The organism is Stenotrophomonas sp. JC08 (genome assembly GCF_052180205.1).
GTDB lineage: Bacteria > Pseudomonadota > Gammaproteobacteria > Xanthomonadales > Xanthomonadaceae > Stenotrophomonas.
The window spans coordinates 1412732-2319883 of record NZ_CP197473.1; the positions used below are offsets into that span (position 1 = coordinate 1412732).

At 65.3% G+C, this 907152-nt stretch carries 818 protein-coding genes, 16 tRNA genes, 1 other RNA gene and 10 pseudogenes (2 of these 845 only partly in view); 365 read left to right on the forward strand and 480 right to left on the reverse strand.

What is annotated here, in order from left to right:
• The 11 genes from ACSBPQ_RS06450 to ccmA all read right to left on the reverse strand — a co-directional run.
• Window positions 1-1002, reverse strand: partial view of a heme lyase CcmF/NrfE family subunit gene (locus ACSBPQ_RS06450; RefSeq protein WP_442684204.1) — the 5' portion only. The gene continues 930 nt to the left of window position 1, outside the view; 1002 of the gene's 1932 nt are visible here — the first part of the coding sequence; it begins with the start codon at window positions 1000-1002; the stop codon falls past the left edge of the window.
• Window positions 1003-1470, reverse strand: a complete 468-nt coding sequence (gene ccmE, locus ACSBPQ_RS06455) for a cytochrome c maturation protein CcmE (protein WP_442684205.1) — start codon at window positions 1468-1470, stop codon at window positions 1003-1005.
• Window positions 1470-1646: a heme exporter protein CcmD gene (gene ccmD / locus ACSBPQ_RS06460; protein WP_442684206.1), complete on the reverse strand. Its 177-nt coding sequence runs from the start codon at window positions 1644-1646 to the stop codon at window positions 1470-1472. The genes ccmE and ccmD overlap by 1 nt, the downstream gene beginning before the upstream one ends.
• Window positions 1643-2395: a heme ABC transporter permease CcmC gene (gene ccmC / locus ACSBPQ_RS06465; RefSeq protein ID WP_442684207.1), complete on the reverse strand. Its 753-nt coding sequence runs from the start codon at window positions 2393-2395 to the stop codon at window positions 1643-1645. Before ccmC ends, ccmD begins: the two co-directional genes overlap by 4 nt.
• A 133-nt stretch (window positions 2396-2528) precedes the next feature.
• Window positions 2529-2984 carry an azurin gene (azu, locus tag ACSBPQ_RS06470; protein WP_442684208.1) on the reverse strand — a complete coding sequence of 152 codons (456 nt, stop codon included), beginning with the start codon at window positions 2982-2984 and terminating at the stop codon, window positions 2529-2531.
• A gap of 111 nt (window positions 2985-3095) precedes the next feature.
• Window positions 3096-3863 (reverse strand): c-type cytochrome, encoded by a 768-nt coding sequence (locus ACSBPQ_RS06475; RefSeq protein WP_442684209.1) that lies wholly within the window; start codon window positions 3861-3863, stop codon window positions 3096-3098.
• Entirely contained in the window at window positions 3860-6391 is a 2532-nt protein-coding gene (locus ACSBPQ_RS06480) for an MtrB/PioB family outer membrane beta-barrel protein (protein WP_442684210.1), read from the reverse strand. The genes ACSBPQ_RS06475 and ACSBPQ_RS06480 overlap by 4 nt, the downstream gene beginning before the upstream one ends.
• A gap of 12 nt (window positions 6392-6403) precedes the next feature.
• Window positions 6404-7447 (reverse strand): DmsE family decaheme c-type cytochrome, encoded by a 1044-nt coding sequence (locus ACSBPQ_RS06485; RefSeq protein WP_442684211.1) that lies wholly within the window; start codon window positions 7445-7447, stop codon window positions 6404-6406.
• Between the two features lie 117 nt (window positions 7448-7564).
• Window positions 7565-8245 (reverse strand): TetR/AcrR family transcriptional regulator, encoded by a 681-nt coding sequence (locus tag ACSBPQ_RS06490; RefSeq protein WP_442684212.1) that lies wholly within the window; start codon window positions 8243-8245, stop codon window positions 7565-7567.
• Window positions 8246-8298: 53 nt separating this feature from the next.
• Window positions 8299-8994 (reverse strand): heme exporter protein CcmB, encoded by a 696-nt coding sequence (ccmB, locus tag ACSBPQ_RS06495; RefSeq protein WP_442684213.1) that lies wholly within the window; start codon window positions 8992-8994, stop codon window positions 8299-8301.
• A complete protein-coding gene (ccmA, locus tag ACSBPQ_RS06500; RefSeq protein WP_442684214.1) occupies window positions 8991-9650 on the reverse strand; it encodes a heme ABC exporter ATP-binding protein CcmA in 660 nt (219 codons plus the stop codon). The genes ccmB and ccmA overlap by 4 nt, the downstream gene beginning before the upstream one ends.
• A 169-nt stretch (window positions 9651-9819) precedes the next feature.
• Here ccmA and ACSBPQ_RS06505 point away from each other — a divergent pair, with 169 nt between their 5' ends.
• From ACSBPQ_RS06505 to ACSBPQ_RS06525, 5 genes are all read left to right on the forward strand, one after another.
• The gene (locus ACSBPQ_RS06505) at window positions 9820-10968 is read left to right on the forward strand and encodes a pyridoxal phosphate-dependent aminotransferase (protein ID WP_442684215.1); all 1149 of its coding nucleotides are present in this window, start codon (window positions 9820-9822) and stop codon (window positions 10966-10968) included.
• A gap of 14 nt (window positions 10969-10982) precedes the next feature.
• The gene (locus ACSBPQ_RS06510; protein ID WP_442684216.1) at window positions 10983-11798 is read left to right on the forward strand and encodes an amidohydrolase; all 816 of its coding nucleotides are present in this window, start codon (window positions 10983-10985) and stop codon (window positions 11796-11798) included.
• A gap of 89 nt (window positions 11799-11887) precedes the next feature.
• Window positions 11888-12322 carry a hypothetical protein gene (locus ACSBPQ_RS06515; RefSeq protein ID WP_442684217.1) on the forward strand — a complete coding sequence of 145 codons (435 nt, stop codon included), beginning with the start codon at window positions 11888-11890 and terminating at the stop codon, window positions 12320-12322.
• Window positions 12323-12430: 108 nt separating this feature from the next.
• Window positions 12431-13003, forward strand: coding sequence for an oligoribonuclease (gene orn, locus ACSBPQ_RS06520; RefSeq protein ID WP_442684218.1), 573 nt, complete (start codon window positions 12431-12433; stop codon window positions 13001-13003).
• 129 nt (window positions 13004-13132) lie between these two features.
• Window positions 13133-13996, forward strand: coding sequence for an EcsC family protein (locus ACSBPQ_RS06525; RefSeq protein WP_442684219.1), 864 nt, complete (start codon window positions 13133-13135; stop codon window positions 13994-13996).
• 160 nt (window positions 13997-14156) lie between these two features.
• Here ACSBPQ_RS06525 and ppsA read toward each other — a convergent pair whose 3' ends face one another.
• Entirely contained in the window at window positions 14157-16535 is a 2379-nt protein-coding gene (ppsA, locus tag ACSBPQ_RS06530; RefSeq protein ID WP_442684220.1) for a phosphoenolpyruvate synthase, read from the reverse strand.
• Between the two features lie 197 nt (window positions 16536-16732).
• Between ppsA and ppsR the strand changes: the two genes are divergently transcribed.
• From ppsR to ACSBPQ_RS06585, 11 genes are all read left to right on the forward strand, one after another.
• Window positions 16733-17554 (forward strand): posphoenolpyruvate synthetase regulatory kinase/phosphorylase PpsR, encoded by an 822-nt coding sequence (ppsR, locus tag ACSBPQ_RS06535; protein ID WP_442684221.1) that lies wholly within the window; start codon window positions 16733-16735, stop codon window positions 17552-17554.
• Window positions 17555-17612: 58 nt separating this feature from the next.
• Window positions 17613-18119, forward strand: a complete 507-nt coding sequence (locus ACSBPQ_RS06540; RefSeq protein ID WP_442684222.1) for a DUF1249 domain-containing protein — start codon at window positions 17613-17615, stop codon at window positions 18117-18119.
• 54 nt (window positions 18120-18173) lie between these two features.
• Window positions 18174-18662, forward strand: a complete 489-nt coding sequence (locus ACSBPQ_RS06545) for an NUDIX hydrolase (RefSeq protein WP_442684223.1) — start codon at window positions 18174-18176, stop codon at window positions 18660-18662.
• An 86-nt stretch (window positions 18663-18748) separates the two neighbouring features.
• Window positions 18749-19363, forward strand: coding sequence for a CDP-alcohol phosphatidyltransferase family protein (locus ACSBPQ_RS06550; RefSeq protein WP_442684224.1), 615 nt, complete (start codon window positions 18749-18751; stop codon window positions 19361-19363).
• 51 nt (window positions 19364-19414) lie between these two features.
• Entirely contained in the window at window positions 19415-20509 is a 1095-nt protein-coding gene (phaE, locus tag ACSBPQ_RS06555) for a class III poly(R)-hydroxyalkanoic acid synthase subunit PhaE (RefSeq protein WP_442684225.1), read from the forward strand.
• Window positions 20506-21573, forward strand: coding sequence for a class III poly(R)-hydroxyalkanoic acid synthase subunit PhaC (gene phaC / locus ACSBPQ_RS06560; RefSeq protein WP_442684226.1), 1068 nt, complete (start codon window positions 20506-20508; stop codon window positions 21571-21573). Before phaE ends, phaC begins: the two co-directional genes overlap by 4 nt.
• Window positions 21574-21623: 50 nt before the next feature.
• A complete protein-coding gene (locus tag ACSBPQ_RS06565; protein ID WP_442684227.1) occupies window positions 21624-21944 on the forward strand; it encodes a DUF5329 family protein in 321 nt (106 codons plus the stop codon).
• 73 nt (window positions 21945-22017) lie between these two features.
• Window positions 22018-22446: a hypothetical protein gene (locus tag ACSBPQ_RS06570; protein ID WP_442684228.1), complete on the forward strand. Its 429-nt coding sequence runs from the start codon at window positions 22018-22020 to the stop codon at window positions 22444-22446.
• A 130-nt stretch (window positions 22447-22576) separates the two neighbouring features.
• The gene (locus ACSBPQ_RS06575; protein ID WP_442684229.1) at window positions 22577-22792 is read left to right on the forward strand and encodes a hypothetical protein; all 216 of its coding nucleotides are present in this window, start codon (window positions 22577-22579) and stop codon (window positions 22790-22792) included.
• A 156-nt stretch (window positions 22793-22948) separates the two neighbouring features.
• Entirely contained in the window at window positions 22949-25315 is a 2367-nt protein-coding gene (locus ACSBPQ_RS06580; protein WP_442684230.1) for a Tex family protein, read from the forward strand.
• Between the two features lie 169 nt (window positions 25316-25484).
• Window positions 25485-25571: transfer RNA gene (locus tag ACSBPQ_RS06585), tRNA-Leu, on the forward strand.
• A gap of 256 nt (window positions 25572-25827) precedes the next feature.
• Here the strand turns inward: ACSBPQ_RS06585 and ACSBPQ_RS06590 are convergent.
• Entirely contained in the window at window positions 25828-26199 is a 372-nt protein-coding gene (locus ACSBPQ_RS06590) for a PH domain-containing protein (protein WP_442684231.1), read from the reverse strand.
• 250 nt (window positions 26200-26449) lie between these two features.
• On the reverse strand, window positions 26450-28249 hold the full coding sequence (locus ACSBPQ_RS06595) for a DUF885 domain-containing protein (protein ID WP_442684232.1): 1800 nt from the start codon (window positions 28247-28249) through the stop codon (window positions 26450-26452).
• Window positions 28250-28352: 103 nt separating this feature from the next.
• Here ACSBPQ_RS06595 and ACSBPQ_RS06600 point away from each other — a divergent pair, with 103 nt between their 5' ends.
• Window positions 28353-28709, forward strand: a complete 357-nt coding sequence (locus ACSBPQ_RS06600) for a GFA family protein (RefSeq protein WP_442684531.1) — start codon at window positions 28353-28355, stop codon at window positions 28707-28709.
• A gap of 32 nt (window positions 28710-28741) precedes the next feature.
• On the opposite strand, the gene ACSBPQ_RS06605 is transcribed toward ACSBPQ_RS06600, so the two are convergent.
• The 3 genes from ACSBPQ_RS06605 to ACSBPQ_RS06615 form a co-directional block, all read right to left on the reverse strand.
• Window positions 28742-29035, reverse strand: coding sequence for a hypothetical protein (locus ACSBPQ_RS06605; RefSeq protein WP_442684233.1), 294 nt, complete (start codon window positions 29033-29035; stop codon window positions 28742-28744).
• A 96-nt stretch (window positions 29036-29131) separates the two neighbouring features.
• Entirely contained in the window at window positions 29132-29362 is a 231-nt protein-coding gene (locus ACSBPQ_RS06610; RefSeq protein ID WP_442684234.1) for a hexameric tyrosine-coordinated heme protein, read from the reverse strand.
• A gap of 81 nt (window positions 29363-29443) precedes the next feature.
• The gene (locus ACSBPQ_RS06615; RefSeq protein ID WP_442684235.1) at window positions 29444-30364 is read right to left on the reverse strand and encodes a peptidylprolyl isomerase; all 921 of its coding nucleotides are present in this window, start codon (window positions 30362-30364) and stop codon (window positions 29444-29446) included.
• A 152-nt stretch (window positions 30365-30516) separates the two neighbouring features.
• On the opposite strand from ACSBPQ_RS06615, the gene ACSBPQ_RS06620 reads away from it, so the two are divergent.
• The 5 genes from ACSBPQ_RS06620 to ACSBPQ_RS06640 all read left to right on the forward strand — a co-directional run bounded on the left by ACSBPQ_RS06620 (window position 30517) and on the right by ACSBPQ_RS06640 (window position 33475).
• On the forward strand, window positions 30517-30879 hold the full coding sequence (locus ACSBPQ_RS06620; RefSeq protein ID WP_442684236.1) for a PadR family transcriptional regulator: 363 nt from the start codon (window positions 30517-30519) through the stop codon (window positions 30877-30879).
• Entirely contained in the window at window positions 30879-31886 is a 1008-nt protein-coding gene (locus tag ACSBPQ_RS06625; RefSeq protein ID WP_442684237.1) for a sensor domain-containing protein, read from the forward strand. The genes ACSBPQ_RS06620 and ACSBPQ_RS06625 overlap by 1 nt, the downstream gene beginning before the upstream one ends.
• Window positions 31887-32161: 275 nt before the next feature.
• Window positions 32162-32749 (forward strand): TetR family transcriptional regulator, encoded by a 588-nt coding sequence (locus tag ACSBPQ_RS06630; RefSeq protein WP_442684238.1) that lies wholly within the window; start codon window positions 32162-32164, stop codon window positions 32747-32749.
• A gap of 53 nt (window positions 32750-32802) precedes the next feature.
• Complete coding sequence (locus ACSBPQ_RS06635) at window positions 32803-33159, forward strand: DMT family transporter (protein ID WP_442684239.1); 357 nt, start codon at window positions 32803-32805, stop codon at window positions 33157-33159.
• Between the two features lies 1 nt (window position 33160).
• Window positions 33161-33475, forward strand: coding sequence for a DMT family transporter (locus ACSBPQ_RS06640; protein ID WP_442684240.1), 315 nt, complete (start codon window positions 33161-33163; stop codon window positions 33473-33475).
• A gap of 81 nt (window positions 33476-33556) precedes the next feature.
• Here ACSBPQ_RS06640 and ACSBPQ_RS06645 read toward each other — a convergent pair whose 3' ends face one another.
• Window positions 33557-34879, reverse strand: coding sequence for a polyhydroxyalkanoate depolymerase (locus ACSBPQ_RS06645; protein WP_442684241.1), 1323 nt, complete (start codon window positions 34877-34879; stop codon window positions 33557-33559).
• 83 nt (window positions 34880-34962) lie between these two features.
• Window positions 34963-35559 (reverse strand): class I SAM-dependent DNA methyltransferase, encoded by a 597-nt coding sequence (locus tag ACSBPQ_RS06650; RefSeq protein ID WP_442684242.1) that lies wholly within the window; start codon window positions 35557-35559, stop codon window positions 34963-34965.
• A 63-nt stretch (window positions 35560-35622) separates the two neighbouring features.
• On the opposite strand from ACSBPQ_RS06650, the gene ACSBPQ_RS06655 reads away from it, so the two are divergent.
• Entirely contained in the window at window positions 35623-36075 is a 453-nt protein-coding gene (locus tag ACSBPQ_RS06655; RefSeq protein ID WP_442684243.1) for a CopD family protein, read from the forward strand.
• A gap of 76 nt (window positions 36076-36151) precedes the next feature.
• On the opposite strand, the gene ACSBPQ_RS06660 is transcribed toward ACSBPQ_RS06655, so the two are convergent.
• The 3 genes from ACSBPQ_RS06660 to ACSBPQ_RS06670 all read right to left on the reverse strand — a co-directional run bounded on the left by ACSBPQ_RS06660 (window position 36152) and on the right by ACSBPQ_RS06670 (window position 41585).
• Complete coding sequence (locus ACSBPQ_RS06660; protein WP_442684244.1) at window positions 36152-37111, reverse strand: acetyl-CoA carboxylase carboxyltransferase subunit alpha; 960 nt, start codon at window positions 37109-37111, stop codon at window positions 36152-36154.
• Window positions 37112-37187: 76 nt separating this feature from the next.
• The gene (gene dnaE / locus ACSBPQ_RS06665) at window positions 37188-40778 is read right to left on the reverse strand and encodes a DNA polymerase III subunit alpha (protein WP_442684245.1); all 3591 of its coding nucleotides are present in this window, start codon (window positions 40776-40778) and stop codon (window positions 37188-37190) included.
• Between the two features lie 159 nt (window positions 40779-40937).
• Complete coding sequence (locus ACSBPQ_RS06670; RefSeq protein ID WP_442684246.1) at window positions 40938-41585, reverse strand: hypothetical protein; 648 nt, start codon at window positions 41583-41585, stop codon at window positions 40938-40940.
• Window positions 41586-41728: 143 nt separating this feature from the next.
• Here ACSBPQ_RS06670 and ACSBPQ_RS06675 point away from each other — a divergent pair, with 143 nt between their 5' ends.
• Together ACSBPQ_RS06675 and ACSBPQ_RS06680 are read left to right on the forward strand one after the other, a co-directional pair.
• Window positions 41729-44014 carry a winged helix-turn-helix domain-containing protein gene (locus ACSBPQ_RS06675; protein ID WP_442684247.1) on the forward strand — a complete coding sequence of 762 codons (2286 nt, stop codon included), beginning with the start codon at window positions 41729-41731 and terminating at the stop codon, window positions 44012-44014.
• Window positions 44011-44472, forward strand: coding sequence for a hypothetical protein (locus ACSBPQ_RS06680; protein WP_442684248.1), 462 nt, complete (start codon window positions 44011-44013; stop codon window positions 44470-44472). The genes ACSBPQ_RS06675 and ACSBPQ_RS06680 overlap by 4 nt, the downstream gene beginning before the upstream one ends.
• Before the next feature lie 14 nt (window positions 44473-44486).
• Here ACSBPQ_RS06680 and ACSBPQ_RS06685 read toward each other — a convergent pair whose 3' ends face one another.
• The 15 genes from ACSBPQ_RS06685 to rpsB form a co-directional block, all read right to left on the reverse strand.
• On the reverse strand, window positions 44487-45146 hold the full coding sequence (locus ACSBPQ_RS06685) for a ribonuclease HII (protein WP_442684249.1): 660 nt from the start codon (window positions 45144-45146) through the stop codon (window positions 44487-44489).
• Window positions 45143-46375, reverse strand: coding sequence for a lipid-A-disaccharide synthase (lpxB, locus tag ACSBPQ_RS06690; RefSeq protein WP_442684250.1), 1233 nt, complete (start codon window positions 46373-46375; stop codon window positions 45143-45145). The genes ACSBPQ_RS06685 and lpxB overlap by 4 nt, the downstream gene beginning before the upstream one ends.
• Complete coding sequence (gene lpxA, locus ACSBPQ_RS06695) at window positions 46372-47163, reverse strand: acyl-ACP--UDP-N-acetylglucosamine O-acyltransferase (protein WP_442684251.1); 792 nt, start codon at window positions 47161-47163, stop codon at window positions 46372-46374. The genes lpxB and lpxA overlap by 4 nt, the downstream gene beginning before the upstream one ends.
• Before the next feature lie 18 nt (window positions 47164-47181).
• Window positions 47182-47640 carry a 3-hydroxyacyl-ACP dehydratase FabZ gene (fabZ, locus tag ACSBPQ_RS06700; RefSeq protein WP_442684252.1) on the reverse strand — a complete coding sequence of 153 codons (459 nt, stop codon included), beginning with the start codon at window positions 47638-47640 and terminating at the stop codon, window positions 47182-47184.
• A complete protein-coding gene (gene lpxD / locus ACSBPQ_RS06705) occupies window positions 47637-48659 on the reverse strand; it encodes a UDP-3-O-(3-hydroxymyristoyl)glucosamine N-acyltransferase (RefSeq protein ID WP_442684253.1) in 1023 nt (340 codons plus the stop codon). The genes fabZ and lpxD overlap by 4 nt, the downstream gene beginning before the upstream one ends.
• A 341-nt stretch (window positions 48660-49000) precedes the next feature.
• Window positions 49001-51463, reverse strand: a complete 2463-nt coding sequence (bamA, locus tag ACSBPQ_RS06710; RefSeq protein ID WP_442684254.1) for an outer membrane protein assembly factor BamA — start codon at window positions 51461-51463, stop codon at window positions 49001-49003.
• Window positions 51464-51534: 71 nt separating this feature from the next.
• Complete coding sequence (gene rseP / locus ACSBPQ_RS06715; RefSeq protein ID WP_442684255.1) at window positions 51535-52887, reverse strand: RIP metalloprotease RseP; 1353 nt, start codon at window positions 52885-52887, stop codon at window positions 51535-51537.
• Between the two features lie 26 nt (window positions 52888-52913).
• The gene (locus ACSBPQ_RS06720; protein WP_442684256.1) at window positions 52914-54113 is read right to left on the reverse strand and encodes a 1-deoxy-D-xylulose-5-phosphate reductoisomerase; all 1200 of its coding nucleotides are present in this window, start codon (window positions 54111-54113) and stop codon (window positions 52914-52916) included.
• A 1-nt stretch (window position 54114) separates the two neighbouring features.
• Entirely contained in the window at window positions 54115-54936 is an 822-nt protein-coding gene (locus tag ACSBPQ_RS06725) for a phosphatidate cytidylyltransferase (protein WP_442684257.1), read from the reverse strand.
• Window positions 54933-55640 carry a polyprenyl diphosphate synthase gene (gene uppS, locus ACSBPQ_RS06730; RefSeq protein ID WP_442684532.1) on the reverse strand — a complete coding sequence of 236 codons (708 nt, stop codon included), beginning with the start codon at window positions 55638-55640 and terminating at the stop codon, window positions 54933-54935. Before uppS ends, ACSBPQ_RS06725 begins: the two co-directional genes overlap by 4 nt.
• 66 nt (window positions 55641-55706) lie before the next feature.
• The gene (gene frr, locus ACSBPQ_RS06735) at window positions 55707-56261 is read right to left on the reverse strand and encodes a ribosome recycling factor (protein WP_442684258.1); all 555 of its coding nucleotides are present in this window, start codon (window positions 56259-56261) and stop codon (window positions 55707-55709) included.
• Between the two features lie 81 nt (window positions 56262-56342).
• Window positions 56343-57071, reverse strand: coding sequence for a UMP kinase (pyrH, locus tag ACSBPQ_RS06740; protein ID WP_442684259.1), 729 nt, complete (start codon window positions 57069-57071; stop codon window positions 56343-56345).
• Between the two features lie 109 nt (window positions 57072-57180).
• Window positions 57181-58680 (reverse strand): HDOD domain-containing protein, encoded by a 1500-nt coding sequence (locus tag ACSBPQ_RS06745; RefSeq protein WP_442684533.1) that lies wholly within the window; start codon window positions 58678-58680, stop codon window positions 57181-57183.
• Between the two features lie 146 nt (window positions 58681-58826).
• Window positions 58827-59702 carry a translation elongation factor Ts gene (tsf, locus tag ACSBPQ_RS06750; protein WP_442684260.1) on the reverse strand — a complete coding sequence of 292 codons (876 nt, stop codon included), beginning with the start codon at window positions 59700-59702 and terminating at the stop codon, window positions 58827-58829.
• Between the two features lie 135 nt (window positions 59703-59837).
• Complete coding sequence (gene rpsB, locus ACSBPQ_RS06755; protein WP_442684261.1) at window positions 59838-60644, reverse strand: 30S ribosomal protein S2; 807 nt, start codon at window positions 60642-60644, stop codon at window positions 59838-59840.
• A 327-nt stretch (window positions 60645-60971) separates the two neighbouring features.
• Here rpsB and map point away from each other — a divergent pair, with 327 nt between their 5' ends.
• The 8 genes from map (at window position 60972) to ACSBPQ_RS06795 (ending at window position 72400) form a co-directional block, all read left to right on the forward strand.
• A complete protein-coding gene (gene map, locus ACSBPQ_RS06760; RefSeq protein ID WP_442684262.1) occupies window positions 60972-61763 on the forward strand; it encodes a type I methionyl aminopeptidase in 792 nt (263 codons plus the stop codon).
• Entirely contained in the window at window positions 61760-64399 is a 2640-nt protein-coding gene (locus ACSBPQ_RS06765; protein WP_442684263.1) for a [protein-PII] uridylyltransferase, read from the forward strand. Before map ends, ACSBPQ_RS06765 begins: the two co-directional genes overlap by 4 nt.
• Window positions 64399-65511: a 2,3,4,5-tetrahydropyridine-2,6-dicarboxylate N-succinyltransferase gene (gene dapD / locus ACSBPQ_RS06770; RefSeq protein ID WP_442684264.1), complete on the forward strand. Its 1113-nt coding sequence runs from the start codon at window positions 64399-64401 to the stop codon at window positions 65509-65511. Before ACSBPQ_RS06765 ends, dapD begins: the two co-directional genes overlap by 1 nt.
• A gap of 161 nt (window positions 65512-65672) precedes the next feature.
• A complete protein-coding gene (locus tag ACSBPQ_RS06775; RefSeq protein ID WP_442684265.1) occupies window positions 65673-66029 on the forward strand; it encodes a Spx/MgsR family RNA polymerase-binding regulatory protein in 357 nt (118 codons plus the stop codon).
• Between the two features lie 85 nt (window positions 66030-66114).
• On the forward strand, window positions 66115-67242 hold the full coding sequence (gene dapE / locus ACSBPQ_RS06780; protein ID WP_442684266.1) for a succinyl-diaminopimelate desuccinylase: 1128 nt from the start codon (window positions 66115-66117) through the stop codon (window positions 67240-67242).
• A gap of 41 nt (window positions 67243-67283) precedes the next feature.
• On the forward strand, window positions 67284-70193 hold the full coding sequence (locus ACSBPQ_RS06785) for a diguanylate cyclase (RefSeq protein WP_442684267.1): 2910 nt from the start codon (window positions 67284-67286) through the stop codon (window positions 70191-70193).
• A 307-nt stretch (window positions 70194-70500) separates the two neighbouring features.
• A complete protein-coding gene (asnB, locus tag ACSBPQ_RS06790) occupies window positions 70501-72201 on the forward strand; it encodes an asparagine synthase B (protein WP_442684268.1) in 1701 nt (566 codons plus the stop codon).
• A gap of 10 nt (window positions 72202-72211) precedes the next feature.
• Entirely contained in the window at window positions 72212-72400 is a 189-nt protein-coding gene (locus ACSBPQ_RS06795) for a hypothetical protein (RefSeq protein WP_442684269.1), read from the forward strand.
• A 41-nt stretch (window positions 72401-72441) separates the two neighbouring features.
• Here ACSBPQ_RS06795 and ACSBPQ_RS06800 read toward each other — a convergent pair whose 3' ends face one another.
• Complete coding sequence (locus tag ACSBPQ_RS06800) at window positions 72442-74817, reverse strand: penicillin acylase family protein (protein WP_442684270.1); 2376 nt, start codon at window positions 74815-74817, stop codon at window positions 72442-72444.
• A gap of 149 nt (window positions 74818-74966) precedes the next feature.
• Between ACSBPQ_RS06800 and bfr the strand changes: the two genes are divergently transcribed.
• On the forward strand, window positions 74967-75455 hold the full coding sequence (gene bfr / locus ACSBPQ_RS06805; RefSeq protein ID WP_442684271.1) for a bacterioferritin: 489 nt from the start codon (window positions 74967-74969) through the stop codon (window positions 75453-75455).
• A gap of 64 nt (window positions 75456-75519) precedes the next feature.
• Here bfr and ACSBPQ_RS06810 read toward each other — a convergent pair whose 3' ends face one another.
• A complete protein-coding gene (locus ACSBPQ_RS06810) occupies window positions 75520-76179 on the reverse strand; it encodes a thiopurine S-methyltransferase (protein WP_442684272.1) in 660 nt (219 codons plus the stop codon).
• Between the two features lie 450 nt (window positions 76180-76629).
• Between ACSBPQ_RS06810 and ACSBPQ_RS06815 the strand changes: the two genes are divergently transcribed.
• From ACSBPQ_RS06815 to ACSBPQ_RS06850, 8 genes are all read left to right on the forward strand, one after another.
• Window positions 76630-78900 carry a thiamine pyrophosphate-dependent enzyme gene (locus ACSBPQ_RS06815; RefSeq protein ID WP_442684273.1) on the forward strand — a complete coding sequence of 757 codons (2271 nt, stop codon included), beginning with the start codon at window positions 76630-76632 and terminating at the stop codon, window positions 78898-78900.
• Between the two features lie 111 nt (window positions 78901-79011).
• Complete coding sequence (locus tag ACSBPQ_RS06820; protein ID WP_442684274.1) at window positions 79012-79569, forward strand: NADPH-dependent FMN reductase; 558 nt, start codon at window positions 79012-79014, stop codon at window positions 79567-79569.
• Between the two features lie 248 nt (window positions 79570-79817).
• Window positions 79818-81233 carry a replicative DNA helicase gene (locus ACSBPQ_RS06825; protein ID WP_442684275.1) on the forward strand — a complete coding sequence of 472 codons (1416 nt, stop codon included), beginning with the start codon at window positions 79818-79820 and terminating at the stop codon, window positions 81231-81233.
• Window positions 81234-81400: 167 nt separating this feature from the next.
• Window positions 81401-82096, forward strand: coding sequence for an OmpA family protein (locus ACSBPQ_RS06830; protein WP_442684276.1), 696 nt, complete (start codon window positions 81401-81403; stop codon window positions 82094-82096).
• A 226-nt stretch (window positions 82097-82322) separates the two neighbouring features.
• Window positions 82323-82676: a transfer-messenger RNA gene (gene ssrA, locus ACSBPQ_RS06835) on the forward strand.
• 308 nt (window positions 82677-82984) lie between these two features.
• Window positions 82985-83278 (forward strand): type II toxin-antitoxin system TacA family antitoxin, encoded by a 294-nt coding sequence (locus tag ACSBPQ_RS06840; protein WP_150094976.1) that lies wholly within the window; start codon window positions 82985-82987, stop codon window positions 83276-83278.
• Complete coding sequence (locus ACSBPQ_RS06845) at window positions 83275-83775, forward strand: GNAT family N-acetyltransferase (protein ID WP_442684277.1); 501 nt, start codon at window positions 83275-83277, stop codon at window positions 83773-83775. The genes ACSBPQ_RS06840 and ACSBPQ_RS06845 overlap by 4 nt, the downstream gene beginning before the upstream one ends.
• 3 nt (window positions 83776-83778) lie before the next feature.
• On the forward strand, window positions 83779-84006 hold the full coding sequence (locus tag ACSBPQ_RS06850) for a hypothetical protein (RefSeq protein ID WP_442684278.1): 228 nt from the start codon (window positions 83779-83781) through the stop codon (window positions 84004-84006).
• A gap of 5 nt (window positions 84007-84011) precedes the next feature.
• Here ACSBPQ_RS06850 and ACSBPQ_RS06855 read toward each other — a convergent pair whose 3' ends face one another.
• The 4 genes from ACSBPQ_RS06855 to ACSBPQ_RS06870 form a co-directional block, all read right to left on the reverse strand.
• Window positions 84012-84464, reverse strand: a complete 453-nt coding sequence (locus ACSBPQ_RS06855) for a site-specific recombinase resolvase (protein ID WP_442684279.1) — start codon at window positions 84462-84464, stop codon at window positions 84012-84014.
• Window positions 84461-85801, reverse strand: a complete 1341-nt coding sequence (locus ACSBPQ_RS06860) for a recombinase family protein (RefSeq protein ID WP_442684280.1) — start codon at window positions 85799-85801, stop codon at window positions 84461-84463. The genes ACSBPQ_RS06855 and ACSBPQ_RS06860 overlap by 4 nt, the downstream gene beginning before the upstream one ends.
• Window positions 85798-86319, reverse strand: a complete 522-nt coding sequence (locus tag ACSBPQ_RS06865) for a DUF2924 domain-containing protein (protein WP_442684281.1) — start codon at window positions 86317-86319, stop codon at window positions 85798-85800. Before ACSBPQ_RS06865 ends, ACSBPQ_RS06860 begins: the two co-directional genes overlap by 4 nt.
• Window positions 86320-86448: 129 nt before the next feature.
• A complete protein-coding gene (locus ACSBPQ_RS06870; protein ID WP_442684282.1) occupies window positions 86449-86823 on the reverse strand; it encodes a hypothetical protein in 375 nt (124 codons plus the stop codon).
• Window positions 86824-86944: 121 nt separating this feature from the next.
• Here ACSBPQ_RS06870 and ACSBPQ_RS06875 point away from each other — a divergent pair, with 121 nt between their 5' ends.
• On the forward strand, window positions 86945-88471 hold the full coding sequence (locus ACSBPQ_RS06875) for an AAA family ATPase (protein WP_442684283.1): 1527 nt from the start codon (window positions 86945-86947) through the stop codon (window positions 88469-88471).
• 819 nt (window positions 88472-89290) lie between these two features.
• Here ACSBPQ_RS06875 and ACSBPQ_RS06880 read toward each other — a convergent pair.
• Complete coding sequence (locus ACSBPQ_RS06880) at window positions 89291-89419, reverse strand: DUF3489 domain-containing protein (protein WP_442684284.1); 129 nt, start codon at window positions 89417-89419, stop codon at window positions 89291-89293.
• A 162-nt stretch (window positions 89420-89581) separates the two neighbouring features.
• Between ACSBPQ_RS06880 and ACSBPQ_RS06885 the strand changes: the two genes are divergently transcribed.
• The 5 genes from ACSBPQ_RS06885 (at window position 89582) to ACSBPQ_RS06905 (ending at window position 94266) form a co-directional block, all read left to right on the forward strand.
• Window positions 89582-90652 carry a virulence RhuM family protein gene (locus ACSBPQ_RS06885; RefSeq protein ID WP_442684285.1) on the forward strand — a complete coding sequence of 357 codons (1071 nt, stop codon included), beginning with the start codon at window positions 89582-89584 and terminating at the stop codon, window positions 90650-90652.
• Between the two features lie 4 nt (window positions 90653-90656).
• Window positions 90657-91202, forward strand: a complete 546-nt coding sequence (locus ACSBPQ_RS06890) for a hypothetical protein (protein ID WP_442684286.1) — start codon at window positions 90657-90659, stop codon at window positions 91200-91202.
• The gene (locus ACSBPQ_RS06895; RefSeq protein ID WP_442684287.1) at window positions 91195-93555 is read left to right on the forward strand and encodes a TOTE conflict system archaeo-eukaryotic primase domain-containing protein; all 2361 of its coding nucleotides are present in this window, start codon (window positions 91195-91197) and stop codon (window positions 93553-93555) included. Before ACSBPQ_RS06890 ends, ACSBPQ_RS06895 begins: the two co-directional genes overlap by 8 nt.
• A gap of 94 nt (window positions 93556-93649) precedes the next feature.
• Complete coding sequence (locus ACSBPQ_RS06900) at window positions 93650-93925, forward strand: type II toxin-antitoxin system Phd/YefM family antitoxin (protein WP_054257227.1); 276 nt, start codon at window positions 93650-93652, stop codon at window positions 93923-93925.
• The gene (locus ACSBPQ_RS06905) at window positions 93925-94266 is read left to right on the forward strand and encodes a type II toxin-antitoxin system RelE/ParE family toxin (protein WP_442684288.1); all 342 of its coding nucleotides are present in this window, start codon (window positions 93925-93927) and stop codon (window positions 94264-94266) included. The genes ACSBPQ_RS06900 and ACSBPQ_RS06905 overlap by 1 nt, the downstream gene beginning before the upstream one ends.
• Window positions 94267-94724: 458 nt before the next feature.
• Here the strand turns inward: ACSBPQ_RS06905 and ACSBPQ_RS06910 are convergent, their stop codons facing one another.
• Complete coding sequence (locus tag ACSBPQ_RS06910) at window positions 94725-95027, reverse strand: putative quinol monooxygenase (RefSeq protein ID WP_007182542.1); 303 nt, start codon at window positions 95025-95027, stop codon at window positions 94725-94727.
• Between the two features lie 771 nt (window positions 95028-95798).
• Here ACSBPQ_RS06910 and ACSBPQ_RS06915 point away from each other — a divergent pair.
• Both ACSBPQ_RS06915 and ACSBPQ_RS06920 read left to right on the forward strand, forming a co-directional pair.
• Complete coding sequence (locus tag ACSBPQ_RS06915) at window positions 95799-96107, forward strand: helix-turn-helix domain-containing protein (protein WP_202935623.1); 309 nt, start codon at window positions 95799-95801, stop codon at window positions 96105-96107.
• Window positions 96108-96173: 66 nt separating this feature from the next.
• Window positions 96174-96356 (forward strand): hypothetical protein, encoded by a 183-nt coding sequence (locus ACSBPQ_RS06920; protein ID WP_442684289.1) that lies wholly within the window; start codon window positions 96174-96176, stop codon window positions 96354-96356.
• Between the two features lie 454 nt (window positions 96357-96810).
• Here ACSBPQ_RS06920 and ACSBPQ_RS06925 read toward each other — a convergent pair whose 3' ends face one another.
• The gene (locus ACSBPQ_RS06925) at window positions 96811-97023 is read right to left on the reverse strand and encodes a helix-turn-helix transcriptional regulator (RefSeq protein ID WP_442684290.1); all 213 of its coding nucleotides are present in this window, start codon (window positions 97021-97023) and stop codon (window positions 96811-96813) included.
• An 83-nt stretch (window positions 97024-97106) separates the two neighbouring features.
• The gene (locus ACSBPQ_RS06930) at window positions 97107-98231 is read right to left on the reverse strand and encodes a Fic family protein (RefSeq protein ID WP_442684291.1); all 1125 of its coding nucleotides are present in this window, start codon (window positions 98229-98231) and stop codon (window positions 97107-97109) included.
• 906 nt (window positions 98232-99137) lie between these two features.
• On the opposite strand from ACSBPQ_RS06930, the gene thrS reads away from it, so the two are divergent.
• The 9 genes from thrS (at window position 99138) to ACSBPQ_RS06975 (ending at window position 106974) form a co-directional block, all read left to right on the forward strand.
• Window positions 99138-101039 carry a threonine--tRNA ligase gene (thrS, locus tag ACSBPQ_RS06935; RefSeq protein WP_442684292.1) on the forward strand — a complete coding sequence of 634 codons (1902 nt, stop codon included), beginning with the start codon at window positions 99138-99140 and terminating at the stop codon, window positions 101037-101039.
• 64 nt (window positions 101040-101103) lie between these two features.
• Complete coding sequence (gene infC / locus ACSBPQ_RS06940; RefSeq protein WP_442684534.1) at window positions 101104-101628, forward strand: translation initiation factor IF-3; 525 nt, start codon at window positions 101104-101106, stop codon at window positions 101626-101628.
• A gap of 283 nt (window positions 101629-101911) precedes the next feature.
• Entirely contained in the window at window positions 101912-102109 is a 198-nt protein-coding gene (gene rpmI, locus ACSBPQ_RS06945) for a 50S ribosomal protein L35 (protein ID WP_002811096.1), read from the forward strand.
• Between the two features lie 10 nt (window positions 102110-102119).
• Window positions 102120-102479 (forward strand): 50S ribosomal protein L20, encoded by a 360-nt coding sequence (gene rplT, locus ACSBPQ_RS06950; protein ID WP_054657697.1) that lies wholly within the window; start codon window positions 102120-102122, stop codon window positions 102477-102479.
• Between the two features lie 200 nt (window positions 102480-102679).
• Window positions 102680-103675, forward strand: a complete 996-nt coding sequence (gene pheS, locus ACSBPQ_RS06955; protein ID WP_442684293.1) for a phenylalanine--tRNA ligase subunit alpha — start codon at window positions 102680-102682, stop codon at window positions 103673-103675.
• A 122-nt stretch (window positions 103676-103797) separates the two neighbouring features.
• Complete coding sequence (pheT, locus tag ACSBPQ_RS06960) at window positions 103798-106179, forward strand: phenylalanine--tRNA ligase subunit beta (protein WP_442684294.1); 2382 nt, start codon at window positions 103798-103800, stop codon at window positions 106177-106179.
• A 20-nt stretch (window positions 106180-106199) separates the two neighbouring features.
• The gene (locus tag ACSBPQ_RS06965) at window positions 106200-106499 is read left to right on the forward strand and encodes an integration host factor subunit alpha (RefSeq protein WP_442684295.1); all 300 of its coding nucleotides are present in this window, start codon (window positions 106200-106202) and stop codon (window positions 106497-106499) included.
• On the forward strand, window positions 106480-106836 hold the full coding sequence (locus tag ACSBPQ_RS06970) for a MerR family transcriptional regulator (protein WP_442684296.1): 357 nt from the start codon (window positions 106480-106482) through the stop codon (window positions 106834-106836). Before ACSBPQ_RS06965 ends, ACSBPQ_RS06970 begins: the two co-directional genes overlap by 20 nt.
• Window positions 106837-106897: 61 nt before the next feature.
• Window positions 106898-106974 (forward strand) — tRNA-Pro (locus tag ACSBPQ_RS06975).
• Window positions 106975-107427: 453 nt separating this feature from the next.
• Here the strand turns inward: ACSBPQ_RS06975 and ACSBPQ_RS06980 are convergent.
• Together ACSBPQ_RS06980 and ACSBPQ_RS06985 are read right to left on the reverse strand one after the other, a co-directional pair.
• The gene (locus ACSBPQ_RS06980) at window positions 107428-108768 is read right to left on the reverse strand and encodes an ABC transporter substrate-binding protein (RefSeq protein WP_442684297.1); all 1341 of its coding nucleotides are present in this window, start codon (window positions 108766-108768) and stop codon (window positions 107428-107430) included.
• Between the two features lie 118 nt (window positions 108769-108886).
• Window positions 108887-110059 carry a pre-peptidase C-terminal domain-containing protein gene (locus ACSBPQ_RS06985; RefSeq protein ID WP_442684298.1) on the reverse strand — a complete coding sequence of 391 codons (1173 nt, stop codon included), beginning with the start codon at window positions 110057-110059 and terminating at the stop codon, window positions 108887-108889.
• A gap of 181 nt (window positions 110060-110240) precedes the next feature.
• Here ACSBPQ_RS06985 and prfB point away from each other — a divergent pair.
• The 4 genes from prfB to ACSBPQ_RS07005 all read left to right on the forward strand — a co-directional run bounded on the left by prfB (window position 110241) and on the right by ACSBPQ_RS07005 (window position 116439).
• Window positions 110241-111366, forward strand: a protein-coding gene (gene prfB / locus ACSBPQ_RS06990; protein ID WP_442684299.1) for a peptide chain release factor 2 whose coding sequence is annotated in 2 segments (ribosomal slippage) — window positions 110241-110315 and window positions 110317-111366 — 1125 coding nt in all. Because the reading frame shifts where the segments join, the coding sequence is not laid out codon by codon here.
• 96 nt (window positions 111367-111462) lie between these two features.
• Complete coding sequence (gene lysS, locus ACSBPQ_RS06995; protein ID WP_442684300.1) at window positions 111463-112983, forward strand: lysine--tRNA ligase; 1521 nt, start codon at window positions 111463-111465, stop codon at window positions 112981-112983.
• Between the two features lie 212 nt (window positions 112984-113195).
• On the forward strand, window positions 113196-114257 hold the full coding sequence (locus tag ACSBPQ_RS07000) for an HD-GYP domain-containing protein (protein ID WP_442684535.1): 1062 nt from the start codon (window positions 113196-113198) through the stop codon (window positions 114255-114257).
• A gap of 1 nt (window position 114258) precedes the next feature.
• Window positions 114259-116439, forward strand: a complete 2181-nt coding sequence (locus tag ACSBPQ_RS07005; RefSeq protein ID WP_442684301.1) for an ATP-binding protein — start codon at window positions 114259-114261, stop codon at window positions 116437-116439.
• A gap of 45 nt (window positions 116440-116484) precedes the next feature.
• Here the strand turns inward: ACSBPQ_RS07005 and ACSBPQ_RS07010 are convergent, their stop codons facing one another.
• Complete coding sequence (locus tag ACSBPQ_RS07010) at window positions 116485-117366, reverse strand: crotonase/enoyl-CoA hydratase family protein (RefSeq protein ID WP_442684302.1); 882 nt, start codon at window positions 117364-117366, stop codon at window positions 116485-116487.
• A gap of 156 nt (window positions 117367-117522) precedes the next feature.
• A complete protein-coding gene (locus tag ACSBPQ_RS07015; RefSeq protein WP_442684303.1) occupies window positions 117523-119205 on the reverse strand; it encodes a long-chain fatty acid--CoA ligase in 1683 nt (560 codons plus the stop codon).
• A gap of 83 nt (window positions 119206-119288) precedes the next feature.
• Here ACSBPQ_RS07015 and ACSBPQ_RS07020 point away from each other — a divergent pair, with 83 nt between their 5' ends.
• Window positions 119289-119759 carry a nuclear transport factor 2 family protein gene (locus ACSBPQ_RS07020; protein ID WP_442684304.1) on the forward strand — a complete coding sequence of 157 codons (471 nt, stop codon included), beginning with the start codon at window positions 119289-119291 and terminating at the stop codon, window positions 119757-119759.
• A gap of 21 nt (window positions 119760-119780) precedes the next feature.
• Here ACSBPQ_RS07020 and ACSBPQ_RS07025 read toward each other — a convergent pair whose 3' ends face one another.
• Together ACSBPQ_RS07025 and acnA are read right to left on the reverse strand one after the other, a co-directional pair.
• A complete protein-coding gene (locus tag ACSBPQ_RS07025) occupies window positions 119781-120155 on the reverse strand; it encodes a hypothetical protein (protein ID WP_442684305.1) in 375 nt (124 codons plus the stop codon).
• Window positions 120156-120340: 185 nt separating this feature from the next.
• The gene (acnA, locus tag ACSBPQ_RS07030; protein ID WP_442684306.1) at window positions 120341-123094 is read right to left on the reverse strand and encodes an aconitate hydratase AcnA; all 2754 of its coding nucleotides are present in this window, start codon (window positions 123092-123094) and stop codon (window positions 120341-120343) included.
• Window positions 123095-123349: 255 nt separating this feature from the next.
• On the opposite strand from acnA, the gene ACSBPQ_RS07035 reads away from it, so the two are divergent.
• Genes ACSBPQ_RS07035 through acnB form a run of 3 tightly spaced genes read left to right on the forward strand, consistent with a single transcriptional unit; the run spans window position 123350 to window position 126607 of the window.
• Complete coding sequence (locus tag ACSBPQ_RS07035; protein ID WP_442684307.1) at window positions 123350-123583, forward strand: AbrB/MazE/SpoVT family DNA-binding domain-containing protein; 234 nt, start codon at window positions 123350-123352, stop codon at window positions 123581-123583.
• Window positions 123580-123978 (forward strand): type II toxin-antitoxin system VapC family toxin, encoded by a 399-nt coding sequence (locus tag ACSBPQ_RS07040; RefSeq protein WP_442684308.1) that lies wholly within the window; start codon window positions 123580-123582, stop codon window positions 123976-123978. Before ACSBPQ_RS07035 ends, ACSBPQ_RS07040 begins: the two co-directional genes overlap by 4 nt.
• A 37-nt stretch (window positions 123979-124015) precedes the next feature.
• A complete protein-coding gene (gene acnB, locus ACSBPQ_RS07045) occupies window positions 124016-126607 on the forward strand; it encodes a bifunctional aconitate hydratase 2/2-methylisocitrate dehydratase (RefSeq protein WP_442684309.1) in 2592 nt (863 codons plus the stop codon).
• Window positions 126608-126700: 93 nt separating this feature from the next.
• On the opposite strand, the gene ACSBPQ_RS07050 is transcribed toward acnB, so the two are convergent.
• From ACSBPQ_RS07050 to ACSBPQ_RS07300, 51 genes and pseudogenes are all read right to left on the reverse strand, one after another.
• Window positions 126701-128977 (reverse strand): sensor domain-containing protein, encoded by a 2277-nt coding sequence (locus ACSBPQ_RS07050; protein WP_442684310.1) that lies wholly within the window; start codon window positions 128975-128977, stop codon window positions 126701-126703.
• Window positions 128978-128980: 3 nt separating this feature from the next.
• Window positions 128981-130048 carry a protein-glutamate methylesterase/protein-glutamine glutaminase gene (locus tag ACSBPQ_RS07055; RefSeq protein ID WP_442684311.1) on the reverse strand — a complete coding sequence of 356 codons (1068 nt, stop codon included), beginning with the start codon at window positions 130046-130048 and terminating at the stop codon, window positions 128981-128983.
• A complete protein-coding gene (cheD, locus tag ACSBPQ_RS07060) occupies window positions 130045-130650 on the reverse strand; it encodes a chemoreceptor glutamine deamidase CheD (protein WP_442684312.1) in 606 nt (201 codons plus the stop codon). Before cheD ends, ACSBPQ_RS07055 begins: the two co-directional genes overlap by 4 nt.
• Window positions 130647-131510, reverse strand: coding sequence for a CheR family methyltransferase (locus ACSBPQ_RS07065; protein WP_442684313.1), 864 nt, complete (start codon window positions 131508-131510; stop codon window positions 130647-130649). The genes cheD and ACSBPQ_RS07065 overlap by 4 nt, the downstream gene beginning before the upstream one ends.
• Before the next feature lie 47 nt (window positions 131511-131557).
• On the reverse strand, window positions 131558-134092 hold the full coding sequence (locus tag ACSBPQ_RS07070) for a methyl-accepting chemotaxis protein (RefSeq protein WP_442684314.1): 2535 nt from the start codon (window positions 134090-134092) through the stop codon (window positions 131558-131560).
• A gap of 151 nt (window positions 134093-134243) precedes the next feature.
• Window positions 134244-136619, reverse strand: coding sequence for a methyl-accepting chemotaxis protein (locus tag ACSBPQ_RS07075; RefSeq protein WP_442684315.1), 2376 nt, complete (start codon window positions 136617-136619; stop codon window positions 134244-134246).
• Window positions 136620-136706: 87 nt separating this feature from the next.
• A complete protein-coding gene (locus tag ACSBPQ_RS07080) occupies window positions 136707-137081 on the reverse strand; it encodes a hypothetical protein (RefSeq protein ID WP_442684536.1) in 375 nt (124 codons plus the stop codon).
• 134 nt (window positions 137082-137215) lie between these two features.
• On the reverse strand, window positions 137216-137707 hold the full coding sequence (locus ACSBPQ_RS07085) for a chemotaxis protein CheW (RefSeq protein ID WP_442684316.1): 492 nt from the start codon (window positions 137705-137707) through the stop codon (window positions 137216-137218).
• A gap of 86 nt (window positions 137708-137793) precedes the next feature.
• Window positions 137794-138567: a flagellar brake protein gene (locus ACSBPQ_RS07090; RefSeq protein WP_442684317.1), complete on the reverse strand. Its 774-nt coding sequence runs from the start codon at window positions 138565-138567 to the stop codon at window positions 137794-137796.
• A 144-nt stretch (window positions 138568-138711) separates the two neighbouring features.
• A complete protein-coding gene (locus ACSBPQ_RS07095) occupies window positions 138712-141081 on the reverse strand; it encodes a methyl-accepting chemotaxis protein (RefSeq protein WP_442684318.1) in 2370 nt (789 codons plus the stop codon).
• Window positions 141082-141225: 144 nt separating this feature from the next.
• On the reverse strand, window positions 141226-143868 hold the full coding sequence (locus ACSBPQ_RS07100; RefSeq protein WP_442684319.1) for a methyl-accepting chemotaxis protein: 2643 nt from the start codon (window positions 143866-143868) through the stop codon (window positions 141226-141228).
• 473 nt (window positions 143869-144341) lie between these two features.
• Window positions 144342-146306 (reverse strand): chemotaxis protein CheA, encoded by a 1965-nt coding sequence (locus ACSBPQ_RS07105; protein WP_442684320.1) that lies wholly within the window; start codon window positions 146304-146306, stop codon window positions 144342-144344.
• A 35-nt stretch (window positions 146307-146341) separates the two neighbouring features.
• Window positions 146342-146707, reverse strand: a complete 366-nt coding sequence (locus ACSBPQ_RS07110) for a response regulator (RefSeq protein WP_442684321.1) — start codon at window positions 146705-146707, stop codon at window positions 146342-146344.
• Entirely contained in the window at window positions 146704-147012 is a 309-nt protein-coding gene (locus tag ACSBPQ_RS07115; RefSeq protein ID WP_442684322.1) for an STAS domain-containing protein, read from the reverse strand. The genes ACSBPQ_RS07110 and ACSBPQ_RS07115 overlap by 4 nt, the downstream gene beginning before the upstream one ends.
• 178 nt (window positions 147013-147190) lie before the next feature.
• A pseudogene (locus ACSBPQ_RS07120) lies at window positions 147191-147997 on the reverse strand (chemotaxis protein CheW); the annotation flags it as partial.
• A 17-nt stretch (window positions 147998-148014) separates the two neighbouring features.
• Window positions 148015-148797, reverse strand: a complete 783-nt coding sequence (locus tag ACSBPQ_RS07125; protein WP_442684323.1) for a ParA family protein — start codon at window positions 148795-148797, stop codon at window positions 148015-148017.
• On the reverse strand, window positions 148797-149756 hold the full coding sequence (gene motD / locus ACSBPQ_RS07130) for a flagellar motor protein MotD (RefSeq protein ID WP_442684324.1): 960 nt from the start codon (window positions 149754-149756) through the stop codon (window positions 148797-148799). The genes ACSBPQ_RS07125 and motD overlap by 1 nt, the downstream gene beginning before the upstream one ends.
• Window positions 149757-149759: 3 nt before the next feature.
• Window positions 149760-150500: a flagellar motor protein gene (locus ACSBPQ_RS07135; RefSeq protein ID WP_442684325.1), complete on the reverse strand. Its 741-nt coding sequence runs from the start codon at window positions 150498-150500 to the stop codon at window positions 149760-149762.
• A gap of 45 nt (window positions 150501-150545) precedes the next feature.
• Window positions 150546-152405: a chemotaxis protein CheA gene (locus tag ACSBPQ_RS07140; protein ID WP_442684326.1), complete on the reverse strand. Its 1860-nt coding sequence runs from the start codon at window positions 152403-152405 to the stop codon at window positions 150546-150548.
• A gap of 4 nt (window positions 152406-152409) precedes the next feature.
• Window positions 152410-153033 carry a protein phosphatase CheZ gene (locus ACSBPQ_RS07145; protein WP_442684327.1) on the reverse strand — a complete coding sequence of 208 codons (624 nt, stop codon included), beginning with the start codon at window positions 153031-153033 and terminating at the stop codon, window positions 152410-152412.
• The gene (cheY, locus tag ACSBPQ_RS07150; protein WP_442684328.1) at window positions 153033-153425 is read right to left on the reverse strand and encodes a chemotaxis response regulator CheY; all 393 of its coding nucleotides are present in this window, start codon (window positions 153423-153425) and stop codon (window positions 153033-153035) included. The genes ACSBPQ_RS07145 and cheY overlap by 1 nt, the downstream gene beginning before the upstream one ends.
• Window positions 153426-153438: 13 nt before the next feature.
• Complete coding sequence (locus ACSBPQ_RS07155) at window positions 153439-154185, reverse strand: RNA polymerase sigma factor FliA (protein ID WP_442684329.1); 747 nt, start codon at window positions 154183-154185, stop codon at window positions 153439-153441.
• Window positions 154182-155066, reverse strand: a complete 885-nt coding sequence (locus ACSBPQ_RS07160) for a MinD/ParA family ATP-binding protein (protein WP_442684330.1) — start codon at window positions 155064-155066, stop codon at window positions 154182-154184. Before ACSBPQ_RS07160 ends, ACSBPQ_RS07155 begins: the two co-directional genes overlap by 4 nt.
• Window positions 155053-156741, reverse strand: a complete 1689-nt coding sequence (locus ACSBPQ_RS07165) for an AAA family ATPase (RefSeq protein WP_442684331.1) — start codon at window positions 156739-156741, stop codon at window positions 155053-155055. The genes ACSBPQ_RS07160 and ACSBPQ_RS07165 overlap by 14 nt, the downstream gene beginning before the upstream one ends.
• Window positions 156742-156889: 148 nt before the next feature.
• Window positions 156890-158992: a flagellar biosynthesis protein FlhA gene (gene flhA, locus ACSBPQ_RS07170; protein WP_442684332.1), complete on the reverse strand. Its 2103-nt coding sequence runs from the start codon at window positions 158990-158992 to the stop codon at window positions 156890-156892.
• Entirely contained in the window at window positions 158989-160119 is a 1131-nt protein-coding gene (gene flhB, locus ACSBPQ_RS07175) for a flagellar biosynthesis protein FlhB (protein ID WP_442684333.1), read from the reverse strand. Before flhB ends, flhA begins: the two co-directional genes overlap by 4 nt.
• Window positions 160120-160293: 174 nt before the next feature.
• Complete coding sequence (locus tag ACSBPQ_RS07180) at window positions 160294-162402, reverse strand: putative bifunctional diguanylate cyclase/phosphodiesterase (RefSeq protein WP_442684334.1); 2109 nt, start codon at window positions 162400-162402, stop codon at window positions 160294-160296.
• Window positions 162403-162522: 120 nt separating this feature from the next.
• Window positions 162523-163314, reverse strand: coding sequence for a flagellar biosynthetic protein FliR (gene fliR / locus ACSBPQ_RS07185; RefSeq protein ID WP_442684335.1), 792 nt, complete (start codon window positions 163312-163314; stop codon window positions 162523-162525).
• A gap of 7 nt (window positions 163315-163321) precedes the next feature.
• Window positions 163322-163591 (reverse strand): flagellar biosynthetic protein FliQ, encoded by a 270-nt coding sequence (locus ACSBPQ_RS07190; RefSeq protein WP_442684336.1) that lies wholly within the window; start codon window positions 163589-163591, stop codon window positions 163322-163324.
• A gap of 13 nt (window positions 163592-163604) precedes the next feature.
• The gene (gene fliP, locus ACSBPQ_RS07195; protein WP_442684337.1) at window positions 163605-164396 is read right to left on the reverse strand and encodes a flagellar type III secretion system pore protein FliP; all 792 of its coding nucleotides are present in this window, start codon (window positions 164394-164396) and stop codon (window positions 163605-163607) included.
• Window positions 164397-164399: 3 nt separating this feature from the next.
• The gene (fliO, locus tag ACSBPQ_RS07200; protein WP_442684338.1) at window positions 164400-164807 is read right to left on the reverse strand and encodes a flagellar biosynthetic protein FliO; all 408 of its coding nucleotides are present in this window, start codon (window positions 164805-164807) and stop codon (window positions 164400-164402) included.
• Entirely contained in the window at window positions 164804-165148 is a 345-nt protein-coding gene (gene fliN / locus ACSBPQ_RS07205) for a flagellar motor switch protein FliN (RefSeq protein ID WP_442684339.1), read from the reverse strand. Before fliN ends, fliO begins: the two co-directional genes overlap by 4 nt.
• A complete protein-coding gene (fliM, locus tag ACSBPQ_RS07210; protein ID WP_442684340.1) occupies window positions 165141-166157 on the reverse strand; it encodes a flagellar motor switch protein FliM in 1017 nt (338 codons plus the stop codon). Before fliM ends, fliN begins: the two co-directional genes overlap by 8 nt.
• 9 nt (window positions 166158-166166) lie before the next feature.
• The gene (locus tag ACSBPQ_RS07215; RefSeq protein ID WP_442684341.1) at window positions 166167-166685 is read right to left on the reverse strand and encodes a flagellar basal body-associated FliL family protein; all 519 of its coding nucleotides are present in this window, start codon (window positions 166683-166685) and stop codon (window positions 166167-166169) included.
• A gap of 83 nt (window positions 166686-166768) precedes the next feature.
• Entirely contained in the window at window positions 166769-167881 is a 1113-nt protein-coding gene (locus tag ACSBPQ_RS07220; protein ID WP_442684342.1) for a flagellar hook-length control protein FliK, read from the reverse strand.
• Entirely contained in the window at window positions 167878-168330 is a 453-nt protein-coding gene (gene fliJ / locus ACSBPQ_RS07225) for a flagellar export protein FliJ (protein WP_442684343.1), read from the reverse strand. Before fliJ ends, ACSBPQ_RS07220 begins: the two co-directional genes overlap by 4 nt.
• A complete protein-coding gene (gene fliI / locus ACSBPQ_RS07230; protein WP_442684344.1) occupies window positions 168327-169706 on the reverse strand; it encodes a flagellar protein export ATPase FliI in 1380 nt (459 codons plus the stop codon). Before fliI ends, fliJ begins: the two co-directional genes overlap by 4 nt.
• A complete protein-coding gene (locus tag ACSBPQ_RS07235) occupies window positions 169703-170311 on the reverse strand; it encodes a FliH/SctL family protein (protein ID WP_442684537.1) in 609 nt (202 codons plus the stop codon). The genes fliI and ACSBPQ_RS07235 overlap by 4 nt, the downstream gene beginning before the upstream one ends.
• Before the next feature lie 32 nt (window positions 170312-170343).
• The gene (gene fliG, locus ACSBPQ_RS07240; RefSeq protein WP_442684538.1) at window positions 170344-171330 is read right to left on the reverse strand and encodes a flagellar motor switch protein FliG; all 987 of its coding nucleotides are present in this window, start codon (window positions 171328-171330) and stop codon (window positions 170344-170346) included.
• 10 nt (window positions 171331-171340) lie between these two features.
• Window positions 171341-172984, reverse strand: coding sequence for a flagellar basal-body MS-ring/collar protein FliF (gene fliF / locus ACSBPQ_RS07245; RefSeq protein ID WP_442684345.1), 1644 nt, complete (start codon window positions 172982-172984; stop codon window positions 171341-171343).
• Window positions 172985-172996: 12 nt separating this feature from the next.
• Complete coding sequence (fliE, locus tag ACSBPQ_RS07250; RefSeq protein ID WP_442684346.1) at window positions 172997-173353, reverse strand: flagellar hook-basal body complex protein FliE; 357 nt, start codon at window positions 173351-173353, stop codon at window positions 172997-172999.
• Between the two features lie 217 nt (window positions 173354-173570).
• Entirely contained in the window at window positions 173571-175049 is a 1479-nt protein-coding gene (locus ACSBPQ_RS07255) for a sigma-54 dependent transcriptional regulator (protein WP_442684347.1), read from the reverse strand.
• On the reverse strand, window positions 175042-175425 hold the full coding sequence (locus tag ACSBPQ_RS07260; RefSeq protein ID WP_442684348.1) for a response regulator: 384 nt from the start codon (window positions 175423-175425) through the stop codon (window positions 175042-175044). The genes ACSBPQ_RS07255 and ACSBPQ_RS07260 overlap by 8 nt, the downstream gene beginning before the upstream one ends.
• Before the next feature lie 14 nt (window positions 175426-175439).
• Complete coding sequence (gene rpoN / locus ACSBPQ_RS07265; protein ID WP_442684349.1) at window positions 175440-176849, reverse strand: RNA polymerase factor sigma-54; 1410 nt, start codon at window positions 176847-176849, stop codon at window positions 175440-175442.
• A gap of 258 nt (window positions 176850-177107) precedes the next feature.
• Entirely contained in the window at window positions 177108-177740 is a 633-nt protein-coding gene (locus ACSBPQ_RS07270; protein ID WP_442684350.1) for a response regulator, read from the reverse strand.
• Window positions 177741-177811: 71 nt separating this feature from the next.
• Window positions 177812-178390, reverse strand: a complete 579-nt coding sequence (locus ACSBPQ_RS07275; protein ID WP_442684351.1) for a PilZ domain-containing protein — start codon at window positions 178388-178390, stop codon at window positions 177812-177814.
• Window positions 178387-178695: a hypothetical protein gene (locus ACSBPQ_RS07280; RefSeq protein WP_442684352.1), complete on the reverse strand. Its 309-nt coding sequence runs from the start codon at window positions 178693-178695 to the stop codon at window positions 178387-178389. Before ACSBPQ_RS07280 ends, ACSBPQ_RS07275 begins: the two co-directional genes overlap by 4 nt.
• On the reverse strand, window positions 178692-179120 hold the full coding sequence (fliS, locus tag ACSBPQ_RS07285) for a flagellar export chaperone FliS (protein WP_442684353.1): 429 nt from the start codon (window positions 179118-179120) through the stop codon (window positions 178692-178694). The genes ACSBPQ_RS07280 and fliS overlap by 4 nt, the downstream gene beginning before the upstream one ends.
• A gap of 102 nt (window positions 179121-179222) precedes the next feature.
• The gene (gene fliD, locus ACSBPQ_RS07290; protein ID WP_442684354.1) at window positions 179223-180575 is read right to left on the reverse strand and encodes a flagellar filament capping protein FliD; all 1353 of its coding nucleotides are present in this window, start codon (window positions 180573-180575) and stop codon (window positions 179223-179225) included.
• A 433-nt stretch (window positions 180576-181008) separates the two neighbouring features.
• Window positions 181009-182535: a flagellin gene (locus ACSBPQ_RS07295; protein WP_442684355.1), complete on the reverse strand. Its 1527-nt coding sequence runs from the start codon at window positions 182533-182535 to the stop codon at window positions 181009-181011.
• Window positions 182536-182966: 431 nt separating this feature from the next.
• A complete protein-coding gene (locus ACSBPQ_RS07300; RefSeq protein WP_442684356.1) occupies window positions 182967-183458 on the reverse strand; it encodes an REP-associated tyrosine transposase in 492 nt (163 codons plus the stop codon).
• 262 nt (window positions 183459-183720) lie between these two features.
• Between ACSBPQ_RS07300 and ACSBPQ_RS07305 the strand changes: the two genes are divergently transcribed.
• Window positions 183721-184731 (forward strand): IS110 family transposase, encoded by a 1011-nt coding sequence (locus ACSBPQ_RS07305; protein ID WP_442682525.1) that lies wholly within the window; start codon window positions 183721-183723, stop codon window positions 184729-184731.
• 349 nt (window positions 184732-185080) lie between these two features.
• On the opposite strand, the gene ACSBPQ_RS07310 is transcribed toward ACSBPQ_RS07305, so the two are convergent.
• The 13 genes from ACSBPQ_RS07310 to ACSBPQ_RS07370 all read right to left on the reverse strand — a co-directional run bounded on the left by ACSBPQ_RS07310 (window position 185081) and on the right by ACSBPQ_RS07370 (window position 198549).
• A complete protein-coding gene (locus tag ACSBPQ_RS07310; RefSeq protein ID WP_442684357.1) occupies window positions 185081-186664 on the reverse strand; it encodes a flagellin N-terminal helical domain-containing protein in 1584 nt (527 codons plus the stop codon).
• Window positions 186665-186732: 68 nt separating this feature from the next.
• Complete coding sequence (gene flgL, locus ACSBPQ_RS07315; protein WP_442684358.1) at window positions 186733-187935, reverse strand: flagellar hook-associated protein FlgL; 1203 nt, start codon at window positions 187933-187935, stop codon at window positions 186733-186735.
• Window positions 187932-189812 (reverse strand): flagellar hook-associated protein FlgK, encoded by a 1881-nt coding sequence (gene flgK, locus ACSBPQ_RS07320; protein ID WP_442684359.1) that lies wholly within the window; start codon window positions 189810-189812, stop codon window positions 187932-187934. The genes flgL and flgK overlap by 4 nt, the downstream gene beginning before the upstream one ends.
• 11 nt (window positions 189813-189823) lie before the next feature.
• Entirely contained in the window at window positions 189824-191014 is a 1191-nt protein-coding gene (gene flgJ, locus ACSBPQ_RS07325) for a flagellar assembly peptidoglycan hydrolase FlgJ (protein ID WP_442684360.1), read from the reverse strand.
• 1 nt (window position 191015) lies between these two features.
• Window positions 191016-192137, reverse strand: a complete 1122-nt coding sequence (locus tag ACSBPQ_RS07330; RefSeq protein WP_442684361.1) for a flagellar basal body P-ring protein FlgI — start codon at window positions 192135-192137, stop codon at window positions 191016-191018.
• A gap of 2 nt (window positions 192138-192139) precedes the next feature.
• Window positions 192140-192829, reverse strand: a complete 690-nt coding sequence (gene flgH, locus ACSBPQ_RS07335) for a flagellar basal body L-ring protein FlgH (RefSeq protein ID WP_442684362.1) — start codon at window positions 192827-192829, stop codon at window positions 192140-192142.
• Window positions 192830-192852: 23 nt separating this feature from the next.
• Entirely contained in the window at window positions 192853-193638 is a 786-nt protein-coding gene (gene flgG, locus ACSBPQ_RS07340) for a flagellar basal-body rod protein FlgG (RefSeq protein ID WP_442684363.1), read from the reverse strand.
• A gap of 188 nt (window positions 193639-193826) precedes the next feature.
• Complete coding sequence (locus tag ACSBPQ_RS07345) at window positions 193827-194576, reverse strand: flagellar basal body rod protein FlgF (protein WP_442684364.1); 750 nt, start codon at window positions 194574-194576, stop codon at window positions 193827-193829.
• Window positions 194577-194610: 34 nt separating this feature from the next.
• Entirely contained in the window at window positions 194611-195891 is a 1281-nt protein-coding gene (gene flgE, locus ACSBPQ_RS07350; protein WP_442684365.1) for a flagellar hook protein FlgE, read from the reverse strand.
• A gap of 32 nt (window positions 195892-195923) precedes the next feature.
• Window positions 195924-196592 (reverse strand): flagellar hook assembly protein FlgD, encoded by a 669-nt coding sequence (locus tag ACSBPQ_RS07355; RefSeq protein ID WP_442684366.1) that lies wholly within the window; start codon window positions 196590-196592, stop codon window positions 195924-195926.
• A gap of 26 nt (window positions 196593-196618) precedes the next feature.
• Window positions 196619-197026, reverse strand: coding sequence for a flagellar basal body rod protein FlgC (flgC, locus tag ACSBPQ_RS07360; RefSeq protein ID WP_442684367.1), 408 nt, complete (start codon window positions 197024-197026; stop codon window positions 196619-196621).
• Between the two features lie 9 nt (window positions 197027-197035).
• On the reverse strand, window positions 197036-197434 hold the full coding sequence (flgB, locus tag ACSBPQ_RS07365) for a flagellar basal body rod protein FlgB (RefSeq protein WP_442684368.1): 399 nt from the start codon (window positions 197432-197434) through the stop codon (window positions 197036-197038).
• Window positions 197435-197604: 170 nt separating this feature from the next.
• The gene (locus tag ACSBPQ_RS07370) at window positions 197605-198549 is read right to left on the reverse strand and encodes a chemotaxis protein (protein ID WP_442684369.1); all 945 of its coding nucleotides are present in this window, start codon (window positions 198547-198549) and stop codon (window positions 197605-197607) included.
• Between the two features lie 93 nt (window positions 198550-198642).
• Here ACSBPQ_RS07370 and flgA point away from each other — a divergent pair, with 93 nt between their 5' ends.
• The 4 genes from flgA (at window position 198643) to ACSBPQ_RS07390 (ending at window position 201308) form a co-directional block, all read left to right on the forward strand.
• Window positions 198643-199287, forward strand: coding sequence for a flagellar basal body P-ring formation chaperone FlgA (gene flgA / locus ACSBPQ_RS07375; protein ID WP_442684370.1), 645 nt, complete (start codon window positions 198643-198645; stop codon window positions 199285-199287).
• Window positions 199288-199352: 65 nt separating this feature from the next.
• Window positions 199353-199652, forward strand: a complete 300-nt coding sequence (gene flgM / locus ACSBPQ_RS07380; RefSeq protein ID WP_442684371.1) for a flagellar biosynthesis anti-sigma factor FlgM — start codon at window positions 199353-199355, stop codon at window positions 199650-199652.
• 2 nt (window positions 199653-199654) lie between these two features.
• The gene (locus ACSBPQ_RS07385) at window positions 199655-199987 is read left to right on the forward strand and encodes a flagellar protein FlgN (protein ID WP_442684539.1); all 333 of its coding nucleotides are present in this window, start codon (window positions 199655-199657) and stop codon (window positions 199985-199987) included.
• Between the two features lie 91 nt (window positions 199988-200078).
• On the forward strand, window positions 200079-201308 hold the full coding sequence (locus ACSBPQ_RS07390; protein ID WP_442684540.1) for an ATP-binding protein: 1230 nt from the start codon (window positions 200079-200081) through the stop codon (window positions 201306-201308).
• An 82-nt stretch (window positions 201309-201390) separates the two neighbouring features.
• On the opposite strand, the gene ACSBPQ_RS07395 is transcribed toward ACSBPQ_RS07390, so the two are convergent.
• Both ACSBPQ_RS07395 and ACSBPQ_RS07400 read right to left on the reverse strand, forming a co-directional pair.
• Window positions 201391-203115: an EAL domain-containing protein gene (locus tag ACSBPQ_RS07395; RefSeq protein WP_442684372.1), complete on the reverse strand. Its 1725-nt coding sequence runs from the start codon at window positions 203113-203115 to the stop codon at window positions 201391-201393.
• 8 nt (window positions 203116-203123) lie between these two features.
• Window positions 203124-205211: a PAS domain S-box protein gene (locus ACSBPQ_RS07400; RefSeq protein WP_442684373.1), complete on the reverse strand. Its 2088-nt coding sequence runs from the start codon at window positions 205209-205211 to the stop codon at window positions 203124-203126.
• 252 nt (window positions 205212-205463) lie between these two features.
• On the opposite strand from ACSBPQ_RS07400, the pseudogene ACSBPQ_RS07405 reads away from it, so the two are divergent.
• The 9 genes and pseudogenes from ACSBPQ_RS07405 to ACSBPQ_RS07445 all read left to right on the forward strand — a co-directional run.
• Window positions 205464-207530: pseudogene (locus ACSBPQ_RS07405) on the forward strand (putative bifunctional diguanylate cyclase/phosphodiesterase); the annotation flags it as partial.
• A 269-nt stretch (window positions 207531-207799) separates the two neighbouring features.
• Window positions 207800-210787, forward strand: coding sequence for a diguanylate cyclase (locus ACSBPQ_RS07410; RefSeq protein ID WP_442684374.1), 2988 nt, complete (start codon window positions 207800-207802; stop codon window positions 210785-210787).
• A 128-nt stretch (window positions 210788-210915) separates the two neighbouring features.
• Window positions 210916-211803 carry a restriction endonuclease gene (locus ACSBPQ_RS07415; RefSeq protein ID WP_442684375.1) on the forward strand — a complete coding sequence of 296 codons (888 nt, stop codon included), beginning with the start codon at window positions 210916-210918 and terminating at the stop codon, window positions 211801-211803.
• Window positions 211742-213442 carry a type I restriction-modification system subunit M gene (locus tag ACSBPQ_RS07420; RefSeq protein ID WP_442684376.1) on the forward strand — a complete coding sequence of 567 codons (1701 nt, stop codon included), beginning with the start codon at window positions 211742-211744 and terminating at the stop codon, window positions 213440-213442. Before ACSBPQ_RS07415 ends, ACSBPQ_RS07420 begins: the two co-directional genes overlap by 62 nt.
• Complete coding sequence (locus ACSBPQ_RS07425; RefSeq protein WP_442684377.1) at window positions 213439-214626, forward strand: restriction endonuclease subunit S; 1188 nt, start codon at window positions 213439-213441, stop codon at window positions 214624-214626. Before ACSBPQ_RS07420 ends, ACSBPQ_RS07425 begins: the two co-directional genes overlap by 4 nt.
• Before the next feature lies 1 nt (window position 214627).
• Window positions 214628-215677 carry a PDDEXK nuclease domain-containing protein gene (locus tag ACSBPQ_RS07430; protein ID WP_442684378.1) on the forward strand — a complete coding sequence of 350 codons (1050 nt, stop codon included), beginning with the start codon at window positions 214628-214630 and terminating at the stop codon, window positions 215675-215677.
• Window positions 215670-218768, forward strand: a complete 3099-nt coding sequence (locus ACSBPQ_RS07435) for a type I restriction endonuclease subunit R (protein WP_442684379.1) — start codon at window positions 215670-215672, stop codon at window positions 218766-218768. Before ACSBPQ_RS07430 ends, ACSBPQ_RS07435 begins: the two co-directional genes overlap by 8 nt.
• A 304-nt stretch (window positions 218769-219072) precedes the next feature.
• The gene (locus ACSBPQ_RS07440; RefSeq protein WP_442684380.1) at window positions 219073-220884 is read left to right on the forward strand and encodes a DEAD/DEAH box helicase; all 1812 of its coding nucleotides are present in this window, start codon (window positions 219073-219075) and stop codon (window positions 220882-220884) included.
• A 47-nt stretch (window positions 220885-220931) separates the two neighbouring features.
• Complete coding sequence (locus ACSBPQ_RS07445; RefSeq protein WP_442684381.1) at window positions 220932-222389, forward strand: HNH endonuclease; 1458 nt, start codon at window positions 220932-220934, stop codon at window positions 222387-222389.
• A gap of 140 nt (window positions 222390-222529) precedes the next feature.
• Here the strand turns inward: ACSBPQ_RS07445 and ACSBPQ_RS07450 are convergent, their stop codons facing one another.
• A complete protein-coding gene (locus ACSBPQ_RS07450) occupies window positions 222530-223063 on the reverse strand; it encodes a hypothetical protein (RefSeq protein ID WP_442684382.1) in 534 nt (177 codons plus the stop codon).
• 249 nt (window positions 223064-223312) lie between these two features.
• Between ACSBPQ_RS07450 and ACSBPQ_RS07455 the strand changes: the two genes are divergently transcribed.
• A complete protein-coding gene (locus ACSBPQ_RS07455) occupies window positions 223313-225436 on the forward strand; it encodes a M13 family metallopeptidase (protein WP_442684383.1) in 2124 nt (707 codons plus the stop codon).
• A gap of 109 nt (window positions 225437-225545) precedes the next feature.
• Here the strand turns inward: ACSBPQ_RS07455 and ACSBPQ_RS07460 are convergent, their stop codons facing one another.
• The gene (locus ACSBPQ_RS07460; RefSeq protein ID WP_442684384.1) at window positions 225546-226817 is read right to left on the reverse strand and encodes an amino acid permease; all 1272 of its coding nucleotides are present in this window, start codon (window positions 226815-226817) and stop codon (window positions 225546-225548) included.
• Window positions 226818-227040: 223 nt separating this feature from the next.
• Between ACSBPQ_RS07460 and ACSBPQ_RS07465 the strand changes: the two genes are divergently transcribed.
• The gene (locus ACSBPQ_RS07465; protein ID WP_442684385.1) at window positions 227041-228858 is read left to right on the forward strand and encodes a DUF885 domain-containing protein; all 1818 of its coding nucleotides are present in this window, start codon (window positions 227041-227043) and stop codon (window positions 228856-228858) included.
• Window positions 228859-229079: 221 nt separating this feature from the next.
• Window positions 229080-230258: a metallophosphoesterase gene (locus ACSBPQ_RS07470; RefSeq protein WP_442684386.1), complete on the forward strand. Its 1179-nt coding sequence runs from the start codon at window positions 229080-229082 to the stop codon at window positions 230256-230258.
• 21 nt (window positions 230259-230279) lie between these two features.
• Here the strand turns inward: ACSBPQ_RS07470 and ACSBPQ_RS07475 are convergent, their stop codons facing one another.
• From ACSBPQ_RS07475 to zwf, 9 genes are all read right to left on the reverse strand, one after another.
• Window positions 230280-230792, reverse strand: a complete 513-nt coding sequence (locus ACSBPQ_RS07475) for an MgtC/SapB family protein (RefSeq protein WP_442684387.1) — start codon at window positions 230790-230792, stop codon at window positions 230280-230282.
• Between the two features lie 116 nt (window positions 230793-230908).
• The gene (gene mtnC / locus ACSBPQ_RS07480) at window positions 230909-231607 is read right to left on the reverse strand and encodes an acireductone synthase (RefSeq protein WP_442684388.1); all 699 of its coding nucleotides are present in this window, start codon (window positions 231605-231607) and stop codon (window positions 230909-230911) included.
• Between the two features lie 102 nt (window positions 231608-231709).
• The gene (locus tag ACSBPQ_RS07485; protein WP_442684389.1) at window positions 231710-232264 is read right to left on the reverse strand and encodes a 1,2-dihydroxy-3-keto-5-methylthiopentene dioxygenase; all 555 of its coding nucleotides are present in this window, start codon (window positions 232262-232264) and stop codon (window positions 231710-231712) included.
• Window positions 232265-232340: 76 nt separating this feature from the next.
• A complete protein-coding gene (locus tag ACSBPQ_RS07490) occupies window positions 232341-232988 on the reverse strand; it encodes a methylthioribulose 1-phosphate dehydratase (RefSeq protein ID WP_442684390.1) in 648 nt (215 codons plus the stop codon).
• A 264-nt stretch (window positions 232989-233252) separates the two neighbouring features.
• Window positions 233253-233912 (reverse strand): bifunctional 4-hydroxy-2-oxoglutarate aldolase/2-dehydro-3-deoxy-phosphogluconate aldolase, encoded by a 660-nt coding sequence (gene eda, locus ACSBPQ_RS07495; protein ID WP_442684391.1) that lies wholly within the window; start codon window positions 233910-233912, stop codon window positions 233253-233255.
• A 52-nt stretch (window positions 233913-233964) separates the two neighbouring features.
• On the reverse strand, window positions 233965-235881 hold the full coding sequence (gene edd / locus ACSBPQ_RS07500) for a phosphogluconate dehydratase (protein WP_442684392.1): 1917 nt from the start codon (window positions 235879-235881) through the stop codon (window positions 233965-233967).
• A 106-nt stretch (window positions 235882-235987) separates the two neighbouring features.
• Entirely contained in the window at window positions 235988-236707 is a 720-nt protein-coding gene (gene pgl, locus ACSBPQ_RS07505) for a 6-phosphogluconolactonase (protein WP_442684393.1), read from the reverse strand.
• Window positions 236704-237717 (reverse strand): glucokinase, encoded by a 1014-nt coding sequence (gene glk / locus ACSBPQ_RS07510; RefSeq protein WP_442684394.1) that lies wholly within the window; start codon window positions 237715-237717, stop codon window positions 236704-236706. The genes pgl and glk overlap by 4 nt, the downstream gene beginning before the upstream one ends.
• Window positions 237714-239147, reverse strand: coding sequence for a glucose-6-phosphate dehydrogenase (gene zwf, locus ACSBPQ_RS07515; RefSeq protein WP_442684395.1), 1434 nt, complete (start codon window positions 239145-239147; stop codon window positions 237714-237716). The genes glk and zwf overlap by 4 nt, the downstream gene beginning before the upstream one ends.
• A 311-nt stretch (window positions 239148-239458) precedes the next feature.
• On the opposite strand from zwf, the gene ACSBPQ_RS07520 reads away from it, so the two are divergent.
• The 9 genes from ACSBPQ_RS07520 (at window position 239459) to recJ (ending at window position 250501) form a co-directional block, all read left to right on the forward strand.
• On the forward strand, window positions 239459-240559 hold the full coding sequence (locus ACSBPQ_RS07520; protein WP_442684541.1) for an ABC transporter ATP-binding protein: 1101 nt from the start codon (window positions 239459-239461) through the stop codon (window positions 240557-240559).
• Window positions 240560-240899: 340 nt separating this feature from the next.
• Window positions 240900-241400 (forward strand): nuclear transport factor 2 family protein, encoded by a 501-nt coding sequence (locus ACSBPQ_RS07525; RefSeq protein ID WP_442684396.1) that lies wholly within the window; start codon window positions 240900-240902, stop codon window positions 241398-241400.
• Window positions 241401-241456: 56 nt separating this feature from the next.
• Window positions 241457-242185 carry a 4-hydroxy-tetrahydrodipicolinate reductase gene (dapB, locus tag ACSBPQ_RS07530; protein WP_442684397.1) on the forward strand — a complete coding sequence of 243 codons (729 nt, stop codon included), beginning with the start codon at window positions 241457-241459 and terminating at the stop codon, window positions 242183-242185.
• 215 nt (window positions 242186-242400) lie between these two features.
• A complete protein-coding gene (gene carA / locus ACSBPQ_RS07535; protein WP_442684398.1) occupies window positions 242401-243528 on the forward strand; it encodes a glutamine-hydrolyzing carbamoyl-phosphate synthase small subunit in 1128 nt (375 codons plus the stop codon).
• Window positions 243525-244085 carry a hypothetical protein gene (locus ACSBPQ_RS07540; RefSeq protein ID WP_442684399.1) on the forward strand — a complete coding sequence of 187 codons (561 nt, stop codon included), beginning with the start codon at window positions 243525-243527 and terminating at the stop codon, window positions 244083-244085. The genes carA and ACSBPQ_RS07540 overlap by 4 nt, the downstream gene beginning before the upstream one ends.
• Before the next feature lie 54 nt (window positions 244086-244139).
• Window positions 244140-247382 (forward strand): carbamoyl-phosphate synthase large subunit, encoded by a 3243-nt coding sequence (gene carB, locus ACSBPQ_RS07545; RefSeq protein ID WP_442684400.1) that lies wholly within the window; start codon window positions 244140-244142, stop codon window positions 247380-247382.
• Between the two features lie 8 nt (window positions 247383-247390).
• Window positions 247391-247855, forward strand: coding sequence for a transcription elongation factor GreA (gene greA, locus ACSBPQ_RS07550; protein WP_442684542.1), 465 nt, complete (start codon window positions 247391-247393; stop codon window positions 247853-247855).
• A gap of 2 nt (window positions 247856-247857) precedes the next feature.
• Complete coding sequence (locus ACSBPQ_RS07555) at window positions 247858-248781, forward strand: phosphoglycerate mutase (protein ID WP_442684401.1); 924 nt, start codon at window positions 247858-247860, stop codon at window positions 248779-248781.
• Window positions 248774-250501, forward strand: a complete 1728-nt coding sequence (recJ, locus tag ACSBPQ_RS07560; RefSeq protein WP_442684402.1) for a single-stranded-DNA-specific exonuclease RecJ — start codon at window positions 248774-248776, stop codon at window positions 250499-250501. Before ACSBPQ_RS07555 ends, recJ begins: the two co-directional genes overlap by 8 nt.
• A gap of 296 nt (window positions 250502-250797) precedes the next feature.
• Here the strand turns inward: recJ and ACSBPQ_RS07565 are convergent, their stop codons facing one another.
• From ACSBPQ_RS07565 to ACSBPQ_RS07585, 5 genes are all read right to left on the reverse strand, one after another.
• Entirely contained in the window at window positions 250798-251988 is a 1191-nt protein-coding gene (locus tag ACSBPQ_RS07565) for a methyl-accepting chemotaxis protein (protein WP_442684403.1), read from the reverse strand.
• A 128-nt stretch (window positions 251989-252116) separates the two neighbouring features.
• The gene (hflD, locus tag ACSBPQ_RS07570; RefSeq protein WP_442684404.1) at window positions 252117-252731 is read right to left on the reverse strand and encodes a high frequency lysogenization protein HflD; all 615 of its coding nucleotides are present in this window, start codon (window positions 252729-252731) and stop codon (window positions 252117-252119) included.
• Window positions 252732-252740: 9 nt separating this feature from the next.
• Window positions 252741-253862, reverse strand: coding sequence for a tRNA 2-thiouridine(34) synthase MnmA (gene mnmA, locus ACSBPQ_RS07575; protein ID WP_442684405.1), 1122 nt, complete (start codon window positions 253860-253862; stop codon window positions 252741-252743).
• Window positions 253859-254344, reverse strand: coding sequence for an NUDIX hydrolase (locus ACSBPQ_RS07580; protein ID WP_442684406.1), 486 nt, complete (start codon window positions 254342-254344; stop codon window positions 253859-253861). Before ACSBPQ_RS07580 ends, mnmA begins: the two co-directional genes overlap by 4 nt.
• Window positions 254345-254346: 2 nt before the next feature.
• On the reverse strand, window positions 254347-254823 hold the full coding sequence (locus tag ACSBPQ_RS07585) for a hypothetical protein (RefSeq protein WP_442684407.1): 477 nt from the start codon (window positions 254821-254823) through the stop codon (window positions 254347-254349).
• A gap of 91 nt (window positions 254824-254914) precedes the next feature.
• On the opposite strand from ACSBPQ_RS07585, the gene clpS reads away from it, so the two are divergent.
• Window positions 254915-255235: an ATP-dependent Clp protease adapter ClpS gene (gene clpS / locus ACSBPQ_RS07590; protein WP_442684408.1), complete on the forward strand. Its 321-nt coding sequence runs from the start codon at window positions 254915-254917 to the stop codon at window positions 255233-255235.
• A gap of 6 nt (window positions 255236-255241) precedes the next feature.
• On the opposite strand, the gene ACSBPQ_RS07595 is transcribed toward clpS, so the two are convergent.
• Window positions 255242-256057: an aminoglycoside phosphotransferase family protein gene (locus ACSBPQ_RS07595; protein ID WP_442684409.1), complete on the reverse strand. Its 816-nt coding sequence runs from the start codon at window positions 256055-256057 to the stop codon at window positions 255242-255244.
• A 117-nt stretch (window positions 256058-256174) separates the two neighbouring features.
• On the opposite strand from ACSBPQ_RS07595, the gene clpA reads away from it, so the two are divergent.
• Window positions 256175-258454 (forward strand): ATP-dependent Clp protease ATP-binding subunit ClpA, encoded by a 2280-nt coding sequence (gene clpA, locus ACSBPQ_RS07600; RefSeq protein WP_442684410.1) that lies wholly within the window; start codon window positions 256175-256177, stop codon window positions 258452-258454.
• Between the two features lie 146 nt (window positions 258455-258600).
• On the opposite strand, the gene infA is transcribed toward clpA, so the two are convergent.
• From infA to trxB, 5 genes are all read right to left on the reverse strand, one after another.
• On the reverse strand, window positions 258601-258819 hold the full coding sequence (infA, locus tag ACSBPQ_RS07605; protein WP_005409596.1) for a translation initiation factor IF-1: 219 nt from the start codon (window positions 258817-258819) through the stop codon (window positions 258601-258603).
• Window positions 258820-258888: 69 nt separating this feature from the next.
• Window positions 258889-259653, reverse strand: a complete 765-nt coding sequence (gene aat / locus ACSBPQ_RS07610; RefSeq protein ID WP_442684411.1) for a leucyl/phenylalanyl-tRNA--protein transferase — start codon at window positions 259651-259653, stop codon at window positions 258889-258891.
• The gene (locus tag ACSBPQ_RS07615) at window positions 259650-260792 is read right to left on the reverse strand and encodes a GNAT family N-acetyltransferase (RefSeq protein WP_442684412.1); all 1143 of its coding nucleotides are present in this window, start codon (window positions 260790-260792) and stop codon (window positions 259650-259652) included. Before ACSBPQ_RS07615 ends, aat begins: the two co-directional genes overlap by 4 nt.
• Window positions 260789-261682, reverse strand: coding sequence for a metallophosphoesterase (locus tag ACSBPQ_RS07620; RefSeq protein WP_442684413.1), 894 nt, complete (start codon window positions 261680-261682; stop codon window positions 260789-260791). The genes ACSBPQ_RS07615 and ACSBPQ_RS07620 overlap by 4 nt, the downstream gene beginning before the upstream one ends.
• A gap of 27 nt (window positions 261683-261709) precedes the next feature.
• A complete protein-coding gene (gene trxB / locus ACSBPQ_RS07625) occupies window positions 261710-262687 on the reverse strand; it encodes a thioredoxin-disulfide reductase (RefSeq protein ID WP_442684414.1) in 978 nt (325 codons plus the stop codon).
• Between the two features lie 276 nt (window positions 262688-262963).
• Here trxB and ACSBPQ_RS07630 point away from each other — a divergent pair, with 276 nt between their 5' ends.
• The 7 genes from ACSBPQ_RS07630 to ACSBPQ_RS07660 all read left to right on the forward strand — a co-directional run bounded on the left by ACSBPQ_RS07630 (window position 262964) and on the right by ACSBPQ_RS07660 (window position 270765).
• Entirely contained in the window at window positions 262964-265324 is a 2361-nt protein-coding gene (locus ACSBPQ_RS07630; RefSeq protein WP_442684415.1) for a DNA translocase FtsK, read from the forward strand.
• A gap of 95 nt (window positions 265325-265419) precedes the next feature.
• The gene (gene lolA, locus ACSBPQ_RS07635) at window positions 265420-266058 is read left to right on the forward strand and encodes an outer membrane lipoprotein chaperone LolA (RefSeq protein ID WP_442684416.1); all 639 of its coding nucleotides are present in this window, start codon (window positions 265420-265422) and stop codon (window positions 266056-266058) included.
• A 100-nt stretch (window positions 266059-266158) separates the two neighbouring features.
• Complete coding sequence (locus ACSBPQ_RS07640; protein WP_442684543.1) at window positions 266159-267463, forward strand: replication-associated recombination protein A; 1305 nt, start codon at window positions 266159-266161, stop codon at window positions 267461-267463.
• Between the two features lie 36 nt (window positions 267464-267499).
• Entirely contained in the window at window positions 267500-267883 is a 384-nt protein-coding gene (gene crcB, locus ACSBPQ_RS07645) for a fluoride efflux transporter CrcB (RefSeq protein ID WP_442684417.1), read from the forward strand.
• A 79-nt stretch (window positions 267884-267962) separates the two neighbouring features.
• A complete protein-coding gene (locus ACSBPQ_RS07650; protein WP_442684418.1) occupies window positions 267963-269030 on the forward strand; it encodes a glucokinase in 1068 nt (355 codons plus the stop codon).
• A complete protein-coding gene (locus ACSBPQ_RS07655; RefSeq protein ID WP_442684419.1) occupies window positions 269027-270034 on the forward strand; it encodes a N(4)-(beta-N-acetylglucosaminyl)-L-asparaginase in 1008 nt (335 codons plus the stop codon). The genes ACSBPQ_RS07650 and ACSBPQ_RS07655 overlap by 4 nt, the downstream gene beginning before the upstream one ends.
• A complete protein-coding gene (locus tag ACSBPQ_RS07660) occupies window positions 270031-270765 on the forward strand; it encodes a copper homeostasis protein CutC (RefSeq protein ID WP_442684544.1) in 735 nt (244 codons plus the stop codon). The genes ACSBPQ_RS07655 and ACSBPQ_RS07660 overlap by 4 nt, the downstream gene beginning before the upstream one ends.
• Window positions 270766-270855: 90 nt before the next feature.
• Here ACSBPQ_RS07660 and ACSBPQ_RS07665 read toward each other — a convergent pair.
• From ACSBPQ_RS07665 to ACSBPQ_RS07680, 4 genes are all read right to left on the reverse strand, one after another.
• Window positions 270856-270931 (reverse strand) — tRNA-Glu (locus ACSBPQ_RS07665).
• Window positions 270932-270982: 51 nt separating this feature from the next.
• A tRNA-Ala gene (locus tag ACSBPQ_RS07670) sits at window positions 270983-271058 on the reverse strand.
• Between the two features lie 138 nt (window positions 271059-271196).
• Window positions 271197-271272 (reverse strand) — tRNA-Glu (locus ACSBPQ_RS07675).
• Window positions 271273-271325: 53 nt separating this feature from the next.
• A tRNA-Ala gene (locus ACSBPQ_RS07680) sits at window positions 271326-271401 on the reverse strand.
• A 693-nt stretch (window positions 271402-272094) separates the two neighbouring features.
• On the opposite strand from ACSBPQ_RS07680, the gene ACSBPQ_RS07685 reads away from it, so the two are divergent.
• The gene (locus ACSBPQ_RS07685) at window positions 272095-273372 is read left to right on the forward strand and encodes a coproporphyrinogen III oxidase (RefSeq protein WP_442684420.1); all 1278 of its coding nucleotides are present in this window, start codon (window positions 272095-272097) and stop codon (window positions 273370-273372) included.
• 7 nt (window positions 273373-273379) lie between these two features.
• On the forward strand, window positions 273380-274153 hold the full coding sequence (locus ACSBPQ_RS07690; protein ID WP_442684421.1) for a helix-turn-helix domain-containing protein: 774 nt from the start codon (window positions 273380-273382) through the stop codon (window positions 274151-274153).
• A gap of 112 nt (window positions 274154-274265) precedes the next feature.
• Here ACSBPQ_RS07690 and ACSBPQ_RS07695 read toward each other — a convergent pair whose 3' ends face one another.
• The 5 genes from ACSBPQ_RS07695 to ACSBPQ_RS07715 all read right to left on the reverse strand — a co-directional run bounded on the left by ACSBPQ_RS07695 (window position 274266) and on the right by ACSBPQ_RS07715 (window position 279331).
• Window positions 274266-275354, reverse strand: a complete 1089-nt coding sequence (locus ACSBPQ_RS07695; RefSeq protein ID WP_442684545.1) for a site-specific integrase — start codon at window positions 275352-275354, stop codon at window positions 274266-274268.
• A gap of 564 nt (window positions 275355-275918) precedes the next feature.
• A complete protein-coding gene (locus ACSBPQ_RS07700; protein ID WP_442684422.1) occupies window positions 275919-276602 on the reverse strand; it encodes a TraX family protein in 684 nt (227 codons plus the stop codon).
• Complete coding sequence (locus tag ACSBPQ_RS07705; RefSeq protein ID WP_442684423.1) at window positions 276599-277798, reverse strand: zonular occludens toxin domain-containing protein; 1200 nt, start codon at window positions 277796-277798, stop codon at window positions 276599-276601. The genes ACSBPQ_RS07700 and ACSBPQ_RS07705 overlap by 4 nt, the downstream gene beginning before the upstream one ends.
• A 1-nt stretch (window position 277799) precedes the next feature.
• Window positions 277800-278117, reverse strand: a complete 318-nt coding sequence (locus tag ACSBPQ_RS07710) for a DUF2523 family protein (protein WP_442684424.1) — start codon at window positions 278115-278117, stop codon at window positions 277800-277802.
• Window positions 278117-279331 carry a virulence factor TspB C-terminal domain-related protein gene (locus ACSBPQ_RS07715; protein ID WP_442684425.1) on the reverse strand — a complete coding sequence of 405 codons (1215 nt, stop codon included), beginning with the start codon at window positions 279329-279331 and terminating at the stop codon, window positions 278117-278119. Before ACSBPQ_RS07715 ends, ACSBPQ_RS07710 begins: the two co-directional genes overlap by 1 nt.
• 85 nt (window positions 279332-279416) lie before the next feature.
• On the opposite strand from ACSBPQ_RS07715, the gene ACSBPQ_RS07720 reads away from it, so the two are divergent.
• A complete protein-coding gene (locus tag ACSBPQ_RS07720) occupies window positions 279417-280652 on the forward strand; it encodes an IS256-like element ISEc58 family transposase (protein ID WP_001137513.1) in 1236 nt (411 codons plus the stop codon).
• A gap of 361 nt (window positions 280653-281013) precedes the next feature.
• On the opposite strand, the gene ACSBPQ_RS07725 is transcribed toward ACSBPQ_RS07720, so the two are convergent.
• The 8 genes from ACSBPQ_RS07725 to ACSBPQ_RS07760 all read right to left on the reverse strand — a co-directional run bounded on the left by ACSBPQ_RS07725 (window position 281014) and on the right by ACSBPQ_RS07760 (window position 283590).
• Window positions 281014-281250 (reverse strand): major capsid protein, encoded by a 237-nt coding sequence (locus ACSBPQ_RS07725; protein ID WP_442684426.1) that lies wholly within the window; start codon window positions 281248-281250, stop codon window positions 281014-281016.
• A 10-nt stretch (window positions 281251-281260) separates the two neighbouring features.
• Window positions 281261-281464, reverse strand: coding sequence for a hypothetical protein (locus tag ACSBPQ_RS07730; RefSeq protein ID WP_442684427.1), 204 nt, complete (start codon window positions 281462-281464; stop codon window positions 281261-281263).
• Between the two features lie 3 nt (window positions 281465-281467).
• Window positions 281468-281770, reverse strand: coding sequence for a hypothetical protein (locus tag ACSBPQ_RS07735; RefSeq protein ID WP_442684428.1), 303 nt, complete (start codon window positions 281768-281770; stop codon window positions 281468-281470).
• Window positions 281771-282206: 436 nt separating this feature from the next.
• A complete protein-coding gene (locus ACSBPQ_RS07740; RefSeq protein ID WP_442684429.1) occupies window positions 282207-282611 on the reverse strand; it encodes a rolling circle replication-associated protein in 405 nt (134 codons plus the stop codon).
• 202 nt (window positions 282612-282813) lie between these two features.
• Window positions 282814-283014: a hypothetical protein gene (locus ACSBPQ_RS07745; protein WP_442684430.1), complete on the reverse strand. Its 201-nt coding sequence runs from the start codon at window positions 283012-283014 to the stop codon at window positions 282814-282816.
• On the reverse strand, window positions 283011-283232 hold the full coding sequence (locus tag ACSBPQ_RS07750) for a hypothetical protein (RefSeq protein ID WP_442684431.1): 222 nt from the start codon (window positions 283230-283232) through the stop codon (window positions 283011-283013). Before ACSBPQ_RS07750 ends, ACSBPQ_RS07745 begins: the two co-directional genes overlap by 4 nt.
• Entirely contained in the window at window positions 283229-283408 is a 180-nt protein-coding gene (locus ACSBPQ_RS07755; protein WP_442684432.1) for a hypothetical protein, read from the reverse strand. Before ACSBPQ_RS07755 ends, ACSBPQ_RS07750 begins: the two co-directional genes overlap by 4 nt.
• Window positions 283405-283590, reverse strand: coding sequence for a hypothetical protein (locus tag ACSBPQ_RS07760; protein ID WP_442684433.1), 186 nt, complete (start codon window positions 283588-283590; stop codon window positions 283405-283407). Before ACSBPQ_RS07760 ends, ACSBPQ_RS07755 begins: the two co-directional genes overlap by 4 nt.
• A gap of 133 nt (window positions 283591-283723) precedes the next feature.
• On the opposite strand from ACSBPQ_RS07760, the gene ACSBPQ_RS07765 reads away from it, so the two are divergent.
• On the forward strand, window positions 283724-284116 hold the full coding sequence (locus tag ACSBPQ_RS07765) for a DUF3693 domain-containing protein (protein ID WP_442684434.1): 393 nt from the start codon (window positions 283724-283726) through the stop codon (window positions 284114-284116).
• 193 nt (window positions 284117-284309) lie between these two features.
• Here the strand turns inward: ACSBPQ_RS07765 and ACSBPQ_RS07770 are convergent, their stop codons facing one another.
• Together ACSBPQ_RS07770 and ACSBPQ_RS07775 are read right to left on the reverse strand one after the other, a co-directional pair.
• Entirely contained in the window at window positions 284310-285437 is a 1128-nt protein-coding gene (locus tag ACSBPQ_RS07770) for a fatty acid desaturase family protein (protein WP_442684435.1), read from the reverse strand.
• Between the two features lie 3 nt (window positions 285438-285440).
• On the reverse strand, window positions 285441-286502 hold the full coding sequence (locus ACSBPQ_RS07775) for a ferredoxin reductase (RefSeq protein WP_442684436.1): 1062 nt from the start codon (window positions 286500-286502) through the stop codon (window positions 285441-285443).
• Between the two features lie 92 nt (window positions 286503-286594).
• Between ACSBPQ_RS07775 and fabR the strand changes: the two genes are divergently transcribed.
• On the forward strand, window positions 286595-287257 hold the full coding sequence (gene fabR, locus ACSBPQ_RS07780) for an HTH-type transcriptional repressor FabR (RefSeq protein WP_442684437.1): 663 nt from the start codon (window positions 286595-286597) through the stop codon (window positions 287255-287257).
• A 66-nt stretch (window positions 287258-287323) separates the two neighbouring features.
• On the opposite strand, the gene ACSBPQ_RS07785 is transcribed toward fabR, so the two are convergent.
• The 13 genes from ACSBPQ_RS07785 to ACSBPQ_RS07845 form a co-directional block, all read right to left on the reverse strand.
• Window positions 287324-288436, reverse strand: coding sequence for a DUF1615 domain-containing protein (locus tag ACSBPQ_RS07785; protein ID WP_442684438.1), 1113 nt, complete (start codon window positions 288434-288436; stop codon window positions 287324-287326).
• Between the two features lie 252 nt (window positions 288437-288688).
• The gene (gyrA, locus tag ACSBPQ_RS07790; protein WP_442684439.1) at window positions 288689-291445 is read right to left on the reverse strand and encodes a DNA gyrase subunit A; all 2757 of its coding nucleotides are present in this window, start codon (window positions 291443-291445) and stop codon (window positions 288689-288691) included.
• Between the two features lie 278 nt (window positions 291446-291723).
• Window positions 291724-292788 carry an S-methyl-5-thioribose-1-phosphate isomerase gene (gene mtnA / locus ACSBPQ_RS07795; RefSeq protein ID WP_442684440.1) on the reverse strand — a complete coding sequence of 355 codons (1065 nt, stop codon included), beginning with the start codon at window positions 292786-292788 and terminating at the stop codon, window positions 291724-291726.
• A 34-nt stretch (window positions 292789-292822) separates the two neighbouring features.
• Entirely contained in the window at window positions 292823-293512 is a 690-nt protein-coding gene (locus tag ACSBPQ_RS07800) for a DUF3011 domain-containing protein (protein WP_442684546.1), read from the reverse strand.
• Window positions 293513-293634: 122 nt separating this feature from the next.
• The gene (epmA, locus tag ACSBPQ_RS07805) at window positions 293635-294579 is read right to left on the reverse strand and encodes an EF-P lysine aminoacylase EpmA (RefSeq protein ID WP_442684441.1); all 945 of its coding nucleotides are present in this window, start codon (window positions 294577-294579) and stop codon (window positions 293635-293637) included.
• Entirely contained in the window at window positions 294576-295058 is a 483-nt protein-coding gene (locus ACSBPQ_RS07810) for a GNAT family N-acetyltransferase (RefSeq protein ID WP_442684442.1), read from the reverse strand. Before ACSBPQ_RS07810 ends, epmA begins: the two co-directional genes overlap by 4 nt.
• A complete protein-coding gene (gene ligA, locus ACSBPQ_RS07815; RefSeq protein WP_442684443.1) occupies window positions 295055-297562 on the reverse strand; it encodes an NAD-dependent DNA ligase LigA in 2508 nt (835 codons plus the stop codon). Before ligA ends, ACSBPQ_RS07810 begins: the two co-directional genes overlap by 4 nt.
• A gap of 133 nt (window positions 297563-297695) precedes the next feature.
• Window positions 297696-298430 (reverse strand): cell division protein ZipA, encoded by a 735-nt coding sequence (zipA, locus tag ACSBPQ_RS07820; protein WP_442684444.1) that lies wholly within the window; start codon window positions 298428-298430, stop codon window positions 297696-297698.
• Between the two features lie 47 nt (window positions 298431-298477).
• Complete coding sequence (gene smc, locus ACSBPQ_RS07825) at window positions 298478-301981, reverse strand: chromosome segregation protein SMC (protein ID WP_442684445.1); 3504 nt, start codon at window positions 301979-301981, stop codon at window positions 298478-298480.
• A gap of 228 nt (window positions 301982-302209) precedes the next feature.
• A complete protein-coding gene (gene rplI / locus ACSBPQ_RS07830) occupies window positions 302210-302659 on the reverse strand; it encodes a 50S ribosomal protein L9 (protein ID WP_442684446.1) in 450 nt (149 codons plus the stop codon).
• Window positions 302660-302822: 163 nt separating this feature from the next.
• Window positions 302823-303053: a 30S ribosomal protein S18 gene (gene rpsR, locus ACSBPQ_RS07835; RefSeq protein ID WP_002804494.1), complete on the reverse strand. Its 231-nt coding sequence runs from the start codon at window positions 303051-303053 to the stop codon at window positions 302823-302825.
• A gap of 11 nt (window positions 303054-303064) precedes the next feature.
• Window positions 303065-303499, reverse strand: coding sequence for a 30S ribosomal protein S6 (gene rpsF / locus ACSBPQ_RS07840; protein ID WP_442684447.1), 435 nt, complete (start codon window positions 303497-303499; stop codon window positions 303065-303067).
• Between the two features lie 182 nt (window positions 303500-303681).
• Entirely contained in the window at window positions 303682-304020 is a 339-nt protein-coding gene (locus tag ACSBPQ_RS07845; protein WP_442684448.1) for a HesB/IscA family protein, read from the reverse strand.
• A gap of 150 nt (window positions 304021-304170) precedes the next feature.
• Here ACSBPQ_RS07845 and asnS point away from each other — a divergent pair, with 150 nt between their 5' ends.
• The 13 genes from asnS (at window position 304171) to ACSBPQ_RS07910 (ending at window position 315076) form a co-directional block, all read left to right on the forward strand.
• Window positions 304171-305565 carry an asparagine--tRNA ligase gene (gene asnS, locus ACSBPQ_RS07850; protein WP_442684449.1) on the forward strand — a complete coding sequence of 465 codons (1395 nt, stop codon included), beginning with the start codon at window positions 304171-304173 and terminating at the stop codon, window positions 305563-305565.
• 108 nt (window positions 305566-305673) lie between these two features.
• On the forward strand, window positions 305674-305979 hold the full coding sequence (locus tag ACSBPQ_RS07855) for a hypothetical protein (RefSeq protein WP_442684450.1): 306 nt from the start codon (window positions 305674-305676) through the stop codon (window positions 305977-305979).
• Window positions 305976-306287, forward strand: coding sequence for a hypothetical protein (locus ACSBPQ_RS07860; protein WP_442684451.1), 312 nt, complete (start codon window positions 305976-305978; stop codon window positions 306285-306287). Before ACSBPQ_RS07855 ends, ACSBPQ_RS07860 begins: the two co-directional genes overlap by 4 nt.
• A gap of 7 nt (window positions 306288-306294) precedes the next feature.
• Window positions 306295-306933 (forward strand): FMN-binding negative transcriptional regulator, encoded by a 639-nt coding sequence (locus ACSBPQ_RS07865; RefSeq protein ID WP_442684452.1) that lies wholly within the window; start codon window positions 306295-306297, stop codon window positions 306931-306933.
• Window positions 306934-307012: 79 nt separating this feature from the next.
• Window positions 307013-307675 (forward strand): carbonate dehydratase, encoded by a 663-nt coding sequence (gene can / locus ACSBPQ_RS07870; RefSeq protein ID WP_442684453.1) that lies wholly within the window; start codon window positions 307013-307015, stop codon window positions 307673-307675.
• A 63-nt stretch (window positions 307676-307738) separates the two neighbouring features.
• Window positions 307739-308266: a 3-hydroxyanthranilate 3,4-dioxygenase gene (locus ACSBPQ_RS07875; protein WP_442684454.1), complete on the forward strand. Its 528-nt coding sequence runs from the start codon at window positions 307739-307741 to the stop codon at window positions 308264-308266.
• A 97-nt stretch (window positions 308267-308363) separates the two neighbouring features.
• The gene (gene kynU / locus ACSBPQ_RS07880; RefSeq protein WP_442684455.1) at window positions 308364-309638 is read left to right on the forward strand and encodes a kynureninase; all 1275 of its coding nucleotides are present in this window, start codon (window positions 308364-308366) and stop codon (window positions 309636-309638) included.
• A gap of 47 nt (window positions 309639-309685) precedes the next feature.
• Window positions 309686-311056: an FAD-dependent oxidoreductase gene (locus ACSBPQ_RS07885; RefSeq protein ID WP_442684456.1), complete on the forward strand. Its 1371-nt coding sequence runs from the start codon at window positions 309686-309688 to the stop codon at window positions 311054-311056.
• Window positions 311056-312498: an exodeoxyribonuclease I gene (gene sbcB / locus ACSBPQ_RS07890; protein WP_442684457.1), complete on the forward strand. Its 1443-nt coding sequence runs from the start codon at window positions 311056-311058 to the stop codon at window positions 312496-312498. The genes ACSBPQ_RS07885 and sbcB overlap by 1 nt, the downstream gene beginning before the upstream one ends.
• Complete coding sequence (locus tag ACSBPQ_RS07895; protein ID WP_442684458.1) at window positions 312495-313181, forward strand: DUF2461 domain-containing protein; 687 nt, start codon at window positions 312495-312497, stop codon at window positions 313179-313181. Before sbcB ends, ACSBPQ_RS07895 begins: the two co-directional genes overlap by 4 nt.
• A 73-nt stretch (window positions 313182-313254) precedes the next feature.
• Complete coding sequence (locus ACSBPQ_RS07900; protein WP_442684459.1) at window positions 313255-313728, forward strand: SRPBCC family protein; 474 nt, start codon at window positions 313255-313257, stop codon at window positions 313726-313728.
• A 261-nt stretch (window positions 313729-313989) separates the two neighbouring features.
• The gene (locus tag ACSBPQ_RS07905) at window positions 313990-314259 is read left to right on the forward strand and encodes a hypothetical protein (protein ID WP_442684460.1); all 270 of its coding nucleotides are present in this window, start codon (window positions 313990-313992) and stop codon (window positions 314257-314259) included.
• A gap of 139 nt (window positions 314260-314398) precedes the next feature.
• The gene (locus ACSBPQ_RS07910; RefSeq protein WP_442684461.1) at window positions 314399-315076 is read left to right on the forward strand and encodes a hypothetical protein; all 678 of its coding nucleotides are present in this window, start codon (window positions 314399-314401) and stop codon (window positions 315074-315076) included.
• A gap of 434 nt (window positions 315077-315510) precedes the next feature.
• Here the strand turns inward: ACSBPQ_RS07910 and ACSBPQ_RS07915 are convergent, their stop codons facing one another.
• Together ACSBPQ_RS07915 and sbcD are read right to left on the reverse strand one after the other, a co-directional pair.
• Window positions 315511-318927: an AAA family ATPase gene (locus ACSBPQ_RS07915; protein WP_442684462.1), complete on the reverse strand. Its 3417-nt coding sequence runs from the start codon at window positions 318925-318927 to the stop codon at window positions 315511-315513.
• On the reverse strand, window positions 318924-320150 hold the full coding sequence (gene sbcD / locus ACSBPQ_RS07920) for an exonuclease subunit SbcD (protein ID WP_442684463.1): 1227 nt from the start codon (window positions 320148-320150) through the stop codon (window positions 318924-318926). The genes ACSBPQ_RS07915 and sbcD overlap by 4 nt, the downstream gene beginning before the upstream one ends.
• A 211-nt stretch (window positions 320151-320361) precedes the next feature.
• On the opposite strand from sbcD, the gene ACSBPQ_RS07925 reads away from it, so the two are divergent.
• Window positions 320362-320916 (forward strand): DUF2939 domain-containing protein, encoded by a 555-nt coding sequence (locus ACSBPQ_RS07925; protein ID WP_442684464.1) that lies wholly within the window; start codon window positions 320362-320364, stop codon window positions 320914-320916.
• Here the strand turns inward: ACSBPQ_RS07925 and ACSBPQ_RS07930 are convergent.
• On the reverse strand, window positions 320885-321127 hold the full coding sequence (locus ACSBPQ_RS07930) for a hypothetical protein (protein WP_442684465.1): 243 nt from the start codon (window positions 321125-321127) through the stop codon (window positions 320885-320887). The genes ACSBPQ_RS07925 and ACSBPQ_RS07930 overlap by 32 nt on opposite strands.
• A 132-nt stretch (window positions 321128-321259) precedes the next feature.
• On the opposite strand from ACSBPQ_RS07930, the gene ACSBPQ_RS07935 reads away from it, so the two are divergent.
• Together ACSBPQ_RS07935 and parC are read left to right on the forward strand one after the other, a co-directional pair.
• Window positions 321260-321346 (forward strand) — tRNA-Leu (locus ACSBPQ_RS07935).
• Window positions 321347-321628: 282 nt separating this feature from the next.
• Entirely contained in the window at window positions 321629-323875 is a 2247-nt protein-coding gene (gene parC, locus ACSBPQ_RS07940; protein ID WP_442684466.1) for a DNA topoisomerase IV subunit A, read from the forward strand.
• Between the two features lie 271 nt (window positions 323876-324146).
• On the opposite strand, the gene ACSBPQ_RS07945 is transcribed toward parC, so the two are convergent.
• Window positions 324147-324974, reverse strand: coding sequence for a glycine zipper 2TM domain-containing protein (locus ACSBPQ_RS07945; protein WP_442684467.1), 828 nt, complete (start codon window positions 324972-324974; stop codon window positions 324147-324149).
• 158 nt (window positions 324975-325132) lie between these two features.
• On the opposite strand from ACSBPQ_RS07945, the gene ACSBPQ_RS07950 reads away from it, so the two are divergent.
• Both ACSBPQ_RS07950 and ACSBPQ_RS07955 read left to right on the forward strand, forming a co-directional pair.
• Window positions 325133-325357 (forward strand): DUF6116 family protein, encoded by a 225-nt coding sequence (locus ACSBPQ_RS07950; RefSeq protein WP_442684468.1) that lies wholly within the window; start codon window positions 325133-325135, stop codon window positions 325355-325357.
• Between the two features lie 4 nt (window positions 325358-325361).
• The gene (locus tag ACSBPQ_RS07955) at window positions 325362-326141 is read left to right on the forward strand and encodes a TatD family hydrolase (RefSeq protein WP_442684469.1); all 780 of its coding nucleotides are present in this window, start codon (window positions 325362-325364) and stop codon (window positions 326139-326141) included.
• Between the two features lie 3 nt (window positions 326142-326144).
• Here ACSBPQ_RS07955 and ACSBPQ_RS07960 read toward each other — a convergent pair whose 3' ends face one another.
• The gene (locus tag ACSBPQ_RS07960; RefSeq protein WP_442684470.1) at window positions 326145-326972 is read right to left on the reverse strand and encodes a tRNA threonylcarbamoyladenosine dehydratase; all 828 of its coding nucleotides are present in this window, start codon (window positions 326970-326972) and stop codon (window positions 326145-326147) included.
• Between the two features lie 75 nt (window positions 326973-327047).
• Between ACSBPQ_RS07960 and ACSBPQ_RS07965 the strand changes: the two genes are divergently transcribed.
• The gene (locus ACSBPQ_RS07965) at window positions 327048-327488 is read left to right on the forward strand and encodes a cytochrome c (protein WP_442684471.1); all 441 of its coding nucleotides are present in this window, start codon (window positions 327048-327050) and stop codon (window positions 327486-327488) included.
• 108 nt (window positions 327489-327596) lie between these two features.
• Window positions 327597-328073 carry a glycine zipper 2TM domain-containing protein gene (locus tag ACSBPQ_RS07970; protein WP_442684472.1) on the forward strand — a complete coding sequence of 159 codons (477 nt, stop codon included), beginning with the start codon at window positions 327597-327599 and terminating at the stop codon, window positions 328071-328073.
• A gap of 74 nt (window positions 328074-328147) precedes the next feature.
• On the opposite strand, the gene ACSBPQ_RS07975 is transcribed toward ACSBPQ_RS07970, so the two are convergent.
• Entirely contained in the window at window positions 328148-328357 is a 210-nt protein-coding gene (locus tag ACSBPQ_RS07975) for a cold-shock protein (RefSeq protein WP_054658958.1), read from the reverse strand.
• 221 nt (window positions 328358-328578) lie between these two features.
• Between ACSBPQ_RS07975 and ACSBPQ_RS07980 the strand changes: the two genes are divergently transcribed.
• From ACSBPQ_RS07980 to arsC, 3 genes are all read left to right on the forward strand, one after another.
• Window positions 328579-329064, forward strand: a complete 486-nt coding sequence (locus ACSBPQ_RS07980; protein WP_442684547.1) for a DUF456 domain-containing protein — start codon at window positions 328579-328581, stop codon at window positions 329062-329064.
• A 144-nt stretch (window positions 329065-329208) separates the two neighbouring features.
• Window positions 329209-330336 (forward strand): phospholipase A, encoded by a 1128-nt coding sequence (locus tag ACSBPQ_RS07985; RefSeq protein ID WP_442684473.1) that lies wholly within the window; start codon window positions 329209-329211, stop codon window positions 330334-330336.
• Complete coding sequence (gene arsC, locus ACSBPQ_RS07990) at window positions 330336-330683, forward strand: arsenate reductase (glutaredoxin) (RefSeq protein WP_442684474.1); 348 nt, start codon at window positions 330336-330338, stop codon at window positions 330681-330683. The genes ACSBPQ_RS07985 and arsC overlap by 1 nt, the downstream gene beginning before the upstream one ends.
• 76 nt (window positions 330684-330759) lie before the next feature.
• On the opposite strand, the gene thrC is transcribed toward arsC, so the two are convergent.
• The 6 genes from thrC to ACSBPQ_RS08020 form a co-directional block, all read right to left on the reverse strand.
• Complete coding sequence (gene thrC, locus ACSBPQ_RS07995; RefSeq protein WP_442684475.1) at window positions 330760-332058, reverse strand: threonine synthase; 1299 nt, start codon at window positions 332056-332058, stop codon at window positions 330760-330762.
• 65 nt (window positions 332059-332123) lie between these two features.
• Window positions 332124-333044: a homoserine kinase gene (locus ACSBPQ_RS08000; protein ID WP_442681673.1), complete on the reverse strand. Its 921-nt coding sequence runs from the start codon at window positions 333042-333044 to the stop codon at window positions 332124-332126.
• Window positions 333041-335557 (reverse strand): bifunctional aspartate kinase/homoserine dehydrogenase I, encoded by a 2517-nt coding sequence (gene thrA, locus ACSBPQ_RS08005; RefSeq protein ID WP_442681674.1) that lies wholly within the window; start codon window positions 335555-335557, stop codon window positions 333041-333043. Before thrA ends, ACSBPQ_RS08000 begins: the two co-directional genes overlap by 4 nt.
• 89 nt (window positions 335558-335646) lie before the next feature.
• Window positions 335647-335781: a hypothetical protein gene (locus tag ACSBPQ_RS08010; RefSeq protein ID WP_442681675.1), complete on the reverse strand. Its 135-nt coding sequence runs from the start codon at window positions 335779-335781 to the stop codon at window positions 335647-335649.
• A gap of 259 nt (window positions 335782-336040) precedes the next feature.
• Window positions 336041-336985 (reverse strand): DMT family transporter, encoded by a 945-nt coding sequence (locus ACSBPQ_RS08015; RefSeq protein ID WP_442681676.1) that lies wholly within the window; start codon window positions 336983-336985, stop codon window positions 336041-336043.
• A 142-nt stretch (window positions 336986-337127) separates the two neighbouring features.
• Window positions 337128-337204: transfer RNA gene (locus ACSBPQ_RS08020), tRNA-Arg, on the reverse strand.
• Window positions 337205-337356: 152 nt separating this feature from the next.
• Here ACSBPQ_RS08020 and amaB point away from each other — a divergent pair.
• The 5 genes from amaB (at window position 337357) to ACSBPQ_RS08045 (ending at window position 342391) form a co-directional block, all read left to right on the forward strand.
• Window positions 337357-338889, forward strand: a complete 1533-nt coding sequence (gene amaB, locus ACSBPQ_RS08025; RefSeq protein WP_442681677.1) for an L-piperidine-6-carboxylate dehydrogenase — start codon at window positions 337357-337359, stop codon at window positions 338887-338889.
• Window positions 338890-339015: 126 nt separating this feature from the next.
• On the forward strand, window positions 339016-339303 hold the full coding sequence (locus tag ACSBPQ_RS08030; RefSeq protein ID WP_442681678.1) for a DUF4190 domain-containing protein: 288 nt from the start codon (window positions 339016-339018) through the stop codon (window positions 339301-339303).
• A 99-nt stretch (window positions 339304-339402) separates the two neighbouring features.
• Window positions 339403-340458 (forward strand): quinone-dependent dihydroorotate dehydrogenase, encoded by a 1056-nt coding sequence (locus ACSBPQ_RS08035; RefSeq protein WP_442681679.1) that lies wholly within the window; start codon window positions 339403-339405, stop codon window positions 340456-340458.
• Window positions 340455-341498, forward strand: coding sequence for a UDP-N-acetylmuramate dehydrogenase (murB, locus tag ACSBPQ_RS08040; RefSeq protein ID WP_442681680.1), 1044 nt, complete (start codon window positions 340455-340457; stop codon window positions 341496-341498). Before ACSBPQ_RS08035 ends, murB begins: the two co-directional genes overlap by 4 nt.
• A 50-nt stretch (window positions 341499-341548) precedes the next feature.
• A complete protein-coding gene (locus ACSBPQ_RS08045) occupies window positions 341549-342391 on the forward strand; it encodes a DMT family transporter (protein WP_442684548.1) in 843 nt (280 codons plus the stop codon).
• A gap of 186 nt (window positions 342392-342577) precedes the next feature.
• On the opposite strand, the gene tadA is transcribed toward ACSBPQ_RS08045, so the two are convergent.
• From tadA to serS, 5 genes are all read right to left on the reverse strand, one after another.
• On the reverse strand, window positions 342578-343081 hold the full coding sequence (tadA, locus tag ACSBPQ_RS08050; protein WP_442681681.1) for a tRNA adenosine(34) deaminase TadA: 504 nt from the start codon (window positions 343079-343081) through the stop codon (window positions 342578-342580).
• A gap of 84 nt (window positions 343082-343165) precedes the next feature.
• A complete protein-coding gene (locus ACSBPQ_RS08055) occupies window positions 343166-344824 on the reverse strand; it encodes a diguanylate cyclase (RefSeq protein WP_442681682.1) in 1659 nt (552 codons plus the stop codon).
• Window positions 344825-344932: 108 nt separating this feature from the next.
• A tRNA-Ser gene (locus ACSBPQ_RS08060) sits at window positions 344933-345022 on the reverse strand.
• Between the two features lie 70 nt (window positions 345023-345092).
• Entirely contained in the window at window positions 345093-346085 is a 993-nt protein-coding gene (locus ACSBPQ_RS08065; RefSeq protein WP_442681683.1) for a LysR substrate-binding domain-containing protein, read from the reverse strand.
• A gap of 352 nt (window positions 346086-346437) precedes the next feature.
• A complete protein-coding gene (gene serS, locus ACSBPQ_RS08070) occupies window positions 346438-347715 on the reverse strand; it encodes a serine--tRNA ligase (protein WP_442681684.1) in 1278 nt (425 codons plus the stop codon).
• 113 nt (window positions 347716-347828) lie between these two features.
• Between serS and ACSBPQ_RS08075 the strand changes: the two genes are divergently transcribed.
• On the forward strand, window positions 347829-348479 hold the full coding sequence (locus tag ACSBPQ_RS08075; RefSeq protein ID WP_442681685.1) for an energy transducer TonB: 651 nt from the start codon (window positions 347829-347831) through the stop codon (window positions 348477-348479).
• 78 nt (window positions 348480-348557) lie between these two features.
• Here ACSBPQ_RS08075 and aroA read toward each other — a convergent pair whose 3' ends face one another.
• The 4 genes from aroA to ACSBPQ_RS08095 form a co-directional block, all read right to left on the reverse strand.
• Window positions 348558-349871 carry a 3-phosphoshikimate 1-carboxyvinyltransferase gene (aroA, locus tag ACSBPQ_RS08080; RefSeq protein ID WP_442681686.1) on the reverse strand — a complete coding sequence of 438 codons (1314 nt, stop codon included), beginning with the start codon at window positions 349869-349871 and terminating at the stop codon, window positions 348558-348560.
• Between the two features lie 158 nt (window positions 349872-350029).
• Entirely contained in the window at window positions 350030-351226 is a 1197-nt protein-coding gene (pheA, locus tag ACSBPQ_RS08085) for a prephenate dehydratase (protein ID WP_442681687.1), read from the reverse strand.
• A gap of 50 nt (window positions 351227-351276) precedes the next feature.
• Window positions 351277-352362 carry a phosphoserine transaminase gene (serC, locus tag ACSBPQ_RS08090; protein ID WP_442681688.1) on the reverse strand — a complete coding sequence of 362 codons (1086 nt, stop codon included), beginning with the start codon at window positions 352360-352362 and terminating at the stop codon, window positions 351277-351279.
• 139 nt (window positions 352363-352501) lie between these two features.
• Window positions 352502-353311: an FHA domain-containing protein gene (locus tag ACSBPQ_RS08095; protein ID WP_442681689.1), complete on the reverse strand. Its 810-nt coding sequence runs from the start codon at window positions 353309-353311 to the stop codon at window positions 352502-352504.
• Between the two features lie 118 nt (window positions 353312-353429).
• Between ACSBPQ_RS08095 and ACSBPQ_RS08100 the strand changes: the two genes are divergently transcribed.
• The 4 genes from ACSBPQ_RS08100 to ACSBPQ_RS08115 all read left to right on the forward strand — a co-directional run bounded on the left by ACSBPQ_RS08100 (window position 353430) and on the right by ACSBPQ_RS08115 (window position 356348).
• Window positions 353430-353705 (forward strand): polyhydroxyalkanoic acid system family protein, encoded by a 276-nt coding sequence (locus ACSBPQ_RS08100; protein ID WP_442681690.1) that lies wholly within the window; start codon window positions 353430-353432, stop codon window positions 353703-353705.
• Between the two features lie 78 nt (window positions 353706-353783).
• Window positions 353784-354242, forward strand: coding sequence for a phasin family protein (locus ACSBPQ_RS08105; RefSeq protein WP_442681691.1), 459 nt, complete (start codon window positions 353784-353786; stop codon window positions 354240-354242).
• A 317-nt stretch (window positions 354243-354559) separates the two neighbouring features.
• Window positions 354560-355270 (forward strand): YggS family pyridoxal phosphate-dependent enzyme, encoded by a 711-nt coding sequence (locus ACSBPQ_RS08110; RefSeq protein ID WP_442684549.1) that lies wholly within the window; start codon window positions 354560-354562, stop codon window positions 355268-355270.
• Window positions 355271-355349: 79 nt separating this feature from the next.
• Entirely contained in the window at window positions 355350-356348 is a 999-nt protein-coding gene (locus ACSBPQ_RS08115; RefSeq protein WP_442681692.1) for a restriction endonuclease, read from the forward strand.
• A 133-nt stretch (window positions 356349-356481) separates the two neighbouring features.
• On the opposite strand, the gene hutC is transcribed toward ACSBPQ_RS08115, so the two are convergent.
• Both hutC and ACSBPQ_RS08125 read right to left on the reverse strand, forming a co-directional pair.
• Entirely contained in the window at window positions 356482-357213 is a 732-nt protein-coding gene (hutC, locus tag ACSBPQ_RS08120; protein ID WP_442681693.1) for a histidine utilization repressor, read from the reverse strand.
• A 43-nt stretch (window positions 357214-357256) separates the two neighbouring features.
• On the reverse strand, window positions 357257-358627 hold the full coding sequence (locus tag ACSBPQ_RS08125; protein ID WP_442684550.1) for a formimidoylglutamate deiminase: 1371 nt from the start codon (window positions 358625-358627) through the stop codon (window positions 357257-357259).
• Window positions 358628-358687: 60 nt separating this feature from the next.
• Between ACSBPQ_RS08125 and hutI the strand changes: the two genes are divergently transcribed.
• The 4 genes from hutI to hutU all read left to right on the forward strand — a co-directional run bounded on the left by hutI (window position 358688) and on the right by hutU (window position 364127).
• Window positions 358688-359899 carry an imidazolonepropionase gene (hutI, locus tag ACSBPQ_RS08130; RefSeq protein ID WP_442681694.1) on the forward strand — a complete coding sequence of 404 codons (1212 nt, stop codon included), beginning with the start codon at window positions 358688-358690 and terminating at the stop codon, window positions 359897-359899.
• A 123-nt stretch (window positions 359900-360022) separates the two neighbouring features.
• The gene (gene hutH / locus ACSBPQ_RS08135) at window positions 360023-361564 is read left to right on the forward strand and encodes a histidine ammonia-lyase (protein ID WP_442681695.1); all 1542 of its coding nucleotides are present in this window, start codon (window positions 360023-360025) and stop codon (window positions 361562-361564) included.
• Complete coding sequence (gene hutG / locus ACSBPQ_RS08140; protein WP_442681696.1) at window positions 361561-362460, forward strand: N-formylglutamate deformylase; 900 nt, start codon at window positions 361561-361563, stop codon at window positions 362458-362460. Before hutH ends, hutG begins: the two co-directional genes overlap by 4 nt.
• A complete protein-coding gene (gene hutU / locus ACSBPQ_RS08145) occupies window positions 362460-364127 on the forward strand; it encodes a urocanate hydratase (protein ID WP_442681697.1) in 1668 nt (555 codons plus the stop codon). The genes hutG and hutU overlap by 1 nt, the downstream gene beginning before the upstream one ends.
• Before the next feature lie 136 nt (window positions 364128-364263).
• Here hutU and ACSBPQ_RS08150 read toward each other — a convergent pair whose 3' ends face one another.
• The 4 genes from ACSBPQ_RS08150 to ACSBPQ_RS08165 all read right to left on the reverse strand — a co-directional run bounded on the left by ACSBPQ_RS08150 (window position 364264) and on the right by ACSBPQ_RS08165 (window position 372931).
• Window positions 364264-365640 carry an NAD(P)-binding domain-containing protein gene (locus ACSBPQ_RS08150; protein WP_442681698.1) on the reverse strand — a complete coding sequence of 459 codons (1377 nt, stop codon included), beginning with the start codon at window positions 365638-365640 and terminating at the stop codon, window positions 364264-364266.
• A gap of 378 nt (window positions 365641-366018) precedes the next feature.
• A complete protein-coding gene (locus ACSBPQ_RS08155) occupies window positions 366019-366963 on the reverse strand; it encodes a 5'-nucleotidase (protein ID WP_442681699.1) in 945 nt (314 codons plus the stop codon).
• Window positions 366964-367026: 63 nt separating this feature from the next.
• The gene (locus ACSBPQ_RS08160; RefSeq protein WP_442681700.1) at window positions 367027-367797 is read right to left on the reverse strand and encodes an NAD kinase; all 771 of its coding nucleotides are present in this window, start codon (window positions 367795-367797) and stop codon (window positions 367027-367029) included.
• Between the two features lie 142 nt (window positions 367798-367939).
• The gene (locus ACSBPQ_RS08165; protein WP_442681701.1) at window positions 367940-372931 is read right to left on the reverse strand and encodes an NAD-glutamate dehydrogenase; all 4992 of its coding nucleotides are present in this window, start codon (window positions 372929-372931) and stop codon (window positions 367940-367942) included.
• Window positions 372932-373187: 256 nt separating this feature from the next.
• Here ACSBPQ_RS08165 and ACSBPQ_RS08170 point away from each other — a divergent pair, with 256 nt between their 5' ends.
• The 3 genes and pseudogenes from ACSBPQ_RS08170 (at window position 373188) to ACSBPQ_RS08180 (ending at window position 378208) form a co-directional block, all read left to right on the forward strand.
• Entirely contained in the window at window positions 373188-373853 is a 666-nt protein-coding gene (locus ACSBPQ_RS08170) for a TetR/AcrR family transcriptional regulator (RefSeq protein WP_442681702.1), read from the forward strand.
• Window positions 373850-375013 (forward strand): annotated as a pseudogene (locus ACSBPQ_RS08175) (efflux RND transporter periplasmic adaptor subunit); the annotation flags it as partial. The gene ACSBPQ_RS08170 and the pseudogene ACSBPQ_RS08175, both read left to right, overlap by 4 nt.
• Before the next feature lie 30 nt (window positions 375014-375043).
• Complete coding sequence (locus ACSBPQ_RS08180) at window positions 375044-378208, forward strand: multidrug efflux RND transporter permease subunit (protein ID WP_442681703.1); 3165 nt, start codon at window positions 375044-375046, stop codon at window positions 378206-378208.
• A 129-nt stretch (window positions 378209-378337) separates the two neighbouring features.
• On the opposite strand, the gene ACSBPQ_RS08185 is transcribed toward ACSBPQ_RS08180, so the two are convergent.
• Entirely contained in the window at window positions 378338-379486 is a 1149-nt protein-coding gene (locus ACSBPQ_RS08185) for an acyl-CoA dehydrogenase family protein (protein ID WP_442681704.1), read from the reverse strand.
• A gap of 219 nt (window positions 379487-379705) precedes the next feature.
• Here ACSBPQ_RS08185 and ACSBPQ_RS08190 point away from each other — a divergent pair, with 219 nt between their 5' ends.
• The 4 genes from ACSBPQ_RS08190 to ACSBPQ_RS08205 all read left to right on the forward strand — a co-directional run bounded on the left by ACSBPQ_RS08190 (window position 379706) and on the right by ACSBPQ_RS08205 (window position 385714).
• Window positions 379706-380635, forward strand: a complete 930-nt coding sequence (locus tag ACSBPQ_RS08190; protein ID WP_442681705.1) for an ArsR/SmtB family transcription factor — start codon at window positions 379706-379708, stop codon at window positions 380633-380635.
• 21 nt (window positions 380636-380656) lie between these two features.
• Window positions 380657-381736: a homocysteine S-methyltransferase family protein gene (locus ACSBPQ_RS08195; protein ID WP_442681706.1), complete on the forward strand. Its 1080-nt coding sequence runs from the start codon at window positions 380657-380659 to the stop codon at window positions 381734-381736.
• Complete coding sequence (gene metH, locus ACSBPQ_RS08200) at window positions 381733-384417, forward strand: methionine synthase (RefSeq protein WP_442681707.1); 2685 nt, start codon at window positions 381733-381735, stop codon at window positions 384415-384417. Before ACSBPQ_RS08195 ends, metH begins: the two co-directional genes overlap by 4 nt.
• Before the next feature lie 112 nt (window positions 384418-384529).
• Entirely contained in the window at window positions 384530-385714 is a 1185-nt protein-coding gene (locus ACSBPQ_RS08205; RefSeq protein WP_442681708.1) for an MFS transporter, read from the forward strand.
• 56 nt (window positions 385715-385770) lie between these two features.
• Here ACSBPQ_RS08205 and ACSBPQ_RS08210 read toward each other — a convergent pair whose 3' ends face one another.
• From ACSBPQ_RS08210 to ACSBPQ_RS08230, 5 genes are all read right to left on the reverse strand, one after another.
• Window positions 385771-386415, reverse strand: coding sequence for a DUF2058 domain-containing protein (locus ACSBPQ_RS08210; protein WP_442681709.1), 645 nt, complete (start codon window positions 386413-386415; stop codon window positions 385771-385773).
• 9 nt (window positions 386416-386424) lie between these two features.
• Window positions 386425-386664 carry a SlyX family protein gene (locus ACSBPQ_RS08215; protein ID WP_442681710.1) on the reverse strand — a complete coding sequence of 80 codons (240 nt, stop codon included), beginning with the start codon at window positions 386662-386664 and terminating at the stop codon, window positions 386425-386427.
• Window positions 386657-388006, reverse strand: coding sequence for a UDP-glucose dehydrogenase family protein (locus ACSBPQ_RS08220; protein WP_442681711.1), 1350 nt, complete (start codon window positions 388004-388006; stop codon window positions 386657-386659). The genes ACSBPQ_RS08215 and ACSBPQ_RS08220 overlap by 8 nt, the downstream gene beginning before the upstream one ends.
• Window positions 388007-388027: 21 nt before the next feature.
• Window positions 388028-388984 (reverse strand): FKBP-type peptidyl-prolyl cis-trans isomerase N-terminal domain-containing protein, encoded by a 957-nt coding sequence (locus ACSBPQ_RS08225; protein WP_442681712.1) that lies wholly within the window; start codon window positions 388982-388984, stop codon window positions 388028-388030.
• Between the two features lie 85 nt (window positions 388985-389069).
• Complete coding sequence (locus ACSBPQ_RS08230; protein WP_442681713.1) at window positions 389070-389585, reverse strand: glutathione peroxidase; 516 nt, start codon at window positions 389583-389585, stop codon at window positions 389070-389072.
• Window positions 389586-389793: 208 nt separating this feature from the next.
• Between ACSBPQ_RS08230 and ACSBPQ_RS08235 the strand changes: the two genes are divergently transcribed.
• Genes ACSBPQ_RS08235 through ACSBPQ_RS08265 form a run of 7 tightly spaced genes read left to right on the forward strand, consistent with a single transcriptional unit; the run spans window position 389794 to window position 394221 of the window.
• A complete protein-coding gene (locus tag ACSBPQ_RS08235) occupies window positions 389794-390012 on the forward strand; it encodes a hypothetical protein (RefSeq protein ID WP_442681714.1) in 219 nt (72 codons plus the stop codon).
• Window positions 390013-390014: 2 nt separating this feature from the next.
• Window positions 390015-390377: a GntR family transcriptional regulator gene (locus tag ACSBPQ_RS08240; RefSeq protein ID WP_442681715.1), complete on the forward strand. Its 363-nt coding sequence runs from the start codon at window positions 390015-390017 to the stop codon at window positions 390375-390377.
• A complete protein-coding gene (locus tag ACSBPQ_RS08245; protein WP_442681716.1) occupies window positions 390374-391246 on the forward strand; it encodes an ABC transporter ATP-binding protein in 873 nt (290 codons plus the stop codon). Before ACSBPQ_RS08240 ends, ACSBPQ_RS08245 begins: the two co-directional genes overlap by 4 nt.
• Window positions 391243-392259, forward strand: a complete 1017-nt coding sequence (locus ACSBPQ_RS08250; protein WP_442681717.1) for a hypothetical protein — start codon at window positions 391243-391245, stop codon at window positions 392257-392259. The genes ACSBPQ_RS08245 and ACSBPQ_RS08250 overlap by 4 nt, the downstream gene beginning before the upstream one ends.
• Window positions 392260-392284: 25 nt before the next feature.
• A complete protein-coding gene (locus ACSBPQ_RS08255) occupies window positions 392285-393112 on the forward strand; it encodes a DUF4097 family beta strand repeat-containing protein (protein ID WP_442681718.1) in 828 nt (275 codons plus the stop codon).
• Between the two features lie 29 nt (window positions 393113-393141).
• Window positions 393142-393729: a DUF2884 family protein gene (locus ACSBPQ_RS08260; RefSeq protein WP_442681719.1), complete on the forward strand. Its 588-nt coding sequence runs from the start codon at window positions 393142-393144 to the stop codon at window positions 393727-393729.
• A gap of 57 nt (window positions 393730-393786) precedes the next feature.
• A complete protein-coding gene (locus ACSBPQ_RS08265) occupies window positions 393787-394221 on the forward strand; it encodes a hypothetical protein (RefSeq protein ID WP_442681720.1) in 435 nt (144 codons plus the stop codon).
• Window positions 394222-394269: 48 nt separating this feature from the next.
• Here ACSBPQ_RS08265 and ACSBPQ_RS08270 read toward each other — a convergent pair whose 3' ends face one another.
• Window positions 394270-395661 carry a class II fumarate hydratase gene (locus ACSBPQ_RS08270; RefSeq protein ID WP_442681721.1) on the reverse strand — a complete coding sequence of 464 codons (1392 nt, stop codon included), beginning with the start codon at window positions 395659-395661 and terminating at the stop codon, window positions 394270-394272.
• A gap of 169 nt (window positions 395662-395830) precedes the next feature.
• On the opposite strand from ACSBPQ_RS08270, the gene purB reads away from it, so the two are divergent.
• Complete coding sequence (gene purB, locus ACSBPQ_RS08275; RefSeq protein ID WP_442681722.1) at window positions 395831-397213, forward strand: adenylosuccinate lyase; 1383 nt, start codon at window positions 395831-395833, stop codon at window positions 397211-397213.
• A 128-nt stretch (window positions 397214-397341) separates the two neighbouring features.
• Here the strand turns inward: purB and hisIE are convergent, their stop codons facing one another.
• From hisIE to hisS, 10 genes are all read right to left on the reverse strand, one after another.
• Entirely contained in the window at window positions 397342-397980 is a 639-nt protein-coding gene (gene hisIE / locus ACSBPQ_RS08280) for a bifunctional phosphoribosyl-AMP cyclohydrolase/phosphoribosyl-ATP diphosphatase HisIE (protein ID WP_442681723.1), read from the reverse strand.
• Window positions 397970-398746: an imidazole glycerol phosphate synthase subunit HisF gene (hisF, locus tag ACSBPQ_RS08285; protein ID WP_442681724.1), complete on the reverse strand. Its 777-nt coding sequence runs from the start codon at window positions 398744-398746 to the stop codon at window positions 397970-397972. The genes hisIE and hisF overlap by 11 nt, the downstream gene beginning before the upstream one ends.
• A complete protein-coding gene (gene hisA / locus ACSBPQ_RS08290) occupies window positions 398740-399474 on the reverse strand; it encodes a 1-(5-phosphoribosyl)-5-[(5-phosphoribosylamino)methylideneamino]imidazole-4-carboxamide isomerase (RefSeq protein ID WP_442681725.1) in 735 nt (244 codons plus the stop codon). The genes hisF and hisA overlap by 7 nt, the downstream gene beginning before the upstream one ends.
• On the reverse strand, window positions 399471-400073 hold the full coding sequence (hisH, locus tag ACSBPQ_RS08295) for an imidazole glycerol phosphate synthase subunit HisH (protein ID WP_442681726.1): 603 nt from the start codon (window positions 400071-400073) through the stop codon (window positions 399471-399473). The genes hisA and hisH overlap by 4 nt, the downstream gene beginning before the upstream one ends.
• The gene (hisB, locus tag ACSBPQ_RS08300; RefSeq protein WP_442681727.1) at window positions 400070-401143 is read right to left on the reverse strand and encodes a bifunctional histidinol-phosphatase/imidazoleglycerol-phosphate dehydratase HisB; all 1074 of its coding nucleotides are present in this window, start codon (window positions 401141-401143) and stop codon (window positions 400070-400072) included. Before hisB ends, hisH begins: the two co-directional genes overlap by 4 nt.
• Window positions 401140-402225, reverse strand: coding sequence for a histidinol-phosphate transaminase (gene hisC / locus ACSBPQ_RS08305; RefSeq protein ID WP_442684551.1), 1086 nt, complete (start codon window positions 402223-402225; stop codon window positions 401140-401142). Before hisC ends, hisB begins: the two co-directional genes overlap by 4 nt.
• Window positions 402219-403514, reverse strand: coding sequence for a histidinol dehydrogenase (gene hisD, locus ACSBPQ_RS08310; RefSeq protein ID WP_442681728.1), 1296 nt, complete (start codon window positions 403512-403514; stop codon window positions 402219-402221). The genes hisC and hisD overlap by 7 nt, the downstream gene beginning before the upstream one ends.
• The gene (hisG, locus tag ACSBPQ_RS08315; RefSeq protein ID WP_442681729.1) at window positions 403511-404428 is read right to left on the reverse strand and encodes an ATP phosphoribosyltransferase; all 918 of its coding nucleotides are present in this window, start codon (window positions 404426-404428) and stop codon (window positions 403511-403513) included. The genes hisD and hisG overlap by 4 nt, the downstream gene beginning before the upstream one ends.
• Window positions 404429-404437: 9 nt before the next feature.
• Window positions 404438-404764 (reverse strand): YerC/YecD family TrpR-related protein, encoded by a 327-nt coding sequence (locus ACSBPQ_RS08320; RefSeq protein WP_442681730.1) that lies wholly within the window; start codon window positions 404762-404764, stop codon window positions 404438-404440.
• A 178-nt stretch (window positions 404765-404942) separates the two neighbouring features.
• A complete protein-coding gene (gene hisS / locus ACSBPQ_RS08325) occupies window positions 404943-406352 on the reverse strand; it encodes a histidine--tRNA ligase (RefSeq protein ID WP_442681731.1) in 1410 nt (469 codons plus the stop codon).
• Between the two features lie 162 nt (window positions 406353-406514).
• Here hisS and ACSBPQ_RS08330 point away from each other — a divergent pair, with 162 nt between their 5' ends.
• On the forward strand, window positions 406515-407219 hold the full coding sequence (locus ACSBPQ_RS08330) for a Crp/Fnr family transcriptional regulator (RefSeq protein ID WP_442681732.1): 705 nt from the start codon (window positions 406515-406517) through the stop codon (window positions 407217-407219).
• Window positions 407220-407228: 9 nt separating this feature from the next.
• Here the strand turns inward: ACSBPQ_RS08330 and ACSBPQ_RS08335 are convergent, their stop codons facing one another.
• Window positions 407229-407531: a hypothetical protein gene (locus ACSBPQ_RS08335; RefSeq protein ID WP_442681733.1), complete on the reverse strand. Its 303-nt coding sequence runs from the start codon at window positions 407529-407531 to the stop codon at window positions 407229-407231.
• Window positions 407532-407616: 85 nt separating this feature from the next.
• Window positions 407617-409134, reverse strand: coding sequence for a fumarate hydratase (locus ACSBPQ_RS08340; RefSeq protein ID WP_442681734.1), 1518 nt, complete (start codon window positions 409132-409134; stop codon window positions 407617-407619).
• A 165-nt stretch (window positions 409135-409299) separates the two neighbouring features.
• Here ACSBPQ_RS08340 and ACSBPQ_RS08345 point away from each other — a divergent pair, with 165 nt between their 5' ends.
• From ACSBPQ_RS08345 to ACSBPQ_RS08365, 5 genes are all read left to right on the forward strand, one after another.
• Window positions 409300-409944, forward strand: a complete 645-nt coding sequence (locus tag ACSBPQ_RS08345) for a trimeric intracellular cation channel family protein (protein ID WP_442681735.1) — start codon at window positions 409300-409302, stop codon at window positions 409942-409944.
• Window positions 409945-410023: 79 nt separating this feature from the next.
• Window positions 410024-411883 carry an ABC transporter ATP-binding protein gene (locus tag ACSBPQ_RS08350; protein ID WP_442681736.1) on the forward strand — a complete coding sequence of 620 codons (1860 nt, stop codon included), beginning with the start codon at window positions 410024-410026 and terminating at the stop codon, window positions 411881-411883.
• Between the two features lie 164 nt (window positions 411884-412047).
• The gene (locus ACSBPQ_RS08355) at window positions 412048-412830 is read left to right on the forward strand and encodes a ferredoxin--NADP reductase (RefSeq protein ID WP_442681737.1); all 783 of its coding nucleotides are present in this window, start codon (window positions 412048-412050) and stop codon (window positions 412828-412830) included.
• A gap of 305 nt (window positions 412831-413135) precedes the next feature.
• Window positions 413136-415016 carry an FTR1 family protein gene (locus ACSBPQ_RS08360; protein ID WP_442681738.1) on the forward strand — a complete coding sequence of 627 codons (1881 nt, stop codon included), beginning with the start codon at window positions 413136-413138 and terminating at the stop codon, window positions 415014-415016.
• A 313-nt stretch (window positions 415017-415329) separates the two neighbouring features.
• The gene (locus tag ACSBPQ_RS08365) at window positions 415330-417738 is read left to right on the forward strand and encodes an AAA family ATPase (protein WP_442681739.1); all 2409 of its coding nucleotides are present in this window, start codon (window positions 415330-415332) and stop codon (window positions 417736-417738) included.
• Window positions 417739-417768: 30 nt separating this feature from the next.
• Here the strand turns inward: ACSBPQ_RS08365 and ACSBPQ_RS08370 are convergent, their stop codons facing one another.
• Complete coding sequence (locus ACSBPQ_RS08370) at window positions 417769-418254, reverse strand: glutathione peroxidase (RefSeq protein WP_442681740.1); 486 nt, start codon at window positions 418252-418254, stop codon at window positions 417769-417771.
• A gap of 150 nt (window positions 418255-418404) precedes the next feature.
• On the opposite strand from ACSBPQ_RS08370, the gene ACSBPQ_RS08375 reads away from it, so the two are divergent.
• The gene (locus ACSBPQ_RS08375) at window positions 418405-420576 is read left to right on the forward strand and encodes a M3 family metallopeptidase (RefSeq protein WP_442681741.1); all 2172 of its coding nucleotides are present in this window, start codon (window positions 418405-418407) and stop codon (window positions 420574-420576) included.
• A gap of 74 nt (window positions 420577-420650) precedes the next feature.
• Here ACSBPQ_RS08375 and cfa read toward each other — a convergent pair whose 3' ends face one another.
• The 3 genes from cfa to ACSBPQ_RS08390 are packed head-to-tail and all read right to left on the reverse strand — an operon-like array spanning window position 420651 to window position 422971.
• Window positions 420651-421766: a cyclopropane fatty acyl phospholipid synthase gene (cfa, locus tag ACSBPQ_RS08380; protein ID WP_442681742.1), complete on the reverse strand. Its 1116-nt coding sequence runs from the start codon at window positions 421764-421766 to the stop codon at window positions 420651-420653.
• Between the two features lie 17 nt (window positions 421767-421783).
• Window positions 421784-422623 (reverse strand): PdaC/SigV domain-containing protein, encoded by an 840-nt coding sequence (locus ACSBPQ_RS08385; RefSeq protein ID WP_442681743.1) that lies wholly within the window; start codon window positions 422621-422623, stop codon window positions 421784-421786.
• Window positions 422624-422677: 54 nt separating this feature from the next.
• Complete coding sequence (locus tag ACSBPQ_RS08390) at window positions 422678-422971, reverse strand: GNAT family N-acetyltransferase (protein WP_442681744.1); 294 nt, start codon at window positions 422969-422971, stop codon at window positions 422678-422680.
• A gap of 208 nt (window positions 422972-423179) precedes the next feature.
• Here ACSBPQ_RS08390 and ACSBPQ_RS08395 point away from each other — a divergent pair, with 208 nt between their 5' ends.
• Entirely contained in the window at window positions 423180-423338 is a 159-nt protein-coding gene (locus ACSBPQ_RS08395; RefSeq protein WP_442681745.1) for a hypothetical protein, read from the forward strand.
• A 212-nt stretch (window positions 423339-423550) separates the two neighbouring features.
• Here the strand turns inward: ACSBPQ_RS08395 and ACSBPQ_RS08400 are convergent, their stop codons facing one another.
• Together ACSBPQ_RS08400 and ACSBPQ_RS08405 are read right to left on the reverse strand one after the other, a co-directional pair.
• Window positions 423551-424168, reverse strand: coding sequence for a rhomboid family intramembrane serine protease (locus tag ACSBPQ_RS08400; protein ID WP_442681746.1), 618 nt, complete (start codon window positions 424166-424168; stop codon window positions 423551-423553).
• 2 nt (window positions 424169-424170) lie between these two features.
• Window positions 424171-425739 (reverse strand): POT-type proton-dependent oligopeptide transporter, encoded by a 1569-nt coding sequence (locus ACSBPQ_RS08405; protein ID WP_442681747.1) that lies wholly within the window; start codon window positions 425737-425739, stop codon window positions 424171-424173.
• A 265-nt stretch (window positions 425740-426004) separates the two neighbouring features.
• Here ACSBPQ_RS08405 and ACSBPQ_RS08410 point away from each other — a divergent pair, with 265 nt between their 5' ends.
• Window positions 426005-426757 carry an endonuclease/exonuclease/phosphatase family protein gene (locus ACSBPQ_RS08410; RefSeq protein WP_442681748.1) on the forward strand — a complete coding sequence of 251 codons (753 nt, stop codon included), beginning with the start codon at window positions 426005-426007 and terminating at the stop codon, window positions 426755-426757.
• A gap of 80 nt (window positions 426758-426837) precedes the next feature.
• Here the strand turns inward: ACSBPQ_RS08410 and ACSBPQ_RS08415 are convergent, their stop codons facing one another.
• Window positions 426838-427449, reverse strand: coding sequence for a superoxide dismutase (locus tag ACSBPQ_RS08415; RefSeq protein ID WP_442681749.1), 612 nt, complete (start codon window positions 427447-427449; stop codon window positions 426838-426840).
• Window positions 427450-427719: 270 nt separating this feature from the next.
• Between ACSBPQ_RS08415 and ACSBPQ_RS08420 the strand changes: the two genes are divergently transcribed.
• Window positions 427720-428181 carry a ribonuclease domain-containing protein gene (locus tag ACSBPQ_RS08420; protein ID WP_442681750.1) on the forward strand — a complete coding sequence of 154 codons (462 nt, stop codon included), beginning with the start codon at window positions 427720-427722 and terminating at the stop codon, window positions 428179-428181.
• Window positions 428178-428624, forward strand: a complete 447-nt coding sequence (locus ACSBPQ_RS08425; protein ID WP_442681751.1) for a barstar family protein — start codon at window positions 428178-428180, stop codon at window positions 428622-428624. The genes ACSBPQ_RS08420 and ACSBPQ_RS08425 overlap by 4 nt, the downstream gene beginning before the upstream one ends.
• Before the next feature lie 6 nt (window positions 428625-428630).
• On the opposite strand, the gene ACSBPQ_RS08430 is transcribed toward ACSBPQ_RS08425, so the two are convergent.
• From ACSBPQ_RS08430 to ACSBPQ_RS08440, 3 genes are all read right to left on the reverse strand, one after another.
• Window positions 428631-429158, reverse strand: coding sequence for an SRPBCC family protein (locus tag ACSBPQ_RS08430; protein ID WP_442681752.1), 528 nt, complete (start codon window positions 429156-429158; stop codon window positions 428631-428633).
• 64 nt (window positions 429159-429222) lie between these two features.
• Complete coding sequence (locus ACSBPQ_RS08435; protein ID WP_442681753.1) at window positions 429223-431112, reverse strand: ATP-binding cassette domain-containing protein; 1890 nt, start codon at window positions 431110-431112, stop codon at window positions 429223-429225.
• 37 nt (window positions 431113-431149) lie between these two features.
• Entirely contained in the window at window positions 431150-432055 is a 906-nt protein-coding gene (locus tag ACSBPQ_RS08440; protein WP_442681754.1) for a LysR family transcriptional regulator, read from the reverse strand.
• Between the two features lie 96 nt (window positions 432056-432151).
• Between ACSBPQ_RS08440 and ACSBPQ_RS08445 the strand changes: the two genes are divergently transcribed.
• Together ACSBPQ_RS08445 and dbpA are read left to right on the forward strand one after the other, a co-directional pair.
• Window positions 432152-433207, forward strand: coding sequence for a YeiH family protein (locus ACSBPQ_RS08445; RefSeq protein WP_442681755.1), 1056 nt, complete (start codon window positions 432152-432154; stop codon window positions 433205-433207).
• A 46-nt stretch (window positions 433208-433253) separates the two neighbouring features.
• A complete protein-coding gene (gene dbpA / locus ACSBPQ_RS08450; protein ID WP_442681756.1) occupies window positions 433254-434630 on the forward strand; it encodes an ATP-dependent RNA helicase DbpA in 1377 nt (458 codons plus the stop codon).
• 139 nt (window positions 434631-434769) lie between these two features.
• Here dbpA and ACSBPQ_RS08455 read toward each other — a convergent pair whose 3' ends face one another.
• From ACSBPQ_RS08455 to ACSBPQ_RS08480, 6 genes are all read right to left on the reverse strand, one after another.
• Window positions 434770-435123, reverse strand: a complete 354-nt coding sequence (locus ACSBPQ_RS08455; RefSeq protein WP_442681757.1) for a hypothetical protein — start codon at window positions 435121-435123, stop codon at window positions 434770-434772.
• A gap of 83 nt (window positions 435124-435206) precedes the next feature.
• A complete protein-coding gene (locus ACSBPQ_RS08460) occupies window positions 435207-435737 on the reverse strand; it encodes an adenine phosphoribosyltransferase (protein ID WP_442681758.1) in 531 nt (176 codons plus the stop codon).
• Between the two features lie 20 nt (window positions 435738-435757).
• Complete coding sequence (locus ACSBPQ_RS08465) at window positions 435758-437320, reverse strand: protein adenylyltransferase SelO (protein ID WP_442681759.1); 1563 nt, start codon at window positions 437318-437320, stop codon at window positions 435758-435760.
• 37 nt (window positions 437321-437357) lie between these two features.
• Entirely contained in the window at window positions 437358-438050 is a 693-nt protein-coding gene (locus tag ACSBPQ_RS08470) for a glutathione S-transferase (protein WP_442681760.1), read from the reverse strand.
• 140 nt (window positions 438051-438190) lie between these two features.
• Window positions 438191-438400, reverse strand: coding sequence for a cold-shock protein (locus ACSBPQ_RS08475; protein ID WP_054659637.1), 210 nt, complete (start codon window positions 438398-438400; stop codon window positions 438191-438193).
• Between the two features lie 336 nt (window positions 438401-438736).
• Window positions 438737-439621, reverse strand: coding sequence for a pseudouridine synthase (locus ACSBPQ_RS08480; protein WP_442681761.1), 885 nt, complete (start codon window positions 439619-439621; stop codon window positions 438737-438739).
• A 61-nt stretch (window positions 439622-439682) separates the two neighbouring features.
• Between ACSBPQ_RS08480 and ACSBPQ_RS08485 the strand changes: the two genes are divergently transcribed.
• From ACSBPQ_RS08485 to ACSBPQ_RS08495, 3 genes are all read left to right on the forward strand, one after another.
• Entirely contained in the window at window positions 439683-440231 is a 549-nt protein-coding gene (locus ACSBPQ_RS08485) for a YaeQ family protein (RefSeq protein ID WP_442681762.1), read from the forward strand.
• 66 nt (window positions 440232-440297) lie between these two features.
• Window positions 440298-441428 carry an NAD(P)/FAD-dependent oxidoreductase gene (locus tag ACSBPQ_RS08490; protein ID WP_442684552.1) on the forward strand — a complete coding sequence of 377 codons (1131 nt, stop codon included), beginning with the start codon at window positions 440298-440300 and terminating at the stop codon, window positions 441426-441428.
• Between the two features lie 96 nt (window positions 441429-441524).
• On the forward strand, window positions 441525-443597 hold the full coding sequence (locus ACSBPQ_RS08495) for an EAL domain-containing protein (protein WP_442681763.1): 2073 nt from the start codon (window positions 441525-441527) through the stop codon (window positions 443595-443597).
• A gap of 103 nt (window positions 443598-443700) precedes the next feature.
• Here ACSBPQ_RS08495 and fabV read toward each other — a convergent pair whose 3' ends face one another.
• The 10 genes from fabV to ACSBPQ_RS08545 all read right to left on the reverse strand — a co-directional run bounded on the left by fabV (window position 443701) and on the right by ACSBPQ_RS08545 (window position 455213).
• Window positions 443701-444963: an enoyl-ACP reductase FabV gene (gene fabV, locus ACSBPQ_RS08500; RefSeq protein WP_442681764.1), complete on the reverse strand. Its 1263-nt coding sequence runs from the start codon at window positions 444961-444963 to the stop codon at window positions 443701-443703.
• Window positions 444964-445185: 222 nt separating this feature from the next.
• Entirely contained in the window at window positions 445186-446160 is a 975-nt protein-coding gene (gene secF, locus ACSBPQ_RS08505) for a protein translocase subunit SecF (RefSeq protein ID WP_442681765.1), read from the reverse strand.
• A gap of 18 nt (window positions 446161-446178) precedes the next feature.
• Window positions 446179-448032 carry a protein translocase subunit SecD gene (secD, locus tag ACSBPQ_RS08510; RefSeq protein ID WP_442681766.1) on the reverse strand — a complete coding sequence of 618 codons (1854 nt, stop codon included), beginning with the start codon at window positions 448030-448032 and terminating at the stop codon, window positions 446179-446181.
• Between the two features lie 57 nt (window positions 448033-448089).
• The gene (gene yajC, locus ACSBPQ_RS08515; protein WP_442681767.1) at window positions 448090-448419 is read right to left on the reverse strand and encodes a preprotein translocase subunit YajC; all 330 of its coding nucleotides are present in this window, start codon (window positions 448417-448419) and stop codon (window positions 448090-448092) included.
• A 123-nt stretch (window positions 448420-448542) separates the two neighbouring features.
• Window positions 448543-449682, reverse strand: a complete 1140-nt coding sequence (gene tgt, locus ACSBPQ_RS08520) for a tRNA guanosine(34) transglycosylase Tgt (protein WP_442681768.1) — start codon at window positions 449680-449682, stop codon at window positions 448543-448545.
• A gap of 74 nt (window positions 449683-449756) precedes the next feature.
• A complete protein-coding gene (locus ACSBPQ_RS08525) occupies window positions 449757-450755 on the reverse strand; it encodes an ABC transporter ATP-binding protein (protein WP_442681769.1) in 999 nt (332 codons plus the stop codon).
• Window positions 450745-452397: an ABC transporter permease gene (locus tag ACSBPQ_RS08530; protein ID WP_442681770.1), complete on the reverse strand. Its 1653-nt coding sequence runs from the start codon at window positions 452395-452397 to the stop codon at window positions 450745-450747. The genes ACSBPQ_RS08525 and ACSBPQ_RS08530 overlap by 11 nt, the downstream gene beginning before the upstream one ends.
• Before the next feature lie 69 nt (window positions 452398-452466).
• Window positions 452467-453531: a Fe(3+) ABC transporter substrate-binding protein gene (locus tag ACSBPQ_RS08535; RefSeq protein ID WP_442681771.1), complete on the reverse strand. Its 1065-nt coding sequence runs from the start codon at window positions 453529-453531 to the stop codon at window positions 452467-452469.
• A 102-nt stretch (window positions 453532-453633) separates the two neighbouring features.
• Window positions 453634-454686, reverse strand: coding sequence for a tRNA preQ1(34) S-adenosylmethionine ribosyltransferase-isomerase QueA (queA, locus tag ACSBPQ_RS08540; RefSeq protein WP_442681772.1), 1053 nt, complete (start codon window positions 454684-454686; stop codon window positions 453634-453636).
• A 95-nt stretch (window positions 454687-454781) separates the two neighbouring features.
• Window positions 454782-455213: an Lrp/AsnC family transcriptional regulator gene (locus tag ACSBPQ_RS08545; protein ID WP_442681773.1), complete on the reverse strand. Its 432-nt coding sequence runs from the start codon at window positions 455211-455213 to the stop codon at window positions 454782-454784.
• Between the two features lie 118 nt (window positions 455214-455331).
• On the opposite strand from ACSBPQ_RS08545, the gene ACSBPQ_RS08550 reads away from it, so the two are divergent.
• On the forward strand, window positions 455332-456828 hold the full coding sequence (locus ACSBPQ_RS08550) for an aminotransferase class III-fold pyridoxal phosphate-dependent enzyme (protein WP_442681774.1): 1497 nt from the start codon (window positions 455332-455334) through the stop codon (window positions 456826-456828).
• Between the two features lie 97 nt (window positions 456829-456925).
• Here ACSBPQ_RS08550 and ACSBPQ_RS08555 read toward each other — a convergent pair whose 3' ends face one another.
• From ACSBPQ_RS08555 to ACSBPQ_RS08580, 6 genes are all read right to left on the reverse strand, one after another.
• Window positions 456926-457219 (reverse strand): hypothetical protein, encoded by a 294-nt coding sequence (locus ACSBPQ_RS08555; RefSeq protein WP_442681775.1) that lies wholly within the window; start codon window positions 457217-457219, stop codon window positions 456926-456928.
• A gap of 47 nt (window positions 457220-457266) precedes the next feature.
• On the reverse strand, window positions 457267-457758 hold the full coding sequence (locus ACSBPQ_RS08560) for a hypothetical protein (protein ID WP_442681776.1): 492 nt from the start codon (window positions 457756-457758) through the stop codon (window positions 457267-457269).
• Between the two features lie 199 nt (window positions 457759-457957).
• A complete protein-coding gene (locus ACSBPQ_RS08565; protein ID WP_442681777.1) occupies window positions 457958-458602 on the reverse strand; it encodes an inorganic diphosphatase in 645 nt (214 codons plus the stop codon).
• 6 nt (window positions 458603-458608) lie between these two features.
• Window positions 458609-459979 carry a metallophosphoesterase gene (locus tag ACSBPQ_RS08570; RefSeq protein WP_442681778.1) on the reverse strand — a complete coding sequence of 457 codons (1371 nt, stop codon included), beginning with the start codon at window positions 459977-459979 and terminating at the stop codon, window positions 458609-458611.
• Window positions 459979-461082 carry a phytase gene (locus ACSBPQ_RS08575; protein ID WP_442681779.1) on the reverse strand — a complete coding sequence of 368 codons (1104 nt, stop codon included), beginning with the start codon at window positions 461080-461082 and terminating at the stop codon, window positions 459979-459981. Before ACSBPQ_RS08575 ends, ACSBPQ_RS08570 begins: the two co-directional genes overlap by 1 nt.
• Complete coding sequence (locus ACSBPQ_RS08580) at window positions 461079-463604, reverse strand: TonB-dependent receptor (protein WP_442684553.1); 2526 nt, start codon at window positions 463602-463604, stop codon at window positions 461079-461081. Before ACSBPQ_RS08580 ends, ACSBPQ_RS08575 begins: the two co-directional genes overlap by 4 nt.
• Before the next feature lie 199 nt (window positions 463605-463803).
• Here ACSBPQ_RS08580 and upp point away from each other — a divergent pair, with 199 nt between their 5' ends.
• On the forward strand, window positions 463804-464436 hold the full coding sequence (gene upp, locus ACSBPQ_RS08585) for a uracil phosphoribosyltransferase (RefSeq protein ID WP_442681780.1): 633 nt from the start codon (window positions 463804-463806) through the stop codon (window positions 464434-464436).
• 57 nt (window positions 464437-464493) lie between these two features.
• On the opposite strand, the gene ACSBPQ_RS08590 is transcribed toward upp, so the two are convergent.
• The 6 genes from ACSBPQ_RS08590 to rsmD form a co-directional block, all read right to left on the reverse strand.
• The gene (locus ACSBPQ_RS08590) at window positions 464494-465387 is read right to left on the reverse strand and encodes an MBL fold metallo-hydrolase (protein ID WP_442681781.1); all 894 of its coding nucleotides are present in this window, start codon (window positions 465385-465387) and stop codon (window positions 464494-464496) included.
• Between the two features lie 128 nt (window positions 465388-465515).
• Complete coding sequence (ggt, locus tag ACSBPQ_RS08595; protein ID WP_442681782.1) at window positions 465516-467252, reverse strand: gamma-glutamyltransferase; 1737 nt, start codon at window positions 467250-467252, stop codon at window positions 465516-465518.
• Window positions 467249-467533: a YfhL family 4Fe-4S dicluster ferredoxin gene (locus ACSBPQ_RS08600; protein ID WP_442681783.1), complete on the reverse strand. Its 285-nt coding sequence runs from the start codon at window positions 467531-467533 to the stop codon at window positions 467249-467251. Before ACSBPQ_RS08600 ends, ggt begins: the two co-directional genes overlap by 4 nt.
• A 128-nt stretch (window positions 467534-467661) precedes the next feature.
• Window positions 467662-468153 carry a hypothetical protein gene (locus ACSBPQ_RS08605; protein WP_442681784.1) on the reverse strand — a complete coding sequence of 164 codons (492 nt, stop codon included), beginning with the start codon at window positions 468151-468153 and terminating at the stop codon, window positions 467662-467664.
• Window positions 468154-468179: 26 nt separating this feature from the next.
• Window positions 468180-468704, reverse strand: coding sequence for a pantetheine-phosphate adenylyltransferase (coaD, locus tag ACSBPQ_RS08610; protein ID WP_442681785.1), 525 nt, complete (start codon window positions 468702-468704; stop codon window positions 468180-468182).
• Window positions 468701-469324: a 16S rRNA (guanine(966)-N(2))-methyltransferase RsmD gene (rsmD, locus tag ACSBPQ_RS08615; RefSeq protein ID WP_442681786.1), complete on the reverse strand. Its 624-nt coding sequence runs from the start codon at window positions 469322-469324 to the stop codon at window positions 468701-468703. Before rsmD ends, coaD begins: the two co-directional genes overlap by 4 nt.
• Window positions 469325-469517: 193 nt before the next feature.
• On the opposite strand from rsmD, the gene htpG reads away from it, so the two are divergent.
• The 4 genes from htpG (at window position 469518) to ACSBPQ_RS08635 (ending at window position 474416) form a co-directional block, all read left to right on the forward strand.
• A complete protein-coding gene (gene htpG, locus ACSBPQ_RS08620; protein WP_442681787.1) occupies window positions 469518-471422 on the forward strand; it encodes a molecular chaperone HtpG in 1905 nt (634 codons plus the stop codon).
• A gap of 120 nt (window positions 471423-471542) precedes the next feature.
• A complete protein-coding gene (ftsY, locus tag ACSBPQ_RS08625; RefSeq protein ID WP_442681788.1) occupies window positions 471543-472901 on the forward strand; it encodes a signal recognition particle-docking protein FtsY in 1359 nt (452 codons plus the stop codon).
• Between the two features lie 163 nt (window positions 472902-473064).
• Window positions 473065-474120: an A/G-specific adenine glycosylase gene (gene mutY, locus ACSBPQ_RS08630; RefSeq protein ID WP_442681789.1), complete on the forward strand. Its 1056-nt coding sequence runs from the start codon at window positions 473065-473067 to the stop codon at window positions 474118-474120.
• Window positions 474121-474137: 17 nt separating this feature from the next.
• Complete coding sequence (locus ACSBPQ_RS08635; protein WP_442681790.1) at window positions 474138-474416, forward strand: oxidative damage protection protein; 279 nt, start codon at window positions 474138-474140, stop codon at window positions 474414-474416.
• A gap of 117 nt (window positions 474417-474533) precedes the next feature.
• Here the strand turns inward: ACSBPQ_RS08635 and ACSBPQ_RS08640 are convergent, their stop codons facing one another.
• The 10 genes from ACSBPQ_RS08640 to ACSBPQ_RS08685 form a co-directional block, all read right to left on the reverse strand.
• Window positions 474534-474995, reverse strand: a complete 462-nt coding sequence (locus tag ACSBPQ_RS08640; RefSeq protein ID WP_442681791.1) for a DUF6491 family protein — start codon at window positions 474993-474995, stop codon at window positions 474534-474536.
• A gap of 118 nt (window positions 474996-475113) precedes the next feature.
• Entirely contained in the window at window positions 475114-475824 is a 711-nt protein-coding gene (gene lolD / locus ACSBPQ_RS08645; RefSeq protein WP_442681792.1) for a lipoprotein-releasing ABC transporter ATP-binding protein LolD, read from the reverse strand.
• The gene (locus ACSBPQ_RS08650; protein ID WP_442681793.1) at window positions 475817-477058 is read right to left on the reverse strand and encodes a lipoprotein-releasing ABC transporter permease subunit; all 1242 of its coding nucleotides are present in this window, start codon (window positions 477056-477058) and stop codon (window positions 475817-475819) included. Before ACSBPQ_RS08650 ends, lolD begins: the two co-directional genes overlap by 8 nt.
• Before the next feature lie 23 nt (window positions 477059-477081).
• On the reverse strand, window positions 477082-477456 hold the full coding sequence (locus ACSBPQ_RS08655; RefSeq protein WP_442681794.1) for a hypothetical protein: 375 nt from the start codon (window positions 477454-477456) through the stop codon (window positions 477082-477084).
• 31 nt (window positions 477457-477487) lie between these two features.
• Window positions 477488-477742 carry an FAD assembly factor SdhE gene (locus tag ACSBPQ_RS08660; RefSeq protein ID WP_442684554.1) on the reverse strand — a complete coding sequence of 85 codons (255 nt, stop codon included), beginning with the start codon at window positions 477740-477742 and terminating at the stop codon, window positions 477488-477490.
• A gap of 115 nt (window positions 477743-477857) precedes the next feature.
• Window positions 477858-478643, reverse strand: coding sequence for a succinate dehydrogenase iron-sulfur subunit (locus ACSBPQ_RS08665; RefSeq protein ID WP_442681795.1), 786 nt, complete (start codon window positions 478641-478643; stop codon window positions 477858-477860).
• Window positions 478644-478661: 18 nt separating this feature from the next.
• Window positions 478662-480452: a succinate dehydrogenase flavoprotein subunit gene (sdhA, locus tag ACSBPQ_RS08670; protein ID WP_442681796.1), complete on the reverse strand. Its 1791-nt coding sequence runs from the start codon at window positions 480450-480452 to the stop codon at window positions 478662-478664.
• A gap of 3 nt (window positions 480453-480455) precedes the next feature.
• On the reverse strand, window positions 480456-480839 hold the full coding sequence (gene sdhD / locus ACSBPQ_RS08675) for a succinate dehydrogenase, hydrophobic membrane anchor protein (RefSeq protein ID WP_442681797.1): 384 nt from the start codon (window positions 480837-480839) through the stop codon (window positions 480456-480458).
• A complete protein-coding gene (sdhC, locus tag ACSBPQ_RS08680; protein ID WP_442681798.1) occupies window positions 480836-481228 on the reverse strand; it encodes a succinate dehydrogenase, cytochrome b556 subunit in 393 nt (130 codons plus the stop codon). The genes sdhD and sdhC overlap by 4 nt, the downstream gene beginning before the upstream one ends.
• Window positions 481229-481283: 55 nt before the next feature.
• Window positions 481284-481457 (reverse strand): DUF1674 domain-containing protein, encoded by a 174-nt coding sequence (locus ACSBPQ_RS08685; protein ID WP_442681799.1) that lies wholly within the window; start codon window positions 481455-481457, stop codon window positions 481284-481286.
• A gap of 36 nt (window positions 481458-481493) precedes the next feature.
• On the opposite strand from ACSBPQ_RS08685, the gene ygfZ reads away from it, so the two are divergent.
• The 6 genes from ygfZ to yeiP all read left to right on the forward strand — a co-directional run bounded on the left by ygfZ (window position 481494) and on the right by yeiP (window position 488341).
• On the forward strand, window positions 481494-482351 hold the full coding sequence (gene ygfZ, locus ACSBPQ_RS08690; RefSeq protein ID WP_442681800.1) for a CAF17-like 4Fe-4S cluster assembly/insertion protein YgfZ: 858 nt from the start codon (window positions 481494-481496) through the stop codon (window positions 482349-482351).
• 239 nt (window positions 482352-482590) lie between these two features.
• Window positions 482591-483382, forward strand: a complete 792-nt coding sequence (locus tag ACSBPQ_RS08695; protein ID WP_442681801.1) for an enoyl-CoA hydratase-related protein — start codon at window positions 482591-482593, stop codon at window positions 483380-483382.
• A 47-nt stretch (window positions 483383-483429) separates the two neighbouring features.
• On the forward strand, window positions 483430-484323 hold the full coding sequence (locus ACSBPQ_RS08700; protein ID WP_442681802.1) for a hydroxymethylglutaryl-CoA lyase: 894 nt from the start codon (window positions 483430-483432) through the stop codon (window positions 484321-484323).
• Entirely contained in the window at window positions 484320-486872 is a 2553-nt protein-coding gene (locus ACSBPQ_RS08705) for a sensor domain-containing protein (RefSeq protein ID WP_442681803.1), read from the forward strand. The genes ACSBPQ_RS08700 and ACSBPQ_RS08705 overlap by 4 nt, the downstream gene beginning before the upstream one ends.
• A 71-nt stretch (window positions 486873-486943) precedes the next feature.
• Window positions 486944-487714, forward strand: coding sequence for an SDR family NAD(P)-dependent oxidoreductase (locus ACSBPQ_RS08710; protein ID WP_442681804.1), 771 nt, complete (start codon window positions 486944-486946; stop codon window positions 487712-487714).
• 60 nt (window positions 487715-487774) lie between these two features.
• On the forward strand, window positions 487775-488341 hold the full coding sequence (gene yeiP / locus ACSBPQ_RS08715) for an elongation factor P-like protein YeiP (protein ID WP_442681805.1): 567 nt from the start codon (window positions 487775-487777) through the stop codon (window positions 488339-488341).
• 106 nt (window positions 488342-488447) lie between these two features.
• On the opposite strand, the gene ACSBPQ_RS08720 is transcribed toward yeiP, so the two are convergent.
• From ACSBPQ_RS08720 to ACSBPQ_RS08740, 5 genes are all read right to left on the reverse strand, one after another.
• On the reverse strand, window positions 488448-489059 hold the full coding sequence (locus ACSBPQ_RS08720) for a hypothetical protein (protein ID WP_442681806.1): 612 nt from the start codon (window positions 489057-489059) through the stop codon (window positions 488448-488450).
• A 3-nt stretch (window positions 489060-489062) separates the two neighbouring features.
• On the reverse strand, window positions 489063-489329 hold the full coding sequence (locus tag ACSBPQ_RS08725; RefSeq protein WP_442681807.1) for a DUF2249 domain-containing protein: 267 nt from the start codon (window positions 489327-489329) through the stop codon (window positions 489063-489065).
• A 104-nt stretch (window positions 489330-489433) separates the two neighbouring features.
• A complete protein-coding gene (locus tag ACSBPQ_RS08730; RefSeq protein ID WP_442681808.1) occupies window positions 489434-491167 on the reverse strand; it encodes a DUF7844 domain-containing protein in 1734 nt (577 codons plus the stop codon).
• Window positions 491167-491466, reverse strand: a complete 300-nt coding sequence (locus tag ACSBPQ_RS08735) for a DUF2388 domain-containing protein (protein ID WP_442681809.1) — start codon at window positions 491464-491466, stop codon at window positions 491167-491169. Before ACSBPQ_RS08735 ends, ACSBPQ_RS08730 begins: the two co-directional genes overlap by 1 nt.
• Before the next feature lie 49 nt (window positions 491467-491515).
• The gene (locus ACSBPQ_RS08740; RefSeq protein ID WP_442681810.1) at window positions 491516-492904 is read right to left on the reverse strand and encodes an FAD-binding oxidoreductase; all 1389 of its coding nucleotides are present in this window, start codon (window positions 492902-492904) and stop codon (window positions 491516-491518) included.
• Between the two features lie 207 nt (window positions 492905-493111).
• Here ACSBPQ_RS08740 and serA point away from each other — a divergent pair, with 207 nt between their 5' ends.
• The gene (gene serA, locus ACSBPQ_RS08745; RefSeq protein ID WP_442681811.1) at window positions 493112-494353 is read left to right on the forward strand and encodes a phosphoglycerate dehydrogenase; all 1242 of its coding nucleotides are present in this window, start codon (window positions 493112-493114) and stop codon (window positions 494351-494353) included.
• A 93-nt stretch (window positions 494354-494446) separates the two neighbouring features.
• On the opposite strand, the gene ACSBPQ_RS08750 is transcribed toward serA, so the two are convergent.
• Window positions 494447-494998, reverse strand: a complete 552-nt coding sequence (locus tag ACSBPQ_RS08750) for an NUDIX hydrolase (protein WP_442681812.1) — start codon at window positions 494996-494998, stop codon at window positions 494447-494449.
• Window positions 494999-495188: 190 nt separating this feature from the next.
• On the opposite strand from ACSBPQ_RS08750, the gene ACSBPQ_RS08755 reads away from it, so the two are divergent.
• Window positions 495189-496664, forward strand: a complete 1476-nt coding sequence (locus ACSBPQ_RS08755; RefSeq protein ID WP_442681813.1) for an amino acid permease — start codon at window positions 495189-495191, stop codon at window positions 496662-496664.
• 74 nt (window positions 496665-496738) lie between these two features.
• Window positions 496739-498184, forward strand: a complete 1446-nt coding sequence (locus tag ACSBPQ_RS08760) for an amino acid permease (protein ID WP_442681814.1) — start codon at window positions 496739-496741, stop codon at window positions 498182-498184.
• Between the two features lie 194 nt (window positions 498185-498378).
• Here the strand turns inward: ACSBPQ_RS08760 and ACSBPQ_RS08765 are convergent, their stop codons facing one another.
• The 8 genes from ACSBPQ_RS08765 to ACSBPQ_RS08800 all read right to left on the reverse strand — a co-directional run bounded on the left by ACSBPQ_RS08765 (window position 498379) and on the right by ACSBPQ_RS08800 (window position 510646).
• Entirely contained in the window at window positions 498379-501546 is a 3168-nt protein-coding gene (locus ACSBPQ_RS08765) for a discoidin domain-containing protein (RefSeq protein ID WP_442681815.1), read from the reverse strand.
• 175 nt (window positions 501547-501721) lie between these two features.
• Window positions 501722-502561, reverse strand: coding sequence for a carbohydrate ABC transporter permease (locus ACSBPQ_RS08770; protein WP_442681816.1), 840 nt, complete (start codon window positions 502559-502561; stop codon window positions 501722-501724).
• Window positions 502558-503439, reverse strand: coding sequence for a carbohydrate ABC transporter permease (locus tag ACSBPQ_RS08775; protein ID WP_442681817.1), 882 nt, complete (start codon window positions 503437-503439; stop codon window positions 502558-502560). Before ACSBPQ_RS08775 ends, ACSBPQ_RS08770 begins: the two co-directional genes overlap by 4 nt.
• Entirely contained in the window at window positions 503436-504722 is a 1287-nt protein-coding gene (locus tag ACSBPQ_RS08780) for a sugar ABC transporter substrate-binding protein (RefSeq protein ID WP_442681818.1), read from the reverse strand. The genes ACSBPQ_RS08775 and ACSBPQ_RS08780 overlap by 4 nt, the downstream gene beginning before the upstream one ends.
• A gap of 2 nt (window positions 504723-504724) precedes the next feature.
• Window positions 504725-506260 carry a glucoamylase family protein gene (locus ACSBPQ_RS08785; protein ID WP_442684555.1) on the reverse strand — a complete coding sequence of 512 codons (1536 nt, stop codon included), beginning with the start codon at window positions 506258-506260 and terminating at the stop codon, window positions 504725-504727.
• A gap of 202 nt (window positions 506261-506462) precedes the next feature.
• Window positions 506463-509501, reverse strand: coding sequence for a TonB-dependent receptor (locus ACSBPQ_RS08790; RefSeq protein ID WP_442681819.1), 3039 nt, complete (start codon window positions 509499-509501; stop codon window positions 506463-506465).
• A gap of 576 nt (window positions 509502-510077) precedes the next feature.
• Entirely contained in the window at window positions 510078-510350 is a 273-nt protein-coding gene (locus ACSBPQ_RS08795; RefSeq protein WP_442681820.1) for a BolA family protein, read from the reverse strand.
• Window positions 510347-510646 (reverse strand): YciI family protein, encoded by a 300-nt coding sequence (locus ACSBPQ_RS08800; protein ID WP_442681821.1) that lies wholly within the window; start codon window positions 510644-510646, stop codon window positions 510347-510349. Before ACSBPQ_RS08800 ends, ACSBPQ_RS08795 begins: the two co-directional genes overlap by 4 nt.
• Before the next feature lie 359 nt (window positions 510647-511005).
• On the opposite strand from ACSBPQ_RS08800, the gene ACSBPQ_RS08805 reads away from it, so the two are divergent.
• The 3 genes from ACSBPQ_RS08805 to ACSBPQ_RS08815 are packed head-to-tail and all read left to right on the forward strand — an operon-like array spanning window position 511006 to window position 514425.
• Window positions 511006-511908: a segregation and condensation protein A gene (locus tag ACSBPQ_RS08805; RefSeq protein WP_442681822.1), complete on the forward strand. Its 903-nt coding sequence runs from the start codon at window positions 511006-511008 to the stop codon at window positions 511906-511908.
• Between the two features lie 16 nt (window positions 511909-511924).
• Window positions 511925-512791 (forward strand): SMC-Scp complex subunit ScpB, encoded by an 867-nt coding sequence (scpB, locus tag ACSBPQ_RS08810; RefSeq protein ID WP_442681823.1) that lies wholly within the window; start codon window positions 511925-511927, stop codon window positions 512789-512791.
• Window positions 512788-514425 carry a pseudouridine synthase gene (locus tag ACSBPQ_RS08815; RefSeq protein ID WP_442681824.1) on the forward strand — a complete coding sequence of 546 codons (1638 nt, stop codon included), beginning with the start codon at window positions 512788-512790 and terminating at the stop codon, window positions 514423-514425. Before scpB ends, ACSBPQ_RS08815 begins: the two co-directional genes overlap by 4 nt.
• Before the next feature lie 262 nt (window positions 514426-514687).
• Here the strand turns inward: ACSBPQ_RS08815 and htpX are convergent, their stop codons facing one another.
• Window positions 514688-515554 (reverse strand): protease HtpX, encoded by an 867-nt coding sequence (gene htpX, locus ACSBPQ_RS08820; protein WP_442681825.1) that lies wholly within the window; start codon window positions 515552-515554, stop codon window positions 514688-514690.
• Between the two features lie 95 nt (window positions 515555-515649).
• Here htpX and gluQRS point away from each other — a divergent pair, with 95 nt between their 5' ends.
• From gluQRS to phaR, 3 genes are all read left to right on the forward strand, one after another.
• A complete protein-coding gene (gluQRS, locus tag ACSBPQ_RS08825; RefSeq protein ID WP_442681826.1) occupies window positions 515650-516537 on the forward strand; it encodes a tRNA glutamyl-Q(34) synthetase GluQRS in 888 nt (295 codons plus the stop codon).
• Between the two features lie 57 nt (window positions 516538-516594).
• Window positions 516595-517335 (forward strand): beta-ketoacyl-ACP reductase, encoded by a 741-nt coding sequence (locus tag ACSBPQ_RS08830; protein ID WP_442681827.1) that lies wholly within the window; start codon window positions 516595-516597, stop codon window positions 517333-517335.
• A 141-nt stretch (window positions 517336-517476) separates the two neighbouring features.
• Entirely contained in the window at window positions 517477-517989 is a 513-nt protein-coding gene (gene phaR, locus ACSBPQ_RS08835) for a polyhydroxyalkanoate synthesis repressor PhaR (protein WP_442684556.1), read from the forward strand.
• A 61-nt stretch (window positions 517990-518050) separates the two neighbouring features.
• Here phaR and ACSBPQ_RS08840 read toward each other — a convergent pair whose 3' ends face one another.
• From ACSBPQ_RS08840 to ACSBPQ_RS08865, 6 genes are all read right to left on the reverse strand, one after another.
• Window positions 518051-518986, reverse strand: a complete 936-nt coding sequence (locus ACSBPQ_RS08840; protein ID WP_442684557.1) for a TraB/GumN family protein — start codon at window positions 518984-518986, stop codon at window positions 518051-518053.
• Between the two features lie 5 nt (window positions 518987-518991).
• A complete protein-coding gene (locus tag ACSBPQ_RS08845) occupies window positions 518992-519933 on the reverse strand; it encodes a DUF1684 domain-containing protein (protein WP_442681828.1) in 942 nt (313 codons plus the stop codon).
• A gap of 1 nt (window position 519934) precedes the next feature.
• On the reverse strand, window positions 519935-521791 hold the full coding sequence (gene mutL, locus ACSBPQ_RS08850) for a DNA mismatch repair endonuclease MutL (protein ID WP_442681829.1): 1857 nt from the start codon (window positions 521789-521791) through the stop codon (window positions 519935-519937).
• 196 nt (window positions 521792-521987) lie between these two features.
• Window positions 521988-523550 (reverse strand): N-acetylmuramoyl-L-alanine amidase, encoded by a 1563-nt coding sequence (locus ACSBPQ_RS08855; protein WP_442681830.1) that lies wholly within the window; start codon window positions 523548-523550, stop codon window positions 521988-521990.
• A gap of 80 nt (window positions 523551-523630) precedes the next feature.
• A complete protein-coding gene (tsaE, locus tag ACSBPQ_RS08860; RefSeq protein ID WP_442681831.1) occupies window positions 523631-524110 on the reverse strand; it encodes a tRNA (adenosine(37)-N6)-threonylcarbamoyltransferase complex ATPase subunit type 1 TsaE in 480 nt (159 codons plus the stop codon).
• A gap of 8 nt (window positions 524111-524118) precedes the next feature.
• On the reverse strand, window positions 524119-525591 hold the full coding sequence (locus ACSBPQ_RS08865; RefSeq protein ID WP_442681832.1) for an NAD(P)H-hydrate dehydratase: 1473 nt from the start codon (window positions 525589-525591) through the stop codon (window positions 524119-524121).
• Window positions 525592-525614: 23 nt separating this feature from the next.
• Here ACSBPQ_RS08865 and queG point away from each other — a divergent pair, with 23 nt between their 5' ends.
• Window positions 525615-526703 (forward strand): tRNA epoxyqueuosine(34) reductase QueG, encoded by a 1089-nt coding sequence (gene queG / locus ACSBPQ_RS08870; RefSeq protein WP_442681833.1) that lies wholly within the window; start codon window positions 525615-525617, stop codon window positions 526701-526703.
• Between the two features lie 60 nt (window positions 526704-526763).
• Entirely contained in the window at window positions 526764-528131 is a 1368-nt protein-coding gene (gene xseA, locus ACSBPQ_RS08875) for an exodeoxyribonuclease VII large subunit (RefSeq protein WP_442681834.1), read from the forward strand.
• A 174-nt stretch (window positions 528132-528305) separates the two neighbouring features.
• Here the strand turns inward: xseA and ACSBPQ_RS08880 are convergent, their stop codons facing one another.
• Window positions 528306-529208 carry a M48 family metallopeptidase gene (locus ACSBPQ_RS08880; RefSeq protein WP_442681835.1) on the reverse strand — a complete coding sequence of 301 codons (903 nt, stop codon included), beginning with the start codon at window positions 529206-529208 and terminating at the stop codon, window positions 528306-528308.
• Window positions 529209-529274: 66 nt separating this feature from the next.
• Window positions 529275-531140 carry an SUMF1/EgtB/PvdO family nonheme iron enzyme gene (locus ACSBPQ_RS08885; RefSeq protein WP_442684558.1) on the reverse strand — a complete coding sequence of 622 codons (1866 nt, stop codon included), beginning with the start codon at window positions 531138-531140 and terminating at the stop codon, window positions 529275-529277.
• A 118-nt stretch (window positions 531141-531258) separates the two neighbouring features.
• Here ACSBPQ_RS08885 and rnd point away from each other — a divergent pair, with 118 nt between their 5' ends.
• The 4 genes from rnd to ACSBPQ_RS08905 all read left to right on the forward strand — a co-directional run bounded on the left by rnd (window position 531259) and on the right by ACSBPQ_RS08905 (window position 536701).
• Entirely contained in the window at window positions 531259-532341 is a 1083-nt protein-coding gene (gene rnd, locus ACSBPQ_RS08890; RefSeq protein WP_442681836.1) for a ribonuclease D, read from the forward strand.
• A gap of 28 nt (window positions 532342-532369) precedes the next feature.
• Window positions 532370-534136 (forward strand): SLC13 family permease, encoded by a 1767-nt coding sequence (locus tag ACSBPQ_RS08895; protein ID WP_442681837.1) that lies wholly within the window; start codon window positions 532370-532372, stop codon window positions 534134-534136.
• Window positions 534137-534410: 274 nt separating this feature from the next.
• Window positions 534411-536477 carry a carbon starvation CstA family protein gene (locus ACSBPQ_RS08900; RefSeq protein WP_442681838.1) on the forward strand — a complete coding sequence of 689 codons (2067 nt, stop codon included), beginning with the start codon at window positions 534411-534413 and terminating at the stop codon, window positions 536475-536477.
• Window positions 536477-536701: a YbdD/YjiX family protein gene (locus ACSBPQ_RS08905; RefSeq protein ID WP_442681839.1), complete on the forward strand. Its 225-nt coding sequence runs from the start codon at window positions 536477-536479 to the stop codon at window positions 536699-536701. Before ACSBPQ_RS08900 ends, ACSBPQ_RS08905 begins: the two co-directional genes overlap by 1 nt.
• A 450-nt stretch (window positions 536702-537151) precedes the next feature.
• On the opposite strand, the gene ACSBPQ_RS08910 is transcribed toward ACSBPQ_RS08905, so the two are convergent.
• From ACSBPQ_RS08910 to ACSBPQ_RS08930, 5 genes are all read right to left on the reverse strand, one after another.
• Entirely contained in the window at window positions 537152-538405 is a 1254-nt protein-coding gene (locus ACSBPQ_RS08910; RefSeq protein WP_442681840.1) for a DUF819 family protein, read from the reverse strand.
• A 125-nt stretch (window positions 538406-538530) separates the two neighbouring features.
• Window positions 538531-540597: a prolyl oligopeptidase family serine peptidase gene (locus ACSBPQ_RS08915; RefSeq protein WP_442681841.1), complete on the reverse strand. Its 2067-nt coding sequence runs from the start codon at window positions 540595-540597 to the stop codon at window positions 538531-538533.
• Window positions 540598-540844: 247 nt separating this feature from the next.
• On the reverse strand, window positions 540845-542812 hold the full coding sequence (locus tag ACSBPQ_RS08920; protein WP_442681842.1) for an OPT family oligopeptide transporter: 1968 nt from the start codon (window positions 542810-542812) through the stop codon (window positions 540845-540847).
• A gap of 271 nt (window positions 542813-543083) precedes the next feature.
• On the reverse strand, window positions 543084-544250 hold the full coding sequence (locus ACSBPQ_RS08925; RefSeq protein WP_442681843.1) for a DmpA family aminopeptidase: 1167 nt from the start codon (window positions 544248-544250) through the stop codon (window positions 543084-543086).
• 133 nt (window positions 544251-544383) lie between these two features.
• Window positions 544384-546354 (reverse strand): alpha/beta hydrolase family protein, encoded by a 1971-nt coding sequence (locus ACSBPQ_RS08930; RefSeq protein ID WP_442681844.1) that lies wholly within the window; start codon window positions 546352-546354, stop codon window positions 544384-544386.
• A gap of 411 nt (window positions 546355-546765) precedes the next feature.
• Between ACSBPQ_RS08930 and ACSBPQ_RS08935 the strand changes: the two genes are divergently transcribed.
• From ACSBPQ_RS08935 to ACSBPQ_RS08945, 3 genes are all read left to right on the forward strand, one after another.
• A complete protein-coding gene (locus ACSBPQ_RS08935; protein WP_442681845.1) occupies window positions 546766-547434 on the forward strand; it encodes an HNH endonuclease in 669 nt (222 codons plus the stop codon).
• Between the two features lie 196 nt (window positions 547435-547630).
• A complete protein-coding gene (dxs, locus tag ACSBPQ_RS08940) occupies window positions 547631-549538 on the forward strand; it encodes a 1-deoxy-D-xylulose-5-phosphate synthase (RefSeq protein ID WP_442681846.1) in 1908 nt (635 codons plus the stop codon).
• 102 nt (window positions 549539-549640) lie between these two features.
• The gene (locus ACSBPQ_RS08945; protein WP_182622943.1) at window positions 549641-549973 is read left to right on the forward strand and encodes a hypothetical protein; all 333 of its coding nucleotides are present in this window, start codon (window positions 549641-549643) and stop codon (window positions 549971-549973) included.
• Window positions 549974-549989: 16 nt separating this feature from the next.
• Here ACSBPQ_RS08945 and crcB (ACSBPQ_RS08950) read toward each other — a convergent pair whose 3' ends face one another.
• Window positions 549990-550397, reverse strand: coding sequence for a fluoride efflux transporter CrcB (crcB, locus tag ACSBPQ_RS08950; protein WP_425505578.1), 408 nt, complete (start codon window positions 550395-550397; stop codon window positions 549990-549992).
• Window positions 550394-551407 (reverse strand): annotated as a pseudogene (locus ACSBPQ_RS08955) (replication-associated recombination protein A); the annotation flags it as partial. The gene crcB (ACSBPQ_RS08950) and the pseudogene ACSBPQ_RS08955, both read right to left, overlap by 4 nt.
• A gap of 92 nt (window positions 551408-551499) precedes the next feature.
• On the opposite strand from ACSBPQ_RS08955, the pseudogene rho reads away from it, so the two are divergent.
• The 5 genes and pseudogenes from rho to ACSBPQ_RS08980 form a co-directional block, all read left to right on the forward strand.
• Window positions 551500-552297 (forward strand): annotated as a pseudogene (gene rho / locus ACSBPQ_RS08960) (transcription termination factor Rho); the annotation flags it as partial.
• A gap of 278 nt (window positions 552298-552575) precedes the next feature.
• Window positions 552576-554735 (forward strand): hypothetical protein, encoded by a 2160-nt coding sequence (locus tag ACSBPQ_RS08965; RefSeq protein WP_442681847.1) that lies wholly within the window; start codon window positions 552576-552578, stop codon window positions 554733-554735.
• Window positions 554736-554777: 42 nt separating this feature from the next.
• Window positions 554778-556142 (forward strand): DUF7933 domain-containing protein, encoded by a 1365-nt coding sequence (locus ACSBPQ_RS08970; RefSeq protein ID WP_442681848.1) that lies wholly within the window; start codon window positions 554778-554780, stop codon window positions 556140-556142.
• A gap of 7 nt (window positions 556143-556149) precedes the next feature.
• The gene (locus ACSBPQ_RS08975; protein ID WP_442681849.1) at window positions 556150-558690 is read left to right on the forward strand and encodes an Ig-like domain-containing protein; all 2541 of its coding nucleotides are present in this window, start codon (window positions 556150-556152) and stop codon (window positions 558688-558690) included.
• A complete protein-coding gene (locus ACSBPQ_RS08980; RefSeq protein ID WP_442681850.1) occupies window positions 558687-562367 on the forward strand; it encodes a hypothetical protein in 3681 nt (1226 codons plus the stop codon). The genes ACSBPQ_RS08975 and ACSBPQ_RS08980 overlap by 4 nt, the downstream gene beginning before the upstream one ends.
• 306 nt (window positions 562368-562673) lie before the next feature.
• Here the strand turns inward: ACSBPQ_RS08980 and ACSBPQ_RS08985 are convergent, their stop codons facing one another.
• Window positions 562674-562823: a hypothetical protein gene (locus ACSBPQ_RS08985; protein WP_442681851.1), complete on the reverse strand. Its 150-nt coding sequence runs from the start codon at window positions 562821-562823 to the stop codon at window positions 562674-562676.
• Window positions 562824-562910: 87 nt separating this feature from the next.
• Between ACSBPQ_RS08985 and ACSBPQ_RS08990 the strand changes: the two genes are divergently transcribed.
• The 4 genes and pseudogenes from ACSBPQ_RS08990 (at window position 562911) to ACSBPQ_RS09005 (ending at window position 566501) form a co-directional block, all read left to right on the forward strand.
• Window positions 562911-564974: a DEAD/DEAH box helicase family protein gene (locus ACSBPQ_RS08990; protein WP_442681852.1), complete on the forward strand. Its 2064-nt coding sequence runs from the start codon at window positions 562911-562913 to the stop codon at window positions 564972-564974.
• Between the two features lie 50 nt (window positions 564975-565024).
• A pseudogene (locus ACSBPQ_RS08995) lies at window positions 565025-565844 on the forward strand (transposase); the annotation flags it as partial.
• 168 nt (window positions 565845-566012) lie between these two features.
• Entirely contained in the window at window positions 566013-566189 is a 177-nt protein-coding gene (locus ACSBPQ_RS09000) for a hypothetical protein (protein ID WP_442684615.1), read from the forward strand.
• A 132-nt stretch (window positions 566190-566321) separates the two neighbouring features.
• The gene (locus ACSBPQ_RS09005) at window positions 566322-566501 is read left to right on the forward strand and encodes a hypothetical protein (protein ID WP_442681853.1); all 180 of its coding nucleotides are present in this window, start codon (window positions 566322-566324) and stop codon (window positions 566499-566501) included.
• Between the two features lie 151 nt (window positions 566502-566652).
• On the opposite strand, the gene ACSBPQ_RS09010 is transcribed toward ACSBPQ_RS09005, so the two are convergent.
• The gene (locus tag ACSBPQ_RS09010; protein WP_442681854.1) at window positions 566653-566901 is read right to left on the reverse strand and encodes a hypothetical protein; all 249 of its coding nucleotides are present in this window, start codon (window positions 566899-566901) and stop codon (window positions 566653-566655) included.
• A gap of 276 nt (window positions 566902-567177) precedes the next feature.
• Window positions 567178-567702 carry a single-stranded DNA-binding protein gene (locus tag ACSBPQ_RS09015; RefSeq protein ID WP_442681855.1) on the reverse strand — a complete coding sequence of 175 codons (525 nt, stop codon included), beginning with the start codon at window positions 567700-567702 and terminating at the stop codon, window positions 567178-567180.
• Between the two features lie 189 nt (window positions 567703-567891).
• Here ACSBPQ_RS09015 and ACSBPQ_RS09020 point away from each other — a divergent pair, with 189 nt between their 5' ends.
• On the forward strand, window positions 567892-568929 hold the full coding sequence (locus ACSBPQ_RS09020; RefSeq protein ID WP_442681856.1) for a LacI family DNA-binding transcriptional regulator: 1038 nt from the start codon (window positions 567892-567894) through the stop codon (window positions 568927-568929).
• Here ACSBPQ_RS09020 and ACSBPQ_RS09025 read toward each other — a convergent pair.
• From ACSBPQ_RS09025 to ACSBPQ_RS09035, 3 genes are all read right to left on the reverse strand, one after another.
• Window positions 568922-569302 (reverse strand): SseB family protein, encoded by a 381-nt coding sequence (locus tag ACSBPQ_RS09025; protein WP_442681857.1) that lies wholly within the window; start codon window positions 569300-569302, stop codon window positions 568922-568924. The two genes, ACSBPQ_RS09020 and ACSBPQ_RS09025, sit on opposite strands and share 8 nt — an antisense overlap.
• 123 nt (window positions 569303-569425) lie before the next feature.
• The gene (locus ACSBPQ_RS09030; protein WP_442681858.1) at window positions 569426-571138 is read right to left on the reverse strand and encodes an alpha-amylase family glycosyl hydrolase; all 1713 of its coding nucleotides are present in this window, start codon (window positions 571136-571138) and stop codon (window positions 569426-569428) included.
• A complete protein-coding gene (locus tag ACSBPQ_RS09035) occupies window positions 571138-572619 on the reverse strand; it encodes an MFS transporter (RefSeq protein WP_442681859.1) in 1482 nt (493 codons plus the stop codon). Before ACSBPQ_RS09035 ends, ACSBPQ_RS09030 begins: the two co-directional genes overlap by 1 nt.
• Window positions 572620-572877: 258 nt before the next feature.
• Between ACSBPQ_RS09035 and ACSBPQ_RS09040 the strand changes: the two genes are divergently transcribed.
• Both ACSBPQ_RS09040 and ACSBPQ_RS09045 read left to right on the forward strand, forming a co-directional pair.
• Window positions 572878-574893 (forward strand): glycoside hydrolase family 97 protein, encoded by a 2016-nt coding sequence (locus ACSBPQ_RS09040; RefSeq protein ID WP_442684559.1) that lies wholly within the window; start codon window positions 572878-572880, stop codon window positions 574891-574893.
• A 294-nt stretch (window positions 574894-575187) separates the two neighbouring features.
• Window positions 575188-577959, forward strand: coding sequence for a TonB-dependent receptor (locus tag ACSBPQ_RS09045; protein WP_442681860.1), 2772 nt, complete (start codon window positions 575188-575190; stop codon window positions 577957-577959).
• A 471-nt stretch (window positions 577960-578430) separates the two neighbouring features.
• Here the strand turns inward: ACSBPQ_RS09045 and ACSBPQ_RS09050 are convergent, their stop codons facing one another.
• Entirely contained in the window at window positions 578431-580044 is a 1614-nt protein-coding gene (locus tag ACSBPQ_RS09050; RefSeq protein ID WP_442681861.1) for an alpha-glucosidase, read from the reverse strand.
• A 190-nt stretch (window positions 580045-580234) separates the two neighbouring features.
• Between ACSBPQ_RS09050 and ACSBPQ_RS09055 the strand changes: the two genes are divergently transcribed.
• Both ACSBPQ_RS09055 and ACSBPQ_RS09060 read left to right on the forward strand, forming a co-directional pair.
• The gene (locus tag ACSBPQ_RS09055) at window positions 580235-581233 is read left to right on the forward strand and encodes a polyprenyl synthetase family protein (protein ID WP_442681862.1); all 999 of its coding nucleotides are present in this window, start codon (window positions 580235-580237) and stop codon (window positions 581231-581233) included.
• A 3-nt stretch (window positions 581234-581236) separates the two neighbouring features.
• Window positions 581237-581485: a helix-hairpin-helix domain-containing protein gene (locus ACSBPQ_RS09060; RefSeq protein ID WP_442681863.1), complete on the forward strand. Its 249-nt coding sequence runs from the start codon at window positions 581237-581239 to the stop codon at window positions 581483-581485.
• Between the two features lie 190 nt (window positions 581486-581675).
• Here the strand turns inward: ACSBPQ_RS09060 and ACSBPQ_RS09065 are convergent, their stop codons facing one another.
• The 5 genes from ACSBPQ_RS09065 to ACSBPQ_RS09085 all read right to left on the reverse strand — a co-directional run bounded on the left by ACSBPQ_RS09065 (window position 581676) and on the right by ACSBPQ_RS09085 (window position 589115).
• Window positions 581676-582473, reverse strand: a complete 798-nt coding sequence (locus ACSBPQ_RS09065; protein ID WP_442681864.1) for a dienelactone hydrolase family protein — start codon at window positions 582471-582473, stop codon at window positions 581676-581678.
• A gap of 69 nt (window positions 582474-582542) precedes the next feature.
• Window positions 582543-583952: a UDP-N-acetylmuramoyl-L-alanine--D-glutamate ligase gene (gene murD / locus ACSBPQ_RS09070; protein WP_442681865.1), complete on the reverse strand. Its 1410-nt coding sequence runs from the start codon at window positions 583950-583952 to the stop codon at window positions 582543-582545.
• Window positions 583933-585291 carry a UDP-N-acetyl-alpha-D-muramoyl-L-alanyl-L-glutamate epimerase gene (gene murL / locus ACSBPQ_RS09075; protein WP_442681866.1) on the reverse strand — a complete coding sequence of 453 codons (1359 nt, stop codon included), beginning with the start codon at window positions 585289-585291 and terminating at the stop codon, window positions 583933-583935. Before murL ends, murD begins: the two co-directional genes overlap by 20 nt.
• Before the next feature lie 81 nt (window positions 585292-585372).
• A complete protein-coding gene (locus ACSBPQ_RS09080) occupies window positions 585373-587976 on the reverse strand; it encodes a bifunctional aspartate kinase/diaminopimelate decarboxylase (RefSeq protein ID WP_442681867.1) in 2604 nt (867 codons plus the stop codon).
• Window positions 587977-588785: 809 nt separating this feature from the next.
• Window positions 588786-589115 carry a ComEA family DNA-binding protein gene (locus ACSBPQ_RS09085; protein ID WP_442681868.1) on the reverse strand — a complete coding sequence of 110 codons (330 nt, stop codon included), beginning with the start codon at window positions 589113-589115 and terminating at the stop codon, window positions 588786-588788.
• 195 nt (window positions 589116-589310) lie between these two features.
• Between ACSBPQ_RS09085 and ACSBPQ_RS09090 the strand changes: the two genes are divergently transcribed.
• The 4 genes from ACSBPQ_RS09090 to murU all read left to right on the forward strand — a co-directional run bounded on the left by ACSBPQ_RS09090 (window position 589311) and on the right by murU (window position 592922).
• On the forward strand, window positions 589311-590804 hold the full coding sequence (locus tag ACSBPQ_RS09090; RefSeq protein WP_442681869.1) for a M20 family metallopeptidase: 1494 nt from the start codon (window positions 589311-589313) through the stop codon (window positions 590802-590804).
• 73 nt (window positions 590805-590877) lie between these two features.
• Entirely contained in the window at window positions 590878-591147 is a 270-nt protein-coding gene (locus tag ACSBPQ_RS09095; RefSeq protein WP_442681870.1) for a GlsB/YeaQ/YmgE family stress response membrane protein, read from the forward strand.
• A gap of 51 nt (window positions 591148-591198) precedes the next feature.
• A complete protein-coding gene (locus ACSBPQ_RS09100) occupies window positions 591199-592212 on the forward strand; it encodes an aminoglycoside phosphotransferase family protein (protein WP_442681871.1) in 1014 nt (337 codons plus the stop codon).
• A complete protein-coding gene (gene murU / locus ACSBPQ_RS09105; RefSeq protein ID WP_442681872.1) occupies window positions 592209-592922 on the forward strand; it encodes an N-acetylmuramate alpha-1-phosphate uridylyltransferase MurU in 714 nt (237 codons plus the stop codon). The genes ACSBPQ_RS09100 and murU overlap by 4 nt, the downstream gene beginning before the upstream one ends.
• Here the strand turns inward: murU and hda are convergent, their stop codons facing one another.
• Genes hda through ACSBPQ_RS09120 form a run of 3 tightly spaced genes read right to left on the reverse strand, consistent with a single transcriptional unit; the run spans window position 592923 to window position 595932 of the window.
• Complete coding sequence (hda, locus tag ACSBPQ_RS09110; protein WP_442681873.1) at window positions 592923-593630, reverse strand: DnaA regulatory inactivator Hda; 708 nt, start codon at window positions 593628-593630, stop codon at window positions 592923-592925. It lies immediately after the preceding gene.
• Window positions 593627-594802, reverse strand: coding sequence for an AI-2E family transporter (locus tag ACSBPQ_RS09115; protein WP_442681874.1), 1176 nt, complete (start codon window positions 594800-594802; stop codon window positions 593627-593629). The genes hda and ACSBPQ_RS09115 overlap by 4 nt, the downstream gene beginning before the upstream one ends.
• A complete protein-coding gene (locus ACSBPQ_RS09120; RefSeq protein ID WP_442681875.1) occupies window positions 594799-595932 on the reverse strand; it encodes a DUF2066 domain-containing protein in 1134 nt (377 codons plus the stop codon). Before ACSBPQ_RS09120 ends, ACSBPQ_RS09115 begins: the two co-directional genes overlap by 4 nt.
• 97 nt (window positions 595933-596029) lie before the next feature.
• On the opposite strand from ACSBPQ_RS09120, the gene purM reads away from it, so the two are divergent.
• From purM to ACSBPQ_RS09150, 6 genes and pseudogenes are all read left to right on the forward strand, one after another.
• On the forward strand, window positions 596030-597088 hold the full coding sequence (gene purM, locus ACSBPQ_RS09125) for a phosphoribosylformylglycinamidine cyclo-ligase (RefSeq protein WP_442681876.1): 1059 nt from the start codon (window positions 596030-596032) through the stop codon (window positions 597086-597088).
• Between the two features lie 28 nt (window positions 597089-597116).
• A complete protein-coding gene (locus tag ACSBPQ_RS09130; protein WP_442681877.1) occupies window positions 597117-597560 on the forward strand; it encodes a hypothetical protein in 444 nt (147 codons plus the stop codon).
• 43 nt (window positions 597561-597603) lie between these two features.
• On the forward strand, window positions 597604-598212 hold the full coding sequence (locus ACSBPQ_RS09135; RefSeq protein WP_442681878.1) for a DUF2238 domain-containing protein: 609 nt from the start codon (window positions 597604-597606) through the stop codon (window positions 598210-598212).
• Window positions 598209-598868 (forward strand): phosphoribosylglycinamide formyltransferase, encoded by a 660-nt coding sequence (gene purN / locus ACSBPQ_RS09140; protein ID WP_442681879.1) that lies wholly within the window; start codon window positions 598209-598211, stop codon window positions 598866-598868. The genes ACSBPQ_RS09135 and purN overlap by 4 nt, the downstream gene beginning before the upstream one ends.
• A 157-nt stretch (window positions 598869-599025) precedes the next feature.
• A pseudogene (locus ACSBPQ_RS09145) lies at window positions 599026-599703 on the forward strand (DUF3108 domain-containing protein); the annotation flags it as partial.
• A gap of 2 nt (window positions 599704-599705) precedes the next feature.
• Window positions 599706-600389: a DUF3108 domain-containing protein gene (locus ACSBPQ_RS09150; protein WP_442681880.1), complete on the forward strand. Its 684-nt coding sequence runs from the start codon at window positions 599706-599708 to the stop codon at window positions 600387-600389.
• A 143-nt stretch (window positions 600390-600532) separates the two neighbouring features.
• Here the strand turns inward: ACSBPQ_RS09150 and ACSBPQ_RS09155 are convergent, their stop codons facing one another.
• Genes ACSBPQ_RS09155 through ACSBPQ_RS09165 form a run of 3 tightly spaced genes read right to left on the reverse strand, consistent with a single transcriptional unit; the run spans window position 600533 to window position 602394 of the window.
• Window positions 600533-600844 carry an EF-hand domain-containing protein gene (locus ACSBPQ_RS09155; protein WP_442681881.1) on the reverse strand — a complete coding sequence of 104 codons (312 nt, stop codon included), beginning with the start codon at window positions 600842-600844 and terminating at the stop codon, window positions 600533-600535.
• Window positions 600841-602115 (reverse strand): UDP-N-acetylglucosamine 1-carboxyvinyltransferase, encoded by a 1275-nt coding sequence (gene murA, locus ACSBPQ_RS09160; protein WP_442681882.1) that lies wholly within the window; start codon window positions 602113-602115, stop codon window positions 600841-600843. The genes ACSBPQ_RS09155 and murA overlap by 4 nt, the downstream gene beginning before the upstream one ends.
• A 45-nt stretch (window positions 602116-602160) precedes the next feature.
• Complete coding sequence (locus ACSBPQ_RS09165; protein WP_442681883.1) at window positions 602161-602394, reverse strand: BolA family protein; 234 nt, start codon at window positions 602392-602394, stop codon at window positions 602161-602163.
• A 53-nt stretch (window positions 602395-602447) separates the two neighbouring features.
• Between ACSBPQ_RS09165 and ACSBPQ_RS09170 the strand changes: the two genes are divergently transcribed.
• The 15 genes from ACSBPQ_RS09170 (at window position 602448) to ACSBPQ_RS09240 (ending at window position 614411) form a co-directional block, all read left to right on the forward strand.
• Entirely contained in the window at window positions 602448-603449 is a 1002-nt protein-coding gene (locus tag ACSBPQ_RS09170) for a KpsF/GutQ family sugar-phosphate isomerase (RefSeq protein WP_442681884.1), read from the forward strand.
• 61 nt (window positions 603450-603510) lie between these two features.
• Window positions 603511-604059: a KdsC family phosphatase gene (locus ACSBPQ_RS09175; protein ID WP_442681885.1), complete on the forward strand. Its 549-nt coding sequence runs from the start codon at window positions 603511-603513 to the stop codon at window positions 604057-604059.
• Window positions 604056-604622 carry an LPS export ABC transporter periplasmic protein LptC gene (gene lptC, locus ACSBPQ_RS09180; protein WP_442681886.1) on the forward strand — a complete coding sequence of 189 codons (567 nt, stop codon included), beginning with the start codon at window positions 604056-604058 and terminating at the stop codon, window positions 604620-604622. Before ACSBPQ_RS09175 ends, lptC begins: the two co-directional genes overlap by 4 nt.
• Window positions 604600-605124: a lipopolysaccharide transport periplasmic protein LptA gene (gene lptA, locus ACSBPQ_RS09185; protein ID WP_442681887.1), complete on the forward strand. Its 525-nt coding sequence runs from the start codon at window positions 604600-604602 to the stop codon at window positions 605122-605124. Before lptC ends, lptA begins: the two co-directional genes overlap by 23 nt.
• Window positions 605124-605843: an LPS export ABC transporter ATP-binding protein gene (lptB, locus tag ACSBPQ_RS09190; RefSeq protein ID WP_442681888.1), complete on the forward strand. Its 720-nt coding sequence runs from the start codon at window positions 605124-605126 to the stop codon at window positions 605841-605843. Before lptA ends, lptB begins: the two co-directional genes overlap by 1 nt.
• A gap of 43 nt (window positions 605844-605886) precedes the next feature.
• Entirely contained in the window at window positions 605887-607317 is a 1431-nt protein-coding gene (locus ACSBPQ_RS09195) for an RNA polymerase factor sigma-54 (protein ID WP_442681889.1), read from the forward strand.
• A 60-nt stretch (window positions 607318-607377) separates the two neighbouring features.
• Window positions 607378-607692 carry a ribosome hibernation-promoting factor, HPF/YfiA family gene (gene hpf / locus ACSBPQ_RS09200; RefSeq protein WP_442681890.1) on the forward strand — a complete coding sequence of 105 codons (315 nt, stop codon included), beginning with the start codon at window positions 607378-607380 and terminating at the stop codon, window positions 607690-607692.
• A 24-nt stretch (window positions 607693-607716) separates the two neighbouring features.
• Entirely contained in the window at window positions 607717-608169 is a 453-nt protein-coding gene (locus tag ACSBPQ_RS09205; RefSeq protein ID WP_442681891.1) for a PTS sugar transporter subunit IIA, read from the forward strand.
• The gene (gene hprK / locus ACSBPQ_RS09210) at window positions 608166-609116 is read left to right on the forward strand and encodes an HPr(Ser) kinase/phosphatase (RefSeq protein WP_442681892.1); all 951 of its coding nucleotides are present in this window, start codon (window positions 608166-608168) and stop codon (window positions 609114-609116) included. Before ACSBPQ_RS09205 ends, hprK begins: the two co-directional genes overlap by 4 nt.
• Window positions 609113-609991 carry an RNase adapter RapZ gene (gene rapZ, locus ACSBPQ_RS09215; RefSeq protein WP_442681893.1) on the forward strand — a complete coding sequence of 293 codons (879 nt, stop codon included), beginning with the start codon at window positions 609113-609115 and terminating at the stop codon, window positions 609989-609991. Before hprK ends, rapZ begins: the two co-directional genes overlap by 4 nt.
• Window positions 609992-610056: 65 nt before the next feature.
• Window positions 610057-610449 carry a PTS sugar transporter subunit IIA gene (locus ACSBPQ_RS09220; protein ID WP_442681894.1) on the forward strand — a complete coding sequence of 131 codons (393 nt, stop codon included), beginning with the start codon at window positions 610057-610059 and terminating at the stop codon, window positions 610447-610449.
• Window positions 610442-610711 carry an HPr family phosphocarrier protein gene (locus ACSBPQ_RS09225; RefSeq protein ID WP_442681895.1) on the forward strand — a complete coding sequence of 90 codons (270 nt, stop codon included), beginning with the start codon at window positions 610442-610444 and terminating at the stop codon, window positions 610709-610711. Before ACSBPQ_RS09220 ends, ACSBPQ_RS09225 begins: the two co-directional genes overlap by 8 nt.
• A 55-nt stretch (window positions 610712-610766) precedes the next feature.
• Window positions 610767-612506, forward strand: a complete 1740-nt coding sequence (ptsP, locus tag ACSBPQ_RS09230) for a phosphoenolpyruvate--protein phosphotransferase (RefSeq protein WP_442681896.1) — start codon at window positions 610767-610769, stop codon at window positions 612504-612506.
• 215 nt (window positions 612507-612721) lie between these two features.
• On the forward strand, window positions 612722-614083 hold the full coding sequence (mgtE, locus tag ACSBPQ_RS09235; RefSeq protein WP_442681897.1) for a magnesium transporter: 1362 nt from the start codon (window positions 612722-612724) through the stop codon (window positions 614081-614083).
• 64 nt (window positions 614084-614147) lie between these two features.
• Entirely contained in the window at window positions 614148-614411 is a 264-nt protein-coding gene (locus ACSBPQ_RS09240; RefSeq protein WP_442681898.1) for a hypothetical protein, read from the forward strand.
• 121 nt (window positions 614412-614532) lie between these two features.
• Here ACSBPQ_RS09240 and ACSBPQ_RS09245 read toward each other — a convergent pair whose 3' ends face one another.
• The 4 genes from ACSBPQ_RS09245 to ACSBPQ_RS09260 all read right to left on the reverse strand — a co-directional run bounded on the left by ACSBPQ_RS09245 (window position 614533) and on the right by ACSBPQ_RS09260 (window position 618059).
• A complete protein-coding gene (locus tag ACSBPQ_RS09245; protein ID WP_442681899.1) occupies window positions 614533-615960 on the reverse strand; it encodes a hypothetical protein in 1428 nt (475 codons plus the stop codon).
• 101 nt (window positions 615961-616061) lie between these two features.
• On the reverse strand, window positions 616062-617012 hold the full coding sequence (locus tag ACSBPQ_RS09250; protein WP_442681900.1) for an aspartate carbamoyltransferase catalytic subunit: 951 nt from the start codon (window positions 617010-617012) through the stop codon (window positions 616062-616064).
• Window positions 617013-617032: 20 nt separating this feature from the next.
• On the reverse strand, window positions 617033-617500 hold the full coding sequence (gene ruvX / locus ACSBPQ_RS09255; RefSeq protein WP_442681901.1) for a Holliday junction resolvase RuvX: 468 nt from the start codon (window positions 617498-617500) through the stop codon (window positions 617033-617035).
• Complete coding sequence (locus ACSBPQ_RS09260) at window positions 617493-618059, reverse strand: YqgE/AlgH family protein (protein ID WP_442681902.1); 567 nt, start codon at window positions 618057-618059, stop codon at window positions 617493-617495. Before ACSBPQ_RS09260 ends, ruvX begins: the two co-directional genes overlap by 8 nt.
• 72 nt (window positions 618060-618131) lie before the next feature.
• On the opposite strand from ACSBPQ_RS09260, the gene ACSBPQ_RS09265 reads away from it, so the two are divergent.
• Entirely contained in the window at window positions 618132-618668 is a 537-nt protein-coding gene (locus tag ACSBPQ_RS09265) for a DNA-3-methyladenine glycosylase I (RefSeq protein ID WP_442681903.1), read from the forward strand.
• Window positions 618669-618803: 135 nt separating this feature from the next.
• Here the strand turns inward: ACSBPQ_RS09265 and ACSBPQ_RS09270 are convergent, their stop codons facing one another.
• A complete protein-coding gene (locus ACSBPQ_RS09270) occupies window positions 618804-619934 on the reverse strand; it encodes a PilT/PilU family type 4a pilus ATPase (protein ID WP_442681904.1) in 1131 nt (376 codons plus the stop codon).
• 49 nt (window positions 619935-619983) lie between these two features.
• The gene (locus ACSBPQ_RS09275) at window positions 619984-621021 is read right to left on the reverse strand and encodes a type IV pilus twitching motility protein PilT (RefSeq protein WP_442684560.1); all 1038 of its coding nucleotides are present in this window, start codon (window positions 621019-621021) and stop codon (window positions 619984-619986) included.
• Window positions 621022-621117: 96 nt separating this feature from the next.
• Here ACSBPQ_RS09275 and ACSBPQ_RS09280 point away from each other — a divergent pair, with 96 nt between their 5' ends.
• The 5 genes from ACSBPQ_RS09280 to ACSBPQ_RS09300 all read left to right on the forward strand — a co-directional run bounded on the left by ACSBPQ_RS09280 (window position 621118) and on the right by ACSBPQ_RS09300 (window position 625245).
• Window positions 621118-621780: a YggS family pyridoxal phosphate-dependent enzyme gene (locus ACSBPQ_RS09280; RefSeq protein WP_442684561.1), complete on the forward strand. Its 663-nt coding sequence runs from the start codon at window positions 621118-621120 to the stop codon at window positions 621778-621780.
• Between the two features lie 17 nt (window positions 621781-621797).
• Window positions 621798-622646, forward strand: a complete 849-nt coding sequence (gene proC / locus ACSBPQ_RS09285) for a pyrroline-5-carboxylate reductase (RefSeq protein WP_442681905.1) — start codon at window positions 621798-621800, stop codon at window positions 622644-622646.
• Between the two features lie 36 nt (window positions 622647-622682).
• Window positions 622683-623141: a DUF4426 domain-containing protein gene (locus ACSBPQ_RS09290; protein WP_442681906.1), complete on the forward strand. Its 459-nt coding sequence runs from the start codon at window positions 622683-622685 to the stop codon at window positions 623139-623141.
• A gap of 329 nt (window positions 623142-623470) precedes the next feature.
• On the forward strand, window positions 623471-624769 hold the full coding sequence (locus tag ACSBPQ_RS09295; RefSeq protein WP_442681907.1) for a phosphatase domain-containing putative toxin: 1299 nt from the start codon (window positions 623471-623473) through the stop codon (window positions 624767-624769).
• Between the two features lie 68 nt (window positions 624770-624837).
• Window positions 624838-625245 carry a hypothetical protein gene (locus tag ACSBPQ_RS09300; protein ID WP_442681908.1) on the forward strand — a complete coding sequence of 136 codons (408 nt, stop codon included), beginning with the start codon at window positions 624838-624840 and terminating at the stop codon, window positions 625243-625245.
• A 75-nt stretch (window positions 625246-625320) separates the two neighbouring features.
• Here ACSBPQ_RS09300 and ACSBPQ_RS09305 read toward each other — a convergent pair whose 3' ends face one another.
• From ACSBPQ_RS09305 to ACSBPQ_RS09375, 15 genes are all read right to left on the reverse strand, one after another.
• Entirely contained in the window at window positions 625321-627279 is a 1959-nt protein-coding gene (locus ACSBPQ_RS09305) for an esterase/lipase family protein (protein WP_442681909.1), read from the reverse strand.
• Window positions 627279-628325, reverse strand: a complete 1047-nt coding sequence (locus tag ACSBPQ_RS09310) for an Lnb N-terminal periplasmic domain-containing protein (RefSeq protein ID WP_442681910.1) — start codon at window positions 628323-628325, stop codon at window positions 627279-627281. Before ACSBPQ_RS09310 ends, ACSBPQ_RS09305 begins: the two co-directional genes overlap by 1 nt.
• 200 nt (window positions 628326-628525) lie before the next feature.
• Window positions 628526-628600: transfer RNA gene (locus ACSBPQ_RS09315), tRNA-Val, on the reverse strand.
• A 61-nt stretch (window positions 628601-628661) separates the two neighbouring features.
• A complete protein-coding gene (locus ACSBPQ_RS09320) occupies window positions 628662-629015 on the reverse strand; it encodes a PilZ domain-containing protein (protein WP_442681911.1) in 354 nt (117 codons plus the stop codon).
• Window positions 629012-629971 carry a DNA polymerase III subunit delta' gene (locus ACSBPQ_RS09325; RefSeq protein WP_442681912.1) on the reverse strand — a complete coding sequence of 320 codons (960 nt, stop codon included), beginning with the start codon at window positions 629969-629971 and terminating at the stop codon, window positions 629012-629014. The genes ACSBPQ_RS09320 and ACSBPQ_RS09325 overlap by 4 nt, the downstream gene beginning before the upstream one ends.
• A 15-nt stretch (window positions 629972-629986) precedes the next feature.
• A complete protein-coding gene (gene mltG, locus ACSBPQ_RS09330) occupies window positions 629987-631057 on the reverse strand; it encodes an endolytic transglycosylase MltG (RefSeq protein WP_442684562.1) in 1071 nt (356 codons plus the stop codon).
• 58 nt (window positions 631058-631115) lie between these two features.
• Window positions 631116-632474, reverse strand: coding sequence for an aminodeoxychorismate synthase component I (locus ACSBPQ_RS09335; RefSeq protein ID WP_442681913.1), 1359 nt, complete (start codon window positions 632472-632474; stop codon window positions 631116-631118).
• A gap of 308 nt (window positions 632475-632782) precedes the next feature.
• On the reverse strand, window positions 632783-634045 hold the full coding sequence (fabF, locus tag ACSBPQ_RS09340) for a beta-ketoacyl-ACP synthase II (RefSeq protein ID WP_442681914.1): 1263 nt from the start codon (window positions 634043-634045) through the stop codon (window positions 632783-632785).
• A gap of 124 nt (window positions 634046-634169) precedes the next feature.
• Window positions 634170-634409: an acyl carrier protein gene (gene acpP / locus ACSBPQ_RS09345; protein WP_054659808.1), complete on the reverse strand. Its 240-nt coding sequence runs from the start codon at window positions 634407-634409 to the stop codon at window positions 634170-634172.
• Between the two features lie 151 nt (window positions 634410-634560).
• Window positions 634561-635304 carry a 3-oxoacyl-ACP reductase FabG gene (fabG, locus tag ACSBPQ_RS09350; RefSeq protein WP_442681915.1) on the reverse strand — a complete coding sequence of 248 codons (744 nt, stop codon included), beginning with the start codon at window positions 635302-635304 and terminating at the stop codon, window positions 634561-634563.
• A gap of 87 nt (window positions 635305-635391) precedes the next feature.
• A complete protein-coding gene (fabD, locus tag ACSBPQ_RS09355; RefSeq protein WP_442681916.1) occupies window positions 635392-636336 on the reverse strand; it encodes an ACP S-malonyltransferase in 945 nt (314 codons plus the stop codon).
• Window positions 636337-636594: 258 nt separating this feature from the next.
• On the reverse strand, window positions 636595-636966 hold the full coding sequence (locus tag ACSBPQ_RS09360) for a DUF423 domain-containing protein (RefSeq protein ID WP_442681917.1): 372 nt from the start codon (window positions 636964-636966) through the stop codon (window positions 636595-636597).
• Between the two features lie 98 nt (window positions 636967-637064).
• Complete coding sequence (locus ACSBPQ_RS09365; protein ID WP_442681918.1) at window positions 637065-638201, reverse strand: polyketide cyclase; 1137 nt, start codon at window positions 638199-638201, stop codon at window positions 637065-637067.
• 265 nt (window positions 638202-638466) lie between these two features.
• On the reverse strand, window positions 638467-639108 hold the full coding sequence (locus ACSBPQ_RS09370) for a response regulator (protein WP_442681919.1): 642 nt from the start codon (window positions 639106-639108) through the stop codon (window positions 638467-638469).
• A complete protein-coding gene (locus ACSBPQ_RS09375) occupies window positions 639108-640307 on the reverse strand; it encodes a sensor histidine kinase (protein WP_442681920.1) in 1200 nt (399 codons plus the stop codon). The genes ACSBPQ_RS09370 and ACSBPQ_RS09375 overlap by 1 nt, the downstream gene beginning before the upstream one ends.
• Before the next feature lie 138 nt (window positions 640308-640445).
• Between ACSBPQ_RS09375 and ACSBPQ_RS09380 the strand changes: the two genes are divergently transcribed.
• Genes ACSBPQ_RS09380 through ACSBPQ_RS09400 form a run of 5 tightly spaced genes read left to right on the forward strand, consistent with a single transcriptional unit; the run spans window position 640446 to window position 643415 of the window.
• A complete protein-coding gene (locus ACSBPQ_RS09380) occupies window positions 640446-641039 on the forward strand; it encodes a GNAT family N-acetyltransferase (protein ID WP_442681921.1) in 594 nt (197 codons plus the stop codon).
• A gap of 1 nt (window position 641040) precedes the next feature.
• Complete coding sequence (minC, locus tag ACSBPQ_RS09385; protein WP_442681922.1) at window positions 641041-641787, forward strand: septum site-determining protein MinC; 747 nt, start codon at window positions 641041-641043, stop codon at window positions 641785-641787.
• A 35-nt stretch (window positions 641788-641822) separates the two neighbouring features.
• Window positions 641823-642632: a septum site-determining protein MinD gene (minD, locus tag ACSBPQ_RS09390; RefSeq protein WP_442681923.1), complete on the forward strand. Its 810-nt coding sequence runs from the start codon at window positions 641823-641825 to the stop codon at window positions 642630-642632.
• Between the two features lie 3 nt (window positions 642633-642635).
• On the forward strand, window positions 642636-642887 hold the full coding sequence (minE, locus tag ACSBPQ_RS09395) for a cell division topological specificity factor MinE (RefSeq protein WP_442681924.1): 252 nt from the start codon (window positions 642636-642638) through the stop codon (window positions 642885-642887).
• A 39-nt stretch (window positions 642888-642926) separates the two neighbouring features.
• Window positions 642927-643415, forward strand: coding sequence for a hypothetical protein (locus tag ACSBPQ_RS09400; RefSeq protein ID WP_442681925.1), 489 nt, complete (start codon window positions 642927-642929; stop codon window positions 643413-643415).
• A 166-nt stretch (window positions 643416-643581) separates the two neighbouring features.
• Here ACSBPQ_RS09400 and ACSBPQ_RS09405 read toward each other — a convergent pair whose 3' ends face one another.
• Window positions 643582-644871, reverse strand: coding sequence for a sensor histidine kinase (locus ACSBPQ_RS09405; RefSeq protein ID WP_442681926.1), 1290 nt, complete (start codon window positions 644869-644871; stop codon window positions 643582-643584).
• Window positions 644868-645563 (reverse strand): response regulator transcription factor, encoded by a 696-nt coding sequence (locus ACSBPQ_RS09410; RefSeq protein WP_442681927.1) that lies wholly within the window; start codon window positions 645561-645563, stop codon window positions 644868-644870. Before ACSBPQ_RS09410 ends, ACSBPQ_RS09405 begins: the two co-directional genes overlap by 4 nt.
• 152 nt (window positions 645564-645715) lie before the next feature.
• Between ACSBPQ_RS09410 and ACSBPQ_RS09415 the strand changes: the two genes are divergently transcribed.
• From ACSBPQ_RS09415 to ACSBPQ_RS09480, 14 genes are all read left to right on the forward strand, one after another.
• Window positions 645716-647446, forward strand: coding sequence for an ArnT family glycosyltransferase (locus ACSBPQ_RS09415; RefSeq protein WP_442681928.1), 1731 nt, complete (start codon window positions 645716-645718; stop codon window positions 647444-647446).
• 136 nt (window positions 647447-647582) lie between these two features.
• Window positions 647583-648356, forward strand: a complete 774-nt coding sequence (locus tag ACSBPQ_RS09420; protein WP_442681929.1) for a phosphatase PAP2 family protein — start codon at window positions 647583-647585, stop codon at window positions 648354-648356.
• Window positions 648353-650023, forward strand: a complete 1671-nt coding sequence (locus ACSBPQ_RS09425; protein WP_442681930.1) for a phosphoethanolamine transferase — start codon at window positions 648353-648355, stop codon at window positions 650021-650023. The genes ACSBPQ_RS09420 and ACSBPQ_RS09425 overlap by 4 nt, the downstream gene beginning before the upstream one ends.
• 168 nt (window positions 650024-650191) lie before the next feature.
• Window positions 650192-650626 carry an EamA family transporter gene (locus tag ACSBPQ_RS09430; protein WP_442681931.1) on the forward strand — a complete coding sequence of 145 codons (435 nt, stop codon included), beginning with the start codon at window positions 650192-650194 and terminating at the stop codon, window positions 650624-650626.
• 71 nt (window positions 650627-650697) lie between these two features.
• Window positions 650698-652722 (forward strand): M2 family metallopeptidase, encoded by a 2025-nt coding sequence (locus tag ACSBPQ_RS09435; RefSeq protein ID WP_442681932.1) that lies wholly within the window; start codon window positions 650698-650700, stop codon window positions 652720-652722.
• A 106-nt stretch (window positions 652723-652828) separates the two neighbouring features.
• Window positions 652829-653985, forward strand: a protein-coding gene (locus ACSBPQ_RS09440; RefSeq protein ID WP_442681933.1) for an IS3 family transposase whose coding sequence is annotated in 2 segments (ribosomal slippage) — window positions 652829-653069 and window positions 653069-653985 — 1158 coding nt in all. Because the reading frame shifts where the segments join, the coding sequence is not laid out codon by codon here.
• Window positions 653986-654098: 113 nt separating this feature from the next.
• The gene (locus tag ACSBPQ_RS09445; protein ID WP_442681934.1) at window positions 654099-654815 is read left to right on the forward strand and encodes a phage major capsid protein; all 717 of its coding nucleotides are present in this window, start codon (window positions 654099-654101) and stop codon (window positions 654813-654815) included.
• On the forward strand, window positions 654815-655345 hold the full coding sequence (locus tag ACSBPQ_RS09450; RefSeq protein ID WP_442681935.1) for an HK97 family phage prohead protease: 531 nt from the start codon (window positions 654815-654817) through the stop codon (window positions 655343-655345). The genes ACSBPQ_RS09445 and ACSBPQ_RS09450 overlap by 1 nt, the downstream gene beginning before the upstream one ends.
• Entirely contained in the window at window positions 655342-656520 is a 1179-nt protein-coding gene (locus ACSBPQ_RS09455) for a phage portal protein (protein WP_442681936.1), read from the forward strand. Before ACSBPQ_RS09450 ends, ACSBPQ_RS09455 begins: the two co-directional genes overlap by 4 nt.
• Before the next feature lie 10 nt (window positions 656521-656530).
• Window positions 656531-656884 carry an HNH endonuclease signature motif containing protein gene (locus ACSBPQ_RS09460; protein ID WP_442681937.1) on the forward strand — a complete coding sequence of 118 codons (354 nt, stop codon included), beginning with the start codon at window positions 656531-656533 and terminating at the stop codon, window positions 656882-656884.
• Window positions 656885-656951: 67 nt separating this feature from the next.
• The gene (locus ACSBPQ_RS09465) at window positions 656952-657371 is read left to right on the forward strand and encodes a hypothetical protein (RefSeq protein WP_442681938.1); all 420 of its coding nucleotides are present in this window, start codon (window positions 656952-656954) and stop codon (window positions 657369-657371) included.
• 146 nt (window positions 657372-657517) lie between these two features.
• Complete coding sequence (locus tag ACSBPQ_RS09470) at window positions 657518-659023, forward strand: terminase large subunit (RefSeq protein WP_442681939.1); 1506 nt, start codon at window positions 657518-657520, stop codon at window positions 659021-659023.
• A 115-nt stretch (window positions 659024-659138) separates the two neighbouring features.
• Entirely contained in the window at window positions 659139-659462 is a 324-nt protein-coding gene (locus ACSBPQ_RS09475) for a phage head closure protein (RefSeq protein ID WP_442681940.1), read from the forward strand.
• 651 nt (window positions 659463-660113) lie between these two features.
• Window positions 660114-661097, forward strand: coding sequence for a tyrosine-type recombinase/integrase (locus ACSBPQ_RS09480; RefSeq protein ID WP_198421451.1), 984 nt, complete (start codon window positions 660114-660116; stop codon window positions 661095-661097).
• 40 nt (window positions 661098-661137) lie between these two features.
• On the opposite strand, the gene ACSBPQ_RS09485 is transcribed toward ACSBPQ_RS09480, so the two are convergent.
• On the reverse strand, window positions 661138-661533 hold the full coding sequence (locus ACSBPQ_RS09485; RefSeq protein ID WP_206753728.1) for a helix-turn-helix transcriptional regulator: 396 nt from the start codon (window positions 661531-661533) through the stop codon (window positions 661138-661140).
• Between the two features lie 155 nt (window positions 661534-661688).
• Between ACSBPQ_RS09485 and ACSBPQ_RS09490 the strand changes: the two genes are divergently transcribed.
• Window positions 661689-662699 carry a site-specific integrase gene (locus ACSBPQ_RS09490; protein ID WP_057640808.1) on the forward strand — a complete coding sequence of 337 codons (1011 nt, stop codon included), beginning with the start codon at window positions 661689-661691 and terminating at the stop codon, window positions 662697-662699.
• Between the two features lie 624 nt (window positions 662700-663323).
• Here the strand turns inward: ACSBPQ_RS09490 and ACSBPQ_RS09495 are convergent.
• Entirely contained in the window at window positions 663324-663770 is a 447-nt protein-coding gene (locus tag ACSBPQ_RS09495; RefSeq protein WP_442681941.1) for a hypothetical protein, read from the reverse strand.
• An 83-nt stretch (window positions 663771-663853) separates the two neighbouring features.
• Between ACSBPQ_RS09495 and ACSBPQ_RS09500 the strand changes: the two genes are divergently transcribed.
• Window positions 663854-664558, forward strand: a complete 705-nt coding sequence (locus ACSBPQ_RS09500) for an IS6-like element IS26 family transposase (RefSeq protein WP_001067856.1) — start codon at window positions 663854-663856, stop codon at window positions 664556-664558.
• A 139-nt stretch (window positions 664559-664697) separates the two neighbouring features.
• On the opposite strand, the gene ACSBPQ_RS09505 is transcribed toward ACSBPQ_RS09500, so the two are convergent.
• Complete coding sequence (locus ACSBPQ_RS09505) at window positions 664698-665312, reverse strand: recombinase family protein (protein ID WP_099593669.1); 615 nt, start codon at window positions 665310-665312, stop codon at window positions 664698-664700.
• A gap of 351 nt (window positions 665313-665663) precedes the next feature.
• Window positions 665664-665843 (reverse strand): annotated as a pseudogene (locus ACSBPQ_RS09510) (tyrosine-type recombinase/integrase); the annotation flags it as partial.
• Here ACSBPQ_RS09510 and ACSBPQ_RS09515 point away from each other — a divergent pair.
• The 5 genes and pseudogenes from ACSBPQ_RS09515 to ACSBPQ_RS09535 all read left to right on the forward strand — a co-directional run.
• Window positions 665760-666209: pseudogene (locus tag ACSBPQ_RS09515) on the forward strand (DUF3363 domain-containing protein); the annotation flags it as partial. The pseudogenes ACSBPQ_RS09510 and ACSBPQ_RS09515 overlap by 84 nt on opposite strands.
• 230 nt (window positions 666210-666439) lie before the next feature.
• Window positions 666440-667654 (forward strand): chloramphenicol/florfenicol efflux MFS transporter FloR, encoded by a 1215-nt coding sequence (floR, locus tag ACSBPQ_RS09520; RefSeq protein ID WP_169408290.1) that lies wholly within the window; start codon window positions 666440-666442, stop codon window positions 667652-667654.
• Between the two features lie 28 nt (window positions 667655-667682).
• Window positions 667683-668624, forward strand: coding sequence for a LysR family transcriptional regulator (locus ACSBPQ_RS09525; RefSeq protein ID WP_106761484.1), 942 nt, complete (start codon window positions 667683-667685; stop codon window positions 668622-668624).
• A 149-nt stretch (window positions 668625-668773) separates the two neighbouring features.
• On the forward strand, window positions 668774-670723 hold the full coding sequence (locus ACSBPQ_RS09530; RefSeq protein ID WP_106761483.1) for a conjugal transfer protein TraG: 1950 nt from the start codon (window positions 668774-668776) through the stop codon (window positions 670721-670723).
• Between the two features lie 39 nt (window positions 670724-670762).
• A complete protein-coding gene (locus ACSBPQ_RS09535; RefSeq protein ID WP_001389365.1) occupies window positions 670763-671527 on the forward strand; it encodes an IS6-like element IS6100 family transposase in 765 nt (254 codons plus the stop codon).
• Between the two features lie 143 nt (window positions 671528-671670).
• On the opposite strand, the gene ACSBPQ_RS09540 is transcribed toward ACSBPQ_RS09535, so the two are convergent.
• From ACSBPQ_RS09540 to tetR(C), 3 genes are all read right to left on the reverse strand, one after another.
• Window positions 671671-672375, reverse strand: a complete 705-nt coding sequence (locus tag ACSBPQ_RS09540; protein WP_001067855.1) for an IS6-like element IS26 family transposase — start codon at window positions 672373-672375, stop codon at window positions 671671-671673.
• A 531-nt stretch (window positions 672376-672906) separates the two neighbouring features.
• Complete coding sequence (locus ACSBPQ_RS09545) at window positions 672907-673221, reverse strand: helix-turn-helix domain-containing protein (protein WP_061342203.1); 315 nt, start codon at window positions 673219-673221, stop codon at window positions 672907-672909.
• Window positions 673208-673867, reverse strand: a complete 660-nt coding sequence (tetR(C), locus tag ACSBPQ_RS09550; RefSeq protein ID WP_001038045.1) for a tetracycline resistance transcriptional repressor TetR(C) — start codon at window positions 673865-673867, stop codon at window positions 673208-673210. Before tetR(C) ends, ACSBPQ_RS09545 begins: the two co-directional genes overlap by 14 nt.
• A 92-nt stretch (window positions 673868-673959) precedes the next feature.
• Between tetR(C) and tet(C) the strand changes: the two genes are divergently transcribed.
• A complete protein-coding gene (gene tet(C) / locus ACSBPQ_RS09555) occupies window positions 673960-675150 on the forward strand; it encodes a tetracycline efflux MFS transporter Tet(C) (protein WP_001297013.1) in 1191 nt (396 codons plus the stop codon).
• A gap of 55 nt (window positions 675151-675205) precedes the next feature.
• On the opposite strand, the gene ACSBPQ_RS09560 is transcribed toward tet(C), so the two are convergent.
• Complete coding sequence (locus ACSBPQ_RS09560; protein WP_001260374.1) at window positions 675206-675334, reverse strand: type VI secretion protein; 129 nt, start codon at window positions 675332-675334, stop codon at window positions 675206-675208.
• A 265-nt stretch (window positions 675335-675599) separates the two neighbouring features.
• Between ACSBPQ_RS09560 and ACSBPQ_RS09565 the strand changes: the two genes are divergently transcribed.
• Window positions 675600-675878 carry a tyrosine-type recombinase/integrase gene (locus ACSBPQ_RS09565; protein WP_000015696.1) on the forward strand — a complete coding sequence of 93 codons (279 nt, stop codon included), beginning with the start codon at window positions 675600-675602 and terminating at the stop codon, window positions 675876-675878.
• A 357-nt stretch (window positions 675879-676235) separates the two neighbouring features.
• Here the strand turns inward: ACSBPQ_RS09565 and ACSBPQ_RS09570 are convergent, their stop codons facing one another.
• Window positions 676236-676940 carry an IS6-like element IS26 family transposase gene (locus ACSBPQ_RS09570; protein WP_001067855.1) on the reverse strand — a complete coding sequence of 235 codons (705 nt, stop codon included), beginning with the start codon at window positions 676938-676940 and terminating at the stop codon, window positions 676236-676238.
• 129 nt (window positions 676941-677069) lie between these two features.
• Between ACSBPQ_RS09570 and aph(3')-Ia the strand changes: the two genes are divergently transcribed.
• The gene (aph(3')-Ia, locus tag ACSBPQ_RS09575; RefSeq protein ID WP_000018326.1) at window positions 677070-677885 is read left to right on the forward strand and encodes an aminoglycoside O-phosphotransferase APH(3')-Ia; all 816 of its coding nucleotides are present in this window, start codon (window positions 677070-677072) and stop codon (window positions 677883-677885) included.
• Window positions 677886-678038: 153 nt separating this feature from the next.
• On the opposite strand, the gene ACSBPQ_RS09580 is transcribed toward aph(3')-Ia, so the two are convergent.
• The gene (locus ACSBPQ_RS09580; protein ID WP_000902128.1) at window positions 678039-678218 is read right to left on the reverse strand and encodes a hypothetical protein; all 180 of its coding nucleotides are present in this window, start codon (window positions 678216-678218) and stop codon (window positions 678039-678041) included.
• A gap of 91 nt (window positions 678219-678309) precedes the next feature.
• Entirely contained in the window at window positions 678310-679014 is a 705-nt protein-coding gene (locus tag ACSBPQ_RS09585) for an IS6-like element IS26 family transposase (RefSeq protein WP_001067856.1), read from the reverse strand.
• A 58-nt stretch (window positions 679015-679072) separates the two neighbouring features.
• On the opposite strand from ACSBPQ_RS09585, the gene aph(3'')-Ib reads away from it, so the two are divergent.
• From aph(3'')-Ib to ACSBPQ_RS09600, 3 genes are all read left to right on the forward strand, one after another.
• Window positions 679073-679867 carry an aminoglycoside O-phosphotransferase APH(3'')-Ib gene (gene aph(3'')-Ib, locus ACSBPQ_RS09590; protein ID WP_442681942.1) on the forward strand — a complete coding sequence of 265 codons (795 nt, stop codon included), beginning with the start codon at window positions 679073-679075 and terminating at the stop codon, window positions 679865-679867.
• Complete coding sequence (locus ACSBPQ_RS09595) at window positions 679867-680703, forward strand: aminoglycoside O-phosphotransferase APH(6)-Id (RefSeq protein WP_000480968.1); 837 nt, start codon at window positions 679867-679869, stop codon at window positions 680701-680703. Before aph(3'')-Ib ends, ACSBPQ_RS09595 begins: the two co-directional genes overlap by 1 nt.
• 442 nt (window positions 680704-681145) lie before the next feature.
• A complete protein-coding gene (locus ACSBPQ_RS09600; RefSeq protein ID WP_001183923.1) occupies window positions 681146-681445 on the forward strand; it encodes a DUF2293 domain-containing protein in 300 nt (99 codons plus the stop codon).
• A 452-nt stretch (window positions 681446-681897) separates the two neighbouring features.
• On the opposite strand, the gene sul1 is transcribed toward ACSBPQ_RS09600, so the two are convergent.
• The 8 genes from sul1 to imuA form a co-directional block, all read right to left on the reverse strand.
• A complete protein-coding gene (gene sul1 / locus ACSBPQ_RS09605) occupies window positions 681898-682737 on the reverse strand; it encodes a sulfonamide-resistant dihydropteroate synthase Sul1 (protein WP_000259031.1) in 840 nt (279 codons plus the stop codon).
• Complete coding sequence (locus ACSBPQ_RS09610) at window positions 682731-683078, reverse strand: quaternary ammonium compound efflux SMR transporter QacE delta 1 (protein WP_000679427.1); 348 nt, start codon at window positions 683076-683078, stop codon at window positions 682731-682733. Before ACSBPQ_RS09610 ends, sul1 begins: the two co-directional genes overlap by 7 nt.
• A gap of 163 nt (window positions 683079-683241) precedes the next feature.
• Window positions 683242-684033 (reverse strand): ANT(3'')-Ia family aminoglycoside nucleotidyltransferase AadA2, encoded by a 792-nt coding sequence (locus tag ACSBPQ_RS09615; RefSeq protein ID WP_001206356.1) that lies wholly within the window; start codon window positions 684031-684033, stop codon window positions 683242-683244.
• Window positions 684034-684154: 121 nt separating this feature from the next.
• On the reverse strand, window positions 684155-684499 hold the full coding sequence (locus tag ACSBPQ_RS09620) for a low molecular weight protein tyrosine phosphatase family protein (RefSeq protein WP_057640797.1): 345 nt from the start codon (window positions 684497-684499) through the stop codon (window positions 684155-684157).
• A 592-nt stretch (window positions 684500-685091) separates the two neighbouring features.
• The gene (gene lnu(F) / locus ACSBPQ_RS09625; RefSeq protein WP_442681943.1) at window positions 685092-685916 is read right to left on the reverse strand and encodes a lincosamide nucleotidyltransferase Lnu(F); all 825 of its coding nucleotides are present in this window, start codon (window positions 685914-685916) and stop codon (window positions 685092-685094) included.
• 436 nt (window positions 685917-686352) lie between these two features.
• Window positions 686353-689439: an error-prone DNA polymerase gene (locus tag ACSBPQ_RS09630; protein ID WP_442681944.1), complete on the reverse strand. Its 3087-nt coding sequence runs from the start codon at window positions 689437-689439 to the stop codon at window positions 686353-686355.
• Entirely contained in the window at window positions 689436-690842 is a 1407-nt protein-coding gene (locus ACSBPQ_RS09635) for a Y-family DNA polymerase (RefSeq protein ID WP_232522519.1), read from the reverse strand. The genes ACSBPQ_RS09630 and ACSBPQ_RS09635 overlap by 4 nt, the downstream gene beginning before the upstream one ends.
• 6 nt (window positions 690843-690848) lie before the next feature.
• Window positions 690849-691463 carry a translesion DNA synthesis-associated protein ImuA gene (imuA, locus tag ACSBPQ_RS09640; RefSeq protein ID WP_057640795.1) on the reverse strand — a complete coding sequence of 205 codons (615 nt, stop codon included), beginning with the start codon at window positions 691461-691463 and terminating at the stop codon, window positions 690849-690851.
• Between the two features lie 545 nt (window positions 691464-692008).
• Here imuA and ACSBPQ_RS09645 point away from each other — a divergent pair.
• Window positions 692009-693244 carry an IS256-like element ISEc58 family transposase gene (locus tag ACSBPQ_RS09645; RefSeq protein ID WP_001137513.1) on the forward strand — a complete coding sequence of 412 codons (1236 nt, stop codon included), beginning with the start codon at window positions 692009-692011 and terminating at the stop codon, window positions 693242-693244.
• Window positions 693245-693324: 80 nt separating this feature from the next.
• Here ACSBPQ_RS09645 and mobI read toward each other — a convergent pair whose 3' ends face one another.
• Entirely contained in the window at window positions 693325-693981 is a 657-nt protein-coding gene (gene mobI, locus ACSBPQ_RS09650; RefSeq protein WP_057640794.1) for a conjugative transfer protein MobI(A/C), read from the reverse strand.
• Window positions 693982-694484: 503 nt separating this feature from the next.
• On the opposite strand from mobI, the gene ACSBPQ_RS09655 reads away from it, so the two are divergent.
• On the forward strand, window positions 694485-694979 hold the full coding sequence (locus ACSBPQ_RS09655; RefSeq protein WP_152979548.1) for a hypothetical protein: 495 nt from the start codon (window positions 694485-694487) through the stop codon (window positions 694977-694979).
• Between the two features lie 1228 nt (window positions 694980-696207).
• Window positions 696208-696765 (forward strand): Fic family protein, encoded by a 558-nt coding sequence (locus ACSBPQ_RS09660; protein ID WP_232522520.1) that lies wholly within the window; start codon window positions 696208-696210, stop codon window positions 696763-696765.
• 221 nt (window positions 696766-696986) lie between these two features.
• Here the strand turns inward: ACSBPQ_RS09660 and ACSBPQ_RS09665 are convergent, their stop codons facing one another.
• The 3 genes from ACSBPQ_RS09665 to uvrB form a co-directional block, all read right to left on the reverse strand.
• Window positions 696987-697574, reverse strand: coding sequence for a helix-turn-helix domain-containing protein (locus tag ACSBPQ_RS09665; protein WP_083490107.1), 588 nt, complete (start codon window positions 697572-697574; stop codon window positions 696987-696989).
• Between the two features lie 434 nt (window positions 697575-698008).
• Window positions 698009-698083: transfer RNA gene (locus ACSBPQ_RS09670), tRNA-Val, on the reverse strand.
• Window positions 698084-698179: 96 nt separating this feature from the next.
• The gene (uvrB, locus tag ACSBPQ_RS09675) at window positions 698180-700195 is read right to left on the reverse strand and encodes an excinuclease ABC subunit UvrB (RefSeq protein ID WP_442681945.1); all 2016 of its coding nucleotides are present in this window, start codon (window positions 700193-700195) and stop codon (window positions 698180-698182) included.
• Window positions 700196-700335: 140 nt separating this feature from the next.
• Between uvrB and ACSBPQ_RS09680 the strand changes: the two genes are divergently transcribed.
• Both ACSBPQ_RS09680 and ACSBPQ_RS09685 read left to right on the forward strand, forming a co-directional pair.
• Window positions 700336-700920, forward strand: coding sequence for a GspH/FimT family pseudopilin (locus tag ACSBPQ_RS09680; protein ID WP_442681946.1), 585 nt, complete (start codon window positions 700336-700338; stop codon window positions 700918-700920).
• Between the two features lie 85 nt (window positions 700921-701005).
• Window positions 701006-701082 (forward strand) — tRNA-Asn (locus tag ACSBPQ_RS09685).
• Between the two features lie 317 nt (window positions 701083-701399).
• Here the strand turns inward: ACSBPQ_RS09685 and ACSBPQ_RS09690 are convergent.
• From ACSBPQ_RS09690 to ACSBPQ_RS09715, 6 genes are all read right to left on the reverse strand, one after another.
• Window positions 701400-701828, reverse strand: coding sequence for a type IV pilin protein (locus ACSBPQ_RS09690; protein ID WP_442681947.1), 429 nt, complete (start codon window positions 701826-701828; stop codon window positions 701400-701402).
• Window positions 701829-701831: 3 nt separating this feature from the next.
• Window positions 701832-705335 (reverse strand): pilus assembly protein, encoded by a 3504-nt coding sequence (locus ACSBPQ_RS09695; RefSeq protein WP_442681948.1) that lies wholly within the window; start codon window positions 705333-705335, stop codon window positions 701832-701834.
• An 11-nt stretch (window positions 705336-705346) separates the two neighbouring features.
• Entirely contained in the window at window positions 705347-705874 is a 528-nt protein-coding gene (locus tag ACSBPQ_RS09700; protein ID WP_442681949.1) for a pilus assembly PilX family protein, read from the reverse strand.
• A complete protein-coding gene (locus tag ACSBPQ_RS09705) occupies window positions 705871-706890 on the reverse strand; it encodes a PilW family protein (RefSeq protein ID WP_442681950.1) in 1020 nt (339 codons plus the stop codon). Before ACSBPQ_RS09705 ends, ACSBPQ_RS09700 begins: the two co-directional genes overlap by 4 nt.
• Complete coding sequence (gene pilV, locus ACSBPQ_RS09710; protein WP_442681951.1) at window positions 706887-707339, reverse strand: type IV pilus modification protein PilV; 453 nt, start codon at window positions 707337-707339, stop codon at window positions 706887-706889. The genes ACSBPQ_RS09705 and pilV overlap by 4 nt, the downstream gene beginning before the upstream one ends.
• A 78-nt stretch (window positions 707340-707417) precedes the next feature.
• Window positions 707418-707951, reverse strand: a complete 534-nt coding sequence (locus ACSBPQ_RS09715; RefSeq protein ID WP_442681952.1) for a GspH/FimT family pseudopilin — start codon at window positions 707949-707951, stop codon at window positions 707418-707420.
• 98 nt (window positions 707952-708049) lie between these two features.
• Here ACSBPQ_RS09715 and ACSBPQ_RS09720 point away from each other — a divergent pair, with 98 nt between their 5' ends.
• A complete protein-coding gene (locus ACSBPQ_RS09720) occupies window positions 708050-709093 on the forward strand; it encodes a sensor histidine kinase (RefSeq protein WP_442681953.1) in 1044 nt (347 codons plus the stop codon).
• An 82-nt stretch (window positions 709094-709175) separates the two neighbouring features.
• On the opposite strand, the gene ppnN is transcribed toward ACSBPQ_RS09720, so the two are convergent.
• The 5 genes from ppnN to grxD all read right to left on the reverse strand — a co-directional run bounded on the left by ppnN (window position 709176) and on the right by grxD (window position 715838).
• Window positions 709176-710570: a nucleotide 5'-monophosphate nucleosidase PpnN gene (gene ppnN, locus ACSBPQ_RS09725; protein ID WP_442681954.1), complete on the reverse strand. Its 1395-nt coding sequence runs from the start codon at window positions 710568-710570 to the stop codon at window positions 709176-709178.
• 106 nt (window positions 710571-710676) lie between these two features.
• Window positions 710677-713952, reverse strand: coding sequence for a TonB-dependent receptor (locus ACSBPQ_RS09730; RefSeq protein WP_442681955.1), 3276 nt, complete (start codon window positions 713950-713952; stop codon window positions 710677-710679).
• Window positions 713953-714187: 235 nt separating this feature from the next.
• Window positions 714188-714781, reverse strand: coding sequence for a YhgN family NAAT transporter (locus ACSBPQ_RS09735; RefSeq protein WP_442681956.1), 594 nt, complete (start codon window positions 714779-714781; stop codon window positions 714188-714190).
• Complete coding sequence (locus ACSBPQ_RS09740; RefSeq protein ID WP_442681957.1) at window positions 714778-715521, reverse strand: SDR family NAD(P)-dependent oxidoreductase; 744 nt, start codon at window positions 715519-715521, stop codon at window positions 714778-714780. Before ACSBPQ_RS09740 ends, ACSBPQ_RS09735 begins: the two co-directional genes overlap by 4 nt.
• Window positions 715518-715838 (reverse strand): Grx4 family monothiol glutaredoxin, encoded by a 321-nt coding sequence (gene grxD, locus ACSBPQ_RS09745; protein ID WP_442681958.1) that lies wholly within the window; start codon window positions 715836-715838, stop codon window positions 715518-715520. Before grxD ends, ACSBPQ_RS09740 begins: the two co-directional genes overlap by 4 nt.
• 121 nt (window positions 715839-715959) lie before the next feature.
• Between grxD and ACSBPQ_RS09750 the strand changes: the two genes are divergently transcribed.
• Complete coding sequence (locus ACSBPQ_RS09750; RefSeq protein WP_442681959.1) at window positions 715960-716538, forward strand: superoxide dismutase; 579 nt, start codon at window positions 715960-715962, stop codon at window positions 716536-716538.
• A 128-nt stretch (window positions 716539-716666) separates the two neighbouring features.
• Here ACSBPQ_RS09750 and ACSBPQ_RS09755 read toward each other — a convergent pair whose 3' ends face one another.
• Both ACSBPQ_RS09755 and purE read right to left on the reverse strand, forming a co-directional pair.
• Entirely contained in the window at window positions 716667-717809 is a 1143-nt protein-coding gene (locus ACSBPQ_RS09755) for a 5-(carboxyamino)imidazole ribonucleotide synthase (protein ID WP_442681960.1), read from the reverse strand.
• Window positions 717806-718309 (reverse strand): 5-(carboxyamino)imidazole ribonucleotide mutase, encoded by a 504-nt coding sequence (gene purE / locus ACSBPQ_RS09760; protein ID WP_442681961.1) that lies wholly within the window; start codon window positions 718307-718309, stop codon window positions 717806-717808. The genes ACSBPQ_RS09755 and purE overlap by 4 nt, the downstream gene beginning before the upstream one ends.
• 59 nt (window positions 718310-718368) lie before the next feature.
• Here purE and ACSBPQ_RS09765 point away from each other — a divergent pair, with 59 nt between their 5' ends.
• The 4 genes from ACSBPQ_RS09765 to ACSBPQ_RS09780 all read left to right on the forward strand — a co-directional run bounded on the left by ACSBPQ_RS09765 (window position 718369) and on the right by ACSBPQ_RS09780 (window position 720888).
• Window positions 718369-718638 carry a Trm112 family protein gene (locus ACSBPQ_RS09765; protein WP_442681962.1) on the forward strand — a complete coding sequence of 90 codons (270 nt, stop codon included), beginning with the start codon at window positions 718369-718371 and terminating at the stop codon, window positions 718636-718638.
• Window positions 718638-719495: a carboxylating nicotinate-nucleotide diphosphorylase gene (nadC, locus tag ACSBPQ_RS09770; protein ID WP_442681963.1), complete on the forward strand. Its 858-nt coding sequence runs from the start codon at window positions 718638-718640 to the stop codon at window positions 719493-719495. The genes ACSBPQ_RS09765 and nadC overlap by 1 nt, the downstream gene beginning before the upstream one ends.
• A gap of 74 nt (window positions 719496-719569) precedes the next feature.
• Window positions 719570-720487, forward strand: a complete 918-nt coding sequence (locus ACSBPQ_RS09775; protein WP_442684563.1) for a DUF2272 domain-containing protein — start codon at window positions 719570-719572, stop codon at window positions 720485-720487.
• A gap of 50 nt (window positions 720488-720537) precedes the next feature.
• Window positions 720538-720888: a DUF3301 domain-containing protein gene (locus ACSBPQ_RS09780; RefSeq protein WP_442681964.1), complete on the forward strand. Its 351-nt coding sequence runs from the start codon at window positions 720538-720540 to the stop codon at window positions 720886-720888.
• A 118-nt stretch (window positions 720889-721006) separates the two neighbouring features.
• Here ACSBPQ_RS09780 and ACSBPQ_RS09785 read toward each other — a convergent pair whose 3' ends face one another.
• The 6 genes from ACSBPQ_RS09785 to ACSBPQ_RS09810 all read right to left on the reverse strand — a co-directional run bounded on the left by ACSBPQ_RS09785 (window position 721007) and on the right by ACSBPQ_RS09810 (window position 726079).
• Window positions 721007-721438 (reverse strand): ClpXP protease specificity-enhancing factor, encoded by a 432-nt coding sequence (locus ACSBPQ_RS09785; RefSeq protein ID WP_442684564.1) that lies wholly within the window; start codon window positions 721436-721438, stop codon window positions 721007-721009.
• Window positions 721439-721601: 163 nt separating this feature from the next.
• A complete protein-coding gene (locus tag ACSBPQ_RS09790) occupies window positions 721602-722237 on the reverse strand; it encodes a glutathione S-transferase N-terminal domain-containing protein (RefSeq protein ID WP_442681965.1) in 636 nt (211 codons plus the stop codon).
• A 146-nt stretch (window positions 722238-722383) separates the two neighbouring features.
• Window positions 722384-723127 (reverse strand): cytochrome c1, encoded by a 744-nt coding sequence (locus ACSBPQ_RS09795; RefSeq protein ID WP_442681966.1) that lies wholly within the window; start codon window positions 723125-723127, stop codon window positions 722384-722386.
• On the reverse strand, window positions 723120-724382 hold the full coding sequence (locus tag ACSBPQ_RS09800) for a cytochrome b (protein WP_442681967.1): 1263 nt from the start codon (window positions 724380-724382) through the stop codon (window positions 723120-723122). Before ACSBPQ_RS09800 ends, ACSBPQ_RS09795 begins: the two co-directional genes overlap by 8 nt.
• Before the next feature lie 2 nt (window positions 724383-724384).
• Entirely contained in the window at window positions 724385-725005 is a 621-nt protein-coding gene (gene petA / locus ACSBPQ_RS09805; protein ID WP_442681968.1) for a ubiquinol-cytochrome c reductase iron-sulfur subunit, read from the reverse strand.
• 168 nt (window positions 725006-725173) lie between these two features.
• Window positions 725174-726079 (reverse strand): lytic transglycosylase domain-containing protein, encoded by a 906-nt coding sequence (locus tag ACSBPQ_RS09810; RefSeq protein ID WP_442681969.1) that lies wholly within the window; start codon window positions 726077-726079, stop codon window positions 725174-725176.
• 138 nt (window positions 726080-726217) lie between these two features.
• Between ACSBPQ_RS09810 and miaB the strand changes: the two genes are divergently transcribed.
• A complete protein-coding gene (gene miaB / locus ACSBPQ_RS09815) occupies window positions 726218-727669 on the forward strand; it encodes a tRNA (N6-isopentenyl adenosine(37)-C2)-methylthiotransferase MiaB (RefSeq protein WP_442681970.1) in 1452 nt (483 codons plus the stop codon).
• A 354-nt stretch (window positions 727670-728023) separates the two neighbouring features.
• On the opposite strand, the gene ACSBPQ_RS09820 is transcribed toward miaB, so the two are convergent.
• From ACSBPQ_RS09820 to ACSBPQ_RS09835, 4 genes are read right to left on the reverse strand one after another with little or no spacing between them, the layout of a single operon-like run.
• The gene (locus tag ACSBPQ_RS09820; RefSeq protein ID WP_442681971.1) at window positions 728024-729112 is read right to left on the reverse strand and encodes an ABC transporter permease; all 1089 of its coding nucleotides are present in this window, start codon (window positions 729110-729112) and stop codon (window positions 728024-728026) included.
• Window positions 729109-730035, reverse strand: coding sequence for an ABC transporter ATP-binding protein (locus ACSBPQ_RS09825; protein WP_442684565.1), 927 nt, complete (start codon window positions 730033-730035; stop codon window positions 729109-729111). Before ACSBPQ_RS09825 ends, ACSBPQ_RS09820 begins: the two co-directional genes overlap by 4 nt.
• 37 nt (window positions 730036-730072) lie before the next feature.
• On the reverse strand, window positions 730073-731029 hold the full coding sequence (locus ACSBPQ_RS09830) for an HlyD family secretion protein (protein ID WP_442681972.1): 957 nt from the start codon (window positions 731027-731029) through the stop codon (window positions 730073-730075).
• Complete coding sequence (locus ACSBPQ_RS09835; protein WP_442681973.1) at window positions 731022-731747, reverse strand: TetR/AcrR family transcriptional regulator; 726 nt, start codon at window positions 731745-731747, stop codon at window positions 731022-731024. The genes ACSBPQ_RS09830 and ACSBPQ_RS09835 overlap by 8 nt, the downstream gene beginning before the upstream one ends.
• A gap of 177 nt (window positions 731748-731924) precedes the next feature.
• Here ACSBPQ_RS09835 and ACSBPQ_RS09840 point away from each other — a divergent pair, with 177 nt between their 5' ends.
• The 7 genes from ACSBPQ_RS09840 (at window position 731925) to ACSBPQ_RS09870 (ending at window position 738120) form a co-directional block, all read left to right on the forward strand.
• Window positions 731925-732908 carry a PhoH family protein gene (locus ACSBPQ_RS09840; RefSeq protein WP_442681974.1) on the forward strand — a complete coding sequence of 328 codons (984 nt, stop codon included), beginning with the start codon at window positions 731925-731927 and terminating at the stop codon, window positions 732906-732908.
• 39 nt (window positions 732909-732947) lie between these two features.
• On the forward strand, window positions 732948-733823 hold the full coding sequence (locus ACSBPQ_RS09845) for a hypothetical protein (RefSeq protein WP_442681975.1): 876 nt from the start codon (window positions 732948-732950) through the stop codon (window positions 733821-733823).
• A gap of 57 nt (window positions 733824-733880) precedes the next feature.
• The gene (ybeY, locus tag ACSBPQ_RS09850) at window positions 733881-734366 is read left to right on the forward strand and encodes an rRNA maturation RNase YbeY (protein ID WP_442681976.1); all 486 of its coding nucleotides are present in this window, start codon (window positions 733881-733883) and stop codon (window positions 734364-734366) included.
• Window positions 734367-734375: 9 nt separating this feature from the next.
• Window positions 734376-734939 (forward strand): hypothetical protein, encoded by a 564-nt coding sequence (locus tag ACSBPQ_RS09855; protein ID WP_442681977.1) that lies wholly within the window; start codon window positions 734376-734378, stop codon window positions 734937-734939.
• A 69-nt stretch (window positions 734940-735008) separates the two neighbouring features.
• Window positions 735009-735887: an HlyC/CorC family transporter gene (locus ACSBPQ_RS09860; protein WP_442681978.1), complete on the forward strand. Its 879-nt coding sequence runs from the start codon at window positions 735009-735011 to the stop codon at window positions 735885-735887.
• Window positions 735888-735892: 5 nt separating this feature from the next.
• Window positions 735893-737116 (forward strand): lipoprotein N-acyltransferase Lnb domain-containing protein, encoded by a 1224-nt coding sequence (locus ACSBPQ_RS09865; RefSeq protein WP_442681979.1) that lies wholly within the window; start codon window positions 735893-735895, stop codon window positions 737114-737116.
• Window positions 737113-738120, forward strand: a complete 1008-nt coding sequence (locus tag ACSBPQ_RS09870) for a magnesium and cobalt transport protein CorA (RefSeq protein ID WP_442681980.1) — start codon at window positions 737113-737115, stop codon at window positions 738118-738120. The genes ACSBPQ_RS09865 and ACSBPQ_RS09870 overlap by 4 nt, the downstream gene beginning before the upstream one ends.
• Before the next feature lie 27 nt (window positions 738121-738147).
• On the opposite strand, the gene ACSBPQ_RS09875 is transcribed toward ACSBPQ_RS09870, so the two are convergent.
• From ACSBPQ_RS09875 to ACSBPQ_RS09900, 6 genes are all read right to left on the reverse strand, one after another.
• On the reverse strand, window positions 738148-739515 hold the full coding sequence (locus ACSBPQ_RS09875) for an NAD-dependent succinate-semialdehyde dehydrogenase (protein WP_442681981.1): 1368 nt from the start codon (window positions 739513-739515) through the stop codon (window positions 738148-738150).
• A 190-nt stretch (window positions 739516-739705) separates the two neighbouring features.
• A complete protein-coding gene (locus ACSBPQ_RS09880; RefSeq protein WP_442681982.1) occupies window positions 739706-740551 on the reverse strand; it encodes an ABC transporter permease subunit in 846 nt (281 codons plus the stop codon).
• On the reverse strand, window positions 740548-741474 hold the full coding sequence (locus tag ACSBPQ_RS09885; protein WP_442681983.1) for an ABC transporter permease subunit: 927 nt from the start codon (window positions 741472-741474) through the stop codon (window positions 740548-740550). Before ACSBPQ_RS09885 ends, ACSBPQ_RS09880 begins: the two co-directional genes overlap by 4 nt.
• Window positions 741471-742601, reverse strand: a complete 1131-nt coding sequence (locus ACSBPQ_RS09890; RefSeq protein WP_442681984.1) for an ABC transporter ATP-binding protein — start codon at window positions 742599-742601, stop codon at window positions 741471-741473. The genes ACSBPQ_RS09885 and ACSBPQ_RS09890 overlap by 4 nt, the downstream gene beginning before the upstream one ends.
• Window positions 742602-742891: 290 nt before the next feature.
• On the reverse strand, window positions 742892-744016 hold the full coding sequence (locus ACSBPQ_RS09895) for a polyamine ABC transporter substrate-binding protein (RefSeq protein WP_442681985.1): 1125 nt from the start codon (window positions 744014-744016) through the stop codon (window positions 742892-742894).
• Between the two features lie 123 nt (window positions 744017-744139).
• A complete protein-coding gene (locus ACSBPQ_RS09900) occupies window positions 744140-745528 on the reverse strand; it encodes a glutamine synthetase family protein (RefSeq protein WP_442681986.1) in 1389 nt (462 codons plus the stop codon).
• A gap of 163 nt (window positions 745529-745691) precedes the next feature.
• Here ACSBPQ_RS09900 and ACSBPQ_RS09905 point away from each other — a divergent pair, with 163 nt between their 5' ends.
• Window positions 745692-746984 carry an NAD(P)/FAD-dependent oxidoreductase gene (locus ACSBPQ_RS09905; RefSeq protein ID WP_442681987.1) on the forward strand — a complete coding sequence of 431 codons (1293 nt, stop codon included), beginning with the start codon at window positions 745692-745694 and terminating at the stop codon, window positions 746982-746984.
• 42 nt (window positions 746985-747026) lie between these two features.
• On the opposite strand, the gene ACSBPQ_RS09910 is transcribed toward ACSBPQ_RS09905, so the two are convergent.
• From ACSBPQ_RS09910 to ACSBPQ_RS09935, 6 genes are all read right to left on the reverse strand, one after another.
• Window positions 747027-748286: a TolC family protein gene (locus ACSBPQ_RS09910; protein WP_442681988.1), complete on the reverse strand. Its 1260-nt coding sequence runs from the start codon at window positions 748284-748286 to the stop codon at window positions 747027-747029.
• Entirely contained in the window at window positions 748283-748585 is a 303-nt protein-coding gene (locus tag ACSBPQ_RS09915; protein WP_442681989.1) for a DUF3240 family protein, read from the reverse strand. The genes ACSBPQ_RS09910 and ACSBPQ_RS09915 overlap by 4 nt, the downstream gene beginning before the upstream one ends.
• Complete coding sequence (locus tag ACSBPQ_RS09920) at window positions 748585-751644, reverse strand: efflux RND transporter permease subunit (protein ID WP_442681990.1); 3060 nt, start codon at window positions 751642-751644, stop codon at window positions 748585-748587. The genes ACSBPQ_RS09915 and ACSBPQ_RS09920 overlap by 1 nt, the downstream gene beginning before the upstream one ends.
• Before the next feature lie 4 nt (window positions 751645-751648).
• On the reverse strand, window positions 751649-752731 hold the full coding sequence (locus ACSBPQ_RS09925) for an efflux RND transporter periplasmic adaptor subunit (protein ID WP_442681991.1): 1083 nt from the start codon (window positions 752729-752731) through the stop codon (window positions 751649-751651).
• 185 nt (window positions 752732-752916) lie between these two features.
• Window positions 752917-754326 (reverse strand): histidine kinase dimerization/phospho-acceptor domain-containing protein, encoded by a 1410-nt coding sequence (locus tag ACSBPQ_RS09930; protein WP_442681992.1) that lies wholly within the window; start codon window positions 754324-754326, stop codon window positions 752917-752919.
• Window positions 754313-754978 (reverse strand): response regulator transcription factor, encoded by a 666-nt coding sequence (locus ACSBPQ_RS09935; RefSeq protein ID WP_442681993.1) that lies wholly within the window; start codon window positions 754976-754978, stop codon window positions 754313-754315. The genes ACSBPQ_RS09930 and ACSBPQ_RS09935 overlap by 14 nt, the downstream gene beginning before the upstream one ends.
• Window positions 754979-755135: 157 nt before the next feature.
• Here ACSBPQ_RS09935 and ACSBPQ_RS09940 point away from each other — a divergent pair, with 157 nt between their 5' ends.
• On the forward strand, window positions 755136-756470 hold the full coding sequence (locus tag ACSBPQ_RS09940; RefSeq protein ID WP_442681994.1) for a diguanylate cyclase: 1335 nt from the start codon (window positions 755136-755138) through the stop codon (window positions 756468-756470).
• A gap of 92 nt (window positions 756471-756562) precedes the next feature.
• Window positions 756563-757024: a bacteriohemerythrin gene (locus ACSBPQ_RS09945; RefSeq protein ID WP_442681995.1), complete on the forward strand. Its 462-nt coding sequence runs from the start codon at window positions 756563-756565 to the stop codon at window positions 757022-757024.
• Window positions 757025-757108: 84 nt separating this feature from the next.
• Here the strand turns inward: ACSBPQ_RS09945 and ACSBPQ_RS09950 are convergent, their stop codons facing one another.
• Both ACSBPQ_RS09950 and ACSBPQ_RS09955 read right to left on the reverse strand, forming a co-directional pair.
• Window positions 757109-758395, reverse strand: coding sequence for an MFS transporter (locus ACSBPQ_RS09950; protein WP_442681996.1), 1287 nt, complete (start codon window positions 758393-758395; stop codon window positions 757109-757111).
• Between the two features lie 83 nt (window positions 758396-758478).
• Complete coding sequence (locus ACSBPQ_RS09955) at window positions 758479-758856, reverse strand: YajD family HNH nuclease (protein WP_442681997.1); 378 nt, start codon at window positions 758854-758856, stop codon at window positions 758479-758481.
• Between the two features lie 265 nt (window positions 758857-759121).
• On the opposite strand from ACSBPQ_RS09955, the gene ACSBPQ_RS09960 reads away from it, so the two are divergent.
• Complete coding sequence (locus ACSBPQ_RS09960) at window positions 759122-759556, forward strand: PepSY domain-containing protein (protein ID WP_442681998.1); 435 nt, start codon at window positions 759122-759124, stop codon at window positions 759554-759556.
• Window positions 759557-759649: 93 nt separating this feature from the next.
• Here ACSBPQ_RS09960 and dapA read toward each other — a convergent pair whose 3' ends face one another.
• Window positions 759650-760549, reverse strand: a complete 900-nt coding sequence (gene dapA, locus ACSBPQ_RS09965) for a 4-hydroxy-tetrahydrodipicolinate synthase (protein WP_442681999.1) — start codon at window positions 760547-760549, stop codon at window positions 759650-759652.
• A 186-nt stretch (window positions 760550-760735) separates the two neighbouring features.
• Here dapA and ACSBPQ_RS09970 point away from each other — a divergent pair, with 186 nt between their 5' ends.
• The 4 genes from ACSBPQ_RS09970 to ACSBPQ_RS09985 are packed head-to-tail and all read left to right on the forward strand — an operon-like array spanning window position 760736 to window position 764044.
• A complete protein-coding gene (locus ACSBPQ_RS09970; protein ID WP_442682000.1) occupies window positions 760736-761632 on the forward strand; it encodes a plasmid replication/partition related protein in 897 nt (298 codons plus the stop codon).
• A gap of 52 nt (window positions 761633-761684) precedes the next feature.
• Window positions 761685-762329, forward strand: a complete 645-nt coding sequence (locus tag ACSBPQ_RS09975) for a DUF5671 domain-containing protein (RefSeq protein ID WP_442682001.1) — start codon at window positions 761685-761687, stop codon at window positions 762327-762329.
• On the forward strand, window positions 762326-762748 hold the full coding sequence (locus tag ACSBPQ_RS09980; RefSeq protein WP_442682002.1) for a hypothetical protein: 423 nt from the start codon (window positions 762326-762328) through the stop codon (window positions 762746-762748). Before ACSBPQ_RS09975 ends, ACSBPQ_RS09980 begins: the two co-directional genes overlap by 4 nt.
• Before the next feature lie 15 nt (window positions 762749-762763).
• Entirely contained in the window at window positions 762764-764044 is a 1281-nt protein-coding gene (locus tag ACSBPQ_RS09985) for a DUF445 domain-containing protein (protein ID WP_442682003.1), read from the forward strand.
• A gap of 75 nt (window positions 764045-764119) precedes the next feature.
• Here the strand turns inward: ACSBPQ_RS09985 and rlmKL are convergent, their stop codons facing one another.
• Window positions 764120-766261, reverse strand: coding sequence for a bifunctional 23S rRNA (guanine(2069)-N(7))-methyltransferase RlmK/23S rRNA (guanine(2445)-N(2))-methyltransferase RlmL (gene rlmKL, locus ACSBPQ_RS09990; RefSeq protein WP_442682004.1), 2142 nt, complete (start codon window positions 766259-766261; stop codon window positions 764120-764122).
• 132 nt (window positions 766262-766393) lie between these two features.
• A complete protein-coding gene (locus ACSBPQ_RS09995) occupies window positions 766394-766921 on the reverse strand; it encodes a hypothetical protein (RefSeq protein WP_442682005.1) in 528 nt (175 codons plus the stop codon).
• A 52-nt stretch (window positions 766922-766973) separates the two neighbouring features.
• On the opposite strand from ACSBPQ_RS09995, the gene ACSBPQ_RS10000 reads away from it, so the two are divergent.
• Complete coding sequence (locus ACSBPQ_RS10000) at window positions 766974-767546, forward strand: N-acetylmuramoyl-L-alanine amidase (protein WP_442682006.1); 573 nt, start codon at window positions 766974-766976, stop codon at window positions 767544-767546.
• Here ACSBPQ_RS10000 and ACSBPQ_RS10005 read toward each other — a convergent pair.
• From ACSBPQ_RS10005 to ACSBPQ_RS10020, 4 genes are all read right to left on the reverse strand, one after another.
• On the reverse strand, window positions 767540-768469 hold the full coding sequence (locus tag ACSBPQ_RS10005; RefSeq protein ID WP_442682007.1) for a DUF1684 domain-containing protein: 930 nt from the start codon (window positions 768467-768469) through the stop codon (window positions 767540-767542). The two genes, ACSBPQ_RS10000 and ACSBPQ_RS10005, sit on opposite strands and share 7 nt — an antisense overlap.
• Window positions 768470-768540: 71 nt before the next feature.
• The gene (locus ACSBPQ_RS10010) at window positions 768541-769443 is read right to left on the reverse strand and encodes a sulfurtransferase (protein ID WP_442682008.1); all 903 of its coding nucleotides are present in this window, start codon (window positions 769441-769443) and stop codon (window positions 768541-768543) included.
• On the reverse strand, window positions 769440-770243 hold the full coding sequence (locus tag ACSBPQ_RS10015; RefSeq protein ID WP_442682009.1) for a CoA pyrophosphatase: 804 nt from the start codon (window positions 770241-770243) through the stop codon (window positions 769440-769442). The genes ACSBPQ_RS10010 and ACSBPQ_RS10015 overlap by 4 nt, the downstream gene beginning before the upstream one ends.
• A 121-nt stretch (window positions 770244-770364) precedes the next feature.
• Window positions 770365-771066, reverse strand: a complete 702-nt coding sequence (locus tag ACSBPQ_RS10020) for an FKBP-type peptidyl-prolyl cis-trans isomerase N-terminal domain-containing protein (RefSeq protein ID WP_442682010.1) — start codon at window positions 771064-771066, stop codon at window positions 770365-770367.
• 172 nt (window positions 771067-771238) lie between these two features.
• On the opposite strand from ACSBPQ_RS10020, the gene ACSBPQ_RS10025 reads away from it, so the two are divergent.
• The 3 genes from ACSBPQ_RS10025 (at window position 771239) to nth (ending at window position 773146) form a co-directional block, all read left to right on the forward strand.
• A complete protein-coding gene (locus ACSBPQ_RS10025) occupies window positions 771239-772021 on the forward strand; it encodes an enoyl-CoA hydratase/isomerase family protein (RefSeq protein WP_442682011.1) in 783 nt (260 codons plus the stop codon).
• A gap of 10 nt (window positions 772022-772031) precedes the next feature.
• On the forward strand, window positions 772032-772382 hold the full coding sequence (locus ACSBPQ_RS10030; RefSeq protein WP_442682012.1) for a hypothetical protein: 351 nt from the start codon (window positions 772032-772034) through the stop codon (window positions 772380-772382).
• Window positions 772383-772510: 128 nt separating this feature from the next.
• A complete protein-coding gene (nth, locus tag ACSBPQ_RS10035; RefSeq protein ID WP_442682013.1) occupies window positions 772511-773146 on the forward strand; it encodes an endonuclease III in 636 nt (211 codons plus the stop codon).
• 222 nt (window positions 773147-773368) lie between these two features.
• On the opposite strand, the gene ACSBPQ_RS10040 is transcribed toward nth, so the two are convergent.
• The 12 genes from ACSBPQ_RS10040 to ndk all read right to left on the reverse strand — a co-directional run bounded on the left by ACSBPQ_RS10040 (window position 773369) and on the right by ndk (window position 788871).
• Complete coding sequence (locus ACSBPQ_RS10040; protein ID WP_442682014.1) at window positions 773369-776227, reverse strand: ligand-binding sensor domain-containing diguanylate cyclase; 2859 nt, start codon at window positions 776225-776227, stop codon at window positions 773369-773371.
• Window positions 776228-776577: 350 nt separating this feature from the next.
• A complete protein-coding gene (gene guaA / locus ACSBPQ_RS10045) occupies window positions 776578-778143 on the reverse strand; it encodes a glutamine-hydrolyzing GMP synthase (RefSeq protein ID WP_442682015.1) in 1566 nt (521 codons plus the stop codon).
• An 86-nt stretch (window positions 778144-778229) separates the two neighbouring features.
• Window positions 778230-779690 carry an IMP dehydrogenase gene (guaB, locus tag ACSBPQ_RS10050; protein WP_442682016.1) on the reverse strand — a complete coding sequence of 487 codons (1461 nt, stop codon included), beginning with the start codon at window positions 779688-779690 and terminating at the stop codon, window positions 778230-778232.
• 183 nt (window positions 779691-779873) lie between these two features.
• Window positions 779874-780773: a bifunctional methylenetetrahydrofolate dehydrogenase/methenyltetrahydrofolate cyclohydrolase FolD gene (folD, locus tag ACSBPQ_RS10055; protein WP_442682017.1), complete on the reverse strand. Its 900-nt coding sequence runs from the start codon at window positions 780771-780773 to the stop codon at window positions 779874-779876.
• A gap of 170 nt (window positions 780774-780943) precedes the next feature.
• On the reverse strand, window positions 780944-782086 hold the full coding sequence (moeB, locus tag ACSBPQ_RS10060; protein WP_442682018.1) for a molybdopterin-synthase adenylyltransferase MoeB: 1143 nt from the start codon (window positions 782084-782086) through the stop codon (window positions 780944-780946).
• A 179-nt stretch (window positions 782087-782265) separates the two neighbouring features.
• On the reverse strand, window positions 782266-783666 hold the full coding sequence (der, locus tag ACSBPQ_RS10065; RefSeq protein WP_442682019.1) for a ribosome biogenesis GTPase Der: 1401 nt from the start codon (window positions 783664-783666) through the stop codon (window positions 782266-782268).
• Between the two features lie 13 nt (window positions 783667-783679).
• Window positions 783680-784876: an outer membrane protein assembly factor BamB gene (gene bamB, locus ACSBPQ_RS10070; RefSeq protein WP_442682020.1), complete on the reverse strand. Its 1197-nt coding sequence runs from the start codon at window positions 784874-784876 to the stop codon at window positions 783680-783682.
• Window positions 784876-785517, reverse strand: coding sequence for a YfgM family protein (locus tag ACSBPQ_RS10075; protein WP_442682021.1), 642 nt, complete (start codon window positions 785515-785517; stop codon window positions 784876-784878). The genes bamB and ACSBPQ_RS10075 overlap by 1 nt, the downstream gene beginning before the upstream one ends.
• A gap of 57 nt (window positions 785518-785574) precedes the next feature.
• On the reverse strand, window positions 785575-786420 hold the full coding sequence (locus ACSBPQ_RS10080) for a helix-turn-helix domain-containing protein (protein WP_442682022.1): 846 nt from the start codon (window positions 786418-786420) through the stop codon (window positions 785575-785577).
• Window positions 786417-787205: a type IV pilus biogenesis/stability protein PilW gene (gene pilW, locus ACSBPQ_RS10085; protein ID WP_442684566.1), complete on the reverse strand. Its 789-nt coding sequence runs from the start codon at window positions 787203-787205 to the stop codon at window positions 786417-786419. The genes ACSBPQ_RS10080 and pilW overlap by 4 nt, the downstream gene beginning before the upstream one ends.
• Window positions 787206-787215: 10 nt before the next feature.
• On the reverse strand, window positions 787216-788412 hold the full coding sequence (gene rlmN / locus ACSBPQ_RS10090) for a 23S rRNA (adenine(2503)-C(2))-methyltransferase RlmN (RefSeq protein ID WP_442684567.1): 1197 nt from the start codon (window positions 788410-788412) through the stop codon (window positions 787216-787218).
• A gap of 33 nt (window positions 788413-788445) precedes the next feature.
• Complete coding sequence (ndk, locus tag ACSBPQ_RS10095; protein ID WP_442682023.1) at window positions 788446-788871, reverse strand: nucleoside-diphosphate kinase; 426 nt, start codon at window positions 788869-788871, stop codon at window positions 788446-788448.
• Between the two features lie 210 nt (window positions 788872-789081).
• Here ndk and ACSBPQ_RS10100 point away from each other — a divergent pair, with 210 nt between their 5' ends.
• The 3 genes from ACSBPQ_RS10100 to ACSBPQ_RS10110 all read left to right on the forward strand — a co-directional run bounded on the left by ACSBPQ_RS10100 (window position 789082) and on the right by ACSBPQ_RS10110 (window position 793427).
• On the forward strand, window positions 789082-789732 hold the full coding sequence (locus ACSBPQ_RS10100) for a TetR/AcrR family transcriptional regulator (protein WP_442682024.1): 651 nt from the start codon (window positions 789082-789084) through the stop codon (window positions 789730-789732).
• A 34-nt stretch (window positions 789733-789766) separates the two neighbouring features.
• Window positions 789767-792139 carry a 3-hydroxyacyl-CoA dehydrogenase/enoyl-CoA hydratase family protein gene (locus ACSBPQ_RS10105; protein ID WP_442682025.1) on the forward strand — a complete coding sequence of 791 codons (2373 nt, stop codon included), beginning with the start codon at window positions 789767-789769 and terminating at the stop codon, window positions 792137-792139.
• 79 nt (window positions 792140-792218) lie between these two features.
• The gene (locus ACSBPQ_RS10110; protein ID WP_442682026.1) at window positions 792219-793427 is read left to right on the forward strand and encodes an acetyl-CoA C-acyltransferase; all 1209 of its coding nucleotides are present in this window, start codon (window positions 792219-792221) and stop codon (window positions 793425-793427) included.
• 180 nt (window positions 793428-793607) lie between these two features.
• Here the strand turns inward: ACSBPQ_RS10110 and galU are convergent, their stop codons facing one another.
• The 8 genes from galU to cmk all read right to left on the reverse strand — a co-directional run bounded on the left by galU (window position 793608) and on the right by cmk (window position 801910).
• Window positions 793608-794495 carry a UTP--glucose-1-phosphate uridylyltransferase GalU gene (galU, locus tag ACSBPQ_RS10115; protein WP_442682027.1) on the reverse strand — a complete coding sequence of 296 codons (888 nt, stop codon included), beginning with the start codon at window positions 794493-794495 and terminating at the stop codon, window positions 793608-793610.
• Entirely contained in the window at window positions 794495-796408 is a 1914-nt protein-coding gene (locus ACSBPQ_RS10120; protein WP_442682028.1) for a polysaccharide biosynthesis protein, read from the reverse strand. Before ACSBPQ_RS10120 ends, galU begins: the two co-directional genes overlap by 1 nt.
• A gap of 14 nt (window positions 796409-796422) precedes the next feature.
• On the reverse strand, window positions 796423-797397 hold the full coding sequence (locus ACSBPQ_RS10125; protein WP_442682029.1) for a lipopolysaccharide biosynthesis protein: 975 nt from the start codon (window positions 797395-797397) through the stop codon (window positions 796423-796425).
• A 3-nt stretch (window positions 797398-797400) separates the two neighbouring features.
• Window positions 797401-798579 (reverse strand): lipopolysaccharide assembly protein LapB, encoded by a 1179-nt coding sequence (gene lapB, locus ACSBPQ_RS10130; RefSeq protein WP_442682030.1) that lies wholly within the window; start codon window positions 798577-798579, stop codon window positions 797401-797403.
• 6 nt (window positions 798580-798585) lie between these two features.
• Complete coding sequence (locus ACSBPQ_RS10135) at window positions 798586-798882, reverse strand: hypothetical protein (RefSeq protein ID WP_442682031.1); 297 nt, start codon at window positions 798880-798882, stop codon at window positions 798586-798588.
• 67 nt (window positions 798883-798949) lie between these two features.
• On the reverse strand, window positions 798950-799255 hold the full coding sequence (locus ACSBPQ_RS10140) for an integration host factor subunit beta (protein ID WP_442682032.1): 306 nt from the start codon (window positions 799253-799255) through the stop codon (window positions 798950-798952).
• Window positions 799256-799342: 87 nt separating this feature from the next.
• On the reverse strand, window positions 799343-801031 hold the full coding sequence (gene rpsA / locus ACSBPQ_RS10145) for a 30S ribosomal protein S1 (protein WP_442682033.1): 1689 nt from the start codon (window positions 801029-801031) through the stop codon (window positions 799343-799345).
• A 201-nt stretch (window positions 801032-801232) separates the two neighbouring features.
• Window positions 801233-801910 (reverse strand): (d)CMP kinase, encoded by a 678-nt coding sequence (gene cmk / locus ACSBPQ_RS10150; RefSeq protein ID WP_442682034.1) that lies wholly within the window; start codon window positions 801908-801910, stop codon window positions 801233-801235.
• Between the two features lie 192 nt (window positions 801911-802102).
• Between cmk and ykgO the strand changes: the two genes are divergently transcribed.
• From ykgO to ACSBPQ_RS10180, 6 genes are all read left to right on the forward strand, one after another.
• A complete protein-coding gene (ykgO, locus tag ACSBPQ_RS10155; protein ID WP_054656844.1) occupies window positions 802103-802228 on the forward strand; it encodes a type B 50S ribosomal protein L36 in 126 nt (41 codons plus the stop codon).
• Window positions 802229-802416: 188 nt separating this feature from the next.
• Complete coding sequence (locus ACSBPQ_RS10160) at window positions 802417-802746, forward strand: hypothetical protein (RefSeq protein WP_442682035.1); 330 nt, start codon at window positions 802417-802419, stop codon at window positions 802744-802746.
• Between the two features lie 83 nt (window positions 802747-802829).
• The gene (locus tag ACSBPQ_RS10165; RefSeq protein WP_442682036.1) at window positions 802830-803867 is read left to right on the forward strand and encodes an agmatine deiminase family protein; all 1038 of its coding nucleotides are present in this window, start codon (window positions 802830-802832) and stop codon (window positions 803865-803867) included.
• A 122-nt stretch (window positions 803868-803989) separates the two neighbouring features.
• Complete coding sequence (locus ACSBPQ_RS10170; RefSeq protein ID WP_442682037.1) at window positions 803990-804877, forward strand: carbon-nitrogen hydrolase; 888 nt, start codon at window positions 803990-803992, stop codon at window positions 804875-804877.
• A gap of 15 nt (window positions 804878-804892) precedes the next feature.
• Entirely contained in the window at window positions 804893-805423 is a 531-nt protein-coding gene (locus ACSBPQ_RS10175) for a GNAT family N-acetyltransferase (protein ID WP_442682038.1), read from the forward strand.
• Window positions 805416-806648 carry a TraB/GumN family protein gene (locus tag ACSBPQ_RS10180; protein WP_442682039.1) on the forward strand — a complete coding sequence of 411 codons (1233 nt, stop codon included), beginning with the start codon at window positions 805416-805418 and terminating at the stop codon, window positions 806646-806648. The genes ACSBPQ_RS10175 and ACSBPQ_RS10180 overlap by 8 nt, the downstream gene beginning before the upstream one ends.
• A gap of 74 nt (window positions 806649-806722) precedes the next feature.
• Here the strand turns inward: ACSBPQ_RS10180 and ACSBPQ_RS10185 are convergent, their stop codons facing one another.
• Genes ACSBPQ_RS10185 through ACSBPQ_RS10195 form a run of 3 tightly spaced genes read right to left on the reverse strand, consistent with a single transcriptional unit; the run spans window position 806723 to window position 814397 of the window.
• Complete coding sequence (locus ACSBPQ_RS10185) at window positions 806723-809788, reverse strand: efflux RND transporter permease subunit (RefSeq protein WP_442682040.1); 3066 nt, start codon at window positions 809786-809788, stop codon at window positions 806723-806725.
• 5 nt (window positions 809789-809793) lie between these two features.
• Window positions 809794-813267, reverse strand: a complete 3474-nt coding sequence (locus ACSBPQ_RS10190) for an efflux RND transporter permease subunit (protein WP_442682041.1) — start codon at window positions 813265-813267, stop codon at window positions 809794-809796.
• The gene (locus ACSBPQ_RS10195; protein ID WP_442682042.1) at window positions 813264-814397 is read right to left on the reverse strand and encodes an efflux RND transporter periplasmic adaptor subunit; all 1134 of its coding nucleotides are present in this window, start codon (window positions 814395-814397) and stop codon (window positions 813264-813266) included. Before ACSBPQ_RS10195 ends, ACSBPQ_RS10190 begins: the two co-directional genes overlap by 4 nt.
• A gap of 225 nt (window positions 814398-814622) precedes the next feature.
• On the opposite strand from ACSBPQ_RS10195, the gene ACSBPQ_RS10200 reads away from it, so the two are divergent.
• Window positions 814623-814985, forward strand: coding sequence for a c-type cytochrome (locus ACSBPQ_RS10200; RefSeq protein ID WP_442682043.1), 363 nt, complete (start codon window positions 814623-814625; stop codon window positions 814983-814985).
• A 9-nt stretch (window positions 814986-814994) separates the two neighbouring features.
• On the forward strand, window positions 814995-815456 hold the full coding sequence (locus tag ACSBPQ_RS10205; protein ID WP_442682044.1) for a c-type cytochrome: 462 nt from the start codon (window positions 814995-814997) through the stop codon (window positions 815454-815456).
• A gap of 115 nt (window positions 815457-815571) precedes the next feature.
• Here the strand turns inward: ACSBPQ_RS10205 and ACSBPQ_RS10210 are convergent, their stop codons facing one another.
• Window positions 815572-817335 carry a hypothetical protein gene (locus tag ACSBPQ_RS10210; RefSeq protein WP_442682045.1) on the reverse strand — a complete coding sequence of 588 codons (1764 nt, stop codon included), beginning with the start codon at window positions 817333-817335 and terminating at the stop codon, window positions 815572-815574.
• Between the two features lie 21 nt (window positions 817336-817356).
• Window positions 817357-817956 carry an NfuA family Fe-S biogenesis protein gene (locus ACSBPQ_RS10215; protein WP_442682046.1) on the reverse strand — a complete coding sequence of 200 codons (600 nt, stop codon included), beginning with the start codon at window positions 817954-817956 and terminating at the stop codon, window positions 817357-817359.
• 89 nt (window positions 817957-818045) lie between these two features.
• On the opposite strand from ACSBPQ_RS10215, the gene ACSBPQ_RS10220 reads away from it, so the two are divergent.
• Genes ACSBPQ_RS10220 through zupT form a run of 3 tightly spaced genes read left to right on the forward strand, consistent with a single transcriptional unit; the run spans window position 818046 to window position 819636 of the window.
• On the forward strand, window positions 818046-818393 hold the full coding sequence (locus ACSBPQ_RS10220; RefSeq protein ID WP_442682047.1) for a 4a-hydroxytetrahydrobiopterin dehydratase: 348 nt from the start codon (window positions 818046-818048) through the stop codon (window positions 818391-818393).
• Window position 818394: 1 nt separating this feature from the next.
• Window positions 818395-818811, forward strand: a complete 417-nt coding sequence (locus tag ACSBPQ_RS10225; protein ID WP_442682048.1) for an energy transducer TonB — start codon at window positions 818395-818397, stop codon at window positions 818809-818811.
• A gap of 15 nt (window positions 818812-818826) precedes the next feature.
• Complete coding sequence (gene zupT, locus ACSBPQ_RS10230; RefSeq protein WP_442682049.1) at window positions 818827-819636, forward strand: zinc transporter ZupT; 810 nt, start codon at window positions 818827-818829, stop codon at window positions 819634-819636.
• 68 nt (window positions 819637-819704) lie between these two features.
• Here zupT and ACSBPQ_RS10235 read toward each other — a convergent pair whose 3' ends face one another.
• Window positions 819705-820679, reverse strand: a complete 975-nt coding sequence (locus tag ACSBPQ_RS10235; protein WP_442682050.1) for an RluA family pseudouridine synthase — start codon at window positions 820677-820679, stop codon at window positions 819705-819707.
• Between the two features lie 410 nt (window positions 820680-821089).
• Here ACSBPQ_RS10235 and ACSBPQ_RS10240 point away from each other — a divergent pair, with 410 nt between their 5' ends.
• Window positions 821090-824155, forward strand: coding sequence for an Rne/Rng family ribonuclease (locus ACSBPQ_RS10240; RefSeq protein WP_442682051.1), 3066 nt, complete (start codon window positions 821090-821092; stop codon window positions 824153-824155).
• 103 nt (window positions 824156-824258) lie between these two features.
• Here ACSBPQ_RS10240 and ACSBPQ_RS10245 read toward each other — a convergent pair whose 3' ends face one another.
• From ACSBPQ_RS10245 to ispG, 3 genes are all read right to left on the reverse strand, one after another.
• Entirely contained in the window at window positions 824259-824903 is a 645-nt protein-coding gene (locus ACSBPQ_RS10245; protein WP_442682052.1) for a response regulator, read from the reverse strand.
• 258 nt (window positions 824904-825161) lie between these two features.
• Window positions 825162-825776: a phosphatase PAP2 family protein gene (locus tag ACSBPQ_RS10250; protein WP_442682053.1), complete on the reverse strand. Its 615-nt coding sequence runs from the start codon at window positions 825774-825776 to the stop codon at window positions 825162-825164.
• Between the two features lie 197 nt (window positions 825777-825973).
• Window positions 825974-827239 carry a flavodoxin-dependent (E)-4-hydroxy-3-methylbut-2-enyl-diphosphate synthase gene (gene ispG, locus ACSBPQ_RS10255; protein ID WP_442682054.1) on the reverse strand — a complete coding sequence of 422 codons (1266 nt, stop codon included), beginning with the start codon at window positions 827237-827239 and terminating at the stop codon, window positions 825974-825976.
• A gap of 80 nt (window positions 827240-827319) precedes the next feature.
• Here ispG and ACSBPQ_RS10260 point away from each other — a divergent pair, with 80 nt between their 5' ends.
• Entirely contained in the window at window positions 827320-828549 is a 1230-nt protein-coding gene (locus ACSBPQ_RS10260) for an ATP-binding protein (RefSeq protein WP_442682055.1), read from the forward strand.
• A complete protein-coding gene (locus ACSBPQ_RS10265) occupies window positions 828546-829112 on the forward strand; it encodes a response regulator transcription factor (RefSeq protein WP_442682056.1) in 567 nt (188 codons plus the stop codon). The genes ACSBPQ_RS10260 and ACSBPQ_RS10265 overlap by 4 nt, the downstream gene beginning before the upstream one ends.
• Before the next feature lie 157 nt (window positions 829113-829269).
• Here ACSBPQ_RS10265 and pgi read toward each other — a convergent pair whose 3' ends face one another.
• The 6 genes from pgi to pcnB form a co-directional block, all read right to left on the reverse strand.
• Window positions 829270-830781 (reverse strand): glucose-6-phosphate isomerase, encoded by a 1512-nt coding sequence (gene pgi / locus ACSBPQ_RS10270; protein WP_442682057.1) that lies wholly within the window; start codon window positions 830779-830781, stop codon window positions 829270-829272.
• Window positions 830778-831158 (reverse strand): aspartate 1-decarboxylase, encoded by a 381-nt coding sequence (gene panD / locus ACSBPQ_RS10275; RefSeq protein ID WP_442684568.1) that lies wholly within the window; start codon window positions 831156-831158, stop codon window positions 830778-830780. Before panD ends, pgi begins: the two co-directional genes overlap by 4 nt.
• A gap of 178 nt (window positions 831159-831336) precedes the next feature.
• Window positions 831337-832179 (reverse strand): pantoate--beta-alanine ligase, encoded by an 843-nt coding sequence (gene panC, locus ACSBPQ_RS10280; RefSeq protein ID WP_442682058.1) that lies wholly within the window; start codon window positions 832177-832179, stop codon window positions 831337-831339.
• The gene (gene panB / locus ACSBPQ_RS10285) at window positions 832176-832991 is read right to left on the reverse strand and encodes a 3-methyl-2-oxobutanoate hydroxymethyltransferase (protein ID WP_442682059.1); all 816 of its coding nucleotides are present in this window, start codon (window positions 832989-832991) and stop codon (window positions 832176-832178) included. Before panB ends, panC begins: the two co-directional genes overlap by 4 nt.
• 31 nt (window positions 832992-833022) lie before the next feature.
• Window positions 833023-833517: a 2-amino-4-hydroxy-6-hydroxymethyldihydropteridine diphosphokinase gene (gene folK, locus ACSBPQ_RS10290; RefSeq protein ID WP_442682060.1), complete on the reverse strand. Its 495-nt coding sequence runs from the start codon at window positions 833515-833517 to the stop codon at window positions 833023-833025.
• Between the two features lie 6 nt (window positions 833518-833523).
• The gene (pcnB, locus tag ACSBPQ_RS10295; RefSeq protein WP_442682061.1) at window positions 833524-834900 is read right to left on the reverse strand and encodes a polynucleotide adenylyltransferase PcnB; all 1377 of its coding nucleotides are present in this window, start codon (window positions 834898-834900) and stop codon (window positions 833524-833526) included.
• Between the two features lie 42 nt (window positions 834901-834942).
• On the opposite strand from pcnB, the gene ACSBPQ_RS10300 reads away from it, so the two are divergent.
• Together ACSBPQ_RS10300 and fdxA are read left to right on the forward strand one after the other, a co-directional pair.
• A tRNA-Glu gene (locus tag ACSBPQ_RS10300) sits at window positions 834943-835017 on the forward strand.
• Window positions 835018-835318: 301 nt separating this feature from the next.
• Window positions 835319-835642, forward strand: coding sequence for a ferredoxin FdxA (fdxA, locus tag ACSBPQ_RS10305; RefSeq protein WP_442682062.1), 324 nt, complete (start codon window positions 835319-835321; stop codon window positions 835640-835642).
• Window positions 835643-835712: 70 nt separating this feature from the next.
• Here fdxA and ACSBPQ_RS10310 read toward each other — a convergent pair whose 3' ends face one another.
• Window positions 835713-836219, reverse strand: a complete 507-nt coding sequence (locus ACSBPQ_RS10310) for a hypothetical protein (RefSeq protein WP_442682063.1) — start codon at window positions 836217-836219, stop codon at window positions 835713-835715.
• 475 nt (window positions 836220-836694) lie between these two features.
• Here ACSBPQ_RS10310 and ACSBPQ_RS10315 point away from each other — a divergent pair, with 475 nt between their 5' ends.
• The 9 genes from ACSBPQ_RS10315 to ACSBPQ_RS10355 all read left to right on the forward strand — a co-directional run bounded on the left by ACSBPQ_RS10315 (window position 836695) and on the right by ACSBPQ_RS10355 (window position 842426).
• The gene (locus ACSBPQ_RS10315) at window positions 836695-837255 is read left to right on the forward strand and encodes a glycine cleavage system protein R (protein ID WP_442682064.1); all 561 of its coding nucleotides are present in this window, start codon (window positions 836695-836697) and stop codon (window positions 837253-837255) included.
• A gap of 79 nt (window positions 837256-837334) precedes the next feature.
• Window positions 837335-837814, forward strand: coding sequence for a peroxiredoxin (locus ACSBPQ_RS10320; RefSeq protein ID WP_442682065.1), 480 nt, complete (start codon window positions 837335-837337; stop codon window positions 837812-837814).
• An 82-nt stretch (window positions 837815-837896) separates the two neighbouring features.
• Complete coding sequence (locus ACSBPQ_RS10325) at window positions 837897-839297, forward strand: PhoH family protein (RefSeq protein ID WP_442682066.1); 1401 nt, start codon at window positions 837897-837899, stop codon at window positions 839295-839297.
• A 5-nt stretch (window positions 839298-839302) separates the two neighbouring features.
• The gene (locus tag ACSBPQ_RS10330; protein WP_442684569.1) at window positions 839303-839794 is read left to right on the forward strand and encodes a hypothetical protein; all 492 of its coding nucleotides are present in this window, start codon (window positions 839303-839305) and stop codon (window positions 839792-839794) included.
• Between the two features lie 9 nt (window positions 839795-839803).
• Window positions 839804-840475, forward strand: a complete 672-nt coding sequence (locus tag ACSBPQ_RS10335; protein WP_442682067.1) for a YoaK family protein — start codon at window positions 839804-839806, stop codon at window positions 840473-840475.
• A gap of 34 nt (window positions 840476-840509) precedes the next feature.
• A complete protein-coding gene (thiD, locus tag ACSBPQ_RS10340; protein WP_442682068.1) occupies window positions 840510-841319 on the forward strand; it encodes a bifunctional hydroxymethylpyrimidine kinase/phosphomethylpyrimidine kinase in 810 nt (269 codons plus the stop codon).
• Window positions 841316-842155 carry an alpha/beta hydrolase family protein gene (locus tag ACSBPQ_RS10345; protein ID WP_442682069.1) on the forward strand — a complete coding sequence of 280 codons (840 nt, stop codon included), beginning with the start codon at window positions 841316-841318 and terminating at the stop codon, window positions 842153-842155. Before thiD ends, ACSBPQ_RS10345 begins: the two co-directional genes overlap by 4 nt.
• A gap of 66 nt (window positions 842156-842221) precedes the next feature.
• Window positions 842222-842298, forward strand: a tRNA-Arg gene (locus ACSBPQ_RS10350).
• 51 nt (window positions 842299-842349) lie between these two features.
• Window positions 842350-842426 (forward strand) — tRNA-Arg (locus ACSBPQ_RS10355).
• Between the two features lie 844 nt (window positions 842427-843270).
• On the opposite strand, the gene ACSBPQ_RS10360 is transcribed toward ACSBPQ_RS10355, so the two are convergent.
• The 14 genes from ACSBPQ_RS10360 to rlmE all read right to left on the reverse strand — a co-directional run bounded on the left by ACSBPQ_RS10360 (window position 843271) and on the right by rlmE (window position 856108).
• Window positions 843271-843363 (reverse strand) — tRNA-Ser (locus tag ACSBPQ_RS10360).
• 73 nt (window positions 843364-843436) lie between these two features.
• Entirely contained in the window at window positions 843437-843640 is a 204-nt protein-coding gene (csrA, locus tag ACSBPQ_RS10365) for a carbon storage regulator CsrA (RefSeq protein WP_442682070.1), read from the reverse strand.
• A 137-nt stretch (window positions 843641-843777) separates the two neighbouring features.
• Window positions 843778-846429 carry an alanine--tRNA ligase gene (gene alaS, locus ACSBPQ_RS10370; protein WP_442682071.1) on the reverse strand — a complete coding sequence of 884 codons (2652 nt, stop codon included), beginning with the start codon at window positions 846427-846429 and terminating at the stop codon, window positions 843778-843780.
• A 99-nt stretch (window positions 846430-846528) separates the two neighbouring features.
• The gene (gene recX / locus ACSBPQ_RS10375) at window positions 846529-847020 is read right to left on the reverse strand and encodes a recombination regulator RecX (protein ID WP_442682072.1); all 492 of its coding nucleotides are present in this window, start codon (window positions 847018-847020) and stop codon (window positions 846529-846531) included.
• 114 nt (window positions 847021-847134) lie between these two features.
• Complete coding sequence (gene recA, locus ACSBPQ_RS10380; protein ID WP_442682073.1) at window positions 847135-848172, reverse strand: recombinase RecA; 1038 nt, start codon at window positions 848170-848172, stop codon at window positions 847135-847137.
• Between the two features lie 187 nt (window positions 848173-848359).
• Window positions 848360-848989, reverse strand: a complete 630-nt coding sequence (gene lexA / locus ACSBPQ_RS10385; RefSeq protein ID WP_442682074.1) for a transcriptional repressor LexA — start codon at window positions 848987-848989, stop codon at window positions 848360-848362.
• A gap of 64 nt (window positions 848990-849053) precedes the next feature.
• A complete protein-coding gene (locus ACSBPQ_RS10390; RefSeq protein ID WP_442682075.1) occupies window positions 849054-849545 on the reverse strand; it encodes a CinA family protein in 492 nt (163 codons plus the stop codon).
• Between the two features lie 105 nt (window positions 849546-849650).
• Window positions 849651-850961, reverse strand: a complete 1311-nt coding sequence (hflX, locus tag ACSBPQ_RS10395; protein ID WP_442682076.1) for a ribosome rescue GTPase HflX — start codon at window positions 850959-850961, stop codon at window positions 849651-849653.
• Window positions 850962-850975: 14 nt separating this feature from the next.
• On the reverse strand, window positions 850976-851254 hold the full coding sequence (gene hfq, locus ACSBPQ_RS10400) for an RNA chaperone Hfq (protein ID WP_442682077.1): 279 nt from the start codon (window positions 851252-851254) through the stop codon (window positions 850976-850978).
• 90 nt (window positions 851255-851344) lie between these two features.
• Window positions 851345-852298: a tRNA (adenosine(37)-N6)-dimethylallyltransferase MiaA gene (miaA, locus tag ACSBPQ_RS10405; RefSeq protein WP_442682078.1), complete on the reverse strand. Its 954-nt coding sequence runs from the start codon at window positions 852296-852298 to the stop codon at window positions 851345-851347.
• Window positions 852298-853194, reverse strand: coding sequence for a dihydropteroate synthase (gene folP, locus ACSBPQ_RS10410; RefSeq protein ID WP_442682079.1), 897 nt, complete (start codon window positions 853192-853194; stop codon window positions 852298-852300). Before folP ends, miaA begins: the two co-directional genes overlap by 1 nt.
• The gene (locus tag ACSBPQ_RS10415; protein ID WP_442682080.1) at window positions 853194-853379 is read right to left on the reverse strand and encodes a hypothetical protein; all 186 of its coding nucleotides are present in this window, start codon (window positions 853377-853379) and stop codon (window positions 853194-853196) included. Before ACSBPQ_RS10415 ends, folP begins: the two co-directional genes overlap by 1 nt.
• Window positions 853380-853490: 111 nt before the next feature.
• Window positions 853491-855422 (reverse strand): ATP-dependent zinc metalloprotease FtsH, encoded by a 1932-nt coding sequence (gene ftsH, locus ACSBPQ_RS10420; RefSeq protein ID WP_442682081.1) that lies wholly within the window; start codon window positions 855420-855422, stop codon window positions 853491-853493.
• A 53-nt stretch (window positions 855423-855475) separates the two neighbouring features.
• Window positions 855476-856108, reverse strand: coding sequence for a 23S rRNA (uridine(2552)-2'-O)-methyltransferase RlmE (rlmE, locus tag ACSBPQ_RS10425; protein ID WP_442682082.1), 633 nt, complete (start codon window positions 856106-856108; stop codon window positions 855476-855478).
• Between the two features lie 64 nt (window positions 856109-856172).
• On the opposite strand from rlmE, the gene yhbY reads away from it, so the two are divergent.
• From yhbY to ACSBPQ_RS10450, 5 genes are all read left to right on the forward strand, one after another.
• The gene (yhbY, locus tag ACSBPQ_RS10430) at window positions 856173-856478 is read left to right on the forward strand and encodes a ribosome assembly RNA-binding protein YhbY (RefSeq protein WP_442682083.1); all 306 of its coding nucleotides are present in this window, start codon (window positions 856173-856175) and stop codon (window positions 856476-856478) included.
• Window positions 856479-856496: 18 nt separating this feature from the next.
• A complete protein-coding gene (locus ACSBPQ_RS10435; RefSeq protein WP_442682084.1) occupies window positions 856497-856868 on the forward strand; it encodes an Mth938-like domain-containing protein in 372 nt (123 codons plus the stop codon).
• Window positions 856869-857210: 342 nt separating this feature from the next.
• Window positions 857211-858071, forward strand: a complete 861-nt coding sequence (locus tag ACSBPQ_RS10440) for a PhzF family phenazine biosynthesis protein (RefSeq protein WP_442682085.1) — start codon at window positions 857211-857213, stop codon at window positions 858069-858071.
• A 78-nt stretch (window positions 858072-858149) separates the two neighbouring features.
• On the forward strand, window positions 858150-859025 hold the full coding sequence (locus tag ACSBPQ_RS10445; RefSeq protein ID WP_442682086.1) for a PhzF family phenazine biosynthesis protein: 876 nt from the start codon (window positions 858150-858152) through the stop codon (window positions 859023-859025).
• Window positions 859026-859070: 45 nt separating this feature from the next.
• A complete protein-coding gene (locus ACSBPQ_RS10450) occupies window positions 859071-859619 on the forward strand; it encodes a GNAT family N-acetyltransferase (RefSeq protein WP_442682087.1) in 549 nt (182 codons plus the stop codon).
• Between the two features lie 82 nt (window positions 859620-859701).
• On the opposite strand, the gene ACSBPQ_RS10455 is transcribed toward ACSBPQ_RS10450, so the two are convergent.
• Window positions 859702-860997: an OprO/OprP family phosphate-selective porin gene (locus ACSBPQ_RS10455; RefSeq protein ID WP_442682088.1), complete on the reverse strand. Its 1296-nt coding sequence runs from the start codon at window positions 860995-860997 to the stop codon at window positions 859702-859704.
• 374 nt (window positions 860998-861371) lie between these two features.
• Here ACSBPQ_RS10455 and pstS (ACSBPQ_RS10460) point away from each other — a divergent pair, with 374 nt between their 5' ends.
• A complete protein-coding gene (gene pstS, locus ACSBPQ_RS10460; RefSeq protein WP_442682089.1) occupies window positions 861372-862391 on the forward strand; it encodes a phosphate ABC transporter substrate-binding protein PstS in 1020 nt (339 codons plus the stop codon).
• Between the two features lie 47 nt (window positions 862392-862438).
• Here the strand turns inward: pstS (ACSBPQ_RS10460) and ACSBPQ_RS10465 are convergent, their stop codons facing one another.
• Window positions 862439-862846, reverse strand: coding sequence for a hypothetical protein (locus ACSBPQ_RS10465; RefSeq protein ID WP_442682090.1), 408 nt, complete (start codon window positions 862844-862846; stop codon window positions 862439-862441).
• Between the two features lie 54 nt (window positions 862847-862900).
• On the opposite strand from ACSBPQ_RS10465, the gene pstS (ACSBPQ_RS10470) reads away from it, so the two are divergent.
• The 8 genes from pstS (ACSBPQ_RS10470) to ACSBPQ_RS10505 all read left to right on the forward strand — a co-directional run bounded on the left by pstS (ACSBPQ_RS10470) (window position 862901) and on the right by ACSBPQ_RS10505 (window position 869909).
• Entirely contained in the window at window positions 862901-863989 is a 1089-nt protein-coding gene (pstS, locus tag ACSBPQ_RS10470) for a phosphate ABC transporter substrate-binding protein PstS (protein WP_442682091.1), read from the forward strand.
• Window positions 863990-864135: 146 nt separating this feature from the next.
• Window positions 864136-865104, forward strand: a complete 969-nt coding sequence (gene pstC / locus ACSBPQ_RS10475; protein ID WP_442682092.1) for a phosphate ABC transporter permease subunit PstC — start codon at window positions 864136-864138, stop codon at window positions 865102-865104.
• Window positions 865104-865970: a phosphate ABC transporter permease PstA gene (gene pstA, locus ACSBPQ_RS10480; protein ID WP_442682093.1), complete on the forward strand. Its 867-nt coding sequence runs from the start codon at window positions 865104-865106 to the stop codon at window positions 865968-865970. Before pstC ends, pstA begins: the two co-directional genes overlap by 1 nt.
• A 30-nt stretch (window positions 865971-866000) precedes the next feature.
• Complete coding sequence (gene pstB, locus ACSBPQ_RS10485; protein ID WP_442682094.1) at window positions 866001-866831, forward strand: phosphate ABC transporter ATP-binding protein PstB; 831 nt, start codon at window positions 866001-866003, stop codon at window positions 866829-866831.
• A 147-nt stretch (window positions 866832-866978) separates the two neighbouring features.
• The gene (gene phoU, locus ACSBPQ_RS10490; RefSeq protein ID WP_442682095.1) at window positions 866979-867686 is read left to right on the forward strand and encodes a phosphate signaling complex protein PhoU; all 708 of its coding nucleotides are present in this window, start codon (window positions 866979-866981) and stop codon (window positions 867684-867686) included.
• Between the two features lie 184 nt (window positions 867687-867870).
• Window positions 867871-868281, forward strand: a complete 411-nt coding sequence (locus ACSBPQ_RS10495; protein WP_442682096.1) for an HvfA family oxazolone/thioamide-modified RiPP metallophore — start codon at window positions 867871-867873, stop codon at window positions 868279-868281.
• A 46-nt stretch (window positions 868282-868327) separates the two neighbouring features.
• Window positions 868328-869143, forward strand: coding sequence for an HvfB family MNIO-type RiPP peptide maturase (locus ACSBPQ_RS10500; RefSeq protein ID WP_442682097.1), 816 nt, complete (start codon window positions 868328-868330; stop codon window positions 869141-869143).
• The gene (locus ACSBPQ_RS10505) at window positions 869136-869909 is read left to right on the forward strand and encodes an HvfC family RiPP maturation protein (protein WP_442682098.1); all 774 of its coding nucleotides are present in this window, start codon (window positions 869136-869138) and stop codon (window positions 869907-869909) included. Before ACSBPQ_RS10500 ends, ACSBPQ_RS10505 begins: the two co-directional genes overlap by 8 nt.
• Window positions 869910-870021: 112 nt before the next feature.
• Here ACSBPQ_RS10505 and ACSBPQ_RS10510 read toward each other — a convergent pair whose 3' ends face one another.
• On the reverse strand, window positions 870022-870906 hold the full coding sequence (locus ACSBPQ_RS10510) for an acyltransferase (protein WP_442682099.1): 885 nt from the start codon (window positions 870904-870906) through the stop codon (window positions 870022-870024).
• 211 nt (window positions 870907-871117) lie between these two features.
• On the opposite strand from ACSBPQ_RS10510, the gene ACSBPQ_RS10515 reads away from it, so the two are divergent.
• Window positions 871118-871993, forward strand: a complete 876-nt coding sequence (locus ACSBPQ_RS10515; protein WP_442682100.1) for a diguanylate cyclase domain-containing protein — start codon at window positions 871118-871120, stop codon at window positions 871991-871993.
• Between the two features lie 292 nt (window positions 871994-872285).
• Window positions 872286-872537, forward strand: a complete 252-nt coding sequence (locus ACSBPQ_RS10520) for a hypothetical protein (RefSeq protein WP_442682101.1) — start codon at window positions 872286-872288, stop codon at window positions 872535-872537.
• 114 nt (window positions 872538-872651) lie between these two features.
• Here ACSBPQ_RS10520 and ACSBPQ_RS10525 read toward each other — a convergent pair whose 3' ends face one another.
• The 3 genes from ACSBPQ_RS10525 to trmY all read right to left on the reverse strand — a co-directional run bounded on the left by ACSBPQ_RS10525 (window position 872652) and on the right by trmY (window position 875654).
• Window positions 872652-873698 carry a S66 peptidase family protein gene (locus ACSBPQ_RS10525; protein WP_442682102.1) on the reverse strand — a complete coding sequence of 349 codons (1047 nt, stop codon included), beginning with the start codon at window positions 873696-873698 and terminating at the stop codon, window positions 872652-872654.
• Between the two features lie 82 nt (window positions 873699-873780).
• Entirely contained in the window at window positions 873781-874923 is a 1143-nt protein-coding gene (locus tag ACSBPQ_RS10530; RefSeq protein WP_442682103.1) for an NAD-dependent epimerase/dehydratase family protein, read from the reverse strand.
• 137 nt (window positions 874924-875060) lie between these two features.
• A complete protein-coding gene (trmY, locus tag ACSBPQ_RS10535; RefSeq protein WP_442682104.1) occupies window positions 875061-875654 on the reverse strand; it encodes a tRNA (pseudouridine(54)-N(1))-methyltransferase TrmY in 594 nt (197 codons plus the stop codon).
• Between the two features lie 223 nt (window positions 875655-875877).
• Between trmY and ACSBPQ_RS10540 the strand changes: the two genes are divergently transcribed.
• The gene (locus ACSBPQ_RS10540) at window positions 875878-876897 is read left to right on the forward strand and encodes an IS30 family transposase (protein WP_407585290.1); all 1020 of its coding nucleotides are present in this window, start codon (window positions 875878-875880) and stop codon (window positions 876895-876897) included.
• Between the two features lie 680 nt (window positions 876898-877577).
• Window positions 877578-877793 carry a hypothetical protein gene (locus tag ACSBPQ_RS10545; protein ID WP_442682105.1) on the forward strand — a complete coding sequence of 72 codons (216 nt, stop codon included), beginning with the start codon at window positions 877578-877580 and terminating at the stop codon, window positions 877791-877793.
• 85 nt (window positions 877794-877878) lie between these two features.
• Here the strand turns inward: ACSBPQ_RS10545 and ACSBPQ_RS10550 are convergent, their stop codons facing one another.
• On the reverse strand, window positions 877879-881442 hold the full coding sequence (locus ACSBPQ_RS10550; protein WP_442682106.1) for a methylmalonyl-CoA mutase family protein: 3564 nt from the start codon (window positions 881440-881442) through the stop codon (window positions 877879-877881).
• Between the two features lie 280 nt (window positions 881443-881722).
• Between ACSBPQ_RS10550 and ACSBPQ_RS10555 the strand changes: the two genes are divergently transcribed.
• The gene (locus tag ACSBPQ_RS10555) at window positions 881723-882820 is read left to right on the forward strand and encodes a Glu/Leu/Phe/Val dehydrogenase dimerization domain-containing protein (RefSeq protein WP_442682107.1); all 1098 of its coding nucleotides are present in this window, start codon (window positions 881723-881725) and stop codon (window positions 882818-882820) included.
• A gap of 67 nt (window positions 882821-882887) precedes the next feature.
• Here ACSBPQ_RS10555 and ACSBPQ_RS10560 read toward each other — a convergent pair whose 3' ends face one another.
• Entirely contained in the window at window positions 882888-885710 is a 2823-nt protein-coding gene (locus ACSBPQ_RS10560) for a S8 family serine peptidase (RefSeq protein ID WP_442682108.1), read from the reverse strand.
• A 184-nt stretch (window positions 885711-885894) separates the two neighbouring features.
• Here ACSBPQ_RS10560 and ACSBPQ_RS10565 point away from each other — a divergent pair, with 184 nt between their 5' ends.
• The 4 genes and pseudogenes from ACSBPQ_RS10565 to ACSBPQ_RS10580 all read left to right on the forward strand — a co-directional run bounded on the left by ACSBPQ_RS10565 (window position 885895) and on the right by ACSBPQ_RS10580 (window position 889806).
• Window positions 885895-887070: a thiolase family protein gene (locus tag ACSBPQ_RS10565; RefSeq protein WP_442682109.1), complete on the forward strand. Its 1176-nt coding sequence runs from the start codon at window positions 885895-885897 to the stop codon at window positions 887068-887070.
• A 122-nt stretch (window positions 887071-887192) separates the two neighbouring features.
• A complete protein-coding gene (locus ACSBPQ_RS10570; RefSeq protein WP_442682110.1) occupies window positions 887193-887534 on the forward strand; it encodes a hypothetical protein in 342 nt (113 codons plus the stop codon).
• Between the two features lie 149 nt (window positions 887535-887683).
• On the forward strand, window positions 887684-887980 hold the full coding sequence (locus ACSBPQ_RS10575) for a hypothetical protein (RefSeq protein ID WP_442682111.1): 297 nt from the start codon (window positions 887684-887686) through the stop codon (window positions 887978-887980).
• A 129-nt stretch (window positions 887981-888109) separates the two neighbouring features.
• A pseudogene (locus ACSBPQ_RS10580) lies at window positions 888110-889806 on the forward strand (diguanylate cyclase).
• On the opposite strand, the gene ACSBPQ_RS10585 reads toward ACSBPQ_RS10580, so the two are convergent.
• From ACSBPQ_RS10585 to rlmD, 9 genes are all read right to left on the reverse strand, one after another.
• On the reverse strand, window positions 889807-891423 hold the full coding sequence (locus tag ACSBPQ_RS10585; RefSeq protein WP_442682112.1) for an acyl-CoA dehydrogenase family protein: 1617 nt from the start codon (window positions 891421-891423) through the stop codon (window positions 889807-889809).
• A gap of 58 nt (window positions 891424-891481) precedes the next feature.
• Window positions 891482-892726 carry an FAD-dependent oxidoreductase gene (locus ACSBPQ_RS10590; protein ID WP_442682113.1) on the reverse strand — a complete coding sequence of 415 codons (1245 nt, stop codon included), beginning with the start codon at window positions 892724-892726 and terminating at the stop codon, window positions 891482-891484.
• Window positions 892727-892803: 77 nt separating this feature from the next.
• Window positions 892804-893010: a transcription antiterminator/RNA stability regulator CspE gene (cspE, locus tag ACSBPQ_RS10595; protein ID WP_003488188.1), complete on the reverse strand. Its 207-nt coding sequence runs from the start codon at window positions 893008-893010 to the stop codon at window positions 892804-892806.
• Between the two features lie 91 nt (window positions 893011-893101).
• Window positions 893102-893848 carry an S-methyl-5'-thioinosine phosphorylase gene (locus ACSBPQ_RS10600; protein WP_442682114.1) on the reverse strand — a complete coding sequence of 249 codons (747 nt, stop codon included), beginning with the start codon at window positions 893846-893848 and terminating at the stop codon, window positions 893102-893104.
• A 108-nt stretch (window positions 893849-893956) separates the two neighbouring features.
• Window positions 893957-894508: a hypoxanthine-guanine phosphoribosyltransferase gene (locus tag ACSBPQ_RS10605; RefSeq protein WP_442682115.1), complete on the reverse strand. Its 552-nt coding sequence runs from the start codon at window positions 894506-894508 to the stop codon at window positions 893957-893959.
• Entirely contained in the window at window positions 894508-895515 is a 1008-nt protein-coding gene (gene nagZ, locus ACSBPQ_RS10610) for a beta-N-acetylhexosaminidase (protein WP_442682116.1), read from the reverse strand. Before nagZ ends, ACSBPQ_RS10605 begins: the two co-directional genes overlap by 1 nt.
• Window positions 895516-895581: 66 nt before the next feature.
• Window positions 895582-896277 (reverse strand): DsbA family oxidoreductase, encoded by a 696-nt coding sequence (locus tag ACSBPQ_RS10615; RefSeq protein ID WP_442682117.1) that lies wholly within the window; start codon window positions 896275-896277, stop codon window positions 895582-895584.
• A gap of 17 nt (window positions 896278-896294) precedes the next feature.
• Window positions 896295-896807 carry a CYTH domain-containing protein gene (locus ACSBPQ_RS10620; RefSeq protein WP_442682118.1) on the reverse strand — a complete coding sequence of 171 codons (513 nt, stop codon included), beginning with the start codon at window positions 896805-896807 and terminating at the stop codon, window positions 896295-896297.
• 106 nt (window positions 896808-896913) lie between these two features.
• Window positions 896914-898251, reverse strand: a complete 1338-nt coding sequence (gene rlmD / locus ACSBPQ_RS10625; protein WP_442682119.1) for a 23S rRNA (uracil(1939)-C(5))-methyltransferase RlmD — start codon at window positions 898249-898251, stop codon at window positions 896914-896916.
• Between the two features lie 125 nt (window positions 898252-898376).
• Here rlmD and ACSBPQ_RS10630 point away from each other — a divergent pair, with 125 nt between their 5' ends.
• Window positions 898377-899090, forward strand: coding sequence for a response regulator (locus ACSBPQ_RS10630; RefSeq protein ID WP_442682120.1), 714 nt, complete (start codon window positions 898377-898379; stop codon window positions 899088-899090).
• 7 nt (window positions 899091-899097) lie between these two features.
• On the opposite strand, the gene recO is transcribed toward ACSBPQ_RS10630, so the two are convergent.
• From recO to ACSBPQ_RS10670, 8 genes are all read right to left on the reverse strand, one after another.
• Window positions 899098-899826 (reverse strand): DNA repair protein RecO, encoded by a 729-nt coding sequence (gene recO / locus ACSBPQ_RS10635; RefSeq protein WP_442682121.1) that lies wholly within the window; start codon window positions 899824-899826, stop codon window positions 899098-899100.
• 164 nt (window positions 899827-899990) lie between these two features.
• On the reverse strand, window positions 899991-900890 hold the full coding sequence (gene era / locus ACSBPQ_RS10640) for a GTPase Era (RefSeq protein WP_442682122.1): 900 nt from the start codon (window positions 900888-900890) through the stop codon (window positions 899991-899993).
• Complete coding sequence (rnc, locus tag ACSBPQ_RS10645; RefSeq protein WP_442682123.1) at window positions 900887-901564, reverse strand: ribonuclease III; 678 nt, start codon at window positions 901562-901564, stop codon at window positions 900887-900889. The genes era and rnc overlap by 4 nt, the downstream gene beginning before the upstream one ends.
• Window positions 901554-901931, reverse strand: a complete 378-nt coding sequence (locus tag ACSBPQ_RS10650) for a DUF4845 domain-containing protein (protein WP_442682124.1) — start codon at window positions 901929-901931, stop codon at window positions 901554-901556. The genes rnc and ACSBPQ_RS10650 overlap by 11 nt, the downstream gene beginning before the upstream one ends.
• A 29-nt stretch (window positions 901932-901960) precedes the next feature.
• Window positions 901961-902764, reverse strand: a complete 804-nt coding sequence (gene lepB / locus ACSBPQ_RS10655; RefSeq protein ID WP_442682125.1) for a signal peptidase I — start codon at window positions 902762-902764, stop codon at window positions 901961-901963.
• Window positions 902765-902860: 96 nt separating this feature from the next.
• Window positions 902861-904651 (reverse strand): translation elongation factor 4, encoded by a 1791-nt coding sequence (gene lepA / locus ACSBPQ_RS10660; protein WP_442684570.1) that lies wholly within the window; start codon window positions 904649-904651, stop codon window positions 902861-902863.
• Window positions 904652-904809: 158 nt separating this feature from the next.
• Window positions 904810-906333, reverse strand: a complete 1524-nt coding sequence (locus ACSBPQ_RS10665) for a DegQ family serine endoprotease (protein ID WP_442682126.1) — start codon at window positions 906331-906333, stop codon at window positions 904810-904812.
• A gap of 108 nt (window positions 906334-906441) precedes the next feature.
• Window positions 906442-907152: the 3' portion of a sigma-E factor negative regulatory protein gene (locus ACSBPQ_RS10670; protein WP_442682127.1), read on the reverse strand. 174 nt of this gene lie beyond the right edge of the window; 711 of the gene's 885 nt are visible here — the last part of the coding sequence; its start codon lies off the right edge, out of view; its stop codon occupies window positions 906442-906444.

A 907152-nucleotide genomic window follows, 5' to 3' on the forward strand; every position in this document is an offset into this window, starting at 1 on the left:
CGGCGCACGCAGCACATACAGCAGCAGCGAGCCGCCGATGACGATGGCGAGGAAGGCGAGGATGAACATGCCGCGCGCCGGGTCGGCGGCGAAGGAATGCACGCTGGTCAGCACGCCGGAGCGGACCAGGAAGGCACCCAGCAGCGACAGCGCGAATGCGGCGATCGCCAGCAGCAGTGTCCAGCCGATGAAGACGCCGCGCTTTTCCGTCGCCGCCTGCGAGTGGATCAGCGCGGCACCGACCAGCCACGGCATGAAGCTGGCGTTTTCCACCGGGTCCCAGAACCACCAGCCGCCCCAGCCCAGCTCGTAGTAGGCCCACCAGCTGCCCAGCGCGATGCCGAGGGTGAGGAAGCCCCAGGCCACGTTGGTCCAGGGCCGGGTCCAGCGCAGCCAGCGCACGTCGATGCGGCCATCCAGCAAGGCGGCGATGGCGAAGGCGAACGGTACCGCGAAACCCACGTAACCCACATACAGGATCGGCGGGTGCAGGATCAGCCCGGGATCCTGCAGCAGCGGATTCAGGTCGTGGCCTTCCGGCGGCGCCGGCAGCAGACGGTCGAACGGGTTGGAGGTGAACAGCAGAAAGGCGAGGAAGCCGGCGCTGATCATGCCCATCACCGCCAGCACGCGGGCGACGACATCGGCCGGCAGCTTGCGCGAGCACTCGGCCACGGCCGCCGTCCACAGCGCCAGCACCAGCGCCCACAGCAGCAGCGAGCCTTCATGGGCGCCCCATACCGCCGAATAGCGGTAGATCATCGGCAGCAGCGAATTGGAGTTCTCGGCGACATAGCGCAGCGAGAAGTCCTGGCGCACGAACGCCAGGGTCAACACCACGAAGGCACCCAGCACCATGGTCAGCTGCAGCAGCGCCGCTGGCCGTGCGGTGGCGATCAGCGCGGCATTTTTCCGATGGGCGCCAAGCAGTGGCAGCACGCTCTGCAGCAGGGAAGCCAGCAGCGCGAGGATCAGCAGGATCTGTCCGGTTTCTGGCAGCACTCAGGGAGCTTCCGTCGTCTGGGGGGCGGAGGGAACCTGGTGCTTTTCATGCGCCATGCCCATCTTGTCGGCCAGTTCCTTGGGCATATAGGTTTCATCGTGCTTGGCCAGCACATCCTCGGCCACGAACACGCCGTCCACCATGCGCCCGGTGGCCACCACCGCCTGCCCCTCGCGGAACAGGTCGGGCAGGATCTTGTCGTAGGTGACGGGCAGCTGTGCATCGCCGTCGGTCACCTCGAAGCGGGCCAGCAGCGCGCCACTGTCGCGCTTGAAGGAATCCTTGGAAACCATGCCGCCCAGACGGAAGCGTGCATCCGCGGCGACCTTGCCGGCCTGCACCTCCGACGGGGTGTAGAGATAGGCGATATTGCGTTGCAGGGCCGCGCTGACCAGGACCAGTGCGATGGCGGCGGCAGCCACCACCAGCACCACCAGCAGCATGCGGCGACGTTGGGTCGGGGTCATCATCGGTCCAGTTCTCCATTGCCTGCCGGTGCGGCATCGGCGCGTTGTGCACGCGCCAGCCGGTGGCGGGCCGCGCGCAGCTGCTGGCGCAATTGCAGGCGCGGGATGATGAAATCCCAGGCCATCACCACAAAAAAGACGCCGTAGGCCAGCGCCACATACTTGAAGTAGCTCATCGCGCGCCCTCCAGGCGCTCGCGCACCCAGGTCTTGCCGGCCTCACGGCGCAGGTTGTCGGCGCGGGCGCGGGCCAGCAGCGAGCCGGCAAACCAGAATTTGGTGGCGAACACCATCAGCCACAGCGGCAGGACCATGCTGCTGTCCATGCTGGATTCGCCGAACAGACTGATGGTCTGGCCCTGGTGCAGCGAGTTCCACCACACCACCGAATAGCGGATCACCGGCAGCAGCACCACGCCGACGATGGCCAGCAGGCCGGCGGCACGGGCGGCGGCACGGCGGTCATCGATGGCGCCATACAGGCCCATCACGCCCAGATACAGGAACAGCAGGATCAGCTCGGTGGTCAGGCGCGGGTCCCAGTCCCACCAGGTGCCCCACATCGGCTTGCCCCAGATGCTGCCGGTGAGCAGGGTGACCAGGGTGAAGGCGGCGCCGATCGGCGCGCAGGCCATGGCCAGGATCTCGCACAGCTTGATGCGCCAGACCAGCGCGATGGCGCTGTAGAAGGCCATCAGGCCGAACACGAACAGGCTCATCCATGCCGTTGGCACGTGGATGTACAGGATGCGGAAGCTGTCACCCTGCTGGTAGTCGGCAGGTACCACCGCCAGCGCCTGCCACAGGCCGAGGGCGAACAGCGGAAGGGAGGCGATATAGCACCAGGGGGACCAGCGGGCGGCGAAGGTGTCGAAGTAGGGCGGAGAGCCCAGTTTGTGGAACCAGCCGGTTAAAGCTTTGAACATCCGATTGCTCGTTGATGGGTACGGCGGCTGACGCGTCGCATCAACCTCAGGCGCCGCGCTGCGCAGGCGCCTTTGACTGTGCAAGATTAGCCCAAGACCGCGGTATTGGCGCGGCCGATGATCAATGACAGGCTCACTTGAGCGTGATAGAGCCCTTCATCAGCGCCGAATGACCGGGGAAGCTGCAGAAGAAGGACAGGGGCGCGCCGGCGGCGGTGAGCGAGGCCACCGGGATGCTGACGCTGGTGGTTTCGCCGCTGCCCACCACCTTGCTGTGGGCGATGACGCGGGTGTCACCGGCCTTGATGTACTCGGCAGCCAGCCCGGCCTTCATGCCGTCGGTGTCGATGGCCTTCATGTCGGCGGTCTTGGCGACCACCACGTTGTGGCCCATCACGTTTCTGGCCATCTTGCCGGTGTGCTTCAGGTGGATGGTGAAGTTGGCACAGCTCTTGGGCACATCGATGTTGGCCATGTTGTAGCGCATGGCATCGTTGCCCTCCAGGTTCACCGAACACGTATCAGCGGCCTGGGCCGCCCCGGCGGCACCCAGAGCCAGGGTCGAGGCGATCAGCAGTTTACGGAACATGTGAATACTCCTGTGTGGGGAATGGTGGGTCCCTGACGGACGGGGACGGGATGATCCTGTAACTGAAATTACCGAATGGCAAGCGCCGCCATCGCCGGCGTTTATTCATGTTCAGTCGTGCGGCAAGGTGGAAAGCCAGGCCGAGACCGCCTGGATACTCTCGGCATCCAGCCGCTTGCCGACAGCGCCCATGATGAAGTCACTGGTGGAGTCGCGCAGATCGCTGTTGTGGTATTCAGCGAGCTTGCTCTGCAGATAAACCGCGTGCTGGCCGCGCAACGACGGGAAGGAGGCGTAGGGCGTGTGCCCGTTCCGGTTGGGGCTGTCGGCGCCGGGCATGCCGCGGGCATCACTGCCGTGGCAGCCCTGGCAGGGCGGAATGCCTTTCTCCGTGTCACCCTGCAGATACAGCACATGGCCGCGTTCCACCAGTGCCGTGTCCAGGGGTTCATCGGCAGTTTCCGCCGGCGCTGCTGCGGCAGCCGGCGCTGGCAGGCTGGCGTAATACACCGCCATGTCGCGCATGTCCTGGTCGCTGAGGGTGCTGACCAGCGGCGTCATCGGCGACGGATGCCGTCCCCGCTTGAGTTCGACCAGTTGCCAGTAGGCAAAGTCGGCATGCTGGCCGCCAATGTTGGGAAAGGACGGTGCGGTGGCGGTGTAGCCATCATCCCCATGGCAGACGCTGCACACCTGTGCCTTGGCCTTGCCGGCGGCGATATCGCCGGTGATGCGCGGTGCCACGCGCAGATCCAGATAGCGGGGCTTCAGTTCGGAGGCAGGGATTTGCCCAGCTTCATCCTCGGTCTGCGCCTGGGCAGTACCCAAGGTCAGAGCGATACCGAAGAGGATGCCCGGCAGCAGAAGCAACGGTTTCATAGCTGCACCTCGACCATCATCCCGAACAGATTGACGCGGTAGTTGGACGGGCCGCCGTCGGTGTAGACGCGGTGGTCGTAGACCAGCGTGTCCTCGAATCCGAAGTAGTGCCAGTCGGACAGGTTGCCGCGTTCGTAGGTATTGAAGAGCCGCAGGCGCGTGCGTTGCCCCAGTGGCAGGGCGATGCCGGCGGTCAATGCATTCACCCGGTAGACCATGACCGGATAGCGGCCGCTGGTCAGCGCGGCATTGGCGGGCATGGTCAAGGCATCGGCCGAATTCATCCGGTAGCGGGTGGTGCCGCGCGAGGAGGTCCAGTTCCAGGCCAGGTCCAGGGTGGTGCGACCCAGGCGGCGGGTGAAGTTCAGGCCGGCGTAGTGGTTGCGCTGGGCGTCATCCATCCACCAGCGCGATGCGTCGGGATAGGTGCTGCCGCCCAGCGTCGGATCGGTGCTGGGGATGGCGTCATTGACGTTGGCGACCGCCAGGGTGGAGCGGTCATGCCCGTACCAGGCACTGGCGGTGGTGTCGGGATTGGGCTGCCACTCCCATTGCACGCTGCTGGCCCAGGTGTCGAAGCGCTGGCGGCCAAGTTGTGCGTCGTACCGGTTGCGGTCGCCACGGAAGGAGGCGTAGACCGTCATTTCATGCGGCAGGATGAAGGTGGCCATCAGGTCCAGTTTCTGCTGGGTGCGCGAGGCGATGTCGTATTTGCGCAGGGCCGAGACGGTATGCGGGCTCAGCGCGTCGGCACCGACAAAGCCGGGCAGCGAACTGGAGAAGGTGAATTCGTACGGGTTGTAGTAATAGTCGCTGCCGCTGCGGTCCAGCCAAGAATAGTTGGCGCGGAAGGTCAGCCAGTCGAGCGTGCGGTTGTTCCAGCCGAGCTTGAGCTGGTTGTCGTGGGTGGTGCCGACCTCGCGATGGGCGCGCTCGATGCGGGTGAAGCTGTAGCCGGCCGACAGGGTGTTCCTGCTGTCCAGGCGGTAATCGAGGCCGGTCGAGACCTCGCTGGTTTCCTTGTCCAGTGGCAGGTTGCGGATGCGGGTCAGTACCGAGGCGTTCGGGCCGCGGTCCCACAGGCCCATTTCGCCGGGCACCACGCTGCCCTGCGAGCCGTTTTCGGCGATGTAGCCGTACTGGTCGGTCAGCGGGTTGTAGGCCCAGTAGGTGCCGCTGTAATCCTCGCGCAGGTAGCGTCCGCTGCTGCGCCAGGTGAGCGTGTCGCTGGGCAGGAACACCAGTCGCGCATCCACTTTCTGGTTGTCGATCGCCAGCCCGGCGCGCTTTTTGGATAGTGCGTCGGTGGTGTTCCAGTTGGCGCAATCGGCGATGAAGGGAGGCGCCAGCGTCTGCCCGAACTGGCCCTGGCAATCCATCGGCGGTAGCAGCCGGTCGTTCTGGCGCATGGTCGTGAGCGCGAGATTCACCGAGAAATCGCCATTCCATGTGGACAGCTTGCGGCCGAAGGTGGTGCCGAGGCGGTGGTAGTCGTTCTCCGGCTCATAGGCGAACGAGCCCTGGTACAACGGCGGGGTATAGGCACCGGCCACCGAGTACAGGCCATACGGCACCTGGTAGTCATAGGCGCTGTAGGCGTTGCGGAAGAACGAGCCGGTGTAGCTGAAATCGGTGCGCCACACGTTGCCGACGAAGCGGAACCCGCCGGTGAAGTTGAGCGTGCTGTCGTTGATCGGACGCGGGATCTCGTAGATGCCACCGTTGGCCGGGAACGGATAGTTGAAGAAGAACGGGCCGCCGAAGGGGCGGGCGCCAGTGCGCTCCTCATGGGTAAGGCTGGCGTAGCCGCTCCAGCGCGGGTTGAGCAGGTAGTTGATGCTCACGCCCTGTTTGTCACGGACCACGCTCAAGGTGCTGAAGGGTTGTGCCGCGGACACCGCGGCCACCTGCGCGGAACTGCTGCCGGCAGCGGTGAGTCCCGGTTTCAGGGTCAGGTGGGCGCTGCCCACGCCGTCCCAGATCGAGCGCGCGTTGGTGCTGAGCACATTCGGCGTGCTGCGCACGAAAGCCTGCACCTTGTAGCGTCCGGCCTGGCCGATTACCGCACGGTAATACTGGTTGTCACGGCTGAGCCGGCTCAGCCGTACGTCGGCGTAGCTGCCATCGCTGGCGCGGGTGAGGCTGAAGTTGGCCTGCAGGATCACACCATCATCCGCATCGCGGAAACGACGCCAGTTGCTGTTGTCCTCGTCGCCACCCAGATGCAGGTAGCCCAGCGCGACAGCGCCGGTATAGCGCCAGCCGTTGTCACCCAGTGGTTTGGCCTCGGCCAGACGGGGCGCGCAGCCATACAGGAAGCCGGTCGGTGTGCGCTTGTTCTCCGCGTTCAGCCAGCTGCCGCCGTCAGGATCGCAGCCCTCCCAGCCGATGCGACCGGCCGGGTCGAGCCAGTTGCCGAACTGCAGGTCAGTCCCGGTGCCGCTGTCCTGGGCCTGGGCAAAACCGGCGATCAGGGCCAGCGACAGCAGCGAGCCGCGACAGTTCCGTGAACGAATCCGTGCGCACATGGCGTTCTCCCGTCACTTGTGCAGACGTGGGCCGGAGGGGTGGTTGGAGCCGTGCACCTGCGCGTGGCAGGTGATGCAGCCGCGTCCCATCAGACGTTCATCCGGCGTCATCGCGCCGCCGAGTGAAATTTCCGTTTGCAGGTCGTTGGGGTGGCGGGTGTGTGAATGGCACTGCTGGCACAGCATCGGGATCGGTGCGACCAGCAAGGCATGCTGGTTGGATCCGTGCACCTGATGGCAGTTCAGGCAGCTTTCGCGGACCGGCGCGTGTTCGAACAGGAACGGGCCGCGCTTCTCCGCGTGGCACTGGTAGCAGGTCTCGTTGACGGTATCGGTCTTGAGCAGGGTGGCGTTGAGCGTGCCGTGCGGATTGTGGCAATCCACACAGCTGATCGCGCCCTCCGGCAGCGGCATGTGCGAGCGGCGGTTGAACTGCTGGCGGATGTCCTTGTGGCAGGTGGCGCAGGTTTCGCTGACCGACTGCTTGGCGGTCAGGCCTTCGGCCGAGAACTTGACCATCGGGTTGTGGCAGTCGCTGCACGACAGGTCGTTGCGCTGGTGGATCGAGCCCAGCCAGGCATCGCGTGGTCCGCCGGAATGGCAGCCCAGACAGCTTTCGGTCTGGTTGGCGGCAGGGGTTCCGCCGTCATGGCTGAAAGCGATGATCGCGCCTTTCTGCGTGGGATTGGCCGCATGCACCGAACCGGGGCCATGGCAGGCCTCGCAGGTGGCGGTTGCCGGATTGGCGGCCAGTGCGACCTGCATGCCCATGGCATGCGCGGTATGGGCGAAATTGTCGTTTTCCTTGCTGTGGCAGGCGGTGCAGACCTGCTGGCCAACCATTTTCGCGTCCGGGTGCTCACGGTTGCGGGCCGGTACCGCATCGGCAAAGCCGGGTGGTGCGGAAAAAGCGTGCCCGGCTTGTGCGGAGGCAAAGTGGGTCTCGGGGAGTTTGACCGCCTGTGCCGAGGCATCGGCCTTGACCGGCGTGAGCCAGGCGGCGGAGACCAGCAGGGCGGTGGCAAGCAGCATCACGAACGCGAGATAGAACCGCACGACGCTCTCCTCAGGTGGGTTCCTGCAGGGCACTGGGCGATACAGCGTAACGATGATTACGGCTCAATCTTGCGACAGCTTGCGTTCAGGTCAAGTTGCGATGCAGCAAGGTGCCGCTCAGCTCCGGGGCAGGGCGCCGTTGAGGAACAGCTGCACCGCCGCACAGGCGTCACGCTGCGCCTGCGGGATGTTGCTGGCGTCGATGCGGCCGTTGATCGAGCGCAGGATCAGCCCGCCGATGATCAGCATGTAGAAATCGTTGGCCGCGCGGTCGCAGTCGTCGATGTACAGCGTTCCAGCCCGCGTCTGCCTGGTGAAATACCGGCTGAGCAGGGCTTCCATCGGTTCCACGCCATGGGCATGGAACCAGTCCCGCAAGGCGGGCTGGTTGAGGCCTTCGGAGATCACGATGCGGTGGCACGCGATGCGCGCCGGGGTGAGGATTTCCTCGACCATCCGGCAGGCGGCCTGTTCCAGTGCCTGCTGTGGCGGCAGCGGCGAGCGCAGCAGCTCCTCCAGACTCTGGCCGAAGTCGTGGATGCTCTTTTCCATCAGCGCGTGCACCAGGCCTTCCTTGTCACCGAAGGCGCGGTAGAGCGTGGCCAGGGAGCCGCCGGCGCGCTTGACGATGTCCGACAGTCGTGCGCTCTGGTAGCCCTTTTCGTTGAAGACCTCGGTGGCCGCGTCCAGAAATTTTTCTACCCGCAGTTCACCACGGCGCTGCATCTCCACGGCGGGGCGGGGCGGCAGCGAGGGTTTCAGCAGTGGCGGAGCAGGCAGCGGATTCCGGTCGGGCATGGAACGTGGCGTCTACGGACTGGAGCAGACGCCGAGAATAGCGCAGGCAGTGCTCAGTGGCTGGCGATGCGGATCGCCGCTGCCGCGGTCAGCGGGGCGAGCACGCAGCTGACCACAAGGCCGGCACCGAGCATCAGCAAGGCGCCGCTGGCATCAAAGCCCTGCGCTGCTGCCGCCACCGCGCCGGTGCCGAACACCAGTACCGGCACGTACAGCGGCAGCACCAGCAGCGCCAGCAGGATGCCGGCACGACGCATGCCCACAGTGAGCGCGGCAACCACCGCACCGAGCAGGCTGAGCAATGGTGTTCCCAGTGCCAGCGAGGTGACCAGCACAGGCAACTGCTCGCGCGGCAGCTGCATCAGTTCGGCCAGCAGCGGGCTGACCAGTACCAGCGGGAATGCGGTGGTCAGCCAGTGCGAGAACACCCGCACTGCGACCAGCCACGCCAACGGCACCGGCGACAGCAGCCATTGCTCCAGCGAGCCGTCTTCGGCATCGCCGCGGAACAGGGTGTCCAGTGACAGCAGGCCGGCCAGCAGTACCGACAGCCACAGCACCGCCGCAGCCACGCTCTGCAGCTGGCGCGGCTCGCCGCCCAGGGCCAGCGCGAACAGGGCCACGACCAGTACCGCGAACAGGATCGGCTGCGCGGCATCGCCACGGCGACGCCACAGCAGTTTCAGGTCGCGCACGAGCAGCGCCCGGGCGGCATCGAGCAGGCTGGGCTGGGGGCCGGGCAGACTCATACCAGCGCCTCCGCGGTCGTGCTGTTGCCAAGGGTGAGCGTACGGTTGCGCACCGGTGGCGCGGCGTAGGCGCCGTGGGTGGTGACCAGCGTGGCGCCACCACTGCGCAGGTGCGCGGAGATCATGCGGTTGACCAGGTTGATGCCATCCAGGTCGAGGTTGGCGTAGGGCTCGTCCAGCAGCCACAGCGGTGCCGGCGACAACCACAGCCGGGCCAGTGAAAGGCGCTTTTTCTGTCCGGCGGAGAGCTGTCGCGCCAGCGTGTCCTCATAGCCGGCCAGGCCGACGATGGCCAGCGCGTTGCCCGGCATCTGCCGTGTCCGCCGGCCTTGCAGCCCGCACAGGAAATGCAGGTTCTCCAGCGCACCCAGATCCTGCTTGAGCGCGGTGAGATGGCTGAGGTAGGCGATATAGCGGGAGCGGTCACTGCTGTTGGCCGGACGTCCATCGATTTCGATCTGCCCGGCATCCGGACGCAGCAATCCAGCCAGCACCCGCAGCAGGGTGGTTTTGCCGGCACCGTTGCCGCCTTGCACCAGCAGCGCCTCGCCGGCATCCACATGCAGGTCCAGCGGCCCGAACACCGGCTCATCGTTACGGCTGAAGCGCAGGCCGCGTGCAGCAAGCAGCGGCGGGGTGTTGGAGGGCTGGGACATCGGCTCGGGCGTTTCCGTCCATGGGTGGGTGCGCGGCCCGACAGCACGGCGGGGCGTTGCCATTATAGACCTGCACCCGCAGGCCAGCGCGGCGGCGGATGCGCGTGGAAGGCCCTTGCCGGCGGTTTTGCTTACACTCGCGGTTCTCTTCCACGGCGTTCCTGTACCGATGCAACCGCAGACCAAGCTGCCCAAGGTGGGCACCACCATCTTCACCGTGATGTCGCAGATGGCCGCCGAACATGGTGCCGTCAACCTGGGCCAGGGCTTCCCTGATTTCCCGGCACCGCAACGGCTCATCGATGAAACCGCCAAGGCCATGCGCGAGGGTTTCAACCAGTACGCACCCATGACCGGCGTGGCGCCGCTGCGGCACGCCATCGCGCAGAAGGTGCTGGATTGCTACGGCGCGCAGGTTGACGCGGAAACGGAGATCACCGTCACCTCCGGTGGCACCGAGGCGATCTTCAACGCGATCCACGCGGTGGTGCGTGCCGGCGACGAGGTCATCGTGCTCGACCCGGCCTACGACTGCTACGAGCCGGCGATCGACCTGGCCGGCGCGCGCGCCGTGCATGTGGCGTTGGATCCGCAGACCTTCGCGGTGGACTGGGACAAGGTGCGCGCGGCGATCACGCCGAAAACGCGGATGCTGATGGTCAACACCCCGCACAATCCGTCCGGTGCGATGCTCTCGGCTGCCGACATGCAGGCGCTGATCGAAGTGCTGCGTGGCACCGACATCTACCTGATCTCCGACGAGGTCTACGAACACATCATCTATGACGGTGCCCGGCACGAATCGGCGCTGCGCTATCCGGAACTGCGCGAGCGCGCCTTCGTGATTTCGAGCTTCGGCAAGACCTACCACTGCACCGGCTGGAAGATCGGCTACGCGATCGCGCCGTCGGCGCTGAGTGCCGAGTTCCGCAAGGTGCACCAGTACAACACCTTCACCACCTACAGCCCGGCACAGTACGGCTTTGCCGCGATGATCCGCGATGAACCCGAGCACCATCTGGAGCTGGGTGCGTTCTACCAGGACAAGCGCGACCGCTTCCGCGAGCAATTGCTGACCACCCGGCTGAAGCCGCTGCCGGTGCCGGGTGGCTACTTCCAACTGGTCGATTACTCGGCCATCAGCGATCTGCCCGACCACGAGTTCGTGAAGTGGCTGACCATCGAGAAGGGCGTCACCGCCATTCCGTTGTCGCCGTTCTACGAAACCCCGCCGGCGGGGCAGCGACTGGTGCGCCTGTGTTTCGCCAAGAACGACGCCACCCTGGATGCGGCGATCGAGCGCCTGCAGAAGCTGTGAGTACGGAGAGCCCCATGCAGGATCTGCGCATTTCGCTGGTACAGGGCGACACCCGCTGGCATGACCCGGCTGCCAATCGCGTGCATTACGCCGCGCTGCTGGCGCCGCTGGCCGGCAGTACCGATCTGGTGATCCTGCCGGAGACCTTCACCAGCGGCTTTTCCAACGACGCCATCGACCAGGCCGAGGACATGGACGGGCCGACCGTGGCCTGGATCCGCGCGCAGGCGCGTGAACTGGATGCGGTGGTCACTGGCAGCGTGCAGTTGCGTGTGGACGGCAAGGTCTTCAACCGCCTGCTGTGGGCCACGCCCGGCGGTGAGCTGCACTGGTATGACAAGCGCCACCTGTTCCGCTATGGCGGCGAACACAAGCGCTATGCCGCCGGCAACGAACGGCTGTGCGTGGAATGGAAGGGTTGGCGGATCAATCCGCAGGTCTGCTACGACCTGCGTTTCCCGGTGTTCTGTCGCAACCGTTTCGATGTGGAGCGGGCCGGGCAGATGGATTTCGACCTGCAGATCTTCGTCGCCAACTGGCCGTCCTCGCGCGCCTATGCGTGGCAGACGCTGGCCCGGGCGCGGGCGATCGAGAACCTGTGCTACGTGGCCATCGTCAACCGCGTCGGCGTGGACGGCAACAACCTGCACTATTCCGGCGACAGCGCGGTGATCGACTTCCTCGGCCAGCCGCAGGTCGAAATCCGTGAGCGCGAGCAGGTGGTGACCACCACGATCTCGGCCGCCGCACTGGCCGCGCACCGCGAGCGTTTCCCGGCGATGCTCGATGCCGACGATTTCACCCTGGCCGGCCCGGTGGTGGCTCGCTGAACGCTGGCCGGACACGCTTGCGCGTCCGGCTTCCTGTCTGCCGATCGGCTGCTACGCTCGCGGGCAGTCAAGCACGAGGGCGCAACACCATGAAATGGATCCGTAGCACGCTTGCTTTAGTGGTATTGGCGGCAATGGCACCGGCCGCGCAGGCGGCGGGCAATATCGACTGCCAGTTGCGCTACAACCTCGCCGGCTGGTCGGTGTTCTACAAGACCGCCGAGGGCACCGGGACGGTGACTTGCGACAACGGCGCCAGCTTCCCGGTGAAAATCACTGCCAAGGGCGGTGGCCTCACCGTCGGCAAGACCCGGATCACCGATGGGCGCGGCCGGTTCACCGGCGCCCAGTCGTTGAATGATCTGGTCGGCACCTATGCCGCGGCCGAGGTGCATGCCAGCGCCTCCAAGGCGACCGATGCCCATGTGATGACCAAGGGGAATGTGTCGCTGGCGCTGGCCGGTACCGGGCAGGGCTGGAGTCTGGGAATCGGCTTCGGCAAGTTCGTGATCGAACGCCGCTGAGTTGACCGGATCGGCCCGGCGGCGGGTGCGCGTGTCGCGTTGTCCTATCATAGGCGGTCGATATTTCGGCATCGGTGGCAACGCCGATGCCCTTCCCAGAGGCAGCAAATGACGGACAACAGCAACGGCGCAGATCGCCTGATCTGGATTGACCTGGAAATGACCGGGCTCGATACCGACAACGATTCGATCATCGAGATCGCCACCGTCGTGACCGACGCACAGCTCAACATTCTGGCCGAAGGGCCGGAGTTCGCCATCTCGCATCCGCTGGCGACGCTGGAGGCGATGGACGAATGGAACCGCAACCAGCACCAGCGCTCGGGGCTGTGGCAGCGGGTGCTCGACAGCACCACCACGCTGGGCCAGGCCGAAGCGCAGACCATCGTGTTCCTGCAGGAGTGGATCAAGGCCGGCGCCTCGCCGATGTGTGGCAATTCGATCTGCCAGGACCGCCGCTTCCTGCACCGGCAGATGCCACGGCTGGAAAAGTATTTCCACTACCGCAATCTGGATGTCTCCACGATCAAGGAACTGGCCAAACGCTGGGCGCCGACGGTCGCGGCGGGCGTCAGCAAGACCTCCAGCCATACCGCGCTGAGTGATGCCAAGGACTCCATCGACGAGCTGCGCCACTACCGCCAGTTCATGGGGGCGCTGGCGGGCCTGCCTGAAGCCTGAGGCGCAACGCCTGTCTGTAGCCACGCTGCGGGCAGGTGCCGTTGCCACCGGGTTTGCGGCATGTTCGGACCGGTGGCACGGAAGTACGGAGTGCTTTGTATTCAAGGCGTGGCGGCTATGATTGGGGCCATGCACGAGGTGATCCCGATGCCAGCCGATATCCGCGCCGATACCCGTGACTGGGCGGATCTGCAGCGGGCGGTGGCATTGCTGGAGGCGCCGACGCTGACGGCGAAAATGGCCAACCTGGTCGGCTCGCCGCTGGAGTTCGCGGTACGCAAGCTGCCGGCCGCGGTGTCTGCACGGATCCACAGCGTCACCGAGGCGGCGCTGTACAAGGCCACGCAGACCGCGCTGTGGAGCATGGATCGCCAGCAGCCGGGCAAGTCGGCATCGCCGCACCTGCACAAGCTGGCCGCGGCCGCATCCGGTGCGCTGGGCGGGCTGGGTGGACTGCCGGCGCTGGCGGTGGAGCTGCCGCTGTCGACGACGATCATCATGCGTGCGGTGGCCGATATCGCCCGCAGCGAAGGCTTCGATTTGAACGACTACGCTACCCGCCAGGCCTGCCTGGAGGTGTTCGCGCTGGGTGGCAACAGCGGCCAGGATGACGCCAGTGAAACCGGTTATTACCTGGCACGTGGCTTCACCAGCGAGGTGATGCGGCACCTGTCGGCCGAGCTGGTCGGCACGGCGGCCAGTGGCAGCCACGGCCTGGTCCTTGGCCTTGCGCCGAAGGAGGCGGGGAAGTGGCTGGCGAAGGTCGTGGAAAAGGTCGCCGCCCGTTTCGGCGTGGTGGTGACGGAGAAATTTGCCGCCCAGGCGGTGCCGATCATCGGCGCGGTGGCGGGTGCGACGTTGAACACGATGTTCACCGACTACTACCAGGACATGGCGCGCGGGCATTTCATCGTCAAGCGGCTGGAGCAGAAGTACGGCTTCGAGCCGGTGCGGCTGGCCTACGGCGCGCTGGCAAAGCGGTTTCCCGCCTGAGCCGATCGGCCGGCAGCGCATGTTGCCGGGTGTTGTGTGGTGCTGCCAACCGCTTCGCTAGAGCAGGGCATCAGCGGTGGGTCCGGGGCTCCATCCAGATCGAGACTACCTAAAACAAAACCCCGCAGTGCGGGGTTTTGTCTGTGCAACTTGCGGCGGATCAGCCGTTGGCCTTGAGCTTGGCCAGGCGCAGCCAGGTGTCGACCACGGTGTCCGGATTCAGCGACACCGACTCGATGCCTTCCTGCATCAGCCATTCGGCCAGATCCGGATGGTCGGACGGGCCCTGACCGCAGATGCCGACGTATTTGCCCTTGGCGCGGGCGGCCTTGATCGCCAGCGACAGCAGCTTCTTCACCGCCGGGTTCCGCTCGTCGAACAGGTGCGCGACGATCGAGGAATCGCGGTCCAGGCCCAGGGTCAGCTGGGTCAGGTCGTTGGAGCCGATCGAGAAGCCGTCGAAGATCTCCAGGAACTCGTCGGCCAGCAGTGCGTTGGACGGCACTTCGCACATCATGATGATCTTCAGGCCGTTCTCGCCCTGCTTCAGGCCATTGGCGGCGAGCACTTCGACCACCTTGCGGCCTTCTTCCAGGGTGCGCACGAACGGGATCATCACCCACAGGTTCTCCAGGCCCATCTCGTTGCGCACGCGCAACACGGCCTGGCATTCCAGAGCGAACGCCTTGGAGAAGGACGGATCGACGTAACGGCTGGCACCGCGGAAGCCGATCATCGGGTTCTCTTCGTGCGGCTCGTAGTTGTTGCCGCCGATCAGGTTGGCGTATTCGTTGGACTTGAAGTCCGACAGGCGCACGATCACCGGGTTCGGCGCCACCGAGGCGGTCAGGGTGGCGATGCCTTCGGCCAGGCGGTCAACGTAGAAGCTCACCGGATCCTTGTAGCCGGCGATCTTCTCGTCGATCTTCTTCTTGGTGGCCGCATCCTGCTTGTCGTATTCCAGCAGTGCATTCGGGTGGATGCCGATGTGGCTGGCGATGATCATTTCCAGACGGGCCAAGCCGATGCCGGCGTTCGGCAGCTGGCCGAAGTCGAAGGCACGTTCCGGATTGGCCACGTTCATCATGATCTTCAGCGGTGCCGGCGGCATGTTGCCCAGATCGGTGGTGGTGCGTTCAAAGGCCAGCTTGCCGGCATAGATGAAGCCGGTGTCGCCTTCGGCGCAGCTGACGGTCACTTCCTGGCCGTCCTCGATCATCTGCGTCGCATTGCCCGAGCCGACCACGGCCGGCACGCCCAGCTCGCGCGCGATGATCGCGGCGTGGCAGGTGCGGCCACCACGGTTGGTGACGATGGCCGAGGCGCGCTTCATCACCGGCTCCCAGTCGGGATCGGTCATGTCGGCGATCAGCACGTCACCGGGCTGCACGCGGTTCATGTCGTCCAGCGTCTTGACCACGCGGGCCACGCCCGAGCCGATCTTGGCGCCGACCGCACGGCCTTCCACCAGCACGTTGCCGCCCTTTTCGGTCAGCGCGAAGCGCTCGATCTGGGTGGCGTGGCTGCGCGACTTCACTGTTTCCGGGCGCGCCTGCACGATGAACAGCTTGCCGCTGACACCGTCCTTGGCCCACTCGATATCCATCGGGCGGCCGTAATGCTTTTCGATGACCAGCGCCTGCCTGGACAGCTCATGCACATCTTCATCGCTGACGGAGAAGGTGTTGCGCAGCTCGGCCGGGGTGTCCTCGATCTTGACGCGCTCGCCCGGCACATCCGAATAGACCATGCGGATGGCCTTGGAGCCCAGTGCGCGGCGCAGGATCGCCGGCTTGCCAGCCTGCAGGGTGGGCTTGTAGACGTAGAATTCGTCCGGGTTGACCGCGCCCTGCACGACCATCTCGCCCAGCCCGTGCGAAGCGGTGACGAACACCACGTCGCGGAAGCCGGATTCGGTGTCCAGGGTGAACAGCACGCCCGACGAGCCCACGCCCGAGCGCACCATCAGCTGCACGCCGGCCGACAGGAACACGTCCTCGTGCTTGAAGCCGTGGTGCACGCGGTAGGCGATGGCGCGGTCGTTGTACAGCGAGGCGAACACTTCCTTGACCTTGTGCACGACATCGTCGGCACCAGTCACGTTGAGGAAGGTTTCCTGCTGGCCGGCGAAGGAGGCGTCCGGCAGGTCTTCGGCGGTGGCCGAAGAGCGCACGGCCACGGCGATATCACCGCCGCCGTTCTCGGCGCTCAGCTTGGCGTAGGCATCGCGGATGTCCTTGTCCAGCTGCGGCTGCAGCGGGGCATCGATGACCCAGTCACGGATTTCCTTGCCGGCGGCGGTCAGCGCGTTGACGTCCTCGACGTCCAGCGTGGCCAGCTTGTCGAAAATGCGCTTGGACAGGTCGTTATGGGCAATGAAGTCCTTGAACGCCTCGGAGGTGGTGGCATAACCGCCGGGCACCGAAACGCCCAGGCCGGCCAGATTGCCGATCATCTCGCCGAGCGAGGAGTTCTTGCCACCCACGCGGGCCAGATCGGCCAGGCGCAGCTCATGCAACCACAGGATATTCTCGTTCAAGCGCGATGCTCCGTTGAGGCCATCGCCCGAGGCGGGCTTGGGATGGCCACGTCCGTAGGAAGAAGCCAATATGATGCAGTGCACACCAGGCCGAAACAAGCTTGTGACAGTACTTTGTCTTGTGCTTGTCTTTTTCGGGACATCCGATGGCTTTACGCTTGGCCGAGGGCCAGCATCACATTTGCAGGGGAGCACGCATGGCGGAGATTCGACCGGTTTTCTACGTTTCCGATGGCACGGGCATCACCGCCGAGACGGTTGGCCACAGTCTGCTGACCCAGTTCACTGGCTTCAGTTTCGTTACCGATCGCATGTCGTTCGTGGACGATGCCGACAAGGCCCATGATGCGGCGGCGCGCATCAAGGCTGCTGGCGAGCATTACAAGGTGCGGCCGATCGTGGTCAGTTCCTGTGTCGATTCCAGCCTGGGGTTGATCCTGGAGGAGAGCGGGGCGCTGGTGCTGGATGTGTTCACGCCGTTCATGGGGCCGCTGGAAAAGGAGCTGGAGGCAACGCGCCATTCCAAGATCGGGCAGGCGCACGGCATGGTCGACTTCGACACCTACCACCGCCGCATCAATGCGATGAATTTCGCGCTCAGCCATGACGACGGCATCGCGGTGAACTACGACGAGGCCGATGTGATCCTGGTGGCGGTGTCGCGGGCCGGCAAGACGCCGACCTGCATCTATCTGGCGCTGCATTACGGCATCCGCGCGGCCAACTATCCGTTGACCGAGGAGGATCTGGAGCACGACCGCCTGCCGCCGCGGCTGCGCCCGTACCGCAACAAGCTGTTCGGGCTGACCATCGATCCGGAACGGCTGCAGCAGGTGCGGCAGGAGCGGCGGCCCAACTCCCGCTATGCCAGCGCCGAGGTCTGCAGGCGTGAGGTGGCGGCGGCGGAAACCATGTTCCGCATGGAGCGCATTCCGACACTGAGCACCACCCACACATCGATCGAGGAAATCTCCAGCAAGGTGCTGGCCACCTTCGACCTGCAGCGCGAGATGTTCTGAGCCCCGGCGCGCGGCTGGCGATGCTGCCCGCGTGCGATCCAGCGTGTAGGATCGATGCATGTCGCATGCCTCGCCCCGTATCGGTCGTATTCCCCGCCTCAGCCGCCTCGGCTGGCTGATGGGGCTGTATGCGGAAAACTACGCGCACCTGATGCGTCTGTTCGCCCCGGATCGGCTGCAGCCGGGGTCGCATGTCTCCTCCATCGGTGACGGGCTGGACGTGCGCCTGGATGTCATCGAATGCCACCGCTATACCGTCGAGCTGCGGATGACCTATGACATCTGCGACCCGCTGACCGGCGAGCCCGATCCGTCGGCGTACCTGCGCCTGTACCGCGATGCACGGCAGACCGAGACCACCCACTGCTACGTCGGCCGCCGCTGGCAGGACGTGATGGGGATGTACCCGCCGGCCGATGAGCTGATCAGCCATCGCCTGCAGATGAACACCTTCCTGGGCAAGTGGCTGGAGTACCTGGCCGAGCGCGGCCATGGCGTGGCGACGCTGCGGCCTTCGCTGGAAATGCCACGGGCGCCGCGTCCGGCGGTGATGCTCGAGCGCTGAGGCGGCGGTACGGATCGGTCATACTGCCCGGTCCACCGGCCATGACCGACAGCGATGCCTTACACCCCGATTCTCGCCACCCTGGGCTATGTGCTCTCCGCAGATGGCAGTCAGGCGCTGATGATCCACCGCAACACCCGCCCCGGTGACATCCATCTGGGCAAGTACAACGGGCTGGGCGGCAAGATGGAGACCGACGAGGACATCCTGGCCTGCATGCATCGCGAGATCCGCGAGGAGGCCGGCATCGAATGCGGCACCACGCGCCTGCGCGGGACCATCAGCTGGCCCGGCTTCGGCAAGAATGGCGAGGACTGGTTCGCCTTCATCTTCATCATCGACGACTGGACCGGCACGCCGCTGCACTCCAATCCGGAGGGCACGCTGGAATGGGTGCCGCTGGAGCGGCTGGAATCACTGCCGTTGTGGGAGGGCGACCGCCATTTTCTGCCGCTGGTGTTCGATGCCGACCCGCGTCCGTTCCATGGTGTGATGCCCTACCGTGACGGGCGCATGCAGTCGTGGAACTACACCCGCCTGTGAACGCACCGGAAGCGCCGCTGCCAATCGCTACCGGCATCGGCGTGGTTTCGCGCTAGGCTGGCGCGGTTGCAGCCTCAAGGATCCCTATGAAACGCCACTTTTCCATGCTCCGCGAATTCCAGCTGGCCGACTGGTTCACGCTGGCCAACGCCTTCTGCGGTACCGGCGCGGTGTTCGCGGCGATGCGCTTCCTGCAGGATGGCCGGCGCGGTTTCCTGCTGTTCGGAATGGCCTTGATCCCGCTTGCCTTCATCTTCGATGCGCTGGATGGCCGGGTCGCGCGCTGGCGGCAGTCGTCCTCCACGCTGGGACGCGAGCTGGACTCGCTGGCCGATGTGATCTCCTTCGGTGTCGCCCCGGCCGCGCTGGCCTACGCCTGCGGCATGCAGGGTGGCTGGGACTGGCTGGTGCTGAGCTATTTCGTCTGCTGCGGGGTCAGCCGGCTGGCGCGCTACAACGTCACCGCCGAGGCGATTGCCGGTGATGCGGACAAGGTGCCGTATTTCGAGGGAACGCCGATTCCCACCAGCCTGGTGCTGGTGATCCTGCTGGCGGTGATGGCGTACTTCAATGCCATTGGCCCGGCGATATGGGGCGGCAGCTGGCAGCTGGGGCCATGGCAGTTGCATCCGCTGGTGCTGCTGTTCGCGCTGTCGGGCTCGTTGATGATCAGCAAGACGCTGCGTATTCCCAAGCCCTGATGCGGCAATGGCCAGCGTTGCTATGATCGCGGGGCAAATGGGAGTGGAACAATGAGCGGGTCCGGCAACAGCGACAACACGGGTTTCGAAGCCGCGATGCAGCGCTACTGGCAGGCGTGGACCCAGTCCATGCCTGCGCCCGGCGCAGCCTCCGCCGGGGCGGAATTTCCCTGGCGGGAGAGCATCGAGCAGTGGACCCGGCTGATGGCCACCGACACCCCGGCCGAGGTGCAGGAACTGGGCGCACGCTTCCAGCATCAGGCCGGTGACTGGCTGGGCACGATGCAGCAGGTGGCGGCGCGCTTCGCCGGCCGCGACAGCAGCGCCGCGGAAGTGGCAGCCGCCTGGCAGCAGGCCGTGCAGGGGCAGGGCGATGACCTGTTGCACTGGATGCTGGGCGCGGCCCGTGGCGGCAACGCACTGGACGACCAGCCGTGGATACGCGACTGGGTACGTGCGGCGCAGACCGGCTTCAGCAATGAATGGAGCAAGGCGCCGGCATTCGGCCCGGCCCGCGAGCACCAGGCGCGCTGGCAGGCCCTGCTGAAGATGCAGCAGGAATACCAGGCGCGTGCACAGACCTATGTCGATGCGATCCGCACGGTGCTGGAGGATGCGTTCAAGCGTTTCGAGGGCAAGTTGTCCGAGCATGAAGCGCCCGGCAGCCAGCTGACCAGCGCCCGGGCGATGTTCGATCTGTGGATCGACGCCGCTGAAGAGGCCTACGCGAAAATGGCGCTGTCGGATGAATTCCAGCGCATCTATGCGGAGCTGGCCAATGCCCAGATGCGTCTGCGCGCGGCGTCGCAGAGCGAGCTGGAGCGTGCCTGCGAGATGATGGGCATGCCCACCCGCAGCGAGATGGACAGCGCCCATCGCCGCATCGCCGAATTGGAGCGGCAGCTGCGGCGCCTGCTGGAAACAACTGCGGCAAACACTCAAGCCAGCACGGCTGCCGACAGCGGCACGCGTCCGGCCGCCGCGACTGCCGGCAAGGCCGCAAGAAAACCCGCGGCGAAGGCGGCAGACAAGCCGGCAACCCGGCCGGCAGCCAAGACGACCAAAGCCACCAAAGCCACCAAAGCCACCAGCAAAACCGGCGGTGCAGGCAAGACGTCCACGCCCCGGCGCGGAGGCAAGGCATGAAGGGCCCGCTCGGCTTCGGTGTCGATGATCTGCTGCAGGAAACCCTGCAGTGGCAGCGCAAACTGGTCGATGGCCTGAAGCTGCTGCCCGGTGTGGAGGATGTCGATTACGGCGCCACCGAGCGCGAGGAAGTGTGGAGTGATGGCAAGGTCAAGCTGTACCGCTTCGTCGGTACACAGCCGGCCTCCACGCAGCCGCCGCTGCTGATCGTCTATGCGCTGGTCAACCGCCCCTACATGGTGGACCTGCAGGACGGGCGCTCGCTGGTGCAGAAGCTGCTGGCGCTGGGCCAGGATGTGTACGTGCTGGACTGGGGCTACCCGGACCGCTCCGAACGCTTCCTGACACTGGAGGACTACCTGCTGCGTTACATCGACGGCGCGGTGGACCACCTGCGCGGACAGCGCGATGGCGGGCCGGTGAACCTGCTGGGCATCTGCCAGGGCGGCGTGTTCTCGCTGTGCTACAGCGCGTTGCGCCCGCACAAGGTGCGCAACCTGATCACGATGGTCACGCCGGTGGATTTCCACACGCCCGACAACATGCTCTCGCACTGGGCACGGCATGTGGATGTGGACCTGTTCGTCGATACGCTGGGCAATATCCCGGCCGACCTGATGAACGCCAGCTACCTGATGCTCAAACCCTTCCGCCTGAACGTGCAGAAATACGTCGGGCTGATGGACATCCTCGATGACAAGCAGGCGCTGGAGGATTTCCTGCGCATGGAAAAGTGGATCTTCGATTCGCCCGACCTTGCCGGCGAGGCGTTCCGCCAGTTCGTCAAGCAGTTCTACCAGGGCAATGGCCTGATGCATGGCGATATCCACATTGGCAAGGAACAGGTGGACCTGATGCAGCTGCGGATGCCGCTGCTCAATATCTATGCCGAACAGGACCATCTGGTTCCACCGGCCGCTTCGCAGGCGCTGCGGGGGCGGGTGGGCAGCGCCGATTACAGCGAGCTGGGATTCCGCGGCGGCCATATCGGCATCTATGTGTCCGCACGCGCGCAGCGCGAAGTTCCGGGAGCGATCCACGACTGGTTGAGTCGGCGGCAGTGAAGCCTGGGCGCCTGCCTGCGGTCCTCGCTGCGGTGCTGGTCGCGGTTTCCATGACAGCAGTCGCCACACCGGCGCCGGCGCAACGCGAAATCGACGGATTGCTGCAGGGGCTGGAGCAGTCCGGATGCCGTTTCCAGCGCAACGGCCGCTGGTACGGAGGTGGCGATGCACGCCGCCATCTGCAGCGCAAGTACGACTACCTGCGCAAGCGCGACCTGGCCGCTACCGCCGAACAGTTCATCACGCACGCGGCCAGTCGCAGCAGCGTCAGCGGCAAGTCTTACCGGGTGGCCTGTGCCGGCGTGGCCGAGCAGGATGCGGCAGCCTGGTTCCTGCAGCAGCTGCAACAGCTGCGCGAGTCGACCCATTGATGGCTACCGCGCGGCGATCCCTCGCATCGGGCATGGCGCGATGAGCCTGGCGCATCCTTTCACGACCCCGGGCATGCGCGTGCTACTGGTACTCGGTGCCTTGTGGACGCTGCCCAATACCTTGATCGGCCTGTGCGCCGGACTGCTGGGCAGTGCCGGTGGCGCGCGCGCCTACTGGAGCTGGCGCGAATGTGCGCTGGTGTTCCGTCGCTGGCCCTGGGGACCGGGAGGCGCGATCACCTTCGGCATGGTGATCCTGCATACCGGTGAGGATATGGACGGCCGGTGCCTGACCTACGAGCACCGTGCCGGCCGTTGCCAGCACCCGCGCGTGCGCCTGGGTGACCATGAGCGCGCCCATGTGTTCCAGTACCTGCTGCTCGGCCCGCTGTTCCTGCCGCTGTACCTGCTGTGTGGCGGTGTCAGCGTACGCAATCCTTTCGAGCGCGCAGCCGACCGCTATGCGATGAGTGGGCGCGGCTGGTGGCCGGGGCGCGGTTGAGCGTTGCGCTGGCGCTGTCGTGAAACAGTAAGCGCCGGGTCACAGGGCATCAACCTTGTTTGTACATCCTGCTAACGCGCGCTTGGCTAGGCTGGTGCCGTTCCCGTTTCAGCAGGAGTACCCGACCACCATGGCAGTTGTTCTCTATATCGGTGGCAGCAAGGATGGCGACAAGGGCGTGGTGCCCTATGGTTTCAGCAAGACCCGCGCGGACACCGAACAGGGTCCGGAGTTCTATGTGGAGCGGATGATGGAAGTGCAGGGCAGGGGGCGCGTGCGCGTGATGGTGCTGGAAAGCCTGCGCGATGAAATCGCCTTCCAGGCGCTCAATCGCCACCTCGGCTGAATGCGTGACAAGGCGCGTGTGCCCGCCGTCGCAGTGGCGGCAACAGCACCACGCACCGGTCGCGGTGTACCGATAACGCTCCTGTCAATGCCTTTCATGCCCAGGAGCAGGCTGCCAGAATGCGGTTTCCCCGGATAGCGGTAGCCACTGGATTCCATGCAGGACAGCAAGCTCGCGCAGCAGATCGCCCAAACCATCGCCGACGAGATCGGTGCCCAGGCAGCCCAGGCCAAGGCCGCCATCGCCTTGCTGGACGAGGGCGCCAGCGTTCCATTCATCGCCCGCTACCGCAAGGAAGTGACCGGTGGTCTGGATGACACCCAACTGCGCAATCTGGAAGTTCGGCTGACCTACCTGCGTGAGCTGGAAGACCGTCGTGCGACGGTGCTGGCCAGTATCGAAGAGCAGGGCAAGCTGAGCGACGAATTGCGTGGCGAGATTCTCGCCGCCGATACCAAGTCGCGGCTGGAGGATCTGTACCTGCCGTACAAGCCCAAGCGCCGCACCCGTGCGCAGATCGCGCGCGAGGCCGGGCTGGAGCCGCTCGCCGATGGCCTGCTGTCCGATCCGTCATTGGACCCGCAGGTTTTCGCCGCCGGTTTTGTCGATGCCGACAAGGGCGTGGCCGACACCAAGGCCGCACTGGAGGGCGCGCGCGCCATCCTGATGGAGCGCTGGGGCGAGGATGCCGCGCTGGTCGGCGAGCTGCGCCAGTGGCTGGCCGACACCGGCGTGATCCGCGCCCGCGTGGTCGAAGGCAAGGAGGCCGAAGGCGCCAAGTACCGCGACTACTTCGACCATGCCGAACCGTTGGCGAAGATTCCGTCGCACCGCCTGCTGGCGCTGTTCCGCGCCCGCCGCGAGGAATTCCTGTTTCTGGAACTCGACCCCGGCAGCGATGCCGAAGCCGGGCACCAGTACGCCGAAGGTCGCGTCGCCCTCAATGCCGGCATCGCCGACAAGGGGCGTGCCGCCGACCGCTGGCTGCTGGATGCCTGCCGCCTGACCTGGCGCGCCAAGCTGCACATGCACCTGTTGCTGGACCTGTTCAACCAGGCCCGCGAGAAGGCCGAGGCCGAGGCCATCGCCGTGTTCGGTGACAACCTCAAGGATCTGCTGCTGGCCGCACCGGCCGGCCCCAAGACCGTACTCGGACTGGATCCGGGTATTCGCACCGGCTGCAAGATCGCCGTGGTCGATGCCACCGGCAAGCTGGTCGCCACCGACACCATCTATCCGCACGAGCCGCGCCGGCAGTGGGAGCAGTCACTGCAGACGCTCAAGCAGTTGTGCATCAAGCACAACGTCGAACTGATCGCCATCGGCAACGGCACCGCCAGCCGCGAAACCGACAAGCTGGCCGGTGAGGTCATCAGCGCCTGCGCCAATCCGAAGCTGCAGAAGATCGTGGTCAGTGAAGCCGGTGCCTCGGTGTATTCGGCATCCGAATTCGCCGCGCGCGAGTTCCCGGAGCTGGACGTGTCGCTGCGCGGTGCCGTCTCCATCGCCCGCCGCCTGCAGGACCCGCTGGCCGAGCTGGTCAAGATCGAACCCAAGGCCATTGGCGTGGGCCAGTACCAGCACGATGTGGACCAGTACCGCCTGGCCAAGGCGCTGGATGCGCGCGTGGAGGACTGCGTGAATGCCGTCGGCGTGTTCGTCAATACCGCTTCGGCCGCGCTGCTGTCGCGCGTGTCGGGGCTGTCCTCCAGCGTGGCCGAGAACATCGTGCGCCATCGCGATGAGAACGGCCCGTTCAAGCGCCGCAAGGAACTGCTGAAAGTGCCGCGCCTGGGCGAAAAAACCTTCGAGCAGTGTGCCGGCTTCCTGCGCATCGCCGATGGTGACGAGCCGCTGGATGCCTCGGCCGTGCATCCGGAGGCCTATCCGGTGGTGGAGCGCATCGTCGCCGCCGCTGATCGTCCGATCAAGGCGCTGCTGGGTGACGGCAGCTACCTGCGCGGCCTGAAGGCCGAGCAGTTCACCGACGAAAAATTCGGTGTGCCGACCGTGCGCGACATCCTCAAGGAAATGGAAAAGCCCGGCCGCGATCCACGTCCCGAGTTCAAGGCGGCACGTTTTGCCGACGGTGTGGAGGACATCAAGGACCTGCGCGAAGGCATGATCCTGGAAGGCGTGGTCAGCAACGTCGCCGCGTTCGGTGCGTTCGTCGATATCGGCGTGCACCAGGATGGCCTGGTCCACATCTCCGCGCTGTCGGACACCTTCGTCAAGGACCCGCGCGATGTGGTCAAGGCTGGCGATATCGTCAAGGTCAAGGTGCTGGAAGTGGATGTGGCGCGCAAGCGCATCGCCCTGACCCGGCGCCTGGATGATGTGCCGGGCGCGGCCAAATCTGGCGAGCGCAATGAGAGGCAGGGCGGCAATCCCCGTCGTGATGCTGGCAGCCGGAACAGCAACCCGCGCGCTGGAACGTCAGGTGGCGGACGTGCCGGCACTTCGACTCCGCCTGCGAACAATGCGCTTGCCGATGCCTTCGCCCGCGCTCGCCGAGGTGGGTGAGCGGCGCATAGGCACGAACGCAGCAGGGAAGGCCCCACCATTGCGGGGCTGATCCCGGTGGACTGCGAGGGCCTTCGAGCACAGCTGGCCGATGGCGCAGCGTGTTGAAAAATCCTCGCATTCCACCTGCCCAACCACTGAAAGCTCGGCTATACTTCCCCGCCTGCCAGCCGAAGTGGCGGAATCGGTAGACGCAGCGGATTCAAAATCCGCCGCCCTTAAAAGCGTGTGGGTTCGAGTCCCACCTTCGGCACCAATGGGTGCTCCGGCATAGTCCAGAGAAGTCCAGAAACATCAATCAAACCCGCAACTTAGCGGGTTTTTTTGTGCCTGTAGCTCTGGGATGGTCTGGCGTAATCCGCCTGAGTCTCAAGATTTTGGCGGTAGCTTTGGCGGTATGTGGGCGGGTATGGTTCGTCCCCTCGCAGAAGTACCGCCAAAACCAACCCATGCCCAAGCCTGTACTGCCTCTATCCGCTGTTGCGATTAGCAAAGCCATGCTCTCCGTCCGGTTATGGCAATGGTGGAGGGTTGCCGGGCACCGCTTGAGTGTTGCCGCTGACCGGCGATGCAGTGCTGCCCAGCACGGCATCGGCGATCAGCCTGTCCAGACGGCGGACATCCAGTCCCTTGTTGAGGTTGACCTTGATATGGCCGGCTTTGGTCCAGAGTTCGATCTCGGAGTTGAAATTGAACAGGCCGTGGCCGTTCTCCGAAGACCACATGTAGATCGAAGAGTACGGCAGCGAATAGATCTCCACCTTCTTGCCAGTGATGCCCTGCGCGTCGCGCACGATCAACCGTTTGTTGGTGAACACCGCTGAGTCACGGAAAGTTTTGTAGGCCGCCACCGCGGTCTCGCCGGACACGAGGATGTCGTTCACGTCTTGCGGGATCGGGCATTCCGATACCAGCGTCCACGCCAGAATTGCGTTTGTCTCCATATTGGAGCCGTCTCCCGTGGTGATGAATTGTTATGCAGTGGAGGAATTGTAGGCGGCGCGCAGGTCAGGACAACGTGCCAAGGGTTCACCTGCATAAGTGGGTGTGACGCCGTGAACGGATGCATATCAGCAAACAACAAAGGCCAGGAAAACCCGGGCCTTTGTCTTGTCCAACCGCTGAAACCAATCCTTACTCGATCGGCTGGTCCAGCATCAGTTGGCGGGCGAAGCGCACCGGCGGGGCGCCGTAGGACAGGATCTGGTCGTGGTAGGCCTTCAGGTTGAAGTTGGCGCCCTGTTTTTCTTCCACGGCCTTGCGGGTGTCGAAGTGTTCCTGCGCGCCGACAAAATACGTGGGCAGCTGCGCGGAGGTGAGCTGGGCGCGGATCCACTTGCCCGCCGCTTCGCTTTCCTGCTGGAAGGCGTCGTGGGTCATCAGGTGCATGGCCTGCTCGCGCGACCAGTTGTCCACGTGCACCCCCTGGTCGAGGATGGCGTTGGCAATGGTGCGCAGGTAGAACTTGAGCTGCACCAGGTGGAACAGCGGATCGTTATCCAGATAACCCTGTTCCTGCATCATGCGTTCGGTATAGACCGCCCAGCCTTCGGCAAACAGGCCCGAGCGCAGCACCGCGCGCAGGGTGGAGGGGAACTTGCCGGAGTGCCAGCCTTCCAGATAATGACCCGGCGTGCCCTCGTGGATGGAGAGCAGGTGGATCATGCGGCTGTTGTATTCGCGCAGGAACGAATCGACCTGCTTGTCGTTCCAGTCTTCGGGAATAGGCGAGACGGCGTAGAACGTCTTGAGATTCTTGTCCAGCGGGCCGGGCGAATCGCAGTAGGCCACGGCCACGCCGCGCTGGAATTCGGGCATCAGGATGATGTCCACCGGCGCGTCGGGCAGTGTCATCAGGTCGTGTTCGCGCACGAACGCGGTGGAATGGTCCAGCGCGGCCTTGGCGTCTTCGACCACCTTGTCGCGGGCCGGCTTGTCGGCATAGGCCAGTTCCAGCGCCGCTTCGATGGCGGCCTGCTGCTGGGCGTCGGTCGGCTCGGCCGGCATTTCCGGTGCGCCGGGCTTGTCCTTGAGCACGACCTGGGCGATGCCGTACATGTCCTTGCGCACGCGGGCCAGTTCGGCGCGTGAGCGCTCGCCGATTTCGGCGCGCGAGAGCGAGGAATTCAACGAGAACTTCAGCTTCTGGTCGTAGCGCTCGGCGCCGATGCGGAACTCGCCCTTGGCGTTGGGCACCAGGGTGGTGTCCAGCCAGGTCTGCTGTTCGGCCACGGCGGCCTTGAGGCCGTCGATGGCGGCGTTCAGGCGCTGCTGGCCCTCCGCATCGAGCTGGCCGATGTTCGGGGTGATGAAGGTGTCGACCAGGCTGAGGATGCCCTTGTTCTGCTTGGCCACGGTTTCGGCGTGGATCTTGGGCACGCGCGCCGGATCGAGGTTGGCGCGGGCGGCGGCGAAGATCTGCGGGATCTTCTCGATGCGTGCGGTGGCCGAGGTCAGGCGCTCGGGCAGCGGCGCGAACTCACGCGCCATCAGGCCGTAGATGGCGCTGCCGGCCAGGCCGCTGTAGACCTGCGGGTCCCACTGCCAGGACTGCAGGGTCTCGTTGCTCCAGATATCCGACTGCAGCTGGTTGCGCAGGATGGCGGCATCGACCTGGTTCTCGCGGCCGAGCTTGCTCACGTCGATCTTTTCCAGATCGGCCAGCAGCGCCTTGCTCGCTTCCAGATTCTTCTGCTGGCCGGCGGCGCTGACATCGTCCAGCTCGGCATCGAAGCGGTGATCACCGATCTGGGTGGCGCTGACCGGCGAGAGCTGCATCCAGGTATCGAGCGCCTTCTTGGACAGTTCGGCGAACTGTGCATCGGCCTGGCTCTGGCCGGCCTGCTCGGTGGCGGCGGACGGGGTGGTCGGGGCTTCGCTGGTACAGCCGGCCAGGCTGGCGAGCAGGGCGGCGGCGAGCAGATGCTTGCGCATGGGTGATCCTGTTGCTGGGTTGATGGCCGAGTATCGCCCGCTGGCGACCTCGGCGCCCCTGCCATTGGCTTACCATCGCCACAGGCAACCACGGAGCAAGGCGATGCACTACGAAGGCAGCTGTCACTGCGGGCGCATCGCGTTCGCGTTCGAATCCGGCGAGCCGATCACCGGCGCGCTGTCCTGCAACTGCTCGATCTGCCGGCGACGCGGTTCGCTGCTGTGGTTCGGCCCGCGCGATGCGTTCGAACTGAAGAGTGATCCGGCCGATCTGGAGAGCTACCGCTTCAACAGCGGCCATATCGACCATCACCATTGCCGTGTCTGCGGCGTGGCGCCGTTCAGTGAAGCGGTGGACCCGCGTACCGGTGTGCCGACGGTGGCGGTCAACCTGCGCTGCGTGCCGGCGGTGGATCTGGAGGCGCTGGAAATCAGCCGTTTTGATGGCGCCAGCCGGTAGTGCAAGCCGCCCGGCGGGATTCCCTGCCGGCTTTAACCTTCGTCGTGTTCGTATTCGATGACCACGCCACGTTCGCGGGCGAGCAGTTCCACTGCATCGCGCACGCGCTGCGTGGTGGTGTCGTTGCCGACATGGACTTCCAGTTCATGGATGCCGGGGCCGATGTCGTCGGACAGGCCGGCCGAGCTGGAATCCTCATCGTCCAAGTGCGTCATCAGGTCGTCGGTTTCCTCGACGTGCTCGATGCCTTCCAGACCTTGCAGCAGGGCGGTGACGGCCAGGGTGTCGTCGGCATTGCCGATGATACGGATGCGCAGCAGGGGCATGGGTGTGCTCCAGGCGGGGGAGCCACAGCTTCGGCCGGATGTGCGCAAAGGGACGTGAAGCAGCGCGCGGCCCATGGCGTCCGCGCGCTGGAATGCTCAGCGGCGCCAGTAGTTGTTGGCGGCGGCCACGGTCTGGAAGTTGACGGCGATGACGTGCGAGGCGGCGGTCAGGCCATCGGCGGAGTCGGCGTACTCCGGGCGCAGCTTCTTCAGCATGGCCGGATCGGGCTGGGTGTATTTGACGCCGCGGCGGCTGAGGGTGATCGCCAGTTCAAAGCCGGCCTGCGGCGTATCGGTGATGAGCGTTTCGAGCCATGTATCGGTCATGTCCAAGTCTCCGGTGGGAACAGCCTGAATGTACTGCGCCATCCGTCTGCCACCTTGACCAATGTCATGCTGCCGCCGGTCTCAATGTGACTTGACGGCAGCACCGGTGCGCACCGGCAGCGGGATGTTGCACAGGTCGATATGGCCGGCGGCGCGCTTGTAGAAACCATCGACACGGTTGCGGCGGGCTTCCACGGTATCGGCGAAGGTCTTCGAGTCGGTACGCAGCACCTGCAGCGGGACGCGTTGCCCGGCCGGCAGTTCGCTGGCCAGGGTGATGGCGGTGATCGGCGTGCGCTGGCTGGCCTCGTCATAGAAGCCCATCGGCTCGGGACCCCGCTGGATCGCGCTGAGCAGTTCCATGCCCTTGAGCACACGCCCGACCAGGGTGATGTTGCGGTCGAGCTGGCGCGGTGACTGGCCGATGACCACATACAGCTCGGCGCCGAGGCTGCTGTCTTCTTCGTTGTTGCGGCCAGCGCCGAGGGTGCCATAACAGTGCGTCAGCCAGCTGTGCTGGCCATCGCTGCCTACGGCGAAGTCACCGGCGAAACCGGTCTGCGCGGCCCAGCCGTCGCGGTCGGGCAGGGCGGTGAAGTCCAGGCCCTCGGCCGGGCGCTGGAACTCGGCCGGCAGGTGGGTCCGGGCGCTGCCCATGGATTTGGCCTTGGCGGCATCATCGGCGTCGGCATCGCCGAACTGGACCACGAAGTTGTCCTGCGAGCGGTAGATGCTGGTGCCGTTCCAGAAACCCTCGCGCGCCAGCGTGCGGATGTTGCCGACGTGTTCGGGGGCGAATTCCGGGGCCAGCTCGATGATGACGCGGCCACCCTCCACGTCCATATAGAGCAGATTTTCCGGGGCGGGCGTGTGCCAGTCGCTGGCCGGGGAGGCGTCGATGATCTCCTGCGCGCTTCGGTATTTGGCCGGGGCGTCGGCGGCCAGCAGCGGGAATGAGGCCAGGGCCAAGGCCAGGGTCAACAGCGAACGGCGAAGCGTCATCGGGCACATTCCTGAACGGGTGTAGGTCGATTCTGCGTGATTACCGGGCGTTCGGGCCAGCGCCTTGTCATGGACGCAGTGACTATCGGCACATCCGCTATAGCAGAGTAGACACTAGTATCAACTCAACATTAGCTGTGGGAGTGAGGGGCATGAGCGATCTCGACGCCCAGCTGCGGAAATTCCAGAAAGAGCTGAGCACCGGCACGGTGTCGCTGGCATTGCTGGCGGTGCTGGCCAAGGCGCCGGAACCGCAGTACGGGTACTTGATTGCCAAGGAGCTGGAGCGGATCGGGCAGGGCGTTCTGAGTGGCAAGCAGAGTGCGCTGTATCCGGTGTTGCGCAATCTGGAAGCGGCAGGGCTGCTGGAAAGTCATATCGAGCCGTCGGTGGCGGGGCCGCCGCGGCGTTATTACCGCATCAACGACGACGGTCGTGCCGCATTGCGGCAATGGGTCGCCGCCTGGAATGCCACCCGCGACTCGGTCGAGTCCGTACTGGAAGGGATCAGCTGATGAATACCGACACGCACACACGCACCTTGCCGACCACGATTGCCGAATACCTGCAGCAGCTGCGCGAAGCCCTGGCCGATGCCGACCCGGCGATGATCCAGGATGCGCTGTACGACGCCGAGGAATACCTGCGTTCGGAGCTGGCCGAGCAGGCCGGCAAGAGCGAAGCCGAGGTGATTGCCGGTGTCGCCGGCAGTTACGGCGCCCCGGAAGAGGTGGCCGATATCTACCGCGAGACCGAGGTGACGGTGAACCGTGCATTGCGCACGTCACGTCCCAGCGCCCAGCCGGTGATGCCGGTAATGGCGGCCGCCGTGGCAGCGGCAACGACGCAACCGGATGCCGCCGCTGCCGAGGCCGCGCCAGTGCCACCGACGGTGCGCGGGCCTTCGCTGCTGATGCGCGTGTTCGGCGTGGTGCTCGATCCCCATACCTACGGCGCGCTGTTCTACATGCTGCTGTCGCTGGTGACCGGCACCTTCTTCTTCACCTGGGTGATGACCGGCATGTCGTTGTCGCTGTCGTTGCTGATCCTGATCATCGGTATTCCGATCCTGCTGCTGTTCCTGGGCTCGGTGCGGGTGCTGTCGCTGCTGGAGGGCCGCATCATCGAGACCCTGCTTGGCGTACGCATGCCGCGCCGGCCGGCCTATACCGACCGCAGCCAGGGCTGGATGCAGCGCATCGGGGTGATGTTTTCCGACAGCCGCACCTGGCTGACGCTGCTGTATTTCGTACTGATGCTGCCACTGGGGATTATCTATTTCAGCGTGGCGACCACCCTGTTGTCGCTGTCACTGGGGCTGGCGTTCGCGCCGATGGCGCAGCTGCTGTTCGACCAGCCGATTGGCATCTGGGTCGATGGCGTCAACATGGGCAATGCGATGTGGCTGTGGCCGCTGCTGGTGACGCTGGGGGCCCTGTTGCTGATCGCCACCCTGCATCTGGCGCGGGGCATCGGCAAGTTGCACGGGGCGATGGCCAAGCACCTGCTTGTGCGGCTGTGATTCGGCAGCGGGCGGCATGAGGGAGGGGGAGGCGATGCTTCCCCCGTCGTGTTGATGGCTGTCCAGGGCCGAAGTTCTGGCATCAATTGCGTGCGCGGGAACAAGTGGTGCAGCCGCTTCCGGCTTCCGCGTGCGGCTGGAAAGCTTGGCCGGGCGGGTCTTTGCGCCGATGCCGGTCGACCGGATCGGCAGGGATTTCCAACTCCGCGCTGACCCGCAGCCCCCGCCTGCCTTGATCCGGCAGGTCGCTCCTATAAAATGACTGACAGTCAGTCATGAGTGAAATCGTGGACAAGCGCAGCGCCATCATCGAGGCCGCCATTGCGGTGTTCGGTGAAAAGGGGGTGGAGAAAGCCACCGTCTCGGACATCGTCAAACGTGCAGGCATCGCCCAGGGCACCTACTACCTGTATTTCCCGTCGCGGTTGGCGGTGATGGGGGGAATTGCCGAGCAGGTGGTTGCACGGATGCTGCTGCGCCTGCGCGCGCAACTGGACGGCCTGTCGCCGGCGGCGCAGCTGGACAACCTGGCCGCCGCGATCTTCACCGTGGTGGAGGAGCAGCACCAGGTGATGGCGCTGCTGTACAGCGGCATGACCCAGACCGATGAGATGCGGCGCTGGGAGGCCATCTACGCGCCGTTGTACGACTGGTTGCAGCAGGTGCTGGAGCAGGCGCATGCCGGCGGCGTGATCGATGCGGACGTGCAGCCGCGCTATGCGGCCCGGGTGCTGGTCGGAGCGATCGAATCGGCGGCCGAGCAGGTCTACCTGTACGCACCCACCGCGCCGGAGCAGGCGCAGGCGCACCGGGCGGAGCTGGAGCGCTTCATCCGTGCGGGACTGGGGCGCCAGCGCGGCTGATCACAACCTGCAGCATGCGCTGCATGACGGATATATCTACAGAGGAGAACGACATGGCCGGTAAAGGCTGGTTGTACGTTGCCTTGACCTGCGTGTTCGAGCTGGTCTGGGTCTATGGCTTCAACGTGGCATCGGCATGGTGGCACTGGCTGCCGATCATCGCGGTGATCCTGGTGGACTTCCAATGGCTGGCACGCGCCTGCGAAACCCTGCCGACCGGCACCGTGTACGCGGTGTTCGCGGCGGTGGGCACGGTGGGTGCGGCGTTGATGGACATCTTCCTGTTCGATGGCAGTTTCAGTGCCGCCAAGGGCGGTTTCATGGCGCTGCTGGTGGCGGGAGTGATCGCACTCAAGCTGGCCGACGGCCGGGAAGCCGCGCGAGCTGCGGCAACCGGGCAGGAGGCGTGAGATGGGCTGGTTTCTGGTGGTGCTGGCCGCAGTGATGGAAACAGTCGGCGTGGTGGGGCTGAAACGCTACAGCCAGCGCAGGACTGTGCTCAACGCGCTGGCGTTCTTCGGCGGCTTTGGTGCCTCGTTCGCGCTGCTGTACCAGTCGTTCCGCTACCTGCAGCTGAGCGTGGCCTATGCGGTATGGATCGGCCTGGGCACCGCGGCGGCGGTGCTGGTGAACATGCTGTTCTTCGGCGAGTCGCGCAGCAGCGCCCGGTTGCTGAGCCTGGGCGTGATCGTGATCGGTGTGGTCGGGCTGAAGGCGGTGTCATGAAACAGAAGGCCCCGGTATATGCCGGGGCCTTGCTGTGCTGCCTGCACTGCCGGCGAGAAACTTCCAGTGCAGGAGCAACCCTCAGCGCTGGGCGGGGCGGCGCAGGGGGGTGACGTTGCTGTTGATGACGGCCTTCTTGCGCGGCTTGCCTGCCGTGTGCGGCTGCGCATGGCGGGCAAAGAAATCCCGTACCGTCGGATACACCACCTCGCGCCAGCGGCGGCCGCTGAAGATGCCGTAGTGGCCGGCACCTTCGACGATGAAATGGCTGCGGCGCGAGGCCGGGATGCCGGTGCACAGCGCCTGCGCCGCTTCGGTCTGGCCGAGGCCGGCGATGTCGTCCAGCTCGCCTTCGATGCTCAGCAGCGCGGTGGTGCGGATCGCCGACGGATCCACGTGTTCGCCACGCACATACCATTCGCCACGCGGCAGCAGGAACTGCTGGAACACCACTTCGATGGTATCCAGGTAGAACTGCGCCGGCATGTCCAGCACCGCGTTGTATTCGTCATAGAAGCGGCGGTGGGCGTCGGCATCGCTCAGGTCGCCCTTGACCAGGTCGGTATAGAAATCCCAGTGCGACATCAGGTGGCGGCTGGGATTCATCGACACGAAACCGGCGTGCTGCAGAAAGCCCGGGTACACGCGCCGGCCCTGGCCGGGGAACGGCGCCGGCACGGTGTGGATGACGTTGTTCTCGAACCACGACAGCGGGTTGCGCGTGGCCAGGTTGTTCACCGCGGTGGGGCTGCAGCGCGCATCGATCGGCCCGCCCATCATCACCAGCGAACGCGGCGTAGTCTCGCCACGGCTGGCCATCAGCGACACCGCCGCCAGCACCGGCACGGTCGGCTGGCAGACGCTGATCACGTGCACGTTTTCCGCGCCGAGGTGGCGGATGAATTCCTGCACGTATTCGACGTAATCCTCCAGGCCGAACTCGCCTTGCTCCACCGGCACCATGCGCGCGTCGATCCAGTCGGTGACATAGACGCGGTGGTCGCGCAGCAGCGTGCGCACGGTGTCGCGCAGCAGCGTGGCGTGATGGCCGGACAGCGGCGCCACCACCAGCACGATCGGCTGGGCCAGCAGCTCTTCGACCTTGGACGCCTCGTTGCTGTGGCGCTTGAAGCGCAGCAGCTTGCAGAACGGCTTTTCGATCTCGGTGAGCTGGGCGATGGGGACGATCTCGCCTTCCAGCTCCAGCTCGTGGATGCCCCATTCGGGCTTTTCGTAATCCTTGCCGATCCGGTGGAACAGCTCGTTCATCGCTGCCAGGCGATCGGCACCGGGCATCGATGACCACCAGTGCCCCGGATTGTTGAAGAATGCCGCATTGGCCTGCGCCTGATGAACCCAGGGGGCAAGCAGGTTGCGCGTCAGTTCGTGCAGTTGATAGAGCATGCCGTGCGGATATGTACAGTCATATGGTGCCGTGCAGCATAGCGCACTATCGCACCGCTGGCGTTAAACGCAAGTATGGCCGCTCAGCGGCCCTGTTCCAGCGCGGCGACATCCTCATCGAAGGTCGGCCCCAGCCAGCAATGCGAACCCACGCTCTGGAAGCCGGCGTGGCGCAACTGTCGGCGATACCAGCTGGCAGGGCGCGACTGGAAGCCCTCGTGGTCGCCATGGAACTCGTCCTCGGCGGTGAAGGTCTCCAGGAACGCGAGGCCACCACACAGCTCGGCCAGGCCTTGCAATCCCTGCCGCAGTTCGCGGCTAGGCACGTAGTGCAGCACATCCGAACACACCAGCAGGTCGACCGGTGCGCACGGGCGCAGCCACTGGAAGTCACCGAAGCCGGCCAGATGCAGGTTGCGCGTGCGGCCGTAGCGGCGCACCGCGTACTCGCTGCTGTCAAAGCCCATGTACTGCAGCTTCGGGCGCAGTTTCAACAGCGGCGCGCGCCATGCACCTTCGCCGCAGCCGATGTCCAGCACACTGCGCAGCGGACGCTCCAGGTAGTACTCGGCGGTGGCGACGGCCAGTTGCACCTTGCGGGCAAGACGCGCGGCGCCGCCGATATCGCCACGGCGATACCAGCGCTGGAAATAGGCGGCGTCGTACTGTTTTTCCTGCATGTGCGTGTCGGCGGTGGATCGGCGAAAATGGTGCCCATCCTACGCCGGCAATGGAGCCAGTGCATGCAATCGTATTTCTGGGTAAAGACCTTCCACCTCGTGTTCGTGGTGGCCTGGATGGCAGCGGTGTTCTACCTGCCGCGCATCCTGGTGAACATCGCCGAAGCCTCGGGACAGGTGGCTGTGGTCGAGCGGCTGCAGCTGATGGGACGGCGCCTGTACCGCTTCGGCCATGTGATGTTCGGCATCGCCTTCGTGCTGGGGCTGGTGTTGTGGCTGGGCTACCGCGTGCTGCCGGACTTCCCGACCATGGTCGCCATGGGCAGCGGCTGGCTGCATGCCAAGCTCGGGCTGATGGCCCTGTTGTTCGTCTACTACATCTTCACCGGCCGCTGGTTGAAGGGCATCGCCAAGGGCAGGGCACTGCCGTCGGCGCGGGCATTGCGCTGGTTCAATGAACTGCCGTTGGTGCTGTTCATCGCCATCGTCTATCTGGTGCTGGCCAAACCGTTCTGAGTGCAGCGAACAACGGGCAATGAAAAGGCCGGCAATGCCGGCCTTTTCATGCTCTGGGGATCAGGCTGCTTCGAGGTCAGGCGACGTCGTAGGCGCCATAGCCACGCAGACGTGCATAGCGCTTGGCCAGCAGCTCTTCGGTGGAGAGTTTCTCCAGCGCATCCAGCTCGTTGAGCAGCACCGCCTTCAGGCGCTTGCCCATCTGTGTCGGATTGCGGTGCGCGCCGCCGATCGGTTCACGGATCACCTTGTCGACCAGGCCCAGCGCCTTCAGGCGCGGCGCGGTCATGCCCAGCTGCTCGGCGGCGTCCTTGGCCTTGCCGGCGTCCTTCCACAGGATCGAGGCGCAGCCTTCCGGACTGATGGTCGAGTAGACGCTGTATTCCAGCATCAGCGTGCGGTCGCCCACGCCCAGTGCCAGTGCACCGCCGGAGCCACCTTCGCCGATCACCGTGCAGATCACCGGCACCTTCAGCTCGGCCATCTCCATCAGGTTGCGGGCGATGGCTTCGGACTGCCCGCGCTCCTCGGCGTCGATGCCCGGCCAGGCGCCGGCGGTATCGATCAGGGTCAGCACCGGCAGCTTGAAGCGCTCGGCCATCTTCATCAGCCGCAGCGCCTTGCGGTAGCCCTCGGGCTTGGGCATGCCGAAGTTGCGCTTGACCTTTTCCTTGGTGTCACGGCCCTTCTGGTGGCCGATCAGCATCACCGGACGGCCGCCGATGCGGGCCAGCCCGCCGACGATGGCCTTGTCGTCGGCAAAGGCGCGATCACCGGCCAGTTCCTGGAATTCATCACAGAAGATGCGGATGTAATCCAGCGGATACGGGCGCGACGGATGGCGCGCGACCTGCAGCACCTGCCACGAGGTGAGGTTGCGGAAGATCTGCGCGGTACGCAGGCGCAGCTTGTTTTCCAAGGTCTTTACTTCGGCCTCGACATTGACCGCCGGGCCGGCGCTGGCACTGCGCAGGTCCTTGATCTTGGCTTCCAGATCGGCGATGGGCTGTTCGAAATCGAGGTAGTTCGGGTTCATCGGAAACCGTCAGCAATGAAAGGAGGGAAGTGTAGCCGAACGCGTCGGGACAGCCCGTACGCGTGCGTGCGGACAATCAGTTGGCCCACGGCGGGCTGCAGGAAAGCTTGACCCGGCGCACCGCCGGATCCGCGCGCAAGCTGTCGAGCAGTTGCGTGCTCACGCGTACCGCGCCGCTGCCGCCGAGGTCGAGCATGCCGGCGATGCTGCCGGAGCTGCCCTTGAGCAGCAGGTCCAGACGCAGCGGCGTACGTCCGGGACGGTGTGCGGCGAGCAGCGTATCGATGCGCTGCCACACCGCGCCGCCACGGCCGTCCACGCGCAGTGACAGGCGGACGGCGTGATCGGCGCACAGCTGTTCGTAATCCCAGCACTGGCGGATGCGCAGCGCGTAGCCGCCGTTGAACTCGTCCTCGCGCAGACCACCCTTGACGACGAGGATGCGGTCGCGGGTCATCAAGTGGCCGAACTCGGCCAGGCCATCGGAGAACGCGCTGCATTCCACCCGGCCCTTGCCGTCTTCCAGGGTCATGAATACCTGGCTGTCGCCCTTGCGACGTATACCCACCACCATGCCGGCGAGGATCACCGGCGATTCCTGGCGCCAGGCGGGCTTCTCGCCGTCCTTGGAGGGCCGGGCCGGGGTGACGAGCTTGTCCAGCGCGCCCAGGTCGGTGCCGACCAGCTCCTTGACGTCGCTGGCGTACGGATCGAACGGATGGCCGCTGAGGTAGAAGCCCAGTGTCTCGCGCTCGGCGCCCAGCAGCTGCGCCAGCGGCCACTCGCGGCTCTCCGGCAGATCCAGCTGTGCGGCGGTGTTGACCGGATCGGGCGCGCCGAACAGCGAGTTCTGCCCGGAGGCCTTCTCGCGTGCCATCTGTTCGGTGGCCTTGAGCACCTCCGGCAACTGCAGCATCAAGGTCGCGCGGTTCTTGCCCAGGCCATCGAGCGCGCCGCAGTTGATCATCGCCTCCAGCGTGCGGCGGTTGAGCTTGCCCGATTCGATGCGGGTGCAGAAATCCAGCAGCGAGGCGTATTCGCCCTTGCGCCCGCGCTCTTCCACCACCGCCTCGCAGGCACCCTGGCCGACGCCCTTGATCGCGCCCAGGCCGTAGCGGATGGTGTCGGCGTTGGCGGCCTCGAACATGTAGGCCGATTCGTTCACGCGCGGCGGCAGCACGGTCAGGCCCAGGTTGCGGACCTCGTCGAGGAAGCCGACCACCTTGTCGGTATTGTCCATGTCCGAGGACAGCGTCGCGGCCATGAACTCGGCCGGGTAATGACGCTTGAGCCACGCGGTCTGATAGCTGACCAGCGCGTAGGCGGCGGCGTGCGACTTGTTGAAACCGTAGCCGGCGAACTTCTCCATCAGGTCGAAGATCGCATCGGCCTTGGCTTCGCTGACCCCGTCCTTGGCCGCACCTTCGCGGAAGATCTCGCGGTGCTTGGCCATCTCGGCCGGCACCTTCTTGCCCATCGCGCGACGCAGCAGGTCGGCGCCGCCCAGCGAGTAGCCGCCAACGATCTGCGCCATCTGCATCACCTGCTCCTGGTACACCATGATGCCGTAGGTGTCTTTCAGGATCGCTTCGGTGCGCGGATCGGGATAGATGATTTCCTCCTGCCCGTGCTTGCGCGCGTTGAAGGAGGGAATCAGGTCCATCGGGCCGGGGCGGTACAGCGACACCAGCGCGATCAGGTCTTCGAAACGGTCCGGGCGCGCGTCCTTCAGCAGGCGGCGCATGCCCGAGGATTCGAACTGGAACACCGCGCCGGTATTGCCGTTGGCGAAGATGTCCTTGTAGGTCGGCGCATCGTCCAGCGGGATCGCGGAAATATCCACCGGCGGGATACCGGCGCGCTCGTGGCGGGCGTTGATCGCCTTCACCGCCCAGTCGATGATCGTCAGCGTGCGCAGGCCGAGGAAGTCGAACTTCACCAGGCCCACTTCTTCCACGTCGTTCTTGTCGAACTGGGTGACCGGGTTCTTGCCGAGGCCGCCTTCGTCGTGTTCGGCATACAGCGGGCAGAACTCGCTCAGCGGCTCGGGCCCGATCACCACGCCACCGGCGTGCTTGCCGGCGTTGCGGGTCAGGTCTTCCAGCTGCAACGCCAGGTCGATCAGGTCGCGGACATCGTCCTCGCTCTCGTAGCGGGCGATCAGTTCGGCCGAGGCCATTTCCGAATTGGCGCCTTCCTTGCCCATGCCCAGCGCATCTTTCAGGTGGATGCCGAGGATGTTGGGGATCAGCTTGGAAACACCGTCGACCAGCCCGTACGGGAAGCCCAGCACGCGGCCGGTATCACGCACCACCGCCTTGGCGGCCATGGTGCCGTAGGTGATGATCTGGCTGACGCGCTCGCGGCCGTACTTGCGCGCGACGTAGTCGATCACCTCGTCGCGGCGGTCCATGCAGAAGTCGATGTCGAAGTCGGGCATCGACACGCGTTCGGGGTTGAGGAAGCGCTCGAACAGCAGGTTGTAGGGCAGCGGATCCAGATCGGTGATCTTCAGCGCCCACGCCACCAGCGAGCCGGCACCGGAACCACGGCCCGGACCGATCGGGATGCCCTGGTTCTTGCCCCACTGGATGAAGTCGGCCACGATCAGGAAGTAGCCGGGGAAACCCATCTTGATGATGGTGCTGAGCTCGAATTCGAGCCGCTCGAAATAGTCCTCGCGGCTCATGCCCGGCGCCAGCGGATTCTTCTGCAGGCGCTCTTCCAGGCCGTCGCGCGACATCTTCTGGATCCAGCTGTCCAGGGTCTCGTCGTCGGGCACCGGGTAGTTGGGCAGGAAGTAGGTGCCCAGCCGCATCTCAAGGTTGCAGCGCTGTGCCAGCGCCAGCGTGTTGTCGATCGCGTCGGGGATGTCGGCGAACAGCTCGGCCATCTGCTCGGGCGACTTCAGGTACTGCTCGCGGCTGTATTCGCGCGGACGCTTGGGGTCATCCAGTACGCGGCCGGTGGAGATGCACACGCGCGCTTCGTGCGCGTCGAAATCCTCCGGCGCCAGGAAACGCACGTCGTTGCTGGCGATCACCGGCAGGCCACGCTGGCCGGCGGCCATCAGCGCGAACTGGTTGAAGGCTTCCTCGCCGTCGCGCCCGGTGCGGGTCAGCTCCAGATGCAGGCCATCGCCGAACACGCGCTGCCAGTCGGCCAGCTGCTGTTCGGCCAGATCGTGGCGGCCCTCGGCGGCCAGGCGGCCGGCCAGGCTCTGGCGCCCGGCCAGCGCGAACAGATTCTGGCAGCTGTCCTTGAGCCACTGCGGATGCACCGCCACGCCGCCTTCATTGCGGTGGCCTTCCATCCAGGCGCGGGTGAGCAGCCGCGACAGGCTCAGGTAGCCCTCGCGGTCGCGGCACAGCAGCGTCATCCGCCACGGGTCCTGCCCGTCTTCGGCGATCAGCAGGTCGGTACCGGCGATCGGTTTGACGCCCACGCCTTCGGCGGCCTTGTAGAACTTCACCAGCGCGAACAGGTTGTTCAGGTCGGTGACGGCCAGTGCCGGGGCCTTCATTTCCACCGAACGGCTGAGCAGATTGGGCTGCTTGGCCTTCTTCGGATCGGCCTGATCCGGTTTGGCGGGCACGCGGATGGTGGAGTCCAGCATCGAAAATTCGGTGTGGACGTGCAGATGGACGAAACGGGAAGTAGTAGACATGCCGGGCCAGAAGTGTGCCAAGGCAGCGTAGCGGCGGGGGGCGACGGGAACAAGGCTTGACAGCGTGTACCCCCGGCTGCCGGTGATGCGCCGGCCCGCAAGACCTGGCCGTGGCGGTGGCCAGCCCCCGGCAGGTGCCGGCCACGCCATGGTGTGGCTTCAGTGGACGCGGAAACAGCTGGGCGACGGTGGCGCGTAGCTGCTCTCACGCACCCGGTTGTGGTGTTCCCGCAGCCGGGCCTCGAGTTCACGGCTTTCCAGCCACAGCCGGCGGTTGAAGGTGACCGCCGCGTAGTCACGCTCCTGGCGGATGGCCTCGATCCGGCGCAGGCGCTGGTAGTCCAGGAAGTTGTCCACTTCGCGGACCAGCTTTGGCCAGGCGGTGTCGATGACGATGGCCTGGTCCAGCTGGCCGATGCCGGGCAGGGTGTCGGGAATCAGCTGCCAGCTGGCATGCAGGTAGTCGACCACTTCGCGGGCTTCATCTGCGGCCTCGGTGGCCGGCTCCCAGTCAGGGTCGAGCAGCATCTGCTCCACGGTTCCGGCCAGCTGCAGCCGTTGCAGGATGCAGGGCGCCGGGGCGGCATCATCGGCCCCGTCTTCAAGGTTGCGGGCGGCGGTGGCCAGCTGGTCGGTTTCCAGCGGGGCGCGGGTGTGGTCCAGGCGGGCCAGCAGCAGGTTGAAACGCTCCATCTCCGGCGCGGCCAGCAGGAAGTCCCGCACATGCGTGCGGCGGTGCGGACGGTTGCCCTGGTGGTGCAGCAGGACCTGAGGCAGCGGGATGCGGGTGTCGGGGAAGGCGTACATGGCGGTGCTCCATCGGGGAAGGGCGCCTGTGAAGATCGGGCGCAGCACCAGCATCGGCTTCGGCGTAGCATTAAGCATGATGGCAGGCGGAGCCTTCAGACACTGATTGCACTGGTTTCTGAGGTTTTCATGAGGGCTTGCCGATGGCTGCGACACAAGAGCCCGGTGGCACAGGCCAGGCGCTGGAACGCTACCGTTTCGACGACATCGTGGTGGACGCGGCGGCACACACGCTCTGCCGTGATGGCCAGTTCCATTCTGTCGAACCCAAGGCGTTCGCGGTGCTGTTGCTGCTGTTGCGGCATGCCGACGAACTGGTGACGCGGGACCAGTTGCTGGATGCGGTGTGGGGCCACCGGCATGTCACCCCGGGCGTGCTGACCCGCGCCATCGCCCAGCTGCGGCTGGCACTGGACGACCATTCGCATGAGCCGCGCTATATCCAGACCCAGCACAGTCTCGGCTACCGCTTCATCGGCCGGCTGGAGGCGGAGACGGTGCTGAAGTCCAGCACCGGGCCGGTTGCCGTGCCCGGTGCTGCGGCGATACCGGCAGGCACGCCGCCTGACGACGGGCAGGGCAGCGGCCATGCTGCCGCGGAGCGGGTGCCAATGCCGGCCCCGCGCGTGTTGTGGCAGGTGGACGGACAGAGCGCGGCCAACCTGCCGGTGCCTTTCTGGTGGCGTTCACGCCGCTGGATGCCGTGGTCCGGGCTGGTGCTGGTGCTGCTTGCGCTGGCCGGTGGCGGCTGGTGGTGGTTGCAGTTGCCGCGGGCCAATCCCGCAGTGGGCGAGGCGTCGATTGCCGTGATGCCGTTCACCAGCCTGAGCGGGAGCGTGGATGACCGCTATTTTGCCGACGGCCTGGCGGTGGAAATGCACGATGCGCTGGCCAATGTGCCGGGCTTGAAGGTCGCGGCGCGACAGCTCGGTGATCCGGACCGGGGGCAGGCCGGGGACGATGTGCGCCGGATCGGCCGCCGCCTGGGGGTGGCGACGTTGCTCGATGCCGATGTGCGTCGCGAAGGCGGCAAGGTGCGTATCAATGCGCGGCTGTCGGATACGCGGACCGGATTCACGTTGTGGGCGGCGACCTATGACCGCCAGCTGCATGACGTGTTCGCGGTGCAGAGCGAGATCGCCGCCAAGGTGGTGCAGGCATTGCTGGGACATATTCCCGGGCAGGCACCGGGCTTGGCCCGGCGTCTGGCGCCCACCCGCGATGTGAATGCCTACGATGCCTATCTGCGCGGATTGGCGTTGCTGCAGCAGCCGGTGGGCGAGGACAGCAATGCGCGGGCGCTGGCCAGTTTTCGGGAGGCGCTGGTGGCCGATCCACATTTCGCGCGGGCGCAGGCCGGCATCTGCCGGGTTGAAATCGCGCGGCTGGAGACGGTCAGTGATGCGGTCGCGTTCGCACGTGCGCGGCAGGCCTGTGCGCAGGCGCAGGCGATGGACCCTGACCTGGGTGAAGTGCACCTTGCGATGGCGGAAATCGCCCGGGTAAGTGGACAGAGCGCACGTGCGCTGACCCTGTACCGGCAGGTCCTCGATGATCCGGCATTGCGTGCGGACGGGCTGGTCGGGCTGGCCCGCATCTATGGTGCGCAGGAGGGTGAGGAGCCCAAGGCGCTGGACTACTTCCAGCAGGCGATCGCCGCGCGTCCCAGCGATGCGCAGATCCATCGTCTGCTGGGCTATCACCACTGGCTGCGGGGTGAACTGTCCAAGGCTATCGACGCCTATCTCACCGCGACCCTGCTGCAGCCGCAGGACAGCCGCCTGTGGAGCAGTCTGGGCGGGCTGTATCTGGCACAGGGCAACGCGTTGCAGGCCGACCGTGCGTTCAGGATGTCGTTGTCGATCGAACCCAATGCCGGCGCGCTGACCAATCTGGGGGCGATGCGCTTCGATGAAGGCGAATACGCCGTGGCGGCGGAGCTGTTCCGCCGGGCCGCCGATCTGGAGCCGGGCGACTACCTGCACTGGGGCAATCTGGCCGATGCGCTGGCCGCCGTGCCCGATACCGCCGCGAAGGCACAGCCGTACTACTACCGTGCGGCGCAGCTGGCGCAGGAGTATGTCCAGGTGCGGCAGGACGATGCCTACGCACTGGCGGTGCTGTCCTGGTATCGCGCCAACCTCGGCGAGCGTCGGCGCGCGCTGCAGGACCTGGACGCCGCGCGCAAGCTGGGTTCGCAGCCGGCCGAAGTCGCCTTGTGGTGTGCGCAGACCTTGACCCTGCTGGCAGACCGGGCCGGCAGCCGTGCCTGTGTCGCCAGTGCGCTGCGCGAGGGGATTCCACAACAGCGCATCGATGCGCTGCTGTCGTTGCCGCGCTTCGCTTCGGCCGGCATGGCCGCAGATTCACAGGAGAGATCCGATCCCCCTGTCCGTGGCGGCGGACGCCTTCAGGAGTTGCGCTCATGAGTAACAGGATGTGGGTATGCGTGGCGGTTCTGGGTGGTCTTGTGGCCTGTTCCAGCCATCCGGTATCGCCCGGAAGTGCCGCTGATCCGCCGCGCTGTACGGATACGCTTCCGGCCAGCGATATCGCGCGGGTCTACGTCGAGGTGACGTCGAGTCCGGCTGGGACGGTGGTTGTGCCCGAGTGGTGCACCGTGCGCAGTGGCACCGAGGTCGTCTGGCGTATGACGGCGGATATGCGGCAAACCTTCGAGCTGGATTTCACCGAGTCGCCGGGAACGCTGTCGGGTGCGTACCTGCGTATGGCCGCCGGGCAGAAGCGCTTCACTTCCCGGCAGGTAGGCGACCGGCAGGAGCTGACGATCATTGCCAAGCCGGTGGTGGCCGCCAGCCGGATCCCCTATGAGGTCCGTATCGGCGACACGGTTGTCGATCCGGGAATCAAGATCATGCCGCGCTGAGGACGCTGCCGGGCTCAGGCCGGCGCGAGACAGGCACGGACCGGGGCGAAGCTGCGACGGTGTTCCGGACAGGGGCCGTGTGCCCGCAGGGCGGCCAGGTGCAAGGCGGTGCCATAGCCCTTGTGCCGGTCGAAGCCATACATCGGAAACTGCCGGTGCAGATCCAGCATGTAACGGTCGCGGCTGACCTTGGCGAGAATCGAGGCGGCCATGATCGCGCGATCGATGGCGTCGCCACCTACCAGTGCTTCGGCCGGGCAGGGCAGGCCGGCAGGGATCTTGTTGCCATCGATCCGCGCGAACTGCGCCACGTGCGCCACGCCTTCCACCGCCCGGCGCATACCCTGCATGGTGGCCTGGAAGATGTTGATCTCGTCGATCTCGGCCACATCGACGATGACGATGTGGTGCGCCAGGGCGCGTTCGAGGATGCGATCGAACAGCAGTTCACGGCGCCTGGCGGTCAGTGCCTTGGAATCATCCAGGCCATCGATGGGCGGTTGCTGTGGATCGAACACCACGGCCGCCACCGCCACCGGCCCGGCCAGCGGTCCGCGCCCGGCCTCATCGACACCGGCGATCCGTCCAGGCGCCGAGGGATTGTCCGCCATGGCATCGTCAAACAGCGGCAGCGACGCCCCGGCAGCGCGGGTGCGGATACGGCGGGCAGTCATGGCCGGCCAGCGGTGGAGGATTGCAGCAGGCCCGCGACCGCTTCGGCCGCACGCGCGGAGGCGTCCTGGCGCAGCTCATGGTGCAGGCGCAGGTAGTCGTCCTGCAGGCCGCTCACACAGTCCGGATGTTCGAACCATTGCGAGATCGCCGAGGCCAGTTTTTCCGGCGTGCAGTCATGTTGCATCAGCTCCGGCGCAAGGTCCTTGCCGGCCAGCACGTTGGGCAGCGCATAACGGTCGACCTTGAGCAGGCCCAGGGCGCTGACGATGCGATAGGTGAGTTCGGACACGCGGTAGCCGACCACCATCGGCCGCTTGACCAGCATGGTTTCCAGCGTCGCGGTACCGGAGGCCAGCAGAACCACGTCGGCGGCGACCATCGCTTCACGGGCGCGGCCCTCCAGCAGGTGTACGCGCGCGCTGGGCAGCGCGGCAGCGTGGAGCTGTTCGACGATCATCGCCTTGCACTTGGCGTTGGCGGCGGGCACCAGCAACTGCAGTCCTTCCATGGTTTCGCACAGCTGCCGTGCAGCCGCGAAGAATGGTGGCCCCAGGCGGCTGACCTCGCCCAGACGACTGCCGGGCAGCACGGCCAGCACCGGCACGTCCGCCGCGATGCCGAGCGCCTTGCGCGCCTGCTCGCGATCGCTTTCCAGCGCGATCGCATCGGCCATCGGATGGCCGACGAAGCGGGCATCGATGCCGTGCCTGGCATAGATCGGTGGCTCCATCGGAAACAGGCACAACACCAGGTCGGCACTGGCGCCGATTTTCTCCGCGCGTTTCTCCCGCCATGCCCATACCGACGGGCTGACGTAATGTACGGTGCGGATGCCACGCTGCTTGAGCCACTTCTCCACGCCCAGATTGAAATCCGGTGCATCGATGCCGATGAACACATCCGGCTGCCATTCCAGCGCACGCTGGCGGAACGCCTTGCGCAGCTTCAGCAGGCGCGGCAGGTGACGCAGGATCTCGGCCAGCCCCATCAGCGCCAGTTCACTGGCATCAAACCAGGTGTCGCAACCGGCAATGCGCATGGCATCGCCGCCGATGCCGGCGAATTCGGCATCTGGATAGCGCTGGCGCAGTTGTTCGATCAGCCCGGCACCCAGCCCGTCCCCCGACGCCTCACCAGCCACCAGCGCGATGCGCGGCGGCCGTGCCGTGGCCGCAGGTGCTGCCATCCCGGAGCGGGAGGCAGCGGCGGGGATGCGGGTGGCAGTCATCGCTGCAGCGGGCGGTCGGAGTGCTCGATGAACTCCAGCAGCTGCCGTACATCGTCACTGTCGCGGGCCTGTTCGGCCAGTTGCTGCTTGGCTTCGGCCAGCGGCACGCCCGCTACATACAGGGTGCGGTAGGCGCGCTTGATCGCGCTGATGCGCGTGGCATCGAAGCCGCGGCGTTTGAGGCCTTCGCTGTTGATGCCGCGCGGACGGCCGTGGCCGTCGATGCCGACCATGGTGAACGGCGGAATATCACCGGTGACCAGCGCACCCATGCCGAGGAAAGCGTGATCGCCGATGCGGCAGAACTGGTGGGCACCGGCGAAGCCGCTGATGATCACCCAGTTGCCGACGCTCACATGCCCGGCCAGCGTGGTGTTGTTGGAGAACACGCAGTGATCGGCCACATGGCAGTCATGGGCGACATGCACGTAGGCCAGCATCCAGTTGTCATTGCCGATGGTGGTCACGCCGCCGCCGCCGGCAGTGCCGCGGTTGACGGTGACGAACTCGCGGAACACGTTGCGATCGCCGATCACCAGCTCGGTACGCTCACCGGCGTACTTCTTGTCCTGCGGCTCGCCACCGATGGCGCAGTGGCCGATGAAACGGTTGTCGCGGCCGATCCGTGTCGGGCCCTGGATGCTGCAGTGGGGACCGACTTCGGTGCCGTCACCGATCTGCACATCGGCACCGATCAGGCTGAAAGCGCCCACGCGCACGCCTTCGCCCAGCCGGGCGGCGGGGTCGACGACGGCGGACGGATGGATCAGGGGGGCGCTGTTGCTCATGCAGGAACTCCGTGCAGGTTATTCGCGGGTGCCGGCGCACAGCACTTCGGCATGCGCAACCACTTCACCGTCGACCTTGGCCTCACCGTAGTACACGGCCATGTTGCGGATCACACGCTTGACCTGCACGTGCAGCTCCAGCACATCGCCGGGCACGACCTGCTTCATGAAGCGCACGTTGTCGACCTTGACCAGGTAGAACAGCTTGGACTGCGCGTCACGGCCGAGGCTGAGCTGGGTCAGCACGCCGCCGGCCTGCGCCAGCGCCTCGATGATCAGCACGCCCGGCATGATCGGCTGGGTCGGAAAATGCCCCTGGAAGAACGGCTCGTTGATGGTGACGTTCTTGTGCGCAACGATGCGCTTGCCCTCGATGTCGAGCTCGACAACCTTGTCGACCAGCAGGAAGGGATAGCGGTGCGGAATCAGCGTCTGGATGGTGGTGACGTCGATGGGCAGTTGCGGACTTGCGTTCATTCCTTCTCCTTGCTCACAGCCAGGATGCGCCTTGCCAGCACATCAAGCTGCTTGAAGCGCGCGGCGTTCTTGCGCCACGTGCGGTTGTCGGTCAATGGGGTGCCGGACGAATATTCGCCCGGCTCATGGATGGAATTGCGCACCACCGACTTGCCGGTGATGACCACGTGGTCGCAGATTTCCAAATGGCCGACCACGCCGACCGCACCACCGAGCAGGCAGTAGCGGCCGATCTTGGCGCTGCCTGCGATACCGGTGGAGCCGGCGATGGCGCTGTGCGCGCCGATCTGCACGTTGTGGGCGATCTGCACCAGGTTGTCCACGCGCACGTCCTCCTCGAGCACTGTGTCTTCCAGCGCGCCGCGGTCGATGCAGGTGTTGGCGCCGATCTCGCAGTCGTCGCCGATACGCACGCCACCCAGCTGCGGCACCTTGATCCAGTGGCCGTTGTCCATCGCCAGGCCGAAGCCCTCGGCACCGAGTACGGCGCCGGGATGGATGCGCACGCGCTTGCCCAGCTTCACGCGCGCCACCAGGGTGACGCGGGCGAGCAGTTCGCAGCCGGCCTCGAGCAGGCAATCGTCGCCGATCACGCTGCCGGGGCCGATGATGCAGTTTTCACCGATCACGCTGCGCGCGCCGATGCACACGTGCGGGCCGATATGGGCGCTGGCGGCCACCTGCGCGCTCGGGTCGACCACCGCGCTGGCATGGATGCCGGGCTCGCGCAGCGGCACGGTCTCGAACAGCGCGCCGATCTTGGCGAAGGTCGTGTAGGGATCCTTGGCGATCAGTGCGGTGCCCGGCGCGGCGGCGGCATCGTCGGCACGCAGCACCACGATGGAGGCCTTGCTGTCAGCCAGTTGCGCGCGATAGCGCGGATTGGCGAGGAAGGTCAGCTGGCCGGGACCGGCATGGGCCAGCGTGGCCACTCCGGAAATGGCGGCGGACGGATCGCCATGCACCTGCAAACCGAAGCGGTCGGCAAGTTCCTGTGCGGTATGGGTAGGAATATTCACGTGGCGAGTTTACAGCCTGTGCAGGTGGTGGTCATGCCGACCGGCTGGTTGAGGCGTCGTGCGCACAGCCGTCCAGAAACCGCCACAAAGGGTAGGTTGCCGGCCGGAAAAGGAAACAGGCGTTCGTGGTGCTTCCGGCTGGCCGATAACGGAAACCCTGTGCCGGAAGCCTGAAACGACCAGAGCTGCACGCTGACAGCCTTGGAGGAAAGCCCGCGCTGACGAAGGGGGGGCACGCACAGGCGCGGGGATCCCGAACGCCGGAGCGTGCCCTGGTTCTACACCGTGGCGTAGAACCGGATAGAGCTGGGGCACTGGCCCCGGCCAAGCGGATCAGCTCGTCAGAACTGGCCGCCGAAGGTGAACTGCAGGCGCTCGATCTCGTCGCCATCCTTCTTCTTCAGCGGGAATGCGTAGCTGATCGAAATCGGTCCGACCGGCGCGCGCCACAGCAGGGCGATACCGGTGGATGCACGCAGTTCGTTGGCCTTGAAGTTGTTGGTGCCGGCGTAGACGTTGCCGACATCGAGGAAGGCCGAGACGCGTGCCGACGGGCTGTCGAACAGCTTCGGGAAGTAGGCCTCGATCGAGCCGACCGTCTTCACCGAGCCGCCCAGCGGCTGGCCGTTGTAGTAGCCGCCCATCGGTTCCGAACGCGGGCCGAGGGTGTTGTCCTCGAAGCCGCGCACCGAGTTGGTGCCACCGGCGTAGAAGTTCTCGAAGAACGGCAGGCCCGAAGCGACCACCTGGCGGTGGTTGGCGCCGGGGGTGCCGCAGTCGACGACTTCGGTGGTGGCGGGCTTGCCCGGTACCGCCGGGGTATCGCCGTCGGCGGGAATGCCGGGAACGGCGGGAATGTCGTTCCAGCAGATGTCGCGGACCTTGTCGCTGCCGTAGGAGTCGCCGTAGCCCAGCTCCAGGCGGGTGTTGATGACCAGCGACGGCATGATCGGCCAGTACTTGGAGATCTGGTAGCTGAGCTTGTAGTACTCGGCCGTCGAACCCGGCAGGGTGGCTTCTAGACCTAGGCGCTGGTAGGTGCCGCGGGTCGGCATGAAGTAGTCGTTGCGGGTATCGCGGGCCCAGCCCAGCTCGGTACGCCAGGAGTGGAAAGTGCGCGTGCCCATCGCATCGATGTAATAGATGATGGCCTTCGGCGTGTAACCGCTGTAGGTCGTGATCTGGTTGCTGTCGATGCCGAACATCAGCGAGAACGCGTCGTTCTCGGTGATCGGCACGCCGAACACCACCTGCGCAGCACCGTTGGTGCTGTTGTACTGGGCGGTGTTGAAGTCCGAATAATCCAGCTCGCGCCAGGACAGGTTGTAGCCCAGCGAGACGCCGTCATCGGTGAAATACGGATTCATGTAGGAGAAGCCGTAGCGCTGCAGGTAGCTGCTGCGCGAGGCATCCACCGAGACCCGGTTGCCGCCGCCGAGGAAGTTGTTCTGCGACAGCTGGATCGAGGTGGTCATGCCGTAGGACTGCGAATAGCCCAGGCCGAACACGAAGCTGCCGGAAGTGGTTTCCTTGACGTTGTAGACCACGTCCACCTGGTCGTTGCTGCCGGTGACCGGGTTGGATTCGACATCGACGGATTCGAAATAGCCCAGCCGTTGCAGGCGGATCTTGGAACGGTCGATCGCCGCCTGCGAATACCAGCTGTTCTCGAACTGCCGCATCTCGCGGCGCAGCACCTCGTCGGCGGTGCGGGTGTTGCCCTTGAACACGATGCGGCGCACGGCCACGCGCGGGCCCGGCACCACCTGCATGTTCACCGCCACGGTGCGGTCGGCGCGGTTGCTGGTCGGAATCGGATTGACCTTGGCGAAGGCGTAGCCGACGTTGGACAGGCTGTTGGTGATCGCGTCGGCACTGAACTCCAGCAGGGCACGCGAGAACGTGTCGCCTGCCTTCTGGATCACCATGCGCTCCACATCCTCCTGCGGAAGAATGGTGTCGCCGGTGACCTTGATCTCGGAAATCTTGTACTGCTCACCCTCGGTCACGCCGGCGGTGATGAACATGTCGCGCTTGTCGGGGCTGATCGAGACCTGGGTGGAATCGATGCTGAAATCGACATAGCCACGGTCCAGATACCAGGAATTCAGCTTTTCCAGGTCACCGGACAGCTTTTCCTTGGAGTACTGGTCATCGCGGCGATACCACGAAGCCCAGTTGTGCTCCTTGGATTCCCAGGTGTCGAGGATGTCCTCGGCCTCGTATTTCTCCGTACCCACCAGATTGACGTGCTGGATCTTGGCGGCCTTGCCTTCCTTGACGGCAATGGCCACGTCCACGCGGTTGCGGTCCAGCGGGCTCACCGTCGGGGTGATCTCCACGTTGTACTTGCCGCGGTCGTTGTACTGGCGGCGCAGCTCCTGGGTCACGCGGTCCAGGCTCAGGCGGTCGAAGGTGCCACCTTCGCTCAGGCCGATGTCGCTAAGGCCCTTGAGCAGCTGCTCGCTCTTGATGTCCTTGTTGCCGGTGACGGTCAGCTTGTTGATCGCCGGGCGTTCCTTGACCGTGACCACCAGGATGTCGCCCTGGCGGTCCAGCTGCACGTCTTCGAAAAAGCCGGTCTTGTACAGTGCACGGATGGTGTCGCCGACCTTCGCGTCGTCAACGGTGTCGCCCCGCTCGATCGGCAGATAGGTGAACACCGTACCGGAGGAGATGCGCTGCAGGCCGTCCACGCGGATGTCGCTGGCGGTGAAGGGCTCGGCGGCCAGCGCAAGCGCGGGCATGGCCAGACCGGCAGCAAGGGCAAGGGCTAGCAGGCGGCGATTGGGAAGTCGCGTCATGTCACGTCCGGTTGGAGTCGATTTCAGTGTTGCGTGGGTGCCGGCGTATGACGACAGCAGGAAGAATTTCATCAGGGGACAAGGCTGAGGATGTCGTTGTAGAACGCCAGCCCCATCAGCCCGGCCAGCAGCGCCAGACCGATGAACTGGCCCGTTGCCATGGCGCGCTCGCTCAGCGGGCTGCCCTTGACCAACTCGATAAGGTAATACAGCAGGTGGCCGCCGTCCAAGACCGGGATGGGCAGCAGGTTGATGATGCACAGGCTCAGTGACAGCAGCGCCAAGAAATACAGGAACCAGTCGACACCACGCTCGGCCGAGGCGTTGGCCACGCGGGCAATGGTGATCGGCCCGGAGATGTTCTTGACCGAGGCATGTCCGGTCAGCATGCGCCGTATCATTCCCAGCGAATCGCTGGCCAGCTTGCCGGTTTCGCGGAGGGCGGCCGGGATCGCCGCAAACGGACCGTACTGCTGGCGGGCGTCATAGGCCGCGGCCTGGCCGGTGACAAAGCCCACGCCGATCAGCCAGCGCGGCTTGCCGTCCCGGCCTTCGCCGGCGGTCGGGGTGAGCTCCAGTGCAAGGCGCTCGCCGTTGCGCTCGATATCCAGCATGCCGCCGCCGCGCTCACCCAGTTGCTGCACCAGCGGTGCGACCTGGTCGGCGCTTTCCACGCGCTGGCCGTCGATGGCGAGGATGCGGTCGCCCGGCTCCAGCACGCCGTTGGCGGCGGAGTCCTCCAGCACCGAGTCGATCAGCGCCGGCTGCAGCCAGAACTGCCAGATGAAGCCGCTCTGTACCGGGACATTGCGCTCGTCGAAACCCTGCGGCAGCTGTGAAAGCGGCAGGATGCGGGTGCGCTCGTTCTCCAGCGCATCACGGACTTTGATGCGTGCATCCTGATGGTCCATCGCCGCCGTGGTGAGGGCCAGGCTGGCCTCGGCCCAGGTGTCCACCGGGCGCCCGTCGACCTCGAAAATGCGGTCGCCGGTGGCGAAGCCGGCCTGCTGGGCCATGCCGGTGGTACGGCCGATGGTGGCCGAGTAGTCCTGCTTGCCGATCACGAACATCGCCCACAGCAGGGCAATGCACAGGATCAGGTTGGCGGCCGGGCCGGCGGCGACAATGGCGATGCGCTGCCAGACGCTCTTGTTGTTGAAGGCCACGGCGCGCTCACCGGCGGCAACGTCGCCCTCGCGCTCGTCCAGCATCTTCACGTAGCCGCCCAGCGGAATGGCGGCGATGGCGAATTCGGTACCGTTGCGGTTGCGTCGGCTCCACAGCGGCTTGCCGAATCCGACCGAAAAGCGCAGCACTTTGACGCCGCAGCGGCGCGCCACCCAGTAATGGCCGAACTCGTGGAAGGTGACCAGCAGCCCGAGGCTGACGATCATCCACCACACGGAGCCGAGGAAGTCACCCATGGGCAAGGTTCGATTGGAAGGAAGTGTCAGGCATGGGGCAGGCGGGTGATGGCGCTTTCGGTGATCTGGCGGGCGTGTGCATCGATTGCCAGCAGGGCGTCCAGTGTATCGACCGCTTCGCCGGGCAGGGTGGAAAGGGTGTGTTCGACCAGGGCGGGAATGGACAGGAAGCCGGTACGGCCCTGAAGAAAGGCTGAAACAGCGACTTCGTTGGCCGCGTTCAGGATGGCCGGCGCGCTGCCGCCGGCGTCCATCGCCTGCCAGGCCAGGCGCAGGCAGGGGAATGCCTCCAGATCCGGCGCTTCGAAATCGAGCCGGCCCTGGCTGAGCAGGTCCAGCCCGGAGACACCCGACTCGATGCGCTGCGGCCAGCCCAGGCCCACCGCCAGCGTGGTGCGCATGTCCGGCAGGCCCAGTTGGGCGAGGGTGGAGCCATCGATGAATTCGACCAGCGAATGCACCAGGCTTTGCGGATGCACCAGCACGTCGATGCGCGAGCCGGCGATGTTGAACAGGTGGTGGGCCTCGATGACCTCCAGCCCCTTGTTCATCAGCGTGGCCGAATCGACCGAGATTTTCGGTCCCATCGACCACTTCGGGTGCGCAACCGCCTGTGCGGGAGTTACGGCTTCCAGTTCGGCACGCGTGCGTCCGCGGAACGGGCCGCCGGATGCGGTGAGGATGATCCGGCGGACGCCGGCCCCCTCGACGCTGGCATCGCGCGAACGCAGGCACTGGAAGATGGCGTTGTGCTCGCTGTCGATCGGAATGATTTCCGCCCCGGAAGCGGCCGCTTCACGGGTCAGCAGTTCGCCCGCCAGTACCAGCGACTCCTTGTTGGCCAGCAGCAGGCGTTTGCCGGCACGGGCGGCGGCAAGCGTGGACGACAGCCCGGCTGCGCCGACAATCGCCGCCACGACGGTGTCACAGCTGTCGCTGGCGGCCAGCGCGTCCAGCGCTTCGGGGCCGGCATGGGGCTGCGTGCTCAGGCCGGCATCGGCCAAGCCTGAACGCAGACGTTCATACAGCGCCGGATCGGCGATGGCGGCGTGGTCCGGCCGGTGCGTGCGACACAGTGCGACCAGCGCTTCCACATTGCTGCCTGCAGCCAGCACGCTGGCGCGCATCCGTGCAGGGTGGCGGGCGATGACATCCAGTGCCGAGGTGCCGATCGAGCCGGTGGCACCGAGGATCGCGACCTGCCGCGGGGAAAAAGAGACGGACATGTCAGAAACCGAAGATTTCCTTGCCCAGCGCAAATACCGGCAAGGCGGCCAGGACGCCATCGATGCGGTCCAGTACGCCGCCGTGGCCGGGAATCAGATGGCCGGAGTCCTTGGCGCCGGCATGGCGCTTGAGCAGGCTCTCGAACAGATCGCCCAGCACCGAGGCCAGTACCGTTACGGTGGCCACCAGCAGCAGCCAGCCCAGGTCGGACAACTGCACGCCGGCGATCCAGCCGAATACGCAGGCAGTGAGCAGGCCGGCAACCAGCCCGCCGAGCAGGCCTTCCACTGTCTTGTTCGGGCTCACCCGCGGCGCCAGCTTGTGCTTGCCGAAGGCGCGACCAGCGAAATAGGCCCCCGAGTCGGCCGCCCAGACGATGGCCAGTGCGGTCAGCAGCCAGCGGTTGCCGGCCGGCTCGCTGGCGTGGATCAGGGCCAGCGCGGTCCAGGCCGGAACGATCGCCAGCGTCGCCGCGGCCAGCTTGAGCATGCGCGCGGAAGCTTCGCCCTGTGCGCCGAAATTGAAGAAACGCAGCCACAGCAGCGCGGCCATCCAGAAGCCGACGCCGACCAATATGGCCAGCTGGAACAGTACAGTGCTGCCGGCCGAGGCCCACACCAGCAGCACCATCAGCAGCAGGTTCAGCACCAGCAGCACGGTACGTGGCAGGCCGTCGACGCCGGTCAGCTTGAGCCACTCCCACAGGCCGGTCAGGAAGACCAGTGCGGCAGCGGCCACCAGCCACTGGGTGGGGAGCAGCAGGATCGCGCAGATGGCGGCCGGGGCCATGATCAGTGCGGCGATGACTCGGGTTTTGGTCATGGGCTTGCGGTCTCCGTTGCCGCGGCAATCTGGGCGCTGGTCAGGCCAAAGCGGCGCTCCCGCAGGCTGTAGTCGTCCAGTGCCTGCTGCAACACGCCGGCATCGAAGTCCGGCCACAGCACGTCAGTGAACCACAGCTCCGCATAGGCCAGCTGCCAGAGCAGGAAATTGCTGATACGGGTGTCGCCGCCGGTGCGGATGAACAGGTCCGGTGGCGGCAGGTCGGCCAGGGCGACGTGGCGCGCCAGCGCCTGTTCGTCGATCTGGTCCACAGTCAAGGTGCCGGCAGCGACCTGCGCAGCCAGGACGCGGGCGGCCTGGGCGATATCCTGTCGTCCGCCATAGCTGGCGGCGATGGCCAGGGTTATGCTGGTGTTGCCGGACGTACGCTGTTCCGAGCGTGTCATCCGTTCCAGGATGGCGCTGCTGAAGCGGCTGCGATCACCGATGAAGCGGATGCGGACGCCGCGCCGGTGGAGCTCGTCCACCTCGCGGTCCAGTGCGCCGAGGAACAGCTTCATCAGCGCATCGACTTCATCCTTCGGGCGACCCCAGTTCTCACTTGAGAACGCGAACAGCGTCAGCGCACCGACGCCCCGCTCAAGGCAGAAGTCGATGGTGCGGTTGACCGCGCGCGCGCCGGCACGATGTCCGATCATGCGCGGCCGGCGACGCTGCTGCGCCCAGCGGCCATTGCCATCCATGATGATGGCGATGTGCTCCGGTATACGCGGTGCAGGGCTGCCGCTGGGTGGGACGGACGGCACGGGTCAGACCGCCATCAGTTCCTGTTCTTTGAGCTTCACCACTTCGTCGATGTCCTTGATCGCCTTGTCGGTGAGCTTCTGCACGTCGTCTTCGCCGCGCTTCTTGTCGTCTTCGCTGATGGCCTTGTCCTTGAGCAGCTTGGCCACTTCCTTGTTGGCATCCTGGCGGATGTTGCGCACGGCGATCTTGGCGCCTTCGCCTTCCTTCTGCACCTGTTTGGCCAGCTCCTTGCGGCGCTCCTCGGTCGGCGGCGGCAGGTTGATGCGGATGGCCGTGCCCATCGTATTGGGCGTCAGCTCGGCGTTGTACAGGCCCTTCTCGATTTCCTTCACCATGCTCTTGTCGAACGGGGTGACCAGCAGCGAATGGGCGTCCGCATTGGAAACCGATGCCACCTGGTTCAGCGGCGTGTGCGGGTTGCCGTAGGCATTGACGGTGATCCGGTCCAGCAGCGCGGGGGAAGCGCGGCCGGTACGGATGGTGGTGAGGGTGTGGCGCAGAGCGTCGATGCTCTTGGTCATGCGCGCTTGCGCATCTTGCTTGATGTCGTTGATCATCGCCGAATCCTTGATGTTTCTTGAACCGGTCGATTATAGGCGAACCCTGCAGCTGCCTGACCGGAACCGTGTAATGGAAGGTCAGTGGCTGTCGCGGCCGTGGACCAGCGTGCCGATATTGTCGCCACGCAGGATTTTCAGCAGCTCGCCTGGCTGGCTCATGTCGAAAACACGCAGCGGCAGGTCGCTGTCGCGTGCCAGTGCGAACGCGGCGGTGTCCATCACCTCAAGACCCTCGTTGATCACGCGGTCATAGGTCAGGTTGTCGTAGCGCACCGCATCGGCGTGCTTGTTCGGATCCTTGTTGTAGACGCCGTCCACCTTGGTGGCCTTTAGCAGCAGATCCGCGCCGATTTCGATCGCACGCAGCGCGGCGCCCGAATCGGTGGTGAAGAACGGGTTGCCGGTGCCGGCGGCGAAGATCACCAGGCGGCCTTTTTCCAGATGGCGGATCGCGCGGCGGCGGATGTAGTCCTCGCACACGTCGTTGATCTTGATGGCGCTCATCACCCGCGCTTTGCCACCGGCTTTTTCCAGTGCGTCCTGCATGGCCAGTGCGTTGATCACCGTGGCCAGCATGCCCATGTGGTCGCCGGTGACGCGGTCCATGCCGCCAGCGGCCAGGCCTGCGCCGCGGAAGATGTTGCCGCCACCAACCACCAGTGCGATCTCCGCACCGGCCTGCTGCGCCTCGATGACCTCATGGGCCAGGCGGTTGATGACCTTTGGGTCGATGCCGTAATCCTCCTCTCCCATCAGCGCCTCCCCGGAAAGCTTCAAAAGGATGCGTTGGTAGGCGAGTTTGGACATGACGGTCTCAGGTGGCAGAAATCGGGGGGAATTCTACCGGAAGCCACGGATCGGCGGCGGCGTTGCCGCGGCGATACCGTGGAAAACTCCGGTTCCGGTGCCTGCCTGTTCAGCAAGCGGCGGAGTGTGGAGCGCGGGCGCTGACCCGGTTGCGCCCCAGCGCCTTGGCCCGATAGAGCACATCATCAGCCGCCTTGAGCAGCTCGCGCACGTCGGCGAAGCGCTCGTAATCGCCATGGGTGGCGATGCCGGCGGAAAAGGTGACGTGAAGTGGCACTTCGCCGGTGCCGCCCATCGGCGTGTCGGCGATCGCCAGCAGCACCCGGCGGACGATCTGCAGTGCCAGTTGCTCGGTGGTGGCGGGGAAGATCACCACGAATTCCTCACCCCCGAAGCGGGCCACGGTGTCGCTGCTGCGCAGCTGTCCCTTCAGTTTCTCGGCGAAGGCCTGCAGCACCTGGTCACCTGCCAGGTGGCCGTGCAGGTCGTTGATCTTCTTGAAGTCGTCCAGATCGATGAAGGCGATCGACAGCGGATTTTCCAGTTGGCTGGAACGGTTGAATTCCTGTTCCAGTACGACATGCAGTTGGCGACGGTTGAGCACACCGGTCAGGGCGTCCAGGTGGGTCTGTTCGCTCAGCTGGCGCGCCATGGCCTCGAAGTCGTCGGCGCGCTGGCGTGCCAGGCTGGCGTCCTGCAGTTCGCGCAGGTTGCGCAGCGTCATCAGTTCGGCGGCATGCTCCAGCAGATAGTTCAGCCGTGCGGGAGACGGTGGCGGAAGGTCGAACAGGGCACTCAGCTCCGGCAGCATCTGGTCGATCTGGCGCAGCACCGCCTCGAAGCGTGCGCTGTCCATTCCCAGTGCATTGTGTACGCGTTGCAGGGCATGGGTGCGGGCGCGGTCGGCGTCATCGCCCAGCCATATCTCGGCGACGCAGCCGGACAGGGCGACGCAGCGTTGGAACAGGTCGGCCGGCTCGGCCGGTGGCTCGCTGTGGGCGATAGCGTCCACCAAATAGCGTGGCAGCTCCCATTGGTCGCACAGTTGTGCGCCGACATCGGCGTGGCTGCAGTCAAGCGCGCTCCGCTCCAGGGCCAGCAGTTCGTCATTGCTGGAGGCGGTGGCGAGCAGGGGGCTGTAGCTGTCGGGCCGGATCTGCAACAGTGCGAGAATGCCGATGTCCTGCAGCAGTCCGGCAAGCATCAGCTCCTCGATGCGCCGTATGCCGCAGTTCTGGCCGAGGAAGCGTGCAGCCAGTGCGGCGAGGATGCTGCGCCGCCAGGTGGCTTCCAGCAAACGGGATTCGTGCCCGCCTTCGCGCAGGGCCTGGAACAGCGAAAAGCCCAGGGCGAGCTGCAGGGTCGCGTTCAGCCCGAGCATGGTCAGTGCCTGTCCGAGGTTCTCGATCCGGCGGCGGCTGGCGTACAGCGGCGAGTTGGCGATGCGCATCATCCGTGCGCTCAGCGCCGTATCCAGTGCGATGACGTCGGCCACGGTGGCGATATCTGCTTCCGGATCCTGTGCCAGCTGGATGATGCGCATGGCGACGGTGGGCGGCGATGGCAGGTTCCGGCAAAGGGACAGGGTGGTGATCAGCTCGGGCGACATGTCATTGGCGGATTCAGCAGTGGTCCAAGGATACATGCGTGTGGGTCGGGAGGCTCCTGGAGCTCGCCTCTCTGCCGGGTGGAGCGCAGATAAAAAAGAAGCCGCAGGAACTGCGGCTTCTTCTGGGGCTCATGCCGGGGTCTGGATCAGACCTGCATCGCCTTGGCGACTTCGGCGGCGTAGTCTTCCACCACCTTCTCGATGCCTTCGCCGACAACCAGGCGCTGGAAGCCGATCACGTCGGCACCGGCGGCCTTCAGCACCTGCTCGACCGTCTGGTTGGTGTCCAGCACGTACGGCTGGCCGTACAGGGTCACTTCGCTGACGATCTTGTTGAGCTTGCCGGAGATGATCTTTTCCAGGATGTCGGCTGGCTTGGCCTTTTCCTTGTCGGACATCTTGGCCAGTTCGATCTCCTTTTCCTTGGCGATGAACTCGGCCGGCACGTCGGCAGCCTTGTTGTGCGGCGGGTTCATGGCGGCCACGTGCATGGCCAGGCCACGGGCCAGCTCTTCGTTGCCGCCGGCGACTTCGATCAGCACGCCGATGCGGCCACCGTGGACGTAGGCGGCGACGTTGTTGCTGCTGTCGATGCGCGCCAGGCGACGGATCTGCATGTTCTCGCCGAGCTTGGCGATGGCGGCGGCGCGGGCTTCCTCGACGGTTTCGCCGGTGGTCAGCTTGGCGCTCTTCAGGGCTTCGGCGTCGGTCGCGTCGGAGGCCAGGGCGGCCTGGGCGACGGTATCGATGAACTTCAGGAAGTTCTCGTCCTTGGCGACGAAGTCGGTCTCGGAGTTGATCTCGACCAGTACCGCCTTGCCGCCGCTCTGTGCAGCCGCCACGCGGCCTTCAGCGGTGACGCGGTCGGCCTTCTTGTCGGCCTTGGCCAGGCCCGACTTGCGCAGCCATTCGGCGGCGGCGTCGATGTTGCCGGCGTTCTCGGTCAGGGCCTTCTTGCATTCCATCATGCCGGCGCCGGTGCGCTCGCGCAGTTCCTTGACCAGGGAAGCAGTGATTTCCATGGGATTTCCTCACGAATAGAAAGGGGTAGGCCGGCAATGATTGCCGGCCGTTTGTTACGCGTCCCTGTCAGCCACGGTCGCAGCAGGTGCGCCGGTGCAGGGGAGTGGGCGCGGCGGGCGCGCCCACAGTGGGGATCAGGCCGAGGCCTCGTCACCCTTGGTGGCAGCCTTCTTGGCAGCAGTGCGACGGGCCGGCTTGGCTTCTTCAGCAGCGGCGGCTTCGGCGAACTCTTCCTCACGCACGGAGGCGGAGTTCGGAGCGGCGGCCTTGCCTTCCAGCACGGCGTCGGCAGCGGCGCGGGCATACAGCTGCACGGCACGGATGGCGTCGTCGTTGCCCGGGATGGCGTAATCGACCAGTTCCGGGTTGTAGTTGGTGTCAACCACGGCGATCACCGGGATGCCGAGCTTCTTGGCTTCCTTGATGGCGATGTCTTCATGGCCGATGTCGATCACGAAGATGGCATCCGGCAGGCGGCCCATTTCCTTGATGCCGCCCAGCGAGGCTTCCAGCTTGTCGCGCTCGCGGCGCAGGCCCAGCACTTCGTGCTTGACCAGGCGGTCGAAGGTGCCATCGGTCTCGCTGGCTTCCAGCTCCTTCAGGCGGGCGACCGACTTCTTCACGGTGACGAAGTTGGTCAGGGTGCCGCCCAGCCAGCGCTGGTTCATGAACGGCATGCCGCAACGCTCGGCTTCTTCCTTGATGGATTCGCGGGCGCTGCGCTTGGTGCCGAGGAACAGGATGGTGCCGCGCTTCTGGGCAACCGACGAGATGAAGTTCATCGCATCGTTGAACAGCGGAACGGTCTTTTCCAGGTTGATGATGTGGATCTTGCCGCGGGCGCCGAAGATGTACGGAGCCATCTTGGGGTTCCAGTAGCGGGTCTGGTGGCCGAAGTGGACGCCGGCTTCCAGCATCTGACGCATGGTGACCTGGGGCATTGCAAAACTCCTGATGGGGAACCGGCCGCCGGAATAGGTGTGGCGGTGCGCGTACGCATGGTTCCGGGGTTGGGCTTCCCTGGCGCTTCTCGTGGCCGAACCCTGTATTGGCAGGGCACCCCGGCACGGATGGGGGCGACAGGTGTGAATTCATCGAAGGGCGCTCGATGTGGGCGGTTCCGCAGGCGACAAAACTCCCGCAGAGCCGTGGAAGTATACGGGGCACCGGGGGTTGCGTGCAAACCGGGGCAGGTGGCTGGTGTGGGCGACCGGGCCGGGCAGGCCGGGGAATTCAGCGATGCGGGGAAATGAGCGATAATCCACCGCATGGCAATCCATCTGAAAACTCCCGAAGAAATCGAGAAGATGCGCATCGCCGGCCGTCTGGCGGCCGAGGTGCTCGACATCATCACCCCGCACGTCAAGCCCGGTGTCACCACCGAAGAGCTGGATCGCATCTGCAACGACCATATCGTCAATGTGCAGGGGACGATTCCAGCCAATGTGGGCTACCGCGGGTTCCCCAAGACCGTGTGCACCTCGGTCAACAACGTCATCTGCCACGGTATTCCGAGCGAGACGAAGGTGCTCAAGGACGGGGACATCGTCAATATCGACGTGACCGTCATCAAGGATGGCTGGCACGGTGACACCAGCCGCATGTATTACGTGGGCACGCCCTCGGTGATGGCCAAGCGCCTGGTGGAAACCACCCGGGAAGCGATGTGGCGCGGCATCCGTGCGGTCAAGCCGGGGGCGACGCTCGGCGACATCGGTCATGCCATCCAAGAATACGCCGAATCCGAGCGTTTCTCGGTGGTGCGCGAGTACTGTGGCCATGGCATCGGCAAGGTCTATCACGACGAGCCGCAGGTGCTGCATTACGGCCGTCCCGGACAGGGGCTGGTGCTGAAGGCGGGCATGACCTTCACCATCGAGCCGATGATCAACGAGGGCGCGCGCCACACCAAGGTGCTGCCCGATGGCTGGACCGTGGTCACCAAGGACCGCAAGCTCTCCGCACAGTGGGAGCACACGATCGTGGTGACGGAAGACGGTGTGGAAGTGCTGACGCTGTCTCCGGCCGAATCCGGGCAGGAGCGAGCCGCGCTCGCATGAGGCCCTTGCCGGCAGGCGACGGACTGGAAATACCGGCCGGGCCTGCCGGCGATATGTATTGGATCACCGATGCGAAACAGGCGCTGGCCCATGCCGATGCCGGTTTGTGCCGGCGTTTTGAGCGCGGTGCCAATATCGAACGCCTGCTCGCGCTGCGGACGCGCGCGGTCGACCAGCTGATCGGGCAGGCGTGGCGACGTTGTATCCCTGCCGGATCGGGACTGGCCCTGTTCGCGGTCGGTGGCTATGGCCGTGGCGAGCTGTTTCCGCGCTCGGATATCGATCTGCTGGTGCTGGGAGAAACCGCTGCGCAACAGGCGCACGAGGCGGCATTGGCGCGCCTGTTTGCGGTGTTGTGGGATGCCGGCCTGCCGGCCAGCCATGCGGTGCGCTCGGCAGCGCAATGTACCCAGGCCGCTGCCGAACAGACGGTATTGACCGCGCTGATCGAGTCCCGCCCGCTGTATGCCACGGCCGCTGAGCAACAACTGCTGGCACGTGCGGTTTCGCCCACCCTGGTCTGGCCGGCGCGTGATTTCTTCCTCGCCAAGCGCGAGGAGCTGCTGGCGCGTCATCAGCGCTTTGGTGATACCGCCGACAATCTGGAACCGGATATCAAAGAGGGGCCCGGCGGTCTGCGCGATCTCAATACGCTGGGCTGGATGGCGTTGCGTACGTTCGGCGTCAGCAATATCGATGCACTGGTCGGGCTGGGCCATCTGGGGCTGGATGAGGCGGCCGCGCTCAAGCGCGAGCGCCAGGTGCTGGCGCGGCTGCGCTTCGGCCTGCATCTGGTGGCGCAGCGCGCCGAGGAGCGTTTGCGTTTCGACTACCAGAAGGCGCTGGCCGAGCGGATGGGCTACAGCGACGACACCGAGAATCTGGCCGTCGAAAAAATGATGCAGGGGTTCTACCGCAGCGCTGCGGTGATCCGGCGGATCAGCGATCGCCTGCTGCAGCGTTTCGAGGAGCAGTTCGACGGCGAGGCGGTGCCCGAGCCGGTGGGGACGGGTTTCTCGCTGCGGCGCGGCTACCTGTCGGCGGACGATCCGCTGTGGCCGCATGCGGATATCAGCCATGTATTCGCATTGTTCGCCTGCTGGGCGCGTACGCCGGAGGTACGTGGACTGCACTCGCTGACCGCGCGTGGGCTGGCGGAAATGCTCGACGAGATCCCCGCCTACACGCGTGTGGACGGAGCGGTGCGCGAGCAGTTCATGGCCCTTCTGCGCGGCCCGCGCGCGGTGGACACGCTGGCTCGGATGGCGCGCCTTGGCGTGCTGGGGCAGTGGATTCCGGCCTTCGCGCAGGTATCCGGGCGCATGCAGTTCGACCTGTTCCACGTCTACACCGTCGACCAGCACACCTTGATGGTGTTGCGGAACATCGGCAGCTTCGCCACGGGCCGTGCCGATGAGCGTTTTTCCATCGCCCATGAGGTATGGCCGCGGCTGCGCAAGCCGGAGCTGCTGCTGCTGGCTGGCCTGTTCCATGACATCGCCAAGGGCCGGGGCGGTGATCATTCCGAACTCGGCGCGGTGGATGCGCAGGCGTTCTGCAGCGCGCATGGGCTGGGAAGTTCCGATACCGGGCTGGTTACCTGGCTGGTGGAACAGCACCTGCGCATGTCGATGACCGCGCAGAAACAGGACATCAGCGATCCGGAAGTCATCCATCGCTTTGCGCGGCTGGTGGGAACCCGCGACAGGCTGGACTACCTGTATCTGCTGACCTGCGCCGATATCGCAGGCACCAGTCCCAAATTGTGGAATGCATGGAAGGACCGCCTGCTGGCCGATCTGTACTTCGCTGCACGCCGCGCCTTGCGCGAAGGTCTCGAACATCCGCTGCCCGAGGCCGAGCGGGTACAGGAGGCGCGCGACAGCGTGCGCGCGCAGATGCGCGGGCTCGGGTACGCCGAGGATGTGATCGAACGCCAGCTGGCGGCGATGCCGGATGAAGGCTTCGTGCGCTTCCGTCCCGAGCAACTGGTCTGGCAGGCGGCATCGCTGGTGGAGATACAAAAGGGCGGCACGCTAGTGAAGGTGCGGCGGATCGCGCCGGAAAGCGATGCGCTGGAAGTGTTCGTGCACTCGCCGGATCGCGATGGCCTGTTTGCCGCGATCGTGATGACGCTGGACCGTTCCGGTTATGGCATCCACCGGGCCCGCGTGCTCGATGGTCCGGAGGATGCGATTTTCGATACCTTCGAGGTCACTCCGGCCGACAGCTTCGCCGATGGTGATGCCGCGCGGCTGGAGGCGCAGTTGCGCAAGGCGCTGGCCGGCGACATCCAGATCCTGCGGCCGTCGCGGCGGGTGATGCCACGCCGGCTGAGGCATTTCCGCTTCGCTCCCCGGATCGAGTTCATCGACGCACGCGAGCAGCATTGCACGCTGCTGAACCTGGTCGCGCCTGATCGCCCCGGCCTGCTGGCGGATGTGGCGCATGTCCTGCGCGACCAGCGGCTGCGCGTGCATGATGCGCGCATCGCCACCTTCGGCGAGCGTGCGGAAGACCAGTTCCAGCTGACCGACCACCACGATCAACCACTTGATGATTCCTCCCGGCAGTCATTGCGCACGGCGTTGATGGCCTGTCTGGAACCCGACAGGGACTCCGGAGATCTGCGCTGATGGCTACCCGATCTGCAACAAAGAAGACTGCAATCAAGAAGGCTGCTCCAAAGAAGGCTGCACCGAAAAAGACGGCCGGATCCGTGCCGGCCAAGGCGGCTGCCGCCAGCAGAAAGCCCGCGGCTGCCAAACCGGGGAGCGTGCCGGCGAAGAAAACGGCAGCGACCCGGCGGGCCAGCGCACCGGTCTCGCCGGCAGCCGTTGGCAAACCGAGGAAGGCAAAGCCCGCTGCCGTCATTCCGCATGGCGGACGCAGCCTGCGCAAGCCACCGGCCCCCGGCGTGGCGGAGCTGAAGTTCGGCATTGAAAGCGCGTTCGAGCGCCGCGCGATGCTGACCATGGACGAGATCGAGGGCTCCACCCGGCTGCTGGTCAATCGCGTCATCGCTGGGCTGGAGTCGGGTGAATTCCGGGTTGCCGAACCCGATGGTGACGGCGGCTGGAAGGTCAACGAATGGTTGAAGAAAGCGGTGCTGCTGTATTTCCGTGTCAACGACATGGCGGTGGTGGACGGCCGTCCGGCGCCGTTCTGGGACAAGGTCGATCCGCGCTTCAAAGGCTATGACGAAACCCGTTTCCGCCAGGCCGGCGTGCGCGTGGTGCCCGGGGCCATTGCCCGTTGCGGCAGCTATTTCGGCAAGGACGTGGTGCTGATGCCGAGTTTCATCAATATCGGCGCGCATGTGGGAGAAGGCACGATGGTCGACACCTGGGCGACGGTGGGTTCATGTGCGCAGATCGGCAAGCACTGCCATCTGTCCGGCGGCGTCGGTATCGGCGGTGTGCTGGAGCCGTTGCAGGGCAGCCCGACCATCATCGAGGACCACTGCTTCATCGGCGCGCGTTCGGAAGTGGTGGAGGGCGTGGTGGTCGGCCACCACAGCGTGATCGGCATGGGCGTGTTCCTGAGCCAGAGCACACGCATCTACAACCGCGCCACCGGCGAGGTCAGCTATGGCTACGTGCCGCCGTACAGCGTGGTGGTGTCCGGTTCGCTGCCGGCCAAGGACGGCACGCACTCGCTGTACTGCGCGGTGATCGTCAAGCAGGTCGATGCACGGACCCGCAGCAAGACCGGCGTCAACGAACTGCTGCGTGGCCTGGCCGACTGAGGCGCACATCGGGTGTTCCGCTGCTGCGTTGATGAAGGCGAGAATGCCGTCGGTAGGCTATCGGCCTGCATGACGCGAGCGCCTCCCGACAGCGGAGGCGATAACCGCCCGCCCGGCCCGAGATTGCGGCGGGGACTGACGGGCAAGTTTCGGATTACAGAATGACCACGATCTACGGACTCAAGAACTGCGATACCTGCAAGAAGGCCCGCAAGTGGCTGGAGCGCTTCGATGTCGCCCATACCTTCGTCGATTACCGCGACAACCTGCCCGCCCCGGAAACACTGGTGGAATGGGCCGGCAAGGCCGGCGGCTTCGAAGCGATGATCAACAGGTCCTCGACCACCTGGCGGCAGTTGCCGGACAGCCGCAAGGCGGCCGGTTCCGAGGCCGAGTGGAAGCTGCTGCTGCGCGAGTATCCGCAGCTGATCAAGCGCCCGGTGGTGATCACTGCCGATGGCCAGTTCAGCCAGGGCTTCAGCGACACCGGCTTCAAGAAGCGCTTCAACATCACCTGATTCCCGGCGGCCGTGGCGGCACACCTGCCGCCGCAGCCATCACAGCCAGTTCGCGCGCACCGCAGGCGCTTTAGCACGAGGTTCCATGAGCGACGTATTCGACCTGACCTGCGAGCTGATCGCACGCCCTTCGCTGACGCCGGGCGATGCCGGTTGCCAGCCGCTGATCGCCGGCCGCCTTGCCGCTGCCGGTTTCGCCATCGAGCAGCTGCGGCTGGGCGAAGTCGACAATCTGTGGGCCACGCACGGACAGGGCGGCCCTGTGCTGGTGTTGCTGGGACATACCGATGTGGTGCCGCCCGGCCCGCGGCAGGACTGGGCCAGTGACCCGTTCACTGCGGAAGTACACGACGGCGTGCTCTACGGCCGTGGCGCCGCCGACATGAAGGGCAGCGTGGCCGCCTTTGTCGTCGCCGCCGAGCAGTTCGTCGCCGCGCACCCGGAGCATCCCGGCACCTTGGCGGTGCTGCTGACCAGCGACGAGGAGGGCGATGCCATCGACGGCGTGCGCCATGTCGCCCGCCTGTTTGCCGAGCGCGGCCAGCGCATCGACTGGTGTATCACCGGCGAGCCGTCGTCCACGGCCAGGCTGGGTGACCTGCTGCGGGTGGGGCGTCGCGGTTCGCTTACCGGCACGCTCAGCGTGCGCGGCGTGCAGGGCCATGTCGCCTATCCGGACAAGGCGCGCAATCCGATCCATCTTGCCGCGCCGATGCTGGCCGAGCTGGTCGCGCGACACTGGGATGACGGCTATGAGAGCTTCCCGCCGACCAGCCTGCAGATTTCCAATATCCATGCCGGCACCGGTGCGTCCAATGTGATTCCCGGCGAACTGCAGGTGGTGTTCAACCTGCGCTACAACCCGCACTGGGATGCGGAGCGGCTGGAGGCGGAAATCGCCGTGCTGCTGGACCGGCACGCATTGGACTATGAGCTGCATTGGCACCGTAGTGGCGAACCGTTCTACACCCCCGAAGGGCGCCTGCGGCAGGTGGCACGCGAGGTGCTGGCCAGGTTCGCGGGAGTGGAGCCGGTCGAGAGCACCGGTGGCGGCACTTCCGATGCCCGTTTCATCGCGCCGCTGGGCGCACAGTGCATTGAAGTGGGGCCGGTGAACGCCAGCATCCATCAGGTGGACGAAAATGTGCGGGTAGCCGATCTTGAGGCATTGCCTGATCTTTATCGGACGTTGATCGAAAAACTGCTCGGCTGAGCTTTACCTGACAGCTGGGCGGATCTTGCCGGGGGGGCGAGATGGACCAAGTTCGAATGCGTTGCGTGGTTGGGCTGCTGGCCTGGGCAATGTTGTGCCTGCTGCCGGTAGCGCAGGCCACCACGCCAATACAGGGGTGGCCGCTGCTGCGCCATTACGGGGCGAACCAGCTGCCTGCGCCACCTGCCTATGCGGATGTTGTCGTCACGTCCGACGGCAGTCTTTATGCGGGTAGCGGTGAAGGGGTGATGCTGTTCCGCAGTGGCGTGTGGGAGGTGCTGGAGGTCGCTGGCAGCGCCCCGGTGTACTCGCTGCTGTTGGCGCGTGATGGCAGCATCTACGTGGCCGGCAATGGTGTATTCGGCCAGTTGCGCCCGCGCCCGGACGGTACCCATGATTTCGTGGATCTGTTGCCACGGTTGGCCAGTGCCGGGCCGCTGCGGGTGCCGGCCGAAGTCTATTCACTTGGGGAAACCTCGCGCGGCATCCATGCGGTGAGTGCCGGCGCTTTTTTTGAGTTGCGTTCCGATGGCACGACCTCGCGTCGGGCATTGATCGGGGCTGGCAGCTTCAAGCTGATGGTTGCCGGTGATGAAGTCTATTACCGGGTCGAGGGAGAGGGCCTGTATCGCATGGGGGCCTCCGCACCGGAACGGGTTGCCGGTACCGGGGCACTGGCCAATCTGCGTGTTGCCGGCGTCTGGGCGTATCAGGGTGGGCTGCTGGTGGCCGCGGGTGATGGTTTCCATTTCAGTGATGGCAGGCAACTGCACAAGCTCGGCAGCGAGGCCGATACCGCCTTCGTTCAGCATGCGCCCTACACCGGCATTGCGCTGGCCAACGGTGGCTGGGTGATTGGCAGTTCCGATGGCACCGTGCTGCGTTTCTCCCCTGATCTGCGCCTGCTCGACAGTGTCAGGCCCAACCGCGGCGGCATGCATGACTTTGTCGAGGATGCCGAGGGGAGCCTGTGGGTAGTGGGCGAAAGCGGACTCACACGCCTGCGCCTGTCCTTGCCGTGGACTCGCTATGACCACCGGCATGGGCTGGGGGGAAGACTGTTTGACAGCACCTGGTATGACGGCCAGCTGTGGGTGGCCGGTATGGGCGTCTGGCGTGCGCGGGCTTCGGCCGGAAGCAGCCCGCAATTTTCGCAACTGCCCTGGCCGTATCCGGATATGGAAACGTTCGCCCTGCGGGGTACCGATGCGGGATTGGTGGTCGGGGACCGGCATGGGTTGATGGTGCTTGATCCGGGTGCGGACCAACCAAGGCGCCTGCTTGATGTGGAACTGGCCAACAGCGTCACCCATCTGCTGCCTTCAGCCTTCAATTCCAGGTGGATGCTGGCCAGGGGTATCCGGCAGATGAACTTGCTGGAGCAGCGTGACGGACGCTGGCAGGTGAGGGCGCAGTGGCCCAGCCAGGTCAGGGTGCTGCAGGGGCTGTACGAAGTGGCGCCGGGCGAAGTCTGGGCCGGTGATGGCGCTGGCGGTGTGCACTACTGGCGTTTGGATCTGGATACCGGGCAGTTGCAGGAACACCGGCGCTACACCGCCGAGCAGGGCGTGCTGCTGGAACCCGGGTACGGCACGCGCGTGTTTGCCAGTGGTGGTGAGCTGTATGCCATCTCCGGCATGCGGGTGAGCAGGTGGAACGGTGAGCGGTTTGTCGCCGCCGCACTGCCGCCGCTTCCCGGGCTGATGTCGCCATGGGAGCTGGAGGGCCAGGACAATGAGCAGGGCGGTTTTGCCTGGACCTCGCGGCAACTGTGGTGGCGCAGGCCCGGCGCGACTGACTTCGAGCTGCAGCGGGTCGGTGACGGTCGCATGCCGGGTTTTGCCACGCCGGCGTTGCATCGCGACGGGCAGGTGCGTGTGGTCACCCGCGACAGTGTGCTGCAGCTGGACGGAACGCATTCCGGGCCCACGCTTGCCCCGGCCAGGGCGCGACTGGACCGGATTGAGCTGCGTCGCCCGGGTCATGGGGCACAGGTGCTGCCGCTGTCTCCAGCTGCAGCGCGGCAGCTGCCGGCCGGTGCCGGGCTGGTGTTGCGCTTTGGTATCCAGAGCATGGAGCCGGAAGTGGAGTTCCGCTACCGCATGCCTGGTTACCATGACGTATGGTCGCCTTGGAGCGCCGGGCGCGAGTTGACCTATCAACGCCTGCCGGGCGGTGACTACACCTTCCAGCTGCAGGCACGGGTGCGTGGTGACCTGCCGACCGAGCCGGTGGACTATCCACTGCAGGTGGCGGCGTTCTGGTATCAGCGTGTCTGGGCATGGTTGCTGTTTGGCGGCGTTGGCGTGGTGTTCGTGGCAATGGTGGTGCGCCTGCGCACCCGCAGCGTCAATGCGCGCAACCGCGAGCTTGAGTGGAAAATCGCCGCGCGCACGGCGGCATTGGAGGCGGCCAACGCACGGCTTTCGGCATTGGCTGTTACCGATGGGCTCACTGGCATCGCCAACCGGCATGCGATGGAAAAGGCCCTGCAGCGGCTATGGCAGGGCTGTGCCAGACACAACGAGCCACTGGCGGTGATGATGATCGACGTGGATCACTTCAAACGATTCAACGACAGCTATGGACACCACATGGGCGACCTTCAGCTGCGCCGTGTCGCCGACATCCTCTCTGCCGGAATGCGCGATGCCGATGAACTGGTAGCCCGTTATGGTGGCGAGGAGTTCATGGTCATTCTGCCGGCCTGTGAGGCGGCAGCAGCCGCCAGCCGCGCCGAGCAGCTGCGCAGCGCGGTGGAGCAGGAAACCGCCCGGGCGGGGTTGCCGGTGACCATCAGTGTCGGAGTGGCGGTGGCCCATCCGCAGCCGGACGAGGATCCGATGGCGCTGGTGCGCTGTGCTGATCAGGCGCTGTACCGGGTCAAATTCGGTGGACGCAACCGGGTCGAAGCCGCCGTGCTGGATGACTGGGCGACCGTCCGGACATGAACGCCGGTCATTGCCATTGAAACAGTTGCGCGGCTCCCGGAGCCCGGGCTATTGTCGGCCCATGATCCGCACCGTCCGCACCAACGTGAATGCTTCGAACAATCGCAATAATGCGATTGCGAACAATTGCGCGCGGCCGATGCGGGTCTGCGACTGAGCCAAAGCACCACACGCCCAGTGACCAGAAAACCCGCATCGGCTGATGCGGGTTTTTTTGTGGATGGCCGGGCGGCAACACCCAACGGCCAGTTACTGGCCTTGCGACCTTGCTTCCACCGTTCGACCCCACAAATCCAGGAGCTTCCCCATGTGTTCCATCTTCGGCATTTTCGGCCTGCAACCCGGTGACGACCTGCAGGCATTGCGTCGGCAGGCGCTTGAACAATCCCAGCGCCAGCGCCACCGCGGCCCGGACTGGAGCGGGGTGTACGTCGATACCGGCGCGATCCTGGTGCATGAGCGGCTGGCCATCGTCGACCCGGCCGGTGGCTCGCAGCCGCTGCTGTCGGAGGATGGCGAACTGGCGCTGGCGGTCAATGGCGAGATCTACAACCACCGGGAGCTGAAGAAGGAGCTGGTCCAGCCATACGCGTTCCAGACCGGCTCGGACTGCGAGGTGATCAACGCGCTGTACCGTGAGAGCGCGGTCGATGAAAGCGGGCAGGCCTCGTACCTCAACCGCCTCAACGGCATCTTCGCCTTCGCGCTGTGGGACAAGGCCAGGCAGCGGGTGATCATCGCCCGTGATCCGATCGGCGTGGTGCCGCTGTACTGGGGCCACGACAAGCTGGGCCGGCTGTGCGTGGCTTCGGAAATGAAGGCGCTGTCCGACACCTGCGCCGATGTCGCGCAATTCCCGCCGGGGCACTGGTACGACAGCAGCACCGATACCCTGACCAAATACTACGAGCGGCCGTGGCGCGAGTACGAGGCGGTGCAGGGCGTGGATGTCCCGCTCACCGAGCTGCGTGAGGCGTTCGAGGCGGCGGTGCACCGCCAGCTGATGACCGATGTGCCTTATGGCGTGCTGCTGTCCGGCGGTCTGGACTCGTCGCTGGTCGCCGCCGTGGCAGCACGTTATGCCCGCAACCGTATCGAGGATGGTGATCGCAGCGAGGCCTGGTGGCCGCGCCTGCACAGCTTCGCCATCGGCCTGAAGGGTTCGCCCGATCTGGCCGCGGCCAAGGTGGCGGCGGAGATGCTGGGCACCGTTCACCATGGTTTCGAATACACCTTCGAGGAAGGGCTGGATGCGCTGCCGGAGGTGATCCGCCACATCGAGACCTATGACGTCACCACCATCCGCGCCTCCACGCCGATGTTCCTGCTGGCGCGGCGGATCAAGGCGATGGGGGTGAAGATGGTGCTGTCGGGCGAGGGCAGCGACGAAATCTTCGGTGGCTACCTGTACTTCCACAAGGCCCCGAACGCACGCGAATTCCACGAGGAGCTGGTGCGCAAGATCGACGCGCTGAACAACTACGATTGCCTGCGCGCCAACAAATCGATGATGGCCTGGGGTGTGGAGCCGCGCGTGCCGTTCCTGGACCGCGAATTCCTCGATGTGGCGATGAAGATGGATGCGCGCCACAAGATGATCGACAAGGCCAGCGGCCGCATCGAGAAGGCGGTGTTGCGCGAGGCCTTCGAGGGCTACCTGCCTAAGGAAATCCTGTGGCGGCAGAAGGAACAGTTCAGCGATGGCGTCGGCTATGGCTGGATCGACGGGCTCAAGGCGCATGCCGAGTCGCAAGTCAGCGACCGGGTGCTGGCCGCGGCCGACAAGCGCTTCCCCTACAACCCGCCGCAGACCAAGGAGGCGTACTACTACCGCCACCTGTTCGAACAGTTCTTCCCCAGCCGTGCGGCGGCGGAGACCGTGCCGGGCGGCAAGTCGATCGCCTGTTCTTCGCCGGCGGCGATCGCCTGGGATGCCAGCTTCGCCAACATGGCCGACCCGTCCGGCCGTGCGGTCGCCGGCGTCCACGATCAGGCGCTGGCAGGCTGAGTGCTGATCCATGGCCCGCAGTGATGCGGGCCATTTTGCTGCAGCTGCCATCGCTGTGTGGCGTGCAGCCGCCCGTACATCCAGTCAACAGCGGAACCGATGCGAGAAGACCTTTTTCGCCGATGCACGTTATCCGGCTGCGGCCTGGGTGCAGGTCGAGCGCCTGTACGGTGCCGGGCATCTGCTTGAAGTGAAGTGAAGTGGACGGTACGCCTGCGCCAACGCATGTCCTGTGCCGGCTCAGCGTGGGCGCAAGGTGAGGGTGTGAAGGGGTGGGCCGGGCAGGAAGGGGCGGGCGTTGCCCTGTACCCAGTCCTCATGGCCAGCGCCCCAGAACGGCGAGAGCGGATGACCGCTCTGACCACCGGGCATGTGCACGATGCCATCGGCCTCATGGCCGGGGGAGACCACCATCCGCTGCGAAGCGCCGAACTTCGGGCCCTGCACGCGTGGCAGGTTGTCATCGCCGGGCAACGGCTGCGGCTCCATGCACAGCCAGCGGTGGGACAGCGCGGGCAGGGCGCGTGAAAGCGGATGGCAGATCGCGCTGGTGTTGCGCTCGCCCCAGGTGCGCCCGGCAAGATCGGCCCCTTGTGCAGCCAGGTCGGCCTCCAGTCTGTGCACGCTGTCAGCCAGCAGTTCGTTCCAATTGCTGTAAGGAGGTGGCAGCAGGTGGTCGGGGCGCTGTTCCAGCATTGGCCAGACCACCCCCTCAAGCTGGGCAAGTTTCGGGGTGATGAAACGCTCACCCAGCTGGCTCCTGGCCGGCGCCAGCAGCGCGTCTTCGAGGGTGTCTAGGGTGATGCCACGGAAGCCCCGGGCCATCCGGTAGCTCACCGAATCGACACTGGCATGGCCGTCCCAGTTCCGGCTGGCGGCCTCGATCCGCTGCAGCGCCGGGTCGTCACTGTGTTCGACCGTCTGTCGCAGCAGCTTCCACCAGCGTTCCATCAGCACTGCACGATCATCGAGCTGGATGTCGAGCAGGTCGGTTTCACGGAACCGGTCACGGGCGAACAGTTGTTCGCGGATCTGCCGGGCGCGTGCCCCCAGGTCATAGCCGCCATCGCCGGCAAGATCCAGGGCGGTGCCGTCCAGCACGCGGGTGTTGGCGGTCCACAGGCGATGGTCGGAAGGGTCGACCAGTGCCGGCGCCTGGTCGCTGCGAACCGGCCAGGGGCGGCAGGTGGTGTCTTTTCCCCGCAGATCGTTGATGCCGGTGGTGTGGCACGCACCGTCGCGATCCGGACGTGCGCCGATCAGGCGCCAGGCGATGCGGCCGTGGCTGTCGGCAAGCAAAAGGTTCTGTGCAGGGATGCCGGAGCGGTCGGCCACCGCCAGCGCGGCATCGAGATCGGAGGCGCGTGCCATTCCGGCAAAATCCAGCCGCACCGCTCCCGGCAGCTGTGCCACCCAGCGCAGGGCCAGCAGGCTGCCATCGGCATCCTCGTGCAACACCGGGCCCCAGTCGCTTTCGCGCACGATGAAGGGCTCGGCCGGACCGCCCGCCACGGCGATCATCTCCCGCTGCTCGCGCAGCGGTGCGCTGGCCGGCAACCGCGCCCAGTCGGCGGTATCGATGTAGCTGTTGGTGAAGCCCCAGGCGACGCGGGTATTGCTGCCGACGATCACGGCGGGCAGGCCGGGCAGGGTGAAACCGCTGACATCGACCTTGCCGCCGGGTGCGGCCGGATCGGCATAGCGCAGCCGTGCGCGGAACCAGATGTTGGGTGCGCGCAGGCCCAGGTGCATGTCGTCGGCGAGGATTGCGCGGCCATCGGCGGTGAGTGCGCCGGCAACGGCGAAATTGTTGCTGCCGGGGAAGTGTTCCTGCGTCGCGGCGGGTGTGCCGCGGCCATCTTGCTGCAGGGCGGTGGGCGTCTGCATCAGGCTGCTGTCTGGCAGATTGCGCAGGTCCACGGCATCGGCCTCCGGCAAGAGCGCATCGCCCCGTGCCGGGCCGAACAGGGGAGCATCCCAGTCGCTGCCGTCATGGCTGAGCAGGGCGTACAGCGCAGGCGGGGTGACTTCGCGCAGGCGGGCCAAGGCCAGCTCGCGGGTGTTGGCCGGGTCCTGCAGGTCGGTATACATCGCCAGCCCGGTCAGTATCGAATCCTCTACTTCCCACGGACGGGGTGTCTGGCGCAGCAGCAGGTAGGGCCAGGGCCGTACTTTCAGCGCGGCCAGGCCGGCATTGACGCCGTCGCGATAGGCTTCGATCAGTGCGCGTTTGTCGCCCAGTGCGGTGCCAAGGCTGTCGCGGGTGCGGGCACGCAGGCGGTGGACACGCAGGTGGCGGTCCATTGGCAGCGCGTCGGGGCCAAACAGTTCGGCCAGCTCGCCGGCAGCGGAGCGCCGCATCAGGTCCATTTCGAAGAAGCGCTCCTGTGCATGCACATAGCCCAGGGCACGGGCCATGTCGGCTTCACTGGAGGCCGTGACCGTGACCACCCCCAGCGCGTCGCGCTCGATGGAGGCCGCAGCGGCAAGGCCGGGGAGAAGGGGCTCCCCCTCCAGTTGCGGCAGACTGCCACGCAGCAACAGCCACAGGCTCAGCAACGCCAGCAGCAACAAGCCAAGAACGATCCCCAGTGAACGCAGCAGCCAACGCAGCACAGGCCTACCCCCGGTAGCGGTTCTGTGGCGATTGTAGACAGCTTGTCCGGCCCGAAGCGGGCGGGACGCGATTGAAAGTGATTCCGATTAGATCATCGGCCTGCCGGATCGGGCACTCTATGCACTGTCCTAACCATCAGGAGCCCCCCATGCAAGGTAACCCCGACGTCATCGAATGCCTGAAAGAGCTGCTGCGCGGCGAGCTGGCTGCGCGCGACCAGTATTTCATCCATTCCCGCCGCTACGAGGATCAGGGACTGATGGCGTTGTACGAACGCATCGGCCACGAAATGGAAGAGGAAACCCAACACGCCGACGCGCTGCTGCGCCGGATCCTGTTCCTGGGCGGCGATCCGGACATGCGCCCGCATGCGTTCGAGCCGGGCGTGACCGTGGTGGAAATGCTGGAAAAAGACCTGCAGGTCGAGTACCAGGTGCGTGCCAATCTCGCCGCCGGCGTGAAGCTGTGTGAAACGCACGGCGACTATGTCAGCCGCGACATCCTCATCGCGCAGCTGCGTGATACCGAGGAAGACCATGCCTGGTGGCTGGAGCAGCAACTGGGCCTGATCAAGCGCATCGGCCTGGAGCTGTACCAGACCAGCAAGATCGACGCCAAGGGTGCGTCGGCGCACTGATGCCGGCAGCAGCGGTGACAAAGGCCGGGATCGCCGGCCTTTGTCGTTTCCGGACGTAAGGTTTTCAGCTTTCGACCCGGCGCATGCGGTAGACCGCCGTGGACAATGCGCTCACTCCTTCGGCGCGGAAACCCGGTTCCTGCGCGAGGATGTCGCGGCGCTCGACCGGCTCCACCTGCCAGGCGGGAGCAAATAGAATCACCTCCGCCTGTTCCACCGAAAACGGCGGCCCGGCCTTTTCTTCCTGCGGGTATTCAAGGGTGATCAGCAGACCACGACAGCCGGCGGGCAGCCGTTGGTACACGGTGTCGCGGTAGCGCTGGCGCAGCTCCGGCGGCAGTGCGATCAGGGCGGCCCGGTCGTAGATGCCGGCGATGTCGGCCAGCAGGGTATCGTCAAGGGCGAAGGCGTCACCGCAGATGATCTCGATCGGCCCGGCCTGGTAGTGCTCGCCGAGCGGACTGCTGTGGTGTTGCGGCTGTATTCCCGCCTCCTCGAAGAACTGTGCCACCGCCAGCGGCGACAGCTCGACGCCAAGCACGCGGTGACCCTGCGCCGCCAGCCAGTGCATGTCCAGCGTCTTGCCGCACAACGGCACCAGCACGCGGCTGCCGCGGGGCAGCTGGAGATCCTGCCAGTGTTTTTGCAGCAACGGCATCACCTCCTCGCGATGAAAGCCGATCTGGCCATCGTGCCAGCGCTGGAGCCAGAAGTCGGGATGCATGGCGTCTCTCCGTGGGTGATTGCCATTGATTGTAGGGTGCTGTTGGCCCCCCTCTGACCTGTCCCGTTGCCGACATTCTTTGCGGCTGCCTGGCTTTCCGCTCCAGGGCCGTGCGCCGGTGTTTGCGGATGAAAGGCCCTGCCACTTCATCAGCGTTCCGCACGGGCATGAAATTGCTGCAGGCGCACTTTCCAAGTACGGACAATTGCGGTGTGATGAGCGCGTATCCGCTGTCACGTCCCACCTTTTCCGGAACGCGTCGCCATGGTGAACCCCCGATGTCTGCTTGATGCGGCATGGCCTGTGCAGGCCGGGGGATATTGCGCGTTCCATCCGTTCGTGGGGCGTTTCCTGATGGCGTGACTCGCTGTCGATGCACCGCTGGCTTGGATCGCATCGCACTGTTCCAAACCCTTCCGTCACCTTGCCGCTTCCGTGGAGCTTGTCTGCATGTTTGCCTGTGTACCCGATCCCATTCCCGCCCGGATGAAGGGCTTGAACCGTGCCGAGATCTGCGATGTCAATTTCATCGAGTTCGTCAATGGATTGGGGCCGGGCCCCGGGCATGCCCCCCAGGATGCGGCACCGGTGTTGCCGGGCAGTGCATTGGATGCGCAGGGGTTCGGCGAGCTGTTCGAGTCGCAGCTGATCAGCCGTCACCTGGACCTGATGGCACGGGTGCTGCGCGTGCAGAACAAGGTCTTCTACACGATCGGCTCGTCCGGGCATGAAGGCAATGCGATGGTGGCGCGTGCGACGCGGCATACCGATCCGGCGTTCCTGCATTACCGTTCCGGCGGCTTCATGGCCGAGCGCTTCCGCAAGCTGCCGGGCATGGATCCGGTAATGGATTCGGCGCTGTCCTTTGCCGCCAGCATGGAGGACCCGGCCAGCGGCGGCCGTCACAAAGTGTGGGGCAGCAAGCCGCTGTGGGTATTACCACAGACCTCGACCATCGCCTCGCACCTGCCCAAGGCGCTGGGCACGGCGATGGCGATCGAGGCCGGCAAGCGCCTCGGCCTTGGCCTGCCGGTTCCCGATGACAGCATCACCATCTGCTCCTTCGGCGACGCCTCGGCCAACCACGCCACCGCGCAGACCGCGTTCAACGCCGCGGCGTGGAGCAGCTTCCAGAAGCTGCCGGCGCCGGTGTTGTTCGTGTGCGAGGACAATGGCATCGGCATTTCGGTGAAGACGCCGGAAGGCTGGATCGCCGAAAGCTTCCGCCATCGTCCCGGCCTGGACTACTTCCAGGCCGATGGACTGGATCTGGCCGGCGGTTATGCCGAGGTGCAGCGGGCGGTGGAGCATTGCCGCACCACCCGGCGGCCCACCTTCCTGCACCTGCGCACCACCCGCATCATGGGGCACGCCGGCACCGACTTCGAAATCGAATGGCGCGCGCTGGAAGAACTGTGCGCGGTGGAGGCGGGGGATCCGCTGCTGCGTTCGGCACAGATCGCGGTCGAATCGGGGCTGATGGACAAGGACGAAGTGCTGGCGCTGTACGAACAGACCCGCAAGCGCTGTTTTGCCGCCGCGGAAGCGGCCGACCAGCGCCCGCGCCTGACCGCGCTGGCCGATGTCATCGCCCCGCTGGCGCCCTATACCCCGGAAAAAGTGCAGGCCGAAGCCACGCGCGCCGACTTCGGCGAGCGACGGCTGCAGGTATTCGGTGCCGAGTCCAGCCTGCCGGAGAACCAGCCGGCCAGGCACCTGGCCATCCAGATCAACCAGGCGCTGCACGACCTGTTCGCCAAGTACCCGGAAACCCTGCTGTTCGGCGAGGACGTGGCACAGAAGGGGGGCGTCTATACAGTTACAAAGGGCCTGCAGAAGGCATTTGGCCCGCGCCGGGTGTTCAACACCCTGCTGGACGAAACCATGATCCTGGGCATGGCGCAGGGCTTTGCCAACATGGGCCTGTTGCCGGTGCCGGAAATCCAGTACCTGGCCTATCTGCACAACGCCATCGACCAGGTGCGCGGCGAAGCCTGTTCGCTGCAGTTCTTCTCCAACGACCAGTACCGCAACCCGATGCTGATCCGCATGGCGGGTCTGGGCTACCAGAAGGGCTTCGGCGGCCACTTCCACAACGACAACTCGATTACCGCGCTGCGCGATATTCCCGGGCTGGTGGTGGGTTGTCCGTCGCGCGGCGACGACGCGGCGGCGATGCTGCGCACGCTGGCGGCGCTGGCCAAGGTGGATGGGCGGGTGTGCATCTTCCTGGAGCCGATCGCGCTGTACATGACCAAGGACCTGTACGAGCCGGGTGACGGACAGTGGCTGTTCCAGTATCCGGTACCAGAACAGGCGCTCACGCTGGGCGAGGGCCGCGTGTACGGTGAGGGCCACGATGATCTGGTGATCTTCACCTACGGCAACGGCGTGCCGATGGCGCTGCGGGCCGCACGGGCCATCGAGCAGGCGCAGGGCTGGAAGGTGCGGGTGCTCGACCTGCGCTGGCTGGTGCCGCTCAATGCCGACTGGATCGCCGCCCAGGCCAAGGGCGCCAGACGCATCATCGTGCTGGACGAAGGCCGCCACAGCGCCGGTGTCGGCGAGGGCGTGGTGACCGCGCTGGTCGAGACCGGCCTGGGCGATGTTCCACTGCGTCGGGTAACCGGCGTCGACACCTATACCCCACTGGCCGGCGCGGCGTTACTGGTGCTGCCGGGTGATGAGGATGTGGTGGCCGCGGCCGCGCAGCTGGCCTGAATCAGGAGCAGGGAAGGTCAGGGCGGGCGTCCTCTCCCGCTCGACGCCCCATGCCTGCACAGCGGGGGCGGTACCGGCTAGTCTCTATCCACTTTCCACAACGAGGTCGACATGAGCCACTACAAGATCGCTGTCTTTGTGGGCAGCCTGCGCAAGGAGTCCATCAACCGGCGTCTGGCCCATGCACTGGAGAAGCTTGCCGGCGATCAGGCCAGCTTCGACTACATCCGGATCGATGACATTCCGCTGTACAACCAGGATCACGACAGCCAGTTCCCGGCCCAGGGTACACGGATGAAGCACCAGGTGGCTGCGGCCGACGCGGTGCTGTTTGTCACCCCTGAATACAACCGCTCCATCCCCGGGGTGCTCAAGAGCGCCATCGATACCGGCTCAAGGCCGCACGGCGACAACGCCTTCCAGGGCAAGCCGGCGGCGGTGATCGGCACCTCCTTCGGCAGTGCCGGTACCGCGATGGCGCAGCAGCACCTGCGCAATGTAATGGTGGCCGTGGGGCTGGCGGCAATGCCCCGGCCGGAGGCCTTCGTGCAGTTCAAGGAAGGGATGATCGAGGCCGACGGCAGCGTGGCCAGCGAAGGCACGCAGAAATTCCTGCAGGGGTTTATGGATGCCTTCTTCGACTGGATCCGGACCCAGCAGCCGAAGTGACGGCCCGCGGTTCCTCCGTCCGCTCCGTTCAGCGGGGCGGCGTGCCAGGGCGTCCGGTTTTGCGATAATTGCCGCCCGGCATTGCAATGGTGCCGGGTGTTTTTCTGTATGGACCCCTGCCTGCGACAGGCCGGCCATCCCGCATGGGCTTGGTTTGTGGACAGGTTGTCCACAGACTTGTCCGTACCCCGATGGCCGACGCCCACCTACCATGGCCGCACGGCCTTACCGCAGGAAATACGCTTTTCATGTCCGTCCGTACTGGTTTCCGATCCGACCGCAACGAACGCTCCGAGCGCAGCGAACAGCGCATCGACTCCCTGCGTGTCCCCCCGCATTCGGTGGAAGCCGAACAGGCGGTGCTCGGCGGTCTGATGCTGGCGCCGGAGGCGTTTGACCGGGTCAACGAGGCGCTGACCGAGAAGGACTTCTACCGCCGCGACCACCAGCTGATCTACCGTGCCATCCGCGAGCTGTCCGAGCGCGACCGCCCGTTTGACGCGGTCACGCTGGGCGAATGGTTCGAGTCGCAGGGCAAGCTGGAACAGGTCGGCGATGGTGCCTATCTGATCGAACTGGCCAGCACCACGCCGTCGGCGGCCAACATCAGCGCCTACGCCGAGATCGTGCGCGACAAGGCGGTGCTGCGGCAGCTGATCCAGGTCGGTACCGACATCGTCAACGATGGCTTCCAGCCCGAGGGGCGCGACAGCTCCGAGCTGCTGGCTACCGCCGAGAAGTCGGTGTTCGCCATCGCCGAGCAGGGCGCGCGTGGTCGTACCGACTTCGTGGCCATGCCCGGAGCGCTGAAGGACGCCTTCGAGGAGCTGCGCAACCGCTTCGAGAACGGCGGTAACATCACCGGCCTGCCGACCGGCTACAACGACTTCGACGCGATGACCGCCGGCCTGCAGCCGACCGACCTGATCATCTTGGCCGCGCGTCCGGCCATGGGCAAGACCACCTTCGCGCTGAATATCGCCGAGTACGCGGCGATCAAGTCGAAGAAGGGCGTGGCGGTGTTCTCGATGGAAATGTCGGCCTCGCAGCTGGCGATGCGTTTGATCTCCTCCAACGGCCGCATCAACGCCCAGCGCCTGCGTACCGGCCAGCTCGAGGACGAGGACTGGAGCCGCGTCACCGGCGCCATCCGCATGTTGAAGGAAACCAAGATCTTCATCGACGACACCCCGGGCGTGTCGCCGGAGGTGTTGCGCTCCAAGTGCCGCCGCCTCAAGCGCGAGCATGACCTGGGCCTGATCGTCATCGACTACCTGCAGCTGATGAGCGTGCCCGGCAACAGCGAGAACCGCGCCACCGAAATCTCCGAGATCTCGCGTTCGCTCAAGGGCCTGGCCAAGGAGTTGAACGTGCCGGTGATCGCGCTGTCGCAGCTCAACCGCTCGCTGGAAACGCGTACCGACAAGCGCCCGGTGATGGCCGACCTGCGCGAATCCGGCGCTATCGAGCAGGACGCGGACATGATCGTGTTCATCTACCGCGACGACTATTACAACAAGGAAAACTCGCCGGACAAGGGCCTGGCCGAGATCATCATCGGCAAGCACCGTGGTGGCCCGACCGGTTCGTGCAAGCTGAAGTTCTTCGGCGAATACACCCGTTTCGACAACCTGTCGCACGACTCGGTGGGAGCGTTCGAGTAACACCGGGCATCCGCGGCTTCCGCGCGGCGACATCACCACCGCCGGAAGAGTCATTTATGAATGGATGCCGGTGCATGTGTAGGATCCGTCATGCCGGACCGGGTCCCGGCGTCTATGCTTTCCCGGCAACCCCACGCAGGCCGGTATGGCCATTCAAGGAGACCCAGATGACAGCTTTCAACGCTGCCCGCAATTTTTCCATCGGCCTGGTGACGGCAGCCGTTCTCTCGGCCTGTGCCACCGGTGGCTCCTATGTGCAGAGTGATCCCTACGGCAATCCCACCCAGCAGCAGAACCGTACCGGCAAGGGTGCGTTGATCGGCAGCGCGATCGGTGTGGCTGCAGGTCTGCTCAGTGGTGACAGCGCCACCGAACGTCGCCAGCACGCGATGATCGGTGCCGGTATTGGCGCCCTCAGCGGCGCTGCGGTAGGCAACTACCAGGACCGCCAGGAGCGCGTGCTGCGCGAGCGCACCGCCAACACCGGTATCGACGTGCAGCGACAGGGCGACAACATCACCCTGAACCTGCCTGATGGCATCACCTTCGACTTCAACAAGACCACGCTCAAGCCGCAGTTCTATGGCGCCCTCAACGGCGTGGCTTCTACCTTGGCCGAGTACAACCAGACGATGATCGAAGTGGTCGGCCACACCGACAGCATCGGCACCGACGCTGTGAACAACCGCATCTCCAGGGAGCGTGCCGAGGCCGTGGCCGCCTACCTCAGCGCGCAGGGCGTGCAGCGTGAGCGCATTGAAACCCTGGGGGCTGGCAAGGCCTATCCCATCGCCGACAACAACACCGAAGCCGGCCGTGCACAAAACCGCCGTGTCGAGATCCGGGTGATTCCGCTGCGCTGAGACAGATGACTCCGGCAAGAACAGACAAGGGTCGCGCAAGCGGCCCTTGTCTGTTACAGGGCGCGGGCGGGATGGAGAAGCGAGAAGATGAAAGGATTTTTGCGCCAGCGTGCCTTCAGTGGAGATGGATGGCGGTGACTGTTCAGCTGTTATGTCGTAGGATGCAACGGTCAAGCAGGCTTCCGGTCGGATTCCGGCCAGAAGCGGTTCAGCACTTGAAGAAACCGGGGGTGCATTGGTTTCGACGGGGGTTGTGAAGTCGCTTGGTGCATGCCGAGGGGGTAGCTTTCCTCGTAAATCCAGCTGCAAAACTCTAGTTGCCAACGACGACAACTACGCTCTCGCCGCTTAAGGCGTAAGCCCCGAACCCACTTGTGCCCGTGCTCGTGGATGTAGGGTCATTATCACGGAACCGGCTTTGACGGCTGCCTGTCAGTCATCGCTTAACCAAAACAGGCTGGTCCTGGGGTGCGCTTCGCACACCGTGCTGCCACAGGACGAGACCCAACGGTGAGCTAAGCATGTAGTACCGGGGATGGAGTGCCTTCGGACGGCGGTTCAATTCCGCCCACCTCCACCAAATTGAAGGGCCCGGATAATCTCCGGGCCCTTTTTCTTGCCTGAAATCCCCGCGCCATGCGGGGTCCCGACCATCCGTGCTGCGGGTGGCCATCAGCCGAAACGCCCGAAATCGGCCACTTTCTCCACCAGAGCCGTCTCTCTTCTCCGTTTGGCCTGCGGGTAGGCGTAGTTCTGTCTCCCGCAAAATCAACAACTTACGCGCGGTGGTTCATCGTCAACCAAGGCGACCGGTCACCAGTGCAACTAGACAGTTCGCGTCATTTGTACTAACATTGCGGCAATTGATCTAACAAAAGAGGTGCTGCCATGACTGCCGTCGCATCGTCGCCTTCCGCCCGCTCGGCCCGACTTGGGCTGCGCGCCACCCCCGAACAGGAGGTGGTGCTGCGCCGTGCCGCCGAGGTGGCCCACAAGTCGCTGACCGACTTCATCCTCGACAGCGCGTGTCTGGCCGCCGAGCAGACCCTGCTGGACCAACGATTGTTCATGGTCTCGGGTAGCCAGTACCAGGCCCTGATGGATCTGCTGGATCGCCCCGAACAGGCCAACGAGGGTTTGCGCGACCTGTTTGCCCGTAAGGCGCCCTGGGACACGAAGTGACGTTGCGCGCACCGGAGCCGCTGGCCGCGCAGCATCGGCTGGAAGGTTTTGATTGCGGCAAGCCCGCGTTGAATGACTGGCTGTTGCGCCACGCCCGCCAGGCGCAGGGCAGCGGGTCGGCCAAGACCTTTGTCGTTGCCGAGGACGATGGCCGCGTGGCGGGCTACTTCAGCCTGACCGTGGGACAAGTCGACACGCTGGAAGTGCCAGAGCGCATCCGCAAGGGGATGGGGCAGTACCCATTGCCAGTTGTGATTCTGGCGCGGCTCGCTGTCTCGGTAGCGGATCAGGGGCGAGGCATCGGCTTCGGTTTGCTGCAGGATGCGATTCGCCGCACGATGCTGATTGCCGAGCAGGCCGGCATCCGCGCCATGCTGACCCATCCCCTCGATGAAGAAGCGGCGAGGTTCTACACTCGGTTCGGGTTCATCGCGTCACCGCTGCGCGATCAGCAATTGCTACTGCTCTTGAAGGACGCCCGTCGCTGGGTCCGCTGAACCATGACCATCGAATCTCTGCCCACTTTCACCAAGCCAGCCCGCCAGCGCTGGGAGTCCATCCCTGCCGACATCCGCCAGCGACTGCTGTCCAACGTCTGGTGTGGCCAGTGCCGTTTTGAGACCACGATCACCAATTTCAGCGGCACCATCAAGGGTGGCGACTTGCTGCTGGTGGGCAAGTGCGCCGAATGCCACGGTGATGTGGTACGGGTGATCGAGGGCTCGTAACCCGGTCAGGCATCAAACCCCGCCACCACCTCCCGCTGTGCCACCCAGTCGGTCGGCAGCGGATTGCGCTGGAACCACAGCAGGCTCATGCACCGGGGCTGTTGGCCACCCAAGATGGCCTGGATGATGGCAGGCTGAAGCAGTATCAGCCGCAGCAGTTCGTTGACCGTCGAGTGGTGCAGGCCTTCGCGCTGGGCGATGTCGCTGCCACTGCCCACCACGCCGTCGTCGAGCAGTTGCTGCCAGTAGAAAGCCCGCGCCAGCGCCACCAGCAGGAGCTGGTCGATTTGGGTGACCACTTTGTCCGGCGCGTCGAGCTGGCCGTCCGGCCGCACCACCACCTTGCTGCCGCCTCGCTTCCTGATCTTCAGCGGGATGAAGGTGGACAGTTTCACCTGCCCGCCATCCCGGCGTTCGCGGGCGATGGCTGCGCCCAGTGGCTGCACTTTGGGCTTCATACGGTTTCCTCCATCTCCTGCAATTCCGCACCGATGGTGTCGGGCAGCAACTCTCCAGCCAGTTCCTGCCAGCCCTGATCGCGCCAGATGATTTCCAGCCCGCCGTCGGCAATCACCACGCGCTCGATCAGCAACTGCGCCAGTCGACACTGTTCGGCAGGGAACAACTGTTGCCACAGGCCCGCCAGATTTCGCATCGGCAACACCACCTCGGGCTCTGACAGGTCTGGGCGGGTTGTCCGAATCCGGTCCCACATCGACTGCACGATGTGCGGGGCTGACAGCGCTGCGACGATTTGCTGCGTGACCAATTCCTCGATGGGCACCGCCGGCAACGGTCCGTGGCTGCTGGTCCACGCCCCAAACCGACGATGCTTGACGGGTGTGTAGTACCGATATGTCTTGCCCTTCTTGACCGTGTAGCTGGGCACCAGCCGTTCGCCATCAGACGTGTACAGCAGGCCGCGCAGCAGCACCGGTTCGCTCTGGCGGTCGTTGGTTTCGCACCGCCGCTCGATACCATCGGTGGCGATCAGTGTGTGCGCGGGGTCCCACTGCGCCTGTGTCACGATGGCCTGGTGCTGGCCGGGGAAGCTTTGCCCCTTGTGGACGATCTCGCCCAGGTACATCCGGTTGTGCAGCATCTTGTAGATGGTCTGCTTGGTGAAGGGTTTGCCGCCCTTGGTGACCACGCCTTCCGCGCCGTAGGCCTTGGCCATCAGAGTGGCCGAGCGCATAGTCACGAAGTCATCGAAGATGCGGTGCACCAAGGCAGCCTCAGTTTCATTGATCACCAGCAGTCGGTCGCGCACGTCGTAGCCCAGCGGCAACGGCCCACCCATCCGCATCCCCTTGGCCTTGCTGGCGGCGATCTTGTCGCGGATGCGCTCGCCCGTCACTTCCCGCTCGAACTGCGCAAACGACAGCAGCACGTTGAGCATCAACCGGCCCATCGAGGTGGCCGAGTTGATCTGCTGGGTGACGGCGCTGAAGCTGACCCGGTGGCGGTCGAACACATCCACCATTCGCGCGAAATCCGCCAGCGAGCGGGACAGCCGGTCGATTTTGTAAACCACCACGATGTCGACCTTGCCCATCTGGATGTCCGCCATCAGGCGGCGCAGTGCGGGTCGATCCATGCTGCCGCCGGAGAAACCGCCATCGTCGTAATCATCAGATACCGCAATCCAGCCCTCGTGGCTCTGGCTTTTGATGAAGGCGTGTCCGGCTTCCTTTTGCGCGTCGATGGAGTTGAAGGACTGGTCCAGCCGTTCGTCGCTGGAAACACGGCAATACACCGCGCAACTTTGGGGCGGCACAAGCAACGGGGCGTTCATTGACCATCCCCCTTACCATCGCGCAGCCCGAAGAACTTCGGCCCATTCCAGCGCGTGCCCGTGATGTGGCGTGCCGCCGCCGACAGGCTCTTGAACACCTGCACGTTGAGTTCGTAAAGACCGTCGGGCGTGACGGTCACACGATGCTGGCGCTCATCCCATTCCCGGATCAGCGTGGTGCCGGGCATCAGCAGGGTCTGCGCGTTGCGCCCCGCAGCTGACTTGATCTTGGAATGCTTGGCACCGGCCTCGACCAGCATCTTGCGGATGTTGGTGGGCAGCGCCCCATAGGCCAGCTCCTGGATGCGGTAGGCCAGACGCGATTCGACGTAATTGCGGTTGCGGTGGCTGGGCCGCTGGGGAAAGTGCTGATCCCACAGCACCCAGAGCTCGGCCATCGGCAGGGACGGCAGTGCGGCCAATTGGGCCGAGATGCTGCCGTTGGGTGTGTCCGTCATTTCGAATTTCTCCTGTGGTTGAGACAGGTCCATAAACACGCTGTGGCGGCCAGAAGCCAAGTCAAACCGCGCTCTTTCTATCAGGTGGCAACCGGTAACCTCGGGTGGTAACCCGGTTTCAGGTTCTGTCGCTGACGGGGCAGCGCGCTCGCGCCCCTCGTATGGGTTTTTCTGAAGGAAGGACCCGTTTCACCGGCGGCGATGCCGATGCGGCGGACGCTGGAAATAGGGCTGCCAACAACGCAACAGACGACATTCGATGCGTGCTGCCCAGCAGAGCCAGCTCCACCACCAAGGCAGCTTGATTCGCACACGCCGCGGTCGGCGCACGATGGATGTCGATGGCCTGCGCGGAAGGCTGATCGATGCCTCGCCCCACGATGCTTGTGGCGCGGGCGGCAACGATCCAATGCTGTCATCGCGCGTGATGGCGGCGTAAGCTTGCAGTGGCAATAGCTGCTGTGGAACAGGCCAGCGCTCCAGCCCCTCCGGCGTGGGTGGAATGCGCGGCGACAGCGGCCCGAAGCGATCCGGCAGGCGTTGGCGGGAAGGTTGGATTTCCATGGCAGCACCCCTCACACATCCACGCGCACGACGGTCGACGGACCGTGGCCGGGGTCGAGGTGTTTCTTTGGCGGATTGTGAACAGTACTGCCCTTGGGATGTGCGGACGCGGGCGATGCGGATGCCGGAACCACGTCCGCTCTACAACCTGCCTGCGATTACGGCGGGGGATGCCGTGGTGCTGGTCGAAGGTGAAAAATGTGCCGATGCCTTGATACAACGCGGCATCGTCGCCACCACCGCCATGGGTGGCGCGGTCACGGCCCTGGACAAGACCGACTGGATGCCGCCGGCAGGCAAGACGGTCGCGGTCTGGCCCGATCACGATGAGGCAGGCGCGCGCTATGCCGTTGCTGCCATCCAGAAACTGGCGAGCATCGGAGCCTCGGTCCGCCGTGTTCGTGTACCGCAGGACAAGCCCGCGAAGTGGGATGCTGCCGATGCCGTGGCGGAAGGCTTTGATGTCGAAGCGCTGCTGCGCGCCTCCCAGCCCGTCACCGTCATTGCCACCGCTGCCCCGGCGCTGGACATCACCCGCTGGCGCGCAGCAGATCGCTTCATCGGGCAGCCCCAGCAACGCCGCTGGCTGGTCGAAGGCGTGTTCCCCCAGGCACAGGCCGCTCTGATCGCCGCTGCAGGCGGAGTCGGCAAATCGTTCCTGCTGCTGGCGCTCACGCGAGAGGTCGCAGCTTCCGACGGTGTCTGGGTCAATGTCCCCACGCTGTTTGGCGGTGCGTTGGCTGGCCACGGCGCGGCGATCTACATCACCGCCGAGGACGACGCCATCGAGGTGCACAACCGGCTCAACGCCCTCGGGCCGATTCCAGACCGGCTGTACGTGCTGCCGCTGCCCGATGCCGGTGGTGCCGTGCCGCTGTTTGCACCCGACCCCGCCACCCGGGGCCCCGCGACCACGGCGGCGTGGCTGGATCTGGAGCGGCAACTCAAGGCCATGCCCAGCCTGTGCCTGGTGGTGCTCGACCCGCTGCAGCCGCTGTGCGCACTGGATTTGAACGTGCCGGAGAACGCCCAGTTCGTCTGTTCGCGTTTGGCCGCGCTGGCGGCCAGCACGGGTGCATCGGTGATCGTGTCGCACCACTTTGCCAAGCGCGAGGCCTCCACGCCTGAGCAGGCCCGCGAGGCGATCCGAGGCACCGGCGGCTTGGTCGATGGTGTGCGGGCGGTCTACGCCCTGTGGCACCCCAAGGACGATCAGGCCAGGAAGCTCTGCGAAGCCTTGGGCGAACCGTTTGAGCGTGGCCGTGTGGTGATGGGCGGTGTGGTCAAGGCCAATGGCCGGGCCAACCTGTGCGTGACCACCTTCTTGCGCGGTGCCAGCGGTTTGCTGATCGATTGCAGCGACCGTCTGCGCCAGGTCCGGCCGGAGCCGGGTGACCTGCTGCCCGCCCTGAAAGCCACCATCGCCCGTGCCGCGCGTGATGGCCAGCCCTACACCAAGACCGGCTGCAACGGCCTGTGCGAGCGCCGCCACGAACTGCCCGAAGCCTTCCACGCCATCGGCAAGCATCGGCTCGCCGCCTGGGTGGATGCCTTGCTGGCGCAGGGTGAGCTGATCACCGCCATGGCCGAAGGCTCCAAACTGGTGAAGTGGCTCGACGTGCCCGATGGCCCGGTCGCCCGAGGGTAGGCCGTGTTCGTCACCGGCCACCTGACCCGCTCCAGCGCCGGTCGGCCTAGTGCCGAGCCCCTTGCCGAGTAATGCTTCCCACCCCCAGCAATCGTTCCCGGCTTCCCGCTTTCCCACCGGGAACACTCCGGGGTGGGAACGAATAAACACCCGCAAAACCAAGGAATTAAATCGTTCCCGAGGCAAATCGTTCCCAGCGGAGCCGGGAAGGATTGAAACACAATGAAATCAACACGTTACCGGCTTCCCGGTGTTCCTCTCTAAGGAAAGGGTGAGCATTGGGAATGCTCACCTCGCTCGCGTGGATGGGCTCACGTTTCGTGACCCCATCTTCCCGCCCCAGGCGAAAGGGGTCCTTCCTGGCGATATTCCAATACGGGGGGCGACAGCGCAGCATTTCGCCACCGTCCGACCAGAAAATTAGGTTTGCAGTGTTTGCGGTTCGCACCCGGCGGTGTGGGCCAGCGGGCCGAATGCCCCGTCAGCGCGGGCGTGCGCGGGATGACGGCAACGCAGAAGGTCTGAGCCCGGGTGCGTACCCGGTTTGCAGGTTTGCACCCGGCCGCGCGGAAAATGGCCAGGGACGAATACTCAATGCCGGTGCGGGGTTGCGGCTGATTCGCCGCCTGGATTGCAGAAATCGGCCCACGAGCGGTTTGCACACCGTCTGACGGATCGGACACAGGTTGTCGTAACTCCCTGTGAGGCGCGCACGCACGCGCACGCGTAGGAGTTATGACGTAGTCCGTCCGATCCGTCAGACGCGCGGGGGTACCAGCAAGGGAGGGCCTCCAGAAACTGGACACCCTTGGCGAACAATCACACCACCCGATACACTCGCTCGCCGCTGTCGTTGTGCGCCAGCACCACCTTCAGGCCCAGCTTCTTGCGCAGCATCCGGGAAATTGCCCCGCGCACGGTGTGCGGCTGCCAGCCGGTGGCAAGCATCAGTTGGAGACTGGTCGCGCCTTGCGGGCGGCGCAGCTGCGTGTGCTCGATTTAACCCGCGCAGATGTTCGGCAGGCGGTTTTGGGGGCATCGAGTACGAAAAGCTTGTTCGAAGGCCTGATGGATGCTGAATATGCATAACAACGCAGCAGGGTTGGACAAATGACCACGAAAAAGCTGCCGCAGGCATCCTCAAAGCGCGCGGTGTCCATCGCCCGCTCTTCGGCGGCCGAGTACCTGACCTTTGTCGCCGCCAGCGGCCAGGGGGGCGTCGAGGCTGTCTATGCAGACGAGAGCATCTGGGTCACGCAGAAGATGATGGGCACCCTCTACGACGTAGAAACCCAGACCATCAACTACCACCTGAAAAAGGTGTTTAGCGACAGTGAGTTGGAGGAAGCTTCAGTTATTCGAAAATTTCGAATAACTGCCGCTGACGGCAAGACCTACGACACCCAGCACTACAGCCTGCCCGCCATCATCGCGGTGGGCTACAAGGTCAACTCTGAGCGTGCGGTGCAGTTCCGCAAGTGGGCCACGGGCATCATCGAGCAATTCACCATCAAGGCCTACGTGATGGACGATGAGCGCATCAAAGCCGGTGGCTCCGTCCTCACCGACCAGTACTTCGAAGAGCAACTGCAGCGTGTCCGCGAGATCCGTATCTCGGAACGCAAGTTCTACCAGAAGATCACGGACATCTACGCCACGGCCATTGACTACGATGTGACGGCGCAGGCCACAAAGCGTTTCTTCGCCACCGTGCAGAACAAACTGCATTGGGCCATCCACGGGCAGACAGCGGCCGAGGTGGTCTACCACCGCGCCGATGCCGACCAGCCCAACATGGGGTTGAGCACATGGAAGGATGCGCCGCAATGCAAGATCCAGAAGTTCGATGTCGTGGTCGCCAAGAATTACCTGACCGAGCCCGAAATGGCGCAACTCTCCCGCTTGGTCAACGCCTATCTGGATGTGGCCGAGGACATGGCGCAACGCAAGATCCCGATGACCATGCAGGATTGGGAAAGCCGTCTGAACCGTTTTATCGAGGCTACCGATCGCGAGGTCCTCCAGGATGCTGGCAAGGTGACGGCGGAAATCGCCAAGGCACACGCTGAAAGCGAATTCGAGAAATACCGCATCGTGCAGGACCGGCTGTTTGAAAGTGATTTCGACCGGCTGCTGAAACAGGTTGAGGCTGGCAAGGCCCCGGCCAGCGACGAGGAATAAGCAGATGGCCACGAAGAAATGCGCGCCCACCTGGAGCGACGTTAAAACCAAGCTGCTTGATGTCGATCGCGCCGGTCTGCTGGGTTTGGTGCAAGACCTGTACGCCGCCAGTAAAGACAACCAGGCATTCCTGCACGCCCGCTTCGGACTCGGCGAAGATGTGCTCAAGCCCTACAAGACCGCCATCGACCGCTGGCTCTGGCCCGACGTGTTCAAGAACCAGGATACCTCGGTAGCCAAGGCGAAAAAGGCTATTTCGGATTACAAGAAAGCTGTCGGGCAACCCGACGGACTTGCGGAACTGATGGTGTTTTACTGTGAGCGTGCAGCCGGGTTCAGCAACGACATTGGCCTGCAGGACGAGGGGTACTTCGACGCACTGGTGCGAATGTTCGAACAGGCCTTGAAGGCGATTGCCGCATTACCCGATGCGGCGCGATCCACGCTCTGGGGACGTTTGTGCGTGGTTCGAAACATCAGCCACAACTTTGGTTACGGCGTAGGTGACGATATGGATGAGTTGCTTTCCGAGTACGGGGTCGATGACTGAGCGGACCGATCTCTCAACTTTGCAGGCCGAAAACGCCCGCCTGATCGCGCTTCTTGAATCCCACGGCATTGAGTGGCGTGCGCCGCAATCAGCTATCGTCGTGGCGAGGGAGCCGGAACCGTCCCGGCTTTCCACTGCCGAAAAGGTGGCGCTGTTCCGCCGTCTGTTTCGAGGCCGCACCGATGTCTATCCAGTTCGATGGGAAGGCAAGACCTCAGGCAAGTCGGGCTACGCACCAGCCTGCGCCAATGAGTGGCGCGCCGGTATCTGCGAAAAACCGCGCATCAAATGCGGCGATTGCAGCAATCGCCTGCTGATCCCACTGTCCGATGCGGTGATCTACGACCATCTGGCCGGGCAGCACACAGTAGGCGTCTATCCGCTGCTGGAGGATGACACCTGCTATTTTTTGGCTGTCGACTTCGACGAGGCCGACTGGCGCGACGACGCGCTAGCGTTCATGCAGTCCTGCGAAGAGCTGGGTGTTCCGGCTGCGCTGGAAATCTCGCGGTCCGGCAATGGCGCGCATGCATGGGTGTTTTTCGCCAGCCGGGTTTCAGCGCGTGATGCCCGCCGCTTCGGCACGGCGATCATCAGTCATACCTGTTCGCGCACCAGGCAACTGAAGCTGGAGTCCTACGACAGGCTGTTCCCAAACCAAGACACGATGCCCAAAGGCGGCTTCGGCAACCTGATCGCCTTGCCGCTGCAGAAGTGGGCTCGCGAAAGTGGCTGCAGCGTCTTCGTTGATGCCGATCTGCGACCGTACCCTGATCAATGGGCGTTCCTCGCGTCCATCCAGCCGATGGCCGCGCACGATATCGAGCCGACCATCCTCCGGGCCACGGGTGGCGTCCATCCGCTGGACGTCACCTTCATCGACGACGAGGACCTGGCCACGCCCTGGAAGCGCGAGAACACATCGGCCAAGAAACTGGCCGGTCCGATGCCGAAGTCACTGACCGTCACGCTGGCCAATCTGATCTATTTCGAGAAGGCCGAGTTGCCGCAGGCTCTGGCCAACCGGCTGATCCGGCTGGCGGCGTTCCAGAACCCTGAGTTCTACAAGGCCCAGGCCATGCGGATGTCGGTGTGGGATAAGCCGCGCGTCATTGGATGCGCCGAGAGCTATCCCCAGCACATCGCCCTGCCGCGCGGTTGCCTGGATGCCGCGCTGTCCTTGCTGCGAGAGAACGGCATTGTCTGTGACCTGCGAGACGAACGCTTCGGCGGCCAGCCGCTGGACGTGTCTTTCGTCGGCAGTCTGCGCCTCGATCAGGAAGCCGCTGTTGCAGGACTGCTCACCCACGATGCTGGCGTGCTCTGCGCGCCAACTGCCTTTGGCAAGACGGTCACCGCGGCCGCGATGATCGCCCGCCGGGGCGTCAACACCCTGGTGCTGGTGCATCGCACGGAGTTGCTCAAGCAATGGCAGGAGCGCCTGCAAGCCTTTCTAGGGGTCGCCAAGGGCGTGGTCGGCACCATCGGCGGCGGCAAGGCCAAACCGACTGGAAAGATCGACATCGCCGTGATGCAGTCCCTGTCCCGCCAGGGTGAGGTGAACCCGCTGGTCGAGGACTATGGGCAGGTGATCGTCGACGAGTGCCACCACGTCGGCGCAGTCTCCTTCGACGCGATCCTCAAGCGGACCAAGGCGAAATACGTGCTGGGCCTGACGGCGACACCGATTCGCCGCGACGGGCAGCAGCCAATCATCTTCATGCAGTGCGGGCCGATCCGATACACGGCCGCCAAGCCAGCCGGGGCACCGCGCGATCTGGAAGTGCTGCCTCGTTCACGCTTCGGCCGGATCGACGTGCCGACCGATGCTGGCATTCAGGACCTCTTCCGGTGCCTCGCCAACGATTCGGCCAGAACAGCTGCCATTGCCGCCGAGGTGCGCGATGCCGTCGCGCAGGGACGCAAGGTGCTGGTCCTGACAGAACGCACAGAACACCTCGATGCCATCAAGACGGAACTCGACAGCCTGCAACCGGCCCCGTTCGTCTTGCACGGAAGAATGTCCAGGAAGCAACGAGCGACGCTGATCGCGGACCTGGATGCACTACCGCCCGACGCGCCGCGCGTCCTTTTGTCCACCGGCAAGCTGGTTGGCGAGGGATTCGATCACCCGCCGCTCGACACCCTGGTCCTCGCGATGCCGGTGTCTTGGAAGGGCACGTTGCAGCAGTACGCCGGGCGCCTGCATCGCGAGCACGCCAGCAAGACTGACGTGCGGATCATCGACTTCGTCGACACCGGCCATCCGGCGCTGCTGCGGATGTGGGACAAGCGGCAGCGTGGCTACCGGGTGATGGGGTACAGGGTGGGTTCTGATGTGCCTGCGGAATGAAGACGAACTCTCCCGGGCCTGAGGCCACCTCCACACCTTTCCATCGGACTACAAAAGGACTATATTCAGTCTTGCCCAAGTCCGGAGCACCGCCATGCGCTACTCATCACAAGTCAAGCCCATCAGCTATCTCAAAGCCAACGCTGCCGAGGTTTTGACGCACCTCGCGGAGCAGCGTGAACCTATGGTTATCACCCAAAACGGTGAGGCCAAGGCTGTCCTGCAGGACGTCGCCTCGTTCGAGGAGACGCAAGAAACACTGGCCTTGCTAAAAATCCTTGCGCTGGGCAATCAGGATGTGGCCGCTGGTAAGGTCAAACCCGTGGCCGACGTCGTTGCCCGCCTCCGCGCCAAGCGAGCCTCAGTCTGATGACAGGTACGTCTGCCAAGTTCGAAGTCCTGCTCACCGAGGGTGCGGAGCAGGACCTGGAGGCCATCCACGACTACATCTCCGAATTCGACTTTGTGGCCAACGCCAACTATGTGTTGGATAAGTTGATGGACATTGTGGAGAGTCTGTCTAAACTCCCGGAGCGCGGTAGCTATCCGAAGGAACTTGTCGGCCTTGGGATCAAAGAATACCGCCAGACCTTCTTCATGCCGTATCGCGTGATCTACCGTGTCACAGGCAGCCAAGTCATCATTTACCTGATTGCTGATGGACGCCGTGACATGCAAACCGTGCTCGCTCGCCGCCTGTTGGGCGCTTGACCCGCAGCAACCCGCACAATTGCTCATAAGCTCGGGAGGGTGGTCAGCACGTGGTCAACCGTCCGCCACCAATAATGAAACCCCAACCGTTCTCGGTTGGGGTTTTTCTTGCCTGATCGCGCCCCACCCAGACCCCGCAGGAGTTCGAATCTTTCCGCACGAACCCGCAGGAACCCTAACCAGCCCTCACGGCCTGATGCCAGGGCGTTGATTTTCAACAAATCGCTCGATCGATCCGCGCTTGCGGACTGCGGACTTCCAATGGGCCGGAAATCTGGCTCGCCCTGATGTTGCCCCTGCTTGCTGACGCAGCTTGGAAGTTCTGGCTGCAATATTGCCCCCCCCCAATCGCTGTGGAAGGTAGCTCCCTAGGCAAGTGTAATCGAGGGGGGAATCGCTGCGTAGGGCCGTGTGACCCCCATCCTGCAGCGTGACCTCATTGGGTCAAGGCCGGGTTGTCATGCAGGCAGTTTGGCTGCAAGCAGTTCGACCTTCTCGATATTGGGCGGAGAACTGAGCAAGGTCGCTGCGTTTGCCATCAAGGCCGCGGCGATCTGGCCGTTCAGATGCGCCTGGCGACCTGCCTCATCGGCAAAGGCATCGAACACACCAAACGTCGAAGGGCCAAACTTCAATGCGAACCAGGCCGTGGTGCCGGACTCGGCGTTGGCGAGCGGCAGTGCGCTGGCCAGGAAGTCGGCAAGCGCAGCTTCCTGGCCGGGTTTAGCTTCGAGGCGAACAAACAGGGCGAGCTTGGTCATGCTGTATTCCTTTGGGTAAATGGAAAAGTGGGTAAAGGGATCAACGAGACTGCAGTCTGAGTCTTCATGATAGACATCTATATTGGCAATAATGACAACATTGATATCATTGCTGCCATGAAACTCCACCTCCTTTTTTGTGATGGCGTGTTTGATCTGGGGCTTGCGGCGTTCACTGACACAGTGGGCTTAGCCAATGCGATGGCGGGCTCGCTGCCACAGGCTCCCGCGCACATAGAGCTCACGCTGGTGGGCGTGCGGCGTCGCATCCGAACCGCGCAAGGCTTGACGGTCCCCGTGGTCACTGCGCGTGGTGTGCCGGAACCAGACGTCGTGCTCGTGCCGGCGTTTGGCGACAAGATGCCTGACACGCTCTCGGCTCGACTCACACGCCCCGATGTGCCCGACGCGGTCGCGGCGCTACAGCAGTGGTGCACCGCTGGCGCGCACCTTGGTGCCGCTTGCTCCGGTAGTTTCTTGCTTGCAGAGAGTGGCCTGCTTGATGGGCATCGTGCGACGACGTCATGGTGGCTAGGGCCGATGTTTCGGCAGCGCTATCCGAACGTCACTCTGGACGAGTCACGCATGATCGTGAACTCGACACGCTTCACCACCGCGGGTGCCGCTTTGGCCCACGTCGACTTGGCCTTGCGCATCATCCGAGGGCGCAGTCCGGCGCTGGCGGCCCTGGTGGCACGCTATCTGCTGGTCGAGACACGCAGTTCGCAAGCCGAGTTCGTGATTCCCGACCACCTTGCGCATGCCGACCCGATGGTGGAGCGCTTCGAGTGCTGGGCCAGACGTCGGCTCGCGCAGGGGTTCTCGCTGGCCGAGGCGGCCAGCGCTGCGGGCACAAGCGAGCGCACCTTGGCGCGGCGGCTGCAAAGCGTTTTGGGAAAGACACCGCTGTCGTATTTCCAGGACTTGCGCGTGGAGCATGCCGTGCATCTCTTGCGCACCGGAAACGCCAGCGTCGACCAAGTCGCCGCACAGGTCGGGTACTCGGATGGGGTGACCCTGCGGGCCCTGTTGCGCCGCAAGCTGGGCCGGGGTGTCCGGGAGTTGCGACGCGGTGGATGACCAGAGGCGTTTGGTGAATGTACGGCTGGAGACCGCCGGGAAACTGACGCAGGCCAAACGGCGCATTTGGACCTGACAAAACTACTGCCCGCCACGGCGCGCAAGCTCCAGTTTGACCCCGGACAAAGTTTTGGCAATGTCGTGGTTGAGCAAATCAATACCTTGATTGAGCAACGCTGTGCACTGACGATTCGGCGGCTCACCGACCCCGCCGCCAACAATGACGCAGCCGCCGAGCCCACCGTTTGAACTACCGTGCGGATACGGGTTCAATCCAGGGTTTGGGAATTGAACCGACATCCCATCGCAGACGAGTTTGATGCCCCTTTCCGGCGACCAGCATGGCTGAGAAACCTGCTTGCAGGTCTACAATCGGGCAGGCTTTAAGATCGAGTTCGCAATGGTTCGCAGCAGCCCGCTGCACTTCTATTGCGTACTTTCAATAGTCGTTTGGTGCCTGGTGCTGCCCTCCCATCCCCCGCAGGAGTTCGAATCTTTCCGCATGAACCCGCAGGAACCCTCACCAGCCCGCACGGCCTGATGCCAGGCCGTTGATTTTCAACATAACGGTCAGTTGGTCCGCGCTTGCGGACTGCGGACTTTCCGTTGGCTGGATATCTGGCTCGCTCAGATGGCCGGCGGTGCCGCCGACGTTGCAAATCGTCGGTACTTGTCGATATCTACCGACGAATCGGAACATTTCTCAGCTGACACTGACCTGGGCCACCACGGTCTTGGTCGAGGTCGCCAGGCACGACTCCTCGTAGGCCTCAATGTCGGCCTGCCGGTAGAGCACGCGCTCGCAGAGCTTCGGGAACTTGGGGCCAATCCCGGCGCTGCGCCAGCGTTCCAGGGTGGCTTCGCTGGTGCACCAACGCGCGGCCAGTTGTTTTTGGTTGAGGTGAGCGAATCCCATCTTGGTCTCCGTCCGAACGAGTTGGCAGGAGTCCATGAAGGCGCTGTTCCGTCCGCGAGCCAAGGCAATTCCAGGAAGCGCCGCTACTCGGGCAGATCATTCAGCTCGTAGCTGGTGCTACGCCCGCCGGCATCCGATTTGCGCAGCACGCCCCGCGTCAGCAGATCGTTGATGTCGCGCAGGGCCGTGTCCGGCGAGCATTTGGCGATGGCCGCCCACTTGCTGCTGGTGAGCTTGCCCTCGAAACCATCGAGCAGCTTGTTCAGCAATTTCACCTGCCGCTCGTTCAACGGGGTCGTCGCCCAGCGCTGCCAGAATCGCGCCTTGGTCAGCACGGCATCAAGCGTGTGCTGCGCCTGATCGACGCTGCGATGAAGCGTGTCGAGGAACCACGCAAGCCACTCGGTGACATCCATCGACCGCTTCTGCGTCCTCTCCAGGATGTCGTAGTAAGCCTTGCGTTCGCGCTGGATCTGCGCCGACAAACTGTAGAAGCGCTGGGGGCTCCCATCGGCGCGCGACAGCAGCAGATCGCCAATGGCCCGGGCGATACGGCCATTGCCATCATCGAATGGGTGCAGAGTGACGAACCACAGATGCCCCAGGCCTGCCTTGAGCAGTGGCGGTTCGTTTGATGTGCCATTCAGCCAGTCGAGGAAGCGGCTGGTTTCGGTCTCGAGGCGATCGGCCGGCGGTGCTTCAAAATGCACCTGCTGGCGGCCGATGGGTCCGGACACCACCTGCATCGGGCCGGTGGCATCGTCGCGCCAGCCGCCGACGTTGATCTTGGAGAGCCCAGAATAGCCGGTAGGAAACAGTGCGGCATGCCAGCCGAACAGACGCTCACGCGACACCACTGCCTGGCAGTTGGCGGTGGCATCGAGCACCATCTCGACCACGCCTTCGACATGCCGATCGGCCGGAGCGAACGCGCCGATGTCAACACCCAACCTGCGGGCGATGGACGAGCGCACGGATTCAACGTTGAGCTGCTCGCCTTCGATCTCGCTGGTCTTGACCACGTCCTCGGTGAGCGCTGCGAGACTCGCTTGGTCACGCAAGGCCATGCCGACGTCAGCCAGACGCCCCATCAAGAGCCCTTGGGCAAGACTGACCTCAGCCATGGGCTCGGCCAGCGCCGCTAGGTCGAAGCGCCAGTTTGGCCAGTCACTGGCCTGCCAGATGTATTTGTAATCACCGCTATTCATGCGGAGATTGTGGGCCGCAATCTCCGCACGCGCAAACCAATCGCCGCACATTGTGCGGTGAATGTGGTGACCATTCGCCGCATGGCGGATCGTCTTGCCCCAGGAATGGGTGTAAATGGGTGTGTTATTGGCTGTGGCAACGGACGCTGGTTCAGCTCCCGTTTCGGGAATTGAACTGGCCACGGAAAGCAGACGAGGTTGAGGCCGTATTCCGACTACCAATCAGTCCGAAAAACCTGCTTGATCGTCCACTGCCGACGGGCGTACCGGCAGGCTTTTCGCTCCGGTTCGCACTGGTTCGCAGCAACCCGCAGCGCTTCGATTCCGTACTTTCAATAGTCGTTTGATGCGGGGCACCACCCCACCACCAATCAGAAGTGCCGCAAGGTACTTGGAAGACCAAGAACCCCTGGGAAACCAGGGGGGTTTCCTTGCCCCCCGGGCGGCGGTGTCCTTGCGCCGAAGGTGCGGGTTGCTCGCGATGGGGTGCGGTGGCGGGAACGTTCATCCGATCTTCCTCTGAATGCTGCGGGGCGGGGCGATCATGACCTTCGTCCGTGAAGCTGTCGTCCGGCCTCCGGATTGCGATACGTGTCTCCAATCACTCCTTCCTGCCGGCTTTTCACATCCTCGGGCTGGCGGTCCGGTGAAGGTGCTATGCGAGATGCAGGAAGTGGCGGGTCTGCGCTAGAATCGCGGCCAGTCAATGCAGAGCAGGTGGCCCGCGCCAAAGCGCCGGTCTAGTGTGTGACATGAGCACTACCATTGCCCAACGCTGATCTTCCGCCACAGCCCTGATCCAAGGCGCCTTTGTGGCGCTTTTTTGTTGCCCCAAATCCCCAGGGAAGCCGTCTGTGACGACGGCTTCCGGGCCCGCCCGGCGGGTCGAGACTCCAGGTGAACCTCATGATCAACATCACGCTCCCCGACGGCAGCATCCGTCAGTTTGAAAATCCGGTCAGTGTCATGGACGTGGCCCAGTCCATCGGTGCCGGCCTGGCCAAGGCCACCATTGCCGGCGTCGTGGATGGCGTGCAGGTCGATGCCAGCGACGTGATCGATCACGATGCCTCGCTGCGCATCATCACCGCCAAGGACGAGGAGGGCGTGGAAATCATCCGTCACTCCTGCGCGCACCTGGTCGGCCACGCGGTCAAGCAGCTGTACCCGGAGGCCAAGATGGTGATCGGCCCGGTGATCGCCGAGGGCTTTTACTACGACATCTACAGCGAGCGCCCGTTCACGCCGGAAGACATGGTGGCGATCGAAAAGCGCATGGCCGAGCTGATCGCGCAGGACTACGACGTGATCAAGAAGATGACGCCGCGGGCGGAGGTGGTCGAGATCTTCAAGGCGCGCGGCGAGGACTACAAGCTGCGCCTGATCGAGGACATGTCCGAAGACGTCACCGCGATGGGTATGTACCACCATCAGGAGTATGTGGACATGTGCCGCGGCCCGCACGTGCCGAATACGCGCTTTCTGAAGTCCTTCAAGCTGATGCGCATCTCCGGTGCGTACTGGCGCGGTGACGCCAAGAACGAACAGCTGCAGCGTATCTACGGCACCGCGTGGGCCGACAAGAAGCAGCTTGAGGCCTACATCAAGCGCATCGAGGAAGCCGAAATGCGCGACCACCGCCGCATCGGCAAGCAGCAGGATCTGTTCCACCTGCAGGAAGAGGCGCCGGGCCTGGTGTTCTGGCATCCGAAGGGCTGGTCGATCTGGCAGGTGGTCGAGCAGTACATGCGAAAGATTTACCGTGACAGCGGCTACGGTGAGGTGCGCTGCCCGCAGATCCTGGACGTGAGTCTGTGGAAGAAATCCGGTCACTGGGACAACTACCAGGACAACATGTTCTTCACCGAATCGGAAAAGCGGACCTACGCGGTCAAGCCGATGAACTGTCCGGGCCATGTGCAGGTGTTCAACCAGGGGCTGCACAGCTACCGCGACTTGCCGATCCGCTACGGCGAATTCGGCTCCTGCCACCGCAACGAGCCGTCCGGCGCGCTGCACGGCATCCTGCGCGTGCGCGGCTTCACCCAGGACGACGGCCATATCTTCTGTACCGAGGAGCAGGTCGAGGCCGAGGTGACCGCGTTCCACCAGCAGGCGCTGGCGGTGTACAAGGCCTTCGGTTTCGAGGACATCCAGATCAAGATCGCGCTGCGGCCGGAATCCCGTCTAGGCGATGACGCCACCTGGGACAAGGCCGAAGGCGCGCTGCGTACGGCGCTGTCGCATTGCGGTGTGGAGTGGCAGGAGCTGCCGGGCGAAGGTGCGTTCTATGGCCCGAAGATCGAGTACCACCTGAAGGACGCCATCGGCCGTACCTGGCAGCTGGGCACGATGCAGGTCGACTTCATGATGCCGGGCCGTCTGGGCGCCGAATATGTGGATGAGAACAGCCAGAAAAAGCATCCGGTCATGCTGCACCGGGCCATTGTCGGCTCTATGGAGCGCTTCATTGGCATCCTGATCGAGCACTATGCCGGTTCTTTCCCGGCCTGGCTGGCGCCGGTGCAGGTGGTGGTGGCCAATATCACCGATGCGCAGGCAGAATACGTCCGGCAGGTCCGTAAAACCCTTGCAGATCAAGGCTTCCGGGTGGACGCCGATTTGCGCAATGAAAAGATCGGCTATAAGATTCGCGAGCATACGTTGCAGCGAGTGCCGTATCTGCTGGTCGTGGGTGACCGCGAGAAGGAGAATGGGGCCGTGGCTGTACGCACACGGTCCGGTGAGGATCTCGGGTCGATGTCGATCCAAGCCTTCATCGAACGGCTGCACGCTGAATTGATGTAAGCAAAGTCCCGGCCCAGGTGGAAGGCTCCACCGGGCCGGTTTCAATCCATTCGGAGATTGCAATATCAGTACCCCTGACAACAAACAGAACCGTCGCAACCATGAAATCCGTGTGCCGCGCGTCCGCGTGATCGGCAGCGATGGAGAAATGGTTGGCGTGTTGACGCGTGACGAAGCGCTGTCGATGGCCGAGGAGGAAGGTCTGGATCTGGTCGAAATACAGCCGCAGGCCGATCCGCCTGTGTGCAAGATCATGGACTTCGGCAAGTTCAAGTTCGAGATGCAGAAGAAGGCCAACGAGGCCAAGAAGAAGACCAAGCAGGTCGAGATCAAGGAAGTGAAGTTCCGTCCGGTCACGGACGAGGGCGACTACCAGATCAAGCTGCGCAACATGCGCCGTTTCCTGGAAGATGGTGACAAGATCAAGGTCAACATCCGCTTCCGTGGTCGTGAAATGAGCCATCAGGAACTGGGTCGCGAAATGGCCAGCCGGATCGAGGCCGATCTGGGTGAGGACATCGTGATCGAGTCCCGTCCGCGCCTGGAAGGCCGGCAGATGGTCATGATGATCGCGCCCAAGAAGAAGTGATTGGCCAGGCCGGCGTGCGATCGCCGGTCGGCTCGGTGGGGTGCGGGGATTCGACCCTCCCGGATTGCGTCCGTTTCGTGTTGCGTTTCCTGCTGCTTGCGATTGCAAGCGGCTGGATCCATTGGCATAATGGGCGGCCCGGTTCGCCGGGATTGTTGTTTGCTGCATCCAGGACCTGCCTGCCTCCAGTGGGAGTGCGGGCTTTAGACAGACAAGGGCATGGACGGAAAGTGTGGCGCAGCCACCGCCCAGTCAGTGAAAAAAGACTATCAAGGACATAGCAATGCCCAAGATCAAGACCAACCGGGCAGCGGCCAAGCGTTTCCGCAAGACCGCCTCCGGCAAGTACAAGTGCGGCCACGCCAACCGTAGCCACATCCTCACGAAGAAAGCGACCAAGCGTAAGCGTAATCTGCGCCAGACGAATCACGTCCGTGCAGAAGACGCAGGCCGTCTTGATCGTATGCTTCCCTACCTCTGAGGACTGAACCATGGCACGAGTAAAGCGTGGTGTGCAGGCGCGTCGCCGCCACAAGAAAGTATTGGATCTAGCCAAGGGCTATTACAACGCCCGTCGCAAGGTCTTCCGCGTTGCCAAGCAGGCGGTCATCAAGGCACAGCAGTACGCCTACATTGGCCGTAAGCAGAAGAAGCGCAATTTCCGTTCGCTGTGGATCACCCGCATCAATGCGGCTGCCCGCATCAACGGCCTGAGCTACAGCCGTTTCATGAACGGCCTGCTGAAGGCCGGCATCACCCTGGACCGCAAGGTTCTGGCTGATATCGCCGTGCACGACGCAGCCGGTTTTGCCGCTCTGGCAGAAAAGGCCAAGGGCGCACTGGCGGCATAAGTCCTTTCTGCAGCGGTTGTCGCGTTCACGCGCAATGGCTGTGATGAGACAATGCATGGGGAAGGGCGCAAGTCCTTCCCCATTCTTTTTTGTGTTGGTTGCCGCAGCGCCTGCTCGCGCGGCAATCAGGCACTGGTGGCGACGGGGGTCGGCCCGGCGCATACCGTGTAGGCATGCCGGCCAGAGGTTTCGTCGATCCCATGAGTGACATCCAATCCTTGACCGCGCAGGCGCTGGCCGATGTGGCCGCTGCGCAGACGCCCGAAGCACTGGAAAATCTGCGGGTAGCCCTGCTGGGCAAAAGCGGCAGCATCACCGCGCAGCTCAAGCAGTTGGGGGCATTGCCGGCGGCCGAGCGCAAGGCGGCAGGTGAGGCTATCAACATCGCCCGCGATGCGGTGTCCTCGGCACTGGGTGAGCGCAAGACGCTGCTGGAAGATGCGGCACTGGATGCGCGGCTGACCGCTGAGAACATTGATGTCACCCTGCCAGGTCGCCATGGCGAGCGTGGTGGCCTGCACCCGATAACGCGCACCCTGGAGCGTATCACCGAAATCTTTAGCCGCCTGGGGTACGAACTGTCCGAAGGCCCGGAAATCGAAGACGACTGGCACAACTTCGAGGCGCTGAACTTCCCGCCGCACCATCCGGCGCGGGCGATGCACGACACCTTCTATTTTGGCGATGGCCGCCTGCTGCGTACGCATACCTCCGGTGTGCAAGTGCGCTACATGGGCGAGCACAAGCCGCCGCTACGCATGATTGCCGCCGGCAAGGTGTATCGCAGCGACAGCGACCAGACCCACTCGCCGATGTTCCATCAGGTTGAAGGCCTGCTGGTGGACGAACACTCCACCTTCGCCGATCTCAAGGGCACCTTGTCCGAGTTCGTGCGCGCCTTCTTCGAGCGCGATTTCGAGATGCGTTTCCGTCCGAGCTATTTCCCGTTCGTGGAGCCCGGGGCGGAAGTGGACATCGCCTGGCAGCAGCCAGACGGCAGCACCCGCTGGCTGGAAGTGCTGGGCTGCGGCATGGTCCACCCGAACGTGCTGAAGTCGGTCGGCATCGACCCGGAACGCTACACCGGCTTCGCCTTCGGGCTGGGCGTGGAGCGCTTCGCGATGCTGCGCTACGGCGTCAACGACCTGCGCGCCTTCTTCGAGAACGACGTCCGCTTCCTCAAGCAGTTCGCGTAAGCGGACACGGTAGACCCGGGATGCACCCGGATGCTTTTGAACGTTGATCTGCCCCGGGCGCCAAGCGCTGGGCGGTATCCAAAGGAACCAACGGGAGGCCCGCCTCCCATCAGGGTAAATACATGAAATTCTCTGAAAGCTGGCTGCGCAGCCACGTACCGACCACCGCATCGCGCGAGGAACTCAGCGCCGTACTGACTGCCATCGGTCTGGAGGTCGAGGAAGTCACAGCGCTGGGCGCGGGCCTGGACAGCGTGGTGGTGGCGCGCATCGTCGAAGCTGCCCGTCATCCGGAAGCCGACCGCCTGCAGATCTGCAAGGTCGACGCCGGCCAGGCCGAGCTGCTGCAGATCGTCTGTGGCGCACCGAACGCGCGCCCGGGACTGGTCGCGCCACTGGCCCTGGTTGGCGCGCAGATCGGCGAGCTGAAGATCAAGCCGGCCAAGCTGCGCGGTGTGGAATCCAACGGCATGCTGTGCTCGGCCAAGGAGCTGGGCTTGGACAATGACGCCTCCGGCCTGCTGGAACTGCCGGACGACGCGCCGGTCGGTACCGCGCTGGTCGACTACCTCGGCCTGCCGGATGCGAGCATCGAAATCAAGCTGACGCCGAACCGCGCTGACTGCTTCAGCGTGCGTGGCATCGCCTTTGATGTGGCGGCCGCTACCCGCAGTGAAGTGAAGCCGTTTGCGGCCCACCCCGTGCCCGCGGTCGGTACGCGCGAACTCGCCATCCAGCTGGACGCAGGCGCTGAAGCACCGCGTTACCTTGGGCGTGTGATCGAAGGCGTCAACGCCGCCGCCCGCACCCCGCTGTGGATGGCCGAACGCCTGCGCCGCAGCGGCGTGCGTCCGGTGTCGCTGCTGGTGGACATCACCCAGTACGTGATGATGGAACTCGGCCAGCCGATGCACGCCTACGACTTGGATACGCTGAAGGGGCAAATCGCGGTGCGCCGTTCGCGCGACGGTGAAACCCTCAAGCTGCTGGACGGCCGGGACGCTACGCTGGACGACAGTTTCCTCGTGGTGACAGATGCCGACCGTCCGGTCGGCCTTGCCGGCCTGATGGGCGGCTTCGATACCCGCGTCACCGATGCCACCACCCGGGTGTTCCTGGAGGCTGCGCACTTCGCCCCGGCGGCGATCATGGGCCGTGGCCGCAAGCTGGGCCTGCACACGGATGCCGGTCACCGCTTCGAGCGCGGCGTGGACCCGCAGCTGCCGCGCATCGCCATCGAGTACGCCACCCGGCTGGTGCTGGACCTGGCCGGTGGTACGCCGGCGCCGGTCACCGAAGCGGTGCGTGAGGCCGACCTGCCGGTGGCGGCCGCCATCCACCTGCGCCGCGCGCGGATCCTGCGCGTGCTGGGCATCCAGATCGAAGACGCTGAGGTCGAGCGCATCCTGCGCGCCCTCGGCATGCAGGTCGAGGCCGCCGCTGACGGCTGGACCGTCACCAGCCCGAGCAGCCGTTTCGATATCGCCATCGAAGAGGATCTGATCGAGGAACTGGCCCGCATCCACGGTTACGAGCGGATCCCGACGACCCTGCCGGGCGGTGCTGCGCGTATCGCCATGTCCAGCGAAACCCGGCTTGATGACCTGAGCGTTCGCCGCCAGCTGGTGGCGCGCGGGATGCTGGAAACGATCAATTTCGCCTTTGTCGATGCCGGGTTGCTGAAACAGTGGCATCAGGAGGAAGGGCTGGTCGCGCTGGCCAATCCGCTGTCGGCCGAACTGGCGGTGATGCGCCCGCTGCTGCTGCCGGGACTGGCGGCCACGCTGGCGCGCAATGTGGCCCGTCAGGCCGGGCGCGTCCGCCTGTTCGAGATCGGCCGGGTGTTCCAATTGCAGGCCGGTGATGGCCAGCCGGCACCGAAGGAGACGGTGCGTGTCGCTGCCGTTGTTTGTGGCGACGCAGGCCCGCTGCAGTGGGACGAAAAAGCGCGGAAGGTCGATTTCCACGACCTGAAGGGCGACCTGGAGTCGTTGGCGGCTGCCGCCGGTGCTGCGCTGGAATTCCGTGCCTCGCAGCGTCCGTACGCCCACCCGGCGCGTTCGGCCGATATCTGGCGCGACGGCCACTGCATCGGCTGGATCGGCCAGTTGCATCCGCGCCTGGCCAAGGCGATGGAGATCGATGTGGAAGTGATCGGCTTCGAGCTGGATCTGGCGCCGCTGGTGCAGCGCCGGTTGCCGCGTTCTGCCGATATCTCGCGCTTTCCGGCGGTGCGTCGTGACCTGGCCGTGGTGGTGGCTGAGCCGGTCAGCTGGGCGGCCCTTTCGGCCGCCCTCCATCAGGCCGGTGGTGAGCTGTTGCGTGAAGTGGTGCTGTTCGATCGCTATGTCGGCAAGGGGGTCGAACCCGGCTTCAAGAGCCTGGCTATGGGCTTGATTTTGCAGGACAAGTCCCGCACTCTGACGGACCGTGACGTGGATGAAGTGGTCACTGGGGTTGTCGCGGCGATCGAACGTGAACACGGTGCAAAGATTCGTAATTGAGGTGGGAGGCAGGGGCAGGCATGGCATTGACCAAGGCGGAGATGGCTGACCGGTTGTTCGACGAGGTAGGACTGAACAAACGTGAGGCTAAGGAATTTGTCGACGCGTTTTTCGATGTGCTGCGCGATGCACTGGAACAGGGACGTCAGGTGAAGCTGTCCGGCTTCGGCAATTTCGACCTGCGGCGCAAGAACCAGCGTCCGGGGCGCAACCCCAAGACCGGTGAGGAAATACCGATTTCCGCCCGTACGGTAGTCACTTTCCGGCCGGGCCAGAAGCTCAAGGAGAGGGTGGAGACTTATGCTGGATCCGGGCAGTAACCGCGAACTTCCGCCGATTCCGGCCAAGCGCTACTTCACCATCGGTGAGGTCAGTGAGCTGTGCGATGTCAAACCGCATGTGCTGCGCTACTGGGAAACCGAGTTCCCCAGCCTTGAGCCGGCCAAGCGCCGCGGCAACCGCCGCTACTACCAGCGCCATGACGTGCTGATGGTGCGGCAGATCCGCGGCCTGCTGTACGAACAGGGCTATACGATCGGTGGCGCCCGCCTGCGTCTGGAAGGCGAGGGCGCGCGTGAGGAATCATCGCTGAGCAACCAGATCATCCGCCAGGTGCGAATGGAGCTGGAAGAAGTACTGCAACTGCTGCGGCGTTGAACTATTTTTGAATCAAAGCCGGTATAATCACCGGCTAGCCGCAGGGCGAAGCAGTAATGTTCGGGGCGTAGCGCAGCCTGGTAGCGCATCTGCCTGGGGGGCAGAGGGTCGTCGGTTCGAATCCGGCCGTCCCGACCAAATACTGCAACGTGATAAAGGGCTTGCGACTTCCGTCGTGAGCCCTTTTCCGTTGTCGCCGTTGCAATTGAAGGTTGCCCTGCGACGAGACAGGTATCTGAGAGGCTGAGCTGCCAGAGTTGTGCCCGGGTGTGGGCGTGACATGTTCAACCGGCTGCCTCATACCGATGCGCACAGGTCGAAGGAAAAGCCGGACAGGATGTCGGCCATGGACTGTCGGGCCGCACTTGCCAGCGTGTCCCCGTGGTTTCGACCCTTTGCCGGTAAGTCACCGGGAGGGTTCTACCCCGACGTCGGGTGCACTGTGATGCGCACACCTCATAGATTTGAGAGACCGCAAGCCCTTTTTTGCGCGGCGCAAAAACGGTACTTGTATCCATGCCCGTGTCCGGGCAAAGGGCAGGGGTGTCGCTGCAAAGAAGCATCGACACCCCGTGCGTGTCCGGTTCCGCTTTATTTTCGGCGGACGAGCAGGCGGTAGTTGCCGCTGGTGCTGGAGTTGAAGGTGTGTGCGAGCAGGACATAGCGGCCTGCTTCCAGCTCTATCTCCAGCAGCGGGTCCAGGCTGCTGTCGCTGTCGTCCAGTTGAGCGACTTCCTGGCCATTGCGCATCAGGGTGATCACTCCGTCGACGTTGCCATCGCTGAGCATGCTGATGATGTACTTGCCCTTGCGCGGGATATCCAGCGTGTACAGGTCGCGGCTGCCCGCGCGCAGCTGGGCGTGAATTTCATGGCCGATCTTAAGCTCGGTGCGGCCGCTGCCTCCGGGTGCAGGAGCGGTGGCGTTGGCCAGCTGGAAAATACCGGCACGCTCGTTGAGCGAGCGCACGGAAACGTTGTATTCGCCCGCATCCAGCACCTGGCCCAGGCGCGAATTGACGCCGCTGCCGCCGTCGTCATCGCTCAGGGTGATGTCAGCGCCCTGCAAGGTGAGCAGGGTGTCCAGTTCGCGGCTGCTGGCATCGAGCTGTACGCGGCTGGCGGCGGGCAGGGTAAGGATGAAACTGCGGGTTTCACCGGCATTGATGAAGCCGCTGACCGTGCCATCCAGCGGTAGCGTGGAGCCATCAGCGGAAACCAGCCCTTCCGGAAAGTCGGCCTGCTCGACGCCCAGGAAGAATGCGCCGCTGGCTTCGGAGAAACCGCCGGCATTGAGGGTGTAACGGCCGGGTTGCAACGGAGCAGTCAGACGTGCATTGAGGTTGTTGCCGCCGTCGTCGTCTTCCAGGTTGAGGCCGTTGCCGGCCAGCTCCAGGCGGGCGTCGAATTCGCTGGATTGCAGATCGATCGTGTACATCCCCGGTTTGTCCACTTCCAGTGTGTAGGTCTTGCTGCTGCCCTGCAGCCAGTCGGTGATGCGGCGGCCGGCGGTCAGCGGTTTGCCGTCATAGACGACGATGGGCTCGACGGAAAGCTGGAACGGGCCGAATGCGCGTGCGTCGGCACCACTGACGGCGACCAGGTAACTCCCGTTCTTGTCGGCGCGGATGCTCAAGGTGGCCTTGCCGTTTTCATCCGATTCGGAGCGGCTGAGCAGCGAGTCGCGATGGAACACCGACAGCGCACCATTGAGCGAGCCCTGCAGCGCCAGGGTGACTGCCTGACCTGCGGACAGCGGCAGCGAGAACAGCTGGCTGCGCGTGCCATCGCTGTAGTTGATCGCGGTGGTGGAGGTGATTTCGCCGGAAACTTCGCTGGTGAGCGTCAACGGCCGGGCGGAAGGGGCAGCAACGACGGGACTGAGGCTGGTGACGATCGCCAGCGCGAGCAAGGATGCTGCAAAACGCTTCATCTGGATTTCCTTGGAATTGAAAGGCAGTGACATGCAGTTGCCGGTTGCTTCTGCAGCGGGTGCGGGAGGGCAACGGGCAGAGCGCTCACCCGCGGTTTGTGGGTGAGCGCTGGCGGTATCAGTCCGCGAAATCCGCTGCTGCCTGGGCGGCTGCTTCGGCAGCAGCGGACACGGCATCTGCGACGGAGTCTTTGCGGTTGGCGTTGGTCGGGAGGGCGGCATCGCCGCCCAGGTCGGTGGTCTCCAGCTCGAAAACACCCTGCTGGTTGCCGAACGAGGTCACTGCAACGGTGTAGCGGCCTGCGCCCAGTGGCAGGGTCAGGCGGGCATTGAGGTTGTTTCCCCCATCATCGTCTTCGGCATCCACGCCTGGCCCGGTGATATGCAGCAGCGAATCGAAGCCGTCGGCGATGGCATCGAAGCGGATGGTGCGGGCGCGGTCCAGCTCCAGTTGGAAGGTGCGACGACCACGCGAGTCGATCATCGCCTGCGTGGTCTGGCCGACGGTCAGCGCCGTGCCGTCACGGGTGACCAGGGCCTGATCGGTGGCGGTCATCGACACGCCGAGCTTGAACGCGCCGGTGCCCTGGTTCACCGACAAGGCGGTGATGGTGTATTCGCCCGGTTCGAGGAACGTGCGCACGCGGGCGTTGAACTGGCCAGCGGTGTCGTCGTCCTCGACTTCCACGTTGCGGCCGTTCAAACGCAGATAAGGGTCGAAAGCGGTGGACTCCATGGTGACCGCGTACAGGCCTGCCTTGTCGACCTTGAGCGTGTACTCCTGTTTTTCATTGTCCACCCGCCAGTCGGTGATGCTGCTGTTGGCGCCCAATGGCTTGCCGTCATACGGCACGACCTGGGCGGCCTTGAGCTTGAAAGGGCCGAAGCTGTCGGCGCTGGAACTGTTGACGGCGACCAGATAGGTGCCGTCCCTGGGGGCGCGGAACGCCAGACTGGTGGAGCCGGAGGCAGCTTCGGTTTCACCGGTGTCGTCGGAGACGGCGCGGGCGACCAGGCTCTGGCCGTCGAATACCGCCAACTGCCCGTTTAGCGAGCCGTCCAGTTCCAGTGATACCGCCTCGCCGTTCTTCAGGGTGATGCTGTAGGCCTGGTGGCGGGTGCCGTCGTTGTGATTGATGCGGCTGGAGGAGGTGATCTCGCCCGAGACCGCCTTGCCGATGTCGAGGCCCGGAGTTCTGTCGCTGTTGATGGCTGCGCCCAGCTTGTGGCAGGCGGTCAGGGCCAGCGTCAATGCGACTGCTGAGAAGATGCGGGACGGGTGGGTGTTCAAGCGGCATCCTTGATCGTAGGTGTGGGCATCCATGTCGGGTGTTCGACAGGACCGTTCAGGAATTTTAATGGTATTCGGTGCAGCTGCCGCGACAATTTCTGGCGGTTCCGGTGGCTGCAGCGCTGCGCTTGGCCGCCAATGGTAGAATTCGCGGCTTGTCTGCCTGTCTGATAGACCGACCATGATTGAATTGAATCCCATCCGCCAGCGAATCGAAGATCTGACCGATCGAGTGGTTTCGCTCAGGGGGTATCTTTGACTACGACGTCAAGAAAGAACGTCTTGAAGAAGTAACCCGCGAACTGGAAAACCCGGACATCTGGAACAACCCCGAATACGCCCAGTCGCTGGGCCGGGAGCGTTCGATGTTGGACAAGACCGTCAGTGGCATCGCCACCGTGCTGGACGGCATGACCGATGCCGCCGAACTGCTGGAGCTGGCCGAAAGCGAAAAGGACGAGGACACCGCGCTGGCGGTGGTCGCCGACCTGGACAAGCACGAGTCCCATATCGAGAAGCTGGAGTTCCAGCGGATGTTCTCCGGCGAGATGGACAGCTGCAACGCGTTCGTCGACATCCAGGCCGGTGCTGGTGGCACCGAAGCCCAGGACTGGGCGGAAATCATGCTGCGCATGTACCTGCGCTGGTGCGAATCGCGCGGCTGGAAGGCGGAGCTGCTGGAAGTGTCCGGCGGTGATGTGGCCGGTATCAAGTCGGCCACGTTCCGCGTGGAAGGCGATTTCGCCTACGGCTGGCTGAAGACCGAGACCGGCGTGCACCGCCTGGTGCGCAAGTCGCCGTTCGACTCGGACAACCGCCGCCACACCAGCTTCACCTCGGTGTTCGTGTCCCCGGAAGTGGACGACAGCATCGAAGTGAACATCAACCCGGCCGACCTGAAGACCGACGTGTACCGTTCCTCCGGCGCCGGTGGCCAGCACGTCAACAAGACCGAGTCGGCGGTGCGCATCACCCACGTCCCGACCGGCGTGGTCGTGGCCTGCCAGACCGAACGCAGCCAGCATGCCAACCGCGACCGCGCGATGAAGATGCTGGCCGCCCGCCTGTACGAGCTGGAAGTGCAGAAGCGCAACAGCGAGCGTGATGCAGTGGAAGCCACCAAGTCCGATATCGGCTGGGGCAGCCAGATCCGCAACTACGTGCTGGACCAGGCCCGCATCAAGGACCTGCGCACCGGTATCGAGCGCACCGATACGCAGAAGGTGCTGGACGGCGACCTGGACGAGTTCATCGAGGCCAGCCTCAAGTCCGGCCTGCAGGCCGGCGCCAAACGCATCGACGCGTAACCGGAACGGCCCTTGCGGGCCGTTCCCCTGTTTATACGGTGCGGTACGCACGCTGCTGCCGCACCGGGTTTCCTCCCCCCATCTGAAATCAATGCCATGACCGAACAGACCCCTGAAACGCCGCAGCCCCCCGTCGACGAGAACAGCCTCATCGCCGAGCGCCGCGCGAAACTCACGGCGCTGCGCGGGCAGGGCATCGCCTATCCGAACGATTTCCGTCGCGAGCACTTCGCCGGCACGCTGCAGGCCGAGTTCGCCGATGCTGATACCTGGACGGCCGAAGCGCTGGAGGCCTCGGGCCGCACGGTGAAGATGGCTGGCCGGCTGATGGCCAAGCGGGTGATGGGCAAGGCCAGCTTCGCCCAGATCCAGGACGAGAGCGGCCGCATCCAGCTGTTCCTGCAGGCCACCGCGCTGGGTGATGACTACGTCGCGTTCAAGGGCTGGGACGTGGGCGACATCATCGCCGTCGAGGGCGGTCTGACCCGTACCCGGACCGGCGAGCTGTCGGTCAAGGCCGCCAGCATCCGCCTGCTGACCAAGTCGCTGCGCCCGCTGCCGGACAAGTGGCATGGGCTTGCCGATGTCGAGCAGCGCTACCGCCAGCGTTATGTCGATCTGATCGTGACCCCGGAATCGCGCGAGGTGTTCATCAAGCGCTCGCGCATCATCCGAGCGATGCGTGCGTGGCTGGACAGCCGCGACTTCCTGGAAGTCGAAACGCCGATGATGCATTACATCCCCGGCGGCGCCACCGCCAAGCCGTTCACCACCCACCACAACGCGCTGGATCTGGACCTGTACCTTCGCGTGGCCCCGGAGCTGTATCTGAAACGGCTGGTGGTCGGTGGGCTGGAGCGCGTCTACGAGATCAATCGCAACTTCCGCAACGAAGGCGTCAGCACCCGCCACAACCCGGAATTCACCATGATGGAGCTGTACGAGGCCTATGCCACGTACAACGAGGTGATGGACCTGACCGAGGGTGTCATCCGCGATGTCGCGCAGAGCGTGCTGGGCACCACGCAGGTGGAATGGGACGGCGCGCAGATCGACCTGGCCCCGGCATTCCGCCGCTGGCGCATGGACGAGGCGGTGCGTCATCACAACCCGGAAATCTCGGTGGCCGACTGCACCGACCGCGAAGCGCTGCTGCGCCATTGCCAGCGCCTGAAGATCCGCGTCAAGCCGGGCTATGGCTGGGGCAAGCTGCTGCTGGAAATCTTCGAGGCCACCGTCGAGCACACCCTGATCCAGCCGACCTTCATCACCGACCATCCGGTGGAAGTCTCGCCGCTGGCCCGTGCCAGCGATACGGAGGCCGGCTATACGGACCGTTTCGAGCTGTTCATCAACGGCAAGGAAATCGCCAACGGCTTCTCCGAGTTGAACGATCCGGAAGACCAGGCGGCGCGTTTCCAGGCGCAGGTCGAGGCCAAGGAAGGGGGCGATGACGAAGCCATGCACTTTGATGCCGACTACATCCGTGCGCTGGAATACGGCATGGCGCCGACCGGCGGACTGGGCATCGGCATCGACCGGCTGGTGATGCTGCTGACCGGCCGCGCCTCGATCCGCGATGTGCTGCTGTTCCCGTACATGCGTCCGGAAAACTGAGTCGCCCGGCAGCTGCCGGGAATTGCGTTGAACCACGGCCGGCAGTATTGCCGGCCGTGTCGTTTTGGTCCGTGGTGGAATAGTCTTGCAGGGGGAGGCGAGGGCGGCTGTTGATGGCCCCCGTCAATGACCAGAGGCAGCAGGGAAGTGGCGACGGCGCAGACGTCGTGTGGCTCCCCGACAACCGCGTATTCACTGGACGAGAGAAGCCGATGGGCCTGGATATCGTTATTGTCGATGACCAGATGTCGATACGGACCATGCTCCGGCAGGTGGTCGAGGACATCTCACCCGGGTTGAGGGTGCATGACTTTGCCGATCCGCTGCGGGCGCTGGACTGGTGTGACACCCATGGGGCCGATCTGGTGCTGCTGGACTACCGCATGCCGGAGCTGGACGGCCTGGAGTTTGCCCGCAGGCTGCGCCGACAGCTGCGCCATCGGGATATTCCGATCGTCCTGATCACCGTGGTGGGGGACGAGCCCCTGCGGCAGGCGGCACTGGAAGCAGGGATCATCGACTTCCTGGTCAAGCCGGTGAAACCCCGTGAATTGAGGGCGCGCTGCAACAACCTTCTGCAGCTGCGGCAACAGACGCGCAACGTGAAACAGCGGGCGCTGTCGCTGGAGCAGCGTCTGCTGGCCAGCATGTGTGAAGTTGAAGAGCGCGAACGCGAAACCCTCTCGCGTCTGGCGCGCGCCATCGAGTATCGCGATGCCGGCACCAGCGCCCATCTGGAGCGCATGTCGCATGTCGCCGGGTTGGTCGCCGAGCAACTGGGTCTGCCCGCCGATGAGGTGCGTGCCATCGAGATGGCTGCGCCGCTGCACGACCTGGGCAAGATCGCCATTCCCGACGCGATCCTGCTAAAGACCGGCAAGCTGGACGAGGATGAAATGGCGGTGATGCGCCGCCACCCGCGTATCGGCCACGAGTTGCTCAGCGGCAGCAGCAACCGTCTGATCCAGCTGGGCGCGATCATCGCTCTGCGCCACCACGAGCGCTTCGACGGCAGCGGCTATCCCGACGGTCTGGTCGGTGAGGCTACGCCGCTGGAAGCGCGGATCGTGGCCGTGGCGGACGTGTTCGATGCGCTGATTTCGCCGCGCCCTTACAAGGAAGCGTGGACAATGGATGCCACCCTGGCCTATCTGTACATGCAACGCGGGCGACTGTTCTGCCCGCGCTGTGTCGAGGCCTTGCTGCAGGCACGTCTGCAACTGGAGGAAGTCTGCGCGCGTTACTCCGCCGCTTTCCCACGACCGGAAGCATGAGATGAACAGCCTGCCCGCTCAACTTGTGCAACGCCTGCGGCAACGTGGTGACAGCGAGCATGCCCAGGCGCTGGTCCGTATCGCCATCATCATGATGATCCTCGGCTACGTGTCGCTGCCGTCGGTGCGCAGCGGACTGGTCGACAGCGAATATCGCATCGTGCTGTCGATTGTCGTGGGTGGACTGGGACTGTCGCTGCTGCTGTTCGGCTGGTTGCTGGTGTGGCCGGCACGTTCGGATCCGCGAAGGGTGGCCGGGATGCTGGCCGATTACGGACTGATGGCCGCCGCCATGATCCATGTGGGCGAGCCGCTGGCCTGGGTCTACATCGTGGTGATGTGGGTCACCGTCGGCAACGGCCTGCGCTATGGCAACAACTATCTGTATGTGGCGGTGTTGATGGCGCTGACCAGCTTCGGTGCGACCGTCGCACTGACCGGGTATTGGCAGCAGAACCTGCGGCTGGGTCTGGGACTGTTGCTCGGGTTGGCAGCGGTGCCGTTGTACTTCTCCAGCCTGTTGCGCCAGTTGACCGGGGCCATGGCCGAAGCACGACGTGCCAGCGACACCAAGAGCCGCTTCCTGGCGAACATGAGCCACGAATTCCGCACTCCGCTCAACGGCCTGTCGGGAATGACGGAACTGCTGGCCACCACGCGGCTGGACAAGGAACAGCGTGAATGCCTGGGCACGATCCAGGCGTCGGCCCACAGTCTGCTGGCGCTGGTGGAGGAGGTGCTGGACATCTCGGCCATCGAAGCCGGAAAGCTGCGCGTGGAGGCACGCGATTTCTCGCTGGCGCAACTGGTCGAGTCCATCGGCCTGATTCTCAGGCCACAGGCGCGCAACAAGCGACTGGACTATCGGGTGTTCATCGAGTCCGGTGTGCCCGACCGCCTGCATGGCGATGACGGGCGCCTGCGGCAGATCCTGCTGAATCTGGCAGGCAATGCGGTCAAGTTCACCGAGCAGGGCAGTGTTGAAATACGGGTGTCGCTCGGTGCGGCCGCTGGCGCGGACGTATCGTGGATCCGTTTCGAGATCGTCGATACCGGCGTTGGCGTGCCGGAGGCTCTGCAGCCACGCCTGTTCGACGCTTTTGAACAGGCCGATGGATCGCTGGCACGCCGGTATGGAGGCAGTGGACTGGGGACGGCGATCGCCAAGGGCTTCACCCAGGCACTGGGGGGCAGCATCGGTTACCGGGAAAACCCGGCCGGTGGCAGCTGTTTCTGGGTAGAGCTGCCGTTTTCCGCTGCACAGCCTCCGGTTACGGAGGTCGCCCGCACGGGGGCGCCCGGCGAAACCAGAGGCACAGGCGCGGAATCCGGCAACATCATCGCCTTTACCGACCCGTTCCGCCGTCATCGCGCGCGGGTGCGCAGTCTGCAGGTGCTGGTGGCCGATGATCATGAAGCCAACCGGATGGTATTGCAGCGGCTGTTGCAGAAGGCCGGCCATCGCGTTACCTGCGTGCAGGGGGCCGAAGAGGCGCTGGATGCGATGGCCGCCGGTGAATACGAGGCCGTCATCGCGGACCTGCACATGCCGGGTTTGAGCGGGCTGGACATGTTGCGCCAGCTGCGGGTGATGCAGGCCGGTGGTGGTCCGCGAACCCCGGTGCTGATCCTCAGTGCCGATGTCACGCCTGCGGCGATCCGCCGCTGTACCGAAGCGGGCGCCTACGCGTTCATGGCCAAGCCGGTGACCGCGGAGAAACTGCTGGAGGCGATGGCCGGCATCGCCACCGGCACGGTTCCGTCGCCGGCACCGGCGGCCGCACAGCATGCAAAAAAAACCGATGACAGCGTGGTGCTTGATACCACGGTGCTTGATGAACTCTCCACGCTCGGCATGGGCGCCGGGTTCGAGCAGGAATTCATCCGGCAATGCGTGGCGGATCTGGAAACCGGCATCGACGGGCTGTCGCACGCTGCGCAGGAGATGCTCTGGGACCGGTTGCGCGAACATGCCCACGCGATCAAGGGAGTTGCCCTCAACCTGGGCTTGCTGAAAGTCGCCCGGCAAGGTGGGGAGCTGATGCAGATGAGCGATTGGCAGCTCAAGGGCGAGTGGCGGGCGCTGCACGCTGGTATCGGCGCAGCGTTGCAGGAAGGGCGGCAGGCGCTGGCAACGCGTGGCAGCGGACGCACACAGCCGCAGGATGACGCACGCGGCTGAGAGCCTGTTGATCGGCTTGCATCAACAGGCTCCCGGTGCCGTCCGTCATCGCTCCATGGCGGCTTGTGCCCGCTCGCTGCGACGGGCCTGGGCCTTGACCAGTCGATCCATGGTGCGCAGGGATTTTTCGTCGAGGGCGAGCGCCGAATCGACCCACACGCGGGTGATCTCCAGCAGTTCATCGCAGGTGATCCGGTGCGAGATGTCCCGTACGCGGTTCATTGCCAGGCAGGACTGCGGGATACGCTGTTGCTGGCGGATCAGCTCGCTTACCGCCTGCGGACCTTGACCACGCGGTACCAGGATGTCGACCACGCCCAGCGCGTGCATTTCCTCGGCGGTATGCACGCGGCCTTCCAGGATGATGCGCTCTGCCAGCTGCGGCGATACCCGCCGGCTCAGGAAGTTGTATGCGCCCATGCCGGGAAACAGTCCGAACATCGCTTCCGGAAGTCCCATGCCGGCTCCTTCTTCGGCAACGATGGTATGGCAGGCCAGCGCCATTTCCAGCCCTCCGCCCAGCGCATCTCCCTGTACCAGCGCGATGCTGCGCACATCGCCACCGAAGCCGGTATGCAGGTGGTGAACCCCTTCCACGCAACGCTGCGCATAGGCCAGCAGCCGCTCGCGGTCACCTGTGCGGATCAGCTGTCCGAACAGCTCCAGATCACCGCCGAGGTTGTAGGCACTCGCGGCCGATGCCAGCACGAAGTGTCTTAGCGGGCCGTTTCTGCGCTGTTCCGGCGAGCGGGTGATGGCGCTCATGAAATTCCATATCTCCTCCAGCATCTCGGTACGACAGCAGGGCCGAACGCCCGCTGCGGCATCGGCGTGCATGTACAGCCAGTGCGTATCGTGGGTGGCCGATGATTCGACGCGGATGGTGGAGTAGGGGCTGCTGACGTGCATCAGGTCGACGACGTTCATGGCTTCATCCTTCAGGCAGGGCCCGCTGGAGGGCATGGGCGCGGCGGGCTGGACACGCTCCACTGGCCGATCCTACACATGGCACCGGTGCCGTGAATGCGCGAAGGCCCCGTCATTGCTGACGGGGCCTTCGCGGGTTTGCCGGGTCGTGTGGCGTCAGCGCTGGACGGGTGCGTCACGCAGTTCGCGGCGCAGGATCTTGCCGACGTTGGTCTTGGGCAGTTCGTCGCGGAACTCGACGATGCGCGGGTGCTTGTAGCCGGTCAGATTGGCGCGGGCGAAGTCCTTGACCTGCTCCTCGGTGAGGTTGGGGTCCTTCTTGACGATGACCACCTTCACCGCCTCGCCGGACTTCTCGCTGGGTACACCGACCGCAGCCACTTCCAGCACGCCGGGCATCATCGCGATGACGTCCTCGACCTCGTTGGGGTACACGTTGAAACCGGACACCAGAATCATGTCCTTCTTGCGGTCGACGATATAGAAGAAGCCCTTCTCGTCCATGCGCGCCATGTCGCCGGTATGCAGCCAGCCATCGGCATCCATCGCCTGGGCGGTTTCGTCGGGACGGTGCCAGTAGCCCTTCATCACCTGCGGGCCGCGGATGCACAGTTCACCGACCTCGCCCATGGGCAGCGTCTGGCCGTCATCGTTCTTGATGCAGGCGTCGGTGGAGGGAATCGGCAGGCCGATGGAGCCGTTGTATTCCTTCAGGTCCAGCGGGTTGATGCAGGCGGCCGGCGAGGTTTCGGTCAGGCCATAGGCTTCGATCAGCGGCACGCCGGTGGTCTTCTTCCAGCGTTCGGCCACCGACCGCTGCACAGCCATGCCGCCGCCGAGGGTGACCTTGAGGCCGGAGAAATCCACCTCGTCGAAACCGGGGGTGTTGAGCAATCCGTTGAACAGCGTGTTGACGCCGGTGATGGCGGTGAAACGGTTGTTCCTGAGCTCCTTGACGAAGCCCTTCATGTCACGCGGATTGGTGATCAGATAGTTCAGCGCGCCGATCTTCATGAAGACCAGTCCGTTCGCGGTCAACGCGAAGATATGGTAGAGCGGCAGTGCGGTGATGATCACTTCCTTGCCCGGCTCCACACCCGAGCCGCTGATCCATGCCGAGGCCTGCTGCATGTTCGCCACCAGGTTGCGGTGGGTGAGCATGGCGCCCTTGGCCACGCCGGTGGTGCCGCCGGTGTACTGCAGGAAAGCGATGTCGTCATGGTCGACCTCGACCACCGGCATCGCATGGCGCTTGCCCAGTGCCAGCGCCTCCTTGAAACGGATCGCTCCTTTGAGGTGGTAGTCGGGCACCATCTTCTTCACGTACTTGAGTACGAAGTTGATGAGCGGTCCCTTGGGGAAGCCCAGCATGTCGCCCAGCCCGGTGGTGATGACCTGCCGGACCGGGGTCTCGGCGATCACCTGTTCCACGGTGGAACCGAAGTTGTCCACCACCACCAGCGCCGCGACGTCGGCATCCACCAGCTGGTGCTTGAGCTCACGGGCCGTATACAGCGGGTTGACGTTCACCACCGTCAACCCGGCACGCAGGATGCCGAAGGTGGCGATCGGGTACTGCAGGCAGTTGGGCATCATCACCGCGACGCGGTCACCCTTCTTGAGCTGCAGCTCTCCCAGCAGGTAGGAGGCGAACTGGGTGACCAGCGCGTCGGTCTCGCCGTAGGTCAGCGTTTTGCCGAAGTTGGAATAGGCGGGGCGATCGCGGAACTTGGCGACAGAAGCGTCGAATACCGCCGTGACGGAGCGGAACTCGTCAACGTCGATCTCGGCCGGTACGCCTGCCGGATAACTCTGCAGCCAGGGACGTTCCTGATTCATTTTCCCCTCCAGGAAATGGATATGGTCTAGTGGACTTGCCCGGCCTCCTACTTCAGGCCGCTGTCTGCAGCATACCGTTCAGAATGGAAAAGGCGAAGGGAGATATGGGTCGATTTGTAGTCAATTGCATTGTTTCGGGGCTGATCGTGCTCGGGTTGGCGGCTTGCGTCAGGGAGCCCCCCGAGCAGCGGCTGCGGCAGACGGTGGTGGCGATGCAGGAGGCGGTCGAGTCCGGTGATGCCGGCGACTTCATGGCATCGGTATCGCCGGATTTCGTGGGAAACAACGGGCTCGACCGCGACGGGCTGGAGCGGATGCTCAAGGCGCAGTTGCTGCTCAACAGCAAGGTCGGCCTGCAGACCGGGCCGCTGACAGTGCAGATGGGGGAGGCGCTGGATACGGCCACGGTCCGCTTCACGGTACTGATGGTCGGCGGCAGCGGCCGCTTCCTGCCCGAGCGCGGCCAGATGCAGGAGGTCGTCAGCGGCTGGCGCGACGAGAAGGGGCAATGGCGCGTCTACAGCGCCCAGTGGGAGCCTGTCGGGGCGCGCTGAGGGTCCCGGACCGCCTCTGCTTTACTGCGGCTTGGACCGGTCTAGTGCGAAGGCGATGACGTAGTCGCCAATTTCCCTGGAATACGCCGCGCCACCGGCGGAAACGACGATGTACTGCCGGCCGGTCCTTGGGGAAACATACGTCATCGGAGTGGCACTGGAGCCGACCGGCAACCGGTGCTTCCACAATTCCCTGCCGGTAGCGGCGTCGTAGGCACGCAGGTAGTAATCCTGGGTGCCGGCAAATAACACCAGGCCGCCTGCGGTGACGATATTGCCGCCATAGGTGGGCATGCCGATCGGCACCGGCAGATGCAACCTGATCCCGAGCGGGCCGAGTTGCTCGGCGGTACCGGCGGGAACCTGGCAGGCGATCTTGCGGGTGGCCAGATCCACCGCGGTCAGCGTGCCGTAGGGCGGCTGCGCGCAGGGTACGCCCTCGCGGTGGATCGGTGTGCTGGCTCTACCAGGCCGCAACAACGGCGCCGCAGTGTTTCCACTACGGCGCCGTTGCCGAACCTCATGTGCGGGACACATCCGTGTCCGCGGTAGAGCGGGACTTCCACCCCTTCATAACCTGGTCAAGCGCTCCCCTTCGCTGCCAGCTGGCGCAATACGTACTGCAGCAGGCCGCCATTGCGGAAGTATTCGACCTCCTTGGGCGTGAGCAGCAGCACTGTGGCAGTGAAGATCTTGCGGGTGCCATCGGCCCGGGTGGCGGTGACCGTTGCGGTCCTGGCCTTGCCATCTTCCAAACCGGTGATATCGAAGGTCTCGGTGCCGTCCAGCCCCAGCGACGTGGCGCTTTCGCCCTCGCGGAACTGCAGCGGCAATACGCCCATGCCGACCAGGTTGGAGCGGTGGATGCGTTCGAAGCTTTCGGCGATCACCACCTTTACCCCCAGCAGGTTGGTGCCCTTGGCCGCCCAGTCGCGCGAGGAGCCGGTGCCGTACTCCTTGCCGGCGATCACCACCAGCGGCACGCCGTCGGCCTTGTATTTCATCGCCGCGTCGTAGATGGGCATTTTTTCCGGCGGGGTGCTGCCGAAATACAGCGTGTTCCCGCCTTCCTCGCCATTGAAGAAGCGGTTCTTGATGCGGATGTTGGCGAAGGTGCCACGCACCATCACATCGTCGTTGCCGCGGCGGCTGCCGTAGCTGTTGAAGTCGGCCGGCTGCACGCCGCGCGACTGCAGGAAGCGGCCGGCCGGCGAATCGGCCTTGATGTTGCCGGCCGGGGAGATGTGGTCGGTGGTGATCGAGTCGCCGAACAGGCCCAGCACCCTTGCGCCGTGGATATCGGCAATCGTGCCGACCTGCATGGTCATGCCGTCGAAGTAGGGCGGGTTCTTGATGTAGGTGGAAGAGCCGTCCCACTCGTAGATCTCACCCTCCGGCGAGGCCATCGCGTTCCAGCGGCTGTCACCCTTGAACACGTCGGCGTAGTTCTGGGCGAACAGCTCCGGGCCGACGGTGGCGGCGATGGTGTCGCCGATCTCCTTGTTGCTGGGCCAGATGTCGCGCAGGTAGACGTCGTTGCCGTGGCGATCCTTGCCCAGCGGCTCGCGAGTGAGGTCGATGTCGACGGTGCCGGCAATGGCGTAGGCGACCACCAGCGGCGGCGAGGCCAGGTAGTTCATCTTCACCTCGGCGTGGATGCGGCCCTCGAAGTTGCGGTTGCCTGACAGAACCGAGGCCACGGCCAGGTCGTTGGCGGCGATGCCCTTGGATACCGCATCGGGCAGCGGCCCGGAGTTGCCGATACAGGTGGTGCAGCCATAACCGACCACATAGAAGCCGAGCGCCTCCAGATCGTCCATCACGCCGGCCTTCTTCAGATAGTCGGTGACCACCAGCGAACCCGGGCCGAGCGAGGTCTTCACCCACGGTGCGGCCTTCAGGCCCTTGGCTACCGCATTGCGCGCGAGCAGACCGGCACCCAGCATCACCGCCGGGTTGGAGGTGTTGGTGCAGGAGGTGATGGCGGCGATCACCACCGAGCCGTCACACAGATGGTGTTCGCCGTCGTCGAGGGTGATCTTCGATACCGGCTTGGCTGCCAGATGGGTGGCCTGCGGCTGGTCGCCGCCTTCGGCGGCCAGTTCCTGTACCGCGCAACCGGTCTTGCGGTGGGCGACGAAGCCGGTGACGTTGCTGTTGAAGTTCTGCTTCATGTCCTCCAGCAGCACGCGGTCCTGCGGGCGCTTTGGGCCGGCCAGCGACGGCTTGACCGTGGCCATGTCCAGCTCGACCACCGAGGAGTAGCTGGCTTCAGGCTGACCCGGCTCGTGCCACAGGCCCTGGGCCTTGGCGTAGGCCTCCACCAGTGCGATCTGTGCCTCGCTGCGGCCGGACAGGCGCAGGTAGCGGATGGCCTCGGCATCGACCGGGAAGATGCCGCAGGTGGCGCCGTATTCGGGCGACATGTTGCCGATGGTGGCGCGGTCGGCCAGCGGCAGGTGCTGCAGGCCGTCACCGAAGAATTCGACGAACTTCCCGACCACGCCGTGCTGGCGCAGCATCTGGGTGACGGTCAGCACCAGGTCGGTGGCGGTTGCGCCTTCGGGTAGCCGGCCGCTGAGTTTGAAGCCGACCACCTGCGGGATCAGCATCGAGGAGGGCTGGCCCAGCATCGCCGCTTCGGCCTCGATACCACCCACGCCCCAGCCGAGCACGCCGATGCCGTTGATCATGGTGGTGTGGCTGTCGGTGCCGAACACGGTGTCCGGGAAGGCCCAGGTCTGGCCGTCGATCTCGCGCTCCATCACCACGCGCGCCAGGTGCTCCAGGTTCACCTGATGGACGATGCCGGTGTTGGGCGGCACCACCTTGAAGTTGCCGAACGCGTTCTGGCCCCAGCGCAGGAAGCTGTAGCGCTCGCGGTTGCGCTCGAACTCGATCTTGCCGTTGAGATCCAGCGCATCGGGACGGCCGAACACGTCCACCTGCACCGAGTGGTCGATCACCAGTTCCGAGGGAATCTGCGGATTGATCTGCCCGGCGCGGCCGCCCAGCCTGACCACCGCATCGCGCATTGCCGCCAGGTCGACCACGCAGGGCACGCCGGTGAAATCCTGCAGCACCACGCGCGCCGGCATGAAGGCGATCTCGGTGGCCGGCTCGGCCGCGGGATTCCACCTCGCCACCGCCTCGATGTGTTCCGGGCCGACGGTATGGCCGCCATCCTCATGCCGGAGCAGGTTCTCCAGCAGGATTTTCATGGAATAGGGCAGGCGGGAAATGTCGAACTTCTGGCCGAGCCTGGGCAGGCTGCAGTAGGTGTACTGCCGGCCACCAACGTCCAGTTGGCTGCGGGTGGAGAAGGAATCGTTCATACGGCTTTGCTCCTTTTCTTACAGATGGCTGGCGGCGACCGTGGGGTGTCGCGCGTGCTTTTCGGGCCGGTCCTGGTGGGCCCGTTCCCAGTATGGACGCGGGATACGGCGGCGGCCATGGCAGCGTTCAGTCTAGGCAGCGGCTTGTTGCGCTTTTGTAACGGGGCGGCTGGCGGGGCTTCAGCGATTGCCGGCGCGGGTTTGGGTATGTCGAGCGGGGTATGTATAATTCATGCATACTTCGTTGGAGGTCCCATGGAAGCCACCGTCGCCGAACGCGGACAGATCACCCTGCCAAAGGCCGTGCGTGATGCATTGGGCCTGACCAAGGGCACGCTGCTGAAGGTCGAACTGGACGGCAGCCGCATCATCCTGCGCAAGAGCGTGGACGACGCCATCTCCCGCGCGCGCGGCAAGTTCGCGCTGGACGGTTTCGAATCGGCCGAGCAGGCCGTGCATACCGTCCGTGACGAGACCGGCGAGGCATGATCGCCGTCGACTCCCCGGTCCTGATCGAGCTGCTCAGCGACGGCCCGCGCGCCGATGCGGTGGAAGCCTGCCTGCGGCAGGCGCTGGTCGGTGGCCGGGTGGTCGTATGCGGCACCACGCTGGCCGAGATCTGTGCCTCGCTGCGCGGCGGCGCCGAGGTGCAGGAGGCGCTGGAGGAAATGGGCGTCCATTTCAACGCGCTGGAAGCCAAATCCGCGTTGCGCGCCGGCGAGATGCACCGCCGCCACCGCCAGCGCAGCGGTGACACCCGCCGCATCGACGATTTCATGGTCGGCGCCCATGCGCTGCTGCAATGCGACGGCCTGATCACCTGGAACGACACGTTTTATCGCGATTACTTCAAGGGCTTGAAGCTGATCGTGCCGCAAGCCTGAGCCCACCCATTCTCAAACCGTACCCCCGGGAGTTGTCATGTTGGAAGCCTATCGCCACCACGTAGCCGAGCGCGCCGCGCTTGGCATCCCGCCGCTGCCGCTGACTGCACAGCAGACGGCCGATGTCATCGAGCTGCTGAAGAATCCGCCGGCCGGTGAGGCCGAGTTCCTGGTCGAGCTGATCACCCACCGCGTGCCGGCCGGTGTCGACGACGCCGCCAAGGTCAAGGCTTCGTATCTGGCCGCCATCGCCTTCGGTACCGAAAAGAACGCGCTGATCAGCCGCGCGCGCGCCACCGAACTGCTGGGCACCATGCTGGGCGGTTACAACGTCGCCCCGCTGATCCAGCTACTGGACGACGCCGAAGTCGGCACCATCGCCGCGGACGGTCTGAAGAAGACCCTGCTGGTGTTCGATGCCTTTCACGACGTGCAGGAAAAGGCCAAGGCCGGCAACGCCAACGCCCAGGGCGTGATGCAGAGCTGGGCCGACGCCGAGTGGTTCACCTCCAACCCGGAAGTGCCGCAGAGCCTGACCGTTACCGTGTTCAAGGTGCCGGGCGAGACCAACACCGACGACCTGTCGCCGGCCCCGGATGCCACCACCCGCCCGGACATTCCGATGCACGCGCTGGCGATGCTGAAGAACAAGCGCGACGATGCGCCGTTCGTGCCGGAAGAAGACGGCAAGCGCGGCCCGATCCAGGAAATCCTGTCGCTGAAGGACAAGGGCAACCTGGTCGCCTACGTCGGTGACGTGGTCGGTACCGGTTCCTCGCGCAAGTCGGCCACCAACAGCGTGCTGTGGTGGACCGGTGACGACATCCCGTTCATCCCGAACAAGCGTGCCGGTGGCGTCTGCCTGGGTTCGAAGATCGCGCCGATCTTCTACAACACCATGGAAGATGCCGGCGCGCTGCCGATCGAGCTGGACGTGTCGCAGATGAACCACGGCGACGTGGTCGAGCTGCGTCCATACGAAGGCAAGGCGCTGAAGAACGGCGAAGTGATCGCCGAATTCCAGGTCAAAAGCGACGTGCTGTTTGACGAAGTGCGCGCCGGTGGCCGCATCCCGTTGATCATCGGCCGCGGCCTGACCGCCAAGGCGCGCGAAGCGCTGGGTCTGCCGGTCACCGATCTGTTCCGCCAGCCGACCGCACCGGTCGACACCGGCAAGGGTTTCAGCCTGGCGCAGAAGATGGTCGGCCGCGCCTGCGGTCTGCCGGAAGGCCAGGGCGTGCGCCCGGGTGCCTACTGCGAACCGAAGATGACCACCGTCGGCTCGCAGGACACCACCGGCCCGATGACCCGTGACGAGCTGAAGGACCTGGCCTGCCTGGGCTTCTCGGCCGACCTGGTGATGCAGTCGTTCTGCCATACCGCCGCCTATCCGAAGCCGGTGGATGTGAAGACCCACCACACCCTGCCGGAATTCATCTCCACCCGTGGCGGCATCTCGCTGCGTCCGGGTGACGGCATCATCCACTCGTGGTTGAACCGCATGCTGCTGCCCGACACCGTCGGCACCGGTGGCGATTCGCACACCCGTTTCCCGATCGGCATTTCCTTCCCGGCCGGTTCCGGCCTGGTGGCTTTCGCCGCCGCCACCGGCGTGATGCCGCTGGATATGCCCGAGTCGGTGCTGGTGCGCTTCAAGGGCAAGATGCAGCCGGGCGTGACCCTGCGTGATCTGGTCCACGCCATTCCGCTGTACGCGATCAAGCAGGGCCTGCTGACCGTTGCCAAGCAGGGCAAGAAGAACATCTTCTCCGGCCGCATCCTCGAGATCGAAGGTCTGTCGGACCTGAAGATCGAGCAGGCCTTCGAACTGGCCGATGCCTCGGCCGAGCGTTCGGCTGCCGGTTGTGCAGTCAAGCTGGACAAGGCGCCGATCATCGAATACCTCAACAGCAACATCACCCTGCTGAAGTGGATGATTGCCGAGGGTTATGCCGATGCCCGCACCCTGGCGCGCCGCATCGAGAAGATGGAGCAGTGGCTGGCCGACCCGCAGCTGCTGGAAGCCGATGCCGACGCCGAGTACGCCGCGGTCATCGAGATCGACCTGGCCGAGATCGTCGAGCCGATCGTGTGCTGCCCGAACGATCCGGACGATGCCAAGACCCTGTCGGACGTGGCCGGTGCGCAGATCGATGAAGTGTTCATCGGTTCGTGCATGACCAACATCGGCCACTTCCGTGCCGCGGCCAAGCTGCTGGAAGGCAAGCGCGACATCCCGACCCGTCTGTGGATCGCGCCGCCGACCAAGATGGATGCCGCCGAGCTGACCAAGGAAGGCCACTACGGCACCTTCGGCGCCGCTGGCGCACGCATGGAAATGCCGGGCTGCTCGCTGTGCATGGGCAACCAGGCGCAGATCCGCGAAGGCTCCACCGCGATGTCGACCTCGACCCGCAACTTCCCCAACCGCCTGGGCCGCAACACCAACGTGTACCTGGGTTCGGCCGAGCTGGCCGCGATCTGCTCGCGTCTGGGTCGCATCCCGAGCCGTGAGGAGTACATGGAAGCGGCCGGCGTGCTGGCCGGTGCCGGTGATTCGATCTACCGCTACATGAACTTCGACCAGATCCAGGAGTACCAGGACGTGGCCGATACCGTCACCGCCTGAAAGTGATGGTTGCGTAACAGCGGAAAGCCCGGCAATCGCCGGGCTTTCTTTTTGTCCGTGCACCGATATCGCAGCGGCTGTGCAGATGGATCTTCAGGGCGTTACGAGCGAGCTCAGGTGCTGCTCCAGCCAGTGTTCCAGCGCCGCCACCGGCAGGGCCGGAGAGAACAGGAAACCCTGCAGCAGATCGCAGCCTTGACTGGTGAGGAAGCGCCGCTGGCCTTCGGTTTCCACCCCTTCGGCGACCACCTGCTTGCCGAGGTTCTCGCCGATGCGCAGTACAGAGGTGATCAGCGAACGGGCGCTCTCGCTGTGCTCGATGTCCTGCACGAAGCTGCGGTCCAGCTTGAGTTCGCTGATCGGCAGGCGGTGCAGCTGGCTGAGGCTGGAATAGCCGGTGCCGAAGTCGTCCAGCGACAGGCAGAACCCCAGCGCATGCACGTCATCAAGGTTCTTCAGGGCGTGGGCATGGGCCGAGAGCATCAGGCTTTCGGTGATTTCCAGTATCAGGTCGGCAGGGGTGATGCCGAACTCACCGAGCAGTTCACGCAGCTGGCGCGGCAGTGCCGGGTTGTCGAAATTGCTGGCCGACAGGTTTACCGAGACCCGGGGAATCTGTATGCCGTTGCCACGCCAGCGTGCGATATCGCTGCAGGCCTGGCGCAGCAGCCGCAGGCTGAGCTCATCCATCAGCCCGCATTCTTCGGCCAATGGAATGAAGCGCGCGGGCGGGATGCTGCCCATCTGCGGGTGTTCCCAGCGCAGCAGTGCTTCCACGCCCAGCAGGCGCAGGGTGCGACTGCACAGCTGCGGCTGGTAATGCAGGCACAGCTCGTCGTTGCCCAAGGCGTTGCGCAGTGCCGCTTCCATCACCACGCGTTCCTGGGCGACGCGATTCATCTCCAGGCTGAAGAAGCGGAAGCTGCCGCCCCCTTCATCCTTGGCACGGTACATCGCCAGATCGGCATGGCGCAGCAGGGTGTCGATATCCCGTCCATCCACCGGATACATCGCCACGCCGATGCTGGCAGAGGTATGGACGCTGATCTGGCCGACATACAGCGGCGCGGCGATGGCCGCCAGCAGACGCTCGCACAGAGCGGCGGCCTGCACCGCGCTGCAGGCGGGCAACAGCAGCAGGAATTCGTCGCCGACCTGGCGGCCGAGCAGGGCACCGGGGCCGGCGAGGGCGGCCAGGCGCTGCGCCATGTCCCGCAGCAGGTCATCACCGGCGGAGTGCCCCTGGGTCTCGTTGATGCGTTTGAAACGGTCCAGATTGATGAACAGCGCCGCCACCTGCTGGCCCAGATGCTGGGCACTGGCCAGCAGCTGCTCGGCACGGGCGCTGAACATCACCCGGTTGGGCAGGCCGGTCAACGCGTCGTAGAACGCCAGCTGATGCACGCGCTGGCGGATCTGTTCACGTTCCAGTGCCAGCAGGCACAGGTGCAGGGACAATTCGACCAGGGCGCGGTGCCACGGTGCCGGTTCGCGAGGCTCGCGGTAGTGGAAGGTGAGCGCGCCCAATACCTGGCCGGTACCGGAGCGGATCGGGTTGGACCAGCAGGCACGCAACCCGGCCGTCAGCAGTTCACCGCTATGGGGCGCGCACAGTGGATCGGTGGCGATATCGGCGACGATGACCGGCCGGTTGCGGCACACCGCCGCGCCACTGGCACCGCCCTTGAGGCTGACGGGCTGGCCGTCCAGATAGTCCACCAGACTGGCGGGCAAGCCCGGTGCGGCGACCAGACGCAGGGTGTGCCCGGCATCGACGCGATGGACCGAGCTCACCACGCCGGGGGCGACACGCTCGATCTCGCGGCAGATCAGGGCCATGGTCTCGGCCAGCGGGACATCCCGGACCAGTGCATCAAGCACCTTGTTCTGCAGGACTTCATGGGTCTTGGCCGCGGTAATGTCGGTCAGGACATTGATGAAGCAGTCGATGCCGCCATCGGCGGCCGGTACCGGCGTGGCGACCACCGATACCCACAGCGGGCTGCCATCACGCCGATAGCCGAGCAGGTCGGCGCGGTGGGGTTGGCCGTTGCGGTGTTGTTCGCCCAGATGACGGATGGTCTCCGGATCGGTATGCGGGCCGGACAGCAGGTCCTGCGGCCGTTGCCCGCGGGCTTCCTCCATGCTGTAGCCGAACATGCGGAAGAACCCGCTGTTGCTGTACTGGATGATGGCGTTGCGATCGCACAGCAGGATGGTGTTGGCGCTGTGGTCCAGTGCCAGCGCCAGCCGCTGCGCATCCACCCGCTGCACGGCCGGCGTGGCGTTGACTGGATATGCCGGCGGCGCAGGAATCGCCGACGCTTTTCCGGGAGGAGTGACGATGTGGCCGGCACAGGGTTCGTGCATGGGTTATCCGGGCTGGGAAAGCGTGATGAGGCGGTGGGCGATCTGTTCCAGTGGCAGTGTTTCTTCCGCCGCTCCCAGGCGGATCGCGCTGCCGGGCATTCCCCAGACCACGCTGCTGGCTTCGTCCTGCACCAGCGTGTGGGCGCCGGCCTGCTTCATTTCAAGCAGGCCACGTGCACCATCGTCGCCCATTCCCGTAAGAATGACACCGATGGCATTGGCACCGGCGGCGACGGCGACCGAGCGGAACAGCACGTCGACGGCCGGCTTGTGGCGGTTGACCGGGGCCGAGTCGTCGATGCGGCAACGCCAGCGTGCACCGTCGCGGATGATACGCAGGTGGCGGCCACCGGGGGGCAGGTAGGCATGGCCGGGCAGCACCGCTTCGCCGTCGCCGGCCTCACGCACCGACATCGCCGAATGACGGTCCAGGCGTTCGGCAAAGGCGGTGCTGAAGCTGGCCGGCAGGTGCTGGGTCATCACGATCGCCGGCGCATCGGCCGGCATGCCTTCCAGTACCACGCGCAGGGCCTCGGTGCCTCCGGCCGAGGCGCCGATGGCGATCAACCGGTCGGTGGTGCGGAATCGCATCGAGGCCGGTGCACGGACCTGTCCTGCAAGACGCTGGCTGGGCGCGGCCGGGCTGCTGATCGCGCGTACCCGCGAGCGGGCCGCCATGCGTACCTTGCTGCACAGCTCCTCGGCATAGGCCTGCAGTCCGTGGGCGACATCGATCTTGGGCTTGGCGACGAACTCCACCGCTCCCAGCGCCAGTGCCTGCAGGGTGGCGTCGGCACCATGCTCGGTCAGCGAGGACACCATCACCACCGGCAGCGGGTGCAGCCGCATCAGGTTTTCAAGGAACGCCAGCCCGTTCATGCGCGGCATTTCCACATCCAGCGTCAGCACATCCGGCCTCAGGCGCTTGATCTTCTCGCGCGCCAGCAGCGGGTCGGCGGCGGTGCCGACCACCTCGATGCCCGGGTCGGCGGAGAGGATTTCCGACAGCAGCTGCCGCACCAGCGCGGAGTCGTCGATGATCAGGACGCGGCAGGGCGCTGCGGGCATCATTCGAACAACTCCACGCCGCCACTGACCGGGGTGCGCGACAGCTGCGCGCGGACCGCCGACTCGGTGGCGGCCACGGCGGCGGCATCGTCATGCGCATGCGGCAGGCGCTGCACCACCACCCGGCCGGTGGGCGGGAAGAACCAGATCTTGCGCGGATGGATGCCGCACAGGTCTTCGGCCACGATCGGGATGTGTTCGGCCTGCAGGTACTGGCGGACGAATTCCGCATTGCGCGTGCCGACCGGGTTGCTGGTGAAGCCCTTGAGCACGTTGGCACCACCGAAGACCTTGGCCTCCAGCCGCTTGCGGTGGGCGCCGCGCTTGAGCAGGTCGTTGATCAGCAGTTCCATCGCATAGCTGCCGTAGCGTGCCGGTGCGCCATCACTGGCTGTGCCTTCCGGCAGCAGGAAGTGGTTCATGCCGCCGATGCCGAGGATCGGGTCGCGGATGCAGGCGGCCACGCACGAACCCAGCGTCGTGGTCAGTGCGGTATCGTCGTCGACCACCAGGTACTGGGTTGGCAGCAGCTTGGCGGCGATGGTCTGGAAGCGGCTGTCGCGATAGCGCATCACGCCGTCGTCGGGAAGGGTGCGGGACTTCATCCACGGGCTCCTTGCGCACGCCGGTACAGGGTGCGGCCGCAGGGCTGGATCAGGTCCGCCGCATGCAGGTAGTTCTCCGAGTGGCCGGTATACAGCAGGCCGTCGTCGGCCAGATGCGGCACCAGCCGCGACAGGATGGTGCGCTGCGTCGGCTTGTCGAAATAGATCATCACGTTGCGGCAGAACAGTGCCTGGAACGGACCGCCGACGTCATAGCGCGGTGCCAGCAGGTTCAACGGGCGGAAGTCGATCAACGCGCGCAAGGCGGGCACCACCCGGCACTTGCCTTCGTTGGGGCCGCTGCCGCGCTGGAAATAGCGCCGCTTCACTGCGATATCCAGGGCGGCGATGCGTTCGAGCGGATAAACCCCCTGCGCCGCGGTCGCCAGCACCTGGGTATCCACGTCGGTGGCGAGAATCCGCACCGGCGGAGTCAGGGTGCCGAAGGCCTCGCAGGCGGTGATGGCGATCGAGTAGGGCTCCTCGCCGGTGGAGGCCGCGCACGACCACAGGTTCAAAGGCGCCTGCGCAGCATGCGCCTGCAGTTCTCCGTGCAGGCGCTCGAAGTGGTGCGGTTCGCGGAAAAACGAGGTGAGGTTGGTGGTCAGCGCGTTGATGAACGCCTGCCACTCGTCGCCGCCGTCACGCTCCAGCTGGTCCAGATAGTCCTTGAAGCTGCGCAGCCCCAGCACCCGCAGGCGGCGTGACAGACGGCCGTAGACCATGTCGCGCTTGGCCGGCGCCAGGGAAATGCCGGCCTGCTGGTGGATCAGCTCGCAGACGCGGCGGAAGTCGCGGTCGTTGAACTCGAAGTCGCGTCCCCCGGGAGTGTGCTGCTCTGGCTTGTGGCTGGATTGCATCGGGATACCGGAACGAAGTGGCGGGATGTGCGGCGTGGTGCGATCAATCAGGCCGGGCGGCGTTGCAAGCTGGTTCTCAGCACGCGGATTGCGCCGACGGTTTTCTGGGTGCAGTCACTGAACGTGCCGTCGAGCAGGCGCGCGGCCTGTTCGCGTTGGCCGTCGTCGCTGTGGCGGATGATCTGGCCGGCGCATTGGTGGAAAGCGGCGTGGTGTTGCTTGAGGTTCTCGTATTCGGGCATGCCGGCGAGGTTGCGGCCCTTGCCGTGGATCCACTTGCCCATCTGGCAAAGGTGGTCCTGGCAGGCTTCGTCGGCATTGATGGGTTGGCCGCCGCCGGCCAGGTATTCCTTCAGGCGCAGCTTCCATTTCAGGTGGGCTTCGATCATTTCCTCGAAGAAGGCGATGTCGCGGCCTTCCGCTGCAACGGCCTGTGCCCGCGCCGGGGCAATGCTTGCCTTGGGCTTGGCGGCTTCCAGCCGGAACACCGCCACGGCTTCGGCCAGCTGGTTGGCCTGCTCCTCCATCGAACGCGCGGCGGCGGTGGCTTCCTCGACCAGCGCGGCGTTCTGCTGGGTGGTTTCGTCCATCTGCATCACGGTCTGGTTGACCTGCTCGATGCCGGTGCTCTGTTCCTGCGAGGCGGCGGAAATCTCGGCCATGATGTCGGTGACGCGCTGCACGCTGCTGACGATCTCGCCCATCGTGGTACCGGCCTGGTGCACCAACTGCGAACCTTCGGCGACCTTGCCGACCGAGTCTTCGATCAATTCCTTGATCTCCTTGGCCGCGCCGGCCGAACGCTGGGCGAGGGTGCGCACTTCCGAAGCGACCACTGCGAAACCCCGGCCCTGCTCGCCAGCACGGGCGGCTTCGACCGCGGCGTTCAGCGCGAGGATGTTGGTCTGGAAGGCAATGCCGTCGATGACGCTGATGATGTCGGCGATCTTCTTCGACGAAGCTTCGATGGCCGACATCGTGGTGACCACTTGCCCGACCACTTCACCGCCTTGCGAGGCCACGCCGTGCGCACCCTGCGCCAGCTGGTTGGCTTGCCGCGCGTGTTCGGCGTTCTGGCGCACGGTGGAGGTCAGTTCCTCCATCGAGGCGGCGGTTTCCTCCAGGTTGGCGGCCTGCTGTTCGGTGCGCTGCGACAGGTCCTGGTTGCCGGTGGCGATCTCGCTGGCGGCCAGGTTGATGCTGGCGGCCGCGTGCTGGATGCGTCCGATGATGCCGGTCAGCTGGCTGATGGTGGCATTGGCGTCGTCACGCATGGTGGCAAACACGCCGTGGTGTTCACCATCCATCGTACGGGTCAGGTCGCCTTCGGCAATGGCATGGAACACCTCGCAGATCTGCGCCAGGTTGCTGTCGCTGACCTGCATCATCGCGTTGAGGTTGTCGATCATCTGCCGGAAGTCGTGCTCGAAGCGTCCGGCATCGCCGCGCTGGCTGAAATCGCCCGCCGCAGCAGCCATGCCCAGCCGCTGGATTTCCGCATTGATAGCGCTCAGGTTGGCCTTGGTCGCATCCATGGTCGCGGTCAGGACGGCCTTCTCGCCGGGCAGACGTTCCATGTCACTGCGCAGATCGCCCACCGAATACTCCTGCATGATCTGCATCGCGCTGCCGATCGCTGCAAGATGCGAAGCCACCAGCGCATTGGTGTCACGCACCATGCGCCCGTAATCACCCGGGAACCGGCTGTCATCCATGCGGTAGCTGATCGCACCGGCATCGTGCTGGCTGGCCATTTCACGTTGTGCCGCCATTACCGCCTGCAACTGCTGCTGCATGCGGCGCATGCTTTCCAGCAACTGTCCGGATTCGTCGCGTGGCTGCGCCGCAATCGCGCTGTCCAGCTTTCCGTGGGCGATGGCGTCGGCCACCGCGGTGGCGCCACGCAGCGGCACCACGATGTGGTTGCCGATGGTCCAGCTCAGCCCGATCACCAGCAGCACCAGCAGGCCGCCGCTGACGGTCATCACCGCGGTGAAGGCCAGAGCCTGCTGCTGAAGATCCTGCAGATAGGTGCCGGTGGACATCACCCATCCCCAAGGCTGGAAGCTCTGCGCATAGGACACCCGCGGCAACGGCTTGTCGCTGTCGGGCAGCTTGGAGTTGTAGGTGACATAGCCGCCACCCGCGCGCGCAACCGCGACCTGTTCGGCGTAGTGCTTTCTGCCGGTGCCGTCATCGAACTGGTCCAGGTCCATGCCCGCCCGGTCACGCCGGAACGGATGCATGATCATGGTGTTGTCCAGGCTGTAGATCGTGTAGTTGACCTTGCCGGTTTCCGCACGCATCCCAGCGAGGGTTTCGATGGCCAGCGCCTGGGCCTGCCCGAGTTCCAGCGTGCCGGCCTTCACCTGTGCGTCGTAATGCGCCAGCACGCTGTTGCCCAGCTCGGCCTGGCTCTTGATGGTCTGCATGCGGGTGTCATACAGATCCAGGTACTGCATGCGTGCGGCAATGATCGACAGTGCGATCACCCCCAGCGCGATCAGTGCCGTCAACAGGTTCAGCTTGCGCCGGACCGAGATGTTGGAAATGTAGCTGGACCAGAGTTTGACGATGTTCATGCAGTCTTCGGGAGCTGAAGGGTAGGGCGGCAATCGGTGTTCGCGCAAACACGCATCGCACTGCTGTTATCGGCCGCAAGACCGATTCATTGAGCGAATGAAAAAGCCCCGGCAGGGAAGTGCCGGGGCCTGGGATGCACTGCAGGTGTTGTCAGAATTCCTGCCAGTCCGACTCGGCCAGTTCGGCCACCGCCACGCGTGATGCCCTTGCGCGGGGGGCGGCGGGCTCTGCCTTGGTGACGGCAGGTGCTGCCCGGGGGGGGCGCGGGGCCGGCGCCGGAGTTGCGACGGGAGCGCTGGAGCTGTCATCGAAGCGGAACACGGCAACGACTTCGGCCAGGTGCACGGCCTGTTCCTCCATCGCGCGTGCGGCGGCGGTGGCTTCCTCCACCAGTGCGGCGTTCTGCTGGGTGGTTTCATCCATCTGCACCACCGTCTGGTTCACCTGTTCGATACCGGCGCTCTGCTCCTGCGAGGCGGCGGAAATCTCGGCCATGATGTCGGTGACGCGGCGTACCGAAGCGACAATCTCATCCATCGTGCTGCCGGCCTTGCGTACCAGCGCCGAACCGTCGGCGACCTTGCTCACCGAGTCGTCGATCAGCGTCTTGATCTCCTTGGCGGCACCGGCCGAGCGCTGCGCCAGGGTACGTACCTCCGAGGCGACCACCGCGAATCCGCGTCCCTGCTCACCAGCACGGGCGGCTTCCACTGCGGCATTGAGGGCGAGGATGTTGGTCTGGAAGGCGATACCATCGATGACCGACAGGATCTCGGCGATCTTCTTCGACGACTGCTCGATCTGGCTCATGGTGGTCACCACCTGGCCGACCACTTCGCCACCCTGCGAGGCCACCGCGGCGGCGCCGATGGCGAGCTGGTTGGCCTGGCGTGCCGAGTCGGCGTTCTGGCGTACGGTGGAGGTGAGTTCCTCCATCGATGCCGCGGTTTCCTCCAGGTTGGCCGCCTGCTGCTCGGTGCGACGCGACAGATCGCTGTTGCCACTGGCGATTTCGGTGGCCGCCGAGTTGATCGACAGCGACGACTGCTTGATGCGGCTGACGATATCCGACAGCTGTCCGGTGGTGGCGTTGGCGTCATCGCGCATGGTGGCGAACACACCCTGGAAGTCGCCGTGCATGCGCACCGTCAGATCGCCCTGCGACAGGCCCGACAACAGCTGGGATATCTGCTCCAGGCTGCTGGCATTGGCATCAAGCAGACTGTTCAGCTGGCTGGCCAGCTGCAGGAAGAAGCCTTCCTTGCCATTGCTGTCGATACGCCCGCTCAGGTCACCGGCGGCGGCGGCCTCGATTACCCGCGCCACTTCCTTCTCGATCATCGCTTCGGTGGTACGGTCACGCCATTCGACGACATGACCCACCGCCACCCCGGCATCATCACGGATGACCGAGATGGTCTGCGCGAACTGGGCGGCACCGAATTGCATGTCACGCTTGAACACGCCCGTCTTGTCGAGCACCTCAAGGACCTTGCCCTCGACTTCACCGCGGTACTCCAGTGCGGTAAACGGCTGCCCGACCAGCGGCTTGCTGGCGTCGTAGTGGCTCAGTTCGCCGGCGAAGTCGTCGCTGTACTGCACCAGCTTATCCTGCAGGGCGCGATTGGCGTAGACGATTTCCAGATCGGTGTTGGTCAGATACACGCCGGTCGAGGAGTAGTCCAGTGCGGTGCGGATGCGCAGGTTCTCGGCGGCAACGGCGGCATCGCGCTCGATGCGTTCACGCAGGTCGCGCTGCATCCGCTGCATCGCCCGCAACAGGTCACCGACTTCATCGGCGCGCGAGGTGTCGATGCTGCCATCCAGCTTGCCGCTGGCGATCTCGTTGGCCACGTCCACCGCGCTGCGCATCGCGCCGACCAGCGAGCGGGCGAACAGCCATGCCAGCAGCAGGCCGGCGCCGATGCCGATCACCACCGTCAGCGCGGTCATTGCCGCCGAAGAGGTGTAGGTTGCGGCGGCGGCTTCAGCGGCGCTCTTGGCGCGGGTATTGGAGTCGTTTGACAGCGCGGCCAGCGATGCGGTGCTCTTGCGATGCAGGGTACGGGTTTCGCCGACGAAGGTGTCCACGGCGTCGTCTGGCAGCTCCAGCTCCAGCAGTTCGTTCACTGTGTCATAGGACGCCTTGGCGGCGGTCCAGTCGGCAACGAAGGTGTCGAACAGCTTGCGTCGTTCCGGGCTGTCGATCTGCTTGGAATAGCTGGCAATCGTGTCGTCAATGCGCTGGCGCAGATTGGCCGCACTGTTCCTGGCTTCCGTCCTGACCTCGTCGCTGGCACGCACCAGGCCCTGGTAGGACGCGTTGCGGTATTCGTTGACCATGCCGGACAGCTCGCCGGTGGTACGCAGGTCCACGACGCGTTTTTCAGCCAGAGTGGTGGTGACGTTGTCCAGAGAGCTCAGGCCGCGATAGGCGACGATGCCCTGGACCAGCATCACGAGCAGGACGATGCCGAAGGTGAGCATCAGCTTCGGCTTCAGTTTGAGGGAGTGGATCCACTGCATTGGGGCGAGATCTCCGATGACAAACACTGCCGGAGTGGCAGGGAGGCGATGTCGGCAGCCGTCAAGGACGGCTGCCGGAAACGCGGATTACTTGATGTTCGCCAGCTTCAGGCCCGACGGTGCGGTGACTTCGATCTCGGCGCGCGATGCATCACGCCGGATCTTGCCGATCACGCACACGGTCTTGCCTTCCAGGGTTTCCAGCGGGAAGTTGAACTTGTCGCGGTTGCTGCCAGCGATACGGGCGGAGAAGGCGTGGCGCGGGAATGCACCCCCCATGTGCAGGAAGGTCGGCTGGCCTTCGGAGCCTTCCGCATAGCGGGCCTTTTCCACTTTGCCGCAGACCATGCCGTCCTGGCCGGCAAAGCGGGCCGCATTTTCCGGCGGAATCATTTCGCCGCTGGCGGCCAGTGCGGTGCTGGAGGCGGCGCCCAGAACAACAGCCGAGAACAGCGGAATCATGTGCTTGTACATCGTTATCTCCGGAATGGCCTTGCAGGGAGCCCGGAAAGTCGGGCATGAATTCCCTATCGGCCGGCAGCAGTCGCGCTTGAGGGGAATGTGTGGAAGTGAGGCGTGTTTCACGGATTCGCTTTTCAGGCGACCGGTGCTTCCACGGCGGCGGGCTGGCCGAGATCGGCGATGTCCAGCAGGGTTTCGATATCCAGCAGGATCAGCATCCGCTCATCGTGGGTGCCGATACCGGAGATCACGCGGGTATCGACGGCGGCACCGAATTCGGGGGTGGCGCGGATCTGCTCGGCGCCGAGTGGGATCACGTCCGAAACGCTGTCCACCACGATGCCGACCACGCGGTCTTCGACGTTGAGCACGATCATCACGGTGAAGGCGTCGTAGCGTGCTTCGTCAAGGTGCAGTTTCAGGCGCAGGTCGATCACCGGCACGATGGTGCCCCGCAGGTTGATGACGCCCTTGATGTAGTCCGGCGCGTCCGGAACGCGGGTAACGGCGTCATAGCCGCGAATTTCCTGCACTTTGAGGATATCCACGCCGTAGTGTTCGTTGCCGAGGGTGAAGCTGAGGAATTCACCGCCGGAGCTGGCGGCAGGGGAGCGGGTGTCGTTCATGGCGATTGGGAGTCCTGGCGGGTGCCGGTGCGGGCGGGGTACAGCACCGGTATCGGCGTCAGGCCGGCGGACTTTAGCGTTGGCGCTTACAGGTCGCCGTTCTGTCGTGCCTTGCGCTCGCGGTCGATACGGAAGATGTAGCGCTGGATCAGCGCGTCGGCGCCGCGCGGCAGATCCTCGAAACGCAGGCCCACGCGTCGTTGCTCGGTGCCGTTGGCCAGCTTCTGCAGGCGTTGGTTGCAGACAACCAGGGTCAGGGGAATCGAAGGGCCATCGGGAAGGCGCAGTTCGCTGCCGCGGCAGGATTTCTGCAGTGGCAGTGGCGGGGTGTCGCCGGGCAGCAGGAGGGCGATGCCGCTTGCGCTGATATCCACCACCCGCACGGTTGCGGGATCACCGGCGTCTTCCAGTCGCAATGTGCAGAGCGGCGAATCGGTGACGGGTGTTTCCAGACGATAGAAATCACGGCGCTGCAGGTGATGGATTTCTTCCGGAACGGTGGTGCGGAAGGCGCTGCGGCCCTGGTCATCGATGCAGTGCACCTGCGGCAGCCGGAAGCGCACGGTGACCCTGTCCACCTGGGCAAAGCACAGCAGCCAGGCGGCATTTCCCGCCTGGCGGTTGACGGCTGCCAGCGGACTGCCATCCAGCAGCAGGCTGTCCCCGTCCAGTTCCAGTATCGCGGTAGGGAAGGCGTGGCTGCCACCGTCCGGGTGGGCGCTGACGATGGCACGCTGGTCGATCAGGGCACGCAACAACAGCTGGATCTGGCGTGGATTGCGCACGCTGTAGCGCTCATCCACATACTGGTCGCTTTCGAAGGCCGGTGTATCGGGCGTTGTCGGATCGAGCTCGGGCATGATCGGGAAGCAGGTACCCAGAAGGTGGGCAGGTCGCAGCGGGATACTGCTGATCCGTGTTATCGGCCACATCCGCGTTTGCTTTAGCCCGTGCTCCGGAGACCCCGGATGCACGGGTGCGGAAGGCGGCCGCTATCGGTGGCGTCAGAACTCCTGCCAGTCGTCGTGTGCAGGTGATGCGCAGGGCGGGGCGACGGGAATCGCGCGCAGGACCGGACGGGGGCGGGGCGTTGCCGGCCGGGGCGCCTGTGCTGTGGATTGAAGGAATGAAGCCGCTTCCGCTTCTTCCAGCCGGAAGCGGGCTACCGCCTCGGTGAGCAGCTGTGCCTGCTCTTCCATCGCACGCGCGGCGGCGGTGGCTTCCTCCACCAGCGCGGCGTTCTGCTGGGTGGTCTCGTCCATCTGCACCACGGTCTGGTTGACCTGCTCGATGCCGGCGCTCTGCTCCTGCGATGCAGCGGAGATCTCGGCCATGATGCCCGTCACCCGCTGCACCGAGCTGACGATCTCGCCCATGGTGCTGCCGGCCTGATGCACCAGCGTCGAGCCTTCGGACACCTTTTCCACCGAGTCGTCGATCAGCTGCTTGATCTCCTTGGCGGCAGCGGCGCTGCGCTGGGCGAGCGTGCGAACCTCCGAGGCGACCACGGCAAAACCACGGCCCTGCTCACCGGCGCGGGCCGCTTCCACCGCCGCGTTCAACGCCAGGATGTTGGTCTGGAAGGCGATGCCGTCGATCACCGCGATGATGTCGGCAATCTTCTTCGACGATTGTTCGATCGCGCCCATGGTGTTCACCATCTGCGTGGCGACGTCGCCGCCCTGCGAGGCGATGGAGTGCGCGCCGATGGCGAGCTGGTTGGCCTGACGGGCGTGTTCGGCGTTCTGGCGCACGGTGGAGGTCAGCTCCTCCATCGAGGCGGCGGTCTCCTCCAGGTTGGCAGCCTGCTGCTCGGTGCGCCGCGACAGGTCCTGGTTGCCGCTGGCGATTTCATGTGCGGCCAGGTTGATGCTGGCGGCCGCTTTCTGGATGCCGCCGATGATGGTGGTCAGCTGCTCGACGGTGGTGTTGGCGTCATCACGCATGCGTGCGAACACGCCGTGATAGTCACCCTGCATGCGCCGGGTCAGGTCACCCTGCGAAAGCGCATGCAGCACCGCCGACACCTGTTCGACGCTGCCGGAGATGGCACCCAGCAGATCATTCATCTGTGCCGAGAGCGTGGCCAGAAAACCGGTCTTGTCGTCCATGGTGATGCGTCCGGACAGGTCGCCGCGAACAGCGGCGGCGATTATCGTGCTGACTTCCTCCTCGATACGCGCCTCGACCGTGCGGTCATCCCACTCCACCACATAGCCGACACAGCCGCCGTCGGGGGTGTTGATCGGATTGATGATCTGGCGCAGTGCATGGCCACCTACCTGGATCTGGGCGCGATGGGTGCCACGCAGTTCACCCAGCAGCTTGCGCTGGTGCGGCGGATGCTTGTGGAAGATGTCGATATTGCTGCCGATAAGGGTTTTCAGATCGAACTGCGGCAGGTCGCGGCGCATGTTCTGCTCGGCGGCGCCCAGCATCTCGAACAGCGGACGGTTGGCGTAGATGATGTTCAGATCGGCATCGGCGATCATCACCCGGGTGGCGATGTTGTCCAGCGCGGTGCGCAACCGCAGGTCATCGGCGGCACGGGCCTGGTCTTTCTCGCCGCGCGCCCGGAGCTGGAGGATCATCTCGCCAATGGCGGTATGCATCTGCCCGATCTCGTCGCGGCCATGGTGCTCGCCGGATATCTCCAGTTCGCCACGGGACACCGCCTGGATGGCGCGCAGCGCACTGGACAGCGGGCGCAGGATGGAGCGGGCGATCAGCCAGCATGGCAGCAGGGCGGAGAGCAGCACCAGAACCCCGGCGATGACCAGGCTGCGACTGAAGCTGGCGGCACGGCTGGCGATCTCGTCGGTGTATTCGCCGCTGCCGATGATCCAGCCCCAGCGCTTGTGCAGGCCAACGTAGGAAATCTTCTGCACCGCGTCTTCGACGCCCGGCTTGGGCCAGGTGTAGTCGAGGAAGCCGCCACCTTTCTGACCCAGCTTGACCATTTCGACAAAGATCTTCTTGCCGTCGGTGCTGGTGGTATCACTGAGGTCCTTGCCGTTGAGCGCGGTCTGGTAGGGATGCATCAGCATGGTGGGGTGCTCATCGTTCACCCACAGGTAGTCGCTGCCGTTGGCGCTGCGCAGCGATTCGATCGCCACCAGCGCGCGTTGCCGGGCATCGGCCTCCTCCAGTTCGCCGGCATCGACCCGGTCGGCATAGCGGTTGGCCAATGCAATGGCCGCTTCCACCCGGGTATGCAGGGCCTTGCGTTCGTTCTGGATCAACTCGTCGTAGTTGCGCTTGGCGGTGATCACGCACAGGGCGACGATGCCCGCTGCGAGGATGCCCAGCATCAGCAGGAATTTCCGCTGCAAAGGCAGGTCGCAGAAGACGCGCGACAATGGACGGGCACTCATCAGGTTGCTTCCTTTTACGGTTTGCTCGGGGGCCGGTCAGAGGGGATTGCCGGTGTTCCTGCAACTATCGGCATTCCGGCGGAGTTCTGAAGGTGTTGCGGCGGAGCTGCTCCCGGTCAGCGTGGCCTGGAGCAGCCCCCGGATTCAGAATTCCTGCCAGTCGCCAGCCTCGGCCGTGACCGGTTCGAAGCGGGCGGGCTTGCGTGCGGCCGGGGCGGTGGCCTTGCTCACAGGCACGGCAGCGATGAGCGGCCTGCCCGGCAGTGGCGCGGTCTTCGGTGCAGCAGGTTGAGCGGCTTCCAGCCGGAACAGTGCAACCGCCTCACCCAGCGCGTGTGCCTGGCCTTCCATCGCGCGTGCGGCGGCGGTGGCTTCCTCCACCAGCGCGGCGTTCTGCTGGGTGGTTTCGTCCATCTGCATCACGGTCTGGTTGACCTGCTCGATACCCGCGCTCTGTTCCTGCGAGGCGGCGGAGATCTCGGCCATGATGTCGGTCACCCGCTGCACCGAGCTGACGATCTCGCCCATGGTGGTGCCGGCCCGGTTGACGAGGGTGGAACCCTCGCTGACCCGTTCCACGGAATCCTCGATCAGTTCCTTGATCTCCTTGGCGGCAGCGGCGCTGCGCTGGGCTAGGGTGCGTACCTCGGAGGCGACCACGGCAAAACCACGGCCCTGTTCGCCGGCACGGGCCGCTTCCACCGCGGCGTTCAACGCCAGGATGTTGGTCTGGAAGGCGATGCCGTCAATCACCGCGATGATGTCGGCGATCTTTTTCGACGACTGCTCGATCGCGCCCATGGTGTTCACCATCTGCGTGGCGACGTCGCCGCCCTGCGAGGCGATGGAGTGTGCGCCGATGGCGAGCTGGTTGGCCTGACGGGCGTGTTCGGCGTTCTGGCGCACGGTGGAGGTCAGCTCCTCCATCGAGGCGGCGGTTTCCTCCAGGTTGGCGGCCTGCTGCTCGGTACGCCGCGACAGGTCCTGGTTGCCGGTGGCGATCTCGCTGGCGGCCAGGTTGATGCTGGTCGCCGCATGCTGGATGCCACCGACGATGTCGGTCAGCCGAGCTACGGTGGTGTTGGCGTCGTCACGCATGCGCGCGAAGACACCATTGAAATCACCTTCCATCTGCTGGCTGAGGTCGCCCTTGGCAATAGCGTGCAGCAGGGAGGACACCTGCTCCAGATTGTCGTCGGTGGTTTCCATCAGCAGGTTCAAGCCGGCGACCATGGCGCGGAAGTCGTGTTGGTAACACTCCACATCACCGCGCTGGCTGAAATCACCGGCGACGGCGGCGGAGGTCAGGCGTTTTATTTCGTTGTTGATCGCTGACAGGCTGGCCTTGGTCGCATCCATGGCCTCGGTAATGGCTGCTTTCTCACCCGGAAGTCGATCCATATCCGCGGAAAGATCGCCGCAAGCGTAGCCGCGCATCACTTCCACAACCCGCATCTTCACTGCAATGTGTTGCGCGACCAGAGTGTTGGCTTCGTGCACCATCTGGCCGTAATCGCCAGGGAAACGCGATTCATCGATTCGGAAGCTGATCTGGCCTTCCTCATGGCGGCGTCTCATCTCGCTCTGTGCGCTGATCACCGCATGCAATTGCGTCTGCATGCGCAGCATGGCATTGAGCAAGGTGCCCAGTTCGTCGTCGCGCTCATGCTGGATGCGGTTGTCCAAGCGGCCGTTTGCAATGGCATTCGAGACGTTTACCGCTTCATCCAATGGTCTGAATACCAGTTTGCGCAACAGCAGGAACAGCGCGCCGCACAGCACCAGCGCGGCGATCATACCGACGCTGATGATGGTCCACAGCAGGCTGCGTGCCTCCTGCATCAACAACGCGCGCGGAACCACCACGCCCAGCGCGAAGGCCTGCTCGGAGTTGCCGATCCTCAAGGGGGCATAGGCCTCGACCACGCTTTCACCGAGTTCCTGGTTGTGGGCCTCGATGAACACCGTGTTGCCCTTGGCCACATCGGCCAGGATCGCGCGGGTGCCGGCATCATCCAGGATGCTGCCGACCCGGCTTGCGACCGGATCGGCCACGATCATGCCGCCCGGGGAAAGCAGGCGTACGTGGCCGCCCTGCATCGGCTTCAGCTGGCTGAGGCGTTGCTGCAGCGATTCCAGTGCGAAATCCACCGTCACCACACCGAGGTAGTGGCCGTCCTCGAGAATCGGCGTGGCCAGGGTGGTCATCAGCACGTCGCGGTCGCCGAGCCGGTAGGAAAAGGGCTCGATCACCAGCGGCTTTTTGAGCTGGCGCGGCAGCAGGTACCAGTCGCCATCTCCGGCGACCTCATAGCTGTGCAATACCTCACGCACCAGCGCGCCATCCTGGCGTGCCCAGTAGCTCATGAAGCGGCCGCTGCCGTCGTGGCCTTCGCTGTCGCTGTACGCTTGGTCGTTGCCGTCATACGCATCGGTTTCCCACAAAGTCCCCACCCCCAGCCACTGGGCGTGGGCTTCCAGCTGCCGGCGAAGCAGAGCGTTGGCAGTGTGACGACTGGTCGCCTGCTGTTCGCGTTGGCCGAGGAGACTGCTGACGATGGCGTCATTGGATTCAAAGCCGCGGCTCAGCTCGGCGGCGATGCGCTGGGCCTCCAGGTTGGCGAGATTTTCCATGCTGGTGCGCGAGCTGGAGAGCAGGGCATCACTGCTGCGTAGATAACTGACCAGCGCGGTTACGGCGAAGGACAACATTGCGATGACGGCCAAGCCGAGCATCAGGCGGGCAGCAATGCTGCTGGAGAAGTGGCGGTGCGAACGGCTGGACATAGTCGGCTACCAGTTGGGATGGAGAGAGCCATGCGTAAAGCGCGTACTTCAGTCCAAGGTATCGACCGCCGATGCAACACCTTTAGTGGCCGCCGGAGAGGGTGAGCGTTGTGAGGCGGGTAGAGCGTGCGCCGCCCTGCAATGGCAGGGCAGCGGACGATGCTTGGCCTTGACCTGGTCCATAGCATCGACCAGTTGGGCTTCTCGTCGGGCATGCGCGGCACGCCAGCTTCCGGGCGATAGGCAGGTCAAGGAACCTTTTCATGGGAAATCTCGGGTCGGAACGGGGGGAGGGCATTGCCGCGTCCGGGCGGCGGCAGCGCCGCGGAGGCGTGACCAGGCAGGTCACTGCCGGGGTTGTGGTTCCGTTTGCGGCGAAGGAGCGCAGTACAGCAGCGCGCTGATGGAACACAAAAAAGCCGCCCTGCTGCGGGGAGCGGGGCGGCCGGGAAAGGCAAAAGAGTGGTGGTGGTTCAGGCGGCCTGCAGCATCCGCAGCGAACGCACCAGTCCACCGATGTCGACGATCAGCGCGACGCGGCCGTCGCCGAGGATGGTGGCCCCGGAGACACCGGCGATGCGGCGGTAGTTGTTCTCGATGTTCTTGACCACGACCTGCTGCTGGCCGAGCAGCTCGTCCACTTCCAGCGCGATCTTCTGGCCATCGCCCTCGACCACGACCACCAGCGGATCGTCATTGACCTGGCCGCCGTAGCCGTAGCTCTGGCTCAGCGACACGATCGGCAGGTATTCGCCACGCACGCGCAGCACGCGGCCTTCGCCGGCCATGGTGCGGATGTCCTCGGCCTGCGGCTGCAGTGCCTCCAGCACGTAGGCCAACGGCAGGATCAGGGTTTCGCCAGCGACCGAAACGGTCATGCCGTCGAGGATCGCCAGTGTCAGCGGCAGCCGGATCAGCACGCGGGTGCCGCTGCCGGTATGGCTTTCCAGCTGCACCTCGCCCCCCAGCGCCTGGATGTTGCGGCGGACCACGTCCATGCCGACACCGCGGCCGGACAGCTCGGTAACCGCATCGGCGGTGGAAAAGCCCGGCTGGAAGATCAGGTCCCAGACCTGTGCATCGGTCGGGTTGTCGGGTACGTTCAGGCCGCGCTCGTGGGCTTTCTGCAGGATCTTGTCGCGGTTGAAGCCGCGTCCGTCGTCGCTGACCTCGATGACGATATGCCCGCCCTGGTGCGAGGCCGCCAGGGTGATGGTGCCGGTCTCTTCCTTGCCGGCGGCGCGGCGCACGTCCGGCATTTCCAGACCGTGGTCGATGGAGTTGCGTACCAGGTGCACCAGCGGATCGGCGATCTTCTCGATCAGGCCCTTGTCCAACTCGGTGCCTTCGCCGATGGTGCGCAGCCGCACCTGCTTGCCCAGCCGCGATGACAGATCGCGCACCAGCCGCGGGAAGCGGCGGAACACAGCGTCCACCGGCAGCATGCGCACGCTGATGACCGCTTCCTGCAGGTCGCGGGTATTGCGTTCGAGCAGGTCCAGGCCGGCCAGCAGCTGTTCGGCATGGGCCGGCTCAAGCGCGCCGGACACCTGCTTGAGCATGGCCTGGGTGATGACCAGTTCGCCGACCAGGTTGATCAGCGCATCGACCTTGTCGACGCTGACGCGGATCGAGCTTTCGGCTTCGTGGCCGGTGCCGGCAGGCGTGGCGGCCGCCGGTGCAGGCGCAGCCGCCGCGGTGACGGCCGGTGTGGGTGTGGGCGCGGCCAGGCTTGGTGGTGCGGCCGGGCGGATGTCCAGTTCGCAATCGTCGACCACCCAGGCGAAGGTGTCCTCGATCTTGCTGCGCGGCACCTTGCCGGTCAGGCCCAGGTCCCAGGCCAGGTAGGCCTCAAGCGGATCGAGCTGGCTGAAGCCGGGCAGCCGCTGCGCGCGCGCGGCCACTTCCAGCGGGCCGAGGGTTTCCAGCTCGCGGATGATGCGCAGCGGGTCATTGCCGCTCATGAACAGCGACGGCGATGGCGCAAAACCGATCTGCCAGCCGTTCGGCGTTTCGTCTTCGACCTTGGCGGCGGTGGCCGGTGTGGTCTGGCCGGAGAGCACCGCCTCCAGGCGCGCAGTCACCGCCTGTACCGCCTGCGGATCGGCGGGCTGGCCGTGTTCCACTTCGCGCAGCAGCGCCCGCAACACATCCACCGAGGACAGCATCGCGTCGACGGCGGCCGGCTCCAGTGCCCGCTTGCCGGCCCGCAGCTCGTCCAGCAGCGTTTCCAGTACGTGGGTGAGGTCGGCGATGGTATTGAAGCCGAAGGTACCGGCGCCGCCCTTGATCGAGTGGGCGGCGCGGAATACCGAGTTGATGATCTCTGGATCCAGCTGCCCGCCTTCCAGAGCCAGCAGGCCGGTTTCCATCGCGTCCAGGCCTTCGCGGCTTTCTTCGAAGAATGTGGCGTGGAAACGTTGCAGGTCCATGCTCATCGGCTAGGTTCCGTGGTGGGGGCGGGTGGGGGCGATCAGCCCAGGACTTTCTGGACGGTGGCGACAAGCTGCTCCGGGTTGAACGGCTTGACCAGCCAGCCGGTGGCACCGGCGGCCTTGCCTTCGGACTTCTTGTCGGCGGCCGACTCGGTGGTCAGCATCAGCATCGGCGTGAACTTGTAATCCGGCAGCTGGCGCAGTTCGCGGATCAGCGAGATGCCATCCATGTTGGGCATGTTGACGTCGGTGACCACCGCGTTGAAACGCTGGCCTTTGGCGGTGCCCAGGGCGACGGCGCCATCTTCGGCTTCTTCAACGGAATAACCGGCCGAGGTGAGGGCGAAAGAGACCATCTGGCGCATCGACGCCGAATCGTCCACCACCAGGATACGTGCGCTCATGCGGCGTTCTCCACAGATTTCAATGTGTCGGGGGAAGGCTCCAGGACAAAGGCCTGGAGGACGCCAAGCAGGCGCAGGGCGTCGAGGAAGGTAGCGGTAGCGTTGTTGAAGACGGTGCGGTGGCCGCCCTGCTGGCGCGCCAGCACGAAGGCGTACAGCACCTGCACGGCGGCGGTGTGGATACGGCCCACTTCACTGGCATCCACCTGCAGGTCGCCAGGCTGGTCCAGGTAAGGGGCCAGCTGTTGTTTCAGGTCGCTGCTGGTCTCGATGCCGAGATCCTGCGCCAATGCCACTGTGCTCATCATTGCTCCGGACGAACGGTACTAGGGCAGTTAACGGCCGCCGCGCGGTGGACTTTAGGGGAACGGGAAACGAATCGAGAGAAGCGGATGGAAGGGAGCGGCAAACGGGCAGGGACGCACCCCGCGCGTTCTGATTCCTCATTCCCCATCACTCGTTCCCCGCCAGGTGTTCCCCGCCTCACTGCAACAGCTGCGAGGCATCCAGCAGGATCATCGGCTGCGGGCCGACACGGGCCACACCACGGAACAGGGCGTTGGAAATCTGGCAGATACGCGCGGTATCGGGCGGTTCGATCTGCGAATCGGTGAGGTTGGCGACATCCTCGACCGCGGAAACGCGCAGCCCCAGGGTTTCACCGTTCTCCTCCAGCACCACGATGCGGGTCTGGCTGTCCTCGACGATCGGGGCGAAGCCCAGATGCAGGCCGAGGTCGATGACCGGTACCACCTGGCCGCGCAGGTTCATGATGCCGAGCATCGAGGCGGCGGTACCGCGCAGCCCGAGCAGCGGCACCGGCAGCACCACTTCCTGCACCTTCAGCAGCTCCAGCGCGTAGACCTGCGCGCCACAGCGCAGCCGCAACCAGCGCGAGGTCCGGTCGCTGGCACGTTGCTGGCGTGGCGGCTGTGGTTCGCGTGCCTGTGCCTGCAGGGCCGCCCAGGCATTGCCTGCGGTGGGGGCCGGTTGTGGAGCAGGGGCGCGGGTGGACGGGGGCGATACTGGAGCCGCAGGCGCAGCGGGCCTGGGAGCCGGGACAGTTGCCGGAACTGCTGCCGGTGAAACCTCCGCTGCCACCGGTGCCGCTGCGGCGACAGGTGCCGGGCACGCTGCTGGAACCGGCTCCGGCATGCGTTCCGGTTCTGTGGCGGCTGCGCTTTCGGCCACGGGTGCCGGCAGGTCGACGACCGCATCAGCGGCAGGCTCCGCTGCCACGGTGGATGTGGCCGGTTGTCCGCTTTGCAGCAGCTCGCCCAGATAGTCGTCCAGTACGTCGGTGCCGTTCATGCCGCACGCTCCAGGGCACGGGCATCGCTGGCGCGCAACCATTCCAGTGCACGGCGATAGGCCGACAGGGCGCGGCCGGGATAGGCGTCGCTGGTGACCGGCACGGTCAGCGCGGCCGGGTTGGAAATGCTGGTGTCGACCGGAATCGCGTCTTCCCATACGCGTTCGCCGTGACGATCCTGCATCTGCCTGAGGGTCTCGTTGCCGGTGCGGGTACGGCGGTCGAACAGCGTCGGCAGGATCGAGATCGGCAGCGGCCGGCCGCGTGAACGCTCGACCATCTCGCCGGTACGCACCATGCCATCGAGCCCATGCAGCGCCAGCGGTTCGGCCTGGGTGGGGATGATCAGGCGGTCGGCGGCGGCCAGCGCGTTGATCATCAAAAGGCCCAGCGTCGGCGCGCAATCGAGCAGGATGTAGTCGTGTTGCTGGCCATGGCGGGCGAATGCCTGCTGCAGGGCAAGTCCCAGCCCCGGCTGGTTGGCGCTGCGACGTTCCAGCGTGGCCAGCGCCGCCTGCGCGCACAGGAAATCCAGGCCGGGAATCCGGCTGCACTGGCTGACCGTGCCGATGTCGGCCGGTGGCGTGGCGAACAGCTCCAGCACGCCCGCAGGCGGCGGATCGAACGGCACGCCGAAGGCGCGGGTCATCGACGCGTGCGGGTCCAGGTCGATCAACAGCACCGTGTGGCCGAGCGCGGCCAGGCCGCGTCCCAGCGCCAGCGTGGTGGTGGTCTTGCCTACACCACCTTTCTGGTTGGCAACGGCCCAGATACGCATCACTGCACTCCTTCAATAACATCGGCCATGACCGGGCGGGCGGTCTGTAGCGGGGGCACCAGGTTTTCACCGGCGCCATCGTCGATATCCGCTTCGGCGGCGGCCGTGGTGATGCCTTCGGACAGCGCGTCCACGCTGGCGGCCGAATCGGCCAGGATGATCACCATCACCCGGCGGTTGCGGTTGCGGCCTTCCGGCAGCGCATTGCTGTCGCGCGGACGGAATTGTCCGTAGCCGACCATCGCCAGCCGCTCCGGTTGCACGCCGTGGTCGGCGAACAGGTGCACCACGCTGGCGGCGCGGGCGGCGGACAGCTCCCAGTTGGAGGGGAATTGCGCGGTGGCGATCGGCAGATTGTCGGTATGACCTTCCACGCGCACGCCGTTGGGTGCGGCCAGCAGCACATCGGCCAGTTTGCCCAGGGTGTCGCGGGCGTCATGGCCCAGCGCCGCCGAGCCGGTGCCAAACAGGATGTCGCTGTTGATCTCCACTTCGATCCACAGCTCGGTGCGGCGCACGGTGATCACGCCCTGCTTCAGCAGCGGCGCCAGCGCGCTGCTGAGCTGGTCGGCGATACGGCCCAGCTGGCGCTCGGCACGCTGCAGCTGCGCCTGGTCGCGCAGCGACACCGGCATGCGCATCTGCGAGGCCATCGCCGGCAAGCGGGTGGGGTCGTTCATCGGGCCACCGGCCATGCTCGGCGAGCGGATCACCGTCGGGGTGTCATGGCCGCCGCCCTGGATCTGCATGTTGCCCACCTGCACCTGGCTGACGGCACGCGGCGCGCCGCCGAAAGCGGTGGTCAGGGCGTCGGCCATCACCCGGTACTTGCCTTCGTTGACCGAGGAGATGGCATACATCACCACGAAAAACGCCAGCAGCAAGGTCATCAGGTCGGCATAGGGAATCGCCCAGGCCTCGTGGTTGCCGTGCTCTTCCTGGGGTTTGCGACGGGCCATGGCTCAGCTCACAAAGCCGGCCAGGCTGGTTTCGATATTGCGCGGGTTCTCGCCCTGGGCAATGGCGATCAGGCCTTCGATGACCATCTCGCGCTCGCGGCTGTTGTGCGCGATGACGTTCTTGAGCTTGGCGGCGATCGGCAGGAACAGCAGGTTGGCCGAGGCGATACCGTAGATGGTGGCGGTGAACGCGGCGGCGATGCCATGGCCGAGCATGCTCGGATCGGCCAGGTTCTTCATCACCGCGATCAGCCCCAGCACCGCACCGATGATGCCCAGCGTCGGTGCATAGATGCCCATGCCCTCGAACACCTTGGTGGCGGCAAGGTCGTGGTGCTCCTGGCTGCCCAGTTCGATTTCCAGCATGTGGCGGATGGTTTCCGGCTCCACGCCGTCGACCACCAGCTGCAGGCCCTTGCGCACGAACGGGTCGTCCTGCAGTTCCACCTGCGACTCCAGCCCCAGCAGGCCCTGGCGACGGGCGATATTGCTCCAGTCCACGATCTGCTGGATCAGCGCCGGGCGGTCGCTTTCCGGCGGGAACACCACCCAGCGCACGATCTTGAAGGCATGTTTGAAAATTGCCGGCGAGGTGTGCAACAGGATCGCCGCCGTGGTGCCGACGATCACGATCACGAACGCCGCCGGCGACCACAGTGACGACAGCCCGGCACCTTTCAGGATGCTGCCGCCCACCAGCGAGGCCAGGGCGAGAAAGAGTCCGATGATGCTGAGTCTGTCCATTTATAAGGTATCGGCTTGGAGTGGGGCTACTTGAACGGAAGCGCGTCAGTCCTGCGGGTTGCGCAGGCCATCGACGTCGAGAATCAGTGCCATGCGGCCGTCGCCGATCAGGGTCGCGCCGGCATAGCCACGCAATCCGCGCAGCGCCTTGGGCAGCGGCTTGATCACCACTTCCTCGCGGCCGCGCACCTGGTCCACGACCAGTCCGAAGCGGGCTTCACCGACCTGCAGCACGACGATGGTCAGCAGCGGGGACGGGGTTGGCGGCACGGCCAGCCACTGGCGCAGGTCCACCAGCGCCAGCGTGTGCGACTTGCGGTCCAGTACCGCGCGACCGTCGAACCAGCCCAGCGAGGTGGCCGGTGCATGCAGCACCTCCATCACCCTCGCCAGCGGCAGCGCGTAGACATCCTGACCGGCCTGCACCAGTAGGGTCGGCAGGATCGCCAGGGTCAGCGGCACGCGGATCAGGAAGCGGCTGCCACGGCCGAGTTCGGACTGGATCTGGATCTGGCCGCTGAGCTCGCGGATGCGCGACTGCACAACGTCCATGCCGACGCCGCGACCGGAGATGTCGGTGACCTGCTGTTTGGTCGAAAATCCCGGTAGGAACACCAGGTGCAGGCATTCCTCGCTGCTCAGGCGTGCGGCGGCTTCCGGGTCGATCAGCCCCTTCTCGCGGGCCTTGGCGCGCAGGCGTTCGGGGTCGATGCCGGCGCCATCGTCCTGGATCTCGATGGAGACGTAGTCGCCTTCCTGCTGGGCGGACAGGCGGACGTGGCCCATGCGCGGCTTGCCTTGCGCTTCGCGCAGGTCGGGGGCTTCCACACCGTGGTCGATGGCGTTGCGCACCAGATGCACCAGCGGGTCGGCCAGCGCCTCGACCAGGTTGCGATCCAGCTCGGTGTCGGCGCCGACCAGTTCCAGATCGACTTCCTTGTCCATCGCGCGGGCGACGTCGCGGGCGACCTTGGGAAAGCGCGAGAACACTTTGCCGACCGGCTGCATGCGGGTACGCATGACCGCCGATTGCAACCGCGCGGTGGCGATATCCAGGGTGGAAACGGCGCGGTCCAGCTCCTCGTCCTTCAACCGCGTGCGCAGCGTCTTGAGGCGGTTGCGGGACAGCACCAGTTCGCCGATCAGGTTGACGATGGCATCCAGCCGCTTGGTGTCCACGCGCACCGTCTGCTCCGGTTCCACCGCTTTGGCGGCTGACTTGGGCGGCGCGGTGGGTTTCGGCGCCGGGGCAGGGACCGGGACCGGTCGCGGCGGGGGAGCCGGGGCAGTGACGGTGGCCAGCGGTTGCGCACCGGGCGCGGCACCCCCGTGCAGCTGGTCGAGCAGGGCTTCGAACTCGTCTTCGCTGATCAGCTCTTCATCGGCCTTCGCCGCCAGCGTGGCACCGGGTGCGGTGCTGCCGTGCAGCGCATCAAGCAGGGCCTCGAATTCGTCCTCGCTGATCAGGTCGCTGTCGTTCCCGGCGGCGACCGTTGCCACGGCCTTGACCGGAGCTGGGGCGGGTGCAGCACCGATATCGAACTGGGCGATCAGGCTGGCCGGGGCGTGCACCGGCTCGGTGCCGGCGGCCACGGCGTCGAGCATGGACTGCAGCCAGTCCAGTGATTGCTGGGCGGCGTCGAAATGGTGGGCCAGCAACTCGGCCTTGCCCGAGCGCGCCAGCCCCAGTGTTTCTTCGGCGACATGGCACAGCTCGACCATCGGTGTGATCGACAGGAAGCCGGCGCCGCCCTTGAGCGTATGGAAACCGCGGAACACCAGGTTGAGCTGCTCGGCGTCCTGTGGCGCCTGCTCCAGCGTGACCAGCTGTTCGCCGAGGCGGTCGAGGATTTCCTGGGCTTCAAGGATGAAGTCGGCGGCGATGTCGTCGGCAAAGGCACTCATGCGCTTACAGCCCCAAATCGGAAAGCAGATCGTCGGCGTCGTGCTGGGAAACGGCGTGACGGTCCAGTCCGCCCACGGCAGGGCCGGCCAGTGTGTTGCCCGGTGCTTCTTCTTCCGGCTGCGGCAGTCCCAGCGCGCCGAAGCCCTCGTGTACGCGACGGACGATGCTGACCACGCGGCGGATGATCTGGCCGGTAAGGTCCTGGTAGCTCTGGGTCAGGGCGATCTCGGTGAGGTTGCGGCGGATCTGCTCCAGCGCCTGTTCGTGCTCGACTGCCGGCAGGCGGCTTTCGCGCAGGCCGGTGACCAGCTCGCGGCACTGTTCGGCCAGGTCCAGCGTGCGGTGGGTGGCCTTCTCGGTCATCTCCACGACGTGGTCCAGGCGCGCGCAGGCATCATCCAGCTCGCCGGCATCGCTGGGCACGGTGGGCAGGTCGCCCAGCGCCTGGCCGAGCTCGCGTGCCAGCCGGCCCAGTCCGGCCATCATCGGCTGCGTGCGCAGCGCGGCCAGCGCGTCGATTTCCTGGCGCCAGCCGGCCTCGTCGCCGCTTTCCAGCGCGCCCAGCGCCTCCTGCAGATGCTGGATCAGCGCATTGCGGTCGCCTGCGGTATCGGGGGGCGTGACCATCAGGCGCTCGCCGCCAGGCGTTCAAAGATCTTGCCGAGCTTCTCTTCCAGCGTCTGCGCGGTGAACGGCTTGATGATGTAGCCGTTCACGCCGGCCTGTGCGGCTTCGATGATCTGCTCGCGCTTGGCCTCGGCGGTCACCATCAGCACCGGCAGGGTCTTGAGCTTGGGATCGGCGCGCACCGCCCTGAGCAGCTCGATGCCGGTCATCACCGGCATGTTCCAGTCGGTGACGATGAAATCGAACGGCTGGCTCTGCAGCAGCGACAGCGCGGCATGCCCGTCCTCGGCCTCGGCGGTATTGGTGAAGCCCAGGTCGCCGAGCAGGTTCTTGACGATGCGGCGCATGGTCGAGAAGTCGTCGACGATCAGGATGCGCATGTTCTTGTTCAAAGGGCTTTCCTCTTCATGATTCCTCGAGGCCGGCATCGGCCGCCTCGAATGTTTTCAACCGGCTGCGCAGGCGCAGCGCCGCCTGGCCGTGGATCTGGCAGACCCGCGACTCGCTCACGCCCAGCACTGCGCCAATTTCCTTCAGGTTCAATTCCTGCTCGTAGTACAGCGACAGCACCAGCTGTTCGCGTTCGGGCAGCTGGGCGATGGCCTTGCCCAGCTCGGCGCCGAACTGGCTGCGTTCAAGCACCTGCAGCGGGGTCGGGCCGCCGGTGGTCGGGGTATCCAGTTCGCCCTGGTCCTCGATGCGCGACTCCAGGCTCAGTACCTGGCCGCGCGAGGCGTCCTCGACCAGCCGCATGTATTCGTCCAGCGGCAGCTCCATCGCTTCGGCCACTTCGGTGGCGCTGGCGGCGCGGCCACTGGCCTGCTCGATGCGGCGGATGGTGTTGGCGGCTTCACGGGCGCGGCGGTGCACCGAGCGTGGCACCCAGTCGCCGCGGCGGATCTCGTCGATCATCGAGCCGCGGATGCGGATCGAGGCGTAGGTCTCGAACGAGGCGCCCTGATCGGCGTCATAGCTGCGCGAGGCTTCCAGCAGGCCCATCATGCCGGCCTGGATCAGGTCGTCGACCTCGACGCTGGCCGGCAGGCGCGCGGCCAGGTGATGGGCGATGCGGCGCACCAGGTCGGCATGCCGGGTGATGCAGTCGTTGCTGCTGGCACGCTGCACTTCGCGGTACTGGGCGGCGGCGTTCATGCAGGCACCCCGCGCTGGATGATGCGCTCCAGGAAGAACTCCACGCCGCCACGGGCCTCGGTCGGTGCTTCCCAGCGGGCGGTGCGACGGGCGATCTCCTGGATCGCCAGCGCGGCCGGCGAGGACGGGTAGGCCTTCATCACCGGCTGCTGGCGCTGGACCGACAGCCGCAGCCAGTCGTCCTGTGGCACGCAGCCCAGGTAGTTCAGCGACACGTCGGCGAGGAACTTGTCGCACACGCGCACCAGCTTCTCGTACAGCACGCGGCCTTCGTTGGCATCGCGCGCCATGTTGGCCACCACCTGCACGCGGTCCACGCCACGTTCGCGCGAGAGCACCTTGATCAGCGCGTAGGCGTCGGTGATCGAGGCCGGTTCGTCGCAGACCACCACCACGGTGTCCTGCGCGGCCTGGCAGAAGGTCAGCACGCTGTCGGTGATGCCGGCGGCGGTGTCGATGATCATCACGTCCAGGTCGCGTTCCAGCTCGGAGAACACGTTGACCAGGCCGACGTGTTCGGCCGGCTGCAGTTCGGCCATGTGCCGGCGACCGGACGCGGCCGGCACCACCAGCACCCCGTTCGGGCCTTCCAGGATCAGCTCCTCCAGCGTGCAGCGCCCGGCGACCAGGTCGGCCAGGGTGTGCGTGGGCTTGAGGCCGAGGATCACGTCGATGTTGGCCAGGCCCAGATCGGCGTCCAGCAGCAGCGTGCGCTTGCCCATCCCGGCCAGCGCCACGGCCATGTTGGCCGAGATGTTGGTCTTGCCGACGCCGCCCTTGCCACCGGTGACCGCGATGGTGCGCACCGGGCCGGCCGGCTGGCGGCGGGTGGCCGACAGCGGGAAGGTGTTGGTCAGTTGGGCGTACTCACGCGACGGCATTGTTGAACTCCATGTTGCAGGGCATATCGGCCGCGCGGCGCAAATCTTCAAGGCGAAGTACGAGATTGGCCGCAGAGGCGCGGTGCAGGTCCTCCGGAACGTCCTGGCCGTCCGTCACCCAGGTGATCGGCAGGCTGTGATCGACCGCCACCGACAGTGCCGAACCGAAGCGGCCGGTCTCATCGAGCTTGGTCAGCACCAGCCCCTGCGGATTGGCGGCACCGAAGCGGCGCACCACTTCATCCATGTCCTGGAAGCTGGTGTTGGCCGGAAGCACCAGCAGGGTGCGGATCTGGCCGGCGGCACGCAGCCACTGCAGCTGCGCGGCGAGGGCACGGTCGCGCTGGCCCAGCCCGGCGGTGTCGATCAGCACCAGCTTGTAGTCGGCCAGCCGTTCCAGCAGCTGGTTGAGGTTGGTGCCGCTGTTGGCCTCGTGCACGGCAATGCCGAGCTGGCGGCCGAAACCGTACAGCTGCTCGCGGGCGCCGATGCGCTGGGTGTCGGTGGTGACCAGCGCCACGTCGCGGGCGGCATGGGCTTCGGCGAAACGCGAGGCCAGCTTGGCGATGGTGGTGGTCTTGCCGGCGCCGGTGGGGCCGACCAGGGCGATGACGCCGCCGGTCTCGATCGGATCGATCGGGGCGATCGGCAGCTTGCGCGAGATCAGCCCCAGCATCAGCCCACGGGCACGGGCCGGATCAGTGCCCAGCGGAATCTGCATCACCACATCACGCGCCAGGCCGGCGTCGAAGCCGTATTCCTCCATCAGATCCAGCGCGTTGGCACGCACCGCGCTGCCGCGCAGGCGCTCATCGGTGAAACGGCTCATCTCGCGCTCGATCAGCTGGCGCATGTCGGCCACTTCGCGGCGCAGCTCCAGCATCTGGGTGTCATCGCGTGGCGTGCTGTCGACGGCGACCAGCGACGGCACCGGCGCCGGTTCGGTGGCCGCGACTGCGGCGACTGCCGGCTGCGGTTCTGCGGCGACCGGCAGTGGCGGCAACGTCGGCGCCGGCGGCGGCGTCGGCATTGCGTCCCGGGTGATCGACGCAATGTCTGCCGGGGTGTCGTCGATCATGAAATTGGCGCGGGTGCCCACGCCCGCCGTCGCGGTTGCCGGCGGTGGTGCCGGAATCTCGGCGAGTGCCGCCGCCGGGCGGGCAGTACCGGGGGCGAGGAAGGCCGGCACCACCGGCGCATCGTCGGCAGGAGGCAGGGTGGCGAAGGTCTGTTGCGCTGCCGCTGGGGTATCGGCGCGCGGCTGTGGTGGCGATGGCGGCTGCGGCTGCAGCATTGCGGCAAAGCGGCTGTGCCGCGGCAGCAGGTCGGCGCTGCTGTCCAGGGAACGGCCGGTGGCGCCCACCGCCGAGCGGGCCAGCGCGGCCACGGCGGAAGCGGTGGGAATGACGGCTTCCGGCTCGGCAGTCTTGCGCCGGGTGACGGCGGCCATGATCGCTTCGGCGGCGCTGCGTGGCTTGGCCGGCTTCGCCGGGGCCGGGCGGCTGGCTTCCAGGGCGCGTTGCACAGCGGCTTCGTCGTAGTTGGCCGCCGCCACGATCTCGACACCTTCCTCGATCCGCCGGTTGGACAGGATCACCGCGTCCGGACCGTGTTCCTTGCGGACCAGGTTCATGGCGGTGCGCATGTCGGCGGCGACGAAACGTTTGATTTTCATGCTGTGGTACCGGGAATTTGAATGCGGTTGCGACGAAGGCGATGGGTGGCTGTTGCTGTTGAACATGGCGGTGGTAGCTCCTGCGTCCTTCGTTGCTGCGGTTTTTTCAGGCGTCCGGTTTACGTCACCGGTGCCGGGTTCCAGTGCTTCAGCTGATCGTGCCGACCAGCTTCAGGCGCTTGTCCTCCGGCACTTCGCTGTAGGCCAGTACCGACAGCGCGGGGACGCTGTGGCGGACCATCCGGGCGAGTGCGGCGCGGACCGGGCCCGGTACCAGCACCACCGCCGGCTCGTTGCGTGCCTCCTGCTTGCCGACACATTCGGCAAGACTCTGGTGGAGGCGTTCGGCGAGACCGGGTTCCAGTGCGGCACCATTGCCTTGTGTGGATTCTTGCAAGACCCGTTCCAATTGCGGATTGAGGGTGAACACCGGAAGCTCCGGCGCCATCCCGGCGATCTCCTGCACGATGAAACGGCCCAATGCGTTGCGTACCGCGGCGGTGAGCGCGGCCGGGTCCTGGGTCTGCGCGGCGTTCTCCACCAGTGCCTCGGCGATCTTGCGCAGCTGGCGCACCGGGATGCGTTCGGTGAGCAGGTTCTGCAGCACGCGCGCGACGACGGAGATCGGCAGCGCCTTCGGAGTGAGGTCTTCCACCAGCTTGGGCGCGCTCTTGGCCAGCGTCGCCAGCAGCTGCTGGACTTCCTCGTGGCCGAGCAGCTCCGGCGCGTGTTCGCGGATCAGGTGCGACAGGTGGGTGGCGACCACGGTGGCCGGATCGACCACGGTGTAGCCCAGCGATTCGGCATGGGCGCGCTGGTGCGGCTGGATCCAGGTGGCATCCAGACCGAATGCGGGGTCCTTGCCGGCGATGCCGTCGAGCTGGCCCAGCGCGCTGCCCGGATCCAGCGCCAGTTCGCGGTCGGGGTGGATCTCGGCACTGGCCACCGGCACGCCGTGGACCAGCAGGCGGTAGCCGCTGGGCGGCAGTTCCAGGTTGTCGCGGATATGTACCGAGGGAATGAGGAAGCCGACATCCTGGGTGAGCTTGCGGCGCACGCCCTTGATGCGCGCCATCAGTTCGCCCCCCTGGTTCTTGTCCACCAGCGGGATCAGCCGATAGCCGACCTCCAGACCCAGCGGGTCGATCGGGCGCAGCTCGTCCCAGCTCAGTTCGGCGGTGGCCGCCGGCGCGGAGGACGGCAGCCCCGGAATATCGCCCGGAGCGGCGGCCGCTGGCTGCGCACTCGCCGCGGCGGCGCTGTCGCGCTTCCACAATTTCCAGGCCAGGAACGCCAGAATCGCGGCCAGCGTCAGGAAAGCGACGTTGGGCATGCCCGGTACCAGCCCGACCAGACCGATGATGCCGGCGGCGATGGCCAACGCGCGGTACTGGCCGAACACCTGGCCCATCATCGCCTGGCTCATGTCCTGCCGGCGCGAGGCGCGGGTAACCAGCAGTGCGACCGCACTGGACACCAGCAGCGCCGGCAGCTGCGCCACCAGACCGTCACCGATCGACAGCAGGGTGTAGGTGGCTGCCGCGTCGCCGAATGGCATGCCGTGCTGCAGGACGCCGACGGCCAGGCCGCCGATCAGGTTGATGAACAGGATCAGGATGCCGGCGATCGCGTCGCCGCGGATGAACTTGTTGGCACCGTCCATCGCGCCGTAGAAGTCGGCTTCCTCGCGCACTTCCTCGCGGCGCAGCTTGGCCTCCTCGCGCGTCAGCAAACCGGCGTTGAGGTCGGCGTCGATCGCCATCTGCTTGCCGGGCATCGCGTCGAGGGTGAAGCGCGCGGCCACTTCGGACACGCGTCCGGCGCCCTTGGTGATGACCACGAAATTGATGATGGTCAGGATCGCGAACACGACGATACCGACCGCGTAGTTGCCACCGATCACGAATTCGCCGAACGAGGCGATCACCTTGCCGGCGGCGTCCTGTCCGTCCTGGCCGTTGAGCAGGATCACGCGGGTGGAGGCCACGTTCAGCGCCAGCCGCAGCATGGTGGTGACCAGCAGCACGATCGGGAAAATGGTGAAGTCCAGCGGGCGCTGCACGTACACCACCGCCAGCAGGACCATCAGCGAGATGGCGATGTTGAAGGTGAACAGGGCATCGAGCACCGGCGCGGCCAGCGGCACAACCACCATCGCCAGCAGCGCCAGCACGATCAGCGGCGTGCCAAGGCCGTTGCGCAGCATTTCCAGCGCGCGGCGCACAGTGGGCGGCATCGAAGTGGTGCTCATGCACGTCCTCCCTTGCCGAACTCATCCACCTCCAGCGGCGGCAGTGCGGGCATGGGGCCGGTGCGCCATTGGCGCAGCTGGTAGACGTAGGACAGGACCTGGGCGACGGCCGAATACAGTCTCACGGGGATTTCCTTGCCGAGTTGCCCTTCCCGATACAAGGCGCGTGCCAAAGGTGGTGCCGAGACGATGGCGACCTTGTTGCCGTCGGCCACCTGGCGGATGCGCAGCGCCATTTCATCCACGCCGCGCGCCACCACCGTGGGAGCGCTCATGCGGCCGCCCTCGTATTTCAGTGCCACCGCGTAATGGGTGGGATTGACCACCACCACATCGGCAGACGGCACCGCCTCCATCATCTGCCGCTGCGACAGCTGCATCTGCATCTGGCGGATGCGGCCCTTGACCTCGGGGCTGCCCTCGCTCTCCTTGAGCTCGCGCTTGAGCTCCTCGCGGGTCATCTTCAATTTCCGCAGCCAGTTCCATTTCTGGTACGGCGCATCGATGGCGGCCAGCACCGCCATCGCCCCGGCCGTGGCCAGCAGCAACTGCAGGGTGAAACCGAGCCCGTTGCGTGCCGCCGCTTCCAGCGGCTGGTGCAGCAATCCGCGCAGACCGTCGATGCCGTGCCAGATGCTCAGGCCGGCAGCGGTACCGACGAACAGCACGCGCAGCAGCGATTTGGCCAGTTCGGCCAACGCCTCGGGGCCGTACTGGCGCTTGAGGCCGCTCATCGGATTGAGCCGCTTGAAGTCCGGCACCAGCGATTTGTTGGAAAACCTCAGCCCGCCCATCAGCACCGGCGAGATGAAGCTGGCCAGCACGCAGACGGCGACCAGCGGCGATATCGCCACCATCAGCTTCAGCAGCAGCCAGCCGGCATGTCCGAACAGCAGGTCGCTGTTGCGCAACAGCGCCGGCTCCGGTGCCAGCGCTGCTTTGAGCCAGCTGCGCGCGCCATTGCCGATATGGCCGGCCAGCGCGTAGATCGCCAGTACCCCGGAGGTGAAGACTGCGGCGGTGGCCAGTTCGCGCGAGCGCGGGATATTGCCTTGCTCACGGGCGTCGCGCAGGCGCTTTTCGGTGGGAAGTTCGGTCTTTTCGCCGGACTGTTCGTTCTCGGACATCGCACAGCACGCAAGCGGGGGGTTACGGGTCTGGTTGCAAGAACTGTTCCAGCAGGGCCTGCCAGGCACGCTGCCGGTCGATCGGGCGTTGCGCCCATGTCGCCCGGGCGAACCTGCGGTGCTTGCATGGACGTGGAATCCGGTGCAGGGAGCTACGCGCCAGCCTGTCCGCCGTTACCGGTGCAGCGGACGTTCCGTGAAGGGCGCCGGCTCGGTGTCGCCGTACAGGCGCAGGAAGGTTTCCGCGTCGACCGGCTGGCCCAGCACCTTGCCCTGCAGGTAATCGCAGCCGAGCCGCTCGATATACGTGCGCTGGCCCTGGGTTTCGATGCCTTCGGCGACCACATCCATGTTGAGCGCATGACCCAGGGCGATGACCGCCGAGACGATCACCACATCCTCGTCGCTCTCGTCGACGGCGAGGATGAAGGCGCGGTCGATCTTGAGCTCCGTTGCGGGGATGCGCCGCAGCCGCAACAGGCTGGAGAAACCGGTGCCGAAGTCGTCGATGGAAATCCCCACCCCCAGCGCCGCCAGCGCATGCAACTGCCGGGTGGCGGCATCGGCGTGGCGGGTTACAGAGCTTTCGCTGATCTCCAGAATCAGCTGCGAAGGGTCCAGTGCGTTGTGCCGCAGCACTTCACCGATCTGCCCAGCCAGCTTTTCCGAACGCAGCTGGCGCCGCGACAGGTTCAGTGACATGCGCCAGTCGCCATTGCCGGCGTCATGCCAGCTGCGCAGCTGCCGACAGGCCGCGTCGAGGATCCACTGGCCCAGTGATTCGATCAGGTCGTACTGTTCGGCCAGCCGCAGCACGCGTTCGGAAGGAATAAGTCCATGTTCCGGGTGCTGCCAGCGCAACAGCGCTTCGGCGCCACATACCCGGCCGCTGCCGGCATGGACGCGTGGCTGGTAATACAGCAGCAGGTCGGCGCTGCCGATGGCATCGCGCAGGTCGGCCAGCAATTGCAGGTCCTGCTCGACGCTGTCATTCATCCATTCGGCGAACTGCTGGCAGCTGTTGCTGCCGGCCTGTTTGGCATGGCGCATCGCGGTTTCCGCCTGCGACAGCAGCAGCTGGGTCGAGCCGGATGTGTTGTCCAGCAGGGCATAGCCGATGCTGGCGGTGACCCGGATGTCGCGGTTGCCGACCCGCAGGGTATTGACCAGGGTGATGACGTGCGCAGCCACCGCCATCGCCTCGGCCTCATCCCTGACGTGGCTGGCAATGATGAAATGGTCGCCGCCAAGGCGGGCCACCAGCCTGTCGCCGGCCGCATATTGGCGCAGGCGTTCGGCCATCGCCACCAGTACCGCGTCACCGGCCTGGTGGCCGAAGGCACCGTTGATATGGCGCAGGTCGTCCAGGTCGAGCGAGAACACCGCCAGTGTCCCGCCATCCTCGCCTGGCGTGGCGCCGAGCCGTTCAAGCCGCTCACGCGCCAGCTGGCGATTGGGCAGGCCGGTCAGCGGATCATGCAGGGTGGCGTGGAACAGCTCTTTGCGGGTGTCATCCAGCGAGGTGCTGAGCAGCGAGTTGTGGACCGCCAGCAGGCGCGCCTGCATGCGCTCTTCCAGCAGCGCGATCAGCAGCAGCGCGCCGGTCACCACCAGGGTCAGCGCGACCACGAAGACGGCCATCCCTTCGGTGCGCAGCCCGCCGGTACCGGCGGCGCCGCAGACACTGCCTTCGGGGAATTGCGCGGCCACCATGCCGGTGTAATGCATGCCGGCGATCGCCAGACCCATCACCCCTGCGGCGGCGATGCGGGCTGGCAGCGGCTGGGTGCTGTTGCGCAGGCGGAAGGCGATGAACAGCGCGCTCCATGAAGCGGCGATGGCGATCGACAGCGCCAGCCAGAACCGGTCGTAGACGATGGCCGGGTGCATCAGCAGCGCGGCCATGCCGCTGTAATGCATCCACGCGATGCCCAGGCCCACCAGCAGTGCGCCGAGCAACAGGTGCAGGTGCGGCAGCGTGGGCCGGGATACCAGCCACAGCGCGAACAGCGAGCTGGCGATGGCGGACAGCAGCGACAGCAGCGTCAACCCGAGGTCGTAGCCGAGCGGGATGGAGAGCTTGAACGCCAGCATGCCGATGAAGTGCATCGACCAGATTCCCGCGCCCATCGCGATACCGCCGCCCACCAGCCACAGGCGGGCATGCTGGCGGGTGCGGGCGACAGCGACACGGTCGGCCATGCTCAGTGCGGTGAACGAGGCAAGAATCGAGATCAGCACCGAAAGCACGACAAACAGCAGGTTGCAGCTGCCGCTCAGCATCAGTCCCTTCTCCCTGGAAGATTCAATGCACCGCTCCGCTGCGCATATAGATGCCGACTATCTACATCCTTGGCGGGAAGGGCAATAGAGGTCCGATGGCAGGCGGAACCGGCAGATCTGTTATTGCAGGATCTGGCCGGCGGTATCCCATGCGGCATCGAAAAGACGCTGGACCGGCGGCCCCATTTCCCCGGCCAGCAGCGCCAGCAGCAGGATCCCCAGCAGCAACGATACCGGCAGGCCGAGCTGGATAGGGTTCAATGCCGGCGCGGCGCGGGCCAGCACGCCAAAGGCGAGGTTGACCGCCAGCATCGCTACCGTCAGTGGCAGTGCCAGCGTCAGTGCGCCGCGGAAAATCTGCAGTGCCAGCGTCGGCGCCATCGCCGCCAGCGCGTGTGGATCGGGCACGGCGGTACCGATCGGCAGCGCCCGATAGCTGTCCATCAGCAGCGAGATCAGGGCCAGATGGCCGTTGACGGTGAAAAACAGCAGCCCGAACAGCAGATAGAACCACTGCCCGATCACGCCGGAACTGCCACCGCGCAGCGGATCGTTCATCTGTGCGAAGGCCAGGCCGGTGCCCTGCGCGACCATTTCACCGGCCATCGCGCCGGCTTCGAAGATCAGCCGGAACAGGAAGCCGATGGAGATGCCGATCGCCAGCTCGCGGGCGATGGTCAGCACTGTGGCGGCATCAAAGCCATTCCATACCGGCACCGGCGGCAGTACCGGAGCCAGCGCCACCGACAGGGCGATCGCCAGCATCGCCCGTACCCGTCCCGGAACCGCGCGGGTGCCCAGCATCGGCATCGCCATCACCATGGCGCCGATGCGCAGCATCGTCCACAAGGTGGTGCCGATCAGGGCGAACGCCTGCTGCCCGTCAATGGCCATCTGGGTGGCACTGTCCACGGGAGCGCTAACCGATCAGGTGCGGAATGCGCTGGAACAGCAGCGTGGTGAATTCCACCAGGTGTCCGATCAGCAGGCTGCCCAGCGCGAACAGCGCCACGGTCAGTCCGGCGGCCTTGGCGACGAAGGCGATGGTGGGTTCATTCAACTGGGTGGCGGCCTGGATCACGCCGACCACCACGCCGATCACCAGCACGGTAAGCAGCAGCGGGCCGGCAACCCAGAGGGTGGCGACCAGGCCACCACGCAGTTCGGTCAGGGCGAGTTCGGGGGTCATTGCAGCGCTCCGGTCAGACCGCGTTGAAGCTGGCGGCCAGGGTGCCGACGACCAGCACCCAGCCATCGACCAGCACGAACAGCAGGATCTTGAAGGGCGCCGAGATCAGCATCGGCGAGAGCATCATCATGCCCATCGACATCAGCACGCTGGCCACGACCAGGTCGATGATCAGGAAGGGGATGAAGATCAGAAAGCCGATCTCGAAGGCGGTCTTCAGCTCGCTGGTGACGAACGAGGCCACCAGCACCGGGAACGGGATCGCCTCCGGGCTGGCGTAGGCGCCATGGCCGGCCAGGCCGGCGAAGGTCATCAGGTCGGTTTCGCGTACCTGCGCCAGCATGAAGGCGCGCAGCGGCCCGGTGGTCAGTGTCCAGGCGGTCTGGAAGTCGATCTGGCCGTCCAGATACGGCGCCATGCCGGTGGACCAGGCCTTGTCCCAGACCGGCATCATCACCATCGCGGTGAGGAACATAGCAAGGCCCAGCAGGATCTGGTTGGACGGCGTCTGCCCGGTGCCCAGCGCCTGGCGCAGCAGGCCCAGCACGATGATGATGCGGGTGAAGGCGGTCAGCACCAGCAGCATCGAAGGCAGCAGGGTGATGGCCGTCATCAGCAGCAGGGTCTGCAGCGGCAGGCTGACCGGCTGGCTGCCGATCTTGCCGACATTCACCTCCGGCAGCACCGGCATCTGCGGGCCGGCCGGTGTGGCCATCGCCAGCAGCGGAAAGGCGAACAGCGCCAGCACCAGCAACCATTGCCAACCGGTACGGCGGGAATCGCGGGGGAGGGGAGAGGCCGACATGATTCAGGATTCCTTGCGCAGCTTCTGCGCCAGCATCTGGGCGAAATTCGGCAGTTGCCGCAGGTCCGGCAGCGGTGCCGGGGCGGCGGGCCGCAACGGTTCGGGCAACTGGTGCAAGGTGTTGATGCCGCCGGCGGTCACGCCCAGCAGCAGCTGCTGGCCGTTGATGTCCACCACCACCACACGCTCCTTGGCACCCACGTTGAGGCTGGCGACCACCTTCAGGCCCTCGGCCGGACGGAAACCACCGCCGGGCAGGCGCTTGAGCAGCCAGCCCAGGCCGATGATCAGGCCCAGCACCAGCAGCAGGGTGAACACCGCGCCGAACATGCCCGGCGTGGTGGCCGCGTGCTGGCCGACCGCTGCGCTTGTCTTCGCGGCCGGCGTGACCGTGGCAAGCAGTGCGATCACCGCAGTCTCCGGATCCGCTCGGCGGGGCTGACCACGTCGGTCAGGCGCACGCCGAAACGGTCGTTGATCACCACCACTTCGCCGTGGGCGATCAGGGTGCCGTTGACGAACACGTCCAGTGATTCACCGGCGCCGCGCTCCAGTTCCACCACCGAGCCCTGGTTGAGCTGCAGCAGGTTGCGGATCGGCACGCGCGCGCGGCCCACCTCCAGCGACAGGGTCACCGGCACATCAAGGATCACGTCCAGGTCCAGGTCGGTGGTGGCGATGCCGTCGGCCTTCAGGTCGGCGAACTGGGCCGGAGCGGCCTGCGGGGTGTCGGGGGTCTGGGTGTCAGTCATGGCTTTCTTCCTGGATCGCCGGCAGCGGCTTGCGGGTGCCTGGCGGATGGGTCGCGGTGATCTTGATGGCGTTGCGCTCGTTGGCCACGCCGAATTGGCCGGTGAAGACGGGAATGCCTTCCACGCACAGCGGCACGTCCTTGGGCAACTCGATGGGCAGGATGTCGCCGATCTTCAGCCGGGTAAGGTCGCGCAGGCTCATCCGGCGCTTGGCCAGCACGCTGGAAAGCTCCACTTCGGCGGAATTGAGCTGCTCGCGCAACATGATTGCCCAGCTTTCGTCGCGGTCGTTGCGGTCGCTCTGGATGCCGGCATCGAGCAGTTCGCGGATCGGTTCCAGCATCGAATACGGCAGGGTGATGTGGATGTCGCCGCCACCGCCATCCAGCTCGACGTGGAAGCGGGTGACCACCACGTACTCGCGCGGGCTGACGATATTGGCAAAGTGCGGGTTGATCTCCGAGTTGATGTACTCGAAGTCCACGTTCATCACCGGCCCCCAGGCCTCGCGCAGGTCGGCGAAGGTCTGCTTGATCATCAGGTGGATCACGCGCATCTCGGTAGCGGTGAACTCGCGACCCTCGATGCGGGTGGGGTAGCGGCCGTCGCCGCCGAAGAAGTTGTCGACCACGGCGAACACCAGGGTCGGCTCGAACACGATCAGGCCGGTGCCACGCAATGGCTTGAAACGGATCAGGTTGAGATTGGTCGGCACGTACAGCGAGTGCAGGTAGTCGCCGAACTTGATCAGCTCGATACCGCGCACCGAAAGCTCGGCCGAACGCCGGATCAGGTTGAACAGGCCGATCCGCCACAGGCGGGCGAAGCGTTCGTTGACCATCTCCAGGGTCGGCATGCGGCCGCGGATGATGCGGTCCTGGCTGGCGAAATCGTAGGTGCGGGCTTCGCCGGGGGCCGGGCCCTCGTCCTCGGTGTTGACCTCGCCGGAATCGACGCCATGCAGCAGCGCATCGATTTCGTCCTGGGACAGCAGATCGTTGATGCTCATCGGGGTGCCTTACTGGGTCACGAAACTGGTGAACAGCAGTTCGTCAGCACTTTTCTTGCCGGTCTCCCTGCTCATCAGTTTGTGCACTTCGGCCAGCGCCTCGGCCTGCAGCTTCTCCTTGCCGGCGCGGTCGGCGATCTGTTCCACCCGCACCTGCGAAAACAGCATCAGCAGCCGCGCGCGGATGGCCGGGGCGTGGGTCTGCAGCGCGGCCACGGCCTCCGGGTCGCGGGTCATCAGCTGCACTTCGACCTGCAGGTAGCGTGGGCCGTCGAAGGTGCTGTCGAGGTTGACCACGAAAGCCGGGTCGAGCGCGACGTACTGGGCCGGCGCCGGCGCCCGCTTTGCCGGGGCCGAGGACTTCACCGCCGCCTCGACCTTGCCCTGGGTGAAATACCACACCGCGCCACCGGCGGCGCCAGCGGCCAGCAGGGCGATCAGGGCGGTCACCAGCAGCGAACGCCGGGGCGTGGCGGCAGCCTCCTTGGTATCGGGGGAATTACGGGATTTGTCGGCGGCTGCGGCCACGGTGTGCTCCTCGGGAATGCTGCCCCTTCCGATGCAAGCCGTGTGCCCAAATGGCGTGGCCGGCCGCTATGGCCGGCGCCGGTTCAGGCGTAGGTGTCCAGTAAACCGCGCAGATAGCGCATGGGCGCTGCCTGTTCCGTCACAGGCGAACCAGCACCCTCAGAGGCGGAGGCCCTCGACGCGTCGGCGCCGGCACGCGCATCCTCGCCCGCAGGGGCATCCCGCTGCTGGCCGACATCGGCCTGGGCCAGCTGCAATCCCTGCTCGCCGAGCATTTCCCGCAGCCGCGGCAGGCTGTTTTCCAGCGCGCTGCGGACTTCTGCGTGGGCACTGCTGAAGGTGGCATGGACGCGGTCACCGTCCAGTTGCAGCTTCACGTCGATCTGGCCCATGTCTTGCGGGGTGATGCGGATATGGGCATGACCGATCTTCTGCTCGGCCATCCAGCCGATGCGTGCACCGAAGGCTTCGTCAAAATCCGGACTCTGCACATCGGGTGGGGCGCCAGGGACAATGCTGGAAGTGGCGGCGGGGGCGCGCACTTCCGGTGCGCTGATGCCCTGCAGGATCTGCTGGAACGCGAGCAGATCCGGGCTGTCGCTGCTGTCGTCGATCCGGGCGGCCACGGCCGCGGTAGGCAGGGAGATCTGCGGCAGGGCGTCCGGCGTGCTTTTCGTGCTTGCCGCAAGGGCTGTGGCGGCGGCCGGCAAGGCCGGCGCCAGCGTCTGCGCAAGGGCGGCCGGAAGCTGCTTGCTGCCCGCCGCTGCCGCTGCGGGCGATGGAGCGGCGGGCGATGGAGCGGCGGGCTGCACAGGTTCGGCCGCTGCGGGAGGTGGAGCGGCGGGCTGCACAGGCTCGGCCGGCGGCGGAATCAGCGCGGAGAGGCCCAGCGGCGGCCACGGTGTATCGCTGCTGTGGTCATCGGTATCGTCGGATGACGGCTTTTCGACACCTGCGTCCTCCCTGGCCGAGGTTTCCGCTGTCGGCGTGTCCTCATCGGGTCGGGTGCCGGAATCCTGACGCGGCGTGTTGCCATCGGCTGCAGCCGCGATGTTTCCGCCGGACCCGGTCGCCGGGTTCAGCAGGGCATCGAAACCGCCCGCCGGCTTGTCTGTCGATGACCCGCCGGAACGTGCACCCGCTGCGGCTTGGCCGGCAGCGGACGCGGCGGTGGCGCCCAGTGACAGGGCGTTCATGCCGGCTCCCCGTCATCGGTGGCCTTGGCCAGGCGCACGCGGCGGGCGCCCAGATCGTCCATCTCGCGCTGGTCACGGCGTTCGGCCACCTGCTTTTCCTGCGCGCGATAGCTGGCGGCCAGCTGTTCCAGCACCTGCTTGTCGCGTGAGGCCAGCAGCAGCCGCGCGCGCTCGGCGTCGACGTGCTCGCGGTTGCTGTCCACCGTCCTGCTCTGGGTCTGCACGGCGTTGTCCAGGCGGTCGAGGAATGCGCGCCGGTTCATCAGTTGCGCGGCGCTGGTGGCCGACAGCTGCGCATTGGCGTAGTCGTCTGCGTACTGGCGCAGTTCGGCCAGTCGCGACTGGTGCATGTCCAGGGTTTTCTGGCGCTCGGCCAAGGCCTTGGCCACTTCATCTTCGCGGTCCTGCGCGTGGCGCAGCAGCGGATCGAGGCGACGGGACGGACTCATGCGGGTTTCTCGCTGTCTACCAGTTGTTGCAGTGCTTCCAGACTCTGAGCCAGTGCGGCGGCGTTGTGCACGTCCTGGCCGAGGAACTCCATGATCTCCGGCCAGCGCGCCAGCGCCTCGTCGGTGAGCGGGTCGTTGCCGCGCTGGTAGGCGCCGATGGCGATCAGGTCGCGGTTGGCCGAGTAGGCCGACACCAGCTGCTTGAGCTTGCGGATACGGGCGCGCCAGGTGTCATCGGCGATGTCCTGGACCACGCGGCTGACCGAGGATTCCACGTCGATGGCCGGGTACAGGCCGCTGTCGGCCACGCGCCGCGACAGCAGGATGTGGCCGTCGAGAATGGCGCGGGCGGCATCGGCGATCGGATCCTGCGGATCATCACCTTCGGTCAGCACCGTGTAGAAGGCGGTGATCGAGCCACGGCCCTTGGCGCCGTTGCCGGCGCGCTCGACCAGCGCCGGCAGCTTGGCGAACACTGACGGCGGATAGCCGCGGGTGGTCGGCGGCTCGCCCACGGACAGGCCGATCTCGCGCTGCGCCTGGGCGAAGCGGGTCAGCGAATCCATCAGCAGCAGCACGTTCAGGCCCTGGTCGCGGAACCATTCGGCAATCGCGGTTGCCCGGTAGGCGCCGTGCAGGCGCGCCAGCGGTGGCCGGTCGGCCGGGCTGGCAACCACCACCGCGCGGCGCAGGCCTTCCTCGCCCAGCGTGCTTTCGACGAAATCGCGCACTTCGCGGCCACGCTCACCGATCAGGCCGACCACGATCACGTCGGCGGCGGTGAAACGGGTCATCATCCCCAGCAGCGTGGATTTGCCCACGCCGGAGCCGGCGAACAGGCCCACGCGCTGGCCGCGGCCGATCGGCAGCAGCGCGTTGATCGCGCGCACGCCCACGTCCAGCGGCTGGGTGATGGGTTCACGCGCCAGCGGGTTGATCGCCACGCCGGCCATGCCGACGCTGCCTTCGGCGCGGATCGGGCCCTTGCCATCCAGCGGAATGCCGTCCGAATCGATCACGCGGCCGAGCAGGCCTTCACCGACCTCGACGCCACCGCGATGGAACGACGGCACCACCCGCGCGTTGGGCAGCAGGCCATGCAGCTCGGCGCTGGGCATCAGGTAGGTGCGGTCGCCGGAGAAACCGACCACTTCGGCATCCACCCAGCCGCCGTCGATGACCTCCACCTTGCAGCTGGCGCCCATCGGTGCCTCGCAGCCGACGGCTTCAAGAGTCAGGCCGACCGCGCGGCGCAGCACGCCCTCGCGGATCAGCCCATGGCCGTGGCCGTTGTCCAGGGTGATGTCTTCAAGCCGCGCGGCCAGGCGCAGGTTGCGTGCGGCGACCCAGTCGACGGGCGAGGGTGCGGCAGTCATTGGCCGGCTCCGGCGCGACGCATGACCGTCGCCAGCACCGAGCGCAGGCGCGCATCCAGCGTTCCGTCGATGCGGACCGCTTCGGCGTGCACGCGCAGGTCGCCGCGGCTCAGGCCCAGGTCCGGCGCCAGCCGCTGGCCTTCCGGCAGCGACAGCAGTGGCGCCAGCGCGGCGATATCGTCCGGGTGCAGGCGCACCTCGACCTCCCGGTTGCTGTTGCCCACGGTGCCGATGGCTTCTTTGACGAGCGCCGCCAGCAGCGCCGGTTCGGCCTCGTAGGCGCGGCCGACCAGGTTGCCGGCGATACGTACTGAAAGATCACCCAGCGCACCGACCACCTCGTCCTCCAGCCGTGCCAGCGGGCGGGTGAAGTTGTCCAGAATGCCTTCGATCTGCGCGATCAGCCGCCGCACCTCGGCCTGGCCCTGGGCGAAGCCTTCGGCATGACCTTCCTCGTGACCCTCGCGGCGTGCCGTCTCCTGTATGGCCTCGATCTCCTCCAGCGTGGGCAGCTGCAACGGCGCCGGTGCCGGCTCGGCCGCCATCGGCTCCGGCACATGCTCATCGGTCACCGTTTCGATGGCCGGGGCCAGCGGCGCGCCCATCAGGTCCGGGGCATGCCAGCGGATGGCGCCGTTCACAGCATCGCCTCGGCGTTGCCGCCCAGGGTGAGGGTGCCTTCATCGGCCATGCGCTTGACGATGGCGAGGATTTCGCGCTGCGCGCCCTCCACATCGGACAGCCGCACCGGGCCGCGTGCCTCCATGTCTTCGAGCAGGATCTCGGCGGCACGCTGGGACATGTTGCGGGTGATCTTGTCGCGCACCTTGATATCGGCGCCGCGCAGCGCCAGTCCCAGCCGCTCGCCGCTGACCTCGCGCAGCACCAGCTGCATCTCGCGGTCGTCCAGGTCGACCAGGTCGTCGAACACGAACATCAGGTCCTGGATGCGGCTGCCGAGCGGGGCATCGATCTGCGCGATCGCACCGAGGATGGCCTGGTCCTGGCCACCGTCCATGTAGTTGAGGATGTTGGCGGCACACTGCACGCCGCCGATGTTGGACGACTTCAGGTTCTGGTTGCCGGCGAACTGGCGCTCCATGATCTCGTTCAATTCGTTCAATGCGTTGGGCGGGATGCCGTCCAGCGTGGCGATGCGCAGCAGTACGTCCACGCGGGTGCGCTCGGGCAGCAGCTTGAGCGCGTCGGCGGCCTGGTCGGTTTCCAGATGCGCCATGACGATGGCGATGATCTGCGGGTGCTCGTTGCGCACCAGGTCGGCCACCGCGCGCGGGTCCATCCACTTGAGCGCGTCCAGCCCGGTGGTGTTGCGCCCGAGCAGGATGCGGTCGATCAGGTTGCCGGCCTTCTCGGTGCCCAGCGCCTGTACCAGCATGTTGCGGATGTAGTCGTCCGAGCCGACGGACAGCGAGGTCTTGTTGCCGAGCTCGTTGCCGAACTCGTCCATCACCTGCTGCACCTGCTCGCGGGTGACATCGTTGAGGGTGGCCATGGCGATGCCGATCTTCTGCACCTCCTTGGGCTCCATGTGCTTGAGCACTTCGGCGGCATCCTGCTCGCCGAGCGACAGCAGCAGGACGGCGGCGCGCTGGACGCCGGTCATCTGGACGTTCTCAATCATTGGCAACCCAACCCTTCACCACCTGTGCCACGCGCTTGGAATCGGCCTGCACCGCTTCACGCGCCATCCGCAAACGCTCCTCATAGGCATCCACCGGCAGTGCCAGTTGCGCCGGCGCGCCCAGCTGCAACTGGTCCGGCGCCAGCGCCGGCATGCCGTCTGCTCCGTCCATGACCTGCACTTCGGCGGTCAGCGGGTCCACGCCGGATCCGGGCAGGGCCCTCGGCGGGCCGGAAATCTGCCGCAGCGCCGGACGCAGCACGCCGAACAGCAGCGCCAGCACCACGATGGCCCCCAGCAGCAGACGCAGTCCGTCACGGACCTGCGGGTATTCCCACCACTTGGGCGTTTCCACCGGCAGCACTTCGCGCACGAACGGGGCATTCATCACCGACACGGTGTCGCCACGTTCGGCGTTGAAACCGACCGCCTGCTTGACCAGTGCCTCCACGCGGGTCAGTTCGGCCGCACTCAGGGGCTGGTCGCTGAGCTTGCCGTTGGCACCGGCGCGAGGAACGTGGTCGACCAGCACCGCCACCGACACGCGGTTGACGCGGCCGGCCGGCTGGCGGGTGTGCTGCAGGGTGCGGTCCAGCTCGTAGTTGCGGGTGGCGCTCTTGCTGGTTTCGGTCGGCGCGGCGGCATTGGCCGGCACTGCCTCCGGGCCGGGCGGGGTGTTGCTGGCGGCGCCGGGAACACCTTGCGGGCCGGCGCTGGCCGAGGAATTTTCGTTGATCTGTTCGCTGCGCACCTTCTGCGGTTCGCCGTTGTACAGCTCGCGCGCTTCCTCGGTGACCGAGAAATCCATGTCCACGCTGACTTCCGGGTTGACCCGGCCGGCGCCGGTCATCGGCTCCAGCAGTTCGCGGATGCGCTGGTTGTAGGAGGTTTCCAGGCGGCGCACCTGTTCGAACTGGGCGGCGTTGAGCGCCGCATCGCTGTTGGGATCGGACAGGGTCAGCAGGCGGCCGCTCTGGTCGACCACGGTCACCCGTTCCGGTGCGAGGTCGGGAATGCTGGAGGCGACCATGTGCACGATGGCATCGACCTGGTTGCGTTCCAGCTGCTGGCCGCCGCGCAGTTCCAGCACCACCGAGGCGCTGGCGACATCACGCTGGCGGGTGAACGCGCTGGGCTTGGGGATGGCCAGGTGCACGCGCGCATCGCGCACCGGGCGCAATGCGGTGATGGTGCGCACCAGCTCGGTTTCCAGCGCGTGCTGGTAACGGGCGTTCTCGACGAACTGGCTGACGCCGAAGCCGGGATCGCGCTCCATCATTTCAAAGCCAAGGCGGCCACTGTCGGTCAGACCGGAGCCGGCCAGCTTCAGGCGGGCATCGTGCACGTGCTTTTCCGGCACGCTGATCGCGCCGGTGGCGGCGTTGAGCTCGAAAGGGATCTGTGCGGTGCGCAGCAGGTCGGTGGCCTCGGCGGTCGCCTTGGTATCCAGCCCGGTGTACAGCGGCATCATCTGCGGCTTCTGCGACCAGAAGAACACGAACAGGCCCGCCGCCACGGCGACGGCGATCATTGCCATCAGGCCCAGCCGGCGGGTGATCTGCAGACTCTGCAGCCGGTCGAACCAGGCGCCGGCTTTTTCGGAGTTGAGGGCGTCAGTGGGGAGCGCAAGTGCCATGGAAGCGTGTCCTTACAGCGGCATGTTCATCACGTCCTGGTAGGCCTGGACGAGACGGTTGCGGACTTCCACGGTGGCGCGGAAGGCGATCTGGGACTGCTGCGAGGCGACCATGACCTGGGCCAGGTCGGCGCCGGGTTCACCGCGCTCGAAAGCGACGGCCAGCGCGCCGGACTTCTGCTGGGCATCGTTCACGCCCTTGATCGCCCCCTGCAGGGTTTCGGAAAAACTCGGGGCCGAAACCGGCTGGCCGGTGACCATCCCGTTGATCGCGTCGCTGCGGCGGATATCGGCCAGCGGTGCGGTCGGGCCGACCTGGGTCTGGAAGGTACGGATCTGGGAAAGGATCGAATTGACGGAGTGGGACATCGACAGACTTCCGGAACGGGGTTGCTGCCAATTCATGTGCAAGACACGTGCCTAAACCGGCAGGCGGTTGAAAGGCCGTGCTGGCGTGCATTCCGCTGGGTGCGACGGCTTTCCGCCGTCCGGATTCCGGCGCTGCCGCCGGTGCCGGCAATGCGTCGGGGCCGCAGAAAAGCAGAACGCCCCGAAGGGCGTTTGCAGGGGATGGATACCGTGCGGGTCAGCGGAGCGGGGTTTCCGTCTGTTCCCGCTCGATGCCGTACTTGCGCAGCTTTTCCACCAGGGTGGTGCGGCGCAGGCCGAGCAGCTGCGCGGCATGGGCGACCACGCCCTGGGTGCGTTCCAGCGCCTGGTTGATGAGGGTCAGCTCGATGTTGGCCATGTGGTCGCGCAGGTCGAAACCACTGTTGGGCAGTTGTGCAGCCGTGGCATTGGTGGACACCGTGCCGGCCGGCGCGGTCGGGGCCGTCGTTGCAACCGCCGCCTCGGCCACCATCGCCGCCAGTGGGCGTTCCTCGTCGCCGGCCGATGCCGGCGGCAGCATGTCGCCGCGGTAGCGGGTGGGCAGGTCCTGCACCCGCACCAGACCGCCCGGATTCAGCACGGCCAGGCGTTCGACCAGGTTGGTCAGCTCGCGCACATTGCCCGGCCACGGGTGGGCGGCCAGCGCTTCCAGCGCTTCGGCGGCGAAGCGGACTTCTCCACGCCCGGTGCGGGCCAGCTGTACGGCGATGGTTTCCACCAGTGCCGGGATATCGTCGGTGCGTTCGCGCAGTGACGGCACGTCGATCGGGAACACGTTGAGGCGGTAGAACAGGTCCTCGCGGAATTTGCCGTCACTGATGCGCGTTTCCAGGTTGCGGTGGGTGGCGGCGATCACGCGGACGTTGCAGCGGATGGTCTGGTTGCCGCCCACGCGCTCGAAGCTGCGCTCCTGCAGCACGCGCAGCAGCTTGACCTGCATCGGCAGGCTCATGTCGCCGATCTCGTCCAGCAGCAGGGTGCCGCCCTCGGCCATCTCGAAACGGCCCTTGCGGGCGGTCAGCGCGCCGGTGAAAGCGCCTTTCTCATGGCCGAACAGCTCGCTTTCCAGCAGGTCCGGTGGAATCGCGCCGCAGTTGATCGCCACGAAGGGGCCGTCGCGGCGCGGCGAACGCTGGTGGATCGCACGCGACACCACTTCCTTGCCGGTGCCCGATTCGCCCAGCACCAGCACGGTGGTGTCGAATGCGGAGACCTGGTCGATCAGCTGGCGCAGGGCGACCACCGCGGCACTGTTGCCGGTGGGGCCGCTGTCCTGCGCGGCGCCTTGCTGGTGCTCGGTATCCAGCCGCTTCAGGCTGGCGCGACGCAGCAGCGCCTCCATCTGCGCATGCCGCAGCGGCAGTTCCAGCGGCCACACGTTGGCCTCGTGCAGGCTGTAGTGGCGTGCGAAGGCCAGCGGATCGCCTTCCCCCAGCAACACCGGTGGCGGCATCGCGGCCTGGGCCAGCCATGTGAAGAACGGTTCGGCGCTGGCGGTGTCGTCCAGGTGACCGACCACGACCGCCAGCCAGTCGTTGGGGCGGTAACGCTTGACGTCGATATCGGCGGCGTCGGTGACCCAGCGCGGGGTGAAATCCATGAACTCCAACAGGGCGACGGTGCGCTCGGCGCGGACGTCGTCACTGTCGATGACCAGGATGCGTGACTCACTCATTGCCTGGCTCCTCGCGCAGACGTTCCAGGATCGGCATGACCTCCTGGATGTAGGAAAGCTTGCTGACGAAGTTGTCGGCACCGGCACGCTGGGCATGTTCGCGGTGCTCGACATCGTCGAAGTGGCTGGCGATCACGATGTAGGGCGCGTTGTCCTGGGTCTTGATAAGCCGGGTGGCCTGCAGCCCGCCCATTTCAGGCATCGCCAGATCCATCAGCACCACCTGCGGGCGCAGCGCTTCGGAACGCTCGATGGCTTCGAGCCCGTTGGCGGCACTGCCGACGATCTGTACCCACTCCACCTTGCGGAAGTGGCGCATCGCGGCGTTGATGAAACCTTCATGGTCGTCGACCAGCAGCACGGTGAGCTTGCTCATGGAAATCCTTGTTCTCAGCCCGCGCGGGCCAGGGAGGGCTTGGCATTCTGCCTGCGGCGTTCACGGGCCGGGGCGATGCCCAGCTGTTCGCGGTATTTTGCAACGGTCCGGCGGGCGATGTTCACCCCCTGCCGGGCCAGCAGCAGGGCGATGGCCTCATCGGCCAGCGGCCGGGCGGCCGGTTCGGTCTCGATCAGCCGCTTCACCATCGCCTTGACCGCCTGCCCTGAAATGCTGGCGCCTTCCAGGCGGACCGCGAAGAAGTGCTTCAGTTCGAACGTGCCGCGCGGAGTCTGCAGGTATTTGCCCGAGGTGATGCGCGATACGGTGGATTCGTGCATGCCGATGGCATCGGCCACTTCCTTCAGGGTGAGGGGCGCCATCGCTTCCTCGCCACGCATCAGGAACCCGGCCTGGCGCTCGACCACCACCCGCGCGGTGCGCAGCAGGGTGTCATAGCGCATGGACAGCCCACGGGTCAGCCAGCGTGCTTCCTGCAGCATCTCGCGCATCGGCTGGGCGGCCTCGCCGGAACTTTCGCTGACGGCCTTCTCGTAGGCCGGATTGATGTTCAGGCGCGGCGTGGTGCGATGGTTCAGGGCCACGCGCCACTGCGCATCGGCATGCCAGACCACCACGTCGGGGATGATCGCGGTGTCCTGCTGCGGCTGCAGGGTGTCGCCGGGGCGGGGGTGCAGCGAGAGCACCAGCCGGAATGCCTCCCGCACATCGTCCAGCTCCACTTCCAGCGTGCGGGCGATCGCGGCGTAGTCATGCGAGGCGAGCTGCTCCAGGTCACCGGCCAGCAGACGGGTGGCCAGGTGCCGCGCCGGGACACAGCCGGGCAGCAGCGCCAGTTGCACCTGCAGGCACTCGCGCAGGTCGACGGCGGCCATGCCGGCGGGATCGCCACCCAGCAGGCGCTGCCGGATCGAATCCACATGCGCGGCATCGCGGTCGTAACGGGCACTGGCCAGCAGGGTCAGCGATGCCAGCGGTGCATCGAGGTAGCCGGCGTCATCGCAGTGCTCGAGCCAGAATGCGGCGATTTCCAGATCGCCCGCGTCCAGGTCCAGCGCCAGCTGGCGCAGGATGCGGACATGCGGATCGGTGGATTCACCGGCGGCGATGTTCGCGGTGCGGTCATCCTCGCCATCCCCCCAGCCGCCGCCGGCCACATCCCACATCGAGCTTTCCGGCAGTTCGTCGAAAGCGGCGGTTTCCAGCGACGCCTCGGCAGCGGGCTGGGCATCGGCGCTGCTGTCGTATTCTTCCGCCATTTCCAGCAGTGGGTTGGTTTCCAGGGCCAGCTGGACTTCCTGCTCAAGCTGCATGCTGTTGAGCTGCAGCAGGCGGATGGATTGCAGCAGCGCCGGTGTCAGCTGCAGTTGTTGACCCAACTGGGCGGAAAGGGTGGTTTTCATCGGATTCCCCAATAACAGCGTGACGACGCTGCAATGTGGAACGCATCTTGCGTCCCCGATGTCGGGGAATGAATCGGTGCAAACCCTATGCGTGTAGTCCGATGACCGACGTTTTGTGGGGGAAACCCCTACAGGACGCCGTCATTTTGACGCTCCAGAAAGCCGCAGAGGCTTGAAAGTACGGGCTTCCAGCCGTTTCCGTGGTGCTCGGTGACGGATTTCCGGAAGTGTGACGCCAGCCCATTCCGGGCGCCGTTTTTACGACAGGTCCAGCTGGTTGCGGGCTGCGAACAGCAGCAGATCGTTGGCGCGGCGGCAGCCCAGCGCCTCCATCATCCGCGCGCGGTGGGTCTCCACGGTCTTGATGCTGATGCCCAGTTCGGCGGCGATTTCCTTGGTGCTCTGGCCGTTGCCGAGCTGGCGCAGGATCTGCCGCTGCCGCGGTGACAGCGCGGCGATGCCGGTGGGGCGCTCGCGGGAGAGCATCGGTGCCAGCATGCGCGCTGAAATCTGCGGGCTCAGGAACACCTGCCCGGAGTAGGCGGCGCGCAGCGCGACTTCCAGCTCCTGGGGCGCGGCATCCTTGACGATGAAACCGACCGCACCCCGGTCCAGCGCGTCGCGCACATGGCTGGTGTCGTCATGCATGGACATCATCACCACACGTGCCTCGGGCGCTTTCTGGCGGATCTCCGACAGCGCCTCCAGGCCGCTGCGGCCGGGCATGGAGAGATCCATCAGCACCAGTTCCGGCTGGCGCAGGACCGCCATTTCCACCGCTTCATCGGCACTGCTGGCTTCGGCAACGACCTGGAGGCCCGCAAAGCTCTGCAGCAGCCGGCACAGGCCAGCGCGGACAAGGGTGTGGTCATCGACGACAAGGACGCGCACGGGCTGGCAGGAAGTCCGCAGGGGGAAGGCCGTCACCTTAGCCGAGTGGCCGAGGTGGTGCCAGCCGGATGTCAGCGAATGCGGCGGCTTTCGGCGACCTGCCGGCGATGCAGGCGGAACAGGTGGCGTTCCAGTGCCGTATTGAGCGCGTCGCTGCCCGGTTGCAGGCGCAGCCACAGGTGGAAAGTGCCGGCGAGATTCTCTTCGGCCAGCACCTGCACGGGCAGCTCGATATGGTCGGGCAGCCATTCCGCCGGCTGCAGGCGGATCACTCCACGGGTGTCCGCAGCCACGGTAAAGCCGTGCGAGGAATCCAGCCGCAGGCCGCGCCGCGACCAGCGCAGCGGGCAGGGCGGCAGGGCCGGGGTGGATTGCTGCAGCAGCCGCCCCAGCAGCACCAGGGTCAGGTCCAGACGCGCTTCCAGCCGCTGCAGCTGGGCGCTGCTGTCGGTACGCTCCTCGCCCTCGTCGCCACCGCGCGAATCCTCCACCAGCGCCACACTGCGCAGCAGCATTTCCGTGCTGCCCGGGCGACGCACCACCGCGCCGGCATCGAACGTGGCCGGCAGGGTGATATCGCAGGCCAGGGTGTCGGCGAACAGCTCGGTTTCGGCGGGGTGCGGCAGCAGGGCGGGGGCGGTCAGGCTCATGCCAGCGATTCTGTCTGGTTGTAGGCGCTGGCCGCACGTACCGATTGGCGGCCGGCACGCAGGTGGGTGGCGGCGATATCGCGGCGCTTGAGCATCTCGCCCATCAGCTGCTGCTGCAGCGCCAGCAGGTTGCGCAGGCCGTTGGCGGCGGATTGCGCGCCACAGGCCTGGATGAACTCACGCAGGCGCTGGTCATGCTCGGAGGCGATACGCTCGGCCTCGGCGTGGTTTTCGTCCTCGACCGCCACGCGCAGTGCGTCCAGGTCGGAGTGCAACGCCTGCAGCGTCAGCCCGTGGTCGCTCATGGAATCCGCGCTCCTGCGCTGGCGGGACGCTGCCGCTGCCCGGCGGGAATCGCATTCCATGCCGATTCGATCTCGCCCATCACCGCCAGCGATTCCTGCAAGGCGACGTTGTCGCTATTGAGGTTGGCCTCGGTCAGGCGCTGGATGACGAAGTCGTACAGGGCCGAGAGGTTGCCGGCGATCTCGCCCCCAGCCTCATGGTCGAGCGAACCGTTGAGGTGGCCGATGATGGCGCAGGCTTCGCCAATCGCCTTGCCTTTGGCGCCCTGGTCGCCCTGGGCCAGAAAGGCTTCAGCGCGGCGGATGCGGGTATTGGCACCTTCGAGCAGCAGGGCCACCAGTTTGTGCGGATCGGCATCCACCACACTGGTGGAAACGCCGACCTTGCGGTACTGCTCGGCGTAATTGCGGGGGGAACCGTACATCAACGGAGGTCTCCTGGAACCCGTGCGCTGGCGGACCGCGCTACGGATAGTGGTGAATGTGTCTATCTATCGGCCGCAAACGGCATCGACTTGAGGTGCCGCTTAGTTCGAGTTGTTGCTCAACCCGGCCAGCTGTTGCGCCAGGTAGTTGCTGGTGCTCTGCATCTGCGCTACCAGCGTGTCCATTGCGGTGAACTGGGCGGTGTAGCGCGCGGAGACCTTTTCCATGCGCAGGTCCAGATCATCCAGATCCTTTTCCAGCCGCTTGATCTGCTTGTTCAGCGCATCGGTGCGCTGGGTCAACGTACCGGTGCTGTCCAGGTTGCTCTTGAGCAGCGAGGACATGCTGCTGGAGAGCTTTCCGTCCTTGCCGAGCAGCTTGGCCGCCGCTGCCGGGTTTTCCGCCATCGCCTTGTCGAAGGCACTGGCGTCCAGAGCAAGGGTGCCGTCCTTGTTGATGGTCAGCCCCAGTTCCTTCATGTCCATGACATTGGCGCTGAGCTGGTTGCGCAACTGCTGCTGCAAGCCGCGCACCATCGCATCGCCGGTCAGTGTCGATGCCTTGTCATTGGTCGCATCGTAGGCGCTGGAGTTCTTGAGCACGCTGATGGACGCGTTGTAGGCGCTGACGAAGGCCTGCATGTCGATCTTCAGCGGCGCGCTGTCCCGACTGATCGTCAGGGTCTTGATCGCCCCTTCCTCGGCCTTGGTCAGGTTGAGGGTGACGCCGGGGATGATGTCGCTGATGCTGTTGCTGCTGGACTCGCGCTCGAACCCGTCCACCCGCACCCGCGCATTGCTTGCCGCTACGGTCTGCTTCAGGCCGCCATCAGTGCCGTCCCACTCCAGTGCCGAAAGACCGCCGTTCCCGCCGCTGCTGGATACCTTCAACGCACCCTCGGTGCCAGCATCGACCGCATTGAGCACCAGATGTTGGCCATCGGTGGCGGTGATGACGGTTGCATTGACGCCTTTGCCGCCGGCGGCGGTGTTGATTGCCGCGGCGATCTGGCTCAGCGTGCTGCCGGTCGGGATCTCCACGTCCACGGATTCATCGCCCCAGGCAATCGTCAACTTGCCGTCACCCACGGCGGCGTCCGCCGCGAACGCACCGGAGCTGAGCTTCTGTGCCTGTGCCAGGCTCAGCACCTCCACGTTGTAGGTACCGGGCACCGCCTGGCTTTTGCCCGTTCCAGGATCGTTGACGATGCTCGCCGAGAAGCCGCTGTTCTCCGGCACGCTGGCCCTGAATCCCGGGGTGTCCGCCCCCTTGGACAGTCCGTCCAGCGCCGACTGCAGGCTGCCAAGCGAACTCTTGATGCTGCCCAGCGCCGAGAGTTTGGCGGTGGCGGCCGTACCCTGCGTATTGATGCGGTTGGCCGAAGGTGCGCGCTCGGCGGCGACCAGCTGCGATACCAGGGTTGGGATGTCCAGGCCGGAGCCGATTGTAGTCATTGCTTTTGGGTTTCCTTGCGGTGCCGGGGACGCATCGCCTGCGGGATATCACGCCTTGGCAAAGCTATCGGCCCGGCAGGGGATTACTTGAGCCGAGCGGGGATGGTCCCCGGATTCAATGCAAATCACATGCCAGGACGGCAGCTACGCCTCGAACACACAGGCATTCGCTTGGCAGCCTGCGGTGCGCTTTGCTTGCCCGGGCTACAAAGGCAGAGCTACTGCCATTGCTGGCGGAGCTGGATGCTGCTCGATCGAGTAGTCCGGGTGAGGCCGCAGGCCGCACCCGGGGTCGGTATGTATGCGTTGGGGAATTCCCCGGGTGCGCTTTGCTTACACGGGCTGCAAAGGCAAAACCCCCACCATTGCTGGCGGGGGCTCTGTGTTGCTCAACGGGGTGAATTCCGCTGTGTTTTGACCATCAGCGCAGGGATCAGCGCAGCAGGCTCAGCACGTTCTGGCTGGTCTGGTTGGCCTGGGCCAGCATGGCGGTACCGGCCTGCTGCAGGATCTGCGTGCGGGTCAGTTCGGCCGTTTCCTTGGCGTAGTCGGTGTCACGGATGCGGCTGCGGGCGGCCGACATGTTTTCCGACGAGGTGTTCAGGTTGGCCACCACCGAGGTGAAGCGGTTCTGCACCGCACCCAGGTCGGCACGGGCCGAGTTGATGGTGCTCAGTGCGGCATCCATCGCGTTCAGCGCGTTGTCGGCACCGGCAACGGTGGAGATATCCAAGCTGGCAAAACCAGTGGCGGCTTCGCCGGCCACCCAGGCGGTGCCGCCGGTGCCATCCTTCGTCTTGCCCACCGTCAGACCGGTCTGCTTCAGCACATCAGCGGCGGTACCGCCGATTTCAAAGTCGCCCTTCGCCGAAGACAGGGCCAGGTTGCCGCTCTTGTCCAGCGAGGCGGTGACGCCGGTGTTGTAGCTCTGGTTGTTGATCGCCTTGACCAGCTCGCTGGAACGCTGAGCGGCACTGCTGGCCTTGCCAAAATCGATAGTGACCGAGCCCTTTTCGCCGGTCAGAGTGAAGCTGCCAGCATCGAATTTTGTGCTTTCACCGGCGATCGTGGTGTTGGAAATGACGCCGCCACCGTTGATCACGATGGCCTTGGCGCCATCAGCATCGTTCTTGACCGTGATTTTGCCAGCGGCAGCAGTAACATCAACAGCCGCCAGGCCGGTTACCTGCTCGATGGCAGTGGCCACCTTCACTGCGACTGCCTGCTGGGCGGCGGCGGCATCGGTCTGACCGGTGGTAGCGGTGATGGTCTTCTCGGCACCATTGATGGTGATCTTGAATTCCGCGACACCATGAGTGGTTGCCGGCGATTCAACGGTGGTTGCCAGCGCGGTCAGATCGACCACGCCTGCGGTGGCGCCCTTGGTAACGTCACCTGTTGCTTTGGCGGCCGTGGCGCCGGCAGCATTGGCAACCTGGGTCCAGTTGCCCAGGTCCTTGATGTTGGCGTTGGCGATCTGGGCGATATCGATGGTCTGGCCCTGGTTGGCGCCGATCTGGAAGGACTGTGCCTGGAAGCTGCCGTCCAGCAGCTTGGTGCCGTTGAAGTTGGTCTGCTCGGCCACACGCTGGATCTCGGCCTTCAGCAGCTGCACTTCGGCGTTCAGCGCTTCACGGTCGGACGGCGAGTTGGTGGCGTTGCGCGACTGCACGGCCAGCTCACGGATGCGCTGCAGGTTGTTGCCAATTTCGCCCAGTGCGCCTTCGGCGGTCTGCGCCAGCGAGATGCCATCGTTGGCGTTGCGGGCGGCCTGGTCCATACCGCGGATCTGGGTGCTGAAACGCTCGGAGATCGCCAGGCCGGCGGCGTCGTCCTTGGCGCTGTTGATGCGCAGGCCCGAGGACAGGCGCTGGATCGAGGTGGCCAGGCTGGAGCCGCTGGTGCCCAGGTTGCGCTGGGCATTGAGCGACATGGTGTTGGTGTTGATGACTTGTGCCATGATTCGGGCTTCCTGTTTTGCGTTGGAACCGGCACATCACCTGGCCGGTACTGGGTGCAGTGGGGCGGGGTGTAGGAGCCGTAGCACCGCTGCTGATACCAATAACGGCAGGTTTGCGTGCAGCTTTAGGGCGGGTACGCAAGTAGTTTTGCAAAAGCAGGAACGCACAAGCCCCGGTCCCCCGGGGCTTGTGCGTTGAGTAGCCCGGGCAAGGCCGGCAGGCCGCACCCGGGGTCTGCCATGTATGCGTAATGGGGATCTGGTGCGGGCGTGTGGCGGCCCCGGGTGCGCTTCGCTTACCCGGGCTACAAGGCTTGTGCGTTGAGTAGCCCGGGTAAGGCCGACAGGCCGCACCCGGGGTCTGCTATGTATGCGTGGTGAGGATTTGGTATGGCTGCGTGGTGGCCCGGGGTGCGCTTTGCTTACCCGGGCTACGTGGTAATTCCCCAATCCGGCGGCAACTTGTTCTCGCGCACGTAGCGGTGGAAAGAAGAGTGTGGCCAGTCTGCGGCGCGTGCGGCCAAGCCGTGCTTCACCGGGTTGAAATGCACGTAGTCCACGTGCGCACGCAGGTCGTCATCGTCACGAATGGTGTGCTCCCAGAAGCGTGATTGCCACGGTGACGGCGCCGCACTTTGCAATTGCCGCGTGAAGCCCTTCTTGATCTCCTGCCAGAGCCGCGAATAATCCACGTCGGCATCAGGCATGCGGATAACGGCGTGCAAGTGGTCGGGAAGCACCACTGCGGCCACTATCCTGTGTGGAATGCGTGCGTGCGCTTTTTGCCAGGAGGCCAGCAGAAGGTCGATATGGCGCACCAGTGCGTCGTCGCGCCGATCATGGAGGGTCACGGTAAAGAAGTAGGTGCCGCCGGCAATCCGGTTGCGTCGATATCGCACCATCCCAGGTTCCTCCTTTTTCATCGCCGGAGTCACCGTATCCCGGACGATGCCAGCGGCCGCACCCGATAAACCCACGCCCTCACGTCAGGGAAAGTCTTGGTTGAGGTAGCCCGGGTAAGGCCGATACGCCGCACCCGGGGTGCGGTGTGGGTGCGGCAGGGGTTTGATACGGATGTGGGTGCGCTTCGCTTACCCAATGGAATGGACTCCTCCCACTGATCCGGCATCGAGGTGCCAGACTGGAGGTGTTGATCAACCAGTCCCACAGCAGGAGGAGTCGGTCATGCAGATTAATCGTGTTGCATTGGATCTGGCAAAGCAGCTGATCCAGGTGCATGCCGTGGATCTTTCGGGCAAGGTGCTGGTGCGCAAGCCGCTGCGCCGAACCCAGCTGTTGCCGTTTTTCCGTGAGCTTGTGCCGTGCGAGGTGGGCATGGAGGCCTGCAGTGGCGCTCATCACTGGGCGCGGCAGTTGCAGGCGATGGGGCATCGGGTGCGGTTGTTGCCACCGCAGTACGTGAAGCCGTTCGTGCTAGGGCAGAAGAACGACGCCAACGATGCCGCTGCCATCTGTGCAGCCATGAGCCGACCAGAGATTCCTGCAGTGACGGTCAAGACCATCGCCCAGCAAGATCGGCAGGCCCTGCATCGGATCCGCAGTGCGCGGGTGGCGCAGCGTACCGCGCTGGTCAACCAGACCCGTGGGCTGCTGGCCGAGTATGGGTTGGTGGTCGGCCGCGGCCGAGGAACCTTGCGCCAGGCAATCCCCGAGTTGCTGGAAGATGCCGAGAACGGCCTGAGCTTGGACTTTCGCCAACTGCTGGCCGAGCTGTATGACGAACTGGTCGTGCTGGATGCGCGGGTTGAGCAACTGACGGGCCGCATTGAGCAGCAGGTGCGCCAGGAACCGGACACGCAACGCTTGATGCAGATCCCCGGCATCGGCCCGTTGACCGCCAGCGCGCTGGTCGCAGCAATAGGCGATGCGACCCAGTTCCGCAATGGTCGGCAACTGGCCGCGTTCCTGGGGCTGGTACCGCGGCAGCACTCCAGTGGCGGCAAGGCACGGCTGCTGGGGATTCACAAACGCGGTGACAGCTATCTGCGCCAGTTGCTGGTGCATGGCGCACGCAGCGTACTGCGCACCGCCGCCAACAAACCCGATGATCGCAGCCGCTGGCTGGTGAATCTGTCGACCCGCAAACACCGCAACACCGCCACCGTGGCCCAGGCCAACAAGACCGCACGCATCGCCTGGGCGGTGCTGGCACGCAACGAGCCCTATCGCCCCTGAGAATGGGGCACGCGTCACTTCACCTTGAGTTTGCTCAGTGGTTGATGAGGAATTTCGGTAAGACCGTCGCGGGAAGAGCCTGAGTAGCCCGGTGGCCACAAGGCCGCTTACCCAATGAGGCACCCGCGGGCGACTGCTCCATCATGGCCAGAAGCACAGGCTTCACTCACAGGCCGAATATACGTTCGCAGTCTCTACCGGAAAAACTCAAAAGCGGCTTGGCAATCGGGAGGAGTCCATATACGGGCTACGTGGCAAGGCTACAAAGGCAAGGCCCCGGGCGGGGCCGGGGCCTTGGAACATCGGTGTGCTTCCCGGGTGCGGCCTTCGGCCTTACCCGGGCTACGGCTTATTTGAGCAGGCTCAATACGTTCTGCGGCACCTGGTTGGCCTGGGCCAGCATCGCGGTGCCGGCCTGCTGCAGGATCTGGGTGCGGGTCAGCTCGGCGGTTTCCTTGGCGTAGTCGGCATCACGGATTCGGCTGCGCGAGGCCGACAGGTTTTCCGAGGTGGTGTTGAGGTTGGCGATGGTGGAGGTGAAGCGGTTCTGGATGGCGCCAAGGTCTGCGCGCGATGAGTTGATCGCCTGCAGGGCCGCGTCCATGGCGTTGAGCGCGTTGTCGGCGCCCACTGCAGTGGTGATGTCCAGCTCGGCGAAACCGGTCTCCGCAGCGCCAGCAACCCAAGCGGTGCCGATAGCGGTGGCCGGAGCGGGGAGGTTGCCAACCGCTCCGGTGGCACCGGCGGCCAGCCCGGTAGCCGCCAGCAGATCGACATCAGCGGTGGCACCGGTTGCCGTCGCGGCAACAGCGACGTTGCCGCTGGCTGAGGACAGCAGCAGCTTGCCGTTATCCAGCGAGGCGGTGACGCCGGTGTTGTAGCTCTGGTTGTTGATGATCTTCACCAGATCGCTGGCACGCTGGGCACTGCCACCTGCGGCCGGGTAATTGATGACGGTTTCACCCTTGGGGCCGGTCAGCTTGAAGCTGCCCTCCGTGAAGTCAGCGGCGACATAGCCGGTGGCGCTGGCAACAGCAATAGCGCCACCCAGGATGTGCGAGCCGGGGCCGCCGATAGTCAAGGCCGCGCCGTTGTTGGTGATCGCACCGCCGGCGCCCACCTGGATGCCGGTGGGGCCACCAATGGATGGATCGTTGTTGATGGCGTTGGTGATATTGGCCAGCAACTTGGTCCGTGCATCGCCGTCGTTGGTGCCGTCGTTTACGCCGCTGACCTGCACGGTCTTGCCGTTGATGGTCAGGCTGAACGCATCGTAGGTGAAAGGCGTAGCGGTGCCATTGGGAGCCTCGAAATTGGTCGTATTGATGGTTCCAGCACCTGTATTGGGCGTGCCGGCATTGGCACCACCGGTAGCTGCTGTCGTCGGTACCGTGGCAGCGGTATCCACCCGGTTCCAGTTGCCCAGGGCGCTGATGTTGGCATTGGCGATCTGCGCGATGTTGATCACCTGGCCCTGGTCGGCGCCGACCTGGAAGGCCTGGTTCTGGAAGCTGCCGTTGAGCAGCGGGGTGCCGTTGAAGTTGGTCTGCTCGGCCACGCGCTGGATCTCGGCCTTCAGCAGTTGCACTTCGGCATCCAGCGCGGCGCGGTCGGAATCGGAGTTGGTGGCGTTGCGCGACTGCACGGCCAGTTCGCGGATGCGCTGCAGGTTGTTGCCAATTTCGCCCAGTGCGCCTTCGGCGGTCTGCGCCAGCGAGATGCCATCGTTGGCGTTGCGGGCAGCCTGGTCCATACCGCGGATCTGGGTGGTGAAGCGCTCAGAGATGGCCAGGCCGGCGGCATCGTCCTTGGCGCTGTTGATGCGCAGGCCCGAGGACAGGCGCTGGATCGTTGTCGCCAACGAGGTGCCGGTGGTGTTGAGGTTGCGCTGGGCGTTCAGCGACATGATGTTGGTATTGATGATCTGTGCCATGGGGCCTTCTCCGTATGTACTGACTGCAATGCGTTATGGAATGGCAGCGCCGCTGCCGGTGGATTGGATCAGCGGATCATGTTGAACAGCGACATCGACTGCATCTGGGTGAAGATGGTCTGGGCCGCCTGTAGTGCCGCGCCTTCGAGCTTGTATTGCCCGATGGCTTCGGCGTAATCGAGGTCGCGCAGCTGCGACAGCGAGGTTTTCAAGGTCACCGAATTGGCCTCGCGCAGGGCGGCGGCGTCATCGATGGATTTGAGCTGGGCGCCACCGGCGGCGCGGGCATCGATCAGTGCCTCCGCAGCGCGGGACACGTCACGGATGGACGCTTGCAGCGCGTTCTGCTGGGCGGTGCGGCCGGCGAGGGTGGAGGTGTCCATCTCCAGCGTCTGCACCAGCTTGTCCAGGGTGCTGAACACATCGCGGGTACCGGCCGGACCGGCGTTGAATTCATCGCCGGCAACTGGCGCGCCTTCGATGCGCACGCGCAGGCCTTCGAAGACGATGTCCTCGCCGCTGGCGTAGTTGCCGGTGCCGATGACGGTGCTGCTGGCGTCGACCACTTCATAGGTGTCGGCGGCGGTGAAGCGCAGGGTGTAGCTGGAGCCATCCCAACTGCCCGAGCCATCGCGGCTGATCTGGGTCAGGATCCCCTGCCCGGTGTTGCCGGACGCGACACCGCCATCGACCGTGCCATCGCCGGTGCGGATGCGCAGAAAGATCTCGCTGCCCGGCAGGGTGTCCTTGATGAACGTGCCGGGGGCGACTTCCACCTGGCGCTGGTTCTGGTCGCCGTTGTAGATCACCGATCCGTTGCTCAGGGTGAATGGCGCGGCACCGTCAGCGGCACCGCCAAACAGATAACGTCCGCTGCCATCGGTGGTGTTGGACAGCGCCAGGATCTGCTCTTTGATGGACTTGAGCTCGTTGGCGACGGCTTTGCGATCATCGGCCGACAGGGCCGCGTTGTTGGCCTGGATGGAGAGATCGGACACGCGTTGCAACAGGTCGCCGGCCTGGGTCAGCGCGTTTTCCTGCAGGCCCAGACGGTTCTGCGCGTTGCCGGCATTGGCACCGAGCTGTTCGAGTTCGGCCAGGATGCGATCCATGCCGACGGCGGCACCCGAGGCTACCGGGTCGTCCTTGGCGGTGGCGATCTTCTTGCCGGTGGCCAGCTGCTGTTCCAGATGCGAGAGCTTGCTCTGCTTGGACATCATCAGGAACACCGACTGGTCGTACATCATGCTGCTGGAGATACGGTTGTTCATCGGGAAACGGCTCCCAGGATGGTCTGAAACATGGTGTCGGCGGTGGAGATCAGCTGCGAGGCAGCCTGGTAGGCCTGCTGCAGCCGGAGCATGTCGGCCGCTTCCTCGTCGAGGTTCACGCCGGAAATCGCGTCACGGCTGGCCTGTGCGTTCTGGTTGATCACCTGTTGCGCCTGCAGCGAGTACTCGGCCGCGCGGGCAGCCGAGCCGATCTGGGTGGTCAGCCCGCCCAGTGCGCCGTTGAGGGTGATGGTGCCGCCGTTGAAGGCTTTGGCATCTTCCACGCCAGCCAGACGCGCGGCGTTGCCGTTGTCGCCGGAGCCAGGCGCGGTCTTGCCGATGGTGAAGGTGTCACCGGCCGCGGGCTTGCCATCGACCACGATGCTCCAGCCGTTGGCGCTGATGATCTGGCCCGGCGTGTAGGGGAACGGGCCGGCACCATCGATCATGTACTGGTTGGCGTCGAGGAATTCGATGCTGGCTGGGTTGAGCAGCGCCGGGTTGCCGACATCGAGGATGTCCAGCTTGCCGAGCACGCCGGTGCCGCTGTTGGCCAGATCGGCGGCGGCCTTGACCGGATCGGCGGCGGCGATGCGCGAGGGATCGGTGATCGCCACCGACAGGCCACCGGTGGCCGCAGCGGTGGGCTGCAGCAGGAAACGATCGTTGGCGGCGGGCGTGCCGCCGACCACGAACTCCACGCCATTGACCACGAACGGATCGGCCGCGGTGCCGGCGCCGGCCATCGGCACGCTGGCGCCGGTATCGGCGCGGGTGGCCTGCCAGTTGGTGCCGTCAAAGCGCAGCAACAGGTTCTGGCCGTCCAGCGCGGTGGTGTCGCCATAGCTGGCGCTCAGCGTGGCGCTGCCGGTATTGCCGCTGTGGTTGCTGATCCTGGGCGGGGCCAGGTTGAAGAAGTCCGTACCCATGTCGCCATACAGGTCCATGCCTTCGCGGTGCGATGCGTTGAACGACTGGGCCAGACCCACGACGATGCGGCCCAGCTCGGCTTCTGCCGGCGTCAGCACGCTGTCGCGGAACTCCAGCAGGCCGCCGATCTGCCCACCCAGCGACTTGTTGCCCAGGCTGACGGTCATGCCCTGGGTCTGGATCGCCAGCTGCAGGCGCTCGGGCTGGTACGGGTCGGCGAGGGTGGTGATTTTTGACGCGGTGGTGCCCACCACCAGTGCCTGCCCGCCGGCGGCGTAGACATTCATGATGCCGCCGTCCTGGATCACCGCGGTACCGCCGGTGTAGCCGACCAGCTGCGTGATCAGCTGGTCACGGCGGTCGAGCAGGTCCGGCGCGGCGGCCGCGGCGTTGCTGCCGATGGTGCCGTTGATCTGGGCGATCTCCGCCGCCAGCCGGTTGATCTCGCCGGCGCCGGCGATCAGGCCGTTGTTGACCTCGTTGCCCAGCGTCTCCAGGTTGCCGGTGAGCTGTTTGAAGCGGGTGACCAGCGTGGAGGCGTTGTCGAGCATGTTGCGGCGGTCGGTGGTGCCCGCCGCATTCGACGACAGGCCGCTGACCGAATCGAAGAAGTTCGACCACACGCCGGCCACATTGGTGGCCGAATCGGAGAACAGCGCATCCACGCGGTCGGCCATTGTCGAGAGCTTCTCCAGCCGCGCCAGTTCACCGCTGCTGTCGAGCAGCCGCGAGATCGCCAGCTGGTCGGCGACGCGGCGGATATCGATGATCTTGGTGCCGTTGCCCACGTCTCCATAGCCGACGTTGGAGGGATCGCGCGTGGCGAAATCCACCTTCTGCCGGCTGTAGCCGTCGGTCTTGATGTTGGCCACGTTGTGGCTGACGGTGGCCAGCGCCCGCTGGAAAGCGAGCAGGGCACTGGTACCGGTGGAAAGAACATTGGACATGGACGGCTATCTCAACGTCGGGTGATGCCGGACAACCCGGCGTTGCTGGCAAAGGTGCGGCCCATGCGGACACCGGCATCGCCGATGGCGGCTACCGCGCGTTCGATGGTCGGGCCATTGGCAATGGCGGTGATCTTTGCGGCGTAGGACGGATCGGTGGCGTACCCCCCCTGTTGCAAGCCCCGTGCAAAACCCTGCACGTCATCGCCGGCACGCAGCGCGGCCTGGTAGCGCGGGTTGTTCTTCAGCAGGCGCACGTAGTCGCCAAAGCTCTCGGCCATCGATCCGTAGGCGCGGAAGCTCGCCACTTCATTGCGGCGCTGGCCGTTGACGTACTCGTGGGTGCCGGTGGTGGCACGCTCGCCGCTCCAGCCCGTGGCCTTGATGCCGAACAGATTGTGCGAGGTGCTGCCGTCGGCATGCTTGATCTGGCGCTTGCCCCAGCCGGTTTCCAGTGCGGCCTGGGCGACCAGCGCACGCGGGTCCACGCCCAGTTCCCTGGCGGCGCGTTGCGCGTGCGGCCAGATGCTGGCGACGAAGCCTTCGGGGGTGTGCTTGCCCAGCGACGTGGCTGCCAGATCGGCGCTGGCGCTGTCCACGGTGTCGCCGCGCGAGGCGGCCGTCACATTGTTCCAGCGGTCGTTGCCCATCGCCCAGTCCGGCGCGATGGTGGTCTCGTTCTGGACATACGGACTGCTGCCACCGAGTGAGCTGTGCAGCGTGCGGGTGTCACGCCCGGCAATCAGGTCCAGCGCCTGCGCCTGCGGTTCCAGGTAGGCCGATTGGCCTTCGCCACCCAGCGCGGCCAGCGGATCGTCCGCCGGGTTTGCCGGCAGCTGCAACGGCATCGCTGCGGCGGCGGGCGCAGCCAGCTGGTACGCACGCGCGGCTGCCGCCGGGGTGATGGTGGTGTCCAGTGCCGGTTTGCCGGCCGCTTCAGCACCGCCCAGCTGGCGGGCGATGACCGACGACAGCCCGAGGCCACGTCCGCGCGTCATCTGTTCGGCGATGCGCTGGTCGTACATCTCGCGGAACATCTGGTTTTCGCCCGGAAACAGCGAGTCGCCGAAGCTGGCCGCGCGCATGCTCTTGATCAGCATCTGCGCGAACTGGCCTTCCAGCTGGCGGGCGACCTTGTCGATCTTGGCGGGGTCGTTGGCGATGGCCGGGTTCAGTTCCAGCGGCGAGGCGGAAATGCGCATGTCAGATCACCTCGAGCTCGGCACTCAGCGCGCCAGCCTGCTTGAGGGCTTCCAGGATCGCGATCAGATCGCCCGGCGCCGCGCCGACTTCGTTCACCGCGCGCACGATTTCATCCAGCGTGGCGCCACCGTCGAAACGGAACATGCGGCTGCCTTCGTTGCTGGCGGTGATGGTGGACTGCGGCACGGCCACGGTCTGGCCACCGCCGAAGGCGTTGGGCTGGCTGATCTGCGCCGATTCGCTGACGGTCACTGTCAACGAGCCGTGGGCGATCGCCGCCGGGCTGACCCGCACCTGCGAGCCGATCACCACCGTGCCGGTGCGCGAATTGACCACGATGCGGGCCGGGGCTGCACCGGGTGAGAGTTCGACGTTCTCGATCCGCGCCAGCATGCCGATACGGGCACCGGGATCGGTGGGCGCCTGCACGGCCACGGTGACGCCATCGACCGCACGCGCGGCGCCTTCGCCGAAGGTCGCGTTCAAGGCGTTGACCATGCGCGAGACGGTGGTGAAGTCGTTCTGGTGCAGGTTCAGGGTGATCTCGCCGCCGGCGCCGAACACGTCAGGCAGGGCACGCTCGACGGTGGCGCCATTGGGGATGCGGCCGACGCTGGGAATGTTGACCGACACGCGCGAGCCGTCCTTGCCCTGCGCGCCGAAGCCGCCGACCACCAGGTTGCCCTGGGCGATCGCGTAGACCTGCCCGTCGGCGCCTTTCAGCGGTGCCATCAGCAGCGAGCCGCCGCGCAGCGACACCGCATTGCCGACCGAGGACACGGTGATGTCGATGGTCTGGCCGGGCTTGGCGAACGGCGGCAGCTCGGCGTGGATCGCCACGGCAGCGACGTTCTTCAGCTGCGGGTTGACGTTGGCCGGGACGTTGACGCCCAGCTCGCCAAGCAGGTTTTTCAGGCTCTGCACGGTGAACGGCGCCTGGCTGGTGCGGTCGCCGCTGCCATCCAGACCGACCACCAGTCCGTAGCCGACCAGCGCGTTGCCACGCACGCCGCCGACCTGGGCCAGATCCTTGATGCGTTCGGCGTGGGCGGGGAGGGCGCAGGCGAGCAGCAGCACCAACAGCGGCACGCGGCGGAAGAAGGGGGAAAGATTCATGGCCATGCTCAGAACGGCGCCAGCGCCGAGTTGAAGAAGCGGCCCAGCCAGCCGATCGCGTTGGATTGCGCCACCGCGCCGCGACCGCCGTAGGCGATGCGCGCGTCGGCGACCTTGCTGGAGGAAATGGTGTTGTCGGCGGCAATGTCGGCCGAGCGCACCACGCCCTGGATCTGCACCAGCTCATCGCCCTGGTTGAGCCGCAGGTTCTTCTGCCCCTGTACGACCAGGTTGCCGTTGGGCAGGCGCTGGATCACGGTGACGGTCACGCTGCCCTGCAGGCGGTTGCTCTGCGCGCTGTTGCCCTTGCCGGCGAAGTCGCGCTCGGCCTCGGCCGAGGCACCCAGGATGTCCTTGCCACCCAGCGTGACCGGCGCGCCGAACACGGTGGGCGTTCCGACATCGACCGAGGACTGCTTGCTGATCGTGGTGGTGGCGCTGGTGGTGGCCATGGTGTTCTCGACCAGGGTGATGGTCAGCAGGTCGCCCACCTCGCGTGCGCGCCGGTCGCCGTACAGGTTCAGGCCCGGGCCGGCGGCGTAGATCGCACCGGCGGTGGGGGCGGCGGCCTGCACCACGATCGGCTGGATCGGTGCCATCGGCGCGTACGGACGGATGTCGCCGGCCACGCTGCAGCCGCCGAGAACAAGGGCGCAGGCGATGACGGAAAACGGGCGCAGGAGTGGAGTGCGATTCATGACGGTATCCCTGTGGCAACCGGTCAGACGTTGTTGTTGAGGTAGCCGAGCATCGAGTCGGTGGTGGAGATCGCCTTGGCGTTCATCTCGTAGGCGCGCTGCGTTTCGATCATCGACACCAGCTCTTCGACCACGTTGACGTTGCTGCCTTCCAGCGCACCCTGGACCACGCTGCCCAGACCGTTGAAGCCCGGCGTGCCGTTCTGTGCCGGACCCGATGCGGTGGTTTCCAGGAACAGGTTCTCGCCACGTGCCTGCAGTCCGGCCGGATTGATGAAGTCGGTGAGCGTCAACGAGCCGATCTCGACGGATGCCGCTTCGCCGGCCATCTTCACGCTGATGGTGCCGTCGCTGCCGATGGTCATCGACTGCGCGCCTTCTGGAATCTGGATGCCCGGCTGCACCGCGTAGCCGCTGTTGGTGACCAGCTCGCCCTGGTCGTTGACCTGGAAGCTTCCGTCACGGGTATAGGCCGAGGTGCCGTCGGGCATCATCACTTCGAAGAAGCCGCGGCCGTTGACCATCACATCCAGCGCACGGCCGGTCTGCTGCTGGCTGCCCTGTTCGAAGTGCTTGGAGGTGGCGACCACGCGCACGCCGGTTCCCAGCTGCAGGCCGGTCGGCAGCTGCGTCTGTGCCGAGGAGGCGCCGCCGGGCTGGCGCACCTGCTGGTACAGCAGATCCTCGAAGCTGGCGCGATCGCGCTTGAACCCGGTGGTGTTGGTGTTGGCCAGATTGTTGGAGACGACGGACATGCGCGTCTGCTGCGCGTCCAGGCCGGTCTTGGCAACCCACAGTGCCTGATTCATGGTGCGATTCCTCTGTTGATCCAGTTGGCCGCTGCGGCCTTGCCTGGTTCAATGCATGAGCCGTGCCAAACCCGGTGCCGGAATTCCGACGTGGGCGGAACAGAGGGCTTTCCCGACGACACGCACAAAAAAAATCCGCGCGCCAGTGCGGCACGCGGATTCGGACTTCACAGCAGGTAAGCGGGTGCTCAGCCGTTCAGGCGCAGCAGGGTGTTGGCACTGCGTGCGTTCTCGTCGCCGTGTTTGATCACCTTGACCTGCATCTCGAACTGGCGCTGCAACTGGATCATCTGCACCAGCGCGCCGGCGGCATCGACGTTGCTGGATTCGAGCATGCCACTGTCCAGCGATTTGCCCATCGCCTGGGCGAACGGCTGTTGTGGCTCGGTGTTGCGCATCAGCCCGTCCAGCCCACGCGTCAAACGTTCGTCGGCGGCGTCGACAATCCGCAGGCGCCCGACCATCGCCATCGTCTGCGGGCCTTCGCCCTGCGGGATGACCGACACGGTGCCGTCATGGCCGATCTCGATCGCCTGGTACGGCGGCACTGCCAGCGGGTTGCCGTTCTCGTCCAGCACCGCGTTGCCTTCGGCGGTGACCAGCTGGCCATTGGGGGTCAGCGACAGCGCACCGCTGCGGGTATAGGCCTCACTGCCGTCGCCGGCCTGCACCGCCAGCCAGTTGCCCGGCTGCAGCGAAAGGTCCAGCGCATTGCCGGTGATCTGCTGCGCGCCGATGCGGCGGTTGAAGCCGGCATCCACATGCAGCGCGTCGATCCGCGAAGGATGGCCTTTGCCGGGAATGCGGAACGCCTCGGTGTTGGCCAGTGCTTCCTTGAAGCCGGGCGTATCGGCGTTGGCCAGGTTGTGCGACACGGTGCCCTGCGCCTGCAGCGAAGCGCGGGCGCCGGTCATGGCAACGTAGAGAGCCTTGTCCATCAGTACGGTTCCGTGTGCGGATCAGCCGGCGGCATCAACGGATGTTGATGATGGCCTGGGTGATCTGGTCCTGGGTCGAGAGCATCTGCGAGTTGGCCTGGAAGTTGCGCTGCGCGGTGATCATGTTGACCAGCTGCTCGGTCAGGTCGACGGTGGAGGCCTCCAGTGAGCCGGCCTGGATCTGGCCGAAGTCCGAGCTGTCCGGTGCGCCGGTGCGCGGCGTGCCCGAGGTGTAGGTTTCGGTCCACAGGTTGTTGCCGTCGCTCTTCAGACCCTGCGGGTTGTTGAAGTTGGTCAGCGCCACCTGGCCCAGGCCGACGTCCACGCCGTTGGAATAGCGGGCATAGACCACGCCTTCCTCGGAGATGCTCACTTCGTTGAGCTTGCCGGAGGCATAGCCGTCCTGGGCGGTGTTGCGCAGCGAGAAGCGCTCGCCGTACTGGGTGGACCCGGTGATGTCCAGCGACATGTTCAACGAACCGGCGCCACTGCTAGGGGTGAACGGGTCCATGACGATCTTGCCGTCGGCCGGTGCGGTGAGCTGGCCGCTGTCAGAGAACTGCAGCGTGATTGGATTGCCGGGTACCGCCGGGACCGGTGGCACGGCGTTGGGATTGCCGGGCACGCTGCCGTTATTGACGGGTATGCCATCGACGTAGTTGTAGACCTGCCACTCGTTCGGGTTGGCGGTTTTTACGAAGTACGAGGTCTGGGTGTGGCTCACGCCCAGCGAGTCGTACACGGTGATGCCGCCGCTGGACTGGTTGTAGCTGTTGGAATCGGCCGGGTCGAATGTGGCTACCGTTGGCACGGCGGCGTTGGCCGGCAGGGTGAAGGCCAGTTCGACATTGCTGGTCGGGCGCGGCGGGCTGTCAGTGGTCAGCAGGCGCAGGTCGGTCAGCTGGCCGGCCTCGAAGCCGGTGCCGGCGGCGTTGGGGGCGAACACCTGCAGGCGGGCGCCCTGCGGGTTGACCACATAGCCGTTGGAGTCGGTCTGGAAGTTGCCGGCGCGCGAGTACACACGGTTGCCGTTCATCGACAGGGTGAAGAAGCCTTCGCCGGCGACGGCCAGATCCAGGCTGCGGCCGGTGGTGTCGATGTTGCCCTGCGAGAACTGCTGGGCAACGTTGGTCAGGCGCGCGCCCGAGCCGATCGCGGTGGAGGAAAGGCCGTAGCTGGTGGAGTTGAACAGATCGGCGAACTCGGCGCGCGACTCCTTGAAGCCGGTGGTGTTGACGTTGGCGATGTTGTTCGCCGTCACGTTGAGGTTGGCGTTGGCGGCATTGATGCCGGACAGCGAGATGTTGAAGCTCATGGGAGGTTCCCTTCTGGAGTCGTGGGGCCGGGTCAGCTGATGCGCAGCACGTAGTCGAGCGGGGCGGTGCCCAGGCCCTTGAGATTGAGGTAGAGGCCGTCGGAGCCGACGGTGACGCTCTCCACTTCGGCCTGCACATAGGTGCTGAGCTTGGACTGCGTGCCGCTGGTATCGGTGTGGTTGGCGGTGATGCTGTAACTGCCCGGCGGCATGCGTTTGCCGTCGGCATCCAGGCCGTCCCATTCGAAGGACACCTCGCCGGCGGCATCGGCTGGCACCGTGAGCTGGTTCACCTTCACGCCGTTGGCGTCGGTGATGTCCACGGTGACGGTGCCGGCACCCGGTGCCGCGACGGTACCGCTGACCGTACCTTCGGCTTCCAGCGCCAGCTCGGTGGAGGGCACCAGCACCTCATGGCCGACCAGTGCCGCACCTTTCAGGATCTGGTCGCTGGTCAGCTGCTGCTGGAAGCCGCTGACCGCGTTGTTGAGGTCGTTGATGCCCTGCACGGTGGACAGCTGCGCCATCTGCGCGACCATCTGGCTGTTGTCCATCGGCTTGAGCGGGTCCTGGTGCTGCAGCTGGGTGGTCATTAGGCGCATGAAATCGGCCTGGTCCAGCGCGTCGTTCTTCTTTTTGTCCTGTTGCGGGGCACCGGTCAGGCCAAGGGCACCGTACAGGTCGCTGTTGACGGTAGTCATAAATAAGGGATCCTGCGGGCCGCGTGTCAGCGGCCCATGGTCAAGGTGGCCAGCGCCAGTTCCTTGGCGGTGCTGAGCATTTCCACGCCGGCCTGGTAATTGCGCGAGGTGGAGATCAGGTTGACCATCTGCGCCACCGGATCGATATCCGGGGCATAGACGTAGCCTTCGCCATCGGCCAGCGGGTGGTTGGGTTCATAGCGCTTGATCGGCGCGGCATCGCTTTGCGTCACTTCCTTGACCTGCACCCCGGTGAGGTTGCGGTCCTCGCGGCTGGTGACGGCCTGGAAGATCGGTTCCAGCGGCTTGTAGACCGCTTCCGGCGAGCCCGCCAGCGAATCGGCGTTGGACAGGTTGGAGGCGATGGTGCTCATGCGCACCGACTGCGCCTGCAGCGCCGAGCCGGCGATATCGAAAATGGGGAGATTGCTCATGGCGACCCTTTATTGACCGGTGATGGCGGTCAACATGTTCTTGACCTTGGATTCGACGAAGCTCAGCGAGGCCCGGTATTCCAGCGCGGCACGGCCATAGGCGGCACGCTCCATGTCCGGATCCACGGTGTTGCCGTCGAGGCTGGGCTGGTTGGCTTCGCGCAGGATCTGGAACGGGTTCAGACCGTCACCACCGATGCGGTAGTGCTGCTCGGCAGTGGTGGCCATCACGCCATTGCCGGCACTGCCCTGGGCATGGCGCAGGGCAGCGTCGAAATCGAGATCGCGCGCCTGATAGCCGGGTGTGTCGGCATTGGCCAGGTTGCCGGCGATCAGTTTCATGCGCTGCTCGCGCAGCGGCATCGCCTGGGCGTGGATGCCCAGATAGTCGGAAATCAGGTTTGCCATGCGGCACCTTCCACGGAACGTTGCCGGGTAAGGTGCAAGGCCTGTGCCAGAAGGCAGGAACGGGTGAAAAAACGAGGAAGGAGAGGAGGCCACCGCAAAGGCCGTCATCCCCGTGAAGGCGGAGTTCGCTGCCGCTCGGCCCGTTGCTTTTCTCTGACGTGTTACCGCTTTCAGCCGGCTGCGGCCACGTGGCGCAACCGTGTCAGCACGAAATCGGCCAGCTCGTGCGGGCTGTATTTGGCGACGAAGGCATTGGCGCCCACCCGTTCGACCATGGCGTTGTTGAACACACCCGACAACGAGGTGTGCAGCAGCACGTAGAGGCCGGCCAGGCCCGGGTGGCGGCGGATTTCCGTCGTCAGGGTGTAGCCGTCCATCGCCGGCATCTCGATGTCGGAGATCACCATGGCATAGCGTTCAGCCGGATCCTCGCCGCCGGCATGGATCTGCAGCAGGTGCTCCAGTGCCTGCTTGCCGTCGGACAGCAGGGTGGCGGTCACGCCCAGCTGGTCGAGCACACTGCGGATCTGCTGGCGGGCCACGCGCGAGTCGTCCACCACCAGCACCTGCATCGGCGGCGCATCGGCCGGCAGCGCCATCGACGGATCAAGCACGGCCTCGTCACGGTTCTGGGCGATGTCGGCCAGCACGCTTTCCACGTCGATGACCTGGATCAGCTCGCCCTGGAAGCGGGTGACCGCGGTCAGGTAGCTGGATTCGGCGCCCAGCTCCGGCGGTGGCTGGATGTCTTCCACCGCGATATTGACGATCCGCTCCACGCCACTGACCAGGAAACCCTGCACCGAGCGGTTGAACTCGGTCACCACCAGATAGCCGGGCGAGGTGTCGGCCTCCGGTTCGCGCTCGGGATGGCCGATGGCCAGTCCCAGATCGAGTACCGGCACCGAGCGGCCCCGTACATCGGCCACCCCGGCGAACTGCGCGGGCAGGCCGGGCACGAGGAACAGCGACGGGCGTCGCAGCACTTCCTGGACCTTGAAGACGTTCACGCCAAAAAGCTGACGTCCGCCAAGGCGGAAAAGCAGCAGGGCGAGCCGGTTGTGGCCCGCCAGGCGGGTGCGCTGATCGATGCGGTTGAGCAGGTCATGTGACATGCAAGCGGTATCGGCGCCGCCGGCATGGACTTGAGCCCGCATTCCGGCACGGCGCTTGCATGGTTGCGGGGGCATTCTGTTCCTGGAGTTACCATGCGTCTGTCGCTTCTGTTGTGCCTGCTGCTTGCCGCGCCGGCGTGGGCTGCCGGGTTCCAGTCGGTGGCGTCGATCAAGACCGCGGCGCTGTCGCTGCTGGACCCGGCCGCCGAAGGGGAGGCCCTGGTCGATGCCGGCTTGCGTCTGCCTGCCTGTCCGCAGCCGCTGCAGGCACGGGCCACCGGCACCAGCACCACCGAGGTGACGTGCCCGCAGGCGGGTGGCTGGCGCCTGTTCGTGCCGGTGAAGGTGCGCCGCGAACAACCCGTGCTGGTGCTGGGACGTGGGATCGCCGCTGGAGAAACCCTGACCGCGGCCGATATTTCCATCGTCCGTCGTGATACCGCACGGATCGCCGGTGCGGTGCTGTCCGATCCGCAACGCGCGATAGGGCAGGTGGCACGGCGCACACTGGCGGCAGGCAGCCTGCTGTCGGCGGGGGATCTGGTCGCGCAGCGGGTGATCCGTCGCGGTGACAGCGTGGCGCTGGTGGCACGGCGCGGCGGCGTGGAAGTACGCATGGCGGGACGGGCGCTGGGCGATGCCGGCGAGCACGAGCGGGTCTCGGTCGAGAACCTCTCATCCCGCAAGGTGCTGCAGGGCGTGGTGAGCGCGGACGGCGAAGTTGTCGTTTCCCGGTAAATTCCCTTAAAGATCGCCGGCCCGGTGCCGCTAACCTATACGAACCGAATCAGGACCCTCATCACATGAGCCAGAAAATCGACGGCGGCATCACGGCAAACGCCCAGCTTCGTCCGGTCGCTCCGGCCAAGACCACCCCGGTCGGGGATTCTCCGGCACGCCCGGTGGAAGCGGCCGACAGCCTGCGCCTGACCGGCGAGGCCACCAACCTGCAGGCCCTGCAGCGCGAGCTTTCCAATGCACCGGCGATCGACAACGCCCGCGTGCAGGCGGTGCGTGAGGCGCTTGAGAACGGCAGCTACCGGATCAATCCGGAGGCCATTGCCCAGCGCATGCTGGACCTGGACCAGCAGCTGCTCGCATGAAGCTGACCATGGGCAATCCGCTGCAGCAGTTGAGCGATGCGCTGGACGGTGAGCGTCAGGCGCTGGTCGAGCATGACGTGCCGGCGCTGATCGCCGCGACCGGCCGCAAGCTTGAGGCCCTGCGGGTGCTGGAAGCGCAGCCTCCGCTGGAAGAGGCCGTCAGGCTGCAGGAACTGGCCGAGCGCAACCGTGCCAATGGCGCCCTGCTGGCGCGCCGGCGTCGTGAGGTCAACTGGGCCTTGCGCCAGCTGGGACGCAGCGAGACTGCGTCCGCTTACGACGCCAAAGGCCAGGCGCAGCTGTTGCATACCCGCAAGCCGCTGGCGGTGGTCTGAGCCTGCCGGCGGTGTGCCGCCGTGCCGGAACCCGCCATGGTGAACGGTATATATTGTCCTTCCATTCCGTGGATTGCCGGTAGCTGTGCCCATTTCCGATTCTTCCCCTCGTTCCAACGTCCTGTTTCCGCTGCCTTCGGCCGATGTGCTGCGCGTATTGGCCGAACGCATCCAGGACGGATTGTTGCTGTGTGACGGAAACGGCAATACCTCCCTGATCAACCAGCCCGCACGCGCTCTGCTGGATGCCAAAGGCGTAGCGCCTGCCGCCCTCGGCACGCGGCTGTCCGGACTGTTGCCACCGGGCGCACTGGTGCAGGCCAAAAGCGCCGGATTCTGGAGCGGCAGTCTTCCGGTCGGTGAGCGCGTGGTCACCGTACAGATCTACCACCATCCCGATGGCGGCAAGGACACCTACCTTGTCCTGTTCCGCCATATCGATGGGCAGCAGGACTATGAGCAGGAGCTGCAGCAACGCCACGCCGAGTTGCGGCAGGCCTATCAGCGCCTGAACGGAGCCCAGGAAAAGCTTCTGCAGTCGGAAAAGATGGCCTCCATCGGCCAGTTGGCGGCCGGTGTCGCCCACGAAATCAACAATCCCATCGGCTATGTGCACTCCAACCTGGGCAGCCTGCAGGAGTACCTGCGCAGCCTGTTCACCGTTATCGAGGCCTATGAGCGCGCATTGCGGGCGCCGGATCCCAAGGCGCTGATTCCGGAAATCGACGACCTCCGCAACCGTCTGGATATCGACTTCATCAGCCGCGACCTGCCGCAGCTGATGGCCGAGTCACGCGAGGGTATCGAGCGGGTCACCCGGATCGTGCGCGACCTGAAGGATTTCTCCTATTCCGGCCGTGATGACGCCTGGAAGCTGGTGGACCTGCATGCCGGGCTCGATTCGACCATCAACATCATCTGGAACGAGCTCAAGTACAAGGTCACGCTGGAGCGCAAGTACGGTGATCTGCCGATGGTGGAATGCCTGCCGTCGGAGTTGAACCAGGTCTACATGAACCTGCTGCTCAATGCCGGCCAGGCGGTGGCCGAGCGCGGGCATATCGTGGTCAGCACCGGCACCAGCGGTGATGAGGTGTGGGTGCAGATCCAGGACAACGGCAGCGGCATCTCGCCGGAATTGCGCCAGCGTATCTTCGATCCGTTCTTCACCACCAAGGCGGTGGGCAGCGGCACCGGGCTGGGCCTGTCGATTTCCTACGGCATCATCAACAAGCACCATGGCCGCATCGACCTGGACAGCACGGTGGGCGAGGGGTCGTGTTTCCGCATCACCCTGCCGGTGCGTCAGCCCAAGAGCTAGGAACGCGTGGAGTTGGGCCAGAGAAATCACCGCCGCCCGGCTGCTGCACAGGAATCGGGCTGCGCTCGCTCCTCGTTCTGCCTCACTCGCTCCTGACCACCCCGCGCTTCTCGTCATGGGTGCGGAACGCCTGGCGGATGTGCTCGCGCAGCTCGTCGTCGTTCCACGGCTTGGTCAGGAAGCGGTAGATCGAGCCGCGGTTGATCGCGTCGGTCACCGTGGTCAGGTCGGTATAGCCGGAAAGCACCAGGCGGATGGTGTCCGGGTAGAGCATTTTCACCCGCCCCAGGAACTCGGTTCCGCTCATGTCGCTCATGCGCTGGTCGGACAGGATCACCTGCACGTCATTGATCGCCAGCAGGTCGAAGGCATCGCGCACATTGCCGGCGGCAAGGATGCGGTAGCCGTCGCGGCGAAACAGGCGCACCAGCGAACGCAGCACGTTTTCCTCATCATCCAGCAGCAGCAAGGTCTGGTCCGGGCGGGTTTCGGCAAAGGCTTCCGGGCGCAGGTAGCGGCGCCGCAAGGTCATGCCGGCGGCATCGGCCGACATCGGCTCGCCGAACATGTAGCCCTGGAACACGTCGCAGTCGTTGCGCCGCAAAAAGCCCAGCTGCGCCTGTGACTCGACGCCGTTGGCGATCACCGTCATGCCCAGCTGGTGGCCCATGGCGATGATCGCGCGACTGATCGCCGCCTCGCGGTTGGCCGCCGGCGCGCTCTTGATGAAGCTGCGGTCGATCTTCAGCTTGTCCACCGGATAGCGCACCAGTGCGCTGAGGCTGGAATCGCCGGTACCGAAATTGTCCAGGCTCAGGCTGATGCCCTCGTTGCGCAGATTGGCCAGGGTTTCGTGGACGAAGTTGACGTTGTTGGTCAGCGCGCTTTCGTTGATCTCCAGTGTCAGCATGCGCGCCGGCACACCGGTGGACTGCAGCGTCTCGAGCACTTCGGTGAAGAAGCTGGGGCGCAGCAGCTGCAGCGTGGAGACGTTGATGGCCACGCTGAAGTCGTCGAAGCCCTGGTCCAGCCACAGCCGCACCTGGCGCAGGGCGGACTCCAGCACCCAGGAGCCGATCTGGACGATGATGCCCAGCCGCTCGGCGGTGCGCATGAAGCGCTCGGGAACCAGCAGGCCCAGGGTGGGCGACTGCCAGCGCAGCAGCGCTTCCATGCCGACCACATGGCCATCGCGGGCGCTGACCAGTGGCTGGTAGCGCAGCCGCAGCTCTCCGTTGTCGATGGCATCGACCAGTTGCCGGGCGATGATGCTTTCGGTGTGCGCGCTGCGCGGCTTGTGCAGCATGTGCAGGTGCACGCAGTTGCCGCCCTCGCGACCGGCCTGGTGCACCGCGTCCTCGGCAAGGTCGAGCAGACGGCTGGGCTGGGTGGCATGCTCCGGGCACAGGCTGACGCCGATCTTGGCGGTCAGGAACAGGGTGTAGGGCAATACCGAGAGTGGAAGCTCCATCTGCTGGCGCAACTGCTCGGCGATCTCTTCCGGCAGCGGATCGCCAGGGGTGCGGGGAATGGCGATCAGGAACTCGTCGCTGCCGTGTCGCCACAGCCTTCCACGCCCCTGCAGCTGGGCACGCAACCGTTCGGCGATCAGCTCCAGCGCCTGGTCGCCCACTTCCGCACTCATGTTCTCGTTGACCGAGGCGAAGTGGTCGATATCCAGGTGCATCACCACCAGCGGCGGCCCGCCACTGGCGGCAGTGGTGACCAGGGATGCGAACTCGGGATTGCCCGCACCCAGCCGGGCCGTTTGCGTGTCCGGCGCGAACATTGAAGAAGGGGCGGTCATCCACATGGTCAGTGTCCGGCAGTTGTTTCGGGCGGCGGCGAGGCACGAAGGGGCAGGTGCAGGTCGATGCAGGTACCTTCACCCGGCGCGGTGATGATCTCAAGCCGTCCGCCGACACTCTGCGCGCGCTCACGCATCACGATCAGGCCAAGGCCGCGCGGGCCATCCGGGTCGAAGCCCTCGCCATCATCGACGACCGTCAGGTGCAGCTGCCCCTCGCCGGTTTCCGCAAGACGCAGGCGGACCTGGCTGGCGCGGGCGTGGCGCAGGCTGTTGGTCAGGCTTTCCTGGGCGATACGGAAACAGGCCTGTTCGATGGCATTGTCCGGACGTTGCGAAAGCGCCTCTATTTCCAGCAGCAGCTCCACCGGTGAGGCGCGGAACAGCTGGCCGGCCTGCCAGCTCAGCGCCGCTTCCAGGCCGAGGGCGTCCAGCTGGGGCGGGCGCAGCAGCATCGACAGGTTGCGCAGCCGGGTCACCGTGCTGTCGACCAGCTCGATGATCTGGCCGATATCCTCGTTGCGGTGCGCCGTATCGGTTTCATGCATGGCCGCATGTGCGGCCAGCTTTATCGCAGTGATGGACTGGCCGATATCGTCATGCAGGTCACGGGAGATGGCCCTGCGCTCGTCCTCCTGCACCGAAAACAGCCGCGCCGCCATGGCCTGCAATTCCCGGTTGCCGGTCTCCAGCGCCACCCGGCTCGATTCCAGCTCGGTAAGGTCGCGGATGACCAGCAGGCGGCAGTCGCGGCCGCCATAGCGCAGCTCGCCCACCGACAATGCCGCCAGGAAGCGGCTTCCGTCCTGGCGCTGGATATGCGGCACCAGTGGCGGAAGCCGGTCCAGATAGCGGCGCGGCAGGTTGAGGTAATCGCGTACCCGCGGCAGGTCCTCGCTGGCGATCAGCGACTGCAGGTGCGTTCCGGTCAACTGCTCGGCCGTGGAGCCGAACTGTTCGGCTCCGACCGGGTTGATGTACAGCACGTGCTCGTCCGACAGGATGACAACGCCATCGGGCAGTACCCGCACCAGTTCGCGGAACTGTTCCTCGCGCTCGCGCAGCAGCTGCCGTGACTGCTCGCGTTCGCTGACATCCTGCAAGGTGCCCTGGATCGTTGCGGTTTGAGCATCCGCCGGAACCGCGCGCGCGCGCAGGTGCAGCGTCAGCAGACGGCCATCCATCGCCCGTACCTGCAGCAGCATGTCCAGCGGCGTCGCCCCGGCACCGGCCAGCGCGGCGATGCGCTGCTGCAGTTCATCGGCCTGGCGTTCGCCAAGCGGCAGGGCCTCGCGCAACGGCTGCCAGAGCGGAGCGGGCGCAGAGCGGCGCGCCAGCAGGTGGCCGGCTTCGTTCGACAGGCGGATGCGGCGGTTGTGGGGATCGATTTCAACCGCACCGATCGCGGCAATCGACTGGGCTTCGCGTATGCGGTCCAGTGCGGTCCTGAGCTGGTGCCGGGTGGCGGCCTCCTCGGCGCGGTCGACCAGGTTGACCAGGCGGGCCGGGCGCCCGCGGAAGGTGAGCGGATTGCCCCACAGTTCAGCCGCGCGCCGGCTGCCGTCGCGCAGCAGCAGTTCGATCAGCAGGTGTGCGCGTTTCCCGGGCTGCTGTTGCACGTCCACCATGTGCTGGCCAAGCGCCTCTTCCCGCTCCGGCGGAACCAGCCGCTGGATGGAAACGCCGGACAGCTCTTCGGCACTCCAGCCCAGCAGGGCTTCCGCGGCCGGATTGGCGTCCAGTATCTGCAACGAACCGATGTCGTAGATCAGCATCGCCCCGGCGTTGGAATGGAAACGCTGCCGGTAGTCGTGGTAGCCGCTTTCAAGCCGGGCCTGCTCTGTTTGCGCCTCGGCCAGCCTGCGTCGCGCATGCAGGACCAGCAGCAGGCCGGCCAGGGCCAGGGTGGCCAGGCAGACCACCGCAATGGAAAGGGCCTTCGACGATGACAGCGCCGGAATCGCCAGTCCCCAAGCACCGCAGCCCAGCAACAACGCCAGCAGGAAAAGAGTGCACCAGCGCAGGCTGCGCCTTGACGCTTCCAGCGCGGCAGCAGGAGGGGGCGACAAGGGAGCGGGGGACGGTACGGTTTCCATTTGCGCGCCGGGGGGATCCGGCGTCTATCTTAGCCGCTCGCTCCGATCAGGCAGGCCGGGCGCTCAATTTCCGGACAGCGCCGCCGCTACCGTTTTACTTCCCGGATATCGGAGCGGTGGGGCGTGGAACACGGTGTCGGTTCAAACCTGAGGCAGCAGATAATGGGCGCGTCACCGGCTTTCCCCGGCGCCGGCGAGTATGTGGCCGGAGACTGTCCGCCGATCACGCCCGATCCCGGCAGCCACCTGCTGGAAGCACAGCTGCATCACCTGCAACGGATCGCCGGTATGGGCAGCTGGGTCTGGGAAGCCGGTGCTGGCGGCGGGCGCATGCACTGGAGCGATGCGCTGCACGCGGTCATCGATCATCCCCACGGCGTCTTGCGGCAGGACCGGCGCTGGATGCGGCATCTGGGGCGCGGCGCCCGTACCCAGGTGCTTTCCGCCTGGCGGCGGGTTCTGCGCGAAGGCAGGGAATACACCTTCGATCTGGATCACCGTAGCGCCGATGGCAGCGCCATGCAGCTGCGCATCTGGATGCAGCCCTGCGCGGATGCGCGCGGTGACGTGCAACGCATTATCGGCCACGCCAGCAACATCTCCAGCCAGCGGCAGACCGATGCACTGATCCGCTGGCGCACCGAGCTGCTCAACCGGGTATCGGCACTGGGCGGAATCGGCGGCTGCGAGATCGAGGTGGTCGGCGGCGGCATGCTGTGGACCGAGGAGTGCTATCGCCTCCATGGCCTGCGCAAGGAACCGGTCTCGCTGGAACAGGCGCTTACGCTGTACACGCAGGATTCGCGCGACAACTTCCTCGCCGCACTGGACCGTATCGGCGCCGGAGGGCTGCCCGAGCAGCTGGAACTGTGCTTCTACCGGCCGTCCGGGCAGCGTGTCTGGGCGCAGGTGCAGATCGAGCTGGACCGCCGCGAAGGCTTGCCCGAACGCTTCGTGGTGCTGTTCCGCGATATCACCCGCGAGCGCGAGGCCAACGAGCGCATCGAGCTTCTGGCCCATTACGATCTGCTGACCGGGCTGCCCAACCACCTGCTGCTGCGCGAGCAGGCCGACGAGGCGATCCTGCAGGCGCGCGAGGGCGGGGGAACACTGGCGCTCCTGTTCATCGACCTGGATGGTTTCAAGAGCGTCAACGACGCGTTCGGCCACGCCACCGGCGACACCCTGCTCAAGGTGGCGGCCGCGCGCCTGCACCAGAGCCTGGGCAACGCCGATCTGTTTGCCCGCTTCAGCAGCGACGAGTTCATCGTCATCCTGCGCGATCTGCCCAGCCCGGACGATGCGGCGGTTGTGGCGCGCAAGCTGATCGCCTCGCTGGCCGAGCCGCTGTACCGCAACGATGACACCTTGAAGGTCGGCGCCAGCGTCGGTATCGCCCTGATGGAAGAGTCGCGCAACGATTTCGATTCACTGCTGCGCGCCGCCGATGCCGCCATGCACGCGGCCAAGGCGGCCGGACGCAATACCTACCAGTACTACAGCCCCGAGGCGCTGGTACGAACCCGGCGGGCGTTGGAGATCGAATATGCCCTGCACGGCGCGGTCGACCGGCAGGAGTTCTCGCTGGTCTACCAGCCACTGGTGAATGTGGATCCCTCCCGGCCGCCGGCCATCGAAGCGCTGGTGCGCTGGGCGTCGCCGGTGGTGGCCGACTGTGGCCCGGCCGAATTCATCCCGATCGCCGAAAAATGCGGGGAAATCAACCGCATTGGCGAATGGGTGCTGGATGAGGCCTGCCGCCAGGCGGCCGCATGGCGGCAGGGCGGGCTGGTGTTCGAGCGCATCGCCGTCAATATCTCGGCGCTGCAATTGCGTGAAAGCGGCTTCGCCAGCCGCGTGCTGCAGACCTGCGCACGCCACAACTGGCCGCCGCAGCAGCTGGAACTGGAGCTGACCGAATCGGCGCTGGTCCGCGACAGCGACGCCTTGCGCGAATGTTTCGACATCTTCGAGAACAATGGCATTTCACTGTCGGTGGACGACTTCGGCACCGGCTTTTCCAATCTGCATTACCTGAACCGGTTCCCGGTGCAGCGGCTCAAGATCGACCGCAGCTTCGTGCAGGAGATGCTGCACGACGCGGCCATGGCCGAGGTGACCCAGGCCATCGTGCATCTGGGCCACGCGCTGGGCATGCAGGTGATCGCCGAGGGCGTTGAAACTCCGCAGGAAGAGGCGCTGCTGCGGCGCCAGGGGTGTGACGAACTGCAGGGCTACCTGTTCTCGCAGCCGTTGCCCCCACGCGAGATGAGCCGGTGGCTCAAGGCCGGGCAACAGCCGGGGGCGGGCAGGGCGTGATCCATGACGGCAGGCCGATAACCGGCTCCTGGAGCCGGGCGGATTGGGCGGCGGATCGGCCTGGTACGGGCTGCTGCAACGGAGGACCTGTTTGATGCGAAACTACCCTGCAGTTCTGGTCCCCCCGGTTCCGGCTTTGCCGGTAACCGGAGCGGTCCAGACATCCGGCCCCAGGGGGTGCGCCCGGCCGGGGCGCAGGCAGGAGCAGGTGGTCCGAAATGGAAGTGAAGGCGGCTTGTAAAACGTGCTCGACTGGCGGCGCCAGGGCGATGCCACGGCGTGGTCGCGTGTTTTCAGGATATGTGCGGCGACTGCTGACGTTGTCACTGTTGTTGCTCGGCATTTTCCCGGCCTGGGGACAGCAGCAACGTATCGGGCTGCACGATTACAGTCGCGACCTGTGGACCAGCCGCAACGGGCTGCCGCACAACACCTTGCGCGATATCGCCCAGACGCCAGAAGGCCACCTCTGGTTCGCCACCTGGGAGGGCGTGGCCCGCTACAACGGCCTGGAATTCACCGTGTTCGACCGTGCCAGCCGCCCGTCCTTGCCGGACAATGGCATCGGTGCGCTGCACGTGGATGGTGCCGGCCGGCTGTGGCTGGGAGACTCGCGCGGCAACGTGACCCGTTTCGACCGGCAGGGAAACTGGTGGCAGTGGACCCCGGAAGCGGATGCCGCGCCGGCGGTCATCATCGAAGCGATGCAGAAGGACAGCCATGACCGCTTGTGGCTGCTGTATGAGGGCGTCGGCCTGGGACGGCTGGACCCGGATGGCAGCTACCAGCGTTACCTGCCGCCGGCCCCGCTGCGCGACGCCATCAACTTCACCAAGCTGGTGGTGGACGCACAGGACCGGGTCTGGCTGGGGACCTTCGACGGACTGCTGTATCTGGATGCCGACGGTGTCCTGAAGCGGGCACCGGAATCGTTCGGCTTGCCGCCCGGACTGGCGTGGCCGTATCTGGCCCCCGATGGCACCTTGTGGGTGGCGGGCGTGGAGCACATCTACCGGCTGGAGGGCGAGCGGCTGCAGCTCAAACACCGGCTTCCCGGCATCGGCCAGCTGACCAGCCTGTTGCAGGATCGCCACGGTGACCTCTGGCTGGGAACCGAAAACAACGGTGTGTGGCGGCTGGGCCCGAATGGCGTCGAGCGACTGGGAGCGGTGGGAACACTGCTGGATTCGCGCGTCACCCGGCTGCTGGAAGACCAGGAGGGCAGCATCTGGGTCGGCCTGAATGGCGGGCTGTTGCGCCTGCGTGCGGCGCCCTTCAGCAGTTACAGCCGCGCCGATGGCCTGAGCGGGGATTTCGTCCGCACGCTGCTGGAAGACCCGCGCGGGCAACTGTGGATAGGCAGCAGCAGCGGCCTGGACCGGATGTCCGCGGACGGTCACATCCAGCCGGTCGTCCTCGCCGCGGGTGAACAGGAACCCTCGGTGCTGTCGCTGGCCCTGGCCGCCGACCATGGCATCTGGGCAGGTACCCGCGGCGACGGGGTTTTCCATATCGGCAGCAGTGGACGGGTGCGCCACTATCGGCTCGGCAGCGAGTTGCCGCGCGGCAATTACCGGGCGGTGGCAACCGGGCCAGCCGGGCAGGTGTGGCTGGGCTCGGCCAATGGCGTGCTGCAGCTGGAGAATGGCCGCGGGGTTCCGCTGGAACTGCCGGGCATGCCGCAGGCGGTCGTCCTCGCATTGTCCTGGCTGCAGGATGCGCTGTGGATCGGTACCACCGAAGGGGTCTGGCGCCTGCAGGGCGAACATGTCGAGAAGGTCGACATCGCCACACTCGGCGAAGCACGCGCGGCCTATGGCTTCCGTCAGATCGGCCAGGCGGTGTGGATCACCAGTGATCGCGGGCTTCACCGCTATGCCGGTGGAAAGCTGGCGCACGTGGGGCTGCAGCACGGACTGCCGGTGGACACGGTATTCGAGTTGATTCCGGACGAACTCGGCAACGTCTGGGTGAGCAGCAATCGCGGTGTCTGGCAAACCCGGCTGGAGGCGCTGGAAGCGGTGGCCGACGGCAGGCAGGCGCGGCTGGAGGGGCGCATGTACCGCGAGATCGACGGCATCGCCAATGCGCAGGCCAATGGCAGCTCGGGACCAGCGGCGATACGGCGCCGCGACGGCAGCATCTGGGTGGCGACCGCCGGCGGCGTCGCCACGGTACAACCGGCGGCGCTGGCGCGGTTCCAGTCGTGGCCGGCACCGCCTGCGGTGATTGAAAAGGTGTCGGTCGATGGCGAACCGCTGAACTGGAACGCTGCCACCGTGAGCGCGATTCCCGGCGGAGCACGGGTAGCGGTGTCCTATGCGGGACTGAGCTACCTGATGTCCGACCGCATCCGTTACCGCACGCGCCTGCAGGGACTGGAAGGGGAGTGGGTGGAGCGCGGCACGCAGCGCAACGTGGAGTACGTGGGGCTGTCGCCGGGCAGCTATGTGCTGCATGTGGCGGCCGCACACCCGGACGGCGCCTGGAGCGAAGGCGCCGCGCTGTGGCACTTCACCGTGCAGCCGTTGTGGTGGCAGCGGCTGGATGTGCGCATCGCCGCTTCCGTGCTGGCAATGCTGGTGCTGTATGTGCTGTTCCGCCACGCGCTGCGGCGTTACAGGAACAAGAACGCCCGCCTGGAAAAGCTGGTCAGCCAGCGCACCCGCGACCTCGAGCAGCAGGCCGACCGCCTGCTCGCGGCCAACGCGGAAAAGAGCCTGCTGGCCGAGCGCCTGCGCGAGCAGGCCGAAGCCTTCGAGCGACAATCGCGTGAGGATGCGCTGACCGGGCTGGCCAACCGCCGTGCCTTCGACAAGATCCTTGCCCGTGATGTGGCGCGCGCGCAGCGCAGCCGGCAGCCGCTGTCGCTGGTGGTGCTGGATATCGACCACTTCAAAAGCGTCAACGACCGCTGGTCCCACAGCGTCGGCGACCTCGTGCTGCGCAAGGTCGGGCAGCTGTTGCGCAGTACCAGCCGCGATTCCGACCTGCCGGCCCGGCTGGGCGGCGAGGAGTTCGCGCTCGTGCTGCCGGATACCTCGCTGGCGGAGGCCCGGCTTATCTGCGAGCGGCTGCGGAGCCTGTTCCACGCACAGCAGGACTGGGCCGACATCGACGGACTGCAGCTGACCTTCAGCGCCGGCGTGGTGCAGCTGGATGTCACCGAGCTGACCCCCGAGCAGCTGTACATGCGCGCGGACCGTGCGCTGTACCGCGCGAAGAACGAAGGCCGCGATCGCATCTGCGAAGCCTGACGATGGCGGCGGCGCAGCCGGAAATACCGCCGCTGCAGCTATGATTGGCGCCTCAAGCGCCATTGCGGATTATCAGGCCCTGCCGTTGCAGCGCGGGCCCTTTGGCGCCAAACAGGGGCAAGAGACGCATGGCGGAAGTAACCAAGGCCCGGACCGGCCACCTGATACGCAAGCTGTTCGGCATCCTGCAGGCCCGGCCCGACGGCATGAAGGCCGCCGAAGCGCTGGCGGTGTTGGCCGCACAGGTCGAGATGACCGCCTACGAGGCCGGCGACTACCCCACCGGTGGGCGCCGCTTCGAGAAAATCGTGCGCTTTGCCACGGTTGATACCGTCAAGGCCGGCTGGCTGGTCAAGGACAAGGGCATCTGGTCGGTCACCGCCGAGGGCGCGCAGGCGCTGCAGCAGTACCCGGACGGCGAGCAGTTCTACCGCGAGGCGGTGCGTCTGTACCACAAGTGGAAAAAGGCGCAGCCGGTGGTGGAGATCGACGAAGGCGATGACGAGGCCGTGGAGAAGTCGGCCAGCATCACCCTGGAGCAGGCCGAGGAAATGGCCTGGGCCGAGATCGAGGCGCACCTGGCTGACATGCCGCCCTACGAGTTCCAGGAGCTGGTGGGCGCGCTGCTTACCGCCATGGGCTACCACGTGGCGTGGATCGCCCCGCCCGGCAAGGACGGCGGCGTGGATGTGATCGCCTACAACGACCCGCTGGGCACCCGCCCGCCGCGCATCAAGGTGCAGGTCAAACGCAACGCCAACTCGCCCAAGATCGACGTGATGGGCCTGCGCAGCTTCATGGCGGTGCTGGGCGAGGGCGATGTGGGCCTGTTCGTGGCCTTGTCCGGCTTCACCAGGGACGCCGACCTGGAAGCCCGGCAGAGCCACCGCCGCATCACCCTGATCGACGCCGCCCAGCTGGTCGAGCTGTGGACCCGCCACTACGGCCAGCTCGATGACAGCGCCCGCCGCCGCCTGCCGCTCAAGCCGGTGTGGTTTTTGGCCGGTGAAGGCTAATAGAACGCCCGCATATTTCCGAAAACGACCCGACTTCTTTGGCGCAGATCGTGCGCGGCAAGAAGATTTAGACAGGAATCAACGCATGACAAGCAACGAACAACGCGCCGCCCTGCAGCGCCAGATCTGGGCAATTGCCAACGATGTCCGGGGTGCCGTCGATGGGTGGGACTTCAAGCAGTACGTGCTGGGCACCCTGTTCTACCGCTTCATCAGCGAGAACTTCATCGATTACATCACCGGCGGGGATGCATCCGTCAATTACGCCGCGATGGCAGACAATGATCCGAACATTGCGGCCGCCAAAGATGACGCCATCAAGACCAAGGGCTACTTCATCTACCCCAGCCAGCTGTTCGTCAATGTCGCGGCCAACGCCAACACCAACGAGCGCCTGAATACCGACCTGGCCAATATCTTTTCCGCCATCGAAGCCTCCGCCAATGGCTACCCGTCCGAGCGCGATATCAAAGGCCTGTTTGCGGATTTCGACACCACCAGCAACCGTCTGGGCAACACCGTCAAGGACAAGAACGACCGTCTGTCCAAAGTGCTCAAGCGCGTGGCCGAACTGGACTTCGGTGGTTTTGACTCCAGCCGCATCGACCTGTTCGGCGATGCCTATGAATTCCTGATCTCCAACTACGCCGCCAACGCAGGCAAGTCGGGTGGCGAGTTTTTCACGCCGCAGGATGTTTCCAGGCTGATCGCGCAGCTGGCGATGCACAAGCAAACCAGCGTCAACAAGATCTATGACCCGGCTTGTGGCTCTGGCTCGCTGTTGCTGCAAGCCAAAAAGCACTTTGACGCCCACATCATCGAAGACGGCTTCTTCGGGCAAGAAATCAACCACACCACGTACAACCTGGCGCGGATGAACATGTTCCTGCACAACGTGAACTACGACAAGTTCAACATCCAGCTCGGCAACACCCTGATCGAGCCGCATTTTGGCGATGACAAACCGTTCGATGCCATCGTCTCCAACCCGCCGTATTCGGTGAAGTGGATCGGTTCGGACGACCCCACCCTGATCAACGACGACCGCTTTGCCCCGGCCGGTGTGCTCGCGCCCAAGTCCAAGGCCGACTTTGCCTTTGTGCTGCACGCGCTCAGCTACCTGTCCAGCAAGGGCCGCGCCGCCATCGTCTGCTTCCCCGGTATCTTCTACCGCGGCGGGGCGGAAGCCAAAATCCGCCAGTACCTGGTGGACAACAACTATGTGGAAACGGTGATCTCGCTGGCGCCCAACCTGTTTTACGGCACCACCATCGCCGTGAACATTCTGGTGCTGGCCAAGAACAAGAAAGACACCACCACCCAGTTCATCGACGCCAGCGGGCTGTTCAAGAAAGAAACCAACAACAACGTGCTGCTGGATTCGCATATCGAGCAGATCATGCGGGCGTTCGATACCAAGGAAAATGTCGATCACTTTGCCAAGTCGGTGCCGTTTGAGCAGGTGGCAGCCAACGATTACAACCTGTCGGTTAGCAGCTATGTGGAGGCCAAGGACAACCGCGAGGTGGTGGACATCGCCCGGCTCAACGCTGAGCTGAAAACCACGGTTGCCAAGATTGACCAGCTGCGCAAGGACATTGATGCCATCGTCGCGGAAATTGAGGGCGAAGACGCATGAGCCGCATCAGTGAATTGATTGCCGAGCGTTGTCCGCAGGACGTGTCATTCATGGCACTAGGTGATATCTGCGTCATCAAGACTGGGCCCAACATAAATAAGCAGGTCATAGCTGATCGACCAGGACCTTACCCAGTAATTAACAGCGGACGCGATCCGCTCGGATATGTTGATCATTTCAATACAGAAAACGACCCGATTGGGATTGCTTCGCGAGGAAGTGTTGGTCTTGTGACTTGGACTCCGGGTCGTTTTTTTCGTGGAAACCTTAATTATTCATGTACGGTGAAAAATCCCGCGCAACTGGATACCCGGTTCCTGTATCACTACCTCCTTCACGTTGACGCAGAAATTCAGGCCCTTGCTACCCATCAAGGCATTCCTGCTCTTAATGCTGGTGCCTTAAAAACACTTCTGGTTCCGGTCCCATCAAAGGAGATCCAGATTGAAATCGTTCGCATACTGGACGCATTCACCGAGCTGACCGCCGAACTGACCGCCGAGTTGACCGCCCGCAAAAAACAATACAACTACTATCGCGACCAGTTGTTGAGTTTTGAAGATGGCGAAGTGGAGTGGAAGGAGATGGGCGAACTCTTTCCGTTTATTCGAAATGGATTTGTAGGCACGGTTACTCCTTTTTACACCGATGCCAGCAATGGCGTCAGATATCTACAAGGAACCAATATTCAAAAAGGCGCCATCAATGACAAAAACAAGTACTACGTAACGAAAGACTTTCATGAAAAATGTAGTAGAACAAAACTAAAAGCAGACGACATTCTGGTCGTTCAGTCTGGCCATGTCGGGGAAAGTGCGGTAGTTGGGGAAAAATACAAAGATTGTAATTGCCATGCCTTAATAGTGATGAGCAATGGTGGGGGATGCAATTCAAAGTTCGTAAATTACTTCCTGCAAACAACGGAAGGAAAGGCTAGGTTATTAAAAATAACGACAGGTGGTACGGTTAAACATATATTGGCATCGAAAATAAAAAAACTGGAAATTCCCGTTCCATCACTCGCAGAGCAAGCCCGCATCGTCGCCATCCTCGACAAATTCGACGCGCTGACCAACTCCATCACCGAAGGCTTGCCCCGCGAAATTGCTTTGCGCCAGAAGCAATACGAGCACTACCGCAATCTGTTGTTGAACTTCCCGAAGTCGGAAGCGGTGGCGGCATAACATGAGCGAAATCCCCCACCACACCGATTACCGCCAGGCGCTGGCGGCGATCAAGCAACGCATCCAGAGCTCGCAAACCCGCGCCGTGCTGGCGGTGAATGCCGAACTGCTGGGCCTGTATTGGGACATTGGCCGTCAGTTGGATACTTGGCAGCGCGAGCGCGCCTGGGGCTCGGCGGTGGTGGAACAAATGGCGCAAGACCTGCAGGCCAGCTACCCCGGCATGAAAGGCTTTTCGCGCACCAGCCTGTTTGCCATGCGGCAGTTTTATGCCTTCTTCAGCCCGCGCTTTGAAGTTGTCCCACAGCCCGTGGGACAAATGCCTTGGGGGCACGTGCGCACCCTGTTGGCCAAGGTGAAATCGGTGGATCTGGTACTGCTGTACGCCCAGGCCTATGCCGAACACGGCTGGAGCCGCACGGTGCTGGAGTGGCAGATTGAGCAGCGCTTCCATGAGCGCGTCGGCCAGGCTGTAGGCAACTTCGCCCAGACCCTGCCTGCGCCGCAGTCCGAGTTGGTTCAGCAAAGCCTGAAAGACCCTTATGTGTTCGACTTTCTGACCCTCAGCGCCCAGGCGGTGGAGCGCGACATCGAGAACCAGTTGGTGGCGCAGATCACCCGGTTTCTGCTGGAGCTGGGCAAAGGCTTTGCCTTCCTCGGTCGGCAGTATCCGCTGGTAGTCAATGGCAGGGACTACTTTCTGGACTTGCTCTTCTATCACGCGCGTTTGAAATGCTACGTGGTGATCGAGCTCAAGGCGGGTGAATTCAAACCCGAATACGTCGGCAAACTCAATTTCTACCTGTCGGCGGTGGACGACCAACTGCGCGGCGACGGTGACCAACCGACCATTGGCCTGATCCTGTGCAAAGACAAGGACAAGCTGGATGTGGAGTACGCCTTGCGCGACATCAACAAGCCCATGGGAGTGAGCTCGTTCATCACCAAGGACATCCCCGTGTCGGTGCAGTCCCAGTTGCCGACGGTACAAGAGATTGAGAGCGAGTTGACTGCGATGATCCAAGTTGATGAGAAGAAGCCCAATGAGTGACTACAAGACCATTGCCGAATCGAAGAACTTCATCGTTCTGGACAAATACGCCCCGGAATGGAAAGTCGCTGAAGGCTACCAGAGCGAGGGTGATCTCGAGCGCGAGTTCATTCAGGATCTGCAGAATCAGGGTTATGAATATCTGCCTGGCCTGAACACGCCCGAGGCCTTGCTGGCGAATGTGCGCGTCCAGCTGCAAGCACTCAACGCCGTTGAGTTCACCCATGGCGAATGGCTGCGCTTTGTTGAAACCTTCCTCGACAAGCCCAGCGATGGCATCGTCGAGAAGACCCGCAAGATCCACGACGACTACATTCACGATTTCGTCTTTGACGACGGCCGCATCCAGAACATCTACCTGCTGGACAAGAAGAACATCGCCCGCAACAAGGTGCAGGTGGTCAAGCAGTTCGAACAGACCGGCAGCCACGCCAACCGCTACGACGTGACGATTCTGGTCAATGGCCTGCCGCTGGTGCAGGTGGAGCTGAAGAAGCGTGGCGTGGCCATCCGCGAAGCCTTCAACCAGGTGCACCGTTACAGCAAGGAGAGCTTCAACAGCGAGCAGTCCTTGTTCAAGTATCTGCAGTTGTTCGTTATTTCCAACGGTACCGACAGCCGCTACTTCGCCAACACCACGCAGCGCAACAAGAACAGCTTCGACTTCACCATGAACTGGGCGAAGGCGGACAACACGCTGATCAAGGACCTGAAGGATTTCACGGCGACCTTCTTCCAGAAGCACACGCTGCTCAACGTGCTGCTGCATTACTCGGTGTTCGATGTCAGCAATACGCTGCTGGTGATGCGCCCGTACCAGATCGCCGCCACCGAGCGCATTTTATGGAAGATCAACAGCAGCCATCAGGCCAGGAGCTGGAGCACCACGGAAAGTGGCGGCTTCATCTGGCACACCACCGGCAGCGGCAAGACCCTGACCAGTTTCAAGGCGGCACGGCTGGCCACCGAGCTGGACTTCATCGACAAGGTGTTCTTCGTGGTGGACCGCAAGGATCTGGACTACCAGACCATGAAGGAGTACCAGCGTTTTTCACCGGACAGCGTCAATGGCTCCGACAGCACGGCAGGCCTGAAGCGCAACCTGGGCAAGGACGACAACAAGATCGTCGTCACCACCATCCAGAAACTCAACAACCTGATGAAGAGCGAGGCCGACTTGCCCATTTACGGCAAGCCAGTGGTGTTCATTTTCGATGAGTGCCACCGCAGCCAGTTTGGTGAGGCCCAGAAGAACCTGAAGAAGAAATTCAAGAAGTTCTGCCAGTTCGGCTTCACCGGCACGCCGATCTTCCCTGAGAACGCCTTGGGTGCCGAAACCACGACCAGCGTGTTCGGCCGCGAGCTGCATTCGTATGTCATCACCGATGCCATCCGCGACGAAAAGGTGTTGAAGTTCAAGGTGGACTACAACGACGTTCGCCCGCAGTTCAAGGCCATCGAGACCGAGCAGGACGAGAAGAAGCTCAGTGCAGCCGAGAACAAGCAGGCGCTGCTGCACCCGGACCGCATCCGCGAGATCACCCAGTACATCCTGAACAACTTCCGGCAGAAGACCCACCGCCTGCATGCGGGCAACAAGGGTTTCAACGCCATGTTTGCCGTCAGCAGCGTGGATGCGGCCAAGCTGTACTACGAGTGCTTCCGGGAGCAGCAGAAGAACAGCGACAAGCCTTTGCGCGTGGCGACCATCTTCTCGTTCGCGGCCAACGAAGAGCAGGACGCGATCGGCGATATCCAGGACGAGAGTTTTGATGTGTCTGCGATGAACAGCAGCGCCAAGGAGTTCCTGAGCGCGGCCATCGCCGACTACAACGCGCTGTTCAAGACCAACTTCAGCGTGGACAGCAACGGCTTCCAGAACTACTACCGCGATCTGGCCAAACAGGTGAAGGCCAAGGAGATCGACCTGCTGATCGTGGTGGGCATGTTCCTGACCGGCTTTGATGCCCCCACGCTCAATACGCTGTTTGTCGACAAGAACCTGCGCTTCCACGGACTGATGCAGGCCTACTCGCGCACCAACCGCATTTTCGACGCCACCAAGACCTTCGGCAACATCGTCACCTTCCGCGACCTGGAGCAGGCGACCATCGACGCCATCACCCTGTTCGGTGACAAGAACACCAAGAACGTGGTGCTGGAGAAGAGCTACAAGGAGTACATGGAAGGCTTCACCGATGCGGCCACCGGCGAGGCGCGGCGAGGCTTCATGGAGGTGGTGCAGGAACTGGAAGCGCGTTTCCCCGACCCTGCGGCCATTGAGAAGGAGGCCGACAAGAAGGCCTTCGTCAAGCTGTTCGGCGAATACCTGCGCGTGGAGAACGTGCTGCAGAACTATGACGAATTTTCCAGCTTGAAGGCCTTGCAAAGCGTCGATCTGGCCGACCCTGCCGCAGTGGAGGCGTTCAAGGCCAAGCACTACCTGAGTGATGAAGATCTGGCTGCGCTGCAAGCCACCACGCTCCCGCCCGAGCGGAAGGTTCAGGACTACCGCTCCACCTACAACGATGTGCGCGACTGGCTGCGCCGGGAGAAGGCGGGGGCCGAGAAAGAGAAGTCCACCATCGACTGGGATGACGTGGTGTTTGAGGTGGACCTGCTGAAATCGCAGGAGATCAATCTGGACTACATTCTGGGGCTGATCTTCGAGCACAACAAGAAAATCAAGAGCAAGTCGGAACTGGTGGATGAGGTGCGGCGCGTGGTCCGCGCAAGCCTCGGCAACCGCGCCAAAGAGAGCCTGGTGGTGGACTTCATCAACCAGACTGACCTGGACCAGATCGGTGACAAGGCCAGCGTGATCGATGCCTTCTTCACCTTTGCCCAGGCGGAGCAGCAGCGCGAAGCGCAGGAGTTGATCAGTGATGAAAGCCTGAATGCGGAAGCGGCCCGGCGCTATATCGCCGCGTCGTTGAAGCGGGAGTTTGCCAGTGACAGCGGTACCGAGCTCAACGCCGTGCTGCCGAAGATGAGCCCGTTGAATCCACAGTATCTGAGCAAAAAACAGACTGTCTTCCAGAAGATCGCGGCTTTTGTGGAGAAGTTCAAAGGTGTGGGCGGGCAGGTATGAGGGCAGGAGGCAATACGCTGCGGGTCGTTTGCTTTCTAAAGTGGCGGAATGCCATGCCCGGTATAGCTGCAGAGCAGGATTGATCTCAGCGACCTGGAGGCCAAAGCCGAGCTAGGCCCGGCAACGATGCAGCCGCACTTGCACGGGGCTGCAGTGATCTGGTTCGTTGGGTTGATAGTCAGGGACGATCGAAAGACCAGCTGGTTGCCGTATGTACTGAATCACCCGCCTTGGAAGGAACCTTATGGCCCGTTTATTTCCCCAGTTTTCCGCGTGCAGGTTTGATACACCGGGCGAGCGTCGCTTGGCTGAGCGCCTGCAGCGCAAGCTGGAAGATGACTATCTGGTGTGGTGCAACGTGCCGGTGGGGGCGAAGGCTGTCTACCCGGATTTCATCGTGCTGCATCCCAGCCGCGGACTGTTGGTGCTGGAGGTCAAGGATTGGCGCGTGGAAACGGTACAGGCCATGGATCGCACCCAAGCGCAGATCCATGTCGGCGGCGGCATCAAGAAAGTGGTGAATCCGCAGCTGCAGGCGCGGCAGTATGTGCTCAGCGTCAACAGCCTGCTGGAAAAAGACCCCGCGTTGAGACAGGCCGCCAACACGCCTTATGCCGGCAGGCTCTGCATGCCCTACGGCTGGGGCGCAGTGCTTACCCGCATCACGCGCAAGCAATTCAACGAAGCAGGCTGGGGCGAGGTGCTGGACCCGCAGCGGGTCATCTGTTCGGATGAAATGACCGAGAGCGTGGAGCCGGAGGATTTCCAGCAGCGGCTGTGGGACATGTTCACCCAGGTGTTCCCTTGCCAGTTGAGCCTGCCGCAGATTGACCGGGTACGCGGGCACCTGTTTCCCGAGCTGCGTGTCAATCACAAGCCGGGCCAGTTCGGCCTGTTTTCCCCCGAGCAGGACGTGTTGCCTGATCTGATGAAGGTGATGGACCTGCAGCAGGAACAGTTGGCCCGTTCGCTGGGAGAGGGTCACCGCGTGATCCACGGGGTTGCGGGCAGCGGCAAGACCATGATTCTGGCCTATCGCAGTCTGCATATCGCGCAGGCGGTGCCCAAGCCCGTGCTGATCCTGTGCTTCAACCGCTCACTGGCGGCGCGATTGCGGCAGATCATCAACGAGCGTGGCGGTGGGGGCCGGGTGGTGGTGCATCACTTCCATGGCTGGTGCGGGGAGATGCTCACCAGCTACCACCTGCCCAAGCCGGCGTATGGGGTGGATTTCGACACACGCAACGAGCAGATGGTGTCCACGCTTATAAAGGGGGTGGAGCAGGGGCGTGTGCCTCGTTCGCAGTACGCGGCGATTCTGATCGATGAGGGACACGACTTCGAGCCGGACTGGTTCCAGCTGGTGGTGCAGATGCTCGACCCGGCGTCCGATTCGCTGCTGGTGCTGTACGACGATGCGCAATCTATCTATCGCCCGGGGCCGAAACGTCGCGCTTTCAGCTTTTCCAGTGTGGGAATCCGGGCACAGGGACGCACCACCATCCTTCGCTTGAATTACCGCAACACCGCGCAGGTGCTGGCAGTTGCGCGGGCCTTCGCGCAGGAACTGCTCAACGCGCGGGATGCAGATGAGGACGGCGTGCCGCAGGTGTTGCCGGAAAGTGCAGGGCGCCATGGGCCGTATCCGGAGTTGCGCCAATGCGCTCACACCGGTGAGGAAATGCGCGAGCTGGTGTTGGCGTTGCAACAGGCGGCCGAAGAAGGGAAAAGCTGGTCGGAGATGGCGGTGATCTACCGCACCAATTATCAGGCCAAGACATTGGAGCAGGTCCTGCAACGGGCCGCGATTCCATTTACCTCGGCGCTCAGTACACAAGGGCGCGATGCATTGTTTGCCAGTGGCGATACGGTAAAGCTCGTGAGCATGCATTCCAGCAAGGGCCTGGAGTTTCCGGTAGTACTGATTCCTGGTGTGGGCCAGTTGCCGTTGCATAACGCCGAACCGGCGGAGGAGGCGAGGCTGCTGTATGTGGCGATGACCCGTGCGCTGGAGCGGCTGATCCTGCTCAGTGATCGCCCATCCGATTTCAGCCAGCGACTTGCGACGGCGATCACGCAGGCGCGCGGTGCCCTGCAAGGGGGCGCGCTTGAGTAACGCGATGCCTCTGCCGGGCAAGCTTGCACTTTTGGAAGTACATGGTGATGAGTGACCGTCCTTTCCGTAGTGAGCAGAGCTACGCGTTCGAGCATGCGGCTCGCAATGCGGTGGTTCCTTTTTTGCGTTCGCGTGGCTTCATCGTGAATGATCAGGATGACCTGCGTTCAGTGGTCGGGTTGGGGCAGTCGCAGCAGGTGATTGCCCGCTCGCCGCAGGGCGAGATCCTGCGTTTGCGGGTGCGGTTGTGCTGGCGGCGCGATGGACGTAATGCCAAAGAAGCGATGTATTCGGCGGCGCAATTGGCTGCCAAAACCCGCGAGGGCGGTTGGCAGGCAACGCTGGATTATCTGGAACGGCGTGATCTGGCCGAGGGTGTGACACATACGCTTTTTTTCCAGCGCAATGTGCAGACGGAGGTATATGCGGCGCTGGTTCCCACGCGTGCGGTAACCGGAATATGGCAGCGGCAGTATGAAGTCAGCAACACGTTGATAGCGGCAGGAAGGCTGGGGAATCTTCGCAAGAATCATGCGGCCAATGGTCATAGCCCGACCATCTGGTTGCAGGATGACCGGCAACCTGAAGGGTATCTCGTGGCCGACGTGCTCTGGCAGTGGCCGGGTGTAGTGGACCTGATGGCGCTGCCGGTGGTGGCGGAGCATTCGCCAGCAAAGTACTGGCGGATGCTCGATGCGGTGGACGCACTGGGCGGTGTGGCCAGTGTGGCCGAGGTCCGCCAATGGCTCGAACGGAATATGCCGGGCGCGGACTACTCCGATACACGGGAAAACCTTTCACACCTGACGGTGAACGATCCGAATCGTCGCCACTATGACCGTAGCCGTCCGTCATTTCGCAGTGATCAGGGACATCGGCGCGACGTGCTTTACCGAAGTGGTGAGGGAGCGCAGACGCGCTATCAACGCTACGTACCGTCACAACATGGCGTGTTTGATCTGATTGCGGACGCGGATGGGCGGTTCCGTGCGGTACAGGTAATGGGGCCGGTTCTTGTGGCGGCTTATGGCGCCGCCGAGCAGGCGGTTGAGGAAAGTGTCAAGGCAGAGTCGATTGCTTCGGAGGCCGATGCGCGGAACCGCCAGCTCCGCGCGGTGGTGATGCGACGTGGACAGCAACGTTTCAGGACGCTGTTGCTTGAAGCTTACGGTGGGCGCTGCGCGGTGACCGGCTGCGATGTGCGTGATGTACTCGAGGCGGCGCACATCGTGCCTTATCTGGGTGACCACACCCATCGCATGGATAACGGCCTCCTGCTGCGGGCCGATATCCATACATTGTTCGATCTGGGGCAGTTGTGGATCGATGTGGAGATGAAGGTGCGTGTTGCTGACGGCTTGCGGGGCTCCTGCTACGGAGAGTTGGAGGGGAGCGCTCTGCGCCTGCCGGAGCGCAGGATGGATGCCCCCCATCCTGACCACCTGATGCGGCATCGGCGGACTTCGGCTGCAGCACAGGACGAGGCTGAAGAAGTCATCAGCTGAATCGCCGGGATACTGTGGCTCTGGTTGCCGTTGCGAAAAGTTGGCGATATGCCGAAGCAAAAAGCCCCGCAATGCGGGGCTTTGTTGTGGGGTGAGTGCGTTGTCGCAGCAGCGGTAGAACGGCGTGCGGGCGCGTTGCCTCAGTCGTGGGTGAACGGCTGCATGCCTTCGTGATCGAAGGTCGCCTGGTAGGTGTTCACTGCGGCCACCAGTTTTGGCATGCCTTCGGCTGAGGCGGGGTTTTCGCGCAGGTGTTCGCCGGCGGTGAGCATCTGCGTGATCAGCACATGCAGGGCGGCATCGGGTTCGGGGGCCAGTTTGCAGTTGGCGAACATGTACTGGACGTTGCTGTCGATCGAGTCGGCGAGGGCGGCGGCATCGGCGGCCTGCAGCTGCGCGTCATGGAAGGCCGGCAGGTTCTTCAGCACATCGGCGTGGATGCGGTCCATGGCGGTGCGCAGGGGTTCGTCGGTTTCCCAGCGTTGGCCTTCGGCCAATACCGGGGCGGGGCCGTGTGCGGCGTCGTGCTCGTGGCTGTGACTGGCCGGTGCGGCGGCGGTGGTTTCAGGGACGGTGTCGGCGGCCGGGACATGGTCATCGCCGGCGGCACAGGCGGTCACGGCAAGTGCCAGCGCAAGGGCGGTGGCGGGGACATGGAGGAAGCGCATCTTCATGGTCGTGGCATCGGTTCAGGTGTGGCCCAACCGTAGCAAGTGGGCGCCGTGGTGGGCGTGACATGTATCAAGGTGTGGCGGGGGGATTGGATCGGTGGGTTGGCTGGGTCGCGACTTGTGGCCCGAGGCCACCCGGTGTCGTTCCTGCATGGCCTACGGCACATGGGGGCGGGGGCAATCGCCGGTATGCTTGCCGGCACTCGAGGGCCGGGGGCAGTCGGCTCCGTCACCAATTCCAGGAGAGTTCTGTTGAAAAAGACGCTGTTGACCACCGCCACCTTGCTGGCCCTGGGGATTGCCGGTTCGGCGTCCGCCCACCAGAACCATGCCTGCGTGGATGATGCCTGCACCGTGCAGACCCTGTTCGCCGCCGACGAGGCCGGCAGCGCCAGCGCTGCTGGCAGCATCGCCGCGCCGCGCATGGGCGAGTGGGGCATCGACACGGCCGGCATGGATACCAGCGCCAAGCCGGGCGATGACTACTTCGCCTACGTCAACGGCAACTGGGCCAAGAACACCCCGATCCCGTCGGACAAATCCAGCTTCGGCGCGTTCATGGCGCTGCGCGACCTGTCCGAGGCGCGCGTGCACCAGCTGCTGGAAGGCTACGCATTGGGCAACCCGGCCACCGATGGCGACGCTGCCAAGATCGCCGCGCTGTACCGTGGCTATCTGGATGAGGCCGCCGCCGAGAAGGCCGGTGCGCAGCCGCTGCAGCCGTTGCTGGCGACCATCCGCGCGGCCAAGGACAAAACCGCCATCGCCGCGCTGATGGGCCAGCGCAATGGCAGTTTCGGCGCCACGCTGTTCGGCGTGATGGTCTCCGATGACCAGCGCGACCCGGAGCATTACACCCTTTATATGAGCCAGTCCGGCCTGGGCCTGGGCGACCGCCAGATGTATCTGGACGAGAAGTTCGCCCCGCAGCGCGAGCGCTATGTGGCCTATGTCGAGCAACTGCTGACGCTGGCCGGCTGGGACAAGCCGGCCGATGCCGCCGCGAAGATCATGGCGATGGAAACCGAGGTGGCCAAGGGCCACTGGACCCGCGCCGAGAGCCGCAACCGCGACAAGACCTACAACCGCCTGACCCGCATCGAGCTGGCCGCGCAGGCACCGCAGGTGGACTGGAACGTGCTGTTCGACGCTGCCGGTGTTGGCCAGGCCGAGAGCGTGGTGCTGCGCCAGAACACCGCCATCCCGGCACTGGCCAAGGTATTCGGTGACACCGACCTGGACACGCTGAAGGCATGGCTGGCGTTCCACACCACCGATGACGCCGCCAGCCTGCTGTCGAAGAACTTCGTCGATGCCGAGTACGAGTTCCGCGCCAAATTCCTGTCCGGTCAGCCGGAACCGAAGCCGCGCTGGAAGAACGCGGTCAGCTACAGCGAAGGCATCATGGGCGAGGCCATCGGCCGCGATTTCGTCAAGCTGTACTTCCCGGCCGACGCCAAGGCCAAGATGGACGCGCTGGTCTCCAACGTGAAGGTGGCGATGGGCGCGCGGCTGGATACCCTAGCCTGGATGAGCCCGGCCACCAAGGCCGAGGCCCACGCCAAGCTCAAGGGCTTCGGCCTGAAGATCGGCCACCCGGAACAGTGGCGTGACTACAGCGCGCTGGAAGTTCGCAACGGCGACATCGTCGGCAATGCGCTGCGCGCGCGTGCCTTCGAGTGGGACTACCGCCGTGCCCGCCTGGGCCAGAAGGTCGACAAGAACGAGTGGGGCATGACCCCGCAGACGGTCAACGCGTACTACAACTCGGTCAAGAACGAGATCGTGTTCCCGGCCGCGATCCTGCAGCCGCCGTTCTTCGATCCGTCCGCCGACCCGGCGGTGAACTACGGTGGCATCGGCGGCGTGATCGGCCACGAGATCATCCACGGCTTCGACGACCAGGGCCGCAAGTCCGATGGTGCTGGCGTGCTGCGTGACTGGTGGACCGCCGAGGACGCGGCCAAGTTCGAGGTGCAGGCCGCCAAGCTGGGCGCGCAGTACGAGGCGTTCGAGTTCCCGCAGCTGCCGGGCATGAAGATCAACGCCCGCGTTGCGATGGGCGAGAACATCGGCGATCTGGGTGGCCTGACCATCGCGCTGGAAGCCTACCGCCGCTCGCTGGATGGCAAGCCGGCCGCGGTGATCGACGGTTTCAGCGGCGAGCAGCGCTTCTTCATGGGCTGGGCACAGGTATGGCGCACCTTGTGGCGCGACGACGCACTGCGCCAGCAGCTGGTCAACGGCACCCACTCGCCGGGCCACATCCGTGCGTTCGCCCCGCTGCGCAATATCGATGCGTGGTACGAGGCGTTCAACGTGCAGCCGGGCGACACCCACTACGTGGCCCCGGAAGACCGCGTGCGTATCTGGTAATCGGCAGGTTTGAGCGTTGAAACAGAAAGGGCCCCTCGGGGCCCTTTCTGTTCATGTACGCCGCCATTGCCAGCCAGCCAGCCTGCGGCGGCGGTATGGGACGCCGGGCTCAGCGCTTGCGGCGCAGCCAGAAGTAGATCGGCAGGCCGGCAATGATCAGTGCCGCGCCCCACAGCAGTGCCTCGCTGCCGACGCCGACGATGGCGTAGCCGCTGAAGGCCAGCGCGCCAGCGGCGGCAATGCGCGAGCCGGTGCCGGTGCCGCGCCACAGCCAGGCGGCCGAGCCGACCAGGTAGGGCAGCAGGGTGGCGGCGGTGGACAGCAGTACCGAGAACTTGAACAGGTCCACCAGCGAGCGGTTGTAGTTGCTGATCACCAGCACGGTGGCCAGCAGGCAGCTGATGATGACGCCGAAGGCCGGGGCGCCACGGCGGTTCTCGCGGGCGAAGGCGCGCGGCAGCACGCCGTCACGGGCGGCGGCCATTGGCAGCTTCGCCGAGAGCAGGGTCCAGCCGTTTAGCGCGCCGACGCAGGAAATCGCCATCACCGCCGCCAGCAGCAGGCCGGCGGTCGGCCCCCACAATGCGGCGGCGGCATCGGCCATCGGCGCGCCGGAGTTGGCCAGCACTTCGGCCGGCAGCAGGCCGATCACCGTGGTGCAGGCCAGCACGGTGGCGATGCCGGCAATGGCGGTGCCGGCGACGGTGGCCCGGGCCACGGTGCGCGGGGCGTCATCGACCGACTCGGCCGGTACGGTGGCCGCTTCCAGACCGATCATCGCCCACAGGGTCAGCGCGACGGTGGCACCGGCCACGGCGCCCAGCGACTCCCCGCTGGGGTTGAACGGCACGTAATGCCGGGTATCGACAAACCACAGCGCCACCAGTCCGAACAGCAGCAGGGGCACCACTTTCAACACGGTGGTCAGCAGCTGCAGGCGGCCGGCCTCGCGCACGCCCAGCAGGTTGACCCCGGCGCACAGCCACAGCGCGACCAGGGCGCAGGTCGCCGCCCGCACCGGGGTGGCGGTCAGCGCGGGGAAGATGGCACCGATGCTGCCGGCAAAGGCCACCGCAATCGCGGCGATGGCGCACCACATCGAGATCCAGTAGCTCCACGCCACCGTGAAGCCGGACAGCTCGCCGAAGGCGTTGCGGGCGAACACGTAGGGGCCGCCGGTCTGCGGCCAGCGTTTGGCCAGGCGGGCGAAGGTGACGGCCAGCAGCAGCGCGCCGCACAGGGTGATGCCCCAGCCGATCAGGCTGGCGGCGCCATACGAGGCCAGGGTGGCCGGCAACAGGAAGGTGCCGGAGCCGATCATGCTGCCGACCACGAGGGCGGTGGTGGACCAGAAGCCCAGCGGGCGGCGGGAAGTAGTCATAGGGATACGGCAACAACGGCATGGGCCGGACCGGGGCACCCGCAGGGGGACACGGCAGGCGGAAGGAGAGGAGCTGGCGACCGCAAGCCGGAACGCGCAGGGGGCGGATTATGACGGTTCGGCGCCCGCGCGGCGATCTTCCCGCCATCTGTGACCTTTGGCCCTTCCATGCGCTGCGGTGCGGATGGACGCTGGCGGCCTTGTCCACCGTCCGGATATCCCGATGAACCTGCGTCCCCTGGCCTGTGCCGTTTCGCTGTCGCTGGCCACCGTGCTCAGCGCCTGTTCCCCGTCCGCACCGCCAGCTGCGAACGAGGCTTCCGGCCAGGCCGCGCAGGCCCACAAGGCCGCGCAGCTCAACCAGCTGTACGCCGACTACTGGGAAGGCGTGCTGAAGTTGAACCCGCTGCAGGCCACCTTCCAGGGTGACAACCGTTACAACGACCAGCTGCCGGATTTCGCCTCGGCGCAGTTCCGCCAGCGGAGCCACGATTTCACCACCGAGTGGCTGGGCAAGGTGGAGAAGCTCGGCGAGGCCGGCCTGAGCGGGCAGGACCTGCTCAGCTACCGCATCTTCGTGAAGGAGCAGAAGCAGGCGCTGGAAGCGGAGAAGTTCCCGACCTGGATGATGCCGGTCAACCAGATGGGCTCGACCGTGAGCTATGCGGTGATGCTGGGCTCGGGTCAGGTCGCCCAACCGTTCAAGACGGTGAAGGACTACGACAACTGGCTGGCGCGTGCTGCGCGCATCCCGGTGGTGCTGGATACCGAGATCGCCAACATGCGTGAGGGCATCAAGGCCGGCGTGGTGCAGCCGCGCGTGCTGATCGAAAAGGTGGTGCCGCAGTTCGACGAGCTGATCACCGCCAAGGCCGAGGACAGCCAGTTCTGGGGACCGATCAAGGCCATGCCGGCCGATTTCCCGCAGGCCGACAAGGACCGCCTGACCGCCGCCTACCGCACGCTGATCAACGATCAACTGATGCCGGCGATCAGGAAACAGCGTGACTTCATCGCCAACGAGTACCTGCCGGCCACCCGCGACACGGTGAGCCTGGCGGCGCTGCCGGACGGCCAGGCGTGGTACGCCTTCAACGCCAAGCAGAGCACCACCACCACGCAGACCCCGGAGGAGATCCATGAAATCGGCCTGGCCGAAGTGGCGCGCATCCACGGCGAGATCAACCAGGTGATGCAGCAGGTGGGCTTCAAGGGCTCGCTGCAGGATTTCTTCAAATTCATGCAGACCGACAAGCAGTTCGAGTTCAAGTCGGAAGAGGCGCTGCTGGAGCATTACCGCGGGTTGGAAGCCAAGGTCGAGGCCAACGTCGGCAAGCTGTTCTCGCTGACCCCGAAGGCCGGCTTCGAGATCCGTCCGGTGGAGGCGTTCCGCGCCAAGTCGGCGGCCGGTGGCTCCTACATGTCGCCAAGTGAGGACGGCAGCCGCCCGGGCATCTTCTACGTGAACACGTACGATCTGCCCACGCGCAAGAGCTGGGACGCGGAGGACCTGTTCCTGCACGAGGCCATCCCCGGCCACCACTTCCAGCTGGCGCTGCAGCAGGAGCTGACCGGCGTGCCGGCGTTCCGCCGCTTTGGTGGTGAGACCGCCTTCATCGAAGGCTGGGGCCTGTACGCAGAGAGCCTGGGTAAGGACCTGGGCGTGTACACCGACCCGTACAGCTACTTCGGCCGCCTGCAGGGCGAGCTGTGGCGCGCGGTGCGGCTGGTGGTCGATACCGGCCTGCATTCGAAGAACTGGAGCCGCCAGCAGGTGCTGGACTACATGTTCGCCAACTCCTCGGTCAGCGAGCCCGACGCCATTGCCGAAGCCGAGCGTTACATCGCCTGGCCGGGCCAGGCACTGGCCTACAAGACCGGTGAGCTGAAGATCCAGGAACTGCGCAAGCGTGCCGAGCAGAAGCTCGGCGACAAGTTCGACATCCGCCAGTTCCACGCCGAAGTGCTCAAGGACGGCTCGGTGCCGCTGGAAGTGCTGGAACAGAAGGTCGACGCCTGGATCGCCGACGCCGGCAAATAAGCGGCCGGCGCAACCTTGCAGCAGGAGTGGCCGACACCGCTCCTGCCGCTGCAGGAGCGACGTGAGTGGCGACAGCCCCCCGAGCCCCCGGCCCGGGCGACGTAGTGTTCCAGCCATCACCGTGCGACCTGCCGCCCGGCTGTGCCAAAGTGCAGGCCCGCGACCGGCCCCGTCAGTGCTCCGGTCGCGTGCCTGCTTCGCTCACCCACCGCGTACCGTTGATGACTTTTATCGTTTCGCTGCTGCTGCCGTTGCTCGCCTTCCTGTTCTGGCGGCCAGTCAATCCCCTGACCCGATCACAACGCCGCTGGCGTACCGGCATCAGCTTGCTGCTGGCCCTGAGCGGCCTGGCATTTGCCACGCTATGGCGGCTGGATGTGTTCGATTACGCAGTGGAGGCGTGGATCCAGCTGGCGTTCGGCTGGGTGCTGGTGATGTTCATTCTGGCGCTGGCATTCGTGCTGTTGCGCGAGGCCGGATGGCTGCTGTCACGGCTGCTGCCGCGCCGCTCGCGGCTGGCCACGGTCTGGCACGGCGTCGGCCTCAATCACGGCGCGGCGGTGGTGATCGTGCTGCTGGCGACGCTGGGTATCTGGAACGGCCTGAAGCCGCCGCCGGTGCAGGAGCGCGAACTGGTGGTGCCGAATCTGCCGGTGGAGATGGACGGGCTGCGGGTGGCGGTGCTGGCCGACCTGCATATCAGCCCGGTCAAACGTGGCTGGCGCACCGAGCGGATCGTGGCGGCGACGCTGGCGGTGAAACCCGACCTGATCGTGCTGCCCGGTGACATGGTCGATGGCGAGGTCGAGGACACTGCGGCCTTCGTCACCGCGCTGGCGAAACTGCAGGCACCGCACGGCGTGTGGCTGGCACCGGGCAACCATGAGTACTACCACGGCTATACGCGCTGGATGGCGCACTTCCGGCAGATGGGACTGGGCGTGCTGGAGAACCAGACTGCCACGCTGACCATCAACGGCCGGACGCTGGCGCTGTCGGGCGTGGGCGATCTGGCCGCGCTGCGGGCGGCACCGTATATGCGCGGCGGACTGGCGCCGGACCTGCCGGCGGTGGTCGCGGCGGCCAAGGGCAGCGACGTGCATGTGCTGCTTGCCCACCAGCCCAAGCAGGCGCGCGCGGCTGCGGCGACCGGCGCGGTGGACCTGCAGATCTCCGGCCATACCCACGGCGGCCACATCCTGGGCTTCGATCGCTGGGTGGTGGCGCCGGCCAACCACGGCTTTGTGCGTGGCGAATACCGGGTGCAGGACATGACCCTGTTCGTCAGCAGCGGGGCGGGGCAGTGGGATGGATTCACCGCACGATTGGGCGTGCCGTCGCGGATCGAGGTACTGGTGCTGCGGTCCGCTCGGGCAGTAAGAGACGGCAACAGCCGCTGAGCCGGCAGAGCGCACCGCTACTCAGGTGCCCGGTCCGGCATCGTCCTTGCCGGCATTGGCCAGGCTGTTGTCGGGTATCAGCCGCGGCAGGATGCCGACCACCGCCAGTGCCGCCAGCGTGGTGGCCACGGCCACCATCTGCATACCCATGCCGGCAGCCATGCCGATGGCCGCGGTCATCCAGATGCCGGCAGCAGTAGTCAGGCCTTGCACGCGCTCCTCCTTGTCCAATTTGAGAATGGCGCCGGCACCGAGAAAGCCGATGCCCGAGACGATGCCCTGCATCACCCGGGTCACATCACCCAGACTGGCGCCGGCCTGCAGCGGCGCCAGCACGAACAACGCCGAGCCCAGGCTTACCAGGATGTGGGTCTTCAGCCCGGCCGCGCGACCCTTGCTCTCGCGCTCCAGCCCGAGCGCACCGCCGAGCACGATGGCGGTGAGCAGGCGCGCGACGATGACCGTCAGCGTGCCCACATCCGGAATGGCGAATTCGGCGGCCAGTGCCGACCCGATCTGCGAAATGATGCCCATGCCCTGTACCCAACCCGAGATATCCCGGGCGATGGTGGCATGACGCGTGCGAAGGGGAGTTCATGCCCGCGCAGGAACGGAATCACACGGAGAGGCGGCCCAGCGCCAGCGCAGGCTCAGAGCACGATCTGCTCGAAGTTCTCCACCCGGGTGTGGCCGTGCGTGGCTTCGCCGGTGCGTGGCATCGGGTAGTCGGCCAGACGGTCCAGCAGCACCGTCTGCAGGCCGGCCTCGCGGGCGGCGTCCAGTTCCTCGACGATGTCCGACAGGAACAGGATCTCATCTGGTGCTATGCCGATGGCCTCGGCGATCCGGGCATAGCTGGCGGTTTCGCGCTTGCCGCCGACCTCGGTGTCGAAGTTGCCGGAGAACAGGCCGTTAAGGTCGCCCGCCTGGCTGAAGCCGAAGAACAGCTTCTGCGCCGGCACCGAGCCGGAGGAGTACACGTACAGCGGCAGCCCCTGCGCATGCCAGCCGCGCAGCACCGCGGCCACTTCCGGATACAGGTGCGCGCTGTAGTCGCCGTTGCGGTAACCGGTCTCCCAGATCATGCCCTGCAGCGCCTTGAGCGCGGTGTGCTTGCGGTCCTGGTCGATCCAGCCCTGCAACGTCTCCACGATCACCTCGTCCTGGCAGGCACTGGCGGCGATCTCGGTGGCCACCGCGTCCAGCCACTGCCGCACCTGCGGCTCATGGCCGTGGTCGCGCACGAAACCGGGCAGAGCGGCGCGGGCGTAGGGAAACAGCACTTCCTTGACGAAGGAGATGCTCGAGGTGGTGCCCTCGATGTCGGTGAGGATGGCGTTGATGGTCATTGCGGGGGTGTTCCTGCGCCGGACATGCCGGTGGGTAAGACGGGGCCGATGCGGGCGGCCGAAGACCGGTCCTTCTCCCGCTGACGGGAGAAGGTGCAAGGGTCAGGCGGGGCTGGGCTCATAGCGCGGGAAGCGCTGGGCGATATCGGTGCCGGTGAAGTGGCCGACCCAGCCGTCCGGCTCGGTGAAGAAGCGGATCGCGGCGAAATTCGGTTCCTCGCCCATGTCGAACCAGTGGGTGACGCCATCCGGCACCGAGATCAGGTCGTCCTTGACGCACTCCACCGCGTAGACCTTGTCACCCACGTGCAGGGTGAACAGGCCCGAGCCGGCGACGAAGAAGCGCACCTCGTCTTCCTTGTGGAAGTGCTCGTCGAGGAACTTGGCGCGGATCTCGGCGCGGTTGGGGTTGTCCGGGGCGATCGAGGCCACGTCCACGCTCTTGAAACCGTGCGCGGCGACCAGCCGGTCGATGTCCTCGCGGTAAGCGGCGAACACTTCCTCCTGGCTGGCGCCCGGAGCAACCGGGTGCCGGGCCTGCCAGCGTTCGAAGGTGACGCCGATCTTCTGCAGTTCGGCGGCGATGACGTCGCCGTCGTGACTGTCCAGCAATGGCGTGTCAGGGGCGGTGTCGTTGAAAATACGCAGTCGGCTCATGGCGGTGGACTCGACGGGGAAGGAAGTGTGGAGGGCACCCGCCGCAGTGGTGGGGTGCCGGATGGGGCGGGGCGGGTCAGGCGTTGCCGCGCAGTTTGCGCAGCTCCAGCTCGCAGTGCAGCAGGAACTCGAAGGCTTCCAGATGGCGGCGCGCCTCGGCCATGTCGCGGCCCCACGCGTACAGGCCGTGGCCGTCGATCAGGTAGCCCCACATCGGCCCCTTGTCGAGCTCGGCTTCCACCTGCGCGGCCAGCACGTCCATGTCCTGGGTGTTGGGGAACACCTTCAGGTCGACCGTGGTTTCGTGGGTGGAATTGCCGTGCAAAGCTTTCAGCAATTCGTAGCCGTCCAGGCGGATATGGCCCTGGCCGGCGAACAGCCGTGAGGCGATGGTCTGCACCGGCGAGTGGGTGTGCAGCACGCAGCCGACCTCCGGAAAGCGGGCATACAGCTGGGTGTGCAGCAGCGTTTCAGCCGAGGGCCGCAGCGGCCGGCCGACCGCCTTGCCGGCGAAGTCCACGACCATGATGTCGCTTTCCACCAGCCGGCCCTTGTCCTTGCCGGACACGGTGATGGCGGCATGGCGGTCATCGAGCCGGTGCGAGAAATTGCTGCTGGTGGCGGGTGTCCAGCCGGCGTGTGCCAGCTCGCGGACGTTGTCGATCAGCAGCTGGGCCAGTTCGCTCAGGTGCTGGGCATCGTAGGGGGCGGGAACGGCATTCATGGCGGCATTCTACTAAGAATGGCCGCCGATTCATCCATTCATCCGGATGGAATGGATGTGTTTCCGGATTGGATCGCTATGACAGGCGATAGCCATCGGGTTGAGCCCGGTCTGGCGAAGTGGCCGGAGCGGAATTTCTGCCGTCGGAACCGGCAGGGAAGGCCGGTATTCCACGCTCCCATGTCCCTCTAAGGACTGGAAAAAACTCCGGCCCGTCCAGGAAGAACGGGCCGGCTTCAGCAGCTCAAGGCTTGTGACAGCGGATCAGCCGGCGCGCGCTTGGCGGACGATGGCGGCCGCAGCGGCCGCGGACTTCTTCACTTCATCCCACTGCCCGGCGCGAATCCAGCTGTCCTGTACCATCCACGAGCCGCCGATGCAGACCACGTTCTTCTGCGACAGGTAGTCGCCGGCAGTGGCCTCGGTGATGCCGCCGGTGGGGCACAGCTTCAGCTCGGGAATCGGGCCGGCCACGCCCTTGATCATCGCCAGCCCGCCCACGGCAGTGGCGGGGAACAGTTTGCAGATGCGGAAACCGCGTGCGACCAGTGCCAGCAGCTCGGTCGGCGAGGCCGCACCCGGCACCACCGGCAGCGGTGCCGCTGCCAGGGCGTCGGCCATATGCGCCGGCGTACCCGGCGTCACCAGGAAGTCGGCACCGGCATCGATGGCGCGCTGCATCTGCTCGATCGTCAGCACCGTACCGGCGCCGACGACCACATCGGGCAGCTCGCGCTTGAGCATGGCCAGTGCATCCATCGCCACCGGCGTGCGCAGGGTCAACTCGATGGCGGACAGGCCGCCTTCCAGCAACGCGGCACTGACCGCGCGGGCCTGGTCGAGGGTGTGGACGGTGACCACGGGCAGAATGCCGGCTGCGCTAAGCAGCTGTTCGGCGCGGTCCTGGTGCTGGGCGATGCTCATTGTGTTCCTCGTACTGGCGGTAGGCGCGCCGCGGTGAGCGGCACGCGGAAGATCAGGCGTCCTTGGCTTCATGCGGCGCAGCGGCGGCCGCGGCGTCATGACCCAGTTCGTATTCGGCGTCGTACTCCCAGACGCTGCCATCGGCACGGACCGGGCCGCAGGAAATCGAGATGGCCCCCTGGTCGGCCGGACCGACGATGCGGCGGTTCATCGCGAACAGGTTGCGGCCCATGTCGTTGCCGGCCGGTGCGGTATTGGCGGCAATACCACGCGCTGCCCATTCGGCCGGGTCCACCCGCACTTCCAGCGTGCCGGCTTCGCCGTCCAGACGGATGATGTCGCCTTCGCGGACACGCGCGATGGGACCACCACGTGCAGCCTCGGGGGTGACGTGGATCGCGGCGGGAATCTTGCCGGAGGCGCCGGACAGGCGGCCGTCGGTGACCAGCGCCACGCGTCGGCCCTGGTTCTGCAGCAGGCCCAGCAACGGTGCCAGCGAATGCAGCTCCGGCATCCCGTTGGCACGCGGCCCCTGGTAGCGGACCACGGCGACGAAATCCTGTGGCAGCGCGCCGGCGGCGTGCAGCTTGTTCAACACCTGCGGTGCATCGACCACCACGGCCGGCGCTTCGATGGTGCGGAATTGCGGCTTCACCGCCGACAGCTTGATCAGCGAATTGCCGATGTTGCCCTTCAGCAGGCGCAGGCCGCCCTGGGCCTCGAACGGACTGGCGACCGGCCGCACCACGTCCTCGTCACCGCTGACCGCGGCGGCGGGCACGTAGCCGACCTTGCCATCGAGCAGGCGCGGCTCCTGCGCATAGGCGCGCATGCCGCCCTCGGCGATGGTGGCCAGGTCGTCGTGCATCAGTCCGGCGTCCATCAGTTCGCGGAACACGAAGGCCGGGCCGCCGGCCGCGGCGAAGCGGTTCACGTCGGCTTCGCCATTGGGGTAGACGTGGGTCAGCAGCGGCACGATCTGCGAGAGCTGGTCCATGTCGTCCCAGGTCAGCACGATGCCGGCCGCGCGTGCCACCGCGATCCAGTGGATGCTGTGGTTGGTGGAGCCGCCGGTGGCCATCAGCGCGACGATGGCGTTGACGATGGCGCGCTCGTCGATCAGCCGGCCGAGCGGGCGGAAATCATCGCCCAGCGCGCAGATGTCCAGCGCACGTGCGGTGGCCGCGCGGGTCAGCGCATCGCGCAGCGGCAGTTCCGGATTGACGAACGAAGCGCCCGGCAGCTGTACACCCATCGCTTCCAGCAGCACCTGATTGGAGTTGGCGGTGCCGTAGAAGGTGCAGGTGCCTGCAGCGTGGTAGGACGCCGATTCAGCTTCCAGCAGTTCCTCGCGGCTGGCTTCACCGGCGGCGTAGCGCTCGCGGACTTCGGCCTTCTTCTTGTTGGGGATGCCCGGGGTCATCGGCCCGGCCGGCACGAATACGGCCGGCAGATGGCCGAACGCCAGCGCGCCGATCAGCAGGCCCGGCACGATCTTGTCGCACACGCCCAGATAGATCGCGCTGTCGAACATGTCGTGGCTCAGGCCGATCGCGGTGGACTGGGCGATCACGTCGCGCGAGAACAGCGACAGCTCCATGCCGCCACGGCCCTGGGTGACGCCGTCGCACATCGCCGGCACGGCGCCGGCGACCTGCGCGGTGGCGCCCAGCTCACGGGCGGTCTGGCGGATCAGCTCGGGGTAGTGCTCGAACGGCTGGTGCGCCGAGAGCATGTCGTTGTAGGCGGTGATGATACCGATGTTGGCGGTGACATCGGCGCGCAGGCGGCCCTTGTCGGTCGGGCCACAGGCGGCGAACGCATGGGCCAGGTTGCCGCAGCTCAGGCGCGAGCGGAACGGGCCTTCGCGCAGTGCCGCATCGATGCCGGCCAGATAGGCGGCGCGGGACGCAGCGCTGCGCTGGATGATGCGTTCGGTGATGGCGTGGATTTTCGGATGCAGGCTCATGGGCTACCAGCTGTGATGAGAGGCGGGGTCCAGGTGCGCAGGCGCGCCACGGCTGGGCCGGGTGGGGAGCTCCCCGTCACCTGTGCGGGGCGGGGAGCCGGGAGGTTCAGGCACACCAGTGCACGCGCAGGCGGGTGCCGGGGGCATTGATGGCGGCAAGCACCGGATAGCGGGACACATTGCCGGAGGCGAGCGCGGCATCGAGCACATCCAGCTTCTGCTGCCCGCGCAACAGCAGCAGGCGCGTCTTGATCGGCTCGAAACCCTTGGGCGTCAGGGTGATGCGCAGCGGCCAGCCGTTGGCGACCGGGCAGCCGCTGGCATCCAGTGCGGCATAGGTCTGCGAGCTGCGCAGGGTGCGATCCAGATCGACAGACTCCGGGAACAGCGACGCGGTGTGGCCGTCGTTGCCCATGCCCAGCACCACCAGACAGGCCGGCTGGGTGTGCTGCGCCACGAGGTTGGCATCGTGCACGCACTCGGCCAGCGGTTTGCCGACCCGCACCAGCGGATCGAAGTGTGCGCCTTCGGCATGGTTCAGGAAGCTGTTGCGGACCAGCCAGGCATTGCTGTCGCTGTCCTGCGGCGACAGCCAGCGCTCATCGGCCAGGCCCACTTCCACCCGCGCCCATTCCAGCGGGGCCGCGGCCAGAGCCTCGTAGACGGGAGCTGGCGTGGTGCCGCCGGACAGCAGCATCCGGGCACGGCCACGCTGTTCGATTTCATGGGCCAGTACCGTTTCCATTTCCCGGGCCACGCCCTCGGTCCACGCATCGGCATCGGCATGGCGGATCAGCGAGATACGGTCCGAACTCACAGCACTCATTCAACAACTCCAGAAACACGGCCGCGGAAAGCGGCATCCAGCGCATAGGCGGTGGCGCCGAGCAGGCCCGGGCAGGGATGGATGATGGCCAGGGAGGGAATCCGGGCCAGGGTATCGGCGAAGCGGCCCTTGCTTTCGAAGCCGCGACGGAAGCCGGCATGCTGGTCCGGTCCGAGCAGGCGCGGGACCAGTCCACCGGTCAGGAATACGCCATCCCAGCTGCCCTGTACCAGCACCGCATCACCGGCAACGGCACCAAAAATCTCGATGAACAGATCGATGGCGCGTGTGGCGAGCGGGTCACCGCTGGCGGCGCGGGTGCCGACATCGGCCGGCTGCAGCACGCCGGGATCGCTGCCGGCGATCTGGCACAACGCCCGGTGGATATTGACCAGACCCGGTCCGCAGATCAGTCGTTCGTTGGAGACGCGGCCGAACTGCGCCGACAGGATCTCGAGGATACGCACCTGCTCGGGTGTGACCGGAGCGAAGCTGGCGTGGCCGCCCTCGGTGGCAAGCGGATAGCAGCGGCCATCGCGGATCACCAGCGCGCCCATGCCCAGGCCGGTGCCAGGGCCGAGCACGCAGTAGTTGCGCGCGGCATCCGCTGCGGCGGGTTGCCAGCCGGCCGGGCCGACGCGGGTCACGTCAGCCGGCTGCAACAGCGAGATCGCCATGGCCTGGGCAACGAAATCATTGATCAGGTGCAGCGTGGCGAAATCCAGCATGGCGGCGATGCGGGAACGCGAGATCACCCACGGGTGGTTGGTGATGCGGGCCTCGTCGCCCTCCACGCGCCCGGCCACGGCGAACACGCCACTGCTCGCCTCGGCCTTGCTCTCGTGCAGATAGTGCGCGGCCGCTTCGGCCAGTGACGGGAAGCGGGTGACCGGATACTCGCGGATGCTGGCCTGGTCCAGCGGCGAGGCGGCGTGGAGGTCAGCCAGCGCGAAACGGGCATTGGTGCCGCCGATGTCGGCGACCAGTACCCGTCCGGCGCCGCCGCTCACTTCGCGTTTCCAGTGGCCGAGACGATATGTTCGGGCAGGAAGTCCGGAGCCTGCAGCGGACCCCAGCTGCCCGCCACGTAGGGTTCCATGGGCAGGTTGGCATCTTTCCAGGCATTACTGACGCTGTCGATCCATGCCCATGCGGCACGCACCTCGTCATCCCGCACGAACAGCGCGTGGTTGCCGTTGAGGGCGTCCAGGAACAGGCGTTCGTAGGCGATGCGGCGATGCAGGCCGGTCGGCACCGACAGCTCCAGCTCCAGCGGTTGCAGCTCCAGCGCACCCCATTCCGGGCCAGCCAGCGAGCTCATCAGGCCGAGCTGGATGTTTTCCTGCGGCTGCAGCTGGAACGTCAGGCGGTTGGGTTGGGCGTTGTGGCGGTCCGGGCGCTCGAACACCCAGTGCGTGACCGGCTTGAGGTTGACCTCGATACGGGTGGTGCGTTCGGGCAGGCGCTTGCCGGTGACCAGATGGAACGGCACGCCTTCCCAGCGCCAGTTGTCGATATGGGCGGTGACGCCGACAAAGGTTTCCGCCTCACTGCCTTCCGGCGGCTGGTAGGCCTGCACCGGCTGGTCGTTGATGGTGCCGGCGGTGTAGCGGCCGCGCACGCTGTCGGTGCTGGCGTGCTTTGCATCCAGCGGACGCAGGGCGCGCAACACCTTGACCTTCTCGTCGCGGATGCGGTCGGCCTCCAGCGAGGCCGGCGGCTCCATGGCCACCAGGCACAGCAGCTGCAGGATATGGCTCTGCACCATGTCGCGCATCGCGCCGGCACGCGAGTAATACGAGTCGCGGCCATCCACACCATCGCTCTCGGCGACGAGGATGTGCACCGACTCGATGTAATTGCGGTTCCAGACCGCTTCCAGCAGCGTGTTGCCAAAGCGCAGCGCCATCAGGTTCTGCACCGCGGCCTTGCCGAGGTAGTGGTCGATGCGGAACACCCGGTCCTCGTCGATCAGCTTGGCGATCGACTGCAGGATCTCCTCGGCACTGGCCGAATCCGAACCGATCGGCTTTTCCAGCATCAGCCGGTGCGGTGCGGCCAGCGCGCCGCCGAGGGCGAGGCCTTCGCAGGTGGAGATGTACAGGCCCGGTGGGATCGCGAGATTGCTCAGGCACCTGCGGTGCACTAGGTCCTTGACCGCATCGGCCACGGATTCCGGATTGCGCAGGTCCACCGAGCGGTAGTCGATGCGCGAGAGCAGGTTGTTGATGTCGTCCTGGCTGGCCTGCGGCATGGCCTGCTCGAGGCGTGGGCGCAGAATGCCGTGGAATTTCTCGGTGTCGTGCGGGGACAGGGCCAGCGCACGTACCCGGAAGTCTTCCGGCAGCAGGCCGTCTCCAAGCAGACGCAACAGGGAGGGGAACAGATAACGCTGGGCCAGATCGCCTGTGGCACCGAACAGGAAGAGAGTGTCGTGCATGGCTCGAGTTTCGTGTGCGGATGACATCGTTGTCAATTCTTATTCGGGAAGGGTGTCGCATGCGGTCGGGTATGAATGCGCAGACCGTCGCAAGGAGGTGCATGGGGTCATCCATCACGCCTGCGGCAAGGGCCTGGATCGCGGGGCGATGGTCTGCTTACGCGTGCATACCTATCGATGTTGCCATATGAATATGCTTGAGGGACGTAAGGTTTCCTATGTATACGATTGCAGCACGGCGCAGCCTGCCGGGCCGGATGGCATGGACGTAGGCGAATGGACGCAGTGGTGTGGAAATCGACGAGGTGAGCATGGCCAAGGTGCGGTTTGATGGGGTGCGCAAGGTCTACGACAACGGCCAGGTGGCCGTGCATGGCGCCAGTTTCGAGATCGCCGATGGCGAGCTGATGGTGCTGGTGGGCCCCTCGGGCTGTGGCAAATCGACGTTGCTGCGGATGGTGGCGGGACTGGAGGAGATCAGTGCCGGGACGCTCAGCATCGGCAATCGCGTGGTCAACGACGTGGCACCGAAGGACCGGGACATCGCCATGGTGTTCCAGAATTACGCGCTGTATCCGCACATGAGCGTGGCCGGGAACCTGGCGTTCGGACTGAAACTGCGCGGCTGTCCCAAAGCGGAGGTGCAGCGTCGCGTGCATGCCGCCGCCGAAGTGCTGGGGCTGATACCGGTGCTCGACAAGCTGCCCAAGGCGCTGTCCGGCGGTCAGCGGCAGCGGGTAGCGCTGGGCCGGGCGCTGGTACGTGAGCCGGCGGTGTTCCTGCTGGATGAGCCGCTGTCCAATCTGGATGCCAAGCTGCGCCACTCGGTGCGTACCGAAATCGCCCAACTGCACCGCAAGCTGGGGACCACGATGATCTACGTCACCCACGACCAGGTCGAGGCGATGACGCTGGGCCAGCGCATCGTGGTGCTCAATGAAGGTGTGGTACAGCAGATCGACACGCCGATGGCGCTGTACGAGCGCCCGGCCAACCTGTTCGTGGCGGGGTTTCTCGGCAGTCCGGCAATGAACCTGCTGCGCGGCGTGATCGCTCACGATGAGCAGGGAAGGGCGACACTTCGACTGGCCGATGGTTCGGTTGTACCGCTGGAACCGGCGACACTGCCGGCGGGATGGTCGGGGCGCGAACTGGTGGTGGGGGTTCGGCCCGAGCACCTGCAGCCGGCCAGCGCCTCCACGTCTTTCCCTGCGCTGATCGAGGGGCTGGAGCCGGTCGGTAACGAGATTTTCGTCAACCTGCGCCATGGCGCGCAGGCGCTGGTGATGCGCGTGCCGCCGCAGCCATTGCCGGAAGTGGGGCAGCAGATCGCGGTGGCCCTGCAGCCAGCGGCGCTGCATTTCTTCGACGCGTCCAGTGGCGAACGCATCGAGTGCACGATGGCGGACTGATCCGGGCCGGTGCCGGGCGGGAGTCGCTCGGCATTCGACACTCAATGCCTGGCGTAGAAACGTCACCGATGTCCAAGGTTGTTGCCAGCAGGGCCGGTACGTTCAAGTCCGCAATCACTCGACCCTCGTTCGTCGCCAGTCCCCAGACCTTCCTGGCCTCGCGTCTTCGGCGGCAAAGAGCCTTGCCGGTAGTGTCACGCCTGGGCCACACCCGGCGCCGGTGCCCGATTCCAGTTGTCCGGAATCGCATGGACGGATTTTCCCGCGGAAGGACGCGCAAGCCTGGTCGGCGCCCTAGACTGTGCCGGCCGCAGGATGCGGGAACCAAGAGGGGAAGGACATGCGGGTGATCGGATTGTTGCTGGTATTGGCCGCGGTGGCGGGCTTCTATTGGCTGGGAGGCAACCGGCTGGACGAGGCGCAGGTGCGCGATTTCTACCAGCGCGCCGAACAGGCGATGCTGGCACTGGACGACGAAACTCTGTGCCGGATGCTGGCCGAAGACTTTGAGCAGACCACGGTAACCCGGGCTGAATCCAACGAGATGCGGGCCACCATGGACAAGGCCGGGTATTGCCGTAGCACGGCCGAAACGACACAGCAGTTGCGGCAATTGCGCGATGCCATGCGTGGCAATTCGCCGATGCGTTACTCGCAGACCGTGGTAAGCGTGACCCTGGCACCGGACCGGCGCTCGGCCGATGTCGAGATGCGGGCCACACTGGAAATGCCGGGGATGCGCTCAAGCAGCCGCAGTCGCGATACCGTCGTGCGCGAACGCTGGCGGATGTATGCGCTGCGCAGCAATTCGGTTGTCTGGGTGGGGCCGGCCTACCGCTGAACGCCTGCCGGTCTTCGACCCTTGTGTATTGGTCGAGGGGCCCGTACTTTGCGGTAATGGAAAAGTCACCTGTTCGTTTACTGATTCACGGCGCTTCCGGGCGTATGGGCCAAACGCTGTTGCGGCTGGCCGCGGAAGATCCTGCATTGGAAATTGTGGCGGCGGTGGTACGCAAGCCGCCGGCACAGCGGGTGGTGGAGGGCATTCCCTATTTCGCTGCCAGTGAACTGGCCGGAGTGCCGGCCTTCGATGTCGCCATCGATTTCAGCCTGCCAGAGGGTTTTGATCCGGTACTGGCGCTGTGCGTGGAGCGGGGCGCGGGTTTTGTCTCCGGCACCACCGGCATCAGCGAGGCGCAACAGGCGGCGTTGGTTTCTGCCAGTACCCGTATCCCGCTGGTGTGGGCGACCAACTTCAGTCTGGGGGTCGCAGTACTGGCCGAGCTGGTGGAGCGTGCCGCCGCGGCGCTGCCGGGCTGGGATTGCGATATCGTCGAATCCCACCACGTGCACAAGAAGGATGCGCCCTCGGGCACCGCGCTGACCCTGGGCGAGGCCGCGCAGCAGGGTGGTGCCGCCCCGCGTTATGCCAGCCTGCGCGCGGGTGACATCATCGGCGAGCACTTCGTCCAGTTCGCCGGACAGGGTGAGCGGATCGAGCTCGTGCACCGCGCCACCAACCGCGACATCTTCGCGCGCGGTGCTCTGCATGTTGCCGGGCAGCTGCGGCAACGGCCGCCGGGTGGCTACCGGGTGCGCGACCTGGTAGGGCCGGCCATCGCCTGAACAGGGCGTCGGGCCGGGTTTTGGTTGCGACTGAAACCTGGCAAAACCCGTCAGGTGCTGGCGCTTGAGGCCGGGTTGCCTTTACAATTCCCGCTCGCCGAAACACGTCAGCCGGACCGGTTCCAGACCGCCGTCCGCGCTTTTTTGCAACCGGTTTTCACCGTGGGCGCAGGCGTGGCTTTCGGAGTCCCCCCGGTAGCCAAAGTGAGATTTCCGTGACCCAAGCCGCAATCCTCGTGCTCGAAGACGGCACCGTATTCGAGGGCGAATCCGTAGGCGCGCCCGGCCTGTCCGTGGGTGAGGTGGTATTCAACACCGCCATGACCGGCTATCAGGAGATGCTGACCGATCCTTCCTACGCCAGGCAGATGATCACCCTGACGTATCCGCATATCGGCAATACCGGCGCCAATGACCAGGACAACGAGGCATCCCAGGTGTGGGCTGCCGGCCTGATCGTGCGTGACGTGCCGCGTCGTCCCAGCAGCTGGCGCAGCCAGGTGTCGCTGCAGGACTGGCTGCAGCAGCGCGGTGTGGTGGCCATTGCCGGCATCGATACCCGCAAGCTGACCCGCATCCTGCGTGAGCGCGGCGCCCAGAGCGGTGCACTGATGGCGGGCGAGATCGACGTGGAAAAGGCGCTGGAAGCGGCCCGCAAGTTCCCCGGTTTGAAGGGCATGGACCTGGCCAAGGTGGTGTCCACCGCCAAGCCGTATGACTGGAATGAAGGCCAGCTAGATCTGGACAGCAATGAATTCCAGCAGGCCGAGCCGAAATTCAAGGTGGTGGCCTACGACTTCGGCGTGAAGACCAACATCCTGCGCATGCTGGCTGGACGTGGCTGCGCACTCACCGTGGTGCCGGCGCAGACGCCGGCGGCCGAGGTGCTGGCGATGAAGCCCGATGGCGTGTTCCTGTCCAACGGCCCCGGTGATCCGGAGCCGTGCGATTACGCGATCGCTGCCATCAAGGAATTCGTGGGGCACAAGGTTCCGACTTTCGGCATCTGCCTGGGTCACCAGCTGCTGGGCCTGGCCTCGGGCGCACGGGCGATGAAGATGGCGCACGGCCACCATGGCGCCAACCATCCGGTGCAGGACATCGACAGCGGCCGGGTGATGATCACCTCGCAGAACCATGGTTTCGCGCTCGACGAAAGCAGCCTGCCGGCCAATGTGCGCGTCACCCACCGCTCGTTGTTCGATCAGACCATCCAGGGCATCGAGCGTACCGATGCGCCGGCGTTCTCCTTCCAGGGTCATCCGGAAGCGTCGCCGGGCCCGCAGGATGTGTCGCCGCTGTTCGACCGCTTCATCACCCTGATGGAAGGGGCCAAGGCGTGAGCAAGGCGCGCTGGCTGATGTTGCCGGCGCTGCTGGCCACCTCGGTGACCAGCGTGGCGGCAGTGACCGCGCAGGAGATCCGCGATCTGCTGCCGCTGACCGGCTTCGAGCGCATGGGGGAGGATGCCACCGAGGCATTGCTTTCCGATGTGTCGCTGCTTGCGCAGGTGTCCGATACAAAGCGCCAATGTGTTGCCGGGGTGTTCAGCCGCACCATTGATGAAATGATGGTGGAGGGGCTGGCCACTCGCCTTGGTGACGATGATCAGCAGTATCTGCAGCGTTGGCAGACGTTCTATACCAGCCCAGGCGGCCGCTGGCTCGTCGCCAAATCACGTCAGTCCAGCCACGGCACGGCGTTTCCCGCCGGGGTCGAGGAGCAGCCTAATGCCTTGGTACGCAGCCAGGTAAGCGAATTCATGGCCAGTGGAGCGTACCAGGTACTGGTCGATGGACTGACCGAGATGCTCGAAATGCCCGACGACCTGCTTGCAAGCATGAGTGGGCGCGTCCATGAGCAATGTGGCATCACCATCGACAGCAACGAATTTTCCTGATCGACAGCGTGCGATCACTTCCCCCAGACACGCTGTACTGACTTAGAGAAGAAAATGCCAAAGCGCACCGACCTAAAAACCATCCTGATCATCGGCGCCGGCCCGATCGTCATCGGCCAGGCCTGCGAGTTCGACTACTCCGGCGCGCAGGCGTGCAAGGCGCTGCGCGACGAGGGTTACCGCGTGGTGCTGGTCAACTCGAACCCGGCCACGATCATGACCGACCCGGAGATGGCCGATGCCGTCTACATCGAGCCGATCAACTGGCAGACCGTCGAGAAGATCATCGAGAAGGAGCGCCCCGACGCGCTGCTGCCGACCATGGGCGGCCAGACCGCGCTGAACTGCGCACTGGACCTGGCCGACCACGGCGTGCTGGAGAAGTACAACGTCGAGCTGATCGGTGCCAAGCGCGAGGCCATCCGCATGGCCGAAGACCGCGAGCTGTTCCGCGTGGCGATGGGCGAGATCGGGCTGGAATGCCCGAAGGCTGCCGTCGCCCACACGCTGGAAGAGGCGCTGGAAATCCAGACGACGGTGGGTTACCCGACCATCATCCGTCCGTCCTTCACCCTGGGCGGCAGCGGTGGCGGCATCGCCTACAACCGCGAAGAGCTGATCGAAATCGTCAACCGCGGTCTGGAACTGTCGCCGACGTCCGAAGTGCTGGTGGAAGAGTCGGTACTGGGCTGGAAGGAATTCGAGATGGAGGTGGTGCGCGACACCGCCGACAACTGCATCATCGTCTGCTCGATCGAGAACCTCGATCCGATGGGCGTGCACACTGGTGACTCGATCACCGTGGCCCCGGCGCAGACCCTGACCGACAAGGAATACCAGCGCCTGCGCGATGCCTCGCTGGCCGTGCTGCGCAAGATCGGTGTGGACACCGGCGGCTCCAACGTGCAGTTCGGCATCAGCCCGACTACCGGCCGCGTGGTGGTGATCGAGATGAATCCGCGCGTGTCGCGTTCCTCGGCACTGGCGTCCAAGGCCACCGGTTTCCCGATCGCCAAGGTCGCCGCCAAACTGGCGGTCGGCTACACGCTGGACGAATTGAAGAACGAGATCACCGGCGGGCTGACCCCGGCCTCGTTCGAACCGTCGATCGACTACGTCGTCACCAAGATTCCGCGTTTCGCGTTCGAGAAGTTCCCGGCCGCCGATGCGCGCCTGACCACCCAGATGAAGTCGGTGGGCGAGGTGATGGCGATGGGCCGCACCTTCAAGGAATCGCTGCAGAAGGCCCTGCGCGGACTGGAGACCGGCAAGATCGGCTTCGATCCGACCGGGCTGGACCTGGCCAACGAGGACGACATCACCACCCTCAAGCGCGAGCTCAAGGCCCCGGGCCCGGAGCGCCTGTTCTTTGTCGGCGACGCCTTCCGCGCCGGCTTCAGCGTGGAAGAGGTGTTCGGACTGTCGTATATCGACCCGTGGTTCCTCGACCAGATCGAAGAGATCATCGCCGATGAGAAGCTGGTGCAGGCCGGCGGTATCGACTCGCTCGACGCCACGCGCCTGCGCGCGCTCAAGCGCGCAGGGTTCTCCGATGCGCGTCTGGCCGAGCTGACCGGCACCAACGAATCGGCGATCCGTGCGCTGCGCCGCGCCCACAAGGTGCGCCCGGTCTACAAGCGCGTGGACTCCTGCGCCGGCGAATTCGCCACCGGCACCGCCTACCTGTATTCGACCTACGAGGACGAATGCGAGGCCGCGCCGAGCAACCGCGACAAGATCATGATCCTGGGCGGTGGCCCGAACCGCATCGGCCAGGGCATCGAGTTCGACTACTGCTGCGTGCATGCCGCACTCGCACTGCGCGAGGACGGCTATGAAACCATCATGGTCAACTGCAACCCGGAAACCGTTTCCACCGACTACGACACCTCCGACCGCCTGTACTTCGAGCCGCTGACGCTGGAAGACGTGCTGGAGATCGTCGAGCTGGAGCAGCCCAAGGGCGTGATCGTGCAGTACGGCGGCCAGACCCCGCTGAAGCTGGCGCGTGCTTTGGAAGCCAATGGCGTGCCGGTGATTGGTACCTCGCCGGACTCGATCGATCTGGCCGAGGACCGCGAGCGCTTCCAGCAGCTGGTCGACAAGCTCGGCCTGAAGCAGCCGCCGAACCGCATCGCCCGCAATGCCGAGGAAGCGCTGCTGCTGGCGCGTGAGATCGGCTACCCGCTGGTGGTGCGCCCGAGCTATGTGCTGGGTGGCCGCGCGATGGAAATCGTCTACGGCGAATCCGATCTGGCCCGTTACGTGCGTGATGCGGTCAAGGTCTCCAACGACTCGCCGGTACTGCTGGACCACTTCCTCGATGCCGCGGTCGAAGCCGACGTGGACATCATCTGCGACAAGGACGGCAACGTGCTGATCGGCGGCGTGATGGAGCACATCGAAGAGGCCGGCGTGCACTCCGGTGACTCGTCCTGCTCGCTGCCGCCGTACTCGCTGTCGGCGCAGACCCAGGCCGAGCTGCGTCGCCAGGTCGCCGAACTGGCCAAGGCGTTGAAGGTCGTGGGCCTGATGAACACCCAGTTCGCGATCCAGACCGATGCCGATGGCAACGACGTGATCTTCCTGCTGGAAGTAAACCCGCGCGCCTCGCGCACCGTGCCGTTCGTGTCCAAGGCCACCGGCATGCCGCTGGCCAAGATCGCCGCCCGCTGCATGGCCGGCAAGACGCTGGCCGAGCAGGGTGCGACCAGGGAAATCGTGCCGGATTATTACTCGGTGAAGGAGGCGATCTTCCCGTTCGCCAAGTTCCAGGGCGTGGACCCGATCCTCGGGCCGGAGATGCGTTCCACCGGCGAGGTGATGGGCGTGGGCCGGACCTTCAGCGCCGCCTTCGCGCGCGCACAGGAAGCGGGCAGCATCAAGACCCCGCCGGTCGGCAAGGTGTTCATCTCGGTGCGCGATGCCGACAAACCGCGCGTGCTGCCGGCGGTGCAGGGACTGGTCGAGCGCGGTTACACGCTGGTCGCCACCCGTGGCACCGCGGCATGGCTGCAGCAGCAGGGCTACACCTGCGAGGTGGTCAACAAGGTGGTGGAAGGCCGTCCGCATATCGTCGACAGCATCAAGAACGGCGAGATCGTCTATATCGTCAATACCACCGAAGGCCGCTCGGCGATCAGCGATTCGTTCTCGATCCGTCGTGAGGCGCTGCAGCAGCGCGTCACCTATTCGACCACGGTTGCCGGCGCCAAGGCGCTGGTGCAATCGCTGGAATTCCGCGGTACCGGCCCGGTCTGGTCACTGCAGGAGCTGCACAAGGAGTTGGAAGTATGAGAGCCCCGATCACCCTGAAGGGCGCCCAGCGCCTGCGTGAGGAGCTGGAACACCTGAAGTCGGAAAAGCGCCCCAAGGTCATCGCCGCCATCGCCGAGGCACGCGAGCATGGTGACCTGAAGGAGAACGCCGAGTACCACGCCGCGCGCGAGGAGCAGGGCTTCATCGAAGGCCGCATCAAGCAGCTCGAAGGCGAGCTGTCGCATGCCGAAGTCATCGACATCAGCAAGCTCAACGCCGGCACCAAGGTCGTCTTTGGCGCGACCGTGGTGCTTGCCGACGTGGAGACCGACGAGGAAAAGCGCTACCAGATCGTTGGCGATCTGGAAGCCGACATCAAGCTGTCGATGATCGCGATCTCCTCGCCGGTGGCACGGGCGATGATCGGCAAGAACGAAGGCGATTCCATCGTCATCGATGCGCCGGCCGGCCAGCGCGAGTACGAGATCGTCAGCGTCGAGTACCTCGACTGACGATGGCCAGGGCCACGTTGCTGCTGCCGGCACGCAGCCGTTTCCCGGCCGCCGCGTTGCCGGTGCAGGTGGCGGCAGCGCTGGGCCGCGCCGGATATTCGTCCGGTGCCGCCGGCGAACTGGCACAGCTGCGGCGGCATTTCACCGCCACACCCGGCGACTGGTCGGCTGCAGCACTGACCCGCGAGGTCGATGCCGGTGACGCTGCCGGAGGTTTCTGGCTGCGCGCCGACCCGGCCAACATCGTGCCGGACATGCAGGGCGCACGCCTGATGGCGTCGGCGGAAACGCTGCGGCTGGAGCCGGAGGACGTGGCGGCGCTGTTGCCGGCGCTGCAGCCCCTGTTTGCTGGCTTCGGCTTCCAGCTGGATGCACCTGCGCCCTCGCGCTGGTATCTGCGCCTGCCCGAGGACACGCCGCTGCCCGCGTTTTCCGATCCGGAAGCCGTGCTCGGTGACGACCTGTTCTCGCACCTGCCCGAAGGGGAGCATGGCCGTCGCTGGCGGGCGTTGTTGACCGAGGCGCAGGTGGTATTGCACCAGCATCCGTGGAACGAACAGCGTGTTGCCGAAGGCAAGCGTGCGGTCAATTCACTGTGGTTCTGGGGCAGCGGCGGCCTGCCCGAATCCGTACGCACCCAGCATGCGCAGGTGCGCAGCCGTGATGCGCTGCTGCAGGGCCTGGCCAAAGCCGCAGGGATAAGACTGGGGGGCGAGCAGGCGGTGGATGCGCTGGTGGACCTGCGCCAGCTGCGCTCGCTGGAGCAGCTCACCGACGAGGCCATCACCCCATTGCTGGACGCGATGCGGCGCGGTGAGCTGGCTGAATTGACCTTGGATTTCGAAGATGGCGCCTGTTTCCGTCTGACTCGCGCACAACGCTGGCATTTCTGGAAGAAGCCACGCACGACCCTGGCCGATGAGTGAGCTGTTGAAGATCGTCCGGCGGCCGCCGGCCGAGGCCGGATTTTGGAGCGATGACACGCCGCCGCTGCTGCAGCGTCTGTATGCCGCGCGCGGGGCGGCCACCCGCGAGCAGGCGCTGCCGCGACTGGCGCAGCTGCATGCACCGGAACTGCTCGGCGGAATGCAGAAAGCCGTCGCGTTGCTGGCGGCGGCGATCGCCGGCAACCAGCGCATCCTGATCGTCGGCGACTTCGACTGCGACGGCGCCACGGCCTGTGCGGTCGGCGTACGCGGCCTGCGCATGCTCGGCGCCACCAATGTGGTCCATGCGGTTCCCAATCGCATGGTGCACGGCTATGGGCTGTCGCCCTCACTGGTCGAAGAACTGGCCCCGCTGCAGCCGCAGCTGCTGGTGACCGTCGATCATGGCATCGCCTGTCATGCCGGCATCGCCGCGGCCAAGGCGCAGGGCTGGCAGGTGCTGGTCACCGATCACCATCTGCCCGGCGAGAAGCTGCCACCGGCCGACGCCATCGTCGATCCGAATGTCGAGGGTGATGCGTTCCCGAGCAAGGCCCTGGCCGGGGTCGGCGTCATCTTCTATGTGCTGATGGCGCTGCGCCGGCACCTGCGCGGACAGGGGGCCTTCAACGCGGCGACCGAGCCGGATCTGCTGTCGCTGCTGGATCTGGTGGCCGTCGGCACCGTTGCCGACCTGGTGCCGCTGGATGACAACAACCGCGCACTGGTGGGTGCCGGCCTGCGACGCCTGCGTGCGGGCAAGGGCTGCGCCGGCCTGCGGGCGCTGATCGAGGTCAGTGGCCGTGATGCCGGGCGCCTCACCTCCAGCGATATCGGTTTCGCGGTTGCGCCGCGGCTCAACGCTGCCGGCCGGCTGGAGGACATGGCACTGGGTATCGAACTGCTGCTGACCGAAGACAGCGGCAAGGCGCGTGAGATCGCCGCCTTGCTGGAGGAGATCAACGCCGAGCGGCGCGCGGTGCAGCAGATCATGACCGATGACGCCGAGCAGGCGGTGTCCCGGGTGCTGCTTGCCGATGACGGCCGTCGGCCGGTGGCGGTTTGCCTGTTCGACAGTGAATGGCACCCCGGCGTGGTGGGGCTGGTGGCCTCGAAGATGAAGGACCGTCTGCATCGCCCGGTGATCGCGTTTGCGCCGGCGGAGCCCGGAAGCGCCGCACTACGCGGCTCGGCGCGTTCGATCAGCGGCTTCCACATACGCGATGCGCTGGCGGCGATCCATGCCGCGCGGCCGGGACTGATGGACAAGTTCGGTGGCCATGCGATGGCGGCTGGACTGAGTCTTCCGCTGGAACGGCTGGAGGAATTCCGCGCCGTGTTCGAACAGCAGGTGCAGGCGACACTGGACCCGGCGCTGCTGCAACAGCAGCTGCTCAGCGATGGCGAGCTGTCGGCGGCCGAACTGGATTTCAACCACGCCGAGGCGTTGCGGCTTGCCGGGCCATGGGGGCAGGGCTTTCCCGAGCCCCTGTTCGACGGTCATTTCGAGGTGCTGAAGTGGCGTGTGCTGAAGGAGCGCCATCTGAAGCTGGAACTACGCCGGCCCGGCATCGCCGCGCCGCTCAATGCGATCCACTTCGGTGGCTGGACCGGCACGGCTCCCGCCGCGCAGGTCCATATCGCCTACCGGCTGGTCAGCGACGACTACCGCGGTGGTGGCGCGATCCAGTTGATCGTCGAGCATTGCAGCGCGATCTAGGTACGGGCAGCCGATAGCTGTAGCCCGGACCAGACGGCAGGGGTGCAGATGCGATACGTCGCTTCGACGGACCCGTCGCGACAGCTCCCGTCATGCAGGTGGACTCGCGGCGACTTGGCCGCCCCAGGGCGCGCTCCGGTTCAATGGTCCGCTGGGAACCGGGCTGCGGACGCTGAAGCGGAGCAGACAGGCAAAAACCGGCACCGGCACGTGGAAGCGGGCACAAAGAGTCCACCCGGCAGAAACAGCAAACCCCGGGCCTGCCGGGGTTTGTTGTTTGATCGCCCTTTGCCGGATCAGAACAGCTCGACCGTACCGGCGCCCATGCTCTGCTGGGTGACCGGCTTGTGCGGCGGACGTTCCCATTCGCTGCGCAGTTCGCGCAGGCGGCCGCCAGTGCGCTGCAGCGCGGTCACCATCTCGCTGTCGATGACTCCGCCGTTACGCTGCAGCAGCTCCTGCAATGCGACTGCTTCACGGTTGATCGTGCCCAGCCGGTCAAGGTGGGCATGGACGCCACCCAGTGCCTGCGTGGCGATGTCCTCGAACTGCAGGGCGCGGACCGCTTCGGCCACGCTGCTATCGATGGCACGGCCACAATCGGAAATCTCGCGCATGCCATCACCCAGCGAGGCGTTGATCGCCGCCACGTTCTCCAGCATCGTCGCCGCCTCGTGGCGCGCCTCGCGGGAACGGTCCATGTCGCGTGAAGCCATGTGCGAAACCGTCTCGCGCACCTTGGCGATGGCGTCCTTGGAGCTGTGCGCCAGCTTGCGGATCTGTTCGTTGAACGTGGTGGAACGCTCGGACAGGTTGCGGACCTCATCGGCAACCACCGCGAAACCACGACCGGCCTCACCGGCACGGGCGGCTTCGATGGCCGCGTTCAGCGCCAGCAGGTTGGTCTGGTCGGCGATCGACTTCACGTCCTCCAGCAGCGCGAAGATGCCATCCAGGTGCTGCGCCATCTGGTCGATGTGCTGGACGGTGTTGCTGCTCTGGCCACTGACCTGCTCCAGCGCTTCCACCAGCTGTTCCATCTGCTGGCTGGCGTTCTGCGCGAAGCGGGCGACATCGACGCCGTTGCCACCTTCCTCACCGGTACGGTCAACCACCCGCGCCAGCGCCTGGCTCTGCTGCCGCGACTTGCGGCTCATCGCGTCGAAACTGCTGCCCAGCCCGGCAACGGCCTGGCGGATCAGCTCGCGGGCGCGCTCGACTTCACTGCGCGAGCCTTCGATCTCGTTGCTGACGAAGTTGCGCAGCTCATTGAGCAGCTGGTCCTGCTCCTTGAGCACCCTGGCGTGCTCGGGCGAGCGTTGGACCTGCGACTGTACGGTCCAATAGGCGAACACCAGCCAGCTCAGCACCAGCGTGGTCAGGATCGCCCACATCGCGGGGGATGGCCACGAACGGGCGACAGCCAGTGGAAGCAGGAAAGTCAGGGCCAGCGGAGCGGCCAGGCGGATTGCAATACGTGGGTACATGGACGTTCTCGGGAGAGTCACGAATGCAGTATCGGCCGCAGGCAGGGCAGCTTTAGCCCGACAGCGGGTTTCCCCGGGAATGTCCGTGTGGTGGCATGCAGCGGTGTCCGGCGCCGCATGCCGCTCGCTCAGCGCAGGTGGCGCTCGATGGCCTCGACCATGGCCTTGCGGGAAAACAGGAAATCCCAGTAGTTGCCGCCCAGCTGCCGCCACAGCACCGCCGAGCGCACCGCCGCCAGCAGCAGGGCGCGGATCTCCGCTACCACCGTGGCCTGGTTGAGGTAGTGCGGGTTGCCCTGGACCATGATCTTCGGCTTGAGCTGGCTGATGCTGTTCTTGTACAGCTCGGCCATCGCCGCAAGCACATCGGGGTGATTGCTCTCGCCCAGCTCCGCAAGCCGTGCCGAGGTCGAGCGGATGCCGGTGTCGACCTTGTCCACGGTGGCGGCCTCACGCACGAAGCGACGCTCCAGCTGCATCACCGACAGGGCAAGCCGCGGCAGCAGCTGGTCCTTGCCCTGGTTGCGGAAATAGTCGCGCAGCAGCCGCAATCCCGGCTCCACCTGCCGGGCACTGCCGTAGACGGCCTCCGGCGTGGGCGCGTCGATGCGCATGACGCTGTCCATCGCCGTGCGCACGATCGCGGCCTCGGAATGGCCGGTTTCGGCGATCCGCCGGACCTGCTGCAGCGCCTGGGCGATACCGGCCAGCGCCAGCACACGGTCGTCAAAGGAAAAACTCATGGTGACCTCTCAAGGGGAAGGTGGCGTGCCCAGACGGCGCTCCAGCGGTGCGTCGGTGGCGGCGATGACCGCGCCTCCCAGACACTCCGGGCCGTCGTAGAGCACCAGGGATTGACCGGGCGTCACAGCCCGTTGCGGGCGGGCGAAATGCACATCCAGGGTGCCATCATCGCGTACCCGTACCGTGCACGGTTCGTCCGGCTGCCGGTAGCGGGTCTGTGCGGTGCATTCGAATTCCGTCGCCGGTGCCGTGCCTGCGATCCAGTGCATCGGCTCGCTGCGCAGCCAGCGCGACTGCAGCCAGGGGCTGTCGTGGCCCTGGTCCACATAAAGGATGTTGTGGGCGACGTTCTTGCCGACCACGAACCATGGCGCCGCGGGGCGACCACGAACGCCGCCGATATTCAGGCCTTCACGTTGCCCCAGGGTGAAATAGAACACACCGGGATGGGTGGCGATGACCTGATCGTCCGGATCGCGGATCTCGCCACGGCGGGCGGGCAGGTACTGGCCGAGGAACTCGCGGAAATCACGCTCGCCGATGAAGCAGATTCCGGTGGAATCCTTCTTCGCATGGGTCTGCAGGCCGGCCTCGTGGGCGATCCGGCGCAATGCGGTTTTCTCCAGATGCCCGATCGGGAACAGCGTCGCGGCCAGCTGTTCCTGCCCCAGCTGGTGCAGGAAGTAGCTCTGGTCCTTGCCGCGATCGGCGCCGCGCAACAGCCGCCAGCGGCCGGCGTGCTGGTCCACCTGCGCGTAATGGCCGGTGGCGATACGCTCGGCGCCCAGCTCGCGGGCCGCATCGAGGAAATGCTTGAACTTCACTTCCCGGTTGCACAGCACATCCGGGTTGGGCGTGCGGCCGGCCGCGTATTCGGCGAGGAAATGCTCGAACACGCCTTGCCAGTACTCGCTGGAAAAATCGCGGAAGTAGAACGGGATACCCAGCTGGCCGCAGACCGCCACCGCATCGCGGCGGTCCTCTTCGGCACGGCATTCGCCGGAGCCGTCGTCGGCCCAGTTCTGCATGAACAGCCCGGCCACCGGCAGTTGCTGCTGGACCAGCAGCAGCGCCGCGACCGACGAGTCCACGCCGCCGGAAACGCCGACAATGATGTCCGGGCGGCTCATTGCACCGTCCGCAACAGCGACAGCGGGTAGTGCTGGCCTGCCTGCCAGTCAGACACCGTGCGCCACACCAGCGGGCTGCGCAGGCGTGTGGATTCGGCCTGGATGGCCGCCGGCGTCAGCCACAACGCCTGCAGAATCCCGGCATCCAACGGCTGCCCGGGATGATGGCGGACCGGCTCGGCAGCAAAGGCGAAGCGCAGGAACGGGGTGCCGTCGGCAGCCTGCCACTGGTAGGTGCCGATGAAACCGGTCAGGCGCACGTCCCAGCCGGTTTCCTCGCGGGTTTCCCGTACCGCCGCTTCCAGCAGGCTTTCCTCCGGCTCCAGATGGCCTGCCGGCTGGTTCAGCACCCGGCGTCCCTGCCGCTCCTCCTCGACCAGCAACAGCTGCCCGTCACGCGCGACGACGGTCGCCACGGTGACGTGTGGCGACCAGCGCGGGGACGGCAATGGTGGCTGCAGGGGACTGCCCGTTGTGCTCACTATCAGTACTCGTCCTTGCCGGTCAGTTCCAGCTCGATCGCATCGGCGCTGCGGACTGCCGCATCGATGGCGTCGCTGAGCACATCTGCCGAAGCATCGGCATCGATCTTGACCACGAACATGGCGATGTCGTCCTGCTTGACCCAGCTGCCCAGCTTGGAGGACTGCGAGTCTTCCAGCAGGCGATTGCCGACCAGCGCAGGGAACTGCGGGCCCGGCGACTTGTAGCCCGGCGACCAGATCTCGCGGATGTGGTGGCTGCCGAAGGTTTCCACCGACGAGCGCACGAACACCAGCTGGGTGCGGTCATTCTCCATGTCGAACACCAGCTTGTAGTCGCCGTCCTCGTCGATCTCGTACTTGTATTCCAACCCGTCAAGCAGCCTGCCCACGGCGCGATCGGGCTCACCCGCCACGGCCGCACCGGAAATGCCGGCCAGAACGGTTGCCAGAACAGCTCCTGTCACGATCTTTTTCATGTTTCCCCCGTTGCAATGGAATCAACGGCAAATTGTGCGGGTACAGGGGCTTCCCGTCCAATCGGAAGAGGCAAAAAGCTATAATCGCCGGATGTCACAGAAGACCCGACACGATAGCGAACACGGCGTGATGGTTGCGCCGGGAAAGCCGGAAATCGCGCCGCCACCGCTGTATCAGGTGATGCTGCTCAACGACGACTACACGCCTATGGATTTCGTGGTCACCGTGCTGCAGAGCTTTTTCACCATGAGCCTGGACCAGGCCACCCAGGTGATGCTGCACGTCCATACCCGCGGGCGCGGCGTCTGCGGTGTGTACACCCGCGAAGTGGCCGAAACCAAGGTTGCCCAGGTCAACGAATTCTCGCGCATGAACCAGCATCCGCTGCTGTGCACGATGGAGCCGGCCTGAGGCCAATCAATCCTCCAATCGGGCCAAGGCCAATCCGGCCACCGCAAGGCTGGTGTCCGCATCCACACCGTCCTGCAGGAACCAGCTGGCAGACAGTCCCGCGCCGGCGGCGATCCATTGCAGCAGGCGCTGCTCCGGAATCGCCGACTGCTGGCTGACCCACGCCACACGGCGGTCGAAGTGTGCCGCCACGCTGGCAAAACGCCGTCCGTTGAAATACAGGTCAGGATTCAGGAACAGCGGCGTGTAATCGAACGCGGGATCTCCGTAGAGGCCCTTCGGATCGATGGCAAGCAGGCTACGGCGACCGCCATCAAGCACGTTGCCGTGGTGCAGGTCGCCATGCAGCACGACGGGATCGGAGGGGGGCGCCAGCAGCTGGCGGGCGAGTGCGGCACAGCGTCGCAACAATGCGCGCTGGGGCAGGGCAGGGCGCAGCAGCGCATCGAACCAGTGGTGCAGCGGGATCAGCCCTGCCGTATTTGTCCCGCCAGCACTATGTAGCCGCGCGGCGACGCTGCACAACGCTGTGGTGGCCTGCTGATCCCTCCCTTCGAACGGCAGCTCGCAGAGCGAGTGTCCGGGAACAGCACGCTCAAGCAACAGGGCATGCCCATCGACGGCAAGCAGCCGCACCGCGCCATCACCGGCCCAGCAATCGAGCGCCGCAGCTGCCGGCGCAATTCCGCTGCAATCACGCGCCAATCTCAGCATCGCCGGCAGGCCGTCGGCGGTCATTACCGGCTGCAGCCAGGCGCCGCTGGTGGCAATCGGCGCGCCATCGACATGCAGCCGCCAGCGCCGCAGATATTCACGGCTCATCAGGTCATTACGGGAACAGGGCGAATACTGACGCCGCATGAACAGGAGGATCGGCTAGGGTAGTGGAAATTTCGCAACCAGCCCGCATATTGTCACCAACCGGAGTCGGAGTTCCCAATGTTCAGTAAAGACCTCGAACAGACGATTGGTCAGTGTTACAAGCGTGCGCGCGAGGCCCGGCACGAGTTCATGACGGTCGAGCACCTGCTGCTTGCCTTGCTGGAAAACCCATCGGCGCAGGCGGTGCTCAAGGCCTGTGGTGCGGATCTGGATCGCCTGCAGCAGGAGCTGGAGCAGGCAGTGGAAACCTCGGTTTCCAGGCTGGCCGACGACGATGGGCGTGACACGCAGCCGACGCTGGGTTTCCAGCGGGTGCTGCAACGGGCCGTCTATCACGTGCAATCCTCCGGCAAGAAGGAAGTCACCGGCGCCAACGTGCTGGTGGCGATCTTCGGCGAGAAGGATTCGCACGCGGTGTATTACCTCAACCAGCAGGACGTGACCCGGCTGGATATCGTCAACTACCTGTCCCACGGCGTGGCCAAGCTGGAAGACGAGGACGGCGCGTCGTCGTCGCTGGAAGGCGAGGGCCGGCATGAAGGCGCGGACGCCGAGTCCAAGGGCGATGCGCTGAGCGATTTCACCAGCAACCTCAACGAGCAGGCGCTGGCCGGACGCATCGATCCGCTGGTCGGCCGCCGTGACGAGATCGAGCGCACCATCCAGGTGCTGTGCCGCCGCCGCAAGAACAACCCGCTGTACGTGGGCGAGGCCGGCGTGGGCAAGACCGCCATCGCCGAGGGCCTGGCCAAGCGCATCGTCGATGGCGAGGTGCCGGAGGTGCTGGCCGATGCGGTCATCTATTCGCTCGACCTGGGCGCGCTGGTCGCCGGCACCAAATACCGCGGCGACTTCGAAAAGCGGTTGAAGGGCGTGATCAATGCGCTGAAGAAGATCCCCGATGCGGTGCTGTTCATCGACGAGATCCACACCATCATCGGTGCGGGCTCGGCCTCGGGGGGCACCATGGATGCGTCCAACCTGATCAAGCCGGCGCTGGCGTCGGGCGAGTTGCGTTGCATCGGCTCGACCACGTTCCAGGAATACCGCGGAATCTTCGAGAAGGATCGTGCCCTGGCGCGGCGCTTCCAGAAGATCGACATCATCGAGCCGACCGTGGGCGAGGCCTATGAAATCCTCAAGGGCCTGCGGCCCAAGTACGAGGCCCACCATAGTGTGACCTATGCCGACGACGCGCTGCAGGCGGCGGTCGACCTGTCGGTCAAGCACATCGGTGACCGCCTGCTGCCGGACAAGGCCATCGACGTGATCGACGAGGCCGGCGCGCGGCAGCGGCTGCTGCCGGAAGACCAGCGCAAGCAGCGCATCGACACCGAGGAGATCGAGGCGATCATCGCCAAGATGGCGCGGATTCCGGCCAAGCAGGTCAGCGCCACCGACAAGGACGTGCTCAAGCATCTGGAGCGCAACCTGAAGATGGTGATCTTCGGCCAGGATCCGGCGATCGACAGCCTCGCTTCGGCGATCAAGCTGTCGCGCTCCGGGCTGGGCAATCCGGACAAGCCGATCGGCAACTTCCTGTTCGCCGGCCCCACCGGCGTCGGCAAGACCGAGGTCACCCGCCAGCTGGCCATGCAGCTGGGGATCGAGCTGGTGCGCTTTGACATGTCCGAATACATGGAGCCGCATTCGGTCAGCCGCCTGATCGGTGCGCCTCCGGGCTATGTCGGCTTCGACCAGGGCGGTTTGCTGACCGAGAAGATCGTCAAGACACCGCACTGCGTGCTGCTGCTGGACGAGGTTGAAAAAGCCCATCCGGACATCTTCAACATCCTGCTGCAGGTCATGGATCGCGGCATCCTCACCGACACCAACGGCCGTGAAGCCAATTTCAAGAACGTGGTCCTGGTGATGACGACCAATGCCGGTGCGACGCAGGCCGCGCGCCGCTCGATCGGCTTCACCAAGCAGAACCACGCCACCGATGCGATGGAGGTGATCCGCAAGAGTTTCACGCCGGAGTTCCGCAACCGTCTGGATGCGGTGGTGCAGTTCCAGCCACTGGGCTTCGAGCATATCCTCCGGGTGGTGGACAAGTTCCTGATCGAGCTGGAAATGCTGCTGCAGGACAAGCACGTGACGCTGGCGGCGACGCCGGCGGCCCGCGAATGGCTGGCCCAGCACGGCTTCGATCCGGAGATGGGCGCGCGGCCGATGAGCCGGGTGATCCAGGACAGGATCAAGCGCCCGCTGGCCGACGAGCTGCTGTTCGGCAAACTGGTTGCTGGCGGCAAGGTGAGTGTCGACGTGCGCGAAGGCGAGCTGGTGGTCGAGGCCGAGGCCGAACCCCGTCACCTGCTGCCGGCCACGGTGTAACGGCGCCACTTCCTTCCATCCGGGCAGCGGCGGCTACGGCCGCCGTTGCTGTCTCCGACCTGCCGCAGGCGGCTTCCAATGAGAAACGGACACGCAAAAAAGCCAGCGCAAGGCTGGCTTTTCAGGCAAACGCCCGACTTACCGCATTACTTCATGCGGTAGGTGATACGGCCCTTGGTCAGGTCGTACGGCGTCATCTCGACCTTGACGCGGTCGCCGGTCAGGATGCGGATGTAGTTCTTGCGCATGCGACCGGAAATGTGGGCGATGATTTCATGCCCGTTTTCCAGACGAACGCGGAAAGTGGTGTTCGGCAGCGTCTCGCTGACGGTGCCTTCGAACTCGATGGAGTCGTCTTTCGACATGTAGTCCTGTGCGATTCTGCGGACGGCCCTTGGGGCCTAAGGCCGGGTATTTTACGCCGTTGCGCCCGATCATGCAAAGTTAGCGTTAAATGACGGCGAACTGGCCAGTTCCGCGGCGGCAACGTCGCCGAAACCCCGCGTCCAGGAGCCGGGCTGGCCGGGTTCATGCGTCAGCCTGCGTACCTGTTGCAGGAAAGCAGTACGCGGCAGGTGCTCGGCGCCCATCCGCAGCAGGTGCGGGTTCTCCACCTGCGCATCGATCAGCGGCCATCCCCAGCCGGCCAGCAGCCGCGCCAGTGCCGCCAGCGCCACTTTCGAGCCGCCGCTGCGGGCGCTGAACATGCTTTCGCCGAAGAACATGCGGCCGATCGCCACCCCGTAGATGCCACCGACCAGTTCCTCATCGTCGAACACCTCGACCGAGTGCGCATAGCCGAGCTGGTGCAGTTCGACATAGGCCCGGTGCATGTCGGCGGTGATCCAGGTGCCGTCCTGACCCGGCCGGGGCGCCTGTGCACAGGCCTGCATCACTTCGGCGAACGCGGTGTCGGCACGGATGCGCCACGGCGATGCGCGCAGGCTGCGGCGGAAGCGCGAGGACAGGTGGACACGGTCACTGCGGAACACCATGCGCGGGTCCGGTGACCACCACAGCAGCGGCTGGCCTTCGGAAAACCACGGAAAGATGCCGCCGGCATAGGCGTTGAGCAGCCGCACCGGCGACAGGTCACCCCCGACAGCCAGCAGGCCGTCGGGCTCGTGTAGCGCCAGTTCCGCCGGTGGAAAGGGCGAGTCACTGGCCTCGCCCAGCAGGTAGGGACCGTGCTGGCTCATCCGGTGTCACCGGTGGGCTTGAACGGGGAGTGATGCCGCAATGCGGTGCCATAGCGCGCCACGTCGTCACTCTCCCGGGCGCACCAGTCGCGCAGCGCCTGGCGGAACTGCGGATGGGCGACCCAGTGGTGGCTGTGCACCGGCGTCGGCAGAAAGCCGCGGGCCAGCTTGTGTTCGCCCTGTGCGCCCGGTTCGAAACGCTGCAAACCTTCGCGCAGGCAGTATTCGATGCCCTGGTAGTAGCAGGCTTCGAAATGCAGGCCGGGCAGGGGGGCGCCGCCCCAATAACGTCCGTACAGCGTATCGCCGCCGCGCAGGCACAGTGCGCCGGCAATGGGTACATCGTTCTGCATGGCAAGGAACAGCACCAGCTGCCGTGGCAACTGCGCGGCCAGATGGCGGAGGAAAGGCAGTGTCAGTGCCGGCGCGTTGCCGTATTCGGCGAACGTCTGCAGGTAGAAGCCGTGCATCGCCCGCAGTTCGTCATCACTGGCCTCATCGCCATGGCGGACGGCGAAACGTATGCCGGCACGGAAGACCTTGGCGCGTTCCTGGCGGATGTTCTTGCGACGCTTGTGGTCCATCGCCGCGAGGAAGTCGTCAAAGCCATGCCAGCTGGCCTGCCGCTGCCACTGGAACTGCACGTCGCGGCGCGCGAGCCAGTCTTCGTCGAACAATGGCGTTTCCGCAGCTGTATGGAAGTTGATATGTGCCGAGGAAAGCTGTCTGGCCGTGACATGCTCGACCACGGCATGCAGCAGCGCGAGCCGGTCCTCGTCGCTGTGCGCCAGCAGTCGCGGACCGGTGACAGGCGAGTAGGGCACGCCCCCCAGCCACTTGGGGAAATAGTCCATGCCGCTGCGTGCGTAGGCGTTGGCCCATGCATGATCGAAGACGAATTCGCCGTGCGAGTTGTACTTCAGATAGCCCGGTGCCGCCGCCACCAGCGTATCGCCGCGCCACAGCGTCAGATGCTGCGGTTGCCAGCCCCAGTCCGGGCGCAGGCAGCCGTGCTGCTCCAGCCCGGCCAGAAAGGCATGGCTGACAAAGGGATTGCGCCCATCGTGCAGGGCATCCCACTGCGCCGGGCGTATGCCGGCCAGATCCGCAAGTACACGCAGATTCAAGCAGGACGTCATGGGCGCAGCTGCAACACATCGATGGTGGGCTGATTGAACAGCCGCAGCGGCAGCCCGGTCTCGCCAACCCCGCGGGTGGTGAACACGCGCACCGTGCCATGGCCGGTCTGCATGACCTGTTCGCCGCGATCAAAGCCGTAGACGCTGGGAATGACCTTGCGATACAGCCAGGGGATGCGGATCTGGCCACCATGGGTGTGTCCGGCCAGCACCAGCGTCGCATCGCCGGGGTGCAACTGCATGGCGCTGTCGGGATTGTGGGCGATCAGGATCGTGCGGCCACGATGGGCCCCGGGCTGGCGCAAGAAGTCCGCATCGTCCTTGCCGGCCCAGCGGTCGCCCAGCCCTGCCCAATGCACGCCACGCGCGTCGGTGATGATGCGGCCTTCGATGAACTGCATGCCGTGGGCGGCCAAGGCCTTGCGCAGGGACTTGTCCAGATCCCGACCAGGCGCTTGCTGGTCATGATTTCCCAGCACCACGTACGTAGGCACACGCAGCTGTTTCAGCGGGGAAAACAGGTCGTGCAGCTGTTCAGCGCGCGGCTCGTAGGTCAGGTCGCCGGCGATCACCACCGTGTCGGCCTCCAGCGTATTGAGTCGCCGGACCAGCCGCTGCAGGAATCCATCGCCCTTGTAGACCCCGAGGTGGATGTCGCTGACCAGGGCAACCCGCGTGTCCACGCCGGTGCCGCGCAGCTCGATGTGATCCACCCGGATCATCTGCGGCTCGATGAAACGGGCCCAGACAAACACCATGCAGGCCAGCAACAGTAATGCCAGTACTGCACGCGGGTAGCCGCGGCGCCAGCGCCACAGCAGCCAGGCGATGGCCGGGAACACCAGCCAGCTGCCGTGAAACAGCAGCTGCTTGAGCATCACCTTGTCCATGCCGGGCTGTCGTGGATGTAGGAGGGGTCAGCCGCCCTGGGCGTCGAGGAAACGCTCGGCATCCAGCGCCGCCATGCAGCCGAATCCGGCCGAGGTGATCGCCTGGCGGTAGTGCTGGTCGGCGACGTCGCCGGCGGCGAACACGCCTTCCACCGAGGTCTGGGTCGCATTGCCGCCGAGCCCGGAGCGGATCTCCAGGTAGCCGTTGTTCATCGCCAGCTGGCCCTCGAACAGGCTGGTGTTCGGGTGATGGCCGATGGCGACGAAGAAACCGTGCGCCTCGATGTCGCGGGTGCTGCCATCGAGCGTGGACTTCACGCGCACGCCGGTCACACCCATGTCGTTGCCCAGCACTTCGTCCACCTGGTGGTGCCAGACCGGCTCGATCTTGCCGGCTTCGACCTTGGCAAACAGCTTGTCCTGCATGATCTTTTCCGCCTTCAGCGTGTCGCGGCGGTGCACCAGATATACCTTGCGGGCGATGTTGGACAGGTACAGCGCCTCTTCCACCGCGGTGTTGCCGCCGCCGACCACGACCACGTCTTGATCCTTGTAGAAGAAGCCGTCGCAGGTGGCGCAGGCGGACACGCCGCGACCCTTGAAGGCTTCCTCGGACGGGATGCCCAGGTACTTGGCAGTGGCACCGGTGGCGATGATCACCGCGTCGGCGGTGTACCGGGCGTTGTCGCCTATGAGCGTGAAGGGCCGCGTGCTGACGTCGGCCGTGTGGATATGGTCGAACACCACTTCAGTCTCGAAGCGCTCGGCGTGCGCCTGCATGCGTGCCATGAGGTCCGGCCCCATCAACCCGTGGGCGTCGCCCGGCCAGTTGTCCACCTCGGTGGTGGTCATCAGCTGGCCGCCCTGCTGCAGGCCGGTGATCACCAGCGGCTTCAGATTGGCGCGGGCGGCATAGACCGCGGCGGTCCAGCCGGCCGGGCCGGAGCCCAGGATGACGAGTTTCTGGTGGCGGACGGGCAGGGTCGGGAGGCTGGAAGTGCTCATGTATACTCGCGAAAGTCAGGAGTGGCGGCACGATTGGGGCATTCCGCAACCGTCCGGGCAACCCATAGAGTGGCGCTCGAAGGGGGGTGATTCAAGACACGCCGATGGAACTGCGCGGCCTGCTGGAGGCTCGGCTTGCTGTTTGCACGGTGTTGGAGCCTGATCACAGTCGATTGCAGGTGCACAAAGCACGGGCGCCATGAGAAGCGGATGAAACGCGACTGACTGTCGTTTAATATCAATCACTAACGACGCATTCCCAAGGTGTATTCAACGGTGGCGAAGCAGGTTCCGGAACGTGGCAAGAACTCCAGCGCGGGCGCCACTGCGCGCAAGCGGGCGGCCGCGGCGGACAACCCGCGACGGCAGAAACTGTGGCGTGACCTGGCGCTGATCGCGATCGCGCCGGCACTGCTGTACCTGCTGGCCAGTCTGTTCACCTATTCGCCCACCGACCCGGGCTGGTCGCAGTCGGGCTCGGTGGTCGCGCCCGTCAACAACATGGGCGGCAAGGTCGGCGCCTGGATTGCCGATGTCGCCCGGCAGCTGTTCGGCTACGTGGCCTACCTGATTCCGTTGATGCTGGCAGCCGTGGCCTGGATCGCGATGTTCGGGCTGAAGGAGACCGAGAACCAGCGTCAGGATGATCTCGGCCCGGCGCTGCGGCTGGTCGGTATTGTCGGTTTCCTGATCGCCGCCACCGGCTTCCTGTATCTTCGGATCGGTGGCGCCGACGTGGCCAATGCCGGCGGCGGACTCGGCCAGCTGGTGGGCAGGTCGCTGCAGAGCGGCTTCGGGCCGGTGGGCAGCAACCTGTTCGTGCTGGTACTGCTGCTGACTTCGATCACCCTGGCGACCGGCCTGTCGTGGTTCACGGTGATGGAGAAGATCGGCACCTGGGTGCTGGCGCTGGGCCCGCTGCTCAACAGGAAGAAGGAGCAAGCCAGCGAATGGCAGCAGACCCGGGCCCTGCGCGAGGAGCGTGAAGAGGTACGCAAAGTTGATGCCGAGGTGCGCGCCAAGCGTGAACCGGTGAAGATCGAACCGCGTCCGGTGCCGGTGATCGAGAAGAGCGACCGCGCCAAGCGCGAGACCCAGATCCCGATGTTCCAGGGCGTCAATGGCGATGGCTCGGACGTGCCGCCGCTGGCGCTGCTGGACGACCCCAAGCCGCAGGCCAAGGGCTATTCCGAGGAAACCCTGGAAACGCTGTCGCGGCAGATCGAGTTCAAGCTCAAGGATTTCCGCATCGATGCGCAGGTGGTCGGCGCCTATCCGGGCCCGGTGATCACCCGCTTCGAGATCGAACCCGCACCGGGGGTGAAGGTCAGCCAGATCAGCTCGCTGGACAAGGACATCGCCCGTGGCCTGTCGGTCAAATCGGTGCGCGTGGTCGACGTGATTCCGGGCAAGTCGGTGATCGGCCTGGAAATCCCCAACGTCAGCCGCGAGATGATCTTCCTGTCCGAGCTGCTGCGCTCCAAGGAATACGACAAGTCGGCCAGCGTGCTGACGCTGGCGCTGGGCAAGGACATCGCCGGTCGCCCGACCGTGGCCGACCTGGCGCGCATGCCGCACCTGCTGGTGGCCGGTACCACCGGCTCGGGCAAGTCGGTGGCGGTCAACGCGATGGTGCTGAGCCTGCTGTACAAGGCCAGCCCAAAAGACCTGCGTATGCTGATGATCGACCCGAAGATGCTGGAGCTCAGCGTCTACCAGGGCATTCCGCACCTGCTGGCGCCGGTGGTCACCGACATGAAGGAGGCCGGCAACGGCCTGCGCTGGTGCGTGGCCGAAATGGAGCGCCGCTACAAGCTGATGAGCGCGGTGGGCGTGCGCAACCTGGCCGGTTTCAACAAGAAGATCAAGGAAGCCATCGACGCCGGCCAGCCGCTGATGGACCCGCTGTTCAAGCCGAACCCGGAAATGGGCGAGGCGCCGCGGCCGCTGGAGCCGCTGCCGTTCATCGTCATCTTCATCGACGAATTCGCCGACATGATGATGATCGTCGGCAAGAAGGTCGAAGAACTGATCGCGCGTCTGGCACAGAAGGCGCGTGCGGCCGGCATCCACCTGATCCTGGCCACGCAGCGGCCGTCGGTGGACGTGATCACCGGCCTGATCAAGGCCAACATCCCGACCCGCATCGCCTTCCAGGTCAGCTCCAAGATCGACTCGCGCACCATCCTGGACCAGTCCGGCGCCGAGGCGCTGCTGGGCAACGGCGACATGCTGTACCTGCCGCCGGGCACCGCACTGCCCGATCGCGTCCATGGCGCCTTCGTCTCCGACGAGGAAGTGCACCGCGTGGTCGAGCACCTCAAGGCCAGTGGCCCGACCGATTACATTTCCGGCGTGCTGGACGAAGTGCAGATGATGGGCGACGGCACCGTGGTCGGCGCCACCGGCCTGCCCGAATCCAGCGCCGCCGGCGATGAATCCGATCCACTGTACGACGAGGCGCTGCGCATCGTCACCGAAACCCGCCGCGCGTCGATCTCCGGCGTGCAGCGTCGCCTGAAGATCGGCTATAACCGCGCCGCGCGGCTGATCGAGGCGATGGAAGCGGCCGGCGTGGTCAGCCCGCCCGAGCACAATGGCGACCGCACGGTGCTGGCACCGCCACCGCCGAAATGAAGCGTGGGGCGGCATTTATCTGTTGATTGCCGCCCATTCAGCACCCACGAGGCAGACTCTGCCCCATTCCAGACATCCTCCGGATTCCTGCCGCCATGACTGCCTTCCTGCGCCATTCCGTTCTTGCTGTTGCCCTGGCCTGCGCCGGCCTTGCCGCCGATGCCCATGCAGGCGCGCGCGATGATCTGAAGTCCTTCACCAGCGGCCTGCGGGGTCTGGATGGGCAGTTCTCGCAGCAGGTGTTCGATACGCGCGGCAAACTCAAGGAATCCTCCAGCGGCCGCCTGGCGCTGTCGGCCCCGCGCCTGTTCCGTTGGGAATACACACGCCCGCATCCGCAGCTGATCGTCGCCGATGGTGCCAAGGTATGGGTCTATGAGCCCGACCTGGAGCAGGCCACTGTGCGCGAGCAGGGCAGCGAGGAGCAGAGCAGTCCGTTGACCGCCCTGATCAACCCCGCCTTGCTGGAACAGCAGTACGACGTCAGCGAGGAAGCCGCCGCACGCGATGGCATGCAGTGGCTGTCGCTGACCCCCAAGCGCGAGACCGACACCAACTTCCAGTACGCCTCACTGGGCTTTTCCGCGGGCGGCCTGTCACGCATGGAAGTGATCGATGCCGTGGGCCAGCGCACCGTCATCGATTTCAGCGGCTGGAAGAAGAATCCGGGTTTCGCCGCAGGCACCTTCAAGTTCGTGCCCGGCAAGAATGTGGACGTCGTCGGCGACCGCTGAGCATGGACGGCGGCCACGGTAGAATGCCGCCGTGGCCAGATCCCGAAATATCTTTCTTGATGAAGCACCCGCCGACCTGCTGAGCGCGGACCGCGACAGCATGCGTCCGCTTGCCGAGCGCATGCGCCCGCGCACGCTGGATGAAATGGTCGGACAGAAGCGCCTGCTCGCCCCCAACACCGCCTTGCGGCGTGCAGTCGAGTCCGGCCGCGTGCATTCGATGGTGCTGTGGGGACCACCGGGTTGCGGCAAGACCACGCTGGCACTGCTGCTGGCGCAATATGCCGATGCCGAATTCCGTGCCATTTCAGCGGTACTGTCCGGCTTGCCGGACGTTCGCCAGGTGCTGGCCGAGGCTGCCCAGCGCTTTACCGAAGGCCGGCGCACGGTGCTGTTCGTCGATGAGGTGCACCGCTTCAACAAAGCGCAGCAGGACGCGTTCCTGCCGCATATCGAGCGCGGCACGATCATCTTTGTCGGCGCCACCACTGAAAACCCCTCGTTCGAGCTGAATTCGGCGCTGTTGTCACGCTGCCGCGTGCATGTTCTCGAATCGGTCTCGCCAGAAGACGTCGTGGAAGCATTGCAGCGGGCGCTGGACGATGATGAGCGCGGGCTTGGCGGGCAGGGCATCCAGGTGTCGCCGGAGTCGTTGCTGGAAATCGCCCGCGCCGCCGATGGCGACGTGCGCCGCGCCCTGACCTTGCTGGAAATCGCCGCCGAGTTGGCCGAAGGCGAGGGTGGACAGATCACCCCGGAAACCCTGCTGCAGGTGCTGGCCGATCGTACCCGCCGCTTCGACAAGAATGGGGAGCAGTTCTACGACCAGATTTCGGCCCTGCACAAGTCGGTGCGCAGCTCCAATCCGGACGGCGCGATCTACTGGCTGGCGCGGATGCTCGACGGCGGCTGCGATCCGTCCTACCTGCTGCGGCGGCTGACCATCATGGCGGTGGAGGATATCGGCCTGGCCGATCCCCGCGCCCTGGAGATGGCGATCAACGTCTGGACCGCCTATGACCGCATCGGCGCGCCGGAAGGGGATATCGCGCTGTCGAATCTGGTCGTCTATCTGGCCAGCACGGCCAAGTCGAACGCCGCCTATTCGGCACTGAATGCCGCACGCGCCGATGTCCGCGAGCTCGGCACCTTGCCGGTGCCGATGCACCTGCGCAATGCGCCGACCCGCTTGATGAAAACGCTGGGCTACGGGCAGGGCTACCAGTACGACCACGACGTCGAAGGCGGCATCGCACTGGAGCAGACCGCATTTCCCGATGAAATGGGCGAACGCGTGTACTACCAGCCGGTCGAACGCGGCCTTGAAATCAAACTCAAGGAGAAGCTGGACCGGCTGCGGAGCGCGCGTGAACAGGCCCGCGCGCAGCGTGGCTCCGGCAGCTGATGCGATACCACGGCCATCCGGTTGGAGATTGAGTGCATGTGGCTTTCCTTTCTGGCGATCGGTGTCGGTGCAGCGCTGGGCGCCTGGTTGCGCTTCGGCCTGAGCCTGTGGCTGAACCCGATGGGTGGTTCTGTCCCGCTGGGCACACTGGCCGCCAACCTGCTGGGCGGATATGCGGTCGGCCTGTCACTGGCCTGGCTGGCGACGCGGCCGGACCTGGCTCCGGAATGGCGGCTTTTCATCATCACCGGACTGCTGGGCGGACTGACCACCTTTTCGACCTTCTCCGCCGAAGTGGTGGAACTGCTGCATCGCCAGCATTTCATCTGGGCACTTTCCACCACCGGCATGAACCTGTTCGGCTCACTGGCGATGACTGCGCTGGGGTGGTGGACCTGGCATCTCCTCCGGGTTTCCTGATGCTTGCCGATGCCGCATCATTCGTGACCCCCGCACCGACACACAACAGGATGGACATGCAGCAGAAGCGAGCGCAGGAATGAGCAATCCTGTTGGCGGGAACATCCGGTCAACCGGCAATGAACCATCCGCGCCATCCAGAGGCCCGGCGGTTCTTGGCGCCGACGTCGGCGGAACCTATGCCCGTCTGGGCTGGACGCGGGTCGAGCCGGGACAGCCGATCCGGATCCATGGATTGCGCAAATACGCCTGTGCCGACTATCCGGACCTGGCCGCGATCCTGCGCGACTACAGCCGCTGGTTGCAGCACGAGCAGGGCCCTGTGATACGGCATGCCGTGGTCGCCATTGCCGGTGTGCTCGATGGCGACGCGCTGCTGAACTCCAACCTGGCTTGGCCGGTGTCGCTGTCGGCCACCCGTCGTGATGCCGCGCTGGAGCACTTGCAGCTGATCAACGATTTTGTCGCTGTCGCGCAGGCTTTGCCCCATGCCGATGCCAGTGCGCGCCATCTTCTTCATGGTGAAACCGGAAGCACACCGTATTCGCCTGCGGTAGTGCTGGGCCCCGGCACCGGGCTGGGGGTTGCCCTGCGGCTGGCTGATGGCGTGATGCCCAGCGAAGCCGGGCATGCCGCGCTTTCCGCTGGCACACCGGCAGAACAGGAAGTGCTGCGACTGCTTTCCCGCGGGAACGCGCACATCGACAACGAGGAAATCCTTTCCGGACCGGGGCTGGTGACACTCAGCAACTGCCTGTGCGAATTGCGCGGCCAGCCGCGCCGCTGGCAGACACCGGCGCAGGTGATCCAGTCGGCCCAGTCCGGAAACGACACGCTGGCAGCCGAAGCCGTCAGCATGTTCTGCGCCTGGCTCGGCAGCCTGGCCGGCGATCTGGCACTGACCTTCGGCGCGCGCTCGGTGTTCCTCACCGGGGGGATCGCCGGGCACCTGGCCCGTGAACTGGAGAGTGGCAGCTTCCAGCAGCGCTTTCTGGCCAAGGGCGTCCTCGCACCGGCACTGCAGAAAGTACCCGTGTGGCGTATCGACCACGGCGAGCTCGGTGTCCTCGGCGCCCTGGCATCCTATGCCGGAGATGCACTCCCGCCAGCGTCGGGCGACAGCCGGAAAGGAGCCTTGATGCCATGAGTACCCGTCGACAGTTTCTGCAAGCCTCCACATTGCTGGGAGCGCTGGGCAGCACCGCGCCCGGCCTGCTGGCCTCGCCACGGAGCGGGAAGGAGGCGCGCGTGGTTTCCACTTGGGATTTCGGTGTCGGCGCCAACCAGGCGGCCTGGAACGTGTTGGCCGGCGGTGGCAGCGCGCTGGATGCGGTGGAGGCCGGCGCCCGCTGGGCCGAGAGTGATCTGTGCAATTCCACCGTGGGCCGCTGCGGCTATCCGGACCGTGATGGTGTGCTGAGCCTGGATGCCAGCATCATGGCCGGCGACGGCCGCTGCGGATCGGTCGCGGCGCTGGAAGACATCCTGCATCCGATTTCGGTGGCCCGGCGGGTGATGGAGCAGACGCCGCACGTCATGCTGGTCGGGGAGGGCGCCCGGCAATTCGCGCTGCAACAGGGCTTCCCGCAACAGAAACTGCTCACCAGGGAAGCCGATGCGGCATGGCGCGAGTGGCTCAAGACCGAGCGCTACGCGCCACAGATCAACGCCGAACGTCGCGGCATTCCCGGCGACAAGGACAATCACGACACCCTTGGCATACTCGCCATCGATACCAACGGGCAGATGGCGGGCGCCTGCACCACCAGTGGCATGGCGTGGAAACTGCGTGGCCGGGTGGGCGACAGCCCGATCATCGGCGCCGGCCTGTACGTGGACAACGAAGTCGGCGCGGCCACCGCCTCGGGCATGGGCGAAGAGATGATCCGCAATGCGGCCTCATTCCTGGTGGTGGAATTGATGCGCCAGGGACGCTCGCCGGCAGAAGCCTGCCAGGAAGCCATCCAGCGGGTCGTCCGCAAGCGCCCGGAGGCCAGTCGCACGCTGCAGGTCTGCTTCCTGGCAATGAATCGCAACGGCGAGGTCGGCGCCTATGCGCTGCATCGCGGTTTTGTTTACGCCGTGTGCGACAGCCGCAAACAGGATGCGTTGCTGGATTCGGCTTCGGTATATGCCAGCACGCAGAGATGAGCTCCGGCTACCTGCTTGAAATCGCATGCAATTCGGCCACTTCCGCACTTGCCGCGCAGCAGGGCGGTGCCGCCCGTATCGAACTTTTCGAGAACCTGGAGCAAGGTGGCACCACGCCCTCATCCGGCACCATCCGCGTTGCCCGTGAGCACCTGCATATCCCGCTGTTCGTGCTGATCCGGCCACGCCCGGGTGATTTCCTCTACAGCGGGCTGGAAGTGGAAATCATGCTGCGCGACATTGAACACTGTCGGCACCTGGGCTGCGATGGCGTGGTGATCGGTGCACTGACTGTCGATGGCGAAATCGACATGCCCGTATGCCGCGAACTGATTGCCGCCGCTGGGCCGATGGGCGTGACCTTCCATCGCGCCTTCGACGCCACCCGCAATCTGCCAACCGCACTTGAGCAGATCGTCGAACTGGGAGCCCAGCGGATTCTGAGCTCAGGCGGACGGAAAAGCGCTGCCGAAGGTGTTCAAGTGCTGGCCTCGCTTGTCACCCAGGCCGGTCCCCGGATCAGCGTCATGGCCGGTGCCGGTCTGAATGCGGAAAACATCCAGGTCGTGGCCCGGCAAAGCGGATGCCGCGAACTGCATGCATCTGCGAAGACCACCCGCCATTCAAGCATGCGCCACCGCAATCCGGCACTGGTCGGGCTTGAGAGCGACTGGACGCAGTCGGATATGGAGCAGGTTGCGGGTCTGGTGTCCGGACTGAAAGTGGGCTGAGAAGAATCTGCCGCGGCACTTCACGTGGAGACAGCCGCAGAATAGGGACAGGTAAAGAAAAAGCCCTGATTTCTCAGGGCTTTTTTGAAATGGCGTCCCCACGGGGATTCGAACCCCGGTCGCCACCGTGAAAGGGTGATGTCCTAGGCCTCTAGACGATGGGGACGCGTATTCTGAAATCTCGGATTTTCGATCCGGACGGCCTAATGTCCGAATTTGGTGGAGCCAAGCGGGATCGAACCGCTGACCTCCTGCATGCCATGCAGGCGCTCTCCCAGCTGAGCTATGGCCCCACGTTGTACTGCGAGCCCGCCATTATAGCGGAATTCTGCTGGATGGGAAGAGGTTTATTTCCTTTTCCAACTCCTCAACAAAGGAGTCTTTCCAACAAAAAAGACCCGGTCGTCTGGGTCTTTGTTTTACTTGATGAATGGCGTCCCCACGGGGATTCGAACCCCGGTCGCCACCGTGAAAGGGTGATGTCCTAGGCCTCTAGACGATGGGGACGCGTAAACTTCATCAAATTGTTCCGGCAATCCAGACGGCCTAATGTCCGGATTTGGTGGAGCCAAGCGGGATCGAACCGCTGACCTCCTGCATGCCATGCAGGCGCTCTCCCAGCTGAGCTATGGCCCCGATGTTGCCGAGAACGAAATGATAACGGGCCTTCATTTTTACCGCAAGCGGTTTGTTGAAGATTTCATTGCGACCTAGGAAACCCGCATAAGCACCCGGCTGATCGGCGGCATTTCCTGACAGCAGGATGCAGATACGTCCCGCATTCCAGAAGCCGGGATTGCCATAGCCTTGCCTGTGTCACGAATGGAAGCGGAGGGGAAGATGGCCATCGATCTGGTGTCGTTTGTACTTGCGCTGCAACTTGCGGGCGGGCAGCCCGTACAGCGGGTCTTCAAGTGCACGGATGCGGGAGTGGTCGCGTACCAGTCCACTCCTTGCCTGGGAACTCCAGCGGCTTCATGGGAAGTCGCCGCAATGGCGCATGACCCGGCGGTCGATCGGAACCTGGAGCAGCTGCGCGTCGAGTTGCGCGATCAATGGAATGCTTCGAGGAAAGCCTCGAGAGCGGTGGGAAGTCGACAGGGCCGCACCACGCGCCCGGGAGCGGATGCCTGCCAGCGAGCGCGAACGGGGAGGGACGCCGCTTTCAGGAAGGCGGGGCTCAGGCGGAGCTTTGCGCTTTCCAGTCGCTGGGACAATGCGGTCCACGATGCCTGCCGCTGAGCTCGACAGTACAAGCCTCTGCACAGTCGGCATGATGTCGCGGCCCGTGCCGGAGCCTTCGGCGCCCAGGAATGTGTACCTGGCGACATGCGCCACAAAAAAACACCGGGCTTGATCCAGATCAGGGAAACCGGGGAGGAACTTGCCGAGGATGTCACAAGGCCCGCCGGAATCGATGGAATGGACGACACCTCATTGCACAGCGCATTGCTGGAACAACCTGTCGATGTGCTTTTCCCGGCCGCGAGCCAGCTCAGCCCAGGCTTTGCCGAAGCCGGTTGGCGCGCGGCAATGCAGGCAAGCAACGAGCACCTCATTCCGCGCGGCCTCACACTCGGCTTCAAGGCTCCGCTGCATGGAGACATGGATGCCGAAGCGCTGCTTGATGCGCTGTTGATCTGCCTGCGCCTGAATGCGGCTGCATTGGCTGATGACCGCGAAGTGGCGGCGATGGTGCTGCAGCCCGGTATTGCCGAGCAGTTGCCCGCGCCATTGCTGGGGCGTCTGCTGGATGCGGTGCCGGAGCACCTGCGCATCATCGCGCGCCCGCAGGTCGAGGTCCGGGTGGACGCATCCACCCGGATCCAGCCGGAGGATCTGCGCAGAATCGGCAGTACGCGCTTGACTGTGATCGATCGCGCCGGTGCTGCCGGCCCGCAACTGCTGGCCCGCGGGCAGAGAGCAGGGTACACAGCAAGCTACTACCAGCTCAGCCTTCCATTGCGCGATGACCCTGCATTCCTGGAGCGGATGGAATCGGTGCTTGCCTTGGCTCCGGAACGGATTCTCCTGCCGGCCCCCTGTGCGTCGACTCTTCAGGCGGTTGATCCCTCGGCATGGCTCCAGGCCTGGCGGCTGCTACAGGCTGCGGGATATCTGCCCTTGGGAGGCGATCATTACCAGCGGCCGGGGTTGGAGCTGCCCGTGCGCAGTGGTGAGGGGCAGCGGTATTGCGACCTGCTGGGCGTGCCTCGCCGCGAGCGACATGATCTTCTCGGGATCGGCCCGGGAGCCTGCAGCCAGATCGGCAACGTCATCTGCCGTACCGAGCCGTCATCAGCACAGTGGCGCGATTGCCTGGCTGCCGGCCAACCGGGAGTGGCGGCCGGCTTGATTCTTTCCGAACAGGAATGCCTGGTTGACGAGGTGATACAGAGTCTGGCCTGTGATCATGCGCTGGATATGCGGGTATTCGAATGGCACAACGCTTTGCCGTTCGATGGTTGTTTCGAAGCTGCACTCGACCGTATTGCTCCTTTTATGCAGTGCGGCTGGGTGCGCCGTGAGGACAACCGGTTGCTGATCGAGAATGAAGGCCGGCTGCTGTGGCGTATAATTGCAGCGTGTTTCCTCCCAACTGCCTGAATCCCGCATGACGCCTCCTGCCCGACCTCCGCGCGGCCCTTCGGGAAACACCACTCCGAATCCGGCTGCGGCAAATGATGGCGATGAGCTGAACTTCTGCAGCACCTGCGCGTTCTCCGATGCCTGTCGCTCCCAAGGCTACGGAGACAAGGGCGCACTCAGTGAGCTGCACGTGATGGTCGACCATGTCGGGCCTTACCATGCTGGCGACTACATCTTCAGGGCAGGTGAGCCATTTGATTCAATCGCGGCGGTGCGTGCCGGCATGGTCAAGACTTTCGTCGATGACAGCCTCGGCAACGAGCAGGTTCTGGGCTTCAGCCTGCCCGGGGAGGTGATCGGCCTCAATGCGATTCATGGCTCACGCTACCCGTGCAATGCCGCGGCGCTGGATACCGTGCATCTGTGCAGGATTTCCTTCCCGCGCATCAGCATGCTGGCCAGTCGCATGCCCGGGTTGCAGGCCAAACTCTTCAGCCTGTTGAGTGCCGAGATCGGCAAGGCCGCCATGCTGGCCGCCAACTACCGTACCGAAGAGCGCATGGCCGCGTTCCTGCTGGATATCTCCAGCCGTTACGCGCGACGCGGATTCTCCGCGAACCGCTTCAACCTGACCATGACACGCACTGAAATCGCCAACTACCTGCGGATGGCACCGGAAACGGCCAGTCGTGTGCTCAGGCGGCTGAGCGACGAAGAGGTCATCGCGGTCAAACAGCGTGAAATCCTGCTGTTGCAGCCGGAACGCCTGGCGCTGATGGCCGCCATCGACGATGCGTAAGCGAACCGTCCAAGCATGACCTTTGCGGCTGGGCGGAAAGCCGTGCCATCCATGTATTCAGCGTCGGGCCATGGCGTTTGAGCTCAGCAGCGGCGCATCGACCCGAGCTGCATCAGTCGTCCTCGAGCAGTCTTGCAGCCGGATTTGACGCGGCACTGCCGGTCTGGAAATAGCCAATCACGCTGGCAACCGCACGATGCTCGGTCATCTGCATGATTGCCGGTAACGGCACACCCTGGCGGCCGGCTTCGGTCACGAATCCCGAACGCAGGCTGTGCCCGCCAAAATCCCCCGCCAGACCGGCCATGCCCGCGCGCCGCTGCACGATCTCGCCGATCGCGGCCGGCGACAGGGCGGGGCCCACGCGCTGCTTCCACAACCGCCGGAAAATGGCTCCCTCGGTGATTCCGGCCGCTTCCAGCCAGTCCTGCAGTGCCAGCGCGGCGCGGTCGAGCACCGGCTTGTCCGGTGTGGAGCTGGCGGTAACGCCGGCCTGTTGGGTTTTGCTGTGCTCCAGCCGGTAGATGTAGCCCTGTTGACCAATGCGGCGCAGATCGCGCATATCAGCGGCAGCAATTTCACTGCGGCGCCGCCCACCGCTGGCAAATCCGAAGCACAGCAGGGCTCTATCACGCAGCCCCTCCAGACTGTCGTCGCAGGTGGCCAGCATCGCCTCCAGCTCAGGCAGGGTGATGGCGGTTTTCTTGCGCGGTCGTTCACCACGTTTGACCGCGGCTCGTGCGGCGCGGCTGAGCACCGTACGCACGGCCGGCTGCTCGCAGGGATTCACGGCCTGTTTCAGCCGGTGCGCGGTGGACAACACCGCCACACGGTGCCGGACCGTCGACAAGGTCCACGGGCCTGGCTTGGCTTTCAGGCCAGCGGCCACCAAAGCCTGATCGACCGACGCGGGAAGTTCCCAGGTCAGCGAGCCATCGGTCGAGCGGCGACGGACATGGTCGACCACAAACTGCAGCACGGTGGCCTCGGCCACCGGGAAAGCCAGTTCGATGCCATAGCGTGCCACGTGCCAGCCGGCCCAATAGCGCAACGCCGTGGCGTAGCTGCGGGTGGTATTCTCGGCCGCGGCTTCTGCCAGCAGTTCGCGGACCGCATCAGCGGCATGTTGTGCCAGCTGTTCCGGTAACACCAGCGTTGTTGCAGTGGATGCAAGTACAGGAATGACTGGATTGTTTTTCATACGTTCAATGTACATCAAAACATCATCTACCAGCGATAACTATCACTTATCGAGGGTATGAAATTGCAGGGAAGGGGATGCTACAGCGTCTATTTTCCTTGTTCTTCGGCAAACGTCCGAAACGAAACTTCTTCACAGTCGCGTGAATACGCCGCTGCAGTGTGTCCGCCCTGCAGCGCAGCTACAATCCCCCGGCGAATCTAGGGGGATTTCATGGAACGAGAAGAACCAAAAATCGGGGATATGTCGCAGATCGAATTCCGGCCCCGGTCCTACCGTGGGCCGACGCGGCCACAACTCTCAAGCCGATCGAACAACAACGACATGGTGTGGAAAATAGCCATCGGCGTTTTCATCGGTCTATGCCTGTTCGGCATGGTCACCTGCACCGGCATGGCGATCGTCGGATCAGCTGTCCAGGCCGAGCAAGAAAAGCAGGTAAAAGCCGCATTGCAGCAGGTTGAGAATGCAATGAAGCCGCTCAGAGTTGAAACCCAACAAGTCAAGAACGAATGGCAGCGTACGGAGATAGAAAGACAACGACGCGCTGCCCAGGAACGCGCACTAGGGCCCGGTGAACGTTGCATTGGTGGGAAGCGATTCCGGCGCGTAGACAACGGATGGGTTCAGATACAGAAACCCTGCTAACAGCGCCAGATGACCCACGTAGTAGCCGTAGAACGCCCAGCGAGTGCGTGGAACGTATAGCGGCACGCCGCCGAGGATCAGCACCGGCAGAGCGAGCAATGCCCAGGTGTTGCCGTTGAACAGGCAAAGGCCGGCGAAGGCCAGCACCAGCAGAGGCAGACGGACGATGCCAGGACGCTGGAAGAACAACCAGCCGGCCAGCAACAGCGAAGTCCCCGCCCATTGATAGTCAACAAGCAACGGCGCAGGCCCGGCCAGCAGCACGAGCAACAACCAGGACCGACGCTGAATGCAAACCACGCACGCCGCGGCGAGCGCGAACGACAGCAGGACGTTGAGCGGTAGCGCAGCCCCGAACGCCCAGGCATGGACCGGTTGAGCGATGACACCCCAAAGCAGAAGCCGGCGCAGCGATTTCGCTGCGTCGGCCTTGGGTTGTGCCAGGTTGTAAGCCATCACCAGGGCGAACACCGGGAACGCGACGCGGCCCAACTCGCTGACCACCGGCACGTAGCCGCCGTAGATGACCTTTGCGACGTGATCGCCGGTCATCAAGACCAGGGCGATCCACTTAAGCAATTCGCGGCCACTGCTGGTCATAGATCAAGCCCCGTTGCCGGCGTGACCGAGGAGCTGGCGGTATAGCCGGGCGACTCTGGGAACGTGCCCTGGGCGCGCGTGCGGCGACCGACAACGACGCCGGGCATACCTGCCCCGCCCTGCATCGCCACCCTGTCCTGCTGCAACTGCTGGGCCTGCATTGGGCCTTCGCGGTTGCGTTCCTTGTACGGGTTATAGACCGGGCCGCGCCGTGCGATTGTGCGGCACTCGGGTTGGCTCAGGTCGTACAGCGTGCCCTGCTCTGTCAGGCATGTGCACGAGGCTTCCTTCGGCTCTCCCTGGGCATCTTTGCCGGCCAGCGATGACATGCAGATAACGGCAGGGTCAGCGGTAACGGCGCGGTCATCAAAGACTTGGGCAGTCCACGGCATCATGCCGAAGCGCGGCTGGTGCTGGCGTGCGTAGTCGGTGGCGTCCTTGAATTTCGGCGCGTCGGCCTGCGTACTTGCGGGTACGCCGGAGGCGGATTCCGTGGCTTGCGCCACTGGAATTCCGCCACCGGCTTTTGCCGCCATGTTGTCAGGTCGGAGCGAGTGGTAAGCGAGGTAGCCAGCGATGATCGCACCGAGCGCCAAGGCCGGCAGCGCCAGGACCTTCATCGGGATGCGCGGCTTGATCGTGTGCACTTCTGCGGACTTGTACGCGCCAAAGGCTTGCGACGGCAACAACCGGGTTGTGCGCTGTGCCAGGTCACGCTTTGCAGACGACTTCACCTCCTCGTTGAGTTCGCCCCACTTGAACACGTCGATCATCTTTGTACCGAAGCGGCGCACAACGTGAGCGTGTGAGCCGATCAGGCCGCGAACGAACGGATAAAGCTGGTTCGGCTGCTGCGTGGTCCAGACGAAATCGAGGCCACGGTGGCGATGCTCTGCGAGGTCAAGGACGTGCTTGGGCGTCGCCTGGCTCCTTGCATCGTGCAGATGCCCGAACCACTTCCACGCTTCATCAACGAAGATCAGAGAGCCGTTGGGAACGACATGCTCACCGGTTTCCGCGTCGATTTTGTTCCAGTCGCGGGGGTCATCCAGTAGCGTGGCAAGACCCGGCTGCAGGCCGTCGATGCCAGCCGCGAAAATGGGACGCTCGCCGCGCTTCGATTCTTCGAGCAGGCGTTCCATCATCAGCGCGGTTTTGCCGTTTCCGGGCTGGCCGGTAAACAGTTCGATAGGCATATCAGGACTTCTTCACAAGGAACGCCCTGGCACTGCCAACGGCGAATTTTGCGGCGACAGCCGAGGCGATCATCGTGCAGGCAACGTCGAATTTCATGATGCCCAGATAAGCGATAAGCACCGAACCCCACTCGCCACCGGTGCCGGTCATCGTGAAGTCTTTCATGTTGTCGATCCACGGCCCGACGGCGAATTCATGGGTTGCCCAGGACAGGCCGAACCATGCGAGTGCCGCGGCGACCCACTGACCAATGCGGGAACGGAACATCCACGCAAGGCCGGAGACCAGGGCGCTGAGAAGTGGCGCGAGAAGTGGCATCAGGCAATCCCCCCGCCGACGATGCGCAGCGAACCGAGCGCCGCGAGTCCTAGCACGAAGTAGCTGCCCAGGGCGAGCCAGCTGCAGAGCGGGCCAACGTCGAGATTGATGGACACGCCCATCAAGTCAATGGTCGGCGGTGTCGGGCACGTGCCGCCCCAGCCATAGCCGGCAACGTCAGGTTCACCGCTACCAGTTCCGCCACCCGAGCCGCCCGCCCATGAATCGCCAGGTGTGCCTTCCGACCCAATGTCGGGGGCGCCACCGGTGCCGGTCAGCGCGTCTTTAATCGCCTTAACATCAGGATCACCGGAACCAGGCACACCGCCACCCTCGCCCGCTGCGAGCTTTTCCAGCGCACAGGACGCCTTCCACGTTTGCAACAGCTGCGCGTACTCCATCGCATCGCACTTGTCGCCAGTGCAAACCGGCACACCACCAGGGCCGCAGTGGCCGCCGGCAATGTTGCGGTTCTTGCGGGTGTTGCAGTCAATGCGCCACTGCGTGCGCCATTGCGCGCACATGATCGGATTGCCGTTGCAGCTCGGAGGGGAATCGCAGCTGTCACCGCCGGATGCAGAGTCCTTTTCCGGATCGTCCGGGCCTTCCTCGCTGTCCGGCGTACCGTCGCCGTTGCTGTCACGCTTACACGTGCCGTCCTTACCTTTTGCCTCGCCAGCTGCACACTGGCCGTCACCGGGCAGGCACTCGCCCGACGGTGCCTTGACGTTGCCCGCAGGACATTCGTTTTTTTCATTGACGCACGTGCCGTCCGCCTGCAGCTTCTTCCCGGCTGGGCATTTCTGCAGAGTGCAATTGCCTGATGCATCCTTCTCCTGGCCTTCCGGGCAGGTGCCAGGTTCTTCGGGCTCGCAGGCTGCTAGATGCTTGTTGAAATAATAGCCGTCGCCATGCCTGGACTTGCAGGTGGCGTCATCTCCTGCGCTTGTGCAAGTCGCGTTCAACGAATAGGTAGCATTGAACGAACCATCACCATTGCTTGCCCACGCCTCAGTGCAGCCGTTAAAACAAGTAAAGGTTCCGGCGCGAGGTTGACCAAAAAGCTGATAGGGATATGCGCCGTTGTAGTCGGGGCGCGATGCGCAGGTTTTTGATGTCTGAAAAACGAAATTATTACTGACAGCAACACCAGTGTGATTAGCGTTGAAGTACAGGTAACCGGAGTAGTAAGAATCAGCAGTTTGTGAGCCCAACTGAAGCGTGCACGAATAACTCTTGTAAGGAGCGTGTCAGAAATTTTGTGTGAGAGGCATACCATGATGCTGCCAAGGAGCATGTATGCCACGCAAGAAGAAGACGCCGGTGGTCACGCCGGCCATTGATCTGCCGAAGGAATTTCTCGAGAAGCTGATCCCGGGTCCGATGGACGCGGCCGGGGTCGAAGCCGTGTTCCAGCAGCTGAAGAAGGCCGTGATCGAGCGGGCGCTGGGCGCGGAGCTCGGCCTGCACCTGGCCGACGCCGAGGGCGGGAGCGGCAACCACCGCAACGGCCGCAGCGGCAAGACGGTGCTGACCGACGAGGGTCCGCTGCGCATCGACGTGCCGCGCGACCGGACGGGTACGTTCGAGCCGCAGCTGATCCCCAAGCACGAGCGTCGCTTCGCCGGGTTCGACGATCGGATCGTCTCGATGTACGCCCGCGGCATGACGGTGCGTGAGATCCAGGGGCACCTGGCCGAGATGTACAGCGTCGAGGTGTCGCCGGAGTTCATCAGCAAGGTCACCGACGAGGTGATGGCCGAGGTCACCGCATGGCAGGCGCGGCCGCTGGAAGCGATGTATCCGGTGGTGTTCTTCGACGCGCTGCGGGTGAAGATCCGCGAGGACGGCGTGGTGCGCAACAAGGCGGTGTATCTGGCGCTGGGCGTGCTGGCCGACGGCACCCGCGACATCCTCGGGCTGTGGATCGAGAACACCGAGGGCGCGAAGTTCTGGATGAAGGTGTTCAACGACCTCAAGACGCGCGGCGTCAACGACATCCTGATCGGCGTGGCTGACGGCCTGAAGGGCTTCCCGGAGGCGCTGGAAGCGGTGTTCCCGGCGACCACGCTGCAGACCTGCATCGTGCACCTGATCCGCAACAGCCTGGACTATGCGGGCTGGAAGGACCGCAAGGCGCTGGCGGCGGCGATCAAGCCGATCTACACGGCCCCGACCGCCGAGGCCGCAGAGGCCGAGCTGGATGCGTTCGAGGCCGGCGACTGGGGCGAGCGCTTCCCGACGGTGGTCGCCGCCTGGCGCCGTGCCTGGACGCGCGTGGTGCCGTTCTTCGCGTTCCCGCCGGACGTGCGCCGGGTGATCTACACGACCAACGCAATCGAGAGCGTGCATGCGCGCCTGCGCAAGATCATCAAGACCCGCGGCCACTTCCCCAGCGACGAGGCCGCCACCAAGCTGATCTGGCTGGCGCTGCGGAACATCACCGCCGAGTGGAGCCGCGCGTCTCAGCACTGGAAAGCGGCGATGAACCAGTTCGCGATAATCTACGAAGACCGATTCACGCTGGCTCGCTGAAAGAGACTTCCGGACTAAACCGCCTCACACACAAAAAATCGGACACGCCCCTTGTAAGTCCCAGTGGGGGAAACCTTTGATGACCCCCAACCATGACACGCAGCATACGCTCCGCCCTGGTCCAAGTATGTAGCGGCATGAGCAGCACCAGCACCCAGCCACGCCAGCACAGCCACAACCAGCAGCGCAGCAACCCGCCGAACAGCGGCACTCACGAATACACGGGCGATCCAGTGCATTAGTCATTGCCCCCGAACATGATCCAGAGCGCGCCAAGCCACGCCAGCAGCCACAACCAACCTTCCATCGCCCTACCCTCAAAAGATGGGCGGGAGGGTGTCGGCCCTGCCCGCCCTGGCGGTTAAAACGCGCGACGCACCCACTTGTAGACCTTGATGCCGACCAGAACGATCAGCACTGCAGAGCCGATCTGTGCAATAGGGGCGGCAGCGGCCTGAATGGCGGAAACGACGTCGCCAACATCAACGCCACCACCGCCACCGCTGGCGAGCGCGCCGCCGGACACGGCAACGAGGGCGGAACCGGTGGCAGCCACCGGGGCGAGGCGAGCCTTCAGGCTCTGTGCAAACTTCTTCATGCGGTCCTCCTCAGGACTGGTTTAGCTTCTTACGGATAAGCCGGAACGCGAACGCCAAGGCCCACACCAACGCGATTGCGCTGCCGATTGCCTGGGCATCCCCAACCGTCAGTTCCGGCAGTAGTGACGGCTGGGGAATCCAGATGACAGACGCGCATTCCCCCGTTGCCGCGTTCAAATCGGCTTCCAAGCAGGCGGGGATCAGCACGGCCATCGGTTACGCCGCCTTCTGCTGCTGCGGCTGCTGAGGCTTGGCCGAGGCCGGCTCGATCAGCGTCATGCGGCGCGCCAGTTCAGTACCGAAACGACCGGGCACAAGGTCACTGGTCACGTCCCAATCAAACACCTTGCCCACCGGGTGCCCCTTGTCCAGGCCGTCAACTTCAACATCGATCTGGATGCGCATGGCGTCGGTTTCCAAGCTGGCTTTCTGGCTGTAGATGGCCTTTTGCATGCCCTTGGAGGTGGTGACAGTGCGGGTTTCAACAGCGGTCAGAATCGTCACTTTGGGAGCTTTCATTTTTCGTTTCTCGCTTCGTTTGATTGGCTGGTTTCGTTTTCGTGTGCTGCAAAATTCGGGCGGTACTGTGGGGTCAAGCTAAGTCCCCCCCTACCCCCCCGCAGGGAGACGTGGTGGAGCCGCTCATTTCCCCGAAACGCGATGCTTGCATCAGTCCGCCCGGTCACCTGGTGCTGCTGGTTCGGCTGGTGAAGCCGTCGTTCCGTTCAGCTCAGTTTCGAAACGCTGCGCATTTCAAAACCGACCCGAACTCCCCTCCCTGCGAAAAGCAAAAACCAAAAGCGGGTTTTGCAGGGATGGATTTCTGCCCTTGCTCGCACCACTCACGTCATCGACGCGGCTGCTGGCTTCGGACCCGCCCACACTGCCGGCGGTTACTCGTTGACCGGTGATCGCTCCCCGGCTGTTTCGTTGACCAGTCCGTAGGGGCTCGCCCCTACACCCCGGTCATGGCGTCCTGTTCTGGTCGCCTGGTGTAGTCAATCGGTGGCGGTTGCCATGCCCCGAAGTTCTTCGAGAAATCGACTTGCCCGCCCTTCGTTACGTACTTCGACACGTAGCCGGTGATATCGAGCTGGCTGCGTGGTGCCTCTATCCGGTTTCGCCCGAATTCCCGATACCAGAACTCATGCCACTGGTAGCGATTCATCAAGCGGTTCAAGTCATCGTTAGCTGCAGCTGCAACGGCGTGGAAATGGAGCCTGCCGTCGCGGTGGAACTCCTGGCCGCGTGCCCACTGCAGGCCGCCGTGCCATCGCGTTGACCACTTCGGGCCGTAGAGCTCGCGATTGATGCAGCTGACGAAGTAGCGGAACGCTTTATCAGCCGCTTCTTCGTGCATGCCACCGGTCCGGCTGGCCTTTGTGACCTTGAATGTGAGCGTCCAGAACTGTTGCCAGGGAACGCGCTGGAGTAGCTCTGCATATCCGTGCGCTTGGAGATCAGCAGGCCGCAGGATGTGCAGACCGTCAGCTGTGCATCCGTCGCCCGTAGCGTCTGGAAGCTGCCCCCGCAGTGGTAGCAGGGGCTGTGGGGAAAGTGGTTCATGGGCCATCACCCTCACCCGGGAACAAAGCCGCCTGACGTTCGGCGTGGTTGCGCTCGATCACGACAGAGAAACGGGCGTTGAAGGCGGCGTTTGCGAGTGCGATACAACGGCGAAGGCCCAGGGCACGCGCGACGCGGCGCATCTCACCGATCTGCGCCAGCGTGTAGTGCTGGGCGATGCGTTCGGCGCGGGTCATTTCGACACCTCAGCGCGAGAAATGGCAACAAGGCGCGCCGCGCGGTAGTCCGCATCGATGCGGGCATCGCGCCTGTCCAGGTACCAGAAAAAAAGGCCCGCCGCGCCGTAGGCGATCAGCGCGGCGAAACAGAAAAGGATGACGGCGATCACGCCCGACCCACCGACGAACCCGTAGGCAATCAGCACGAGGCAGCAAGCGACCAAGGCCAGGATCATGGCTGAACCTCGCGCAATGACTTCTGCATGGCACGGGCACGGCGCAGCGTTTCATCACGCCGACGCTGTTCGAGGAACGCGAAATCGCCGAGACCGAGCCGGCGATACAGGAGATAGGTGTGGTGCTGCAGGCGCGCTTTTTTGACCATGCGGCGCAGCTTGTACGGGGCGCTCATGCGGCAACCTGCGGAGCTGCAGGGAGGACGACCGGTTCACGGCGGACGATGGCCGGCATCGAAGGTGTTTCGTACTGGGCCGCGTAGCGGCTCGCGTCGCGGTAGGACTTGAACCCACCTTCCACCACCTGCCAGCTCTCTTCGAACTTGTCCCATGCCAGGACTGCAAAAGTTGACTTCATGTCGTGCTCCCCTGCCCTAGTGCCCTAGAACCCGCGCCCCCGGCTAGGGCGACGGGGGGCGGGTGTCAGTAAATCTACCGACACTTGAAGTGTACGCTGATCTCCTGACACTGCAAGCAAAAAGGCTTACACAATGCACGTTGAAACGCTCATTGCGATGGCTGTTCAGCAATCATTAAGGAAGTCGATGCGCGGCCTAGCCGAACAGATGGGAATCACCGTCAGCTCGCTCAGCGATTGGAAGGTCGGGAAAAGCCCGATTCCAGACGACCGAATCCAGCAGCTGGCGAAAATCGCTGGACAAGACCCAGGGCCGTGGCTGCTGCTGATCCACTCAGAACAAGACGGCGGAGAGCTGGGGAGAGAGTGGGCGAAGCTCTACAAGCGCCTGGCCGGCACTGCTGTGCTGGCTGCCCTGGCGATCGGCATCATCTCGCCGGCCTTCGCCCTGGACCCGCTGAAAACAGGGGTAGAAGTCACTGCGGGAGAGGGGCGAGTTGGCACCCCTATCACTTATCGCAGGTAGGTTTTTAGTGGAGCAGGGCGCTTATATCGGCCGGCCTCCTGCTCACTGCTCACTGCTCACTGCTCACTGCTCACTGCTCACTGCTCACTGCTCACCGGCTTCCACCCGGATCACGGCCACATTCACGCTGCATGCCTGGATTCACCCCGCATCCCAGTTCCTGTTGCGGCGCTATCGTGAGTGCGATGCCTTATCAGCCTGCATCGGGCTGTGCATCCAGCACCAGATCGCGCCGTTTTCCCGGTTTGCTGGGGAACGCATGCCGCAGGATCCGCCACATCACCTGGCCGAACTGGCGCGGCAGCGAGCCGGTGTTGTAATGCTGGCCGTAACGGGCACAGATGGCCCGCACTTCCACCGCAATCGCCGCATAGCGGTTGGCTGGAATGTCGGGATAGAAATGGTGTTCGATCTGATGGCTGAGGTTGCCGGTCATCACATCCATCCACCTGCCACCGGTCAGGTTGGATGAGCCGCGCAGTTGCCGCAGATACCAGTGGCCGCGGCTTTCGTTGCGGATGCAGTCCTTGGGGAACGTCTCGGCATCGGCGGTGAAATGGCCGCAGAAGATCACCACGTAGGTCCACACATTGCGGATCACGTTGGCGGCCAGGTTGCCCAGCAGCACAGACAGGAAGAACGGACCGGCCAACGCCGGAAACAGCACGTAATCCTTGAATACCTGCTGGCTCATCTTGCGACCGACCGGACGAGCCTGCTGCCACAGCTGCCTGAGTGTCATGCGCCCTTTCAACACACGGCCGATACGCAGGTCCTGGATGGCGATGCCCCATTCGAACACCAGCGCGAACACCACCGCCACCAATGGCTGGGTGAGAAACAGCGGATGCCAGCGCTGCTCCGGGAAGATGCGCAGCAGGCCATAACCGATGTCGTCATCCAGGCCACGCACGTTGGTATAGGTGTGATGGCGGAAATTGTGGGTCTTTCGCCAGTTTTCCGAGGTGCCGACGATGTCCCACTCATAGGTTTTGCCCTGCAGCGCCGGGTCGCCCATCCAGTCGTACTGACCGTGGATCACGTTGTGCGCGAGTTCCATGTTCTCCAGGATCTTGGACAGCGCCAGCAACAGCACGCCGGCAATCCACGCCGGTACCAGTACCGCATGCACGAAGGCACCGAGGAACAACAGTGCGCGACCCGCCACACCGGTCCAGCGCACCACGGCCACCACTTTGCGGATGTAGCGTGCGTCGCTGGTCCCAAGGCTGGCCAGCTGGCGGGCACGCAGCGCATCCAGTTCGTCGCCAAAAGCCTGCAGCTCGCTTGGCGACAGGACGCGGTTATGCACGGAAGACATCGGTTACAGCTCCAGGATCAGGTCGGTACTGGCGCTGTTGACGCACAGTTTCAGTGGGACGGAAGGTTCAGTGGCATGGACGCCGGTCAAGGTGCTGCGGGTGGCCCCTGCCAACTTGCCGCAGACACAGGTGTTGCAGATACCCATGCGGCAGGCGCTGGCGGGCCTGACGCCCTCGGCCTCCAGTGCTTCCAGCAGCGGAACACCGCGCGGCAGGGTCAGCGTGCGTCCGCTGCTGCGCAACTCCACCTGCACGTTGCCGGTTTCCAGTCCGGCCAGCACCGGGAGGCTGAAGGCCTCGCTCTGGATCGAGGCCACCTGCCCCTGCAGCCGCGCCTGCACGGCGGCGACAAATCCGGCCGGACCACAAGCCAGCACGCGGGCGCTGGACAGCGCGCCGATATCGCCGAATGACCAGTCCTGCACGCGATCGGCAGGTGCATGCGGGTCACGAGTCAATGCCAGCCGCAGGTTGAAAGACGGATGCCTGGCTGCCAATGCCTGCAATTCCTCGACAAAGCACAGTTCTTCCCGTCGCCGCGCCCAATAGACCAGATCGACCGCCGCCGGCATTCCGGCAATATCCAATTGTCGCAACAGGGCTCGCATCGGCGTGATGCCGCTGCCGGCAGCCAACAGCAGCAAGCGCTGATCGACAGAATCCGGAAGGGTCATGTCACCGAAGGCCTGCCCGAGCGGAAAAACCTCACCCACGGCTGCATTCAGCCCCAGATGCTGGCTGACCTTGCCACCGGGGATCATCTTCACCGTGACGGCCAGATGGCCGTTGGCCAGCGACGTGGGACTGTAGCTGCGGCTGAGCAGACGCCCGTCCACCTCCACGCCCAGAGTGATGTGCTGGCCGGCCTGCAGTCCGCCGAAATGGCGGTTGGGCTGCAGCTCCAGCGTCACCGCATCGCTACTGGCCGCAGTACGCGCGACCAGTCGTGCCAGCGGCCGCCGCAGGGTCCACAGCGGGTTCAGCCGGGTGAGCCAGAAATCGAAGAAACCTTCGTTCAACCAGGGGAGTGATGGCGGTGCCGTGTTGCGGTAGACAGCATTCATGGACGAACTATACGAGTGAGCGCACAGCTGTGTATACACCTGTATATAGGCAAGACCAGCTATGATTCAGCGACCCGGCCAAAACGAGCACGATGACTTCCCACGATCTGCCCCTGCCGACCGCTGATGATTCGCACAGCCCGCGCAAAGCTTCCATCTCGCGCGATGACCTGCTGGCTGCGGCGCTGTCGCTGATCGGACCCCATCGCAGCGTTTCCACCCTGAGCCTGCGCGAGGTTGCGCGCGAAGCCGGCATCGCCCCCAATTCGTTCTATCGGCAATTCCGCGATATGGACGAACTGACGGTGGCGCTGATCGACCTGGCTGGGCGCTCGCTGCGCACGATCATCGGCCAAGCCCGCCTGCGCGCGGCCGACAGCAACCGTGGTGTGATCCGGCTGTCGGTGGAAACCTTCATGGAGCAGCTGCGCGCCGATGACCGGCTGATGCACGTGCTGTTGCGTGAGGGAACGGCCGGTTCGGATGCGTTCAAGCAGGCGGTGGACCGCGAGCTGAACTACTTCGAGGATGAGCTGAAGGTGGACCTGGTACGGCTGGCCGCACTGGATGGTTCCAGCCTGCATGAGCCGGCCTTGGCCGCCAAGGCCATCACCCGCCTGATCTTCGCAATGGGTGGCACCGCCATGGACCTGCCTGCGGAAAAAGACCCGGAGCTGGTCGAGCAGATGAGCCAGATGATCCGCATGATCATCACCGGCGCACGCGCACTGGCGCGCCACCCGCCCAAGAGCTGACCCCTCCCCCGTTGCCCGCCGGACAGTTCCCCCGCCGCCCCAGAGGCAACGCCGCGATCCCGCACCTCAGCGTTGCAGGCACTGCCGGTAGCGCGCATTGACGCGGGTGGCGAACCACTCGGTGGTCAACTCGCGGGTGATCTTGGGGCTATCCAGGCGAATGCCGGGAATCAGCGCCCGTGGCAGTGACTTGCCGGCGCGGGCCTCGGCCAACGCGAACACCTTGGCGTGCAGTGCGCTGTCGCTGAACTGCAACTGGTCGCCCTGCTCCAGCGCCCGGCGGATCGCGCGCTCATCCATTCCCAGCTCCGGCATCAGGCGGCGCACCGCGCGCTCGGTCTGGCCGGGCTGGTCCAGTGGCGCACCGGGATTGAGCAGGTCGCCATCCAGCGCCAAGGTGCTGACGCTGGCGATCCCCACCGCATTCTGGAACGCGGCATTGCGACTGGCGTACCAGCCGGCGTTGTAGTCGGCAAAGCGATGCACTTTTTGCGTGTACGGCGTCTGATAGCCAAGCAGATGCTGGATGCCGAAATACAGCCCACCGCGCCGGCTGAACACCTCGTTGCGGATACTGTCGGACACCGGCCATGGATAGCCGCGCGCATGGCTTTCGGCGAACGGGATGCCCACCTGCATCGCGCCACCGGTCTGCACCGGGTTCTTGCCCGCGAACAGGCGTGAACCCAGCGGCACCCGGCCGATGATGTCCTCGTACAGCACGCTCAGCTCGCGCTCGGTACGCACCCGCGCCAGATGCTCGGCATAGCTGCGGCCATCGGCCGCCTTCACCTTCAAACCGGCATCGACCAGCAGCTTTGGAATATGCAGCGCTGCCGCGCGCCGGTCGATCTCGCGCCGTGCGATCTGCGGCAGGTTGGCTACCGCCGGATCGGCCTGATAGCCGGATTCCTGCTCGATCACCGCCAGCACCGCGCAGATGTTCTCGGGGTTGGGGGTGATCACCTGCGCAGCGAACGCGGCCTGGATATCGCTCGCCCACCCGCGCCGATCCACGACGTTTGCCGGAATGCGACGCGCGATATCTACCCGCACATCCACCGCTGCCGGTTCCGGCGGTTGACGCGGCACGCTGCTGCAGGCGGACAGCAGCGCCAGCCCGATCAATACCAACGTGCCACGGACGATACGCGGACGGGGTGTTTCCAGTTCGATCATGGACAGCAAGACATCCGGACTGCAATGGCGCACAGCGTATACCAGCATCAGGCACTGCACCGCCAAGCGCAGCGCGGTGGTGCAGACCTTCGGCCCCCTCGGCCGCACGGCCGATCCCGATGGCATGGTTGAACACCTGCTGCGGAAGATGGCAAGGGTGTCTGCGTGCTCTGGGCCGGCAGCTACGCGCGGATTGCAGGCACAAAAAACGCCGGCTTGCGCCGGCGTTTTTCTTTACCGGAAGCCTATCACTCAGGCTTCCGGGGTTGCCTCCGGCGTCGGGCCTTCAGCTGCCGTACCTTCAACCGGCGCAGCGTCAACCACCGCGGTATCGACGGCCTCGTCATCAAGGCTGTCATCACCGGCTTCCAGCGAGGCATCCAGGCGTTCGACGGCCTGCAGCTTCTCGCCCTTGGACAGGCGGATCAGGGTCACGCCCTGGGTGTTGCGGCCGACGCGCGAGATTTCCGAACCGCGGGTGCGCACCAGCGTGCCACCATCGGAAATCAGCAGAACCTCGTCGCTGTTGCCCACCAGCACCGCACTGACCAGCTTGCCGTTGCGCTCGCTGGTCTGGATGCCGATCACACCCTGGGTACCACGACCCTTGCGCGGATAATCGGCCAGCGGGGTGCGCTTGCCGTAGCCGTTCTCGGTGGCGGTAAGGATGTACTGCGCGCCAGTGTCGTCGGCACCGGTGTCGGCGTTCTCACCGTCTCCGATGGACACGCCCTCACCTGCCTGCTCCTCGACGCTGTTGTCGTCCTCGCTCTCGTCCTCGGCGCCACCAGCGCTTTCGGCCACGATCAGACTGACGACTTCCTCACCACTGGGCATCTTGATACCGCGCACACCGGTGGCGGTACGCCCCATCGAGCGGACCTTGTCCTCAGCAAAACGCACGGTCTTGCCGTTGGAGGCGAACAGCAGGATGTCGCGCTCGCCATCGGTCAGGCCGACACCGACCAGCGCATCCCCCTCATCGAGATTGATGGCGATCTTGCCGCGTGCCAGACGGAACGCGAACTCGCTCAGCGGGGTCTTCTTGACCGTGCCGTGGCGGGTGGCGAAGAACACGTACTGGTTCTCGTCGTACTCGCGCACCGGCAGCACCGCCTGTACACGCTCGCCGTTTTCCAGCGCGATCCAGTTGATGATCGGACGGCCGCGCGCATTGGAGCCGGCCTCCGGCAGCTGATACACCGGCAGCCAGAACACCTTGCCGCTGCTGGTGAAGGTCAGCAGCGTGTCATGGGTGTTGACCAGCCAGAGCTGCTCGATCGAGTCCTCGTCCTTGGTCGCCGCCGCACTGCGGCCACGACCACCACGCTTCTGCGCGCGGTAGGCCGACACCGGCTGGCGCTTGACATAGCCGGCACGCGACAGCGTCACCACCACATCTTCCGGCGCGATCAGGTCGAGGATGTCGAGATCTTCCTCGCTGTGACGGATCTCGGTGCGACGCGCGTCGCCATACTCGGCCCGCACGCTTTCCAGCTCTTCGCGGATGACCTGCAGCAGCACATCCGGGTTTTCCAGAATGCGGATCAGACCGGCGATGGTTTCCAGCAGCAGCTTGTACTCTTCAGTCAGCTTGTCCTGCTCCAGCCCGGTCAGGCGGTGCAGGCGCATCTCCAGGATCTGCGTGGCCTGCACGTCGGACAGCTGGTAGTTGCCGTTGACCAGACCCAGCCCCTTGGGCAGGTCTTCCGGACGCGAGGCTTCGGCGCCGGCGGCGCCCAGCAGCGCGCCCACCAGGCCCGGTGCCCACACCTTGGAGAGCATGCGCTCCTTGGCTTCGCCCGGATTGGCCGACGTCTTGATCAGCTCGATCATCTCGTCGATGTTGGCCAGCGCGACGGTCAGACCTTCCAGCACGTGCGCGCGTGCACGCGCCTTGCGCAGTTCGAAGATGGTACGACGGGTAACGACCTCGCGACGGTGGCGGACGAATGCCTCCAGCATCTGCTTGAGGTTCATCAACTTCGGGCGGCCATCGACCAGCGCCACCATGTTGATGCCGAACACCGACTCCATCTGGGTCTGCTGGTAGAGGTTGTTCAGGACAACTTCCGCCGACTCGCCGCGCTTGATCTCGATGTAGATGCGCATGCCGTCCTTGTCGGACTCGTCGCGCAGCTCGCTGATACCTTCGAGCTTCTTTTCCTTGACCAGCTCGGCGATCTTCTCGATCAGCCGCGCCTTGTTCACCTGGTACGGGATCTCGGTGACGATGATCGATTCGCGGCCGTTGTCGGCCACTTCGATATCCGCCTTGGCACGGATGCGCACGCGGCCACGGCCGGTGCGGTAACCGGCGATGATGCCAGCGGTGCCGTTGATGATGCCGGCGGTCGGGAAATCCGGACCCGGGATGTACTCCATCAAACCGTCGACATCGATGTCCGGATTGTCGATCAGCGCGATGCAGGCGTTGATCGACTCGGTCAGGTTGTGCGGCGGAATATTGGTCGCCATGCCCACGGCGATACCGGCCGAGCCGTTGACCAGCAGGTTCGGGAACCGGGTCGGCATGACCGTCGGCTCCAGTTCCTTCTCGTCATAGTTCGGCTGGAAATCGACGGTTTCCTTTTCGATATCGGCAATCAGCTCGTGCGTCAGGCGCGACATCCGGGCTTCGGTGTAGCGCATCGCCGCGGCGGAGTCGCCATCGACCGAGCCGAAGTTGCCCTGTCCGTCGACCAGCATGTAACGCAGCGAGAACGGCTGCGCCATGCGCACCAGCGTGTCATACACCGACTGGTCGCCATGCGGGTGGTACTTACCGATGACGTCACCGACGATACGCGCCGACTTGTAATAAGGCTTGTTGCTGTGCGCGCCCAGCTCGTTCATTGCGAACAGGACGCGGCGATGGACAGGCTTCAGGCCATCGCGGGCATCGGGGAGTGCGCGCCCCACAATCACGCTCATGGCGTAATCGAGGTAGCTCTTGCGCATCTCGTCTTCCAGGTTGACCTGGATGATTTCCTTGGCGTTTTCTGCCATTCGGGTTCCGTTTTCTGGTGGCGATCCCGTCCGGCGATGGGCCTGTGGCAGGCAACCATGCCGACATCTCGAATCAACCTTCGGATTCTATCACAAAGCGTGATTTTCCGCTGCCAGACGCAACACTTTTAACCGAGCAAATCAGGAACTTAGGTGCCGATGCCGGCAACTTGGGAGCATGCCACCACCCGGCCGGCAAACGTATGCCGGATGCAGGGCTGCCGCGCCCTGCCCCTTTCTCTGCGCAACGTCCCCAGACAGGTCGCCGGCGATACCGCTCAGGCGCCGAAAGCCGCCCGCATCGCAGCGGTATCCGGCTTCAGGATCACGCCGCGCTCGGTGACGATGGCGTCGATCAGCTCGCCCGGGGTGACATCGAACACCGGGTTCCACGCGGCGATGCCTTCGGCCACGGTGCGCACGCCACCGACGCCGAACAGCTCACCCGGATCACGCTGCTCGATCTCGATCGCATCACCGTGTGCAGTATCCATGTCCACTGTCGACGAAGGCGCCACCACCATGAACCTGACCCCGTGGTGGCGGGCGGCAATGGCCAGCTGGTAGGTGCCGATCTTGTTGGCGGTGTCGCCATTGGCGCAGATGCGGTCGGCACCGACGATCACCCACTGCACCGCACCGGTCTTCATCAGGTGTGCGGCGGCCGAATCGGCAATGAGCGTCGCATCGATACCATCCTGCTGCAGCTCCCATACGGTCAATCGCGCGCCCTGCAGCCATGGCCGGGTCTCACCGGCGAACACGCGTGCGATGCGCTGCTGCGCTACACCGGCGCGGATCACGCCCAACGCGGTGCCGAAACCTGCCGTGGCCAGCGAACCGGTATTGCAATGGGTCAGCACACCGCTGCCCGGGGCGATCAGGCCAGCTCCCAACGCACCCATGTGGCGGTTGGCGGCCAGGTCCTCATCGGCGATGGCCTGCGCTTCGCGTGCCAGCACCAGCTTCCAGTCACTGCCTGCGCAGCCAAGCACGCCCCGCATGCGCGCCAGTGCCCAGGCCAGATTCACCGCCGTCGGGCGCGACGCGTTCAGACGTTCCAGCGCCGGCTCAAGCAGTTGCAACGCCTGCGAACCATCGGCCGCCTGCACCTCGCGCGAAGCCAGCACCACGCCCCATGCCGCGGCAATACCGATCGCCGGCGCACCGCGCACCGTCAACGCATGGATCGCTTCGGCAACGGCGTCGCTGTCATGGCACTGCATATGCTCGACCACGAATGGCAGCTTGCGCTGATCCAGCAATTCAAGCGCCTCCCCGGTCCAGCGGATGGGGCGGATATGGTCGTAACGGGCGTAGTCGATGGTCGTGGAATCGTTCATCGCGCCATTGTAGTCATCGCTAACAGCAGCGTGTTCAGTCGACCGAGAATTGAGCGCGACAACCATCATCCACCCAGACACCGGTGCGATCCCATCCCCAGCTGGTTCCCTCCTCGCAGGGCGCGGACGACAGCTGTTTCACCAACGTCACCCGGCGCTCGACGGTGACCCCGCATTCACGCCGCAGACGCTCTTTCGACTCGCAGGTGACCTGGCGCGGCGCATCCACGAAACCGGAACCATCTTCTGCGGCGACCTCGAACTGGCCCTTGCAGCCACGGCTCACCCAGACCTCGTTGCGGCCATAGCCCCAGGTGCGCCCCTCCTTGCACGGCAGTGCCGACTGCTGGCGCAACAGGCGCACCGCGGCGCCACGCAGCAACACCGGACAGCGCTCGGTACGACCGCGGGATTCACAGCGCACGACACGGCGCGTCACCTTGCGTGAAACGGGCGGATGCAGAAGCGCAAAATCCGCGCGGCAACCGCGGTCGACCCAGATGCCATCGTCATCGGTACCCCAACCCTCCTCACGGATACAGGCGTGGTCGGACAACTGCCGCACCAGTTGCACTCCGCGGGCGACATCCATCGGGCAGTGCACCCGGCGCGACTCCTCCGATTCGCAACGCACCACCGCACTGGGCTCGGCCGCCGGCGCGTTCACCTGAGCCACCGCCAGAACCGGCACTCCCCACAGAAACAGCGCACAAACCTTTTTCATCCGATGCATCACTCCCGACATCCGATGGAACCCGCTGTCACACACTGCACGTACAGGCGTGATCGAAGCATCATCATCGGCATCCGGCGTGCTGCAATCCATGACCGGATGTGTCGCTTCGCTCAGGCATGCGCGAAATCGAACGCCAGCACATCGGCAATACGAGCCGTGCCCTCCAGTGCCATCAGCAGGCGATCCACCCCGACGGCCACACCGGCACAGGCCGGCATCGTCGGCAAGGCGGCAAGAAAATGTTCATCAAAGGGCGGCAAGGCCGCGCCGCGCGCCAGACGCACGGCCAGGTCACGCTCAAAGCGCTGACGCTGTTCAATCGCGTCGCCCAGCTCGTGATAGCCGTTGGCCAGCTCCACCGGCCCCAGATACAGCTCGTAGCGCTCGGCCACTGGCGGCTCGCCCGGGCGGATGATCGCCAGTGCCGCCTGCGTGGCCGGCCAGTCATGGATCACGGTGATGCAATCAACCGGAAACAGCGGCTGGATGCGATGGCTCATCAGCAGGTCCAGCCAGTCGTCACGGTTCAGCCCAGCCGGATCGATGGCAACCTCGCCCAGCCCGGCGCGCAACTGCGTCTCGTCGGCCAGGAACGGGTCCAGCCCCAGCGTCTGCAGGAACAGCTCGCGATAGGTGAGGATGCGCACCGTGGCCTGACGCCCCCGCTGCGCCAACGCGGCCTGTACCAACTCGATGGTTTCATCGATCAGGCGATGGTGATTCCAGCCGACCCGATACCACTCGAGCATGGTGAATTCCGGGTTGTGGCGCCCACCGGCTTCACCATTGCGGAACACCCTGCCCAGCTCATAGCAGTCACCGATACCGGCGGCGAGCAGCCGCTTGAGCGGATACTCCGGCGATGTGCGCAGCCAGCGCAGCGGCGAGCCGGCATCGACATGGCCACTGAAGCGGGTCTGGAAGCCGTCGATATTCGGCTCGGTATTGCCGGCCGCGGACATGATCGGCGTTTCCACTTCCAGCACGTCGCGCCGGGCGAAGAAGTCGCGGACCAATGCGTTCAGGGCGGCACGCTTGCGCAGCATCGTGATCATGGGTGCAGACCCGGCGCGCTGTCGCCCAGGGAAAGCGTCAGGATGTCGCGCGCATCGTCGCGGTAGCCCGCCGACAGATACAGCTTCTTGGCCCGCGCATTGTGGTGGTTCACCTCCAGGCGGATCACCGCGGCGCCCTGCGCAGCAGCCCAGTCACGCGCGAGATCCAGCGCCCTGCGGCCCCAGCCCCGGCCGCGCGCCGCCGGTGTGAGGTACAGCTCGTCCAGCAGCACGAAGCGCCCGCCCTGCTCCACGCTGAAACACCAGCCCAGGGTGATGTAACCGGCCTCGGCAACGTCATCACTGGACAGCAGCAACACCGCGCCATGACGGGCGTTTTCAAGCAGCGAGCGCAAGCCCGGTTCGACCAGCCCCGGCTGGTACAGGATTTCATCCTCGACATAGAAATCGCGGACCATCCTGATGATGCGGGGGAAGTCGTCGGATGCAGCGATACGCGCCTTCAATGGATTGCTCATGCGTTTTCCCCGTTGTCAGCCAGGAAGGCGAGCAGGCGTGCCTCGTCCCACACTTCCACGCCCAGTTCGTTGGCCTTGTCCAGCTTGGAGCCGGCCTCGGTGCCAGCCACGACAAAACTGGTTTTCTTCGAGACGCTGCCGGCGACTTTGGCCCCCAGCGCTTCCAGCCGGGCCTTGGCGTCATCGCGGCTCATCTGCGCCAGAGTGCCGGTCAGCACCACGGTCTTGCCTTCGAGCACGCCATCACTGTGCTGGCCTGCTTCCGGTGTACGTGCCAGCAGTTCGTCCAGCGCCTTGCCGGCCGCCGACAGCAACGCCGCGTTCGCATCCACGTCCAGCCACGCCACCAGCGCATTGGCGGTTTCCGCCGGCAGGCCGGCAGTGACGAAGTTGTGCGCACTTTCGTCGCGGATGGTCTCGACCGAGGCAAACGCCTGCGCCAGTTGCCTGGCCCGCACCGGCGTGACCTTGGGAATTTCCAGATCCGACAGCAGGTTGGCCAGCGTCAACTCCGCCCGCAACTTTGCACTCGGGGCATGCGCGTCGGTGATCTGCACACCGCGCGCGAGCAGGTCGTCAATCGCCTGCTGGTTGCCCGGCTGCGCCATGAAATGGCCGATCGAGCGCGCCACTTCACCACCGATATCCGGCACCCGCTTGAACATCGGCCACGGCAGATGGCGAATCAGCTCCAGGTCACCGAACCACAGCGAGAGCGCCTTGGCGGTGCTCTCGCCGACATGCTGGATGCCCAGCGCGAACAGCAGCCGCTCCAGCGTGGTACGACGACTGGCCTGCAGGGCAGCGATCAGGTTGTCGGCCCAACGGGTGGCGATCTTTTTCGTATTCCACTGGAAACGGGCCGGCAGCGACAGTACCTGAGCACGCCAACCGCTATCACCCGCATCCAGCCGGAGAATGTAATTGAGCGTGTCACCGCTGCCTTCGGGCTGCAGATGCTGGCCCAGTTGTGCGGCCAGCGCCTGCGGTGAATCGGTATCCAGCGCCAGCTTCAGCAACAGCAGCTGGTCACGGTCCAGTGCATACAGGTCGGCCACACCGCGCACGATGCCGGCATCGACCAGTGTCTCGATGTACTTGTCGCCCAGGCCATCGATATCCATCGCCTTGCGCGATGCGAAATGGACGATGGCCTCCTTGCGTTGCGCCGGGCAGCTCAGCTCGCCCGAACAGCGCCATACCGCCTCGCCCTCCTCGCGCACGATCTCCGCGCCGCAGACCGGACAGGCGGCAGGCATCTTCCACGGCGTCGTGCCATCAGGTCGACGATCGGGAATGACGCTGACCACTTCCGGAATCACATCCCCGGCGCGACGCACGATCACCGCATCGCCCACGCGCACGTCCAGCCGCGCGATCTGGTCGGCGTTGTGCAGCGTGGCATTGGTCACCACCACGCCGGCGACATGCACCGGTTTCAGTCGTGCAACGGGCGTGGCGGCACCGGTACGGCCGATCTGGATCTCGATCGCCTCGACCGTGGTGGTCTGCTCCTGCGCAGGGAATTTGTGGGCGATGGCCCAGCGCGGCGCACGCGCGACGAAGCCCATCGCCTGCTGGCCCTCGCGGTCGTCGAGTTTGTAGACCACGCCATCGATGTCGAAAGCCAGACCATCGCGACGTTCACCGATATCGCGGTAGTAGCCGAGCAGACCATCGACGCCTGCAACCACCTGGCACAGCTCGCTGACCGGGAATCCCCAGTGCGCCAGCTGCGCCAGCGTGGCCGAGTGCGTGGCCGGCAACTGGCCGCCCTGCACCTCGCCCAGACCATAGGCATAGAAACTCAACGGACGCTGCGCGCTGACCTTCGAATCGAGCTGGCGCAGCGAGCCGGCCGCGCCATTACGCGGGTTGGCCAGCACCTTGCCGCCATGCAGACGTGCCTGCTCGTTGTAGCGCTCGAAATCGGCACGCGGCATGTATACCTCGCCGCGCACCTCCAGCACCTGCGGCCAGCCCTCGCCGTCCAGCTGCTGCGGGATCACCTTGATCTGCCGCAGATTGGCGGTCACATCCTCGCCGGTGGCGCCATCGCCACGGGTGGCGCCCTGCACGAATACGCCATTCTCGTAGCGCAGGCTGATCGCCAGGCCGTCGAATTTCGGCTCGACCGCGAAAACCGGATCGTGCCGACCCAACACTTCCTCAATTCGGCGCACAAAATCGCGCACTTCCTTGTCGGGATCCTCGCCGGGTTTCGGCACCGGATTGGTGAAGGCGTTGCCCAGTGACAGCATCGGCACCGCATGCACCACCTCGGCAAAGCGCGAGGACGGCTTGCCGCCAATCTGGTGACTGGGCGACTGTTCGTCATCCAGCTCCGGATGCGCCGCTTCCAGCGCTTCCAGCTCGCGCATCAGCCGGTCGTAATCGGCATCAGGGATGAGCTGTTCGTCGTTCTCGTGATAGGCGTGCGATGCCAGGCGGAGCTGCTCGCGCAGCGCGGCAATGCGCTGCCGGGCGGAGGTATCTGTGGTCATGCGCCGATTTTAGCGCCTTCGCGGCGCCAAGCCGTGGTTGACCTGGCCCCCGCCAGCAAGGGTAAAGCCGCAGGTGTTCGTCCAAAAACAAAGCCCCGCGAACGGGGCTTTGCAGATCTCGTCGATGCGACCTTTACCAGCGCGGTGCCTTGGTCAGTGGCGGCGCCTGATGCTGGCGGTCGTAGGCGCGCAATTCGTCGCGGATATGCGCGATGCGCTGGCGGCCGAGTGCGTTGCGGCTGTCATCCAGCACCACACCGTCCAGCAGCTCGGCCATGCGCTGCACCGTGGGCAGCATCTTCTCCCAGCCATCGAGCGCGGTCATCGGCGCCGGCAGGGTCAGGAAGAAGGCGATCGCCGGCGTCTCCATCTCACGGATGTTGGTCATGTCGAAGCTGCCGGGCTTCATGATGCTGGCCATGCTGAACACCGGACCGCGCTCGGGATGGGCATCGAGCAGCCGGTGGAAGACATTCATGTAACCGAACACCAGTCCGGTTTTCTCGGCGGCGACCACGATGTCCTCGCCACGCAGCACCTCGCCGGCGCGCGCGGCGACATACAGCGAGACGATCTTGTCGAAATCCTGGCTGGGGCGCTTGCCCAGATCACTGCCTGATGGAGAAGGCTCCGCGTCTGGCAGGCCCAGCTCGGGCTGGGAAACAGCAGTATCAGACTCGGTTTCAGCAGCGGCCGTATCGGTTCCTGGCTCTCCCAGTACCGGTTCACGGCGCGGGCGCTCGGCCTCCGGCGGTTCCCTGCGCTTGCCCTGTGGCGTCTTTGCCGGACGCCCGAACAGGAAGATCGCTGCAACCAGCAGCAGGCCGGCAACCAGGATGCCGATGCGCAGAAGTGCCATGTCGGACATTCGATGCGTTCTCCGGGGAGTTGTTCAGTCAGGTAAAGAATGGCACGTCAGGCCGCACCGGCCAAACGTGCGGCCTCTTCCAGATCCACACTGACCAGGCGGCTGACGCCCGGCTCGCGCATGGTCACGCCGGAAAGCTGGTGCGCCGCTTCCATCGTCGCCTTGTTGTGGCTGACGAACAGGAACTGCACCTTCTCGCTCATTTCCCTGACCATGCTGGCCAGGCGGCCGACGTTGGCTTCGTCCAGCGGTGCATCGACCTCGTCGAGCAGGCAGAACGGTGCCGGGTTGAGCTGGAAGATCGCAAACACCAGCGCCACCGCGGTCATCGCCTTCTCGCCACCGGACAGCAGCGAGATGCTGGACACGCGCTTGCCCGGCGGCCGCGCCATGATGGTCACGCCGGTGTCGAGCAGGTCTTCACCAGTCAGCTCCAGATAGGCATGGCCGCCACCGAACAGGCGCGGATACAGCGCCTGCACGCCCGAATTGACGCGGTCGAAGGTGTCCTTGAAGCGGCCACGGGTTTCACGGTCGATCTTGCGGATCGCATCTTCCAGCGTTTCCAGCGCGGTGGTCAGGTCCACGTTCTGCGCATCCAGGTATTCCGAACGCTGCGAGGCTTCACCGTATTCCTGGATCGCGGCCAGGTTGACTGGTTCCAGCCGCCGCATGCGCGCATCGATCTGGTGCACCGTCTGTTCCCATTCGGAGAGCTTGGCCCCATCCGGCAAGGTGTTGATCACGTCCTGCAGTACGAAGCCGGCCTTCTCCACGGCAGCGGCCAACTGGTCGGCATTGAGCACCAGCGCCTGTTGGTCCAGCTTGCGCTGGGAGATCCGCTCGCGCTGCGCCAACGCCTGCTCATCGCGCTGGTGGCGGGTCTGCTCCAGCCCCCGCAGCTCGGCATCGATGCCTTCCAGCTGCGCGCGCGCCTCGGTCAGCACACGGTCCACATGCACCCGCTGTTCAAGGGCAGCCTGATGCTCGGCCTGCAATGCCAGAACCGGTGAATCGCCCTCATCCAGCTGCAAGTGCAGTTCACCCAGACGCGAGTCCAGTTGGCCGCGCTGATTGGACATGCGTTCCAGTGCATGACTCAGCGAGGTTACCTGTGCCCGCTGCGATTCCAGCGTCAAGGCCAGCGCATGCATGGCCTCGCGCACGCTCCGTGCGGCATCGCGTGACAGGTCGCGCGCCTCGGTCAGCTGCCGGCGTTCGCTCTCCAGTGCATGGCGGCCACTTTCAAGATCGCCCATGCTTACAACGGCATCCTCCAGCCGTACCCGCGCCTCGCTGGCCTGATCGCGGCTGCTGTCGAGGGTTTCCAGCAATTGCGACAGTTCCCCCTCGATGCGCCCGATGCGGGTGCGCGCCGACTCCAACCGGCCCTGCTGGCTCTGCAGCCGGCCGGCCAGCTCGGAAACACTGCGGTGGGTTTGGTGCAGCGTCCGCTGCGCTTCTTCACGCTGCTGTTCTGCCGTCAAGGCCTGCTCGCGGAAACCGGACAACAGCTGCTCAAGCGCCGCCTCGCGCTCCTGCAGGACTTCAATCTGCTCACGCAGGGCGACGATCTCGCGCTCGCGCATCAGCGCGCCCTGTTTGGCCGCACCCGAACGGGAAACCCGCACCCAGCCCTCGCCCAGCCGCTCCCCACCGCGGGTGATGATCGAATCCCCGTCAGCCAGCTCGCGCTGCAGGCGGTTGGCGTGAGCCAGATCATCGGCACCATGCAGCCGCGCCAGCAAGCGGCGGATCGCCAGTGGTCCTCTGACTTTTGCAGCAAGCGAGGTCGGCGCGAAGTCGGCCGTGCCATCAACCCCGGAAACCAGCGCGATGCGGCCTTCACCCAGTTCACCCAGCGCATCGACCAGCGCTTCGGGGGCATCCACCAGCACGCCTTCGATGAGCTGGCCCAGCGCGCTTTCCACGGCATTCTCCCAGCCGCTTTCCACGGTGATGCGCTCGCCGACGCGAGCCGCCGAATCGAGCCCGCGTGCCTTCAACCAGGCCACCGCCGCCCCCTGCTCCTGGCCCAGCGCGGCCTGCTGCAGGGTTTCCAACGAGGACAGTCGACCACGCGCGCCCTGCGCCTGCTTGCGTACCTCGGCCAACTCGGCCTGGCTGTCGCGCTGCTGCTCCTGCAGGACGGCAACGGTTTCCCGGCGCACCTCCACCTGCTCGTTCAATCCGTCCAGCGCGGCCTTCTGCGTTTCATGTTCCAGCTCGAGCTGCTCGAAGGCTTCGCTCAGGGATTCCAGGTCCAACCCGGCACGTTCGGCAAGCAGCGCCTCACGGCGGCGCTCGGCCTCCAGGATCTGCCGGTCCAGGTAATCCACACGGGTGCGTTCGACCTCGCCCGAACGGGTCGCCTCGGACGTGCTGCGATTGTGGGTTTCCCAGCGCTGCTGCCAGTCGGCAAGCTTGGCCTCGGCTTCGCGCAGCGCCTCCTGACGGAACTCGTTGTCCTCCTGCAGCTGCTCCAGTTGCGGCTCGGCGTTGTCGAGCGCCTCACGCAGCACCATCAGCCTGGCTTCGTCGCCACTGATGTGCTGCCCTAGTTCGGCCAATGCCTGCTGCGTCTCGTCACGCGCCTTGTGCAACCGCTGCGACATCTCCCGCTGGTGCTGGATCTGCTGCTCCAGCCGTGCCAGCGTGCTGCCCACCTGGTAGACCGCCGCCTGCGCTTCAGCCAACGCATCCGCCGCCTCTTCGCGGCGCAGTCGTCCGGTCTCGATCCGTGCCTCGGCTTCGCGCTGCTCGGCGATCAGCTGCTGCAGCCGGGTCTCCTCACGTGACAATGCCTCGCGCAGCCCACCCAGGCGGCCGTCCAGCCCCCGGTATTCCAGCGCCTTCCACTCGGCATCCTTGACCCGACGCTCTTCCTGCAACGCCTGATACTGTTCGGCCTGCCGGGCCTGGCGTTTCAGGTGTTCCAGCTGTTTGCCGATCTCCTCGCGCAGGTCGCTGAGGCGCTCAAGGTTCTCGCGTGTATGGCGGATGCGGGTTTCGGTTTCCTTGCGGCGCTCCTTGTACTTGGAGATGCCGGCCGCCTCCTCGAGAAACACGCGCAGGTCTTCCGGGCGCGCCTCGATGATCTTGCTGATCATGCCCTGCTCGATGATCGAGTAGCTGCGCGGCCCCAGCCCGGTGCCCAGGAACAGGTCGGTGATATCACGGCGGCGGCAGCGCGTGCCATTGAGGTAGTAGTTGCTGCTGCCATCGCGGCTGACCGTGCGTTTGACCGAGATCTCGTTGAACGAGGCGTACTCCCCGGAAATCGTATGGTCGCTGTTGTCGAAGATCAGCTCGACCGTGGCCTGCGATACGGGTTTGCGTCCGGCCGACCCGGAAAAGATTACGTCGGTCAGCGAGTCGCCACGCAGGCGGCTGGCCGAACTTTCGCCCATCACCCAGCGCACCGCGTCGATGATGTTGGACTTGCCGCAGCCGTTGGGCCCCACCACGCCGGTCATGTTGGTCGGCAGATGCAGGGTTGTCGGATCGACAAACGACTTGAAACCGGAAAGCTTGATCGTGGATAGACGCATGGAGTCAGTCTGTTTCCTGGCGCCGGAAGCCGCAGGCCAACGCCGCGGGGAAGATTCCGGAAGGTATCTTTTCCGCCCTCAAGTCGTTGATATATCGGAAATTCAACGCCACGAGTACGGCACTGGGGACTGAGTATAACGACACCGCATAGCGCTGGTGCCGGCCCCGCCTGAAAAAGAAACGGGCGCCTTTCGGCGCCCGGTTCCCTTACATATATGCAGCGCGGATCAGGCGTCGGCTTCGACGATGACCTTGACGGTGGCTTCCACGTCGGCGTGCAGCTTGACTACCACGTCGTACTCGCCCACCGAGCGGAATGCACCTTCGCCCAGGATCACTTCGCTCTTGCTCAGCTCCAGGCCGGCAGCGGTGAACGCTTCGGCGATGTCGCGCGGGCCAACCGAACCATACAGCTTGCCTTCGGCCGAAGCGTGCGCACCGATGGTGACGCTGGCGCCTTCGAACTTGGCAGCGCGGCCTTCGGCGCCGTCATGGGCGGCCTTGGCCTTGGCTTCGTACTCGGCGCGCTTGGCCTCGAACTCGGCGATGTTGCCCTCGGTGGCCGGCACGGCCTTGCCCTGCGGCACGAGGAAGTTGCGGCCATAACCCGGCTTCACGTCGACCAGATCGCCCAGGCCGCCAAGGTTGACCACTTTCTGCAGAAGAATCAGCTTCATGTTGTTGCTCCGTTATTCGTTAGCGACACCGTCAGGTGCCGCAACGCTTGCTGTCCGAATGGACGGGTGGGAGGCAAGGAGTGAGTGGAGAGGAGCGAGGAGTGAGGGACAACACCTCTCACTCCCCACTTCCGCGGCGCGTGGCCGCCACTCACTTCTGTCCTCAGACGTCGTGGTTGTCCGTGTACGGGATCAGGGCCAGGAAACGGGCGCGCTTGACGGCCGTTGCCAGCTGACGCTGGTACTTGGACTTGGTGCCGGTGACGCGGCTCGGCACGATCTTGCCGTTCTCGGTCAGGTACTGGCGCAGGGTGTTGAGATCCTTGTAGTCGATCTCCTTCACACCTTCAGCCGTGAACTTGCAGAACTTGCGGCGACGGAAGAACTTGGACATGGGTGTGCTCCTTATTCAGCAGAAGCGGCGGCTTCGTCGCCGGCTTCGTCATTGGTGGAAGTGGCACCTTCTTCGTCGTCACGACGACGGCGCTCGCCACGCTCGGGCTTGTCACCCTTCTCGTCCTTGCTCTTCATGATCAGCGACTGCTCGGTGTCGGCCTCGTCACGCTTGATGACCAGGTTGCGCAGCACGGCGTCGTTGAAGCGGAAGCTTTCGGTCAGTTCGTTCAGCACCGACTGGTCGGCTTCGATGTTCATCAGAACATAGTGGGCCTTGACCAGGTTCTGGATCGGGTAAGCCAGCTGGCGGCGGCCCCAGTCTTCCAGACGGTGGATGGTGCCGTTGCCATTTTCGACCAGCGCCTTGTAGCGCTCGATCATGGCCGGGACCTGTTCGCTCTGGTCGGGATGGACCAGGAACACGACTTCGTAATGACGACTCATGTTTTTCTACCTTTCGGATGTGGCCCTTGCGGGCCGGACAGCCCCCCGCCGTGGTATGCGGTGGAGCAAGAACCCTGGGCCGGATGGCGCAGGAAGCCGCGAATTATGGCAGCGCGAGCGCCAATCCGCAAGAAACTGGAAAATGGACGGGGAGTCCGGACGCCCGGGCCGCTGCGGCCGCGTCAGGCCTTGTCCGCGTCGGTGGTGAAACTCTCGCCGCAGCCGCATTCAGCGGCGGCATTGGGATTTTTGAAGGTAAACGTCTCGCTCAGGCCCTGCTTGCCGAAGTCGATCTCCGTGCCATCCACCAGCGCCAAGCTGGCGGCATCGACATAGATATGGACACCATCCTGTTCGAACACAGTGTCATCGTCGCGTCGTTCCCGGGCCAGGTCGGTCATGTGCCCCCATCCCGAACAGCCGGTGCGGGTCACACCGAAACGCAGTCCCAGAGCTCCCGGGGTGGAGGCGACGAAGCGCTGCACGCGGGAATGGGCGACAGGGGTCAGGCGGACAGTCATGATGGGCAACTCCAGCAGAATCACGTATCCATTATAGGTATGGGCGGCGTGACCGGACCGCAAGCGGCGGACAAATGCCTCGCCTGTCTGCGGCAGTCCCGCTAAAATCCCCTATTCACAGGTCGATTCGATCAACAGAGGATTCAAGTCATGACGGTGGTCAGCGTTGCACACGCCCTTGCCGGGAAGTTCCCGGAAGGCGGAGAAGTCACGGTTCGCGGATGGGTGCGTACAGTGCGCGGCTCGGCGGGCCTGGCCTTCGTCAACGTCAGCGACGGCTCGTGCTTTGCACCGATCCAGGTCGTCGCCACCGACGTGCTGGGGAACTTCGAGGAAATCAAGAAGCTGACCCCCGGCTGCTCGGTGATCGCCACCGGCAAACTGGTCCGATCGCAGGGCAAGGGCCAGAGTTTCGAGATCCAGGGTGAGAACGTGGAAATCGTCGGCTGGGTCGAAGACCCGCTGACCTACCCGATCCAGCCCAAGCCGATGTCGCCGGAGTACCTGCGCGAAGTGGCGCACCTGCGCCCGCGCACCAACCTGTTCGGCGCAGTCACCCGCATTCGCGACTGCCTGTCCAAGGCCGTGCACCGTTATTTCCACGAGAACGGCTTCTACTGGATCAGCACGCCGATCATCACCACCTCCGACGCCGAAGGCGCCGGGCAGATGTTCCGCGTCTCCACGCTGGACAGCGCCAACCTGCCGCGCACCGGCAACGGTGAGGTCGATTTCAGCCGCGACTTCTTCGGCAAGGAAACCTTCCTGACCGTGTCCGGCCAGCTCAACGTCGAGGCCTATGCGCTGGCGCTGAGCAAGGTCTACACCTTCGGCCCGACCTTCCGCGCCGAGAACAGCCATACCACCCGCCATCTGGCCGAATTCTGGATGGTGGAGCCGGAAATCGCCTTCGCCGACCTGGCCGAGAACGCGCGCGTAGCCGAAGAGTTCCTCAAGTACCTGTTCCGTGCGGTGCTCGACGAGCGTGCCGACGACATGGCCTTCATCGCCGAGCGCGTGCAGAAGGACGCCATCACCCGCCTGGAAGCCTTCGTCAACGCTCCGTTCGAGCGCATCGAGTACACCGACGCGATCAGCCTGCTGCAAAAGTCCGGCAAGAAGTTCGACTACCCGGTCGAATGGGGCCTGGACCTGCAGACCGAGCATGAGCGCTGGTTGACCGAAGAGCACGTCGGCCGCCCGGTGGTGGTCACCAATTATCCCGAGCACTTCAAGGCGTTCTATATGCGCCTGAACGATGACGGCAAGACCGTCGCGGCGATGGACGTGCTGGCCCCGGGCATCGGCGAGATCATCGGCGGCAGCCAGCGCGAAGAGCGCCTGAACGTGCTGGACGCGCGCATGGCGCAGTTCGGCTTGGATCCGGAGCACTACCAGTGGTATCGCGACTTCCGCCGTTATGGTTCGGTGCCGCACGCCGGCTTCGGTCTGGGTTTCGAGCGGCTGGTGGTCTACGTCTGCGGACTGTCCAACATCCGCGACGCCATTCCCTATCCGCGCGCACCGGGTTCGGCGGAATTCTGACAGCAAGGAACGAGTGATGAGGAACGGAAAACGGGTAAAAGCCGAAACAGTGCGCAAGCAGGCATTGCTCTTTCTGTCCGTTCCTTCCCATTCGTTCCTGGCCCGTCCATGATCCTCTTCCTCGCCCTGTGCTTCATCGGCGTAGCCATCGCCGGCTTCAGTGCGCTGCTGATTTTCTGGCCACTGACGCTGATCCATATCCGCGACCGCCACCCCGCCACTGCCGCGCAGTTCGGCGACTTCGCCTTTCTCGACGGCAAGGCGCTGCACTGGTTGTTGAGCGGCCGTTACCGCACGCTGGACGATCGCGCCCTCAGCGGCCTGGCCACACCCGCCCGCCTTGCCCTGATCGTGATGTGGCTGGCACTGGGCCTGGCATTGCTGCTCTGGCTCTTTTCGCAGGTACTGAAATGAACGACACCCACGCCCCTTCCGACCAATGGTGGCTTGCCCATCTGGGCAACACGCTGATCTGGGCCCGGCTGCGGGTGCGTCCGGCCGGTACCGCCGAAGTATTGGACAGCGACGGCAACACCCTGAGCTACGACAGCGAGGATACCGCCCGCGCGCAGCTGTTCGACGCCGAGTTCGTCGCCTTCGACGGCCTGGATGAGGAAGACGCGCTGCAGCGTGGTTTCTCCCTTCACGAAGTGACCCCGCCGCAGGGCGACGACGAACAGTTGTCGGGCCGCATGGTGCAATCCCTGGGCGGCCGGGCCTGAGCGACGCATGTTCAGTCCCCGCGCATTCGATGAAAAGGATCTGCAGTGGCTGGACCACCTGTTGGAGCGCAACGCCTTTGTCACGCTACTGACCACCGGTGATGATGGCCTGCCTGAAATCAGCCGTATTCCGGTGCTCTACCGTCGTCAAGGGCAGCAGATCGAACTGCTCGGGCACTGGGCCCGGTCCAATCCGCAGGCGCAGCGCCACGGCATCGCCAAAGTGCTGGTGGACGGCCCTCATGGCTATGTGTCGGCCAGCTGGTATCCGGACAAGCTGCACATCGCCCGTGTCCCGACATGGGATTACGCCACCGCCGAACTGCGTGGCCAGTTGCAGCCATTCAACGACCCCAACGCACTGGTCGAGCTGGTCAGCGCGCTGAGTAACCGGTTCGAGGCCAGCGTCGGCCAGGACTGGCGCTTTGAGCCAGAGCGTGATGACCACCTCCGCCAGCTGCGTGGCATTGTCGGCTTCCGTTTCACCGTCGAGCACACACAGATCACACTGAAGCTTAGCCAGAACCACCCCGAGCCCAACCAGTTGGCGGTGATTGCACACCTGGAACGCCTGGCCACGCCTGAATCCCATGAGCTGGCGCAATGGATGCGCCGGCTTCGCGATAAAGCCGCCGACGGCGACTGACCTGCCCCATTTCCTGCGACGTCGCCCCTGACACGGTGGCGACGCCCTCCCCCTCCAAGATCGCAAGGGAAGCTTCACCATGAAAGACATCCATCAGCTGCTGCAGAACAACCGCGCCTGGGCGGACCGGATCGCGAAGGAAGATCCGGATTTCTTCCGGCAACTGTCCACGCAGCAGAATCCGGAATACCTGTGGATCGGCTGCTCCGATTCACGCGTGCCGGCCAACCAGATCATCGGCATGGCACCGGGTGAGATTTTCGTGCATCGCAATGTCGCCAATGTGGTGGTGCATACCGACCTGAATTGCCTGAGCGTGATCCAGTACGCGGTGGACCAGCTCAAGATCAAGCACATCCTGATCGTCGGCCACTACGGCTGCGGCGGCGTGCATGCGGCACTGAACCAGACCCGCGTCGGGCTGGCCGACAACTGGTTGCGGCATGTCGGCGACGTCGCCCAGAAGCATGAAAAGCTGCTTTCCCTGATTGATGATCCGGAGCTGCGCCACGCCCGCCTGTGCGAACTGAATGTGATCGAGCAGGTGGCCAACGCCTGCCGTTCGACCATCATCAGAGATGCTTGGGAGCGCGGGCAGAAACTGATGGTGCACGGCTGGGTCTACAGCCTGCGCGATGGCCGGGTCAGCGAGATGGGCATCGACGTCGGCAGTTCCGAACAACTGCAGCCGGCCTACGAGAAGGCACTGTCATTCGTGCCGCTCCACGGCAAACGCCACTGAAGTAGCAGCCACGACCCTGCCCGCGCCCAGGGCCTTGGCACGTCCCATTTTCTAGGTATCCGCATGCACGCAATGCCCCTCAACCTGCTCGGCTGGATCGAAGAGCATCGGCATCTGCTGAAGCCGCCGGTCGGCAACAAGATGATCGAGAACGGTGATTTCATCGTGATGGTGGTCGGCGGACCGAACAGCCGCAGCGACTACCACTGGGATGAGGGCCCGGAGTGGTTCTACCAGCTCGAAGGCGAGATGGTGCTGCGCGTGCAGGAGGATGGCGCGGTGCGCGACATCCCCATCCGGGCCGGCGAGATCTTCCTGCTGCCGCCGCGGGTGCCGCACTCCCCGCAGCGCATGCCCGGCTCGATCGGGCTGGTGATCGAGCGCAAGCGCCTGGAGCACGAACTCGACGGCTTCATGTGGTTCTGCCCGCAGTGCAACCACAAGATCCACGAAGAGTTCTTCCACCTGAAGAACATCGAGACCGACCTGCCCAAGGTGTTCGACCGCTTTCATTCCTCGTTGGAGCATCGCACCTGCGGGCACTGCGGCACCGTGCATCCGTTGCCGACGCCGGCGTCGCCCGAGATCTGACAGCGCCCCGCCCGGCTCGCGCAACTGCCCGCATCCGCATCCGGCAACCACGCCGGGACAGGTACACTTCGGGCTCTTACTCGACGCCCGCGTACCGATGAACGAAACCCTGTCCCCGGCCCACGCCACCGCACTGGATGCCGCCGATCCGCTGCGCAAGCTGCGCAGCCAGTTCCTGATTCCGCAGCACCAGTCCGCCGACCAGACCTACTTCGTCGGCAACTCGCTGGGCCTGCAGCCCAAGGGCGCCAGGGCCATGGTGCAGGAAGTGATGGACCTGTGGGCCAGCATCGCCGTGGAAGGTCATTTCACCGGTCCCACGCACTGGATGGGCTACCACCGGCTGGTCGCCGATTCGCTGGCCCGCGTGGTCGGCGCACAGCCCGGCGAAGTGGTGGCGATGAACACGCTCAGCGTGAACCTGCACCTGATGATGGTCAGCTTCTACCGGCCGACCCGCGAGCGCCCGGCGATCCTGATGGAGGCCGGTGCGTTCCCGACCGACCGCCATGCGGTCGAAGCGCAGATCCGTTTCCACGGTTTCAATCCGGCCACCGACCTGATCGAAGTGCAGCCGGACGAACCCAACGGCACGATCTCGATGGAGGCCATCGAGTGGGCGCTGGGAGAACATGGATCGCGCGTGGCGCTGGTGCTGTGGCCCGGCGTGCAGTACCGCAGCGGGCAGGTGTTCGATCTGGCCGCGATCACCCGGCTGGCGCGTGCGCACGGTGCCAATGTCGGCTTCGACCTGGCCCATTCGGTCGGCAACGTGCCGCTGGCGCTGCATGACATCGCCCCGGATTTTGCGGTGTGGTGCCACTACAAATACCTCAACGCCGGTCCCGGCGCGGTCGCCGGCGCCTTCGTGCACGAACGCCACGCACGCGACACTTCGCTGCCGCGCTTTGCCGGCTGGTGGGGTCACGAGCAGGCCACGCGCTTCCAGATGGCACCGGAATTCATCCCGGAAGTCGGCGCCGAAGGCTGGCAGCTGAGCAACCCGCCCGTGCTCGGGCTGGCACCGCTGCGCGCCTCGCTGGCGCTGTTCGACGAAGCCGGCATGCCGGCCCTGCGCGAGAAGTCGCTCAAGCTCACCGGCTATCTGGAAATGATGGTCCGCGCGCGTCTGGATGGCGTGCTGCAGATCATCACGCCGACCGAGCCGGAACGCCGCGGCTGCCAGCTGTCGCTGCGGGTGGCCGGTGGTCGTGAACAGGGACGTTCCCTGTTCGAATACCTGCAGTCGGTCGGTGTGCTGGGTGACTGGCGCGAACCGGACGTGATCCGCATCTCGCCCACACCGATGTACAACCGCTACCGCGATGTCTACCGCTTCGTGGACGAGGTCGAAGCCTGGGCCGGCATCTGATCCACAGCCGCCTCGCCCCTTCCTGGCTACCGCTCCGGAACACTGATTTGAACACTTCTCCCACGCGTCATCTCACCTTGATCGGCGCCGGCCTGGCCGGCTCGCTGCTGGCCATCCTGCTGGCCCGCCAGGGCTGGCGCATCACCGTCTACGAGCGTCGCGGCGATCCGCGCATCGCCGACTACGAGTCCGGCCGCTCGATCAACCTGGCGCTGGCCGAACGCGGCCGCAATGCGCTGCGCCAGGCCGGCGTGGAAGAGGCGGTGATGGCCAAGGCGGTGATGATGCGCGGGCGCATGGTGCATCCGCGCAACGGTGCGCCAGAGCTGCAGCGCTATGGCCGCGATGACAGCGAGGTGATCTGGTCAGTGCATCGCGCCGAACTCAACGTCACCCTGCTGCAGCTGGCCGAAGAGGCCGGTGCGCGGTTCCACTTCCATCGCCGCCTGCACACGGTGGATTTCGATGCCGGCTATGCACGCTTCATCGACGACCGTGACGATTCGCCGCACGACATCCACTTCGACACGCCACTGATCGGTGCCGACGGTGCCGGCTCGGCGCTGCGCGCGGCGATGAGCCGCAAGTCGCCACTGGGCGAGCGCACCGAGTTCCTCGACCACTCCTACAAGGAGCTGGAAATCCCGCCGCACGGCGATGGCAGCTTCCAGATCGAGCCCAACGCGCTGCACATCTGGCCGCGCGGCCGCTACATGTGCATCGCCCTGCCCAACGACGAAGGCACCTTCACCGTCACTCTGTTCCTGCCCAACGAAGGTGAGCCCAGCTTCGCCAATGTGCGCAGTGGCGCCGAGGCGCAGGCGCTGTTCCAGCGTGAGTTCGCCGACGCGGTGCCGCTGATTCCCGATCTGCGCCGCGACTGGGAACAGCACCCGCCGGGCCTGCTCGGCACGCTGTACCTGGACCGCTGGCATCTGGACGGCAAAGCGGTGCTGATCGGTGATGCGGCCCATGCCATGGTGCCGTTCCACGGCCAGGGCATGAACTGCGCGTTCGAGGACTGCGTGTTCCTGGCAGATGCGCTGGCTGCCAACACCGACACCGCGCAGGCCTTCGCCCTGTTCGAACGCGAACGCAAGCCCAACGCCGCGGCAATCCAGCAGATGGCGCTGGACAACTACATCGAGATGCGCGACCAGGTGGCCGATCCGGCCTTCCTGCTGCAACGCGAGCTGGAACAGGCGCTGCAGGCACGCTGGCCCACCCGCTTCGTACCGCACTACACGATGGTCACTTTCCTGCACACGCCTTATGCTGTGGCGCTGGAGCGCACCCGCATCCAGCAGCGCATCCTTGCCGACGCCACCGCCGGCCACACCACGCTGGAGCAGATGGACTGGGCCGCGCTGGAACGGATCGTCCACGAACAGCTGCCGGTACTGGAAGGAGCGCACTGATGAGTGGCAGCTTCCTGTTCTACGACCTGGAAACCTTCGGCCAGGACCCGCGCCGCACCCGTATCGCCCAGTTCGCGGCGGTGCGCACCAATGCCGAGCTGGAAGTGATCGACGAGCCGGTCAGCTTCTACGTCAAGCCGGCCGACGACCTGCTGCCCTCCCCCATCGCCACGCTGATCACCGGCATCACCCCGCAGCACGCACTGGCCGAAGGCGTCAGCGAGGCCGAAGCCTTCGCCCGTATCAACGACCTGATGAGCAGGCCACAGACCTGCACGCTGGGCTACAACACGCTGCGCTTTGACGACGAGTTCGTCCGCCACGGTCTGTTCCGTAACTTCTTTGACCCCTACGAGCGCGAATGGCGCAGCGGCAACTCGCGCTGGGACCTGCTGGACATGCTGCGGCTGGTGCACGCGCTGCGTCCGGACGGCATCGAGTGGCCGCAGCGCGAGGACGGCGCCACCTCGTTCAAGCTCGAACACCTGGCCATCGCCAACGACGTGCGCGAAGGCGACGCCCACGAGGCGCTGTCCGACGTCTACGCCACCATCGGCATGGCGCGCCGCTTCCGGCAGGCGCAGCCGCGCATGTGGGACTACGCGCTGAAGCTGCGCGACAAGCGCTTTGTCGGCAGCCTGCTGGACGTGGTGGCGATGACACCGGTACTGCACATCTCCATGCGCTACCCGGCCAACCGGCTGTGCGCCGCACCGGTGCTGCCGCTGACCCGCCACCCGCACATCAGCAACCGGGTGATCGTGTTCGATCTGGAGGGCGACGTGCAGCAGCTGCTGGACCTGTCGGCCGAGGAGATCGCCGCGCGCCTGTATACCCGTGCCACCGACCTGCCTGAAGGCCAGCAGCGGGTGCCGCTGAAGGAAGTGCATCTGAACAAGGTGCCGGCGCTGGTGGCCTGGAACCACCTGCGCGCGCCCGACTTCGCCCGTCTGGACATCGACCCGGCCGCCATTGAAGCCAAGGTCGAACAGCTGCGTGCACTCGGCCCGGAACTGGCCGAGAAGGTGCGCTGCGTGTTCGCCGGCGAACGTTCGGCCGGCCCAGTCGATGCCGACGCCTCGCTGTACGACGGCTTCCTCGCCGACGGCGACAAGGCGCTGATGCCCAAGGTACGCACCGCCCCGCCCGAAGCGCTGGCCGAACTGGAAAGCCGTTTCCGCGACCCGCGCCTGCCGGAACTGCTGTTCCGCTACCGTGCCCGCAACCACCCGCACACGCTGCACGGCGAGGACCGCTCGCGCTGGGACGACTACCGCCGCCTGCGCCTGTTCGACGAAGCCGCCCGACTGGGTGAGCAGACCCTGCCGCAGTACTTCGCGCAGATCGAGCAACTGCGCGCCGAACATCACGACCAACCCGAGCGCCTCGCCCTGCTGGAGCACTTGCAGCACTGGGGCCAGCACCTGCAGCAATCGCTATGACCGCCTATTTTTCCGACGCCAGTTTCAAGTTCCTGCACGGGCTGGCCGCGCACAACAACAAGACCTGGTTCAACGACCACAAGCCGCAGTATGAAGAGCATCTGCGCCAGCCGTTCCTGCGCCTGATCGGCGACCTGCAGCCGGATATCGAGGCGATCAGTCCACATTTCCGTGCCGATCCGCGCACGGTGGGCGGATCGCTTTACCGCATCCAGCGCGATGCGCGCTATTCCCACGACAAATCGCCTTACAAGACCTGGCAGGGCGCGCGTTTCTACCACGAACGTCGCCGCCTGCAGATCGTGCCGCTGTTCTACCTGCACCTGCAGCCGGGCAACTGTTTCCTCGGCGGCGGCCTGTGGCATCCCGAGCCGGAGAACATGCGCAAGGTGCGCCAGTTCATTTTCGACAACCCGGCCAGCTGGGAGCGCGCCGTGCGCGACCCGGCCATCACCCGCCGCTTCACGATGGATACCGACGAGAAGCTGCAGCGGCCTCCACGCGGCTACCCAGCCGATCACCCGCACATCGAGGATCTGAAACAGCGCAACTGGGTGTATTCACGCCCGCTGACCGATGCGCAGATGTGCAGCCCGCAGCTGCGCCAGACCCTGGTCAAGGACTACACCACGCTGGCGCCGTTCATCGACTACCTGTGCGCGGCGCTGGACCTGGAATTCTGATCGGGCCGGTTTCACACCCGCTGCCACGGTTTGCGGCACCCTTGCCGGTACCACCCGACAGGAGGCCGCCGCCATGACCGCCATCCATCACCAGCTCTGGATCGATGCTCCCCTGTCCACCGTGTATACCGGGCTGGCCACCGCCGGGGGACTGAGCCAATGGTGGATCGCGCACCAGCAGTCGGTAATCGACGGTGCCACCCTCCTCAGCCACAACCCGGGCGCCGGCCATGGCGTGGTGGCGATGAAGGTGCTGGAGACGGTCCCCGACCAGCGCGTGCGCTGGGAGGTCATCAGCGACCATCCCAGCATGAGTCCGGCCTCGGCATGGCTCGGTACCGAGATCCGCTTCGACCTCTCCCGTCGCGCCAGCCCCGGCACCTGGCGCGGCCTGCCGCACGAAGGTGAACCGATGACGGTGCTGGAGTTCCACCATCTCGGCTGGGACCCGCACAGCGAATATTTGGGCTTCTGCAGCCAGGCCTGGGCTGAAACTCTGGTATTGCTGCGCCGCTGGGCCGAAGCCCACACGGCAGGTCATCACTGAGCCGTGCCCACTGCCGACTGGAATTACCCGCCTCCCCGGTCCGCCTGAAACGCAGCATCATTTCCTTCGTTTTCCGCAGCCGGGCTGGAGTCCATTAACACAGTGCTTCGGGATTTTCTGTGATGTCGGATGGACGCGCCCAATTCATTTTTGCGGGCCTTCACTGTCCCTACACGTATTCCAATATCAGCTGAAAGCGGATCCGGGCTGCCGCCAAAAGCCCGCTATATTCCAGAGGCCCCAAGACGAAGGAGTAGTGGAATGTTTCTGACCAGACAACATCTAGTGATGGCACGTACGCTTGCTGTGGCGATCGTCGCCACGGCAGGCCTCGCTTCCTGCGCGACCTATAAAGAAGAGTTTGCAGGAATCAACTCGCGCCTCGACCAGCTCGACACGCGTGTGCAGGGCGCGGCGCAGAGTGCCGAATCCGCCAACCAGTCCGCGCAGCAGGCCAACCAGCGGCTGGATCAGCTTGAAGGCCGCGTCCAGCAGCTCGAAAGTGCTCCCCGGCGCACGCCGCGCGGCTGACACAGACGCTTGACCCCGGGATTCCGGTGGCCTTTGTCGGCCACTGGTTTCCTTCCATCACGCAGGCTTTCATTCCAAGGAACCGCCCATCCGTACCTTCAAACGCCCCGCAATCCGCATCACTCACGTCGCACTGGCAATGGCGCTGGTCTTCGCCGGCATCGGCGTTGCCAGTGCCGGGGAGGCAGCCGCGCAACCGGTTGCTGCCGTCGATCAGCTTCCGCCTGACCAGGACGTATCGGACACGGTGATTGAACTCGCCGGCTGGGTGGTCGCAGCCAATGACAACCATGGCTATCCGTTCGCGATCATGGACAAGACCGCCGCACAGATCCTGGTGTTCAGCGGTGACGGCCGTCTTCGCGGCGCGACGCCGGGACTGTTCGGCTCGGCAGTGGGTGATCACACGGCCCCGGGCATCGCCGGTCTGGCGCTTCGCGAGATTCCCGGCAAGGATCGCACCACGCCGGCCGGTCGCTTCGTGGGCGGCTACGGCCCATCGATCGATGCCGGGCGCGTGCTGTGGGTGGACTACGATTCGGCAGTTTCCATGCACCCCACCGCTACCGGTGTTCCGACCGAGCGACGCGCAGAGCGCCTTGCCTCGCCCACACCGGACGACAACCGCGTCACCCACGGCTGCATCAACGTCTCGCCCGGGTTCTATGAGCAGATCATCCAACCCACCTTCGAGCGCGGCGGAGTGTTCTATGTCCTGCCGGATGCGGCATCGATCGCCGAGACCTTCCCGGAATTCGCGCAGAGCCTTGCGGCCAAACAAGGCAACGAGGGCCGCCGCACACGCCGCGGGCGCTAGTGCCGACCTGTAGCGCTTGATTCATACCAGCCGGCCCCGTTTCCCGCTTTGACTTGGCCATCGTGCGGACACCGTTAGAGCGAATCAGTCCCGCAGAGCGGTCGGCTGGGTGAGCTCTACCAACCCAGCGCCTTTGAGCTTTCCGTGATGCCGGGTTGATGAATCCAACCCAGCCTGCCGAATTGGTGCGATGGAGCACTTTGCCCGGAATTCCGAGCTCTCTGCTCAGCGCACGGAGCTTTTTTCTCGGGCTACCGAGCTCCTGAGCTCGGAGCGTCGGGCTTTTTGCCCGGAGCGTGGAGCAATCTGCTCGACGTGCCGAGCTTTTTTCTCGGTGCCCGGAGATTTTTGCTCGGGCCGCCAAGCACCTGAACTCGGAACGCCGGGCTTTTTGCCCGGAAGGCGATCCTACCGGCCCGCAGGACGCCCCCGGTTCAGGGGCTCAGCACCGTGCTGTGCCCCAACCCGCGGGTCTTGCGCACCTGGATCTGCACCGGGATGCGTTCCTTGACCGCATCGACATGGCTGATGATGCCGATCAGCTTGCCCTGGGCGTTGAGGCTGTCCAGCGCGTCCAGGGCGACATCCAGCGAATCCGGGTCCAGGCTGCCGAAACCTTCGTCGAGAAAGAACGAGTCGATGCGGGTTTTGTGGCTGACCAGGTCCGACAGGCCCAGTGCCAGCGCCAGGCTGACCAGGAAGCTCTCACCGCCGGACAGGGTGCGGGTGTCGCGGCGGACGTCGGCCTGCCAGGTATCGAGCACACTCAGCGCCAGCCCGACACCGGCGCGGGCAAGCAGGTAGCGGCCGCCATCGAGCCGTTGCAGGTGCTGGTTGGCCAGCCGCACCAGCTGGTCCAGGGTCAGGCCTTGGGCGAAGGTGCGGAACTTGTCGCCCTGCGCCGAGCCTATCAGGCCGTTGAGGTGCTGCCATTGCTCCAGCCGCGCGCCGGCCTCGTCGATCTGCGCGTGCAGCACCTGCAGGCCGCTGCGCTGGGCCTGATCCAGCTCCAGCCAGGTACGCAGTTCCGTAGCCTGGTCGCGCACCTGCTGCACGGCCGCCTCGCTGGCCAGCGCCTGCTGCTCCAGCTCCCCGGCACTGGCATCGCTGCGCGGACTGTCCTGCAGCGACTGCTCGCGCTCGCGCAACTGCGCCGCACGGCTGCGGGCATCGGCCAGCGACTGGGCAAGTGCATCCTGCTGCGCCTGCAGCTGCTGACGCTGTTCGGGCGGCAGGCGCGCGGCCAGCAGCGCCTCGACGTCGGCGAAGCCGTGTTCGCGCAGCGCTGCATCGAGCCGGGTTTCGGCCTGATGCAGATCTTGCGTACGACTCTCCCGCAGCACCTCGGCCGCGTGCGATGCCGCGGCGGCCTGTTGCATCTGCTGCTGTACCTGTTGCAGCTGCGTGGCGGCGGGGCGCAGCTCTGCGGTGGGGTCGGCCACCGGCGCCAGTGCCTGACCCGGTTCGGCGGCATGGCCGCTCTCGTCCCAGCGCTGCTGCCAGTGACTGCCCTGCTCGCCCGCCTGTTTGGCATCGCTGCGGCGCTGGACCAGCAGCTGCTGCAGCGCCAGCAGTTCGGCTTCGCGCTGCCTCCATTGCGTCCACTCCTGCTCACGCTGCTGTAACCACGCGCCGGTATCGGCTGGCAGATCGCCTTCAGGCAGATCGGTCGACAACTGCTCACGCAGATGCTCGACTTCGCTGATGGCCGCTGCGTGGCGATCACGCAGCTCCTGCTCGCGGCCGGCGGCCAGCGCCAACGCCTCGCGCAGGCCCTGCAACCGGGTGTCATGGCGGTCCAACGCCAGCTGCTGTTCGTTGCAGTGTTGCTGAACGGCCTGCAGCGCGGCTTGCAGCTGTTCGATCCGGCTCAGCTGCTCACTCAGCTGCGTGCCCGCTGCACGGGTGGCATCCAGTTCGGCCTGCAGCACCGCCTGTTCGTCTTCTTTGCACAGCGTCAGCTGCAATTGCGCGCAGCACGCCGTCCACTCGGTGCCGAGCGCGGCGAACTGCCCGTTCAAGGCATCCAGTTGTTTGCTGGCGCGCTCCAGTTGCGATTGCCGCGCCACCAGTTGCAGCTCGCTGCGTTGCTGCTGTTCGTAGGCCTGCCGATGCTGCTGTTCAGCGGCACTGGCGGCGGCCTGCGCGGCGCTGGGGTCCAGCTGCCGGTACTGCTCGATGGCCGGGTGTTCGGTGGCGCCACACAGCGGGCAGGCCTGCCCGTCTTCCAGCGTGGCGCGATGTCCGGCCAGATCCATGATCTGCAACTCCAGCGCGGCGATGCGCTGGCGGTCATCGCGGGCTGCCTGGGCGGCGGCCAGCGCGCTCTGCGCAGCTGACAGCTGCTGTTCGTCATCGATCAGCGCGGCCTGCAGCTGCTGCAGCTGCGCCTGTTCGACGCTGATCTGCGCGCGCAGCATCTGTCGCTTCTCGGCCAGCGGCGAAAGATCACGCAGAGCGCCATAACGCTCACGCAGCTGGTCGCGCGAAGCGCGCAGCGCCTCCAGGCTGGTGCCAGTGCTGGCAGCACTGAACTGTCCTGCCTGCGTGTCCCGCTTTGCGATGGCTTGCTCCAGCGCCGTTACCAGCCCTGCCCGCTGGGCGTCGCCGGCCTGCAGCTGATCACGTGCCTGTGCATGCTTGTCGCCCGCATCGCCCAGCGCCTGCTGCGTTTGTGCCAACTGCTGGCTGGCGGCCTGCAACTGGGTGAACCCCGCACGCCAGCCCGGCAACTTATCGCCGAGCTGGGCGTGAGCGGCAAGACCGCTCTGGGTCGCCTGCAGCTGCTCCAGCTGCTGCTCATCGCGGTGCAATACATCGCTGCTGGCCTGCGCGCTTTGCCGCGCCAGCTGCAAACACGTCCACAGCGCATCGCATTCGCGCTGGTGTTGTTCGAGCTGCCGCTGCTGCGCACACTCATGCCCATCAACGGCCTCGGCCAGCACCTGTCGCGCCTGCTGCCAGTGGTTCCAGGCCGGCCAGACCGTTTCGGCCGGCTGCGCGCGTTGCAGCCGCTCGCGTGCCGGTGCGGCATCGTCCAGCACCTGCTGCGCGGCGCGCGTGTCCGTGTCGGCCGCGCGCACCTGTGCCTGCAACCGGTCAAGCTCCTGCCGCCAGGCCAACGCCTCGCGGCTGTGCAGCTGCGCGGCCAGCAACGGCGGCAGCTGCGCGGCCAGCTGCTCAGCCTGCTCCTGCAGTGCCGTGCGCTCGGACTCGGGCAGCAGCTGCACGCCGCCGGCATGGGCCTGCAACTGTTCGACCTCGCGCTTGAGCTGGTCGGTGCGCAGGTACACGCGCTGGGAGATGTCGCTGTAGATATCGGTACCGGTGAGCTGCTCCAGCAGCTCGGCGCGATCCTTGTCGGAGCTGTTGAGGAAGTCGGCGAACTGGCCCTGCGCCAGCAACACCGAGCGGGTGAAACGGTCGAAATCCAGCCCGGTGCGGGCCTCGGTTTCCTCCAGCTTCTCCTTGATCGAGGTGGTGATGATGGTCCCGTCGGCCAGCGCCAGTTCCACCTGCGGCGCCTGCAGGCGGCCATCGACCTTGTCGCGAGCGCGTCGCTGCGCCCAGAACGCCCGGTAGCGCTGACCACGGCTCTCGAACTCCACCTCGGCCAGACAGTCGGCGGTGTGCTCGGTCATCAGCGGGTTGTGCGCGGCCGAGAGGGTGGCCATGCGCGGGGTGCGATGGAACAGGGCCAGACAGATGGCGTCCAGCAGTGTGGTCTTGCCGGCGCCGGTGGGCCCGGTGATGGCGAACAGGCCATCGGCAAAGGCCGGCGCGGTGAAATCCAGATGGGTTTCGCCCTTGAGCGAATTGAGGTTCTTCAGCCGCAGCGAGAGGATCTTCATGCCAGCTCTCCCTCTTCGATCGCGGCCAGCACCTGTTCGAAACAGGCGTGCAGCTCGGCTACCCGCTTTTCCGAAAGATCTTCCTCCTGCGCCAGTCGCTGCGCGAACACCTCGCGCGGCTGCAACTCGTCCAGATGCTGGCCGTCGGCGGCATCGATCACCGCGCTGACGTTGCTGCGCTTGCGCCGGATGCGCAGCACCTCCAGTGGCAACACCTCGACCAGCGCGGCGATGCGGCTTTGCAGATCCGGCAGGTAGTCATCGGTTTCCACCGTGACCTCGACCCAGCCCAGCTCGCCGGACGGCACCCGCGCGGCCACGTCGGCCAGCTGCTGCGGCAGGCTGGTCAGGGTGCCGGCCACCCGCGCCAGCACCCGGAAGCACGGCACCGACAGCTGCGTCACCGACTGCAGTTGCTCGCCTTGCAACTCGACCAGCAGCACCTGCTTGGCCTGCCCGACCTCGTCGAAACTGAGCGGAATCGGCGAGCCGCTGTAGCGGATGTGTTCCAGCCCGCCGACCTTCTGCGGCTGATGGATATGCCCCAGCGCAATGTACGCCGCCGGCGGGAACGCACTGGTCGGAAAGGCGTTGAGCGAGCCGACATAGATCTCGCGCACCGAATCGCTGGTGCTGGCCCCGACCGTGGTGAGGTGGCCGGTGGCCACGATCGGCAGCGGTGCGGCTTCGGCCTCGCGCATCGCGACGGCGGCGGCGTGGATGCGCGCGTAGTGCGCGGCGATGCCCTCCATCATCGCGCCACGCTTGTCATCGGCGCTCTGCCCGGCCTCACTGCGCGCCACATCGCGGGCACGGATGAAAGGTACCGCGCACAGGATCATGCCCGGCGCACCGTCGCGACCGGGAATCCGGTAGACGTGCTGCTGCGGCTCGGCCATCAGCGTGGGCACCACCAGCGTGTCCAGCCGCGCCAGCAGCCCGCGTGATTCGGACAGCATCGCCGGCGAATCATGGTTGCCGCCCAACACCACCAGCCGCGCGCCGGTATCGCGCAGGGCGACGATGAAGCGGTTGTACTGCTCGCGCGCGTAACTGGGCGGGGTGCCGGTATCGAACACGTCACCAGCCACCAGCACCGCATCCACCCGGTGCGCCTGTACCTGCCCGACCAGCCAGTCCAGAAACGCCGCATGTTCGGCTTCGCGCGACTGGCCGAGGAAGTTCTGGCCGAGGTGGAGATCGGAGGTGTGCAGCAGACGCATATGAATCGATTCCCGGGAAAACGCGGATGGCGGAAGCGCATCCGGTATGGCGAAGAGCGGCAAGTGTGCACCGTCGGCAATGCTGCGGCCATGTCAGCACGGCCGCGTCGCAATCGCTGCGACCGACACGCCGGCGCCGCCCGGGTCATTGTTCACCCTGCCGCCGCGGTTTTGCGGCAGGCTTTGGTTGCCCCGCCAAGGAGGATGGACGATGAATAAAGTGCTGCTGACGATAATCCTGGCCCTGCTCGTGGCCACCGGCGGCTATGTCGTCGCCGGCCCGTATCTGGCGATCCACGGCATCAGCGAGGCGATCGAGGAGCGCGATACCGCGCAGCTCTCGCGCCACGTGGATTTTCCGACGCTGCGGGTCAACCTGAAGGCACAGCTGAGCGACTATGTGGTCCGCCGTGGTGGACCGGAACTGCAATCGAGCCTGCTGGGCGCGGTGGCGCTGGGCGTGGCCGGCAATCTGGCCGGTGCCGGGGTCGATACGCTGGTGACCCCGGTCGGCATCGGTGCCCTGCTCGAGGGCCAGGGTGTGTGGAAGCGGGTGATCGGCGACACGGCCGGTGGCGATACGTACGCCCCTCCAACCCCGGCCCGGCCGCTGCGCGACGCCCACCATCGCTACGAATCAGTGTCACGTTTCACCGCCACCACGCAGACCCGCGACGGTCGCGACATCGTGTTCGTGCTTACCCGTGACGGGCTGCGCTGGCGGCTGAGCAACATCATCCTGCCGCTGGAACAGGCGCCGGGCTGAGGGCGAAATCCGTGCAATTCGGGCAACCTGCCAAGCGCCCACATTGGGAAGACTGGCGGATCAGCACCGGGCAGAAGTGCGGCTGCAACAACAAGGGAATAATGATGTGCTTCAACGCCTGGTCGGCTCCGCTGACCGGCGCTGCCGGGCAGCCCATTTGCCCTTCGGTCACGCTGGTCTGATTCATCGCGATCTGCTCGCGATACTGCATCTTCAGCTCTGCTCATAGCCGACTGCATCCGGTTGATGTGCGGCCGGTTCCGGCATCACCCGTGCAGGACGGAAAGTCGCAATCAACCGTTGACATCAGATTCCGGTCCCGGCATTATTCTCCTCCTGAGTCGCCCAGGTGGCGGAATTGGTAGACGCACTAGCTTCAGGTGCTAGCGGGGGCAACTCCGTGGAGGTTCGAGTCCTCTCCTGGGCACCACGACTCAAACGAAACAACCCGCGAAAGCGGGTTTTTTTGTGCGCGTTGGATTGATGCAAGTTGTTCTGCTCCGGCAGAGAATTCTCCAGCCACGACGCTTGCGCCGCACCAGAGCCAGTTGCGGGAAAGGATTCCAGCCAACTCACACAGGCACTGTACGGCGGTCCCTTTCGCAACCATCGCAGATACTGGCTTGGCATCCCCGCTGGCATCCGGATAATCACTTGATCAGGAAGCCGGCGGCCCCGCCGGACTTCGCTCAACAGGTAGCTCCCTCCCGCAATGACCGATCTAGTCCGCACTGTTTTCCATGGCTACGAGCAGCAACCGCTGCGCGAATATGCCGAACGCGCTTATCTCGACTACTCCATGTACGTGGTGCTGGACCGCGCCCTGCCGTTCATTGGCGATGGCCTGAAACCGGTGCAGCGCCGCATCATCTATGCGATGAGCGAACTGGGGCTCAACGCCGCGGCCAAGCCGAAGAAGTCCGCGCGCACGGTGGGTGATGTGATCGGCAAGTATCATCCGCATGGCGACTCGGCCTGTTACGAGGCGCTGGTGCTGATGGCGCAGCCATTCTCGTACCGCTATCCACTGATCGAAGGCCAGGGCAACTTCGGCTCCAGCGACGACCCCAAATCGTTCGCGGCCATGCGTTACACCGAATCCAAGCTGACGCCGATCGCCGAAGTGCTGCTGGGCGAACTGGGCCATGGCACCACCGACTGGACACCGAATTTCGACGGCACGCTGGAAGAGCCCACCTGGATGCCGGCACGCCTGCCGCACCTGCTGCTCAACGGCACCACCGGCATTGCCGTGGGCATGGCCACCGACGTACCACCGCATAATCTCAACGAGATCGTCAGCGCACTGATCCGCCTGATCGATGATCCGCAGGCCACGGTCGCCGATCTGTGTGAGCACGTACAGGGCCCGGATTACCCGACCACCGCCGAGATCATCACCCCGGCGGCGGACCTGCGAAACATCTACGAAACCGGCAATGGCAGCGTGCGCGCGCGTGCCACCTTCCTCAAGGAAGGCAGCAACATCGTCGTCACCGCGCTGCCGCACCAGGTCTCGCCGTCCAAGGTGATCGAGCAGATCGCCGCGCAGATGCGCGCCAAGAAGCTGCCGTGGCTGGAAGACATCCGTGACGAATCCGACCACGCCAACCCGGTGCGGGTGGTGCTGATTCCGCGCTCCAACCGCGTGGATGCCGAACAGCTGATGGGACACCTGTTCGCCACCACCGACCTGGAACGCAGCTACCGCGTCAATCTCAACGTCATCGGCCTGGATGGACGCCCGCAGGTCAAGAACCTGAAAACGCTGCTGTCCGAATGGCTGCGTTTCCGCTACGACACCGTCACCCGCCGCCTCAACCACCGCCTGCAGAAGGTCGAGCGCCGCCTGCACCTGCTGGATGGCCTGCTGGTCGCTTTCCTCAACCTGGACGAGGTGATCCGCATCATCCGTACCGAGGATGATGCCAAGGCCGCGCTGATTGCCCGCTTCGCATTGAGCGAGGACCAGGCCGACTACATCCTCGATACCCGCCTGAAGCAGCTGGCGCGCCTGGAGGAAATGAAGATCCGCGGCGAGCAGGACGAGCTGGCCAAGGAGCGGGATTACATCCAGTCGATCCTGGGCAGCACCACCAAGCTGCGCAAGCTGGTCAAGGACGAGCTGATCGCCGATGCCAAGAAGTTTGGAGACGAACGCCGTTCGCCGCTGGTGCAGCGTGGCGCCGCACAGGCCATCGACGAGACCGAGCTCGTCACCAGCGAGCCGATGACCGTAGTGCTGTCGGAAAAGGGCTGGGTACGTGCCGCCAAGGGCCACGACATCGACGGCACCGGCCTCTCCTACCGCGAAGGCGACAGCCTGCTGGGCATCGCCCGCAGCCGCAGTACCCAGCAGGTGGCCTTCCTCGACAACGAGGGCCGTGCCTACTCGACCCTGGTGCACACCCTGCCCTCGGCACGCGGCAATGGCGAACCGCTGACCGGCCGCTTCTCACCGGCCGCCGGCAGTTCCTTCGTGACCCTGGCCAGCGGTGAGAACAACACCCGCTTCGTGCTGGCTTCCTCGCACGGCTATGGCTTCGTCACCCGTTTCGAGAACCTCACCGGCCGCAACAAGGCCGGCAAGGCGATGCTCAACCTGTCCACCGGATCAAGCGTGCTGCAACCGGCGGTGGTCACCAACCCGGAAACCGACCGCATCGTCGCGGTCACCAGCGCCGGCAACATGCTCGCCATTCCCGCCACCGACCTGCCCGAGCTGGACAAGGGCAAGGGCAACAAGATCATCGAGATCCCGCGGGCCAAGCTCGCTACCGAACGTGTGGTTGCGGTGGTCGCGGTGTCGCCCGGCAACACCCTGCAGGTGCGCAGCGGCCAGCGCACCATGAGTCTGTCGTACAAGGATCTGGACGCCTACGTGGGGGCACGTGCTTCGCGTGGCCACCTGTTGCCGAGGGGGTGGCAGAAGGTGGAAGGGCTGGACGTCCAGCCGTAACAGGCCGCCTCGGGGGATCGTCGCTGCACGGCAGTGACTTCCAGGCAATCCAGGAAAAGCCAATGCCCGCACCACTGGTTGCGGGCATTGTTTTTGACGGGTCTCCTGCGCGCCGAAGCCTTACCGGTATGGATGCGGCGCGAACAAGCCATCTGCCACAACGGTTCACCTGCCTGCAAATAAAAACAGGAACGCCTCTTGCAGGGCGTTCCTGTTGTTGCACCCGCCAACCTGCGGTTACGCCGACCGGCCCGTTCTTCCCGGACAGGTTTCAGTGGCGGACGACGTCCTGCTCCACCGCCGCGGTCTGGGTGACCACCTGGCCATCGATCACCGGCAGCCGGTCGCTGTCCGGGCGGCTCTGCATGCGGATGGTTTTTTCCGCACCGTCGTAGCGGTAGGTCACGTCATAGCCGACGGTCTGGTTGGTATTGCCCACTGCAACGCGGCTGCCCGGCTTGCTGTCCATGCGCATGCTGCCGGTGCTGCCATCGGCATTGCGATAGGTGACGTTGTAGCCGGTCACCCGCGAGGACTCGGACGTGCTGTTCTCGGTACGGCACTGGCGCTCGGTACGGCTGACGACACGCCCCCCCACATGTCGCTTGTCCACTTGGTTGCCGATCACGCCGCCGGCTACCGCACCCGCAGCGGTGGCCGCCTTCTTGCCGTTGCCGCCGCCCACCTGGTTGCCCAGCAGGCCGCCAATCACCGCACCGGCGACGGTGCCGCCGACATTGCCGTCACGCTCGGGCAGGCGCTCCTGCACCACTACGTCCTCGCACACTTCATGCGGAACGGTACTGGTGGAGCTTTCGCGGATAGGTTCGCTACCGGTCACCGTGGCGTAGGCGCGCTCTTTCTGTGTCACCGGCGCGACCTTCAGCACATCGGCATATTCCAGCTTGCCGCCGGCAGCCAGGGCGTCGCTCAGGGCGGCGTCATCGGTGAGTGTGGCGTTGTCCAACATCGGGTTGGTGCTGTCGACCACTGGCGTACCCGGCGCCCGCTCACGGCCGCTCATGAAAGCTGCCGTGGCGATGCCGCCCACCAGAAGCGCGCCCGCGGCGACCAGAATCGTTGTCGTGTTGCTCTTCATTGTCGGCTCCCTGCGGCCCATCCGCGCTGACCTGTTGGCGATTCCACCACGATAAAGCTGAACACAGACAGGTATTTCAGGCAAAGGCCCTTACAAAGTTCAGGATTCGCCTCAATATTGCGATCGTCTTCCCTCTTCTTTCCCTGCAGGCCCCTCACATGTCCAGCCCGATGCTGTCGCCGCTGCTGTCCTGGGCGCGCAAGTTGCGGTACCCGACCCTGTTCAAGATCACTGCGGCGCTGTTCGCGGTGAGCCTGCTGCTGCCCGACCCGATCCCGTTCATGGATGAGATCCTGTTCGGCCTTGGCACCCTGCTGCTGGCCAACTGGAAGCGACGCAAGGATCCGCCGTCGGAGTCCACGGTCATTCCACACAAACGCTGAAGCCGTGCAGCTGGTCGACAGCCACTGCCATCTGGATGCTTCCGAGTTCGATGCGGACCGCCTCGCAGTGGTCGAGCGCGCCCGCGCTGCCGGTGTGGGCGTGCAGATCGTTCCGGCCATCACCGCCGCCAGCTGGCCCGGACTGCGCACGGTGTGTGCGGCGCAGCGCGGACTGTATCCTGCTTACGGCCTGCATCCGATGTTCCTGGACGCACATCGGCCAGAGCATCTGGATGCGCTGCGCGAATGGATCGAGCGCGAACGCCCCTGCGCCGTGGGCGAATGCGGGTTGGATTTTTTCGTCGACGGCCTCGATCGGGAACTGCAGCGCCACTATTTCCACGGACAGCTGGTGCTGGCGCGCGAATTCGACCTGCCGGTGATCGTGCATGCGCGTCGTGCCATGGATGAAGTGATCCACACGATGCGGCGGGTCGGTGGCTTGCGCGGCGTGATCCACAGTTTTTCGGGCAGCCCCGAGCAGGCCCGGCAGCTGTGGGACATGGGTTTCCTGATCGGGCTCGGTGGTCCGCTCACGTACACGCGCGCCAATCGCCTGCGGCAGCTTGCCGCGACGATGCCACTGGAATACCTGCTGCTGGAAACCGATGCGCCGGACCAGCCGGACAGTGCCATCCGCGGCCAACGCAACGAGCCGGCACGGCTGCCCGTGATCCTTGAAACCATCGCGCAGCTACGGCAGCAGATGGCCACCGAGATCGCCCGACAGACCAGCGTCAATGCGCAACGGCTGTTCAGCCTTCCTCCCGCCGGCGGGAGCTGAGTTTTATCCGCTGGCGCCGGACACCACGCCCGGCGAGCTTTCCGTGCGTGACTTCAACAGGATTTCCAGCGCCCGCGCCACCGCTGCAAACGCGAACGCGCCGGTGATGTGGGTCGCCGCGCCCAGCCCGGCGCCGCAGTCCAGCTTCAGGGCGGCGTCCGCACCGAGGTTGGGGCGCAGCCCGCAGACGCTGCCATCGGCCTGCGGATACTTAACGTTCTCCAGTGAATAGATCGCCGACACCCCGAAGTAACGCTGCGGATTCTTGGGGAAATTGAACTCGGCACGCAGCTTCTTGCGGATCAGCGCCATCATCGCGTCATGCTCGGTGCGCGACACATCCCGCACCCGCACCAGCGTCGGATCGGTGCGTCCACCGGCCGCGCCGATTGTGATCATCGGCAGCTTGCGCCGACGGCACCAGGCGATGGCCTCGACCTTGACCCGGAAGCTGTCGCAGGCATCGATCACCAGATCGAAGCCCCGGTCCAACAGCTCGGCCATGTTCGCAGGTGTCAGGAACGCCTCCACCGCCTCCACCTCGATGTCCGGATTGATGGCGCGGCAACGCTCGGCCATCGCCACCGCTTTGTTGCGTCCGTATTGGCCGGCCAGTGCCGGCAGCTGCCGGTTGGTGTTGGAAACGCAGATATCGTCGGCATCGATCAGGACCAGACGCCCGACCGCCGAGCGTGCCAGTGCTTCCACGATCCATGACCCGACTCCGCCCATTCCCACCACGGCAACCTTGCAGCCGGACAGATGGGCGATGCTGCCAGCGCCGTACAGCCGGTCGATACCGGCAAACCGCTCACGCAATTGCTCTTTCATGCGCCCATTTTAACCGTGGCCGCATACCGTCCGGACGTCGTACCATCATTGTTCTTTCGTCTGGAATCCTTGCCCATGTCCGACCCCACTCCTCCTGTCCGCAGCCAGTCCAAGGCATCGCGCTATCTGATCGTCCTGATCCTGGGCCTGTTGATCGGCGTGGTCGCCACGGTGATGGCGATGCGTGCGATCCAGGAACGCAAGGACCACTTCCCCGACAGCCTGATGACCGTCCTGGCCAAGCAGTCGCAATTGCTGCGTGAAAGCCAGCAGCAGAACCGTTGCGCACCCAATGAGGTGACGCCACGCATGCAGACGATGCGCGCACTGTCCAACGACATGGATCTGGCCTTCCCCGCACTGAAGGATGATGCACGCTTCCAGCGGCATGCCAGCCAGTTCCGCGCCACCCTCAATGAGGCCCTGTCCAATCCGCCCGCCGATTGCGCCGCTCTTGCGGTCAGCCTGCAGAAGCTGGGTGAAGACTGCAAAGCCTGTCACCAGGACTTCAGGTAATCCGCCTCCGGCGCACGTGGTTGGCATGCCATTCACGTGCGAACCGACACGATTCGGATGCAGGACAGCACCTGCTGTCCCTCATTCCAACCGCCAAGGAGAAGTCCCATGAAGATCCAACTGATTGCTGCAGGTGCCATCGCCAGCCTCGCCTTGGCCGGCTGCGCCACCTCCCCGGGCTACAGCAGTGGTGGTTACAACAACGGCGGCTACAACAACGGCTACGGCCAGAGCCAGTGCCGTGACTGCGGCATCGTCACCCGCATCGATACACTGGCCTCCGGCCGCACCGCTCCCGCCGCGACCGGCGCCATCCTCGGCGGCATTGTCGGCGCGGTCGCCGGCCATGAGATCTCCGATCACACCGGTGGCAGCCGTGGCAACAAGAACATTGCCGCCGCCGCGGGTGCCGCTGCCGGCGCCGTGGCCGGCAACAAGATCCAGCAGAATGTCACCGGCAACTCCTATGACATCCAGGTGCGGATGGATGATGGTCGCGTGATCGTCGTCAACCAGAAGGATCTGGGCGGCATCCGCGAGAACACCTACGTTCGCGTGGTGAATGGCCGGGTGATCCTGCGCTGAGCGGCGGCAGCCTCGGGATGCAACAAATGAAAAGGCCCGCATGAGCGGGCCTTTTCATTACCAGTGGCAAGGACTCAGACTGGCTGGACAGCGTCGGCCTGCAGCCCCTTCTGGCCCTGGACAACCGTGAACGTGACCTGCTGGCCTTCTTTCAGGCTCTTGAAACCCTGGGTCTGGATGGCGCGGAAATGCACGAAGACATCCTCACCATTTTCACGGCTGATGAAGCCGAAGCCCTTGGCGTCATTGAACCACTTGACGGTACCGGTTTCGCGATCAGACATCTCGACTAACTCCCTGTAACTCTCTCGTTTGATGGATACGCCCTTGGAGGCGGCTGATTGCAAGGAGGAAGCGAGGTGCAACGATGCAGCAAATCGATCGATCTACCCATCAGGCCACGATTCACGGTGACCTTGCCAAGCTCAGCGGCTGCAAGTTAACTCGACACCAGAGAAAATGCAACGGGGCAAAATCCCCGTTGTCAACCCCAAAAAAGGCGCCCATGGACCTTTCATTCATCTTGTACGCGCTGGCCGCCCTGCTGGTCGCCGCCGGCATGCCAGGTATCATCCTGCCGGCAATTCCCGGCGTGCCGTTGATGTACGCCGGGTTCCTGCTGGCGGCCGGAACCGATGGGTTCGAGCGGATAGGCTGGGTTCCACTGCTGGTGCTTGGCGTGCTGACCGCGATTTCATTGCTGGTGGATGTGCTCTCGACGGTGGCGGGGGCCCAGCGGGTGGGGGCGAGCCGGCTGGCCCTGGCCGGATCGGTAATCGGCACCCTCGCAGGCCTGTTCTTCATGCCGCTGGGACTGTTTGTCGGCCCGTTTGCCGGCGCTCTGGCCGGTGAGTACCTGCACGGGCGGAAGCTCGGCCAGGCGACCAAGGTAGGACTGGGCACCTGGCTCGGCATCGTGCTGGGCATTGCCCTCAAACTGGGGCTGGCCGTGGCGATGCTGTTGGTTTTTGCCATCGCCTGGTTCGTCTGAAACCCTCCCTTGCCACGTCGCGACGCGCGTTTGATGCGGCAATCGCCGACAATCGTCCCCGACCAGCTTTTCCTCGACGATCACCCGCTGTCGGGATACGTCCCGCACACGGGGGGTTCATCTTCAGCAACCAGAGGCCGCCTCATGCGTAACAGCCCCCTTGCGCTCACCATCGTGTTGTTTGTGGGAGCCGCCAACAGCACGGCACTGGCCCAGGATGCGCTCGCCGATCCCGCCTCGCCGCAGGCCTGCGTCGCCCTCAGTTCCGATGCCATCCGTCTGGCCTGCTATGACCGGGCACTGGGCCGCACGCCCGAGGACACCCGGGCAGCGGATGTCGCTGCCGCCGCCGCACAACAGACACGCAAGGCGGCAGAAGCGCTGGACAACCCGTCACCCTCGCGCAACGAAGTGTTTGCCCATGACGATGTGGGCGCCGCCGTGGCCAACGCCGGACGTGGTTCATTGCTGGACAGCCGCTGGGAGCTGGCCAAGGACTCCAAGCTCGGCCTGTACCAGTTGCGCGCCTACAAGCCTGTGTACCTGCTGCCCGCCTTCTGGACCAGCAAGCCCAATGTGCGGCCGCATTCGCCCAACCCCAACAACACGGTCACCAGTCCAGAGGAGTTGGAAAGCACCGAGCTGAAGTTCCAGCTCAGCTTCAAGACCAAGCTGGCTGAAAACGTGTTTGGCGACAACGGGGATATATGGGCGGGTTATACCCAGAACTCGCGCTGGCAGGCGTACAACAGCGAAACCTCTCGGCCATTCCGTGAGACCAATTACGAGCCTGAAGTGATGCTGGTCTTCCGCAACGGCTACTCGCTGCTGGGCTGGAACGGACGCATGACCGGCATCAGCCTCAACCACCAGTCCAATGGCCGCAGCGATCCGCTCTCACGCAGCTGGAACCGGGTGATGTTGAACGTCGGACTGGACCGCGAGAACTGGGCGCTGATGCTGCGCCCGTGGTACCGCATCCCCGAAAGCGGCAGCGATGACAACAACCCGGATATCGAGGATTACATCGGTCGCGGCGATGCGACGCTGGTCTACAACCGCAACGGCCACGAACTTTCGCTGAGCGCGCGCCATTCGCTGCGCAGTGGCGACCGCTCGCACGGCTCGATGCAGCTGGATTACGGCTTCCCGATCAACAACCTGCTGCGTGGCCACGTGCAGGTGTTCGACGGTTATGGCGAGAGCATGATCGATTACAACCACCGCGCCACCTATGTCGGCGTCGGTGTTTCACTATTGGAGTGGTTCTGATGAAGGCGACAATCTGGCACAACAACCGGTGCTCCAACTCGCGCGGCGCACTCGCCCTGCTGCAGGAAGCCGGGGCCGACATCGAGGTCATCAACTACCTGGAAAACCCGCCGGATCCGGCGACGTTGCGCCGTCTGCTCGACGAGATGGGCATCCCCGCGTGCGACCTGCTGCGCGACAAGGAGGCTGCTTACGCCGAACTGGAGCTGGCGCAGAAGCGGGACGATGAGGCCGCGCTGATCGAGGCGATGGCGATGCACCCGCAGCTGATCAATCGCCCGATCGTGCGCACCGCCAAGGGCACGGCACTGTGTCGCCCGCCGGAACGGGTACGCGAACTGCTGTAACGCCGCCACCCCACAAGACAGCCATCCCGCCATCCGCCCTGTCCGGTACGACACCGGCCGGACAGGGCCGTCGCACTCAGCCCCGCAGGACCGAACGCAACGCGGCGTATTCCGGCAAACACGGCTCGGCATGGGCCGGACGCTGCAGCAGTTCGGCCAGTGCCGGCGGCACTGGCACCTCACGGCCGATCAGCGGCTCGACCACCGATTCGAACTTGGCCGGATGTGCGGTCGCGGCCACGGCCCAGTGCTCACCGGCAGCCGCTTCGCCACTCGCCCGCAATTGCTCCAGCACCTGCACGGCAGTGGCGGTATGCGGGCAGAACACTTCACCAAAGCGGCGGTAGCGTGTGGCGATGGTGTCGCGGATGGTGGCATCGTCCACCGCGCGTGACACGAACGCGCTGCGTAGCGCCGCATCGTCGCCGTTGTACAGCCAGCGCAGCCGCTCGAAGTTGCTCGGTGCGCCGACATCCATGGCGTTGGCGAGCGTGGCGACACTGGCCTGCGGCGTATAGTCACTGCCGGCAAAATAGTCCGGCAGCACGCGGTTGGCATTGGTCGCCAGCACGATGCGCCCCAGCGGCACCCCCAATGCACGAGCCATCACCGCCGCCATCGCATTGCCGAGGTTGCCAGTGGGAATGACGAAGTTCAGCAGGCCGCCATGCGCCGCCTGATGCGTGAGCGCGGCATGGGCGTAGTAGCTCATCTGCGGCAACAGACGGCCAAGGCTGATGCTGTTGGCCGAACTGAGCGGCACCTGTGCCTGCAGTTCGACATCGCCCAGCGCCTGCTTGGCCATGGCCTGGCAGTCATCGAAGGAGCCGGCCACGCGCAGCGCACGGATGTTGCCGCCCAGACAGCCGAGCTGGTGCGCCTGGCGCGGTGACACGCGGCCATCCGGGTAGAGCACCACCACCTGCAGATTCGGCTGCTTGTGGAAGGCTGCTGCAACGGCGGCGCCGGTATCGCCTGAGGTCGCCACGACAATGGTCAGCGGCCGCTCCTCACCGGCACGCAGGCGCGTCAGGCTGGCGGCGAGGAAACGCGCACCGAAATCCTTGAACGCGGCAGTCGGCCCGTGGAACAGCTCCAGAACGTGATCGTTGGCGGTGGCCAGGGACTGCAGCGGCGCCGGGAAGTCGAACGCTTCGCGGCAGATGGAGGCAAGCGCGGGCTCCAGCGCATCACCGGCAAAGAACGGCTGCAACAGCGCTGCCGCAGTGTCCGCCAGTGATTCACCGGCCTGAAGTTCGCGGGCGGCAGGCAGCTGGCGCGGCACATACAGGCCACCATCCGGCGCGAGTCCGGCAGCGATGGCCTGGCTGAGCGTGGCGGCGGGAGCGTTGTTGCGGGTGGAGATGAAATCCATGACAGGGGTTCCGTGAGAGGTGCACGACAGCCGCGGCCCGGGCCGTTGCTGCGGAAATGAGGGGTTCAGAGCAGGTGCGCGGCCGGACTGTTCAACGGGGATACCCAGCTCTGGCTGTCGAAACCCGCGGCGGCGAATGCCTCGCGCACCTTGGGTGCGGCGGCTTCGGCGGCTTCGCGTGTTTCGAACCACGCGAAGATGCTGGGACCGGCCCCGGAGATGCTGGCGCCCATGGCGCCAGTCGCCAGTACCGCCTGCTTGGCCGCCTCGAAACCGCCGATCAGCGGCGCACGACGCGGTTCGACCAGCACGTCGGCCAGTCCCGCGCGCACCAGTGCCGCATCCCCGGCATGGCAACCGGTCAGCACCAGCGCCAGGTTCGCGCTCTGGGCGACGAATTCCTTCAATTCGTAGGCACCTTGCAAGGCCGCACGTGCGCGACGGGTTTCCAGCACCGCGTCCGGATGCACCAGCAGGCTGTGCCATTCGGCCGGCACGGGAATACGCACCAGCCGGTCGGCGGTTGCCAGCACCAGCCCGCCCAGCAGCATCGGTCCGAGGTTGTCGCCGTGCAGTCCGCCACTGGCGATCGCCTCGCCGGCCAGCGCGAACGGATACAGCGCGTCGCGCGACAGCGGCTGGTCCAGCAGCGCGTTGGCAGCCACCAGCGCGGCCACGCAGGAAGCCGCCGAGCCGCCCATGCCCGAGCCCAAAGGGATGCCCTTGTCGATTTCCAGCTCGAAACCGAACGGCAGCTGCAAGGCCTCGCGCAAGGCGATCAGGGCGGCGCCGGAAGTATTGCCGGGTGCGTCCAACGGCAGATCCACCGTGGTGCCACGGATGGCGCCGATGCGCACTTCCGGCGTGTCGATGCGCCGCACCGCGACCGTATCCCCCACCCCGGCAATGGCGTGGCCGAGGATATCGAAGCCGACCCCGGCATTGCCGACCGATGCCGGAGAGAACGCACGTGCCCAGCCGCTCACAGACGCGCTCCCTCACCGGCCGCGACCCGCAGCACATCGGCGAACACGCCGGCGGCGGTGACTTCAGGACCCGCGCCCGGACCCTGCACCACCAGCGGGTTGTCGCAGTATCGGCGGGTGGTGAACTGCACCACGTTGTCGGTCAGGCGCAGATTGGCGAAGGCATGGTCGGCCGGCAGCTCGACCAGCCCGACCGTCGGCTGCTGCCCCGGCTCGAAGCGCGCCACATACCGCAGCACGTTGCCACACGCCTGCGCATCGGCCAGCCGCTCGGCAAAACCGGCATCGACTTCCGGCAGACGTTGCATGAAGTCCTCCACGCTGGCCTGCTGCAGGGCTTCGGGCACCAGGCTTTCCACCGCCACTTCTTCCAGACTGAGCGGATAACCGGCCTCGCGGGCGAGGATGACCAGCTTGCGCGCCACGTCCACGCCGGACAGGTCATCGCGCGGGTCCGGCTCGGTGTAGCCCATCGCCCGCGCCTGCCCCACCAGCTCGGAGAACGGCACGCTGCCGTCGTACTTGTTGAACAGCCACGCCAGCGTGCCGGAGAAGATACCGGCAATCGCCGTGACCTCATCGCCGGTATCGACCAGATCACGCAGGGTGGTGATCACCGGCAGCCCGGCGCCAACGGTCGCCTCGTAGCGGAAGCGTGCGCCGCTGGCCGCCGCCGCCTCGCGGATGGTCTGGTAACGCACCAGCGGCCCGGCACCAGCCTGCTTGTTCGGCGTGATCACATGGATGCCGGCGGCCAGCCAGCCGGCATAGCGGTCGGCCACCTCGGTACTGCCACTGCAATCGATGATCAGCGTGTGCGGCAGGCGCGCGGACAGCAGGTGTTCGGTGAACTGGTCCAGATCGGCCGGCTGCGCATCCGCATCGAACGCCGCCTTCCAGTCATCCTTCAGGCCGCACTCGTTCAGCAGCATGCGGCTGCGCGAAGCCACCGCACGCAGTCGCAGGTCCAGCCGCGCCTTGGCCAACAGCTGCGGCTGAGCGGCGTGCAACTGCCGCAGCAACGCCGCGCCGACATTGCCCGGCCCGATCACGCCCACCGAGAAGGTCTGCGGCGACAACCAGAAACCGGCATGCGCGGCACGCAGCGCCAGGCTGGCATCGGCGCTGTCGATGGCCACGGAGATATTGCGTTCGGACGAGCCCTGGGCGATGGCGAGGATGTTGACCTGCGCGCGCCCCAGCGATTCAAACAGGCGTGCGGCCACACCCGGCTGCCCGGCCATGCCGTCGCCCACCGCCGCCAGCACGCTGACGCCCTGCCGCAACTGCACCCGTTGCACCTGACCGGCCGCCAGTTCGTGCGAAAAGCTCTGCAGCAGTGCGGCACGCCCGCGCTCGGACTCCGCCTGCTTGACCACGCAGCAGATCGAATGCTCCGACGAGCCCTGCGAGATCATCACCACCGACACCTGCGCGTTGCGCAGCGCCGCGAATACCCGCTCGGCGGTACCCGGCACACCGATCAGGCCGGTACCTTCCAGATTCAGCACCGCCAGGTCGGGGCTCAGGGTCAGGCCCTTGATCGGCCCGCGCCGGGAGCTTTCGGCGGTGATGCGCGTGCCTGGATGATCGGGCTCGAAGGTGTTGCGGATGATGATCGGCAAACCGCGCTTGATCGCCGGCGTCATCGTCTGCGGATGCACCACCTTGGCGCCGAAGTAGGCCAGCTCGCAGGCCTCGTCATAACTGAGCGTGTCCAGCTGCACCGCCTCGGGCACCACGCGCGGATCGGCCGACAACACTCCGTCCACATCGGTCCAGATGTGCAGCTCGTCGGCGGCGAACAGCGCGGCGAAGATCGCACCGGAGAAATCGCTGCCGTTGCGGCCCAGCGTGGTGATATGGCCCTTGCTGTCACGTGCGACGAAGCCGGTCACCACCACCCGGCGCGCCGGATGCTGGCTGCGCCAGTGGGCCAGTTTGGATGCACTGGTCTGCCAGTCGACATCCACCACCCCCAGCGGCGTGCGCTCCACAACCAGCACTTCGCGCGCATCGAGCACCGCGCAGTCTTCGCCCAGTGCCTGCAGGTAGTGACCCAGCAGATGCGCGGAAAACACCTCACCCATTCCCTGCACGCGATCGAGCACCTCGCCCGGCAGTTCACCGATCACCGCCAGTGCGGAGAGCACATCGGACAGACGCTGGAAGCGGCCATCCAGCCATTCAAGGGTGGCTCCGGCGCGTTCACCGAGCAGCGCCACGGCTGCGTCATTGTGGCGCGTGTGCAGTGCCTGCCAGCGTTCGCGCCACTGCGGATCGGCGGCCCCGGCGAGGGTTGCCAGTTCGATCAGCGCATCGGTCACGCCCTTCATCGCCGATACCACGGTGACCTGGAGCGTTTCCTCGCGTGCCAGCAGCAGCTGCGCGACATGACGGTAACGCTCGGCATTGGCCACCGAGGTGCCGCCGAACTTGTGCACGATGGTACGGACGACGGCATCCACGGAAGACTCGGCGGATTCGGCGGGAGAAACGGCAACTGACGACATCGGATCAACCTCTGCAGGAGGCCCCGACACGCATCTGGATGGAGTTTCCCCGCATCCTGATCCGGGTGCGGGGCCGTGGTTTTCGGAAATTACACGAAGACGACGGGCCGCACCGGGCAAATGGTGACGGTAATAATGGTGGTGATAATCGACTGCCCGGACACGGCATGCGGTCCGCCGGAAGGCGGTTGCAGGGTGCGGTCAAGGGACAGTGACGTGTTCATGCGCTCAAGATTCACCCGGCATTGAACAGGCTGTCAACTGTTGCATTGCAAAATACTTTTTACGGGCCTCGTCGTCGAAGTGGCCGTTAAAAGTTGCATATGTCATCAAACGCGAACGTCGCCCATCTTTCCTGCAAGCGACGGCGAACACGGCCCCGCTCGCACCGGGCCTCCTGTCGCAAGCCGAACCGGTCCACCAGGGCCGGATGCGGCCACTCTCCGCATCCGCCGCGTTTCCAGGCGCCAACGCGCGGACAGCTCAGGCCGGATCGGTCGCCGGCAGCGATGAGCGATGCGCGGCCGCACTCCAGACCACGCCCACCACCAGAAACACCGCCGCGAGGATTTCCAGCGGCAGCGGCCAGCGCTGCTGCCACAGAAAACCGTAGATCAGCCCGAACAGGGTTTCGAACACGATCATCTGCCCGCCCAACGTCAGCGGCAGTGCCCGGCTCGCCCGGTTCCAGCAGGCGTTGCCCAATATAGAGGCGAATATCGCCACTGCCGCCGCCATCGCCCAGAAGCCGGCCCACTGCCCGCCCGTGTGCCCCTCCCCGCCACCGGCAAAGGCCACCGGTGCCAGCAGCAAGGCCAGCCCCCCGGTCGCCACGCCGGTCAGCAGCGACCAGTCATGCCCGGACACCTGCGGCACGCGCGCCAGCCAGCGCGTATTGCCCACCGAATAGGCCGTCCACGACAGCAGCGCGCCGACGCCGCACAGCAGGCCGGTCAATCGCTGCGCGTTGGAAGTGGAAACATGGGAGGACGCCAGCGCCACGTAGCCCATCACTCCCACTCCAGCCACACACAACGCCAGCGCCGGCGCCAGCCGGGACAGCGGCACCGCGCCCGGCTCGCGTGAACCCAACACCGCCACCAGCACGGGAACCATACCCACGATCAGCGCCGCCGAGGCGCCACCACTCCACTGCACGCAGATGGACAGCAATATGAAATACACCAGATTGCCGAGCAGGCTCAGCCAGGTCAGCGCGGTCCATTCGACCTTGCCGATATGCACCCGCAATGCCGGCCAGCGTGGTACCAGCAGGATCAGCGCGATCAGCCCGTAGACGAGGTAGCGCGAGGCGGCCAACTGCAACGGCGAGAAATCGGTCAGCACCGCCGGGGCCAGGAACACCAGACCCCACAGCGCGCCCGAGGCCACGCCATTGGCGATGCCAAAAGTCATCTGCCGCTTCATCGCACCCCACGCAGCAGCGCAACCCGCAGGCACCCGCAACCTGCATCGCATCGGGAAACAAGGGCAAGAAAACGGCAATGCATCGACAAACGCACCGGGAAAATCGACCGACGCGGAAACCACACCGCAAGCCGCGAAAAGATGGTGGCCCCGACACGATTCGAACGTGCGACCTGTCCCTTAGGAGGGGACCGCTCTATCCAGCTGAGCTACGGAGCCTTGAGGAGCGGCATTGTCGCATGACCTTGATGCCATTCGACACCCTCCCGGCAGGCAGCAGCTGCGGTGGCCTGCTAAAATACCGAGACCGCACGCTGTCCCCCGCCATTGCCAGCGGCACCTTCTATTAGCAATAGCAATCAGGAGTTTGCATGTCCTTTGAACTGCTCAAGGCGCTCGGCCTCGATGCCTCCAACGCTGGCACCTATCTGGGTAACGGCGAGTGGTCCAGCGCCACCGGCGCAGGTGTCCTCAAGCCGCGGAATCCCACCACCGGCGAGGTCATCGCGGAAGTCCAGGCCTCCACCGAGGCCGACTACGAAACCGTGATCGCCCGCGCCCAGGAAGCATTCAAGGTATGGCGCACCACCCCGGCACCGCGCCGCGGCGAAGCCATCCGCCTGTGCGGCGAAGCGCTGCGCGCCAACAAGGATGCGCTGGGCTCGCTGGTCGCGCTGGAAATGGGCAAGTCCAAGGCCGAAGGCGACGGCGAAGTGCAGGAGATGATCGACATCGCCGATTTCGCCCTGGGCCAGAGCCGCATGCTGTACGGCTACACCATGCATTCGGAGCGCCCCGGCCACCGCATGTACGAGCAGTACCAGCCGCTGGGCCTGGTCGGCATCATCTCGGCCTTCAATTTCCCGGTCGCGGTGTGGGCGTGGAACTCGTTCCTGGCGGCGATCTGTGGCGATATCTGCATCTGGAAGCCGTCCAACAAGACGCCGCTGACTGCGATCGCCTCGATGAAGATCTGCAACGAGGCGCTGAAGGCCGGCGGCTTCCCGGACATTTTCTTCCTGATCAACGATGCCGGCACCGCACTGTCGGAAAAGATGGTGGACGACCGCCGCGTGCCGCTGATCTCCTTCACCGGCTCCACCCAGGTCGGTCGCACCGTCAACCAGAAGGTTGCCGCGCGCCTGGGCCGCTGCCTGCTGGAGCTGGGCGGCAACAACGCCATCATCCTCGACGAGACCGCCGACCTGAAGCTGGCCGTGCCGGGTATCGTGTTCGGCGCGGTGGGCACCGCCGGACAGCGCTGCACCACCACCCGTCGCCTGATCGTGCATGAATCGATCTACGACAACGTGCTGGCCACGCTGGTCAAGGCCTACAAGCAGGTCGAAGGCAAGATCGGCGATCCGCTGGACGCGGCCAACCTGATGGGTCCGCTGAACAGCCCCGAAGCCGTGCAGCAGTTCCTGGCCTCGATCGAGAAGGCCAAGGCGTCCGGCGGCACCGTTGAAACCGGTGGCACCGCCCTCGACCGCCCGGGCAACTTCGTGCTGCCGGCGATCGTCACCGGCCTGAAGAACAGCGACGAGATCGTCCAGCACGAGACCTTCGCGCCGATCCTGTACGTGATGAAGTACAGCACGCTGGATGAGGCCATCGACATGCAGAACGGTGTGCCGCAGGGCCTGTCCTCGTCGATCTTCACCACCAACCTGAAGTCGGCCGAGAAGTTCCTGTCGGCGGCCGGCAGCGACTGCGGCATCGCCAACGTCAACATCGGCACTTCCGGCGCGGAGATCGGTGGCGCCTTCGGTGGCGAGAAGGACACCGGCGGTGGCCGTGAGTCCGGCTCGGATGCGTGGAAGGTCTACATGCGCCGCCAGACCAACACCATCAACTACTCCGATTCGCTGCCGCTGGCCCAGGGCATCAAGTTCGACCTGTGATGGCGCCGGCTCCCGTCGTATCCGGAGCCACCGAACGATGAGGCGGCACGGCAATGGCCGCCTCCACCCCGCCCCTCTCCCGCCTGCGGGAGAGGGTTTCAATTTTTCGAAGATGGAGTTTTCGCGATGAGTATTCCCGCACCACGCCAGACCAGCACCTATGCGGTGATCGCCCTGGTGGCCGGCATCCTCGGCTGGACCCTGCTGCCGTTCCTGGGCAGCCTCGGCGGCATCATCTTCGGTCACATGGCGCGCGGCGAGATCCGTCGCAGCAATGGCCGGCTTGACGGCGATGGCCTGGCCATCACCGGTCTGGTCCTGGGCTGGGTATCGGTGGCGCTGTGGGTGCTCGCCATCCTCGTCTTCATCCTGTTCTTCGGCGGCCTGGCCTGGCTGGCCACGCTGAACGCCTGAAACAGGCCCGCGGGATGGCCGGCTGTCCTGCACGATGTCCGTGCCACGGACAAGGCAGGCCGGCCCCACCCTTCACGCCCCCACGTTGAACCGAGCTCTATGTACTCCATCACCCGCCCGTTCCTGTTCTCTCTCGATGCCGAACGCGCGCACGGCCTTGGCTTGTCCGCGCTGGACCTCGCGTGGCGCACCGGCACCACGTCGCTGCTTTCCGGGAGCATCAGGCCGCTGTCGACCACGGTGTTCGGGCTGGAATTCCCCAATCCGGTAGGGCTGGCGGCGGGCCTGGACAAGAATGGCGAACACATCGACGCGCTGTTCGCCCTGGGCTTCGGCTTCGTCGAAATCGGCACCGTCACCCCGCGACCACAGGCCGGCAATCCCAAGCCGCGGCTGTTCCGCCTGCCGCTGCACAACGCCATCATCAACCGCATGGGCTTCAACAACCTCGGGGTCGATGCGCTGGTGGAAAATGTCGGGCGCGCGCGCAACCGGCGCGGTCCGCTGGGCATCAATATCGGCAAGAACAAGGACACGCCGAACGAGGACGCGCTGTCCGACTACCTGGCCTGCATGGAAAAGGTGTATCCGCTGGCCGACTACATCACCGTCAACATTTCCTCGCCCAACACCGCCGGGCTGCGCGAGCTGCAGGAAGAACAGGCATTGCGACAGCTGGTCGCCGGCCTGCGCGAGGCGCAGGAAAAACTGGCGGCCACACATGGCAGGCGCGTGCCGATGCTGGTGAAGGTCGCTCCCGACCTGAGCGACCGCGACATCGATGCGGCGGCGCGGGTACTGGGCGAGCTGCAGGTCGATGGCGTGATCGCCACCAACACCACCATCGGCCGGCCGACGGTGGAAGACGATCCGCTGGCCCGGGAGGCCGGTGGCCTGTCCGGTGCACCGCTGCTGGGCCAGTCCACCTTCGTGCTGCGCCGCCTGCGTGCGCGCCTGCCCGAGTCGGTACCGCTGATCGGCGTGGGCGGCATCGGCTCCGGTGCCGACGCGGTCGCAAAGATGGCGGCCGGCGCGGCGCTGGTGCAGTGTTACAGCGGCCTGATCTTTCAAGGCCCCGGCCTGATCGGCGACTGCGTGGATGCGATCCGCCGCCGCCGGGAAGCCCCGTCCGGAGGCGCCGTCGCTCCGCTATGACGACTGTCGCCCCCGCCTGGTCGCTGCTCGAAAACGCCTCGCTGCACCCCTTCAACACCTTCCACGTCCACGCCTCGGCACCACGCCTGCTGCGCGTGGGCGATGCCAGTGCATTGCCGCAGGCGCTGGCCGGCATCGGTGACGCACCGTTGCTGGTACTGGGCAGTGGCAGCAACGTGCTGCTGGCAGCCGATCCGGCCGATGTCGTGCTGGTGTTCGACAACCGCGATATCGACATCCTCGAACATCGCACCGACCACGCCATCGTGCGTGCCGGTGCCGGCGTCATCTGGCACGAAATGGTGATGTGGTCGCTGGCGCAGGGGTTGTCCGGGCTGGAGAACCTCGCCCTGATTCCCGGTACGGTGGGCGCCGCCCCGATCCAGAATATCGGCGCCTACGGCGTGCAGGCCGGCGAATTCATCCAGACCGTCGAAGCCTGGGACCGGCAGTGCCACGACTGGGTGCGCCTGGACCAGGCCGCCTGCCGGTTCGGTTACCGCGACAGCCTGTTCAAGGCCGAACCCGATCGCTACCTGATCACCGCCGTCGAGTTCCGCCTGCCCTTGCTGCACGAACTACGCCTGGACTACGCCGGTATCCGCGAGCAGCTGCAGGCGATGGCGATTGCCCTGCCCACCGCTGCGGACATCGCCCGTGCGGTCATCGCCATCCGCCAGCGCAAGCTGCCCGACCCTGCCGTGCTCGGCAATGCCGGCAGTTTCTTCAAGAATCCGATCCTGCCGCTTGAACAGGTGCAACTGCTGCTGCAGCACTACCCGGAACTGCCGACCTATCCCGGCAGTGGCGCAGGCAGCCGCAAGCTGTCGGCGGCGTGGATGATCGAGGCCTGTGGCTGGAAGGGCCAGCGTGAGGGCGATGCCGGGGTGTCGCCCGACCACGCCCTGGTGCTGGTCAACCACGGCTCCGCCACCGGCAGCGAACTGCTGGCCTTCGCCCGCCGCGTCTCGGCCTCGGTACTGGAGAAGTTCGGGGTTCCGATCGAACCGGAACCCCGACTGGTCGGCGCACACTGGTGAGCCCCATCGCTCCCCCTGCCCGGCCCGCCGCAGTGCGGGCCGCGTTGCTGATGTTCGGCAGCGCGATGGCCTTCGGCCTGATGGCCGTCGCCATCCGGCTGGCCACCCGGCATGTGCCGACGCAGGAAGTGGCGTTCTTCCGCAACAGCTTCGGCCTGCTGGCGCTGTTGCCGCTGCTGTTGCGCCCCGGCCACGCCCCGCTGCGTACCCGGCAACTGCCGCGTTACCTGCTGCGCAGCCTGATCGGCCTGGCCTCGATGCTGTGCGGCTTCTGGGCACTGGGCCACCTGCCGTTGTCACTGGCCATCTCGCTGTCGTATTCCACGCCGCTGTTCGTCACGATCGCGGCCGTGCTGTGGCTGGGCGAGAAGGTGCGCATCCGCCGCTGGGCCGCGGTGATCACCGGTTTCATCGGCGTGCTGGTGATTGTGCGCCCGGGCTCCCATGGCTTCGAGGCCGGCACCCTCATCGCGCTACTGGGGGCGGTACTCAGTGCACTGGTCGCGATCCAGATCAAGCAGCTCACCCGCGTTGATGGCGCGGATACGGTGGTGTTCTATACCTACGTGTTCTGGGTACCGCTGTCGCTGATTCCGGCGTTGTTCGTGTGGGTGTGGCCAAGCGGCATCGCCTGGCTGTGGCTGGCGGCCACCGGCGTACTCGGCACCATCGGCCAGCTGCTGTGGACCCGCGCCTTGAAGCTGGGGGAAGTCTCCGCGCTGACCCCAATCAGCTTCACCCAGTTGCCACTGGTGGTGGTGATGGGTTGGTTGCTGTTCGGTGAAACCCTGGACCGCTGGACCGTCCTGGGAGCCAGCATCATCCTCGCCGCCAACGCCTACATCGCCCATCGCGAAGCCGTATTGGCCCGCCGCCGCACCACTCCGGGTTGAAACTCTACACAGGGCCTGCGTGCGGGCCATTGGACTGAAGACGATTGCACCGCGGTGCTCGTTCGGTCCTGTCGCACCGAAACAAAGGCGAATCCGCCACCCTCGTGCAGGCATCCCGCGCCCGCCCATTCCCGGAAAACACCTGCCGGGAGAAGGCTCCGTACGAATACGTGCAGCCCGAAGCAATCAGGCTTCAGGCAGTTCCAGCAACGGGCGCCCCCGTTTTGCGCGGAAATAATTCGTCAGTCGCATGCTCGCCTGCTGCGCCAGCACACCGCTGCTGACTTCCACCTGGTGGTTGTGCCGGGGATCGGCGACCAGGTCGAATACGCTGCCACAGGCGCCGGTCTTGGGGTCGGTGGCGGCAAACACCACGCGCGCGATACGGGCGTGCACCAGCGCCATCGCACACATCGCGCAGGGCTCCAGCGTCACATAGAGGGTGCAACCGACCAGCCGATGGTTGCCCAGGCGCTTGCCAGCCTCACGCATGGCGACAATCTCGGCATGCGCGCTCGGGTCATGGCTGGCGATATTGATGTTCCAACCCTCGCCCAGCAGCTGCCCCTCGGCACCCACCAGTACCGCACCCACTGGAATCTCGTCGAATTCGCGTTGCGCGCGATCGGCCAAGGCCAGCGCGTGGCGCATCCAGTATTCATCGGGATTTGTCAGTTCAGCGCAGGGCATTGGAGGCACTACAGGCTATCGGCGGCGCAAGGGTAACGCAGATGGCGCGCCGTCGGCCGGCGCGCGATCCAGCGCAAGAGAAGGTCAATACACCGCATCCGTTTCTCGAGGATACGCCGACACCCGGTTGCGACCACTGCGCTTGGAGACATACAGCATCTCGTCGGCGGCCTTCATCACCGCCTCGATTTCAAGTGCGCTCTGTGGCCAGCTCGCTACCCCCAGGGAGATTGTCAGCGACCCCACCGTGGGGACAACCATCTGCTCCACCGTGACCCGCAGACGCTCAGCCACCTGGGCCGCCGTGACAAGGGTGGTCGCGGGCAGCAAGATCACGAACTCCTCGCCACCCACGCGCAGCGGAATGTCGTACGTCCGGCAGGCCTCGCGCATGCATCTGGCCAGGTGCTGCAATGCGAGGTCACCGGCATCATGCCCGTAGGTGTCGTTCACCGCCTTGAAGTGGTCGATGTCGATGGTGATGACAGAAAACGCCTCGGCCCGGCTCTCGAAATTCGCCAACGCCTCATCCATCCGGCGCCGGTTGCCGAGTCTGGTCAACGGGTCGGTGGCATTGTCTTCGCGCAGCTTGCTGAAACTTTTATGGATGGCGTCCACACCGATCAACAGGGCCTTCTTGAGCTCGCGTGATTCGAAGTACCAGGATTTCACCTCGCCAATGTCCCTGGCCGACGCCGGGTCTTCCATCTTGCGCGCACCGTCAGCCAGCAGACGCAGCGGCCGCGAGATCAACCGCGCGCTCCACAGGATCAGGATCAAGGTCAGCAGCGTGGCCGGCAACGCCTTGTACAAGGTGCTCCGCATCAGTTGGGTCAGCGGTGCCAAGGTGGCTTCCTCCGGGCGCTGCGCCACGATGCCCCACCCCGTTGATGCGACGGGTGCATACCCCGCCAGCATCTTGATACCGCGCGAGTTGACGGTCTGGCCCATGCCAGACTCCCCGGTAATGACACGCTCAACGACGGCATTGTTCTGCACGACGTCACCGATCCGGTCTGGATTCGGGTGATAGATGATGCGCTTGTGCCTGTCGACCACAAACAGGTAGGAGCCGTCCACATAGAAATGCTGGCCCAGAAGGCGGTCGAGAATGTTCTCTTTCTGCAGGTAGATCGCACCGCCGACCGCCCCGAGATAGCGCCCGGATCCGGATACGATCGGATGGTTGATGAACACGATGAAGTTGCCGGTGGCCGACTGATAGGGCTCACTGATCAGCGGCCGCTTCTCGCGCAATGCCGCCTTCACCGCCTCGCTGTTCAATACTCTGCCCTGCAAGCCCAGCGTTTCGGGTGAGGTTGCCAGTACCGTGCCGGTCGCGTCGAAAATGGTGATCGAGTTGAAACTCTTGCTCATCATCCGCAGGCGTGCCGCTTCGCCTTCGAGCCTGGCCACATCGTCCATTTTCACCGCCAGCAACTGCGCGGTATAGGCCAGCTGCAACTGCGCGGACTGCAGGAAATCCTCGGTACTCCCGGCCAGCTTGTTGGCGTAGGCGTAGTTGCCATCCAGCGTGGTATCCACCAGTTGCTGGCGCTGCACGGTGAAACCGGCATAGAAGGTATTGGCAAACGGCACCAGGGCCCCGATCAGGGTCAGAGCCAGAATGAGTTTTCGTAGGTCCATGATCCGATGCGAAGCTCGTAGAGGCGACCGCGCTTGATCCCATGGCATACGGGTGACCCGGGTGTGGTCATTTGCCGAGCCAAACGTCTTTGCCATGGCCGGCTCATGCCTGTCCACCTACGCCCGGCCCGCAGCAGAGACCAGGGCGATACAGGATTCAAAAAATGGAAAAACCGCTGTTGCCAGCGGTTTTTCCAGCAACTTTGGCGGGCAGAGTGGGATTCGAACCCACGGAAAGTTTGACCCTTCGCCGGTTTTCAAGACCGGTGCCTTCAACCGCTCGGCCATCTGCCCGTTGTTGTTCCAGACCCGATACGGCGGGCGTATCCGGCCGCGTATTCTCGCATGCCTGCCCCCGCTTTGTTCAACCCGCTTCGATCGCCAGTGAACCCGCCATCGAGGCGCGTATTTTTTCCTTGGCGCGCTCGCAGGCACCCCCGCAATGCAGCCGCGAGGCCTCCAGCTCCGGCGGCAGGTGCTCGGCCAGAAAATCGATGAACACCCGCACCGCCGGCAGCAACCCGCGCCGTGAAGCGAACACCGCATGACAGATGCCCTGCGGCAGCGACCAGTCCGGCAGTACCACCTCCAGTTCGCCATTGCGCACCGCCTCAGCGCAGACGGTCTCCGGCAACATGGTGATACCGAAGCCGTCCTTGACCATCGACTGCAGCAGCGGGAAATCGAAGCCGGCCACGCGCGGCTGCAGGTCCACGCGACGCACCTCGCCACCGGGACCATGCAGCTCCCAGCGCTGCCGCGCTTCGTCCTCGCTGATGCTCAGGGTGACGTGACTGGTCAACTCCTCCGGCGAGGCTGGCCGGCCGGCCTTGTCCAGATAGGCGGGGCTGGCCACCAGCAGCTCCTGCACCTGGCCGAAACTGCGCATCACCAGGCTGCCGTCATCATCCAGGCGCGAGCGCACACGCAGTGCGACATCGTAGCCTTCATTGATGATGTCCACCCGACGATTGCTGATATTCAGCTGCAGCCGCACTTTGGGGTACTGCGCCAGGAATTTCGGCAGCAGGCGTGGCAGTTGCATCTGCGCCAGCGACACCGGCACGCTGGCACGTACCAGCCCACGCGGCTCGGCACTGAGGCGATCCACCACCTCACGCGCGGCCTGCGCCTCGGCCAGCATGGTCTGGGTATGCCGGTGTACGCTCATGCCGACGTCGGTGACCGCGAAGCGGCGCGTGGAACGCTGCAGCAGGCGCACACCCAGCTCGGTCTCCAGCTGGCTGATACGCCGGCTCAGGCGCGACTTGGGAATCCCCAGTGCCCGCTCGGCGGCCGCGAAGCCGCCGTGGTCCACCACCATCGCGAAGTAGTAGAGGTCGTTGAGGTCCTGCATGGATTGATCCCGAAAATGGAACGAACATGCGAATTCAACCACTTCCATCCTGAATTTACAAATCAGACTATAAACAGTCCTGTATTGAATTCCCAGGAAGCATGACAACGGGCCACGACTGTTGATCTGCCACTATCTGGTCCATCCGTACCCACTGCCCACCTCCTCCACGATGCACCTGCGGCCGTCGAGCGCAGGCTGTCCGTTCTTCGCCACTGTTGAACCGTCTGCTGTCGAGTCGGCCACTTCACGGCAATGGCGGAAAGTGGCGCTCCCTGGGAATTTCCAAACCGTGACGAAAAAGGCCCGCATCGCTGCGGGCCTTTCATCAGTGCGTCGGGAGCATGCCGTCTCAGCCGATCTGCTCCACTCCGCCCATGTACGGGCGCAGCACCTGCGGAACGGTGATCGAGCCGTCGGCATTCTGGTAGTTCTCCATCACCGCGATCATCGCCCGACCCACCGCCACGCCGGACCCATTGAGCGTATGGGCCAGTTCCGGTTTGCCGGCATCGTTGCGCCAGCGCGCCTGCATGCGCCGCGCCTGGAAATCGCCACAGTTCGAGCACGATGAGATTTCACGGTAGGTCTGCTGCGACGGCAGCCAGACTTCCAGGTCGTAGGTCTTGACCGCCGAAAAGCCCATATCACCGGTGCACAGCAGCATCTTGCGATAGGGCAGCCCCAGCTTCTGCAGCACGGTTTCGGCGCAGCGGGTCATGCGCTGGTGTTCGGCCTCGCTGTCCTCCGGCTTGCAGATGCTGACCAGTTCGACCTTCTCGAACTGGTGCTGGCGGATCATGCCGCGCACGTCGCGGCCGCCGCTGCCCGCCTCGGAACGGAAGCACATCGAATGGGCGGTCATGCGCAGCGGCAGGCGCTCGGCGTCGAGGATCTCGTCGCGCACGATGTTGGTGAGCGGCACTTCGGAAGTCGGGATCAGGTAGCGTGAGGATTCGCCCAGCGTGGTCTTGAACAGATCCTCTTCAAACTTGGGCAACTGGCCGGTGCCACGCAGCGAATCGGCATTGACCAGCACCGGCACGTTGGTTTCTTCGTAGCCATGCTCCCCGGTGTGCAGGTCCAGCATGAACTGGCCCAGCGCACGGTGCAGGCGGGCGATCTGCCCCCGCAACACGGTGAAGCGCGCGCCGGAAAGCTTGGCGGCAGTTTCCGCATCCAGTCCGTGCTTGCGTGCGCCGAGCTCGACGTGGTCCAGCACCGGAAAGTCGAACTCACGCGGCGTGCCCCAGCGCAATTCTTCGACGTTGCCGGTTTCGTCCTTGCCGGCGGGCACACCCTCTGCGGGAAGGTTGGGGATGCCCAGCGACAGGGCCTCGATCTTCTCGCGCAATTCGTCCAGCTGGATTTCCGAAGCCTTCAGTTCATCGGCAAACGCGGCCACTTCGGCCATGATCGCCGACACATCCTCGCCCTTGGCCTTGGCGTGGCCGATCGCCTTGGAGCGGCTGTTGCGCAGGCTCTGCAGCTCCTGGGTACGCACCTGGATGCGCTTGCGGTCAGCCTCGAGGGCTTCGAACGCCGCCACGTCCAGATCGTAGCCACGCGTGGTGCGCAGGCGTTCGGCAAGTTCGGTGGGCTGCTGGCGAAGAAGGGCGGGATCAAGCATGGAGGCGGCACTGTGTACGGATGGATGCGGCAATTATCGCCCGAACCGCCGATCTCTGCCGCGTGACTCACGTCTGCTGTGCAAGAATCAGCCCGTCCAACCCGATCAAGCCCATGTCTGCAAAGCGTTCCCCATACCGCGATCACGACCTCACGCCGCTGGCGCACAGCCGTCTGAAAATCATCGGCATCGCGTTCTGTGCCGGCCTGCTGCTGTTCTGCATCGTGTGGCTGAACATCCGCCGCAACAATGAGGCCCCTGCAAGCGATCCGGCGCAACCGCAAGCGCGCGCAGGCGACGTCACTCCGCTTCCAGAGCCACGCGCCGCCGGAACCGGGGCCAGCGACATGCCAGAAGCCCGCCCGGACACGGAAGAGGAACGGCCGCAACTGGTGGAAACCACGCCACCACCGCAACCTGTTGCCGAAACAGCGCCAGCGCCACCCTCCGCACCAGCCGCGCCGACACCGGCCGCCGTGGTTCTGGATGACCGTCCGGTCCCATTGCCGGGGCAAAGCCCGCCGCCCACCTATCCCGCCAGTGCCTTGCGCCGCGGCGACAGTGGCACGGTGGTGGTGCAGGTGGTGGTGGGCGTCAGCGGAGAGCCGCTGGATGCGCGGGTGATCCAGCGCAGCGGTGCCCGCGACCTGGACCGCGCAGCCCTGGATGCGGTACGCGGCTGGCGCTTCCAGCCGGCGCACAGCAACGGCCAGCCGATGCAGGCGACGCTGGATATCCCGTTCGACTTCAAACCGGCCGAATAGGCGGACGCTGCGGCTGCCGGCAACACCGGGCGGCAAACGCACGCCCGGCAGGCCATCGTCAATTGATCCGCGGCGCTGTCAGCGCAGCACCTCGAGTCCGAAGCCGGCACCGGTGGCCAGCGTGTCGAATCCCGGGAACGAGGTCGCCACGTTGGCCACGTCGTTGATCCGCACCTCGCCGGTGCTGAGCTGGCCGGCAATGGCGAAGGCCATGGAAATGCGGTGGTCGCCATGGCTTTCGATGGTGCCGCTGCCGAGCGGACCGCCGTGGATGGTGGCGCCATCGTCGGTTTCATCCACGCGCAGACCCAGCGAGCGCAGGCCGGTGGCCATGGCCGCCAGCCGGTCCGATTCCTTGACCCGCAGTTCGGCGGCGCCACGCACCACGGTCTGCCCGGAGGCCGCGGCCGCAGCCACGAACAGCGCAGGGAACTCGTCGATCATGTCCGGCACCACCGCTTCGGGAATTTCCGCACCGTGCAGCGGCGCATAGCGCACCACCAGGTCGGCCACCGGCTCGCCGCCGTGCTCGGCGTGGTTTTCCTCGCTGATGTCCGCCCCCATCAGCCGCAGCGCGGTGAGCAGGCCGGTGCGGCGCGGGTTCAGCCCCACCGAGCGCAACCGCACATGGGAGCCGGGAATGACGCTGGCGGCGACGATGAAGAACGCCGCCGACGAGAAATCCGCCGGCACCGCGATATCGGTGGCGCGCAGCCGCTGGCCGCCACGCAACCGCGCCCGGCCCGGTTCGAACTCGATCTCGGCACCGTAGGCGCGCAACATGCTCTCGGTGTAATCGCGCGTGGGATGTGGTTCGACCACCGTCGTTTCGCCCTGCGCGTACAGCCCGGCCAGCAGCACCGCCGACTTCACCTGGGCGCTGGCCACCGGCAGCTCGTAATGGATGCCCTGCAGCGGCTGGCCGCCGTGGATATGCAGCGGTGGCGTGCCATCGCCCCGGGTATCGATGCGTGCGCCCATCTGCGCCAGCGGCCCGGTAACGCGGCGCATCGGCCGCTTGGACAACGATTCATCGCCCACCAGTACCGTATCGAACGGTTGCGCCGCCAGCAGGCCGGCGAGCAGGCGCATGCCGGTGCCGGCGTTGCCGCAATCCAGCGTGCCCTGCGGTGCCTGCAGGCCATCCACGCCGACACCGTGCACGATGCGCTGCGAGGCCGAGGGTGTCTCGAAGCGCACCCCCATCTGCGCGAAGATCGACGCGGTGGCACGGGTGTCTTCACCTTCCAGGAAGCCTTCGATGTGCGAAACGCCATCGGCCAGCGCGGCAAACATCACCGCCCGGTGCGAGATCGACTTGTCGCCGGGAATGGCGAGCGTGCCCTGCAGGGCCGAACCTTTACGTGCAATCCAGTAGGGCTGGGAAGTCATGCGGTCTCTCTACGTTCTTCTCTCCCGGCGCGCGGCCGGGAGCATGGAGGGAGGCGGATCGGCGTGCCGGCACATGGCTGCGGCACCATCATCCCGCCCTTGGACGCCCTCCCCCGCAGGCCGGGGAAGAGGCGATGAACCTGCCGCTTGCGGCAGGCTCAGGGGACGGCAACCGGATAGGAGCCAAGCACCTTGATTTCAGCCGAGTGCGACTTCAGCTCGGCCAGCGCCGCCTGCATGGATGCATCTTCGATATGGCCGGCCAGATCGATGAAGAAGCCGTATTCCCACTTGGCCTGGTGCGAGGGCCGCGACTCGATGCGGTTCATGCTGATGCCATGGCGGGCGAACGGGCTGAGCACATCGAACAGTGCGCCGGGCTTGTCATGGATGAACACCAGCACCGAGGTACGGTCATGCCCGGACGCCGGGAAGAACTGGCGGCCGATCACCAGAAAACGCGTGGTGTTGTCGGCGTCGTTCTGGATCGGCTTGGTCACCACTTTCTTCAGGCCGTAGACATGCCCTGCGCTCTCACCGCCGATCGCGGCGGCGTCATCGGCATTGCGGGCGCGGCGCGCGCCTTCGGCATTGCTCGATACCGGGATCTTCTCGGCCTTGGGCAGGTTCGCGCGCAGCCACGCCGAGGTCTGCATGAACGACTGCGGATGCGCGTAGATGCGCTCGATGTCATCGATGCGGCCGCTGCGCGACATCAGGTACTGCTGCACGCGCAGCTCCACTTCGCCGCAGATCTTGAGACTGGAGGTGAGGAACATGTCCAGCGTGATCTGGATGGTGCCCTGCCCCGAATTTTCCACCGGCACCACGCCGAAATCGGCGTTGCCGGCTTCCACTTCCTGGAATACTTCCTCGATGCTGGCCATCGGCAGGCCCATCGCCGAACGGCCGAAGTGCTTGAGCACGGCCTGCTGGCTGAAGGTGCCTTCCGGGCCGAGGTAACCGATCTTCAGCGGCTCCTGCTGCGCCAAGCAGGCCGACATGATCTCGCGGTACACATGCACCAGCACCTCATCGCTGAGCGGGCCTTCGTTGCGGTCCACCACCATGCGCAGCACCTGCGCCTCGCGCTCGGGCCGGTAGTAATCCACCGCGGCCGCCAGCTTGCCCTTGGCCTTGCCGACCTGGTGGGCGAACCGCGCGCGCTCGGCGATCAGCGCCTGGATGCTGCGGTCGATCTGGTCGATCTTGGCGCGCACATCCGACAGCACCGGCTTGGCCAGCGGCAGCACATCCACGGCGGGCTTCTTGTTTTCAACTTTCGCCGCGGTGGATTTTCTGGCGGCGACTTTAGAGGAGGTTTTCTTGGCGGGTTTGCTTGGCTTCGAAGCCATGGAGTCGTCTACCTGTTACAGGCCGGCGCGATGCGCCCGGCGGGAATGTGTCAGCCGTTGCGCTGCTGGAAATCACCCATGAACGCCACCAGCGCCTGCGCCCCTTCCAGCGGCATGGCGTTGTACAGCGACGCACGGATACCGCCGACCGCCTTGTGGCCCTTCAGTGCCAGCAGTCCGGCGGCCTTGGCCTCGGCAACGAAACGGGCATCCAGCTCGGCACTGGGCAGCACAAACGGGATGTTCATCCGCGAGCGCACCGCGCTGGCCACCTCGTTGCGATAGAAGCCGCCGGAGCCGTCAATGGCCGCATACACCAGTGCGGATTTCTGCGCATTGCGCCGGGCGAACTCCTCCACCCCGCCTTGCGCCAGCATCCACTGCACGGTGAGACCGAGCAGATACCAGTTCCAGGTCGGCGGCGTGTTGAGCATCGAATCGCGCGCGGCGTGCGAGCGGTAATCGAAGATGTCCGCTCGCGGCTGGCCGGCCCGCTCAAGCAGGTCGCGACGGATGATCACCACGGTGATGCCGACCGGGCCGAGGTTCTTCTGCGCACCTGCGTAGATCACGCCATAGCGGGAGACATCGATCGGCTCGGAGGCGATCGATGAGCTGAAATCGGCGATAAGCGGCACCCCGCCTACATCCGGCGCGTCACGGAACTCGACACCATGGATGGTTTCGTTGGCGGTGATGTGCACATAGGCCGCATCCGTGGACAGTTGCCACTGCGCCCGCTCGGGAATATCACGGAAGCCGCCACTCTCGCCGCTGGCGACGACGTTCACGTCCACATACGGGCGCGCCTGCTTGATCGCGGTCTTGCCCCAGTGGCCGGTGACGAGGTAATCCGCCCGCTGCCCGGGAGCGGCCAGGTTCAATGGAAGCAGCGCCTGCTGGGTGGTGGCACCGCCGCCGAGGAACAGCACCGCATGGGTATCGGGAATACCGATCAGCGTGCGCAGATCGGCTTCGGCCTTGGCAGCGACCGCGACAAAGTCGGCGCTGCGATGGCTGATCTCGACGATGGACGCGCCCACGCCATTCCATTCCAACATTTCCTCCTGCGCCTGGCGCAGGACCGATTCCGGCAATGTGGCTGGGCCGGCACTGAAATTGAATGCGCGCGTCATATCACACCTGTTGGGCTGAAGCCGTAGTATGCCGCAGCGCAACAGGCTTGGGGGCCCCGGAAAAGGTTGCATATGCATGCATTGGCATGCCTCCCGGAAGCTGCCGCGGCAACGGCTTGAACGACCCTTCCGGGGGTGCTCAGCGCACGCCGAACAGCAGCAGCGCGCTGATGCCGGCGCCCAGCAATACCGCCGTGAGCAGCAGCCACGGCCAGCGCCGGGAACCACGCGCGGGGATGTGCGTGACACTTTCCTCCGACTCGGGATCATCGGCCCCTTCCCCACCGGGCAGCGCTTCCGGCATACCCCGCGGGTCCAGCGGAATCTCCAGCACGAACCGGTGGCCGCCCTCGAACACCAACTGGTCGCCGGCCTGCAGCCAACAGTGGCGCACCGTCATGCCGTTGACCCGGGTGCCGTCGGCTGAACCGAGGTCGCGCAGCAGCACCCGTTCGCCATGGCGTTCAACCTGCGCGTGCTGCCCGGCAAAGGCCGGCTCGTCGATCACGATGTCGCTGTGCGGATCGGCGCCAATCGTGCGTGCACGATCCAGGGTGAAGCAGCGTCCGTGGTAGCGGCCACCGACACCGCGCAGCAGCAAGCGCATGTCCTCATCGGCCGTTTCTTGGGGCGGCGGTGGATGCGCGACCTGCTCACTGCTGCCCTGCAGCAGCAGTTCGGCACCTTCGGCATAGACCGCATCGCCGGCACGCAGCAGCGCCATGCGGCGTACCGGACGGCCATTGACGTGGATTCCACGGATACCGTTTGCCACCTGCAGCCACACGCCGCGCTCATCCACACAGAATTGTGCCAGCAACAGCGGGCCAACACGGTCATCGCCCAGCCCTACCTGGCCGGATGCATGCCGGACAATGCGTTGAACGCCCCATTTCAAGGGCTGATCGGGCTGTTGCCGGTTACTGAAATGGACTTGCAGTGTGCGCACCGTCGCAGATTATCAGTTCGTTTGATATTGCAGAAGATGGCCGCAGGACTTGGAGTGCGTCGCCAGTGTCTCCACAATGCCGCTCCTTCCTTTCCACCAGTCTCCCTGGAGCCAGCCCATGTCCACCATCGATATCCGCCATGCCCACTCCCTGTCCGATGACGCTGCGCGCAACGCGATCGCCGAGGTGGCAAAGAAACTGGAGGAACGCTTCGAGGTATCCACCCGCTGGGAAAACCAGACGCTGCGCTTCGCCCGTTCCGGCGTGGAAGGTGGTATCGAACTGCTGCCCGGTGCGGTGCGGGTCAAGGCCGAGCTGGGCTTCCTGCTGTCAGCGATGAAGGGCATGGTGGAATCGGAAATCCAGCGCGTGCTGGCCGAAAAGCTGGGCTGAACCCGGCGCCATCACGCCATCCACGCAAGTGCGCCGCTAGGGTGATGGGCAGGTTCCCTTCCACCCAGGAGCACATGCATGAACGCCGATCAATCCCGCCCCGAAGATGACACCACCGCGACCCCGGAACAGGCCGAGCGTCTGGGCCGACGCGTCAGCGAATCCGCCCAGCAGGTCTGGCTGGCGGGGCTGGGCGCATTCTCCCTGGCCCAGAGCGAAGGCAGCCGGCTGTTCGATTCGCTGGTCAAGGAAGGCAAGTCCGCCGAAGAACGCTCGCGGCACGCCTCCGCGCCTGACAGCGGCGTTCAGGACAATGTTGAAAGCACACTCGGCCAGGCCCGTGAGCGGGCCAGCGGTGCCTGGGACCGGGTCGAAAAATCCTTCGAGGAACGCATGCAGCGCATCCTGCGGCGCATGGATATTCCCGGCCGCAGCGATATCGAGGCGCTGAACGCCCGCCTGGAGGCTCTCGAGCAACGGCTGGCACAAACCGAGCGACAGGACACCAAGCCGCAGACAACCACCGGACCCCACTGATGTTGCAAAGCAACATAAGCTGATGCATAATCTTCCTACCCGCCAGCAGTACCGTGCCGTTTGTCTCCCTCCCCATACGGCCACGGATGGCGGGTTTTTTGTGCCTGGAGCTTGCCCTCGCTCCGGCTGAGGTCGCTTCCCGGCGAGCAAGCGCGATAATGGCAGGCCCCGATGCGACCGGCCCTGTCCGGCGCCTTGCCCGCGAGACCACCGTGAATACGCCCGGCACTTCCTCCATTCCCACCGCCACCCGCCACGAACAGCATGGCCGCTATCCGCGTGCTGAAACCGAGGGGGATTTCCGTCACAACCTCGACGTGGTGCAGGCGCGCATCGCGGCGGCCTGCCAGCGTGCCGGCCGCGACGTGGGCAGCGTACGACTGCTGCCGGTCAGCAAGACCATTGATGAAGCCCGCATCCGCCTGGCCTATGCCGCCGGCTGCCGCTTCCTGGGCGAGAACAAAGTGCAGGAAGCCCACCACAAGTGGGAGGCGATGCAGGATCTGGCGGACCTGCGGTGGTCGGTGATCGGCCATCTGCAGACCAACAAGGCCAAGCTGGTGGCCCGCTTCGCCCACGAATTCCAAGCCTTGGACAGCTTGCGTCTGGCGGAAACGCTGGATCGACGCCTGCAGCATGAAGGCCGCTCGCTGGATGTCTTCGTCCAGGTCAACACCTCCGCCGAAGATAGCAAATACGGGTTGCCACCCGAGCAGGTGGCCGATTTCATGCACGCCCTGCCGCAATTCGGTGCATTACGTGTCCGCGGCCTGATGACGCTGGCGATGTTTTCGGCCGAAGCGGATCAGGTCCGCGCCTGTTTCGTGCGCCTGCGCGAGCTGCGTGACCGCCTGCGCCAGACCGTACCGGACGGTATCGGGCTGGAGGAGCTGTCCATGGGCATGTCCGGCGATTTCGAGATCGCCATCGAAGAGGGCGCCACCGTGGTGCGCGTGGGCCAGGCCATTTTCGGCGCACGCGCGGTGCCTGACAGCCACTACTGGCCGGTCGCCACGACATCCCCCTGACCCTTGTCCGCCAGCACACTTCACAGACGCTGGCACCTATACACTTGCGTCCTGTCTGGTTTGTCATGCGGGTGTGTTGATGCTTCCCTGGATTCTCGCCTTGGCGCTTGCGCTGGCGTTGTGGTTCCTCGCAGTTGCCTATCTGTGGCTGGTGCGACGGAAGCGGACCGAGATCGCCCATGGCCTGGCGGCACTGGCCGGCATGCGCTGGCGCGAATTTTCCCGCATTGTGCGGCTGGCATTGGCCGATCAGCGCAACCTGCGTGATACGGCGGCCGAAGTCACCGACGACCACGGCACCAGCAGCGACTTCCTGATGGCCGGCGACAATGCGCTGTGGCTGGTGTCGTGCAAGCATGGACGCGCCTACCGTTTCGGTGCGCAGGACATCAACGAGCTGGCCTCGGCCATGCGCCTGACCGAGGCGGACAATGGAATATTGATCACCGAGGGCCGCGTCGAGCGCGACGGTCTGGCTGCGGCCACCCAACAGTCGATCGAAGTGCTGGATGAGCGCAACCTGTGGCAGTTGCTCTGCGCCTATGTACCCGCGCAGACCCGCGACACCGTCACCGGTATCGCCCACCGTGAAGCCGTCCGCCATACCGGTATCGCCGCACTTGCCGCACTGACGCTGGGGCTGCTCGCGGGCATGACCTACGGCACGCTCCAGGACACGAATGCAGGGGCTGCCTCGAGCGCCGCCACCCAGCCCCCCTCCCATACGCCTGCCCCGCCTGTCGCCGCCGTGCCCGCGCTTCCTGATTCCGGAAACGTTGCCGACCCGACCGCCGGCATGGCTGCCGAGGATCTGCAGCAGGACCCGGACCCGGAAACCCTGCTGCGCTACCAGCAGAACGTCTCCAAGGCGCTGGCACGTACTCCCGGGGTGATCAGTGGCATCTGGGTGACCCGGCTCACGCTGTCAATCGAACGCACCGCCGATGATGCGACCGTGTGGCCCCTGATCTGCCGCGAAGTGGAGCGCTACCCGGCGCTGCGTACCGTGCGCATCCAGCTCAACCCGCGCCCGGGCAGCGACGAGCCGGTACGCTGGCGCCAGTGCAGCACCATCTGAAGGACAGGAACGGGGCAGAGAAACGGGCAAGGGCGAGAGCCCGGGAACGATAACAACGGGAGCCAGTGAAACCCGCCACGCAAAGGCCGGGGGCTGCTGTTCTCACCCGTTTACAGTTCCGCTGCCTTCTTTCCTAGCCTTTCCCGCCCGGCGCGAAACGGGCGATCAGGTCGTAGGCATCGCCGAGGAACATCTGTCGCACCCAGGTGATCTGCTGCTCGCCGCGCCAGGTCTGGCGATCGATCACCAGGCAGGCGGTACCGGCCGGCACCTGCAGCAGCCTGGCCTCCGCCGCGGTGGCCGCCACCGCGCTGATGCGATGCTCACCGCGCGTCCATGACACGTTCTGCAGCAGCCAGCTGCCCGGTGCGTGGGTGGAGAAATCCACGGTGAGTGTCTCCGGCACCGCCTCCGGATTGATCAGCCGCCGTTCCAGCGCGAGCGGCTTGCCGTCGGCCAGATGCAGGCAGTGCATCGCCAGCAGCATGCCCTCGCCGACCAGCTCCACTTCCTTCGCCGCGGCGGCATCGGCCGGCCGCAGCTGTTGCTCCAGCAGCTGGAATCCATATTCGTGCCCGCGGTCGGTCACCGCCAGGTGGATATCCGGGATTTCCAGCGCCACCTGTTCCAGGTGGGGCGGTTGCCGTGCGACAAAGGATCCGGCGCGGCGTCGGCGCTCGATCATGCCGCTCTCTGCCAGCGTGGTCAGTACCTTGTTCACCGTCATCCGCGAGCATTTGTACTGCTCCATCAGCTCGTGTTCGAACGGAATGCGGAAGCCCGGCTCCCACTCGCCACTGAGGATGCGGCTTTCGATATCACTGCGGATGCGGTGATTGAGGGTGGCTTTTTTCTTGCCCGTCACTCGGGATTCCCTGGAAAGAACGAGGCTGGCGGGGATGCGGAACTCATGCCAGCACCCGGCCCAATGCGGCGCGGTAGCGTGCGCTCACGGCGTCACGGTGTATATGCCGGCCCTCCCGGACCAGTTCGCGGCCATTGCGCCAGACCGCGCGAACCGCTCCATTACGTGCAGCAAACAACCAGCTGTCAAGCAGGCTGTCGCCGTGGCGACCAAGCAGTGAGGGATGCGCGGGATCAAGTTCGACCAGGTCCGCCGGCGCGCCGACGGACAGCCCTGACGGTACACCCAGCGCCTGCGCGGCGCCCTCGGCCGCCTGCTGGTAGAGCCAGCGGCCGCTGGACAGCGTGCCCGGCGAGAGCACGTTGCGCCCGCGCAGGGTCAGCCGCTGGCCGTATTCGAGCAGGCGCAGCTCTTCGGCCGCGTCGATCAGCACATTGGAATCGGAACCCACGCCGAAGCGGCCACCGGCGGCGATGTGCTCGCGCATCGGGAACAGCCCGTCGCCCAGATTGGCCTCGGTGATCGGGCACAGGCCGACCACCGCGCCGCTGTCGGCCATCAGCCGCACTTCCTCAGGCGTGACGTGGGTGGCGTGGACCAGACACCAGCGCTGATCCACCGCGGCATGGCCGTACAGCCATTGCACCGGGCGCTGCCCGCTCCAGGCCAGGCAGGCCTCGACTTCGCGCACCTGCTCGGCGATATGGATATGGATCGGGCCACTGGTCATGCCGGCCAGCGCCTGCAACTCCGCTTCGGTGGTCGCGCGCAGGCTGTGCGGCGCCAGTCCGAGCAAAGCGTCGGGCAGATCGGCCAGCGCCTGCGTACTGCCTTCCAGCAGGCGGGCGAAACCGTCGATGTCGTGCAGGAAGCGCCGCTGCGCCGGTGCCGGCGCTATCCCGCCGAAGTCGGCATGGGCGTAGAACACCGGCAGCAGGGTCAGCCCCAGCCCGGTGCTGGCGGCCGCGGCGGCCACGCGCACGGCCATCTCGGCCGGGTTGGTGTAACGACTACCGTCCTGCGCGTGATGCAGATAGTGGAACTCGCCGACGCGGGTGAAACCGGCTTCGAGCATTTCCATATAGGCCTGCTCGGCGATGGCCTGGAACGTGTCCGGGTCCAGCCGGTCCAGGAAGTGGTACATCAGCTCGCGCCAGCTCCAGAAGCTGTCGCCGCGGGCTCCGCCCACTTCGGTCAGGCCAGCCATCGCCCGCTGGAACGCATGGCTGTGCAGGTTGCCCAGCCCCGGCACTACCGCCCACAGGGTGTGATCGCCGTGCTGCCGCGAGGCTCCAGTGACGACCGAGGTGATCCGCCCCTGCACGCACTCGATGCGCACATCGCGCGCCCAGCCTTCGGGCAGCAGCGCCTGTGCGGCATGGAAGCAGGTTGTCTGGGGGGCGGCGCTGGCAATCACTGGACACTCTCCGGTTACCGCAATTATTGTATATACAAATACAACCGGAAGCTGCACATGCGCTGCGACACGCTCTGGCACAACGCCCACCTGATGACCCTGGACGACGCCACCGGCGGGCTGGGCATTATCCGTGATGGCGTGCTCGCTGCGCTTGATGGCCGCATCGTCCATACCGGTCCGGTCGCCACCGCGCCGGACTTCGACGCCGCCGAGCGCATCGACTGCGACGGACGCTGGATCAGCCCCGGCCTGATCGACTGCCACACCCATCTGGTCTACGCCGGCAACCGCGCCGGCGAGTTCGAGCAGCGCCTGCAGGGCGTGAGCTATGCCGATATCGCCCGTGCCGGCGGCGGCATTGTCTCCACCGTGCGCGCCACCCGCGCCGCCAACGAGGCCGCGCTGATCGACGCCACGCTGCCGCGGCTGGACGCGATGCTGGCCGAAGGCGTCACCACCATCGAGATCAAGTCCGGCTACGGCCTGACCCTGGCCGACGAGTCCCGCCAGCTTCGCGTGGCCCGCCAGCTGGGCCAGCTGCGCCAGGTCGAGGTGGTGCCCACCTTCCTCGGCGCCCATGCGGTGCCGCCCGGCCACGAGGCGCAGGCCTATATCAACGAGGTCTGCGCGGTGATGATCCCGGCCATCGCCGCCGAAGGACTGGCCGAAGCGGTCGATGTGTTCTGCGAGAACATCGGCTTCACCCCAGCGCAGACCCAGCAGGTGTTTCAGGCCGCGCGCCAGCATGGGCTGGCGGTGAAGATCCACGCCGAGCAGCTGTCCAACCAGCACGGCGCCGAACTGGCCGCCGGCTTTGGTGCGCTCTCGGCCGACCACATCGAACATCTCGATGACGCCGGCATTGGCGCGATGCGCGCGGCCGGCACCGTCGCTGTGCTGCTGCCCGGCGCGTTCTATTTCACCCGCGACACCACCGTGCCGCCGATTCCACAGCTGCGCGAGGCCGGCGTGCCGATGGCGCTGGCCACCGACTGCAACCCCGGCACCTCGCCGCTGACCAGCCCGCTGCTGACCATGAACATGGCCGCCACACTGTTCCGCATGACCGTGACCGAGTGCATCGCCGGCTTCACCCGCGAGGCGGCACGCGCGCTCGGTCGCCACGACCGGCTCGGCCAGTTGGCCGCCGGCTTCGATTGCGACCTGGCGATCTGGGACATCGAGGCGCCGGCCGATCTGGTCTACCGCATGGGCTTCAATCCGCTGCACACGCGCGTGTTCCGCGGCCAGCCGACATCCCCGTAAGAACGACACCTGTATGAGCGACATAAGTCGCGACCAGAAGTCCTCCCCCAAGAAAACCACTCGCGACTCACGTCGCTCCTGCAACCGCCCTGTCCCCGTCTTGCAATCCACTGGAGTAACCCTATGACTTCCCCGCTCGTGCTTCGTCCCGGCCACGTTCCGCTGGCCCAGTGGCGCCAGATCTACCAGGGCGCCCACGTGCGCCTGGACGAATCGGCCAGCGCCGCCGTGCTGCGCAGCGCGCAGGTGGTCGAGGCCATCGTCGCCAAGGGCGCGCCGGTCTACGGCATCAACACCGGCTTCGGCAAACTGGCCAGCGTGCGCATCGAGCGCGAGGATCTGGAAACCCTGCAGCGCAATATCGTGCTGTCCCACGCCGCCGGTGTCGGCGAGCCGATGCCGGCCAACGTCGTGCGGCTGATGATGGCGCTCAAGCTCACCAGCCTCGCCCAGGGTGCCTCGGGCATCCATCCGAAAACGCTGGCCCTGCTGGAAGCCTTCCTGCAGCACGACTTCATTCCGGTCATTCCGTGCCAGGGTTCGGTCGGCGCTTCCGGTGACCTGGCCCCGCTCTCGCATCTGGCCACGGTGATGATCGGTGTGGGCGAAGCCTTCGTCGATGGCGTACGGATGCCAGCCGTCGATGCATTGGCCCGCATCGGCCACAGCGCGCTGACCCTCGGCGCCAAGGAAGGGCTGGCCCTGCTCAACGGCACCCAGTACTCCACCGCCTACGCGCTGGCCGGCCTGTTCGAGATCGAAACGGTGTTCCAGGCCGCGCTGGTCACCGGCGCACTGTCGGTGGAAGCAGCCAAGGGCTCGGACACCCCGTTCGATCCGCGCATCCACAGCATCCGTGGCCAGCGCGGGCAGATCGCCACCGCCGCCACCCTGCGCCAGCTGATGGCCGGCTCGGCCATCCGCGAATCGCACCGCGACAACGACGTGCGCGTGCAGGACCCGTACTGCCTGCGCTGCCAGCCGCAGGTGATGGGCGCGGCATTCGACGTCATGCGCCAGGCCGCCACCACGCTGGAGATCGAAGCCAATGGCGTGTCCGACAACCCGCTGGTGTTCACCGATACCGGCGAGGCACTGAGCGGCGGCAACTTCCACGCCGAGCCGGTCGCCTTCGCCGCTGACATGCTGGCCATGGCGATCTGCGAGATCGGTTCGATCAGCGAGCGCCGCACCGCGATGCTGGTGGAACCGGCGCTGTCCGGTCTGCCGGCCTTCCTCACTCCCAAGCCGGGCCTGAACTCGGGCTTCATGATTCCGCAGGTCACCGCCGCGGCGCTGGTCTCGGAGAACAAGCAGCGCGCCTACCCGGCCAGCGTGGATTCCATTCCCACCTCGGCCAATCAGGAAGACCACGTCTCGATGGCCGCGCACGGCGCCCGCCGCCTGCTGGCGATGGCCGAAAACGCCGCCAACGTGGTCGGCATCGAGCTGCTGGCCGCCGCGCAGGGCTGCGACTTCCACGCCCCGCTGACCTCCAGCCCGGCGCTGGAAAGCGTGCGCGCCACGCTGCGCACCCAGGTACCGACGCTGCAGGATGACCGCTATTTCCACCCGGACATGGTCACCGCCACTGAACTGGTCCGCAGCGGCGCCCTCGCCCACGGTCTGGACGCGGTGCTGCCGCATGTGGAAGCAGTGTCATGAGCGCCACGCCGGAGTGGCTGCAGATCCATCGCGGCACCGCGCCGCTGATCGTCAGCTTCCCCCACACCGGCACCGAACTGCCCGCCGAACTGGCCGGGCGGTTCGTCTCGCCGTGGCTGGCGCGGCGTGACGCCGACTGGTGGGTGCACCAGCTGTACGCCTTCGCGCGTGAGCTGGGCGCCACCACCGTGCGCACCGCCATCTCGCGCTCGGTGATCGATATGAACCGTGATCCGTCCGGCGTCAGCCTGTACCCGGGCCAAAACACCACCGGCCTGTGCCCGCTGACCACCTTCGACAACCAGCCGCTGTACCGCGAGGGCTGCGAGCCGGACGAAGCTGAGATCGCCCGCCGCCGCGACACGTACTTCGCGCCCTACCACGCCGCGCTGGCCGCCGAGATCGCCCGCCTGCACGCCGACCACGGCACCGTGGTGATGTATGACGCGCACTCGATCCGCTCGAACATCCCGCACCTGTTCGACGGCCAGCTGCCGCAGTTCAACCTAGGCACCGCCGGCCCCACCGGCGAGCCGGACACGGCCTGCGACAACGCGCTGGCCGATGTGGTCGAGAACCTGTGCGCGCTGAGCGGTCTGGGCCACGTGCGCAACGGCCGCTTCAAGGGCGGCTGGATCACCCGCCACTACAGCAACGTGCCCGCCGGCGTGCATACGTTGCAGATGGAGCTGGCCTGCCGCGGCTACATGTACGAGCCGGCGTCGGGCGATGTGGAGGTGCACAGCTGGCCCACGCCCTACGCCCCTGCCCGCGCCACCGCGGTGCGCGACACCCTGCAACAGGTGCTGCGCGCCTGCCTCGACTTTTCCACACGTGCGAATCCTTCGCAAAAACCCGCACATCCCTGTGCGGACTTTTCACCAGGAACAGACTGATGACCCGCCACGACCCTTCCCGCAGCCCGCGCGCGCCGCGCGGCAACACGCTCAACTGCAAGTCCTGGCAGACCGAAGCGCCGTTCCGCATGCTGCAGAACAACCTCGACGCCGAAGTGGCCGAAGATCCCACCTCGCTGGTGGTCTACGGCGGCATCGGCCGCGCCGCGCGCGACTGGGAGAGCTACGACAAGATCCTGGAAACCCTCAAGCGGCTGGACGACAACCAGACCCTGCTGGTGCAGTCGGGCAAGCCGGTTGGCGTGTTCCCCACCCACCCGGACGCCCCGCGCGTGCTCATTGCCAACTCCAACCTGGTGCCGCACTGGGCCAACTGGGAGCACTTCAACGAGCTCGATAAGAAGGGCTTGATGATGTACGGGCAGATGACCGCCGGCAGCTGGATCTACATTGGCAGCCAGGGCATCGTCCAGGGCACCTACGAAACCTTCGTGGAGATGGGCCGCCAGCACTACGGCGGCAGCCTCAGCGGCAAGTGGATCCTCACCGCCGGGCTGGGCGGCATGGGCGGCGCGCAGCCGCTGGCCGCCTCGCTGGCCGGCGCCAGCAGCCTGACCATTGAATGCCGCCAGAGCAGCATCGATTTCCGCCTGCGCACCCGCTACGTGGACGAACAGGCCAGCGACATCGACGACGCGCTGGCGCGCATCGCCAAATACACCGCCAGCGGTGAGGCCAAGTCGATCGCCCTGCTCGGCAACGCCGCCGAGATCCTGCCCGAGCTGGTCCGTCGTGGCGTGCGCCCGGATGCGGTCACCGACCAGACCAGCGCGCATGACCCGGTGCACGGCTACCTGCCGATCGGCTGGACGGTCGAGCAGTGGCTCACCGAACAGCAGGCCAACCCGGAGAAGGTCCGCGACGCCGCCAAGGCCGCGATGCGCGTGCATGTGGAGGCGATGCTGGCTTTCCACGCCGCCGGCATCCCGACCGTGGATTACGGCAACAACATCCGCCAGATGGCCTTCGACGAAGGCCTGAAGAATGCCTTCGACTTCCCCGGTTTCGTGCCGGCCTACGTGCGCCCGCTGTTCTGCCGCGGCGTCGGCCCGTTCCGCTGGGTGGCGCTGTCCGGCGACCCGGAAGACATCTACAAGACCGACGCCAAGGTGAAGCAGATCATCGCCGATGACCCGCATCTGCATCGCTGGCTGGACATGGCGCGCGAGCGCATCGCCTTCCAGGGTCTGCCGGCGCGCATCTGCTGGGTCGGCCTGGGCCTGCGCCACAAGCTCGGCCTGGCCTTCAACGAGATGGTCCGCAACGGCGAGCTCAGCGCGCCGGTGGTGATCGGCCGCGACCACCTGGACAGCGGCAGCGTCGCCTCGCCTAATCGCGAGACCGAAGCGATGAAGGACGGCTCCGACGCCGTCTCCGACTGGCCGCTGCTCAACGCCATGCTCAACGTCGCCAGTGGCGCCACCTGGGTCAGCCTGCACCACGGCGGCGGCGTCGGCATGGGTTACTCGCAGCATTCGGGCGTGGTCATCGTCTGTGACGGCAGCATCGAGGCCGACAAGCGCATCGCCCGCGTGCTGTGGAACGACCCCGGCACCGGCGTCATGCGCCACGCCGATGCCGGTTATGACATCGCCATCGACTGCGCCAAGGAGAAGGGGCTGGACCTGCCAGGCATCTTCGGCTGAGTCCGGGCACTCACCTGCCTGCAATCACAAAAGGGCAGCTTCAGGGCTGCCCTTTTGTCTGGTCGGACGCCGTTATGGCATCCATGCGTTGCGTGGCCCAGGCAGCGGAATCCATCCGCCACCTGCCAGCGCCCGCTCAGGCGGTGCGACGCATCGGCTGGTCTTCCACCACCTCGTCTGCCAGGAAGGCTTCCAGCGAGTCATCCATCGCCTGCATCCATGGCGTGTGGTGCGGCGGCGCCAGCGTGCCGGTCAGCACCGAGCGATAGCTCTTGTTGCGGTAACCCAGGATGTCGGCGACCTTGTCCACCTTCCACTGTTTGAACAGCTCGGCAACCGCTTCGACCTTGAACTCCGGGTAGTCGGTGGCGTTGAGCAGGTCGCGCACATATGCGGCCTGGAAGTCGATGTCCTCGCTGTCGGAGCGCGTCGCCTCCTCCCGCTGCACCCAGGCTTGGCTGTCTGCACGCATCGCTTCGGCATCCGGCAACGTGATGCGCCCGAGGATCACGTCGCGCGCATACCAAGCCTGCGCATCGAACATGTTGAAGGTGTAGTACTGGTCCTGCATGCCCAGGTACATCAGCTTCGGATTGTCGATCCAGAACACGCCCTTGTAGATGTCACCCGGATACAGGCGGTTGCGCGTGCGCAGGGTCAGTTCATCGCACAGGAACGGAAAGTGGTGCTGGTAGCCGGTGCACAGCACGATGGCATCCACGTCCTTGGAACTGCCATCGGCGAAGTGCGCGGTATTGCCTTCCAAGCGCAGCAGCAGCGGCTTCTCGTCGAATGCGGCCGGCCAGTCATAGCTCATCGGTGCGCTGCGATAGCTGAAGGTCACCGACTTGGCGCCGTACTTGTAGCATTGCGTGCCAATGTCCTCGGCCGAATAGCTGCTGCCGACCAGCAGCAGGTCCTTGTCGGCGAACTCGCAGGCATCGCGGAAATCATGCGCATGCAGCACGCGGCCGGGGAACTGCTCAAGCCCTTCGAAGAACGGCGCGTTCGGTGTGGAGAAATGGCCGGTGGCAACGATCACCCGGTCGAATTCCTCGGTCTGCAGCTCATCCTTCTTCAGGTCGCGCACGGTGACGCTGAAGCGCCCGGTTTCTTCGGAATATTCCACCCACTGTACGGCGGTGTTGAAGCGGATCTGGTCACGCACGCCGCTCTTTTCGATGCGGCCCATGATGTAGTCGCGCAGCACTGCACGCGGGGGATAGGAGGCGACGGGGCGACCAAAATGCTCTTCGAAACTGTAGTCGGCAAATTCCAGCGCTTCCTTGGGGCCGTTCGACCAGAGGTAGCGGTACATGCTGCCGTGTACAGGTTCACCATAGGCATCCAGCCCGGTACGCCATGTGTAGTTCCACATTCCACCGAGATCGGACTGCTTCTCGAAACAGACGATTTCCGGGACTTCAGCGCCGCCACGGCGGGCGGATTCAAACGCACGAAGCTGTGCCAGACCGCTGGGGCCGGCGCCAAGAATGGCAATACGCATGGTCATTCGAGTTGTATCTCCTGTGTAGCTGCCGGCACGTGAAGCACGTGACGACACTGCGCAAGGGCGCGTTATGCGTCGTGCGGGAGGACTGCGGCCCAGTCCCGCACAACGCGCGAAACACCCGGCCGGCCACATCAAGGCGGCAGCAGCGGAAAGGAATGGCAGACAAAAAGCCGCCCGTCGGGGACAAGCCCCGCCCCTTCATCATCCGGGTGGGTACTTCGCGAGAAGGGTCCGCCGCGTTCGTTCGGACCAGAATGACGGTGCAACACCGCAAGGAATATGGGAAAAACTCGCGAAAGCGGGGGCATCCTAGCACAGCGGCCATGTTTGCCGGTAATCCCGGCACCGCGCTGGCCGCGGAAGCTGCCTGTTCAAAAGTCAATCCGGATTGGCGACCCCGTGCGGCACATGGCCGGCGGCGACGTGCAGGCGTGCGCTGTCGATGTTGTGCTGCGAGTCATCGAAAAAGATGTCGGCACCGAACGCCTCGAGGAACGGCCCCTTGTGCCGTCCGCCGAGAAACAGCGCCTCGTCCAGCCGCACGCCCCATTCGCGCAACGTGCGGATCACCCGTTCATGCGCCGGCGCCGACCGTGCGGTGACCAGCGCGGTGCGGATCGGCGCCGCCTCGCCCGCCGGAAACGCCGCCTGCAGGTCATGCAGTGCGGAAAGGAAGTTGCGGAACGGTCCACCACTGAGAGGCTCATGTGCCCGCTCCTGCTCGTGCCGGCCGAATGCTTCCACCCCCTGTTCGCGGGAAATGCGTTCGCTCTCATCGCCGAAGATCACCGCATCACCGTCGAATGCGATACGCAGTTGCGATGAGGGCCGCCCGGTGTCGGTGGCCACCGCCGATGCCGCTGACACCTCGGCCATGCTGTGCGGCAGAATCGTCGCCGCAGCGATGCCATGCAGCAGCGCCCGTCGCACCGAATCAGGGTTGGCCGACAGGAACAGATCGGTACCGAACGGCTTGGCATAGGGCCAGGTCGGCTCACCGGCGGTAAAGGTCGCACGTACGATATCCAGCCCGTGGTGCTGGATCGAATTGAAGATGCGCAGGCCGGTATCGGCCGAGTTGCGCGACAGCAGGATCACTTCCACCCGCGGCACTTCGCCAGGTGCATGGCTGTTCAGGCCCAGCAGTTTGCGCACGACCGGAAAGGCGACGCCGGGCGTGAGCACATCGTCCTCATGCAGGCGCTGGTACGCCGCGTAGGCCTCCAGTCCTTCGCGCTCGAACAATGCGTGGCCTTCCTCCAGATCGAACAGTGCGCGCGAAGTCACCGCGACCGTCAGCAGCCGTGGCGTGTTGTCACCCATGTTTCCGGTCCTTTCCTGTGCCGTTGCCGGCGTGGCCTGTCACCCGCTCCATGGCGGTGTTCATCAGAAGATGAACTGCTCGCTGAGGATGCGCTCTTCCAGATTGTGTTCCGGATCGAACAGCAGCGTCACCTGGCGCTCGCGCGATTCGCGGATGGTGACTTCCACCACGTCACGGGTCTCGTGCGAATCGGCCGTGACGCTGACCGGCCGTTTGTAGGGATCCAGCACGCGGAAGCGCACTTCGGTATCCGCCTTGAGGATCGCACCACGCCAGCGCCGTGGACGATACGGCGCCAGCGGCGTCAGGGCGATGGTGTTGGAGCCCAGCGGCAGGATCGGCCCGTGCGCCGAATAGTTGTAGGCGGTGCTGCCGGCCGGTGTGGAGACCAGCACGCCATCGCAGATCAGTTCGGCCACCCGTTCCTGGCCATTGAGGTCGATGCCGATATGGGCCGCCTGCCGCGTCTGCCGCAACAGCGACACGTCGTTGTAGGCCAGCGAGCCGGTGGTGGTACCCGACTCGGTCTGCGCGACCATCTCCAGCGGGCGCAGATGCGCCGGCTCGGCGTGTGCCAAGCGCTGCAACAGGTCCTCGGCGCGATAGTGGTTCATCAGGAAGCCGACGGTACCCAGCTTCATGCCGAACACCGGCTTGCCCATGCTGCCGTGGCGGTGCAGCGTCTGCAGCATGAAGCCATCGCCACCCAGCGGGCACAGCACATCGGCATCTTCCGGATCAACGCCGCCATAGCGTGCGGCCAGTGCCTGACGGGCCTCTTGGGCGGCATCGATTGAGCTGGCAAGAAAAGCGATACGGGGGGACACAGCCATTCATCGTTACGGACTCGGCTGTCGAGCATAACCTGCAACCGTCAATGCGGCAGCGTCGCTGTCAAACGCAACTCTCTGTCCCGGCGCGGGCCGCTCCGGAAAGGAACGGGCCCCGACGGGGCCCGTCCTCACATCGGCCGGCTTACGCTCCGTGCGCGGCCAGCTGGCCCAGCCGCTGCACCGCGACCGACACGGTCGGATAATCCAGCGTCTTCTGCTCGGCCAGTTCGGCCAGCATCGCCAAGGTGAAGCGCAGGCTGCTGTCATCGCGCCTGATCCACGAGGCGACCTTGGCCTCGGCGCCACTGCTCTTCATCGACAGCACCTGCCCGGTCAGCACGCGCTGGTGCGTGGCCAGCTCATCACGCAGCACGCCGCGAGCCACCGCATGCCAGCGGCCGTTGACCTCCAGCGCGTCGATCTGCTCGAACAGCCACGGCATCTGCAGCGCCTCACCCAGGCGGAAGTGGACCTTGGACACGTCCACCGGCTTGAGCTTGCGGGTACGGGCCAGCTCGATGATGTCGAATGCCGGCTCCAGGAACTGCAGCTCGGACAACTGCTTGGCCAATGCCGCCGGCAATCCCTTTTCCTTCCACGCCACGACGCTCGCCTCGTACGCGGGTCGCTGCGAGTCGGGCAGCACACCCGAAGCAACACGGATGTCGTTGAACGGCCCCTGGTAGCGATCGACCGCGGCGGTGATGCCCGGCATCGCCCCCGGCCGGCCCAGCAGCCAGCGCACGAACGAACGCTGCAGTTTCCAGATCACTTCCAGCGCGTCCACCTGCACAGCCTCGGGCAAGGTCCCGTCGAGCGCATCGATCTGCTCCCACAGTGCCCGTGCATCCAGCGTCTCGCGGCTGATGGTGTAGGCCTTGGCGACCTCGGCCACGGTGCGGCCGGTGTCCTCCTGCATACGCATCAGGAAGGTGGCGCCCATGCGGTTGATGGTCTGGTTGGTCACCGCTGTGGCGATGATCTCGCGCTTCAGGCGATGCGTCTCCATCGCGCCGGCGTATTTCTTCTGCAGCGGCTGCGGGAAGTAGCGCAGCAGCTCCTTGGACAGGTACGGGTCTTCGGGGATATCCGAATCCAGCAGCTGCTGGAACGCGACGATCTTGGAATAGGACAGGATCACCGCCAGTTCCGGCCGGGTCAGGCCCAGGCCACGCAGCTTGCGTGCCGACAGTTCCGCATCGGACGGCAGGTACTCGATCTGGCGATCAAGCAGCCCCTGCTGTTCCAGCGTGCGGATGAAGTGCTGCTTGGAACCGAGCCGCTTTGCGCTCATCCGCTCCATCAGGCTGATGGCCTGGTTCTGGCGGTAGTTGTCCATCAGCACTAGCTCGGCGACCTCGTCGGTCATCGACGCCAGCAGCTTGTTGCGCTGGGCGACGGTGAGCTTCTTGGCACGCACCACGTCGTTGAGCAGGATCTTGATATTGACTTCATGGTCGGAGGTGTCGACACCGGCCGAGTTGTCGATGAAGTCGGTGTTGAGCAGTACACCGGCCTGCGCGGCCTCGATGCGGCCGAGCTGGGTCATGCCGAGATTGCCGCCCTCGCCCACGATTCGGCAGCGCAGCTCGCCGCCGTTGACGCGCAGGCCGCTGTTGGCGCGGTCTCCGACTTCGGCATGGGTTTCATTGGCGGCCTTGATGTAGGTGCCGATGCCGCCATTCCACAGCAGGTCGACCGGTGCCTTCAGCGCGGCGCTGATCAGCTCGGTCGGGGTCATTGCCTTGATGCCGGCATCGATGCCCAGCACTTCACGCACCTGCGGGGTGATCTCGATCGATTTCAGCGAGCGCGGATAGATGCCGCCGCCCTTGCTGATCAGCTTGCTGTTGTAATCGGCCCAGCTCGAACGCGGCACGGCGAACAGGCGCGCGCGTTCCTTGAACGAGGTCGCCGCAACCGGGCCGGGGTCGAGGAAAATGTGGCGATGGTCGAACGCACACACCAGGCGGGTGTGCTCGGACAGCAGCATGCCGTTGCCGAACACGTCACCGGACATGTCGCCGATGCCGACCACGGTGAAGTCCTGCCGCTGGCAATCCCGGCCCAGCGCACGGAAGTGGCGCTTGACCGACTCCCATGCACCGCGGGCGGTGATGCCCATGCCCTTGTGGCTGTAGCCGACCGAGCCACCGGACGCGAAGGCATCATCCAGCCAGAAACCATGCGCGGCAGCGATGCCGTTGGCGATGTCGGAGAAGCTGGCGGTGCCCTTGTCGGCCGCCACCACCAGATAGGGATCGTCCAGGTCATGCCGGACCACGCCCTGCGGCGGCACGATGGCGTTGTCGACAATGTTGTCGGTGATATCGAGCAGTCCGTTGATGAAGCGCTTGTAGCAGGCCACACCCTCGGCGAACCAGGCATCGCGATCCACGGACGGGTCCGGCAACTGCTTGGCGAAGAAACCACCCTTGGAGCCGACCGGCACGATCACCGTGTTCTTCACCATCTGTGCCTTGACCAAGCCCAGCACCTCGGTACGGAAATCCTCGCGGCGGTCCGACCAGCGCAGGCCACCACGGGCCACCGCGCCAAAGCGCAGGTGGGTGCCTTCCACCCGCGGGCCACACACCCAGATTTCGCGGTACGGGCGCGGCTTCGGCGCGTCCGGCACCCTGGCCGCATCCAGCTTGAAACTGATGTAGTCGGCCGGGCCGCCATCGGCACGCACGCCGTCCTTGCGCGGCAGGTAATAGCTGGTGCGCAGCGTGGCTTCGATCACGCCGATGAAGCTGCGCAGGATGCGGTCCTCATCCAGGCTGGAGACACCGTCGAGCAGCTTGACCAGCACCTCGCGCACCAGCGCCATGCGTGCATCACGCTTGCCCTTGCGCGCCTTGACGACGTCATCGAGCAGCTTGAGCGTGCCCGCATCATCGCCGGCCAGCACCTTGAACTGCGCCAGCTGCGCATCCAGCGCCACCTTGCCGGTCGCCGGGGCCGGATCGAAGCGGGCTTCGAACAGCTCGACGATCAGCCGCGCCAGCAACGGATAGCGGTTGAAGGTGCCTTCGACATAAGCCTGCGAAAACGGCACGCCGATCTGCAGCAGGTACTTGCAATAGGCACGCAGCATCGACACCTGGCGCCAGTCCAGCGCCGCACCCAGCACCAGCCGGTTGAAGCCGTCGTTCTCGGCATCGCCATGCCACACACGCGCAAACGCTTCGCTGAAGGCGGCATTGGCACGGGCCGGATCGATCGGACCGATGGCCGACTCGACCTCGAAATCCTGCACATAGACCGGCGCGTTGTCGACCATCAGCCGGTACGGCCGTTCGGCCATCACCCGCAGCCCCATGTTCTCCATCATCGGCAGCACGTCGGACAGCGGAAGGTCCTTGAGCTGGCGATACAGCTTCAGCCGCAGGCCTTCCACGCCATCGCGCTGCAGCGTCTGCAGGCTCAGGCGCAGATCGTCCGGTCCGGTCAACGCGTCCAGCTGCGCCACATCGGCAGCGGCGATCTGGGCGCTGGAGTCTTCGATATAGCCGGCCGGCAGTGCCTTGCCGATCCGCGAGGCGATCCGCAATCCTTCATTTTCCCCGTGGCTGGCGATCAATGCCTCACGCAGATCGTCCTGCCAGTTGCGCAATACGTTAGCCAAACGTTTCTCCAAATCGCCGGTATCCGGCTCAAGATTCCCACCGGCCCTGGGCCGGACAATCAGGTGAAGCTGCGCCAGCGGCGAGTCACCCAACACCACACTGGAATCCACGTGCTCCCCCTGCAACGCATCACGCAGCATGGCTTCCACACGCAGACGCACATCCGTATTGAAACGCTCACGCGGCAGGAAAACCAGCGCGGAGATGAAACTGCTGAAGCGGTCACGGCGCAGGAACATGCGACTGCGCGCACGCTCCTGCAATCCCAGCACGCCGGTCGCGGTGCGGAACAGTTCGTCCTCGCTGGACTGGAACAGCTCCTCGCGTGGCAGTGACTCGATGATATGCCGCAATGCCTTGCCGCTGTGGCTGGACACATCCAGCCCGGCACGCCGCATCACATTCTGATAGCGCTGCCGCACCAGCGGAATTTCCCACGGGCGGCTGCTGTAGGCGCTGGAGGTGAACAGGCCGAGGAAGCGTTGCTCCCCGACAATCCGCCCCTTGGCATCGAATTCCAGCACGCCGACGTAGTCCATGTAACCGCCACGATGGACCCGCGAGCGGGCATTGGTCTTGGTCAGGATCAGGACATCGGCAAGCTGGTGGCTGTCGCTCAGGCCTTGCGCTGCCAGCCCCTTGACCGGACGCGGCGGCGAGCCATCGGTGCCGTGCATCAACCCCAGGCCACTACCTTCGCAGGCGGCCAGCACGGCTTCCCCGTCGCGCTTTTCGACCTTGTATTCGCGGTAACCCAAGAACGTGAAGTGGTTGTCGGCCGCCCAGCGCAGGAACTCCTGTGCCTCCATGCGCGAAACATCGTCTACCGGCAACGGTCGTGTCCCCAGTTCATCAGCCAGCGCCAGCGCACGGTTGCGCATCGGCTCCCAGTCGTTGACGGCCGCACGCACCTCTTCCAGCACGGTATGGATGCGTTGCTCAAGTGCCGGCAGCGCAGCGGCCGGCTGCCGCTCGATCTCCAGCAGCATCACCGATTCGACTGTTCCCTCGCCCACCTTTTGCAGCTTGCCGGCGGCATCGCGTGACAGCCTGATCAGTGGATGCCCCAGCACATGGATACCGATGCCCTGACCGGCCAGAGCCAGCGACACCGAGTCCACCAGGAACGGCATGTCGTCGTTGACGATCTGCAGCACCGTATGCGCCGCATCCCAGCCGTACTCCTTCAAGGTCGGATTGAAAGCCCGGACAATGGCCTTGCCGGGTTTACGCACCCGGGCGAACTCAAGCATTCCGGCGGCGTGGCGCGCCCAGTCGTCAGCCGGGTGCAGGCTGAACTCTTCTGCATCCATCCGCTGGTAGAACGCGGCGGCGAAGGCCAGCGCCTGCTCCTGTGCCGCGACGTGATCGTGCTTGCGCAGCGCCATGAAAACAGGCTCCAGCGACAGGACAGCCGCCGGAGCCGGTGAGGAGGATGGGGATGCGGGGGATAAACCAGATTTCCTGTTGGCAGACTTCGCACTACGGTTTTGCGATTTCATGAGGGAGCTTCTGGCGGGTGCTCGCTGGAGAAAGCCGGATTGTAGCCTTCACCCGGCCCCACGCCTTGCTGCAGGACGGCATGGAAATGTCTGGCAAAGGGCGGCACCGCAATGGTTTGCGCCAACACCACAGATTCCGGCAACCACCGGTGGACGGTGTAGGGCACAACGGCAGTGGCAATTCTCCCGTGCCCATGAAACAGAAGTGGAAAAATAACTGTATTAATCCTGTACTGGACGGTATAGTCCAGCCCCTGTGCCGACCTCCCCTGCCGCCGACAGCGCCCACGATGCACGCGATCTTCGCGTGTTCGATGCCGTGCGCGAACTGCTCGCCGTCCAGGGCATGCGCCTGAGCATGAGTGCGGTGGCCGCGCGTGCCGGTTGCTCCAAGCAGACGCTTTACAGCCGCTACGGTTGCAAGCGCGACCTGTTGCGCAGGGCCATGCAGCTGCATGTCTCCACCGCTACCTCCGCCCTTGCCGTCAGCTCCGAAAAGCCGCTGCGGGAAATTCTGCTGGGTTTCGCGCTGGGTTATCTGGAGCACCGCAACCAGCCAGAGGTACGCCAGACGGCCCAGGTGATCGTCGCAGGCATCCAGGAGTTCCGCGAGGAATCGAAGTTCATGTACCTCGGCAGCGTCGAGACGCTGTGCGATCACATGGCTGAATGGATGCAAACCGAGATAGCGCGTGGACGCCTGCACCATGACGACCCGCAGTTCATGGCCGAGCTGTTACTTAGCATGCTCGCCGGCCAGGACTTCGAGCGTCAGCGTTTCCATGTCCCCCACCGCGACGACGCTGCACAGCGCCGCCGCTGGGCCGAATTCGCCACCGACAGTTTCCTGCGCGCGTTCGCCACGCACGGGGACGCTGTCGCGCTTACCCATAAAAACAACTCCCGGAGTTACTCCTCATGACCTCCCCGCTCCGCATTCTTGCACTTGCCTTCGCCGCCGCGTTCGCTTTGGCGGCCTGCAAGAAAGAACAGGCACAGATCGCGCCCCCACCGCCGGAGGTGGGTGTGATCGACGCCACCCCGCAGACGCTGCCGTTGCAGCGCGAGCTGGTGGGCCGTCTGTCACCGTTCCGCTCGTCCGATGTCCGCGCACGTATTCCGGGGGTGTTGCAGAAGCGCATCTATGAAGAAGGCAGCACGGTCAAGGAAGGCCAGCCGCTGTTCCAGATCGATCCTGCGCCGCTGCAGGCCGCGCTGGCCTCGGCCGAGGCCGCGCTGAGCGCCGCCCGCGCGACCCATACCAATGCCAAAACCACCGCCGACCGTGCCCGCACGCTGGCACCACAGAAGTTTGTCTCCCAGTCCGACCTGGACAATGCCGAGGCTGCCGAGCGCAGCAGTGCGGCCGCGGTACAGCAGGCACAGGCGGCCGTCACCAGCGCCCGCATCAACCTGGGCTATGCCCGGGTCACCGCGCCGATCTCCGGCCTGGCCGGCAAGCAGCAGGTGACCGAGGGCGCGCTGGTCGGCCAGGGTGAAGCCACCTTGCTGACCACGGTCGACCAGATCGACCCGCTGTACGTGAATTTCTCGATGACCGCCGAAGAACTGGGCGCGCTGCGTGCAGCCCAGGAAAAGGGCGCCGTGGCATTGGCCGGTGATGGCAAGACCACGGTACAGGTCAACCTGCCCGATGGCTCGGCCTATGCCCACGAAGGCGCGCTGGACTTCTCCGCCACCACGGTCGATCCGGCCACCGGCGCGGTGTCGCTGCGCGCGCAGCTGCCCAATCCTGAGCATGCGCTGCTGCCCGGTTCGTTCGTCAGCTTCAAGGCCAACCTCGGCGAGCGCAACAACGCATTCCTGATCCCGCAGCAGGCGGTGCAGCGTGACACCCGCGGCGGCTTTGTGATGGTGGTGGGCAAGGACGGCAACGTCGTGCGCAAGGCGGTGACGCTGGGCAACGAGCAGGGCAGCAACTGGCTGATCTCCTCCGGCCTGGAAGCCGGCGACCAGGTCATCGTGTCCGGTATCCAGAAGGTCAAGGAAGGGGCGCCGGCCAAGGCCACGCCGTGGCAGCCGAACGTCGCCGCGCCCGCCACCGGCGCTCCGGCGCCGGCGAAGGAAACGAAGGAATAACGGACCGCTCCCATGCCTAAATTCTTTATCGACCACCCGGTATTCGCCTGGGTGGTGGCCATTCTGATCTCGCTGGGCGGGGTGATCTCCATCCTCAACCTGGGTGTCGAGTCCTATCCTAGCGTGGCCCCGCCGCAGATCACCGTTTCGGCCACCTACCCCGGCGCCAGCGCCTCCACCGCCGAGAAATCGGTCACCCAGGTCATCGAGCAGCAGCTGACCGGCATCGACAACCTGGTCTATTTCAACTCCTCGTCGTCCTCCACCGGCCGGGTGACCATCACCCTGACCTTCGACAGCGGCACCGACGCCGACATCGCCCAGGTGCAGGTGCAGAACAAGGTGGCGCTGGCCACGCCGCGCCTGCCCTCGGAGGTGACCAAGCAGGGCGTGGTCGTGGCCAAAGCCAATGCCGGCTTCCTGATGGCCGTCGGCGTGCGCTCCGATGACGGTGCGATCGACCGCGACGCGCTCAACGACATCGTCGGCGCGCGTGTGCTGGAGCAGATTTCGCGCGTTCCGGGCGTCGGCAGCACCCAGCAGTTCGGCTCCGAATACGCCATGCGCATCTGGCTGAACCCGGAAAAGCTGCAGGGCTACCACCTGTCCGCCACCGATGTGTACAACGCCATCGGCACCCAGAACCTGCAGTTCGCCGCCGGCTCGGTGGGCGGCGACCCGGCGCCCAACGGCCATGCGTTCACCGCCACGGTGGCCGCAGAAGGACGCTACAGCTCGCCGGAAGAGTTCGAGAACACCATCCTGCGCGCCAACAGCGACGGCAGCGTGGTCAGGCTCAAGGACGTGGCTACGGTCGCATTCGGAGCAACCACCTACGGCTTTGACACCAAGTACAACGGCAAGCCGGTGGCGGCCTTCGCCATCCAGCTGCTGCCCGGTGCCAACGCGCTGAACGTGTCCGACGCGGTGCGCGCCAAGATGGACGAGCTGGCCCCCAGCTTCCCGCCGGGCGTGAGCTGGTTCACCCCGTTCGACAGCACCACCTTCGTCAAGATCTCGATCAAGGAAGTGGTGGGCACACTGGTGGAAGCCATCATCCTGGTGTTCCTGGTGATGCTGGTCTTCCTGCAGAACTTCCGCGCGACGATCATTCCCACGCTGGTGATCCCGGTGGCCCTGCTCGGCACCTTCATGGGCATGCTGATGCTGGGCTTCACCATCAACCAGCTGACCCTGTTCGCGATGGTGCTGGCGATCGGCATCGTGGTCGACGATGCCATCGTGGTGGTCGAGAACGTCGAGCGCATCATGACCGAGGAAGGCCTGCCGCCACGGGCCGCCACGCAGAAGGCGATGGGCCAGATCACCGGCGCGGTGGTGGCGATCACCGTGGTGCTGGCGGCGGTGTTCATCCCCAGCGCCATGCAGCCCGGTGCCTCGGGCGAGATCTACAAGCAGTTCGCGCTGACCATCGCCATCTCGATGGGCTTCTCCGCCCTGCTCGCGCTGACCTTCACCCCGGCCCTGTGCGCGGCGTTCCTGCTGCCGACCCACAACGACAAGCCGAACTGGGTCTACCGCACGTTCAACAAGTACTACGGGAAGGTCGAGCACAGCTATGTCGGCATGGTCGGTGGCGTCATCAAACGCGCACCGCGCTGGATGATGGTGTTCGGCCTGCTGGTGGTGCTGTGCGGCTTCCTGTTCACCCGCCTGCCGGGCAGCTTCCTGCCGGAAGAGGACCAGGGCTATGCGCTGGCCATCGTGCAGTTGCCGCCGGGTGCCACCAAGACCCGCACCATGGGCGTGTTCGACCAGTTGCTGGGCACGCTGCAGAAGGAAGACGCCTTCGAAGGCATGATGCAGGTCACCGGCTTCAGCTTCCTGGGCATGGGCGAGAACGTCGGCATGGCGTTCATCCGCCTCAAGGACTGGGATGAGCGCAAGGTCACCGCGCCGGAGTTCATCCAGGCCATGAACAAGAAGGCCTACGGCATCAAGGATGCACAGATCTTCTTCGTCAACCTGCCCACGGTACAGGGCCTGGGCCAGTTCGGCGGCTTCGACATGTGGCTGCAGGACCGCGCCGGCGCCGGCCAGGATGCGCTGATGGAGGCGCGCAACACCCTGCTGGGTGCTGCCTCGCAAGATCCGTCGCTGGTCGGCGTGCGCCCCAACACGCTGGAGAATTCGCCGCAGCTGCAGCTGTCGGTGGACCGCGTGAAGGCCCAGGCCATGGGCGTGTCGGTCAATGATGTCTACACCGCGATCCAGATGATGCTGGCACCGGTCTACGTCAACGACTTCTTCTATGGCGGTCGCATCAAGCGCGTCAACATGCAGGCTGATGCCGCCTACCGCACCGGTCCGGAATCACTGCGCAGCTACTACGTGCCCAGCACCCTGTCCAAGGATGCCGATGGCCAGCCGGCGATGATTCCGCTCAGCACCGTGGTCAAGTCCGAGTGGATCTACGCCCCGCCGGCGCTGAACCGCTACAACGGCTATTCGGCGGTGAACATCGTCGGTGCACCGGCTCCCGGTGGCAGCTCCGGGCAGGCGATGAGCACGATGGAAAACCTGGTGCATGACGAGTTGCCGGCCGGCTTCGGCTTCGACTGGAGCGGCATGTCCTACCAGGAAATCCTCGCCGGCAACGCCGCGACGCTGCTGATGGTGCTGTCCATCGTGGTGGTGTTCCTGTGCCTGGCCGCACTGTATGAAAGCTGGTCGATTCCGGTGGCGGTGCTGCTGGTGGTGCCGATCGGCATCCTCGGCGCGGTGGTGTTCTCGCTGATGCGCGGCCTGCCGAACGATCTGTATTTCAAGATCGGCATGGTGACGGTGATCGGTCTGGCCGCCAAGAACGCGATCCTGATCGTGGAATTCGCGGTCGAGCAGCGCGCCCTGGGCAAGACCCTGCGCGAGGCGGCGATCGAAGCGGCGCACCTGCGCTTCCGCCCGATCCTGATGACCTCCTTCGCGTTCATCCTCGGTGTGCTGCCGATGGCCATCTCCACCGGCGCCGGCGCCAATGCCCGCCACTCGCTGGGCACCGGCGTGATTGGTGGCATGCTGTTTGCCACCATCATCGGCGTGCTGCTGATCCCGCTGTTCTTCGTCACCGTGCGCCGCATGCTGGGCGACAAGCTCGACGAGCAGTCCAAGGAATACATCGAGCAGCACCAGGTGCGCACCGTGCAGCAGGACCGCTGACCGGTCGAAACAGATGCAACGAAAAGCCCCGGCATTGCCGGGGCTTCTTTTTGCGCCACTTGCAGCAGCAGTGCAGGTCGCGGTCTCCGATAGGGCCCTGGACGCGCGCCTCGCCTCTGCCGGTGTAGTTCAGCGCACGCCGGTCTCGTTGCGGGCAATGACCATGCGCTGGATCTCGCTGGTGCCTTCGTAGATCTCGGTGATCTTGGCATCACGGAAGTAGCGCTCCAGCGGCATCTCCTTGGAATAGCCCATGCCACCGTGGATCTGCACCGCCTGGTGGGCGATCCACATCGCCGCCTCCGAGGCGGTCAGCTTGGCCACCGCCGCCTCGGTCGAGAACTTCCTGCCCTGCGACTTCAGCCACGCCGCGCGCAGGGTCAGTAGCAGCGCCGCATCCAGCTTGCACTTCATGTCGGCGATCTTGGCCTGGATCATCTGGAAGCTGCCGATCGGCGCACCGAACGACTTGCGCTCGCGCGCGTAGGCCAGCGACGCCTCATAGGCGGCACGGGCGATGCCTACCGCCTGCGAGGCGATGCCGATACGTCCGGAATCAAGCAGGCTCATCGCGATCTTGAAGCCCTGCCCTTCAACACCGATCACGTCTTCGGCACGGGCCACGTAGTCCTGGAATTCGATCTCGCAGGTGGCCGAGGCGCGTACGCCCAGCTTCGGCTCGGTCTTGCCGCGGCCGAAACCCGCACGGGTGGTGTCGATCATGAAAGCGGTGATGCCGCGCGAGCCCTTTCCGGGGTCGGTCATCGCGAACAGCACGATATAGCGCGCCACCGGACCGGAGGTGATCCAGCTCTTCTGGCCGTTGATGACATAGGTGCCGTCGGCCTGCCTGACCGCGCGGCAGCGCATCGCAGTGGCATCGGAGCCGGACTGCGATTCGGTCAACGCGAAGGCGCCGATTTCGCGGCCTTCGGCAATCGCCCGCACGTACAGCTGCTTCTGCTCCTCGCTGCCATGGCTGAGCACGGCATTGCAGAACAGCGAGTTGTTGACCGACATGATGGTGGCATGCGCGGCATCGGCGGCCGACACCTCGATGATCGCCAGCACGCTGGATACCGGATCCATGCCGGCGCCGCCGTATTCCGCCGGCACCTCGATACCCATCAGGCCGTTCTCGCCGAGCAGGCGGATGTTCTCCAGCGGGTATTCGCCGGTGGCATCGTGGTGTTCGGCGCTGGGGCCGATCTTCTCTTGGGCGATGCGCCGGGCCACGTCCTGCAACATCAGTTGTTCTTCGGAAAAGCTGAAATCCACTACACCCCTCCCAGGGCATTACGAAGTTTCGATTGTAACTGTCGACTCGGGAAGGGTGCGAAGAACATGGAAGGGGCGCGGCATAAGCACGGCTTCTGAGTGCCCCGGCAGGTGCCGATTCAGATTCGCGCCTCCACGTTCCTCTCCGCCGGCTTCCGCGCCTTGACCCTGCCGCGTTGCAGCAGCAGAATATCTCTCTATCTCGATAGGTAGATATTTATGGATCTGGAAGACTGGTCGACCCGTCTGAAAGTGTTTGCCGATGCGACGCGCGTGCGTCTGCTGACACTGCTGGAGCAGGAAGAACTGACCGTGGCCGAGCTGTCGGCGATCACCACGCTGGCGCAGCCGCGGGTTTCGACCCATCTGGCGCGGCTGAAGGAAGCCGGGCTGGTGCGCGACCGCCGTGCCGGGGTGTCGGCCTACTACCGCTTTGACGATGCCGCGCTGGATCCGGCGCAGCGTGCATTGTGGCATGCGCTCAGCAACGGCAGCGATGATCCGCTGCTGCGCCAGGATGCCGAGCGCGTCCCCGGCGTGCTGGCGATGCGCGCCGCCGACCAGAACTGGGCCGACAGCGTCGCCGGCGACATGGAACGGCATTATTCGCCGGGCCGCACCTGGGAAGCGCTGGCACGCAGTGCCCTGCCGCTGCTGGAAACCGGCGACGTGCTCGACATCGCCTCCGGCGACGGCGTGCTGGCCGAACTGCTGGCGCCGCATGCACAGCGCTATGTCTGCATCGACACCAGCGCCCGCGTAGTTGCCGCCGCCAGCGAGCGCCTGCGCAAGCTGCCCAACGTCGAAGTGCGCGAAGGCGACATGCATGCGCTGCCGTTCGTCGACGGCAGTTTCGACCTGGTGGTGCTGATGCACGCGCTGACCTATGCCGCGCAACCGGCCAAAGCCGTGGCCGAGGGCGCACGCGTGCTGCGACCGGGTGGCCGGCTGATGCTGTGCAGCCTTGCCCGGCATGAGCACAAGGTCGCGGTGGAAGCCTATGGCCACGTCAATCTCGGCTTCACCGGCAAGGAACTGCGCAAGTTCGTGGAGAAAGCCGGGCTTGAGGTATCCAGCCTTGAGACCGTGACCCGCGAGAAACGTCCCCCGCATTTCGAAGTCATTTCCCTGATCGCCCACAAATCCTGATCCCGATACAGCGAGTCCCCCATGCGCTCCCTCCCCTGGCTCCACCCCGACCGCGCCGCCCTGCTGCTGCAGGCTCTCCAGCAACGCATCCTGATCATCGATGGCGCCATGGGCACGATGATCCAGCGCCACCGGCTGGAAGAAGGCGACTATCGCGGTGAGCGCTTTGCCGGGGGCTTTGACAGCACCCATGCGCACGGACCCGGTTGCGAGCATGACCTGAAGGGCAACAACGACCTGCTGCTGCTCACCCGCCCCGAGGTGATCGCCGGCATCCATACCGCCTACCTGGAAGCCGGCGCCGATCTGGTCGAAACCAACACCTTCAACGCCACCTCGGTGAGCCAGGCCGACTACCACCTCGAGCACCTGGTCTACGAGCTGAACAAGGCCGGCGCACAGGTGGCGCGGCAGTGCTGTGACGCCATCGAGGCGACCACGCCGGACAAACCACGCTTCGTCATCGGTGTACTCGGCCCAACCAGTCGCACCGCCTCGATCAGTCCCAACGTCAACGATCCGGGCTTCCGCAACACCAGTTTCGACCAGCTGCGCGGCACCTACCGCGAAGCCATCGAAGGCCTGATCGACGGCGGCGCCGACACGCTGATGGTGGAAACCGTCTTCGACACGCTCAATGCCAAGGCGGCGCTGTTCGCCATCGAGGAAGCCTTCGACGCACGCGGCGCGCGGCTGCCGATCATGATCTCCGGCACCATCACCGATGCCTCCGGCCGCACCCTGTCCGGCCAGACCGCCGAGGCGTTCTACGCATCGATGGCACACAGCCAGCCGCTGTCGATCGGTTTCAACTGTGCGCTCGGTGCCACCCAGATGCGTCCGCATGTGGAAACCCTGGCCACGATCGCCAGCGGCTACGTCAGCGCGCACCCCAACGCCGGCCTGCCCAACGCCTTCGGCGAATACGACGAAACCCCGGAAGAAACCGCCGCCACGCTGAAGGAGTTCGCGCAGTCCGGCCTGCTGAACCTGGTCGGCGGCTGCTGCGGCACCACGCCTGCGCACATCCGCGCCATTGCCGAGGCCGTCGCCGGCATCCCGCCGCGCGCCCTTCCCACGCAACAGGAGCAGGCGGCATGAGCCAGCACCCGTATACCCGCCTGTCCGGGCTGGAACCGCTGGTCATCACCCCGGACCTGTTGTTCATCAACGTCGGCGAGCGCACCAATGTCACCGGCAGCGCGCAGTTCAAGAAGCTGATCAAGGAAGACCGTTACGAGGAAGCGGTGGACGTGGCCCGCCAGCAGGTGGCCAACGGCGCGCAGATCCTCGACGTCAACATGGACGAGGGCCTGATCGATTCCGAGAAGGCGATGACCCGCTATCTCAACCTGATCATGTCCGAGCCGGACATCGCCCGCATCCCGGTGATGGTGGACTCCTCCAAGTGGAGCGTGATCGAGGCCGGGCTGAAGTGCCTGCAAGGCAAGAGCGTGGTCAACTCGATCTCGCTGAAGGAAGGCGAAGCCGCGTTCATCGAACAGGCCCGGCTGGTACGCCGCTACGGCGCCGCCGCGGTGGTGATGGCCTTCGACGAGGACGGCCAGGCCGACACCTGCGCGCGCAAGGTGGAAATCTGCACCCGCGCCTACCGCATCCTCACCGAGGAAGTAGGCTTCCCGCCGCAGGACATCATCTTCGACCCGAACATCTTTGCCGTGGCCACCGGCATCGAGGAGCACGACAACTACGCGGTGGACTTCATCGAGGCCACCCGCATCATCAAGCGCACGCTGCCGCACTGCCATGTGTCCGGCGGCGTGTCGAACGTGTCGTTCTCCTTCCGCGGCAACGAGACCGTGCGCCAGGCGATCCACTCGGTGTTCCTGTACCACGCCATCAAGGCCGGCATGGACATGGGCATCGTCAACGCCGGTGCGCTGCCGATCTACGACCGGCTCGATCCGGAACTGCGCGAGCGGGTGGAGGACGTGATCCTCAACCGCCGCAAGGACGGCACCGAACGCCTGCTGGAAATCGCCGAGCGCTACAAGGGCAAGAAGGGCGAGAAGAAGGTCGAGGACCTGGGCTGGCGCGAGAAGCCGGTACGTGATCGGCTGGCGCATGCGCTGGTGCACGGCCTGGATGCGTGGGTCGAGGAAGACACCGAAGAAGCCCGCCAGCAATCCACGCGCCCGCTGGATGTGATCGAAGGCCCGCTGATGGATGGCATGAACGTGGTCGGCGACCTGTTCGGTGCCGGCAAGATGTTCCTGCCGCAGGTGGTCAAATCCGCGCGCGTGATGAAGAAGGCGGTGGCCTACCTGCTGCCGTACATCGAGGCCGAGAAACTGCGCACCGGCGATACCGGCAAGAGCAACGGCAAGATCGTCATGGCCACGGTCAAGGGCGACGTGCACGACATCGGCAAGAACATCGTCGGCGTGGTGCTGGCCTGCAACAACTTCGAGGTGATCGACCTCGGGGTGATGGTGCCGGCGCAGAAGATCATCGACACCGCACTGGCCGAGAACGCTGATCTGATCGGCGTATCCGGGCTGATCACGCCCTCGCTGGAGGAAATGGGCCATGTCGCCCGCGAGATGCAGCGCCAGGGCCTGACCATTCCGCTGATGATCGGCGGCGCCACCACCTCGCGCGCGCATACCGCGCTGAAGATCGACCCGCACTACAAGTCGCCGACGATCTGGGTTAAGGACGCCTCGCGTGCGGTTGGTGTGGCGCAGTCGCTGATCTCCGAGGATCTGCGCGCACCATTCGTCACCACCACCGAGGCCGATTACGCCGAGATCCGCCAGCGTCACCGCAACCGTGGCGATGCCAAGCGGCTGGTGTCGCTGGAGCACGCGCGCGGCCAGCGCTTCAGCTGCGACTGGGCGCAGTACGAACCGGCGATCCCGCAGCAACCGGGCCTGCATGTGTTCGACGACTGGCCGCTCGATGACCTGGTGCCATACATCGACTGGTCGCCGTTCTTCAGCGCTTGGGAACTGGCCGGCCGCTTCCCCGCTATCCTCACCGACGAGATCGTCGGCGTGCAGGCCAGCGAGCTGTACCACGATGCGCGCACCATGCTGGACAGAATCGTCAAGGAAAAGTGGCTGACCGCAAAAGCGGTGTTCGCGCTGTGGCCGGCCAACAGCCGTGGAGATGATGTGGTCATCAACGCCGCCACCACTCCCACCACCCTGCACTTCCTGCGCCAGCAGGTGGACAAGCCGGCCGAGCGCCCGGACTTCTGCCTGGCCGACTTCATCGCCCCGGAGGGCAGCGGCAAGCAGGACTGGATCGGCGGCTTCGCCGTCACCGCCGGCCTCGGTATCGAACCACACCTGGAGCGCTTCCGCGGCGAGTACGACGACTACAGCGCGATCCTGCTCAAGGCACTGGCCGACCGTCTGGCCGAGGCGCTGGCCGAACGCCTGCATCACCGCGTGCGGACCGAGTACTGGGGCTATGCCAGCGACGAGTTGCTGGACAACGAGGCGTTGATCGCCGAAAAGTACCGCGGCATCCGTCCCGCTCCCGGCTATCCCGCGTGCCCGGAGCACAGCGAGAAACGCACGCTGTTCCAGTTGCTGGATGCCGAAAACAACGCCGGCATGATCCTGACCGAAGGTTTTGCGATGCTGCCGGCGGCGGCGGTGTCCGGCTATTACATCAGCCATCCGCAGAGCCAGTACTTCGTGGTCGGTCGCGTCTCCAAGGAGCAGGTCAGCGACTACGCGCGACGCAAGGGCGTAGACATTGTCCAGGCTGAACGCTGGCTTGCCTCCAATCTCGATTACGACCCCGAGTGACCTGCCAATGGACGGACAGCCGTCACACTAGCCCCGGGCACGCCAGCGCCCTGCCGTCGCTCCTGCTTGCGCGGTGGCATTCCTGTCCGTCCATGCCCCCACCGCGGTTTCCATGACTTCCATATCCACGCCGGGTGCGACGGTTCCCGTCGCCCGGCTGTCCAGTTTCTACTTTTTCTATTACGCCGCGCTCGGCGCGTTCACCCCGTACTGGAGCCTGTACCTGCAGTCGCGGGGAATGAGCGTCACCGCGATCAGCGTGATGATGAGCCTGTGGTACGCCACCCGCGTGGTCGCGCCCAGCACCTGGACCTCGCTGGCGGCCACCTCGCCCCGGCCCATCTACTGGCTGCGGATCGGCTGCGTACTCACCCTGCTCACCTTCACCGGCTTCCTGGTCCCCGCACCGGAATGGTCGATGTATGCGGTGATGATCGCGTTCTGCTTCTTCTACAACGCGGTGATGCCGCAGTTCGAATCGATCACCCTCACCCATCTGGGCAGTGACAGCCACCGCTACGGCCTGATCCGGGTGTGGGGCTCGTTCGGCTTCATCGCCGTGGTGACCAGCTTCGGCTGGCTGATCGAACACCATGGCGCCGGCAAGCTGCCGTGGCTGATGCTGCCGCTGTTCGGACTGATGATCGGCTCGGCCTTCCTCAACCGCTACGCCCGCGACATCCCCACCGGCACCCATGGCGAGGGCGGTTTCTGGGCCATCGTCCGGCAGAAGCCGGTGCTGGCGTTCTTCATCGCCGCCTTCCTCGAACAGCTCTCGTTCGGCCCGTACTACACCTTCTTCTCACTCTACATGGACCAGCACGGCTACAGCACCTCGCTGCTGGGGCTGATGTGGACGGTCGGCGTGGTGTTTGAAGTGGCGGTTTTCTTCCTGATCTCGCGCTTCTTCCGCCGCTGGGACGCCAGCTGGCTGCTGATCATCTCCATGGCCAGCGCCGCGCTGCGCTGGTGGGCCACCGCGCTTTGGCCGGAGAACATTCCGGTCATGCTGATCGCCCAAGCCACTCATTGCCTGGGCTTTGCCGCGTTCTTCGCCTCGGCGATGCAACTGCTGGCGCGCTACTTCCCCGGCCAGCTCAACGGCCACGGGCAAGGGCTGTTCTACGGCTTCTCGTCCGGGCTCGGCGGCGTGCTTGGCGCGCTGATCGCCGGCCAGCTGTGGCAGTTCGGCGATGGCAAGGCGGCCTTCATCGCCGGCGGCTTCTTCGCACTGGCCGGTGCGTTGATCGCCTGGTATTACGTGCCGCCACGAAAACATGTCGCGCCCGTGAACTGACGGATACGGAAAAGGCGCCTGTCGGCGCCTTTTCTTTCCACTTCATCGTCTGCGGGTTACCAGACCAGATCGTCCGGCACCTGGTACTGCGGGTCGGCGTAGGGATCATCGGCCACCGGCGCAGCCGGGTCGATCTTCAGCGCCACGCCCGGCGGGAACACCGCCTCGGCTTCAGCCAGCAGCGCCGCCGTCACCAGGATGTAGCGGCCGTTCTGCTGCAGCACGCCCAGTTCACCGGCGTTGAGCGCCTTGAGCTGTTCGGCGTTGACGTAGATGCGCTTGATCTTGCCGCCGTATTCGAAATGGCGGGCGATATCGGCCTCCGGATCGTTCAGACCCTTGTCCTTGATCAACGCCTCCATCTTGGCGCGCGCCTCGCGGCGCAGCCGGGCTTCTTCCTGTTTCTGCCGCTCCGCTTCGATGCGCTCGTCCTTCTCGCGCTGCGCACGGATGGCATAGGCCTTGGCCAGGTCGATGTCTTCCTGCGAACGCGGCTTGCGCGCGCGCTGCTGGCCACCCGCTGCCGCCTTGCCAGCATGGGTGGGCTTGCCGCCCTGGCCTGGCTTGTTGCCCGCCTGCGGGCGGCCTTGACCCGGCTTGCCCTGCGGGCGGCCATCACGGCGGGAATCGGGCTTGCGCTCCGGCTTGGGCGCAGGCTTGAAGCCCAGCCCGAGGAGCTGGTCTCGGAGTGTATCGCTCATGGCAGATTGTCAGTAATGCGGGGGCGGTGGTTCATCGGCGGCGTCGGCGTACAGCGCGGTACGCACCTTGCCCAGGTCATCGAGCAGGTGGCGCAACAGGTCGGCGTTGCGCGAACCCTGCATGCGGGCGTCGGCCAGCGCCTCGCTCATCTCGGCCAGCGCCTGCTCTTGGAAGGAGACGCGCATTTCCAGCTCGATCAGACGGGCTTCAAGCGCCTGGTCGCGCTCGTTGGAGGAAAAATCAGACATGCAGGGAACGCCCCCGGCCAATTCCGTAGTAACCGAGGCCGGAGGCCTCGACTTCCTGCGGGTCATAGAGATTGCGGCCGTCGAATATCACCGCATCGCCCAGTGCCTGGCGCAAGCGGGTGAAATCGGGGCTGCGGAACTGTTTCCATTCGGTGACCACGATCAGCGCATCGGCGCCTTCCAGCGCCGCGAATGCGGAATCGCACAGCACCAGGTCCTCGCGCTCACCGAAGATGCGCCGTGCTTCGGCCATCGCTTCCGGATCGAACGCCCGCACCTTTGCTCCCGCTTCCCACAGCTGGCCCAGCAGGCGCCGGCTGGGAGCGGCACGCATGTCGTCGGTATCGGGCTTGAACGCCAGCCCCCACACCGCGAAGGTCTTGCCGTGCACGCCCTCGTCTTCGCCACGGTCGTAATGCCGTTGCAGCAGTGAGAACAGGTGTCCCTTCTGCGCGTCGTTGACCGCTTCCACCGCGTCCAGCAGCTGTGGCGTATGCCCGTGCTGCCTGGCGGCGCGTGCCAGCGCCTGCACATCCTTGGGGAAACACGAACCGCCATAACCGGCGCCGGGATAGATGAAGTGCCAGCCGATGCGCGGATCCGAACCGATGCCCTTGCGTACCTGCTCGATATCGGCCCCCACCCGTTCGGCGATGTTGGCGATCTCGTTCATGAAGCTGATCTTGGTCGCCAGCATCGCGTTGGCGGCGTACTTGGTCAGCTCGGCCGAGCGCACGTCCATCTCCACCACCCGGTCGCGGTTGCGGTTGAACGGCGCATACAGGCGGCGCAGGATCGCCACCGCTTCGGGGCTGTCGGAGCCGATGATGATCCGGTCCGGTCGCATGCAGTCGGCCACCGCATCGCCTTCCTTGAGGAATTCCGGGTTGGAGACCACCTCGAAGGCGATCTCCACACCGCGTGCCGCCAGTTCGTCGGCGATCGCCGCGCACACCGTGTCGGCGGTACCGACCGGCACCGTCGACTTGTTGACCACCACGGCCGGCGCTTGCAGATGGCGACCAATCGTGCGCGCCACCGCCAGCACATATTGCAGATCGGCACTGCCGTCTTCGTCGGGCGGCGTACCGACCGCGATGAAGAGCACCTGTCCATGCGCGATCGCGGCAGCCGCATCCGTTGTGAACGCCAGCCTTGATTCGGCATGGTTGGCGCTCACCAGCGGCGCCAGTCCCGGTTCGTAGATCGGGATGACGCCCCGGTTCAGGCCCTCGACCTTGGCCTGGTCGATATCGACACAGACCACGTCATGGCCTACTTCGGCCAGGCAGGTCCCGGTGACGAGACCGACATAGCCTGTACCGAAAATCGCAACACGCATGGAACAGGTACTCCGTCGACCTTACTGCAGGATACCCAGCAGCTCGACGTCAAACGTCAAGGTCGCATCAGGACCGATCGGGCCACCCGGGGTGCCGCTGCTGCCATAGGCCAGCTCGGAGGGAATCCAGAAGCGGTACTTGGCACCGACCGGCATCAGCGACACGCCCTCGGTCCAGCCCTTGATCACCTGGTTCAGGCCGAAATCGACCGGCTCGCCGCGCTGGTAGCTGCTGTCGAACACGGTGCCGTCCAGCAGCTTGCCTTCGTAGTTCACGCGCACGCGGCTGGTTTCCACCGGACGCTCACCGCTGCCCGGGCGGATCACCTGGTACTGCAGGCCCGAGGCGGTGGTCACCACGCCCGGCTGGGTCTTGTTCTTGGCGAGGAAGGCATTGCCCTGCTCACGGTTCTTGCCGGCCGCAGCGCTCTGCTGCGCGGTGCTGAACGCCTGCAGCGTGGCCTGCGCCTGCTGGCGGTCCATCAGCGGCGTGCCCTTGCTGAACACGGTGGTGATGGCCTGGAACGTCGCATCCAGATCGATCTCGTCCTTGATCGGCGCCAGCGACGGGCCGACCGCATAGCCGCCCAGCATCAGGCCGACCTTCTCCTTGTCCACCGACGGCGGCTGGCTGCCCGGCGCCATGCCCGGCACCTGCTGGCCGGAACGGGCCATCATCACCGTACGCAGCGCCTGGTCTGTCTGCTGCGCCTCTTCCTGCGAGAGCAGCGGCTGGCCACCGGCAAAGGCGTTCTCGATGGCGCGGCGCAGCGCGGCAACGTCCACTTCCGAAGCGATGGGTTCGAACGAGCTGGCCACATCGATACCGATGGCGTAACCGACTTTTTCACGATCCGAGGTCAAAACAGACATCTCCTTGGTAGCCGCCGGGGCGGCAGTTTGCGACATCACGACACCCGGTGCCGCCATTGCCAGAATCAGTAGCGACGCCGCGGCGCCGCGCTTTCCCATCTTCATTCGCTGCTTTCCTGGAAGTGAACAAACGCCGCGGTCGGCGCGAGGGGCGCCATTGTCGCACGCATGCCGCCATTGTCGAGGCACATCAGCGGCCAGGCGTGGGGGCGGCCAGCTCGCGCTCGATCGCCGCACGCAGCGCCGGATCATCCGGACGCACCTTGCTCGGGAACTGCGCCACCACCCGCCCGTCGCGCGACACCAGATACTTGTGGAAATTCCAGCCCGGCGCCACGCCGGTGGCACGGCTCAGGTCCTGGTACAGCGGCGTCGTTTCCGGGCCGATCACATGCACCTTCTGGAACATCGGGAATTTCACTCCGTAGGTCAGCGTGCAGAACTCCTGGATCTGCGCCTCGGTGCCCGGCTCCTGGCCCTTGAAGTCGTTGGACGGGAAGCCCAGGACCGAGAAGCCACGCGCGGACAGCTCCTGCTGCAGCGCCTCCAGCCCCTCGTACTGCGGAGTGAAGCCGCACTTGGAGGCGGTGTTGACGATCAGCAGCACCTTGCCGCCATAGCGCTGGTTCAGATTGATTTCACCCTGCCCGGCCAGTGGCCGGTAGTCGCGGTCCAGCAAAGGTCCGGCCGCAGCGCCTGAAGCCATCCCGGCGGATGCGACAAAAAACAGGGAAATCATGAACTTGCCAATACCCATAAGCCTTCTCCTCGGTCGTCGGCGGCAGTCACGCACGGTGGCGGCAAACCGCTGACAGAAATAGTTGCAAAGCACCGTGTCGGTGTTATAGTTGCATACAACACCAGCCACCCTGATCAAGGGAGCCGACATGGACAGCAGAAGCCACAAGCACGCATTGCAGATCGCCCTGGCCAGTGGCGCACTGCTGTTGTCCGGCTGTTTCGCCACGCCTGAAACCGACCGCACCCGCGTCCGGGATTATGCAACCGAAGCAGCAGGTGATGCGCAGGATGCCAACGACCCCAAACCCGCGAAACGGCCCACCAGGCGGATACGCACCAGCCTGGCACTGCCCTATTTTTCCTTCGCACAGTCGCTGAACCCGCGGAGCTGAACATGACCGACATCCAGTGGAGCGATGGTGCTCCCATCTACCGCCAGCTGAAGGATCGCGTGATCGCGATGATGCTGGACGGCCTGCTGAAACCGGGCGATGCCCTGCCCTCGGTACGCCAGGTGGCGGCCGACTACCAGTTGAACCCGATCACGGTCTCGCGCGCCTACCAGGAGCTGGCCGACGAGAACCTGGTCGAAAAACGCCGCGGCCTGGGCATGTTCATGACCGAGGAGGCCGCTCTCAAACTGCGCGGCAACGAGCGGCAACGCTTTCTTACCGAAGAGTGGCCCGGGGTGCTGGAACGCATCCAGCGACTGGGCCTGACGATGGACGATCTGCTGCCACCGGGAACCACACTATGAATGCCGCCCTTGACACGGTTGTTTCCGCCACCGGCCTGCGCAAGGCCTACAAACAGAACACGGCGCTGGACAATGCCTGCTTCGCCATCGCCCCGGGCCGCATCGTCGGCCTGATCGGCCCCAATGGCGCCGGCAAGACCACCGCGCTGAAGGCCCTGCTCGGACTGACCCCGTTCGAGGGTGAGCTGCGCGTGCTGGGCATGGACCCGCGCACGCAGCGCGACGCGCTGATGAATGATGTCTGCTTCATCGCCGACGTGGCGGTGCTGCCGCGCTGGATCCGGGTGAAAGAGGCCATCGACTTCGTCGCCGGGGTGCACCCGCGCTTTGACCGCGCCCGCTGCGAGCGCTTCCTGGCCAACACCAAGCTGCAGCCGAAGCAGCGCGTGCGCGAACTGTCCAAGGGCATGGTGGTGCAGTTGCACCTGGCCCTGGTGATGGCCATCGACGCCCGCATCCTGGTGCTGGACGAGCCGACCCTGGGTCTGGACATCCTGTACCGCAAGGAGTTCTACCAGCGCCTGCTGGAGGATTACTTCGACGAGCAGAAGACCATCATCATCACCACCCACCAGGTGGAGGAGATCGAGCACATCCTCACCGACGTGCTGTTCATCCGTGACGGCAAGATCGTGCTCGACACCGACATGGACAGTGTCAGCGGACGCTACACCGAGCTGCTGGCCTCGGCCGATACCCTGCAGGCCGCCCGCGAACTGGGACCGATCGACGAACGCAGCCTGCCGTTCGGCAAGACCGTGCTGCTGTTCGATGGTGTCGAACGCAGCCGCATCGCCGCCCTCGGTGAAACCCGCAACCCCGGCCTGGCCGACCTGTTCGTGGCCATCATGAAGGGAACCTACGCATGAACGCCCTCCACCACATCACCCCGATGGGCAAGTTCAAGTGGCTGCTCAAGCGCGAATACTGGGAAAACCGTGGCGGTTTCCTGTGGGCACCGCTGATCGCCGGCGGCATTTCACTGCTGCTGTCGCTGATGGCGATCATCGCCGGGCTGTTCGCCGCCAACCGTGCCGCGCGAAACGGCGACCTGCATATCAACGGCATCAACGTCAACGGCCTGGACCTGGGGCTGTTGACCGCGCAGATGACGCCGAAGGATATGGCCAAGTGGAGCGAGGGCATCGACTTCACCTTGCTGCTCAGCTCGGCCTGGCCGTTCATCGTGCTGGCCTTCGTGGTGTTCTTCTACTGCCTGGGCGCGCTGTACGACGACCGTCGCGATCGCAGCGTGCTGTTCTGGAAATCGCTGCCGCTGTCCGATACCCAGACCGTGCTGTCCAAACTGGCCAGCGCGCTGGTCGTGGCGCCGGTGCTGGCGGTGATCGCCGCCATTCTCACCCTGCTCGGCTTCGCGTTGATGATCAGCATCGTGGCCATGGCCCATGGCGGCAACCCGATGACCCTGGTCTGGGGACCGGCCAACCCGCTGACCATCATTGGCGGCATGCTCGCCTGGATTCCGGTCTATGCGCTGTGGGCACTGCCCACCGCCGGCTGGCTGCTGCTGTGCTCGGCCTGGGCCAGGAGCAAGCCGTTCCTGTGGGCGGTGATGCTGCCGGTGTTCGCCGGGGTGATCGTCAGCTGGTTCGGGCTGATGAAGCTGTTCGGCATGAATGCCGGCTGGTTCTGGGCCAACGTGGTCGGCCGCCTGTTGCTGGGCACCGTGCCGGGCATCGAGCTGGCCTATACCGCCAGGGCGTCTGACAACACGTCGCTGCAGTCGGCACTGCAGGGCTTCACCGCCAGCAGCCAGCTGTCGGTCCTGGCCGAGCCCCAATTGTGGATCGGTGCGGCGTTCGGCGTCGTGTTCATCGCCGCCGCCATCTGGCTGCGGCAACGGCGTGCCGGTGAAATCTGACCCCTGTGCACTGCGAGGAATTCCGATGAAAACTTTCCCTTTGCTGCTCACCCTGGCCCTGCTGCCGGCCAGCGCCCTGGCGGAACAACAGTGCAAATTCAGCCAGCCACAGGCGCTGGAACTGGACCTTGCCGGTGCCAAGGCCGTGGTGTTCGAGGTCAACAGCCATGAGCTGCGCCTGCAGGCCAGCCCCGCTGCCAAGGCTGCGCTGGCAGGCCGCGCCTGCGCCTCTACCCAGGACCTGCTGGAGCAGCTGTCGCTGAGCCAGCGCAAGGTGGGTGACAAGCTGGTGGTCACCCTGGAACGCAAGAACCAGGGCCTGAACTTCAACTTCAGCGGCAACACCTATGCCTATCTGGATGTGTCCGGCACCGTGCCGGACACCGTCCTGGTACAGCTGAAGGTCGGCTCGGGCGACGCCACGCTGACCGGCGCCCATTCGATGAGTGCCGACGTCGGCTCCGGCGATGTCACCGCCCGCGACATCAAGGGTCTGGCCACTGCGGCAGTCGGTTCCGGCGATCTCCAGTTCGACAACATCGGCGCGCTGCACCTGCTCTCGCTCGGCTCGGGCGACGCCCGCGTCAAGGGCGTACGCGGCGACGCACGGATCGGCACGGTCGGTTCCGGCGACCTTGAGCTGCATGGTGTGCAGGGCAACGTGAGCCTGGAACGGGTCGGCTCCGGCGATGTCGAGGTGCGCGACACCCGTGGCGACGTCAGCCTGGAGGCGATCGGCTCCGGCGACCTGGAAGTCCACAACGCGGCCAGCCTGCGCGTGCAGCGCACAGGCAGCGGCTCGATCCGTCACACCGGCGTCAGCGGCAGCATCGAGCTGCCAAAAAAGCGCTGACCCCTACCCTCCGCAACGGACCGCACACCATGAAAACCCTTGTCACACCCCTGATCGCGCTCGTCCTGGCCCTGCCGCTGGCCGCCTGTGGCGAACGTCCGCAGGCCAATGATCCGGCCGCCGATACCACGCTGGGGCAGAAAGTCCGCGAGGCCACCGACGTCGCCCGCAAGCAGCTGGCCGAAGGCAACATCAGCGTTTCCAAGCACAGTGGCGCCAAGGTCGAAATCGCGCCCGATGGCAGCCTGCTGATCAACGATGCCGCCGTCCCGCTCGACGCCGGCCAGCGTGCACTGGCGCTGCGCTACCGCGAGCAGGTAGTAGCCGTGGCTGATGCCGGCATCGAGATCGGCGTGCAAGGCGCCAATCTTGGCGTGCGTGCCGCAGGCGAGGCGATCAAGGGGGTTTTCTCCGGCGATACCAGCCAGATCGAGCAGCGGATCAACGCCGAGGCCGAACAGCTCAAGGCCCGCGCGGCGAAAATCTGCGACCAGCTGCCGGCGCTGCTGGCCACCCAGCAGCAGCTGGCCGCCGCCGTCCCCGCGTTCAAGCCCTACGCCACGATGGACCAGGGCAGCATCGACAAGTGCCGCGACGGGCAGGTCGAACTGCCCTGAGCGGCATTCAGGCGGGGGCGGTAAAATACCGCTCCCGTCGCAACACCCTGTGCTGTCATGAAAAAGCTGCTGTTACTCGTTCTGGTGGCCATCGCCACGCTGGCCACCGGCTGTGACCGCGAAAAATATGCCGACCATCGCGCCGAACGCAGCAAGCCCAAGGCCGAGGTCATGAGCGACCGGATCGCGATCCGCCGCGCGCCGTATCCGAACCTGGACATCCTCCCCGACGGCCGCCTGCGCGTGGACGACATCGAGATACCGCTCACCGCCGAGCAGCGCGAGATGCTGCAGACCAGCTTCGTGAAGCTGCAGATCCTGCGCCAGAACACGCTGACCGAGACCGCCGCCAACGGCGCCGATTCCGGCACGCGCTCGCTGCCGATCCCACTGCCGGCCGGGCAGCAGGTGTTCCCCGCCGATATCGGCCAGCGTATTCCCGAATTCAAGGAATACAACGAAGCGTTGGCCAATCTGCGCGCCATCCGCTGATTGCACGCGACAGTGCCGGGAGATGCCCGGCACTGCGACTGCGCATCCTCACTGCCCGTGGATGCCGCCACGGGTCAGCGCCGCCGGGTCCAGCAGCCGCTTCAATTCGGCCTCCGACAGCCCACTGTCCTCCACCGCCACCTCCAGCACCGGCCGCTGCTCCTTGTAGGCGCGCTTGGCGATCGCCGCGGCCTTCTCGTAACCAATGATCGGGTTCAGCGCGGTCACCAGGATCGGATTGCGCGCCAGCGCCTGCCCCACCCGCTCCTGCTTGACCACCAGCCCGGCGATCACCTTGTCGGCCAGCAGATTCATCACGCTGGACAGCAGCTGGATCGAATCGAGCAGGTTGGCGGCAATCAGCGGCAGGGTCACGTTCAACTGGAAATTGCCGGTCTGCCCGGCCACGGTGATCGCGGTGTGGTGGCCGATCACCTGCGCGGCGGCCATCACCGTTGCCTCCGGAATCACCGGATTGACCTTGCCCGGCATGATCGAGCTGCCCGGCTGCAGCGCCGGCAGCTCCACCTCGCCCAGTCCGGCCAGCGGCCCGGCGTTCATCCAGCGCAGGTCGTTGGCGATCTTGATCAGCGCCACCGCCAGCGCATTGAGCTGGCCAGACAGCTCCACCGCGTCGTCCTGCGCGGCCAGCCCTTCGAACTTGTTGTCGGCGCTGTCGAACTTCACCTTGGTTGTGGTCGACAGCGCCCGCACCACCTTGCCGCCGAAGCGCGGATCGGCATTGATGCCGGTGCCGATCGCGGTGCCGCCCAGCGGCAGCCGGCGCAGCCGTTTCAGGCTGTCCTCGATCCGCGCCTGCGCCGAGGCCAACTGCGCCGACCACGCCCCGAATTCCTGGGCGAAGGTCAGCGGCATCGCGTCCATCAGATGCGTGCGCCCGGTCTTGACCACCTTGCCCAGCCCACGCGCACGCCTGTCGATGGTCCTGCGCAGGTGCTTGAGGGCGGGCAGCAGGGCTTCGACCGTGGCCAGCTGCGCCGAGACACGGATCGCGGTCGGGATCACATCGTTGGAACTCTGCCCCAGATTGACATGGTCATTGGGGTGCACGACGGTCTTGCCGGCCTTGCCGCTGGCGTTTGCGAGCGTGGCGATCACCTCGTTGGCATTCATGTTCGAGGAGGTACCCGAGCCGGTCTGGTAGACGTCAATCGGGAAATGCGCGTCGTGCGCGCCCATCGCCACCTCGGTCGCGGCGGCCTGGATCGCCCGCGCCACGCCCTTGGGCAGCAGCCCCAGCCCGGCATTGACCTCGGCCGCCGCGCCCTTGATCAGCCCCAGCGCCCGGATGAAGGCCCGTGGCATGCGCTGCCCGGACACCGGGAAATTCTCCACCGCGCGCTGGGTCTGCGCCCCCCACAGCGCCTCGGCCGGCACCTGCAGCTCGCCCATGCTGTCGTGTTCGACACGCGTTTTCATAGGATTCCTCCAACGGTTGGAAATTCCAGCGGCAACTTCGGCCGCGCCTGAAGCCGCAATCTAGCCGATCACCCGGAAGCAATTCGTTTGCGCCGGCAACCGTGATCCAGCCTGGCCGCGCCATCGGCGTAGAATATGCGCCCCCGCCACTGCCCCATTGCCTGCCGACATGACGGATATCTCCCGCCCGGAAGCCACCCTGCTCGCCCTGTCCCCGCTTGATGGCCGCTATGCCGGCAAGGTCGACGCGTTGCGCCCGATCTTCTCCGAGTACGGCCTGATCAAGGCCCGCGTGAAGGTCGAGATCGAATGGCTGCTGGCGCTGGCCGCCGAGCCGGGTATCACCGAGCTGGCCGATTTCTCCGCCGCCGGCAAGTCCCGGCTGCGCGCGCTGGCCGACGGTTTCTCGGTCGACAACGCCGCCCGCGTCAAGGAAATCGAGCGCACCACCAACCACGACGTCAAGGCCGTGGAGTACTTCATCAAGGAACAGCTCAAGGACGACGCCGAGCTGTCCCCGGCGTTGGAGTTCGTGCATTTCGCCTGCACGTCCGAGGACATCAACAACCTGTCCTACGGCCTGATGCTGGCCGAGGCCCGCGAGCAGGTGGTCGTGCCCGCCTACGCCGGCATCGCCGCCGCGCTGCGCCAGCTGGCCCACGCCCAAGCCACGCAGCCGATGCTCTCGCGTACCCACGGCCAGACCGCCTCGCCGACCACGCTGGGCAAGGAGATCGCCAACGTCGTCGCCCGCCTGGAGCGGCAGATCAGGCAGATCAATGCGGTCGAGCTGACTGGCAAGATCAATGGCGCCGTCGGCAACTACAACGCCCACGTCGTCTCCTACCCGGACGTGGACTGGCCGGCCTTCGCCGAACGCTTCGTCACCTCGCTGGGCCTGGTGTTCAACCCCTACACCACCCAGATCGAGCCGCACGACAACGTCGCCGAGATCGGCGATGCCGCCCGTCGCGCCAACACCATCCTGATCGACCTGGCCCGCGACATCTGGGGCTACATCTCGCTGGGCTACTTCAAGCAGAAGCTCAAGGAAGGCGAAGTCGGCTCCTCGACCATGCCGCACAAGGTCAACCCGATCGACTTCGAAAACGCCGAAGGCAATTTCGGCATCGCCAACGCCTTGTTCGAACACTTCTCGGCCAAGCTGCCGATCAGCCGCTGGCAGCGCGACCTGACCGACTCCACCGTGCTGCGCGCCGTGGGCACCGCCTTCGGCCACAGCCAGATCGCACTGGATTCGCTGGCCAAGGGCCTGGGCAAGCTGACCGTGAACCCGGAGCGCCTGGACGCCGATCTGGACGCGGCCTGGGAAGTGCTGGCCGAAGCCGTGCAGACGGTGATGCGCCGCCACGGCCTGCCCAATCCGTACGAGCAGCTCAAGGCCCTGACCCGCGGTCATGGCATCACCGCCGATTCGATGCGCGAGTTCATCGAGTCGTTGGAGCTGCCGGCCGAGGCCAAGCAGCGCCTGCGCGAGCTGACCCCCGGCGGCTATGCCGGCCTGGCCGCGCAGTTGGCCAAGGCGATCTGAAGCCAGTCCACCTGAGCGAACCCAAAGAAGAGCCGGCACTGCCGGCTCTTCTGCCATCTACACCCGACAACGTGCCGGGTTGTGCTGGTCACCCGACCCCGGGGGACAAATCTCCCCCACGGCGGCACTCAGTGGGCGGCCTTTTCCGCCGCCTTGGCGTGACGCTGCTCCAGCACCGCCACCGCGTCCTCCAGCGACAGGCCGCGCGAGCGCAGCAGCACGATCAGGTGGAACAGCAGGTCGGCCGATTCGCCGAGCAGGTCCTCATCCAGCTGCACCACGCCGGCCAGCGCGGTTTCCACGCCCTCCTCGCCCACTTTCTGCGCGATGCGGCGCGGCCCTTCCTCGAACAGGCGGGTGGTGTAACTGTTGATCGGGCGGTCGTGCTCACGCTGCTTGACCAGCGCATCCAGCGCGCCGAGGAAATTGCCAGGGGCGTCGGCAAAGCAGCTGACGCTGCCGGTATGGCAGGTCGGGCCGTGCGCTCGCGCACTCATCAGCAGGGTGTCGCCATCACAATCGGCGCGGATCGCCACCACGTCCAGGTGGTGGCCGGAACTCTCGCCCTTGGTCCACAGCCGCTGCTTGCTGCGGCTGAAGAAGGTGACCCTGCCGCTGTCGCAGGTTCTGGTGAGCGCGTCGCGGTCCATGTAACCGAGCATCAGCACCCGCTGGGTGGCGGCATCCTGCACGATGGCCGGCATCAGGCCGTCGACCTTGTCCCAGTCCAGCGTGCTGGCATCGAAAGATTTGAATTCAGTTGGCATCACGCACCTCGATCTGCTGGCTGCGGAGGAACTTCTTCAGCTCCGGAATGGCGATGCTGCCGGAATGGAACACGCTGGCAGCCAGCGCACCGTCGACATCGGCCTGTTCGAACACATCGGCAAAGTGCTGCGATGTACCGGCACCCCCGGAGGCGACCAGCGGCACCGTGCACAGCGCCCGCGCCTGGCGCAGCTGGGCGATATCGAAGCCCTGTCGCACGCCATCGCTGTCCATACAGTTGAGCACGATTTCACCGGCGCCGCGCTGCTGTGCCTCGCGCAGCCAGTCCAGCGTCAACCGTGCCTCGTCGCGGGTCTTGGCCGGGTCGCCGGTATAGGAACGTACCCGCCACTGGCCGTCGGGCTCGCGGATGGAATCGATGCCGACCACCACGCACTGCTGGCCGAAGGCGTCGGCCAGCTCGCCGATCAGCGCCGGGCGTTCCAGCGCCGGGGTGTTGATGGAAATCTTGTCGGCGCCGGCATTGAGGATCTGGCGGGCGGTGGCGACATCACGGATGCCGCCGGCCACGCAGAACGGGATGTCGATCAGCCGCGCAACCCGCTCGATCCACGCGCGATCCACCGAGCGCCCTTCCGGGCTGGCGGAGATGTCGTAGAACACCAGCTCATCGGCGCCGGCATCACGGTAGCGCAGCGCCAACTCGGTGATGTCGCCCATGTCGACGTGGTCGCGGAACTTGACGCCCTTGACCACTCGCCCTTCGCGCACGTCCAGACAGGGAATGATGCGGCGGCTCAGCATGCCAGCGCCTCCTGCAGCTGCAGGCGGCCTTCCAGCAGTGCCTTGCCCAGCACCGCCCCCGCACATCCGGCGGCCTTGGCGGCGCGGATGTCAGCCACGTCACGCACGCCGCCCGAGGCCTGCACCGCCACTGCGGGCAGCAGCGCCGACAGGTGCGCGTACAGCGCGATGTTCGGGCCGGAAAGCATGCCGTCGCGGGCGATGTCGGTACACAGCAGGTGGCGCATGCCGGCGGCGGCATAGCGGCTTGCCAGTTCGTCGAGGGTGACATCGGCGGTTTCGGTCCAACCGTGGATCGGCAGACGCCAGACGCCATCGGCGCCCTGGCGGGTGTCCAGCGCGATGGTCAGGTGCTCCGGGCCGAACTCGCCCAACCAGGCTTCCACGGCCTCGGGCTGGCGCACCGCCAGTGAACCGACGACCACCCGGCTGGCGCCGGCATCGAGAATGCGGGCGATATCGTCACGGCCGCGTACGCCGCCGCCGGTCTGCACCTTCAGGGTGGTCTGCGCAGCGATCTGCGCCAGCAGTGGCGCCAGCGTGTAGCCGCCGGCCTTGGCCGCATCCAGGTCGACCAGGTGCATCCACTGCGCGCCGGTAGCGGCAAAGGCTTGTGCGCGCGGCAACGGATCATCGCCATAGGTGGTCTGCTGGGCGTAATCGCCCTGCAGCAGGCGCACGACATTGCCGTTGCGGATATCCAGCGCGGGGTAGACGGTGAAGCTCATTCGAATTCGGTCTCGAGGAAATTGCGCAGAATGCGCGCGCCGGGGCCGGCGGAACGTTCGGGATGGAACTGCGCGCCACACAGCCGCCCGCGCTGCACGACCGCGGTGAACAGGCCGCCGTGGTGACAGGCCGCCACCGTGTCGGCGGTCACCGGGGCGGCATAGCTGTGCACGAAATAGGTACTGGCACCGGCCGGCACCCCCTCCAGCAGCGGCGACTCGCGCAGCGCCAGCAGTTTGTTCCAGCCCATGTGCGGCACGCGCACGCCAACAGCCGGATGCAGGCGACGGACGATGCCCGGTAGCAGGCCCAGGCATTCCACATCGCCTTCTTCCGAGCGCTCGAACAGCAGCTGCATACCCAGGCAGATGCCCATCAATGGCACCTGCAACGCACGCAGCGGCTGGACCAGCCCCTGCGCATGCAGGCGCGCCATGCCGGCGGCGGCGGCACCGACGCCCGGCAGGATCACCCGCTGCACGTCCTCCAGCTCCGCGGCGGTGCGCACCATGCGTACGTCCACCTCCAGCCGCTCCAGCGCATAGCGCACCGAGCCGAGATTGGCGCCGCCTGCATCGATCAACCCGACACGGATCACAGCGCCCCCTTGGTCGAAGGCAGCTCGGTGCCCTCCTTGCGGATGGCCTGGCGCAAGGTCCGCGCCAATGCCTTGAAGCAGGCCTCGACCTTGTGGTGGTCGTTGTCGCCTTCCACCTTGAGGTTGAGGTTCAGGCCACCGGCATCGCACAGCGAGCGGAAGAAGTGCGGCACCAGTTCAGTGGGCATATCGCCCACCTTCTCGCGTTTGAAGTCGCCCTCGAACACGAAGTACGGGCGGCCGCTGAAGTCCAGTGCGGCACTGGCCAGGGTTTCGTCCATCGGCAGGGTGAAACCGTAGCGGCCGATGCCACGCTTGTCGCCGAGTGCTTCACGCAATGCCTGCCCCAACGCCAGACCGGTGTCCTCGATGGTGTGGTGCTCGTCGATATGCAGGTCACCGCGGGCCTCGACTTCCAGAGCGAAGCCGCCGTGGCGGCCGATCTGGTCGAGCATGTGGTCGAAGAACGGCAGGCCGGTGCTGATCCTGGAATCGGCCACTTTGTCCAGGTCGACGAACACGCGGATCTGCGTTTCCTTGGTATCCCGGCGCACACTGGCCCGGCGTGGCGCATCGGCCAGTTCATGGGCGATGGCGTCCCAGTCCCACTGCCCACCGAACTGTTCGGTATGCAGCTGGAAGCCACGGATCTTCATGTTGTCGGCGAATTCGATGTCGGTGGGCCGGTCGCCGACCATCGCTGAGCGCGCCCAGTCGATGGAGCGGTCCTGCAGGTAGGACAGCATCATGCCGATGCCCGGCTTGCGGTTGGGGCTGTTGTCGGCCGGCCAGCTCGGATCCACCAGCACCTCGCGGAAGGAGATGCCCTGGCTTTCGAAGATCTGCAGCATCAGGTTGTTGGGGCCATCGAAGCTTTGCTGCGGATAGCCTTCGCTGCCCAGCCCGTCCTGGTTGGAGACGATGACGAACTGGTAGCCGGCATCACGCAGTTTGAGCATGGCCGGGATCACGTTCCTGACGAAGCGGATCTTTTCGAAGGCATCGATCTGGAAATCGGCCGGTTCCTCGATCAACGTGCCATCGCGATCGACAAACAGAATGGGGGTCATGCAACTGGCTCCAGGGCGGAAAGCGCGGCAAGCACGCGGTTGTTCTGGTCGGGGGTACCGATGGTGATGCGCAGGGCGTCATGCAGCTGCGGCGCGGCGCGCTGGTCACGCACCACCACGCCGGCAGCGAGCAGCGCCTCGAACGCGGCCTGCGCGTCGGCAAAACGCACCAGCAGGAAATTGGCATCCGATGCATACACACGGCGCACTGCCGGCAGTACCGACAAGGCCGCCTGCAGGCGTTGCCGCTCGGCGATGACGGTGGCGATGCGGGTGCGGGTCTGCGCCAGCGCAGCTTCGTCCAGCCCATCCAGCGCCAGCTGCGAACAGGGCGTGGGAATCGGATACGGCGCCTGGCAGCGGCGCAGCACCGCGACCAGCCCGGCATCGGCGATCACACAGCCGATGCGGGCAGCGGCCAGCGCATGGGCCTTGGACAGGGTGCGCAGCACCGCGATGTTGTCGTAACGCGACAGCAGCGTAGTGGCCGAGGGTTCTCCGGCAAACTCGCCATAGGCCTCGTCCACCACCACCAGCGCCTGCCCACGCAACGCGCTGGCCACGGCTTCGACCTGCACCAGTGGAATACTGCGCCCGCCCGGGTTGGACGGCGAGCACAGGAATACCAGCCTGGCATTGCCCTGCCTGGCGACGGCGATGACTGCATCGATATCGGGAACCAGTCCATCGGCGGTATCGCACAACGGCACCTCCAGCGCCGGCGCGTTCTGCAGGCGTGCACTGACCGCATACATGCCGAACACCGGTGGCGTGAACAGCACGCCATCACGTCGCGGCTCGCACAGGGCGCGCACCAGCAGATCGATGACTTCGTCGCTGCCGCGGCCAATCAGCAGCTGTTCGGACTGGCAGCCGTACAACTGCGCCAGCCGCGCGCGCAGTGCCTGCGGTTGCGGATCGGGATAGCGGCGACAGCTGGCCTGCGCATCGCCCGGATTTGCCCAAGCCGATTCATTGGCGTTGAGCCAGACATCGCCGTCGAGCTTGGTGCTGCGCGCGGAGGAATAACCGGCAAAGTCGCGCAGATCGGCACGCACCAGATCGAGCACGCCACTCACGATGCCGCCTCCAGCCGTACCGCGACGGCATTGGCATGTGCGCCCAGGCCTTCGGCGCGTGCCAGCGTCAACGCACACGGGCCGATGGCGGCGATACCTTCGGCGCTGGCGGCCTGCACGCTGATCTGGTTCTGGAAACTGGCCACACTGACGCCGCTGTAGGCGCGCGCGGCACCGGCAGTCGGCAGCACGTGGTTGGTGCCGGAGCAGTAATCACCCAGCGCTTCGGGCGTGTAGTCACCCAGGAATACCGAACCGGCCGCTTCGACCTGCTCCAGCCAGTGACGTGGTTCCCGCAGCGCCAGGATCAGGTGCTCGGGAGCATAGCGGTTGGAAATGGTGAACGCCTGCTGGATCGACTCGACCCGGATCAGCCGGGAGGATGCCAGCGCTTGGCGAGCGATATCCTCACGCTCCAGTGCAGCCACCTGACGCTCCACCTCCACCGCAACAGCGGTGATCAGCGCGGCATCATCGCTGAGCAGCAGCACCTGTGAATCCGGACCGTGCTCGGCCTGCGACAGCAGGTCGGCGGCAACGAACACCGGATTGGCGCCGGCATCGGCGATCACCAGCACTTCGGAAGGACCGGCGGGCATGTCGATGGCGGCCGCACCGGTCTGCGCGACCTGCTGCTTGGCTTCGGTCACGAAACTGTTGCCCGGCCCGAACAGCTTGTCGCACGCCGGTACCGAACCGGTGCCGTAAGCCATCGCCGCAATCGCCTGCGCCCCGCCGATTTTGAATACGCGATGCACGCCGGTCAGTCGCGCAGCCACCAGCACCGCCGGATCGGCACTGCCGTCCTTGCGCGGTGGCGTGCACAGCACCACTTCACGACAGCCGGCCAGGCACGCCGGCACTCCCAGCATCAGCGCGGTCGAGGGCAACGGCGCGCTGCCTGCCGGCACATACAGGCCGACGCGACCGATCGGGCGGATCATCTTTTCGCAGCTCACGCCCGGCGCGGTTTCCACCGCATACGGTGTCGCCATGCCAGCGCGGTGATAGGTGGTGATACGCGCGGCGGCCTGCTGCATGGCGATACGCAATTCGGCCGGCACCGCCAGCTCGGCAGCGGCAAACTCGGCCTCGGAAACTTCAAAGCTTTCCGGTGCGATGCCATCGAAACGGGCACTGATCTGGCGCAAGGCGTCGTCACCTGCGGCACGCACCTGCGCGATCAGCGCGGCAACCGTCTCGCGGGTCTGCGCGGCAACGGCCTGCACCGGGCGGGTCAATGCGCGGCACTGGGCCTCGGCATCCAGGGCATTCCACTCAAGCATGTTCATGCCAGCGACTTCTCCACAGCCAGCACCATCAGTCCCTGCGCGCCGGCGCGCTCCAGTTCCTCCAGCCGCTGCCAGCTGAGCGCACCGTTGCACATGGTCTGCAGGCGGATCGCCGTACCGGCATTGCCGCCAGGCAGGCGCAGCAACGGATCGGCATCAGGCAGCAGCCGCGCCAGTGCATCGATGCGGTCTTCCTGCGCGCTGAACATCAGCAGCTTCTGGTCCTGCACCCTGCTCAGGCCATCCAGCCGCCGCAGCAGCATCGCCATCAGCCCGGCACGGGCGTCATCCAGTTCGTGCGCCGGCCCGGCCAGTACCGCTTCGCTCTCCAGCAGCACCTCCACCGGCTTGAGCTGGTTGGCGGCGAGCGTGGCACCACTGGAAACCAGATCGCAGATCACCTCGGCGGTGCCGAGCTTGGGGGCGATTTCCACCGAACCCGACAGCTCGACAACCTGGGCATCGACGCCCTGTTCCTGCAACCACGCGCCGAGGATGGCCGGATAACTGGTGGCGATACGCTTGCCCGCCAGCTGTGCCACCCCTTGCCACTCCCACTCCTCGGGGACGGCGATCATCAGCCGGCACTGGCCGAAGCCCAGTCCGCGCAGCGGCTGGTAAGCATCGGGCAGACCGATCTGGCGGCGCGCCTTGGCCTGCTCGTCCAGCTCGTTGAGGCCGACCACGCCCAGATCGCAGACACCATCGGCAATCAGACCGGGAATATCGTCATCACGCACCAGCAGCAGATCGACCGGCAGCGATTCGCCGAAGCAGAACAGCTTGTCGCGGCTCTGCCGCCAGCTCAGGCCACAAGCGGCCAGCAGACTGCGCGCGGGATCGGCCAGGCGGCCACTTTTCTGGATGGCAATACGCAGCCGGTCACGTGCCGGCGCGGTGGTGGAAGCACTCATGCGGTTGTCTCAGTTGGATTCGGTTTTGCGCGGGGCGATGCGCGCGATGGCCGTGGCGTAACCGCCCGTACCGTGTTCAAGCGAACGCGCGACCCGGCCGATGGTGGTGACGCTGACCCCGGTCAGGTCGTAGATCTCGCGATAGGGAACGCCCTTGCGCAGCAGTGGCACCACCCGCCAGCGGTCGGCCATGGCCTCCAGCTCGGCCGGCGTGCACAGGTCACGCAGGAAGGCCTGCACTTCCTGCGGCTTGTCCAGCGCGGCCAGCGCGCGCGCCAACGCTTTCAGCGGGGCATCGGAGGGCTTCTCTTTCTCGGTATCGATGCGCGGTTTCATTTGTATCAATGTAATAGCGTGCTAATACATTAGTGCGTGACGTGCAGAAGGTCAAACCCGCAAGAACCGGCACGGCAGTGCGGTTCATGTCCGTACCGGCCTGCTGCACCATGCCGATTCCGCAAAATGAAAAGGCCCCGCACTGCGGGGCCTTTGATCAAACCGGAATCTCTGCGACTTAGCGCGCCATCGCGCGGGCCTGTTCCAGCTCCACCTGCAGCGTGCTGGCCAGCTCCTCGCGGGCCACTTCGAACTGCTGCTCGCGCAGCAGGTCCTTGACCGCGACCACGCCACGCGCCAGCTCGTCCTCACCGGCCAGTACCACGAAACGGATACCGGCCTTGGCCGCGTACTGGAACTGCTTGCCGACCTTCTTCGGCTCCATCTGCACTTCGGTGTTGATGCCACCGGCACGCAGGCGGCGGGCGATATCCAGCGAATGCGGCATCGCCGCCTCGTCCATCAGTGCCACCATCGCCTGCACGCTGCTTTCGGCGATGCCGTCGATCAGCCCGGCTTCGCGCAACTGCCAGAACAGACGGGTCAGGCCGATGGAGATGCCCACGCCCGGGAGCCGCGACTTGCTGTAGTGGCTGGCCAGGTCTTCATAACGACCGCCGGAGCAGATCGAGCCGATCTGCGGATGATCCAGCAGCGTGGTCTCGTAGACGGTGCCGGTGTAGTAATCCAGCCCGCGGGCGATGGAGAAGTTCAGGCAGTACGCGCTTTCCGGCACGCCCAGTGCCTTGACCAGCTCCAGCACCTCGCGCAGTTCGGCCGCACCGGTGCGCAGCGACTCGCTGGCGCCCTGCCCGGCATTGGCCAGCACCGCATGGATCTGCGCCAGCGCGTCGGCATGCGAGGACGAACGCACTTCGACAAAGGCCAGGATGCGCTCGACCGCCTCGACCGGCAGACCGAAGTCCGGACCGACCAGCGTTTCGCGCACATAGTCGGCGCCGCGCTTGTCCAGCTTGTCGACCTCGCGCAGCACCAGCGCCTGCTGCTGCGGATCGGCCACGCCCTGCGCCTCGAAGAAACCACGCATCAGCTTGCGGTTGTTCAGCTGCACGGCGAAGTCGCCGATGCGCAGCTCGGAGAACACCGCATGGATCACTGCCAGCACTTCGGCGTCATAGCGGATGCTCAGCACATCCTTGCCGATCACGTCGATATCGCACTGGTAGAACTCGCGGAAGCGCCCGCGCTGGGCGCGTTCGCCACGGTAGACGCGCTGCATCTGGTAGCGGCGGAACGGGAAGGTCAGCTCGTGCTCGTGCTCGGCCACGTAACGGGCCAGCGGCACGGTCAGGTCGAAGCGCAGCGCCAGCTCCGGCAGGCCGCCCTTGTCGGCGGATTCGGCGGCATTGGCCAGTGCGCCGGTGGACTGCACAAAGTACACCTGTCGCTCGGTCTCACCACCGGACTTGGTCAGCAATACATCCGACAACTCGAATACCGGGGTTTCCACCGGCAGGAACCCGAAGCGCTCGTAATTGCGGCGGATGACGTCCAGCATGCGCTGGAACGCGATCTGCTCGCGCGGCAACAACTCCATGATGCCGGGCGGGGTACGGGGCTTGATCACGGGCGGAACTCCTGCAACTCGGTGGGGGAAACGGAGGCCAATTCTAGCCGGACAGCACCCCCACCGACCGTATGAAGTATCATTTGCCACTCTCCCCCGTGTGCCAACACCATGTCCCGGCCCGTGCCCGGTCCCGAGCAATCCTCAACAGCGTCCGACAGGATGGAAGGCAGCGCCCTCAGCGAATGCCTGCATTGCACTGTCCGCCATCTGGCGGTGTGCTCGGCGCTGTCCTGCGATGAAGTGCAGGCACTGGAAGACATCACCGTGTCGCAGCAGATCCCGCTGGGCACGACGCTGGCCCGCACCGGCGAGCCCCGCTCGCACATCTACACGGTCACCGCCGGCGCATTGCGGCTGGTACGAACGCTGGCCGATGGCCGCCGCCAGGTCAGCGGCTTCGCGCTGCCCGGCGACTACGTGGGACTGAGTGGCAGTGACAACCACCGTTACGACATCGAGGCCATTGCCGACAGCCGCGTATGCCGGGTGCCGGTGCCGCAGATGCGGGAATTGCGCCTGCGTTACCCGCACCTTGAGCGCAAGCTGCTGCAGCGCGCCTGCCAGGAGCTGGATGCGGCACAGGCCAATGCCCTCGCCCTCGCCCGCCTGCAGCCGCCGGAGCGGCTGGCCGACTTCCTGCTGCGCCTGTGCGCACGCGAAGCGCAGCGCGGCCAGGTTGGCAACCGCGTGTCACTGCCGATGGGACGCAGCGATATCGCCGACCATCTCGGCCTGACCATGGAAACGGTGAGCCGCACGTTCACCAAGTTGCGCCAGCAGGGCCTGATCGCGCTGCCGCATCTGAATGTGGTCGAGATCCTCGATTTCGCCGGGCTGCAGCAGCTGGCCAACGACGAATTCTGAAACCCTGCCTCAGTTGCAGCCGGCCATGCAGTTGCCCAGCCGTTCGCCGCAGACCGCGCTGCGTGACCGGCTCTGGCAGAAGGCCTGCGATGTCTGGCAGGCGCCGCGCAGCTCCGGGTCGGTGATGCGCTCACAGGCACTCTGGCGGCTGGCCTCGGCGCAGTCGCCGTAACTGCCGGTATCAGCCATGCAGGCCTGGTAACGCCCCTGGCAGGAATTCACACAGGCGCCCGGATCGCCCCTCGGCGCATCGCGCCAGCTCGCCGTGCCGCAACCGGCCAGCAGCATCGGCAACACAACCAGAAACCCCACATACCTGCGCATCGGCCGGCCCCGGAAACGACGATGGCCCGAGCATAGCCCGGGCCATCGCAGCGCTACAGCCTGACGCTGCCGTTTACTCGACCACCACCGGAATCCCGGCGATGCGGGCCTGCCATTCGCGCGGGCCGGTGGTATGCACCGACTCACCGGTGGAATCCACGGCCACGGTCACCGGCATGTCCTGCACGGTGAACTCGTAGATCGCCTCCATGCCCAGATCGGCGAAACCGACGACCTTGGCCGCCTTGATCGCCTTGGACACCAGATAGGCCGAGCCGCCAACCGCCATCAGGTAGGCCGACTTGTTGTCGCGGATCGCCTCGATCGCCGCCGGGCCGCGCTCGGCCTTGCCGACCATGCCCAGCAGACCGGTCTGCTCAAGGATCTGGCGGGTGAACTTGTCCATGCGGGTGGCGGTGGTCGGGCCGGCCGGGCCCACCACCTCGTCACGCACCGGATCGACCGGGCCGACGTAGTAGATGAAGCGGCCCTTCAGATCGACCGGTAGTTCTTCGCCCTTGTTGAGCATGTCGACCATGCGCTTGTGCGCGGCGTCGCGGCCGGTCAGCAGCTTGCCGTTGAGCAGCAGGGTCTGGCCCGGCTTCCAGCTGGCCACTTCTTCCGGCGTGATGTTATCCAGATCGACGCGGGTGCCCTTGGAGGCGTCATAGGTGATCTGCGGCCAGTCTTCCAGCGACGGCGGGTCCAGCATCACCGGGCCGCTGCCGTCCAGGGTGAAGTGGGCGTGGCGGGTGGCGGCGCAGTTCGGGATCATCGCCACCGGCAGGTTGGCGGCGTGGGTCGGGAAATCCTTGACCTTGATGTCCAGCACCGTGGTCAGGCCGCCCAGGCCCTGCGCACCGATGCCCAGCGCGTTGACCTTCTCGTACAGCTCCAGGCGCAGCTCTTCGGCACGGTTGGAAGCGCCGCGGGCCTGCAGGTCGGTGATGTCGATCGGCTCCATCAGCGATTCCTTGGCCAGCAGCATCGCCTTCTCGGCAGTACCACCGATGCCGATACCGAGCATGCCGGGCGGGCACCAGCCGGCGCCCATGGTCGGCACGGTCTTGAGCACCCAGTCGACGATCGAATCGGACGGATTGAGCATGGCGAACTTGCTCTTGGCCTCGGAGCCACCACCCTTGGCGGCCACAATCACCTCGACCTTGTCACCGGGGACGACCTTGACGTTGACCACGCCCGGGGTGTTGTCCTTTGTGTTGATGCGCTTGCCGGCCGGGTCGGCCAGCACCGAGGCGCGCAGCTTGTTGTCCGGATAGGCGTAGGCGCGGCGCACGCCTTCGTTGGCCATGTCCTCCACGCCCATGGTGGCGTCGTCCCAGCGCACGTTCATGCCGATTTCCAGGAACACGGTGACGATACCGGTGTCCTGGCAGATCGGCCGGTGGCCCTCGGCGCACATGCGCGAATTGATCAGGATCTGCGCGATGGCTTCCTTGGCGGCCGGCGATTCCTCGCGCTCATAGGCGGCGGAGAGATTCTTGATGTAGTCGGCCGGGTGGTAGTACGAGATGTACTGCAGCGCATCGGCGATGGACTGGATGAGGTCTTCCTGCTTGATCGATGTCACGTCTTGCTCGCTTGCGGGGGCTGGCGGGAGTGGAGCCGCCCATTTTAGGCCAAAGTGCGCTCCGCACCCGCCCACCCTGCCGGCACACGCTGTTGCGCGCTGCTGCACGCACCTGTTCAGGTGGCCGGTAGCTGCCGGCGGCGCCAGACAGCACAATAGCCCGGCATGGGAACCCTGGTACTGATCCTCGACCTTATCGGCACCTTCGTTTTCGCCCTGTCCGGGGCGACGATGGGGGTGCGTCGGCATCTGGATATCTTCGGCGTGCTGGTGCTGTCGTTTGCCGCGGCGCTGGCCGGTGGCATCACCCGCGACCTGTTGATCGGCGCCACACCGGTGGCGGCGATCAGCGACTGGCGCTATCCAGCCATCACCCTGGCTGCCGGCATCGTCACCTTCTACTGGAAACCGCTGATCCAGCGGCTGCAGTACCCGGTGCGGATGTTCGATGCGATGGGCCTGGCGCTGTTCGCGGTGGCCGGCACGCAGAAGGCACTGGCCTTCGGTATCGCTCCGCCACTGGCGGCCGCACTGGGCATGCTCACCGGCATTGGCGGTGGCATCGCCCGCGACGTGCTGCTGGCCCAGGTGCCGCTGGTGCTGCAGGCCGAGCTGTATGCCGTGGCCGCGCTGGCCGGTGCGGCGGTGGTGGCGCTGGGCTACTGGCTGGACCTGCCGGCCATTCCCTGTGCGCTGGCCGGTGCCGGGCTGTGTTTCGGCCTGCGGATGATGGCCATGCATTACGACTGGCATCTGCCCAAGGCGCTGCAGTCCTCCGACCCGCCGCCCCCGGAAGGTCCGCGCCAGTAAGCCTGCACGGCGACAATTGGCCGCGCTCCCGCTCCGGCACAATGACCACCGCCGAGCCGCCCGCCCACAGATCCCGCCGATGCCGCCACCGATCCCTCCCGCTGCCCCGCTGAAACTGCGCGAACGGTTCCGCGCCCTGCGCAACCTGCCGCCATTCCTGCGGATGATCTGGCAGGCCAGTCCGACGTTGGCCCTGTGCAGCCTCGGATTGCGCCTGGTGCGCTCGCTGATGCCGGTGGCGATGCTGTATGTCGGCAAGCTGATCATCGACGAGGCGGTCCGGCTGGCCGGCCTGCCCGGCACTTTCCCGCCGCTGGAACAGGCGCTGGCCAGCGGCCTGCTCGGCCAGTTGCTGCTGTTGCTGGGCATCGAGCTGGGCCTGGCGATCGGCTCGGATCTGCTCGGTCGGCTGGTGGGTTATGCCGATTCCCTGCTCTCGGAGCTGTTCACCAACGCCAGCAGCATCCGCCTGATGGAGCATGCCGCCAAGCTGGATCTTGAGGATTTCGAAGATCCGGATGTGCAGGACAAGCTCGACCGCGCGCGCCGCCAGACGCTGGGCCGCAGCAACCTGATGAGCCTGCTGTTCGGCCAGCTGCAGGACGCCATCACCGTCACCAGCCTGGCGGTCGGCCTGGTCATCTATGCACCGTGGCTGATCGCGCTGCTGGCGCTGGCGCTGGTGCCGGCGTTCCTCGGCGAATCGCATTTCAACGCGATCGGCTACTCGCTCAATTTCCAGTGGACCCCGGAACGGCGCCAGCTCGACTACCTGCGCCAGACCGGCGCCAGCGTGGAAACCGCCAAGGAGGTGAAGATCTTCAACCTCCACCGCTTCCTGATCGAGCGTTACCGGATGCTGGCGGCGCGGTTCTACCTGGCCAACCGGCGGCTGGCGCGCAAGCGGGCGCTGTGGGGCACGCTGCTGGCGGCACTGGGCACGCTCGGCTACTACGTCGCCTACGGCTACATCGCCTGGCGCACGGTGCGCGGTGATTTTTCCATCGGCGACCTCACCTTCCTGGCCGGCAGTTTCCAGCGCCTTCGGCAACTGCTCGAAGGCCTGCTGACCGGCTTTTCACAGGTCGCCAGCCAGGCCATGTATCTGGACGATCTGTTCTCGTTCTTCGCGATCGAACCGGAGATCCACTCGCACCCCGATGCGCTGCCGGTGCCGCGGCCGATCCGTGAGGGCTTCGTGTTCGAGAATGTCGGCTTCCGCTATCCCGAGGCCGAACGCTGGGCGGTACGCCATCTCGACTTCCAGCTGCACGCCGGCGAGGTGATCGCACTGGTCGGCGAGAACGGTGCCGGCAAGACCACGCTGGTGAAGCTGCTGGCGCGGCTGTACGACCCGGACGAAGGCCGCATCCTGCTTGATGGCCACGACCTGCGCGATTACGACCTGGACGAGCTGCGCGCCAACATGGGGGTGATCTTCCAGGACTTCGTGCGCTACAACCTCACCGCCGGCGAAAACATCGGTGTCGGTCTGGTCGAAGCGATGGACGACCAGCCGCGTATCGAGGACGCGGCGCACCGGGCACTGGCCGATGCGGTCATCGACAGCCTGCCCGAAGCCTACGCGCAGCAGATCGGCCGCCGCTTCAAGACCGGCGTGGACCTGTCCGGCGGGCAATGGCAGAAGATCGCCATCGCCCGTGCCTACATGCGCGATGCGCAGGTGATGATCCTCGACGAGCCCACCGCCGCACTCGATGCACGCGCCGAATACGAGGTGTTCCAGCGTTTCAAGGAACTGTCGGACAAGCGCACCGCGGTGCTGATCTCGCACCGTTTCTCCTCGGTACGCATGGCCGACCGCATCCTGGTACTAGCCGACGGCCGTATCGAGGCCAGCGGCACCCACGAGCAGCTGATGGCCGCTGGCGGGCGTTACGCCGAATTGTTCGAACTGCAGGCTGCCGGCTACCGCTGAAATACCGACCGCGACACGGAAGATGCGTCATCCGCAGCAGCGTGCAAGCTGCCCGCCCGCAGTCATTTCGTTCTCCGCCCCGACGGCGACAAAACGTCGCATCCGGCCACGGCAGGCCGGTTTGCTAGAATGGCGTGGTTTGCTCATCCGACAAGAATCCCGGCATGTCTTCCGCTTACGGCACCGAAACGGTGCTTGAAGTCCGTCACTGGACGGACGCCTACTTCAGCTTCTCCACCACCCGTGACAGCGGCTTCCGCTTCGAAAACGGCCAGTTCGTGATGATCGGCCTGGAAAACGAAGGCAGCCGCCCGTTGATGCGCGCCTATTCGCTGGCCAGCGGCAACTGGGAAGAGCAGCTGCATTTCTTCAGCATCAAGGTGCAGGACGGCCCGCTGACCTCCCGGCTGCAGCATCTCAAGCCCGGCGATACGATCCTGGTCGGCAAGAAGCCCACCGGCACGCTGCTGATCAGCGACCTGCACCCGGGCAAGCACCTGTACCTGCTGGGCACCGGCACCGGTCTGGCGCCATGGCTGAGCATCGTCAAGGACCCGGAAACCTACGAGCGCTTCGAGAAGGTCATCGTCTGCCACGGCGTGCGTTTCGAAAAGGACCTCGCCTACCGCGAGTACTTCGAGAAGGAACTGCTGGAAGACGAGATCCTCGGCGAGATCGTCCGTGACAAGCTGCTGTATTACCCGGCGGTCACCCGCGAGCCGTTCCGCAACCACGGCCGCCTGACCACGCTGATGGAAACCGGGGCGATGCCGCAGGCGCTGGGCCTGCCGCCGTTCGACCCGGCCAATGACCGCTTCATGATCTGCGGCAGCCCGCAGATGCTGGCCGACCTGCGCAACGTGCTGGACGCACGCGGCTTCGAGGTTTCACCGCGCATCGGCACGCCCGGCCATTACGTGTTCGAGCGCGCCTTCGTCGAGAAGTGAGCCACAACAGACGGTGGTGCGGACACGGCTCCGCAGCACCGTCTGATCCGTGCGCACGGACTTGGCCACCATGCGCCATTGCCGCGCAACGGCTGCCAAGTCCCCGGCGACCGCAGCGCTGACCGCCCAACCGCGACTGGTGGCGATGCCGCTGCATCGGTTGACGCCGACCGGGTGAAGAACGCCGCGCATAAACAGATGCAGCCGGCGGATATCTTCCTGTATCATCAAGTGAGAACAATTCTCACTATCCAGCCATGACCCTACGTCTGCTTCTGGCGCCGCTGTTGGCGTGTGCCCTTCTGTTGTCTACGCCCGCCCTGGCTTCCGGCACATCGGTCGCCACCACCTGGCGGCTGCTGGATTACATCGCGGTGGATTACCGTGAGGCGGTCCGCGACGGCGTCGTGGTCAATCCGCTCGAATACGGGGAAATGCAGGAATTCTCGGCGACCGCGGCGGCGGCCATCGCCGAACTGCCCCCCGTTGCCGGCTCGGAAGAACTCGGTACCCAGGCCCGGCAACTGCAGGCGGCCATTGCCGACAAGGCCGCACCCGAGACCATTGCGCAGATGTCCCGCGATCTGGCCGCGCTGCTGGTCACCTATCACCCGATCCCCCTGCTGCCGACCCAGCCGCCGCAATTCGAACGCGGCAAGGCGCTGTACGCGCCGCTGTGCGCCAGCTGCCATGGCACCACCGGTGCCGGCGACGGTCCAGCCAGTGCCGGTCTGGACCCGCCGCCGATCGACTTCACCGATGCCGGACGTGCCCGCGAGCGCAGCGTTTTCGGCCTGTACCAGGTGATCGACCAGGGCCTGGAGGGCACCTCGATGGTCAGCTACGCCAGCCTGCCGGAAGAAGATCGCTGGGCACTGGCCACCTATGTCGGCGCGCTGGCCTTCCCCGAGGAACAGGCCGAACGCGGGCGCCAGCTGTTACAGGCCCTCCCGCCCTCGCAGGCGGTGGACCTGGAAGGCTACGTGAGCCGGACACCGGCGGCATTGGCCCAGCAGGTGGGGCAGGACAACGTCGACGCGATCGTGGCCTATCTGCGCCGTCATCCGGATGCAGCGGCGCAACCGCAGGAAGTCGCACCGGCAACCTCTCTGGACACCGCCCGCGAGCTGCTCGAACAGGCGATGGATGCCTACCGGAACGGCGATGCCAAGGCCGCCAAGACGCTGGCGCTGTCGGCCTACCTGGACGGTTTCGAGCCGGTCGAGCCGCTGCTGGCCGCCCGTGACAAAGCGCTGATGGTGAAGATCGAAGCCGCCATGGCACGGGTCCGCTCCGGCATCGCCGCCAATACACCCGCCGGTGAACTGCAGGTCCAGGTCGACGAACTCGACGCTCTGTTCAACAACGCCGGGCAACTGCTGGTGTCGCAGCAAAGCTCCGGGGCATCCAGCTTCGTGGCGGCCTTCACCATCCTGCTGCGCGAAGGGCTGGAGGCGCTGCTCATCGTCATCGCCATCGTCACCCTGCTGCGCAAGGCCGAACGTCGCGAGATGCTGCCGTGGGTACATGCCGGCTGGAGCGCCGCGCTGCTTGCCGGGCTGGTCACCTGGGGGCTGGCCACCTGGGTCATCACCATCAGCGGTGCCAGCCGTGAACTGACCGAAGGCTTCGGCTCGCTGCTGGCGGCCATGGTGCTGGTCTGGGTCGGCATCTGGATGCACGGCAAGAGCCACGCCGACTCCTGGCAGCGCTATGTGCAGGAGAAGCTGTCGCACGCACTGAACCGCAGCTCCGGATTCTTCCTGCTGGCGCTGGTGTTCCTGGTGGTTTACCGCGAAGTATTCGAGACCATCCTGTTCTATGCCGCGATCTGGAACCAGGGCAACAAGGGCAGCGTCATCGCCGGTGGCGCCAGTGCCGCCCTGCTGCTGGCCGCGGTGGGCTGGGCGATGGTTCGCTACAGCCGCCGCCTGCCCATCGCCCAGTTCTTCCGCCTCAGCTCGCTGCTGGTCGCGGTACTGGCGGTGGTGTTGATCGGCAAGGCAGTCTCGGCCTTGCAGGAAGCCGGTTACCTGCCCATCGCCTGGCTGGAACACGCACCGCGCATCGAACTGCTGGGCATCTACCCGACCGTACAGGGGTTGTGCGCCCAGTTCGTCACCATCGTCATCCTGGTGCTCGGCTTCCTGTGGTCCAACCGCTCGGCGCGCACGCCGCACTCCTGAGCACGGCCGGCACCGTCCGCAACCGCGCACGATGCCCTCCCTTGCAACTGGCCGCTGGCTGTCGCTCAACCGGCAGTCAGCATTGCCCACATATCCGCGGCATAAGCTGCGACAGCCCGTAAATACGGGCCGGCCTGCACCATGTGCCCGACACGCACGGCTCCCGGGTACCCCGTGAACCGGACAATCAGGCCAGTGCATTTCCAATGCGTACCTTCGCCAAGAAACAGGCTTAACGAATACAGCGCCGCCTTTTATAGTGAATGGGCCGGGTCATGATGATCCGGCCCATTTTTTTCAGGGGATCGTTGTCATGGGTTCAAGCAGTTCCCGTACCAGTTTCATCGAACAGCAGCGCATTGAGCTGGAGCTCGAAAAATCCAGGTGCGAACAGACCATGCAGGAAGCGCAGGTCGCGATTAAACACGCCTACACCGAAGCGGAGAAAGCCGTTGGCGCCATGCGTGGCCCATGGGATGCTGCGCTGGCCGGGCAGCGGCAAGAGGTATTGGCCAATGCCGCCAAGGGTACCTGGGGTCGCGCCCTGACCCTGCGGGCGTTGTGCAATGGCAACAACGGCCTGTGGCTGGGCATCATCGTCGCCTTGCTGGTGCTGATGAGCGTGACCGGGATGCCCCCCTGGTCCCTGCTGGGCCTGGTGGCGAATTATCCGGTTGCCCTGATCAACCCGCTGTTCTGGCTGGAAAGCGGGCTGTGGATTACTGCCATCGCCTATGCGGTGATGGTCTGGCTGGGCCGCAAGCGGCTGGCCAAGACGGCGGCCAAAGCCGAGCTGGAGGCCCTGCAGCAGCTTTCCAGCTTCAGCCTGCAAGCACTGGCGTTCGGCCAGAAGCATACCGATGGCCGCCAGCACCCCTACCCGGCCGTGCGCGTGCCCGCCCCGGACCCGAGTGATCCGGTCCTGAGCTGGAACCTGGCAGAAGCCCATGACAACTCCCAGGCGGTGTTCGTCAGCTTCACCGACAATCCCGGCAACGATCCGATCGCGCTGATCCGGCTGCCGCTCAATGGCCACACGCCCGATTGCATCCAGATCCGTTCGGTCAGCGACAGCCTGGCCGTGATCGCCGGCAAGGTGGCTGCCAACGCGGTGCCCGGCCTGACCGCCCATGCCGGCCCGCTGAACGCCCTGCTCAAGGCGGGCGAACCACTGCAGCGCGAGCAGCAGCGTCTGGTCACGATCAACACCCGGCTCCAGTCCCTGGCCAAGCTGGAAACCAGCTGGAAGGACGTGGCCATCCCCGATGACACCCTGCAGCAGGTGATCCAGCTGGTGGACCGTTTCGCCGCCGGCCAGCCGCCACTGCCCAAGGGCATGCTGTTGTGGGGCCCGCCGGGCACCGGCAAGACCCTGATCGCGCGCAAGCTGGCGCAACACGTCAACTGCACCTTCAAGGCGGTGACCATCGCCGACCTGAAGGGCGAGCACATCGGCCATACCGGCCCGAAGGTCAAGAAGATCTGGGACGAATGTCGCAAGAACGCCCCCACCATCCTGTTCGTGGACGAATGCGAGAGCGCCTTCGCCCGCCGCGGCGGCCGCGATTCGGACGCCTTCGGCAACGAGCTGGTACAGACCTTCATCGCCGAATGGGACGGCTTCAACCAGGGCGGCGGCAATGTGCTGGTGATCGGTGCCACCAACCGCCGCGAGCTGCTTGACGATGCGGTGATGTCGCGCTTCACCACCGCCATCGAGCTGCCGGCGCCCAATGCCGACGCGCGCGAGCGCATCCTCACCGCCGAGTTCTCCAAGGCCAACCTGCCCTTCCCGGCCGAACAGCAGCTGGTACGCGAGACGAGCGGCATGTCCGGCCGCGATCTGGCCACGCTGGTCACCAGCGTGGTGTCCTCGCGCCCGTCCGGGCAGCCGGCCTATGAGGATTTCATCACCGCGGTGAGCAAGCTGCGCGGCAAGTCCTCGACCTCGGTGGAAAGCCTGAGCTGGGACGACGTGATCCTGCCGGCCAAGACCCGCCGCGAATTCGAGAGCCTGGGCAAGGAGCTGGTCCATGCCGAGGAACTGGCCAGGATGAACATGCCGGTGCCGCGCGGCATCCTGCTGTACGGCCCGCCGGGCACCGGCAAGACCCAGGTCGCCCGCGTGCTGGCCAGCCAGTCCGGGCTGTCGTTCATGGCCGCCTCGTCCTCGGACATCAAGGCCTCGTACATCGGTGCCTCCGGCGAGAAGGTCAAGCAGCTGTTCGAAAAGGCCCGCGCGCAGGCGCCGTGCATCCTGTTCCTGGACGAGCTGGACACCGTGGCCCGTTCGCGTGACGGCGGCGATGTGATGACCACCGAGATCGTGGCGCAGATGCTGCAGGAACTGGACGGCATCAGCACCAAAAAGGGCCAGGTGTTCCTGCTGGCCGCCTCCAACCACCCGGACAGCATCGACAGCGCGCTGCTCTCGCGGCTGGAGCGCAAGATCGAGATCGGCCTGCCCGACCAGCCTTCGCGCGAGGCGATCCTGCGCCTGCAGCTGGGCGGCAAGCCGCTGGATTTCGACCTGGAGCAACTGTTGCCGCAACTGGCGCAGGCCACCGAGGGCAAGTCCGGCCGCGACCTGCAGTCGCTGGTCACCGCCGCCACCCGCAACGCGCTGCAGCGCGCCATGATCGAACATGGCGATCCGACCAAGGTCGTCCTGCAGTCCAACGACCTGCTCGAGCAGGTCCAGGCCAGCGGCCAGCCCGCATAAGCAAGCGCCGCCACTGCCGTGGCGGCGCAGTCAGCCAGCCAATGCCGCCCGGATATCGGCCTCGATCGATTCCGGGCGGACCGTGGGCGCATAGCGCGCCCGCACCCGCCCGTCGCGGCCGACCAGAAACTTGCTGAAGTTCCACTTGATCGCGGCGATCCCCAACACGCCTCGTTTTTCGCGCTTGAGCCAGCGCCACAGCGGATCCGCATCGGCGCCGTTGACCTTGATTTTGGCCGAGAGCGGGAAGCTGACGCCGTAGTTCACGCTGCAGAACTGCGCGATGGCCGCCGCATCCCCCGGCTCCTGATGACCGAACTGGTCGCACGGAAACCCCAGCACCACCAGCCCCTGCTCCCGGTACTGGCGCCACAGCTGCTCCAGCCCGGTGTATTGCGGGGTGAAGCCGCACTGCGAGGCCACATTCACCACCAGCAGCACCTTGTCGGTGAAAGCCGCCAGCGGCAGCGGATCACCGGCCAGCGTGGTGATGTCGAACTCGAAAACGGTGGTCATGGCGGCTCCTTGATCCGGACCGGCAGGGTAACGCCCCGGCACTGCAACCACACCCGATCTGGCCGTTTCCCCCTCCATGCCCTTTGACACCTCCCCGCCGGCGGTGGCCCGGGTTACCCTCGGGGTTTCGAATTTCACCGGAGTATCACCTTGACCACGCGCCTTGCTCTCGCTCTCGCCGCGACCCTGGGACTGGCCCTGCCGGCCTACAGCGTCAGCGCTGCCAGCCCGACCAGCCAGTCGGCCGAACAGGCCAACCCGTTCTTCGCCGAGAGTCCGTTGCCGCTGCACTACCCGCAGTTCGACAAGATCAAGGACAGCGATTTCGCCCCGGCGTTCGATGCGGGCATGGCACAGCAGCTGAAGGAAGTGGAGGCGATCGCCAACAATCCTGCCGCTCCGACGTTTGAAAACACCCTCATCGCGCTGGAAAACAGCGGCGCCATCCTCGACCGTGCCGCCACCGTGTTCTTCGCGCTGATCGGCGCCGACACCAACGATGCGCGCAAGCAGCTGCAGGCCGATTATTCGGCCAAATTCGCCGCGCACAGCGATGCCATCAACCTCAACGGCAAGCTGTTCTCGCGCATCGAAACCCTCTACAACAACCGCGCCAAGCTCGGCCTGGACGCTGAAGGCCTGCGCCTGGTCGAGAAGTACCACGACAACTTCGTCCGCGCCGGCGCCAAGCTGTCCGACGCCGACAAGGCCAAGCTCAAGGACATGAACGCCGAGCTGGCCAACCTGGGCACCAAGTTCAGCCAGAACGTGCTGGCCGAGGTCAACGCCTCGTTCATCGTGGTTGACGACGTCAAGCAGCTCGACGGCCTGTCGGCCGAGCAGATCGCCGCCGCCGCCGAAGCCGCCAAGGCCCGCAAGCTGGAGGGCAAGTACGTCATCGCCCTGCTCAACACCACCGGCCAGCCGGCGCTGACCAACCTGACCAACCGCGAGCTGCGCCAGAAGATCTACGAAACCTCGGTCTCGCGCGGCAGCAAGGGCGGCGAATACGACAACACCGCGCTGGTCTCGCGCATCATGACCCTGCGCGCCGAAAAAGCGGCGCTGATGGGCTTTGCCAACTTCGCCGCCTATGGCCTGGGCAACCAGACCGCCAAGACCCCCGAAGCGGTCAACGCGATGCTCGGCCAGCTGGCTCCGGCCGCCGTGGCCAACGCCAAGCGCGAAGCCGCCGACCTGCAGGCGATGATCGACGCCGAGCAGAAGGCCGCCAACAAGCCGACCTTCGAACTGCAGCCGTGGGACTGGGCGTTCTACAGCGAGAAGGTGCGCCAGGCCAAGTACAACTTTGACGAATCGCAGCTCAAGCCCTACTTCGAAATGAAGAAGGTGCTGGAAGACGGCGTGTTCTTCGCCGCCGGCAAGGAATTCGGCCTGAGCTTCAAGCAGCGCACCGATCTGCCGGTCTACCACGAAGACGTCACCGTCTATGACGTGTTCAACGAAGACGGCAGCCAGCTGGCGATCTTCATCTTCGACCCGTATGCCCGCGAGTCCAAGCGCGGCGGTGCATGGATGAACGCCTACGTCTCACAGTCGGGCCTGACCGGCGACCTGCCGGTGGTGGCCAACCACCTCAACATTCCCAAGCCGCCGGCCGGCAAGCCGACCCTGCTGACCTGGGACGAGGTGAGCACCACGTTCCACGAGTTCGGCCACGCCCTGCACGGCATGTTCTCCAACGTGAAGTACCCGTACTTCGCCGGCACCGCGGTGCCGCGTGACTTCGTCGAGTTCCCGTCGCAGGTCAACGAGATGTGGGCCGATGAGCCGACCATCCTGGCCAACTACGCCAAGCACTACGAAACCGGCGCGGCCATGCCGCAGGCACTTCTGGACAAGGTCATTGCCGCAGCCAAGTTCAACCAGGGCTTCCTGACCACCGAATACCTGGGCGCTGCGATGCTGGACCAGCGCTGGCACCAGATCGGCGTCGGCGAAGTGCCGGCACCGAAGGACGTGCTGGCGTTTGAACGCGCCGCGCTGGAGAAGGACGGCATCTACTACGCGCCGGTGCCGCCGCGTTACCGCACCACCTACTTCAGCCACATCATGGGCGGCTACTCGGCCGGCTACTACGCCTACATCTGGTCGGAAGTGCTGGACGCCAACACCCAGAAGTGGTTCCGCGAGAACGGCGGCCTGACCCGCGCCAACGGTGACCGTTTCCGCCAGACCCTGCTGTCCAAGGGCGGCAGCGTCGATGCGATGGAGCTGTTCCGCAACTTCGCCGGCCACGAGCCGCAGATCGAGCCGCTGCTGGAGAAGCGTGGCCTGAGCACGGGCACCGCTACCAACTAAGCATCCGCGGTTGTTGCAATGAGAACGCCCGGCAATGCCGGGCGTTTTCTTTTTCCGCCGTCCACCCGCCGTAGTCAGCGCGGCGCGACATACCCCCCCGGCACCCCGCGTGGCGACAGCACCAGCTGCCACAGCTGCGAATGGCGGGTGCGGAAGGTCGCCATCGAGGCGGCCAGATAAAACCGCCACATGCGCCGGAACCGCTCGTCATAGCGCGCATCCAGCCGCTCCCACGCCGCCTCCACATTGTTGCGCCACGCCTGCAGCGTGCGGTCGTAGTAGGTGCCGAAGTTGTGCCAGTCCTCCAGCACGAACAGCCCTTCCATCGCCAGGGTGATCTGCGCCGCCGAAGGCAGCATCGAATTGGGAAAGATGTATTTGCCGATCCAGCGGTCGGTGCGATCCCGGCTGATATTGGTGCCGATGCTGTGCAGCAGGAACAACCCGGAATCACCGAGGCAGCGCCGGGCCGTTTCGAAATAGCTGCGGTAGTTCTTCACCCCGACATGCTCGAACATGCCCACCGACAGGATCGCGTCGAACGGCTCGTCCAGCTCGCGGTAGTCCTGCAGGCGGATTTCCACCGGCAGCCCGGCGCACAGCTGGCGCGCGAACGTGGCCTGTTCCTGCGAGATGGTGATACCCACGCCCTGCACGCCATAACGCTCGGCCGCGTACTTCAGCGCCTCGCCCCAGCCACAGCCGATATCCAGCACGCGCATGCCCGGGCGCAGGCCGAGCTTGCGGCAGATCAGCTCGAGCTTGGCTTCCTGTGCGTCATCCAGGTTGCCGGCCTTGCGCCAGTAACCGCAGCTGTAGACCAGCCGCTTGCCAAGCATCGCCCGGTACAGATCGTTGCCCAGATCATAGTGGCGCTGGCTGACCTCGTAACTGCCCTGCCCGGTCTGCAGGTTGAGGAACCTGGCCTTGAGGGCATCCCATACTTCCCCTCCGCCGTGGATGCGTTCGTCCAGTCGCGCCCTCAGCAGATGGGTGAGGAAGGCATCCAGCGAATGCGCTTCCCACCAGCCGTCCATGTAGCTCTCGCCCAGCCCCAGCGAGCCCTCGGCCAGCACCCGCGCATGGAAGCGCGGGTCAAGGATGTCGATGTCCTGGGGCCGGTCCCCGCCTGGGGTGACGTCGGCCTCCTGCAGCAATGCCTCGACGCGTCGTTGCAGCCCTGCATCCATCGCTGGCCCTCCACGGTTTACGGTTGTGCGAACAACTCCCGGTACTGCGCCGCGACGTGGGGCAGCAAGACCGCCGCCGGCACATCCACGGTCTGGGTGCCGTCCGAATACGGCCCTACCTGATAGGGCGGAAACACGAAACGCAGCGCAGTGATCTTGCCGGTGCCATCCAGCACCGGCTGGAACTGGCTGAAATTGGCCGCTTCGGCACCGCTGCCATCGTGGATCATCCGAGACAGATTGCGGATCTGCCGCTGCTGGTCTTCCGGCTCCACCCCCTCAGAGGGAATGCGCGCCATCGCCTGCGCCAGCAGCTTTTCCTGGCTGTATTCGCTGATCGCCTGCCAACCTGCGACATCCGTGATCAGCGCCTCGGCGGTGAGTTGCTGCTGCGTTTGCGGCAGCCACACGAAACGTGCGACCAGCGGTTGACCGTGGGCACCTCCGGTGTAGCTGCTGCCCTCGGCCGCCACGGCCACGATTGCCGGGGTATCGACCAGCATGTCGAACGCCAGCGACAGCTCGTACGGCGCGGTCGGCTTGTCGTTGCCCAGTGCCGTGACCGCCTTGAGCAATTCGGCCTTGGCGTTCTCGGCATACTCCACCAGCTCCGCCGCCAGCCCCGGATACTTCGCTGCGGCCGGCGGATAGCTGATGCCGATGACATGGCTCGGAGTGTTCTCGATGACATCGCGCATCTCGACCGCAGCCGCAGGTTCCGGCTCGCTGCTGACACCCGCCGGGACCTCGACCGGAGCCGCCTCGCCAACAGCCGTCGCCGGTTCCTGCTGCTTGCATCCGGCAAGCACCAGCAACATCACCACCGCCGCATACGGTACATGGACCAACCTGCTCATCGTTTTCACTTCCTCGATAAAAGGGGCGCCCATGGCGCCCTCATGTCTGACCGATTATCCCAACAGATCGGCATATTCACCATGGCGCTGCATGAAGGCCGCCGCGTAGCTGCATGCCGGCTCCACCTTCAACCCGTTGCCACGCGCATGTTCCAGCGCTGCGGTGGTCAGCACCCCGGCAATGCCGCGACCACCAATCGCCTCCGGCACCCCGGTATGGGTGATGACCATCACCCCGTCGCGCAGCCGGTACTCCAGCAGCGCGCGAACGCCTTCCACCTGCAGTTCGAAAACATGGCCAGCGGCATCGTGAACGACTTCATGCGGCTCGGGACGGGAAATTGTCATGGCATCGGCTCTACGTGATGAAACTGCATTCTGCCTTGCGCGATGGCCCTGTCGACGTGAAATGGCCGGGAAACGCCTGCGCAAACGCGTCACTTTCTGACCCTCGTTCACCCGCTGACCAGGCAATCCACCATCAGGCCGATGGAATTCATTGGCACGGAATCTGCTTTAACCATCCGTAACGATATTGGCCAACAGATGATCTCCCATGTACGAGCCCGAGCGCAGCACTTCCGCCAGCGACCATGACACCACCCTGCTTGAAGGCCTTTTCCAGTTGGCCGTCGCCGGCGAAACCCAGGGTTGGGAATTCGACAAGATCGACAGCGAAGTCTATTCCCGCCTGCTGCAGAACTACGCCGGCTGAGTTCGCGCAACGGCGCAGACCGCCTGCCGTTGATTCCGATACGAGGCGGCTGTCGGACGTGAGAACCCGCGCATCGAGGAAGGGGAGCGTGTCCTGCACACTCCCCGTTTTCTACGGTAATGGACCATCGCCCGCTGGCCATCCAGTCAAATGGCCCGGGCAGGCCGATGGCTCTTCACCATCAGCTGGCACTGGCAGGCAGCCCGACACGTTCAACCGAAGCGCGGGTTCATAAGCTGCCCGAGAAACACCTGCAGCACGCGCGGCTCCATGCACAGCATGAACAGCACGCCGAACGCGGCGCCGGCCAGATGCGCGCTGTGATTGATGCGGTCACCGCCCTTCTTGTCCATCCAGATGCTGTAACCCACGTAGAACACGCCATACAGAATGGCCGGGGCCGGGATGAAGAACACGAAGATCAACGACCAGGGGGACACCAAAATGAAGGCGAACAGCACTGCTGAAACCGCGCCCGATGCGCCCAAGCTCAGGTAGTTCGGATTCTTCTGGTTCTTCAGGTAGCTGGGCAGGATCGAGACCACCAGCGCCGACAGGTAGAACAGCAGGTACACCCACCAATGCCCGGTGATCCTCAGCATCAGCGTTTCGATCAAGCGCCCGAAGAAGAACAGGGTGATCATGTTGAACAGCAGGTGCGCAAAGTCGGCATGCAGAAAACCGTAGGTCACCAGCCGGTCATACTGCTTGTGCCGGTCGATCGCCGGCGGCCACAGGATCAGCCGGTCGGCCAGCGCGCGGTTGTTGAACGCCATCCACGACACCAGCGCGGTGATGCCGATCAGCAGCAGGGTTATCGGTCCTTGCATGCTCATGCCGCCCGGTAGTTGTCGACCATCCTGTAACGCCGCGCGTACAGGCCGAATGCCAGGGCCGCCACGAAGGCGAAGCCGGCGAAGAAGAACATCAAGAACGCCGTCTCGCTCAATCCCGTACTGGCGATGCGGTCGGTCACCGCATGGTTGCGCACCGCCGCGTTGGACAGCAGCACCCACAGGTTGCCGATGGTGGTGGTCAGGTTCCAGAAGCTCATCACCACGCCCTTCATCGAGGCCGGCGCCTGGCTGTAGGCAAACTCCAGACCGGTGGCCGAGACCAGCACCTCACCGAAGGTCAGCAGCGCATACGGCAGGATCTGCCAGAAGATCGACATCGCGTTGCCGCCATCCATCACCACCTGGATGCCGCCGATCACGATCCACGCCAGGCCGCTGAAGGCGATACCGGCGGTCATCCGCCGCAGCGCAGTCGGCTCGATGCCGAAACGGCGCAGCGCCGGATACAGCACCAGGTTGTTGAACGGGATCAGGATCATCACCAGCAGCGGGTTGAGCGCCTGCATCTGCGAGGCGGTGAACCAGCTGGGCATGCTCATCTGCTGGCCCTGCAGCACCCAGGTCGAGGCCTTCTGGTCGAACAGCGAGAAGAACGGCGTGGTCAGGGCGAAGATCACCAGTACCTTGAGCACCGAACGCACGCCTTCCACCGCCATTTCCGGATGCACGCCGCGGGCGCGGTCCAGCTGCAGCATGGTGCCGCCGCCGATACCGGCCAGAATCGCCACCAGCGCCAGACACAGGCAGATCACGATGCCCAGGCTCGGCACCAGCGCGAACGAGGCCGCCGCCAGCACCACGCCCAGCACCGCCACCACCAGACCCGGGCGACCGTGGCCCGGCACCGCGGTCAGCAGCGCGGTACGCACCACGTTGCCGAACGAATGCGGATCCTTGGGCGGCAGCGGCACCAGCTCGTACTTCTTGCGGCCCAGCCAGAACACGAAGGTGGCAATGAACATCAGGATGCCCGGAATACCGAAGGCCCACTGCGGGCCGAGGTTCTTCAGTGCCAGCGGGATCAGCAGCGAGGCGAACAGCGAGCCGAAGTTGATGATCCAGTAGAACGCGTCGAACACGATTTTGGCCAGATGCTTGTTGCTCTGGTTGAACTGGTCGCCCATGAACGAGGCCACCAGCGGCTTGATGCCACCGGCGCCGAGCGCGATCAGGCCCAGGCCGAGGAAGAAGCCCTGCCGGCTGTCCTCGAACAGCGCCAGGCAGGCGTGGCCAGCGCAGTAGATCAGGCTGAACCACAGGATGGTGTGGTACTTGCCGAAGAACTTGTCGGCCAGCCAGCCACCGAGCAGCGGGAAGAAATACACGCCGATCATGAAGCTGTGCATGATGTCCTTGGCCTCGGACGCACGGCCTTCGGCGGTGATCTCCTGCAGCAGCAGCGAGGTGATCAGGAACTGCACCAGGATGTTGCGCATCCCGTAGAAGCTGAAGCGCTCGCACGCCTCGTTGCCGATGATGTAACCGATCTGGCGCGGCATCCGCGCCTTGGGGTCCGGCATTGCTGGCACGGTACTGCTCGTCATCTAGGGGCGTTCCTGCGAATACAAGGGTTGCAAGCGTAACCCAACAGCCTGCCGCCCTGGCGCCTCGATACGGTCCGGAAGGCGTGCGGTGGGCCGGTTTCCGGGCCGATGGCCGGCATCGGCGACAGCGCCGCGCGAGACCCTGCACAGGCCGTCCACGCCACAGCCGCTAGTCTGCGGCTCCCCCATCCGAATCGACGCAATGATGCGCTGGAGCTGCCTGGCAGTGCTCGCACTGCTGTCTTCCACTGCTACAGCGCAACCGGTGACTCCAGTCCTGAAAGTCGCCAGCCTGCGCCTGCCGGCGGAGGTCGCGCAGTGGCACGCACAACGCGAGGCCATCTTCGACCTGCTCAAGGAGCTGCACCCGGACGTGATCGCCGTGCAGCAGGTACGACAGTCCCCCGACACCCCCAATTCCGCGTGTTGGCTCGCCGCCCGCCTTCAGTACAGCTGCGATTTCATCACCGCCGATCCGCCCAGCCAGCCGCTGCGCCGGGGCAATGCGCTGCTCAGCCGCGACAGCGTGATCGACGATGGCATCACCCTGCTGCATGGTGCCGACCAGTCCAGTGCTGCCGGCATGCAGCGCCTGCAGCGTGGCTCCAAAACCGTAAACGTCTATCTGGTGCGCATCCGTCCCGAAAACGATGACGCCGAAGCACGCAGACACCAGACCGCCGACCTGCGCGCCTGGATCGCCGCCACCGGCGATGGCTATCCCTCGCTGGTGGCCGGCGATTTCTCCGCATCCACCGAAGAGCTGGTGCAGCAGCTGCCGGGGTTCCAGCCCGCCCGCAAGAATCCGGCCACGCGCCGCAGCGAGGCGATCCCCGGAGCGCCCTCCGGGCACGGCATGGATGTGCTCTACCAGGTGCGGCGGTTCGCCGATGTGGCGCAGCAGTGGCTGCGTCTGCCGCCCATGGAGGGGGCTTCCGGCGAGGGCCGCCCGCTGGGCCTGATGGTCACCATCCGCCTGCTCGGATCCACCGCCACCGACACGGCGGACACGCCCTGAAACGGCAACGGCCGGGCAACGTGGCCCGGCCGCTGGTTTCCTGCTGCCAGCCCCGCTACTTAGGGCGAGGCCGTTTGCGCTCAGGCGATGGCGGCAGCGTAGCGACGCTCCACTTCCTTCCAGTTGATGATGCTGTAGAAGGTTTCGATGAACTCGGCGCGACGGTTCTGGAACTTCAGGTAGTACGCGTGCTCCCACACGTCGATGGTCAGCACCGGGGTGCGGCCGTCCATCAGCGGGCTTTCCTGGTTGCCGGTCTTCTCGATCACCAGCTTCTTGTCGGCGGTGACGCTCAGCCATGCCCAGCCGGAGCCGAACTGGGTCAGCGCGGCCTTGGTGAAGTCTTCCTTGAACTTGGCAAAGCCACCGAGCTGCTCATCGATCGCCTTGGCCAGCTCGCCACCCGGGGTGCCACCGGCGTTCGGAGCGATCACGTCCCAGAACAGCGCATGGTTGCCATGGCCGCCGCCCTGGTTGCGCACGCCCTGCTGCAGGTTTTCCGGCAGGGTCTTGACCTTGCGCAGCAGCTCGTCGATCGGCAGGTCGGCGTATTCGGTGCCTTCCAGCAGCGCGTTGAGGTTGTTGACGTAGGTCTGGTGGTGCTTGGAGTGGTGGATCTCCACCGTGGCCGCATCCATATACGGTTCCAGCGCGTCGTAGGCGTAAGGCAGCTTGGGCAGGGTGTAAGCCATCGTGATTCTCCTTGGGATATGCCTGGGGTCTGTGCCCGGCGATGCCGGGCGATGCAGATGCAACGTCAATGGTAGGCAGGTAGCGTCAACTTACCAAGGGCGATGTAAAGGAAGCTTTGTCCTGTTGCAGTGTTGTCGGCGCGGGAATCGGGGATATGCACCGCGACCGTTACTTTCGCGTGAATCCGCAGACAGTGGCATCCATTCAAAAAAAGTCGCCGGCACACGGGATAATCAAACCCCTTCGCAACTCTTCCGACCTCAACGCCGATGCGTAAACCCTTACTTCTGGTTGTTGCCCTGGTCCTGCTGGTCAGCGGCCTGTGGGGCATGCGCGAGGTGCAGCGCCCTGCACCGCCCCAGTTCGCGCCATCGCTCAGTGACGGGGTTGCTTCCGTGCCGGTCGATTCCGCACGGCCCCCCACCGCACCCCGTGATCCACTGCCAGCCTTCCTGCCTGCCGAAGCGCGCGACACCATCGCCCTGATCCAGCGCGGCGGTCCGTATCCGTATCGACAGGATGGCAGCGTGTTCGGCAATCGCGAGAAGCGCCTGCCACAGCGAGAGCGCGGCTATTACCGCGAGTTCACCGTCGATACGCCCGGCCTGAAGCATCGGGGTGCCCGCCGCATCGTCACCGGTGGCGATCCGCCCGACGCCTGGTATTACACCGATGACCACTACGACAGCTTCCGCAGTTTCGAAGTCCCCGCCAACGGGAGGATGCAATGAGTGACAGCGGTTTCGACATGGGCCTGGAGGATGCCGGCCAGGCCGGCGTCTACGGCGTGGGTAACGGCGATCTGGGTGGGCTGGCCGCCGCCGCGCGCGACGCCGGACTCAAGGTGCTGCGCATCGATCTGGAAGCCTGCAGCGACAAGCGCACCTTGCTGATGCGCATCGGCACGCAGCTGGACTTCCCCGCCGGCTGGAGCCGCAACTGGGATGCGCTGTCCGATGCGTTGCGCGACCTGTCGTGGCTGCCGGGCAACGGCTATGCGCTGCTCTTCAACGATGCCGAGGACCTGCGCCAGGCCAGCGGCGGGGATTTCGATACGCTGCTGGACGTGCTGTCCGAGGCTTCGGCCAGCTGGGCCGAGGACAACGTGCCGTTCTGGGCATTTCTGGAACTGGCCGACGGCGGCGCGGCGTCGGCAGAAGCGGCCGACGACTGAGCCGGCTCAGCGGGACTGCTGCAACCAGCTGGCCAGCCCGGCCAGCTGCTGCGCCTGCACCCTGTCCACGATGGGGGCGAATTTCGACAGGTCATCCGGGGTATAGCCGCCAGCGCGGTAGCGCCAGCTTACCCGGGTCGCCGCGCCCTCGGGCTGCAGCGTCCATTCGGCCACGCCGTGCAGGCCCATGCCCTGCATCGGCCCCAGGCCGCCGCTCATTCGCAGGGTCTTTTCCGGATCGACAAATACCACCTGCAGGTGCTGCGCCTGCTGCTGGCCGGCGATTTCGCAGAAGCAGCCACCGGCGCGCGGTTCGATCGTCAACGTCGAGGCCGCGCCCCACCAGGTGTGGTCCTTGGGCCACCAGCGGTCGATCTGCGCGGTCATCGCCTGCCACACCTGCGCCGGCGTGGCCTGGACCAGCACCTGGTTCTCGACCGTGAAACCGGTCGGCGTGGCATCTTTCACCGCCGCCTGCGCCGGGCCGCCCAAGCCCGACGCCATCAGTGCAATACCCACTGCCGCGTAGCGCATCGCCGTGCCTGCCTGTAAGGGAAGGCCTCAGCATGCGCGGCCGGGGTAAACCCCGGCAAGCGGCTCAGCTGTCCAGTTCCTGCCAGCGCGCGTAGGCCGCGTCCAGCTCGGCCTGCACCTTGCCCAGCTGCTGGGTATGGGCGGTGACTTCGGCGCTGGAGCGGGTATAGAACGAAGGATCGTTCATCGCCGCGGTCAGGCCTTCCACGTCCATCTCCAGCTGTTCGATCTTCGCCGGCAGCTGCTCCAGCTCGCGCGCGTCCTTGAAACTGAGCTTGCGCTTGGCCGGTACTGGCGGTGGTGCCGGTGTGGCAACAGTGGTCGGGGCCGCAGTTGCCGAGGCCTTGGCCACCGCCATCGCGCTCGGCGGCGGTGCCGGGCGCTGGCGTATCCAGTCGTTGTAACCACCGACGTACTCGCCGATCACGCCATCGCCCTCCATCACCATCGTGGAGGTCACCACGTTGTCGATGAAATCACGGTCATGGCTGACCAGCAGCAGCGTGCCGGTGTAGTCGCCCAGCAGCTCTTCCAGCAGCTCCAGGGTTTCCACGTCCAGATCGTTGGTCGGTTCGTCCATCACCAGCAGGTTGGACGGCTGCGCGAACAGCTTGGCCAGCAGCAGGCGGTTGCGTTCACCGCCGGACAGGCGGGTGATCGGCGCCCGCGCGCGCTCCGGGGTGAACAGGAAATCCTGCAGATAGGCATGCACGTGCTTGCGCTTGCCGTTGAACTCAACGAAATCGGTGCCTTCGGCCACGTTCTCGATCGCACTCCAGTCCTCGCGCAAGGTGGCGCGGTACTGGTCGAAATAGGCGATCTGCAGATTGGTGCCGGGATTGATTTCACCCTGCTGCGGTTGCAGCTCGCCCAGCAGCAGCTTCAGCAGCGTGGTCTTGCCGCTGCCGTTGGGGCCGATCAGGCCGATGCGGTCACCGCGCAGGATGGTGGTGGAGAAATCCTTCACCATCACCCGCTGACCGAAGGCGAAAGTGACGCCCTTGACGTCGATGACCTTCTTGCCGGAATTCTCGGCCTGCGCGGCTTCCATGCGGACGTTGCCGCCCAGCTCGCGGCGCTGGCTGCGCTCGTTGCGCATCGCCTTCAGCCGGCGCACACGGCCCTCATCGCGGGTACGGCGGGCCTTGATGCCCTGGCGGATCCACACTTCTTCCTGCGCCAGCATTTTGTCGAAGCGGGCGTTCTCGGCCGCCTGCGCGTTGAGACGTTCCTCGCGGCGGCGTTCGTAGTTGGCCCAGTCACCCGGCCAACTGGTGACCTGGCCACGATCGATCTCGACAATGCGGGTGGCCAGCGAGCGCAGGAAGCGGCGGTCATGGGTAACGAACAGCACGCTGCCGCTCCAGCCCTTGAGGAACATTTCCAGCCAGTCGATGGCTTCGATGTCCAGGTGGTTGGTCGGCTCGTCCAGCAGCAGCAGGTCCGGCGAGGACACCAGCGCCCGCGCCAGCAGCACGCGGCGCTTCATTCCGCCAGACAGGCGTTCGAATTCGGCCTCCCCGTCCAAGTCCAGCTTGGTCAGGGTTTCGGCCACGCGCTGGTCCAGCCCCCAGCCATCGGCGGCATCGATCTTGGCCTGCACATCGCCCATCGCCTCGCCGTCGAACACCTCGGCATGGCTGAGCCGGTGGAACTCCGCCAGCCAGTGGCCCAGCTCGCCCAGGCCATCGGCGACCACGTCGAACACGCTGCCGGCCGCGCCGTGCGGCACTTCCTGCTCCAGCCGGGTCACGCGCACGCCCTGCTGCACGCGCATCTCGCCATCGTCGGGCTTGAGCTCGCCGGCAATCAGCTTCATCAAAGTGGATTTGCCGGCGCCGTTGCGGCCGATCAGGGCGATACGCTCACCCGGCTCGATCGACAGTTCGACTTTTTCCAGCAACAACGGGCCGCCGACGCTGTAGTCGACGTTCTGCAAAGTGATCAAAGGCATGCGCGTATTGTAAGGCCAGCACTGCCGTTGCAGGCGCTCAGCGCTCGCTGAACACCTCATCCGGCAGCGCCAGCAACGTGCGCAGGCTGTCGGGCACGCGCTTGCCGGGATGCCGCGCCACCCACAGCTGGCGGGTCAGTGGCGGCAACGGCGTGGCCAGCACCTGCAGCTTGCCCAGCGCGACCAGATCGGCCACGGCATGACGGGACAGACAGGCCAGGCCCAGCCCGGCGACCGCGCCCTGCTTGATCGCCTCGGTGCCGCCCAGCTGCAGCACCTCGGCAAAACCGTGCAGATGCGGCAGCAGCGCCTGTTCGGCAGCCTCGCGGGTGCCCGAGCCGGGCTCGCGCATCAGCCAGCGTGCCTGCCGCAACGCGGCCACATCCGCTCCCTGCCGCCACTGCCCGGCCTGCGGATGATGCTCGCCATAGACAATGACCAGCTCGTCTTCACGCCAGCGCGCCACTTCCAGCCCCGGCTCGTGGCTGGGGCCTTCGATCAGGCCGATATCGACCTGCAGTTGCTGGACCGCGCTGGTGACTTCGCGGGTATTGCCCACCACCAGTTCGACATGCGCCTGGTCATTTCCCTGCAGCAGTCCGGCGATCAGCCCGGGCATCAGGTAATTGCCGATGGTGGTGCTGGCGCCGACTTTCCAGCGGACCGGCGCACCGGCCTGCTGCGGTGTGCTGAAACGCCGCTCGATATCCGCCATCCCGGCCAGCAACGCGCGCGCCTGTGGTAGCAACGCACGGCCATGACCGTTGAGCACCAGCCGCCGGCTGATCCGGTCAAACAGTGCCAGACCGAGCAGGCTCTCCAGCTCTGCCAGCGCCGCACTCACCGCTGATTGCGACAATCCGACGGCCTCGCCGGCAGCGGTGGTGGTGCCCGCCTCAGCGATAGCCGAGAAGATCTGCAACTGGCGCAGGGTCAGATACATGATTATCCAAAAAACAGGTCAACTATAGAAATATTATCCATTTTACAGATCAATCAGGCAGCGACAGGATGGGCCACCTTCTGATAACCCATCGTTATGAGTGCCACCACATTGGAGCCGCCGCGCTCCACCCACGCCATTCTTCCCGGCCTGTTACTCACGGCCACAATCGCCGCGCTGTCGATCTGGCTGGGCACGCTGCCGTGGATGCAGAGCCACGGCATCAGCGCCCTCACCTTGGCCATCGTCATCGGCATCGTGCTCGGCAATTCGCTCTACGGCCGTATCGCGCCGCGCGCCGCCACCGGGGTCGGCTTTTCCAAATCCACCCTGCTGCGCGCCGGCATCATCCTCTACGGCCTGCGCCTGACCCTGCAGGACATCGGCCGGGTCGGCACTGCCGGCGTGGTGATCGATGCGCTGGTGCTGTGCTCGACCTTCGCCCTGGCCTGGTGGCTGGGCACGAAAGTGCTGGGTATGGAGCGCAACCAGGTGCTGCTGATCGGCGCCGGCAGCTCGATCTGCGGTGCAGCGGCGGTGATGGCGGCCGAACCGGTGGTCAAGGGCCGCACCGAGCAGGTCGCCGTGGCCGTGGCCACCGTGGTGGTGTTCGGCACCGTGGCGATGTTCCTGTACCCGGCGCTCTACCAGTGGGGCCGGGCTGCCGGCTGGATGCCGCTGGATGAAACCGGGTTCGGCGTCTTCACCGGTTCCACCGTGCATGAAGTGGCGCAGGTGGTGGCCGCCGGCCGTGCCATCAGCGTCGAGGCCGCCGATACCGCGGTCATCTCCAAGATGGTGCGGGTAATGATGCTGGCCCCGTTCCTGGTCGGCCTGTCGGCGCTGCTGGCGCGCGGCAAGGGCGCGACCAAGGGCCAGCGCTCGAAGATCGCCATCCCCTGGTTCGCCTTCGGCTTCATCGGCATGGTCGCCTTCAACTCGCTGCAGCTGCTGCCCGCACCGCTGGTCCGCCTGCTGGTCGAACTGGACACCGCGCTGCTGGCGATGGCGATGGCCGCGCTGGGTCTGACCACCCACGTCTCGGCCCTGCGCCAGGCCGGCGCCAGGCCGATGCTGCTGGCCGCGCTGCTGTTCCTCTGGTTGCTGGCCGGCGGCATGGCGATCAACCTGGGCGTCGGCGCCCTCCTCTGAGCCCACGGCGGCAGGCACGGCCCTGCGGCATCTGCGAAAATGCCGCATGACTGACTTCTCCTCCCTGCCGCTGTCCCCGGCACTCGCTCCCGGCATCGACGCGCTGGGCTACACCACGATGACCCCGGTACAGGCGCAGAGCCTGCCGCCGATCCTGGAAGGCTTTGATGTGATCGCCCAGGCCCCCACCGGCAGCGGCAAGACCGCCGCCTTCGGCCTGGGCCTGCTGCACCGGATCGATCCGGCGACCCTGCGCGTGCAGGCGCTGGTGCTGTGCCCGACCCGCGAACTGGCCGACCAGGTCGGCAAGCAGATGCGCAAGCTGGCCACCGGCATCCCCAACCTCAAGCTGCTGGTGCTCACCGGCGGCATGCCGCTGGCCCCGCAGCTGGCCTCGCTGGAAGTCCATCACCCGCATGTGGTGGTCGGCACCCCCGGACGCATCCAGGAGCTGGCCCGCAAGCGCGCGCTGAATCTGGGCCAGGTGCGCTGCTTCGTGCTCGATGAAGCCGACCGCATGCTCGACATGGGCTTTGAGGAGCCGATCCGCGAGATCGCCGGCCGCACCCACACCGAGCGCCAGAGCCTGCTGTTCTCGGCGACGTTCCCGGAAGAAATCCGCGAGCTGGCCCGGGCGCTGCTCAACGAGCCGGTCGAAGTCACCATCGACGGCCAGACCGAAGCACCGTCGATCCACCAGCTGTTCTTCGAGACCGACCTGAGCAGCAAGCAGAAGGCGCTGGCCGGGCTGCTGCTCAAGTACACACCCGAATCGGCGGCGGTGTTCTGCAACACCCGCAAGGACGTGGACGAGGTCGCCAACTCGCTGCGCCAGTTTGGCTTCTCCGCGCTGGCCCTGCATGGCGACATGGAACAGCGCGATCGCGACGAAGTGCTGCTGCAGTTCTCCAACCGCAGCTGCAACGTGCTGGTCGCCAGTGATGTCGCCGCACGCGGACTGGACGTGGAAGACCTGGCAGTGGTGGTCAATTACGAACTGCCGACCGATATCGACACCTACCAGCACCGCGTCGGCCGCACCGGCCGCGCCGGCCGCAGCGGGCTGGCCCTGAGCCTGGTCACCGGCCGCGAGCGCAACCGCGCCGACGCGCTGGAAGCGGCGCAGGGCAATCCGCTGAACTGGCAGAAGACGCCACTGGCCACCGCCCGTCCGGCGCAGCTGCCGCAGGCGGCGATGACCACGCTGCGCATCGACGGCGGCAAGACCGACAAGCTGCGCGCCGGCGACATCCTCGGCGCACTGACCGGCGATGCCGGGCTCTCGGGCAAGGCGATCGGCAAGATTGATATCTTCCCGACCCGCTCCTACGTGGCCATCGCCCGTGAGCAGGCCAACAACGCGGTCGCGCGGCTGGAAGCGGGCAAGATCAAGGGCCGCCGCTTCCGCGTGCGCAAGATCTGACCGCAGCGGCGCTCAACGCCAAACCCGTTGAGAAGCGACCGGATGCACGGACATCCGGTCGTCGCTGGAGTTGCTCACTGCCCGGATTGCCCATCGGCTGCATGGGCTGGCGCGGCGACTTTTCTATTTCCAGTCAGCGCTACTCAGCCGAATTGGACTTCACCCGAGCGGCAGCGCTGCCGCGCCCCGCCGCAACCATGACGATGGCGCTGACGGCCAACAGCGTCAGCAATGCGACACCCGACCCCACGCCACGATGGATCAGCAGCAGGTAGAGGCCGACGCCGGCCGCCAGGCCGCACAGGCCCCAGTCCCGGCGAGCGCGATTGCCCGCGCGCCACGCCTGCGCCCAACCCGACAGCGAGATCAGCCAGCCGCAGGCCAGCGCCCACGGATCCAACGCCGGCGCGAATTCGTAGACATTGCAGATGACAAACCAGGCGCTCCAGCCCGACAGCGCCAGCAACAGCAGCACCCCACCGAAGATCCGCATAGCCCGTCCAGGATGACCCGCCGCGATCATCCCCCGCGCGCCTGATCCAGGCAAACCCGGCACAGCGGCGGGAAAGTCACGGCTCAGTAGACCAGCGTGGCCTGCAGCGGCACGCCATCCGGCCAACGCTCGCGCCCGCCCAAACCCTCGAGCTCGACCAGCACCGCCGCCCCGCATACCTTGGCCTGCAACTGGCCGGCCAACTGCAAGGTTGCCGCAAGCGTGCCACCGGTCGCCAGCACGTCATCCACCAGCAGCACCCGGGTATCGGGCGCGATCGCCGTGGCGCAGACCTCGATGCGGTCGCTGCCATATTCCAACGCGTACTCCTGCGTGAGCGTGGCACCGGGCAGCTTGCCGGGCTTGCGCACCGGCACGAAACCCACACCCAGCTCCAGTGCCAGCGCCGCGCCAAGAATGAAGCCGCGCGCCTCCACGCCCAGCACCGCCTGTACCCCCGCCTCGCGCCACGGCTCGGCCATGGCATGGATTGCGGCGCGGAACCCGTGGGCATCGGCCAGCAGCGGGGTGATGTCCTTGAACAGGATGCCCGGCTTGGGGAAATCGGCGACGTCGCGGATCGCGCGACTCCATTCGGGATAGGCAGTGGTCATAACAATCCAGGGAGAGTGGTTCAGGAACTGCACGAAAGCATCGAGCAGCCGGCACGCTCACGCGCCCATTCCGGACGCCGGCGGGCATAGGCCTCGCGGCCGGGCTGCTCGTCGTAAGGATGCCGCATCACTTCCAGAAGCTCCGTGATACCGGACGGATCACCTTGTTCGGCAAGGTCGATGGCCTCCTGCGCCAGCCAGTTGCGCAGCACGTAGCGGGGATTGGCCGCCAGCATGATGCGGCGCCGTTCCACTTGCGACTGGCCGCCGGCCAGCACCCGCTGGCCATGCCGGCGCAGCCAGTCCCCCAGCGCCGGCAGCACCTGTGCGCGCGCCTCGGGCGAATAGAACGCTTCCTCCAGCGGCGCCAGCGCCGGCGCGGCGGGGTCCACCTCCGCAAGCGCCCGGAACGCCAGCGTCATGTCCATCTGCCCGGTGTGCAGCAGCTCGCGGAATTGCGCCATCAGCAGCTCGTCACCGTCACGGAACTGCCCCAGTCCCAGCTTGGCGACCAGATGTGCCCGGTCTTCGGCGGCATACCGGTCGCGGAAGGCATCCAGCCCCGCCTGCAACGGAGCCATCTCGTCAAACAGCGGCGACAGCGCCTGCGCCAGCCGCACCAGGTTCCAGTACGCCACCTGCATCTGCGTGCCAAAGCGGTAACGGCGACCCTGTGCGTCGGTGGTATTGGGTGTCCAGTCCGGATCGTAGTCCTCCACCCAGCCATAGGGACCGTAGTCGATGGTCAGGCCGAGGATGGACATGTTGTCGGTGTTCATCACCCCGTGCACGAAACCCACCCGCAGCCAGTGCGCCACCATCACCGCCGTGCGCGTGCAGACCTGCAGGAACCATTCGGCGTAACGCGACTGGCCGACGCCACCCAGCTCGGGGAAATCGCGGGCGATGCAGAAATCGGCCAGCTGCCGCAGCAACGTGGTATCGCCACGCGAAGCCGGCAGCTCGAACGTGCCGAAACGGATGAACGACGGCGCCACCCGGCACACCACCGCCCCGGGCTCGGGCCGCGGATGGCCGTCGTAGAACATGTCGCGCACCACCGCCTCGCCGGTGACCACCAGGCTCAACGCCCGCGTGGTCGGCACGCCCAGGTGGTGCATGGCCTCCGAGCACAGGAACTCGCGGACCGAGGAACGCAGCACCGCGCGGCCATCGGCGCCGCGCGAATACGGCGTCGGCCCGGCCCCCTTGAGCTGCAGCTCCCAGCGCCGGCCATCGGCCAGCAGCTCGCCCAGCGAAATCGCTCGCCCGTCGCCCAGCTGCCCGGCCCAATTGCCGAACTGGTGGCCGCCATAGTTCGCCGCCCACGGCTGCATGCCCGCGTAGAGCGCGTTGCCGGCAAATACATCGGCGAACTCCCTGCTGCCCACCTGCGCCTCGTCGAGGCCCAGCAGCGAGGCAACCTCGTGCGAATGCGCCAGCAATCGCGGCGCCACCACCGGGGTGGGATCAACCTGCGACCACGCCGCACCCAGCACCTCGCGGCGCCGCGGTCCGGTTTCACTGTCGCCGGGCAACTCGCGCAGGAAGCGGTTGTCGAAATGCAGGTTCGTGCCGTCCATCATAGACAGATGGGGCCACCCGGCCAGCCCCACAAGCTCAACCAGCACCCGCTGCCAGATCCAGCGCACCGCCACGCGCCACCGCCCGCTGGAACGCCGGGCGCTCGGCAATCCGTGTCAAAAACGCCTGCAAGCAGGGATAACGCTCCATGCTGCCGGCACGCGAAGCGGCCGCCTGCAGCGGGAAACTCATCTGTATGTCGGCGGCGGTAAAGCGCTCGCCCGCGAACCATCGCCGCTGGCCCAGCTCGCGCTCCATCCAGTCCAGATGCAGTTCAAGCTGCGGGGCGATGAAGCCCTGCATCGTCCTGTCGACGATCATCCGCGCCACCGGTCGGATGAAGAACGGCATCGGCGCGCTGCGGATGCGTCCGAACACCAGCGCCATCAGCAACGGCGGCATCGCCGAACCCTCGGCATAGTGCATCCAGTACCGGTAGCGCAGCCGCTCCGGCGCCTGCGCAGGCAGGACATCGGGCGACAGCCGGCGCTCGCTGTCATAGCGGTCGGCCAGGTATTCGAGAATCGCGCCGGATTCAGCCAGCACCAGACCGTCGTCCTCCAGTACCGGCGATTTGCCCAGCGGATGCACCTGTCGCAGTGCCTTGGGCGCCAGCCATGTTTTCGCATCACGCCGGTAATCCACCAGCGCATAGGACAGACCCAGCTCTTCAAGCATCCACAGCACCCGCTGTGAACGCGAATGGTCCAGATGGTGCACCTTGATCATGGCCAGCCCTGTCGGAACGAAGCGACATCGTAACCATCCGGCCGAAACGGCGATGTCATCGGCAGACGACGGACAAAAGAAAACGCCGGAAGCTTTCGCTTCCGGCGTTCTTGGCTACCTTGCGGTGGCGGGCGTCTAAATTAGACGGCCTGCACCTGGTCAGCCTGCATACCCTTCTGGCCCTGCACGGCGACGAAGGTCACCTTCTGGCCTTCCTGCAGCGACTTGAAGCCGTTGCCCTGGATGGCGCGGAAATGCACGAACAGGTCCGGGCCGCTTTCCGGGGTGATGAAGCCGAAGCCCTTGGCGTCGTTGAACCACTTGACGGTGCCGGTCTGACGATCAGACATGTACTAACTCCTGAAACATAAGTTGAAATAATCGCAGCCACCGGATATCGGGGCCGAGACTGAGTTGCAGGCGTTGGTAAAGCGGATCGATGAGCGGATCGTTAGATCAACTGCATCAGGCCACGATTCACGGTGACCCTTGCAAGCACAGTGGGGCAAACGATACGCGGCTTTTGGTTAAAAAGCGATAAAAACCGGGTACGGATACGGATCGGGTTTGATTTTGGTAAATATTGGCATTGAATTCATCAACTTAGCTGAGGGTCCTTTCACACGCCTGTACCGGCCCGGCACCCCCGAACACCATGAATGCGTGGAATCACAGCCGCCGCAGCGTCACGACTCCCCCCACGGAGCAAGACGGCGCGCACTGTGGAACTCACGTTGACGACCATCCAGAGGGTCTATGAATGCCAACCGCTGCGCCAGCAGTTGCAGCGGCGCGCTGTAATCATCAATTCCGCGTGGTCTGGGCTCTGGATAGCAGTCGTCACCGCAGATCGGCGCGCCCAGTGCCGCCATGTGCACGCGCAACTGGTGCTTGCGGCCGGTGACCGGCTCCAGCCCGTAGCGCCAGAGCGCGCCCATGCGTTCGATCACCCGTATCCGGCTGTGCGCATTGGCCGGTCCGTCGCATTCGACCATCCGGAAAAACGGCTCACCGCGTTCGATACGGCTGAATCGCTCGTGCGGGAACGCCATTTCCGGCAGGGCCGGCGCCAGCGCTTCATAGCCCTTGTCGATTCCGCCATTGCCGAACAGCTGCTGATAGGCGGCACGCGTGCGCCGGTTGCAGGAGAACAGCACCAGCCCGGCCGTGCCACGATCGATGCGGTGCAGTGGCACCAGGTCGCGGTTGCCGGTGGCTGCCAGCAGGCGCGCCAGCAGGGTTTCGCGCACATAGCGTCCGGCCGGGATCACCGGCAGGAAATGCGGTTTGTCGGCGACCAGCAGTTCGTCGTCCTGGTACAGCACCTGCGCGGCGAACGGAATCACCGGCTCCTGCGCCACCTCGCGGAAGTAACGGATCTCCAGCCCGACCCGCCAAGGCTGCTGCGGCTGCAGCGGGGTTCCGTCCAGCGCCTGCACCCTGCCCCGCGCGAACCGCTCCAGCCACTGGTTCCGCGGAATCCGAGGAAACCGGGCGCACAGGCCATCCAGCAGACTGGCCCAGTTTCCGGGTGCCAGTTGCAGATGACTGGGAAGATCGCTCGGTGACATGGCATCCGGTCTGCAAGGGGGCAAAGCATTATCATGGCCGGTCTTCTTTCCCGGTATTCCCATGGCACTCACCGCCACCATCCGCAAGGCCGAATTGCAGATCAGCGACATGGATCGCGGCTATTACGCGACCCACAACCTGACCCTGGCCCAGCATCCGTCCGAAACCGATGAGCGCCTGATGGTGCGCCTGCTCGCCTTCGCCCTGAATGCCGAGGACCGGCTGGAGTTTGGCAAGGGCCTGAGCTGCGAGGATGAGCCGGACCTGTGGCAGTTGGACTACACCGGTGACATCGAACAATGGATCGACCTCGGCCATCCGGACGAGTCGCGCGTGCGCAAGGCCAGCAACCGCAGCCGCCGCGTGCAGATCGTCAACTACGGCGGCAACGCCTCCGATATCTGGTGGCAGAAGCAGGGCCGCCACCTGGGCCGCTTCGACAACCTCTCGGTGGTTGATCTGCCAATCGGGTTTGTCGAGCGCTGGGGTGGGCAGATACAGCGGGCGATGCGCTGGAGCGTGCTGATCCAGGATGGCGAGGTGCAGTTGCTCAACGACCACGAGCAACTGGATTTCATCCCGGTATGGCGCAAGCGCGCGGTGGAATGAGTGGCCGTGGCTGACACGCTGACCCGTTGCGACGTACTGGTGATCGGTGCCGGGGCCGCCGGCCTGATGTGCGCCGTGACCGCCGGCCAGCGCGGCCGCCTGGTGCAGGTGATCGACCATGCCAACAAGGTCGGCAAGAAGATCCTGATGTCCGGTGGCGGTCGCTGCAACTTCACCAATACCGGCACTACACCCGGCAATTTCCTCTCGGCCAATCCGCACTTCTGCAAATCGGCGCTGGCCCGCTACACGCCGGCCGACTTCATCGACATGGTCGAGCGGCACGGCATTGCCTATCACGAGAAAGAACTGGGCCAGCTGTTCTGCGACGTATCCTCCAAGCAGATCGTAAGAATGCTGCTGGACGAATGTGCCGCCGCCGGCGTGCAGATCTGCACCGATTGCGGCGTGCAGAACATCGAACGCGGTACAGATGGCTTTCACGTACAGACCGCGCGGGGGGTGTTCCACAGCGCCTCGCTGGTGATCGCCACCGGCGGCCTGTCGATTCCCAGCATGGGCGCCAGCGGCTTCGGCTATGAGGTCGCGCGCCGCTTCGGACACGAGCTGCTGCCCACCCGCGCCGGGCTGGTGCCGCTGACCCTCAGCGGCAAACACCAGGAACGCTTCGCCGAGCTGAGCGGTGTCGCCCTGCCGGTCGAAGCACATTGCAATGGCCAGAGTTTCCGCAATTCCATGCTGATCACCCACCGCGGCGTCAGCGGCCCGGCGATCCTGCAGATCTCCTCGTTCTGGCAACCGGGTGATGACCTGCGCCTGGACCTGCTGCCCGGCCTGGATGCCGGCGAGTGGCTGCAGCGGATGAAGCGCGAGCGCAGCGCCGCGGAACTGCGTACCGTGCTGTCGGAGGTGATCCCGCGCCGGCTGGCCCTGCGTCTGTGCGAACAGTGGCTCGGCGACAAGCCGGTACGGCAGCTGGACGAGCGCCAGATCAAGGCCGCCGCCGAGCTGCTCTCCGGCTTTCCGCTGGTGGCCAGCGGCACCGAGGGATACCGCACCGCCGAAGTCACCCTTGGCGGCGTGGACACACGCAAGGTCTCGTCCTCCACAATGGAGTCGCAGCTGGTTCCCGGCCTGCACTTCATCGGCGAGGTACTGGATGTGACCGGCTGGCTGGGCGGCTACAACTTCCAGTGGGCCTGGGCGTCGGGCCACGCCGCCGGCAATGCCGTTTGAACCCGCCAAGGTGGCAGTACGTCACAGGCAAGCGTCTGGCGCATGGACGCCATGACACCCTTCGTGTATTAAACCTCGGTTCGAGGGGAGTACAGAATGCAGAACAGCAAAGACACGACCTTGCGCCTGCTGATTGTCGATGACAGTGCCGAGAATGCCGAAGCAATCGTCAGCACGTTGCGCAACAGTGGCGTCGCAGTCCGTCCCTTCCGCCCGCAGAATCCGGAAGAACTTGCACAATTCCTGGGCAACCAGGCGATCGACCTGGTGCTGGTCGCACCGTCGCAGACAATTCCACAATTGCTGCTGACCCAGCAGATCGCCTCCAGCGGCAAGGACATCCCGATGATCCTGCTGGCCGAGCAGATCGAGGAAAACGCACTGGTCGAAGCGGTCGCCAACGGCATCCGCGCCATCGCGTTGCGCCATCGCCCGGAGCACCTGCTGTCGGCGATCAACAACGAGTGGACCGACCTGCAGGCGCGCCGTGGGTTGCGGCGGATCGAGGCGCAGATGCGCGAGACCGAGCGCCGCTGCGATGCGCTGATCTCATCCTCGCGCGATCCGATCGCCTATATCCACGAAGGCATGCACATCCGTGCCAATGACGCCTATCTGGAGATGTTCGGCTATGAAAGCTACGACGATGTCGAAGGCATTTCGCTGCTGGACATGGTCGCGCCGCAGTACGTGGAGGAGTTCAAGCAGCTGCTCAAGTCACTGGGCAAGGGCGAGGCCGCACCACCCCAGTACGAGATCCACGCCCGCAACCAGGATGGCGACATCTTCCCGGCGACGATGGAGTTCTCCCCGGCCACCTATGAAGGTGAAAGCTGCTTCCAGGTGGTGTTCCGCCGCCGCGAGGAGTTCGATCCGGAGCTGGCCCGCGAAGTGGAAGAGCTGCGCCAGCGCGACCAGGTCACCGGCCTGCTCAACCGGCCCACGTTCATGGTGCACCTGGAAAACGCGGTGGCCCAGGTCAGCCGCAGCGATGGCCAGTACGGTTTCCTGCTGATCGAGCCGGACCATTACGCCCGCCTGCTGCCGGATATCGGCCTGGACTCGGCCGACCTGCTGATTGCCGCCCTGGGCCAGAAGCTGGCGGCCACGATTGGCGATGACGCGCAGCTGGCGCGTTTCGGCGAGCATAGTTTCGCGCTGCTGGGCAGCGGTGATTACGCCAGCACCACCACAATCGCCGAGCGCGTGCGCGATGCCTTCGCCTCGCATGTGTTCAGTATCGGCGAGCGTTCGGCCACGGTCTCGGTGAGCATCGGCGGCGTGCAGGTCGGCGAGAAGATTGCCAGTGTCGGACAGGTGCTGACCCGCGCCAACGACTGCATCCGCGCCGCGATCGAGCTGGGCGGCAACACTGTCAAGGTCTTCGATCCGGGTGCGGCCGACCGTGTCGAGGAAGAACGCATCCAGCGCTGGGTGCAGCGCATGCAGGAAGCGCTGGTCGGCGAAGGTTTCCAGCTGAGCTTCCGCCCGGTGATCAACCTGCTTGGCGAACCGCTGCAGCTGTACGACACCTCGCTGCTGCTGGAAAACAACGGTGAGCTGGTCAGCCCGTCGGCATTCCTGCATATCGCCCAGGACCACGGCCTGCTGGCGCCGATCAACCGCTGGGTGGTCACCCATGCGATCCGCGCGCTGGGCGAACGCCGCCGTGCCGGCCACCGCACCCACCTGACGGTGCGCATCACCCCTGAATCCTTTGCCGACCCGGGTCTGATCAGCGCCATCCGCGACACCCTGCTGGCAGAGGGCGTGTCGGGCGAGCAGTTGTGGCTGCAGGTGCCCGAGGCCAAGGTATTCACCCACCTGCGCGCCGCCCAGCAGTTCCTGGCCGAGGTGTCGGCACTGGGCTGCAAGGTGGGACTGGAGCAGTTCGGCTCGGGACTGGATTCGTTCCAGCTGCTGGCGCATTTCCAGCCCGCCTTCCTCAAGCTGGATGCCGACTTCACCGCCGACCCTGCGCAGGCGAAGGAACAGCTGCCCAAGATCCAGGAAATCACCGCCAAGGCGCAGTCGGCCAATATCGTGACCCTGGCTGAATTCATTTCCGAAGCGGCGACGATGAGCCTGCTGTTCAGCGCCGGCGTGGACTACGTGCAGGGCGATTTCGTCGGCCCGGCCGGGCCGGAAATGAACTTCGATTTCGGCTGATACCCGGAAAGTGCGCAAGGCGGGGCCTTGCCCCGCCGCGGGTAGCGATCGACGCGCAAACAGAAGGGCCGGCATGCGCCGGCCCTTCGTCTGTCAGGTCAGGTCAGGTCAGGTCGACCAGATTCTCGATCTTCACATCCGGATTGACGTCGGCGTCGTAATCCACGCCGTCGATGCCGAAGCCGAACAGGCGCAGGAAGTCGGCCTTGTAGCCGGCCAGATCGCTGATCTCATAAAGGTTTTCGTTGGTGACCTGCGGCCACAGCTCCAGCACCTTGCCCTGCACTTCCGGCGCCATTTCCTTGTAGTCGGCGCGCAGACGGCCTTCATCATCCACCAGCGCCACGCTCCGGCCCTTGCCGTCCACCTGCTGCTGGCGGATGTGGTCGGCGGCGTTGGCACCGCCCTGCGGGCCGTTGTAGAGGATGTCGTACAGGGTATCGAGCTGCTCGATGCAGCCCTCGTGCGTACCGGCTTCCTTCATCACCTTGAACAGCAGCGACAGGTACAGCGGCATGGTCGGGATCGCCGAGCTGGCCTGGGTCACCACCGCCTTGAGCACCGACACGCGCGCATCGCCGCCGATACCCTGCAGCTTGCCGCGGATGTCCTTGACCTTGGCATCCAGATCCTTCTTGGCGGCACCGATCGAACCGTTCCAATAGATGGCCTGGGTGATCTCTTCGCCGACATAGGTGAAGGCGGTGGTGGTGGCGCCCGGAGCGAGCACACCAGCCTCCAGCAACGCATCGATCCACATCTGCCAGTCTTCACCACCCATCACCTGCACGGTGCCGGCGATCTCCTCGGCGGTGGCCGGCTGCAGCGTGGTTTCGGTCAGGACTTCCTTGTCGGTATCCAGCCCCTTCAGCGTGATCGGCGCGCCGATCGGCTTGAGCGTGGAGCTGATCACTTCACCGCTCTTCGGGTGCTTGCGGCGCGGCGATGCCAGGCTGTAGACCACCTGGTCGACCTGGCCCAGATCGGCCTTGATGAGTTCGATGACCTTGGCCTTCACCTCGTCGGAGAACGCATCGCCATTGACGCTGCGTGCATACAGGCCGGCCTGGTGTGCGTATTTCTCGAATGCGGCCGAGTTGTACCAGCCCGCTGTGCCCGGCTTGCTCTCGGTGCCCGGACGCTCGAAGAACACACCGAGCGTCGCCGCATCGCTGCCGAAGGCGGCCTTGATGCGCGCCGCCAGGCCATAGCCGGTCGAGGCACCGATCACCAGCACCTTCTTCGGGCCGTGAGCGAGCCTGGGCTGCGCCTTGATGTAGTCGATCTGTTCCTTGACCGCCGCATCGCAGCCGGTGGGATGGGTGGTGACGCAGATGAAGCCGCGTACGCGCGGTTTGATGACCATGGAAACCTCGGTTGGATGCGGAAAACCGGCGCACGATGCACTGCCCTTGCGCCGAACCGGATGATGCTAGTGCGCGCCAACAGTGAAAACAACCGACGCCACCGCATGGAAAGCACACGCTGAAAACAGCTGCCGCCGGCACGCCTGCAATGATATGGATGCAATAAAAAGGAAAAGCCGCGCAGTGCGCGGCTTTTCCGGTGACGCGAGGCGACCTCCCCCTTACGGGCGGCGCTCCAGCTCCTCGATATCCTTGGCCTTGGGCAACAGGTCCTGCTTGGTGACCCGCAGCGGCCCCATCGTCAGCAACGGGCAGGCGATCAGGATCGAGGACACGGTGCCGATCACCGCGCCGATCATCTGCGAGAGGGCCAGACCTTCAAGCGAGCCGCCACCGTAGAGGTACAGCGCCAGCACCGACAGGAAGAACACCAGCGAGGTGATGATGGTGCGCGACAGGGTCTGGTTGATCGAGCGGTTCATCACCTCCAGCGGCTCCACGCGCAGGCTGCGGAAGTTCTCGCGGACGCGGTCGAACACAACGATGGTGTCGTTGATCGAGAAGCCCATCACCGACAGCAGGCCCGCCAGCACGGTCAGGTCGAACTCGCGCCCGGTCAGCGAGAAGAACGCCGCCACGACCAGCACGTCGAACAGCGTGGTGATCGTCGCACTGACGGCGAACTTCAGCTCGAAGCGGAAGCCGATGTAGATCAGGAAGCCGATCATCACGAACAGCGCCGCGTACACGCCGTTCATCGCCAGTTCCTTGCCGACCTGCGGGCCGACGAACTCGGTGCTCATGACCGTGGCTTTGTTGTCCGGCAACGAGACCGCCGCCAGCACCGCCTGTGCGGTCTGGTTGTTGGCCTCGCCGGCGCTGATGCCTTCGGGCACTTCCTGCGGCTGCAGGCGGATCAACAGGTCGCTGCCACTGCCAAAGCTCTGCACCTGGGCGCCGCCATAGCCAGCCGACTCCAGGTGTTCGCGTACCGCATCGACATCAGCGGAGGTTTCGAAGCGGACTTCCACCACCGTACCGCCGGTGAAATCCAGCGCGTAGTTGAAGCCCTTGACGGCGATCACCCCGACCGAGCCGATGAACATCAGCGCGGCGATGGCTACCGCCACCCAGCGCGTGCGCATGAAGTCGAACTGGGTGTCGTTCGGGATCAGATGCAACGGGAACAGTTTCATGTATTCGCTCTCTTCCCGTCAGATGGCCAGGGTCTTGAGTTTCTTGCGACGGCTGTACACAAGTACGGCCAGCGCACGCGACACGGTGATGGCGGTGAACATCGAAGCGCAGATGCCCACGATCATCGTCACCGCAAAGCCCTTCAATGGGCCGGTACCGAATGCGTACAACGCCACGCCGGCGAGGATGCCGGTGATGTTGGCGTCAAGGATGGTGCCCGATGCCTTCTCGTAGCCGCCGGTGATCGCCGCCTTCGCCGGCAGGCCGATCCGCAGCTCTTCACGGATACGCTCGTTGATCAGCACGTTGGCGTCCACCGACAGGCCGATCGACAGTGCCAATCCCGCGAAGCCCGGCAGGGTCATGGTCGCGCCGAACAGCGACATCACCGCGATCACGATCAGCAGGTTGAACAACAGCGCCAGCGAGGTGATGACGCCGAACATGCGGTAGTACACGGTGAAGAACACCAGCGTGAACAGGAACGCATACAGCACCGCGGTCACGCCACGTTCGACGTTCTCCGCACCCAGGCTGGGGCCGACGATCTTCTCTTCGACAAAGTCCATCGGCGCGGCCAGCGAACCGGCACGCAGCAGTTTGGCCAGGTTGTCGGCCTCGGTCTTCTCCAGCCCGGTGGTCTGGAAATTCTTGCCGAATACGCCATTGATGTTGGCAATGGAGATGACTTCCTCCTTGACCCGGAAGCTGCGCACTTCCTTGCCATCGACCACCGTCACCTGCGGCACGCGCTCGGTGTAGACCACCGCCATCGGCTTGTTCACGTTGGCACTGGTGAAGTCGAACATGCGCTGGCCGCCGACGTTGTTCAGCGTCACGCTGACCGCCGGCATGCCGTTCTGGTCAGTGGCGACGCTGGCGGCCACCATCTGGTCACCGGTCACGATCACGCGCTTGTTGAGCAGCACCGGGCCGCGGTTGTCACGCTGCTGGTAGACCTTGGCCTCCGGCGGAATGCGACCGCTGGCGATGGCGTCCTGTGCATTGCCATCCACCACCGCACGGTATTCCAGGGTGGCGGTGGCACCGATCATGCGCTTGGCTTCAGCGGTGTCCTGCACGCCCGGCAGCTGCACCACCACGCGGTTCTCGCCCTGCCGCTGGATGATCGGCTCGGCCACGCCCAGCTCGTTCACACGGTTGCGCAAGGTGGCGATGTTCTGCTCGATGGCGCCGCTGGCGATCTGCGCCACTTCGCTGTCGGGAACGGTCACGGTGATGCGTTTGTCGGACACTTCATAGCCCAGCGTCGGCTGCGCCTTGAACAGTGCTTCGCGCGCGGTACCCGCCGCGGTCTCCGGCGCCGACGGGCTCAGCGTGGCGACGATGGTGTTGTCGCCGCGACGTTCAACCGACTGGTAGGGAACCCGGGCATCCCGCAGGGTGACGCGGATGTCTTCGGAATAGGCTTCAAGCCGCTTGTCCAGCGCCGCCTTCTGGTCCACTTCCAGCACGAAGTGGACGCCGCCCTGCAGGTCCAGGCCCAGCACCAGCGGCTTGCCGCCCAGGTTGCTGAGCCAGTCCGGCACTGTCGAGGCCAGGTTCAGGGCGACGGTGTAGTTTTCGCCCAGGCTCTTGCGCAGGGTGTCGTTGGCCGCGGTCTGCGCCTGCAGGCTGGGCAGGCGCACCATCATGCTCTCCCCCTCGCGGGCCACCGAGGTGGCCTCCACGCCGGCACCGGCAAGCTCGGTCACGATCCTGTCACGCAAGGCGTCGTCGAGCTGGGCGCCACGGTTGGCGGTGATCTGTACGGAGGGGTCCTTCTGGTAGATGTTCGGCATCGCGTACAACGCGCTGACGGCCAGGACGACCAGGATCAGGAAGTACTTCCAGCGTGGAAATTCAAGCATTGCGAGGTCCTGCGCAGCACCTGGACGGCGCCACGATGTGACGGAAAGGGATCAAGCTCAGGCTGCGGACTTCAGCGTGCCCTTGGGCAGGACGTTGCCGATGGCGGCCTTCTGCACGCGGATGCGCACGTTGTCGGCCACTTCCACGGTGATGAAGTTGTCGCCGATCTCGGTCACCACGCCGGCGATACCACCGGAGGTCAGCACCTCGTCACCCTTGGAGATCTTCTCCAGCATCGCCTTGTGTTCCTTCTGGCGCTTCATCTGCGGGCGGATCATCACGAAGTACATGACCGCGATCAGGGCGATCGGCAGCAGGAAGGTGCTTATGCCCGGGGCGGCCGGAGCGGCCTGGGCGACGGGGAGCAGGATGGCCATCAGATTCATCAGTCAATTCCTTGGTGTTGGGCGGCCCCGTCGGCGTTGGCCGGAAGGTCACCGCGAAACGGGGTCAGCCGTGAAGTATGCCACGGCCTCCGGGAACGCGTCCCGGGCCGGCCCATTGTGTGGCTACTGTCCCGACAGCTCCGGTGCGCTCACGCCCCGGGCCGCATAGAAAGACTCGCGGAAGGCCATGAAGGTTCCCGCCTCGATCGCCGCGCGCATGTCGGCCATCAGTTTTTCGTAATAGAACAGGTTGTGGATGGTGCCCAGCATCGGCGCCAGCATCTCGTTGCAGCGGTCCAGATGGCGCAGATAGGAGCGTGTGTAGCCGCTGGTGCAGGCATGGCAGCCACAGCCCGGCTCGATCGTATCCATGTCGCGTTCGTACCTGGCGTTGCGGATGCGCACTGTGCCGGTGGAGGTGAAATAGTGGCCGTTGCGGGCGTTGCGGGTCGGCATCACGCAGTCGAACATGTCCACGCCACGGGCCACGCCTTCAACCAGGTCCTCCGGGCGGCCCACCCCCATCAGATAGCGCGGACGGTCGGCCGGCAGGATCGGATGCATGTGGTCGAGCATGGCGTTGCGTTCGTGCTCCGGCTCGCCCACCGCCAGACCGCCGATGGCGTAACCGTCGAAGCCGATCTGCTGCAGGCCTTCGGCCGAACGGCTGCGCAGCCCGGTGTGCACCCCGCCCTGGACGATGCCGAACAGCGCCGCGTCATTGCCCAGCGCGTCATGCGCGTTGCGGCTGCGCTGGGCCCAGCGCAGGCTCAGCTCCATCGACTTGCGCGCCACCTCTTCGGTGGCCGGGTACGGCGTGCACTCGTCGAAGATCATCACCACGTCCGAATCGAGCACCTTCTGGATCTTCATGCTCTCCTCGGGCCCGAGGAACACCCGTGCGCCATCGGTCGGCGAGGCGAAGGTCACACCTTCTTCGGTGATCTTGCGGCGGTGCGCCAGCGAGAACACCTGGAAACCGCCCGAATCGGTGAGGATCGGGCCGTTCCACTGGCAGAACCCGTGCAGGCCGCCATGGTCGGCAATCACATCCAGTCCCGGTCGCAGGTACAGGTGAAAGGTGTTGCCGAGGATGATCTCGGCACCAAGCGCACGCACCTGCTCGGGCAGGATGCCCTTGACCGAGCCATAGGTACCCACCGGCATGAACGCCGGGGTCTGCACGGTGCCGCGCGGGAAAGAGAGCTGGCCACGGCGGGCGCGGCCATCGGTGTTCTGGAGGGTGAACTGCAATCGGGACATGGAAGCAATAAGGCGTCAGTTGCGGCAATTGTCGCGGATATGGGACAGCAGGGCGAACCCGCAGCCGCCTGCGCTCAATCTGCGAAGCGTACCGGCGCCGGATCGTGCCAGGCCAGTCCGATCTCGCTGCCGACTTCCGGCAGCGGCCCGGAAGCAAAATCCAGCTCCAGCCGCTCACCGTCCGGCAGCTCCACCCAGCCACAGCTGCCCGGCCCACGGAACACGACCGTCATCACCCTGGCCCGCAGCGAGGAGGCCGGATCCGGGCACAGGCTCTCCGGCCGCACCAGCACGCGACCTTCCCCTGCGCCCAGCTGTGCGGCGGAAACCACCGTGCCACGGCCGATGAAGCCGGCCACCAGCGGATCGGCCGGCGACCGGTACAGGACGGTGGCGCTGTCCCACTGCAACAGGCGTCCCTGGTGCATCACGCCGATGCGATCGGCCATCGCGAACGCCTCACCCTGGTCGTGGGTGACCATCAACACGGTGGTGCGGGTGGCCTTGAGCAGTTCGCGCAGCTCGCCGGCCAGCCGCTGCCGTGTATCCACGTCGAGATTGGAAAACGGCTCATCCAGCAACAGCAGCTCCGGCGACGGCGCCAATGCCCGCGCCAGTGCCACACGCTGTTGCTGGCCACCGGACAGCTCATGCGGGTAGCGCGCCTCCAGCCCCTCCAGCCCGACCTGCTGGAGCAGCGTCCGCACCCGCGCCTGGCGTTGCGCGCGCGGCAGAGCGCGCAGGCCGAAGGCCACATTCGCCTCCACATCCAGATGTGGAAACAGTGCGTAATCCTGGAACATCAGCCCCACCCGGCGCTGTTCGGCCGGCAGCGAGCGTTTTGCGCTCGCGAGGTCGTGCCCGGCCAGCACGATGCGGCCCTGCTGCAACGGCTCAAAACCGGCAATGGCGCGCAACACTGTGGTTTTGCCGCAGCCCGAAGCCCCCAGCAGGCAGCCGATCTCACCCTGCCCGAGCTGCAGCGACAGCCCGTCGACCACGCGCTTGAAGCCTCCCGCCCCGTGGTAGCCGAGTTGCAGGTCCTGCAGCAGCAACTGCGTATCAGCGTGCATGTTCCGTCCCGTAAGCGGCGCCGGCACGCGCCAGCAGGATCACCGGCACCAGGCCGCTGGCCACGATCAACAAGGCCGCCACGGCGCCCTCCTCATAGGTTCCCCGCGCCGCCTCGGCATACAGCCAGGTGGCGAGGGTTTCAAAATTCATGGGCCGCAGCACCAGTGTGGCCGACAGTTCTTTCATCGTATCGACGAACACCAGCAAGGCCGCCGCCGCCAGTGCCGGCCGCAACAGCGGCAGATGCACCCGCCGCAGCATGCCGCCCGGCCCTTCCCCCAGATTGGCCGCGGCCTGGTCCAGCGAAGTCGGGATACGCGCCAGACCCGAATCGATGCCGCCCACCGACACCGCGAGGAAACGCAGCGTGTAGGCCAGCATCAGCACCGCCACCGAGCCCATCAACAGCATCTGCGGCTGACCACCCAGTGCCACCCAGCCGCGGCTGAGCAGCGCATCCAGTCCGCCCAGCGGCAGCAGCAGGCCGATGGCCAGCACCGTGCCGGGAATGGCATAGCCAAGCGTGGCGATACGGTTGCTGGCGGTGGCCAGCGTGCGACCGGGGCGCGCCTGCGCCAGCCGCAGTGCCCATGCCACCAGCAGGCCCAGCACCATCGCCACCGCCGTGGCCAGCAAAGCCACCCGCAGCGTGTTCCACAACGCCACCAGCAGCTGCGGCGAGAAGCCGGCGGCCTGCAGCCGCGCCACCGCCTCCCACAGCAGATATGCCATCGGCACGATGAAACCCACCAGCACCGGCAACGCTCCCAGCGCGAAAGCCAGCAACGCCTTGCCGCCATGCAGCTGCTGCGGCTGCATCGGCCGCGGCCGCAGCACGCTGGCAAAGCGCTGCCGCCGTCGCCCGTGACGCTCCAGCCACAGCAGCAGAGCCACCAGCGCCAGCATCGCCAAGGCGATCTGTGCCGCGCCGGCCAGATCGCCACGGCTGACCCAAGTGGTGTAGATCGACACGGTCAGCGTCTGCACGCCGAGGAATTCGGAGGCGCCGATGTCGTTGAGCGTTTCCAGCAGTGCCAGCGCCACGCCCACCGCGATGGCCGGCCGCGCCAGCGGCAATGCCACCCGCCAGAACACCTGCCACGGCGTCGCCCCGAGGCTGCGCGCCGCTTCCAGCAGGCCGGCGGCCTGGGTCATGAACAGTGCGCGCGTGGTCAGGTAGACATAGGGATACAGCACGAATCCCAGCAGCACGATGCAGCCGGCCAGATGGCGGATATCAGGCAGGCGGAACTGGCGCGGGCTGTCATAGCCCAGCAGATCGCGGATCAGCCCCTGCACCGGTCCCAGCGGGTGCAGCACATCCAGATAGGCGAACGCGGCGATATAGGCCGGCACCGCCAACGGCAGCAGCAGCGCCCATGCCAGCACCCGCCGCCCGGGAAACGCGAAGGCGGTCACCAGCCAGGCACTGCCGGTTCCCAGCAGTCCCACCAGCACGCCAACCCCCAGCAACAGCACCACGGTGTTGAGTAGCGATACCGGCAACACATGGGTCCACAGATGCCCCCACAGGCCGCCACTGCCCTCCGCCGCCGCCCACGCCAGCCCCAGCACCGGCGCCAGCATCACCGCTGCCACCACTACCGCTCCTGCCAGCCACGGATTCCACCGCCAGACCATCCATCAACATCCTGTGAAACGACAGGCCGGCACCCTTTTCCGGGTACCGGCCTGGCGGAAAACCATGCCTCAGTTGTCGAAGCCGACCTTGTCGACCAGCTCGCTGGCCTGCTTGCGGTTGGCCACCACCTCGGCCAACGGCAGCGGATCGACCGTCATCGGCCCGAAGCTTGCCACCACCGGGTCCAGTTCCACACCGGCCTTCACCGGGTATTCGTAGTTGGCACGTGCGTACAGGCTCTGCGAGCTGTCGCTGACCAGATACTCCAGCAGCTTGACCGCATTGTCGCGGTTGGGCGCATGCCGGGCGATGGCGGCGCCGGAGATGTTGACGTGGGTACCGCCACCATCGGCGAACACCGGCCGCACCACCTGGATGGCATCGCCCCAGGCGCGCTGTTCCGAACCTTCCTCGGCATTCTTCATGCGGCCGACGTAATAGGCATTGGCGATGCCGATATCGCAGATGCCGGCAAGGATGTCGCGGGCGACGTCACGGTCACCACCGGCGGCCTTGCGCGCCAGGTTGGCCTTGACCCCGCGCAACCACGCCTCGGTCTTCTCCGCACCGTCATGGGCGATCAGCGCCGCGAACAGGCTGGTGTTGTACGGATGCTGGCCGGAACGGATGCATACCCGCCCCTTCCACTTCGGATCCGCCAGGTCCTGGTAGGTGAAGCCGTCCAGCTTCAGATCCTTGTCGGCATACAGCACGCGGTCGCGCAGCGACAGCGCGAACCACTGGCCTTCAGGCGAACGCAGGTGCGCCGGGATGGCGGCATCGAGCACCGCCGACTGCACCGCCTGGGTGTGGCCGGCTTCGACGACGTCGAGCAGGCGGCCGGTATCCACGGTCATCAGCACATCGGCCGGCGAGCGCTCGCCTTCGGCCGCCAGACGCTCGGTCAGGCCGTCCTTGAGCAACACGGTATTGACCTTGATGCCGGTGTCCTGGGTGAACGCATCCAGCAGCGGCTGCACCAGCCCCGGCTCGCGCGTGGTGTAGAGATTGACCTCGCCCGCCGTGGCGGTAGCGGCGGGAGCCGTGCTGTCACCGGTCTTGGCGCAGGCGCCCAGCAGCAAAAGGGAGCACAAGGCGGCCAGATGGCCGGCGGCGCGCTTCGGATGGCGCATGGAATTCTCCGGGTTGGTCATTCGGACTCGCCGGCAAGGCCGGCAATGAAGATGGGAATCTATCTCATTTGCGATTTTCATGCACGCTTTGCGCGTGCCCGCTTACTCCGCCGGCCCGGGAAACAGCAGCATCGCATCGCCGTAGCTGAAGAAGCGGTACTGCTGCGCAATCGCATGCGCATAGGCCTCGAACACCCGGTCCTTGCCGGCGAACGCGCTGATCATCATCAGCAAGGTGCTCTCCGGCAGATGGAAGTTGGTGACCATCGCATCGACGCTGCGGATGCGGTAACCCGGGGTGATGAAGATCTGCGTTTCCCCCGCGAACGGCTGCAGCTCGCCGTCGGGCATCGCCTCGCTTTTACGCCAGGCACTTTCCAGCGCCCGCACCACGGTGGTGCCGACCCCGATCACACGGCCGCCGGCGGCACGGGTGCGACGCACCTGTTCAACCAGTTCGGCACCGACGTTGAGCCATTCGCGGTGCATCACGTGGTGGCTCAGGTCGTCCACCCGCACCGGCTGGAAGGTGCCCGCGCCCACATGCAGGGTGACATGGCCGAACTGCACGCCGCGCTCACGCAGCTGTGCCAGCAGCGGTTCGTCAAAATGCAGGCCGGCGGTCGGTGCGGCCACTGCGCCCACCTGCCGGGCGAACACGGTCTGGTAGCGTTCGCGGTCGTCGGCGCCGGGCTCACGATGGATGTAGGGCGGCAGCGGCAGCCGGCCCTCGCGTACCAGCCAGGTTTCCAGCGGCTCGGCAAGGTCGAAACGCAGCACGTAGAACTCGCCATCGCGGCCCAGCACCTCCGCCTCGCCACCGGCATCGAGCGTGATGCGGCTGCCCGGTTTGGGAGATTTGCTGGCGCCGATCTGCGCGCGCGCCTGCTGCGCGCCGAGCAGGCGCTCGATCAGGATCTCGACCCGCCCGCCGGTGGCCTTCTGCCCGAACAACCGCGCCGGAATCACCCGGGTGTCGTTGAACACCAGCAGGTCGCCGGGTTGCAGCAGCTGCGGCAGATCGTGCACATGGCGGTCATCGAACGCCGCCGGGGCCGGCGGCACCAGCAGCAGGCGACTGGCCGAACGCTCGGCCAACGGCGCTTGGGCGATCAGCGCCTCGGGCAGGTCGTAGTGGAAATCGGACTTCTTCAAAGCCGGAACGTCGTGCGGGGACAGCCGGTGATTGTAGCGCCCATGCGTCTTTCAACCGGCATGCACGCCTGTTCCCATCCCGCTGCCCGGCCTGCTCAGCGCTCGAATTTGGTCGACAGGATGATCGCGCTGGTGGTCCGCTCCACGCCGTCGATGGCGCCGATGGCGTCAGTCACCACATCCATCTGGCTGACCCCACCCACCACTACCATCGCGATCAGATCGTGGTTGCCGCTGACCGAATGCAGGCTGCGCACCTCCGGGATATCGCGCAATGCCTTGACCACGGCGGCCATCTTCTTCGGCAGCACAGTGATCAGCACGTGCGCACGCACCTGGCCCTGCTCGTAGTCCTCGTGGGTGCGCACGGTGTAACCGGCGATCACGCCCTGCTGTTCCAGACGGTCGATGCGGCTCTGCACGGTGGTACGCGACAGCCCCAGCCGGCGGGCGATCTGCGCGGTGGAGGCGCGCGCATCCTCGCGCAGTACGGACAACAGGCGCTCATCGGCGGGAGAAATATTCACATTGCTTACCAGCATCGTCGATTCGACGAAATTACTCGAAAAACCGTCGAGATCACAGCTGCCATATGTCCAGAATCTCCAGATAATGGGTATAGACAAGTTACTTCTGGAGATGAGCATGACCATACTCGGCCCCCTCGCCCCGCTTCGCGCGCACGCCGGCAGCCGCCTGACCACCGGTCTGGACGATGCTGCGATCGAACGCCTGGCCGCTGCCCATCCCGACCTGACCGGCGCCATCCACGCCGCCGCCCGTGAATACGACCGCATCAAGAAAGACATCGCCGACCTGCTGGACCTGGACGAGAAGGACCAGATCGCCGCAATGCAGGCCGGCTTCGTCAACTTCTATGCCGATGACGCAGTGGTGCCGTACATCGCGCTGGCCGCCTGCGGCCCATGGGTGGTCTCGCTCAAGGGCGCGGTGCTGTACGACGCCGGCGGCTACGGCATGCTCGGCTTCGGCCACACCCCCGCCGACATCATGGCCGCCGCGGCCAAGCCGCAGGTGATGGCCAACATCATGACCCCAAGCCTGTCCCAGCGCCGCTTCGTGCAGGCCATGCGCAAGGAGATCGGCCACACCCGCGGTGGCTGCCCGTTCTCGCACTTCATGTGCCTGAACTCCGGCTCCGAAGCGGTCGGCCTGGCGGCACGCATCGCCGACATCAACGCCAAGCTGCAGACCGAGCCGGGGGCCGCCCATGCCGGCGCCACCATCAAGCGCGTGGTGATCAAGGGCAGCTTCCATGGCCGCACCGACCGTCCGGCGCTGTACTCGGATTCCACCCGCAAGACCTACGACCGCTACCTGGCCAGCTACCGCGGCGAGGACAGCGTCATCGCCATCGCGCCGTATGACGAAGCCGCACTGCGCAAGGTGTTCGAGGATGCCGGCAGCAACAACTGGTTCATCGAAGCCGTCTTCCTGGAGCCGGTGATGGGCGAAGGCGACCCGGGCCGCGCGGTACCGGCCAGCTTCTACAAGCTGGCCCGCGAACTGACCCGCGAGCACGGCAGCCTGCTGCTGATCGACTCGATCCAGGCCGCGCTGCGCGCCCACGGCACGCTGTCGCTGGTTGACTATCCGGGTTACGAGAAGCTCGATCCGCCGGACATGGAGACCTACTCCAAGGCGCTGAACGGCGCGCAGTTCCCGCTGTCGGTGCTGGCCGTCACCGGACATGCTGCCGGCCTCTACCGCAAGGGCGTGTACGGCAACACCATGACCACCAACCCGCGTGCGCTGGACGTGGCCTGCGCCACCCTCGCCCGCCTGACCCCCGAGGTGCGGCAGAACATCCGCGCACGCGGCGAGCAGGCGCTGCAGAAGCTGGAGGCGCTCAAGGCGAAACTGGGCGGTGCGATCACCAAGGTGCAAGGCACCGGTCTGCTGTTCTCGTGCGAACTGGCGCCGCAGTTCAAGTGCTATGGCGCCAACTCCACCGAGGAATGGTTGCGCATGCATGGCGTCAACGTGATCCACGGCGGCGAAAACTCGCTGCGCTTCACCCCGCACTTCGACATGGATGAAGCCGAACTGGATCTGCTGGTGGACATGATCGGCCGCGCACTGGTGGAAGGCCCGCGCCGCGAGCAGGCCGAGGCGGCCTGATCCACCACCTCGCGTGCAACAGGAACGGCGGCCAGTGGCCGCCGTTCTCCATTCTGCCTGAACCATGCAGCCAAGCAGCCTTGGCTGCAATCAACTGTCAGGCCTGCAGCCCGGTGCGCTGCTCATACCAGTCCCGGTAAGGCGTGTTCTTGACCAGATGACGGTTGAAGTCCCGGGCACCATCTTCCCACCAGACAGGTCCCCGCTCGCCCAGCGCGATTTTTGCAGCGTTGACGGAACTACGTGCTGCCGCAAGTGCAGCAGGATCATCCGCCGCCAGTGCGGCTTTCACTTGCCGGCGGGCAGCCATCAGCGCACTGACGAGCACCTCGTGTTCCCGTGGCGAAAGACGGGGGTTGGCAACCCGCCAGAGACGGCCGCGAACCACCATGTACCGACCGTCGGGTGTCCGTGGATGCTCCACGCCGGCCGGCCTCCTCAGTAACCGATGACGCGGTACGGCACCACTGGAATCAACTGCACTTCCTTGCAACCGTCATAACGGCTGCAACTGCCGAAGTAACCCGGCCCCCAGTAACGCTGCCGTGCATCGCGGTTATACGGGCTGTTGTAGAAATCCGGGCGATAGAGGTTGCCCGAGCCGTGGTAGCGCAGCGGCGTCACCGCCTCCGGCGCATCATTGCGCGAAGTCTGCGCCACCGAAGGCGTGCCCTGCGCATCGACGTAACCGAATTCGCTGTCGTAGCGGACCAGCCGGTAATAGATGGTTTCCCCATCCTGCTGGCGGCTGCGCAGGCGCTCCAGCGTGCCATCGCCGGCATCGGCATAGGCCTGCCCGCCTTCGAACACCACCTCGCTGGGCGTGACGATCTCTTCCTCCAGCGGCGGCGCTGCAGCCACTGCCCCCGCCGTGGCAACCGCCAGCACCAGCAGTGCTCCCGTCCTGATCAAAACCTTGTCCGCTCGCATACCTATCCTCCGTGAAAGCCGCCGGGAGCCTGCCATGCCGTCTCCGGGCCAATGGGTTCAACCGTCGCCTCCCCCATCGGGAAGCGCGCCACCTCAACTGCGCTCAAACCAACGCCGGCCCCGCTTCAAGCGGATGCTTTGCCGGCATCAAAGCGCCCCGATTATAGATGCCGCACGCCGGCTTTCTTCGTGAAGCCTTTCACGTACCAGGCATCGCGGCAGGCCGCACTGCAATTGCCTGTGCATGCCGCCGCAACGACCGGGAAATGACCTCGCGCGCCTCATCCACATCGCCCCAGCCTTCAAGCCGGATGTCCCCGCCATCGGGCAGATCCTTGTAGACGCGGAAGAACGCCTCGATGCGCTGGCGTTCGATCAGCGGCAGGTCATCCAGCGTGCGGATGTCGCGGTAAGCGGGGGCCACCACGTCCACCGGCACGCCGATGATCTTCTCGTCGGCCTCGCCGCGATCGTGCATGCGCAACACACCCAGCGGGCGGAAGCGCAGCGTTGCGCCGGGCTGGACCGGTGAGCGGGTCAGCACCAGCGCATCCAGTGGATCGCCATCGCCGGCCAGGGTACGCGGCAGCGAGCCGTAGTTGGCCGGATAGGCCACCGGCATTGACAGGAAGCGGTCCACCCGCAACTCGCCATCCCTGCCCAGCTCGTACTTGATCGTACCGCCGGCGGGAATCTCCACCACCATCAGCACCTCGTCCGGCGCCAGCGATGGCTGCGGCAGTTGCAGCGGATGCCGCATGTCGGCATCGGCCGCCACCATTCCGGGCAATAGCGCCAGCAAGCAGGACAACGGCAAAAACAGGCGACTACGCTTTAGCATCATCGTTCCCTATTCCCAGCAACGGTCCGCACGTCCCTTCGGTGAGGCGGCACGCGGGCAATCACGCTGCGGGATACGGCCTTCGGTGACTTCGTCGAACTGCTTGCTGCCATCGGCGGCACGCGTGATCCTGAAGGCGTCATACAGGCGTCCGGTGGCGGTGCGCGCCTCGTAGGACAGCTGCTGCCCATCCAGCCGCAGCACCTGGAACAGCTGCGTATCCTCGGCCACCGGCCGCATCGTCGCCCGTGCCTGCGGTGACAGCCGGTACTGCTTGGGCCCGGCCACCGAGGAGATGTACTGCGGCAGGACGGCATCGTCACCGGCGCGGCGGCCATAGGTGTGATCGTGACCCTGCAACACCAGATCGACCTTGTGGTGTTGCAACACCGGCCGGATCTGACCGGCCAGCACCGAGGTGTCGCGCTCGGCGCGCAACGGATACAGCGGCTGATGCACCACTACGATGTTCCAAGGCCGGGTGCTGGCCGCGAGCACACCCTCAAGCCAACGCGCCTGCGCCGTTGCCGTGCCCAGATCCAGCGCCGAGGTGCCGTCCAGCACCACCACCCGCGCGCCCTGGTAATCGAACCAGTAAGTGGTACTGGCCGCTGCCGCCACACCATTGCCCGGCAGCGCGAAGCTCACCGGCCAGTGCGCGCCCAGCACGCGACGCTCCTGCGGGGTGTCTTCGAACTCTTCGAAATACTCGTGGTTGCCCGCCGCCGGCGCGATTGCCGTGCCCGGCAGCAGGCCGCCGCCCGCGGCAAACCATTCGCCCCATTCGTTGTCATCCTCGCCGTCGCCACCACTGACCAGGTCACCGGCAAACAGCACCAGCCGCGCCTCCGGTGCACTCTGCCAACCCTGGCGGATGACGCGACTGACGTGGCTGAGGTTCTTGTTCTGGGTATCACCGAAGTACAGCAACGTCAGCGGTTGTGAGACCGCACCCGCCGTGCGGAAGTGCGTCCAGGCGCTCCAGCCGCCCTTTCCCTGCACGCGGTAGGCATAGAGCGTGTCCGGCTGCAGCCCGTCGATATCGGCGCGATGGTGTTGCGAGGGCCCGTTTTCGGTCTGCAGCAGGCGGTTGCCTGCAGTGATCCTGCGCAGCTCGCCCATGTCCGGAGAATCACCGGCGATTGCCAGCTCCAACTCTGCTTCCGTGGCCAGCGGCGAGGTACGCCAGGCCACCGAAAACCCGGTACTGGCATCCTGTGCCGGTGACGCGACGATGCGGTCGGGCAGATCACCGGCCGCGTAATGCCGGCTGCCCGACGGCACCTGGGTATTGGGCTCTGCGGCCGGAGCGGCCCCCACCGCTCCGGCCGCACCCACCATCGCCACCACCAGCAACCATGATTTTCCGGGTACAGGCATCACAGCGCACAGTCCTGGGGCAACGACAAGGCCGCAGCGATATCGCGCCAGTCGAACGCCACCACACCCTGATCGTCATGCACGGCGTACAGCGCACCTTGCGGGAAGCGTGCCGACGCCTGTTGACTGTTCCAGATGCCGTCGGTGTTGGCCACCATGTCGCCATGGAAGGCACCGGCATGGGCCAGCGTCTTGCGGTCGAACAGGTGGAACACACTGCGATCCTTGCCCTGCTCGGTGGTGATCCACCAGCCGCCCTCGCCGCAGGTGCGCAGCATCACGCCTTCGGCCTGCGCCTTGAACACGTCATTGCCAAACGTGTTGCCGGTGAACTCGCCGGCCAGCGTGTAGACCTTGAATTCACTGGCATAGGTTTCGTCCTCCTCGGCCACCAGCAGGCGGTCGTTGCCCGGATCGCCCCAGATCGATTCCACCACCCGCAGCGCACCCCTGGGCGTGGTGTCGCCGATGCTGCGCACCAGCTCGGCCTGCACACCACGACCATCAACCGTCACCCGGTAGCGGCGCACACGCTCGTTCAAGCGTTCCAGCGCCGGCAGGATGTCGTTGCCGGCAGCGTCCTCGCCATCGTCATACGAATCGGTGACGTACACGTCGTAGCCGTCCTGCAATGGTTTCATCCACAGCCCGTACGGCTTGCGCAGATCGTCGCCGGCAAACACGCCCAGCGGCTTGAAGTCGGGCAGCTGCAGCACCTGCACCCGGTGGTTGTCACGCTCGACGACGAACACCAGGTCGCCGCTCACCGCGATGCCATTGGGACGATCGAACTGGCCAAGTGCGGTACCGGGGCTGCCGACATCGCGCAGGTGCTTGCCGGTCTGGCCGTCGTACACCACCAGCTTGTCCGTGGCCTTGGCGGTGGCGATCAACCAGACCTCGCCATCGGCACGGGTCCAGCTGGCGGGCGAGTCGATGTTGTCCTCCGGCGTCATCGGCGTCAGCAACGCCTCGGCCACGCGCACCGCTGGCAGGGCACCTTCGGCCACATCGGCGGCGCTGGGCGGAGGCACGCTGTCCGCCGCCGGCTGGCAGGCCGTCAGCACCAGCGTGACAGCCGCGTACAGCAGTGCGGCCCTCACAGCGCCACCTTCAGGCCGATGGCATAGGTGCGACCATATTCCTCGTTCTGCAGCGTTCGCGAGCGCACGCCCTGGTACAGCTCCAGCGGCTTGTCGAGCAGGTTGGAAGCCTCCAGGTACAGGCTCACGTTTCTGCTGAACTGGTAATCCAGGCTGAAATCCAGCTGCGTATGCGGCGCGACGTAGATGTCATAGGCGCTGTTCTTGCCGATGGTGTCCAGGTATTCACTGCGGTACACACCGGCCAGGCGCGTGCTGAAGCCGCCCCATTCGTAGCCGATATGCGCGCTGTACACATTCCTGGACGCACGCGGCAGCATGAAGTCGTCATCTGCACGATCGGCCATGCCCGGATCGAAATCGGTGTCCAGCCAGGTGCCGCTCAGACCCAGCAACAGGCCGGACCAGGCGCCCGGCAGGAATGCCAGCTGCTGCTGCCAGTTGAACTCGGCGCCGAACACCCTGGCCTCGTCACCGTTGATCGCGCGGGTGACCTCGAAGCCCGGATAGGCGGCATCCTCATTGGTGACGGTCTCCACGATGTAGCCGTCGATGGACTTGTTGAACAGGCCCAGCGCGACAATACCGGTGCCGTCCTCGCCCAGATAGCGCTCGAACGACAGGTCCACGTTGCTGGATTCGTACGGGTCCAGCATCGGATTGCCAACGCGCACTTCCTCGTCATCACGGTTCACGCCCAGCCGCGGCGACACATCGCCGAAGGACGGGCGCGCCACGCTCTTGTTGAGCGACCCGCGCAGCACCCAGTTGTTGCCGGTGTCATAGCGCAGGTGCAGGCCCGGCAGCACGCTGGTGTAGCTGTTGCTTGCAGTCCGCGGCGTCACCGTGACCGTCTCGCCATCGGCAGCAATGTCCACCTGGTTGCCGCTGGCATTGAACTGCGTGCCTTCCACGCGCACGCCACCGATCACCCGCAGCGCGCCGATGTCCCAGGTGCCCATCGCATAGGCGGAGAAGATGTCTTCGCTGGCGGTGTAGTCCTCTTCCAGCGAGGCCATCATGTTGCTGGCCACGTCACCGGGACGCGCACTGTACAGGTGGCCATTGGCAGCCCACCACGCCCGCATCGCGGCCGGGTTCATGCCCTGGCCCAGACTGCCGCCACGGTGGCCGAGGGTCTTGCCGTTCCAGTCGGACAGATCGACATCCGGACCCCGGCGCAGTTCGGTTTCATCGACGTTGACCGCGCGCTCGCGCCAGCGGCCGAGCAGGCCGAACTTGTAGCTGCCGCGCTCGCCGTCGAAACGGATATTGACCTGCGCACTGTGCTCGCTGTCGTCCACCTGCTTGGGCCCCAGCACCACGCGGTCGAATTCGTAATTGCCGTTGTCCATCCAGCCGGTGTCGCTCAACCCCAGGCCCGGAATTCCACTGTTCTGGTCGAGGCTGGCGGACAGGTCGTCACCGGCGTAGTCGAAGCGCGCCTCCATCTCGTCATTCACCCGCTCACGGGTCTTGGTATAGCCCAGCCGGTAATCGAGCACGGCATTGGCCAGGCGGTTCTCGCCCCCGAGGCTGGCGGCAAAGGTGTCCTCTTCCTTGGTGCGGTTGCGCATGCGTTTGCTGATCGCATCGGCCGGCAATTCGGCGATCTCGTAGCGGCCATTGCCCAGCGCGCTGATGCCCTCACCGTCTCCCAGGCCGAAAACGGTGCGCTGGCGGGTCTCGGCGTCGTCGAAACGGCTGTACAAGGTGCGCAGGTAGTAGCGGTTGGCATCGTCCGGACGCCAGTCGAAATTGAGGTTGGCACCCGTGCGCTGGCGCTCGATGCTGTACTTGCGGTGCTGCAGGTCGACGGCGACCAGGTCGTCATCGGCGCCCCCCTCGAAGGTGTCGTATTCGACCTCGGTGTTGTCCGATTCGAAGGTGCGCTTCTGGTGGTTCAGCCCCAGCGCCACGCCGAAGGTGCCGTTGAACACTTCGCTGTAATTGAATGCCGCCTTGGGGCTGGTCTTGCCGGACAGTTCCTGGTGACTGGCTTCGACCTTGCCCTTCAGCGAACGCCCGTCACGATCGAACGCCGAGGCCGACTCCACCACCACGCTGCCACCGATGGCATCACCGGGCATGTCCGGAGTGACCGACTTGATCACCCGCAGGCGTTCGGTGGAATCGGTGGGGATCACGTCCAGCGGTGCCGCCCGCGAAGTGTCCTCCGGGGTGCCGATGGCGATGCCGTCGATGCTGACGCTGTTCAGGGCCGCATCCAGACCACGGATCACCACGAAGCGGCCCTCGCCCTGGTCACGGGTGACGCTGACGCCCGGCAGCCGCTGCAGCGACTCGGCGACGTTCATGTCCGGGTAGTCGCCCATCGAATCGGACGCCACCGCATCCTGGATGGCATCGGCATCCCGCTTCAGTTCCACCGCACGGGCCTGCGCCTCGATCTGCGCACGTACTTCGATGCGCTCCAGATCGGTGGCCACCGCGGCGCCGGCGGCGACCACTGCCGTTCCCTCCGAGTCAAGCTGCCGCGCTTCCACCGGCATGGCGGCCATGCAGGCCACCGCGCTCGTTACCGCCACCACCAGAACACGCTTGTGCACACCAGCCCCCGAACTCTCCATAAGATGGCGTGCAAGGTATTTCCGTCCGGTTGCGTCGATATGACAGCCCAGGGTCGGCAATATTTCAGTGCCGCTGCCCGGCACTGCCCGGCGCTAAGATGGACACCCTTCTCCCTCTCCGGTCCACCCCATGAAAGTCGTCGAAGTCCGCCACCCTCTGGTCCAGCACAAGATCGGCCTGCTCCGCGATCCGGGCATGAGCACCAAGGATTTCCGCGAGGTGGTCAACGAGCTGGGCACGCTGCTGGCCTACGAGGCCACCGCCGACCTGCAGACCGAAACCCACACCATGACGGGCTGGGCCGGGCCGGTGCAGGTGCAGCGCATCGCTGGTGCCAAGATCACCGTGGTACCGATCCTGCGGGCCGGGCTGGGCATGCTGACCGGCGTGCTGTCGCTGATTCCCGCCGCCCGCGTGAGCGTGGTCGGCCTGCAACGCAACGAGCAGACCCTGCAGCCGGTGCCCTATTTCGAGCGCCTGACCGGGCGTCTGGAAGAGCGCGACACGCTGATCCTGGATCCGATGCTGGCCACCGGCGGCACGTTGATCGCCACCATCGACATGCTCAAGCGTGCCGGCGCACACCGCATCAAGGGCATCTTCCTGGTGGCCGCACCGGAGGGCATCAAGGCGGTTGAAGCCGCCCATCCGGATGTCGAGATCTACACCGCCGCCATCGACGAGCGGCTCAACGACAAGGCCTATATCCTGCCCGGCCTGGGCGATGCCGGCGACCGCATCTTCGGCACGCGGGTCGGCTGAGCCGCGGCAACCCGGGCGCCAGTGCCCGGGGCCTTCCAACAGACGGCGTTGACTGGTTCAGGCAACGGCGAGCGTGCGCGCCTTCAACTCGCCCGTTTCATGGGCGGTGCCGAAACGGCCCCGCTCATCGCGCACCACCTGCGCCAGCGCGCACTGCGGATCGTGGGTGAAGAACAGCCGCACATCGCGCGCGAGCTTGTCTTCAAGGAACGCGCGCTTCTCGTCGATCAGCAGCTCCGCGTTGCGGTCGTAGCCCATGGTGATCGGCACGTGCACCCAGGAGCGGCCGGGAATCAGGTCGGCGCAGAACACCACGCCACCGTGTGCCTGACCATCGGCCTGCTCCACGCCGACGATCTCGGCCAGCATCAACCCCGGCGTATGGCCGTTGCTGAAGCTGAAACGCACCGACTTGCCCAGCACCTTCGAATACTCGCCGCTGACGATTTCCAGGCGGCCGCTGTTTTCCAGCAGCGCTGGGAGTTCTGGGATGAAGCTGGCGCGGTCGCGTGGATGCGGATGCAACGCCCGCTGCCAGTGCTCGGCTCCCACCACGAAAGTCGCATTGGGGAACAGCAGCTCCGGCGCGCGCCCTTCCGACCAGGGCGCCAGCAACCCGCCGGCGTGGTCGAAGTGCAGGTGGCTGAGCACCACCACATCGATGTCCTCATGCTCGAAACCGGCTTCGCGCAGCGAATCTATCAGGATGTGGCGCGGCTCCTGCACGCCGTAGCGCTCGCGCAGCTTCGGCTCGAAAAACGCACCGATGCCGGTTTCGAACAACACCGTCTTGCCCGCCAGCGGGCTGGCCAGCAAGGCCCGGCAGGCCAGCTCGATCCGGTTGAGTTCGTCGGCAGGCGCCCACTTTTCCCAGACCGCCTTGGGCGCATTGCCGAACATCGCGCCGCCATCGAGTTTTTGCGAATTACCGCGGATCGACCATAGTTTCATGTGAAAAGTATCGCCCCTGCGGCGTTAAATATTCGCAAGCCGAAGGTGCCTGGATTTTGACGCTGGAAACAGCAGAGCCCCGCGTTCTGCGGGGCTCTGCGGGTACGGCATGGGGCTGGAAAGCGCGCTCAGTTTTTCGCGCTGTCCACTGCCGCGCTGCCCACCGGGTTGCGTGGATCGGTGCCGCCGCTAAGGGTGTTGCTGCGACGGTCCCACTCCACCGTCTGCAGGTTGCCCCAGACATGGCTGGAGCCGCGCCCGCCGGCGGCGGTGTCGCCCGGCAGATCGACCTTGTGCCCCATCGCCTGCAGCTGCTTCGCGGTCTCGGCATCGAACGCACCGGATTCGGCGGAAATCTCGTCCGGCAGCCACTGGTGGTGATAGCGCGGCAATGCCGCCACCTGCTGCGCGCTCAGCCCGGCGTCGTAACCGAGGATGCCCAGCAGCACCATGGTGATGATGCGGCTGCCGCCCGGCGTGCCGATGACGATGACCTTGTCATCGTTCTCCATGAAGGTCGGCGTCATCGAGCTGAGCATGCGCTTGCCGGTCTTGGGCGCGTTGGCCTCGTAGCCCATCACGCCGAACGCATTCGGGGTACCGGGCTTGAGCGCGAAGTCGTCCATCTCGTTGTTCAGCAGCACGCCGGTGCCGGCGGGAATCAGTCCCGAGCCGTACAGCAGGTTGACCGTCTGCGTGCCACCGACGCGGTTGCCGTCACGATCGATGATCGAGAAATGCGTGGTTTCGTCATCCTCCAGCGGCGTCGGCTGGCCCGACAGCAGGTCACTCGGGGTGGCCTTCTCCGGATGGATGGTCGCGCGCAGGCCCTGTGCGTAGTCGCGGCTGGTCAGCACCTTCTGCGGGATGTCGACGAAATCCGGGTCGCCGAGGAAGAACGTGCGGTCACGGTAGGCACGGCGCATCGCCTCCACCACCAGGTGGGTGCGGTGGGCCTCGTCCATCGACTTCAGGTCCCAGCCTTCCAGCATCTGCAGCATCGAGGCCAGCGCAATACCGCCGGAGGACGGCGGCGAGGCGGTGGTGATCTTCCAGTCGCGGTAGTTGAACACGATCGGCTCGCGGGTCTTGACCGTGTAGCCGGCCAGTTCCTCGGCGGTCCAGCGGCCGCCGGCCTTCTTCACACCGGCCAGCAGCTTTTTGCCGGTCTCGCCGCGGTAGAAGCCGTCAAAGCCCTTCTCGGCCAGCAGCTGCAGGGTGCGGGCCAGCTCCGGTTGTTTGAAGAGATCGCCCTCGGCGATCGGGCGGCCATTGCGCAGATAGACCTCGCGGGTGCCGGGGTAACGCTCCATCACCTCGCGACGGGATTCATAACCACGCGCCATGCGCGCGTAGACCGGGAAGCCGTCGCGGGCGACGCGGATCGCCGGCGCCAGCGATTCGGTCAGCGGCAACCGGCCGTGATCGCGGGCAACCTGCACCAGCAGTGCCGGCAGGCCCGGAATACCGGCCGACCACGGACCGTTGACCGAGCGGTCGCGGTCCAGTTCGCCGTTCTTGTCCAGGAACTGCTCCGGGGTGGCTGATTCGGGCGAGGTCTCGCGCGCATCCAGCATCACATCCTTGCCGGTGCTGGCATCGTGCAGCAGGAAAAACCCACCGCCCCCCAGGCCCGAGCTGATCGGTTCGACCACCGAAAGGGTCGAGGACACCGCCACCGCGGCATCGAACGCATTGCCTCCCTTGGCCAGGATTTCCATGCCGGCATCGGTAGCCAGCTTGTGGCCGCTGGCAATGGCCGCACCATCAGGTTGGGTGGCCAGCACTGGCGGCTGCTGTGCTGCCAGTGCCAGCGATGGAAACACCAACGCGCACAGCAACAGGGAACGGGCAAAGGGTTTCATGCCGTCGGATTCTCCGGTTCGTAAAGTTCAGGGTGATCGCGCTGCAGGCCATACAGTTTGGCCAGCAGCTGTTCGTGGGTTTCGACGATGTCCGGGTCCGGGTCGATGCACTCCACCGGACACACCACCACACACTGTGGCTCGTCGAAATGCCCCACGCATTCGGTGCAGCGGGCCGGGTCGATCACATAGATCGTCTCGCCCATGGAAATCGCCTTGTTCGGGCAGGCGGGCTCGCAGACGTCACAGTTGACGCAGAGCTCATTGATTATCAACGACATGGCACTACTCCATGCCCGCGCCTGCCGGCGATGACCATCAGGCCAGGCCGCAACTGCTTGCCTGCGACGCGGCATTGCTGCCGGCCGCAACCGGGCACGCATTGCGCGTACCCGGCCTTGCACGGGTATTACTTGGCTTCAACGAAAATGTAATCGGCGCCGGTCGGCTGCACGATGGTCTGCACACGGGCGTTGTCTGCGGCATCGCCGATGAACACCACGCGCACGCCCTTCATCGAATCGGCCTGCACTTCCTTGAAGGCGGTATCGATCATGTCGGCCATCTTGGCCGAAGCCGAGGAGCCGAAAGCCAGCATGTTGCCCGGCTGGATGCCGCGGCTGATGGCGACTGTGGCGCTTTCCACCTGCCGGCCATACTTGGCCTCGAACTCCGGGTCGGATTCCGGCGGCAGGTAGTACAGGAACGGGCTGGCGGTGATATTGCCCATGTTCTGCACGGCCACGGCCTGCAGGTACTTCCTCCAGCCGGCATCGTCATCCTTGGCCGGAGCGACCAGCGCCTGCTGGGCGTCGGCAACCGGCGCGGCTTCTTCCTTTTTGCAGGCCGCGAAGGCCAGCACCAGCGAAGCGGCCAACATCACGCGCATCGTTTTCTTCATGGTGGTTCTCCCTTTAAAGGTGTTCGTTACAGCTGTTTGGAGGATTCACTGGCCGCGCGGGCTTCGCGGGCCTTGCGCAACGCTTCCAGCACGGTGGCCGGCACGAAGCCGGATACATCCCCGCCCAGCCGTGCGATTTCGCGTACCAGCGAGGATGAGATGAAACTGTGCTGTTCAGAGGGGGTCAGGAACAGGGTCTCGACCTCCGGGATCAGATGCCGGTTCATGCTCGCCATCTGGAATTCGTATTCGAAGTCGGACACCGCGCGCAGCCCGCGCAACAGAACGCCGCCATGCACCGACCGCACGAAGTGCGCCAGCAGCGTGTCGAAGCCGACCACTTCCACGTTGTCGTGCTGCTTGAGCCCCTCGCGCGCCAGCTCCACACGCAGGTCCAACGGCAGCGTCGGCCCCTTGGACGGGCTGTAGGCCACGCCCACGACAATCTTCTCGAACAGCGGCGCGGCGCGGTTCACCAGATCGATGTGCCCGTTGGTAATCGGATCGAACGTGCCCGGATAGACGGCGATACGACGATTGGCCGAATTCATGCGCTGTTTACCGTATTCAAGTCGCCGTGAAGTGTAGCAGCGGCATGCCGGTACAGGGCATAGCCGACCTCGCGGGTACCCCCCTCTCGATGCAGTACCCAGTGTGGCGGCAGCTGCTGGCGCAGATGCGCCGGCGCTTCCACGTACAGCCAGGCTTCGGTGCCGACGTGCCGCGACAGCCGCGGGACCACCTGCTCCCACAGGCCATCGGCGAACGGCGGATCGACAAACACGATGTCGGCCTGCGCCGGCGGCGCCGTTTCCAGCCAGCGCAGTGCATCACCCGCAACCACCTGCACCTGCTGCCGCGCATCCAGCTTTTCCACCACACCACGCAGGGCTGCCACCAGCGCCGGATCACGTTCGACCAGCACCGCCGAGGCCGCACCGCGCGACACCGCCTCCAGCCCCAGCGCGCCACTGCCGGCGAACAGGTCCAGCACCCGCGCGCCGGGCAGCTTGGGCATCAGCCAGTTGAACAGGGTCTCGCGCACGCGATCGCTGGTGGGCCGCAGACCCGGCAGCTCCGGCACCTGCAGCCGCGTATTGCGCCAGCGCCCGCCGACGATGCGTACCTGCCCGCGCCCTGCGGACACGGAGTGCCGGCCACGCCCGCTCATGCGCTCGCCAGCGGAGAAAACGGGCGGAAAATCAGTGCCATCGGCGCAACCGGCCTTCAACGGAAAACAGGGCCGAATGATAAACCACCGGCAGGCCGGGCCACCCGAACCTTGAAATCGGAACAATTAGCCATACCCGTGGAGACAGCCGCCGCATCCTCTCGCGGCACCTGTCATGGAGCACGTCCGACCGATGAACGCAGAAACCCAGAAGGAAACCCTCGGCTTCCAGACCGAGGTGAAGCAGCTGCTGCAGCTGATGATCCATTCGCTGTACTCGAACAAGGAAATCTTCCTGCGCGAGCTGGTATCCAATGCCGCTGACGCCGCCGACAAGCTGCGTTTCGAAGCACTGACCCGGCCCGAGCTGCTGGAAGGTGGCGCGCCGCTGCGCATCCGCATCGAGGCCGACCCGGCCGCGCGCACCCTGACCATCGATGACAACGGCATCGGTCTGAGCCGCGAGGAAGCCATCGCCCATCTGGGCACCATCGCCAAGTCCGGCACCGCCGAGTTCCTGAAGAACCTGTCCGGTGACCAGAAGAAGGACTCCAACCTGATCGGCCAGTTCGGCGTGGGCTTCTACTCGGCCTTCATCGTCGCCGACAAGGTGGACGTGTACAGCCGTCGTGCCGGCCTGCCGGCCAGCGAGGGTGTGCACTGGTCCTCGCGTGGCGAAGGCGAGTTCGAGGTCGCCACCATTGACAAGCCCGAGCGCGGCACCCGCATCGTGCTGCACCTGAAGGACGGCGAGGACAGCTACACCGATGGCTGGCAGCTGCGCAACCTGGTCAAGAAGTACTCCGACCACATCGGCCTGCCGATCGAGCAGCAGAAGGAACACCACGGCGAAGAGGCCGACAAGCCGGCCACGCCAGAGTGGGAAGCGGTCAACAAGGCCAGCGCGTTGTGGACCCGGGCCAAGTCCGAGATCAGCGACGCCGAATACCAGGAGTTCTACAAGCACATCGCCCATGACTTCACCGACCCGCTGGCGTGGAGCCACAACAAGGTCGAGGGCAAGCTGGAGTACACCTCGCTGCTGTACACCCCCGGCCGCGCGCCGTTCGACCTGTACCAGCGCGACGCCGCCAAGGGCCTGAAGCTCTACGTGCAGCGCGTTTTCATCATGGACCAGGCCGAGCAGTTCCTGCCGCTGTACCTGCGCTTCATCAAGGGCGTGATCGACTCCAACGACCTGCCGTTGAATGTGTCGCGCGAGATCCTGCAGTCCGGCCCGGTGATCGACTCGATGAAGTCGGCCCTGACCAAGCGCTCGCTGGACATGCTGGAGAAGCTGGCCAAGGACCAGCCGGAGGAATACGCCGGCTTCTGGAAGAACTTCGGCCAGGTGCTGAAGGAAGGCCCGGCCGAGGATTTCAACAACCGCGAGAAGATCGCCGGCCTGCTGCGCTTCGCCTCCACCATTGATGCCAGCGGCGAGCAGAACGTGGCACTGGCCGATTACGTCAGCCGCATGATCGAAGGCCAGGACAAGCTCTATTACCTGACCGGCGAGAGCTACCAGCAGGTCAAGGACAGCCCGCACCTGGAGGTGTTCCGCAAGAAGGGCATCGAAGTGCTGCTGATGACCGACCGCATCGACGAGTGGCTGATGAGCTACCTCAACGAATTCGATGGCAAGTCGTTCGTGGACATCGCCCGAGGCGACCTGGACCTAGGCAAGCTGGAATCCGAGGAAGACAAGAAGGCGCAGAAAGAAGTCGCCAAGACCAAGGAAGGCCTGGCCACGCGCCTGAAGACCGCTCTGGCCGAGGAAGTGGCCGAAGTGCGCGTCTCGCACCGCCTGACCGATTCGCCGGCGATCCTGGCCATCGGCGAGCAGGATCTGGGCCTGCAGATGCGGCAGATCCTGGAAGCCAGCGGCCAGAAGGTGCCCGACAGCAAGCCGGTGTTCGAGTTCAACCCGGCCCACCCGCTGATCGAGAAGCTCGACGCGGAAGCCGATATGGACCGTTTCAACGACCTGGCCCACGTGCTGTTCGACCAGGCCGCACTGGCCGCCGGCGACAGCCTCAAGGACCCGGCCGGTTACGTGCGTCGTTTGAACAAGCTGTTGCTGGAACTGTCGGCGTAACCTCCGCCCGCGCAGCACCCCACCGGAGCCGGCCCCGCGCCGGCTCCGCGTTTATCCGCCACCGCGTCGCCATGGGTGCCGGTGGTAGCATATGCCTCTGATTTCAGGCCTTTTTCCCTCATGCTCAGCTTTTTCCGCCGCAAGAAGAACGACGACGCCCAACAGTCCGCAAAGCCGTCAACGCTGAGCACGGAGGAGCTGGCCGCAGCGTTCCCCAAGGCGCCGTCCGAAGCCTCGGCACCGGTCGATATCGCTGATGCCTTCACCGCTGATCCGGTAGTCGAGTCGCCGCTGGGCGAAACAGCAGCCCTCGAAACTCCGGTTGCTGCGCCCGTCACCGACACCGTAAAGGACCAGGCGCAGCCGGAGCCGGCCATCCGCGAAGCCGCGGTCATGCCGCGGACCACAGTAGAGGCCACTCCAGCGCCGCAGGCGGATGTTCCGGCGCAAATCATCGCGCCCTCGCCCGCCCCTGCAGTCGCCGCAACCGATCCGGCACCGGCAACGCAAAGCGATGATGCCCTGATTCCCGCCAACGCCGCCCCGGCTGCCGCTTCCGGCAAGCTCGGCTGGCGCGAACGCCTGCGCAACAGTACCTTCGCGCGCAGCTTCGGCGGCCTGTTCTCGCGCAACCCCAAGCTCGATGACGACCTGCTCGACGAGATCGAGACCGCGCTGATCACCGCCGACGTGGGCGTGCCGGCCACCACCGCGCTGGTCGAAGACCTGCGCAAGCGCATGAAGTCGCGTGAATTCGCCGACGCCAACGCGCTGCTGGCCGCACTGCGCGCCGAGCTGATCGCGCTGCTGCAGCCGGTCGCCAAGCCGCTGGTGATCGACACCAACGCAAAACCATTTGTGATCCTCACCGTCGGCGTCAACGGCGTCGGCAAGACCACCACCATCGGCAAGCTGGCCAAGCGCTTCAAGGACCAGGGCCACAGCCTGATGCTGGCCGCCGGCGACACCTTCCGCGCCGCCGCCGTCGCCCAGCTGCAGATCTGGGGCGAGCGCAACGGCGTGGCCGTGGTCGCCCAGGGGCAGAACGCCGATGCCGCCTCGGTCGCCTTCGACGCGCTGCAGGCCGGCAAGGCGCGCGGCACCAGCATCCTCATCGCCGATACCGCCGGTCGCCTGCACACCCAGACCGGACTGATGAACGAGCTGAGCAAGATCCGCCGCGTGCTCGGCAAGATCGACGACACCGCGCCACACGAGGTGCTGATGGTGATCGACGGCACCACCGGCCAGAACGCGCTGTCGCAGTTGCGCCAGTTCCATGCCGCCGCCGGCGTCACCGGTCTGGTGGTGACCAAACTGGACGGTACCGCTAAGGGCGGCGTGGTGTTCGCGCTGGCCCGCGAGTTCGGTATTCCGATCCGTTTTGCCGGCATCGGCGAGCGTCCGGAAGACCTGCGCGTGTTCGACCCGGAAGCCTTCGTCGACGCCCTGCTGCCGGAGGCCTTGGGCGGCAACTGATCTGAAGCTCCTCTCCCACCGGGAGAGGGGTTGGGGTGAGGGTAGGAAGGAGTGAAGCTCCCGCGCAGCAAAGCGATAGAAGCCACCCCCTCATCCGCCCTTCGGGGCACCTTCTCCCGCGGGGAGAAGGGACGCGAGAACAACCGCCATCGCCTGCGAGTCCATGCCCGAATTTTCCAGCCAACTCCTGACCTGGTTCGACCAGCACGGCCGCCACGACCTGCCGTGGCAGCACCCGCGCTCGCCGTACCGGGTGTGGCTGTCGGAGATCATGCTGCAGCAGACGCAGGTGGCCACGGTCATTCCGTATTTCCAGCGCTTCGTGCAGTCATTCCCGGTGCTGGCCGATCTGGCCGCCGCCGACAACGACGCGGTGATGGCGCACTGGGCCGGGCTGGGTTATTACGCCCGCGCCCGCAACCTGCATGCCGCCGCCCGGCAGTGTGTTGAACGGCACGACGGCGAGCTGCCGCGCGATTTCGATGCACTGCTGGCCCTGCCCGGCATCGGTCGCAGCACCGCCGGCGCGATCCTCAGCCAGGCGTGGAACGATCCCTTCCCGATTCTCGACGGCAACGTCAAACGGGTATTGACCCGCTTTCACGGCATTGCCGGCTTCCCCGGGCAGCCCGCCATCGAGAAACAGCTGTGGGCGCTGGCCGCCCAGCAGCTCGACCATGTCCCCGCCGGCCGCATGGCCGACTACACCCAGGCGCAGATGGATTTCGGCGCCACCTTGTGTACGCGCTCCAAACCCGCCTGCATCCTGTGCCCGTTGCAGGACAACTGCGTTGCGCATGCGCAGGGACTGGTGGATTCATTGCCGACGCCCAGGCCCAGCAAGATCCTGCCCGAACGCGAGGCAACCGCGCTGCTGCTGGAAGACGCACAAGGCCACATCCTGCTGCACAAACGCCCGCCCACTGGCATCTGGGCCTCGCTGTGGACGCTGCCACAGGCCGATACCGACAGTGCGATGCGAGAATGGTTCGCCGGCAACATCAGCGGCGACTATGACAGCGCCAGCGAGCTGCCACTGATCGTGCATACCTTCAGCCATTACCGGTTGCACCTGCAGCCGCTGCACCTGCGCAAGGCCGTACCGGCCGCCAGGGTTGGCGACAATGCCGACCTGCGCTGGTTTTCACCCGCCGAGCTGGCCGACATCGGCCTGCCCGCACCGATCCGCAAACTGCTAGAGCGCCACCCGGCGCACTGATCCAACAGGAATACGCCATGTCCCGCTCCGTCTTCTGCCAGTACGAACAACGCGAAACCGAAGGTCTGGATTTCGTTCCCTATCCCGGCGAACTGGGTCAACGCATCTTCGCCAATGTCGGCAAGCAGGCCTGGGCCGCGTGGCTGGCACACCAGACCATGCTGATCAACGAAAACCGGCTGTCGCCGCGCGATCCGAAACACCGCGCCTTCCTGGAAGAAGAGCTGGTCAAGTTCCTGTTCTCCGGCGGCGCCGAAAAACCGGCCGGCTACGTCGCCCCCGGATCCAACCCGTAAGCGGCCACGTCACCAGACCGCTGGTGGATGCATGAACGACAAAGCCCGCAATCACCTGGATTGCGGGCTTTTTGTCTGGTTCTTGGCGGTTTGCGCCGCTCCTGTGCCACGCCGGGCTCAATCCGCCTCGCTGCCCTGCTCCGCTGCGCGCTCGGCGATCTTGGCTTCGCGCAATTCCTTCTCCGAAGCACGCAGCGCCTTCACGTCGAGCGGGCGGATGCTGTCGATCCGGCAGGGAATATGCGGCCCGGGCCCGCTCCCGTGGACGATGACCCGGTCAAACCGCGCCGAGACACGGCCCATCATGTTGGTCACCGTGATCGCCGGCGCATAGGACAGGTCCAGACATGGCCCGCCCAGATCCAGCAGCCACGCCTGGTTGGGCCGGGTCCATACGGCCAGCGCACTGTCGCCCAGTTCCGTCCAGCCATTGAGACTGCCGAAATACTGGAAATCCTTCACCGGCTCTCCGGCATGGGCTTTGTACAGCTCCAGGCGCTCACCACTGGAGAGCTTTCCCGTCGTGGCACACCCCGCCAACGCAGCGGCGGCGATCAACGCGACAAGCAAATTTTTCATGGCACAACTCCTTGCAACGGGCGGACAAATCCGGATGTATCCGTGACTCGGCAATCATCCGCCGCTGAAGAGGCCGTTTCCATCAATCCCGATTCCACCGTTCAGCAGGCGTGCCGGATCAGACCTGGCTGTGCGCAAGTTCATGCAGCCGCCCCTGGCGCAGCTCCAGCACCCGGTCCAGCTTGCGTGCCAGACCACGATCGTGGGTCACCAGCACCAGACTGGTACGCTGCGCCCGGTTCAACTCCAGCATCAGCTCGAAGACGGTGGCGGCGGTCTTGTCATCCAGGTTGCCGGTGGGCTCATCGCCCAGAACGCAGGCCGGCTGGTTGACCAGCGCCCGCGCCACCGCCGCACGCTGGCGCTCACCACCGGACAGCTCGCCCGGCTTGTGTTCCAGCCGATGGCCGAGCCCGACCGACTCCAGCAACGCCTTGGCACTGCGCCCGGCGCTGGCGGCATCGCTGCCACCCAGCATCAGCGGCATCATCACGTTCTCCTGCGCGGTGAACTCCGGCAGCAGGTGATGGAACTGATAGACGAAACCGAGTGAGCGGTTGCGCAGGCGTCCACGTTCGGCATCGGACAAGGCCGACATTTTCTGCCCCGCCACATACACCTCACCGGCGCTGGGAATATCCAGCCCACCCAGCAGGTGCAGCAGCGTGCTCTTCCCGGCGCCGGAAGCACCGACGATCGCCACGGTTTCGCCTCCCCGGACATCCAGGTCCAGCCCGTCGAATACCGGCGTATGCATCTTGCCTTCGGCGTAGGTCTTGCCCAGTCCTTCGGCGCGGATCACCGATTCCATCCATGCGTTCTCATTCATAGCGCAGCGCCTCCGCCGGTTGCGTGCGCGCCGCACGCCAGGCCGGGTACAGCGTTGCAAGGAAGCTCATCAGCAGCGCCACCAGCGTGATCACCACCACATCGCCGGTCTGCATGTCGGTTGGCAGGCCGGTGATGTAGTACACGTCCTCCGGCAGCAGCTTGGTATCGAAAACGCGCTCGATCAGGCCGAGGATGCGCTCAAGGTTGAAGGTCAACGTGATGCCGCCGAGGACACCGGCGAGGGTGCCGAACACACCGATCAGGGTGCCTTGGACCATGAACACCTGCATCACCCCGCCGGGCGTCAGCCCGAGCGTGCGCAGGATGGCGATATCAGCCTGCTTGTCGGTGACCAGCATCACCTGCGAGGACACCAGGTTGAACGCGCCCATGGCGATGATCAGCGACAGCAGGATGCCCATCACCGTCTTTTCCATGCGCAGCGAGTGGTAGAGGTTGGCGTTCTGCTGGGTCCAGTCGCTGACCCGGTAAAAGCCGTCGAGATTGAGCGCCAGGTCGCGCGCCACCGCGTAGGACTGGTCCATGTCGTGCAGCTTCAGGCGCACGCCGGTCACGCCGTCCATGCGCAGCACGCGCTCCAGATCCTGCAGGTTGACGAAGGCCACGCCACGATCGATCTCGTTGTAGCCGGCCTCGAAGATGCCACTCACCTTGAAACGCTTGGTGCGCGGCAAGCCGCCCATCGGCGTGCCCTGGATCTCGGCCAGCGTCGCCACCACGCTGTCACCCACCTCCACGCCCAGCCACAGCGCCAGCTCCTGGCCGAGCAGGATGTTGAACTCGCCCGCCTGCAGGCTGGCCAGCTCGCCCTTTTTCATCTTCTCGCCGATCACCGATACCTTCGGCTCCTGTGCCGGGTCGATACCCTGCACGATGGCGCCCTGCACCCGCGGACCGGACAACATGCCCTGGATCTCGATATACGGCGCGGCACCGGCAACCCGCGGGTCCTTCATCGCCACCTCGATCGCATGCTGCCAGTTCGACATCGGTGCACCGTCTGCACTGACGGTGGCATGCGCCGACATCTGCAGCAGACGATCACGGATTTCCTTCTGGAAGCCGCTCATCACCGCCAATGTGGTGATCAGCACCGTCACCCCGAGCGCGATGCCGAGGATGGAAGCCATGGAGATGAAGGAGATGAAACCATTGCGGCGCTTGGCCCGCAGATAACGCAATCCGATTGCAACGGGAAGAGGTCTGAACATGCGGGCAAGCCTGTGAAGTGCGGCTATGGTGCCACCATCGCTTCCTTCCGGGAAACCGCATGGGCACGCATAGCCAGTCTTAGTTCACGTCGCTGCGTGGCGCTGAGGGTATCGGGCCAGAACAGCAGACTGTCGTATCGACCCGCCTGCCGCCACCGCAACATCAGCAATGGCCCCCGCTGCAGCAGCTCGACCCCGGCCAGTACCTGGCCATCCACCGACACCGTCGAGGATGCAGGCATGCCACCCACCAGCAGTTGTCGCGGCGGCTGTCGCAACCCCTTGCATGCGCTCCACAGCGAATGCGCCAGAACGGTAATCCCCGTCGGAATCGCCCAGCTCCATGCCAGTGCACAGCTCATCAACGCGATGGCGGCGGCGACGCCCAGCACCCCCATGGCCGTCGCCTGCCAGCGCGACGGCCGCCACTCACAGCGGAAGGGCGCGGATATGGGCGATGAGTTGCGCCTGCTGCGCATCCGGACAGGCCTCGTAGCCCATGGACCAACGCCACAATTTATCGTCTTCGGTATCCAGCAGCTGTAGGAAAACCTCGCGTTCCTGCGCCGGTGCCGACGCCCAGCAACGGTCAAGGTAACGGCCGAACAGCTGGTCCAGCTCCCGCATGCCGCGACGGCAGCGCCAGCGCAGCTTCTTCAGCAAGATTTCTTCTTCCGGGCTCATATCCACCTGTCCTGTTGCCGCGGCATCGCCACAGCGGAAACAAAGACGGCACCAGACCCAAGGGCCGGTGCCGCCAGAGTCGCAAGGCGCGGACGCCCTGCGGGAAACCACCGGATCAGGCGCGGCGCGCCATCATCAGCTTCTTGATCTCGGCAATCGCCAGTGCCGGGTTCAAGCCCTTCGGGCAGGTCCGTGCGCAGTTCATGATCGTGTGGCAGCGGTACAGCTTGAACGGATCTTCCAGATCGTCCAGCCGCGCACCGGTGTCCTCGTCACGCGAATCGATGATCCAGCGGTAGGCCTGCAGCAGGATCGCCGGGCCCAGGTAGCGCTCGCCGTTCCACCAGTAGCTCGGGCAGCTGGTCGAGCAGCAGGCGCACAGGATGCACTCGTACAGGCCGTCGAGCTTCTTGCGGTCGTCCGGCGACTGCAGGCGCTCGCGGTCCGGCGGCGGCGGAGTCTGGGTGCGGATCCACGGCTTGATCGAGGCGTACTGCGCGTAGAAGTGGGTCAGGTCCGGAACCAGGTCCTTGACCACGTCCATGTGCGGCAGCGGGTAGATCGGCACCTCGGCCTTGCCGCAATCGGAAATGGCGCGGGTGCAGGCCAGCGTGTTGGTGCCGTCGATGTTCATCGCGCACGAACCGCAGATGCCTTCACGGCAGGAACGACGGAAGGTCAGGGTCGGATCGATCTCGTTCTTGATCTTGATCAGCGCATCCAGAACCATCGGGCCGCACGTATCGAGATCGATCTCGTAGGTGTCGGTACGCGGGTTGTGGTCGTCGTCCGGGCTCCAGCGGTAGACCTTGAAGGTACGCAGGTTCTTGCCGCCAGTTTTGACCGGGAAGTGCTTGCCCTGGGTGATCCGGGAGTTTTTCGGAAGTGCAAATTCAGCCATGTTCGTAGGTTCCCCGGATCAGTAGACGCGTGGCTTCGGCGGCACGACGGAGACGTCGTCGGTGAGCGTGTACATGTGCACCGGACGGAAGTCGAAGCTGCACTTGCCCTTCTCGTCGACGGTGACCAGCGTGTGCTTCATCCAGTTGACGTCGTCGCGCTCCGGATAATCCTCGTGCGCGTGGGCGCCACGGCTTTCCTTGCGCTGCTCGGCCGAGTTGATGGTGGCCACGGCGTTGAGCAGCAGGTTGTTGAGCTCGTAGGTTTCGATCAGGTCCGAATTCCACACCAGCGAACGGTCGGTGACCTTGACGTCCTGGAACGAATCGAACACCTCGGCCATCTTCTTGCAGCCCTCGGCCAGCGTCTGGCTGGTGCGGAACACCGCGGCATCGGCCTGCATCGTGCGCTGCATGCGATCGCGGATGACCGCGGTTGGGGTGTCGCCGTTGGCGTGGCGCAGCTTGTCCAGCAGGCCCAGCGCCTTGTCGCAGGCATCGGACGGCAGGGTCTTGTGCGGAGCACCCGGCTTGATCGTCTCGGCGCAGCGGTTGGCCACGGCGCGGCCGAACACCACCAGGTCCAGCAGCGAGTTGGAACCCAGGCGGTTGCCGCCATGCACCGACACGCAACCGGCCTCGCCGATGGCGTACAGGCCCGGCACCACCGCATCGGGGTTGTCGCCGACCTTGCGCACGACTTCGCCGTGGTAGTTGGTCGGGATACCGCCCATGTTGTAGTGGACCGTCGGGATCACCGGGATCGGCTGCTTGTGCACGTCGACACCGGCGAAGATGCGGGCGCTCTCGGCGATACCCGGCAGCTTCTCGTCGATGACGCCCGGGCCGAGGTGGGTCAGGTCGAGCAGGATGTGGTCCTTGTGCTCGCCAACGCCCCGGCCTTCGCGGATTTCGATGGTCATCGAGCGCGACACCACGTCACGCGAGGCCAGATCCTTGTAGTGCGGTGCGTAGCGCTCCATGAAACGCTCGCCACTGGCGTTGCGCAGGATGCCGCCCTCGCCTCGCACACCTTCGGTGATCAGGCAGCCGGCGCCGTAGATGCCGGTCGGGTGGAACTGCACGAACTCCATGTCCTGCAGCGGCAGGCCGGCACGGGCCACGAGGCCGCCACCGTCACCTGTACAGGTATGCGCCGAGGTGGCGCTGAAGTAGGCACGACCGTAACCGCCGGTGGCCAGCACCACGCCGTGGGCGCGGAACAGGTGCAGGGTGCCTTCGGCCATATCCAGCGCAAGCACGCCGCGGCAGACGCCCTCTTCGTCCATGATCAGGTCAAGAGCGAAGTACTCGATCATGAACTGCGCGTTGTGCGCCAGCGACTGCTGGTACAGGGTGTGCAGCATGGCGTGGCCGGTACGGTCGGCGGCTGCGCAGGTACGCTGCGCGGACGGGCCTTCGCCGTACTTGGTGGTCATGCCGCCGAACGGGCGCTGGTAGATCTTGCCGTCTTCGGTACGCGAGAACGGAACGCCGTAGTGTTCCAGCTCGATCACCGCCGGGATGGCCTCGCGGCACATGTACTCGATGGCATCCTGGTCGCCCAGCCAGTCGCCGCCCTTGATGGTGTCGTAGAAGTGGTAGCGCCAGTCGTCCTCGCCCATGTTGGCCAGTGCCGCGGCGATGCCGCCCTGCGCTGCCACGGTGTGCGAGCGGGTCGGGAAAACCTTGGTGATGCAGACGGTCTGCAGGCCCTTCTGGGCCAAGCCGAAGGTCGCGCGCAGGCCGGCGCCGCCGGCGCCGACCACGACCATGTCGACCTTGTGTTCAGTAATGTTGTAAGCGGACATGTATCAGTTCCCAAGCGCGACGCGGGCAACCGCGAAGATGCTGACGATCGCGCCGAGCACGGCGACGAACTTGACCGTGGTCTGCAGCGCCAGGGCCAGCAATGAATTGTGGATGTAGTCCTCCAGCACGACCTGCAGACCAAGCTGCGCATGCCAGAACATGGCCACCAGGAAGCCGACCAGCGCGATCGCGTTCCACGGCTTGGCAACGGTCTCCACTGCGGTCACATAGTCGGCACCGATCAGGCTCAGCACCAGGCACAGGAACCACAGGGTCAGCACGACCAGCGCGGTGGCGGTCAGGCGCTGGTGGATGAAGGGCATCGTGCCGGACTTGGCGCTGCCCAGGCCGCGCGCATTCTTCAACGGGGTACGAAACTGGCTCATGCGGCAGCTCCCATGCAGACGTAGATCCAGATCAGCGCGGTGATCAGCAGGCTGCCGACCACCGACATCCAGCTGCTGCGGATGAAGGCCGGCTTGCTGTAGCCGATGGCGAAGTCCTGCACGATGTGGCGGATGCCGTTGCACAGGTGGTAGGCAAAGCACCAGGTCCAGCCGAACAGGATCACCTTGCCGTACCAGGCACTGGCATGGGTGGTGAAGCAGTTCCAGGACTCAGGGCCCATCATCAGGGCGAGCAGGCCGCCTGCGATGATCAGGGCGCCGACAGCCAGAATGATGCCGCTGGCTCGATGCAGGATCGAGGTGGCCATCTGGATCTGCCAGCGATACACCTGCAGGTGTGGAGAAAGGGGGCGGGGTCTGTTCGCCATTCGCTGACTCGTTATCTCGGCTGGGCGGCAGGATGCCGCGTTGGCTGTACGCTGCTCAGAAATCGATGCAGCGCCCGTTTTTCTCCCAATCGCCATATCGCACCGGATCGAGTCCGCCGCGACCACCGTATTCCTTCTGCGCCGCCTCCTCGGGAAGCGGCTGCTTCTCGGGGGCCTGCGGGGCTTCAGCTTCGGTCTCGGGAGTGGGGGTTGTTTGGACTATCATCATTGGTCTCGCAACGCACAAATTTTAGTCTCCGTTCACGTGTCTGACAACCTCGCCCCCCGTTTCAGCGGTTTCCGCACCTTCTCCCAGCCGCAGATCCTGCGCCTTTCCGGTGCCGATGCGGTGGCCTTCGCGCAGGCGCAGTTCGCCAGCGATGTCGCCGCCCTGGCCGACGGCCACTGGCACTGGAGCACCTGGCTGAACGCCAAAGGCCGCGTGCTGGCTACGTTTCAACTGTTACGGCTGGATCCGCAGCAGCTGCTGCTGGTCTGCCACGATGGCGATGTGGAAACGATGGCCGGGCAACTGCGTGGCTTCATCTTCCGGCGCAAAGTGACGTTGACGGTGGATGCGACGCTGGCCGTGTCCGGCGCGTTCAGCGCTCCGGAAAAGACCGGCAATGCGCAGATCGCGGTGAGCGACGATGGCCTTATCGAGCTCGATGCCGGCACCACCGCCCTGCCCCGCTGCCTGCGGATCGGCCCTGCAACCGTCGTGGCGACGGCGGCGGAAGAGCTGGCCTGGCGCCAGTCCGACCTGCGCCTGGGCCTGCCGCGTCTGATCGACAGCCAGCGCGAGCAGTGGACCCCGCAGCAGCTGGGGCTGGACCGGCTCAACGCCTACAGCGTCAAAAAAGGCTGCTATCCGGGGCAGGAGATCGTTGCCCGCACCCACTTCCTCGGCAAGGCCAAGCGCGCGGCCACCCTGCTGCGCGCGCAAAGCCCGCTGACCGCCGGCCAGAGCGTCAGCCACAACGGCAGCGATATCGGCACCCTGGCCAGCACCGCGGGAGAACTGGCGCTGGCGGTGCTGCCACTGGAACTGTCCGAAGGCGACCTGGGCATCAGTGGCGAGGTGGTCACCATCGAGCCACTGCTGGACGGACTGGCTCGCTGATAGCGCCTGCGCCCGGTTCTTCGATGGCACAAGCATCCCGGCCGGCATCTTCCGACAGCTGAATCCGCCGCCTCCAGCGGTGTCAGCAGACATTCCGAAGCAGCCGCTGCCGCCACCGGAGCCGCCCGATGCTTGGCGCGCGCCGCACAATTTCCGAACGCACATCGCCGCGCCGCGTCATGGCGGGCTGCCTCGGCGCGGCTATGATCCGCAGCATTCTGGACTGTGATGGATCTTCGATGAGCAATTCCCTGCTTGTGCAACACCACCGGGGCGTGGCGACACTTACGCTCGATCGCCCGGAACTGCACAACGCCTTCGACGCGGGACTGATCGGGACATTGACCCGCGCGCTGCAGCAGGCCGGTGCCGACCCGTCGGTTCGCGCCGTACTCCTGGCCGGCAGCGGCGCGTCGTTCTCCGCCGGTGCCGACCTGCAGTGGATGCGCGCGATGGCCAGCGCCAGCCAGGAAGAAAACCGGATCGATTCACTGGCACTGGCGCGGTTGATGCGCACGCTGGACGAACTGCCCAAGCCCACCATCGCCCGCGTGCATGGCGCCGCCTTCGGCGGGGGCGTCGGCCTGGTGGCCTGCTGCGATATCGCCATTGCCGCCGAAGGCGCGCGCTTCGGCCTGACCGAAAGCCGCCTGGGTCTGTTGCCGGCGGTGATCTCACCCTATGTGATCGCCGCCATCGGCCCGCGCCAGGCACGGCGCTGGTTCGCCACCGGCGAGCATTTCGATGCCGCCACCGCCCACGAGATCGGTCTGGTGCATCAGCTTGTCCCCGCCGCAGCGCTTGACGATGCGGTGCATGCGCAGCTGGAACTGCTGCGCAAAGCCGGGCCGGTCGCCAGCGCATCGGCCAAGGTACTGGTACGCGAAGTCTGCGCCACCGGTGGCGACCGCGATGCGCTTGATCGCGCCAATGCCGCGCTGATCGCCGCGCTGCGCGCCTCCGACGAGGGCCGCGAAGGCCTGTCGGCATTTCTCGAAAAGCGCGCCCCGCACTGGGCGCGAAAGGACTGAACCATGCTTTCCCGCATTCCCCTGCCCGCCCGCTGCACGGTGTACGCATGAGCGACTTCGTCCGCATCGTCGAGGTCGGCCCGCGCGATGGCCTGCAGAACGAGAAGCAGCTCATTCCCACTGCCGACAAGATCGAGCTGATCGACCGGCTCTCGGCCACCGGCCTGCGCAGCATCGAGGCCACCAGCTTCGTCAGCCCCAAATGGGTGCCGCAGCTGGCCGACGCAGCCGAGGTTTTCACCGGCATCCGGCGCCTGCCGGGAATCATCTACCCGGTGCTGGTTCCCAATGAACAGGGCTACGCGCGCGCCCGCGCGGTCGGAGTGGAGGAAGTGGCCGTGTTCACCGCCGCCTCCGAGCAGTTCAACCGCACCAATACCAATGCCGGCATCGATGAATCCCTGCTGCGCTTCGAACCGGTACTGGCCCAGGCCAGGGCCGATGGCGTGAAGGTGCGCGGTTATGTCTCCACCGTGCTGGGCTGCCCGTATCAGGGCGATGTGCCACTGGCCGATGTGGTGCATGTGGCCCGCCGCCTGCATGCGATGGGCTGCTACGAGATCTCGCTGGGTGACACCATCGGCGTCGGCACGCCGCACAAGGCGCGCGCGATGCTGCAGGCAGTGGCGGCGGAAATCCCGATGCAGGCGCTGGCCGTGCACTTCCACGACACCTACGGCCAGGCGCTGGCCAATATCGCCGCCTGCCTGGAAGAAGGAGTCCGCGTGGTCGACTCGGCGGTCGCCGGCACCGGTGGCTGTCCCTATGCGCGTGGCGCCAGCGGGAATGTCGCCAGCGAGGATGTGGTGTATATGTTGCACGGAATGGGGATGGTCACCGGCATCGACCTGCCGGCCCTGGCCGCCACAGGACATTGGCTCAGCGAACGGCTGGGCCGGGATACAGGCAGCAGGACAGGGAAAGCATTGGCGACCTCATGAACAGATCCGGCGAGCGCATCCGCTTTGGTGACGGCGATCATCCCGACACCCACCTCGACGCGCTCGCCGCTCTTGAAAACGCCCTGCACCAGCCGCTGCCGGCCGGGCTGCAACCGGTGCTGGAGGCGGCGCACACGGCCCTGCAGGATGCGATGCAGCAACGAGAGGCCGCGCAGCAGCGCTACCGCATGCTGTTCAACGCGGTCCCCGACCCGGTCAGCATCCTCAGCGCCACCGGCACCGTGCTGGACGTCAATGCCGCCGGCATCCTCGCCTATGGCCGCCGCCGCGAGGAGATCATCGGCCAGCCCATCGAACTGCTCAATCCGGACCTGCCCGAAGGCCACCTGCAGCCGGTGTGGGAAACCCTCAATCACGGCCAGTCCTATGTGATCGAGGTCACCAACATGCGCGGTGACGGCAGCCGCTTCCCGGTCGAGGTGCATTCGGCCGTGTTCCAGAACGACGGCCAGCCCTGCATCGTCGCCGTTGCGCGTGACCTCAGCCGCCGCTGGCAGGCCGAATCGCGCTACCGGCTGCTGATGGACTCCATCGACAAGGGGGTGATGCTGTTCGACCCGCACTACCGGGTGATTTCCACCAATCCGGCCGCGCACCGCATCTTCGGCCTGGATGGCCACACCCCTGCGCGCATTCCCTTTGACAGCGACGACTGGATCATTGTCGACGAGCACGGCCAGCCGCTGCGCCCGGCGCACTGGCCGGTCACCCGCGCGTTTGCCGAGGGCCGCATCATTCCCAGCACCATCGTCGGCCTGTACCACCGCTCGCGCGGACGCATGATCTGGATCTCGATCACCACCGTCCCGGTGTTCTCCTGCGGCCGCGGCGCACCCGACCATGTGTTTTCCCTGTTCAGCGATATCACCGAACTCAAGCGCGACCACGTGCTGTTCGACCGCGCCCAGGCGCTGGCGCACATCGGTGGCTGGGAGTGGGACCGCAGCCAGCAGCGCCTGTACCTGACCGGCGAGGCGCAGCGCATCCTCGACCGCACGCCACCACCGGCAACGCTGGAGCAGCTGCTGCAATGCATGGGCAGCGACGACCGGCAGCGCCTGCAGCAGGCCATCGATACGGAAATCGGATACGGCGGCGGGTTCGAGCTGGACCTGCAGGTGCACCGCGGGGACGGCCACAACGTCTGGGTGCGGATGATCGGCGAAACCGAACCCGGCGACCTCGCCTCCAGCCGTATCGCCGGCACCCTGCAGGACATCACCGAAAGCCGCTACGCAGAGGAAACCCTCAAGACCCGGGCGCGCACTGATCCGCTGACCGGCATCATGAATCGCGACGCCGCGCTGTCCGACCTGGAGGCCCGACTGGGCAATCCGTCGCATGCGCGGGCCGCGGTCCTGTATATCGACCTGGACCGTTTCAAGAGCATCAACGATGCGCTCGGCCACAATGCCGGCGACGAACTGCTGGTCGAGGCCACCCGCCGCATCGCTGCGGCCATCGGCACCGGCGGCCTGCTGGCCCGCTTTGGTGGTGACGAGTTCGTGGTGATCTGCGATGCCCGCGAGGTGCCCGATTATCCCGAGACCCTGGCGCAGGCCATCGTCGATGCCTTCGTGCCACCGTTCCGCCTTGGCAAGGATGACTTCGCCATCTCCGCCAGCATCGGCATCGCGCGCGCGCCCACCGACGGCGAGCGACCCCAGCAACTGATCCAGAACGCCGATGTGGCGATGTACGAGTGCAAGCGCCGCAGTCGCAACGGCTGGCAGGCATTCACTGCTGAAATGGCAAGTGCCCAACGCGACCGCCTGCAGATCGAACACCGCCTGCGGCGTGCACTGGAGCGCGAGGAATTCCGCCTCGTGTACCAGCCCCAGGTGGACCTGCGCAGCGGCCGGGTGGTCGGTGGCGAGGCGCTGATCCGCTGGCACAACCGGCAGCTGGGCGAGCTGCGCCCGGACATCTTCATCAACCATGCCGAAAGCACCGGCGATATCGTGCGCATCGGCGACTGGGTGCTGCACAAGGCCTGCCGGCAGGTACGCCACTGGATGGACCAGGGGCTGGGACTGGTGCGTGTGGCCATCAACGTCTCCTACCGCCAGTTCGGCGACGACAACCTGGCCAGGCAGGTGCGCGAGGTGCTGGAGGAATTCCGCCTCCCCGGCGCGGCACTGGAACTGGAATTCACCGAGCGCGTACTGATCGAGGATGCCCCCGCCACCCTGCGCACCTTTGCCGAACTGCGCGAGATGGGCGTGATGCTCAGCATCGACGACTTCGGCGAGGGCTACAGCGCGCTGAATTACCTGCGTCACCTGCCCATCCAGGGACTCAAGCTCAGCCAGTTGCTGATCGAAGGCGTGCCCGGCAACCGCCCGGATGTGGCGGTGTGCGAGGCGGTGTGCGGGATTGCGCGCAGCCTGGGGCTGGGGCTGGTGGCCGAGGGCATCGAATCGGAAACCCAGCGCCAGTTTCTGCTGGAACTGGGCGTGCCCATCGGCCAGGGCTTCCTGTTCGCACCGGGACTCACACCCGACGAGTTCGCCCGCTGCCTGGCCTAGGTCCGGTCACCGGCTTGGCGCCGCGATGCCTTCGGCTAGAATCGGGCCCTCTTTTCCGCGGGATTGTTCCAATGCAGCTGTCCTCCGTTCGTGCCGTCATCACCGGCGGCGTTTCCGGCCTCGGCCTCGGTGTTGCCCAGTTCCTCGTCGCCAATGGCGGCAAGGTCGCGCTGTTCGATCTCAATGACGAAAAGGGCGCGGCTGCGGTCGCCGAGCTGGGCGCCGGAAACGCCCGCTACTTCACCACCAACGTCACCGATGAGGCCGGCGTGGCCGCCAATCTGGCCGCCGCCAGCGAATTCCTGGGCGGACTGAACGTGGTGATGAACTGCGCCGGCATCCTCGGCGCCGGCCGCGTGCTGGGCCGCGAGGCGGCGATGCCGCTGGCCAACTTCCAGACCACGGTGATGGTCAACCTGGTCGGCAGCTTCAACGTCGCCAAGACCGCCGCCGAGCTGATGCAACACAACGAGGCCAACGCCGACGGCGAGCGTGGCGTCATCATCAATACCGCTTCGGTGGCCGCCTATGAGGGCCAGATTGGCCAGGCCGCCTACTCCGCCTCCAAGGGCGGCGTGGTCGGCATGACCCTGCCGATGGCGCGCGAACTGTCGCGTTTCGGCATCCGCGTGATGACCATCGCCCCGGGTGTGTTCTGGACGCCGATGGTCGATGGCATGCCGGCCAACGTGCAGGAATCGCTGGCCGCTTCCATCCCGTTCCCGTCGCGACTGGGCCAGCCGGCCGATTTCGCCGCTCTGGTCGGCCACATCATTGGCAATCCCTACCTCAACGGTGAGACTATCCGCCTTGACGGTGCCGTGCGTCTGGCACCGAAGTGACTCACCTGCGGGCGCCCACACGGCGCCCGCATCCGTTTACCTCCAATAGACTTTCCAAGCATGAAAGCCAGCGATATCAAGAAAGGCAACGTCGTCGAATACAACAACGGCGTCTACCAGGTCCGCGACATCGAGCGCAGCTCGCCGCAGGGCCGCGGCGGCAACGTCCGCTTCCGTTTCATCATGTACAGCGTGCCGGGCGGCAACAAGCTCGACGCCAGCTTCGACGCCGATGACAACTTGCCCGAAGTGGAACTGCTGCGCCGCCAGGCCAGCTTCTCCTACATGGATGGCGATGCCTTCGTGTTCATGGATGACGAGGACTACACCCCGTACACGCTGGACGCGGACGTGATCGGCGATGACGCCGGCTACATCACCGAAGGCCTGGGCGGCATCTATGTGCAGGTCATCGACGAGCAGCCGGTGGCGATCCAGCTGCCGCAGCACGTCACCTTGGAAGTGGTCGAGACCCCGCCGGAGCTGAAGGGCGGCACCGCCACCAAGCGCCCGAAGCCGGCCAAGCTCAATACCGGCATCGAGATCATGGTGCCGGAGTACATCAGCAACGGCGAACGCATCCTGGTGAACACCACCACCGGCGAGTTCGGCGGCCGCGCCGACTGAGCCCTGCCCCAGCCGATGTCCGCGTCCGCCATTTCGACATCGGCGGACGCGGCAGCGCTTTGCACTTGAGGTGATGCCGGTGCGGCCTCGACGGCCGGCCACCGGTCTAGCCCAGCGGCCGGACCTGGATCACCGCCGGATCATCGGCATGTTCCAGCAGCAGCCGGCGCACCCGCCCCTGCCAGACTTGGGCGAATGCGGCACGCGCCTGTGCGCTCGCATCTTCGGCCATTGCAGCCTGCAACAGCGGCCGCAACGGTGCATCGGCCGGCACCCCGGACAGGTCCATGCCCACTTCCACCGCCGCGCCGGTATCGACGCGGATGAAGCGGGCAATACCGCCCCCATCGACACCGTGCCGCAGCAGGCCATAGCGTGAAAAACGGCCACCAATTCCTTGGAAACCATTGCCGGCTGCCGCGCCGGTGACCAGGGTGAAAATCTGGGCGATGACGCCGGTGGTGCCGGTATCCTCGGCCTCCACCATGTCCACCCGCACCCCGCCACGCTCGGGCAGCTGCCCGCCATACAACGCGCGCAACGCCGCCCGCACCATCAGCCAGGCGCCGGCAACCGTGGGGCAGGAATGCCCGGCCAGCTTCACCGCGTCGGCATAGCCGTACTCGATCCGGCCGTCCTCACTGGCACCGAGGAAATCCGCCAGCCCGTCACGTACGGTGATACCCGGCGCCTCGTTGAAAAAACCGGGAAAGGCCATGGCTCACCCCTCCGGAAGACCCTGGATGCCGAAATCGATGACCACCGCCTCCGGCCCGCGCTGCAGGTAGGTGATGCTCAGGTGCTCGCCAAAGCGCTCGCTCAACTGGCCCAGCAGCGGAATCGGGTCGTGGTCGTTGACGAAGCGCATGGTTTCGCCATTGCGCAGCGCACCCAGTGCTCCAAAGATCGCCGAATGGCGGAAGCGGCGGGCCACGCCGCGGGCATCGAAGACATGGACGTTGGGCTGCGGATCAAGGGAAGCGGACATCGGGATCACTCCATCGTGGGAACCCGGTCCATGCTAGGCCTCGTCTTTACAGCCATCCTGACCAAAATCAGGAGGAGTGCCGAAAGCCGCCATCGTGGCCCGGTTCACTCCGGCGTGGCCGCCTGCTGACGCATGCGCTCGGCCAGCCATTGCACCCGCTTCCGGGTCTGGTCCAGTTCCCGCCGCTGCACCGCTGGCATCTCCTGCTCGACCGCCACCTGCAACGCCTGCCAATGCACCTCGCGCACCTCGGCATGGCGGGACATCGCCTGCCCCAGCGCCTCCAGCTCGGACGACTGGACGAGGCCATAGCCTTTGCCCTTCAACAGCGCTGCCGGCGCATCGAACAATCCGGTGAAGCGCTGCCACTCCTGCAGCCGCGCCTGGAGCCCAGGTGTCTGCTGCCCCAGCTGGCGCTTCAGCTGCGCCAATGCGCGCAACTCCGCCCGGCGCAGCGCGGCGGTTTCCAGCACCCACCACGCCGCCGTGGCCGGCAAGGTCGATGCTGCGGAGATTTCCCCGCGCTGCCGCGCCGGACTGTCCAGCCAGCGTTCCAGCGACAGCGATGGTGCCTGGCCGGACTGCTGCAAGCCCAGCAGCAGCTGCTGGTATTCCGCGCGGGCGGAAGCGAAGTACAGGCCGTCCTCCAGCCGTTGCGAAGGCGGCTCGCGCATCGCCAGTCCCGCCTCCTGCAACCGCCGCAGCACACCGCGCGGCGTGATCGCCTGCAACCGTCGCGCCTGTGGCGTCAAGGCCAGATCGAGCAGGCGTCCACTTTCCACCGCACAGTTGTTGCCGATGAACCGATACTGCCCGTCGTAGCTCCAGTGCGCGCGTGCGGCGGCCGACAACAGCACCGCGCGCTGCTGCGGGGACAACGCCAGCGGCCACGCCTGCAGGTCACGCAGCTCGATGCGGGTGTATTCGTCGATCACCTGGTCCAGCGGCAGCACGAACAGCCGCGCCGGATAGCCGCCGGTCAGCCCGCGCCAGTTCGATATCTGCACGTCATTGACGAACGCGCGGAAGGACAGCACCCGGTGATAGGCCAGGTCCTGCCGGCACTGCGGTCCGGGCGCACGACCGGGCGCACAGATCGCCAGCCGCAACATCGCATGGCCGAAGCGGCTCATCGCCGCATCGCCACTGCCGGCCAGCAGGTAGTCCACCGCATAGATGCGCGCCGGATCGAGTGTTTCCAGCTCCAGCTGTGCCGGCGTGGCACCGGCCACCAGCAGTGGCTGTGCCGCAGAACAGGACACTTCCGGCAGCACCGCCGGCCCCAGCTGCTCGCGATACCAGGCGGCCAGTTGCGGCCGCCGGCAACGGTAGTGGGGGTCGAGCAGATACCACTCCAGATTGACCGCAAACGCCTCTGCCGGACTGTGGTGTTCGTAGGCATCCGGGCTGCGCAGCGTGTAATCGTTGCCCTGTCGCCGGTCCCAGCCGGCGAGCCGGCGGAACTCCGCCTGCCGCGACCAGCCACCGCCCTGGCCACGGTCGAAGGCGTGGGCGATCTCATGCAAGACGGTGGCCTGCGCCAGGTCGAACCCGTCCCCGCCGGGTGGCATCTGCAGCAGCTGCAGCGACAGGCGCAGCTCACCACGCCGATGGCGGCCAGCGACATCGGCCGGCAGCCCGGGGTCGAAACGCAACGACAGGCGCCGTGGATCGGCACGCCAGCGATCCGGCAGCCGCGCCTGTGCATGCTCCAGCAACTCTTGGGCGCGCTGCCCGGCCGCGGCATCCAGTCCGGTCCGGTCCAGCCCCAGCTCCACTGTCTGGCCGTGGCCGCTGCATAGCAGCAGCGCGGCGACCAGGCATGCCGTCAGACGCATCAGCGGGCGAGGATCGCCCGTGCCAGCTCCATGTCGCTGTGCATGCGCGCCGCCTCATCGTGCTCGCGCAGGTGCGACAGCGCCGCCTGCAGGCGTGCACCACGCAACTGGCCATTGCTGGCGACAAAGCCGGCAGCTTCCTCGCGTGCCGCCTGGATGACCTTGTCATCGCCCGACGAGCTGCTGGAGCCCTTGGACGAGGCACCGCTGGCCGAGCCGGCCGAAGTGCCGGCGAAGCTGGAAGCCAGCAGCGGGGTGGAGATCGCAAACAGGGCGCAGAACAGGATCGGGCGGATCATCATCGACTCAGGATGGGGAGGAAGGGGCGAAAGCGTAGCCGCAGACGACTTACAGGTCGAACACTTTGCCCGGATTCATCAGGCCGTTGGGATCGAACGCACGCTTCACCCCGCGCATCAGCGCGATTTCGGCCTCGTCACGGGTGCTGGACAGGTAGGCCTTCTTGACCAGACCGATCCCGTGTTCAGCCGAGATGCTGCCGTGGAAACGCTGCAGCACCTGTGCCAGCAGTTTGGTCACCTGCTCGCACTGCGCCAGGAAATCGGCATCGGAAGTCTCATCAGGCTTGAGCACGTTGATATGCAGGTTGCCGTCACCGATATGGCCGAACCAGACCACTTCAAAGTGCGGGTAGGCGCCGTTGATCAGCGCCTGGGTCTCGGCCAGGAACGCCGGCATCGCCGAGATCCGCACCGACACGTCATTCTTGTACGGCTTGTAGCGGGCCACCGATTCGGTGATGCCCTCGCGCAGGCGCCACAACTGCTGCGCCTGCGCCTCGCTGGCACTGATCACGCCGTCCAGCACCCAGCCCTGCTCCATGCAGTGCTCGAACGCCGCCAGCGCGGCGGCCTCACCCGCCTCGTCGGCCGAGGCGTATTCGGTGACCACGTAATACGGGTGGATCTCGTCGAACGGGTACTGCGCGCCATGCGCGGTGACGTGCTTGACCGCCAGATCGGTGAAGAACTCGAATGCCTCCAGCTGCAGCCGCTCGCGGAATGCGGAAAACACCTGCATCAGCACCTCGAACGAGGGCAGCGCCAGCAGCATCACGTTGGTCGCCGGTGGCGGGTCGGTCAGCTTCACCGTCGCCTCGACCACGATCCCCAGCGTGCCTTCCGAACCGATCATCAGCTGGCGGAAATCGAAGCCACTGGAATTCTTGATCAGCCCCTTGTTCAGCTCCAGCAGCTCGCCGTTGCCGGCCACCACCTTCAGCCCGGCGATCCACTCGCGGGTGTTGCCGTAGCGGATCACGCGGATGCCGCCGGCATTGGTGGCGATATTGCCGCCGATCGAACAGGAACCGCGCGCAGCGAAATCCACCGGGTAGATCAATCCATGCTCACGCGCTTCGTTGTGCAGCGCTTCCAGCGGCATCCCCGCCTGCACGGTCAGCGTGCGGTCCACCGCGTCGAAGGCCAGCGGCTTGTTCATCCGCTCCAGGCTCAGCACCAGCTCGCCGTTGGCCGCCACCGCGCCGCCCGACAGGCCGGTACGGCCGCCCGAGGGCACTACCGCCACCTTGTGTTCATTGGCCCAGCGCACCACCGCCTGCACTTCGGCCACCGTGCCCGGCAGCGCGATGGCCAGCGGCGCCGGGGTCCAGCGCCGGGTCCAGTCGCGTCCGTAGTGTTCCAGGTCGGCGGCATCGGTTTTCAGGCGCAGGTCCGGACAGGTCTGCAGCAGCAGGGACAGGCGTGGATCGGTCATGGCGACAACGGCGTTGGCAAGGTGAAAGCACTCAAGCCTGACAGCCACCGCGCGTGGCGTCCAGCCTTCCCCGCCCGACGCCACATGAAGAAATCACATTCACCTGAAACCTTTCGGAATCAAGGGATTCCAGCATGGCGCAGCGCACAAATCGGGATTATTTCTGGCATAGTCGACACCTCCTTTCCCCACTCTCACGCCGCCATCATGTCGCCGAAGAAGACCTCGTTCCCGAAGCAGGACATCCGCGTTTTGTTGCTCGAGGGGGTCAGCCAGACCGCCGTGGATACCTTCAAGGCGGCGGGCTATTCGCAGATCGAATACCACGCCAAGGCACTGCCGGAAGACGAGCTGAAAGCCCGCATCGCCGAGGCCCACATCATCGGCCTGCGCTCGCGCACCCAGCTCAACGCCGAAACCCTGGCCCATGCCAAGCGCCTGATGGCGATCGGCTGCTTCTGCATCGGCACCAACCAGGTCGATCTGGAAGCGGCGGAACTGGCCGGCATCCCGGTGTTCAACGCGCCCTACTCCAACACCCGCTCGGTGGCTGAACTGGTCATCGCCGAGGCGATCATGCTCACCCGTGGTGTGCCGCAGAAGAACGCCGAATGCCATCGTGGCGGCTGGTCCAAGTCGGCCGAAGGCAGCCACGAGGTGCGCGGCAAGACACTGGGCATCATCGGCTACGGCCATATCGGCACCCAGGTCGGCGTGCTGGCCGAGGCGCTGGGCATGCACGTGATCTTCCATGACATCGAGACCAAGCTGTCGCTGGGCAATGCGCATCCGGCGGCCGGGCTGGACGACCTGCTCCAGCGTTCGGACATCGTCACCCTGCACGTGCCGGAAAACGCCTCCACGCTGTGGATGATCGGCGCTGCGCAACTGGCGAAGATGAAGCCCGGTGCGCACCTGATCAACGCCGCGCGCGGCACCGTGGTGGATATCGATGCGCTGGATGCGGCACTGCGCTCCGGCCATATCGGTGGCGCCGCGGTGGACGTATTCCCGGTCGAGCCCAAGGGCAACGGCGACCGTTTCGAATCGCCGCTGATCGCCCACGACAACGTGATCCTCACCCCGCACGTAGGCGGCTCCACGCTGGAAGCACAGGAGAACATCGGCGTTGAAGTGGCGGCCAAGCTGGTGCGCTACAGCGACAACGGCTCGACCCTGTCGGCGGTGAACTTCCCGGAAGTGACCCTGCCCGAGCACGACCGCAGCCTGCGCCTGCTGCATATCCACCGCAACGTGCCGGGCGTGCTGTCCAAGATCAACGACATCTTCTCGCGCCACAACCTCAACATCGACGGCCAGTTCCTGCGCACCGATCCCAAGGTCGGCTACGTGGTGATCGACATCAGCGCCACCGAGGCGCAGGCCGCGGCCATCCGCGAGGATCTGGCCGCGATCCCGGACACGCTGCGCACCCGCATCCTGTACTGATCCACCCGCTTACGGGGACAGCCACCGGTGCCGGACGCATCCCGGCCGCCGGTCGCCGCGGAGGTTGTTTCCGTTGCGGCGGCAGCCCGCCGCTCAGGCCGTTGCCGCCAGCCAGCGCCGCGCCATCCGCCGCATCGATGCATCGCCATCGTCGACCAGCCCGGCAATGGCCCGCCATTCCAGTGCCAGCGACTCCTCGCTCACCACGAAGCGTTCCTCGTGCCCGGCCGCCACCACGTAACGGACGTCGTAGTGCCAGTGGCCCGGCACCTCGCCACGCGCGGGAATCCAGTGCCGGTCCAGATCGAATATCCGCGATGACGCCAGCACCAGCCCCGGCAGTCCCGACTCCTCCTGCGCCTCGCGCAATGCCACCGCGGCAAGGTCGTGATCGCCATCGGCATGTCCGCCCAGCTGCAACCAGCGCTGCAGTTTGCGGTGATGGGTCAGCAACACCCGCCGGCCATCACGGCTGACCAGCCACGCGCTGCCGGTGAAGTGTCCCGCCAGCCGCCCGCGGGTGAACGGATCACTCCCGGCCTCGTCCAGCAGTGCAAGGAACTGCTGCGCCACGTCATGCTGCTCCGGCAGCCGCCGGGCATGGTCCTGCAGCGCATCGCGCAGTGGCTGATCGTGTTCATGCATGACTGTAAGCACATTCCGGATATCCAACGTGGCGGCCATTATCGGTCGGGCATGTTGCACTTGCGCTTGTCGAGTCTGATGGCGTTTGGCAAGGTAACGCGGTTGCCTGTCATTCAGGTTCAAAGCCTGCTGCAACGGCGCCGCCACTGCCTCGTGCATGCGCCAACACACAACCTGGGAATCAAGTGGAATGCTGAAAGCTCTGTTGAGGGTCAAGCCGGTCGAACCGGCCGCACATGTCGATGCCGGCGAGCCGGTTGAAGGCGGTCTGGAAGGCGAAGCCACGCTCAAGCGCACCCTCACGGCCAAGCACCTGATCCTCCTGGGCATGGGCGCGGTGATCGGCGCCGGCATCTTCGTCGTCACCGGCCAAGCCGCGGCCAACCACGCCGGCCCGGCGATCATGCTGTCCTTCGTGCTGGCCGGGCTGGCCTGTGCGTTCGCCGGCCTGTGCTATGCCGAATTCGCGGCGATGATTCCGGTCTCCGGCAGCGCCTATTCCTATTCGTATGCCACCCTCGGCGAAGGCATGGCCTGGTTCATCGGCTGGTGCCTGGTGCTGGAATACCTGTTCGCCTCGGCTTCGGTGGCGGTGGGCTGGTCGGCCTACATGATCAGTTTCCTCACCACCACCTTGAACCTGCCCTTCCCCGATGCGTTGACTGCTGCACCGATCGACTGGAAAGGCGGCCAGTTCATCGCCTCCGGCAAGCTGTTCAACCTGCCGGCGGTGCTGATCGTGGCGGCGATTTCCGGCCTGCTGTACGTCGGCGTCACCCAGTCCACCTTCGTCAACGCCGTCATCGTGGCGATCAAGGTCACGGTGATCTGCCTGTTCGTCGGCTTCGGCGCGATGTATGTGGACCCGGCCAACTGGACCCCCTTCATCCCCGACAACACCGGCACGTTCGGCGAGTTCGGCTGGAGCGGCGTGTTGCGCGCGGCCTCCATCGTGTTCTTCGCCTACATCGGCTTCGATGCGGTGTCCACCGCCGCCGGTGAAACGAAGGACCCGCAGAAGAACATGCCGATCGGCCTGCTCGGCTCGCTGGCGGTATGTACGGTGATCTACATCGTCGTCTGCGCGGTGATGACCGGCCTGCTGTCCTACACCCAGCTCGGCACCGACAAGCCGGTCGCCACCGCGCTGGAGGCCTACGCCAAGCTGGCATGGCTGAAGACCTGGGTCGAGATCGGCGCCATCGCCGGCCTGTCCTCGGTGATCCTGGTGATGATGATGGGCCAGACCCGCGTCGCCTACACCATCTCCCGCGACGGTCTGCTGCCACCGATCTTCGGCAAGGTCCATCCAAAGTTCCGCACCCCGCACCTGAGCACGGTCATCGTCGGTGTGGTCGCGGCCACGCTGGCCGGGCTGGTGCCGCTGAGCGTGCTCGGCGAACTGGTGGCCATGGGCACCCTGCTGGCTTTCGCCACGGTGTGTGTCGGCGTGCTGGTACTGCGCCGGACCAAACCCGACCTGCCGCGCTCATTCCGGGTGCCGGCGGTGTGGTTCATCGCCCCGGCCGGGACGCTGATCTGCCTGGGCCTGTTCGCGATGGCCTTCGCCGCGCACTGGCTGGTGTTCGTGCTGTGGACGCTGCTGGGACTGGTCATCTATTTCGGCTATGGCATCCGCCACAGCAAGCTCAACAAGCGCGCCTGACCCCTTTCACGACCGGCGCCACAGGCGCCGGCTTCCCCGCGCATCGCCGCGCCTGACCAGTGAAGACCTGAAGCATGTTCAAGCAACTGTGGGCCACCAAACATCCGCATGCCGCACACCAGGAGGCCGAAGGCCTGAGCCTGCGCCGCACACTCGGCCCATGGGGACTGACCGCACTGGGCATCGGCGCGGTGATCGGCGGCGGCATCTTCGTCATCACCGGCCAGGCCGCCGCCGAGCACGCCGGTCCGGCGATCATGCTGTCCTTCGTGCTGGCGGCGATCTGCTGCGCATTCTGTGCGCTGGCCTATGCCGAGTTCGCCTCGATGGTGCCGGTCTCCGGCAGCGCCTACACCTACACCTACGCCACCTTCGGCGAGCTGTCGGCCTGGTTCATCGGCTGGATGCTGGTGCTGGAATACGGCGTCTCCGCCTCGGCGGTAGCGGTCAGCTGGACCGGCTATTTCCTCAGCCTGCTCAGCCATTTCGACATCCACCTGCCAGCCGCGCTGGTCAGCGCCCCGCTGGACGCGCAGCTCAAGCCCACCGGTGCCATCGCCAATATCCCCGCTGCGGTGCTGGTGCTGCTGCTCACCTGGCTGTGCTATGTCGGCATCCGCAAGTCCTCGGCGATGAACATGGCCATGGTGATCCTCAAGACCGGGCTGATCGTGCTGGTGATCTTCGCCGGCTGGAAGTACGTGGACCCCTCCAACTGGACGCCGTTCATCCCGGCCAATGAAGGCCCGGGGAAATACGGATTCGAAGGCGTGCTGCGTGGTGCGGCGATGGTGTTCTTCGCCTACATCGGCTTCGAGGCGGTGTCGGTGGCGGCGCAGGAGTCGCACAAGCCGCAGCGCGACATGCCCATCGGCATGCTGCTGTCACTGGCGGTCTGCACCGTGCTGTACATCGCCATGGCGGCGGTGATGACCGGTCTGGTGCCGTACCAGATGCTCGGTACCGCCGAGCCGGTGGTGACCGCGGTGGCCGCGCACCCCCAGCTGGGCTGGCTGCGTGTCATCGTCGAAGTCGGCGCACTGATCGGCCTGTCCTCGGTGGTGCTGGTGATGATCATCGGCCAGCCGCGCATCTTCATGATCATGGGCCGCGACGGCCTGCTGCCGCCGGTGTTCACCCGCATCCATCCCAAGTACCGCACGCCGCACATCAACACCGTCATCACCGGCATCGGCATCGCCCTGCTGGCGGCGCTGTTTCCGCTGGACATTCTCGGTGAACTGACCTCGATGGGCACCCTGATCGCCTTTGCCGCGGTCTGCGCCGGCGTGCTGGTGCTGCGCCGGACCCAGCCGGACCTGCCGCGCCCGTTCCGCATCCCGATGGCGTGGCTGGTCTGCAGCCTGGGCGTGCTCAGCTGCATCGCCCTGCTCACCGCGATGACCGCCCACAACTGGATGCTGATGGGCGTCTGGACGGCCACCGGTTTCATCATCTACTTCGTGTATGGCGTGCGCCACAGCAAGCTCAATGCCGCCAACAAAGCCAGCAAGAGCTGACCTCCGCACGCAGGTTCGATGACCAAGGCCCGGGAGTGACACTCCCGGGCCTATATCTATTTGCGTACTGCCGTTATCCAACGCAGAGCAGCGCGACGCCTCGCGCAGCGAGCATCCGTCATCGATGCATCAGGCGGCACATCAGCGCACCGGCTTTCAGTGGTGCCGCTGGCGCTCGGTGGCAACTGCCCGGCTCAGCGCCGGGCCCGCTCGTTGCGGCGGAGCTCGGCGGGAATCGCGATTTCGACATTGGCCGGCAGCGCCATGATCCGCAGCTCAGTGCCCGACCACGGTACCGGCTCGCCGTTGATGCTGGCCTCGCCCGGCGTACCTTCATACGGCCAGGGCAGCACCAGCCCGCCTTCCGGCAGCAGCAGTCCTTCGGCCACCCGCAGGCTCAGCTTGCGCTCGCTGCGTTGCAGGCTGAAATTGAGCCGGCCATGTGCGGTACGCAGGCCATCGACGGCGATACCCTTGCCCGTCAGCCAGTCCACCGGCACACCGGCGGCCAGTACGACCGAGGCGTCGTGCTCACGCTCGTAGGCGAACATGTCCAGCGCCGAGCGGACAAAATCCGACGCCACCCACGCGTGCGGCAGATCGCCGACAAAGAACGGTTCGCGCGGCGTGTGCGACACCACTTCGGCCCACTGGTTCCAGCCCGGCGGTGCGCGGTCCTTGAAGAAGAACGTGCTGGCCTGCCAGGCCCGCTCGCGCCAGCCCAGGCGCACGAACGCGCCCACGTTGCGCCATTCGTAGGGCGTGTAATCCTTCCATTCGCGCGTGCCGTCGCGGCGGGCGACGAACTGCTGCCAGTAGCGCTCGAAGGTATTGTCCAGCGCCGGCTGCGGCAACGCGCCCTGCTCGCCGCCCGGCGCCAGCGCGATGGTGGTCGAGGTCGGGTCGAAATCGCCCAGCTCCACTGAACCGGGCAGGTAGTCGATGCTGTGCGCGGCCATCGTCGCCTGCAATGAGTCGTACAGGTCCTGGCGGAACTGGTCACGCGACTGCGCCATCGCCTCGGCTTCGACCTCCTGCCCCAGTGCCGTCGCCATGTCGGCCGCGTCCTTGTAGCCACGCAAGGCCCAGAAATCGTCCCAGTACGAATGCACCGGTTTGGCCGAATAGCCTTCGTGGCTGATCGAGGCCGGCATCATGCCGTAGAAGCCCGGATTGCGCGCACGGTTTTCATCACTGCGCTCACTCAGGCGCAGGTCTTCCATATAACCCCAGGCGGCCAGCACATGTGGCCACATGCGCGCCAGGAACGTGTCATCGCCGGTATAGCGCCAATACGAGGCGATGGCATGGATCAGCTCACCATGACTGTCGTTTTCCGGCACCGGATCACTGCCGCGCGCATCCACGCAGCACGGCACCATGCCGCTGTCGAACTGGTAGGGCGCATACCAGTCCACATAGCTGCGCACCGCGTCACTGCGGCCCATGCGCAGCAGACCTTCGGCAATCATCGCGCCGTCGCGGATCCAGCTGCGTGCATAGGAGCGGGTTCCCGGTTGCAGGCTCGGGCCGACGCGGGAGATCAGCATGTGCGCCAGCGCCGTGCGCAGGCTGTCGGCCAGCGGCTGGCCGGCCTCGGGCAGTCGCAGCCGCAGCGGGTCGAGCTTGTCGCGCCACATCGCGGCCACCTGCTGCTGCGCCTTGTCCGCATCGAAGCCGTCCGGCATCTGCCAGTTGCCGGTCTGCGGCAGCACCAGCGCCACCTCGCGGCTCTGCCCCGGTTCCAGCTTCCACGTGTAAAGCATCGCGCCCGATGCCAGCCCGGTGCTGTCGCGCACTTCGCGGGTTGGCGGCAGGCGCTTGCCGGCCAGATGGGTGACTGCCAGCTTGCTGTCGAAGGTACTGGCGAACCCGGCATCGGGCGTGGCAGTGGCGAACACCCGCGGCGTGCCGTTGACACTGACCTTGCCGTCCTCGATCGCCAGCCGCTCGATCCGGCTGACACCGCCGACGGTGTTGAGGAACTGGCTGGGCGGATTGACCTGGAACGGACGCACCGCCAGCGCCAGCGTGTATTCGTGCGCAACCTTGTCCGGATTGTGCAGCCGGTAGCGCGCCACCAGTTGCGCCTGCTCGGGCCGGCCCTGCACGAAACCGGTCACCTGCAGGTCGAACTGCTCATGCCGCCACTGCACCGAGGGAACCGGCAGATAGCCGTCCAGCAACTGCTGGCTGGCCTGGACATCGGCCCAGCCGTGCGCCTTGCCATCGAGCACCACGAACGGCTCCACGCTGAAGCCGGACTTCACCGCCTCCAGCGCACCGTCCTCGCCCATCAGCGCCTGCTCACGGCCGCCATCCAGGCCGAGCAGCGTCCAATACGGCTGTTCGCCACTGAAGCCGCGCGGCAGCGTCCCCCGTGGCAGATCCTTGGCCAGCGAACGGATGAAATCATTGGGTGTGGCGGCGAAATCCAGCGGCTTGAGGCTGATGTCACGGATGCCATAGCGCCAGTTCGGCCCCTCCACCAGATCGAAACGCAGGTAGCGCGCCTCGGTTTCCGGCAGCGCCAGCCAATCGCGTCCACCACCCCCGGCCACCACCTCGCGGATCTTGTGCCAGTCACGCCCATCTTTGGATGCCTGCACCACATAGCGGGAGGCCTCCAGTCCCGGCACCCACTGGATCATCGCGCCGCCGAATTCGCGCACCTTGCCCAGGTCCAGGCTGATGGTCTGCTGCTTGACCCCGCCACTGACCCACACCGTGTCCGGCTTGCCATCGGCAATACGCTGCTGCAGCGCGGTGGAGGTGTCGGCGATCACGGTGGCGGTCAACGCGGAAGTGTCCTCCTTCGGCAGGGCCTGCAGCGTCAACCGGTCAAAACACACCGAGCCCTTGCCGCCCACGCGGTTGTAAATGGTGAACTCCACCGCCGCACTGCGCCGCAGGGTGCTGTCCTGGCCCGGCCCCCACGCCTTTTCGATATGGCGCTTGCGGTAGCTCACCTGCGTCCAGTCTTTGGGGAAGTCATAGCCGGGACGGTTGACCCACCACACGTTGTCGCCACTGGCATCGACCAGCTTGAACTGCAGGTCGTTGGCCGGTGACTGGCCGCGCACGCCGAATGACAGCTGGTAGTTCTCCGGCCACTCCACCTGCAGCGCACGGCGGATACCCACGTAACCGGAAACATCGTGGAAATCGTAATCCAGGCACAGCGCGCGACCGCCGTTGGCCGCTACCGGACGCAAGGCACCACTGACCTGCGGGGAAGTCACCAGCTGCCACGCATTGATGTTGTCGAATTTCGCCAGCACCCGCGCCGCTCCCTGCGCGGCCAGTCCGCCACTGGCCAGCGCGGCGGTGAAAAACAGCAGCAGGGTAGGAACGGTTTTCATCGAAAAGTATCTCGACGCGAGGCGATCACCAGCCCCGGATTCTGGCAGAAGCGGGACCTGCTGCCGACCGCTGCCGGATACTTCCATGCTGTTCCCGCTGGGTCGTGGCGAGGCCGGCAATGGAATATCCGCCACCACCGCGCAGGCATCGACACACGAGACTCACCTGCCCCCCTCACCCTTTGACACTCCCCAGCAACAGCCCCTGCAGGTAGTAACGCTGCAGCAGCAGGAACAGCAGCAGCACCGGCACTACCGTCACCACCGCGCCGGCCATCATCATCTCCACGTCCATGATGTGCTCGCGCGACAGCGAGGCCAGCGCCACCGGCAAGGTGTAGTGCTCCTGGTCGGTCAGCACGATCAGCGGCCACATGAAGTCGTTCCATGCGCCCATGAAGGTGAAGATGGCCAGTGTCACCAGCACCGGCTTGAGCATCGGCAGCACAATCTGGAAGAAGATCCGCGCCTCGCCGGCACCATCGATGCGGGCCGCCTCCAGCAGCTCGTCCGGAATCGAGCGCGCGTACTGGCGCACCAGGAAGATGCCGAACACGCTGGCCAGCGCCTGCACCACCACGCCGCCAAACGTATTGACCAGTCCCATCTGCTTCATCAGCAGGAACAGCGGCAGCATCGCCACCTGCGCCGGCACCACCAGTGCCGCCAGCAGCAGCTGGAATATCCGGTCGCGCCCGGCGAAGCGCAGCTTGGCGAAGGCATAGCCGGCCAGCGTATTGAGCAGCAGCGAGCCGGCAGTGATGCCCATCGACACCAGCAGGCTGTTGAGGAAGTTGCGGCCCATGCCGGTACGCGCAAACAGGGCGCGGTAGTTGTCCAGCGTGGTCTGCGACGGCAGCAACGGCGGCGGGAACTGCGAAGCCTGCCCACCGGGCATGAACGATACCGACAGCATCCATGCCAGCGGCGCCAGGCTGATGATCGCCAGCAACGCCAATGCGCCATTGATCCACAGCGCATGCCCGCGCGACTGCCCGATCTCGCGCCCGCTCATACCAGCTCCCGGCGCTTGCCAAAGCGCAGCATCAGCGTGGTCACCGCCAGGATGATCAGAAACAGCAGGAACGCCACCGCCGAGGCACGCCCCAGGTTCCACCACTTGAAGCCTTCCTCGAACATGAAATACAGCACGCTGACCGTGCTCTGCAGCGGATCGCCACGGGTCATCACATAGGGCTCGGCGAACAACTGGAAGTAGCCGGAAACGGTGATCACGCCGACCACCAGCAGCACCGGCCCCAGCATCGGCAAGGTGATGTGCAGCAGCTGCTGCCAGCGCGAGGCGCCGTCAATGCGTGCAGCCTCGTACAGATCCTTCGGAATCGCCTGCAGGCCGGCCAGGAAGATCACCATGTTGTAGCCGAAGTTTTTCCACACCGCGAACAGGATGATGGTCGGCATCGCCCAGTGCGGATCGCCCAGCCAGTCCACCGGGTTGATGCCCAGATGGCCCAGCCCCCAGTTCACCAGCCCGTAGCGGGTATGGAACAGGTAACGCCAGATCACCGCCACCGCCACCAGCGTGGTCACCACCGGCGCGAACAGCGCGGTGCGGAACAGCGCCTTGAAGCGGGCGGCCGGCGCGTTGAGCAGCAGCGCGGCGCCCAGTGACAGGGCAATCGACAGCGGCACGCCCAGCACCACGAAATACGCGGTATTGCCCAACGCCTTCCAGAACATCGGTGTCTGTAGCAGGTCGATATAGTTGTCCAGCCCGGCGAAACGCAGGTTGCGCGTATCGGCCAGCGCATACAGGTCGAAGTCGGTCAGGCTCAGCGCCAGCGCCGACAGCACCGGCAGGCCGAAGAACACGCCGATCACGATCAGCGCCGGGGCAGCGAAGATCCAGCCGGCCAGTGAACGCTGCTTCATCGCCCTGCCCCGCTATCGGCGGCATCGGCCTGCTGCTCGACGATCCAGCGCCGCTTGGCCAGGATCTCATCGACCTGCCGGTCCAGCTGTTCCACCGCGCGCTCCTGCGGCAGGCCGCCACGCACCACCTGCTCGGTGACGATGCGCATCTGCTGGGCGATACGTTCCCACTCCAGCACCTTGGGGGTCGGCTTGACCCGTTCCAGCTGGTCGGCGAACGCGGCGGTGAGCGGATCGCCGGTCAATTCCGGTGACTGCCAGGCGCTGCGTCGCGGCGGCAGGTCACCAATGAGCGTGTAGAAACGCTGCTGGATCGCCGGCCGCGACAGGAATTCGATCAACTTCCACGCCGCGTCCTTCTGCTGCGAGGAGCGGAACACCACCAGGCTGGTACCGCCGGCGATACCGGCGCCCGGGCCATCGGGACCGGGCAACGGCGCGGTGCCCCACTGGCCCTCCAGCGCAGCGGGCTGGCGCTGGCGGAACTCGCGGATGTTCCATGGCCCGGACAGGTAGAACGCGGTGAAACCACGGAAGAACTCGTCCCAGACGTTGGAGATCTGCGTCTCGGACATCTTCGGCGCCCAGCCCTGCTGGAACAGGTTGTCGTAGAAGGCCAGCGTGCGGCGGAACCCGGGGCTGCGGAAATTGCCGCGGGTGTCATTCTCACGCAGCAGCGGATCATCCTGCTGCAGGGCGAGCGACAGTTGCGGCTCGAACTCGTTGAGCGGCATCAGCACCGGATAGCCGCGATCACTCATCTGCTTCTTCAGCGCGACGTTGACCTGCTCCCACTCGGCCCAGCTGCGCGGCGGATGCTCATAGCCGGCCTGGCGCAGCAGGTCCTTGCGATAGAACAGCAGCCGCGTATCCACGTACCAGGGCACACCGACCAGTTGCCCGTCCACCACGTTGGTATCCCAGATGCCGGGGAAATAATCCGCCGGCTGCACTTCCGTGGAGCCATCCACATACGGCTGCAGCGGCGTGAGCGCCTGCAGCGTGGCGAACTCGGCCATCCAGGTGTTGCCCAGCTGGCACACATCCGGCAGGCCATCGGCGGCATAGGCGGTGAGCAGCTTCTCGTGCGCGGCGGTCCACGGGATGTTCTGCACCTCGACGCGGAGGCCGGGATTTTCCGCCTCGAACTCGCGGATCAGCTCGCCCACCACTTCGGCTTCGCGGCCCATCGCCCAGAAGCGCAACGTGGTGTCCGGCGCCGGGCGCGCGCAGCCGGCCACCAGCAGCAACAGCACACAGGCCAGCCAGCGCGTCATCGCCATACTCAGGGCTGCTGCGGTCGCGACGCCGGCGGCTGCTGGGCCGCGGCCTTCTGTGCTTCGGCGGCGGCCGCGCGCGATTCGGCAATCCCGACCGCGCGCGCGGACGCGGCCTGTTCGTCCTTCTGCAGCGGCTGCCATTCCTCGCCTTCCGGCGCCAGCCAGCCACCACTGAAACCGGCGCGCTCCAGTCCTTTGCGGATGTAGGGGTTCTTCTTCATCACATTCCAGACGAACTCGTCGCGATAGTTGGCGATGCCCGCCAGGATCGGCCCCTGGTCGATGGCGATGTAATCGCTGGCCACCCAGCCGCGCTCGGGAATCAGACGCCCGGTCTTGAGCGGGATGTCGTAGTTGAAGCTGGGATTGAACGAGTCCAGAAAGCCGTAGCTGGAGTACAGGTAGTCACCGTAGCGCTGGTGCATCGCCACCGTTGCCGGGATCACCACTTCCGGCGCGAACGGCAACGAGGAGATCGCCGCCGACGGCACGATGGTGCCATCGTCGAAATTCTCGCGCAGGCCGGCACCGCGCGCCGAGTAATGACGGAACTGGCGCTGCTCGCCCTTGTACTCCTGGGTGGTGTTCTGCGGGCCGTCGCCGGCGGTCAGCCCCCACACGTCCTCACCGTAATCCTTCCACTGCATGGGATTGGCGATGGCGTACTCGCGCTGGGCCAGTGTCGCCCGGCGGCTGTTGAGGAAGTAATCGATGCCGCGCTCGCGCATGTAGGCATCCTGGATATCGCGGAAGTCGATCCAGACATGGCTGTACTGATGCCCGAACAGCGGCCCGAATGACAGGTATTCCTGGCCTTGGAACACGCCCCAGTCGTTGTCGTAGGTGCGCGCCCACACCGTCCACGCATCCGGCTCGACCGGGTGCGTCGGCGAACCGAGCGCCAGCACGTACAGCATCATCGCCTCGTTGTAGCCCATCCAGTCATGTTCGATGAAGCCGCTTTCCGGGAACCAGCCCATCGACACCAGCGGCGTGTTGCGCTGCAGCCACCGCCAGTCCACCCGCCGGTAGATCGTATCGGCAGCCTGGCGGATCTCCTTCTCGCGGGCGTCGTCGCCGTCGTAATAGGACTGCGCGAACAGCACGCCCATCAGCAGCAGCGCGGTATCGACGCTGGAAAGCTCCACCCAGCTGTCGTAGCGGCGGCCTTCCTGCATGTCCAGGAAGTGGTAGTAGAAGCCCTTGTAGCCGCCCTTGCCGGTACGCTGCGGGCCCGACGGCAGGTCGCGGAAGAACTTCAGCGTCAGCAGCGTGCGGTCCACCGCCTGGTTGCGACTGATCCAGCCGTTCTCGATGCCGATCGGATAGGCGGTCAGCGCGAAGCCAACCGAGGCGATGGAGGCGAACGGCCGTGACGGGTAGCGGTCCGGAGTCAGCCCGGTCTGCTCGCTGGTGGTATCCCAGAAATACTGGAAGGTGCGGCGCTCGATATCGTCGAACAGCGGCGGCAGCTCCGGCTTCATCGGCCGCGGCGGCAGGTCGGCCTCGATCAGGATCACCTGCGGCAATACCTTGGGCATCGGCGGCTCCGGCGCCTTGCCGCAGCCGGCCAACAGCACCAGTCCGAAAACGGCGACAACGCTGGACAGCAACGGGGCGATGCGCGGCATGCTCAAGACGGTATCCAGATGTAAGGGAAACAGGCTGCCACGATCCCGCGGCGGCGCCACCGGCACATGTGCGAAAGGTCCCGGCCGCGATGACCGCTGCCGGGACCGCTGCTTACCAGTCCAGTCCGAAGGACAGTTTGAACATACGCGGCGGATATACCGTACCCACGCCGTTCCGGTGCAGGTAGTTGTCATTGGGCACGCCCACCACACCACGCCAGGTGTCGTAGTCGGTGAAATTCTGCCAGTTGAAGACATTGAGCACGTCACCACGTACCCGGAACCGTAACCCGGCACCGGTATCCCATTCCTTCTGTACTGCCATGTCGAACTGCTTGAAACCGAAGGTGCCATGTGGCGTAGCCGGATCGAAGAAGCAGTTGAGCGTGCTCGGTGCATCCAGGCAGTTGGTTGCATCCTTCGGTCGTGGACTCTCAAGCGTCAGCTTGCCGGAAATGGTGATACCCCAGAACTCGTACATGCCCGTGCCGACGAAGCGGTGCTCGGGGATGCCGACCGAACGCAGGAACGGCAAGCCGTCCAAGCTGGGATAGTCGAACAGATAGTGCTCGTCGCTGTTGGCCGCGTTGAGCCGGTTTTCCTTGGCATCGCTGTAGGTATAGGCCAGCGTGACCGCCCACGGTGATTCGGGTGAATAGGCCTTTTCCGCCGACAGCAACAGCTGGTTCAAACGGGTGTCGATGCCGTTGTCGGCCTTGATCAAGGTGCCGTAGCCGGGAATCGGCTGACCCCAGGGCTGACCACCCCAGGTTGCCCCCGGCGTGGCCGGGTCGCGGAAGCTGCCATCGGGCCAGCGGTTGCCCAGCGAAAACACGATGCCATCGTAGCTGCGCACGTGGGCGAAGGTGACCGAGGTGCTCCACTCCTGCCCGGCCAGGGTGAGCAGGTTGCGCATGCCCAGCGAGAACTGGTCCGAATACGGCGTGACCAGGTGATTGTTGAGCAGGTTCACCTCGGCGCCGAGGTTGGGATTGGCTTGGGTCAGCGCGTACAGATTGTCCTGCTCGTAGTAGGCCGGGTCCCAGGCGATGCAGTTGTTGCTTCCCACCGTGCAGGGGTGGTCATCGGTGTTGAAGAAATAGGTATAGCCGGGGAAGGTGCGCTTGGAGCTTTCCAGCGCCAGATAGTCGAACAGGTTGCGGTCGTAGGAGCGCCCGGCGCCGCCGAAGATCACGTGCCGCTCGTCCCCACCAAGATCGTAGGAGAAGCCCAGCCGCGGCGCCCAGTTGTTCTTGTCGGCCTTACGCTCGCGCCCACTGCTGATGTAGTTCTCGATATCGTAGTCGACGTTGGGCCCGTTCAGATTGGCCCAGCCGCGCAGCGCCGCGGCCAGGCCCGGATCTGTCACATAGTCCTCGTAGCTGGGCGTGGTCTCATAGTCGTAGCGCACACCCAGATTGAGCAGCAGTCGCTCGGTCACCTGCCAGTCGTCCTGCAGGTAGATGCCGTACTGGCGGTTGCGGGAAATCACGTTGCGGTCGGCAATGCCTGGCAGCGGGGCGCCGAACTCGACCCGCCACGGCACCATGTCGGCCACCAGGTCGCGCCCGGCTGCCAGGTTTTCACCCAGGTCGTAGCGGAACTGCGCGTTGTAGGGCTGCTGCTGGAAGGACTCGATACGCACGTTCTTGAACTTGAACCCGCCCTTGAACGTGTGACGCTCCATACCATTGAAAGTGAGGTCGTTCTGCAGCGAATAGCCCTTCTGCCCCTTGTTCTGGTAGTCCGCGCCGCCGCCAAGATTGAGCAATGTGTCGCCGTCGCCAAAATTCGCCAAGGTCGACCGGATCGAACGCCCTGGACCCAGCGTGACCGGGCGCGGGTTCCAGAAGTCGTCTTCACTGGTCAGGTGAAGGTCGTTGAGCCAGTCCAGCGTGCTCCATTGCCAGCGCAGATCCATCCGGGTGCTGTCATTGCTCTTGGTGCTGCCGTAACTTGACGTATTGGGGCCGTCGCCAATGCCGGTCAGCTCCTTTTCCTGGCGGCGTTTGGCCGACAGTTCGACCAGATGCTCATCGCCGGCCTGCCAGGTCAGCTTGCCGAAATACATGTCCTGGTCGAAGGACGCATTGGCCGGGCCCAGGTACGACGCCAGTTCGGGGGTTATCCATGCCGGGTCGTAGATACTGGTGCCCAGCCGCACCTCGCGCGGACGCTGGATGCGCTTGGCCTCATAGGTGGCGAAGAAGAACAGGTTGTCGCGCACGATCGGGCCGCCGAACGCGGCGCCGTACTGGCGTTCGCTGGAGGGCACCTTGGTGCCGCTCTGCTCTTCCGAGAACGTGGGCTTGCGCCAGTTCTCGCTGGTGTTGTCCCAGAAAAAACTGCCATGGAATTCGTTGGTGCCGGACTTGGTCACCGCGGTCACCGCCGCGCTGCTGACCTGGTCGTACTCGGCCTTGTAATTGGAGGTGATGACCTTGTATTCGCCGATGGCCAACTGCGGGAAGGGGCTGCCGCTGGAGGAGTCCTGGCCACTGATGCCGCCCTTGAGCACGTAATTCTTCTGTCCGACGCCGTCGATGAAGACATTGATGCCATTGGAGTTCTGCGCACCGCTGCGCAGCTTGCTGGAACCGTCGGCGCCGCTTTCGAAGATCATCCCCGGCACGGTGTCGGCAAACGCCAGGAAATTGCGCGACCCCTGCGGCAACACCTCGATCTGTTTTTGCGACACGTAACTGGCCACTTCCGAGGTCTTGGTCTCCACCGGCGCCTGCGCCGTCACCTGCACCGCATCCAGCGTGGTTGCCGTACCGCCGGCGGTCTCGGCCACGCCACCGACGCCCAGGTTCAGCGTTGCCGTCTGTCCTACCTGCACGGTGATGTTCTGGCTGCTGCGCTTGCCGCCTGCCTCGACATCGATGCGATAGCTGCCCGGCGGCAGGCCAGCCAGCGAATAGCTGCCATTGGCGGTGCTCTGCACGCTGCGGCTCAGCCCGGTGGCCAGGTTGGTGGCGGTGACCTGCGCCTGTCCGGCCGGCGCCGAATCGACCATCACCTGGCCGCGGATGGTGGCACCGGTGCTCTGCGCCCATACCGGCGCCGCGCCCAGCACGAGACAGCCGGCCAGCGCGCAGCTCAACAGACTGCGGACCGGGCGGAAGGAAGATCGGGGATGCGGTTTCATGATGCGGTTCTCTCCAGGGAAAGCAGGTCCGGCAGAAGGTCCATCAGTCATCGCCCAGGTATCCGGGAACCGCGGGCGCGGGCCGTATCCGGATACCGTTATCGCAGTCCATTGCCGGCAACCTGACTGGCGCCCGCTCCGGACCCTGTGCAATTCACCCGTATTCTTGTCAAAAAAGAGTGAAAGAAACGTATCTATGCACCCGGCTGCAGCACTTCAGTGCCGATCCGGGCAGATGACCGCCATGAGGCGACCCGCACCGTTACCGGCTCACTCCATTCAGGAAGCACACCTGCGGTTGCAACATCCCGGTGCGATAGCCGGCGACTTCGGCCGTCCCTGCGCCCGGGCAGCAACGGGGAGGATCTCCCAGCGGTAGCGCAACCACTCACGCGGACAACTGCCCGGTTCCCATCGCCGGGGACAGCGCGGTGCTGACTGCCGCCCCCTGCCGCCACGACCGCGACCAATACCGGGCAGAGCGTCAATGACCTGACGGCCGCCCTGCGCATGGACAAGGCGGCCATCCACCAGAGCGGACGCAGCGGTCGTCCGATGCGCCTGTCCCGGAGTCGCTCAGGAAGCCTCGTCCGGCGTGCGCGCCTTGATCGACAGGGCGTGGATATCGGTTTCCATCATCTCGCCCAGCGCCGCATAGACAGCGCGGTGACGGGCCAGCGGCCCCTTGCCGGCAAAGGCGGTGCTGACGATGTCGACATTGAAATGCCCGCGCCCGTCACGGGCACCCGCATGGCCTGCATGGCGGTGGCTGTCATCCTCGATTTCCAGCGACTGCGGCTGCAGTGCGGCCAGCAGGGCCGACCGGATCCGCTCGATCCGGCCGCTCATGGCAACACCTTGCGGAACGGCCGCACCTCGACCCGCGCATAGACACCTGCGGCAACATACGGATCGGCCTGCGCCCACGCACGGGCGCTTTCCAGGTCCGGAAACTCGGCAATCACCACGCTGCCGCTGAAGCCGGCCTCACCCGGATCTTCGGCGTCGATGGCCGGACAGGGCCCGGCCAGCAACAACCGTCCCTGCGCCAGCAGGGACTGCAAACGCGCCAGGTGCTCGCCGCGGGCGCCTTTGCGCGCTTCCAGCACCTGCTCGCCGTCATAGCCTTCAATCACATACCACACCGTGTTTTCCCCCACTTTCTCCGCTGTAATGAACGGATGCCCATCCAGTCTAGCGCCACACCACTGGACATGGGCCGGTCTGGGCGATTACTCTTCGCACCATTGCACGCAACCGGCCTGTAACGGCCCCGGAGCGGCGGCCGGCCCAGACCGGCCACCTGGCAACCGGACCGCATTTCCTACCGGACCGCGTAGACGACCTCCCTGTGATGACGCTGCCGCAAATCTGCGGCGCGCCCACCTGTTGTTATGTATACGCACGCCTCGCAGGCGTGTTTGGCTCGCAATAACGAGGACAGCGCCGTATCCGGGCGGGAACCTGGAACGCGTACCGCTCTGCAATACCCGATGTCGACCTGATGACTTCCGAACTCGCGCACGACGCGAACACGCCAGCGCCGCCTGTTTTTCCGCAGCAGCAGGAAATGCCGCTGGCGGTGGTGCATGGTCAGCCGGTGCTGCAGATTCCGCAGGATCTGTACATTCCACCGGATGCGCTGGAAGTCATCCTCGATGCCTTTGAAGGTCCGCTGGACCTGTTGCTGTACCTGATCCGCCGGCAGAACCTGGATATCCTGGACATCCCGGTCGCCGAAATCACCCGGCAGTACGTGGACTACATCAACGTGCTGCAGGAGCTGCGCTTCGAGCTGGCGGCCGAATACCTGGTGATGGCCGCGATGCTGGCGGAGATCAAATCGCGGATGCTGCTGCCGCGCCCGCCCGTCGAGGATGGCGAGGAAGCCGATCCTCGCGCGGAACTGGTGCGCCGCCTGCAGGAGTACGAGCGTTTCAAGCAGGCCGCCGAGGACATCGACACCCTGCCCAGGCAGGATCGCGACACCAGCATCGCCCATGCCTTCGTGCCGGACCGGGCGACGGTGAAGCTGCCGCCGCCGGTCGAACTGAAAGACATGCTGATGGCGCTGCATGACGTGCTCAAGCGCGCCGAGCTGTTCAGCGGCCACGCAATCAAGCGCGAGGCACTGAGCGTGCGCCAGCGCATGGGCGATGTGCTCAGCTATCTGGAAGACGGCAAGTTCTACCGCTTTGAAACGCTGTTCACCGCCGAGGAAGGCAAGCTCGGCGTCCTGGTCACCTTCCTGGCACTGCTGGAACTGGCCAAGGAACAGCTGCTGGACATCGTGCAGGAAGCGCCCTTGGCGCCGATCTACGTCAAATCACTGGCCGCCGGCAACACCAACGCACCGCTGCAGTTTTCGAGCGAATTCGATGACGCCGACGCCCTCGACCCCGCCTGAGCAACCACTCCGTCGCATGGATCAACCTCTGATCAACCGCATCATCGAAGGCGCCCTGCTGGCGTCCAGCCAGCCGGTGACGCTGGCGCAACTGCAGGCCCTGTTTCCGGAAGACGAACCGGCCCCGCCGGGCAGCGTCGAACGGGCGCTGGAGCTGCTGGCCGAAGGCTGCAGCGGGCGCGGCGTGGAACTGGTGGAGGTCGCCTCCGGCTTCCGCTACCAGATCACTGCCGAGGTGCACGACTGGGTGGCGCGGCTGTGGACCGAACGCAAGACCCGCTATACCCGCGCCACGCTGGAAACCCTGGCGCTGATCGCCTACCGCCAGCCGATCACCCGTGGCGAGATCGAACAGGTGCGTGGCGTGGCGGTCAGCAGCAATATCATCCAGGCGCTGGAAGAGCGCGAATGGATCCGCGTGATCGGCCACCGCGACGTGCCCGGCAAACCGGCGCTGTTCGGCACCACCAAGGGCTTTCTCGATTATTTCGGGCTCAAGCGCCTGGACGAACTGCCGCCGCTGTCGGAGCTGCGTGACCTGGGTGAACTGGAGCCGCAGCTGCCACTGGGCGACGACGGCCAGCCGGCCGCGCCACTGCCCGCCGGCATCAGTCCGCCAGACGGATCCAGCACCACCGCGGCCACCGGGACCCCCGGAGCCGCAAGCAACACCGCAACAGATCCCGCGACAGTCCCGGAAACCGGAGCCGTCGCAACCGATACCGCCCTCACGGGCGAACCCGATGCCGCGCCGGGAGAGCGCGTGGCGGAAGTGGAAGACACCGAAAACAACGCCGTCGCGACGACGTCCGTGGCTGTTGAAGTAGCCGATTCCGAACCAGAGGCCGACGCGGAAAACGCCGGTCGGAGCCAAACAGAATGAGTGACACCCCTCGCAAGCCGTCGTTGAACAAGCTCTCGCTCAAGCGCGAAGCCACCACCGAACAGCCCAAACTGGAAGAACGCCTGCACAAGGTGCTGGCACAGGCCGGCCTCGGCTCGCGCCGCGCGCTGGAACAGCGCATCGCCGATGGCCTGGTCAAGGTCAATGGTGAAACCGCACAGACCGGCATGTCGATCAAGAGCGGCGACAAGATCGAGCTCGATGGCCGCAGCTTCGTTGCCAGCGCGCTGACCGATCCGGCGCGCGTACTGGTCTACAACAAGCCCGAAGGCGAAGTGACCACGCGTGAAGATCCGGAAGGCCGCCCGACCGTGTTCGAGGCGCTGCCGCCGCTCAAGGGCGCGCGCTGGATCGCCATCGGCCGCCTGGACATCAACACCACCGGCCTGCTGCTGCTGACCACCGATGGCGAACTGGCCAATGCGATGATGCACCCGTCCTTCGAGGTCGCACGCGAATACGTGGTGCGCGTGCGTGCGCCGGAAGGTGAGGAGAAGGTGCCCGACAACCTCGTCGACCGCCTCGCCCGTGGCGTCGCACTGGAAGACGGCCCGGCCAAGTTCGACGAGATCGAACGCATCGGCGGCACCGATTCGCACGACTGGTTCCGCGTGGTGGTCAAGGAAGGCCGCAACCGTGAAGTGCGCCGCCTGTGGGAATCGCAGGGCTGCCAGGTCAGCCGCCTCAAGCGCACCCGCTACGGCAAGGTGGAGCTGCCGCGGGAGCTGCTGCGTGGCCAGTCGGTCGAGCTGCCGGTCAAGCAGGTCGAAGCGCTGCGCACCGAGCTGAAGCTGGAAGAAGGCACGCCGTCCGCCCTGACCCTGCAGCCGGTGATCGGCCAGCGCCGTGCCGCCAAGACCACCGTGCGCGTGTCGCGTGATGGCGGCCGCGGCAATGCCTACGTCAATGGCCACAACAGCGCCGATGAAGGCCGCGAACTGCGTCGTTTCGACAACCTGCGTGAAGATCGCGGCCGCGGTCGCGGCGGCAAGGGTGGCGGCTTCAAGGGCGGCCTGACCGTCAGCGGCGAAGCAGCAGCCAAGCAGTCGCAGAAGCCGTTCAAGCAGCGCACCGAACGTGGCCCGAAGCCGTTGCCGGATGGCAACCCGGCCGCATTCCGCACCTGGTACGTGCCCGACGGCGTCAGCACCGGTCCGAGTGGGCACCGCAACGCCGGCCCGACCAGCAGCCGTGGCCCGGGCCGTGGTCCCGACGGCGGCGGTGCAGCACGTCCGTACGGTAAGCCGCGCCCCGGCGCAGGCACCGGTGGCCCCGGACGGGGTGGCCCGGGTCAGGGCCGTCCGCAGGGCGGCGCAGGTGCCGGCCAGGGCCAGCCGCGCAAGGCGCATCCGTACGGTCATCCGGGCAATGCCCCGAGCTTCCCGTCCGATCACGCCAATCCGGGCTTCAGCCCCTATGGCAATGCACGGCCGGCTGGCGCTCGTCCCGGCGGCGGCGCACGCTCCGGTGGCCCGGGTCGCGGCCCGGGAGGTCCCGGTGGCCGTCCCAGCGGTGGCCCGCGTCCGGGTGGCAATCGCCCCGGTGGCGCTGGTCGCCCCGGCGGTGGTGGTCGTCCCGGTGGCGGTGGCAATCGTGGCCCTCGCGGCGCCTGATTGCTGAAAGAGAACGCTCCGCCAATGGCTTCAGCAGCCAGCCAGGCGGGCTGACCATCTGCGTGGATCGAAGGGGAGCGTGGGCAACACGCTCCCCTTTGTTTTTACCGGTTTGTCTGAAGGCATACGACGGCGTCCCCCACCTTCCCGGCACCTGAGCGTCCCACCCCGATTCCATGGGCCCCAACGAAAAATGCCAGTCAGCGTCGGCTGACTGGCATTTTGCTGTTGCCCGTTGTTGTTACCGGCTGACCGGAATCGATCAGACCACCGTCGAGGAACGCAGCGCGGCGATGCGCTCATCCAGCGGCGGATGGCTCAGGAACAGCTTCTTGGCGGTGGCACCGGCAATGCCGAAGGCGGCGATCTGCGCCGGCAGCGTGCTCTGGCCGTGGTTGAGCTTCAGACGCTCCAGCGCGGCGATCATTTTCTGCCGGCCGGCCAGCGTGGCGCCACCATGGTCGGCACGGAACTCGCGGCGACGCGAGAACCACATCGCGATCATCGTGGCACCAATACCGAACACCATCTCCAGCACGAACACGATGATGTAGTACGCAAATCCACGGCCACCGCCCTCGCGGTTGCCCGACAGCGCGCTGTCGATGACGCCGCCGACCACACGTGCCAGCACGATCACGAAGGTGTTCAGCACGCCCTGCAGCAGCGCCATGGTGATCATGTCGCCATTGGCGACGTGGGCGATCTCATGGCCCAGCACCGCTTCGGCCTCGTCCTCGCTCATGTTGTGCAGCAGCCCGGTGGACACCGCCACCAGCGCGTTGTTGCGGTTGGCGCCGGTGGCGAAGGCGTTGATTTCCGGCGCGTCGTACACCGCCACTTCCGGCATGCCGATACCGGCGGCCTTGGCCTGGCGCGCCACCGTATCCAGCAGCCAGCGCTCGGTCTGGTTGCGCGGCTCGGTGATGACCACCGCGCCGGTACCGCGCTTGGCCATGAACTTGGACAGCAGCAGCGAGATGATGGAACCACCGAAACCGAAGATCGCGGCCATCACCAGCAAGCCGCTCATCTGCGAGGAGTTCACGCCCAGCAGGGACATGACAACGCTTGCCAGCACAAGCACCGCAAGGTTGGTCAGAAGAAACAGCCCGATACGGGTAAGCATGAGGGGGAGATATCCATGTGCATGGGAAAGTGCGGTAAATCTGCGGCTCGGACCGCTTGAATTCAAGCACCCGTGCGCGCGAGGATTCAGCTTCGATGATTTCTTCCTCCTACCGCGGCCGTTTCGCGCCCTCTCCCACCGGTCCCCTGCATCCTGGCTCGCTGCTGGCCGCCTTCGGCAGCTGGTTGCTGGCACGCCATGCCGGCGGCCAATGGCTGGTGCGCATCGAGGACGTCGATCCGCCACGCGAGGTGACCGGTGCGGCCGACTCGCAACTGGCCACGCTGGCCGCCTTCGGCCTGCACCCGGATCTGCCGGTGGTCTACCAGAGCCGGCGCCACGGACTCTATCGCGCAGCCATCGACAGCCTGCTGGCACAAGGCAAGGCCTTCCGCTGCCACTGCAGCCGCACCGACCTGGCCGGCCAGCAGGGCATCCACCGTCAATGCGTCGCCGGTCGCGAGCGCCCGCATCCGGCGATCCGCCTGCGGGTGGCCGATGGCAGCCACATCGGCTTCGACGATGGCCTGCAGGGCTGTTTCGAGCAATCGGTGGATCGCGAGGTCGGCGACTTCGTGCTGCTGCGCGCCGACGGCTGCTGGGCCTACCAGCTGGCAGTGGTGGTGGATGACGCCGAACAGGGCATCACCCACGTGGTGCGCGGCGCCGACCTGCTCGACTCCACGCCGCGGCAGATCCTGCTGCAGCAGGCGCTCGGCCTGCCCACGCCGCACTACCTGCACCTGCCGCTGCTGCTAGATGCCAACGGCCACAAGCTTTCCAAATCGCTGGCGGCGCTGCCGGTGGATGGTCGCCAGCCGCTGCCGGTGCTGCGCTGGTTGTGGACCGCACTGGGCCAGTCGCCGTCCCGGCTGGAGACGGCCACCACCCTGCCGGAGCTGCTGCAACAGGCGGCGGCCGGCTTCGAGCCGGCGCGACTGCGTACCGCCGCACCAAAGCCCGGCGACATTCCCCCGGGCTGAGCGCAGTTTCATTAGAATCACCGGCTCCCCTGCGTCCCTCGCCCTGGAGCGTTGCCCATGACATCTCGCGTTGCACTGGTCACTGGTGGTACTGGCGGTATCGGCTCGGCCATCTGCCAGCGGCTTGCCGATCAAGGGCACCGGGTTGCCAGCAACTTCCGCAATGCGGAAAAGGCCCGGCAGTGGCAACAGAAGATGCAGGCCGAGGGCTACGACATCGCCCTGTTCGAAGGCGATGTCGCCGGTCCGGAAAGCAGCCGCGAGCTGATCCAGACGGTGGAAGCGCAGCTGGGGCCGGTGGAGATCCTGGTCAACAATGCCGGCATCACCCGCGATACCACTTTCCACCGCATGACCGCCGAACAATGGCATGAGGTGATCAACACCAACCTCAATTCGGTGTTCAACGTCACCCGTCCGGTGATCGAAGGCATGCGCAAGCGCGGCTGGGGCCGGGTGATCCAGATCAGCTCGATCAACGGCCTCAAGGGCCAGTACGGCCAGGCCAACTATGCCGCGGCCAAGGCTGGCATGCACGGTTTCACCATTTCGCTGGCGCGCGAGAACGCCGGCTTCGGCATCACCGTCAACACCATCTCGCCGGGCTACGTGGCCACCGACATGGTGATGGCGGTGCCGGAGGAAGTGCGCGCCAAGATCATCGCCGACATTCCCACCGGACGCCTCGGCACGCCCGGGGAAATCGCCTATGCGGTGGCCTTCCTGGTCGCCGAAGAGGCGGCGTGGATCACCGGTTCGAACCTGGACATCAACGGCGGCCACCACATGGGCTGGTGAGTGCCATGCTGCAGCCGGCCACAGGTCGTGCTGCGCAACATAAAAACCGTGCTTTCCAGCCTGCAACCTGTACTTTTGGCGGTTGCAAGCCCTGTTGCACTGCGCCATGCTGGACGCCTGACCGTGATGAGTACCTGCTTAATGGCTGCGACCCGCATCATCAAGAAGTATCCCAATCGCCGACTCTACGACACCGAGATTTCCAGCTACATCACCATCGAGGATGTCCGCCAGCTGATCCTGGACGGCGAGACGTTCGAAGTTCGCGATGCCAAGAGCGGCGAGGACCTGACCCGCTCGGTATTGCTGCAGATCATCGCCGACAAGGAGCAGGACGGCGAACCGATGCTGTCCACCCAGCTGCTGAGCCAGATGATCCGTTTTTACGGCGATTCGCTGCAGGGCTTCATGGGCAATTATCTGGAACGCAGCATGCAGGTGTTCCTCGACCAGCAGCAGCAGTTCCGCCAGCAGATGGGCAACCTGCTCGGGCAGGCACCGTGGGCGATGATGAACCAGCTCACCGAACGCAACCTGGAGCTGTGGCAGGAATTCCAGCGCAACATGGGCGCCGGTTTCGGCCGTCCGCCGGGCGCCCCGGGCAAACCGGCCGAGCCGCCGCCGGCACCGGGCAAGACCCGCAGCAAACGCTGACCCACAGCAGAAGGCCGACGCAAGCGTCGGCCTTCTTTTTGTCTGCCGCCTTGCGATTGGTTCAGCGTTTGCAGCTGCTGCAGATGCGCTCGACCTTGTAGCCTTGCGCACGCAGTTTCTCGACCACGCCATCCTCGCCCAGCAGGTGCAGCGCGCCCACCACCACCAGGGTGTCGCCCTGCCCGGCCTGCAACCACGGCTGCAACAGCGGCAACCAGGCATCGTTGCGATCGACGTTGATGCGCTGGTACAGGTCCGGATACTGCCGCTTCATTTCGACAGCCATGTCGCGCCACAGCAGGTCCGCATCGCCGCGCCGCCAGGCATCGTGCAGGCGCTGGCTCTGCTCGTCGCCCTTGCCGGCCAGTTCAAGCGCTTCACGCAGCAGCTGGCGCTGCTCTTCGGTCCCCATGCCATCGAGCATGCGGATCTGCGCGGCAGCGCTCTCAAGGCCGGTCGCCGGCTTGCCGGCCTTCTGTGCCTGCTCCATCAGGTGGCGGTCCAGGCCGGACTGCGGATCCAGCCCCTGCCGGGTCATCTGCGCGATGCTGACCGTCAGGCCGACAAACCACGGCTTGAGCCCCGACAGGCGGTCCAGCGGCATGCTGTTGTCGTTGGCCCAGTCCTGCAGCAGCTGCCAGGTGTCCGCATCGAGATCGTCCTTGAGCAGGCGGCCATCGGTGCGTACCGCCGCCTGCAGCATCTGCGCCGCCAGCGCCGGCGAGTTCATCTCCTCCGATGACAGTTCGAACACCACCCGCTGGGCGCTGGAGAACGCCTGGTCCACGTCCTTGGACACCGGATAGTCGCTGGGCTTGAGCAGGTGGAACGACCCGAGCAGGTAGAGCGCGCTGCCCTGCGTACCTGACACCTTCCACAGCAGCGGCACCGGCGGCGCCTGGGCGTCCGGCTTCACGTCCGGCGGTGCCGGACGGGCGGCCGCCAGCGGCGCCACCAGCATGGCCGCAGCCAGCAGCATTCCTGCCGTGCGCATCATCCACTTCATTCGGTCACCTCGTCGCTTGGGGTCACATAAGCCTTCTCGCCCGCCTCGACCAGCAGGTCCATGCGGTTTTCCGGCGGCGGCAGCGGACAGGTGGCAAAGGGCGTGAACGCACACGGCGGGTTGTAGGCGCGATTGAAGTCGACCACCACCTGGCTGTTCGCATCCGGCACCTCCAGATCGATATAGCGGCCGGCGGCATAACTGCCACGGCCGCTGCTGCGGTCGGCAAAGATGATCTGCAGCGGTCGCCCCGGCTCACCCAGCGCTTCCAGCCGCCAGGTGCGGCCCTCGCGCTCGAACTCCACTACACCGGCATTGGCCTGCGCGGTGGTGGTGCCGGTGATATCGACAATCGGCAGGGTCTTGTCGGCAGCGTGGGGAACGAACCGTGCGGTAATGCGCCAGTCCGGGCCCAGCGGCCAGTAGTCCAGATGGGTGAAGCGCATGCGCGCCGGTGCATCGGCGTGCTTGACCCGCAACGCATGGCGGCTGCCGCGCTGGATCAGGCTCAGCGCGCCCTTGCCGTCATCGAAGTGGATCACGGTCGGCTCGGCCTCGGCGTCGCTGTAAAAGCGGATGCGCTCCTTGAGCGGCCGGCCCTCCACCTGCAGGCTCACACCGGGCTCGGGGGTGAACCACAGCGCCCCGCCTTCGCGCGACACCATGCCCATGCGGGGCGGCCCCACCGCTAGGCGAATGCCGCTGGTGCTGCCGCTGCCGATGTAGTGCGCCTTCAGTTCCAGCCAGTGCAGGCCGACCAGACTGGTCCAGCCATCGACCATCAACAGTTCGGTCAGGCGCTGCTCGCGCCACAGCTGGTTTTCACGCTTGAAGCCGGCATCGACCTTGGCCGGTGCCGGCGCGAGCGCCTCGTCCCTGTCCCCGCAACCGGCGACCAGCATCACGACGACCAGCGCCGCACTTCCCCAAAGTCTCATCTCAACGCCCCCGCAGGAACCAGCGATCAATTTCAGCCAGAGAAAAACGCGCCCACGTCGGGCGGCCATGGTTGCATTGCCCGGAACGCTCGGTGATCTCCATGTCGCGCAGCAGGGCGTTCATTTCAGGCAGCGTCAGCCGCCGGTTGGCGCGTACCGCACCGTGGCAGGCCATCGTCGACAGCAGCTCGTCACGGGCACTGGCGATGCGCCGGCTCTGGCCATGCTCGCGCAGGTCGGTGAGCACGTCGCGCAGCAGCCCTTCCGGCTCGGCATTGGCCAGCAGCGCCGGGATGCTGCGCACATGCAGCGAGCCCGGCCCGGAGCGGGTGATCTCGAAACCCAGCTCGGCCAGCGTTGCCGCCTCGCGCTCGGCGACATCGGCATCGCGCTCGCCCACCGCCAGGGTGATCGGCACCAGCAACGGCTGCGCATGCAGGCCGATGCCGTCATGCGCGGTCTTCAACCGTTCATAGCCGATGCGCTCATGCGCGGCATGCATGTCCACCACGATCAGGCCTTCGGCGTTCTCGGCCAGGATGTAGATGCCGTGCAACTGGGCGATGGCATAGCCCAAGGGCGGCACGTCACTGTCTGCAGCCGTTGCCGGCAGCGCCTGGGCGGGCGTCTGCAGGCTATCGCCGGCAGGACCGGAATACAACGCGGCATAGGCCGACGGCGCCTCGGCCACCTGCAGGCCCAGCGGGGATTGCCGCGCCTGCCAGTTGCCGTTGCTTCCCACGCCGGTGCTGCCGGGCGGGCGGCCCAGCACATAACCGCCACCGTAAGCACCTGCCGCAGGCGTGGCCTGCGCGGCCATATGCGCCGGATACCCTGGCGCCATCGCGGCCGGTTCCATGCCAGCGCGGGTTTCGGCCAGCGCTTCCTTGAGCGTGCGATAGACGAAGTCGTGGATCAGCCGCGCATCGCGGAAACGCACTTCGTGCTTGGCCGGGTGCACGTTGACGTCCACCCGGGTCGGATCCAGCTCCAGGAACAGCACATAGGCCGGCTGGCGACCGTGATACAGCACATCGCCATAGGCCATTTTCACCGCATGGATGACACTGCGATCGCGCACCGAGCGGCCATTGACGTACAGATACTGCTGGTCGGTACTGGCCCGCGAATACTGCGGCTGCGCGATCCAGCCATGCAGGCGCAGCCCGGCCGCACTGTGATCCACGCGCAGCGCCTGCCGGGCGAAATCCTCACCCAGCGTTTCCCCCAGCCGCGCATCCGAATACAGGTCACCGGGCTTGTAGCGGCGCGAGGCCTTGCCGTTGTGCGACACCCGCAACTCGACATCCGGCCGCGCCAGCGCCAGCGAGCGCAGCCATTCTTCGATATGGCCCAGCTCTGTGCGTTCTGCGCGCAGGAACTTGCGACGTGCCGGTACGTTGTAGAACAGCTCGCGCACCTCCACGGTGGTGCCCGGCGCATGCGCGCGCGGCATCACCTCGCCGAGCCGGCCACCTTCGACCTGCAGGGCCGCGCCATGCTCGTCATCGGCCTGGCGCGAGGCCATGCTGAAACGGCTGACCGAGGCGATAGACGGCAACGCTTCGCCACGGAAGCCCAGTGTCGCCACCGCTTCCAGATCATCCAGGCTGGCGATCTTGCTGGTGGCATGCCGCGATACCGCCAGCGGCAACTGGTCGGCGGCAATGCCGCCGCCGTTGTCGCGGATACGGATCAGCCGCACACCGCCTTCTTCCAGGTCGATATCGACGCGGGTGGCACCGGCATCGAGCGCGTTCTCGACCAGTTCCTTGACCACCGAGGCGGGCCGCTCGACCACTTCACCGGCGGCGATCTGGTTGATCAGGATTTCCGGCAGCGGACGGATCGAACTCATGCCGCAGCCTCCTGCGAACACGGAGAAGCGGGTGAGGCGGAGGAAAAACGAGGGATGATCAGACAGACATCATGCATATGCAGATGATAGCCGAGCATCGCCCTTTCACCGGGCCGGTTCGGGTATCAGAGGAGCTATCGGCGACGCTGGCCAACCGCAACTTGCGCCACGCCGGCGGCCCCACGACGCCCCGGCCTTACTTGCTGCCGCCGGCCACGGTACCGGCCGCCGCGTCCATTTCCGCCTGCGCCCGCGCGGCGAACAGCGTCCCCGGTGGCGGCTGGCGGCTGAAGAAGGTGTGCACACCATCGAGCACGGCCCCGGCGATACGCCGCTGGTAGGCCGGATCGACCAGCCGCCGCTCCTCGTCGGGATTGGAGATGAAGGCGGTTTCCACCAGCATCGCCGGCATGTCGGAAGTGCGCAGCACGGCGAAGTTGGCGCGCTCCAGGTTCGGCTTGTGGTTGTTGCCGATCCGCTTGAGGCCGCCCAGCACATGGCTGGCCGCGTCTTCGGAAGCCTTCATGTTACCGCTCTGGGCCAGGTCCAGCAGCACGTTGGCCAGCGTGCCCTCGGTGCGGTTGAGGCTGACGCCACCGATCAGGTCGGCCGCGTTTTCCTTGTCCGCCAGCCAGCGCGCGCGTTGCGAGGAGGCACCCTTGGTCGAAAGCACATACACCGACGACCCGGTCGCCGAGCGGTTTTCCGCCGCATCGGCATGGATCGAGATGAAGATGTCGGCCTTGGCCGCACGCGCTCGCTGCGCGCGATGCGGCAGCGGGATGAATACGTCGGTGTCGCGGGTCAGGAACGCACGCAGCCCGGGCGTGGCGTTGACCTGTCGGGCCAGCTCGCGGGCGACCGCCAGCGTCACGTCCTTCTCGCGCTTGCCGGTCGGACCGACAGCACCCGGATCCTGGCCACCGTGACCGGGATCGATCGCCACCACCAGTGTGCGCATGCCCGGCTGCATGCGGATACGCGAGGCATCGCTGGGCATGGCCGGACGCGGTGCCGGCGTGGCGGCTGCCGGGGCCGGTGCGGCAACGACAGGGGCCGGAGTCGCGCTGGCCACCGTCGCCTTGGCCGGAGCGGCACCCTGACCATTGAGGATCGCGGCGGGTGAAAGCTGCCCGCTCTTGGCGGCCGATTCCGGCGCCGGTGCCGGCACAGTGGCCTGCTGCTGGACCGCCGCAGTCAGGGCCGCGGTGGCCCGTGCGGCCTCGGCACGTGCCTGGGCGCTGAGCTGTTCCGGCGTCGCCGTCGGGGTCGGTGCGGAGGCGGGAACCACGGTCGTGGTCGAGGCGGGTGCGGTGGAAGAAGCCGCGGCGACAGTGCCGGAAGCCGGTACGCGTGCCGGCGCCTCGCCGGGCCATTCGATCAGCAGCGCCGACGTCGCCCCCTGCCCCTGCAGTTGCGGCTTGAAAGCCGTCACCGACTCGGCCAGATCGAATACCACCCGGAAGGTGCCCGGTGTCGGATTGCCGGTGCGTACCGCGGTGACCACACCGGCGGCGGCCGGCAGTTTGAGGCCACGCACGGCGGTCGAATCGGGGAAATCGACGACCAGGCGGTTCGGGGTGGACAGGCTCAGGGTCTTGTAGCTGCCGCCGCCAGCCAGCTGGATTTCGGCGCGGGTGCCGGTAGCACCGCTGTCCAGGTTGACGCTGCGGATCTCACCCGCCCACGCGCTGGCACCGGCCAGACAGAATCCGGCGACGGCGACAGTCAATGCGAACAGGCGGTTTCCCGTAGTCATGCGCGGATTCAATCATCACATTTCGATAATTGCAATAGGTTTTCCCTTAATAATCCGCAACCTGCCACACCTTCCTGTTGTCAGGAGACAGGAAGGGCCTGCAAGTCGGGTATTTCACGCAGCTGTCCCAGCCATGCCTCGGCGGCGGCACTGCGGGCCTGCAGCCTTGCCCGACGTCCGTTTCCGGCGATTTCCAGCGCGATCACCAAGTCCACCGGCGGCAGGCCGCCCTCCCCGCGTTCGGGCCACTCGACCAGCCACAGGTCGGCACTGCCCTCGTCCAGGCCGAGGAAGTCCAGTTCGCCGGCGGTGCCGATCCGGTACAGATCAAGATGCCAGGCCTCGCCGGACGGCAGCGGGTAACGCTCGATCAGGGTATAGGTCGGGCTGCGGATCGCGCCCTGCACGCCCAGCGCACGCAGCAGGGCGCGGGCCAGCGTGGATTTTCCGGCACCGAGGTCGCCTTGCAGGTGGACGACGGCGGTGGCCGGACGGGTCTGCGCCAGCGCCCGACCCAGCAGGTCGGTGCTTTCGGCATCAGGAAGTATCAGTTCGATCATGCCCGCCATTATGGATTGGCCAGCACGCGCAGGTGCGGCAGCAGGTCGCGCGGCAACAGCCCGCGCTCGCCATCCAACGCGGCCGCATCACCGGCCAGGGCGTGCAGCAATGCGCCGCTGCTGGCCGCGTCAAAGCCGGGCAGCCCCTGGGCCCGCAGCGCGGCGATCACGCCGGTCAGCAGGTCGCCCATCCCACCCACGGCCATGCCGGGATTGCCCGCCGCGATCAGCCGTGGCACCTGCTCCGGCGCCGCCACGACGGTGCCGGCGCCTTTCAGCACCACCACCGCCGAGTAGCGGCTTGCCAGCGCCTGTGCAGCCGCAAAACGGTCGCGCTGCACGCTGGCGGTATCGGTGGCGAGCAGACGCGCAGCCTCGCCCGGATGCGGGGTGAGCACCGCCTGCGGCAGGGGCTGCGGACTGGCGGCGAGCAGGTTCAGCGCATCGGCATCCACCACCAGCGGCTTGCCACTGGCCAGCGCCGCCGCGTACAGGCCGCGCGCCCATTCGCCCTGGCCCAAGCCCGGCCCCAGTGCGATCACATCGGCGCGTGCCAGCAGTGGCAGCACGCCTTGGACATCATCAACGACATGCGGCATTGCTTCCGGACAACGCGCCAGCAAGGGGGCGACATGCGCACCACGGGTGGCCACGCTCGCCAGCCCCGCGCCACTGCGCAATGCCGCCTCGGCGGCCAGCATCACCGCGCCACCACTGCCGTGGTCGCCACCGATGCACAGCACGTGCCCGGAGCGCCCCTTGTGGGTATCCGGACGCCGTCGCGGCAACTGCGCTGCCAAACGGGCGGCGTCCCAGTGCCATGCGGCCGGTGCAACACCTTCCAATGCCGCTGGTGACACATCCAGACCGTCCAGCAGGCGTTCGTCGCTGTAGTCCAGCGCCGCACCGGTATACAGCCCGCGGTGCGGCACGATGAACTGCAACACGCAGTCCGCGCGTATCGCCGCACCCGGCACATTGCCCGTATCCGCTTCCACGCCGCTGGGCACATCCAGCGCGAGTACCGGCGCCGGCACATGATTGACCGCCTCGATCAGCGCCGCATCCACCATCTCCGGCGCGCGTGTCAGGCCCATGCCGTACAACGCATCGACGATGAGATCGGCCTGCCGCAGGCAGTCGGCCGTCACCTCGACATGCCCGCCCGCCGCCAGATAGCGGGTGCAGGCGCGCTGTGCCAGCGGCGTGCGCGGCGCGGTGTCGGGCAGATGCAGCACGCTGACCTGCCGCCCCGACTGCCGAGCGAGCAAGGCCAGTACATAGCCGTCGCCACCGTTGTTGCCGGGGCCGCACAGCACCACGATGCGTCGTGCCTGCGGCCAACGCTGCAACACGCACTGCCACGCCGCCTGCCCGGCCCGCTGCATCAACGCCTCGCCCTCATCGGCAGACAGCTGCGCGGCGCGGGCATCGATGCGGCGCGCGGCGGCGGTATCGAACAGGGCGGGAAGCTCGTACATGCGACCGATTCTATACTTGCGGCATGGCTGACACCCTCAACACTCCCACTCCCGCGCAACTGTCGCTGCGCATCCGCCAGCTGGCCCGCGAGGCGGGGTTCCAGCGCTGTGGCATCAGCGGGATCGAACTGGGCGAGGACGAGGCGCACCTGCTCGATTGGCTCGGCAAGGGTCTGTACGGAACGATGGAGTGGATGGCGCGCCACGGCGCGATGCGCGCACGGCCGCAGGAACTGCTGCCCGGTACCGTGCGGGTGATCTCGGTGGGGCTGGATTACGGCCACAAGGACGATGCCGAAGCCTGGGCCACGCTGGACGATACCGGGCGCGCCTATGTCGCCCGCTACGCGCTGGGCCGCGATTACCACAAGCTGATGCGCAACCGCCTGCAGAAACTGGCCGACCGCGTCGCCGCCGAGATCGGCCCGTTCGGCTATCGCGCGTTTGTCGATTCAGCGCCGGTGCTGGAACGCGCGCTGGCACGCAACGGCGGACTGGGCTGGATCGGCAAGCACACCTGCCTGATCGACCGCGACGGCGGCTCGTGGTTCTTCCTCGGCGAGATCTATGTCGACCTGCCGCTGCCGATCGACGCGCCGGCCAGCGCCCACTGCGGCACCTGCACGCGCTGCATCGAGGTGTGCCCGACCGCGGCGATCATCGCCCCCTACCGGCTCGACGCACGCCGCTGCATCTCCTACCTGACCATCGAACACGAAGGCGCGATCCCGCTGGAGATGCGCCCGCTGATGGGCAACCGCATCTACGGCTGCGACGACTGCCAGCTGGTCTGCCCCTGGAACAAGTTCGCCCGGCGCACCGACGAGCCGGACTTCCGCGCCCGCAACAACCTCGACACCGCCACCCTGCCGGAGCTGTTCGCCTGGGAGGAGGACGAATTCCTGCAGCGTACCGAAGGCAGCCCGATCCGCCGCAGCGGCCATGAACGCTGGCTGCGCAACATCGCCGTTGCGCTGGGCAATGCCGCACCCTCGCCCGCCGCCTTGCAGGCGCTGGAAAGCCGGCGCACGCATGACTCCGAACTGGTGCGCGAACACGTGCAGTGGGCGCTGCAACGCCACGCCGCCAGCACCGATACCGAAGAGCCTTGAGCCGCCAGCGCCCGTCCATGCGACCATGGCCGGCCGTTTCAACGTTGCCACACCGGATCCATGGACCGCAGTACCGACATCCTGACCCCCGTCCAGCTCAATACGCTTGCGCGCGACCTGCTGGAAAGCGCCTTCCCGCTGGTCTGGGTCGAAGCCGAACTGGGCAGCGTCAGCCGGCCGGCATCCGGGCACCTGTACTTCACCTTGAAGGACGCCCGCGCCCAGGTGCGTGCGGCCATGTTCAAGCCCAAGAGCCAGTGGCTGAAGTTCATCCCCCGCGAAGGCATGCGTGTGCTGGTGCGTGGCCGGCTCACGCTGTATGAGGCGCGTGGCGACTACCAGCTGATCCTCGACCACATGGAAGAGGCCGGCGAAGGTGCTTTGCGCCGCGCCTATGACGAACTCAAGGCGCGACTGCAGGCCGAAGGCCTGTTCGACCCCGAACGGAAGCGGCCGCTGCCGGCACACGTGCGCCGGCTGGCGGTGATCACCTCGCCCAGCGGCGCCGCCATCCGTGACGTACTGAGTGTGCTGGCACGGCGCTTCCCGCTGCTGGAAGTGGAGCTGCTGCCCGCACTGGTGCAGGGTGGAACCGCTGCCGCCCAGCTCACCACGCTGCTGCGGCAGGCCGATACCAGCAAGCGTTACGACGTGATCCTGCTCACCCGCGGCGGCGGCTCGCTGGAAGACCTGTGGGCGTTCAACGACGAACAGCTGGCCCGCGCGATTGCCGCCAGCGACACGCCGGTGGTGTCGGCAGTGGGCCATGAGACCGACTTCAGCCTGTCCGACTTCGCTGCCGACCTGCGCGCACCCACCCCCTCGGTGGCCGCCGAACTGCTGGTGCCGGACCGGCAGGACCTGGATACGCGCCTGCGCCGGCTGGCCCAGCGACTGGGGCAATTGCAGGCCCACGCCCTCGGCCAGGCGATGCAGCGTGCCGATCGCGCCGCGCTGCGGCTGCAGGCACACAGCCCACAGGTACGCCTGGACCTGCTGCGGCATCGCCAGCAGGCCGCCTTCACCCGCCTGCAGTCGACCTGGCGGCAGCAGCAGGAACGCCGTCTGGCCCGACTGGGCCAGAGCGCTGCCGTGCTGCGCGGCGCCCAGCCCCGGCAACGGCTGGCGGCGCTGGCCGGAAAGCTGGCGGCGCTGGCGCCGCGGGCGCAGGCGGCGATGGGCCGGCAGCTGCAACGCGACGCACTGCACCTGCGCGGCCTGGCCCGTTCGCTGGAAGCGGTGAGCCCGCTGGCAACCGTGGCCCGTGGCTATTCGATCCTCACACGTGCCGATGACGGCACGCTGGTGCGGTCGACCCTGCAGGTCCAGGCCGGCGACACCTTGCATGCACGCGTGGACGACGGCGTGCTGGACGTGCAGGTCGTCGCTTTCAAAGCCCCTCTCCCCACGGGAGATGGATTGGGGTGAGGGCAGGAAACCAACCCGCACCCTGCGGAAACACCGGAAACCGTGATGGCGAACGCATGACCATGCTGGTGAAAAGCAGGACATCGCCGCTTGAACACGCGTGGTGCGTGAGGCTTCGTCCGCACCCGTATCCGCCCGTTCGGGGCACCCTCTCCCGGAGGGAGAAGTAAAAACCTACCGCGTCGTCTCGCAGAACTGCTGACGATAGGCCATCGCCTTGGGCATCAGCGCGCTCAGGTTCTGGATGCGCGTGCCGGGATTGGGATGGGTGGAAGAGAACTCCGGCGGTGCCTGGCCGCCGCTGGCCTCGCCCATGCGCTGCCACAGCGGCACCGCCTCTTCCGGGTTGAAACAGGCCGCCGCCGCCAGCATCAGTCCGACCTCGTCGGCTTGGGTCTCATGCGAGCGCGCATACGGCAGCAGGTAGCCGTACCCCATCGCCGACATCATCATCTGCTGCTGTTGCGCATCCATGCCACTGGCGGCACCGGCCATCTGCCCGATCTGCGTCAGCTTCTGCTGGGCCATGCGCTGGGCACCGTGGCGCAGCAGCGCGTGGGCGATTTCATGCCCCATCACCACCGCCAGCGCATCACTGTTGCGTGCCACCGGGATCAGGCCGGTATACACGGCCATCTTGCCGCCGGGCAGGCAGAAGGCATTGGCCTCGTTGGACTGCAGCACGTTCACTTCCCAATCGAAATCACGCGCGAAGTGCCGCGGCTGCAGCCCGTGCTCCTGCGCCAGCGCGGTTTCCACCACATCCACCTTGGCGATCAGCCGCCGGGCGATCTCACGTACCTGCTGCGAAATCTGCGCGTTGGGATCGACCGGCCGCTCCTGCGACAGGATTTCCTGGTAGGCCTGCAGGCCCAGCGCCTTTTCCTGGCTGGCATCGAGCGTGCTGTCGATCAGCACCTTCTCGCCGGTATACGGGTCCACCGAACGGTTGCCCAGGTAGTAGCAGCCGCCATAGATGGCAAAGCCCAGCAGCACCACCCAGCGGATGTTGCCGAACAGTCCGCCGCGCCGGGATTGCCTGCCATTGCCCTGGCTGCCGAAAGGATCCTGTCGCATGCGGAAGTTCCATTTATGAGCGGTTGGTCAGCGCCGATGGTAACCCGCACCGCCGCGCAGGCCACGTCAAATACCACGCACCAGGCGAAACCCGATCCGCGCCGAGGTGACATCCGAATCCTGCGACTGCCGCCAGGCCGCGCGGCTCTGTTCCGGTGCATTGGCCCAGTTGCCGCCGCGGATCACCCGCTGCCGGCACCCCGGGTTGAACCAGGCCGCGCCGTCGGCGGGTGCACGCCGGTAGCTGGCATGCCAGCAATCGGCCACCCATTCGCTGAGGTTGCCGCCGATATCGTGCACGCCCCAGGCGTTGGGCTGGAAGCTCGCCACCGGCGCCGCCCCCCAGTAGCCATCGCCATAACCGATGAAGGCGTTGTTCCAGTGCCGGCCACTGGGCGAGACATCCTTGCTGCCGGTGAAATTGCCCGACAGCTCCGGCGGCGTGCCGGCATCGCCCCACGGGTAGCGCCCGCTGCTGCCGGCACGCAGCGCATACTCGAACTCGGCTTCGCTGGGCAGTCGGTAATAGCGGCCAGTCTGTTCGGACAGCCATGCCGCGTAGGCCTCGGCATCGCGCACGCTGACGTGCATCACCGGGCTGTCGGGGCGCGCGGACGCACCGTTGTAGCCCGAGCGCCAGTCCACGCCGCTGCGGCGGACAAAATTGCCACTGCGCTCGTCATACACCACCGAGTGCCCGCGCCGGGTCGCGCGCGGCCGGGCGTTGGCCGCGCTGACGAACTGTCCGAACTGGGCCACCGTGACTTCGGTGATCGACAGCGCGAAGCCGCGATCAAAACGCACATAGTGCTGCGGCCGCTCGGCATCGCTGGCACCGGGCTCGGAATCGGTCGCGCCCATCTGGAAACCGCCATGTGGAATCACCACCATCTGCGGCCCGCGCCCACCGCCTTGCAGCGCATCGGTGAACACCTGGCCGGGGCGGAAACTGCCGTAATGCGTGGCCAGATCGATCCGCTCCCGCAACACGCCCACCGCCGCATCGCCCGGCGCCGCGATCCGCAACGCCTGCTCCAGCTTCTCGCGTGCGGCCTTCAGCCCGTCCGGTGTTGCAAGGTCGCGCAGGCCACCGTCACGCAGCGCCAGCAGCTGGGCATGCCGCATCGCCTCGATGCGCACACGGGCATCCTGCACTGTCGGACCCGCACGCACCGTCGCGGCACGCGCGAGAAAGCCGGCCGCCGCTTCGAAGTCCGCACGCTCGGCGGCGATCTCCGCTCGGCGGATCAGGCCGCTCTGTACCGCGGCGATCCCCTGCAGCGCACGGCTGTCATCCGGTGCCAGCGCCAGCACCGCGCGGAAATACTCCAGCGCCCCGCCACCGGCCTCACCCAACTGGTCGCGCCGCACCGCCGACTCGCCGGCCCGGTTGAGCGCCAGGATCCGCCGGGCCAGCTGTATCTGCCGCTGCAACTCCAGCTCCGCCTCGCCCTCCGGTGCCAGCGCGACGGCCACGCTGATCCGCTCGGCCGCCGCGGCCAGTGCCTGGCGCTGGTCATCGGGCTGCTCCATCAGGGCGACCGCCTGCGCGCGCAGCTGTTGCCGGGCCATTTCAACGCCGCGCGTGGCCTTGGCATCACCGGGTTTCAGCGCCAGTACCGCCAGATACAAAGGCACTGCTGCTTCCTCGTCCCCATAGAGACGGCCCTGTTTGAGCGCCGCATCGGCCTGGCGGCGGACATTGTCCAGCGTTTCCACCGTCACCTCCGGCAACACCGGTTTCCATTGCGGCAGCGGCGTCGCCTCCACCGGGTCCGGTTCCCGGCCGGCAGGCACAGGGGCGCCCTGCTCCTTGACGGGGGATGGTGCCGGCAGACGGTCGGCCTGTTCGGCCTGCAACGGGCTGGCGACCTCCGTCACCGGTGCTTCCTGGCGGCATCCGCTGCCGCCCAGGACCCCCAGTATCGCCATGCACAGCAACGGGCCGGTAGTACGCAAATTCCCTCCAGTTCCGGTCTGCAATGCCGGGGCGAGTCGACGTTAGGCTATTCTCGCCAGCCTGAGCAAACATGCAGTTGACGGAAACCACGTGGCTTATTGGATCAAACACCCGAGCGAACTTGAAGAGCGTTACCGCCAGCCTCCGGCCCGCATCGGGCTGGATACCGAGTTCATCCGCGAGCGTACCTACTGGCCGCAACTGGCACTGGTGCAGATGGCCGTGGGCGAGGAGATCCTGTTGATCGACCCGCTGATTCCCGGCATGACCGACGCGCTGCGGCCGTGGCTGACCGATCCCACCATCGTCAAGGTCATGCACAGCGCCAGCGAGGACCTTGTGGCGTTCAAGTGTGCCTGTGACGCCCTGCCCCGGCCGCTGTTCGACACCCAGACCGGCGCGGCGATGGCCGGCTTCGGCAGTGGCATGGGCTATCAGAAGCTGGTGGCGGAAATCACCGGCGTCACCCTGGCCAAGGGCGAGACCCGCTCGGACTGGATGCGCCGGCCGTTGTCACCGGCACAGCTGGAATACGCCGCCGATGACGTGGAATACCTGTTCGCGCTGCACGACGCCATCCAATCCCGGCTGCGGGCCCAGGATCGCCTCGCTTGGTTGCAGGACGAATGCGAGCGGATGGTCGCCACCATCGAGAATGATGAAGGCGAGCATTGGCCGCACCTGTCGATGCGCGCAGCCCAGTTCCTCGACAGCGACGCGCGGCTGCGGCTGCTGCGGCTGCTGCGCTGGCGCGACCAGCAGGCCCGGCACAGCGACAAACCGCGCAGCTGGGTGCTGGACAACGAGCTGGCCACGCTGCTGGCGCGCACGCCGCCGGCCGACTACGCGGCGATGCTGCAGCTGTTCGAGCGTTTCCCCAAGGCCCCACGCAAACTGGCCCAGGCGGTCTGGCAGGCATTGACCACGCCGCTGGAAGACGAGGCGCAGGCACCGCAGCCGCTGGCACCGACGGACGCCAACAAGGCTGCGCTCAAGCGTCTGCAGGAAGCGGTTGCCAGCCACAGCGCCGGGCTCGGACTCCCCGACGGCCTGCTGGCTTCACGCAAGCATCTGGAAGCACTGCTGGAAAACGGGCAATGGCCGGCCGCTCTGAGCGGCTGGCGCAAGGCATTGCTGGAACCGGTATTGCAGCCGTTATTGCCGGCGCGGTGATCGGGCGGACACACGGAGTAGCGGCTGCATGAGCTTCCAGATCCTGCTTGTGATCGGCATCACCTTGGTGGCGATCTACCTGTTCGCCACCGAAAAGCTGCGCATGGACATGGTCGCGGTGCTGGTGCTGGCGACACTGGCCGTGCTCGACCTGGTCACCCCGCAGCAGGCGCTGAGCGGCTTCAGCAACCAGGCCACGATCACCGTCGCCTCGATGTTCGTGCTGGCCGCCGGGTTGCAGAACAGTGGCGCGCTGTCGGGCATCGGCTGGTTGTTCAGCCGGACGAAATCGCCGCTGCTGTTCCTGCTGCTGCTGTTCGCGGTACTGGCGATCATCGCCCCGTTCGTCAACAACACCGCGGTCGTGGCGGTGTTCATGCCGCTGGTCATCGCCGCCACTACCAGGATCGGCATGCCGGCCTCCAAGGCGCTGATCCCGCTGTCGTTCGTGTCGCAGATGGCCGGTGTCTGCACGCTGGTGGGCACCTCCACCAACCTGCTGGTCAACGGCATCGCCAAGGACCTGGGACACCCCGGCTTCACCATGTTCGAGTTCACCCCGTTGGGGCTGATCTGCCTGGCTGCCGGCTGCGCGTACCTGCTGATCTTCGGCCGCTGGCTGCTGCCGGACACGCGCAACGCGGGGTTCGTCGAACATTACGACATCGGCAAATTCCTCACCGAGCTGCGCGTGATGCCCGGCTCGCGGCTGATCGGCAAGACCATCCAGGAAAGCCGGCTGGGCGAGCAGAAGGGTGTCTTCATCCTGGAGCTGCTGCGCGGCAAGCACAGGGTATCGGCGGCGCAGACGCAGACCCTGCAGGAGGACGACATCCTGCTGGCCCGTGGCGACTGGTCCAAGCTGGTGGAGCTGACCCGCAAGGCCGGGCTGGAGATCAACTCCCAGTTCAAGTTCAAGGCGCGCCTGCTGGATGAAGCCGACCAGGTGATCACCGAGGTGATGATCGCGCCCAACTCGCGCGCCGCCGACCGCACGCTGGAAGCGCTGGACCGCAGCTGGAACCACAACGCGGTCGTGCTCGCCATCCAGCGCCGCGGCGAGGTGCTGTGCGAGAAGCTCAAGGATGTGCGGCTGGACGTGGGCGACATCCTGCTGCTGATCACCTCCAGTGCAGATGCGCCCGCGCTGCGCCGCGACCCCGACGTGATCGTGCTTTCCGAGCGCGAGGCGGCCAAGCCCAAGGGCTGGCGCGGCACTTTCGCGCTGCTCACGATGGCGCTGGTGATCGGCATTCCGGCAATCGGCTGGGCACCGATCGCGATCACCTCGCTGGTCGGCGCGGTGGCGATGACACTGGCCGGGTGCCTCGACGCGGATGGCGTGTATGACGCCATCGACTGGCGCATCGTCGTGCTGATGGCCGGCCTGCTGCCGCTGGGCGTGGCGATGAGCCAGACCGGTACGGCCGCATTCGTGGTCGAACACACCATCGGGCTGGTGCGCGACCTCGGTCCGCACGTGGTGCTGGCGGTGATGTATCTGGTGGCGCTGCTGCTGGCCGAGCTGATGAGCAACTCGGCTGCGGCGGTGCTGCTGACACCGATCGGCATCTCCACCGCGCAGATGCTGGGCGTGGATGCGACGCCGTTTCTGGTGGCGGTGACCTTCTCCGCCTCGACCAGCTTCCTGACCCCGGTCGGCTACCAGACCAACACCATGGTCTATACCGCCGGCGGCTACCGCTTCACCGACTTCGTCAAGGTCGGCCTGCCGCTGAACCTGATCTTCTGGGTGCTCGGGGTGATCTACATTCCCAGATTCTGGCCGTTCTAGAGGCTACCGCGCGCGCTGGATCACGCTGCCATCCCTGCCCGCAGCGGACCACCAGGCGCCGGCAGAGCAGAAGCAGGCATCACATCAACCCGGTGCCCGGCGATACCCGGAACACCGGGCTCGAAGAGCAGGATTCACCAGCCCCCGTCGTACCTGTTCATCTTTTTCGCACCGCCCATTAAGACCAAAGTCTGATCCTTGCAGCAGCACCAATCCGTTGACCCCTGCCCGGCATGGGTAGACCCTTGGACAACTCTCCCTGCGAGGCGACTCGATGAAAGGTTTCTCCAAAGCCGGCTGGGCGCTGCTCTCCCTGATCGGCGCATTCTGTCTGGGCGTGGTTGCGTTGCGCAGGGGCGAACACATCAATGCCCTGTGGATCGTGATTGCCGCGGTCTCGCTGTATCTGGTCGCCTTCCGCTATTACGGCTTGTTCGTCGCCAACAAGGTGCTCGGGGTCGACCCCACCCGTGCCACACCGGCCATCCTCAACAACGATGGCCTGGACTACGTGCCCACCAACAAGCACGTGCTGTTCGGCCACCACTTCGCCGCCATCGCCGGCGCCGGCCCGCTGGTCGGCCCGGTACTGGCCGCGCAGATGGGCTATCTGCCCGGCACGCTGTGGCTGATCGCCGGCGTGGTGCTGGCCGGCGCGGTGCAGGATTTCATGGTCCTGTTCATTTCCAGCCGTCGCAACGGCCGCTCGCTGGGCGATCTGGTGCGCGAGGAGATGGGTCCGGTGCCCGGCACCATCGCCCTGTTCGGCGTGTTCATGATCATGATCATCATCCTCGCGGTGCTGGCGATGATCGTGGTGAAGGCGCTGGAAGGCAGCCCGTGGGGCATGTTCACCGTCATCGCGACCATGCCCATCGCCATCCTGATGGGCATCTACATGCGCTATGTCCGCCCCGGCAAGATCGGCGAGATCTCCGTGGTCGGGCTGATCCTGTTGCTGTCGGCGATCTGGTACGGCGGCAAGGTCGCCGCCGATCCGGTGATGGGCCCGATGTTCACCTTCACCGGCGTGCAGATCACCTGGATGCTGATCGGCTACGGTTTCGTCGCCGCGGTGCTGCCGGTGTGGCTGCTGCTGGCGCCGCGTGACTACCTGTCCACCTTCCTCAAGATCGGCACCATCGTCGGCCTGGCGATCGGCATCCTGATCGTGATGCCGGAACTGAAGATGCCGGCGCTGACCCAGTTCACCGACGGCACCGGCCCGGTGTGGAAGGGCAGCATGTTCCCGTTCCTGTTCATCACCATCGCCTGCGGCGCGGTGTCCGGTTTCCATGCACTGATCAGCTCGGGCACCACGCCCAAGCTGCTGGCCAATGAAGGCCACGCCGCCTACATCGGCTACGGCGGCATGCTGATGGAATCGTTCGTGGCGATCATGGCGATGGTGGCGGCCTCGATCATCGAGCCGGGCATCTACTTCGCGATGAACTCGCCGGCAGCGGTGATCGGCACCGATGTGGTCAACGCTGCGCAGGTGGTCAGCAACTGGGGCTTTGCGATCAGCCCGGAACAGCTCACCGCCACCGCTGCCGATATCGGTGAAACCACCATCCTCTCGCGTGCCGGCGGTGCACCGACGCTGGCGGTGGGCATCGCGCAGATCCTGCATGCGGTGATCCCGGGCGACGGCATGATGGCGTTCTGGTACCACTTCGCGATCCTGTTTGAAGCGCTGTTCATCCTCACTGCAGTTGATGCCGGCACCCGTTCGGGCCGCTTCATGCTGCAGGACCTGCTGGGCAACTTCGTGCCGGCGCTGCGCCGTACCGATTCGTGGGTGGCCAGCTTCATCGCCACCGGTGGCTGCGTGGCGCTGTGGGGTTACTTCCTGTACCAGGGCGTGACCGATCCGCTGGGCGGCATCAACATGCTGTGGCCGCTGTTCGGTATCGCCAACCAGATGCTGGCCGGCGTGGCACTGCTGCTGTGCACCGTGGTGCTGTTCAAGATGAAGAAGGACAAGTACGCCTGGGTGCCACTGCTGCCGGCGATCTGGCTGCTGATCTGCACCACCGCGGCCGGCTTCATCAAGATCTTCTCCAGCGAGCCGGGCGTGGGCTTCATCGTGCAGGCGCACAAGTACCGTGACGCCATCGCCGCCGGCAACCTGCTGCCGCCGTCCAAGGATTTCGGTCAGATGCAGCAGGTGATGGTCAACAACTACATCAACGCCGGCCTCACCGCGCTGTTCCTGTTCGTGGTGTTCGCGGTGCTGGTGTACTCGGTCAAGACCATCGCCGCGGCGCGCCGCTCGCCGGTACGCACCGACCACGAGACGCCGTACGTGGCGCTCAAGCCGCACGAGATGGACGTGTAATGGGCACCGAACTGGTCCCCGTCGGCCAGTACCAGACGTTCCGCCGCACCTGGCGGCGTCTGGTACAGACCGCGCGGCTATGCTGCGGCGTGCCGGACTACGACAACTATGTCCGGCACATGCAGGACAAGCACCCGGACCGGCCGGTAATGGATTACAAGACCTTCTTCCGCGAACGCCAGGAAGCCCGCTTCGGCGGCAAGGGCGGCTTCCGCTGCTGCTGAACCGGCACACTTGAAGAACTTCAAAGGCGGGGCCATGGGTCCCGCCTTTTTATTTGCCCACTGACCGGAGAAACCTCCCGGCAACCCGTACGTCATACCCTCGTTGCAAACCCCGATCGATCAGACCCGGTTGCCCAGACCTCCGGCAAGCGTCACCCCCCCCTCCCCCGCAGTGCAGAAAGAAATGCATGCGCCCATGCGGAACTTGCTGCCGCTGGCCAGGCCGATGCAACACTCCTCCCGTCTATGGACTGCGGCACGTGTTCCGGAGGACATAGGCAGCCATGCAGTCATCGCAAGGTCCCTCGCACTTCCTGCCGCACTCATAACCACTGAAGGCAAGCGAATGCCATGCACGGACAGCCGGAACCGGCCGCTGCAAGGCTCGGCAGCAGAATGAAAAAGGCGGAGCCGTTGCTCCGCCTTTTCCGTTCCGCCTTCTCCCGGCTCTCAGGCTCCGGCCATCCACTTGAGCATCAGCCCGGTGAGATAGGCCAGCACCGTGCCGGTGGCATAGCCGACGGTGCCCAGCAGCACGCCCACCGGTGCCAGGCTGGGGTGGAACGCCGCGGCCACCACCGGCGCCGAAGCCGCCGCACCGACGTTGCCCTGCGAGCCGATGGCCAGGAAGAACAGCGGCGCCTTGAGCAGGCGGCCGACCACGTACAGCAGCAGCACGTGGGTGCCCATCCAGATCACGCCCAGCAGGAACAGCCACGGCCGCTCCAGCAACGAGAGCAGGTCCATCTGCATGCCGATGCAGGCGATCAGGAAGTACAGGAACAGCGTGCCGACCTTGGACGCGCCGGCCGCTTCCAGCTCGCGTGCGCGGGTGAAGCTCAGCGCCAGGCCGGCGAAGGTGGACAGCATCACCACCCATACGAACTGGTTGTCCAGCGAGGCCTGTCTGGCGAAGCTGATGTTCGCCGCACACCACGTCGCCAGCGGCGTGGCCAGCGCGTGCGCCGCGCCGACAATGCCCAGTCCGACACCGACGATGACCATCAGGTCGGTCAGGGTCGGGATACGGGCGCTCTTGGCCTGGTAGTCGGCGATGCGGCGTTTCATGTCGTCGATCGCCGAGGTGTCGGCCCCGTTGCGCGCGTCGATGCCCTGCGCGCGGCCGGCCAGCCAGATCAGCCCCGGCATCAGCAGGATGCTGGCGCAGACCACATCCACCACCGCGAACTGGCCGAAGGTGGTGGCATCGACGTTGAAGGTTTCGCGCATCGCCGCCATGTTGGCACCGCCGCCGATCCAGCTGCCGGCCAGCGCCGCCATGCCGGCCCAGGTGTCGCCAGCCACGGTGGCCGGATGGATCAGCTTCATCGCCTGGAACGACACCAGCGCACCGAGCATGATGCCCACGGTACCGGTGGCGAACATGATCAGCAGCTTCGGGCCCAGCTTGAGGATGCCCTTCAGGTCGATCGACAGCGTCAGCAGCACCAGCGCCGCGGGCAGCAGCACATCCCGCGCCACCGGGTTGTACAGCTTGGTGGCGTGGCCGTCGATGACTCCCGCGGTGTTGTAGATGGCCGGGATGAAGTAGCACAGCAACAGCGCCGGCACCCAGTTGAAGAACTTGCGCCAGAAGCCGTCGACACGGCTGGACAGATGGAAGATCAGCCCCAGCGTGGCGGCGATCAGGCCAAGCCCGACGATGTCATTGGTGATCAGGGTCGTACTGCTTTCGGTCGGCATACAGCCTTTCCTGTCGAACGAAGAGAAATAAAAACGCCACGTGGACAACGTGGCGTGAGGCTGGCCAGCCTAGCACGCGGCGCCACGGCACGGGCGGTTGCCGGCACGTGGCGCCATCGGTCGCATTACTGGCCGATATGCTTCTTCAGCCAGCCATTGACCGTGTCATGCCACTGCACGCTGTTGTGCGGCTTGAGCACCCAGTGGTTCTCGTCCGGGAAGTACAGCAGCTGCGACTCGATCCCCTGCCGTTGCAGGGTGTGGAACGTGGACAGGCTCTGGTCCAGCGGTACGCGGAAGTCGTTCTGGCCGGCGACCACCAGCGTGGGCACCTTCCACTTGTGGATGTGCCGCGCCGGATTGAATGCCTCATAGCCGTCGGGATTGGCCGCCACGGTGCCGCCGAACTCCCACTCGGTGAACCACAGCTCTTCGGTCACCGCGCCCATCGAGCGCGTATCGAAGACGCCATTGTGGTTGACCAGGCACTTCCACGGCTCGTTCCAGTTGCCGGCGATCCAGTTGACCATGTAACCGCCGTAACTGGCACCCAGCGCGCAGGCCTTGTCGCCATCGAGGAACGGGTACTGCTGCTGCGCCGCCGCCCAGCCCTTCTGCAGATCCTCCAGCGGGCGGTCGCCCCAGTGCTGGCTGATCGCATCGGTGAAGGCCTGGCCGTAACCGGTGGAACCGTGGAAATCGATCATCACCACCGCGTAGCCCTGCCCGGCATAGGTCTGCGGATTCCAGCGGTAGCTCCAGCCATTGCCGAAGCTGCCCTGCGGGCCGCCGTGGATCAGGAACGCAACCGGGTACTGCTTGCCTTCCTGGTAGTTGTGCGGTTTGAGCACATAACCGTGCACGGTTTCATCGTTCCAGCCCTTGAACGAGAACTGCTCGAAGTCACCGAAGTCCACGCCCTCGAGCATTTCACCGGCACTCGGGGTGATGGCCCGCAGCGGCGCTCCGGCGGTGGTGCTGCTGGTAAACACCTGGTCGCCACTCTTGAGCGAATTGCGGGTGAAGGTGAGCGTATCTCCGGCGATGTCGAAGGCCGAGATACTGCCCTCGCCCACCAGCCTGGTCGGCTCGCCATTGGCAATGTTCACCGCGAACAGCGGGTGCTCGCCCATGTCCTGCGCGGTGGTGTAGAGGGTCTGGCCATCGGCCGACAGGGTGATGCCATCGGCAGAGCGGTCCCACTGCGGGGCGATCTCGCGGGCCTTGCCGCTGGCCAGGTCCAGCGCCATCAGCCCGAGGCGGTCCGCTTCGAAGCCCGGGCGCTTCATCGCACGGTAGAACAGGGTTTTGCCGTCGGCGCTGAACACCGGGCCGGTGTCCCAGGCCGGGTTGCTGGCGGTCAGGTTGACCGGCGCCTTCTTGCCAGCTGCATCAAGCCGGTAGAGGTCGAAGTTGGTCGACCACGGCTCCTGCTTGCCGGCCACGCGGATCGACGCCACCACCGACTTGCCGTCCGGCGACCAGACGTAATCGTCATTGCCACCGAAGGGCTTGGACGGCGCATCGCCGGCCAGGGTGGCGCTGATCGCCGATGCCCCCTTCACTGCCGCTGCATCCGCTGCCGGCAGCGGCGCCACGAACAGCGTATTGCGGCGCCCATCGGCCCAGGTGTCCCAGTGACGCACGAAGATGCCGTCGAACAGCTCACCGCTGGTCTTCCGGGTCTTCCCGGCTTCAAGACGCTTGCTGGTGCAGGCCAGATCCGAGCCGCAGTCCTGATAGACATCGGCGCTGAACAGCACGCGGTCATCCTGCGGCGAAACCCGGTAGCTGTCCACGCCGACCGGGAAGTCGGTCAGCTGGCGCGGCGCACCACCGTTCAGCGGCATCACATACAGCTGCTGGCTGCCATTCTTGGCACTGAGGAAGTACACGCTCTGGCCGTCAGCGGAGAGCGCGGCGGAGTTGACACTCCAGCCTTCCGGGCTGAACTGGCGCGGCGGCGCCAGGTCGCGCGTGCGCAGGTCACGGATCCACAGGCTGCTGCTGGCTTTCAGGTCGGCGTCGACCACGCGCTTGGTGAACACCACCTGTGCGCCGTTGGCGGTCAACAACGGCGCCGACACGCGGTCCAGCTTGACCATGTCGCGGACATCGAAACCACGCGCATTGGCCAGCGAAGGCAGCGCAGCGAGCAGGCACAACGGCAACAGGGCGTGACGAAGCTTCATGGGCATCTCCCGGAAAAACGGCAAACGCCGATGGTAGGGCCGGAACCGCAGCGCGTGCAAAGGCCATCAGTCATGGCCAGAACCAGCAAAGTCCTGGTGATGTCGGGGGATGGATGAGTGAGCCGTCTCACCCTTCCCGCTGGAGTTGTGGATTCCACCCATGGGGCAATACGTGTTTGCTGACGCCGGAAACGACCATCCCCGCCGTAGCGGGGATGGTCGTTCAGACACAAGGCGGCTGCAGCGCTTACATCTTGGCCTCGGCGCGCTTGCCGACGCGGTAGATCAACCAGCCGACCACGGCCAGCACCGCCAGGCCGATCCACTGCGCGGCCGGCAGCTGCACCGGCACGGCCAGCACGTCGGCCCGCTCGCTGATCACGATCGGGATGGCGATGGCGATACCCATCAGCGCCTCGCCGGTGATCAGGCCGGCGGCGAACAGCACGCCCGGCTTGTGCACGCGGTCGCGGCCGGCCTCGTCATCGGCGCGGATCTTGTGGAAGCGCTCGACCAGATGCGCGATCAGGCCACCGAGGAAGATCGGCACCATCAGCTCCAGCGGCAGGTAGATGCCGATGGCTGCGGCCAGCACCGGCACGCGGAAGCGCTTGCCGGCCTTCTTCAGCCATTCGTCGATGGCGATGATCGCCGCGCCCACCGCCGCACCCATGCCGATGAACAGCCACGGCAGCTCGCCGCCGAACAGACCGCGGGCCACCGAGGCCATCAGGTTGGCCTGCGGCGCGGCCAGCGCGTTGGGATGCTCGGCGGTCGGCGCACCGATGCCGTAGGCGGTGGCCAGCAGGTTCAGCACCGGCGCCATGATCAGCGCGCAGGAGAACGCGCCGATACCCAGCATCAGCTGCTGCTTCCACGGCGTGGCGCCGACGATGTAGCCGGCTTTCAGGTCCTGCAGGTTGTCACCGCCCACGGCCGCGGCGCAGCACACCACCGCACCGATCATGATCGCGGCCACTGCACCCAGCGGTGCGCCACCCACACCCACCTTCTCCAGACCCGAATCACCCAGTAGCACCACCAGCACCGCCGAGGCGAACAGGATGGTGGAGATGGTGATGCCCGAGACCGGGTTGTTGGATGAGCCGATCAGGCCGGCCAGATAGGCCGACACCGACACGAACAGGAAGCCGGCGACGATCATGATCAGGGTCATCGGGATCGACACCAGCCACTGGCCGACGATGGCCTGGTACAGGCCCAGCAGCGGCAGGGTGAAGGCGACCAGCGCGATCAGCATCCACTTCATCGGCAGGTCGCGCTCGGTGTGATCCAGCGCCGGGCCGCTGCTCTTGCGCGCGGCGGCAAAACCGCTCTTGACGCCATTGAGCAGCGACTTGCGCAGCGAGAACAGCGTCCAGATACCGCCGATGAGCATCGCGCCGACGCCCAGATAGCGGATCTTGGCGCCCCAGATGGCGAACGCGGCATCGGCCGAAGACGCGCCGGCGATCTGCGCGGCCAGCGCCGGATCGGTGCCCATGAAGAACGCCTGGTACAGCGGAATGGCGATGTGCCAGGACAGGATGGCGCCGGACACCACCACGATGCCGACGTTCAGGCCGACGATGTAGCCCACGCCCAGCAGCGCTGGCGACAGGTTGGTGCCGATGAAGGCGGTGACCTTGGAGCTGCCGATGTAGGCCGACTGCGCCCAGGTATCCGGGATCAGGCGCATGCCGCTGGCCGCGGCGACCTTGACGCCGGCACCGATCACCGCCGACAGGGCAAGGATCTTCAGGCCCGGGCCGGGATTCTCACCGGCCTTGAGCACTTCGGCCGCGGCCTTGCCTTCGGGGAACGGCAGCGGGTCTTCGACGATCATCGAGCGCCGCAGCGGTACCGAGAACAGCACGCCCAGCAGGCCACCGAGCCCGGCGATGCCCAGCACCCACCAGTATTTGAAGTCCGGCCAGTAGCCCATGATCACCAGCGCCGGGATGGTGAAGATCACACCGGCGGCGATCGACGAGCCGGCCGAGGCGCCGGTCTGGACGATGTTGTTTTCCAGGATGGTGCCGCCGCCGAGCAGGCGCAGCACGCCCATGGAGATGACGGCCGCCGGGATGGCGGTGGCGATGGTCAGGCCTGCGAACAGACCCAGATAGGCATTGGCGGCGGACAGGATCACCGCCAGCACGATGGCAAGCACCACCGCACGGAAAGTGAGCTGCCGAGGCGCAGCGTTGTTCATGGAAAGCCTTTGAATGGCGAAAAAACCGCAGTCAAGCTAACGCCGGCTTAACAGCAAGTCCAGCCGCGACGCGGCAAGAAATGGCATCAGGCACAGCCGGCCACCGCTTTCGGCAAAACCCAGCCTCCCTGCAAGGAAGCCACTGCTGGGTGGCGATCCGCATCGCCGGCAGCGTGATTGCACGTTCAATCCGCCCGGCATCCGGAAACCTCTCCAGCCATGCGCGGTACCTGCGGGAATGCCCGTGCGTGTTCGCCGCACTTGTGGACAGTCAGTGCGAAGCGTCGCCGGACTCGGTCCGTTTCGCGCGACGTATCGCCTCCAGTACCGGCGCCAGTGGCAGCGCCGCCGCAGTACCCCGATGCCCCTGAACGGTGCGCGCGCGGAACAGCGAGTTGACGATGGCCTCTTCCGTCGCCTCGGCGGCGGCCTGGAACAGGGGCGACAGGGCTTCACCGGCGACACTGCGGGCCGGCTGCACCGGCACCTGCGGATCGCGCCGGTTTTCCTTCGCCGTGGAGAAGGCGATGACGTAATCCCCCGAGCCGTTGGACATCACCGAGCCGGTCCGTGCCAGGCCGACCAGCGCCCGCCGCGCCAGACGCTGCAGCTGCGCCGCATCCAGGGGTGCATCGGTGGCGACCACCATCATGATGCTGCCATCGCCCGTGCTCGGTGGCGGCACCGCCAGACTGCGTGCGTGCACGGCCGGGTCCGGCAGCACTTTCCAGACCGGCACCCCGGCAATGGTCAGCTCGCCGCCGTAATTGCTCTGCACCAGCACGCCGACGGTATAGCCACCCTCTTCGGCTGGCAGCTGCCGCGAACTGGTGCCGATGCCGCCCTTCCAGCCAAAGGCGACCGTGCCGGCACCGGCACCCACGGCGCCCTCCTCGACCTCGCCAAAAGATGGCGTGGTCAACGCCTTTTCCACCAGCGCCGGTGTCAGCGGCCGGGCACGGATATCGCTGAGGTAACCGTCGTTGGTTTCGCCCACCAGCGGATTGATCGAACGTACCTGCTCCATGCCCGGCTGGCGCAGCAGCCAGTCCACCGCGGCGTCGGCAACCTTCCAGGTGCTCAGCGTGCCGGTCAGCAGGATCGGGGTTTCCAGCTCCCCGAGTTCCTGCACCTGGGTGATACCGGCTAGCTTGCCGTAGCCGTTGCCAACGACGATCGCGGCCGGCACCCGCTGCCGGTACAGGTTGCCGGTATGCGGCAGGATCGCAGTGACTCCGGTATGCAGGCACGAGCCCTCATGCAACGTAGCGTGGCCGACACCCACCCCGGCCACATCAGTGATCGCATTGCGCGCACCGGTCGGCAGCGTGCCGATCACCACGCCAGCCTCGCGTGCCCGTGGCCGCTGCTCGCTGGCATCGGCGTCCATGCTGACGGCGGCCAGGACAAGTAAAAGGGTGGACGCACGCTTCATCATTCAAGGCACCCTGGTCAGGAAGTTTCAGGCTCCCGGGCCACGGTACAGCAACAAGCACGACACGCCGCAAGAACCCCCGGCACGCAAGGTGCCGGGGTTGCGCCGCCGCTTCAATCCGGCTGGGATGATGTGCTCACGGAGAAGCGGCCGCTTGCGCAGGACGCCCGCCGATATGGCGCGACAGGAACGCCAGCAGTTTCGTGTAGTACTCGCGCTGGTGCGGCTCGGTGTAGAAGCCATGACCTTCGGTGGGGTAATACAGCGACTCCACGGGTACTCCCGCCTTCTTCAGCGCCGCCTCCATCATCCTCGTGTGCTCGACCGGGGCGATCTCATCCTCGCCGCCGGCCGCCAGGAACACCGGCACCTTGATCCGGTCGGCGAAGCGGTTGGGCGAAGCGGCAGCCAGCGCGGTCTGATCCTCTCCCACCCAGTCCCTGGACCAGTTGCCCAAGCTGCGCGCGGTGCGCCGGTCTTCCCGCTGCATCAGCGGCAGGTCATACACGCCAACATAGCCGGCGGCACAGCGGTACAGCTCCTGCTCCCTGGCCACGCCCATCAGGGCGGCATAAGCACCATAACTGGCACCATAGATACAGATGCGGCTGGCATCGGCATGTCCTTCGCGCACCGCCCAGCGGGTGGCATCGGTGAGGTCATCCTGCATCGTACCGCCCCATTGACGGGCACCGGCCTGGCGGAAGGCCCAACCATGGTTGCCCGAGCCGCGATAGTTCACCTGCATCACCGTATAGCCGGCGGCGGCCAGCATCTGCGCATCACGGTTGTATTCCCACTGGTCGAAAATGCCATAGGGACCACCATGCGGCATCAGCACCATCGGCCCGGCACCGCTCCCGCCACGCGCCCGGGTCAGGTAGCCATGGATCACTAGGCCATCGCGCGCAGTGAAACTGAAAGGTTCCACCGTCGCCGCGGTATCCGGGTCGATCCAGCTGCCGCTGGCAACCACGAAATCCAGTTTTTTGGCGGCCACGTCGAATACGTAGTAGTCACCCGGATTGCTGCCCGACCACACTTTCACCATCAGCAGCTGGCCGTCCTTGGTGCTGGAAGTCACCCGTACCGACTGGCCCGGAAACGCCGCCTCCAGGCTGCGGTAAAGACGCGCCTCGGGCACGTTCTCATCGAAGAACATGCTGCGGTGGCGCCCGTCCATCACCAGCGCCCCCAGCGGAATAGCGGTGCCGTTGCGATGGATGATGCTCCACGGATCGGCCCGGGTATCACGCAGCACGGTGGTGCGTTTGTCGCTGGCCGGATCCCACGCCACGATGCTGTCCGGGCCCTTCCCGTCGCCACGCACCCGCAGGTAGGCAATGCTGTTGTCGGCGGAGAAACCCAGCGGCTCATCGATACGGCCATCGGCACTGCCACTGCTGACCAGCCGCCAGTCACTGCCCCGGGCGTCGCGGTAGAAAAGCTTGCTGATGTTGTCCACATCCGAGCCCTGCGCCAGCCGCACTTCACCATTGTTGTCAGTGGTGAAACTCGCCCGTCGCACCGGTGCCGAGGCCAGCGTAGCGCGGCGCCCGCTGACGACATCCAGCCGGTCGGCACGGGTGAACGGCTCGGTCTGCCCCAGCGGCCAGACCGATACCACCACGTTGCGCTCATCGGCCGGCAGCCCGTCCACCAGGAACGCCGCCACGCTTTCCACCTTTTTGGGCTGGATACGCGTCCCCGCCCCTCGTCCCTGCACGCGGAAACCCACCAGAAGGTCGGCCTGTCCGCCATCGGCGTTGACCGCATAGATTTCACCGGTGGGACGTGGCTGGTCCAGCATGCCGAACTTCTCGGCAATGCTGATCAGCACCCGCTCGTCACTCACCCATTCAAACCCGTTCACGTGTGCGTTGCGCGCCGGAACAAAGCTGCCCGACATTCTGTTGCCGTCCCGCGTGAAAATCACCAGCGCGGTCTTGTCTTCGAGCGGCGCTGTGGCAGCGTAATACTTGCCCGTCGGCGACAGGCGGATGTCATTGAAATCGTCCTTGCGGATAAACGCCGCCAGGTCCACCGCCAGCGCATTGCCTGCGAACGTGGACAGCACCAGCACCCACCCCAGCACCACTGCTTTCATAACTTCCCCGTTTCTTCCCGTCCCTGCCGGCGATTCTAGGGCACCGCAGAGGATTTCTGACGGCCTCGCATACAGGACATCAGACCGGCTCGTGACCGCCAGTAATCAGTAAAGCGCGCCTGCCGTGGAGGCTCCGGAAACAGCGGCTCAGGACCCAGCTCCAGGGGGAAGGCCGCAAAACCGCAGGCAAGCTGCAGGAAGTCCGCCAAGGCGGGGGCTGCAACCCGGAATGGCGGGGCCATACCGGCCGGTCTTCGAACGCTCCACTGCATGGAAGCAGGGCAGCGCCCCGCTGTAGCCAGTCATCCCATGGACTGCCGGTTCAAACGACAAGGCCACAACCGCCATCGGCGGATAACGCGTCCCGTGTTTACACAAACTGTCACGGATCATGTATAAGCTGTTTTCCCGATGGAGACAGACACTACAACACGTGGTCTGATCAATACCGGAGCTGATGCTTCTGCTCCGTCCCCCGGGTTTTCAATTCCCCACGCCCATCATCGCCTCGGTTCCGTGCGACTGCTGTCGCTGGACGCGCATGGCCGCGTGCTGGACTGGATCACCTGGCAGGACGCCAGTTGCCTGTACGCGCGCGATGCGGTGGCGTGGACCCTGGGTGATCCCTGCCTGCATGTGCATGGCGGCATCAACCGCGACAGCGGCCTGCGCAGCGGCCTGGATCTGCACCCGATCATCGCTTCGCGCGGGCATGCCCATTCGCGCGCGCTCGACCCCACTCCGAACCTGACCAACACCGCGCTGTTCGCCCGCGACGCACAGCTGTGTCTTTACTGCGGCAAGCATTTCAACCGGCCACATCTGACCCGCGATCACGTCCTGCCGCTCTCCAAAGGCGGGCAGGACAGCTGGGAAAATGTGGTTTCGGCCTGCTTCCAGTGCAACTCGCGCAAGAGCGACCGCACCCCGCAGCAGGCGAACATGCCGCTGCTGGCCGTGCCCTACCGGCCGAGCTGGATCGAGCATCTAATCCTGTCCAACCGCAACATCCTCGCCGACCAGATGGCGTTCCTGAAGGCACAGTTGCCCAAGAGCGCACTGCGCCGCGCCATCTGCTGAACACTGCCAGCCAGCGCTGGCACGTTGCCAGCCACATATTTGCAGCACCGGCAGCACTCCCTACGCCTGCCTTTTTCTGAATCCCGGCTTCAGCTTCGGGGGAATTATCCTCATTCCCCACTCACGCCGTTCGCGCTTTGCTTGCCCCACCCTCGCTGCGGGGCGAAAATGCCGTTTCGCTTGAAACCCGAAGAAAATGATCGACTCTGCCTGCTATCCGCGCCTGTCGCGCATCCAGACTCCTGCTGACCTGCGCCAGTTCGATGAAAGCGAACTGGAGGCGATCGCGGGCGAACTGCGTGCCTACCTGATCGAATCGGTCGGCAAGAGCGGCGGACACTTCGCCGCCGGGCTGGGGGTGATCGAGCTCACCGTCGCCCTCCACTACCTGTTCAACACGCCGGTCGACCAGCTGGTGTGGGATGTCGGCCACCAGACCTATCCGCACAAGATCCTCACCGGCCGCCGCGACAGCATCCACACCGTCAAGCAGAAGGACGGCGTGGCACCGTTTCCGAAGCGCGAGGAAAGTGAATACGACACCTTTGGCGTCGGTCATTCCTCCACCTCGATCTCCGCCGCGCTGGGCATGGCCATTGCCAACCAGGCCCGTGGCGACAGCCGCAAGGCGGTGGCGGTGATCGGCGATGGCGCGATGACTGCCGGCATGGCCTTCGAGGCGCTGGCCCATGCCGGCGGCATGGATGAGGAGCCCAATGTGCTGGTCATCCTCAACGACAACAACATGTCCATCTCCGAAGCCGTCGGCGGGCTGACCAAGATGCTCGGCCGCGCCACCGCCAGCCGCACCTTCAATGCGCTGCGCGAGGGCGGCAAGAAGATCCTCGGCGACAAGCGCAGCAGCCCGCCGGCACGCTTTGTCAAACGCTGGGAAGAACAGTGGAAAGGCATGTTCGTGCCCTCCACCGCGTTCGAGCAGATGGGCTTCCATTACACCGGCCCGATCGATGGTCACGACCTGCCCCTGCTGCTGTCCACGCTCAAGCGCCTGAAGGATGCCAAGGGCCCGCAGCTGCTGCACATCATGACCACCAAGGGCAAGGGCTACGAGCCGGCTGAAGGCGACCAGATCGGCTACCACGCCGTGGGGCCGTTTGATCCGTCCAAGGGCCTGCCGGCCAAGTCCGCACCAAAAAAACCGACCTACACCGATGTCTTCAGCGACTGGCTGTGCGATGCCGCCGCCGCCGAGCCGCTGTTGATGGGCATCACCCCGGCCATGCGCGAGGGCTCGGGTCTGGTGCGTTTTTCCAAGGAATATCCCAGCCGCTATTTCGATGTCGCCATTGCCGAGCAGCATGCCGTGACCCTGGCTGCCGGCATGGCTACCCAGGGCGCCAAGCCGGTGGTGGCGATCTACTCCACCTTCCTGCAGCGCGCCTATGACCAGCTCGTGCACGACGTGGCGACCCAGAACCTGGATGTGCTGTTTGCCATCGACCGTGCCGGCGTGGTCGGTCCGGACGGCGCCACCCACGCCGGCAACCTGGACCTGAGCTACCTGCGCTGCGTGCCCAACATGGTGGTGATGGCCCCGGCCGACGAGGCCGAGTGCCGCCAGATGCTCTCCACCGGTCTGGAATTCAAGGGTCCGGCCGCGGTGCGCTATCCGCGCGGTTCGGGTACCGGCGTGGCTGCCGGCACCGATCTGTCGACGCTGGAGATCGGCAAGGCGCAGCTGCGCGTGAGCGGCCGCAAGCTGGCCATCCTGGCCTTTGGCGCCTGTGTGCCGGCAGCGGAAACCATCGGCCGCGAACTGGGCCTGAGCGTGGTCAACATGCGCTTCATCAAGCCGCTGGACCGCGCCATGGTGCTGGAGCTGGCCGCCAGCCACGAGGGCTTCGTCACCGTGGAGGACAACGTGGTGGCCGGCGGCGCCGGCTCGGCGGTGGCCGAGCTGCTCAATGCCGAAGGCGTGCTGCGCCCGGTACTGCACCTGGGCCTGCCCGATGCCTACCAGCACCACGCCAGCCGCGAGGACCTGCTGGCCGAAGCCGGCATCGACGCCGCCGGCATCCGCAACACCATCCTCAAGCGCTGGCCGGAACTGGCCACTGTGCCTGCACTCAGCGCGCTGGGGTGATCGACACGCCTGCCTTCCGGGCGGAAGCCGGCAGGAAGCAGGAACAGGTGCCCTGTGCCGACAGAGGCAGGGCATGGCTTGCAACGTAAGGAAACGACCCGCATGGCAAGGCTGTACAGCTACTCCCCGACGCGGCATCAGGCCGTCACCCTGATCAGCGACCGCGACAGTGACAACCCGCTGGATATCCTGGCCGCCTTCCAGGGCCTGGCCGAACATACCTTCCTGATCGACGAGACACAGCTGGAGCGCGTGCGCGCACAGTTGGCAGCTCCCCAGTCGGCCGATACCGTCTGGGGACTGGACCCGACCGATGCAGTGCTCAGCCACCTTGGTGTCCACCCGGATGTGGACCCGCAGCAGGTTTGGCTGCATGTCCGCCCGCCCTACACGATCGGCCACGCGCAGGCGCTGCACCTGTTTGGCCTGGCCTGACCAGGCCCGGACAGCATCACCCGCGCAGACTGGCCTCGGCCAGGCGCGCCCCGGCCCAGACCGCGGACAGACCTCCGGCAATGCTGACGGCCAGATACAGCACGGCCAGGCCTGGGCGGGCGTGGCGTGCAAGCAGCAACAGCTCCACCATCAGGCTGGAAAAGGTAGTCAAACCACCCAGAAAGCCAACCACCAGCAGCGCACGCAGCAGCGTCGCCTGGGGATGGCCCTGCAGCCGGACCAATAGATAGCCGGCCGCCAGCGCACCGGCAATGTTCACCGCCAACGTGGCCCAGGGGAATCCCGCCTGCAGCTGGCGCAGCAGCGCGGCTCCCACCCACCAGCGCAGGCCGGCACCGAGCGCGCCACCGAGCATGACCCACAGCAGGGTGATGCCTGCCCCTGGAGAACCGACCGGCATCATTGCCCCCGTGGTTTCCCGTCCTGTGCCGCCTGATGCTGGCGGGCCTGCAGGCGCTGCTCGCGCAGGCGGTCGAGTTTTTCCTTGAGCTTGATTTCCATCCCGCGCGCCACCGGCTGGTAATAGATCTTCTCGTCCAGCGCATCGGGCAGGGCGGTCTGTTCCAACGCCACCCCGCCGGCAACATCGTGGTCGTACTGGTAGCCGGCACCATAGCCGAGCTGGCTCATCAAGCGGGTCGGCGCATTGCGCAGGTGCATCGGCACCGGCAGGCTGCCATGCGCCTGCACGTCCGCCCGCGCCGCCTTCAGGGCGATGTAACTGGCATTGGACTTGGCCGTGCTGGCCAGATAGATGGCCAGATTGGACAGCGCGATATGGGCTTCAGGCGGACCTATCCGCTCAAATGCATTCCAGACGTTGAGCGCCATCTCCAGCGCGCGCGGATCGGCCAGGCCGATATCCTCCACCGCCATGATCGTCATCCGGCGCAGCAGATACGATGGATCGCAGCCGCCATCGAGCATCCGCGCCAACCAGTAGATCGCACCATCGGGATTGGAGCTGCGCACGGATTTGTGCAATGCCGAGATCTGGTCATAGAACTGCTCGCCACTTTTGTCGAACCGGCGCGTACGGTCGGCCAGTACCTGCAGCAGGGTCGCCTCGGTGATCTGCCCACCCTCGCCCACCGCCAGTTCGGCAGCAATTTCCAGCAGGGTCAGTGCACGACGCACATCACCATCGGCCGCCCGCGCAATTTCCAGCAACAGCGCCGGCTCGACCTGGATGTGCATATCCCCCAAGCCGCGGGTGCTGTCCTGCAGCGCCCGGTTCAAGGCCACCACCACGTCCTCCGGCGACACCGCCTCCAGCACATGCACGCGGCAACGCGAAAGCAGCGCCGAGTTGAGTTCGAAGGACGGGTTTTCGGTGGTCGCACCGACAAAGATGATCGTGCCGCGCTCGATATGCGGCAGGAAGGCATCCTGCTGGCTCTTGTTGAAGCGGTGATCTAGGTCTCCCATGTTGTTATGAAAATAGTACATTGCGGTCAGCTAGTTATATCTGTGACGTGATGTTGCTTCCTTACCCTTCTAACCTCTCCGAGGACATCACCGGCCGCGTGATGGACCTGATGTCGCCGCTCGGCAAGGGCCAGCGCGCCCTGATCGTCTCGCCGCCCAAGGCCGGCAAGACCATGCTGATGCAGAACGTGGCCCAGGCCATCATCCACAACCACCCGGACGTGCACCTGATCGTGCTGCTCATCGACGAGCGGCCCGAAGAAGTGACCGAGATGCAGCGCACCGTGCGCGGCGAAGTCATCTCGTCGACCTTCGACGAGCCGGCCGCGCGCCACGTGCAGGTCGCCGAGATGGTGATCGAGCGCGCCAAGCGCCTGGTCGAGCACAAGAAGGACGTGGTGATCATGCTCGACTCGATCACCCGCCTGGCCCGCACCTACAACACCGCGGTGCCCAGCTCCGGCAAGGTGCTCACCGGCGGCGTGGACGCCAACGCCCTGCACCGCCCGAAGCGCTTCTTCGGCGCGGCCCGCAACGTCGAGGAAGGTGGCTCGCTCACCATCATCGCCACCGCGCTGGTGGAAACCGGCTCGAAGATGGACGAGGTGATCTACGAAGAGTTCAAGGGCACGGGCAACAGCGAAGTGCACCTGGACCGCCGCATCGCCGAGAAGCGCGTCTACCCGGCCATCAACATCAACCGCTCCGGCACCCGCCGCGAAGAGCTGCTGATCGAGCCGGACATGCTGCAGAAGATCTGGATCCTGCGGAAGCTGCTGCACCCGATGGACGAGCTGGCCGCGATGGAGTTCCTGCTCGACAAGATGAAGAACACCAAGTCCAACGACGAATTTTTCTCATATATGAAACGTTGACCCCGAGGATATCCTACCCCTGAGGTAGGCCTGAAAGCCCTGTTGGTGCCTTGATTTCCCGAGGCTGCTCAACCAGAAGGGCTTTTCTTCGCCTAATTCCCAGTCATCTGGACAACTAGGCGCGCGCTCGCCCATGGTCCGCCGCAGGGGATTTGCGCGCGGCGAGGCGTCGGCACGGGTCAGCTCGACATCACGGGACGACGGCATAAAGATTTTGATTGCCTTCACACCGGCTGCTTGTTAGAAAACCCCCATATCTATGCACAGGAACGGCGATAGTGATCAAGACTGATCCGGCGTCTCGCTGGAGCGTTTTCAGCGGGGCGGCCAGGACGCTGCGCTGCGCTCTGGCACTGATAGTGCTGAACCTCGCCATGCTCGTACCGGTGGCGTCCGCCCAAGACAACCCCGGTTGCACCAGTGCTGCCTGTGTGTCGGCGGGCCCACGCCTGGTGGAGGTCAACGCCAACCAGAGCATCGTCCTCAACACCCTCTTCCAGGCCTTGCTGCCCGGCACTGCGGTCAACCTGACCGTCGCCGACTGGAACGCCCTGGCCGGCGCCGACGTCAACCTCAACGCCCTGATCCTTCAGCTCGGGACCGACCTGGGCGTCGATCCGTCGCAGGTATTGAACACCGACATCACCTTGGCGCAGTTCAAGGCTGCCCTGGTGAATGTCCTGGCGGCCGACGGCCAAACGGCGGCCGCCAACGTCCTTCAGGTCCTGCCGTTGAACGTCCCCGGTTTGGAAAACTCGACCATCCGGCTCGCCGACCTGCTGCAGGTCAATTTCCCGCAAGGCTCCCTCGCCGGCATCGACCTTGACCTGCTGGACCTGCTGACCGGCGCAGTGCAGCTGTTCAATTTCGACAACATCGCCACCACGCCGACCCCGGTCACCGTGGATACCGCAGGGCTGTTACTGCCCGGGGTCGCGAACGTGCAGCTTTATGCACAGGTCGTGGAGCCGCCGGTCTACGTGTGCGGCCCGGAAGGCACGCAATTCTATTCCAGTGCCGTGCGCCTGAAACTCAACGCCGACGCACTCAACGGTTGGAACCTTCAGCCGGTGCTAGACGCAATAAACACGCTTGGCCTCGGCTTGACCAATGTCTCGCTCACCCAAAGCGTGCTCAAGGTGCAGGTGTATGCCGATGTCGCACGCGCCGAGGGCGCGATCACCAGCATCGATGCCATTGCCGGGATCGTTGGGCTCGAGGTGAGGCCAGGAGTCGCCGGCCTGTACGTGGGCACCATCCAGGACAGCATCTTTTGGAACCGCAGCCAGGTCATCACGCCGGCGGTCGTGGATCCGGTGGCGCTGTCCACGCTCGACCTCACGTTCAACGTCAGCATTCTGGGGCCTGGCTTGGTCAACGTGGAGGTGCCGCTCTACGTCACCGCCGAAGCTGCGGCCACCGGGGCACCGGAGCTCATCACCACCACTGTCTCGGCGCCATTTCCAAAGACCTTAACGCTAAGCAGTGGCACGGTCAGCGTCGGCACCCTGCTCACCGACCTGCTCAATAACCTGGACATCAACGTCGCCTCCGGCAATATCACGGCGACACTGCTGGGCCTGCCGATCACGGTGCCGTCTCAGGTGCTGTCGATCGTCAACAGCATCGTTACCGTGGTCGAGAGCGTCCTTCAGGGCCAGGTGACGACGGTGCTGGGCGCGGCTCTGGGTCTGCTGCTGGGCGACGTGGTCGACCCCTTGCTGGGCCTGCTCGGCATCAGCATCGGCAACGCGGTGTTCACCGTCGAAGGCATCGCCGAGTCCTGCGCGGCGATGCTTTCGCTGGTGAAGGACCTGCTGCCGGCCGATGACCCTGGCAGGTTCAACCTCAGCATCAGCCAAGAAGCGGCCGTCGTGGCCTCGGCCACCGACGTCGGCGATGGTGGCGGCACCACCCCTTACGCCAGCACCCCGGGGCTGAGCTACACCTTCGCGGAGGCGGCCGGCACCGGCACTGACCTCACGCCGTACGAAACCAGCTGGGCTTGCGTGGACCAGGATGGAAGCGCCGTCTCCACCGGCAGCGGGGCCAGCTTCAGCATCGAGGCGCCGGCACTGGCCGCCACGCCGCAGGCGATCATCTGCACCCTGGCCAACCGCCTGCGCACCGCCGACGTCGCCGTGACCAAGACCGACGGTTCGGCGACCTACGCCCCAGGTGGAACCACCACCTACACCATCACCGTCACCAACACCGGTGTCGACGCCGTGACCGGCGCCACCGTGACCGACAACCTGCCCGCTGGCGCCTCGCTTTCGGCCCCCTGGAGTTGCACGGCCGTCTCTGGCAGCTGCAACGCCGCCACCGGCGGCACGGTCGGAGACCAGACCCTCAGCCTCATGGTCGACCTGGAGCCTGACGGAACCGCCACTATCACTGTACCGGTCACATTCTCGACTGACCCGGGCGCGTATTGATCACCCTACCCTTCGTTTAAGCCGGTCAAACAGGAGCTCGCGATGAGTTACTACACAAACCCCCAATCCGTCCCCCCGCCGGACGGCACCATCAGCCGGAGCAGCATCAAGGGACTTGCCCGCGTCCTCGGCGCCGCCGTGCTTCTGTCCGCCAGCAGCTTGGTGGGCGCACAGACCTATCCCACTGACGTGGCCAACACCGTCACCGTCACGGTGCCGGGAACCGTGGTTGACCCAACCCCGGGCAACAACACGGCAACCGATACCAACACCCTGAGCGCGTCCGCGGATCTGGTGATCACCAAGACCCGCACCAGCGACTCGCCGGCCCTCGCGGGCTCAACCGTGACCTACAACATCGTGGTCTCCAACGACGGCCCGTCCACTGCTTTCGGAGCCACTATCGCCGACACCGTGCCGACCCAGCTCGGCGGCGTGACCTGGACCTGTACCGCCTCGGGTACCTCGTCCTGCGGCACGGCCAGCGGTTCCGGCGACATCAGCCTGCTCGCCAACGTCGTGCCGGGCGCCGGCAACACCATCACGATCGCCGTCACCGGCACAGCCCCGACCAGCGGTACCATCGATGCGAACACCGCGACGGTGACCCCGGGCACGGGCACCACCGACCCAGACGAAACCGACAACGCTAGCACCAGCCCGGCCATCCCGGTCACCGCTGTGGCCGATCTGAGCATGGCCAAGACGCTGACCTCGGCAACGCCGGTCCGCCCGCTCTCCACCGTCACCTACGAACTGGTCGTTTCCAACGCCGGGCCGTCGGCGGCCGTCGGGGCGATGATCGTGGACAACGTGCCGGCCGAGCTGACCGACGTCACCTGGACCTGTTCCGCGGGTGCCGGCTCGAGCTGTGGCAGCGCCAGCGGCAGTGGCAACGCCATCAGCCTGACCGCCGACATCCCCTCGGGCAGCAACGTCACGATCACGGTCACCGGTACGGCACCGGCCAGCGGAACCATTGGCGCCAACACCGCCACGGTCAGCCCGCCTGACGGCACCACCGATCCGGATCCGGGCGACGACAGCGACACCGTCAACCAGATCGACTTGACGCCGCTGCAGGCCGACATCGCGGTCACCAAGTCCGACGGTGCGAGCACCTACACCCCGGGCGGGACGGCGAGCTACACCATCACTGTGACCAATGCCGCGGGTCCGGATGCCATCACCGGCATCAGCGTCAGCGACACGCTGCCGCCCGGCGTGACCCTGTCGGGTGCCTGGAGCTGCTCCGCCAGCGCCGCCAGCGCCGGCAGCGCCTGCTCGGCCGCCAGCGGTGGCAGCGCGGGCGACTCCGCCATCAGCCTCACGGTCGATCTGGATGTCGGCGGCACCGTGACGATCACCGTCCCGGTCAGCTTCTCCGCCGACCCGGCCGCCTACTGACGGCCCAATGAGCTGCCAGCCGACATCGAAGTGCCCGCCCACGTCCTCGTGGGCGGGCTCCAGCAAGGCCGGAACCTTCGGGTTCCGTGCCTTGCGTGGCGGCTTCGCCGCTCTCTTGGCTTGCGCGGTCATCCCGACCGCGCCGGCTCAGCAGTCCTACCCTTCGCCAATCGTCAATACGGCCACGGCCCAGCCGCCGGTCGGCACGATTGATCCGAATCCAGCCAACAACACCGCCAGCGACAGCAATGTCCTGGCGGCTCTGGCAAACCTATCCCTGACCAAGACCCTGGCCAGTGCCTCGCCGGCACCCGCGGGATCCATGGTCACCTATCGAATCCAGGTGACGAACGCCGGCCCCGCCGCCGCGCTCGGCGCCACCATCCAAGACGCGGTTCCGGCAGACCTCACTTCGGTCGGCTGGACCTGCGAGGCTTCCGGCAACTCGACGTGCGGAAGCACCACCGGAAGCGGCAATGACATCAGCCTGCGCGCCGACGTGTATCCCGGCGACGGCAATGGCATTCTGCTCACGGTGAACGGAACCGCCCCGGCCGGCGGCACTATCGGCCCCAACCTCGCCATCGTCACGCCGCCTCCGGGCACGAGCGATCCGGACGAGGGCGACAACAACGACGGCACGCCCGGCATCCCGGTCCTCTCACGCACCATCGACGCGGTCGAGGACTTCGCATCGACCCGCCAAGGCAACCCGGTGGCCATCCCCGTCCTGGTCAACGACACCCTCAAAGGGCAGCCCATCGAGCCGGGCCAGGTCACCGTCAGCCTCGCGACGCCGCCGCCCACCGGCTCGGTCGTGCTCAATCCGGACGGCAGCTTCACCTACACGCCAGCACCCGGTGAATACGGCGACGTCGAGTTCGAGTACACCATCTGCGAAGTGGCGTACCCGTCCAACTGCGACACCACCGTCGTGACCATCACGATCGTCCCGGGCGAGGTCATCGCCAACGATGACCGGGTCGAGAGCCCGGCACCGGGCACCGTGGAGATTCCCTGGGCGCTGAACGACACCTCGACCGCGATGCCGCTGGTCCTCGGTGGGGTGTCCCTGATCACGCCGCCGGCGCACGGCGACCTGGAGTGCAACAGCGAGGGTCGCTGCTGGTACACGCCGAGACCTGGCTTCCCCGGCGAGGACAGCTTCGTCTACCGCGTCTGCGACAGCTCCATGCCCCAGCCGCTCTGCGATACCGCCACGGTGACCATCGTCATGCCCGGTGAGCCGGTGCAGCTGCGCGTCAGCAAGCGTGCGCTCCAGCGCACCGCCAGCGTCGGTGACCTGGTGCGCTACGAGATCACCGTGGAGAACACCGGCAACATCCCGGCGGCCAATGCACAGGTGCTGGATACGCTGCCTCCCGGCTTCAGCTACGCCGAAGGCTCCTTCACCTTCGAGGGCGACGATGCCGAGGTTTCGTTGGGCAGCCGTGATCCGCTTCGCCTGGCCGGCGTGGACCTCGCTCCCGGCGAATCCCTCACCCTGCGCATCCTGCTGCGCGTGGGCGCTGGCGTCGGCCCCGGCATCCACACCAACCGCGTGGTGGCGCAGGATGCGGGCGGCAACGCCGTGAGCAACGTCGCCAGCGCCGATGTCGAGGTCGTGGGCGATCCGCTGCTGGAGGAAAGCCTCATCGTCGGCACGGTGTTCAACGACCTGGACGGCAATGGCATCCAAGACCACGGCGAGCGGGGCATCCCGGGCGTGAGGGTTGTCTCGGTCGAAGGCCTGCTGGTTGAAACAGATGCCTACGGACGCTATCGCCTGGTCGGCATCAGCGCCGCCAACGAGGCGAATGGCCGCAACTTCATCCTCAAGGTCGACGTGGCAACGCTGCCGGACGGCAGCGCGTTCACCACCTCCAACCCCCTGGTGCGGCGCATCACTGCGGGCATCCCGGTCCGGTTCGATTTCGGCGTGCGGCTGCCGGCCGGTGACCTCCCGGCCGATGCCCGACGCATTGGCATGGAGCAGGTGGTGTTCGCCTTCGCGCCCGGCAGCGAGGCGCTGACCGGCCCCTACGAAGCACAGCTTGACGCGGTGGCGGCGCAGGTCCGCGCCTACGGCGGCGGCTACCTGAGCGTAAAGGCCGACGGCGAGGGCGAAGCACTCGCGTTGCGCCGCGCACGGGCCCTGCACGATGCACTGCGCACCCGCCTTGACCCCGCCGTGGCCCGCAAGACCCAGGTGGAAATCCTGCCCGGCGGAAACGATGAAATGCCGCTGGTGAAATTCGGCGAAACCATCACGCTCGAGCCCATCCTTTTTGCCACCGACAAGGCCGAGCTCCGCGAGGAGCATATGCCGCTGATCCATGAAATCGCGCGCTCGTTCGAGCGCGGCGAGTTCAGCCTGCTGGTGATCGAGGGGCACGCCGACTACCGCGGGTCAAAACCTTACAACCATGACCTTGGCCTGCGCCGCGCGCACCGTGTGTTCGAAGCCATTTCGCAGGAACTGTCCCCGGCGGCGCGCACACGCCTGCGGTTGGAGGTCGCCGGCGCACAGTTCAGGAACCAGCCATGAGCCACACCATGCCCAAGTCCCAGCGGCCCTCGTTGCTGCCGTTCTCGGCCATTGCCGTGGCGGTGTTGTCGCACTTCCCCGCCCTCGCCCAGGACAGTCGCATCCCGGCCGCGCCACCCTGCGAACAAGGGTCGGCATGCGGTGGAACACCGGTGCAGGTCCTGAGCGCTGCTGTAAACCAGCCCGTCGCCGACGGCACCGACCCGGCATCGCTGCAGCGCAACCGCCGCGCGGAAGTCACGGGTGCGGCGGCCACTCCCGGGCAAGGCTGGGTCAATGGCGAGTTCAGCCTCGAACTGCCCGGCGGTGGAGTGGTCTGGGCAACCGAGGACCCAACCCTGGGCCAGCCGGTGCTGAGCATGATGGCGCCGTCCAGCGCCGCCTTCGCCGAAGGCCGGATCGTCGGGCCCGTGACCTTCCAAGGCTACAGCAACTACCCGGCTTTCATCGAGAGGGTCGAGATCAGCCTCTATCGCGACGCCGACACGGACCGGGTGGCGCCGCTGGCGACCCTGAGCCTGGCCCCCGCAGCGATGATGAAGGCGGAGTGGGACGGCCGCATGGCGCCGGCCCCTTCATTGCAGGCGGGCGACGGACTGGTGTACGTGACGCGCGCCTACGACCGCGAGGGCCGCTTCGACGAAACCGTGGCGCAGCGCATACAGCTGCTGAGCCAGGCCGACCACGAGCGCGGCCGGCTCGCCGCCGTGGAAACCGCGCGCCGGGCGTTGGGCGGCACCGTGACGGCCGAGCAGGCGGAAACCCTGGCCGCCATCGATGCCGTGTACGGCCGCAATGCCCTGCGCCTCCAGAACATCCCCATCCAAGGTTCGCGCGTGCGCATCCAGGGCCGCAACATCGCCGAGGAGTACACGCTCAGCATCAATGGCCAGTCCATTCCCGTGGATCTGGAGCGCAAGTTCGTCGCAGAATTCCTGGAACCGGTGGGCCGGCACCAGTACCAGCTCGAGGTGACCAAGGCCGGACACACCGAGATCCTCGGCAAGACGATCGAGGTCGACGTAAACGGCAAACACTGGTTCCTGGTCGCGTTGGCCGACCTGACGCTCTCACGCAACGATGTCCACGGCCACATGGAGCCCCTCGCGAGCCAGGACCGCTACGGTGACACCTTCCTGACCGAGGGCCGGCTGGCGTTCTACCTCAAGGGCAAGATCAAGGGCCGCTACCTGCTGACCGCCCAGGCAGACACCCGCGAAAAGGACGTCCGAAGGTTGTTCAGCGGATTCCTCGACGCCGAACCGACCGACGTGTTCCGCCGCCTGGACCCCGACGCCTACTATCCCGTGTATGGCGACGACTCCACCACCGTGCGCGACGTCGACAGCCAGGGCCAGCTCTACGTGCGGCTGGAATGGGATCGCAGCCAGGCCGTCTGGGGCAACTTCTCCACCGGCTTCACTGGCACCGAGTACGGCCAGTACACGCGCTCGCTCTACGGCGCAGCGCTGGCTTGGCGTTCGCCCGAAACCACCTCGCTTGGCGAGAACCGCTCGCAGGTGCGCACCTTCGTTTCGCAGGCCCAGACCGCGCTCGGGCACAGCGAATTCCTGGGTACCGGCGGCAGTCTCTATTACCTTCGCCACACCGACGTGCTGCCCGGCTCCGAGCGCCTGGTGCTCGAGGTCCGCGACCGCAGCACCGGCCGCATCGAGGCGCGCGTCGACCTGCAGCCTGGGGTCGACTACGAGATCGACGAGCTCCAGGGCCGGATCATCCTGACCCGCCCGCTCACGCAGGTCACGCGGGAGAACGTGCGCACGCTGACGCGCGACGGCGTGCTGGATGGCTTCGACCAGCTGCTGCTGGCCGATTACGAATACATCCCGGCCGGCTTCGACGCCGACGACGCGATCACCGGCCTGCGAGGGCGGCAGTGGTTCGGCGAGCACCTCGCCGTCGGCGCCACCGTCGTCGACGAGAACCGCGGCGGTGACGACTACGGCTTGCGCGCGTTCGACCTGACCGTCCAGGCGGGCCGGGGCACCTATCTCAAGGTCGAACAGGCGCGCACCGAGGCCACCGTGGCCCCGGTCTTCTATTCCGACAACGGCGGACTGAGCTTCCTGGAACGCAACCCGATCGAAGGTCCGCGCCAGGGAGACGCGCGCGCCATCGAGGCGCGCGCGAACTTCCGCGAGCTTGGCTGGACGACGCGCGGCTGGAGCGTCGGCGCCTGGAGGCGCGACGTCGACGCCGGCTTCTCCATCGCCCGTTTCGACAACGGCATCGACAGCACGGAGCGTGGCGTCGAGTTCCTCGGGGAGGCCAGCGAGAACGTGCAACTGTACGGCCGCTGGAGCCTCGCCGAACGCGGCAGCAATGCGGTCGAGCAAGGCCAGCTCAACGCCGACTGGCGTCTTGACCGCAACGGCCGACTGGGCGCGGAACTGCGGCGCGTGCGGGAGCGCACCGGCGACGGCGAGACCGAAGCCACCCTTGCCGCCCTGAGCTATCGCCGCCGCATGGGTGATGCGCTCGAACTCTATGGCACGGGCCAGCTGACCGTCGACGACAGCGGCGGCACGTATCCGGCGAATGACCGGCTCAGCCTGGGCGCACGTTATCTGTTCCGCGACCAGTCCAGCCTAGGCGCCGAACTCAGCGACGGAGACCGGGGCCGCTCGGCCCGCGTCGAGGGCGAGTACCGGCTGGCCGCTGACCACACCCTCTACAGCAGCTACAGCTACAGCACCGACCGCACGACCCGCGACCCGCTGTTCGACACCGCCCTCCAGCGCGGCTGGACCGTGGGGCAACGCTGGCGCCTGTCCGACCAAGTCGGGCTCTTCAATGAAAGCCAGTACCTCAAGGATCCGCGCAACGACGCCAGCGGCCTCACGCATGCCTTCGGCATGGACTTCTACCCGTCCAAGGGCTGGAACCTGGGTTTCAGCGTGCAGGACGGCGAACTCGAGGCTGCCAGCGGCATCGTGGATCGCCGCGCTTACAGCGCGAGCGGAACCCGCACATCCCCTGACTCGCAGTGGACCAGCAAGCTGGAGTTCCGTCGTGACCGCGGCGCGGAAGAGCGGGAGCAGTGGGTCACCACGCATCGCCTGCTGTACAAAATCAACGAGGACTGGCGCGTCGCGGTGCGCGCAAACTACGCCGACACCGAAGACCTGCTCAACCGCGCCTTCGACGCCAAGGTGGTCGAGGCCAACCTTGGCGCGGCCTGGCGCCCGCACGACAGCACCCGCTGGGCCGCCTTCGCCCGCTACACCTACCTCTACGACCTTGCGTCGGGTGGCCAGCTCGGCGGTGCCGAATACGACCAGCGCTCGCAGGTGCTGGCCGTCGAAGGCATCACCCAGCTCGGCGAGCATTGGGAACTGGCCGGCAAGCTCGCCAGCCGCTGGGGAGATTACCGCCTCGGCCGCGGCATCGGGACGTGGCTCGACAGCCGCGCGGACTTCGCTGCCGTGCAGTTTCGCTACCGGCTGGCCGGGCAATGGCACGGCCTGGCGGAGTACCGCTGGCTGGACGTGCGGGACGGCGGGACACGTCGCGGCGCCCTGGTGGGCGTCGACCGGGAGCTCGGCGAAAACTTCCGCGTGGGCATCGGCTTCAATTTCACCGACTTCAGCGACGACCTCACCGACCTGAGCTACGACAACCGAGGCTGGTTCCTCAACCTCGCCGGCTATTACTGAGCCGAGCGCAGAGGATCTGGCGTCTACGGAAACTGCTGCAACCAAATGGTGAATTGAGAGCGGGTCTCCTTCGACTACGCGATTTTCTAGTTGTTATTCGTCCCGAATCTGCTGGGCGCCGGGCTCTTCATCCACAACCTGCACCGGCGCATGGCGCTGCCGTGCGCTAGCATGGCTGGCGATGGCGGTTGTCGCTGCGGCCGGCGAGGCCTTCGTCTACGCGATCGTGATGGCCGGCGCCACCCCGGCGGGAAATACGGGATACACCTGTTGCCGCTCCTGGGCGGCTGAGCGCCGGTGCCGGGTTCAGCGGGACACGTCGCCCAGCGGCGTCAGCAGCCGCAGCCTTGCCGAACCGCGTTCGCCGGAATCGGCCAGTTCGATCGGCGCCTGCGCGGCCGAGGCCGCCACCACCCAGGCCGGCACTGTTGAGGCGCGCTGAAAATTGACCAGCAAAGGGCGGTTTTGCGCGTTGAAAATTGACCAGGGTGTTTCCCCTTACCTTGCAGGCGACCAGGCCTGTGGGGAGAAGAGGTGCACACCATGTCGATGTACGCGAAGGTCCGGCGGCTGAGGCTGCGCAACGGCCTGGCGCCGTCGAGCACCCTGGCGTCGGGCGACTTCACGGTGGAGATGGAGACCGGCACCGGCAAGACCTACGTCTACCTGCGCACGATCTTCGAGCTGAACAAGCGCTACGGCTTCACCAAGTTCGTCATCGTGGTGCCGTCGGTGGCCATCAAGGAAGGCGTCTACAAGTCGCTGCAGATCACCGAGGAGCACTTCAAGAGCATGTATGCCGGCGTGCCGGTGGACTTCTTCCTGTACGACTCCAGCAAGCTGGGCCAGGTGCGCAACTTCGCCACCAGCGCCACGATCCAAATCATGGTGGTCACGGTGGGCGCCATCAACAAGAAGGAGGTGAACAACCTCTACAAGGACAGCGAGAAGACCGGCGGCGAGAAGCCCATCGACCTCATCCGCGCCACGCGGCCTATCGTCATCGTGGACGAGCCGCAGAGCGTGGACGGCGGCCTCAGCGGCGCCGGCAAGGCCGCGCTGGACGCGATGAACCCGCTGTGCACCCTGCGCTACTCGGCCACCCACGCCAACAAGCACCACATGGTGTACCGCCTGGACGCCGTGGACGCCTACGAGCGCAAGCTGGTCAAGCAGATCGAGGTGGCAGCGGCCACCATCGAGGACGCCTTCAACAAGCCCTACGTGCGGCTGCTGGAGGTGAGCAACAAGAAGGGCATCTCGGCCAAGGTGGAACTGCACGTGCAGACGGCCACCGGCGCCAAGCCGCAGGTGCTGACCGTCAACGACGGCGACGACCTGCAGCAGCTGGCCAAGCGGGCGGTGTACGCCGACTTCCGTGTCGGTGAGATCAACACCGCCAAGGGCGAAGAGTTCATGGAGCTGCGCTACCCCGGCGGCGAGGTCTACCTGGCCCTGGGGCAAGCCCACGGCGAGGTGGATGCCCTGGCCGTGCAGCGCGAGATGATCCGGCGGACCATCAAGGAACACCTGGAAAAGGAGAAGCTGCTGCGGCCCAAGGGCATCAAGGTGCTGTCGCTGTTCTTCATCGAGTCGGTGGCGCGCTACCGCCAGTACGACAAGGACGGCAACCCGGTGAAGGGCGACTACGCCCGCATATTCGAGGAGGAGTATCGGCGCGCGGCCAAGCTGCCGGCCTTTCAGAGCCTGTTCGGCGAGGTGGACCTGGCACAGGAAGCCGCCGCCGTGCACGACGGCTACTTTTCCAGGGACAAGAAGGGGCACTGGGTCGACCCAGAACTCGACAAGAACGGCGAGCTGAAGAACGAGACCAGCCGCGCCGACGCCGAGCGCGGCTACAACCTCATCATGAAGGAGAAGGAGAAGCTGCTGACCTTCAGCACGCCGCTGAAGTTCATCTTCTCCCACTCGGCCCTGAAGGAAGGCTGGGACAACCCCAACGTCTTCCAGATCTGCGCCCTGCGCGAGATGGGCAGCGAGCGCGAACGCCGCCAGACCCTGGGCCGGGGCCTGCGCCTGTGCGTCAACCAGGACGGGCAGCGCGTCTACGGCCACGACGTGAACCGGCTGACGGTGATTGCCACCGAGTCGTACCAGGAGTTCGCCGACCAGCTGCAGAAGGAGATCAAGGCCGACACGGGCATCCGCTTCGGCATCGTCGAGCAGCACCAGTTCGCCACCATCGCCATCACCACGCCCGACGGCAAGGTGGCCCCGCTGGGCGTGGACCAGTCCAAGGCCCTGTGGGACCACCTGCGCGCTGCCGGACACATCGACGCCAAGGGCAAGGTGCAGGACTCGCTGAAGGTCGCCCTGAAGGACGGCAAGCTGGCCTTGCCGGACGCCTTCGAGCCCTACCGAGGCCAGGTGGCCGAGCTGCTGCGCAAGGTGACCGGCCGCGTCGAGGTGAAGAACCGCGACGACCGCGAGACCGTGGCACTGCGCAAGGGCGCCGACGGCAAGGCCGTGACGCTTAGCGAGGACTTCAAGGCGCTGTGGGACCGCATCAAGCACAAGACCACCTACCGGGTGCAGTTCGACAACGACAAGCTCATCCGCGACTGCGTAAGCTTCCCCGCTCGGTAGACATCCCATAAGTAGAACTTTCTGGCATGTTTTCCCAGCCACGAGGTTCCATGAAAAAGTCCCGATTCACCGAGTCCCAGATTGTCACGATCCTCAAGCAGGCCGATGCCGGCATCCCGGTCAAGGACATCTGCCGGCAGGTTGGCATCAGTGTCGCCACCTACTACCAATGGAAGTCGAAGTACGGCGGCATGGAGGCGTCCGACCTCAAGCGGGTCAAGGATCTGGAAGCCGAAAACGCCAAGCTCAAGCGCATGTATGCCGAACTGGCACTGGACAACGCGGCCCTGAAGGATCTGATCACAAAAAAACTCTAGGACCGGCTCAGAGGCGCGAGGCGGTGCGTTACCTCACCGAGGTGCACCGCCGACCCCTGAGTCGGTCCTGCAGCTACCTCGGGTTATCTAGAGCAGCCTGGTACCGGCCACCGCTGGATTGGACTGTGCGCGATGCGGAGGTCATTGCCGCCCTGGCGCAGCTGGTGGAGAAGCACCCCAGCCGCGGCTTCTGGAAGTACCGCAGGGCGCTCAAACGGCGCCAGCCCCAGTGGAACCACAAACGGATCTATCGCGTGTATCTGGCCATGAAGCTCAACCTTCGCCGTAAAGCCAAACGCCGCCTCCCCAAGCGCGAGCGCATCCCGCTGTACGTACCGCACATGCCCGACATCGTCTGGTCGGCTGATTTCGTGTCCGATGCGCTGGCGAATGGCCGCCGCTTCCGCATCTTCAACGTCGTGGACGACTTCAACCGCGAACTTCTCCACATTGAAGTCGACACTTCGATTTCGTCGCTACGGCTGGTTCGGATCTTCGAGCAGTTGCAGCGCGACCATGGGCTGCCGCAGGTGCTGCGGAAGGCGCGGGACCTACGGAAATGAGATGCCTTCCCGGTGTTGCGCCCCCCTCCAGTCCACCGTGCAAGTGGTGGGCGGTTTCAGAAGCCGATCACATACCGACACATCCTGTGAATACCACTGCGCGGAAGATGGATGCCACGGTCAGGAGATGCCTTTACTCCACACCACGGATCACAACGATGAACAACGATCGGAAACCCTCGCCATCCGGCATCAACGCCAGTGACCAAGACAAGGCGAACACCCCAGACAAACACCGCAATGACAAGGCCCAATGGAAGGACCATGACATGCCTGATGCCGAGCACAACGCCCGTCCGGAAGACTACGAGCGGGTGCCGGTGAAGCGCCCATAGTCGGCAGGCCACCACGGCAGCACGTCGCAACTTTTCGATCCCGGGCTACCTCCGTGGCTGGGCGCGCCTGGAGCTGATGTTTCCCTGCCGGTGAGCGCTGCTTGCCGGCCCGTCCACAGAAGGAGTCACCCGATGACACGAGACCGAAAGGATCCACCCGATCCCACCGAAGACCGCGACTGTCCGGAGTCGGGACAGCAACGCCGGCAGCGTAAGGACCACGAGAGTTCCAACCAGGATCAGGCACTGGAGGAGACGTTCCCCGCAAGCGATCCGGTATCCCCGTTCGTCCCGGCCAAGGCACCGGAATGAGCCCGCAAGGCGTGGGTCTGCGGTAGGCCCACGTCTGTGCTCAGGTGCCCGTTTGCGAATGCGGTGCCACCAAGGCGGCGGCCAACGTTCGGGCTGGCGCGGGCGGCCATATCTGATGAAAAAGCGGACCCCGTTCAGGGGCCCGCCACGCTCAACCGACTATCAACGACCAAGGCAGTTCAGAACCTTGGAACTTGTATCTGAATCCCTCGTAGTCGATCTGCTGCGCAAGGTTTCCCTTTTCATCCATCAAGGTGTTCACCTCGACCATGTCATCCATCACGACGCCCTTGGCGCCACGTAATGGGAGGTTCAATACCGTTTTCAAGCTTTTTCGCTCCGTCGAAACGACCTTGACGGGACGCCTCTCTCGCCCCGGTCCTTCCAGATAGAGTTTCATGCTTTTCACAGCGCAGTCTCCTCAATGGTGCCCCGTGTTCCGGCCGACCGTGTATAGAACCGCAGCTGTGAAAGCCGGGAAAAAAACGCGCGGGAATGAGCGTTTTTGTGACCTGCTCTGAAAAAAACCGGCATCAACCGACTGCTCTGGCTTTGTGCGGCAGCGGCCAGCAGTACGACCAATGGCCGGCAGTCCGCTCAGCGCAACGGCGAAAAGCAAAAGGCCCGCTGCAGCGGGCCTTCCGGGATAAAGCACTGGACGGTGCCGAGACGGGCATCAGAACGGGATGTCATCATCGGCAAAGTCATCCATCGGCGGTGCCGATTGCTGCGGTGCCGGAGCCGGGCGCTGCGGCCGCTGGCCATAGCCGCCGCCCTGGTCCTGGCTGCCGTAGCCGCCCTGCTGGCGCGGAGCGGACTGCCGTTGCGGGCGCTCGCCGCCGAAATTGCCGCCTCCACCGCCTTCACCACGGCCACCGAGCATCTGCATCTCGTTGGCGACGATGTCGGTGGAATATTTTTCCACACCGTCCTGTCCGGTGTACTTGTCGTAGCGCAGCTCACCTTCGACATAGACCTGCGAGCCCTTGCGCAGGTACTCGCCGGCGATCTCGCCGAGCTTGCCGAAAAACACCACGCGGTGCCATTCGGTGCGCTCCTGGTTGTTGCCGTCACGGTCCTTGCGCATGCTGGTGGTCGCCAGGCTGATGCGGGTGATCGCCATGCCGGCCTGGGTGTACTTGGTGTCCGGGTCGTTGCCGAGGTTGCCGACAAGGATGACTTTATTGATGCCGCGAGCCATAGGATTCCTACTCTTCCGTTGGGGTCCACCCGCCGGATGCGGGCAATAGCGAAGAGATTATAGCTTCCCGGCGCGGGCCGGTATCAGGCGGCCGGCCCGCTGCCTGTGGGACAAGCCCCCGGCCCAGCCCGGCCCCGGCAAGCGGTGGCGCATGGCATAATGCTCGGCGTCTTCAGGCAGGTGTCGTAAATGACCATCAAGGGCAAGGCCACCTCACTGGATATCGCGCACCTGGCCGGGGTGTCGCAGCCGACCGTCTCGCGGGCCCTGCGCGGCAACCCGATGGTCAATGCCGACACCCGCAAGCGCATCCTGGAGATCGCCCGGCAGCTGAACTACAAGGTCGACAAGAACGCCTCCAGCCTGCGCTGCCAGCAGTCCGGCACGCTGGCGCTGCTGTTCTTCGAGGATCCGACCCCGGACGACTCGCTGATCAACCCGTTCTTCCACTCGATGCTGGGCTCGATCACCCGCGCCTGCGCGCTGAACGGGCAGGACCTGCTGGTCTCCTTCCAGCAGCTGTCCAGCGACTGGCATGCCGATTTCGAGGACAGCAACAAGGCCGACGGCATCATCCTGCTGGGCTATGGCGATTACCACGAATCGGAGGAACGGCTGCAGCGGCTGGTCGAACAGGGCACCCATTTCGTCCGCTGGGGCGCCGCCCTGCCCGGCCAGCCCGGGGTTTCGGTGGGCAGCGACAATTTCCAGGGCGGCTTCGACATCACCGCGCATCTGCTGGACGCCGGCTGCCGGCGCATCGCCTTCCTCGGCCACGCCTCCAGCCACTACCCGGAGTTCGCCGAGCGCTACCGCGGCCATGCGCAGGCGCTGCGCGGGCGTGGACTTCAGCCCGATGCCGGTCTGCAGCACGATGCGATCACCACCGAGGAGTCCGGCCACGCCGCCTGCGTGGCCCTGCTGGAACGCGGCCTGCCGTTCGATGCGATCTGCGCGGCCAGCGACCTGATCGCCATCGGCGCGTTGCGGGCCCTGCGTGAACGTGGCCTGCGGGTGCCCGAGGACGTGCGGGTCACCGGTTTTGACGACATCCCGCTGGCCGCCTCGGTGTCGCCGGCGTTGACCACCGTGCAGCAGGACACCAAACAGGCCGGTCAGCTGCTGGTGGAACGGCTGCTGGGACTGATCGCACGCGAGCCGGTGGAAGGCATCAACATCCCGGTGAAGCTGGTGGTACGCGAATCCTCCCGCGGCGGGCTCAACTGAAGTCCTTGAGGATTTCCAGCACGCCGGCCGGAGCGATCTCGAAGCCCAGCGTCGTACCCGGGTTGATCACCACCCCGTAGCCGCCCGGCACGCGGCGCAGCACCTCGAGCATCAGCATGCGGATGTTGTGCGGTGCCTGCTGCGGGAAGTATCCGACCCGTGCCATGTCGGTGAATACCGCCACATGCAGCACGCCCTGCTTGTCGAACAGCAGCGGATCGAAGCCACTGCCGTCGGCGGTGACCAGGCTGCCGGTCAGCAGCACCACCTCGGAGGCGACAAAGGCCTGCATGAACGCCCTGATCGGCAGCTTGCCGTCCATCGCGGTGCGCAACAGCGTTTCGATGGGGGTCTGCGGGGGAAGCTCGTTCATGGATCAGGCCGGGACTGCGGAGGGCGCTGATTGTAGCGGCTGCCGGCCAGCGCCCGGGCCAGGTCGCGGTGGCCACGCCCGCGAGCCCCTGCCTGGCGGGCAAGGGCCACCCTCGCCCGGGGCTCAGCGCGCCAAGCGCTGCGTGCGCGCCTGCTGGTCGGCCATCGCCGCGGCCAGCTGCGCCTGCAGCGCGGCCTGCCTCACCTCACCGTCCAGCACGAACACCTTCACGCCATGGGCCGGCACCTCGGTCTTGAGCGCTCGCTTCACCTTGACCGTGCCGCCGTCCAGCGCGTCGCGCCACTGTCCCGGCTGCAGGTAGCGGCTGACTTCGAACGTCGTGGCGGTATCGCCCTTGTTCAGCAGCACCAGCGCGGTCTGCGCGCTGTCGCCGTGCTGCAGCACGCGATAGAACACCGCCTGGTCTCCCTGCAGCCGCTCGTTGACCTGCAAGCCGCGCTGCAGCGCTGGGGTGGCCTGGCGCAGTTTGGAGATGCGTTGCAGCGGCGCGAAGATCGGGCTTTCCGGCGCGGCATCCACGCGCTGTTGGCCGAAGTAGGCACGGTTGCCGGCGTGTTCGGCGCGGCCGCGCATGAAGCCGGTTTCCGAGCCGTAATAGAGCACCGGGATGCCGCGCGCGGTGAACAGCCAGTTGTGGGCGTCGATGAAACCGGCGTCGCTGGCATCCAGCCGCGCCATGTCGTGGTTGTCGTAGAAGCTCATCAGCTCGTACGGATTGGCGTAGGGGCCGCCACTGAGGTGCAGCGGTTCGGCCAGCGCCTCGAAGCCTTTCTGCTCCCGACCGAACACCGACGACATCGCGCCGCGCAGCGGGAAGTCCAGCACGCTGACGTTGGCGTTGCCCGGCCAGGTGTGCTCGGCGATCTTGGCCGCGTCATAGTCGAACGCCTCGCCGAACATGAACATGCCCGGGTGCTGCGCGCGGATGCGGGTGACGAATTCATGCCACCACGGATGCGGCAGCCAGCCGATGGTGTCGATGCGCAGCGCATCCACGCCCTGCTCGGCCCAGTGCAGGTAGGCGCCGACCAGATAGTCCATCACCGCCGGGTTGTGCTCGTTGAAGTCGCCCAGCTCGGCCAGGTTGCCGTCGAAGATCGAGCCCTTGCTGTCATCGACCGGACCGATGTTGTTGTAGAACGCATGCAGCCGGTTGTGCTGCGGGTCCAGCTGCTGCGGCGCCAGGTTCTGATGGTCGGCGATGAGCTTGCCGTCCTTGTCGAAGATCTGGCCGAACTGCGGCTGTTTCACCGGCATGGTCCACGCTGGGGAGCCGTGGTTGCCGACGATATCCAGCACCACTTTCAGCCCGGCATCGTGCAGGCCACGGGTCAGCCCGGCGAAATCCAGGTCCTTGCTGGGCAGGTGCTCATCGAGCTTGTAGAAGTTGATACCCCAGTAGCCGTGGTAGCCGGTCTTGCCGCGGTCGGTCAGCGTACTGGTGCAGCTGATCGGCTTGCTGCCGGTGAAGGCCTCATCCGGGTTGTCGACGATGGGGGTGATCCACACCGCGCCGAAGCCGAGCTGGCGGATGTAGCCGGCATTGTCCAGCACGCCGCGGAAGTCGCCACCGAGGTAGCCGATGTTGCCGTCGACCTTGTCCGGGCACGGCACCGGGATGTCGAAGGTGCGGTGCTCACCGCCCTGGTCGCGATGGTCGTTGGACGGATCCCCGTTGACGAAGCGGTCGGTGACCACGAAGTACACCGCATCGCTGGCAAATGGCTCGGTGGTGCCGATGTAATCCGGCCGCGAGGCCATTGCCGGACCGGCGACCAGTGCCAACGAAACCGCCACAGACAGACAACTGCGCATCACACCACCTCCGGTTGCGACGGAACCCGCAGCACGCACAGCCCGGCCACGAACAGGCTGCAGCCGCCCAGCACCAGAACGTGCATGGGATTGCCGCCCAGCCAGCTGCGCAGGGCAAAGCCCAACGCACTGGCGGCGACCAGTTGCGGGATCACGATGAAGAAATTGAAGATACCCATGTACACGCCCATCTTGCTGGCAGGCAGGCTGTCGGACAGCAGCGCGTAGGGTAGTGACAGGATCGAGGCCCAGGCGAAGCCGACCCCGACCATCGACAGCAGCAGCCAGCGTGGATCGTCGATGAACATCAGCGAGATCAGCCCCAGCCCGCCCAGCCACAGGTTGAGCAGGTGGCTCCAGCGCAGGCCGATGCGGCGCACCAGCAGCGGAATCACCAGCGCCGCCAGCGCGGCGAAGCCGTTGTAGGCACCGAACAGCACGCCGACCCAGTTGGCGCCCTCGTTGTAGGCCGCCGACTGCGGATCGGTCGAACCGAAGTGGCTGCCGGCCACCGCCGCGGTGGTGTAGATCCACATCGCGAACAGCGCGAACCAGGAGAAGAACTGCACCCACGCCAGCCGCCGCATCGTGCCGGGCATGCTGCGCAGGTCATCGACGATGGTGGCCAGCATGTGGGTGCCGGGCAGCAGCCGCGCCACACCCAGCAGCAGGCCGTAGCTGGCGCACAGACCGGCCAGCACGTACAGCATGCGATCGCCCTGTCGCCAGACGATCAGTGCTGCCAACAGCACGCCCAAGCCCAGCCACGACACGATTTGCCGCCACGCCGGCATTCCGGAGACGCGCGCGCCGCCATGCACCGCGGCCGGCTGCGCATCGTCGAAACCGGCCAGCTCGGCCGGCGAGTATTCGCGAGTGCGCAGCACGGTCCAGCTGATCGCCAGCAGCAACACCGCCGCACCGAAATAGAACGCATAGCGCACGGTGTCGGGCACTTCACCCGGGCCAGCGGTATTGGCCACGCCGCAGCGCGCGAGGATGAACGGAAGGAAGCTGGCGACCACCGCGCCTACGCCAATGAAGAAGCTCTGCATCGCAAAGCCGGTGGGGCGTTGCCGGGGCGAGAGCTGGTCGCCGACGAAAGCACGGAACGGCTCCATCGAGATGTTGATCGAGGCATCGAGCACCCACAGCGTGCCGGCGGCGATCCACAGCGTCGGCGAGTTGGGCATCACCAGCAGCGCCAGCGTGGTCAGCACCGCGCCGATCATGAAGAACGGACGGCGCCGTCCCCAGCGCGTCCAGGTACGGTCGGACAGGTAACCGACCACCGGCTGCACCAGCAGCCCGGTCAACGGTGCGGCGATCCACAACCCCGGTACCGCATCCATCGGTGCGCCCAGCGTTTCGAAGATGCGGCTGGCATTGGCGTTCTGCAGTGCGAAGCCGAACTGGATCCCCAGAAAGCCGAAGCACATGTTCCAGATCTGCCAGAACGACAGTTGCGGTTTGCTTTTCATCAAGCGCTTCCCCCCTCCGGGAATCACGGATGCGATGTAGAGGCGCGATTGCGCTGTGGCCATGGTAGAGGCCGCACCGGCGATACGCATCGCCGTTGCATACGTATTCAATGCCTGCCGGCACCCACCACCGCAACGGAACGGGAATAGTGGCCGTATGGCCCGCGCGCAACGCGCGGTTCACCGACCAGACCCGGGAGCAGAGATCAGATGGCCGACCGTTCTTCCTATTCCTTCCGCCTGCTGCCGCTTGCCGGCATGGCTCTGCTGTCCTGCGCACTGACCGCGCAGGCCGCCGATCTGGCGCGCGTCGCCTCGCCCGATGGCACCCTGGCGGTGATCGTCGAATCGCAACATGAGGGGCGTCTTTCCTACCGGGTGGAACGCAATGGCGAAGCAGTGATCGCCCCGTCGCGGCTGGGCATGCTGCTGGGCGACGGACGCCTGGAGCGCAACATCGCGCTGACCGGGCAGTCGCAGCGCAGCGTCGATGAGACCTGGGAGCAGCCGTGGGGCGAACGCCGCCTCACCCGCAACCACTACAACGAGCTGCGCACCCGTTTCAGCGAGAAGCCCGGTGCCGGCCGCGACTACGCGCGCCAGTTCGATGTGGTGTTCCGCGTCCACGACGATGGCGTCGGCTTCCGCTACGAGTTCCCGCAGCAGGCGGCGATGAAGCAGGTCAAGGTGCAGGCCGAGCTGACCGAGTTCGCCCTCGCCCGCCCGGCCACCGCCTGGTGGATTCCGGCCTTCGAGTGGAACCGCGAGGAGTACCTGTACCACCGCACGCCGCTGCAGCAGATCGGCACCGCACAGACGCCGCTGACCCTGCGCAGCGACAACGGGCTGCATATCTCCCTGCACGAAGCCGCACTGGTGGACTACGCCGGCATGAACCTGGCGCGCGGCGACGGCGATGTGCTGCATGCTGCGCTCACCCCGTCCAGCAACGGCGCACCGGTGCAGCGCACGCTGCCGTTCAACACGCCGTGGCGGACAATCACCATCGGCGAGAACGCCGCTGATCTGGCCGAATCCAGCCTGATCCTCAACCTCAACGAACCCAACGCGCTGGGCGATGTCAGCTGGTTCACCCCGGCCAAGTACGTGGGCGTGTGGTGGTCGCTGCATCTGGAAACCGAGACCTGGGGCACCGGTCCGCGCCACGGCGCCACCACCGCCAACACCCGCCGCTATATCGACTTCGCCGCCGCCAACGGCTTCCGCGGCGTGCTGGTGGAAGGCTGGAATACCGGTTGGGACGGCGACTGGTTCGCCAACGGCCAGGCGTTCGACTTCACCCGCGCCACCGCCGACTTCGATCTGCCGGCCCTGGCCCGCTACGGCGCGACCAAGGGCGTGCACCTGATCGGCCACCACGAGACTGCCTGCGCGGTGAGCCATTACGAGCGCCAGCTGCCCGCGGCGCTGGACCTTTACGCCCGCAACGGGGTGGATGTGATCAAGACCGGCTATGTCTGCGACGCCGGCGACATCCAGCGCCAGGACCAGGCCGGCGGTCCGATCCTGCGCGAGTGGCACGAGGGCCAGTGGATGAGCAACCACCACCTGCGTGTGGTGCAGCAGGCGGCGGCAAAACATATCGCGATCAACGCGCACGAACCGGTCAAGGACACCGGCCTGCGCCGCACGTACCCGAACTGGGTATCGCGCGAAGGCGCCCGCGGCATGGAGTTCAACGCCTGGGGCAATCCGCCCAATCCGCCGGGCCACGAGGCCACACTGGTGTTCACCCGCATGCTGGCCGGGCCGATGGACTACACCCCGGGCATCGTCAGCCTGAAAGGCCGCAACGGCCTGCCGCTGCGCAGCACGCTGGCCAAACAGCTGGCCCTGTACGTGGTGCTGTACAGCCCGATCCAGATGGTGGCCGACCTGCCCGAACATTACGCCCAGCACCCCGAGGCCTTCCAGTTCATCAAGGATGTGGCGGTGGACTGGGAGCAGAGCCGCGTGCTCAACGGCGAGATCGGCCAGTACGTGACGTTCGCGCGCAAGGCGCGGGGTGGCGATGAATGGTTCCTCGGCAGCGTCGGCAGCGAAGCGCCGCAGACGCTTGACGTGCCGCTGTCCTTCCTCGACCCGGGCCGCCGCTACCGCGCGCAGATCTACCGCGACGGCGACGGCGCCCACTGGGACACCGCCCCGTTCGCCTTCACCACCGAGACCCGCGAGGTCGGCAGCGGTGACTCGCTCCGCATCGCGCTGGCCGCAGGCGGTGGCGCGGCGGTGCGTTTCGTGCCGGTGGAGTGATCGCCGCTCGCAGCCGCAGACAACAGATCACCCCGTCATCCCTGCACCGGCAGGGATGACGGCCAGTACCGGAATCCGCCACGCCGGATCGAACAGCACTCGGGAAAGCGTTTTCAGGCCTGTGCCGCTGTCCCGCGCGGCATTGAATACGTATGCAGGCCGATCCCGCCGCATTGCCCGCTGATTACCATGCGAGGCAGTCGCACAGCTAGGAAAAAACAACCGCGACGCGCCCCCGAACATCTTGGGGGATGCCTGGATACAACCAACCGACATCACCTGGGAGAGGGGAGCATGTTGAACAACAAGCGCAATCTGCTGAGCGTTGCACTGGCCTCGGCCATCACGCTGGGCGCCACCGGTGCGCAGGCACAGTCCGCCGAGGAGCAGAACAAGCCCAAGGCGGAAACCGAAGCCACCGATCTGGATACCGTCACCGTCACCGGCATCCGCCGCGGCATCGAGAGCGCGATCGCGGTCAAGCGTGATGCGACCTCGATCGTCGAGGCGATCTCGGCCGAAGACATCGGCAAGCTGCCGGACGTGAGCATCGCCGAATCCATCGCCCGCCTGCCCGGCCTGGCCGCCCAGCGCGTCGCCGGCCGTGCCCAGGTGATCAGCGTGCGTGGCCTGTCACCGGACTTCGCCACCACCCTGCTCAATGGCCGCGAGATGGTCAGCACCGGTGACAACCGCAGCGTCGAATTCGACCAGTACCCCTCGGAACTGATCAACGGCGTGACTGTGTACAAGACCCCCGATGCCGGCCTGGTCGGCCAAGGCCTGTCCGGCACCCTGGACATGCAGACCGTGCGCCCGCTCAGCTACAACGAGCGCGTGATCGCCGTCAGCGGCCGCTACCAGAAGAACTCGCTGGGCGAAGCGGCCGGCGTGGATCCGTACGGCAACCGCATCAACGTCAGCTTCGTGGACACCTTCGCCGACAACACCATCGGCCTGGCCATCGGCTACTCGCACTCGGACATGGCCAAGCAGGAAAACCAGATCGGCCTGTACGAGCCGTGGCAGGTGCTGGGTGGCAACGACTGGCGCCCGGGCGTGGCCGCCGGCACCTATTATTCCGACGGCATCAAGGCCCTACGCCGCACCGGCAACGCCAAGCGCGACGGCGTGATGGCGACCCTGCAGTTCCGCCCGAACAACGCCTGGACCAGCACGCTCGACGCCTTCTACACCAAGGCCAAGGAATACGACACCGCCAACCAGCTGGAAATCCACCTGGGCGACTACAACGGCGGCTACGACCGGCTGGACGTGACCGACGTGGTGGTCAACGACAACGGCAGCTTCGTCAGCGGCGTGGCGCACAACGTCTACCCGCTGGTGCGTGGCATGTACAACCACCGCGAGGACGAGATCAAGGCGTTCGGCTGGAACAACGAATTCAACATCGGCGACGCGCGCCTGACCGCCGACGTCAGCTGGTCCAAGGCCGAGCGCGACGAAATCAACCTGGAGAACAACCTGCAGCTGCTGCCCGCGCCGCAGCTGGATTCGGTGGCGCTCAACTTCGCCGGCGGCAACTTCCCGCAGTTCACGCCGGGCTTTGATTATTCGGACTACAGCAAGCTGTACCTGACCAACACCATCTACGGCTCGGGCTACGGCAAGACCCCGCACGTGGACGACGAGTTGAAGGGTGTCAAGCTGGCGGTCAACTTCCCGGCGCCGGAAGGCTTCGACTGGTTCTCCGACATCGACGTGGGCTTCAACTACGCCGACCGCAGCAAGAACAAGACCCAGGCCGAAGGCAACATCAACCTCGGCGCGCAGGGCGATACCAGCATCGGCTCGGAATTCCAGTACAAGCCGGTCAACCTCGGTTTCGCCGGCGCCGGTTACATCCCGGCGTGGAACGTGCCGGCCGCCGTCGCCCAATACATGACCTTCAACCCGACCACCGCCGAGAGCTACCTGATTCCCAAGCAGTGGACCGTGGACGAGGAGATCGCCACCGTGTTCCTGCGCGCCAACATCAACACCCAGATCGGCTCGGTGCCGGTGCGCGGCAACGTCGGCATCCAGGGCCAGCGCGTGGACCAGTCCTCGCAATCCAACTACTGGGACGACTCGCAGCCGGTGGGCAGCCAGGTCATCCCGATCGACGAAGGCAGCAAGTACTTCGAGTTCCTGCCCAGCCTGAACCTGGCCTTCGAACTGCCGGCCGACAACACCGTGCGCTTCGCACTGGCCCGGCAGGCGGCGCGCCCGCGCGTGGACGAGCTGCGCGCCTCGATGGAGTTCGGCATGGACACCAGCCGGGGCAAGCCCGGCGCCAGCGGCGGCAACCCGCACCTGAAGCCGTGGCTGGCCAACGCGGTGGACCTGTCGTGGGAAAAATACTTCGGCAACAAGGCCTACGTGGCCGCCGCGGTGTTCTACAAGGACCTGAAGACCTACATCTACACCGAGACCCGCGACGGCTACGACTTCACCGACCAGGTGGCGGCATGGCTGAAGGTGCCCGCCAACGAAGCGCAGCTGCAGATTCCCGCGCAGATGACCGGCAACTACAGCGCACCGTTCAACGGCAGCGGCGGCAGCCTGCGCGGCGCGGAACTGACCGCCTCGTTGCCGCTGGACCTGTTCACCGACGCCCTGCGCGGCTTCGGCGTGGTCGCCAGTGCCAGCTTCAACGACAGCAGCATCAGCATCCCGCCGGACCCGGCCACCACCTCCAGCGTCGGCAGCGACCCGATCATGCTGCCGGGCCTGTCCAAGCGCGTGTACAACTTCACCGCCTACTACGAGAACAGCGGCTTTGAGGTGCGGTTGAACCAGCGCAAGCGTTCGGACTTCATCGGCGAGATCGGCAACTTCGACGGCGCCCGCACCCTGCGCTACGTCAAGGGCGAGAACGTGCTGGACGCGCAGGTCGGCTACAACTTCGGCGACGGCACCGCGCTCAAGGGCCTGAGCCTGTTCCTGCAGGCCAGCAACCTGACCAACTCCAAGTACGAGACCTACGCCGGCACCAAGGACCGGCCGCTGGAAACCGTGGAGTGGGGCCGCAGCTACCAGGTCGGCGTGAACTACAAGTTCTGATCGGCCACCACCTGTCCGCATGACAGAGCCCGCTGCCAGCGCAGCGGGCTCTGTCGTTTCCGGCCCCCTGCGAGCGCAGCCTCCGGAAGCCTTTGCCCGGGGAAGCAGGCGCCGTTACTGGCTCGCTCCACCAGCCCAGTCCGAACGTTCCTGCTTCGGAACGCGCCGCAAATACGTAGCGTCTGGCCGTCCCCACATCCTTCACGATCGATCAAAGCCCGACGCGGCAGCCGACACTTGGGAGCCTGTGTCCATCCGGTTCCTTGGGATTGCCGGTCGTGTACAGGTCCGATGCCCCCAGGCACCGGTCCGTTTCGTCCGTACCTACAGTGCGCCACCGCAGACAGTGCCACCGCCGGGCCGCACGCCTTCAGCCAGCACTCTTGTCAGTGTCCCTGCGCGGCCGGAGAGCGCCCATAAAAAAAGGGACGGAGAAAAACCTCCGTCCCCCCACAAAAATGGAAAGTGCGATCAGCCGCGGCGCGCGCAGTACACCGCGTGTGCCGGGAGCAGCAGCATGTTGCCGTCCGCGTGGCCGGCCACCGGCCCCGGCAGCTCCAGCGCCTGCCACATCCCTGCCGGCTGCGGATGTCGTACGCTGGCGTCGGAGAGATTGAACGCCAGCAACAACACCTCGTCACCGAGGTGGCGCTCGAACATCAGTACCGGCTCGGTGCTGTCGATGAAACGGATCGCGCCCTCCACCAGCGCCGGATGCGCCTTGCGCCACGCCAGGAACGCACGGAACGCGTGCAGCACCGAATCGGCATCGGCTTCCTGCGCCTGCACCGACATGGCGCGGTGCTCGGCCGGAATCGGCAGCCACGGTTTGCCGGTGCTGAAACCAGCCACCTCACCATCGCTCCACGGCATCGGTGTGCGGCAGCCGTCGCGGCCTTTGAAATTTGGCCAGAAGGTGATGCCGTAGGGATCCTGCAGCGTCTCGAACGGCACGTCGGCCTCGCCCAGCCCCAGCTCCTCGCCCTGGTAGATGCACACCGACCCGCGCAGTGAACACACCAGCGCGGCCAGCATCCTGGCCAGCTGCGGGTTGGCCGGATGGCCGCCCCAGCGCGTCACTGCCCGCGGCACGTCATGGTTGGACACCGCCCAGCACGGCCAGCCGTCGCGCATGGACGCCTCCAGCTTCTCCACCGTGCCGCGGATGTAGGCCGCGCTGTAATCATCGACCAGCAGTTCGAAGCTGTAGCCCATGTGCAGGCGGCCTGGCGCGGTGTACTCGGCGGTGGTGGCCAGCGAGTCTTCCGAAGAAATCTCGCCTAGGCTCACCGCGCCGGGATACTCGTCCAGCAAGGCACGCAACTGCTCCAGGAACGGCAGGTTTTCCGGCTGGGTATTGTTGTAATAGTGGTACTGATAGGCGTATGGGTTGTCCGGGCTGAAGCCGCGCCCTACCCGCTTGTGGGCCGGCTTGGGTGGATTGTCACGCAGCTGTTGGTCGTGGAAGCAGAAGTTGATCGCATCCAGACGGAAGCCATCCACGCCGCGGTCCAGCCAGAAGCGCACGTTGTCCAGTGTCGCTTTCTGCACTTCGGGGTTGTGGAAGTTCAGGTCCGGCTGGTCGACCAGGAAGTTGTGCAGGTAGTACTGCTCGCGGCGCGGCTCCCATTGCCAGGCGCAGCCGCCGAACAGCGACAGCCAGTTGTTCGGCGGCGTGCCATCCTCGCGCGCATCGGCCCACACGTACCAGTCGGCCTTGGGGTTGTCGCGGCTCTCGCGGCTTTCCTTGAACCAGGCGTGTTCCACCGAGGTGTGGCTGAACACCTGGTCAATCATCACCTTCAGCCCCAGCGCATGCGCCTTGGCCAGCAGCCGGTCGAAATCGGCCAGGGCGCCGAACAGCGGATCCACATCGCGCGGGTCGGCGATGTCGTAGCCGAAATCGGCCATCGGCGACTTGAAGAACGGCGAGATCCAGATCGCGTCCACGCCCAGTGAGGCGATGTAACCCAGGCGTTCGATGATGCCCGGCAGATCGCCGACGCCGTCGCCATCGGTATCCAGGTAGCTGCGTGGATAAATCTGGTAGATGACGGCGCCGCGCCACCATGAAATCTTCGACATCAAGCGCCCCCTCCGGGCTTCAGATGCCCCGAGAGGGGCCGCAGAACGTATGCCGGCCAGCTTAGCGTTGACGCTTTGTCGACAGTGCCGCTTGCATACGTATTCACTGCGCGCGGGGCGGTATTCGGCCGCCGCGGGCCCCTTTCCTCCGCACCGCCTATAATCCCCGGGCACCCTCCGAAGTAATCCTATGAGCATCGCCGAACATATCCGCCCCGCGCTGGGCCTGCCTGCCATCCAGACTCTTGCCGCGCCGGACATGGCCGCCGTCGATGCCCTGATCCGCCACCGCCTGTCCTCGGATGTGGTGCTGATCAACCAGATCGCCGACCACATCATCTCCGCCGGCGGCAAACGCCTGCGGCCGATGCTGGTGATGCTGGCCGGCCACGCGGCCGGTGGCGCCGGCCCCGAGCACCACCAGCTGGCGGCAATCATCGAGTTCATCCACACCTCCACCCTGCTGCATGACGACGTGGTCGACGAGTCGGACCTGCGCCGTGGCCGCAGCACCGCCAACGCGCTGTGGGGCAACGCCCCGAGCGTGCTGGTTGGCGACTTCCTGTACTCGCGCAGCTTCCAGCTGATGGTCGAGCTGGACCGCATGCCGGTGATGCGGATCCTGGCCGACACCACCAACCGCATCGCAGAGGGCGAGGTGCTGCAGCTGTTGCACGTGCACAACCCGGATACCGACGAGGCCGCCTACCTGCGCGTGATCGAGCGCAAGACCGCGGTGCTGTTCGCCGCCGGCACCCGTCTGGGCGCGCTGGCCAGCGGTGCCGACGCCACCGTGCAGCAGCAGCTGTACGACTACGGCATGGCGCTGGGTTACGCCTTCCAGATCGCCGACGACGTGCTGGACTACTCGGCCAGCGCCGAGGAACTGGGCAAGAACCTGGGCGACGACCTGGCCGAGGGCAAGGCCACGCTGCCGCTGATCCATGCGATGGCGAATTCGCCGGAATCGGTTCGCCAGCGCCTGCGCGAGATCGTGCAGGACGGCGATGCCAGCGCGATGCCGGAAGTGCTGGCCGCCATCCACGCCACCGGCGGGCTGGAGTACAGCCGCAGGCGCGCGGTGGAATACGCCGATACCGCCGAGCGTGCGCTTGACGGCCTGCCGGAAACCGAGGCGGTTGCCGCGCTGCGCGGCCTGGCCCGCTACGCCATCGAGCGCAACCACTAAGCCGTGGCGGCCGAAGGCTTCGGCGCCGAAGAGCGCGCCGTGCTGCTCGCGGTGAAAGGTGTGGGCGCCACCGTGGTGGCGCGGCTGGAGCAGCTGGGCTTCCACTCGCTTGCGCAACTGGCCGACGCCGAGACGGTGGACATCGTGACCCAGGCCTCTGCCATGCTGGGCAGCAGCTGCTGGCGCAACAGCCCGCAGGCCAGGGCTGCGATCAGCGGGGCGATAGAGGCGGCGCGGCGGCGGGCGTTGTAGGGGCGGCGTAAGCCGCAAAGCCACGGTTGCTGCCGGCGCCTCCGGAGCCGAACCACCCTCGCCACATCTCGTGCGGGCAGCCGTTGCCGAGATCTGGCAGATAGTCAGCTTCGCGGCTTACGCCGCTGCTGCAAACGTGAGGCATTGCCGGGAAGGCCCCTGCCGGGCATGGCTCGGCACTACCTTGCGGTTAGTCGCCCAGGCGTTCTTCCAGGAAGTTGTCCAGCATCTTCCAGGCGCGCTTGGCCGCACGCGGTTCGTACAGGCAGCCAGGCGGACTGTTGGCATCGGATTCGGCGAAGCAGTGCACCGCCCCGCTGAAATTGACGAACTGCCAGTCCACGCCGGCATCATCCATCTCCTTGCCGAATGCGGCGATGTCCTCCGCAGTGACGCTGCGTTCCGCCGCGCCGTTGAGCACCAGCATCGGCACTTTGCCGCTGCCTGCTGCCGCCGGTGCGGGTGTCGACAGGCCGCCATGCAGACTCACCACACCAGCCAGCGGCATTCCCGCGCGCGCCATCTCCAGCACGGTGGTACCGCCGAAGCAGAACCCCACCGCACCGATATGGGCGACATCCAGCGGTGCCGTGCCGGCCTGTGCCTTCAATGCCTGCAACGCCGCATCGGCACGGGCACGCAGCAGTACACGATCGTCGCGCAACGGCTTGGAGGCGGCCGCAGCTTCGGTGTTGTCCTTGGGCCGTACGTTCTTGCCGTAGACGTCGGCGACCAGCACCACATAGTCATCCCCGGCGATCTGCGCGGCCTTCTCGATCGCCGAGGCGTTGACGCCCTTCCAGTTGGGCACCATCACCACGCCCGGACGGTGAGCGTCGCCCTTGTCGTCATACACCAGCACGCCGCTGTAGGTGGCGCCGTCCAGTTGCCACTCCACGGTGCGCTGCTGCATTTTCGCCGCGGCCGGCAATGCCGCCACCAGCCACAGACCTGCCAGTACCACCGGCCACTTCCACGCTGCGTGCATCGGACTTCTCCGCTGTGAGATCGGCGAAGTCTACGCCCGGCGCCATTGGCCGCAGGTGAGTACCCGGGTTCAGCCGATACCGAGCCCGGGAATGGCGCTGATGCTGTCCGGATCGAATCCGGCCAGCTCGGCGAAATGGCGACCACGCGCCACGTAATCCCTGTAGGCCCCGAAACTCGGCGCACCCGGTGACAGCAGCACCACCCCGCCCTGCGCGCCCAGCGCGGCGCGCGCCAGTTCCACCGCCTGTGGCAGATCGGCGGCGGCATGCAGCCCGAAGCGGCCTGCATCGGCCAGCGGTCGCAACAGCGCGTTGATGCGTGGGCCGTTGCCGCCCATCGTCACGATCTCCACCGGCGGCACGTCATGCGCCATGTGCGCGAGGAAATCGCTCCAGTCCAGGCCGCGGTCGTGGCCACCGACCAGCAGCGCGATACGCTGCCCGGCAAAGCAGTCCAGCGCCGCCAGCGAGGCGTGCGGCGTGGTACTGATCGAATCGTTGACCCAGCGCAGGCCGTCGCGCTCACCCAGCAGCTGCAGGCGGTTGGGCAGCGGCCGGAAACTCTGCACCGCCGGCGCCAGCGCCAGGGCATCCAGTCCCAGCGCTTCGAGCGCGGCCAGTACCGCGCACAGGTTGCCGCGGTTGTGGCGGCCCGGCAGCGGCGTGTTGGCCGTATCGAACACCGGCTGCGCGCCGCGATGCACCACCTCGCCGACCATGTGCCAGCCCTCGGGCTGGTTGAACCAGACCACCTGGCTGTGCGGCAGCTGCAGCGCGCGCAGGTGCGCGTCGCCAGCGTTGAGCACGGCCACGCGCGGATGCCCGCCGGTCACCAGCGCCAGCTTGTCGTCGATGTAACGCTGCTCGCTACCGTGCCAGTCCAGGTGTTCCGGGAAGATGTTGAGCACGATGGCGACATCCGGGCGGGTGCCGCTGAACTCCACTTCACCGGTCTGGTAGCTGGAAAGCTCCACCGCCCAGTACTCGGGCGCGGGTTGCGGGTCCAATGCCTCCAGCAGCGGCAGGCCGATGTTGCCGGCCAGACCGGTGCGATGCCCGGCCGCGCGCAGCAGATGCGCCAGCAGCGAGGTGGTGGTGCTCTTGCCCTTGGTACCAGTCACGCAGACGGTATTGGGCAGCGTGCCGTCGACCTGCGCGTGCTCGCTGAACCACAGCGAGGTGCCGCCGATGAACTGCGTGCCCTGCGCTGCCGCCTGCACTGCTTCGGGCTTGTACGGGCTGATCCCCGGCGACTTGATCACCACCTCGAAGCGCGCCAGCGCCTCGGCAGTGACCTCGGTTTCCACCTGCAGCGCGCCACGGGTTTCGGCACGCGCCGCGTCGGCCTCGGCCGGCGGGCAGAACAGCGTCAGTGGCAGGTGCGGCAGACGCTGGCGCAGTACGGCAAAGGCGGCTCGACCCTCACGGCCCCAGCCCCACAGCGCGACGCACTTGCCTTCAAGCTGCGAAATTCGCACGCAGACGCTCCCACAGGGCTGCCGGGATGCGGTGTTCGCCGTCGATCACCAGCAACGGTTCGATCGCCAGTTCGTCGTTCGCAAGCGTCGGCTGGATCAGGCTGGCGAAGCGCTTGACCAGCACGTCCTCCTTCCAGTCCGCGCGCCCGGCCAGCGTGGCCATCGCCGCACGCGACTCCTTGCCCTCGCCCACGCACTCGAACGGCTTGTGGTCCTGAAACTCGAGCAGCGCGTCGTAGCCACCGGCCTGTTCGATGTCATCGAGCAGGTTGCGGCCGAAGATGCGCACCAGCCGGGTCTTGGGCATGAACGGGGCCAGCGCCAGGAACACGAAATGGCACTTCGGGCAGACCCCGCACCAGCGGTTCACCGGGCGCTCGCCGAGGATGTGGAAGTTGCGGTTGCAGCTGGAGAAATGCGCGTCGTAGTAATCGGTCTTGGCGAACTGGCGGGCCACCGCCAGCTCCGACAGCGGCCGCAGCAGCGAGTAGTAGTGCAGGTCCGCGGCCACGTGCTGCTGCACGTGCTCACCGAAGGCCTGCTCGAACGCCCAGCCCTTGGACCACTGGTGGTTGACCTCGCCGGTACCGGCGATCTGGCTGCCGTAGCTGGCCGAGCGTTCATTGGAGAACACCACCTGGTCCACGCCCTGCACCAGCGCCGCCAGCACCATGATCGCCGAGTTGACCGCGGTCACCGGGATATGGCCGTTCCACGCGCCCTGGCGGTTGAGCTCGAACAGCTCCGGCGCCAGCGTGCGGCCGATATTGAGCGTCGGCAGACCGGTTCGGTCGGCGCAGGCGCGGATCAGCTGCGAGCCGCCGATCCAGGTGACCGTCTCGGCCACGCCGGCATTGCGCAGCGCCTCGATGCTGACCAGCGAATCCTTGCCGCCGCCGATGGCCACCAGCGCGTGCTCGCGCAGGCCCAGCGACGGCGCCGGCACCGGCACCGGCTGGCCTTCCACCGGCAGCTTGAAGCGGCCACGCAGGTTCAGGCCGTTGCGGTAGGCGAACTCGCCCAGTCCGTTCAGATACACCGTTTCCACCAGCGCGGCGGTGGCCGCATCGACCGTGTAGCTGTCGATGGACACCTGCACCGGCACCGCCGCCTTGTAATAGCTGACACCGGCGATCAGGTGCAGCAGCTGCAGCGCGCGTTGCACTGCCGCGGCGCGCTCGCCGTCCAGCTGGAACGGCGCGCCGGGCACGGTGACGGTTTCGGTCATCTCCGGGCCGTCGTCGAAGGCGTAGACCAGCCGTGCCACACCGGTGTCCGCGGCGAAATCGCAGCGGACGAAGCGGAAGCGGGAAACCTGGTTTTTGTCAAAAGCTGTCATGGCGTATCCGGAAATCACACGAGCCGTTTTCGCGCGGACGCGCAACGGAACGAACAAGGGTTGTGCACGAAATGGCGGGCATCACGCATCGATGATGCCCTCGTGCGGCAGCGCGCGGTGGTTGTAGGTGCTGGCCATGCTGAAGCCGTAGGCGCCGGCATCGGCGATCAGCATCACATCGCCCGGCTCGGTGCTCGCCGGCAGCTTCACCCGCTGCGCGAACACGTCGCTGGATTCGCAGATCGGGCCGACCACGCTGAAATCAACGTCGCACGCCTCTTCCAGGCGCGAGAGGTTGGCGATGTCGTGCCAGGCGTCGTACAGCGCCGGGCGCAGCAATGCGTTCATGCCCGCATCCAGACCGATGCGGCGCACGCCGTCCTTCTCCACCACCTGGCTGGCGCCGGCCAGCAGCACACCGGCCTCGGCGACCAGGAAGCGACCCGGCTCGATCGCCAGCTGGAACTGCGGGTGTACCGCCTTGATCTCTTCCAGACCGGTGGCCCAGGCGTCCAGATCGAACGGCTCGTCATCGGCGCTGTACGGGATCGGCAGACCGCCGCCGATATCGAGGATCTCCACGCTGCCGATACGACGCGCGAACCCGGCCATCTCGTCAACCATCTGCTTCCAGTGGCCGCCGGTCTCGATGCCGCTGCCCAGGTGCGCGTGCAGGCCACTGATACGGATATCCAGACGGTTGGCCAGTGCCATGAATTCGTCCACACGCTGCGCCGACAGGCCGAACTTGGCCTCCTTGCCGCCGGTATTGACCTTCTGGTGATGGCCGTCGCCATGGCCCAGATCGATACGCAGCCACAGCGTGCGGCCGCGGAATACCTCCGGCCAGCGCTGCAGCAGCTCGACATTGTCCACGGTGACGGTAACGCCACGGGCCAGCGCGGCTTCGTATTCGGCGATCGGCGCGAAACTCGGGGTGAACAGCACGCGCTCCGGGGTGATGTCCGGCACCGAGGCGAACACATGCTCGACCTCGCCCAGCGACACGCATTCCAGACCGAAACCTTCGTCGGCGAGCGCGCGCAGGATCTGCGGATGCGGATTGGCCTTGATCGCGTAGAAGCGGCGGTCGATCGCGGCGATCGCCTTGAGCTGGCCGGCGCGTTCGCGCACGGTGGCCAGATCGTAGAGGTAGGCCGGCGTACCCTGCGCGGCCAGTTCCAGCAGCTGCTGGCGCTTGGCCGGCGCCTGCCACCACGGCGTGGGCCGCGGGCGGATGGTGCCGATGATCTCGCGCCAGCGCGGGCCAAACACCTGCTCCTCGTAGACCGGCATCGCGCCGCTGTCGATCAGCTCGGCGTGCAGGATCGGCAGCAGGCCATCGGCATCGGCCTCGTCGATCACGAAGGTCAGGTTCAGGTCGTTGGAGGACTGGCTGATCATGTGCACGCGCTCCTTGCCGAACGTGGCCCACACGTCCGAGAGCTTGTACAGCAGCGAGCGCATGCCGCGGCCGACCAGGGTGATGGCCGCGCACGGCACGATCACCTTGACCTTGCAGATCTGCGACAGGTCGGCCGACAGCGCGGCCAGCACGTCGGTGCTGACCAGGTTCTCGGACGGATCCAGCGACACGGTGACGTTGGTCTCGGCCGAACCGATCAGGTCCACCGAGAGCCCGTGCTTGGCAAACAGCGCGAACACCTCGGCCAGGAAGCCGACCTGCTGCCACATGCCGATGCCTTCCATCGACACCAGCACGATGCCGTTGCGGCGGCTGATCGCCTTCACCCCCGGTACCGGCGCGGCGGCACCGTCGATGCTGGTGCCCGGCATGTGCGGGCGCTCGGTATCGAGGATCGCCATCGGCACGCCGGCGTCACGGCACGGCTTGATCGAGCGCGGATGCAGCACCTTGGCGCCGGTGGTGGCGATTTCCTGCGCTTCGTAATAGTCCAGCCGGGTGAGCAGGCGGGCGTCGGGCACGTCCTTGGGGTTGGCGCTGAACATGCCCGGCACGTCGGTCCAGATCTCCACGCGGCTGGCGCCGAGCAGCGCGCCGAAGTACGCCGCCGAGGTGTCCGAGCCGCCGCGGCCGAGGATGGCGGTGCCTCCATCGGCATGACGGGCGATGAAGCCCTGGGTCAGCAGCATGCGCGTGGGCTGGCTGCTGAAACGCTGCTTGAGATCGGCCCCGCTCTGCCACTGGCAGTTCACCGACAGCCGCTGCGACCACGCGGTCTGGTTCGGCACCGGCGGCTGCGCATGCAGCCAGTGGCGTGCATCCATCCAGCCGAAGTCCAGACCGTTGCTGCGCAGGTAGGCGGCGCCGATGGTCGAGGACAGCAGTTCGCCTTGGCCCAGCACCTCGGCCTGCCAGTCCAGCGGGCGGGTGAGCGCGCGCGGATCGTCCAGCAGCGACTGCAATGCGGCCAGCCGGTAGGCCAGCACTTCCGCACCAAGCTCCAGCTCGACCAGGAATTCGTTGTGGCGACGCACCAGCGCAGCCATGCGTTCGCGGCTGTCGACCGCACCATCGGCGATGGCGGTCAGCTCATTGGTCACGCCCGACAATGCCGACACCACCACCAGCACACGACCACCGGTTTCCTCGGCCCGTTTTTTCGCCAGTTCCCCGATCGTGTTCCAACGATGACGACGCGACACCGAGGTGCCACCGAACTTCAGGACGATCCAGCGATCAGCGATTGGGGAGGCGGACATTGGCTTTGGGGGTTCACATTTGGGAGAAAGACCCGACGATGCGGGCGGAACCGCCGATTCTAAGGCAACGCCAACCCGCTGGCCGCAATCCATGAGGCTCTGTGGACGTCTGCCTGTGGCTCTTTACCGGATATTCCACCGGGCATTCCTCCCGCCTCCGGCCGCAGCCGCATCCGCCCCTCTGGCCCGCCCTGGACCACATGGCCCGACAGCACCCTCACGTTCGACCTGCCGAGCGGTTCCGGAACGCTGGGAATATGTCCACGCTATCGGCCCTAGGCGGGCTGGAGTACTGCCGCAGATGGCGGCCCCTGCAAAGCAGGCACACTTCCTGGACGCGCCCTGGTCATCCCGTCGGACCTTGCCTGCAACCATGGGATAGAACCACCAAGCACCCAGTAGAACGCGGGTGCTTGCCCACATCTGGAAGCGGTATCCGGCACTGTGGGAAAAGGGAGCTCTGGACAGGGCAATGGCCACGCCAGGAAGTCGAACCGGAACAGTGTTCCGGAGTCCGGCGCGAGGAGCGGCGTCACCGGGCATGGAAGGCTGTTCAGTGATCGAATCCGGATGTCCCTTCGCCACCACCGGAAACACGTTCAGCGCAATCCCGAAGCGCTGTCATACAGCAGCCGGGAATCTGCAGACAAAAAAAATCGCCCGGCTGCACGTCACTGTGCACCACCGGGCGATATTTGCGTCCCTGCCGGCATCCTGGCCTTCCCCCGGCATCCTGCCTGTGAGCGTCCTGCTCCTGTTGGGTTCCCTGGCCGCAGGTCCTGCTGCAGCCTGATGTGATTCCGTTCCGCTCAGCGTCGCTCTATCGGTTGGGCTGCCGCCGTGGCGGCCCTCTTGGCGGGAGCAGCTCCAGCTCCCACCTCGATCTGGTCACGATTCCGTTCGACCGTCTTCAACCCGATACCTTTCACCAGCGCCAGCTCCTCGACACTTTTGAAAGGACCGTTAGCCTGTCGGTAATCGACGATCGCCTGCGCCCTCGCTGGGCCGACATTCGCCAATACCTGTTCCAGTTCCGCCGCGGAGGCGGTGTTGATGTCGACCTTGTCCGTGGCATACGCCGATGCGGTCAACAACAACGCCAGAACCAATGACTTAAGCGTTACGGTGAAAAGCTTCATCGCTACACTCCTTGTGACTTGGGATGGGTTTGCCGGCATTCCCGCCGGCCAGACCAGTGTCCCGCGCCACATGAACACAGCGTATCCGCCACGCAGCCCCGGCACAGCCAGTGTCTTGCCCGATCTCGTGTAGGAAAAACCCTACAAGCCGTGGGCGTAGAATGGTTGCACCTGACATTGCTACCGGAGTTCCAGATGGACAGCGCCAAGATCGGCCAATTTCTCAGCGACAAGTGGGACAACGACATCGTCCCGCAACTGGTCGATTACATCCGCATTCCCAACAAGTCGCCGATGTTCGATGCCGACTGGGTGGCCAACGGCTACATGGACCAGGCCGTCAACCTGATGGAGAGCTGGGCCCGCGCGCAGAACATCCCCGGCCTGCAGGTCGAGGTGGTGCGTCTGGAAGGCCGCACCCCGCTGATCTTCCTGGAAATCCCGGCCACCGGCCCGGAAACCGGCGATGACACCGTGCTGCTCTACGGCCATCTGGACAAGCAGCCGGAAATGACCGGCTGGGACGACGATCTGGGCCCGTGGATTCCGGTGCTGCGCGATGAAAAGCTGTATGGCCGCGGTGGCGCCGATGATGGCTACGCGATCTTCGGTTCGCTGGCCGCCATCCTCGCGCTGCAGGAACAGGGGCTGCCGCATGCCCGCTGCGTGATCCTGATCGAGGCCTGCGAAGAGTCCGGCTCCTACGACCTGCCAGCCTATGTCGACCACCTGGCCGACCGTATCGGCCAGCCGTCGCTGGTGGTGTGTCTGGATTCGGGCTGCGCCAACTACGACCAGCTGTGGTGCACCACCTCGCTGCGCGGCCTGACCGGTGGCAACTTCACCGTCAAGGTGCTCAACGAGGGCGTGCACTCCGGTGATGCTTCCGGCGTGGTGCCATCGTCTTTCCGCCTGCTGCGCCAGCTGCTCTCGCGCATCGAGGACGAGACCACCGGCCGCATCCTGCTCGAGGGCCTGCACACCGAGATTCCGGCCGAGCGTCTGGAACAGGCCAAGCGCGCCGCCGACGTGGTCGATACCGCCATCTTCGACAAGTTCCCGCTGGTCGAGGGCCTCAAGCCGATGAACGATGACCTGACCGAGCTGGTGCTCAACCGCACCTGGCGCCCGGCGCTGTCGGTGACCGGCATCGGCGGCATGCCGCCGCTGGAATCGGCCGGCAACGTGCTGCGCCCGGAAACCTCGGTGAAGCTGTCGCTGCGCCTGCCGCCGACCGCCAATGGCAAGGTCTGCGGCGAGCTGCTCAAGGAAGCCCTGCTGCGTGATCCGCCGAACGGCGCCCAGGTCACCCTGGAGCTGGAAAAGGCCTCCACCGGCTGGAACGCACCGGCGATGGCACCGTGGCTGACCCAGTCCATCGACGACGCCAGCCAGGCCTTCTTCGGCAAGCCGGCGATGTACATGGGCGAAGGCGGCTCGATTCCGTTCATGGGCATGCTGGGCGAGAAGTTCCCGGGTGCGCAGTTCATGATCACCGGCGTGCTCGGTCCGCACTCCAACGCCCACGGCCCGAACGAATTCCTGCACATCCCGATGGGTAAGCGCGTGACCTCGTGCGTGTCCAAGGTGCTGTTCGACCACCATGCCGCCAGCCTGCGCGGCGAGACCAGCGGTTCCAAGGTGCACGCCGACAGCGGCACCCGCCACGGTGGCCACGGCTGCTGCTGAGCGGTTTGAGCGGTTGATGACGGACGCAGCCCGGCCTTGCTAGGCTGCGTCTTTCTTTATGGCGGGCAGGCACATGAGCGGACTGTTTGGCAGCGGCAGCTGGCTGTACATCATCCTGATCGGCTTCTTTGTCGGCCTGCTCGGGCGCTTCTTCATGCCCGGCAACAACCGCATGGGCTGCCTGCTGACCATCGTGCTGGGCATTGCCGGGGCGGTGTTCGCCGGCTGGTTCGGCCGCGAGATGGGCTGGTATGCCGCCGGACAGCCGGCCGGTTTCCTCGGTGCCCTGCTGGGGGCCATAGCCATCCTTGCCCTGCTGCGACTGGTCAGCGGCAAGCGCTGAATTCCGATCCCTTTCCCGCCTGTCTTTACCGGGCAGGTAACTCTCTGTCCGATGACCCCTGATATTTCTTCCGAAGATCTCCGCGCGCAACAACGCCTGGACTGGGCACGCCACGCGCTGGGCGATGCCGCCGCCACGCTGGAACGCGCCTCTGTCGATGCCGGCTTCCGCAGCTACTGGCGCAGCCACGGCGGGGCCGGCAGCCGCATCGTGATGGACTCGCCGCCGGACAAGGAGGATGTACGGCCCTGGCTGCACATCCACGACCTGTTCGTACGTAATGGCGTGCGTGTGCCACAGGTGCTGCAGCGCGATGTCGACAACGGCTTCCTGCTGCTCGAGGACCTTGGCGGCCCTACCTTGGCGATGGTGCTGGATGCGAACAACGCTGATGCGTATTTCGATGCAGCCATCAGCCAGCTGCTGGCGATTCAGCGGATCGAGCCGCCTGCGGACATGGCGGAATTCGGCGAGGCGCTGCTGCAACGCGACGCGGGCCTGTTCGAGGAATGGTTCCTCGGTCGGCATCTGGGCATCACCCTGGACTGCGAACAGTCCGAACAACTGGAACTGGTGCAGCGCCGGCTGATGGACAACGCCCACGCACAGGCGCGCGTGCTGGTGCATCGCGACTTCATGCCGCGCAACCTGATGCCGGTTGCCGACGGCCCGGCGGTGCTGGATTTCCAGGACACCGTGCGCGGGCCGGTGGCGTACGACGCCATCAGCCTGTTCAAGGACGCCTTCCTCAGCTGGCCGCTGCAGCGCGTGGACGGCTGGCTGGCGCACTACCACCAGCGTGCGCAGGCAGCCGGCATTCCGGTACCGCCGCTGCCGGTATTCGCGCGCGACGCCGACTGGATGGGCATCCAGCGCCACCTGAAGATCCTCGGCATTTTCTGCCGCCTGCACTACCGCGATGGCAAGTCGAAATACATCGCCGACGTGCCGCGCTTCATCGCCTACCTGGACGAAGTGCTGCCGCGCCACCCGCAGCTGGCGCCGCTGGCCGGGCTGCTGGAATCGCGGGTCAAGCCGGCCCTGGCGGCAAAGGCACAGGCATGAGGGCTCTGATTTTCGCGGCCGGGCTGGGCGAGCGCATGCGCCCGCTGACCGACCACACCCCCAAGCCGCTGCTGGCCGTGGCCGGCACGCCGCTGATCGAATGGCATCTGCAGCGGTTGGCCGCGCTGGGCATCGAGGAGGTGGTGATCAACACCAGCTGGCTGGCCGGACAGTTCCCGCAGCAGCTCGGTGATGGCAGCCGCTGGGGATTGCGCCTGCACTTCATCAATGAAGGCACGGTGCCGCTGGAAACCGGTGGTGGCATGCTCAACGCCCTGCCCTTGCTCGGCGATGCGCCCTTCATTGCAGTCAACGGTGATATCTGGAGCGATTTCGATTTCGCCCGCCTGCCGGCCGCGCCAGCCGGACTGGCGCACCTGGTGATGGTCGACAACCCCGACCACCACCCACAGGGCGACTTCATCCTCGGCGATGACGGTCTGCTGCGCGATACGGGCGATCTGCCACGCCTGACCTTCTCCGGCATCGGCCTCTACCATCCTGCCGTACTGCAGGGTTGGCAGGCGGTGATCGGCGATGCCGAGGGCAGCCGGGATACCCCGCCCCGCTTCCGGCTGGCCCCGCTGTTGCGGGCCGCGATGGCCGCTGCCGCGGTGAGCGGCCAGCAGCATCACGGCCACTGGACCGATGTCGGCACACCGCTGCGGCTGCAGCAGCTGGAGCAGCGCTTACGCGCAACCGGCGCGTGATCAGGCGTCGTGCTGCAGGCTTTCCAGCACACGCTTGAGGAACGGCACGGTGATGCGGCGTTTGGCCGCCAGCGATTCCCGGTCCAGCTGTTCCAGCAAGGCCAGCAGCCCGCCCAGATCCCGCCCGGTGCGGGTCAGCAACCAGTCGATGGCCGCCTCGTCCAGCACCAGCCCCCGGCGGATCGCACGTTCGCGCAGCACAGTTCCACGCCCGGCATCATCCAGCGGCGCCAGCGGAATGCGCCCGCATTGCGACAGGCGCGAGCGCAGGTCCGGCAACACCAGTCCCAGCGTGGCCGGCGTGGCACGGGCGGTATACAGCAGGGCCACACCGGCGGCGCGCGCACGGTTGTGGAAATCGAACAGGGCCACCTCGTCCTCACGCTGGCCGGCGATGGCCTCCAGCCCGTCGAGTGCGATCACCTCGCGCCCTTCCAGCGATTCCAGCGCCTCGTTCAATCGCCCCCGCGCCGCAGCCAACGGGAAATAGGCCGGAGTACGTCCGGCCTGTTCCGCCGCCGCACACAGGGCCAGGGCCAGATGGGTCTTGCCGGTGCCGGCGATGCCGGCCAGATAGATCCAGTCCTGGTTGCTGCCGATGGCCAGCGCACGCAGCTGGGCGAGTGCGCCTTCCGGTGCACCAATGAAATTCTCGAAACGCTGGTCAGGCGGATAACGCAGGACCAGCGGCAACTGCGGCACGCTCACTTCGACTCGACATCCTTCAAAACGGCAGGTGCTTCCCCCGGCACGTCGGCACGCCGGTCCAGCACTATCACCGGCTCCGGCTGCTGGCCGGCATACAGCTCGCTCTGGCGATAGCGCTGATGTGCGTAGCGCAGCAGTACGTTGATCACCGCCGCTGCCGGCAACGCCAGCAGCATGCCGAGGAAGCCGAACAGCTGGCCGCCGGCCATCACTGCAAAAATAACCGCTACCGGATGCAGGCCGATCTTGTCACCGACGATGCGCGGCGTAAGCACGTAGCTTTCCAGCAACTGGCCGATGGTGAACACCGCGCCGATCAGGGCAAGCAGCTTCAGATCGAACCCCTGTGACTGCACCAGCGCCGCCAGCACCGCCAGTACCACGCCGGTGGTCGCGCCCAGGTACGGAATGAAGCTGATCAGCCCGGCCACCAGCCCGATCAGCAGGCCGAGATTCAACCCGACCAGCGACAGGCCCGCCGCATAGACGACACCCAGCGCGATCATCACCACGATCTGGCCACGGATGAAGGCGCCCAGTACGTCGTTGGACTCGCGCGCCAGCCGCGACACCGTTTCTATGTGATTGCGCGGAATCAGCGACGCCACCCGCTCGACCAGCTTGTCCCAGTCGCGCAGGAAGTAGTAGGTCAGGATCGGCAGCAGGGCGAGGTTGACCACCCACGTCACCATCGCAAAGCCCGAACGCGACACATAGCCGAACAGGGTGGTGGCCGCGCCGCCGGCCTGCTGCCAGTGGCTGCGGATCCAGTCGAACAGCTTTTCCGGCGCCAGCCAGGCCATGATCTGCACGCCGCTCTTCTGCTCCAGCCACGGAATGGCCGTACCCAGCAGCCACTCCTGCCCTTGCGGCAGCGCGGCGATCAGCGTGGTGATCTGCCGCTGGATCATCGGCACCAGGATCAGCAGCGCCAAGGCGATCAACAGGCTCATCAGCACGAATACCAGGATCACCGCGGTATTGCGGGAGCGCCCGCTGGCTTCCAGCCGATCGACCAGCGGATCGCCCAGCCAGCCCAGCATCAACGCGGCGACAAACGGCGTGAGGATCGGCGCCAGCAACCACGTCACCCACAGCCCTGCCGCGCCAAGCACCACCCATTTCAGGCGACGCAGGAACAGCGCGATTTCATCTTCGGCGCTATGGCTCATCGGATACGGTACTCCGCCGGGGGATGGCTGCCGGTACCCGGGAGCATCCCGGCATCCTCGGCAGCCTCACTTTCGGCAACCAGCGGTTGCAGTGCCGCGCTCTGCCCCAGCAGACGGTTGAAGCCTGAAAGGCCGGTCATCAACTCCAGATCAAGCACCAGCCGGTCACCGGCGGCCTGTACCGGGATGATCGACTTGACCACCGGCACCGCCTGCAGGGAGGCGGCCAGGCGCAGGTAGTCGCCGCTGCTGTGGATCCCGCCCACAGCGATCCGATAGACCCCGGCGGTGCCAACCTGGACCGCCTTGGCATAGCGTTTGACCAGCGCGTCGGCCGCGCCATCGGCGCCACCGGCCATCGCCCGTCGCGCATCGCCGTCGCGGGTCGTCCAGCGCGACAGCTCACGCCCGGCATCGACGAATATCCAGTCCGCGACCCAGCCGCCGTTGTCGCGGTAGAGCTTGCCGATCAACTGCATCGGTGGCGCATAGCGGGCCGAGGCGCGCGCCACGGCGGCACTGTCGCCGCGCCAGATCGCGCCCACCAGCGCCTGTTCGGCGGCGCCGCCCGAAGGCAGCCCGAGTTTGTAACCACGATCGACCGCGCGATCCAGCAGCGAACGGGCGGCATTGGACTGCTGCACCCCGACCAGCCGCGGGCCACTGCCGTCATTGATGGCCAGCCACACCACCGGCTTCGGGCGCGGTTGCGGCCACACCGGCAAACCCAGCGCCGCAGCCAGACCATCCACATCCTCCTGGCGGAAGCGCGCCACCAGCAGGGTACGGAAGCTGGGCGCGCCACTGCTGGACACGCTCTGGTCCTGCCGGTAGTCGTAGCTTTCCACCAGGTCCTTGGCGCTGCGCAGCGCCGCAGCGACACCGGGCCGGCCCATCACACCGCGATCGCCCGACAACTTGGCCAGCACCGCCCCCAACGCACGCGACAGCGCCCCATTGCGATCAGCATCGCTCTGGCTGTTGACCGGCACTTCCGCCTCGTAGGCCCCGCGCGCGCTGGCGACATCGCCTTCGGTGCGCATGCCCGACTGCGCCAGCACCATCGGTACAGGCAGCAGGAGTGCCAGAAACAGGATTGTGACCAGGCTGCGGCGCATTGAAGTGTCCATTGCTCGACGGTTCCGGAGGGAATTGTTGCCCGAATGCGGCCTTCACGCCAACGTGGCCTGTTAAAATGCCGCGTTAACCCCGCCAGCGTAGCCGCCCGTGACCAGCACTCCGACTTCCGCCAACTCTCCCCTCACCTACCGTGACGCCGGTGTCGACATCGACGCGGGCAATGAACTGGTTGAACGCATCAAGCCGCTGGTGAAGCGCAGCTTCCGCCCTGAAGTCATGGGTGGGCTGGGCGGTTTCGGCGCGCTGTTCGACCTCTCCAGCAAGTACCGCGAGCCGGTGCTGGTCTCCGGTACCGACGGCGTCGGCACCAAGCTGAAGCTGGCCCAGCAGCTGGGCCGCCACGACACCATCGGCATCGACCTGGTCGCCATGTGCGTCAACGACGTGCTGGTGCAGGGCGCCGAACCGCTGTTCTTCCTGGACTACTTCGCCACCGGCAAGCTCGACATCGACACCGCCGCGGCCGTGGTCGGCGGCATCGCCAACGGCTGCACCGAAGCCGGTTGCGCACTGATCGGCGGCGAAACCGCCGAGATGCCTGACATGTACGCCCCGGGCGAATACGACCTGGCCGGCTTCACCGTCGCCGGTGTCGAAAAGAGCGAACTGAAGGACGGCTCGGCCGTGGCCCAGGGCGACGTGCTGGTCGGCATTGCCTCCTCCGGCCCGCATTCCAACGGCTATTCGCTGGTGCGCCGCATCTACGAGCGTGCCGGCAGCCCGACCGACGTGGTGCTGGAAGACGGCGTGCCGCTGCTGGACGCGCTGATGGCGCCGACCCGCCTGTACGTCAAGCCGATCCTGTCGCTGCTCAAGTCGCACGGCGCCTCGGTGCACGGCATGGCCCACATCACCGGTGGTGGCCTCACCGAGAACATCATCCGCGTCGTGCCCGACAGCCTGGGCATCACCATTGATGCCTCCAGCTGGCCGCTGCCGCCGGTGTTCCAGTGGCTGCAGCGCGAGGGCAATGTCGCCGACAGCGAAATGTGGCGCACCTTCAACTGCGGCATCGGCTTCGTGCTGGCCGTGCCGGCCGCGCAGGTCGCCACGATCAACGCCGCGCTCGATGCGCTGCAACTGGCGCACTGGCAGATCGGTGAAGTGGTTGCGGCCACCGGCGACGAGCGGGTTCAGATCGGCTGAGCCACTCGATCCCTGCAAGGAGCCACTCATGGATGCAGTGAATCCCCCAGCCCAGCCGCCGGCGCTGTCCGAAGACGACACCAACCAGCTGCGTCTTCTGTCGACTTTCCACTATGTGGTAGCGGCGATCACCGGGCTGTTTTCGTTGTTTCCCATACTGCATCTGGTGATGGGCCTGGCCATGGTCAGCGGCAAGCTGCCCATGGCGTCAGGCAATCCCGCCAGCCCGGACATCAATCCGCAGATGTTCGGCTGGATCTTCGTGATCTTCGCCGGCGTCATGATTGCCTGCGGGCTGACACTGGCCGGGTTCATGGCCTACGCCGGACGCTGCCTGCGGCAACGCCGGCGTTACACGCTGTGCCTGGTGGTGGCTGCCATTTCCTGCATGTTGATGCCGATCGGCACGGTGCTGGGCGTGTTTACCCTGATCGTGCTGATGCGCCCTTCGGTCAAGGGAGCGTTTGCTTGAAACCCGCGCCGCCTCCGTCCGCACCGCGGCCACACCACACCGCATGACTTCCATCAAGAAAGCCGCATTTATCGGAGTACTGGCGATCTTCATCGCCACCTGGATCAAGCCGCTGTGGCCGCTGGAGCAGGCCCTGCACAGTTCGCTGACCGTCCTCGGCCTGGCCGCGCTGTGGTGGGTGGATCGCCGCTGGCCGCTGGGCAATGGCGCCTTCGTGGCGATCTGCGGCTTCATCGCCCTGCACAGCATTGGCGCCCGCTGGCTGTATTCCAATATTCCCTATGACCAGTGGGCGCAGGCGCTGGCCGGCTGGTCGCCGGACGCCGCTTTCGGCTGGCAACGCAACCATTTCGACCGCCTGATCCACTTCCTGTACGGCCTGTGCCTCACCCCGGCGCTGACCCAGCTGGCGCGCCATGGCTGGCCGGCGCTGCGTGGCGGCCAGACCTTCACCCTGGCGGTGATGGCGATCATGTGCTCCAGCCTGACCTACGAATGGTTCGAGTGGGGCATCGCCCTGCTGCTTTCGCCCGACGCGGCCGAGGCCTACAACGGCCAGCAGGGTGACATCTGGGACGCGCACGCCGACATGCTGCTGGCCACGCTCGGCAGCCTGCTGACATGGCCATTGATCAGGAAATCCGCACGATGACCACTCCGGCCCGTATCGCCGTGCTCGCCTCCGGGCGCGGCAGCAATCTGCAATGTCTGCTCGACGGCATCGCCGCCGGCCGGCTGGATGCGCAGATCGTCGGGGTGTTTTCCGACAAGCCCGGCGCCAGCGCATTGGACAAGGTGCCCGCCGAATCGCGCTGGGCGCGCTCGCCAAAGGATTTCGCCAGCCGCGAGGCTTTCGATGAAGCTCTCGGCGATGCGGTGGCCGCCAGCGCACCGGACTGGGTCGTCTGCGCCGGCTACATGCGCATCCTCGGCGCCGGTTTCGTCCAGCGCTTCAACGGTCGCCTGGTCAACATCCACCCCTCACTGCTGCCACTGCACAAGGGCCTGCACACCCACGCCCGCGCAATCGAGGCCGGTGATGGCGAACACGGTGCCAGCGTGCACTTCGTCATCCCTGAACTGGATGCCGGCGCGGTGCTCGCGCAGGCGAGGGTTCCGGTACTGCCCGCCGATACCGCCGAATCACTGGCGGCGCGGGTGCTCGCGGTGGAACACCCGCTGCTGCTGGCAAGCGTACAGCTGCTTGCCAGTGGGCGCGTAGCTGAACAGGATGGCCGGGTACTGCTGGATGGTCAGTTCCTGTTTAACCCGCTGCGCCTAGATTCCGCCGGAGCCCTGCAGTTCTGACATCCGTGCCGCAACCCATCCGCCGGCATGACCCGCCTCTTCCGGAATCCCTGCCCGCATGACATCGGCATCACTCAAATTTGTGGCATTGGGCTCGCTGCTTGCAGTGGCAGGCCTGTCCGCGCAGGAAACCGGCACAACGCCGGCGCCGGTGGTCGCACTGCCTGCGGCAGAGTGGACGCCACCGGAGCTGGAACCGTTCATTGCCACCTACCAGGCCTTCTACAAGGGCAAGGAAGCCGGCGATGCCACCCTGCGCGTGACACACGATGAAGGCAAGCAGTGGCAGGTGAACATGGCCGTGCATGGCAAGCGCGGCTTTGCCGGCGTGCTCGGCCTGAACATCGAGCAGAGCACGGTGTTCACCAACAACGGCGATGTCTACACGCCGCTGAGCCAGAGCACGGTCAAGAAAGCCCTGTTCCTGGGCAAAAAGGTCACCGGCACGTACAACTGGCAGGCCGGCACCGCACAGTGGCAGGGTGACCTGAAAAAAGAACGCCGGCAGCCGATCCAGCTGCAGCCGGGCGACCAGAGCGCGCTGTTGCTGAACCTGGCGCTGATGCGCGATGCCCGCCCCGGCAAAGACATGCAGTACCGTTATGTCGATGTCGGCCGCGTGCGCCAGCACAACTACCGTGCCGCCGACAGCACCGAAACCGTACAGGTCGGCGATCTCAGCTATGACGCCCTGCGTGTGTACCGCACCAATGGCGGCAACGACGAAACCATCCTGTGGATCGCCAACGGCGTCCCGACGCCTGTGCGCATCCTGCAACGCCAGGACGGCGAAGACGAGATCGACCTGCGCCTGATCGAATACCAAGGAGTCTGAGCATGACCGTTTCCCCGACCCTGTTCCGTATCGCGGCCACCGCGATCCTGGCAGCCACCAGCCTGCCGGCACTGGCCATGGAGCCGTTCACCGCCAACTACCAGGCCAGCTACATGGGCATGCAGGCCAATGGCGTCATGACGCTGGCCGCCGAGGAAGGCAACCGCTGGCGCTACAGCCTGCAGATCAAGAACCCGATGGCCGACCTGAGCCAGAGCACGGTGTTCGACGAGCAGGCCGGTAAACTGCGCCCACTCAGCAGCCACGACCGCTCCACCGTGCTGATCAAGCGCAAGCAGGTCGATGCCAGTTACGACTGGAGCAGCCGGCAGGCGACCTGGAACGGCGACGTCAAGCCCGAACGTCGCGGCCCGATCAGCCTGCGCAGTGGCGACATGGATGCACTGCTGATCAACCTCGCCATCGTCCGCGACCTGGCCGCCGGCAAGCCGCTGAGCTACCGCATGGTGGACGACGGCCGCATCAAGCCGATGACCTACCGGGTGATCGGCAAGGAAAACGTCACCATCGACGGCAAGGACCGGGAAGCCACCAAGGTCGCGCGCGTGGATGGTGACAAGGAACAGATCGCCTGGATCGTGCCGGGAATGCCGGTGCCGGCGCGGCTGTTGCAGCGCGAAAAAAGCCGGGACGCACTGGACCTGACCATCAAGTCGCTCCACTGATCGACAGCGGCGCTCTGCATTGGCGGGGCACGCCATGCCATCCCGACACTTCCTGGCAGACATCGCCAAGCATTCCAAGAATATAAAAAGCCCGGCATCACGCCGGGCTTTTCTCTTCAGGAATCACCAGCACCAGAGCACGCTCATTCTGCTTCGGCTGCTTTCTTGAACACGGTCTTGCAGTCGCGGCGGAATTCTTCCCCGCTGCTGCGCCACAGGAAACTGCGGCACTGGCGACTGCCTTCTTCGACATCCTTCACCGTTACTGCATGGAAGGCCTGCAGGAACTCGTCGCGGCTGACCTGACCATCGCCATTCCAGTCCATCTGTTCCTTTTCCACGCCGTGGGTGATCGCGATACCGGCGTACCAGGCCCAGCCCAGCCAACCGAGTACAAGCAGCACCAGCACCAGCAAGGCCCGGCGGCGCGGCGTGAAACGGCCCTTGATGATCATGCGATACGCCGGATGCTGGCGCCCAGTGCACTGAGCTTCTCTTCGATGTTCTCGTAGCCGCGATCCAGGTGGTAGATACGGTCGATGGTGGTGTCACCGTCGGCCATCAGGCCCGCCAGGATCAGCGATGCCGAAGCGCGCAGATCGGTCGCCATCACCGGTGCACCGCTCAGCCGCTCGATACCGCGACAGATCGCGGTGCGGCCTTCGATCTGGATATCCGCGCCCAGGCGCTGCAGCTCCTGCACATGCATGAAGCGGTTCTCGAAGATCGTCTCGTTGATCACGCCCACGCCATCGGCCACGCAATTCAGCGCCATGAATTGCGCCTGCATGTCGGTCGGGAACGCCGGATACGGCGCGGTGGTCAGGTTGACCGCCTTCGGCCGCTTGCCGTGCATGTCCAGGGTGATGGTGTCTTCGGTGGTTTCGATCTGCGCACCGGCCTCGACCAGCTTGGCCAGCACCGCATCCAGCGTATCCGGACGCGCGTTGCGCACCACGATGCGACCACCGGTCATCGCCGCGGCCACCAGGAAGGTACCGGTTTCGATGCGATCGGCCAGCACCGCGTGGCGACCACCGCTCAGACGCTCCACACCCTCGATCACCAGCCGCGCCGTGCCGATGCCTTCGATCTTGGCGCCTAGCGCGATCAGGCAATGCGCCAGGTCCGACACCTCCGGCTCCATCGCCGCGTTTTCCAGGATGGTGGTGCCCTCGGCCAGCACCGCCGCCATCAGCACGTTCTCGGTACCGGTGACGCTGACCATGTCGAAGGTGAAGCGCCCGCCCTTCAGGCGGCCATCGACATGCGCCTTGATGAAACCGTTTTCGACGCTGATGTGCGCGCCCAGCGCCTGCAGCCCCTTGATGTGCTGGTCGACCGGGCGCGAGCCGATGGCGCAGCCGCCCGGCAGCGACACTTCCGCACGCCCGTACTTGGCCAGCAGCGGGCCCAGCACGAGGATGGAGGCGCGCATGGTCTTGACCAGTTCATACGGCGCCACATGCTGGTCGACGGTGCAGGGATTGACCACGATCGCGCTGCCGCGCGACAGCGTGCCCTGGTCGACGGTGACCTTGGCACCGAGCTCGCCGAGCAGCTTCACCGTGGTGATCACGTCGTGCAGGTGCGGCACATTGGTGATTTCCACCGGTGCATCAGCCAGCAGCGTGGCACACAGGATCGGCAGGACGGCGTTCTTGGCGCCGGAAATATTGACTTCACCGTTCAGCGCCTTGCCGCCGGTGACTACGATTTTTGCCATGGATTGAAGGCCGCTCGTTGAGTGGGAAAAGAAAGTGCTACCGGCTCAACCGGCTTCGGCCGGTGTCATGGTGGTCAGTGCCAGCGCATGCAGCGCGCCACTGTCCAGATGCGCCTTGACCGTGGCATTGACCATGCGATGGCGCGCCAGCAACGGCTTGCCGGCAAATGCCTCGCAGACCACCGTCGCCTCGAAATGTACGCCGTCGTCACCCTGCACGCGGGCACGGGCACCCGGCAGGCCGGTTTCGATCAGGTTACGGATGGTTTCAGCGTCCAAAGCACTTTCCTAATAAAATGGACGGCCATTCTACTATCCCGAGTGGCGCCCGTATGGCTGCTTCCCCCCTTCCCCTGAACGCTCCCGGCGATGCCGAGCTGATCGCCAGCGGCCAGCGCGTGTTCAAGGTCGAACAGGCCGAGCTGGACCGCGTCGGCAACCGTATCGGTGCCGAGTTCGCCACCGCCTGCCGGCTGGTCCTGGGCTCACGTGGTCGCGTGGTCGCCACCGGCATGGGCAAATCCGGGCATATCGCGCGCAAGATCGCCGCGACCCTGGCCTCCACCGGCACCCCGGCGTTCTACGTGCATCCGGGCGAAGCCGGCCACGGCGACCTGGGCATGATCACCGGCGATGACGTGGTGCTGGCGCTGTCCTATTCCGGGGAATCGGACGAGGTGCTGATGCTGCTGCCGGTACTCAAGCGCCAGGGCAACCCGCTGATCGCGATGACCGGCAAACCTCAATCCAGCCTGGCCCGCGCCGCCGACGTGCATCTGGATGTGAATGTCGACCATGAGGCCTGCCCGCTGGCACTGGCACCGACCTCCAGCACCACCGCCTCGCTGGCGATGGGTGACGCGCTGGCGGTGGCCCTGCTCGATGCACGCGGCTTCACCGCCGATGACTTCGCCCGCTCGCACCCGGCCGGCAGCCTTGGCCGCCGCCTGCTGCTGCACATCACCGACGTGATGCATGCCGGCGACGAACTGCCTGCCGTGCGTGAGGACGCCAGCCTCAGCCAGGCGCTGATGGAAATGAGCCGCAAGCGCCTGGGCATGACTTCGGTGATCGATGCCGAAGGCCGCCTTGTCGGCCTGTTCACCGACGGCGACCTGCGCCGTGCACTGGATACCGACCTGGACGTGCGCACCGCCGGCATCGCCCAGGTGATGACCCGCAATCCGCGCACCATCGGTGCCGATCACCTGGCCGTGGAGGCCGCACGCCTGCTGGAGAAACACCAGATCAACGGCCTGATCGTTGTGGATGCCGACAACCGTCCCGTCGGTGCCCTGAACATTCATGACCTGTTGCGGGCAAAAGTGGTTTAAAGCCCGCACAATGACGCGTTCCGGGCCCACGCCCGGCCAAGCCGCAACGGATCGCCCGCACATGCCCTATTCCCCGCTCGACCACTTCCCCGCCAACCTGCACGCCCGCGCCCGCGACATCCGCCTGGCCTGCTTTGACGTGGACGGCACGCTGACCGATGGCCGGCTGTTCTACGACCATGCCGGCAACGAGAGCAAGGCCTATTACGTGCAGGACGGGCTGGGCCTGAAACTGCTGCAGCAACATGGCATCCATCCGGTATTGATCACCGCGCGCAACAGCCTGTCGGCGCAGAAGCGCGGTGCCGATCTGGGCATCGACACCCAGATCGCGGTCGGCGACAAGCTGGCCAGTGTGCGTGCACTGTGCGAACAGCTCGGCATCGGCCTGGAACAGGTCGCCTTCATGGGCGATGACCTGCCCGATCTGGCGCCCCTGTGCGCAGTCGGCCTGGCGGTGGCGCCGGCGGATGCGCATCCGTGGATCGCCGAGCGTGTGCACTGGCAGACCCGCGCCCGTGGCGGTCGCGGCGCCGCGCGCGAACTGTGCGATGTACTGCTGGCCGCACAAGGAAAACTGGACGCCGTGCTGGCGAGGTTTTCCCGATGAACTGGCGCACCGTACTCGGCCTCGTTCTGGCGGCAGCGGCACTGGCCAGCGGCTGGGCGGCGTGGCAGCAACGTCAATCGGCCCACGCCGTGGACCCGGACAACCAGCGTCCGGATTACGTGCTGGGTGATTTCGAAATCGTCACTCTGGACAAGGACGGCAAGGAATCGGCCACCCTGCGCGCGCCTGCCATGGAGCGCAACCCCGGCGACGACTCCTCGGACATCACCCGGCCGGTGTTCCTGCTGCCCGACAGCACCGGCCGGCACTGGCAGCTGAAGGCCGATACCGGCTGGATCAGCGCCAAGGGCGAGGAACTGCGCCTGCGCGGCAACGTCAGCGGGGACAGCCCGCGCGATGACCAGACCCCTGTCACCACCTTCCGCACCGATGCGCTGGATGTATTCCCCGACCGCGACCTGGCCCGCACCGACGCGCGCGTGACCATGACTCGCCCGGGCCTGCACCAGGTTGGCCTCGGCTTCCAGGCCAACCTGAAGTCCGGGCAATATTCCCTCCTTTCCCAGGTCAAGACCCGCTATGAACCCAATGCTGCCCGCTAAGCTCGCGTCGATCGCCCTGCTCGCCGGCCTGCTTGCCCCCGGTCTGGCATGGTCCAAGTCGTCCGATCGCAATCAGCCGATGACCATCGACTCGACCACCAGCGACTGCAACATGGTCGATGACAACGGCAAGTGCCGTTTCAGCGGCGATGTGGTCATCGTCCAGGGCACGCTGGAGATCCACGCCGACACCGCCGATGTGATCCAGAAGAACGGCGAAACCGAGCGCGTGGTACTGACCGGACGCCAGGCCACGCTGAAGCAGCAGATGGACGACAACACCTGGATGAACGCCCGTGCCGACAACATGGACTACAACATCAGCAGCGAAGTGATCATCCTTGCCGGCAACTACAACGTTGAATCCGAGCGCGGCACCAACGCCGGCCAGCGCATGGTCTACAACACCCGCAGCGGCGCGATGCAGAGCGGCGGCGATGGCAGCCGCGTGCGTACCGTGATCCAGCCCAAGAAGAAGCCCGCCGCCGGGGAGAGGAAGTAATGCTCGTCGCCGAAGGCCTGCGTAAAAGCTACAAGAAACGCGAAGTCGTCAAAGAGTTCGGCCTGACCCTGGGCGCCGGTGAAGTCGTCGGCCTGCTTGGTCCCAACGGTGCCGGCAAGACCACCTGCTTCTACATGATCGTGGGTCTGGTGGAGAGCGATGCCGGCCGCATCGTGCTGGACGGCCGCGACATCACCTCCGATCCCATGTATTCCCGCGCCAAGCTCGGTGTGGGCTACCTGCCGCAGGAGCCGTCGATTTTCCGCAAGCTCAGCGTGGCCGACAACATCCGCCTGGTGCTGGAGCTGCGCGAGGACCTGGACGCGGATGGCCGCGAGCGCGAGCTGTCATCGCTGCTGGACGAACTGCAGATCGGCCATGTCGCCGAACAGGCCGGCGCCAGCCTCTCCGGTGGCGAACGCCGTCGCTGCGAGATCGCCCGCGCCCTGGCTGCCAGGCCGCGCCTGATCCTGCTCGATGAGCCCTTCGCCGGTGTCGATCCGATCTCGGTGGGTGAAATCCAGCGTATCGTCACCCACCTCAAGCAGCGTGGCATCGGTGTGCTGATCACCGACCACAACGTGCGCGAGACCTTGGGAATCTGCGACCGGGCGTATATCCTCAATGAAGGCAGCGTACTGGCGCAGGGGGCACCGGAAGAGCTGCTGGCCAACACCGATGTCCGTCGCGTCTATCTCGGAGACGCGTTCACGCTCTGAACCGCGACCGACAGCCCCCCGCCATTCCAGGACAGGAACAGGCATGAAAGCACGGTTGCAGACATCGCTCGGACAACAGCTGGTCATGACGCCGCAACTGCGTCAGTCCATCCGGCTTTTGCAGATGTCCAGTGCCGAGCTGGACGTCGAGCTGGCCGAAGCGGTGGAGACCAACCCGCTGCTGGAATGGGCCGAGAACGCCGAAGGTGGTGGAGCCGACGAGGCCGCACCCGGCAGCGGCGACGACAGCCCGGCCGATCCGGCGCAAGGCGAGATCAACAGTGACAGCGCCGACTGGGAACCGGACGATGCCGACTGGAGCAGTGGCCGCGGTGGATCGTTCGAGGATGACGGTCCGGAGGGCGAGCGTGAGCAGGTCGCCGAGGCCGAGACGCTGGTCGACCACCTGCTGTGGCAGCTGCACCTCTCACCGCTCGGCAACCGTGACCGCACCATCGGCGCAGCACTGATCGACGCCTTCGATGACGACGGCTACCTGCGCGAGCCGCTGTCGTCCATCGCCCAGACCCTGCTGCCGCATATCCACGCCAGTGAAGACGAAATCCTGACCGTGCTGCACCAGATCCAGCGCTTCGATCCGGTCGGCATCGGCGCCCGCTCGCTTGGTGAATGCCTGACCCTGCAACTGGATGTACTGCCTGCGCGAACCGCGACGGTGGAGCTGGCCCGTGCCATTGCCAACGGCCCGCTGGAACGGTTGCCGCGCGCCGGCATCGCCGGCATCGCCCAGGAACTGAAACAACCGGTGCCCGCAGTCGAGGAGGCGGTGCAGCTGCTGCGCTCGCTGGACCCGCGCCCGGGCAAACAGATGAGCGAGCTGTCGACCGACACCTACGTCGTGCCCGACTGTGTGGTCTGGCGCCAGCGCGGCATCTGGCGGGCCGCCTTGGCCGGCCATGCCGGCCCGCGCGTGGTCATCCACCAGGGCTACGAACAGCTGATCCGCCGCTGCGGCGAGGCCGATGCCAGCTATCTGCGCACGCAACTGCAGGAGGCGCGCTGGCTGCTCAAGAGCCTGGAAGCGCGTGGTGAAACCCTGCTGCGGGTGGTCAACCGCCTGCTCCACCATCAGGCCGCCTTCCTGGAATTCGGCGCGCAGGCGCTGCGCCCGCTGACCCTGCGCGAGATCGCCGGCGAGCTAGAGCTGCACGAATCCACCGTCTCCCGTGCCATCGCCCGCAAGTACGTGCGCACCCCGCGAGGCACCTTGCCGCTGCGCGCCTTTTTCGCCTCGGGCATCGATACCGAAGGCGGCGGCGAGGCATCCAGCACAGCGATCCAGTCGATGATCCGCAAGCTCATCGAGGCCGAACCCCCGCGCAAACCGCTTTCTGACGCCAAGCTGGCCGAGATGCTCAAAACCACCGGCATACCGGTGGCGCGGCGCACCGTGGCGAAGTATCGTGAAGCCATGAACATTCCCGCCTCCCACGAACGTGTGCGCATCGCCTGAAGCGGCTCACGGGGCAGGCGGGGAGGTCCATGCGGCAACCCGAACCACAGGAGGAATACGATGCGAATCGAGACGTATGGCAAAGACGTAGAAGTCACGCCCGCCCTGAAGGAATACGTGGAAACCAAGCTGCAACGGCTGGCCAAGCACTTCGAGCAGCATTGCGAAGTGCGGGTGACGCTGTCACTGCAGAAGAACGAACATCACGTTGACGCCAGCGCCAACCTCCCCGGCCAGACCCTGCATGCCGAAGCCGGCGCGCAGACCATGTATGCCGCGATCGACATCCTTGCCGACAAGCTCGACCGGCTGGTCATCAAGCACAAGGAGAAGAATCTTGCCCATGCACCGCATGCGCTGCGCGACAATGGCTGACAGACGCCATCGTTTCTTGCAAACATGCCCTTGAATGACCTGATGGCGGCCGTGAGTACCCGGGTACTCACGGCCGCCGATCGTGACAGCACACTTCGTGCCGCCGCCCAGCTGCTGGCCTGCCAGGAAGCCGCCGAAGACAGTATTTTCCAGAGCCTGTGCGAACGCGAGAGCGTTGGCAGCACGGGGATCGGCCACGGCATCGCCATCCCCCATGGCCGCTCGAGCCTGTTGCAGCGCCCTCGCGGGGCACTGCTGCGTCTATTGCAGCCGGTGGATTTCGGTGCCAGCGAACCGGTCGATCTGGTGTTCGCGATGGCGGTACCGGCGCATTACACCCACCAACACCTGATGTTGCTGTCCGAGCTGGCGGAGCTGTTCTCCGACGCGGGCATCCGTGCCGCCCTGCGCGCCGCCGACGACGAGGCGGCCCTGAAACAGATACTCGATCACCCACACCAGGTCCGCTCACCATGAATACCCGCATCACCGCACGCGAGCTCTTCGATCAGCAGCGTGAGCGCCTGGAACTGCGCTGGATCGCAGGACAGGCGGGGGAACAACGTGAGCTGGAAGCCGGCAACACCGTCTCCCGGCGTCCGTCACTGGCCGGCTACCTGAACACCATCTACCCGAACAAAGTGCAGATCCTCGGCACCGAGGAACTGACCTGGCTGGACTCGCTGGATGCGCGCCAGCGCTGGGAGGTCATCCAGCGCATCGTCCAGGCGCATCCGCTGGCGCTGGTGATCACCAAGAGCCACGGCTGCCCGGAAGACCTGCGGGCCGCCGCCGATGAATCGCAGACGCCGCTGTGGATCTCCCCCAAGCGCGGCCACGAGCTGCTCAACCATCTGTCCTACCACCTGGCCCGCACGCTGGCACCACGCATCACCCTGCATGGTGTATTCATGGAAATCTATTCCATCGGCGTGCTGGTCACCGGCGAGGCCGGCTCCGGCAAGAGCGAGCTGGCGCTGGAACTGCTGTCGCGCGGGCACCGGCTGGTGGCCGACGACGCCCCCGAATTCACCCAGATCGCGCCGGACGTACTGGATGGCACCTGCCCGGAGCTGCTGCAGGACCTGCTGGAGGTGCGCGGACTGGGCGTGCTCAACGTGCGCCAGATGTTCGGTGACACGGCTGTAAAGAAGAACAAGTACCTTCGCCTGATCGTCCACCTGACCAAACCGATGACCGAGCCCACCACCTACGGCTACGAACGCCTGACCGGCGATTCCGGCAAACGCCATGTGCTGGATCTGGACGTACCGCTGATCACCCTGCCGGTGATGCCGGGTCGCAACCTGGCGGTGCTGACCGAAGCGGCCACCCGCCTGCATATCCTGCGCACAAAGGGCATCGATCCTGCCGCCATGTTCATCGCCCGCCACAGCAACCTGTTGGAGCAACGCACCCCATGAATGCGTCCTCTTCGCCCACGCTGGTCATCGTCAGCGGCCTGTCCGGTTCGGGAAAGTCGGTCGCCCTCAAGACGTTCGAGGACCTGGATTACTACTGCTCGGACAACATCCCGCTGAACCTGCTGCCGGAGTTCGTGCGCAGCGTGCTGGGCAACCGCGACATGGCCGGCCCACAGCGGCTGGCGGTCGGCATCGACATGCGCGGCCGCAGCGATCTCAGCCAGCTGGCACAGTGGCGCCAGCGCGCGCAGGACTACGGCATCGATGTCCGGCTGCTGTTTTTTGAAGCCACCGACGACACCCTGCTGGCCCGCTATGCCGATACCCGCCGCCGCCATCCGCTGAGCCAGCTGGGTCTGTCGTTGCCCGAGGCGATCATCCGCGAGCGCGAGTTGACCGCACCGCTGCGCCGCGAAGCCTATGCGGTGATCGATACCAGCAAGCTCAACGTGCACCAGCTGCGCCGCCGCATCATCACCGAGTTCGCGCTCAGTCAGGAAAGCACGCTCTCGCTGCTGTTCGAATCCTTCGCCTACAAGCGTGGCGTGCCGGCCGAGGCGGATTTCGTGTTCGACGCGCGCGTGCTGCCCAACCCGCACTGGGACCCGGAGCTGCGCCCGTTGACCGGCCGCGACCGCGAGGTGCGCGAGCATCTTGACCAGCAGCCGGATGTCATCCGCTACGCCGCGCAGCTCGAGGATTTCCTCGACACCTGGCTGCCGAAGCTGGGCAGCGAAACCCGCAGCTATGTGACCGTCGCCTTTGGCTGCACGGGTGGCAAGCACCGCTCGGTCTACCTGGCCGAGCGCATGGCGCGCCATGCCCGCGACCGCGGCTGGCAGGACGTGGCCACCTTCCATCGCGAGCAGGACTGAGCAGCGGTAGAAAAGAGCGTCGGTGGCGCTATCGCCGACCGGCCTCCACCTGTTAACGTTCGCGGATGACCTGTGGCGTTCTTCTTCTGACTCATCCCGGTATCGGTAGTGCACTGCTGGAAGTGGCCACCCGCCTGCTGCACCCTTTGCCCTTGAAAACCGAAGTATTCGAAGTACCGTTCGATGCGGATCTGGATGCATTGCTGCCATTGGCCTCGGCCGCGATGCGCAAGGTGGAAGGTGATGCCGGCGTGCTGGTGCTGACGGATCTGTACGGCGCCAGCCCGAGCAATCTGGCGGCACGGCTGGCACGGCTCGGCACACCGGTCCGCCGCGTCTCGGCACTGAGCCTGCCGATGTTGCTGCGGGTGATGAACTATCCAGAGCAGGGGCTGGACCAACTGCCCGCCACCGCCGCGGCGGGCGCACGCAATGGAGCCATCATCGACGATGCTTGAACATGTATTGACTGTATCCAACCGCCTCGGCCTGCATGCCCGCGCGACCGCCAAGCTGGTGCAGCTGCTTTCCGGCTTCCGCGCCAATGCCACGCTGGTGGCCAAGGGCCGCGAGGTCAACGCCAAGAGCATCATGGGCGTGATGCTGCTGGCCGCCGGCCAGGGCACACCGGTCACCATCCGGGTGGACGGCGAGGACGAAGCTGCGGCCTTGGCGGCCGTGATCGATCTGTTCGAACGGCGCTTCGACGAGGACAACTGATGTCCGCCCGCGTCGCCGGCAAGTGCATCACCGCCACACCGCCACGAGGTCTGCGGTGGTGATGCGGCTGCACGGCCACGGTGCTTCGCGCGGGTCCGCACTCGGGCGCGCCCGGGTCCGGCTTCCCTACACCCAGGAAACCGGGAAAAAACACGTCCCGGCGGCGGCAGTGGAGGGCGAGCTGCAGCGCCTGCACCAGGCCATCGATGCTGCCCGCGCGGAGATGCGGGAGCTGCGTCACCGCCTGCAGGGCGCCCTGCCCGCCGAGGTCGGCGAGTTCCTCGACCTGCACGCGATGCTGCTCGATGACCCCGAGCTGCTGGTTGCCCTGGACGAGCTGATACGCAACAACCGCTACAGCGCCGCCTACGCGCTGCGCACCCAGCGTGACCGCCTGGCGCAGGTGTTCGAAGGCATGGAGGATGCCTACCTCAAGAGCCGGCTGGATGACCTGGACCACGTCATCAGTCGCATCCATGCATTCCTGCACAAGCGCCCGCCCGGCGTGAAGGGTCTGGCCGGCGAGATCCTGGTGTGCGAGAACGTCGCCCCCTCGGAGCTGGCGCAACTGCAATCGCAGGGCGTGGTCGGCATCATCAGCAGCGGCGGCAACACGCTCTCGCACAGCGCCATCCTTGCGCGCAGCCTGCACCTGCCACTGGTGGTCAACGCCAGCGGCGTGTTGAACCGGCTCAACGACGGTGACGTACTGATTGTCGATGGCGGCAGCGGCGAGATCATCCTTGATCCCGGTGCCGTGGAACTGGACCAGCATCGCGCACGCCTGCGTGAGCTGGCACGCGAACAGCGCGAACTCAGCCACCTGCGCTCCAAGCCCACCCGCACCCGCGATGGCGTGGATATCACCCTGCTTGCCAACGCCGAATCGCATGACGACGTGGCCCACGCGCACGCGATGGGCGCGCATGGCCTTGGCCTTTACCGCACCGAATTCCTGTTCCTGCAGCGCAATGAACTGCCCGGCGAAGAGGAACAGTTCCAGATCTACCGGGACACCGTACTGGGCATGTGTGGCCGTCCGGTCACCATCCGCACCCTGGACCTGGGCGCGGACAAGGCCGACCGCACCGGGCTGGTGCTGGGACGCGAGGAGAATCCGGCGCTGGGCCTGCGTGGCGTGCGGCTGTCGCTGGCCCGCCCCAAGGTGGCCGACACCCAGCTGCGCGCGATCCTGCGCGCCTCCGGCTACGGGCCGGTGCGGGTGCTGGTTCCGATGGTCAGCACCCGCGACGAAATCCTTGCCGTCAAACGCCGGATGACACGCCTGGCAAGCGGGTTGCGCAACGAAGGCCATGCCGTGGCCGAGCGGATTGCGCTGGGCGCGATGATCGAGGTTCCCGCCGCGGCCATCGCCCTGGAGAGCTTCATCGACCTGGTGGATTTCCTCTCCATCGGCACCAACGACCTGGTCCAGTACCTGCTCGCCGCCGATCGCAACAACGAGGCGGTCAGCACCCTGTACTCGGCACTGCATCCGGCCGTGGTGCGCTTGCTGTCACAGGTGATCGCCGCTGCGCAGGAGCACGGCACACCGGTGGCGGTATGCGGCGAGATCGCCGGCGACCCGCAGATGGTGCCGCTGCTGCTGGCACTGGGCCTGACGGAATTCAGCCTGCACCCGGCAACCCTGCTGGAAGTCCGCCGCAGCATCCGCGACTGCGACTTGGGACTGCTGCGCGACAGGCACCAGAAACTGCTGCGCGCACGCGACCGGCGTGGCATCGAGCGCTGGATCGCGGACGCGACAGCTGGCTCAAGTCCGGGTCTCCGCTGAGCCCGCCATCCAGGGCCACACGCAAAACCACACCCACGCGCACTCCTTCCACTGCGACGCAGGACGGCCTGCCGCGATGATTCCAGCGACACCACGGCGCGGTTTCGACAACAAGGGTGGGCAATGAAACATCCGCACCCGATAATGACGCGTTCAACACCGCCGATGCCGCATCCTAGCGGCGGATAACGGCTCACATCTCATCTGGAGTTCCGATGGCCGAGGCCGTACGCCACGACAGGACAGCCCGACAACTGCGCCTGCTTTCAGACGCACTGGACAGCGGGCGGCTGGGCCCGGTACGGCGTCTGGTCAACACGCTGGCGCCGGCGGAAATCGGCAACCTGCTCGAATCGCTGCCACCAGCCAAGCGCGCGGTGGTGTGGGGGCTCGTCGATGCCGAGGATGATGGCGAGGTGCTGGTCCACGTCGGTGACGAGGTCCGTGAAAGCCTGCTGGCGGACATGGATCCGGACGAGATCATCGCCGCGGTCGAAGACCTGGACATCGACGACCTGGCCGATCTGGTCGAGGACCTGCCTGACACCGTCATCGACGAAGTGCTCAAGTCGATGGACCGGGAGAACCGCGAGCGCCTGGAGCAGGTGCTCTCGTATCCGGAGGACACCGCCGGCCGTCTGATGAACCCGGACGTGGTCACCGTACGCGCCGACGTCAATGTCGATGTGGTGCTGCGCTACCTGCGCCTGCGCGGCGAACTGCCCGACCACACCGATCATCTGTTCGTGGTCAGCCGCCGCCACCAGTACCTGGGCCGGCTGTCGCTGGCGTCGCTGGTGACACACGAGGACAGCACACCGATCAACCGCCTGGTCGACGATGAGCAGCCCGCCATCGACGTCGGCGAAAGTGCCGATGAAGTCGCGCGGCAGTTCTCCGACCATGACTGGGTGTCGGCACCGGTGGTGGACGACAACAACATCCTGATCGGCCGTATCACCATCGACGACGTGGTCGACATCATCCGCAGCCAAGCCGAGCACCAGGCGCTGGGCGCAGCCGGCCTGGACGAGGACGAAGACCTGTTCAGCCCGGTGTGGCGCGCGATGCGGCGACGGCTGGTATGGCTGTTCGTCAATCTGTGTACCGCCTTCATCGCCGCCAACGTGGTTGGCCGGTTCGAAGGCACCATCGACCAGCTGGTGGCGCTGGCGGTGTTGATGCCGATGGTCGCCGGCCTGGGCGGCAACGCCGGCACCCAGGTGCTGGCATTGATGGTGCGCGGCCTTGCACTGGGCCAGGTCGGTGCCTCCAACGTGAAAACCCTGCTGTGGAAGGAGCTGCGCGTAGCGCTGCTCAACGGCCTGCTGATGGGCGCGGTGCTGGGGCTGATCGTGCTGGCCTGGTTCCACAACCCCGGCCTGTCGGTGGTGATCTTCGTCGCGTTGACCTGCAACCTGCTGCTGGCCGCGTCGGCCGGTGTGCTGATTCCGATCACACTCAAGCGATTGGGCTTCGATCCGGCACTGGCCAGCGGCATCTTCCTGACCGCCATCACCGATTCGATGGGCTTTTTCACCTTCCTCGGCCTTGCCACCCTGGTCCTGCTGCGCTGACCACCCTCGCCTGCGCAAACGGCTCCCAGTTCCGGCATGACGCCACCATCATCGGATCCCGCCAATGACCACCACCATCAACGACTATTACCAGCCCGGCTGGCGCGAACAGCTTCACCATTGCCCGGCCTGTACATGGCAGGGCGGCTCCCGGCAGATGGAAATGGAACTGCATGACGAGCAGAGCCAGTACAGCTGCCCGCAATGCGAATTCCCGCTGCTGATCGTGCAGCATCCGGATCTGGCCGCCATACAGGCCGCCGCGGCAGCCGGCAATGCCGAAGCCCAACAGCAGCTGGAAATACTGGCGATGGCGCCGCGCGGCTGAGTACGCCAGCAAAACCGGGACCGCTGCACGCAGAAAAGCGGTACGGCTGCGCACACGGCCCCATATTCCTCTCCGCGGCGCCGCCCTTCCACGGATGGCCGGGGCAGGTGGCCGCGCCTGCTCAGGGACTCAAACGATGATGGCTCCAGCGTCCTTCAGCATCCATCTGCAGGCAGGTTCCTGATCCACGCGTCGGGCAGGCCTCCACCACATGGACCTGCTCCAGCGGCAGCTCCAGTCGCCATGCCAGTCCATGTCCGCCGACAGCATAGAAGCGCTGCTCATCGGCCACGGTCACCCACAACGGCGCCTTCAGTTGCTGGCCAGCCAGCTGCTGCAAGGAAGTCTCCGCCCACCGCGCACGCCCGATAAGTCCCGGGTGATCCAGCCAGCGCGTTCCCGCCACCGACACCCAGCACGAAAGCGCCATCAATCCGGCTGCGACCAGTGCAACCCGGCGCCCCTGTAGCAGCCGCGCCAGCACGATGGCCGGCAGGATCGCGGAGATCGCGGCGTAATACTCGTAGCTGTTCCACACCAGCGGAAAATAAGGCGCGTAGGTGACGACGGCAAAAACCGCCAGCAGCCCCCATTGCCGGTGATTGATCCGCGCCCAGCCTCCCTTGGAGGCCGCCAGCGCCCAGCTGAGCAGCACCGGCAGTGCTGCCAGCGACGCCCACCCGGCTCCCCTGAGCAGCTCTCCGGTAGCAATCATCCGCAGCGCCTCTCGCGGCACATTTAGCAGCCACGCTCCGAATGAAGCTCCGTTCTTGACCAGGTTCCCGCCAAACACGTAGGCATATTGCGGGGCCGGCGGAAGCGTAGCCTTGCTGCGCAACAGCAGCCAGACAGCCGCAACGGCCACGGACACCGCCAGCACCACCCACTCGCCCAGGCGCAGGCGGGCGCCGCTGAACAGGCTGAGCAGCAGCATGAGCACCGGCATCAAGATGGCCGATTCCTTGCTCAGCAAGGCAACCGTCAACAGGCATGGAACCAGCGCCAGCAACAGCAGGCGGCGGCCTGCCACTGCGCGCGATGCCGCCAGCCAGGATGCAAGCAGCAATGTACTGGACAGCACCAGCAGCGGGCTGTTGGCCGCAGCGACCCAGTGCACCGTCAGCAGGCTGACAGCCAGCACGCCGTAGAAGCCCGCGCTCAGCCCCGCCACCGCCCAGGGGGATGGCCAGCCGGCAACACGCGCCACAGCCAGCCCCAGTACGCCTACGCCAAGCGCCGCCATCAGCTGCAGTACAAGCAGGATGGAATGTGCGACCAACACATCACCCTGCAGCACCCCTTCGACCACACGCCACCAGGCCGTCTGCGACAGTGGACGCCAGAACAGTTCCGGCTGCAGCGGCCAGAAGGTTTCCGCCCACGGCTGGCCCGCCAGATTTGCAGCTCGTGCCGCCTGCAGAAACACATAGTCGTCACCCCAGAATGGGGTCCACAGCGCCGGCAGCCAGATCACCACGGCCGATACCAGCAGCACCGCCATCACCAGAAGATCCGACCGCGCCGGACGCATCGCCAAACCAGTATCCATACTGACTGCTCCCCGCGCTGCACCGTGGCAGCCGTCATCCATCCATCGAAAGCGTCAGCGCGCCTTCCCCGACCGACCCACTCAGCTCAGCCCAACCCGGCTCAGCCCAACAGCGTTTCCAGCACCGCCATGCGCACCGCAACGCCGTTGGCCACTTGGCGCAACACCCATGACTGCGGGCCATCGGCCACTTCATCGGTGACTTCCACGCCGCGGTTGATCGGCCCCGGGTGCAGCACGGCCGCGTCTTTGCCCGCCCGTGCCAGACGTGCGCGGGTAAGCCCGTAATCGGCGTGGTACTGCTCCAGCGACGGCACCAGCCCTTCTTCCATGCGCTCGCGCTGCAGCCGCAGCATCATCAGTGCATCGGCACCTTCCAGCAGCGCATCGAAATCCTGCCCGACGACACAGCCCTTGAGCGTATCGTCCTCCGGCAACAGCGACTGCGGCCCGCACACGCGGATCTCGCCCACGCCCAGCGTGCGCATGGCGTGCAGGTCGGTACGCGCCACGCGCGAATGCTTCACGTCACCGACGATCACCACTTTCAGCTTTGAAAAATCCGCACCCTTGGCCTGCCGCAGGGTCAGCATGTCCAGCAGTCCCTGGGTCGGGTGTGCACTGCGGCCATCACCGGCATTGACCAGCGCCGTCCCCTCGCCCGCTGCTGCCGCCAGTTCCGCCACGGCGCCATCGTCGGGATGCCGCACCACGAAGCCCCGCACCCCCATCGCCTCCAGATTGCGCAGCGTGTCGCTGGCGGTTTCGCCCTTGCGTGCCGACGAAGTGGAAGCATCGAAATTCAGCACGTCCGCACCCAACCGCTGGGCGGCCAGCTGGAAGGAGCTGCGGGTACGCGTGGATGGCTCGAAAAACAGCGTGCAGACGGCGGTCCCGGCAAGTACGGCACGCTTGTTGCCGACCCGCCCTACCGCCGCGTCACGGATCTGCCCGGCGCGGTCCAGCAGCTGCAGCAGGGTTTCACGGGGCAATCCTTCCAGGGTCAGCAGGTGACGCAGGCGGCCTTGTGCATCAAATTGCGTAGCGGTCATGGCGGGGTCTATGCAGGGAGTCAGGAAACAGGGATGGCATCGTGCGGTGACGACAGCCAGCGTTCGATGATGACCGCCGCGGCGACCGCATCAAGATTGGCGGCATCGCGGCGGCGCTTGCGGCCTTCGGCACGTTCGACGGCGAAGCGGCGTGCCGCCTCCACCGAGCTGGAGCGCTCGTCGATCATCAATACCGGTACCTTGAAGCGCTGCTGCAACTGGCGCGCGAAGGCCAGCGCACGCTTGCGTGCCGGCTGGTCCTCGCCATCCAGCGTCAACGGGTCGCCCACGATCATTCCCTGCGGACGCCAGTCCTTGAACAGGCGCTCCAGCGCGTTCCAGTCGGGGCCGGCGGCATGCACATCGACCACTGCAAGCGCCCGCGCATTGCCGCCAAACGAGCTGCCGATCGCCACGCCGATACGGCGCGAACCGACATCAAAACCCAGCACCGTGCTGTCGGTGGACAAGGGCAGCGGATCAGGCATTGCCGCTGTACCCCGCCAGCCGGAACAGATCCACGCCGATGCGCGAGGCGGCCAGCTGCCAGCGCTGCTCCAGCGGCGTATCGAACAGCAATCCGGCATCGGCCGGCACCGTCAGCCAGCTGTTCTCGGCCAGCTCCTGTTCCAGTTGCCCCGGACTCCAGCCGGCGCAGCCCAGCGTGACCAGCACATTGGCCGGGCCATTGCCGCGGGCCAGTGCTTCGAGGATGTCGCGCGAGGTGGTCAGATACAGGCCTTCGGCCACTGTCAGGCTGGAATCCCAGTCGCGCGGATCGTCATGGATCACGAACCCCCGCTCCGGATGCACCGGCCCGCCGCTGAGCACCGGGCGTGCACACAGTGCTTCGTCGTCCGATGCGATATCCATCTGCGACAGCACATCGCCCAGCGTGTAATCGGAGGGCTGGTTGATCATCACCCCCATCGCACCGTTGCCATCATGCTGGCAGATCAGCGAGACACTGCGGGCAAAGCCCGGATCGAGCAGCGATGGCAACGCCACCAGCAGGTGATTGACAAGAGGGGGCGACAGCGCGGACATGGCCGTTATTCTAACGGCTACGACCGGCCAAGGCGTGTGCCGGATGATCCCAGCCCCGACATATGCGTCCCCATGTCCAGTTATTGTGATATCGCCCCCGGCCATCCCGTCCACGCGCATTACCACGCCCACGAATACGGCTTTCCGCAGCGTGACGAGCGCGAGCTGTTCGAGCGCCTGCTGCTGGAAATCAACCAGGCCGGACTGAGCTGGGAAACCATCCTGAAAAAACGTGAAGGCTTCCGTGCCGCCTATGACGGCTTCGATGTGGATGCCGTGGCCGCCTACGGTGAGCCCGATGTAGAACGCCTGCTCGGCGACAGCCGCATCATCCGCAACCGCCTGAAAGTGAGGGCGGCGATCCACAACGCGCAGGTGATCCGCACACTGCGGCTGTCCCACGGCAGCTTCGCCGCATGGCTGGATGAGATGCATCCACGGAGCAAGCCGGAGTGGGTCAAGCTGTTCAGGAAAACCTTCCGCTTCACCGGCGGCGAGATCACCGGCGAGTTCCTGATGAGCCTGGGTTACCTGCCCGGCGCGCACCGCGAGGACTGCCCGGTGCACGCGCGCATTGTCGGGCTTTCACCGCCGTGGACCCGCGACTGAGCGGAGGATTCCGCACACTGCGACACCCCCGGCGCGAGGAATGGCAGGCACAAGGCGCGACTGCAGGCAGAAACGACGATGGCCGGCTCCTTGCGGGACCGGCCATCGTCATCGTGCGGAACGGGCGAAGTCGCCTCAGCGGACCTCGGCGATCTCCACACCATCCAGGCCCTGCGCCAGTGTCTTGGCATCGCCGCCCTGTGCAAGCTTGATGCGCAGGCGCACCTCGTTCTGCGAATCGGCGTAACGCAACGCGTCGTCGTAGCTGATCTCGCCGGCCTGGTAGAGCTCGAACAGGCTCTGGTCGAAGGTCTTCATGCCCAGCTGCACGGAATCGCGCATCACTTCCTTGAGCTTGTGGATCTCGCCATCGCGGATGTAATCCTGCACCAGCGGGGTACCCAGCATGATCTCCATTGCCACGCGGCGGCCCTTGCCGTCCGGGGTCGGCACCAGCTGCTGCGCGACCACGCCCTTGAGGTTCAGCGACAGGTCCATCAGCAACTGATTGCGGCGGTCTTCCGGGAAGAAGTTGATGATGCGGTCCATCGCCTGGTTGGCATTGTTGGCATGCAGTGTGGCCAGCACCAGGTGGCCGGTTTCGGCGAAGGCGATGGCGTGGTCCATGCCTTCACGGGTACGGATCTCGCCGATCATGATCACGTCCGGCGCCTGCCGCAGCGTGTTCTTCAGCGCCGCCTCCCAGCTGTCGGTGTCGATGCCGACCTCGCGCTGGGTGATGATGCAGCCTTCGTGCTTGTGCACGAATTCGATCGGGTCCTCGATGGTGATGATGTGCCCGGTCGAGTTCTGGTTGCGGTAGCCGATCATCGCCGCCAGCGAGGTTGATTTACCGGTACCGGTGGCGCCGACGAACAAAATGATGCCGCGCTTGGTCATCGCCAGCGTCTTGATCACCGGCGGCAGGCTCAGCTCGTCCACGGTCGGGATACGCGTCTCGATCCGGCGCAGCACCATGCCCACCTGGTTGCGCTGGTAAAAGCAGCTCACGCGGAAACGGCCGACACCGGCCAGGCCGATGGCGAAGTTGCACTCGTGGGTCTTCTCGAACTCCTCGCGCTGCGCCGGCGTCATCACGTTGAGCACCATGTCGCGGCTCTGCTGCGGGGTCAGCGGCGTCTGCGTGATCGGCGAGATCTTGCCGTGCACCTTCATCGACGGCGGCATGCCGGCGGTGATGAACAGATCCGACGCCTTCTGGTGCGCCATCAGCTTGAGGAACGAGGTGAAGTCGATGGTGCTCATGACAGTGCTCCGGCAGGGGCGGAAAGGTTACGGAAGGACATCACACCGGTCATTCGAACAGACGCTTGTCTTTGGCGTACTCGCGGGCCTGGTTGCGGGTGATCAGGCTGCGCTTGACCAGGTCCTGCAGATTCTGGTCCAGCGTCATCATGCCCACCTGCTGACCGGTCTGGATCGCCGAATACATCTGCGCCACCTTGTCCTCGCGGATCAGGTTGCGGATGGCCGGGGTGGCGACCATGATCTCGTGCGAGGCGATACGGCCACCGCCGACCTTCTTCAGCAGTGCCTGCGAAATGACCGCACGCAAGGATTCGGACAGCATCGAGCGCACCATCGGCTTCTCGCCGGCCGGGAACACGTCGATGATACGGTCGATGGTCTTGGCCGCCGAGCTGGTATGCAGGGTGCCGAACACCAGGTGACCGGTTTCCGCGGCGGTCAGCGCCAGGCGGATGGTTTCCAGGTCACGCAATTCGCCGACCAGGATGATGTCCGGGTCTTCACGCAGCGCCGAGCGCAGCGCCTCGTTGAAGCCGTGCGTATCACGGTGCACTTCGCGCTGGTTGATCAGACACTTCTGCGAGGTGTGCACGAATTCGATCGGATCCTCGACGGTGAGGATGTGGCCGTATTCGTTCTTGTTGATGTGGTCGATCATCGCCGCCAGCGTGGTCGACTTGCCCGAGCCGGTCGGGCCGGTGACCAGGATCAGGCCCTGCGGCTGTTCGATCAGCTCACGGAAGATCGGCGGACAACCGAGGTCTTCCAGCGTCAGCACTTCCGAGGGAATGGTACGGAACACCGCACCGGCGCCGCGGTTCTGGTTGAAAGCGTTGACACGGAAGCGCGCCAGCGAGGGAATCTCGAACGAGAAGTCGACCTCGAGGAACTCTTCGTAGTCGCGGCGCTGCTTGTCGGACATGATGTCGTAGACCAGCGCGTGCACCTGCTTGTGGTCCAGCGCCGGGATGTTGATGCGGCGGACGTCACCGTCCACGCGGATCATCGGCGGCAGGCCGGCGGAAAGGTGAAGGTCCGAAGCCTTGTTCTTGACCGAGAATGCCAAAAGTTCAGCGATATCCATACGCGCCATGTCCCCTGCGTTTGCGAGCATCTGGAAGGTGTTTCCCCTGCCGGGCAGTATAGCGTTCCCACGTAAGAGGTAGACCGTTTGTCCACTGTGCCACTGGCCGCGCTCGTGCGCGAGATTTCCGAGCATTCCCCCGCGTCCCGCCCGGCCCGGCTGCTGGCGGTGTCCAAGCTGCAGCCGGCCCCGGCCATCGCCGCGCTCGCCGCCCAAGGGCAACAGGCGTTTGGTGAAAACTACGTGCAGGAGGCTGCCGCCAAGGTCGCCACACTGGCACCGCTGGGGTTGGAATGGCACCTGATCGGCCACCTGCAGTCCAACAAGGCCGACATCGCCGCGCGCATCTTCGACTGGGTGCAGACCGTGGACCGGCTCAAGCTGGTCGGCGCCCTGGCCCGCCACCGGCCCGCCGGCCTGGCACCGCTCAACGTGCTGATCCAGGTCAATATCGACGACGAGGACAGCAAGCACGGCTGCCACCCGGAGGAGGTTGCCGCACTGGCCGCCGCAATCGTGCTGGAGCCGGCGCTTTGCCTGCGCGGACTGATGGCCATTCCCGCGCCCCATCCCGAGCAGGCCCGCCGGCGCACCGCCTTCGCACGGATGCGCGCCCTGTTTGACACCCTCGCCAGCCAGTACCCGCAGGTGGATACACTGTCGATGGGCATGAGCGGCGACTTCCCGCTGGCCATAGCCGAAGGTGCCACCATGGTGCGCGTCGGCACCGCGCTGTTCGGCCAGCGCCCCTCCCCCTGAATGCTGTCGAGGCTTGCATGACCGGCTCAACCACGTCACTCCCCCCTTCTCCTGCCGGCATCGCCTTCATCGGCGGCGGCAACATGGCCCGCAGCCTGATCGCCGGACTGATCCGCCGCGGCGTGGCCCCGGCCAGCATCCGCGTCGCCGAGCCGGTCGAGCCGCTGCGCACGGCACTGGCGAGGGACTTCGGCGTGACCTGCATGGCCGACGCCACCTCCGCCGTCGGCGGCGCCACGCTGTGGCTGATGGCAGTCAAACCTCAAGTGATGCGCGAAGTCTGCACTGACCTGGCCGACACCGCCCAGCAGGCCGCGCCGGTTGTCGTATCGATCGCCGCCGGCATCACCAGCACGCAGCTGGACCGCTGGCTGGGCGGCAACCGCGCCATCGTCCGCGCCATGCCCAATACCCCGGCCCTGCTCGGCGCCGGCGTGACCGGACTGTTTGCCACCGGGCAGGTCACGCCCGGGCAGCGCGCGCAGGCGGAACAGGTACTGGCCAGTGCCGGGCGCACGGTATGGATCGACGATGAAGCCCTGATGGATGCGGTCACCGCCGTCTCCGGCAGTGGCCCGGCCTATGTGTTCCTGCTGGCCGAAGCGATGGAGGCTGCCGCACGGGAACAGGGTCTGTCCGCCGAGGTGGCCCGCACGCTGGTGCTGGATACGGTGCTCGGTGCGGCACGCATGCTGACCGAAGCCGATGAAGCCCCGGCCGAGCTGCGCCGGCGCGTCACCTCGCCCGGCGGCACCACCCAGGCCGCCATCGAAGCCTTCCAGTCCGGCGGCTTCGAGGCCCTCACCGCCCGCGCGATCGCCGCGGCCGCCCGGCGTGGCCGGGAACTGTCCGCCGCCAACGACTGAGCAATGCAATCACTTCCCCCTTTCCGGAGACCCCACATGCCCCGCCTGTCTTTCCTGCTGCCCGCACTGTTGCTCGCCCTGTCAGCCTGTTCCGGACAGCAGGCGCCACGTCCGGCCACCCTGCTGCCGGAGCAGCCGGCACACGCCGATTTCGACGCGCTGCGGGTGCATTACAACCTGCTGCCGACGCTGGCGATGAACGAGTCCGTGGCGCGCGACTATGGCGTCGAGCGCAAGCCGGATCGTGCGCTGCTGGTGGTCGCACTGCGCCAGCGCGTGGGCGACGAGGAGCAGTCCATCGCCGGCGAAGTCAGCGCCACCGCCACGGATCTTTCCGGCAAACGCCAGAGCGTCGCACTGCGACCGGTGCAGGTCGGCAGCTATACCGACCTGATCGGTGTGGTCGATGCCCATCCCAACGACCAGCTGCGGGTGGAGTTGCAGGTTGAGACACCGGCAGGGCGGGGCAAGGTGCGTTTCGAAAGAGGTTTCTGAACCTCCCAAAACCAACAATGTGCGCAAGGTCACACTTTTCCTGCCGGCTTTCCGTGTGACCCGAGCGCTCTGACCACGTCCTTGGCGCGTGATTCTGTCCCGCAATCAATCAGATGGGACAAAAAAGGTCGCGGCTATCACAAGACAGGGACATAACGAAGCCCCGTTCGTATCATTCCAACGTCAAATTGACATGGCGATTGGCCGCGCCATACTCCTCACCCTCCCCCATTAATCAAGCGCGCCGAGGGAACAGGCGCGTTTGGCAGCGCATGGCCTCCCCCATATCTCCCCCTTTCTCCCCTCTGCTGCAGCTGCAAGGCTGGGGCATGAGCCGCGGCCGCCGCACTGTGCTGGCCTCGATCGACCTTGTGCTCGATGGTCCCGGCATCACCGTATTGATGGGCCCCGGCGGCACCGGCAAGTCCACCCTGCTGCAGGCGTTGGCCGGCCAGCCGAACGCCCATGGCGAACGCTGGGGCCAGCTGCTGTATCAGGGACAGCCCCTGGAACAGGCCGTGCTGCCGCCTGCACTGGCCCACCAGCAACCACGCGAGCTGGGCTTCAGCGTGCTGGAAAACCTCGGCGCGGCGCTGCGCCAGCACCATGGCGGCACCCCGCTTGAACTGCGTGAAACCGTCATTGCGCGCCTGCAATCACTGGGGGCCGACGCCCTGATCGGGCACCTGCAGCAGCGCGCCATCGACCTGCCACGCGGCCTGGCACGGCAGCTGGCGATCCTGCGCGCGGCATTCAGCGGAAGTGCGCTGTTGCTGATCGATGAGCCCACCAGTGAACTGGAGGAGGCCGATGCCGAAGCGATACTGGCGCTGATCCAGCGACTGGCGACCAGCCACTGCTGCCTTGTCAGCCTGCATCACCAGGGCCAGGCACGGCGGATCGCCTCCCGCGTCATCCTGCTGGCCGGCGGCCAGGTACAGGTGGACGCGACGGTGGAGGATTTCTTCAGCAACCGCATGCAGCACCCGGTGCTGGCGCAGTTCCTGCGGACCGGCAGCTGCCATGTACCGGCCCCGGATGCGCGCCCGGAGGAGCTGGCCAGCAACGTCGCTGCCCCGGTTCTGCCGGCAAGGCCGCAGCCGGCCACTGCAGATACTCCCCGGCCTGCGCCCAGACTGCCGGCCACGCCCTCACGGCGCGGCCCCAGCGGCTTCCACTGGCTGCAGCCCGGCCGCCTGGCCGGCTGTCCGATGCCCGGCGCGGTATTCGCCATCGACCATGACCTGACGCTGCTGCGTGGCATGGGCATCACCGTGCTGATCAATCTGACCGAGAACGAGATGCCGGCCGAACTGCTGGCGCCGCACGGCCTGCGCAGCTACCACATGGGCATCCCCGATCGCCGCGCACCACCATTGCTGTGGGCCAAGCTGCTGCTGGCCAAGATCGACGTGATGTTGCGCGAGGGCGAAGTGGTGGCGGTGCACTGCCTGGCAGGGCTGGGCCGTACCGGCATGGTGCTGGCCGCCTGGCTGATCCGCGAGGGTTTGACCGCCGACGAGGCACTGCGCCGCGTGCGCACCATCGAGCCGGGCTTCGTGCAATCACAGGAGCAGGAAGACCTGCTGCACCTGCTGGAAGAAAACCTGCTGATCCGCGCCTGCTGATCCACCCCAGTTTCCGGCGTGCCACACCGTGGTCCGCCACCCCCTCCCCCTCCCCCAAGGAAACCCCCATGTCCCTTGACACCACCCTGCAACAATCCGTCGCTTCCATCCCCGAATGCGTTGCAGCCGGCTACGTCGACATCAGCTCGGGCATGTTGCTGTCGGTACGCACCGTGGATTCACATCCCCGCGAAGTACTGGACCTGGTCGCCGCCGCCACCGCCGACCTGTACCAGGGGCCGAACATCCGCAGCATCGAACAGATGTTCCGCCGTGCCCGCGGCCTGGAAGAGGTGGAAGGTGCGCACTACTTCCAGGAAATCATCGTCAACAGCGAGAACCTGATCCACATCTTCATGCGCGGCAAGCGCTATCCGGACTATGTGATGGTGTTCGTCTGCCGCCGCACCGCCAACCTCGGCATGGCGCTGACAAAATCGCGACTGGCACTGCCGGCGATCGAAGCGGAAATCTGAAACACAACGGCCACCGCAAGGTGGCCTTTTTCATGACAGCACACGCAGCCACCCGCATGCATGCGGGTGGCTCGCTCAATGCAGGTCGACGCCTTCGACCTCATGCAGGTCCTCGCGCAGGATGCGTCGCACCTCGATCACCGCTTCCGGCGTTTCCTGCACGCTGTGCCCGGACACGATCACCTTTTCCGACAACGCGCCTTCCAGATGGGCGCTCCAGTAAGGCACCAGCCCGTCATCCGAATCGGCCAGTGCGCCATCGGCCTTCTTTCGGGCGATGATAGAGTGGTATTTCACCCCCCGGGCCATCGGCAGCGTGGAAGAAACCTGGATGAAGGGGTCCGACGCACTGAGGTTGTCGATGCTGTTGCTGATACGCGGTTCCTTGGCCTTGGCATCGACGCCATCGGCGCCCTGCAGCACCATGAACACCTCGCCGAACGCCCCCAGTATCGTCAACGGCAACCGTACCAGCCGGCCGATCATCCGCCCCAAGCGATTGCCGGCCGCGTCGGTCCCCTTGTGCGGGGATGCGAGGAAGATCGCCCGTCCCACCTCGGGCTGCGGGCTGAAATGCATCAAGGGTTTCAACCGTCCTTCCACCCGCGCGAGGCGCTCGCCCTTCAACTTGAAGCGCTCCAGTGCATCGTTCCACAGCACCTCGCCCGAATCACTCAGCATCAGCCGCGCGATCACGCCGCCCATGCTGTGGCCGATGAACACCATGTCATGGGACGCCGGCGCCTTGCCGGTGGGATCGAAATGCCGCAGCGTCCGGTTGAACGCGCTGCTGACCGTGTGCCGGTTCAAGGCGATCGGCGCGTTGGTCGGGTAATACACCGACCACACCTGGTAGTGCCGGCGCATTTCCGGATCGCCCATGATCTCGTTGGCCAGGTTCACCCAGGCCTCCGGACTGCTGGCCAGGCCATGCAGCATGAAGATGATGCGACGTTGCGGGTCGTAGGGCTGCATCAGGTAGATATGCGGCTCACGGATGCCTTCGCCACGCCCGAACAGCGTGCGCAGCGATTCGGAGGCAAACCCCGACTGCGCCAGCCACACCCCGTAGGCGGCGGTGAAGTTCGCTGCCAGCGGCACTTCCTGCCCATGCAGGACAAGCTCGCCGGTATCGTCGGGGGCATAGGCCTCCAGCCGGACTTCCCGCGTCGCCAGTACCTGCTCCAGCGTATCGCCACTGAAATGCAGCAGCGTGGTGGCGTTGATCGCCGGCATCGCGCTGTAGAACGGCCGGTCCGCGGCGCGCTCCTCGCTTTCCACCGCCTGTGCCAGATCCGAGCCATCCATCACCACCACCAGCTCGGCGCCAAACCCGTCACGGCGGTAGGAGCTGCGCAGGCCGGCAAAACTCACGGAAGAGGCCGCCACCAGTTGCCGCGGGATTCCATCCAGCTTCAGCTGGTCAAAGCGCGTGGTGAGGGTCCAGCGGTCCACCTGCACCGGTTGGCCGATGTCCTCCCCTTGCAGGGCCCGCTCGCGGGTGCGCTGGAACACCACTGATGAAGCCTGTTCGGCCGCGTAGTTGTAGTAGTCGCGCACCTGGGTCAGACGGTCTTCCAGCGCCCGCTGCGCCGGGGTGCGGCCGCTGAAGAACAGGTAGGCGTAGGAGTAGCGTGCGGTTTCCAGCCACGCATCCAGCGCCACGGCCGACAGTTCCACCGGCTCCCCGGCCTTGGCCTTGGGTGTCAATGCCAGCGCTTCCTGCATCCACAGCTCGGCCAGGGTCGAAAGCCGCTGCTCGGTCTGCAAGCCGTCGGTGCCGGCCACCACCTGCCGGCACGCCGGCAGATTCTTGCCGCACTCGGCGGGCGTCTGTCCGATCACCGACAGCGCTTCCTGCGACAGCGCGCTCAAGCGCCCGCTGTTGAGGATGTCGCCGCGCTTGAGCATCACATAGTCGGTGTTGGACACCGGCTTCATCTTCACCATCGCGCAGCCGCCACAAAGCAGCAGCGCCAGCAGTGCCAGCAACGGCAGCAGCCGGGGCATCCTTGCCTGCAGGGATGTCGCCATCAGGGGCTTCCGCCACCATCGATACCCGGAACCCCTGCCCGGATCCGGGCCGAGAAATCGGGGCCATCACCCGCCGCACGGGCACGCGAGGTGATGCGTCCCAGCTCGCGCAGGCGCTCAACGGGCACGCCCGCTGTCAGGCCGCCGATGCTGCCGACATAGTCGGCAAGGTAGCCGGACAACAGCAGCCGGTAATCCAGCGGTAGCCCCGGCACGATCTGCCGCACTAGCTCGAACACCACCGTGGTGCAGTTGCTGATCAGGGTGTTGTAGAAACGCGGTGCCTGCTGGAGTTGCTGCGCGCTGGCGACGTAGGAATGCAGCAGCGCCTTCATCTCTTCCCGGTCCAGGCCCTGCAAGCGGTAGAGATAGACATCCTCGCCACGCACATTGCTGCGCACCTGCACGATGTCGCGTTCGTCGGCGGCGACCAGCACCGCTTCGAACTTGCGGAAGAAGCCACCGAGCGCGGAGAACGCCTCGTCCTGCTCCTTGCGGATTTCCAGCGAGAACACCAGTTGCCGGCCATCGGAAAAACCGAACGACACCAGCGTATGGGCGATGGCCGGCCCCATCCAGTAGGACAGGATCAGATCAGCCGAACGCACCTGCGACAGATCGTACTGGCGCGGCTCCCAGCGCACGTCGTAGTCGTTTTCGGTGCGCCAGTGGAAATTGCGCACGTTGTCGATCAACAGCCGGTCACCCTCGATGCGCGCATGCAGCGGCTGCGCCACATCATCGGCCCAGGCTCGGTCCTGCTGCGGGCGGATCGTCGCCCACCACACCAGCATCACGCAGAACAGCACACCGAATACCGCCAGCGAATGCCAGCGCCGCTTGGGACCGAAGCCCGCACGCACGGCCCAGATCGTCGGCACGCACCACACCAGCACCGCGGCGATGCGGGCGGCCATGTTGCCGGGGAAATGGAACCACAACGCAAACCCGCCCCAGATACCCATCCCCAGACACACCAGGGCCAGCATCGTGCAACCAATGCTGCGCAATACACCCCGCAGGCGCAGCTTCTTGCCATTCAACACGTCAAACCTCCGCACACCATGTCCTGTTTGCCGGCAAAAACGAAGCCTGGTCCTGCAATGCGGATGGCATCCCTCTGCCGATCTTCCGATCGTCTGCCGGGCCGGTAACGACCCGCGCGCAAAGATATCCTGTGCGACGCTGAAATCCGAGGAACACTGCAACAAAAAAACCGGCACTAGGCCGGTTTTTTCTATTCGCTTGGTGGGCGGTGCAGGGATCGAACCTGCGACCCTTGCCGTGTGAAGGCAATGCTCTACCGCTGAGCTAACCGCCCGTGTTGCGAGCCGCTCATTATAGGCAGCCAAACGGCAACGTCAACATTTTTTTACAGACATTCACATCGTCTGCGTCGGCTTGTCCGAACCGGAGGTTCCGGCCAGCAGCGTCTCGATACGGTTGCGGATCGCCTCGCCGTCGGCGCCATCGGCCAGCTGCACACCGATGCCGGCCTGGCGGTTGCCCTGTGCCCCCAGCGGGGTGACCCAGACCACCTTGCCGGCCACCGGCAGGCGCTCGCTGGACTCGGGCAAGGTCAGCAGCAAAAACACCTCGTCCCCAAGGAAATAACGCTTGGACGTGGGCACGAAAATACCCCCGTTCTTCACGAACGGCATGTACGCGCTGTACAGCGCCGCCTTGTCCTTGACCGCCAGCGAAAGGATGCCCTGGCGGGCGTTGATCGCACTCATCGAATTTTCCCCTTGGATTGCACCTGGTTGGCCGCTCCCCACGCCAGCAGCAATTCCACCACGGCCAGATCGGCACGGATGGTGGTACGCAGCAGATCACGGGTACGGTTGGCGGCATCGAACCAGGCGGCCAGCTTGTTCAATCGGGCCGGATCGGTCAAGCCGTCGGCCGCCTTTTTCAGCGCCAGATCGGCAGCATGGCGCAGGCGCAGGTCGGCGTGTGCATCGGCGGTCCAGCGTTGGGCCAGCTCGATACTTCCCAGCCGGCCGGCAAGCAGCTGCTCCAGCTCCGAGGCCACTTCACGGCGCAGGCCCATGCCCTCGCCCTGCAACCAGCGGTGTGCCAGCCCGGGATGCCCGCGTGCCGCCTCCAGCGCCTCGCGCGCCACGCCTTCGCTATAGCCTTGCGACTGCAGCCACACCAACGCCTCCTCGCGGGGCGGCAGGCGGAATTCCAGCCGCTGGCAGCGACTGCGGATCGTCTGTGGCAATCGCGCCGGGTCGGCACTGAGCAGCCACAGGTAACGCCCCGGCGAGGGCTCCTCCAGCGTTTTCAGCAGCGCGTTGCAGGCCGACCGGTTGATCGCATCGGCCGGATCGACGATCACCACCTGCGCCACGCCGTATTGCGGGGTGAGTGCCAGCTTCTGCGAGATCTCGCGGACCTGCTCGATCACGATCTCGGTGCGCAGCTTGTCACCGCTCTTGTTGGGAATGAACGAGGTCAGCTGCAGGTCCGGATGGGTACCGGCGGCGATCAGTTGCGCGTTGCGCTGCCGCCCTGCCGCGTCCATGCCCTGATCCAGCACATGTGCCGCCAGCTTCAGCGCCACTTCGCGCTTGCCCATGCCTGCCGGTCCGCAAAGCAGCAGCCCGTGCCCCAGCCGTCCGGCATCCAGCGCGTCAACCGCCCGATCAAAGGCCCGTTGCTGCCACGGGGTGAACAACTCACTCATGCATCGCATCCGCCATCACTGCTGCACCGCCCGGCTCCGGTTTTCACGCAGGCGCTGCAGGTAGCGCGCCACGGCCGCATTGTGTTCGCCCAACGTGGCGGAGAATTCATGCGCACCACTGCCATCGCCCAGCGCGACGAAGTACAGGGCCGTACCTGGCGCCGGTTGCGCCGCGGCCTGCAACGCATCCCGGCCCGGCATCGCGATCGGCGTCGGCGTCAGCCCGGCTCGCGTGTAGGTGTTGTACGGCGTGTCGGTGGTCAGATGGACCTTGCGGATATTGCCGTCGTAGGCACTGCCGATGCCGTAGATCACGGTCGGGTCGGTCTGCAGGCGCATGCCCATCTTCAGGCGACGGGCGAATACCCCGGCAATCTGCGGCCGTTCGCTGGCCAGCCCGGTTTCCTTCTCGATGATCGAGGCCAGCGTCAGCAGCTCGTACGGCGAGTCCAGCGGCAGGTCGTCGGCACGCGCGGCCCAGGCTGCGGCCAGCGCCTTCTCCATCGCCGCATGGGCACGCTTGAGCACGTCCAGATCGGTGTCGCCCCGCTGGTAGACGTAGGTTTCCGGCAGGAAGCGTCCTTCCGGGTGCTGGCCGGGGAAGCCCAGCGCCGCCATCAGCTCGGTGTCGCTCATGTCGCTGGTGGTGTGCCGCAGCGGATCGGCACGCTTGAGCGCGGCACGCAGCTGGCGGATGTTCCAGCCTTCGACCAGGGTCACGCGATACTGCAGCACCTTGCCCCGGCGCATGTCGCGCAACAACGCTTCCGGTGACGGCGCCGGCTCCAGCGCATACTCGCCGACCTTGATCTTGCCGGTCGCGTCCAGTTGCCGGGCCAGCCAGTGCCATTGCAGGTCGTGGCCTTCGTCGATGCCGGCCGCACGCAGCTTGCCGAGCACGGCACTGAAGGAGTCACCGGAGGCGACCACCACGCTGGGCTGGGTCGGCGTCACAGGCGTGGCGGCAAAATCCGCCTGCCGCTGCCACAGCAGCGCCGCGCCCGTACCGGCCAGTGCCAACAACAACACCAGTACCGCCAGCACTGCCAGACATCCGCGTTTGGCACCCGCCATGGTCACCCCGATCAATTGAATCCGTTGCGCAGGATACCGCGTGGCCGGCAACGCCGGCCAAAAGCGACGTTCATTCAGCCGGATCCAGCGCCCGCAGCAGGCCCCGCGCCTTGGCCCGGGTTTCCTCCAGCTCCCTGTCCGGATCGGAATCGACCACGATGCCGGCGCCGGTGCGGAAGGTCGCAAGCGCGCCCTGCACCTCGGCGCTGCGGATCAGGATGTTCAGGTCCATGTCGCCATCGCGGTTCAGCCAGCCGAAGGCGCCGGTATAGGCACCGCGCGCGGCCTGTTCCAACTCGGCGATGATCTCCATGCAGCGCACCTTCGGGCAACCGGTGATGGTGCCGCCGGGGAAGGTCGCGGCGATCACCTGCCCCGGTGTCACCTCCGGGCGCAACCGCGCGCGCACGTTGCTGACGATGTGATGGACGTGGGCGTAGCTTTCCACGGTCATCAGCTCGTCGACCTCGACACTGCCGGCTGCGGCGATGCGCCCCAGGTCGTTGCGCTCCAGATCGATCAACATCACGTGCTCGGCGCGCTCCTTCGGGTGACCGACCAGTTCCCGGATGCGTGCGGCATCATCATCGCCGGCAAAGCGCGCACGGGTGCCGGCAATCGGCCTCGTCTGCACCACATCGCCGCTGACCGAGACCAGCCGTTCCGGCGAGGAACTGACCACCGCACGACCGGCGGCCACGAACAGCCCGGCGAACGGCGCCGGGTTGGCGGTACGCAGACGGGAATACAACGCCTCCGGTGCCAGCGGCGCGTCGAAACGCGCCTGCCAGCGCCGCGACAGGTTCACCTGGAACACGTCGCCGGCATGCAGATAATCGATCACCCGCGCCACACCATCGGTGAAGCGTTCGCCGGCGTCTTCGACGATCTCGACCGGCGCCTGCCAGCGCGGCAACGGCGGCAGCGCGGCGAGCTGCTGGATGTGCAGCTGCAGCCCGCCCAGCAGGTCGGCCGCGCCGGCCTCGGCCACGGCCACGCAGCGGCCACTGTCACGTTCGCGCAGCACGGCGGCAGGACAACGCAAGGCGAGCGCTGAAGGCAGGCCGTCGTCGCGCTGCGGCAGGTTGAGGGTGGGTTCGATCTGACCGGCCAGTTCGTAATCCAGCAGCAGCGCCCAGCCGCCACGGAACGGGAGCTCGGCGAAAACCGGCTCACGCGGCAGACGCAGCGATTGCCACTCGGCATCCAACGCATCCAGAAAGCCGCCTTCCAGCAGCGTTCCATCTTCGCGGTGCACCCGGCCATCGGCCTGCAGCCGCAGCTGGCCGCCATCGGCGATCAGCAGCATGTCCCACTGTCCCTGCTTGCCGGCAGCGGTGGATTCCAGCAGAACGGGATAGCGGTGCGGCGCGAGCCGATGCAACGCCAGCAGGTCGATATCGGCAGGCAGAGGAAGGATGTGCATCATGGGCCCGTAAGAAGTCAGGGAAGTTGATTCCATCCTTCTCCCTTCGTGAGAAGGTGCCCCGAAGGGGTGGATGAAGGGAGCCTTGGCACAAGGAGAGGCTTCATGCTGACGAACGCGTCACCACACACCTGTCTGGTGAACCCGCGTTGTCACCCACCGGGGGGCTCGACGAAGCTGCTGCGACCCTACCCTCACTCCCGCTTCGCGCCCCGGCCCTTGCGCTTGCGCATGGGCGTTCGAGGGGCAGCGAACGGGTGGTTCGCAGACTGCCCCTCTTACCCCGCAGGGAAAGGGGCTTTGAGCGGCGCTCAGATGCGCTTGAACACCAGCGTGCCGTTGGTGCCGCCGAACCCGAAACCATTGGACATCACTACGTCCACCTGCGCCTTACGGGCCACGTTCGGCACGTAGTCCAGGTCGCAGCCTTCGCCCGGCTCGTCCAGGTTGATCGTCGGCGGGATGATGCCGGTATCCAGCGCCATCACCGAGAAGATCGCCTCCACGCCGCCGGCCGCGCCGAGCAGGTGGCCGGTCATCGACTTGGTCGAACTCACCAGCAGCTTGTAGGCGTGCTCGCCGAAGGCGGTCTTCATCGCCATGGTCTCGCCCAGGTCACCCAGCGGCGTGGAGGTGCCGTGCGCGTTGAGGTAACCCACCTGCTCCGGGGTGACACCGGCGTCCTTCATCGCCGCGACCATGCAGCGGGCGGCGCCTTCGCCGTTCTCGCTCGGGGCGGTCATGTGGTACGCATCGGAGCTTGCGCCGAAACCGGCCAGCTCGCAGTAGATCTTCGCGCCGCGCGCCTTGGCGTGCTCGTACTCTTCCAGGATCAGGATGCCGGCACCGTCGCCCAGCACGAAGCCGTCACGCTCCTTGTCCCACGGCCGCGACGCCTTTTCCGGCGCGTCGTTGCGGGTGGACATGGCCTTCATCGCGCAGAAACCGCCCAGCGCGGTCGGCGAAGAGCCTCGCTCGGCGCCACCGGCGACCATCACGTCGGCATCGCCGTACTGGATCATGCGCATCGCCGTACCGATGGAGTGGTTGGACGTGGCGCAGGCCGATACCGCCGAGAACGACGGACCCTTCAGCCCGGCAATGATGCTCAGCTGGCCCGGCAGCATGTTGATGATGGTCTTGGGCACGTAGAAGGGCGAGATCTTCTTGCCTTCGTGGAAATCGATGGTCTGCTCCTCGATTCCCAGCAGGCCGCCAATGCCGGCACCGACGATGACGCCGATACGCTCGGCATTGGCCTCGGTGACCTCCAGCCCGGAATCGTGCAGCGCCATGAAGGCGGCACCCAGGCCGTAATGGATAAACGGGTCCATCTTCTTGGCATCCTTGCCACTGACCCGGTATTTGCCGAACAACGGATTGTCGGCGGTGATGTCGAAATCCTTGACCTCACCTGCGATCTTGGTGGTGAAACGTTCCAGATAGTTCTCTGCAACGCTCGTCAGCGGGCCAATGCCCGAGCGGCCATTGATGATGCCTTCCCAGCTGCTGGCCAGGTCATTGCCCAACGGCGACACCATGCCCATGCCGGTAACGACGACGCGACGACTCATTGCGGATTCTCCCGGCCCCGTTCACGGGGGTTGAAACGGTGAAAAGCACAGGGCCGCATCTGCGGCCCCATGAATTTGCCGCGCGGACGGACATTCGAGCCCGCCGCGCTCTGTCAGGCGTGGATTACGCCTTGACGTGTGCCTTGACGTAGTCGATGGCAGCCTGGACGGTGCCGATTTTCTCGGCTTCCTCGTCCGGGATCTCGCACTCGAACTCTTCTTCCAGCGCCATCACCAGCTCGACGGTGTCCAGCGAATCGGCACCCAGGTCATCGACGAACGATGCACTGGTGGTGACTTCTTCTTCCTTGACGCCAAGCTGCTCGACAACAATCTTCTTGACGCGTTCTTCGATGGTGCTCATTTGGATATCGCTCCAGATGGAGTAGTGGTTCAAAAGACGCCAGCCCCTTGGGCCGGCCGTGGGATAGTGTAGTGGAAACCGCCGCGCCGATGCATTCCCTCGGAAAAGCCACGACGATCAACCACTTGGGTGCAGTCCCTGCACCACACGCTTACGGCATGTACAGACCGCCGTTCACGTGCAGGGTTTCGCCGGTGATGTAGCTGGCCGAAGGACTGGCCAGAAAACCCACCGCCTTGGCGATGTCTGCCGGCTCGCCGAGGCGGCCCAGCGCGACCTGGCCGAGCATCGCCGCCTTGGCGTCCTCGGGCAGATCCTTGGTCATGTCGGTGTCGATGAAGCCCGGTGCGACCACGTTCACGGTCACGCCACGGCTGCCGATCTCCTTGGCCAGCGACTTGGAGAAGGCGATGATGCCGGCCTTGGCGGCGGCATAGTTGGCCTGCCCGGCATTGCCGGTGACACCGATGACCGATGCAATGTTGATGATGCGGCCCTTGCGCGCCTTCATCATGCCGCGCATCACCGCCTTGGAGGTGCGGTAGACGCTGGTCAGGTTGGTGTCGAGGATGGCCTGCCAGTCCTCGTCCTTCATCCGCATCAGCAGGTTGTCGCGGGTGATGCCGGCGTTGTTCACCAGGATGGTGATGGCACCGAATTCCTTGCCGACCGCCTCGATCAATGCATCGATCGCACCTGGCTCGGTCACATTCAACGCGCGGCCATGGCCGCCCTGCGCAGCCAGACGTGTGCCGATGGCGGCGGCGCCGGACTCGGTGGTGGCGGTGCCGATGACGGTCGCACCCTGCGCGGCCAGTTCGTCGGCAATGGCCGCGCCGATGCCACGGCTGGCACCGGTGACGAGCGCGATTTCACCCTGCAATGGCTTGCTCATTCGTAGTTCCTCATTCGTTCGGCGCCGCGACGGCAGCAGCCGGTCAAGACAGGTGTCGGGCGATACCCGGCGCCTGCCCGGTGATCATCAGTTGGCCCACGCTTCCAGCGCGCCGGCAAAGTCTGCCGGGGTGGCGAGCGGACGCCCGTCGATACTCTTGTCGATGCGCTTGACCAGACCGGTCAGCACCTTGCCGGGGCCGCATTCGGCCACGCGGCTGGCACCTCGCGCCGCCAGCGCCTGCACGCAACCGGTCCACTGCACCGGCTGGTACAGCTGCTGCACCAGTGCCTGGCGGATCGCATCCACGCCGTCATGCACCCGGGCATCGACGTTCTGCACCACCGGCAGCTGCGGCGCACGCCAGTCCAGCCCGGCCATCACTTCGGCCAGACGGTTGGCCGCCTCGCGCATCAGCGGCGTATGCGAGGGCACGCTGACCGCCAGCTTCACCGCCTTGCGAACGCCCTTCTCGGCCAGCAACGCCAGGGCACGATCCACCGCGGCGGCATCGCCACCAATGACGATCTGGCCGGGGGAATTGAAATTGGCCGGCACCACCACCTGGCTGCCAGCGGCTTCGGTGCAGACGTCCTGCACCAGCGCATCCTCGGCGCCCAGCACCGCCGCCATCGCACCGACGCCGGCCGGGGCTGCATCCTGCATCAGCTGGCCGCGCAGGCGCACCAGATGGGCACCGTCACGCAAGGTCAACGCACTGGCCGCAACCAGCGCGGTGTACTCGCCCAGGCTGTGACCTGCCAGCATCGCCGGCCTGGCACCGCCCTGCGCATTCCACAACCGCCACACCGCAATGCTCGCCGCCAGCAATGCCGGCTGGGTGAACTCGGTGCGGTTGAGCTGCTCTTCCGGACCGCCCTGCGACAGCGCCCACAGGTCCACACCCGCACCCTCGGAGGCCTCCGCGAAGGTCTCACGGACCTGCGGATGCAGCTCGGCCAGTTCAGCCAACATTCCCAACGACTGGGAGCCCTGTCCGGGGAACACGAAAGCGAGTGAGGAATCAGTCACGCGGTCATCTGCTGTTTGAATCGAAGCCCGGCATCATAAGCGCGAACGCCGCCACCCGTCTGTACTGCCGCGTATGCCACGGGCCGGAAAACCGGCGGAAACCACGCGAATCCAGAACCTGCCCCCACAGCACCAACCAAGGTCGGTGGTCGATGATCGCCCCCTAAGGCTGCCCGCCCATGCGCCACGGCCCTGCATCGGCGACCGCGGATCAGACCCCACTCAATCCAACAGCGCGCCCATCATGACAATGCGTCCTCAGCGCCGCAGCGCGGAAACCGCCAGCAGCACCCAGCCTGCCATCAGGCTCATGCCACCGGCGGGCGCCAGAGTCGTCGGCCAGCCAGCGAGGGCACCGGCCGTCAGGCTGCCGCTGAACAGCAAGGTTCCGAGCAGCAGCACATACAGCCCGCCGCGCCCCATGGTGCTCAGCGATACCGGCCCCAGTACCACCAGCACCGCGCCGTGGCCGAAGGCATACAACGCCGCGGTGCCAAGATTCGACTGCACCTGCGGGTCGGCCACACCGTGCGAGGCGTAGGCCGACAGGCCGATCGCCGCAGCCGCCAGCAGGCCACCACAGAAGGCCAGAAATGAAGGTTTACGCACCCGCCGCTCCAGACCCCGCATCACTCCTCCTCCGTACGCGCGCCATGGCGCGGAACAAAAAAACGCGCCGCAGGAAGCGGCGCGTTTTGTGTGGATCACTTCATCTGTCGGACAGACGCTTACTTGACCGACCAGTACACGTCATAGGTACCGTCGGTGGTGAACGCCTTGTCCACGCCGCCCTTCCAGGATTCGTAAGGACGATCGATCACTTCGTTGCCGCTGGTGGCTGCCCAGGCACGCAGTGCGTTGCGGGCCACATCCAGACCCGCCATGTGGCCGGTGTAGGAAGCAAAAGCGGAACGGTGGGCCGGTGCGTGCACATAGGTCACCGGGTTGCCGGACGGAATCTTCACTTCCAGCTTGCCATCGACCGAGGCCACCTGGGCCGCCTCATCCGTCTTGGCGGCTTCGCCGTCCTTCTTCTCGGCGGCAGCGGCACCACTCTTCTTGCGGACCGGCTGGGCCACGTCGAAGGCGTACTTGTCGGCGGCAAAGTCGGTGGTGACGATGCGGACCGGGCCAGCAGCCTCAAGGCCATTGGCATCCATCGCACGCTTGATCCATTCCTGGTTGTCCTCGATGGACTTGCGGATGGTTTCGTTGCTGCGATCGATATTGCCAGCATTGATGACCAGCAGGTCTTCGGCCGGAACCTCGACGATCTTCAGATCGGTCAGCGGGGCTTCCGGAGCGCGGTAGTCGACGTTCGGCACGGTCGCCAGCATGTTGGCCATACGCGACAGACCCAGCTTCACGTCATCACCGATGTGACGGCTCACGTACAGGCCGGCATAACGGCCGAACAGGTCCATGCCGTACTTGATCGAGTAGTCCTGGGTGATCTTGACGTTGCGATCGTTCTTGCCGGTCGGCTCGAGGGTGAAGGTGGTGACCTTGTCATGGCCGCGACTCGGATCCTCGATGGCGATGCGCACCAGCTTGTTCTCTTCGCTCTCCTTGATCTCCCAGCTGCCCTTGCCCAGCGTTTTGTCGCTGGAGGTGTACTCCAGGCGGGCGGCGACGCCGGCTTCCGGACCGCTGAGCTTCAGCTCGGCAGCGGGATCACGCAGCACCAGGGGATTCCAGTCCTTGAAGCGACGCAGGCTGTTGACCGTGTCGTACACGATCGTCATTTTGCGATTGGTCTCGATGCTTTCAGAAATGTGGCGCTCGCCCGGCAGGCACACGCCAATGATGACGAAGAGGCCAGCCACGATCCCCAAGGCAATCAGGAACTCGATAATACGGGTCATTCAGGAGTCTCCGGGGCCGATCCCACGGCCGGGTTGATTGAAGCGAAGCCCCCATCCTATCAGGCTTACGCGGATTTTAGACGGATTTGACGCACCGAATTTCCTGTCAGGTACGTACATATGGCTCGACAGCCGCAGAGCGTAACGCATCACCTGCGGATCAGGTGCGATTGCGTGGCGACGGCACTGCCGGAACGGCCCTTGCACCGGCCCGCTGACCGCTATGTTACGGCCCGCACATCCGCCCCAGCGGTCATCACATACCTCAAACCAGCTGCAGCTCGAAGGCCTTGAGCACGGCGCGGGTACGGTCACGCACTCCCAGCTTGGAGAGGATGTTGGAGACGTGGTTCTTGATGGTGCCCTCGGCCACCCCCAGCGAGTTGGCGATCTCCTTGTTGGAAAAGCCCGAGGCCATCAGCCGCAGGATTTCGGTCTCGCGGTCGGTCAGCGGATCCGGGCGATCGAGGCTGACGAACTCGTTGCGCATGTGCTCCAGCCCCGACAGCAGCCGCTGGGTCACCGCCGGCTGCACCAGCGACCCGCCCTCGGCCACGGTACGGATCGCGCCGACCAGCTGTTCCAGCGTCACATCCTTGAGCAGATAGCCCTTGGCCCCGGCCTTGAGCCCGGCCAGCACCAGCTGGTCGTCATCGAAGGTGGTCAGGATGATCGCCGGCGGCAGCTGCCCCAGCCTGGACAGCGTCTGCAGCGCTTCCAGCCCGGACATCACCGGCATGCGCATGTCCATCAGCACCACATCCGGCGCCACCTGCGGGATGAGCTCCACCGCCTGGGCCCCATCGGTGGCCTCGGCCACCACCTCGATGCTGTCGTCCAGCGCAAGCAGGGAGCGGATGCCCTGCCTTACCAGGGTCTGGTCGTCGACCAGGCAGACTCGGATCATCATTCAACTCCTTGTGGCCCGGAAGCCAGCATCATAGTGGTTGCCCCCGGCAGCGAAACACGCAACCGGAAGCCGTCGCCGCGACGCGCGCTCACTTCCAGCGAGCCGCCGTACTGGGCCAGCCGCTCGCGCATGCCGCGCAGGCCGTTGCCGGGCAGGATCTCATCCAGCTCGCCACCGATGCCATCGTCGTGCGCGCGGATCACCACCTGCCCGTCCTCGCGCCGCACCTGGATCCACAGGTTGCCAGCGCCGGCATGGCGTACCGCATTGGTGATGATCTCCTGGGTGCAGCGCAGCAACACGTGCGCGCGCTCGGGATCTTCAACATTCAGCGGGTCATCCATGTCCAGATGGATCGCCAGCGACGGCACCCGCTCGGTCAGCGGGCGCAGCGCCGCGGCCAGGTCGATCGCCCCGCTCTCGCGCAACTGGCTGACCGCCTCGCGCACGTCGGTCAACAGCAGCTTGGCCAGCGTGTGCGCCTGCCGCACATGCTCCTGCGCCTGGCCTTCGGTGATGTGCCCGGCCACTTCCAGGTTCAGGCTCAGCGCGGTCAGGTGGTGCCCGAGAAGATCGTGCAGCTCGCGCGAGATGCGGGTGCGCTCGTTGACCCGGGCACTTTCGGCCAGCAGCAGGCGGGTGGCGCGCAGCTCCGCATTCAGCCGCCGCTGCTCTTCCCGCGCCTGGGTCTGCTGACGCGCCACCAGACTGGTGACGAACAGGAACATCGAAAAACCACCGTACAGCAGCGACTGCAGCAGCGCCTCGAACAGCGGCAACCCGAGGATCAGGTTGTAGACCGGAAACACCGCCAGCTGGCTCAGGATCAGCCAGACAATGCCCACCCGCTTGTTCAGCAGCCAGGGAATCACCCCGGCCGCGACCATCATCAGGATGCTGCCCAGCCCGGTTGCCGAGAGGTAACTCACCGCCAGCGCCGAGATCGTCAGCAGCAGCAGTACCGCCCGGTCATGCCAGCTGGCATGGCCACCGGCACTCAAGCCACGGGTCAGCCAGAAATAGCAGCCACCAAAAGTGAGGTAGCTGGCAAACAGCCACGCCGCCTGGGAGGCAGGCGGTTGCAGCACCCCCTCCTCCGGCGCGTACTGCGTGTAGATCAGCGGCAGGCTGACCAGCGCCCAGGTAAACAGGCCGGCCAGACGGAGTACACGGGTGTGGCTGAGATGTCCCAACATGCGCGCATAGTACGGAGCGGCCGCGGTTTGCGCCCTCCCACGGAAGTCATGCCCGGACCGGCTCGCCCGGCTCCGGCCAGCCATGCGATAATCCGCCGCACAGCCGAAAGGCCGACCGTTACACCCCACGGAGTCACAATGTCGATTGTCATCCGCGACGTGCTTGAGCATGAGCTCGATTCCGTTCTGGCACTGAACAACAACGCTGGCTTGGCCATCCTGCCACTGGACGCCGCAAAACTCCGCCGTTTCTACGAGACAGCCGAATACTTCCGCGTCGCCGAGCGCGACGGCAACCTGGCCGGCTTCCTGGTCGGTTACGGCAGTGGCAGCGGGCACGACAGCAGCAACTACGCCTGGTTCCAGCAACGCTATCCCAGCTTCTTCTATATCGACCGCATCGTGGTGGCCAGCCGCCGCCGTGGTGGCGGTGTCGGCCGTGCGTTCTATGCCGACGCGCAGAGCTACGCCGAACTGCGCTACCCGAAGATGGCCTGCGAGGTGTTCCTCGACCACGGCGCCGATGCGGCGCTGCTGTTCCATGGCAGCTTCGGCTTCCGCGAGGTCGGGCAGAACACCATGCTCGACGTCGATGTCCGCACAAGCATGCTGCTCAAGGACCTGTGCAGCTATGAGTGGGTGCGGGAAACCTATGGTGACAACCTGCCCGACGTACCGTGGGTAGGCCACACACGCCGGCCGCTGCAGCAGCAGCGCCCGACGGGAACCTGAGATGGCAGTGAATCTGGATTTTGAACAGGCCGGTGAACTGAAGATCGGCCAGGTCGGCATCGCCAACCTGCGTATCCGCACCCTGGATGTGGAACGCCTTGTCGGGGAAATGCGTGAACGCGTAACCCGTGCCCCCAAGCTGTTCGGCCGTGCCGCGGTGATCCTCGATTTCGGGGGATTGAGCCAGTTGCCCGACCGCGCCACCGCCCAGTCGCTGCTCAACGGCCTGCGTGATGCCGGCGTACTGCCAGTGGCCCTGGCCTACGGCACCCGCGAGACCGAGATCCTGGCCGAACAACTCGGCCTGCCCTTGCTGGCCAAATTCCGCGCCCAGTACGAGCGCGTTGAAGCAGAGCCGGCACCGCCACCACGCAGGCAGGAACCTGCACCGCCCCCGCCGCCGCCCGCACCAGCGGCCCAGCCCGGGCGCATGCAACTGGGTGCGGTGCGTTCGGGCCAGCAGCTGTATGCGGAGAACTGCGACCTGACTGTACTCTCAACGGTCGGCGCCGGTGCCGAGGTGATCGCCGACGGCAGCATCCATATCTACGGTACGCTGCGCGGCCGGGCACTGGCTGGCGCACAGGGCAACACCGGCGCGCGCATCTTCTGCCGCGACTTCCATGCCGAACTGGTCGCCATTGCAGGACGTTACAAGGTACTGGACGATATTCCCGACAGTCTGCGCGGCAAAGCCGTACAGGTCTGGCTGGAACAGGACCAGATCATGATCGCCGCGCTGGATTGACGCAGCGGCCCACCCGAACATTCAGGAGAAATCCTTTGGCTGAAATCATCGTAGTCACCTCCGGCAAGGGCGGCGTCGGCAAGACCACCTCCAGCGCCAGCCTCGCCTGCGGGCTGGCCCGTCGCGGCAAGAAAGTCGCCGTCATCGACTTCGACGTGGGCCTGCGCAACCTCGACCTGATCATGGGCTGCGAGCGCCGCGTGGTGTACGACTTCGTCAACGTCGTCCACGGCGAGGCCACGCTGAAGCAGGCCATGATCAAGGACAAGCGCTTTGACAACCTGTTCGTGCTGGCCGCCTCGCAGACCCGCGACAAGGACGCCCTGAACAAGGAAGGCGTGGAAAAAGTACTGAAGGACCTAGCCGCCGACGGCTTCGACTTCATCATCTGCGACTCCCCCGCCGGCATCGAGAAGGGCGCGTTCCTGGCGATGTATTTCGCCGACCGCGCTGTGGTGGTGGTGAACCCGGAAGTGTCCTCGGTGCGCGACTCGGACCGCATCATCGGCCTGCTCGACTCCAAGACCGCCCGCGCCGAAGACGGCAAGGACGTCCCGGCCTACCTGCTGCTGACCCGCTATAGCGCCGCGCGCGTGGAAACCGGCGAGATGCTCAGCATCGCCGACGTGGAAGAAGTGCTGGGGCTGAAGGCCATCGGCGTGATTCCCGAGTCCGGTGACGTGCTCAACGCCTCCAACAAGGGCGAGCCGGTGATCCTGGACAGCGAGTCCCCGGCCGGTCAGGCCTATGAGGATGCCGTTGGCCGCATCCTTGGCGAGGAGCGTCCGATGCGCTTCACTTCCGTCGAGAAGAAGGGCTTCTTCAGCAAGCTGTTTGGAGGTTAAGGCATGGGACTGCTCGACTTCCTGAAACAGAAGAAAAACACCGCCGAGACCGCCAAGAACCGCCTGCAGATCATCATCGCGCAGGAACGCAGCACCCGCGGCGGCCCGGACTACCTGCCACTGCTGCAGCGCGAACTGCTGGAAGTGATCAAGAAGTACGTCAACATCGACGCCGAGGCGGTCAAGGTCGACCTCGTCAAGGATGGCGCCAACGACGTGCTCGACATCTCCGTCGCCCTGCCCGACGACAAATGACTGCCACCCGGTGGCTGCGGCCACCGGGCTTTCCTGCCTGTGAACGACTCCCTTTCCAATGGACCGGCCGCCACTGTGCTGTGCGTCGGCGATATCGCCTGGGCCGATGCGGCGGATCTGCTCGCCCGTCACGGCCTGCGCCTGAACCATGTCCCAGCCGGCGAAAAGATTCCCGGCAGCTATTGGGGTGAGCCGGAAGCCGGCATCATCGCCTGCGACGTCTATGTGCGCGATGACACGCCGGTGCACTCGATGCTGCATGAGGCCTGCCACCTGATCGTGCTGCCGCCGGAGCGCCGTGCGCAAGTGCATACCGACGCCACCGATTCGGTGCCCGAAGAAGACGCCACCTGCTACCTGCAGATCGTGCTGGCCGGACAGTTGCCCGGCGTCGGCAGCGCGCGGCTGATGGCCGACATGGATGCGTGGGGGTATACGTATCGGCTGGGGTCTACAAAGGCGTGGTTCGAGCAGGATGCCGAAGACGCCAAAGCCTGGCTGATCGAACGCGGATTGCCCGTCGCGTAAAGCCACAAGCGCGGTAGCACACGGGCGCGTGGCGACGCGCCAAGCTTGTTCGGCGCCTCCCTGTCGGCTTGGCGCGGTTCGAGCAGGATGCCGTAGACGCAAAAGCGTGGCTGATCGAACGCGGCTTGCCACCCGCCTGAAGCTGCAGCGGTGATCCGCCTTTGGCCTACGCCGGGCGCTCCGGAAGTGACGCCCGCATATCCAGCACCACCCGCGTGCCGCGTTCGGGCTGCGAATGGATGTCCAGTGTCCAGCCCAGGTGGTCACAGAGCCGGGCGATCAGCTCCAGCCCGATGCCCGAACGCGGGTTGCGCTCGTCCTTGGCCAGCCGTGCATACAGCTGCGCGACCGCCTCCGGACTCATGCCATGGCCGGGATCTTCGATAGTCACCAGCGCCTGCGCCGACACGCTCAGACGGATCACGCCGCGGTCGCTGTTTTCGATCGCGTTGCGCAGCAGGTTGCCGATGGCCGCCTGCACCACGCCCAGTGGCGCCAGCAGCCGGCACGGTTCGGCCTGTACCAGTTGCATCTGCAGCTCCTTGCCATTGGCCAGGTGCCGATGGTCCTCGATGATCTCCGGCACCAGCTGCTCCAGCGCCAGCAGTTCGCTCATCGCCGCCAGCTTGGCTGGATCACGCGCCAGCACCAGCAGCAGCTGGATCAACTGCTCCACCCCCGACGCGGTGCCGCGGATACGCTGCAGCTGCTGGCGTGCCCGCGCCGGCAAATCCGGCTGCTCCAGCGCCAGTTCGGCGGCACCGGTGATCACCGCGACGGGCGTGCGCAGTTCGTGGCTGGCGGTACTGATGAACGCCCGCTCGCGCTCGACGAAATGCTCGTTGCGCTGCAGGTAGTCGTTCAACGCGCCGGCGATCACCTCCAGCTCGGCGCTGCCGCGCCTGTCGACCTGCACCTGCTGGCCGCGGCGTTCCGGACGCAGGTGGCCGATGTCCTGCGCCAAGATCGACAGCGGCCGTACCAGCCGGTTCATCCCCACCCAGGCCATCAGCAGGGTGACCAGCAGCAGCGCTCCCCCGGCCAGCAGCGCCCAGCGGGTGACAAAGTGTTCCAGCTCGGCGAAATCGGTGATGTCCAGCGCCAGCGCCACACGGCCAAAATCATCGGTATCGCGCACCATCACCGCCGCTTCCCGGCCGGCCAGCAAGGTCCCGTCATGCAGGCCCGGCTTCAATGCTGCCAGCGTTTCGGGAATGCCAGCCTCATCGTGCTCGCGGAACAGATGCAAGGTGTCCGAGTCCTGCCAGCGGTAATCAGGATCGGTACGCAGGTGGGCGATGATGCTGTCCAGCTCGGTGTTCAACAGCGAGCGCCACACCGCGTGCTCGGCATGCTCGTGGACATAGTTGGCCGCTCCGAATACCGCCAGCGTGACCAGTGCCACGTAGGCCGCCAGCCAGCCCAGCAGTTTGCGGCGCAGGGTGGGCCGCTTCATTGCCCGAGGCTGCCGGTAGCGGGTGCCGACAGGCGGTAGCCCACCCGTGGCAGGGTGTGCAGCAGTTTCTGCTCGAACGGGCCGTCCACCGCGCGCCGCAGCTCGTAGATGTGCGACCGGAGCATGTCGCCATCCGGCGGCTCGTCACCCCACAGCGCGTATTCGAGCTGGTCGCGGGTCACCGCCGCTGGGCTGGCGCGCATCAGCACCTCGAGCAATTTGCGGCAGGCCGGATACAGGTGCAGCACCTGGCCGGCGCGCTGCGCCTCCAGCGTGCCCATGTCCAACCGCAGATCGTGCACTTCCAGCACCTTGCGCGGATTGCGGCCCAGCGTGCGCGCCAGCACCGCGTCCAGCCGTACTTCCAGCTCGGGCAGTGCGAACGGCTTGGTCAGGTAGTCATCGGCGCCGGCACGGAAGCCGGCAATCTTGTCCGGCAACTCGTCGCGTGCAGTCAGCATGATCACCGGCACCTCGCAATGGTGCTCTTCGCGCAATTTGCGCAGCACTTCCGGCCCTTCCATGCGCGGCAGCATCCAGTCCAGCAGGATCGCGTCATAGGGCTGGGTCAAGGCCAGATGCAGGCCGGTGACACCATCGGGCGCCACATCCAGCACATGCCCGCGCGCCTCGAAATAGTCGAACAGGTTGGCGATCAGATTGCGATTGTCTTCGATGACCAGCAGCCGCATGTGGCAGGACGTCCCATGACCCCGCGGAATGGGGGCAGCGTCATTATCCTAGTCGCGGATGGGTCGGAATCCCGTCGAAACCGGTGACAATGATTCCGACGCGGTTCCCACGCCGCTGCCGCCATCATCACGCCCCTCCTTCCGAGAACCCGTTGCCCGTGCTCCCGAAACCTTCCCGCCCCTCCTCGACGTCCTTGCGGTTTGTGGTGCTGATGGTGCTGGTCGTGGCCAGCCTGGTGGCCGGTCTGGGCCTGCGCTCGCCCAGCCCGCCGGACGAGCCGCGCTTCGTGCTCGCCGCCCGGCACATGGTCCAGACCGGGCAATGGCTGCTGCCCCATCGCGGCAGCGAACTGTACGCGGAGAAGCCGGCCACCTTCATGTGGCTGCAGGCGGCCGCCTACAAACTGGTTGGCGACTGGAACCTGTCCTTCCTGCTGCCTTCCCTGCTGGCCGCGCTGCTCACGCTGTGGCTGACCTGGGACATGAGCCGACGACTGTGGAACCGGCAGGTCGCGCGCTACGCGGTGCTGGGCCTGTTCGTCTGCATCCAGTTCGGCTTGATGGCCAAACGCGCGCAGATCGACATGGTGCTGGTCGGCATGACCACGCTGGCGCTGTGGGGGCTGGTGCGGCACCTGCTGCTGGGCCCGAACTGGGGCGCATTCGCCCTGGCCTGTTTTGCCGCCGGCGTTGGCACCGTCACCAAGGGTGTCGGGTTTTTGCCGCTGCTGATGCTGCTGCAATGGCTGGGCTGGCGTTGGCGCCACCCGCATTCGCCGGGGCCGGGGCGCAGCTGGGGCTGGTGGCTGCTGCTGCCGGCCTTCCTCGCCGGCACCGCGGTATGGCTGGGGCCGCTGTTCCTGGCCCTGCTGCAGGATCCCGACCCGCAACTGCAGGCCTATGCCCGGGAACTGCTGTTCAAACAGACCGGCACCCGCTACGCCAACGCCTGGCATCACCACCAGCCGTTCTGGTACTACCTGCAGGTGATGGCGACGATGTGGCTGCCGGGCAGCCTGCTGCTGCCCTGGCTGGTGCCGGCCTGGTGGCGCCGCTGCCGTCGCGGCGATCCACGCTATGTGTTGCTGCTGGGCTGGGTACTGCTGGTGCTGCTGTTCTTCAGCGCCAGCCCCGGCAAGCGCGAGGTCTACATCCTGCCGGCACTGCCGGCGATGGCCGTGGCCGCCGCGCCACTGCTGGCCGGCCTGCTGCGCCGCACCGGCGTGCGTTGGTTGTTGCTTGGGTATGTGCTGCTGCTGGCCGTGGCGATGCTGGCGATCGGCTATGGCGCGGTGCATGGCGACGGCTGGGCGCTGCGCAATGCGACCAAGCGCGCGATCGATCTGTCGGTGCTGCCGCCGGTCGGCTGGTGGCTGATCGGCGTCGGTGCTGCCTGCGTGGCACTGGTGCTGACCCTGCGCCTGCGCCGGGCCGGCTTGGCGGTGGTGCTGAGCACCGTGCTGTTGTGGTCGATGTACGGGTTGGGTGCGATGCCGGCGCTGGACCCGTACAGCTCCGCCTCGCGGGTGATGGACAAGGTACGTACGCATATCGGCCCGGAAGCGCAGCTGGGCATGGTCGCCTGGCGCGAACAGAACCTGCTGCAGACCGATCCGCAGGCCGCCGATTTCGGCTTCAAGCGCCCGGTCGCCGAGCAGTGGCAGGACGCGGCCCGCTGGGTGGCTGAAGATCCGCAACGACGCTGGCTGTTCGTGCTGGACAAGGCGATGAGCCCCTGCGCCGACCGCGCGGCCACCGTCGCCATCGGCAGTGCCAACCGCAACAACTGGCAGCTGCTGCCCGGCACCGCGCTGGATGTCGCCTGTGTCGCCAGAACCCATGGCGCGGTTGACGACGGCGACAGCACGCAGGACGACGACTGAGGCGGACCTGCCGTCATCGCGGCGCGGAAGGACCGGAAATTGTCCTGACCACTGACAAAATTCCCACATCCTTCCGACCACCCTCCGACACCGCACGGAACAGCATCGCGCCATCACCTCTGATGGCCTCTGTTCCATGCCCGTACTGCCCGCTACCCATCCGCTGCTCCCGTCATCCACGGCCATTGGACTGAAGTCCCGCAGCCACATCGTATGGATCCCGCTGATCCTGGCCATGCTGGCCAGTGCGTTGCTGATGGTCGGCAACGGTGACCAGTGGCTGGCCGACCAGCTCTATCGCTGGCAGGGGGGACAGTGGGCGCTGAAGGATGCGTGGTGGACCAGCCAGCTGATCCACAAGGGCGGCAGGAACCTCACCTGGGCCGCCGCATTGCTGGTGATGCTCGTCCTGCTGCGCAGCCGCCTCGACAGCCGCTGGCGTCCGCTCGGCCGGCCGCTGCTGTATCTGCTGCTGGCCGTGGGCCTGTCCACCGGCCTCATCGCGTTGCTGAAAACCTGGACCCATATGGATTGCCCTTGGGACCTGCAGCGCTACGGCGGCCTGCGGCCGTTCATCGGCCTGTTCCAGACCCGCCCGCTACTGCTCGGGCACGCGGCCTGCTTCCCCGCCGGCCATGCCGGCTCCGGCTACGCCTGGGTGGCGCTGTTCTTCTTCATGCGCGAAGTCCGTCCGCAGTGGCGCTGGCCAGCCCTGCTGATCGCACTGGCACTGGGCGCTGTGTTCGGTGTGGCCCAGCAGCTGCGTGGCGCGCACTTCCTGTCCCATGACCTGTGGTCGCTGGCGATCAGTTGGACTGTCGCCTCGACGCTGTCTCTGTGGATGCTCGACTCCGCGCCCGCTGCAGTCGCCACCCGCGTCCCGGTCGTCGCACTGGAGGAAGCGGCATGAGCACCCTGCTTCCCGTCGCCTCCGCGCCGCGCCTGTCGTTTACCCGCCTGCGCAGCTGGCGCCCGGAAATCAGCACCGAAGCGCTGATCCTGTTGGCCAGCACGTTCTTCGCTCTGGTCAGCAACGGGCTGTTCTGGCGCAGCGCGATGGCCACCAACCCGGGCAACATGCTCTTCGCGGTGTCACTGTTCGCCTTGCTGGTCAGCGTACACGCGTTGCTGCTGGCCCTGCTGGTGTGGCGCTGGAACGCCAAGGTGCTGCTTACGGTGCTGCTGGTCACCACCGCCTTCGCCACGCATTACATGAACAGCTTCAACGTCTATCTGGACGCGGACATGCTGCGCAACGTGCTGGCCACCGATCACAAGGAATCGCGCGAGCTGATGACCCCGGCGCTGATCCTGCCACTGCTCGGTTATGGCCTGCTGCCGATGCTGCTGCTGTGGCGGACACGTCTGCGCAAGCGCAGCTGGGGCAGGACGCTGCTGTGGCGCGTACTGCTGCTGGTAGGCGTGATCGTGATCGGCGGCACTGGTGCGATGGCCTCGTTCCAGGACATCTCGGCGCTGATGCGCAACCACCGCGAAGTGCGCTATCTGGCCACGCCGGTCAATTATCTGATCGCGCTGAAGCAGAACCTGGCCAGCGCCAGCCCGATCAAGCAGCAGCCGAAACTGCCGCTGGGCACCGATGCCAAGGCCACGCCGCGCGCGGCTGGCAGCAAGCCCCGGCTGCTGGTGCTGGTGGTGGGTGAAACCGTGCGCGCGCAGAACTGGGGTTTGAACGGTTACGCGCGCCAGACCACGCCGGAACTGGCGCAGACCGGGGCGGTCAACTTCCCGGACATGCATGCCTGTGGCAGCAGCACCGAAGTCTCGCTGCCGTGCATGTTCTCGCCGTTCGGTCGCCACGATTACGACGAGAAGAAGATCCGCAGCCACCAGTCGTTGCTGCATGTACTCGAGCACGCCGGCATCGCCACGCTGTGGCGCGACAACCAGTCCGGCTGCAAGGGCGTGTGCGAGGGGCTGGCCATCCAGCGGCTGGACGATGCCACCACCCCGAAGCTGTGTGCCGATGGCCGCTGCATGGATGAAATCCTGATCGAGGATCTGGCCGCGCAGGTCCGCGCCAGACCCGGCGACCGCGTGATCGTGCTGCACCAGCTGGGCAACCACGGGCCCAGCTACTTCCAGCGCTACCCGGCACGGTTCCGCCAGTTCGCGCCCACTTGCGACACCGCTGATCTAGGCAAGTGCAGCCGCGAGCAGATCGTCAACAGCTACGACAACGCGGTCCGCTACACCGACCATTTCCTGGCCCGCACCATCGCCACGCTGCGCGGTATCGAGGACTACGACACCGCGATGATCTATCTGTCCGACCACGGCGAATCGCTCGGCGAGAAGGGCCTGTACCTGCACGGCATGCCCTACGCCATCGCCCCGGAAGAACAGACCCGGGTGCCGATGCTGATGTGGTTCTCGCCCGGCTTCGCCGCCGATCGCGGCCTTGATATGGCCTGCCTGCGTAAGCGTGCCGAACAACCCACCGACCAGGACAACCTCTTCCCCTCGGTGCTGGGCCTGATGCAGGTAAAAACGGCGCTGTACGACCGCTCGCGTGACGTGTTCGCCGGCTGCCAGAACATCAGCACTGCCATGTAGGCGCTGCGCACGCTGCGACCCACGGCGCGGCTCGACTCCGGACGCCCCCTGCAATCGCACCACCTTACGACACGCGCGACGATCCCCAGCCTCGCTGGCTCACGCCGCTCCTACAGCAGCGGCTGCAAGCTCTCCGCATCACCCGAATCTCACACAGAGAAAACGCTGATGGCCACTTTCCCGCAATGGCTACCCTGGGCGCTGCTGTCGGCGGTGTTCGCCGCATTGACCGCGATCTTCGCCAAGCTCGGTCTGCAGGACATCGATTCGGATCTGGCGATGCTGCTGCGCACCGCGATCATCGTCGTGGTGACGGCGATGTTCGTGGCCGGCACCGGCAAGTGGACCAATCCGCTGCAACTGCCCGCCCCCACGCTCGGCTGGCTGGCGCTGTCGGCGCTGGCGACCGGCGCTTCGTGGTTGTGCTATTTCCGCGCCCTGCAACGTGGCCCGGCTGCGCAGGTGGCGCCGGTGGACAAGCTCAGCGTAGTGCTGGTGGCCCTGTTCGCTGTGGCCTTCCTGCACGAGCGGCTGGCCTGGCGTGAATGGCTGGGCGTGGCGATGATCGCCGGCGGCGTGCTGCTGATGGCGATCAAACGCTGACCTTTGTCCACTTGCGGCGCCGGCGCGGCCGCTCTACCTTCGCCGGACTTGTAATCACTCCGGGGATCACCGTGAAGAATCGTCATCTGGTACTGGCCCTTGCCGTCGGCACGGCCGTGCTGTCACTGGCCGCCTGCAAGAAGGAAGCCTCGCCCGACGCCGCCCCGCCGGCCGCCAGCGCCGCCGCCCCGGCCGAGAGCGCCGACCAGTTCATCGCCCGCGTCAACGCCGAATACAAGGCCATGTACCCGGAGATCAGCTCGGCGCAGTGGCTGTCCTCCACCTATATCAATGACGATTCGGCGCGCGTAGCGGCCAAAGCCAACGAGCGCTGGCTGACCACGCTCAACGGCTGGATCGAGCAGGCCAACAAGTACGAAGGCCAGCCGATGAGCGCCGACACCAAGCGCGCCATCAGCCTGCTCAAGCTGATGACCGCCATGCCGGCCCCGCGTGATCCGGCCAAACTGGCCGAACTGGCCGGCATCGCCACCAAGATGGAAGGCGACTACGGCGCCGGCACCTACTGCACCGGCGAAGGCGATGCCAAGAACTGCCGCCAGCTCGGCGACCTCGAAAAGGTGCTGGCCAGCTCGCGCGACTACGACAAGCAGCTCGACGCCTGGCAGGGCTGGCACTCCACCGCCGTGCCCTCGCGCGCCAACTACCAGCGCTTTGTCGAGCTGGTCAACGAAGGCGCCCGCGAGCTGGGCTACAGCGATGCCGGGCAGATGTGGCGCAGCGGCTATGACATGCCGGCCGAAGAAGTCGGCCCGGAAACCGACCGCCTGTGGGAGCAGGTCAAGCCGCTGTACGAGCAGGTGCACTGCTACACCCGCGCCAAGCTGGACGCCGAATACGGCAAGGACAAGGCCGAGGTCGGCGGCGGCATGATCGCTGCGCACCTGACCGGCAACATGTGGCAGCAGGAATGGAGCAACCTGTGGGACCTCACCGCGCCCTACCCCAACGCCGGCAGCCTGGACATCACCGCCGCGCTGGAAAAGCAGTACCAGACCAACCTGAGCGCGGCGCTGGCCAAGGCTGGCAACAGCGCCAATATCGAAAAGCTGTTCAAGGCCCAACGTGAGGCCGAACTGGCCACCGCCCGGCAGATGACCGAGCGCGCGCAGGACTTCTACGTGTCCCTGGGCATGCCCAAGCTGCCGGAGAGCTACTGGCAGAACACCCAGTTCACCAAGCCGCTGGACCGCAACGTGGTCTGCCACGCCAGTGCCTGGGACATGAACATGGGCGGTGACGGCAAGGATGTCGGCCCGGACGTGCGCACCAAGATGTGCATCACCCCGAACGAAGAGAACTTCACCACCATCTACCACGAGCTGGGCCACATCTACTACGACCTGGCCTACAACCCGCTGCCGCCGCTGTTCCAGAACGGCGCCAACGACGGCTTCCACGAGGCCATCGGCGACACCATCGTGCTGGCGATGACGCCCAAGTACCTCAACTCCATCGGTCTGGTCGGCGCGCAGCAGGAAAGCCGCGAAGCCACCATCAACGCGCAGATGCGCATGGCCATGAGCGGCGTGTCGTTCCTGCCGTTCGGGCTGATGATCGACCGCTGGCGCTGGGGCGTGTTCGACGGCTCGATCAAGCCGGACCAGTACAACCAGAAGTGGTGGGAGCTGAAGGCCCAGTACCAGGGCGTGGCCCCGGCCAGCGCCCGCGGCGAGGAATTCTTCGACGCCGGCGCCAAGTACCACGTGCCGGGTAATACCCCGTACCTGCGTTACTTCTTGGCGCGCATCCTGCAATACCAGTTCTACAAGGGCCTGTGCGATGCCTCCGGTTATACCGGCCCGCTCAACGAGTGCAGCTTCTACGGCAACAAGGAAGCCGGCCAGAAGTTCTGGGCGATGCTGAGCAAGGGCGCCAGCCAGCCGTGGCAGGCCACCCTGAAGGAACTCACCGGCGAAGAGAAACTCGACGCCGCACCGATGCTGGAATACTTCGCCCCACTGCAGGAATGGCTCAAGCAGCAGAACGAAGGCCAGATGTGCGGCTGGACCGCGCAGGCCCCGGCGGCCAGCGCACCGGCAGCACCGGCAGCACCGGCCACCGCTGCGAAATGAACTTTGCCGGTTGATTGAAAGCACAGGGCGCCTTTATGGCGCCCGGGTTCACCCCCGTTTTCACGGACACTTACAAGAAGGCCGATTGAGGCCATGAGGAGTGTTCATGTCAAAGCGTCGCAAGTTCAGTGCCGAGTTCAAGCGTGGTGCAGTGGAACAAGCAAGTCGGCCAGGTGTCAGCTGCGCCCAGGTAGCCCGTGAGCTGGGCATTCGTGACAGCCTGCTGACCCGCTGGAAGCGGGAGGCACAAACGGCGGGGAAAGCCGCCTTTGTTGGCACCGGGAGCCCGCGTGACGAGGAAGTTGCCCGGCTCAAGCGCGAGTTGGCCCGGATCACCAAGGAACGGGATTTTTTGCGCGAAGCGGCGACGTTCTTTGCCAAGGGATCATCCTGAGGTATCAGGTGATCGAACGTTGCCGCGATGAGTTTCCGATTCGCCTGATGTGCCGCTGCCTGCGGGTATCGACCAGTGGCTACTACGACTGGAGCAAGCGACTGCCCAGTGCCCGCCAGCGCGACAACGAGCGCTTGCTGAGCCGTATCCATGCGCTGCACCAGGACAGCCGGGGCACGCTGGGGGCCGGCCGCATGCAGGAGGATCTGGTCGAGGAAGGGTTGTTAGCCAGTCGAAATCGGGTTGCCCGGCTGATGGCGGCAGCGGGCCTGCAGGGCTGGCCACGCCCGAAACGGCGTGGCCAGCGCGCTCAACCGACACTGACGCCGCCGGGCGTGCGCAACCTGCTGGAGCGTGATTTCAGCGCCCTGGAGCCGGAAACCAAGTGGGTGACCGACATCACCGAGATCAAGACCCAGCAGGCCAAGCTGTATCTATGCGTCGTGCTGGACCTGTTTGATCAGCGCATTGTGGGCTGGTCCATGCATCATCGGCAGGACCGGCAGATGGTGATCAGAGCGGTGCAGATGGCGGTTTGGCAACGGCAGGAGCGGCATCCGCTGATCCTGCACTCCGACCGCGGCAGTCAATTTCGTAGCGGCGATTACCAGGATTACCTGGCCGCCAATGGCCTGCTCTGCTCAATGAGTGCGGTGGGGCATTGTGGCGACAATGCCGCCTGTGAGGGCTTTTTCGGATTGCTCAAGCGCGAGCGGATCTATCGCACGACGTATCCAACACTCGATGCCGCCAGGTCCGATGTGTTCGAATACATCGAGCGCCGCCACAACCCCAGGATGCGACGGCGCAGGGTCAAGCAGGACCAGAAGTTTTCAGCACTTTCCAAACAGTCCGTGATTTCGGGGTAGAACCCCCCTTTGTTTATTCAGCCTAGGGACGGTCTGAATAAAGCGCGCCTCCCTGCTGACCGTGCTGCGTGCTGGCATGGAAGGCCGCGCCCTGACCGGTGCCGACGCTGGGCGTGCGCACGCTGTCGGGCCTCACTGGCAACGTGAGCATCCCCAAGGCCGGCGCCGGCCTGTCCGCTGGATGGGTGACCGAAGGGCAGCAGCTGTCCGAGTCGGAGATGGACTTCGATAGCGTCACGCTTTCGCCCAAGCATGTGGGCGGCATCACCGAGATGAGCCGCCAGCTGCTGCAACAGAGTGCGCCCGGCATCGAGGATCTGGTGCGCGAGGATCTGAGCTTTGCCATCGCCAACGCGGTGGACACGGCGATCATTGCCGGCACCGGCACGCTGGGCCAGCCGAAGGGCATCATCGGGCGCACGGGTGTGCAGACTGGCGACCTGCCGGCGAGCTGGACCGACGTGCTGGACATCGAGCAGATGCTGACCGGCCTGAACATCACCCCGAGCGGCTGGTACACCAGCCCCGCCGTGATGACCGCGCTGCGCAAGGTGCTGAAGTCCGCCAGTGCTGGTGCCGACTACATCGCCACGACTGGCCGCATCGGCGAGCTGGCAGCGGCATCGAGCAACGCCGCTCCGGTGGATACCGCCATCCTGGGCGACTGGAGCCAGGTGTTGCTGGGCCAGTGGGGCGCAGTGGAACTGCTGGTGAACCCCTACGCCGAAACCCCGTACCGTCGCGGTGGTGTGCTGGTGCGCGCCATGAGCACGGTGGACGTGGCCATCCGCCACGAAAAGGCGTTCGTGGTGGCAACCAAGGTTCCGTGATGGAGATGGAACAGCGGTTCGCCCATGAAGTCCGCGCCACTGGCCGCTCCCTGAGCGGCTACGTGGCCCGCTTCGACAACGAGACGCGCATCGGTGGCTTTACCGAGGTGATCCGGAGGGGCGCATTCGGCGCCTCTCTGGCATCGGGTGCCGACATTCTGGCCCTTGCCGATCACGACCCCAGCAAGGTGCTGGGCCGCACCCGTAGCGGCACGCTGGAGCTGCGCGAGGATGCCGAGGGGCTGGCCTTCACCCTGAGCCTGCCCGACACCCAAGCCGGACGCGATCTGGTGGCCTTGGCACAGCGTGGCGACCTGGGCGGCTGTTCCTTTGGCTTCACCGTCGAAGCCGATGGAGAGAGCTGGAACGGCGACCGCCGCGAGCTGCGCAGCGTGCAGCTGCATGAAGTGTCGATCGTGCAGAGCTGGCCGGCCTACGCCAACACCACCGTCAACCTGCGCAACCGCAACGCCGACGCGCCAGAGCTGCAACTGGCCCTGATGCGGTACTGGCTGGAGACTGCCCGATGAAACTGTGGCCCTTCAAGCGCGCCGAAAAGCGCAACACGGATCCCAGCTGGAGCGCCCTGGTCAACGGTGGCGCCGCCAGTGCATCGGGGCAGTTCGTGGATGCCAAGCCAGCGGAGAGCATCGCTGCGGTATTCGGCTGCGTGCAGGCATTGAGCGAGTCCACCGCCTGCCTGCCGCTGCATGTCTACCAGCGCCAGGACAACGGCGAGCGCCTGCGCGCCGACGATCACCCGCTTGCCCGTGTGCTGCGCCAGCCCAACCCGCACCAGTCGGGCCTGACCTTCCGCGAGGAGATGACGGCATCGATGCTGCTGCATGGCAACGCCTTCGCCCGCATCGAGACAAACCGGGCCGGCGAGCTGATGGGCCTGCATCCGATCCACCCGCGCAACGTCACCATCAACCGGTTGCCGAGTGGGCGCTACGCCTACGACTACACCAACGACGATGGCCAGGTGGTGCGCCTGCTGGAGGGTGAAATCCTCCACCTGCGTGACCGTGCCGAGCCGGGCAGCGTGGTGGGGAAATCCCGCATTGCCATTGCCCGCGACACCTTGGGCATGGGCCTGAGCCTGCGCGAACACGGCGCGGCCACCTTCCGCAACGGCGCCCGCCTGTCGGGTGTGCTGCAAACCCCGCACGTGCTGGACGATGCCAGTGCCACCCGCATCGGCGAAAGCTGGCGTTCCCAGTTCGGCGGCCCCTCCAACATCGGCAAGACCGCAGTGCTGGAGAACGGGCTGACCTACCAGCAGCTGGCCATGAGTCTGGAGGATGCGCAGTGGATTGCAGCCCAGCAGTTCACCACCGAGGAGGTGTGCCGCATCTACCGCGTGCCACCGACCATGGTTAGCGATCTGCGATTCGGCAGCTACCAGAACACCGCCGAGCTGGGCAGCCAGTTCGTGCGCTACTCGCTGGCCCGCTGGATTGCCATGTGGGAATCGGAGATCACCCGGCAGCTACTGGGCTCCATCGGGCGCCGCCGCTATCTGGCAGAGCACAGCGTGGAAGGCCTGCTGCGTGGCAACCCCGAGGCACGCGCCGACTTCTACGGCAAGGCGATCAAGGATGGTTGGATGACTACCGAGGAAGTGCGCCGGCTGGAGAACCTGCCCGCACTACCCAAGGCAGAGCAGCAGCCCGAGGTGCCAGACGATGAGCAAGCCGAGTGAGGAGACACTGATGCGACTGATCCCCGGCTACAAGCGCAAGGCCAACCCCAGCGGACGCGATGGCGATCCACGCCGCACCATCCCGCTCAACAGTGCAGCGTGGCGCAAGCTGCGCGCCCGAGTGCTGGCAGAGGAGCCGCTGTGCCGCATGTGCGACCAGCCGGCCAACGTGGTCGACCACGCCAACGGTGACCCGAGCGACAACCGCAGGGAGAACCTGGTGGCGCTGGACGAGCCCTGCCACAACCACAAGACGCAACGCCAGCGTGCCGGCCTGCCGGTGATCTGGGGCTGTGATGCCGACGGTTGGCCGCGTGATCCGCTGCATGGCTGGAATGTGGCGAAAAAATCGCCAGCAGGTTGAGTCTCAAAGACCGAGCGCCCCCCTTCGATTTATCGCTATGGCCAATACAAAACTGACCGGTACAGAAATGACCAGAGAACGCCAACGGCGCAGCGATAGCGCCACCGCTGCCGTGCAGGCCGCACAAAACGCCGCTGCTGCGCCTCTGGAGCCACCCGCACACGTCCCCTTGCCGGATGCTGCGCGCCCCTTCTGGGATGCCCTGATTCGAAACAGGCCGCGTCACCGCTGGAATGATGCCGATCTGGCCACTGCCGCACTGCTGGCGGTGTCACAGATGCAGGCCACCGAACTGATGACCGACGTGGAGCAGCTGGCCGTGGTCGACAAGCTGGGCCGGCGCATCGCCATGCTGTCGCGTCTGCTGCATGTCCACCCCGAGGCCACCCAGGGCCGGGCACGTGAGCAGGGCAACGAATTGCAGGGCGAGCGCGAGGCCGAGCAGCAGCACGACCCGCTGATCCCCACGTTGCGGGTGGTGGTGTGACCATTCGCGATTTCAAATCGCAGTTGGTGACTGGCGCGATTTCAAATCGCAGAAGTCTCCCCACGCACGCGGGAGGCACTTCAACCGACGCAATTTTGCACTGGTTGCATACAGTCTCCTCCCACGCACGCGGGAGGCAGTAAGCCATGACCCGCGCCGAGGCCATCATCGCCTTCGTGGAGGCCTACTGCCGCGTCCCCGAGGGTGCACATGTAGGCCAGCCCCTGCGCCTGTCCGCATTCCAGCGCGAGTTCGTCGTGGCCGTTTACGACAACCCGCACGGCAGCCGGCGCGCGTTCCTGTCGATGGCCCGCAAGGGTGGCAAGACCACGCTCACCGCTGCGCTGCTGCTGGCGCACCTGGTGGGGCCGGAAGCGAAATTGAACAGCCAGATCGTGTCCGGTGCGATGAGCCGCGATCAGGCCGCGCTGGTGCATGGGCTGGCGTCGAAAATGGTGCAGCTCAATCCCAAGCTGTCCAAGCTGGTGCGGATCATCCCGAGCGGCAAGCGGCTGATCGGCCTGCCGTTGAATGTCGAATACCGGGCGCTGGCAGCGGACGGCAAGACCGCACACGGCCTGTCCCCGGTGCTGGTGATCGGCGACGAATGGGGGCAGGTGCGCGGCTCGCAATCAGACTTCATTGATGCCCTGCTGACCTCCCAGGGCGCCCATGACTCCCCGCTGCTGCTGGTCATCTCCACGCAAGCGGCCACGGATGCGGACTGGCTGTCGATGCAGTTGGATGACGCCCTGCAATCGGGCGACCCGCACACCGTCTGCCACCTGCATGCTGCCCCCGATAGCTGCGACCTGCTGGACGAATCCGCGTGGCATGCCGCCAATCCCAGCCTGGGCGAGTTCCGCAGCCTGACCGACCTGCGCGAGCAGGCATTGCAGGCACAGCGGATGCCAAGCATGGAAAACGCATTCCGCAACCTGCTGCTGAACCAGCGCGTTTCCACGGATGCCCCGTTCGTCTCGCCCGACGTGTGGCGATCCTGCAACGCCGAGCCGGTGCCTTTCGACGGGCCGGTATTCGGTGGGCTGGATCTTTCCGCACGCAACGACCTGACCGCCCTGGTGCTGATCGGCAAGGCTGGCGGTGTCTGGCAGGTGCAGGCCTACTTCTGGACGCCGGAGGTGGGCTTGGCAGACCGTGCACGCCGCGACCGTGCCGCCTATGACGTATGGGCACGCCAGGGGCTGCTGCGCACGACGCCCGGCGCCTCCGTGGACTACGAGCACGTGGCCCGCGACATTGCCGAGATCGTGGACGGCCTGGACTTGCACGCCATCGCCTTTGACCGCTGGCGCATGGACGTGATGACCAAGGAGCTGGAGCGGCTGGGCCTGTCGCTGCCGCTGGTGCCGCATGGCCAGGGCTTCCGTGACATGGCACCGGCTCTGGATGCCTTGGAAGCGGAATTGTTGAACGCCCGCCTTGCACACGGCATGCACCCGGTGCTGTCCAGCTGCGCCGCCAACGCCACCACCACGCAAGACCCTGCCGGCAACCGCAAGCTGGACAAGAGCCGTTCAACGGGCCGCATTGACGGCATGCAGGCGCTGGCCATGGCGATGGGCGCCGCACAGACGGCAGAGGCACCGGCACACGACCCCTACAAAGAGCGAGGGCTGATCTTCCTGTGAGCGTGCGATCTGAAATCACGCCTTCGCCCGCACGGCACAATTTTGTGCAGTGCTTGGAAAGCAACGAGTTGGCAAAACTGAATTTCAAGGTTTGCCGTGAAATCAAGAGGATGCAATGGCCTACACCGCGCAAGAGTTGAACACCCGCGTGGAGCTGCAACGCTTCACCACCACGACCAACGACTTTGGCGAGGAAATCAAGGCCTGGACTACCTACGGGCAGGCCTTCGCCAAGGTGGAGCCGTTGGTGGGCCGCGAATACGTCGCCTCCGGTGCCGAGGCCGGCGAAGTGAACCTGAAGGTCACGATGCGCTGGCGTGCCGACACCACCCGGCTGGATCGCGTGATCGTGCGCGGCGATGCGTTCGAGATCATCGACGCCCAGGACATCAAGTACCGGCGGCGTGAGCTGCTGCTGTACTGCAAACGGATCGAATAGCACGCGCGGAGTTGGGCGGCTGGGGCTGCGCGTGTCTGTTCCTACCCCACCGCTGGCGGATTAGCCGGGAGTGCCGCCTTCATGGAAAACCCCGGTAGTCGGAGCGGGGCGTCTCCCCGCGTTGCGGGCAGCTGCTGCTGGTCTTTGCGTTCCGTGATCCGATCTGGCCCCCGTCATGCCGTGCGCTGGCGGGGGCTTTCTTTCAATGGATGCACTTACCCAGCACTTACGAAAAAGCCCGGCTCATCGGCCGGGCTTTCATCTTTCCACTTTTCCCTTGTTTTTCAGGTACTTCGTGGTGGGCGGTACAGGGTTCGAACCTGTGACCCCTACCATGTCAAGGTAGGAAAACGGGGGTCCAGAAGCCACCACAACCACTTAAGTCATTGATTTACCGTGCCACAAGCCACCATGTTCACCACTAGCTTTTCCGTACATTTTCCGTACGACCCTAGATGCGAGTAAACTGCGCCGCCCTCATCGCATTCGATAGACGCTGTGCCAGACCTGTCCCTAGTGAAAACCCGAGAGAAACTGAAAGCCAACCGAGAGCCACATTGGCAGAAGCTAGGGACCGGACAGTTCATCGGGTATCGAGTGCCAGCAGGTACATGGATCGCTCGCCATTACGACCCGGTAGCGATCAAGTACGTGTCCCGCTCATTGGGCGACTACGCCAACCTGCCACCGAATGAACGCTACGGAGCGGCCGTCAAGGCAGCACGCGAATGGCTCGACCACCTCGCTCGCGGCGGCTCCAAGGAAGTCCTGACAGTCCGGGATGCCTGCGAAAGGTATGCCGAAGGCAAACCCGACGCAGCCAAGCGGTTCCCGCGTTACGTCTATGACGACCCCATCGCACACGTTCAGCTGCAGAAGCTCACCGACCGACATGTCCGCGCATGGCGCAAGCGACTGGAAGCGACCCCTGCCGAGGTCTCCAAGAACAAGAAGGGGCCGAAGGTCACCCGCCCGCGCAGCGCTGCGACCGTCAACCGGGACATGGTGCCCTTTCGCGCAGCCTTGAACATGGCCCTTGATAGCGGCGACGTTCTGACCGCCAACGCATGGAAGAAGGCATTGGAACCGGCCGAGGCGAACCAGCGCCGCGAACTCTATCTGAACAAGGAGCAGCGGAGGCGGCTACTGGATGCCCTCACGGGAGACGCTGCCATCCTCGCCCGCGCCCTTTGCCTGCTCCCGGTACGACCTGGCGCCCTCGCTGACGCCGACGTGTCGCATTACGACAGCCGCCTTGGCGTCCTCTCCATCGCTGCCGACAAGTCCGGCGCTGGTCGCAAGCTGCCCCTGTCACAGGGCATGAAGACCATGCTGGACAGCCTGTGCCGGAACAAGCTGCCGAATGCCCCACTGTTCATGCGCGGCGACGGTTCACGCTGGAACAAGGACAAGTGGAAGAAACCATTCAAGCAAGCAGCCGAGGCGGCGAACCTCCCGAAAGAAACCTCCGCGTATACCCTCCGGCACTCGGTCATCACTGATCTGGTGTCTTCCGGGCTCGATCTATTCACCGTCGCACAGCTGGCGGGCACCTCCGTACGAATGATCGAAAAGCACTACGGCCACCTCCAGCAGCATCTAGCCGCCAAGGCGCTAGAAACCCTCGCCATCTGATCAGTATCGCCACTTCTCATGACTGACACATCCGCAACTGTCATGGGCGTATACCGCTGGAGAAGTCGCCATTCAGCTGATACAAATGGGAATCATGTATTTTTCTATCTGCTTTTCTCGCATCAATCCACGCGTTAACTTCTGACCCAGACCAAGCTACTGCCCTAGGTCCAATCGTCACCTTTATCGGGAACCTCCCTGATCGCTCAAGCCGATCAAGCGCAGTAGAACTGAGCCCCGTTCTCCTCAGGACTTCGCGACGACGAATCAGACGATCCTCAATACCCGCATCAATGTCGCGGCCATTCGGGGAAGTATTTTCTCTTTGCTTTTCCATCTTCTTATTTAACGAACACATGGGTACATGCTTAGGATTCAATTTACCCAGTTCAGTCTGCAGCCAAGCCCGGGAAAGAACGCCGAATTTCAATGTCATTCAATAGCATCAGACCATCACCCCGACTCTGACGTGCCCTAACGAGGGTTGAAGAAAGGACTACCTCGGCGATGTTCTGGTCAGCTCCTGCGAGGTGAAGTAGATGGCCGTGCCCGACGACGTCACTCGTAGGCTGGAGTCAGTTACTGGCGGCAATGCGACTGAAGACAGGGGGGACGTCGCTGGCCCAGCAGGCCGCAGACGCCGTGCGCGAACTGCTGGCCGAAGCGGCCGCCGCCAACACCACCCGCAGCTATGCCACCGCCCTGCGCTACTGGGCCGGCTGGCATCAGGCCCGCTACGGCGTCGAGCTGGCCTTGCCAACGAGCGAGGCCGTGGTGATCCAGTTCTTGATCGACCACATCCAGCGCAAGAACAAGGCCGGCCTAGTCAGCGAGCTGCCGCCGGCGATCGACCAAGCGCTGGTCGCCGCCGGCCTCAAGGCCAAGGTCGGGCCGCTGAAGCTGTCCACCGCGCACAAGCTCAAGCGCCTGGCCAACCCGTGCAAGCTACCCAGCGTCCGCACCCTGCTGAGCCGGGCTCGGCGCGCGGCGGTCAAGCGCGGCGAGCGGCCTACCAAGAAGACCGCGATTACCCGAGCCGAGCTCGAGGCGATACTGGCGACCTGCTATGACAGCCTCGAAGGTCTGCGCGACCGTGCCCTGTTCTGCTTCGGCTTTGCCAGTGGCGGCCGCCGAGGCAGTGAGATCGCGGCCGCGGATATGCGCGACCTGCGCAAAGTCGGCGAAGACGGCTACATCTATCGGCTGGAGTACTCGAAGACCCAGCAAGCGGGCGTAACGGCGGACTCGACCCCGGACAAGCCGATCCTGGGCCGTAGTGCTGAGGCCTTGGCTGCTTGGCTCGAAACCGCGCAGATCGATGAGGGAGGGATCTTCCGGCGGGTCTGGAAGGGGCGAGTCGGCCCTGCCCTGCTCCCCGGCTCGGTCGCCACGATCGTCAAGCGGCGGGCTAAGTTGGCGGGGCTGCAGGGGGACTTTGGAGCGCACAGTCTTCGATCAGGGTTTGTCACCGAAGCGGGTAAGCAAGGCGTGCCGCTGCCTGCAGTCATGGCGATGACTGAGCATCGTTCGGTCGCGAGTGTGATCGGGTATTTTCAAGCTGGCGCAGCCGAAGACAATCCTGCAGCCCGCTTGCTCAAGTAGGCGAACTCCGCGATCGGCGCCGCGCAGATGGACTTTAACAGCCGTGCGCCCAACTCCATGAAGGAGTTGGCTATTGCACAGCTTCTTTACTCCTATGACCATGCTCGAAGATCGCTCCGCATGGAATCTACGATGACGAAGAGGCGACGTTCCGCAAGCGCGCCGATACGGTCGTGCGCTATTCTCAGTCAGTAGGGCCGCCAATATCTAGGTGCCTGTCGGCTTGTTCGCCTCAGCGGCATATCGTCACGTCTCGGCGGTGGTGTACAGCCCGCTGACAACCTGGGGAAAGATGCGTGCATTTGCCCTGGCGCCGGAGCGGGCCACGATCTATCAAACGATGAACCTCAATCTCGACAACATCGGGCCCCGCTACCGCGTGAGCCGGCAGGGCAGCTATCAGGAGCACCTGTTTGACGGCCCATACTTGGCCCACAACCCGTATGCCGACCATCCGCTTGCTTCCGCGGTCTTCGACACCACCCATGTGGCGCGGTTTGTCCCCACTGTAGGGGGGCGCAGTGGAGCTGCGGATGCCAGAGGATTTCCTGCTCTGGCGTCAGCTATGGACCCTTACCTCCCAAAAAGGCGATGTGCCTGGAGCGGAAACGTGAGCATGTCGACTTAGGTCCTGCCACGCGGTTTGATGCGCGCCGCCGTGCGGATGTCATCAATCTGCACGCCACTGGCGCGCAGCGCTTGGCGCAGGTCGTTGAATACCGGTGCCTGACCCTCGGGATCATCCAGCGTCAAAATGACCGCGAACGGAACCCCATCCTCCGGAAAAGCCACATCCGTCCGGCACAAGGAATCGACCACCAGGCGCCACTGCGAGGAGTTGCCAACGCCGCGTACAAAGTTCTGCTCGGCCCGCTTAATCGGCCACCATTTGTGACCATGCTCAATCAGGTGTTTTTCGTAGATCTTGCCCTCTGACTTCAGGCGGCCCTTCCAGCTGATCTTGCGCGTAGCGGCGTTGATCACCTCTTGGCGTAGGTGACCTTCGAGATTCACCCGCACGTACTCTGCGCCGAACTGATAGTGCGTCGGGGCGCGGTAGACCAAGGTCATGCGGGCGCGACCGCGGCATCGGCACTGTTGCAAATAGTCGGTGGTGATAAACTTATCATCCCCTTTTGCTGATGGAGCTGCACATGAACCCATTCAAAGGCCGGCATTTTCAGCGTGACATCATTCTGTGGGCCGTACGCTGGTACTGCAAATACGGCATCAGTTACCGTGAGCTGCAGGAGATGCTGGCTGAACGCGGAGTGAATGTCGATCACTCCACGATTTACCGCTGGGTTCAGCGTTATGCGCCTGAAATGGAAAAACGGCTGCGCTGGTACTGGCGTAACCCTTCCGATCTTTGCCCGTGGCACATGGATGAAACCTACGTGAAGGTCAATGGCCGCTGGGCGTATCTGTACCGGGCCGTCGACAGCCGGGGCCGCACTGTCGATTTTTATCTCTCCTCCCGTCGTAACAGCAAAGCTGCATACCGGTTTCTGGGTAAAATCCTCAACAACGTGAAGAAGTGGCAGATCCCGCGATTCATCAACACGGATAAAGCGCCCGCCTATGGTCGCGCGCTTGCTCTGCTCAAACGCGAAGGCCGGTGCCCGTCTGACGTTGAACACCGACAGATTAAGTACCGGAACAACGTGATTGAATGCGATCATGGCAAACTGAAACGGATAATCGGCGCCACGCTGGGATTTAAATCCATGAAGACGGCTTACGCCACCATCAAAGGTATTGAGGTGATGCGTGCACTACGCAAAGGCCAGGCCTCAGCATTTTATTATGGTGATCCCCTGGGCGAAATGCGCCTGGTAAGCAGAGTTTTTGAAACGTAAGGCCTTTGAATAAGACAAAAGGCTGCCTCATCGCTAACTTTGCAACAGTGCCAAAAAATATAAGTCCGATTCAATGGAGGTTCCTTCAGTTTGCTGATGAGGCGCGGAGGTGGCTCAACCTGCGAAAAGAAAAGAGTTGCTATGCAAGGCCAAGAACATGCTTTCCATGGTCTCTGAGCTCGCCTTTGGGGCCGACGTACCGGTAGAGAGTGACGCGCTCGATGCCAAGTTCCTTGCAGAGATCGGAAACTGAAGTATCGCGCTGGGCCATGGCGGCTTGCGCGAGACGCACCTGAGCTTTGGTGAGCGCGAATTTTCGTCCGCCCTTGCGACCGCGCGCTCTCGCGGAGGCGAGACCCGCCATGGTGCGCTCTCGGATCAGATCCCGCTCGAACTCAGCCAAGGTGGCGAAGATTCCGAACACCATGCGACCGGACGCAGTCGTGGTGTCGATCTGAGCGCCCTTTTCAGTCAGAACCCGCAGGCCGATCTTGCGGTCTGACAGCTCCTTCACCGTGTTGACCAGATGGGCAAGCGATCGTCCGAGGCGATCGAGCTTCCAGACCACCAGCACATCGCCGTCACGCAATGACTTGAGGCAAGCGGTCAAACCAGGGCGATCATCACGACCGCCGGAAGCAAGATCATCATAGATATTGTCCCGTTCGACACCTGCGGCGCGCAAGGCGTCGTGCTGCAGGTCGAGAGACTGCGAGCCATCGGCTTTGGAGACGCGGGCATATCCGATCAGCATGTATCACAAACGTTCGATTATGTGACAGTGTGAGCCAGAACGTGCCGGTCGTCAAAAATTGTCACTTAACCCGTAATTCTGTCTAAGGCATACAAAGGGTGTTTATGGTTAGTAAAGTGACGGCGCAAGACAGCATCGTGCAGGGGACTTGTCGTTTTCAGAAGACGGCTGCACTGAACGTCAGAAGCCGACTGCACTATAGCAGCGGAGGGGTTGGATCCATCAGGCAACGACGGGCTGCTGCCGGCCATCAGCGGACGCAGGGAGGACTTTCCGCAACCGGCCGTTCGATGCGGCACCGATGGCCTTCGCGCAGGGGTAGTGAATCCGCCAGGATTGACTTGCGCTGCCCTACCTCTCACTAGTGAGGGGCGGCAGCGCATCAAGCGGTGAGCGCACTCCGGCACCGCCAACTTTCAGCACATGCGTGTAAATCATCGTCGTAGAGACGTCGGAATGGCCGAGCAGATCCTGCACGGTTCGAATGTCGTAACCGCTGCGGAGCAAGGCCGTCGCGAACGAGTGGCGGACCAGCGCCGCGAGCATCATATCGAACAGGGCGACGCCGCCCGAGCGCGGGACGGCCGCATCTTCTATCGGCGTAGTCTTCTCGCCACGTTGCGCGAACGCGAGGTTGCCCGCGTCGGCGCCGAGATGGCCGAGAGCAAAGGTCTGCCGTTCCGCGCAGCAGCGGATGGCGAGAGCGTCAGCGGCAAGTTCACCGGCACCGTGCAGCTATCGAGCGGCAAGTTCGCCGTGGTCGAGAAATCCCATGAGTTCACCCTTGTCCCATGGCGGCCGATCATCGACCGTCAGCTCGGCCGCGAGGTCATGGGCGTCGTGCAGGGCGGATCGGTGTCTTGGCAGTTGGGCCGGCAGAGAGGGATTGGACTCTAGGTGGTCCAACCCCGGATTGGCAGCTCGACGCATTGCGATGGAAGGGATGATCGGATAGAATCGCCATCCATCTTTTCAATGTGAGGTCAACGGCATGGGAGCCAGTATTACAGCAGACAAGTAAGCCGCAACAACAAGCATTGTTGTTGCGGCGTTCTGTAAGACCAATCCTGTTTGATTGCTGACGAGCAGACGCCGCCCGGAATCCTTATTCGAGAGGTTGATTCGTCATGACCACCACACGCCCCGCGTGGGCTTATACGTTGCCGGCAGCTCTGCTGCTGATGGCTCCCTTCGACATCCTCGCGTCACTGGCGATGGATATTTACCTTCCCGTCGTTCCGGCGATGCCCGGCATCCTGAATACGACGCCATCTACTATCCAACTCACGTTGAGCCTCTACATGGTGATGCTCGGCGTGGGCCAAGTGATCTTCGGGCCGCTTTCGGATCGCATCGGGCGACGGCCAGTCCTGCTTGCTGGCGGGGTGATTTTCGTCGTTGCGTCTCTCGGAGCAGCATGGTCGTCAACGGCCGCAGCCTTGGTCGCCTTCCGCCTGCTTCAAGCGGTCGGCGCATCGGCTGCGCTGGTGGCGACGTTCGCGACGGTTCGCGACGTGTATGCCAGCCAGCCCGAGGGCGTCGTCATCTACGGCCTTTTCAGTTCGATGCTGGCCTTCGTACCTGCTCTTGGCCCAATCGCTGGAGCACTCATCGGCGAGTTTTTCGGATGGCGGGCGATATTCGTCACGCTGGCTGCGCTTGCGTTACCCGCACTCTTGAATGCCGGTTTCAGATGGCACGAAACCCGCCCGTTGGACGGAGCAGGAACGCGCCGATCCGTTTTGCCGATCTTCGCGAGTCCGGCCTTTTGGGTTTACACGGTCGGCTTTAGCGCCGGCATGGGCACTTTCTTTGTCTTCTTCTCGACGGCCCCCCGCGTGCTCATAGGCCAAGCGGACTATTCGGAGATCGGATTCAGCTTAGCCTTCGCCACTGTCGGATTCGTCATGATCGTGACAACCCGCTTCGCGAAGTCCTTTGTCGCCAGATGGGGCATCGCGGGATGCGTGGCGCGTGGGATGGCGCTGCTCGTTTGCGGAGCGGTCCTGTTGGGGATAGGCGAACTCTACGGCTCGCCGTCATTCCTCACCTTCGTCCTACCAATGTGGGTTATGGCGGTCGGCATTGTCGTCACGGTGTCTGTTACCGCCAACGGCGCGCTTGCACAGTTCGATGACATCGCAGGATCGGCAGTCGCGTTCTACTTCTGCATTCAAAGTCTGATCGTCAGCATCGTCGGGACATTGGCGGTGACGCTGTTAAATGGCGACACCGCATGGCCCGTGATCGTCTACGCGACGACGATGGCGGTGCTGGTATCGGTGGGTCTGGCGCTACTTCGATCCCGCGACGTTCCTTCCGAGAGGTCGCCAGTCGTCTAACCGGCGATTGGTAGGACGGCTGGCACCCATGCGGCGCACCCGCCATCGCAGCCTCGTGAATGGCGGTATCCTGTCCGGCAGGATACCGCTCATTTCCCTTGTTCAGTTCGTTGCCGTCGCTGAGCATCTGAACTTTCGGCACGCGGCCAACGCGCTCGGCGTCAGTCAGTCGAGCGTCAGCGCGCGCGTTAAGGCGCTGGAAGAAAATCTTGGTGTCCTGCTGTTCGAGCGCCATGCGCGAGGCGTCCGGCTGACGGATGCAGGCAGACACTTCATGGAGCGGGTCGTGGCAGGCGTCGATCAACTCGATCACGCCGTCAAGACCGCCGGCATGACAGCGCAAGGCGAATGCGGCCGGCTACGCATCGGTGTCTATGCCCTGATTCCGGGCAGCTTCCTTGCAGAGCTGATTGGTCAGTATCGAAAGGACCATCCCAATCTCGACATCGAAATCACGGAGGGCACAGCACGCGATACTCTCACGCAGCTTCGAGCCGACCGGCTGGATATTGCGTTCGTTGCCGGCACGTCCAAACCGCCCGACTGTCATTCCCGGCGAATATGGACCGAACCCCTTTTAGCCGCTGTGTCGGCGCGGCACGCTCTTGTTGGACGCTCGGCCGCCACATGGGCTGATCTGGCAGCGGACACGTTCATCGTCAGACATGGTGGCACCGGCCCACAAGTGCATGACCATATCGTTTTACGCCTTGCCGGAACCTGGCCCGCGCCTTCGATCCTTAGATTTGATGTTGGGCGCGGCACCTTGCTGTCGATGGTGGGACAGGATTTCGGTATCACTGTCATAGGTGCGGCTTCGTCCCTCTTGCCAACATCCGGGGTGGTCTTCCTGCCGATCACCGACGAACCCGAGCCGGTCGCTTTCTCGGCGGTCTGGTCGCCTCACAATCGCAGTGTTGCGCTCCGAAATTTGCTTGGACTCGCCGACAAGATGAGCCGATCTAATTGATTCATTTGGATGTGCTCGAAATTGCGAGCACCCATCCTATTTGCCGCCGATAGTATCCGGCAGCCCTCCTGCATCATCTTTGCTATTGCCTCCCGCGCAAACGCTTATTCTCTAATCGGCTCAATCTCTCTTGCCAACTGGAGCCTGCATTGCGCGGAGGCCGAATCCTTTGGGGTCAGATCGCTGTCGTTTTCACCATCGTTCTGGTGATGACGTGGGCGGCGACGCAATGGATAGCATTCCGCCTCGGCTTCCAGCCGCAGCTTGGCAATCCGTGGTTCGAGCTGGTGGGCCTGCCGGTCTATTATCCACCGGCCTTCTTCTGGTGGTGGTTTTCGTTCGACGCCTATGCGCCCGCGATCTTCGTCGAGGGCGGCATCATCGCCGTATCGGGCGGCTTCCTCGCCATCGCTGCCGCCATCTTCATGTCGATCATCCGCGCGCGCGAAGCCCGGAACGTCGCCACCTACGGTTCGGCGCGATGGGCCGAGGACAGAGAAATCCGCGCGGCCGGATTGCTCGGCCCCGATGGCGTCCTGCTCGGCCGATACGACCGGGACTATCTGCGCCATGATGGTCCCGAGCATGTTCTATGCTTCGCCCCGACGCGCAGCGGCAAAGGCGTCGGGCTGGTGGTGCCGACGCTGCTGACATGGCCGGCATCCGCCATCGTTCACGACATAAAAGGCGAGAACTGGACGCTGACAGCGGGCTTCCGCGCGAAGCATGGCCGCGTGCTGCTGTTCGATCCGACCAACGCCAGATCGTCGGCCTACAACCCGCTGCTGGAGGTGCGGCAGGGCGAATGGGAAGTCCGCGACGTGCAGAATATCGCGGATATTCTGGTCGATCCCGAAGGCAGTCTCGACAAGCGCAATCATTGGGAAAAGACCAGCCATAGCTTGCTGGTCGGCGCGATCCTGCATGTTCTCTACGCGGAGAAGGATAAGACCTTGGCGGGCGTCGCCAACTTCCTGTCCGATCCCCGCCGCCCGGTCGAGGCGACCTTGCGCGCCATGATGGACACGCCGCATCTCGGCGAGGCGGGCCTTCATCCCGTCATCGCGTCGTCCGCCCGCGAACTGTTGAACAAATCCGAGAACGAGCGGTCGGGCGTGCTCTCCACCGCCATGTCGTTTCTCGGCCTCTACCGCGATCCCGTGGTGGCGCGGGTGACGGCGCATTGCGACTGGCGCATTGCCGATCTGGTCGGCAGCCGCCAGCCCGTCACGCTCTATCTGGTCGTGCCGCCATCCGACATTAACCGCACAAAGCCGCTAATCCGCCTGATCCTCAACCAGATTGGGAGGCGGTTGACCGAGGAATTGACCACCTCCGGCAAGCGCCATCGCCTGCTGTTGATGCTCGACGAGTTTCCGGCATTGGGCAGGTTGGATTTTTTCGAGTCCGCCTTGGCCTTCATGGCAGGCTACGGAATCAAAGGCTTCCTGATCGCGCAGAGCCTCAACCAGATCGAGCGGGCCTATGGGCCGAACAACGCGATCCTCGACAACTGCCATGTGCGCGTCAGCTTTGCCACGAATGACGAAAGGACCGCCAAAAGGGTGAGCGACGCGCTCGGCACCGCGACCGAGATGCGCGATTCCACCAACTATGCCGGCCACAGGCTCGCGCCGTGGCTCGGGCATCTCATGGTTTCACGGCAGGAGACAGCCCGGCCGCTGCTCACGCCGGGCGAAATCATGCAGCTTCCGCCTACCGATGAAATCGTCATGGTCGCGGGCACGCCGCCGATCCGCGCGACCAAGGCCCGCTATTTCGAGGACGCGCGGTTGCAGGAACGCATCCTGACCCCGCCCGATCTGGTCGCCGCTCCGCTGGCGCCCAGCCCATCCGCCGATGATTGGTCCGGCCGCGTGGTCGCGGCGGAAAGCCGTTCCGCGACGAGGGGAAACGAGGCCGAGGGCGACCCGGCCAATGCCGGCATCCGCCGCGAGCCGGAATTGCCCGAGCATGAGGAAATCGTCACGCCGACGCCATCGCCCGAACAGGAGTTCGAGTTTCTGGACGACGAGCCGGACGTTGACGCCGCCAAGGCCCGCGCCATGCGCCAGCGGGCTCTGTTGCAAAAATCGTGAAGCTTGAGCATGCTTGGCGGAGATTGGACGGACGGAACGATGACGGATTTCAAGTGGCGCCATTTCCAGGGTGATGTGATCCTGTGGGCGGTGCGCTGGTATTGTCGCTATCCGATCAGCTATCGCGACCTTGAGGAAATGCTGGCGGAACGCGGCATTTCGGTCGACCATACGACGATCTATCGCTGGGTCCAGTGCTACGCCCCGGAGATGGAGAAGCGGCTGCGCTGGTTCTGGCGGCGTGGCTTTGATCCGAGCTGGCGCCTGGATGAAACCTACGTCAAGGTGCGGGGCAAGTGGACCTACCTGTACCGGGCAGTCGACAAGCGGGGCGACACGATCGATTTCTACCTGTCGCCGACCCGCAGCGCCAAGGCAGCGAAGCGGTTCCTGGGCAAGGCCCTGCGAGGCCTGAAGCACTGGGAAAAGCCTGCCACGCTCAATACCGACAAAGCGCCGAGCTATGGTGCAGCGATCACCGAATTGAAGCGCGAAGGAAAGCTGGACCGGGAGACGGCCCACCGGCAGGTGAAGTATCTCAATAACGTGATCGAGGCCGATCACGGAAAGCTCAAGATACTGATCAAGCCGGTGCGCGGTTTCAAATCGATCCCCACGGCCTATGCCACGATCAAGGGATTCGAAGTCATGCGAGCCCTGCGCAAAGGACAGGCTCGCCCCTGGTGCCTGCAGCCCGGCATCAGGGGCGAGGTGCGCCTTGTGGAGAGAGCTTTTGGCATTGGGCCCTCGGCGCTGACGGAGGCCATGGGCATGCTCAACCACCATTTCGCAGCAGCCGCCTGATCGGCGCAGAGCGACAGCCTACCTCTGACTGCCGCCAATCTTTGCAACAGAGCCTCCGTCGCCATGCTCACCTCGCTTTGGTGCACACGAGGGCACTGTTGCAAAGTTAGCGATGAGGCAGCCTTTTGTCTTATTCAAAGGCCTTACATTTCAAAAACTCTGCTTACCAGGCGCATTTCGCCCAGGGGATCACCATAATAAAATGCTGAGGCCTGGCCTTTGCGTAGTGCACGCATCACCTCAATACCTTTGATGGTGGCGTAAGCCGTCTTCATGGATTTAAATCCCAGCGTGGCGCCGATTATCCGTTTCAGTTTGCCATGATCGCATTCAATCACGTTGTTCCGGTACTTAATCTGTCGGTGTTCAACGTCAGACGGGCACCGGCCTTCGCGTTTGAGCAGAGCAAGCGCGCGACCATAGGCGGGCGCTTTATCCGTGTTGATGAATCGCGGGATCTGCCACTTCTTCACGTTGTTGAGGATTTTACCCAGAAACCGGTATGCAGCTTTGCTGTTACGACGGGAGGAGAGATAAAAATCGACAGTGCGGCCCCGGCTGTCGACGGCCCGGTACAGATACGCCCAGCGGCCATTGACCTTCACGTAGGTTTCATCCATGTGCCACGGGCAAAGATCGGAAGGGTTACGCCAGTACCAGCGCAGCCGTTTTTCCATTTCAGGCGCATAACGCTGAACCCAGCGGTAAATCGTGGAGTGATCGACATTCACTCCGCGTTCAGCCAGCATCTCCTGCAGCTCACGGTAACTGATGCCGTATTTGCAGTACCAGCGTACGGCCCACAGAATGATGTCACGCTGAAAATGCCGGCCTTTGAATGGGTTCATGTGCAGCTCCATCAGCAAAAGGGGATGATAAGTTTATCACCACCGACTATTTGCAACAGTGCCCATAGGCTTCATCAGCGCCTGACTGGCGAGCACGATTCCGGCCCTAGCCGCAGGATCGCGCAGGACGACCTAGTTACGAACCAGGCCGAGTGTTCCTGACATCCATCGGCACCATAGTTCTGCTTATCCGGCACGCGCGCGTCAGGGGTGTGGTGAACTACAAAGCAGACCCGTTGAGGTTATCAGTTCGATGCACAATCAGCAGCGCATAAAATATGCACAAGAACAGGAGCACCCTTCGCATTAAGCTGTGGTGGTAACAAGTAGTGCCGGGCTACCATCAGCGAGCATGATGCGCTCCCACAGCATTCGCCTTGGCAGTATGGAAGTTCCTCGCTCCAGTTCGGGCCGGTATCCACCTCGAGTGACCCCAGCCGCCCCTCATGCCAACCGAGCCCATTAAGCGCAGAGTCGGCCGCAACTATCTCGGGGACGCATAAACACGCAGCGATTTACCAAGGAGTTCGGCTAGGTCAATCCGCAATTCCCTTTGCCTGGCCGGAGATGCCGCGAGCAAACAATGTGTCCGGTCGCTACCAGATGGACTTTGTGGGCGGAGGATTGCACCAGACGCTTCAGCGCAGCGTCGTACGATGAATCGGAAGGCCCGGTAAGCAATTGAAGAACCGCTGACCACCTCCCATCCGACAATGCAAGGGTGCCCCGCTCCCAGCGCGACACGGTTGCCTGATCCACACCCATTAATTCAGCTAGGTGACTTTGCTTCATATGACGAAGCAACCGCGCCCTCCGCACCTGCCGCCCCCTGTCATTCGTCAACATTCTTCAGCACCTCAATGTCGTTCGTAGTGAGCCTCATTTTTTCAAGACCGCCGATGATGAGAGCCAGGCCTCGCTCGAATGCCGCGTCCGGACCGCCTTCGTAGACGATTTTCATCGCGCTCTGTAGGCGCGCCGGCATCGTAGACGCTGAGGTGGTCAACTGATCTTCGCCCCGCTCCTCGGCGTCTGCCTCGCTAGCTTGCTGCTCAAGAACAGCGCCGACGGTGAAGTAGCTGATTGCCATCAACGCATAGGTCGCGTCACCTGCCGAAAAGCCAGCATCGCAAAGGAAGCGAAGCTGCGCGTCGGCTTTTTCCATCTGCGGCGCGGCTGGCCGCGTCCCGGCATGAATACGCGCGCCATCGCGATAAGCGAGCAACGCCCGTCGAAAACTGCATGCATTGCCCTTCAGGAACGAACGCCAGTCGTCGTCATCCCTTGGCGTCGAATGCGTGTGATTTATCGTCAGCATGGCTTCGGCAAGTGCGTCGAGCAACGCACGCTTGTTCTTGAAATGCCAGTAGAGCGCTGGCTGTTGCACCCCGAGGCGCTCAGCCAGTCGGCGCGTCGTTAGACCTTCCATGCCCACGTCGTTAAGCAGTTCGAGCGCGGTTCGGATCACGGCCTCGCGTTGGAGCTTGTTCATTCGCGAATTCTCATGTTTGACAGCTTATCATCGATAAGCTTTAATGCGGTAGTTTATCACAGTTAAATTGCTAACGCAGTCAGGCACCGTGTATGAAATCTAACAATGCGCTCATCGTCATCCTCGGCACCGTCACCCTGGATGCTGTAGGCATAGGCTTGGTTATGCCGGTACTGCCGGGCCTCTTGCGGGATATCGTCCATTCCGACAGCATCGCCAGTCACTATGGCGTGCTGCTAGCGCTATATGCGTTGATGCAATTTCTATGCGCACCCGTTCTCGGAGCACTGTCCGACCGCTTTGGCCGCCGCCCAGTCCTGCTCGCTTCGCTACTTGGAGCCACTATCGACTACGCGATCATGGCGACCACACCCGTCCTGTGGATCCTCTACGCCGGACGCATCGTGGCCGGCATCACCGGCGCCACAGGTGCGGTTGCTGGCGCCTATATCGCCGACATCACCGATGGGGAAGATCGGGCTCGCCACTTCGGGCTCATGAGCGCTTGTTTCGGCGTGGGTATGGTGGCAGGCCCCGTGGCCGGGGGACTGTTGGGCGCCATCTCCTTGCATGCACCATTCCTTGCGGCGGCGGTGCTCAACGGCCTCAACCTACTACTGGGCTGCTTCCTAATGCAGGAGTCGCATAAGGGAGAGCGTCGACCGATGCCCTTGAGAGCCTTCAACCCAGTCAGCTCCTTCCGGTGGGCGCGGGGCATGACTATCGTCGCCGCACTTATGACTGTCTTCTTTATCATGCAACTCGTAGGACAGGTGCCGGCAGCGCTCTGGGTCATTTTCGGCGAGGACCGCTTTCGCTGGAGCGCGACGATGATCGGCCTGTCGCTTGCGGTATTCGGAATCTTGCACGCCCTCGCTCAAGCCTTCGTCACTGGTCCCGCCACCAAACGTTTCGGCGAGAAGCAGGCCATTATCGCCGGCATGGCGGCCGACGCGCTGGGCTACGTCTTGCTGGCGTTCGCGACGCGAGGCTGGATGGCCTTCCCCATTATGATTCTTCTCGCTTCCGGCGGCATCGGGATGCCCGCGTTGCAGGCCATGCTGTCCAGGCAGGTAGATGACGACCATCAGGGACAGCTTCAAGGATCGCTCGCGGCTCTTACCAGCCTAACTTCGATCATTGGACCGCTGATCGTCACGGCGATTTATGCCGCCTCGGCGAGCACATGGAACGGGTTGGCATGGATTGTAGGCGCCGCCCTATACCTTGTCTGCCTCCCCGCGTTGCGTCGCGGTGCATGGAGCCGGGCCACCTCGACCTGAATGGAAGCCGGCGGCACCTCGCTAACGGATTCACCACTCCAAGAATTGGAGCCAATCAATTCTTGCGGAGAACTGTGAATGCGCAAACCAACCCTTGGCAGAACATATCCATCGCGTCCGCCATCTCCAGCAGCCGCACGCGGCGCATCTCGGGCAGCGTTGGGTCCTGGCCACGGGTGCGCATGATCGTGCTCCTGTCGTTGAGGACCCGGCTAGGCTGGCGGGGTTGCCTTACTGGTTAGCAGAATGAATCACCGATACGCGAGCGAACGTGAAGCGACTGCTGCTGCAAAACGTCTGCGACCTGAGCAACAACATGAATGGTCTTCGGTTTCCGTGTTTCGTAAAGTCTGGAAACGCGGAAGTCCCCTACGTGCTGCTGAAGTTGCCCGCAACAGAGAGTGGAACCAACCGGTGATACCACGATACTATGACTGAGAGTCAACGCCATGAGCGGCCTCATTTCTTATTCTGAGTTACAACAGTCCGCACCGCTGCCGGTAGCTATTGACTATCCGGCTGCACTAGCCCTGCGTCAGATGGCTCTGATCCAAGGCAAACTGCCAAAATATCTGCTGGCACCGGAAGTCAGCGCCCTGCACCATTATGTTCCGGATCTGCATCGCAGGATGCTGCTGGCTACCCTGTGGAACACCTACATCTGTATTAACGAAGCGCTGGCATTGACCCTGAGTGATTTTTCTCTGGTGCCGCCTTATCACTGTTGAAGGCCACCGCTCATCACGCGTTTGCTGACATTGAGCCCTGCCGGCCGATCGGCCTGAGACTCTCAGCACAGGAGACGGCGGGTGACGAGCGTATACTTTTTCGACGCTTGGTTGCGGTCGCGCTAGGCGTGGCCGCCGACGAACCCGCTGGTGTCGCCCTTGCGGAGCAGCGCAAGGCGGACCTTGCCACGACATCCCCTCGCCCGCCGATCGTCTAAATTCGTCGAGGTTAAGAAATTCCCGCTCCGGCGAGGCCATCACCATCACCGGCGTCAGGTAGTGGACATGGCAGCAGCGCACGCAGGGGCACTGTTGCAAAGTTAGCGATGAGGCAGCCTTTTGTCTTATTCAAAGGCCTTACATTTCAAAAACTCTGCTTACCAGGCGCATTTCGCCCAGGGGATCACCATAATAAAATGCTGAGGCCTGGCCTTTGCGTAGTGCACGCATCACCTCAATACCTTTGATGGTGGCGTAAGCCGTCTTCATGGATTTAAATCCCAGCGTGGCGCCGATTATCCGTTTCAGTTTGCCATGATCGCATTCAATCACGTTGTTCCGGTACTTAATCTGTCGGTGTTCAACGTCAGACGGGCACCGGCCTTCGCGTTTGAGCAGAGCAAGCGCGCGACCATAGGCGGGCGCTTTATCCGTGTTGATGAATCGCGGGATCTGCCACTTCTTCACGTTGTTGAGGATTTTACCCAGAAACCGGTATGCAGCTTTGCTGTTACGACGGGAGGAGAGATAAAAATCGACAGTGCGGCCCCGGCTGTCGACGGCCCGGTACAGATACGCCCAGCGGCCATTGACCTTCACGTAGGTTTCATCCATGTGCCACGGGCAAAGATCGGAAGGGTTACGCCAGTACCAGCGCAGCCGTTTTTCCATTTCAGGCGCATAACGCTGAACCCAGCGGTAAATCGTGGAGTGATCGACATTCACTCCGCGTTCAGCCAGCATCTCCTGCAGCTCACGGTAACTGATGCCGTATTTGCAGTACCAGCGTACGGCCCACAGAATGATGTCACGCTGAAAATGCCGGCCTTTGAATGGGTTCATGTGCAGCTCCATCAGCAAAAGGGGATGATAAGTTTATCACCACCGACTATTTGCAACAGTGCCGATAAAAATATATCATCATGAACAATAAAACTGTCTGCTTACATAAACAGTAATACAAGGGGTGTTATGAGCCATATTCAACGGGAAACGTCTTGCTCGAGGCCGCGATTAAATTCCAACCTGGATGCTGATTTATATGGGTATAGATGGGCTCGCGATAATGTCGGGCAATCAGGTGCGACAATCTATCGATTGTATGGGAAGCCCAATGCGCCAGAGTTGTTTCTGAAACATGGCAAAGGTAGCGTTGCCAATGATGTTACAGATGAGATGGTCAGACTAAACTGGCTGACGGCATTTATGCCTCTTCCGACCATCAAGCATTTTATCCGTACTCCTGATGATGCATGGTTACTCACCACTGCGATCCCCGGGAAAACAGCATTCCAGGTATTAGAAGAATATCCTGATTCAGGTGAAAATATTGTTGATGCGCTGGCAGTGTTCCTGCGCCGGTTGCATTCGATTCCTGTTTGTAATTGTCCTTTTAACAGCGATCGCGTATTTCGTCTCGCTCAGGCGCAATCACGAATGAATAACGGTTTGGTTGATGCTAGTGATTTTGATGACGAGCGTAATGGCTGGCCTGTTGAACAAGTCTGGAAAGAAATGCATAAGCTTTTGCCATTCTCACCGGATTCAGTCGTCACTCATGGTGATTTCTCACTTGATAACCTTATTTTTGACGAGGGGAAATTAATAGGTTGTATTGATGTTGGACGAGTCGGAATCGCAGACCGATACCAGGATCTTGCCATCCTATGGAACTGCCTCGGTGAGTTTTCTCCTTCATTACAGAAACGGCTTTTTCAAAAATATGGTATTGATAATCCTGATATGAATAAATTGCAGTTTCATTTGATGCTCGATGAGTTTTTCTGATAGTTAGTCTTTGTAGAGACACAAACCTGAAATTCCGGACACCGCGCTTCAGGACATCTCCCTGGACGCCGATATCTGGCAGTATCCGGACGGTACTATCGAACGCCGGGCCAACGGTACTACCCTGCCCTTTATGACTGACGACCGGCTATCTCACCCACGCACTTCTCCCTGAAATTTAGCATCGTCGCGGTTAATGTCGAAAATTTGCCACCTGACGTGGTTGGCATCGAGGGTGAAAACTGCCGTGGCGAGGGTGTTCTCCTCATCCGGATCGTCGGCAGCCAGCCGGTATTCACCGGCATCAATTTTCAGATTGATATCGTGCAGCACCTGGGTGGTGCCGAAATGTTTAGCGACCGCGCTAAATTCGGCACTGTTGCAAAGTTAGCGATGAGGCAGCCTTTTGTCTTATTCAAAGGCCTTACGTTTCAAAAACTCTGCTTACCAGGCGCATTTCGCCCAGGGGATCACCATAATAAAATGCTGAGGCCTGGCCTTTGCGTAGTGCACGCATCACCTCAATACCTTTGATGGTGGCGTAAGCCGTCTTCATGGATTTAAATCCCAGCGTGGCGCCGATTATCCGTTTCAGTTTGCCATGATCGCATTCAATCACGTTGTTCCGGTACTTAATCTGTCGGTGTTCAACGTCAGACGGGCACCGGCCTTCGCGTTTGAGCAGAGCAAGCGCGCGACCATAGGCGGGCGCTTTATCCGTGTTGATGAATCGCGGGATCTGCCACTTCTTCACGTTGTTGAGGATTTTACCCAGAAACCGGTATGCAGCTTTGCTGTTACGACGGGAGGAGAGATAAAAATCGACAGTGCGGCCCCGGCTGTCGACGGCCCGGTACAGATACGCCCAGCGGCCATTGACCTTCACGTAGGTTTCATCCATGTGCCACGGGCAAAGATCGGAAGGGTTACGCCAGTACCAGCGCAGCCGTTTTTCCATTTCAGGCGCATAACGCTGAACCCAGCGGTAAATCGTGGAGTGATCGACATTCACTCCGCGTTCAGCCAGCATCTCCTGCAGCTCACGGTAACTGATGCCGTATTTGCAGTACCAGCGTACGGCCCACAGAATGATGTCACGCTGAAAATGCCGGCCTTTGAATGGGTTCATGTGCAGCTCCATCAGCAAAAGGGGATGATAAGTTTATCACCACCGACTATTTGCAACAGTGCCTATTTTTTTGGGTGAATCGCATTCTGACTGGTTGCCTGTCAGAGGCGGAGAATCCGGTGATTTTGTTTTTCGACGTGGTGACGGGCATGCCTTCGCGAAAATCGCACCTGCTTCCCGTCGCGGTGAGCTCGCTGGAGAGCGTGACCGCCTCATTTGGCTCAAAGGTCGAGGTGTGGCTTGCCCCGAGGTAATCAACTGGCAGGAGGAACAGGAGGGCGCATGCCTAGTGATAACGGCAATTCCGGGAGTACCGGCGGCGGATCTGTCTGGAGCAGATTTGCTCAAAGCGTGGCCGTCAATGGGGCAGCAACTTGGGGCTGTTCACAGCCTATCGGTTGATCAATGTCCGTTTGAGCGCAGGCTGTCGCGAATGATCGGACGCGCCGTTGATGTGGTGTCCCGCAATGCCGTCAATCCCGACTTCTTACCTGACGAGGACAAGAGTACGCCGCAGCTCGATCTTTTGGCTCGTGTCGAACGAGAGCTACCGGTGCGGCTCGACCAAGAGCGCACCGATATGGTTGTTTGCCATGGTGATCCCTGCATGCCGAACTTCATGGTAGACCCTAGAACTCTTCAATGTACGGGTCTGATCGACCTTGGGCGGCTCGGAACAGCAGATCGCTATGCCGATTTGGCACTCATGATTGCTAACGCCGAAGAGAACTGGGCAGCGCCAGATGAAGCAGAGCGCGCCTTCGCTGTCCTATTCAATGTATTGGGGATCGAAGCCCCCGACCGCGAACGCCTTGCCTTCTATCTGCGATTGGACCCTCTGACTTGGGGTTGATGTTCATGCCGCCTGTTTTTCCTGCTCATTGGCACGTTTCGCAACCTGTTCTCATTGCGGACACCTTTTCCAGCCTCGTTTGGAAAGTTTCATTGCCAGACGGGACTCCTGCAATCGTCAAGGGATTGAAACCTATAGAAGACATTGCTGATGAACTGCGCGGGGCCGACTATCTGGTATGGCGCAATGGGAGGGGAGCAGTCCGGTTGCTCGGTCGTGAGAACAATCTGATGTTGCTCGAATATGCCGGGGAGCGAATGCTCTCTCACATCGTTGCCGAGCACGGCGACTACCAGGCGACCGAAATTGCAGCGGAACTAATGGCGAAGCTGTATGCCGCATCTGAGGAACCCCTGCCTTCTGCCCTTCTCCCGATCCGGGATCGCTTTGCAGCTTTGTTTCAGCGGGCGCGCGATGATCAAAACGCAGGTTGTCAAACTGACTACGTCCACGCGGCGATTATAGCCGATCAAATGATGAGCAATGCCTCGGAACTGCGTGGGCTACATGGCGATCTGCATCATGAAAACATCATGTTCTCCAGTCGCGGCTGGCTGGTGATAGATCCCGTCGGTCTGGTCGGTGAAGTGGGCTTTGGCGCCGCCAATATGTTCTACGATCCGGCTGACAGAGACGACCTTTGTCTCGATCCTAGACGCATTGCACAGATGGCGGACGCATTCTCTCGTGCGCTGGACGTCGATCCGCGTCGCCTGCTCGACCAGGCGTACGCTTATGGGTGCCTTTCCGCAGCTTGGAACGCGGATGGAGAAGAGGAGCAACGCGATCTAGCTATCGCGGCCGCGATCAAGCAGGTGCGACAGACGTCATACTAGATATCAAGCGACTTCTCCTATCCCCTGGGAACACATCAATCTCACCGGAGAATATCGCTGGCCAAAGCCTTAGCGTAGGATTCCGCCCCTTCCCGCAAACGACCCCTAAAGGCGTAGGCGTCGGACCGGTGTGGCCGGGCGGTCGGGTGTTGTGGTAGTTGGACTGCGTGAACTCCCAAGCCGACAACTTTGACGACGACCAGGAAGCGACCGCCGAGGGCATTGCCGACATTGAGGCAGGCCGGACTATCAGCCACGAGGCTGTGAAAGCCTGGCTATTGTCGTGGGGAACGCCGAACGAACTGCCGCCCCCCAAGGTTGGCGATTAGCTGACGGCAACATCGGAAGGCATGTCGCTGAGCTACCCTTTTGGCGGCCCCCAAGCACCTCATGCGACCCCTTTTGGCGTAGGCCGATGCGAGCGTCTCCTTGGAGGCATCGCATGCAGCAAGGCACATTATTCACCCGGCGGACGGTCGAGCGACATTTTCGCAAACATCAAGCTCGCTGCCCGCCGGAATACCGCGAGATCCTCATCGAACGGATTCTGGCCAAACGGTGGACAGAAGCCTCGCTAGGCAAGGTCGTCGGCATTGTGGCCTCAACCTTCGCCCGCCACCAACTTACCGACTACGATCGACTTTTGGCGATCTCCGGTATGGCTCGCGCCGAGGCGCGGTTAATTGTCAGCCGCGAAGTAAGCGACATTCTAGAAAGCTGGCGCAGCACCGCGCTCCCCTAGCCAAATCGGTGGAGCGAGCCGCGCGCACGCTTATCCGCCGGTGCATGGCTATGCACCCCCGCCCCGTCCCAGCGCCCAATGCGCTAGGAGTAGCTTAAGCACTCCGCTGGCATCGTCGAGACATGGATGCCGTCGCTGCAACTCGCGACTAGGAGCTCGGATCTCAGGACGAAGGTCTCCGCGAATGTCCGGTCGATCCGCGCGACGTCCCAGGCGGGCGTTCCCTTGGCGGACATCCACGCCGCAGCGTCGTGCATCAGCCGCACAACCTCGTCGATATCACCCGAGCAGGCGACCCGAACGTTCGGAGGCTCCTCGCTGTCCATTCGCTCCCCTGGCGCGGTATGAACCGCCGCCTCATAGTGCAGTTTGATCCTGACGAGCCCAGCATGTCTGCGCCCACCTTCGCGGAACCTGACCAGGTCCGCTAGCGGGCGGCCGGAAGGTGAATGCTAGGCATGATCTAACCCTCGGTCTCTGGCGTCGCGACTGCGAAATTTCGCGAGGGTTTCCGAGAAGGTGATTGCGCTTCGCAGATCTCCAGGCGCGTGGGTGCGGACGTAGTCAGCGCCATTGCCGATCGCGTGAAGTTCCGCCGCAAGGCTCGCTGGACCCAGATCCTTTACAGGAAGGCCAACGGTGGCGCCCAAGAAGGATTTCCGCGACACCGAGACCAATAGCGGAAGCCCCAACGCCGACTTCAGCTTTTGAAGGTTCGACAGCACGTGCAGCGATGTTTCCGGTGCGGGGCTCAAGAAAAATCCCATCCCCGGATCGAGGATGAGCCGGTCGGCAGCGACCCCGCTCCGTCGCAAGGCGGAAACCCGCGCCTCGAAGAACCGCACAATCTCGTCGAGCGCGTCTTCGGGTCGAAGGTGACCGGTGCGGGTGGCGATGCCATCCCGCTGCGCTGAGTGCATAACCACCAGCCTGCAGTCCGCCTCAGCAATATCGGGATAGAGCGCAGGGTCAGGAAATCCTTGGATATCGTTCAGGTAGCCCACGCCGCGCTTGAGCGCATAGCGCTGGGTTTCCGGTTGGAAGCTGTCGATTGAAACACGGTGCATCTGATCGGACAGGGCGTCTAAGAGCGGCGCAATACGTCTGATCTCATCGGCCGGCGATACAGGCCTCGCGTCCGGATGGCTGGCGGCCGGTCCGACATCCACGACGTCTGATCCGACTCGCAGCATTTCGATCGCCGCGGTGACAGCGCCGGCGGGGTCTAGCCGCCGGCTCTCATCGAAGAAGGAGTCCTCGGTGAGATTCAGAATGCCGAACACCGTCACCATGGCGTCGGCCTCCGCAGCGACTTCCACGATGGGGATCGGGCGAGCAAAAAGGCAGCAATTATGAGCCCCATACCTACAAAGCCCCACGCATCAAGCTTTTGCCCATGAAGCAACCAGGCAATGGCTGTAATTATGACGACGCCGAGTCCCGACCAGACTGCATAAGCAACACCGACAGGGATGGATTTCAGAACCAGAGAAAGAAAATAAAATGCGATGCCATAACCGATTATGACAACGGCGGAAGGGGCAAGCTTAGTAAAGCCCTCGCTAGATTTTAATGCGGATGTTGCGATTACTTCGCCAACTATTGCGATAACAAGAAAAAGCCAGCCTTTCATGATATATCTCCCAATTTGTGTAGGGCTTATTATGCACGCTTAAAAATAATAAAAGCAGACTTGACCTGATAGTTTGGCTGTGAGCAATTATGTGCTTAGTGCATCTAACGCCGGAGTTAAGCCGCCGCGCGTAGCGCGGTCGGCTTGAACGAATTGTTAGACATCATTTACCAACTGACTTGATGATCTCGCCTTTCACAAAGCGAATAAATTCTTCCAAGTGATCTGCGCGTGAGGCCAAGTGATCTTCTTTTTGTCCCAGATAAGCTTGCTTAGCTTCAAGTAAGACGGGCTGATACTGGGCAGGTAGGCGTTTTATTGCCCAGTCGGCAGCGACATCCTTCGGCGCGATTTTGCCGGTTATTGCGCTGTACCAAATGCGGGACAACGTAAGCACTACATTTCGCTCATCGCCGGCCCAGTCGGGCTGCGAGTTCCATAGCTTCAAGGTTTCCCTCAGCGCCTCGAATAGATCCTGTTCAGGAACCGGGTCAAAGAATTCCTCCGCTGCCGGACCTACCAAGGCAACGCTATGTTCTCTTGCTTTTGTAAGCAGGATAGCTAGATCAATGTCGATCATGGCTGGCTCGAAGATACCCGCAAGAATGTCATTGCGCTGCCATTCTCCAAATTGCAGCTCGCGCTTAGCCGGATAACGCCACGGGATGATGTCGTCATGCACGACAAGGGTGACTTCTATAGCGCGGAGCGTCTCGCTCTCGCCAGGGAAAGCCGAAGCCTCCATAAGATCATTGAGCAATGCTCGCCGCGTCGTTTCATCAAGCTTTACGGCCACAGTAACCAACAAATCAATATCGCTGTATGGCTTCAGGCCGCCATCCACTGCGGAGCCGTACAAATGCACGGCCAGCAACGTTGATTCCAGATGGCGCTCAATGACGCTTAGCACCTCTGATAGTTGGTTCGAAATTTCGATGGTCACCGCTTCCCTCATGATGTCTAACGCCTAAGTTAAGCCGCGCCGCAGCGGGGCGTGAAGCACATGGCAAGCTGTACCTGCCATGTGGTTCGCGCCCCGATGCGGTGTCGGCTTGAACGCATTGTTAGGCCGCAGACTAAGCTGCGCCCCCGCGAGCCGGCAAGTGGCGCGGAACCTTTTGCTGGAGTAGCCGCACGAGCTCCGGCGCCATGTACTCGTACTGGTCCGGAATGCCGAGGACCACTACGCGCTTGCCGCGCAGTTGCGGCTGGAACTTGGCCGCGATCTTGGCCCGGTGCGCCGACTCCATGACGAGCACCGTATCTGCCCAGCCGATGAGCTCAGCCGAGACGTGGCAGTCCGCGTCGTGCCCCGTCCCCGCCGAAGCCGTCTCAACGCCCGGCCAGTCCGCGAATACCTGCTCTGCAGTAGGACTGCGAAGACGGTTCTTGCCACAGACAAAGAGCACGTTGTGCGTCAAAGCATCACCTGCGGCCTAACACCTAAGTTAAGCCGAGGCGCGTAGTGGAGCGGACCAGGTGGCAAGCTTTACCTGCCGCCTGGACCGCGTAACGAAGCGGCTTCGGCTTGAACGCATTGTTAGGCCGCCGATGCCCAGCACCGCGACCCAACCCCTGGCCAAACAGTACAACAAGTCTGGCCCGGCAGCTCGGGCTTGAGCTTTCTGCGGACGGAGCCGGATTGCCCGGGCGCGCGGCCGAGAACTCGCACCGCTAACCCTCAGGAAGCCGACTCAGGATGATCGTACTTGCGCCAAAGTCGCGCCTGTCCGAAGCCGAGGAGTACCACGGGTGACTGCCGATGCAGCTCCCGCGCTTGCGAAGTGCAAATGCCGCAAATGAGCGAGATGCTGCAAGGCACCTAGAGCCCGGCTACGACACTGCGGGAAACAAGGCCTAACGACAAGCTCACCCGCCGCCGGAAGCGCAGAGAGGAGGAACGACGAACGGAGCTGTAGGCGGTCGGGTGCAGCGCCTTGTTGTGCCGGTGTTGGTGCGTAGCAGTTGCTATTTGCTTTGACGCCCTTAATTAAGGCAACGCTGAAAAGCCCGTCAATGCAGATTGTGGTTAGCAGATGCCTTATCAAGTAAAGTGCTCACATGAGCAATGATGCTGTGCGGCAGCTCTACATTTAGTGGAATGACAATACTCTTGAACAACTCGCAACTCCAATTCCACGACTGCTGATAAGCAGCACATAATGCGGTTGGCTGCGCGCTGGATGTACAGGCGATGTAGCAATCATAGACGGTGGTGGAAAGTTCTTGCTCCAACGCGCGTGAAGGGGTTGGCCAGTGGTCTGTCACGCCTTCATGGAGACGGATCAACTTGAGTAAATTCTCGTGAACTTTACTCAACAATACCCACGCGCGGGCAAATTCGCCGCGATTGAGAAGATTGGCACCGAGAAGCATTAGGTTGATGAGGTTCAATGTTAATCCCTCGACCAATGAGGCACCTTCTCGTATCGGCGGCCCTCCCACCAGTAGTGATGCATATTGTGATAATTCACCGGTACGATCCAGTATCACGGCTGAAGATAGAGAAGGAAACCAACCATAGCCTTGCCAGCTAGCAATGATTGATGAATTGGATGCGCGCTCGAAATGGAACTCGCCACGCACGCCATTATGGAAAAGTGCTGTGTGGTGACCGAAATCATCTATGAAATAGGCGGCAAGTGGACTCACTGAATTGAGCCATGGTTTCTGCTCGAAATTTTCAAATTCATCATCTTGGATAAAGACCGCAAATTCAATATCAGAGAATGCGTCTCCCTCGCCGACCGTAAACGAGCCGAACATGAGTACGCCTGAGATACGCTCATCTCGCTGGCAAGCTTCCTTAAAACATTCAATCATTTCTAATTGCAGCATATTTAACTCTCTTCTTTTGATGTTGGCATGACTTCGGGGAAAATGCAAGAGATAATCGCATTATAGTTGAGAATGTAGACCCGTTTTAGTATCACGCAGCGGCACAACGCTTATTGGACCGCCTAATTGCGGTGTTGCACGGAGTATTCCACGTCCGGGCAAGAGTTGGAATCAGGGAATTCCTACGGGAAACCAATGGGTTGGAGAACTGCAGGGACGCTGGTGTTGGCTGTGTTAGACCGCAAGGAAGACCTGCTATGGATTAGACCCCTCTCGCATCCGGTGTAATCGGACAGAAATCGCCGTTTTTGCCGAAGCCAGTCCGGTCGCGGGGTCAGGCATCGCACCCTACCTGGTCATGGCAGCAATCTATCGGCGGGTCACGCGCCCTGTTCGAAATACCGTCCATCCACCCCGGTAGTCAGCCAAGTGATGTCTATCTGAAGTCACGGCTGCCTGTCTCCAGGCCACCGAGCAGCCCATCAAGGTTGGTCATCCGTTCGGCGATCAGGTGCGAAACCCCCTCCACCCGCTCCCATCGCCCTTCGATGCCGAGCAACCGGCTCTCGACCAGCGTCCGGCGCTGCCGCTGCATCACCTGCTGCCAGACGACGACGTTGATCATGCCGTCCTCATCTTCCAGCGTCACGAAGGTCACGCCGCTGGCCGTGGGAGGCGACTGCCGCATGCGCACGATGCCGGCATGGCGCACGCGCCTGCCGTGCGGCAGCGCTTCCAGTTGCACCGAACGCAGGTAGCCACGCGCCTCCAGTTGCCGGCGAATGAAGCGCATCGGGTGCCTGCCCAGGGTGGTCCCCGTGGTGCTGTAGTCGGCTTGCGTGTCCTGCCATGGCGTGGGCAGCGGCAAGGCCGGTGCGGGCTCGCAGGTTCCCGGCAGGCCCTCGAACAGCGGCAGCGTCTTTTCCACGCCCGATGCCTGCCAGCGTGCGCGATGGCGGTGCCCGGCCAACCCCTTCAATGCGCCCGCGTCGGCAAGCAATGCAAGATGGCGCGAATCCAGATCCACGCGATGGCTGAGGTCGGCCACATCGGTGAAGCCCCGATGTTGCCGTTGCCCGGCCAGCCGCTCGGCCACCGCCGACTGGAACCCGTCGATCATCCGGAGTCCGAGGCGGATTTCAGGATTTCCCGACCTATCACCGCGGGCAAACTCCAATGTGCAATCCCACTGGCTGTAACGTACGTCCACCGGCCGTACCTTGACCCCATGGCGGCGCGCGTCCTGCAGGATCTGGTCCGGGGTATAGAAGCCCATCGGCTGGCTGTTGATCAGGCTGGCGGCAAACGCCGCCGGTTCGTGGCATTTGAGCCAGCAACTGGCATAGGTGACCAGTGCGAAGCTGGCGGCATGGCTTTCGGGAAAACCGTAACTGCCAAAGCCCTTGATCTGGTGGAAGAGCTGCTCGGCATAGTCGAGGCTGTAGCCGCGTTCGAGCATGCCCTGGGTCAGCTTTTCCCGGTACGGCTCCAGCCCGCCGCGGCGTTTCCATGCCGCCATAGAACGACGCAGCGCATCGGCCTCGCCCGGGGTGAAACCGGCCGCCGCCACCGCCAGCTGCATCACCTGCTCCTGGAACAGCGGCACGCCCAGCGTACGCTCGAACACATGACCCAGTTGCGGAGGGTATTCGACCGGTTCCTCGCCATTGCGACGCCGCAGGTAGGGATGGACCATGTCGCCCTGGATCGGCCCGGGGCGCACGATCGCCACCTCGATCACCAGGTCGTAGAAATTGCATGGCCGCAACCGCGGCAGCATCGCCATCTGCGCCCGCGATTCGATCTGGAACACGCCCACGGTATCGGCCTTGCCGATCATGGCGTAGGTGTGGCGGTCATCGGCGGGAATCGTGGCCATCGTCAGCTCGCGCCGGCCCGTGTCACGCAGCATGTCCAGGCATTTGCGCACGGCGGTGAGCATCCCCAGCGCCAGGCAGTCGACCTTCATCAGCCCCAGCGCGTCGAGGTCGTCCTTGTCCCACTGGATGACGGTGCGCCCGTCCATCGCCGCGTTCTCCACCGGCACCAGGGTGTGCAACGGATGCTCGGAGATCACGAAGCCTCCCGGGTGCTGGGACAGGTGGCGGGGGAAGTCGATCAGTTCACCGGTCAATGCCAGCAGCTGGCGCATGACCGGCGCGTCCGGATCAAAACCACGCTCGCGCAGCGCCTCCGGCAAGGGGGTATCGCCGCTCCAGCGATCCAGTGTCCGGGCCAGCTCGTCGATCTGGTCGGAAGGCAGGCCCAGCGCCCGGGCCACATCACGGATCGCGCTGCGGCCACGGTAGCTGGTGGCCACCGCCGTCAGCGCGGCACGATCACGCCCGTAGCGCTGGAACACATACTGCAGTACTTCCTCGCGCCGCTCGTGTTCGAAATCGATGTCGATGTCCGGCGGTTCGTTGCGCTCGCGCGAGATGAAGCGCTCGAACAGCAGGCACATCCGTGACGGATCGATCTCGGTGACCCCCAGCGCGAAACAGACCGTCGAATTGGCTGCCGATCCACGGCCCTGGCACAGGATGCCGCGGCTGCGGGCAAACCGCACCAGATCGTGGACGGTGAGAAAGTAGGACGCGTAGTCGAGCTCGGCAATCAACGCCAGCTCGTGCTCGATCTGGCTGCGCGCCTTGTCCGGTACCCCTTGCGGCCAACGCCATGCCGCGCCCTCCTCGACCAGTTGCCGCAACCAGCGTGCCGGCGTGTAACCGGCCGGCACCAGTTCGCGGGGATAGGTGTATCGCAGCTCGTCGAGGCTGAAGCGGCACCGCGCTGCAATGCGCACGCTCTGCGCGAGAGCCTCAGCCGGATAGATCGCCGCCAGCGCCTGCCGGGTACGCAGGTGACGTTCACCATTGGGGAACAGCCGCCAGCCCGCTTCGGCCACGGTGCAGCGGTGGCCGATGGCGGTGAGCGTGTCCTGCAGGGCGCGACGGCGGCGCACATGCATATGCACATCGCCCGCGGCCACCAGCGGCAGCCCATGGTGGATGGATTGCTGCTGGAGCCTGTCCTGGTGCTGGACGTCATCCGGCCCGCGGTGCAGTTCCAGCGCCAGTCCGAGGCATCCGGGGAAGCGCTGTTTCAACCAGTCGATGTCGCTATCGGGCGTGGGAGTTGCCTGACAGAGCAGGCAGAAAAGTCCGGGCACCTCGTCAGGAAAGTCCTCACGCAGGCATCGGTATTGCCCCTTCTTCGCCCGTCGCCGGGCCACCGTGATCAACTGGCACAGGATCTGGTAGCCGGCCAGGTTCTCGCACAACAGCACCAGCTTCGGCCCGTCTTCGACCTGCATCTCCGCACCGACAACCAGCCTCACACCCGATTCCCTTGCCGCCTCGTGGGCACGCACGATGCCGGCCAGCGAACACTCGTCGGTAATGGCCAGGGCGGTGTAGCCCTGTTCCTTGGCCCGCTGGAACAGTTCCTTGGCCGTGGAGGCCCCGCGCTGGAAGGAAAAAGCCGACAGGCAATGCAGTTCCGCATAGGCCGGCGCGCTCATGCGAACCACCCGTGCAGCATGAACGGGCCACGCTCGCCCGGTGCGGTAAAAGCCCAGGCGCGCTGGCCGTTGCGCGTTTGCAGCACGTAATAGTCGCGGCGCACCGGCTCGCCATCCCACCAGCCCGATTCGATCCGCTCCGGTCCGCACAGCACTTCCATCCCGAAACCCCGCAACGGAACCGGGTGCGGCAACAGCCATGCCGGACGCTGGGGCAACTGCGGTGGCAACGTTGAAGCCGACGACACCCCGGAGGCCCGTTCAGGACGGTGATCGGCGTGCACGCTCATGCCCTGGACGGCCTCGTCCCCCAAACGTGCCCGCAACCGTTCGCGCAGTTGCTCCCAATCCATCGCCTGCTGTGGCCGGGTGTCGAACAGGTCGCGCGCCACCGGCACGAACGGCGGCAGTTCCTCGGCCAGCAACGACATGCCGCGCGTGCCAGCCGGCAACCGCAGATGATCCAGACGACTGCGTGCCAGCTCGAACAGCACGGCGGCATCGCGCTCGGCGGTCAGCAGGCCCACCACCAGGGTGCTGGCCGGGTGACGCTCGTGCTCGAACTTCAGCACGAAGCGCTGCACCCCGCCGTCGCGACTGGACAGGAAAGCGGCCAGATCACCAGTCAGCCGGCGCAGTGGAAACAGCAGTGCGGTGCTGGATTCGACCTCGTACTCGAACTCGATGCGGGCCATGAAACGGTCGGGCGGCTGGAAATACGCCAGCGGCGCGGCGTCCCTGCCCCGGATGGCATCCAGATGGGCCAGCACCTCCGGCGGGAAACGCCGTACCAGGCTCTCGCGGGCCAGCGCGAATACCGGCCGAAGGGTACGCAGGCCCGAGCGGCTCAAGGTATCGACTGCGACCTTAGGCAGGCCGGCACGTTCGATGGGCACCCGCCCCAGCGCCGCTTCCAGTTGCCCTTCATCCACCCCCAGCCCGTCGTGGTTGCGGGCCAGCACATAGGCGGCGTGGGGATTGGGCGCGGCCACCAGGCGATGGCGGAAGCCCAGCATATCCAGCTCACTGCGCAGGCGCCGTTCCAGATCAGGCCACTGCCCGAACAGAGCCCGACTGGCGCCGATCTCCAGCACCAGTGCATGCCCGAACTCGGTACAGACCTGCGAGCTGAAACTGTATGCCCATGTCGCCAGCAACAGGAACGCCTGTTGGTCCACGCGCGGGTCGTGATTCTGGACGATGAAATCCGAACCAAGGGCCTGAGCCGCCGACAGGCGCATGCCCCGCCGCAGGCCCAGTCGCTGGGCCGCAGGAGCGACCGCATGCAACACCCGGCGCTGCGCCGGGCCACTGGCCAGCACCAGCGGCACCTCCGGCGTCGGCAATTGCCGGAGGACGGCATCCATCGCCAGGTGCGGCAGCAGCAGGCAAGCCCAGCGCATGGCAATTCACGCAATCGCAGAGAAGCAGATCGACCGGGCGGGAGGATTGCCCCCCCGGCACTTGAGCACCCGGATCTGGCCGGGACTGACCTGCAGGCGCAACGCGACCGGTGACGGGTTGTCGGCATGGCGTGCATCACGGAACACGAAACCCAGGCATTGGCCCGTCTCGGCAGCGACCTGCAAGCGACGCAACGCGCGGTCATCGGCCTTGGCCGGCCAGCACAGGACCGCGCCACAAGCGGCCGAGCGCAGGCATTGCTCCGTGGCCCACAAGGCCTCGCGGGGAGATGCATGGACAACCTGCACCTGGCTCAGGTCCATGCCGGCCCGGGCCCATGCCGGCGCATGCGGTCGATAGGGCGGCGCGATCAGCACGACCCTGAAGCCTGCACGCGTGAGCCGGGCCAAGGTTGGCCAGACCAGCGATATCTCCCCCATTCCGTCAGCCGGCAGCAGGATCTCCGACAGGGCGTGTGCAGGCCAGCCCCGGGCCGGCAGCACGGCATCCAGCGCGTCATACCCGGTGGGCTGAGGCGCAACCTCCGGAACACCCGCCGGCTGGCCGCGCCAAACCCGACCGGTATGCACCAAGGCATCCAGTGCCACGACCGCAGCCATCACACCACCTCCGTCGAGCGGAAGTGGTGGCTGCAGAAGCGGAAGCAGAACAACGGCATGAGGGCAGTCTCGGACCCGGGCGGCGCATGACCTGAGACAGCACATCATATGCTGTTAGCAGGATTACTAACAAGAGAAGGAGGGAAGATGTTGTAGCAGTGCGCCAGCCCTACACCTCGCGGCTCTCCCATAGGCGTAGCCTGCTACCCCCGTTCATCTGCAGTAGGATTTCTGGTCTTCAGTGGACGGGGCAACTTTGTTGCCTGGCTTACGGAACTGAAGGACGGTCGCGGATCGACCGCCCTGTTCTTCTTGTGGGCGATCACCCTGATTAAGGAAACCTTATGGGCTGCGGAGAATAGCGGCCAGCGGCACCTGCAGGTTCAAGTAGCTGCGCAAGGCACTCCACACGTCCTGTTCGGACTGGGGCATGTCGAGTGGTGCAGTTGCGATGGTCATTGGGTCGGGTGCCTCGTGTTCGATGTCATCGAGCGTGTCAGAAATTTTGTGTGAGAGGCATACCATGATGCTGCCAAGGAGCATGTATGCCACGCAAGAAGAAGACGCCGGTGGTCACGCCGGCCATTGATCTGCCGAAGGAATTTCTCGAGAAGCTGATCCCGGGTCCGATGGACGCGGCCGGGGTCGAAGCCGTGTTCCAGCAGCTGAAGAAGGCCGTGATCGAGCGGGCGCTGGGCGCGGAGCTCGGCCTGCACCTGGCCGACGCCGAGGGCGGGAGCGGCAACCACCGCAACGGCCGCAGCGGCAAGACGGTGCTGACCGACGAGGGTCCGCTGCGCATCGACGTGCCGCGCGACCGGACGGGTACGTTCGAGCCGCAGCTGATCCCCAAGCACGAGCGTCGCTTCGCCGGGTTCGACGATCGGATCGTCTCGATGTACGCCCGCGGCATGACGGTGCGTGAGATCCAGGGGCACCTGGCCGAGATGTACAGCGTCGAGGTGTCGCCGGAGTTCATCAGCAAGGTCACCGACGAGGTGATGGCCGAGGTCACCGCATGGCAGGCGCGGCCGCTGGAAGCGATGTATCCGGTGGTGTTCTTCGACGCGCTGCGGGTGAAGATCCGCGAGGACGGCGTGGTGCGCAACAAGGCGGTGTATCTGGCGCTGGGCGTGCTGGCCGACGGCACCCGCGACATCCTCGGGCTGTGGATCGAGAACACCGAGGGCGCGAAGTTCTGGATGAAGGTGTTCAACGACCTCAAGACGCGCGGCGTCAACGACATCCTGATCGGCGTGGCTGACGGCCTGAAGGGCTTCCCGGAGGCGCTGGAAGCGGTGTTCCCGGCGACCACGCTGCAGACCTGCATCGTGCACCTGATCCGCAACAGCCTGGACTATGCGGGCTGGAAGGACCGCAAGGCGCTGGCGGCGGCGATCAAGCCGATCTACACGGCCCCGACCGCCGAGGCCGCAGAGGCCGAGCTGGATGCGTTCGAGGCCGGCGACTGGGGCGAGCGCTTCCCGACGGTGGTCGCCGCCTGGCGCCGTGCCTGGACGCGCGTGGTGCCGTTCTTCGCGTTCCCGCCGGACGTGCGCCGGGTGATCTACACGACCAACGCAATCGAGAGCGTGCATGCGCGCCTGCGCAAGATCATCAAGACCCGCGGCCACTTCCCCAGCGACGAGGCCGCCACCAAGCTGATCTGGCTGGCGCTGCGGAACATCACCGCCGAGTGGAGCCGCGCGTCTCAGCACTGGAAAGCGGCGATGAACCAGTTCGCGATAATCTACGAAGACCGATTCACGCTGGCTCGCTGAAAGAGACTTCCGGACTAAACCGCCTCACACACAAAAAATCGGACACGCCCATGTCATCAGGGTCTTTCATAACGAATACCTCATTCAGTAGAGGCCCCCAAATGAGTTTTATCGAATTCATAGGTCATGGCCGCCTTCTCGGCATCGGCAAGGCGCCGCCTCTCCCGCTCATCCCCCTGCACCGCCAGCTCAGCGGCCAATCCCTCACGCTTGGCCTCCTCGACCTTTTCCACCGGATTTGTCTTCTCTTCGCAGAGACGACTCAGCGTCCGGATCGACACACGCAAGTTGACGATCTTCGACCACAGCTCTCGGAGCACCACAGCTTTCTGTTCGGCTTCGAGTACCAGCACCTGCTGGTAGTCACGGGAGAGTGACATCAGATCCGGCAAACGGTATCCGAACCCCTTGCCCTTGGCGACGTTGTGGTAGATCGGCCTGCTAGCACTCGCTCCGTTGGGCTTGGTCTTGGCCTTCAGCAGTGACCAGTTGATCTCCAAGCTGCCCTTGTGGAGCCGGGTGTGAAAGAGCAGTGGTGCAAATTGAGCCTTGTGCTTTTCCTTGGTGGTGGCTTCGCCTAGTTGGTCCTTGGCGTTCTTCCTCGCTTCCTTGAAGGATTTACTCAGCTGCTTGGCTTCGATCTCGATCAGTGCCTCAAGGACAGTGACCTGCTTGGTGAGGTCTTCAATGGTGTTGGCCAGTTGGCCTAGGTCCAGCTCGTAAAGCTGGTGACTCATAATTCTCCTGTTCCCCATATATCTACTTGCTATGGGAATGGAAAATTTCCCATACAGGGAAAGCAGGCAGAAGTGGGTTTTCAGGGTTAGCGAAAGATCGTTTCCCCAATGTATGGGGAAGGCCCACCGTTCACATGCAATGCATGGGATTGGGAGGGCGTTCACATACATGGGAGGCTTCCCCCATTGCATGGGGACGGAACCCCATTCCCATGCAGCAGTAGTGTGTGGACGGGGGTGCTTTCCCATAGCGGATTTCGCTATGGGATAGCCAGGCGCAGAAAAGCGCCAAAAGTAGGTCGATTCCCAGGTCACCAGGGAAAATCATGATGACTGCGTATATGGGGAAGACCCACCGTTCCCATGCATTGCATGGGATTTGGAGGACGTTCACATACAAGGGCGGCTTGCTAATGCATGGGGACGGAACCCTATTCCCATGCAGCAGTAGTGTGTGGACGGGGGTGATTTCCCATAGCGAACTTCACGGGTTTTGCTATGGGATGGCCATCCACGACAACACGGCAAAGCCTTGGTCTCAAAAGCTCCACTTCCCAGATCACCAATGCCAGTGGGCGGGAATTGGCCCCTGGCTTGCTGGTGAGGGTGTGCTGCCCTCGCCGCCAGCAGGCGTGTCCGCCAAAAAGGTCGAGATTCTCTATCCTTTAGGACCGTTGCTAGGCAAGCCTTTGGGCGTGATTTCGCCCGATGCTCCCGTTGAAAAAGGTCGAGATTCATTAGTGACCATGCCGAGCAACCTCATTTTTGCCCTGCATCAGGCCAAAAAGGTCGAGATTCTTTCGCCCTCGATTCCTTTATGTACCAAGCCATTCGGGACGAAACTCGCAGCTCATGCCGCACAAAAGGTCGAGATTCTTTTCCGGGCTACAGAAAGGGGGCTTTTTGACCCCTCACCGCAGCCTGATGGTCGAGATTCTTGGCAGCCCGAATTGCTTGGCATGCAAGTCTTTCGGGGGGCGTCAACTCATGAACCGTGAAAAGGTCGAGATTCTTCTGGAGCTTGAAATCCAGCTCTCAACTACCTAGCCGAAGACCCGGCCGCGAAGCCGCTATTTTCCGGTACAGCTGATGGGAGAGGATTGGATGCAATCACTTCTCCCTCTGGATTCGTGGGGGGTGCGATCATTTCTCCACACCAAGCTCTTGGGGGTGCGACCATTACTCCACACCCCTACATGTCGCAATCGGCCTGGATGCGTGGGCCGTACGCACTTCACAACTGCCACCAGTGGGCTTTATGAAGTGTGGAGTAATGGTCGCACCCCCTAGGGTTCGGGAGGCCTCTCAGCCCTACTCGGCGACCTCTGGATATGCCCCCCTTCATCGCCTCGTCGCTCGCCCCACCCCGAGGATGCGCCAGATATAGTGCCTATCCTGCATTTTTTACCCAATATCTAGTCGTAGCTTACAAGAAGCGCCTCCCCCTCCTGACGACTCAGACCGCTGAAGGGAGAGGTCAGCAGTCCTCTTTGGACGGATGGGTGCGATCATTTCTCCACGCCAAATTCGTGGGGGGGCGACCATTACTCCACACCCCTACATGTAGCAATTGGCTTGGATTCGGGGACCGTATGCACTTCACAACCGCCACCAGTGGGCTTTGTGAAGTGTGGAGTAATGGTCGCACCCCCTAGGGTTCGGGAGGCCTGTCAGCCTTACACGGCGGGCTGACGCCCGCCGCCTATGCACGACAACTCACGGCCAATGCCGCGACGATGAACACCGGATTCCAAACAGCCCCTCTACTGAAGACGGGGGACGCCGAGTGACAGCTACCAGTGCTGAATCGTGATCGGCGCGCACAGTGCCGATCACGTCACAGTCCTAACCTCACTCCAAGCGCGGTGCTCGAGAACACCTGCATCGCTGCTTGTCACGGCTCAGGGGAGCAGGTCAGTCGGACGCGTACAACTCACCTCTCAGCACCGTAGCTGACGAAGAATTCGGTCTTTAGCATCGTCCACATCGGCCAGATCTCATGATTTTCCCACGTGGGAAAAATGTGGATAAGTCTGCATGCCATTGATATAAATAGGGAATAGGCAAGAAAAATGATCCACCAAAACTCTACATGTAAAGGAATTCCTTTATTGTAAAGAGTTATCCTTTATCGTAAATAACACTCATTACCGTTTGTAAAATTCGAAAAAATCCATCGGACCAGAGAAGAACCTGCGGGTTTCGAAACGGGTAGATGCATCCACCTTGCATCCCTTCGACGACGGCAACGGCCGCCTCACTCGAGCCCTGACCGATCTGGCCTTGGCCCAAGCACAACCACAGACAATCCGTTTCTACACCATGTCGGCCAGCATATGGGCTGACCGCGCAGGCTACTACCGCATCCTTGAGAGCACCCAGAAGCGCAGCCTTCACATCACCGCCTGGCTGCAATGGTTCCTGAGCACCCTGCATGACAGCCTGATTCAGGCCTGGCATCGGATCAACCGACTGAAGGCCAAGGGATCTTTCTGGCAGAACCATTGCCCCCAATCGCTGTCGGCAGACCAAATGAAAGTGCTCAATCGCCTTCTTGATGGTGGTGAGCACGGCTTCGAGCAGGGCATCAACACCCGCCAGTACCAAGCAGTGGCCAAGGTATCCAAAGCCACCACCGACAGCCACCTCATCGACTTGGTGGAAAGGGGCTACTTGCGCCGCCTACCAGATGGCGGCCGCAGTACCCGTTACGAAATCAACATACCCGCTACGGACACCCCTCTGGCAACCCGCCCCTGCTCCACCCAAAGTCCCAGCACATAGCCAGCTAGCCCGTGATTGGTTCGCGTCGTCTGATCTCTCGCTTGAAAGATGTCGACGCGAAGCTACTTCAGCGCCCCTAAAGTCGGAGCTTCCGGTCGCAGCCAGACAGTCTGGACAAGGACTTGCGGCTGTTCTCGCCAAGCTACCTACAGATGCAGTGCCAGGACACAGTCAATGCCAAGTCTTGCCTGTCCTTTAGTGTGAACTTGAATCGCTGGAGATCAGCCAAGGTCCTCCTCCCGTACCCGCCACAGTGCGGTATCCGGGATCTCGGTTTCAGCCTGTTCCAGGAGATAGCGTCGAAGCTCTTCGGAGACCGCCTGATCTTCCAACTTCATGTGGGTCGCAGTCCGATTGAATGTGGCGTTGAAGAGCTTCAGGCGCTGTTGATCGACGCTTGCCTGTAGCGACTGTCTCGGCACCACCAGCAAGACAACTTCACAATCCATGGCCGCGGCTGCGCGGCGCAATGTGTCAACCTGCACCGTTCCGGCCCGCTCGCTGTTCTCCAGCTTGAGCACCGAACTAGGCTGCACCCCCAGTCGTCGTGCGAGCTCGGTTCGGGACATTCCTAAGGCGTCGCGAGTGGCCGCGATCCAACCGCCACGTGGTACGGGTCGAAGTCTGGGTAGTATCTGACGCAGCCAATCACCGGTTTGATCAAGCTTGAACCGGGCTAAGCGACGCATCCGGGAAGTTGCGCTGGGAGCCATGATTGTTCCTTCTAAGGAACAAAAGATTAGCGCAACTATTCCCTGTATGGCTCTTTTGTATGCGTGGCATTTGCCGCACAGGGCTCTAGTTCCCATCCAAACGCTCTATGAAGCGCTTGTTCGACCGGTAACGCCACGTGCTTCATCTACGTGCACAGCGCGATGGAGGTCACCACCGGATCGAAGCCGAACGTACGGTGCGGATCGCCAACTCCGCCGCGCCCATACGCCAGCGACCGACAAACCCTGCGTGAATAGCACGTGCCGATAGGATAAGAAAACCTGAACGATACCGCCGAGGCGTACGATTTAGTGGCCAGACCTGTGCAGGAATCGCTGGGTCATTACAAGATCGGCCAAGGGATGCACTCCAATGCTCGTATCGGACGCTGAAGGTGACACACCCCGAGCATGAAAGGCCACGTCACCAGCTCAGAATCGAGGCACAAAAAAAGCGGCGCTTATGCAGGCCGCTTTTCCGTATTTTTTCCGTACGTGCCACGAGCCAAAGTCCTAAGTCTTTGATTTCGTGGTGGGCGGTACAGGGTTCGAACCTGTGACCCCTACCATGTCAAGGTAGTGCTCTACCGCTGAGCTAACCGCCCTTCTCGGCAACAGTTTGTTCGTTGCGAGGGCGCGTATCTTAACCTTGCCTGCGACAAAGAACAACACTTTCCCGAAAATTCTTCACGCTGCCCCGCTCAGCCGAGGCTTGCTTCCTTCAGCCGCTGGATCTGGTCACGCACGCGGGCCGCATCCTCGAACTCCAGGTCACGCGCGTGCTGGTACATCTGCTGCTCCAGCTCCTTGAGGCGCGCGGCAAGCTTGGCCGGCTCCAGTGGCAGGTACTCCGCCTCGGTTTCGGCGACGCGCCGCCCTTTGCCCTTCTGGTTGGACTTGAGCGAACCCTCCGAATGGGCGCCCTCAAGGATATCGGTGATGGGACGCGCCACGGACATCGGTACGACGCCATGGGCCTGGTTGTATTCGACCTGCTTCTGCCGGCGGCGGTCGGTCTCATCGATAGCCGCCTGCATCGAGCGGGTCATCTTGTCCGCGTACAGGATCGCCTTGCCACGCACGTTGCGGGCGGCGCGGCCGATGGTCTGGATCAGCGAGCCGGTCGAGCGCAGGAAGCCCTCCTTGTCGGCATCGAGGATCGCCACCAGCGACACCTCCGGCATGTCGAGGCCCTCGCGCAGCAGGTTGATGCCGACCAGCACATCGAACTTGCCCAGGCGCAGGTCGCGAATGATCTCCACGCGCTCCACCGTGTCGATATCCGAGTGCAGGTAGCGCACGCGGATGCCGTGCTCACTCAGGTACTCGGTGAGGTTCTCGGCCATGCGCTTGGTCAGCGTGGTGACCAGCACACGGTCGCCCATCTTGATACGCGCCGTGCATTCGGACATCAGGTCATCGACCTGGGTGCCCACGGGCCGGATCTCGACCGGAGGATCGATCAGTCCGGTGGGCCGCACCACCAGCTCGGTGATTTCATCACCCGATTCGCGCAACTCGTAGGGCCCCGGTGTGGCGGACACATAGATGCTGCGCGGCGAGCGCGCCTCCCATTCCTCGAAACGCAGCGGGCGGTTGTCCAGCGCCGACGGCAGGCGGAAGCCGAACTCCACCAGCGTCTCCTTGCGTGAGCGGTCGCCCTTGTACATCGCGCCGATCTGCGGAATGGTCACGTGCGATTCGTCGATGACGAGCAGCGCGTCAGGCGGCAGGTAATCGAACAGCGTCGGCGGAGGATCGCCGGCGGCCTTGCCGGTCAGGTGCCGCGAGTAGTTCTCGATGCCGTTGCAGTAGCCGACCTCGGCCATCATTTCCAGATCGAACTGGGTACGCTGCGCCAGCCGCTGCGCCTCCACCAGCTTGTTCTGCGCGTACAGCTGTTCCAGCCGTTCTTTCAGCTCGACCTTGATCGTCTCGATCGCCGCCAGCACCCGCTCGCGCGTGGTTGCGTAGTGGGTCTTCGGATAGATGGTGTAGCGCTGCATCTTGCGCAGGCTTTCACCGGTGAGCGGGTCGAACATGCTCAGCTGCTCGACCTCGCCATCGAACAGTTCGATGCGCACCGCCTCGCTGTCCAGCTCGGCCGGGAACACGTCGATCACCTCACCGCGCACACGGAACGTACCGCGCTGCAGCTCGTACTCGTTGCGTGTGTATTGCAACGTGGTGAGATGATTGATCAGGTCACGCTGGTCGATGCGCTCGCCCTTGGAGAGGATCAGGCGCAGCGACAGGTAGTCTTCCGGCGCGCCAAGGCCATAGATCGCCGAGACCGTCGCCACCACGATCGCATCCGGGCGCGACAGCAATGTTTTCGTCGCGGCCAGGCGCATCTGCTCGATGTGCTCGTTGATCGAACTGTCCTTCTCGATGAAGGTGTCCGACGACGGTACATAGGCCTCCGGCTGGTAGTAGTCGTAGTAGCTGACGAAGTACTCCACCGCGTTGTGCGGGAAGAACGCCTTGAACTCGCCATACAGCTGCGCCGCCAGCGTCTTGTTCGGCGCCATCACCAGCGTCGGCCGCTGCACCTGCTGGATCACGTTGGCGATGGTGTAGGTCTTGCCCGAACCGGTGACACCGAGCAGCGTCTGCTTGGCGATGCCCGCCTCGAAGTTGGCCACCAGCTTGTCGATGGCGGCAGGCTGGTCGCCGGCAGGCGAGTACGGCGAGACAAGCTGGAAATGATCGGACATGGCGGCACAAACGAAAGCGACCGGCAAGTATAGCCGCCGCCCGGATGACGGCTGGCTGAGCATCTTCCCTACACACCACCCGCCCCATTGCCGACTGCGCCACGCCACCGCCAGGAACAATGATATTCCCGCGGCCCTTCATGGAACCGGAAGGAAAGAACATGGCAAGGATGCCACCCGCTTCACTCGCTCCCGCACGTTTCAGGCAAACCGGCATCACCCTCGTGGAAGTCATTGTCTGTGCCTGCGTACTGTGGATCACCGCCGCCATCGCAGCCCCCTCAATGGACAGGCTCATCGAGCGCCAACGCGCCATCGCTGCCAACCACAACCTCATCACTCACCTCGCGCAAGCACGCATGACCGCCATCACACGCAGCGCGCCGGTGATCCTCTGCCCTTCCCGCGATGGCGCCACCTGCAATGCAAACACCGACTGGGGCGACGGTTGGCTGCTATTCCTCGACCGCGACGGTAACCGCCAACCCGATCAGCCGGCCGATATCGTGGGTGCGGACAGCACCCCGGCCTCGCGCCACCTGAGGCTCACCAGCACCGCCGGACGCAAACAGGTTCGCTACCTTCCCGATGGCCGCAGCGCCGGGAGCAACCTGACCCTTTGCATCTGCAACAAGAAAGGCGAATTGCTGAGTAGTGTGGTCGTCAACAATGCTGGCCGCGCACGCAGCAGCCGGCCTGCTGCGCCTACCGCCTGCCCCGCTTAGCACTGCGCCCAACTGCATGTTTTATCGAAAACACACGCACAAAGGCTTGCGCCGCAAGTTTCCACTACGTAGAATGCGCCTCCCCGCCCGAATAGCTCAGCCGGTTAGAGCACTTGACTGTTAATCAGGGGGTCGTTGGTTCGAGTCCAACTTCGGGCGCCAGATACATCAAGAACATAGGGTCGCTTCGGCGGCCCTTCGTTTTTCCAGCGTAGCCAAATCGTAGATGGCGCTCCAAGTCATCCATGTCGAGAGGGCGTCGCGCTTCTACAACAAGTCCGTACGCAAAAACTTCAAGGGCTTGCAATCACTCGCAAGCCCTTTCCGTTGCCATCGTATCGCCTCGCTCAAGACACCCAAAGCCAGCGGGAGAGGTTTTCGACATTTGCTTGCCGATCGCCGGAAAAGTTGTCGTCACAGAAAAAGACAACAACAGCGAGGACGCGGAGCAGGATGGTCCTCCCCGCTCCCTTCGCTGATCACCAGCACTCGGCCAGAGTGCCCGACCCGCTGTTGGTGCGGACACCTTGGGCATTAAGAGTCAAGGTACCGCACGCCCCATCTGGCTGTCTGCTGGTGGGAGCAGCTTGAATCGTGTAGTTGCGGGCAGTCACTGGGCCACTGAATCCCACTTCGTAGAAGTTGGCAAGATTGGCCTCACACGTCGGCGCGGCCGCGCCGACGTAGGTGATGTTGGTCGTGTAATGGCGCTCCATGAGCTGTGCATGCTGTTGCAGGCATGCCTCCACCGCGGCACGCCGGGATTTGATGACGTGCCGCTGGTAGCTGGGATAGGCAATCGAGGCCAGGACCGCGATGATGACCACCACGATCATCAATTCAATCAGGCTGAAACCTGCCTGCTGCCCCGCCATGCGTCGCCCATACATGTTGCCGATGAATGCCATGACTCAATTTCCCCTCTTGATTTCACGCCAGGAAACACGGCCAGTATTGCGAACATCACGACAAGGGATGGTTCTTACTTGACCATTGGAACCCGTCACGCTGATCAGGCAACGATCTTCGTCCGGATTACCCATCAAATTCGGCATGGTCGGCATACCCACCCCCATGTCCACCGAACCAACCGGTATCTGCGTGCTGCTGCCATCTGGCTTCGTGGCATTCAACGCTTCCGTGAATTTGCCGTCATCATTGACGTCGAAGAACGTTGAAGTAAGACTGGTGCCAGTGAAGGCATCCAACGCATTGAGGAAGCCACGACCATCAGAGTGGCAGGCACTGGCAGTTGGAATGGCGCTAGCAGTAAGCAATGCCGTCTCGTGCCCCCCCCCCATCACTTGGGCGGTTGTCACGATTCTCTCGCCTTCGGGAACATAACCGGGCGGCGTCAACAAATCCACGTACCACCCCTTGGACGACGCAGGCAGCTTCTCACGCTCCTGGAATGTACGTACCGCCCTGCCATTAATAACACCGGAAACCACCGTGGTCCGCTTGGTGAGATTGCCACCGCGCACCAGCGTGGACCCATCATCAACGAAACCATACATGCTCTGCACGTCCTTGTTCTGCATGTCGCCAGCCGTCATCAGACGGCCCGTGCCGAAGAACACCCAGGTCTTGTAGTTGGTCGGGTGCATCGCAAGCGTCAAACCACCGGCAATGGGCTGGCGCACGACGCTACCGTCGGCTTTGGTGTAGGTAGCCTTAAAAATCGGCTGACTGCTGTTGGCAATAGCCCAGCCGCTACTGCTGGCAGCGCTGAGGTCGAACTTCCAAACGTTACCCAGCATGTCACCGGCATAAAGGTAGTCCAGCGTTCCGTTGCCATCCATGTCCCAGCCAGCCGGCGCCGAAAGACCATTGGAATCGGCATGGTCGGCGATTGGCGAACCAACATTCGTGCTGAGCTTCTTGATAAGAGCACCAGTCTCCAAGTTATAGACCAGCAGGACAGCTCGGCCATTGGTACTATTGATGCCATTACTGACAATCAACGCCGTTATGCCGTTATTGAGTTTGGCGATGATCGGCCTGCCCTGCACCAAGCCCATGTCGTCCTCTGTGCCAGTCACCTCCCACTTGAATTTGTTTTGGTCGAAACCCGCCGGGTTGGTCACGTCCAGCACGAACAAGCCCTTGCCCCCCTTGCCCAAGCCGGCCACCAGCAGGTTCTTGTTCGGCGTCTGCTCCTTCGTTGACACAATGATGGGGCCATCGACGAAATAACGGTGACTGTAATCCGGGCGGCTCAGGGTGCCCAGATCGCTCCAGTTGATGCCATTGGGAATGAAACCAAACAGCTCGGCGCCTGTACCCCCATCAATGGCGTGCAACATGCCGTCATTGGCGCCCACGTACAAGGTGTTAGTGGTGGACACGTAAGCCGGCGAGGAACCGACGATATCGCCCAGCACGTGATTTCGATTGCGCAACGTACCGCCGTTGGCAGTTTCATGATTACGCCCACCTGCAATATAGGCAGCATTCTGCGCACCACTGACCGGGTAATTGGTAACGCCAGTGCGCTCCAGCGCATTCAATTGCGCTGTCGTGGCCGATGCCGGAAATGCGCCCGCTGTCGTGAACAGCTTGCGGTTAACCGTGGGAACGCCATCTTTCGCACGCCATGTCGGCACCGCATTGACGCCAGCACTGCTGATCGGATAGGCAGCCACATCGCCCGTCCAGGTACCAGAGACATACGTTGCCTGGAACAAACGGGAGCCAGTGTTCAGCACTTCGGAATTGTTTTCGACGTTGGAAAATGAACCCGTACGCTCAATCACTGCTGCCAGCGCGGCCTTCAGGCCTTTTTCGAACTCAGCGGGGTTGTTGGCTGCAACATAAGTTCCCCGACCATTGACGGCCGCATGCAACAAATCACTGACGCCGGTGGCGTGATTATTCTGCGGGGTTGGCCAGCCATTGATGATATTGTTACTACCATCACGATAGGTAGCGTTGCCGTTGGCCAGCACCTCATCGACACTACTCTGATCAACCGTGCCCGCCACACCCAAACCGATGGCGAAGGTAACCATGTGCTGCCAGAAAGCCGGGTTGCTGCCACTGGTTGGCACGAGGTTGTCCAAATCGCCCCGCAAGTCGGTCCGCCAGTAATACATGGCCACGTCAGCCAAGGTCGGCGAACCATCCCATGCCGTTCCGCCCATGTAGGGGGCCACCGGGGAATACTGGTAACCCGATGTGCCGTCCGGGTTGTTCACCTGCGGCCCCGTCGTACCATCGGCGTCACCGATGGTATTGTCGGTAAAACCCGACTCGTTCCAGAAGCCATCCGTAGTGAGAATTGTGAAATTCTGTCGACAGGCCAATTGATCGGCGGCCGCCGCCGGCCCATATGGCCCGCTTGTTGTGCTGTTCTGGAAATACTGGCCTGCCGCACGCAAGGCTCCGCGCAACGGCGTTGCGTTGTTGCCGCGTGCACCGAACAAGCGGTTGAACCACTGCGTACGGTTGTTGTACGCATTGGGTTCGCTGGTGGTGCCGGTATCCGAAAACAGGCCGTCGTTGTACGCCACTGGAATCGGTACGGCGTAAGTGGGCAAATTCCTGTTGGCCGCGGTATTGATGGGGCTGTCATTGGCACCATTGCTGCCGATGACGCGGAAGCCGACACGAATGTCACTACCCAGCGAAGCAAAAGCTGCACTCGCGCCTGCCTTGGCCGCCTTGTACCGGGTGCGATGGTAGGAATACCATGTGGCAAAATTCGCACGCTCCTGTGCTTCGGTGCGCCCGGTCGGCGTGATCTGGGTGCAATTGCGCCAGTTGCTGCCAGTATTCGTACTGCAATTGCGACTCGCCAGTCCCTGATTGTAATTAGGGGAAGTCCCCGAGCGCGTCGTATATTCGCTGCGCACGATCACACCATCTGTATGAATCTGGTAACGGTAGTAATTAGCCGTATTACCCAGGTAGGCTTCATCAGTCCTGCTGGTATCCTGCGGCACATAGAAGGTTTGCACGTTACTCAGCAGGTTGACTGTACCGCTGCTGGTGCTGAACGTCCCCACTCCCCCCGGCCCCACGCTCGTGTAGGGAACAAGACGCACATCGCTGTAGGCGGACGTATAACCCTGCCCACCTGTCATCAAGGTACCGTCAGGCAGCGTCCATGGCTGGTAAGTAAGAGCCGGGTTGTAATAAATGGTATTGCGTGCGTAGGTGCTAGCCTGAATAGCGACGGGCGCAACGGCAGGTACCGAATCCGGCATGTAGTTGCGATCCATCGAACCCGAATTGTCGAGGATAAACAGAATGTTCGGCGGCACGCGCGCGCCCGTGGTCAACGGGTCGGTCGGCAAGCTGATGCCCGCATTTGCCGGTGATACCAATAACGTGACGCAGAAAGCCGCCAGCATGTACAGGAAGTGCGAACCCCAAGGGCTACGCAACGGATTCTTGGCTCGGGGCATGCTCATGGCAGGCTTCCTCACTGAATGTTGTAAGTGGTTTGGAGCATCACGACGGCACGCCCGTCTTCTGCCGAAATGGCAGTAATGCGGAAACGAGGGGTCAAACACAGCTTTTCCCTCGGAATCTGACGGTCGCAGGCCGGCCAAGTTGGTGTCATGCCCATATACTCGACGATGTAGCGTGCATCCGGCATCGGGGTATTGCTATCGGCAAGGTTGTTGCTGGCAGCGCGCCAGCCGTTGAAGCTGGTATCCAGCCAACGGTCAGCTGCTGTGGTATCCGGCAGACTACACACGCCATTACTGCAACCGCTGGAAGGCACGGCAGCAACCGTCGTTGCCCGGGCCAGCACCTCGCCCTGGCGCAAGGCCGACTCGGCAGCCTGAAAGCTCAGGCTGCGATCATAGAGGTTGGCAGTCATGCGCTCTTCCATCGTGGTTCCACGCAGCACGGCCAAGCCCATGATCGTCATCAGCAGCAACAGGATGAGTACGACGAGCAACGAGGCACCCTGCTGCCGCCCGGAGAAATGAATGATCTTCATGGGTTGCGGTTCCGCAAACTGACGACATGGATCAACTGGCGCTGGATGGTTTCGCCACCTGCGCCTACGCGGTCGGTGCCGGCCAAGGTCAGGGTAATGCGTGCCGAGGTGACCTCACCCCAATTGCCGCCCACAGCGGCGGCGGCCTGATAGGTCGTCTGACCTTCGACCAGATATAGGACGCTCAGGTCGGACACGCCTTCGGCCACTTCCTGCGCAGTGACGGTGCCATTGGCGGTAGCCACCTGCTGGTACAACGAGGGACCATTGCTGCCATTGCCGATGTACCAGCGCGCGGCGCGCAGCTTGGCCAATATCGACACCGATTCAGCGCCTGCGGTAGCACTGGGACTATAATTGAGGTTACTGACGCCGTCGATATTGAGGCCAGTTCGGGCATTGCCAGGGGTGCCTGCACTGGCCGCATGGGAAATGGTAGTGCCACCGCCGCCAACCGCGGACACTTGGAAGATGGCGGCCTGCCTACCATTGCAAACCAGTGCCAGATCACCGGCGACAATGCCATGCCCGCTGTCGTTGACAGTGAAAACTGCGCCACTGGTGTCATGCGCGCTGACGGTAACCACGTTGTCATCGGCACTGAATAACTGCAGCGCTTGGGTGCCGGCAACCCGCTGGCCGGTGCCGCTACCAGTGGCCAGCCCGGTGGCGGCCGTGCCAGCGGCATAGCCTTGGAATGCGTCGGCCCAAGAGTTGATGTTGCTCCACCAATTGCCACCGGAGTTGTTGAGCACGTTGGCAATGGGCAGATTGTTGACGCAGGGGTTGCCGGCGGCCTCGCGCAAATCACGCGACATCAGCTCGAAGGCAACGCGCGTTCCCTCTTGCAAGCGCCCCACGCCCTCGGTGGCGCGATAAACCTGTCGGTTGGAAAGGAAGATGCCAACGGCCGCGCCCACCACCAGCAAGCCGATCAGCATGGCAATCATCAATTCGATCAGGCTGAAACCCGCCTGCGAACGCAGACGCCAGCGCTGGATACTCTTCGCCGTCATAGCTGCACCTTGGTCCGGAAGATTCTTGCCGTGCTGCCTGCCACCTTGCCGCCAGCAGCCGCATCGCTGGCGTGGCTTTCATCCCATCGCAACTGGATTTCACAGATACCCGTGCCCGCATTGCAGGCGATGTTGCCGCAGCCCGAAGTATCGGCAGCCGCCAGACCCAAAGCGGTGCGCCAACCATTGATCCAGGCCGTGGTGTCGGCAGCGGCAAGCGAGCTCGTACCCGGGCCGGCACAAATGAAACCGCCGGTGTTATAGCCACCCGACAATGCCGCGTCGCGATTGGCACGCATGGCCTCAAGCGCCGCATAGGCCGAGATGACCGCCTGACTACGTTCCAACGACCCTTGGCTGTTGCGCAGCGCTACTGTCTGCATGGCGGCAATGCCCAGTAATCCGATGGCCATTACCAATACCGCGATCATGACTTCGATGAGGCTCATGCCCCGCCCATTTACCGGGCGGCAGTACAGCCTGCGCCTGCGAAAATTCTGTTTCACCTGAACCACCTCGTTCAGCCGTTATGGACAGGCGCCTGACGCCTGCTGGATGGATACCCGGGAGCCGCTGGCCAGTTGCACGACCCGTTGGTTGTCGGGTGGGCGAGTCGTGTCGATGCAGACCGTGACATTCGCCGTGGCCAGCAAGCCGCTGCCGTCACGGGCCAGCCCATCGGCACTGAAGGTGACGTCGTCCACATCCGCACTGATCGTCGCCTTGCCATTGCCCGAGAACTGCCTGAGAACCTCGTTGTTCCGGGCAGCCAACACGATGGACCGGGACCAGTCGCTGCCGGAGCAGGCGGCACCATCGGCAGACGGGCACAGGGTCACCCGGCCATTCAGGCGCACCGCCTCGGAACGCGCATATTGGATGACCGCCACCAATTCATTGGCTTGGGAAGTCAAACGGTCGCTATTGATGAGTGCGGAAAAATTGGGCGCGGCAATGGCCATCAGGATGGCCAGTACCGCCACGGTCACCATCAGCTCCAGCAAAGTGAAGCCGCGCGCCCGCCCGGCGCCGCCTTTCATCCCCAGCATGGAATTCCCCATCCACCGATTCGATCGCTGTACGCTAATGAAATCCCTGACACAATCGCCAGCACATGCCGACAGGCGGCAGCATTCCAGCCACCAACGGCCCATAGCTCATGCCCCTGCCCATCTACGCCCGCACGATTGAGCGCACGCGCCTTCCTCTGGAAGTGTTGTGGCAGCCATCCAGCCTCATTTTCATCGTGCTGGCCGGCGAGTTGCTGGCGGTGATTCTGGCGCTCGCTCCCGGTATTGGGGGAAGCCGTTGGGTGCACTTCGGCCTGACCTCACTGTTGATCCAGTGGATCAGCCTGCTGACCTTGGGTGTACTTGCCGTGCTGCGCCATTCACTGGGCAAGCTACGTCCACTGGGCGTGGCCTATTTCACGCTTGCTACCCTGCTGGTGACCACCAGCGGCGTGTGCTCGCTGGTATGGCTGCTGCTGCACCAGCAACTGATGTTGCCCCACGAAGCTTGGCGCGCCCTGTGGCTCCAGTTCAGCGGCATTGCCTTGGCCGTGGGCTTGATCGGCGTGGCGATCTTCCGCAATTACTGGAATGCGCGACAACTGGCCATACAGGCCAAGCAGGCGGAACTGGAGGCACTGCAGGCGCGTATCCACCCCCACTTCCTGTTCAATACGCTGAACACCGGCGCCGCACTGGTACACGAGCAACCGGAAAAGGCCGAGCAGTTGCTGCTGGACCTGGCCGACCTGTTCCGCGCCGCACTGGCGGGACCCAGCCTGATTCCCCTGCATGAAGAGCTGCTGCTGGCACGTCGCCACGCCGAGATCGAGCAGCTCCGCTTCGGCCCGCGCATGCGTGTCGAATGGGCATTGCCGGAGGCGCTGCCCGACCTGCCGGTACCCATGCTGTCGATCCAGCCGCTGGTCGAGAACGCCATCCATCACGGCGTGGAACTCTCCACCACAAGCTGCCTGCTGCGCATCGCCGTGGAATCCGATGCCACCCAAGTGCAGGTCAGCGTGAGCAATGACCTACCGCCCACCCCCACATCCATGCGTGCCGGGCATGGCGTGGGCCTGCGCGCGGTGCGCGAGCGCGTAGCAGCAATGGGGGGGCGCGTGGAAACACGCGCCGATGATGGGCGATATCAGGCGACCATCACGTTCGTCACTCACCACGAAGTGCGGTAGGAGCGCAGCTTGCTGCGCGATGAGGCTTTCCCGGTGAAGCCCATCGCGCAGCAAGCTGCGCTCCTACGGGTTGCCCGTTCCCTCAGGTCACCACCTGGTAACAGGGGCGATACTCGCCGGAAATCTTCATCCGGCGCTGTTCGACGAAGGCGCGCAGCAGGCCATCGAGCGCGTGCATCATTTCCGCATCGCCGTGGATCTTGAACGGCCCGAACTCCTCGATGCGACGCATGCCCTCCTCCTTCACATTGCCGGCGACGATGCCGGAAAACGCGCGACGCAGGTCCGCTGCCAGTTCGGGGGCCGGACGACCACGATGCAGGTCGAGTGCCGCCATCGCCTCATGGGTGGGAACAAACGGATGCTGGTACTCGGCCGGAATCTCGACCGACCAGTTGAAGAAGAATGAATCCTTGTGCGCCAGCCGGTATTCGCGCACCCGCTTGATGCCTTGGGCCATCTTGCGTGCGACCGCCACCGGATCGCCGATGATGATTTCATAGCGCTCGGCGGCCTGCTCACCCAGCGTCAGGCGGATGAAGCGGTCGATCTGTTCGAAATACGGCGCGGCGATTGCCGGGCCGCTGAAAATCAACGGGAATGGCAGCGCCTGGTTTTCTTCGCGCAGCAAAATACCCAGCAGATACAGGATTTCCTCCGCCGTCCCCACACCGCCCGGGAATACGATGATGCCGTGACCGAGACGCACAAACGCCTCAAGGCGCTTCTCGATATCGGGCATGATCACCAGATGGTTGACGATCGGATTGGGCGATTCGGCGGCGATGATCCCCGGCTCGGTGATGCCGATATAGCGCATATTGCCCTTGCGCTGTTTGGCATGAGCGATGGTGGCGCCCTTCATCGGCCCCTTCATCGCTCCCGGACCACAGCCGGTGCAGATATCCTGGCCGCGCAGTCCCAGCTCATAGCCGACCTGCTTGGTGTAAAGGTATTCCTCGCGGGAAATGGAATGGCCGCCCCAGCACACCACCAGATTCGGCTCACTGGGCTGCAGGATGTGCGCATTGCGCAGCACCCCGAACACGGCATTGGTGACACCTTCGGAGGTTTCCAGGTCCGAGGCGTATTCCGGGCCGAGCTCGATGGCCATGTAGGCCAAGTCACGTACCACGGAGAACAACAGCTCGGCGATACCGCGGATGATCTCGCCGTCGACAAACGCCATGGCCGGAGCGTTGCTCAGGTCGATGCGCACGCCACGATCCTGCTGCGCCACCTGGATATCGAAATCCGGATACAGGTCACGCGCCGCACGCGGATCATCTGAGGCGCTGCCGCTGGTCAGCACCGCCAGCGCGCAACGGCGCAGCAGTTCGTGCATGCCGCCGCTGGAGGCATCGCGCAGCCGCGCCACCTCCGCCCGCGACAGCACATCCAGCCCGCCACGCGGGTAGATACGCGCATCCTGCACCGGCAGCGCACGCGCCATACCTTCCTTCCTGCTCTTTTCCATCGTCATTCCATCCATATCGGCGATCGACTTTAGCGCCGCCCCCACAAAAAGGAAAACGGCCGGGTTGCCCCGGCCGTTCTCGGTTCACATCCGATCAGTCAAACGATCAGAACTGGTAGCGGAAGCCCAGCTGGACAGACCACTGGGAGATGCCATTGGTATTTCCGTCGCTGTCAGTCGGGACCCCGACCGCACCAGGCTGGCCGAACTGGGTACCCGAACGGTAGCCGTACACGTACTTGCCAGTGGCCTTGTCGATACCGATCAGACTGGCAGCGGCCTCATTACCGTTGAAGCCGTAATCCAGGATATGACCCCAATCCTTGTTGATCATGTTGCCGATGTTCTGGATGTCCATCCAGATCTGCGACTTGTGACCCTTCATGAAGCCCGGCAGGTCCTGGCTGATACGCACGTCAAACGTGTTCACCCACTTGGAGCGCAGCGCGTTCTCCGGCACGTAGGTGCCGGCATAACCGGCGAGTTCCTTCTTGCCCTCGGCCCACTTCCAGAAGTCCGCTTCCATCTGCGGGTTGGCAGTGAACACACCGGAGCTGCTCAGCGAACCGAACAGCACGTCGCCCGGACCGGACGGCATGTAGAACAGGTCGTTGAAGGTGCGGCCATCACCGTTGGCGTCGCCGGCAAAGATCATGCTGTACGGACGGCCACTACGACCTTCGTACACCAGGCCCACCTTGGTCTCATAGTCACCGAAGAACTTGTGCTTCCAGTTCAACGAACCGGAGATACGGTCCTTGATCTCGTAACGCGAGGTGCCGGCTGTGTTCTCGTTAACGTTGAAGTTGTACTGGCCACCAAAGCCCGAGCCGGCGGTGGAGCTGGTCAGCGCGCCTACTTCCGTCGCATTGGTATAGGTGTAACCCAAGCTCCAAGACCAGTCGCTGTCCGGCGCCCACGGCTTGTTCAACATCACGGTCAGCTGGCGGCTGTGGCCCTTGCTGGTGTTTTCCAGCAGGTACACGTCACCGAAATAAGCATTGCGGCCGTATCGATTGTTGCTGGTGCTGGAGAAGTTACCGGCATTCGGGTTCCAGTACATCATGCGGCCATAGGCATCCTGATAGCCCGGGCCAATGTTCAGCGTGTTGTAGTAGATGCCGTTGTTGACTTCCGACAGCAGCACTTCCGCCGACGCAACGATGCCGTACCACGGGGTTTCGACGTCAATAGCCAGATTCGTCTTCCAGACCGACGGCATTTCGAAGTCGTCGGAAATGACGTTGACGTTCTGCACCGGCGGCTGGCCACCGGTCGGGTTCTGGGTGAGACCGTTCGGATTGAACTTGATGTTCTGCCAATCGGTCAGGTTCTGGTAAGCCAGATAGTTCAGGCCGGTGCTCTGGTAGGAGTTACTGATCCACACCTGCGGAGCATCCCCCTGGAACAGGCCCACGCCACCGCGCACCTGCATCAGACGATCGGTGTCGAAGGTGTAGTTGAAGCCGAAACGTGGCTGGATCAGGAACTTGTCGCTGAGCGAGTTGCTGTTGTTGATGCCGAAGCCACCGGTGTGGCGCGCACCGCACAATGCTGTATTGGCCGCACCCGGCGCAGCCGAGAAACAGGCATTGAATTCAGGGTCGCGATCAGTGGTGATCTGGTCAGCGCGCACACCCAAGGTCAACGTCAGGTTGTTGTTGACGTACCAGGTGTCCTGCAGAAACAGACCGAGGTTGCGGTTGCTGTACTGGGCAGCGATGGCACCCGGGTTGGTCAGGTTGGCGTTCAGGTCGTAGTCGAAGTACTCGCCACGCTCAAACGCGTCAATGCCGTAGAAGCTGTAGTTGCCCCAGGCGTCCTGCAGGAAGAAGTTGTAGATCTCGTTGTCACTGAACTCGGCGCCGAACTTGACGTCGTGATCACCAATGGTCCAAGTGGCGGCGCCGAAGTAATTCCAGGTCTTGGTCTGCAGGGCGTTACCCATCGAGCTGCGCTCGGTACCAAAACGGATGTAGTCACCGTTGGTGACCTGGTTGCTATCGTTGCCATCGTCAAAATAGACGCTGATCAACGGCGCATTGGTCGGATTGACGCGCACAGCGGAGTAATCGCGGTAGGACACCTTGAACTCGGTCGAGAAGGTATCGCTCCAATCGCTGAACACCTGGCCGACGACACTTTCAACGGTCTTGACGTGGTTGAACCACGACGAGCTCAGCGGAAGGGCCGATGCGCTCGGAGTGCTCGGACGAACGCGATCCTGTTCCAGCTTGCTGTAACGGACGTTCGCACGGTGCGCTTCGTTGATGTTCCAGTCCAGCTTGACGGCGTATTCCTCAAGGGTGGTATCGCCGTTGCCGCTGCCTTCCGGCGTACCGGCATCGATACCCCACTTGTCCTTGGCGATGCGGATGACATCGGCGAGGTCAGCGGCATTGAAGTCCGCGTTCGGGTTGAACAGCGGCGAGCTGGACAGGTCCGGCGAAGGCGCCGACTTGGTGTACTTCTCGTAGTTGGCAAAGAAGAACAGCTTGTCCTTGACGATCGGGCCACCGAAGGTCATGCCGTAGGTTTCTTCCTTGCCGAATTCGGCATAATCCAGATTGGTCTGCGGGTGCTTGCCGTACCAGTCGGCATCGCGCATGTAGCCATACACCGAGCCGTGGAACTCATTGGTACCGGACTTGGTCACGGCGTTGATGTTGGCACCGGCGGCACCGGCGATGGTGACATCGTAGTTGGACAGGCTGATATCCATCGCTTCGATGGCTTCCATCGAGACCGGCTGGCGCTGGGTCGGCATGTTGTTGCCTTCCAGACCGAAAGTGTCGCTAGCCGACACGCCATCAATAGTGACTTTGTTGAAACGCGGGTTCATACCGCCGGCCGAAATCGAGCCAGAAGCGCGGTCGGTGAAGGCGACTCGCGGGTCAAGACGCATGTAGTCCTGAATGTTGCCATTCATCGACGGCAGGGCTTCGATGGTCTGACGATCGACAGCAGTACCGGAACCCATTTTGGTGGCGCTGAACACTTCCGAACCACCGCCCACAGCCATGACCTGCACCGCCTCCAGAGTGGTCGCAGCCAGATCGCCAGTCAGCGCGGCGTTGATGGTGCTGGTCTGATTCAGCGTCAGGTAGACACCCTCTTCGGTCTTGGTACCTTCACCAGGCTTGGTGATGGTGACGGTGTAGGGGCCACCCACACGCAGGCCGCGCGCGTTGTAACGACCTGAGGCATCGGTCGTTGCGCGACTTACTGAACCCGACTCGACATGGGTGATGGTGACTTCAGCACCAGCCACCGGCGAGCCGCCATTGTTGACGACCTGGCCGCCGACGCCGGCGGAGGTGCTCTGGGCAAACGCAGGCGCAGCCGCAAGTGCGGCCACGAGACCAAGGGCAAGCTTGGACATCCGAATGCGTGGGTGATTCATTGTGGGTAGCCTCGATACGAGTTGGCGATTGAGAAAAAACGCGATCCATCAGCCCCGGGGTCAACCGGGCGCCTGATCGGCTTGAATCTGGGTCCCTTCCGGAGCGGTTTCAGTCGCAACGGTTAAGATAAGGTTAACACGTTAGACGCCAAATATGACTGCAACAAGACAATCGTGACGCAGCGCAACAACCCCGGCTTTTCGGATCAACGGGTTAGCCGAGCGACGCCAGGTAGGCGGCAATACCATCCAGCAGCATCTGCACCGAAAGAGCGACGAGCAGCATGCCCATCAGCCGCTCCAGCGCCGTCAGTGCGCGCGCCCCGAGTACCTTGTAAAGCAGGGTAGCGGACATCAGGATCGCGGCGGTCGCGCCCCATGCCAACAGCAGCGCCACACTCCAGTCCAACAGCCGGCCGGGCTCGTTGCTGCCCATCAGCATGACCGCAGCCATGCCCGAAGGGCCGGCGATCAGCGGGATGGCCATCGGCACGATGAACGGCTCACCGTCCGGCACCGCCCCCATCAGTCCTTCCGGACGCGGGAAAATCATGCGGATACCGATCAGGAACAGCACGATGCCGCCGGCGATGGCGACGGACTCCTGGCGCAGATGCATCAATTCCAATGCGTACTTGCCGACCCACAGGAAGGCCATCAGCACCACCAGCGCGATCAGCAGCTCGCGCACCAGCACGATGCGCTGCCGGCGGGGCGGCAGCGGCTTCAGCAGACTCAGGAACACCGGGATATTGCCCAGCGGGTCCAGAATCAGGAACAGCAGCAAGGCTGCCGAAAGGATGGTCACACACCCGGTTCCATGACAGTCCCGCGCCAGCGCACCCCGTCGGCGGACAGCAACTGCACGCAGGCATGGGCATAGGCGGCCGGGTCGACCGGGACGAGGTCTTCCTCGTGGGTGTAGGCGCGGGCGCGCAAGGCGGTGCGCATTGGCCCGGGCTGCAACCCGCAAACCCTCACCGGGCCATTGCGCAATTCGTGGTGCAGGCTGTCGAGCAGGCCGCGCTGACCATACTGTGCGGCGCCGTAGCCGCCCCAGTAGGCCTGCCCCACGCGCTTGGGATCATCCAGAGTGAACACCACCGCCGCATCCTGCCGTTTCAGCAGCAGCGGCAGGCAGGCCTGCGTCAGCCAGGCGCGCGCGGTCAGGTTCACATGGATGGCCCGGGCGAATGCGGCAGGGTCGCCAAGGGCGAAAGGCGACAGCCCGGCAAAATTGGCGGCGCAGTGCAACAGCCCGTCCAGTTGCCCGAGCTCGGCTTCCAGCCGCTCGGCCAGGGTCGCGAAGTCATCGGGCGTCGCACCTTCCAGGTCCAGCGGATACAGCAGCGGCTCGGGACCGAGTTGCGCGGCGCTGTCATAGACGCGGTTGAGCTTGGCCACCTTGCGGCCCAGCAGCACCACGGTCGCCCCGGCACTGGCGCAGGCCTGTACCGCGACGGTGCCGAGTCCGCCCGCCGCGCCGGTCACCAGCACCACACGGCCTGCCAGCTCGCCGCGTCCTTCTGTCAATGTCTGTGCACTCACGCCTGGCCCGCCTCGGCAACGATGCGCTTGAGCTCGCCGGACTCCAGCAGCTCAAGGATGATGTCGCAGCCGCCGATCAGCTCGCCGTGCATGAAGAACTGCGGGAACGTCGGCCAGTTGGAATAGCGCGGCAGGTTGGCCCGCACCTCGGGAAACTCCAGCACATTGATGGTGCGCAGCTGCGTCGCGCCAGCCGCCATCAACGCCTGCACCGCACGACTGGAAAAGCCGCACATCGGGTACGTCGGCGTCCCTTTCATGAATAGAACGAGCGGGTGTTGTTCCAGTTCGGCCTGGATCTGCTCCATCACCGGCATTCAAATACTCCCAGCTGCTACGAAAGAACGGCCCATCCGGTCGGATAGACTTTCCCGTGGCTGCCAATTGTAAGCCGAGCCGGTCAGCTGCCGGCACCTTTGCACCCAAAAGATCCGGATCATGCCCCTCGAACTGCCAGAACTGCCCTACGCCCTCTCCGCCCTGCAGCCGCATATTTCAGCCTCGACGCTGGAGCTGCACCATGGCCAGCATCACCGCGCCTATGTAGAGGCGGTCAACACCCGCATCGCCGGCACCGCTCTGGCAGAGGTGCCGCTGGAGCAGATCGTCCGCAACAGCCAGGGCAGCCTGTTCGAGGCTGCCGCACAAGCCTGGAACCATGCCTTCTTCTGGCAGTGCCTGCATCCGCGTGCCGGCGGCGAGCCGCACGGCGTACTGGCCGAGCGGGTCAACCGGCACTTTGGCGGCGTGGAGAAACTGCGCGAGGAATTCAACCGGGCTGCGCTGGCGCTGTTCGGTTCGGGCTGGATATGGCTGGTGCAACACCCGGACGGCAAGCTGGCGGTGGTCAGCACCCGCAACGCGAACACCCCGCTGACCGGCGAAAGCACGCCGCTGCTGGCCTGCGATGTGTGGGAGCACGCTTATTACAGCGATTACCAGAACGACCGCGCACGCTATCTGCAGGCCTTCTGGAAGCTGGTGAACTGGGATTTCGTCGGCGCGCAGTTGCGGTAACTGCACTGGTAGATGCGGGGCTTGCCGGTGAAGCCCCGTGCCGGGCAAGCCCGGCATCTGCGGTATGCCTTCCCGGTAACGCCCTGTCGCGACTCACCTCGCTCCTACGGCCGGGTGCCGTGGCTGGCTCAACCGCGCAGCGCGCGGACCACCGGCTCGACCTGCGCCTGCCGGCCCAGCGCCGCTCCCACCTGCTCCAGCGCGGTGGCCAGTGCTTCGGCCGAGTCCTCGCGCAGATTGGCGTGGCCGACCTTGCGCCCTTCACGCGGCGACTTGCCGTAGTCGTGCCAATGCCCGCCCGGCGCGGCCAGCACCGCCGCCGCGTCCGGCATCTGCCCCAGCCAGTTCAGCATGCAGGCATGACCGAGCACGCGGGTATCGCCCAGCGGCAGACCCAGCACCGCGCGGAGGTGGTTCTCGAACTGCGACGTCTCGGCACCATCACTGGTCCAATGGCCGGAGTTGTGCACGCGCGGTGCCATCTCATTGACCAGCAGCTCCTCGCCGCGACAGAACAGTTCCAGCGCGAACACGCCCACATAATCCAGCCGCTCGGCGACGCGCCGGGCGTAGCTCATGGCCATTTCGTACTGCGCCGCGGTGGCCTGCGCCGGGGCCAGACTGGCCGACAGCACGCCATCGACATGCCAGTTGCCGGTCAGCGGCCACGCCCGGAACTCGCCATCGCGGCCACGCACCGCCACCACGCTGACCTCGCGGTCAAAGGCGACGAAGCCTTCCAGGATCAGACCGCTCGTTTCGACCTGCGCACCCAGCGCCTGCCAGGCCGCATCGATATCCGCTTCGCTGCGCAGGCGGAACTGGCCCTTGCCGTCATAGCCGAGGCGGCGGGTCTTGAGGATGCACGGCAGCCCGAACTCGCCGACCTTGGCGGCCAGCTCATCACGGCTGCGGATGTCGGCAAACGGCGGCAGCGGAATTCCCAGTTCCTGGAACAGGGTCTTCTCGCTCAGGCGGTCCTGCGCCACGGCCAGCGCGGCAGGATTCGGAAACACCGGTTTGCGCTCGGCCAGCCAGCGCGCACTGGCCGCCGGCACGTTCTCGAAATCGAAGGTAAGCACATCCACCTTGGCAGCGAATTCGGCCAAGGCCTGCAGATCGTCGAACGCACCGACCTGCAACGGCGCCACCTGTCCGGCGCAGGCATCGGCAGCCGGATCGAACACCGCCACCCGGACCCCGAGCGGCGCAGCCGCCAGCGCCATCATCCGGGCCAGCTGCCCGCCTCCAAGAATGCCGACCGTGATCATTGCCGCGGATCGTCCGCCGCCATCACATCGGCGGTCTGGCGCGCGCGGAATTCTTCCAGCGTCTGGCCAATCGCCGCATGTTCCGGCGCCAGCATCGCCGCGGCGAACAGCGCCGCATTGGCCGCGCCCGCATTGCCGATGGCGAAAGTCGCCACCGGGACACCGGCCGGCATCTGCACGATCGACAGCAACGAATCCATGCCATTCAAGGCTTTGGACTGCACTGGCACCCCCAGCACCGGCACCGCGGTCTTGGCCGCGATCATGCCCGGCAGATGCGCGGCGCCACCGGCACCGGCGATGATCGCGCGCAGCCCGCGTGCAGCCGCCTGCTCGGCATAGGTGAACAGCACATCCGGCGTGCGATGCGCCGAAACCACCTTCACTTCATAGGGAACACCCAGCGCATCGAGCTTCTGGGAGGCGTGCTGCATGGTTTCCCAGTCGGAACGGGAACCCATGACGATGCCGACAAGCGGCACGGAGGGGTTGGGGGTCATTGGCCGTCACCTGCTGCAAAGACGTATTCTAGCCATCTTCCACGCAAGACCACGACCTGATGGACCGCAAACTGCTCGACCTGCTCGTTTCCCCCGACACCCGCCAGCCACTGCTGCTGCTGGAAAGCGCCGGCCTGGACGCGCTGAACCGCGCCATCGCTGCCGGCACCATCACGCGCGCCGACGGCAACGCCCAGACCCAGCCGCTGCGCGAAGTACTGGTCACCCGTGACCGCAAGCAGCTGTTCCGGGTCGAGGATGGCATCCCGGTGCTGCTGGCCGAAGAAGCCATCGCCAGCGCCCAGATCGCCGACTTCCCGGCCGCCTGATGCTGCCGCACCCGCCGGCCACGCCGCCGCAGGCGCAGATCGACGCCGATGTCACCCGCGCCCTGGCCGAGGACATCGGCAGCGGCGATGTCACCGCCGCGCTGCTGCCGGACACGGCAGACATCGCCTACCTGCTGTGTAAGCAGGACGCGGTGATTGCCGGCCGGCCGTGGTTCGACGCGACCCACCGCGCACTCGACCCGGACGTGCGGATCCACTGGCGCGTGCTCGAAGGTGATCACGTGACAGCCGGCACCGTGCTGGCCACGCTGGAAGGCCGCAGCCGCAGCCTGGTCAGCGCCGAACGCACCTCGCTGAACTTCCTGCAGACGCTGTCCGGCACCGCGACCGTCACCGCCCGTCATGTGGCAGTGGTGGCCGGCACCAAGGCGCGCATCCTCGACACCCGCAAAACCCTGCCCGGCCTGCGGCTGGCGCAGAAGTACGCAGTGCGCTGCGGCGGTGGCGACAACCACCGCATCGGCCTGTTCGACACGGTGATGCTGAAGGAAAACCACATCCGCGCCGCCGGCTCGCTGACCGCCGCCGTGCAGGCCGCCCGTGTGCAACAGCCGACGTTGCCACTGGTAGTGGAAGTGGAAGACCTGCCGCAGCTGGAAGAAGCGCTGGCCGCCGGCTGCGAGCGCATCCTGATCGACGACTTCAGTCCGGCCATGCGCCGCGAGGCCGTGCGTATCACCGCAGGACGCATTCCGCTGGAAGTCTCCGGCAGCGTGGACCTGACTGTCCTGCGCTCCATTGCCGAGGACGGGGTCGACTGCATCTCCATCGGCGGCCTGACCAAACATGTCCAGGCGATCGACCTGTCGCTCAAGCTCGGCCCGCCGCCGGGCTGATTTCACGGCACGCGCACTGCCGGTTCTGCAACGCTGTCTCCAAGGACGAGGAGCTCAACGTGACCTATCGGCACCTGGCATGCGGTCTTGCGCTGGCACTGTGTTCCACCCGTGCCATCGCCATTGAAGTCTGCGACATCCCACCGCGTTACGGGCTGAGCGCGACCGCGCAGGCGATCGTCCGTACCACCTGCAATGAACACCGGCTCTGGTACCGGCCGTTCATCGACCGCGACGGTCGCATCGCCAGCCTCGGCGTGACCGAAGCGGAGAACCAGAGCCTGGCCGATGAGGGCGTCATCGCCTGGCAGCGCGTGGCCGGCTACTGGCGTGACAGCGGCACCCTGGGTGCAATGGCCACCCTCGCCGGCGCCCAGAGCTGCCTGGCCACGCCGGGCAACCGCTACACCGACAGCGACTGCCGTGCATTCCTGATCGACAATCCCTGGTCGGCGGCGTTCATCTCCTGGGTCATGACCCGCGCAGGCGTGCCCGGCTTCAAGCGTTCACCGCGCCATATCGACTACATCCGCGCCGCCTACCTGGACGGCGCCAACGGCCCCTACCGGCTCACCGATCCCGCCACCGGGAAACCGGCGCCCGGTGACATGCTGTGCTTCCTGCGCAACCGCAGCAGCACGCTGAGTTACCGGGGATTGATCGAAGCACTGGGCAACGACCGTACCGGCAACTGGCAATCCCATTGCGAAATAGTGGTGGCCGCCAATGCGGGCGGTGACCGCACCCTGCACCTGATCGGCGGCAATGTCGCCAACACGGTCCTGATGCGCCGGCTGCCGCTGGATCGCACCGGCGTGATGGAACTGCATTTGCCGGACGCCGCGAGCGGGCCGCAGGATTGCCTGCCCGGGAGGGAGGAGGAATGCAACTTCAACCGCCAGGACTGGGCCGCGCTGCTGAAGCTGACGTCGCAACCGGTATCCACGCCAACGCCGCAGGCCGCGGTTGGCAACGGTGAAGCAACGCATTGATCCGCCTTTCCATGGTTCCGCTTTTTCGCGCGACACCCTAGAGTGTCGGCATGCCCACTCTCCTCATCCTGATGATCATCGGCGGCCTCGGCTTTGTGCTGTGGGATACCGGCCGTGCGGCGGCGGAACGCGCCATGGTGCTGGGCCGCAATGCCTGTCGCGCCGCCGATGTGCAATGGCTGGACCAGAGCGTGCATGCCAGCGGCCTGCGACTGCGCCGCCTGCCCAGCGGCTGGCTCGGCCTGGAGCGCAGCTTCCGTTTCGATTACTCCTACGACGGCATCGAACGGCATACCGGACGCATGGTCCTGCTGGGCCGGGAGCTGGTCTCCTTCACCGGCCCCTCGGCGGCGCAGATCAGCAGGATCCGCACCGCAATCGAAGAAGCCGAAGACATCTGAGCCCAACCGCATCGTGTGGCTGCAGCCTCCCGTCAGAGCGTTTGCAGCGCGCAACACAGCCCCAGGTGATGGCATCCGCACAAAGCAGACCGCCGCCCTGGCAACGCGGCGGCAATGATTATTTGACGACCCTCAGGAAGGGCTTCTTCGCCGCGGGCGGCGTCTCGGGCGAACGGGGTGGCGGGCTGTCATCATCACCCGGGGGCAGTTCGGTACCGGGAATATCGTCAGGCAGCGCCATGCCATGCCCGGTCTCGCGCGCATAGACCGCAAGCACTGCCGGAATCGGCACATGCACCGGGAAACTGACGCCCGAAAACCGCGCGGTGAAACTGACCGCCTCGTTGTCGATATGCAGGTGCATCACCGCCCGCTCCGCGACATTCAGCACCACCCGATCTTCCTTGATCGCGCTGCTCGGCACCTGCACGCCAGGAACGGCTGCATCCACCATCAGGTGCGGCGTCATGCCGTTGTCATTGATCCATTCCACCAGCGCCCTCAGCAGATAAGGGCGGTGGCTGCTCATGCGAAAAGATTCTTCACTCATCCGGCAAGTGTACGCGCCATTGAAGCGGGATCGCCGCCCGGAGGCGGCGATCAATAAGTCGGCATACAGCCGGAAGCCGGGGAAACATGGCTGCCAGCACTTGCCGGAGATGCACCGCGCGCCACCGGCTACGGAACCGGCATCACGGCACTGCAAACGGCGCTTAGACCGGCAGCTCGCGCAGCTTCTTTTCCTGGTCGGTCAGGCTGCGGATGAAACCCGGACTGCGGAATATACGGTTGCCGTAATCCTCGATCGCCTTGCCGTCCTTCGGCAGTCCGACGCCAAGCGACTGCAGGCGCCAGATGATCGGTGCAACCGCGCAATCAGCCAGGCTCATTTCCGGATTCAGGAAAAATTTGCTCGCCTTGAACAACGGCACCGACTGCGCCACCAGTTCCTTCAAACGCTTGCGGCCGGCTTCGGCCTGGCTCTTGTTGCCCAGCTGGATCGCCTGCACCTGCGGCACCCAGTCATGCTCGATCCGCAGCATCGCCAGCCGCAGGCGGGCTCGTGACAGCGGGTCCACCGGCATCAGCGGCGGGTGCGGGTAACGCTCGTCCAGATACTCGCTGACCACCGAGGCGGCGTAGAGCACCAGCTCGCGCTCCACCAGCGTCGGCACGGACTGATAGGGATTGAGATCGATCAGATCTTCCGGAGGATTCTGCACGTCGACCGGCACCAGGTCGTAGGTGACCCCCTTGGCCGCCAGCACCAGCCGCACCCGATGGCACAGCACATCATCATTGGCAGAGAACAACGTCAGTGTATTGCGCATACGTACACTCACCGCCATCAAAGGCTCTCCAACGGCTGGAATCCGCCAGCCCTACAGCGCTGCCGGCCCACTGCCGGCAGTCGCCACGGTAAACCGGGAGGGTGGTGGACGAACGCAGCCCTCAACAGCCGGCCTGCCCAGGTCCATGGACACGCCCACCGGCCTTAATGCACGTCCTTCCAGTACTCGTTCTTCAGCAGGTAGGCCAAAAACGCCAGCAGCCCCAGGAACAGCAGTACCCATGCGCCCATGCTCTGCCGCTTGAGTACGGCCGGCTCGCCGGCGTACTCGAGGAAGTTGGTGATGTCGCGCACGGTCTGGTCGAACTCCTGCGGCTTCACCTGGCCGGGACTGGTCACCACCAGCCGTTCCGGGTGCCGCTCGCCGGTCACGTCCGGCTCACCGTACTCGGCATGCTGCACACCCTGCAGCTCCCACAGCGGGTTGGGCATGGACACGTTGGGGAACAGCTTGTTGTTCCAGCCCATCGGCCGGGTTTCGTCCATGTAGAAGGACTTGAGGTAGGTATAGATCCAGTCGCCGCCACGTACCCGCGAGATGAGGCTCAGATCCGGCGGCATTTTGCCGAACCACTTGTCGCCCTGCTCCTGGGTCATCGCAACCTGGATCTGCTCACCGAACTTGGCACCGGTGAAATTCAGGTTCTCCATGACCTGCTCCTCGGTCAGGCCGAGGTCTTCGGCCATGCGCGAGTAACGCAGGTACTTGAGCGAATGACAGCCCGAGCAGTAGTTCATGTAAGCCTGTGCGCCACGCTGCAATGAGGCCTGATCACCCAGATCATTGCCCGCCTGCTGCAAGGCCCCGCCCGAAGCAGCCAACGCGCTGACGGACAGCAGAAGCGAGGCGGTGGCCGTTGCCAGCAAGGCAATCCATTTCTTAGTCATGCGTCGTCACCCGTTCCGGCACCGGCTTGGTTTTATCCAGCTTGGTCCACACTGGCATGGTCAGGAAGAAGAGGAAGTAGTAGGCCGTGAGGAAGCGGCCGACGATGGTTTCCACCGGGTCGGTTCCCGGGCCGGCACCGATCTTGCCCAGCCATACGAAGCTGATCGCAAAGCCGAACAGCAGCAGCTTGGACAGCAGGCCACGGTAGCGGTAGGACTTGACCTTGGCGCGGTCCAGCCACGGCAGTACCAGCAGGATCGCGATCGCGCCGAACATCACCAGCACACCGCCGAGCTTGTCCGGGATCACGCGCAACATCGCGTAGTACGGCGTGTAGTACCACACCGGCTTGATGTGCTCGGGGGTCACCAGCCGGTTGGCTTCGGTGAAGTTGTCATGTTCCAGGAACCAGCCACCGAGGGCCGGGACGAAGAAGATGATGAACGCGGCGATGATCATCATCGCGAACACGTAGAAAGCGTCCTTCACCGTGTAGTACGGATGGAACGGCACGCCATCGGCCGGTGCAGTCGGCGACCAGCGGTTGCCCTTCGGGCCCTTCTTGATCTCCACGCCATCGGGGTTGTTGGAACCCACTTCGTGCAGCGCGCCCAGATGCAGCACGACCAGCAGCAGCAGCACGAGCGGCACGGCGATCACATGCAGGGCGAAGAAGCGGTTCAGCGTGGCATCGGAGGGCAGGTAATCGCCCATGATCCACTCGGTCAGACCACCGCCGATCACCGGAATGGCACCGAACAGCGAGATGATGACCTTCGCACCCCAGAACGACATCTGGCCCCACGGCAGCACGTAGCCCATGAAGGCTTCGGCCATCAGCGCCAGATAGATCAGCATGCCCAGGATCCACACCAGTTCGCGCGGCTTCTGGTAGGAGCCGTACATCAACCCGCGGAACATGTGCAGGTAGACGACGATGAAGAACAGCGAGGCGCCGGTGCTGTGCATGTAGCGGATCAGCCAGCCCCACTCCACGTCGCGCATGATGTACTCGACCGAAGCGAAGGCCTCGGCCGCGCTCGGCTTGTAGTGCATCGTCAGGAAGATGCCGGTGACGATTTGGTTGACCAGCACCACCATCGACAGCACACCGAAGATGTACCAGATGTTGAAGTTCTTCGGCGCGTAGTACTCGGTCATGTGCTTCCGGTACATCGGCATCAGCGCCGGTGCACGGTCATTGACCCAGCCCATCACCCCGTTGGCGGCGCGGACAAGGATGTTGTCGGCCATGATTACGCTCCCCCTTGCGGATCGACGCCGATGATGATGGTGTTGTCATCGGCGTAATGGTGCGGCGGCACGACCAGGTTGGTCGGCGCCGGCACGCCCTGGAACACACGCCCGGCCATATCGAAACGCGACTTGTGGCAGGGGCAGAAATAGCCACCCTTCCACTCCGGGTCATACGGCTCGGGCTTGATCTCGGCCGCCATTTCCGGTGCGCAGCCCAGGTGTGTGCACAGGCCGACCAGCACCGAGATTTCCGGCTTGATCGAGCGCAGCTCCGGGTTGGCCTTGAGCACGTAGTCCGGCTGCTGGTCGAGATTCTTGGACATGGGATCGCGCAGGCGCGAATCCAGCAGCGGCAGCGCTGCCAGAATCGCCTTTGAACGCTTGACCACCCAGATCGGCTGGCCACGCCACTCCATGATCAGCCGCTGCCCTTCCTGCAGTGCGCTGATATCGGCGGTCACCGGTGCGCCTGCCAGCTTGGCACGCGCACTGGGATTCCATGACTTGATGAAAGGAACCGCTGCGAAACCAACACCCACCGCACCCACTACTGCGGTGGTCGCCGTCAGAAACCGTCGACGACCGGTGTTGACTGGATCTTTTACCCCATCGTTGGCCATTCGGCACTCCGATTTTGATTTAAGTAACTGAGGCAGCCGGCGTCCCGACGAAGTCGACCCGCCCTGTCTCATATTGAGTCGAGTGTAACGGAACGCTTAATACCGAGACAACGCGATCAGACACCAGTGCATGACATTTGTCACTCCCCATACAACGAAAAACACACCCTATTGCCGCGTCGCCATTTCCCCGCGATAGCGGTCGGCCAACTGCGCCACACGCTGCACGTAGTGCTGGGTTTCACGGTACGGCGGAACACCGCCATGACGGTCGACGGCCCCCTCGCCTGCGTTGTAGCCCGCCGCCGCCAGTGTCAGGTTTCCGTTGAAACGGCGCAACAGCCATGACAGATACTGGACGCCGCCACGGATGTTCTGGCCGGCATCATAGGAATCGCTCACGCCGAAGCGACGGGCGGTAGCCGGCATCAGCTGCATCAACCCCTGGGCTCCGGCCCGGCTGAGCGCGGTCGGGTTGAATGCCGACTCGGCATGGATGATGGCCCGCACCACAGCCTCTTCGACGCCGAACTCCCGCGCGGCAGCGGCGATCTCGGCGTTGTAGGCATGCGTGTTCAGGCGGACCTTGCCGAAGTTGATCCCCGAATTGACCCCGCAGGCATAGCAGCGCTCGATGTAGCTGTACTGGATGGTGCGCACCGGGCCGACATTGGCGACCTGCTGTGGCCGGCTGCTGGTGTAATGGCGCACCCCGTCCTTCATGTAGGAATAAACCTGCCCGCTGACCACCCGCTGGGCCTTGCCCGCCGTGGCCGGGGAGGACGCGGGCCGGGAAGCCGCCGCAGCGCCGGCAACCGGGGCGCTCGCCGTGGCCGGCGTGGATGCCGGGCTGGTCGCTGGCACAGGGGGGAGTGCAGCCGCCGGCGTGCTGCGGGCGGCAACGGGCGCGGCCCGATAGCTACCGATCCTGCTGCACTGGCTGCCACCAATGCGCTTGCTGACGTAGTTCGCCACGCCGTCACTGCCGACACACTTGTACAGCGTGCCCGCACTGGCCGGTGCAACGGTCAATGCAGCCAGAATGACGCCGGCAATCCCCAGACTCCCCTTCATGGGCGGGGAGTCTCCCAGCTTCACCGGGGCTTGCCAAGTATTTGCCGGCCGGACAGCCGCCCGGCCGCGTCCAGCCGATACAATGAGCAGCTTCGACGCGGCCACCGGCCGCCCGCCCACCCGTCTGGAATAAGCACCATGCCCGGGACACCCACCTCCCCGTCGCCGAATACGGCCGGCGCTGCCGTGCCGCCTGTTGAAATGACCACTCCCGAACTGATTCCGCTGCCGGGCCTGCGACAAAAAGTCGCGGGCGGTGCGCGCGGCAAGCTCTACATCAAGACCCATGGTTGCCAGATGAACGAGTACGACTCGGCCAAGATGGCCGACGTGCTGGCCGAGCACGAGGGCCTGGAGCTGACCGACAACCCGGAGGAAGCCGACGTGGTGCTGGTCAACACCTGCTCGATCCGCGAGAAGGCACAGGAAAAGGTGTTCAGCCAGCTCGGCCGCTGGAAGGAGCTCAAGGCCAACGGGCGCGACGTCATCATCGGTGTCGGCGGCTGCGTGGCCTCGCAGGAAGGCGAAGCCATCGTCAAGCGCGCGCCCTACGTGGACCTGGTGTTCGGCCCGCAGACCCTGCACCGCCTGCCGGAGCTGATCCGCGCCCGCCGCGAGCAGAACCGGCCGCAGGTGGACATCAGCTTCCCGGAGATCGAGAAGTTCGACCGCCTGCCCGAACCGCGCGCCGAAGGTGCCTCGGCGTTCGTGTCGATCATGGAAGGCTGCTCCAAGTACTGCTCGTTCTGCGTGGTGCCCTACACCCGCGGCACCGAGGTCAGCCGTCCGTTCGAGGACGTGCTGGTCGAATGCGCGCAGCTGGCCGCGCAAGGCGTGCGCGAGATCAACCTGCTCGGCCAGAACGTCAACGCCTACCGCGGCCCGTATGGCGACGGTGAAATCGCCGACCTCGGCCTGCTGATCCGCACCCTGGCCGAGATCGACGGCATCGGCCGCATCCGCTTCACCACCTCGCACCCGCTGGAGTTTTCCGACTCGCTGATCGACGCCTACCGCGACGTGCCCAAGCTGGCCAACTACCTGCACCTGCCGGTGCAGGCCGGCAGCGACCGCATCCTCAGCGCGATGAAGCGTGGCTACACGGCGCTGGAGTTCAAGGCCAAGATCCGCAAGCTGCGCGCGGTGCGTCCGGATATCTCGATCAGCTCGGACTTCATCGTCGGCTTCCCCGGCGAGACCGATGCCGACTTCGAGAAGACCATGAAGCTGATCGAGGACGTGGGCTTCGACCAGAGCTTCTCCTTCATGTACTCGCGTCGCCCGGGCACCCCGGCCGCCGACCTGGAGGACACGATCACCGATGCCGAAAAGCACGCGCGGCTGTCGCGCCTGCAGGCGCACATCAACGCGCATGCCGCCGGCATCTCGCGGTCGATGGTGGGCAGCGTGCAGTCGGTGCTGGTCGAAGGCCCCTCGCGCAAGGACCCGAACGAGCTGACCGGCAAAACCGAGAACATGCGTTCGGTGAACTTCCCGGGCAATGCGCGGCTGGTCGGCCAGTTCGTCGATGTGGTCATCACCGAGGCGTTGAGCAACTCGCTGCGCGGTCGCATCGCCACCGTCGAGTAAGCGGGACCACAAGCCTGATGGAAAGCCCGCTTCGGCGGGCTTTTTCATGGCGCACACCCCTGTGCGCCACCCTGCGGGCGGCTTCGCCGTGAAAAACGACTGTCCTGCCGTTTCTTCATGACCATTTTTTGACCACGCCGCGCAAACGCCGCTGCTGCAAGGGCTGCCGCGGCTTATCCACACGTTTGTGCAGCGATCATCCACACCCGCGGTGGACAAACCGCCCGGCCATGGTGAAATTTCCACCACGGACCGGAAAGCCTTGCAGCGCAACCCCTGCACGCGACTATCCACAGCTTCATCCCGCGCGCATCCACACCGGGTGTGGAAAACCCCACAGTCCGGCCTGGGTATTCAATCCAGCCGCTTGCGGAAACGCAGCACCGCGCCCGTCATCATCACCGCACTGAAAGCCACCAGCGCCAGCACGTCCGGCCACAGCTCCCACAGGCTGGCTCCGCGCAGCATCACGCCACGGATCAGGCGCAGGAAGTGGGTCAGCGGCAACACCTCGGCCAGCCATTGCACCGAGCGCGGCATGCCGGCGAACGGGAACATGAAACCGGACAGCAGGATCGACGGCAGGAACACGAAGAAGGTCATCTGCATCGCCTGGAACTGCGACTGCGCGCGGGTGGAGATCAGCAGCCCCAGCGTCAGGTTGGCCACGATCAGCAGCCCCGCAGCGATGAACACATCCAGCAGGCTGCCCCCCAGCGGTACCTTGAACAGGGTCGTCCCCAGCGCCAGCACCACCGCGGTCTGCAACAGGCCGATGAGCACATAGGGAATGACCTTGCCCAGCATCAGCTCGACACTGGTCACCGGCGTGGCGATCAGCAGTTCCATGTTGCCGCGCTCACGCTCACGCACGATCGCCACCGCGGTGAACAGCACCATGGTCATGGTCAGGATCACCCCCACCAGCCCCGGCACGATGTTGACCGCCGAGCTGCGCTGCGGATTGTAGAAACCGACCACGCTGATCGTGCTGCCCGCCAGCGGGCTGTAACCGGTGTTGTCCAGCGGCATCCGCGCCAGTTGCATGGCTGCGCTCTGTACCGCGTTGTCACTGCCATCGACCAGGATCTGCAGCGCCTCGCGGCCCTCGGCGCGGCGCCGCTCGTAGTCCGGCGGGATGACGATGCCGATGCTGATTTCCCCGCGTCGCATCGCATCCACCAGTTGCTGCGGCGTGGGCACTTCCAGCGTGGGTGCGACCACGCCGGTGGCGACGATATCGCGCACCAGCATCCGCGAGGCGGAGGTGCGCGCCTGATCGGCGAACCCGGCCGACAGCTCGCGCAGAGTGGTGTTGATCGCATAGCCGAACAGCAGCAACTGCATCACCGGAATACCGATGATCATCGCCAGGGTGATGCGGTCACGCCGCAGCTGCCGCAGCTCCTTGAGCATCACCCCGAACAGGCGCCGCAGCTTCATGCGCCCTCCCCGTCCGCGCCGGCATGGCGCCGGGTCGCGGCGACGAACACATCCTCCAGATTGGCCGGTTGCGGCAGCAGGCGTGCCGTGATGCCGGCCACGCGCAGCGCATCGGCCAGCGCCTGCTGCGCATCGCCGGCATCCAGCAACACCCGCAGGCTGTTGCCGATCTGCGCGACGCTGATCACACCCGTGCAGGTCGCCAGCACCCGTGCCGCCTGCCGCGGCTCGGCCGCTTCCACCACCAGCGTACGTCCGGCCAAACGGGCCGTCAGTTCGGCCGGCGTGCCATCGGCGACCAGCGCGCCACGGTCGAGGATGGCGAGGCGGTGACAGCGCTCGGCCTCGTCCATGTAGTGGGTGGACACCAGCAGCGTGGTGCCGGCATCGGCCAGTTCGAACAGTTTTTCCCAGAAGTCACGACGCGACTCCGGATCCACCGCACTGGTGGGCTCATCCAGGAACAACAGCTCCGGCTGGTGGATCACCGCTGCCGCCAGTGCCAGCCGTTGCCGCTGGCCGCCACTGAGGCTGCCGGCCAGTTGTTTCTGCCAGTCCTGGAAGCGGTATTGCACGAGCAGTTCGTCGATACGCCGCCGCGCCTGCACCCGGGACAGATCGTGCACGGCGGCGAGGAATTCCAGGTTCTCGCGCACGCCCAGGTCATCGAACAGCGAGAACTTCTGGGTCATGTAGCCGATGCGGCTGCGCAGCGCCTCGGCCTGCTCGGGGATGCGCAGGCCCAGCACTTCGATCTGTCCCGCGCTGGGCGTGAGCAGGCCACACAGCATGCGGATGGTGGTGGACTTGCCCGAGCCGTTCGGGCCGAGAAAACCGTAGACGTGCCGGCGCGGCACATCCAGATCGATGCCGTCCACCGCAGTGAGCGCACCGAACCGTTTGCCCAGCCCGCGCGCACGGATGGCGATGTCATCCGATGCCGCCGGCATTGCCCCCGGATCAGCGCTCGTCATCGGCCACGACCCGCAACGGTGCACCGACCGGCAACGTGGTCGCCTCCTCGCCCAGGCTGATTTCCGCCAGATAGCTCAGGCGCTCGGCGTCCTGCCCGATCAACGCGAAGTACGGCGTGAACACCGGTTCGCTGCGGATCATGCGCACCCTTCCCGGGTATACCTGCGTCTGTCCCTGCAACTGCACGCGCAGGGTGTCGCCGACCTGCACGCGGTTGCGCAGCGCCTGCGGCAGGTACACGCGCGCATACGGCGTTTCTCCCACCAGCAGGACCACCAGCGGGGCGCCCGTGGCGGGCTGGTCGCCGAGCTTGTAGGGAAGACTGTCCACCCGTCCCGCACGCGGCGCGACCAGCGCCAGCTTGTCCAGCGCTATCGACTGCGCCTCGGCACTGGCCTCCACCGAGGCGAGCGCCGCCACGCCCTGCGCAAGCTGCTCGGAGCGGCTGCCGTGCTGCAGTTCGAGCAAGGCCGCACTGGCCTGCTGCACCTGCGCATGCGCACTTTGTGCGGCGGCACGGGCGCGATCCAGTTCCGAAGCCGCCACCAGTTGTCGCGCCCCCAGCGGTTGCACCCGCGCGTAATAGGCCTGCGCCTCGCGCGCCTGCGCCTGCACCGCGGCCAATGTGGCCCGGGCCTGGGCGATGTCCTCCGCACGCGGGCCATGGCGCAGCTCCAGCAGGGCCGCGTCCCGTTGCGCGGCCTGCGCCTGCAGCGCCTCCAGCTGCGAGCGGGTGTGGGCCGGCTCGAGCTGCATCAACGGCTCCCCTGCGACAACCTGCTGGCCCTCGCGCACGTCGATGCGCACGATCCGCTCCGAAGCCGGTGCCGGCAGCGTCACCCGGTCCCATTCCAGCGTGCCCAGTGCCTGTGGCGGCTGCCGCGTGCAGCCGGCGGCCAGCAATGCCACCACGATCGTCGCCCAGATCCGTCGATCAGCCATGTCCCAGCTCCAGTCCGCGCAACAACAGCGCCAGTGCGTGATGCTGCACCTCATCGGCTCCCAGTTCATCCATGCCGAACAGCTGCTGCCAGATCGGCGCACTCGCCAGCGGGAACATCGTCAGCCCCACCAGTGACGCCACCAGCAGCCGCGGGTCCAGCTGCGGATTGAGCTGGCCGGCCTGCTGTGCCGCGGCAAATCGTGCCGCCAGCGCCTGCGGCAGCACCGGACCGACGCGCTCGATCATCGCCGCACGCAGCGCGCCACCTTCGCACAGGATCTCCCGCACCCACAGCGCCGGCAGCCAGGGATGTGCCGCCACCGCGCCGGTGATGCCGCGGACAAAAGCGCCGACCTGCGCCGCCAAGTCGTCGCCGGCGTCGGCCATCGCGGCATGGACGCCAGCCATCACCGGCCCCAGCCGCTCGGCCACCACCGCCTGCTGCAACTGCTGCCTGTCGCCGAAGTAATAGTGGACCAGCGCCGGGGTCACCCCGGCATGGCGGGCGATATCGCGCAACGAGGTCGCCTGGATTCCCTGCCGGCTGAAACAGGCCAGCGCCGCATCCAGCAGGCGGGCACGCAGATCGACCCGGTCGGCTGCCGGACGCCGTCCCGGCGCACGCGGGCGGGACGGCCGTGCGCCATTGCCTGCGGATGCAGCCGTCGCAGCCGGCCCGCTGCCTGCACCTGCCTTTCTGGAGGTTGTTCGCGTCATCGCCTGATTTAATTGAACGGACAATTAAATTTCAAGTGCCGGCTTTCGCCTTCTGCGGGCACTGCCGCTCCGGGACCACGCCACCAGCGGCCGCAGCTGCCGGCCGATGCGACAATCACGCCACTGTTTCCCGCCCTGCGGCATTGATACCGCATCCACCGGCACCATCTTCATTCCATGACTGCAACCACTCATCGCAATTTCACCCTCGAGCCCGAAGACAACGAGCGGCTGGCCAACCTCGCCGGCCCGTTCGACGAGCACCTGCGCCAGATCGAACTCGGACTGGGCGTGGAGATCGCCAACCGCGGCCACATCTTCAGGATCAGCGGCCCCGGCAAGACCACCGGCGAGGCGGAAAAACTGCTCAAGGCCCTGTATGCCGAAGCCGCCGATACCGTGTTCGACAACCACGCCATCCACCTGCGTCTGAACCGTGCCAACGTCGCGCATGTGACCGAACAGGCCTACGAGGCGCAGGACGTGGCGATCAAGGTCAAGCGCGGCACCGTGCGCGGCCGCGGCGCCAACCAGTCCAAGTACCTGCACCAGATCGCCACCCACGACATCAATTTCGGCATCGGCCCGGCCGGCACCGGCAAGACCTTCCTGGCGGTGGCGATGGCGGTGGATGCGCTCAACGAGGCGCGTGTGCAGCGGTTGATCCTGGTGCGCCCGGCGGTGGAGGCTGGCGAGAAACTCGGCTTCCTGCCCGGTGACCTGAGCCAGAAGGTCGACCCCTACCTGCGCCCGCTGTACGACGCGCTGTACGAAATGCTCGGCGTGGAGAAGGTGGCCAAGCTGCTGGAGAAGAACGTCATCGAGATCGCGCCGCTGGCCTATATGCGCGGGCGCACGCTCAACGACGCCTTCGTGATCCTCGACGAGGCCCAGAACACCACCATCGAACAGATGAAGATGTTCCTGACCCGGCTGGGCTTCGGCTCGACCGCGGTGATCACCGGCGACCTCACCCAGACCGACCTACCCAAGCACGTCAAATCCGGCCTGCGCGATGCCATCGAGGTGCTGCGTGGCGTGGAAGGCGTGAGTTTCAGCTTCTTCGAGGCCCGCGACGTGGTCCGCCATCCGCTGGTCGCGCGCATCGTCAACGCCTACGAGCACCGCGACCTGCAGCAGGTCAAACCCGGCACCGAGTAGGCCGTACACTCGGGACATCGCCCGCACAGAGGAGGTGCCATGTCCCGGTCATATCTACTGCTGTCCCTTGCCACACTGATGCTGGCGACGAGCATTCCCGCCGTCGCCGCCAGGAAAGCGCCCGCCAGTCAATCGCGTCCGTATGTTGAAACCAGCTACCTGATCGCGCCAAAACAGGTGGGCGATTTCGAGTTGGAAGGTGCCAGTTACGATGCCAACCAGAAGTACTCCGGCGCCGGCTTCCGGTACATGCTCAAGGGCCACCAGGAAACCCGCTTCGACGTATACGTCTACCCTGCCGGGCGCCTGGACCCGGCCTCGGCAGTGGACGACGGCATGAAGGGGTTCCGCTACGACATCGCGCAGGCAGTAAAACAGAACATCTACACGCAGGTGCAGGAACTGCACGACAGCCCGTTCCCGCTGTCTGGCGCAGAACCCGAAGACAGCGTCCCGGCCAACGACATCGACGCCGCCGTGATGAAAGCCATTGCCGATACCGGCAGGGTCACCGGGCACAAGCTGCAGATGCGCTTCAATCTGCAGCCTCGCGACTGGCCCATGTATTCCAGTGGTTACCTTTTCTACAAGCAGCTCTACTACTTCAAACTGCGTGCCTCCGCCGCCCAGGAGCGCATCACGCAGGAGTCGTTCGACAGCCTGACCGACCTTGCCGCGCGCACCTTGATCCCCGCCCTGCAGGTGGCCAACGTCGGTGAATGTGCCAATGCGACCATCTACCTGAACCCGGACACCACGCCCGAACAAGGTGCTGTGGAACTGGTCCGCCAGAGCCGTCAACACCAGGGCTACAACTGCCACTCCTCTGCCGGACAAGCCGGCATCGAACAGTCACGCAGGTCTGCCGAAGTCATCGAAATCACCTATGCAGCCGACGAATGGAAGTCGCAGTGACACGCCTTGCGCGCGATACTGTGCGCCTCTGTACCGTCTTAAATGCTGGAACCCGCCATGACCAAGGGCCCCACCCGTCTTGATGTCGCCGTCAGCTACGCCCTGCCCCGCGCCGGACTGCCGGCGGCAACCAGCTTCCGCAAGTGGGTGGCCGCGGCGCTGAAGAACCGCATCCGTGAAGCCGACCTCGCCATCCGCCTGGTCGATGCCAAGGAAGGCCGCTCACTGAACCACCACTACCGTGGCAAGGACTACCCCACCAACGTGCTCAGCTTCCCGGCGGAGTTGCCCGAGGGTCTGCCCGAGGAAGTGAAGTTCCCGCTGCTGGGGGATCTGGTGATCTGCGCGCCGGTGGTCGCACGCGAAGCCGGGGAACAGGGCAAGCCGCTCAACGCCCATTACGCCCATCTCACCGTCCATGGCGTGTTGCACCTGCTCGGCTGGGACCACGAGGACGACAAGGAGGCCGAGGCGATGGAACAGCTCGAGCGCGAGATCCTCGCCGAACTGGGCATCGCCGATCCCTACACCGGTGAACGCTGAGCCCGCCCGATGAAACGCCTGCTGCCCTGCCTGCTGCTCGTCCTCGCCCCGCCGGCCGCCGCGTCCTCGCCGGTGGACCTGCCGGCGCTGATCGAATGCCGCCAGAGCGTGAGCGATTTCGCTGCGCTGGCGCCCATCGCCAACGACCCGCTCAAGGCGGTCGCGCTGGGCTGGCGGCCATTGCCGCAGGGCAACCTGTTCATGGCCGAATACCGGCTTCTGGAGCCGATCACCGTGTTCGGCCACCGTTCCGACCATATCGCCATGGCCGGCGCCACCGTCGTGGCGATCCTCGACCTGCCCGATCCGCGCGTGCTGGCCACGCAACTGGAACTGGAAACCGGCTATGACGCCGAGGACAAGTTCATGGCCGGGCGCGAGCTGGTCAGCCGCGACGTGATCGACGCCAAAACCGGGGAGGCCCTGATCGAATCGGTGATCCTGAGCGTTTCCAACGTCAAGTCGCACCCCGGCAAAACCCTTGCCGGCTGCACCTACAGCCTCGACATCCCGGCCGATGACGAGCTGCCACCGGCCCCCGCAGGCAGCGTCACCGCACCGCCGCAGGCATAGCGGTCCGCCGCCGACATTTTGCTAGACTGCCGTCACCGCCCGGCCTGCCGGGTGCAGTCAACCCAAGAGATGTCTGAAGACGACAGTAGTACCGCGCCGGAGCATGGCGAGAAGAAACGCAGCTGGCTTGAACGCCTGAGCGCGGCTTTCTCCGGCGAACCCCATACCCGTGACGAACTGGTCGCCGTTCTGCAGACGGCGCAACAGGATGGCCTGATCGCCGCCGACACCCTGCGCATGATGGAAGGCGCCATCGCGGTGTCCGAGCTGACCGTCGGCGATGTGATGATCTCGCGCTCGCACATGGTCTCGCTGCCGGTCACCTCCCCGTTCCTTGACCTGATGACGCTGGTGGTGGAATCGGGCCATTCGCGCTTCCCGGTGCACGGCGAGAACAAGGACGACATCCTCGGCATCCTGCTGGCCAAGGACCTGCTGCGCGGCGTGGTCGCCAACGGCGACTACCGCAGCGTGCACGAGCTGCTGAGGCCGGCGGTGCTGATTCCCGAATCCAAGAAGCTCAACGTGCTGCTCAAGGAGTTCCGGCTGTCGCGCAACCACATGGCGATCGTGGTGGACGAGTACGGCGGTGTTGCCGGTCTGGTCACCATCGAGGACGTGCTGGAGCAGATCGTCGGCCAGATCGACGACGAGCATGACGAAGCCGAGGACCACACCGCGCAGATCGCCATCCAGGCCGATGGCCGCTACGTGGTGGACGCACTGACCGCGATCGAGGATTTCAACGAGCGCTTCAGTGCCGATTTCTCCGACGATGACTACGACACCATCGGCGGGCTGGTCACCGAGGCCATCGGCCATCTTCCGGAAACCGGCGACGAGCTGACCCTGGACCGTTTCGTGTTCCGCGTGGCCCGCGCCGACGCGCGCCGCGTGCTGGCATTCCACGTCACCGTGCTGCCGCCCGAGTCCCGGGACGAGGACTGAGCACCGTGCCCTTCCCCCGGCTGCTGTCCATCGTCGCGCTGCTGTTCCTGCTGCTGTGCCTCGCCCCCGTGAGCGCACAGCCGGCGAGCGACGCCCGGCCGGCACCGCGTATCGGCGTGGTGACGATGCAGCCCGGGGAGATCTTCTTCGAGCGCTTCGGCCATGACGCGCTGGTGGTGGTCGATCCGGCCAGCGGCCAGGCCACCTCCTACAACTTCGGCTACTTCGATCCGGCCGAGCCGGACTTCATCGGCAACTTCATTCGCGGCCACATGATGTATTACCTGGTGGCGCTGCCGCTGGACGAAGATCTGGCGCAGTACCGTGACGACGGGCGCGGCGCCAGCCTGCAGTGGCTGGATCTTCCACCACAGCAGGCCACGGCGCTGGCCGAGGCGCTGGCCGAGCGGGCAAAGCCGGAGAACGCGCGCTACCGCTACGACTACTTCACCGCCAACTGCGCCACGATGGTGCGCGACAGCCTGGACCAGGCGATGGGCGGTGCCCTGCAATCGCAACTGGCCGGCCGCTCGCGTGGCAACACGTATCGCAGCGAGTCGGTGCGGCTGGCCTCGCCATCGCCGTGGATGTGGCTGGGATTCGACCTGGGCCTCGGTCCGTGGGCCGACCAGCCGCTGTCCCGCTGGCAGGAAGCCTTCGTGCCGATGCGGCTGGCCGACAGCCTGCGTGAGGTCCGCAACAGCGAAGGGCGGCCACTGGTGCAAACCGAACAGGAGCTGTTGCCGCACTGGCTGGCGCCGGAACCGGGCGAGCATGCTCGCGTCTGGTGGCCATGGCTGCTGCTCGGACTGGCCGTTGCCGCCGCGCTGTTCCACCTCCGTCACAAGCCGCGCGCAGTTGCCGGTTTCGCGCTGCTGTTCTGGCTGCTGTGCGGTGTTGCCGGCGCGGTGCTGACCTACCTGTGGGGCTTCAGCGAGCACCAAGCCGCATGGGCCAACCGCAACCTGCTGCTGCTCAATCCCCTGGCGCTTGTCCTGATTCCCGGCGCGCTGAGGCTGCTGCGTGGACGCCAGCCGGGTCACTGGTTCGGTCTCGTCGCCGGGTTACTGGCGGTGATCGCCTTGGCCGCACTGCCGGTGCATTGGCTGTCACTGCAGGCGCAATTCAACATGCAGTGGATCGTGCTGCTGCTGCCGATCCACCTGCTGCTGGCAGCCGTGCTTGGCAAGCCGGCGCTGTCTGCTGGCAGCCGGGAACAGCCCGCATGACCTCCCCCGCTTCCGCACTGCCGGACAATCCGGCCTGCGTGATCAACTGCACCTGGTACGACGAAAACGGCACGCCGCAGACGCTGGCGCTGGACAACATCAGCGATGTGCTGGCCAGCGATGCCAAGGGGTTTGTCTGGGTCGGGCTGTACGAGCCGGACGATGCGGTGCTGGAGAAGATGCAGGAAGAGTTCAACCTGCATGACCTGGCCATCGAAGACACCCGCAAGGCGCACCAGCGCCCCAAGATCGAGACCTACGGCAACTCGCTGTTCGTCGTGGTGCACACCGCGCAGGTGCTGGACGAGCGCATCCGCTACGGCGAGACCCACGCCTTCCTGGGGCCGCGCTTCCTGCTGACGGTACGCCACGGCGCCTCGCTGTCCTACGCGCCGGTGCGGGCGCGGCTGGAGCGCGAGCCCGGACTGCTGGCGATGGGCCCGTCGTTCTGCCTCTACTCGGTACTGGATGCGGTGGTCGACAACTACCTGCCGATCACCAGCAGCTTCAGCGACACCCTGGACCTGCTGGAAAAGGACATCTTCTCCGAGGACTACAAGCGCCGCACGGTGATCCGCCTGTACGAACTGCGGCGCGAGCTCAACAAGATGCGGCTGGCGGTGGCGCCGCTGCAGGATGCGCTCGCCCAGCTGCAGCGCAACCAGGCGCAGCTGGTCAACGAAGAGGTGCGCCTGTACCTGCGTGACGTGCAGGACCACGCCGCCCGCATCAACGACGCCATCGACACCCTGCGCGAGATGCTGGGCACCGCATTGAGCGTGAACCTGTCACTGGTCACGCTGGCACAGGGCGAAACCGTCAAACGCCTCGGCGCCTGGGCTGCGCTGCTGGCCGCCCCCACCCTGATCACCAGCTGGTATGGCATGAACTTCACCGGCATGCCCGAACTGGCCGGCCGCTATGCCTACCCGCTGTTGATCGTGGGCATCAGCGTGACCTGCGTGGTGCTGTACCGCCTGTTCAAACGCTCCGGCTGGCTGTAAGCACAGTCGGCCTATCGGCGCCGGCGCTCAAGCGACGTAGACGGTCTTGATGTTGACGAACTCGTGGATGCCGTGCGCGCCCAGCTCGCGGCCGAAACCCGAACGCCTGGTGCCACCAAACGGCAGCCGCGCATCGCTCCTGACCACCGAATTGACGAAGGTCGCACCACAGCGCAGCTGCAAGGCGACCTTCTCTCCGCGCGCCGCATCGCCCGTCCACACGCTGCCGCCCAGGCCGAACACCGTGTCGTTGGCCACGCGTACCGCCTCGGCCTCGTCCTTCACCCGCAGAATCGCCGCCACCGGCCCGAACAGTTCCTGCGTGTAGGCCGGCATGCCCGGCCCCACATGGTCGAGGATCGTTGCCGGGTAGCCGGCATGGGTGCCGGCCAGCGGCTCACCGCCAAGCAGTACCTTCGCCCCCTTGTCGATGCTCTGCCGCACCTGCCGCTGCAGTTCATCACGCAGGTCGGCGCGCGCCAGCGGCGCCAGCGTGGTCGCCGCATCCTGCGGATCGCCATAGACCCTCGCTTTTGCCGCTTCGACAAAACGCCGCACGAAATCCTCAGCGACCGCTTCGACGAGGATGAAACGCTTGGCGGCGATGCAGGTCTGCCCGGCGTTGTCGAAGCGCGACTTCACCGCCGCGGCGACCGCGACATCGAGGTCGGCATCCTCCAGCACCACGAAGGCGTCGCTGCCTCCCAGTTCCATTACGCATTTCTTCAACTGGTCGCCGGCGTTGGCGGCGATCGCGCGCCCGGCCCGCTCGCTGCCGGTCAGCGTGACCGCCTTGATCCGCGGGTCGCGCAGCACCCCGGCGGCCTGCTCGTTGTCGATATGCAGCACGTCGAACACACCGGCCGGTACGCCGGCCTCGGCCAGCACCGTGGCGATCAGGTCGGCGCAGCCGGGCACATTGCTGGCGTGCTTGAGCAGCGCCACGTTGCCGGCCATCAATGCCGGCGCCAGGAAACGGAACACCTGCCACACCGGGAAATTCCAAGGCATCACCGCCAGCACGCAGCCGATGGGCTGGTAGCTCACATAGCTGCGCTGCGCCTCGGTGGGAATCGGCTGCGGTTGCAGGTAGCCGGCCGCGTGCTCGGCGTAGTACTCGCAGACGGACGCGCTCTTCTCGATCTCCGCCAGCGCTTCGCCACGCAGCTTGCCCATTTCCCGGGTCATCGTCTGCTGCAGTTCATCACGCCACCGGCGCAGGCCCTCGGCGACCTTGCGCAGCAGCGCGGCGCGATGCTCCAGCGCCAGCCCCGACCACACCGGAAACACCGCCTCGGCGGCGGCAAGCCGCTGCTCGATGGCGGCGGTGCCCATCAGCTCGACCGTGCGCAGCGCGCGACCGGTGTAGGGATTGAGGGTCTGATAAGCGGCCATGACGCCATTCCTGCATTCGACGGATGCCGGAATGGTAACGGCCGGCGCGTTGCGCGCGGGTAAACAGGCCCGCCTGCGCACAGCACGGCTGGGCGCTGCCGGAACCTTGCCGGGATGTGCCCGGCAGCCTCGGCGGGCCAGCCGCAAACCGCACTGCGGGCCAGCCGCCCGTCAATGCCGGGCGGTTCCCTCAGCCGTTCTCCTGCAGTGCCAGCTGCATGTCACGCTGGCGCCGCTTGTCGGCGCGCGCGGAGATCCACCAGCCCAGCACCGCCACCAGCGACACCGCCAGCACCAGCAGGCTGGCCAGCGCGTTGATCTTCGGGCTCACGCCCATACGCACCGAGGCGAAGATCTTCATCGGCAACGTGGTCGAACTGGGGCCGGCGACGAAGCTGGCGATCACCACGTCATCCAGCGACAGCGTGAAGGCCAGCAGCCAGCCGGACATCAGTGCGGGGGCGATGATCGGCAGGGTGATCAGGAAGAACACCTTGAGCCGGTTCGCGCCCAGGTCCATCGCCGCTTCCTCCAGCGAGCGGTCCAACTCCTGCAGGCGCGAGGACACCACCACCGTGACGAAGGAAATGGTGAAGGTGACATGTGCGATCCAGATCGCCACAACCCCCTTGGACGGCAGCCCGAACAGGCCGCCCATCGACACCAGCATCAGCAGGATCGACAGACCGATGATCACTTCGGGCATCACCAGCGGCGCGGTCATCAGCGCCCCGAACAGGGTCTTGCTGGGGAAGCGCTTGAAACGCGTCATCGCCATCGCCGCCATCGTGCCGATCACCATCGAGGCGGTGGCGGTCCAGAACGCGATCTTCAGACTGATCCACGCCGCCTGCAGCAGCTGGCGGTCACGGAACAGCTCGCCATACCACTTGGTCGAGAACCCCGCCCACACTGTCGCCAGCCGCGACGAGTTGAACGAATACAGCATCAACAGCAGGATCGGCAGGTACAGGAAGGCGAAGCCGAGCAGCAGGATGCCCCAGCCCAGCCACGAGGTGCGCCGCGGCATGCTCATGCCAGCCTCCCTTCCAGCTCGCGCTGCTGCGCGCGGTTGAAGATCAGGATCGGAATCAGCAGCAGGATCAGCATCACGATCGCCACCGCCGAGGCCAGCGGCCAATTTCGGTTGTTGAAGAACTCGCCCCACAGCACCCGGCCGATCATCAGCGTGTCCGGGCCACCGAGCATTTCCGGGATGACGAACTCGCCCACCGCCGGGATCGCCACCAGCATGCAGCCGGCGATGATGCCGCTGCGCGACAGCGGCAGGGTGATACGCAAGAACGCCTGCCACGGCTTGGCGCCAAGATCGTAGGCCGCCTCCAGCAGGCGGTGGTCGAGTTTGACCAGATTGGCGTACAGCGGCAGCACCATGAACGGCAGGTAGCAGTAGACAATGCCGATATAGGCCGCCAACGGCGTGTAGAGGATGCGCAGCGGCTCGTCGATCAGGCCGATGCCCATCAGCGTACGGTTGAGCAGGCCGTTGCTGTCGAGGATGCCGATCCACGCATAGACGCGGATCAGGAACGAGGTCCACGACGGCAGCACCACCAGCAGCATGGCGATGTTGCGCGCCGACGGCGACATGCGCGAGATCACATAGGCCATCGGATAGCCGATCAGCAGCGTCAGCAGCGTGGACACCAGCGCGATCTTGATCGAGCTCAGGTAGGCGACCACGTACTGGCTGTCGGCGAACAGTTGGGTGTAGTTGCCGAGGTTGAGGTTGATGGTAAAGGCGTTGTCCACGTACGCCACGATCGAGGTGTACGGCGGCATCGCCACCACCATCTTCGCAAACGAGATCTTCAACACGATCAGGAACGGGATCGCGAAGAACAGCAGCAGCCACAGGTACGGTACGCCGATCACCCCGGCACGGATCCCCGGCAGCCAGCGCCGCCAGCCGGTCTGGTTTGGGCCGCGCGCGCTCATGAGGTCAGCACCACGCCGTCGTTGTCGTCCCAGGACACCCACACTTCATCGTTCCAGGTGATGCCGTCGCTGTCCCAGCGCTTCATGTTGGCGAAGTTGGACAGGATCTTGGCGCCGCTGGGCAGGCGCACGTGGTACACGGAATGGCTGCCGAAATAGGCGATGTCCTCGACCACCCCGAACGCCTTGTTGCTCGTGCCCTCGGGCTCGTCCTTGGCGATATGCACCTTCTCCGGACGCAGCGCGAATGCCACCGGCTGCCCCTCGTAACAGGTGATGCCGTGGCCGACATAGATCGGCGCCGGGAAATCGCCGGTGCGCACGGTGACGTATTCCGGCAGGTCCTCGTCGATCACGCCCTCGAACAGGTTCACCGAGCCGATGAAACCGGCCACGAAGCGGTTGGCCGGCTGCTCATAGATGTCATCGGGCTTGCCGATCTGCTGGATCCAGCCCTGGTCCATCACCGCGATGCGGGTGGCCATGGTCATCGCCTCTTCCTGGTCGTGGGTGACCATCACGCAGGTCACGCCCAGCTGTTCGATGATGTTGACCAGTTCCAGCTGCATCTTCGAGCGCAGCTTCTTGTCCAGCGCGCCCATCGGCTCGTCGAGCAGCAGCAGTTTGGGCCCCTTGGCCAGCGAGCGCGCCAGCGCCACGCGCTGCTGCTGGCCGCCGGAGAGCTGGTGCGGCTTGCGCTTGCCCAGCTTCTGCAACTGCACCAGCTCCAGCATCTCGCCGACACGGCGGGTGATGGCATCCTTGGCCATGCCGTCCTGCTTCAGGCCGAAGGCGATGTTCTGCTCCACCGTCATGTGCGGGAACAGCGCATAGGACTGGAACATCATGTTGATCGGCCGCTCGTAGGGCGGCAGCGTGGTGATCGGCTGGCCGTCGAGCAGGATCTTGCCCTTGGTCGGGGTTTCGAACCCGGCCAGACAGCGCAGCAGCGTCGATTTGCCACTGCCCGAACCGCCCAGCAGCGCGAATATCTCACCCTTGCGCACATCCAGATTGACGTCTTCGACGGCGACAAAACCGTCGAATTCCTTGCGCAGGTCGCGGATGGACAGGTAGCCGGGGGCGTTGTTCAGGGCAACGGCATCCGGCTTGGCTTCTACAGGCATGTGCTCAGGCTCCGGGCTCGGGCAGGTGGAAGACGGGCGTAGTGTAGCCCCCGGGTTTCGGCTGCGGCTTCGCGCCATCTGGCCGGTGGCGGCCGGTGGCGGCACCCGCACTGGCAGCCGGTCCCTGCCCGCCGATGCGATGGCGCTTGTGCCGCCGCATCCGGCATGAGGCTATCGCCGCAGATGGCGAAGGCCGGTGAAAGCCGCCCGCACCGGCCACACGGCCGGAAGGAAAACAGCCCCCATGCGACGGCATGGGGGCCGGAAGGTGCCACGCCGATGCCGGCTGATCAGCGGCCGGTCTTGATCTCGGTCCACAGACGGGTATAGAGCTTGTCGGTCTGCGGGCTGTTGATCGCGTAGGTGAACATCCTGTCGGCCACATCGGCCGGCGGGTAGACGGTGGCATCGTTGCGGATCGCCTCGTCCACCAGCGGCGTGGCCGCGGTCACCGGGTTGGCGTACTGGGTGACATTGGTGTTGTTGGCCGCCACCTGCGGTTCCAGCAGGTAGTTGATGAAGGCGTAGGCGTTCTCCGGATGCTTGGCATCCTTCGGAATGGCCAGCATGTCGAACCACTGCGGCGCGCCTTCCTTCGGAATCGAATACGCCACTTCCACGCCGTTGCCGGCTTCCTCGGCACGGTCACGGGCCTGGATGATGTCGCCGGACCAGCCGACCACCAGGCAGGTGCCGCCATTGGCCAGCGAACCCACGTACTGGCTGGAATGGAAATTCTGCACGTACGGGCGGATCGACTTGAGCAGATCGGCGGCCTTCTGCAGCACCACCGGGTCGGCACTGTGCGGATCCTCGCCCAGGTAATGCAGAGCCACCGGGATCATGTCCGACGGAGTGTCGAGCAGGGTGACGCCGCAATCCTTCATCTTGGCGATGTTTTCCGGCTTGAACACCAGGTCCCAGCTGTTGGCGATCTCGGTGCTGCCACCGAAGCGTTCCTTGAGCTTGGCCACGTTGTAGCCGATGCCGGTGGTGCCGACCATGTACGGCACGCCGTACTTGTTGTCCGGGTCCTGCCCGGCAATGCGCGCCATCACCGCCGGGTCGAGATTGGCCAGGTTCGGGATCTTGCTCTTGTCCAGCGGCAGGAACACGCCGGCCTGGATCTGCCGGCCGAAGAAGTTCAGCGTCGGCACCACGATGTCGTAACCGCTGTTGCCGGTCAGCAGCTTGGTCTCGACCATCTCGTCACTGTCGAACACGTCGTAGGTGACCTTGATGCCGGTCGCCTTCTCGAAGTTGGGGATGGTGTCCTCGGCGATGTAGTCCGAGTAGTTGTAGACGTTGAGGACCTTGGCCTCGCCGCCATCGGCGGCCGTGCCTGCCGGGTCCTTGCCACCGCAGGCGGCGAGCAGGGAAATGGCGATACCGGCGGTGAGGATGTGCAGCTTCATGATGTCTCCAGTGGTTATCCGGAAGTGGGGGGGGAACCGGACAAACCGGCAGCGGCGCATTGTCCCATGGGCGACAGTGAAGGGGAAAAGCCCGGGGCGGAATTTTCCGCGCCAAGCCATGGGTCAGACATTGAGCAGCAGGAATTCACGCTCCCACGAGCTGATCACGCGGAAGAAGGTCTCGTACTCCTTGCGCTTGACCGAGATGTAGGCGCGGCAGAAACGGTGCCCCAGCAGCTCCTGCAGCGCCTCGCAGCCTTCCAGCCCGTCCAGCGACTCGCCCAGCGAGCGGGGCAGCTCATAGCCCAGCCCCTTGGCATTGCCGGTGATCGGCGGGGTCGGCTTGAGCCGCTCACGGATGCCCAGCAGGCCGCAGGCCAGGGTGCCGGCCATCGCCAGATAGGGATTGGCGTCGGAACCGGCGAAACGGCTTTCCACACGGGCGTTTTCCGGCGTATCCATCGGCACGCGCAGGCCGCAGGTGCGGTTGTCGAAGCCCCATTCCACGTTGCTGGGCGAAACCTCGCCGAACACCAGCCGCCGGTAGGAATTCACGTTCGGCGCGAAGAAGCCCATCGCCATCGGCACATATTTCTGCAGGCCGGCCAGGTAGTTCTCGAACAGTTCGCTGGACTCGCCCTCCTCCTTGCCGGCGAATACGTTGCGGCCATCGGCGACCCGCACCAGGCTCTGGTGGATATGCATCGCACTGCCCGGCTCGGTTTCCATCGGCTTGGCCAGGAAGGTGGCATAGACGCCATGGCGCAGCGCCGCCTCGCGCATGGTGCGCTTGAACAGGAACACCTGGTCGGCCAGCGACATCGCATCGGAATGGGTGAAATTGACCTCCAGCTGCGCCGCGCCGGATTCGTGGATCAGCGTGTCCACGTCCAGCTTCATCGCATCGCAGTAGTCGTACATCAGGTCCAGGATCGGGTCGAACTCGTTGACCGCGTCGATCGAGTAGGACTGGCGGGCGGTTTCCGGGCGCCCGGAGCGGCCGGCCGGCGGCAGCAGCGGGAAGTCCGGATCGGTGTTCTTCTGCACCAGGAAGAATTCCACCTCCGGCGCCACCACCGGCTTCAAGCCCAGCTCCGCGTAGGCCAGCAACACCCGCCGCAGCACGTTGCGCGGGGCCAGCTCGTGCGGCTGGCCGCTCTTGGTGTAGCAGTCGTGGATGATCTGCGCGGTCGGGTCGGTGGCCCACGGCACCATGCGTACGGTGTCCGGGTCCGGGCGCAGGATCATGTCCGCGTCGGCCGGCGAGGTCAGATCGTAGTAGTCATCGGGAAAATCGCCGGTGACCGTGGTGGCGAAGATGCCCTCGGGCAGGCGCGTGCCGTAGTCGTGGGAGAACTTGTCGGCCGGGATGATCTTGCCGCGTGCGTTGCCGGTGATGTCCGGCACCAGGCACTCGACCTCGGTGATATGCCGTTCCTTGAGCCAGCGCAGCAGGGAGCTTTCTTCCTGCACGCTGGCAGCGGTCTTGCGGGTACGCGGGCGCGATGTCATGGGGGTCTGCTTCGATTGGCTGACGGGTGCCCGCCTCCAGCGCAGATGCCCTGCCCCGGCGGCGAGGCGTGCAGCCACGCTACCGCCGCCTCCATGTTTAGGCAACCACGACAGGCGGACCGTTACACTTCCCGTCCGTTCCCTCCGTTGACCGCAGCGCCTGATGGCCGAGGACAAGGCTTCACCCGACTACCCGGCCAGCTGGTATGCCGCCAGCGTGCCGGCAACCCCGCCGCGCCCGCCGCTGCGCGGCCGTTCCAGTGCCGATGTGGCGGTACTGGGCGCCGGCTACACCGGGCTGACCGCGGCGCTGGCGCTGGCGGAAAAAGGCTACCGGGTGACCGTGCTGGAGGCCGAACGGATCGGCTGGGGCGCGTCCGGCCGCAATGGCGGCCAGGCCATCGTCGGCTATGGCTGCGATCAGGACACGATCGAGCGGCTGCTCGGCGATGCCGATGCCCGGCTGCTGTTCGACTTCTCGCGCGATGGCATGGCCCTGCTGAAACAGCGCATCGCCCGCCATGGCATCGACTGCGACTGGCGTGACGGCTACGCCAGCGTGCCGATCCACGCCCGCCAGGAACGTGCCCTGCATGCCGATCTCGAGCGCATGGCGCAGCGCTACGACTATCCGCTGCAATGGTGGGACCGCACGCGGCTGCGGCAGGTGCTGGCCAGCGACCGTTACCGGGGCGCGGTGTTCGACGCCGCCAGTGGCCACCTGCACCCGCTGGCCTATGCGCAGGGACTGGCACGCGCGGCCGCAGCGGCGGGTGTCACCCTTCACGAACATTCGCCGGTCACCCGCCTTGAACGCGGCACCCGGCCGGTGCTGCATACCGCGCAGGGCCACGTCGAGGCCGATTTCGTGGTGCTGGCCGGCAACGCCTGGCTGCAGGGCATCGCCCCGGAGCTGGAAACACGGATGATGCCGGTCGGCACCTATATCGGCGCCACCCAGCCACTGGGTGAAGCGCGTGCCAGGGCGCTGATCGGCAACGACATGGCCGTGGCCGACAGCAACTGGGCGCTGGATTACTTCCGCCTCAGCCGCGACCACCGCCTGCTGTTCGGCGGCCAGGCCAACTACTCGGCACTGCCGCCGCCGGGCCTGCGTGCCAGCATGACCCGGCGCATGCGCCGCGTGTTTCCGCAGCTGGCCGATGTGACGCTGGACTATGTGTGGGGCGGCTATATCGACATCACCCGCAACCGCGCCCCGCATTGGGGCCGGCTCACGCCGAACGTCTACTTCGCGCAGGGGTTCTCCGGCCACGGCGTGGCCAGCACCGGACTGGCCGGCGAGGTGATCGCCGCCGCCATCGCCGGACAGGCACAGCGGCTGGATGTGTTCGAGCGCATCGCGCACCGCAGTTTCCCCGGCGGCGCGGCCCTGCGCCGGCCGCTGCTGGTGGCGGCGATGTCCTGGTACAAGCTGCGCGACCTGCTGTGGTGACGGGCCCGCGCTGATCCGGCCCATTCGTTTGCCGACTACAGGTCAGCGATCGCCATCCGCAGCGTCATGCCACAGCTCGTGCGCGTCGATGCGGATCAGCAGCGCCGCCTCCAGTGCGTCGGCACGGGCGTTGGACTCGGCCAGCGCGCTTTCCTGTTCCTGCCGCTGCGCCGCGATCAGCTCGGCGATGCCGGCTTCACCCAGCACGTAGGCACGGCGGGCGCGGGCCGTGCTGGCGCGCACCGCTTCCAGCGCACGCTGGCTGTCCCGCCACACGCGGTAGCTGGCATCGGCATGGCGCACGGTCTGTTCGGCCTCGCGGCAGATCGCACGGCGCATCCCGGCCGCCAGCGCGCTGCCGGCCTCGGCATCGGCCTGCTGGGCATCGGCACTGGCCGAACGCAGCGCGCCGCCAAACGGAATGCTGACCACAACCCCGAGCGAGCGCTCCTCGCCACCGCGTTCGTCCAGCCAGCGCAGGCCCACGCTCGGGTCCGGCCGGCGCTCGGCCCGGGCACGCTGCGCCGACCGTTGCAGCCGTTCGGCCTCGCGCTCGGCGGCACCGATCTCGTGGCTGCGGTCGATGATGTGGTCGATATGCAGTTGCGCCGCATCGCCATCGGACGCCGGTTCGGGCAGTGCCGGCGCCCGCTCCGGCAACGGGATCTGCGGGAACGTGGCACCCAGCCCGGCACGTGTGGACTCGCGCTGTGCCGCCGCTGCGGTCAGTTGCGCCTGCGCCTGGGCCACGGCGGCATCGGCACTGTCCAGCTCGCGCAGCGCGGCATCGCCCGCACGTACCCGGCGCTGGATCGCATCACGATCGCGCCGCACCAGTTCGTGCTGCGTCTGTGCCTGCGCCAGCCCGCCTTCGGCGCGCAGCCAGTCCATCCATTGCGCCAGCAGCAGGCGCGCGGCCTGGTGTTCGGCGTCGGCCAGTTGCAGGCCGGCAACCTCGCTGCCGAGCCGGCCGATTTCCCGGTCCAGCCGCGCCTTGCCCGGCAAGCGCACGCCACGGCTGAGCTGGCCTTCATATTCATGGAACTGCGGCCCGTTGCGCACGCGCCGCTGCTGCGACATCACGCTGAAGGTCAGCTCATGCGGGCCGGCGGCAAGACCGCGCGACTGGGCATCGGCGCGCGCGGTGCCGGCGCGCGCGGCCAGCACCTGCGGATGCGCGGCGATGGCCTGCAGGACCAGCGTTTCGGGCGGCAGGTAGCCGGCATCATCCGGGCTGGCAAGGACCGCGCCGGGGGCAGCGAGGCCGCCTGCCAGCGCCAGCAACAGCGGCAGACGCTTCATGCCAGCCTCCCGAAACGTTCGACAACCTCGCACCACCAGGTGACTTCCGGGTGGGGAAGCTGATGGCGCAGGCCGTCCAGCACTTCGTCCACGCGCCCGGCCGGCAGCACCAGCCACGCCATGCTGCGGGCGACGCGGCCACGCACACACTCTTTGGCACTGGCCTGCTCGAAGCCGCTGCCATGGCCTTCGCCACGCAGCGTGGTGAAACCCGGCAGATCGGGCATCTCGAGCAGGGCGGTGATCACCGCATCCTCCAGCACCGGGGGAAAAACCAGATTCAGACGACGCAGTTCCATCAACGTGCTCCAAAGCGGCGGAACAGGACCGGCAGCAGCAACAGGGTAAGCGCGGTCGAGCTGAGCAGCCCGCCGATCACCACGATTGCCAGCGGACGCTGGATCTCCGAACCGGGGCCACTGGCGAACAGCAGCGGCACCAGGCCGAAGGCGGTGATGCTGGCGGTCATCAGTACCGGGCGCAGGCGCCGCCTTGCGCCCTCGCGCACCACCGCCGGCATGCCCATGCCGGTGGCGGCCAGCTGGTTGAAGTGTTCGACCAGCACCAGTCCATTGAGTACGGCGATCCCCAGCAGGGCGATGAAACCGATCGAGGCCGGCACCGACAGGTACTGCCCGGTCAGCCACAGCGCGAGCACGCCACCGACCATCGCGAACGGCACGTTGCCCAGCACCAGCAGCGCCTGCCGCATCGAGCCGAAGGTGGAGAACAGCACCAGGAAGATCAGGCCGATAGCCACCGGGATGACCATGCCCAGACGGGCGGCGGCACGCTGCTGGTTCTCGAACTGGCCGCCCCAGACGATGCGGTAGCCCTCCGGCAGCACCACATCCTGCGCCACGCTGGCGCGCGCCTCCTCGACGAAACCGACCAGATCGCGGCCATCGACATTGCTCTGCACCAGCGCGAAGCGCGAGCCGTTCTCGCGACGCACCGCCACCGGGCCGGTACTGCGCTCGATATCCGCCAGCGCCGCGAGCGGCACCTCGCCGGGGCCATCGCCGCGCGCCAGCAGCAGCCGCTCGAAGCGCGCCGGATCCTGCTGCACGCCGCCATCGCCACGCACCAGCACGGGGATCCGCCGTTCCGGGGTGATCACCGTGCCGGCCGGCAGGCCTTCGATCTGCGCGCGCAGCTCGTCCTGCACATCGGCCACCGCCAGCCCGGCGCGGCCCGCGGCCTGCGCATCGATCCGCAGCCGCAGGTATTCCACACCCTCGCCCGTCTGCGCCAGCACATCCTGCGCGCCGGGGATGCCTTCCAGCACCTCGGCAATGCGAGTACCGAGCTGGTTCACGGTGGCCAGGTCCGGCCCGAACACCTTGACCGCCACATCGCCGCGGCTGCCGGTGAGCATCTCGCTGACCCGCATTTCAATCGGCTGGGTGAAGCCGAATTCGATGCCCGGGAAATCTTCCAGCACGGTGCGGATCTGGTCGGCCAGCCATTGCTTGTCGGACCTGCGCCATCGCGACTTGGGCTTGAGCTGCAGGAACACGTCACTTTCATTCAGGCCCATCGGATCCAGGCCAAGTTCGTCCGAACCCACCCGCGCGACCACGTGTTCGATCTCCGGCACCCGCGCCTTCAATGCACCCTCGATTGCCAGATCCTGTTCGATGCTGTGTTCGATGCCGATCGACGGCAGCTTGGTCAGCTGCACCAGCAGATCGCCTTCGTCCATGGTCGGCAGGAACGCCTTGCCGACCCCGAACCATGCCGTCACCCCCAGCACCAGCGCGATGGCGGCGGCGACCGCGACCCGTCGCGGTTGCGCCAGCGCACCGTCCAGCAGCGGCGTATACAGGCCATCGAGCTTGCGCATCAGCCACGGCTCGGCGTGCGGGCGCTCACGCAGCAACAGCGAGGCCAGCACCGGAATCACCGTCAGCGACAGCAGCAGCGAGCCGGCCAGCGCGAACACGATGGTCAACGCGACCGGGCCGAACAGCTTGCCCTCCAGCCCTTCCAGGGTCAGCAGCGGCAGGAACACCAGGCAGATGATGACAATGCCCGAGGCCACCGGCGTGGCCACCTCGCGCACGGCGGCAAACACCCGGTGCACCCGTGGCAGGCGCGCACCGGGGGCGTGCGGATCAAGCCGGCTGACGGTGTTTTCCACCACCACCACCGCCGCATCGACCAGCATGCCGATGGCGATCGCCAGGCCGCCCAGACTCATCAGGTTCGCACTCATGCCGAACGCACGCATCAGCAGGAAGGTCAACAACGCGGCGAACGGCAGGGTCAGGGCCACCACCAGCGCCGCGCGCAGCTCGCCCAGGAACAGCAGCAGCAACACCACCACCAGCACGGTGGCTTCGAGCAGCGCCTTGGTGACGGTGCCCACCGCGCGATCGATCAACGCACTGCGGTCATAGAACGGCTCGATCCGCACTCCGGCCGGCAGCTGCGGTGCCAGCTCGGCCAGCCGCGCGCGCACCGCCTGCACCACCGCTCCAGCATCGGCCCCGCGCAGACCGACCACGATGCCCTGCACCGCCTCGCCTTCGCCATCCCGGGTGACCGCGCCATAGCGGGTCATGCCATCGGCACGTACCTCGGCGACGTCGCCGACCCGCAGCGGGATGCCATCCTGCACCCGCAGCACGATGCCGCGCAGGTCCTCGAGGGTATGCACCGCGCCTTCGGCACGCACCACCAGCGCCTCCTCGCCATCGCCGAGGCGGCCGGAACCGTCGTTGCGGTTGTTGCGCTCCAGCGCCTCGACCAGATCGCGGAAATGCAGCCCGGCCGCCGACAGCGCGGCGCGGTCCGGCACCACCACGTAACTGGTCACTTCGCCACCGAGCGCGTTGACGTCGGCCACACCGGGAATGGTACGCAGTGCCGGACGGATCACCCAGTCCAGCAGCGCGCGCCGCTCGGACAGCTCCAGATCGCCGCCTTCGATGGTGAACATGAAAAGATCGGACAGCGGCGTGGCGATCGGCGCCAGCCCGCCACCAACCCCGGCCGGCAGGTCGACATTGCCGAAACGCTCGGCCACCTGCTGCCGCGCCCAGTAGATGTCGGTGCCTTCAGCGAAATCCAGGGTGATATCGGCGATGGCGTACTTGGCGGTGGAACGCAGCATGGTGCCGTTGGGCAGGCCCAGCAGTTCCAGCTCCAGCGGCGCCACGACCCGGCTTTCCACTTCTTCCGGGGTCATCCCCGGCGCTTTCAGGATCAGCTTGACCTGGGCCGGGGCGATGTCCGGATAGGCATCCACCGGCAGCGCCAGGAACGCCAGCACACCGGCCAGTGCCAGCCCGGCCGCCGCCACCAGCACCAGCACCCGCTGGGTCAGGGAGAATTCGACGAGTCGTCCGAGCACCGGCTTACTCCCCCGCCGCCAGCAACGCCTTCAGCGCGCTGGTACCGGCAACCGCCACCACGCTACCGGCGGTGAGCGGACCACGGACCACCACCTGCGTGGCCGATTCGCCCAGCACCTGGACCGTGACCTTGCGATAGCCTTCCGCCGTGGCGGCGAACACCACGCTGTCGCGGCCCACCCGCACCAGCGCACCGCGCGGCAGCGCCAGCGCATCCTTCGGCGCCGGCAGCACCAGCGTCACCGCGACCGGCTGGCCCGGTACCAGCGCGGCATCGGCATCGAAACGGGCGCGTACCGGCACGGTCTGGCTGGCAGCGTCGACCGCCGCGCCCACCGCGGTGACACGGCCGCGCGCGGCCACGCCATCGATGCGTGCCACCTGTCCCGGTGCCAGCCGTGTCCGCGCCGACGCCGGTACGCGGATGGCGACATCCAGCGTCGCCATATCGGCCACCACGAACGCGGCGGCCATCGCTTCCAGCGCCTGCCCCGGCACCACCTTGCGCTCCAGCACCAACCCCGCCAGCGGTGCACGCAGTTCGTACTCTCCCGGCAAACCCGCCTTCGCGGCAGGCGCCAGCGCCAGTGCCCGGGTGAACTGGGCCTGCGCGGCATTGGCCTGTTCCTGCTGGGCGCGACTGCTCTCGGCACGTGCGGCCGGCACGATGCCCTCGGCCAGCAGTTCGGCATCGCGTCGTGCCTGGCGCCCGGCCAGGCGTGCCTCGCTGGCGGCCCGTCCGGCGTCGGCCTCCAGCATCATCCGCTCGCGGCTCTGCACCCGCGCCAATGGCGCACCGGCCGCGACCGCGCTGCCCTCGACCGCAAGCACCCGGGTGACCGTGCCGGCATAGGGCGCGGTCACCACCACGCTGCGTTCCAGCGCCGGCTCCACCGTCGCCGGCAGGTGTTCGAGTGGAATACCGGTGGCGGCGACCACCGGCGCGCTGCGCACCCCCAGCGCGCGCGCCTGTTCGGCCGGCAGGCGGATCAGCCCCGGCGGGGCGGCGGCCGGCGCGATGCCACTGAAGGCCAGCAGCAGAAGGCCGAACGGCACCAGCGGGCGGCAGCGGAAACGGCAGGACATCGGTCAACCTCGGCACGGGGGGAGCGGAACTGGCCACAGTCTCCCCGGCAAGGCTTTGGAAACGCTTAAGACACTCGACTGCGAAGCACTCGCGTTTGCAATTGCACTGGCATCACCTCACCACCGACCCGCAATACCGGTGCGCAGAAGGCCGGCACGGCCATCGAATCGCCTCCATCCGTGGCTCACGGATTGCTTTCATCCGGAAGCGCCGGGAACGGCCCCAGCCGGGCCACGAGTTCACCCGCGTGCAGATCAAAGCGCAGCTCGAGCCCAAGCACCTGTGCCAGGGTTCGCGCCAGCGCCAGTCCCAGACCTCCATGCACATCGGCGGCATGGCCCGGCGACTTGCGCCAGAAACGCTCACCGAACCGCGACAGATCCGCCTGCGTCAGGTCGGGGGCCGGATTGCATACCTGGACCCAGACACCTTCCGCCTGCTCCTGCAAGCGGACCACGATGCGGCTGTGCGCCGGCGCGTATTCCACCGCGTTCTGCAACAGGTTGGCGAGGATGCATTCGAGCAACCCCGGATCGCTCGACGTCCACCACTCCGCCACCCCTTCGTGGACGATATCCCGCGTCGCCCCGCGTGCGGCACGGCGCAATGCCTGCTGTTGCAGATCAAGCATCGCGCGCAGCTCCAGCGGTTCGGGTTGCGGCTGCGCCTGCCCGGATTCATAACGCGTCAGCGCCAGCAGGCCATCGACACTGCGTTGCATGCGCTCGACAGCGGCCAGCGACACCGTCAGCGCGGTCGCGGCGCGACAGGCGTCACCGCTGCGCACCGCCAGTTCCGTGCTGGTACGGATCTCGGCCAGCGGCGTGCGCAGCTCGTGGGCAACGTCGCGGGCGAACCGGCGTTCGCGCTCCAGCGCTTCATAGAGCCGGCCAAATGCACGGTCCAGCGCCGCCGCCAATGGCGTCAGTTCCGACGGCAAGGACGCATCCTGCAGCGGCCGGTGCTCGCCCTCCACCGTCAGTGAAGCGACCCGGGTTCCCAGCCGCAGCAATGGCCGCAGGCCCCGGTTGACGACGATGATCGCCAGCAGCGCGGCACACAGCGCAGCCAGCAGGATGACCAGCAGCAGGGTCAGATGGATGCGGCGCTCCAGCAGGTCAACATCGGTCCGCTCGATGGCGACGGTGATGACCGCCGCATGCGTCTGTCCGGCGTGTCCCGGCAGCACACGCTGCGCCACCGCGCGGCCACGGTGGCCATCGGGCAGGATCACGTCGTAGTACAGCGGCGCGTCAGCCGGCATCCGGGGGGGCCGCATCAGTGCCTGTGTGCCACTGGACGATGAGCGCGCCACCACCCTGCCTGCCGCATCCCAGAGGGTGAAAAAATCGGTGTGGCCATGTTCGCGGAACTCCGGCATCAGCGTATCCACCGGTGTGCCGCTGGCCAGCAGCGCCCCTACCGCACGCGCGCGGTCGAGCAGCTGCGCATCCAGCCGGGCATACAGGTGGTGGTCGAGCATCTGGTCCAGCAGCAGGAACATCACCACCAGCAGGCTGCCCAGCCCGCCGACCAGCGCGATGATCAGGCGCCGCCGGATCGACTTCAGCCAGCGGCGCTCAGACGACCACATAGCCGAATCCCCGCCGGGTTTCGATCAGGCCATCGACACCGGCACCGGCCAGCTTGCCCCGCAAGGTGCTGATCAGCACTTCGATGACCTTGTCCGAGGCGGTACTGCTGCCGGCATACAGCCGTTCGAACAGCCCGGTGCGGGTGTGTACCCGCCCGCGCTCGCGCAGCAGCAGTTCCAGCAACGCGTACTCCTTGGGCGACAGCGCGATCACGCCTTGCGGCCCGGACACCAGGCAGGTGCCGGTATCAACGGTCAGGCCACCTGCACTCAACCGCGGTGACGCATCATCGAAACGCCGCCGTGCCAGCGCCTTGAGCCGCGCCAGCAGCTCGTCGAAGGCGAACGGTTTGACCATGTAGTCGTCAGCGCCCAGGTTGAGGGCACCGACGCGGTCGGCAACCTGGTCGCGCGCCGACAGCACCAGCACCCGGGTGGCAAGCCGCCTGCCGCGCAGTTCACCCAGCACACCGAGTCCGTCGACACCTGGCAGTGCCAGGTCGAGCACCATCAGGTCGTACTCGTAATGGGCAAGAAATCCCAATGCCTGGCCACCGTCGGCAGCCGCATCCACCGCATAGCCCTCCGACGTCAGCGCGACCGCCAGGCTTTCACGCAACGCGGTGGAATCTTCGACAAGCAGCAATCGCATAGGGCAGGCAGCCGGCGGGAATGCCGACATGATGCCCGCCCTTGCGCAGCGGCGCATTGATCCTGCACAGCGCGTCCCGGCCCATGCCGGCTAAAGTCCACGCGGCGACGGCCGCTAACTCCATGTGACAGACCGCTTTCCGGACCTCCATGCCCTCATGACCGCATCGCCCCCGGCCGGCTTCGACACCCGCCCGATCCCGCCATTGCCACAACGCATCCTGGTGGTGGAAAACTCACGCACCTTCACTTCGGTACTGCGCGCGGCGCTGGAGCAGCGCTTGCAGCTGCCGGTGAGCGTGGTCTCCACGCTGGCCGAGGCCAGCCGGCTGCTGGAGCAGGAACAGGAATGGTTCCTGGTGTTGACCGGGCTGGTGCTGGCCGATGGCGACCGCGACCAGGTGGTGGACTACTTCGTCGAGCGCGGACTGCCCACCATCGTGGTCAGCAGCGTCTATGACGAAAGCCTGCGCAAGCGCGTGCTGCAGCAGCAGATCATCGACTATGTGCTGAAGAACACTCCCGGCAGCATCGACTATCTGGTGTGGCTGGTGCAGCGGCTGGAACGCAACCGGCGGATTTCGGCACTGGTGGTGGACGACTCGCCCTCCGCTCGCCTGTATGCCGCCGCGCTGCTGCAGATGTACGGCTACCACGTCAGCCAGGCCGAGGATGGCGCCAGTGCGTTGCGCGCCCTTGAAGCGGATCCTTCCATCCGCCTGGTCATCGTCGACCAGGAAATGCCCGGCATGGAAGGCGTGGAGCTGACCCGCCGGCTGCGCGCGTTGCGGGCACGCGACAAGGTCGCGGTGATCGGCATTTCCGGCAACGCCGACCCGTCCCTGATTCCACGTTTCCTCAAGAACGGCGCCAACGACTTCCTGCGCAAGCCCTTCTCGCGCGAGGAGTTCTTCTGCCGGGTCTCGCAAAACGTGGACCAGCTGGAGCTGATCGGCACCTTGCAGGATCTGGCCACCCGCGACTTCCTCACCGGCCTGCGCAACCGCCGCAGTTTCCTTGAACAGAGCCAGCGGCTGCTCGACGAGGCCCACCGCAACGGCAGCCGCAGTGTCGCGGTGGCGATGCTGGACATCGACCACTTCAAGCACATCAACGACAGCCAGGGGCACGAGGCCGGCGACCACGCCCTGCGCGCGGTGGCCACGGTGCTGCAGGCCAATACCCGCACACAGGACCTGTGCGCACGCTTCGGCGGCGAGGAGTTCTGCATGCTGGTCAACGACATGGATCACCTGCAGGTGATCGACTACTTCGAGCAGATGCGCCTTTCGGTACAGGCGCTGCAGTTGCAGCCGGGCGAGAACCCGCTGGCGATGACCATCAGCATCGGCATCTGCCACCTGCCGGCGAGCACCGGCAACCTGCACGCGCTGATCACCGAGGCCGACCGCCAGCTCTACCTGGCCAAGGCCGGGGGCCGCAACCGGGTCTGCAGCAGCACCGCCGGCGCCGCCATCGGCCAGGCAAGCTGAACGGCCGCCCGGCCCCTTTGATCCTGATCAACGCCGAAAACCGCCACCGTTCCTAGAGTTCGCTCCATAGACACCTACTTGGAGAAACCGCGGTGGCACTTTTGGTCTGGCAGGACGATCTCAACACGGGCGTGGAGGTCATCGACCGCCAGCACATGCGCATCGTGGAGATGCTCAACCATCTGCATGTGGCGCAGAAGAGCATGGAGCGCATGGCGGTAGCGGAAGTGATCGACGAACTGGTGGACTACACCATGTCGCACTTCGCCTTCGAGGAGGAGTTGATGGAAGAAGCCGGCTACCCGTTCTGCGCCGCGCACAAGCGGGTGCACGAGGTGTTCATCAAGCGTGTTTCCGAATACCGGATGCGCTTCGAGGCCGGCGAGGACATCACCGACGACCTGCGCAACATGCTCTCGCGCTGGCTGTTCAACCATATCCGCAGCGACGACAAGTCCTATGCCGAGCAGGTCAAGCGGCACCTCAACAAATTCGCCCGCGAACATGAGGAAGGCGGCTGGCTCGGGCGCACGCTCAAGCGCCTGTTCCGCTGACGCCCACCCGGCTGCCTCCACCCGGCTGGCAGCCGGAACCACCTGCCCCGCGATGGCCACGGACGGCCAGCTTCCGCCTGGGCATTACCGCCACGTGCCCTTGCGGCGGGCAATCATCCATAGCGCCAGTGCCGTCACCGCCGCCGTCGCACACAGGTAGCCGCCCACGGCGGCAATGCCGAACCTGCCGGCCAGCCACGTGGCGGCATAGGGCGCCGGTGCCGCACCGAGGATGCCGGCCAGGTTGAACGACAGCGATGCGCCGGTATAACGCACCTGCACCGGGTACAGACCGGCCAGCATGGTGCCGCACGGGCCGTAGGTGAGGCCCATCAGGAACAGTCCCAACGCCAGGAACAGCAGCACCTGCCACGGATGGCCGGACTGGAACAGCGGCTGGAACAGCAAGCCGAAGACGAAGATCAGCAGCGTCGCCAGCAGCATTGTCCGCACCGTGCCCCAGCGGTCGCCATACACCGCCGCCAACGGGATGCCGGCGGCGAAGAACAGGATGCCGAGCATCTGCAGCAGCAGGAAATCCTCGCGCGCATAGCCCAGCACCGAGGTGCCATGGCTGAGCGTGAACACCGTCATCAGGTAGAACAGCACGAAGGTGGCGAATGCCGCCAGCGTTCCGGCCACCACCGCGAAGCCGTGAGCCAGCAGCACCTCGCGCAGCGGCAGGCGCACGCGCCGGCCTCCTTCGATCGCCTTGCTGAAATCCGGCGTCTCGCGGATGTTCAGGCGCACCCACAGGCCGACCACCACCAGCACCGCACTGGCGATGAACGGCACGCGCCAGCCCCAGGCCAGGAACGCGGCATCGTCCATCACCTTGCCCAGCAGCAGGAAGGTGCCGGCCGACAGCAGAAAGCCCAGCGGCGCGCCCAGCTGCGGGAACATGCCGTACCAGGCGCGCTTGCCCGGCGGCGCGTTCTCGGTGGCCAGCAGCACCGCACCGCCCCATTCGCCGCCCAGTCCCAGTCCCTGTCCGAAGCGGCACAACGCCAGCAGCAGTGGCGCGACCAGGCCGATGTCGTGATAGGTCGGCAGCAGGCCGATCGCCACCGTCGACAGCCCCATGGTCAACAGCGCCGCCACCAGCGTGGCCTTGCGGCCGATCCGGTCCCCGTAGTGCCCGAACACCGCCGACCCCACCGGGCGGGCGATGAAAGCCACCGCAAAGGTGGCCAGCGACTGCAGCAGCGCCGCCTGGCTGCTGCTTTCCGGAAAGAACAGCTGCGGGAATACCAGCACCGCCGCGGTGGCATAGATGTAGAAATCGAAGAACTCGATGGTGGTGCCGATCAGGCTGGCGGCCAGCACGCGGCGCGGGGAATTGGCCGCGGCGGCGGCGACAGTAGGCGTCATCGGATCAACCCCGGGAAAGACGCGGCGATTCTGGCATGGCCGCAGCGCGCGGCCGGCGGTGGTTGCAAGCGCTACCGCTGCGCTCAGTCGCGCTTGAGCAGCCCGCGCAGGCCGGCGAAAGGCTGCGCGGTGGCGCCCACATGCCGCTCCTCGGCGTCGCTGGCGGCCACGCCGGTGTAGTCGCCATAACGCGAATGCTCGTTGTCATGGCAGTACAGGCACAGCAGCTCCCAGTTGCTGCCATCGGGCGGATTGCAGTCGTGGTCGTGGTTGCGATGGTGCACGGTCAGTTCGGAAAGATTGGCGCGGGTGAACTCGCGGGCGCAGCGCCCGCAGACCCACGGATACAGCTTCAACGCGCGCTCCCGGTAACCGTGCCCGCGCTGCTCGGCCTCGCGCCGGGCCTTGGCGACGATGCGGTCCAGCGCGGCGTTGTCAGGAACGGAAGGACGCGATGCCATGGAATTTCTACCGTCGGGGGAGCGATACGCCGGACTGTAGCGCCTGCCGCCGGCAGCCACCAGCGATACCGTTTGCCCGCTGCCTTCATCGCCACACAACGAAAGCTGCACGCAGCGCGAAGGTTTTTCTCGCGCAGCTTCCACACCGATTAACCGCGTACGACCGGCGGATCACGTCCCGGCGCTGTTTCACGTTCCGGTACAGGTTTCCACCGCTACGGTCGGCATGCGTGGACTGCGCGATGGATATCTCAGGAGCCAACCCATGAACAACCGAACCTTGCACACCACCCTGCTTGCCGCCGCCCTTGCCTTGGCCGCGACCGGCGTCGCCCGGGCGCAGGATGCACTGACCGCGCCACAGGTACGTGCCCAGCTGGAATCACAGGGCTACACCCGAGTAAAGGACCTGGAGTTCAAGGACGGCATGTGGAAGGCCGAGGCGACCAGCGCCAACGGCAAGGACGTGGATGTACGGCTGGACCCGCGTACCGGCACGGTCTATCCGGAAAAGGCCGTCTCACAGCTGGGTGAAGCCGATATCCGCGCGCAGCTTTCCGCTGCCGGCTACAGCGACGTCAACGACGTGAAACTCAAGGACGGCCTGTGGAAAGCCGAGGGTCGCACCGCCGAAGGCGAGAAGGTGAACCTGCGGCTGGACCCCGACACCGGTGAAATCATCGCGGTGGAGCGCGACTGAATCAGACGGACCAGGCCGCACTGATGGCCGGCCTGGCCGCTTGCGTGCGGGTCCAGTCCGATGGACGGACCCGCGCGGATGATTGAAGACTGCTCAGGCCAGCAGGCCGGCGCCGCGCAGGGCCGCTTCCATTCCCGTCTGGTGGCCGGCATCCAGCTCGGTCATCGGCAGGCGCAGCGTGGTGCCACAACGGTTCATGCGTGCCAGCGCCCACTTCACCGGGATCGGATTGGCCTCGACGAACATTTGCCGGTGCACCGGCAGCAGCCGCTGCTGGATCGCCATCGCGGTGCGCACATCGCCGGCCAGCGCCGCCGCGCACAGCTCGCGCATCAGCTTCGGTGCGACGTTGGCGGTGACGCTCACATTGCCGTGGCCGCCACAGAGCATCAGCGCCACCGCGGTGGCGTCGTCACCGGAATACACCGCAAAGTCTTCCGGCACTTCCCGGATCAGCCACTGCGCCCGCTCCAGATTGCCGGTGGCCTCCTTGATGCCGATGATGCCCGGCACCTGCGCCAATCGCAGCACGGTGTCGTGCTGCATGTCGGCAACGGTGCGACCCGGCACGTTGTAGAGCACGATCGGCAGATCGCCGGTGGCTTCGGCAATCGCCTTGAAGTGGCGGTACTGCCCTTCCTGCCCCGGCTTGTTGTAGTACGGCACCACCTGCAACTGGCTGTCGGCACCGACCTTGCGTGCGAACTGTGCCAGCGCGATCGCCTCGGCGGTGGAGTTGCCACCGCAGCCGGCCATCACCGGCACCCGCCCGGCGGCCTGCTCCACGGTCACGCGGATGATCTCGCAGTGTTCTTCCACGCTCACCGTCGGCGACTCGCCGGTGGTGCCGACCACGCCGATGCAGTCGGTGCCCTCGGCCACATGCCAATCCACCAGCTGCCGCAGCGCGCTGTAGTCGACGCTGCCGTCCTCGTGCATGGGCGTGACGAGCGCGACAATGCTGCCGCGGAGAGGAGCGCTGGGAAGGGTCATGGCAATACCGGGGGCCTTGGGGGGAACTGCAGATTCTAATCCCGATGGCGGCCTGATCCACGCGCTTGATACCGCCTGCAACGAATCGCGCCACCGCGTTCATCCACCACCGCCGCCACGCCGGTTTCCCGGCACCGCCCTCCCGCTCATCTACAATGCCGCCCCCCACGTTTCACAGGCAGCCGCATGGACATCATCGTCAACGAAGAACTCAAGGCCTATATCGATCCGCTGACGGCGGACGAGCACGCCGCGCTGGAGCGCAGCCTGCTGGCCGAAGGCTGCCGCGATGCACTGGTGCTGTGGGGCAACGTGCTGATCGATGGACACAACCGCTACGGCATCTGCAGCAAGCACGGTATTCCGTTCAACACCGTGCAGAACACGCGCTTCAAGAGCATGGACGACGTGCATCTGTGGATGATCGAGCAGCACCTGGGCCGGCGCAGCGTGTCCGACTACCAGCGCGGTGTGCTGGCGCTGCGCAAGCGCGACATCCTCGCCGCCCGCCGCCGCACCGAACAGGAACAGCTGCAGCGCGAAAGCGAAGGTGAGAGCACTGCCGCCGACACCGCTGCCGATGCTGCCGACCTGCCACCATGGGAACCGGCACCCAAGCTGTCCAAGGCCGACCTGGCCCGTGAAGCCAAGCTCAGCCCCAGCCAGGTGACGATGATCGAGAAGATCCACGATCACGCTGCCGTGGAAGTGATCGAGGCGATGCGCAGCGGTGCGATCTCGCTCAGTGCCGCGGCCACCGTCGCCAGCCTGCCCGAGGACGAGCAGCGCGCGGCGGCCAGGGGCGGCAAGGAGGAACTGAAACAGGCCGCCAAGCGCGTGCGCGATGCCAGGCGCAAACCCAAGGCCGCGCGCGATGACGACGCCGGGCAGACGCAGCCACTGGGCAGCGCCGAAGCCGCAGGTCTCGAGGAGACGGTGGACAGCGCCGAAGTACAGGCGTTGCGCCAGCGCGTGGCCTCGCTGACCGCGGAAAACCAGGCATTGCGGATGGAGCTGGATGCCCTGCGCGCGCGTTTCGCCTCCGCCGCCGACTCCACGCAGGATGCGGCCACCGAGGCTTGATCCCTCCCCGGCTGCCCCCTACCCTGCGACTACGCCCTGCAAGGACCCAGCAATGGCTTCCGCCTCCCCGGAACTGGAACGATTCGTCCACGAAGCACTGCTGCGCGGCCACACCCGCGAGCAGATCAACCAGGCCCTGCTGGCCGCCGGCTGGAGCAGTGAGCAGATCCGTGGCGCGCTGGAGAACTGGGCCGAGGTCCCGTTCGCACTACCGGTGCCACGCCCGCGTGCGTCGCTGTCGGCACGGGAGGCCTTCCTCTATCTGGTGCTGTTCAGCACCCTGTACTTCTTCTGCTGGAACCTCGGCAGCCTGCTGTTCCAGCTGATCACCTATGCGCTGCCGGACGCGGCAGATGCAGACTGGCGACTGCTGCGGCTGGGCGGTGCCATCCGCTGGTCGGTGTCGGCGCTGGTCATCGCCTTCCCGGTATTCGTGTTCATCGCCCGCCATGTCAGCCTCGATGTGGAGCGCAATCCGATCAAGCGGCTGTCACCGGTACGCCGCTGGCTGACCTACCTGACCCTGTTCGTCGCAGCCACGGTGCTGATCGGCGACCTCACCGCGCTGGTCTACAACGTGCTCAGCGGTGAGCTGAGCCTGCGCTTCGTACTGAAGGTACTGGTGGTCGGCAGCATTGCCGGCACGGTATTCGGCTATTACCTGTGGGACCTGCGGCAGGAAGAGGGGGAAGCATGAGCACTGTCGCCTGGGGCCGCCGCATCCTGTGGGCTGCCGGTATCGTCACCGCACTGGCGATGGTGGCCGGGGTGCTCGTCATCGACTCGCCTTCCCAGCAGCGCCTCAAGCGCCTGGACAACGCCCGCATCGCCGACCTGCAGGCGCTGGATATCGCCGCCCGCGGCTATTGGCGCGAGCACGACATGCTGCCGCCGGATATCCGCACGCTGGCCACACAACCCGGCATGGCCCTGCCGTTGAACGATCCTGCCGGTGGCCCCGCGTACAACTACCGGCTGCTGGATCCCACCCATTTCCAGCTCTGTGCCCGCTTCAGCACCGACAGCAGCAGCGGACAGCGCCGTGGTCACCTGGACGCCTGGGCACACCCGGCCGGCGATCATTGCTTCCGCCGTGAAGCGGGCGACAAAGACTGACGGGTGAGCAGCACCATGCCGCATGACCCCCGCCGCGGGCAGCTTCGCCGCCTCAAGGCCTATGCGGTGGCGATGCTGCTGGCGATGCTGGGCGGTTTCATCGTCAGCCATCTGTATGGCGAACGCGGCATCTGGGCCTGGGTGGGCGCATTCTGCGAAGCGGCCACGGTCGGTGCGCTAGCCGACTGGTTCGCGGTGGTGGCGCTGTTCCGCCGGCCGCTGAACCTGCCGATCCCGCACACGGCGATCATCCCGCGCAACAAGGCACGCATCGCCGACAGCCTGGCGGTGTTCGTGCGCGACCACTTCCTCGAGCCGCAGGCGCTGCTGGCCAAACTGGAGGTGTTCAATCCCGCCAGCCGCCTGGGCGAATGGCTCTCGCAACCGGCGCAGGCGAAGATGCTGGCCGGCATGGCGCGTGGCTGGGCGCTGCAGGCGCTGGACCTGCTCGACGAGGCCGCGGTGCGGCGCGCCATCCAGGGTTTCGTCGTCGAACAGCTGCGGCAGTGGAATGCGGCCAGCACCGCCGGTGAGCTGCTCGGCCTGCTGACCGCCGACAACCGCCACCAGCGCGTGCTCGATGAAGGACTGAAGCGGATCGCGCGCTGGCTGGACAACGACAAGGTGCGGCAGCAGGCCTCGGCGCTGATCGTGCGCTACATCCGCAAGGAATGGCCCACGCTGGCCAGCACCGTGGACTGGGTCAAACCGATCGACGAGATCGGCGATTCGCTGGCCGACCGGCTGGCACGGGCCGGACTGGAAGAGCTGCAGCAGGTGCTGTCACAACCGGAGCATCCGCTGCGCCGCGACTATGCACGGTGGCTGGGCGACTACATCCAGCGGCTGCGCGAGGACCCGGCGCTGGCCGCGCGCGTGGACACCCTCAAGCAGCAGATGATCGACCACCCCGCCCTGCAGCAATATGTGCAAGGGTTGTGGCAGCGGATACACGGCTTCCTGCACGCGGACCTGTCGCGCGAGGATTCAACCCTGGCCGCCTACCTGGAGCGCAGCTTCGGCAAGCTGGGGGATGCGATCGGCCGTGATCCGGCCCTGCGCGACGCCCTCAACCAGCACATGCTCACCGGTGCCGAAAAGCTCACCACCCGTCTGCGCGCCGGCGTCACCACGCATATCGCACAGACGGTGAAAGGCTGGGACGAGAAGAAGCTGGTCGAGCAGCTGGAACTGAGCGTCGGCCGCGACCTGCAGTACATCCGTTTCAACGGCACCCTGGTCGGCGGCCTGATCGGCCTGCTGCTGCACGCCCTCACCGGCTGGCTGCAGCTGTAGGAGCAACGTCAGTCGCGACCGGGTATTGCCGGGAAAGACTGTCGCGACCGACGTCGCTCCTGCAGGGATTGACCCTTACCGCAGCCGCCGCAGCTCCCACGCGCGGTGGATGCGTGCGTTGCGCTCGAAGTCCGGGCCGATGGTCCGGGGCGAAATCTCGCGGCACTGCGCGAACTCGGCGATGGCGTTCTCTTCCAGCTTGAAACGGCGGAAGTTGTTGGAGAAATACAGCACGCCCTCGGGCATCAGCCGCGCCACTGCCGCACGCAGCAGGCGCACGTGCTCGCGCTGGATATCGAAGTCATCGGCGCGCGCCGAGTTGGAGAACGTCGGCGGATCGCAGAAGATCACGTCGTAACGGTTCTTCTCCGCTTCCAGCCAGGTCACCGCATCGGCCTGCACCAGCCGGTGCTGGCTGCCGCCCTTGCCGTTGAGCGCCAGGTTGTCGGCGCACCACTGCAGATAGGTGCCGGACAGGTCCACGCTGGTGGTCGAGTCGGCACCGGCCACCGCCGCCTGCACGCTGGCCACGCCGGTGTAGCAGAACAGGTTGAGGAAACGCTTGCCCTGCGACTGCCCGGCCATGTGCCGGCGCAACGGACGGTGATCGAGAAACAGGCCGGTATCCAGGTAATCGAACAGGTTCACCCGCAGCAGCGCGTCGTTCTCGCGCACCATGATGAACTCGCCGCGCTGTTCGAAGCGCCCGTACTTGCTGCCGCCCTTGCCACGCTCACGCGACTTCAGCGCCACCTGCTCCGGCGGCACGCCGAAGACGTCGCGCGCGGCGGCCAGCAGTTCGTTGCGACGACGGCGCACATCGGCATCGGGAATCGCGGCCGGCGCGGCGTACTCCTGCACATGCAGGAACACCCGGCCCTTGCCGCCATCTTCCTTGTAGACGTCGATGGCCGCGGCGTATTCGGGCAGATCGGCGTCATAGGCGCGGAAACAGCTGACCTGCTCGCGCGCCAGCCAGCTCTTGAACTTCTTCAGGTTCTTGCGCAGCCGGTTGGCCACCATCTGCGCGCCTTCGCTCAGCTCGCGTGGCGCACCGTCATGCTCGCGCTGCGGCACGGCAATCGGATCACAGACGATCAGCGCGCACTCGATGGCGCCATTGAACAGCTGGTAGGTCTTGCGCGCACGCAGGCCGGTGGCGAAGGCCAGATCGGCACTGCCACACAACAGGCTGGCCCGCCATTGCGGCACCGCGCGCTTGAGCGCATCCCCGATCCGGCGGTACAGCACGGTATCGGCGGCCAGACGCTCGTCATAGGGCGGATTGCAGACCACGCAACCGGTTTCCTGCGGCGGTGTCTGCATGTCGGCCACGTCACGCACGCCGAACCAGATGGCCTCGGCCACACCGGCCGCTTCGGCATTCTCCTTGGCCGCGCGGATCGCATGCGGATCGATATCGCTGCCGTGGATGACCTGCCTGAGTGCGGCGCGCCCGACCGTCTCGCGCTCACGCGCTTCGGCCATCAATTCCTTCCATTGCGTCTGGTCGAAGCCGCGCCAGCGGCTGGGCGGCAGGCTACCGTGGCGCTGCAGGCCCGGCGCCACGTCGGCGGCCATCAGCGCACCTTCGATCAGCAAGGTGCCGCTGCCGCACATCGGATCAAGCAGGCCACCGCCCTCGGCGTGGATCTTCGGCCAGTTGGCGCGCAGCAGCACCGCCGCGGCCAGGTTCTCCTTCAGCGGCGCCTCGTTCTGCGACAGACGCCAGCCGCGCCGGTGCATCGGGCCACCACTGAGGTCGATCGAGATCGTCGCCCGGCCCTTGCGCAGGGACAGGTTGATGCGCACATCCGGGAATTCGGTGTTCACCGACGGCCGTTCCTCGCCCTGGCCGCGCAGACGGTCCACCACCGCGTCCTTGACCCGCTGCGCGGCAAAGCGCGCGTGGGTGATCGCGGTACCGGACACGTGCGCGTCCACCGACAGGGTCAGGTCCGAATGCAGGTGTTCTTCCCACGGCATCGCGACCACGCCCTGATAGAGCGAGCCCTCATCCGGGCACTCGAACTCGGCCAGCGGCCACAGCACCCGGCTGGCCAGCCGCGACCACAGCACCACACGCTGCGCATCGCGCAGTTCGCCTTCGGCATTGACGCCGGCGATGGTGGCGGTGGCGACGGGCAGGCCCAGCGCCAGCAGTTCGTCGGCGAGGAGGTACTCCAGGCCCTTGGCGCAGGAAACAAAGAATTTCACGGGATCGGATCGACTGTCGGAAAGGGAGGACACCCGGCGGGCACGCCAACGGCGCGCCGGTCAACGGGCATCAGTGCCGCCATTGTAGGCAATGGAGGTCGCCACCGCCCTCACCGGCGGTAGCCGCAGCCGTTACAGCCCGCGCAACAGCTGCTCGAAAGCCTGCGCCGAGGCCTCCACATGCGCGGCCAGCCGGTGGCCGTCATCGACCATCAGCAGGCTGGCCGACCGCTGCTGTGCCCAGGCGATCACGTCGCCGGCGGGAATCAGCTCGTCATGCCAAGCGTGGACCACGCTGATCGGCACCCTGGCCGCGTCCAGCGCCGGCATCGGCCCCATCGTGGTCGGCGGCACCATCAGGAACAGCGCCTGCGTGGGCACCTGCAGCGAGGCGATGGCGGAGATGTAGGCACCCAGGCTGGAGCCGGCCAGCACCACCGGGCCACGCACGGCGGCGGCGCCGGCCAGTTCGATCAGCCGTTGCAGGCGCTGCGGCACATCACCGACGCGGCTGATGTCGTGGCGCGCGTCAAGATCGGTGTAATCAGGACGCTCGCAGCTGAAGCCCAGACGCTGCGCGACTTCGGCCAGCGCGGTGACCTTGGTCGCGTCCGGACCGCTCTCGAAACCATGGGAAAGAATGCAGTGGCCGCGGCTCATGGCGCCCTGCCGGATACGGGGTAAGTCATGGCGCAGATGCTAGCATCCGGCGATGCCCTCGCCCTCCGCCCCCGCCGTTGTTTCCGCGCCGCTGCCCTACGAGGAACACCTCGCGCGGCGGGCACTCGCCGACATCGATCTGGTGGTGATCCACTGCACCGAGCTGCCCGACCTGGCCATGGCGCGCGAATACGGCGAACGCGTGCTGTATGACAGCGGCAGTGGCAACAGCGGCCATTTCTATATCGACCGCGATGGCAGCATCGTGCAGTACGTGGCGCTGGAACGCGTGGCCCACCATGTGCGTGGCTTCAACCCGCGCTCGGTCGGCATCGAGCTGGTCAACAGCGGCCGCTATCCGCACTGGCTCGATTCCCGCCACCAGCAGATGGCCGAACCGTATCCGGCGGCGCAGATCACCGCGCTCATCCGCCTGTTGAATCATCTGGCGGTGCAACTGCCCGCGCTGCGCTGGATTGCCGGGCACGAGCAGCTGGATACCGAACAGGTCGCTGCCAGCAACGATGCCTCCGTGACCGTGCCCCGCAAGCGCGACCCCGGCCCACAGTTCCCGTGGTCGCAGGTGCTGCAGGCCATCGCGCTGCAGCCGCTGCCCGCTCAGTAAGCGGACACGAACACCTTCTCGCCGGCGTTCACCCGCAGGTCCAGGCGGTTTCCCGGCGGGGCCACCGGGCACACCACATGCGGCGTCAGTGCGCACGGAGGATTCTGCGCGCGGTTGAAATCCAGCACCACGGTGCCGTCGCGGGGCGCGCTGGCAAACAGGTAGCGCGCGCCGCCATAGGTTTCACGGCCACTGGTGCGATCGGTGAACAGGAAGAACAGATGCCGGTCCTCGGATTCCTGCATCTGCAGTACCGGCCGCAGGCTGTAGCGGCGTCCGTCGATCTCGAACCGGGCCTCGCCCGGCTCCTCGGCCGGCAGCGGTGTGCCGATGGACGTCAGCAGCACCACCTCTTTCGGCTTCGGAAACGGATACCACTGCGCCACCACGCGCCATTCCGGTGCCACCGGGAAGTGCTCGACGCCCTTGAAGTCACGCCGCGAAGCCGCGTCGGGATCGCGGTAACGCCAGCCCCAGACAGCGCCCGTGCGGACCAGATAGAAATCCGCCGTCCCCAGCCGGATATGGCTGCCGGGCCGCTCATCCGCCGCCTGCTCCGGCACCAGCTCGGCAGCCTGCAGGGGCTGCCCGTCCAGCATCGCATCGCTGCCGGCCGCCACTTCGATATGCGCCCGCTCGTGGCCATCGAGCGTCAGGATTCCCAGTCGTGCCGGACCGCCGGGCAATCTCACCTCGTTGTCCGGAGCACTGCCGACGCGGTAGCGCCCCGGCTTCAGGCGGCCGGAACCGGTATAGCTCAGCCAGCCATCGGACGCCCTCAGCTCTTCCAGCCGCTGCGCACGCCACTGCGCCACCTGCTGCCGGTAGCCGGGCAGCTCCGCATCAGCCCGCCCGTCCCCGCGCAGGCATCCGCCACACGCCAGGACAAGTGCCGCCAGAACTGTGCTGATCCTCAACCGCATCTCGTCCCCCGCAGGCCCCTCCCCCGGCCGATACGCATCCCGCGCGAAGGCCAGCCCGATACCGCGTCATCTCAGCCGGTTGCCACCGGCCGTTCCGGATCACTGGACCAGCCGCTCCAGGAGTCGGCAAACACCCGCACCCCCTGCAGCCCGGCAATTTCAAAGGCCAGCGCCAGATGGCACGCGGTCACTCCCGAACCGCACATCACCACCGCCTTGTCCGGCGCGTGCCCGGCCAGCAGCGGCTCCAGTCCAGCGCGCAATTCTGCCGCAGGACGGAAGCGGCCGTCGAGCAGGCTGTCACCAAACGGACGGTTCACCGCGCCCGGCACATGCCCGGCGACGCGATCAAGCGGTTCCACCTCGCCGCGATACCGTTCCGGCGCACGCGCATCCAGCAACCAGCCCGGCACCTGTGACAGCCGCGCGGCCACCTCATCGGCAGTCACCACCTGGGCCGGATCGAACCGCCCCGGGTGAGCCGGCAGCGCCGTGATTGCCGGCACCGTGCTTTCCACTGCATGTCCGGCGGCCTGCCAGGCCGCCAGGCCGCCATCCAGCACCGCGACAGGGCGATGCCCGACAAGGCGCAGCAGCCACCACAGCCGTGCCGCCGCCATGCTGCCATCGCCGGCATCGTAGACCACCACCTGCGTCCGCGGGCCGATCCCCCAGCGGCCCAGTGTCGCGGCGAACGCGGCACTGTCCGGTAGCGGATGGCGACCATGCCCCTTCTTTTGCAGATCGGAAAGATCACGGTTGAGATCGGCGTAAACCGCCCCTGGAAGATGCCCGACCGCATACTGCGCGGCACCGGATTGAGCATCGGCCAGCGAAAACCGTGCATCCACCACCCGTATGGCCATGGCGTCACCAGCGTGCGCATCCACCTCCGAGGCCGGAGCGGACTGCAGCGCAGCCGCCAGCGAATCGACATCCACCAGCGTGGTCCACGGCGGGTTCATCAGGTTCATGACGTTTGCTCCAGGCGGCAACGCAGGTTGTAGAGGATGGCTGCCGTCGCGCCCCAGATGCGCTGCGCCGGCCAGCTGTATTCGAAGACATGCCGCACACGGCCGCGATAATCCATTTCGACCTTGCGCAGATTGGCCGGGTCCATCAGGAACGCCAGCGGTACTTCAAACACATCGGCCACTTCCGACGGATCGGCCACCGGCACGAATGCCGGGTCGACCACCGCCACCACCGGTGTCACCCGGAAGCTGGTGATGGTCAGGAACGGTTCGAGATACCCCAGCATCTGCGCCTGCTCGCGCTGCAGGGCGATTTCCTCGTTGCTTTCGCGCATCGCCGCCATGGCCGGAGTGCGATCGCGCGGTTCGATCCTGCCACCGGGAAAACCGACCTGCCCGCCATGGTGGCGCAGATGCTCGGTGCGTCGCGTCAGCAGTATCTGCACGCCCTGCGGCCGCGGCACCAGCCCGACCAGCACCGCCGCCTCGGCCGGCGTCCCGGGGGGCAGGATGTCCGCCAGCTCCGCATGGTTCCAGCCCCTGCCGGTCGGCACGGTCACCAGCGGATCGAGTGCGCGCAGCAGCTGCGCGGCATCGGGCAGCAAACCCGCCAGCGAATCCGGCGCAAGCCTGCGTGCCGGCAGCGCGTTATCGATCATGTCAGCACGCATGGCAGCCTCCATCCGCAACCAGCCGGCGATCTCATCGCCGGTACGCAGACACCCGTGGCAATAGCCGCGGGTATCCAGCGAGCACATACCGATACAGGGACTGGTGACGGCTCCACGTACAGCATCCATCCGCAACAACACCCTTCAAGCCTAACGCGATTGCGGGCCGACGATAGCCATCGTTGCCGCAAAAAAATTGCGCCGGCGTTTTGGCACCGGCGCAATTCGCTTCACTTCACTGGCGCCGCGCTTACTTCACGCTGACCAGCTTGATTTCAAACTGCACGGCCACGTTCGGCGGGAACGGCGTGCGCGGGTCAGCACCGTAGGCCTTTTCCGGCGGCAGGGTGACTTCCCACTTGGAGCCGGCCGGCATCTGCAGCAGGGTTTCGCGCATCGCCGCCATCTCGACCTCGCTGAGCTTGATCGACGGAATCGACTGCGCCGGACGGGCTTCGCTGGGGCGCTGCCCATACGGGAACGGACCGGCCACTTCCAGCGCCACGGTGCTGGCCTGGGTCGGCTTGGCGCCGTTGCCGGCTTCCATCACGCGGTACTGCACGCCGCTGGCCAGGCTCTGCACGCCGGCCTTGGCCTTGTTGGCGGCCATGAACTGGTCACTGCGGGTCTTGTTCTCGGCAGCGGCCTTTTCATACTCGGCCTTGGCGGCTTCGGCACGGCCCTGCTCACGGCGCTGGAAGGCTTCCACGGCCGGCTTCAGCTGCTCGGCGGTGATCGCCGGCTGCTTCTTGGCGTAGGCATCCTGCAGACCCTTGACCACCGAGGCGATGTCCAGCTGTTCGCCACGACCGGTGAGTTCGGCCAGGTTGTTGCCGTAGTCATAGCCGAAGTAATAGCTCAGCTTGCCCTTCTCGGACGAGACGTCCTGGGCGAATGCGGTGCCGGTCATGGCCAGGGCGGCCACGGCGACCGCGATTGAACGCAACTTCATCAAACAGTTCTCCAGGAAGGGTGTCTCAAGGCAAGCATGCCGCCTGAGGCGACGGGTTAGGATAACGGCCACAAAGGCTGACCGCCACTTGCGTACCGCAGTTCAGACAGGTCACCGACATAAAGAGTTCCGCACTTACTTTTTTTTAACGTTATCGAGGAGTTTGGCCGCAATGTCCGAGGCACCGGTTTCCATCCATACCCGCGACGCCATCCGCACCATCACCGTGCAGCGCCCGGAGAAACTCAATGCCTTGAACCGGCAGACGCTGGAGGCGCTGGACGCGGCATTCACCGAGGCCGCACAGGCCGATGACGTGCGGGTGGTGATCCTGACCGGCGCCGGCCCCAAGGCCTTCGTGGCCGGGGCCGATATCGCCGAGATGAATGCGCTTACCCCGGTACAGGGCCGCGACTTCTCGCTGCTCGGCCAGCGCCTGATGCGCCGCATTGAGCGCCTGAACAAGCCGGTGATCGCCATGGTGAACGGCTTTGCACTGGGCGGCGGCATGGAACTGGCGATGGCCTGCCACCTGCGCATCGCCGCCGACAGCGCCAAGGTCGGACAGCCGGAAATCAACCTCGGCCTGCTGCCCGGTTTTGGCGGCACCCAGCGCCTGCTGCGTCTGGCCGGCCGCGCCGCCGCACTGGAACTGTGCCTGCTCGGTGCGCCGATCGATGCCCTCCGCGCGCAGCAGCTGGGACTGGTCAACCGCGTGGTGCCCGCCGCCGAGCTGGAGGCCGAAACCCTGAAGATCGCCACCCAGCTGGCCGGTGCCGCCCCGCTGGCGCTGCGCGGCATCCTTGATGCGATCAATGTCGGCGGCGAGTGCGGTATCGAGGAAGGGCTGGAATACGAGAGCGCACAGTTCGGCCTGGCGTTCTCCACCCAGGACATGCGTGAAGGCACCAGCGCCTTCCTCGAACGCCGCAAGCCCGAATTCAAGAACTGCTGAGCCACGACCGATGCACGCTGTTCCCGTTTCACCGCAACAGCTGCTGCAGCTTGTTGTCGAGGACAATCTGGATGCAGCGGTGTGTGCCGGCCTGATGGACTACACCGCTGCACCGGACGACACCACACTGACCCCGGCGCAATCGCAGCTGCTGCTGGAAACCCAGCAGCGCCTGCGCATCGCCTGGGCGGCCCGCGAGCGCTACCGCGCCCGCGATGCGCGCCTGGCGCGACGTGCCGCCGAACGTGAAGCGCGCCGTACCCCGCCGCCGCCGCCAGACAGCAAGCCCGCCCTGCCCTCGGCGGCGGCCGCGATCCTCGCCCGTGCCAAGGCGCGGGCCGCGCAGAAGCCTTCGTCATGAAAAGTGTTGCCGTGAAGAAAACCGCTGCGAAAAAAGTTGCGGCAAAGAAAATCGCACCCGGAAAAGCCACCACAGGAAAAACCGCGGCGACGGTGAAGAAAACAGCCACACCGCGGGCCAGCAAGCGCATGAGCCGCGAGCAGGTGCGGGAGATGTTCACCCGCCTGCGCGAGCTCAACCCCAATCCCGTGACCGAGCTCGAATACAGCTCGCCGTTCGAGCTGCTGGTGGCGGTGACACTGTCGGCGCAGGCCACCGACGTCGGCGTCAACAAGGCCACGCGCAAGCTGTTCCCTGTAGCCAATACCGCGCACGCGATCCTCGCGCTGGGCGAGGAAGGGCTGAAGCGCTACATCGCCACCATCGGCCTGTTCAACGCCAAGGCCAGGAATGTGATCGCCGCCTGCGCGATCCTGGTGGAGAAATATGACGGCGAGGTACCGGCCGACCGCGCCGCGCTGGAGGCCCTGCCCGGTGTCGGCCGCAAGACCGCCAATGTGGTGCTCAACACCGCCTTCGGCCAGCCGACGATGGCGGTGGATACCCACATCTTCCGCGTCGCCAACCGTACCGGGCTGGCTCCGGGCAAGGACGTGCGCGCGGTGGAGGACGGGCTGCTGAAGGTGATTCCCGAGGAGTTCCTGCAGGATGCACATCACTGGTTGATCCTGCACGGCCGTTACGTCTGCAAGGCGCGCAAGCCGGACTGCCCGCAATGCGTGATCCGTGATCTGTGTCATTACCGGGACAAGACCACCGCCTGATGCGGCAGCATTGCCTGCCGCGGACGCGGCTTCAACGCAATGGCGCCGATCCACCACTGCGGGCCGGCTGATCCTGCACGGCCGCTACGCCTGCAAGGCGCGCAACAAGGAAAATCCCGCCTGTCGGGACGACAGCTGTGAACATGACGTCCGTCGCCGGCCTGATTCCCGCAGAAATATGGTGACTCCGGAAGGTGTCCCTGCGCCGGGAACACTCCGGCATCATCCGCATATCCGGTTGCGCCCGTTTCGCTTGGCTTCGTAGAGCATTGCATCGGCGCGGTTGATCAGCTTTTCATGATGGGTCAGCCCCACCCGCTCGGCCACGCCCATGCTGATGCTCATCGAAAATCCCGGCGCAAAGCCGGAGGTATCGATGGCGGCCACCGCCTGACGCAATTGCTCGCAGCGCGCCAGCACGTCCTCGCGCGCAAGACCGGGGAACAGCAGCACGAATTCCTCGCCCCCCCAGCGCGCGACGGGCACGCGTTTGCCGGCATGTGCGCGGATGGTGTCAGCGGCGACGCGCAGCGCGGCATCGCCGGCGATATGCGAATACCCGTCGTTGATGCGCTTGAAATGGTCCAGATCGGCAAGGACCAGCGTCAGCGGTGTGTCATCGCGCACGGCACTGGCGAACTCCCGTGCCAGTGCTTCATCGAACGCACGCCGGTTCATCAGCCCGGTGAGTGGATCCTCGCGCGCCTGGCGCTCGAATGCCTCGGCCTGCACCCGCAGATCGCGGGTGCGCTCATCCACCTGCGCACCGAGCTGGCGTTTGGCCGCCTGCAACGCATGCACGCGCCAGCGATACAGGCCGTACAGCGCCAGCAGCGCCAGCGCCGCCAACCCGAGCCGGAAGTCCCTGCGCTGCATCAACTGCGGCTGGACCTGCAGCGCGATGCGCGCCTCCTCCTGGCTCCAGCCTCCGTTGGGATGCGCGGCGGCGACACGGAACACGTACTCACCCGGCGCCAGATTGGTGAACTGCGCAAACCGCAGTGAGCCGCGCTCGACCCAGTCCGGATCGAAACCATCGAGCCGGTAGCGGTAACGGATCTTCTTGGGAATCTGATAACTCAGCCCGGCAAAGTGCAGTTCCAGCTTGCGCGTACCCGGCGGCAGGCGGAGCGTGGTCTGCAGTGGCACGGGGCGATCGTCCACGCGCACTTCTTCGATCACCACCGGTGGCGGCTTGCGGGTGAGCTCGTGGATGCGTCCGGGAGAGGTCATCGCCAGTCCCCCGGCGGTGGCGAACCAGAGCCGGCCGTCGGCCGTGTGCCACGCCGCTGGCCCGGAATTGCCGTTGTTCTGCGCACTCGCCAAGCCGTCACCCTCGTCGAACCACTCCACGTCCATGGCCGCTTGCCGGCCATCGGCCATGGCCTCCAGCTCGCGCCGGGCCACCCGCAACATGCCGCGGTTGGAAGTGAGCCAGAAATGGGCCTCGCCATCCTCCAGCACCTGGAATACCTTCGTCACCGGCAATTCCTGCGCCGTGCCGATCAGGCGCATGTCCTCACCACGGCGACGGATCAGGCCCTGGTTGGTCGCCAGCCACAGCGTGCCGTCATCGGTTTCGTGCAGACCGAACACATTGCTGGCATCAAACTCCCGCAGTGGATACGCACGGACCTGCTCGCCCTCGATCCGCGCCAGTCCGTTGGAAGTCCCCACCCACAGCACCCCGTGCCGGTCCTGGTGCAAGGCAATGACGAAGTTGCTGGGCAAGCCCTGGGCCACGGTGTAATGCCGCACGCCCCGCACATCGACCCGGTTCAATCCACGCGAGGTGCCGACCCACAACGTACCGTCGGCGGTTTCCAGCAACGCGCGTACCTGGTTGCCGGTCAGGCCGCTGCGGCTGTCCAGCTGACGCCGCACACGGCCATCCCACAGCGCCACGCCATGGCTGTAGCTGCCGACCCAGACACCGCCATCACGCGCACGGGCAAGGCTGAGCAGGGAGTCACCCGGCAAGCCGTCACGACTGTCGGCCGCGCCAAACCGGCCATCGCGCAGCCAGCCCAACCCATCGCTGGTCGCGATCCAGAGCGTGCCCTGTGCATCGGCCAGCACACTGCGCACATAGGCGCTGGGCAGTCCGTCCCGCACACCGAAGGTGCTGAAAGGCGCATCACGCAGGCGCAGCAGCCCGCCATTGGTGCCGACCCACAGGCTGTCCTCGCGATCCTGCCAGAGGGCGGAAACCTGTTCGTTGGGCAGGCCGTCGGCATTGCCGATCCGCTCCAGCCCATAGCCTTTGCGATGGCGATACAGGCCGGTGATCGTGCCCAGCCAGAGTGTCCCATCGGCCTGCACCCGCAGCCGGGTGACGTTGCTGGGCGGCATGTCCAGCGCCAGCGGCACGAAGCGTTCCCCCTCCTGACGCCATACGCCCCGCTCCATGCCGACATGGACGCGGCCATCGGGCCCGGAAACCACGCAGAACGCCTGACCGGGCGGCAGGCCCTGCGCCGCCCCCTGTGCGATAAAACGGCCGCCGGAGTAGCGCGCCAGCCCGCCCATGGTGGCGGCCCAGATCGTGCCGTCCTCGCCTTGCAGCATTTTCAGCACCGAACGGCTGGGCAGGCCCGCCTCCATGCTGAAAGGCGTGATCACACCATTGCTGTCGATGCGCAGCACACCACTGCTGTGCGTACCGACCCACAATTCACCGTCGTGACCTTCCACAAGGTCGATGACCTGGTCGCGCGGCATGGCTTCGGCTCCGGGCCAGACACTCCAGTGACCTGCGTGATAGCGCACCACGCCACCGCTCGCCGTTCCCAGCAACAGGCCACCGTCACGCGCCAGCCGCAGGGCAAGCACCCCGCTGTCGCGCAGCGCCGGCACGTCACGCTGGTCGAAGACGCGGAACTCGATCCCGTTGTAGCGCGCCACGCCCTCCCAGGTGGCAAACCACAGATAGCCGTCGTGCGTCTGCACGATGTCATGGACCAGGTTGTGCGGCAGTCCTTCGCGGGTGGTCCAGACTTCCTTGAAATAACCGTCCAGCGGCGTCGACGGCGAGCCCGCCGCCGGCCCTGCGCACAGACACAACAGGAGCAGCAGCCACACACCACGCACCGGCCACCAGCCTGTGGAAAAGCGCACCGGGGCAGGCAGGCATCGCGACCGGATACACGAAGACGCCCCGCTGCTTTCAGCGCACCTGTTGCAGGCGGCAGTGGCGTCATGCGGCATCCGGCTTCACCTGTCAGGCCATGGAAATCGGGGAACGATAGCAAAGACAATCCGGCAAGCGCCGGCGAGTCCCGGGCACTACCGGCAATGGAAAGCCGACGCAGCCGGGCAGCCCTCGTCCAGGCCGCATGGAATCCGCCGGGCCGCTCAAAAGCAACGCCCCATAAGGGGCGCTGCACATTGCCGGTTCATTGCTGCACCGGCAGCCGGAGGTGATTGCCGGATCACTCCCACTCGATCGTCGCCGGCGGTTTGCCGGAGATGTCGTAGACCACGCGCGAGACGCCACGCAGCTCGTTGATGATGCGGTTGGAGACGCGACCGAGGAAGTCGTACGGCAGGTGCGCCCAGTGCGCGGTCATGAAGTCGATGGTCTCCACCGCGCGCAACGCGATCACCCACTCGTAGGCGCGCGCATCGCCGACCACACCCACCGACTTGACCGGCAGGAACACCGCGAATGCCTGGCTGGTCCTGTCGTACAGATCGGCCGCGCGCAGTTCCTCGATGAAGATCGCATCGGCCTTGGCCAGCAGTTCGGCATACTCGCGCTTCACTTCGCCGAGGATGCGCACGCCCAGGCCCGGGCCAGGGAACGGATGGCGGTAGACCATGGTGCGCGGCAGACCCAGCTCGACGCCGAGACGGCGCACTTCATCCTTGAACAGCTCGCGCAGCGGTTCGACCAGCTTGAGCTTCATGTCTTCGGGCAGGCCGCCGACGTTGTGGTGGCTCTTGATGACGTGCGCCTTGCCGGTCTTGCTGCCGGCCGATTCGATCACGTCCGGGTAGATCGTGCCCTGCGCCAGCCATTTGGCATTGCCGAGCTTGTTCGACTCCTCGTCGAAGATCTCCACGAACAGGTTGCCGATGATCTTGCGCTTGGCTTCCGGATCGGTGACGCCTTCCAGTGCCTTGAAGTAACGGTCGGCGGCATCCACCCGCACCACCTTCACGCCCATGTTCTCGGCCATCATCTGCATGACCTGGTCGCCTTCCTGGAAGCGCAACAGGCCGGTATCGACAAACACGCAGGTCAGCTGCGTGCCGATCGCCCTGTGCAGCAGCGCGGCCACGACGGACGAATCCACGCCGCCGGACAGGCCCAGGATCACCTCATCGCTGCCGACCTGCTCGCGCACGCGGGCGATCTGGTCGTCGATGATGTTGGCCGCGGTCCACAGCGTGGCACAGCCGCAGATGTCGGTGACGAAACGCTTGAGCAGCGCGCCGCCCTGTTTGGTATGGGTGACCTCCGGATGGAACTGCACGCCGTACCAGCGCTTGTCCTCGTTGGCCATCGCCGCCACCGGGATGCGCTCGGTGACCGCAGTGATGACGAAGCCCGGCGGCACGTGGGTGACGTGATCGCCATGGCTCATCCACACATCCAGGCGCGGCTCACCGCCATGATCGGACAGGCCGCCCAGCAGGCCGTCATTGCCCAGCAGCTTGACCTCGGCATGGCCGAACTCGCGCTGGTCGGCCGCCTCGGTGCCGCCGCCCAGCTGCTTGGCCATGGTCTGCAGGCCGTAGCAGATGCCCAGCAGCGGCAGGCCGCTGTCGAATACTTCCTGCGGCGCAGCGGGTGCGTCCGGCAAGGTGGTGCTCTCCGGGCCACCGGACAGGATGATGCCCTTGGCGCCAAACGCGGCGATCTCGGCCGGATCATGGTCCCAGGCCCAGACTTCGCAGTACACGCCGAACTCGCGGATGCGGCGCGCGATCAGCTGCGTGTACTGAGCGCCGAAATCGAGGATGAGGATCTTGTCGTTGTGGATATTGGTCATGTCGCCAGTACGGATGCAATTCGGAAACGGAAGACGGATACGAAAAGAGGGACACGCGAACGTCTCCCTCTTTGCGTCGGACTGGATCAGCCCATTCTGTAGTTCGGCGGCTCTTTGGTGATCTGCACGTCGTGGACGTGGCTCTCACGCTGGCCGGCGCCGCTGATCTTCACGAACTTCGGCTGGGTACGCATTTCCTCGATGGTGGCGCAACCGACATAGCCCATCGTCGCACGCAGGCCACCCATCAGCTGATGGACGATGCCGCCGACCGGACCGCGATACGGCACGCGGCCTTCGATGCCCTCGGGCACCAGCTTGTCGGCATCGGCCGAATCCTGGAAGTAACGGTCCTTGCTGCCCTTTTCCATCGCCGCCAGCGAGCCCATGCCGCGGTAGCTCTTGTAGCTGCGACCCTGGAACAGTTCGGTTTCGCCCGGCGATTCCTCGGTACCGGCAAACAGCCCGCCGATCATCACCGTCGAGGCACCGGCGGCCAGCGCCTTGCCGATATCGCCGGAGTAGCGGATGCCACCATCGGCGATCAACGGGATGCGGTCCTGCAGCGCCTCGGCCACCAGGTCGATGGCGGTGATCTGCGGTACACCGACACCGGCCACCACGCGCGTGGTGCAGATCGAGCCCGGGCCGATACCGACCTTGACCGCATCGGCGCCGCAGTCGAGCAGCGCCAGCGCCGCATCACCGGTACAGATGTTGCCGCCAATGACCTGCACGTGCGGGAAATTCTTCTTCATCCAGCGCACGCGGTCGAGCACGCCCTGCGAGTGGCCGTGCGCGGTGTCGACCACCACCACGTCCACGTCCGCGGCCACCAGTGCCTCGATGCGACGCTCGGTATCACCGCCCACGCCCACCGCGGCACCGACCAGCAGGCGGGTCGAAGCATCCTTGGCGGCGTTGGGGTTGTCGGTTTTCTTCTGGATATCCTTGACCGTGATCAGGCCACGCAGCTCGAACGTGTCATTGACCACCAGCACCTTTTCGATGCGGTTGCGGTGCAGCAGCTCCAGCACTTCCGCCGATGCGGCGCCTTCCTTCACCGTGACCAGTCGATCCTTCTTGGTCATGATGTGGCGCACCGGATCATCCAGCTCGGCCTCGAAGCGCATGTCGCGATGGGTGACGATGCCGGTCAGCTGGCCGCTGCCATCCACCACCGGCACGCCGGAGATGTTGTGCGCGCGGGTCAGCGCGAGCACGTCACGGATGCTGGTTTCCGGGCCGACCGTGATCGGGTCGCGGATCACTCCGGACTCGAACCGCTTGACCTTGGCCACTTCCGCGGCCTGCTGCTCAAGGCTCAGGTTCTTGTGGATGATGCCGATGCCGCCGATCTGGGCCATGGCGATCGCCAGCCGGCCTTCGGTGACGGTATCCATGGCTGCCGAAACAATCGGCAGCTTCAACCGCAGCTCGCGCGTCAGGCGCGTGCCGAGATCGACGTCCTTGGGCAGGACCGTGGAATGGGCGGGGACGAGCGAGACGTCGTCGTATGTCAGTGCTTCAGCCTGGATGCGCAGCATCGGCGTACCCGATATGTGGGGAAGCGCGGCATTTTACCCTTTTTTGCCCGCCGATGGCAGGGGCCTCGGCCCCACCACCGGTTCAGCCACTCCCGGTATTCAGCCAGCGCTGCGATCCGGGCATCGCCGCCCATGGCGGCCACCGCGACGGCAGCGCAAGGGCGCCGCCTCCGGCCCCGGCAATCAGCGCGAAGCCGCCAGCTCGTCCGCCTCGGCGGCCTCGATGGTGTTCTGCATCAGGGTCGCCACCGTCATCGGTCCGACGCCGCCGGGCACCGGGGTGATCCAGCTGGCACGCTGCACGGCGGCCTCGAAGCCGACATCGCCGACCAGGCGCCCGTCATCGAGCCGGTTGATGCCGACATCGATGACCACCGCGCCCGGCTTGACCCATTCGCCCGGCACCAGCTGGGGAATACCCACCGCCACCACCAGGATGTCGGCATTGCGCACGGCCTGTTCCAGCACCTCGCGGGGGGTGAACTTGTGGCAACTGGTGACGGTGCAGCCGGCAATCAGCAGTTCCAGGCCCATCGGCCGGCCGACATGGTTGCTGACGCCGACAATGGTGGCGTTGCGGCCACGCACCGGCTGGTCGGTATGCGCCAGCAGCGTGGTGATGCCGCGCGGCGTGCAGGGCCGCAGGCCGAATTCGCGCAGCGCCAGGTGACCCACGTTCTGCGGATGGAAACCGTCCACGTCCTTGCGCGGGTCGATACGCTGGATCAGCCGGTTGGCGTCGGGAATACCCGGCAGCGGCAGCTGGATCAGGATGCCATGGATCTTCGGATCGGCATTGAGCTGATCGATCAGCTCCAGCAGCTGCGCCTCGGTGGTGCCTTCGGGCAGGTCGTAGTCGTACGCCTCGATACCGACCTTTTCCGCCGCCCGGCGCTTGTTGCGCACGTACACGGCCGAGGCCGGATCCCCCCCCACCAGCACCACCGCCAGCCCCGGTCGCGAATGGCCGGCAGCCAGCCGGGCGTCCACCCGCAGCTTCAGATCATCAAGCAGTTCCTCGGCGATACGGCGGCCGTCGAGGATGCGGGAAGTCGCCACGGAGGCGTCGGAAGATGCGGTCATGTGCGTGGGGAGGCAGCGGCGGGGACCGGCTATTGTCCCTGATTCCGGCATTCCAGACACCTCGCCTGCCGCGATGCAACCGGACGGCGGGCAGCTTGCGAGCACGCCACGGCGCATACGTGCGCCATCGCGGCACCACGCCTGATCCATGCGTCGTCGTGCCGGTGGCTTCAGCCGGCGTTTGAACAGAACGCCGCGTAATCGATGTAGCCGGGGAAGATGGCGTCCGGTGCGCACAGCAGGCACTGCGGATCAACCGGCACCCGGGTTTCACGAAAGCGCATCTGCAACGCATCAAAGCGCAGCAACCGCCCCGCCAGCGACTGCCCGGTATCCAGCAGCAGCTTCAACACCTCCGTCGCCTGCATCACCCCGGCCAGACCGGGCAGTACGCCGAGCACACCGGCCTCGGCGCAGTTCGGCGCGAATTCCGGCGGCGGTGGTTCCGGGAACAGGCAGCGGTAGCACGGCAACACGCCGCGCTGGCGACCGGCATCGAACACGCTCACCTGCCCGGTGAAACGCTCGATGGCCGCATACACCAGTGGCCTGGCATGCTTGATGCAGGCATCGTTGAGCAGGTAACGCAACGGGAAATTGTCCGAGCCGTCGAGCACGACATCCACGTCCCGCATCAGCGCATCGATATTTTCCGCCGTCACCCGCTGCTGGATCGCCTCCACCTCGATCCGTGGATTCAGCGCCTGCAGGCGCGCCTGCGCCGACTCGACCTTCGCCATGCCGACGCTGGCTTCGGTATGGATAATCTGCCGGTGCAGGTTGCTGCGCTCCACCGTGTCATGGTCGACGATGCGCAGATGGCCCACCCCCGCCGCGGCCAGATAGAACGCCGCCGGTGCACCCAGACCGCCCGCGCCCAACACCAGCACACGCGCCTGCTGCAAACGCCGCTGCCCGCTCTCGCCCACCTGCGGCAACAGCAGGTGGCGTGAATAGCGGTCGTAGAAATCCCGGTCACCGGCATCGTGCAGCGGCTGCACCAGCGGCAGCCCCTCGAGCCGCCAGGCCACGGTGCCACCGGCAACGGAGAACAGCTGCGTATAGCCCGCGTCCTGCAGCGCCAGCCCCGCATGCCGGGAGCGTTTGCCGCTCTGGCACACAAGCATGACCTCACGGCCCTTCTGCCCGTGCAGGTGGCGCTCCGGATCAGCCAACAGCTCGCCCATGGCAATGCCCACCGCCCCTTCGGCCATACCACCAGCGCGCTCGTGCGCCTCGCGCACGTCGATCAGGAGCACGCCTTGCAGCTGCCGCTCGCGTGCCTGTTGCGGAGTCAGTTCACGAATATCCATGGGGTGATTATCGGCCAGGCGCGAGCGCCTCCACACAGAAACAGCCACCCGATCCGAAGACGAATCCCTGCATCACACCTTGCCGGCCACGTGCGGGCAAAGACGGGAACAAAGGCAGGCAGCGGCATACCCCCGGCACGCCTGCAAACAGAAGGGCAGCCAAGTGGCTGCCCTGTCCATCACTTGCGGCCTTTCACGTGCTTGATCAGGCGTCGCTTGGCCTTGACCTGGCGCTCGGTCAGGACATTCTTCTTGCCCTCGTAAGGGTTGGCGCCCTCGCGGAACAGGAACGTCACCGGCGTGCCGACCAGCTTGAAGCGCTTGCGGAAGAAATTCTCCAGATAGCGCTTGTATGAATCCGGCAGCTCCTTCAGGCGCGTGCCGTGGACGATGAAGGTCGGCGGGTTGCTGCCGCCCGGGTGCACATAACGCAGCTTGGAGACATGCCCGCGGATGGTCGGCGGCGGATTGGACTCGTAGGCCACCTCCAGCGCCTTGTTCACTTCGCTGGTGCTGAATTCATGCGTCGCCGAGGCGTGCGCACGATGGATCGCACGGAACAGCTCACGCAGACCGGAACCATGCATGGCCGAGATGCGCACATTCTCCGCCCACGGCACGAACCCCAGTTTCAGCGACAGCTGGGTTTCGGCCTGCTCGCGCTGGTACTCGCTCAGCCCGTCCCACTTGTTGATGGCGATGACCAGTGCACGGCCGGCATCCAGTACCGCGCCCAATACGCTGGCATCCTGATCGGTCACACCCTCGGTGGCATCGAGCATCAACACTGCGACCTGGCACTGCTCGATCGAGCGCAGCGTCTTGACCACGCTGAATTTCTCGACGACCTCATCGACCCGCGAGCGACGCCGCAGGCCGGCGGTATCGATCAGCCGGTACAGTTTGCCTTCGCGCTCCAGATCCACCGAGATCGAATCGCGGGTGGTGCCCGGTACGTCCGAGGCGATCATCCGCTCCTCACCGAGGATGCGGTTCACCAGCGTCGACTTGCCCACGTTGGGGCGGCCGACAAAGGCGATGCGCACCCGCTCGGGATCGTCATCCAGCGTCTCGGTGGTGCCTTCTTCCGGCAGGCGCTCGATGATCTCATCGACCAGGTCATCGATGCCCTGCCGGTGTGCGGCCGATACCGCCAGCATCTCGGCAAAGCCATAGCGCGCGAACTCGGCACGCACCGCACTTTCGTCGGTACCGTCGATCTTGTTGATCAGCAGCACGGTCGGCCGTGCCAGCTTGCGCAGCCAGGCCAGGATTTCGTCATCCAGCGCCGAGGTTCCATCGCGCGCATCGACCACGAAAACGACCAGATCCGCCTCGCCGGCCGCGGCACGGGCCTGGCGCGCCGTCGCGCCCGCCAGTCCTTCCTCGTCACCGGCAATACCCCCGGTGTCAACGATCAGGAAAGGAACATCCTCATCGAGACGGCAGACACCATAGTTGCGGTCGCGGGTGACGCCCGGCTGGTCGTGGACCAGCGCGTCACGCGTGCGGGTAAGTGCATTGAAAAGCGTGGACTTGCCGACATTCGGCCGTCCAACCAGGGCGACCAAAGGCAGCATCGCTTGACTCCTTTTATTGGGCCAACCGGAATGCGGTCAGCTTTCCATCCACGTTCTGCACCAGCAGAATCCCGTCAGCCACCACAGGTTGCGCCAGCAGCGCATCACCTCCGGCCTTCTCGCGGGCTGCCAGCTCACCGTTGTCCAGCCGCAGCCAATGCAGATAGCCCTTGTAATCGCCCACCACGGCGTAGTCGCCCTGGATGGCCGGGCCGGTCACCGAACGGCGCGCCAGCGCCTGCTGCGACCACATTGCCGCGCCGGACATCTTGTCCAGTCCATAGACCACGCCCTTGCCGTCGGTCACCAGCACATTGCCGGAAGACACTCCCAGCCCGCCCGCACCGCCATGGTCACGCGACCACAAGGGACGGCCGGTCGGCCCTTCGATAGCCAGGGTCTCATTCTTGAAGCTGCTCACATACAGCGTATTGCCTTCCAGCACCGGCGCGCCGTCCACATCGGCCATGCGCTCCAGCTCGGTACGCCCCTCCGGCGTCCCCACCATCTGCTCCCACAACGGGCGGCCATCCTGCATGGCCAGCGCGGCCAGCGTGCCATCGTCGTTGCCGATGAACAGTACACCCGGGCCGGCCACAACCGGTGCATTGCCGCGCGCCGTCAATGCGGGCAGCTCCTGTGCGTTGAACCAGCGCTGCTCGCCGCTGCCGGCATCAAGTGCCGAGACACGGCCATCATTGCTGCGCACGAACACCATGCCATTGGCCACGGCAGGCGCGCTGATCACCTCGCCCGATACCCGGGCGCGCCATTTCTCGCTCCCATCAGCGGCATCCAGCGCGATCACCTGACCGTCCAGCGTGCCGATCACGACCAGCCCCTCGCCGACACCCGGACCACCGGAAAGGCGCAGCTTCGGCTTTTTCTTCTCTTTGGCCGGCACGTACTGCCAGACCTTCCTGCCGGTCTGGAGGTCCAGTGCATGCACACCGCCCTGCACCGCCGCCGCATAGACGCGACCGTCAACCACGACCGGCGCCTGACGCACACCGATCCGGCCCTCGCCCTTGCCGACCGAGGTCGACCACATCTTGGCGACCTTGACCGTCGGCTCGAATTTCACCAGTTCAGCCGGCTCCAGCGCCTTCTTCGCCTCGGCATCCTTCCCCGCAAACCAGCCCTTCATTGTCGAGCAACCGGTCAACGACAACGCGATCAGCGCCACGCCCGCCACATGCTTGAGCTTCATCAGTTGTTCTCCGCTGCAGGGTCGGCCACGGTGCCACCGGCGTCGGCCAGCTTGGTTTCCAGCAGGCGGCGCTGCGGCGCGGCCACATCCAGCCTGCCCAGCGACTGGCGGTAGAGCTCGCGCGCCTCGTCACGTTTGTCCTGTGCGATCAGCGCATCAGCGCGGATCTCCAGCCCGGCGCTGTCCTCGGCATTGCCCAGCAGTGCCAGCGCATCGGCCGGCTTGCCGGTTTCGATCAGCAGGCGGGCGATACGCTGGTCGATCAGTGTCTTGAATTCGCCCTCGGCCTTCAATGCCTGCAGCGTCTTGATCGCATCCTCGGCCTTGCCCGCTTCGACCTGCGCCTTGGCAAGCTCCAGCGCCGCCAGATCGGCGTAAATGCCGGCCTTGCCGCTTTCCAGCGCGGTCACCTGCTTGGCCGCTTCGTCCAGATCGCTCGACTGCAGGCTGCGCGTGACCGCTTCATAGTGCGCGTTGGCTTCAGCCAGCTTGTTCACCTGGTCCTTCTGCCACCACTGCCAACCGGCGATAGCGCCGATACCCAGGACCACTCCGCCAAAAATTCCAGCGCCATTCTGGCGAAGCCAGGTGCGGACACGTTCGCCTTGTTCGTGCTCGTCGAGCAGGTCGTCAATCGCCATGCGTACTCTCGCTCTACCCTGCCGGGGAGCATTGTTGTTTTAATTGGGCGCCAGGGTTCAGTAGGAAACCGGTGCCACGAAGCCGTCAGAGGATACCGTAAAGCGGGCCACATTGCCGCGCTTGTAGGGCGCGAGATCAACGTTGCCGGAAGCCTGCTGAACCTGCACTGCAGCGGCGTTGCCCAGCTTCACGCGGCCGACCTGCCCCGCCTTGTAGCTGCGCGTCTCACCGGCCGGAACCAGCCCTTTCTCGAGCGTGGAGCCATCGGGCGCGGCAATTTCCACCCAGCTGTCCCCGCTGAAATTCAATACCAGCCCAGCCACAGGCGCTGCAGATGTCTGCCGGGCAACGGGGGCCATCGATGCGATATAGGGCGCACGCTCCACTACGGCAGGCGCCTGCTCCCGTTCGACCACTGCAGCCGAGCCTGCCGGAGACTGCGTGCCCGGCCCGGCAGGCACCACATCCAGCGCCACCGTGTTGGGCGGTGTATCGGCAAGTTTCCCCTGGAAAGCGAACCAGGCCGGAACCGCCAGCACAGCGGTGATCACGACGTAAACGGCACGCCGGCCCATGTTTTCGACAAACCGCCTTAGTCGCGGCGTGTGCGCGTGGCTGACAAGCCGCGGCGGCTCGACCGGCGCGATGCCAGCCTGCTGCAGCAGGTCTTCGATATCCACCTTCAGCAACCTGGCATAGCTGCGCAGCTGACCGCGCACGAATACCGGCGCGCCCAGCCGCTGCCATTGCTCGGCCTCAAGCGCGGTTATCACCTGCACCGGCATGCGCAATTGCGCGGCAACCTGTTCGACCGACAATCCTGCAGCCTCACGTGCCTGACGAAGCTGCCCCCCACACCCCACCGCACCTTCAAAAGCGCAAACACCCGGATCGTTGATCACAATGCATCAGCCTTGGGATTCGAGGTTGCCGCCGAGGGGAACTCCTGGCGCAACCGCTGTTGGTACCGGCTTGCGGCGCTGCCATCGCCCAGCCGCTCTTCAATCTGAATGGCAAGTTGTAACACGGAAGCCGTCGCCGGCGCAGCCGCCAGACGCCGCTGGTAAAAGGCGCGCGCCTCGAAATAGTGACCCAGTGCATATTCATGGCGGGCCATCGATTCCAGCGCATAGGCATTTTGTGGCGACAGGGCCAATGCCTGCCGCAGATTCCGCTCCGCCCGCTCCCGCTGCCCGGCCTCCAGCGCACACCCCCCGGCATTGGCCAGGGCATCGGCGCGCAAACCATAGGTCGGATCGGTCAGCGCACGGTCGAACCAGACCAGGGCTTCGGCCGGAAAACCGTTGCCGCACAGCCATGCGCCGTAGTTGTTCAGCACATCACCCTGCTCCGGTGCGAGCTCGGTGGCCTTGCGATAGAGCGCACCGGCGACCGTGGCGTTGCCACGCTGCCCCTCGATCACCGCCTCGATGGTGTACGCATCGGCAACACGCGGCGCGAGCTTCTGCGCGGAACGGGCATATTTCACCGCGTCATCGAACGCATGGCGCCCCAGCCGGTCGCCGGACAGCCGCAGCAATTCCAGATACTGCATGCGTGTGCGCGCCTGCTTGTCGTCGCGCAGATCGTAGTGCGGCACCCCCTGTTCGACGTGCCGGATCTTTCCCGCCCGGGTGTCGCGACCGTGCCCGCAGCCGGCAACCAGCAGCGTTGCAACAGCCAGCAGGAGCAGGCGCTCAGGCCAGCGCATCCCCGGCATCCAGTGATTTGAGGATCTTGTTGAACTCGGCCTGGCGGCGGGTGCGATCCATCACCTGGCCCTTGAGCTGGCCGCAGGCCGCATCGATGTCGTCGCCACGGGTACGTCGCACCATGGTCAACACCTGCGAGTCGAGCAGGATCTTCTGGAACGCACGGATCTGTTCTTCGTCCGAGCGCTCGTAGCGCGTGCCCGGGAACGGGTTGAACGGGATCAGGTTGACCTTGCCCGAATCCTTGGCCTGCACCGCGTTGTCGAACTGGCGCATCAGCCGCGCCAGCTGGCGGGCGTGCTCGGGCTGGTCGTTGACGCCCTTCATCAGGGTGTATTCAAAGGTCACCGAATCGCGCTTCTTGTTGCCGCGCAGGTAACGCGCGCAGGAGGCCATCAACTCGGCGATCGGATATTTCCTGTTGAGCGGCACCAGCGTTTCGCGCAGCTCATCGTTGGGCGCATGCAGCGATACCGCCAGCGACACATCGCTCTCGACCGACAGACGGTCAATCTGCGGCACCAGACCGGAGGTGGACAAGGTCACGCGCTTGTTCGCCAGGCCGTAGCCCAGGTCGTCACGCATGATGCTCATGGCGCGCACGACGTTGTCGAAATTCATCAGTGGCTCGCCCATGCCCATCATCACCACGTTGGTGAGGCGGCGCATCTGGTGCGGCACGTTGCCCAGGTGGCGGGCGGCAACCCACACCTGGCCGATGATCTCGGCGGTGGTCAGGTTGCGGTTGAAGCCCTGGGTGGCGGTGGAACAGAAGGTGCAGTTCAAGCCGCAGCCGACCTGCGAGGACACGCACAGCGTGCCGCGGGTCTTGTCGGGGATGTACACGGTTTCGATGGCGTTCTTGCCATCCGTGCCCATCGCCAGCAGCCACTTGTGGGTACCGTCGGCGGAAGGCTTGTCGAACACGATATTGGGGACGACGACCTCGGCATGCGCGTGCAGCTTGGCGCGCAGCGGCTTGCCGAGGTCGGTCATCTGGTCGAAGTCGGTGACATAGCGGTGGTGGATCCACTTCATCACCTGGTGGGCACGGAACTTCTTCTCGCCGAGTTTCTCGATGAAGAAATGCTCCAGGCCCGCGCGATCGAGGTCGAGCAGGTTCTGCTTCTTGACCACCGGTCCGGTAGCGGCGGGAGCCGGTACCAGCACCGACGGGATCACGACCTCGTTCACGTCAACCACTCCTCAGCTCGCTCAGCGCGAAACCACTTCGGTGCCGGCGAAGAAATAGGCCACTTCGATGGCGGCATTCTCGACCGAATCCGAGCCGTGGGCGGCATTGGCGTCGATCGACTCGGCGAAGTCGGCGCGGATGGTGCCCGGCGCGGCTTCCTTCGGATTGGTGGCACCCAGCAGTTCGCGGTGGGCCAGCACGGCATTCTCGCCTTCCAGCGCCTGGATCATCACCGGGCCGGAGATCATGAACTCGACCAGCGCGTTGAAGAACGGACGCTCGCGGTGCACGGCGTAGAAGCCTTCGGCCTCGGCGCGCGACAGCTGCTTGTACTTGGCGGCAACGATCTTCAGGCCGGCCTTCTCGAAGCGGGCGTAGATTTCGCCGATCACGTTCTTGGCAACGGCGTCGGGCTTGATGATGGAAAGGGTGCGCTCCAGCGCCATGGGAATTCTCCGGTATCTGGGCCGGTTGGCCCGAGGTAGATGAAAAAACCCGCGTGCGGACGCGGGCTTAGCCTGAAATTGCGGTCACCAATTCTACCGGGTGGACCGGTGATTTGCACAGCGGCGGATGAATGATGCTGCACAGCAGCATGACCTGGACGGACCATGGAGCGTAGGATCCAAACAATCGTTTGATTGACTGAGCCAGCCATGGGCAAACCTGCCAGCTTTTCCACCAAGGACCGCATTCTCGGCGCCGCCGAAGAACTGTTCGCCCAGTACGGCTTCGCCGGTACCTCGTTGCGGCAGGTGACCAGTCACGCCGACGTGAACATCGCCGCGGTCAACTACCACTTCGGGTCCAAGGAAAACCTGGTCAATGAGGTATTCCGGCGCCGCATGGACGAGATGACCGCCGCCCGCCTGGGCCAGCTGGAACAGGCCCGCAGCGCCCAGCCGGACGATCTGCGTGCGGTACTGGCGGCCTTCGTGGAGCCTGCATTGGCTCTGGCCCAGGATCGCCAGAGCGGTGGCGCCTTCGTCCGCGTCATCGCCCGCGCCTATGCCGAGAAGAACGACAACCTGCGCAAGTTCCTCTCCGACCACTACGGCCACGTGCTGCGCGAGTTCGGCAAGGCCATCGGCGCCTGCGTGCCGGGCCTGAGCAAGGAAGAGCTGTACTGGCGCCTGGACTTCCTGGCCGGCTCACTGACCTACGCCATGGCCGATTTCGGCCTGATCAAACGCCCGGCCAACATCAGCGAGGCCGAGCACCGTCGCAAGGCCGCGCAGGAGCTGATCCATTTCGCTGAAGCCGGTTTCCGTGCAAGCGCACGTACGCCGGATTCGTCCCTCACCTGATCCACCCGTCATCGCAGACCAAAGGTTTATCGATATGTCCAATTCCCTGCTTGTCCGCCGCGCCGCCGTCCTGGGCGCAGGCGTCATGGGTGCGCAGATCGCCGCCCACCTGACCAATGCCGGCATCGACACCGTGCTGTTCGACCTGGCCGCCAAGGAAGGTCCTGCCGACGGCATCGTGCTCAAGGCCATCGCCAACCTCGGCAAGCTGAGCCCGGCACCGCTGGCGTCCAAGTCCCTGGCCGAAGCCATCACCCCGGCCAACTACGACTCGGGGCTGGAGCAGCTGCGCGACTGCGACCTGATCATCGAGGCCATCGCCGAACGGATGGACTGGAAGCAGGACCTGTACAGGAAGATCGCGCCGTTCGTGAACGAGCACGCGGTACTGGCTTCCAACACCTCGGGCCTGGGCATCAACAAGCTGGCCGACGTGCTGCCGGAAGAGCTACGCCACCGCTTCAGCGGCGTGCATTTCTTCAACCCGCCGCGCTACATGCACCTGGCCGAGCTGATCCCGGCCAAGACCACCGACAAGGCCGTGCTGGAGGGTCTTGAAACCTTCCTGACCACCAACCTGGGCAAGGGCGTGGTGTACGCCAAGGACACCCCGAACTTCATCGGCAACCGCATCGGCGTGTTCTCGATCCTGTCCACCATCCACCACACCCAGCAGTTCGGCCTGGGCTTTGACGAAGTGGACGGCCTGACCGGGCCACTGGTCGGCCGCCCGAAGTCGGCCACCTACCGCACCTCCGATGTGGTCGGCCTGGACACCATGGCCCACGTCATCAAGACCATGGGCGACACCCTGCCTGACGATCCGTGGCACAAGTATTTCAACGCGCCGGCATGGCTGGGCGCGCTGATCGGCAAGGGTGCACTGGGCCAGAAGACCGGCGCCGGCATCTTCCGCAAGGTCGGCAAGGACATCATGGTCATCGACCTTGAGAAGCAGGACTACCGCCCGGCCGATCGCGCGGCTGCACCGGAAGTGGTCGAGATCCTGAAGATCAGGAACCCGGCCGAGAAGTTCGCCAAGCTGCGCGAAAGCCAGCACCCGCACGCGCAGTTCCTGTGGGCGACGTTCCGCGACCTGTTCCATTACAGCGCCTACCACCTGGCCGATATCGCTGAAACCGCGCGCGACGTGGACCTGGCCATCCGCTGGGGCTACGGCTGGTCCTTGGGCCCGTTCGAGACCTGGCAGGCTGCTGGTTGGAAGCAGGTGGCGCAGTGGATCGCCGACGACATCGCCGCCGGCAAGAGCATGAGCAATGCGCCGCTGCCGGCCTGGGTACTGGACGGCCGTGACGGCGTGCATGCCGCCGAAGGTAGCTACAGCCCGACGCAGAACGCCCTGGTGCCGCGCTCATCGCTGCCGGTGTACCAGCGCCAGCGCTTCCCGGATGCGCTGCTGGGCGAGAAGTTCGCACCCGGCGAAACCGTGTTCGAGAACGACGGCATCCGCCTGTGGACCGACGGTGACGGCATCGGCGTCATCAGTTTCAAGACCAAGATGAACACCGTGTCCGACCAGGTGCTGGACGGCATCCAGCACGCCATCGGCCTGGCCGAGAAGCAGTTCAAGGGCGTGGTGATCTGGCAGAACAAGGAGCCCTTCTCGGCCGGCGCCGATCTGGCCGGTGCCTTGGGCGCACTGAAGGCCGGCAAGATCGCCGAGTTCGAGGCGATGGTGGCCAACTTCCAGCGCACCAGTCAGCGCATCAAGTACGCCACCGTGCCGGTGGTGACCGCCGTGCGCGGCCTGGCGCTGGGTGGCGGCTGCGAATTCCAGATGCATGCGGCCAAGTCGGTGGCGGCGCTGGAAAGCTATATCGGTCTGGTGGAAGCCGGCGTCGGCCTGCTGCCAGCCGGTGGTGGCCTGAAGGAAATCGCCGTGCGCGCCTCGCAGGCCGCCGGTCACGACGGCGACGTGTTCGCCGAGCTGAAGAAGACCTTCGAAACCGTGGCCATGGCCAAGGTCTCCAACTCAGCGGTCAACGCCAAGGAACTGGGCCTGATGCGCGGCACCGACAAGGTCGTGTTCAACAGCTTCGAGCTGCTGCACATCGCCAAGGCCGAAGTCACCGCACTGGCCGAAGGTGGCTACCGGCCGCCGCTGCCGGCACGCCGCATCCGCGTGGCCGGTGACGTAGGCATCGCCACCTTCAAGATGATGCTGGTCAACATGCTGGAAGGCCGTTTCATCAGCCCCTACGACTACGAGATCGCCGAGCGCATCGCCACCGTGCTGTGCGGCGGCAAGGTCGATCGCAACACCGTGGTCGACGAAGAGTGGCTGCTCACCCTGGAGCGCAAGCACTTCGTCGAACTGGCCCAGCAGGAAAAGACCCAGGCCCGCATCGCGCACATGCTGACCACCGGCAAGCCGCTGCGGAACTGAGTGAGCGTGCCTCGGGGTGGCGCTGCCAGCGCCGCCCTCGCCCGCCCTCACGCTCACACCTATTGAAGAGATCACTGCAATGACCAAGCAAATCCAGGACGCCTACATCGTCGCCGCCACCCGCACCCCGGTGGGCAAGGCGCCCAAGGGCATGTTCCGCAACACCCGTCCGGACGACATGCTCGCCCACGTGCTCAAGAGCGTGGTCGCCCAGGCCCCGGGCGTGGACGTCAACCGCATCGACGACGCCATCATCGGCTGCGCGATGCCCGAAGCCGAGCAGGGTATGAATGTGGCGCGCATCGGCGTGCTGCTGGCTGGCCTGCCCAACACCATCGCCGCGCAGACGGTGAACCGCTTCTGCTCCTCCGGCCTGCAGGCCGTGGCCATGGCTGCCGACCAGATCCGTCTGGGCAACAGCGACCTGATGCTGGCCGGCGGCACCGAATCGATGTCGATGGTGCCGATGATGGGCAACAAGATCGCCATGGCGCCGAGCGTGTTCGACAACGACCACACCGCGATCGCCTACGGCATGGGCATCACCGCCGAGAAGGTCGCCGAGGAATGGAAGGTCTCGCGCGAAGACCAGGACGCCTTCGCCCTGGCCTCGCACCAGAAGGCCATCGCCGCGATCCAGAACGGCGAGTTCAAGGACGAGATCAGCCCCTACGACATCGTCTCCCACCTGCCTGACCTGACCGACGGCAAGCGCATCATCACCCGCAACAAGATCGCCGATACTGACGAAGGCCCGCGCCTGGATTCCTCCGCCGAAGGCCTGGCCAAGCTGCGTCCGGTATTCCGCAACGGCCAGTTCGGCGGCACTGTCACTGCCGGCAACTCCTCGCAGATGAGCGATGGCGCAGGCGCGGTGCTGCTGGCCTCGGAGCAGGCGATCAAGGACTACGGCCTGACCCCGTTGGCCCGCTTCGTCAGCTTCTCGGTGGCCGGCGTGCGCCCGGAAGTGATGGGTATCGGCCCGATCGCCGCCATTCCGAAGGCGCTCAAGCAGGCCGGCCTGAGCCAGGACCAGCTGGACTGGATCGAGCTCAACGAGGCCTTCGCCGCGCAGTCGCTGGCGGTCATCCGCGATTGCGGCCTGGACCCGTCCAAGGTCAACCCGCTGGGCGGCGCCATCGCCCTGGGCCACCCGTTGGGCGCCACCGGCGCGATCCGTACCGCCACGATCCTGCACGGCCTGCGCCGTCGCCAGCAGAAGTACGGCATGGTCACCATGTGCATCGGTACCGGCATGGGTGCAGCGGGCATCTTCGAATCGCTGTAATCCGGCCCACTGGATGACACTGGAAGGGCGGCCTGCGGGCTGCCCTTTCTTTTCATGCCACGGCGTCATGCCCTGGAAACCGGCCACACGGCTTTGCAGAGCGTAGAAAACAGGAAGGGCAGCCAACGGCTGCCCTTCTGCCTTTCAACCTTGACGACCAGCGTCCGGAAAGCACTGCATTTACTCGGCCAGCATCTTCTGCATGACCTCGCGCGCCGGACCGGCCAGCTTCGGGTTTTCCAATGCGAAACGGATCGTCGCTTCCACCAGTCCCAGATGCGTGCCGCAGTCAAAGCGGGTGCCTTCAAACCGATAGGCGTCCACCTGCTCGGTCTTGAGCAGCTGCGCGATCGCATCGGTCAGCTGGATCTCGCCGCCGGCACCTGTCCCGGTTGCTTCCAGCAACTCGAAGATCTTCGGGCTGAGCACGTAACGCCCCACCACCGCCAGATCACTCGGCGCATCCTCGGGCCTGGGCTTCTCGACGATCTGGGTGATATGGCCCTTGCGGCCATCAAACCTGTCGGTCGCCACGATGCCGTAGCTGCCGGTCTTTTCATGCGGCACGTCCTCCACCGCAATGACACTGGCGCCGCTGACGGCGTTGAGGTCGGCCATCTGCTTGAGCGCGCCGTCGCCACGGTTCCAGATCAGGTCGTCCGGCAACAACACCGCGAACGGTTCGTCCCCGACGATAGCCTTCGCACACAGCACCGCATGCCCCAGCCCCAGTGCTTCAGCCTGGGTCACGAATACCGCACGCACGCCCTCCGGCAATACATGACGGATCTGCTCCAACTGCTCGATCTTGCCAGCATGCTCGAGCTTCTGCTCCAGCTCATAGGCCTTGTCGAAATAATCGGCGACCGCATGCTTGTAGCGGTTGGTGATGAAGATCAGCGTGTCACACCCCGCCTCGATCGCCTCGTCCACCGCGTACTGGATCAACGGCCGGTCAATGATCGGCAACATCTCCTTGGGAATGGTCTTGGTTGCCGGCAAAAACCGGGTCCCCAGACCCGCCACCGGGAAAACCGCCTTTTTCACGCGTCTCACACTCTCTGGCATCAATTTTTCCTTCCAGCTTCCTTGATGGGAAATGCAACTATCTTGGCACTTGTACTGTGTACCACCGGCGAGTCCAGTGGCCTGTATTCCGGAACCGTGGCTCTCAGAACGGAATGCAAGGTCGTCAGATCGTAGGAGGCCACTGCCCTCCTCAACTCGGCTACATTGCCCAGCACCTGCTCTGCGGAAAATTCGCGTGCTCCAGCTTCCAGGACTTTGGCGTGGGTTGTCGGGCGGCAGTTCTCGTCCGTGTAGAACAAGGTCTCATGCAGTTTCTCGCCTGCCCGCAGCCCGGTGTAGACAATGGGAATGTCGACACCCGGCACCTTGCCTGCCAGACGGATCAACTGTTCGGCCAAGTGCCGGATAAGCACCGGCTCCCCCATGTCCAGCATGTAGATCGCACCACGGGAGGAGGAGGCAGCCGCCTGCAGGATCAGCAGGCAGGCCTCGGGAATGGTCATGAAGTACCGGGTGACGTCAGGGTGGGTCACGGTGACCGGCCCTCCCCGGGCAATCTGCTCGCGGAACAGCGGCACCACACTGCCCACCGAACCCAGCACATTGCCAAAGCGCACGGTCACGAAACGGGTGGTGTCACTGCGCCGGTCCAGACTCTGGCAGATCAGCTCCGCGTAGCGCTTGGTTGCACCCAGGGAATTGGCCGGATCCACCGCCTTGTCGGTGGAAATGAAAACAAACTTCTCCACCCCGCGCTCCACGCAGGCAGCGGCCACGCACTCGGTAGCCAACGTGTTGTTGCGCACCGCCTCACGCAGCTGCCCCTCAAGCAGCGGCACCTGCTTGTATGCAGCCGCGTGGAAAACCGTGTCTGGCTGATAGCTGTCCAGCGCATGGCGGATGACCGCAGGATCACCGCAGTCTCCGAGCACCCCCTGTACCTGCAGGTCCGGAAAATTCCGACGCAATTCGGACTGGATGTTGATCATCAGCAATTCGCTGATCTCCACCACCACAATCCGGGCAACACCATGACGCGCGCACTGGCGGCACAATTCCGAGCCGATGGAACCACCACCGCCGGTAACCAGCACGGTCCGGCCCCGCAACCAGCCGCGGATCAGTTCCCAATCCGGCAGGATCGGCTTGCGCCCGAGCAGGTCCTCGATGGCCACCTCCTTCAACTGCCCCGGCACCGTTTTTCCCTCGAGCACATCGGTGAGTCGCGGCACGGTACGGAACGGCAGGCCGGTGCTTTCACACAAGCCCACCACGCGCTGCATGCCGGCGGCATCCAGCGTGGGAATGGCGATGACCAGCAACTTCGCATCGGTCTCCCTGGCGACGAGGACAACATCATCCAGGGTGCCGAGAATCGGGGCACCGTGCAGTATGGCTCCCTGCAGGTGCGGGGAATCATCCAGCAGCCCGACCGGTTCGTAATCACCGGAGCGGCGCAGATCCTTGACCAGCGACTCGGCCGCCTGCCCGGCGCCCAGCACCAGAACGCGACGCGCGCGCGCATCAGAATTGAGCGCCTGGTAGTCCTTCCACGACCGGTACATCAGCCGGGGGGCACCCAGCAGCGCCGACAGGGCGAAGGGGTAAACCAGCAGCACGGAGATGGGCACTCCTTCCAACCGGCGGAACGAGAGCACCACCACGATCAGCAGCAGACCGACAAACCCCGCTTTGAAAATATTGACCAGATCGGCAATGCTGGCAAAACGCCAAAGTCCTCTGTACAGCCCCACCTTCCAGAAGGCGAAAGCCTGCAACGCCAGCGCCACCAGCACGTTGAATGAAAACCAAGGTTGCGGCGGCGGGGAGGGCAACAGTGCGTAACGGCCGGCAAACAGCAACTGCCAGCACAGCCAGACCATCAGCAGGTCATGGAGCATCACCGCGTGCCGCAACAGGCCACCAGAAAATCGCTCGCGCCAAGGTGTCATGTTCAGCATCATCCTTATGAAGACAGCCGTGCCCGCAGGGAGATCCAGATCACCATACCTGCCAGCAACCAGAGCACACTTGCAGTCCACCCCCAAGCCAGGGGGAGCTGTGAGAAAAACAGGGCGATTGTAAGCCCGAGCACACTGAAGGTTCCGTAACCCAGCGTGACCACGGTGTGGCCTGCGCCGCGCTTCACAAATCGCTGGTAGAGATGCTGGGTATGGGCCTGCATCCAGGCCTCGCCATTGATCATCCGCAACAGCAGTGTGAAACCGGCATCAACAAGAAAGGCGGCCGGCAACACCAGCCAGAGTCCCGGCGCCACCTCGGTAGTACACAGGCCCAGCGCGATGATGGCCGCAACCAGATAGCCCAGTGCGCCGCTGCCGACATCCCCCATGAATATCCGTGCGCGCGGAAAATTGAAGGGAAGAAATCCGAAGCAGTCGGCCGCCAGCAGCCAGCCGGCCAAGGACAACGGTGCCGGCAACAACAGCCCCGCCCCGATTCCTACCAGGATCGCCTGCGTGGTTGCCAGACCGTTGATCCCATCCATGAAGTTCCAGATGTTGATCAACGACACCGTCAGACCCGCGCAAAACACCGCCTTCAGCAGGCTGCCGGTCGCGGCCCAGACCAGTCCGCCAAGCAGAAGCGCGGCCAGCAGATGGACGCAAAGGCGCGTAAGCGCTGGCAATGGGCGGTGATCGTCCCACCAGCCGATGCCTGCCACCAGCAGCAATCCCAGCGCAAAAACCAGCAGTGAGGCGGTAGCAGCAGGAAAAACGACCACCGCAACAGCGCATACCAGCAACTGCGACACGACGATGGCGATACCTCCGCCACGTGGCGTGGACACCTGATGACTGCGTCGCGCGCCGGGAAGGTCCATCAACTGGCGCCAATGCGCGTAATGGATCGCTCCCCACGTCAGCAGGGCCGCCGAGAGGGAGGTCAGTGCCAGCAGAAGCAGATACCTGGCTTGCACGCGTCAAAGCACCGCGAAGTTGAGCAGTGGCTTCACCGTCCCCCATTCCTTGCAGCTGGGACACTGCCAGTGGTGGGTACGCGCCCCGAACCCGCAGCGGGTACAGCGGTAGGCCGGATTCCGTACCAGCAGCTGATCGGTGATGTGCTTCAGGTCCTGCAGCGTCGCAACCGGATCCGCGCCCTCGGCCAAGGTCAGGTCGATAAGCGCCGACTCCCCGCGTACCGACGGCCGGTCCTTCAGTTGCCGGCCCAGATAGGCCCGCGCCGGCGCGGTGCCTTCCTGTTCTTCCATCAGGCGGGTCAACGCCAGTACCGGCGCGATACCGCGATAGTGCTCGGTCATTTCCGCAAGGAACGCACGGGCACCGGCGATGTCACCGACATTGCGGTAGTTCTGCAGCAATTGCGGCAGGATCTCCGGCAGGTAGTCCGGATCATTGCGCGCAGCGCGCTCGAATGCCCGCACCGCCGCTTCATCATGGCCGAAGTCGCTTTCCAAGCGGCCCTCAATGATGCCGGCCCGCACACTCATCGCATCGGCGGCGTTGGCACGGATGATTGCCGCACGCGCCTCTTCCAAGCGACCCGCGGCACGGTGGCGCTCGGCCAGCTCGCATTCGAACTGCCCGATCAGCTTGCCCATCGGATCGCCGGTGACTTCCTCATAACGGGTGGCGTTCTCGATCGCCTTTTCCCAGTCACGCTCGGACTGGTAGATGCCGATCAGGTGCTTGAGCGCCTGCGGCGCACGCTGGTCCAGTTCCGCAAGTTCAGTGAACACGGTTTCGGCACGGTCCAGTAAGCCGGACTTCATGTAGTCCTCACCCAGCGCCAGCAGCGCCTGCACCCGCTGCGCATCGCTCAGGTCGTTGCGGCTGACCAGCCCCTGGTGCAAACGGATGGCACGATCCACCTCGCCCCGTCGGCGGAACAGGTGTCCCAGCGCGACCTGCGTTTCAAAGGTTTCCTTGTCCAGCTCGGCGATATGCAAAAACAGTTCGATCGCCTTGTCCGGCTGCTCGTTGAGCAGATAGTTCAGGCCACGGAAGTAGGTGCTTGAGAGCCGGCTGACCTGGTTTTCACTGTGCCGCTGACCACCACGACGGCCAATCACCCAGCCGCTGATCGCGGCAATCGGCAGGAACAGGAAAAACCAGAACCACTCACTGATAAAGGCCATCTGCGATCAACGCTCATCGAAAGGTGAAGGAGATTGCACGGGCGCCGCCGGCTCGGCTCCAGCCGCTATCGCGGCCTTGTTCGCGCGTCTCAGCCGGGCGTAAAGGGGAATGACCAGTCCAGCCATCACCATACCGCCTCCCACCAGGGCGCCCAGCAGCAGCGAACCGATGATGGCGATGCCCGAAGTGGTCTTCAGTACCCAGAAGGCGAAGCTGATTTCAATCGGCCGCGAGTTGAGCGAGCCAATCACCAGGCCGCCGACCAGCACCGCCAGCAGCAGCAACAAACGAACAGCCTTCATGCGGCCATACACTCCCGGAACAGAAGTCCGTAGCTTACCGTCCGCCACATGCAGGCGGCGACAGGATTCAAGCCGGATTGCTTTCCAGCGGCATCACATCACTGACACGCTCACGCAACTCCTTGCCAGGCTTGAAGTGCGGGACATGCTTGCCTGGCAGCGCGACCGACTCACCCGTCTTCGGGTTGCGGCCCATGCGCGGCGGGCGGTAATGCAGGGAAAAACTGCCGAAACCACGGATCTCGATACGCTCACCCGAGGCCAGCGCCCCGCCCATCATTTCCAGCAATGTCTTCACCGCCAGATCGACATCGTCCGCCTTCAGATGCGCCTGATGGCGTGAAAGGATTTCGATCAGTTCGGACTTGGTCATTGCGTACTCGTCAATGGCAGGGTCTTACCCTGAAACGGCCCGGATTCTAGTCCGGGCCGTCCAGGTCACATCACAACAGCCGCCCGATTACTCGGACTTGTTGTTCAGCTGCGCACGCAGCAGCGCACCGAGGCTGGTGGTGCCGGTCGCCGCTTCGGTCGAGGTCTTGTTGAACTCGGCCAGTGCTTCGGCGGTTTCGGCTTCGTCCTTGGCCTTGATCGACAGCTGCAGGCTGCGGCCCTTGCGGTCCATGCCCACGAACTTGGCTTCGATCTTGTCGCCTACCTTCAGGTGCTGGCTGGCGTCGTCGATACGGTCGTGGGAGATGTCGCGGGCCATCACGTAGCCCTCAACGCCCTCGCCCAGATCGATTACGGCACCCTTGGCGTCGACTTCCTTCACCACGCCTTCAACCTTGGAGCCCTTCGGGTTGGCCGCCATGTACTGGCCGAACGGATCCTGCTCCAGCTGCTTGACGCCCAGCGAGATGCGCTCGCGCTCCGGATCCACTGCCAGCACCACGGCTTCCAGCGTGTCGCCCTTCTTGAAGTTGCGCACGACGTCTTCGCCGGTGGTGTTCCAGCTGATGTCGGACAGGTGCACCAGACCGTCGATACCACCGTCCAGACCGATGAAGATGCCGAAGTCGGTGATCGACTTGATCTGGCCCGACACCTTGTCGTTCTTCTTGTAGATGGCAGCGAAGGTTTCCCACGGGTTGGCGGCAACCTGCTTCATGCCCAGCGAGATGCGGCGACGCTCTTCATCCACGTCCAGCACCATCACTTCGACTTCGTCACCGACCTGCACAACCTTGGACGGATTGACGTTCTTGTTGGTCCAGTCCATTTCCGAGACGTGCACCAGGCCTTCCACGCCCGGCTCGATCTCGACGAACGCGCCGTAATCGGTGACGTTGGAGACCTTGCCGAACACGCGGCAGTTGGCCGGGTAACGGCGGGCGATGTTGTCCCACGGATCCTCGCCCAGCTGCTTCAGGCCCAGCGAAACGCGGTTGCGCTCGCGGTCGAACTTCAGCACGCGTACGTCCAGCTCGTCGCCGACATTCACGACTTCGGACGGATGGCGCACGCGCTTCCATGCCATGTCGGTGATGTGCAGCAGGCCGTCGATACCGCCCAGGTCCACGAACGCGCCGTAGTCGGTCAGGTTCTTGACGACACCCTTCAGGATCGCGCCTTCCTGCAGCTTGTCCATCAGCTGCTCGCGCTCTTCCGAGTGCTCGCTCTCGACAACCGCACGACGGGAAACGACCACGTTGTTACGCTTGCGGTCGAGCTTGATGAGCTTGAACTCCAGCTCCTTGCCTTCCAGGTAGGCCGGGTCGCGCACCGGGCGCACATCCACCAGCGAACCGGGCAGGAATGCGCGGACATCCTTGATGTCCACGGTGAAACCACCCTTGACCTTGCCGCTGATGCGGCCGGTGATGGTTTCGTTGTTCTCCAACGCTTCTTCCAGCTCGTCCCACACCATGGCGCGCTTGGCCTTCTCGCGCGACAGGATGGTTTCGCCGAAGCCGTTCTCGAGCGAGTCGAGTGCGACCTTGACTTCGTCGCCCACGCCCACGTCGATCTCACCAGCGTCGTTACGGAACTGTTCGATCGGCACGATGCCTTCGGACTTCAGGCCGGCGTTGATAACCACCACGTCACCGCGGACGTCAACGACGGTACCGATGACGATGGCACCGGGCTTCAGCTTGGCCAGGTTGGCTTGACTGGCTTCAAACAGTTCGGCAAATGATTCGGTCATTAGATTTACTCAGTTGAACACACGGGCAGCGGATCTGTTGCGGGAAATCCGGATTGCCCAGCCTGTTGGTCGACCCTGTGCAAGCGGCCGCACGTGAATGGAAAAACCCGCTACACACCATTGCGCAGCGGGGCTGTTGCAACATCACTTTCTGCGACTGCGGCCATTCCATCCGGCCACACTCAACGCAGTCGTAGTGGATCAGGCTCCCTGGGCGGAAACCAGATCCAGCACCTTGGCAACGACGTCATCAATGCCAATACCGCTGGTGTCGATGAGGACGGCGTCATCGGCCGGCCTCAGGGGCGCCACTGCGCGCTGTGCATCACGGGCGTCGCGGGCCATGATCTCGCGCAGGAGGTCATCAAAGCTAACAGAAACCCCTTTCTCCTTCAACTGCTTATGGCGCCTGAGCGCCCGCTCCTCGGCGCTCGCGGTCAGGAAAATCTTGAATGGAGCATCCGGGAAAATCACCGTACCCATGTCACGGCCGTCGGCCACCAGCCCCGGCTGGACCCTGAATGCGCGCTGTCGCTCTTTCAGCGCCGCCCGCACCTCGGGAATGGCCGCCACCGCCGAGGCCAACGCCCCGGAAGTCTCCAGCCGCAGTTCGTCGGTGGCATCGGTGCCATTGACGATCACTCGCAGGTTTTCCCCCTGCTCGACAAACTGCACCCGGGTATCGAACGTGCAACGCACCAGCGCCGAAGCATCGGAGGTGTCGATATCGGCCCAGCTGGCCGCCACCCCCACCGCCCGGTACAGTGCCCCGGAGTCGAGGTAGTGCCACCCCAGCCGGGCAGCGACGATACGGCTCACGGTGCCTTTGCCGGCACCGGAAGGGCCGTCAATCGTGAGAACAGGGGCAAGTTGGCTCATCCGGAAGGCCTGGATCTGGAACGGGGAAGCCGGCATTCTAGCGCCCAGCCCGCCCTCCCCGCAGACTTCAGCCACGCAAACACTTGAACCGGCGTGGATTGGCCCGGTAGAATGGCGGGCTTGACGAGCGTCAATCTGCATATCCGCGGCCGCGCTCCTGAGATCTCCAACAGTTATCCGCCGAGGTATGCCATGAAAATCCTGTCCTCCCTGAAGTCGGCGAAGGCCCGTCATCGTGACTGCAAGGTTGTGCGCCGTCGCGGCAAGATCTTCGTGATCTGCAAGTCGAACCCGCGCTTCAAGGCTCGCCAGCGCTGAGCCGGTCGGCGCAAGCCGGCCTTGGAAACCGCAGGGTTTCCGACTTCTCGAAAAACCGCCTTCGGGCGGTTTTTTGTATCCGCGACACCCACCTCCATCGAACGACATCGGCAATCCGCGCCGCAGTGCCGTTCATGGGCCGCCATTTTTTGCTGTAATCGTCACTCGTCCTCTGGGGAGCAGCGACCATGAAGCACACCATCCACACACTGGCCTTGATTGCATTGCTGGGCGCCGCGCCTGCCGCGATGGCCGACACCCTGCTGATCGAACGGGTGCAGGAGCAACCGGCCGACGCCCAGCCGGCACGCGGCCAGACCATGGCCCAGGTCGAAAGCCGGTTCGGCGCGCCACAGGAGCGGCTGGATCCACGCGGTGGGCAGAAACGCCAGTGGCCGACCATCAACCGCTGGGTTTACCCGTCCTTTGTCGTCTACTTCGAGAAGCAGCGCGTGATCGACGTGGTCGCGCACAAGGCCAGTGCCGATGAAGTCGGGCCGAAGCCGCCGATCCGCTGACACCTCCCGCCCCACCGTGACGGCGGCACACCCGCCGTCATCTGTACCTGCGCATCCGCGCCGGGCTTCGCATGCACGAGAACATGAACGAATCACTCCGCTTTCCGGCCGAATGGGAATCCCAGTCCGGCGTGCTGATCGCCTGGCCGCACGCCGGCACCGACTGGGCCGAGCGTCTGGGCGAGGTTGAAGAGACCTACATCGCACTGGTCGCCGCGATCACCCGGTTCCAGCCGGTGCTGATCTGCGTGGCCGATGACGATGTCGAGACCTACGCCGAAATGCGGCTGCGCTCGAACCGGATCGACATGCAGCACGTGCGTTTTGTCACCGCAGTCTATGACGACACCTGGCTGCGCGACTCCGGCCCGATCAGCCTCCAGCGCGATGATGGCAGCTTCCATCTGCTGGATTTCCGCTTCACCGGCTGGGGCGGCAAGTTCGAAGCCAGCCTCGATGACCAGCTGGTGGGCGTGCTGCATGACGCCGGCGTGTTCAACAATGCCGACGTGCGCAGCATCCCGTTCGCACTGGAAGGCGGCGGCATCGAGACCGACGGTCAAGGCACCCTGCTGACCACCTGGCAGTGCCTGCATGAACGCCACCCGGACCGCGACCGCGCCTCGCTCAGCGCCGATATGGCTGCCTGGATGCGGCAGGATCGCGTGCTGTGGCTGGACCACGGCTATCTGGAAGGCGACGACACCGACGCGCACATCGACACGCTGGCCCGCTTTGCTTCGACCGACAGCATCGTCTACCAGAATTGCGATGACCCGCAGGATTCGCACTACGCTGAACTGCAGGCGATGGGCGCCGAGCTGGCTGCGCTGCGTACCGCCGATGGCAAGCCCTACCGCCTGTTCCCGCTGCCGTGGCCGCAGCCGGTACTGGATGAGGGCCGCCGTCTGGCCGCCTCCTACGCCAATTTCCTGATCATCAACGGTGCGGTGCTGATGCCGGCCTACGGAGACGTGGCCGATGAAGCAGCGCGCGATGTGCTGGCCGCGGCCTTCCCCGGCCGCGAGATCGTGCAGGTGCCGTGCCGCCCGTTGATCTGGCAGAACGGCAGCCTGCACTGCATCACCATGCAGTTGCCGGCCGGCCTGCTGGCCAGCTGATCCGCCACCTCCCACGCCGCCGCAGCGCTACCGCCTGAGGCGGCGCATGTTCAGCCACCGCGGACAATCCACCGTGGCTTCCGCGCTACCATGCGCCTTCCCCTTGCAGGACCTGTAATCGGATGAGCTCCCGTCACACCCTTTCCGTCGCCCTGATCCAGGAACGCAACCACGGCGATGCCGCCGCCAATCTGGACGTGATCGAAGCCCGCGTGGCCGAGGCGGCCGCACAGGGCGCGAAGCTGGTGATGCTGCAGGAGCTGCACAACGGCCCGTATTTCTGCCAGCACGAATCGGTGGACGAGTTCGACCTGGCCGAGCCGATTCCCGGCCCGAGCACCGAGCGTCTGGGCACGATCGCCAAGAAGTACGGCGTCGTGCTGGTCGGCTCACTGTTCGAGCGCCGCGCCGCCGGCCTGTATCACAACACCGCCGTGGTCTTCGAGAAGGACGGCAGCTTGCTGGGCAAGTACCGCAAGATGCACATCCCCGATGACCCGGGCTTCTACGAGAAGTTCTATTTCACCCCGGGCGATCTGGGCTTCACCCCGATCGACACCTCGGTCGGCCGCCTCGGCGTGCTGGTGTGCTGGGACCAGTGGTACCCGGAAGCCGCACGCCTGATGGCGCTGGCCGGCGCCGAACTGCTGCTCTACCCGACCGCCATCGGCTGGGATCCGGACGATGTGCAGGACGAGAAGAACCGTCAGCGCGATGCGTGGGTGCTGAGCCACCGCGGCCATGCCGTGGCCAACGGCGTGCCGGTGCTGAGCTGCAACCGCGTCGGCCACGAAACCTCGCCGCTGGGTGCCTCCGGTATCGACTTCTGGGGCAACAGCCACGTACTCGGCCCGCAGGGTGAGTTCCTGGCCGAAGCTGGCGGTGAGCCGACCCTCCTGGTGTGCGATGTCGACCTGCAGCGCAGCGAACACGTACGCCGCATCTGGCCGTTCCTGCGCGATCGCCGCATCGATGCCTACGGCGACCTGCTCAAGCGCTACATCGACTGATCCCGCAGACTCCCCGTGACTGTCCAGCTGCGCCCGGCTATCCCCGCCGACATTCCCGCCATCACCGCCATCTATGCGGTCGAGGTGCGGGAGCTGGTCAACACCTACGAGTACGAGGTGCCCGGGGAAGCGGAGATGGCGCAGCGCATGGCCGACATCACCACGCGCGGCTATCCCTACCTCGTCGCCACGATCGACGGCGAGGTTGCCGGCTACGCCTACGCCAACAGCTACCGTGCCCGCATCGCCTACCAGTGGACGGTGGAGAATTCGGTGTATGTGGATGGCCGCTTCCAGGGCCGCGGCGTCGGCAGCGCACTGATGCAGGCGCTGATCGAGGAATGCACCGCACGCGGCTTCCGGCAGATGGTCGCGGTGATCGGCGAACCGGCCAATACCGCCTCGATCAGGCTGCACGAGCGCTTCGGTTTCGAGCTGATCGGCGTGTTCCGCGGCCTGGGCCGCAAGCACGGCCGCTGGCTGGATACCGTGCAGATGCAACGTGCGCTCGGCGACGGCGCCAACACCGCACCCAACAATGAATGAAGCAATGACCGACACCTCTTTTGACGCTGACAGCGACCTGCTCGCCGGCCAGCCGGTACGCATCGTCGAACGCGATGGCGTGCGCTATACCCTGCTAGGCACCGCGCATGTGTCGCTGGCCAGCGTGCAGGCCGTGGAACAGGCCATCGGCAGCGGCCAGTTCGATGCCGTCGCCGTGGAACTGGACCCGCAGCGCCTGCAGGCACTGACCAATCCCGATGCGCTGGCCAAGCTCGACCTGATCGAAGTGATCCGCAAGAACCGGATCGCATTGTTCGCCGCCAATCTCGCCCTGGCCGCCTATCAGCGCCGGCTGGCCGAGCAGCTGGGCATCGAACCCGGCGCCGAACTCAAGCGCGCGGTGACGCTGGCCAGGGAGCGCGATCTGCCGGTGCATCTGATCGACCGCGATGTCGGCCTGACCTTCCGGCGTGCCTCACAGCGGCTGGGCTTCTTCGGCAAGATCAAGCTGGTGATGGGCCTGGGCGCGGGCCTGTTCTCCTCCGAGGATGTGGGCGAGGACGAGATCGAGAAACTCAAGCAGGGCGACATGCTCGAATCGAGCTTCGGCGAGTTCGCCAGTGAAAGCCCGGCGCTGTACGAGGCCATCATCGGCGAGCGCGACCGCTACATGGCCACACGCCTGCGTGAGGAACACAACAGCGAACAGCGCAATGTGCTGGCGGTGGTCGGCGCCGGCCATTTGGCCGGGCTCGCACGCTATCTGGAAGGCGACACCGAAGCCCCGACGGCGCTGCGCGAGCAGCTCGAAGCGGTGCCGAAAAAGCGCAATATCCCGTGGATCACGCTGACCATCCTGGCGGTGGTGCTGGCCGGGATCGGCATCGGTTTCTGGCGCGGCGGCTTGGACATGGGCGCCAACATGCTGGCGATCTGGGCGCTGTATACCGGCGGTCTGGCCGGCCTCGGCGCGTTGCTGGCCGGCAGCCATCCGCTGAGCATCCTCACCGCGATCGCGGTGGCGCCGTTCAAGCCGTTCCGCCTGAGCATCCCCACCGGCGCGTTTGCCGCGGTGGTGGAAACCCGCCTGCGCAAGCCGGCCTATGCCGACTTCCTGCAGCTGCGTGACGATGCACAGACCGTCAAGGGCTGGTACCGCAACCGTGTCACCCGCATCGTGCTGACCTTCATGCTGACCAACCTCGGCAGCATGCTCGGCCTGTGGCTGACCGGCTTCAGCGTCTACGGCAAGCTCGCCGGCTGAGGCTCCCGCTTCGGCGCACACGAAAAGGCCCGCATTGCTGCGGGCCTTTTCATTTCCAACCGTTGTGGCGGCTATCAGCCTTCCAGCACCGGACCCTCCACCGGCAGGCCGCGCGCACGCCGCACCAGCCGCGCGGTACCCAGACGCAAGTCATCGAGGATGGCGTAGATGGTTGGCAGGAACAGCAGACTGACCACGGTGGAGAACGCCAGACCACCGGCGATCGCACGCGCCATCGGGTGATACGGCGGCATGCCATCGGCGGTCTCGGTGTTCAACGCGATCGGAATCATCGCCAGGATCGCCGTGCCCATCGTCATCATGATCGGCCGCAACCGCTCGCGGCTGCCTTCCACCAGCGCATCGGTACGCGCCATCCCGCGCCGGCGCAGGTTGTTGATGTGCTCGATCATCACGATACCGTTGTTCACCACCACGCCCATCAGCACCAGGATGCCGATCACCGCCATGATGTTCATCTCGGTACCGGTCAGCCAGAACAGCCAGTACACGCCAAATACCGAGAACAGCACGCAGGACATGATCGCCGCCGGGAACAGCAGCGATTCGAACACCGCCGCCATGATCACCAGCATCAGGATCAGGGCGATGAAGATGGCGCTTACCATCTGGTCCATGCCGTCGAAGTTGATGTTGAAGCCACCGCCGGCGAACGTGTAGCCATAGCCCGGCGGGAACTGCACGTTGTCCAGCGTGGCCTCCACCGATTTGCGCGCGGCATCCATCGCAACGTCCTTGGCCAGCCCCGCCTCCACCCGCAGCATCGTCTGCCGGTTCAGGCGCTGGATCGAGTTGGCCGCGGGATTGACGCTGACATCGACCATCGCCAGCAGCGGCACTTCCACGCCCTTGGAGGTGCGCACCATGAACGTGGACAGGTCCTCGATGCCATAACGCTCGGAACCGGCGAAGCGCACGTTGACCGGAATCTCCACATCGTCGCGATGGAAATCACGCAGCGAGGAGCCGCGCAGCGCCATGCCGACGAACTGTGCCACCTGCTGCGCGCTGAAGCCGTAGGCCGCCGCGCGTTCACGGTCCACCTGCACCGCCAGCTCGGCATTGGCATCGCCAGTATCCACGCGCACATCACGCAGCTTCGGGTCGCGCGCCAGTATCGGCACGATATCGTCGGCCAGCTCCTTCAGGGTCTGGGTCGAATCGCCGATCAGGCTGAAGCGGATGCCCTGGCCTTCATTACCCTGCCCGCCCGGCCAGCCGATACCGATCTTGGCCCGCGCCGACTGCGGCAGTCCCTTGCGCACCTCCTCCTCGATCTTCTTGCTCAGCTCGGCATCATCGATATCCAGGAACAGGCGGGTCTGCGCCCAGCCCTGTTCGCTGTAGCGGCTGTAGACGCGCTCGATATGGAAATCCTTGCGGTGGACGTTGACGAAATCCTCCACCCGCGCGACTTCCTTGCCCATCTCCTCCTTCGAATACGAGCCCTTCCACTGGTAGAAAATGTTGATCTCGTCCGGATCGCTTTCATCGCCACCACCACGGGTGTGGGTCATCGGCCACAGGCTGACCAGCGAGATCAGCACGATGCCGGCCACGCTCCAGCCGCGATTGAGCAGCGTCCAGCGCAACGCCTTGGCATAGCGTGTCTGCAGGCGGCTGATGAAGGGGGACTTCACCGCCGGCGGGGTCTTCATCCGTGCCGACAGCATCGGGATCAGGCTCACCGCCACCAGCCACGAGGCCAGCAGTGACACGGAAATGGTCACTGCCAGCTGTGACAGGTAGATGGTGATGATGTTCTTCTCGCCGAACATCATCGGCAGGAACACCACGCAATGGCACAGCGTGCCGGCCGACAGCGCGATGGCCACATGCCGGGTGCCGACGATGGAGGCCAGCGCCGGCTGGTCCGGAAGCTTCTCGCGCTCCTGGTAGATGCTCTCCACCACCACCACCGCGTTGTCCACCAGCATGCCCACCGCCAGCAGCAGGCCCATCATCGAGATGATGTTCAAGGTGATGCCGGTGAAGTACATGAATCCCAGCGTCATGATGAAACAGATGGGAATGGCCATCGACACCATCAGCGTCGACGGCCAGTGGCGCAGGAATGCGTACAGCACGATCACCGACAGCAGCAGGCCGATGGCACCGGCCTCGGCCAGTGCCAGCAGCGAACTGGTCACCGCCTGGCCCTGGTCGTCGGCGATCTCGATATCGATACCGCGCATGGTCGGATCGGCCGCCAGCACCTTGATCTCCGCCCGCACCGCGCGCGACAGGTCCACCAGGTTGGCCGAACGCTCCTTGTAGATGTCCACGCCGACACTGGGTTTGCCTTCCATCTGTCGCACATAGTTCATGCGCTGCGGCTGGAAGCTGACCTCGGCGATATCGGACAGGCGCGTGCCGCGATTGTTGATGCGCAGGTCACGCAAGGCCTGCAGCTCCAGCAGCTCGCCACGCGGCTGTACGCGCAGGCGGCGCCCGGCCTCGTTGATCTGGCCGGCCGACACCGAGAAGTTGGCCGCCTGCAGCTGCTGCACCAGCTCGTTCAGGGCGACACCATGGGCACTGAGGCGATCCTTGTCCAGCGCGACCAGCACTTCCTGCTTGGCGACACCTTCCACCTCGATACGCGCAACGCCGGGCAGCCGTTCCAGCCGCTGCTTGATGCTGCGTTCGATCAGGTCGACGCGCGCGGTGAGATCCTCGCTGCTGTTGAGCCGCAGGCTCATCGCCTCGCGGTCGCTGGTGCTCCAGCGCTGCACGAAATAACGGCGGAAATCATCCGGCAGCTGGTCGCGGATGGCATCGATACGCTCGCGCGCTTCGGAGGCGGCCATCGCGATATCGCGGCTCCAGTCACTGAATTCGACCTGAATGGTGCCGCCTTCGGCATTGGCGCGGGAGTTCATCGACTTGATGCCCGGCATCGTGGCGATGGCTTCCTCGACCGGGCGCAGCAGGTTGCGCTCGACCTCTTCCGGCGTGGAACCGGGGTATGGCAGCGACACGAAGAAGAACGGGATCGTCGCTTCCGGTTCGGCCTCCAGTGGCAACCGGAACGCGGCGATCAGGCCGATCGCCACCATCGACACGAACAGCATGATGGTGGTGACCGGACGACGGATGGACAGCTCGGTGATGTTCATCCGCCTCAGCCCTTCGCCGCGCCATCGATGGCGTCCTGCTCGTGCGCCAGCACCTGCCCGGCCTGGGCTGCCACCTGACGCGCGCGCCGCCCGCGCTCGGCATAGTACCCGTCGGGCATGCGGTCCAGCAGGTCATAGACCACCGGGATGACCAGCAAGGTCAGCAGGGTCGAGACCAGCAGGCCGCCGATCACGGTGATCGCCATCGGCGAGCGCACCTCCGCGCCCTCGCCGACCGCCAGCGCCAACGGCAGGAAGCCGAACACCGCGCACAGCGTGGTCATCATGATCGGGCGCAAGCGCGAGCGCGCACCTTCCACCAGTGCCTGCCGCTTGGCCACGCCTTCCTCGCGCAACTGGTTGACCTTGTCGATCAGGATGATCGCGTTCTTCACCACCAGCCCGACCAGCAGGATCAGGCCGATGAACACCACCACCGACACCGGCGAACGTGCCAGCAGCAACGCACATACCGCGCCGACCAGCGCCAGCGGAATGGTGAACAGGATGACGAACGGATGCAGCAGCGATTCGAACTGCGAGGCCATCACCAGATAGACCAGGAACACCGCCAGACCGAAGGCGAACAGCAGCGAGCGGATCGACTCGCCCAGTTCCTGGCCCTGGCCGCCGACATGCATGCCCACATCGGTGCCCAGCGGGTTCTGCGCCACCATCGCCTGCACTTCGGTGATCGCCGTGCCCAGGTCGATATCGCGCAGGTTGGCCGAGACAATGGCCACACGGCGCTGGTCGGCGCGATGGATCTCGCTTGGACCGGTGGTGGATACCACCTCGGCCACCGTCCCCAGCTCGACCGGTTTGGCGCCACTGGGATTGACGATCAGGCGACGGATATCGTCCACCGAGGAGCGCTCCGATTCCTGCACGCGTACCAGCACATCGATCTTGCGGTCACGGTAGCTGTAACGGGTGGCGACATTGCCGCGCACCTTGTTGACCACCGCATCGGCGATCTGCCGGGTGGTCAGTCCCAGCGCGGCGGCACGCTCCTGGTCGAACACGATCTGGATTTCCGGAAAGCCCTGCTCCACCGTCGACTTGACGTCGGCATAGTGCGCGTTGCCGCGCAGCAGCTCGGCCAGACGGTTGCCGGCGATGCGGATGTCATCGAGATTGTTGCCCTCGATCTCGATCTCCAGCGGCGGCGACAGCGCGAACAGTTCCGGGCGGGCGAAATCAACCTGCGCGGCCGGCCAGGCTTTCATCGTCTGCCGCAGCTTCTCGGTCAGCGCCGGCTCGTAGCGGGTATCGCTCATCACCACCGAGAGCTTGCCGATGTTCTCACCGCTCTCGGTCGGGCTGGCATCCAGCCGCGTGCCGGTACCGGAAACGCCGTACAGCAGGCGCACGCCCTCCTCATTGGCGTGCGTGCGCTGCACCTCACGCACCAGCGCATCGGTCTGCGCCAGCGGCGTGCCCGGTGGCAGCTTGGCGGTCATCTCGAAACGGTCCTGCGCCAGCTGCGGCAGCAGGTCCACCCCCAGCAGCGGCAGTGCGGCCAGGGTCAGGCCGAAGGCCAGCGTGGCAAAACCCAGCACCGGCCACGGCCGCTTCAATGCCGCCGGCAATGCCTTCAGGTACGCGGCTTCGGCACGGCCATAAGGTGCCATCGCCAGATCACTGGCCTTGCGCATCACCGGGCCGACCACGGCGGAGATGCCGCAAAAAACACGCACCACCAGCCACACCACGCCGAAGAAGCTGTAACGGATCAGCGCACCGATTCCGCGACCGGTGTAGGCCATCGGCTTCTGCCAACGGCTGGCCGGACGCCACGGCTGGCCCGGGTCTTCGGCCGGGAACTCCAGCGGCGGGCGTCCCTTGAGCGCGCTGAGCATCGGGATCAGCGTCATCGACACCACCAGCGACACCGCAATCGCAATGGACACGGTCAGCGCCTGGTCGCGGAACAGCTGCCCGGCGATGCCTTCGACGAACACCAGCGGCAGGAACACCGCGATGGTGGTCAGGGTCGAGGCCACCACCGCCATGAACACCTCGCGGGTGCCCTTGATCGCCGCTTCCAGCACGCCCATGCCGCGCTCGCGCGCCTTGGCGATGGATTCGAGCACCACGATCGAATCGTCCACCACCAGACCGGTAGCCAGCGCCAGACCGCCCAGCGACATCACGTTCAGGCTCAGCCCCAGCTGGCCCATGAAGAAGAACGTGGCGATGATCGAGATCGGCAGCGACAGCGAGATGACGAAGGTGCTCCAGCCATCGCGCAGGAACAGGAAGATGATCAGGATCGACAGCAGGCCGCCGATCACCGCATCGATCTTGACGTCCTTGATGGCGTGGCGGATGAAGACCGACTGGTCTTCCACCACGGTCATCTCGATGTCCTTGGGCATCTGCTTGCGGATGGTTTCCAGCCGGGCTTCCAGTGCATCGGCGGTAGACACGGTATTGGCGTCACCCTCCTTGTAGACCGCCAGCTCCACCGCCTCGTGCCCGCCGGAACGGATCACCGCCTCGCGCTCCTTGTAGCCCTGGTGGACATTGGCCACATCCTTCAGCCGCACGGTGGCCACACCGCCGCCAGTGCCATCGTTGCGCAGCGCGGCGATCACATTGGGATCGCGGCTGCCAAGGATGGCGGTCATCAGCTGCCGGTTCTCGCCGGCGGCCGCCGCATCACCGGAGCCTCCGGTGGTGGTCAGCAGCATCTCGCGCATCTGCTCCACGGTGGCGAACTGGTTGACGGTGCGCACCAGGTAGCGCTGCGAGCCTTCTTCCAGCCGTCCACCGGAGAGGTTGACGTTCTCCTGCTGCAGGCGCTGGATCACCGTATCCAGTGACAGGCCGAGCTGGGCCAGCTTGCGCTGGTCGATCTCCACCTGGATCTCGTCTTCCAGACCGCCGCCCACTTTCACCGCGGCCACGCCGGTGACCGGCTCAAGCTTGCGCTTGAGATCCTCGTCGGCGTAACGGCGCAGCTCCATCAGCCGGCGTACCGCATCGGCCTCGTTGCCTTCTTCCTGTTTGGACGACAGCGCCAGACGCATGATCGGCTGGGTGGACGGATTGAAGCGCAGCAGCACCGGCGGCTTGGCCTCCAGCGGCAACTGCAGCGTCTCCATCTTGTCGCGTACGTCCAGCCCGGCCTGCTGCATGTCCGTACCCCAAGCGAACTCGAGCACCACATCGCTCTGGCCGGTGCGCGAGATCGACTTGAGCTTGCGCAGGCCCTTGACGATACCCAGTGCTTCTTCAGCCGGCTGCGAGATCAATGTCTCCACTTCCGCCGGCGCCGCACCTTCGTAGTCGGTGCGCACGGTCAGCGTCGGATAGCTCAGGTCCGGCAGCAGTTCGACCTTCAGGCTCTGCAGCGAGATCAGGCCGAACAGCACCAGGGTCAGCGTCATCATCGCGATGGTGACGCGCCGGCGCGTGGCGAATTCAATCAGATCGAAGCCACCACCGGGGGCTGACGGAGCCGGCCCACTCATTGTTTGGTCGCCTGCGCAGCCGCGGCCTTGGCGGCGACTTCAACCGGCTTGTCCTTGCCGATCACCTGCACCGCACTGCCTTCGCGCAACGCCGCCTTGCCGGCAATCACCACTTCATCACCGGCCTTCAGGCCCTCGCGCACCTCGACCCAGCCGGCATCGTCGTAGCCCAGCGTGAGTGTGGTACGCAGCGCCTTGCCATCACGCACCACATACGCGGCCGGCTGCCCGCCGTCTTCCAGCAATGCGTTGCGCGGCACCACCAGCGCATCGGCACGCTGGTCGTAATTGATGCCCAGCCGGCCGAACATGCCCGGCTGCAGGCCCGCTTCACCGGAGAAGGCGGCGACCACGCGGAAGGTGCCGGTGCCGGTATCCACCACTGGCGAAACCCGGTCCACGGTGCCGCTGAAAGTGCGGCCCGGCAGCGCGTCGGCCACCAGTTCCACCACCTGCCCCGGCTTGAGCTTGGCGATCTCGCGCTCGGGCACGTTGAGCGTGGCTTCCAGCTGCGCGGCATCGACGATGCGGAAGATCGGCGAGTTGATCTGCACGAAGTTGCCCGGCTTGATATCGCGCGAAGCGATCACGCCGGAGATCGGCGCCACCACCGTCGTGTAGGACAGCTCCAGCGTCGCCATGCGGTACTGGGCGCGGGCGTTTTCCAGGTCGAAGCGCAGCTGGTCGACATCGGCGGCGCTGACCAGCTGCTGCTGCACCAGCTTCTGCGCGCGGCGATAGCTGTTCTCCAGCTTGCGCATCTGCGCCTCGCTCTGCGCCACGGCCAGACGCGCACGGTCCGGGTCCAGTCGCACCAGCGGCTGGCCCGCACGGACCATCTGGCCCTCTTCCACAAGTACTGCCAGCGCGACACCGGAGGTCTTGGCCACGACCTGTGATTCGGCGCGTGCCTCCAGCGTCGCGGTGCCGGTGTAGCTGGCCGCAATCGCACGATGCGTAGCCTTGGCCACTTCCACCGGCACCGCATCCACAGCCTTCTGTTCCTCCGGCGTCTTGGCCTGGGCCTCCTCGCCGCCAGCCTTGCACCCGCCCAGCAGCACGGCGGAGGAAATCAAAAGTGCGGCGGCGCAGCGTCCGGTGCGGCCGTGCAGAGTGAAAAGTCGCGACATCGTCTTGTCCCTGGGATGCACAGGCATGGTGTTGTAGCCAAGTATTGCACCAACCCACAACAACACCATGCCCCGAAAGTCATGGATATTACGGCCGGAACGGAAACCGGCTGATGCAGTGCACCATCAGACACGGGTTCCGAACGGATAAATACGCGGGCTATACTCGGGCCGTTCCGTGTCCCCACGGCGGAACCCCAGACCCGCTCAACGGACAAGGAAACCATGCGCCCGCAACTGCTTGCCGCTTGTTTCGCTCTGGCTTTCGCACCGGCCTTCGGGACCGCCAAAGCCGATCCGCAGTCTGACTCAGCCGCCGCCACGCCCCAGGCCAGCGCCGGCAATGTGGAGTCGGGAAAAACCCTGACCTACACCTGCCAGGGTTGCCACGGCCTCACCGGCTACAAAAACGCCTATCCCAGCTACCGCGTGCCCAAGATCGGCGGGCAGTCCGCGCCGTACCTGACGCAGGCGCTGATGGAATACCGCGAAGGCAAGCGCAAGCATCCGACGATGCAGGCGCAATCGATGAGCTTCAGCACGCAGGATATCGCTGACCTCGCCGCCTACCTGTCCACCCTCGAGTAAGCGCCGACCATGACGAAAGCAACGCACACCCTGCGCCTGTCCATCGCCCTGCTCGCCACCCTCGCCATGGCGGCCTGTTCACAGTCATCGGTGGAATCCGCCGGAAAATCCGCCGCCGACCCCGGCCATGCCAGCGGCGAACACGGCTCCCGTTCTTCTGCCGGTCTGCCACAGGGCCGCAGCGGCGTCGGCGAGCGCCTGGCGACGGCCAAAGGCGCGGCCACCGGACAGAGCTGCATCGATTGCCACGGCGCCGACGGCAACAACCCGATCGACCCGACCTATCCAAAGCTGGGCGGGCAATATGGCGACTACCTCGCCCATGCATTGCAGGCCTACCGCAGCGGCGACCGCAACCACATGCTGATGTCGCCACAGGCGGCCGGCCTGGGTGACCAGGACATTGCCGACCTGGCAGCCTATTTCGGTTCCCGCCCCGGCCAGTTGCGCGACCTGCACGGGCTGAAATGAGCCTCAGCGCCGGCATCCCTGTGCCGGCGCACTCCGTATCGGGCTTTACCGGCTGCCGGCAACGGTCGGCATCGTGCAGTTGCCGCGTCGTTCGCGCGCCAACACTGCGCCATGCTCAGCGGCTGCCGTTGTCTTCCTGCAGTTCCTTCTTGAACGGGATATCCGGTGGCGGCCGGGCCTCGGCCGGCTGCTCCTGCATGTTCGGGTCGGTCAGGCCGCAGCCACCGCCGAACTGCAGCAGCGACACCACGCAGGAAATCCGGCTGCTTGAGCCGGGAATCGGAATCTCGATGTTCTTGATGCCCTTGCGCACCCATTCGGCCAGCAGTGATTCGCTGGGCACCCAGTATTTGTCGAACGAGGTCGGCGTGTAGTCGTAGGGCGGGCGCTTGAGCCAGGTGCCCGACTGGGCGATGCGCTCGCGACTCCAGCTGTCCGCCTCGCCCCCCGGGGCACCGCGCCGGTCCTCCTGGGCGGCATTGCCATCGCCCACGCGCACGCTGCCATCGGCATTGAACAGTCCCTGGCCGCGATCCGCCCCGGCACCGGCGCTGCCCGCCACCTGCCGCTGCGCCGCGCCCCAGTCATCCGAACGCGTGGGCGCATCCCAGCCGCCGCTGCGATCCTGCGGTTGCGGCCCGGCACCCGGACTGGTTCCCGGCGTCGGCACGGCGGCGGTCGTCGACGCAGCTTCTTTCCCGGCTTCCTTTTGTGTCGACGTGGCGGTGCTCGCGGTGCTGGCCGGTGACCCCGCGCCTTCCATCGACGCCGGTGTGTCCGCCACCGCCGGAAGCTGCCGCTCACGCACCGCCACTGTTGGCGCTTTCACTTGCACGGCGCCGGTTTCGCCCGTGCGTACCTGCGCCATCACCACCGGCTGGGGGCTGGCCACCTGCACCGGCTGTTCACGCACCGCCACCTCGGGGCCCGCTATCTCTACTTCGAGCGCTGTCGCGCGCACTTGCGCCATCGCGACCGGCTGCGGCACAGCCACTTCAATCTGCCGCTCACGCACCTGTACTTCCGCAACCCGCAATTGCGGCGGCACTTCCTCTCGCGGACGTACGCCCTGCACCACCCGAGGGCGGTCCGTCACTGTCTCCACCGTGCGTTCATGCACCTGCAGCTGCGTCTGCGGCACTTCCACGACGGGTACGGTCATCGACGGCGCACGAACGATAGGCGGCGGCAACACGAAGTCGCTGGTCGGCTGCTCCACTTGGGTCACCTGCAACGGTTGCGCGGCCGGCAGTTCGACGGATGGCCTGGACATATCAACCGGCATTACGGAGGCCTCGGCACCGGCGACCTGCGCAGCACTGGCTTCAGAAGTCGCTGTGGCCGATGGACGCGCGGGCGCCGCCTCCGCCGAAGCGGCCGCCGGACTGCTCGCCTGCGCGGCGGCAGGCAGCTCCTGGCCTTGCGGCATACCGCCTCCTTGCTCCTGCGGCGTCCCACGGCCGATGTATTCGACCCGTACACGCTCGCCTTCTTCGGCAGACGCCTCCGGTGCGGTGCTGCGCACCAGGGCTACCCATAGCAGCAACAGGGCGAACAGCAGATGCAGTCCCGCACTGGTGAGCGCGGCGAATCCGCGCAGCAGCCGCTGGTCACGCGGCGGTGGATCGCCCCCCTGCCAGAGCAGCAACAGCAGCGTGCAGCCGAAAGAATGCGGTGCTGGCGCCGGTGCATGCGGCGGCCGTGGCCGCGCAGCCATCACCTCTGCCAATTCAAGCTGTGCGAATGCCGATTCCGCCCGGGATACCCGCGTGCGCAGCCAGTGGCTCCAGCTGTACGGCATGCCGGTGCGGCGATCGTGCAGGATGCTGGCCTGCCGGCGTGCAACCAGCAGATCGATCAGGTCGGTAACGGATGTCACCGGCACGGGGAGCCTGTCAGCTCAACGCGACGAGCCGCGCGGGATGTACGGCGCCTGGCCGCTGGCATGGTCGGTGGCATCGCGCACCGCGGTGACGCCCGGCACCCGCGCCATCAGGGTCTTCTCGATCCCCTGCTTCAAGGTCACATCGGCCATGCCGCAGCCATGACAACCACCGCCGAAACGCAGCAACACCACGCCCTCGGCAGACACTTCCTGCACCGCCACGCGGCCCCCGTGGGAAGCCAGCTGCGGATTGATCTCGTTCTCGATCACCCAGTGCACGCGCTCGACCATCGAGGCGGCTTCACCCGGCGCCTCGCCCTTGATCTTCGGCGCCTTGATGGTCAACTGCTGGGTGCCCGCCGCCTGGGTGACGTAGTCGATCTCGGCACCGTCCAGCCAGCCGACGCTGCCGGCGGCCACGTACAACGTGAAACCCTCGCAGTCGATGGCCCACTCGTCACCGGTCAGATCGGCGGGCTCGGCAAACTCCAGGCGCGCGTCGGCGCGGGGCGTTCCCGGCTCCACCGCGCTCAGGCGCACGCCCATGCCGGGCACCGCCTCGCGTTCGATCAACTTGCGGAAATGGGTTTGGGCGGTATCTGAGATCTGGATCATGCGGGTATTCTAGCCGTGTCTTGGCGGACGCTGATGGGACACAGATTCCATCGGCCGCATCGCCGGTTCCCAATTTGATGGAGGTTCCCATGGCCCCTGACCTGATTCCCCTGGCGCAAGCCCACTGCACGCCCCGCAAAGGCAGCGAGCACCGTCTCGGCCAGGCGCGCGTGAACGAGCTGCTGCCGCAGGTTCCCGGCTGGGAACTGGCCGAGAACGGCCAGGCGCTGCTGCGCACGTTCCGCTTCGACAACTATTACCGCACCATGGCTTTTGTGAACGCCTTGGCATGGATTGCACATGCCGAAGACCATCATCCGGATCTGGGCGTGCACTACGACCGTGCCGTGGTGCGCTTCTCCACCCACGATGTGGGCGGCCTGAGCGAGAACGATTTCATCTGTGCCGCCAAGGCTTCCGCGCTACTGGAGCAATGACATGAAACTGCGCCTGCTGCTGGGCTCCCTCGCTGCCTGCGTATCGCTGGCAGCCTGCAATTCCTCGGACCAGCCGGCCACGCCGGTGGTCGCCCCCACCGAAGTGGCCGCCATCCAGACCCCGCCACCGGACTACCCGGCCGAACTGGCCTGTACCGGCGTCGGTGGCAAGAGCGTGCTCAAGGTGGTGGTGGGCGTACAGGGCAGCCCGACCGAGGTGGCGCTGATCACCAGCAGCGGCAACAGCCAGCTGGACGACTCGGCCATCGCCCGCGTGCGCGAGTGGAAGTTCAAGGCCGCCACCCGCAATGGCCAGCCGGCTCCCACCACCATCCAGGTGCCGGTGAGCTTCAACCCGCCGCAGCCCAAGCCGGATGAATGCTTCGCCATCGAGGAGCGGATGCGTCGCGGCGGCTGATCGCCGCCTGCCGCCATGATCGCCATCCCTGCCGAAAACCTGTGGATGGCGTTCGCGCTGACGATCGCCGCCGGCATGGCCACGCCGCTCGGCAGCCTGATGGTGGTGTTCTCCAGACGCCCGGATCCACGCCTGCTCGCATTCGGGCTGGCGTTCGCCGGCGGCGCCATGGTCTACGTGTCGCTGGCGGAAATCCTGAACAAAGCCATCGCCTCGCTCACGGTGGGCCATGGCGAACGGCTGGGCTTCACCTACGCCACGCTCTGGTTCCTGGCCGGCATCCTGCTGGTGGCACTGCTCGACCACTTCGTGCCCAATCCGCATGAAACCCTGGACAAGCAGGATCCCGCACTCAGGCAACAGGCACCCGGCACCGTCCGCCGGCTCGGCCTGCTCAGCACCGCCGCCATCACCGCGCACAACTTTCCCGAAGGACTGGCGACCTTCTTCGCCACACTGGAAAGCCCCTCGGTCGGGCTGTCACTGGCCTTCGCCATCGCCATCCACAACATCCCCGAAGGCATCGCCATCGCTGTTCCGGTGTACTTCGCCACCGGCAGCAAACGCTACGCTTTCGGTGCCAGCCTGCTGTCGGGCCTGGCCGAGCCGGTCGGTGCGGGCATCGGCTATTTCGCGCTGTCCGGCTCGCTCTCACAGGGAACCTTCGGCGCCGTGTTCGGCCTGATCGCCGGGATCATGGTGTTCCTCGCACTGGACGAACTGCTGCCCGCCGCCAAGCGCTATGCCCAAGGCCACGAAACCGTCTACGGACTGGTGATCGGCATGGCCAGCATCGCCATCAGCCTGGTGCTGTTCAGATGGTGATGACGCGCCGATCGGCGACCGATTGCCACGCTGCGGGCGACCGGCCCGTGACCGAGGTCATCCCACGATCAGGCCAGACGATCCAGCGCCTCGGCCAGCTCCGGTGCCAACGGCGCATTCAATAGATAAGGTGTCTTGCCACCATCCAGCGCGAATTCCAGCGACGCGGCATGCAGGAACAGGCGCTTGAGCCCGATCTGCTCACGAAAGCGCTTGTTGACGGCAGGATCACCGTATTTGTCGTCACCGGCGACCGGATGGCCGATATGCTGGGCATGCACGCGGATCTGGTGGGTACGCCCGGTTTCGATCCGCACCTCGCAATAGGAATGGCCGCCGCGCCGCTCCAGCACCCGGAAATGGCTCAGCGACGGCTTGCCGATCGGATTCACCTGCACGTGCCGCTCGCCCCCTTGGCGCAGGCCGACATGCAGCGGCGCATCCACGCTCATCACCCCGTCGGGCATCCGGCCGGCCAGCAGGGTCAGGTAGCGCTTCTGGATGCCGCCATGGTCTTCCCGCAGCAACGCCTGCAACTCGACCAGCGCCGAGCGCTTCTTGGCCAGGATCAGTAGCCCTGAAGTATCCCGGTCCAACCGGTGCACCAGCTCCAGGTTCAGGTTCGGCCGCAGCGCCCGCATGGTCTCGATCGCACCATGGCTGATACCGCTGCCACCGTGGCTGGCGACCCCGGTCGGCTTGTTGATCACCAGCAACCGGGCGTCCTCGAAAACGATGGCCGCCTCCATCCGCTGCAGGAAACCGGCCGGCGGTGGCGCCTTGTCGCCGACCTCATTAAGATTGACCGGCGGTACGCGGACCTCATCGCCCGCCTCCAGCTTGCGTTCGGCCTTGGCGCGGCCCCCATTCACCCGCACCTGGCCGCTGCGCACCAGCTTGTAGACCAGGCTGCGCGGCGCGCCCTTGAGCTGGCCCAGCAGGAAGTTGTCCAGCCGCTGTCCGGCCCGATCTTCAGGAACCTTGATCATGCGCACACTGGATTTGCCCGCAGGCGCTGTGGAGCGGTATTCGGAGTCGGTCATGGGCCTATTATTCTGTTACACTCGGGCGGCGATATAAGGGATTGATTTCGTTGGAAGTTGGTCAGGGCCAGAAGCCCCGCTCCCGACGAATCCGGCACAGTGCGCGGCCACCGCCCCCGGGGCGGCCATGTTAGCGGCTCGCCGGCGTTCCCGGCCATCGCCGGATGCCAAAAGCATCCGTGCTCGGCGAAACATATGTCCCGTGCGACGCCCCGGCCACGGCCGGATGCGGCCGCCGGCCCTGAAACACCTGAAACCCAAAAACAGAAGCGCTCCCGCGGCTTGCCGTGGTGTCGTAGCGCTGGAAACCCAAGTCGCCCTGTCCGCGCCTGCGCGAATGGGCGGCGACCCGTGTCCAGAGGCGAAACGCCATGGCGTTCCGCGCGGTAGCAGCGCGCGAGGAACGCACAATGAAGCGAATGCTGATCAATGCCACGCAGGCTGAAGAACTGCGCGTGGCCATCGTCGACGGGCAAAACCTGTACGACATCGACATCGAACAGCCGTCCAAGGAACAGAAGAAGTCCAACATCTACAAGGGCCGCATCACCCGCCTGGAGCCGTCGCTCGAGGCCGCCTTTGTCGAATACGGCGGTGACCGCCACGGCTTCCTGCCGCTGAAGGAAATCTCCCGCGATTACTTCCAGTCCGGCGTCGACCACAACAAGGCCGGCATCAAGGAACTGCTGCGCGAAGGCCAGGAAATCGTCGTCCAGGTCGACAAGGAAGAACGTGGCAACAAGGGCGCCGCCCTGACCACCTTCATCTCGCTGGCCGGCCGCTACATGGTGCTGATGCCGAACTCGCCGTCGGCCGGTGGCGTCTCGCGCCGCATCGAGGGCGAAGACCGTGCCGCGCTGAAGGAAGCGCTGGACAAGCTGAACATCCCCGACGACATGGGCGTGATCATCCGCACCGCCGGCGTCGGCCGCGATGCCGAAGAGCTGCAGTGGGACCTGGACTACCTGCTGCAGGTGTGGCGCTCGATCGCCGAGGCCGCGCTGACCAAGCCGGCGCCGTTCCTGGTCTACCAGGAGTCGCGCCTGATCGTGCGTGCCCTGCGTGATTACCTGCGTTCGGACATCGGCGAAATCCTGGTCGACACCGAGGAGCTGTACGAGACCGCGCGCGAGTTCATGCAGCAGGTGATGCCGCAGACGCTGCGCAAGCTCAAGCACTACAAGGACGACATCCCGCTGTTCAACCGCTTCCAGATCGAATCGCAGATCGAGGCGATCTACGAGCGCAACGTGCGCCTGCCCTCCGGCGGTTCGATCGTGGTCGACCAGACCGAAGCGCTGACCGCCGTGGACGTGAACTCGGCGCGCGCCACCAAGGGCAGCGACATCGAGGACACCGCGTTCCAGACCAATCTGGAAGCGGCCGAAGAAGTGGCCCGCCAGCTGCGCCTGCGCGACCTGGGCGGCCTGGTGGTCATCGACTTCATCGACATGTCCTCCAGCAAGCACCAGCGCGAAGTCGAGAACCGCCTGCAGAACGCACTGAAGTACGACCGTGCGCGCGTCCAGCTGGGCCGCATCTCGCGCTTCGGCCTGATGGAGATGAGCCGCCAGCGCCTGCGTCCGAGCCTGGGCGAATCCAGCCAGATCGTCTGCCCGCGCTGTGACGGCCAGGGCCGCATGCGCAGCGTCGAATCGCTGTCGCTGTCGATCATCCGCGTCGCCGAAGAGCATGCGATGAAGGAGAACACCGGGCAGGTGCTGGTCCAGGCGCCGGTGGAGATCGCCAACTTCCTGCTCAACGAGAAGCGCAGCGCGCTGCGCGAAATCGAGAAGCGGCACGACGCCCCGATCGTCATCGTCGCCGACGAGCAGCTGCACACCCCGCACTACGAAGTCACCCGCCTGCGCGACAACGAGCTGGGCGAGGAAAGTGCACGGCCGAGCTACCAGCGTGGTACCCCGCGCAAGCTGCCGGTGCATGCGCTGACCAAGGCCCAGCTCAACATCCCGCCGGCTCCGGCGGTGACCCAGGTCAAGCACAGCCAGCCGGCACCGGTCCGCGAGATTCCGGAAACGGCGCCGGCACCGGTCGCAACTCCGGTCGCCCCGGCGGCGGCAGGTGGCGTGATGGGCTGGCTCAAGCGGATCTTCGGCGGTGAAGCCGCTACGGCAGCGCCTGCGGCCCAGCCGCAGCGCCAGGAAGGTGGCCGCAACAACCGCAATGACCGCAACCCGCGCCGCGAGGAGCGTCGCCAGAACGGCAACGGCCAGCCGCAGGCCCGCAACAACGGCAACCGTCGCGAGGAACGCCGCCAGAATGCGGCCAGCCCGCAGCCGCAGGCACAGGGCAATGCCCAGCCGGCCAAGCAGCCAAAGCACCCGCGCAACAACGAGCAGCAGAAGCAGGGCCGCAACAACGAACAGCAGCCCAAGCAGCAGAAGCAGCCACGTCCACCGAAGCAGCATGAAGGTGAGAATCTCCCGGTAGCGTCCGCCGAGAAGCAGGCCCGTCAGCCGCTGGCTGAAGCCGCGCAGGCAGTACAGGCTCCTGTGGATACCCTGCCGGCAACCGTGGCAGCGGCAGCCATCGTCGCCACCAGCGAGACCACGGCGACCCCGCTGGCGCCGCAGCAGGGCAAACCGCAGGCGGCCGAGGCTATCCAGCCGCTGGTTGCTGACGAGGATCCGACCAGCCGCACCACCGCCAATGAAGGTGATAGCGCAGCCAACCCGGCCGTTGCCGAGGATGGCGAAGGTACCGGCGATGGTGGCAGCCGTCGCCGTCGCGGGCGTCGCGGTGGCCGCCGCCGCCGTCGTGGTGGTAGCGACAACGCCGAGACAGGTGAAAACAGCGGGACTGACGAGGAAATGCTCGGCAGCAACGAGGACGCTGCAGACGAAAGCGCTGCGGCGACCACGGCGGACATCACCCCGCCGCGCGGTGCGCAGCCGGAATTCGACTTCGACGATGAGCCCGGCGCAGCTCCGGCAATCGCCAGCGGACAGGTTCCGAAGCCGGTCGTGCCGGCAGCAGTTGCCACCGCCGTGGTTGCTGCGGAAGCAATCGCCCCCTCCGCTCCGGTCGCCACCACGCCCCCGGCTGCGGAGGAAGCTCCGTCCCCGGAGGCCGACAGCGCCGCTGCGGCCTCCCCGTCCGAACCTGCAGCCACGGCTGAACCCACCCCGGTTGCCGCTGCGGAAACGGCCACTCCGGCGGTCGAAACCCGTGCTGAAACACCGGCCCCGGTTGTGAAGGATGTGCCTGCACAAACCCTCGCCGAAGTGCAGCCGGCTATCGCGCCGCAGGCCGCACCGGCACCGGAAAACGGCCAGCTGTTCACCCCTGCACAGGACGCAGCGGCGGAGGCTGCCAGCAACGAGCCGGTGCCGGAAACTGCCACGGAAGTGGCGGCCAGCGCCGAGCCGCAGCCGGCAGAACAGACCGCAGCCGTTGCCGATTCCGCTGAAGACAAAGCGGAAAAAGAAGAAAGCCGGACCGCTCACGGCGCCTGACCTTCTCCTTCCTGGAAAACAGAAAAGCGGCCTTCAAGGCCGCTTTTCTGTTTGGGCAGTCGTCTGCCAGCGCTCGACGAGTGTGGATGCGATATTGGCCGGATCAGAGACTCTTCACCGGTTCAACCACCCCGTACTGTGTCGCCAAGCGGGCCAGGGCGATGCCATCGTGCACCATGAGCTTTTCGAAAAGACGCGCCTTGTGTGTGTTCACCGTCTTCGCACTCAGGCTCAGGCGGCGCGCCACCTCTTCCTGCCGGTAACCCTGGATCAGCAGCAGGGCGACTTCCATCTCGCGGGGTGACAGCGTATCGAACGGCGACTCCGGGCCGATGGTCGCAAGTGCAAGATGCTGGGCCACAGTGCTGGCCAGATAGCGCTTGCCCTGCGCGACACTGTGGATCGCACGGATCAACTCCTGCGCATCCCCTGCCTTGCCGACATAGCCGGATGCACCGGCCTCCATCAGCCGCTTGGGCATCGGCCCGTCTTCCAGTACCGAGACGATGATGACCCGGGTGCCGTAATTGCCCTTGACGATACGCTCGGTGATTTCCAGCCCGCTCAAACCGGGCAGGTGCAGGTCGCACAGCACCACATGCGGCTTGAGCCTGCGGATCTCCGGCAGCGCCTGCTCACCGCTTTCGGCTTCGCCCACTACCGTGATATCGGCCTGCCCGGACAGGATCATCTTGATACCTGTGCGGACCAGCGCGTGGTCGTCCACCAGAAAAACTTCGACGGTCATGGCAACACTCCCCGAAGACTAGCCAACAGGCTGGATCCATCCATATCCCGTATACAAGAGGATGATCGATCTCCCTCCCCGATATCGATCATCCTGTTCAATCCGGCCATTATCGGCCAGGACGGGCATGACCACGAGCCGGCGCCGGAGTCGCTCAGGCATCGCCCATGGCGGCAGCGGGCCCACTATGCACAAGCACCCCCATTGCCAGCATAAGGATATGACCCGGCCGGAATAGGGAAATCCCTGATCCCGGCATCATCCATCCGGCCCTGATCTGCGCCACCGGTACATCAGCAGATGCATTCCCAGCACCCACGCCAGCGCCGCGCACCAGCCGGCAAGGATGTCGGACGGGAAATGCACACCCAGATAGACCCGCGAGATCCCGACCAGCGCGACAAAAACGACGGCGAACAAAACAACCAGGTGCCGCCAGCGCGTGGGCCAGGCCAGCAGCACCAGCGTGAGCGCCAACGCCATCGCCCCCATTGCGTGTCCACTGGGAAAACTGAAAGTGCTTTCCGGTGCGATCGATTCCCACAAATCCGGGCGGACACGCTGGAACAGCTGTTTGCTGCCCAGATTCAACAGGGCCGCACCGGCCAGGGCGGTTGCGGCAAAGGCGGCATCACGCCAGCGGCGGCGCCACAGCAATCCCGCCACCAGCAGCAGGTCGAGCGGGATCACGCCCCATTCGTAGCCGAACCTGGAAACCACCACGAAAAACCCATCCAGCGCCGGCGATGCACGTGCCTGCATCCACATCAGCAGCGCAGTGTCCACAGGCAGGGGCTTCCCCTCACCGATGGCATCGACCAGCACGATAAAAACCGTCAGCGGCAGCAACACGCCGGTGAACAGCACCGTCAACCAGCGTGCACTGCCGGTCCGCCAGCGGTGCGGACCGGCCACCTCACGATCGACCTCGGCCTCAGCGGCGAGCCTGTCGCCACCCTCCCCGCGCCTGCGGGCAGGAACCTCAGGCGCCATGCCGGTGTCCCGTGCGGCACGGCCGGCATGCCACCACCCGCGCCGGCCGCCGCATCAGGCGGGAATCGCCCCCTTCCTCAGTCCGCACTGCGCGCATATTTCGTATCGACGTATTCGTCGATCAGCGCGACAAATTCATGAGCGATGTTTTCACCGCGCAGCGTCACCTTCTTCTCGCCATCGACGAACACCGGCGCCGCCGGCGCCTCACCGGTACCCGGCAGCGAGATGCCGATGTTGGCATGGCGCGACTCACCCGGGCCGTTGACGATGCAGCCCATCACCGCCAGGGTCATGTTCTCGGCGCCCGGATGGCTGACGCGCCACACCGGCATCTTCTCGCGCACGTGGTTCTGCACCACCTTGGCCAGCTCCTGGAAGAACTCGGATGTGGTACGGCCGCAGCCCGGGCAGGCGGTGACCATCGGCGTGAACGCACGCTGCCCGTTGGTCTGCAGCAGCTCCTGCGCGACGATGACTTCCTGCGTACGCGACTGCCCCGGTTCGGGCGTCAGCGAGATGCGGATGGTGTCACCGATGCCTTCCTGCAACAGCACCGCCAGCGCCGCCGACGAGGCGACGATACCCTTGCTGCCGATGCCGGCTTCGGTCAGGCCCAGGTGCAAGGCGAAGTCGGAGCGGTTGGCGAGGTCACGGTAGACCGCGATCAGTTCCTGCACGCCGCTGACCTTGGCCGACAGCACGATGCGATCGCGCGGCAGACCCAGTTCAACAGCGGTTTCGGCCGAGTCGATGGCCGAACGGATCAGCGCCTCGCGCAGCACCCGGCCGGCATCCCACGGTTGCGCACGCTGGCTGTTCTCGTCCATCAGCTTCGCTGCCAGCGACTGGTCCAGCGAGCCCCAGTTGGCACCGATGCGCACCGGTTTGTTGTACCTGATGGCGAACTCGATCAGCTGCGCGAACTGGGTGTCCTTCTTCTTGCCGAAACCGACGTTGCCCGGATTGATGCGGTACTTGGCCAACGCCTCGGCACACGCCGGTTCATTGCTCAGCAACTGGTGGCCGTTGTAGTGGAAATCACCGATCAGCGGCACGTCGATCCCCATCATCGCCAGCTTCTCGACGATGCGCGGGATGGCCGCGGCCGACTCGGGATTGTTGACGGTCAGCCGCACCATCTCCGAACCGGCGCGCCACAGCTCGGCCACCTGTTTGACGCTGGCAGCGACATCGGCGGTATCGGTATTGGTCATCGACTGGACGACAACGGGATGGCCACCGCCCACCTTCACCCCGCCGATATCCACGGGCTGGGTGATACGGCGGGGCCACGCGGTCGCGTCGGTGGGCGGAGTCGGTCGGGTCACGGCATCATGCATGCGGACATTTTAGCGCGCCCCTCCAGCAGCGGGTATGAATCATGCTGGGCCTGACCCCGATGACACCCTACGATGGGCATATGAATTCCCCCGACACCTCGTTCCTGCGCACCCTGTGCAGCCTGCGCTGGCTGGCCACCGCCGGCCAGGCCACCACCATCCTCGTCGCCACCTGGCTGCTGGGACTGGAGTTGCCTCATGTGCCGCTGTGGGCCGGCGTATCCGTACTGGCGCTGTTCAACCTGTACGTACAACTGCGCGTGCGCGACAGCGATCCGGCGCCGGTCACCGCCTTCGGCCACATCCTCGTCGATGTTACCGTGCTCACCTGGATGGTCGGATGGAGCGGCGGCATCGCCAACCCGTTCGGCTCGCTGTTCCTGATCCTGATCGCATTGGCCGCACTGGCCCTGCCGCTGCGCTGGACCCATGCGGTGGCCGCCGCATGCGTGGCCGGCTACGCCCTCAGTGCGGTGTTCGGCCTGCCACTGAAGGGCGGCCATTTCGATTCGATGAGCCTGCACCTGTGGGGCGCGGCAGCCAATTTCCTGCTGTCCAGCGTCGTGGTGCTGGTGTTTTCCACCCGCCTGGCGGCGGCCTTGCGCGAGCGCGAGAACCAGCTGGCGTTGCTGCGCGAACGCTTCGTACGCAACGAGGGCATTGTCGCGCTGGCCACCCACGCCGCCTCGGTTGCGCATGAACTCAATACCCCGCTGGCGACGATGACCCTGCTTACCGACGATATCGCCGAGCAGTGTGGCGGTGATCCGGAGATGCGCGACGATCTGGAAACCCTGCGCGAGCTGCTGGTCCAATGCCGTGAGCGGGTGCTGGCACTGGCCGCCCCCGCCGAAGGCGCGCGCCCTGGCCGCAAGCGTGCCTCGATCGGCCATGTGCTTGAACAATGGCGACTGGTGCGGCCGACCATCAAGCTGCAACGCAACCCTGACGCACCGCTGCAACTGCAGCTGGATCCAGGCATCGGCCACCTGCTGCAGGTGCTGCTCAACAACGCCGCCGATGCCGGCGAACACGCCGGGCGTCCGCAGGTGGATCTGGACCTGCGGCTGCAGGATGGGCAGCTGTTTGGCGAGGTGCGCGACTATGGCCCCGGCTTCAATGCCGGCGATGCCGCCCTGCCCGGCACCCTGTTCAACAGCGGCAAGGCCGGCGGCATGGGTGTCGGCCTTGCTCTCTCCCATGCCACCATTGAGCGGCTGCATGGCGAACTGTGGATGCGCCCGGCCGAAGGCCAGGGCGCGCGTGTCGGCTTCCGCCTGCCGCTGGACAACTCCGGAACAAATGCATGAATGACCCTGTGACACACGGCCTGCTGGTCGACGATGACCCGCTGTACCTGCGCACCCTGCAACGCACGCTGGCCCGTCGCGGGATCGAGACGGTCACCGCCACCGACATCGACAGCGCACTGCAAGCGGCCACGGCAGCGCCTCCGGCCTTCGCGCTGATCGACCTCAAGCTCGGCAGCGAGTCCGGATTGAACCTGATCCAGCCGCTGCGCGAGTTGCGTCAGGAGATGCGCATCCTGCTGGTCACTGGCTACGCCTCCATCGCCACCGCGGTGGAGGCGATCAAGCTGGGCGCCGATGACTACCTGCCCAAACCGGCAACGGTGCAGATGATCCTGCGCGCCCTCGGCGAGGACGACGAGGCCGGCGAAGAACCCGAAGAAGTGGAACCACCGGATGCGATGACACCGATCAGCCGCCTGCAGTGGGAGCACATCCAGCAGGCCCTGCATGAAACCGGCGGCAATGTTTCCGCTGCCGCGCGCCTGCTCGGTATGCACCGCCGCTCGCTGCAACGCAAGCTGCTCAAGCGGCCCAGTCCGGAACGTGATCCCAATCGCTGAGTATTCGCTGCGGCACGCCGCCCGCGAGGCAAAGAAAGCTGAAAGCCGGACGTGGCAATTCCTGCAGCCAGTCTACTCCGCTCCGGCACCGGGAATCGGCCAAAAAAAGAAACGCCGCGCTACAGGCGCGGCGTTTCCGTATTGCTGAAAACAACAATCAGCGCAGCTGCGCCAACACCTCGCGGGTCATCGGATCGGTGATTTCCACCGCCTCGCCCTGCAGTGCCGGCAACAGCTGGCTGGCCAGCTGCTTGCCCAGCTCGACACCGAACTGGTCGAACGCGTTGATATCCCAGATCAGCGACTGCACGTACACCGCATGTTCGTACATCGCGATCAGCGCGCCCAGCGCGTGCGGCGTCAGCGCATCGAGCAGGATCAAGGTGCTGGGACGACCGCCCGGATACTGGCGGTGCGGGTCCTCGCTGTCCTGGCCGTTGGCCAGCGCCTCGGTCTGCGCCAGCAGGTTGGCCAGCAGCGCCTGGTGGTTGATGGCATACGGATGGTCGCTGTGCACGCAGCCGATGAAATCGGCCGGCACGATGCTGCTGCCCTGGTGCAACGCCTGGAAGAAGCTGTGCTGCACGTCGGTGCCGGCCCCGCCCCACCACACCGGCACGGTATCGGCATCCACCGGACTGCCATCCAGCTTCACCCGCTTGCCCAGGCTTTCCATCACCAGCTGCTGCAGGTAGGCCGGCAGCAGCGCCAGGCGCTGGTCGTAGGTCATCACCGCGTGCGTGGCGTGGCCAAGCACGTTGCGGTTCCAGATATCGGTCAGCGCATGCAGCACCGGCAGGTTGTGCTCCAGCGGCGCACTGGCCGCATGCGCGTCCATTTCCGCGGCGCCTTCCAGCAGCTGGCCGAAACGCTCGAAGCCGATCGCCAGCGCGATCGGGAAACCGACCGCCGACCACAGCGAATAGCGTCCGCCCACCCAGTCCCACATCGGCAATACACGCTCGGCAGCAATGTCGAAGGCCTTGGCGGCGCGCTCGGGATTGGCACTGACCGCGTACAGGCGCTCGCTGCCCCCCAGCCAGTCGCGCAGGATGCTGCCGTTGAGCAGGGTTTCCTGGGTACCGAAGGTCTTGGAGATCAGGATGCCGGCAGTCGTGGCCGGATCCAGCGTCGCCAGCGTGCGCTGCATCGCCGCGCCATCGACATTGGAGACGAAATGCACGCGGAAACGCGCACCGCTGGCAGGGCGCAGCGCATCAGCCACCAGACGCGGGCCGAGATCCGAACCGCCGATACCGACACTGACGATGTCGGTGACCGTGCCGGCCTCCAGCGCCTTGACCAGCGCCCCCATCTGCGTCAGCACCGCACTGGCTTCGGCGCGTGCGGCAAGCGCGACCGGGGTGGTGCCGACATCACCGCGCAAGGCGCTGTGCAGTACCGCGCGGTCTTCGGTGATGTTGATCCGCTCACCGCCAAACTGGCGCGCGAAGCCGCCGGCAACATCACGCCGCGCGGCCAGTTCCAGCAGCGCATCCAGCGCGGTACGGTCGTAGGTCTGCCGCGCGAAGTTCACGTACAACGGACCGACCTTGAGCGCCAGGCGTTTCACCCGGTCCGGCTCGGCGGCCAACAGCGTGGGGATGTCCATGCCCTGCAGTCGCTGGGCGTGGGCGTGCAATAGGTCGAATCCGTTGTTTGTGGTCATGCGGCCTGTGTGGGAATGGAGTTGTTGGTGTGGGTGATGCGGTTGTCACCATCGACGTAGACCAGCTTCGGCTGGAAACGGTCGGCCTCTTCCTCGCTCATGCTGGCGAAGGCGGCGATGATGATGATGTCGCCCACCTGCACATGACGCGCGGCACCGCCATTGAGCGAGATGATCCCGCTGCCTGCCTCGGCACGCAGGGCGTAGGTGCTGAAACGGGCGCCGTTGGTGACGTCCCAGATGTGCACCTGTTCGAACTCGCGGATGCCGGTGGCTTGCAGCAGGTTGTCGTCGATCGCGATGGAGCCTTCGTAGTTCAGCTCCGAGTGGGTGACGGTGGCGCGGTGGATCTTGGTCTTGAGCAGGGAAAGTTGCATGGCGATACAGAACTGCAGGGAGAAAACCCGCAGTCTAGCACCGGCGGCGGCACTTGCCCGCACTGCAACATGGCGTCCCCAGCGGCGCTTGCCGCACACGAAAATGGCGCCATAGCGGCGCCATTTTCCGTCCTCCCGCACGCCATTGACGGACATGCGGAGTCTCACGGGGCGAGGTTCAGAACTCGATATTGTCGATCAGGCGGGTACTGCCCAGCTTGGCCGCCACCAGCGCCACCCGGGCGCCACCACAGTCATCACCCGGCTCGCCCAGGTCCGGCATCCGCACCGTGGCGTAGTCCACCTGATAGCCTGCCGCCTGCAGCCTGGCCGTTGCGTCAGCCTCCACCTGGCCGTGCGCTGTCCCGGCCAGACAGGCGTCACGCATCTCCAGCAGCACCTGGCGGATGACGGTAGCCTGCGGCCGCACATCGGCGGTGAGGTACTGGTTACGGGAGCTCATCGCCAGGCCATCGGCCTCGCGCACGATCTCGCCACCGACGATTTCGATCGGAAACGCCAGATCAGCCACCATCTGCCGGATCACCGCCAGCTGCTGGTAGTCCTTGCGGCCAAACGCGGCCACATCCGGCTGCACCTGGTTGAACAGCCGTGTGACCACCGTGCACACGCCATCGAAATGACCCGGGCGGTGGGCGCCCTCCAGCAGTGCGCTCACGCCCGGCACATGCACGTTGGCGGCCAGCTCCACGCCAAACGGGTACATCGATTCGACCGTCGGCAGCCACAGCACGTCACAGCCGGCCTGCTCCAGGCCGCTGGTATCGGCCTCGGGCGTGCGCGGGTAGCGGGTGAAATCCTCGTTCGGGCCGAACTGGGTCGGATTGACGAAGACGCTCGACACCACCCTGTCGGCGTACTGGCGTGCCAGCTTCACCAGCGAATAGTGGCCGGCATGCAGGTTGCCCATGGTGGGCACCAGCGCCACGCGCAGACCTTCGCGCTTCCAGCCGCGGACCAGGGCGCGCAGCCGGGAAAGTTCGGTGACGGTTTCGATCATGATGCGTATGCGTGCTCTGCGTCGGGGAAGGTTCCGGCGCGGACGGCGTCGGCATAGGCGCGGACCGCACCCGCCACCGAACCGCCTTCGGCAAGGAAATCCTTGACGAACTTGGGACGACGGTGGCCGCTGTCCAGACCCAGGAAATCGTGCAGCACCAGCACCTGCCCGTCGCATTCGGGGCCGGCGCCAATGCCGATGGTGGGAATCGCGGTTTCGGCGGTGACGCGCCCGGCCAGCGGCGTCGGCACGCACTCCAGTACCAGCAGGCTGGCGCCGGCATCAGCCACCGCCCTGGCATCGTCAAGCAGTTGCCGGGCGGCATCGCCGCGCCCCTGCACCCGGTATCCGCCCAGCCGCAACACCGACTGCGGGGTGAGTCCCAGGTGCGAACACACCGGGATTTCACGCTCCACCAGGTAACGGATGATGTCCAGCTTGAAGCCGGCACCTTCGAGCTTGACCATTTCCGCGCCGGCCTGCAGCAGCTTCAGGGAGGCATCCAGCGCCCGCTCGGGCGTGGCATCGGCACCGAACGGCAGGTCGGAAACCAGCAGCGCGCGTTGCAGCACGCGGCTCACCGCGGCGGTGTGGTAGACCACATCCTCGACGCTGACCGGCAGCGTGGAGTCATGGCCCTGCACCACCATGCCCAGCGAATCGCCGACCAGGATCAGGTCGACACCGTTGGCATCGAAGGCGCGGGCGAAGCCGGCATCGTAGGCGGTCAACATCACCAGCTTCTGGCCGTTGCGCTTGGCTTCGACCAGGGCTGGAACCGTCCAGGGCTTGCTGTCAGCGTGGATGCTCATGTCAGGATAACGATTGGTGATAAGCCAGCCATTATCCCCCTATCCGCTTGATAGCGCAGGTCTGGATGCCATCCAGCAGCGCACGGACCGTTCCATGCCCGGGAATAAGCGCCTCGGGCGCCACTTCAGCCAGCGGCAGCAAGGCGAACGCGCGCTCATGCAGATACGGATGCGGCACCGTCAGCCGCTGCAGGTCGATGACCTGGTCGGCATACAGCAACAGGTCCAGATCCAGCGTGCGCGGACCCCAGCGTTCGCCCGGCAGGCGGACACGGCCGAAGCGCTGCTCGATGGCCAGCAACTGGTCGAGCAGCTCCAGTGGCGCCAGCGTCGTCGCCAGCGTCACCGCCGCATTGATGAAAGGTGGTTGCGCCTCATTGCCCCAGGCCGGAGTGCGGTACAGGCTGGAACCGGCCTGCACGCGCGTGCGTGGCAACTGCGCCAGCGCCTGCATGGCGGCGCGGACCGTTCCACAGGCATCGCCGAGGTTCGCCCCCAGCCCGACGCAGGCCAGCACGGAATCCATCTGGCGTTATTCGCCCAGCGCGGTGGGTGCCCCACGGCGGCGACGGCGACGGCGGCGACTCGGTTCATCACCCTCCACCAGCACTTCGGCAGCCAGCTCGTCCTGCGCCGAGTCCTGGTCGTGGCTGGACTGCTGCTGCGTCTCGCGCCAGAAAGCGATGTCTTCAGCATGTTCAGCCGAAGCCGTCCCGCGCAGCACCAGGAAATCAAACGCCGCACGGAAACGCGGATGCGCCAGCGTGCGGTAGACGCGCTTGCGCTGGCGCGAGCCGAAGCGCGACTGCAGCAGCCAGATTTCCTGCATCGGCAGGGAGAACCGGCGTGGCAGCGCGATGGTACTGAGCTGGTGCATTGTCACCCGGTCAGCGGCGCGACGCTGCGCCTCCTCGATCGCCACGCCCTGTTTCTGCAGCGCCATCAGCGAGCGGCAGAATGCCGGCCACAGCAGCAGCGCGAACAGGAAAGCCGGCGACACCGGCTCATCATTGGCGACCCGCGCATCGGTATTGCCCAGCCCCTCGATCAGGATGCGGCGCAGCGCACCGGTGCGATTGCTCTTGAGCGCCGCCGCACTTTCCGGGAACAGCACCGCCAGCAGGCCGAAACGCTCCAACCCTTCGAAACTGGCCACACCGTGACCGGAAAGGAACAGCTTGAGCACCTCTTCGAACAGGCGTGCCGGCGCCGCTTCGTTCAACAGGCTGGCCAGGCGCGGAATCGGCTCGGCGGTGGCGGCCTCGATGCTGAAGCCCAGCTTGGCGGCCAGGCGCACCGCGCGCAGCATCCGCACCGGATCTTCGCGATAACGCTGCTCCGGATCGCCGATGAGCTTCATCCTGCGCGCCAGCACATCCTCGAACCCGCCGGTGTAGTCGCGCACCGAGAAATCCTCGATCGCGTAATACAGCGCATTGCAGGTGAAGTCGCGCCGGACCGCATCGTCTTCGATCGTGCCGTAGACGTTGTCGCGCACCAGCATGCCGTTCTCGACCTCGCGGTCGCCGCTGCCGTCATCGCTGTTGGCGCGGAAGGTGGCCACTTCGATGATCTCGCGGCCGAACACCACATGTGCCAGGCGGAAGCGGCGGCCGATCAGCCGGCAATTGCGGAACAGCTGCTTGACCTGCTCCGGCGTGGCATCGGTGGCCACGTCGAAATCCTTGGGCTGCCCGCCAACCAGCAGGTCACGGACCGCGCCGCCCACCAGGTAGGCGCCAAAGCCCGCCTCGCGCAGCCGGTAGAGCACGCGCAATGCATTGGGACTGATGTCCTTGCGCGAGATGCAGTGCTGGTCGCGCGCAACGGTGCGCAGCGTGAACGGCGTTGTAACTGTGGAATTGATGGTGGCGCTTCCCGTTGAAATTTCAGGATTGCCGAGCGGCAACCGGACGCATATACTAGCGCGCTCGCCGGACGCGACCAATACGCTCCCTTCGTCTAGTGGTTAGGACGTGGCCCTCTCAAGGCTAAAACAGGGGTTCGAGTCCCCTAGGGAGCGCCAGTCGCCCGGCAGATTCCAGCAGAAACCCCGCCCGTGCGGGGTTTTTGTGTTTCTGCGCCCGGCAGAAGCCGGCACACCAGCAGCACGATCCCGGTGCACAGACCTTTTCCCCGGCCGATGGCGGCTGCGGACAGACTTCGCCCCGATGGCAACGGCGACCGGGCAGCCACACCAGCGGTACCCGCAGAACAGCACCTCGGGCTATTGCTTGCATTCGCCCTGCCCACCCCCATCCTGAGAACAGCCATGCCCCGAGGCGGCATCTGTTCTAGAATTAGGCGGCTAACTGCCGGACCCTGCCATGCCCTTTGTCGTTACTGAAAACTGCATCAAGTGCAAACACACCGACTGCGTTGAAGTCTGTCCCGTCGATTGCTTCCACGAAGGCCCGAACTTCCTGGTCATCGACCCGGACGAGTGCATCGACTGCACGCTGTGCGAACCGGAGTGCCCGGTCAACGCCATTTATCCTGAAGACGACGTGCCCGCCGGGCAGGAAGGTTTTGTCGCCCTCAACGCCGAGCTGTCGCGCTCCTGGCCGGTATTGACCGTGCGCAAGGACCCGCCGGCCGACGCCGCCGAGTGGGACGGCAGGCCGGACAAGCTGAAACTCCTGGAACGCTGAAACCTTTCAACGTGACCATGGAAAACGGGCGCTCTGGGCGCCCGTTCCGTTTTCCGGCATCCTCCCGGACTCAGCCGCCCAGGCGCGCCTTCAATGCCTCCACCAGCTTGAGTGCCGCCGCATCGGTGGCTGGCAGGCCACGCGGATCCACCGCCGACACGTATGCGCCGGCATCCACGGCCACCACGCGCACGAGGAAGTTGCTGCCCTCATAGCCGATGTCATAGGAACCCAGCAGCTGCGCCCGGCTGGCGATATTCACCCCTTCGATCCCTGCCAGTGCCTCTCCGACCTTGGCAAACACTTCGTCACGGCTGCCACTGAGCGCGAAACCGCTCTGCGCGCTGGCGGCCGCAGCTGCCGGTGACGGCTTGACCGCCGACGCCAGTGCCGGCACCGCTGCGGCACCGGCGGTGTTGGGCAGATTCAGATCCGGCGGTACTTCCAGCGGACGCGATTCCGGGGCGAGGGCGTAGTCACCTTTGGCTCCGCGCTTGAAACAGCCGGTGGTGGTGGCGATGGTGGCAACGGCCAGCAGCGTCAGCGAAAGCACGCGGAAGGTTGAGGTTTGACGCATGGTGTATCTCCTGGTTCAGGCCACTGCGGTGCAGTGGCTGGATAGCTTTCCTGCCTGCCGATACGGGCGGCGGGATGATCGGCAATGAAATGGAGCGGACTGTCGCGACGGCAGCGCTTGGTGGCAGCGCATGCCGCCCGGAAATCCGATACCAGCCGGAAGTGGCGCACGACCACTTCCTTCCCGGAGAAATGCGGCCTCCGGAGCGGCGACCGGGGACATCCCTGCACGTGCAAGGCCCATACCGCGTTTAGAGGCACCACCGGTGCGCAGTGAAGCTGGAAATGCGGCGGCAAGGACTGGGATCGGCAAGGGAGCGGCTGCCCGTAATGGAGGTGAAGAGGCCGGCCAACCGGCAGCTTTGGTGACCAAAAGCATGTTACTTGCCGGTCGAAAGGAGGGGCAAGTATGCTGGACACCAGTAAACGGACCGCTGCCGGTGCCGTTCAGCCTCTCAAGCATCACCGGAACCACCTTGACCGACACCACACCGCGGCCGTTGCCGACCGAAAACCACCTCCTGATCAACGCCTATACGACGCATCCGGAGTCCCCCCTGCTGTCCGTCACCCGTCGCATCGCCGACAGCGGCTGCAATCTGGCCGACGCCCGCCTTTCCACCGTCGGTCGCGACGTTTCGGTGACCACCCTGGCGACCGGCTCGTGGGATGCGATCGCCAAGCTGGAAGCCATGCTGACGCGCCTGGAGCGCGAGGAAAGCATGAAACTGGTGTGGTACCGCACCGAGGCCAAGCAGATCCAGTCCAATCTGCTGCCCTATATCGTGGAAGTCATCGCCGCCGACAAGCCGGGCATCCTGTTCCAGCTGGCCGACTTCTTCGACCGCCAGGGCATCACCATCGAGAACCTGCAGAGCACCCGTTACCAGGCCATGCAGACCGGCGCGGAAATGTTCTCGGCGCAGATCACCATCGGCGTCCCGTCGAATATGCATATCGCCGCGCTGCGCGATGACTTCCTTGAATTCTGCGACCACCTCAACCTGGACGCGATCATGGATCCGATGAAGTTCTGATGGTTTCGCGCACCCATCACGGGTGTGCGGCGTTTCATGTAACCGCAATCGAATCACCCCAGGCTCCGGAAAGGATCTGATGAACATCGGCGATACCCTGGACAGCACCACCCTCGCTCTTCCGCTGGCCCTGTCCGGCGGCGACAGCACCACCCTCGCCGCACAGGCCGGCCACTGGCTGGTGCTGTACTTCTACCCGAAGGACAGTACCCCCGGCTGCACCACCGAGGGCCTGGATTTCAATGCGCTGCTGCCGGAGTTCACCCGTGCCGGCGCCAGGGTGTTCGGGGTTTCGCGTGATTCGGTGAAATCCCACGACAACTTCTGCGCCAAGCAGGGCTTCAGGTTCCCGCTGATCAGCGACAGCGACGAGGCGCTGTGCAACGCCTTCGACGTGATCAAAATGAAGAACATGTACGGCAAGCAGGTGCGCGGCATCGAGCGCAGCACCTTCCTGATCTCGCCCGAGGGCACGCTGGTGCAGGAATGGCGCAAAGTGAAAGTCGCCGGTCATGCCGCTGCCGTGCTTGAAGCCCTGAAGGCCGCCCGGAACACGTGAGCCCCCTGCCACTCCCACTCGCCCCATCGGCCTGCCCCGCAGGTGCGATGGCGTGACCCTGTCCCGCCACAAGGAACCGACGATGACCCGAGGCAAGCGCATCTACGTGCTGGACACCAACGTGCTGATGCACGATCCCACCGCGCTGTTCAAGTTCGAGGAGCACGATGTCTACCTGCCGATGCAGGTGATCGAGGAGCTGGACAACGGCAAGAAGGGCACCACCGAGGCGAGCCGCAACGCCCGCCAGGTGAGCCGCTTCCTCAATGAGCTGATCGAAGCGGCAGGCATCGGCAGCGTGCAGAACGGCGTGCCGCTGGCACGTCCGCAGGGCCTGCAGCTGCGCGGCGCCCAGAGTGCCGGAAATCTGTACTTCCAGACCAGCCATTTCGAGGCCGGCAAGAGCTTTGGCAAGGTGATCCCGGACAACGCCATCCTCGGCGCCATCCTGGCCCTGAAGGAACAGCACCCGGAAACCCCGGTGGTGTTCATCTCCAAGGACATCAACCTGCGCATCAAGGCCGCCATCGCCGGCATCGATTCGGAGGACTACGAGAACGACCGCGCGCTGGACGACTTCAACCTGCTCTACACCGGCGCCAGCGAGCTGCCGGAGGACTTCTGGAAGAAGCATGCCGAGAACCTGCGCAGCTGGAGCGACAAGGGCCGCACCAGCTACGAGATCACTGCCGCTGACGACGAGGACTGGTATCCGAACCAGTACGCCTACCTGCCCGGCGATGACGAAGTCGAACTGAAGGTGGCCAAGGTGGAGGGCGATGGCCGCGTCACCCTGTCGCTGGTCAACGACTACCGCCACGGCTCGCATTCGGTATGGGGCATCACCGCGCGCAACCGCGAGCAGAATTTCGCGCTCAATGCGCTGATGGATCCGGAGATCGATTTCGTCACCCTGCTCGGCACCGCCGGCACCGGCAAGACCCTGCTGGCACTGGCCGCCGGCCTGGCGCAGACGATGGACACGCAGCGTTACCGCGAGATCATCATGACCCGTGCCACGGTCAGCGTCGGCGAGGACATCGGCTTCCTGCCCGGCACCGAGGAGGAGAAGATGACGCCATGGATGGGCGCACTGACCGACAACCTGGAGGTGCTCACCCACAACCAGGAAGGCGGCACCTGGGGGCGCGCGGCGACCAACGACCTGCTGGCCAGCCGCATCAAGATCCGTTCGCTGAACTTCATGCGCGGCCGCACCTTCCTGTCGCGCTACCTGATCCTGGACGAGGCGCAGAACCTCACGCCGAAGCAGATGAAAACGCTGATCACCCGCGCCGGCCCCGGCACCAAGATCGTCTGCCTGGGCAATGTCGAGCAGATCGACACTCCCTACCTGACGGAAACCACCTCCGGCCTGACCTACGCGGTAGACCGCTTCAAGAACTGGCCACACAGTGCGCATATCACTCTGCGCCGGGGCGAGCGCTCGCGCCTGGCCGATTACGCATCGGAGGTTCTGTGAAACCGCTGCACGTCCTTCCACTTGCCGGCGCATTGCTGGCACTGGCCGCCTGTACGCCGGCCAACGTCAAGCGCGGTGCCAGCGTATCGACGGCGCTCAAGGCCGGACAGTCCTGGGTGGTCACCCGACCCGTGGTGGCCGCACAGGTACTGGACACCTGCTCGCGCGACAGTCCCGCCCGGCACGCCGGTGAAGTCACCGGCTACTGGGCACCCGGTCGCGCCGACATCGAAGCGCTGGAAAGTCGCCTGTCACAGCTGCAGCCAACCATCCCCGAGCCGGCACGCTCGGGGCGCCAGTACGTCGGTTTCGAGTCCGGCGACAAACGCCTGATCTACATCAACGCCTTCACCCTGCCCGACCACAACGACATCGATCCTTCCCGCGAAGCGGTCCGCGTCTGCGATGGCGGTGCGCAGTTCTGGGGGGCGGTCTACGACCCGCAGACCGCGGCGTTTTCCGCTATCGAACACAACGGCCCGCCGTCGGTGCCTTGAGGTCTACGCATGGGAATGCGGCTGCCACGCTGGGTGTGGGTGGGCGCGATCGCCCTCTCCTGCGTGGCCGGCATGGTCAATGCGGTCGGCTTTCTGGGCTACATCAACCACGCGGTCAGCCATGTCACCGGCAGCACCAGCCAGCTCGGCATTGCACTGGCACAGGGTGACTGGCGACAGGTCGGTCCGCTGTGGGGGTTGCTGATCGCGTTCTCGGCCGGCGCGATGCTCAGCGGCCTGATCATCCAGGACAGCACCTTGCAGATCGGTCGTCGTTATGGCGTCGCGCTGGCCCTGGAATCGGCCTTGCTGCTGCTGGCCATTCCCCTGTTCCGGCAGCAGCCGCTGTGGGGCGCACTTGCCGCAGCCACCGCCTGCGGACTGCAGAACGCGATGGCCACCACCTTCAGCGGCGCAGTGGTGCGCACCACCCATCTCAGCGGCATGTTCACCGACCTGGGCATCGGCCTGGGGCACCTGTTGCGCGGCCTGCCACTGCCGATGCGGCGCCTGACCCTCAGCGGCCTGATCATCACCGGCTTTCTTGCCGGTGGCTGTATCGGCACCTGGCTGTATATACGTTGGCAGTACGACGCACTGCTTGCCCCGGCGCTGCTGACCGGCATCACCGGCCTTGGCTACGTGCTGTATTACCAGTGGACACAACAGCCGCGCAGGTAGGACACGTCCACGCCAAACATTGCACAATCGCGGCATGAGTCCTTCAACCTCCGTTTCCGCCCTCACCATCGCCGGCTCCGACTCCGGTGGCGGTGCCGGCATCCAGGCCGATCTCAAGACATTCGCCGCACACCAGGTGCACGGCCTTTCCGCCATTGCCGCGCTCACCGCCCAGAACACGCGTGGCGTGACTGCAGTGCATGTGCCGCCGCTGGATTTCCTGCGCGCACAGATCGACGCCTGTTTCGACGACTTCAACATCCACGCGGTCAAGCTCGGCATGCTCGCCAATGCCGATGTCATCCATCTCGTGGCCGATGCACTGGAGCGCTACCGTCCGGCGCAGATCGTGCTGGACCCGGTGATGGTCGCCACCAGCGGTGCCAAGCTGCTCGAGGACAGTGCACTGCAGGCCATGCGTGAACGCCTGCTGCCGCTGGCCACCCTGCTCACCCCCAACACCCCGGAAGCCGAGCTGCTGCTCGACCGCCGCATCGGCAACGCTGCCGACGCCCGAAGCGCCGCCCGCGCCCTGCTCGACATGGGCGCCCGTGCGGTTCTGCTGAAGGGCGGCCATCTGCTCGAAGGCGAGCGTGTCATCGACCGTTACTTCGACGGCACCAATGACAGGGAGTTCGACCATCCGCGCCTGCCTGTCGATGCTCATGGCACCGGCTGCACGCTGGCATCGGCCATCGCCGCGCAGCTGTGTCGCGGACGGACCATGCCCGCAGCCTGCGAGGCGGCCATCGACTACATCGCACGCGGCCTGCACGGCGGCTATCAGCCCGGCCGCAGCGAAGTCATGGTGCTCGACCACATCGGCGCCGCATTCCGCGCATGAACACCTGCGCCCGTCTGCCCATCACCAGCGCGGACGGGCATCAGTTCGAACTGCTTGCCCACCTGCCGGCACAGGCGACCGCCAGCCTGTTGTGGCTGCCCGCACTGGGCGTTGCCGCCCGTCACTACCAGCCCTTTGCCGACGCGCTGGCCGCCAAAGGCATCGCCGTGTTCCTGCACGAATGGCGCGGCAACGGCAGCAGCCGCCTGCGCGCGGACCGGCACCACGACTGGGGCTACCGCGAACTGCTGCAGTTCGACCTGCCTGCCGCCGAGGCCGCGGTACGTGCTGCTGCACCCGGACTGCCATTCCGGCTCGGCGGCCACAGCCTCGGCGGGCAGTTGGCGTGCTGCCATGCCGGGCTGCATGGCGGCACGCTGGAGGCCCTGTGGCTGGTCGCCAGCGGTACACCGTGGTGGCGCAGTTTCCCGGCCCCGCGCCGCTATCTGCTGCCGGCGGCGTATCGCTTCCTGCCATGGCTGGCCCGACGCAGGGGCGCCCTGCCCGGCCGCCACCTCGGTTTCGGCGGCACCGAAGCGCGTGGCTTGATCGATGACTGGTCACGCGTCGGTCTGAGCAACCGCTATGCCGCGCGAAACCTGGCTGACGACCTTGAGGCCGGCATGCGCGGGATCAACGCCTCCATCTCCGCCATCGTCTTCGACCAGGACTGGCTGGCACCCGCCAGCTCGATGCGGCAGCTGCTGGCGAAGATGCCTGCAGCCAGATATCAACTGCACGAAATGTCATCCCGCGAGCTCGGCACAAGCGCCGATCACTTCCACTGGATGAAAGCACCGCACAACGTAGCGTCAGTCCTGACAACAGCACGATAGTCAGGGAAATTTCACAAAAGCATTGACGCACTCGCAGCATGTCAGCATAATCTCGCTCCTGACGACGCGCCCGTAGCTCAGTTGGATAGAGTACCTGGCTACGAACCAGGCGGTCGGGAGTTCGAATCTCTCCGGGCGCACCACGTCAGAAGTGGAATTCCATTCCACACCTCCAAAACAGAACAATGTAATCCGCGCCCGTAGCTCAGTTGGATAGAGTACCTGGCTACGAACCAGGCGGTCGGGAGTTCGAATCTCTCCGGGCGCACCATTGCATTGAATACAACAGCAGGCATCGCCTGCTGTTTCTGTTTCTGCATCCCGCTATTGCACGACGCGCGCCCAGGCTGGGACTTCCGGCTCATGAATCTGGACGCCGATATTCGGCCCGCCCGCCACACACATCGCAGGCCGCCGCATCGGCACCACCGGTACCGCTCTTCGACAAGACGAAGCCCTGCGTTCGCCACAGCGTTCCTGCAATGCAATCTCCACACGTGACAGCCAAGGACTGGAGAGATCTTTCGCCCAGCTGCCGGCAGTGAGATTCCAAACCCATACGCGCCTGGCACGATCTATTGAATGATCAGCCCGTCCTGCCGCTGATGCAGAAGCGACTCTCCGACTGCCCCATCCCTCATCCTCGGCCGGGCGTGCCGGTTTCAGCCCACGCGGGTGAGTCAGCTTTGCGACGGCACGAACAGCCAAGCCCAGTCTCCGATCCGCGAACCGTGGATGGCTCGCGCACAGCCGAACCGCCCACCATGTCCAGCAACGATCCCTTCGTCCGACCCTGTGATCAGCATGACAAGATCACGCGCAGCACTTCCTGGCGACACACCCCCTCACGACAAGAAGCTGACCAGCCCCTCTGCGGCATCACCAACCCGCAGCGCATCTTTCTACCCACAAAACCGTACAGACCCGCGCCGAAGGCGACAGCCCTTGCGAGCAACCGGAAGGGCTGGCAGACAGCTGGAGAAAATGCCCCATCCACAGCAAGCCGGCCCACTCCCGCAAGCTGCCTCGTTGCAGACAGAAAGCACCTTCACTGCGTGCTGAAAACGCAGAAGCGGAAAAACAAAAAGCCCCTGAAGCAGGGGCTTTTTCGCAACTGGCGGAGTGAGAGGGATTCGAACCCTCGATAGAGCTTTTGACCCTATACTCCCTTAGCAGGGGAGCCCCTTCGGCCTCTCGGGCATCACTCCGTTTTTCTCGCCGCGCCGTGTATTCCGAAGCGGGGCGCGAAGGATAACGTTTATCAGGGTGAAAGGTAAACCCTTATTTGGAAGTTTCTTCACTTCCCGGTGCAGCCGGCTCATCACCGCGCTGGATACGCTGGAAAATTTCCTCGCGATGCACGGCCACATCCTTCGGCGCGGTGATACCGATACGCACCTGGTTGCCCTTGACGCCGAGCACGGTCACGCTGACCGAGTCACCAATCATCAGGGTTTCGCCTACACGGCGAGTCAGGATCAACATTTTACAAATCTCCATGGAACCGGTTGGATTCCCACCGGCATTGGCGCGCTGTAGCAATGCGCCCCACGACAAAGGGAAATGACTCCCAATAGTAACGGCAGGGCGCAAACCGCTTCAAGGCGTCAAGCTTCTCATATTCAGGCCAGATGCGGCTTGAGCCAGGCCATCGCACCGTCAAGCGCGGCGACAAGCTTCGGCCCGTCTTCACCGCCGCCCTGCGCCATATCCGGACGGCCGCCGCCCTTGCCACCGATCTGGCTGGCAACATGCGACAACAGCTCCCCGGCCTTGACCTTGCCCAGCGCGGCACCGCTGACACCCGCCACCAAGGCCGCCTTGCCGTCCTGCACACCCGCCAGCAGGATGACCGTGTCACCCAGCTGCTGCTTCAGGCGGTCCACCGCCTCGCGCAAGGCCTTCACATCAAAGCCTTCCAGCCGCGCCAGCAGCACCTTCACCCCGCCGACATCGACCGCCGAAGCCCCGAGGTCGGCCGTGGCACCCGAGGCCAGCTTGGCCTTGAGCGACTCCAGCTCGCGTTCCAGCTTCTTCTGGCGCTCGCCCAGCTGGCGGATCTTGTCGACCACATCCGCGGCGCTGCCACCAAGCAGCTGCGCGGCATCATGCAGGCGCTGTTCCTCGCCGGCGACATGATCCAGCGCCCCCTGCCCGGTCACCGCCTCGATGCGGCGTACGCCCGAAGACACACCACCTTCGGAGGTGATCTTGAACAGGCCGATGTCGCCGGTGCGCGACACATGGGTGCCGCCACACAACTCAGTGGAGAACCCGCCCATCTTCAATACGCGCACGTTCTCGCCATACTTCTCGCCGAACAGCGCCATTGCGCCGAAATCCAGCGCTTCCTGCATGCCCATGTGATGCACTTCGGCCGCATGGTTGGCGCGTACCTGCTCGTTGACCTTGCGCTCGATGATGGCCAGCTCTTCGGCCGTGATCGGCTGGAAGTGCGAGAAGTCGAAGCGCAGGCGATCCGGCGCCACCAGCGAGCCCTTCTGCTGCACGTGAGTGCCCAGCACTTCGCGCAGCGCCGCATGCAACAGATGGGTGGCCGAGTGATTGAGAATGGTGGCGCTGCGGCGTACACCATCAACCGCACCCGACAGCACGTCACCGAGCTTGATGCCGCCCTGCTCCAGCCGGCCGACATGGCCATGGAACTGGCCGGCGAATTTCTGCGTATCGGTTACCGCCAGCGTCACGCCGGCGGCCGACAGCACGCCGGTGTCGCCCACCTGACCGCCGGATTCGGCATAGAACGGGGTCTGCGCGGTGAACACGATCACCTCATCACCGGCCTGCACCGCATCCACCGGGCGCCCGTCCCGGATCAGCGCTACCACTTCCAGGCCATCGGCCTGCAGCGCGTCATAGCCCTGGAACACCGTCGGCGACAGGGTCGCGACCAGGTCGGCCGGCAGCTGCACGCCGCCACCGAACTTGCCGGCGGCGCGCGCGGTCTCGCGCTGGTGCTCCATCGACGATTCAAAACCGTCCATATCCACCGTCATGCCACGCTCGCGGGCGATGTCGGCGGTCAGGTCGACCGGGAATCCGTAGGTGTCATACAGGCGGAAGGCATCGGCGCCGGGGATCACGCCGTCAGCGACCTTGGCCGCGACCTCGTCGAAGATCTTCATGCCGGCATCCAGCGTCTCGGCGAAACGCTCCTCCTCGGCCTGCAGCGCACGCACTACGGTGTCGGCCTGCGCCGCCAGCTCGGGATAGGCCTCGCCCATCTGTTCGACCAGCGTCGGCACCAGCTTGCTGAAGAACGGCTGGCGCACACCCAGCATCCAGCCGTGGCGCAGGGCGCGACGGATGATCCGGCGCAGCACATAGCCACGGCCCTCATTGGAGGGCAGCACGCCATCGACGATCAGGAACGAACAGGCGCGGATATGGTCGGCGATCACCCGCAGCGACTTGTTCTCCAGATCCGCCATCCCGGTCAGCTCGGCCGCCTTGCGGATCAGCGCCTGGAACAGGTCGATCTCGTAGTTGGTGTGCACGTTCTGCAGGATCGCCGCCAGGCGCTCCAGGCCCATGCCGGTATCCACGCACGGTGCCGGCAGCGGCACCAGCGTGCCGTCGGGCTGCCGATCGAACTGCATGAAAACGTTGTTCCAGATCTCGATGTAGCGATCGCCGTCTTCATCCGGCGAGCCCGGAGGGCCACCGGCGATGTGTTCACCGTGGTCATAGAAGATCTCAGTGCACGGGCCGCAGGGGCCGGTGTCGGCCATCTGCCAGAAGTTGTCGCTGGCAAACGGCGCACCCTTGTTGTCGCCGATGCGCACGATGCGCTCCGGCGGCAGGCCGATCATTTTGTTCCACAGCTCATACGACTCGTCGTCGGTGTGGTAGACGGTGACCAGCAGGCGCTCCGGCGCCAGCCCCCAGACCTTGGTCAGCAGCTCCCACGACCAGGCGATGGCTTCCTTCTTGAAGTAATCGCCGAAGGACCAGTTGCCCAGCATTTCGAAGAAGGTGTGGTGACGGGCGGTATAACCCACCGAATCCAGGTCGTTGTGCTTGCCGCCGGCACGCAGGCAGCGCTGGACGTCGGCAGCGCGCACATAGCTGCGCTTCTCCGCGCCCAGGAATACATCCTTGAACTGCACCATCCCGGAGTTGGTGAACAGCAGGGTCGGGTCGTTGCCCGGCACCAGCGGCGCCGAAGGCACGATGGTGTGACCCTTGGATCTGAAGAATTCCAGGAAGTCGGCGCGGATCTGGGAGGTGGTGAATTTGGCAGGAGTATTCATGGGGGACTGGCAATAAGCGGGCGAGCGGGTCCCGACCGTCCTCAAGGACGCGGGAATTCGGGAAACCGAAACCCTGAAAGGGTATCAGGCCCGGACCGCTCAGTCCTCAGCCTCGTAACGGGTGGCGCTGCGGATACAGCTGCCGTCAAACCCGCGCCGCATCAACAGGTCCGCCGCCTTGCGCCGCTGCGCCAGCTCCTGCGGCCCCTCCGGCCCGAAGCGACGGCACACCAGCTCCCTGGCGTTTTCGGCCCAGTCACCTTCGAAAGTAGCCATCGCCGCCTCGATCGCCGCATTGTCCAGGCCATGGGTTCCCAGTTCCGCACGGATATGCAGGGGGCCATAGCCGCCACCGGCACGGTTGCGCACGAGCCCTTCGGCAAACCGCGTATCGTCCTGCCAGCCTTCATCGGCCAGCTTCGAGATCGCCGCATCCACCGCCTCGGCATCCAGCCCGCGTGCCTTCAACTTGCGCCCGAGCTCCTTGCGCGAGTGTTCCCGTCGCACCAGCAGACCCAGTGCGCGTTGCAGCGGCGTCTGCTCCCGTCGCCGTTTTCCGCGACCGGCAGAGCCTGCATCAATCTCATCCATCACATCGGCCACCTTTCCAGGATCGCGCCATCCATGGCGCCTTTCCTCCTGGACTCAAAGTCCGCAGGACGGGACTGCGTCACTGACGATGCGCGTCCCGTCCTGCGGAAAAACTCACTCTTCGTCCGCGGCGCCGTCGCCTTCCTCGCGGGCGGCTTCAGCCGGCTGGAATTTCTCGCGCAGCTCGGCCTCAAGCTTGGCCGCAAGCTGCGGGTTGTCGCGCAGGTAGCCGCGCGCATTGTCCTTGCCCTGGCCGATACGCTCCTCACCGTAGCTGTACCAGGCACCGGCCTTGTCCACCAGCTTGGCCTCCACGCCCATGTCGATCAGCTCGCCCTCGCGGCTGATGCCTTCGCCATAGAGGATCTCAGTGACAACCTGCTTGAACGGAGGCGCCAGCTTGTTCTTGACCACCTTGATCCGGGTCTGGTTGCCGATGATCTCGTCGCCCTTCTTGATCGCGCCGATACGGCGGATATCCAGGCGCACCGAGGCGTAGAACTTCAGTGCATTACCACCGGTGGTCACTTCCGGGCTCTGCCCCGGCATCATCACGCCGATCTTGTGGCGCAACTGGTTGATGAAGACCACCAGGGTGTTGGAGCGCTTGATGTTGCCGGTCAGCTTGCGCAGCGCCTGGCTCATCAGGCGTGCCTGCAGGCCGGGCAGCTGGTCGCCCATCTCCCCTTCGATTTCCGCCTTCGGGGTCAGCGCGGCGACCGAGTCGACCACCACGATGTCGACCGAGCCCGAGCGCACCAGCATGTCGGCGATTTCCAGCGCCTGCTCGCCGGTATCGGGCTGCGACAGCAGCAGGTCATCGACATTCACGCCCAGCTTGCCGGCGTAGATCGGGTCCAGCGCGTGCTCGGCGTCGATGAAGGCGGCGGTGCCACCCAGCTTCTGGCACTCGGCGATGGCCTGCAGGGTCAAGGTGGTCTTGCCGGACGATTCCGGACCATAGATCTCGACCACGCGGCCCTTGGGCAGGCCGCCAATTCCCAGCGCGATATCCAGCATCAGCGAACCGGTCGGGATCGCCTCGACGGGCTCGACCACGCGGTCACCCATGCGCATCACCGAACCCTTGCCGAACTGCTTTTCGATCTGGCTCAGTGCAGCGGACAGCGCGCGCTTCTTGTTCTCGTCCATCGGGTTCTTCCTCGTCGTTGATTTCGTAGATTTCGTCATGGGCTCACTGTATCGAAGGCGTATCGCACAGGCTGAGACTGCATGCGACACGGCCAGACTATCGGGCCGGCAAGGATACCGGCAGCGGCGCTTGCCCCCTGCGCCCATAGGAGAAACACATCATCGTGGCTGCGGGAAACCACCCGTCTCAGCGGTTCGGTCGCAGCAATCCGCAGTACAGCCCTTCGATGGCGAAGTCCTGGTCCGGCAACACCTCGATGGGGGCGTAATCCGGATTGCGCGGCAGCAGGCGGATGCGGTCCTTGCCGATCTTGAGCAGCTTGACGGTGATTTCCTCGTCGATGCGCGCCACCACGATCTGCCCACTGCGCGCTTCACGGGTGCGATGCACGCCGATCAGGTCGCCATTGAAAATACCTTCATCGATCATCGAATCCCCCTGCACCTTCAGCAGGTAATCCGGCGCCGGCGAGAAGAACACCTTGTCCAGCACCACGAAGTCGTCCGAAGCGATGTCGGCACCGATCGGCAGCCCGGCAGCCACCCGGCCCAGCACCGGCAGCCGCAGCACCTGGTCATCGTTTGCGACCTGCTGCGGCTCCGTCTGCGCGTGCAGCAGGCGGATGCCGCGCGCACGGCCCGGCACCCGCTCGATGGCGCCGGCCGCTTCCAGTGCATCCAGATGGTATTGGGCCGAACGCACGCCCTTGAAGCCGAAGGCCCGGGCAATTTCGGTCTGCGAAGGCGGCACGCCCTCGGCTTCGATGCGCTCGGCGATCAGATCGAGGATGGCCTGCTGGGTGTCGGTCAGATTCATGATTAGTAGTATTGCTACTAACAGATTCCGCGTCAACTGCCGCAATGCACTCCCGCAGCCGTTGTTACAGCGTCTCCAGCCCCAGCAACGCCGCGGCGACCGTCTGCCGGCGCACCGCATCACGGTCACCGTCGAAATGGAACAGCTCCGAACGGGTATAGCCACCCCGGCGCTTCCAGCCGATCCACACGGTCCCGACCGGCTTGTCCGCACTGCCGCCCCCCGGTCCGGCGATTCCGGTCACCGCGACCGCGACACTGGCACCCGAGCGCACCAGCGCTCCGGAAACCATCTCGATCACCGTCTCGCGGCTTACCGCACCCTCGCGCTCCAGCGTCTGCGGACTCACCCCCAGCAAGGCCTGCTTGGCCTCGTAGCTGTAGGCGACCATGCCGCTGTCGAACCATTCCGACGAACCGGCCACACCGGTCATCGCCTTGGCGATCCAGCCACCGGTACAGCTTTCGGCGGTGACAACAAAGTCGCGGGCGGCGCGAAGACGCTCACCCAGCCGCAGGGCCAGGTGGTCCAGGTCGAGATCGGAGGGAACAGCCATGGGAACTCCTGTCGAAGAACCACCGCGTTGTAGCCTACTTTTGCCGTTCACGCTTGCAGGCGTGGGCAAACGCGGCCATTTATCGCCCCGGCATGGCGCCGGGGATCACCATTCCGGCGCCCGCTCCGGCAGCAGCGCACGAATCGCCTCGCCGTCGCGGCCACCGGCCAGTTTTTCCGCTTCGGCGATGGGGATATCCACCTCGATCAGCCAGCCTTCCTCATCGGCCTGCTCGCTGCGGACCACCTCCAGATCATGCAGGCGTGAACGCAGGCGTCCCGCGCCTGGCGGGATCCGCACAGTGCCGGTCACATGCTGCAAGCCAAGCCGCTTGCCGAGCGCGGCCTGCAACAGGTCCAGGCCGCGGCCATCACGCGCGGAGATCCATACCCGCTCGCGGCGCGAGGCATCGGGAATACCGTCCTGCGCGTCGTGGCGCACCTCCGCGCCCTCGATGCGGTCGATCTTATTGAACACCAGCATCTGTGGAAGATCGCCGGCGCCGACCGCCTGCAACACCTCATCGACCTGGGCGATGCGCTCCTCGCGCAACGGATCGGCCGCATCCACCAGATGCAGCAGCAGGTCCGCCTCGCGCGCCTCGCTCAGGGTGGAACGGAAGGCGGCGACCAGTTCATGCGGCAGGTCGCGGACGAAGCCGACGGTATCGGCCAGCACCACATGGCCGCCCGGCAAGGCGATACGCCGCACCGTGGGATCGAGCGTGGCGAACAGCTGGTCGGCGGCATAGGCTTCGGCACCGGTCAGCGCATTGAACAGGGTCGATTTGCCGGCATTGGTATAGCCCACCAGCGCCACCCGGGGCAGCTCGCTGCGCACCCGCGCACGGCGCATCTGGTTGCGCTGGACTTCGACCTTCTCCAGCCGCTTCTGCAACTGTTCCACCCGCTTCTGCAGCAGGCGGCGGTCGGTTTCCAGCTGGGTTTCACCCGGTCCTCGCAGGCCGATCGAGCCACCGCGCTGGCGCTCCAGGTGGGTCCAGCCGCGCACCAGCCGCGTGGCCAAGTGGCGCAGCTGGGCCAGTTCGACCTGCAGCTTGCCTTCGTGGCTGTGCGCCCGCTGCGCGAAGATATCCAGGATCAGGCCGGTGCGGTCGATCACCCGGCGTTCGAGAAAACGCTCCAGGTTGCGCTCCTGCACCGGCGACAGCGAATGGTTGACCAGGATCAGGTCGGCACCGGTCGCATCCGCCGCCGCTTTCACCTCTTCCAGCTTGCCGCTGCCGATCAGGGTGGAAGGGTTCGGATATTCCATGCGCGCGGTGATGGTCGCGGCAATGCTGGCACCGGCGGAGCGGGCCAGGTCGGTGAACTCTTCCAGCACTTCTTCTTCCAGCCGTCCGCTGTGCGGCTGGATCAACAGCGCGTGTTCGCCTTTTTTTGAACGGTCAAACACGCGCCTGGCCCTGCTTATTCGTTGTTGTCGTCATCGCCTGCCTGGCTGCCGTCGGCCGATTGCACATACCCACCGCCCGGGCCGACCTTCACATTGCGGGCCGGCACCACCGTGGAGATGGCGTGCTTGTAGACCATCTGGCTGACGGTATTGCGCAGCAGCACCACGAACTGGTCGAACGATTCGATGGTGCCCTGCAACTTGATGCCGTTGACCAGGTACACCGAAACCGGCACCCGCTCACGCCGCAATGCGTTCAGAAAGGGATCCTGCAAAGACTGCCCCTTGGACATCGTCTACTCCTCGTTATTGTTTTTATGCCGGACCGATGGCGGCATCCCCTGCCTGTCCGGAGCACAGATGGTACACCGGGCGGCATGCCCTCAGCGGCCCAGAAACAGTGACACCGCGTCCTGCAGACGGGGCAGGTCGCGTGCCGGGTCGAACCAGCGCGCATCCAGCTCGCCGCGCAGCCAGGTCAACTGCCGCTTGGCCAGCTGGCGCGTGGCGAATATCCCCTTGTCGCGGAACTCGCTGGCACTGCCCTGCCCGTCCAGATACTGCCAGGCCTGGCGGTAGCCCACCGCACGCACCGCCGGCAGATCCAGCGGGGCCGCCACCTGCCTCATCTGCGGCAGCGCGCGCAGGCGGCGCACTTCATCCAGGAAACCGTGTTCGAGCATCAGGTCGAAACGCTTTTCGATGCGCTGATGCAGCACCGCGCGCTCGGCCGGTGCCAGCACCAGCTTCAACACCCGCGCCGGCAGCCGGGCGACACCCGGCAGCGCCTGCCAGTAGCTGATCGGCTTGCCGGTCAGGCGGAAGACTTCCAGCGCCCGCTGGATCCGCTGCGGGTCGGTGGCATGGATGCGTCCGGCCGCGAGCGGATCGATCTGCGCCAGCTGCGCATGCAACGCCGGCCAGCCGACCAGCTCCGCCTCGGCGCTGATGTGCGCACGGATCGCCGGATCGGCCTCCGGCATCGGCGACAGGCCCTGCAGCAAGGCACGGAAGTAGAGCCCGGTACCACCCGCGAGGATCGGCAGCTTGCCGCGCGCGACAATCTCCCGCACCGCCACCGCCGCATCGCTGGCGAACTCGGCGGCCGAATAGCTCTGCCACGGATCGCGCACATCCAGCAGGTGGTGGGGAATGCCGGCGCGCTCGGCGGCATCGGGCTTGGCCGCGCCGATCTCCAGCCCGCGGTACACCAGCGCCGAATCGACGCTGACGATCTCGCCCTCATACGCCTTGGCCAACGCGATCGCCGCGGCGGTCTTGCCCGAGGCGGTCGGCCCCATCAGCGCGATGGCCAGTGGCCGGGTATCAACCGCCATCAGTCCTCATCCGGCCAGCATGGCAGCGCCGGCCTGTCGGCACGCGGCGCCGGCACCGCATCCAATGCCGCCAGCACCTTGAGCGCATCGACCGTGGCGGCCACGTCATGCACGCGCACGAGCTTGGCCCCGCGCTGTACCGCCAGCAGATGCGCGGCCACCGAGCCGGCCACGCGCTCGGCAGCAGCCGCACGCCCGGTGACGTCACCGATGCAGCGCTTGCGCGACAGCCCGGCCAGCAGCGGCACGCCCAGCACCAGCAGTTTTTCCTGCGCCGCCAGCAGCGCGAAATTCTGCGCGGCATCCTTGTTGAAGCCGTAACCCGGATCGACCACCAGCCGGCTGCGGGCGATGCCGGCCATTTCCGCGGCAAAGATGCGTTCGGCCAGGAAGCGCTGCACCTCGCCGGCGACATCATCGCTGTGCCACGCCACACCCGCGTCATGCGGCCCGCCGAGCGCATGCATCAGCACCACCGCGGCGCCGGAATCGGCCACGGCTTCCAGTGCACCGGGCTGGCGCAGCGCCTGCACGTCATTGACCATCCCGGCCCCGGCCGCCAACGCGGCGCGCATCACTTCCGGCTTGCAGGTATCGATGCTGACCGGCACCGATACCTGCGCGACCAGCGCCTCGATCACCGGCACCACGCGTGCAATCTCCTCCTGCGCCGACACCGGAGCAGCGCCGGGACGGGTGGACTCGCCTCCGACATCCAGCAGGTCCGCGCCCTGCTCGACCAGCGCCAACCCATGGGCGATCGCCGCCGCGGTATCGAAGTGCAAGCCGCCATCGGAAAACGAATCCGGGGTGACATTGACGATGCCCATCACCTGCGCACGATCCAGCCGCAGCACACGGCCACGGCAATCCAGTGTCGGAGCGACGTCGAACATCACGGTTTGTTCCTTGAGCGGACCCGGTTGCCGATGATGCTCAGCACCACGCCCAGCACCACACCCACGAAGATGCCGGCAAAGTAGTTGCCGGTTTTCACCCCGAAACTGACGCCGGCGACGGTGGCGATGACCATTTCGGGCAGGTGCAGCGGTGGTGGCTGCGGCGACTGGGGAGTATTCATCACGGGGACCGGGAAAAGCGGGAGATGCGCCTATTCTCTCCCAGTGCCTGCGGCGGCGCATACGCAAACGGGCCGGAAGGCCGGCCCGTTTGCTGCAGATCACAGTGGCGGTCAGTGCTGGCTGGCCGGATCACTGCTGATCGGTGCGACCGGGCGCTGTTCGTCACCGCCCTTGTCATCCCCGGCCGGGCCGTTGCCGCCACCCTTTTCCACCCATCCTGCCGGCGGCGAAGGCTTGCGGCCTTCCATGATCGCCTTGACCTGCTCGGCATCGATGGTTTCCCAGTCCAGCAGCGCGGCGGTCATCGCCTCGACGATGTCGCGCTTCTCATCCAGGATCCTGTAGGCGACGGCGTACTGCTCGTCGAGGATGCGGCGGATCTCCGCATCCACCTTCTGCTGGGTGGCCTCGGAAATGGTCTTGCTCTGGATGCCGTAGCCGCCTTCATCGTCGGCGTAGACCATGGTACCCAGCACATCGGACATGCCGTACTTGGTGACCATGCCACGCGCCAGCTTGGTCGCGCGCTCGAAATCGTTGGAGGCGCCGGTGGACATCTGGCCGACGAAGATCTCCTCGGCGATGCGGCCACCGAACAGGATCGCCAGCTCTTCCAGCATGCGGTCCTTGTACTTGCTGATGTGGTCGTGCTCGGGCAGCTGCCAGGTCACGCCCAGCGCCCAGCCACGCGGCATGATGGTGACCTTGTGCACCGGGTCGGCCTTGGGCAGCGACATGGCGACAACGGCGTGGCCGGACTCGTGGTAAGCGGTGTTGCGACGCTCATCCTCGCGCATGACCATGCTACGACGTTCCGGACCCATGTAGATCTTGTCCTTGGCGTCCTCGAAGTCCTTCATCTCGACCTCGTCCTTGTTGCGACGGGCCGCAAACAGGGCGCCTTCATTGATCAGGTTGGCAAGGTCGGCACCGGAGAAGCCCGGGGTGCCACGCGCCAGCACTTCCGGACGCACATCATCGGCGGCCGGCACCTTGCGCAGGTGCACGCGCAGGATCTGCTCGCGGCCCTTGATGTCGGGCAGGCCGACCATCACCTGGCGGTCGAAACGGCCCGGACGCAGCAGCGCCTTGTCCAGTACGTCCGGACGGTTGGTGGCGGCAATCACGATGACGCCCTCACCACCCTCGAAGCCGTCCATTTCGACCAGCATCTGGTTCAGGGTCTGCTCGCGCTCGTCGTGGCCACCGCCCATGCCCGAGCCGCGGTGACGGCCCACCGCATCGATCTCGTCGATGAAGATGATGCACGGCGCGTGCTTCTTGGCCTGCTCGAACATGTCGCGCACGCGGCTGGCGCCGACGCCGACGAACATCTCGACGAAGTCCGAACCGGAGATCGCGAAGAACGGCACCTTGGCCTCGCCGGCGATGGCGCGCGCCAGCAGCGTCTTGCCGGTGCCCGGCGGACCGACCATCAGCACACCGCGCGGAATCTTGCCGCCAAGCTTGGTGAACTTGGTCGGATCGCGCAGGAATTCGACCAGTTCGCCGACTTCCTCCTTGGCCTCGTCACACCCGGCGACGTCGGCGAAGGTGACCTTGATCTGGTCCTCCCCCTGCAGCTTGGCGCGCGACTTGCCGAAGGACATCGCGCCCTTGGCACCACCGCCACCGCCCTGCATCTGCCGCATCATGAAGATCCAGAAACCGATCAGCAGCAGCACCGGCAGGAACTGCAGCACCAGCCCCCAGAAACCCGGGCCGGTGGCCGGCTCCTGGCGCGCCACTTCGATGTTCTTGGAGTACAGCTGGTCCAGCAGCTTGGGATCGGCCGGCGCGAACAGCTGGCCTTCCGAACCATCGGCACGCTTGAAGCGCAGATGGTTGGTGGTCAGCGTGGTCTTGTCGGTGTACTCCACCGACTTGATGCGGCCGGAATCCACTTCCTGCAGGAACTGCGTGTAATTGCGTGCGTCACCGGCCGTCACCGCGCTGTTGCGCGGCGCAAAGCTCTGGAACACCACCATCAGCACGACGGCGACAACCACCCATAGCAGGAGGTTTTTGGTCAGGTCGTTCATCCTCATCGGCTCCGATGTTCCTCTAATTTCTGACGCAATGCGTATGGTTTAGCTTACTTGATCTGTGCCCGCTTGCCCTGCCCGAGGGCATAGACTTCCGGCGAACGGGCGCGGGAGGCCTCCGGCTTGCGGATCACGACCTTGTCGAAACGACGGCGCATTTCACGCACGTAGTCATCAAAGCCGACGCCCTGGAACAGCTTGATCAGGAACGCCCCACCGGGCTTGAGGTGGTTGTCGGAAAAATCCAGTGCCAACTCCGCCAGGTACATCATCCGCGGCTGGTCGACCGCCGTCATACCACTCTTATTGGGGGCCATATCCGACAGCACAAGGTCTACCGGCTGACCGCCGAGCATGGCTTCGAACTGCGATAGGACGGCTTCCTCCCTGAAGTCCCCATGAAGGAACTCCACGCCGGCCAGCGGCGGCATCTCCAGGATGTCCAGCGCCAGCACGCGGCCGCTGTCGCCCATCTGCTTGCGCACCTGTTGCGACCAGCCGCCGGGAGCGGCGCCGAGGTCGACCACGACCATGTCCGGCTTCAGTAGGCGGTCACGCGCAAGCATCTCCTCCAGCTTGTAGGCGGCACGCGAACGCATGCCTTCCGCCTGCGCCTTCTTCACGAAGGGATCGGAGAAATGTTCTTTCAACCAGCGTTGACTGCTTTTACTGCGGGAGGCCATCGGAAACAGAGCCGGAGGGGGCCGCCATGATACCCTGAACCCCCTTGATTACCTGTGTTCCTGTATGTCTATCGCCCTGACCCCGGCCCAGAACCGATTTTTGCGCGGTGCTGCGCACGACCTGAAAGCCCTGCTGCAGATCGGTGGAAAGGGGGTTACGCCAGCATTCCTGGCGGAGCTGGACGAAGTACTGGAACGCCACGAGCTGATCAAAGTGAAGGTCGGCGCCGAAGACCGCGAAGCACGCGACACGATGATTGCCGAGCTGGTCGCCGCCAGCGACTGTGCACTGGTGCAGCGCATCGGCCATGTGGCGGTGCTGTACCGCCCCAGCAAGGAGCAGCGCCAGATCGTGCTGCCCCGCGGCTGACCGGCGAGGCACCTGCAGATGCACCTCAGCCGGGAACTGCCTGATTACGCCTACAGCCTGCGCTCCGCCGATGGGCACCAGGCCAAGGTCAACGACCGCGTCCTCAGCCGCAGCTTCCTGCTCGCACCGGACCAGCTGGTCGAAGACTGGCCGGTCACCTCGCAGACGCAACTCACCCCGGCACACCTGGACGCGGTATTGGCGATGGAGCCGGCACTGGTGATTCTCGGCACCGGGGAACGCCAGGTTTTCCCGCCCGCGGCGGTGATGGCCGCCTGCCTCACCAAGGGCATCGGCATCGAGGTGATGACCAACGCCTCGGCCGCGCGCACCTTCAACGTATTGGCGGCTGAGGACCGGCGCGTGGTCGCCGCCTTCGTTCTGGGCTGAAGGCAGCGCACGCATCGCTGCCGGCTGCACCCTCCCAGGCACGGATCGGATGCGTTCACAGACTGGCCCGCCCGCGCAGGAACCATATTCTTTTCGTGTGTACTGCCGCATATGCGCCGTGAATGACATGGCTGCGTTTTTGTTGCGGCTATCTGAAGCGGGCAGCCCGCCGTTTTCCTGTTTGCACCCCTCCGCTGCGAGGTGATCGCCTCCGGCAGACCCGGGCCGGGCCTGTTCCAGCGCGCAAACCGCCATCTGTTCCGCCCCGTCCTGCGGCCGCGCGGGGGGGACATTTCGGCCCGGCTTGCCTAAGCTGGCCCGCCCCATTCCATGCACTCCGCCATGACCGCACGTCGTTACCTGCAACTGGACGTCTTCGCCGCCCGCCCGGGCGCCGGCAACCCGCTGGGCGTCATCGTCGACAGCGAAGGTCTGGACGATGCCGCCATGCAGGCCATCGCCGCATGGCTGAACCTGTCCGAGACCATCTTCTTCCTGCCGCCGGACGAGGGCGCCAGCTACCGCATCCGCATCTTCACCCCGAAGGGCGAACTGCCGTTCGCCGGCCACCCCAGCGTCGGCGCGGCGTGGGCGGCGGTCGAGCTGGGACTGGCCACGCCCGATGATGCCGGCCAGCTGGTCCAGCAATGTGCCGCCGGGCTGCTGCCGGTGCGGGTGCAGGGCGGCCGCTGGTTCCGCCAGATCCGCGTGCGCAGCCCGCAGGCCGAGCGCCGCGCCATCGAAGTACCCGCACTGCCCGAAGGCCTGGCAGCGCTGGCCAAGCCCGGCCATGCCCCGGAACTGTGGAACAACGGCCCGGACTGGTGGCTGCTGGAAGCCGGCAGCGAAGCCGCGCTGCGCCGCTACCAGCCGGAACTGGCCGCCATCGCCGCCCTGCCCGGGCGCGGCAAACTGGCGGTGTTCGCCGCCGCCGACCGCCCGGACGTCGGCTATCAATATGTGCTGCGCGCTTTCGCTCCCGGCGTCGGCATCAACGAAGATCCGGTCACCGGCAGCGCCAATGCGCTGGTCGCCGCGCACCTGCTGGCACAGGGCCGGATCAAGCCGTTCCAGCAGTACCTGGCCAGCCAGGGCCGTGAGCTGGGCCGCGCCGGCGAGGTGCGGGTGGAGGTCGACGGCGATTCCAACATCTGGATCGGCGGCGAGGTACAGCAGGTGATTTCCGGGCAACTGCAATGGTGAGCGGCCTCCCTGCACCACATGCGCACCCCGCCTGCCAGCTGATTGCCCACCCGCTCCACTGATTACGGATACCCCGCCATGACCACCCGCCGCTTCCTGCAACTGGATGTCTTCGCCCCGCGCCCCGGCACCGGCAATCCGCTGGCCGTGGTGCTCGATGCCGACGGTCTGGATGACGCCGCGATGCAGGCCATCGCCCGCTGGACCCGTCTGCCCGAGACGACCTTCATCAGCGCGCCCACCGTGCCGGGCACCAGCTACCGCATCCGCATGTTCGCACCGCAGAAGGAAGTGCCGTTCGCCGGCCATCCCAGCGTCGGCAGTGCACATGCGGTGCTGGAAGCCGGCCTCGCCGCGCCGCTCGACGGCCAGCTGATCCAGGACGGTATCGCCGGGCAGCTGCCGCTGCGCATCAGCGAGCATGGCGGCGTGCGCACCATCGCCATCCGCACCCCGCGTGCGGCGGTGGCCGAAGTGGTCGGCGCCGACGATCCGCGCCTGCAACCGGCGATCAGTGGCTGGCCGCTGGACGGGCTGCCGCCGGTGCTGATGGACGGCGGCCGCCGCTGGTGGCTGGTGGAAGTGGCCGACGAAGCCAGCCTGCGCACGCTCGCCCCGGACTGGGACGCGATCGCCACGCTGGCCGAAAGCACCGGCGCGATGGGCGTGTTCGCCTACGCCCGCAGCGAAGGTGCGGCCTACCAGCTGGTCGTGCGTGCCTTCGTCGGCAACGGTCGTCGTTTCGAGGATGCCGCCTCCGGCGCGGCCAATGCGGTGCTGGCCGCGTGGCTGGATGAGCGCAACGCGCTGCCCGGCAACAGCAAGCGCTACACCGCCAGCCAGGGCCGCGAGGTCGGCCACGACGCGCTGCTGGAACTGCACATCGACGCGGATGGCGAAGTCTGGTCCGGTGGCCAGGTGCAGACCGTGATCCGCGGAACCATCGACTGGTAGCCCGGTCGAAGGTTTCCCTCCGCTCCCCGGAACAGGACGTTGCAGATGCGCAAACGGCAGCCGGTGCCTCCACACTCCGGAAGTGCTCGCCCGCAGATCACCATCCGTGCCTTCGGCAGCGGCGATGAGCCGGGACTGCGACAGATATTCATCCGTGCGATCGAGGGCCTGACCACCGCCGACTACGACCGCAGGCAGCGCGCGGCCTGGGCGGGCACTGCCATGGACATCGCCGCGTGGAATGCGCGTATCCAGCGCCTCCGGCCGTTCATCGCGATGCGCGGGGACGTGATGGCCGGCTATGCCGATCTGCAGGCGGACGGACTCATCGACCACTTCTTCGTCGACGCCGGACACGCCCGGCGCGGCGTAGGCGGCGCCTTGATGCGGCATATCGAACAGCAGGCGGCGCAGCGCGGCCTCAGCGCCCTGCATGCCCACGTCAGCCGCAGTGCGGAAGGATTTTTCGCAACGCACGGCTTCACCGTGGACCGGCGGCAAACGGTACACCTCGACGGCGTCGCACTGGACAACACGTTGATGCACAAACGCGTGCAGCACTTGCCCTGTCCCATCAAACAACAACGCCCCTGATGGGGCGTTGTTGTTTTCCAGCAGCCGAACCATTCCACGCAGACCGCAACTGCCGGGTTTGCATCCAGTCGATACCCGCGGCTTACCAGTTGAACTGGGTGCGCAGTGCGTACTGGCCGGTCTTGTCGCCGGTGACCTCGTTGTCGCCCTTGGTGTAGTTGAGCATGAAGCGCAGGCTCGGGTTGACGTAGTAGTTCACGCCCATCAGCCAGCTGCTGACTCCGTAATCGAGGGTGTCGTTCTCGGCGCTGTCATAGCGGGCGGTCAGCTCCCACAGACCATGGTTGCCCACCTTCGGCGAGGCGAACACGCCGGTGCCAGCCTTGTAGCCCTTGTGCCCGCCATTGAGCATCAGGCTGCCCTGCACGTAGTAGGTGGTGACGTCCTGATCGCGCGTACCCGGCTGGCCGAAGGTGGCGTCGGCATACTCGGCCTGCAAGAACGCCGGGCCGAACGAACCGGCCGCTTCCACCGCATACACATCGACCTGGCTGCGGCTGGCACCGGTGGTGGTGGCGATCTTCTGCGACGGGCCACGGCGGCCGGCGTAATTGGCGGTTGCCGACAGGTCACCCGAGCCCTTGTTGGCGTTCTCATGGCTGAACCATGCGCCCAGGTGCAGGGTGCGGTTCTCATCGTTGATCGGCGCGTAGGTGACACGGCCGGCCATGCCGGTGCCCTCGGTGCGGCTGCTGGCGGCGCCGCGCAGGTTGAACACGCTCAGGCCGGCGGTGTAGTTTTCGCCCGCACGCAGGTAGCCCACGCCCTGCTGGAACTGGCGGCCGCTGAACAGCCCGGTGGCGGTTGCAAACGGGCGCTCCATCATCAGCAGCTCATTAGAGCTGGTCAGCTCCTCCATCGCGCGATAGGGCTTGAAGTGACCGATGGTGAACTTGCCGCCGAGCGCCGACCTGGCGATGTAGGCATCACGCAGGCCGTCCAGATTGCTGCCGGCGGAGAAATCCTGCTCCAGCTTGTACTCCCAGCCATAGGCCTTGCCACCGAGGGTCAGGCGCGCGCGGCGGAACTCGCTGGTGCCGGTGGTATCGGCGATATCGCGGTCAAACGCGTAGGCGTCGAAATGGATGCGCCCGCCCAGCGACGCCTCGAACTTCTTGTCCGCCGAGGTGACCTTCAGCCCGCCCTTGGTTTCGACCTTGGTGCTGTTGTTGGCCAGCTTGTCGAGCGCGCCGGCGGTGTCGATGTTGACCCCGGACTGGGCATCACTGCGCTCTTCCAGTTCCAGCAGCTTGGCCTGCATCGCCGCCATCTGCTCACGCAGTTCGGCAATCTGCTGGTCACGGCTGTCGGCCGCCGCGGTGAAACTGGTGGTACCCAGGGCAACGCCGAGTGCGGCAGCCAGAAGGGAATAACGCATGGGGAAACTCTCCGGTCAGATTGTCGTTGGAACTGCTGGCTGTACTGGGCCGCACCGGTGAAGCACTGAGGGACCCGTCAAAGGAGCGCCAAGGCTGACAGGCGAATGTGACAGATTCACTTCAGCGCAATGACATGCGGGTGACCTCCGCCCCATGCCATCGCGCGCGGCAAGGACAAGGACAATGGCGAGGGCAGACACCACGTCCGCTCGACCGCAGCGATACGGCAGCACCACGTCCCTCGCCATACCGGCAGCGGGCGGCAACCGCGCTGTCACCGCAACGTCATACGTTCGACCCGCCGCTGTCATCGAAGGGCTATGCAATAGGCGCCGGGCGGAACCTCCGCACCTCTCTCTTCCAGGAGCCCTTCGTGATCCACACCTTCAAGTCGCGCGCCGCCGTTGCCATCCTCGCCGCATCCTCCGTGTTCACCGCCAACGCGGCGGACATCACCGGCGCCGGCGCTTCCTTCATCTATCCGGTCATGACCAAGTGGTCGGCCGACTACAACGCCGCCACCGGCAAGCAGGTGAACTACCAGTCGATCGGTTCGGGCGGCGGCATTGCCCAGATCAAGGCCAACACGGTCGACTTCGGTTCCTCCGATGCGCCGCTCAAGCCGGAAGAACTGGCCGCCGCGGGGCTGGTGCAGTTCCCGTCGGTGATCGGCGGCGTGGTGCCGGTGCTCAATGTCGCCGGCGTGCAGGCGGGCGCGATGAAGCTGGACGGCCCGACCCTGGCCAACATCTTCCTGGGCAGGATCACCAAGTGGAACGACCCGGCCATCGTCGCGCTCAACGGCGGCCTGGACCTTCCCGATGCCAAGATCACCGTCGTGCACCGCTCCGACGGTTCGGGCACCACCTTCAACTTCGTCAACTACCTGTCCAAGGTCAACGCCGACTGGAAGAGCAGCGTCGGTGAAGGCACCAGCGTGCAGTGGCCGGTCGGCATCGGTGGCAAGGGCAACGAGGGCGTGGCCGCCTACGTCAAGCAGATCAAGGGCGCCATCGGCTACGTCGAGTTCTCCTACGCGCTGCAGAACCGCCTGACCTTCTCGCGCATGAAGAACGCCGCCGGCAACTTCGTGCAGCCGCGCGAGGAGAACTTCTCCGCCGCTGCCGCCAGCGCCGACTGGGCCGGCACCCGCGACTTCCACCTGGTGATGACCAACGCCCCGGGCGACCAGTCCTGGCCGATCACCGCCACCAACTTCATCCTGATGCGCAAGCAGCCCAAGAGTGCTGAAGGCGCCAAGGCTGCGGTCGAGTATTTCCGCTGGATCTATGCCAACGGTGACCAACAGGCCCGCCAGCTGGATTACGTGCCGCTGCCCGACAGCCTGGTGCGCCAGATCGAAACCTACTGGCAGCAGAACCTGCAGTACTGAGCAACGAGACGGCAGGTCCCTCTCTCCCCTGTCGCCTCAGGCGCGGATCAAGCGATCCGCGCCTTCTTTTTGCCTTCCGGCAAACCGCGCAAGCCGCGAGCCGGCCAATACCGTTCACCACTGCTGCAGGGACCGCGTAAGCCGCAAAGCGCGTGAACCAGCCGCACTGCGGATCCCTTTCCCTTGCCCAATCCAAGGCCCACTGCCGGTGGAGCATTGAGGTTGCCCATACCCGCGACGCTGCTGCCGCCACGCGGGCAGGTATGTCCCGGCACGATGTCTTGATCCCTGCGGACGGATATGCCTCGGCTTTCGAGACTTATGTCACCGCACGTGTCATCAACGACTCCGTTGCCGGAACCGGCGGCGATCCAGCCTGCCGTCAGAAACCGTTGATTCCATTGCCGTTTGCAGATTTCTTTGACGATGTAATCAGGCTGTAACAAAAACATCATTTCATAGCCGCATCCGCTGGTACCGCCAGCCCTTCTCCCGCTATGGAGTGACGCATGAAGCTGCACACGACCGGTCTTGCCGCCCTTTCGCTGGCCATCGCCCTGGGCCTGTCGGCCTGTGGCGACAACGGCAACCAGGCCGCTTCCGCCCCGCAGAACGCCGCTGCCGACACACCGGCCGCCACCGACAAGGTGTCGGTCGAAATCGCCGGTGCCGGCGCCTCCTTCATCTACCCGCTGGTGTCCAAGTGGTCGGCCGACTACAACGCCGCCACCGGCGCCAAGGTCAACTACCAGTCCATTGGCTCCGGTGGCGGCATCGCCCAGATCAAGGCCGACACCGTGGACTTCGGTTCCTCCGACAAGCCGCTGTCCACCGAAGAGCTGGCGCAGGCCGGCCTCGGCCAGTTCCCGTCGGCCATCGGCGGCGTGGTGCCGGTGGTGAACCTCGAAGGCCTGCAGCCGGGCCAGCTGCGTCTGGATGGCCCGCTGCTGGCGGCCATCTACCTGGGCAAGATCGGCAAGTGGAACGACAAGGCCATCGCCGATGCCAACCCGGGCGTGACCCTGCCCGACACCAAGATCTCGCTGGTGCACCGCTCCGATGGCTCGGGCACCACCTTCAACTTCTCCAACTACCTGTCCAAGGTCAGTGGCCAGTGGAAGGACAGCGTCGGCGAAGGCACCTCGCTGCAGTGGCCGGACGGCGTCGGCGGCAAGGGCAACGAAGGCGTGGCCTCGTATGTGAAGCAGATCAAGGGTGCCATCGGCTATGTCGAACTGGCCTACGCGCTGCAGAACAACATGCCGTACGCCTCGATGCAGAACGCCGCCGGCAACTGGGTGCAGCCGACCGCTGAAACCTTTGCCGCCGCCGCGGCCAGCGCCGACTGGGCCAACGCCAAGGACTTCAACCTGGTGATCACCAATGCACCGGGCGCCAACGCGTGGCCGATCACCGCCACCAACTTCATGCTGATGCACAAGCAGCCCAAGGACGCCAAGCGCAGCGCCGAGACCCGCGCCTTCTTCAAGTGGGCCTTCGAGAATGGCCAGACCCAGGCCAACGAACTGCACTACGTACCGCTGCCGGCCGAGCTGGTGACGCAGATCGAAAGCTACTGGGCCACCGAGTTCAAGTGACGCAATGACGCGGGCGCACCACCGGTGCGCCCGCCTTTGTCATTGCGTCGTCCCCGCGCAGTCGGGGACAACGACCTCGAAAATCTGTACTCCCCGACCCCGGGGACAGAAACACCACCGCATCCTCCTGGGCCCCCGCCGCTGCCATGAATGCCATCGCACCGCCTCTTGTTTCGCCCAGTTCGCGTGACCTGCGCGACGCCCGCAACGACCGGCTGTTCCGCTGGTTCCTGATCGCCACCGTGGCCTTCGTGCTAGTCGCCCTCGCCAGCGCCGCACTGTCGATGCTGTGGGGTGGCCGCCATGCCCTGCAGGCGCAGGGCCTGAGCTTTTTCTATTCGGCCGAGTGGAATCCGGTTGAAAACAAGTTCGGCGCGCTGGCGCCGATCTACGGCACCATCGTCACCGCGGTGATCGCGATGCTGATCGCGGTGCCGGTGAGTTTCGGCATCGCCTTCTTCCTCACCGAAGTGGCGCCGCGCTGGTTGCGCGGCCCGATCGGCACCGCCATCGAACTGCTCGCCGGTATTCCTTCGATCATCTACGGCATGTGGGGCCTGTTCGTGCTGGTGCCGGTGATGACCGAATACGTCACCCCGTTCCTCAACGACCACCTCGGCACGCTGCCGCTGATCGGCGTGCTGTTCCAGGGCCCGCCGCTGGGCATCGGCATGCTCACCGCCGGTTTCGTGCTGGCGATCATGGTGATCCCGTTCATCTCCTCGGTGATGCGCGAAGTGTTCCTGACCGTGCCGACCCGCCTGAAGGAATCGGCCTACGCGCTGGGATCGACCAAATGGGAAGTGAGCTGGGACATCGTGCTGCCCTACACCCGCTCGGCGGTGATCGGCGGCATCTTCCTCGGCCTGGGCCGTGCGCTGGGCGAAACGATGGCGGTGGCCTTCGTGATCGGCAACAGCGTGCGCCTGACGCCGTCGCTGCTGGAGCCGGGCACCACCATCGCCGCGCTGATCGCCAACGACTTCGGCGAGGCCACCGAAACCTACCGCTCGGCGCTGCTGCTGCTCGGCTTCGTACTGTTCATCGTCACCTTCGTGGTGCTGGCGATCGCCCGCCTGATGCTGATGCGCCTGGCCCGCAAGGAGGGCAACTGATGTCCACCGCCTCGTCCGAATCGCTGTACCTGCGCCGCCGCATCACCAACACCGTGGCGCTGTTGATGGGTTGCGCCACCGCGCTGTTCGGCCTGTTCTTCCTCGGCTGGATCCTGTGGACGCTGCTGTCCAAGGGCCTGCCGGGCATCAACATCGATCTGTTCACCAAGATGACGCCGCCGCCGATGCAGCAGGGCGGCCTGCTCAACGCCTTCTTCGGAAGCGCGGTGATGTGCGCGCTGGCCATCGCCATCGGCACGCCGCTGGGCGTGGCCGCCGGCACCTGGCTGGCCGAGTACGGCAACGCCCGCAAGGCCGGCACGGTGGTGCGCTTCGTCAATGACATCCTGCTGTCGGCACCGTCGATCGTGCTGGGCCTGTTCGTCTACACGCTGTACGTGATGCAGACCGGCGGCCAGTTCTCCGCGTTTGCCGGCGCGCTGTCGCTGGCCTTCATCGTGCTGCCGGTGGTGATCCGCACCACCGACGAGATGCTGCGGCTGGTGCCGGTGCAGATGCGCGAAGCCGCACTGGCGCTGGGTGTGCCGCAGTGGAAGGTGATCATGCAGGTGCTGTACCGCAGCGCGATGGCCGGCATCGTCACCGGCATCCTGCTGGCACTGGCGCGCATCTCCGGCGAAACCGCACCGCTGCTGTTCACCGCCTTCGGCAACCAGTACTGGAATTCCAACGTGTTCCAGCCGATGGCCTCGGTGCCGGTGGTGATGAACCAGTACGCCGGCAGCCCCTACGAATCCTGGCAGGTGCTGGCCTGGGCCGGCGCGCTGGTGCTGACCGTGTTCGTGCTGCTGGTGAGCCTCTCCGCGCGCGGCCTGCTGCTGCGCAACCGCATTTCAAACGACTGAACTTGAACGATTGATCCCATGGACCATGCCATGAACGACCTCAGCAATGCCGTGCCGATGCAGCGCATCAGCGTGCCCGCCGCCCACCAGTCGCTGCAGCCCACCGCACCGGTCAAGCTGGCCGCGCGTGGCCTGGATTTCTACTACGACAAGTTCCATGCGTTGAAGAACATCCACCTGGAGATCCCAGAAAAGCGCGTGACCGCGCTGATCGGTCCGTCCGGCTGCGGCAAGTCCACGCTGCTGCGCATCTTCAACCGCATCTACGCGCTGTATCCCAAGCTCGAGGCCCGCGGCGAGGTGCTGCTCGATGGCGAGAACATCCTCTCGCCGAAGTACCCGATGAACCGCCTGCGCTCCAAGGTGGGCATGGTGTTCCAGAAGCCGGTGCCGTTCCCGATGACCATCTTCGAGAACGTCGCCTACGGCATCCGCCACCACGAGAAGCTGTCCAAGGCCGAGATGATCGTGCGCGTGGAACAGGCGCTGCGTCAGGGGGCGCTGTGGGACGAGGTGAAGGACAAGCTCAACCAGAGCGCGCTGGGCCTGTCCGGTGGCCAGCAGCAGCGCCTGTGCATCGCCCGCGCCGTGGCGCTGCGCCCGGACGTGCTGCTGCTCGATGAGCCGACCTCGGCGCTGGACCCGATCTCCACCAGCCGCATCGAGCAGCTGATCGAGGAGCTGAAGGACGATTACACCATCGCCATCGTCACCCACAACATGCAGCAGGCCGCGCGCGTGTCCGACTACACCGCCTTCATGTACCTGGGCGACCTGATCGAACACGACCGCACCGAGACGATCTTCTCCAACCCGTCGAAAAAGCAGACCGAGGACTACATCACCGGTCGATTTGGGTGAGTGGTCGCGCCTGGCCGATGCCCTATCGGCATCGGCTGCGACCGCGAACGCCCGGCCACGGAGGGCCGGGCAGGACGATCCGAAGCTGGAGATCAAACGCCATGGATGGCTGCGGCAAAACCGAACGAACCCACTGGACCCAAACTCATGAACCTCCCCAACGACCACATCGTCAGAAGCTACGACGAGGAACAGCAGCGTCTGGTCGCCGAAATCGTGCGCATGGGCGAGATGTCCGTCGCCCAGCTGGAAGCGGCGCTGGACGTGATCGAACGGCGTGACGAGAAGGCCGCCGAACGCATCGTCGCCAATGACGAAGCCATCGACGAACTCGAGCAGCAGATCAGCCACGACGTGATGCGGTTGGCGCTGCGCGGGCCGATGGCACGCGACCTGCGCGAGATCCTCGCCGGCCTGCGCATTCCCGCCGATATCGAGCGCATCGGCGATTACGCCGCCAACGTCGCCAAGCGTTCCATCGCACTGGCCAGCATGCCGCCGCTGCCGCATATCCAGGGACTGCAGGCGCTGGGCCAACTGGCCGCGCAACAGGTGCGTCGCGCCCTCGAAGCGTATCGCGACAACAACGCCGAGGCCGCCCTGCAGCTGCGGGCCGACGACGCCCGGCTGGATGCGCAGTACACCGCGCTGTTCCGCGAGCTGCTGACCTACATGATGGAAGACCCGCGCAACATCACCCCGTGCACGCACCTTCTGTTCATGGCCAAGAACCTGGAGCGCGTGGGCGACCATGCCACCAATATCGCCGAGAATGTGTGGTTCCTCGTGCACGGCGATGCGCCGCTGCCGCCGCGCGAGAAGCGCGACGAAACCAGCACCGTCGACCACGCCTGAACACGGACCGGCAGCGGCGCTGGCCGCTGTCCCGTTGCAGCACAGTCGCGGCCCCGTCACGGCGCTGCCGGTAGCGTCCGGCCGCGCCGTTCCCGTATGCGTGCGCGGAAAACCACGCCGACCTGCATGGATGCTTGCTACTCTCCGCTCTCCCCCGGCCCACCCCTTTCCGGAGAGCGCAGACATGGCCATCGACATCCGCAAAACCACTTCCCTTGCCCTCGGTGCCGCCCTGATCGGCGGCCTGGCCTCGGCTCCGGCCTTCGCCATCAACGATCTGGCTCAGGGCTACGCGCTCGGCGCCACCGTGCAGACCCCGCCGACCACCGAGCAGGCCACCACTGAAGACGCGAAGACCGACGACGCCCACGCCAAGCACAGCGCCGAGGGCAAGTGTGGCGAAGGCAAGTGCGGCGCCAGCGAAAACAAGACCGACGACGCCAAGACCCATGCCGAAGGCAAGTGTGGCGAGGGCAAGTGCGGCGCCAGCAAGGACACGTCTGCCGACGCCAAGGCCGCAGACAAGGCCGCCGGCGAAGCCAAGGCCCAGGCCGAAGGCAAGTGTGGCGAGGGCAAGTGTGGCGGCAACCACTGAGTCACCCGCCTCCACTCCGCACTGGCCGGTTCCGGCCGGTGCAGGGTTGGGTCTGCGACGTTCATTGCTGGACGCCCTGCTGGCGGCACCGGCCGATGCGTTTGATTTCCTCGAATGTGCGCCGGACAACTGGATCGGCGTCGGTGGCCGGCTGGGCGAGGCGCTGGCCGAGCTGTCGCAACGGCATCCGCTGAGCTGCCACGGCCTGTCGCTGTCACTGGGTGGCCCGGCACCACTGGATGTGGACTTCCTCACCCGTACCCGCGGCTTTCTCGACCGGCACCGCGTGGCGATGTACAGCGAGCACCTGAGCTGGTGCAGCGATGGCGGCCACCTGTACGAACTGCTGCCGCTGCCGTTCACCGCAGAAGCCGTGCAGCACGTCGCCGCGCGCATCCGCCAGACCCAGGACATCCTCGGTCGCCGCATCGCGGTGGAGAACGCCTCCTACTACGCCGTGCCCGCCGCCGACATGGATGAGGCCGGCTTCATCAACGCGGTGCTGGAAGAAGCCGACTGCGACCTGCTGCTGGATGTGAACAACGTCTACGTCAACGCCATCAACCACGGCTATGACGCGCGGGAGTTCCTCGCCCGGCTGCCATCGGCACGCATTGCCAGCTACCACGTCGCCGGTCATCACGACGAAGCCGTCGACCTGAAGATCGACACCCACGGCATGCCGGTCAAGGACGATGTGTGGTCACTGCTGGCGCACACCTACGCACGGCATGGCGTGCGCCCGACCCTGCTGGAGCGCGACTTCAATTTCCCGCCACTGGCCGAGCTGCTGGCCGAAGTCGGGCAGATCCGCCAACTGCAGCAGGCTGCCGTTCCGGTGACGGCTTCCGCCCATGGCTGAGTCCCTGCGCGAGCTGCAGTTGCACTTCGCCGCCCACCTGCGTGATCCGCAGCAGCAGCCGGCACCGGCGCGGATCGATGCGCGCCGCCTGCAGGTCTATCGCGAGCTGTACTTCAACAATATCCAGAGCCTGCTGGCAGCCAACTTCCCGGTCATCGCCCGCACGCTGGGCGAGCAGCGCTGGCTGCCGCTGGTGCGCGCGTTCTGCCGCGAGCACCGCGCGCGCTCGCCGCTGTTCCCGGAGATCGGCCAGGAGTTCATCCATTTCCTCGATGCCCGGCCCACCGACAGCGGTGCCCCGTGGCTGCTGGAGCTGGCCCATTACGAATGGATCGAACTTGCCCTGCAGATCAGCGATGCACCGATGCCGCCGCATGACCCGGACGGCGACCTGCTCGCGGGCGGGCCGGTGCTTTCACCGTGGTGCCGGCCGCTGGCCTACCAGTGGCCGGTGCACCAGATCGGCCCGGACCACTGCCCCACCTCGCTCCCACCGCAGCCGACGTTGCTGCTGGCCCGGCGGCAGGCGGACGGCCGCATCGTCTTCTCCGAACTGTCACCGCTGCTGTACCGCCTGCTGGAGCGGCTGGAACTGCATCCCGAGCTGAGCGGCCACCAGCAGCTGCACGCACTGGCACAGGAGGCGCAGGTGCCGGCCGATGCCGCATTCCTGGCCAACGGCGGCGCCATGCTGCAGCAGCTGCGCGCGCGTGACTGCGTGCCGGGAACGCGCCTGGAAACCGCCGACGGACCACCACTGGCCTGATCAGCCGCCGCGTGGTGTCCACCGCCGCGACCAGCCGCCCTGCCACCCCCCATCCGACCCCGCAAACAACAAAGGCCCCTTCCGGGGCCTTTGTGCTGCCATCCGGCTGCGCTCAGTTGCGGGAGGCCAGCAACGCGCTGATGTCGGCGTCCTTCTGCAGCCACAGGCCGTTCATCCACTGCTGGAACTGCGCGCGGAAGCTGCGGTCGTCCTGGTAGTTGCCACCGATCAGCTCGGCCGGGATCGGATGCTGGCGGATCAGCACCTTGATCTCGGGCACGCGGTTGCCCATCAGATCCATCATCGAGGGGATGCCCTTGGGATAGACGATGGTCACATCCAGCAACGCGTTCAGACCCTTGCCCATCGCATCGAGCACGAACGCCACGCCACCGGACTTGGGCTTGAGCAGGTGCTGGAACGGCGAATTCTGCGCGGCGTGCTTTGTGGCGGTGAAACGCGTGCCCTCGACGAAGTTCATCACCGCCACCGGAATGCTCTGGAACTTCTCGCAGGCCTTGCGGGTGACTTCCATATCGCGCCGGCCCAGCTCCGGGTTCTTGGCGATCTGCTTGCGGGTGTAGCGGCCCATGAACGGGAAATCCAGCGCCCACCACGCCAACCCCAGCACCGGCACCCAGAACAGCGAACGCTTCAGGAAAAAGCGCAGCAGCGGAATGCGGCGGTTGAACACCTTCTGCAGCACCAGGATATCCACCCAGCTCTGGTGGTTGGCCAGCACCAGGTAGTGGCCGTCACGCAGCAGGTCGGCCTGGCCTTCCACGCTGAAGCGGGTGCCGGTGAACATCGCCATCATCGCGCTGTTCACCGAGACCCAGCTCTCGGCCAGACCGGTCAGCAACGGGTTGCAGGCCCGCCGCACCGGCGCGAACGGCAGCACCGCCTTGACCAGCGCCACCACGAACAGCGGCATGCAATGCAGCAGTGTATTGAGGACGATCAGCAGCAGAATAGGGACAACGCGCAACCACACCATTGGCAATACCGGAGCGACCCAGGGCCGAAAGAGCCACAGGGTAGCAAACCCGGCAGCGGCAATTGCCCGCAACCGGCCGGCGGTTGACCACGGCATGCCCGCCGCCCATCGCCAGCACACTCCCTGCCGGCCGCATCCCTTACAGTGGCGTTCCCCCGTGGCACCCGGTCATCCGTTCCCACCACTCCTGCGACCAGCCTTCCGACGTCCCATGCATTTCAAACTGCCACCCTCGGGCGAGATCCTGGACCTGCTCCCGGACGCGGTGTGCGTGGTGGCCCCCGATGGCCGCCTGCTGATGGTCAACGCCGCCTTCGAGAGCATTTTCGGCTACCGCCCCGACGAGGTCGTCGGCCGCCAGCTGCTGGAACTGGTGCATCCCGACGACCGCACCGCCACCGAACAGGCCGCGCGCGAAGTGATGGAAGGCCGCGCCCGGCAGAACTTCCGCAACCGCTACCTGTGCCGCGATGGCAGCGTGGTCGACATCCAGTGGTCGGCCAAATGGCTGCCGGAATACGGCATCCGCATCGGCGTGGGCCACGAGGTCACCGCCCTGCGCAATTTCGAGCGGCAGCTGGAACACCTGGCCAGCCACGATCCGCTGACCGGCCTGCCCAACCGCCACCACCTGCAGCGCGAGCTGGACAAGGCGCTGCTGCGCGCGGCCGAGGACAGCGAAGGGCTGGCCCTGCTGTATATCGATCTGGACGGTTTCAAGGACACCAATGACCGCCTCGGCCACCAGGCCGGCGACCAGCTGCTGTGCGAGGTGGCGCTGCAACTGCGCCAGGGCCTGCGACAGGGCGACCTGATCGCCCGCATCGGCGGGGACGAATTCATCGCGGTGCTGCCCGGTTGCGGCGACAGCGCCCTCGCCCTGGAAATCGCCCAGCTGCTGCGCGCGCAGCTGAGCGGCTGCGCCAGCCACATCGACGGCATCACCCGGGTCGACGCCAGCATCGGCGTAGCCTGTTTCCCGGCGGACGGCACCACCGTCGATGCCCTGCTGCGCCATGCCGACAGCGCCATGTATGCCACCAAGGCCGGCAAACGCTGCCGCAGTCTCCCCGGCCCGACGCCCTGAGCCGGCCAGACCGGCGAATTCAGGCGGAACGTCGCTGAAAATCCACGAAATCGGCGCATAGACGCCGGTTTCTTCGGAATTCATACAGAAATAACATCAAGTTCAGCCTCGTTCAGGCATCATGCCCGCACTTCCCGTCCATCCTTCACGCCGCCATCGTGGGCGCGTATGGGCGCAGTTCTCGCGCCACCCCGGGAAGTTCCGATCCCGGCAACACCCGCCTCACGGCGCCGTTGCCGTTCCGCCGGCAGGTCGACAGGCCCGCCAAGGCGCATCGTCAGAAGGAGATTCCATGCAACGCAAGGCCACCAAGGCACGTACCGCCTCGTCCCCGCAGATCAAGCGCACCAGCGCCGCCAGCAAGAACGTGAGCTTCGACATCACCAGCGAAAGCATCGCCGCCGATCTGGCCGCATTCCGCAAGCAGGGCGGGCGCATCGAGGTACTGGGCAACACGCCCCTGCGTGTGAACGTCACCGCCTTCCGCTCCAAGGGCAACACCCAGCGCAAGCAGGCCGCCGCCCAGACCGCCGTCAAGGCGTAAGTGGCGCGCCGGCATGACGGAAGCGGTTTCCGCCATGCCGCCAGACAGCAAAGAGCCCCGCCATGCGGGGCTCTTTGCATTCCACTCCATGCCCGGCAGGGCGCCGGCCATCCCTCAGCCGGCGGCCAGCACCGGCTCCAGCAGGCGGAAGCTGCCGGCATCGGCGTCCATTTCCACCTTGCCGCCGACCGGCACGATGAACTGCTCGCGGATGTGGCCGATCATCGCGCCGGTATAGGCCGGGATGTTCAGCGGCAGGATGTAGTCATCGAAGATCTGGTCCAGCGTCAGCGAGCCGTAGCCGTCGCCGGGTTTGCAGTCGTTGCAGTCACCGAAGATGAAACCGGCGATCTGGTCCAGCGCGCCCATCAGCTTCAAGGTGCTGAACATGCGGTCGATGCGGTACGGCGCTTCGCCCACATCCTCCAGGAACAGGATCTTGCCGCGGAAATCCGGCAGGTACGCCGAGCCGGCCAGCGCGGTCAGCACCGTCAGGTTGCCGCCGACCAGTTCGCCCTGCACCTTGCCACCGCGCAGCGTGACGGTGCGGTTCCTGCGCGGCACCAGTTCGTCGCCGGCGACGATGCTGTTGCGGTACTGCATCAGCTCGCGCTGGAAGAACAGCCGCTCGAACTGGTCGACGTTGAAGCGCGGCCAGCTGGCCGCGGCGATCGGCCCATGGAAAGTCACCAGCCCGGTCTTGGCCTGGATCGCGCAATGCAGCGCGGTGATGTCCGAATAGCCCAGCAGCACCTTCGGGTTGGCGCGGATGCGTTCGTAGTCCAGCAGCGGCAGCAGCCGCGCCGCGCCGGAGCCACCGCGCACACAGACAATCGCCTTGACCTGCCTGTCGCCGAACATGGCATTCAAGTCACCGGCCCGCCCGGCATCGGTCCCGGCCAGATGGCCGTAACGGTCGCCGTAGTGCGCGCCGGTCTTCACCTTGAAGCCCAGCGCCTCCATCGCCTCCCCTGCCAGTTGCAGGTTCAGCCGTTCGTTGCTGGCCCCGGACGGACTCACCAGCCCCACCGTGTCGCCCTTGTTCAAGGCCGGTGGCAGCAGCCGCCCGCGCGGTGTGGCCGCCGTCGCCCCCTGCATGCCCGTCAGCGGCAGCAACGCCCCTGCCAGTGCGGTAGCGCCAATGAAACGCCGTCTGTCCATCGTGTCGTTCTCTCCCAAGTCTTCGTCCAGCCTGCAACCGGCCGTACCGCGCAATATCGCATCCGCGCGCCGAACCTGCCTGTCACCCGGCCGCGCGTGCGTGCCAAAGCGTGAGCAGCTCGGCCTCCTTCTCACGGGTGATACCGGCATTCAACTTGGCCTGACGCTCGGCCGGCAGGCTGCCGAACCATGCCAGCAGATCGGCCACCGTGGTGGCCAGCGGGCGGAAGGTCAGCCCGGCGGCGATCGCACGGGCATTGCTCACCTGCCCGTAGCCGGCGTAGGGGTTGTCGCGCGGCGGCACCCAGATCGGCAGCCAGACCTTGTGTTCTTCCAGGAACGACATCGGCACATGGGTGAAGTCCACGCCACCGCCGGTGACCGCCTGACAGCCGCGCAGCATCGCCTCCATGCCCAGCGTGTAGTCCGGCCCGGCCGCATTGAAGGCGCCATAGGTGCCGTTCTCGGCCAACCGGATCATCCATTCGCCCAGATCGCGGCCATCGATGATCTGGATCGGATCGTCGCGCTCTCCCGGCACCAGCATCTCCCCGCCCTGCGCCACGCGCAGCGGCCAGTAGCTGAAGCGGTCGGTCTGGTCGCGCGGGCCGACGATGTAGGTGGGGCGCACGATGGTGGTGCGCTCGCCGAACTGCTTGAGCGCCTCGGCTTCACTCAACGCCTTCAACGGACCGAACAGGTTCTCCATGTCGGCCATCAGGCTTTCCTGCGTCTCGGCCATCGCATCCTTGCCGCTGTAGGGCGCCAGCGCGGCGTCCTCGGTGATGCCCGGCCTGCTGCCATCGGCATAGGCGGAGATGGAAGAAATAAACAGGTAATGGCCGAGATTGCCGCGCAGCACCTTGCCGGCATCGCGCACCCAGAACGGCACGCTGGTCGGGTTGTCGATGCACACGTCCCATTGCCGGCCCTTGAGCGCGGACAGGTCGCCGCTATTGCGATCCCCGTGCAGCTGCTCCACCTCGCCCGCCCACTCCGGCGAGGGCCGCTTGCCGCGGTTGAAAATGGTCACCTTGTGGCCGCGCGCCAGCGCGTAGTTGACCTGGAACGGCCCGGTGAACCCGGTGCCACCGAGGATCAGGATGCGCAGCGGCCGGGCGGCGCGCGTCACCGGTGCAGCGGAGTGTGCCAGCGCCGTTGCCGGCAATACGGTGGCAGCGGCGCCCAGGGCGCCAAGCTTGAGCAGATCACGACGGCTGGTCATCCAGACACTCCGGTGCAAGACGGGAAAAACCCACTCTCGCACCCAGACACCGTGCCACGCGCGTGACGAAAGTATCGGCGCCGCGCCGGTCCGCCACACCCCTCAGCGGCGCCCAGACCGGCCGGGCCAGGTGGATCTCAGCGCTGGTCCAGTGCGTGGTGGATCAGCACCACGCACTGCGAGGCGAACAGCATCGTCGCCCCCAGCGTGATCTTCTTGGCGCCCATCCGTTCCAGACTGGGGATGACCTTCTTCGGCATCGGGATGTGGTCGGTCAGCACGAAGCACGGCCTGTCGGCGAACACCTGCTCGCCAATCGGCGTGCCCTTCGGGTCCATCAGGAACAGCTGGTGGTCCGCCGCCAGCTCCTGCATCAGCCGCTCGAAGCTCAGCGTGCGCACCGTGACCCCGGATTCCACCGGCCGCTCCTGCTCCTTGCCCATGCCCTGCGACACATCCAGCGCCTTGGCCACCTTGCCCAGCAGCGCGGCCTCGTGGAAGCCGTTGAATTCGTGCATGGCATTGACCTCGAAGCGCACGGTGCGCGAGAAGTCCTGGGTGCTTTCCAGCACCAGATAGACCACCACATCGGCCCGGTGCGACTGCGCCACGAAGATCGCGTTCATCAGCGTGTGCGCCAGGATTTCGGTGTGCGCGTCCTGCCCCACCGAAGCCAGCAGTTTCTGGCGGTCGGTCGGCGCCGCCCGCGCCCGCATTACAAAAGTTCGCATGGGAAAGTGCTTGATCCGTGGTGATACGCGGCACCGCTGTGCCGCCGGCGCATTGTCGCGTGAAAGCACACCTGGAGCCATGTTGCAGACACCGGCACGACCGGCCACGTTGCCGGCCCGGAAATGGTGGCAGCCACTCCTCCACATCCCCGTGCCGTGCATTTGCGTCATCCGCCCATGCCGGAGTGAGAGAAGTGCAACGCCCCCATATCGGGCCGTTGCCATGTCCAGAACCTATCAACACCTGAGCCCTGAAGAACGGGCCGTAATCATGATCGAGCGCCAGAACGGCAGCAGTTTACGAGCGATCGGTCTGCGCCTTGGGCGATCGGCAGCCACTGTTTCGCGAGAGCTGCGGCGCTGCGATCAAGATGCGTACAACGCCAGCCAAGCCGCTCTGAGCTATCGCCGGCGCCGCAGCCGTTGCAGACCAATGAAACGGTTGGTGGCCGGAGGCAGGCTTTATCAATACGTCCACGACCACCTTGTCTACAGGCGCTGGTCACCGCAGCAGATTGCCGCCAAACTCCGCCAGATGCCTGAGTCCATCCGCCCTGGCCTTGTCAGCCACGAAACGATTTACGCGGCCATCTATGCCCAGCCACGCGGTGGACTCAAACAGGCCATGGTGGAAGCGCTCAGGCAAGCCAAGCCGACGCGCGGCCCGAGGCGCAAGCCGGCCGCAGCCAGGACCTTCGTCCCGGAAGAGCTGAGCATCAAGTACCGTCCCGAGGAAATTGAGCAGCGACTGCTGCCAGGCCACTGGGAGGGCGACCTGATCAAGGGCGCCTTCAACCGCTCGGCCGTGGGTGTATTGGTGGAGCGCAAGACACGCTTCGTCATCCTGTGTCGGATGAACGGCTGCACAGCAGCAGATGCACTGGAGGGCTTCAGCCGCCAGATGAAGAAACTGCCGGCCTTCCTACGTGAGAGCCTGACCTATGACCGCGGTAGCGAGTTGGCCTGTTTTGATGCCTTGAGTAAGCGGATGAACATGACTATCTGGTTCTGCGACCCGCATGCCCCTTGGCAGCGCGGCAGCAATGAAAACACCAATGGCCTGCTGCGCCAGTTCCTGCCAAAGGGAACGGATCTTTCGATAGCCAGTCAGACCCTGCTCAACGATATTGCACGCCTGCTCAATGGACGGCCACGTAAAACACTGGGCTGGAAAAGCCCGGAAGAAGCGATGGCCGAGGAGCTGGCGAAATTTTCATCACTCCGTGTTGCACTTGAATCTTGAGACCGCCCTCCAACCAGCCCTATGCTATCGAACATAGCGCTTTCGGCTATCGACACGCGACTATCTGAGATTTCTCGGCGATTCGACACTCGTCTTAGTCGATATGCAGACGATATCGTCTTTTCTGGAACAGGTGACTTTCCTCAGGGGTTACGTGCCGAGCTTGTGAACTTGCTAACCGATACGCCTTGGATGCTGTCGGAGGAAAAGACCGAATTCAATCAGCTTCCGGGGCGCTTGAAGGTTCACGGCGTGCTTGTCCACGGACCACAGATTCGACTGACTAAGCGATATCGAAACAAGCTGCGAGCGTACGCGCACTTGTCCAGCCAGGGACGCATTCGTGAGAATGATTTGCTGAGGGTAGCAGGCCATCTTAGGTACGGAAAACAAGTGCAAGAGGCTGCTGACTAGGCGTCCCGGCGGCCTATATTACTTATCTCAAATGAGCAAACCGCCAGGCTCCACCCTTCCCAAACTGCCTCACAATTACATTGCAGAGACAGATACTAAGACATGCCGTGACTTCCAGTGTATTGGCAGAACTATCCAATTGGATCACTGTTTGTTACGCAGGAAAACCTCAATTTGGCAACTGGCAATCTCCCTTCTCACGCAGTGAGACTGAAGGCTGACAGGATGGCGTCGCAGTACTCACCCATCGAACGGAGACTTGAGGCATGCCCTACTACTGCGTCAACAAGAACGTCCAGTCCAATGGTGATCACGAAGTCCACGATCTGACACCGGGGGCCTGCGGCCGCCTCCCATTGGCAAGCAATCAGCTTTCTCTCGGCTACCACCAGAACTGCGCTTCTGCCGTGCAGCAAGCCAAAGCCACCTACTGGCAATCAAACGGCTGCGCCTACTGCTGTCCCACCTGTCATAAAAGTTGACTTGTAACCATTGCAAGTGCAAAAAGAACAAAAGGCCCGCATCTGCGGGCCTTTTGTCTGTGCCTCGCTTGTTGATACAAGCAATTCACATATTCCGCCGATACTCCCCACCGACGTCATACAGCGCGTGGCTGATCTGGCCGAGGCTATGGGTTTTGACCGCTTCGATCAACGCCTCGAAGACGTTCTTACGGTCGCGGGCGGTCTTCTGCAGGTAGGCCAGGCCGTGGCCGTCGTGGATTTCAGCGACTGATTCGCCCTGCCCCACTTCGTGTGCGTGCGAGGTTTCGCCCTTGGGGGCTAGGGCGTTGCGGTTGTGCTGCCAGGTGCGCACGTTTTCGATCTGCTGGCCCTTTTCCTCTTCGGTGGAGCGGATCAGTTCGATCTCGGTGGCCACTTCGCCCGCGTGTTCCTTGGGCAGGAACATGTTGACGCCGACCAGCGGCAGGCTGCCGTCGTGCTTCTTGTGCTCGTAGTAGAGCGACTCTTCCTGGATCTTGCCGCGCTGGTACATGGTGTCCATGGCGCCGAGCACGCCGCCGCGCTCGCTGATGGCTTCGAACTCCTTGTAGACGGCTTCCTCAACGATATCGGTGAGCTTGTCGACGATGAAGCTGCCCTGCCACGGGTTCTCGCAGAAGTTCAGCCCCAGCTCCTTGTTGATGATCATCTGGATGGCGACGGCGCGGCGCACGCTCTCTTCGGTAGGCGTGGTGATGGCCTCGTCGTAGGCGTTGGTGTGCAGGCTGTTGCAGTTGTCGAACAGCGCATACAGCGCTTGCAAGGTGGTGCGGATGTCGTTGAACTGGATCTCCTGCGCGTGCAGGGAACGGCCGGAAGTCTGGATGTGGTACTTCATCATCTGGCTGCGTTCATTGGCGCCGTAGCGCTCACGCATGGCGCGTGCCCAGATGCGGCGGGCGACGCGGCCGATGACGGTGTATTCCGGATCCATGCCGTTGGAGAAGAAGAACGACAGGTTGGGCGCGAAGTCGTCGATGTTCATGCCACGGGCGAGGTAGTACTCGACGATGGTGAAACCGTTGGACAGGGTGAAAGCCAGCTGGCTGATCGGGTTCGCCCCGGCCTCGGCGATGTGATACCCGGAGATGGACACCGAGTAGAAGTTGCGCACCTTGTTATCGACAAAGTACTGCTGGATGTCGCCCATCATGCGCAGCGCGAACTCGGTGGAGAAGATGCAGGTGTTCTGCGCCTGGTCCTCCTTGAGGATGTCGGCCTGCACGGTGCCGCGCACGGTGGACAGGGTGTGCGCCTTGATGCGGGCGTAGGTATCAGCATCGACCAGTTGGTCGCCGGTAACGCCCAGCAGCGCCAGGCCCAGGCCGTTGTTGGTGGGCGGCAGTTCACCGTGGTACTGCGGGCGGGCGCGGCCTTCGAAGATGGTGGCGATCTTCGCCTCGGCCTCGGCCCAGCGCGCGGCATCTTCCTTCAGGTACAGCTCGACCTGCTGGTCGATGGCGGTGTTCATGAACATCGCCAGGATCATCGGCGCCGGGCCGTTGATGGTCATCGACACCGAGGTGGTAGGCGCGCACAGGTCGAAGCCGGAGTACAGCTTCTTCATGTCATCCAGGGTGGGGATGTTGACGCCGGAGTTGCCGATCTTGCCGTAGATGTCCGGGCGCGGCGCCGGGTCTTCGCCGTACAGGGTGACGGAATCGAAGGCGGTGGACAGGCGCGCGGCGGGCTGGCCGACGCTCAGGTAATGGAAGCGGCGGTTGGTGCGCTCGGGCGTGCCTTCGCCGGCGAACATGCGGATGGGGTCTTCGCCGCTGCGGCGGTACGGGTAGACGCCGCCGGTGTACGGATAGGAGCCGGGCAGGTTTTCCTTCTGCAGGAACACCAGCAGTTCGCCCCAGCTGCGGTAGGTGGGCGCGGCGATCTTGGGGATGAGCTGGTGCGACAGCGATTCGCGGTAGTTCTCCACGCGGATGGCCTTGCCGCGCACCTGGTATTCGGTGACTTCATCAGTGATGGATTTGAGCCGTGCCGGCCACTCGCGCAGCAGCCGCAGGGCGTCGGAATCGAGTGACTGCACCGCATCGTTGTAGCGCTGGCGCAGGGTGCGCAGGCTGGTATCGGCAGCGGCGTCGGTGAGCGCGTCGGCCGGGAACAGATCCAGTGCGGCCGGCAGTGCGGTATCGCCCAGTTCCTTGAGCGCCTGCCAGCAGCTCTGCGCACGCTCGGCGATTTCAGCCTGCGAGTCGATGCGGGCATTGATGCTGCGGCCCTGTTCGGCGATCTCGGCCAGATAACGCACGCGGCTGCCGGGGATCAGCACGGTGGCGCGCGGTTCCTTGAGCGTGGTGTCGATGTCGGGGTGGAAACCGGGGTCAGAGTCCGATTTTTCAGAAACAGGACCCTGACCCCGGTTTGTCTTTTCGTTCAACAGCCGGCACAGGTTGGCGAACATCCAGCTGATGCCCGGATCGTTGAACTGGCTGGCGATGGTCGGGTAGACCGGAACGTCTTCATCCTTCATGGCGAAGGCGACGCGGTTGCGCTTCCACTGCTTGCGCACGTCACGCAGCGCGTCTTCGGCGCCACGCTTGTCGAACTTGTTGAGCACCACCAGCTCGGCATAGTCGAGCATGTCGATCTTTTCCAGCTGGCTGGGCGCGCCGAAATCGCTGGTCATCACGTACATCGGGAAATCGACCAGATCGACGATTTCCGAATCGCTCTGGCCGATGCCGGCGGTTTCGACGATGACCAGATCGAGGTGCAGCGACTTCAGGAAACCGATGCAGTCGCGCAGCACGGTGTTGATGGCCGCGTGCTGGCGGCGGGTGGCCATCGAACGCATGTACACGCGCGGGCTGCGCAGCGAGTTCATGCGGATGCGATCGCCCAGCAGCGCGCCACCGGTGCGACGGCGGGTGGGATCGACCGAGATCACCGCGATGCGCATGGCCGGGAAGTTGGCCAGGAAGCGGTTGAGCAGTTCATCGGTGACCGAGGACTTGCCGGCGCCGCCGGTGCCGGTGATGCCGATGACCGGCGTCTTGCCGGACGCAAGCTGCCACTGCTTGCGCAGGTGCGCCAGCTCGGCCTCGCTGTAGTTGCCGTCTTCCAGCTGCGAGAGCACGCGGCCGATGCCGATCTCGTCGCCATTGGCCGGGGTGTCGTCCACCGCATCGCGGGCGTGGGCATCGCGCGCGCTACCGGCGCGGGCGACCACGTCTTCGATCATCTCCACCAGCCCCATCTTCATGCCGTCGTTGGGGTGGTAGATGCGCTCCACGCCATAGGCCTGCAGCTCGCGGATCTCCTCCGGGGTGATGGTGCCGCCACCGCCGCCGAACACCTTGATATGACCGGCGCCACGCTCCTTGAGCATGTCGACCATGTACTTGAAATATTCGACATGCCCGCCCTGATAGGACGAAAGCGCGATGGCGTCGGCGTCTTCCTGCAGCGCGGCGCGCACCACGTCCTCGACGCTGCGGTTGTGGCCCAGGTGGATCACTTCGGCGCCCTGCGCCTGGATCAGCCGGCGCATGATGTTGATCGCCGCGTCGTGGCCATCGAACAGGCTGGCGGCGGTGACGAAGCGCAGCGGCGTGCGGCTCGCATCGAGCATGGGGGGCTGGGCCTGCGGAACGTGGGGGGCGGGAGTACTCATGGGCCGTGCGACATCCTGTTTCTGATGAAACCGATCATAGAACCGGGGGGCCGGGAGGTCAGGTTGCAGCGCAGCGTGACCTTTGCGGTTTTTGCCGGGGGCCGCCCATCATGCGACGACCCCATCCCCGGCGCATGTAGACATTGGTGGAGAGGGAATGCTTTAGAATGGCGCCCTGCGACCGAGTCACTCACCCCGACGACGTCGCATTTTTGTTTTATGGGCCGCCATTTGGCTGCACGATCACGGACGTTGCCGCAACAGCGCAATCGGAGCTTCCATGCTTTTCGAAACCCTCGAGACTTCCGGCCACGAACAGGTCGTGTTCTGCCACAACCACGATGCCGGCCTGAAGGCGATCATCGCCATCCACGACACCACGCTGGGCCCGGCGCTGGGCGGCGTGCGCATGCGCCCGTATGCCAGCACCGACGATGCGCTGCGTGATGTGCTGCGGCTCAGCCGCACCATGACCTACAAGAACGCGCTGGCCGGCCTGAACGTGGGCGGCGGCAAGGCGGTGATCATCGGCGACCCGAAGCTCGACAAGAGCGAGGTGCTGCTGCGCGCGTTCGGCCGCCAGGTCGAGGCGCTGGGCGGGCGTTACATCACCGCCGAGGACGTGGGCACCGACGTCAACGACATGGAGAACATCTACCTGGAAACCGGTTTCGTCACCGGCGTGCACCAGGCCCATGGCGGCTCCGGCGACCCGGCCCCGTTCACCGCCTACGGCGCGCTGCAGGCGCTGATGGCGGCGATCAACCGCAAGTTCGGCCACGAGGAGATCGGCAAGGTCAGCATCGCCGTGCAGGGGCTGGGGCATATCGGCATGGAGCTGGTGAAGCTGCTGCGCGAGCGCGGCGCCAGGCTGTATGTGACCGACCTGGACCCGGTGCTGGTGCAACAGGCGGTGACCGAGTACGGCTGCGAGGCGGTCAAGCCCGATGCGATCTACGACGTGGCCGCCGACGTGTTCGCCCCGTGTGCGATGGAAGCGGCCATCGATATGGACACGCTGGAGCGGCTCAAGGCCAAGGTGATCTGCGGCACCGCCAACAACCAGCTGGTCAGCCACGCGGTGGGCGATGAGCTGTTCAAGCGCGACGTGCTGTGGGCACCGGACTACGCGGTCAATGCCGGCGGCGTGATGAACGTGGCGCTGGAGATCGACGGCTACAACCGCGAGCGGGCGATGCGGCAGATCCGCAGCATCTATCACAACCTCGGCAGGATCTTCGACCAGTCCGAGCGCGATGGCATCTCGCCGCAGCGCGCGGCCGACCGGATCGCCGAAGCCCGCATCGCCGCCATCGGCAGACTGAAGATGCCGATGGGCCGGGCCACCCCGCGCATGAACCGCCTGCGCGGCGAATAAGTCGGTTGGCGGATACGAAAAAGGCGGGCGATCTCTCGCCCGCCTTTTCATTGCCCGCAGCGCGGACTCAGAACGCCTGCTGGAAGCGCAGCGACAGCTGCCGGTAGTCACCACGTGAGCCGAAGCGCTGGTCATAGCCCAGCGACAACCGCGCATTGCGTGACAGCCAGCTGTCCAGCGACAGGCCGAACAGGCCACTGGAACCGGCCGGCTGCAATCCAGCCAGCGGCGCCCACGCATCCACACCGGTGAAGCCGGCCTGCAGGCTCAGGCCATCGGCCGACAATGCCTGCTGCCATTCGGCATAACCGTTGAGCGCGACACCCCGCCACTGGTACTGCCCGCGCACACCGGCCAGCGCCTGCGTGCGGGTGCTGTTCCAGTCATCGGCGCGAAGGCCGAAGCCGTAACCGCCCTGCTCGCGGAAACCGTCACCGGCGATGCGGGTGTAGTCGGCCCCCAGATAGGGCGTGAGCGATGCCGCGCCATGGCCGAGCCGGTAACCGGCCTCGACGCTGCCGGACAGGAAACTGCCGCCGTAGCGCGCACGTACCCCGGCACGCTCGCTGCCGAGCAGCAGCCCGCGCTCCAGCTCGCGCTGGTACTGGCCGAACCCGGCCTGGCCGAGCACGTAGGCATCACCGTTGCGCCAGCCGGCATAGAGCTGGCTCTGGGTCTGGCGGTCACGGCTGCGATCCTGTGCGATGCCGCCCACGAGATGGGCGCGGGTTTCACCGAAGGCGAAGCCGGCCACCGCATTGCCTCCCAGCGCCACCTCGCTGCCCAGCATCCAGCCACCGGCGTTGTAGCCGCTGCCGAGGAAGCCGCCCTGCCCGCCCGCGCCCAGCGAACGCATCCACGCCCCGCCGCTGCCGGCCACGCCCGCAGCCTCATCGAACCGGGACGACAGCGCGCGGCGGTTCATGTCGATGCTGTCGAAGGTCATCGCCGTGGCGGCGGCGTGGGCCTCGCCGGACAGGCTGCGCAAGGTGCCGGCCACGGCCTGTTCGCTGGGACTGCGCTGGATCGCGCCGGCACCGCGGATGAAGCCGTCGGCGATCACGCCACTGCCGCTGCCCTGCTGCGCATCGATCTTCCGGAAGGCCGATTCCACGCGCACCGCCGCCCCCAGTGCCTGCGGGGTGATGCTGCGCATCGACAACGCCGCGGCGCTGACATCCAGCCGGCTGATATCCAGCCACGCCTGATTGGCGCTGTAGCCCTGGGTGGCGGTCAGCAGCACGCCCGGCGCCGAGGTCAGCGCATCGAAGGTACCGCTCAGGCCGCCATCGGCGGTCAGCACATATTCGCGCGCCTGATGCACGTAGCCGTCGCGCACGCCGAGCACATGCAGGCCACCGCCCTGCAGCGTGGCCTTGCCCTTCACCAGCAGCTGGCCATAACCGATGGTCAGGTCCAGCCGGCCACCTGCCTGCTGGGTGTAGTCGCCTTCGACACGGAGGCCGCCCTGCGCCGCACCGGCGCTGTCGATCTCGACCTTGCCGGCATTGCTCAGGCTGGCGCCCAGCCATGGGGTGCCGGCCAGCCGGCCGTCGCTCTCGACCACGACGTTGGAATGATGCAGGTCACCGGCCACGGCCAGCGTGCCCTGCTGGATGCGGGTGGTGCCGGTGTAGTCCAGGTACAGGCCGGCATGCCCCAGCACCAGGGTGCCACCACCGCGCTTGATCAAGCCGCCACTGCCGGTGATGGCGTTGCTCCAGGTGGATTCACCGGCAAGATCGACGGTGACATCGCCCCAGTCGAACCTGGCCGGCCCCTTGACCGCCTTGCCGACGTTGAGCAGGCCGTAGCCGAACACCGCATCGGCTCCGGCATCGCCCAGATCGGTGGCAGTACCCAGCAGGGTCTGCCGCACCAGGTCGTTGTTGAAGTACGGGAACGCCTGCCACACCAGCGCTGCGGCACCGGACACCAGCGGCGCGGCATAGGAGGTGCCGCTGCCATAGAAATATTCCAGCTTGTCGGCGGTGCTGTCATGGCCGATGAACACCCCGGTGCCCGGCGCCACCAGACAGTAGTTCTTCGCCACGCCACAGGCGTTGGAGTAGCTGGCCAGCTGGTCCGGGTTGGCGGTGTCCAGCGCCGCCACCGCCAGCCAGCCACGCTCCAGATCGGCCGCCGGCAGCGTGCCATTCGGTCCGGCCTTGCTCGGCAGTGCCGCCATGTCGGTGGGGTTGGCGCGCGACTCGTTGCCGGTGGCAAACACCACCAGCCCATCGTGATTGGCGATGAAGGGACGGTACTCGGCGGCGATCGGCGCGGTGGCCGTGGGCCGGGTCCAGTACAGGCCGCCCCAGGAGTTGTTCATGATGCGCATGCCGGCGCTGATCAGGTCGTCATGGATCTGCGCCAGCCCCAGCGCGCCATCGACCTCGTTGCCCTGGCCGGAACCGTCATCGGTGGGCGGCTTGTCGGAGATGATGCGCGCCGAGACGATCTCCGCGCCCGGCGCGATGCCGCCCGGCCACTGCCCGGCCGCCGCTCCCGCCGCGAACTGCGCGACCGTGGTGCCATGGCCGTCCACGTCATCCACTGCCAGATTGTTCTTGCGCGGATCGACATAGCTGTAGTTGGCCATCACCCGCCCGGCAAGCGCCGGATGGTTGCGCATCACCCCCGAATCGATGATGCCGATACGGATGCCCGCCCCTGTCAGCCCCATCGCATGCGCGGCCTTGGCATTGGTCAGCGCCAGATGCGCGTCCACTGCCGGCTGCGGCGTCGGCGGGGGTGCGGGCGTGGGTGGCGGCGCTGTCGGCGGCGGGTCCGGCGGCGTGGATTTGGTCCCGCTGCCCGAACCACAGGCGCCCAGCGCCAGCGCCAGCGCGCTGGCCAACAGAGTGCGTCCCCAGACTTTTCCGTTCATTCCCTCTCCCCGTTTATCCAGATCACGGCGCCACCCGGTTCAGGTATCAACGCCGCCCGGCCACGCAATGGCGAACATCTATACTGCAAGGACAGTCCGCTGTCTCCCGGGATGTGCCGTTGGTCCAATGGGCGCACCTGCGGGGGAATTCGATAATTGCCGCAAGCTATAACCGAGATTGCTCATGTCCGACATCGTCATCGCCGCCGCCAAACGCACCGCCATCGGCTCCTTCCTCGGCCAGTTCAATGGCGTCCCCACTCCGACCCTCGGCGCGACCGCCATCCGTGCGGCGATGGCGCAGTCCGGCGTTGCCGCCGCCGACGTCTCCGAAGTGATCATGGGCTGCGTGCTGCCGGCCAACCTCGGCCAGGCGCCGGCGCGCCAGGCATCGCTGGCGGCCGGCCTGCCGACCAGTGCCGGCGCCACCACCCTCAACAAGGTCTGCGGCTCGGGCATGAAGGCGATCATGCTCGGTCACGATCTCATCAAGGCCGGCTCGGCCAGCATCGTGGTTGCCGGCGGCATGGAATCCATGTCCAACGCCCCGCACATGCTGCCCAATTCGCGCACCGGCAACCGCTACGGCAATTTCCAGGCGGTCGACCACATGGCCTGGGACGGCTTGACCAACCCGTACGACGGCCAGTCGATGGGCGTGTTCGCCGAGGCCACCGTCAGCAAGTTCGGCTTCACCCGCGAGGAGCAGGACGCGTACTCGATCGAATCGGTCAAGCGTGCGCAGGCCGCGCAGGCCAGCGGTGCGTTCGCCGATGAAATCGTCGCGGTGAAGGTCGCCACCCGCAAGGGCGAGGTCGAATTCGACCAGGACGAACAGCCGGGCAAGTCGGACATCGCCAAGATCCCGACCCTGCGTCCGGCGTTCAAGAAGGATGGCAGCGTCACCGCCGCCAGTTCCTCCAGCATTTCCGACGGCGCCGCCGCCGTGGTGCTGCTCTCGGCCGACGATGCGGCCAAGCGCGGCGTACAGCCGCTGGCACGTATCGCCGCCCATGCCACGTTCTCGCAGGAGCCGGAATGGTTCACCACCGCACCGATCGGCGCGATCACCAAAGTGCTGGAAAAAGCCGGCTGGACCATCGCCGACGTGGACCTGTTCGAAATCAACGAAGCCTTCGCCGTGGTGGCGATGGCACCGATCCGCGAACTGGGCATTGCGCATGAAAAGGTCAACGTCAATGGCGGTGCCTGCGCACTCGGTCATCCGATCGGTGCATCGGGTGCCCGACTGGTCGTCACGCTGGTAAACGCCTTGCGCACACGCGGCCTCAAGCGTGGCATCGCATCACTTTGCATCGGTGGCGGCGAAGCGACGGCCATCGCTATCGAGCTGATTTGACTGGAAAATTCAAGATTTTTCGAAATATGAATGCGTAGTCGCTTGACAGTCGAAATGGGATTGTCATCATGTTCCCGGCGCGCAATGGCGCGTTGCCCAATTTCCACGACGAGGATTCACCAATGAGCATCAACAAGCTGCTGATCGCTATGACCCTGGGCCTGGCCTTGGCCGCCTGCTCGCAGCAGGAAGCTGCCCAGGACGCCGCTGCTTCGGCCAACGAAGCCGCTGCTGACGCGCAGGTCGCTGCCGACCAGGCCGCTGCTGCTGGCGACGCCACCGCTGACGCTGCCCAGGCTGCTGCCGACACCGCCGCCACCGCTGCCGACACCGCCGGTGCCGCTGCTGCTGACGCCGCTGGCGCCGCCACCGACGCTGCTGCCGAAGCCGCTGCCGACACCGCCAAGGCTGCTGAAGACGTGGCTGCCGAAGCCAAGGACGCCGCTGAGGAAGCCAAGCAGTAATCTGCTGCTTCAACGCACGTCAGGAGAAGCCGCTGGTTCGCCAGCGGCTTTTTCTTTGCACGCGATTCATGGCCGGTTGCCGCGCATTGACAAATTCTGAATCCGCATCGCTCTACGCTGCAGCCGTCATCCCGACATTGGAGAGTTCGATGAAGATTCTTGCCCCGCTGCTGACAGGTGGCCTGATGCTGGCACTGGTCGCCTGCAATGACCCCAATGCGGAACAGGCCAAACGCGATGCGGCGGCCGCCGCCGACCATGCCGCCGAAGCCGCGCGCCATGCCGGTGACTCGGCCGCGGAAAATGCGCGCGATGCCGCCGACCGGGCCGCCGAAGCCACCCGTGCAGCTGCCGACGACTCCAGGCAGGCGCTGGAACGGGCCGCCGACGAGGCCGAGGCGATGGCCCGGAAAGCACGCGAGGAAGCCCACGACGCCAAGCATTGATAGACTGGCCGTGCGCCATTCAGTGATGGATGCCGCACGGCCATACGGGCCGGAACATCGCCGCTCCGAACACGGATAGCGGCGCGCAGGTGGATTCCCTCGATTCCCACTTTCCCGGTCAAGGTAGCGATGCAGCAGCGTAAAGGCAGCAAGGTTGCACTGGCATTTTCGGCACTCGTCTTCATCGGTATTGGCATCGGCGTCTTCATCGGTGCCCGCCACTTCATCGACGATGCGCAGCAGGTCGCCAGCACCCACGAGGTGATCGGCCGCATCGATGAAATCCAGGCCAGGATGCTGGATGCCGAGTCCGCCGAGCGCGGCTACCTGCTCACCGGCAGCGAGGCCTATCTGCTGGACTACCAGATGAGCGTGGAGCGGGTGCCGGTGCTGCTGTCCAACCTGACCAGGGCACTGCACGACAACCCCCAGCAGGTACGCAACGCCCAGAAACTGGAGGCGCTGGCACAGCGCCGGTTGTCGCAGATCCAGCACGTGGTCGACATCTACGACCGGCAGGGACTGGAGCCGGCACGCGCGGCGATCAGCCAGAACGCCTTCCGCACCACCAGCGCGATCCGCGAACAGGCACTGACCATGGTGAGCCTGGAACAGGAACTGCTGGTCCAGCGCGCAGCCAGTTCGCGTCGCAGTGCCGACCTGCTGCTGGGACTGGCACTGGCCGGTATTCCGTTCGGGCTGATCGTGCTGATCTCGGGCTACGGCATCCTGCTTTCGGAACTCAACCGGCGCAGCCGTGCGGAGAAACGCGCCGCCAGTGCCAGCCAGCAATTGAGCGCCAGCCTGGAACAGATGGAGCGGGCCAGCGCGGACCTGCACACGCTGGGCCGCTACACCGGCCTGCTGCAGAGTTGTGCCAATCCGGAAGAGGCGCTGGAGATCACCGCGCGTACGCTGGAAGCGCTGCTTCCCGGCACCGCCGGCACGGTCTACCTGCTGCGCGCGTCCAATGACCACGCCGAGAGCCTCGTCAGCTGGGGCACGCCACTGGTGGAAACGGCAACCTTCCTCGCGCCAGGCGACTGCTGGGCGATCCGTCGCAGTCAGCCGCATGTGATCGACGACCTGCGCCACGATGCCAGCTGCCCGCACATCGCCGCACCGGCCGCGGATGCGTGCATCACCACTGCCTGCATCCCGATGTCGGCACAGGGCACCCAGATCGGCTTCCTGTTCCTGTGCGGGCAAGGTCCCGGCCCGCTGCCGCGACTGGCCATTGCCGAATCGGCGATGGAGCAGCTGTCACTGGCGCTGAGCAATCTGCGGCTGCGCGAATCGCTGCGCTGCAGTCCATCCGCGATCCGCTGACCGGGCTGTACAACCGCCGCTATCTGGAAGAGTCGCTGACCCGCGAACTGGCCCGCTGCGGACGCCGCAGGCTGCCGCTGTCGGTGCTGATGCTGGACCTGGACCACTTCAAGAATTTCAACGACACCCAGGGCCACAGCGGTGGCGATGCCCTGCTGGCGGCGCTGGGGGAACTGCTCTCCTCGCGCGTTCGCGGCGAGGACATCGCCTGCCGTTACGGCGGCGAGGAATTCACCCTGATCCTGCCCGAGACCGATGGTCCGGCCGCCGAGCGCTATGCCGAGGAGCTGCGGCTGGCGGTGTCACAGCTGTCGGTGACGTTCAATGGCAAGCCCCTGCCACCGGTCACCGTGTCGCTGGGCGTGGCCACCTACCCGGATGATGGCGTGGCCGGCCTGACCTTGTTGCGCAAGGCCGATACGGCGCTGTACCGGGCCAAGCGCACCGGCCGCAACCGGGTGGTGCGCTTTGACAGCCACCTCGACGGCAACGGCTGATCAGTCCGTCGGCAACGCGCGTTCAAACAGCCTGGCAAACGGCAGGCTCGCCGGCAGCATGCCGTAGCACGGCCCTGGTGCGGATTCCGCCAGCCGCGCGGCAATGAAGGGCATCGCGGACGGGCTGTCCGCACGCAGCAGTGCCGCGGCCTGCAGCAGGGTCGCCAATGCCGCTGCGATCTGCCGTGCCGCACCTTCATCGGGTCGTGGATCGGCCAGCATCCGTTGGCCTCGTTGCAATGCCGCGTCATAGCCGGGATACCGGCCCTGCGCGTGCTCCAGCTCGCGCAGCAACGCCGTGCGGGTTGCCGGCTCCCGCTGCAACGCCCGCAACACGTCCAGGCATTGCAGGTTGCCGCTGCCTTCCCAGATCGAATTGAGCGGCGCCTGCCGGTACAGCCGCGGCAGCATCGACTCCTCGATATAGCCGGCACCGCCGAGGCATTCCTGCGCCTCGTTGATGAAAGTGGGTGCGCGCTTGCAGATCCAGAATTTGCCCAGCGCGGTGGCGATCCGCGCGAATGCGGCCTGCCGGGGATCGAGCTCGGCCGCATCCACCGCGCGTGCCACGCGCAGCGCGAAGGTGGTGGCCGCTTCCGATTCCAACGCCAGATCGGCCAACACATTGGTCATCAGCGGATGCTCGACCAGCCGCTTGCCGAAACTGCGCCGATGGCGGGCGTAATGCAGCGCCTGCGCCAGTGCCATGCGCATCTGCGCCGCCGAGCCGAGCATGCAGTCCAGCCGGGTCAGCATCACCATCTCGATGATGGTGGCAACCCCGCGCCCCTCCTCGCCCACACGCTGCGCCCATGCGCCGCAGAACTCGACCTCGCTGGAGGCGTTGGCCCAGTCGCCGAGCTTGTCCTTCAGCCGCATCAGGCGGAAGTCGTTGCGCCTCAGGAAGCAGCTCAGGCCATCGGGTGCCTGCGCCAGCACCAGCCAGCCATCGGACATCGGCGCGGAGAAGAACCATTTGTGCCCGACCAGGCGGTATTCCCCGGAAGTCGCCAGCGGTGTGGCCGTGGTGGTGTTGGCGCGCACATCCGAGCCCCCCTGTTTCTCGGTCATGCCCATGCCGACGGTGATGCCGGCCTTGTCGCTGACCGGCACATCGCGCGGGTCGTAGACCGGTGCCGCCGCCTTCCTTGCCCAGCCGGCCAGCGCCGGCGACTGCCGCAACACCGGCACCGCGGCATGGGTCATCGTCAGCGGGCAGCTGGTGCCGGCTTCGGCCTGGTGATGCAGATAGCTGAGCGCTGCGCGGGCGACATGCGCACCGGGCTGTGCCGACTGCCAGGACAAGCCCGCCACACCCTGGGCTTTGCCGTAGTGCATCAGCCGGTGATAGGCCGGGTGGAAATCGACGCTGTCGATCCGGTTGCCTTGCGCATCGTGCGTGCGCAGTTGCGGACGCTGGCGGTTGGCCTCGAACCCCAATTGATACAACTCGCCGCCAGCCAGCGCGCCGTACGCCGCCAGTCCCTCCACAAACACCGCAGCGCCCTCGCGCAGCACCGCCTCACGCAATACCCCATCGTCGCGCCAGAGATCTCGGTCCATGAACGGCGGTGGCTGGTTCTGGACAACGTGGGTTTCAAACGGCGGCAGTGGCATGGCGATGCCTCCTCGGTGCGCTGTCGCCCGATTCTGCCGCACGCGTCCGGTGCGGTTGTTATGCGGCCGGCCGTTGCGCAATCGCCGCCAGCGCGGTGAGAAACTCCGGCTCCAGCGGCAGCTTGCCGAACAGGCCGTGCTGCGTGCCACTCAGCACCCGCAGCATGTGCCCGCGTCCGCCGGGCATCTTCCCAATGGGCTGGAACAGCACGTCACGCGCCCGCGCAACCCAGTCGCGATCGGACTGGAAGACCGGGGTCAGCCAGCGGCTCCAGAACTGGTACAGCCACGCATGCGCCTTGCGCCGGGCCTGATAGTGGGCCAGCGCCACCTCGACATCCGCCTCGGCACGCAGTGCATCCCGCAACGCGATCGCGTCGAGCAGGGCCATGTTCACGCCCTGTCCCAGCTGCGGGCTCATCGAATGCGCGGCATCACCGACCAGCACCAGCCGGCTGCGATACCAGCGATCCATCACCGCATCGCGATAGCTGGCGCGTGCCAGCTGCGTCTGCACGGTGATGCCTGCCAGCCGCTCGCGCGCCTCCGGCCACAAGGTGCCGATCTCTTCCAGCCACGGCTCCAGTCCCATCTGCTCCCAGGCATGGAAACCTTCACGTGGCATGCTCCAGAAAAAACTCAGCCGCGACTCGTCATCCCCCGGCCGCGTGCCCACCGGCAACAGGCCGATCATCTTGCGTGCCGCCACATAGCGCTGCCGCAGCTCATCGACGTGCTGCCAGTCACCACGCGGCAGCAGGCACCACAACGCGCCCCACGGATAGATGCGATCCAGCCGCGTGCCCTGCACCTGTTCGCGCAGCATCGACGCCGAGCCATCCGTGGCGATCACCAGATCGAAGGGCCCGTGCCAGCGTCCATGCCGGTCCTGCACGCGCTGCAAGGAATCGTCGACAGCGGTGATCCTGCTGTCCACGTGCAACGCATCGCCGCTGTCCCAGGCCGCATCCAGCAGCGAGAACAGCGCACCGCGCTGCATGCCGATACCGCACAGCCGCGCATCCAGTCCGGCATAGCGCATGTCCATCACCGCGCGCCCGCACGGCGTCTCGCCATACAGCCGGCGCACCACCGCACCATGGGCCAGCACCTGCGGCAGCAACTGCATCTGCCACAACGCCTGCAGGCCACTGGGCTGCAGCAGGAAGCCCGCGCCCACCGGCCCCGGCGCGGCGGCCTGTTCGAACACCTGCACGCGATGGCCATCGCGCGTCAGCAACACCGCCAGTGCCTGACCGGCGGTGCCATAACCGACGATGGCGATATCCAGCGTTTTACCCATTACCGTCTTTTCCTGTCACGTCAGCGGTTAAAAAAAAACCCCGCCGCAGCGGGGTTTTTCCAGCACAGCCGGGTGGATCACTCGACTGGCGTGATATTCGAAGCCTGGGCACCCTTCGGGCCCTGGGTCACGTCATAGCTGACGCGCTGGCCTTCCTGCAGGCTGCGGAAGCCCTTGGAATTGATCGCGGAGAAGTGCGCGAAGACGTCGGCGCTGCCGTCCTCCGGTGAGATGAAGCCAAATCCCTTGGCGTCGTTGAACCACTTGACGGTACCGTTCGGCATGGTGATGCGAGACCTTGTTCGATGAATGGATTGATGCACGCTGAATGGAGCGCACAACCGGAGTATTGCAAAGCTTTAGCCGCGATGACAATCACCCCAGCGCCAATTGACCCACCAGAGTCGGCAAACCCGACGAGGCCGCCTCGACGTTGGCCAGCACCTCTGCCATGGTGATTTCCTCCGCATCACCACAACCGGCCGCCCAGTTGGCGACGATCGCCAGGCAGGCATAGTCCAGCCCCAGCTCGCGCGCCAGGCCGGCCTCCGGCATGCCGGTCATGCCGACCAGATCGCAGCCGTCACGACGCATCCGCGCGATCTCCGCATTGGTCTCCAGTCGCGGCCCCTGGGTGGCGCCATAGCAGCCGCCATCGTGCATCGCCACGCCCTTGGCCTTGGCCGCCGCCAGTACCCGGGCACGGAACGATGGCGTGTAGGGATGGCCGAAATCGACATGCAGCACTTCGCTGCCTTCGTCCTCGCACAGCGTGGAAATACGGCCCCACGTGTAGTCGATCAGCTGGTCCGGACACGCCAGCACACGCGGCCCGAAGTTCTCGGTGATCCCGCCAACGGTGTTCAACGCCAGCACGCGGGTCGCGCCCAGCTGCTTGAGCGCGGCGAGGTTGGCACGGTAGTTGATCTTGTGCGGCGGGATCGAATGGCCTTCGCCATGCCGGGCCAGAAACGCCACGCGCTGGCCGTTCAACAGACCGACGCGGACCGGGCCGGACGGCGCGCCATAAGCGGTCTGCACGTCGTGGCTGTGCACGTCATCGAGCGCGGCGAGTTTGTACACGCCGGTACCGCCGATCACGGCCAGGGCGATATTTCCCATGCTTGTTTCCTGATGCATTCCTGTCATGACGTCCAGCGCGGAAACTCCGGCCGGACAGCCGTTGCCGCGCCGCTGCAGCGCGATTGTGCGCAGCGGCGTGAGGTGGGATTACTGCTTCATCGCGTAGATCGCCGGCAACGGACGCAAGGCCTCGTCCACGTCCATCCCGAAACCGAACACGAAGCGGTCCGGCAATTCGATGCCGGCGTAGTCGGCCTTGACGTCCGGCAGGCAGCGATCGTGCTGCTTGACCGTCAGCACGGCGATGCGCACGTCGGTGGCGCCCTGTTCCAGGCACCACTGGCGCACGCCCTGCAGGGTGAAGCCTTCATCGAGGATGTCGTCGACCAGCAGCACACGGCGACCGAACAGCGCCGATACCGGGCGATGGCGCCATACCAGCTCGCCGCCGGTCTCGCCGTGGTAGCGCGAAGCCTGCATGTAGTCGAACTGGGCATCCTGGCCGCGCGCGCCCAACTCCAGCGCCAGCTGGCCGGCGAACGGCAGCGCGCCGTTCATGATCGAAATGAAGACCGGGGTCTCGCCTTTGTAATCGCGCGCGATGGCGTCGGCGATACCGGCGATGGCCTTGTCGATGGTGGGCCGGTCGACGATCAGGTCGGCCTGGGCCACGGCTTGTTCAAGAGTGAGTTTGGACATCAGGCGATTCTTCCAGTGTTTTCAAGCAAACGGTTACGGATATCGGCGTGGCGGGCATCAGCCAGCAGGCCGCTCCAGCCCATGGCGCCATGGGCGATCAGGCCCAGCAGCGCGGCGGTATTGAGCGCGCGACCGGCCACGGCCTGCAGCGATTCTTCGACCAGCTCCGGGTGGCACACCAGCACCACGTCGCAGCCGGCATCCAGATGGGCATCGACGCGGCCCTTGACGCCACCGGCGGCGAACGAAGCCGCCATGCCGATGTCATCGGAAAACACCACGCCGCGGAAACCCATCTGTTCGCGCAGGATCCCGTTGATCCAGCGCGGCGAATAGCCGGCCGGCTCCGGCGCCACCTGCGGGTAGATGACGTGGGCCATCATCACCGCATCGGCACCGGCATCGATGCCGGCGCGGAACGGCAGCAGGTCGTGCGCTTCGATTTCATGCAACGGACGCGGATCGACCGCCATGTCGACATGGGTGTCTTCACGCACCGTGCCATGGCCCGGGAAATGCTTGAGCGTGGCGGCCATGCCGGCTTCATGCATGCCGCGCACATACGCGGCGGTCAGTGCGGCCACCACCTGCGGGTCTTCGGCGAAGGCACGGCTGCCGATGGCGAGGTTGCCATGACCGACATCGACCACCGGTGCGAAGCTCAGGTCCAGGCCAGTGGCGCGGATTTCACTGGCCATCAGCCAGGCGTGCTCGCCAGCCAGCGCCAGCGCCGCGTCCGGATCGCGTGCATACAGCTGGCCGAAGCCTTCCAGCGGCGGCAGGTCGGCATAGCCTTCGCGGAACCGCTGCACGCGGCCACCTTCCTGGTCCACCGCCAGCAGCAGCGGCCGCGGGGTCGCGGCACGGATGGCTGCGGTCAGCTCGGTCACCTGGCCACGCGAGGCGAAGTTGCGCTTGAACAGCACCACGCCGGCGACGGCATCGTGCTGCAGCCAGTCACGCTCCTGTGGGGTCAGTTCGGTACCGGCGATGCCGATCAAAAGCATGCGGGGGCTCCAGTTCGCCGCAAACCGCGGCGCAGCTGCGCATTGTCGCAGATGGCGCCGACGGCGTCAGACCTTGCAGCCATCGGAATCACAGCCCTGTTCACCATCATCTGACGGGGTATCCGGCGCCATTTCGGCCATGACTTTCCCCAGCACCTCGGCGATGACTTCCGGCGGCTGCGCGCCCTGCACGGCATAGCGGCCGTTGATGACGAAGGTCGGCACCGACTGGATACCCAGCATCCGTGCCTGCCCCAGCCCGGCCTGTACCTCGGCCAGTCCTTCATCCGAGGCCAGCAGGCGATCGACACGCGCCGCGTCGATGCCACCAGCGGCAGCCGCGTCGGCCAGCACCTGCGGATCGGCCAGATTGCGGCCGTGCTCGAAGTGGGCGCGGAACAATGCCTCACCCACCGGCTCCTGCACGCCTTCACGTCCGGCCAGCCACAGCAGGCGGTGGGCCGGCAGCGTGGTCACCCGCACCTGCCCTTTCCCGAAGTCCATCGGCAATCCTTCCGCACGGGCCGCGGACTGGGTCTGGGCCAGCAACTGTTCGGTACGTTCGGCACCACCGAACTTGGCCGCATAGGCTTCCCGCAGCGGTACCGGCGTGGCATCGGCCTCGGGGGCCAGCAGGAACGGATGCCAGCGCACCTCCACCTGCGGCGCCGTGTCGCCCATCAGTTCCAGCGCCCGCTGGAAACGGTGCTTGCCGATCCAGCACCAAGGGCAGACCACGTCGGACCAGATATCGATGCGCATGGGGACTCCTTCTTTTTTCATGGTGCCCAGTTGCGCCCGGAGGCGCTCCATTGCGTGTAGGGATGCGAGGCCAATGCGAGGTTGTAGTAGCGCGGCTCATCGGTCACCTCGGCACCTGCCCAGTCAGGCAGATCGAAGCGCTGGTCGGCGCGTTGCAGCTCGACCTCGGCCACCACCAGTCCGGCGTTGTCACCGAGGAACTCGTCCACCTCCCACAACAGCCCACCGTGCTTGACCAGATGCCGGCGCTTGTCGACCAGGCCACCCACGCACAGCGCCAGCAGCTCGCGGGCCTCGGCGACGGGCACCGGATACTCGAACTCCTGGCGCGTGTGGCCGAGCTCGCACGACTTGATGTTCAGGTAGGCGGCATCGCCCTGGATACGTACGCGCACCGACGCCTTCTGCGCGCCGCTGTCCAGTGCGCCGACAGCATTGAGGTAACCCTGCGCCATCGGCACGACCGCATGCGCGGCAGTGCGCCAGCCCTCACCGGTGACCAGGAATTTGCGTTCGATCTCGATGCCCATCCATCACCTCGTTGATGCGGATTGTTCATGGAGCGGCACGCCGCCCTGTGCACGGATCCATTGCCGCCAATCCCCGCAACAGCGGCGCACCGCCATGTGCGCGTGCTCAGTTCTTCTCGAACACCGCGATGCTTTCCACATGCGCGGTATGCGGGAACATGTCCATCGCACCGGCACTGACCAGAGTGAAGCCCTGTTCGTTGACCAGATAGCCGGCATCACGCGCCAGCGAGGCCGGATGGCAACTGACATAGACGATGCGCTTGAACTGGTCCAGCGGCAGCTGCCGCAGCACGTCGATCGCGCCCGAACGCGGCGGATCCAGCAGCAGCTTGTCAAAGCCCTGCCGCATCCACGGTGCCTCGCGCTGGTCCTGGGTCAGGTCGGCAGCGAAGAACTGTGCGTTGTCCAGCCCGTTGCGCTGTGCGTTCTCCTTCGCCCGTGCCACCAGCCCGGCATCCCCTTCCACGCCCACCACTTCGCGCACGCTGCGCGCCAGCGGCAGGGTGAAGTTGCCCAGCCCGCAGAACAGGTCGAGCACCCGCTCATCGGCCTGCACGTCCAGCAGCGCCAGGGCATGGGCGATCATCTTCTCGTTGAGCTTGGCGTTGACCTGGATGAAATCCAGCGGACGGAACGCCAGTTCCACATCCCACTGCGGCAGTGCGAACGACAGCGCCACGCCTTCGGCCGGCCACAGCGGCTGCACCGTATCCAGGCCACCGGGTTGCAGGTAGATCGCAAAGCCGTGCTGCTGGCCGAAGGCGATCCATGCCTGCCGGTCGGCCTCGGACAGCGGCTGCAGGTGGCGCACGGTCAGGGCGACCGCCGCATCACCGCCGATGAATTCGATCTGCGGAATATCGCGCTTGCCATCCAGCGTCTCGATGAAGGCCGACAACGCCCCCACCTTGCCACCGACTTCGGGGATCACCGTCAGGCACTGCGAAAGATCGGCGACAAAACGCGCGTCCAGCTCACGGAAGCCGACCAGGGTCTTGTCCTTCTTCTCGACGCGGCGCACCGAGAAGCGGCCCTTGCGGCGATAGCCCCAGTTGTCGCCCACCAGCGGTGGCAACACCGTCGCCGGGATGACCTGGCCGGCCTGTTGCAGGTTGTCCAGCAGCACCTGCTGCTTGACCACGATCTGCTGCCCTTCCTCAAGATGCTGCAGCACGCAACCGGAACACACGCCGAAATGCGCGCAGCGCGGTGCCACGCGATGCGGCGACGCCTTCAGCACCTCGAGCGTGCGTGCCTCATCGAACTGGCGGCTCCTGCCACTCTGTTCGGCCATCACCGTTTCCTGCGGCAAGGCGCCATTGATGAAGGTGATCTTGCCGTCCGCGCCTTCACGGCGGGCCACGCCACGGCCATCATGGCTCAGTTCGAGGATGTCGGTCTGGAACGGGGTCTTGTCTATGCGGGATCTGGATCGGGCCACGTGGCGAACGGGTACGGACAAAAAAGGGACGCCATTGTCGCAGAAGCGGCCCGATGCGACTTCCGCCACTTGCGGTGGGGCGCGCCACCGCTAAGATGCGGGCATAGCTGACATGGAGGCAGCAGATGAATACGCGTAATCAGGATTCCATCCCCCGCCTGTTGCTGGTCGAGGACGACATGACCAGCCAGCAGTTCTTTCAAGTCGCTCTGCAGCGGCTGCCCGCCCGGGTGGATATCAGCCAGTCGTGCGCCGACGCCCGACAGCATGCAAACGACCTGCGCCACGACCTGTGGCTGATCGATGCCAACCTGCCTGACGGCGATGGCGCGGCGCTGCTGCGCCAGCTGCGCCAGACGCACCCGGACATTCCCGCGCTGGCCCACACCGCCGACAGCAGCGCGGACACCCGCACACGGCTGCTGCAGGCCGGATTCCACGACGTCCTGGTCAAGCCACTGGGCGCTCAGACACTGCTCGGCGCGGTACGCAGCCTGCTTGCACACAATCCCGGCACCAGCCGTCTGGACAGCATGCAAGCGGCTCCGGACTGGGATGAGGCCACCGCACTGGATGCACTCAACGGCCAGCAGGCGCACCTGAACGCCTTGCGCGGGCTGTTCCTGAGCGAACTGCCCTCCACCCACGACGCGGTGATCTCGGCCTGCCGGCAGCAGGATGCCGGCGCACTGCGCTCGCAGCTCCATCGCCTGCAAGCCAGTTGCGGTTTTGTCGGCGCGTCCCGGCTGGCGCTGGCGGTGCGCCAGCTGCAACAGGCACCGGAATCGCCGATGGCCCGGCAGCAGTTCAGCACCGCGGTCGAAGCACTGCTGCGCTGAGTCGTACCTATGGGCGGCGGATGTTCAGATCACCGAGCATTTCCCAGGACTTCAGTCCCCGCCCACCGAGGTGATGCAGCAGCAGCGCGCGCATCTGCAACCGCAGGCTGGCCAGATCCTCCGCGGCCGGGGCACAGCCTTCCCCCAAGGCCAGCAAGGCCGCGCCGGTGGCCAGCCGGCGACGCTCGCCGCCACGCTCGCTGAGCAGCCGGACCGGACCTTCCTGCGGATCGAGCCGGTAACGGGCCGCCGGATCGAGCGGCTGGCCATCGGCCGCGTGCATCCAGTCGAAACCGACCCCCAGCGCATCCAGCAGGTCGCGCTCGAAACAGCGCAGCGACCACGCCAGTGGCCGTCCTTCGCGCAGACAGCCGCGCATGGTGGAATAGGCGTCATACAGTTCCGGCAGAGGGTCTTGCCGGGGTGCCAGCCGCAGCACCAGTTCATTGATATAGAACCCGGCCAGCATCGCTTCACCCGACAGCCGCGGTGCCGCATCCTGACTCTCGACCCGCCGCAGCTGCGCCAGTTCTCCGCCCAGCACCGCATCGAAGCGGATCCACTGCAAGGGCTGCAGCGCCGCGCGCAAGGCCTGGTTGCGCGGGCTGTGCACCCCCCGTGCAAGCAATCCGATCCGGCCATGCTCGCGGGTCAACACCTCGACCAGCAGACTGGTTTCGCGCCATGCCCGCGCATGCAGCACATAGGCCGGCTCATCATCAAAGCGTATGGGCATGGACCACGCGGGCACAGGCAATGGAAAGGAGGCTACACGGTAGCCGAAGGCGCAAAGCCCTTCGACCGCCGCCCAGGGAGCCGTCAATACAGTACAGGTACCGGGACGATCGCAGGCCCGGTCCGCAGCAGGCAGGCACGCCGGCCACGATCACCGGCCCGGGCTTATTCGCCGTAGCCGAACGCCTTCAGGGCCGCATCGTCATCGGACCAGCCTTCACGCACGCGCACCCAGGTTTCCAGGAAAACCTTGGCGCCGAACAGGCGTTCCATCTGCAGCCGCGCCTTGGCGCCGATCTCCTTGAGGCGGGTACCGCCCTTGCCGATGACGATGGCCTTCTGCCCTTCACGCTCGACCCAGATCACCGCGCCGATGCGCAGCAGCGCACCGTCCTCGGCGAAGCGCTCGATCTCCACCGTGGTGGCGTACGGCAGCTCTTCGCCCAGCTGGCGCATCAGCTGCTCGCGCACCAGCTCACCGGCAAGGAAACGCTGGCTGCGATCGGTGATCTCATCCTCGCCGAACATCGGCGGGGCTTCGGGCACCAGCTTCAGCAGGTCCTTGACCAGCGGCTCCAGACCGTTGCGCTTGAGCGCGGAGATGGGATGCACCGCGGCGAAATCACGATCGGCGACGATTTCCTGCAGGAACGGCAGCAGGCCGCCCTTGTCCTTCATGCGGTCGACCTTGTTGACCACCAGCACCACCGGGATGCCCGCATCGCGCAGCACCTTGAATGCCAGCGTATCTTCCTCGTCCCAGCGCCCGGCTTCGATCACCAGCAGGCCGGCATCCACGCCCTCCAGCGAAGCCCGCGCAGCCCGGTTCATCACCCGGTTCATGGCGCGCTTCTGCTGGCGGTGCAGGCCGGGGGTGTCGACCAGCACCAGCTGTCCTTCCGGGAAGGTGGCGATGCCGAGCAGGCGATGGCGCGTGGTCTGCGGCCGGTTGGAAACGATGCTGATCTTGGCGCCGACCAGCGCATTGGTCAGGGTGGATTTGCCCACATTCGGGCGACCGATGACGGCAATGCTGCCGCAACGATGGGAGGAGGTGTCGTTCACTTCGGATCCAGTTGTTCGATCGCGGCCGCAGCCGCCTGTTGTTCGGCCAGCCGCCGCGAAGTGCCTTCGCCTTCGGTGGTCACGGCAGGGTCGGCCACGCGGCAGCGCACATGGAAGTGCTTGGCATGGTCGTCGCCGGTTTCCGATACCAGCTCGTACACCGGCAGCATCTTCTGCCGGGCCTGCAACCATTCCTGCAGGCGGGTCTTGGGGTCTTTCTCCGGCTTGCCGACCGGCACCGCGGACAACGAGGCTTCAAACCACGGCAATACATGCGCGCGACAAGCGTCGAAGCCGGCATCCAGATAGATCGCCGCAACCACCGCCTCGACGGTGTCGGCCAGGATCGAATCGCGGCGATGGCCGCCGGACTTCATCTCGCCCGGACCCAGCGTCAGCCGCTCGCCCAGCTGCAGCGTGCGGGCGATCAGCGCCAGCGCACCCTCGCACACCAGCGACGCACGGGCGCGGGTCAATGCACCCTCGTCGGCCTTCGGCCAGCGCAGGAACAGGGCTTCGGCGATCAGCATGTTGACGATGCTGTCGCCCAGGAATTCCAGGCGCTCGTTGTGCGGCGCGCCGGCACTGCGATGGGTCAGGGCCTGCTTGAGCAAGCCCTGATCGCGGAACGGGTGACCGATCGGGTCACCCCGCTGGAAAGTCTTATTGGGCACCGCGGCGGGTCAGATCCTGGGAAGTGTCGAATTTGCCAACCACATCCAGGTTGCCGATCAGTTCGCGGCGCACTTCGTAGTTGACGTTCATCCGCCAGCCACCGTCGATACGCTCGAACTTCACGTCCTGCGGCTTCACGTGGTCGGAGTAGTTGATGTCCATGCGCTTGAAGAACATGTCCTGGATCTTGGACGGATCCATGTCGGCACTGCCCGGTTCGTTGGCCAGCCCCTTCAGCGCCGAACGTACCGAATAGTATTCCTGATACATCGGGATCAGTTTCATGCCGATATAGATGGCAAACGCCACCACGATCAGCACCATCAGGAACGAGGTCAGTGTCATGCCACGCTGTTTTTGAATCATTGCGATCTCCCCTGAAACGCATTGTGAATTCATTGGATACCCGTTCCGATCCGTGACGGCTCGAAGCTGCCCTTGCAGAACCAGCCTTCGCAGTTCAGCCAGATCAGGAACGCCTTGCCGCGCAGGTTCTCTTCAGGCAGGAAATGGCTCTGTGTCCAGAAGCGGCTGTCTTCGCTGTTGTCGCGGTTGTCGCCCATCACGAAGTACTGCCCTTCCGGCACTTCCCAGTCCCCCTGCCCCGCGGGACTGGCACGCCCCTGCCATTCCAGCACAGTGTGGGTGCGGCCGGGCAGGTTCTCGGTCAGCAGCGAGGCACCGGTCATCTCCGCACCCCGCCCCTTGCCGACATATTCGCCGCGCAGCTCGTAGCCCACAGGTTCGCCGTTGATCGACAGCGTATCGCCGTGGAAACCGATGCGGTCACCCGGCAGCCCGACCACGCGCTTGATCCAGTTCTGGTCCGGCGCATGCGGCGCCTTGAACACCACCACGTCACCACGCTTGGGCTCGCCCACCGGAATGATCTTGGTGTTGGTGACCGGCAGGCGGAAACCGTAGGAGAACTTGTTGACCAGGATGAAATCGCCGATCAGCAGGTTGGGCATCATCGAGCTGGAGGGAATCTTGTAAGGCTCGGCGACGAAGCTGCGCAGCACCAGCACCACCGCCAGCACCGGGAAGAACGCCCGCGAGTAGTCGACGACCACCGGCTCCTCGCCGTCCAGCAGACTGGCCTTGGCGGCGCGGCGCTTGGCCAGCAGCAGCTTGTCCAGCAACAGCACCAGGCCCGTGCCCAGGGTCAGCAGCACCAGCGCGATTTCAAACCATTTCATTCGTATTCCTTTGCAATGGAATTGGCTGTCCGCAAGCCGGCAAGGCCAGGGCGATGCCTGCTTGCCCCGCCGCCGCTGCCGAAGCCCGTTTCAGCGTTACTTGTCCATCTGCAGCACGGCCAGGAAGGCTTCCTGCGGAATCTCCACGCGGCCCACCTGCTTCATGCGCTTCTTGCCTTCCTTCTGCTTTTCCAACAGCTTCTTCTTGCGCGAAACGTCGCCACCATAGCACTTGGCCAGCACATTCTTGCGCATGGCCTTGACCGTGGTGCGGGCGATGATCTGCGCCCCCACCGCAGCCTGGATGGCCACGTCGAACATCTGCCGCGGGATCAGGTCCTTCATCTTCTCGCACAGCTCGCGGCCGCGGCGGTCGGCATGGCTGCGGTGCACGATCAGCGACAGCGCATCGACCTTGTCGCCGTTGATCAGCACGTCCACGCGCACGAACGGGCCGGCGTCAAAACGCACGAAGTGGTAGTCCAGCGAGGCGTAGCCACGGCTGACCGACTTGAGCTTGTCGAAGAAATCCAGCACCACTTCGGCCATCGGCAGCTCGTAGCTGATCTGCACCTGGCTGCCCATGTAGTTGATGCCCAGCTGGGTGCCGCGCTTTTCCTCGCACAGCTTGATGATGCTGCCGATGTGGTCTTCAGGGGTGAGGATGTTGGCGCGGATGATCGGCTCGCGGATCTCCTCGACCTGGTTGACCGGCGGCAGCTTGGCCGGGTTGTCCATCATCACGATGCTGCCGTCGTTCTTCAGCACCTCGTAGATCACCGTCGGCGCGGTGCTGATCAAATCGAGGTTGTACTCGCGCTCCAGCCGCTCCTGCACGATCTCCATGTGCAGCATGCCGAGGAAGCCGCAGCGGAAGCCGAAGCCCATCGCCTCGGAGCTTTCCGGCTCGAAGCGCAGCGCGGCGTCGTTCAGGCGCAGCTTGTCCAGCGCTTCGCGCAGGTCCGGGTAATCGTCGGCATCCACCGGGAACAGGCCGGCGAACACGCGCGGCTGCATTTCCTGGAAGCCCGGCAGCGGCTCGGCGGCCGGATCGGCCAGCAGGGTCAGCGTATCGCCGACCGGCGCGCCATGGACGTCCTTGATGCTGGCGTTGATCCAGCCCACTTCGCCGGCACGCAACACCGGCATTTCCTTGCGCTTGGGGGTGAACACGCCGACCTTGTCGACCAGATGCCAGCGCCCGGTGGACATGACCTGGATCTTGTCACCGGCCTTGATCTGGCCCTGCATCACGCGCACCAGCGAGACCACGCCCAGGTAGTTGTCGAACCACGAGTCGATGATCAGCGCCTGCAGCTTGTCGCTGCCACGGTCGGCCGGCGGCGGGATGCGATGGACGATGGCCTCCAGCACCTCCTCCATGTTCAGGCCGGTCTTGGCGCTGACCGCCACCGCATCGGAGGCGTCGATGCCGATCACCGCTTCGATCTCGGCCTTGGCGCGGTCGATATCGGCCGTGGGCAGGTCGATCTTGTTGAGCACCGGCACCACTTCCAGGCCCTGCTCGATGGCGGTGTAGCAGTTGGCCACCGACTGCGCCTCCACGCCCTGGGCCGCATCGACCACCAGCAGCGCGCCCTCGCAGGCGGCCAGCGAACGGCTGACTTCATAGGAGAAGTCGACGTGGCCGGGGGTATCGATGAAGTTCAGGAAGTAGGTCTGGCCGTTGCGCGCCTTGTACGGCACCGACACCGACTGCGACTTGATGGTGATGCCCCGCTCGCGCTCGATCGGGTTGTTGTCCAGCACCTGCGCTTCCATCTCGCGCGCGGTCAGGCCGCCACACAGCTGGATGATACGGTCGGACAAGGTCGACTTGCCGTGATCGACGTGGGCAATGATGGAGAAATTGCGGATGAACTGCATCGTATCGTGGGGCATAGGTGGCGGCGTCGCGAAGCGTCGTCAAAGATAACGCGGCATTATCGCATGCCCGGCCGCTGCCCCGCACAGGCGCCTTGGGACAGCTGAACGAAAGGAGCCGCCCCAAGGCGGCTCCTTCTTCATGGACCTGCGGGGGCGGCTTACTCGCCGGCCCGCACCGCAACGAACGCGCTGTTGCCACCTGAACGGACCAGCAGCATCACCACGTCGCCCTTCTTGTAGCCGGCTAGCTCCCGGTTCAGCGCCGCGACGCTGCCCACCGCGGTACGCCCGACCTGCAGCACCACCATGCCCGGCGCCAGTCGCGCCTCGCGCGCGGCCCGGCTGTTGACAGCGGTGATGCGCACGCCCTCGCCCGACTCCAGCCCCAGCTGGCGGCGCTCGGCCGCGGTCAGGTCGGCAACATCCAGCCCCAGCAGGGCGTTGGCGCCGGCCTGCGGCTTGTCCTGGTCGACGCCGGCAGCGGCATTGCCCGGCCGCGCCGCGTCCTCGGCCAGCTCGCCCAAGGTCACGCTGATCTCGCGCGGTTTGCCATCGCGCAGGATGCCCAGCCGCACCTTGCTGCCCGGCGGCAGCGCGCCGATCAGCGGCGGCAGCTCGGACGAGGTGGCGATCTCGGTGCCGTTGACCGAGCGGATCACGTCGCCCACCTCGATGCCGGCCTTGGCCGCCGAGCTGTCCGGCACCATCTGGTTGACCAGCGCACCGCGGCTGTCAGGCAGCTTGAAGCCCTGCGCGATTTCCGCCGTCACCTCGCCGACCATCACCCCGAGCTGGCCACGACTGACCTTGCCGGTCTTCTTGATCTGTTCCACCGCGCTCATCGCCAGATCGATCGGGATGGCGAAGCTGATGCCCATGTAGCCACCGGAGGCGGAGAAGATCTGCGAATTGATGCCGACCACCTCCCCGCGCGTATTCAGCAGCGGCCCGCCGGAATTGCCCTGATTGATCGCCACGTCGGTCTGGATGAACGGCACATAGCGCTGTTCCTGGCCGCCGGTATTGCGCCCCAGCGCACTGACGATGCCGGCGGTGACCGAGTGGTCCAGACCGAACGGCGAACCGATCGCCACCACCCACTGGCCGGGCTTGAGCGTATTGGAGTCACCCACGCGCACGCTCGGCAGGTCCTTGCCTTCGATCTTCAGCAGCGCCACGTCGTACTGGGCATCGCTGCCGACGATCTTGGCGGTGTATTCGCGGCGGTCGCTGAGCTTGACCTTGACCGACTCGGCACCATCGACGACATGGTGGTTGGTCAGCACATAACCGTCATTGGAGATGATGAAACCCGAGCCGGCACTGCGGCCTCGCGGGCCATCGCCCGGCCCCGGCTGGCCCGGTGCGCCCGGCATCTGGAAATCCGGACCGAAGAAGCGGCGGAAGAACTCCGGCATCTGCTCCAGATCCGGACCACCGGCCATGCGCGGGTTGCGGCGGGCACCGATGGTCGCTTCGATATTGACCACGCCCGGGGCGACCTGGTCGACCAGCCGGGTGAAGTCGGGCAAGCCGCTGACCAATTGCGGGGCGGGAGCCGCTGCACGCGCCGGCGCAGCCTGCTCGGCGGGCGCCACCGGCGCGGTGCTCTGCGCACAGGCCGCCAGCGGCAGCGTCATTGCCAACAGGCCCAACAGCCGGGTAGGAATACGGTGAGTCATCTGGTTACTGGCTCCGGTTCACTCTGGAAAGGACTCCGACGCTGTGCCCGACGGGCGCATCAGCGCGGAAAGCACCCGGCACGCCGCAGCGCGCCGGCTTGTGGTTCATCAGTGCTGCGGCAACAGCTCGTGCAATCCGGCCTCGCCGGCACTCTCCGCCGGCAGGCGCGGCTCGAACGGATAGAACGTGGCCCCGCCCGGCTCCTGCGCGGGGAAGCGGGCATTGAACGCGCCTTGCGGCAAGCCGGTCGCGACGGCGGACCGCGGCCACGGCCGCGCATGCAAGGTGGCAGGACTGCTGCTGAACGGATCGGCGCCCGACGGCGGCACGACCGGCGCCGATGGCGCAACGGCAACCGCACGTTGCGGCTCCTCCAGTCGCACCGCGCTGGCGCGGGCCGACTGCTGGTTGCGGGTGGCGCTGCCGCGTCGCACGGTTTCCTGGCGTCGCGCCGCGGCGACCGCGATCGCCGGCACCGCCGTGGCAAGCCCGGCACCACCCGCCGCGGCCGGCGAAGGCTCGGCAACGGGCGCCACCACCGGCGTTGCCACCTGCGCTGTCGTGGCAATCACGGTCTCGGGGATTGCGGTCTCCGGCACCTGCTCACGCGCCATGAACAGCGCCACCGCGGCGACCGAAGCGGCCAGCGCGGCACCACCACTCCAGCGCCGCCAACTGCCGCGCGTCACCGGCCTGGACACCGGGACCTCGCGGTGCCCACCGGGGTCGCCGGCAGCGATCGCCTGCCGCACGCGGCTGCTGAAATCGACCGGCGCCGGCGCACAGGCCTGCCCACGCAGGGCATCGCCCAGCAGCTG

Excerpts from the sequence above, each read along its gene's own strand:
- ACSBPQ_RS10545 (WP_442682105.1), top strand. The coding sequence starts at position 877,578 with ATGCCCTACTACTGCGTCAACAAGAACGTCCAGTCCAATGGTGATCAC.
- yeiP (WP_442681805.1), top strand. The coding sequence starts at position 487,775 with ATGAAAGCCAGCGATATCAAGAAAGGCAACGTCGTCGAATACAACAAC.
- ACSBPQ_RS08210 (WP_442681709.1), bottom strand. The coding sequence starts at position 386,415 with ATGAGCGATACACTCCGAGACCAGCTCCTCGGGCTGGGCTTCAAGCCT.
- ACSBPQ_RS08895 (WP_442681837.1), top strand. The coding sequence starts at position 532,370 with ATGAGCTTCCAGATCCTGCTTGTGATCGGCATCACCTTGGTGGCGATC.
- ACSBPQ_RS09840 (WP_442681974.1), top strand. The coding sequence starts at position 731,925 with ATGACTGCAACCACTCATCGCAATTTCACCCTCGAGCCCGAAGACAAC.
- nagZ (WP_442682116.1), bottom strand. The coding sequence starts at position 895,515 with ATGCTTTTGATCGGCATCGCCGGTACCGAACTGACCCCACAGGAGCGT.
- ACSBPQ_RS07910 (WP_442684461.1), top strand. The coding sequence starts at position 314,399 with ATGGCGCTGGTCTTCGCCGGCATCGGCGTTGCCAGTGCCGGGGAGGCA.
- ACSBPQ_RS09045 (WP_442681860.1), top strand. The coding sequence starts at position 575,188 with ATGTTGAACAACAAGCGCAATCTGCTGAGCGTTGCACTGGCCTCGGCC.
- pstS (WP_442682091.1), top strand. The coding sequence starts at position 862,901 with ATGAAGCTGCACACGACCGGTCTTGCCGCCCTTTCGCTGGCCATCGCC.
- ACSBPQ_RS07925 (WP_442684464.1), top strand. The coding sequence starts at position 320,362 with ATGAATAAAGTGCTGCTGACGATAATCCTGGCCCTGCTCGTGGCCACC.
- phoU (WP_442682095.1), top strand. The coding sequence starts at position 866,979 with ATGAACCTCCCCAACGACCACATCGTCAGAAGCTACGACGAGGAACAG.
- ACSBPQ_RS08225 (WP_442681712.1), bottom strand. The coding sequence starts at position 388,984 with ATGAAGATGGGAAAGCGCGGCGCCGCGGCGTCGCTACTGATTCTGGCA.
- ACSBPQ_RS07740 (WP_442684429.1), bottom strand. The coding sequence starts at position 282,611 with ATGCACGAAGAAGCGGCTGATAAAGCGTTCCGCTACTTCGTCAGCTGC.
- ACSBPQ_RS07765 (WP_442684434.1), top strand. The coding sequence starts at position 283,724 with ATGCACGTTGAAACGCTCATTGCGATGGCTGTTCAGCAATCATTAAGG.
- hisF (WP_442681724.1), bottom strand. The coding sequence starts at position 398,746 with ATGCTGAGCCGCCGCATCATTCCCTGTCTGGACGTGCGCGAAGGGCGA.
- hisB (WP_442681727.1), bottom strand. The coding sequence starts at position 401,143 with ATGACCCCCATTCTGTTTGTCGATCGCGATGGCACGTTGATCGAGGAA.
- ACSBPQ_RS10245 (WP_442682052.1), bottom strand. The coding sequence starts at position 824,903 with ATGACCGTCGAAGTTTTTCTGGTGGACGACCACGCGCTGGTCCGCACA.
- pstA (WP_442682093.1), top strand. The coding sequence starts at position 865,104 with ATGTCCACCGCCTCGTCCGAATCGCTGTACCTGCGCCGCCGCATCACC.
- ACSBPQ_RS07395 (WP_442684372.1), bottom strand. The coding sequence starts at position 203,115 with ATGACCGCCCCTTCTTCAATGTTCGCGCCGGACACGCAAACGGCCCGG.
- ACSBPQ_RS08230 (WP_442681713.1), bottom strand. The coding sequence starts at position 389,585 with ATGGCTTCAGGCGCTGCGGCCGGACCTTTGCTGGACCGCGACTACCGG.
- ACSBPQ_RS09930 (WP_442681992.1), bottom strand. The coding sequence starts at position 754,326 with ATGTGGTCGTCTGAGCGCCGCTGGCTGAAGTCGATCCGGCGGCGCCTG.
- miaB (WP_442681970.1), top strand. The coding sequence starts at position 726,218 with ATGCCCGGGACACCCACCTCCCCGTCGCCGAATACGGCCGGCGCTGCC.
- ACSBPQ_RS07105 (WP_442684320.1), bottom strand. The coding sequence starts at position 146,306 with ATGAGCATGGACCTGCAACGTTTCCACGCCACATTCTTCGAAGAAAGC.
- ACSBPQ_RS09830 (WP_442681972.1), bottom strand. The coding sequence starts at position 731,029 with ATGGCTGATCGACGGATCTGGGCGACGATCGTGGTGGCATTGCTGGCC.
- ACSBPQ_RS06480 (WP_442684210.1), bottom strand. The coding sequence starts at position 6,391 with ATGTGCGCACGGATTCGTTCACGGAACTGTCGCGGCTCGCTGCTGTCG.
- scpB (WP_442681823.1), top strand. The coding sequence starts at position 511,925 with ATGGATCAACCTCTGATCAACCGCATCATCGAAGGCGCCCTGCTGGCG.
- hutG (WP_442681696.1), top strand. The coding sequence starts at position 361,561 with ATGAGCGCCACGCCGGAGTGGCTGCAGATCCATCGCGGCACCGCGCCG.
- ACSBPQ_RS06600 (WP_442684531.1), top strand. The coding sequence starts at position 28,353 with ATGCACTACGAAGGCAGCTGTCACTGCGGGCGCATCGCGTTCGCGTTC.
- ACSBPQ_RS08265 (WP_442681720.1), top strand. The coding sequence starts at position 393,787 with ATGAAAAAGCTGCTGTTACTCGTTCTGGTGGCCATCGCCACGCTGGCC.
- ACSBPQ_RS08215 (WP_442681710.1), bottom strand. The coding sequence starts at position 386,664 with ATGTCTGATTTTTCCTCCAACGAGCGCGACCAGGCGCTTGAAGCCCGT.
- serC (WP_442681688.1), bottom strand. The coding sequence starts at position 352,362 with ATGACGCGCGCATTCAATTTCAGTGCCGGCCCAGCCACATTGCCGGAA.
- ACSBPQ_RS08555 (WP_442681775.1), bottom strand. The coding sequence starts at position 457,219 with ATGGTGGTTCGCGGCCGTCTCTGGCGGGTTGCCAACCCCCGTCTTTCG.
- hprK (WP_442681892.1), top strand. The coding sequence starts at position 608,166 with ATGAATACCCGCATCACCGCACGCGAGCTCTTCGATCAGCAGCGTGAG.
- ACSBPQ_RS09220 (WP_442681894.1), top strand. The coding sequence starts at position 610,057 with ATGACCTGTGGCGTTCTTCTTCTGACTCATCCCGGTATCGGTAGTGCA.
- ACSBPQ_RS06525 (WP_442684219.1), top strand. The coding sequence starts at position 13,133 with ATGCACGAGGTGATCCCGATGCCAGCCGATATCCGCGCCGATACCCGT.
- lysS (WP_442684300.1), top strand. The coding sequence starts at position 111,463 with ATGACCGAACAGACCCCTGAAACGCCGCAGCCCCCCGTCGACGAGAAC.
- ACSBPQ_RS10320 (WP_442682065.1), top strand. The coding sequence starts at position 837,335 with ATGAACATCGGCGATACCCTGGACAGCACCACCCTCGCTCTTCCGCTG.
- ACSBPQ_RS06860 (WP_442684280.1), bottom strand. The coding sequence starts at position 85,801 with ATGAACGCCCCGTTGCTTGTGCCGCCCCAAAGTTGCGCGGTGTATTGC.
- ACSBPQ_RS08970 (WP_442681848.1), top strand. The coding sequence starts at position 554,778 with ATGAGTTACTACACAAACCCCCAATCCGTCCCCCCGCCGGACGGCACC.
- hpf (WP_442681890.1), top strand. The coding sequence starts at position 607,378 with ATGCGAATCGAGACGTATGGCAAAGACGTAGAAGTCACGCCCGCCCTG.
- ACSBPQ_RS07220 (WP_442684342.1), bottom strand. The coding sequence starts at position 167,881 with ATGAACGCCCTGTCACTGGGCGCCACCGCCGCGTCCGCTGCCGGCCAA.
- ACSBPQ_RS09995 (WP_442682005.1), bottom strand. The coding sequence starts at position 766,921 with ATGAGCCGCGGCCACTGCATTCTTTCCCATGGTTTCGAGAGCGGTCCG.
- ACSBPQ_RS08400 (WP_442681746.1), bottom strand. The coding sequence starts at position 424,168 with ATGCAAGGACCGATAACCCTGCTGCTGATCGGCATCACCGCGCTGGTG.
- ACSBPQ_RS06620 (WP_442684236.1), top strand. The coding sequence starts at position 30,517 with ATGAGCGATCTCGACGCCCAGCTGCGGAAATTCCAGAAAGAGCTGAGC.
- ACSBPQ_RS09985 (WP_442682003.1), top strand. The coding sequence starts at position 762,764 with ATGCCGCATGACCCCCGCCGCGGGCAGCTTCGCCGCCTCAAGGCCTAT.
- tsaE (WP_442681831.1), bottom strand. The coding sequence starts at position 524,110 with ATGATCGAACTGATACTTCCTGATGCCGAAAGCACCGACCTGCTGGGT.
- ACSBPQ_RS08935 (WP_442681845.1), top strand. The coding sequence starts at position 546,766 with ATGGAGACAGACACTACAACACGTGGTCTGATCAATACCGGAGCTGAT.
- ACSBPQ_RS09535 (WP_001389365.1), top strand. The coding sequence starts at position 670,763 with ATGACGGATTTCAAGTGGCGCCATTTCCAGGGTGATGTGATCCTGTGG.
- ACSBPQ_RS08550 (WP_442681774.1), top strand. The coding sequence starts at position 455,332 with ATGACCATACTCGGCCCCCTCGCCCCGCTTCGCGCGCACGCCGGCAGC.
- ACSBPQ_RS10100 (WP_442682024.1), top strand. The coding sequence starts at position 789,082 with ATGGGCAAACCTGCCAGCTTTTCCACCAAGGACCGCATTCTCGGCGCC.
- ACSBPQ_RS07310 (WP_442684357.1), bottom strand. The coding sequence starts at position 186,664 with ATGGCACAGATCATCAATACCAACATCATGTCGCTGAACGCCCAGCGC.
- pilV (WP_442681951.1), bottom strand. The coding sequence starts at position 707,339 with ATGAGCCTCATCGAAGTCATGATCGCGGTATTGGTAATGGCCATCGGA.
- ACSBPQ_RS08440 (WP_442681754.1), bottom strand. The coding sequence starts at position 432,055 with ATGTATCTGACCCTGCGCCAGTTGCAGATCTTCTCGGCTATCGCTGAG.
- ACSBPQ_RS10190 (WP_442682041.1), bottom strand. The coding sequence starts at position 813,267 with ATGAGTGGGCCGGCTCCGTCAGCCCCCGGTGGTGGCTTCGATCTGATT.
- ACSBPQ_RS06650 (WP_442684242.1), bottom strand. The coding sequence starts at position 35,559 with ATGCAGGAAAAACAGTACGACGCCGCCTATTTCCAGCGCTGGTATCGC.
- ACSBPQ_RS07400 (WP_442684373.1), bottom strand. The coding sequence starts at position 205,211 with ATGGAAACCGTACCGTCCCCCGCTCCCTTGTCGCCCCCTCCTGCTGCC.
- ACSBPQ_RS07050 (WP_442684310.1), bottom strand. The coding sequence starts at position 128,977 with ATGCACGAACCCTGTGCCGGCCACATCGTCACTCCTCCCGGAAAAGCG.
- ACSBPQ_RS06565 (WP_442684227.1), top strand. The coding sequence starts at position 21,624 with ATGACAGCAGTCGCCACACCGGCGCCGGCGCAACGCGAAATCGACGGA.
- ACSBPQ_RS06890 (WP_442684286.1), top strand. The coding sequence starts at position 90,657 with ATGGCCACGAAGAAATGCGCGCCCACCTGGAGCGACGTTAAAACCAAG.
- ACSBPQ_RS08650 (WP_442681793.1), bottom strand. The coding sequence starts at position 477,058 with ATGTTCAGACCTCTTCCCGTTGCAATCGGATTGCGTTATCTGCGGGCC.
- hutH (WP_442681695.1), top strand. The coding sequence starts at position 360,023 with ATGACTTCCCCGCTCGTGCTTCGTCCCGGCCACGTTCCGCTGGCCCAG.
- pyrH (WP_442684259.1), bottom strand. The coding sequence starts at position 57,071 with ATGTCCAAACTCGCCTACCAACGCATCCTTTTGAAGCTTTCCGGGGAG.
- phaC (WP_442684226.1), top strand. The coding sequence starts at position 20,506 with ATGAAGGGCCCGCTCGGCTTCGGTGTCGATGATCTGCTGCAGGAAACC.
- ACSBPQ_RS08470 (WP_442681760.1), bottom strand. The coding sequence starts at position 438,050 with ATGATCAAGGTGCACCATCTGGACCATTCGCGTTCACAGCGGGTGCTG.
- clpA (WP_442684410.1), top strand. The coding sequence starts at position 256,175 with ATGTTCAGTAAAGACCTCGAACAGACGATTGGTCAGTGTTACAAGCGT.
- flgJ (WP_442684360.1), bottom strand. The coding sequence starts at position 191,014 with ATGCGCATTTCCGCCTCGCCGCTGGAACTGAACCCGGCCATCGCCAAC.
- secF (WP_442681765.1), bottom strand. The coding sequence starts at position 446,160 with ATGAAACTGTTCCCGTTGCATCTGATCCCGAACGACACCCAGTTCGAC.
- uvrB (WP_442681945.1), bottom strand. The coding sequence starts at position 700,195 with ATGTCCGATCATTTCCAGCTTGTCTCGCCGTACTCGCCTGCCGGCGAC.
- ACSBPQ_RS08445 (WP_442681755.1), top strand. The coding sequence starts at position 432,152 with ATGAGTGCCACCACATTGGAGCCGCCGCGCTCCACCCACGCCATTCTT.
- ACSBPQ_RS09755 (WP_442681960.1), bottom strand. The coding sequence starts at position 717,809 with ATGATCACGGTCGGCATTCTTGGAGGCGGGCAGCTGGCCCGGATGATG.
- ACSBPQ_RS08655 (WP_442681794.1), bottom strand. The coding sequence starts at position 477,456 with ATGGGGGTGCTGGGCGTCGCCGCCGCCATCGCGTTGATGAGCTGTGCA.
- ACSBPQ_RS09295 (WP_442681907.1), top strand. The coding sequence starts at position 623,471 with ATGAGCCGCGGCCGCCGCACTGTGCTGGCCTCGATCGACCTTGTGCTC.
- ligA (WP_442684443.1), bottom strand. The coding sequence starts at position 297,562 with ATGACCACAGATACCTCCGCCCGGCAGCGCATTGCCGCGCTGCGCGAG.
- ACSBPQ_RS09450 (WP_442681935.1), top strand. The coding sequence starts at position 654,815 with ATGGAGATGGAACAGCGGTTCGCCCATGAAGTCCGCGCCACTGGCCGC.
- ACSBPQ_RS09595 (WP_000480968.1), top strand. The coding sequence starts at position 679,867 with ATGTTCATGCCGCCTGTTTTTCCTGCTCATTGGCACGTTTCGCAACCT.
- petA (WP_442681968.1), bottom strand. The coding sequence starts at position 725,005 with ATGGCCAACGATGGGGTAAAAGATCCAGTCAACACCGGTCGTCGACGG.
- ACSBPQ_RS08665 (WP_442681795.1), bottom strand. The coding sequence starts at position 478,643 with ATGGCTGAATTTGCACTTCCGAAAAACTCCCGGATCACCCAGGGCAAG.
- hisIE (WP_442681723.1), bottom strand. The coding sequence starts at position 397,980 with ATGCCAACTGAATTCAAATCTTTCGATGCCAGCACGCTGGACTGGGAC.
- ACSBPQ_RS08425 (WP_442681751.1), top strand. The coding sequence starts at position 428,178 with ATGAGTGACAGCGGTTTCGACATGGGCCTGGAGGATGCCGGCCAGGCC.
- ACSBPQ_RS10160 (WP_442682035.1), top strand. The coding sequence starts at position 802,417 with ATGAAGCACACCATCCACACACTGGCCTTGATTGCATTGCTGGGCGCC.
- ACSBPQ_RS09810 (WP_442681969.1), bottom strand. The coding sequence starts at position 726,079 with ATGAAGGGGAGTCTGGGGATTGCCGGCGTCATTCTGGCTGCATTGACC.
- flgH (WP_442684362.1), bottom strand. The coding sequence starts at position 192,829 with ATGAATCGCACTCCACTCCTGCGCCCGTTTTCCGTCATCGCCTGCGCC.
- ACSBPQ_RS10260 (WP_442682055.1), top strand. The coding sequence starts at position 827,320 with ATGAATTCCCCCGACACCTCGTTCCTGCGCACCCTGTGCAGCCTGCGC.
- ACSBPQ_RS06795 (WP_442684269.1), top strand. The coding sequence starts at position 72,212 with ATGGCCCGCAGTGATGCGGGCCATTTTGCTGCAGCTGCCATCGCTGTG.
- ACSBPQ_RS10600 (WP_442682114.1), bottom strand. The coding sequence starts at position 893,848 with ATGGGAAATATCGCCCTGGCCGTGATCGGCGGTACCGGCGTGTACAAA.
- ACSBPQ_RS08485 (WP_442681762.1), top strand. The coding sequence starts at position 439,683 with ATGGCACTCACCGCCACCATCCGCAAGGCCGAATTGCAGATCAGCGAC.
- ACSBPQ_RS08975 (WP_442681849.1), top strand. The coding sequence starts at position 556,150 with ATGAGCTGCCAGCCGACATCGAAGTGCCCGCCCACGTCCTCGTGGGCG.
- guaB (WP_442682016.1), bottom strand. The coding sequence starts at position 779,690 with ATGCTGCGCATCCAGGCTGAAGCACTGACATACGACGACGTCTCGCTC.
- ACSBPQ_RS08100 (WP_442681690.1), top strand. The coding sequence starts at position 353,430 with ATGTCCACCATCGATATCCGCCATGCCCACTCCCTGTCCGATGACGCT.
- frr (WP_442684258.1), bottom strand. The coding sequence starts at position 56,261 with ATGATCAACGACATCAAGCAAGATGCGCAAGCGCGCATGACCAAGAGC.
- ACSBPQ_RS08405 (WP_442681747.1), bottom strand. The coding sequence starts at position 425,739 with ATGACGAGCAGTACCGTGCCAGCAATGCCGGACCCCAAGGCGCGGATG.
- ACSBPQ_RS06870 (WP_442684282.1), bottom strand. The coding sequence starts at position 86,823 with ATGGAAATCCAACCTTCCCGCCAACGCCTGCCGGATCGCTTCGGGCCG.
- pstC (WP_442682092.1), top strand. The coding sequence starts at position 864,136 with ATGAATGCCATCGCACCGCCTCTTGTTTCGCCCAGTTCGCGTGACCTG.
- ACSBPQ_RS06820 (WP_442684274.1), top strand. The coding sequence starts at position 79,012 with ATGAGCCACTACAAGATCGCTGTCTTTGTGGGCAGCCTGCGCAAGGAG.
- ACSBPQ_RS09130 (WP_442681877.1), top strand. The coding sequence starts at position 597,117 with ATGGATGCAGTGAATCCCCCAGCCCAGCCGCCGGCGCTGTCCGAAGAC.
- ACSBPQ_RS06515 (WP_442684217.1), top strand. The coding sequence starts at position 11,888 with ATGAAATGGATCCGTAGCACGCTTGCTTTAGTGGTATTGGCGGCAATG.
- ACSBPQ_RS10195 (WP_442682042.1), bottom strand. The coding sequence starts at position 814,397 with ATGTCGCGACTTTTCACTCTGCACGGCCGCACCGGACGCTGCGCCGCC.
- ACSBPQ_RS08685 (WP_442681799.1), bottom strand. The coding sequence starts at position 481,457 with ATGATGATAGTCCAAACAACCCCCACTCCCGAGACCGAAGCTGAAGCC.
- tsf (WP_442684260.1), bottom strand. The coding sequence starts at position 59,702 with ATGGAAATCACTGCTTCCCTGGTCAAGGAACTGCGCGAGCGCACCGGC.
- ACSBPQ_RS10525 (WP_442682102.1), bottom strand. The coding sequence starts at position 873,698 with ATGGACAGACGGCGTTTCATTGGCGCTACCGCACTGGCAGGGGCGTTG.
- ACSBPQ_RS09305 (WP_442681909.1), bottom strand. The coding sequence starts at position 627,279 with ATGGCGACATCCCTGCAGGCAAGGATGCCCCGGCTGCTGCCGTTGCTG.
- ACSBPQ_RS09905 (WP_442681987.1), top strand. The coding sequence starts at position 745,692 with ATGGCCGAGGACAAGGCTTCACCCGACTACCCGGCCAGCTGGTATGCC.
- ACSBPQ_RS08660 (WP_442684554.1), bottom strand. The coding sequence starts at position 477,742 with ATGAGCCCGGAAGAAGAAATCTTGCTGAAGAAGCTGCGCTGGCGCTGC.
- ACSBPQ_RS09000 (WP_442684615.1), top strand. The coding sequence starts at position 566,013 with ATGAACAACGATCGGAAACCCTCGCCATCCGGCATCAACGCCAGTGAC.
- ACSBPQ_RS09240 (WP_442681898.1), top strand. The coding sequence starts at position 614,148 with ATGACCACCACCATCAACGACTATTACCAGCCCGGCTGGCGCGAACAG.
- ACSBPQ_RS06980 (WP_442684297.1), bottom strand. The coding sequence starts at position 108,768 with ATGAAGCGTTTTGCAGCATCCTTGCTCGCGCTGGCGATCGTCACCAGC.
- guaA (WP_442682015.1), bottom strand. The coding sequence starts at position 778,143 with ATGACCAATATCCACAACGACAAGATCCTCATCCTCGATTTCGGCGCT.
- ACSBPQ_RS08415 (WP_442681749.1), bottom strand. The coding sequence starts at position 427,449 with ATGGCTTACACCCTGCCCAAGCTGCCTTACGCCTACGACGCGCTGGAA.
- flgL (WP_442684358.1), bottom strand. The coding sequence starts at position 187,935 with ATGAACAACCGTATCTCCAGCAGCATGATGTACGACCAGTCGGTGTTC.
- ACSBPQ_RS08865 (WP_442681832.1), bottom strand. The coding sequence starts at position 525,591 with ATGTACGAGCTTCCCGCCCTGTTCGATACCGCCGCCGCGCGCCGCATC.
- bamB (WP_442682020.1), bottom strand. The coding sequence starts at position 784,876 with ATGAAGCTCAAGCATGTGGCGGGCGTGGCGCTGATCGCGTTGTCGTTG.
- ACSBPQ_RS08735 (WP_442681809.1), bottom strand. The coding sequence starts at position 491,466 with ATGATCCGCCCGATCCTGTTCTGCGCCCTGTTTGCGATCTCCACCCCG.
- rpsB (WP_442684261.1), bottom strand. The coding sequence starts at position 60,644 with ATGCCCCAGGTCACCATGCGTCAGATGCTGGAAGCCGGCGTCCACTTC.
- ACSBPQ_RS06660 (WP_442684244.1), bottom strand. The coding sequence starts at position 37,111 with ATGAACCCGAACTACCTCGATTTCGAACAGCCCATCGCCGATCTGGAA.
- ACSBPQ_RS10435 (WP_442682084.1), top strand. The coding sequence starts at position 856,497 with ATGCACCTCAGCCGGGAACTGCCTGATTACGCCTACAGCCTGCGCTCC.
- carB (WP_442684400.1), top strand. The coding sequence starts at position 244,140 with ATGCCAAAGCGCACCGACCTAAAAACCATCCTGATCATCGGCGCCGGC.
- ACSBPQ_RS08710 (WP_442681804.1), top strand. The coding sequence starts at position 486,944 with ATGCAGCTGTCCTCCGTTCGTGCCGTCATCACCGGCGGCGTTTCCGGC.
- ACSBPQ_RS09940 (WP_442681994.1), top strand. The coding sequence starts at position 755,136 with ATGACCGCATCGCCCCCGGCCGGCTTCGACACCCGCCCGATCCCGCCA.
- ACSBPQ_RS07460 (WP_442684384.1), bottom strand. The coding sequence starts at position 226,817 with ATGACTACTTCCCGCCGCCCGCTGGGCTTCTGGTCCACCACCGCCCTC.
- ACSBPQ_RS10185 (WP_442682040.1), bottom strand. The coding sequence starts at position 809,788 with ATGAACATCACCGAGCTGTCCATCCGTCGTCCGGTCACCACCATCATG.
- ACSBPQ_RS06640 (WP_442684240.1), top strand. The coding sequence starts at position 33,161 with ATGGGCTGGTTTCTGGTGGTGCTGGCCGCAGTGATGGAAACAGTCGGC.
- ACSBPQ_RS09875 (WP_442681981.1), bottom strand. The coding sequence starts at position 739,515 with ATGGCCGCTTATCAGACCCTCAATCCCTACACCGGTCGCGCGCTGCGC.
- ACSBPQ_RS06510 (WP_442684216.1), top strand. The coding sequence starts at position 10,983 with ATGCAGGATCTGCGCATTTCGCTGGTACAGGGCGACACCCGCTGGCAT.
- ACSBPQ_RS09680 (WP_442681946.1), top strand. The coding sequence starts at position 700,336 with ATGGAACCGGAAGGAAAGAACATGGCAAGGATGCCACCCGCTTCACTC.
- ACSBPQ_RS07660 (WP_442684544.1), top strand. The coding sequence starts at position 270,031 with ATGAGCTCCGGCTACCTGCTTGAAATCGCATGCAATTCGGCCACTTCC.
- ACSBPQ_RS08780 (WP_442681818.1), bottom strand. The coding sequence starts at position 504,722 with ATGGCGATGACGCGCTGGCTGGCCTGTGTGCTGTTGCTGCTGGTGGCC.
- ACSBPQ_RS09485 (WP_206753728.1), bottom strand. The coding sequence starts at position 661,533 with ATGACATTGAAATTCGGCGTTCTTTCCCGGGCTTGGCTGCAGACTGAA.
- ACSBPQ_RS07690 (WP_442684421.1), top strand. The coding sequence starts at position 273,380 with ATGACGCCTCCTGCCCGACCTCCGCGCGGCCCTTCGGGAAACACCACT.
- fliM (WP_442684340.1), bottom strand. The coding sequence starts at position 166,157 with ATGAGCATCAACGATCTGCTGTCCCAGGACGAAATCGATGCGCTGCTG.
- ACSBPQ_RS09405 (WP_442681926.1), bottom strand. The coding sequence starts at position 644,871 with ATGAAGCGGCCCACCCTGCGCCGCAAACTGCTGGGCTGGCTGGCGGCC.
- ACSBPQ_RS10020 (WP_442682010.1), bottom strand. The coding sequence starts at position 771,066 with ATGAAGTTGCGTTCAATCGCGGTCGCCGTGGCCGCCCTGGCCATGACC.
- ACSBPQ_RS09250 (WP_442681900.1), bottom strand. The coding sequence starts at position 617,012 with ATGACCGCTACGCAATTTGATGCACAAGGCCGCCTGCGTCACCTGCTG.
- ACSBPQ_RS07620 (WP_442684413.1), bottom strand. The coding sequence starts at position 261,682 with ATGGACAAGGTGATGCTCAAGCAGCTGCTGTTTCACGGCAGCTGGCTG.
- ACSBPQ_RS10630 (WP_442682120.1), top strand. The coding sequence starts at position 898,377 with ATGAATACGCGTAATCAGGATTCCATCCCCCGCCTGTTGCTGGTCGAG.
- ACSBPQ_RS07425 (WP_442684377.1), top strand. The coding sequence starts at position 213,439 with ATGAGCCGCATCAGTGAATTGATTGCCGAGCGTTGTCCGCAGGACGTG.
- queG (WP_442681833.1), top strand. The coding sequence starts at position 525,615 with ATGGCTGACACCCTCAACACTCCCACTCCCGCGCAACTGTCGCTGCGC.
- edd (WP_442684392.1), bottom strand. The coding sequence starts at position 235,881 with ATGAGCCTGCATCCGAAAATCCACGCCATCACCGAACGCATCATCCAG.
- clpS (WP_442684408.1), top strand. The coding sequence starts at position 254,915 with ATGTCACAGAAGACCCGACACGATAGCGAACACGGCGTGATGGTTGCG.
- ACSBPQ_RS08390 (WP_442681744.1), bottom strand. The coding sequence starts at position 422,971 with ATGACAATTTCCCGTCCCGAGCCGCATGAAGTCGTTCACGATGCCGCT.
- mtnC (WP_442684388.1), bottom strand. The coding sequence starts at position 231,607 with ATGACCATCAACGCCATCCTCACCGACATCGAGGGCACCACCTCGAGC.
- ACSBPQ_RS10225 (WP_442682048.1), top strand. The coding sequence starts at position 818,395 with ATGAAACTGCGCCTGCTGCTGGGCTCCCTCGCTGCCTGCGTATCGCTG.
- azu (WP_442684208.1), bottom strand. The coding sequence starts at position 2,984 with ATGTTCCGTAAACTGCTGATCGCCTCGACCCTGGCTCTGGGTGCCGCC.
- ACSBPQ_RS08480 (WP_442681761.1), bottom strand. The coding sequence starts at position 439,621 with ATGTCACCGAGCGATCTTCCCAGTCATCTGCAACTGGCACCCGGAAAC.
- ACSBPQ_RS08815 (WP_442681824.1), top strand. The coding sequence starts at position 512,788 with ATGAGTGACACCCCTCGCAAGCCGTCGTTGAACAAGCTCTCGCTCAAG.
- ggt (WP_442681782.1), bottom strand. The coding sequence starts at position 467,252 with ATGAAACCCTTTGCCCGTTCCCTGTTGCTGTGCGCGTTGGTGTTTCCA.
- crcB (WP_442684417.1), top strand. The coding sequence starts at position 267,500 with ATGTGGCTTTCCTTTCTGGCGATCGGTGTCGGTGCAGCGCTGGGCGCC.
- ACSBPQ_RS07055 (WP_442684311.1), bottom strand. The coding sequence starts at position 130,048 with ATGATGCCCGCAGCGCCCTGCCGCGTCCTGATCATCGACGACTCCGCG.
- ACSBPQ_RS08365 (WP_442681739.1), top strand. The coding sequence starts at position 415,330 with ATGGGTTCAAGCAGTTCCCGTACCAGTTTCATCGAACAGCAGCGCATT.
- ACSBPQ_RS10620 (WP_442682118.1), bottom strand. The coding sequence starts at position 896,807 with ATGGGCATCGAGATCGAACGCAAATTCCTGGTCACCGGTGAGGGCTGG.
- tgt (WP_442681768.1), bottom strand. The coding sequence starts at position 449,682 with ATGTCCCGATTGCAGTTCACCCTCCAGAACACCGATGGCCGCGCCCGC.
- fliD (WP_442684354.1), bottom strand. The coding sequence starts at position 180,575 with ATGACTACAATCGGCTCCGGCCTGGACATCCCAACCCTGGTATCGCAG.
- ACSBPQ_RS09155 (WP_442681881.1), bottom strand. The coding sequence starts at position 600,844 with ATGATCATCAAGGGCCGTTTCACGCCGCGCCGCCGGGCCTTGCTGGTG.
- flgC (WP_442684367.1), bottom strand. The coding sequence starts at position 197,026 with ATGAGCAATCTCCCCATTTTCGATATCGCCGGCTCGGCGCTGCAGGCG.
- ACSBPQ_RS07905 (WP_442684460.1), top strand. The coding sequence starts at position 313,990 with ATGTTTCTGACCAGACAACATCTAGTGATGGCACGTACGCTTGCTGTG.
- uppS (WP_442684532.1), bottom strand. The coding sequence starts at position 55,640 with ATGGATGGCAATGGCCGCTGGGCGCAGCAGCGTCGCCGGCCGCGCATG.
- ACSBPQ_RS10120 (WP_442682028.1), bottom strand. The coding sequence starts at position 796,408 with ATGACACCTTGGCGCGAGCGATTTTCTGGTGGCCTGTTGCGGCACGCG.
- lepA (WP_442684570.1), bottom strand. The coding sequence starts at position 904,651 with ATGCAGTTCATCCGCAATTTCTCCATCATTGCCCACGTCGATCACGGC.
- ACSBPQ_RS08695 (WP_442681801.1), top strand. The coding sequence starts at position 482,591 with ATGAGCAATTCCCTGCTTGTGCAACACCACCGGGGCGTGGCGACACTT.
- ACSBPQ_RS09270 (WP_442681904.1), bottom strand. The coding sequence starts at position 619,934 with ATGAGCACCATCGACTTCACCTCGTTCCTCAAGCTGATGGCGCACCAG.
- metH (WP_442681707.1), top strand. The coding sequence starts at position 381,733 with ATGAGCCAGCACCCGTATACCCGCCTGTCCGGGCTGGAACCGCTGGTC.
- sbcB (WP_442684457.1), top strand. The coding sequence starts at position 311,056 with ATGAGTGGCAGCTTCCTGTTCTACGACCTGGAAACCTTCGGCCAGGAC.
- arsC (WP_442684474.1), top strand. The coding sequence starts at position 330,336 with ATGAAGGCGACAATCTGGCACAACAACCGGTGCTCCAACTCGCGCGGC.
- ACSBPQ_RS10005 (WP_442682007.1), bottom strand. The coding sequence starts at position 768,469 with ATGCGGTTGAGGATCAGCACAGTTCTGGCGGCACTTGTCCTGGCGTGT.
- ACSBPQ_RS06965 (WP_442684295.1), top strand. The coding sequence starts at position 106,200 with ATGGCATTGACCAAGGCGGAGATGGCTGACCGGTTGTTCGACGAGGTA.
- ACSBPQ_RS09910 (WP_442681988.1), bottom strand. The coding sequence starts at position 748,286 with ATGAAGCGTCTGCCGCTGTTGCTGGCGCTGGCAGGCGGCCTCGCTGCC.
- phaE (WP_442684225.1), top strand. The coding sequence starts at position 19,415 with ATGAGCGGGTCCGGCAACAGCGACAACACGGGTTTCGAAGCCGCGATG.
- fliI (WP_442684344.1), bottom strand. The coding sequence starts at position 169,706 with ATGACTGCCGCACCCTCGCCCGTCGACTGGGTCGCCGCACGCAACCTG.
- ACSBPQ_RS07165 (WP_442684331.1), bottom strand. The coding sequence starts at position 156,741 with ATGAAAATCAAACGTTTCGTCGCCGCCGACATGCGCACCGCCATGAAC.
- ACSBPQ_RS06610 (WP_442684234.1), bottom strand. The coding sequence starts at position 29,362 with ATGACCGATACATGGCTCGAAACGCTCATCACCGATACGCCGCAGGCC.
- ACSBPQ_RS07525 (WP_442684396.1), top strand. The coding sequence starts at position 240,900 with ATGCGGGTGATCGGATTGTTGCTGGTATTGGCCGCGGTGGCGGGCTTC.
- ACSBPQ_RS08535 (WP_442681771.1), bottom strand. The coding sequence starts at position 453,531 with ATGCGCCATCCGAAGCGCGCCGCCGGCCATCTGGCCGCCTTGTGCTCC.
- ACSBPQ_RS06670 (WP_442684246.1), bottom strand. The coding sequence starts at position 41,585 with ATGTACGCCTTCCCCGACACCCGCATCCCGCTGCCTCAGGTCCTGCTG.
- flhA (WP_442684332.1), bottom strand. The coding sequence starts at position 158,992 with ATGAGCACCACTTCGATGCCGCCCACTGTGCGCCGCGCGCTGGAAATG.
- ACSBPQ_RS10200 (WP_442682043.1), top strand. The coding sequence starts at position 814,623 with ATGCGCCCGCAACTGCTTGCCGCTTGTTTCGCTCTGGCTTTCGCACCG.
- ACSBPQ_RS08845 (WP_442681828.1), bottom strand. The coding sequence starts at position 519,933 with ATGAGACTTTGGGGAAGTGCGGCGCTGGTCGTCGTGATGCTGGTCGCC.
- ACSBPQ_RS07725 (WP_442684426.1), bottom strand. The coding sequence starts at position 281,250 with ATGAAGAAGTTTGCACAGAGCCTGAAGGCTCGCCTCGCCCCGGTGGCT.
- ACSBPQ_RS09420 (WP_442681929.1), top strand. The coding sequence starts at position 647,583 with ATGCCCGTACTGCCCGCTACCCATCCGCTGCTCCCGTCATCCACGGCC.
- ACSBPQ_RS09565 (WP_000015696.1), top strand. The coding sequence starts at position 675,600 with ATGAGCGGCCTCATTTCTTATTCTGAGTTACAACAGTCCGCACCGCTG.
- ACSBPQ_RS09490 (WP_057640808.1), top strand. The coding sequence starts at position 661,689 with ATGCGACTGAAGACAGGGGGGACGTCGCTGGCCCAGCAGGCCGCAGAC.
- ACSBPQ_RS08855 (WP_442681830.1), bottom strand. The coding sequence starts at position 523,550 with ATGACTACGGGAAACCGCCTGTTCGCATTGACTGTCGCCGTCGCCGGA.
- ACSBPQ_RS09370 (WP_442681919.1), bottom strand. The coding sequence starts at position 639,108 with ATGATCCGAGTCTGCCTGGTCGACGACCAGACCCTGGTAAGGCAGGGC.
- ACSBPQ_RS10515 (WP_442682100.1), top strand. The coding sequence starts at position 871,118 with ATGCATTTCAAACTGCCACCCTCGGGCGAGATCCTGGACCTGCTCCCG.
- rplI (WP_442684446.1), bottom strand. The coding sequence starts at position 302,659 with ATGAAGCTGATTCTTCTGCAGAAAGTGGTCAACCTTGGCGGCCTGGGC.
- epmA (WP_442684441.1), bottom strand. The coding sequence starts at position 294,579 with ATGATCACGATGCTGCGCAAGCGTGCCGCCCTGAACGCATTGGTCCGC.
- ACSBPQ_RS10205 (WP_442682044.1), top strand. The coding sequence starts at position 814,995 with ATGACGAAAGCAACGCACACCCTGCGCCTGTCCATCGCCCTGCTCGCC.
- hflD (WP_442684404.1), bottom strand. The coding sequence starts at position 252,731 with ATGAGTTTTTCCTTTGACGACCGTGTGCTGGCGCTGGCCGGTATCGCC.
- ACSBPQ_RS08205 (WP_442681708.1), top strand. The coding sequence starts at position 384,530 with ATGACTTCCATATCCACGCCGGGTGCGACGGTTCCCGTCGCCCGGCTG.
- ACSBPQ_RS06910 (WP_007182542.1), bottom strand. The coding sequence starts at position 95,027 with ATGACCAAGCTCGCCCTGTTTGTTCGCCTCGAAGCTAAACCCGGCCAG.
- cfa (WP_442681742.1), bottom strand. The coding sequence starts at position 421,766 with ATGGATGCAGGGCTGCAACGACGCGTCGAGGCATTGCTGCAGGAGGCC.
- ACSBPQ_RS09960 (WP_442681998.1), top strand. The coding sequence starts at position 759,122 with ATGAACAACCGAACCTTGCACACCACCCTGCTTGCCGCCGCCCTTGCC.
- dapD (WP_442684264.1), top strand. The coding sequence starts at position 64,399 with ATGGCTACCCGATCTGCAACAAAGAAGACTGCAATCAAGAAGGCTGCT.
- coaD (WP_442681785.1), bottom strand. The coding sequence starts at position 468,704 with ATGAATTCGGCCAATCGTCGTATCGCCGTCTATCCGGGCACGTTCGAT.
- ACSBPQ_RS10390 (WP_442682075.1), bottom strand. The coding sequence starts at position 849,545 with ATGGCTGTTCCCTCCGATCTCGACCTGGACCACCTGGCCCTGCGGCTG.
- ACSBPQ_RS08795 (WP_442681820.1), bottom strand. The coding sequence starts at position 510,350 with ATGAGCGGCCGGATCGAGCGGATCCGGTCGGCCCTGCTGGCCGCACTG.
- ACSBPQ_RS08260 (WP_442681719.1), top strand. The coding sequence starts at position 393,142 with ATGAAAACCCTTGTCACACCCCTGATCGCGCTCGTCCTGGCCCTGCCG.
- ACSBPQ_RS10455 (WP_442682088.1), bottom strand. The coding sequence starts at position 860,997 with ATGCGTTATTCCCTTCTGGCTGCCGCACTCGGCGTTGCCCTGGGTACC.
- bamA (WP_442684254.1), bottom strand. The coding sequence starts at position 51,463 with ATGACGCGACTTCCCAATCGCCGCCTGCTAGCCCTTGCCCTTGCTGCC.
- ACSBPQ_RS09900 (WP_442681986.1), bottom strand. The coding sequence starts at position 745,528 with ATGACATCGCGCCCGCGTACCCGCAAGACCGCTGCCAGCGTGCAGGAA.
- folD (WP_442682017.1), bottom strand. The coding sequence starts at position 780,773 with ATGACCGCATCTTCCGACGCCTCCGTGGCGACTTCCCGCATCCTCGAC.
- ACSBPQ_RS06540 (WP_442684222.1), top strand. The coding sequence starts at position 17,613 with ATGTCGCATGCCTCGCCCCGTATCGGTCGTATTCCCCGCCTCAGCCGC.
- murB (WP_442681680.1), top strand. The coding sequence starts at position 340,455 with ATGACGACTGTCGCCCCCGCCTGGTCGCTGCTCGAAAACGCCTCGCTG.
- ACSBPQ_RS07125 (WP_442684323.1), bottom strand. The coding sequence starts at position 148,797 with ATGCGTATCTGGGCCGTTGCCAACCAGAAAGGTGGTGTAGGCAAGACC.
- rpmI (WP_002811096.1), top strand. The coding sequence starts at position 101,912 with ATGCCCAAGATCAAGACCAACCGGGCAGCGGCCAAGCGTTTCCGCAAG.
- ACSBPQ_RS07160 (WP_442684330.1), bottom strand. The coding sequence starts at position 155,066 with ATGCCGTCGCGTGAGTACGCCCAACTGACCAACACCTTCCCGCTGTCG.
- ACSBPQ_RS09750 (WP_442681959.1), top strand. The coding sequence starts at position 715,960 with ATGCCCCTCGAACTGCCAGAACTGCCCTACGCCCTCTCCGCCCTGCAG.
- ACSBPQ_RS09010 (WP_442681854.1), bottom strand. The coding sequence starts at position 566,901 with ATGAAACTCTATCTGGAAGGACCGGGGCGAGAGAGGCGTCCCGTCAAG.
- ACSBPQ_RS07115 (WP_442684322.1), bottom strand. The coding sequence starts at position 147,012 with ATGAGCACAGTGGCATTGGCGCAGGATCTCGGCATCGAGACCAGCAGC.
- ACSBPQ_RS07565 (WP_442684403.1), bottom strand. The coding sequence starts at position 251,988 with ATGTACCCACGTATTGCAATCCGCCTGGCCGCTCCGCTGGCCCTGACT.
- ACSBPQ_RS08840 (WP_442684557.1), bottom strand. The coding sequence starts at position 518,986 with ATGATGCGCACGGCAGGAATGCTGCTGGCTGCGGCCATGCTGGTGGCG.
- ACSBPQ_RS09600 (WP_001183923.1), top strand. The coding sequence starts at position 681,146 with ATGCAGCAAGGCACATTATTCACCCGGCGGACGGTCGAGCGACATTTT.
- ACSBPQ_RS09030 (WP_442681858.1), bottom strand. The coding sequence starts at position 571,138 with ATGCGCAGTTGTCTGTCTGTGGCGGTTTCGTTGGCACTGGTCGCCGGT.
- ACSBPQ_RS07985 (WP_442684473.1), top strand. The coding sequence starts at position 329,209 with ATGCGTAACAGCCCCCTTGCGCTCACCATCGTGTTGTTTGTGGGAGCC.
- ACSBPQ_RS08475 (WP_054659637.1), bottom strand. The coding sequence starts at position 438,400 with ATGTCTGATCGTCAGACCGGCACCGTCAAGTGGTTCAACGACGCCAAG.
- ACSBPQ_RS10335 (WP_442682067.1), top strand. The coding sequence starts at position 839,804 with ATGGGAATGCGGCTGCCACGCTGGGTGTGGGTGGGCGCGATCGCCCTC.
- ACSBPQ_RS07255 (WP_442684347.1), bottom strand. The coding sequence starts at position 175,049 with ATGAGTGAGTCACGCATCCTGGTCATCGACAGTGACGACGTCCGCGCC.
- ACSBPQ_RS07555 (WP_442684401.1), top strand. The coding sequence starts at position 247,858 with ATGGCCAGGGCCACGTTGCTGCTGCCGGCACGCAGCCGTTTCCCGGCC.
- ACSBPQ_RS07700 (WP_442684422.1), bottom strand. The coding sequence starts at position 276,602 with ATGACCAGCAGTGGCCGCGAATTGCTTAAGTGGATCGCCCTGGTCTTG.
- ACSBPQ_RS08740 (WP_442681810.1), bottom strand. The coding sequence starts at position 492,904 with ATGACCGATCCACGCCTGTCCCTGCTGCTGCAGACCTGTCCGGACCTG.
- ACSBPQ_RS08115 (WP_442681692.1), top strand. The coding sequence starts at position 355,350 with ATGCTTCCCTGGATTCTCGCCTTGGCGCTTGCGCTGGCGTTGTGGTTC.
- ACSBPQ_RS06545 (WP_442684223.1), top strand. The coding sequence starts at position 18,174 with ATGCCTTACACCCCGATTCTCGCCACCCTGGGCTATGTGCTCTCCGCA.
- ACSBPQ_RS08580 (WP_442684553.1), bottom strand. The coding sequence starts at position 463,604 with ATGGCCGCCATGCCGGTGGAAGCGCGGCAGCTTGACTCGGAGGGAACG.
- hfq (WP_442682077.1), bottom strand. The coding sequence starts at position 851,254 with ATGTCCAAGGGGCAGTCTTTGCAGGATCCCTTTCTGAACGCATTGCGG.
- cmk (WP_442682034.1), bottom strand. The coding sequence starts at position 801,910 with ATGAGCCAACTTGCCCCTGTTCTCACGATTGACGGCCCTTCCGGTGCC.
- ACSBPQ_RS07190 (WP_442684336.1), bottom strand. The coding sequence starts at position 163,591 with ATGACCCCCGAACTCGCCCTGACCGAACTGCGTGGTGGCCTGGTCGCC.
- ACSBPQ_RS09245 (WP_442681899.1), bottom strand. The coding sequence starts at position 615,960 with ATGGATACTGGTTTGGCGATGCGTCCGGCGCGGTCGGATCTTCTGGTG.
- ACSBPQ_RS09885 (WP_442681983.1), bottom strand. The coding sequence starts at position 741,474 with ATGAGCGCGCGCGGCCCAAACCAGACCGGCTGGCGGCGCTGGCTGCCG.
- fliJ (WP_442684343.1), bottom strand. The coding sequence starts at position 168,330 with ATGAGTCCGTCCCGTCGCCTCGATCCGCTGCTGCGCCACGCGCAGGAC.
- aat (WP_442684411.1), bottom strand. The coding sequence starts at position 259,653 with ATGAGCCAGCACGGTCCCTACCTGCTGGGCGAGGCCAGTGACTCGCCC.
- ACSBPQ_RS09065 (WP_442681864.1), bottom strand. The coding sequence starts at position 582,473 with ATGCACGCAGCGTGGAAGTGGCCGGTGGTACTGGCAGGTCTGTGGCTG.
- kynU (WP_442684455.1), top strand. The coding sequence starts at position 308,364 with ATGAACGAAACCCTGTCCCCGGCCCACGCCACCGCACTGGATGCCGCC.
- htpX (WP_442681825.1), bottom strand. The coding sequence starts at position 515,554 with ATGCTTACCCGTATCGGGCTGTTTCTTCTGACCAACCTTGCGGTGCTT.
- ACSBPQ_RS10540 (WP_407585290.1), top strand. The coding sequence starts at position 875,878 with ATGTCCAGAACCTATCAACACCTGAGCCCTGAAGAACGGGCCGTAATC.
- ACSBPQ_RS07095 (WP_442684318.1), bottom strand. The coding sequence starts at position 141,081 with ATGAGTGCCCGTCCATTGTCGCGCGTCTTCTGCGACCTGCCTTTGCAG.
- ACSBPQ_RS09895 (WP_442681985.1), bottom strand. The coding sequence starts at position 744,016 with ATGAAGCTGCACATCCTCACCGCCGGTATCGCCATTTCCCTGCTCGCC.
- ACSBPQ_RS09335 (WP_442681913.1), bottom strand. The coding sequence starts at position 632,474 with ATGATGCACATCCTTCCTCTGCCTGCCGATATCGACCTGCTGGCGTTG.
- ACSBPQ_RS06685 (WP_442684249.1), bottom strand. The coding sequence starts at position 45,146 with ATGACTGCCCGCCGTATCCGCACCCGCGCTGCCGGGGCGTCGCTGCCG.
- rpsA (WP_442682033.1), bottom strand. The coding sequence starts at position 801,031 with ATGACCGAATCATTTGCCGAACTGTTTGAAGCCAGTCAAGCCAACCTG.
- dbpA (WP_442681756.1), top strand. The coding sequence starts at position 433,254 with ATGACTGACTTCTCCTCCCTGCCGCTGTCCCCGGCACTCGCTCCCGGC.
- upp (WP_442681780.1), top strand. The coding sequence starts at position 463,804 with ATGAAAGTCGTCGAAGTCCGCCACCCTCTGGTCCAGCACAAGATCGGC.
- ACSBPQ_RS09835 (WP_442681973.1), bottom strand. The coding sequence starts at position 731,747 with ATGACGCGAACAACCTCCAGAAAGGCAGGTGCAGGCAGCGGGCCGGCT.
- ACSBPQ_RS09935 (WP_442681993.1), bottom strand. The coding sequence starts at position 754,978 with ATGCGATTGCTGCTTGTCGAAGATTCCACCGCGTTGCGTGAAAGCCTG.
- ACSBPQ_RS09630 (WP_442681944.1), bottom strand. The coding sequence starts at position 689,439 with ATGAGCGCGCCGGCCTATGCGGAACTGCATTGCCTGTCGGCTTTTTCC.
- ACSBPQ_RS09800 (WP_442681967.1), bottom strand. The coding sequence starts at position 724,382 with ATGGCCGACAACATCCTTGTCCGCGCCGCCAACGGGGTGATGGGCTGG.
- ACSBPQ_RS07730 (WP_442684427.1), bottom strand. The coding sequence starts at position 281,464 with ATGGCCGTGCTGATCCCCGCCTGCTTGGAAGCCGATTTGAACGCGGCA.
- ybeY (WP_442681976.1), top strand. The coding sequence starts at position 733,881 with ATGACCAAGGGCCCCACCCGTCTTGATGTCGCCGTCAGCTACGCCCTG.
- ACSBPQ_RS10310 (WP_442682063.1), bottom strand. The coding sequence starts at position 836,219 with ATGCGTCAAACCTCAACCTTCCGCGTGCTTTCGCTGACGCTGCTGGCC.
- dapE (WP_442684266.1), top strand. The coding sequence starts at position 66,115 with ATGAGCGACGTATTCGACCTGACCTGCGAGCTGATCGCACGCCCTTCG.
- ACSBPQ_RS06970 (WP_442684296.1), top strand. The coding sequence starts at position 106,480 with ATGCTGGATCCGGGCAGTAACCGCGAACTTCCGCCGATTCCGGCCAAG.
- ACSBPQ_RS08600 (WP_442681783.1), bottom strand. The coding sequence starts at position 467,533 with ATGTCGTTGATAATCAATGAGCTCTGCGTCAACTGTGACGTCTGCGAG.
- ACSBPQ_RS07035 (WP_442684307.1), top strand. The coding sequence starts at position 123,350 with ATGGAAGCCACCGTCGCCGAACGCGGACAGATCACCCTGCCAAAGGCC.
- nadC (WP_442681963.1), top strand. The coding sequence starts at position 718,638 with ATGCTGCCGCACCCGCCGGCCACGCCGCCGCAGGCGCAGATCGACGCC.
- hisA (WP_442681725.1), bottom strand. The coding sequence starts at position 399,474 with ATGAGCTTCACCGTCTACCCCGCGCTGGATATCCGCAACGGCAATGTC.
- ACSBPQ_RS10235 (WP_442682050.1), bottom strand. The coding sequence starts at position 820,679 with ATGACCGACTCCGAATACCGCTCCACAGCGCCTGCGGGCAAATCCAGT.
- ACSBPQ_RS10415 (WP_442682080.1), bottom strand. The coding sequence starts at position 853,379 with ATGAATACTCCCCAGTCGCCGCAGCCACCACCGCTGCACCTGCCCGAA.
- ACSBPQ_RS07615 (WP_442684412.1), bottom strand. The coding sequence starts at position 260,792 with ATGACGTCCTGCTTGAATCTGCGTGTACTTGCGGATCTGGCCGGCATA.
- ACSBPQ_RS09655 (WP_152979548.1), top strand. The coding sequence starts at position 694,485 with ATGGCCATCCACGACAACACGGCAAAGCCTTGGTCTCAAAAGCTCCAC.
- ACSBPQ_RS09410 (WP_442681927.1), bottom strand. The coding sequence starts at position 645,563 with ATGCGGCTGCTGGTCATCGAAGACAATCGCAATCTGATCGCCAACCTG.
- galU (WP_442682027.1), bottom strand. The coding sequence starts at position 794,495 with ATGCCAGAGAGTGTGAGACGCGTGAAAAAGGCGGTTTTCCCGGTGGCG.
- ACSBPQ_RS07305 (WP_442682525.1), top strand. The coding sequence starts at position 183,721 with ATGCAGATTAATCGTGTTGCATTGGATCTGGCAAAGCAGCTGATCCAG.
- fabR (WP_442684437.1), top strand. The coding sequence starts at position 286,595 with ATGACTTCCCACGATCTGCCCCTGCCGACCGCTGATGATTCGCACAGC.
- ACSBPQ_RS07260 (WP_442684348.1), bottom strand. The coding sequence starts at position 175,425 with ATGAGCAAGCTCACCGTGCTGCTGGTCGACGACCATGAAGGTTTCATC.
- trxB (WP_442684414.1), bottom strand. The coding sequence starts at position 262,687 with ATGAGCACTTCCAGCCTCCCGACCCTGCCCGTCCGCCACCAGAAACTC.
- ACSBPQ_RS09915 (WP_442681989.1), bottom strand. The coding sequence starts at position 748,585 with ATGGAACTGCGTCGTCTGAATCTGGTTTTTCCCCCGGTGCTGGAGGAT.
- orn (WP_442684218.1), top strand. The coding sequence starts at position 12,431 with ATGACGGACAACAGCAACGGCGCAGATCGCCTGATCTGGATTGACCTG.
- ACSBPQ_RS08775 (WP_442681817.1), bottom strand. The coding sequence starts at position 503,439 with ATGAAGCAGCGTTCACTGGCCGGCTGGATCTTCGCTGCCCCGGCGCTG.
- ACSBPQ_RS06630 (WP_442684238.1), top strand. The coding sequence starts at position 32,162 with ATGAGTGAAATCGTGGACAAGCGCAGCGCCATCATCGAGGCCGCCATT.
- acnB (WP_442684309.1), top strand. The coding sequence starts at position 124,016 with ATGTTGGAAGCCTATCGCCACCACGTAGCCGAGCGCGCCGCGCTTGGC.
- ACSBPQ_RS07980 (WP_442684547.1), top strand. The coding sequence starts at position 328,579 with ATGGACCTTTCATTCATCTTGTACGCGCTGGCCGCCCTGCTGGTCGCC.
- ACSBPQ_RS09380 (WP_442681921.1), top strand. The coding sequence starts at position 640,446 with ATGTCGATTGTCATCCGCGACGTGCTTGAGCATGAGCTCGATTCCGTT.
- recJ (WP_442684402.1), top strand. The coding sequence starts at position 248,774 with ATGAGTGAGCTGTTGAAGATCGTCCGGCGGCCGCCGGCCGAGGCCGGA.
- ppsR (WP_442684221.1), top strand. The coding sequence starts at position 16,733 with ATGGCGGAGATTCGACCGGTTTTCTACGTTTCCGATGGCACGGGCATC.
- ACSBPQ_RS08700 (WP_442681802.1), top strand. The coding sequence starts at position 483,430 with ATGAGCGACTTCGTCCGCATCGTCGAGGTCGGCCCGCGCGATGGCCTG.
- thiD (WP_442682068.1), top strand. The coding sequence starts at position 840,510 with ATGAGTCCTTCAACCTCCGTTTCCGCCCTCACCATCGCCGGCTCCGAC.
- ACSBPQ_RS07860 (WP_442684451.1), top strand. The coding sequence starts at position 305,976 with ATGAACGACACCCACGCCCCTTCCGACCAATGGTGGCTTGCCCATCTG.
- ACSBPQ_RS07915 (WP_442684462.1), bottom strand. The coding sequence starts at position 318,927 with ATGAAGATCCTCTCGCTGCGGCTGAAGAACCTCAATTCGCTCAAGGGC.
- eda (WP_442684391.1), bottom strand. The coding sequence starts at position 233,912 with ATGAGCATCGCCCAGCACCAGGACCGCGCCGAACAGCTGCTTAGCGCA.
- ACSBPQ_RS08980 (WP_442681850.1), top strand. The coding sequence starts at position 558,687 with ATGAGCCACACCATGCCCAAGTCCCAGCGGCCCTCGTTGCTGCCGTTC.
- ccmB (WP_442684213.1), bottom strand. The coding sequence starts at position 8,994 with ATGAGTCTGCCCGGCCCCCAGCCCAGCCTGCTCGATGCCGCCCGGGCG.
- ACSBPQ_RS07075 (WP_442684315.1), bottom strand. The coding sequence starts at position 136,619 with ATGCAGTGGATCCACTCCCTCAAACTGAAGCCGAAGCTGATGCTCACC.
- rapZ (WP_442681893.1), top strand. The coding sequence starts at position 609,113 with ATGAATGCGTCCTCTTCGCCCACGCTGGTCATCGTCAGCGGCCTGTCC.
- rplT (WP_054657697.1), top strand. The coding sequence starts at position 102,120 with ATGGCACGAGTAAAGCGTGGTGTGCAGGCGCGTCGCCGCCACAAGAAA.
- gluQRS (WP_442681826.1), top strand. The coding sequence starts at position 515,650 with ATGATTTCTTCCTCCTACCGCGGCCGTTTCGCGCCCTCTCCCACCGGT.
- ACSBPQ_RS07655 (WP_442684419.1), top strand. The coding sequence starts at position 269,027 with ATGAGTACCCGTCGACAGTTTCTGCAAGCCTCCACATTGCTGGGAGCG.
- amaB (WP_442681677.1), top strand. The coding sequence starts at position 337,357 with ATGTCCTTTGAACTGCTCAAGGCGCTCGGCCTCGATGCCTCCAACGCT.
- ACSBPQ_RS08945 (WP_182622943.1), top strand. The coding sequence starts at position 549,641 with ATGGCAAGGCTGTACAGCTACTCCCCGACGCGGCATCAGGCCGTCACC.
- ACSBPQ_RS09970 (WP_442682000.1), top strand. The coding sequence starts at position 760,736 with ATGGACATCATCGTCAACGAAGAACTCAAGGCCTATATCGATCCGCTG.
- ACSBPQ_RS09780 (WP_442681964.1), top strand. The coding sequence starts at position 720,538 with ATGCCCACTCTCCTCATCCTGATGATCATCGGCGGCCTCGGCTTTGTG.
- ACSBPQ_RS08495 (WP_442681763.1), top strand. The coding sequence starts at position 441,525 with ATGCAGAACAGCAAAGACACGACCTTGCGCCTGCTGATTGTCGATGAC.
- floR (WP_169408290.1), top strand. The coding sequence starts at position 666,440 with ATGACCACCACACGCCCCGCGTGGGCTTATACGTTGCCGGCAGCTCTG.
- ACSBPQ_RS07280 (WP_442684352.1), bottom strand. The coding sequence starts at position 178,695 with ATGAGCGACCACGGGCTGACGCTGCAGGCGTTGCACTCCGACCTGGAC.
- recO (WP_442682121.1), bottom strand. The coding sequence starts at position 899,826 with ATGCCCATACGCTTTGATGATGAGCCGGCCTATGTGCTGCATGCGCGG.
- ACSBPQ_RS09955 (WP_442681997.1), bottom strand. The coding sequence starts at position 758,856 with ATGGCATCGCGTCCTTCCGTTCCTGACAACGCCGCGCTGGACCGCATC.
- lptC (WP_442681886.1), top strand. The coding sequence starts at position 604,056 with ATGAACTGGCGCACCGTACTCGGCCTCGTTCTGGCGGCAGCGGCACTG.
- ftsH (WP_442682081.1), bottom strand. The coding sequence starts at position 855,422 with ATGAACGACCTGACCAAAAACCTCCTGCTATGGGTGGTTGTCGCCGTC.
- dapA (WP_442681999.1), bottom strand. The coding sequence starts at position 760,549 with ATGACCCTTCCCAGCGCTCCTCTCCGCGGCAGCATTGTCGCGCTCGTC.
- ACSBPQ_RS09260 (WP_442681902.1), bottom strand. The coding sequence starts at position 618,059 with ATGTCCGCGCTGTCGCCCCCTCTTGTCAATCACCTGCTGGTGGCGTTG.
- ACSBPQ_RS06855 (WP_442684279.1), bottom strand. The coding sequence starts at position 84,464 with ATGAAGCCCAAAGTGCAGCCACTGGGCGCAGCCATCGCCCGCGAACGC.
- ACSBPQ_RS07015 (WP_442684303.1), bottom strand. The coding sequence starts at position 119,205 with ATGAATCAGGAACGTCCCTGGCTGCAGAGTTATCCGGCAGGCGTACCG.
- ACSBPQ_RS08255 (WP_442681718.1), top strand. The coding sequence starts at position 392,285 with ATGAAAACTTTCCCTTTGCTGCTCACCCTGGCCCTGCTGCCGGCCAGC.
- zupT (WP_442682049.1), top strand. The coding sequence starts at position 818,827 with ATGATCGCCATCCCTGCCGAAAACCTGTGGATGGCGTTCGCGCTGACG.
- ACSBPQ_RS08920 (WP_442681842.1), bottom strand. The coding sequence starts at position 542,812 with ATGAACAACGCTGCGCCTCGGCAGCTCACTTTCCGTGCGGTGGTGCTT.
- ACSBPQ_RS08750 (WP_442681812.1), bottom strand. The coding sequence starts at position 494,998 with ATGCATGAACACGATCAGCCACTGCGCGATGCGCTGCAGGACCATGCC.
- panB (WP_442682059.1), bottom strand. The coding sequence starts at position 832,991 with ATGAGCATCCACGCTGACAGCAAGCCCTGGACGGTTCCAGCCCTGGTC.
- ACSBPQ_RS08785 (WP_442684555.1), bottom strand. The coding sequence starts at position 506,260 with ATGCCCAAGGTATTGCCGCAGGTGATCCTGATCGAGGCCGACCTGCCG.
- serS (WP_442681684.1), bottom strand. The coding sequence starts at position 347,715 with ATGCTTGATCCCGCCCTTCTTCGCCAGCAGCCCACCGAACTTGCCGAA.
- panD (WP_442684568.1), bottom strand. The coding sequence starts at position 831,158 with ATGCAACTTTCCCTGCTCAAGACCAAGATCCACCGCGCCACCGTCACC.
- ACSBPQ_RS06825 (WP_442684275.1), top strand. The coding sequence starts at position 79,818 with ATGTCCGTCCGTACTGGTTTCCGATCCGACCGCAACGAACGCTCCGAG.
- ACSBPQ_RS08395 (WP_442681745.1), top strand. The coding sequence starts at position 423,180 with ATGTACGAGCCCGAGCGCAGCACTTCCGCCAGCGACCATGACACCACC.
- ACSBPQ_RS08915 (WP_442681841.1), bottom strand. The coding sequence starts at position 540,597 with ATGAAGCTTCGTCACGCCCTGTTGCCGTTGTGCCTGCTCGCTGCGCTG.
- ccmA (WP_442684214.1), bottom strand. The coding sequence starts at position 9,650 with ATGTCCCAGCCCTCCAACACCCCGCCGCTGCTTGCTGCACGCGGCCTG.
- ispG (WP_442682054.1), bottom strand. The coding sequence starts at position 827,239 with ATGCATGATGCCGTGACCCGACCGACTCCGCCCACCGACGCGACCGCG.
- ACSBPQ_RS09765 (WP_442681962.1), top strand. The coding sequence starts at position 718,369 with ATGGACCGCAAACTGCTCGACCTGCTCGTTTCCCCCGACACCCGCCAG.
- ACSBPQ_RS10170 (WP_442682037.1), top strand. The coding sequence starts at position 803,990 with ATGAGCTCCCGTCACACCCTTTCCGTCGCCCTGATCCAGGAACGCAAC.
- fdxA (WP_442682062.1), top strand. The coding sequence starts at position 835,319 with ATGCCCTTTGTCGTTACTGAAAACTGCATCAAGTGCAAACACACCGAC.
- smc (WP_442684445.1), bottom strand. The coding sequence starts at position 301,981 with ATGCGTCTATCCACGATCAAGCTTTCCGGTTTCAAGTCGTTTGTCGAT.
- ACSBPQ_RS07140 (WP_442684326.1), bottom strand. The coding sequence starts at position 152,405 with ATGAGTGCCTTTGCCGACGACATCGCCGCCGACTTCATCCTTGAAGCC.
- lapB (WP_442682030.1), bottom strand. The coding sequence starts at position 798,579 with ATGGCCTTTATCAGTGAGTGGTTCTGGTTTTTCCTGTTCCTGCCGATT.
- ACSBPQ_RS09925 (WP_442681991.1), bottom strand. The coding sequence starts at position 752,731 with ATGTCCTGCCGTTTCCGCTGCCGCCCGCTGGTGCCGTTCGGCCTTCTG.
- ACSBPQ_RS08905 (WP_442681839.1), top strand. The coding sequence starts at position 536,477 with ATGGGCACCGAACTGGTCCCCGTCGGCCAGTACCAGACGTTCCGCCGC.
- ACSBPQ_RS08490 (WP_442684552.1), top strand. The coding sequence starts at position 440,298 with ATGTGCGCCGTGACCGCCGGCCAGCGCGGCCGCCTGGTGCAGGTGATC.
- ACSBPQ_RS10520 (WP_442682101.1), top strand. The coding sequence starts at position 872,286 with ATGCAACGCAAGGCCACCAAGGCACGTACCGCCTCGTCCCCGCAGATC.
- ACSBPQ_RS07650 (WP_442684418.1), top strand. The coding sequence starts at position 267,963 with ATGAGCAATCCTGTTGGCGGGAACATCCGGTCAACCGGCAATGAACCA.
- ACSBPQ_RS07595 (WP_442684409.1), bottom strand. The coding sequence starts at position 256,057 with ATGAGCCGTGAATATCTGCGGCGCTGGCGGCTGCATGTCGATGGCGCG.
- yajC (WP_442681767.1), bottom strand. The coding sequence starts at position 448,419 with ATGAATCTGATGGCCATCCTGCTCCCCGTCGCCCAGGCCGCTCCGGCC.
- fabF (WP_442681914.1), bottom strand. The coding sequence starts at position 634,045 with ATGAGTCGTCGCGTCGTCGTTACCGGCATGGGCATGGTGTCGCCGTTG.
- ACSBPQ_RS07090 (WP_442684317.1), bottom strand. The coding sequence starts at position 138,567 with ATGCCCGAGCTCGATCCGACAACGCCCGATACACCGGCCTTCGAAAGC.
- folK (WP_442682060.1), bottom strand. The coding sequence starts at position 833,517 with ATGGATTCCGTGCTGGCCTGCGTCGGGCTGGGGGCGAACCTCGGCGAT.
- ACSBPQ_RS08570 (WP_442681778.1), bottom strand. The coding sequence starts at position 459,979 with ATGCCTGTACCCGGAAAATCATGGTTGCTGGTGGTGGCGATGGTGGGT.
- ACSBPQ_RS07895 (WP_442684458.1), top strand. The coding sequence starts at position 312,495 with ATGACCGCCTATTTTTCCGACGCCAGTTTCAAGTTCCTGCACGGGCTG.
- ACSBPQ_RS09785 (WP_442684564.1), bottom strand. The coding sequence starts at position 721,438 with ATGAGTGAAGAATCTTTTCGCATGAGCAGCCACCGCCCTTATCTGCTG.
- ACSBPQ_RS06725 (WP_442684257.1), bottom strand. The coding sequence starts at position 54,936 with ATGACCAAAACCCGAGTCATCGCCGCACTGATCATGGCCCCGGCCGCC.
- ACSBPQ_RS10110 (WP_442682026.1), top strand. The coding sequence starts at position 792,219 with ATGACCAAGCAAATCCAGGACGCCTACATCGTCGCCGCCACCCGCACC.
- ACSBPQ_RS09545 (WP_061342203.1), bottom strand. The coding sequence starts at position 673,221 with ATGTTGACGAATGACAGGGGGCGGCAGGTGCGGAGGGCGCGGTTGCTT.
- ACSBPQ_RS08035 (WP_442681679.1), top strand. The coding sequence starts at position 339,403 with ATGTACTCCATCACCCGCCCGTTCCTGTTCTCTCTCGATGCCGAACGC.
- lptB (WP_442681888.1), top strand. The coding sequence starts at position 605,124 with ATGCTCGTCGCCGAAGGCCTGCGTAAAAGCTACAAGAAACGCGAAGTC.
- rpsF (WP_442684447.1), bottom strand. The coding sequence starts at position 303,499 with ATGAGTCGTCATTACGAAGTCGTGTTCCTGGTCCATCCCGACCAGAGC.
- ACSBPQ_RS07450 (WP_442684382.1), bottom strand. The coding sequence starts at position 223,063 with ATGAAGATGCGCTTCCTCCATGTCCCCGCCACCGCCCTTGCGCTGGCA.
- acnA (WP_442684306.1), bottom strand. The coding sequence starts at position 123,094 with ATGAACGATTCCTTCTCCACCCGCAGCCAACTGGACGTTGGTGGCCGG.
- fliG (WP_442684538.1), bottom strand. The coding sequence starts at position 171,330 with ATGACCGGCGTCCAGCGCGCCGCCGTCCTGCTGCTGTCGCTCGGCGAG.
- ACSBPQ_RS10345 (WP_442682069.1), top strand. The coding sequence starts at position 841,316 with ATGAACACCTGCGCCCGTCTGCCCATCACCAGCGCGGACGGGCATCAG.
- ACSBPQ_RS07855 (WP_442684450.1), top strand. The coding sequence starts at position 305,674 with ATGATCCTCTTCCTCGCCCTGTGCTTCATCGGCGTAGCCATCGCCGGC.
- ACSBPQ_RS06840 (WP_150094976.1), top strand. The coding sequence starts at position 82,985 with ATGACTGCCGTCGCATCGTCGCCTTCCGCCCGCTCGGCCCGACTTGGG.
- ACSBPQ_RS08350 (WP_442681736.1), top strand. The coding sequence starts at position 410,024 with ATGCCGCCACCGATCCCTCCCGCTGCCCCGCTGAAACTGCGCGAACGG.
- ACSBPQ_RS09635 (WP_232522519.1), bottom strand. The coding sequence starts at position 690,842 with ATGCGCTGGGCTTGCCTGCTGCTGCCGCACCTGGCGATGGATGCCGTC.
- ACSBPQ_RS08560 (WP_442681776.1), bottom strand. The coding sequence starts at position 457,758 with ATGCGAGCGGACAAGGTTTTGATCAGGACGGGAGCACTGCTGGTGCTG.
- ACSBPQ_RS07470 (WP_442684386.1), top strand. The coding sequence starts at position 229,080 with ATGACTTTTATCGTTTCGCTGCTGCTGCCGTTGCTCGCCTTCCTGTTC.
- ACSBPQ_RS09855 (WP_442681977.1), top strand. The coding sequence starts at position 734,376 with ATGAAACGCCTGCTGCCCTGCCTGCTGCTCGTCCTCGCCCCGCCGGCC.
- ACSBPQ_RS08355 (WP_442681737.1), top strand. The coding sequence starts at position 412,048 with ATGTCTTCCGCTTACGGCACCGAAACGGTGCTTGAAGTCCGTCACTGG.
- ACSBPQ_RS08755 (WP_442681813.1), top strand. The coding sequence starts at position 495,189 with ATGCTGAAAGCTCTGTTGAGGGTCAAGCCGGTCGAACCGGCCGCACAT.
- rpsR (WP_002804494.1), bottom strand. The coding sequence starts at position 303,053 with ATGTCCAAGTTCTTCCGTCGCCGCAAGTTCTGCAAGTTCACGGCTGAA.
- ACSBPQ_RS08805 (WP_442681822.1), top strand. The coding sequence starts at position 511,006 with ATGACTTCCGAACTCGCGCACGACGCGAACACGCCAGCGCCGCCTGTT.
- ACSBPQ_RS10565 (WP_442682109.1), top strand. The coding sequence starts at position 885,895 with ATGTCCGACATCGTCATCGCCGCCGCCAAACGCACCGCCATCGGCTCC.
- ACSBPQ_RS08075 (WP_442681685.1), top strand. The coding sequence starts at position 347,829 with ATGTCTGCAAAGCGTTCCCCATACCGCGATCACGACCTCACGCCGCTG.
- ACSBPQ_RS07410 (WP_442684374.1), top strand. The coding sequence starts at position 207,800 with ATGCCACGGCGTGGTCGCGTGTTTTCAGGATATGTGCGGCGACTGCTG.
- ACSBPQ_RS06915 (WP_202935623.1), top strand. The coding sequence starts at position 95,799 with ATGGTGGAGCGCTTCGAGTGCTGGGCCAGACGTCGGCTCGCGCAGGGG.
- secD (WP_442681766.1), bottom strand. The coding sequence starts at position 448,032 with ATGCTTGAATTTCCACGCTGGAAGTACTTCCTGATCCTGGTCGTCCTG.
- ACSBPQ_RS09290 (WP_442681906.1), top strand. The coding sequence starts at position 622,683 with ATGCCCCGCCTGTCTTTCCTGCTGCCCGCACTGTTGCTCGCCCTGTCA.
- zipA (WP_442684444.1), bottom strand. The coding sequence starts at position 298,430 with ATGTCCGACATGGCACTTCTGCGCATCGGCATCCTGGTTGCCGGCCTG.
- flgG (WP_442684363.1), bottom strand. The coding sequence starts at position 193,638 with ATGAATCAGGCACTGTGGGTTGCCAAGACCGGCCTGGACGCGCAGCAG.
- ACSBPQ_RS07585 (WP_442684407.1), bottom strand. The coding sequence starts at position 254,823 with ATGAAAAAGATCGTGACAGGAGCTGTTCTGGCAACCGTTCTGGCCGGC.
- ACSBPQ_RS08010 (WP_442681675.1), bottom strand. The coding sequence starts at position 335,781 with ATGAACACGTCACTGTCCCTTGACCGCACCCTGCAACCGCCTTCCGGC.
- ACSBPQ_RS07685 (WP_442684420.1), top strand. The coding sequence starts at position 272,095 with ATGCGCCACAAAAAAACACCGGGCTTGATCCAGATCAGGGAAACCGGG.
- ACSBPQ_RS10560 (WP_442682108.1), bottom strand. The coding sequence starts at position 885,710 with ATGAACGGAAAAGTCTGGGGACGCACTCTGTTGGCCAGCGCGCTGGCG.
- ACSBPQ_RS06880 (WP_442684284.1), bottom strand. The coding sequence starts at position 89,419 with ATGCTTGCCACCGGCTGGCAGCCGCACACCGTGCGCGGGGCAATTTCC.
- fliF (WP_442684345.1), bottom strand. The coding sequence starts at position 172,984 with ATGGCACTTGCGCTCCCCACTGACGCCCTCAACTCCGAAAAAGCCGGC.
- ACSBPQ_RS07975 (WP_054658958.1), bottom strand. The coding sequence starts at position 328,357 with ATGTCTGATCGCGAAACCGGTACCGTCAAGTGGTTCAATGACGCCAAG.
- ACSBPQ_RS10265 (WP_442682056.1), top strand. The coding sequence starts at position 828,546 with ATGAATGACCCTGTGACACACGGCCTGCTGGTCGACGATGACCCGCTG.
- ACSBPQ_RS10575 (WP_442682111.1), top strand. The coding sequence starts at position 887,684 with ATGAAGATTCTTGCCCCGCTGCTGACAGGTGGCCTGATGCTGGCACTG.
- ACSBPQ_RS10605 (WP_442682115.1), bottom strand. The coding sequence starts at position 894,508 with ATGTCCAAACTCACTCTTGAACAAGCCGTGGCCCAGGCCGACCTGATC.
- ACSBPQ_RS09085 (WP_442681868.1), bottom strand. The coding sequence starts at position 589,115 with ATGAAGCTTTTCACCGTAACGCTTAAGTCATTGGTTCTGGCGTTGTTG.
- grxD (WP_442681958.1), bottom strand. The coding sequence starts at position 715,838 with ATGCCGGTGATGGAGCAGATCCAGGCCGAACTGGAACAACACCCGCTC.
- ACSBPQ_RS08900 (WP_442681838.1), top strand. The coding sequence starts at position 534,411 with ATGAAAGGTTTCTCCAAAGCCGGCTGGGCGCTGCTCTCCCTGATCGGC.
- ACSBPQ_RS09020 (WP_442681856.1), top strand. The coding sequence starts at position 567,892 with ATGACCATCAAGGGCAAGGCCACCTCACTGGATATCGCGCACCTGGCC.
- ACSBPQ_RS08045 (WP_442684548.1), top strand. The coding sequence starts at position 341,549 with ATGTTCGGCAGCGCGATGGCCTTCGGCCTGATGGCCGTCGCCATCCGG.
- ACSBPQ_RS08180 (WP_442681703.1), top strand. The coding sequence starts at position 375,044 with ATGCCTAAATTCTTTATCGACCACCCGGTATTCGCCTGGGTGGTGGCC.
- ACSBPQ_RS07810 (WP_442684442.1), bottom strand. The coding sequence starts at position 295,058 with ATGAGCAATCCATTGAAGGCGCGTATCGCTGCATCCGACGACTTCCCC.
- hutU (WP_442681697.1), top strand. The coding sequence starts at position 362,460 with ATGACCCGCCACGACCCTTCCCGCAGCCCGCGCGCGCCGCGCGGCAAC.
- ACSBPQ_RS06625 (WP_442684237.1), top strand. The coding sequence starts at position 30,879 with ATGAATACCGACACGCACACACGCACCTTGCCGACCACGATTGCCGAA.
- ACSBPQ_RS07435 (WP_442684379.1), top strand. The coding sequence starts at position 215,670 with ATGAGTGACTACAAGACCATTGCCGAATCGAAGAACTTCATCGTTCTG.
- ykgO (WP_054656844.1), top strand. The coding sequence starts at position 802,103 with ATGAAAATCCTGTCCTCCCTGAAGTCGGCGAAGGCCCGTCATCGTGAC.
- mtnA (WP_442684440.1), bottom strand. The coding sequence starts at position 292,788 with ATGAACGATTCCACGACCATCGACTACGCCCGTTACGACCATATCCGC.
- ACSBPQ_RS08430 (WP_442681752.1), bottom strand. The coding sequence starts at position 429,158 with ATGCGCTACGCGGCAGTGGGTATTGCACTGATGGCGTCGGGCTTGGGC.
- parC (WP_442684466.1), top strand. The coding sequence starts at position 321,629 with ATGACCGATCTAGTCCGCACTGTTTTCCATGGCTACGAGCAGCAACCG.
- ACSBPQ_RS07900 (WP_442684459.1), top strand. The coding sequence starts at position 313,255 with ATGACCGCCATCCATCACCAGCTCTGGATCGATGCTCCCCTGTCCACC.
- ACSBPQ_RS08930 (WP_442681844.1), bottom strand. The coding sequence starts at position 546,354 with ATGAAAGCAGTGGTGCTGGGGTGGGTGCTGGTGCTGTCCACGTTCGCA.
- ACSBPQ_RS09465 (WP_442681938.1), top strand. The coding sequence starts at position 656,952 with ATGACCAGAGAACGCCAACGGCGCAGCGATAGCGCCACCGCTGCCGTG.
- ACSBPQ_RS07370 (WP_442684369.1), bottom strand. The coding sequence starts at position 198,549 with ATGTCACATGACCTGCTCAACCGCATCGATCAGCGCACCCGCCTGGCG.
- ACSBPQ_RS09375 (WP_442681920.1), bottom strand. The coding sequence starts at position 640,307 with ATGTTGGGACATCTCAGCCACACCCGTGTACTCCGTCTGGCCGGCCTG.
- miaA (WP_442682078.1), bottom strand. The coding sequence starts at position 852,298 with ATGGCGGTTGATACCCGGCCACTGGCCATCGCGCTGATGGGGCCGACC.
- ACSBPQ_RS07970 (WP_442684472.1), top strand. The coding sequence starts at position 327,597 with ATGAAGATCCAACTGATTGCTGCAGGTGCCATCGCCAGCCTCGCCTTG.
- ACSBPQ_RS06815 (WP_442684273.1), top strand. The coding sequence starts at position 76,630 with ATGTTTGCCTGTGTACCCGATCCCATTCCCGCCCGGATGAAGGGCTTG.
- rpoN (WP_442684349.1), bottom strand. The coding sequence starts at position 176,849 with ATGAAAACCACCCTTTCCGCCCAGTTGGGTCAACAACTGCAGCTGACA.
- ACSBPQ_RS08015 (WP_442681676.1), bottom strand. The coding sequence starts at position 336,985 with ATGAAGCGGCAGATGACTTTTGGCATCGCCAATGGCGTGGCCTCGGGC.
- ACSBPQ_RS08370 (WP_442681740.1), bottom strand. The coding sequence starts at position 418,254 with ATGACCACCGTTTTCGAGTTCGACATCACCACGCTGGCCGGTGATCCG.
- sdhA (WP_442681796.1), bottom strand. The coding sequence starts at position 480,452 with ATGTCCGCTTACAACATTACTGAACACAAGGTCGACATGGTCGTGGTC.
- infA (WP_005409596.1), bottom strand. The coding sequence starts at position 258,819 with ATGTCGAAAGACGACTCCATCGAGTTCGAAGGCACCGTCAGCGAGACG.
- mutY (WP_442681789.1), top strand. The coding sequence starts at position 473,065 with ATGCCCGAATTTTCCAGCCAACTCCTGACCTGGTTCGACCAGCACGGC.
- ACSBPQ_RS09700 (WP_442681949.1), bottom strand. The coding sequence starts at position 705,874 with ATGAAGATCATTCATTTCTCCGGGCGGCAGCAGGGTGCCTCGTTGCTC.
- ACSBPQ_RS09325 (WP_442681912.1), bottom strand. The coding sequence starts at position 629,971 with ATGAGTGAGTTGTTCACCCCGTGGCAGCAACGGGCCTTTGATCGGGCG.
- ACSBPQ_RS06635 (WP_442684239.1), top strand. The coding sequence starts at position 32,803 with ATGGCCGGTAAAGGCTGGTTGTACGTTGCCTTGACCTGCGTGTTCGAG.
- ACSBPQ_RS09870 (WP_442681980.1), top strand. The coding sequence starts at position 737,113 with ATGACCTCCCCCGCTTCCGCACTGCCGGACAATCCGGCCTGCGTGATC.
- ACSBPQ_RS07135 (WP_442684325.1), bottom strand. The coding sequence starts at position 150,500 with ATGGACAGACTCAGCATCATCGGACTCTTTCTCGCCCTGGCCTCGCTG.
- ACSBPQ_RS08055 (WP_442681682.1), bottom strand. The coding sequence starts at position 344,824 with ATGGCAAAGACGTTTGGCTCGGCAAATGACCACACCCGGGTCACCCGT.
- ACSBPQ_RS09525 (WP_106761484.1), top strand. The coding sequence starts at position 667,683 with ATGCGGCGCACCCGCCATCGCAGCCTCGTGAATGGCGGTATCCTGTCC.
- panC (WP_442682058.1), bottom strand. The coding sequence starts at position 832,179 with ATGATCGAAACCGTCACCGAACTTTCCCGGCTGCGCGCCCTGGTCCGC.
- ACSBPQ_RS10180 (WP_442682039.1), top strand. The coding sequence starts at position 805,416 with ATGAATGAAGCAATGACCGACACCTCTTTTGACGCTGACAGCGACCTG.
- ACSBPQ_RS09570 (WP_001067855.1), bottom strand. The coding sequence starts at position 676,940 with ATGAACCCATTCAAAGGCCGGCATTTTCAGCGTGACATCATTCTGTGG.
- ACSBPQ_RS07710 (WP_442684424.1), bottom strand. The coding sequence starts at position 278,117 with ATGCCACTTCTCGCGCCACTTCTCAGCGCCCTGGTCTCCGGCCTTGCG.
- ACSBPQ_RS10010 (WP_442682008.1), bottom strand. The coding sequence starts at position 769,443 with ATGAACCTGATGAACCCGCCGTGGACCACGCTGGTGGATGTCGATTCG.
- ACSBPQ_RS09365 (WP_442681918.1), bottom strand. The coding sequence starts at position 638,201 with ATGACCCGTATTATCGAGTTCCTGATTGCCTTGGGGATCGTGGCTGGC.
- ACSBPQ_RS07040 (WP_442684308.1), top strand. The coding sequence starts at position 123,580 with ATGATCGCCGTCGACTCCCCGGTCCTGATCGAGCTGCTCAGCGACGGC.
- ACSBPQ_RS09275 (WP_442684560.1), bottom strand. The coding sequence starts at position 621,021 with ATGGATATCGCTGAACTTTTGGCATTCTCGGTCAAGAACAAGGCTTCG.
- ACSBPQ_RS08530 (WP_442681770.1), bottom strand. The coding sequence starts at position 452,397 with ATGGTCTGGCGGTGGAATCCGTGGCTGGCAGGAGCGGTAGTGGTGGCA.
- ACSBPQ_RS08565 (WP_442681777.1), bottom strand. The coding sequence starts at position 458,602 with ATGATGCTAAAGCGTAGTCGCCTGTTTTTGCCGTTGTCCTGCTTGCTG.
- ACSBPQ_RS09205 (WP_442681891.1), top strand. The coding sequence starts at position 607,717 with ATGCCCTTGAATGACCTGATGGCGGCCGTGAGTACCCGGGTACTCACG.
- ACSBPQ_RS09135 (WP_442681878.1), top strand. The coding sequence starts at position 597,604 with ATGACTTCCATCAAGAAAGCCGCATTTATCGGAGTACTGGCGATCTTC.
- ACSBPQ_RS09050 (WP_442681861.1), bottom strand. The coding sequence starts at position 580,044 with ATGTCGAAGATTTCATGGTGGCGCGGCGCCGTCATCTACCAGATTTAT.
- ACSBPQ_RS08150 (WP_442681698.1), bottom strand. The coding sequence starts at position 365,640 with ATGACCATGCGTATTGCCATTCTTGGCGCCGGCCCCAGCGGTCTGGCA.
- ACSBPQ_RS09705 (WP_442681950.1), bottom strand. The coding sequence starts at position 706,890 with ATGACGGCGAAGAGTATCCAGCGCTGGCGTCTGCGTTCGCAGGCGGGT.
- ACSBPQ_RS10555 (WP_442682107.1), top strand. The coding sequence starts at position 881,723 with ATGCTTTTCGAAACCCTCGAGACTTCCGGCCACGAACAGGTCGTGTTC.
- ACSBPQ_RS07735 (WP_442684428.1), bottom strand. The coding sequence starts at position 281,770 with ATGAAAGCTCCCAAAGTGACGATTCTGACCGCTGTTGAAACCCGCACT.
- thrA (WP_442681674.1), bottom strand. The coding sequence starts at position 335,557 with ATGTCGTCAGTTGCCGTTTCTCCCGCCGAATCCGCCGAGTCTTCCGTG.
- ACSBPQ_RS06745 (WP_442684533.1), bottom strand. The coding sequence starts at position 58,680 with ATGTCGCCCGAGCTGATCACCACCCTGTCCCTTTGCCGGAACCTGCCA.
- sul1 (WP_000259031.1), bottom strand. The coding sequence starts at position 682,737 with ATGGTGACGGTGTTCGGCATTCTGAATCTCACCGAGGACTCCTTCTTC.
- ACSBPQ_RS07760 (WP_442684433.1), bottom strand. The coding sequence starts at position 283,590 with ATGAAGTCAACTTTTGCAGTCCTGGCATGGGACAAGTTCGAAGAGAGC.
- xseA (WP_442681834.1), top strand. The coding sequence starts at position 526,764 with ATGGACCGCAGTACCGACATCCTGACCCCCGTCCAGCTCAATACGCTT.
- mnmA (WP_442684405.1), bottom strand. The coding sequence starts at position 253,862 with ATGAGCCGCCCGGACATCATTGTCGGCGTTTCCGGCGGCGTGGACTCG.
- imuA (WP_057640795.1), bottom strand. The coding sequence starts at position 691,463 with ATGGCTGCGGTCGTGGCACTGGATGCCTTGGTGCATACCGGTCGGGTT.
- ACSBPQ_RS09730 (WP_442681955.1), bottom strand. The coding sequence starts at position 713,952 with ATGTCCAAGCTTGCCCTTGGTCTCGTGGCCGCACTTGCGGCTGCGCCT.
- ACSBPQ_RS10665 (WP_442682126.1), bottom strand. The coding sequence starts at position 906,333 with ATGACTCACCGTATTCCTACCCGGCTGTTGGGCCTGTTGGCAATGACG.
- bfr (WP_442684271.1), top strand. The coding sequence starts at position 74,967 with ATGCAAGGTAACCCCGACGTCATCGAATGCCTGAAAGAGCTGCTGCGC.
- ACSBPQ_RS06680 (WP_442684248.1), top strand. The coding sequence starts at position 44,011 with ATGAGTAACAGGATGTGGGTATGCGTGGCGGTTCTGGGTGGTCTTGTG.
- csrA (WP_442682070.1), bottom strand. The coding sequence starts at position 843,640 with ATGTTGATCCTGACTCGCCGTGTAGGCGAAACCCTGATGATTGGTGAC.
- murA (WP_442681882.1), bottom strand. The coding sequence starts at position 602,115 with ATGGCAAAAATCGTAGTCACCGGCGGCAAGGCGCTGAACGGTGAAGTC.
- zwf (WP_442684395.1), bottom strand. The coding sequence starts at position 239,147 with ATGCACGACACTCTCTTCCTGTTCGGTGCCACAGGCGATCTGGCCCAG.
- flgA (WP_442684370.1), top strand. The coding sequence starts at position 198,643 with ATGCGTCTGTCGCTTCTGTTGTGCCTGCTGCTTGCCGCGCCGGCGTGG.
- ACSBPQ_RS09585 (WP_001067856.1), bottom strand. The coding sequence starts at position 679,014 with ATGAACCCATTCAAAGGCCGGCATTTTCAGCGTGACATCATTCTGTGG.
- ACSBPQ_RS07950 (WP_442684468.1), top strand. The coding sequence starts at position 325,133 with ATGTCCAGCCCGATGCTGTCGCCGCTGCTGTCCTGGGCGCGCAAGTTG.
- ACSBPQ_RS06595 (WP_442684232.1), bottom strand. The coding sequence starts at position 28,249 with ATGCGCAAGCATCTGCTCGCCGCCGCCCTGCTCGCCAGCCTGGCCGGC.
- ACSBPQ_RS07845 (WP_442684448.1), bottom strand. The coding sequence starts at position 304,020 with ATGACTGTCCGCCTGACCCCTGTCGCCCATTCCCGCGTGCAGCGCTTC.
- ACSBPQ_RS09475 (WP_442681940.1), top strand. The coding sequence starts at position 659,139 with ATGGCCTACACCGCGCAAGAGTTGAACACCCGCGTGGAGCTGCAACGC.
- ACSBPQ_RS09860 (WP_442681978.1), top strand. The coding sequence starts at position 735,009 with ATGTCTGAAGACGACAGTAGTACCGCGCCGGAGCATGGCGAGAAGAAA.
- ACSBPQ_RS10240 (WP_442682051.1), top strand. The coding sequence starts at position 821,090 with ATGAAGCGAATGCTGATCAATGCCACGCAGGCTGAAGAACTGCGCGTG.
- ACSBPQ_RS10570 (WP_442682110.1), top strand. The coding sequence starts at position 887,193 with ATGAGCATCAACAAGCTGCTGATCGCTATGACCCTGGGCCTGGCCTTG.
- ACSBPQ_RS09615 (WP_001206356.1), bottom strand. The coding sequence starts at position 684,033 with ATGAGGGAAGCGGTGACCATCGAAATTTCGAACCAACTATCAGAGGTG.
- mgtE (WP_442681897.1), top strand. The coding sequence starts at position 612,722 with ATGGCCGAGGCCGTACGCCACGACAGGACAGCCCGACAACTGCGCCTG.
- minE (WP_442681924.1), top strand. The coding sequence starts at position 642,636 with ATGGGACTGCTCGACTTCCTGAAACAGAAGAAAAACACCGCCGAGACC.
- hutI (WP_442681694.1), top strand. The coding sequence starts at position 358,688 with ATGCGCTGCGACACGCTCTGGCACAACGCCCACCTGATGACCCTGGAC.
- ACSBPQ_RS06925 (WP_442684290.1), bottom strand. The coding sequence starts at position 97,023 with ATGGGATTCGCTCACCTCAACCAAAAACAACTGGCCGCGCGTTGGTGC.
- ACSBPQ_RS10650 (WP_442682124.1), bottom strand. The coding sequence starts at position 901,931 with ATGATTCAAAAACAGCGTGGCATGACACTGACCTCGTTCCTGATGGTG.
- ACSBPQ_RS08635 (WP_442681790.1), top strand. The coding sequence starts at position 474,138 with ATGTCCCGCTCCGTCTTCTGCCAGTACGAACAACGCGAAACCGAAGGT.
- ACSBPQ_RS07300 (WP_442684356.1), bottom strand. The coding sequence starts at position 183,458 with ATGAAAAAGGAGGAACCTGGGATGGTGCGATATCGACGCAACCGGATT.
- phaR (WP_442684556.1), top strand. The coding sequence starts at position 517,477 with ATGGCTGCGACCCGCATCATCAAGAAGTATCCCAATCGCCGACTCTAC.
- ACSBPQ_RS09095 (WP_442681870.1), top strand. The coding sequence starts at position 590,878 with ATGAGCGGACTGTTTGGCAGCGGCAGCTGGCTGTACATCATCCTGATC.
- ACSBPQ_RS06785 (WP_442684267.1), top strand. The coding sequence starts at position 67,284 with ATGGACCAAGTTCGAATGCGTTGCGTGGTTGGGCTGCTGGCCTGGGCA.
- ACSBPQ_RS07415 (WP_442684375.1), top strand. The coding sequence starts at position 210,916 with ATGGCGGAAGTAACCAAGGCCCGGACCGGCCACCTGATACGCAAGCTG.
- ACSBPQ_RS10505 (WP_442682098.1), top strand. The coding sequence starts at position 869,136 with ATGGCTGAGTCCCTGCGCGAGCTGCAGTTGCACTTCGCCGCCCACCTG.
- dxs (WP_442681846.1), top strand. The coding sequence starts at position 547,631 with ATGATCGACTCTGCCTGCTATCCGCGCCTGTCGCGCATCCAGACTCCT.
- ACSBPQ_RS07145 (WP_442684327.1), bottom strand. The coding sequence starts at position 153,033 with ATGGTCACGCCCCCCGATACCGCAGGCGACCGCAATGCGCTGATCCAG.
- ACSBPQ_RS09055 (WP_442681862.1), top strand. The coding sequence starts at position 580,235 with ATGAGCATCGCCGAACATATCCGCCCCGCGCTGGGCCTGCCTGCCATC.
- ACSBPQ_RS08910 (WP_442681840.1), bottom strand. The coding sequence starts at position 538,405 with ATGCCGACCGAAAGCAGTACGACCCTGATCACCAATGACATCGTCGGG.
- aroA (WP_442681686.1), bottom strand. The coding sequence starts at position 349,871 with ATGACTTCCCAGCCCTACTGGATTGCACGTAAAGGTTCGGCCCTGCAG.
- ftsY (WP_442681788.1), top strand. The coding sequence starts at position 471,543 with ATGCTCAGCTTTTTCCGCCGCAAGAAGAACGACGACGCCCAACAGTCC.
- ACSBPQ_RS08725 (WP_442681807.1), bottom strand. The coding sequence starts at position 489,329 with ATGTCCGCTTCCCTTGATCCGCAGCCCAACGTCCATGTCTTCGATGCC.
- ACSBPQ_RS08435 (WP_442681753.1), bottom strand. The coding sequence starts at position 431,112 with ATGCCTTTGATCACTTTGCAGAACGTCGACTACAGCGTCGGCGGCCCG.
- ACSBPQ_RS06720 (WP_442684256.1), bottom strand. The coding sequence starts at position 54,113 with ATGTCCGTCTCTTTTTCCCCGCGGCAGGTCGCGATCCTCGGTGCCACC.
- ACSBPQ_RS10015 (WP_442682009.1), bottom strand. The coding sequence starts at position 770,243 with ATGGATGCTGTACGTGGAGCCGTCACCAGTCCCTGTATCGGTATGTGC.
- rseP (WP_442684255.1), bottom strand. The coding sequence starts at position 52,887 with ATGGGTGACTTCCTCGGCTCCGTGTGGTGGATGATCGTCAGCCTCGGG.
- purN (WP_442681879.1), top strand. The coding sequence starts at position 598,209 with ATGACCACTCCGGCCCGTATCGCCGTGCTCGCCTCCGGGCGCGGCAGC.
- ACSBPQ_RS07965 (WP_442684471.1), top strand. The coding sequence starts at position 327,048 with ATGTCCGACCCCACTCCTCCTGTCCGCAGCCAGTCCAAGGCATCGCGC.
- ACSBPQ_RS08105 (WP_442681691.1), top strand. The coding sequence starts at position 353,784 with ATGAACGCCGATCAATCCCGCCCCGAAGATGACACCACCGCGACCCCG.
- ccmE (WP_442684205.1), bottom strand. The coding sequence starts at position 1,470 with ATGACCCCGACCCAACGTCGCCGCATGCTGCTGGTGGTGCTGGTGGTG.
- flgE (WP_442684365.1), bottom strand. The coding sequence starts at position 195,891 with ATGAGCTTCAACATCTCGCTGTCCGGCATCAATGCCGCCAACGCCAAC.
- ACSBPQ_RS08455 (WP_442681757.1), bottom strand. The coding sequence starts at position 435,123 with ATGCGGATCTTCGGTGGGGTGCTGCTGTTGCTGGCGCTGTCGGGCTGG.
- ACSBPQ_RS09035 (WP_442681859.1), bottom strand. The coding sequence starts at position 572,619 with ATGAAAAGCAAACCGCAACTGTCGTTCTGGCAGATCTGGAACATGTGC.
- ACSBPQ_RS08155 (WP_442681699.1), bottom strand. The coding sequence starts at position 366,963 with ATGGGTGACAACACGCCACGGCTGCTGACGGTCGCGGTGACTTCGCGC.
- ACSBPQ_RS06615 (WP_442684235.1), bottom strand. The coding sequence starts at position 30,364 with ATGACGCTTCGCCGTTCGCTGTTGACCCTGGCCTTGGCCCTGGCCTCA.
- sbcD (WP_442684463.1), bottom strand. The coding sequence starts at position 320,150 with ATGCGTCTGCTGCACACCTCCGATCTCCACCTCGGCCAGAACTTCCTC.
- ACSBPQ_RS09790 (WP_442681965.1), bottom strand. The coding sequence starts at position 722,237 with ATGGCGGTGAGTGTACGTATGCGCAATACACTGACGTTGTTCTCTGCC.
- ACSBPQ_RS09090 (WP_442681869.1), top strand. The coding sequence starts at position 589,311 with ATGGACAGCGCCAAGATCGGCCAATTTCTCAGCGACAAGTGGGACAAC.
- ACSBPQ_RS10440 (WP_442682085.1), top strand. The coding sequence starts at position 857,211 with ATGACCGCACGTCGTTACCTGCAACTGGACGTCTTCGCCGCCCGCCCG.
- nth (WP_442682013.1), top strand. The coding sequence starts at position 772,511 with ATGAGCCGCGAGCAGGTGCGGGAGATGTTCACCCGCCTGCGCGAGCTC.
- ACSBPQ_RS07520 (WP_442684541.1), top strand. The coding sequence starts at position 239,459 with ATGGCCAAGGTGCGGTTTGATGGGGTGCGCAAGGTCTACGACAACGGC.
- ACSBPQ_RS06575 (WP_442684229.1), top strand. The coding sequence starts at position 22,577 with ATGGCAGTTGTTCTCTATATCGGTGGCAGCAAGGATGGCGACAAGGGC.
- ACSBPQ_RS06605 (WP_442684233.1), bottom strand. The coding sequence starts at position 29,035 with ATGCCCCTGCTGCGCATCCGTATCATCGGCAATGCCGACGACACCCTG.
- ACSBPQ_RS10530 (WP_442682103.1), bottom strand. The coding sequence starts at position 874,923 with ATGACCAGCCGTCGTGATCTGCTCAAGCTTGGCGCCCTGGGCGCCGCT.
- ACSBPQ_RS08270 (WP_442681721.1), bottom strand. The coding sequence starts at position 395,661 with ATGAAAACGCGTGTCGAACACGACAGCATGGGCGAGCTGCAGGTGCCG.
- ACSBPQ_RS08160 (WP_442681700.1), bottom strand. The coding sequence starts at position 367,797 with ATGGCTGTGTCCCCCCGTATCGCTTTTCTTGCCAGCTCAATCGATGCC.
- ACSBPQ_RS10215 (WP_442682046.1), bottom strand. The coding sequence starts at position 817,956 with ATGATCCAGATCTCAGATACCGCCCAAACCCATTTCCGCAAGTTGATC.
- ACSBPQ_RS07295 (WP_442684355.1), bottom strand. The coding sequence starts at position 182,535 with ATGGCACAAGTCATCAACACCAACACCATGTCGCTCAATGCCCAGCGC.
- ACSBPQ_RS09120 (WP_442681875.1), bottom strand. The coding sequence starts at position 595,932 with ATGGACACTTCAATGCGCCGCAGCCTGGTCACAATCCTGTTTCTGGCA.
- ACSBPQ_RS08885 (WP_442684558.1), bottom strand. The coding sequence starts at position 531,140 with ATGGCGATACTGGGGGTCCTGGGCGGCAGCGGATGCCGCCAGGAAGCA.
- ACSBPQ_RS08605 (WP_442681784.1), bottom strand. The coding sequence starts at position 468,153 with ATGAAGAAAACGATGCGCGTGATGTTGGCCGCTTCGCTGGTGCTGGCC.
- ACSBPQ_RS07005 (WP_442684301.1), top strand. The coding sequence starts at position 114,259 with ATGAACAGCCTGCCCGCTCAACTTGTGCAACGCCTGCGGCAACGTGGT.
- ACSBPQ_RS08590 (WP_442681781.1), bottom strand. The coding sequence starts at position 465,387 with ATGAAACTATGGTCGATCCGCGGTAATTCGCAAAAACTCGATGGCGGC.
- ACSBPQ_RS08720 (WP_442681806.1), bottom strand. The coding sequence starts at position 489,059 with ATGGCCTTTCCCGGTTTTTTCAACGAGGCGCCGGGTATCACCGTACGT.
- ACSBPQ_RS08460 (WP_442681758.1), bottom strand. The coding sequence starts at position 435,737 with ATGACCACTGCCTATCCCGAATGGAGTCGCGCGATCCGCGACGTCGCC.
- ACSBPQ_RS10550 (WP_442682106.1), bottom strand. The coding sequence starts at position 881,442 with ATGAGTACTCCCGCCCCCCACGTTCCGCAGGCCCAGCCCCCCATGCTC.
- ACSBPQ_RS07080 (WP_442684536.1), bottom strand. The coding sequence starts at position 137,081 with ATGATTCCGCTGTTCTCGGCTGTTGTTCTGGGCGCCGCCTCCAGCACC.
- ACSBPQ_RS10140 (WP_442682032.1), bottom strand. The coding sequence starts at position 799,255 with ATGACCAAGTCCGAACTGATCGAAATCCTTTCACGCCATCAGGCGCAT.
- ACSBPQ_RS06895 (WP_442684287.1), top strand. The coding sequence starts at position 91,195 with ATGACTGAGCGGACCGATCTCTCAACTTTGCAGGCCGAAAACGCCCGC.
- ndk (WP_442682023.1), bottom strand. The coding sequence starts at position 788,871 with ATGGCGCTGGAGCGCACCCTTTCCATCATCAAGCCCGACGCCGTTGCC.
- ACSBPQ_RS06570 (WP_442684228.1), top strand. The coding sequence starts at position 22,018 with ATGCGCGTGCTACTGGTACTCGGTGCCTTGTGGACGCTGCCCAATACC.
- ACSBPQ_RS06655 (WP_442684243.1), top strand. The coding sequence starts at position 35,623 with ATGCAATCGTATTTCTGGGTAAAGACCTTCCACCTCGTGTTCGTGGTG.
- ACSBPQ_RS09015 (WP_442681855.1), bottom strand. The coding sequence starts at position 567,702 with ATGGCTCGCGGCATCAATAAAGTCATCCTTGTCGGCAACCTCGGCAAC.
- der (WP_442682019.1), bottom strand. The coding sequence starts at position 783,666 with ATGCTGCCTTTGGTCGCCCTGGTTGGACGGCCGAATGTCGGCAAGTCC.
- cspE (WP_003488188.1), bottom strand. The coding sequence starts at position 893,010 with ATGCCGAACGGTACCGTCAAGTGGTTCAACGACGCCAAGGGATTTGGC.
- fliE (WP_442684346.1), bottom strand. The coding sequence starts at position 173,353 with ATGTCCCACTCCGTCAATTCGATCCTTTCCCAGATCCGTACCTTCCAG.
- ACSBPQ_RS09720 (WP_442681953.1), top strand. The coding sequence starts at position 708,050 with ATGCCCCTGCCCATCTACGCCCGCACGATTGAGCGCACGCGCCTTCCT.
- ACSBPQ_RS08790 (WP_442681819.1), bottom strand. The coding sequence starts at position 509,501 with ATGAAACCGCATCCCCGATCTTCCTTCCGCCCGGTCCGCAGTCTGTTG.
- ACSBPQ_RS10585 (WP_442682112.1), bottom strand. The coding sequence starts at position 891,423 with ATGCCACTGCCGCCGTTTGAAACCCACGTTGTCCAGAACCAGCCACCG.
- ACSBPQ_RS07720 (WP_001137513.1), top strand. The coding sequence starts at position 279,417 with ATGCCACGCAAGAAGAAGACGCCGGTGGTCACGCCGGCCATTGATCTG.
- ACSBPQ_RS09610 (WP_000679427.1), bottom strand. The coding sequence starts at position 683,078 with ATGAAAGGCTGGCTTTTTCTTGTTATCGCAATAGTTGGCGAAGTAATC.
- mutL (WP_442681829.1), bottom strand. The coding sequence starts at position 521,791 with ATGAGTTCGATCCGTCCGCTGCCGGAAATCCTGATCAACCAGATCGCC.
- asnB (WP_442684268.1), top strand. The coding sequence starts at position 70,501 with ATGTGTTCCATCTTCGGCATTTTCGGCCTGCAACCCGGTGACGACCTG.
- ACSBPQ_RS09950 (WP_442681996.1), bottom strand. The coding sequence starts at position 758,395 with ATGACGCCTACTGTCGCCGCCGCCGCGGCCAATTCCCCGCGCCGCGTG.
- htpG (WP_442681787.1), top strand. The coding sequence starts at position 469,518 with ATGAACGCAGAAACCCAGAAGGAAACCCTCGGCTTCCAGACCGAGGTG.
- ACSBPQ_RS09265 (WP_442681903.1), top strand. The coding sequence starts at position 618,132 with ATGTCCAGTTATTGTGATATCGCCCCCGGCCATCCCGTCCACGCGCAT.
- trmY (WP_442682104.1), bottom strand. The coding sequence starts at position 875,654 with ATGCGAACTTTTGTAATGCGGGCGCGGGCGGCGCCGACCGACCGCCAG.
- ACSBPQ_RS09320 (WP_442681911.1), bottom strand. The coding sequence starts at position 629,015 with ATGAGTGCGATCAACGCCCGCCAGGGCATCCTTTCGCTGGCGGTCAAG.
- ACSBPQ_RS06490 (WP_442684212.1), bottom strand. The coding sequence starts at position 8,245 with ATGCCCGACCGGAATCCGCTGCCTGCTCCGCCACTGCTGAAACCCTCG.
- ACSBPQ_RS08250 (WP_442681717.1), top strand. The coding sequence starts at position 391,243 with ATGAACGCCCTCCACCACATCACCCCGATGGGCAAGTTCAAGTGGCTG.
- purE (WP_442681961.1), bottom strand. The coding sequence starts at position 718,309 with ATGACCCCCAACCCCTCCGTGCCGCTTGTCGGCATCGTCATGGGTTCC.
- ACSBPQ_RS09360 (WP_442681917.1), bottom strand. The coding sequence starts at position 636,966 with ATGCGGGGTCTGGAGCGGCGGGTGCGTAAACCTTCATTTCTGGCCTTC.
- ACSBPQ_RS06875 (WP_442684283.1), top strand. The coding sequence starts at position 86,945 with ATGCCGGAACCACGTCCGCTCTACAACCTGCCTGCGATTACGGCGGGG.
- flgK (WP_442684359.1), bottom strand. The coding sequence starts at position 189,812 with ATGTCCAATGTTCTTTCCACCGGTACCAGTGCCCTGCTCGCTTTCCAG.
- ACSBPQ_RS08705 (WP_442681803.1), top strand. The coding sequence starts at position 484,320 with ATGAACAGATCCGGCGAGCGCATCCGCTTTGGTGACGGCGATCATCCC.
- ACSBPQ_RS07155 (WP_442684329.1), bottom strand. The coding sequence starts at position 154,185 with ATGAACGCCGCCGCCCAGTACCGCGAAGTGCAGCGTGCCAGCAGCAAC.
- ACSBPQ_RS07640 (WP_442684543.1), top strand. The coding sequence starts at position 266,159 with ATGCGTCCGCTTGCCGAGCGCATGCGCCCGCGCACGCTGGATGAAATG.
- fabG (WP_442681915.1), bottom strand. The coding sequence starts at position 635,304 with ATGAGCAAGCCATTGCAGGGTGAAATCGCGCTCGTCACCGGTGCCAGC.
- ACSBPQ_RS08880 (WP_442681835.1), bottom strand. The coding sequence starts at position 529,208 with ATGCGACAGGATCCTTTCGGCAGCCAGGGCAATGGCAGGCAATCCCGG.
- pheT (WP_442684294.1), top strand. The coding sequence starts at position 103,798 with ATGAAATTCTCTGAAAGCTGGCTGCGCAGCCACGTACCGACCACCGCA.
- motD (WP_442684324.1), bottom strand. The coding sequence starts at position 149,756 with ATGGCCCGTCGCAAACCCCAGGAAGAGCACGGCAACCACGAGGCCTGG.
- pgl (WP_442684393.1), bottom strand. The coding sequence starts at position 236,707 with ATGAGTGCTGTGAGTTCGGACCGTATCTCGCTGATCCGCCATGCCGAT.
- ACSBPQ_RS09500 (WP_001067856.1), top strand. The coding sequence starts at position 663,854 with ATGAACCCATTCAAAGGCCGGCATTTTCAGCGTGACATCATTCTGTGG.
- ACSBPQ_RS09455 (WP_442681936.1), top strand. The coding sequence starts at position 655,342 with ATGAAACTGTGGCCCTTCAAGCGCGCCGAAAAGCGCAACACGGATCCC.
- rsmD (WP_442681786.1), bottom strand. The coding sequence starts at position 469,324 with ATGAGCGGGCGTGGCCGGCACTCCGTGTCCGCAGGGCGCGGGCAGGTA.
- ACSBPQ_RS10025 (WP_442682011.1), top strand. The coding sequence starts at position 771,239 with ATGTCCGAGGCACCGGTTTCCATCCATACCCGCGACGCCATCCGCACC.
- fliN (WP_442684339.1), bottom strand. The coding sequence starts at position 165,148 with ATGACTGACACCCAGACCCCCGACACCCCGCAGGCCGCTCCGGCCCAG.
- ACSBPQ_RS06775 (WP_442684265.1), top strand. The coding sequence starts at position 65,673 with ATGACCACGATCTACGGACTCAAGAACTGCGATACCTGCAAGAAGGCC.
- ACSBPQ_RS09150 (WP_442681880.1), top strand. The coding sequence starts at position 599,706 with ATGACCGTTTCCCCGACCCTGTTCCGTATCGCGGCCACCGCGATCCTG.
- ACSBPQ_RS10615 (WP_442682117.1), bottom strand. The coding sequence starts at position 896,277 with ATGCGCATCGATATCTGGTCCGACGTGGTCTGCCCTTGGTGCTGGATC.
- ACSBPQ_RS06580 (WP_442684230.1), top strand. The coding sequence starts at position 22,949 with ATGCAGGACAGCAAGCTCGCGCAGCAGATCGCCCAAACCATCGCCGAC.
- ACSBPQ_RS08190 (WP_442681705.1), top strand. The coding sequence starts at position 379,706 with ATGGATCTGGAAGACTGGTCGACCCGTCTGAAAGTGTTTGCCGATGCG.
- ACSBPQ_RS08925 (WP_442681843.1), bottom strand. The coding sequence starts at position 544,250 with ATGATGAAGCGTGCGTCCACCCTTTTACTTGTCCTGGCCGCCGTCAGC.
- ACSBPQ_RS07010 (WP_442684302.1), bottom strand. The coding sequence starts at position 117,366 with ATGAACGTCGTCGACCTGATGCACGTCAGCAGCCCCTACTCCACCATC.
- ACSBPQ_RS08830 (WP_442681827.1), top strand. The coding sequence starts at position 516,595 with ATGACATCTCGCGTTGCACTGGTCACTGGTGGTACTGGCGGTATCGGC.
- yhbY (WP_442682083.1), top strand. The coding sequence starts at position 856,173 with ATGTCTATCGCCCTGACCCCGGCCCAGAACCGATTTTTGCGCGGTGCT.
- lepB (WP_442682125.1), bottom strand. The coding sequence starts at position 902,764 with ATGAAATGGTTTGAAATCGCGCTGGTGCTGCTGACCCTGGGCACGGGC.
- cheD (WP_442684312.1), bottom strand. The coding sequence starts at position 130,650 with ATGAAGTCCCGCACCCTTCCCGACGACGGCGTGATGCGCTATCGCGAC.
- ACSBPQ_RS09080 (WP_442681867.1), bottom strand. The coding sequence starts at position 587,976 with ATGTCCGCCTCCCCAATCGCTGATCGCTGGATCGTCCTGAAGTTCGGT.
- ACSBPQ_RS10030 (WP_442682012.1), top strand. The coding sequence starts at position 772,032 with ATGCACGCTGTTCCCGTTTCACCGCAACAGCTGCTGCAGCTTGTTGTC.
- ACSBPQ_RS07430 (WP_442684378.1), top strand. The coding sequence starts at position 214,628 with ATGAGCGAAATCCCCCACCACACCGATTACCGCCAGGCGCTGGCGGCG.
- folP (WP_442682079.1), bottom strand. The coding sequence starts at position 853,194 with ATGTTCGACGTCGCTCCGACACTGGATTGCCGTGGCCGTGTGCTGCGG.
- ACSBPQ_RS10450 (WP_442682087.1), top strand. The coding sequence starts at position 859,071 with ATGCGCAAACGGCAGCCGGTGCCTCCACACTCCGGAAGTGCTCGCCCG.
- ACSBPQ_RS07110 (WP_442684321.1), bottom strand. The coding sequence starts at position 146,707 with ATGAGCGCACGTATCCTGGTGGTGGACGATTCGGCGTCGATGCGCCAG.
- ACSBPQ_RS09460 (WP_442681937.1), top strand. The coding sequence starts at position 656,531 with ATGCGACTGATCCCCGGCTACAAGCGCAAGGCCAACCCCAGCGGACGC.
- ACSBPQ_RS08330 (WP_442681732.1), top strand. The coding sequence starts at position 406,515 with ATGGAAGGCAGCGCCCTCAGCGAATGCCTGCATTGCACTGTCCGCCAT.
- ACSBPQ_RS07705 (WP_442684423.1), bottom strand. The coding sequence starts at position 277,798 with ATGCCTATCGAACTGTTTACCGGCCAGCCCGGAAACGGCAAAACCGCG.
- pheA (WP_442681687.1), bottom strand. The coding sequence starts at position 351,226 with ATGGCTTCGAAGCCAAGCAAACCCGCCAAGAAAACCTCCTCTAAAGTC.
- ACSBPQ_RS08770 (WP_442681816.1), bottom strand. The coding sequence starts at position 502,561 with ATGAGCGGGCGCGAGATCGGGCAGTCGCGCGGGCATGCGCTGTGGATC.
- thrC (WP_442684475.1), bottom strand. The coding sequence starts at position 332,058 with ATGGATTTCATCTCCACCCGCAACAACGCTCCCGCCGCCACGCTCAGC.
- ACSBPQ_RS09560 (WP_001260374.1), bottom strand. The coding sequence starts at position 675,334 with ATGCGCACCCGTGGCCAGGACCCAACGCTGCCCGAGATGCGCCGCGTG.
- ACSBPQ_RS06905 (WP_442684288.1), top strand. The coding sequence starts at position 93,925 with ATGACAGGTACGTCTGCCAAGTTCGAAGTCCTGCTCACCGAGGGTGCG.
- ACSBPQ_RS09890 (WP_442681984.1), bottom strand. The coding sequence starts at position 742,601 with ATGCCTGTAGAAGCCAAGCCGGATGCCGTTGCCCTGAACAACGCCCCC.
- crcB (WP_425505578.1), bottom strand. The coding sequence starts at position 550,397 with ATGATGCCGGTCGGTTCTCCAGGGGCAGGCATCACCCTGCTGTGGGTC.
- lolA (WP_442684416.1), top strand. The coding sequence starts at position 265,420 with ATGACTGCCTTCCTGCGCCATTCCGTTCTTGCTGTTGCCCTGGCCTGC.
- ACSBPQ_RS07475 (WP_442684387.1), bottom strand. The coding sequence starts at position 230,792 with ATGGGCATCATTTCGCAGATCGGGTCGGCACTGGCCGCCGAATTCGCC.
- can (WP_442684453.1), top strand. The coding sequence starts at position 307,013 with ATGAAAGACATCCATCAGCTGCTGCAGAACAACCGCGCCTGGGCGGAC.
- mobI (WP_057640794.1), bottom strand. The coding sequence starts at position 693,981 with ATGAGTCACCAGCTTTACGAGCTGGACCTAGGCCAACTGGCCAACACC.
- ccmC (WP_442684207.1), bottom strand. The coding sequence starts at position 2,395 with ATGTTCAAAGCTTTAACCGGCTGGTTCCACAAACTGGGCTCTCCGCCC.
- lptA (WP_442681887.1), top strand. The coding sequence starts at position 604,600 with ATGAACCCAATGCTGCCCGCTAAGCTCGCGTCGATCGCCCTGCTCGCC.
- alaS (WP_442682071.1), bottom strand. The coding sequence starts at position 846,429 with ATGAATACTCCTGCCAAATTCACCACCTCCCAGATCCGCGCCGACTTC.
- ACSBPQ_RS08195 (WP_442681706.1), top strand. The coding sequence starts at position 380,657 with ATGCGCTCCCTCCCCTGGCTCCACCCCGACCGCGCCGCCCTGCTGCTG.
- ACSBPQ_RS09195 (WP_442681889.1), top strand. The coding sequence starts at position 605,887 with ATGAAAGCACGGTTGCAGACATCGCTCGGACAACAGCTGGTCATGACG.
- ACSBPQ_RS08760 (WP_442681814.1), top strand. The coding sequence starts at position 496,739 with ATGTTCAAGCAACTGTGGGCCACCAAACATCCGCATGCCGCACACCAG.
- pgi (WP_442682057.1), bottom strand. The coding sequence starts at position 830,781 with ATGACCACAAACAACGGATTCGACCTATTGCACGCCCACGCCCAGCGA.
- ACSBPQ_RS07695 (WP_442684545.1), bottom strand. The coding sequence starts at position 275,354 with ATGAAAAACAATCCAGTCATTCCTGTACTTGCATCCACTGCAACAACG.
- ACSBPQ_RS09880 (WP_442681982.1), bottom strand. The coding sequence starts at position 740,551 with ATGAGCATGCCGCGGCGCACCTCGTGGCTGGGCTGGGGCATCCTGCTG.
- ACSBPQ_RS09690 (WP_442681947.1), bottom strand. The coding sequence starts at position 701,828 with ATGGCATTCATCGGCAACATGTATGGGCGACGCATGGCGGGGCAGCAG.
- thrS (WP_442684292.1), top strand. The coding sequence starts at position 99,138 with ATGATCAACATCACGCTCCCCGACGGCAGCATCCGTCAGTTTGAAAAT.
- serA (WP_442681811.1), top strand. The coding sequence starts at position 493,112 with ATGTCGCCGAAGAAGACCTCGTTCCCGAAGCAGGACATCCGCGTTTTG.
- ACSBPQ_RS07070 (WP_442684314.1), bottom strand. The coding sequence starts at position 134,092 with ATGAACATCGTCAAACTCTGGTCCAGCTACATTTCCAACATCTCGGTC.
- ACSBPQ_RS07490 (WP_442684390.1), bottom strand. The coding sequence starts at position 232,988 with ATGAATGCCGTTCCCGCCCCCTACGATGCCCAGCACCTGAGCGAACTG.
- ACSBPQ_RS06810 (WP_442684272.1), bottom strand. The coding sequence starts at position 76,179 with ATGCATCCCGACTTCTGGCTCCAGCGCTGGCACGATGGCCAGATCGGC.
- ACSBPQ_RS08420 (WP_442681750.1), top strand. The coding sequence starts at position 427,720 with ATGCGTAAACCCTTACTTCTGGTTGTTGCCCTGGTCCTGCTGGTCAGC.
- ccmD (WP_442684206.1), bottom strand. The coding sequence starts at position 1,646 with ATGAGCTACTTCAAGTATGTGGCGCTGGCCTACGGCGTCTTTTTTGTG.
- ACSBPQ_RS08065 (WP_442681683.1), bottom strand. The coding sequence starts at position 346,085 with ATGCAGGACCTCAACGACCTCTACTACTTCGCGATGGTGGTGGACCAC.
- ACSBPQ_RS07180 (WP_442684334.1), bottom strand. The coding sequence starts at position 162,402 with ATGCTGAGCGGCAGCTGCAACCTGCTGTTTGTCGTGCTTTCGGTGCTG.
- ACSBPQ_RS10165 (WP_442682036.1), top strand. The coding sequence starts at position 802,830 with ATGAACGAATCACTCCGCTTTCCGGCCGAATGGGAATCCCAGTCCGGC.
- ACSBPQ_RS09540 (WP_001067855.1), bottom strand. The coding sequence starts at position 672,375 with ATGAACCCATTCAAAGGCCGGCATTTTCAGCGTGACATCATTCTGTGG.
- ACSBPQ_RS09975 (WP_442682001.1), top strand. The coding sequence starts at position 761,685 with ATGGCTTCCGCCTCCCCGGAACTGGAACGATTCGTCCACGAAGCACTG.
- ACSBPQ_RS08245 (WP_442681716.1), top strand. The coding sequence starts at position 390,374 with ATGAATGCCGCCCTTGACACGGTTGTTTCCGCCACCGGCCTGCGCAAG.
- minC (WP_442681922.1), top strand. The coding sequence starts at position 641,041 with ATGGCAGTGAATCTGGATTTTGAACAGGCCGGTGAACTGAAGATCGGC.
- ACSBPQ_RS09715 (WP_442681952.1), bottom strand. The coding sequence starts at position 707,951 with ATGGGGAATTCCATGCTGGGGATGAAAGGCGGCGCCGGGCGGGCGCGC.
- ACSBPQ_RS10325 (WP_442682066.1), top strand. The coding sequence starts at position 837,897 with ATGACCCGAGGCAAGCGCATCTACGTGCTGGACACCAACGTGCTGATG.
- ACSBPQ_RS09005 (WP_442681853.1), top strand. The coding sequence starts at position 566,322 with ATGACACGAGACCGAAAGGATCCACCCGATCCCACCGAAGACCGCGAC.
- pstB (WP_442682094.1), top strand. The coding sequence starts at position 866,001 with ATGAACGACCTCAGCAATGCCGTGCCGATGCAGCGCATCAGCGTGCCC.
- ACSBPQ_RS07330 (WP_442684361.1), bottom strand. The coding sequence starts at position 192,137 with ATGGCCATGAATCTTTCCCCCTTCTTCCGCCGCGTGCCGCTGTTGGTG.
- ACSBPQ_RS06645 (WP_442684241.1), bottom strand. The coding sequence starts at position 34,879 with ATGCTCTATCAACTGCACGAACTGACGCGCAACCTGCTTGCCCCCTGG.
- ACSBPQ_RS08030 (WP_442681678.1), top strand. The coding sequence starts at position 339,016 with ATGAGTATTCCCGCACCACGCCAGACCAGCACCTATGCGGTGATCGCC.
- ACSBPQ_RS09665 (WP_083490107.1), bottom strand. The coding sequence starts at position 697,574 with ATGGGAACTAGAGCCCTGTGCGGCAAATGCCACGCATACAAAAGAGCC.
- moeB (WP_442682018.1), bottom strand. The coding sequence starts at position 782,086 with ATGGATATTCGTGAACTGACTCCGCAACAGGCACGCGAGCGGCAGCTG.
- ACSBPQ_RS10465 (WP_442682090.1), bottom strand. The coding sequence starts at position 862,846 with ATGATGTTTTTGTTACAGCCTGATTACATCGTCAAAGAAATCTGCAAA.
- recX (WP_442682072.1), bottom strand. The coding sequence starts at position 847,020 with ATGGATGAGATTGATGCAGGCTCTGCCGGTCGCGGAAAACGGCGACGG.
- sdhD (WP_442681797.1), bottom strand. The coding sequence starts at position 480,839 with ATGAGCCAGTTTCGTACCCCGTTGAAGAATGCGCGCGGCCTGGGCAGC.
- ACSBPQ_RS07275 (WP_442684351.1), bottom strand. The coding sequence starts at position 178,390 with ATGAGCCTGACCGCCCCCGCCCTGCTGCCGCACCCCGCCGAAACCGAG.
- map (WP_442684262.1), top strand. The coding sequence starts at position 60,972 with ATGGCAATCCATCTGAAAACTCCCGAAGAAATCGAGAAGATGCGCATC.
- ACSBPQ_RS06930 (WP_442684291.1), bottom strand. The coding sequence starts at position 98,231 with ATGAATAGCGGTGATTACAAATACATCTGGCAGGCCAGTGACTGGCCA.
- ACSBPQ_RS07930 (WP_442684465.1), bottom strand. The coding sequence starts at position 321,127 with ATGCAGTATCGCGAGCAGATCGCGATGAATCAGACCAGCGTGACCGAA.
- murU (WP_442681872.1), top strand. The coding sequence starts at position 592,209 with ATGAGGGCTCTGATTTTCGCGGCCGGGCTGGGCGAGCGCATGCGCCCG.
- ACSBPQ_RS07485 (WP_442684389.1), bottom strand. The coding sequence starts at position 232,264 with ATGAGCCGACTGCGTATTTTCAACGACACCGCCCCTGACACGCCATTG.
- ACSBPQ_RS07750 (WP_442684431.1), bottom strand. The coding sequence starts at position 283,232 with ATGATCCTGGCCTTGGTCGCTTGCTGCCTCGTGCTGATTGCCTACGGG.
- ACSBPQ_RS07960 (WP_442684470.1), bottom strand. The coding sequence starts at position 326,972 with ATGAAAGAGCAATTGCGTGAGCGGTTTGCCGGTATCGACCGGCTGTAC.
- sdhC (WP_442681798.1), bottom strand. The coding sequence starts at position 481,228 with ATGGCGAACAGACCCCGCCCCCTTTCTCCACACCTGCAGGTGTATCGC.
- ACSBPQ_RS06850 (WP_442684278.1), top strand. The coding sequence starts at position 83,779 with ATGACCATCGAATCTCTGCCCACTTTCACCAAGCCAGCCCGCCAGCGC.
- ACSBPQ_RS07065 (WP_442684313.1), bottom strand. The coding sequence starts at position 131,510 with ATGCAATCCAGCCACAAGCCAGAGCAGCACACTCCCGGGGGACGCGAC.
- flgB (WP_442684368.1), bottom strand. The coding sequence starts at position 197,434 with ATGGCAAACCTGATTTCCGACTATCTGGGCATCCACGCCCAGGCGATG.
- ACSBPQ_RS09040 (WP_442684559.1), top strand. The coding sequence starts at position 572,878 with ATGGCTCTGCTGTCCTGCGCACTGACCGCGCAGGCCGCCGATCTGGCG.
- ACSBPQ_RS07745 (WP_442684430.1), bottom strand. The coding sequence starts at position 283,014 with ATGACCCGCGCCGAACGCATCGCCCAGCACTACACGCTGGCGCAGATC.
- ACSBPQ_RS07235 (WP_442684537.1), bottom strand. The coding sequence starts at position 170,311 with ATGGGCGCGCCGCTGGCCCCGGCCATCGAAACGGTGACCGATGAGCAT.
- ACSBPQ_RS07100 (WP_442684319.1), bottom strand. The coding sequence starts at position 143,868 with ATGTCCAGCCGTTCGCACCGCCACTTCTCCAGCAGCATTGCTGCCCGC.
- ACSBPQ_RS10000 (WP_442682006.1), top strand. The coding sequence starts at position 766,974 with ATGCCCTCGCCCTCCGCCCCCGCCGTTGTTTCCGCGCCGCTGCCCTAC.
- murL (WP_442681866.1), bottom strand. The coding sequence starts at position 585,291 with ATGACAGCTTTTGACAAAAACCAGGTTTCCCGCTTCCGCTTCGTCCGC.
- ACSBPQ_RS07770 (WP_442684435.1), bottom strand. The coding sequence starts at position 285,437 with ATGTCTTCCGTGCATAACCGCGTCCTGTCGCCAAGCGAGCTGCAGGCT.
- lpxA (WP_442684251.1), bottom strand. The coding sequence starts at position 47,163 with ATGAGCAACAGCGCCCCCCTGATCCATCCGTCCGCCGTCGTCGACCCC.
- ACSBPQ_RS07785 (WP_442684438.1), bottom strand. The coding sequence starts at position 288,436 with ATGATCGAACTGGAAACACCCCGTCCGCGTATCGTCCGTGGCACGTTG.
- tadA (WP_442681681.1), bottom strand. The coding sequence starts at position 343,081 with ATGCCCTGCGCTGAACTGACAAATCCCGATGAATACTGGATGCGCCAC.
- fliP (WP_442684337.1), bottom strand. The coding sequence starts at position 164,396 with ATGTCGGCCTCTCCCCTCCCCCGCGATTCCCGCCGTACCGGTTGGCAA.
- ACSBPQ_RS09980 (WP_442682002.1), top strand. The coding sequence starts at position 762,326 with ATGAGCACTGTCGCCTGGGGCCGCCGCATCCTGTGGGCTGCCGGTATC.
- ACSBPQ_RS09795 (WP_442681966.1), bottom strand. The coding sequence starts at position 723,127 with ATGACTAAGAAATGGATTGCCTTGCTGGCAACGGCCACCGCCTCGCTT.
- ACSBPQ_RS07465 (WP_442684385.1), top strand. The coding sequence starts at position 227,041 with ATGAACCTGCGTCCCCTGGCCTGTGCCGTTTCGCTGTCGCTGGCCACC.
- ACSBPQ_RS10075 (WP_442682021.1), bottom strand. The coding sequence starts at position 785,517 with ATGGCGATTGACGACCTGCTCGACGAGCACGAACAAGGCGAACGTGTC.
- dapB (WP_442684397.1), top strand. The coding sequence starts at position 241,457 with ATGGAAAAGTCACCTGTTCGTTTACTGATTCACGGCGCTTCCGGGCGT.
- ACSBPQ_RS09820 (WP_442681971.1), bottom strand. The coding sequence starts at position 729,112 with ATGAAGCTGCGGCGCCTGTTCGGGGTGATGCTCAAGGAGCTGCGGCAG.
- ACSBPQ_RS07020 (WP_442684304.1), top strand. The coding sequence starts at position 119,289 with ATGGAAAAGGCGAAGGGAGATATGGGTCGATTTGTAGTCAATTGCATT.
- ACSBPQ_RS06885 (WP_442684285.1), top strand. The coding sequence starts at position 89,582 with ATGACCACGAAAAAGCTGCCGCAGGCATCCTCAAAGCGCGCGGTGTCC.
- ACSBPQ_RS06675 (WP_442684247.1), top strand. The coding sequence starts at position 41,729 with ATGGCTGCGACACAAGAGCCCGGTGGCACAGGCCAGGCGCTGGAACGC.
- ACSBPQ_RS09470 (WP_442681939.1), top strand. The coding sequence starts at position 657,518 with ATGACCCGCGCCGAGGCCATCATCGCCTTCGTGGAGGCCTACTGCCGC.
- ACSBPQ_RS07355 (WP_442684366.1), bottom strand. The coding sequence starts at position 196,592 with ATGACTACCGTCAACAGCGACCTGTACGGTGCCCTTGGCCTGACCGGT.
- ACSBPQ_RS07000 (WP_442684535.1), top strand. The coding sequence starts at position 113,196 with ATGGGCCTGGATATCGTTATTGTCGATGACCAGATGTCGATACGGACC.
- ACSBPQ_RS09300 (WP_442681908.1), top strand. The coding sequence starts at position 624,838 with ATGTCCCTTGACACCACCCTGCAACAATCCGTCGCTTCCATCCCCGAA.
- flhB (WP_442684333.1), bottom strand. The coding sequence starts at position 160,119 with ATGTCCGAGAACGAACAGTCCGGCGAAAAGACCGAACTTCCCACCGAA.
- ACSBPQ_RS08765 (WP_442681815.1), bottom strand. The coding sequence starts at position 501,546 with ATGAAAACCGTTCCTACCCTGCTGCTGTTTTTCACCGCCGCGCTGGCC.
- ACSBPQ_RS06765 (WP_442684263.1), top strand. The coding sequence starts at position 61,760 with ATGAGGCCCTTGCCGGCAGGCGACGGACTGGAAATACCGGCCGGGCCT.
- ACSBPQ_RS10495 (WP_442682096.1), top strand. The coding sequence starts at position 867,871 with ATGGCCATCGACATCCGCAAAACCACTTCCCTTGCCCTCGGTGCCGCC.
- ACSBPQ_RS09645 (WP_001137513.1), top strand. The coding sequence starts at position 692,009 with ATGCCACGCAAGAAGAAGACGCCGGTGGTCACGCCGGCCATTGATCTG.
- ACSBPQ_RS06505 (WP_442684215.1), top strand. The coding sequence starts at position 9,820 with ATGCAACCGCAGACCAAGCTGCCCAAGGTGGGCACCACCATCTTCACC.
- ACSBPQ_RS08525 (WP_442681769.1), bottom strand. The coding sequence starts at position 450,755 with ATGCACGCTGATACGCAGTTGCTGCTGCAGGACCTGCAACTCGGCTAC.
- lolD (WP_442681792.1), bottom strand. The coding sequence starts at position 475,824 with ATGAATGAGAACGCATGGATGGAATCGGTGATCCGCGCCGAAGGACTG.
- pheS (WP_442684293.1), top strand. The coding sequence starts at position 102,680 with ATGAGTGACATCCAATCCTTGACCGCGCAGGCGCTGGCCGATGTGGCC.
- ACSBPQ_RS08345 (WP_442681735.1), top strand. The coding sequence starts at position 409,300 with ATGGGAACCCTGGTACTGATCCTCGACCTTATCGGCACCTTCGTTTTC.
- ACSBPQ_RS08465 (WP_442681759.1), bottom strand. The coding sequence starts at position 437,320 with ATGGACGGCACGAACCTGCATTTCGACAACCGCTTCCTGCGCGAGTTG.
- ACSBPQ_RS07775 (WP_442684436.1), bottom strand. The coding sequence starts at position 286,502 with ATGAATGCTGTCTACCGCAACACGGCACCGCCATCACTCCCCTGGTTG.
- ACSBPQ_RS09225 (WP_442681895.1), top strand. The coding sequence starts at position 610,442 with ATGCTTGAACATGTATTGACTGTATCCAACCGCCTCGGCCTGCATGCC.
- ACSBPQ_RS07875 (WP_442684454.1), top strand. The coding sequence starts at position 307,739 with ATGCACGCAATGCCCCTCAACCTGCTCGGCTGGATCGAAGAGCATCGG.
- ACSBPQ_RS07865 (WP_442684452.1), top strand. The coding sequence starts at position 306,295 with ATGTTCAGTCCCCGCGCATTCGATGAAAAGGATCTGCAGTGGCTGGAC.
- ACSBPQ_RS09425 (WP_442681930.1), top strand. The coding sequence starts at position 648,353 with ATGAGCACCCTGCTTCCCGTCGCCTCCGCGCCGCGCCTGTCGTTTACC.
- ACSBPQ_RS08990 (WP_442681852.1), top strand. The coding sequence starts at position 562,911 with ATGTCGATGTACGCGAAGGTCCGGCGGCTGAGGCTGCGCAACGGCCTG.
- ACSBPQ_RS07445 (WP_442684381.1), top strand. The coding sequence starts at position 220,932 with ATGAGTGACCGTCCTTTCCGTAGTGAGCAGAGCTACGCGTTCGAGCAT.
- ACSBPQ_RS08220 (WP_442681711.1), bottom strand. The coding sequence starts at position 388,006 with ATGCGTGTTGCGATTTTCGGTACAGGCTATGTCGGTCTCGTCACCGGG.
- ACSBPQ_RS10220 (WP_442682047.1), top strand. The coding sequence starts at position 818,046 with ATGGCCCCTGACCTGATTCCCCTGGCGCAAGCCCACTGCACGCCCCGC.
- fliS (WP_442684353.1), bottom strand. The coding sequence starts at position 179,120 with ATGTACGGTTCCCCCCGCAATTACGCCGAGCAGTACCGCAAGGTCGGC.
- proC (WP_442681905.1), top strand. The coding sequence starts at position 621,798 with ATGACCGGCTCAACCACGTCACTCCCCCCTTCTCCTGCCGGCATCGCC.
- ACSBPQ_RS07345 (WP_442684364.1), bottom strand. The coding sequence starts at position 194,576 with ATGGACAAGGCTCTCTACGTTGCCATGACCGGCGCCCGCGCTTCGCTG.
- acpP (WP_054659808.1), bottom strand. The coding sequence starts at position 634,409 with ATGAGCACCATCGAAGAACGCGTCAAGAAGATTGTTGTCGAGCAGCTT.
- ACSBPQ_RS09695 (WP_442681948.1), bottom strand. The coding sequence starts at position 705,335 with ATGAGCATGCCCCGAGCCAAGAATCCGTTGCGTAGCCCTTGGGGTTCG.
- ACSBPQ_RS07800 (WP_442684546.1), bottom strand. The coding sequence starts at position 293,512 with ATGAAAAAGGTTTGTGCGCTGTTTCTGTGGGGAGTGCCGGTTCTGGCG.
- ACSBPQ_RS06830 (WP_442684276.1), top strand. The coding sequence starts at position 81,401 with ATGACAGCTTTCAACGCTGCCCGCAATTTTTCCATCGGCCTGGTGACG.
- ACSBPQ_RS10105 (WP_442682025.1), top strand. The coding sequence starts at position 789,767 with ATGTCCAATTCCCTGCTTGTCCGCCGCGCCGCCGTCCTGGGCGCAGGC.
- ACSBPQ_RS08730 (WP_442681808.1), bottom strand. The coding sequence starts at position 491,167 with ATGCGTCTGACGGCATGCCTGGTCGCCGCGCTGCTGCTATGCAGCGGC.
- fabZ (WP_442684252.1), bottom strand. The coding sequence starts at position 47,640 with ATGAACGCAAGTCCGCAACTGCCCATCGACGTCACCACCATCCAGACG.
- hisD (WP_442681728.1), bottom strand. The coding sequence starts at position 403,514 with ATGAACATGCTTGAGTGGAATGCCCTGGATGCCGAGGCCCAGTGCCGC.
- ACSBPQ_RS10135 (WP_442682031.1), bottom strand. The coding sequence starts at position 798,882 with ATGAAGGCTGTTCGTTTGTTGCTGCTGCTGGCGGTGCTGGTCGGCGGC.
- ACSBPQ_RS09170 (WP_442681884.1), top strand. The coding sequence starts at position 602,448 with ATGGCTGCTTCCCCCCTTCCCCTGAACGCTCCCGGCGATGCCGAGCTG.
- asnS (WP_442684449.1), top strand. The coding sequence starts at position 304,171 with ATGACGGTGGTCAGCGTTGCACACGCCCTTGCCGGGAAGTTCCCGGAA.
- ACSBPQ_RS09430 (WP_442681931.1), top strand. The coding sequence starts at position 650,192 with ATGGCCACTTTCCCGCAATGGCTACCCTGGGCGCTGCTGTCGGCGGTG.
- ACSBPQ_RS08385 (WP_442681743.1), bottom strand. The coding sequence starts at position 422,623 with ATGAGCAGGTTGGTCCATGTACCGTATGCGGCGGTGGTGATGTTGCTG.
- ACSBPQ_RS07420 (WP_442684376.1), top strand. The coding sequence starts at position 211,742 with ATGACAGCGCCCGCCGCCGCCTGCCGCTCAAGCCGGTGTGGTTTTTGG.
- ACSBPQ_RS09845 (WP_442681975.1), top strand. The coding sequence starts at position 732,948 with ATGTCCCGGTCATATCTACTGCTGTCCCTTGCCACACTGATGCTGGCG.
- ACSBPQ_RS07755 (WP_442684432.1), bottom strand. The coding sequence starts at position 283,408 with ATGAGCGCCCCGTACAAGCTGCGCCGCATGGTCAAAAAAGCGCGCCTG.
- ACSBPQ_RS07945 (WP_442684467.1), bottom strand. The coding sequence starts at position 324,974 with ATGAAGAGCAACACGACAACGATTCTGGTCGCCGCGGGCGCGCTTCTG.
- ACSBPQ_RS06475 (WP_442684209.1), bottom strand. The coding sequence starts at position 3,863 with ATGAAACCGTTGCTTCTGCTGCCGGGCATCCTCTTCGGTATCGCTCTG.
- fabV (WP_442681764.1), bottom strand. The coding sequence starts at position 444,963 with ATGGTCATCAAACCGCGCGTACGCGGCTTCATCTGCGTCACCACCCAT.
- ACSBPQ_RS08320 (WP_442681730.1), bottom strand. The coding sequence starts at position 404,764 with ATGAAACCGCGCATCGATACCGAGAAAGAGAAGCCCTCCGATGCCCCG.
- lexA (WP_442682074.1), bottom strand. The coding sequence starts at position 848,989 with ATGAATCTGACCGACACCCAGCAGGCCATCCTCGATCTGATCGCCGAG.
- ACSBPQ_RS10445 (WP_442682086.1), top strand. The coding sequence starts at position 858,150 with ATGACCACCCGCCGCTTCCTGCAACTGGATGTCTTCGCCCCGCGCCCC.
- ACSBPQ_RS08240 (WP_442681715.1), top strand. The coding sequence starts at position 390,015 with ATGACCGACATCCAGTGGAGCGATGGTGCTCCCATCTACCGCCAGCTG.
- ACSBPQ_RS09025 (WP_442681857.1), bottom strand. The coding sequence starts at position 569,302 with ATGAACGAGCTTCCCCCGCAGACCCCCATCGAAACGCTGTTGCGCACC.
- rlmE (WP_442682082.1), bottom strand. The coding sequence starts at position 856,108 with ATGGCCTCCCGCAGTAAAAGCAGTCAACGCTGGTTGAAAGAACATTTC.
- ACSBPQ_RS10590 (WP_442682113.1), bottom strand. The coding sequence starts at position 892,726 with ATGGGTAAAACGCTGGATATCGCCATCGTCGGTTATGGCACCGCCGGT.
- ppnN (WP_442681954.1), bottom strand. The coding sequence starts at position 710,570 with ATGGAAAAGAGCAGGAAGGAAGGTATGGCGCGTGCGCTGCCGGTGCAG.
- ACSBPQ_RS09505 (WP_099593669.1), bottom strand. The coding sequence starts at position 665,312 with ATGCTGATCGGATATGCCCGCGTCTCCAAAGCCGATGGCTCGCAGTCT.
- dnaE (WP_442684245.1), bottom strand. The coding sequence starts at position 40,778 with ATGTCTACTACTTCCCGTTTCGTCCATCTGCACGTCCACACCGAATTT.
- ACSBPQ_RS09495 (WP_442681941.1), bottom strand. The coding sequence starts at position 663,770 with ATGACCTTGGTCTACCGCGCCCCGACGCACTATCAGTTCGGCGCAGAG.
- ACSBPQ_RS07085 (WP_442684316.1), bottom strand. The coding sequence starts at position 137,707 with ATGAACGACACCCGCTCCCCTGCCGCCAGCTCCGGCGGTGAATTCCTC.
- recA (WP_442682073.1), bottom strand. The coding sequence starts at position 848,172 with ATGGACGAGAACAAGAAGCGCGCGCTGTCCGCTGCACTGAGCCAGATC.
- ACSBPQ_RS09175 (WP_442681885.1), top strand. The coding sequence starts at position 603,511 with ATGCCCTATTCCCCGCTCGACCACTTCCCCGCCAACCTGCACGCCCGC.
- ACSBPQ_RS10510 (WP_442682099.1), bottom strand. The coding sequence starts at position 870,906 with ATGGTGTGGTTGCGCGTTGTCCCTATTCTGCTGCTGATCGTCCTCAAT.
- purB (WP_442681722.1), top strand. The coding sequence starts at position 395,831 with ATGACGGATATCTCCCGCCCGGAAGCCACCCTGCTCGCCCTGTCCCCG.
- ACSBPQ_RS09100 (WP_442681871.1), top strand. The coding sequence starts at position 591,199 with ATGACCCCTGATATTTCTTCCGAAGATCTCCGCGCGCAACAACGCCTG.
- lpxB (WP_442684250.1), bottom strand. The coding sequence starts at position 46,375 with ATGACTGCCACCCGCATCCCCGCCGCTGCCTCCCGCTCCGGGATGGCA.
- ACSBPQ_RS09115 (WP_442681874.1), bottom strand. The coding sequence starts at position 594,802 with ATGAGCCATAGCGCCGAAGATGAAATCGCGCTGTTCCTGCGTCGCCTG.
- ACSBPQ_RS08640 (WP_442681791.1), bottom strand. The coding sequence starts at position 474,995 with ATGAAAAATTTGCTTGTCGCGTTGATCGCCGCCGCTGCGTTGGCGGGG.
- ACSBPQ_RS06900 (WP_054257227.1), top strand. The coding sequence starts at position 93,650 with ATGCGCTACTCATCACAAGTCAAGCCCATCAGCTATCTCAAAGCCAAC.
- hisG (WP_442681729.1), bottom strand. The coding sequence starts at position 404,428 with ATGAGTGCTTCCACCACCGCGCCGGCACGTGACCGGCTGCGTATTGCC.
- ACSBPQ_RS08165 (WP_442681701.1), bottom strand. The coding sequence starts at position 372,931 with ATGAAATCGCAAAACCGTAGTGCGAAGTCTGCCAACAGGAAATCTGGT.
- ACSBPQ_RS06550 (WP_442684224.1), top strand. The coding sequence starts at position 18,749 with ATGAAACGCCACTTTTCCATGCTCCGCGAATTCCAGCTGGCCGACTGG.
- gyrA (WP_442684439.1), bottom strand. The coding sequence starts at position 291,445 with ATGGCAGAAAACGCCAAGGAAATCATCCAGGTCAACCTGGAAGACGAG.
- flgM (WP_442684371.1), top strand. The coding sequence starts at position 199,353 with ATGAGCCAGAAAATCGACGGCGGCATCACGGCAAACGCCCAGCTTCGT.
- ruvX (WP_442681901.1), bottom strand. The coding sequence starts at position 617,500 with ATGCCTGATCCGCTGCCCTTGTCCACCGACAGCACGGTGCTGGGTTTT.